Annotated in this window: 860 protein-coding genes, 9 tRNA genes, 2 other RNA genes, 10 pseudogenes, 4 riboswitches and 1 other annotated feature (2 of these 886 cut by a window edge); of the genes and pseudogenes, 486 read left to right on the forward strand and 395 right to left on the reverse strand. The window is 51.4% G+C overall.

Annotated features, from left to right (window positions below; all coding sequences use genetic code 11):
* The 3 genes from VA597_RS03090 to VA597_RS03100 all read right to left on the reverse strand — a co-directional run.
* On the reverse strand, positions 1-702 hold the 5' portion of the coding sequence (locus tag VA597_RS03090) for an ABC transporter permease (RefSeq protein WP_326975123.1). Its footprint begins 246 nt before the window's first position; 702 of the gene's 948 nt are visible here — the first part of the coding sequence; the start codon lies at positions 700-702; its stop codon lies off the left edge, out of view.
* A 104-nt stretch (positions 703-806) separates the two neighbouring features.
* On the reverse strand, positions 807-2,426 hold the full coding sequence (locus tag VA597_RS03095) for an ABC transporter substrate-binding protein (protein ID WP_128741605.1): 1,620 nt from the start codon (positions 2,424-2,426) through the stop codon (positions 807-809).
* Positions 2,427-2,552: 126 nt separating this feature from the next.
* Positions 2,553-2,894, reverse strand: coding sequence for a P-II family nitrogen regulator (locus VA597_RS03100; RefSeq protein WP_128741606.1), 342 nt, complete (start codon positions 2,892-2,894; stop codon positions 2,553-2,555).
* A gap of 377 nt (positions 2,895-3,271) precedes the next feature.
* Here VA597_RS03100 and VA597_RS03105 point away from each other — a divergent pair, with 377 nt between their 5' ends.
* The 4 genes from VA597_RS03105 to VA597_RS03120 all read left to right on the forward strand — a co-directional run bounded on the left by VA597_RS03105 (position 3,272) and on the right by VA597_RS03120 (position 8,967).
* Positions 3,272-4,870, forward strand: a complete 1,599-nt coding sequence (locus tag VA597_RS03105) for an N-acyl-D-amino-acid deacylase family protein (protein ID WP_326975124.1) — start codon at positions 3,272-3,274, stop codon at positions 4,868-4,870.
* Between the two features lie 114 nt (positions 4,871-4,984).
* Positions 4,985-6,190, forward strand: a complete 1,206-nt coding sequence (gene dpaL / locus VA597_RS03110; RefSeq protein ID WP_326975125.1) for a diaminopropionate ammonia-lyase — start codon at positions 4,985-4,987, stop codon at positions 6,188-6,190.
* The gene (locus VA597_RS03115; protein WP_326975651.1) at positions 6,183-7,358 is read left to right on the forward strand and encodes a YgeY family selenium metabolism-linked hydrolase; all 1,176 of its coding nucleotides are present in this window, start codon (positions 6,183-6,185) and stop codon (positions 7,356-7,358) included. The genes dpaL and VA597_RS03115 overlap by 8 nt, the downstream gene beginning before the upstream one ends.
* A 34-nt stretch (positions 7,359-7,392) precedes the next feature.
* Positions 7,393-8,967 carry an N-acyl-D-amino-acid deacylase family protein gene (locus tag VA597_RS03120; protein ID WP_326975126.1) on the forward strand — a complete coding sequence of 525 codons (1,575 nt, stop codon included), beginning with the start codon at positions 7,393-7,395 and terminating at the stop codon, positions 8,965-8,967.
* 68 nt (positions 8,968-9,035) lie between these two features.
* Here the strand turns inward: VA597_RS03120 and VA597_RS03125 are convergent, their stop codons facing one another.
* From VA597_RS03125 to VA597_RS03185, 13 genes are all read right to left on the reverse strand, one after another.
* Positions 9,036-10,034, reverse strand: a complete 999-nt coding sequence (locus tag VA597_RS03125) for a GGDEF domain-containing protein (protein WP_326975127.1) — start codon at positions 10,032-10,034, stop codon at positions 9,036-9,038.
* A gap of 255 nt (positions 10,035-10,289) precedes the next feature.
* The gene (locus tag VA597_RS03130) at positions 10,290-10,643 is read right to left on the reverse strand and encodes a DUF4183 domain-containing protein (protein ID WP_164918945.1); all 354 of its coding nucleotides are present in this window, start codon (positions 10,641-10,643) and stop codon (positions 10,290-10,292) included.
* A gap of 191 nt (positions 10,644-10,834) precedes the next feature.
* Complete coding sequence (locus tag VA597_RS03135; protein ID WP_326975128.1) at positions 10,835-11,818, reverse strand: glycosyltransferase; 984 nt, start codon at positions 11,816-11,818, stop codon at positions 10,835-10,837.
* Entirely contained in the window at positions 11,815-13,743 is a 1,929-nt protein-coding gene (locus VA597_RS03140) for a motility associated factor glycosyltransferase family protein (protein ID WP_326975129.1), read from the reverse strand. Before VA597_RS03140 ends, VA597_RS03135 begins: the two co-directional genes overlap by 4 nt.
* Positions 13,740-14,078 carry a hypothetical protein gene (locus VA597_RS03145; protein WP_326975130.1) on the reverse strand — a complete coding sequence of 113 codons (339 nt, stop codon included), beginning with the start codon at positions 14,076-14,078 and terminating at the stop codon, positions 13,740-13,742. The genes VA597_RS03140 and VA597_RS03145 overlap by 4 nt, the downstream gene beginning before the upstream one ends.
* Positions 14,023-14,295, reverse strand: coding sequence for a hypothetical protein (locus VA597_RS03150; RefSeq protein ID WP_128741615.1), 273 nt, complete (start codon positions 14,293-14,295; stop codon positions 14,023-14,025). Before VA597_RS03150 ends, VA597_RS03145 begins: the two co-directional genes overlap by 56 nt.
* Before the next feature lie 66 nt (positions 14,296-14,361).
* Positions 14,362-15,081, reverse strand: a complete 720-nt coding sequence (locus VA597_RS03155) for an acylneuraminate cytidylyltransferase family protein (protein WP_326975131.1) — start codon at positions 15,079-15,081, stop codon at positions 14,362-14,364.
* Positions 15,078-16,148, reverse strand: coding sequence for a nucleotidyltransferase family protein (locus VA597_RS03160; RefSeq protein ID WP_326975132.1), 1,071 nt, complete (start codon positions 16,146-16,148; stop codon positions 15,078-15,080). Before VA597_RS03160 ends, VA597_RS03155 begins: the two co-directional genes overlap by 4 nt.
* Positions 16,149-16,193: 45 nt before the next feature.
* On the reverse strand, positions 16,194-16,817 hold the full coding sequence (locus VA597_RS03165) for a PglD-related sugar-binding protein (RefSeq protein ID WP_326975133.1): 624 nt from the start codon (positions 16,815-16,817) through the stop codon (positions 16,194-16,196).
* On the reverse strand, positions 16,814-17,896 hold the full coding sequence (gene neuB / locus VA597_RS03170; protein WP_326975134.1) for an N-acetylneuraminate synthase: 1,083 nt from the start codon (positions 17,894-17,896) through the stop codon (positions 16,814-16,816). Before neuB ends, VA597_RS03165 begins: the two co-directional genes overlap by 4 nt.
* Positions 17,893-19,056, reverse strand: a complete 1,164-nt coding sequence (gene neuC / locus VA597_RS03175) for a UDP-N-acetylglucosamine 2-epimerase (RefSeq protein WP_326975135.1) — start codon at positions 19,054-19,056, stop codon at positions 17,893-17,895. Before neuC ends, neuB begins: the two co-directional genes overlap by 4 nt.
* Positions 19,053-20,264, reverse strand: coding sequence for a LegC family aminotransferase (locus tag VA597_RS03180; protein WP_326975136.1), 1,212 nt, complete (start codon positions 20,262-20,264; stop codon positions 19,053-19,055). The genes neuC and VA597_RS03180 overlap by 4 nt, the downstream gene beginning before the upstream one ends.
* Entirely contained in the window at positions 20,261-21,271 is a 1,011-nt protein-coding gene (locus tag VA597_RS03185; protein ID WP_326975137.1) for an NAD-dependent 4,6-dehydratase LegB, read from the reverse strand. The genes VA597_RS03180 and VA597_RS03185 overlap by 4 nt, the downstream gene beginning before the upstream one ends.
* A 405-nt stretch (positions 21,272-21,676) precedes the next feature.
* Here VA597_RS03185 and VA597_RS03190 point away from each other — a divergent pair, with 405 nt between their 5' ends.
* On the forward strand, positions 21,677-22,891 hold the full coding sequence (locus VA597_RS03190) for a DUF4183 domain-containing protein (RefSeq protein WP_326975138.1): 1,215 nt from the start codon (positions 21,677-21,679) through the stop codon (positions 22,889-22,891).
* Positions 22,892-23,026: 135 nt separating this feature from the next.
* Here VA597_RS03190 and VA597_RS03195 read toward each other — a convergent pair whose 3' ends face one another.
* From VA597_RS03195 to VA597_RS03205, 3 genes are read right to left on the reverse strand one after another with little or no spacing between them, the layout of a single operon-like run.
* Complete coding sequence (locus VA597_RS03195; protein ID WP_326975139.1) at positions 23,027-24,394, reverse strand: aldehyde dehydrogenase; 1,368 nt, start codon at positions 24,392-24,394, stop codon at positions 23,027-23,029.
* A 15-nt stretch (positions 24,395-24,409) separates the two neighbouring features.
* A complete protein-coding gene (locus VA597_RS03200) occupies positions 24,410-25,594 on the reverse strand; it encodes an iron-containing alcohol dehydrogenase (RefSeq protein WP_326975140.1) in 1,185 nt (394 codons plus the stop codon).
* Between the two features lie 11 nt (positions 25,595-25,605).
* The gene (locus VA597_RS03205) at positions 25,606-26,076 is read right to left on the reverse strand and encodes a hypothetical protein (protein ID WP_326975141.1); all 471 of its coding nucleotides are present in this window, start codon (positions 26,074-26,076) and stop codon (positions 25,606-25,608) included.
* On the opposite strand from VA597_RS03205, the gene VA597_RS03210 reads away from it, so the two are divergent.
* From VA597_RS03210 to VA597_RS03225, 4 genes are read left to right on the forward strand one after another with little or no spacing between them, the layout of a single operon-like run.
* Positions 26,075-26,482 carry a hypothetical protein gene (locus VA597_RS03210; RefSeq protein WP_326975142.1) on the forward strand — a complete coding sequence of 136 codons (408 nt, stop codon included), beginning with the start codon at positions 26,075-26,077 and terminating at the stop codon, positions 26,480-26,482. The two genes, VA597_RS03205 and VA597_RS03210, sit on opposite strands and share 2 nt — an antisense overlap.
* A gap of 33 nt (positions 26,483-26,515) precedes the next feature.
* Complete coding sequence (locus tag VA597_RS03215) at positions 26,516-27,214, forward strand: YeeE/YedE thiosulfate transporter family protein (protein ID WP_128741627.1); 699 nt, start codon at positions 26,516-26,518, stop codon at positions 27,212-27,214.
* A 10-nt stretch (positions 27,215-27,224) separates the two neighbouring features.
* Positions 27,225-27,449 (forward strand): sulfurtransferase TusA family protein, encoded by a 225-nt coding sequence (locus tag VA597_RS03220; protein WP_128741628.1) that lies wholly within the window; start codon positions 27,225-27,227, stop codon positions 27,447-27,449.
* Between the two features lie 26 nt (positions 27,450-27,475).
* A complete protein-coding gene (locus tag VA597_RS03225) occupies positions 27,476-27,994 on the forward strand; it encodes a YeeE/YedE thiosulfate transporter family protein (protein ID WP_128741629.1) in 519 nt (172 codons plus the stop codon).
* 6 nt (positions 27,995-28,000) lie between these two features.
* Here VA597_RS03225 and VA597_RS03230 read toward each other — a convergent pair whose 3' ends face one another.
* Positions 28,001-28,891 carry a LysR family transcriptional regulator gene (locus VA597_RS03230; protein WP_128741630.1) on the reverse strand — a complete coding sequence of 297 codons (891 nt, stop codon included), beginning with the start codon at positions 28,889-28,891 and terminating at the stop codon, positions 28,001-28,003.
* 235 nt (positions 28,892-29,126) lie between these two features.
* Here VA597_RS03230 and VA597_RS03235 point away from each other — a divergent pair, with 235 nt between their 5' ends.
* The 5 genes from VA597_RS03235 (at position 29,127) to VA597_RS03255 (ending at position 35,020) form a co-directional block, all read left to right on the forward strand.
* Positions 29,127-29,909, forward strand: coding sequence for an ABC transporter permease subunit (locus VA597_RS03235; RefSeq protein ID WP_326975143.1), 783 nt, complete (start codon positions 29,127-29,129; stop codon positions 29,907-29,909).
* Between the two features lie 4 nt (positions 29,910-29,913).
* Positions 29,914-30,957, forward strand: coding sequence for a taurine ABC transporter substrate-binding protein (locus VA597_RS03240; RefSeq protein ID WP_326975144.1), 1,044 nt, complete (start codon positions 29,914-29,916; stop codon positions 30,955-30,957).
* Positions 30,958-30,978: 21 nt separating this feature from the next.
* The gene (locus VA597_RS03245) at positions 30,979-31,785 is read left to right on the forward strand and encodes an ABC transporter ATP-binding protein (protein ID WP_326975145.1); all 807 of its coding nucleotides are present in this window, start codon (positions 30,979-30,981) and stop codon (positions 31,783-31,785) included.
* Between the two features lie 149 nt (positions 31,786-31,934).
* A complete protein-coding gene (locus VA597_RS03250) occupies positions 31,935-33,221 on the forward strand; it encodes a YeeE/YedE family protein (protein WP_326975146.1) in 1,287 nt (428 codons plus the stop codon).
* Positions 33,222-33,322: 101 nt separating this feature from the next.
* Positions 33,323-35,020, forward strand: coding sequence for an FAD-dependent oxidoreductase (locus VA597_RS03255; protein ID WP_326975148.1), 1,698 nt, complete (start codon positions 33,323-33,325; stop codon positions 35,018-35,020).
* Positions 35,021-35,109: 89 nt separating this feature from the next.
* Here the strand turns inward: VA597_RS03255 and ligD are convergent, their stop codons facing one another.
* The gene (gene ligD / locus VA597_RS03260; RefSeq protein WP_326975652.1) at positions 35,110-37,557 is read right to left on the reverse strand and encodes a DNA ligase D; all 2,448 of its coding nucleotides are present in this window, start codon (positions 37,555-37,557) and stop codon (positions 35,110-35,112) included.
* Positions 37,558-37,705: 148 nt separating this feature from the next.
* Here ligD and ku point away from each other — a divergent pair, with 148 nt between their 5' ends.
* Positions 37,706-38,530 (forward strand): non-homologous end joining protein Ku, encoded by an 825-nt coding sequence (gene ku, locus VA597_RS03265; protein WP_326975149.1) that lies wholly within the window; start codon positions 37,706-37,708, stop codon positions 38,528-38,530.
* Between the two features lie 62 nt (positions 38,531-38,592).
* On the opposite strand, the gene VA597_RS03270 is transcribed toward ku, so the two are convergent.
* Positions 38,593-40,497 (reverse strand): sigma-54-dependent Fis family transcriptional regulator, encoded by a 1,905-nt coding sequence (locus VA597_RS03270; protein WP_326975150.1) that lies wholly within the window; start codon positions 40,495-40,497, stop codon positions 38,593-38,595.
* A 172-nt stretch (positions 40,498-40,669) separates the two neighbouring features.
* Here VA597_RS03270 and VA597_RS03275 point away from each other — a divergent pair, with 172 nt between their 5' ends.
* Positions 40,670-41,836, forward strand: coding sequence for an enolase C-terminal domain-like protein (locus VA597_RS03275; protein ID WP_326975151.1), 1,167 nt, complete (start codon positions 40,670-40,672; stop codon positions 41,834-41,836).
* Positions 41,837-41,878: 42 nt separating this feature from the next.
* Complete coding sequence (locus VA597_RS03280) at positions 41,879-43,153, forward strand: lactate racemase domain-containing protein (protein ID WP_326975152.1); 1,275 nt, start codon at positions 41,879-41,881, stop codon at positions 43,151-43,153.
* Here the strand turns inward: VA597_RS03280 and VA597_RS03285 are convergent.
* Positions 43,076-44,050 (reverse strand): LysR family transcriptional regulator, encoded by a 975-nt coding sequence (locus VA597_RS03285; RefSeq protein WP_326975154.1) that lies wholly within the window; start codon positions 44,048-44,050, stop codon positions 43,076-43,078. The two genes, VA597_RS03280 and VA597_RS03285, sit on opposite strands and share 78 nt — an antisense overlap.
* Before the next feature lie 213 nt (positions 44,051-44,263).
* Here VA597_RS03285 and VA597_RS03290 point away from each other — a divergent pair, with 213 nt between their 5' ends.
* The 5 genes from VA597_RS03290 (at position 44,264) to garD (ending at position 50,200) form a co-directional block, all read left to right on the forward strand.
* Positions 44,264-45,277: a tripartite tricarboxylate transporter substrate binding protein gene (locus VA597_RS03290; protein ID WP_205703196.1), complete on the forward strand. Its 1,014-nt coding sequence runs from the start codon at positions 44,264-44,266 to the stop codon at positions 45,275-45,277.
* A 74-nt stretch (positions 45,278-45,351) separates the two neighbouring features.
* A complete protein-coding gene (locus VA597_RS03295; protein WP_326975155.1) occupies positions 45,352-45,822 on the forward strand; it encodes a tripartite tricarboxylate transporter TctB family protein in 471 nt (156 codons plus the stop codon).
* Positions 45,823-45,834: 12 nt separating this feature from the next.
* Positions 45,835-47,337 (forward strand): tripartite tricarboxylate transporter permease, encoded by a 1,503-nt coding sequence (locus VA597_RS03300; RefSeq protein WP_326975156.1) that lies wholly within the window; start codon positions 45,835-45,837, stop codon positions 47,335-47,337.
* Between the two features lie 17 nt (positions 47,338-47,354).
* Complete coding sequence (locus tag VA597_RS03305) at positions 47,355-48,659, forward strand: lactate racemase domain-containing protein (protein ID WP_326975157.1); 1,305 nt, start codon at positions 47,355-47,357, stop codon at positions 48,657-48,659.
* A gap of 23 nt (positions 48,660-48,682) precedes the next feature.
* Positions 48,683-50,200 carry a galactarate dehydratase gene (gene garD, locus VA597_RS03310; protein WP_326975158.1) on the forward strand — a complete coding sequence of 506 codons (1,518 nt, stop codon included), beginning with the start codon at positions 48,683-48,685 and terminating at the stop codon, positions 50,198-50,200.
* Between the two features lie 152 nt (positions 50,201-50,352).
* On the opposite strand, the gene VA597_RS03315 is transcribed toward garD, so the two are convergent.
* The 5 genes from VA597_RS03315 to VA597_RS03335 form a co-directional block, all read right to left on the reverse strand.
* On the reverse strand, positions 50,353-50,943 hold the full coding sequence (locus VA597_RS03315; RefSeq protein ID WP_326975159.1) for a class II aldolase/adducin family protein: 591 nt from the start codon (positions 50,941-50,943) through the stop codon (positions 50,353-50,355).
* Between the two features lie 41 nt (positions 50,944-50,984).
* Complete coding sequence (otnK, locus tag VA597_RS03320) at positions 50,985-52,253, reverse strand: 3-oxo-tetronate kinase (RefSeq protein WP_326975160.1); 1,269 nt, start codon at positions 52,251-52,253, stop codon at positions 50,985-50,987.
* 108 nt (positions 52,254-52,361) lie between these two features.
* Positions 52,362-53,351 (reverse strand): zinc-dependent alcohol dehydrogenase, encoded by a 990-nt coding sequence (locus tag VA597_RS03325; protein WP_326975161.1) that lies wholly within the window; start codon positions 53,349-53,351, stop codon positions 52,362-52,364.
* A gap of 69 nt (positions 53,352-53,420) precedes the next feature.
* On the reverse strand, positions 53,421-54,746 hold the full coding sequence (locus VA597_RS03330; RefSeq protein WP_326975162.1) for a GntP family permease: 1,326 nt from the start codon (positions 54,744-54,746) through the stop codon (positions 53,421-53,423).
* A gap of 422 nt (positions 54,747-55,168) precedes the next feature.
* Entirely contained in the window at positions 55,169-57,085 is a 1,917-nt protein-coding gene (locus VA597_RS03335; RefSeq protein ID WP_128741649.1) for a sigma 54-interacting transcriptional regulator, read from the reverse strand.
* Positions 57,086-57,597: 512 nt separating this feature from the next.
* Here VA597_RS03335 and VA597_RS03340 point away from each other — a divergent pair.
* Positions 57,598-58,965 carry an NAD(P)H-dependent oxidoreductase gene (locus VA597_RS03340; RefSeq protein ID WP_128741650.1) on the forward strand — a complete coding sequence of 456 codons (1,368 nt, stop codon included), beginning with the start codon at positions 57,598-57,600 and terminating at the stop codon, positions 58,963-58,965.
* A 47-nt stretch (positions 58,966-59,012) separates the two neighbouring features.
* On the opposite strand, the gene VA597_RS03345 is transcribed toward VA597_RS03340, so the two are convergent.
* The 7 genes from VA597_RS03345 to VA597_RS03375 all read right to left on the reverse strand — a co-directional run bounded on the left by VA597_RS03345 (position 59,013) and on the right by VA597_RS03375 (position 67,057).
* The gene (locus tag VA597_RS03345; protein ID WP_128741651.1) at positions 59,013-59,939 is read right to left on the reverse strand and encodes a LysR family transcriptional regulator; all 927 of its coding nucleotides are present in this window, start codon (positions 59,937-59,939) and stop codon (positions 59,013-59,015) included.
* A 125-nt stretch (positions 59,940-60,064) separates the two neighbouring features.
* Complete coding sequence (locus VA597_RS03350) at positions 60,065-60,973, reverse strand: AEC family transporter (protein ID WP_326975163.1); 909 nt, start codon at positions 60,971-60,973, stop codon at positions 60,065-60,067.
* A 268-nt stretch (positions 60,974-61,241) separates the two neighbouring features.
* Positions 61,242-62,735 (reverse strand): tripartite tricarboxylate transporter permease, encoded by a 1,494-nt coding sequence (locus tag VA597_RS03355; protein WP_326975164.1) that lies wholly within the window; start codon positions 62,733-62,735, stop codon positions 61,242-61,244.
* A 45-nt stretch (positions 62,736-62,780) separates the two neighbouring features.
* Positions 62,781-63,182, reverse strand: coding sequence for a tripartite tricarboxylate transporter TctB family protein (locus VA597_RS03360; RefSeq protein ID WP_128741654.1), 402 nt, complete (start codon positions 63,180-63,182; stop codon positions 62,781-62,783).
* Positions 63,183-63,281: 99 nt separating this feature from the next.
* Entirely contained in the window at positions 63,282-64,370 is a 1,089-nt protein-coding gene (locus tag VA597_RS03365) for a tripartite tricarboxylate transporter substrate-binding protein (protein ID WP_128741655.1), read from the reverse strand.
* Between the two features lie 27 nt (positions 64,371-64,397).
* On the reverse strand, positions 64,398-65,696 hold the full coding sequence (locus VA597_RS03370) for a lactate racemase domain-containing protein (protein ID WP_128741656.1): 1,299 nt from the start codon (positions 65,694-65,696) through the stop codon (positions 64,398-64,400).
* A gap of 26 nt (positions 65,697-65,722) precedes the next feature.
* Positions 65,723-67,057 carry an enolase C-terminal domain-like protein gene (locus tag VA597_RS03375; RefSeq protein WP_128741657.1) on the reverse strand — a complete coding sequence of 445 codons (1,335 nt, stop codon included), beginning with the start codon at positions 67,055-67,057 and terminating at the stop codon, positions 65,723-65,725.
* A gap of 295 nt (positions 67,058-67,352) precedes the next feature.
* Between VA597_RS03375 and VA597_RS03380 the strand changes: the two genes are divergently transcribed.
* From VA597_RS03380 to VA597_RS03435, 12 genes are all read left to right on the forward strand, one after another.
* A complete protein-coding gene (locus VA597_RS03380) occupies positions 67,353-68,018 on the forward strand; it encodes a GntR family transcriptional regulator (protein ID WP_326975165.1) in 666 nt (221 codons plus the stop codon).
* A gap of 27 nt (positions 68,019-68,045) precedes the next feature.
* Entirely contained in the window at positions 68,046-68,942 is an 897-nt protein-coding gene (locus VA597_RS03385) for a dihydrodipicolinate synthase family protein (protein ID WP_128741659.1), read from the forward strand.
* Between the two features lie 51 nt (positions 68,943-68,993).
* Entirely contained in the window at positions 68,994-69,878 is an 885-nt protein-coding gene (gene garR / locus VA597_RS03390) for a 2-hydroxy-3-oxopropionate reductase (RefSeq protein WP_326975166.1), read from the forward strand.
* Between the two features lie 230 nt (positions 69,879-70,108).
* Positions 70,109-71,242 (forward strand): glycerate kinase family protein, encoded by a 1,134-nt coding sequence (locus VA597_RS03395; RefSeq protein ID WP_326975167.1) that lies wholly within the window; start codon positions 70,109-70,111, stop codon positions 71,240-71,242.
* Positions 71,243-72,013: 771 nt separating this feature from the next.
* Positions 72,014-73,195, forward strand: a complete 1,182-nt coding sequence (dgoD, locus tag VA597_RS03400; protein WP_326975168.1) for a galactonate dehydratase — start codon at positions 72,014-72,016, stop codon at positions 73,193-73,195.
* 177 nt (positions 73,196-73,372) lie between these two features.
* On the forward strand, positions 73,373-74,386 hold the full coding sequence (locus VA597_RS03405) for a tripartite tricarboxylate transporter substrate binding protein (protein ID WP_326975169.1): 1,014 nt from the start codon (positions 73,373-73,375) through the stop codon (positions 74,384-74,386).
* Between the two features lie 18 nt (positions 74,387-74,404).
* Positions 74,405-74,884, forward strand: coding sequence for a tripartite tricarboxylate transporter TctB family protein (locus tag VA597_RS03410; protein WP_128741664.1), 480 nt, complete (start codon positions 74,405-74,407; stop codon positions 74,882-74,884).
* 18 nt (positions 74,885-74,902) lie between these two features.
* Positions 74,903-76,402, forward strand: coding sequence for a tripartite tricarboxylate transporter permease (locus VA597_RS03415; RefSeq protein ID WP_326975170.1), 1,500 nt, complete (start codon positions 74,903-74,905; stop codon positions 76,400-76,402).
* Positions 76,403-76,409: 7 nt separating this feature from the next.
* The gene (locus VA597_RS03420) at positions 76,410-77,753 is read left to right on the forward strand and encodes an MmgE/PrpD family protein (RefSeq protein ID WP_326975171.1); all 1,344 of its coding nucleotides are present in this window, start codon (positions 76,410-76,412) and stop codon (positions 77,751-77,753) included.
* A 30-nt stretch (positions 77,754-77,783) separates the two neighbouring features.
* A complete protein-coding gene (gene purB, locus VA597_RS03425) occupies positions 77,784-79,145 on the forward strand; it encodes an adenylosuccinate lyase (protein WP_326975172.1) in 1,362 nt (453 codons plus the stop codon).
* A gap of 10 nt (positions 79,146-79,155) precedes the next feature.
* A complete protein-coding gene (gene fumC, locus VA597_RS03430) occupies positions 79,156-80,529 on the forward strand; it encodes a class II fumarate hydratase (RefSeq protein WP_326975173.1) in 1,374 nt (457 codons plus the stop codon).
* Positions 80,530-80,586: 57 nt separating this feature from the next.
* On the forward strand, positions 80,587-81,762 hold the full coding sequence (locus tag VA597_RS03435; protein ID WP_326975174.1) for an NAD(P)-dependent malic enzyme: 1,176 nt from the start codon (positions 80,587-80,589) through the stop codon (positions 81,760-81,762).
* 4 nt (positions 81,763-81,766) lie between these two features.
* On the opposite strand, the gene VA597_RS03440 is transcribed toward VA597_RS03435, so the two are convergent.
* Positions 81,767-82,720: a LysR family transcriptional regulator gene (locus VA597_RS03440; protein ID WP_326975175.1), complete on the reverse strand. Its 954-nt coding sequence runs from the start codon at positions 82,718-82,720 to the stop codon at positions 81,767-81,769.
* Positions 82,721-82,953: 233 nt separating this feature from the next.
* Between VA597_RS03440 and larA (VA597_RS03445) the strand changes: the two genes are divergently transcribed.
* Genes larA (VA597_RS03445) through VA597_RS03455 form a run of 3 tightly spaced genes read left to right on the forward strand, consistent with a single transcriptional unit; the run spans position 82,954 to position 85,728 of the window.
* Positions 82,954-84,228 carry a nickel-dependent lactate racemase gene (gene larA, locus VA597_RS03445; RefSeq protein WP_326975176.1) on the forward strand — a complete coding sequence of 425 codons (1,275 nt, stop codon included), beginning with the start codon at positions 82,954-82,956 and terminating at the stop codon, positions 84,226-84,228.
* Positions 84,229-84,253: 25 nt separating this feature from the next.
* On the forward strand, positions 84,254-84,568 hold the full coding sequence (locus VA597_RS03450; protein ID WP_326975177.1) for a UxaA family hydrolase: 315 nt from the start codon (positions 84,254-84,256) through the stop codon (positions 84,566-84,568).
* A gap of 5 nt (positions 84,569-84,573) precedes the next feature.
* Complete coding sequence (locus tag VA597_RS03455; RefSeq protein ID WP_326975653.1) at positions 84,574-85,728, forward strand: UxaA family hydrolase; 1,155 nt, start codon at positions 84,574-84,576, stop codon at positions 85,726-85,728.
* A gap of 152 nt (positions 85,729-85,880) precedes the next feature.
* Here VA597_RS03455 and VA597_RS03460 read toward each other — a convergent pair whose 3' ends face one another.
* Complete coding sequence (locus VA597_RS03460) at positions 85,881-86,522, reverse strand: flavodoxin family protein (protein WP_326975178.1); 642 nt, start codon at positions 86,520-86,522, stop codon at positions 85,881-85,883.
* A gap of 79 nt (positions 86,523-86,601) precedes the next feature.
* Complete coding sequence (locus tag VA597_RS03465; RefSeq protein ID WP_326975179.1) at positions 86,602-87,186, reverse strand: nitroreductase family protein; 585 nt, start codon at positions 87,184-87,186, stop codon at positions 86,602-86,604.
* Between the two features lie 216 nt (positions 87,187-87,402).
* On the opposite strand from VA597_RS03465, the gene VA597_RS03470 reads away from it, so the two are divergent.
* The 3 genes from VA597_RS03470 to VA597_RS03480 all read left to right on the forward strand — a co-directional run bounded on the left by VA597_RS03470 (position 87,403) and on the right by VA597_RS03480 (position 90,777).
* On the forward strand, positions 87,403-87,798 hold the full coding sequence (locus tag VA597_RS03470) for a winged helix-turn-helix transcriptional regulator (RefSeq protein ID WP_326975180.1): 396 nt from the start codon (positions 87,403-87,405) through the stop codon (positions 87,796-87,798).
* Between the two features lie 10 nt (positions 87,799-87,808).
* Entirely contained in the window at positions 87,809-88,948 is a 1,140-nt protein-coding gene (locus VA597_RS03475) for a DUF4317 domain-containing protein (protein ID WP_326975181.1), read from the forward strand.
* A 371-nt stretch (positions 88,949-89,319) separates the two neighbouring features.
* Positions 89,320-90,777, forward strand: a complete 1,458-nt coding sequence (locus VA597_RS03480; protein ID WP_326975182.1) for an FAD-binding oxidoreductase — start codon at positions 89,320-89,322, stop codon at positions 90,775-90,777.
* A gap of 98 nt (positions 90,778-90,875) precedes the next feature.
* Here VA597_RS03480 and VA597_RS03485 read toward each other — a convergent pair whose 3' ends face one another.
* The 6 genes from VA597_RS03485 to VA597_RS03510 form a co-directional block, all read right to left on the reverse strand.
* A complete protein-coding gene (locus tag VA597_RS03485) occupies positions 90,876-91,886 on the reverse strand; it encodes an MBL fold metallo-hydrolase (protein WP_326975183.1) in 1,011 nt (336 codons plus the stop codon).
* Positions 91,887-92,048: 162 nt separating this feature from the next.
* Complete coding sequence (locus VA597_RS03490) at positions 92,049-93,104, reverse strand: Bug family tripartite tricarboxylate transporter substrate binding protein (RefSeq protein WP_128741678.1); 1,056 nt, start codon at positions 93,102-93,104, stop codon at positions 92,049-92,051.
* Between the two features lie 72 nt (positions 93,105-93,176).
* On the reverse strand, positions 93,177-94,718 hold the full coding sequence (locus VA597_RS03495; RefSeq protein ID WP_205703197.1) for a tripartite tricarboxylate transporter permease: 1,542 nt from the start codon (positions 94,716-94,718) through the stop codon (positions 93,177-93,179).
* A 23-nt stretch (positions 94,719-94,741) separates the two neighbouring features.
* Complete coding sequence (locus VA597_RS03500; RefSeq protein ID WP_326975184.1) at positions 94,742-95,272, reverse strand: tripartite tricarboxylate transporter TctB family protein; 531 nt, start codon at positions 95,270-95,272, stop codon at positions 94,742-94,744.
* Between the two features lie 108 nt (positions 95,273-95,380).
* A complete protein-coding gene (locus VA597_RS03505; protein WP_326975185.1) occupies positions 95,381-97,393 on the reverse strand; it encodes an NAD(P)/FAD-dependent oxidoreductase in 2,013 nt (670 codons plus the stop codon).
* Between the two features lie 73 nt (positions 97,394-97,466).
* Entirely contained in the window at positions 97,467-98,594 is a 1,128-nt protein-coding gene (locus tag VA597_RS03510; protein WP_128741681.1) for an acyl-CoA dehydrogenase family protein, read from the reverse strand.
* Between the two features lie 380 nt (positions 98,595-98,974).
* On the opposite strand from VA597_RS03510, the gene VA597_RS03515 reads away from it, so the two are divergent.
* The 7 genes from VA597_RS03515 to VA597_RS03545 all read left to right on the forward strand — a co-directional run bounded on the left by VA597_RS03515 (position 98,975) and on the right by VA597_RS03545 (position 106,891).
* Complete coding sequence (locus VA597_RS03515; RefSeq protein WP_326975186.1) at positions 98,975-100,168, forward strand: acyl-CoA dehydrogenase family protein; 1,194 nt, start codon at positions 98,975-98,977, stop codon at positions 100,166-100,168.
* Positions 100,169-100,236: 68 nt separating this feature from the next.
* Entirely contained in the window at positions 100,237-101,457 is a 1,221-nt protein-coding gene (locus tag VA597_RS03520; protein WP_326975187.1) for a CaiB/BaiF CoA transferase family protein, read from the forward strand.
* 48 nt (positions 101,458-101,505) lie between these two features.
* Complete coding sequence (locus tag VA597_RS03525) at positions 101,506-102,819, forward strand: MFS transporter (RefSeq protein WP_128741684.1); 1,314 nt, start codon at positions 101,506-101,508, stop codon at positions 102,817-102,819.
* A gap of 269 nt (positions 102,820-103,088) precedes the next feature.
* Positions 103,089-103,961, forward strand: a complete 873-nt coding sequence (locus VA597_RS03530; RefSeq protein ID WP_128741685.1) for a shikimate dehydrogenase — start codon at positions 103,089-103,091, stop codon at positions 103,959-103,961.
* 56 nt (positions 103,962-104,017) lie between these two features.
* Complete coding sequence (gene aroD, locus VA597_RS03535; RefSeq protein WP_128741686.1) at positions 104,018-104,779, forward strand: type I 3-dehydroquinate dehydratase; 762 nt, start codon at positions 104,018-104,020, stop codon at positions 104,777-104,779.
* 176 nt (positions 104,780-104,955) lie between these two features.
* Entirely contained in the window at positions 104,956-105,828 is an 873-nt protein-coding gene (locus VA597_RS03540; RefSeq protein WP_326975188.1) for a shikimate dehydrogenase, read from the forward strand.
* A gap of 151 nt (positions 105,829-105,979) precedes the next feature.
* Positions 105,980-106,891, forward strand: coding sequence for a LysR family transcriptional regulator (locus VA597_RS03545; protein ID WP_128741688.1), 912 nt, complete (start codon positions 105,980-105,982; stop codon positions 106,889-106,891).
* 2 nt (positions 106,892-106,893) lie between these two features.
* Here VA597_RS03545 and VA597_RS03550 read toward each other — a convergent pair whose 3' ends face one another.
* The 3 genes from VA597_RS03550 to VA597_RS03560 all read right to left on the reverse strand — a co-directional run bounded on the left by VA597_RS03550 (position 106,894) and on the right by VA597_RS03560 (position 109,848).
* Complete coding sequence (locus VA597_RS03550) at positions 106,894-107,430, reverse strand: hypothetical protein (RefSeq protein ID WP_326975189.1); 537 nt, start codon at positions 107,428-107,430, stop codon at positions 106,894-106,896.
* Complete coding sequence (locus tag VA597_RS03555; protein ID WP_326975190.1) at positions 107,420-109,105, reverse strand: AMP-binding protein; 1,686 nt, start codon at positions 109,103-109,105, stop codon at positions 107,420-107,422. Before VA597_RS03555 ends, VA597_RS03550 begins: the two co-directional genes overlap by 11 nt.
* A 281-nt stretch (positions 109,106-109,386) precedes the next feature.
* A complete protein-coding gene (locus tag VA597_RS03560) occupies positions 109,387-109,848 on the reverse strand; it encodes a PaaI family thioesterase (RefSeq protein ID WP_326975191.1) in 462 nt (153 codons plus the stop codon).
* A gap of 596 nt (positions 109,849-110,444) precedes the next feature.
* Between VA597_RS03560 and VA597_RS03565 the strand changes: the two genes are divergently transcribed.
* The 3 genes from VA597_RS03565 to VA597_RS03575 all read left to right on the forward strand — a co-directional run bounded on the left by VA597_RS03565 (position 110,445) and on the right by VA597_RS03575 (position 113,310).
* Positions 110,445-111,479 carry an ABC transporter substrate-binding protein gene (locus tag VA597_RS03565; RefSeq protein ID WP_128741692.1) on the forward strand — a complete coding sequence of 345 codons (1,035 nt, stop codon included), beginning with the start codon at positions 110,445-110,447 and terminating at the stop codon, positions 111,477-111,479.
* 90 nt (positions 111,480-111,569) lie between these two features.
* A complete protein-coding gene (locus tag VA597_RS03570) occupies positions 111,570-112,523 on the forward strand; it encodes an ABC transporter permease (protein WP_442861470.1) in 954 nt (317 codons plus the stop codon).
* Positions 112,516-113,310 (forward strand): ABC transporter ATP-binding protein, encoded by a 795-nt coding sequence (locus VA597_RS03575; protein WP_326975192.1) that lies wholly within the window; start codon positions 112,516-112,518, stop codon positions 113,308-113,310. The genes VA597_RS03570 and VA597_RS03575 overlap by 8 nt, the downstream gene beginning before the upstream one ends.
* 243 nt (positions 113,311-113,553) lie before the next feature.
* Here the strand turns inward: VA597_RS03575 and VA597_RS03580 are convergent, their stop codons facing one another.
* The 10 genes from VA597_RS03580 to VA597_RS03625 all read right to left on the reverse strand — a co-directional run bounded on the left by VA597_RS03580 (position 113,554) and on the right by VA597_RS03625 (position 123,276).
* A complete protein-coding gene (locus tag VA597_RS03580) occupies positions 113,554-114,441 on the reverse strand; it encodes a YitT family protein (RefSeq protein ID WP_128741694.1) in 888 nt (295 codons plus the stop codon).
* Between the two features lie 105 nt (positions 114,442-114,546).
* Positions 114,547-115,512 (reverse strand): SIS domain-containing protein, encoded by a 966-nt coding sequence (locus VA597_RS03585; RefSeq protein ID WP_326975193.1) that lies wholly within the window; start codon positions 115,510-115,512, stop codon positions 114,547-114,549.
* A 103-nt stretch (positions 115,513-115,615) separates the two neighbouring features.
* A complete protein-coding gene (locus VA597_RS03590; RefSeq protein ID WP_164918954.1) occupies positions 115,616-116,287 on the reverse strand; it encodes an HAD family hydrolase in 672 nt (223 codons plus the stop codon).
* A 5-nt stretch (positions 116,288-116,292) separates the two neighbouring features.
* On the reverse strand, positions 116,293-117,126 hold the full coding sequence (locus tag VA597_RS03595; RefSeq protein ID WP_243112606.1) for a carbohydrate ABC transporter permease: 834 nt from the start codon (positions 117,124-117,126) through the stop codon (positions 116,293-116,295).
* Positions 117,127-117,142: 16 nt separating this feature from the next.
* Positions 117,143-118,015, reverse strand: a complete 873-nt coding sequence (locus tag VA597_RS03600; protein ID WP_128741697.1) for a carbohydrate ABC transporter permease — start codon at positions 118,013-118,015, stop codon at positions 117,143-117,145.
* Between the two features lie 164 nt (positions 118,016-118,179).
* The gene (locus VA597_RS03605) at positions 118,180-119,535 is read right to left on the reverse strand and encodes an ABC transporter substrate-binding protein (protein ID WP_128741698.1); all 1,356 of its coding nucleotides are present in this window, start codon (positions 119,533-119,535) and stop codon (positions 118,180-118,182) included.
* 45 nt (positions 119,536-119,580) lie between these two features.
* On the reverse strand, positions 119,581-120,516 hold the full coding sequence (locus VA597_RS03610; protein ID WP_326975194.1) for a PfkB family carbohydrate kinase: 936 nt from the start codon (positions 120,514-120,516) through the stop codon (positions 119,581-119,583).
* A 161-nt stretch (positions 120,517-120,677) separates the two neighbouring features.
* On the reverse strand, positions 120,678-121,517 hold the full coding sequence (locus VA597_RS03615) for a sugar phosphate isomerase/epimerase family protein (protein ID WP_326975195.1): 840 nt from the start codon (positions 121,515-121,517) through the stop codon (positions 120,678-120,680).
* Entirely contained in the window at positions 121,517-122,254 is a 738-nt protein-coding gene (locus VA597_RS03620; RefSeq protein ID WP_326975196.1) for a GntR family transcriptional regulator, read from the reverse strand. The genes VA597_RS03615 and VA597_RS03620 overlap by 1 nt, the downstream gene beginning before the upstream one ends.
* A 26-nt stretch (positions 122,255-122,280) precedes the next feature.
* On the reverse strand, positions 122,281-123,276 hold the full coding sequence (locus VA597_RS03625) for an SIS domain-containing protein (protein WP_128741702.1): 996 nt from the start codon (positions 123,274-123,276) through the stop codon (positions 122,281-122,283).
* A 230-nt stretch (positions 123,277-123,506) separates the two neighbouring features.
* Between VA597_RS03625 and VA597_RS03630 the strand changes: the two genes are divergently transcribed.
* From VA597_RS03630 to VA597_RS03645, 4 genes are all read left to right on the forward strand, one after another.
* On the forward strand, positions 123,507-123,884 hold the full coding sequence (locus VA597_RS03630; protein ID WP_128741703.1) for a BlaI/MecI/CopY family transcriptional regulator: 378 nt from the start codon (positions 123,507-123,509) through the stop codon (positions 123,882-123,884).
* Between the two features lies 1 nt (position 123,885).
* A complete protein-coding gene (locus VA597_RS03635) occupies positions 123,886-125,577 on the forward strand; it encodes a M56 family metallopeptidase (protein ID WP_326975197.1) in 1,692 nt (563 codons plus the stop codon).
* Between the two features lie 268 nt (positions 125,578-125,845).
* Entirely contained in the window at positions 125,846-126,784 is a 939-nt protein-coding gene (locus VA597_RS03640; RefSeq protein WP_326975198.1) for a hypothetical protein, read from the forward strand.
* Between the two features lie 220 nt (positions 126,785-127,004).
* Positions 127,005-127,274, forward strand: coding sequence for a hypothetical protein (locus tag VA597_RS03645; protein ID WP_326975199.1), 270 nt, complete (start codon positions 127,005-127,007; stop codon positions 127,272-127,274).
* Positions 127,275-127,375: 101 nt separating this feature from the next.
* On the opposite strand, the gene VA597_RS03650 is transcribed toward VA597_RS03645, so the two are convergent.
* The 7 genes from VA597_RS03650 to licT form a co-directional block, all read right to left on the reverse strand.
* Positions 127,376-128,785, reverse strand: coding sequence for a sigma-54 interaction domain-containing protein (locus VA597_RS03650; protein WP_326975200.1), 1,410 nt, complete (start codon positions 128,783-128,785; stop codon positions 127,376-127,378).
* A gap of 208 nt (positions 128,786-128,993) precedes the next feature.
* Complete coding sequence (locus VA597_RS03655; RefSeq protein WP_128741708.1) at positions 128,994-130,133, reverse strand: acyl-CoA dehydrogenase family protein; 1,140 nt, start codon at positions 130,131-130,133, stop codon at positions 128,994-128,996.
* 34 nt (positions 130,134-130,167) lie between these two features.
* Positions 130,168-131,427 (reverse strand): CaiB/BaiF CoA transferase family protein, encoded by a 1,260-nt coding sequence (locus tag VA597_RS03660; protein ID WP_243112609.1) that lies wholly within the window; start codon positions 131,425-131,427, stop codon positions 130,168-130,170.
* Positions 131,428-131,505: 78 nt separating this feature from the next.
* Positions 131,506-132,822, reverse strand: coding sequence for a GntP family permease (locus VA597_RS03665; RefSeq protein WP_326975201.1), 1,317 nt, complete (start codon positions 132,820-132,822; stop codon positions 131,506-131,508).
* A gap of 122 nt (positions 132,823-132,944) precedes the next feature.
* A complete protein-coding gene (locus tag VA597_RS03670) occupies positions 132,945-133,751 on the reverse strand; it encodes an enoyl-CoA hydratase-related protein (protein ID WP_128741710.1) in 807 nt (268 codons plus the stop codon).
* Between the two features lie 439 nt (positions 133,752-134,190).
* The gene (locus tag VA597_RS03675; protein WP_128741711.1) at positions 134,191-134,742 is read right to left on the reverse strand and encodes a DUF1062 domain-containing protein; all 552 of its coding nucleotides are present in this window, start codon (positions 134,740-134,742) and stop codon (positions 134,191-134,193) included.
* Between the two features lie 456 nt (positions 134,743-135,198).
* Positions 135,199-136,101, reverse strand: coding sequence for a BglG family transcription antiterminator LicT (gene licT, locus VA597_RS03680; RefSeq protein WP_326975202.1), 903 nt, complete (start codon positions 136,099-136,101; stop codon positions 135,199-135,201).
* Positions 136,102-136,543: 442 nt separating this feature from the next.
* Here licT and VA597_RS03685 point away from each other — a divergent pair, with 442 nt between their 5' ends.
* The 5 genes from VA597_RS03685 to ptsP all read left to right on the forward strand — a co-directional run bounded on the left by VA597_RS03685 (position 136,544) and on the right by ptsP (position 142,169).
* Complete coding sequence (locus VA597_RS03685) at positions 136,544-137,995, forward strand: glycoside hydrolase family 1 protein (RefSeq protein ID WP_128741713.1); 1,452 nt, start codon at positions 136,544-136,546, stop codon at positions 137,993-137,995.
* A gap of 101 nt (positions 137,996-138,096) precedes the next feature.
* Positions 138,097-139,491, forward strand: a complete 1,395-nt coding sequence (locus VA597_RS03690; protein ID WP_326975203.1) for a PTS transporter subunit EIIC — start codon at positions 138,097-138,099, stop codon at positions 139,489-139,491.
* Positions 139,492-139,580: 89 nt separating this feature from the next.
* Positions 139,581-140,105, forward strand: coding sequence for a PTS sugar transporter subunit IIA (locus VA597_RS03695; RefSeq protein WP_128741715.1), 525 nt, complete (start codon positions 139,581-139,583; stop codon positions 140,103-140,105).
* Between the two features lie 118 nt (positions 140,106-140,223).
* Positions 140,224-140,484: an HPr family phosphocarrier protein gene (locus VA597_RS03700; protein ID WP_442861471.1), complete on the forward strand. Its 261-nt coding sequence runs from the start codon at positions 140,224-140,226 to the stop codon at positions 140,482-140,484.
* A 17-nt stretch (positions 140,485-140,501) separates the two neighbouring features.
* Positions 140,502-142,169, forward strand: coding sequence for a phosphoenolpyruvate--protein phosphotransferase (gene ptsP, locus VA597_RS03705; protein ID WP_326975204.1), 1,668 nt, complete (start codon positions 140,502-140,504; stop codon positions 142,167-142,169).
* Positions 142,170-142,501: 332 nt separating this feature from the next.
* Here the strand turns inward: ptsP and VA597_RS03710 are convergent, their stop codons facing one another.
* Together VA597_RS03710 and VA597_RS03715 are read right to left on the reverse strand one after the other, a co-directional pair.
* Positions 142,502-142,660 (reverse strand): hypothetical protein, encoded by a 159-nt coding sequence (locus tag VA597_RS03710; protein WP_326975205.1) that lies wholly within the window; start codon positions 142,658-142,660, stop codon positions 142,502-142,504.
* A 134-nt stretch (positions 142,661-142,794) separates the two neighbouring features.
* Positions 142,795-143,934, reverse strand: coding sequence for an ROK family protein (locus tag VA597_RS03715; protein WP_326975206.1), 1,140 nt, complete (start codon positions 143,932-143,934; stop codon positions 142,795-142,797).
* 441 nt (positions 143,935-144,375) lie between these two features.
* On the opposite strand from VA597_RS03715, the gene VA597_RS03720 reads away from it, so the two are divergent.
* The 5 genes from VA597_RS03720 (at position 144,376) to VA597_RS03740 (ending at position 150,925) form a co-directional block, all read left to right on the forward strand.
* Positions 144,376-145,140, forward strand: coding sequence for an SDR family oxidoreductase (locus VA597_RS03720; protein WP_205703198.1), 765 nt, complete (start codon positions 144,376-144,378; stop codon positions 145,138-145,140).
* A 228-nt stretch (positions 145,141-145,368) separates the two neighbouring features.
* Positions 145,369-146,508 carry a sugar ABC transporter substrate-binding protein gene (locus VA597_RS03725; protein WP_128741719.1) on the forward strand — a complete coding sequence of 380 codons (1,140 nt, stop codon included), beginning with the start codon at positions 145,369-145,371 and terminating at the stop codon, positions 146,506-146,508.
* Positions 146,509-146,810: 302 nt separating this feature from the next.
* Positions 146,811-148,322: a sugar ABC transporter ATP-binding protein gene (locus VA597_RS03730; protein WP_326975207.1), complete on the forward strand. Its 1,512-nt coding sequence runs from the start codon at positions 146,811-146,813 to the stop codon at positions 148,320-148,322.
* A 48-nt stretch (positions 148,323-148,370) separates the two neighbouring features.
* Positions 148,371-149,291 carry an ABC transporter permease gene (locus VA597_RS03735; protein WP_326975208.1) on the forward strand — a complete coding sequence of 307 codons (921 nt, stop codon included), beginning with the start codon at positions 148,371-148,373 and terminating at the stop codon, positions 149,289-149,291.
* Positions 149,292-149,398: 107 nt separating this feature from the next.
* Entirely contained in the window at positions 149,399-150,925 is a 1,527-nt protein-coding gene (locus tag VA597_RS03740; protein ID WP_326975209.1) for an FGGY-family carbohydrate kinase, read from the forward strand.
* Between the two features lie 130 nt (positions 150,926-151,055).
* Here the strand turns inward: VA597_RS03740 and rpiB are convergent, their stop codons facing one another.
* From rpiB to VA597_RS03775, 7 genes are all read right to left on the reverse strand, one after another.
* On the reverse strand, positions 151,056-151,511 hold the full coding sequence (rpiB, locus tag VA597_RS03745) for a ribose 5-phosphate isomerase B (protein WP_326975210.1): 456 nt from the start codon (positions 151,509-151,511) through the stop codon (positions 151,056-151,058).
* Complete coding sequence (gene dhaL / locus VA597_RS03750; RefSeq protein WP_326975211.1) at positions 151,508-152,146, reverse strand: dihydroxyacetone kinase subunit DhaL; 639 nt, start codon at positions 152,144-152,146, stop codon at positions 151,508-151,510. The genes rpiB and dhaL overlap by 4 nt, the downstream gene beginning before the upstream one ends.
* A gap of 95 nt (positions 152,147-152,241) precedes the next feature.
* Positions 152,242-153,237, reverse strand: a complete 996-nt coding sequence (locus VA597_RS03755) for a dihydroxyacetone kinase subunit DhaK (protein ID WP_326975212.1) — start codon at positions 153,235-153,237, stop codon at positions 152,242-152,244.
* 15 nt (positions 153,238-153,252) lie between these two features.
* Positions 153,253-154,020, reverse strand: coding sequence for a GolD/DthD family dehydrogenase (locus VA597_RS03760; protein ID WP_326975213.1), 768 nt, complete (start codon positions 154,018-154,020; stop codon positions 153,253-153,255).
* 124 nt (positions 154,021-154,144) lie between these two features.
* Positions 154,145-155,149, reverse strand: a complete 1,005-nt coding sequence (locus tag VA597_RS03765) for a substrate-binding domain-containing protein (RefSeq protein ID WP_326975214.1) — start codon at positions 155,147-155,149, stop codon at positions 154,145-154,147.
* Positions 155,150-155,197: 48 nt separating this feature from the next.
* Positions 155,198-156,133 (reverse strand): ABC transporter permease, encoded by a 936-nt coding sequence (locus tag VA597_RS03770; RefSeq protein WP_326975215.1) that lies wholly within the window; start codon positions 156,131-156,133, stop codon positions 155,198-155,200.
* A 54-nt stretch (positions 156,134-156,187) separates the two neighbouring features.
* Positions 156,188-157,654: a sugar ABC transporter ATP-binding protein gene (locus VA597_RS03775; RefSeq protein ID WP_326975216.1), complete on the reverse strand. Its 1,467-nt coding sequence runs from the start codon at positions 157,652-157,654 to the stop codon at positions 156,188-156,190.
* Between the two features lie 231 nt (positions 157,655-157,885).
* On the opposite strand from VA597_RS03775, the gene VA597_RS03780 reads away from it, so the two are divergent.
* From VA597_RS03780 to VA597_RS03790, 3 genes are all read left to right on the forward strand, one after another.
* The gene (locus VA597_RS03780; RefSeq protein ID WP_326975217.1) at positions 157,886-159,712 is read left to right on the forward strand and encodes a sensor histidine kinase; all 1,827 of its coding nucleotides are present in this window, start codon (positions 157,886-157,888) and stop codon (positions 159,710-159,712) included.
* Complete coding sequence (locus VA597_RS03785) at positions 159,712-161,277, forward strand: response regulator transcription factor (RefSeq protein WP_326975218.1); 1,566 nt, start codon at positions 159,712-159,714, stop codon at positions 161,275-161,277. Before VA597_RS03780 ends, VA597_RS03785 begins: the two co-directional genes overlap by 1 nt.
* 198 nt (positions 161,278-161,475) lie before the next feature.
* Positions 161,476-161,709: a hypothetical protein gene (locus tag VA597_RS03790; protein WP_326975219.1), complete on the forward strand. Its 234-nt coding sequence runs from the start codon at positions 161,476-161,478 to the stop codon at positions 161,707-161,709.
* 57 nt (positions 161,710-161,766) lie between these two features.
* Here the strand turns inward: VA597_RS03790 and VA597_RS03795 are convergent, their stop codons facing one another.
* The 5 genes from VA597_RS03795 to VA597_RS03815 all read right to left on the reverse strand — a co-directional run bounded on the left by VA597_RS03795 (position 161,767) and on the right by VA597_RS03815 (position 164,368).
* Positions 161,767-162,843: a radical SAM/SPASM domain-containing protein gene (locus tag VA597_RS03795; RefSeq protein ID WP_128741732.1), complete on the reverse strand. Its 1,077-nt coding sequence runs from the start codon at positions 162,841-162,843 to the stop codon at positions 161,767-161,769.
* Positions 162,840-163,409, reverse strand: coding sequence for a TetR/AcrR family transcriptional regulator (locus tag VA597_RS03800; RefSeq protein ID WP_128741733.1), 570 nt, complete (start codon positions 163,407-163,409; stop codon positions 162,840-162,842). Before VA597_RS03800 ends, VA597_RS03795 begins: the two co-directional genes overlap by 4 nt.
* 224 nt (positions 163,410-163,633) lie before the next feature.
* A tRNA-Ser gene (locus VA597_RS03805) sits at positions 163,634-163,723 on the reverse strand.
* Between the two features lie 28 nt (positions 163,724-163,751).
* Positions 163,752-163,840, reverse strand: a tRNA-Ser gene (locus tag VA597_RS03810).
* A gap of 126 nt (positions 163,841-163,966) precedes the next feature.
* Entirely contained in the window at positions 163,967-164,368 is a 402-nt protein-coding gene (locus VA597_RS03815) for a putative ABC transporter permease (RefSeq protein WP_128741750.1), read from the reverse strand.
* A 305-nt stretch (positions 164,369-164,673) separates the two neighbouring features.
* Between VA597_RS03815 and VA597_RS03820 the strand changes: the two genes are divergently transcribed.
* The 3 genes from VA597_RS03820 to VA597_RS03830 all read left to right on the forward strand — a co-directional run bounded on the left by VA597_RS03820 (position 164,674) and on the right by VA597_RS03830 (position 169,031).
* Positions 164,674-166,866, forward strand: a complete 2,193-nt coding sequence (locus VA597_RS03820; protein ID WP_243112746.1) for a putative bifunctional diguanylate cyclase/phosphodiesterase — start codon at positions 164,674-164,676, stop codon at positions 166,864-166,866.
* Between the two features lie 98 nt (positions 166,867-166,964).
* Positions 166,965-168,344: a Sapep family Mn(2+)-dependent dipeptidase gene (locus tag VA597_RS03825; protein ID WP_326975220.1), complete on the forward strand. Its 1,380-nt coding sequence runs from the start codon at positions 166,965-166,967 to the stop codon at positions 168,342-168,344.
* A gap of 12 nt (positions 168,345-168,356) precedes the next feature.
* Complete coding sequence (locus VA597_RS03830) at positions 168,357-169,031, forward strand: HD domain-containing protein (protein ID WP_128741753.1); 675 nt, start codon at positions 168,357-168,359, stop codon at positions 169,029-169,031.
* 3 nt (positions 169,032-169,034) lie between these two features.
* On the opposite strand, the gene VA597_RS03835 is transcribed toward VA597_RS03830, so the two are convergent.
* A complete protein-coding gene (locus VA597_RS03835; RefSeq protein WP_326975221.1) occupies positions 169,035-169,772 on the reverse strand; it encodes a C39 family peptidase in 738 nt (245 codons plus the stop codon).
* Between the two features lie 166 nt (positions 169,773-169,938).
* On the reverse strand, positions 169,939-171,732 hold the full coding sequence (locus VA597_RS03840; RefSeq protein ID WP_326975222.1) for an aminopeptidase P family protein: 1,794 nt from the start codon (positions 171,730-171,732) through the stop codon (positions 169,939-169,941).
* Positions 171,733-171,878: 146 nt separating this feature from the next.
* Between VA597_RS03840 and VA597_RS03845 the strand changes: the two genes are divergently transcribed.
* The 9 genes from VA597_RS03845 to VA597_RS03885 all read left to right on the forward strand — a co-directional run bounded on the left by VA597_RS03845 (position 171,879) and on the right by VA597_RS03885 (position 179,503).
* Positions 171,879-172,259: a metal-dependent transcriptional regulator gene (locus tag VA597_RS03845; protein ID WP_128741756.1), complete on the forward strand. Its 381-nt coding sequence runs from the start codon at positions 171,879-171,881 to the stop codon at positions 172,257-172,259.
* Positions 172,260-172,286: 27 nt separating this feature from the next.
* Positions 172,287-173,156, forward strand: a complete 870-nt coding sequence (locus VA597_RS03850) for a CFI-box-CTERM domain-containing protein (protein WP_326975223.1) — start codon at positions 172,287-172,289, stop codon at positions 173,154-173,156.
* A gap of 86 nt (positions 173,157-173,242) precedes the next feature.
* Entirely contained in the window at positions 173,243-174,463 is a 1,221-nt protein-coding gene (gene dinB / locus VA597_RS03855; protein ID WP_326975224.1) for a DNA polymerase IV, read from the forward strand.
* 22 nt (positions 174,464-174,485) lie between these two features.
* Positions 174,486-174,905 carry a PPC domain-containing DNA-binding protein gene (locus tag VA597_RS03860; RefSeq protein ID WP_128741759.1) on the forward strand — a complete coding sequence of 140 codons (420 nt, stop codon included), beginning with the start codon at positions 174,486-174,488 and terminating at the stop codon, positions 174,903-174,905.
* A gap of 13 nt (positions 174,906-174,918) precedes the next feature.
* Positions 174,919-175,212 carry a Dabb family protein gene (locus tag VA597_RS03865; RefSeq protein ID WP_128741760.1) on the forward strand — a complete coding sequence of 98 codons (294 nt, stop codon included), beginning with the start codon at positions 174,919-174,921 and terminating at the stop codon, positions 175,210-175,212.
* Between the two features lie 96 nt (positions 175,213-175,308).
* Positions 175,309-175,824 carry a DNA topology modulation protein FlaR gene (locus tag VA597_RS03870; RefSeq protein ID WP_326975654.1) on the forward strand — a complete coding sequence of 172 codons (516 nt, stop codon included), beginning with the start codon at positions 175,309-175,311 and terminating at the stop codon, positions 175,822-175,824.
* Positions 175,825-175,993: 169 nt separating this feature from the next.
* Entirely contained in the window at positions 175,994-177,109 is a 1,116-nt protein-coding gene (locus VA597_RS03875) for a 5-methyltetrahydropteroyltriglutamate--homocysteine S-methyltransferase (RefSeq protein WP_326975225.1), read from the forward strand.
* 215 nt (positions 177,110-177,324) lie between these two features.
* Complete coding sequence (locus VA597_RS03880) at positions 177,325-177,684, forward strand: YccF domain-containing protein (RefSeq protein ID WP_128741763.1); 360 nt, start codon at positions 177,325-177,327, stop codon at positions 177,682-177,684.
* A gap of 175 nt (positions 177,685-177,859) precedes the next feature.
* The gene (locus VA597_RS03885) at positions 177,860-179,503 is read left to right on the forward strand and encodes a putative manganese-dependent inorganic diphosphatase (protein ID WP_128741764.1); all 1,644 of its coding nucleotides are present in this window, start codon (positions 177,860-177,862) and stop codon (positions 179,501-179,503) included.
* A gap of 177 nt (positions 179,504-179,680) precedes the next feature.
* Here the strand turns inward: VA597_RS03885 and VA597_RS03890 are convergent, their stop codons facing one another.
* On the reverse strand, positions 179,681-181,255 hold the full coding sequence (locus VA597_RS03890) for a recombinase family protein (RefSeq protein ID WP_326975226.1): 1,575 nt from the start codon (positions 181,253-181,255) through the stop codon (positions 179,681-179,683).
* Between the two features lie 560 nt (positions 181,256-181,815).
* On the opposite strand from VA597_RS03890, the gene VA597_RS03895 reads away from it, so the two are divergent.
* The 4 genes from VA597_RS03895 to VA597_RS03910 all read left to right on the forward strand — a co-directional run bounded on the left by VA597_RS03895 (position 181,816) and on the right by VA597_RS03910 (position 189,767).
* Complete coding sequence (locus VA597_RS03895) at positions 181,816-183,306, forward strand: TIGR02677 family protein (protein WP_326975227.1); 1,491 nt, start codon at positions 181,816-181,818, stop codon at positions 183,304-183,306.
* A complete protein-coding gene (locus VA597_RS03900; protein ID WP_326975228.1) occupies positions 183,299-184,462 on the forward strand; it encodes a TIGR02678 family protein in 1,164 nt (387 codons plus the stop codon). The genes VA597_RS03895 and VA597_RS03900 overlap by 8 nt, the downstream gene beginning before the upstream one ends.
* 1,018 nt (positions 184,463-185,480) lie before the next feature.
* The gene (locus VA597_RS03905) at positions 185,481-188,486 is read left to right on the forward strand and encodes an SbcC/MukB-like Walker B domain-containing protein (protein WP_326975229.1); all 3,006 of its coding nucleotides are present in this window, start codon (positions 185,481-185,483) and stop codon (positions 188,484-188,486) included.
* Positions 188,487-189,767 (forward strand): TIGR02679 family protein, encoded by a 1,281-nt coding sequence (locus tag VA597_RS03910; RefSeq protein WP_326975230.1) that lies wholly within the window; start codon positions 188,487-188,489, stop codon positions 189,765-189,767.
* Here the strand turns inward: VA597_RS03910 and VA597_RS03915 are convergent.
* The 4 genes from VA597_RS03915 to VA597_RS03930 all read right to left on the reverse strand — a co-directional run bounded on the left by VA597_RS03915 (position 189,716) and on the right by VA597_RS03930 (position 192,580).
* On the reverse strand, positions 189,716-190,036 hold the full coding sequence (locus tag VA597_RS03915) for a recombinase family protein (protein WP_326975231.1): 321 nt from the start codon (positions 190,034-190,036) through the stop codon (positions 189,716-189,718). The two genes, VA597_RS03910 and VA597_RS03915, sit on opposite strands and share 52 nt — an antisense overlap.
* A gap of 101 nt (positions 190,037-190,137) precedes the next feature.
* Positions 190,138-190,620 carry a recombinase family protein gene (locus VA597_RS03920; RefSeq protein ID WP_326975232.1) on the reverse strand — a complete coding sequence of 161 codons (483 nt, stop codon included), beginning with the start codon at positions 190,618-190,620 and terminating at the stop codon, positions 190,138-190,140.
* 224 nt (positions 190,621-190,844) lie between these two features.
* Positions 190,845-192,404: a recombinase family protein gene (locus VA597_RS03925; protein WP_326975233.1), complete on the reverse strand. Its 1,560-nt coding sequence runs from the start codon at positions 192,402-192,404 to the stop codon at positions 190,845-190,847.
* Between the two features lie 2 nt (positions 192,405-192,406).
* Entirely contained in the window at positions 192,407-192,580 is a 174-nt protein-coding gene (locus VA597_RS03930; protein WP_326975234.1) for a hypothetical protein, read from the reverse strand.
* A gap of 179 nt (positions 192,581-192,759) precedes the next feature.
* Here VA597_RS03930 and VA597_RS03935 point away from each other — a divergent pair, with 179 nt between their 5' ends.
* From VA597_RS03935 to VA597_RS03945, 3 genes are all read left to right on the forward strand, one after another.
* Positions 192,760-194,049: an ATP-binding protein gene (locus VA597_RS03935; RefSeq protein WP_326975235.1), complete on the forward strand. Its 1,290-nt coding sequence runs from the start codon at positions 192,760-192,762 to the stop codon at positions 194,047-194,049.
* 212 nt (positions 194,050-194,261) lie between these two features.
* Positions 194,262-197,249, forward strand: a complete 2,988-nt coding sequence (locus tag VA597_RS03940) for an HsdM family class I SAM-dependent methyltransferase (RefSeq protein ID WP_326975236.1) — start codon at positions 194,262-194,264, stop codon at positions 197,247-197,249.
* Positions 197,242-197,913: a hypothetical protein gene (locus tag VA597_RS03945; RefSeq protein WP_326975237.1), complete on the forward strand. Its 672-nt coding sequence runs from the start codon at positions 197,242-197,244 to the stop codon at positions 197,911-197,913. Before VA597_RS03940 ends, VA597_RS03945 begins: the two co-directional genes overlap by 8 nt.
* A gap of 176 nt (positions 197,914-198,089) precedes the next feature.
* Here the strand turns inward: VA597_RS03945 and VA597_RS03950 are convergent, their stop codons facing one another.
* The 9 genes from VA597_RS03950 to VA597_RS03990 all read right to left on the reverse strand — a co-directional run bounded on the left by VA597_RS03950 (position 198,090) and on the right by VA597_RS03990 (position 206,253).
* Complete coding sequence (locus VA597_RS03950; protein ID WP_326975238.1) at positions 198,090-198,320, reverse strand: hypothetical protein; 231 nt, start codon at positions 198,318-198,320, stop codon at positions 198,090-198,092.
* Positions 198,321-198,409: 89 nt separating this feature from the next.
* Positions 198,410-198,715, reverse strand: coding sequence for a sigma-70 family RNA polymerase sigma factor (locus tag VA597_RS03955; protein WP_326975239.1), 306 nt, complete (start codon positions 198,713-198,715; stop codon positions 198,410-198,412).
* 14 nt (positions 198,716-198,729) lie between these two features.
* Positions 198,730-200,418, reverse strand: coding sequence for a recombinase family protein (locus tag VA597_RS03960; RefSeq protein WP_326975240.1), 1,689 nt, complete (start codon positions 200,416-200,418; stop codon positions 198,730-198,732).
* 150 nt (positions 200,419-200,568) lie between these two features.
* A complete protein-coding gene (locus tag VA597_RS03965; protein ID WP_128741767.1) occupies positions 200,569-201,183 on the reverse strand; it encodes a DUF47 domain-containing protein in 615 nt (204 codons plus the stop codon).
* Positions 201,184-201,189: 6 nt separating this feature from the next.
* Complete coding sequence (locus VA597_RS03970; RefSeq protein ID WP_128741768.1) at positions 201,190-202,200, reverse strand: inorganic phosphate transporter; 1,011 nt, start codon at positions 202,198-202,200, stop codon at positions 201,190-201,192.
* 82 nt (positions 202,201-202,282) lie between these two features.
* Positions 202,283-202,648, reverse strand: coding sequence for a DUF1667 domain-containing protein (locus VA597_RS03975; RefSeq protein WP_128741769.1), 366 nt, complete (start codon positions 202,646-202,648; stop codon positions 202,283-202,285).
* Positions 202,649-202,655: 7 nt separating this feature from the next.
* Entirely contained in the window at positions 202,656-203,921 is a 1,266-nt protein-coding gene (locus tag VA597_RS03980; protein WP_128741770.1) for an NAD(P)/FAD-dependent oxidoreductase, read from the reverse strand.
* A gap of 13 nt (positions 203,922-203,934) precedes the next feature.
* Positions 203,935-205,371, reverse strand: coding sequence for an NAD(P)/FAD-dependent oxidoreductase (locus VA597_RS03985; protein ID WP_128741771.1), 1,437 nt, complete (start codon positions 205,369-205,371; stop codon positions 203,935-203,937).
* Positions 205,372-205,536: 165 nt separating this feature from the next.
* Positions 205,537-206,253, reverse strand: coding sequence for a glycerol-3-phosphate responsive antiterminator (locus tag VA597_RS03990; RefSeq protein WP_442872787.1), 717 nt, complete (start codon positions 206,251-206,253; stop codon positions 205,537-205,539).
* Positions 206,254-206,623: 370 nt separating this feature from the next.
* Between VA597_RS03990 and VA597_RS03995 the strand changes: the two genes are divergently transcribed.
* The 4 genes from VA597_RS03995 to VA597_RS04010 all read left to right on the forward strand — a co-directional run bounded on the left by VA597_RS03995 (position 206,624) and on the right by VA597_RS04010 (position 210,684).
* Complete coding sequence (locus VA597_RS03995) at positions 206,624-207,424, forward strand: HAD-IIA family hydrolase (RefSeq protein WP_442861472.1); 801 nt, start codon at positions 206,624-206,626, stop codon at positions 207,422-207,424.
* Positions 207,425-207,723: 299 nt separating this feature from the next.
* On the forward strand, positions 207,724-208,827 hold the full coding sequence (locus tag VA597_RS04000; RefSeq protein ID WP_128741773.1) for a C4-dicarboxylate TRAP transporter substrate-binding protein: 1,104 nt from the start codon (positions 207,724-207,726) through the stop codon (positions 208,825-208,827).
* Between the two features lie 55 nt (positions 208,828-208,882).
* On the forward strand, positions 208,883-209,380 hold the full coding sequence (locus tag VA597_RS04005; protein ID WP_326975241.1) for a TRAP transporter small permease: 498 nt from the start codon (positions 208,883-208,885) through the stop codon (positions 209,378-209,380).
* Positions 209,377-210,684 carry a TRAP transporter large permease gene (locus tag VA597_RS04010; RefSeq protein WP_243112616.1) on the forward strand — a complete coding sequence of 436 codons (1,308 nt, stop codon included), beginning with the start codon at positions 209,377-209,379 and terminating at the stop codon, positions 210,682-210,684. Before VA597_RS04005 ends, VA597_RS04010 begins: the two co-directional genes overlap by 4 nt.
* Positions 210,685-210,864: 180 nt before the next feature.
* Here VA597_RS04010 and VA597_RS04015 read toward each other — a convergent pair whose 3' ends face one another.
* Positions 210,865-211,452, reverse strand: a complete 588-nt coding sequence (locus VA597_RS04015; protein ID WP_326975242.1) for a sigma-70 family RNA polymerase sigma factor — start codon at positions 211,450-211,452, stop codon at positions 210,865-210,867.
* Between the two features lie 193 nt (positions 211,453-211,645).
* Between VA597_RS04015 and VA597_RS04020 the strand changes: the two genes are divergently transcribed.
* From VA597_RS04020 to VA597_RS04045, 6 genes are all read left to right on the forward strand, one after another.
* On the forward strand, positions 211,646-212,998 hold the full coding sequence (locus VA597_RS04020) for an MATE family efflux transporter (RefSeq protein ID WP_326975243.1): 1,353 nt from the start codon (positions 211,646-211,648) through the stop codon (positions 212,996-212,998).
* A 170-nt stretch (positions 212,999-213,168) separates the two neighbouring features.
* Complete coding sequence (locus tag VA597_RS04025; RefSeq protein ID WP_243112618.1) at positions 213,169-213,642, forward strand: hypothetical protein; 474 nt, start codon at positions 213,169-213,171, stop codon at positions 213,640-213,642.
* Complete coding sequence (locus VA597_RS04030) at positions 213,639-213,884, forward strand: hypothetical protein (RefSeq protein ID WP_128741777.1); 246 nt, start codon at positions 213,639-213,641, stop codon at positions 213,882-213,884. Before VA597_RS04025 ends, VA597_RS04030 begins: the two co-directional genes overlap by 4 nt.
* Before the next feature lie 77 nt (positions 213,885-213,961).
* Positions 213,962-214,471: a MarR family transcriptional regulator gene (locus VA597_RS04035; protein WP_128741778.1), complete on the forward strand. Its 510-nt coding sequence runs from the start codon at positions 213,962-213,964 to the stop codon at positions 214,469-214,471.
* The gene (locus VA597_RS04040; RefSeq protein WP_326975244.1) at positions 214,472-216,199 is read left to right on the forward strand and encodes an ABC transporter ATP-binding protein; all 1,728 of its coding nucleotides are present in this window, start codon (positions 214,472-214,474) and stop codon (positions 216,197-216,199) included.
* Complete coding sequence (locus tag VA597_RS04045) at positions 216,196-218,490, forward strand: ABC transporter ATP-binding protein (RefSeq protein ID WP_326975245.1); 2,295 nt, start codon at positions 216,196-216,198, stop codon at positions 218,488-218,490. The genes VA597_RS04040 and VA597_RS04045 overlap by 4 nt, the downstream gene beginning before the upstream one ends.
* A 47-nt stretch (positions 218,491-218,537) precedes the next feature.
* Here VA597_RS04045 and VA597_RS04050 read toward each other — a convergent pair whose 3' ends face one another.
* Complete coding sequence (locus VA597_RS04050) at positions 218,538-220,142, reverse strand: gamma-glutamyltransferase family protein (protein WP_326975246.1); 1,605 nt, start codon at positions 220,140-220,142, stop codon at positions 218,538-218,540.
* 33 nt (positions 220,143-220,175) lie between these two features.
* Positions 220,176-220,505, reverse strand: a complete 330-nt coding sequence (cutA, locus tag VA597_RS04055) for a divalent cation tolerance protein CutA (RefSeq protein WP_326975247.1) — start codon at positions 220,503-220,505, stop codon at positions 220,176-220,178.
* Positions 220,506-220,706: 201 nt separating this feature from the next.
* Here cutA and VA597_RS04060 point away from each other — a divergent pair, with 201 nt between their 5' ends.
* From VA597_RS04060 to VA597_RS04075, 4 genes are all read left to right on the forward strand, one after another.
* Positions 220,707-221,306 (forward strand): nitroreductase family protein, encoded by a 600-nt coding sequence (locus tag VA597_RS04060; protein WP_326975248.1) that lies wholly within the window; start codon positions 220,707-220,709, stop codon positions 221,304-221,306.
* Positions 221,307-221,321: 15 nt separating this feature from the next.
* A complete protein-coding gene (gpmA, locus tag VA597_RS04065; RefSeq protein ID WP_326975249.1) occupies positions 221,322-222,071 on the forward strand; it encodes a 2,3-diphosphoglycerate-dependent phosphoglycerate mutase in 750 nt (249 codons plus the stop codon).
* Between the two features lie 49 nt (positions 222,072-222,120).
* Positions 222,121-222,360 (forward strand): heavy-metal-associated domain-containing protein, encoded by a 240-nt coding sequence (locus VA597_RS04070; RefSeq protein WP_164918962.1) that lies wholly within the window; start codon positions 222,121-222,123, stop codon positions 222,358-222,360.
* A gap of 126 nt (positions 222,361-222,486) precedes the next feature.
* A complete protein-coding gene (locus VA597_RS04075) occupies positions 222,487-223,557 on the forward strand; it encodes a M24 family metallopeptidase (protein WP_128741786.1) in 1,071 nt (356 codons plus the stop codon).
* A gap of 104 nt (positions 223,558-223,661) precedes the next feature.
* On the opposite strand, the gene VA597_RS04080 is transcribed toward VA597_RS04075, so the two are convergent.
* The gene (locus VA597_RS04080; RefSeq protein WP_128741787.1) at positions 223,662-224,912 is read right to left on the reverse strand and encodes a [Fe-Fe] hydrogenase large subunit C-terminal domain-containing protein; all 1,251 of its coding nucleotides are present in this window, start codon (positions 224,910-224,912) and stop codon (positions 223,662-223,664) included.
* A gap of 221 nt (positions 224,913-225,133) precedes the next feature.
* Here VA597_RS04080 and VA597_RS04085 point away from each other — a divergent pair, with 221 nt between their 5' ends.
* The 6 genes from VA597_RS04085 to VA597_RS04110 all read left to right on the forward strand — a co-directional run bounded on the left by VA597_RS04085 (position 225,134) and on the right by VA597_RS04110 (position 232,253).
* Complete coding sequence (locus VA597_RS04085; RefSeq protein ID WP_326975250.1) at positions 225,134-225,853, forward strand: ABC transporter ATP-binding protein; 720 nt, start codon at positions 225,134-225,136, stop codon at positions 225,851-225,853.
* Positions 225,850-227,742: a COG1361 S-layer family protein gene (locus VA597_RS04090; RefSeq protein WP_128741789.1), complete on the forward strand. Its 1,893-nt coding sequence runs from the start codon at positions 225,850-225,852 to the stop codon at positions 227,740-227,742. The genes VA597_RS04085 and VA597_RS04090 overlap by 4 nt, the downstream gene beginning before the upstream one ends.
* Position 227,743: 1 nt before the next feature.
* Positions 227,744-229,084 (forward strand): ABC transporter permease, encoded by a 1,341-nt coding sequence (locus tag VA597_RS04095; RefSeq protein ID WP_128741790.1) that lies wholly within the window; start codon positions 227,744-227,746, stop codon positions 229,082-229,084.
* Between the two features lie 14 nt (positions 229,085-229,098).
* A complete protein-coding gene (locus VA597_RS04100; RefSeq protein ID WP_326975251.1) occupies positions 229,099-229,389 on the forward strand; it encodes a hypothetical protein in 291 nt (96 codons plus the stop codon).
* Between the two features lie 65 nt (positions 229,390-229,454).
* On the forward strand, positions 229,455-231,284 hold the full coding sequence (gene glmS / locus VA597_RS04105; RefSeq protein WP_128741791.1) for a glutamine--fructose-6-phosphate transaminase (isomerizing): 1,830 nt from the start codon (positions 229,455-229,457) through the stop codon (positions 231,282-231,284).
* A gap of 240 nt (positions 231,285-231,524) precedes the next feature.
* Positions 231,525-232,253, forward strand: a complete 729-nt coding sequence (locus VA597_RS04110; RefSeq protein ID WP_128741792.1) for a DUF554 domain-containing protein — start codon at positions 231,525-231,527, stop codon at positions 232,251-232,253.
* 79 nt (positions 232,254-232,332) lie between these two features.
* Here VA597_RS04110 and VA597_RS04115 read toward each other — a convergent pair whose 3' ends face one another.
* Positions 232,333-233,109, reverse strand: a complete 777-nt coding sequence (locus VA597_RS04115) for a sulfite exporter TauE/SafE family protein (protein ID WP_128741793.1) — start codon at positions 233,107-233,109, stop codon at positions 232,333-232,335.
* Positions 233,102-233,677 (reverse strand): TetR/AcrR family transcriptional regulator, encoded by a 576-nt coding sequence (locus VA597_RS04120; protein ID WP_128741794.1) that lies wholly within the window; start codon positions 233,675-233,677, stop codon positions 233,102-233,104. Before VA597_RS04120 ends, VA597_RS04115 begins: the two co-directional genes overlap by 8 nt.
* Before the next feature lie 199 nt (positions 233,678-233,876).
* On the opposite strand from VA597_RS04120, the pseudogene VA597_RS04125 reads away from it, so the two are divergent.
* Positions 233,877-234,290: pseudogene (locus tag VA597_RS04125) on the forward strand (cupin domain-containing protein); the annotation flags it as partial.
* 147 nt (positions 234,291-234,437) lie between these two features.
* Here VA597_RS04125 and VA597_RS04130 read toward each other — a convergent pair.
* A complete protein-coding gene (locus VA597_RS04130; protein WP_243112620.1) occupies positions 234,438-235,103 on the reverse strand; it encodes an MBL fold metallo-hydrolase in 666 nt (221 codons plus the stop codon).
* Between the two features lie 215 nt (positions 235,104-235,318).
* On the opposite strand from VA597_RS04130, the gene VA597_RS04135 reads away from it, so the two are divergent.
* Positions 235,319-235,395, forward strand: a tRNA-Met gene (locus tag VA597_RS04135).
* A 229-nt stretch (positions 235,396-235,624) separates the two neighbouring features.
* Here VA597_RS04135 and VA597_RS04140 read toward each other — a convergent pair.
* Together VA597_RS04140 and VA597_RS04145 are read right to left on the reverse strand one after the other, a co-directional pair.
* The gene (locus VA597_RS04140; protein WP_326975252.1) at positions 235,625-236,872 is read right to left on the reverse strand and encodes a tyrosine-type recombinase/integrase; all 1,248 of its coding nucleotides are present in this window, start codon (positions 236,870-236,872) and stop codon (positions 235,625-235,627) included.
* 152 nt (positions 236,873-237,024) lie between these two features.
* On the reverse strand, positions 237,025-237,234 hold the full coding sequence (locus VA597_RS04145; RefSeq protein ID WP_326975253.1) for a helix-turn-helix domain-containing protein: 210 nt from the start codon (positions 237,232-237,234) through the stop codon (positions 237,025-237,027).
* Positions 237,235-237,992: 758 nt separating this feature from the next.
* Here VA597_RS04145 and VA597_RS04150 point away from each other — a divergent pair.
* From VA597_RS04150 to VA597_RS04260, 23 genes are all read left to right on the forward strand, one after another.
* Positions 237,993-238,982 carry a hypothetical protein gene (locus VA597_RS04150; RefSeq protein ID WP_326975254.1) on the forward strand — a complete coding sequence of 330 codons (990 nt, stop codon included), beginning with the start codon at positions 237,993-237,995 and terminating at the stop codon, positions 238,980-238,982.
* 609 nt (positions 238,983-239,591) lie between these two features.
* The gene (locus VA597_RS04155) at positions 239,592-239,951 is read left to right on the forward strand and encodes a helix-turn-helix domain-containing protein (protein ID WP_326975255.1); all 360 of its coding nucleotides are present in this window, start codon (positions 239,592-239,594) and stop codon (positions 239,949-239,951) included.
* Positions 239,952-240,301: 350 nt separating this feature from the next.
* On the forward strand, positions 240,302-240,622 hold the full coding sequence (locus tag VA597_RS04160) for a hypothetical protein (RefSeq protein ID WP_326975256.1): 321 nt from the start codon (positions 240,302-240,304) through the stop codon (positions 240,620-240,622).
* Positions 240,619-241,119: a DUF3990 domain-containing protein gene (locus VA597_RS04165; protein WP_326975257.1), complete on the forward strand. Its 501-nt coding sequence runs from the start codon at positions 240,619-240,621 to the stop codon at positions 241,117-241,119. The genes VA597_RS04160 and VA597_RS04165 overlap by 4 nt, the downstream gene beginning before the upstream one ends.
* Positions 241,112-241,348, forward strand: coding sequence for a hypothetical protein (locus tag VA597_RS04170; RefSeq protein WP_326975258.1), 237 nt, complete (start codon positions 241,112-241,114; stop codon positions 241,346-241,348). Before VA597_RS04165 ends, VA597_RS04170 begins: the two co-directional genes overlap by 8 nt.
* A 10-nt stretch (positions 241,349-241,358) precedes the next feature.
* The gene (locus VA597_RS04175; protein WP_326975259.1) at positions 241,359-241,571 is read left to right on the forward strand and encodes a DUF3791 domain-containing protein; all 213 of its coding nucleotides are present in this window, start codon (positions 241,359-241,361) and stop codon (positions 241,569-241,571) included.
* Positions 241,572-242,066: 495 nt separating this feature from the next.
* The gene (locus tag VA597_RS04180) at positions 242,067-242,348 is read left to right on the forward strand and encodes a hypothetical protein (RefSeq protein WP_326975260.1); all 282 of its coding nucleotides are present in this window, start codon (positions 242,067-242,069) and stop codon (positions 242,346-242,348) included.
* A gap of 1 nt (position 242,349) precedes the next feature.
* Positions 242,350-243,408 (forward strand): YqaJ viral recombinase family nuclease, encoded by a 1,059-nt coding sequence (locus VA597_RS04185; protein ID WP_326975261.1) that lies wholly within the window; start codon positions 242,350-242,352, stop codon positions 243,406-243,408.
* A gap of 23 nt (positions 243,409-243,431) precedes the next feature.
* Entirely contained in the window at positions 243,432-243,641 is a 210-nt protein-coding gene (locus VA597_RS04190; RefSeq protein WP_326975262.1) for a hypothetical protein, read from the forward strand.
* On the forward strand, positions 243,638-245,887 hold the full coding sequence (recD2, locus tag VA597_RS04195; RefSeq protein ID WP_326975263.1) for an SF1B family DNA helicase RecD2: 2,250 nt from the start codon (positions 243,638-243,640) through the stop codon (positions 245,885-245,887). The genes VA597_RS04190 and recD2 overlap by 4 nt, the downstream gene beginning before the upstream one ends.
* Before the next feature lie 95 nt (positions 245,888-245,982).
* Entirely contained in the window at positions 245,983-247,098 is a 1,116-nt protein-coding gene (locus VA597_RS04200) for a hypothetical protein (RefSeq protein WP_326975264.1), read from the forward strand.
* A gap of 48 nt (positions 247,099-247,146) precedes the next feature.
* Positions 247,147-248,892: a YodL domain-containing protein gene (locus VA597_RS04205; protein WP_326975265.1), complete on the forward strand. Its 1,746-nt coding sequence runs from the start codon at positions 247,147-247,149 to the stop codon at positions 248,890-248,892.
* Positions 248,893-249,058: 166 nt separating this feature from the next.
* Entirely contained in the window at positions 249,059-250,006 is a 948-nt protein-coding gene (locus VA597_RS04210) for a Cas9 inhibitor AcrIIA9 family protein (RefSeq protein ID WP_326975266.1), read from the forward strand.
* Between the two features lie 33 nt (positions 250,007-250,039).
* Entirely contained in the window at positions 250,040-250,582 is a 543-nt protein-coding gene (locus VA597_RS04215) for a DUF7666 domain-containing protein (protein WP_326975267.1), read from the forward strand.
* Between the two features lies 1 nt (position 250,583).
* A complete protein-coding gene (locus VA597_RS04220; RefSeq protein ID WP_326975268.1) occupies positions 250,584-252,770 on the forward strand; it encodes a PcfJ domain-containing protein in 2,187 nt (728 codons plus the stop codon).
* A 54-nt stretch (positions 252,771-252,824) separates the two neighbouring features.
* Positions 252,825-253,286, forward strand: coding sequence for a hypothetical protein (locus VA597_RS04225; RefSeq protein ID WP_326975269.1), 462 nt, complete (start codon positions 252,825-252,827; stop codon positions 253,284-253,286).
* Between the two features lie 34 nt (positions 253,287-253,320).
* The gene (locus VA597_RS04230; RefSeq protein ID WP_326975270.1) at positions 253,321-253,533 is read left to right on the forward strand and encodes a hypothetical protein; all 213 of its coding nucleotides are present in this window, start codon (positions 253,321-253,323) and stop codon (positions 253,531-253,533) included.
* Complete coding sequence (locus tag VA597_RS04235; protein WP_326975271.1) at positions 253,530-253,853, forward strand: hypothetical protein; 324 nt, start codon at positions 253,530-253,532, stop codon at positions 253,851-253,853. Before VA597_RS04230 ends, VA597_RS04235 begins: the two co-directional genes overlap by 4 nt.
* Positions 253,850-256,045, forward strand: a complete 2,196-nt coding sequence (locus tag VA597_RS04240; protein WP_442872788.1) for a BRCT domain-containing protein — start codon at positions 253,850-253,852, stop codon at positions 256,043-256,045. Before VA597_RS04235 ends, VA597_RS04240 begins: the two co-directional genes overlap by 4 nt.
* Before the next feature lie 85 nt (positions 256,046-256,130).
* A complete protein-coding gene (locus VA597_RS04245) occupies positions 256,131-257,531 on the forward strand; it encodes a hypothetical protein (protein ID WP_326975272.1) in 1,401 nt (466 codons plus the stop codon).
* Positions 257,532-257,555: 24 nt separating this feature from the next.
* Positions 257,556-258,620 (forward strand): hypothetical protein, encoded by a 1,065-nt coding sequence (locus VA597_RS04250; RefSeq protein ID WP_326975273.1) that lies wholly within the window; start codon positions 257,556-257,558, stop codon positions 258,618-258,620.
* 138 nt (positions 258,621-258,758) lie between these two features.
* A complete protein-coding gene (locus VA597_RS04255; RefSeq protein WP_326975274.1) occupies positions 258,759-259,673 on the forward strand; it encodes a ParM/StbA family protein in 915 nt (304 codons plus the stop codon).
* A gap of 5 nt (positions 259,674-259,678) precedes the next feature.
* The gene (locus VA597_RS04260) at positions 259,679-260,062 is read left to right on the forward strand and encodes a hypothetical protein (RefSeq protein ID WP_326975275.1); all 384 of its coding nucleotides are present in this window, start codon (positions 259,679-259,681) and stop codon (positions 260,060-260,062) included.
* 27 nt (positions 260,063-260,089) lie between these two features.
* Here the strand turns inward: VA597_RS04260 and VA597_RS04265 are convergent, their stop codons facing one another.
* On the reverse strand, positions 260,090-260,431 hold the full coding sequence (locus VA597_RS04265) for a helix-turn-helix domain-containing protein (protein WP_326975276.1): 342 nt from the start codon (positions 260,429-260,431) through the stop codon (positions 260,090-260,092).
* A 248-nt stretch (positions 260,432-260,679) separates the two neighbouring features.
* Here VA597_RS04265 and VA597_RS04270 point away from each other — a divergent pair, with 248 nt between their 5' ends.
* From VA597_RS04270 to VA597_RS04280, 3 genes are all read left to right on the forward strand, one after another.
* Positions 260,680-261,708 carry a GGDEF domain-containing protein gene (locus VA597_RS04270; protein ID WP_326975277.1) on the forward strand — a complete coding sequence of 343 codons (1,029 nt, stop codon included), beginning with the start codon at positions 260,680-260,682 and terminating at the stop codon, positions 261,706-261,708.
* A 229-nt stretch (positions 261,709-261,937) separates the two neighbouring features.
* Complete coding sequence (locus VA597_RS04275) at positions 261,938-262,231, forward strand: helix-turn-helix domain-containing protein (protein WP_326975278.1); 294 nt, start codon at positions 261,938-261,940, stop codon at positions 262,229-262,231.
* 158 nt (positions 262,232-262,389) lie between these two features.
* Positions 262,390-262,641 (forward strand): flagellar export protein FliJ, encoded by a 252-nt coding sequence (locus VA597_RS04280; protein ID WP_326975279.1) that lies wholly within the window; start codon positions 262,390-262,392, stop codon positions 262,639-262,641.
* Positions 262,642-263,009: 368 nt separating this feature from the next.
* Here VA597_RS04280 and VA597_RS04285 read toward each other — a convergent pair whose 3' ends face one another.
* From VA597_RS04285 to VA597_RS04300, 4 genes are all read right to left on the reverse strand, one after another.
* Entirely contained in the window at positions 263,010-264,212 is a 1,203-nt protein-coding gene (locus VA597_RS04285) for a DNA polymerase IV (RefSeq protein ID WP_326975280.1), read from the reverse strand.
* A gap of 106 nt (positions 264,213-264,318) precedes the next feature.
* Positions 264,319-264,990 carry an IbrB-like domain-containing protein gene (locus VA597_RS04290; protein ID WP_326975281.1) on the reverse strand — a complete coding sequence of 224 codons (672 nt, stop codon included), beginning with the start codon at positions 264,988-264,990 and terminating at the stop codon, positions 264,319-264,321.
* Positions 264,944-265,405 carry a GNAT family N-acetyltransferase gene (locus VA597_RS04295; RefSeq protein WP_326975282.1) on the reverse strand — a complete coding sequence of 154 codons (462 nt, stop codon included), beginning with the start codon at positions 265,403-265,405 and terminating at the stop codon, positions 264,944-264,946. Before VA597_RS04295 ends, VA597_RS04290 begins: the two co-directional genes overlap by 47 nt.
* Positions 265,377-266,582: a DUF3440 domain-containing protein gene (locus VA597_RS04300; RefSeq protein ID WP_326975283.1), complete on the reverse strand. Its 1,206-nt coding sequence runs from the start codon at positions 266,580-266,582 to the stop codon at positions 265,377-265,379. Before VA597_RS04300 ends, VA597_RS04295 begins: the two co-directional genes overlap by 29 nt.
* Positions 266,583-266,994: 412 nt before the next feature.
* On the opposite strand from VA597_RS04300, the gene VA597_RS04305 reads away from it, so the two are divergent.
* Together VA597_RS04305 and VA597_RS04310 are read left to right on the forward strand one after the other, a co-directional pair.
* A complete protein-coding gene (locus tag VA597_RS04305; RefSeq protein WP_326975284.1) occupies positions 266,995-267,324 on the forward strand; it encodes a spore germination protein in 330 nt (109 codons plus the stop codon).
* The gene (locus VA597_RS04310; RefSeq protein ID WP_326975285.1) at positions 267,321-267,890 is read left to right on the forward strand and encodes a GerAB/ArcD/ProY family transporter; all 570 of its coding nucleotides are present in this window, start codon (positions 267,321-267,323) and stop codon (positions 267,888-267,890) included. Before VA597_RS04305 ends, VA597_RS04310 begins: the two co-directional genes overlap by 4 nt.
* Positions 267,891-267,958: 68 nt before the next feature.
* Here VA597_RS04310 and VA597_RS04315 read toward each other — a convergent pair whose 3' ends face one another.
* Positions 267,959-268,303 carry a helix-turn-helix domain-containing protein gene (locus tag VA597_RS04315; RefSeq protein WP_326975286.1) on the reverse strand — a complete coding sequence of 115 codons (345 nt, stop codon included), beginning with the start codon at positions 268,301-268,303 and terminating at the stop codon, positions 267,959-267,961.
* 542 nt (positions 268,304-268,845) lie between these two features.
* Here VA597_RS04315 and VA597_RS04320 point away from each other — a divergent pair.
* The 6 genes and pseudogenes from VA597_RS04320 to VA597_RS04340 all read left to right on the forward strand — a co-directional run bounded on the left by VA597_RS04320 (position 268,846) and on the right by VA597_RS04340 (position 277,581).
* Positions 268,846-275,031: a DNRLRE domain-containing protein gene (locus VA597_RS04320; RefSeq protein WP_326975287.1), complete on the forward strand. Its 6,186-nt coding sequence runs from the start codon at positions 268,846-268,848 to the stop codon at positions 275,029-275,031.
* Between the two features lie 13 nt (positions 275,032-275,044).
* Positions 275,045-275,512 (forward strand): hypothetical protein, encoded by a 468-nt coding sequence (locus tag VA597_RS04325; RefSeq protein ID WP_326975288.1) that lies wholly within the window; start codon positions 275,045-275,047, stop codon positions 275,510-275,512.
* A 226-nt stretch (positions 275,513-275,738) separates the two neighbouring features.
* On the forward strand, positions 275,739-276,242 hold the full coding sequence (locus tag VA597_RS04330) for a hypothetical protein (RefSeq protein ID WP_326975289.1): 504 nt from the start codon (positions 275,739-275,741) through the stop codon (positions 276,240-276,242).
* Positions 276,148-276,342: pseudogene (locus VA597_RS17720) on the forward strand (RHS repeat-associated core domain-containing protein); the annotation flags it as partial. The gene VA597_RS04330 and the pseudogene VA597_RS17720, both read left to right, overlap by 95 nt.
* A gap of 6 nt (positions 276,343-276,348) precedes the next feature.
* Entirely contained in the window at positions 276,349-276,948 is a 600-nt protein-coding gene (locus VA597_RS04335; RefSeq protein ID WP_326975290.1) for a hypothetical protein, read from the forward strand.
* Between the two features lie 129 nt (positions 276,949-277,077).
* Positions 277,078-277,581: a hypothetical protein gene (locus tag VA597_RS04340; RefSeq protein WP_326975291.1), complete on the forward strand. Its 504-nt coding sequence runs from the start codon at positions 277,078-277,080 to the stop codon at positions 277,579-277,581.
* A 326-nt stretch (positions 277,582-277,907) separates the two neighbouring features.
* On the opposite strand, the gene VA597_RS04345 is transcribed toward VA597_RS04340, so the two are convergent.
* From VA597_RS04345 to VA597_RS04370, 6 genes are all read right to left on the reverse strand, one after another.
* Positions 277,908-278,954, reverse strand: a complete 1,047-nt coding sequence (locus VA597_RS04345; protein WP_326975292.1) for a DUF4179 domain-containing protein — start codon at positions 278,952-278,954, stop codon at positions 277,908-277,910.
* Positions 278,941-279,504 carry a sigma-70 family RNA polymerase sigma factor gene (locus VA597_RS04350; RefSeq protein WP_326975293.1) on the reverse strand — a complete coding sequence of 188 codons (564 nt, stop codon included), beginning with the start codon at positions 279,502-279,504 and terminating at the stop codon, positions 278,941-278,943. Before VA597_RS04350 ends, VA597_RS04345 begins: the two co-directional genes overlap by 14 nt.
* Positions 279,505-279,833: 329 nt before the next feature.
* Complete coding sequence (locus VA597_RS04355) at positions 279,834-280,232, reverse strand: hypothetical protein (protein WP_326975294.1); 399 nt, start codon at positions 280,230-280,232, stop codon at positions 279,834-279,836.
* A 176-nt stretch (positions 280,233-280,408) separates the two neighbouring features.
* Complete coding sequence (locus tag VA597_RS04360; protein WP_326975295.1) at positions 280,409-280,840, reverse strand: hypothetical protein; 432 nt, start codon at positions 280,838-280,840, stop codon at positions 280,409-280,411.
* Between the two features lie 89 nt (positions 280,841-280,929).
* Positions 280,930-281,667, reverse strand: coding sequence for a DUF4367 domain-containing protein (locus VA597_RS04365; protein ID WP_326975296.1), 738 nt, complete (start codon positions 281,665-281,667; stop codon positions 280,930-280,932).
* Positions 281,654-282,265 carry an RNA polymerase sigma factor gene (locus tag VA597_RS04370; RefSeq protein ID WP_326975297.1) on the reverse strand — a complete coding sequence of 204 codons (612 nt, stop codon included), beginning with the start codon at positions 282,263-282,265 and terminating at the stop codon, positions 281,654-281,656. Before VA597_RS04370 ends, VA597_RS04365 begins: the two co-directional genes overlap by 14 nt.
* Here VA597_RS04370 and istA (VA597_RS04375) point away from each other — a divergent pair.
* Together istA (VA597_RS04375) and istB (VA597_RS04380) are read left to right on the forward strand one after the other, a co-directional pair.
* Entirely contained in the window at positions 282,240-283,457 is a 1,218-nt protein-coding gene (gene istA, locus VA597_RS04375; RefSeq protein ID WP_442872789.1) for an IS21 family transposase, read from the forward strand. The genes VA597_RS04370 and istA (VA597_RS04375) overlap by 26 nt on opposite strands.
* Positions 283,450-284,232: an IS21-like element helper ATPase IstB gene (istB, locus tag VA597_RS04380; RefSeq protein WP_326975299.1), complete on the forward strand. Its 783-nt coding sequence runs from the start codon at positions 283,450-283,452 to the stop codon at positions 284,230-284,232. Before istA (VA597_RS04375) ends, istB (VA597_RS04380) begins: the two co-directional genes overlap by 8 nt.
* A gap of 471 nt (positions 284,233-284,703) precedes the next feature.
* Here the strand turns inward: istB (VA597_RS04380) and VA597_RS04385 are convergent, their stop codons facing one another.
* Both VA597_RS04385 and VA597_RS04390 read right to left on the reverse strand, forming a co-directional pair.
* Positions 284,704-284,874, reverse strand: a complete 171-nt coding sequence (locus VA597_RS04385; protein WP_326975300.1) for a hypothetical protein — start codon at positions 284,872-284,874, stop codon at positions 284,704-284,706.
* Positions 284,875-285,059: 185 nt separating this feature from the next.
* Positions 285,060-285,380 (reverse strand): helix-turn-helix domain-containing protein, encoded by a 321-nt coding sequence (locus VA597_RS04390; protein WP_326975301.1) that lies wholly within the window; start codon positions 285,378-285,380, stop codon positions 285,060-285,062.
* A 403-nt stretch (positions 285,381-285,783) separates the two neighbouring features.
* On the opposite strand from VA597_RS04390, the gene VA597_RS04395 reads away from it, so the two are divergent.
* From VA597_RS04395 to VA597_RS04490, 20 genes are all read left to right on the forward strand, one after another.
* Positions 285,784-286,437 (forward strand): response regulator transcription factor, encoded by a 654-nt coding sequence (locus VA597_RS04395; protein WP_326975657.1) that lies wholly within the window; start codon positions 285,784-285,786, stop codon positions 286,435-286,437.
* 1 nt (position 286,438) lies between these two features.
* Positions 286,439-287,851, forward strand: coding sequence for a HAMP domain-containing sensor histidine kinase (locus VA597_RS04400; RefSeq protein WP_326975302.1), 1,413 nt, complete (start codon positions 286,439-286,441; stop codon positions 287,849-287,851).
* Positions 287,851-288,582 (forward strand): hypothetical protein, encoded by a 732-nt coding sequence (locus VA597_RS04405; protein WP_326975303.1) that lies wholly within the window; start codon positions 287,851-287,853, stop codon positions 288,580-288,582. Before VA597_RS04400 ends, VA597_RS04405 begins: the two co-directional genes overlap by 1 nt.
* A 166-nt stretch (positions 288,583-288,748) precedes the next feature.
* The gene (locus VA597_RS04410) at positions 288,749-289,540 is read left to right on the forward strand and encodes a M15 family metallopeptidase (RefSeq protein ID WP_326975304.1); all 792 of its coding nucleotides are present in this window, start codon (positions 288,749-288,751) and stop codon (positions 289,538-289,540) included.
* 77 nt (positions 289,541-289,617) lie between these two features.
* A complete protein-coding gene (locus VA597_RS04415; RefSeq protein WP_326975305.1) occupies positions 289,618-290,784 on the forward strand; it encodes a hypothetical protein in 1,167 nt (388 codons plus the stop codon).
* 11 nt (positions 290,785-290,795) lie between these two features.
* Entirely contained in the window at positions 290,796-291,605 is an 810-nt protein-coding gene (locus VA597_RS04420) for a hypothetical protein (RefSeq protein WP_326975306.1), read from the forward strand.
* On the forward strand, positions 291,592-292,443 hold the full coding sequence (locus tag VA597_RS04425; RefSeq protein ID WP_326975307.1) for a hypothetical protein: 852 nt from the start codon (positions 291,592-291,594) through the stop codon (positions 292,441-292,443). Before VA597_RS04420 ends, VA597_RS04425 begins: the two co-directional genes overlap by 14 nt.
* A gap of 14 nt (positions 292,444-292,457) precedes the next feature.
* Positions 292,458-293,102 (forward strand): ATP-binding cassette domain-containing protein, encoded by a 645-nt coding sequence (locus VA597_RS04430; protein ID WP_326975308.1) that lies wholly within the window; start codon positions 292,458-292,460, stop codon positions 293,100-293,102.
* A 102-nt stretch (positions 293,103-293,204) separates the two neighbouring features.
* The gene (locus VA597_RS04435; RefSeq protein WP_326975658.1) at positions 293,205-293,888 is read left to right on the forward strand and encodes a C39 family peptidase; all 684 of its coding nucleotides are present in this window, start codon (positions 293,205-293,207) and stop codon (positions 293,886-293,888) included.
* A gap of 521 nt (positions 293,889-294,409) precedes the next feature.
* Entirely contained in the window at positions 294,410-294,832 is a 423-nt protein-coding gene (locus tag VA597_RS04440) for a hypothetical protein (protein WP_326975309.1), read from the forward strand.
* A gap of 160 nt (positions 294,833-294,992) precedes the next feature.
* On the forward strand, positions 294,993-295,865 hold the full coding sequence (locus VA597_RS04445; RefSeq protein WP_326975310.1) for a hypothetical protein: 873 nt from the start codon (positions 294,993-294,995) through the stop codon (positions 295,863-295,865).
* Positions 295,859-296,548 carry a hypothetical protein gene (locus VA597_RS04450; RefSeq protein ID WP_326975311.1) on the forward strand — a complete coding sequence of 230 codons (690 nt, stop codon included), beginning with the start codon at positions 295,859-295,861 and terminating at the stop codon, positions 296,546-296,548. Before VA597_RS04445 ends, VA597_RS04450 begins: the two co-directional genes overlap by 7 nt.
* Entirely contained in the window at positions 296,545-297,357 is an 813-nt protein-coding gene (locus VA597_RS04455; RefSeq protein ID WP_326975312.1) for a hypothetical protein, read from the forward strand. The genes VA597_RS04450 and VA597_RS04455 overlap by 4 nt, the downstream gene beginning before the upstream one ends.
* The gene (locus tag VA597_RS04460) at positions 297,358-298,005 is read left to right on the forward strand and encodes an ABC transporter ATP-binding protein (protein WP_326975313.1); all 648 of its coding nucleotides are present in this window, start codon (positions 297,358-297,360) and stop codon (positions 298,003-298,005) included. It begins immediately after the preceding gene.
* Positions 298,002-298,694: a hypothetical protein gene (locus tag VA597_RS04465; RefSeq protein WP_326975314.1), complete on the forward strand. Its 693-nt coding sequence runs from the start codon at positions 298,002-298,004 to the stop codon at positions 298,692-298,694. Before VA597_RS04460 ends, VA597_RS04465 begins: the two co-directional genes overlap by 4 nt.
* A gap of 938 nt (positions 298,695-299,632) precedes the next feature.
* Positions 299,633-299,726, forward strand: a riboswitch (cyclic di-GMP riboswitch).
* Positions 299,727-300,137: 411 nt separating this feature from the next.
* On the forward strand, positions 300,138-300,548 hold the full coding sequence (locus VA597_RS04470) for a sigma-70 family RNA polymerase sigma factor (RefSeq protein ID WP_326975315.1): 411 nt from the start codon (positions 300,138-300,140) through the stop codon (positions 300,546-300,548).
* Entirely contained in the window at positions 300,545-300,727 is a 183-nt protein-coding gene (locus VA597_RS04475; RefSeq protein WP_326975316.1) for a helix-turn-helix domain-containing protein, read from the forward strand. The genes VA597_RS04470 and VA597_RS04475 overlap by 4 nt, the downstream gene beginning before the upstream one ends.
* A 332-nt stretch (positions 300,728-301,059) precedes the next feature.
* Positions 301,060-301,383, forward strand: coding sequence for a helix-turn-helix domain-containing protein (locus VA597_RS04480; RefSeq protein ID WP_326975317.1), 324 nt, complete (start codon positions 301,060-301,062; stop codon positions 301,381-301,383).
* Positions 301,384-301,544: 161 nt separating this feature from the next.
* Positions 301,545-301,817, forward strand: a complete 273-nt coding sequence (locus VA597_RS04485) for an AbrB/MazE/SpoVT family DNA-binding domain-containing protein (protein WP_326975318.1) — start codon at positions 301,545-301,547, stop codon at positions 301,815-301,817.
* Complete coding sequence (locus VA597_RS04490) at positions 301,798-302,559, forward strand: hypothetical protein (protein ID WP_326975319.1); 762 nt, start codon at positions 301,798-301,800, stop codon at positions 302,557-302,559. The genes VA597_RS04485 and VA597_RS04490 overlap by 20 nt, the downstream gene beginning before the upstream one ends.
* A 161-nt stretch (positions 302,560-302,720) precedes the next feature.
* Here VA597_RS04490 and VA597_RS04495 read toward each other — a convergent pair whose 3' ends face one another.
* From VA597_RS04495 to VA597_RS04775, 56 genes are all read right to left on the reverse strand, one after another.
* A complete protein-coding gene (locus VA597_RS04495) occupies positions 302,721-302,891 on the reverse strand; it encodes a hypothetical protein (protein ID WP_326975320.1) in 171 nt (56 codons plus the stop codon).
* 12 nt (positions 302,892-302,903) lie between these two features.
* Positions 302,904-303,263, reverse strand: a complete 360-nt coding sequence (locus VA597_RS04500) for a DUF4313 domain-containing protein (protein WP_326975321.1) — start codon at positions 303,261-303,263, stop codon at positions 302,904-302,906.
* Positions 303,264-303,290: 27 nt separating this feature from the next.
* Positions 303,291-303,791, reverse strand: a complete 501-nt coding sequence (locus tag VA597_RS04505; RefSeq protein ID WP_326975322.1) for an adenylosuccinate lyase — start codon at positions 303,789-303,791, stop codon at positions 303,291-303,293.
* A 231-nt stretch (positions 303,792-304,022) separates the two neighbouring features.
* Positions 304,023-304,442 carry a DUF6809 family protein gene (locus VA597_RS04510; RefSeq protein WP_326975323.1) on the reverse strand — a complete coding sequence of 140 codons (420 nt, stop codon included), beginning with the start codon at positions 304,440-304,442 and terminating at the stop codon, positions 304,023-304,025.
* 152 nt (positions 304,443-304,594) lie between these two features.
* On the reverse strand, positions 304,595-305,578 hold the full coding sequence (locus tag VA597_RS04515) for a class I SAM-dependent methyltransferase (RefSeq protein WP_326975324.1): 984 nt from the start codon (positions 305,576-305,578) through the stop codon (positions 304,595-304,597).
* 55 nt (positions 305,579-305,633) lie between these two features.
* On the reverse strand, positions 305,634-306,152 hold the full coding sequence (locus VA597_RS04520) for a hypothetical protein (protein ID WP_326975326.1): 519 nt from the start codon (positions 306,150-306,152) through the stop codon (positions 305,634-305,636).
* A complete protein-coding gene (locus VA597_RS04525; RefSeq protein WP_326975327.1) occupies positions 306,145-306,438 on the reverse strand; it encodes a hypothetical protein in 294 nt (97 codons plus the stop codon). Before VA597_RS04525 ends, VA597_RS04520 begins: the two co-directional genes overlap by 8 nt.
* Positions 306,431-306,610, reverse strand: a complete 180-nt coding sequence (locus VA597_RS04530; RefSeq protein WP_326975328.1) for a hypothetical protein — start codon at positions 306,608-306,610, stop codon at positions 306,431-306,433. The genes VA597_RS04525 and VA597_RS04530 overlap by 8 nt, the downstream gene beginning before the upstream one ends.
* A 30-nt stretch (positions 306,611-306,640) precedes the next feature.
* Positions 306,641-307,315: a YkgJ family cysteine cluster protein gene (locus VA597_RS04535; protein ID WP_326975329.1), complete on the reverse strand. Its 675-nt coding sequence runs from the start codon at positions 307,313-307,315 to the stop codon at positions 306,641-306,643.
* A 334-nt stretch (positions 307,316-307,649) separates the two neighbouring features.
* On the reverse strand, positions 307,650-307,889 hold the full coding sequence (locus tag VA597_RS04540) for a hypothetical protein (RefSeq protein WP_326975330.1): 240 nt from the start codon (positions 307,887-307,889) through the stop codon (positions 307,650-307,652).
* Between the two features lie 131 nt (positions 307,890-308,020).
* Positions 308,021-308,560 (reverse strand): sigma-70 family RNA polymerase sigma factor, encoded by a 540-nt coding sequence (locus tag VA597_RS04545; RefSeq protein WP_326975331.1) that lies wholly within the window; start codon positions 308,558-308,560, stop codon positions 308,021-308,023.
* 92 nt (positions 308,561-308,652) lie between these two features.
* Positions 308,653-309,486, reverse strand: a complete 834-nt coding sequence (locus VA597_RS04550; protein WP_326975332.1) for a hypothetical protein — start codon at positions 309,484-309,486, stop codon at positions 308,653-308,655.
* Positions 309,487-309,525: 39 nt separating this feature from the next.
* A complete protein-coding gene (locus VA597_RS04555; protein ID WP_326975333.1) occupies positions 309,526-310,599 on the reverse strand; it encodes a DUF932 domain-containing protein in 1,074 nt (357 codons plus the stop codon).
* Positions 310,600-310,640: 41 nt separating this feature from the next.
* Positions 310,641-311,450, reverse strand: coding sequence for a hypothetical protein (locus VA597_RS04560; RefSeq protein ID WP_326975334.1), 810 nt, complete (start codon positions 311,448-311,450; stop codon positions 310,641-310,643).
* Positions 311,451-311,574: 124 nt separating this feature from the next.
* Positions 311,575-312,003, reverse strand: coding sequence for a single-stranded DNA-binding protein (locus VA597_RS04565; RefSeq protein WP_326975335.1), 429 nt, complete (start codon positions 312,001-312,003; stop codon positions 311,575-311,577).
* Between the two features lie 249 nt (positions 312,004-312,252).
* Positions 312,253-312,885, reverse strand: coding sequence for a hypothetical protein (locus tag VA597_RS04570; RefSeq protein WP_326975336.1), 633 nt, complete (start codon positions 312,883-312,885; stop codon positions 312,253-312,255).
* A gap of 73 nt (positions 312,886-312,958) precedes the next feature.
* A complete protein-coding gene (locus VA597_RS04575) occupies positions 312,959-313,471 on the reverse strand; it encodes a hypothetical protein (RefSeq protein ID WP_326975337.1) in 513 nt (170 codons plus the stop codon).
* The gene (locus VA597_RS04580; RefSeq protein WP_326975338.1) at positions 313,458-314,273 is read right to left on the reverse strand and encodes a hypothetical protein; all 816 of its coding nucleotides are present in this window, start codon (positions 314,271-314,273) and stop codon (positions 313,458-313,460) included. The genes VA597_RS04575 and VA597_RS04580 overlap by 14 nt, the downstream gene beginning before the upstream one ends.
* A complete protein-coding gene (locus tag VA597_RS04585; RefSeq protein ID WP_326975339.1) occupies positions 314,186-314,788 on the reverse strand; it encodes a sigma-70 family RNA polymerase sigma factor in 603 nt (200 codons plus the stop codon). The genes VA597_RS04580 and VA597_RS04585 overlap by 88 nt, the downstream gene beginning before the upstream one ends.
* A gap of 67 nt (positions 314,789-314,855) precedes the next feature.
* The gene (locus VA597_RS04590) at positions 314,856-315,356 is read right to left on the reverse strand and encodes a zinc-finger-containing protein (protein WP_326975340.1); all 501 of its coding nucleotides are present in this window, start codon (positions 315,354-315,356) and stop codon (positions 314,856-314,858) included.
* A gap of 401 nt (positions 315,357-315,757) precedes the next feature.
* Positions 315,758-315,961: a DUF6133 family protein gene (locus VA597_RS04595; protein ID WP_326975341.1), complete on the reverse strand. Its 204-nt coding sequence runs from the start codon at positions 315,959-315,961 to the stop codon at positions 315,758-315,760.
* 386 nt (positions 315,962-316,347) lie between these two features.
* Positions 316,348-317,226: a hypothetical protein gene (locus tag VA597_RS04600; protein WP_326975342.1), complete on the reverse strand. Its 879-nt coding sequence runs from the start codon at positions 317,224-317,226 to the stop codon at positions 316,348-316,350.
* 6 nt (positions 317,227-317,232) lie between these two features.
* Positions 317,233-318,153, reverse strand: coding sequence for a type II secretion system F family protein (locus tag VA597_RS04605; protein ID WP_326975343.1), 921 nt, complete (start codon positions 318,151-318,153; stop codon positions 317,233-317,235).
* A gap of 1 nt (position 318,154) precedes the next feature.
* Entirely contained in the window at positions 318,155-319,603 is a 1,449-nt protein-coding gene (locus tag VA597_RS04610) for an ATPase, T2SS/T4P/T4SS family (protein WP_326975344.1), read from the reverse strand.
* Positions 319,587-320,330, reverse strand: a complete 744-nt coding sequence (locus VA597_RS04615; protein ID WP_326975345.1) for a hypothetical protein — start codon at positions 320,328-320,330, stop codon at positions 319,587-319,589. Before VA597_RS04615 ends, VA597_RS04610 begins: the two co-directional genes overlap by 17 nt.
* Before the next feature lie 77 nt (positions 320,331-320,407).
* Positions 320,408-323,680: an S-layer homology domain-containing protein gene (locus tag VA597_RS04620; protein WP_326975346.1), complete on the reverse strand. Its 3,273-nt coding sequence runs from the start codon at positions 323,678-323,680 to the stop codon at positions 320,408-320,410.
* A 602-nt stretch (positions 323,681-324,282) separates the two neighbouring features.
* Positions 324,283-325,056 (reverse strand): Flp pilus assembly protein CpaB, encoded by a 774-nt coding sequence (gene cpaB, locus VA597_RS04625; protein WP_326975347.1) that lies wholly within the window; start codon positions 325,054-325,056, stop codon positions 324,283-324,285.
* Positions 325,053-325,583, reverse strand: coding sequence for an A24 family peptidase (locus VA597_RS04630; RefSeq protein WP_326975348.1), 531 nt, complete (start codon positions 325,581-325,583; stop codon positions 325,053-325,055). Before VA597_RS04630 ends, cpaB begins: the two co-directional genes overlap by 4 nt.
* A complete protein-coding gene (locus tag VA597_RS04635) occupies positions 325,531-327,234 on the reverse strand; it encodes a hypothetical protein (protein ID WP_326975349.1) in 1,704 nt (567 codons plus the stop codon). The genes VA597_RS04630 and VA597_RS04635 overlap by 53 nt, the downstream gene beginning before the upstream one ends.
* A gap of 64 nt (positions 327,235-327,298) precedes the next feature.
* On the reverse strand, positions 327,299-327,871 hold the full coding sequence (locus VA597_RS04640) for a DUF6550 family protein (protein ID WP_326975350.1): 573 nt from the start codon (positions 327,869-327,871) through the stop codon (positions 327,299-327,301).
* Positions 327,872-327,930: 59 nt separating this feature from the next.
* Positions 327,931-328,413 (reverse strand): hypothetical protein, encoded by a 483-nt coding sequence (locus VA597_RS04645; protein ID WP_326975351.1) that lies wholly within the window; start codon positions 328,411-328,413, stop codon positions 327,931-327,933.
* An 11-nt stretch (positions 328,414-328,424) separates the two neighbouring features.
* Entirely contained in the window at positions 328,425-328,847 is a 423-nt protein-coding gene (locus tag VA597_RS04650) for a DUF4320 family protein (protein ID WP_326975352.1), read from the reverse strand.
* A 184-nt stretch (positions 328,848-329,031) separates the two neighbouring features.
* Positions 329,032-330,435 carry a S1 RNA-binding domain-containing protein gene (locus VA597_RS04655; RefSeq protein ID WP_326975353.1) on the reverse strand — a complete coding sequence of 468 codons (1,404 nt, stop codon included), beginning with the start codon at positions 330,433-330,435 and terminating at the stop codon, positions 329,032-329,034.
* A gap of 30 nt (positions 330,436-330,465) precedes the next feature.
* Positions 330,466-332,352 (reverse strand): VirD4-like conjugal transfer protein, CD1115 family, encoded by a 1,887-nt coding sequence (locus VA597_RS04660; RefSeq protein ID WP_442872790.1) that lies wholly within the window; start codon positions 332,350-332,352, stop codon positions 330,466-330,468.
* A gap of 30 nt (positions 332,353-332,382) precedes the next feature.
* Positions 332,383-333,513: a hypothetical protein gene (locus VA597_RS04665; protein WP_326975354.1), complete on the reverse strand. Its 1,131-nt coding sequence runs from the start codon at positions 333,511-333,513 to the stop codon at positions 332,383-332,385.
* Between the two features lie 129 nt (positions 333,514-333,642).
* Positions 333,643-334,305 carry a DUF6100 family protein gene (locus VA597_RS04670; RefSeq protein WP_326975355.1) on the reverse strand — a complete coding sequence of 221 codons (663 nt, stop codon included), beginning with the start codon at positions 334,303-334,305 and terminating at the stop codon, positions 333,643-333,645.
* A 13-nt stretch (positions 334,306-334,318) separates the two neighbouring features.
* A complete protein-coding gene (locus VA597_RS04675; RefSeq protein WP_326975356.1) occupies positions 334,319-334,840 on the reverse strand; it encodes a DUF5697 family protein in 522 nt (173 codons plus the stop codon).
* A gap of 90 nt (positions 334,841-334,930) precedes the next feature.
* Positions 334,931-337,858: a VirB4 family type IV secretion system protein gene (locus VA597_RS04680; RefSeq protein ID WP_326975357.1), complete on the reverse strand. Its 2,928-nt coding sequence runs from the start codon at positions 337,856-337,858 to the stop codon at positions 334,931-334,933.
* A gap of 25 nt (positions 337,859-337,883) precedes the next feature.
* On the reverse strand, positions 337,884-339,263 hold the full coding sequence (locus VA597_RS04685) for a C39 family peptidase (protein ID WP_326975358.1): 1,380 nt from the start codon (positions 339,261-339,263) through the stop codon (positions 337,884-337,886).
* Entirely contained in the window at positions 339,263-340,213 is a 951-nt protein-coding gene (locus VA597_RS04690; protein ID WP_326975359.1) for a hypothetical protein, read from the reverse strand. The genes VA597_RS04685 and VA597_RS04690 overlap by 1 nt, the downstream gene beginning before the upstream one ends.
* 13 nt (positions 340,214-340,226) lie before the next feature.
* Positions 340,227-340,937 (reverse strand): hypothetical protein, encoded by a 711-nt coding sequence (locus tag VA597_RS04695; RefSeq protein WP_326975360.1) that lies wholly within the window; start codon positions 340,935-340,937, stop codon positions 340,227-340,229.
* Positions 340,938-340,993: 56 nt separating this feature from the next.
* A complete protein-coding gene (locus tag VA597_RS04700) occupies positions 340,994-341,374 on the reverse strand; it encodes a fimbrial protein (protein WP_442872791.1) in 381 nt (126 codons plus the stop codon).
* Between the two features lie 236 nt (positions 341,375-341,610).
* The gene (locus VA597_RS04705) at positions 341,611-342,177 is read right to left on the reverse strand and encodes a hypothetical protein (RefSeq protein WP_442872792.1); all 567 of its coding nucleotides are present in this window, start codon (positions 342,175-342,177) and stop codon (positions 341,611-341,613) included.
* A gap of 21 nt (positions 342,178-342,198) precedes the next feature.
* A complete protein-coding gene (locus VA597_RS04710; RefSeq protein WP_326975361.1) occupies positions 342,199-343,308 on the reverse strand; it encodes a MarR family transcriptional regulator in 1,110 nt (369 codons plus the stop codon).
* 746 nt (positions 343,309-344,054) lie between these two features.
* Entirely contained in the window at positions 344,055-345,764 is a 1,710-nt protein-coding gene (locus tag VA597_RS04720) for a recombinase family protein (RefSeq protein WP_326975362.1), read from the reverse strand.
* 97 nt (positions 345,765-345,861) lie between these two features.
* Positions 345,862-346,059 (reverse strand): hypothetical protein, encoded by a 198-nt coding sequence (locus VA597_RS04725; protein WP_326975363.1) that lies wholly within the window; start codon positions 346,057-346,059, stop codon positions 345,862-345,864.
* Between the two features lie 529 nt (positions 346,060-346,588).
* Positions 346,589-347,014, reverse strand: a complete 426-nt coding sequence (locus VA597_RS04730; protein WP_195464742.1) for a sigma-70 family RNA polymerase sigma factor — start codon at positions 347,012-347,014, stop codon at positions 346,589-346,591.
* A 699-nt stretch (positions 347,015-347,713) separates the two neighbouring features.
* Positions 347,714-348,028 (reverse strand): hypothetical protein, encoded by a 315-nt coding sequence (locus tag VA597_RS04735; RefSeq protein ID WP_266161638.1) that lies wholly within the window; start codon positions 348,026-348,028, stop codon positions 347,714-347,716.
* 180 nt (positions 348,029-348,208) lie between these two features.
* A complete protein-coding gene (locus VA597_RS04740) occupies positions 348,209-348,868 on the reverse strand; it encodes a Crp/Fnr family transcriptional regulator (RefSeq protein ID WP_326975364.1) in 660 nt (219 codons plus the stop codon).
* Between the two features lie 39 nt (positions 348,869-348,907).
* Positions 348,908-349,204 carry a hypothetical protein gene (locus tag VA597_RS04745; RefSeq protein WP_195464747.1) on the reverse strand — a complete coding sequence of 99 codons (297 nt, stop codon included), beginning with the start codon at positions 349,202-349,204 and terminating at the stop codon, positions 348,908-348,910.
* 25 nt (positions 349,205-349,229) lie between these two features.
* Positions 349,230-349,445, reverse strand: a complete 216-nt coding sequence (locus VA597_RS04750; protein ID WP_195464749.1) for a heavy-metal-associated domain-containing protein — start codon at positions 349,443-349,445, stop codon at positions 349,230-349,232.
* Between the two features lie 126 nt (positions 349,446-349,571).
* The gene (locus tag VA597_RS04755) at positions 349,572-351,452 is read right to left on the reverse strand and encodes a heavy metal translocating P-type ATPase (protein WP_326975365.1); all 1,881 of its coding nucleotides are present in this window, start codon (positions 351,450-351,452) and stop codon (positions 349,572-349,574) included.
* Between the two features lie 136 nt (positions 351,453-351,588).
* Positions 351,589-352,755, reverse strand: coding sequence for a hypothetical protein (locus VA597_RS04760; RefSeq protein ID WP_326975366.1), 1,167 nt, complete (start codon positions 352,753-352,755; stop codon positions 351,589-351,591).
* Positions 352,756-352,829: 74 nt separating this feature from the next.
* On the reverse strand, positions 352,830-353,981 hold the full coding sequence (locus VA597_RS04765) for an HlyD family secretion protein (protein ID WP_326975367.1): 1,152 nt from the start codon (positions 353,979-353,981) through the stop codon (positions 352,830-352,832).
* A 25-nt stretch (positions 353,982-354,006) separates the two neighbouring features.
* Entirely contained in the window at positions 354,007-356,325 is a 2,319-nt protein-coding gene (locus VA597_RS04770; RefSeq protein ID WP_326975368.1) for an ABC transporter permease, read from the reverse strand.
* The gene (locus VA597_RS04775; RefSeq protein ID WP_326975369.1) at positions 356,319-357,020 is read right to left on the reverse strand and encodes an ABC transporter ATP-binding protein; all 702 of its coding nucleotides are present in this window, start codon (positions 357,018-357,020) and stop codon (positions 356,319-356,321) included. Before VA597_RS04775 ends, VA597_RS04770 begins: the two co-directional genes overlap by 7 nt.
* Before the next feature lie 204 nt (positions 357,021-357,224).
* Between VA597_RS04775 and VA597_RS04780 the strand changes: the two genes are divergently transcribed.
* The 6 genes from VA597_RS04780 (at position 357,225) to VA597_RS04805 (ending at position 361,411) form a co-directional block, all read left to right on the forward strand.
* On the forward strand, positions 357,225-357,905 hold the full coding sequence (locus VA597_RS04780; RefSeq protein ID WP_326975370.1) for a Crp/Fnr family transcriptional regulator: 681 nt from the start codon (positions 357,225-357,227) through the stop codon (positions 357,903-357,905).
* An 88-nt stretch (positions 357,906-357,993) separates the two neighbouring features.
* Complete coding sequence (locus VA597_RS04785) at positions 357,994-358,674, forward strand: Crp/Fnr family transcriptional regulator (protein WP_326975371.1); 681 nt, start codon at positions 357,994-357,996, stop codon at positions 358,672-358,674.
* Between the two features lie 327 nt (positions 358,675-359,001).
* The gene (locus VA597_RS04790; protein ID WP_326975372.1) at positions 359,002-360,195 is read left to right on the forward strand and encodes a DUF438 domain-containing protein; all 1,194 of its coding nucleotides are present in this window, start codon (positions 359,002-359,004) and stop codon (positions 360,193-360,195) included.
* Between the two features lie 33 nt (positions 360,196-360,228).
* Entirely contained in the window at positions 360,229-360,570 is a 342-nt protein-coding gene (locus VA597_RS04795) for a cupin domain-containing protein (RefSeq protein WP_326975373.1), read from the forward strand.
* Between the two features lie 53 nt (positions 360,571-360,623).
* Positions 360,624-360,812 (forward strand): ferredoxin, encoded by a 189-nt coding sequence (locus tag VA597_RS04800; protein ID WP_195464769.1) that lies wholly within the window; start codon positions 360,624-360,626, stop codon positions 360,810-360,812.
* A gap of 188 nt (positions 360,813-361,000) precedes the next feature.
* Positions 361,001-361,411, forward strand: coding sequence for a hemerythrin domain-containing protein (locus VA597_RS04805; protein ID WP_195464771.1), 411 nt, complete (start codon positions 361,001-361,003; stop codon positions 361,409-361,411).
* A gap of 143 nt (positions 361,412-361,554) precedes the next feature.
* Here VA597_RS04805 and VA597_RS04810 read toward each other — a convergent pair whose 3' ends face one another.
* The 5 genes from VA597_RS04810 to VA597_RS04830 all read right to left on the reverse strand — a co-directional run bounded on the left by VA597_RS04810 (position 361,555) and on the right by VA597_RS04830 (position 365,884).
* Positions 361,555-362,301, reverse strand: a complete 747-nt coding sequence (locus tag VA597_RS04810) for an FprA family A-type flavoprotein (protein WP_326975374.1) — start codon at positions 362,299-362,301, stop codon at positions 361,555-361,557.
* 19 nt (positions 362,302-362,320) lie between these two features.
* Positions 362,321-362,857 (reverse strand): hemerythrin domain-containing protein, encoded by a 537-nt coding sequence (locus tag VA597_RS04815; protein ID WP_326975375.1) that lies wholly within the window; start codon positions 362,855-362,857, stop codon positions 362,321-362,323.
* Between the two features lies 1 nt (position 362,858).
* On the reverse strand, positions 362,859-363,473 hold the full coding sequence (locus tag VA597_RS04820; RefSeq protein WP_326975376.1) for a hypothetical protein: 615 nt from the start codon (positions 363,471-363,473) through the stop codon (positions 362,859-362,861).
* A gap of 57 nt (positions 363,474-363,530) precedes the next feature.
* The gene (gene hcp, locus VA597_RS04825; RefSeq protein WP_326975662.1) at positions 363,531-365,378 is read right to left on the reverse strand and encodes a hydroxylamine reductase; all 1,848 of its coding nucleotides are present in this window, start codon (positions 365,376-365,378) and stop codon (positions 363,531-363,533) included.
* Between the two features lie 62 nt (positions 365,379-365,440).
* On the reverse strand, positions 365,441-365,884 hold the full coding sequence (locus tag VA597_RS04830; protein ID WP_266161644.1) for a DUF488 family protein, N3 subclade: 444 nt from the start codon (positions 365,882-365,884) through the stop codon (positions 365,441-365,443).
* A gap of 115 nt (positions 365,885-365,999) precedes the next feature.
* Here VA597_RS04830 and VA597_RS04835 point away from each other — a divergent pair, with 115 nt between their 5' ends.
* On the forward strand, positions 366,000-367,376 hold the full coding sequence (locus VA597_RS04835) for an MFS transporter (protein WP_266161646.1): 1,377 nt from the start codon (positions 366,000-366,002) through the stop codon (positions 367,374-367,376).
* An 84-nt stretch (positions 367,377-367,460) separates the two neighbouring features.
* On the opposite strand, the gene asrC is transcribed toward VA597_RS04835, so the two are convergent.
* Genes asrC through asrA form a run of 3 tightly spaced genes read right to left on the reverse strand, consistent with a single transcriptional unit; the run spans position 367,461 to position 370,241 of the window.
* Positions 367,461-368,423 carry a sulfite reductase subunit C gene (gene asrC / locus VA597_RS04840; protein WP_326975377.1) on the reverse strand — a complete coding sequence of 321 codons (963 nt, stop codon included), beginning with the start codon at positions 368,421-368,423 and terminating at the stop codon, positions 367,461-367,463.
* A gap of 17 nt (positions 368,424-368,440) precedes the next feature.
* A complete protein-coding gene (gene asrB, locus VA597_RS04845; RefSeq protein ID WP_326975378.1) occupies positions 368,441-369,235 on the reverse strand; it encodes an anaerobic sulfite reductase subunit AsrB in 795 nt (264 codons plus the stop codon).
* Positions 369,222-370,241, reverse strand: coding sequence for an anaerobic sulfite reductase subunit AsrA (gene asrA, locus VA597_RS04850; RefSeq protein ID WP_326975379.1), 1,020 nt, complete (start codon positions 370,239-370,241; stop codon positions 369,222-369,224). The genes asrB and asrA overlap by 14 nt, the downstream gene beginning before the upstream one ends.
* Positions 370,242-370,406: 165 nt before the next feature.
* Here asrA and VA597_RS04855 point away from each other — a divergent pair, with 165 nt between their 5' ends.
* Positions 370,407-370,922, forward strand: coding sequence for a hypothetical protein (locus VA597_RS04855; protein WP_266161649.1), 516 nt, complete (start codon positions 370,407-370,409; stop codon positions 370,920-370,922).
* Positions 370,923-370,978: 56 nt separating this feature from the next.
* Here VA597_RS04855 and VA597_RS04860 read toward each other — a convergent pair whose 3' ends face one another.
* Both VA597_RS04860 and VA597_RS04865 read right to left on the reverse strand, forming a co-directional pair.
* Positions 370,979-371,647: a Crp/Fnr family transcriptional regulator gene (locus VA597_RS04860; RefSeq protein ID WP_195464790.1), complete on the reverse strand. Its 669-nt coding sequence runs from the start codon at positions 371,645-371,647 to the stop codon at positions 370,979-370,981.
* A 171-nt stretch (positions 371,648-371,818) separates the two neighbouring features.
* Positions 371,819-372,433, reverse strand: coding sequence for a pyridoxamine 5'-phosphate oxidase family protein (locus VA597_RS04865; protein WP_266161651.1), 615 nt, complete (start codon positions 372,431-372,433; stop codon positions 371,819-371,821).
* A gap of 184 nt (positions 372,434-372,617) precedes the next feature.
* Between VA597_RS04865 and VA597_RS04870 the strand changes: the two genes are divergently transcribed.
* From VA597_RS04870 to istB (VA597_RS04880), 3 genes are all read left to right on the forward strand, one after another.
* Positions 372,618-372,863: a TIGR04076 family protein gene (locus tag VA597_RS04870; protein ID WP_442872793.1), complete on the forward strand. Its 246-nt coding sequence runs from the start codon at positions 372,618-372,620 to the stop codon at positions 372,861-372,863.
* A gap of 554 nt (positions 372,864-373,417) precedes the next feature.
* Positions 373,418-374,635, forward strand: a complete 1,218-nt coding sequence (gene istA / locus VA597_RS04875) for an IS21 family transposase (RefSeq protein ID WP_442872789.1) — start codon at positions 373,418-373,420, stop codon at positions 374,633-374,635.
* On the forward strand, positions 374,628-375,410 hold the full coding sequence (gene istB / locus VA597_RS04880; protein WP_326975299.1) for an IS21-like element helper ATPase IstB: 783 nt from the start codon (positions 374,628-374,630) through the stop codon (positions 375,408-375,410). The genes istA (VA597_RS04875) and istB (VA597_RS04880) overlap by 8 nt, the downstream gene beginning before the upstream one ends.
* A 586-nt stretch (positions 375,411-375,996) precedes the next feature.
* Here istB (VA597_RS04880) and VA597_RS04885 read toward each other — a convergent pair.
* From VA597_RS04885 to VA597_RS04920, 8 genes are all read right to left on the reverse strand, one after another.
* Positions 375,997-377,121, reverse strand: coding sequence for a cysteine desulfurase family protein (locus tag VA597_RS04885; protein WP_326975380.1), 1,125 nt, complete (start codon positions 377,119-377,121; stop codon positions 375,997-375,999).
* Between the two features lie 205 nt (positions 377,122-377,326).
* The gene (gene brxL / locus VA597_RS04890) at positions 377,327-378,793 is read right to left on the reverse strand and encodes a BREX system Lon protease-like protein BrxL (protein WP_326975381.1); all 1,467 of its coding nucleotides are present in this window, start codon (positions 378,791-378,793) and stop codon (positions 377,327-377,329) included.
* 15 nt (positions 378,794-378,808) lie between these two features.
* On the reverse strand, positions 378,809-380,956 hold the full coding sequence (gene pglZ / locus VA597_RS04895) for a BREX-4 system phosphatase PglZ (protein WP_326975382.1): 2,148 nt from the start codon (positions 380,954-380,956) through the stop codon (positions 378,809-378,811).
* 3 nt (positions 380,957-380,959) lie between these two features.
* The gene (locus VA597_RS04900; protein WP_326975383.1) at positions 380,960-385,138 is read right to left on the reverse strand and encodes a hypothetical protein; all 4,179 of its coding nucleotides are present in this window, start codon (positions 385,136-385,138) and stop codon (positions 380,960-380,962) included.
* Between the two features lie 12 nt (positions 385,139-385,150).
* Entirely contained in the window at positions 385,151-387,439 is a 2,289-nt protein-coding gene (locus VA597_RS04905) for a phosphoadenosine phosphosulfate reductase domain-containing protein (RefSeq protein WP_326975384.1), read from the reverse strand.
* A gap of 4 nt (positions 387,440-387,443) precedes the next feature.
* Positions 387,444-389,918, reverse strand: coding sequence for a hypothetical protein (locus VA597_RS04910; protein WP_326975385.1), 2,475 nt, complete (start codon positions 389,916-389,918; stop codon positions 387,444-387,446).
* A gap of 145 nt (positions 389,919-390,063) precedes the next feature.
* Positions 390,064-390,273 carry a helix-turn-helix domain-containing protein gene (locus tag VA597_RS04915; protein WP_326975386.1) on the reverse strand — a complete coding sequence of 70 codons (210 nt, stop codon included), beginning with the start codon at positions 390,271-390,273 and terminating at the stop codon, positions 390,064-390,066.
* Between the two features lie 155 nt (positions 390,274-390,428).
* The gene (locus tag VA597_RS04920; RefSeq protein WP_326975387.1) at positions 390,429-391,835 is read right to left on the reverse strand and encodes a relaxase/mobilization nuclease domain-containing protein; all 1,407 of its coding nucleotides are present in this window, start codon (positions 391,833-391,835) and stop codon (positions 390,429-390,431) included.
* Between the two features lie 366 nt (positions 391,836-392,201).
* Here VA597_RS04920 and VA597_RS04925 point away from each other — a divergent pair, with 366 nt between their 5' ends.
* Complete coding sequence (locus VA597_RS04925) at positions 392,202-392,831, forward strand: SLATT domain-containing protein (RefSeq protein ID WP_326975388.1); 630 nt, start codon at positions 392,202-392,204, stop codon at positions 392,829-392,831.
* 64 nt (positions 392,832-392,895) lie between these two features.
* Here VA597_RS04925 and VA597_RS04930 read toward each other — a convergent pair whose 3' ends face one another.
* From VA597_RS04930 to VA597_RS04950, 5 genes are all read right to left on the reverse strand, one after another.
* Positions 392,896-393,186 carry a CD1845 family protein gene (locus VA597_RS04930; protein ID WP_326975389.1) on the reverse strand — a complete coding sequence of 97 codons (291 nt, stop codon included), beginning with the start codon at positions 393,184-393,186 and terminating at the stop codon, positions 392,896-392,898.
* Positions 393,187-393,314: 128 nt separating this feature from the next.
* Positions 393,315-393,653 carry a plasmid mobilization protein gene (locus VA597_RS04935; RefSeq protein ID WP_326975390.1) on the reverse strand — a complete coding sequence of 113 codons (339 nt, stop codon included), beginning with the start codon at positions 393,651-393,653 and terminating at the stop codon, positions 393,315-393,317.
* 1 nt (position 393,654) lies between these two features.
* Positions 393,655-394,746, reverse strand: a complete 1,092-nt coding sequence (locus VA597_RS04940) for a DUF3849 domain-containing protein (protein ID WP_326975391.1) — start codon at positions 394,744-394,746, stop codon at positions 393,655-393,657.
* A gap of 1 nt (position 394,747) precedes the next feature.
* A complete protein-coding gene (locus VA597_RS04945) occupies positions 394,748-400,834 on the reverse strand; it encodes a DEAD/DEAH box helicase family protein (protein WP_326975663.1) in 6,087 nt (2,028 codons plus the stop codon).
* Between the two features lie 185 nt (positions 400,835-401,019).
* Positions 401,020-401,373 carry a TnpV protein gene (locus tag VA597_RS04950; protein WP_326975392.1) on the reverse strand — a complete coding sequence of 118 codons (354 nt, stop codon included), beginning with the start codon at positions 401,371-401,373 and terminating at the stop codon, positions 401,020-401,022.
* Positions 401,374-401,395: 22 nt separating this feature from the next.
* Between VA597_RS04950 and VA597_RS04955 the strand changes: the two genes are divergently transcribed.
* Genes VA597_RS04955 through VA597_RS04980 form a run of 6 tightly spaced genes read left to right on the forward strand, consistent with a single transcriptional unit; the run spans position 401,396 to position 404,866 of the window.
* Complete coding sequence (locus VA597_RS04955) at positions 401,396-402,328, forward strand: hypothetical protein (RefSeq protein WP_326975393.1); 933 nt, start codon at positions 401,396-401,398, stop codon at positions 402,326-402,328.
* Entirely contained in the window at positions 402,288-402,614 is a 327-nt protein-coding gene (locus tag VA597_RS04960) for a PadR family transcriptional regulator (RefSeq protein ID WP_326975394.1), read from the forward strand. Before VA597_RS04955 ends, VA597_RS04960 begins: the two co-directional genes overlap by 41 nt.
* The gene (locus VA597_RS04965) at positions 402,614-402,961 is read left to right on the forward strand and encodes a DUF1048 domain-containing protein (RefSeq protein WP_326975395.1); all 348 of its coding nucleotides are present in this window, start codon (positions 402,614-402,616) and stop codon (positions 402,959-402,961) included. Before VA597_RS04960 ends, VA597_RS04965 begins: the two co-directional genes overlap by 1 nt.
* Positions 402,962-402,970: 9 nt before the next feature.
* Positions 402,971-403,351, forward strand: coding sequence for a DUF1048 domain-containing protein (locus VA597_RS04970; protein WP_326975396.1), 381 nt, complete (start codon positions 402,971-402,973; stop codon positions 403,349-403,351).
* Positions 403,335-404,093 (forward strand): ABC transporter ATP-binding protein, encoded by a 759-nt coding sequence (locus tag VA597_RS04975; RefSeq protein ID WP_326975397.1) that lies wholly within the window; start codon positions 403,335-403,337, stop codon positions 404,091-404,093. Before VA597_RS04970 ends, VA597_RS04975 begins: the two co-directional genes overlap by 17 nt.
* A gap of 2 nt (positions 404,094-404,095) precedes the next feature.
* Positions 404,096-404,866: an ABC transporter permease gene (locus tag VA597_RS04980; RefSeq protein ID WP_326975398.1), complete on the forward strand. Its 771-nt coding sequence runs from the start codon at positions 404,096-404,098 to the stop codon at positions 404,864-404,866.
* Between the two features lie 85 nt (positions 404,867-404,951).
* Here the strand turns inward: VA597_RS04980 and VA597_RS04985 are convergent, their stop codons facing one another.
* Positions 404,952-405,290: an LPS biosynthesis protein gene (locus VA597_RS04985; RefSeq protein WP_326975399.1), complete on the reverse strand. Its 339-nt coding sequence runs from the start codon at positions 405,288-405,290 to the stop codon at positions 404,952-404,954.
* A gap of 116 nt (positions 405,291-405,406) precedes the next feature.
* On the opposite strand from VA597_RS04985, the gene VA597_RS04990 reads away from it, so the two are divergent.
* Positions 405,407-406,294: a helix-turn-helix transcriptional regulator gene (locus VA597_RS04990; RefSeq protein WP_326975400.1), complete on the forward strand. Its 888-nt coding sequence runs from the start codon at positions 405,407-405,409 to the stop codon at positions 406,292-406,294.
* 16 nt (positions 406,295-406,310) lie between these two features.
* Here VA597_RS04990 and VA597_RS04995 read toward each other — a convergent pair whose 3' ends face one another.
* From VA597_RS04995 to VA597_RS05060, 14 genes and pseudogenes are all read right to left on the reverse strand, one after another.
* On the reverse strand, positions 406,311-406,529 hold the full coding sequence (locus tag VA597_RS04995; protein WP_326975401.1) for a transposon-transfer assisting family protein: 219 nt from the start codon (positions 406,527-406,529) through the stop codon (positions 406,311-406,313).
* Between the two features lies 1 nt (position 406,530).
* On the reverse strand, positions 406,531-408,984 hold the full coding sequence (locus VA597_RS05000; RefSeq protein ID WP_326975402.1) for a YodL domain-containing protein: 2,454 nt from the start codon (positions 408,982-408,984) through the stop codon (positions 406,531-406,533).
* An 83-nt stretch (positions 408,985-409,067) separates the two neighbouring features.
* Positions 409,068-409,370 (reverse strand): immunoglobulin, encoded by a 303-nt coding sequence (locus tag VA597_RS05005; RefSeq protein ID WP_326975403.1) that lies wholly within the window; start codon positions 409,368-409,370, stop codon positions 409,068-409,070.
* The gene (locus VA597_RS05010) at positions 409,367-411,445 is read right to left on the reverse strand and encodes a DNA topoisomerase 3 (protein WP_326975404.1); all 2,079 of its coding nucleotides are present in this window, start codon (positions 411,443-411,445) and stop codon (positions 409,367-409,369) included. The genes VA597_RS05005 and VA597_RS05010 overlap by 4 nt, the downstream gene beginning before the upstream one ends.
* A gap of 134 nt (positions 411,446-411,579) precedes the next feature.
* Positions 411,580-412,131, reverse strand: a complete 552-nt coding sequence (locus VA597_RS05015) for a hypothetical protein (RefSeq protein WP_326975405.1) — start codon at positions 412,129-412,131, stop codon at positions 411,580-411,582.
* 285 nt (positions 412,132-412,416) lie between these two features.
* On the reverse strand, positions 412,417-413,172 hold the full coding sequence (locus tag VA597_RS05020) for a DUF4366 domain-containing protein (protein WP_326975406.1): 756 nt from the start codon (positions 413,170-413,172) through the stop codon (positions 412,417-412,419).
* On the reverse strand, positions 413,159-413,407 hold the full coding sequence (locus VA597_RS05025; protein ID WP_326975407.1) for a DUF4315 family protein: 249 nt from the start codon (positions 413,405-413,407) through the stop codon (positions 413,159-413,161). Before VA597_RS05025 ends, VA597_RS05020 begins: the two co-directional genes overlap by 14 nt.
* Positions 413,408-413,427: 20 nt before the next feature.
* Positions 413,428-415,155 carry a C40 family peptidase gene (locus VA597_RS05030; protein ID WP_326975408.1) on the reverse strand — a complete coding sequence of 576 codons (1,728 nt, stop codon included), beginning with the start codon at positions 415,153-415,155 and terminating at the stop codon, positions 413,428-413,430.
* 34 nt (positions 415,156-415,189) lie between these two features.
* Positions 415,190-417,568, reverse strand: coding sequence for a VirB4-like conjugal transfer ATPase, CD1110 family (locus tag VA597_RS05035; RefSeq protein ID WP_326975409.1), 2,379 nt, complete (start codon positions 417,566-417,568; stop codon positions 415,190-415,192).
* Positions 417,495-417,953, reverse strand: coding sequence for a PrgI family protein (locus VA597_RS05040; RefSeq protein ID WP_326975410.1), 459 nt, complete (start codon positions 417,951-417,953; stop codon positions 417,495-417,497). Before VA597_RS05040 ends, VA597_RS05035 begins: the two co-directional genes overlap by 74 nt.
* Positions 417,954-418,361, reverse strand: a complete 408-nt coding sequence (locus tag VA597_RS05045) for a DUF3848 domain-containing protein (protein ID WP_326975411.1) — start codon at positions 418,359-418,361, stop codon at positions 417,954-417,956.
* Between the two features lie 16 nt (positions 418,362-418,377).
* A complete protein-coding gene (locus VA597_RS05050; protein WP_326975412.1) occupies positions 418,378-419,247 on the reverse strand; it encodes a VirB6/TrbL-like conjugal transfer protein, CD1112 family in 870 nt (289 codons plus the stop codon).
* 62 nt (positions 419,248-419,309) lie between these two features.
* Entirely contained in the window at positions 419,310-419,525 is a 216-nt protein-coding gene (locus VA597_RS05055) for a Maff2 family mobile element protein (protein WP_326975413.1), read from the reverse strand.
* A gap of 40 nt (positions 419,526-419,565) precedes the next feature.
* A pseudogene (locus tag VA597_RS05060) lies at positions 419,566-420,405 on the reverse strand (VirD4-like conjugal transfer protein, CD1115 family); the annotation flags it as partial.
* 464 nt (positions 420,406-420,869) lie between these two features.
* Between VA597_RS05060 and VA597_RS05065 the strand changes: the two are divergent.
* Genes VA597_RS05065 through VA597_RS05075 form a run of 3 tightly spaced genes read left to right on the forward strand, consistent with a single transcriptional unit; the run spans position 420,870 to position 424,537 of the window.
* The gene (locus VA597_RS05065) at positions 420,870-422,087 is read left to right on the forward strand and encodes an ABC-three component system protein (RefSeq protein ID WP_326975414.1); all 1,218 of its coding nucleotides are present in this window, start codon (positions 420,870-420,872) and stop codon (positions 422,085-422,087) included.
* On the forward strand, positions 422,071-422,559 hold the full coding sequence (locus VA597_RS05070; protein ID WP_326975415.1) for a three component ABC system middle component: 489 nt from the start codon (positions 422,071-422,073) through the stop codon (positions 422,557-422,559). Before VA597_RS05065 ends, VA597_RS05070 begins: the two co-directional genes overlap by 17 nt.
* Before the next feature lies 1 nt (position 422,560).
* Positions 422,561-424,537 carry a DUF3732 domain-containing protein gene (locus VA597_RS05075; RefSeq protein WP_326975416.1) on the forward strand — a complete coding sequence of 659 codons (1,977 nt, stop codon included), beginning with the start codon at positions 422,561-422,563 and terminating at the stop codon, positions 424,535-424,537.
* A 61-nt stretch (positions 424,538-424,598) separates the two neighbouring features.
* Here the strand turns inward: VA597_RS05075 and VA597_RS05080 are convergent, their stop codons facing one another.
* Positions 424,599-424,799, reverse strand: coding sequence for a transposon-encoded TnpW family protein (locus VA597_RS05080; protein ID WP_326975417.1), 201 nt, complete (start codon positions 424,797-424,799; stop codon positions 424,599-424,601).
* 45 nt (positions 424,800-424,844) lie between these two features.
* Positions 424,845-425,033: a hypothetical protein gene (locus VA597_RS17725; protein WP_442872794.1), complete on the reverse strand. Its 189-nt coding sequence runs from the start codon at positions 425,031-425,033 to the stop codon at positions 424,845-424,847.
* Positions 425,034-425,357: 324 nt separating this feature from the next.
* Here VA597_RS17725 and VA597_RS05085 point away from each other — a divergent pair, with 324 nt between their 5' ends.
* Complete coding sequence (locus VA597_RS05085) at positions 425,358-425,612, forward strand: type II toxin-antitoxin system prevent-host-death family antitoxin (RefSeq protein WP_326975418.1); 255 nt, start codon at positions 425,358-425,360, stop codon at positions 425,610-425,612.
* Positions 425,605-425,940 carry a type II toxin-antitoxin system RelE/ParE family toxin gene (locus tag VA597_RS05090; RefSeq protein ID WP_326975419.1) on the forward strand — a complete coding sequence of 112 codons (336 nt, stop codon included), beginning with the start codon at positions 425,605-425,607 and terminating at the stop codon, positions 425,938-425,940. Before VA597_RS05085 ends, VA597_RS05090 begins: the two co-directional genes overlap by 8 nt.
* 50 nt (positions 425,941-425,990) lie before the next feature.
* Here the strand turns inward: VA597_RS05090 and mobQ are convergent, their stop codons facing one another.
* The 21 genes and pseudogenes from mobQ to VA597_RS05195 form a co-directional block, all read right to left on the reverse strand.
* Positions 425,991-427,424, reverse strand: a complete 1,434-nt coding sequence (gene mobQ, locus VA597_RS05095) for a MobQ family relaxase (protein WP_326975420.1) — start codon at positions 427,422-427,424, stop codon at positions 425,991-425,993.
* Between the two features lie 215 nt (positions 427,425-427,639).
* Positions 427,640-427,855: a DUF3847 domain-containing protein gene (locus VA597_RS05100; RefSeq protein WP_326975421.1), complete on the reverse strand. Its 216-nt coding sequence runs from the start codon at positions 427,853-427,855 to the stop codon at positions 427,640-427,642.
* Between the two features lie 11 nt (positions 427,856-427,866).
* The gene (locus tag VA597_RS05105) at positions 427,867-428,298 is read right to left on the reverse strand and encodes an RNA polymerase sigma factor (RefSeq protein ID WP_326975422.1); all 432 of its coding nucleotides are present in this window, start codon (positions 428,296-428,298) and stop codon (positions 427,867-427,869) included.
* 104 nt (positions 428,299-428,402) lie between these two features.
* The gene (locus tag VA597_RS05110) at positions 428,403-428,816 is read right to left on the reverse strand and encodes an RNA polymerase sigma factor (RefSeq protein WP_326975664.1); all 414 of its coding nucleotides are present in this window, start codon (positions 428,814-428,816) and stop codon (positions 428,403-428,405) included.
* 412 nt (positions 428,817-429,228) lie between these two features.
* Complete coding sequence (locus VA597_RS05115; RefSeq protein WP_326975423.1) at positions 429,229-430,455, reverse strand: MFS transporter; 1,227 nt, start codon at positions 430,453-430,455, stop codon at positions 429,229-429,231.
* Between the two features lie 78 nt (positions 430,456-430,533).
* On the reverse strand, positions 430,534-431,181 hold the full coding sequence (locus VA597_RS05120; RefSeq protein WP_326975424.1) for a TetR/AcrR family transcriptional regulator: 648 nt from the start codon (positions 431,179-431,181) through the stop codon (positions 430,534-430,536).
* Positions 431,182-431,385: 204 nt separating this feature from the next.
* A complete protein-coding gene (ppsA, locus tag VA597_RS05125; RefSeq protein ID WP_326975425.1) occupies positions 431,386-434,004 on the reverse strand; it encodes a phosphoenolpyruvate synthase in 2,619 nt (872 codons plus the stop codon).
* A gap of 20 nt (positions 434,005-434,024) precedes the next feature.
* The gene (locus VA597_RS05130; RefSeq protein ID WP_326975665.1) at positions 434,025-434,654 is read right to left on the reverse strand and encodes a TetR/AcrR family transcriptional regulator; all 630 of its coding nucleotides are present in this window, start codon (positions 434,652-434,654) and stop codon (positions 434,025-434,027) included.
* A gap of 239 nt (positions 434,655-434,893) precedes the next feature.
* Positions 434,894-436,726 carry a recombinase family protein gene (locus tag VA597_RS05135; RefSeq protein WP_326975426.1) on the reverse strand — a complete coding sequence of 611 codons (1,833 nt, stop codon included), beginning with the start codon at positions 436,724-436,726 and terminating at the stop codon, positions 434,894-434,896.
* 64 nt (positions 436,727-436,790) lie between these two features.
* Positions 436,791-437,781: pseudogene (locus tag VA597_RS05140) on the reverse strand (type IV secretory system conjugative DNA transfer family protein); the annotation flags it as partial.
* Positions 437,778-438,269: a PcfB family protein gene (locus VA597_RS05145; protein WP_326975427.1), complete on the reverse strand. Its 492-nt coding sequence runs from the start codon at positions 438,267-438,269 to the stop codon at positions 437,778-437,780. The pseudogene VA597_RS05140 and the gene VA597_RS05145, both read right to left, overlap by 4 nt.
* Positions 438,270-438,306: 37 nt before the next feature.
* Entirely contained in the window at positions 438,307-438,531 is a 225-nt protein-coding gene (locus VA597_RS05150) for a hypothetical protein (protein ID WP_326975428.1), read from the reverse strand.
* A gap of 1 nt (position 438,532) precedes the next feature.
* Positions 438,533-438,898, reverse strand: coding sequence for a DUF7768 domain-containing protein (locus VA597_RS05155; protein ID WP_326975429.1), 366 nt, complete (start codon positions 438,896-438,898; stop codon positions 438,533-438,535).
* A gap of 57 nt (positions 438,899-438,955) precedes the next feature.
* Entirely contained in the window at positions 438,956-439,837 is an 882-nt protein-coding gene (locus tag VA597_RS05160; RefSeq protein WP_326975430.1) for a DUF6017 domain-containing protein, read from the reverse strand.
* A 30-nt stretch (positions 439,838-439,867) separates the two neighbouring features.
* The gene (locus VA597_RS05165; protein WP_326975431.1) at positions 439,868-441,730 is read right to left on the reverse strand and encodes a DUF5057 domain-containing protein; all 1,863 of its coding nucleotides are present in this window, start codon (positions 441,728-441,730) and stop codon (positions 439,868-439,870) included.
* A 66-nt stretch (positions 441,731-441,796) separates the two neighbouring features.
* On the reverse strand, positions 441,797-442,387 hold the full coding sequence (locus VA597_RS05170) for a hypothetical protein (protein WP_326975432.1): 591 nt from the start codon (positions 442,385-442,387) through the stop codon (positions 441,797-441,799).
* A 48-nt stretch (positions 442,388-442,435) separates the two neighbouring features.
* Positions 442,436-443,023, reverse strand: a complete 588-nt coding sequence (locus VA597_RS05175; RefSeq protein WP_326975433.1) for a hypothetical protein — start codon at positions 443,021-443,023, stop codon at positions 442,436-442,438.
* A 66-nt stretch (positions 443,024-443,089) separates the two neighbouring features.
* The gene (locus VA597_RS05180) at positions 443,090-444,019 is read right to left on the reverse strand and encodes a ParB/RepB/Spo0J family partition protein (RefSeq protein ID WP_326975434.1); all 930 of its coding nucleotides are present in this window, start codon (positions 444,017-444,019) and stop codon (positions 443,090-443,092) included.
* Entirely contained in the window at positions 443,976-444,794 is an 819-nt protein-coding gene (locus VA597_RS05185; RefSeq protein WP_326975435.1) for a ParA family protein, read from the reverse strand. Before VA597_RS05185 ends, VA597_RS05180 begins: the two co-directional genes overlap by 44 nt.
* A 125-nt stretch (positions 444,795-444,919) precedes the next feature.
* A complete protein-coding gene (locus VA597_RS05190) occupies positions 444,920-445,897 on the reverse strand; it encodes a recombinase family protein (protein WP_326975436.1) in 978 nt (325 codons plus the stop codon).
* Positions 445,846-446,499, reverse strand: a complete 654-nt coding sequence (locus tag VA597_RS05195; RefSeq protein WP_128741797.1) for a recombinase family protein — start codon at positions 446,497-446,499, stop codon at positions 445,846-445,848. Before VA597_RS05195 ends, VA597_RS05190 begins: the two co-directional genes overlap by 52 nt.
* A 369-nt stretch (positions 446,500-446,868) precedes the next feature.
* Here VA597_RS05195 and VA597_RS05200 point away from each other — a divergent pair, with 369 nt between their 5' ends.
* The 6 genes from VA597_RS05200 to VA597_RS05225 all read left to right on the forward strand — a co-directional run bounded on the left by VA597_RS05200 (position 446,869) and on the right by VA597_RS05225 (position 450,941).
* On the forward strand, positions 446,869-447,096 hold the full coding sequence (locus VA597_RS05200; RefSeq protein WP_326975666.1) for a DUF6550 family protein: 228 nt from the start codon (positions 446,869-446,871) through the stop codon (positions 447,094-447,096).
* A gap of 78 nt (positions 447,097-447,174) precedes the next feature.
* Positions 447,175-448,929, forward strand: a complete 1,755-nt coding sequence (locus tag VA597_RS05205) for a hypothetical protein (RefSeq protein ID WP_128741799.1) — start codon at positions 447,175-447,177, stop codon at positions 448,927-448,929.
* 20 nt (positions 448,930-448,949) lie between these two features.
* A complete protein-coding gene (locus VA597_RS05210) occupies positions 448,950-449,792 on the forward strand; it encodes a sigma-70 family RNA polymerase sigma factor (protein ID WP_164918963.1) in 843 nt (280 codons plus the stop codon).
* An 11-nt stretch (positions 449,793-449,803) separates the two neighbouring features.
* Entirely contained in the window at positions 449,804-449,965 is a 162-nt protein-coding gene (locus tag VA597_RS05215) for a hypothetical protein (protein ID WP_164918964.1), read from the forward strand.
* Positions 449,966-450,034: 69 nt separating this feature from the next.
* Positions 450,035-450,202, forward strand: coding sequence for a hypothetical protein (locus VA597_RS05220; RefSeq protein ID WP_164918965.1), 168 nt, complete (start codon positions 450,035-450,037; stop codon positions 450,200-450,202).
* Positions 450,203-450,479: 277 nt separating this feature from the next.
* Positions 450,480-450,941, forward strand: coding sequence for a hypothetical protein (locus VA597_RS05225; RefSeq protein WP_128741801.1), 462 nt, complete (start codon positions 450,480-450,482; stop codon positions 450,939-450,941).
* Between the two features lie 515 nt (positions 450,942-451,456).
* Here the strand turns inward: VA597_RS05225 and VA597_RS05230 are convergent.
* Entirely contained in the window at positions 451,457-453,148 is a 1,692-nt protein-coding gene (locus VA597_RS05230) for a retron Ec67 family RNA-directed DNA polymerase/endonuclease (protein ID WP_128741802.1), read from the reverse strand.
* 684 nt (positions 453,149-453,832) lie between these two features.
* Here VA597_RS05230 and VA597_RS05235 point away from each other — a divergent pair.
* A complete protein-coding gene (locus VA597_RS05235) occupies positions 453,833-454,450 on the forward strand; it encodes a hypothetical protein (protein WP_128741803.1) in 618 nt (205 codons plus the stop codon).
* On the forward strand, positions 454,431-455,603 hold the full coding sequence (locus tag VA597_RS05240; protein WP_128741804.1) for a helix-turn-helix domain-containing protein: 1,173 nt from the start codon (positions 454,431-454,433) through the stop codon (positions 455,601-455,603). Before VA597_RS05235 ends, VA597_RS05240 begins: the two co-directional genes overlap by 20 nt.
* A gap of 218 nt (positions 455,604-455,821) precedes the next feature.
* On the opposite strand, the gene VA597_RS05245 is transcribed toward VA597_RS05240, so the two are convergent.
* On the reverse strand, positions 455,822-456,058 hold the full coding sequence (locus tag VA597_RS05245; protein ID WP_128741805.1) for a hypothetical protein: 237 nt from the start codon (positions 456,056-456,058) through the stop codon (positions 455,822-455,824).
* A 336-nt stretch (positions 456,059-456,394) separates the two neighbouring features.
* Here VA597_RS05245 and VA597_RS05250 point away from each other — a divergent pair, with 336 nt between their 5' ends.
* The 3 genes from VA597_RS05250 (at position 456,395) to VA597_RS05260 (ending at position 458,056) form a co-directional block, all read left to right on the forward strand.
* Positions 456,395-456,670 carry a type II toxin-antitoxin system RelB/DinJ family antitoxin gene (locus VA597_RS05250; protein ID WP_128741806.1) on the forward strand — a complete coding sequence of 92 codons (276 nt, stop codon included), beginning with the start codon at positions 456,395-456,397 and terminating at the stop codon, positions 456,668-456,670.
* Complete coding sequence (locus VA597_RS05255) at positions 456,663-456,941, forward strand: type II toxin-antitoxin system YafQ family toxin (RefSeq protein ID WP_128741807.1); 279 nt, start codon at positions 456,663-456,665, stop codon at positions 456,939-456,941. The genes VA597_RS05250 and VA597_RS05255 overlap by 8 nt, the downstream gene beginning before the upstream one ends.
* A 473-nt stretch (positions 456,942-457,414) precedes the next feature.
* A complete protein-coding gene (locus VA597_RS05260) occupies positions 457,415-458,056 on the forward strand; it encodes a hypothetical protein (RefSeq protein ID WP_128741808.1) in 642 nt (213 codons plus the stop codon).
* A gap of 300 nt (positions 458,057-458,356) precedes the next feature.
* On the opposite strand, the gene VA597_RS05265 is transcribed toward VA597_RS05260, so the two are convergent.
* Positions 458,357-458,929: a tyrosine-type recombinase/integrase gene (locus VA597_RS05265; RefSeq protein ID WP_326975437.1), complete on the reverse strand. Its 573-nt coding sequence runs from the start codon at positions 458,927-458,929 to the stop codon at positions 458,357-458,359.
* 483 nt (positions 458,930-459,412) lie between these two features.
* Between VA597_RS05265 and VA597_RS05270 the strand changes: the two genes are divergently transcribed.
* The 6 genes from VA597_RS05270 to VA597_RS05295 all read left to right on the forward strand — a co-directional run bounded on the left by VA597_RS05270 (position 459,413) and on the right by VA597_RS05295 (position 464,336).
* Positions 459,413-460,681 (forward strand): MFS transporter, encoded by a 1,269-nt coding sequence (locus VA597_RS05270; RefSeq protein ID WP_326975438.1) that lies wholly within the window; start codon positions 459,413-459,415, stop codon positions 460,679-460,681.
* Positions 460,682-460,702: 21 nt separating this feature from the next.
* On the forward strand, positions 460,703-461,080 hold the full coding sequence (locus VA597_RS05275; RefSeq protein WP_326975439.1) for a TIGR04076 family protein: 378 nt from the start codon (positions 460,703-460,705) through the stop codon (positions 461,078-461,080).
* Between the two features lie 191 nt (positions 461,081-461,271).
* Complete coding sequence (locus tag VA597_RS05280; protein WP_326975440.1) at positions 461,272-462,204, forward strand: PHP domain-containing protein; 933 nt, start codon at positions 461,272-461,274, stop codon at positions 462,202-462,204.
* Positions 462,205-462,236: 32 nt separating this feature from the next.
* Positions 462,237-462,722, forward strand: a complete 486-nt coding sequence (locus VA597_RS05285) for a nucleoside-diphosphate kinase (protein WP_326975441.1) — start codon at positions 462,237-462,239, stop codon at positions 462,720-462,722.
* A gap of 1 nt (position 462,723) precedes the next feature.
* Complete coding sequence (locus VA597_RS05290) at positions 462,724-463,587, forward strand: class II fructose-bisphosphate aldolase (RefSeq protein WP_326975442.1); 864 nt, start codon at positions 462,724-462,726, stop codon at positions 463,585-463,587.
* A gap of 275 nt (positions 463,588-463,862) precedes the next feature.
* Positions 463,863-464,336 carry a hypothetical protein gene (locus tag VA597_RS05295; protein WP_326975443.1) on the forward strand — a complete coding sequence of 158 codons (474 nt, stop codon included), beginning with the start codon at positions 463,863-463,865 and terminating at the stop codon, positions 464,334-464,336.
* 626 nt (positions 464,337-464,962) lie between these two features.
* On the opposite strand, the gene VA597_RS05300 is transcribed toward VA597_RS05295, so the two are convergent.
* On the reverse strand, positions 464,963-467,353 hold the full coding sequence (locus tag VA597_RS05300) for a leucine-rich repeat protein (protein WP_326975444.1): 2,391 nt from the start codon (positions 467,351-467,353) through the stop codon (positions 464,963-464,965).
* A gap of 529 nt (positions 467,354-467,882) precedes the next feature.
* Between VA597_RS05300 and VA597_RS05305 the strand changes: the two genes are divergently transcribed.
* The 3 genes from VA597_RS05305 to VA597_RS05315 all read left to right on the forward strand — a co-directional run bounded on the left by VA597_RS05305 (position 467,883) and on the right by VA597_RS05315 (position 468,904).
* Positions 467,883-467,999 carry a PF20097 family protein gene (locus VA597_RS05305; RefSeq protein ID WP_326975445.1) on the forward strand — a complete coding sequence of 39 codons (117 nt, stop codon included), beginning with the start codon at positions 467,883-467,885 and terminating at the stop codon, positions 467,997-467,999.
* Between the two features lie 73 nt (positions 468,000-468,072).
* Positions 468,073-468,309 (forward strand): hypothetical protein, encoded by a 237-nt coding sequence (locus VA597_RS05310; protein ID WP_326975446.1) that lies wholly within the window; start codon positions 468,073-468,075, stop codon positions 468,307-468,309.
* Positions 468,302-468,904 carry a hypothetical protein gene (locus VA597_RS05315; protein ID WP_326975447.1) on the forward strand — a complete coding sequence of 201 codons (603 nt, stop codon included), beginning with the start codon at positions 468,302-468,304 and terminating at the stop codon, positions 468,902-468,904. Before VA597_RS05310 ends, VA597_RS05315 begins: the two co-directional genes overlap by 8 nt.
* A 2-nt stretch (positions 468,905-468,906) precedes the next feature.
* Here VA597_RS05315 and VA597_RS05320 read toward each other — a convergent pair whose 3' ends face one another.
* The 7 genes and pseudogenes from VA597_RS05320 to VA597_RS05350 form a co-directional block, all read right to left on the reverse strand.
* Positions 468,907-469,188, reverse strand: coding sequence for a hypothetical protein (locus VA597_RS05320; RefSeq protein WP_326975448.1), 282 nt, complete (start codon positions 469,186-469,188; stop codon positions 468,907-468,909).
* Positions 469,175-469,425: pseudogene (locus VA597_RS05325) on the reverse strand (Txe/YoeB family addiction module toxin). The gene VA597_RS05320 and the pseudogene VA597_RS05325 overlap by 14 nt, the downstream one beginning before the upstream one ends.
* The gene (locus VA597_RS05330) at positions 469,422-469,619 is read right to left on the reverse strand and encodes a hypothetical protein (RefSeq protein WP_326975449.1); all 198 of its coding nucleotides are present in this window, start codon (positions 469,617-469,619) and stop codon (positions 469,422-469,424) included. The pseudogene VA597_RS05325 and the gene VA597_RS05330 overlap by 4 nt, the downstream one beginning before the upstream one ends.
* A gap of 253 nt (positions 469,620-469,872) precedes the next feature.
* Entirely contained in the window at positions 469,873-472,470 is a 2,598-nt protein-coding gene (locus VA597_RS05335; protein ID WP_326975450.1) for an ABC transporter permease, read from the reverse strand.
* Positions 472,467-473,150: an ABC transporter ATP-binding protein gene (locus VA597_RS05340; protein ID WP_326975451.1), complete on the reverse strand. Its 684-nt coding sequence runs from the start codon at positions 473,148-473,150 to the stop codon at positions 472,467-472,469. Before VA597_RS05340 ends, VA597_RS05335 begins: the two co-directional genes overlap by 4 nt.
* A 78-nt stretch (positions 473,151-473,228) precedes the next feature.
* Positions 473,229-474,191 carry a sensor histidine kinase gene (locus VA597_RS05345; RefSeq protein ID WP_326975452.1) on the reverse strand — a complete coding sequence of 321 codons (963 nt, stop codon included), beginning with the start codon at positions 474,189-474,191 and terminating at the stop codon, positions 473,229-473,231.
* A 46-nt stretch (positions 474,192-474,237) separates the two neighbouring features.
* Positions 474,238-474,912: a response regulator transcription factor gene (locus VA597_RS05350; protein WP_326975453.1), complete on the reverse strand. Its 675-nt coding sequence runs from the start codon at positions 474,910-474,912 to the stop codon at positions 474,238-474,240.
* 413 nt (positions 474,913-475,325) lie between these two features.
* Here VA597_RS05350 and VA597_RS05355 point away from each other — a divergent pair, with 413 nt between their 5' ends.
* Together VA597_RS05355 and VA597_RS05360 are read left to right on the forward strand one after the other, a co-directional pair.
* Positions 475,326-475,691: an ArsR/SmtB family transcription factor gene (locus VA597_RS05355; RefSeq protein ID WP_326975454.1), complete on the forward strand. Its 366-nt coding sequence runs from the start codon at positions 475,326-475,328 to the stop codon at positions 475,689-475,691.
* Between the two features lie 47 nt (positions 475,692-475,738).
* The gene (locus VA597_RS05360) at positions 475,739-476,551 is read left to right on the forward strand and encodes a M15 family metallopeptidase (protein WP_326975455.1); all 813 of its coding nucleotides are present in this window, start codon (positions 475,739-475,741) and stop codon (positions 476,549-476,551) included.
* Positions 476,552-476,710: 159 nt separating this feature from the next.
* Here the strand turns inward: VA597_RS05360 and VA597_RS05365 are convergent, their stop codons facing one another.
* The 5 genes from VA597_RS05365 to VA597_RS05385 form a co-directional block, all read right to left on the reverse strand.
* Positions 476,711-477,415: a cation diffusion facilitator family transporter gene (locus tag VA597_RS05365; RefSeq protein WP_326975456.1), complete on the reverse strand. Its 705-nt coding sequence runs from the start codon at positions 477,413-477,415 to the stop codon at positions 476,711-476,713.
* A 258-nt stretch (positions 477,416-477,673) separates the two neighbouring features.
* The gene (locus VA597_RS05370) at positions 477,674-479,542 is read right to left on the reverse strand and encodes a heavy metal translocating P-type ATPase (protein ID WP_326975457.1); all 1,869 of its coding nucleotides are present in this window, start codon (positions 479,540-479,542) and stop codon (positions 477,674-477,676) included.
* Between the two features lie 124 nt (positions 479,543-479,666).
* Positions 479,667-479,888 carry a cation transporter gene (locus VA597_RS05375; RefSeq protein ID WP_326975458.1) on the reverse strand — a complete coding sequence of 74 codons (222 nt, stop codon included), beginning with the start codon at positions 479,886-479,888 and terminating at the stop codon, positions 479,667-479,669.
* Positions 479,889-480,272: 384 nt separating this feature from the next.
* Positions 480,273-481,694: a Na+/H+ antiporter NhaC family protein gene (locus VA597_RS05380; protein ID WP_326975459.1), complete on the reverse strand. Its 1,422-nt coding sequence runs from the start codon at positions 481,692-481,694 to the stop codon at positions 480,273-480,275.
* Between the two features lie 22 nt (positions 481,695-481,716).
* Positions 481,717-482,181 carry a Na+/H+ antiporter NhaC family protein gene (locus tag VA597_RS05385; protein WP_326975667.1) on the reverse strand — a complete coding sequence of 155 codons (465 nt, stop codon included), beginning with the start codon at positions 482,179-482,181 and terminating at the stop codon, positions 481,717-481,719.
* An 857-nt stretch (positions 482,182-483,038) separates the two neighbouring features.
* Here VA597_RS05385 and VA597_RS05390 point away from each other — a divergent pair.
* Positions 483,039-484,523 carry a C69 family dipeptidase gene (locus VA597_RS05390; RefSeq protein WP_326975460.1) on the forward strand — a complete coding sequence of 495 codons (1,485 nt, stop codon included), beginning with the start codon at positions 483,039-483,041 and terminating at the stop codon, positions 484,521-484,523.
* Between the two features lie 304 nt (positions 484,524-484,827).
* Here the strand turns inward: VA597_RS05390 and VA597_RS05395 are convergent, their stop codons facing one another.
* A complete protein-coding gene (locus VA597_RS05395; RefSeq protein WP_326975462.1) occupies positions 484,828-486,336 on the reverse strand; it encodes an amino acid adenylation domain-containing protein in 1,509 nt (502 codons plus the stop codon).
* An 825-nt stretch (positions 486,337-487,161) separates the two neighbouring features.
* Here VA597_RS05395 and VA597_RS05400 point away from each other — a divergent pair.
* From VA597_RS05400 to VA597_RS05435, 8 genes are all read left to right on the forward strand, one after another.
* Positions 487,162-488,304 carry an acyl-CoA dehydrogenase family protein gene (locus tag VA597_RS05400; RefSeq protein WP_326975463.1) on the forward strand — a complete coding sequence of 381 codons (1,143 nt, stop codon included), beginning with the start codon at positions 487,162-487,164 and terminating at the stop codon, positions 488,302-488,304.
* A 278-nt stretch (positions 488,305-488,582) separates the two neighbouring features.
* Positions 488,583-489,425, forward strand: coding sequence for a sulfide/dihydroorotate dehydrogenase-like FAD/NAD-binding protein (locus VA597_RS05405; RefSeq protein ID WP_326975668.1), 843 nt, complete (start codon positions 488,583-488,585; stop codon positions 489,423-489,425).
* Between the two features lie 13 nt (positions 489,426-489,438).
* The gene (gene gltA, locus VA597_RS05410; protein WP_326975464.1) at positions 489,439-490,830 is read left to right on the forward strand and encodes an NADPH-dependent glutamate synthase; all 1,392 of its coding nucleotides are present in this window, start codon (positions 489,439-489,441) and stop codon (positions 490,828-490,830) included.
* 112 nt (positions 490,831-490,942) lie between these two features.
* The gene (locus tag VA597_RS05415) at positions 490,943-492,151 is read left to right on the forward strand and encodes an MFS transporter (RefSeq protein WP_326975465.1); all 1,209 of its coding nucleotides are present in this window, start codon (positions 490,943-490,945) and stop codon (positions 492,149-492,151) included.
* A gap of 67 nt (positions 492,152-492,218) precedes the next feature.
* Positions 492,219-493,061: an N-acyl homoserine lactonase family protein gene (locus tag VA597_RS05420; protein WP_326975466.1), complete on the forward strand. Its 843-nt coding sequence runs from the start codon at positions 492,219-492,221 to the stop codon at positions 493,059-493,061.
* A gap of 38 nt (positions 493,062-493,099) precedes the next feature.
* Positions 493,100-493,645 (forward strand): DUF1097 domain-containing protein, encoded by a 546-nt coding sequence (locus tag VA597_RS05425; RefSeq protein WP_326975467.1) that lies wholly within the window; start codon positions 493,100-493,102, stop codon positions 493,643-493,645.
* Positions 493,646-493,817: 172 nt separating this feature from the next.
* Positions 493,818-494,861 (forward strand): NAD(P)H-dependent flavin oxidoreductase, encoded by a 1,044-nt coding sequence (locus VA597_RS05430; protein ID WP_326975468.1) that lies wholly within the window; start codon positions 493,818-493,820, stop codon positions 494,859-494,861.
* A gap of 836 nt (positions 494,862-495,697) precedes the next feature.
* Positions 495,698-496,414: a TetR/AcrR family transcriptional regulator gene (locus VA597_RS05435; protein WP_326975469.1), complete on the forward strand. Its 717-nt coding sequence runs from the start codon at positions 495,698-495,700 to the stop codon at positions 496,412-496,414.
* Between the two features lie 115 nt (positions 496,415-496,529).
* On the opposite strand, the gene VA597_RS05440 is transcribed toward VA597_RS05435, so the two are convergent.
* On the reverse strand, positions 496,530-496,850 hold the full coding sequence (locus VA597_RS05440) for a NifU family protein (protein ID WP_326975470.1): 321 nt from the start codon (positions 496,848-496,850) through the stop codon (positions 496,530-496,532).
* A 535-nt stretch (positions 496,851-497,385) separates the two neighbouring features.
* Here VA597_RS05440 and VA597_RS05445 point away from each other — a divergent pair.
* The 5 genes from VA597_RS05445 to VA597_RS05465 all read left to right on the forward strand — a co-directional run bounded on the left by VA597_RS05445 (position 497,386) and on the right by VA597_RS05465 (position 503,299).
* Complete coding sequence (locus VA597_RS05445) at positions 497,386-499,008, forward strand: 4-hydroxyphenylacetate 3-hydroxylase family protein (protein ID WP_326975471.1); 1,623 nt, start codon at positions 497,386-497,388, stop codon at positions 499,006-499,008.
* Positions 499,009-499,168: 160 nt separating this feature from the next.
* Positions 499,169-499,960, forward strand: a complete 792-nt coding sequence (locus VA597_RS05450; protein ID WP_326975472.1) for an SDR family NAD(P)-dependent oxidoreductase — start codon at positions 499,169-499,171, stop codon at positions 499,958-499,960.
* A 54-nt stretch (positions 499,961-500,014) separates the two neighbouring features.
* Positions 500,015-501,301 carry a CoA transferase gene (locus tag VA597_RS05455; RefSeq protein WP_326975473.1) on the forward strand — a complete coding sequence of 429 codons (1,287 nt, stop codon included), beginning with the start codon at positions 500,015-500,017 and terminating at the stop codon, positions 501,299-501,301.
* A 179-nt stretch (positions 501,302-501,480) separates the two neighbouring features.
* A complete protein-coding gene (locus tag VA597_RS05460) occupies positions 501,481-502,305 on the forward strand; it encodes an SDR family NAD(P)-dependent oxidoreductase (RefSeq protein WP_326975474.1) in 825 nt (274 codons plus the stop codon).
* Positions 502,306-502,351: 46 nt separating this feature from the next.
* Positions 502,352-503,299 (forward strand): 3-hydroxyacyl-CoA dehydrogenase family protein, encoded by a 948-nt coding sequence (locus tag VA597_RS05465; protein ID WP_326975475.1) that lies wholly within the window; start codon positions 502,352-502,354, stop codon positions 503,297-503,299.
* 294 nt (positions 503,300-503,593) lie between these two features.
* Here VA597_RS05465 and VA597_RS05470 read toward each other — a convergent pair whose 3' ends face one another.
* From VA597_RS05470 to VA597_RS05490, 5 genes are all read right to left on the reverse strand, one after another.
* On the reverse strand, positions 503,594-504,484 hold the full coding sequence (locus VA597_RS05470; RefSeq protein ID WP_326975476.1) for a class II fructose-bisphosphate aldolase: 891 nt from the start codon (positions 504,482-504,484) through the stop codon (positions 503,594-503,596).
* A gap of 26 nt (positions 504,485-504,510) precedes the next feature.
* Entirely contained in the window at positions 504,511-505,278 is a 768-nt protein-coding gene (locus tag VA597_RS05475; protein ID WP_326975477.1) for an SDR family NAD(P)-dependent oxidoreductase, read from the reverse strand.
* Between the two features lie 29 nt (positions 505,279-505,307).
* Complete coding sequence (locus tag VA597_RS05480; RefSeq protein ID WP_326975479.1) at positions 505,308-506,366, reverse strand: 2-hydroxyacid dehydrogenase; 1,059 nt, start codon at positions 506,364-506,366, stop codon at positions 505,308-505,310.
* Between the two features lie 62 nt (positions 506,367-506,428).
* On the reverse strand, positions 506,429-507,688 hold the full coding sequence (locus tag VA597_RS05485; protein ID WP_326975480.1) for a PTS galactitol transporter subunit IIC: 1,260 nt from the start codon (positions 507,686-507,688) through the stop codon (positions 506,429-506,431).
* 132 nt (positions 507,689-507,820) lie between these two features.
* Entirely contained in the window at positions 507,821-508,354 is a 534-nt protein-coding gene (locus tag VA597_RS05490; RefSeq protein WP_326975481.1) for a glycerol-3-phosphate responsive antiterminator, read from the reverse strand.
* 396 nt (positions 508,355-508,750) lie between these two features.
* On the opposite strand from VA597_RS05490, the gene VA597_RS05495 reads away from it, so the two are divergent.
* From VA597_RS05495 to VA597_RS05575, 17 genes are all read left to right on the forward strand, one after another.
* Positions 508,751-510,274 carry an FGGY-family carbohydrate kinase gene (locus VA597_RS05495; RefSeq protein WP_326975482.1) on the forward strand — a complete coding sequence of 508 codons (1,524 nt, stop codon included), beginning with the start codon at positions 508,751-508,753 and terminating at the stop codon, positions 510,272-510,274.
* A gap of 29 nt (positions 510,275-510,303) precedes the next feature.
* On the forward strand, positions 510,304-511,344 hold the full coding sequence (locus VA597_RS05500; RefSeq protein WP_326975483.1) for a 2-hydroxyacid dehydrogenase: 1,041 nt from the start codon (positions 510,304-510,306) through the stop codon (positions 511,342-511,344).
* A gap of 298 nt (positions 511,345-511,642) precedes the next feature.
* Positions 511,643-512,260 (forward strand): TetR/AcrR family transcriptional regulator, encoded by a 618-nt coding sequence (locus VA597_RS05505; protein ID WP_326975484.1) that lies wholly within the window; start codon positions 511,643-511,645, stop codon positions 512,258-512,260.
* A 66-nt stretch (positions 512,261-512,326) separates the two neighbouring features.
* Positions 512,327-514,120, forward strand: a complete 1,794-nt coding sequence (locus VA597_RS05510; protein WP_326975485.1) for an ABC transporter ATP-binding protein — start codon at positions 512,327-512,329, stop codon at positions 514,118-514,120.
* Positions 514,117-515,859 (forward strand): ABC transporter ATP-binding protein, encoded by a 1,743-nt coding sequence (locus VA597_RS05515; protein WP_326975486.1) that lies wholly within the window; start codon positions 514,117-514,119, stop codon positions 515,857-515,859. The genes VA597_RS05510 and VA597_RS05515 overlap by 4 nt, the downstream gene beginning before the upstream one ends.
* Positions 515,860-516,005: 146 nt before the next feature.
* A complete protein-coding gene (locus VA597_RS05520; RefSeq protein WP_326975487.1) occupies positions 516,006-516,665 on the forward strand; it encodes a GDSL-type esterase/lipase family protein in 660 nt (219 codons plus the stop codon).
* A 232-nt stretch (positions 516,666-516,897) separates the two neighbouring features.
* A complete protein-coding gene (locus VA597_RS05525; RefSeq protein ID WP_326975489.1) occupies positions 516,898-518,565 on the forward strand; it encodes a histidine kinase N-terminal 7TM domain-containing protein in 1,668 nt (555 codons plus the stop codon).
* Positions 518,565-519,659, forward strand: coding sequence for a response regulator (locus VA597_RS05530; protein ID WP_326975490.1), 1,095 nt, complete (start codon positions 518,565-518,567; stop codon positions 519,657-519,659). The genes VA597_RS05525 and VA597_RS05530 overlap by 1 nt, the downstream gene beginning before the upstream one ends.
* A 138-nt stretch (positions 519,660-519,797) precedes the next feature.
* On the forward strand, positions 519,798-526,106 hold the full coding sequence (locus VA597_RS05535) for an Ig-like domain-containing protein (RefSeq protein ID WP_326975491.1): 6,309 nt from the start codon (positions 519,798-519,800) through the stop codon (positions 526,104-526,106).
* A gap of 411 nt (positions 526,107-526,517) precedes the next feature.
* Entirely contained in the window at positions 526,518-527,303 is a 786-nt protein-coding gene (locus tag VA597_RS05540) for an IclR family transcriptional regulator (protein ID WP_128741812.1), read from the forward strand.
* 76 nt (positions 527,304-527,379) lie between these two features.
* Entirely contained in the window at positions 527,380-529,059 is a 1,680-nt protein-coding gene (gene ilvD, locus VA597_RS05545; protein WP_128741813.1) for a dihydroxy-acid dehydratase, read from the forward strand.
* Between the two features lie 30 nt (positions 529,060-529,089).
* The gene (locus tag VA597_RS05550) at positions 529,090-529,989 is read left to right on the forward strand and encodes a dihydrodipicolinate synthase family protein (protein WP_128741814.1); all 900 of its coding nucleotides are present in this window, start codon (positions 529,090-529,092) and stop codon (positions 529,987-529,989) included.
* 184 nt (positions 529,990-530,173) lie between these two features.
* Positions 530,174-531,184, forward strand: a complete 1,011-nt coding sequence (locus tag VA597_RS05555) for a tripartite tricarboxylate transporter substrate binding protein (RefSeq protein WP_128741815.1) — start codon at positions 530,174-530,176, stop codon at positions 531,182-531,184.
* A 161-nt stretch (positions 531,185-531,345) separates the two neighbouring features.
* Positions 531,346-531,810, forward strand: a complete 465-nt coding sequence (locus tag VA597_RS05560) for a tripartite tricarboxylate transporter TctB family protein (RefSeq protein WP_128741816.1) — start codon at positions 531,346-531,348, stop codon at positions 531,808-531,810.
* 33 nt (positions 531,811-531,843) lie between these two features.
* The gene (locus VA597_RS05565) at positions 531,844-533,325 is read left to right on the forward strand and encodes a tripartite tricarboxylate transporter permease (RefSeq protein WP_128741817.1); all 1,482 of its coding nucleotides are present in this window, start codon (positions 531,844-531,846) and stop codon (positions 533,323-533,325) included.
* Positions 533,322-534,413 carry an iron-containing alcohol dehydrogenase gene (locus VA597_RS05570; protein ID WP_128741818.1) on the forward strand — a complete coding sequence of 364 codons (1,092 nt, stop codon included), beginning with the start codon at positions 533,322-533,324 and terminating at the stop codon, positions 534,411-534,413. Before VA597_RS05565 ends, VA597_RS05570 begins: the two co-directional genes overlap by 4 nt.
* A gap of 154 nt (positions 534,414-534,567) precedes the next feature.
* Entirely contained in the window at positions 534,568-535,872 is a 1,305-nt protein-coding gene (locus VA597_RS05575; RefSeq protein WP_128741819.1) for a lactate racemase domain-containing protein, read from the forward strand.
* A gap of 74 nt (positions 535,873-535,946) precedes the next feature.
* Here the strand turns inward: VA597_RS05575 and VA597_RS05580 are convergent, their stop codons facing one another.
* Complete coding sequence (locus VA597_RS05580; protein WP_128741820.1) at positions 535,947-537,089, reverse strand: ROK family transcriptional regulator; 1,143 nt, start codon at positions 537,087-537,089, stop codon at positions 535,947-535,949.
* 322 nt (positions 537,090-537,411) lie between these two features.
* Here VA597_RS05580 and VA597_RS05585 point away from each other — a divergent pair, with 322 nt between their 5' ends.
* From VA597_RS05585 to xylB, 6 genes are read left to right on the forward strand one after another with little or no spacing between them, the layout of a single operon-like run.
* Positions 537,412-538,938: a sugar ABC transporter ATP-binding protein gene (locus VA597_RS05585; RefSeq protein ID WP_128741821.1), complete on the forward strand. Its 1,527-nt coding sequence runs from the start codon at positions 537,412-537,414 to the stop codon at positions 538,936-538,938.
* Positions 538,919-539,917, forward strand: a complete 999-nt coding sequence (locus VA597_RS05590; protein ID WP_442861473.1) for an ABC transporter permease — start codon at positions 538,919-538,921, stop codon at positions 539,915-539,917. Before VA597_RS05585 ends, VA597_RS05590 begins: the two co-directional genes overlap by 20 nt.
* A gap of 31 nt (positions 539,918-539,948) precedes the next feature.
* A complete protein-coding gene (locus VA597_RS05595) occupies positions 539,949-540,977 on the forward strand; it encodes a sugar ABC transporter substrate-binding protein (RefSeq protein WP_128741822.1) in 1,029 nt (342 codons plus the stop codon).
* 37 nt (positions 540,978-541,014) lie between these two features.
* Positions 541,015-541,140 carry a hypothetical protein gene (locus tag VA597_RS05600; RefSeq protein WP_326975495.1) on the forward strand — a complete coding sequence of 42 codons (126 nt, stop codon included), beginning with the start codon at positions 541,015-541,017 and terminating at the stop codon, positions 541,138-541,140.
* 38 nt (positions 541,141-541,178) lie between these two features.
* Positions 541,179-542,219 carry an NAD(P)-dependent alcohol dehydrogenase gene (locus VA597_RS05605; protein WP_128741823.1) on the forward strand — a complete coding sequence of 347 codons (1,041 nt, stop codon included), beginning with the start codon at positions 541,179-541,181 and terminating at the stop codon, positions 542,217-542,219.
* 19 nt (positions 542,220-542,238) lie between these two features.
* Complete coding sequence (xylB, locus tag VA597_RS05610; protein WP_128741824.1) at positions 542,239-543,786, forward strand: xylulokinase; 1,548 nt, start codon at positions 542,239-542,241, stop codon at positions 543,784-543,786.
* Positions 543,787-543,914: 128 nt separating this feature from the next.
* Here the strand turns inward: xylB and VA597_RS05615 are convergent, their stop codons facing one another.
* Both VA597_RS05615 and VA597_RS05620 read right to left on the reverse strand, forming a co-directional pair.
* Positions 543,915-544,478 (reverse strand): NUDIX hydrolase, encoded by a 564-nt coding sequence (locus VA597_RS05615; protein WP_128741825.1) that lies wholly within the window; start codon positions 544,476-544,478, stop codon positions 543,915-543,917.
* Between the two features lie 79 nt (positions 544,479-544,557).
* The gene (locus tag VA597_RS05620; protein WP_326975498.1) at positions 544,558-546,570 is read right to left on the reverse strand and encodes a sigma-54 interaction domain-containing protein; all 2,013 of its coding nucleotides are present in this window, start codon (positions 546,568-546,570) and stop codon (positions 544,558-544,560) included.
* 322 nt (positions 546,571-546,892) lie between these two features.
* Between VA597_RS05620 and VA597_RS05625 the strand changes: the two genes are divergently transcribed.
* The 4 genes from VA597_RS05625 to VA597_RS05640 all read left to right on the forward strand — a co-directional run bounded on the left by VA597_RS05625 (position 546,893) and on the right by VA597_RS05640 (position 551,708).
* On the forward strand, positions 546,893-547,675 hold the full coding sequence (locus VA597_RS05625) for an enoyl-CoA hydratase/isomerase family protein (protein ID WP_128741828.1): 783 nt from the start codon (positions 546,893-546,895) through the stop codon (positions 547,673-547,675).
* A 52-nt stretch (positions 547,676-547,727) separates the two neighbouring features.
* On the forward strand, positions 547,728-548,954 hold the full coding sequence (locus VA597_RS05630; protein WP_128741829.1) for a CaiB/BaiF CoA transferase family protein: 1,227 nt from the start codon (positions 547,728-547,730) through the stop codon (positions 548,952-548,954).
* Positions 548,954-550,267: a GntP family permease gene (locus VA597_RS05635; protein ID WP_128741830.1), complete on the forward strand. Its 1,314-nt coding sequence runs from the start codon at positions 548,954-548,956 to the stop codon at positions 550,265-550,267. The genes VA597_RS05630 and VA597_RS05635 overlap by 1 nt, the downstream gene beginning before the upstream one ends.
* 124 nt (positions 550,268-550,391) lie before the next feature.
* Positions 550,392-551,708, forward strand: a complete 1,317-nt coding sequence (locus VA597_RS05640; RefSeq protein ID WP_128741831.1) for a GntP family permease — start codon at positions 550,392-550,394, stop codon at positions 551,706-551,708.
* A 158-nt stretch (positions 551,709-551,866) separates the two neighbouring features.
* Here VA597_RS05640 and VA597_RS05645 read toward each other — a convergent pair whose 3' ends face one another.
* From VA597_RS05645 to VA597_RS05685, 9 genes are all read right to left on the reverse strand, one after another.
* Positions 551,867-552,733, reverse strand: a complete 867-nt coding sequence (locus tag VA597_RS05645; RefSeq protein WP_128741832.1) for a MaoC/PaaZ C-terminal domain-containing protein — start codon at positions 552,731-552,733, stop codon at positions 551,867-551,869.
* A 12-nt stretch (positions 552,734-552,745) separates the two neighbouring features.
* A complete protein-coding gene (locus tag VA597_RS05650; protein ID WP_326975500.1) occupies positions 552,746-553,888 on the reverse strand; it encodes an acyl-CoA dehydrogenase family protein in 1,143 nt (380 codons plus the stop codon).
* A 314-nt stretch (positions 553,889-554,202) separates the two neighbouring features.
* On the reverse strand, positions 554,203-555,816 hold the full coding sequence (locus tag VA597_RS05655) for a class I adenylate-forming enzyme family protein (protein ID WP_326975501.1): 1,614 nt from the start codon (positions 555,814-555,816) through the stop codon (positions 554,203-554,205).
* Between the two features lie 434 nt (positions 555,817-556,250).
* A complete protein-coding gene (locus VA597_RS05660; RefSeq protein ID WP_128741835.1) occupies positions 556,251-557,225 on the reverse strand; it encodes an ABC transporter permease in 975 nt (324 codons plus the stop codon).
* Positions 557,226-557,241: 16 nt separating this feature from the next.
* On the reverse strand, positions 557,242-558,750 hold the full coding sequence (locus tag VA597_RS05665) for a sugar ABC transporter ATP-binding protein (RefSeq protein WP_128741836.1): 1,509 nt from the start codon (positions 558,748-558,750) through the stop codon (positions 557,242-557,244).
* A 106-nt stretch (positions 558,751-558,856) separates the two neighbouring features.
* A complete protein-coding gene (locus VA597_RS05670; protein WP_128741837.1) occupies positions 558,857-559,954 on the reverse strand; it encodes a substrate-binding domain-containing protein in 1,098 nt (365 codons plus the stop codon).
* 57 nt (positions 559,955-560,011) lie between these two features.
* Positions 560,012-560,455 (reverse strand): RbsD/FucU family protein, encoded by a 444-nt coding sequence (locus VA597_RS05675; RefSeq protein WP_128741838.1) that lies wholly within the window; start codon positions 560,453-560,455, stop codon positions 560,012-560,014.
* Between the two features lie 14 nt (positions 560,456-560,469).
* Positions 560,470-561,393, reverse strand: a complete 924-nt coding sequence (gene rbsK / locus VA597_RS05680; RefSeq protein WP_128741839.1) for a ribokinase — start codon at positions 561,391-561,393, stop codon at positions 560,470-560,472.
* Positions 561,390-562,436, reverse strand: a complete 1,047-nt coding sequence (locus VA597_RS05685; RefSeq protein WP_128741840.1) for a LacI family DNA-binding transcriptional regulator — start codon at positions 562,434-562,436, stop codon at positions 561,390-561,392. The genes rbsK and VA597_RS05685 overlap by 4 nt, the downstream gene beginning before the upstream one ends.
* A 288-nt stretch (positions 562,437-562,724) precedes the next feature.
* Between VA597_RS05685 and deoC the strand changes: the two genes are divergently transcribed.
* From deoC to VA597_RS05720, 7 genes are all read left to right on the forward strand, one after another.
* Positions 562,725-563,360, forward strand: a complete 636-nt coding sequence (deoC, locus tag VA597_RS05690; RefSeq protein WP_128741841.1) for a deoxyribose-phosphate aldolase — start codon at positions 562,725-562,727, stop codon at positions 563,358-563,360.
* 503 nt (positions 563,361-563,863) lie between these two features.
* A complete protein-coding gene (locus VA597_RS05695) occupies positions 563,864-564,643 on the forward strand; it encodes an enoyl-CoA hydratase-related protein (protein ID WP_128741842.1) in 780 nt (259 codons plus the stop codon).
* Positions 564,644-564,865: 222 nt separating this feature from the next.
* Entirely contained in the window at positions 564,866-566,425 is a 1,560-nt protein-coding gene (locus VA597_RS05700) for an acyl CoA:acetate/3-ketoacid CoA transferase (RefSeq protein ID WP_128741843.1), read from the forward strand.
* Between the two features lie 66 nt (positions 566,426-566,491).
* A complete protein-coding gene (locus VA597_RS05705; protein WP_442861474.1) occupies positions 566,492-567,829 on the forward strand; it encodes a GntP family permease in 1,338 nt (445 codons plus the stop codon).
* Between the two features lie 215 nt (positions 567,830-568,044).
* The gene (locus tag VA597_RS05710; RefSeq protein WP_128741845.1) at positions 568,045-569,187 is read left to right on the forward strand and encodes an acyl-CoA dehydrogenase family protein; all 1,143 of its coding nucleotides are present in this window, start codon (positions 568,045-568,047) and stop codon (positions 569,185-569,187) included.
* 381 nt (positions 569,188-569,568) lie between these two features.
* Entirely contained in the window at positions 569,569-570,003 is a 435-nt protein-coding gene (locus VA597_RS05715) for a MarR family winged helix-turn-helix transcriptional regulator (RefSeq protein WP_205703202.1), read from the forward strand.
* Between the two features lie 270 nt (positions 570,004-570,273).
* Positions 570,274-570,882 carry a phospholipase D family nuclease gene (locus tag VA597_RS05720; protein WP_205703203.1) on the forward strand — a complete coding sequence of 203 codons (609 nt, stop codon included), beginning with the start codon at positions 570,274-570,276 and terminating at the stop codon, positions 570,880-570,882.
* A gap of 166 nt (positions 570,883-571,048) precedes the next feature.
* Here VA597_RS05720 and VA597_RS05725 read toward each other — a convergent pair whose 3' ends face one another.
* Positions 571,049-571,411 carry a hypothetical protein gene (locus tag VA597_RS05725; RefSeq protein ID WP_128741846.1) on the reverse strand — a complete coding sequence of 121 codons (363 nt, stop codon included), beginning with the start codon at positions 571,409-571,411 and terminating at the stop codon, positions 571,049-571,051.
* Positions 571,412-571,682: 271 nt separating this feature from the next.
* Entirely contained in the window at positions 571,683-572,639 is a 957-nt protein-coding gene (locus VA597_RS05730; protein ID WP_243112752.1) for a LysR family transcriptional regulator, read from the reverse strand.
* Positions 572,640-573,013: 374 nt separating this feature from the next.
* Here VA597_RS05730 and VA597_RS05735 point away from each other — a divergent pair, with 374 nt between their 5' ends.
* Complete coding sequence (locus tag VA597_RS05735; RefSeq protein WP_128741848.1) at positions 573,014-574,282, forward strand: FAD-dependent oxidoreductase; 1,269 nt, start codon at positions 573,014-573,016, stop codon at positions 574,280-574,282.
* Between the two features lie 27 nt (positions 574,283-574,309).
* Positions 574,310-575,752 carry an SLC13 family permease gene (locus VA597_RS05740; protein WP_128741849.1) on the forward strand — a complete coding sequence of 481 codons (1,443 nt, stop codon included), beginning with the start codon at positions 574,310-574,312 and terminating at the stop codon, positions 575,750-575,752.
* Between the two features lie 92 nt (positions 575,753-575,844).
* On the opposite strand, the gene VA597_RS05745 is transcribed toward VA597_RS05740, so the two are convergent.
* Positions 575,845-577,062: a hypothetical protein gene (locus VA597_RS05745; RefSeq protein ID WP_128741850.1), complete on the reverse strand. Its 1,218-nt coding sequence runs from the start codon at positions 577,060-577,062 to the stop codon at positions 575,845-575,847.
* Between the two features lie 393 nt (positions 577,063-577,455).
* Here VA597_RS05745 and VA597_RS05750 point away from each other — a divergent pair, with 393 nt between their 5' ends.
* The 11 genes from VA597_RS05750 to VA597_RS05800 all read left to right on the forward strand — a co-directional run bounded on the left by VA597_RS05750 (position 577,456) and on the right by VA597_RS05800 (position 592,917).
* Positions 577,456-578,673 (forward strand): ROK family protein, encoded by a 1,218-nt coding sequence (locus tag VA597_RS05750; RefSeq protein WP_326975502.1) that lies wholly within the window; start codon positions 577,456-577,458, stop codon positions 578,671-578,673.
* A gap of 112 nt (positions 578,674-578,785) precedes the next feature.
* On the forward strand, positions 578,786-581,239 hold the full coding sequence (locus VA597_RS05755) for a glycoside hydrolase family 3 N-terminal domain-containing protein (RefSeq protein ID WP_326975503.1): 2,454 nt from the start codon (positions 578,786-578,788) through the stop codon (positions 581,237-581,239).
* Between the two features lie 24 nt (positions 581,240-581,263).
* A complete protein-coding gene (locus VA597_RS05760) occupies positions 581,264-582,679 on the forward strand; it encodes an MFS transporter (RefSeq protein ID WP_128741853.1) in 1,416 nt (471 codons plus the stop codon).
* A gap of 95 nt (positions 582,680-582,774) precedes the next feature.
* Positions 582,775-584,463 (forward strand): sulfatase-like hydrolase/transferase, encoded by a 1,689-nt coding sequence (locus VA597_RS05765; protein ID WP_326975504.1) that lies wholly within the window; start codon positions 582,775-582,777, stop codon positions 584,461-584,463.
* Positions 584,457-585,725: a glucose-6-phosphate isomerase gene (locus VA597_RS05770; RefSeq protein WP_326975505.1), complete on the forward strand. Its 1,269-nt coding sequence runs from the start codon at positions 584,457-584,459 to the stop codon at positions 585,723-585,725. Before VA597_RS05765 ends, VA597_RS05770 begins: the two co-directional genes overlap by 7 nt.
* Positions 585,726-586,174: 449 nt before the next feature.
* Complete coding sequence (locus VA597_RS05775) at positions 586,175-587,686, forward strand: CoA-acylating methylmalonate-semialdehyde dehydrogenase (RefSeq protein ID WP_128741856.1); 1,512 nt, start codon at positions 586,175-586,177, stop codon at positions 587,684-587,686.
* Positions 587,687-587,971: 285 nt separating this feature from the next.
* Positions 587,972-589,015 carry a TRAP transporter substrate-binding protein gene (dctP, locus tag VA597_RS05780; RefSeq protein WP_243112628.1) on the forward strand — a complete coding sequence of 348 codons (1,044 nt, stop codon included), beginning with the start codon at positions 587,972-587,974 and terminating at the stop codon, positions 589,013-589,015.
* Between the two features lie 80 nt (positions 589,016-589,095).
* Positions 589,096-589,593 (forward strand): TRAP transporter small permease, encoded by a 498-nt coding sequence (locus VA597_RS05785; RefSeq protein WP_128741857.1) that lies wholly within the window; start codon positions 589,096-589,098, stop codon positions 589,591-589,593.
* 87 nt (positions 589,594-589,680) lie between these two features.
* Positions 589,681-590,961: a TRAP transporter large permease gene (locus tag VA597_RS05790; protein ID WP_128741858.1), complete on the forward strand. Its 1,281-nt coding sequence runs from the start codon at positions 589,681-589,683 to the stop codon at positions 590,959-590,961.
* A 60-nt stretch (positions 590,962-591,021) separates the two neighbouring features.
* Positions 591,022-591,870 (forward strand): SDR family oxidoreductase, encoded by an 849-nt coding sequence (locus VA597_RS05795; RefSeq protein ID WP_128744233.1) that lies wholly within the window; start codon positions 591,022-591,024, stop codon positions 591,868-591,870.
* Positions 591,871-591,897: 27 nt separating this feature from the next.
* Positions 591,898-592,917, forward strand: a complete 1,020-nt coding sequence (locus VA597_RS05800; protein ID WP_128741859.1) for a zinc-dependent alcohol dehydrogenase — start codon at positions 591,898-591,900, stop codon at positions 592,915-592,917.
* Between the two features lie 9 nt (positions 592,918-592,926).
* On the opposite strand, the gene VA597_RS05805 is transcribed toward VA597_RS05800, so the two are convergent.
* Positions 592,927-593,685, reverse strand: coding sequence for a DeoR/GlpR family DNA-binding transcription regulator (locus VA597_RS05805; protein ID WP_128741860.1), 759 nt, complete (start codon positions 593,683-593,685; stop codon positions 592,927-592,929).
* Between the two features lie 188 nt (positions 593,686-593,873).
* On the opposite strand from VA597_RS05805, the gene VA597_RS05810 reads away from it, so the two are divergent.
* From VA597_RS05810 to VA597_RS05820, 3 genes are all read left to right on the forward strand, one after another.
* Positions 593,874-594,728: a class II fructose-bisphosphate aldolase gene (locus tag VA597_RS05810; RefSeq protein ID WP_205703204.1), complete on the forward strand. Its 855-nt coding sequence runs from the start codon at positions 593,874-593,876 to the stop codon at positions 594,726-594,728.
* 57 nt (positions 594,729-594,785) lie between these two features.
* Entirely contained in the window at positions 594,786-595,802 is a 1,017-nt protein-coding gene (gene iolC, locus VA597_RS05815) for a 5-dehydro-2-deoxygluconokinase (RefSeq protein WP_128741861.1), read from the forward strand.
* 86 nt (positions 595,803-595,888) lie between these two features.
* Complete coding sequence (locus tag VA597_RS05820) at positions 595,889-596,113, forward strand: hypothetical protein (protein ID WP_128741862.1); 225 nt, start codon at positions 595,889-595,891, stop codon at positions 596,111-596,113.
* Here VA597_RS05820 and VA597_RS05825 read toward each other — a convergent pair.
* From VA597_RS05825 to VA597_RS05870, 10 genes are read right to left on the reverse strand one after another with little or no spacing between them, the layout of a single operon-like run.
* The gene (locus VA597_RS05825; RefSeq protein WP_128741863.1) at positions 596,108-597,082 is read right to left on the reverse strand and encodes a C-terminal binding protein; all 975 of its coding nucleotides are present in this window, start codon (positions 597,080-597,082) and stop codon (positions 596,108-596,110) included. The two genes, VA597_RS05820 and VA597_RS05825, sit on opposite strands and share 6 nt — an antisense overlap.
* Positions 597,083-597,094: 12 nt before the next feature.
* Positions 597,095-598,102 (reverse strand): 2-dehydro-3-deoxygalactonokinase, encoded by a 1,008-nt coding sequence (locus tag VA597_RS05830; protein WP_128741864.1) that lies wholly within the window; start codon positions 598,100-598,102, stop codon positions 597,095-597,097.
* A 14-nt stretch (positions 598,103-598,116) separates the two neighbouring features.
* Entirely contained in the window at positions 598,117-599,265 is a 1,149-nt protein-coding gene (dgoD, locus tag VA597_RS05835) for a galactonate dehydratase (protein ID WP_128741865.1), read from the reverse strand.
* On the reverse strand, positions 599,262-599,930 hold the full coding sequence (locus VA597_RS05840) for a bifunctional 4-hydroxy-2-oxoglutarate aldolase/2-dehydro-3-deoxy-phosphogluconate aldolase (protein ID WP_164918967.1): 669 nt from the start codon (positions 599,928-599,930) through the stop codon (positions 599,262-599,264). Before VA597_RS05840 ends, dgoD (VA597_RS05835) begins: the two co-directional genes overlap by 4 nt.
* Before the next feature lie 37 nt (positions 599,931-599,967).
* Complete coding sequence (locus tag VA597_RS05845) at positions 599,968-601,113, reverse strand: iron-containing alcohol dehydrogenase (protein WP_128741867.1); 1,146 nt, start codon at positions 601,111-601,113, stop codon at positions 599,968-599,970.
* A gap of 49 nt (positions 601,114-601,162) precedes the next feature.
* Positions 601,163-601,387 (reverse strand): hypothetical protein, encoded by a 225-nt coding sequence (locus VA597_RS05850; protein WP_128741868.1) that lies wholly within the window; start codon positions 601,385-601,387, stop codon positions 601,163-601,165.
* Positions 601,384-601,812 carry an HIT family protein gene (locus VA597_RS05855; protein ID WP_128741869.1) on the reverse strand — a complete coding sequence of 143 codons (429 nt, stop codon included), beginning with the start codon at positions 601,810-601,812 and terminating at the stop codon, positions 601,384-601,386. Before VA597_RS05855 ends, VA597_RS05850 begins: the two co-directional genes overlap by 4 nt.
* A gap of 19 nt (positions 601,813-601,831) precedes the next feature.
* On the reverse strand, positions 601,832-603,328 hold the full coding sequence (locus tag VA597_RS05860) for a tripartite tricarboxylate transporter permease (protein ID WP_128741870.1): 1,497 nt from the start codon (positions 603,326-603,328) through the stop codon (positions 601,832-601,834).
* Positions 603,329-603,344: 16 nt separating this feature from the next.
* Entirely contained in the window at positions 603,345-603,797 is a 453-nt protein-coding gene (locus VA597_RS05865; protein ID WP_128741871.1) for a tripartite tricarboxylate transporter TctB family protein, read from the reverse strand.
* A 30-nt stretch (positions 603,798-603,827) separates the two neighbouring features.
* The gene (locus VA597_RS05870) at positions 603,828-604,832 is read right to left on the reverse strand and encodes a Bug family tripartite tricarboxylate transporter substrate binding protein (protein WP_164918968.1); all 1,005 of its coding nucleotides are present in this window, start codon (positions 604,830-604,832) and stop codon (positions 603,828-603,830) included.
* Positions 604,833-605,260: 428 nt separating this feature from the next.
* Between VA597_RS05870 and VA597_RS05875 the strand changes: the two genes are divergently transcribed.
* The 13 genes from VA597_RS05875 to eat all read left to right on the forward strand — a co-directional run bounded on the left by VA597_RS05875 (position 605,261) and on the right by eat (position 619,412).
* On the forward strand, positions 605,261-606,379 hold the full coding sequence (locus VA597_RS05875; protein ID WP_128741873.1) for a GntR family transcriptional regulator: 1,119 nt from the start codon (positions 605,261-605,263) through the stop codon (positions 606,377-606,379).
* An 851-nt stretch (positions 606,380-607,230) separates the two neighbouring features.
* Positions 607,231-608,982, forward strand: a complete 1,752-nt coding sequence (locus tag VA597_RS05880; RefSeq protein ID WP_326975506.1) for a sigma 54-interacting transcriptional regulator — start codon at positions 607,231-607,233, stop codon at positions 608,980-608,982.
* Between the two features lie 468 nt (positions 608,983-609,450).
* Entirely contained in the window at positions 609,451-609,783 is a 333-nt protein-coding gene (locus VA597_RS05885) for a (2Fe-2S)-binding protein (RefSeq protein WP_326975507.1), read from the forward strand.
* Positions 609,770-610,897, forward strand: a complete 1,128-nt coding sequence (locus tag VA597_RS05890; protein WP_326975508.1) for an NAD(P)/FAD-dependent oxidoreductase — start codon at positions 609,770-609,772, stop codon at positions 610,895-610,897. The genes VA597_RS05885 and VA597_RS05890 overlap by 14 nt, the downstream gene beginning before the upstream one ends.
* A gap of 23 nt (positions 610,898-610,920) precedes the next feature.
* Positions 610,921-611,424 (forward strand): 4Fe-4S binding protein, encoded by a 504-nt coding sequence (locus VA597_RS05895; protein WP_326975509.1) that lies wholly within the window; start codon positions 610,921-610,923, stop codon positions 611,422-611,424.
* Positions 611,425-611,452: 28 nt separating this feature from the next.
* A complete protein-coding gene (locus VA597_RS05900; RefSeq protein ID WP_326975510.1) occupies positions 611,453-611,737 on the forward strand; it encodes a (2Fe-2S)-binding protein in 285 nt (94 codons plus the stop codon).
* Positions 611,734-612,933, forward strand: coding sequence for an NAD(P)/FAD-dependent oxidoreductase (locus VA597_RS05905; protein WP_326975511.1), 1,200 nt, complete (start codon positions 611,734-611,736; stop codon positions 612,931-612,933). The genes VA597_RS05900 and VA597_RS05905 overlap by 4 nt, the downstream gene beginning before the upstream one ends.
* A 31-nt stretch (positions 612,934-612,964) precedes the next feature.
* Positions 612,965-613,864, forward strand: coding sequence for a 4-hydroxy-tetrahydrodipicolinate synthase (dapA, locus tag VA597_RS05910; RefSeq protein ID WP_326975512.1), 900 nt, complete (start codon positions 612,965-612,967; stop codon positions 613,862-613,864).
* A 307-nt stretch (positions 613,865-614,171) separates the two neighbouring features.
* Complete coding sequence (locus VA597_RS05915) at positions 614,172-615,713, forward strand: sodium-dependent transporter (RefSeq protein WP_326975513.1); 1,542 nt, start codon at positions 614,172-614,174, stop codon at positions 615,711-615,713.
* Between the two features lie 76 nt (positions 615,714-615,789).
* Positions 615,790-616,581, forward strand: coding sequence for an aspartate/glutamate racemase family protein (locus VA597_RS05920; RefSeq protein ID WP_326975514.1), 792 nt, complete (start codon positions 615,790-615,792; stop codon positions 616,579-616,581).
* A 55-nt stretch (positions 616,582-616,636) separates the two neighbouring features.
* Entirely contained in the window at positions 616,637-616,771 is a 135-nt protein-coding gene (locus VA597_RS05925; RefSeq protein ID WP_326975515.1) for a hypothetical protein, read from the forward strand.
* The gene (locus VA597_RS05930; RefSeq protein ID WP_326975516.1) at positions 616,752-617,915 is read left to right on the forward strand and encodes an iron-containing alcohol dehydrogenase; all 1,164 of its coding nucleotides are present in this window, start codon (positions 616,752-616,754) and stop codon (positions 617,913-617,915) included. The genes VA597_RS05925 and VA597_RS05930 overlap by 20 nt, the downstream gene beginning before the upstream one ends.
* A 147-nt stretch (positions 617,916-618,062) precedes the next feature.
* On the forward strand, positions 618,063-619,412 hold the full coding sequence (gene eat / locus VA597_RS05935) for an ethanolamine permease (RefSeq protein WP_326975517.1): 1,350 nt from the start codon (positions 618,063-618,065) through the stop codon (positions 619,410-619,412).
* Between the two features lie 138 nt (positions 619,413-619,550).
* Here eat and murI read toward each other — a convergent pair whose 3' ends face one another.
* The 19 genes from murI to VA597_RS06030 all read right to left on the reverse strand — a co-directional run bounded on the left by murI (position 619,551) and on the right by VA597_RS06030 (position 638,116).
* Positions 619,551-620,333: a glutamate racemase gene (gene murI, locus VA597_RS05940; RefSeq protein ID WP_326975518.1), complete on the reverse strand. Its 783-nt coding sequence runs from the start codon at positions 620,331-620,333 to the stop codon at positions 619,551-619,553.
* 66 nt (positions 620,334-620,399) lie between these two features.
* Positions 620,400-620,729 carry a hypothetical protein gene (locus VA597_RS05945; protein ID WP_326975519.1) on the reverse strand — a complete coding sequence of 110 codons (330 nt, stop codon included), beginning with the start codon at positions 620,727-620,729 and terminating at the stop codon, positions 620,400-620,402.
* Positions 620,730-620,941: 212 nt separating this feature from the next.
* Complete coding sequence (locus tag VA597_RS05950; protein WP_326975520.1) at positions 620,942-622,150, reverse strand: MFS transporter; 1,209 nt, start codon at positions 622,148-622,150, stop codon at positions 620,942-620,944.
* On the reverse strand, positions 622,143-622,766 hold the full coding sequence (locus VA597_RS05955) for a DUF2798 domain-containing protein (protein WP_326975522.1): 624 nt from the start codon (positions 622,764-622,766) through the stop codon (positions 622,143-622,145). Before VA597_RS05955 ends, VA597_RS05950 begins: the two co-directional genes overlap by 8 nt.
* Positions 622,767-623,183: 417 nt before the next feature.
* Positions 623,184-623,258, reverse strand: a tRNA-Gly gene (locus VA597_RS05960).
* A 34-nt stretch (positions 623,259-623,292) separates the two neighbouring features.
* Positions 623,293-623,814 (reverse strand): DUF4358 domain-containing protein, encoded by a 522-nt coding sequence (locus VA597_RS05965; protein WP_128741895.1) that lies wholly within the window; start codon positions 623,812-623,814, stop codon positions 623,293-623,295.
* A 590-nt stretch (positions 623,815-624,404) separates the two neighbouring features.
* On the reverse strand, positions 624,405-625,550 hold the full coding sequence (locus VA597_RS05970; RefSeq protein WP_164918971.1) for a DUF3298 and DUF4163 domain-containing protein: 1,146 nt from the start codon (positions 625,548-625,550) through the stop codon (positions 624,405-624,407).
* Between the two features lie 92 nt (positions 625,551-625,642).
* Entirely contained in the window at positions 625,643-627,046 is a 1,404-nt protein-coding gene (gene lpdA / locus VA597_RS05975; protein WP_128741897.1) for a dihydrolipoyl dehydrogenase, read from the reverse strand.
* A gap of 56 nt (positions 627,047-627,102) precedes the next feature.
* Complete coding sequence (locus tag VA597_RS05980) at positions 627,103-628,104, reverse strand: lipoate--protein ligase (protein WP_128741898.1); 1,002 nt, start codon at positions 628,102-628,104, stop codon at positions 627,103-627,105.
* Entirely contained in the window at positions 628,097-629,533 is a 1,437-nt protein-coding gene (gcvPB, locus tag VA597_RS05985; protein WP_128741899.1) for an aminomethyl-transferring glycine dehydrogenase subunit GcvPB, read from the reverse strand. Before gcvPB ends, VA597_RS05980 begins: the two co-directional genes overlap by 8 nt.
* The gene (gcvPA, locus tag VA597_RS05990; protein WP_128741900.1) at positions 629,517-630,851 is read right to left on the reverse strand and encodes an aminomethyl-transferring glycine dehydrogenase subunit GcvPA; all 1,335 of its coding nucleotides are present in this window, start codon (positions 630,849-630,851) and stop codon (positions 629,517-629,519) included. Before gcvPA ends, gcvPB begins: the two co-directional genes overlap by 17 nt.
* A gap of 3 nt (positions 630,852-630,854) precedes the next feature.
* The gene (gene gcvH / locus VA597_RS05995) at positions 630,855-631,241 is read right to left on the reverse strand and encodes a glycine cleavage system protein GcvH (protein ID WP_128741901.1); all 387 of its coding nucleotides are present in this window, start codon (positions 631,239-631,241) and stop codon (positions 630,855-630,857) included.
* Positions 631,242-631,332: 91 nt separating this feature from the next.
* Positions 631,333-632,418, reverse strand: coding sequence for a glycine cleavage system aminomethyltransferase GcvT (gene gcvT / locus VA597_RS06000; protein WP_128741902.1), 1,086 nt, complete (start codon positions 632,416-632,418; stop codon positions 631,333-631,335).
* 72 nt (positions 632,419-632,490) lie between these two features.
* A riboswitch (glycine riboswitch) is annotated at positions 632,491-632,564 on the reverse strand.
* A gap of 3 nt (positions 632,565-632,567) precedes the next feature.
* A riboswitch (glycine riboswitch) is annotated at positions 632,568-632,652 on the reverse strand.
* 159 nt (positions 632,653-632,811) lie between these two features.
* Entirely contained in the window at positions 632,812-633,594 is a 783-nt protein-coding gene (locus VA597_RS06005; protein ID WP_128741903.1) for a LamB/YcsF family protein, read from the reverse strand.
* A 16-nt stretch (positions 633,595-633,610) separates the two neighbouring features.
* Positions 633,611-634,396: a putative hydro-lyase gene (locus tag VA597_RS06010; protein ID WP_128741904.1), complete on the reverse strand. Its 786-nt coding sequence runs from the start codon at positions 634,394-634,396 to the stop codon at positions 633,611-633,613.
* 71 nt (positions 634,397-634,467) lie between these two features.
* Positions 634,468-635,409, reverse strand: coding sequence for a biotin-dependent carboxyltransferase family protein (locus VA597_RS06015; protein WP_326975523.1), 942 nt, complete (start codon positions 635,407-635,409; stop codon positions 634,468-634,470).
* Positions 635,399-636,148, reverse strand: a complete 750-nt coding sequence (pxpB, locus tag VA597_RS06020) for a 5-oxoprolinase subunit PxpB (protein WP_243112637.1) — start codon at positions 636,146-636,148, stop codon at positions 635,399-635,401. Before pxpB ends, VA597_RS06015 begins: the two co-directional genes overlap by 11 nt.
* Positions 636,148-637,227, reverse strand: coding sequence for a DUF4392 domain-containing protein (locus VA597_RS06025; RefSeq protein WP_128741906.1), 1,080 nt, complete (start codon positions 637,225-637,227; stop codon positions 636,148-636,150). The genes pxpB and VA597_RS06025 overlap by 1 nt, the downstream gene beginning before the upstream one ends.
* A gap of 25 nt (positions 637,228-637,252) precedes the next feature.
* Entirely contained in the window at positions 637,253-638,116 is an 864-nt protein-coding gene (locus VA597_RS06030) for an aminotransferase class IV (protein ID WP_128744237.1), read from the reverse strand.
* Positions 638,117-638,503: 387 nt separating this feature from the next.
* On the opposite strand from VA597_RS06030, the gene VA597_RS06035 reads away from it, so the two are divergent.
* The gene (locus tag VA597_RS06035) at positions 638,504-639,637 is read left to right on the forward strand and encodes a GGDEF domain-containing protein (protein ID WP_128741907.1); all 1,134 of its coding nucleotides are present in this window, start codon (positions 638,504-638,506) and stop codon (positions 639,635-639,637) included.
* Here VA597_RS06035 and VA597_RS06040 read toward each other — a convergent pair.
* From VA597_RS06040 to VA597_RS06055, 4 genes are all read right to left on the reverse strand, one after another.
* The gene (locus VA597_RS06040; protein WP_128741908.1) at positions 639,625-640,380 is read right to left on the reverse strand and encodes a protein-glutamine gamma-glutamyltransferase; all 756 of its coding nucleotides are present in this window, start codon (positions 640,378-640,380) and stop codon (positions 639,625-639,627) included. The genes VA597_RS06035 and VA597_RS06040 overlap by 13 nt on opposite strands.
* Complete coding sequence (locus VA597_RS06045) at positions 640,377-641,366, reverse strand: hypothetical protein (protein ID WP_128741909.1); 990 nt, start codon at positions 641,364-641,366, stop codon at positions 640,377-640,379. The genes VA597_RS06040 and VA597_RS06045 overlap by 4 nt, the downstream gene beginning before the upstream one ends.
* Positions 641,367-641,512: 146 nt before the next feature.
* Positions 641,513-643,138 (reverse strand): peptide ABC transporter substrate-binding protein, encoded by a 1,626-nt coding sequence (locus tag VA597_RS06050; protein WP_128741910.1) that lies wholly within the window; start codon positions 643,136-643,138, stop codon positions 641,513-641,515.
* A 220-nt stretch (positions 643,139-643,358) separates the two neighbouring features.
* A complete protein-coding gene (locus VA597_RS06055; RefSeq protein ID WP_128741911.1) occupies positions 643,359-643,682 on the reverse strand; it encodes a P-II family nitrogen regulator in 324 nt (107 codons plus the stop codon).
* A 393-nt stretch (positions 643,683-644,075) separates the two neighbouring features.
* Here VA597_RS06055 and VA597_RS06060 point away from each other — a divergent pair, with 393 nt between their 5' ends.
* Entirely contained in the window at positions 644,076-644,639 is a 564-nt protein-coding gene (locus VA597_RS06060) for a hypothetical protein (protein ID WP_128741912.1), read from the forward strand.
* Between the two features lie 2 nt (positions 644,640-644,641).
* A complete protein-coding gene (locus VA597_RS06065) occupies positions 644,642-645,214 on the forward strand; it encodes a hypothetical protein (protein WP_128741913.1) in 573 nt (190 codons plus the stop codon).
* Between the two features lie 66 nt (positions 645,215-645,280).
* Here the strand turns inward: VA597_RS06065 and gpmI are convergent, their stop codons facing one another.
* The 4 genes from gpmI to VA597_RS06085 all read right to left on the reverse strand — a co-directional run bounded on the left by gpmI (position 645,281) and on the right by VA597_RS06085 (position 649,497).
* Positions 645,281-646,792 carry a 2,3-bisphosphoglycerate-independent phosphoglycerate mutase gene (gene gpmI / locus VA597_RS06070; RefSeq protein WP_128741914.1) on the reverse strand — a complete coding sequence of 504 codons (1,512 nt, stop codon included), beginning with the start codon at positions 646,790-646,792 and terminating at the stop codon, positions 645,281-645,283.
* Between the two features lie 19 nt (positions 646,793-646,811).
* Positions 646,812-647,579 carry a triose-phosphate isomerase gene (gene tpiA, locus VA597_RS06075; RefSeq protein WP_128741915.1) on the reverse strand — a complete coding sequence of 256 codons (768 nt, stop codon included), beginning with the start codon at positions 647,577-647,579 and terminating at the stop codon, positions 646,812-646,814.
* A gap of 68 nt (positions 647,580-647,647) precedes the next feature.
* Positions 647,648-648,841 (reverse strand): phosphoglycerate kinase, encoded by a 1,194-nt coding sequence (locus VA597_RS06080; RefSeq protein ID WP_326975525.1) that lies wholly within the window; start codon positions 648,839-648,841, stop codon positions 647,648-647,650.
* A 155-nt stretch (positions 648,842-648,996) separates the two neighbouring features.
* Positions 648,997-649,497, reverse strand: a complete 501-nt coding sequence (locus VA597_RS06085) for a tRNA (cytidine(34)-2'-O)-methyltransferase (protein WP_128741916.1) — start codon at positions 649,495-649,497, stop codon at positions 648,997-648,999.
* Positions 649,498-649,638: 141 nt separating this feature from the next.
* On the opposite strand from VA597_RS06085, the gene VA597_RS06090 reads away from it, so the two are divergent.
* The 6 genes from VA597_RS06090 (at position 649,639) to VA597_RS06115 (ending at position 659,674) form a co-directional block, all read left to right on the forward strand.
* Positions 649,639-649,818 carry a hypothetical protein gene (locus tag VA597_RS06090; protein WP_128741917.1) on the forward strand — a complete coding sequence of 60 codons (180 nt, stop codon included), beginning with the start codon at positions 649,639-649,641 and terminating at the stop codon, positions 649,816-649,818.
* 270 nt (positions 649,819-650,088) lie between these two features.
* On the forward strand, positions 650,089-651,624 hold the full coding sequence (locus VA597_RS06095; protein ID WP_326975527.1) for a hypothetical protein: 1,536 nt from the start codon (positions 650,089-650,091) through the stop codon (positions 651,622-651,624).
* The gene (locus VA597_RS06100) at positions 651,611-652,921 is read left to right on the forward strand and encodes a hypothetical protein (RefSeq protein WP_326975528.1); all 1,311 of its coding nucleotides are present in this window, start codon (positions 651,611-651,613) and stop codon (positions 652,919-652,921) included. The genes VA597_RS06095 and VA597_RS06100 overlap by 14 nt, the downstream gene beginning before the upstream one ends.
* A 383-nt stretch (positions 652,922-653,304) precedes the next feature.
* Positions 653,305-656,793, forward strand: a complete 3,489-nt coding sequence (locus VA597_RS06105; RefSeq protein WP_326975529.1) for a hypothetical protein — start codon at positions 653,305-653,307, stop codon at positions 656,791-656,793.
* A 283-nt stretch (positions 656,794-657,076) separates the two neighbouring features.
* The gene (locus VA597_RS06110; protein ID WP_326975530.1) at positions 657,077-658,468 is read left to right on the forward strand and encodes an MBOAT family O-acyltransferase; all 1,392 of its coding nucleotides are present in this window, start codon (positions 657,077-657,079) and stop codon (positions 658,466-658,468) included.
* Between the two features lie 30 nt (positions 658,469-658,498).
* Positions 658,499-659,674: a DHHW family protein gene (locus VA597_RS06115; protein ID WP_326975531.1), complete on the forward strand. Its 1,176-nt coding sequence runs from the start codon at positions 658,499-658,501 to the stop codon at positions 659,672-659,674.
* Positions 659,675-659,700: 26 nt separating this feature from the next.
* Here the strand turns inward: VA597_RS06115 and spoIID are convergent, their stop codons facing one another.
* Complete coding sequence (gene spoIID, locus VA597_RS06120; protein WP_326975532.1) at positions 659,701-660,696, reverse strand: stage II sporulation protein D; 996 nt, start codon at positions 660,694-660,696, stop codon at positions 659,701-659,703.
* A 269-nt stretch (positions 660,697-660,965) separates the two neighbouring features.
* Here spoIID and VA597_RS06125 point away from each other — a divergent pair, with 269 nt between their 5' ends.
* The 15 genes from VA597_RS06125 (at position 660,966) to VA597_RS06195 (ending at position 682,947) form a co-directional block, all read left to right on the forward strand.
* On the forward strand, positions 660,966-662,333 hold the full coding sequence (locus tag VA597_RS06125) for a citrate/2-methylcitrate synthase (protein WP_128741924.1): 1,368 nt from the start codon (positions 660,966-660,968) through the stop codon (positions 662,331-662,333).
* Between the two features lie 20 nt (positions 662,334-662,353).
* On the forward strand, positions 662,354-663,343 hold the full coding sequence (locus VA597_RS06130; protein ID WP_128741925.1) for a hypothetical protein: 990 nt from the start codon (positions 662,354-662,356) through the stop codon (positions 663,341-663,343).
* A gap of 92 nt (positions 663,344-663,435) precedes the next feature.
* Complete coding sequence (gene gap, locus VA597_RS06135; protein WP_128741926.1) at positions 663,436-664,452, forward strand: type I glyceraldehyde-3-phosphate dehydrogenase; 1,017 nt, start codon at positions 663,436-663,438, stop codon at positions 664,450-664,452.
* A gap of 864 nt (positions 664,453-665,316) precedes the next feature.
* Positions 665,317-666,009, forward strand: a complete 693-nt coding sequence (locus tag VA597_RS06140; RefSeq protein WP_128741927.1) for a hypothetical protein — start codon at positions 665,317-665,319, stop codon at positions 666,007-666,009.
* Between the two features lie 9 nt (positions 666,010-666,018).
* Positions 666,019-666,951, forward strand: a complete 933-nt coding sequence (locus VA597_RS06145) for a hypothetical protein (protein ID WP_326975534.1) — start codon at positions 666,019-666,021, stop codon at positions 666,949-666,951.
* A 60-nt stretch (positions 666,952-667,011) separates the two neighbouring features.
* The gene (locus VA597_RS06150; RefSeq protein WP_128741929.1) at positions 667,012-668,631 is read left to right on the forward strand and encodes a hypothetical protein; all 1,620 of its coding nucleotides are present in this window, start codon (positions 667,012-667,014) and stop codon (positions 668,629-668,631) included.
* Positions 668,632-668,645: 14 nt separating this feature from the next.
* Complete coding sequence (locus VA597_RS06155; RefSeq protein ID WP_128741930.1) at positions 668,646-670,877, forward strand: glycosyltransferase family 2 protein; 2,232 nt, start codon at positions 668,646-668,648, stop codon at positions 670,875-670,877.
* A 46-nt stretch (positions 670,878-670,923) separates the two neighbouring features.
* Entirely contained in the window at positions 670,924-671,718 is a 795-nt protein-coding gene (locus tag VA597_RS06160) for a polyprenol monophosphomannose synthase (RefSeq protein WP_243112640.1), read from the forward strand.
* 22 nt (positions 671,719-671,740) lie between these two features.
* The gene (locus tag VA597_RS06165; RefSeq protein WP_326975536.1) at positions 671,741-674,098 is read left to right on the forward strand and encodes a cellulose biosynthesis cyclic di-GMP-binding regulatory protein BcsB; all 2,358 of its coding nucleotides are present in this window, start codon (positions 671,741-671,743) and stop codon (positions 674,096-674,098) included.
* Positions 674,099-674,134: 36 nt separating this feature from the next.
* Positions 674,135-675,421 carry a sugar phosphate nucleotidyltransferase gene (locus VA597_RS06170; protein ID WP_326975669.1) on the forward strand — a complete coding sequence of 429 codons (1,287 nt, stop codon included), beginning with the start codon at positions 674,135-674,137 and terminating at the stop codon, positions 675,419-675,421.
* Positions 675,422-675,850: 429 nt separating this feature from the next.
* Positions 675,851-677,845 (forward strand): 1,4-alpha-glucan branching protein GlgB, encoded by a 1,995-nt coding sequence (gene glgB, locus VA597_RS06175; protein ID WP_128741933.1) that lies wholly within the window; start codon positions 675,851-675,853, stop codon positions 677,843-677,845.
* Position 677,846: 1 nt separating this feature from the next.
* Positions 677,847-679,082 carry a glucose-1-phosphate adenylyltransferase gene (locus VA597_RS06180; RefSeq protein ID WP_128741934.1) on the forward strand — a complete coding sequence of 412 codons (1,236 nt, stop codon included), beginning with the start codon at positions 677,847-677,849 and terminating at the stop codon, positions 679,080-679,082.
* Entirely contained in the window at positions 679,069-680,181 is a 1,113-nt protein-coding gene (gene glgD, locus VA597_RS06185) for a glucose-1-phosphate adenylyltransferase subunit GlgD (protein WP_128741935.1), read from the forward strand. Before VA597_RS06180 ends, glgD begins: the two co-directional genes overlap by 14 nt.
* Before the next feature lie 39 nt (positions 680,182-680,220).
* On the forward strand, positions 680,221-681,648 hold the full coding sequence (gene glgA / locus VA597_RS06190; protein ID WP_128741936.1) for a glycogen synthase GlgA: 1,428 nt from the start codon (positions 680,221-680,223) through the stop codon (positions 681,646-681,648).
* Between the two features lie 27 nt (positions 681,649-681,675).
* The gene (locus tag VA597_RS06195; protein WP_128741937.1) at positions 681,676-682,947 is read left to right on the forward strand and encodes a glycoside hydrolase family 3 protein; all 1,272 of its coding nucleotides are present in this window, start codon (positions 681,676-681,678) and stop codon (positions 682,945-682,947) included.
* A 106-nt stretch (positions 682,948-683,053) separates the two neighbouring features.
* Here VA597_RS06195 and VA597_RS06200 read toward each other — a convergent pair whose 3' ends face one another.
* Positions 683,054-683,758, reverse strand: coding sequence for a helix-turn-helix domain-containing protein (locus VA597_RS06200; RefSeq protein WP_326975537.1), 705 nt, complete (start codon positions 683,756-683,758; stop codon positions 683,054-683,056).
* 153 nt (positions 683,759-683,911) lie between these two features.
* Between VA597_RS06200 and VA597_RS06205 the strand changes: the two genes are divergently transcribed.
* Positions 683,912-684,655, forward strand: a complete 744-nt coding sequence (locus VA597_RS06205) for a histidine phosphatase family protein (RefSeq protein WP_128741939.1) — start codon at positions 683,912-683,914, stop codon at positions 684,653-684,655.
* On the forward strand, positions 684,652-685,545 hold the full coding sequence (locus tag VA597_RS06210; protein WP_128741940.1) for a carbon-nitrogen hydrolase family protein: 894 nt from the start codon (positions 684,652-684,654) through the stop codon (positions 685,543-685,545). The genes VA597_RS06205 and VA597_RS06210 overlap by 4 nt, the downstream gene beginning before the upstream one ends.
* Positions 685,546-685,618: 73 nt before the next feature.
* On the opposite strand, the gene VA597_RS06215 is transcribed toward VA597_RS06210, so the two are convergent.
* Positions 685,619-686,107, reverse strand: coding sequence for a deoxycytidylate deaminase (locus VA597_RS06215; RefSeq protein ID WP_128741941.1), 489 nt, complete (start codon positions 686,105-686,107; stop codon positions 685,619-685,621).
* 94 nt (positions 686,108-686,201) lie between these two features.
* Between VA597_RS06215 and rsmA the strand changes: the two genes are divergently transcribed.
* Positions 686,202-687,068 carry a 16S rRNA (adenine(1518)-N(6)/adenine(1519)-N(6))-dimethyltransferase RsmA gene (gene rsmA / locus VA597_RS06220; RefSeq protein WP_326975538.1) on the forward strand — a complete coding sequence of 289 codons (867 nt, stop codon included), beginning with the start codon at positions 686,202-686,204 and terminating at the stop codon, positions 687,066-687,068.
* Positions 687,058-687,339, forward strand: a complete 282-nt coding sequence (locus VA597_RS06225) for a hypothetical protein (RefSeq protein ID WP_128741943.1) — start codon at positions 687,058-687,060, stop codon at positions 687,337-687,339. The genes rsmA and VA597_RS06225 overlap by 11 nt, the downstream gene beginning before the upstream one ends.
* Positions 687,340-687,412: 73 nt before the next feature.
* On the opposite strand, the gene VA597_RS06230 is transcribed toward VA597_RS06225, so the two are convergent.
* From VA597_RS06230 to VA597_RS06245, 4 genes are all read right to left on the reverse strand, one after another.
* A complete protein-coding gene (locus tag VA597_RS06230; protein ID WP_128741944.1) occupies positions 687,413-688,588 on the reverse strand; it encodes a homocysteine S-methyltransferase family protein in 1,176 nt (391 codons plus the stop codon).
* A gap of 33 nt (positions 688,589-688,621) precedes the next feature.
* On the reverse strand, positions 688,622-690,316 hold the full coding sequence (argS, locus tag VA597_RS06235; RefSeq protein WP_128741945.1) for an arginine--tRNA ligase: 1,695 nt from the start codon (positions 690,314-690,316) through the stop codon (positions 688,622-688,624).
* A complete protein-coding gene (locus VA597_RS06240; RefSeq protein WP_128741946.1) occupies positions 690,288-690,749 on the reverse strand; it encodes a DUF1934 domain-containing protein in 462 nt (153 codons plus the stop codon). The genes argS and VA597_RS06240 overlap by 29 nt, the downstream gene beginning before the upstream one ends.
* A gap of 77 nt (positions 690,750-690,826) precedes the next feature.
* On the reverse strand, positions 690,827-691,894 hold the full coding sequence (locus VA597_RS06245) for a D-alanine--D-alanine ligase family protein (RefSeq protein WP_128741947.1): 1,068 nt from the start codon (positions 691,892-691,894) through the stop codon (positions 690,827-690,829).
* 250 nt (positions 691,895-692,144) lie between these two features.
* On the opposite strand from VA597_RS06245, the gene VA597_RS06250 reads away from it, so the two are divergent.
* The 11 genes from VA597_RS06250 (at position 692,145) to VA597_RS06300 (ending at position 699,566) form a co-directional block, all read left to right on the forward strand.
* Complete coding sequence (locus tag VA597_RS06250; RefSeq protein WP_128741948.1) at positions 692,145-692,936, forward strand: DUF7674 family protein; 792 nt, start codon at positions 692,145-692,147, stop codon at positions 692,934-692,936.
* Positions 692,937-693,161: 225 nt separating this feature from the next.
* Positions 693,162-693,311, forward strand: coding sequence for a 50S ribosomal protein L33 (gene rpmG / locus VA597_RS06255; protein ID WP_128741949.1), 150 nt, complete (start codon positions 693,162-693,164; stop codon positions 693,309-693,311).
* Positions 693,312-693,336: 25 nt separating this feature from the next.
* Complete coding sequence (secE, locus tag VA597_RS06260) at positions 693,337-693,573, forward strand: preprotein translocase subunit SecE (protein ID WP_128741950.1); 237 nt, start codon at positions 693,337-693,339, stop codon at positions 693,571-693,573.
* A gap of 51 nt (positions 693,574-693,624) precedes the next feature.
* The gene (gene nusG, locus VA597_RS06265) at positions 693,625-694,146 is read left to right on the forward strand and encodes a transcription termination/antitermination protein NusG (RefSeq protein WP_128741951.1); all 522 of its coding nucleotides are present in this window, start codon (positions 693,625-693,627) and stop codon (positions 694,144-694,146) included.
* A gap of 112 nt (positions 694,147-694,258) precedes the next feature.
* Positions 694,259-694,684 carry a 50S ribosomal protein L11 gene (gene rplK, locus VA597_RS06270; RefSeq protein WP_128741952.1) on the forward strand — a complete coding sequence of 142 codons (426 nt, stop codon included), beginning with the start codon at positions 694,259-694,261 and terminating at the stop codon, positions 694,682-694,684.
* A gap of 62 nt (positions 694,685-694,746) precedes the next feature.
* Entirely contained in the window at positions 694,747-695,442 is a 696-nt protein-coding gene (gene rplA / locus VA597_RS06275; protein ID WP_128741953.1) for a 50S ribosomal protein L1, read from the forward strand.
* A 41-nt stretch (positions 695,443-695,483) separates the two neighbouring features.
* Positions 695,484-695,623, forward strand: a sequence feature (ribosomal protein L10 leader region).
* A 31-nt stretch (positions 695,624-695,654) separates the two neighbouring features.
* Positions 695,655-696,197, forward strand: coding sequence for a 50S ribosomal protein L10 (gene rplJ, locus VA597_RS06280; protein WP_128741954.1), 543 nt, complete (start codon positions 695,655-695,657; stop codon positions 696,195-696,197).
* A gap of 38 nt (positions 696,198-696,235) precedes the next feature.
* Positions 696,236-696,610: a 50S ribosomal protein L7/L12 gene (rplL, locus tag VA597_RS06285; RefSeq protein ID WP_128741955.1), complete on the forward strand. Its 375-nt coding sequence runs from the start codon at positions 696,236-696,238 to the stop codon at positions 696,608-696,610.
* A gap of 219 nt (positions 696,611-696,829) precedes the next feature.
* Entirely contained in the window at positions 696,830-697,375 is a 546-nt protein-coding gene (locus VA597_RS06290; protein WP_128741956.1) for a DUF4342 domain-containing protein, read from the forward strand.
* A gap of 27 nt (positions 697,376-697,402) precedes the next feature.
* Positions 697,403-698,080 carry a response regulator transcription factor gene (locus VA597_RS06295; RefSeq protein ID WP_128741957.1) on the forward strand — a complete coding sequence of 226 codons (678 nt, stop codon included), beginning with the start codon at positions 697,403-697,405 and terminating at the stop codon, positions 698,078-698,080.
* Positions 698,070-699,566, forward strand: a complete 1,497-nt coding sequence (locus VA597_RS06300; RefSeq protein ID WP_128741958.1) for a sensor histidine kinase — start codon at positions 698,070-698,072, stop codon at positions 699,564-699,566. Before VA597_RS06295 ends, VA597_RS06300 begins: the two co-directional genes overlap by 11 nt.
* A gap of 41 nt (positions 699,567-699,607) precedes the next feature.
* Here the strand turns inward: VA597_RS06300 and VA597_RS06305 are convergent, their stop codons facing one another.
* Positions 699,608-700,966, reverse strand: a complete 1,359-nt coding sequence (locus tag VA597_RS06305; protein WP_128741959.1) for a D-alanyl-D-alanine carboxypeptidase family protein — start codon at positions 700,964-700,966, stop codon at positions 699,608-699,610.
* Positions 700,967-701,160: 194 nt separating this feature from the next.
* On the opposite strand from VA597_RS06305, the gene VA597_RS06310 reads away from it, so the two are divergent.
* Positions 701,161-701,859: a metallophosphoesterase family protein gene (locus VA597_RS06310; protein WP_128741960.1), complete on the forward strand. Its 699-nt coding sequence runs from the start codon at positions 701,161-701,163 to the stop codon at positions 701,857-701,859.
* A gap of 77 nt (positions 701,860-701,936) precedes the next feature.
* Here VA597_RS06310 and VA597_RS06315 read toward each other — a convergent pair whose 3' ends face one another.
* The 7 genes from VA597_RS06315 to rny all read right to left on the reverse strand — a co-directional run bounded on the left by VA597_RS06315 (position 701,937) and on the right by rny (position 710,243).
* A complete protein-coding gene (locus tag VA597_RS06315) occupies positions 701,937-702,743 on the reverse strand; it encodes a DUF4367 domain-containing protein (protein WP_128741961.1) in 807 nt (268 codons plus the stop codon).
* Positions 702,740-703,297, reverse strand: a complete 558-nt coding sequence (locus tag VA597_RS06320) for a sigma-70 family RNA polymerase sigma factor (RefSeq protein ID WP_128741962.1) — start codon at positions 703,295-703,297, stop codon at positions 702,740-702,742. Before VA597_RS06320 ends, VA597_RS06315 begins: the two co-directional genes overlap by 4 nt.
* A gap of 116 nt (positions 703,298-703,413) precedes the next feature.
* Complete coding sequence (recG, locus tag VA597_RS06325; RefSeq protein WP_326975545.1) at positions 703,414-705,444, reverse strand: ATP-dependent DNA helicase RecG; 2,031 nt, start codon at positions 705,442-705,444, stop codon at positions 703,414-703,416.
* A 46-nt stretch (positions 705,445-705,490) separates the two neighbouring features.
* Positions 705,491-707,176 carry a DAK2 domain-containing protein gene (locus tag VA597_RS06330; RefSeq protein ID WP_128741964.1) on the reverse strand — a complete coding sequence of 562 codons (1,686 nt, stop codon included), beginning with the start codon at positions 707,174-707,176 and terminating at the stop codon, positions 705,491-705,493.
* Between the two features lie 272 nt (positions 707,177-707,448).
* Entirely contained in the window at positions 707,449-707,709 is a 261-nt protein-coding gene (locus tag VA597_RS06335) for a stage V sporulation protein S (protein ID WP_128741965.1), read from the reverse strand.
* Between the two features lie 121 nt (positions 707,710-707,830).
* Complete coding sequence (locus VA597_RS06340; RefSeq protein WP_326975670.1) at positions 707,831-708,598, reverse strand: TIGR00282 family metallophosphoesterase; 768 nt, start codon at positions 708,596-708,598, stop codon at positions 707,831-707,833.
* Between the two features lie 85 nt (positions 708,599-708,683).
* Positions 708,684-710,243 (reverse strand): ribonuclease Y, encoded by a 1,560-nt coding sequence (gene rny, locus VA597_RS06345; protein WP_442861476.1) that lies wholly within the window; start codon positions 710,241-710,243, stop codon positions 708,684-708,686.
* Positions 710,244-710,822: 579 nt separating this feature from the next.
* On the opposite strand from rny, the gene thrS reads away from it, so the two are divergent.
* Positions 710,823-712,733: a threonine--tRNA ligase gene (gene thrS, locus VA597_RS06350; RefSeq protein WP_128741967.1), complete on the forward strand. Its 1,911-nt coding sequence runs from the start codon at positions 710,823-710,825 to the stop codon at positions 712,731-712,733.
* A gap of 104 nt (positions 712,734-712,837) precedes the next feature.
* On the opposite strand, the gene VA597_RS06355 is transcribed toward thrS, so the two are convergent.
* Together VA597_RS06355 and VA597_RS06360 are read right to left on the reverse strand one after the other, a co-directional pair.
* Complete coding sequence (locus VA597_RS06355; RefSeq protein WP_128741968.1) at positions 712,838-713,785, reverse strand: 3-hydroxyacyl-CoA dehydrogenase family protein; 948 nt, start codon at positions 713,783-713,785, stop codon at positions 712,838-712,840.
* A 104-nt stretch (positions 713,786-713,889) separates the two neighbouring features.
* Positions 713,890-714,378 carry a ribonuclease H-like YkuK family protein gene (locus VA597_RS06360; RefSeq protein ID WP_128741969.1) on the reverse strand — a complete coding sequence of 163 codons (489 nt, stop codon included), beginning with the start codon at positions 714,376-714,378 and terminating at the stop codon, positions 713,890-713,892.
* Between the two features lie 243 nt (positions 714,379-714,621).
* Here VA597_RS06360 and nrdD point away from each other — a divergent pair, with 243 nt between their 5' ends.
* Entirely contained in the window at positions 714,622-714,891 is a 270-nt protein-coding gene (nrdD, locus tag VA597_RS06365) for an anaerobic ribonucleoside-triphosphate reductase (RefSeq protein WP_128741970.1), read from the forward strand.
* A 74-nt stretch (positions 714,892-714,965) separates the two neighbouring features.
* Positions 714,966-715,109: a hypothetical protein gene (locus VA597_RS06370; protein WP_164918974.1), complete on the forward strand. Its 144-nt coding sequence runs from the start codon at positions 714,966-714,968 to the stop codon at positions 715,107-715,109.
* Between the two features lie 60 nt (positions 715,110-715,169).
* On the opposite strand, the gene VA597_RS06375 is transcribed toward VA597_RS06370, so the two are convergent.
* Positions 715,170-716,222 carry a PocR ligand-binding domain-containing protein gene (locus VA597_RS06375; protein ID WP_243112642.1) on the reverse strand — a complete coding sequence of 351 codons (1,053 nt, stop codon included), beginning with the start codon at positions 716,220-716,222 and terminating at the stop codon, positions 715,170-715,172.
* A 133-nt stretch (positions 716,223-716,355) separates the two neighbouring features.
* Here VA597_RS06375 and VA597_RS06380 point away from each other — a divergent pair, with 133 nt between their 5' ends.
* Entirely contained in the window at positions 716,356-716,988 is a 633-nt protein-coding gene (locus VA597_RS06380; RefSeq protein WP_128741971.1) for an undecaprenyl diphosphate synthase family protein, read from the forward strand.
* Positions 716,989-717,065: 77 nt separating this feature from the next.
* Positions 717,066-717,218, forward strand: a complete 153-nt coding sequence (locus VA597_RS06385; RefSeq protein ID WP_164918975.1) for a hypothetical protein — start codon at positions 717,066-717,068, stop codon at positions 717,216-717,218.
* A gap of 54 nt (positions 717,219-717,272) precedes the next feature.
* Here the strand turns inward: VA597_RS06385 and VA597_RS06390 are convergent, their stop codons facing one another.
* The 3 genes from VA597_RS06390 to VA597_RS06400 form a co-directional block, all read right to left on the reverse strand.
* The gene (locus VA597_RS06390) at positions 717,273-717,839 is read right to left on the reverse strand and encodes a uracil-DNA glycosylase (protein WP_128741972.1); all 567 of its coding nucleotides are present in this window, start codon (positions 717,837-717,839) and stop codon (positions 717,273-717,275) included.
* 222 nt (positions 717,840-718,061) lie between these two features.
* Positions 718,062-718,697: an SdpI family protein gene (locus VA597_RS06395; RefSeq protein ID WP_128741973.1), complete on the reverse strand. Its 636-nt coding sequence runs from the start codon at positions 718,695-718,697 to the stop codon at positions 718,062-718,064.
* Positions 718,687-718,974: an autorepressor SdpR family transcription factor gene (locus VA597_RS06400; protein WP_128741974.1), complete on the reverse strand. Its 288-nt coding sequence runs from the start codon at positions 718,972-718,974 to the stop codon at positions 718,687-718,689. The genes VA597_RS06395 and VA597_RS06400 overlap by 11 nt, the downstream gene beginning before the upstream one ends.
* Positions 718,975-719,202: 228 nt before the next feature.
* On the opposite strand from VA597_RS06400, the gene ffs reads away from it, so the two are divergent.
* The 6 genes and pseudogenes from ffs to ssrA all read left to right on the forward strand — a co-directional run bounded on the left by ffs (position 719,203) and on the right by ssrA (position 722,913).
* Positions 719,203-719,302: signal recognition particle sRNA small type (gene ffs / locus VA597_RS06405), an RNA gene on the forward strand.
* A gap of 89 nt (positions 719,303-719,391) precedes the next feature.
* Positions 719,392-721,011 (forward strand): annotated as a pseudogene (gene dnaX, locus VA597_RS06410) (DNA polymerase III subunit gamma/tau); the annotation flags it as partial.
* Positions 721,012-721,026: 15 nt separating this feature from the next.
* On the forward strand, positions 721,027-721,377 hold the full coding sequence (locus VA597_RS06415; protein ID WP_128741976.1) for a YbaB/EbfC family nucleoid-associated protein: 351 nt from the start codon (positions 721,027-721,029) through the stop codon (positions 721,375-721,377).
* A gap of 3 nt (positions 721,378-721,380) precedes the next feature.
* Positions 721,381-721,989, forward strand: a complete 609-nt coding sequence (recR, locus tag VA597_RS06420; protein ID WP_128741977.1) for a recombination mediator RecR — start codon at positions 721,381-721,383, stop codon at positions 721,987-721,989.
* Positions 721,990-722,067: 78 nt separating this feature from the next.
* Positions 722,068-722,532 carry an SsrA-binding protein SmpB gene (smpB, locus tag VA597_RS06425; protein ID WP_128741978.1) on the forward strand — a complete coding sequence of 155 codons (465 nt, stop codon included), beginning with the start codon at positions 722,068-722,070 and terminating at the stop codon, positions 722,530-722,532.
* 10 nt (positions 722,533-722,542) lie between these two features.
* Positions 722,543-722,913, forward strand: a transfer-messenger RNA (tmRNA) gene (ssrA, locus tag VA597_RS06430).
* A 47-nt stretch (positions 722,914-722,960) separates the two neighbouring features.
* On the opposite strand, the gene VA597_RS06435 is transcribed toward ssrA, so the two are convergent.
* The 8 genes from VA597_RS06435 to VA597_RS06470 form a co-directional block, all read right to left on the reverse strand.
* A complete protein-coding gene (locus VA597_RS06435) occupies positions 722,961-723,242 on the reverse strand; it encodes a hypothetical protein (RefSeq protein ID WP_128741979.1) in 282 nt (93 codons plus the stop codon).
* 6 nt (positions 723,243-723,248) lie between these two features.
* Positions 723,249-723,500, reverse strand: a complete 252-nt coding sequence (locus tag VA597_RS06440) for a hypothetical protein (RefSeq protein WP_128741980.1) — start codon at positions 723,498-723,500, stop codon at positions 723,249-723,251.
* A 41-nt stretch (positions 723,501-723,541) separates the two neighbouring features.
* Positions 723,542-723,919 (reverse strand): helix-turn-helix domain-containing protein, encoded by a 378-nt coding sequence (locus VA597_RS06445; RefSeq protein WP_128741981.1) that lies wholly within the window; start codon positions 723,917-723,919, stop codon positions 723,542-723,544.
* 101 nt (positions 723,920-724,020) lie between these two features.
* Positions 724,021-725,697: an acetolactate synthase large subunit gene (locus VA597_RS06450; RefSeq protein WP_128741982.1), complete on the reverse strand. Its 1,677-nt coding sequence runs from the start codon at positions 725,695-725,697 to the stop codon at positions 724,021-724,023.
* Between the two features lie 51 nt (positions 725,698-725,748).
* Positions 725,749-726,798, reverse strand: coding sequence for a lactonase family protein (locus VA597_RS06455; protein WP_128741983.1), 1,050 nt, complete (start codon positions 726,796-726,798; stop codon positions 725,749-725,751).
* A 268-nt stretch (positions 726,799-727,066) separates the two neighbouring features.
* The gene (locus tag VA597_RS06460; RefSeq protein WP_128741984.1) at positions 727,067-728,338 is read right to left on the reverse strand and encodes an SLC13 family permease; all 1,272 of its coding nucleotides are present in this window, start codon (positions 728,336-728,338) and stop codon (positions 727,067-727,069) included.
* A gap of 136 nt (positions 728,339-728,474) precedes the next feature.
* Positions 728,475-730,418, reverse strand: coding sequence for an aconitate hydratase (locus tag VA597_RS06465; RefSeq protein WP_128741985.1), 1,944 nt, complete (start codon positions 730,416-730,418; stop codon positions 728,475-728,477).
* A 436-nt stretch (positions 730,419-730,854) separates the two neighbouring features.
* Complete coding sequence (locus tag VA597_RS06470; RefSeq protein ID WP_128741986.1) at positions 730,855-731,838, reverse strand: LysR family transcriptional regulator; 984 nt, start codon at positions 731,836-731,838, stop codon at positions 730,855-730,857.
* A gap of 267 nt (positions 731,839-732,105) precedes the next feature.
* Between VA597_RS06470 and VA597_RS06475 the strand changes: the two genes are divergently transcribed.
* The 7 genes from VA597_RS06475 to citG all read left to right on the forward strand — a co-directional run bounded on the left by VA597_RS06475 (position 732,106) and on the right by citG (position 740,770).
* Positions 732,106-733,266 (forward strand): isocitrate/isopropylmalate family dehydrogenase, encoded by a 1,161-nt coding sequence (locus tag VA597_RS06475; protein ID WP_128741987.1) that lies wholly within the window; start codon positions 732,106-732,108, stop codon positions 733,264-733,266.
* A gap of 74 nt (positions 733,267-733,340) precedes the next feature.
* Positions 733,341-733,649, forward strand: coding sequence for a citrate lyase acyl carrier protein (gene citD / locus VA597_RS06480; RefSeq protein ID WP_326975553.1), 309 nt, complete (start codon positions 733,341-733,343; stop codon positions 733,647-733,649).
* Positions 733,646-734,524, forward strand: a complete 879-nt coding sequence (gene citE, locus VA597_RS06485) for a citrate (pro-3S)-lyase subunit beta (protein WP_326975554.1) — start codon at positions 733,646-733,648, stop codon at positions 734,522-734,524. The genes citD and citE overlap by 4 nt, the downstream gene beginning before the upstream one ends.
* A 10-nt stretch (positions 734,525-734,534) precedes the next feature.
* On the forward strand, positions 734,535-736,070 hold the full coding sequence (citF, locus tag VA597_RS06490) for a citrate lyase subunit alpha (RefSeq protein WP_326975556.1): 1,536 nt from the start codon (positions 734,535-734,537) through the stop codon (positions 736,068-736,070).
* Positions 736,071-736,083: 13 nt separating this feature from the next.
* Positions 736,084-738,372 carry a hydratase gene (locus tag VA597_RS06495; RefSeq protein WP_326975557.1) on the forward strand — a complete coding sequence of 763 codons (2,289 nt, stop codon included), beginning with the start codon at positions 736,084-736,086 and terminating at the stop codon, positions 738,370-738,372.
* A gap of 27 nt (positions 738,373-738,399) precedes the next feature.
* Positions 738,400-739,410: a [citrate (pro-3S)-lyase] ligase gene (gene citC / locus VA597_RS06500; protein WP_326975558.1), complete on the forward strand. Its 1,011-nt coding sequence runs from the start codon at positions 738,400-738,402 to the stop codon at positions 739,408-739,410.
* Complete coding sequence (gene citG / locus VA597_RS06505) at positions 739,382-740,770, forward strand: triphosphoribosyl-dephospho-CoA synthase CitG (protein WP_326975560.1); 1,389 nt, start codon at positions 739,382-739,384, stop codon at positions 740,768-740,770. Before citC ends, citG begins: the two co-directional genes overlap by 29 nt.
* A gap of 448 nt (positions 740,771-741,218) precedes the next feature.
* Here citG and VA597_RS06510 read toward each other — a convergent pair whose 3' ends face one another.
* The 3 genes from VA597_RS06510 to feoB (VA597_RS06520) form a co-directional block, all read right to left on the reverse strand.
* Positions 741,219-741,464, reverse strand: coding sequence for a spore coat protein (locus tag VA597_RS06510; RefSeq protein WP_128741989.1), 246 nt, complete (start codon positions 741,462-741,464; stop codon positions 741,219-741,221).
* A gap of 12 nt (positions 741,465-741,476) precedes the next feature.
* Positions 741,477-741,662 (reverse strand): hypothetical protein, encoded by a 186-nt coding sequence (locus tag VA597_RS06515; protein WP_128741990.1) that lies wholly within the window; start codon positions 741,660-741,662, stop codon positions 741,477-741,479.
* A 158-nt stretch (positions 741,663-741,820) separates the two neighbouring features.
* Positions 741,821-743,980 carry a ferrous iron transport protein B gene (gene feoB / locus VA597_RS06520; protein WP_128741991.1) on the reverse strand — a complete coding sequence of 720 codons (2,160 nt, stop codon included), beginning with the start codon at positions 743,978-743,980 and terminating at the stop codon, positions 741,821-741,823.
* A 300-nt stretch (positions 743,981-744,280) separates the two neighbouring features.
* On the opposite strand from feoB (VA597_RS06520), the gene VA597_RS06525 reads away from it, so the two are divergent.
* The 4 genes from VA597_RS06525 to VA597_RS06540 all read left to right on the forward strand — a co-directional run bounded on the left by VA597_RS06525 (position 744,281) and on the right by VA597_RS06540 (position 749,064).
* Complete coding sequence (locus tag VA597_RS06525; RefSeq protein WP_326975561.1) at positions 744,281-745,696, forward strand: putative bifunctional diguanylate cyclase/phosphodiesterase; 1,416 nt, start codon at positions 744,281-744,283, stop codon at positions 745,694-745,696.
* Between the two features lie 157 nt (positions 745,697-745,853).
* Entirely contained in the window at positions 745,854-746,684 is an 831-nt protein-coding gene (locus VA597_RS06530) for an MBL fold metallo-hydrolase (RefSeq protein WP_128741993.1), read from the forward strand.
* A 254-nt stretch (positions 746,685-746,938) separates the two neighbouring features.
* A complete protein-coding gene (locus tag VA597_RS06535) occupies positions 746,939-748,255 on the forward strand; it encodes a putative DNA modification/repair radical SAM protein (RefSeq protein WP_128741994.1) in 1,317 nt (438 codons plus the stop codon).
* Positions 748,240-749,064: a TIGR03915 family putative DNA repair protein gene (locus VA597_RS06540; RefSeq protein WP_128741995.1), complete on the forward strand. Its 825-nt coding sequence runs from the start codon at positions 748,240-748,242 to the stop codon at positions 749,062-749,064. The genes VA597_RS06535 and VA597_RS06540 overlap by 16 nt, the downstream gene beginning before the upstream one ends.
* Here the strand turns inward: VA597_RS06540 and plsY are convergent.
* Complete coding sequence (gene plsY, locus VA597_RS06545; RefSeq protein WP_128741996.1) at positions 749,048-749,740, reverse strand: glycerol-3-phosphate 1-O-acyltransferase PlsY; 693 nt, start codon at positions 749,738-749,740, stop codon at positions 749,048-749,050. The genes VA597_RS06540 and plsY overlap by 17 nt on opposite strands.
* A gap of 324 nt (positions 749,741-750,064) precedes the next feature.
* Here plsY and VA597_RS06550 point away from each other — a divergent pair, with 324 nt between their 5' ends.
* The gene (locus VA597_RS06550) at positions 750,065-750,481 is read left to right on the forward strand and encodes a secondary thiamine-phosphate synthase enzyme YjbQ (protein ID WP_128741997.1); all 417 of its coding nucleotides are present in this window, start codon (positions 750,065-750,067) and stop codon (positions 750,479-750,481) included.
* On the opposite strand, the gene VA597_RS06555 is transcribed toward VA597_RS06550, so the two are convergent.
* Positions 750,468-751,403, reverse strand: a complete 936-nt coding sequence (locus VA597_RS06555; protein WP_128741998.1) for a DUF1848 domain-containing protein — start codon at positions 751,401-751,403, stop codon at positions 750,468-750,470. The genes VA597_RS06550 and VA597_RS06555 overlap by 14 nt on opposite strands.
* A 282-nt stretch (positions 751,404-751,685) precedes the next feature.
* On the opposite strand from VA597_RS06555, the gene VA597_RS06560 reads away from it, so the two are divergent.
* From VA597_RS06560 to VA597_RS06585, 6 genes are all read left to right on the forward strand, one after another.
* On the forward strand, positions 751,686-751,898 hold the full coding sequence (locus tag VA597_RS06560) for a FeoA family protein (protein WP_128741999.1): 213 nt from the start codon (positions 751,686-751,688) through the stop codon (positions 751,896-751,898).
* 21 nt (positions 751,899-751,919) lie between these two features.
* The gene (locus VA597_RS06565) at positions 751,920-752,141 is read left to right on the forward strand and encodes a FeoA family protein (protein ID WP_128742000.1); all 222 of its coding nucleotides are present in this window, start codon (positions 751,920-751,922) and stop codon (positions 752,139-752,141) included.
* A gap of 56 nt (positions 752,142-752,197) precedes the next feature.
* On the forward strand, positions 752,198-754,330 hold the full coding sequence (gene feoB / locus VA597_RS06570) for a ferrous iron transport protein B (RefSeq protein WP_326975562.1): 2,133 nt from the start codon (positions 752,198-752,200) through the stop codon (positions 754,328-754,330).
* A 40-nt stretch (positions 754,331-754,370) separates the two neighbouring features.
* Positions 754,371-754,553 carry a FeoB-associated Cys-rich membrane protein gene (locus tag VA597_RS06575; RefSeq protein ID WP_128742002.1) on the forward strand — a complete coding sequence of 61 codons (183 nt, stop codon included), beginning with the start codon at positions 754,371-754,373 and terminating at the stop codon, positions 754,551-754,553.
* 49 nt (positions 754,554-754,602) lie between these two features.
* Positions 754,603-755,013 carry a metal-dependent transcriptional regulator gene (locus VA597_RS06580; protein ID WP_128742003.1) on the forward strand — a complete coding sequence of 137 codons (411 nt, stop codon included), beginning with the start codon at positions 754,603-754,605 and terminating at the stop codon, positions 755,011-755,013.
* 89 nt (positions 755,014-755,102) lie between these two features.
* Positions 755,103-756,032, forward strand: coding sequence for a LysR family transcriptional regulator (locus VA597_RS06585; protein WP_128742004.1), 930 nt, complete (start codon positions 755,103-755,105; stop codon positions 756,030-756,032).
* A gap of 145 nt (positions 756,033-756,177) precedes the next feature.
* Here the strand turns inward: VA597_RS06585 and VA597_RS06590 are convergent, their stop codons facing one another.
* Positions 756,178-757,074 carry a LysR family transcriptional regulator gene (locus tag VA597_RS06590; protein WP_128742005.1) on the reverse strand — a complete coding sequence of 299 codons (897 nt, stop codon included), beginning with the start codon at positions 757,072-757,074 and terminating at the stop codon, positions 756,178-756,180.
* Between the two features lie 372 nt (positions 757,075-757,446).
* Here VA597_RS06590 and VA597_RS06595 point away from each other — a divergent pair, with 372 nt between their 5' ends.
* On the forward strand, positions 757,447-758,988 hold the full coding sequence (locus VA597_RS06595) for an L-lactate permease (RefSeq protein WP_128742006.1): 1,542 nt from the start codon (positions 757,447-757,449) through the stop codon (positions 758,986-758,988).
* A 75-nt stretch (positions 758,989-759,063) separates the two neighbouring features.
* Here VA597_RS06595 and VA597_RS06600 read toward each other — a convergent pair whose 3' ends face one another.
* Positions 759,064-760,737: an L-lactate permease gene (locus VA597_RS06600; RefSeq protein WP_128742007.1), complete on the reverse strand. Its 1,674-nt coding sequence runs from the start codon at positions 760,735-760,737 to the stop codon at positions 759,064-759,066.
* A gap of 1,472 nt (positions 760,738-762,209) precedes the next feature.
* Complete coding sequence (locus tag VA597_RS06605) at positions 762,210-762,566, reverse strand: hypothetical protein (RefSeq protein ID WP_326975563.1); 357 nt, start codon at positions 762,564-762,566, stop codon at positions 762,210-762,212.
* A gap of 91 nt (positions 762,567-762,657) precedes the next feature.
* On the opposite strand from VA597_RS06605, the gene VA597_RS06610 reads away from it, so the two are divergent.
* Complete coding sequence (locus VA597_RS06610; RefSeq protein WP_128742008.1) at positions 762,658-763,194, forward strand: chromate transporter; 537 nt, start codon at positions 762,658-762,660, stop codon at positions 763,192-763,194.
* On the forward strand, positions 763,191-763,760 hold the full coding sequence (locus tag VA597_RS06615; protein ID WP_128742009.1) for a chromate transporter: 570 nt from the start codon (positions 763,191-763,193) through the stop codon (positions 763,758-763,760). Before VA597_RS06610 ends, VA597_RS06615 begins: the two co-directional genes overlap by 4 nt.
* 91 nt (positions 763,761-763,851) lie before the next feature.
* On the opposite strand, the gene VA597_RS06620 is transcribed toward VA597_RS06615, so the two are convergent.
* Positions 763,852-765,009, reverse strand: a complete 1,158-nt coding sequence (locus VA597_RS06620; RefSeq protein WP_128742010.1) for an NAD(P)-dependent malic enzyme — start codon at positions 765,007-765,009, stop codon at positions 763,852-763,854.
* 14 nt (positions 765,010-765,023) lie between these two features.
* Complete coding sequence (gene fumC / locus VA597_RS06625; RefSeq protein WP_128742011.1) at positions 765,024-766,388, reverse strand: class II fumarate hydratase; 1,365 nt, start codon at positions 766,386-766,388, stop codon at positions 765,024-765,026.
* Positions 766,389-766,871: 483 nt separating this feature from the next.
* On the opposite strand from fumC (VA597_RS06625), the gene VA597_RS06630 reads away from it, so the two are divergent.
* The 3 genes from VA597_RS06630 to VA597_RS06640 all read left to right on the forward strand — a co-directional run bounded on the left by VA597_RS06630 (position 766,872) and on the right by VA597_RS06640 (position 768,062).
* Positions 766,872-767,261, forward strand: a complete 390-nt coding sequence (locus tag VA597_RS06630) for a NusG domain II-containing protein (RefSeq protein WP_128742012.1) — start codon at positions 766,872-766,874, stop codon at positions 767,259-767,261.
* Positions 767,262-767,318: 57 nt separating this feature from the next.
* Positions 767,319-767,828 (forward strand): Gx transporter family protein, encoded by a 510-nt coding sequence (locus VA597_RS06635; protein WP_128742013.1) that lies wholly within the window; start codon positions 767,319-767,321, stop codon positions 767,826-767,828.
* A gap of 147 nt (positions 767,829-767,975) precedes the next feature.
* Positions 767,976-768,062 (forward strand) — tRNA-Ser (locus VA597_RS06640).
* Between the two features lie 343 nt (positions 768,063-768,405).
* Here the strand turns inward: VA597_RS06640 and VA597_RS06645 are convergent.
* The 5 genes from VA597_RS06645 to VA597_RS06665 all read right to left on the reverse strand — a co-directional run bounded on the left by VA597_RS06645 (position 768,406) and on the right by VA597_RS06665 (position 773,581).
* Positions 768,406-769,245 (reverse strand): hypothetical protein, encoded by an 840-nt coding sequence (locus VA597_RS06645; RefSeq protein WP_128742014.1) that lies wholly within the window; start codon positions 769,243-769,245, stop codon positions 768,406-768,408.
* Between the two features lie 227 nt (positions 769,246-769,472).
* Positions 769,473-770,750, reverse strand: a complete 1,278-nt coding sequence (locus VA597_RS06650) for an aminotransferase class I/II-fold pyridoxal phosphate-dependent enzyme (RefSeq protein ID WP_442861489.1) — start codon at positions 770,748-770,750, stop codon at positions 769,473-769,475.
* 141 nt (positions 770,751-770,891) lie between these two features.
* Positions 770,892-771,284 carry a bacteriohemerythrin gene (locus VA597_RS06655; protein WP_128742015.1) on the reverse strand — a complete coding sequence of 131 codons (393 nt, stop codon included), beginning with the start codon at positions 771,282-771,284 and terminating at the stop codon, positions 770,892-770,894.
* 35 nt (positions 771,285-771,319) lie between these two features.
* The gene (asnS, locus tag VA597_RS06660; protein WP_128742016.1) at positions 771,320-772,714 is read right to left on the reverse strand and encodes an asparagine--tRNA ligase; all 1,395 of its coding nucleotides are present in this window, start codon (positions 772,712-772,714) and stop codon (positions 771,320-771,322) included.
* A 93-nt stretch (positions 772,715-772,807) separates the two neighbouring features.
* Positions 772,808-773,581: a C39 family peptidase gene (locus VA597_RS06665; RefSeq protein ID WP_326975564.1), complete on the reverse strand. Its 774-nt coding sequence runs from the start codon at positions 773,579-773,581 to the stop codon at positions 772,808-772,810.
* Positions 773,582-774,006: 425 nt separating this feature from the next.
* Between VA597_RS06665 and VA597_RS06670 the strand changes: the two genes are divergently transcribed.
* The 9 genes from VA597_RS06670 (at position 774,007) to pfkA (ending at position 785,788) form a co-directional block, all read left to right on the forward strand.
* On the forward strand, positions 774,007-775,422 hold the full coding sequence (locus VA597_RS06670) for a preprotein translocase subunit SecD (RefSeq protein WP_128742018.1): 1,416 nt from the start codon (positions 774,007-774,009) through the stop codon (positions 775,420-775,422).
* Entirely contained in the window at positions 775,419-776,537 is a 1,119-nt protein-coding gene (gene secF / locus VA597_RS06675; RefSeq protein WP_128742019.1) for a protein translocase subunit SecF, read from the forward strand. The genes VA597_RS06670 and secF overlap by 4 nt, the downstream gene beginning before the upstream one ends.
* A gap of 115 nt (positions 776,538-776,652) precedes the next feature.
* Positions 776,653-777,618, forward strand: a complete 966-nt coding sequence (hprK, locus tag VA597_RS06680; RefSeq protein WP_128742020.1) for an HPr(Ser) kinase/phosphatase — start codon at positions 776,653-776,655, stop codon at positions 777,616-777,618.
* 14 nt (positions 777,619-777,632) lie between these two features.
* Entirely contained in the window at positions 777,633-778,367 is a 735-nt protein-coding gene (locus VA597_RS06685) for a phosphatase (protein WP_128742021.1), read from the forward strand.
* A 20-nt stretch (positions 778,368-778,387) separates the two neighbouring features.
* Positions 778,388-779,296 carry a UDP-N-acetylmuramate dehydrogenase gene (gene murB, locus VA597_RS06690; RefSeq protein WP_128742022.1) on the forward strand — a complete coding sequence of 303 codons (909 nt, stop codon included), beginning with the start codon at positions 778,388-778,390 and terminating at the stop codon, positions 779,294-779,296.
* A 16-nt stretch (positions 779,297-779,312) separates the two neighbouring features.
* A complete protein-coding gene (rapZ, locus tag VA597_RS06695; protein WP_128742023.1) occupies positions 779,313-780,173 on the forward strand; it encodes an RNase adapter RapZ in 861 nt (286 codons plus the stop codon).
* 15 nt (positions 780,174-780,188) lie between these two features.
* Positions 780,189-781,157, forward strand: a complete 969-nt coding sequence (gene whiA / locus VA597_RS06700) for a DNA-binding protein WhiA (RefSeq protein ID WP_128742024.1) — start codon at positions 780,189-780,191, stop codon at positions 781,155-781,157.
* Positions 781,158-781,207: 50 nt separating this feature from the next.
* Entirely contained in the window at positions 781,208-784,699 is a 3,492-nt protein-coding gene (locus VA597_RS06705; RefSeq protein WP_128742025.1) for a DNA polymerase III subunit alpha, read from the forward strand.
* A 120-nt stretch (positions 784,700-784,819) separates the two neighbouring features.
* Entirely contained in the window at positions 784,820-785,788 is a 969-nt protein-coding gene (pfkA, locus tag VA597_RS06710) for a 6-phosphofructokinase (RefSeq protein WP_128742026.1), read from the forward strand.
* A gap of 66 nt (positions 785,789-785,854) precedes the next feature.
* Here pfkA and VA597_RS06715 read toward each other — a convergent pair whose 3' ends face one another.
* Positions 785,855-786,241: a hypothetical protein gene (locus tag VA597_RS06715; RefSeq protein WP_128742027.1), complete on the reverse strand. Its 387-nt coding sequence runs from the start codon at positions 786,239-786,241 to the stop codon at positions 785,855-785,857.
* Between the two features lie 95 nt (positions 786,242-786,336).
* Between VA597_RS06715 and VA597_RS06720 the strand changes: the two genes are divergently transcribed.
* From VA597_RS06720 to VA597_RS06760, 9 genes are all read left to right on the forward strand, one after another.
* Positions 786,337-788,664, forward strand: a complete 2,328-nt coding sequence (locus tag VA597_RS06720; RefSeq protein ID WP_128742028.1) for a transglycosylase domain-containing protein — start codon at positions 786,337-786,339, stop codon at positions 788,662-788,664.
* A gap of 169 nt (positions 788,665-788,833) precedes the next feature.
* On the forward strand, positions 788,834-790,078 hold the full coding sequence (locus tag VA597_RS06725; RefSeq protein ID WP_326975566.1) for a homoserine dehydrogenase: 1,245 nt from the start codon (positions 788,834-788,836) through the stop codon (positions 790,076-790,078).
* Positions 790,079-790,099: 21 nt separating this feature from the next.
* Positions 790,100-790,996 (forward strand): homoserine kinase, encoded by an 897-nt coding sequence (gene thrB / locus VA597_RS06730; protein WP_128742030.1) that lies wholly within the window; start codon positions 790,100-790,102, stop codon positions 790,994-790,996.
* A gap of 26 nt (positions 790,997-791,022) precedes the next feature.
* Positions 791,023-792,246, forward strand: a complete 1,224-nt coding sequence (locus tag VA597_RS06735) for an aspartate kinase (protein ID WP_128742031.1) — start codon at positions 791,023-791,025, stop codon at positions 792,244-792,246.
* A 130-nt stretch (positions 792,247-792,376) separates the two neighbouring features.
* A tRNA-Pro gene (locus VA597_RS06740) sits at positions 792,377-792,452 on the forward strand.
* Positions 792,453-792,618: 166 nt separating this feature from the next.
* Complete coding sequence (tnpA, locus tag VA597_RS06745; RefSeq protein ID WP_128742032.1) at positions 792,619-793,089, forward strand: IS200/IS605 family transposase; 471 nt, start codon at positions 792,619-792,621, stop codon at positions 793,087-793,089.
* A 313-nt stretch (positions 793,090-793,402) separates the two neighbouring features.
* Complete coding sequence (locus VA597_RS06750; protein ID WP_164918977.1) at positions 793,403-793,864, forward strand: DUF4417 domain-containing protein; 462 nt, start codon at positions 793,403-793,405, stop codon at positions 793,862-793,864.
* A 14-nt stretch (positions 793,865-793,878) separates the two neighbouring features.
* On the forward strand, positions 793,879-794,805 hold the full coding sequence (locus tag VA597_RS06755; RefSeq protein WP_128742034.1) for a hypothetical protein: 927 nt from the start codon (positions 793,879-793,881) through the stop codon (positions 794,803-794,805).
* A gap of 42 nt (positions 794,806-794,847) precedes the next feature.
* On the forward strand, positions 794,848-795,258 hold the full coding sequence (locus VA597_RS06760; protein WP_128742035.1) for a hypothetical protein: 411 nt from the start codon (positions 794,848-794,850) through the stop codon (positions 795,256-795,258).
* 329 nt (positions 795,259-795,587) lie between these two features.
* Here the strand turns inward: VA597_RS06760 and VA597_RS17730 are convergent, their stop codons facing one another.
* Positions 795,588-795,755: a tyrosine-type recombinase/integrase gene (locus VA597_RS17730; protein ID WP_128744242.1), complete on the reverse strand. Its 168-nt coding sequence runs from the start codon at positions 795,753-795,755 to the stop codon at positions 795,588-795,590.
* On the opposite strand from VA597_RS17730, the gene VA597_RS06765 reads away from it, so the two are divergent.
* From VA597_RS06765 to VA597_RS06775, 3 genes are all read left to right on the forward strand, one after another.
* Positions 795,748-796,047, forward strand: coding sequence for a RusA family crossover junction endodeoxyribonuclease (locus tag VA597_RS06765; RefSeq protein WP_164918978.1), 300 nt, complete (start codon positions 795,748-795,750; stop codon positions 796,045-796,047). The two genes, VA597_RS17730 and VA597_RS06765, sit on opposite strands and share 8 nt — an antisense overlap.
* Positions 796,048-796,054: 7 nt before the next feature.
* Positions 796,055-796,354, forward strand: a complete 300-nt coding sequence (locus VA597_RS06770; RefSeq protein ID WP_128742037.1) for a hypothetical protein — start codon at positions 796,055-796,057, stop codon at positions 796,352-796,354.
* A 536-nt stretch (positions 796,355-796,890) separates the two neighbouring features.
* The gene (locus VA597_RS06775; RefSeq protein WP_128742038.1) at positions 796,891-797,397 is read left to right on the forward strand and encodes an ASCH domain-containing protein; all 507 of its coding nucleotides are present in this window, start codon (positions 796,891-796,893) and stop codon (positions 797,395-797,397) included.
* 40 nt (positions 797,398-797,437) lie between these two features.
* Here VA597_RS06775 and VA597_RS06780 read toward each other — a convergent pair whose 3' ends face one another.
* The gene (locus VA597_RS06780) at positions 797,438-797,581 is read right to left on the reverse strand and encodes a hypothetical protein (RefSeq protein ID WP_326975568.1); all 144 of its coding nucleotides are present in this window, start codon (positions 797,579-797,581) and stop codon (positions 797,438-797,440) included.
* 86 nt (positions 797,582-797,667) lie between these two features.
* Here VA597_RS06780 and VA597_RS06785 point away from each other — a divergent pair, with 86 nt between their 5' ends.
* Positions 797,668-798,162 (forward strand): hypothetical protein, encoded by a 495-nt coding sequence (locus VA597_RS06785; RefSeq protein WP_128742039.1) that lies wholly within the window; start codon positions 797,668-797,670, stop codon positions 798,160-798,162.
* Positions 798,163-798,776: 614 nt separating this feature from the next.
* Here the strand turns inward: VA597_RS06785 and VA597_RS06790 are convergent.
* Both VA597_RS06790 and VA597_RS06795 read right to left on the reverse strand, forming a co-directional pair.
* Positions 798,777-799,067 (reverse strand): hypothetical protein, encoded by a 291-nt coding sequence (locus VA597_RS06790; protein WP_128742040.1) that lies wholly within the window; start codon positions 799,065-799,067, stop codon positions 798,777-798,779.
* 337 nt (positions 799,068-799,404) lie between these two features.
* Complete coding sequence (locus VA597_RS06795; protein WP_326975569.1) at positions 799,405-799,533, reverse strand: hypothetical protein; 129 nt, start codon at positions 799,531-799,533, stop codon at positions 799,405-799,407.
* 14 nt (positions 799,534-799,547) lie between these two features.
* On the opposite strand from VA597_RS06795, the gene VA597_RS06800 reads away from it, so the two are divergent.
* The 15 genes and pseudogenes from VA597_RS06800 to VA597_RS06870 all read left to right on the forward strand — a co-directional run bounded on the left by VA597_RS06800 (position 799,548) and on the right by VA597_RS06870 (position 808,091).
* Positions 799,548-799,823, forward strand: a complete 276-nt coding sequence (locus VA597_RS06800; RefSeq protein WP_326975570.1) for a hypothetical protein — start codon at positions 799,548-799,550, stop codon at positions 799,821-799,823.
* The gene (locus tag VA597_RS06805; protein ID WP_326975572.1) at positions 799,807-800,526 is read left to right on the forward strand and encodes a PBSX family phage terminase large subunit; all 720 of its coding nucleotides are present in this window, start codon (positions 799,807-799,809) and stop codon (positions 800,524-800,526) included. Before VA597_RS06800 ends, VA597_RS06805 begins: the two co-directional genes overlap by 17 nt.
* Positions 800,523-800,963, forward strand: a complete 441-nt coding sequence (locus tag VA597_RS06810) for a phage terminase large subunit family protein (RefSeq protein WP_326975672.1) — start codon at positions 800,523-800,525, stop codon at positions 800,961-800,963. The genes VA597_RS06805 and VA597_RS06810 overlap by 4 nt, the downstream gene beginning before the upstream one ends.
* Positions 800,950-801,660, forward strand: coding sequence for an anti-CBASS protein Acb1 family protein (locus VA597_RS06815; RefSeq protein ID WP_326975574.1), 711 nt, complete (start codon positions 800,950-800,952; stop codon positions 801,658-801,660). The genes VA597_RS06810 and VA597_RS06815 overlap by 14 nt, the downstream gene beginning before the upstream one ends.
* Positions 801,645-801,974, forward strand: a complete 330-nt coding sequence (locus VA597_RS06820) for a hypothetical protein (protein ID WP_326975575.1) — start codon at positions 801,645-801,647, stop codon at positions 801,972-801,974. The genes VA597_RS06815 and VA597_RS06820 overlap by 16 nt, the downstream gene beginning before the upstream one ends.
* The gene (locus tag VA597_RS06825) at positions 801,971-802,390 is read left to right on the forward strand and encodes a DUF7768 domain-containing protein (RefSeq protein WP_326975576.1); all 420 of its coding nucleotides are present in this window, start codon (positions 801,971-801,973) and stop codon (positions 802,388-802,390) included. Before VA597_RS06820 ends, VA597_RS06825 begins: the two co-directional genes overlap by 4 nt.
* 1 nt (position 802,391) lies before the next feature.
* Entirely contained in the window at positions 802,392-802,844 is a 453-nt protein-coding gene (locus VA597_RS06830) for a hypothetical protein (RefSeq protein ID WP_326975578.1), read from the forward strand.
* Positions 802,778-803,153: pseudogene (locus VA597_RS06835) on the forward strand (DNA-methyltransferase); the annotation flags it as partial. The gene VA597_RS06830 and the pseudogene VA597_RS06835, both read left to right, overlap by 67 nt.
* A 3-nt stretch (positions 803,154-803,156) precedes the next feature.
* Positions 803,157-803,579: pseudogene (locus tag VA597_RS06840) on the forward strand (ParB N-terminal domain-containing protein); the annotation flags it as partial.
* Positions 803,580-803,637: 58 nt separating this feature from the next.
* A pseudogene (locus VA597_RS06845) lies at positions 803,638-804,246 on the forward strand (terminase large subunit domain-containing protein); the annotation flags it as partial.
* A gap of 23 nt (positions 804,247-804,269) precedes the next feature.
* A complete protein-coding gene (locus tag VA597_RS06850; RefSeq protein WP_326975582.1) occupies positions 804,270-805,610 on the forward strand; it encodes a recombinase family protein in 1,341 nt (446 codons plus the stop codon).
* A 125-nt stretch (positions 805,611-805,735) separates the two neighbouring features.
* The gene (locus tag VA597_RS06855) at positions 805,736-806,011 is read left to right on the forward strand and encodes a hypothetical protein (protein WP_128742042.1); all 276 of its coding nucleotides are present in this window, start codon (positions 805,736-805,738) and stop codon (positions 806,009-806,011) included.
* A 102-nt stretch (positions 806,012-806,113) separates the two neighbouring features.
* Positions 806,114-806,290 (forward strand): hypothetical protein, encoded by a 177-nt coding sequence (locus tag VA597_RS06860; protein WP_164918979.1) that lies wholly within the window; start codon positions 806,114-806,116, stop codon positions 806,288-806,290.
* Positions 806,287-807,534 carry an adenylate/guanylate cyclase domain-containing protein gene (locus tag VA597_RS06865; RefSeq protein WP_243112765.1) on the forward strand — a complete coding sequence of 416 codons (1,248 nt, stop codon included), beginning with the start codon at positions 806,287-806,289 and terminating at the stop codon, positions 807,532-807,534. The genes VA597_RS06860 and VA597_RS06865 overlap by 4 nt, the downstream gene beginning before the upstream one ends.
* 2 nt (positions 807,535-807,536) lie before the next feature.
* Positions 807,537-808,091 carry a Pycsar system effector family protein gene (locus tag VA597_RS06870; RefSeq protein ID WP_128742044.1) on the forward strand — a complete coding sequence of 185 codons (555 nt, stop codon included), beginning with the start codon at positions 807,537-807,539 and terminating at the stop codon, positions 808,089-808,091.
* A 101-nt stretch (positions 808,092-808,192) separates the two neighbouring features.
* On the opposite strand, the gene istB (VA597_RS06875) is transcribed toward VA597_RS06870, so the two are convergent.
* The 3 genes from istB (VA597_RS06875) to VA597_RS06885 all read right to left on the reverse strand — a co-directional run bounded on the left by istB (VA597_RS06875) (position 808,193) and on the right by VA597_RS06885 (position 811,661).
* On the reverse strand, positions 808,193-808,975 hold the full coding sequence (gene istB, locus VA597_RS06875) for an IS21-like element helper ATPase IstB (RefSeq protein ID WP_326975299.1): 783 nt from the start codon (positions 808,973-808,975) through the stop codon (positions 808,193-808,195).
* A complete protein-coding gene (gene istA / locus VA597_RS06880; RefSeq protein WP_442872789.1) occupies positions 808,968-810,185 on the reverse strand; it encodes an IS21 family transposase in 1,218 nt (405 codons plus the stop codon). The genes istB (VA597_RS06875) and istA (VA597_RS06880) overlap by 8 nt, the downstream gene beginning before the upstream one ends.
* Before the next feature lie 393 nt (positions 810,186-810,578).
* Positions 810,579-811,661 carry a hypothetical protein gene (locus tag VA597_RS06885; RefSeq protein ID WP_326975583.1) on the reverse strand — a complete coding sequence of 361 codons (1,083 nt, stop codon included), beginning with the start codon at positions 811,659-811,661 and terminating at the stop codon, positions 810,579-810,581.
* A gap of 318 nt (positions 811,662-811,979) precedes the next feature.
* On the opposite strand from VA597_RS06885, the gene VA597_RS17735 reads away from it, so the two are divergent.
* The 4 genes from VA597_RS17735 (at position 811,980) to VA597_RS06900 (ending at position 815,188) form a co-directional block, all read left to right on the forward strand.
* Complete coding sequence (locus VA597_RS17735; RefSeq protein ID WP_164918980.1) at positions 811,980-812,234, forward strand: toll/interleukin-1 receptor domain-containing protein; 255 nt, start codon at positions 811,980-811,982, stop codon at positions 812,232-812,234.
* Positions 812,216-812,944 (forward strand): hypothetical protein, encoded by a 729-nt coding sequence (locus VA597_RS06890; RefSeq protein WP_128742046.1) that lies wholly within the window; start codon positions 812,216-812,218, stop codon positions 812,942-812,944. Before VA597_RS17735 ends, VA597_RS06890 begins: the two co-directional genes overlap by 19 nt.
* Positions 812,945-812,980: 36 nt before the next feature.
* A complete protein-coding gene (locus tag VA597_RS06895; RefSeq protein WP_128742047.1) occupies positions 812,981-813,574 on the forward strand; it encodes a hypothetical protein in 594 nt (197 codons plus the stop codon).
* A gap of 243 nt (positions 813,575-813,817) precedes the next feature.
* The gene (locus tag VA597_RS06900) at positions 813,818-815,188 is read left to right on the forward strand and encodes a DUF4417 domain-containing protein (protein ID WP_128742048.1); all 1,371 of its coding nucleotides are present in this window, start codon (positions 813,818-813,820) and stop codon (positions 815,186-815,188) included.
* 146 nt (positions 815,189-815,334) lie between these two features.
* Here the strand turns inward: VA597_RS06900 and VA597_RS06905 are convergent, their stop codons facing one another.
* The 3 genes from VA597_RS06905 to VA597_RS06915 form a co-directional block, all read right to left on the reverse strand.
* Positions 815,335-816,522 carry an Acg family FMN-binding oxidoreductase gene (locus tag VA597_RS06905; RefSeq protein WP_243112646.1) on the reverse strand — a complete coding sequence of 396 codons (1,188 nt, stop codon included), beginning with the start codon at positions 816,520-816,522 and terminating at the stop codon, positions 815,335-815,337.
* A gap of 8 nt (positions 816,523-816,530) precedes the next feature.
* Positions 816,531-817,196 carry a TetR/AcrR family transcriptional regulator gene (locus VA597_RS06910; protein WP_128742050.1) on the reverse strand — a complete coding sequence of 222 codons (666 nt, stop codon included), beginning with the start codon at positions 817,194-817,196 and terminating at the stop codon, positions 816,531-816,533.
* A gap of 291 nt (positions 817,197-817,487) precedes the next feature.
* On the reverse strand, positions 817,488-818,231 hold the full coding sequence (locus VA597_RS06915; RefSeq protein ID WP_128742051.1) for a hypothetical protein: 744 nt from the start codon (positions 818,229-818,231) through the stop codon (positions 817,488-817,490).
* 328 nt (positions 818,232-818,559) lie between these two features.
* On the opposite strand from VA597_RS06915, the gene VA597_RS06920 reads away from it, so the two are divergent.
* From VA597_RS06920 to VA597_RS06950, 7 genes and pseudogenes are all read left to right on the forward strand, one after another.
* Positions 818,560-819,006, forward strand: coding sequence for a cell wall hydrolase (locus VA597_RS06920; RefSeq protein ID WP_128742052.1), 447 nt, complete (start codon positions 818,560-818,562; stop codon positions 819,004-819,006).
* A 15-nt stretch (positions 819,007-819,021) separates the two neighbouring features.
* Entirely contained in the window at positions 819,022-819,573 is a 552-nt protein-coding gene (locus VA597_RS06925; RefSeq protein ID WP_205703206.1) for a hypothetical protein, read from the forward strand.
* A gap of 341 nt (positions 819,574-819,914) precedes the next feature.
* Positions 819,915-821,123 (forward strand): ABC transporter substrate-binding protein, encoded by a 1,209-nt coding sequence (locus VA597_RS06930; protein ID WP_326975587.1) that lies wholly within the window; start codon positions 819,915-819,917, stop codon positions 821,121-821,123.
* A 116-nt stretch (positions 821,124-821,239) separates the two neighbouring features.
* Entirely contained in the window at positions 821,240-822,115 is an 876-nt protein-coding gene (locus VA597_RS06935) for a branched-chain amino acid ABC transporter permease (RefSeq protein WP_128744243.1), read from the forward strand.
* Positions 822,116-822,136: 21 nt separating this feature from the next.
* Positions 822,137-823,084, forward strand: coding sequence for a branched-chain amino acid ABC transporter permease (locus tag VA597_RS06940; RefSeq protein WP_326975588.1), 948 nt, complete (start codon positions 822,137-822,139; stop codon positions 823,082-823,084).
* Positions 823,071-823,844, forward strand: a complete 774-nt coding sequence (locus tag VA597_RS06945) for an ABC transporter ATP-binding protein (protein WP_128742055.1) — start codon at positions 823,071-823,073, stop codon at positions 823,842-823,844. The genes VA597_RS06940 and VA597_RS06945 overlap by 14 nt, the downstream gene beginning before the upstream one ends.
* A pseudogene (locus VA597_RS06950) lies at positions 823,837-824,542 on the forward strand (ABC transporter ATP-binding protein). Before VA597_RS06945 ends, VA597_RS06950 begins: the two are co-directional and overlap by 8 nt.
* 6 nt (positions 824,543-824,548) lie before the next feature.
* On the opposite strand, the gene VA597_RS06955 reads toward VA597_RS06950, so the two are convergent.
* Both VA597_RS06955 and VA597_RS06960 read right to left on the reverse strand, forming a co-directional pair.
* Positions 824,549-824,755, reverse strand: coding sequence for a hypothetical protein (locus tag VA597_RS06955; RefSeq protein WP_326975589.1), 207 nt, complete (start codon positions 824,753-824,755; stop codon positions 824,549-824,551).
* Between the two features lie 66 nt (positions 824,756-824,821).
* Entirely contained in the window at positions 824,822-825,253 is a 432-nt protein-coding gene (locus VA597_RS06960; RefSeq protein ID WP_128742058.1) for a DMT family transporter, read from the reverse strand.
* Between the two features lie 326 nt (positions 825,254-825,579).
* On the opposite strand from VA597_RS06960, the gene VA597_RS06965 reads away from it, so the two are divergent.
* Positions 825,580-825,981, forward strand: a complete 402-nt coding sequence (locus tag VA597_RS06965; protein ID WP_128742059.1) for a DUF2500 domain-containing protein — start codon at positions 825,580-825,582, stop codon at positions 825,979-825,981.
* 128 nt (positions 825,982-826,109) lie between these two features.
* On the opposite strand, the gene VA597_RS06970 is transcribed toward VA597_RS06965, so the two are convergent.
* Together VA597_RS06970 and VA597_RS06975 are read right to left on the reverse strand one after the other, a co-directional pair.
* Positions 826,110-827,225 carry a KamA family radical SAM protein gene (locus tag VA597_RS06970; protein WP_326975673.1) on the reverse strand — a complete coding sequence of 372 codons (1,116 nt, stop codon included), beginning with the start codon at positions 827,223-827,225 and terminating at the stop codon, positions 826,110-826,112.
* Entirely contained in the window at positions 827,222-828,178 is a 957-nt protein-coding gene (locus tag VA597_RS06975) for a D-alanine--D-alanine ligase family protein (protein WP_243112649.1), read from the reverse strand. The genes VA597_RS06970 and VA597_RS06975 overlap by 4 nt, the downstream gene beginning before the upstream one ends.
* A gap of 1,032 nt (positions 828,179-829,210) precedes the next feature.
* Between VA597_RS06975 and larA (VA597_RS06980) the strand changes: the two genes are divergently transcribed.
* The 6 genes from larA (VA597_RS06980) to VA597_RS07005 all read left to right on the forward strand — a co-directional run bounded on the left by larA (VA597_RS06980) (position 829,211) and on the right by VA597_RS07005 (position 835,965).
* The gene (larA, locus tag VA597_RS06980) at positions 829,211-830,485 is read left to right on the forward strand and encodes a nickel-dependent lactate racemase (protein WP_128742062.1); all 1,275 of its coding nucleotides are present in this window, start codon (positions 829,211-829,213) and stop codon (positions 830,483-830,485) included.
* A 47-nt stretch (positions 830,486-830,532) separates the two neighbouring features.
* Entirely contained in the window at positions 830,533-831,954 is a 1,422-nt protein-coding gene (locus VA597_RS06985; protein ID WP_128742063.1) for an FAD-binding oxidoreductase, read from the forward strand.
* A gap of 32 nt (positions 831,955-831,986) precedes the next feature.
* The gene (locus tag VA597_RS06990) at positions 831,987-832,793 is read left to right on the forward strand and encodes an electron transfer flavoprotein subunit beta/FixA family protein (protein WP_128742064.1); all 807 of its coding nucleotides are present in this window, start codon (positions 831,987-831,989) and stop codon (positions 832,791-832,793) included.
* Positions 832,794-832,809: 16 nt separating this feature from the next.
* On the forward strand, positions 832,810-833,814 hold the full coding sequence (locus VA597_RS06995; RefSeq protein ID WP_128742065.1) for an electron transfer flavoprotein subunit alpha/FixB family protein: 1,005 nt from the start codon (positions 832,810-832,812) through the stop codon (positions 833,812-833,814).
* A 53-nt stretch (positions 833,815-833,867) separates the two neighbouring features.
* Complete coding sequence (locus tag VA597_RS07000) at positions 833,868-835,010, forward strand: acyl-CoA dehydrogenase (RefSeq protein ID WP_128742066.1); 1,143 nt, start codon at positions 833,868-833,870, stop codon at positions 835,008-835,010.
* 256 nt (positions 835,011-835,266) lie between these two features.
* Positions 835,267-835,965 carry a FadR/GntR family transcriptional regulator gene (locus VA597_RS07005; RefSeq protein WP_128742067.1) on the forward strand — a complete coding sequence of 233 codons (699 nt, stop codon included), beginning with the start codon at positions 835,267-835,269 and terminating at the stop codon, positions 835,963-835,965.
* A gap of 648 nt (positions 835,966-836,613) precedes the next feature.
* Here the strand turns inward: VA597_RS07005 and VA597_RS07010 are convergent.
* Together VA597_RS07010 and VA597_RS07015 are read right to left on the reverse strand one after the other, a co-directional pair.
* Positions 836,614-836,689, reverse strand: a tRNA-Thr gene (locus VA597_RS07010).
* A 2-nt stretch (positions 836,690-836,691) separates the two neighbouring features.
* Positions 836,692-836,768: transfer RNA gene (locus VA597_RS07015), tRNA-Asp, on the reverse strand.
* A 293-nt stretch (positions 836,769-837,061) separates the two neighbouring features.
* Between VA597_RS07015 and VA597_RS07020 the strand changes: the two genes are divergently transcribed.
* Positions 837,062-837,886 carry a sigma-E processing peptidase SpoIIGA gene (locus VA597_RS07020; RefSeq protein ID WP_128742068.1) on the forward strand — a complete coding sequence of 275 codons (825 nt, stop codon included), beginning with the start codon at positions 837,062-837,064 and terminating at the stop codon, positions 837,884-837,886.
* A 65-nt stretch (positions 837,887-837,951) separates the two neighbouring features.
* Positions 837,952-838,674 carry an RNA polymerase sporulation sigma factor SigE gene (sigE, locus tag VA597_RS07025; protein ID WP_442861479.1) on the forward strand — a complete coding sequence of 241 codons (723 nt, stop codon included), beginning with the start codon at positions 837,952-837,954 and terminating at the stop codon, positions 838,672-838,674.
* On the opposite strand, the gene VA597_RS07030 is transcribed toward sigE, so the two are convergent.
* Both VA597_RS07030 and VA597_RS07035 read right to left on the reverse strand, forming a co-directional pair.
* Positions 838,634-839,179 carry a DNA-deoxyinosine glycosylase gene (locus tag VA597_RS07030; RefSeq protein ID WP_128742070.1) on the reverse strand — a complete coding sequence of 182 codons (546 nt, stop codon included), beginning with the start codon at positions 839,177-839,179 and terminating at the stop codon, positions 838,634-838,636. The genes sigE and VA597_RS07030 overlap by 41 nt on opposite strands.
* Complete coding sequence (locus VA597_RS07035; RefSeq protein ID WP_128742071.1) at positions 839,179-840,519, reverse strand: CCA tRNA nucleotidyltransferase; 1,341 nt, start codon at positions 840,517-840,519, stop codon at positions 839,179-839,181. Before VA597_RS07035 ends, VA597_RS07030 begins: the two co-directional genes overlap by 1 nt.
* Positions 840,520-840,648: 129 nt before the next feature.
* Here VA597_RS07035 and sigG point away from each other — a divergent pair, with 129 nt between their 5' ends.
* The 7 genes from sigG (at position 840,649) to VA597_RS07070 (ending at position 845,930) form a co-directional block, all read left to right on the forward strand.
* Positions 840,649-841,419: an RNA polymerase sporulation sigma factor SigG gene (gene sigG / locus VA597_RS07040; RefSeq protein WP_128742072.1), complete on the forward strand. Its 771-nt coding sequence runs from the start codon at positions 840,649-840,651 to the stop codon at positions 841,417-841,419.
* Positions 841,420-841,585: 166 nt separating this feature from the next.
* Positions 841,586-841,879, forward strand: a complete 294-nt coding sequence (locus tag VA597_RS07045) for a YlmC/YmxH family sporulation protein (protein WP_128742073.1) — start codon at positions 841,586-841,588, stop codon at positions 841,877-841,879.
* Between the two features lie 147 nt (positions 841,880-842,026).
* Positions 842,027-842,770 (forward strand): 30S ribosomal protein S2, encoded by a 744-nt coding sequence (rpsB, locus tag VA597_RS07050; protein ID WP_128742074.1) that lies wholly within the window; start codon positions 842,027-842,029, stop codon positions 842,768-842,770.
* 49 nt (positions 842,771-842,819) lie between these two features.
* Complete coding sequence (gene tsf / locus VA597_RS07055) at positions 842,820-843,734, forward strand: translation elongation factor Ts (RefSeq protein ID WP_128742075.1); 915 nt, start codon at positions 842,820-842,822, stop codon at positions 843,732-843,734.
* Between the two features lie 75 nt (positions 843,735-843,809).
* Positions 843,810-844,355, forward strand: a complete 546-nt coding sequence (locus VA597_RS07060) for a M48 family metallopeptidase (protein WP_128742076.1) — start codon at positions 843,810-843,812, stop codon at positions 844,353-844,355.
* A gap of 251 nt (positions 844,356-844,606) precedes the next feature.
* Complete coding sequence (locus tag VA597_RS07065) at positions 844,607-845,155, forward strand: flavin reductase family protein (RefSeq protein WP_326975591.1); 549 nt, start codon at positions 844,607-844,609, stop codon at positions 845,153-845,155.
* A 133-nt stretch (positions 845,156-845,288) separates the two neighbouring features.
* Positions 845,289-845,930, forward strand: a complete 642-nt coding sequence (locus tag VA597_RS07070) for a helix-turn-helix transcriptional regulator (RefSeq protein ID WP_128742078.1) — start codon at positions 845,289-845,291, stop codon at positions 845,928-845,930.
* Between the two features lie 155 nt (positions 845,931-846,085).
* Here VA597_RS07070 and VA597_RS07075 read toward each other — a convergent pair whose 3' ends face one another.
* On the reverse strand, positions 846,086-847,030 hold the full coding sequence (locus VA597_RS07075; protein ID WP_128742079.1) for a glycosyltransferase family 2 protein: 945 nt from the start codon (positions 847,028-847,030) through the stop codon (positions 846,086-846,088).
* Between the two features lie 271 nt (positions 847,031-847,301).
* On the opposite strand from VA597_RS07075, the gene VA597_RS07080 reads away from it, so the two are divergent.
* Positions 847,302-848,195 (forward strand): SDR family oxidoreductase, encoded by an 894-nt coding sequence (locus VA597_RS07080; RefSeq protein ID WP_128742080.1) that lies wholly within the window; start codon positions 847,302-847,304, stop codon positions 848,193-848,195.
* Between the two features lie 329 nt (positions 848,196-848,524).
* Here VA597_RS07080 and VA597_RS07085 read toward each other — a convergent pair whose 3' ends face one another.
* Entirely contained in the window at positions 848,525-848,737 is a 213-nt protein-coding gene (locus VA597_RS07085; protein ID WP_128742081.1) for a cold-shock protein, read from the reverse strand.
* 241 nt (positions 848,738-848,978) lie between these two features.
* Here VA597_RS07085 and VA597_RS07090 point away from each other — a divergent pair, with 241 nt between their 5' ends.
* Positions 848,979-849,221 (forward strand): hypothetical protein, encoded by a 243-nt coding sequence (locus VA597_RS07090; RefSeq protein ID WP_128742082.1) that lies wholly within the window; start codon positions 848,979-848,981, stop codon positions 849,219-849,221.
* A gap of 235 nt (positions 849,222-849,456) precedes the next feature.
* Here VA597_RS07090 and VA597_RS07095 read toward each other — a convergent pair whose 3' ends face one another.
* Both VA597_RS07095 and VA597_RS07100 read right to left on the reverse strand, forming a co-directional pair.
* On the reverse strand, positions 849,457-849,651 hold the full coding sequence (locus VA597_RS07095) for an alpha/beta-type small acid-soluble spore protein (protein ID WP_128742083.1): 195 nt from the start codon (positions 849,649-849,651) through the stop codon (positions 849,457-849,459).
* Between the two features lie 101 nt (positions 849,652-849,752).
* On the reverse strand, positions 849,753-850,292 hold the full coding sequence (locus VA597_RS07100) for a hypothetical protein (RefSeq protein WP_128742084.1): 540 nt from the start codon (positions 850,290-850,292) through the stop codon (positions 849,753-849,755).
* 296 nt (positions 850,293-850,588) lie between these two features.
* On the opposite strand from VA597_RS07100, the gene VA597_RS07105 reads away from it, so the two are divergent.
* Positions 850,589-851,554, forward strand: a complete 966-nt coding sequence (locus VA597_RS07105) for an IS30 family transposase (RefSeq protein ID WP_128742085.1) — start codon at positions 850,589-850,591, stop codon at positions 851,552-851,554.
* 22 nt (positions 851,555-851,576) lie between these two features.
* Here the strand turns inward: VA597_RS07105 and VA597_RS07110 are convergent, their stop codons facing one another.
* Positions 851,577-852,353, reverse strand: coding sequence for a polysaccharide deacetylase family protein (locus VA597_RS07110; RefSeq protein ID WP_128742086.1), 777 nt, complete (start codon positions 852,351-852,353; stop codon positions 851,577-851,579).
* A 152-nt stretch (positions 852,354-852,505) separates the two neighbouring features.
* On the reverse strand, positions 852,506-853,234 hold the full coding sequence (locus VA597_RS07115) for an NAD-dependent protein deacylase (RefSeq protein WP_128742087.1): 729 nt from the start codon (positions 853,232-853,234) through the stop codon (positions 852,506-852,508).
* 51 nt (positions 853,235-853,285) lie between these two features.
* Here VA597_RS07115 and VA597_RS07120 point away from each other — a divergent pair, with 51 nt between their 5' ends.
* From VA597_RS07120 to VA597_RS07190, 15 genes are all read left to right on the forward strand, one after another.
* Positions 853,286-853,594 (forward strand): hypothetical protein, encoded by a 309-nt coding sequence (locus VA597_RS07120; protein ID WP_326975592.1) that lies wholly within the window; start codon positions 853,286-853,288, stop codon positions 853,592-853,594.
* A 330-nt stretch (positions 853,595-853,924) separates the two neighbouring features.
* Positions 853,925-854,557, forward strand: a complete 633-nt coding sequence (locus tag VA597_RS07125) for a manganese efflux pump MntP (RefSeq protein ID WP_128742088.1) — start codon at positions 853,925-853,927, stop codon at positions 854,555-854,557.
* Between the two features lie 247 nt (positions 854,558-854,804).
* Complete coding sequence (locus VA597_RS07130; protein ID WP_164918981.1) at positions 854,805-855,266, forward strand: MarR family winged helix-turn-helix transcriptional regulator; 462 nt, start codon at positions 854,805-854,807, stop codon at positions 855,264-855,266.
* Positions 855,267-856,229 carry a beta-ketoacyl-ACP synthase III gene (locus VA597_RS07135; RefSeq protein ID WP_128742090.1) on the forward strand — a complete coding sequence of 321 codons (963 nt, stop codon included), beginning with the start codon at positions 855,267-855,269 and terminating at the stop codon, positions 856,227-856,229. It begins immediately after the preceding gene.
* Positions 856,230-856,247: 18 nt separating this feature from the next.
* Positions 856,248-856,469, forward strand: a complete 222-nt coding sequence (locus VA597_RS07140) for an acyl carrier protein (RefSeq protein WP_128742091.1) — start codon at positions 856,248-856,250, stop codon at positions 856,467-856,469.
* A 4-nt stretch (positions 856,470-856,473) separates the two neighbouring features.
* Positions 856,474-857,421 carry a nitronate monooxygenase gene (locus tag VA597_RS07145; protein WP_128742092.1) on the forward strand — a complete coding sequence of 316 codons (948 nt, stop codon included), beginning with the start codon at positions 856,474-856,476 and terminating at the stop codon, positions 857,419-857,421.
* Positions 857,409-858,338: an ACP S-malonyltransferase gene (locus VA597_RS07150; RefSeq protein ID WP_128742093.1), complete on the forward strand. Its 930-nt coding sequence runs from the start codon at positions 857,409-857,411 to the stop codon at positions 858,336-858,338. The genes VA597_RS07145 and VA597_RS07150 overlap by 13 nt, the downstream gene beginning before the upstream one ends.
* Complete coding sequence (gene fabG, locus VA597_RS07155) at positions 858,325-859,065, forward strand: 3-oxoacyl-[acyl-carrier-protein] reductase (protein WP_128742094.1); 741 nt, start codon at positions 858,325-858,327, stop codon at positions 859,063-859,065. The genes VA597_RS07150 and fabG overlap by 14 nt, the downstream gene beginning before the upstream one ends.
* Before the next feature lie 22 nt (positions 859,066-859,087).
* Positions 859,088-860,221 carry an NAD(P)H-dependent flavin oxidoreductase gene (locus tag VA597_RS07160; RefSeq protein WP_128742095.1) on the forward strand — a complete coding sequence of 378 codons (1,134 nt, stop codon included), beginning with the start codon at positions 859,088-859,090 and terminating at the stop codon, positions 860,219-860,221.
* A gap of 3 nt (positions 860,222-860,224) precedes the next feature.
* Complete coding sequence (gene fabF / locus VA597_RS07165; protein WP_128742096.1) at positions 860,225-861,466, forward strand: beta-ketoacyl-ACP synthase II; 1,242 nt, start codon at positions 860,225-860,227, stop codon at positions 861,464-861,466.
* Positions 861,463-861,894, forward strand: a complete 432-nt coding sequence (gene accB, locus VA597_RS07170) for an acetyl-CoA carboxylase biotin carboxyl carrier protein (protein WP_128742097.1) — start codon at positions 861,463-861,465, stop codon at positions 861,892-861,894. Before fabF ends, accB begins: the two co-directional genes overlap by 4 nt.
* A 62-nt stretch (positions 861,895-861,956) precedes the next feature.
* Positions 861,957-862,403, forward strand: coding sequence for a 3-hydroxyacyl-ACP dehydratase FabZ family protein (locus VA597_RS07175; RefSeq protein WP_128742098.1), 447 nt, complete (start codon positions 861,957-861,959; stop codon positions 862,401-862,403).
* Positions 862,385-863,725 (forward strand): acetyl-CoA carboxylase biotin carboxylase subunit, encoded by a 1,341-nt coding sequence (accC, locus tag VA597_RS07180; protein ID WP_128742099.1) that lies wholly within the window; start codon positions 862,385-862,387, stop codon positions 863,723-863,725. The genes VA597_RS07175 and accC overlap by 19 nt, the downstream gene beginning before the upstream one ends.
* Positions 863,722-864,603 carry an acetyl-CoA carboxylase, carboxyltransferase subunit beta gene (gene accD, locus VA597_RS07185; RefSeq protein WP_128742100.1) on the forward strand — a complete coding sequence of 294 codons (882 nt, stop codon included), beginning with the start codon at positions 863,722-863,724 and terminating at the stop codon, positions 864,601-864,603. Before accC ends, accD begins: the two co-directional genes overlap by 4 nt.
* The gene (locus tag VA597_RS07190) at positions 864,590-865,369 is read left to right on the forward strand and encodes an acetyl-CoA carboxylase carboxyltransferase subunit alpha (RefSeq protein WP_128742101.1); all 780 of its coding nucleotides are present in this window, start codon (positions 864,590-864,592) and stop codon (positions 865,367-865,369) included. The genes accD and VA597_RS07190 overlap by 14 nt, the downstream gene beginning before the upstream one ends.
* 82 nt (positions 865,370-865,451) lie before the next feature.
* Here the strand turns inward: VA597_RS07190 and VA597_RS07195 are convergent, their stop codons facing one another.
* The 5 genes from VA597_RS07195 to VA597_RS07215 all read right to left on the reverse strand — a co-directional run bounded on the left by VA597_RS07195 (position 865,452) and on the right by VA597_RS07215 (position 871,289).
* On the reverse strand, positions 865,452-867,119 hold the full coding sequence (locus VA597_RS07195) for a peptide ABC transporter substrate-binding protein (protein WP_128742102.1): 1,668 nt from the start codon (positions 867,117-867,119) through the stop codon (positions 865,452-865,454).
* A gap of 189 nt (positions 867,120-867,308) precedes the next feature.
* Positions 867,309-868,295 carry an ABC transporter ATP-binding protein gene (locus VA597_RS07200; protein WP_128742103.1) on the reverse strand — a complete coding sequence of 329 codons (987 nt, stop codon included), beginning with the start codon at positions 868,293-868,295 and terminating at the stop codon, positions 867,309-867,311.
* Positions 868,288-869,301 (reverse strand): ABC transporter ATP-binding protein, encoded by a 1,014-nt coding sequence (locus tag VA597_RS07205; RefSeq protein ID WP_128742104.1) that lies wholly within the window; start codon positions 869,299-869,301, stop codon positions 868,288-868,290. Before VA597_RS07205 ends, VA597_RS07200 begins: the two co-directional genes overlap by 8 nt.
* Entirely contained in the window at positions 869,298-870,356 is a 1,059-nt protein-coding gene (locus VA597_RS07210; protein WP_128742105.1) for an ABC transporter permease, read from the reverse strand. Before VA597_RS07210 ends, VA597_RS07205 begins: the two co-directional genes overlap by 4 nt.
* 15 nt (positions 870,357-870,371) lie before the next feature.
* Positions 870,372-871,289 (reverse strand): ABC transporter permease, encoded by a 918-nt coding sequence (locus tag VA597_RS07215; RefSeq protein WP_205703207.1) that lies wholly within the window; start codon positions 871,287-871,289, stop codon positions 870,372-870,374.
* A 728-nt stretch (positions 871,290-872,017) separates the two neighbouring features.
* Positions 872,018-872,116, forward strand: a riboswitch (TPP riboswitch).
* A 241-nt stretch (positions 872,117-872,357) separates the two neighbouring features.
* Here VA597_RS07215 and thiD point away from each other — a divergent pair.
* From thiD to thiE, 4 genes are read left to right on the forward strand one after another with little or no spacing between them, the layout of a single operon-like run.
* Positions 872,358-873,152 carry a bifunctional hydroxymethylpyrimidine kinase/phosphomethylpyrimidine kinase gene (gene thiD, locus VA597_RS07220; protein WP_128744244.1) on the forward strand — a complete coding sequence of 265 codons (795 nt, stop codon included), beginning with the start codon at positions 872,358-872,360 and terminating at the stop codon, positions 873,150-873,152.
* The gene (thiC, locus tag VA597_RS07225) at positions 873,149-874,462 is read left to right on the forward strand and encodes a phosphomethylpyrimidine synthase ThiC (RefSeq protein WP_128742107.1); all 1,314 of its coding nucleotides are present in this window, start codon (positions 873,149-873,151) and stop codon (positions 874,460-874,462) included. The genes thiD and thiC overlap by 4 nt, the downstream gene beginning before the upstream one ends.
* Before the next feature lie 12 nt (positions 874,463-874,474).
* Entirely contained in the window at positions 874,475-875,293 is an 819-nt protein-coding gene (thiM, locus tag VA597_RS07230) for a hydroxyethylthiazole kinase (RefSeq protein WP_128742108.1), read from the forward strand.
* Positions 875,283-875,909 carry a thiamine phosphate synthase gene (thiE, locus tag VA597_RS07235; RefSeq protein ID WP_128742109.1) on the forward strand — a complete coding sequence of 209 codons (627 nt, stop codon included), beginning with the start codon at positions 875,283-875,285 and terminating at the stop codon, positions 875,907-875,909. The genes thiM and thiE overlap by 11 nt, the downstream gene beginning before the upstream one ends.
* 76 nt (positions 875,910-875,985) lie before the next feature.
* Here thiE and VA597_RS07240 read toward each other — a convergent pair whose 3' ends face one another.
* Together VA597_RS07240 and VA597_RS07245 are read right to left on the reverse strand one after the other, a co-directional pair.
* Entirely contained in the window at positions 875,986-876,756 is a 771-nt protein-coding gene (locus tag VA597_RS07240) for a MerR family transcriptional regulator (RefSeq protein WP_128742110.1), read from the reverse strand.
* Between the two features lie 146 nt (positions 876,757-876,902).
* Entirely contained in the window at positions 876,903-877,541 is a 639-nt protein-coding gene (locus VA597_RS07245) for a hypothetical protein (protein WP_128742111.1), read from the reverse strand.
* 92 nt (positions 877,542-877,633) lie between these two features.
* On the opposite strand from VA597_RS07245, the gene VA597_RS07250 reads away from it, so the two are divergent.
* The 3 genes from VA597_RS07250 (at position 877,634) to VA597_RS07260 (ending at position 880,956) form a co-directional block, all read left to right on the forward strand.
* Positions 877,634-878,623, forward strand: coding sequence for a 2-hydroxyacid dehydrogenase (locus VA597_RS07250; RefSeq protein WP_128742112.1), 990 nt, complete (start codon positions 877,634-877,636; stop codon positions 878,621-878,623).
* 123 nt (positions 878,624-878,746) lie between these two features.
* Entirely contained in the window at positions 878,747-879,439 is a 693-nt protein-coding gene (locus tag VA597_RS07255; RefSeq protein WP_128742113.1) for a DUF3298 and DUF4163 domain-containing protein, read from the forward strand.
* 155 nt (positions 879,440-879,594) lie between these two features.
* Entirely contained in the window at positions 879,595-880,956 is a 1,362-nt protein-coding gene (locus VA597_RS07260) for an MATE family efflux transporter (RefSeq protein ID WP_326975595.1), read from the forward strand.
* Positions 880,957-881,008: 52 nt separating this feature from the next.
* Here VA597_RS07260 and VA597_RS07265 read toward each other — a convergent pair whose 3' ends face one another.
* From VA597_RS07265 to rnhA, 3 genes are all read right to left on the reverse strand, one after another.
* A complete protein-coding gene (locus tag VA597_RS07265; RefSeq protein ID WP_326975596.1) occupies positions 881,009-881,374 on the reverse strand; it encodes a hypothetical protein in 366 nt (121 codons plus the stop codon).
* Between the two features lie 1,011 nt (positions 881,375-882,385).
* Complete coding sequence (locus tag VA597_RS07270; protein ID WP_326975597.1) at positions 882,386-882,742, reverse strand: hypothetical protein; 357 nt, start codon at positions 882,740-882,742, stop codon at positions 882,386-882,388.
* A gap of 81 nt (positions 882,743-882,823) precedes the next feature.
* Entirely contained in the window at positions 882,824-883,273 is a 450-nt protein-coding gene (gene rnhA, locus VA597_RS07275) for a ribonuclease HI (protein ID WP_128742114.1), read from the reverse strand.
* A gap of 380 nt (positions 883,274-883,653) precedes the next feature.
* Here rnhA and VA597_RS07280 point away from each other — a divergent pair, with 380 nt between their 5' ends.
* The 13 genes from VA597_RS07280 (at position 883,654) to VA597_RS07340 (ending at position 901,319) form a co-directional block, all read left to right on the forward strand.
* Positions 883,654-885,816 (forward strand): ribonuclease J, encoded by a 2,163-nt coding sequence (locus VA597_RS07280; RefSeq protein WP_442861480.1) that lies wholly within the window; start codon positions 883,654-883,656, stop codon positions 885,814-885,816.
* 30 nt (positions 885,817-885,846) lie between these two features.
* A complete protein-coding gene (locus VA597_RS07285) occupies positions 885,847-887,826 on the forward strand; it encodes a DHH family phosphoesterase (RefSeq protein ID WP_326975598.1) in 1,980 nt (659 codons plus the stop codon).
* Between the two features lie 11 nt (positions 887,827-887,837).
* The gene (gene rplI / locus VA597_RS07290; protein ID WP_128742116.1) at positions 887,838-888,287 is read left to right on the forward strand and encodes a 50S ribosomal protein L9; all 450 of its coding nucleotides are present in this window, start codon (positions 887,838-887,840) and stop codon (positions 888,285-888,287) included.
* Between the two features lie 38 nt (positions 888,288-888,325).
* Entirely contained in the window at positions 888,326-889,690 is a 1,365-nt protein-coding gene (gene dnaB, locus VA597_RS07295; RefSeq protein ID WP_128742117.1) for a replicative DNA helicase, read from the forward strand.
* A complete protein-coding gene (tilS, locus tag VA597_RS07300; protein WP_326975599.1) occupies positions 889,683-891,056 on the forward strand; it encodes a tRNA lysidine(34) synthetase TilS in 1,374 nt (457 codons plus the stop codon). Before dnaB ends, tilS begins: the two co-directional genes overlap by 8 nt.
* A 6-nt stretch (positions 891,057-891,062) precedes the next feature.
* Positions 891,063-891,611, forward strand: coding sequence for a hypoxanthine phosphoribosyltransferase (gene hpt, locus VA597_RS07305; protein WP_128742119.1), 549 nt, complete (start codon positions 891,063-891,065; stop codon positions 891,609-891,611).
* Between the two features lie 45 nt (positions 891,612-891,656).
* Positions 891,657-893,570 (forward strand): ATP-dependent zinc metalloprotease FtsH, encoded by a 1,914-nt coding sequence (gene ftsH, locus VA597_RS07310; protein ID WP_128742120.1) that lies wholly within the window; start codon positions 891,657-891,659, stop codon positions 893,568-893,570.
* Between the two features lie 93 nt (positions 893,571-893,663).
* Positions 893,664-895,643, forward strand: a complete 1,980-nt coding sequence (locus tag VA597_RS07315) for a DNA gyrase/topoisomerase IV subunit B (RefSeq protein WP_128742121.1) — start codon at positions 893,664-893,666, stop codon at positions 895,641-895,643.
* 45 nt (positions 895,644-895,688) lie between these two features.
* Positions 895,689-897,920 (forward strand): DNA gyrase/topoisomerase IV subunit A, encoded by a 2,232-nt coding sequence (locus VA597_RS07320; protein WP_128742122.1) that lies wholly within the window; start codon positions 895,689-895,691, stop codon positions 897,918-897,920.
* 235 nt (positions 897,921-898,155) lie between these two features.
* A complete protein-coding gene (gene secG / locus VA597_RS07325; protein ID WP_128742123.1) occupies positions 898,156-898,404 on the forward strand; it encodes a preprotein translocase subunit SecG in 249 nt (82 codons plus the stop codon).
* Between the two features lie 156 nt (positions 898,405-898,560).
* Positions 898,561-900,684, forward strand: a complete 2,124-nt coding sequence (gene rnr / locus VA597_RS07330) for a ribonuclease R (protein ID WP_326975601.1) — start codon at positions 898,561-898,563, stop codon at positions 900,682-900,684.
* A gap of 90 nt (positions 900,685-900,774) precedes the next feature.
* The gene (locus VA597_RS07335) at positions 900,775-901,038 is read left to right on the forward strand and encodes a DUF2508 family protein (protein ID WP_164918982.1); all 264 of its coding nucleotides are present in this window, start codon (positions 900,775-900,777) and stop codon (positions 901,036-901,038) included.
* 17 nt (positions 901,039-901,055) lie between these two features.
* Complete coding sequence (locus VA597_RS07340; protein ID WP_243112658.1) at positions 901,056-901,319, forward strand: pro-sigmaK processing inhibitor BofA family protein; 264 nt, start codon at positions 901,056-901,058, stop codon at positions 901,317-901,319.
* A gap of 58 nt (positions 901,320-901,377) precedes the next feature.
* Here VA597_RS07340 and VA597_RS07345 read toward each other — a convergent pair whose 3' ends face one another.
* On the reverse strand, positions 901,378-901,965 hold the full coding sequence (locus VA597_RS07345; RefSeq protein WP_128742125.1) for a DUF4364 family protein: 588 nt from the start codon (positions 901,963-901,965) through the stop codon (positions 901,378-901,380).
* Between the two features lie 184 nt (positions 901,966-902,149).
* The gene (locus tag VA597_RS07350) at positions 902,150-902,554 is read right to left on the reverse strand and encodes a helix-turn-helix transcriptional regulator (RefSeq protein WP_128742126.1); all 405 of its coding nucleotides are present in this window, start codon (positions 902,552-902,554) and stop codon (positions 902,150-902,152) included.
* Positions 902,555-902,757: 203 nt separating this feature from the next.
* Here VA597_RS07350 and VA597_RS07355 point away from each other — a divergent pair.
* Positions 902,758-902,833: transfer RNA gene (locus tag VA597_RS07355), tRNA-Thr, on the forward strand.
* A 163-nt stretch (positions 902,834-902,996) separates the two neighbouring features.
* Here VA597_RS07355 and nth read toward each other — a convergent pair.
* The gene (gene nth, locus VA597_RS07360; RefSeq protein ID WP_128742127.1) at positions 902,997-903,641 is read right to left on the reverse strand and encodes an endonuclease III; all 645 of its coding nucleotides are present in this window, start codon (positions 903,639-903,641) and stop codon (positions 902,997-902,999) included.
* Between the two features lie 172 nt (positions 903,642-903,813).
* Here nth and glyA point away from each other — a divergent pair, with 172 nt between their 5' ends.
* The 4 genes from glyA (at position 903,814) to uraA (ending at position 908,479) form a co-directional block, all read left to right on the forward strand.
* Entirely contained in the window at positions 903,814-905,067 is a 1,254-nt protein-coding gene (glyA, locus tag VA597_RS07365) for a serine hydroxymethyltransferase (RefSeq protein ID WP_128742128.1), read from the forward strand.
* 24 nt (positions 905,068-905,091) lie between these two features.
* Positions 905,092-906,360, forward strand: a complete 1,269-nt coding sequence (locus VA597_RS07370) for a replication-associated recombination protein A (RefSeq protein ID WP_128742129.1) — start codon at positions 905,092-905,094, stop codon at positions 906,358-906,360.
* Between the two features lie 65 nt (positions 906,361-906,425).
* A complete protein-coding gene (locus VA597_RS07375; RefSeq protein ID WP_205703209.1) occupies positions 906,426-907,079 on the forward strand; it encodes a flavin reductase in 654 nt (217 codons plus the stop codon).
* 110 nt (positions 907,080-907,189) lie between these two features.
* Entirely contained in the window at positions 907,190-908,479 is a 1,290-nt protein-coding gene (gene uraA, locus VA597_RS07380) for a uracil permease (RefSeq protein WP_128742130.1), read from the forward strand.
* A 3-nt stretch (positions 908,480-908,482) separates the two neighbouring features.
* On the opposite strand, the gene VA597_RS07385 is transcribed toward uraA, so the two are convergent.
* Positions 908,483-908,872 (reverse strand): PH domain-containing protein, encoded by a 390-nt coding sequence (locus tag VA597_RS07385; protein WP_164918983.1) that lies wholly within the window; start codon positions 908,870-908,872, stop codon positions 908,483-908,485.
* Positions 908,873-909,052: 180 nt separating this feature from the next.
* On the opposite strand from VA597_RS07385, the gene VA597_RS07390 reads away from it, so the two are divergent.
* The 3 genes from VA597_RS07390 (at position 909,053) to VA597_RS07400 (ending at position 911,927) form a co-directional block, all read left to right on the forward strand.
* Positions 909,053-909,898 carry a transketolase gene (locus tag VA597_RS07390; RefSeq protein WP_128742132.1) on the forward strand — a complete coding sequence of 282 codons (846 nt, stop codon included), beginning with the start codon at positions 909,053-909,055 and terminating at the stop codon, positions 909,896-909,898.
* Entirely contained in the window at positions 909,899-910,843 is a 945-nt protein-coding gene (locus tag VA597_RS07395) for a transketolase family protein (protein ID WP_205703210.1), read from the forward strand.
* A gap of 82 nt (positions 910,844-910,925) precedes the next feature.
* On the forward strand, positions 910,926-911,927 hold the full coding sequence (locus VA597_RS07400; protein ID WP_128742133.1) for a helix-turn-helix transcriptional regulator: 1,002 nt from the start codon (positions 910,926-910,928) through the stop codon (positions 911,925-911,927).
* Here the strand turns inward: VA597_RS07400 and VA597_RS07405 are convergent.
* Positions 911,924-912,508: a manganese efflux pump MntP gene (locus VA597_RS07405; RefSeq protein ID WP_128742134.1), complete on the reverse strand. Its 585-nt coding sequence runs from the start codon at positions 912,506-912,508 to the stop codon at positions 911,924-911,926. The two genes, VA597_RS07400 and VA597_RS07405, sit on opposite strands and share 4 nt — an antisense overlap.
* A gap of 154 nt (positions 912,509-912,662) precedes the next feature.
* On the opposite strand from VA597_RS07405, the gene hisH reads away from it, so the two are divergent.
* From hisH to der, 8 genes are all read left to right on the forward strand, one after another.
* Entirely contained in the window at positions 912,663-913,283 is a 621-nt protein-coding gene (gene hisH, locus VA597_RS07410) for an imidazole glycerol phosphate synthase subunit HisH (RefSeq protein ID WP_128742135.1), read from the forward strand.
* A 5-nt stretch (positions 913,284-913,288) separates the two neighbouring features.
* Positions 913,289-914,047, forward strand: coding sequence for an imidazole glycerol phosphate synthase subunit HisF (hisF, locus tag VA597_RS07415; RefSeq protein ID WP_128742136.1), 759 nt, complete (start codon positions 913,289-913,291; stop codon positions 914,045-914,047).
* 101 nt (positions 914,048-914,148) lie between these two features.
* The gene (locus VA597_RS07420) at positions 914,149-915,297 is read left to right on the forward strand and encodes a D-alanyl-D-alanine carboxypeptidase family protein (RefSeq protein ID WP_128742137.1); all 1,149 of its coding nucleotides are present in this window, start codon (positions 914,149-914,151) and stop codon (positions 915,295-915,297) included.
* Between the two features lie 99 nt (positions 915,298-915,396).
* A complete protein-coding gene (locus VA597_RS07425; protein ID WP_128742138.1) occupies positions 915,397-916,731 on the forward strand; it encodes a glucose-6-phosphate isomerase in 1,335 nt (444 codons plus the stop codon).
* Positions 916,732-916,784: 53 nt separating this feature from the next.
* Positions 916,785-917,201, forward strand: coding sequence for a hypothetical protein (locus tag VA597_RS07430; protein WP_128742139.1), 417 nt, complete (start codon positions 916,785-916,787; stop codon positions 917,199-917,201).
* A 136-nt stretch (positions 917,202-917,337) separates the two neighbouring features.
* Entirely contained in the window at positions 917,338-917,835 is a 498-nt protein-coding gene (locus tag VA597_RS07435; protein WP_128742140.1) for a YceD family protein, read from the forward strand.
* A 29-nt stretch (positions 917,836-917,864) separates the two neighbouring features.
* Complete coding sequence (rpmF, locus tag VA597_RS07440; protein WP_128742141.1) at positions 917,865-918,047, forward strand: 50S ribosomal protein L32; 183 nt, start codon at positions 917,865-917,867, stop codon at positions 918,045-918,047.
* Between the two features lie 131 nt (positions 918,048-918,178).
* Entirely contained in the window at positions 918,179-919,498 is a 1,320-nt protein-coding gene (der, locus tag VA597_RS07445; RefSeq protein ID WP_128742142.1) for a ribosome biogenesis GTPase Der, read from the forward strand.
* Between the two features lie 81 nt (positions 919,499-919,579).
* On the opposite strand, the gene rpmB is transcribed toward der, so the two are convergent.
* The gene (gene rpmB / locus VA597_RS07450) at positions 919,580-919,768 is read right to left on the reverse strand and encodes a 50S ribosomal protein L28 (RefSeq protein ID WP_066644078.1); all 189 of its coding nucleotides are present in this window, start codon (positions 919,766-919,768) and stop codon (positions 919,580-919,582) included.
* Positions 919,769-919,931: 163 nt separating this feature from the next.
* Between rpmB and VA597_RS07455 the strand changes: the two genes are divergently transcribed.
* The 5 genes in view from VA597_RS07455 to ytfJ are tightly spaced (at most 58 nt apart) and all read left to right on the forward strand, a layout consistent with a single transcriptional unit that may run on beyond the window.
* Positions 919,932-920,624, forward strand: a complete 693-nt coding sequence (locus tag VA597_RS07455) for a site-2 protease family protein (RefSeq protein WP_243112661.1) — start codon at positions 919,932-919,934, stop codon at positions 920,622-920,624.
* 58 nt (positions 920,625-920,682) lie between these two features.
* Complete coding sequence (locus VA597_RS07460) at positions 920,683-921,378, forward strand: segregation and condensation protein A (protein WP_243112662.1); 696 nt, start codon at positions 920,683-920,685, stop codon at positions 921,376-921,378.
* Positions 921,347-921,925, forward strand: coding sequence for an SMC-Scp complex subunit ScpB (scpB, locus tag VA597_RS07465; protein WP_128742143.1), 579 nt, complete (start codon positions 921,347-921,349; stop codon positions 921,923-921,925). The genes VA597_RS07460 and scpB overlap by 32 nt, the downstream gene beginning before the upstream one ends.
* Positions 921,922-922,563: a DUF2953 domain-containing protein gene (locus tag VA597_RS07470; protein WP_128742144.1), complete on the forward strand. Its 642-nt coding sequence runs from the start codon at positions 921,922-921,924 to the stop codon at positions 922,561-922,563. The genes scpB and VA597_RS07470 overlap by 4 nt, the downstream gene beginning before the upstream one ends.
* A 1-nt stretch (position 922,564) precedes the next feature.
* Positions 922,565-922,746, forward strand: partial view of a GerW family sporulation protein gene (gene ytfJ / locus VA597_RS07475; RefSeq protein ID WP_128742145.1) — the 5' portion only. 259 nt of this gene lie beyond the right edge of the window; the window shows 182 of its 441 coding nt (coding positions 1-182); the start codon lies at positions 922,565-922,567; its stop codon lies off the right edge, out of view.

Raw genomic sequence — 922,746 nt, forward strand, 5'->3', positions numbered from 1 at the left:
ATTTTTCAGCGCGTGCTTGAACACGATCCAGAAATTCCGCACTCCCTTTGCCTTGGCCATTTTAATGTAGTCGCTGCTGAGGACCTCCAGAAGGGAGGACCGCGTCATGCGGGTGATCAGCGCCGCCTGCATCAGGCCGAGCGAAATCGCGGGAAGCGTCAGGTACCGGATGAAATTGCCGATCCCCTGGCCGGGGTCTTTGTATCCGGCGGCCGGGAGCCATCGCAGCTTTACCGCGAACAGCAGAATCAGCAGAAGGCCCATCAGAAAGCTTGGAATCGCGATGCCGCTCATGGAAAATCCCATGATGGTCTGGTCGGCGATCGTCCCTCTTTTCCTTGCCGCCAGAATTCCCATCGGAATGGAGAACAGGACGGCGAGCGCCAGCGCGTAAACCGTCAGCGCGAGCGTCGGGCCAAGGTGGCTCCTGATGATTTGGGACATCGGCTCATTCATGAAAATGGATTGGCCCAGATCGCCGTGAAAAACATTGCCCATCCAGATCAGGTACTGCATGTAAATCGGCTGATCCAGTCCCATCGTCGTTCTCAGCGTCTGAATATCCTGCTCGGTCGCCTGGTCGCCCAGCATGGCCCGCGCGGGGTCGCCCGGAGTCAGATGGACGATAAAAAATGCGACAAAGGAGACGATCAGCAAGACCGGGATGAGCGATAGGATTCTCTTGATGATATATTTCTTCATCCGTTCCCCCTGCTCTCTGAAATAGAAGGAGGGAAAGCACCCAAATCCGTGAAAAGCTTGGATGCTTCCCCGATTTCCCTGATTACCGTACCGTGCGTTTCGGCTTATTCATAGATTTTCGTGTTCCAGATGAAGGGTCCCTGGAAATAACCGAGATTTTCCACTTTTGTGGTGGCCGCGCTGTAGATGTAGTAGTCGCCGAACTTGCTCCAGGGCAGTTCGTCTTCCCAGCTGTACTGCTGGAGTTCCTTCCAGGCCGCGACCGCTTCATCGGTGGAAGTGGAGCCGTTGATCTTCTGGAGTCCTTCCTCGATTTTGGGATCGGTTTCCCAGCCGGGCCATGTGGAAGTCATATAAAGAAGCATGGTCGGCGTTACAATGGGAGTAAAGCTGGTGATGAACGCGCTGTATTTGCTGGGATCGCTGCGGTAGGTCAGGAAGGTCGCCCAGTCGGAGACCAGCAGATCGCACTTGATGCCGACCGCTTCCAGCTCGCTCTTGATGACGACGGCCGCATTGTAGAATTCCGTGTAATCGGACGATACCAGAATCGTGAAGGACTCGCCGTTGTAGCCCGCCTGCTTCAGCAGATCTTTTACCTTGTCGGCATTGTGCTGGTTGTAGCTGGAGCTGCCGGCGTCCGTGTACCATGTGGGCTGCTCCTTATACATGTAGCTGGAATCCAGCCGGTAAAAGTCCGCGCTGACGTAGCTGGCTTTCATGATGTCTTCCATGTTGAGCGCCGCGTTGACGGCCTGACGCATGAATTTATTGGCGCCCAGACCGGACTTTTTGTTGTAAATCAGCCCCGGGGAACCGCTCATTTCGTTGTAGACCTTCAGGTCGCCGTCGTTTTTGAACATGTCGTAGTCGTCGATGGGGAGTTTGTAGGCGACATCGTACTGGCCGGACTGAATGCCAGAAACGCGGGTGGAGTCATCCGTGACGAAATCGTAATACACATCTTTGATATAGGCATGCTTGTAGCCGGACCAGCCGTCGGTCTGCCCGTCGGTTCCGTAAGGCTGGTAGTCGCCGTACGCCGTAAGTTCAATGTACTGGTCCTTCGCCCATTTTTCAAATTTGTACGGACCGGTTCCAATGTAGTCCTTGACAAGACCCGTCGACGGGTCGGCGGCATCAATGACGGATTTCGGCATGACCGCCGCGGACTGTCCGGCGCCGGCAATCAGTTCGTTCAGGTAAAGGGCCGGTGCGGAAAGCGTGATTTTAACGGTGTAATCGTCGACTTTTTCGAATCTCGATTTGCCAACCATTGCGCCCGCGTTGCCGTAGCTTTCGATCCAGCGGTTCATGGAAGCGACGACGTCGTCAGCCTTCATTTCCTGACCGTTGTGGAATTTGACGCCTTTGCGAAGATGGTAGGTGTATTCCGTGTGCTTATCATTTACGTCAAAGGAAGAGCAGAGTTCCGGCGTGGCGCTGTAATCCGATTTTAACGCCATCAGACTTTCGTAGATGCTGCCGAACGCGATCTGTCTCGCGACGACGGCGCTGGTTTTCTGGACGTCCAGCGAGGGCGGGGCCGCGTTCATGGCGATATGGATTTCGTCTTTCAGGCTGCCTTCCTGCTGAGCGGAACCGGTCTGTCCGGAAGAGGCCGGTCCGGATGAAGCGGAACCACCGGAACATCCGGTTACAGCGGACAGGCCGAGCGAGACTGCAAGGCAGACCGCCGCAAGTTTCATGGTGAATTTTTTCATGATTTCCCTCCTTGAGGATAATAAAAAACACACAGTCTTTTCCCGGGCTTCATCGCCCTGTCGAAAACCGCATGCTTCAGTAAATGAATGCTTGCATTTAATTTTTTCCGCGGATGGGAAAGAAATCTAAATCGCTCCGGTGCCGCGCTCCTGCGTTCGGATTCGAATGACATCCTCCACGTTTTTAATGATAATTTTCCCGTCCCCGACAATCCCGGTTGCGATTTTACTGCAAATGTCCGTGACGATCGGTTCCACATCCTTGTCGTCGACGATTACTTCCACTTTCAGCTTGGGCAGCAGGTTCACATTGGTCCGGGTGCCCCGGTACTCGTCCGTAAAACCCTTTTGGTTTCCGCATCCCATCGAGTTCAGCACGGTCATGCCGCCGCAGCTGTAATCGTCCACAAGGATTGTTTTTACGGTTTCCAGTTTTTCCGGTCTGATAAACAGGTTGATTTCCTTCATCGGCTTCACCTCCACGGATCACGAACGATTTTGAATATTTTTAAAATATTCTGCAAAAATCGCCGCGAATTAAATTGACTAATACGATACCGGATATCGCGCTTTTTGTCAACTCAATTTCATTATAAAAGATATTGTTAAAAATAATCTGAAAAAACTTAATTTAATTCAGGTAAAACGGATAATATGTTAATAAAATTAATTGTTTGCTCAGAGGCTTGACATCATACTTTTACAATTTTATAATGCAAATTATGAAGCGAAGGCGTGGATTTACAATCATCCATGAAACTTCGCTTTTTTTAAATTCATTATTAGGCTGCTAAACAGTTAAGATCCGCCCTGCGGCGGCATCTGAATAAGGAGGCTTTCATTTCATGTTGGACACATTGATCCGGAACGCAACCATTGTCGATGGATCGGGCAGGCCGGGATATGCCGGTTCGGTTGGAATTCAAAATGGGAAAATCGTGTTGGACCCTTCGGAAGAGGCCGGTTCCGTTGTCGACGGGTCGGGCTTGACCCTCTGCCCCGGGTTTATCGACAGCCACTCTCACCATGACCAGGTTTTCGACCCGGCGGTGGAAATCTATAACCTCTGTAAAATTTCGCAGGGGGTCACCACGGATGTGGTCGGCCAGTGCGGAATGTCACCATTTCCCGTTGCGCCGGAAAATCTGGAAACGATCCGCGGCCTTCTCGCCTCGTTCGATACGGAAGAGCAATTGGACCGGTTAAAGTATTTCACGGATTTCCAGCATTTTCTGGCTTACGCGGAGTCCCTTCCGAAAGCCTCCAACTTTGCGTTCAACTGCGGGCACTCGGTCCTGCGCGCGGCGGTAATGGGCACGGAAAACCGCAGGGCAACTCCGGCGGAACTTGAAAAAATGAAGGCCTATCTGAAAGAAGCGATGGAGCATGGCTGTTTCGGGCTGACGAGCGGGCTGATCTACATTCCGGGCGTGTATTCCGACACGCAGGAGTTGATCGAGCTGTGCAAGGTGATCCAGCCGTACGGCGGGGTTTACGCGACCCATATGAGAAACGAATCGGACGGCTTGGCGGACGCCGTGAAGGAGGCGATCTATATCGCTGAAACCGCGGGGGTGCCGCTGTTTATCTCCCATCACAAGGCGATGGGCGTGGCCAACTGGGGGCTTTCCAAAGAAACGCTGCGCCTGGTTCACGCCGCGATCGACCGGGGAGTCAGGGTCACCATCGACCAGTATCCCTATCTGGCGACGCAGACGATCCTGAACGTCTGTCTGCCGCCGCAGCTGTTCGCACAGGGGAAAGACCGGCTGGTCGAACAATTGAAGAATCCTGCCGAACGGGCGAAAATTGAGGCGGAGATGAGGAAGACGCCCGCTACCTACGAAAACAACTATATCAACTGTCAGGGCTTTTCCGGCATTGTGGTTCTTTCCAGCCCCAACGTGCCGGAAGCGATTGGTCTGAGCGTGGCGGACTACGCGAAGAAGGTCGGGAAGAGCGACTTCGACGCTTTCTTCGATTTAATGGTTGAGAATCACTGCGAGGGTCTGGCGGCGTATTTCGCCATGGACGAAAAGGACCTTCAGGCAATTTATATGGACGAAAACACCGTCGTCGGCTCGGACGGCATCATCACGGCGGATACTCCGGTTCATCCCCGAACTTACGGCACGTTCGCAAAGGCGATCGCTTACTTCTGCAAGGACAAAAAACTGCTGCCGTTTGAGCAGGCGGTCCGCAAGCAGACCTCTTTGACGGCGGAGCGCTGGGGCCTGAAAAACAAGGGTCTGATTGCCGACGGCTATGACGCGGACCTGGTTCTTTTAGATTTTGACGAGTACCGCGATTCTTCCGATTTCGTTCATACGCGCGAGCTTGCCAAAGGGGTCAAAAAGGTGTTTGTCAATGGGGAGGTCGTGTTTGAGGACGGAAAGCTGACGCAGGCCCGCCCCGGCAAATGTATCCTTCGAAGCCCCAAATAACGATTTACGCCGCTGTTGTGAGAAGAAAGGCGCATATCCGGGGGATATGCACCTTTCTTGCTCTGACCGGGACTCGGGGTCCCGGATGAAACAGAGAGGAAAGGGGAATATTCATTGGATTTTCAATGGATCACCAACGAACAGGAGAAAGCCCGGCTTGACGGCGGGCTTGAATTTTTATCGGCGCAGGCCGTGAAGCCGGTCCGGGATTTTCACGCTGAATTTTCCGAATACCGTCCTACGCCGCTTGTCCCGCTGAAAAATCTCTCCTCGGAGCTTGGGCTGAAAAGCATTTCGGTAAAAGACGAATCCCTGCGCATGGGCCTGAATTCTTTTAAAATGCTGGGCAGCTCTTACGCGGTCGGACGGCTGATCGCGCAGAAGCTGGGCAGAGACTTTGAGAAAATGAAGTTCGAAGAGTTCTGCGCGGAGAAAACACGCGAAAGGCTTGGAAATCTGGTATTCGCGACGGCGACGGACGGAAACCACGGGCGCGGCCTGGCCTGGACCGCCAACCGCCTCGGCTATTCTTCCGTCGTGTTTCTTCCGAAGGGCTCCTCGGGAGAGCGCGTCCGCAATATTGCGAACAACGGAGCGCAGACTTTCGTCACGGACCGAAACTATGACGATACCGTGCGGCTGATGATCGGAGAGGCTTCGCGGAACGGATGGCAGATCGTCCAGGACACGTCGTGGGAAGGGTACGGCGAGGTTCCGCGGTGGATCATGCAGGGCTATACCACCATTGCGTCTGAATTTCTGAGTCAGGCCGCCGAAGAAGGAATTCCAGCCCCGACGCATCTTTTCCTGCAGGCGGGCGTCGGATCGTTTGCCGCCGCAATGGCCGCTTTTTTCCGGGCCGCTTTCCCTTCTGCTCCGCCCCGAGTGATCGTTGTGGAGCCGAACAAGGCGGACTGTTTTTACCGGTCGGCGGAACAGGGGGGAATGACGGCGGTCGGCGGCGATCTGGATTCGATCATGGCCGGGCTTTCCTGCGGCGAGCCCAGTCCCATCGCGTGGTCCGTCTTAAAGGACAGCGCGGCGTTCCTTTCGGTTCCGGATTGGGTGACCGCCCGGGGCATGAGAATGTACTCCGCTCCCTGCGGCGATGACCGGCGCGTCGTCTCCGGCGAATCCGGCGCCGTCACCCTCGGCGCGCTCAGCCTGATCATGCAGCGCGGAGAATACACGCCGCTGAAGGAGGCGCTGGGCCTGGACGGGACTTCCTCCGTGCTCCTGGTCAGCACGGAAGGCGACACCTGCCGGGAGATGTACCGGAGGATCGTGTGGGAGGGGGAATACGGCAGTGCGGCTGAGTGAGGAAAGGAAAACAGAGCTGATTGCGCTTTGCAGGGATTTGATCCGGATCAGGAGCGATTCCGGCTGTGAAGGACAGATGGTGGAAAAGCTGAAGCAGGTTTTCACCGGATTCGGATTCGAGTTTCAAGTGGACCGGTTCGGCAGCGTCACGGCCCATAAAAAAGGGCGGGACGGGGGGCCGAAGCTCCTGTTCGACGGGCATATCGACACGGTTCCGGCGCAGCCTGTGGACTGGAAGCACGATCCCTGGGGCGCGGAGATGGAAAACGGAAAAATCTACGGGCGCGGCGCCTCCGATATGAAAGGCGCGGTTGCGGCAATGATCTGCGCCGCAAAATATTTCGCGGAGGATCACCCCGGGTTCGCCGGGGATTTGTACCTGAGCTGCACCGTGCAGGAGGAGAGCTTTGAGGGTGTCGCCGCGGGCGAAGTAGAGCGGACCGTACGGCCGGACTTTGTCGTAATCGGAGAGGCGACGGAGCTTGCGCTGAACATCGGACAGCGCGGCCGGGCGGAAATTGTCGCCGAGGCATTCGGCAGGGCCGCGCATTCCGCGAATCCGGAAAAGGGAATCAATGCCGTTTCCCTGATGTGCGAGCTTCTGAAGGAATTTGAAGATCTTCCGGAGGTCCGGGATGAATTTCTCGGAAAAGGGATTCTGGTCCCGACGGATATCGCTTCAAAGCCTTATCCGGGGCTGTCGGTGGTTCCCGAATACTGCCGTGTGACGTTTGACAGAAGGCTGCTGACCGGGGAGACGGAGGAATCAGTTCTGCTCCCCCTGCGGGCCGCCGCGGACCGGCTGGCCGCGTCTTACCCCGGAGCGGGCGTGAAAATTTCCTATGCCTATGGGAAAATGCCGTGCTACACGGGAGAGACCATCGAGGGTTTTCGCTTTTTTCCCGCCTGGAAATTCGGACCAGAGGAAAACTTTGTCTCCGCGATGCGGAAAAGCCTCCAGAGTGCGGAGATTGCCGCACCGATCTCGTACTACAGCTTTTGTACAAACGGGAGCCGGTTTGCCGGGCAGGCCGGCATCCGGACGGTCGGGTTCGGTCCGTCGCCGGAAAACCTGGCCCATACTGTCGACGAATTTATCGGGCTGGAACAGCTCTGCGGCGCGTGTGCCGGATATTCGGCCCTGTCCAAAGCGGTACTCTGCCGTTAAAAGCGGCCCGTTCTAAAGAAAAGGGGGAATCTGTTTGGGACTTCTGATTCGCGGCGGCACAATCGTGGACGGCTCGGGGGGACCGCCTTTTCGGGGTGATCTTCTGATTCGGGAGGATAAAGTCGCGGAAATCGGACGGCGGATTGACCGGGAGAATGTCCCTGTCCTGGACGCCGAGAACAAAGTGGTTTGTCCGGGATTCATCGATACACACAGTCATTCCGACCTGCGCGTCCTGACGGAACCGGACCTGCCGCCGAAAATTTCGCAGGGCATCACCACCGAAATCTACGGGCAGGACGGCGTTTCACTGGCTCCTCTGCCGAAGCCGTATCGCAGCGGTTGGTCGAAAAATATCTCCGGACTGCTTGGCGATCTGAACTCCGTCTGGCGCGGGGAAAGCGTTCCGGACTATTTTGAGGCGGTCAGACGGGCCGGGCCGGTCAACAATATTCTCTATCTAGTTCCCCACGGCAACATCCGGATGCAGGCGATGGGCCTGGAAGGGCGCGCTGCCGAAGCCGGGGAGATCGGGCGGATGAAGGACCTGCTTTCGGAAAATCTGGACGCGGGCTGTCCGGGCATGTCCACCGGGTTGATTTACCCGCCCTGCGCGTTCGCGGAGACCGGGGAGCTGGAGGCGCTGTGCGTGGTTTTGGCGGAAAAAGGGAAGCCGCTTGTCGTCCATCAGCGCAGCGAGGCCGGCCGAATTCTGGAATCCATGCAGGAATTGATTTGGATCGCCCGGCGGACCGGTGTGAAGGTTTATATCTCCCATTTCAAGCTGGCCGGAAAAAATAACTGGCACCTGCTTGACCGCCTGCTCGAAACGCTGGAAGGCGCAAGGCGGGAGGGCCTTGATTTCAGCTTCGACCTGTATCCCTATACCGCAGGCAGCACCATGTTTTCCGCGATTCTGCCGCCGTGGGCACTTTCCGGCGGGACCGAGCGGATGCTGGAGCGCCTGAAAAACGCGCGGACGAGGGAAAAGATCAGGGACTGCATTCTCCACCCGGACGGAAGCTGGGACAATTTCATCGAGTTCGCGGGAGTGGAAAACATTTATATTACGGATGCGGCGCGGCATCCGGAGGCGGTGGGGAAAAATCTGGTTCAAATCGGCGGCCTGTACGGCTGCGATCCGATGGAGGCGTCGTTCCGCCTCCTGGCGGAGGAGGAAAATCGGGTCGGCATGGTTGATTATTACGGCAATGAGGAAACTTTGGTTCGCATGATGCAGTCGGAAGGCCAGAATTTCTGTACGGACGGGCTTTTGGGAGGAACGCCCCACCCCCGCGTTTACGGCTCCTTTCCCCGTGTGATCGCCCGGTATGTCCGGGAAAAAAAGGTAATGAGCCTGGAACAGGCGGTCCATAAAATGGCGGAAGTTCCCGCCCGGCGCTTCGGCATCGAGGGAAGAGGCTCCATCCGGAAAGGCTGCTTTGCCGACCTGGTCGTATTCGACCCCCTTACGATCCGCGACACCGCAACCTATCTGGAACCGCGCAGCCTCAGTGAGGGGATCGAGGCGGTTCTGGTCAACGGCAGGATTTGCTACCTTGCGGGGAGGGGAGTCCTGGGCCGCAGCGGCCGTGTCTTGCACGGATAACCAAAAAGGAAGTGGAATCGCGGACGTTCAAAGGGCATGAAGGAAATTGGACGAAGAAAAAGCGCGCGTCAGGAGGAGTGCTTTTTCTGTTTATCCTGGTACAGGGAGTGGTCCGCCTGCGTCAGGACCTGGCCCACCGTGCCGTCCACCCGGACGGACGCGGAGCTGAAGCTGATGTCCGCGGCTCCATTGTACGGCGTAATAAAATCCTGAAAAGAGTTTTTTATTCCCTCCAGACGCTGCGACAGCTCGTTTTTGTCCCCATAGTAAATGACGGCGAATTCATCCCCGCCCCAGCGGCTGACGTTGTTGCGGCCGTATCCGAAAGATTCCTGGAGCAGGTCGGCCAGTTTTTGAAGGACCTTGTCTCCGACGGAGTGGCCGTACGTGTCGTTTGCCCTTTTGAAGTTGTCCACGTCGATCAGTACGAGGTACGCCGGATTCTCCCGGTCCAGGGCGGCCTCTTCGATCGCTTTGTTGAACATCCTCCGGTTGTAAAGGCCCGTCAGGGCGTCGATATTGGCATATTCATCCAGCTTGGCGTTGACCCGTTCGTATTCCTTGGCAAAGTGAAGGATAATGAAAAATGAAACCAGCAGCAGGATGGGAATCTGAATCATGCGGTCGACAAATTGGCTCCATCCGGAGTAGACTCGGACCAGGTTCGGATGAAAATATTCCGCGGCATGAAGGATCATGAACACGATGACCAGCCCGAACACCAGGAAGATCCGCCGCCGGCCGGAAAAAAGATAAGTTGCGCTGATCAGCAGGAGGAACACATATCCGACGGCGTTGTTATTGCTTCCGCCCGAATCTAGGAAGGCAAAGGGGAGAAAAAGAAAAATCAGGAACACGAACGCCGAAAACATCATATGAACGCGATATTTTTCGCGCTTTAGCAAAAAAAGCGCTGTCGTACAGATCAAAAAAAGGACAACCCATTTTATGCTGAGCCGAAGCGGAAATGCGCAGAGGCCGTTGCCGATGATGCAGACCACGGACAGGCCGGCCCCCGCGATTGCGGTTGCCCTGTAGAAACGGACCTGAATACCGGACCGGTCCATTTTCCTCACCATTCTTTCCCTTTCGCCGAAAAAATCGAATTGCGGTGTTGATACGACAGCTTTTTTATATTATATCAAAAAATGGAAAGCAAATCAAAAGGACTTCAGGGAGCACGGCGCTTCTTCATTTTCCACAATCGCGTGGGAGGCGGCAATGGGAAAGGCTGTCCACATCCTGATCCTGCCAGGTTTCCCCGCGCCGAATCTTTTGACCGGGTTGATGAAAGGGCCGTCCTTTCGGGCAGCCCTTTGAGGTCAAGGAATCACTACGCTGTTCTGATCGATTTTTGCAAGGCCGAGAGTAATAGGGGCGCTGCGGGGAATCGTGTAGCTGCTGGTCCCGGGGTTCAGAAGATGAATGTTGGAAGCGGTGTTGACGGAATAGAAAACGCTCTGCTGCAGTACGCCGTTGACGACCAGATTGTAGTATCCGTTCGATTTTGCAGGGAAGGACGCGGGCGTGCCGCCGCTGCCCGTGGACCATTTTGTCCTTGAAAGCTGGAAACTGGCGCCGGATGCCACAGTGATCGCCGCGGTTGCTGTATAGTAGTAGTTGGTGTCCGTGATGGCCGGAGCTGTGGCCGCGAGCTTAAATAATTTAAGTGCCATTTTATTGTCTCCCTCTCTTACCATAACAACTTTAATACGGGATGGTTCTTTTTCCCGGGCGGAACGAGTGAATCGGTCCGTTGCCGCCGGTTCATTGGAAACAAAAGTACGCCGTATTAAGTTACTCTATTCTATGTTACAGCCACTATTCATGACAATCGGGGAGCCGCTTATTTATTGGCGGAATTCCGCTATGGAGCCGGACCCATTTCCTCCCACATCTCCTGAAGAACGGAGGGGGGAATCTCCGGACCGGGCACGTAGGCGTTCGGCCTTTTCCGGAGGGCCAGGCAGGTTTCCAGATCTTCTACCGCTTCCCGGCTCCTGCCAAGCCTTCGGTAAAGTTCGGCGCGCAATGCGAGAAGGTCGTTATAGAAGGTGAAAGCCTGGATCCCCTCCGTTAGGACCTGCTCCGCTTCTTCATACCGCTCCAGTGCCAGAAGGGAATAGCCGTAACATTTATAAAGGTGCGGGACGTACAGGCAGCCGCCGGTGACCGCCTGACGCGCCAGCTCAAACTGGACGGCGCTCTCTTCATACTTTTCCAGGTTGAGAAGTTCGATCCCTTCCAGGTACCGCACGTAGCCGTCCTGCGGGCGTTCCTTTTGGTCTTCTTTCAGTAGCCGGATCCGCTCCTTTAGCTGCCAGCCCGCGGTTCTTTCCCCGCGGTGCGCAATCCGGAGGCGGGAATCCTGTAGGGAGTATAAAATTTCATCTGGAATATATTCAAAGGAGCGGTACTGAAAACGATATTCTTTTCGGTTCCGGATCAGCCGGAGAAATTGCGCGGGGGAGGAGATTCCCCTTTCATCCTGACGGTAGTCCACATAGATGAGATAACCCTCGGCGTTGGGATTCCTCAGAAGGAGTCTCAATTCCGCCCGCTGCTTCGGTGAGATCATCTCATCCGCCTGCAGGAACAGGACCCATTTTCCGGCTGCGCGTTCCATGCAGAAGTTTTTGATTTTGCTGAAATCATTTTCCCATTGGGGCTGATATACTGTGGCTCCCGCCCGGCTTGCCAGTTCGCGGGTGCGGTCGCCGGAACCGAGGTCCGCGACTAAAATCTCGTCGGCTGTTTCTTTCATCTCATTCAGGCAGTCCGGCAAAAACAGTTCGTTGTTTTTTGTAATCACGCACAGGCTTAGCTGCTTGATTGCCTCCATCCTTTTCATTCCCCCCTCTCGCCCGCTTCCTTCCGGAGCGCCGCTTTCATGTCTTCCGCAGACTCCTCCAAGGAGACGGACAGGCTCTGGCTGACGGCGCGCAGATCGTGGAAAAACTGGCTCTGGATGCCGAACGCGCGCGCAATTTTTTCCGTTGTGTCGATCGGGCCCAGCCGGTCCAGAAGGTAAAAATAGACGCAGTTCAGCTGCTGGAAGAAACTGCGGCACAGGCTGTCTTCCGCGTACTGGTAAAATGAGGCGATATTTCTCTGATAAACTTCCTCCAAAGCCTGGCGGCCTTCCGATGTTTTCCTGACGCACAAAAGAATCATTCTTTCGCATTCCAGCTTTTTTTGGTTCATTTCCCCCGCCAGACTGCGGAAACGAACGGCGCAGCGTTCCACCTCCGAAGAAAATTTTTCAAGCAGGATTCTGCGGCTTTCCGGGGAGATTTTCCGCTTGTTCATCGCGATGATCTCATTGACTCTGCGGGGGATCGGAATGGTGCAGTACCGGCGGATCAGCCCGTCGAGTTCCGCCCGTTCGGTTCCCCGTATTTTTGCCCCGCCCGCCGTGGCATTATAGAAGTGATGCTCCGGGTATCCTTCGATGATATGTTCCATTCCAAACCGGAAATTTTCCCAAAGCCGGTTGGAAGGGATCATTTTGCCGTTGTTTCCCTCCACGTAGACAGTGGGAATGGAGTGAAGCACCTCCCTTGCCCGCTTTCCTTTTTCCTGCGAGGCAACCGCGTCCCTGCTGTGCGTCGCCCCGCCCGGACCGTAGGCAAAATCCTGCCCGACGAGGATAATGGGGTCGGCCCCGAGGTAAACGGCCAGATTCAGCGCAAGATGCGAAACATTTGCACCCGCGTCCACCTCGCTGCCATCGCCCAAATTCCGGTTGAACCACCGGTTCAGTTCTTCTCCCTGACGGAAAATCGGAATTTTTTCGCCGCAGAAGGAGGGGAATACCCTTGGGTCAACCAACGCGAGCGCAAGCAGCGCGATTTCCGGCGAATAGGTTCTGTCTTTAAAATGATACAGATAAGTGTATTTTGTCCGTTCCTGAACGGTGAGGATGTCCGGGTTGATTCCGTTTTTGGTGAGCGGAACGATGGCCGATTCCACCGCGATCATCAGCCCCCTGCCCCGAATTTTTTTCAGGAGCGGCATGCTGCGGTCGAGCGAAGGCCCATTGGAGATGAGGAAGGCCGGAACATTCCGGTATTTTTCCTTCAGACAGCTTACATAGGGATTCGTCAGAATCTCCCCGGCGTTTGCCATCAGATTGTTCAGGCCGATCATATTGTCTTTGTGGTCGTTGCCAAGGTAGGAAGTCAGCAGAGTCAGCTCCTGGAAGGCAAAACGGTGAATTTCCAGATATTCCTTTTTGAAATTTCTTACCGCCGGCAGGGTGAATGCCGTCGTCGGATAGGTCGTGCTGAAAAACAGCATGCTGAAAAACAGCTCTTCAAACGCCTTTTTAAAATAAGAGCTGTCTCCCGGAAGAAAGATGATTTTCCGGGTTTGAATAATCGGGGATAAATCGAAATAGAAAAGCATGGCTTTGAACAGGAAGAGGTCCTGCTCAAACGCGACGACGAGCGTGTGGGGCATTTTATGCGCGAAAACTTCGAACAAAGCGTATCCGAATCCGGTTCCGTAGAGAAAAATTTCTGCCGAGCCAACCTGCGGGATCGATTGATACCATGCTTCCGCTTCCCGGACCGGATGCTCGCCGGTAATATGAAAACAGACTCCGTCCCTGTGATACCGGCACACGGGATATCCCTCGGAATTGTAGCTGACTTCGATTCTCTTTTTGAATTCCTCCTCTGAAATTCCGGATACGGATTCCCGGAGCCACGGCGTCAGCAGCGCGAGGTTTTTTTCATACATCGCCTCGGTTTCGCCCGGTCCTGCAATTTTCATGTGTCCCCGGCCTCCTTCAGCCAGTTTTCGGCAAGGGGTGCGACCGCGTCCTCCAATAAATCCGCGATACCGGTGATATCCTGATTCTGCATATAAAAATACAGCCCTCTTACAGAAGGCAGCAGCAGATTCAGGTCGATTTTCGGGTATGGTGAGTTCCGGTCGGTTTTGACGACAAGCTCCAGTTCCTCCATGGCGCTTAAAAAATTCTCCATTCCTTCGGCGTCTTCACCGATTCGAAAACAGCCGACGGCCGAGTGCAGGAAAGCAAGGAAATGCTTAATCTGCCGATTGAGCAGGGTCGGTCGCGTCCCCGCCGTCATCTCCTCCATCAATTGATTCCCTCCATCCTTTTAACTGATAGGATGATAAATGGTCGATTGTGCTGAAAACCTGGGCTTGGATGGTATTGTCAAATTCAGTCAAAATGGTTTCCCTTTCTTTTTTTTCCTCCGGTGTCAGAACCGATTTTTTCAGAGAATCGCACTGAGCGCGTATTGCGCCGGTCAGTTGGTAAAACTCCGCGGCTTCCCGGTCCGTTGCCTGTTCCATCCGTAACCCTCCTGTCTCCAATCTTTTTTCTGCTTGAAGCCGCCGGCGGGATCCGTTGAAGACCTCTCATAAAACATCGGATTCCTGCGGCCCGGCTCTCTTTTTCATCAGGTATGCAACAAATTCAAAGTCCAGCTCGGAATCAATATCGGCGGCGCGTTCCGGCGGCATCTCGAAAAGCCGCGTGCCCTCCTCAAGAACCGACCGGCATTTCAGGAGCGATTCGCGCCTCCAAACATATACGGAACCGTTCAGGTCATAGCATTTCGGAGAACTCTGCCGGCAGAAAACCGGTGCGTCCGGTGATTTGCAAAGCCGGACCGTGCCTCCTTCCCCGATTTCCACCAAATTGAAATAGGGCGAATGGCGGGCTGCGGCCCCGGTGACCACATTGGGTGCTCCCGTGTCTTCAAGCAGTGCGACGGCCCCGGAGATATCCGATACAAGCCGCAGGGGTGCAGTGGCGTCCAGATCCGCGATGAGATCGAATTCATGCCCCGCCAGCTTTTCCGCCTCCGTCAGGCAGTGGCGGATGGCCGGAATCTTGGGCGCGCTGTCCGAGGCGAGAGACAGGGGCCTTGGGATGCAGAAATCCGCTCCCCATTCCCGCGCGGACCTCAGCAGAGCCTCGCCGTCGCTGCTGACCGCAACCGCTTCAAACAGCCCGGATTGTTTTGCCTGCAAAATGCTGTGCGCGAGCAGGGGTTTTCCCAACAGGCTGCGCAGATTTTTGCCCGGCACGCCTTTGGAACCGCTGCGGACGCAAACGGTGCATAACCTTCTCACGAATTTTCTTCCCTCCCTGTTAAAAACTCGTTTTCATAATCTTTGCCCGCCTGATCAAAATCACGGAGTCCCCCGATATCGATCCAGTATTCCCGGATCGGAAAAATACAGACCGGCTCATCGTTTCGCAGCATGCTTTCAAACAGGCTGTTCATTTCAAAACGGGAATCCTTGGGGATACGGCTCAGAACCCCGGGATTCAGGACATAAACTCCCGCGTTGATAAAACTGGCATAGACCGGCTTTTCCTCGAATCCGGCCAGCCGGCCGCGGTTCACTTTTATGACCCCGTAGGGAACCTGATAGTCGTAGGTGGTCACGGCAATGGTGGCCTTGGCCTGATGCTCAAGATGAAAGTCCAGCAGCTGCCCGAAGCTCAGCCTGGTCAGAATATCGCCGTTGATCACAAGGATCGGTTCCGTCGTTTCAAACGGAAGCAGGCTGAGGGAACCGGCGGTTCCCAACCGCTTGCTTTCGCTGATGTAATGGATTTCCGCACCCCATCTGGTGCCGTCTCCGAAATATTCCATCACCTGCTCCGCCTTATAATTGACGGAAATGCAAAACCGGGAGAATCCCTGCCGGAGAAACTGTTCCAGAATCGTTTCCAGCACCGGCTTTCCCCCGACTTTCAGCATGGGTTTGGGGCAGTGGTCGGTCAATGCGCCCAGCCGTCTGCCCGGACCGCCTGCCATCACCACGACCCAGTTTCTCCGTCGGGATTCCGCGAGCAGTTCATCCAGCCGCTCAATCCCGACGACATGACCCCCGCCGTCCACCACCGGAAGGTGGCGGACCTGATTGACCCGCAGAAGGCTGAGAATGCTTTTCCGGTCGGTCAGCTCCGGAATTTTAATCGGATGAGGATTCATGATCCGGCTGACGGGACTGTCCATGGGAATTCCCTTTAGAATGCCCCGGCGGATATCGCCGTCCGTTACGGTGCCGAGCAGCTTTCCCTTTTCGTCCGCCACGACGGCGATCTGCTGGGAGTTCCGGTCAATCAGTTCGATTGTCTCATGAATTTTCACATTTGGAAGAATCAATGCCTTTTTCCAGTTGTCCATGGCATGCCCCCGTATTCCGGATTATGCCTCCGCAACCGAAAGCTTTTATTTCGCCGGAATGCCTTTCACTATCCTATGATCGGGGACATTTTTTGTTACGACGGCGCCCGCGCCCACAGTGGCAAAGCGGCCGACCGTCATTTTTTCCGCCTCTGAGCCGCCCTGGATCACGCAGGAATTCACGCCGAGGTAGGCGCCCTCCCTCAGCCGGACGTTTCCGGACAGATTGGCTCCGGGGCAGACGGTGACAAAATCCTCCATCACGCAGTCGTGCGCGACGGTGCAGTTAAAGTAGAAAGCCCCATGATTCCCCATGCGAATCCGATTGCTGAACCTCGCGCCTGCGAAAATGATGTTTCCGGTCCTTTTTCGGACTTCTTCCAGTTGCCCGAAGCCGAAAGTCGCCGAGGGATGAATCAGGTTTACGTAGTTCAATTCGGGAAATCTGCTCCAAACCGACTTTCGGGCCGCCGGGCTGCCGATCCCGATGATAAACGAAAAGCCCGCGCGCACGAGGGAAGGGACCTTCTCCTCGAGGATGACCGGATGCCCCTGAATGGGGTTTTCCGCCGTTTTTCCGATGAAAAAAATTTCGTCGTACCCGGTCCGCTCCGCAATGTCGCTAGTTTCCCGGGCAAAGCCGGAAGCCCCGAAAATGGCGAGTTTCAACGGATCGCCTCGTTTTCCAGATAGGACCGGCCGGCTTTTTTGCCCAGAAGGTCAAAATACTCCATGGGCGAGCGGCCGCCCGCCGGCCGCTTTACCGTCAGATTCCAGTCTGTGAATAATTCGCCCTGTTCGATCCGGCATGCCGCGACAATACTTTTCCGGGCGACGGCCTGGTTCCTCAGTTCGGAAGGGGAGGGCCGCTTTACCGAAGTTCCGAGCGATTGTTCCACCTGGCGGATTCCCTGTACCATCCGGGCGAATTCCTGAGGCTCCAGAGAAGCCTTGTGATCCGGGCCGGGCAGACCGCGGTCCAGCGTCAGATGTTTCTCCAGAACCGAAACGCCCAGCGCCGCCGCCGCGACGGGGACCGCGATCCCCGCCGTGTGGTCGGAGTATCCGACCGGCAGGGCGAAGCACTGGCGAAGAGTTCGCAGAGCGCGCAGATTTACATCCGGAAACGGAGCAGGGTATTCCGTGGTGCAGTGCAGCAGGCTCACATGGTATTTCAGGGCCTTCTGCCCCTCTTCGGAATCGTAAGCCCGCCGGAAAGACGAGAGGCAGGGAACCTCTTTTTCTCCGCCGTACTCCAGATAGCCGAAGGCAAGAACGCCGAGGGCAGCCTCGATCTCTCCCAGATCCGCCATTCCCGTGGAGAGCAGCACATCCTTCCCGGAGCGCGCCGCCTTTCGCAGCAGGGGCGCGTTTTCAATTTCCCCGGAAGCGATTTTCAGCAGGGGAACGCCGATCGAAAGAAGAAAATCGAGGCTTTCCGGGTCAAAGGCGGTGGAAAGAAACATGATTCCCGATTCCTCCGCGTGTTTCTGCAAAGTCAGATCATCTGATTCGCCGAGCTCAAGTTTTCGGATCATTTCGTACTGCGTTTCCCCCGAACATGAATTTTCCAGCTGATAGGCGGCTTTTGGAGCGTCGGGGACGGCAATCCGCTCCGCGCGGTAGGTTTGGAATTTGACCGCGTCCGCTCCCGCTTCGGCGGCGGCGTCAACCAGTTCCATCGCCGTTTTGAGCGAACCGTTGTGATTGACGCCCGCTTCGGCGATAATGAGGATCTTCGGGCTCATTTGTCATCGCTCCGTATCGGATCAAATTGTTTCTTTAATAATGCGCGGTAATCGGGGATCGATTTTAAAACCGAGAGAATTTTTTCCGCGCTGTCTCCCGCTCCGTAAGGGTTCACCGCTTTGGAACAATCCGTTTCCAGCGCCCTGCGGATGGCTTTCAGAATCTCCGTTTTTTGCGGCGCGCAGCTGATTACGGAAGAAGCGAACAGACGCCCCTGCTGGCGGTCCCCGACGTTCACCGTCGGCTTTCGGAACGACGGCGCCTCATAGATTCCGCTCGAGGAGTTTCCCACCACCGCGTCCGTTTCCCGGATCAGGCTGAAATACCGCGTTTGGCCGAGGGAGGAAAACACGACCGCGTTCGGGTGTTCCGCCGCGAATTCCCGCGTCAGCTGGGTCAACTCCCGGCTCTGCGGGTCCGCGTTGGGCCCGGTGAAAATCAATCCGTATTCCTCTCCAAGCGCGTCCAGGGCCGCGAGCAGTTCCTGAAACAGCTTTCCGGACGGTTCCCGGTCGAGTGTGACCGGATGGAATGTCACGAGCAGATTCCGGCTGCGAAAAGAAAAACCAAGGGATCGTTCCAGTTCCTCCCGGCTCAGGTGCGGAAGGCTGAGAATCCGGTCGATCCCGAGGCTTCCCACATTGTAAATATGCCGGGGATTTTCCCCAAGCTGCCGGACCCTTCGGGCGGATTCCCCGTTGGTCACAAAATGCAGGTGGGCCATTTTGGTGACGCTGTGGCGGATTGCTTCGTCGAACGCGCCCAGAGTCGTGTCTCCGCCGCCGATGTGGGCGATTGGAATTTTCATGACCAGAGCCGCCTGCGCCGCCGCCAGAATTTCATACCGGTCCCCGAGCAGAAGGAGAAGATCCGGACGAAGCTGATCGAATGCCTCCGCGAATCCGATCACGCCGAGGCCAATGGACTTCGCGATTCCGACGGGGGTGTCGCTGGAAAGAAGCGTTTCGATTTTCCGGTCGATCTGAAAGCCGTCCTGTTCGATTTCCCGATAGGTCAGGCCGAATTCCGGCGAAAGGTGCGCGCCCGTCGCCGTGAGCTGAAGCGTGAAATCCGGCTCCCGCTCCACCGCTTTCAGCAGGGGAACCAGAAGACCGTACTCGGAGCGGGTTCCCGTCACCGCGCACAGTTTCCGCTTCATGACGAACCGCTGCTTTCCGGTTTGGCATACGGTTCTCCAAGCCTTGCGCTGCTTGGAAGATTGATGATCCGTTTTTCCAGGCTTTCCGCTGTGGACAGGTCCATCCGCGGACTGTCCCGGAACATGGGAAGGCGGCTCATCAAAGTCCATACGGGGCGCGTCTGAATTCCATGGTCGTTGGTGTCCTCCAATATGGGGTCGCGCAGGGACGCGTTCTCCTCCGACAAAATCAGCGTGTTCAGCCAGTAATTGCTCCTTGCGTAAGAAGGCTCCGGAAAGAAGCGAATCCCCGGCATGCCCGCGAAGGCGCTGCGGTATTCTTCCGCCAGAGCCCGCTTCAGGCGGAGAAATTTTTCCATCTGTTCCAGCTGGGCGCACCCAAGCGCGGCGTTGAGGTTCGGCATCCGGTAGTTGTAGCCGACCTCGTCGTGAAGGAAAGCCCAGCGGTGCGGCAGCTTTGCGGTTGTCGTCAGGTGCTTCGCCTCCCGGTACAGCGCTTCGTCGTTGGTAAGGATCGCGCCGCCTCCGCCGGTCGTCACGATTTTATTCCCGTTAAAGCTGAGGGCCGAGAGCTTCCCGAAATTTCCGGTGTGCAGATTCTTGTAATACGAACCCAGGGATTCCGCCGCGTCTTCCACCAGCGCAAGCCCGTAGTCCCCGCAGACCCGCGAGATCAGGTCAAGCTGAACGGGATGCCCGAACGTGTGCATCGCCACCAGCGCGCGGATCGGCCGGTCCGTTCGTCTGTTCCAGCAGACTCCATTGCGGAGCCGGGTTGTTTCTTTCAGGTATCCGGCCAGCTTTTCCCCGTCGATTCCGAGCGATTCCGTTTCGCTGTCCGCCAGATGCGGAATTGCCCCGCAGTAGCACACGGCGTTTGCCGTGGCGACAAATGTCAGCGCCGGGACGATCACTTCGTCCCCCGCCCGCACCCCTGCCAGCTTCAGGCAGATCTGAAGGGCGGATGTTCCGTTCACCGCCGCCGCCGCGTACTTTGCCCCCGTGAACCGGGCCAGTTCCCTCTCGAATCGTTCGACATACGGGCCGACGGAGGAAACATAGCCGGAGTCCAGGCAGTCCTTTACGTAGTCCCATTCGCGCCCCGCAAAGCAGGGCTCGTGCAGGGGAACCGGCTCGTTCCCCTTGCGGAGAACGGTCTTCAGGACCTCCGTGATTTCCGCCGGATCGACTTGATTGCGGTGATTCATAGCACATACCTGTCGGCTCTGTACCGCTTCTGGTTTTCCGGGTCGCGGAACCAGTCCGCGGTCAGCGCCAGCCCCTTTTGTAAACCGTCTTTCCCTCCAAACTCCGGCTTCCATCCGAACAGCCGCTCCGCTTTGGAGGTGTCGGCGCACAGCCGGCGGACCTCGCTCTGCTCCGGTCGGATTCTTTCGGTCTCTGTTTCCGTCTCGACCTCCGCATGCATGACCCGTGCGATCATTCGCACCGTTTCGCCGATGGAAATTTCAAAATTGCTGCCGATGTTGACCACTTCTCCCACCGCCTCGTCGCAGCATGCGGTTTCCCGGAATCCCCGGACCGTATCGCTTACATAGCTGAAATCCCGGGTCGGCGTCAGGGACCCGAGCCGGATCTTTCGATTTCCCCGCGCAATCTGAGTCATTACCGTGGGAATCACCGCACGGTTTGACTGCCGGGGCCCATAGGTGTTGAAGGGGCGGACGACGGTGACCGGGGTGGCGAACGAGCGGAAAAACGAAAGCGCAAGCTGGTCGGCCGCGATTTTTGACGCGGCGTAGGGGGACTGCGCCCGCAGCGGGTGCGTCTCCGGAATCGGAACGTATTCCGCCGTTCCGTACACCTCGCTGGTGGAGGTTTGCACAACGCGCTCCGTCCCCAGTTCCCGTGCGGCCTGCAGAACATGGAGCGTCCCTTTCAGATTCGTGTCAAGATAGGATTCGGGGGAATAATATGAATAGGGAATCGCGACCAGTGCGGCCAGGTGGAATACGGCGCTGCATCCCTCCAGAGCGGTTCTGACCCGGTAGGGGTCTCGGATGTCCCCCTGAAACACTTCCAGACTGTTTTGGATCTCCTTCGGGGACTGGTCCAGCCACCCCCATGAATTGAACGAATTGTAACAGACGAAAGCGCGGACGGAGCATTCGCTGCGGACCAGTTCTTCCGCCAGGTGGGAGCCGATAAACCCGTCCGCGCCCGTGACCAGTACTTTCTTTCCTGATAAATTCATTCTGCGCCCCCGATGTGGAAACAGTGTTGGGAAGAAAAACGGATCATCCTTCTTCCCAGCATTCATATTCTACCGCGTGGAAAAATAGAAGTAGTCCTATTTTTCAGGCCTGATCGGAGCGATTGATTTTCCGAGGTGAACGCCATGACAGGATTCTGTCCACTGATTACCTGCCGATTAACCGATCAGTGCGGTAATGAGGTGGACCCTTACGGCTTAGGCAATGTTACATATACGGTATTGCCTTCGCCGGAGAACCGGAAAAAGAACGCGTATGGCTTTCCACCTGTTTCAGTTGCTGTGGAAGGCTATGTTGCCGTGTATTCGGATAAGATGAGAATTTCGCCTCCGATTCCTTTCTGTATTTTGCAATCGCTTCACGTGTCCCTTCCCAGGGAAGGCTTTTTGACCTTTCGGCTGAGAGATTTTCATTGCTGGGCGCTTCCCAGGTGGAGCGGCAGCCCCCCCGCGCCGGGACAGATTGAACTGCTGATCAGTATTGAAACGTCCGCCTTTTCCAAAACGGCCGTCAACCTGCTGGTTCCGCAGGTTGATTCCGGCTTGCAGGTCGTCGGCCGGGTCTGTATCTACACAAATATGCTGAATGACAGTGTCCGCTTTCACAGCGGATGCCGCATCCGTTATCAGAGCGCCGCTCTCCGCGCGGAAGTATCTCACTACTATACCATTGCCGACGGGGGAAAGCGGACTTACCGGAACAGCGACGGGATGAAAAAATACGGGGACCGAGGGCTGCTCTCTCCCCAAGAGGTTTCTTATTACAATGTGTTTGTAAACGGCGTTTTGCAGCCGAGAACGAATTATATTCTTGAAAAAGACGAACTGACATTCACGACGCAGGACATTCCGGCGAAAGGGCGGCCCATCGTCGTTTTGTTCACCACATGGAAGGATTTTGAGGGCCGGATCATGGATGTGACCAACCGGCAGTATAATGCCGTATCGGACGGCACAAAAAAACAATATACCGACAGCGACGAAATCAAAGAATATGGAAACTGCGGAATCCCCTCCCCAAACGACGTATCCTATTTCAACCTTTATATTAACGGCGTTCTTCAGCCCAAGAGAAATTATATAGTGAAAAAGGGAATTTTAAGGCTGACCACGTCCGACGCCCCCGTAAAGGGAGCGCCCGTTATTCTGGAATCCATTGTCATCCGGGATTCGGCCGGACAGCTTTACCGAACGGAGATTTACGCCTACAACGCATACTCCAACGGCGGCAAGATTTATACCGATCAGGACGAGATCAAAATGTATGGGACGGACGGGATTCCCGATCCGAGAGGGAGCTCCTATCAGAATCTGTTTATCAACGGCGTTCTCCAGCCTCCGGTGGACTATCGGGTTCGGGAGGGGTACCTTGTTCTGGATACGGTGAATGATCCGGCCGTCGGCGCCCCGATCATTCTTCAGTCCGTCAACGGCGTCCCGGCGGAATCCTGCTGCAGGGTCCAAATGTCGGACGCGGCTCTCGCCCAATGGAAAAAGGTGTACACGCGGATTCAAGGTCCCTGCGCTCCCGCCCCGTCCGTTCAGGATGCGGTTTCTCCGGACCGCAGTTCTCCGCCGGCGTCGGGTGACGGCGCAGAATAGGCGCGGGGATTTTTCAACCGCCGTTCACTACAGCGCAAAAGAAGAAGGCTGCAAACCGCAGCCTTCTTCTTTTGGAGGATGCCCGACTGACAAATGATCTGCCAGCCGTGCCGTTCCGTTTGCCGATGCCGGTTTTCAGTGCAAAAACAGCTTCAGCAGTTTTAAGTTCAGATCCGTATAAGGCAGGTAACGGAACGGCAGGTCGATCCAGTTGTATTTCTTCAATATGCTTTTATAGTGGCTGAAGGTGTCGAAGCTGAATTTTCCGTGGTAGCTCCCCATTCCGCTGTTTCCCACACCGCCGAATCCCATATGGGAAGTCGCGAGATGGATGATGGTGTCGTTTACGCACCCGCCTCCGAACGAAAGCGAGGTGAGTACCCGTTTTTCGACCGCGCGGTCCGTGGTGAACAGGTAAAGGGCGAGGGGCTTTTCCCTGTTGCCGACGAATGAAATGACCTCCCCGATCTCGTCGAAGGTGAGGACCGGCAGAATGGGGCCGAAGATTTCTTCCCGCATGACCGGGGAGTCCCCGTCGACCCCGTCCAGCAAAGTCGGCGCGATCTGCTCCCGGCCGTTCGTCTCCCCGCCCGTTAAGATTTTGCCGTCGGCCATCAGCCCTTTTAAACGGTTGAAATGCTTTTCATTGATGATTTTCGGGTAGCTGTCGTTTTCAAGAGGATTGCTTCCGTAGAAAGCGCTGATCTCCTGTTTCAAGTATTCTATGATCTGATCCTTGACGCTGCGGTGGACGAAAAGATAATCGGGCGCCACGCAGGTCTGGCCGGCATTCAGAAATTTTCCGAACGCCAGGCGCCTGGCCGCGACTTTCAGATTTGCGGTCTTGTCGATGATGCAGGGGCTTTTCCCTCCCAGCTCAAGGCTGACGGGCGTGAGATTTTTGGCGGCGCTTTCCATGACCAGTTTTCCGACGGAAACGCTGCCGGTGAAGAAGATGTAGTCGAAACGCTGGTCCAGCAGATCCTGATTCTCCCTGCGCCCGCCCTGCACAACGGCGACGTAATTTTGAGGAAAGCAGTCCGCGATGATTTCAGAAATAATCTGAGAGGTTTTTGGAGCGTAGGCGGACGGTTTCAAAACCGCGCAGTTTCCCGCGGCGATGGCGCCGATCAGCGGTTCCAGGCACAGCATGAAAGGATAGTTCCATGGGGACATGATCAGGACCACTCCGTAGGGCTCCGGCATTTGGAAGCTCCTGGAATGAAACTGAGCCAGGGGAGTGTGGACCCTTCTGTTTTTCGCCCATCCCGGCGTATGTTTCGCGACAAACCGCAGTTCGTCCAAAACCATTCCAAGCTCGGTCATGTAAGTTTCAAATTCAGACTTGTTCAGATCGGACTTCATGGCGGCGTAAAGTTCCCGCTCTTTTTTGAGGATGGATGCCTTCAGTTTTTTCAGGGCGTCGATCCGGAACGGAACGGACTTGGTGGCGTTTGTAGCGAAGAAAGCCCGCTGCGCCTCCATCGTTTCTTCGATGTTCATTTTTTTCATCCCCGTTTAAAACGCTTTTTCCAGGATGTTCAGTACGTCCTGTTGGCCGACCTGCTTTGGGTTGACGATCATGGCGCCGTCCTTCAGGGCAGCCTGCGCCACTTTTTCAAAATCTTCCCGTCTGGCTTTTGTTTCGCTCAGGCGCATGGGCAGGCCGCAACTTTCGTGGAATTCGGAAGTCATTTGCCGGATGAGGGATATGGTCCCGCGTCCTCTTTCTTCCCTGGGGGTGCCGGCGTAGATTTCATCGCCCGCAAGATAGAGAAGCAGCTTTCCGTACAAGCCTTCCAGCATGTCAAAGTTGTACTCCATGCAGTACGGCATCAGAATGGTCATCGCCTCGCCGTGGGGGACATGGCATACGCCCCCGAGGGCGTGCCCGATCGCGTGGATCATGCCGACCATGGAGTTGGAAAAGGCGGCTCCCGCCATGAATGCCGCGTTTGCCATGGCCTGACGGGCTTTCACGTCCTTCCCGTTGTTTACCGCGGTCCGCAGATGGTCCCTTATGATCTCGAGCGCGCCCGCCGCGAACGCGTCGCTGACCGGGTTTTTCTGAAGGCAGGTATAGGCTTCCAGCGCGTGGCAGAGCGCGTCCATTCCGGTGGAGGCCGTGATGCGCGGAGGAAGCGTAAGGGTCATGCGCGGGTCGAGAACGGCGACGTCGGGAAGAAGATGGTAGGAAATAAACTCCATTTTGATATTTTTGATCGGATCGAGAATGACGGCGACCATCGTGGATTCGGAGCCGGTTCCGGCTGTCGTGGGCACGGCGATGAAGGGAACCCGCTCCCCGCAGTCGATGGTTTCGCAGCCCATGACGTCCATGATGTTCCCAGCGTTCTGTGAGATCAGCATTCTCACGCCTTTGGCGGTGTCCAGCACGGAGCCGCCCCCGACCGCAAGGATGCTGTCGCAGCCCAGGCTGCGGAACAGCGCCGCGATCTGGTTGACGACCAGCGAGGAGGAATCGGCGGGGATTTCCGTGAAGCTTCCGCCCGGAGTCATTCCGCCCGAAAGCAATGCGTCGGTTACAGTTTGCAGAGTTCCGATTTTTTTCAGCATCTGGTCGCTGAGCAAAAGAGGTTTTTTCGCCTTTAAATCCGCAAGCGCCCCCGGGATGTTCTCCAGCGCGAAATTCCCGGAAAGCAGCTTGGGCGGGTTGTAAAATTCATAATAATCCGGCAGCAAATCATGTCACCTCAAATATTCAATATCGCGTGCCAATAGACGGAAACAGGGGAAATCTCTTTTTTAGGCATCGCTTTTAAAATCTTTCTGGCGATAAATCCGGGGAAGAGGTATGCTTCGATGATTTCCACGCAATGGACGAAGGACATGCAGTCGGCGATGCTGCCCCGCATGGTAAAGCGATGCTGGGAATACGCCTGCGCCACGCCGATCTGGCCGCTTAGGACCAGAAATGCCGCGTCGATGTTCCGGAATTCGATCGTCATGTCGGCCTCGGAAAATTTCTGCTTTCCCAGCCGCTCGATTCCCTTTTCCGTATGGCTCAGGCAGATTCCGGGACCCTGCCGCGTCGCGTTCATGCAAATTTCAAACCCGGCTTTCCAGCCGTCCACTTCCCGGCGGACCGTTTCATCGTACCGGTAGAGGACCTGAAAAGCCCGGTACAAGAAAAAAAGCACGACTCGTGAAATTCCCCGTTTCATGCTGTTGCCAATTCTTTTTGACGTACTGATTCTGAAGTTGATAAAGATCCCTCACTTTCTGCATGCTGTGAAAACATATTTAAAATCAGGCTTCAAGCCACAGGCGGATCGCACCGCTCCAGTGTTCCGGCGGCATTTCCATCCGATCTTCCCGGAAGGAAAAGAAATCATTTCCAATTACGATTGTATACCTTTTTCTGGACAGGAACAACCGTTACCTGCTGTCGGGATCAAATTTATTTGTACCTTTCGCCGGCCTCCCGCCCGGCCGCGCGGCAACCGATCGCGCGTTTGGCAGGGCCTGATGCGTACGAATGAATGCAGAAAATTTTTTGCGGGAGAAATGCACGGCTGCCGATCGGATTCACTCCGAACGGCTTTGCACTCCGATCATTTTTTGCTATAATTGAATCATGATCTTTGAGGGAGGGATAATTCGATGTCATCCGACGAAATGAATGAACTGATACAAAAGAGGCAAAAAGCCAGAATTGTTCAGAAGAAGAATCAGATTCCATACGCGGCGGTTCTGTTGGTTCTTGCGTGCGCGTGCGCGGGCTTCCTCTGGGTGGATGTCCGCGAAGATACGGTTTTCTGGGTTCTGGGCATCGCGTTCGGATTTGTGATGCGGGATTCCCGCTTCTGCTTCGCGTCGACTTTTCGGGACGTCTTCCTTGTCAGGAATACGAAGCTGATGCGCGCTCTGATCCTTTCGCTGATGGTCAGCACCGTGGGATTCGCCGTGATTCAATCCGGTTATCTGAGAAGCCACCCGGACGCGGGCTATTCCGACATCCCCGGGATTCTGAACTCCGTCGGGCCGCACACCGCGATCGGCGCGTTCCTTTTCGGCATCGGCATGGCACTGGCCGGCGGATGCGCGGCCAGTGTGCTGATGAGAATCGGAGAAGGCCATGTGCTGCCGCTGATTACCCTTCTGGGGTTTCTGATCGGCACTGTGATGGGGGCGAGGGATTACCCGTTCTGGTACGACCGTATCATTCAGAACTGCGCCGTCGTGTATTTCCCTGAATACATGGATTTTGGTACCGCCGTCATGCTGCAGATCGCCGTTCTGGCCGGCTTGTATGGCTTGGCTTCGTGGTACCAGAAAAGAATGACGGAGACGGAACGATAGGAGAGTGTTCATGGAAGTCAGAGATTTGGATTGTTTGTATGAGGTTTGTCCGATTCCTTTAATCAAAGCGGTCAAGGAACTGAAAAAAATGGTCTCCGGGGATATTCTGGTGGTTCATTCGGACGAAAGCTGCGTCGGGGTGATGATGGAAGAATGGGCGGAACAGAATCACTATTCCATCAAAATCGTGGAGCCGAAGGACGGCGAGTGGGAAATTTATCTTCAAAAGCCATAATTTTTGGAAAGGACGGGACAGAGCCGATGAAACGATGGCTGAAAACGGCTTGGCCGTACTGGGCGGGAGGAATTCTGCTCGGCGCGCTGAATGTTCTGCTGCTTGCTTCAAGCGGAACCGTGTGGCAGGTTTCCGGAGGTTACCTTCTCTGGGCGGGAGGAATCCTCGAGTGGTTCGGCGTCAAACCGTTCCAATGGGATTATTTTCGGCTTTACAATACGAGATACGATGAGATTATCTCCGGCAACTCCGCTTTTTTCAACCAATATACCCTCTTGAATCTGGGAGTCGTTTTCGGTGCGCTCATTGCGGCACTGCTGGCTTCCCAATTTAAGTTGGGAAAAATCAAAAACGGAAAACAGGCCGCGTATGCTCTTCTCGGAGGAATTCTGATGGGCTACGGCTCCAGGCTGACCGGGGGATGCAATATCGGCAGCTTTTTCAGCGGGATTCCGTCCTTTTCCCTGCACGCCTGGGTGTTCTGGATCTTTGTCTCCCTGGGCGCGTGGGCGGGGACGAAACTCCTGATCAAGATTGTGACATAGGCCGATTCAGCAAAACCCGCGCCGGTTGGAGTGGATGAATTCAATAAAATTCTTCTCCTGCCCGGACAAAACGGAATCCTTTCGGTAAGCCATATTGTAATTGAAAACAATTTTCAGCCGGTCGATTTCAATCTGCTCCAGAGTGCCCTCCTTCAGCTCTTTTTTAATCATCAGCTTCGGCAGAAACGAAAAACCGTTCCCCGCCGAAACGGAGGATTTGATCGCTCCGGGGGAGTCCAGATGATAAATTACATGCAGCTGATCCAAGCTGACGCTTTCTTTCTGCAGGGCCTTTTCCAGCAGATACCCGGTGCTGGAGGTCTTTTCCCGCAGAATCAGCGGCAGCCTTTTTAATTTCTCCAGGTCGATTTTCTTTTGACCGCCGCAAGAATGTCCGACAAGAACAAGCTCATCCGAAATGATCGTCCTGGCGATGACTTCGCCCATTCTGGGATGGTCCTGAATGATTCCCAGGCCGATGGTATGGTCCAGCAGCCTTTCAATCACCTCGGTGGAATTCATCAGTTTGACCTGGATATCGACATCATCGTAAAACTTTTTGAAAATATAGATGCTGCAGGGAAGGGCAAACTCTCCGACGGCATAACAGGAGCCGATGTTAAGCTTCGGATGGTTCTCCTGCAGGTTTTTCAAGTCCCTTTTAATATTGCCCTTCAGGGAGAGAATCGTGACCGCGTAGTTGTAGACGACTTTTCCCTCTTCCGTCAGCCGCACTCCTTTATTGCTGCGGTCCAACAGCTTGGTCCCCATCTCGTTTTCCAGACTTTTCAGCTGAAGGCTCAGCCCGGGCTGCGTCAGATGGAGGGCGACGGCGGCCTTGGAAATACTGTTGTATTTGACCGTGGTATAAAACGATTCCAGGTATTGGAAGTCCATATGTTTCACATCCAAATGAATAATCAACTCTATTGTAGCATTGCTTTCCGAAAAAAGAAAGGCCGGGGGAAAAGCGCCATAGTGAATTCTTATGCAGGATAACAAAGGCTTATTAGGAATCGGAGTAACTTTGTACTATAATTAACAGAGAGATTGAGATTAAATTAACAAGGGCTTTGACCCCCGTTGTTGATTCTTATGGATTTCGGCGGGCGGAGGGGTGGAGGCGGTGAAGATGTATTCGGATCGTAAGATTGCGTTTGAGAAGCTTCTGACGGCGGGTACGATCGCAGTCATTTTCGCGGTGTGGTTTACGGCGACCGGTTTCGGGTGGGTTGACCCAAAGCTGGTACCGCCGCCCCGGTCCGTCTGGAGCGCTTTTCTTGATATTGCGCAGAACGGCTACCGAAATCACACTCTTTTCCAGCACATTGGGGCCAGTCTGGGGAGACTGCTTACGGCGTTTCTGCTTGCCGCTGCCGCCGCCGTCCCGCTTGGGCTGGCAAGCGGGTTCCATTCCGGGATACGGGCCGCTCTGGAACCGGTGGTCGAATTTTACAGGCCGCTTCCGCCTCTCGCGTATTATACGATTCTGGTCCTTTGGCTGGGAATAGAGGACCAGTCCAAGGTTGCGCTTCTGTTTCTGGCCTGTTTTGCGCCGATCTATGTTTCCTGTGTTTCCGCAGTGCTTAAAATCAATGAGGATTATTTAAACTGCGCGTACGCGGCTGGCGCGAGCCGATGGCAGGTGTTTGTTCACGTTGTTTTTCCGGCCTGTCTGCCCGATGTGCTGACAGGGCTTCGCACGGCTCTCGGAGTCGGGTATACGACTCTGGTGTCGGCTGAAATGGTCGCCGCGACTTCCGGCCTGGGCTGGATGGTCCTGGATGCAAGCCGGATTCTAAGGAGCGATATCACCTTCCTGGGAATCATCCTCATGGGGATCACAGGGATCCTGATGGACAGAGGGCTCAGGCTTTTGGAGCGGGGGCTGGTTCCCTGGAAAGGAAAGGAGTAAAAGCGTGCGGAACTATTTACTCAGCGCCGCCGCCGTTGCGCTTTCAGCGGTTTTGGCGTTTACAGGCTGTTCAAAAGCAGAAAAACCGGCAGGGGGCGAAGCCGGGGCGGATTCGCCCGGTCTGCCCGAAATCGTGAATATCGGGACACAGAAAATGCCGGACGATGAAGGCGTCGCCATCGCGAAGGGTTACTTTCAGAAAGAGCTCGGCGTAAAAGTGAATATTGTGGAATTTCAGGCCGGGGACATCAGAAACGCCATGATCGCGAAAAACATTGATTTTGCCCTTCTGGGGTCTTCTTCGGCCGCCCTCGGGATCGCAAACGGAATGGAGGTCGAATTGATTTGGGTCCACGAGGTTTTGGGGGACGCGGAACAACTGGTTGCCCGTGACGGCTCCGGAATCCGGTCTCTTCAGGACCTGAAGGGGAAAAAGGTCGCGACGGCTTTTACCTCGACTTCGCATTACAGCCTTTTAAGGGCGATGCAGAGGGACGGCATTTCTGAAAAGGACGTCACGCTGCTCGATATGCAGATGCCGGACATCTATGCGGCGTGGCAAAGGGGAAATATCGACGCGGCTTACGCCTGGGAACCAACGCTCTCCAAGCTCCTGGAAAGCGGTAAAACAATCCTTTCCAGCAAGGACATAGCGGCCCAAGGGGTCGTGACGTCAAATGTGGAGATCGTCCGAAAAGAATTTGCGCGGCGCTATCCCGAAATTGTCAAAAAATATATCAAGGCCCTGAACGAGGCGGTCGAACTGTACCGGCAGCATCCGGAAGAAGCGGTTGGGGCCGTCTCAAAGGCCCTGGGCCTTTCTGAAGAAGAGGCGAAGAAACAGATGCAGGGATCCGTTTGGCTGGATGCCAAAGAGCAGCTCGCTCCCGAATATCTCGGAACAAGCACTCAAAAGGGCGGCATTGTAAATTCGATGAAGGATACGGCTGATTTCCTGTATGAACAGAAAAGCCTGGCCTCTGAACCGAAGACCGGGACGTTTGAACAGGCCGTCAACCCGTCCTATGTGGAACAGGCGTTGCAATAGGACACAGCGGGAGGATTCTGTGTGGATCGGATACAGTATGAGCGGACGGGACCGCTGCTTTCCCTGACCGGCGTGGGATTTCGCTATCCCGGCAAAAAAGACGAGGTCACGGCACTGCGGGAGATCAGTTTTACCATGGAAACGGGAGAGTTCCTGTGCGTGCTTGGTCCGTCCGGATGCGGAAAAAGCACCCTGCTGAAGCTGATCGCAGGGTTCCTGAAGCCGACCGAGGGGGAAATCCGGATGGAAGGCCGGCCGGTCCGGGGACCGGACTGGCACCGCGGAGTTGTTTTTCAGGCGCTCACCCTGTATTCCTGGCTGAACGTGAGGGACAACATCGCTTTCGGTCTTAAAATGAGAAGGCTTCCGAAAGAACAAATCCGAAATGCGGCGCAAAAGTATATCGGACTGGTCGGCCTGAAAGGATTTGAAGAGAAAAAGCCCTATGAGCTTTCCGGCGGCATGAAGCAGAGGGTATCGCTCGCGAGGGCTCTGGCGAACCAGCCGGAGATTCTGCTGATGGATGAGCCGCTCGGCGCGCTGGACGCGCTGACGAGGCAGAACATGCAGGCACTGGTCCGCAGGATCTGGCGGGAGACCGGCAACACCGTTCTTCTCATCACGCACGACGTGGACGAAGCGCTGGCTCTTGGCACGAGAATCATGGTCCTTTCCAGCAGGCCGGGCAGGATTCTGAATGAATTCCACCCGGATTTTACCCGCCGGTACCTCGGCGAAGACGGCGAGAAGATCAGATATCTGCCGGAGTACAGGGAACTCCGGGGGAGAATTCTGAGTGAAATTCTCGGGGAAAACGGGACGGAATAAAGCGGTCCGGCCCCCAAAAATCAGGCAGGCCAGCATACAAATTGTTAATTTGTTAACGATATCAGCCATAAATTCTGCCGCGAAAGGATGTGATTGGGGGACAAATCACGGTAAGACTGTCGGCCATATGAAAAGTTAGGAGTGGTGTTATGAGCAAAAAGGAACAGGTTCTTGGAGTTGTGGTTTTGGTTTTGTCACTGCTGCTCGGCAAGGCATTTTTAAAGCCGGGGATGTTGCTTCGGCTTGTCATCGGCCTGGCGCTGGGCTATACTTTGATGAGGGCCTATACGGGTTTTGCGGGCAGCGTCAACCGCGCGTACCGGACCGGATCGACAAAGCTGATGAGGGCGCTGATGCTCATGTTCTTTGTTTCCAGCGTGCTGACGGCCGCGTTTTTGCTGAATTCGGATGCTTCAGAATTCAGCCTGTGGGTCAATCCGATCAATATCGGCCTGATGCTCGGCGGGGTCCTGTTCGGGTTCGGCATGGCGCTTTCGTCCTGCTGCGCCACGGGAGTGCTGACCGACCTGGTGGTGGGTCTGCCGCGGGCATTTATCACGCTGGTGTTTTTCGGACTGGGCGTTTACCTTGGGTTCCCGGTTCAGAATACCGCGGGGTGGGTTAAGAATTCCTGGTTCACTTCGGCTTCTGGCGGAAAATTTGCGGGCGGAGTCTTCCTTCCGGATCTGTTTTCATGGGACGGTCTCAACGGGTACCTGGGAGCTCTGGTTCTGACGGCTCTGCTCTGCGGAATCGTCGTTTATCTTTCCTACCGGTACGAGAAGAGTCGCAAGGAAAAAAATACATACGTGGGCAATGAGACGGAGATCATGCAGGAGCAGCCGGATCCTTTTGACAGCAAGAGCTATCAGCTGTTCAGCGGGGTGACTTTCGACCGGGTCTTCGCCAAACCGTGGACTCTGGCACAGGGGGCGGCCGTCCTCAGCGTGCTGTTCGCGGTGCTGATGGGCACGACGAAAGCGGGGTGGGGGGCCTCCACTCCCTACGGCGTCTGGTTCGGCAAGCTGCTGCTTGTCTTCGGAGTTTCTCCGGATGCCGTGGCGGGATTCGCGAGAATGAAGCCGGATTCCTTCGTGCAGCCCTTTTTCCAAAATGCAGTATCCGTACAGAATTTCGGTATCATTCTGGGAACGATCCTCTATCTTCTGGTTGCCGGTGTGCTTGTCAGGACGTTCCGCGAGGGTCTGCACATCACGTTCCGCGAAGGGCTCATCTTTGCGCTCGGCGGCCTTTCCATGGGGTTTGGAACAAGACTTTCAAACGGGTGCAATGTGGGCGCGCTCTACACCCCGATCGCGAATTTTTCCCTTTCCGGCTGGATCTTTCTGATCTTTCTGGTCGCGGGCGGCGTTCTGGGCAACCTGTTCGGCAAGGCGGCGTTTGCAAAGAAAAAAAGCGGCGGCCTGTTGGGCTAAAGGGAGGGCGGGTCCGAGGCGGAATCCTGATTCCGCCCCGGAAGCCGATTCCCGGGTTCGCCGGCTTGAAAATATGATGGAGGAAGGAAGGAGTCGAAGTCATGAGCAAAAGGATTTTGATCGTCGGAGGAGTGGCCGGAGGGGCTTCCGTTGCCGCGAGGGCGCGCAGGCTCGATGAGAAGGCGGAAATTATGATGTTTGAGAAGGGACCCCACGTCTCTTTTTCCAACTGTTCGCTGCCGTTTTACCTGAGCAGGGTCGTAAACGACAGCAATGCTTTAGTCCTGATGAGTCCGGAGCAGTTCCAGAAACAGTACCGGATTGAGGCCAGAGTCAACAGCGAAGTCACAAAAATCAATCGTAAAGAAAAGAAGATCACCGTTCGGACCCTGAACACGGGGGAAGAATATGAGGAAACTTACGACACGCTGATCTTATCCCCCGGGGCGGTTCCGGTTCTTCCCAAAAGCATTGAAGGGATTGACCGTCCGAATGTTTTCACGGTCCGGAATGTTGTCGATATCCGGAAGCTCGACGAATATCTGTCGGAGCGCGGAATTCAGGATGTCGCGGTCGTCGGCGGCGGATTTATCGGCGTGGAGGTGACGGAAAACCTGCGCGTGGCCGGCAGGAACGTCAGCCTGATCGAGGCGCTCGACCAGATTATGGCGCCCTTTGACTATGACATGGCGCAGATTCTGCACAAGGAGATGCTGGACCATGGAGTCAACCTGATTTTAAGCGACGGGGTAAAGAAAATCGGCGAAGATTCCATCGAACTGCAATCCGGCAGAAAAGTTGCGGCAGAGGCGGTTGTTATGGCAATCGGCGTTCGGCCCGAAACCGGCCTCGCAAAAGACGCGGGGCTTGAAATCGGGGAGACCGGCGGCATTCGGGTGAATCACGATTATCTGACCAGCGACCCGGATATCTATGCCGTCGGAGATGCGATCGAGGTCTATAACCGGCTGACCCGCAAACCGTCCCGGCTGGCCCTTGCGGGTCCGGCTCAGAGGCAGGCCCGGGCCGCGGCCGACCATATGTACCGGATTCCTCACAACAATAAAGGGGTCATCGGCTCCTCCGTCGTCAGGATTTTCGACCTGAACGCAGCCTCCACGGGGCTGAATGAGAAGTCCGCGAAAGCGGCGGGAATTCCATGCGACTTTGCTTATATCATCCCGGCGGACAAGGTCGGCCTGATGCCCGGAAGCCACCCGCTGCACTTTAAACTCCTGTACGAATATCCGACCGGCAGAATTCTGGGCGCGCAGGCCGTCGGAAAGGGAGAGGCTGACAAGAGGATCGACGTAATAGCGGCCATGATTACCATGGGCGCAACACTGGAGGATTTAAAGGAACTGGAGCTGTGCTATGCGCCTCTGTTCGGCACCGCTAAGGACGCCGTCAATCACGCGGCGCTGGTCGGGCTGAATCTTCTGTACGGACGGTTCCGGCAGGTTCCGGTCACCAAAGTCCGGGAACTGGTTGAAAAGAACGAGTTCATCGTCGATGTCCGGGAAAAGAACGAATTTGACCGGGGCCACCTGATCAACGCCGTCAATATTCCTCTCAGCGGGCTCAGAGACCGTCTAAATGAGATTCCGAAAGACAGGCCGGTCTATCTGCACTGCCGCAGCAGCCAGAGAAGCTACAACGCCGTGATGGCGCTGCAGAATCTGGGATATGACAATGTCGTCAATATCTCCGGCTCCTACCTTGGAATCTGCTGCTACGAATATTATCAGGACCGGGTGACCGGGAGAAAGAAGATTGTCACGGAATACAACTTTACCTGAAAAACAGCGGAATGAAAGATTAAAACCGGCCTGCCCGCGCTTTAGAAAGCGCGGGCAGGCCGGTTTTTCATGCGTCCGGGAGCTTGGCGTTATTTCAGCTTTTGCCTGATTTCAAAAAAATCCTTCCACGGATCGCTTTTCTCCATTCTTGCGAGCGCGTCCGTCATGCCGATTCCGTTGGGGGCGACCGTGTCGAGTTCTTCCCAGGCAATAGGCATGGAAACCCTGGCTCCCGCTCTCGCCCTCAGGGAATAGGGGGCGACGCTTGTGGCTCCCCTTCCGTTCCGGATCCAATCAATGAAAATCCTGTTTTTCCGTTTTTCTTTTCTGATGTTGCTCGTATAGCGGTCGGGCCACCGCTGCTCCATGACTTCGGCGACCCGTCTTGCAAAATCGTGAAACAGGTCCCAATCGGCGGACGGCTGGAAAGGCACGACCACATGATACCCTTTGCCTCCGCTGGTCTTGAGATACGAGGTCAAAGAGAGCTGTTCCAGGACGCTCTTGATCTCTTTGACACCCTGGCGTACCCGCTCCAGATCCATTCCCTCGTCCGGGTCCAGGTCAAAAACCATCAGATCCGGCTTTTCCAGCGTTTCGACCCGGCTTCCCCAGGCGTGAAATTCCAGAGTGCCCATCTGGACTTCGGAAATCAGCCCGGCAGCGTTCTCAATATAAAAGTAGTCCTCCTTTTGCCCGTCGTTGTTCACGACCGGAATCGTGACGACGCCCTTGTGATCCGGGCCGGGATGCTTTTGATAAAAGCAGGAGGAGGAGATTCCCTTGGGACAGCGTACGATGCTGAGAATCCGGTTTCCCGCGTAGGGCAGCATTCGCTCCGCCGCTTTAGCGTAGTATTGGACCACATCCGCTTTTTTCACTTCGGGATCCGCAAAAACCAATTTGTCGGGATGGGTTATTTTGATTCCCTCGACCGTCATGCCGCTGTTTGTTTCCATTTGCACCTCCGGCTCCTCGGCAGGCGGCAGATCCTGATCCGCCCGTTTCTCATTGGCCGCATCCTCTCTTTTTACTTCCCCGGGGTTCTTGTCCGTACGCAGCCCTTTATAACTTGCCTGCCGAAGCAGATTCTCATTGGTCCATTCGGCAAACTTGATTTCCGCGACCAGTACGGGTTCAAGCCATGTGATTTTCTCGTTCGATCTCGCTTCCGGCGCCTGTTTGAAAGGAGCGTCTTCTCTCCGGATGGTTTCAAATTTTTGCCCGAGTTCCTCCATGTCGTGAGCGGTCAGGCCCGTTCCGGCCCGCCCGGCATAAACGAGTTCGTTTTCTTCATAGACGCCGAGGAGAAGGGAACTGACCCCGCTCGCTTTTTTATCGGACAGCGTGTATCCCCCGATGACGAATTCCTGCCGCTTGCCGCATTTCAGCTTGATCCAGTCTCCGTTTCTTGTTCCGCTGTAAACGGAATCGGCCTTTTTGCCGACGATTCCTTCCAGGCTTGCCTGGCAGGCGGCGGAGAAGCTCTCTTCGCCCTTTCCCACGACGTGTTGGCTGTAGCAAAGATTTCCGGGCGCGCCTTTCATCAAGGATCCCAATGTCTCTTTCCGGTCGATCAGGGGGCGTCCTCTCAGATCCTCCCCATTCAGGGCAAGAAGATCGAAAACGATGTAAGTGAGGTTTTTCCCCACAGGATTTCTCATATAGTTTTGCAGAGCCTGAAAATCCGTCCTTCTCTGTGCATCGGTGACGACCATCTCGCCGTCCAGAACCATGGATCTTCCTGCGGCCCAGCCGGTCAGGGAGTCGGCGACGTCCTGAAACCGCTCGGCGTAATCGTTGCCGTTTCTGGTGATGAGGCGGGCGCCGCCCCCCTCCAGAAAGGCGAGGATCCGGTAACCGTCGTATTTCAGTTCATACAGCCAGCCGCTGCCGTCGGGGACCGCGGCGGCGAGCTTGGCGAGCTGTATGCCGGTTCTGTCGAAGGGATTTCGCGTGATTTTTTCATCCGCCCCCGCTTCAATTTCCTCCATGGTGCGTCCGGTGCGAACGCTGGTTGTGAATTCGGCGATACTGTCGCCGGCTTTGGCGTAATCGTCCCGCTCCTTCAGTAAAAGCCAGTTTTTCGCCTCTTCACCGGCTTTGGCCTTCATTCGGACCAGAGCCCAATTTCCTCTGAGCCGCCTTCCCTTCAGGACAAATTTTAACAAACCCTGACGAAGCCCCTGATCCACCTCGGTGAAAGGTTCCCAGAAGCCCTCGTCCCAGAGCATCACGACTCCGCCTCCATATTCCCCTTTGGGAATCGTTCCCTCGAAATTCCTGTAATCGAGCGGATGATCCTCCACCCGTACGGCGAGCCTTTTGTCACGGGTGTCAAGGGAGGGTCCCTTGGGTACCGCCCAGCTTAAAAGAGAACCGTTCCATTCGAGCCGGAAGTCAAAGTGATCCCTGCGGGCGATATGGTGCTGGACGACAAACCTCAGGCGGTTTTCAGACTTTTCCTCTCGGCCTTCCGGCTCTTCCGTGTTTTCAAAATTTCTTTTTCGGTTGTATTCATTCAGACCGGGCGACATTTTCATACCATATCCTTCGTATTTTAATCGTTTTTATTATCCGCCGATTCAACGGGGGTTATCCATGTTTGGCCGGGTGAGCTTTGCGTTCCAGTCTTACTTATATTTGCCGGCGCTCTGGCAAAGCTAGTCCGGGAGGTGCATGACTATGCCGGCAGCAGCTCATCGGTCCGTTATTTCGTTTGGACTCGTCGCGATTCCCGTGTCCATGTACACGTCAACCCAGGACAATGATATTCATTTTAATCAACTGCACAAAGAAGACCAAAGCCGGGTGCGGTACAGAAAGGTCTGCGCCCATTGCGGAAAAGAGCTGAAAAGCGAGGACATTATCAAGGGCTACGAGTATGATAAGGACCGTTATGTCGTCGTGACGGATGATGAAATTGAAAAAATTAAAACTGAAAAGGAAAAATCAATCCAGATCCTGCATTTCGCACAGCTGAATCAGATTTCACCGGTCTACTATGACAAGACCTATCAGGCCGTTCCAGAAGCGGGAGGGGAAAAAGCGTTTGAACTTCTCCGATCCGCACTGATGAAAGAGCAGAAAATCGCGATCGGCAAGACCGTCATGGGGACGAAGGACACATTGATGGCGATTATTCCGCGTGAGAACGGAATGCTGATCTCGACCATGTATTATCAGGATGACGTCAGGGATCTCCAGAAATCCTATCAAATCCCTCAACTGTCGGAACAGGAACTGATAATGGCGCAGGTTTTGATTAACTCCATGGATACACCCTTTGACCCGGCTCTATATAAAGACGAATATCAGGGCAAACTCAGGGAGCTTATCGAAGCTAAAATAGCCGGAAAGGATGTCGCCGCGGCCGTGCCGGAGCAGGCCGGAAATGTCATCAATCTGATGGATGCCCTGAAAGCGAGCATTGAAAGGCAGAGTGAAGGGAAAGCAAAAGATGAGAATAAACCTGCTTCCCCTAAAACAAAAAAAGAGAAGGGTGCGTGAACGCACCCTTCTCTTTGCGGCAAACCGAATAAGCACAAGAGAATGCCGCCGTACGGAAACAGTTATTTTTGACTGAAAACCATATTTCCCTCTGAGGAAAGCCGTTTTAGATGTTTCCACAGCGTTGTGCGGCTGACGCCCAGCTTTTCCGCCATGAGTGTCCGGTTTCCGCCACAGTGTCGTTCCAGGTCGCACAATTCCGAGCAGCTGATCCACCGTCCTGCTACCGAGATACCGGTATCCTGAACAGTAGGCAAAATGGCGGGAGAGGTTTCCGGGTCCTTCTGAAGACAGGAGAAAGGATTGCCGCCATATTGAATTCTAACAAAATTTGCGTTAATCCTGGAACTGCGTGTCAGAACGGTCAATCGTTGGCAAAAGCTGAACAACTGGTCGAGATTGCCTTCCCAAGAAAGATTTTGTAGCACTTCAAGTGCTTCCGGAGAAAAGGAGATCTCTTTTCCGTGAAGCGAAGACGCCCGGTTTGCAGCGTACTGTGCAAAAGCGGGAATGTCGGCACGGCGCTGCCTGAGGGAAGAAAGCGGCAGAGGCAGGGTATTCAGCGTATGGTACAGGCTCTGATTGAAACGGCCGCTGCCCGCGAATTCCGACAGGTCCCTGCTGGAAGATGCGATGATGCGCACGTCTGCTGAAACGGTCTCGCCCGCGTCTGGGAGAACCATCCTCTTTTCCTCAAGAAAATCGGCCATCAGCGCTTGCTCTTCAGGCGGCAGCCGCCATATCTCGGCAAAGTATGCGGTTCCGCCGTCAGCGCTTTGCAGCAGACGGGACAGCGTCCTGCCGGACGGCTGATTATGACGTGAAAGCATGGAACAGTCAATGGAAACAAAGGGAGAGGAAGACCGCCGGCTTGCGCTGTGAATACATTCCGCCCAGAACCTTTTTCCGGTCCCCGTCTCACCGATCAGCAAAACAGGCAGATCCCATTCCGAATATTCCCGGGCGGTATCCAGAATCTGACGGGCCTGTTCCGACTGCCCGATTGCATCTCCGAAAGATGCCGCCGGGCGATCGCTGCCTTTGGAGGAGGACTGTTTCTGAATTGATACGACAATGCCCCGCGCCTTTTGATTTACCAGGATCGGGTTGACCGAAAGCAAAAAGAGGTCCCCGTTCCGCTTTATAAGGAAATCCGGAGTCTTTTCCCCGGTGGAAAGAGCGGAGGAAATCGGCTGGGAGTCTTCCTGTCCCAGAAGTTCCGTGAAATGCTTTCCCGCGACTTTGAACGGAACCGTGTGGAGGTAGTCTGCGGCAACCTGGTTGATGGAGGTGACAATCCCTGATTCGTTTATACTGACGACACCGTTTACGGCGGTGTTCAATATCGTGTTTTTTTCCTGCAGCCTTTTTCTTTGCAGATTGATGTTTCGCTGTACTTCCCGTGCGCGGTGATACGCTTCTCGCACGGAGGAAAGGGAAGATTCCAGAAGAACGTGCTTGACGTGGATGCTTTCAAGAATCTGACAGGTGTAAACGCCGCCGATCAATACGTCGACCTGTTCTCTTTGGGCCCGGATGATGCTCTTTTCGATTTCGGCGGAGCTGTTGGCCTGGTACAGCCGGGCCTTGATTTTCAATGTCTCCAGAAAATGGCGGACGCTGCTGACTACGTCCTGAAGCCCGATATATCCCACGATGGGGTCCTCTTTTGCGGCACTTTCCCGCGCCTGCCGGACGGCGGCCAGTATTTCGGAGTCGGAGATCGGAATCGTTACGACGGGGGCTGAAATTTTTGCATCCCGCAGCAGCTTGGCGGTGTTTCCCCGGGCAATCACGACATCGATATCCCCGTCTTCTTTTTTTAACAGGCTTCTTACGTAATAAAGGGCCTGTTCCATATGAAGATTGATAATTTCAAAATCCGGCGGAAAATTCAGCTCACTTTGCAGCTGATAGGCGTATTTGGCAATGTTGTCTCCGGATGCGACCAGAAGAATTTTTCCCATTTTTACTCTCCGTACTGTTGCAAATTTGTTCATAAATCAAAACAAGAATAACATAAATCTAACAAATATTTAACACAAAAAAGATTAATCAATAAAAATGAATTTTGATGATTTACAAATTTAGACCATATAGGGTATCATTCCAGACGAAAGAAATCGAAGGAGGCCAAAAATGTTCGACTATCAGGACAAGCTTACATTTTCAAAAGCGATCTACTACAATTTTAATCCGATCCCGCTTCCCAGAACATTTAAGGATGCGACCGGAGGCTTCGGCAATTTTGCGCCTTTGCAGGGGTGGATCCGGATCTATGATTCGGAAGGGTGCTGCGGGGAAACGTTCTGTTCCAAGGGAATGGTGGAAAACGTTCTTCCGCTGATCCTGACGGGAGAGACCCGCACTTACACGGAATGGTACCGCTATCTGTACTGGTGTTTCCGCAATTTCGGGTTCCAGAGCGGGCAGATCTGCGACCTGGGACAATTTGACCTGATCATGCTGGATATTCTGGCGCGCCGGAAAAAGCAGCCGCTCCACCGGTTCCTCGGTGCGAAAAAAGACTGGGCGGCCGTATACAAGGGCGGCGGAGCCATCATTCTTGAGGACCAGGCCCTTGTGGACGATATGCTTCGCTATGTGGAGGAAGGCTACAAGACCGTCAAGTTCAAGGTCGGCAGCGACTGGGGCAAAAACATGGAGCGGGACGCGCACCGCATGGAACTTGTCCGCAAGGCGGTGGGAGATGACATCGCGGTCGCCGTGGACGGAAACCAGGTCTGGGACGTGGATGGCGCGCTGAAATTCGCCGACATGATCCGGCCGTACCGCCCGGCGTGGTTCGAAGAACCTGTGTTTTCTCAGGATATGAACGCGATCAAAGAGCTGAAAGAACGCGGCATCAACATGAAAATCGCATTTGGGGAATCCATGCGGAACTATTATGCGTTTGAAACCTATGTGGAAAAGGGCGTCGATCACCTGATGCCTCTTGTGGGACGCATGGGCAGCGTGAGAGAACTTGTCGCGATCCGCGACCTCGCCAAACGGAACGGCCTGGATTTTTCCTCGGGCGGAACCACTTTTGTCAACGCGGCGCTGGGCGCCCTGTATGAAGAGAACGAGATGCTGGAGTATCATGAGCCGATTACCTACACGCTTGGCGAATGCCTGGAGGTAAAGAGCGAGGAGAGGGACGGGCGTTTTTACCTGCCCGACATAGAAGGGGCCCCGTACCGGATCAACCTGAAAAAACTGGAAGCCGACGGAGCTCTGGAAAGCAAAAAATATTTTTACAGCGAAAACGCAAAGCTGAAATTTGCCGTCCGGGGCGCGTACTGAACCGGATAGAAAAAAACTCACATCTCGAAAGGAGGGTCGGAAATGTCCGCATTGACTGGAATGCTGGAAGATTATCAGATCCCGAAAGTCGCGCGCATCAGGCAGCACTTTGACAGAACGGTTTTGGAAAACCCGAGGGAACATCTGCTGCGTCAGCTGTCCGGCGCCCATATCCCCGTCAAACGGGGGGACCGGATCGCGATCACCGGCGGCAGCCGGGGAATTGCGGAATATCGGACGGTGATGAAAGCCGTCGTGGATTATCTCAAGTCCGCCGGGGCCGTGCCGTTTATCGTCCCGGCGATGGGCAGCCACGGCGGCGCCACGGCCGAAGGTCAGAAAAAAATGCTGTGCAATCTGGGGATTTCAGAAGAAACCGTCGGCGCGCCGGTTCTGTCTTCCATGGAGACGGTCGAGGTCTCGCGCACGGATCTCGGGCTGCCGGTCTACATTGATAAAAACGCTTTTGAGGCGGACGGCATCGTTCTTTTGAACCGCGTTAAGACCCATACTTCGATTCGAGAGGAATACCAGAGCGGCCTTTTGAAGATGATGGCGATCGGCCTGGCCAAACACAAGGGCGCGGCAATGACGCACAGCCTGGGACCGGTCAACCTTGGCCCCAATATGGTCCGGGTGGGAAAGGAGGCGCTAAAGCATCTCAAAGTGGTCTGCGGTGTCGCGCTGATTGAAAACGGCTACGAGCAGCTGGCGGACACCTACGTCCTGCGCAAGGATCAGATTCTGGAGGAAGAGCCGAAGATTCTCAAACGTGCGATTTCCATGATTCCGCAGCTTCCTCTGCGCAGCCTGGACTGCCTGATCGTTTACGAGCTCGGGAAGGACGTGAGCGGAACGGGCATGGACCCCGCGATTATCGGCAGGCCGATCAACAGAAGGCCGAACGAGGGCCCCGAAATTGAAAAAATCGGCGTTCTCCGCATTACGCCGAAATCAAATGGGAATGCCAGCGGATGCGGTCTGGCCGACTTTATCAGCGAGCGCATGCGAAGACAGATCAATGAAGAAGCAACCATGATCAACTGTTTGACGGGAATGCACCCTTCCATTGCGAGAATTCCCGCGACCATGCCTACGGACAAACTCGTATTCCAGGGCTGCCTGAAAACCTGCGGAAAGCTTTCCACCGACGAGGTCAGACTTGCCATTGTCCAAAGTACGAAAGCCCTGGAAACGATTTATCTGTCGAAGGCGGCTGTCGAAGCGGTCGAAGACCGGTCAAAAATCGAACTTTGTTCCGATTTTACCGATGTCCCGTTTGATGATGCCGGAACTTTGCAGCTGTACGGTTTCTGAGGCCACCCAGTAATCGGCTGCAAGCCGGATGAATTCCTTCGCCGCTTTGCCAAGGTAGCTTTGGCTGCCGTAGCTTGCGCATATTTTCCAGGTCGGGCGGCCGGGAAGATAGCAGTACCGGATCTTTTTTTCTTTGCCTTTTAAATAAAGATAGGGGATGATGCCGCAGCAGATGCCCGATTCGATGATCGTCACAATGGCGGGAATCTGGGAGGTTTCAAACAGCACCTTCGGAGAAAAGCCGGCCCCTTGGAAAATGCCGTCGATCAGCGGACGAAACGAGGATTCCTTGTACATTAAAACGAACGGCCTGTCCCGGAAAGGCGTAATGTTGCTGATTTCCTCCGGAAAGTTCACAAGATCCGCGAGCGGGTCGTTTTCCGGGACAGCCAGGCAGATGTCTTCCTCGCAGATGTCGATGTATCGGTTGGTGCTCTTTTTCTGATTGTCGCTCAGCGTTAAAAAGCCGAGATCCAGATCGCCGTTTTCAATCATGATCTGCTGCTTTTTCACGCTGGCTTCGACCGGGGTCACTACGATGTCGGGATATAATCCGTGAAATTTCGGATACACCCTCGTAAACATGGGAATGCCCCGCCCGGGAGTAAAGCCGACGGATAGATTTCCTTTTTTCGTTTCCGCGATATCGCTGATGATCCGATAGGTCTCCCTTTTGATCCGCAGCAGTTCCTTGGCGTTTTTTATATAGACTTCCCCCGCGGGGGTGAGGCGCCAGTTTGTTCTGGACCGGTAAAAAAGGGGAGTCTGCAATTCCCGCTCCAGCTTTAAAAGCTGCTGGTTCAGCGCCGACTGCGTGAGGAACAGCTTTTCCGCCGCTTTGGTGATATTGCACTCGTTGGCTATTTGTACAATATACTCTACCTGTTTTAAGTCCATTTGACCACAGATCCTTTCCACTGTTGGGAAAATTGTCTTAAATACACTTCTGAAAATGCATATCTCATAGCGCTATTATACAATGGCGTAATGAAAAAACGATGAACTATTAGAAATAATAAGAGTTTTCATAAATTTATTAATTTCAAAAAGATTTTAAATTATTGTATACTGTAAACAAATCTTAAATTTTGTTGAGGGAGGAAATAAAAATTGTTTAAGAAACTTTTGTCCGTACTTTTGTCCGCGATGCTGTTCGCTTCGGCGGTGGGCTGCTCTTCCGGCGGGGGAGCATCAAGTTCCGGGGCGGCGTCCGCCGGCGGCAACGCCTCGGGTTCCGCTTCTGAGGTGAAATGGCCCAAAAATGTTCAGATCATCGTTCCTGCGAGCGCGGGCGGAGACAGCGACTACAACGCAAGATTGTTTGCAAACAAACTGTCCAAGAAGTTCGGCTGCAACTTCGTCGTGTCGAATGTCAACGGCAACGGCGGCGCGACCGGCACCCGTCAGGTAAAGGATGCCGCGGCAGACGGCAGTTCCATCCTGTTCTACCACTCGGCGTTTGTTGTCAACCAGCTCAGCGGCACGACCGATTACGGCTTTGATTCCTATGATTTTGCCTGCATTCCCGCCCAGAGCCCCGGGAATGTGGTTACGGTCAGCTCCAAACTTGGCGTTAAATCGCTCCCGGAGCTGTTCGACTACGCGAAAGCGCATCCTGGCAAGCTGAAAATGGCGGCTCAAACCGGCGCGACTTCTTACGCGGTTGCCGTTCTGCTGAAACAGGCCGGACTTGACATCAACATTGTGGACGCGGGCAGCGCTTCCGACCGCCTTGCCGCCCTGGTGGGCGGGCACGTCGACATCATCCTTGCCGGCTACGGTTCCATCAAGGACTATGTCACAAAAGGCGATCTTGTGCCGCTTGCGATGGACGGCGGCAATGACCTGACTGTGGATGGGACGACCATCAAGGCCATCACGAATCAGGGATACGATATCAAGCTTCCTTTCTACTACTTCTTTGCGTTCCCCAAGGGGACGGATCCGAATATGGTTCAGGCCTTTGACGATGCGGTAGAAGACATTGTGAAGAACGACAAGGATTATCAGAACTCCATTGCCACTACTTATTTCCAGGTTCCGACCTTCTACAATTCGAAAGACGGGCTTGCAAAGTTTGACGAAGTGAACAGTATTCTGAAAAATGTTGATTTCAAGGGCTGACGGTTCGTATTGAAATGAGCCCGGCAGACGGCGTTCAGCACCATCCGCCGGGCTTATAGATTGGGGTACATACAATGGATATAAGAAAAAATTTGGGCAGCAATCTGTTTAACATCGTTCTGCTTCTTGTGGGGATCGCGCTGTTCTGTTCGGCTCAGACGATTCAGGCCGGAGCCGTTCTGGGGCAGGGTGCGGACTTCATGCCGAAGCTGATGTCCATCGCGTGGATCGTGCTGAGCGTGATGAATCTGCTCAACGGCTTGAGAGAACCGGAGGGCAAAAAAGAAAACGGCAGCATCAGACGATTCCTGCTGACCCTCGCCCTGCTGTTCGTTTACATTTATCTTCTGGATCCGATCGGATTCACGCTGGCATCCATTCTCTACGTTTTTGCTCAGACGCTTCTGTTCGTGCCGAAGGAGAAAAGGAGCGTTAAAAATTACGTTCTGTTCGCAGTTGTTTCCGTGGTGCTTCCGATTGCGATCAATCTTCTGTTCCAGAATGTGTTTTCTCTGATTCTGCCTGAGGGCATGCTTTTTAAGTAAGGGAGTGTTTGTGTGGTACAGGAAGGATTACTGTCCGTTCTGAATGTCAACTGTCTTGTCATCATTCTTCTCGGCGTCGTGGTTGGCATTATATTTGGTTCGATCCCGGGCCTGACTTCGACCATGGGCGTCGCGCTCTGCCTGCCCATCACGTTTTCCATGTCGGCTCTCAATGCGATCGCGCTGCTGGTCGCCGTCGACGTCGGAGGGACGTCCGGCGGACTGATTTCGGCCATTCTGCTGAAAATTCCGGGTACGCCGTCCTCGGTGGCGACCACGTTCGACGGTGCGCCGATGGCGGAGAAGGGTGAGGCCGGTAAAGCGCTGGGAATCGGGATCCTGTATTCGTTCATCGGCACGGTGCTTTCCATCATCGCGCTGATTTTCATCGCCCCGTCGCTGGCGAACGTCGCGCTGAAATTCGGACCGTACGAGCTCTTCGCCATCTGCCTGTTCGCATTGACTCTGATCAGCAGCATGGTCGGCGACAACGTCGTCAAGGGCCTGATCAGCGCCGTAATGGGCATCACGTTTTCCCTGGTCGGCTATGCGTCCATCGGCGGGGCGAACCGCTTTACGTTCGGCAGCAAGAACCTCGCGAACGGCTTTGACATGCTCTCCGTCATGATCGGCCTGTTTGCCGTCGCGGAGATTCTCAAGGTCGGCTTTGAAGGGCTGGACGGCAAAAAAGCGACCCTGATGAAATATAAAATGAAGGGCTTCGGCGTTTCGATGCGGGAATTCAAGGAACAGTTCTGGAACATGCTCCGTTCCGCCCTGATCGGCATCGGCATCGGCATTCTGCCGGGTATCGGCGGCGCGACCTCCAACATTGTCGCCTACACGGCCGCAAAATCGCAGAGCAAGTATCCCGAAAAGTTCGGGACTGGCATTATCGACGGCCTTGTCGCGAGCGAAACCTCGAACAATGCCTCGATCGGTGGCTCTCTGATCCCGCTGCTGACGCTCGGAATTCCGGGTGATACGGTCACGGCCATGATGCTGGGCGGGCTGATGCTGCATGGCATCACTCCGGGTCCACTGCTGTTCCAGAACAGCGGTGTGCTGGTGTATGGTGTGTTTTCGGCGTTCATCCTCGCGACGATTATAATGCTTGTGGTCGAATCCAGCGGCATCCGCCTGTTCGTCAAGGTCCTTTCCGTTCCCAAATACATTCTGCTGCCGGCCATTCTGACCCTGTGCGTCGTTGGGACCTACGGAACAAACCATCGGCTGTTTGATGTCTGGACCGCGCTGCTGTTCGGCGTGCTTGGCTATTTTATGTCCAAATACAAATTCCCCCAGGCCCCTCTGATTCTCGGTTTTGTTCTCGGCTCGATCGTGGAGGAAAATCTCATCCGCGGCATGATGTACGCAAACAACAATTTCTGGGCGTTTTTCCAGTCGCCGATCGCCGCAGTTTTCATGGTCCTCTCCGTTGCGGCAGTTATCTATACGGTTATTAAAGGAGTCCGTTCGAACAGCGTAAAAAAGGCGGCGGCCTCCAACGGTTAAGGAGTTCGTGTTAGGCTATGAAAGTAACAAAAGGTGGAAAGGTTTCGGAATTGCTCCGGGACGTCCCGATCCCCAGGATGTTTCATGCTTCGCAGAAGTTTCCCCGCCCTGCGATTGAGCCGGAAGAAATTCCGAACGTTATTGCAAAAGAGCTGGGTCAGGAACAGTTTTCGTCCCTGATCCGTCCGAAAATGAGAATCGCAATCACCGCTGGCAGCCGGGGAATCCGAAATGTTGATATCATCACGAAGGCCATCGTCGATTTTGTAAAGGCGCGGGGAGCTTTTCCCTTCGTCGTTCCCGCCATGGGAAGCCACGGCGGGGCGACCGCGGAGGGACAACTGGAGATTCTGGCGAGTTACGGAATTACGGAGCGGACAATGGGCTGCCCGATCAAATCCTCTATGGAGGTCGTTCAGCTTGGGGTTTCCGGACTGGGCCGGCCGGTTATGATCGACAGGAACGCCTACGAGTCGGACGGGATCATCCTGTCCTGCCGGATCAAGCCGCACAATGCATTCCGGGGGCCTTATGAAAGCGGTCCGTGCAAAATGATGGTGGTCGGGCTTGGCAAACAGGCCGGCGCGGAGCAGGTCCATGGAGATGGGATGAACGTTATTTCAAAAAACATCCCCACAATGGCGAAGGTCGTGCTTGAAAAGGCTCCGATTTTATTCGCGGTTCCCTGTGTCGAAAATGCATATGATGAGACATGCCGGATCGAGGCGATTCCGGCAAAGGACATCCTGGCCCGGGAGCCGGAACTTCTGAAATTTGCTTTTGAAAATATGCCGAAGCTGATCGTCGGCGAGTGCGACGTGCTCGCCGTCGACGAAATCGGCAAGAATTACAGCGGGACGGGCGTGGACCCGAACATTACGGGCACATTTTCCACGCCGTTCGCAACAGGCGGCATCAGGGTCCAGCGGACGTGCTTTTTAAACCTCAGCAAAGCGTCGCACGGCAACGCGCTGGGCACCGGCCTTGCCAATGCCATTACAAGAAAGATTTTCGACGAAATGGATGTCGAAAAAATGTATCCCAACTGCATTACCAGCACCGTTCTGGCTTCCGCGCGGATTCCCTGCGTCGTCGCGGACGACAGGGAAGCGTTTCAAATCTGCATTCGAACCTGTACCGGCGTGGATCGCGGCAAAATGCGCATCGTTTATATTGCCAACAGCCTGCATATCGACAGAATCATGCTCTCCGAGGCTTATTATCATGATGTTGTGGCAGGAAAATACCCCGGCTTGGCCGCGCTGGATGAACCTCAGGACCTGCTTTTTGACGAAAGCGGCAATGTCCTGACTAAAATATAAGCTAACTGAGGAGGCATGGAGCCTTGATAGGTCCCTTGTGCATCAAGATCAAAGATGTTGATAATGTCGCCATAGCAGTCAAAAACATAGTGGCCGGCACCACCGTAATGGACGGTGTGGCCGCCAATCAGGATATTCCGCAGGCCCACAAAATCGCTTTGTGCGACATTCCAAAGGGCGGAGAGATCATCCGATACGGCGTTGTGCTTGGGTACGCAGTCGATCCGATCCGCAAAGGGGACTGGGTCAATGAAAAAATGCTGGTACTCCCGACGCCCCCCGATGTGGACAATATGCAGTTTGGAACCAACCTTGTTACAAATCTCCCGGAGCCGCCGGTGCGAACCTGGATGGGGTACTGCAATCCAGACGGGGGATATGCCGGAACGCGGAATATCCTGGGCATCAATACGACGGTGCAGTGCGTCACGGGCGTGCTGAATGTCGCCGTTGAAAGAATGAGAGCAGAACTTCTGCCCAAATATCCGAGTGTGGACGGCATCGTGCCGGTCAACCACTCCTATGGCTGCGGCGTGGCGATCAACGCGCCGGAAGCGAAAATTCCGATCCGGATCCTGCGCAATCTTTCCAAACACCCGAATTTCGGTGGTCAGCTGATGGTTGTGGGATTGGGCTGCGAAAAGTTTACGCCGGCGATGCTGATGGATGAAAAAGATCTCTCACCGGAGAATCTGATTGTCCTTCAGGATTACAACGGCTTTGACGCGATGGTCGCAGCTTTGATGAGAATGGCAGACAAAAAACTGAAAATTTTAAATGAACGAAAGCGGGAAGAGCTTCCTTTGTCCAAGCTTGTCATCGGCATGCAGTGCGGAGGCAGCGACGCGTTTTCGGGCGTAACCGCGAATCCCACCGCCGGCTACGCCGCGGATATGCTGGTAAAAGGGGGAGCCACCGTACTGTTTTCCGAGGTGACGGAGGTCCGGGATGGCGTGTATCTTCTCGCGCAGCGGTGCGTCAATGAGGAAGTCGGCAAAAAACTGGCGGCCGAAATGAAGTGGTACGACAATTACCTGATCGAGGGAGATGTGGACCGCAGTGCGAATCCGACTCCGGGCAATAAAAAGGGAGGACTCTCCAATATTGTGGAGAAGTCGATGGGGTCCATTGCCAAATCCGGCACATCCCCAATTGTCGAAGTTCTGTCGCCGGGTGAGCGCCCGACGAAAAGCGGGTTAGTTTACGCAGCCACTCCCGCGAGCGACCTTGTATGCGGTTCCTGCCAGCTTGCGTCCGGAATCGGAGCGCAGGTATTTATGACAGGGCGCGGTACGCCATACGGCCTTGCCGCAATTCCTGTGATTAAAGTGTGTTCCAGAAATGAGTTGAAGGAACAATGGCCGGATCTGATCGATTTTAATGCCGGTCCAATCGCAACTGGGGCCGCGACGATTCCGGAGATGGGCGAACTGCTGTTCCGGCAGATCCTCGATATTGCGGGCGGGAAAGAGAAGAGCTGCGCGGAAAAATATAAAATACATAACGACTTTTGCATTTTCAATCCGGCGCCGATTACCTGAGCCGGGTCCATCGAAAACTGTACCGATTCAAAAGGCCGCTGCAAAGCGGCCTTTTGTGCGTTATTTCGTCCTCTGAGCGGCAGCATCTTCCCCAAAAGGCGGCATTTCGCCGGAGGTTCTGCTTGAAACCTCCCGAATCCCCGGGTGAAGGACTATTTCAATCCAGCCCGATACAGCTCCCATGCAATGAGGGCGCTTTCCTCCAGTTCCTCTAAACAGTAAAAAGCGTCCATGATCGTCTTACCCGGAACAACCGGCCCATGATTTTTCAACAGGAACCCATCGCTTGCGTTGATTCGTGCGCGAAATGCTGAAAAAAGCGCTTCGGAGCCGGGTTTCTCATAAGGGACGATCCCCACCGTTCCAAGTTTCATCTGTAAATAGGGCGTGTGCCGGGGGATACAGTCTGTCTCGCAAAGAGAAGGGACAAAGCTCCACAGCACGCAGTGGGTGCTGTGGGTGTGAATGACTGCGCCTATTTCCGGGGATTTTTCGTAAAGCGTCAGGTGCAGCGGCCATTCCTTGCTGGGCTTTCGGGAAGAAAGAGGCGTTCCATCCAGAGAAAGCGCCACAAAATCATCTTCCCTTATCTTTCCAAAACACGAGCCGCTGGCGCTGATGTAGATCCGGTCATTATGCCGAAAACTCAGGTTGGCCGAAGACCCGCTGGTTTTTCCCCGCTCAAACAGGCTGTGCGCCGCCCAGACGGCAGTCTGTTGTTTTTCCTGTAATATGATATCCATCCTGTCCTCCTGTTTCAGACGGTTGTCTTCCGTCAGATTTTTCACTGTTTCGCTGTCATGGCCAGAGCACGCCCTAGGAAGTCCTCTTGACCGAAGTTTCCGCTTTTGAGAATCAGCCGTATGTCCGGCCGCTCAACAGGGACCATGATTGGAACTCCCGGCGCGACGCTTTGACCCATCCAGTAAGAAGAAAAGCCGAGCATCTTCGTAACCGCGCCCGAGGTTTCACCTCCTGCGGAGACGATCCTGGTATATCCCGCGGTCACCGCGCGGACCGCCAGTGCGGCGATGAGGTTTTCTATCGCTGCAGCCACCGCTTCCATGCCCAGTTCCTGAGATTTTTTCACCTTTTCGGGCGTGTCGGAGCTATACACCAGGACGGTATTTGTGTCGCTGGTGTGTGCCTGAATAAATGTCCAGACATTTTCTGCGGTTTGTCGACCCTCCAGCACTTTCCTGGGTTCGAGCTGATAACAGGGCTGTCCCTGCCGCCGATACCACGCGATCTGGCCAAGGGTAGCCTTTGAACAGCTTCCCGCCAACAGCAGTGCCTGGCCTGCTGTCGTGTTCTCAGGTATTTTCGCTGGCAAAGAGAGCTTTTTCGTCCAGATCTTCGCCAATGGCTCCAGCAATCCGCTGCCGCCGGACAAAAAGGGCAGATGGCTGAATGCGGCGGCGATCTTTTCGCCGTCTTCATCAACTTTATAATCGGGGACCAGGTAGAACGGCCCCTTTGAGGGAGCTTTTTGCGCGAAATCAGTCAGTTGGTCCACTCTCAAAGAGACACAGGGATATTGGCTTTGCGGTTCCATCAGCTTGTCGATTCTGCAGTCCCACATGGGAGTGAGAGGGTGGTCCTTCATGTGACTTTCATGCAGAGGCACCCCATTCACCATCAGCTTCCCATTTTCCACAGTTCTTCCGTTGACCGGAAGCGCGGGGCACAGAAGGGTATAGGGAGCATCCAGATACTGCATCAACGCATCGGCCACCGGTCCGATATTTCCCGCTGGTGTGGAGTCAAAGGTGGAACAATATTTGAAATAGATCTGATTCACGCCCTGCAAAAGTAAAAAATGTGCGGCCTCAAGGCTGTCGGCCACAGCATCCTGCGTTTTCTGTGTCCTGGATTTCAGCGCGATAACCAATGCTTGTGTTTGATCCGGCTGCCCTTGTCTGTCGCATGTCTCTGGGAGACTTCCTCGTGGGACTCCGTTATAAAGCCGGACACTCATGCCTCCCTTTACCAGAAAAGAAGCCGCATCACTGGCGCCGGTAAAGTCGTCGGCGATGCATCCCAACACTGCCATCGTATTCCTCCTTTTCAAACAGCGGCTTCACGCGGAAAGCGCAGGAAAAGCCGATGGAAGCGCATCGGCTTTTCTGATTTTCCATACACTTTCGTTTCTATTTTAATCCTATGGGCGGAAACAGATCTTGACCGCGGTGTCATCCTTATCGGCCAGCTCGAATCCCTGACGAATCTCATCCAGTTTAAATTCGTTTGTAATCAGCGGCTTAATCTGTATCATCCCTTGGGCGACCGGCCGCAGGGCTTCCGGTGTCCACACATAGCGCTGTTGCCAAGTATGATGCACCAGACAGGTATTGATGAATTCCAGTCCGTCGTCATGCCAGCGGCTGATATTCAGCGTAATCGGCGTCGTAACCCAGCTGTAAAATACAAATTTCCCGTTGTGGCGAAGCATCTCGGTCGCCGCGTTAAAGGAATCCTCGCTTCCGGCAGCTTCTATCACAACGTCGGCACCTGTACCCTCCGTCATTTTTTTCACTCGGGCAACGGGGTCCTCATTGCCCAATTGAATTACTTCATCCGCCCCCAGTTTTTTTGCAAGGCGCAGTTTGCCCTCCAGAACATCGACAACGACCACGCAGGAGGCACCCTCTTTTTTTGCGCATTGGGCGATGATCTGGCCCGCGAAGCCGCCGCCCATGACCACGACAAAATCCCCCAGGTTTACGCCGCAGTGCAAACCGGAATACATGGCGCATGCAATGGGTTCCCCCAACGAGGCGATGTCCATATCCAGATTGTAGGGGACTGGCTGAAGCTGGAAGCTTTTTGCGCGGAAATATTCGGCAAAATTATTGCACCAACCGAAGGCCATTACCCTGTCGCCCACGGCGAAATCACTTACCCGGCTGCCTACGGCCATCACGGTACCCCCGCTTTCATGTCCCAGCAGGAACGGGAACTTTGGGTCCTGGCGGAATTCCGCCGTTTTGGGCGGCAGTTTTCCCCTGTAGAAGCTTTTGTCGGAGCCGCAGATTCCCATGCGGTGGTTCTTAACGATAATATCGTCTTCCCCGCATTCCAACTCGCGCTCGATCAGTTCGATATCATACGGTCCATTCAGACGGGCAGCTTTTGTAATAAATTTTTTCATAGATAGTTACTATATCCTTTCTTGTCTTAATTCATGAGAAAACAGAACGGTCCATTCCGTTTGTCCGGCCTAAATGACTTTTGCAAAACTTAGGATACAAGTGACAACGGCGCCGGTGAAACCTGCGACCGTAGAGGCCACCCCCACACCGCGAAGCCCCTGCTTCACGTCCATATTTGACATGGAGACCGTGACCCAGAATCCGGAGGAATTGGCGTGCTTGAACATCAGAGCGCCAGTCCCGCAGCCGAGGAAAGCTGCCAACGGCGAAATTCCGAACGCCCCCAACATCGGCTGCACCAGGGCCGCCGCCGTCATGACTCCAAGGGCGTTGGAACCGGTGATCACATGGATCAGCGCCGCGATCAGGATGGGAACCAGAATTGCCGGGAAAGAAGAGCCAGCGACCATTTTGGCGATCGAGTCCGCAACTTTGCTTTCTTTGACAAACCACGCGAGTGCTCCCCCCATGCCGGTCACGATAATCGGCATGGCCGCGCTTCTGCAGGCCGCCTCCACCCAGTCGTTCAATACTTCTTTCGTTTTCCATTTCTTTCCCGTCAGCACCAAAGAAAAAATGCAGCCGCTGAACAACGCGGCGAGCGGGCTTCCGATGAAGTCCATAACGTTTGTGAAGCGGGAGTCTTTCGCCACAATATTCGAGACGGTGTCGATTCCGATCAGAACCAGCGGGAGAAGGATCGGCAGAAGCGACATGCCGAGGCTGGGCAGGCTCTTTTCATCCGTCTCTTTTGCGGCGTTGACATATTCGGATTTCGGCAGAACCGGCGTTTTCAGGGTTCTGCAATAGAGAATGGCGGCGATCGTGCTGGGAATTGCGACGATAGTGCCCCAGAGGATCGCCTGGCCGAGTGGAACCTTCAGCAGGGCCGCCGCCGAAACGGGACCGGGCGTGGGCGGCACTAAGGAAGCCGTAATCAGTGCGCCCATATACAGGGCGGTCCCGTAGCTCATCATAGATTTTTTAGTTTGGACGGCGAGCAGGGAAACGATCGGGATCAACAGAATGACGACGTCGTCCGCAAAAATCGGAATCCCGAGGATGAACGAACTTAGTCCGATTGCCCAGATAATGTTCTTCTCCCCGACGAGGTTGACCGCCCACTTGGTGATGCGGACTGCCGCACCGGTCTTCTCGAGAATCGTGCCGAGAATGCAGCCGAGGAATATGACGATTGCAACGCTTTGAATGGTACCGGCAAAGCCGGTATTAATGTCATCTTCGATTTCAGACCAATTGTAACCCAGGCCGATCGCCAGAACGATGGCGGCGATCAGAATTCCGATTCCTGGATGGACGTGAAATCTTGAGATCAGGACAATCATCATGACAATGACAACTGCAAATACAATTAAGACATATGCGCTTGACATTTGCGATTCCTCCTCCAAAGTCTCCGGAAGACAAACGTCATTGGCCGAATTTCTGCGATTTCCTCTGAATGGAGGCGGGCCGGACATCCATAAAGGCGGAAAAGGTAGATTCAGCATTCTGCGCGATTGAATCCGGATGATTTCATAATGGGAGGAAAGCAAATTTCGTGCCATGTCATATCTAATTAGATGGAGAATTCGCCGCGGCGCCATTCAAAATTTCGTCTGCGGGGTTTTTCATATAATGTTTTAATAATAACAATAACAAAAAATAATAAAAATATAAAAAATTTTCCAACCCCAAGCCCTAATCTGCGAAAAGAGAACGAAGCGCCTCACCAATTTCATTTATTGGCCTGTGGACCGCCGGACGGTGTTGCAGAATCGACGATTTTCCATGTATGCAGCATACATGCAACAGCCTATTCCCCTGGATACAGGCCCGGGTACTTTTTCATTTTTCGCCAGAGAGTCGTGCGATCCCAGCCGAGCAGCTGGGCCGCCTGGGTTCGGTTTCCACCGCAATTTTGCAATGCCTTGCGAATCAAATCTTTCTCTTTCCCGGCAGACATCTTTATCCGGGGATTCCGATCTTGAGCGGTCCGTTCCGCTATCGCGGAGTCGACATCCGGCGGATACAATGCCTGTTCCAGATCATCACACGAGATGATTTCCTTCCCCAACGCCCCAACACGTTCCGCAATATTTGCAAGCTCGCGGACATTGCCCTGAAAGGGGTAATGATACAGGAGGCTGAACGCCTTTGGATTGACACAAGGTTCTTTTCCGCCCTGATATTTTTGCAGGAAATGCAAAAACAACAACTTTACGTCTTTTCCCCTGCTGCGGAGGGGCGGGACGAAAATGCGCAGGACATCCAGCCGATAAAGGAGATCCCGGCGAAAACGGCCCTTTTCCACTAAATCGTTCAAGTTCCTGTTGGTTGCGGATATAATGCGCACGTTGACGGAAATAACCTTGTCGTCTCCGATCCGCCGGACTTCCCGCTCTTGCAGGGCACGTAGTAATTTTGTTTGGACGGACAGGGAAATTTCCGAGATTTCATCCAGAAACAGGGTTCCATTATGGGCCTGCTCGAACAATCCCATTTTGCCACCCTTGTGCGTTCCCGTAAAAGCACCTTCCACATAGCCGAACAATTCGCTTTCCAGCAGATTTTCCGGGAGGGCGGCGCAGTTGACGGCTACGAATGGTCCGTTGCTGCGGGTGCTCGCATTATGGATGCTTTGGGCAAAAAGCTCTTTCCCTGTGCCAGTTTCCCCCACGAGAATAATATTAGATTCTGTCATGGCATAACGTTTCGCGGTCTGGATGGTCCTTTCGATGGAAAAGTCTTCATGAATAATATCCTGAAACGTGTACTTCGCACATAGCCCTTTGTCGCTCAGCTTCCTTCGGATCTGTCCCTCTAATCTCTGGATCCGGGTGATATCGGAAAGATTGATGACGACGCCCGTCACCTGCCCGTGGACTACAACAGGGATAAAACTGCACGCCACCGTGATTTCTTTTCCGGGAATCCGGTAGATCTCATCGATGGATTCCATGCCCGTTTTTAACACCTGTTGACAACTTTTGACCAGAAATGGGAAACTTTCCTGGAGCGGATGATTTAAAACCGGAATTTCATCTGCAAATTCACGCGCAACGTGGTTATACACATGGATAATCCCGTCCCGGCCGACATGAAGGATCCCTTCTTTGGAGGAATTAATGATGGTCCTGTAGGATTCTGCCCGCTGCCGCTCCGCCCGCATCAGATCCATTGTGTGAACGGCTTCATTGACCGCGCGGTTGATATTGTCCTCCCCCAAGCGGATAATGCTGGAAGGGATTTTCAAATCTTCCGCGGCCTGCTGGATAAAATAGCCGCCAATCACGGCCTGACAGCCAATCTCCTTCGCCTTGATGAGAATCTGGATCAGCTGCCTGTAATTTTGAGTCTGGTAGACTTCCGCTTCGCACCCGAACATCCGGGCGATTTCCTGTACCTCATACAGCTCCGTAAAAAAACCGCAGATCGCGACACGTTGCGGTTTGTATTTTTCCCGGCATTCCGCCAGTGCATGGACAATATCGTAGCCAGACATCGACAGTTCCACGATTGGAAGCTCGGGATACAGTTTTCTTACCCGGATCGCCGTATAACCGCGGGCGATGACGATGTCGTATTCCTTAGGGTCCACCATCGGAGTCTTATCCACTCGTGTCAGTTCCGTCGTAACGGACAGACGCGAGCTGTCCGGGTGCCGACTGATCACATTGACGACTTTTTCCTTGAGTTCCGGATAGGGAACAAAAAATAGAATGCGAATCAATCGATTGCCTCCTAAACGCAAAAGTTGTGATAACGTTGCAATGCTACACCCCTGCAACAGAAAAGTCAAGAAGGCTATTGTTTAAATTCATAAAATATGTTATTTGCAAAGCTGAAATTTGTAATTTATATGAATCCACACCTGGATGGTGATCCGATTTTGCTCTCGGAGCCCTTTGGCATAAATCTTGCTCAGAATAACTAATGCGGGCCAATTTAATTTTAAGATAAGGAGCGGGGACTCTGATGTGTCGACATCTTTTTTAAAAATTCCAGGGGCAAACCGTCTAGGCGGCCGCCATTGGAGCCGGCCATTTGGGGGCTGTGGCCGTAATCTGTCGGAGGGGTCCCCATTCTATTAGAAATCTCTTATCGCGGCCGACCGAAGTCCGGAAAATGCAAAAAGGCGTTTCAGCGTACCATCATCCGCTGAGGGCGGAGTTTCTACCGGCGCTCAGAGGCCGGGCAGATTTTGCTATATTAAATAACTACTAAATAGGAGATAAATCATTTATGGATTATACGAATCTGTTTCACCGCAAAGACGGCAAAAAATCAAAGGTGGGCATTATCGGGGCGACCCGCGGATACGGCTACACATTGCTTGCCCAGATCCCAAAGGTCAGACTGATGGAACTACGTGTCATCTGCTCCAGACATTCCGATGAATGTCTGAACGTACTCAGGGAAATCGGATACGACGAGGACAAGATCGTTGTCTGTGAAGATAAAGCGCAGGTCGAGAGTGCTCGCGAGGATGCGATTCTCATCGTAAGCGATTACCGCTTTGTTATGGAGAGCGGCATCACGGCGCTTGTGGAGTGCACCGGAAATACTGCGGTCAGTTCTGATGCCGCCCTTGCGGCCCTGAGGAAGGGGATTAATGTCTATATGGTTTCGAAAGAAACCGACAGTGTATGCGGGCCGCTACTGAATCAGGTGGCCGCGCAAAGCGGAGCCGTATATGCCCTTGTCAACGGCGATCAACCACGCAACCTTCTGGATCTTTACTCCTGGGCTAGGCTGCTGGGTTTGGATGTGGTAGCGGCGGGAAAGTCTAGCGAATATGACTTTGTTTGGGACAGGGAAACCGGAGAGTTTACCTGCACGGATGGCAGCGGAATCAGTGAAAACCTTCCCGAAATGCTGGAGCATTGGCGCTATCGCGGTCCGGAAACGCTGAAGGCGCGCCACAAGCTATTGGAAAAGTTCACCGGAGTGGTTTCTGCCGATTTGTGCGAGATGAATTTGGTCTCTAATATCACCGGCATGGTGCCCGCTTCGCCGTTTTTGAGCTATCCTGTCGCCAAAATCAGCGAGCTTGCCAACATTTTCGTTCCCGAAGAGGATGGCGGTATTCTCAAGCGTACCGGCGTTGTAGATGTGTTTTACAATTTGAGAGGTACCGACGAAGCCAGCTTTTGTGGCGGAGAGTTTATCGTCGTCAGATGCGAGAACGACAGGATGTGGGAGATCCTCAGGAGCAAGGGGCACGTCATGAGCAGCAACGGTAAGTACGCCTGCATCTATTCCCCCTATCACTACATGGGGATGGAGACGCCAACTTCCATTTTATTGGGAGATTTGATGGGCATTGGCACTCATCCGGAGTGCCGTCAGGTGTCGGTATTGGCGGGTGTGGCGCAGAGGGATTTCCCCAAAGGCACTGTGCTTAAGGTCGAAGGACATCATCATGCGATTAAAGGACTTATTCCGCAGCTTATCGAAAGAAAATTGAGTGGGAATCTGGCGCCTTTCTATCTTCTCAACAACGCTGTCTTGCTCAATGATGTGAAGAAGGGCGAGCCGATTACGATTCATGATGTCGATTTATCGCAACTGGAAACTTATAAGCTATATATGCAAGGCCTGGGTTTATAACTCCGCTTTGGAGCATGTCAGACCGCACGGTCCACCGGTCGGAATCGCTATTCCCCGATCTTCGGGCGGTTTTCCTGTTCAAAATATTCCTTTGCCAGCTCAGTGAAGCGCTTTGCCGGATTGCTCAGGTAACGGTTTGCCCGGTAGCAGGCGCACAGGGCCCAGGAAGGGCGGTCGAACAGCCGAAAACACGCGACATCCCGCCTGTTCCTGACATAATAGTACGGCAGGATGGAACAGCTGAGGCCGTTTTTCACCATGGAGATATTGGCCCGGTTGCTGGCCGTCGTGAGAAATACTTTCAAATCGATTCCGTGCTTGACAAAAAGGGAATCGATCACTTTTCTCTGCGTGGATTCCTTGTACATCAGGCTGAATGTCAAGTCTTTCAGCCGCTCCACTTCCAGTACGGTCAAAGGCTTTCCGGGCGGGGCGGCCAGCTCGGAAAGCGGATGTGACAGCGGCACGATGAAAACGAACTCCTCTTTTAAAAGTGGCTTCAGGACCAGTCCCGGAAGATTCTCCGCTGTCAGAGAGACAAAGCCCAGATCCAGCTCTTCGTTCTGCAGCATTTCCAGCTGCTTTTTTACCCCTATTTCCCTCGGGCGAACCACAACTTCCGGGTAAGCCTGATAGAACTCCGGATAAACGGACATAAACATCTCCATGCCGCGTTCGGGCGCGAAAGCCAGGGACAGCGTCCCTTTCTGGCGATCGGTCAGGTCCTGGATCTTGCTGTACGCTTCGTTCTTGAGGCTTAACATGCGTTTTGCGTATGCAACATAGACTTCCCCTGCTTTCGTGAGGAAAAAGTTATTGTGGGAGCGGACAAAAAGCTGAGTGCCAAGCTCGTTTTCCAGCTTCAGCAGCTGCTGATCCAGCGCGGACTGGCTGATAAAGAGCTTGTTGGCAGCCTTTGTAATCCCGCCTTCCTCCGCGATAGTGAGGATGAAGCTGATCTGTTTCGTATCCATGGCATCTCTCCGTTCCGTTTTGAGCTGTCGTATCCCGATTCTATTTTGCCCAATCGACGCAAAAAGCGCAATATAAAAATCAATCCCGGCCGGAGCGGTCCGAAAGTCCGCGGGTCGGGTGCAGTTCACAGAAAAAACGTCAGCACCGGAATCGTGAAAAGGCTGAGCAGGGTCGTGACAAAGATGCATTTGGAAGCAAAGCAGGAGTCCGCCCCGTACTTTTCGCCGAGGATCGCCGTCGTGGAACCGATGGGCATACCGGTCAGAACAACCGCCACGGCGGTCGCCAGCTGATCAAACCCGATTGCTTTCAAGGCGATCAGCGCGCACCCCGGCAGAAAAATCAGGCGGATGAAGGAAAGAAGCAGAGCGTCTTTGCTGAAAATGGTTTTCAGGTCGACTTCCGCCAGAATGGACCCCACGACGATGATGGAGATTGCCGTTGTGCAGTTGCCCATGCTGGAAATAGCGGTATCCACAAAGCCCGGCAGGGGAATTTTCAGCAGCATGCGGAGAAGGCCGAGCTCCACCGCGATGATTCCCGGATTCAGCCAGACGTCGCGGACCCAGTTGCAGCTCTTTCCCTTTTGGAACATGGAAACTCCCGCGCTCCACATAAAAATGCGGTTCGGAATAATAAAAATGGACGCGTAAAACAGCCCGGTCGCGCCGTAGGCGCTCTGAATCACGGGCAGGCCGGCAAAGCCGGAATTTGCGATCAGAGTTCCGTAGCGCAGAATGCTCGCCTTTTCCTGCGGGTAGCGGCGATAGACCAGCCAGCCTGTAAACCACGCGAAAAAGCTAAGGGCAAACGCCACGGCCAGAATCGCCGCGGCGGAAATCAACTGTTGAGCGGAGATCTCCTGATGAAAGGAGTTGAACACCATGCAGGGCAGGAGGACCGTGACCAGCAAGTTGGAGATCCCGCCGCGCACGGGCTGTGTGATCACTCCGAGCTTCTGCATCAGATATCCCACGGCAAGATAGACGAACAGGGAGGCCTGAACCTCCGACATCACTAAAAATTGATTCATTTTATAATACGAAAAGGAACAGCCCGGCAGAGAAGCTCTTTGCAGGCTTTCTCAGGCTGTCCTTGGGATGGGACCCGGAAAGCGGGATGAGCCTTTCCCGGATCGTGAATGACGGCGGAAAGCCGCAACAGCATTCCGGCGGTGATGGATTACCGGCCTATGTAAGACCGCAGGAAAGCTCCTTCCGTCCCGCCGGCGGAGGGAGCTTCCGGTGTGAAGAACCGGTGGAAATATGCTGGCGAAAGGATGCCGGGATCGTTCCCGGACGTTATTGCTGCGCCTGTGAAGCGGCCTTCCTTTTGTCTTTTCGGTCGGAAACAGCTGCATATGCGATAGAAAGAATAATAAACAGCCAAAGGACCCAGCAAATTGGCCCGCGGGTGAAGAAGATGGACAAACGGCCGCTGGAACCCTTGATTGCGTCCACGAAATATTTCTCTAGATCTCCGCCAAGAATGAATCCGATCAGGAACGGGGTGGTAGGCAGCTTCAGTTTATCGAAAACATATCCGAGGATTCCGAAGATAATGAGGCTCCACATGTCGAACGCAACGCCGTTGTTGCCCGCATAAGCGCCGATGATGCAGGCCAGAATGATCACCGGATAAAGCCGCTGCTTGGGGACATAGACGATCTTTGAAATATACTTGATGGGGAAGAACATGACGACAAACATATAAAGGTTGCACAGAAGCATTGCCCATAGAATCGCGTTCCAAAGTTCCGGGTTCTGCGAGATAAACAGGGGGCCAATCTGCATGCCCTGCAGGGCGAACGCGCCGATCAGCACCGCCGTGGTGGAGTCGCCCGGAATCCCCATGGAAAGGAGAGGGATCATTGCCCCGCCTGTCATCCCGTTATTCGCAGTTTCACTGGCGATCACCGCTTCCGGAAAGCCGGTCCCATATTTTTCAGGATGTTTGGAAAAGTTCTTGGCCTGGGAATAAGAAAGCAGACTGGCCGCGCTGCCCCCGACTCCGGGGAGGAGACCGGTGAAAGTACCCAGCAGGGCGGAGCGAAGCACGTTGACGGTTTGGCCCTTGAAATCGCGGAAACTGAACTTTATGGTATTTTGCATGACGGAATCATCAATGACGTTCTTCTTCATGCCGGTTTCCGCCTCGGCAAACATCTGCCCCAGGGCGAACAGCCCGATGATGACCGGGAGCAGTGAAAAGCCGTAAATCAGGGGTTCGCTCAGAAAACCGGGAACCAGGCGCAGTTTGTTGTTGTCGTCGAAAGTGCCCATCAGCGCAATCAGCACGCCGAGAAAGCCCATGAACACGCCCACCAGCATCTGCCCCTTGGACAGTGCGGCGATGATGGTCAGGGCGAACAGAATCACCAGAAATTTCTCCACCGCAGAAAATTTCAGGGCGAGCGCCGCCAGCGGAGGAGTAAACAGGGCGAGGCAGATCAGGCTGATGAGGCCGCCGAGCAGCGAGGCGGTGATGCCGAGCTTCAGCGCGCGTTCCCCTTCTCCCCGGCGCGCCATCGGGTACCCGTCGAAGCAGGTGGTGATGGAGGCGGGCGTGCCCGGAATGTTGATCAGAATGGCGGGGATCAGGCCGCCGGAGATGCCGCCCACATAGAGGCCCAGCAGAAGGAACAGGGAGGTTTGTATGTCGTAGGCGTAAGTAAGAGGCAGAAAAATGGCGACGGCCATCGTCGCGGTCATCCCCGGGATGGCGCCGAACACGAGTCCGGCGACGACTCCCAGAAGGGCCATTGTGATATGAGTAAATGTAAATATTTCCAGCATGGCGTTCTCCTTTATAATATTAACATGATCTTAACCTATTTGCAATCACGGAAGAGTGATATTGAACAGGACGCCAAAGAGATACCACAGCCCGAAGACGGAAATAATTGTGCTGGCCGCTGAAATCAAAAGCGATTTTGGTTTAAAAGTCCCGCAAAACAAGACATTGAATCCGAAAATGCAGAGAAGGCTGGCTATGATAAAATGAATCTGCTCCAGCAAAAAAACATAAATAATTAAAAGCCCGATGGAGCCGAACAGCTTCAGTTTATCATAGTTCTCCACAAAGAAATGGCGGCCTTCCGCTACGAGCGGCTGTTTGGCGCGAACAGCCCTGACCACTTTTGGTATCACAATGCAGATTCCTAAAACAATCAGAAGGGTAATAATAATCTTTGGGAAAAACATCTCTGAAGTGGCAAAATTGTATTTGTAAAACTCTATCATATACTCTCCTTTTTCCGAACAGCCCCCCTGGGGGTTTTATCCAAACGGGCGGACGGTGTCCGGTCATTCCGGACACCGTCCGCTTCAGTGCGGCGCGAATTACCCCACCAGCGTATTAAAGTCCGGCGCATTTTTCACAATTTCACGGTATGTCTCGCGTTTGTGCTTGATATAGGAGTTTGCCTCGCTGGAACTCTGGTACTGAGCTTTATATCCAAGCTTTTCCATGGCTGAGATATAATCGCTGCTGTTGCAGATATCTTTCATTGCGGCGTCCATGGCGGAAACAAACTCGCTTGGAACCTTCTTGCCGTAGAACACAAAATATTCTTTCGTGAATTCAAACGGCTTTCCGTTCAGAGAGATGCCCTGCTCCGCAAAGGTGGGCCAGTCGTGTCCGGTCAGGCGCTTGCCGGCCATCAGGCCGATGATATTAAGTTTCAGCTGGGCTTTTACACCGTCTTTCGTGTATTGCTCCACAGCGGAAGTCGCAGCGTAAACGCCCTGGCAGTTTCCGTCCCAGAGGGCCTGAAGCTTGTCCTGCGTAGAGCCTGTGACAAATGCCTTCAGATTGCCGGCAACCTTGTCGCCGTAGGTATCCTTCAGCCACAGGTAGATCGCATCAAAGCCAATCTGGGACACGCCGCCCGCTTCCACCGCAAGCTTGACGGTCTTAGTCGGATTCTCGCTCATCCACTTGCCCATTTCCGCAATGGTTTTGTAGGGCGCGGAGGCGGAAGCGGCGAAGCAGTCTCCCGGATTATAAGCAAAGCTGCCGCCGACAGTCATGTTTTCCAGTTTGTACTGGTCCTCCGAATAGGCGCCGAACAAAACACCGAGGTACGTCATGTCGTGAAATATCATAATGGTGTTCTCGTTTTTGGCCTTGACGATTTCCTGAAGGGCACGGCCGGCACCGATCGCGTCGACCTTCAGATTGCTGCCGTACTTCTGATTGATGGATCTGCAGAGAAGATCCGCCGTCAGATAGGTGTCTCCGGAAACCGATGTGGACCCAATCACAACCCGAATGTTTTTCCCTTTTAAGTAACTTGCGGGATCCACGTTGGAAGCTGATGAAGCGGTGGAGGCCTCCGGTTTGGAAGAGCTTCCGGCACCGCCGCTACAACCCGCGAATGCTGTGACCATGACTGCACAGGCCAAGATGAAAGACAAAAGCTTTTTCATAAATACAACCTCTTATCATAAAATAATTTACATGCCAATGTGTCCGAGATCCTTCAGATTGCCGTCTTCATCGAACGGCATGTGATAAGGCTCCGTTTCCACAGCCAGGCATGGGTGGCTTTGAGCCATTTCAAAATACTGCTCGGACAACAGAATATGCTCAACCTCCGTCGTGTTCGAGATCCGGATCATCCGGGGAGACTTGCCTCCCAGCCCGGTGCAGGTCTTCAGGCAGACCTGGATGGCTTCCCTGTCGTTTTTCAGCACCATCGGGATCCTTACGTTTTCAATCACCGTAGAGGTAATCACATTGGGATAGGTGAGCTCGAACTGCATTTTTTCAAAGAAACGCCGCGTGGTGGCGTGCGCCATACCGCAGCCGGTCCCGTTGTGGTGGCTTTCGCTGCTCAGGTCAAGGACTGCGACTCGCTGGGATTTCAGCCCGCCCGACGCGTAGGGCGTCACAAAGGTGCCTGAAATGTTGGCGTCCATTCCGCTGCCGCTGAAATTTTTTCCGATGGTGTCGCAGACGAGGACGTCGCATTCCGGAGGATAGATGCAGGGCAGCAGTTTTCTTGCTTCTTCCAGGCAGGCAGGCTCGCCGTCGTATATTTCTTCACGCCGGAAAGCCACGAATTTCGCCGTTTGATCGAAAGAGTTTTCCAGAATTCCAAGGCCGAACAGGATGGGGGCTTTTTCGATCATTGTCTTCCCAAACAGGCGGAGATTCTTCGCCATATTCTGAAAACCTTCCTTATGGCAGTGATCTGCGCCGATCTGTTTTCCCAGCCCGATGACCATCATTTTGATGAGGCCGCTTTCGGACGGCCCCCGAAAGCAGGTGTGCGGCTTGATACGGTTACAGACAATAATCCCGTCGGCCTCCGCCGCATCGCGGCTGAGCAGGACATCCCCGCCCTCCGCATTGGTTCCGATTTTCACAACTTCCATACTGCTCCGGATGGGGCAGCCCATGAATTCCTCCGTAATTCCAAGTCCGCGGAGGATTTCCCTCTGCCCTTCCGAGGTCGCCCCGCCGTGGCTTCCCATAGCGGCAACCAGGAACGGTTCTCCTCCGTGTTCTTTTACAAAATGAACCAGAGTTTTCAGAATCAGGGAAATGTTGTCGATTCCGCGGCTTCCCGCCGTAATTGCCACCCGCATCCCGGGCCGGATCTTTTTCTCCAGATCTTTTTCATTCAGCCGGGCAATGACTTCCTCCGGGATATGCTCGGGGGCGATGTTTTCCCCCGAAAAGATCTGTTTTACCCGGAACATTTTTGGAACCGGCACGTCCTTGAGCAAATTGCTTACGATACTATCCATTTCTCCACCTTTCGTTTCTTTATTTTTTATTCGCGCACCAGACAGGGGCGCTTCGCGTCAAATTTCCATCCCGGAATCAGGTACTGCATCCCGATGGAATCGTCGCGGCCGCCCAGGCAGTTTTCAAGATAGAGCTGATGTGCTTTTTCCAGCTGGCCGCGGTCGATCTCCACCCCAAGCCCCGGCACGTCCCGCGGCACGGCGACGCAGCCGTTCACGATTTCAGGGCTTTTTTTGCAGAGGCGTTCGCGGCCTTCCTGCCAGATCCAGTGGGTGTCGATCCCGTTCAGTTTTCCCGGGACGGCCGCGGCTGTGTGCGCCACCATCGCAAGGGAGATGTCGAAATGGTTGTTGGAATGGCATCCCCAGGTCAGTCCGAAATCGTTGCAGAGCTGACCCACGCGGACGCTGCCGGTCATTGTCCAGAAGTGGGGGTCGGCAAGGGGAATGTCCACGCTGCTCAGGGCAAAGCTGTGGGCCATCTGGCGCCAGTCGGTGGCGATCATATTGGTGGCCGTCGGCAGGCCCGTCGCACGGCGGAATTCCGCCATGATCTCACGGCCGCTGAAGCCCTCTTCGGCTCCGCAGGGGTCCTCGCAGTAGGTCAGAACGCCGTGCATGTCCCTGCAAAGCTCGATCGCATCCTTCAAGAACCAGCCGCCGTTGGGGTCCAATGTGATGCGGGCCTTCGGAAATTCCTTCTTCAGCGCCTTGACGCACGCGATTTCCTCTGCGCCCGCAAGTACGCCGCCCTTTAATTTAAAATCCTGAAATCCATATTTTTCATAGGCGGCCTTTGCCAGTTCAACAATCGCGCCGGAGGTCAGAGCCTCCTCGTCGCGCAGACGATACCACGCGCAGCTGCCGTCTTCTTCCTGATCATAGGGCAGGTCCGTTTTTCTGCGGTCGCCGATAAAGAAAAGATATCCAAGCATCCGCACGCTTTCCCTCTGCTGGCCGTCCCCAAGCAGCGACGCCACGGGTTCTCCCAGATATTTTCCCAACAAATCCAGAAGAGGGGTTTGAATGGCGGTCAGAACATGAACTCCCACTCTCAGGTCGAAGGTCTGCGCGCCGCGGACGTCTTTCTCATTCCTGGCGGAAAGATACCGGTTCACGGCCAAAATCGTATTTCTGTAATCGCCGACGCTGGTGCCCTCGACCATCGGCTTTACTTCCTCCAGCGCCGCGGCGATCTTTTCACCGCCCGGCACTTCCCCCACGCCGGTCCTTCCTTCCGAATCCGTCAGTACGACAATATTTCTCGTAAAGTAAGGAGCGTGAGCGCCGGAAAGATTCAGTTCCATGCTGTCTCTGCCCGCCACTGGGAATATCTCCATCTTTAACACATTTGGTGTCAACGTATTTCCCCCTAATGTAAAATAAAAGTGTTGTCAATCAGGTTTAAAATAATTTAGGCAATATGTATAAAATAAATCAAATCTTATTGACGTATTTATTATATCGTTTCTTGTTTATTAAGTCAAAACGGATAAACTTATTAATGAATTAGTTTTTTCGAACGTTCTCTTAAATTTGGTTTCAGTTTACTTTTCTGGCTGGCTAGGGGGAGAGCCGGAATTTTAAGCGTGTGTTGACAGATGAAAAAAGGAATGCTATACTACTGATATACCAGATATCAGAAAAGAGATGCGCATGAAGGAGATTGTTGATTCCGTTCCGTTAAGGGATCAGATTGTTGATATTATGCATCAGATGATCCTGAACGGCGAACTGAAAAGCAACGAAAAGATCAGCGAAAGAAAAATCAGCTCCATGCTGAAAGTGAGCACTACTCCTGTCAAAGAGGCCTTCCGGATTTTGCAGGTGGAGGGGCTGATCGTCAGTTCACCCCGCAAAGGCTCTTTCGTTTCTGCGGATGTCGTTGAACACCTGAAACAAATCGCCTATCTGAGAAGCGCAATCGACGGGGTAGCCGCCCATTTCGCCGCCCGGTTTGCGACGGACGATGAAATTCAGAGGATGCAGAGTCTTCTGGATTGTGTGGAACCGTTGATCGCGTCACAGAAGAACGCGGATTTAATCAGCAAGAAGAATGATGAGTTTCATCAGGTGCTGCGGCATGCCTCGCATAACGGGTACGTCGTCAATCTGGGGGAAAATCTCCGTTCCATCGACAACTCCATACGAAGTGTGATCAACAAGGTTGACTTTCAGAATATCAAGGACAGGCACGAAGAGCATAAGGCGATTTTAAGAGCCGTAAAAAACAGGAAGGGCGATCTGGCGGAAAGGCTGATGGTCCAGCATGTCAGAGAGGCGCCCGTTGTGATAGACCATAAAGACTCGGATCCTGAGTAAACCAAACCTGTAAAAGGAGTACTGTAAATGGACAAAAACCTGGATTTCATGAAAGGCGTCATCGTACCGATCCTGACCCCGATTGACGAGGAGGAAAAGATCGATGAAGCGAAGCTGCGCGAGCAGGTCGATTTCGTGATCGGCGGCGGGGTCCTTGGCGTTCTGGCCTTCGGCAGCAACGGCGAATTCTACATGGTGGAAGAGGACGAGTACATTCGCGCCACAAAAATCATGGTGGAACAGGCAGCCGGCAGAGTTCCCGTCTACATGGGGATCGGGGCGATCAACACCCTGAAATGCATTCGTCTGGCGAAAAAGGCGAAGGAACTGGGTGTGGCCGGAATCTCCGTTCTGCAGCCCATGTTTCTCAAACCCACGGAGGAAGAATTATACGGACATTTTAAAGCCATTGCCGATTCGGTCCCGGACCTCCCCATGCTGCTTTATAACAATCCCGGACGCACCGGCTACACGATGAGCGGCAACCTGGTGGAGAAACTGGCCCATGAAGTCGACAATATCGTTGGGATGAAGGATTCTTCCGGCGATATGACACAGACGGAGGAATTTATCCGGCGCACGCGCGACGTGGATTTCCGCGTGTTCGGGGGCAAGGATACCCTGATTTTCAGCGCAATGATGCTCGGAGCGGCCGGCTGTGTGGCAACCACGGCAAATTTTGTTCCCGAACTGGTCGCCTCCATTTACGATAAAGTTCAGGCGGGCGATATCGACGGGGCGCGCGAGGCGCAGTTTAAATTGAATCCCCTGCGTCTGTCGATGGACAAAGCCAGCTTCCCGGTGGCGACCAAGGACCTTGCCAATCTGATCGGCCGAGACATCGGCAAGCCTTACACTCCTAATCTTCCGTCGTCGGGAAAGGTTCTCGAGGTGATGAAGTCGGAGCTGTCAAAAATCAACTAAGTGCAGTTGGCAATATCAAATGAATGATAGAATTCAGAAAGGAAGATTTGAATGAAAATCGGATTTATCGGACTTGGAATTATGGGTAAGCCCATGGTGCGCAATTTGCTGAAAGCCGGCCATGAAGTAATTGTTTATGATATCATTCCGGCTAACGTAGAGGACGCTGTAAAGTCAGGAGCGGTTGCGGCCGCTTCCGCGAAGAATGTTGCGGAACAGTGCAAAACAATCATCACCATGCTTCCCAATTCTCCCCATGTCAAGGCGGTCGTTATGGGAGAAGGCGGCGTTCTGGAAGGCGCCCAGGAGGGTTCCACGCTGATCGACATGAGCTCGATCGCTCCCGCCGCATCCCAGGAGGTTTCCAAAGCATGCGCCGCCAAGGGTGTTAAAATGCTGGATGCCCCCGTTTCCGGCGGAGAACCGAAAGCGATCGACGGGACGATGTCCGTCATGGTCGGCGGCGACAAGGCCCTTTTCGACAAGAACTACGATTTGCTGAAAACCATGGGCGGCAGCGTCGTCTACTGTGGACCTATCGGCGCGGGCAATACGACAAAGCTTGCGAATCAGATCGTCGTGGCGTGCAACATTGCGGCGTGCGCGGAGGCTTTCACTCTTGCAAGGAAATCCGGCGTTGATCCCGCCGTCGTTTTCCAGGCGATCCGCGGAGGCCTGGCGGGTTCCACTGTCATGGACGCCAAGGTTCCCATGATGCTGGACGGCAACTTCAAGCCCGGGTTCAAAATCGACCTGCACATCAAGGACCTGAACAACGCCCTTGAGACCGGACATACCTTTGGTTCTCCGCTGCCGCTGACCGCGGAGGTCATGGAAATGATGCAGACCCTGCACGCGGATGGGCGCGGCCAGGAAGATCACAGCAGCCTTGCGAATTACTACGCCAAAGTTTCCGGCACAAAAATCGGCAAGTAAATTTTTAATTCCGCTAAAGTCACAGAGCATTTCAATGGAATTCCTGCAAAGCGCGCGGCAGCCGATTCCATTGGGAGTGCTCTGATTTTATAAACAGACTGAATCGGCTGGCCGAAAAACTGCCGGAAAGTCCGGCAGCCTGTTTTTTTGCACCCGTATCTGCATGGGTTCGGTGCAAAAAACGGCGTACATGAAAAAATCTAAATCTGTCGAAGAGGAGGACGGAGCGATTGAAAAAATATGTCTTGATTCCCGATTCCTTTAAAGGGACCATGAGTTCGAAAGAGATCTGCGAGATTATGAGCCGGTCCATCCATCGTTTTGATCCTGAAGCGCAAACCGTTTCCATTCCGGTAGCGGATGGAGGCGAGGGAAGCGTGGATGCTTATCTGTCCGCCATGGACGGCCAAAAAGTTTATACGACGGTAAAAGGCCCTTACGGAGAAGATATGCAGGGCTTTTACGGCGTAGTGGACGGGGGAAAAACAGCAATTATTGAAATGGCTGTTTGTGCCGGCCTGCCCCTGGTGGGGGACCGGCTCCATCCGGACCAAACGACCACATACGGCGTGGGACAGCTGATGGTCCACGCCGCCGAGCACGGATGCCGGAAGATGATCCTTGCTCTGGGGGGAAGCTGCACCAACGACGCCGGTGCCGGCGCGGCCGCAGCCGCCGGAATCAGATTCCTTGACGCGCAGGGCAATTCTTTTGTCCCGGTGGGGGCTACTCTCTCCAATGTTGCGAAAATTGATAATTCGGCATTTTCCCCTTCTCTTCGCGAAGTTGAAATCCTTGCCATGTGCGATATTGATAATCCGCTGTTTGGAGAGAACGGCGCCGCTTATGTATTCGGCCCGCAAAAGGGAGCGGATCAGAATATGGTGCAGCTTCTGGACGACGGCCTGCGGCGTCTGTCCGAAATGATTTCAAAACAGCTTCATCTGGATATCTCTCAGATTCCGGGGGCCGGCGCTGCGGGCGGCATGGGCGGCGGCGCGGTCGCCTTTTTCGGAGCGCGTCTTCAAATGGGGATTGACGTGCTTCTGGATACGGTGAATTTTGAAAGCCTGGCTGAAAAAGCCGACTTCATCTTTACCGGGGAAGGGCGTCTGGATACGCAAAGCCTCAGGGGCAAGGTCGTGGTCGGAGTCGCCCGCAGGGCCAAGAAACAAAATATTCCGGTTCTCGCTGTTGTCGGGGATGTTGGCGATTCCATCGACTCCGTCTATGATATGGGGGTCTCCGCCGTATTCAGCATCAACCGCGTTGCGGTTGATTTTAAAAAAGCCAAACTCCGCAGCAAAGACGATTTGAGTAAGACAATGGATAATATTATGAGGCTGATTCAATTGGAGAGTTAAAAGAAAACCTCAATAATTCCTCTTTATAAGTAAACTGTTTTTGTCGGGCGGCTGCACACCGCCCGATTTTTTTATCTAAAAGGAGGCGCAGCGTCCATGAGAACCCAATCCCCGGCGTGACGGAACGAGGTCATTCGGTGGAATTTGGAGTTGCTTTAGGTACGGCGCTGTACGGAATTCTCAAATATTTCTCTCGTTATTTTGAGAAAAGATCCTGACAAAAGGGAATATTCAGATATATACAGAACATATATGATAACTATATTTAAGAAGGGAGAGAATCCGGCGATGAAAACTCCGATTCATTACAGCGGTAAAATGGATGGCATGATGTGTTTAATGTGCATCATGTGCTGTGGTATGCCCAAAATGAAACATGGCCGCTTCCTTCTGCTGTTTGGAATATATTCAGGCGCATGAGACGCCGCATTCAAACCAACAAAAGGGCTGTCAGGCCGTGAACCTGACGGCCCTTTTTATACCGGTTTTTCCTATTTATATCACGGCCCCCATTATAGGTGGAACTGTCGTAAAGAGGAACGGCCGCAGCGAAATTGATATGAAGGTTTCCCCTTTTTCATGCGCGGCTGGAAGGCCGGGCTCCTCTGATGCCCTCCACTCGCATGAAAAGCCGTAATAAATTCAATTTATTGTCAAGATAAGATATCAATATTTTACATCTGATGAGGATCGGTATATATTAAACACAATAAAGAAAGAAAACATCTAAATTATATGCACTATGGATACATGCGAAAGGAGCATATCCTTATGAAAATCTCTGAGATCAAGATACTTCCGGCAAACCGCTATCTGTTTGTACAGGTTTTTACCGACAACGGCCTGGTCGGCGTGGGGGAATCGGGCGCCTGGGGGTTCCTGGACGCGTCGAGAGAGGCGATTGAGACGTTAAAGACCTATTTGATCGGGCAGGATCCCCTAAGAATAGAGCATCACTGGCAGTACATGTACCGCTGCTGGCACTTTCGCGGCGCCGCCATTATGGGTGCGATCAGTGCGATCGACATTGCGCTGTGGGATATCGCCGGCAAATATTTCAATACACCCGTCTACAATCTGCTGGGGGGAAAATGCCGGGAGAAAGCCCGCGTATATTATCATGTCGGAGGCTCGACAACGGAGGAAATGATTGAAAACCTGAAAGAAGCGAAGAAGCTGGGGTATAACGCCGTCGGACATTTGTCTCCGTTCCTTGATGAGCCCAGAAGCAAACCGTACTTTGAAACGTATTCGGGGAAAATTGGAAACGCGGTCGGCAGGGTGGCGGCTTACCGGGAGGCGGTGGGGGACAACGTCGATTTATGCATTGAACTTCACCGGAGACTGAGGCCGGCGGAAGCGATCAGCTTTGGGCGCGAAATTGAAAAATACCGTCCCATGTTCATGGAGGATCCGACGACTCCGGACAATTTCGATTCCATGGAATGGATCGCCAGGAATGTCCCGGTCCCGATCGCAACGGGAGAAAGATTGAACAATCCGCAGGAATTTGCGCAGATCATACGAAAAGACGCTGTTTCCTATGTCAGACCGGACGTCTGCGCATGCGGTGGAATCACCGGGACGAAAAAAATAGCGGCCATTGCGGAGGCCAATGACGTCATGGTTGTACCGCATAATCCTCTGAGTCCGGTTTCAACAGCCGCCTGTTTGCAGATTGCGGCCTGCATTCCTAATTTTGCACTTTTGGAATACCCCGGAGACGACCGCCCCGCACTTTCTGAAAAATTTGGGGCAACCGATGTGGAGAGAGGCGTTTATAAGAAGGACGTCGTCAAAAGGACCTTCTCCTGCAGCAACGGGTTCATGGAGATCCCCGAAGAACCGGGGATCGGCACGGAACTGACCGATCACGTATCGGAAAAGTATCCGTACATCAGGCGTCCGGTTGTGACCCGGCTCCAGACAGACGGTTCCGTCGTAGACCAGTAATCCCGATTGAACATTCGGGTTCGGTGGGAAGCAGGCAAAATTTATTGATAAGAAAAATCCACATATCAACGGCCGAAAGGATTTATGGAACCCGCATGAATCCAATTTATAGAGACGAAGGAGTGAAAACAGGTTTTTCAGGGGTAAGAGGCTTTCACATTGAGAGGATGGATTGTAATGAAAAAGAAACTTTTCGTAAGATTAGCATCTGTATTGTGCGTTTCAACTTTGTTGCTGACGGCCTGCTCAGCGGGCAATTCCTCCGGCGGAAAATCCAGCGGAGCGGGTGCGCAGAGCGCCTCTTCAGCCGTGGATTACCCGACGAAACCCATCGAACTGGTCGTTCCGTACGCAGCCGGCGGGAATGTCGATCTTTCCTGCCGCATCCTTGCCTCCGAGGTTGGAAAGGAGCTGGGACAGTCCATAACGGTAATGAACAAAGAGGGCGGAGGAGCCGTGATCGGCCAGACCTACGTCATTAATTCAAAAGCGGACGGCTATACCCTGCTGGCGCAAACATCCGCGTATGTTTCCAATATTATCAGCGGCGACGCTTCCTTCAAGATGGATGCCATCAGGCCGATCTGCATGTACTGCTTTGACCCGGAGTTGGTGGTCTGTTCCGCCTCATCGGATATCAAGACCGTTGAAGATCTGATTTCCAAAGGGAAAAAAGAAACGCTGCTGAATTCCACTCCGGGTGCGGGGACGTCCCACCATATCGCCAGCATTCTGTTTTCACAGAAGACGGGAGCCCAGTTTAAATATATGCACACGAACGGTTCCGCCGAGCAGACGGTTCAACTGGCCGGCGGGCACGCCGAGGTAGGGATGACTACATATGCCGGAGCCCAGTCGCTGATCAAAGACGGGAAAATCCGGGTCCTGGCGGCCTGCGCCGACGAAAGAATCTCCGATTTGCCTGACGTCCCCACCCTGAAAGAAAAGGGAATTGATTTCACGTACGGGGCCTATCGGGGAATCGGCGTTCCGGCGGATACTCCCGACGGCGTCGTCAAGATTTTGCAGGACGCTTTTCAGAAGGCAATGGAATCCGATACGGTAAAACAGCAGTTCGTGAATTCCGGGTTCCCGATCACTTATAAAAACAGCCAGGAGTTCGAAACATACATGGAAGACGACTATAAAAGCCTTGAGTCCATCAAAGACCTGATTACGACCGGCAAATAGGCGGGGGGAAAATCGCTCATGAAAATGAAATTGCTCCTGAAAAAGAAAGATTCCGTTTTAGGCCTTTTCTGCGTCCTGCTCGGCATCATTGTTTTTGCCGGGTCGTTATCCCTGTCGTCGGGCGCGGCTTTTTTTCCAAAGATTACAGCGGCTGTCATCGCCGTTCTTGGGGTGCTGATTTTTGCCGACGCCCTCAAAGAGGGGGAAGTGCAGCCCGCCGCGGCTGAGGCGAAAGTTCCCGGCGTGAAGGAGGAAAAGAAGGCGGCCGCCCCCGAATACAAAAAGGTCGCCCTGATTCTTGGGCTGCTGTTCGCGTACTGTGCGGCGCTGCAATGGGTCGGTTATATCATTCCCACCATCCTGTTTGTCCTTGCGTGCTCTTTTACCCTGAACTACAGGAAAGTCAAAGTCATTCTCATTGCCGCCGCCTGCTTGAGCATCGGGCTTTACTTCATGTTTTCGATGGGGTTCAACGTCAGATTTCCCGGACTGTTTTAGGAAGGGAGGAACGTAAATTTGATCCAGAATATTTTACAGGGATTTGCAGGACTTCTTGATGTCAACCTGATTCTTATGCTCCTTTTAGGAACTCTTTTCGGACTGATTATCGGCGCATTGCCCGGATTGACCGGAAATATGGCAATTGCTTTGATGGTGCCGATCACCTTTGTCATGGAACCGGCGGCGGGGCTCGCGCTTCTCGCGGCGATCTACTGTTCCTCGATCTACGGCGGCTCCATCTCCGCGATTCTTCTGAATATACCCGGGACGGTATCCTCTTTCTGCACGACCTTCGACGGGTACCCGATGGCGAAAAAAGGAAGGGCGGGAGAGGCCCTTGGCATCTCCACCCTCAGCTCCGCGTTCGGCGGCCTTTTCAGCACGCTGGTGCTGATGTTCTTTACGCCTTTCCTCGCAGAGCAGGCGCTGAAATTCGGGCCGGGAGAATATTTCGCCGTGGCCGTCCTCGGCCTTTCCTGCATCGCCGGGCTGGGGGATTCACCCAAGAAGGGCCTGCTGTCCGGCGCGCTGGGGCTGCTGCTGGGAATGATCGGCATGGATCCCCAGAGCGGGCGCCCGAGGTTCACATTCGGTTCGGTCGAGCTGATGAACGGCATCGGGCTGGTCCCCTCCCTGATCGGAATCTTCGGGGTCGTCGCCGTCCTGAAGACGGCGGAGCGGGCGAGCCGCATTTCCAAGGTGGGAGCCATGCCGGAAGTCGGCTCCGTATGGATCGGATGGAAGAGCTGCAAAAGGCTTCTTTCCACATGGCTTCGCGGTTCCGTCCTGGGCACGATCGTGGGGATCATTCCGGGAACCGGGACCAATGTCGCGACTTTTATGTCTTACGACCTTGAGAAAAAGCTTTCGAAACACAGCGAAGAGTTCGGGCACGGCGCGCCGGAGGGCGTCGCCGCACCGGAATCCTCCAACAACGCGGTGACAGGAGGCTCGATGGTGCCTCTGATCGCGCTTGGCATACCCGGGAACGCAACGTCGGCTCTGTTCCTCGGAGCCATTATGATCCACGGCTTTCAGACGGGACCGGTTTTTATGTCGGAACACCCGGACGTGGTGTATTCTTTGTTCGCGGCGTTTTTTGTCGCCAATCTCATCATGGTGCCGCTTGGGCTTCTCGTGATGCGGTGGATGAAAAAGATTCTCTCCGTGCCGGAAAATCTTCTGGGAGGAATTATTCTGGTTTTCTGCGCGACCGGGGTCTATTCTCTGCGCGGCGACGCGTTCGATGTTCTGGTCATGATCGTTTTCGGTATGATCGGCTATGCTTTCTACAAATTCAAGATTCCGACCGCGCCGCTGATCGTTGCGCTGGTGCTGGAATCCATGACGGAAAGCAGCCTCCGGCAGGCCCTTGTCGCCAGCGACGGCTCCTGCGATTTTATGTGGACCAGCCCGCTGACCTGTGTCATTCTGATTGTGTCCCTGCTCAGTCTGTTCAGCCCGCTGATCATGAAGGCCTTCCGCTTCGCCGGGCGCAAAAAGGCAGGTGCGTGAAAAAAGAATGGGATATACTTACGAACTGTGCCGCTTTCTCTGCGGCCTGACTTCTGAAGCCGTTACGGATACCGTCCGGAACGATGTGGGAATGAAAACCCTGGACTGGCTGGGATGCGCCGTCGGCGCGCTGCGTTTGCCGGCCGCCCGCTCTTTGATGGAAGTCCTTTCAGACGTCGCCGGCGAAAAAGGATGCACCGCCGTCGGGCTCGGCGGGAAAGTGCCCGCGCCGTACGCGGCCTTTTCCAATGGGGCGGTCGGGCATGCGCTGGAGTACGACGATGTCAACAAGGTTTCCATCACCCATCCGGGCGCGGTTGTGATTCCGGCGGCTTTTGCCGCGGCGGAGAAATATGACCGCACCTATGAGGAATATGTCCTGGCCGTCGTTTCCGGATACGAGGCGATGATCCGCCTGGGGGCTTCCCTGAATCCCTCCCACTATGAATACTGGCACGCCACCGGCACCTGCGGCGCGTTCGCGGCGGCCGCGGCGGCGGGGAAACTTTTGAACCTTGACACGGAGGGGATGCAGAGGGCGTTCGGCATCGCGGCGACGATGGCGTCCGGGCTGGTTGCGGTCTTCGGAACGGACGCCAAGATCGTCAATGTTGGCAACGCCGCCCAGAACGGGCTGACCGCCGCCGAACTGGCCTCAAAGGGATTCACTGCTCCGACCGACGCGATCGAGCGGAAAAAGGGATATGCTCAGGCGGCTTCCGGACCCGCTTCCGTTTCGTTCCGCGGCGGGGCCCTTGGGAAAAAGCTGATGATCGAGGACAGCTATTACAAAATTCATGCCTCCTGCGGGCATACGCATTCCGCCTTGGACGCCCTGTTCTCGCTGATGAAAGCCTCTGAGTTCAAGGCGGAGGATGTTCAGAAAATTGAGATCAGGGCGTATCGGAAGGCGGTCGAACTGACGGGGGAGTTCCGCAATGCCTCCGAAACGGAAGCGAAGTTTTCCATGCCCTACTGCATCGCGGCGGGACTCCTGAGGGGAAAGGTCACTTTGGAAGAGTTTTCGCCGGAGCTTCTTCACTCTCCGGAAGTCGAATCCCTGCGAAAAAAAATCATTGTTCAGGAAGACTCGGACTATACCCGCCTGTATCCTGAAAAAAGAAAAGAATCCGTCAGGATTCTGCTTCCCGGGCGGACTCTGTATCAGGAGGTCGACCTGCCGGACGGCAAGCCGACCCGGGAATTTCTGGTCAAAAAATTCAGGTCTCTGGCAGAGAGAAATCTCAGTGAAAAGAAAGCGGAAAATATTTTGCACTCCGTAATGTCCATGTCGCCGGAGACCCCCGTCGGGGAACTTGGCGAAGCGATTACGGAAAACTGCGCGATTTAAGAAAGGAGATCAAATATTATGGCTTGCAATATGTTGGATTCTTTACTGTTCCGGAATGTTTTCAGCACACCGACCATGCGGAAGATCTTCGACGACAAGGCGATTCTGCAGAACTGGCTCGATATCGAGGCGGCTCTGGCGCAGACGCAGGCGGAGCTGGACATCATCCCGAAGGAGGCGGCGGAGGAAATCACGCGGAAAGCGAAAGTCGAGAATTTGAATATCAGCGAGATCGAAGAGGGGATCAATGCGATCGGGCATTCGCTGGTTCCGACGCTTCGAAATCTGCAGAAGGTCTACGACGGAAATTACGGGGAATATATTCATTTGGGCGCAACCACGCAGGACATCATCGACACGGGTTTTATGATGGCAATCAAGCGCGGCTTTCAGGTGATTTATCAGGATCTTCGCGATGTGGAGGAAGCCGTTCTTCAGTTGACGGACCAATACGCGGATACCGTCATGGCGGGCAGGACCCACAGCCAGCAGGCGATCCCGATCACGTTCGGTTACAAGACGGCGGTCTGGGCCAGCGAGATCCGGCGCGACATCGAGCGAATGAAAGAGTGCCGCAAACGAGATTTTGTCGGAGAACTGGCCGGTGCCGTCGGAACCATGGCGGGGTTCGGGGACAGGGCGGTCGAAGTCAGCGACCGCACGATCTTAAGGCTGGGACTGGATATCCCTGAAATCGCGTGGCATTCAAGCCGGGACCGGATGGCGGAGATCGTCAGCGTCCTGGGGATGGTCAGCTGTACGCTTGGCAAAATAGGAAACGAGGTTGCCAGCCTTCAGCAGACGGAAACCGCGGAGCTGGCGGAAAAGTTCAAAAAGGGTGCGGTGGGCAGCAGCACCATGCCGCATAAGCGGAACCCCGTGATTCCGGAAACATTACATACTCTTGCGAGGCTCGCAAAGTCCAGCATGTCGGCTTCTTTTGAATCCATGTTCTCCGAACATGAGCGCGACGGAGCCCTTTGGAAAATTGAATGGAAATCGGTCAATGAGGTCGTCATCCTGACCGGCGCCATTGCGGCGAAAGCAAAAAAACTGCTTGGCAATCTGACTGTCGACCCCGAAAGGATGCGCCGGAATCTTGATCTTTTAAAGGGGCTGATGATGTCCGAACCGGTGATGCTGAAACTGGGCGAAAAGGTGGGCAAGCAAACCGCTCATGAAATCATTTATGAAATCTCGATGGACACGTTTGAAGAAAACGCCGACTTCTTCGATAAGCTGAAAGAGAATAAAATCGTTTCCGACAACATTTCGGAAAAGGAACTGAAAGAACTGCTGGACCCGACGGCGTATACCGGAAAGAGCTCTTATTTCGCCCATCGGGTTTCCGAAAACATCAAAAGGGCGCGGCTGAACGATGAGAGCGCCTGAGGGAACCGCGATGAAATTCAGAATGGAACATGATACCCTGGGGGAAGTCCAGGTTCCCGGGGACTGCTACTGGGGGGCGCAGACGCAGCGCAGCTACAACAACTTTAAAATCGGATCGGAAAAAATGCCGGCCGAGATCATCCGGGCCTTTGCGGTGATGAAAAAAGCCGCCGCGGCAGCAAATGAAAAGCTCGGGATCCTGGATCCCAAGAGGGCGAAGACCATTCGCGATGTCTGCGACGAGATATTGGAGGGAAAATTGGACGATCAGTTTCCTCTGGCGGTCTGGCAGACGGGAAGCGGCACGCAGTCGAACATGAATATCAACGAGGTCATCGCCAACCGGGGAAATGAAATTCTGGGTGAAAAGCTTCTTCACCCAAACGACCATGTCAACAAATCGCAGAGCTCGAACGACACGTTTCCCACGGCGATGCACATTTCCGCTTTGGTCAGCATTGAGGACCGGCTCCTCCCCGCGGTCAGGATGCTGGAGGAAACGTTCCATGACCTGTCGGTCCGGTATCAATCGGTTATCAAGACCGGGCGGACTCATCTGCAGGATGCGACCCCGCTTACTCTGGGGCAGGAAATCAGCGGATGGGAAGAAATGATGCGGAAGAACGGTCAAATGATTCATTCCGCCGCGGAAAACCTGAAGGAGCTTGCCTTGGGAGGAACGGCGGTCGGAACCGGGCTGAACGCGCCAAAGGAATTCGGGACTCTCGCAGCGGAGGAAATCTCCAGACTGACCGGAAAAGAATTCATCTCCGCCCCCAATAAATTTCACTCTCTTACCAGCAAAGACGAACTCGTATTCACTCACGGAGCCTTAAAGGCGCTTGCGGTAAACCTGATGAAGATTGCGAACGATGTGCGGTGGCTTTCCAGCGGCCCGCGGTGCGGCATCGGAGAATTGACCATACCCGCCAATGAGCCCGGGAGTTCCATTATGCCGGGCAAAGTAAATCCGACTCAATGCGAAGCCCTTACCATGGTTTCAGTCCAGGTGATGGCAAACGATGTCGCCGTCGGAATGGCGGCCTCCCAGGGAAACTTTGAATTGAATGTCTTTATGCCGGTGTGCATCTACAATTTTTTACAGTCGGTTGTCCTGCTGACCGATTCCATCCGTTCGTTCCGGGATCACTGCGCGGTGGGAATCCAGCCGAATCTTACAAAGATCAATGAAAACCTGGACCGCTCCCTCATGCTGGTCACCGCGCTGAGCCCGCACATCGGCTATGAGAATGCCGCCAAAATCGCGCAGACCGCACAGCGGGAGGGCACCACTTTAAAGCAGGCGGCAGTGGAACTGGAGATGCTTTCGGCCGACCGCTTTGATGAACTCGTCCGGCCGGAAAAAATGGTGGCGCCCTTCTGAAAAGGTCCGGCGGCGTGTTTTTTCTCGAATTTTATAGATGAACAGGGGGTCCTTTTTTTGGATTATGCGAAAGAATCGCTCAGGCTTCACGCTTTCTGGAAAGGCAAGTTGGAGGTCGTTTCGAAAGTCCCCGTCACCAACAGCCGGGAACTGGCGCTGGCTTATACTCCCGGCGTGGCACAGCCCTGCCTTGAAATTCAAAAGGACATCACCAAAAGTTTTGACCTGACGGGACGATGGAATACAATTGCCGTTGTGACCGACGGCTCCGCGGTCCTCGGGCTGGGAGACATCGGGCCGGAGGCGGGAATGCCCGTCATGGAGGGCAAATGCGTGCTGTTCAAAGCCTTTGGCGGAGTGGATGCCTTTCCGCTCTGTGTCAAGACCAAGGACGTGGATGAATTCGTCAATACCGTGTATCTGATCTCCGGCTCCTTCGGCGGCATCAACCTGGAGGACATCTCCGCGCCGCGCTGTTTCGAGATCGAGCGCAAGCTGAAAGAGAAATGCGATATCCCGATTTTCCACGACGACCAGCACGGCACCGCGGTCATCACGCTGGCCGGGCTGACCAACGCGCTGAAAGTGGTGGGCAAGAAGAAGGAGAACGTGCGCATCGTCACCTCCGGCGCCGGCGCCGCGGCCGTTTCCATCGTCCGGCTGCTGCTCTCCGCCGGATTCCGGGACATCACGATGTGCGACCGGGCAGGAGCGATTTACAAGGGCCGGGAAAAGGGGATGAACTGGATCAAGGAAGAAATGGCCGGAATCACCAATGCGGACCGCGGGGCCGGCTCCCTGGCCGACATGCTGAAAGGGGCGGACGTATTCATCGGCGTGTCCGCCCCCGGCCTTGTCACCGCGGATATGGTCAGGACCATGAACCGGGACGCCGTCATTTTCGCCTGCGCCAACCCCACGCCGGAAATTTTTCCCGAAGAGGCGAAGGCGGGCGGCGCGCGGGTCGTTTCGACCGGCCGCAGCGACTTCCCGAACCAGATCAACAACGTCCTGGCTTTCCCCGGCATCTTCCGGGGCGCGCTGGATGTCCGGGCTTCCGACATCAATGAAAAAATGAAGCTCGCGGCGGCGGATGCACTGTCCGGGCTGGTTGGGGAGAAAGAGCTGAAAGCGGACTATATCATTCCTCAGGCGTTTGATCCGAGAGTGAAGGACGCGGTCTCAAGGGCGGTCGCAAAGGCCGCGAGGGACTCCGGGGCGGCCGGAAGGTAGCCGCTCATGCAGACGGTTCCATTTCGCCGAAGGAAGGCTTTGTCAAGCCTTGGGTTTTTTGAGGAATCATTTTAATGAACTGATTCAGTGTCGGGCTTCTTCCGTTCTTTTTGTCGTAGACGATAGCGAAGGTCCGGACGGCCCTTTGCGAATTGATCGAATAATAAACAGGCCGCTGATCGTGCGGGCATAAGGATTCAATCGCGATCGGAAGAAAGCCGACCCCCATTCCCTGTGTAATCATCGCGTTGATTGCTTCGCAGCTTTGCGTTTCAAAGACGATGTTGGGGGAAAATCCGGCTTCCCGGCAGAGCTGCAGGCTTACTTTTCGCATCCTCCGGCCCGGCTTATACATAATGTACGGCTCGTCTTTAAAAAGGGCAAGGTCAATGGGGGGATTCTTTTTCCCGCTTTCGCCGGAGCCAAGACGGGTCGACCAGTGGCGCGGAGGAACGGCCAGAACAATTTTTTCTTTGAAAATAGGTACGAAAGATAAAGTGGGGACCGTCAGGGGCAGAGTCATGATGCAGAGATCGAGTTTCCCCGCTTTCACCAACTGCTCCAGCTCGTAAGTGTAGTTTTCGATGACGCGGATATCAATGTCGGAATACTGCTTCTTAAATTCCGGAAGAATTTGCGAAAGGTAGTATTTTTCATAAAACGGCGATACGCCGATGGAAAGCTTCTGGTTTTTCAACTGATCCGTTTCCTGAACGTTTTTTTTCATTTGCTTTGTCAGTTCCAGTATTTTTTTCCCATCCCTGCAGAAAGTTTCCCCCGCGGGCGTCAAAGCGACCTGGTGATGGCTGCGCTGAAACAGGCAGGTGCCCAGCTCGTGTTCAAGGCGCTGAATCGATTGGCTGAGCGCCGGCTGACTGACGAATAGATTGTTGGCCGCCTGTGTAAAATTTTTTGTTTCCGCGACATTCAGGACGTATAGAATATCCCGAAATTCCATATGAAATTTCTCCTTTCCAATAAGCCGCAGCTGAAAGCACGTCGGTCATTCGTTCAGCGGGCCACCATCAGGCGGGTAAAAATTCATCCGGTTCCCCAAGCGAGTTTAATAAATTCTATCAGTGTTTAAAATTATTTATATTTTATAATGAACTCCTTTTCGAATTCTGTCTAATATGAATCATTTTATATATTTTTAATTCCGTACTTTGATTCTAAGGTGGGATAATCATTTTGAAGACAATTCAATTGCCGTATGGCAGATCAACGCTTGACCTTCACGTGGAAGAGCGGAATCTTGCGGCGGTCATAACGGCGCCGATGCACGGGTTTCGCGCGGAGAAAAGCGAACGGGAAATCATCCGCGACGCGCTGGACCATCCGATTGGTTCCAGGAGCCTGAAAGAACTGGCGAAGGGGAAGAAGAAAGTGGTGATCGTCACCAGCGATCATACGCGGGCGGTGCCCAGCAAGATCACTTTGCCGATTCTTCTTTCCGAAATCCGCTCGGGCAATCCGGAAGCCGATATCACAATCCTCATCGCGACCGGCCTGCACAGGCCCACGACGGAGGAAGAACAGAGAAAAATGTTCGGAGACGAAATTGTGAACCATGAAAAAATCGCCGTCAACAAGGCGTTTCAGTCGGAGGATTTCATTTTCCTGCGCAAGCTTCCGTCCGGAGCTGATTTTAAGGTCCATCACCTTGCGGCCGAATGCGATCTGCTCGTGACGGAAGGCTTTATTGAGCCGCATTTTTTCGCCGGGTTTTCCGGCGGACGCAAAAGCATTCTGCCGGGCATCTGCTCTCAGGAGACCGTCAACGAGAACCACAGCTTTCAGGCGATTGCAAGCCCCTGCGCCAAGGCCGGCATTCTGGAGCGCAACCCGATTCACGAAGACATGGTCTGCGCGGCGCGCGCGGTCAACGTTCAGTTTATTCTGAATGTCGCGCTGGACGGCGAGAAAAAGGTCATCGCGGCGTTTGCGGGCGACCTGGAGCAGGCTCATGAAAAAGGATGCGATTTCATCCGGAAGCTTTCTCTGTGCCCGGTCGTTACGGGGGATATCGTTGTCACAAGCAACGGCGGGTATCCTCTGGACCAGAACCTGTATCAGGCCCCAAAGGCCGTCGCTACGGCGGAGGCCTGCGCCGGAGAAGACGGAGTCATTGTCATGTGCGCCTCCTGCGTTGACGGCATGGGCGGCACCCATTTTGAAAAATTGATCGTTTCCGGAACCGCGGAAGAAATCGAGAACCGCCTTTCGAAAATCCCGCCGAAGGAGACCATCCCCGAACAGTGGTGCGCGCAGATTTATGCCCGCATCCTGAAAAAACATAAAATCATTCTTGTCACCACCTATCTGGACCATGACGTGGTCCGAAAGGCCAACATGATCCCGGCCTCCAGCCCGGACGAAGCGCTCGCCATCGCGTACGGCATCAAGGGGAAGGACGCAAAGGTGGTGGTTATTCCGGACGGCGTTTCCGTGCTGGCGGTCAAGTGACGATACCGCAAAGGAGGAATCTGAAATGAGCGTGAAGCTGGCTTTAAAAATCAACGACCGGGACAACGTGGCGACAATTTTTGCCGATGGAATTGTTTCAGGCAGCGAGGTGGAGGTGCGCGACAAACAGGGGAATGCCGAACGAATCAAGGTACGGGGCGACGTACCCTACGGCCACAAGATCGCGCTGAAGGACATCCATTCGGGGGAGAAAATTTTCAAGTACGGCGAAGAGATCGGGGTCGCGACCAAAGAAATCAATAAGGGAGAATACGTCCATGTCCACAATCTGGACAGCATGCGGGGACGCGGCGACCTGGAAGGGGATGCGGTCAAGTGAAGTTTATGGGATATGTGAGGCCGGACGGCAGAGTCGGCGCGAGAAATCACGTGGCCGTCATCCCGAGCGTGATCTGCGCCAACGACGTGGCGCAGGCCGTCGTCGGCCAGGTGCAGGGCACGGTGGGCTTTTTTCACCATCAGGGATGCTGCCAGCTTCCCCCGGACCTTGAACGCGTCACGGATACCCTGATCGGTTTGGGATGCAGCCCGAACATCGGCGCGGTGCTGATCGTCAGCCTCGGGTGCGAGGGCACCGACCATGAGCATATGATGGAAACCATCGCCAAAACAGGCAAGCCGGTCAAGATCATCCGGATTCAGGAGCTCGGCGGGGCGAGCCGCGCGATTCAGGCCGGAATCGACGCGGCACAGGAACTGGCCGGGCGGATTTCCGGGCTGCAGCGCGAACCGGCCGATCTGTCCAATGCGGTCATGGCAATCAAATGCGGCGCCTCCGACACGACGAGCGGAATGGCCTCCAACTGCGTGGTCGGCTATGTCGCGGATAAAATGGTGGACCTCGGCGCGACCGTAGTCTTTGGGGAAACGACCGAGTTCATCGGCGCGGAGCATATTCTGGCCCGCAGGGCCGTCAACAGGGAAGTGGCCGACAGGATTTATGAAATCGTCGACCGAATGGAAACGAGGGCGAAGTCCCTCGGCTGCGACATGAGAAAAGGGCAGCCGACCCCGGGAAACATCGCCGGTGGATTATCCTCCATCGAGGAAAAGTCTCTGGGAGCCATCGTCAAGTCCGGGAACAGGCCGATTCAGGGCGTTCTGGAATATCCGGAAATGGTGACGACGCAGAAGGGCCTGTGGATCAAGGACACACCGGGCCGCGAACCGGAGATCCTCACGGGGATGGCCTGCACGGGGGCGCAGTTTATGATGTTTTCCACCGGACGCGGGGCGCCGCAGGGCTTTCCAAGCATGCCGGTCGTCAAAATCTGCGGCAACCCGAACACCTACGAGCGCATGAGCCACGACATGGATCTGAACGCCGGCCTGATTATCAAAGGCGAAAAGACCATTGAGCAGGTCGGAGAGGAAGCTTTTCAGAAGGCCCTTTGCGTTCTGAACGGAGAAATGACGAAAAACGAAGCAATCAGATATTTTAATTCCATCGACATCCACACGCTGGGGCCCGTCATTTGAGCTTCCCGGAAAGTTGCCGAACACTTGCGATTACAAACGGGCAATATGCGAGAAAAAACAGTATGAGCCATACCTTTGGGTACGGCTCATACTGTTTTAGATAGGTTTATTTCCCTGCTGCGCTGTGAAAGATTTGAAGTGACTTTCGACCGCTATTTTCCCGCAAGCCGGGCCCCCATTTCAAATGCTTTCCGGCAGTCGATGGGGAATTGTTCCGCTCTTACCTGAGCCTTGTGCTTTTCGTTGAACATGGAAGCCTCATAGAGGGAATAATCGTCAAACTGATAGGTGTCGTTGCTGACGAGAATTTCCGAGGGACCGCCCAAACGTTCCAAAAGGGATTGATAATGGTCGAACAGCGCGCGGTATCCGAGCTTCTCCATTGCGTCCGCCGGAACGTTCATTGTGTAGATGAACGCGGACGAAATCTTTCCCGGGAAAGTGCAGCGTTCCCCGATGTTGTAGGTCATGCTCGAAAACAGCAGGCGCTCAAGAAAAGAGAGCATTTCTCCGGTGATATTTGAAAAATAGATCGGCGTGCCCAGCAAGAGGACGTCGCAGCGGGTGATCTTTTCCAGAACATCCGTCAGATCGTCCCGCATGGCGCAGTGCCCTGGGATACCGTTTTTCCGTTTGCAGGCAAAGCAGCTGGTGCAGCCCCTGTATTTCAGGTCATACAGGTGAATCAATTCTGTTTCCGCCCCGGCGGAAGCCGCGCCGTCCAGCGCTTTCTGAAGCAGGGTCGCCGTGTTCCAGCTTTTTCTCGGGCTCCCGTTTACAGCAATCACTTTCATGAAAATCATCCTTTCCTGTCCGTTTATCCAAAATGAACCTGCCGTCCGTTGACCGGCCCGGCAAACCTTTTTTCAGCCGTCACCTGACGATATGGACCGTATTCGGCTTGCGCGCCGGCGGTGCGGATGCCTTGCCGATCTGCCCGATTGCGGCCGCCGAGCAAATGGTGTGCTCTTTCGGGATGCCCAGCTCAAAGAGATAATTCCGAACGCCCGGGTCGTCCCTCAGCCAGTGAAGCTGGTTGAGATAGCAGCTGCCCAGTCCCATCGACTGCGCCGCAAGAAAGATGTTTTCAAGGCCGAGCGAACAGTCGGCCATCGCGTTTTCGTAGTCCGGCTTGTTCGAGGCGATGATGACGGTGGGCGCATGGTAGTAAAAATTGTAGCTTTCCTTTTGCGAAGCGGTTTTGGCCGCAAGCTTGCCGGGGTAGCTGTCATCCGGCGCCCAATGCCGGAAGCCCTCGCGCACCAGTTCATTGAGCCTTAGAAGAGCTTCCCTGTTCTGGACGGCGGTGAACAGCCAGCTCTGGTTGTTGCCCCCGCTTGGAGCCCAAACCGCGGCGTCGAGCAGTGTTTCAAGCTGCTCCGTTCCGATCTGCTCCTCGGTAAAACTGCGGGTGCTCCGGCGCGAATGGATCGCGTCCAGCACTTCGTTCTGAATCATGGCATTTCCTCCTGTTCTGCGTTTGGCTTCCTTCCTGCGGCGCGGATTTTTTCCCGGCGGGAGCTTTTCAGCCGGAACGTTTGGCGGAAAGAAGGTGGCTTTACAAAGTGATGCGCGGCGCTTTACATTTGCCGTGCGATTGATTATACTCAGTATAGGATGCAAGGGACAAATTAACAAGTACGCACATTTTTGTGCCTTAAATCAGGAGGCAGTATGGGAAAGGAATGCGGAAAGTCAAAGACGGTCCACGCAAAGAAATGCGCGGTCACGCGGGCGCTGGAGGTCATTGGCGGCAAGTGGCGGCTGCCGATCATTTGGGAGCTGTCCGCTCAGGAAAGCATGCGCTATAACGAGCTCAGGCGGCATCTGGACGGAATCACGAACATTATGCTGACCAGGGCGCTGCAGGGACTTGAAAAGAACGGGCTGGTCCAGCGGGTGGAACTGGAACGGATCCCTCCCCATGTGGAATACTCTCTGACCGAAAGCTGCAAGCAGCTGCTTCCGGCGCTGGAAATCATCAACGAGTGGGGAAAAAGCCGGATGCTTGACGCCGGATGTGAGGAGACCGGCTCGGACAAAAATTTAATTAATACAGATATAAAATAAGAAGACAGGAATGAGCAGAAATATGATGAATGAAAAAGAGATCGCAGAAATCCGCCGCCGTTTTCGTCCGGATAAGAGCAACATCAATCGAATTCGGGGCTGTTACGTCAATGACCAGAAGGAAATCGTCTCTGAGTTCCGCCAGTCTCTCGGGCTGATGCCTCAGGAAGAGAGCGAAGAACTGTTGACGATTCTGAAAAAGACCCTGTCCGGCGCTGTCGGAAAGAATCTGATCGATATCGAGTTCACGACTCAGCAGGTGCTGGAAGGCGGGGAACACAAGCTGCTGATGCGGCTCAGGGATTCCTCTCTGGAAGATGACGCCGCCGTTCGTCAGTTCTATGAAAATGCGATTCAAACGCTCGACGTGGAGGGCAATTACCTCATTCTCTTAGCTTACGACAAATATGACGTGCCTTTCTATTCAAAGGACGGAGAAAAACAGGAGGATTCGTCGGAAGTGTTTTCGTACTTCCTGTGCAGCATTTGTCCCGTGAAGATGTTAAAGCCTTCGCTTGGCTTTTATGTATCCGAAAATGAATTCCGCAACATTACATCGGATTGGATCGTATCTCCTCCCGAGCTTGGGTTTATGTTTCCGGCTTTCAGCGATCGCAGCGCCAATCTGTATAATGCTGTCTATTACACCCGCAACCTTGCGGAAAACCATAAGGAATTCGTGGAAGCTGTGTTCAAAAGCGAAATTCCCATGCCCGCTGCCGCCCAGAAGGAAACATTCGAATCCATTTTGGGCGATGCGGTTGCTGACGACTGCAGCATCGACGTGGTGCAGACAGTCCATGAACAGTTGTCCGAAATGATCGAGGAGCACAAAGCGAACAAAGAAGATCCATTGTTGATTTCCAAAGAAACAGTAAAGGGAATTCTGCAGTCCTGTGGTGTTTCGGATTCCCATATGGCCCAATTTGGCGAAAAGTACGATTCCGAATTCGGTGCCGGCACGGAAGTCTGTCCGCAGAATATTATCGATCATAAACAATTCGAGATTCGAACCCCCGACGTCACGGTCCGCGTGAACCCGGAGCGAAGCGACCTGGTGGAAACAAGAGTCATTGATGGCACGAAATACATCCTGATTCGTGCGGATGAGGGCATTGAGGTAAACGGCGTGAATATAAATATTTCATAACGGCGCGTTTCCTTTCCGGCATCCTGCGCAGTCTGTAGATATCGGTACATCGATAGACTTCCTATCGCGATATTCTGCGAGTGTCCGGCTGCTCGGATACAAGCCTAATCTCCTGCGTACTTTATAAATTGATTCTGCAATCAGAATTCCAGTTTCATGCGAAGTTTCAGAGAGCCATCTGAACTTCGCATTTTTCGTGCATAAATAAAAAAATGCCCTCGCTCGTACATGCCCCCGGACGGGCATGCCTTAGAACCGGAGAGGGATCATTCTCATATTTTGTACTGATGCTTTTCTGAGGCGGCCCAATTGGCCGGAAGGCACAATTCTGTGAATCGCGGTATATCTTCGTATAAAGGAGGTCCTTCTTTTTGAACTATAATCTCTGCGGCCTTACCGGCCGCGTTGTCATACTGGAAGATCCCTGCTATGACGAGGCGAGGCAGAACTACAATCAGGCCATTCAGCAGTACCCGCTGATCATCAATTACTGCCGCGATAAATGGGATGTCGCCAACGCCGTGATCTGGTCGGAAAAATATCATATGCCGATTCGGATCCGCAACGGCGGCCACAATTATGAAGGCTACTCGAACGGCGACGGCGTTCTGATCATCGACGTGAGCGAGATGATTGACATGGACCTGGATGAGAACAAAAATCTTCTGTATGTTCAGGGCGGCGTGACCAATGAACTGGTGTATGAATTCGTGTCTTCGAAAGGTTATCCTTTTCCCGGCGGCACCTGCCCGACGGTTGGAGTCGGCGGCTACGCTCTGGGGGGAGGATGGGGACTCTCCTGCCGGTTTCTGGGACTGGGATGCGACAGCCTTGAGGAGATTGAGCTGGTGAATTTCAAAGGTGACATCATCAAGGCGAACCGGACCTGCAACGAGGACCTGTTTTGGGCCTGCCGGGGGGCCGGAGGCGGAAATTTCGGTGTTGTCGTGTCGATGACATTCAGGCTTCCTCCCAAGACGGGGAACGTAACCCTGATCGAAATCGACTACCTTCATGTAACCTCTGGAGAGCAGGAGGAATTTCTTGGGATCTGGCAGGAATGGCTGAAAAGCGCCGACCCCAGGATTACGCTGATCGCGAGAGTGTATCACTCCGTCAACGACGGCCTTGCGATGCTGGCGAGGGGCATCTTTTACGGCGGGCCGGACGAGGCAAGGCAAATGATGAAGCCGTTTCTCGAACTTGCCGGGGCGGAATCCAGCTTTGAGTTTATAACGTTTCTTGAAGCGGTTACCATGATCGGCAACACTTACCCTCCTTTTGAAAAATTCCAGTCCGCAAGCCGTTTTGTGCTTCATGATTTCAGCAGGCGGGAGATTTCAGGGCTCGTAGGGTTGATCCGCAGCCGTGCGGAAGGCTCAGTCTTTGCGGGTTTGTCCCTGTATGCGCTCGGCGGCAGAGTCCGCGAAATTTCAACGGACGAGACGGCCTTTTTTTACCGAAAGGCGCACTTTATCATCTGGTTGGAAACCGTTTGGGAGGAAAACCGGTTTGCCAATGAGAACAGGAGCTGGGTAAACGACCGTTTCCCTGCTCTCGCGTTCGTGACAACGGGCTCCTATGTCAATTTTCCTTACAGCAGACTGCCAAACTATCTGGAAGAGTATTATGGAACGCATGTCCGCAGGCTGGAATGGATCAAGGAGAAATACGACCCGGATCATGTTTTCTCATTCCCGCAGGACCTCCGGGGCGAGCCGCCGTTCCAGGTGCGGATCCCCGAAAATCACAGGGATGAAGTCCCGGCGAAAGCGCCGGGTGACGCGGCTTATCGCGGTTTTCGTTATGTTGGGAACCACACCGGCTGAAAGCCGTTTGCCGCGGCCATCCGCCAGTGCTCCGAGCGGGCCGGCGTGAAGGTTCAACGCGGAGCTGCCGATCCCCGAAAATCCCGGCAAGTCCCGTTTTAAACCGCAGAGTACAGCCAGTGCCCGCCGGGCCCCGGCACACATCGGGCTTTTCCCTTGTGAACAAGGTAATCCAAGTGGGATTTTGCTTCCCCCAGGGCGAACATTTTCTGCGCGGGCGGAAAATCGGCCCAGCTTTTCGCCCTGATCTTCCACGACATCTGAGAGGCGGTTTCATAACAGGTCTGTTGAGGCCGGCGGACGAGAATGGAGTGCGTTTCTTCCAGCCGTTTTTCATGATGTGCCAGAAGCTGCTCCACGCGGGCAGCCATGGACATACCTCTGGTTGTGCGGTGGCCTGGAAGGGGGATCCGCACGTCGTAAGCGGCGATTTTTCTCAGGCTTTCCAGATAGTCTCCAAGGCTGTCCTCCACTCCCGGCCAACAGGTGATATTTGGAGTGATGTCAAAAAGGACGTGATCGCCCAGGAACATCAGCCGATTCGCGGCATTGTAAAGGCAGAGATGGCCCGGCGTATGGCCGGGCGTGGAAATACAGGTGAACTGATAACCGCCATAGAAAAGCGAATCGCCGTCCTGAAGCAACTCGGCCCGAAAAGGGGGAGAAATATATTTCCACGCGGGCGTGCTGGCCATGATGGCTTCCATTTCCTCATCGGAAGCGCCCAGGCCGACGTACTCCGGGAAACATTCGCGCCATGTCTTGTCATGCCTGTAATTCTGCTGCAGGCTGTAATCTGTTTTTCCCATAAGGATATGAGCGCCGGCAGCCCCAAAATCCGCGGCGAGGCCGCTGTGGTCGGAATGCATGTGGGTCAGATAAAGGTCGGTTTTGGACACGTCCGCGTTCAGTTCCCTGAGCCCGTCCCGCAAATCAGACCGGCATTCGTCCATGTTGAATCCGGTGTCGATGAGCAGATTCCGCTCATCACCCCGTCCTCGGATGAAATAACTGTTCAGGACCCTGAGCGAATTTCGTGGCAGATTGACCGGAATACGATAGATTCCGTCGAATACTTTGGCGATCATGTTTATGTTTCCAGCTTTCATTTCATGCTGTGGCGCCTGATGCGCAGGCTCCGATGAAAAAGAAGGGATACCCCGGATCTTCATCACGGGATACCCCGACGGAAAAAGGACATGCCAGTTTTTTTCCGGAGTTGCGGTCTGTTCCGGATCAGGACGGAGAAAATGGCGACGCTTCCAAGCCCATCAGACGGAGGGTTCCGGAATATTGAAATCCTTGGGTGATTTGGTGGTGGCTCCCGCGCGGTACAGGGTCCAGCAGGTCATGGACTGCCATTTTTCGATGAACGTGTCCGCCTCGTCGCCGGTATAACCCAGAGGCTGCAGGGAGAGGTTCTGACAGAATTTCTGGAAGGTATCGGTTTGATAAGCCTTGTAGAAAGCGTCCTGAAGTGCTTTCACTACGGTGTCCGGAGTCCCCTCCTTGACGAACGCTCCATAGAATGGCCCCCAGTTGTCCAGCATTCCTTTATACTTGCTGTTGCATTCCTCCAGGGTCGGAACGTCGGTAAGCTCTTTGTTTGCACAGCGTTTGTTGGTATAGACTCCGAGGGCTTTCATCTTCCCGGTAGCGATGTACTGGATGGCGGCGGACTGCGCGATCACAGAAGCGTCCACTTCGCCGCTGATCAGAGCGGGCTGCAGCGTGCCGTCTCCATCATAGGTAATGGAGTTGTATTTAATCCCCTCGACCATGCAGGTCAGCGCAAAGCAGTTAAAAGGCAGGCCGCCCACACCGGTCGTTCCGACGTTCAGTTTGCCCGGATTGGCCTTGGCGTAGTCGATCAGGTCCTGGTAGGAGTTAAACTTCGAGTCGGCCGGAACGACTAAAATCCCCACGTTTTTTGCCAAAACGATAACGGGAATATAATTGCTGTAGTCGATGTCACCCAGATTGAGCAATTTATAGAGGGGCGGATTCTCCGCGTTCAGCAGAAGGTTGTATCCGTCGGCAGGCTGGTCGTGGACATATTTTGTCGCGATATAGCCGGTGCCGCCGGTCTTGTTGGTAAGAACAATGGTCGTGCCGAGGTTCTTCGCCGCCAGCGGGCAAATGGTGCGCATGACGTTGTCGGTACCGCCGCCGGCTGCCCAGGCGATGAACCCGTTGATGCTTTTGCCTTTATCGGGATAGGTGCTGTTTCCGCCCGCTGCGTTGCCCCCGCCCGTTGTGCCGCTGCAGCCCGTCGCAAGAATAAGGATTGTCATGGATGCCAGAATGATGGACAAGATTCTTTTCATATTTTACCCCTCCTAAAGTTTCACCGGTTCAGTAAAGGATTGCGGGCCGGTCCCGCCGCCCTCTTCCGCCTTTCAGCTTTCTGTGGCGCTTTTTTTGCGGAATAGGGCCAAAAACCGCTGCTTAGTGCTTTTGGGAATCGCTATAAAAATAACGAACAGAAGAAGAATCAGGGAAATCGGATGAGTAAAGAAACCGGCGACGAATTCTCCCAACTGGCCGTGTGCGATATTCATGGCCCTGCGCCAGTTGGTGTCGAGAATGTTGGACAGGATAATGCCGAGCACCATCGTTGCGACGGGAAAATCGTGCATTTTAAAGAGATATCCGAGGATTCCGAAGAAAAACATCCAGTAGATGTCCGTGACGCTGTTGTTGATGGAGTAGCTGCCGATCACCGACAGAATTACAATGACGGGAATAATGACATGCTTCGGCACCTCGACCACTTTGCAGAAAAGATGGATGCCCGTCAGGCCGAGAACAAGCAGGAAACAGTTCGCGAGAATCAGAGCGCCGACGATCGTCCAGAAGAACTCCGGCTGATCCTGCATCAGGAGCGGACCCGGGCGGATGCCGTGGATGGTCAGGGCGCCGATCAGGATCGCCGTGACCGAGTCGCCGGGGATCCCGAGCGTCATCATGGGGATAAACGCGCCGCCGATGGCGGCATTATTGGCGCTTTCCGGAGCGATCACACCGGCATAGGCCCCTTCGCCGAAGGGGCGGTTGGGATTCTTTACCGAGCGCTTGGCGTGATCGTAGGCGATCAGGGCCGCAATGTCCCCGCCGGTGCCGGGCAGCGCCCCCACGAGCGTTCCGAGCGCGGAGCAGCGCATCGCAAGGGGCATATAATGTTTCATGATTTTCCAGTCCGGCAGAATTCTCTGAATCTGCTGCTTCACCGGCTTCAGGTTAAAATGCAGCTGGTACAGGGCCTCGGACATGCCGAACAGGCCGATCATGACCACGACAAAATTGATGCCGGCCAGGAGGCTGGGGATGCCGAACGTCAGCCGGGGCTGGGCCGTGACGGAGTCCATTCCGATCATTCCGACCACCACGCCGAAAAAGGCGGTGATCAGCGCCTTCGGCAGGGATCCCTTGCTCAGGGAGCCAACCAGGAACAGCGCCATGATCGCCAGCAGCAAATAATCGCGGGCGGCGAAATTGATGGCGAGGCGGCCGATCAGGGGAGAGAGCAGCGTCAGGCACAGCAGTCCGACGAATCCGCCCAGCACCGATTCGGTGGTGCTCAGTCCCATCGCGGTCCCCGCCTCTCCCTTCTGGGCCAGCGGATATCCGTCGAAGCCCGTCGCCACAGCCGCGGGGGCCCCGGGGATGTTCAGCAGGATCGCGGAGCGGCTCCCGCCGTATACGCCGCCGGTGAAGACGCCGATCATCAGCGCCAGGGCCGGATTGGTATCCCAGGAAAAGGTAAAGGAGATCAGCAGTGAGACCGCCATCGTCACGGAGAGTCCGGGAATCGCGCCGATGTAAATTCCAAGGAAAACGCCCACTGCAATCCAGAGAATCATCGTGATGGAAGTGTAAGCTGTAAAAAATCCACCAAAGCCGTTGAAATAACCGGAGAATAAAGATGCCAGAGATGCCATGGACGCATCGCTCCTTTCCAAAATTAAGGCAGAACGACCTGCATGAGATAGTGGAAGATCACCAGGATGGCCGCTACCACGCCCACGGAAATAAAAACCTTATGAAGCGGTTTTCTGCGGTCGAGCAGGTACATCGTGCCGAAAAGAAAGACCAAAGAGGTCACGGTAAAATGCGCAAACGGCAGCAGCACCCCATAGGCCAGAACCATAGCCAGCAGGACGATCACGTCTCTGGAAACCACATGCCTGACGGCCTCTTTCAATCCCCGCTCCCTGAATTTATCCCGGAACAGGATTCCGCACGTCACCAGGATAATCAGGAAGAATATCGCCAAAATGAAGAGCTGAGGCAGGGAATTGGGGTTCGTCAGACCGGTAAAAATGCCCTCCAGCTTCAGCGAATCGACAAACAGCGCCAAAGTGATGAGAAACATCAGTCCCAGAAGCCAAATTTCACCCGGAGCATGCTTTGGGGTGCCCTCGTCACCCGGCTTGACTGCGGCGCTGTCCTTTTCCCGCTCCGCGGCCTCCGCTTCTATTTCCTTGTTTTCCATGATACTCCTCCCTTCTTTTAAAACCTTCCCCGGCAGCTTGAAAGTTCTATGTATGCTTCCGCGCTATATTGTTTCCAAGAAAGCGCGTACCGATTCAAACATGCCGGATCAGGTGTGGTCCGGGGCCAGAAATCCGAGCCGTTCCAATGTCAGCAGGACGTTGCGCCCCGCCTGAACGCCGCTGATGATCTGGCCGGCCTTCAGACTGTCGCCAATATTGAGAATTTCCACGGAGCCGGAAAAATCAGAGCGAAGCCCGTCCAGTACCGGCGCATAAGGGCGCATTCCCAGACAGATGAATCCATAATCCAGCGGAAGCGCAGACTGCTTCCCATCCGTTTCCACAAGAAACTGCGTTTTCCGGACCTCCAAAAGTCTGGTGCCGGTCAGCTGCCGCACTTTATATTTTTCCATCATGTTACTGTCGCATACCTTGGTGATCGGATCAAGGTCGCTGCCAAGGGCGGGCAGCAGTTCCACAACCGTCACCTCGGCGCCGCGCTGCGCAAAGAATTCCATCATATCCAATCCGACCGCTCCGCCGCCGGCAATCACGACCTTTTTCCCGGTCATATCCGCCGGATAGCTGTCCACATGATCGATCATGGAGAAAACCGTATGGATCGGACTGCCCTCCTGATCGGTCGTTTCACGCAGGCCCGGGATATTCGGCAGGACCGGAACGGAGCCGGTGGCGTTGACAATGACGTCCGGCCGCAGATCACGGATCTTTCCGGTGCTTGCCGGAGTGTTCAGGAGCACGGTCAAATTTTTGAGATTGGAAGCCCGGCGGATCAGATAGGCTGTAAAGTCGCCGATCCTCGCCTTATCCGGCAGCCGGACAAGGTCCGTCGTGTGGCCTCCGAGATGATCGGACTGCTCCAGAAGAGAAACGGTGCAGCCGACTTCGGCGGCAGTGCAGGCGGCTTCCAACCCGGCCGTGCCGCCGCCGGCCACGACAACGTTGCATGGGCGTGAGACCTTCCGGCTGCGGTAGGCGTCCCCCTCCACGACCGCCGGATTGACCGTGCAGCGCAGAGGGCGGTTCTTTCCGATCCGGTTTCCCGCGCAGCCGATATTGCAGGAAATGCATTTGCGGATCTCATCCTTTTTCCCGTTTTTCGCTTTCCAGGCCCAATCGGGGTCTGCGATCAGGCAGCGGCCCAGTCCGATCAGGTCTGCGTCGCCCCGCTCCAGAATATCCTCCGCCACCTGGGGATCACGGATGTTGCCCATGGTGATTGTGGGTTTTCCAAAGCGGTCCCGGACCGCGCGCGCCATGTAGGAGCGCCAGCCGTCGGGCCGGAAGCAGGAATCGATCTGATATTCCAAAGAGTCGTTCAGGCCGCAGGATACATTGAATACATCCACCAGGCCGGCGACATACTTTAGGTATTCCAAAGTGTCGTCCAGAGTGTTTCCGCCCGGGACAAATTCGTCCGCAGACAGCCGGAGCATGACCGGGAAATTCGGGCCGACCTGGCTGCGGATCTCTTCGGCGGCCTCGCGGAGGAATCGGGCCCGGTTTTCGGGAGTGCCTCCGTATTGATCCGTGCGGCCGTTGGTGGTGGGAGAGAGAAATTGGCTGAGCAGATAGGAATGCCCGCCGTGAATCTCCACGCTGTCGAATCCCGCAATCTGCGCCCGTTTCGCAGCCGCGCCGAAATCCTTCACGATTTTCTGAATCTCTTCCACAGTCAGGGGACGGGGGATTTCATTCCCCCGCTTGCTGGGGCGGCTGGATGCGGAAACAGGCTGCATTCCGATCCGGGAAGAGCGGGCGGAAGCGCCCGCATGATTGAGCTGAATGGAAACGGCGCAGCCCTGGGCGTGAAGGGCTTCGCACAGTTCAAAGAAGCCGGGAATGAAACGATCCTCGTCCAAACGGAGCTGGGTTGTTCCGTTGGAGCCGGCGGGGAAGGAGACATTGGCGTTCTCGACAATGATCAGTCCGGTGCCTCCCCTGGCTCTTTGAATATAGTAACGCATGTGTTCCCGGCTGATAGAGCCATCCGCACAGGCAAAATTTGTTCCCATAGGCATCATAACAGTGCGGTTCTGAATCGTCAAGTTTTTTATCTTAAGAGGTGAGAAAAGGACCGGAAAGGAACAACCTTCCATGACAACGGCATCTCCTAATTTTAAAAATCATGAAACCTGGAAATAGTACGGGATGGTGTGCTGATAGGCCTGATTATTTCTTTTCAAGGATTTTGGCGATGGTCATCCGCTGGATCTGATTGGTGCCCTCGAAGATCTGGAAGATCTTAGCGTCGCGCATCAGTTTTTCCACCGGATATTCGCGGCTGTAGCCGTAGCCCCCAAAAATCTGAACCGCATTGGAGGTAACCTCCTGCGCCGCGTCGGTTACAAATGTCTTGGTAATGGAACCTTCCATGCGCAGGTCGCGGTGTTCGTCCTTGTCCAGCAGACGCATGGTATTGTTGACCAGGACACGGGAGGCTTCGGTCTTGATGGCCATATCCGCCAGCATGGACTGCACCATTTGGAATTTGATGATAGGCTGCCCGAACTGTTTGCGCTCCTTGGCGTAGGCCACGGATTCGTCCAGAGCGCGTTGCATGATGCCCACGGCCAGCGTAGCGACGAAAGCGCGCGAGATGTTCAGGGCGCCGAGGGCGACTTTAAGGCCTTTGCCTTTTTCACCGACAATGTTCGTTGCGGGAACGCGGACGTTGTCGAAGATCAGTTCGGTGGTGTTGGAAAGGCGGAACCCCATCTTTTTCTCGTGGGCGCCGACGGAAAAACCCGGGGTGTCACGGTCGATCAGGAAAGCCGTAATGCCCTCTTCCGTCCGGAAAAAGCTGACATACAGGGAAGCGCAGGCGCCGTTGGTGGCAAAGGTCTTGGTGCCGTTCAGGATGTAGTCGTTTCCCTCTTTGGCCGCGGTTGCGCGCAGGGCGCCCGCGTCCGAACCGGCGCCGGGCTCCGTGATGGCGAAGCAGGCGAACTTTCCAGAGGAAAGCACATCGGCGAAATACTGCGCCTGCTCTTTGGTTCCATAGAGCATAACGTTTCGGAATGCTACGAAATTCGTTACAAGAGTGTCGGCATAACCGGCGTCGACTTTGGCCAGCTCCTCGAAAAGCATTGCGGTCGTTTCAAAGTCGAGGCCCATTCCGCCGTACTCCTCTGGGATTTCCGCCATATGCAGACCCATATCGAGAGCAGGCTGAAACAGTTCGACGGGGCATTCGCCCTTTTCGTCACATTCCGCGACATGAGGTTTGACCGCCTTTTCCGCCAGGTCGCGGACCATTTCAATCAGTTCAGTTTGCTCATCAGTATAAAGCAGAGCCATTTTGATAACATCCTTTCCTAAAAAAACTAAAGCGATGGGAAATAGACAATTCGTACAAAGCGGGCGCAGTAAAACCGGTTTTTTTTGGACCTGCTGGACTTTGTTTATAATATAACACGTTTCATTGGTTTCAACAATTGAAAACGGGTAGCGATAGATAAGTCCTATAGGTTCCTACTAAAGCGCAGGATTTTCCGATTAGTATTTTAGAAGAATTGATGCTACAATAAACAAAAAATCAGGCGCTACAGCTTACAGAATCAGCATTTTAACAACACTGTATGTCTGCTTTTTTGATCAAAGCATGGGTTGCGGTGAGCGCAGTCCATACGCACACACCTTTGGGTTAAAATTTTCACATTCATTTTAGGAGGTAAAAAATGAGCAAATTGAGCGATGAGCAATTTCAGGCGTACCTAAAGCAGATTCGTGAATTGGCCGAGGGCCCGTTCGACGAGATGCAGAAAGAAATCGAGGTCACGAACAAGTTCCCTCAGGAATTTTACGATCTTGCAATCAAAAATGATCTGTACCGTTTTGCACTGCCCGAAAAATACGGCGGGTTCGGCCTGACCGAGAAGCAGATCCTGATGGTACAGGAAGAGTTTTCCCGCGGCCCCGGCGGCATGCGCATGCATCTTCATCATGCGGCCGACCTCGACTGGCGCATTCTGGACGACTTTGGCAGCGATGAACTGAAAGCCCAGTATATGGACAAATTTCAGGATAAGACCGTTTACTCCAACTTCGCCCTGACGGAAAAAACCGGCGGAACCGGCGCCGACGTTCATACCACCGCGATCAAAGACGGCGACTACTACGTCATCAACGGGGAAAAGACCCTGATTTCCCATACGGACTGCTCCGATTTTACCTATCTCATTGTGAGCACGGACCCCACCTCCGACAAAGACAGCCGTCTGTCCGCGTTCTTTGTGGATGTTCATACCCCCGGCTACGAGATCGTCCCGATGCCCCATATGATGGGCTGCCGCGGCGCCGGCCATGCCGGGCTGCGCTTCACCAACATGCGCGTCCACAAGAAATTTCTGCTGGGCAAAGAGGGTATGGGCCTTGAGATTGCGATGCACTCGCTCGCTGTTTCCCGCGCGCATATCGCCGTCAGCAACCTTGGCATGGCGCAGAGAATGCTGGAAATGACGATCAAACGCGCAAAAGACCGCGTCACGTTCGGCAAGCCCCTGATCAAGCGCCAGGCGATCCAGCAGACCATTGCCGACATGGGAACCGAAATTCATGCCCTCCGCCTGATGATTTATGATTTCGCCGAGGACTACGAGGCCGGCCGCGACATTGAAATGAAGGCCGCAATGTGCAAACTGCACAGCATCAACACCGTGAAGACGGTTTCCGACGCCATGCTGGAAATCTTCGGCGGCATCGGCTACTTCGAGGACTGCGAGTACGGCCCTACCGAGCGCCTGTACCGCGACTGCCGCGCCATGTGGCTGGAGGAAGGCCCGCGCACGGTCCAGCGCCTGACTGCATTCCGCGGCCTGGAGAAGAACGGCGGCGTTATTTCCTACAAGGACAACGGATACCGGACCGTCTGAGCTTCGGGGACGCCGCCCTGGGCGGCGTCCCGCATCTGGGCAAACAACAAAGAAAGAAAGTGATTCCATTGAAGCCTTTGGAAGGAGTCAGGGTTGTTGATCTGACGACGTTTCTGGCTGCGCCGACCACTGCCCGCGTGCTTGGCGAGTGGGGAGCGGACGTGGTCAAGGTGGAGTCGCCCAAGGGCGACCCCGGACGCACGCAGGGCGCGGTGTTCGGAATGCCGTATGAGGACGATGAGAACCTCGGCTTTGACATGTCCAATATGAACAAGCGCTTCATCACCCTGAATCTTAAGACCGAAAAGGGCCTTGAAGTCATGCACAGGCTCCTTGCGGACGCCGATGTGTTCATCACAAATATCCGAAGCAAGTCTCTGGCCAAGCTGGGTCTGAACTATGAGACGCTGAGCGCAAAATATCCGAAACTCGTTTGGGCACAGTGCCTCGGTTACGGTGAGAAGGGTCCTGAAAAGGATTCCGCCGGATTCGACGTGACCTGCTATATGGCCCGCGGCGGCGTTTTCGGAACAACTGTGAACAAGGGCGACGCCCCCATGATTCCCACCAACGGCTACGGCGATTTTCAGGTTTCCATGTGCGTTGCCTCCGGCATCAGTGCGGCGCTGTTCAACCGGACCCGCACCGGCCGGGGCGAAAAGGTTACGGTCAGCCTGCATCACGCGGCCGTCTTCATGCTGAGCACCGCCGTCGTTTCCGCCCAGTATGGCAACAAATACCCCAAAAGCCGTTTTGAGGTCATTTGCCCCACAAACAATGTCTACCGCACCAAAGATGACAAGCTGATCGCGATGTGCGCCCCCGAGTACGACCGGGACTACAACAAGGTTATGAAGCTCATCGGCCGCGGGGATCTTGTCGGCCATCCGGATTATTCGAATTGCGACCACATGAATGCTTTACATAAGAACGCAGAGGTCGTAAAGATTTTTGATGAGGCGATCGGTCAGTTTAACCGCGCCGAGATCCTGAAAATCTTTAAGGAGAATGACGTTCCCTGCGAAGCATGCTACGAGCCTCTCGATATGTACGAAGATGAGCAGGTCTGGGCGAACGGGGTTATGACGAAGCTGGACTGCCCGTCCGGCGAGCGCTGCATTGCGACCAACCCGGTTAAATTCGGCTCTTACGCCGAACCGAGCTACAAAGTTTCTTCCGCGCAGGGGACCGATACCGTGGAAGTGATGAAAGGAATCGGGTACAGCGAAAGCGAAATCAGGGAATACCTGACCGAAGGCGCCGTTCAAGGCAAGAAGGCGCTGAAATAACCGCTGGAATTACCGACGATTTTTAATTTTGAAGAGGAGTATGAGAACGTGAAAGCAAAAAAGTACTTGTGGGTTTTAGCTACCGTTTATTTGGCTTACTTTACCCAAGGCATCCAGGCTTTGGTTCTTAGTCAAAACAAGGTTTCATTTTATACTCAATGGGGATTCACAAACGCCGATGCCGGTGCGGCGGCAGTCAGCGCAGCCATCGCTTTCACCGGTCTCGGCAAGTTCGTATCCGTATGGGTTTGCGGTGAAATTTCAGACAGGATCGGCCGCAAACCGATGGTATTTGTCGGCGCCCTGGCCTATGTGCTCAGTTTCTTAGGCCTGCTGGTTACTTCCAACGTTGTGGTTGCTAACGTCTGTGCCTTCGGTTTGGGTGCCGCAACTTCCTGCTTTGACGGAGCCAGCTATCCCGCCGTGCAGGAAAGCTGGGTAAAGGCCCCCGGCACCGCGCTGATCCTGATCAAAGGGTTTATCTCCGTGTCGGGCCTGATGTACCCGCTTCTGGTCGTTTCCCTGACGCAGGCCGGTAATTGGAAGATGGGAATCATTATTCCACTTATTTTGTCTGTTCTTACTTTCCTTATCGCAATTATTACCCCGTTCTCTTATGATGAGGAAATGAAACGTCGCAAAACGGATCCGGCAGCCAAAGCTGCTTATGAAAAGGAGCTTGCCGAAAAGAAGCACGTTCTCGATGCGGATGCCAAGAAGGCCGCTGCCCGCTTCAAATCCACCCCGCCCAAATTCGTCGTTGTCGGCTGCGCTGTTTATGGATTTATCGCTATGGCTACCATGTACTCTGCACAGCAATACATCAAGGCGTTCGGCAAGGTTGTTGTCGGAATGAGCGACATGAGCGCCGCCGGGCTGACCAGTGTCTATACCGCCGGTTCACTGATTGCTGTCATTGTCTGGGGCTTCTTTATGGCAAAATTACGTTGGCGCACTTTGAAAGTTTTGCTGATTGATCTTGCCGGTTCTGTGTTGGGTTATGGCCTGGTCTGTATCGTCCGCGTTCCCGCCATGGTTTACCTTGCCACCTTCATGATCGGCCTGTTTGCTGCCGGCGGCGCCCTGCAGTGCGGCGTTTCCCTCATGCAGGAATTCCATCCCGGCAACAAGGGCAGAAACCTCGGTATTTACTACACATTTATGGGGGCTGCATCCTACGCTATTCCCTATATTCAATCTTGGCTGATTGGTTCAAGCTCCGAGGCCTCTGCTACGGTATCCTGCTTACTGCTCAATCTCGGCATGGCTGTTGTCGGACTCTTCTTCATGATCTATCTGAGTGTTAACTATAAGAAGTGGTTCGGCGTCAGCGTCATGTCAAAAGCCGGCGGAGACGATTAATTTCGATCAGCTTTCTTTTCGCGATAGCGGTTTGGGTCTGGTCGGAAATTGACGTTTCTCGTTAAAATTTGAAGAATTCCAACGAAAGGCATAAAATCTCAGGGGAAGCTTCCCTGGGATTTTATGCCGTCATTACAGAACGTGCTAAGAAAGATTTTCCTCGACTTTTGCCGCAAAAAGGCCGGAATCTGTAAGTTGTTCTCAGCAAAAACAAGACATAGCTTAAATACTTCAAAATCTGTTTTATTAAAGAGAGGAGAAGATATATCATGGCAGAAAGAATTACCGGACATACGGAACTGATTGGTCTGATCGCTTATCCGATCCGCCATTCCAGTTCTCCGAAAATGCACAACGAAGCATTTGCAAAATTAGGTCTAGATTATGCCTACCTGGCGTTTGAGGTGGACAACGATACTCTGGAGGATACTGTGAAGGGCCTTCGCGCGATGAAAGTACGCGGCTTTAACGTATCGATGCCAAACAAGACGGTTATTTCCAAATATCTCGACAAACTGACTCCTGCCGCCGAAATGTGCGGAGCGGTTAATACCGTCATCAACGACAATGGCGTATTGACGGGAACAATCACAGACGGTATCGGTTATATGACCGCGCTCAAAGACGCCGGCATCGATATCATAGGAAAGAAGATGACGATTGTCGGAGCCGGCGGCGCGGCAACTGCGGTCGAGGTGCAGGCTGCGCTCGACGGCGTGTCTGAGATGTCCATTTTCAATGCAAACGATAAATTCTGGCCGAGAGCCGAGCATAATGTTCAAACAATCAATGAGAAAACGAAATGTAAGGCAACACTGCACAGGCTGGAGGACCTTGACGATCTAAAAGCCGAAATTGCGTCGAGCCCCCTGTTTGCCAATGCGACAGGCGTAGGTATGAAGCCGCTGGAAGGCCGGACTTATATCCCGGATCAGTCTTTCCTGCGCCCTGACCTGATCGTTACCGATGTTGTTTACGCTCCGACAGAAACCGCGCTTTTGAAAATGGCGAAAGAGGTCGGATGCAAAACAATGAACGGCCTGGGAATGATGTTATATCAGGGTGCCGCCGCGTTCAAGCTTTGGACCGGGAAAGAAATGCCGATCGATTATATAAAAGAAGTCCTCAATATCCATTATTAAGCTGCGGCTGATTGCTGTCAATCCTAGCCAAAATGGTGAAAGGATGAGTAAGCCATATGAAAACAGTTACTGTAAAAAACGTTGTTCTCGGTGATGGAATCCCGAAAATCTGTATCCCGATCGTCGCAAGGACCAAAAAGGATATTGTCGAGGAAATCAAAGGTCTCAAGCAGTACCATGCGGATCTTGTCGAATGGCGCGTGGACTGGTTTGAAGACGCCGACGATATCGAAAAGATCAAAGAAGTACTGCGAGAGCTTGCTCCTGTTGTTCAAGAGCTTCCCCTTCTGTTTACATTCCGTACCGCGGAGGAAGGCGGAAACCGGCCGGTCGACCCGGAGTCCTATGTCAGGATCAATCAGGAAGCAGCGGCGAGCGGAGTTGTAGATCTGATCGACGTCGAGTTGTTCAAGGGTGATGAAGTGATGAAAAAACTTGTCGAAAGCGCTCACCGCTCAGGCGTGAAAGTCGTGGCTTCCAGCCATGATTTTGAAAAAACTCCGCCGAAAGATGAAATCCTCTACCGGTTAAGAAAAATGCAGGATCTGGGGGCCGATATCCCAAAGATAGCGGTTATGCCCAAATCCAAACTGGACGTTCTGGAACTGCTTGAGGCCACTGCCGTTATGTCGGAGAAATATGCCGACAGGCCAATTATCACGATGTCCATGTCCGGCCCTGGTGTGATTTCACGCCTGTCAGGGGAACTTTTTGGCTCCGCGCTGACTTTCGGCGCAACCAAAACAGCCTCGGCGCCAGGTCAGATCGGCGCAGAGGATCTTTACGGAGCACTGCACCTCCTGCACAACAGCCTGTAAGGGCCCCGATGACGGGGGTTCATTTCCTGAGAGCTAGAGTATCGCTTTTACGGAGGAGCCCGTTTCGTCTTTTATCCTGGGTGCTGGTGGGATAGTCTGCGGCTTTGCGTCTATTTTACCAGCGTCAGGGCAAATGCGGGAATATAAAAAATTACGCATAAAGGAGATTTTCCATCATGGGAGACTGGATTGACGGCCATACAGTGCCATTCGGGCTGCTCGGCTCGCCGGTGGGACACTCGGGTTCGCCGGCCATGTATAATTATTGTTTTGAGAAAGACGGGTTAAACTGCGTTTATCTCGCGTTCGATATCGACCTCAATACGCTGGACGCCGGAATGAGCGCGGTCAAGGCCCTTCATTTCAAAGGAATCAACGTCACGATGCCGTGCAAGAGCGCCGCGTTGAAATATGCGGACGAGTGCACCAAAGCCGTTCAGCTGATCGGCGCAACCAACTGCATGGTATGCGAAGATGGAAAATGGATCGCACACAATACCGATGGGATCGGTTATGTGAACAATCTGAAGGCGCACGGCGTCGATGTCGCGGAAAAGAAAATCACGCTGATCGGCGGCGGCGGGGTCGGCATGGCAATCCTGGTCCAGTGCGCGCTCTCCGGCGCAAAGGAAATCTCCGTCTTCAACATCAGGGATTCTTTCATGGGAAATCTGGAGAAGCACGCGGAGCTGGTCAACCGCGAAGTTCCCGGCTGCACCGTCCGCGTCCTTGATCTGGCGGATAAGGATAAACTGAGCGCGGAGATCGCAAGCAGCCAGATCCTGACAAACGCTACCCGCGTCGGCATGGCCCCGCAGGAACAGTCCACGCCGATCCCGGATGCCGGCGTATTCCACAAGGGCCTTACAGTTGCGGATACGGTATACAATCCGCGTGAGACCCGGCTGATCCGGGAAGCAAAAGCCGCCGGCTGTCTTGGAATCGGCGGGATCGGCATGCTTGTCCGCCAGGGTGAAGCGGCGTACCGGATCTTCACCGGAAAAGCTATGCCCGTCGAGGAAATTCAGAAAAAATTCTTCGACAACTGACCAATGCCCCTATCCAAATATTATCTAAGTTAAGATCGGCTCATTGTAAAAATCACCTCTATTTGTTATAATAAATAGAGATGATTTTTATCATGTAGAGATTATTTCTATTTTTCGGGTGTTTAGCGTGGTGACGGGAAGAGGGACTTTTATGAATTTGTCTCAACTGTATTATTTTAAGAAGCTTGCAGAGGTTCAGCACTATACAAAGGCTGCAAAGGAACTCTATATCACGCAGCCCAGCCTGAGCGAGGCAATCTCTTCCCTGGAATCGGAGCTTGGCGTCCGGCTGTTTTTGAAGAACGGGCGCAATATCAGGCTGACCCAATACGGACAGGAGTTTTATCAATACGTTTCAGCGTCGCTCAACGAACTTGACAAGGGCGTCAATGTAATCCAGGAACAGGTTAAGGATATCGGAGGGACGATTGAAATCGGCTGTATCGCCACGCTGCTGGTTGGATTCATGGCGCGCGCGATGTATTCCTATCGCGAGTCTGTGAGCGAAAAGACGGTTTTCCACGTTTTTGAAACCCCCACCGCGGTGGCGATTGAAGGCCTGAAGTCGGAAATCTACGATATCGCTTTCTGCTCGAAGGTGGAAGATCCCGATCTGCGGTTTACTCCGATTCTGGAGCAGGAGATCCTGGCGCTGGTGAATCAACAGCATCCGCTGGCAAAATGCGAAACGATCACGCTCAGGGATCTGGCGGGCTATAATCTGATCACTTATCGCCCGGATATTCAGATCGGCAGGGATGTGGGCACACTCCTGGCTGAAAACGGCCTGAAGGCGGAACAGCCTTTTATGGAGGAAGGCTCCATAGGAGCCAGCGTGCAAATGAATCCGATCGTTGGCATCGTTGCCAACACCGTCTGGCTCAGCCAGTATCCGAATCTGGTGAGGATCCATTTCTCCGATGTTCCAAGGGGGTTCCGGAAAGTCTGCATGGCGTATAATTCAAAGCACTTTATCAACCGGCCGACGGAGCGCTTTATGGACTTTGTGCTGTCCCACCTTGATACGCTGGTGTCGGAGGAATACAGGCTTGAGAACGGCTGAGGTTACGGCGACTTTCTGCTGCCCTGGGGAGCCGGCGCTTTCATCTTATCCATGGGAACCTGCAACAGCCCGAGTTCTCTGTTCCAGGCGAAGAGAGCGAAGCCGCGCTTGCAGCGAAACGTGCATTCCAGACAGGGGTCCTCGTCGCAGTAGCAATAGGCGTCGGTGTCGGCAAGGGCGAACACAATGGAATGCTTGGACGGCGGGATGTATTTCAGCTGCCCGCCGGTAAAAGTCTTCAGGCAGATCCATTCGGGCGCGAGCGCGTCCGTGCTGGAGGACCAGGTCACTTTGACGGCGTTTTCATTGAACCCGCCGACAATCTCATAATCGATCATCAGACCGCAGCCGGCTTCCAATGGGACCGGCTGCAGTTTTTTCATCGGCGCGGAACAGCACCGCACCTCCGCGTCCGCGGTTCCGATCAGTTGAAAGACGCTGCCGCATGACTCGCAGAGAAAAAATTGCGGATCGCCGCAGATCGGTTCCGGCTTTCTGGTTTCCCGAGCACGCCTCGGCCCAAATCTCTTATCCGGCATCGTTTGAACTCCTTGCCTGCATCTGCCCGTGGGAATCCCGCCCCGTTCGGCGGGCCAGTTCCTGCGCGAGCAGATACTTTTTTATCTTTCCCGATTCCGTCATTGGAATCGCGTCTATATTTTCCACCCGTTCTGGCCAGGCATACTTGGAGACGTTGGATTTGCGCAGGAAATCCGTCAGCATTTGCAGTGTGACCGGCTTGGCCGGATCGGACGGCACCACAAATGCGCAGATCCTTTCTCCGAGCCGGGGGTCCGGCATACCGATCACGGCGGAGTCCCGGACGGCCGGACAGCGGAGCACGTTTTCGTTTAGGGAATTTGCGTTCAGGTTCACTCCTCCGCGGATGATGACGTCTTTCATTCTGCCCACGACCCGGATATTCCCTTCCGGATCGCGCGTGCAGATGTCTCCGCTGTGAAACCAACCCTCGTCGTCCAGAACCTTTTCTGTGGCGGCGGGATCGTTCATGTAGCCGACAAAAACGTTGGGACCGCGGGACCATTCCTCCCCTTCGGTGCCGTCCGCGGCGTCCCTTCCGTCCCGGCCGATGATGCGGACTTCAATTCCGTCGATCGGTCGGCCGGCGGAGGGCTTGATCTCTGCGGACCATTCGGCCGGCCGGATCAATGTGTGTGGAATACTCTCCGTGGAGCCGTAGCATTCACACAGGCGGATCCCATGTTTAGATGCTTCCCTGACAAGATAGGACGGCACGGGGGCGCCTCCGCACATAAATAGCCGAAGAGTCGGCATTTGCTTCCTGGTTGACTGGAGATACTTGAGGATATCGTATACGAACGTGGTGGTTCCCATGGAATAGGTACAGCGCTCGCGGTTGATCAGCCCGACGGCATCATCGGCGGAAAACTTCTTTTCGAGCACAAGCCCTGCGCCTGCAAGCATGGTTGCCAGCACGCCGTGCGCAAAACCGGTGGCGTGGTACAATGGAGCCGGCATAAACATAATATCCTCCGGAGTGACCCCGACCGCCCGGTTGAACCCCTGTTCGCAGAAGATCAGGTTATTGTGGGTCAGCATGGCGCATTTTTTGGCGCCGGCCGTACCGGACGTGCAGATCACCGCAGCGACCGATTCGCTTCCAACGGGACCGGCGCCGCGCAGCGTGTCCATGTTCTGGGGAACATCGACAATTTTTCGAAGGGTTGGGTAACCGGCAGCGGCCGTCCCCTGAGTTTCCTCCACCTGGATCACGGCGCGGATGCCCGGATGCCGGGAGTACATCTGCCGCGCAAGTACCGTGTAATCCACGCCTTTATAGGCCGTGGGGCAGAAGTATGCCCTGGTTCCAACGCGGTCAAAGATCTCAGATAGCTCTTCCGCCTGAAACGAAGGGGACAGAGGGTTTGCAATTGCGCCGATCTTCAGGCAGGCGACCGTGATGATGACGAATTCGCTCCAAACGGGAATCTGGAAGGAAACGGCATCCCCGGGGCAGATGCCGGCGGAGAGAAGGTATGCCGCCAGTCTGCCGCTTTTCTCATCCAACGCTCGGTATGTGTACCGAAACCCGCGGTCGTCTGCAATGTATTCACGATCCCCGAATCGAACAACGGCGTCGTTCCAACAGTCCAGCAGCGTCCGCGCGGTCCAGTACCCCTTTTTGTAGTAGAGTTCTTTCTGACGGCCGTTGACCTTTCCCTTGTCTGTCATCTATTTCCGCCGCTCCTCTCTGGGCATTTTAAACTGTTATCATTATACAATAAGATGTACAAAATACACAATGATCATGGTGAAAATAATGTATCGTTTTGTGCTATTTATATCGAAGCAAGCATAGGGAAAAACTATCATTTCTGCGGTAGATCGATTTGCTTCCGGTTATCCGGAACTTGGGGAAGATGATGCCGTATACTATATATAGAAGAAGAGCACTGCATGATTGTGCAGTACTCTCTCTTAACCTTCCGGACCCGGCGCGATGACGCCTCATTTCAAGCCGGGGTGATTTCGATCCGGTCCAGAACATACAGCAGAACGCTGGCCACAGTGACGACTGTGTCGGACTCGTCCCGGATGACCGCCCGCACGTTGCACAGAGTTTTTCCAACCTTTTCAGGCGTTGCGGTGCAAATGAGCCTGTCGCCGCCGGCCGGCCGGAAAAACTGAAGATTCATGGTTGCCGTGGTCACGTCGAGCCCGCGGCTGAAGCAGGAGAACGCCGAAATCACATCGACGAGAGTGCTGAGCGCTCCGCCATGGCAGAACCCGTGCAGGTTCCGGTTCTTATGGGAGAGGAGGATCTCGCCCTCTGCCATGCCGTCGCCGAGGCGGGTCAGGTTGATATCGGAGAGAAGGGGGTAGTTTTCTTCCGTGTTGAATTTTTGATGAAGATACCGGTCCCAGGATTCTTTCGTCCAGGGTTTGCCGCCGTTTGTTCTGTCAAAAGCCATCATCAGTCATCCTTTTCTGCATTTGGCAATTCGCTGTTGATTAGAAGCGTGGATTTATAAATTATTCTATAATAAAACACGGGAATAAAGCAAGCGGCAAATGATCGGAGTTTTTGCGCATTGTAAAAATAGCTATAATTTTTCCCTATGAGTCCGGTTTTATAGCCTTTTAATTTCAAAATCTTGTCGCTGCATTCCGAAATTGCGGCTGCAATCCTTCTTAAGGACCTGTTGTGGCCCGCGGCGGGTGGAATTTGTCGGTTTCTTAAAAATAAGACGCAATTGACTGAGGATAATTGGATGTTTCAACAATTGAATTTAACAATTTAAAGTGCTATATTATATGTAATCTAAAACTAAAAAGGAGGCCCCCGAAAATGCGCGGCAATTTTTCCTCCAAAGTTATCGCTGACGATGTTCGCACAAAGGCGGGCCGATTTTATTATGCCTATTATTACTTTTTTACTTTTGCAAAACATAATAGGCATGCCATTACGGGACGATAGTCTCTTCTATATTTTCAGAGAAACAGTGGCTTGTCTTAAAAAGGCAGGCCACTGTTTTTATATTTAAATGGATTGACAAGAAAGAGGGATAACATGAGAAAGAGAATTCCGGCATTCCTGTTGGCCGCAGTGATGGCGCTGTCGCTGACGGCGTGCGGAGGCGCTCCAAATTCTTCCAAAGCGGACTCGTCGCCGGCGGCTTCCGATGGATCCGCGCCGGCCGCATCCAAGCAGTCGGAAGCAAAAAGCTATACCGTTGGAATCTGCCAGCTGGTGCAGCATCCTGCCCTTGACGCGGCAACAAAGGGCTTTCAGCAGGCACTGACCGACAAGCTGGGAAGCAAAGTCACCTTCGATGTGCAGAATGCGTCCGGGGACACGGCTACCTGTGCCGTTATCAGCAATCAGTTCGTTTCTTCCAATGTAGACCTTATTATGGCAAATGCCACGCCGGCCCTTCAGGCTGCCCAGACGGCGACAAGCAAAATTCCGATCCTCGGCACTTCTGTCACCGATTACGGCACTGCCCTCGGCATTGACAACTGGACCGGCGCGAGCGGAAAGAATGTCTCCGGTACCTCCGATCTGGCTCCTCTCGACCAGCAGGCGAAAATGTTGAATGAGCTTTTTCCAAAGGCTAAAAAAGTCGGCATCCTTTACTGCTCCGCGGAGCCGAACTCCAAGTATCAGGCCAAGGTGATTACGGAAGAGCTTTCAAAGATGGGGTATACCTGCAAAGAATATACCTTCTCCGACTCTAACGATGTGCAGTCCGTCACCAAGACGGCGGCTTCCGAAAGCGACGTGCTGTATCTTCCCACGGACAACACCGTCGCTTCAAATACCGGAATCATCAAAAACGTCTGCCTTCCTGCGAAAATCCCGGTGATTGCCGGAGAGGAGGGCATCTGCTCCGGCTGCGGTATCGCGACGCTTTCCATCAGCTATTATGATTTGGGGTACACGACGGGTGAGATGGCCTATGACATTCTTGTCAACGGTGCGGATCCTTCCACGATGAAAGTAAAGTACGCTCCCAAATTCACAAAAGAGTATAACCCCGATATCTGCAAGGAGATGGGGATTACTCCCCCCAGCGGCTACCAGGCGATCCAGAAAGCGTCCTGACGAGTTTACGCGAATTGAAGTCTGCGGTGTCTCCGAACGGAGGCACCGCTTTGCCCTTTTGATTTCTCGGCACAAAGAAAGGAAAACGCTATGGAACCAATGGCCTATCTCTCCTCTCTCGACCCCATGAATTTTCTCACAGCCGTTCCGGGCAATGTCGCGCAGGGCATTATTTGGGGGATCATGGCTCTGGGGGTATTCATCACGTTCCGGCTGCTGAATTTCGCGGATCTGACGGTGGACGGCACCTTTGCAACAGGCGGCGCCGTGGCGGTCGTTCTGATTCTTGCGGACCTGCCGGTTCCGCTGGCTCTCGCCGCCGCTGTGGCCGCGGGGTTTGCCGCGGGGCTTGTCACCGGCCTGCTCAACACCGTTCTGGGAATTCCGGACATCCTCGCGGGGATTCTGACTCAGATTTCGCTCTGGTCGGTGAACCTGGTTGTCCTGAGCGGCGCAAACAAGGCGGTAAACGTGGATAAATATCCGTTGATCGTGACACTGCGGAATGTTGAAAGCTCCATTGTCACAGCGCTTGTTTTCGCGGCGGTTTTGATCTGCGTCCTGTACTGGTATTTCGGCACAGAGCAGGGAAGCGCCATCCGGGCCACCGGCAGCAACCCTCAGATGGCAAAGGCGCAGGGAATCAATATTGATTTTATGAAAGTGCTTGCAATCAGCTTATCCAACGGGCTGGTCGGGCTTTCCGGCGGACTCCTGGCACAGTATCAGGGATTCGCTGACATCAAAATGGGGCAGGGGTCCATCGTCATCGGGCTGGCCGCCGTCATTATCGGGGAGGTCCTGGGGGACGCGCTTCTCGGCAAACACATGAATTTCGCTTACCGCCTGATTTTTGTCGTGTTCGGCGGAGTCGTTTACTATCTGGTCATCGGCCTTGTCATGTGGCTGAAAATGCCGACGGACCTGCTCAAACTGCTTACGGCCGTGATTGTGGCGATTTTTTTGGCTGTCCCGTATCTCAGGGCAAAGTCGAAAAATTCTTTTGCCCTTGCCGGCAGGAGGGGAGCGCGGAAAAATGCTTGAGTTATGTAAGGTCTGCAAAACATTCAACATTGGCACGGTCAATGAAAAAACAGCTCTCTGCGGAGTTGATCTCCATCTGGACGAAGGGGATTTTGTCACCGTGATCGGGGGCAACGGCGCGGGGAAATCCACTTTGCTGAACGCCATCGCAGGGGTCTGGCCCGTGGACGAAGGGACCATTTCCATTGGCGGCGCGGACGTGACCGGCCTGCCGGAATATAAGCGCGCGCCGTACATTGGCCGGGTTTTTCAGGACCCGATGATGGGGACGGCCGCCAATATGGAAATCGAGGAAAATCTGGCTTTGGCTTTTCGCCGCGGCAGCAGGCGCGCATTGCGGTGGGGAGTCACCAGATCCCAGCGCGAACAATATCACGAAGCGCTGAAAAAACTCGGGCTTGGGCTGGAGGAACACATGACCGCCAAAGTAGGACTGCTTTCCGGCGGCCAGCGACAGGCTCTCACGCTGCTGATGGCTACGCTGCAAAAGCCGAGGCTTTTGCTCCTCGATGAGCACACTGCGGCGCTGGATCCCGCGACTGCCGCGAAAGTACTGGAGCTTTCCGATCAGTTTGTCGCGGAAAACAATTTAACGGCTATGATGATCACCCACAATATGACGGATGCCATCCGTCACGGAAATCGGCTGCTGATGATGAATGCGGGAAAAATTATCCTTGATATTTCCGGAGAGGAGAAAAAGAAGCTGAAAAAGGCCGATCTGCTCCAAAAATTTGCGGAGATTGCCGGTGTGCAGGAAGAGACGGACGAAGTCCTTTTGTCATAACGGTGCATGGAACACTGGTAACGGGAAACACGGCAGCTGATGCATCAAAAACAACAGTCGAAAGCAAATTATACCCAATCCATATGGGGATGGACAAGCCAGCAAACGGATTGCGGATATTTTGGACCGATAAAAAAGACCCTTTCCCAAATGACTGGCTTAACCAGCGTTTTGGGAAAGGGCCTTTTTTACTTGACTCAGTTTACCGGCATGTGATGTGAAGGTGTATGATCTGATCCTTTTCTACCGTACTTCGAGACGCCTTTCAAACTTTCCAAGGATCATGTTCGGAGAAACAACAAAAGCGAAAACCTTCGGATCTTCCTGAAGAAGGAATCTTTTCAGAAACTGCCATTCGTATTTGTTGATGACCATCATATGAACCAGCTGTCCCTGCCGGGTAAATTCTCCCCAGCCGCTCCAGCTGGTCATTCCTCTGCCCGTAAAATCTATCAGCTTTTTGCCGAGCTCCGGACTTTTGGATATGATGAACACCGTAAGCTTGATGTTTTGGTCGTGCACTTTATCCATGACGACAGCCGCGATGAATGAGAATACAAGCGAATAAGCGGCTGTCTCCAGATTGAGCTTCACAGCCGCGAAGAGATAGACACAGATGTTTATGATGAGACCGATCTTTCCAACGCTGAAACCAGGATACTTCTTGGAGCAGACCATTCCCACCACATCCGTCCCGCCTCCGGAACCACCTTCCCTGAGCGACAGGCCCACGCCATAGCCGGAGATGGCCCCGCCGATCACGCTGTTTAGCAGGGCGTCTGAAAACAGAGGCGCCGGCGGAGACGGAAGCACCGTCATCAGGAAGGACTGAACGCACACGGCGATGATCGTGCGAATAATGAATTTGCGTCCCACCACGCTCAGGCCCATGAATACCAGCGGAATATTCATCAGCCAGACGATAATGCCCACGATATCGATATTTGCGGGCACGGGAATCCCGCACATATCGGAGATCACCCACTTGATTATCTGCGCGATTCCGGTAAAGCCCCCGCTGTAGAGTCCTGCGGGAACTAAAAAGAACCTGTAAGCCGCGGAAAACAAGGCTACGCCGGCTAAGACATACAGCATATGTAACCATTCCTTGTTTTGCGCTGCTTTTTTCATGTTTTTTATGTCAGCCTTTTCCAAATATTTATTTAGAGATATCCGTCTTCCTCACGGCAAGATTTTAGGCCTTTAAATTCTCTGCTTGTATAGAAAAAACAAGGATTAGTATTCCAGTTTCCACATGTATCTTCTCATGGTCAGCGGATGGCTGCGGGCAATCGCGATCTGTTCCGCATATACTCTCATCACGGCGCTCAGCACCATGGGGTTAAAATACTCCGCTACGGACGGCGGAAGAGATCCCACTCCGAAATCCTTCCCGTCCACGATAGTCGCCTTGGCCTGAAAGCGGAGAAGAAATTCCATGGCGCGTGCGTCCAGGGCGCGCGTGCGGCCTTCGTTCATCAGCAGGATGAAAGGAACGTCCTTATCCACGATTTCGAACGGGCCGTGGAAAAATTCTCCGTCGTGGAAACAGCCGGAGTTGATCCACTGCATTTCCATCATCAGGCACAGAGAGAACGTATATGCCACGCACTGTGTCGCGCCCGAGCTCATCACATATACGACCGGGGCGTCCTTGTAATCTTCCGCGAACTTCTTTGCGGCGGGGACAACAAAGGAAACGGCGTTTTCGATCATGCCATAGATCTTGCCGAAAGCCGTCTGCATATCCTCGTAATGTTCATATCCCTCATACTGATTTAAGATTTCCACGGAGAGATCGAGCACATTTACCATCTTTTCCAGTTTTGCCGCGTAGCTCTTTTCAAAACCATGCACGATCACATAATCCGCGTTCTTCGCGAGGGGTGAATCCGCCTTGTGGGTAACCGCTATGACTTTAGCGCCCTTTTCCATCGCCAGCCTGGACGCGGCTACGGTCTCCGGCGTGTTTCCGCCGAGGGAACAGGTGATTACAATAGCGGTACTGTCCACGGCGGCCGGTGTTGCGTGTACAAATTCATTGGCCGTAAAATGACCGATGCGAAGCGCTTTTGAGTTTTCCTCAAGAAAGTATTTCCCGGGATAGAGCTCCGCTTTCGATGCGCCGCAACCCACATAATACACGGACTTGATGTCCGGGGCCTCTTTTTTAATTTCCGAAATAATTTTTTTTGCTTCCATTTTTATCCCTCTCAGTATTTTGTGGTCTACCCGCCCGGCAGACGCAACAATGGTATTATTTTGTTATAACTATTATAATACAATTGATGGCACATGTCAAACATTACTGCGCGCTTTTTTCTTTCCGCTCTTTGCTCATCAGCGGAATCGCGTCCGCGACAGAGGCGATCTCAACGTCCGCTTTTCTGCGGTCGAACGGAAACCGGTGGTCGATCAGCGCCGCTACCCTTGTCCCCGCCTGGTTTGCGGCTTCTATTCCGACGGTGGAATCCTCAATGACCAGGCATTCTTCCGGAGCTACCCTCAGCCTTTTGGCCGTCTCAAGATAGACGTCCGGATACGGCTTCGGCCTGATGCAGTCCTCGCCGCTGACGACCACATCCAGGCTGTCAAAGATCCCCACTTCCGTAAGGATCGCTTTCACTTTTTTATATTCCGTTGAAGAGGCCACCGCCGTTCTGATGCCGTTTGTCCGGGCATAGGAAAGCACGTCCCTGACAGCCGGCCTGAAGAGCTTCAGATAGTCGATGTTTTCACAGTGGCGGGGGATCCACTGGAGGCGGTACTCTTCTTTCATTTCTTCCGCGCTTTTCCCGGATCCGGATACCTTCGCAACGATATCCCAGACCTCTTTCGTCCCTCTCCCTACGATATCGTTCAAATCCTCCTCTTTTGCCGAAGAATTGAATTTCCGGACATATTGAAGAATGCGCTGCTGATTCACAGGCTCCGTATCCACAATCACGCCGTCCATATCGAAAATTACCGCCTTCATCCTCATCAGCCTTTCACCGCTCCGGCGGTAAGCCCGCGTACGAATTGCTTCGACATGCAAAAGAACAGGATGATTAACGGCAGCGATGCGATAATCAGGCCGGCCAGCGTCGTCGTGTAGTCGATTTTCAGGTCTCCTCTAAATGTCATCAGGCCGATTGGGATCGTCTGTATTGCCTTATTGTTCAGGAATACATTCGCAAAGAGGAATTCATTCCATACGAAATTCAGGTTTACGATGGCGCAGGAGGCAAAGATCGGCTTGCTGATCGGAACGATGATCTTTGTGAATATCTGGAAGCTGTTGTACCCGTCCACAATCGCCGCCTCTTCCAATTCGGCCGGGATCGATATGAAATAAGCGCGCATCAGGAACACGGTGAATGGAATCCGGAATGCGATATACGGCAAAATGACCGCAAAATAGGTATCGTAGATTTGCAGCGCTTTCAGCATTTTATACAGCGGAACCAGCGCCACCTGCTCGGAAAGCGCCATTCCGCCGAGCACGATGATGAAGATGATTCCGACTCCTTTGGCTTTGAACCTTGTGAGTCCGTAAGCGAGAAGTGAAGAGAAAATGAGGATTGCGCAGAGCGAGATCGAGCTTACCAGGACCGAGTTGCCGAAATATTTGTACAGGCCCAGCTTCCACGCTTTGGCATAATTGTCGAATCTCCATACCTGCGGCAGGGAAAGGGAGTTCTTGAATAGTTCCTGATTGGTTTTCAAGGAGTTCAGAATGATCCAGAAAAGAGGAGCAAAGATCACGACGCACAGGAGGATGCAAAGCAGATTGAGAAGAACTTTGGATGTGAAATGATGATTCATAGTTTTCATATCTCTTTTGCCACCTTCAGTCCTTTCCCGATCTCGTTACTTTTAACTGCAGCACGGAAAGCACGACTGTGATCACAAAGATGAATACGCCGGTCACGGCGGCCATTCCGAGGTCGTCATGCAGGAAAGCCTGCTGATACAGGAACAGTCCGAGAACCTGGGAACTGTTTCCGGGCCCGCCGCTCGTTGTGGAGTAAACTTCCGTGTACAGCTTAAACGCGCCGATAACCGTAATGATGGAGCATACCAAAAGCTGTTCCTTGGCCTGGGGGATCAGGATGCTGACCGCTCTTCTCACCGGACCCGCCCCGTCGATCGCGGCCGCTTCGGCGTAATCCTCCGGGACGTTTTGAAAAGCGACGGCCATCAGCAGGGTGATATATCCTGTAAACTGCCACTGGCTCATGGCGATGATGCAGTAAATCGCAAGCTTGGAATCACCCAGCCATGCTTTCCCGGGCAAGTGCATTGCTTTCAGCAGAGAATTTATGAAGCCGACGTTGGGCTCGTAGATAAACGTAAACATCAGGCCTACCGCCACCAGCGAGATAAGCGACGGCATAAAATAAATATTGCGGAAAATGCCTCTCATTTTTTTCCCGATCGCGGAGCCTTCCAGGATCAGCGCCATGACCGTTCCGAACCCGACCTGAACGATCAGGGAAATGATGCAGTACAGCCCGTTGTTTTTAAGCATGACGGGAAAGGTATCGTCTGTAAAAAATCTCCGGTAATTGTCCAGACCGACAAAGGTCGCCCCGGCGGAATAGGAGGAAAGCCGGAAAAAGCTGTATCCTATATTCATGAGAACCGGGATATAGACAAAGAACAGAACCATGATGAGTCCGGGAAACATGTAGAGATATGGGACATATTTCCTTGTTTTCAAATTCTTCACCTGCTTTTTTGAAATACGGGCAGGTCTCCTTGAGGAAGCCTGCCCGCAGTTGCTTTATATCAGGGGGTTACAGCTGTTTTTCGTTTTATTTTAATGACACATACTTCACGCCGGGAATACCGGGCATTCCAGAGACATACGCCGGAAACTTGTGTTTACTGGCTTGAGCTTCCGGTCTGAACCAGTTTCTGCGCTTCTTTCGCCTTATCCTGGATCTTTTTCAACGCGTTTTCCGGTGTGACGGAACCGTTTGAAAGGTTGGATACTTCCTCCTGGTACTCTTCGGATACGGTGGAGTACAGCGCATTGTCGAGCCACTCGCTCATGTCTTTCGCTTCGCTTACGACCTGATAGCCATCGATCAAAGACTGATCCTTCAGTCCGTTCGTCGTGTCCTTCGCAGCGTTGAACCAGCCGATCTTCTGGCATTGCTCGGTGCCTACGTCTTTCCCGAGGAACCACTTTAAGAATTCCACGCACTCGTCCGGGTACTTGGTTTTTGAAGAGATGACGAATCCTTCGGGGGCGCCCGTCAGAATATCCTGGTTGCCCTTTGCGCCGGCGATCTGCGGGAATTTGAACATGCCGAATTTCAGATCCGGGCCGTCGGTCTTGATATACGGAATTTCAATCAGCTCTCCGTAATAGATGGCCGCCTGACCCATAGCGAACATGGATCTTGCCATATCCGGCTTTACGCCGTCCGGATTCTCCGTCATGTATGGAAGGAGCTTCTGGTAATACTGCATGGCCTGGACATAGCCGGGGTCCGTGAATTTACCGGATGCAGGCTCATAGTCCTTCGCTCTGATCTCGTCCGGAACGAAAATCTGGTTCAAGGTTCCAATGTAGTGGAGACCCGCCCATGGCTCGGAATTGCCGTATGCGATCGGCGTTACGCCGGCCGTCTTCAGCTTCGCGCAGGCAGCGAGCAGATCGTCGAAAGTCTTCGGAGCTTCGACCCCGTTCTTCGAAAAGAGCTCCGTATTGTAGAAGAAGAGCTTGCAGTCAAGACGGAACGGAATGCCGTACACCATACCGTCTTTATTCGTATAGATACTCATTTGGTTCGCAAGCAGTGAATTCTTCCACTCCGCGTCTTTATCCAGATAAGGCGTCAGATCCAGGATCAGTTTTTCACGAATAAATCTCTCCGTGAAATCACCCGCCCAGCTGAAGAAGATATCCGGCGTGTCATCGCCACCCACGACGACTTTGATCTTTTCCTTGTAATCCTGGTTCTGCGCGCTTGAGATCTCGAACTTGATGTCGGGATGAGACGCTTCATACTCGTGAAGCTTGCCTTCAATGAAACTGTTGTAGGGCTCGTCCGGGAAACGATGGAAGAACTTGATCACTTTTTTTCCGCCCGTGGAAGCCGTGCTTGCCGCCGAGCTTCCGCCGGCCGATGCGGTTCCGGAGCCAGAGCTTCCGCCGCATGCGGCAAAGGAAATTGCCATAATACAGGCCATGGTTAATCCGACTGCTTTTTTCAGTATCCCTTTTTTCATACTTACCTCTCCTTTCGGGTCCTTACTTTGAATATCCCTTTATTCTCACACGCTCTCCTTTTTCATGACCTTTCTATCTTCTTCCGTCAAATCGATCTGTTTTCCGAATCCGAAGGAACCGTCTCTCTGACATTGAGCGGAAGAAAAAACCGAAGCCCTGTAAAGGCTTAAGCGTATCAGACAATCCTTATATTCTGCGGCGGTCGTGATTCCCCGGTTTCCGGAATCCGGGCCGAAATCAACAGCATCTTTGATTCCATCGATATAATTTGTCAGGAAACATGCGATAAAGGCATCTCCGGCCCCCATGGTATCCCTGGCCTTGACCAGGAGGGGGGACTGCTCATAGAAATTGCCGTCGACCTGAACAAACGCGCCTTTCGAACCCCGTGTTGCGATGACGATATGTCCGCATCCGAAATCCATGATTTTTTTCATTGCAGCCCGGATCCCGGCTTCATCCTGATCGCCGCAGGAAATCTCCGCGCAGTCGATATAGGGACAGCAGCCGCGCAGGTAGTTGTCGTCCGTCCGATTGGAAAAATCCATGGATACGAACTTCGCCGCCCTCCGGATCGCCGGCAGCTGAGGCTCCAGATAGCTGTACACGCTCGTATGGACCAGATCGAATCCGCTGATGTACTCCTCGTCCATCTCCGTCAGCGCCGGAGGCTTCTCTCTGGAGATTCCGCCATGATTGCCCGTCAGGAATACGCGGTCCCCGTTAACCAGCTGGACGCGGGCACAGCCGTTGTTTCCATGCTCGAAGCGGCAGTGCGAAAGATCAAGGCCGATTTCCGCCGCGGTCTCGTAGACATGCTTTCCGACCATGTCGTCCCCGAAGGTCCCGAGGTATGCTGCCTGTGCGCCGAACATTCTGCTGAATACCGCCACGTTCAGGGCGTTGCCGCCCGGATAGATGGTTGAGATATGAAGATATTTATCGCAGACGTTATCACCGATCCCCAAAGTTCTGATCATAGTAGAAACTTCCTTATGACATATTATAATGTATTGCTAATTCATTTTATATTGTTATATCATATATATAATAAATTGACAATAGCTATTCAACCGCCGGAAGAAAAATTGTTAATTTGTTAAGCTTGTACATGGAATTTTTGTTGGATATTGCCTGAGGGCTACTTTGAAATTAAAGGAAAAAGCTGCCGCACACTTTGTTCTATGGACTTCCAGGGCTCCATATAATACCTCCCGTCGGTAATTTCGAGGGAGAGATATCCTTCGTAGCCGTATTCCTCCAGTTCGGACAGATACTTCTTCCCATCCAGAATTCCGTCGCCCCAGGCCAGATGCCCTCTGGGCGCGCCGTCAATAAAATGGATATGTAAAAGTTTTTTGCCAAGCGCCTGAAGGTACATGGCGGGCGTTTCTCCCGCCAGGGCCATCGGAATGGTGTCGACCATCCCGCACACGGAATCCATATTGATTTCGGAAAGCATTTTGCTGAGTGTTTTAAGGTCGTAGACCAGATTGCTCTCGTCGTGCCGGAGCACCTCAAGCGCCAGCCTGAGGCCGTAGTCTTTCGCCATTTCTCCCAGCATGGAGAGATTTTCTTCGGCGTATTTCCAGGCGTTTTCCAGGTCGCTTCCGTCAAAATAGCCGGTCCCGGAAGTGACGAGCACCTTGTCGCTTCCCAGCTCCGCCGCGACGCGGATCGCGTCTTCAAAGAATTTAAGGCTCCGCCGGCGCTCCGCTTCATACGGCGCCGCCAGGTTGATGGGATATACACACTGTTCCGGGGTATAACAGACCAGCTTTAACGCGCGGCTTTCGATTTCTTTTCTGACGTTTTTGACATCGCGGTAGGTCATGTCCTCCGGATGGAAATGCGGAGCCGCGCCCCACAGCTCGATGCAGGACAGGCCGGAACGGACCGTGTCATCCAAAAAACGTGTCAGCGGATAATACTTATACTGGATATTCATGGCGGAAATCTGTTCTCGCCTGATTTTGTTCATTATTTTTCATCCTCGTCCACATTCAGTTGCAGGATATAGGTGTAGCGGTCGGCGTTAATGATATTCTTGCCGTAATAGACGGGGCTTCCCTCGGTATCGGAGCAGGTATCCCTCATATAAAGAAGGGCCTCGTTTTCCTTTACGCCCAATTCCTGTGCCTCTTCCTTCCTCGCGTAACAGATCCCTATTTTTTTGGTTCCGGTTTTCATGATAACATGATGCGCCGCAAGCGTGCTGAACAGCGGCTGGTTCAGGTCCTCCGAAAGGAGGAAGGCAAACTTTCTCGGGAAATGGTTTTCCTCCAGCATGACCGGCACGTCGTTGCAGTAGCGCAGCCGGCGGATCCGTATGACTTTTTCGCCTTTTTGGAGGCTCAGGAATTTCACATCGTTGGGCATCGCATTGACGATATCCGCGGACAGAAATTTTGTTCCCGGCTTCTCTCCGTTTTGAATGCAGTTTTGGGAAAAACTCATAAGCGTATTCAGGCTCCTGACCAGTTTCTTGCCGGTCACGAACGTGCCCATTCCCTGCTTTCTGGTGAGCAGATCTTCATCCGAAAGAATTTCCAGCGCTTTCCTCACGGTGATCCTGCTGACGTCGTACTTCGCGCTCAGCTCCTTTTCCGTAAGGATCTTCTCATTCTCCTTCAGGATTCCTTCTTCAATCTGCCCTCTCAGTTCGTCTGCCAGCTGCAGATAAAGCGGTGTGCCGTTCTCTCTTATCAGTTCCCCCATACTTTCTCCTTTTTTCTTTTCGGGAATCAGTAATCCAGTCTCCGGTAGTATCTTCTGATTCCGAGCGGATGTCTTCTGCAGTGTTCCAGATGCACGTTTACTCTCTGGAATGCGGAGCGCATCACGATCGGCGCCAGAATCCACCGAAACTCGTCGCGGATTCCGTTTAATTTGAATTTCTTCGTGTCAAATACAATCACTTTCGCGCTGATTTGGTTCACAAAGCTCTCGACGCGGTCCATCTCGGGACGGGTCTTGTCTTCACCCTTGATCAGAATGACCGGAATATCTCTTTCAATCACTTCCAGCGTTCCATGAAAGAAATTAGCCGCCGATACCGGCCTTGTGCGCATCCACTGCATTTCCTCCATAATACACATTCCGTGGCAGGTGGCCCAATCCTCAAGGTTTCCGGAACCGATCAGGTATGTAAGCGGTTCATCGCAATATTTCTCGGCGTATGCCTTTGCGTCCTCATCCGCATCCTTGTAGATCTGAACGGCGTTCTCAGGCATATTCACAATCTCGGAGAAAAAATTGTCATATGCGTCAAACTGTCCGGCATTCTTGAGAAAACGGAGCGTCACGGTGTACCAGAAGTAATAAGCGGCCCCGGTTGTATTAATAACATTATCACACATTTTAAATAGGATAGAATCTTTTTTCTCAATATATCCGATAATTTCCGCCCCGATTTTGTGGACTTTTTCCATGGCCTCTACAATTTCTTTTGTATCCCCGGAGACAGATTCGATCACCACCACGGAATCTTTGTTCAGAAAAGGGTTTCCTTCCAGGCAGAAGTCAGCGGCGTTCTCCAGGTAAAACGGAACCGTGGCCCCAAGCTCTTTTACGATATGCATCATCTGTCCGGCATACAGCACGGTCCCGCCGATCCCGATATAGAAGATGTTGGAATATCCTCTTTTACAGATCCGGTCCACAATCTCCTCGGTCTGTGGAATCAGTTCGATTCCATTTTTATGGTCCTGCAACACTTTTGCCTCATCGAAATTGATCATATTGCCCCTCCTGTAATGTTATATAATTGTAATATATTATATCATGACATTACATGACTTTCAATAGGGCGCCGGATTAAAAACTGAATGGGAACGATTTCCGCCTTTCGTGAAGGCTGGGAAAAGATCCGCTCCTATTATTGCGAAAATATTCCCGGAATCCTTGACTTCCGCGTTGGACAAGCATAGAATACAGATATAGACAATTGTCTAAAAAGGAGATCAATGCCATGAATCAGCTGAAAAGGCTGCCGGACACAGAGTTCGAGATCATGAAGGTGGTTTGGGCGAACGAGCCGCCCATCACGACCAATATGGTTATGGAGCGGCTGGGCAACGAGCGGGGGTGGAAAGTTCCGACCGTTATCTCGCTGATGAACCGGCTGGTCAAAAAAAGCTTTCTGAGGACGGAAAAAAACGGCAAGGAACGGACCTATTTTCCGATGGTGGCGAAAGAGGACTATCTGGAATTTGAAACGGGCAATTTCATGAAGCTATATCATGAAAATTCGTTTCTCAACCTGGTCAATACCCTGTATGAAGGGAAGAGGCTCAGCAACAGCGATGTTGAGGAGCTGCTGAAGTGGGTGAAAGAACGGAGGAACTGATATGCGCGAATTTTTAACGGCGCTGATTGAATGCTCCGTTTCCATGTCGGCGCTTGCGCTTGTCTTTATGGCCCTGATCCCGACGCTGTCAAAACGGTATGCCGCAAAATGGATTTATTACGCATGGCTGGTCATCGTGATTGGGCTGATCGTTCCGTTCCGGGTCCGTTTTCACACAGTATTCATCCGGGCGGATGCCATTCCGTCCCCGCTCCGGCAGGTTCTTCCCCGGACTGCCGGAAACGCCGCTGCCGCCCAAGTTGTGACGGCAAACCAGGGTTTTCCGGCGGTCCCCTGGGTTCCGGCCGTTCTTGCCCTGTGGCTGGCGGGTGCCGCCGCTTTCCTCCTGTACCACGGATTGAGGCATGCGCGTTTTCTCATGATGGTAAAACGATGGAGTGAACCGGCTGACGATCCGCAGATGCTCGAAGCGCTGGAGAGCATTAAAAGGGATATGGGGATTGCAGGGCGGGTGAGATTGCAGCTATGCCCCTGCGTTTCCACCCCGATGATGACGGGATTCCGGGATCCCGTCCTTTTGCTGCCCCGGTCCCGCTTTTCTATGGACGAGCTGCCGTATATTCTCAGGCATGAGATGGTGCATTTCAAGCGGAAAGACCTATGGTTCAAGAGCCTGGTGATTCTTGCAACCGCACTTCACTGGTTTAACCCTGTGGTTTACTTAGTGGCGAGGGCCGTCGCGTTGCAGTGCGAAATCTCATGCGATGCGGAAGTCGTGAGCGGAATTGGTTTGGACGGCAGGCGGCGATACAGTGAAACCATACTGGGCGCAATCAAAAGGCAGTCAAACCTGCAGACGGTGTTCTCAACCAACTTTTACAGCGGCAAGGCAGGAATGAGGAAAAGGATTTTCTCCATTATGGATACAAAAAAGAAAAAAGTCGGAGTTGTTGTTCTTTGCTTGATCCTCATAGGAACTTTGGGAACCGGGGCGGCGCTTGCCGCAGGTAATCCGAGAGAGAGCGAACCCGGTTCATCCCGGCAGGGCTCCGTGAGCTCGATCCAGACGATTGCCGGGAAATGGGCGGAGGCGGTTAAAAAGCGCGACGGAAAAGCACAATACGACCTGCTGAGTCCGAAGTGCCAGTCCGCCGTTTATAACGCATACGATTCAAACGGCTGGACCACCGGCACATCCAGCCCGTGGGTGGAAAGCTATGAGGTTTCAGCGTATCAAAACGGCGCCACGGTTACGTATCAATATGCCACCTCGACCGGCTTTGCAGGCGCTTACGAACAGGCCCTGTCCTTTGTAAATCAAAACGGTAAGCTCTGCATCGACGGTTTCTCCGATCCGGAGGAAGTCCCTCAGGCTGGATCAAACGCCGCGTCCGATCCGAAAGGAAAAGCGTTTTTGGACAGCGCAGACGGAAGCAGTTTCCAGCAAACCGCAAACAGATTTGTAAAGGCCTATCTGATCGGGGATGTCAGGGAAATGAAAAGGAATCTCTCCGATCCGGGAAGCAATCAGAACGATTTCAGTATGGACGGCAAAACCGTGAATTGGAAGTCGCTGACCTTAAAACTTGATTCAAAAGAGATTGGAGAAAACACGGTATCCGCAGAATATGAAATTGCTTTGGCCGAAACCGGCGGTTTTCAGAAACTCTATTTAAATATGGGGAAAATCCATAACGAATGGAAAATAAACTCTTATAAGATTGAAAAATAGATGAATATTTTCAAAACGATTGACTTCTTTTTAGGCAGGCGTATAATATAAATATAGGCAATTGCCTAACATATTCCGGTCACTGTGTTTCATTGATCGGAAGAGATCCCCTGATCTAATTTCAACTGCGCGTCTTGAAACAGACTCAGGGGGAAACGGGGGGTGAGTCAAATGACCGCATGAGAGAGGGACAGACTCCTCTCTCCCGTTTTTCCGCACGTAAATCTGTGACCGGGTCCGGAAAATTGGACCAAAGGAGGAAATGGCAGTGGTTCGTAATTATAAAAAATTCGTCAGTATCGTTCTGGTCTTGGCGCTCTCCGCAGTTGTTTCTCCGCCGGCATTTGCAGAACAGATTAATTCCCCGGCCTCCCCGGCTGCCGCGCCGGGAGAAAGCGCGAAGGCCAATCCCCTCGACACGGGAAAAAATATTCTTTATTACCTGTTTTGGACGAAAGACGCTAAATTGGAGAGCGATCTCGCAAATCTTCAAAAGAGCCTGGATCTGTCGTCCAAACAGATGGCCGAACTGGAAGCAGTCGGGCTAAGTCAATTTCAAGCGACAAGAAGCCCGGGCAATTCTGCGAAAAGCGGCGATGTCAAAGCGTTCAACGCTTCTGTCGAGGCGCAGGCCGCCAAAACGAATCAAGAGATTCAATCGGCTTTGAAAGACAGCTATCCGGGTTTCAGAAATTGGATTAAGGCATGGTGGCAGGGCGAAAGGGATTACAGGAACAACGCCGTTGAAAGCGCCATGAAGCCGGACGCCGGGATTACTACGCATACGATATACGCAACACAATATGTGCCGGATACATCAGGGGCAACAGAAGTCGCTTTGCCGGACAAATATATTAAATCCGCCAACCTTGGCTCGTCAAGCCCCTATAAGAATCCGCCATATACCGTAACGGTACGCTCATCCGCGGCGACCCTTTCAAACGTGAGGGTGGAGGAAGCGGGTCCATGGAACGAGAATGATAACTATTGGGACACAGCGAGAAGGACCTGGAATGGTCGGCTCACTCTGGGGACGCCGGAAGCATATGCCGCATTTTATGATAACTTTAACAATGGGAAGGACGAATTCGGAGATACGGTATTAAACCCTGCGGGTATTGATCTTTCCACCGCGGCGGCGCGGGCGATTGGACTGGGCGCCAATAAAAGCGGCTGGATAGTTGTAACCTTCAGCGACCTCCCGTAACCAAATCAAAGCCGCGGGGGGGACCGCTATATATGGAAATGACAGCGGCCGCGTCCCAACGGCGCAGGATGGATCGGCGGCAAGGCGAACGAAGCATGCGCGGTTGAGCAGCAGATATGAGAACGGCTATGCCAACATACATAGATATTTTTATGTTTAGGGCCGTTCATATTTAGTTTAAGATCAACGACGCTGATGGAATGGCTGGAGGAATTACTGTATGAAAAAATTGAGTACAGAGAGGGTTGTACTCTCTATACTGGTCTTGCTGATCGCCTTGATTCTGGTCTTTCTGATTGCGCTGTTGGACGGAGAAATCGGAATTTCGGTCAGACAAAGCGGCAATGGAGGAGATCAGTCCTATTCATTTATTACAATGAATAGCGGACCCGGTGTAATGAGCGAGTTTGAACCCATTTTCCAAAAGACATCGGGTGAGGCGGTTTCAAATACAGCCATTCTGAAAAGACAATGTCGGCGGTTGGTCTGAACCTGCGAAATCCGAAAAGCCCGACTGAACTCCGGTCGGGAGGTCAAGCCAGTCGGGGGTTCCGGAAAAGGGTGGCGGGTATGTTATAACAAGGCGAAGCCCTACACGCAATTTTTAATTTTTAATTTCGCTATTTTTTTATAAAGAGCGCTCCGGTGGATCCCCATCTCCTCGGCCGCCAGCCTGCAGTTGTTGTTCTTTTCCCGCAAAATCTGCCGGATGAGCTGCCGTTCATAGTCGTCCACCAGATCGGACAGCTTCTTGCCGCCGTGCACCGCCTGGCCGGACCTTTGCCTGGCGGCCATCTTTGCCGGCAGGTCGGTCAGGTCGATCGAGAGCCGGTCGCAGATCGCGTAGGCCCCCATAATCACATTGTTCAGCTCCCGGACATTGCCCGGCCAGGGATAATTGTAAAAGCAGCGCTTCACATCACCGGACAGAACGATGGACTGATTGTACTGCCGGTTGAGCTTGGCAAGAAAATATTTCGCCAGATCCAAAATATCTTCCCGGCGCTGACGGAGAGGCGGCAGCTCGATGTTGACCACGTTGAGGCGGTAATAGAGGTCCTCGCGGAATTCCCCGGTTTCGATCATCTTGTTTAGATCTTTCCGGGTGGCCGCAATTACCCGTACATCCACTTTTTCGGGCCCGGACCCGCCCAGAGGCTCCACCTCCTCCTCCTGAAGGACCCGCAGGATTTTTGCCTGCATGCAAAGGGGCATATCGCCGATCTCATCCAGAAAGATCGTACCGCTGTTCGCCAATTGGAATTTTCCCTTTTTCCCGCCTTTTTTGGCGCCGGTGAAGGCCCCCTCGTCATAGCCGAAAAGCTCGCTCTCCAGCAATTCCGCGGGGATGGCCGCGCAGTTGATGCTCACCATCGGTTTGTCCTTCCGGCTGCTCGCGTTGTGGATCGCCCTGGCGAAGACCTCTTTCCCGGTCCCGGTTTCTCCGGTCAAAAGCACGGCGAAATCGGTCTGGGCCGCCTTGATGCCGGCCCTCTTTTTTTCCACGAAGCATTCGCTGCCGCCCACGATGGAATCAAACGTGTAGGCATTTTCCGTGCTTTTGCGATACTCTTCCCGATAGAACTCCAATTCGGCGTATTCGTTCATCATTCTCTTTGCCGAGGCCAGGGCCTGAAGGCGGAACTTCACCTGCGCCACGCCGGCCACCACCTCGCCCTGGTCGTTATATACACAGGAGCGGCTGACCAGGACGAAGGTGTTGTCGTTTTCCTTGGTGTCTCCGCTCACATATTTATGAAGCGCCAGCTCTTCGCTGTACCGGTTCGTCACGATATCCGGCATTTTTGAGTTTTTAATGGTTTTCTTGATCGGGTAGCCCACGATCTCCGATTTGGGCTTTCCCAGAAAATCGCAGTACTGATCGTTGATGTCGGTAACCACGCCGTTTTTGTCCACCACGATAAACCCGTCGTCCGTGATTTTGAGGACCTCGTTGAAAATATACTTATATCTTTCGCTTTCGGCCGAATCACCCGCCATTGCATATCCACCCCTTCCTGTGCAGTCTGCCTTGTTTTCCTCTTGGTTACGCGGTTTCCATGTGTTAATTATACTATGGCGGAGCAGGAAATAAAAGAGAATCGAGGGGCTTCCGGTCCCCGCGTTCCCCGTTTCCGCCCGCGCGCGGAACGGGGAACAGGGCGCGGCAGACGCCGCGCCCTGAACGATCGCGAGCAGCCTGGACCGGTTACTTCATGGCTTCCCTGGCGATCACCAGCTTCTGGATCTCGGAGGTTCCCTCATACAGGGGGATGATGCGCGCGTCCCGGTACATGCGCTCAATGGGATAATCCTTCATATAGCCGTAGCCGCCGTGAATCTGGAGGGCTTTGTTGGTAACCCAGACGGCATTTTCCGAGGCGAAGTATTTCGCCATGGAGGCCAGCTTGCTGACCGGCAGCCCGCGGTCGTACAGGTCGGCCGCCTCCATGATCAGGGCCCTGGCCGCCTCGGTGCGGGTAGCCATGTCCGCGATATACCACTGCAGGCCCTGGAGCGCGGCGATGGGTCTGCCGAACTGGACCCGCTGCTTCATATAGGAAGCGGAGGCCGCGATGGCCTCGTCGCAGATTCCCAGCGCCTGAGCCGCCATGCCGATGCGTCCGCCGTCCAGCCCGATCATAGCGATCTTGAAGCCCTCGCCTTCCGCGCCCAGCCGGTTTGCCTTGGGAACGCGGCAGTCCTCGAAGATCAGCTCGGAAACCGACGCGGCCCGGATGCCCATTTTATCCTCCGTCTTTCCCAGGGAAAAGCCCGGGGTCCCCCGGTCCACCAGGATGGCGGACATGCCCTTCACGCCCTTGCCCGGATCCGTCAGCGCGACGAGCACGACGAAATCGCCCTCCTCGGGCCCCATGTTGCTGATGAAGCATTTGGTGCCGTTGATGACGTAGTCGTCCCCGTCGGAAACCGCCTTGGTCTTGGCGGAGGCGGCGTCGGAGCCGGCGCCCGGCTCCGTAAGGGCAAAGGCCCCGATCTTGCCGGAGGCCGCGGCGGTCAGATATTTTTTCTTCTGGGCTTCGTTTCCGAATTTCCGCAGGATGTCGGAAACCATCGTATGCACGGCCAGAACCTCGGCGGTGCTGGCGCATTTCCGGGCCAGCTCGGAGACGACGAGCACCTTGCAGACCGCGTCCATATCCGCGCCGCCGTAGGCCTCCGGGACATTGATTCCCATAAAGCCGCTGTCCGCCATCTCCGCAATGATCTCTTTGGGAAAACGGCCGGTCCGATCCAGCTCGGCCGCGATGGGAGCCAGCTTGGCCCCGGCGAAGTCCCGGGCCATCTGCTGAATCATCTGCTGTTCGTCGGTGAATTGAAAGTTCATGATTTCCCGCCCTTCCTCTTTTTCATTGAATAATTTAATACCGGTCCACCGTGATGACGTTCTCCTTCAACAGTCCGGCGACCTCGGAGTCGGAATAGCCGCACTCTTTCAGGATTTCCACGGAGTGTTCGCCGACCAGGGGCGCATGGCACCTCACGGTGGGTTCAATATCGTCCGCGGAAGCCGGTTCCTCGGCGGCAAAGCGGACAGGGGTCATCGCCTGCTTGGTCACGCTCCCGTCCAGGTTGGCCACCGGGACGATGTATTTGTTTTCCAGCGCCTGCGGGTCGTCCAGGACATCCTTCACATGCTGGATCCGCTCGTGGGCGATATCGGCGGAGGTGAGCAGCTTGACCATCTCGTCCTGGGTATGCTTGATGAATTCGCCGCCGATCACCTCGATGAGCGCGGGGCCGTTCTGTTTGCCGGCCGCCGCAGTGCAGAATCTGGGGTCGTCCACCAGGTCGTCTCTTCCCAAAACCTTCATCAGCGTATTGTAATATCTGTCATGCTCCAGAATGCTCAGGAAGATCCACTGGCCGTCCGAACACTGGTAGGAGTTGATGACGGGGGACACGGCGTTTTTCCTCGTTTTGGGATACTCGTCGCCGTACTGGGTGGACACCACCTCGGCGCTGGTGTTCCAGATCGCCTGAGCGAACAGGGAAACCATGACCTTGCAGCCCTTGCCGGTTTTGGCCTTCTGATACAGCGCGGCGCAGATGCCGCCGCTGAGGGAGCAGCTGGTGGCGGCGTCGCCGAAGCCGATGGGGGGATTGATCGTAGTGCCGCGCTCGGCCACGTCGATCATGCAGCCCGACCTCGCCCAGAACGCGACGGTATCAAAGCCGGCGTTGTCCCGGGCGGGGCCGAAATCGCCGAAGCCGTTGATCTGCGCCCAGATGATGTGGGGATGCTTCCGATGGAGGGTCTCGTAATCCAGCCCCATTTTCCTCAGGGCGCCCGTCCGGTAGCTGGACAGAAAAATGTCGGACTTTTCCAGCAGCCGGTCCAGAATTTTGAGGCCCTTTTCGCTTTTCAGATTCAGCGAAAGGTCCCGTTTGTTTGCGTTGTAAGCGGTGTACCAGGGGTTGCACCCCCGTTCGATGGGCGCCGACATGGTGCCGCCGGTGCCCCGGCCCGGATCGCCGAAGCTGGGCTCCACTTTAACGACATCCGCGCCCCAGTCGGCCAGGATCTTCGCCGTGCCGGGGCCGGCGACAAAATAGGTCAGGTCCAGGACCTTAACGCCTTCCAGCGGTAAAAACATAACGATTCCTTCTTTCATTTTCATCGGTTGGCCGCCGCCTGCGGCCCGTTGCTGCGCGGCGGCGGCAATTCGTGGATCGGCATCTCTTCGGTTACGGCCCGCCTACGGCAGATTGGGGAACAGCGTGAACAGTACGACCCCCACCAGAGAGCCCAGCAAGGGGATCACCACGGTCAGCCAGAAAGTCAGCGGATAGGAGTCGCGGTGCGTCTCGTGGCACAGGCCGTTGGTGACGGTGACGATATAGCCGTTGTGGGGCAGGGAATCCAGGGCGGAAGAGGCCAGCGCCATGATGCGGTGCACCGTGGCGGCCGAGATGCCCTGCGCCACATAGACCGGGCCCAGAATCGGCACCGCGATGCCCAGGCCGCCGGAAGCGCTGCCGCAGATGCCGGCAATGACCGTGGTCCCGACGACCAGGCCCAGAAGCTTCGGGCCAGGGATGTTCACCATCGCGTTGGTGATAATGGTGAACACGGGGCTGTTGGTGGCGACGCCGCCGAAGCCGTTGACGGCGCAGGTGTTCGTAATGGCGAAAAGGGCCATCGCGGCGCCGTCCGCAAAATGTTTGGGCAGCTCCTTGGCATTGATGAACTTCCACATCAGAAGAACGGCCGAGACGGCACCGCCCAGGACGCCGGTCTCGACTTTGGCGATATTGACGCCGTTGATCTTGAAATTGACCAGGAAAATGGTGATGACAAGCGGGATCAGGGCCACAACAGGATTCGGCAGGTTCTCGTTGGGGTCCTCATTGATTTCGTCGCCTTCTTTAGCGAGGAAGTGCTCCCCGCGGGTTTTTGCCTTCTGCAGCCAGATGCGCAGCAGGGCGATACCCGCCACCAGCATGAATCCGCAGGAGATGAAACCGTTGACGGCGCCCGCCATAAACGAGGTGCCCAGAATGGTGGACGGCACCGCGTTATGGATCTGCACGGCGCCCGGCGCGATCATCGCAAAGGTGGAACATCCGAAGCACAGCGCGCCGGGGATATAGTTGCGGGGCAGGTCCGCGGCGTGAAAAACCTGCAGCGCGATGGGGAACACGCAGAAGGAGCACACGAAAGCGGACACGCCGCCGTAGCACAGCACGCCGCAGGCCAGAGGCACGGACACAAACGCCCACTCGGTGCCCATGATCTTGATGATGAACTTTGCGATGGACTTCGCGCCGCCGGTGATCTCCATGGCCTTGGCCATCAGAGTCCCCGTCAGGAAAATCAGGTAATAGTTTTTAAAAAACGTGGTGAAGCCGGTCATGAAATAATCCTTGTACGCATCGTACACATTCATCCGGCTGGTCAGGGCCACCACAAGCGTGCAGCAGAAAACCGTCAGATAGATGTTGAACCCTTTCATGATCATATACATGAGCAGCGCAAACGCGAGGATGATGCCAATAATGCCGAAAGCGGTCATTGATACTCCTCCTCATTTGATCCTTTTCATCCTTTTCAGGCAGACGGGGAATGGAAATCGGAGAATTCGTGAATTCTGCCCTGCGCTCAAAAAAGCGGGGACGCGAAAAACCTGAATGGATCTTATTTATTTTTAAACACCGGCGGGCGCTTTTCCAGAAAGGCGTCCATGCCCTCCTGCTTATCTTCGCTTCCGAAGGTGATGGCGCAGACGTCCTTTTCCAGCTCCAGCCCGGTTTTCAGGTCCACTTCCATCCCGCGGTTGATGGCCACTTTCGCATAGCGGACGGCGATGGGGGCCATCGCCAGAATCTGTTTCATCACGGCTTTGGCTTCCTCCAGCAGGGCATCTCTGGGGACCACCTTGTTGACCAGACCAAGGGCGCAGGCCTCCTGGGCCTTTACCTGCCTTCCCGTGTAAATAAGCTCTTTGGCCCGGCCTGTGCCGATGATTCTGGGCAGGCGCTGGGTGCCGCCAAAGCAGGGGATCACCCCAAGTTTTACCTCGGGCTGGCCGAAAACGGCGTTTTCCGAGGCAATGCGGAAGTCGCAGCTCATGGCCAGCTCGTTGCCCCCGCCGAGCGCAAAGCCGTTCACCGCGGCGATGACCGGCTTTTCAAGCGCCTCGATGTGATTGAAAACGCCCTGGGCATAGGCGGAGTAATTTCTGCCCTCTTCCGATTTGTAGTAATGCATCTGCACAATGTCCGCTCCGGCGGCAAACGCTTTTCCCGCGCCTGTCAGAATCACTCCGAAAATGTCGTTTTCCCGTCCGAGGCAGCCGAACAGCGCGTCCAGTTCCCCCAGAGTCCGGTTGTTCAGCGCGTTGAGCGCCTGGGGCCGGTTCATGGTGACCAGCGCAATTCCGTCTTCCGCTTCGACGGTTATATTTTCGAATCCGGCTTTTAATTTTTCTAAGGTTTCGCCCATGTTGATTCCTCCTTACGATCTGTACCACCGTGTGATGGTTTTTTACGGCAGTGACCCGCCGGCCGGTCAAGTCACTTACTTTCTGTTTACCCATGAGCAATCACGATACCAATTTTGTACGCGCGGACATTTTTGTGCATACCTGTCAATGTCAGGCATGGATTTTTATCCGTAATGGATAAAATTCCTTTCAGAATCCCATCGCCCTTTTCATTCCCACCACGTTTTTGTCTCCATTTTTATATATCTGCCTCCATTTGGAGACAATCGGCTTTTCGGAGGCTTCGCAGCGAGGAAAATGCGTATTTCTGATTTCCGCTTGTCTCCATTCGGAGACTCGACAGGAGCAGTTCTTTCGGCAGCTCAGATTGAGCATGACTCACAGCGCCGAGCGCAGAAAGACGCGGGATGTGGATTACACCCCGCGTCTTTCTAATGCCTATCGGATTTCAATGATGATTGTACCGGCGAGCTTGCATTTTTTCAGGTTTTGCCTCGACGTGCAAACGATTCTTCCTCTTTCACATAACCGGTCAAATCGGCTGCGGGAAATGCCGAGCTTATTTCGGACGGCTGTTGCCGTCTTGTATTCGGAGGGCCATTCGGCAGTCAGCTCGATGCAGACTGGTTCTGTGAAATCAACAGTATCGCCCAGAATTTCAATTTCCGGGATTCCCGGTTCAGCGCCATTCCTTTTGAGCAGCGCCGCATCTGTCGCATAGCGCATTGCCAGTTCCCCGTCATTTGCGTGAAATCCTTGAAGCAAATCCGGCGGCAGCGAGCGCGGATTAACGCGGGACATAATTGTACAATTCCATGTCGTATCGCAGTTCCAACACTTGAAAATCAGCCAGACGTCCAGAGCTTTCTGTTGAGCGTTCACCCGAAAAAGACCGCTGGAGGCAAAGGCGGTCTTGGCGCCGCAATGCTTGCAGTACCTAACCGCTGTCGGCGCACTGAGATAATGCGCCGTCCATGTTGCTTTTTTCAAATATGATTTTCCTTCCTGTAATGAGCGTTTTAATCAGGAAGGAACAAAAAGGCGGACTGTAAACATGAAGATTTCTCATAAGTTTTCCCCCTGCACACAGAAAAAGCCGCGTCAAGGCATAGATACCCTGGCGCGGCTTTCCGGTTTTTCAAAATTACAGCCATAACGGCGTTGAATCCAAACCAAAAATCCGGCGATATCCATTAACCCTTAAAATCGCCTGACACAAAACAGGCCGCGCAACACGCAGCAAGTTTTACAAAGCGAATTTCTTTGATTAACGGATTGTAGACATTGGCAGTCTCCCATCGGTTTGGATTCCGAATACCAGTATATATCCGGAAAGATTTATCGTCAACCGTTTTTGAGACGATTTCATGGCTTGTGTGAACGTACATTTGTCTAGAGTTAAGCTTTATCGCCCCCCGGTGCGGCTTGCAGCCTTTTCACCGCGGATTATTTAATGATTCGTGCAATATGGGCTGTCAAATAGAGCATTTCTTCGCTGCTTAACTCAAATTTGTACTTTTCTGATACGAACTGTTTGATCTTTTCAACACACTGGTATGCGCTTTTATGCTTGTGTTTTATAACCTCCAGCAAGTCCGTGCTGTCGTCATCGTAGTGGGTATTATTTAAAAGCCGTTGTGCGAAAAATTTGAGATGCGTAATAAACCGGTAATAGTTCAGAGAGTTCTCATCAAATTCAATCATAAAATACTGTCGGACAATCTCGCTGATCTCCTGCATGATGCGCGTAATGTCATACATGTTGGAGATATCTCCGTTTAATTCAGCGTTAACGAAATGTAAGGCGATAAATGCGGCTTCATCATCTAGAAAATGGAGCCCGGTTTCTTCCCCTATCATCTGGTTTGCTTTGAGGCCGACTTCGTACTCGTCTTTGTAGAACCGCTTAACATCCCAGAATAAAGGATTTTTAATCGCGCAGTTGTCTTGATAGCGCTGAATGGCCCCTGAAATATGGTCGGGAAGTGTGACGTAGATGCTGTCGTTGAGTTTTTTCCCCAGCTTGATTTTCGCATAGTTGATAATGCGTTCGGATAAAAGGATATGCTCCATCGGGATGCTTTCCAGAAGCTCCTGAAAGCGCGAGAAAGCTCCTTTATCCGACAGGGTAAACGTCTTGTCGATTTTAGAAGCGTCCAACTCATCGCCGATTCGGCGCTGAAAAGCAAGCCCTCGTCCCATGACGATGGTTTCCTTTCCCCTTTCGTTTGTAGTAATCGCCACATTGTTATTCAGGATTTTTGTAATTTTCACGGCAATCACCTCATCAAAACAAAAAGGCAAAACCACAGCCTCAAACGGCTTGGTTTTGCCTGCATGACCAGTCACAATCCATTGATTTAGTTTTATTTAGTAAATGATAGCAAAAAATTCACGTGGAGTCTATAGCCAAACCTTACGATAACGAAACTAAAATATTGTATAATTTACTTAATTCCACGCTGGACATCCTCCCGGCTGTAAAAAATCGCAAAAGCAATATTCACAAAAAGCTGGCATGACGCGGGCTGCCATTATAATTTCATCAACAGCAGCCTGGTCCTTCGCAAAGGCCCGTCTTTCTGCAAATATAGGTATTGTACGAAAAAATCGTTTCATATTTGTAAATCTTGGCGTGTTGACAATAAAACCGGATAGAGATAAAATAAGAGCCAATCTAATACGCGTATGGATTGTGACTGGAAACAGGCAAAACCACGAAGTACTGGTAAGTATTGTGTGGTTTTGCCTTATTTTTATGCTTTTTTGAAATGGAAGGAGGAATTCTGAATTGGAACAATTTCCCAAGGATTTTTTGTGGGGAGGGGCCACGGCGGATTTTCAGTATGAGGGGGGATACGGAGAAGGTGGAAGAGGGCTTCTCAGCCATGATTTTGAGACAAAAGGCAGCGTGACGCAGACCCGTCAGATCACGCTGAAACTCCGCGACGGAGGCCGCGGAAGCGTCGGCTGCCGGGCTTCGCTTCCGGATGGAGCGGAAGCGTGCCTTTACGGTGATGTCTATTATCCGAGCCATAAGGCCACGGATTTTTATCACCACTGGAAAGAAGACATATCCCTGATGGCTGAAATGGGTTTCAAAACCTATCGTTTTTCTATTTGCTGGTCAAGAATTTTTCCCACAGGTGACGAATCGGCACCCAATGAAGAAGGTCTGAAGTTTTATGAGAATGTTATTGATGATTTGATTAGCCGCGGGATTGAGCCGCTTGTCACAATCTGCCATGATGAGCTTCCCTATTATCTTTGCGAAACATATGATGGCTGGAGCAGCAGACATACGATTGATTGCTATGTAAAGTATGCCGGAGCCTTGTTTGAGAGATTCCGAGGGAAAGTAAAATACTGGCTGACTTTTAACGAGATCAATGCGGTCGGCGGCTATGCCCAGATCGGTACGCACAAGCAGGACCATCAGACACATTATCAAGCGGTTCATCATATGTTTGTGGCCAGCGCAAGGGCAATTCAGTTGGCGAGGAAAATCATTCCGGAAGCAAAATTTGGAACGATGTTTGCCCTGAGCGAGATCTATCCGGCGACCTGCAAACCCGAAGACATTTTTGCCGCATATCAAAAAAGGAGAGAATCGCTATTTTTTGCAGATGTGATGTCGAGAGGGTATTATCCAGGGTATTCACATGAGATCTTCCAGCGCAAGAAGGTGGTGATTCACAAAGAACCTGGTGATGACGAGCTGCTCAAAAACGATACGTTGGACTACATTTCGTTCAGCTATTATCGCTCCGCAATTGCGGATGTATCTTCGGAATTCGACATCATGGGGGGTGACCCAAATCCATATCTTGAGAAAACCCCATGGGGATGGCCGATTGATCCATTAGGGCTTCGCTATTGTCTCAACGAACTGTACGACCGCTATCAAAAGCCGCTCTTTGTCATCGAAAATGGCCTTGGGGCGGTTGACACGCTGGAGAAAGACGGAACGGTTCATGATTCTTACCGCATCAGGTATCTCAGGGATCATTTAGCCCAGATCAGAGATGCCATCAACATTGATCACATTCCTTGTTTTGGCTATACCATGTGGGGATGTACGGATGTAGTGTCTTTAAGCACAGGCGAGATGAAAAAGCGCTATGGGTTCGTTTATGTGGATATGGATGATGACGGACAGGGTTCATTAAAGCGTTACAAAAAGGATTCTTTTTACTGGTACAAAAAAGTAATCGAAGAAAACGGCGGCAACCTGGACGAATAGCGATATGCTGACACCGATGCCACAGGCTTCAAATCGCATGAAACAATCTTTTTGGGTGAGTTGTGTGAAAAATGTAAAGAAGGAAATCGAGAGGGTGTATTATGGATTATATTAAAATTGCCAACGAAATTGTAGAGGCGGTAGGCGGAAGCGGGAATGTCCTCTCTGTAACGCATTGCATGACGCGTCTTCGCTTTACGCTGAAGGATAAGAACCTTGCAAATGTGGAGGCAATCAAAAAAATAGAAGGCGTCCTTGGCAATACCTTTAGTGCCGGGCAGATGCAAATTATTCTGGGCAAGAACCTGCTTCCAACATTTGAAGAGATTGTGAAGAACAATCGCTTTGAAGTCGGTGAAACGGTAGACGAAAATCTGGACAATATTGATCCGGGCAAAGGAAACGAAGAGAAAAAGCTGAAGGATCTATTGAAAAAATTCTGTTCCGGAATATTGAATTATATCGTTTCTTCCATTACTCCAATGATTCCGGGCTTGATCGCGGGCGGCATGCTGAAGGTTTTCCTGCTGATTTTTTCCCTGATCTGGCCGTTTATTACGAAAACTCAAAGTTACCAACTGATCAATTTTCTTTCGACGGTTCCGTTTTATTTCATGCCGATTTTCGTCGCTTTCGGCGGGTCGAAAAAAATGGGCTCCACGCCTGTTTACGCCATGATTGTTGCCGCGGGGCTTATATATCCTGATTTTGTAGCTTTGGTCACGGCGGGCAAGCCGATTACTCTTTTTGGGATGCCTGTCATGCTGGTGAAATATTCCAGCTCGTTGTTGCCGGCGTTGCTTTCTACCTATGCCGTTGCAAAGCTGGAGAAGCTCTTCAATAAAATTATTCCGGGGATTTTCAAAGCCATATTTGTTGGAATGCTTACCATAACCGTAGGTATGGTATTGACTTTAGTCGTACTAGGGCCTCTCGGCACTTTTGTCGGCAATTATGTGGTCGCGTTTCTCCTTTGGCTCCAAACGGTAATTGGGCCGGTCGCCTTGGCGTTGGTTGCGGCAATCTTGCCTTATATGATTATGACTGGCATGCATAACCTTTTCAGCCCGGTTATGGTTCAGCTCCTTTCATCAACCGGGTACGACTCCCTTTTCCGGCCTGCGTTAATCCTTCATAATATGTCCGAGGGCGGAGCTTGCTTTGCCGTTGCGTTGAAAACAAAGAGTAAAGACCTACGCTCTGAAGCTGTGAGCTGTGGAATAGGCTGTATTTTTGCCGGTGTTACCGAACCTGCGATATATGGTATCACTCTCCGGCTGAAAAAGCCTCTTTTCGGAGTGTCGGCCGGCGGCGCTGCAGGAGGTCTGGTCGCAGGTGCTTTGGGTGCAAAGGCTTTTGTTATGGGATATTCGACCATTCTTGCGGTGCCTATATTTGAGAACACCATTACCGCAATTCTCCTTGGAATCGCGACTGCGATTGTAGTTTCCGGCGTGGTTACATATATTCTTGGATTTGAGGACATCAAAAAATAGCAGCCTTTGGGATAAAGCGATTCACCGGTTGCCAAAGTGCATTTAAGTCGTAATAACAGCTTAGATACGCAAAAACTCATACACCCAATATGGCGGGAAAGGATTTTATTTTGTTTAATTTGTTTTCAAGAGAAAAAAGGAGATATAAAGATTTCTTACCTTGCAATGCACTTTTGGCGGTTGCAGATGGTTATTTGGTTCCAATGGAAAAAGTCCCGGACGAAGTCTTTTCCCAGAAGATTTTGGGCGACGGAGTCGCGATTCAAATTTCCAGCCAGACGATTTGTTCCCCTGCCAACGGGATGATCGATACCCTGGCACCTCATGCCTTCGGGTTGGTATTGCCGAATAAGATTGAAGTCATGGTGCACATTGGGGTGGATACCGTTTCCATGGGGGGGAAAGGATTCAAAGTTCTGGCGGCTGAAAAGTCGCAGGTGAAACAAGGTGATCCGGTCATCAGGGTCGATAAAGACTTCCTGGAGAACAAAGGATTCAATCTCATTACTATGGTAGTAGTGACAGATGCGCGGGATTTTCAATTCCGATATTCCGCGGAAGGAACCGTTCAAGCGGGGAAAAGCGTGCTTGCCACTTACGAAAAATGCGTATAATGCCGTCTTCACACGTTGCGACAGTCCAGGCCTACCCGTTTATCGGAACGCACAGTAAAATGCTGTGCGTTCCGAAATGTTACAGGAGTTCACTTTAATATAATAAAGGAGGCGAGTGATGATGAAAGAATTTGAATATGTCATCAAAAATGAAAGTGGAATCCACGCAAGACCCGCAGGCCTTCTTGTCAAACAGGCACAGCGGTTTCAGTCACAGGTGACGGTTATGAGAGGTTCAAAAAATGCCGATGCGAAAAAATTGTTTCCTTTGATGGGCTTATGCATAAAAGGAGGAGATAAAGTTAAAGTCAAGGCCAATGGGCCGGACGAGACAGAAGCCATACAGGTCTTGGAAGACTTTTTCAAAAATAATCTTTGAATACCGAGGAAATAAGGATGTTTGTTTTAAGTGGGAAAAATGTCTGCGGCGGAATCGTATCCGGTAAAATCCTTTTTTATAGGAATGATTCGATTGAAATCCGCAAGTATCAGATTACAAATACCGGAAATGAAATTGCGCGGTATAAACAGGCGTCTGAAAGAGCTATCAGCGAACTTGAAGAACTATATGAACAAGCACTGCATGAAACCGGAGAGGCAGCTGCGCAAATTTTTCAGATCCATCAAATGATGCTGGAAGATGACGATTACCGCGATTCCGTTGAAGCGATCATCAGGACACAGAAGGTAAACGCCGAGTATGCCGTTCGGGTAACAAGCGAGAGCTTTGCAAAATTGTTTTCCAGCATGGACGACGATTACATGAAAAGCAGAGCCATGGATGTAAAGGATATTTCGGAGCGGTTGGTTGCTGCTTTATCCGGTATAGCGCAGAGATCCATTTCGTCTGACTCGCCCGTTATCCTTGCCGCAGATGATTTGGCACCCAGCGAAACGGTGCAGTTGGACAAAACCAAAATACTGGCATTTGTTATGAAAAACGGCTCAGTCAATTCCCATACGGCTATTCTCGCGCGGACCATGAATATTCCCGCAATCGTAGGAGTCGGCGAAGAGCTGCAGCCGGAATATGACGGCATGGATGCGATTGTTGACGGATTTACCGGAAAAGTCTACATTGAGCCGGACAAAGAGACTTCAGAAGCTTTCGAGAAAAAGCTCAGTCAGGAGAATGAAAAAAAGAAACTGGTCGAGCAGCTTAAGGGAAAGGACAATATAACTCTGGATGGACGGCATATTGATATCTACGCCAATATCGGAAGCCCGGATGACCTTGGCAAAGTATTGTTAAATGACGCCGGAGGAATTGGTTTATTCCGAAGCGAATTTCTGTTTCTGAAAAGTCAAACGTACCCCACCGAAGATGAGCAGTTTTCAGCCTACAAAGCGGCGGCAGAAAGTATGGGTGGAAAGCAGGTTGTTATCCGGACCTTGGACATCGGCGCGGATAAGCAGGTGAGTTATTTTAATTTACCCAAAGAAGAAAATCCTGCAATGGGGCTGCGGGCCATCCGCATCTGCCTGACGCAGGTTGACATTTTTAAAACGCAGCTGAGGGCTTTATATAGAGCTTCCGCATTCGGCAAAATAGCCATCATGTTCCCTATGATCACTTCAGTGGAGGAGATCGTAAAGATCAAAAGAATTGTGGATGAAGTCAAAAAAGAATTGAATGAAGGAAATTATGCTTATGACGGTGACGTACAGCTTGGCATTATGATTGAAACTCCTGCTGCCGCCATGATCAGCGATAAGCTTGCAAAGGAAGTGGATTTTTTCAGCATCGGCACGAATGATCTGACGCAATACTCCTTAGCGATGGACCGTCAGAATGAAAATCTGGGTGAATTTTTTAATCCACATCATTTGGCGGTCTTGCGCTTTATAAAAATGGCGATTGACAATGCCCACAAGAATGGGATCCGGGCGGGAATCTGCGGGGAACTTGGCGCCGATTTGGACCTGACAGAAATATTTCTGGCACTCGGTGTGGATGAGCTGTCTGTATCGCCCTCGATGATTTTGAGGCTTCGTAAAAAAATCAGAGAAACGGACACAACCCAGATTGATGATAAAATTCTGATTGATTTAGACATGAATTAGAAGATGAGGATGGAACTTTTCGCTGTCTGGTCTGCTCAATGTCCAGGGCAATAAACAGATCTATTTTCATTAGTCGCGGTCGATTGTTTAATAATAAATTTAAATCTGAAAAGCAGTTCTATCCTTAACGGCTCATTTGATTTTTGGAATACATAGTTTCAGCTTTAATTGGATTCGTTTTTGCCGTCATCGAAAAAAACAGGCCCGCCGGGATTTATTCCCGGCGGGCCTGTTTTTTATGATGGCCGCTTTAAGGAGGGAGATAGGGCGGGGTAGCATTTAGCCAAATCCATAGGATCTACCGGTTTAGGTGTGGGAAAGAAGCGGCTGCGTTAAGTTTTATGGATCATACCTTCGGCGAATGATTTAAGCTGTGAAAGAGACTCGAATTTGACTCCGCTTTGTTCGATGGATTCCTGAACAATCGAAGGCAGAGAAGAAAAATACTGTTTCAGATCCGGATCCGTAAATGGATTCTGTTCGTTTTGCATGGAGATCACCTCATGAAAAGTATCTGCCTTAATTTATCGATTATGCATTCGCGGAAAGAGCGGGAAGAGTCTCTCGGCCCAACCTATTGGCGTGTCGCTTTTAGTCGGAGGCAAAACCGGAAACGGCTGCGCTTTCAATCCTCCATTGGATTTTTGCCGAAATTCTTGAAAAATTCATCAATAAAGTAAAGCGAAGCGCCCGTAGCTACGGATTCAACTTTGTTTTTGCAGGGCAGTAAAAATTCATGGGCATTTTCTCCAAACGGATTTTTTGCATTGACTCGCTCACATAATAAATCCATATAGTCCTTCATGTAGGCGCCTACGTAACCGCCCAGGATGATCTTACAGCCGAACAGCATCCGGATATCATGCACTGCGATGGCGAGATAATCCAAATATTCATTCCACACCTTCTGAAGCAGTTCATCCCCCTGCTTGAGACGGAGGAAAAACAGGCCCAGGTCGTCGTTGGAGTAATTCGCCAGCCTTTCCGCGTTGCAGTACGCGTCAAAACACCCCCGCTGCCCGCAATAGCATGGCTTGCCGTTTGGAACCAGATTCATATGCCCGACTTCTCCGCTGTACAGTCCGTCTCCCATATATACTTTATCGTTCACAAGCACGGAACCGCCGATGCTGTTGCACAGGCTGATATAAAATGCGTTGTGGATCTCGGGCGACATCCATATTTCGGAAAAGCCGGAAGCGTTGGAGTCATGGACCAGTTTGGTGGGATAAGGAATGTACTTTACAAAGTCTTTATTGCTTATGCCCGTATTGGAAATGACCCTGCCGTCGACGACAAGGCCCTGCTCTTCATTGATCAGGCCCGGCATGGCGATCCCTATTCCCAATAATTTCTGCCGGTCCAGATGGATGTTGTCAATCATGTTCTCTACAAGATTTCCCAATAAGATGAAATATTCGCCGTTGTTTCGGAAATCCCGCTTCAGGAAAATACGGTTGATGACATTGCCCATCAGGTCCATGACCACACCGTTAATGCTGTGCTTGGTTATATCCAACCCGATGGCGACCTTTGCATCGGCAATGTAGGAATAGGCGATCGGATTTCTGCCGCCTGATTTTGTCGACAGTTTCTGGTTGGAGCCGATCAGCTTGGCTTTGCATAAATACTCCAAATTCTGTGTGACTGTCGGCAGGCTCAGCTGCAGGTCGTAAGCAATATCCTGCTTTGTTGCAAAATTGTTCTCGCGTATGTAAAAATAGATTTTTTTCCTGTTGTTTTGTTTGATATCAACGATATTCATACGTCTTTTTTTCTCCCGTTTTTATTTCTTTCATAAAGCCGCCGGCGTTTTCGGGGGTGTGCTTCAAACCTGCGTAATGATTGCCTAAAACTCAAATGATTGATTCATATCAATTTTACTCCTTCTAAGAAAAAAGCCAACACTTGGGCGAATTTTATTTTCATGGCTAGACCTACGCAGCGAAGTTAGCTGTTCATCCTTTCAGCTTTCCGTGTTGGTGTGATACTTTTGCGCGTCGTACTCGTTTATTAGCATAGAAGAAAAATGATGTGCGATGTGGAGACTGATTCATGGGTGGTGTGAAAATCTTTGTTTATATGTAATAAAAATCTTGACAAAGGAAAAGGATAGCGTATAATATAAATACATTTTGTAAATAGTTTTTATAAAATGTATTATAGCACATCACCACAATATTATGCAACAAAAGGAGAAAAAACAATGAAGAACGATCTTTTTTCACTCGGTGGAAAAGTCGCGGTGGTAACCGGCGGCAATCAGGGGATTGGGAAAGTCGTTGCCGGGTTTATCGCAGATGCCGGGGCCGACGTCGTTATCATTGACTTAAACGATGCCACGAAAGTTGCGAGGGATATCGCCGAAGAATATGGAGTGCGGACGGCGGCGGTCGCCTGTGATGTTACAAAGCCTCAGGAAGTTGAAAAAGCGATAGAGGAAGCAGCCCGTAAAATGGGAACGCTGGACTTGCTGTTTAACAATGCGGGGATCTGTTTACATAAAGATGCGCTGGACTGCACCCCTCAGGACTGGCTGAAGGTCGTTGACGTCAATTTGAATGGGATCTTTTTTGTTGCGCAGGCCTTCGGAAAATATCTTGTCCGCAACGGCAAAAAAGGAAACATCGTGAATACGGCTTCGATGTCCGCCACCATTGTTAATATTCCGCAGGGCCAGGCGTCTTATAACTCGTCGAAGGCCGGCGTCGCGCATTTGACAAAATCCCTGGCCGTCGAATGGGCCGGGAAAGGGATACGCGTCAACTCGATCAGCCCGGGGTATATCATGACGGAAATGACCGGAAACGTCAGAAAGGATTGGCAGGAGCTCTGGGTAAACTCGATTCCGTTTAAACGGATGGGCAGACCGGAAGAGCTGGCTGGAGCGGTTATCTACTTCCTGTCCGATGCATCCACTTACACTTCCGGCTGCGATATGCTGATTGACGGATGCTTCACGGTTGTTTAAGATTGTCTGTATGAGCGCAAAGTTTTTGGGATTGCTGGATTAATGCTGCATCCGGCCTGCTGAATCAAAATCTTGCCAGGATGCGGCCGATCATATCCTTAATATTCGAGAAAAAGGGGTGATTTAAAAATTTGTTTTGTCTGAGGTTTATATTGGTTGGACTTCAGGCAGAAAGAATGCAGGCAGCAGTCTAAACATTTTGAAAATGAGAGTTTGGGAGGAAAAAAGATGAAGAAAAGGTGCTTAGCGATTTTACTGGCAGTAAGCATGGTGGTACCGCTTGCGGCGTGCAGTTCTCAGAATTCATCTTCCACAACGTCCGGCGCGGCAGCCAATACGGCTTCCACTGCGGAGACATCCGGCGGCGCCGCTGCGGCGAACGGCGGCAGCAACGAGATTTGGTATTCCACAAAAAACTCCACGGAAACGGTGCATGTCGCAATGGCGAAGGGCGTTACCGACGCCGCCAAGATGCTCGGCTATGACGGAAAAGTCACGGTAGCGGAATCGGATGCGGCCAAGCAAAACGACCAGATGAACAATCTGATCGACAATGTCAAGCCGAAGGCGATCATCCTGAATCCTTACGACAGCGACAGTGTCTCGGACGTCATTACAAAATGCAACAACGCAAAGATTCCGCTCGCCGTAATCGACAACCAGGCGAACAATGCGAATGTCGCAGTCTCCGTTTTGTTTGACAGCATTGCTTCCGGCAAGGCTGCGGCGGAGGAAGCGATCCGTTTGCTTACCCAAAAGTATGGCAAGCCCAAGGGTGTTGTAGTGGATCTGTACGGCGAAGTCGTTTCTCAGGTGTTTAAAGACAGGGCAAAAGGATTTGAAGACGAAATCAAGAAATATTCCGACATCAAGCTGATTTCCGTGCTCGGCGCGCCTCAGGCGGATGTGGCCACAAGCGCTTTGAACAACATTATAGCGGATTCAAAGTCCCGCAATGAGACGATCGACCTGATCAATACGCCGACCGACACCGCAACTCTCGGCGCGGTCGAAGCGCTGAAAACCAACGACATGTGGTATCCGATCGGAAACGACAAGCATGTTTTTGTTATCTCCCACGACGGCGCGTCGCAAATTCTTGACGATATCCGCGACAATTATGTGGATTCTGAAATCGTTATCGATGTCCTGGGCGTCGGCGGCATTGCCGCGGAAGTATTGAACGAGTATACGGTGAAGGGAAAAGAAATTCCCACATCCGGAACATTTGAACCCCGGGGGAAATACCTTAACAAAAAAGTTGAGTTCTCAAAGGGGAACTGCGGCCCGACGATCGTGCTGGCTCCTCTGAAAGTAACGAAGACGAATGCGGACGATCCGCTCATCTGGGGAAATGTCGTCAAATAGAAAAGCCCTGCGTTTCCCTTGATGGTCCCTGGCAAGACTGAACAGTTTTCCAGAGCAGTGCAAGTGTATGGCGAGCGGTGGATAAATCCGGTACCCGGCTGGCCGAAACGGCGCTTTTAAAGGAAGCCCGGTGAGGAAGGTCAGCTGCGGGCCATTGGTTTGAGGTTTTACATAACGGCCAGCTCATTTAGGTGATGATTTGTTCTTGAAAATGCCTTTTTGAGTTGGCTGTTTTGTTATTGGATGAGTTGATACACGTTGGGAAACGGTTTTTATATGGAAAATGAGAAGGTGAAATAAGTTTGGATGATGATATTCTTCTTGACATAAAAAAGATATCGAAGTTTTTCGGGACCACCCAAGTTCTCAAGGACATCTCCATTCAAATAAAAAGTGGAATGATCCATTCGTTTTTAGGACGGAACGGTGCCGGAAAATCCACATTGGTAAACATTATCGCGGGGGTATATCCCCAAACCTCCGGCGAAGTGTTTTTTGAGGGCGAAAATGTAAAAAATCTGAACATTTTTAAAAGGCAGGAGCTTGGTATCCGGCTTGTGCCGCAGCATGAGAATTCTTTTCCGGACCTTACCGTGGCGGAAAACATATTTGTCGGCTTGCTGCCGAAGTCCAAGCGGGGAATGGTGGATTGGAAGGCGATGAACAAGGCCGCCGGAGAAGAACTGGCAGGGTATGGCCTGGACATTTCGCCGGCGGAAATGGTCCGCAATCTCAGGTCGATCGATGTAAGAAAACTGAACATCATTCGCGCGATGCACAAGGGCGCAAAGCTGATTATCCTGGATGAACCCACTACGGCGCTGACCAACAGGGAACGGGATGAGCTGTTTGCGTTTATCAGGAAGCTGAAAGAGGGAGGAATCGCTTTCATCTTCATTTCGCATTATCTGGGCGAGGTAAAAGAACTTTCGGACGAGATTACGGTACTGAGAGACGGATGTATGTATCCCGTGGAAAATCCAAAGGAAGTTACGGAGGAGTATCTTTCGAGACTGGTTGCAGGCGAAAAAGTACAGCTGACGCAGAGACAGAACAAAACGGATTTTGACGATGAGAATAAACTGTTCGAATGCAGGCATCTGACCGCCAAAGGGCTTGACGATGTGTCGGTTGATATTTATAGGGGAGAGATTCTGGGGATCATAGGTTTTCCAGGGTCCGGCGCGCGTGAGATGTGCCGCACTCTGTTTGGCGCCAACAAGCTCTCAAAGGGCGAAATATTGTATCTGGGAAAGAAATTGTCCATTAAAAGCCCCAAAGAGGCGATCCGAAACGGCTTAGCCTATGTTTCCTATGACAGGCAAAGGGAAGGCCTGATCCCTCAGTTTACGGTAAATTATAATATCGGCATGAGCGTGCTTCACAGCAAACTGAAGAAACCGTTTGGGTTTATCAATATGAAAAAGGAGCGCGAGATATCGGATCATTATAAAGACGTACTCAACCTGAAGTGCAATGGGATCGATGACCCGATCAGCAGCCTGTCCGGCGGAAATCAACAAAAAGTGGTAGTAGGCCGTGCTTTGGCCGCGGAACCGAAGCTGCTGGTATTGGATGAGCCCACGATTGGAATCGACATTAAGAGCAGGGAAGAAATCATCGCCACCATCGACAAAATGACGCAGTCCGGCGTAAGCGTTCTGTACCTGACAAACGACTATGAAGAGTTGCTTCGGGTGGCGGACAGACTGATATTCTTCAAAGATTCGAAGATTGTGGCGCAGATGGACAATAAAGACCTGGGCGTCGTTCGCGTTACGGAGATAAGGGATCATGCGAAAGGGGAAATTTAAGTGAAAGCAAATGGCCTTCAAAAAAGAAGCACTGTATTGGATATTTGCATGAATAATATCGTATGGATCCTGCTGGTTGTATCCATACTGATTATGGGAATGTTCCAGTCTTCGTTTTACTCATTCGGAATCTTATCGAACATTCTGGTTCAGGGCACGGTTTTAGGCATGCTGGCGCTTGCCGTGGCGATGGTAGTGCTGCTGGGGGACATCAATCTGTGTACGGTGGGAACAGCGGGATTTTCAGCGCTGATCGGTGTAATGGCAATGAAAAGGGGGTTCCCGATTCCTCTTTCCGTCCTTGTCATTCTCCTTGTAGGCGGCGCGGTCGGTTTTATCAACGGACTGATCGTGACCAGGCTGAAGGCGAATGCTTTCATTGAAACCCTTGCGATGAATCTGGTCCTGGAAGGTGCGCTGCTCGCCATTACAAACGGAACCACCATTTCGCAGCTGCCGGATTCCTATAAATACATAAGTCAGGGTAAGATCGGAATCTTCCCCGCCCTTCCGCTGGTCCTGTTCGGCATCTTCATCCTCTTTTATTTTCTCTGGAATAAGACTTCCTTTGGAAGAAGCGTGTTTGCGGTCGGCGGAAATTCGCTGAGCGCCTACATCGCCGGGATCAACGTGCGCACCGTCAAAGTCGGAGCGTATGTGCTTTCCGGGTTTCTGTCCGGGCTTGCGGGATACTTGCTGTCCGGATATATGGGCGCAGTAACGTCTTCGTTCGGAAGCTCTTATGAAAATCTGTGCATCGCGGCGGCGGTTATCGGCGGTGTCAGTCTGACCGGCGGCAAAGGCTCCATCGTGGGCGTCCTGGGGGGCACTTTACTGCTGACGGTGATTCAAGTCGGCCTTGCGATTCTGGGAATTCCTTCGACAATGATAACGCTGGCGGGCGGCGTGATGATCTTTGTTGCCGTTGTGATTGACTCGATCCGCAATATCTATCAGACCGGGAGATAGAGGCCGTCTAGATAGAGCAGAGGATGGGGCCGCTGCTTTACTCAATGCGGTGCTGTCGCAGACAAAATTTCAAAAGTAATTCGAACATGATGGGCGGGGGAATAAGGATGAACTATCTGATCGGAACGGACATTGGAACTTCCGGCACAAAAACAATCGTGATGGATACGCAGGGAAACCTGATCGCATCCGACCTTGAGGAATATGATGTGTTGACTCCGCATGCTTTATGGGCGGAACAGTGGCCGGATGTATGGGTGAGCGCAACGGAGCGTTCCATCCGCCGCGCCTTCGAGAAGGCGGCAATCAGGGCCGGAGAGGTAAAGGGCATCTGCATCAGCGGGCTTTACGGGGGAAGCGGGATTCCTCTGGACCGGAATATGGAACCCGTGCGCCCGTGCCTCATCTGGATGGACCGCCGCGCGGGAAAGCAGCAGCAGTGGGTGCTGGAGCATATTGGAGCGCAAAAGATCCATGAGGTTTCCCATAACGGGACGGACCCCTATTACGGGTATACGAAAATCCTGTGGATAAAAGATAACGAACCGGAAAACTGGGCAAAAACGAAATTATTCTTACCGCCCAATGCTTATGTTATTTACAAGCTTACCGGAAAGGTGGCCGTTGATTACTCCTCCGCGGGAAACATCGGCGGAATTTTCGATGAGGAAAAGAGATGCTGGTCCACAGAGATGCTGGATGCCATGGGGATTCCACGCAGCATGATGCCGGAGCAAATCGTGGAATCAAGTGCGGTGGTGGGCGGTTTGACGGAATCGGCCGCCTCTAAGCTGGGGCTTTGCTCAGGGACGCCCGTCTGCGCGGGAGGGGTCGACTGCGTCGTCGCAACGCTCGGACTCGGGGTATTTGAACCGGGCCGTTATGTTGCGGCAATCGGAACCAGCATGTGCGCCGCGCTGGTGCATGACCAGCCTCTTCACGCAAAAGGGCTGATTGAAATGCCCTATACCTTTGATTCAAAGCACCTGTCCTACTCCTTTGGCGGAGCGGCGACCGCCGGCGCGCTTGTGAAATGGTTCCGCGACAATTTCGCTCAAACGGAAAAACAAGCGGAAGAACAGGGCGGCGAAAGCGCCTATAAGGTTCTCGACCTTGAAGCGGAAAAGCTTAACCCGGGGAGCGGCGGGCTGATTGTTCTTCCCTATTTTATGGGCGAGCGCAGCCCCGTGTGGGATACAAATGCGCGCGGTCTTGTTCTGGGCCTGTCTCTCAATCATACAAGAGCCCATGTTTACCGTGCCTTTTTGGAAGCAATCGCCTATTCTCTGCGCCATTCGATGGAGAGTACGAACACAGACCTTGGCGATCAGATCATTGTGGCGGGCGGTGTGACGAGATCCCGAATCTGGAGACAGATCATTGCCGATGTGACGGGGCATACGATTGTATGTCCTGCCAATGATGTCGAAGCGAATCTTGGCGATGTCATTCTCGCAGGCCTAGGCACCGGCTGCCTGACTTCCGACGAGGTAAAAAAATGGCAGACAATGGGGAAGGAGATTCCCTGCAACAAAGAGCGTCATGAAATTTACAACAAATACTATGCTGTTTATCGTTCGGTCTACGAAGACCTGAAAGGTGATATGGCTCGAATGGCAGCTTTCGACCAGTAAAAAGAGAACAAAGGGCAAAAGGAATCTCCCCGGCATTGCCGGAGGAACCCGGCTGGCCGGGGAATTGATTTTGCACGATACTTGTCGTATTCCAATCCGGTTTCCCGGAAAATGGTCGGAATAAGAATTTTCAGTTTTGCTTTTTGTACAGGTCGTCATAGTAGCTGATGCGGTCGACCTTCGGCTGAGAACGGCCTCCGGAGAAATCGCAGGTCAGCCAGATGTCGGCAAGCTGCTTGGCAAGCTCCAGGCCGATGACGCGCGCGCCCATGCATAGGATCTGCGTGTTGTTGCTCTTTCTTGCCCGCTCCGCCGAATAGCAGTCGTGGCACACCGCCGCCCGGATCCCCGGCACCTTGTTGGCGGAAATCGACATCCCGATCCCCGTGCCGCACATCAGGATGCCCCGGTCCGCTTCGCCGTCCGCGACGGCCTGGGCGACTTTTACGGCAATATCCGGGTACAGGACCGGCCGGCCGTCGTAAGTCCCTTTATCCACGATTTCATAGCCTTCCGAAATCAGATACTCCTTGATCTTTTCCTTGAAGTCATACGCGGCTTCGTCGCTTCCAACGATCAGCTTCATAGCAGCGCCTCGATTCCGTCCGCCATTGCTTTCAAAAGAATAAAGCAGGAAACGGAGCCCGCGTCCAGAACGCCCCGGGAACGTTCGCCCAATCGGCTGGAACGGCCGAACCGGGCGACCAGATTTTTGGTGGAATTCATCCCATCCTCCGCGGCTGCTTTCATTTTTTCAAGGGCCGCTTGGAACTCTCCGCCCTCCTGCACGGATTTTTTCAGGGAACCGCTCGCGGGGCCGAGGGTATCCACCAGCGTCTTGTCCCCGACCTGCGCCTGCACGATTTCCCGCAGCCCGGAAAGACCCTCTTCGACCATTCCGGAAAAATCACGGAGGGAAATCTCCGTCAGATCCCGGCCCTTTTCCGCCATGCCCGCAAAAATCGTGCCGTAAATCGGCCCCATGGACCCGCCGATCTCCGTCATCAGAACCGTACTCAGCTCATCCAGACCTTCCGTAAAAGAGATGTCACGGTCCGCGATCCGCTCGCCGAACAGGGTAAAGCCTTTATTCATATTCATGCCGTGATCGCCGTCCCCGATCAGACCGTCGATGTCGCCGAGATATTTTTTATTTTCCTGAATCGCCTTGACCATCCCGAGAAGAATGCTTTTCCCCTCCGCATTTTGAAAGGTTGACATGTTTTTCCTCCCTTAACGCCAGCCGATGGATTCCCTGCCGCCCGCCTTTTTCCGCCCGCGGCCGGAGGGAATCGTGCGCGCCAAAAGTTTTTGGGTTAAAACTGCTTCAGTCCCACGGTATTGACTGGCAGATCCATCAGCGTTTTCAATTCGTCGTCCAGCTTCATCACCGACAGCGTCGCGCCCATCATCTCCATGGAGGTAAAATAGTTGCCGACGTACGCGCGGTGGACCTTCAGCCCCTCGGCGTTCAGAATTTTTTCAATCTCGCCGTACAGGACGTAAAGCTCCATGACCGGGGTGGCGCCGAGGCCGGAGACCAGAACCGTCACTTCGTCACCGGCGGTGAACGGATAATCCGGCAGAACGACCCCCGTCATGCGTTTCGCCATCTGCGCGGCCGTCTCCAGCTTGCAGACTGCGATTCCGGGCTCGCCGTGGTGGCCGATGCCGACTTCCATGGTCCCGTCTTCAATCGTGAAATTGGGGTGCCCGACGGCGGGAAGCGTGCAGGGGGTCAGCCCGATCCCAACGCTTCTGGTGTTGTCGATCGCCTTCTGCGCGGCCGCTATGACTTCCTCCAGAGAAGCCCCGGCCGCCGCTTTCGCTCCCCCGGCCTTCCACATGAAAATCTCGCCCGCAACGCCGCGCCGTTTTTCCCTCTGATCCTTTGGAGCCGAGGCCACGTCGTCGTTCGCCACGACCGTTTTGACCTCAAGGCCCTCCATCTTCGCCATTCTGACGGCCATTTTGACATTCATGTTGTCTCCCGAATAATTGCCGTACAGGCAGGCGACGCCTTTCTTTCCATCCGCCGCGCGGAAGGCGTCCAGAAACGCGACCGCCGTCGGCGAAGAGCAGATTTCCCCGACCGCCACCGCGTCGACCATGTTTTTTCCGCAGTAGCCGATGAACGCGGGATCGTGCCCGGAGCCTCCGCCCGTCACGACGCCGACCCGGCCGCCCGTAAATCCCGCATACCGGATCGCCCTCCGATTCTCCGTCCCCGCGATCAGATCCGCATGCGCTTTCAGAAACCCTTCCAGTTCTTCGTTTACAATATCGTCGGGATTGTTTAAAATTCGCTGCATAGTGATCCCTCTTTGTTACTTAATCGTGTAGCCGCCGTCAACCAACAGGTTGTGGCCGGTTATCATTCCGGCCGCGCCGCTGCAAAGAAACGCGATGACCCCCGCAATCTCATCTGTTTCGGCGAAACGGCCGGAGGGCATTTCTTTTTTCAGCGCATCGCCGACCGGACCTTCCCAGGCCTTTTTGCCGAGGGCCGTCATGACGACCGTGGGAGAGACGGCGTTGACGCGGATACCGTATTTGCCCCATTCGTATGCCAGTACTTTTGTCATGGCAATGATGCCGCCCTTGCTTGCGGCATAGGCAACGTGTTTGTCAAGGGCGATGACGCCGGCCTGTGAGGCCATGTTCACGATCGAGCCGGGCCGTTTCGCATCAATCAGGTATTTTCCGACGGCCTGTGCCATTTTGAAGGATGCCGAAAGGTTGATGCTGATGGTCTTTTCCCAGTAATCATCACTGAGGGCTTCCGCCTTTTCCAGCGCGACGATTCCGGCACAGTTGACCAGAATATCGATTGCGCCGAATTCCGTGACTGCCTTTGCAACAACGGCCGCCCGGTACTTCGCGTCCGTAATGTCTCCGGCAATGCCGATGCAGTTTCTGCCTGTTTTTTCGGCAATTTCATTCACATCCGGATTCAGGTCCGCCAGAACGCAGTTCACGCCTTTTTTTGCCAGAAACTGTGCGGTCGCGTTTCCGATTCCTGCCGCTCCGCCGGTAATGACGGCCGTCTGGCCCTCCAGAGAATAATTGACATCCGCTCCGCTGTATTTCAGCATGGTAATACCTCCATTGATCAGATTGCACCGCAGCGCGGGTAGCTGCAGACGAACAGCCTGCAGTTACGGCTGCTGCGATAATTGGATATGATTTCGAATTCCCGCTCTTGTTCAGAAAGATATCTCACTGTGTTCTCTTAAAGTAATCGGCGACATTGTCCTGGGTTACTTTTTCAAAGTCGATCCAGTATTCCTTCTCAACGGTTTCGCCCTTCACTTTCTGAACGGCCACATCCAATGCCTTGGTACCCTGTCCGGCGCCGTCCTGGAAGATCGTTGCGATCAGGGTTCCGCTTTGTACCGCTTTCAATCCGTCCGTAATCCCGTCGACGCCGATGCAGGGGATCGTCTTGTCCTTGGATTTAACTGCTTGCATCGCGCCTAGGGCCATCTCGTCGTTTTCACCGACAATCGCGTCGATCTTATCGAAGGACTGCAGCCAGTTCTCCATAACCGTCATCGCTTCCGAACGGGACCAGTTCGCGGTTTTTTCCGCGAGAATTTTGATATCCGGGTATTTTTCCAGAATGTCTTTAATCCCTTTGCTGCGCTCGAGCTGAGCGGACTGCCCGAGAGGTCCGTCAAGGACGACGATATTGCCTTTTCCGCCGATCTTGTCCGCAATTGCCTGCATCTCAAGCTGGCCGGCGTATTCGTCTTTTGAGCCGACGTAGCTGGTGAGCTTGTCGCTGTCGACACGGGTATTGACGCCGATGACCGGTATGTTTTTCGCCACCGCCTTATCGACGCAGACCGCACAGGCCTTTGCGTCCTGCGGATTGAGGATGATCGCGTCCACTCCGTCGGAAATCATGGTCTCCACCTGGTTGATCTGCGTGTTCGGGTCGTAGTTGCCGTCGTAGATTTTCAGTTCGACGCCCAGTTTTTCCGCTTCCTTTTTGGCTGCATTTGAAAGACGGACCGTGAATTCGTTCTTGAGGCTGTACAGTGTCATACCGACGACAATCTTTTTATTGCCTGTGGCGTTGGAAGTTTCCGCTGCCGAATTGGCGGCGGATGCGCCTGAGGCCGCGGGTGCGCTGGATGAAGTGCCGGAAGAACAGGCCGCCGTTGTCAGGGCCATTGTCCCCGTCAGGATGAGCGCCAGTAGTTTGTTTACCCTTTTCAAATAACTCACTCCTTATAAATTTGTAATGCGTAAAGCCGGTAATCGGCTTTATTCTTTAGAACTGTTGACGCTGTCCACGATAACGGCGGCAACGATGATAATACCTTTGATAATCAGCTGCCAGTAGGAGGAGACCGCCAGCATATCCAGCCCGTTATTCAGGACCGCGATGACCATCACGCCGACAATGGTCCCCCAAAGCCTGCCCTTGCCGCCCGAAAGGCTTGTGCCGCCCATTACGACCGCCGCAATGGCGTCCGTTTCATAGTTCTGGCCGGCCTGTGCGAGTCCGGACGATACGCGCGATGTCAGGACCACACCGGCAAGCCCGGCCAAAACCCCTGAGAGCATATATACGGACCAGATAATATACCTCACGTTAATGCCGGAGACTTTCGCCGCACTGATATTGCCGCCCACGCCGAATACGTACCTGCCGTACTTTATCCGGTACAGAAGGAGGTAACAGATGAGAAACGCCGCCGCCACGATAAAAACCGGAATCGGAACGATGCCGACGTTTCCGCCGCCGATCTGCAAAAAATCGTCTCCCAGGCCCGGAACCGGCTGTGCGTCGCTGGCCAGATAGGTAATGCCTCTTGCAACACTCAGCATGCCGAGCGTTGCAACAAACGCGGGGACGCTCAGGAATGAAATGACAATGCCGTTGATACTGCCGAGGAGAAGCCCGACCCCGAGCCCCACCAGCATGGGAACAAACCACGGAAGCGCATGGTTCTGTGCGACCAAAGCGGCGAAAATGCCGGACGCGCCCAGAATGGAACCAACCGAAAGGTCAATGCCCGCCGTTAAGACAACGAAGGTCATTCCCAGGGCAAGCAGTCCGTTGATGGAAGCCTGACGCATGATGTTGAAGACATTGTCAATATCCAAGAACTTTGGCTTGATGACGCCGAAAATCAGAATCAGCAACAGCAGGCCGATCAATGTCGCAAAATTCATCAGGTAATACTGCACAGCCATACTGCGCCTTTTTTGCAACCTTTCCATTTCATTCATACCCCGTTTCGAAAAATATTACAGCTTGGATACGGCAAGACGCATGATTGATTCCTGATTGAACTCACTGCGGACCAATTCGCCTGCGAGCGTGCGGTTACTGAACACCATAATCCGGTCCGACATCCCCATAACCTCCGGCATTTCGGAAGACACCATGATGATTGCATTGCCCTTCGAGACGAAATCTCCCATCAGTTTGTAGATTTCCGTTTTTGCTCCTACGTCGATTCCCCTCGTGGGTTCATCCAGAATCAGAAGCTTCGGCGCCTTGATCAGCCATTTTGCCAGCACGACTTTCTGCTGATTGCCGCCGGAAAGGGAGAGCACTTTTTGCTTTGGAGAGGACGTTTTGATCCTTAACGACTCAATTTGTCTGCCGATGGTTTCCGCCTCGCGTTTCCGGTTGACGAACCCGCGGCCGGCGAACATTTTCATGGAAGCAAGCGAAATGTTATGCAGAACGCTCATCTGAGGAATGATTCCTTCGCCCTTTCGGTCTTCCGTCACATATGCCAGCCCGCACTTGATCGCGTCAACCGGTTTGTGCGGATGGATGCGTTTGCCGTTCAGAATGATTTCACCCTGATCCGCAGGCGTAATACCGAACAGCGCCTTCATGACTTCAGTTCTTCCGGCGCCGACCAGCCCCGCGATTCCCAGGATTTCTCCCGCTCTCACCTCGAAGCTGATATCAGAAAACTGATTTTTCAGCGAGAGGCTTCTGACTTCCAGAATCTTGTCGCCGATAGGCACCGTCATTTTGGGGTAGTAATCGTCCAGCTTTCTGCCGACCATGCTGGTAATCAAAGTATCCGCCGTGATATCTGCGGTTTTCCATGTGTTCACAAAGACGCCGTCTCTCAGCACTGTGACGGTGTCTGAAATTTTAATGACCTCGTCGATTTTATGTGAGATGTAGATAATACCTTTTCCATTTTTTTTCAGGTTCTCTATGATCTCAAACAGGTTTTCCACATCTTTATCCGTAATGGCGGAAGTGGGTTCGTCCATCACGATGATTTCTGCATTCCGGGAAACGACCTTTGCAATTTCGATCAACTGCTGATCGGCGACTTTCAGTTTCTTCATCTTTGCTTTTGGGTCAATGTGGATATGAAGACCGTTCAATATCTCTTCTGTTTCTGAAAACATTCTGTCATAGTCCAAAAAGTGATTCCTGCAATATTCACGGCCGAAAAAAATATTTTCCGCCACCGTCAGTTCCGGGATCGGCGACAGTTCCTGATGGATCATGGCAATTCCGCAGTTCTGTGCTTCAAAGGGAGAGCTGATCTCCACCCGGCTGCCGTGCACCGTGATTTCTCCTGCATCGCATTTATGTATGCCGCACAAAATGTTCATGAGTGTTGATTTTCCGGCGCCGTTTTCTCCCATCAGTGCATGTACGGAACCTTTTTCCAGGACCAGGTTAACGCCCTCCAGGACGCCGACGCCGTTAAAACTTTTTTTAATATTTTTCATCTCCAGCAGGCTCACGAAGCGGCACCTCTCCTTCTGTTGTTTTCACGCGGCTTATTTTCGCAACCGATGCGCCTCTTTCAGTTTTTATTATACTTGAAGCGTTTTGTAAAAATAGGTTCAATTTTTTTAAAAACGGTATGATTTTTTATGTACTTCTTCCATAATTGTCTATCCGAAACAATTATTGCGTATTTAGTATTAAGATAAAGAAAATACGAACTGCGAAAGAGTATGGAAATCATGTTGAAACATTTTTGGGAAAATTTCCGGAAAAAAAGTATTGTGTGGCAGGTGACGGTCGTCTTCTCCGTGATTACTCTGATCCCCTCCATCGCCATCACAATTTCCTATTTTCACATTATTCAGAATTCCATTCTGGAGGAATCCCAGAAGAACCTGAAGCAGTACCTGAAAAAAATGGGCTCCAATATGACTGCAAACATCAACATCGCGAATTACACGTTCAAGGATCTGAACTTCAGCCAGGAATTCACCTATTTTCTCGATCCGGGAAATCTTCTGAGCGACCGTGAAAAGAACCATTACATAAACAGCATTCAGGTCGAATTATTGAATATTCATAACATGTATCCGAATAAATTCAGCAGCGTCCTCATTTATTCGAAAAACAGACAGATTTCGCAGATCGGCGGGTGGTCCTATCCCTTGGAATCCCTGTACAAAACGGATTATTACCATGAGATTACGGACAATGACGGCGAAATTATTTACGGAAACATCCGGATTTACGACAATGCATACGGGAACCTGGCAAAGTACCCAAATTTGGAAAATGAGAAAGAACAGGTGCTTCCCGTTTACAACAAAATTTACAATATCAGCACCGGCGAATTCATAGGAATGATAGAACTGGATATTTCTCTCAAGAGGCTGATTGATATCGAATCACTTGCTACGGAAAATCCGTCGATCACCTATATGCTGTTCGACAATAAAAATAATCTCTTATATTCCAACAACAAAATTGACCCTAAAGACTGCGGCTCCCTGTCATTTCCGGGGAACTCCGGCCTCAGCAATGAGATTTTAAATCATACGAACTACATGGTCGCTTATGACAGAGATGCCGAAACCGGCCTGATGCGCGTGGTTGTCATAAACGAAAAAGAGGTCTACGCAACCTCAAACGGCATAAAATTCGCGCTTGTACTGATCGCTGTTATCTGCCTGATCTGCATCATCTTGCTGACGAGCCTGACCGCGCATATCATGTTTCGAAGGCTGAAGGATATGACCAATATGATTTCACAAATCGAATCCGGAAAATTTGACGTGCGGGTTGAAACCTGCGGCTTTAAAGAGATTTCCTCGATTGCGGAAAGCTTTAACCATATGGCGAAAACTTTGCAGACAACGATTCAATCCATGATCGAAAGGGAAAAAGCACAGAAGGAAGCTGAACTTTACGCGCTGCAGGTACAGATTAATCCTCATTTTTTATATAACACTCTGGACAGTATGAGAATGAAGTGCGAGATTGATTCCAATTACCAGATGGCGAACAGCATTCAGATCTTGGGAAGCCTGCTGCACTACAGCCTGAACTGGGAATCAAAAAGCGTCCCGCTTAAGGAAGAGATGCAAAACGTCCGCAATTACATTCAGATTATGAGAATGAGGTTTCGAAATAAATTTCAATATGAATTGGAATTCGAGCCGGGATGCCTTGAAAATCTGGTCCCCAAATTCATCCTTCAGCCGCTTGTGGAAAATTGTTTCAGCCACGCTTTCTTGGACATGAATCCTCCCTGGAACATTTTGGTGAAGGCTGTGGGGAATGAAAATCGGCTGACGATTAAAATCATCGACAACGGAATAGGAATCGAGCCCTGCAGGCTTGCGCAGATCAACGAATTCCTGAACGGCGATCAACCGAATATCGGGAACCGGAAATCCCAGCATTCTATCGGCATCGCAAACGTCAGGCAGCGGATCGAGCTTTTATGCAAGAAAGGGAGCGGACTCAGCATCAGCTCGGAATTGGGCCGCGGCACGCAGATTACAATCATAATTGTTCTTGAAGAAAAGGCTGATTGATGATGGTTACGATTTTAATAGCGGATGATGAGGAACTCATCCGAAAAGGGCTTATTTCGATTCTATCGAAGACGATCAAAACCGATGTCACCTATCTGGAAGCGGAAAACGGTCTGGAGGCCCTGAAGATCTGCAGGGAACAGTACCCACAGATTATTGTCAGCGATATCCGTATGCCGTTCTGCAGCGGCTTGAAATTTATTGAAAAGGTAAAGGGATTCGGCTATTCGCCTACTTTCATCATCATCTCGGGCTACAGTGAATTCGAATATGCGAAACAGGCGATAAAATGCGGGGTAAAGGAATATGTTCTGAAGCCGATTCAAAAAAAACAGTTCATTCATTTAATAAAATCCTGCATTGATGAAATCATGAAGAAAAAAATCGCACTGCATGACGAGCATGTAAACACCCGGACCAACGTCAAAACGATCAAAGCGATCAGGAAAAAACTTTTAATTGATTTGCTGAATTGCAGCGATGAAAAAAAGATTCGTGAGATTAATAATATTGAAACCTGCGACTTTTCATTGGATGACGGATTTTCGTTATGCTGCGTAATTCAATACAAGATCGACAAAAGCAATGTCGATTACATCGATCTTGCAATCATTAATATTGTTGAAGAAATTCTGGGTCAGGAAAACCTTTTGCGAAACGCGGCGATCGAAACCTATTCCAACGGTCAAATCGTTCTTGTTTTTGAGGAGTGCAGTCAGGCAGCGATGCTGAATTCCGTCGTTTCTGCCATTTCAAAAGCGTTTCATCTGATAAAAATTTATCTGAAGATTGATGTTTTTGCCGGGATCGGCGATATTCAGTTTGGTTCCAATCGATTGTACAAATCGTTTTGCCATGCCTGTGAGGCGGCTAATTACAAACTTTATCAGCTTGGAAACAGCATACAGAGATATGCAAAGGAAAGTCCTGCGGAAGACGATTATCTCCATTTTGAAACAGCTCTGCGCAATCCGGAAGATCTGGACCCTGAAGAACTGATTCGTCTGTTCGAGCCCATCATTTGTAGAAGGCCCTCTGTTCAGGCGGTGGCTGCCGTTGAAAAAAGCTACCGGAATTTAATCGAAACCGTAAGGCAACAACTTGAAAAATATTATACCGGCGCAGACCGGGACCTGCCTGAGCCAACGCCTTTCTGTCATTATTGGAGCTTCGTTCAGATGAAACATGGAATGGAAAGTTATCTGACTCAGGTCAGGGCGTTCATGAATCAATCGAATTCCGACGGGCCCAATAGCAAACTGATTCAATGTATGATCCAATATATCAGGGACAGCGCTTTCGACGACATCAGTCTTAATTCTGTAGCAAATCATTTTTCCTATACTCCGGCCTATATCAGTTTTCTGTTCAAAAAACGGATCGGCGTCGGTTTTAATGAATTTGTAACAAAGACCAAAATGGAGATGGCAAAGACCATGCTGAAGAATACGGAAATCCCGATCGGTGAGATCAGCAGGTTGTGCGGATATGGAAATTCCAAATATTTCGCCACAAGTTTTAAAAAAAGCTTCGGGATGAGCCCTTCCGTCTTTCGGCAGAATTAGGAGTTCCTAAAATATTATATTTTTCATGTGTTATTTAGTTATTGTCAAAATGATTTAATTGAAAAGCATAAAAAAGCCGCATGAATACCGAACTTTCAGCATTCATGCGGCTGTCTGACGCACTTTAACGCAATCATTATGGATTCCATGTCGCAAATCAATCTGAATAGCAATAAACAAAGACCACGGTCCGTCTGGATGCAATGGATCGGGCGGCAGGACAAACAGCTTGAAAGCCTCGACAAAAGGCTTGCCACGGGTATTGCCGGAGCAATCTCAGGCATGATCTTTGTTAAATGGATGAGTAGCGATAGAAGAAGCAGTACAACGCATCAACGTGCAATTTTTAGAAATTATATAACATCTATGACACTGACGAGAAAAACCGCAAAGCTTAGTGCTCATGCGGCTTTTTGGGAAGTTCGGTTATAAAAGATGCAGGCAAAAGGAATGTGCCCCTTAACTGCTTTGGGATTGCGGTTTTTCATATCATAGGGGCAGCATACTTTCAACCGCTGTCCGCTTGTCAAACAGGACACAGCCGCCGGTGTGTCCTTCCGTTTGGATGCCGCTTTGTCGGATTCTCTGGAACAGTGCGGAGTCGAGCGCCTGCCTGATGCTTCCGACTTTGAGATTTGTATCGGTATACGGCGAGAACGGGCATGGCTCCGCCCCGCCGAAAGGGTTGATATGGAAGAAACCCCGCCCGGCGGCCAGACATCCTCCCATTTGTTTTTCGTCGCCGGGGAAGGAAATAAACATGATATCCGTAAAGCGCATGCGAAGCGTCTCCTGGCGTTCGGCCAGGACCCTGTGTTCTTCTTCCCCGGGTTCCAGCCCCCTGTTGCCATCGACAGGCACATATTCCACAAACACAACCACATTGCATCCTTTTTCCCGAAGTCCCGCAATAAACCCTTCGTTTGTCACGGCAGGCAGGTTCTCTTTGGTTACCGTGATGGAGACACCGTAAAAGATGCCGCGGCGTTTCATCTCATCCATCGCCCGCGCGATCAGCCGGAAGGTCCCTTCCCCGCGCCTGCTGTCTGTCTGAAGGCGATCGCCCTCGATACTGACAATCGGATACAGATTCCGATTGCGGTCAAATTGCCCGAGCGCTTTCTCGGTGAACAGCGTCCCGTTCGTGAAAACGGGAAAAATCAATCCGCGCGTCTTCGCCGCCTTGTCGAGAACCTCGGGCCTTTCCAGAGGTTCCCCGCCCGCCAGCAGAATGAAAGATACGCCAAGCGTTTCGGCCTCCGCGAAGAGCTCCCCCCACCGCGCCGCACTCAGCTCCTCGGCTGCCGCCGCATCTGCACAGACGTGGTTCGCCCGGGCGTAACACCCCGCGCAATGTAAATTGCATCGGGTCGCAATGCTTGCAATCAAAAAAGGGGGAATCGGGTCGCCCTCCCGTTCCGACTGAAGGCGTCTTTCGGCGGCTTTTCCTTGTAATATCATGGCCCGAATCAGAAAACTGCTTTCCCTTGCATTGGTAAGGGAACAACGCAGGGCCTGCCGAAAAATCCTGTCGATAGAGATGTTGAGATATTCCGTCAGATTCACGATTTCTTTACCTCCGGCAAAAAGAGTTCCAGTTCCCAGTCAATCAGCCAATTGGATGCGTTTTCGTCCGACAGGTTCATGCCTACGTAGCGCAGGAATGCATCAGAGCGGTAAAATGCCAGTTGCAAAAAGGAGATCATTTCGTAGGCGATGACGCGGCATTCCATGTCACTACGGCGATTCCCGAAATGCTCCCGGATTTCGGGAAACACATACAGGGGCAGGCTGATCTCATCCTCTAGCAGAAGGTGGGGCACGTAGATTTTGGTGTATCGCTGGTATTTCAAAACGACCCGGCAGATTTGTTTGAGGATTTGCCGCAGCCGTTCTTTGGGTGGGTCGGATGGATTGGGAGGCATTTGAAAGATTTTTGCCGCCTCGTCAAGAATTTTTTCAACGGCCTGGGATTCCAAGTCTTTCTTGGACCTAAAGTAGTAATTAATCATGGCGGTGTTCACGCCGGCACAGGCAGCTATTTGACGTGACGTGATTGCCTCCGGCCGATCGGACTTTTTCAGAAGCTCCACGGTCGCATTCAGCAGAGCCTCTTTTTTGTTTTCTTCCACAGATTTTCATCCTTTATTAAACGCGTATTAAACATGTTTAATTATACGCTTTCTAACTTTTTTGTCAATGGAATCGCGAAAATATTCTGCTCGCTTAAGGCACCTGAGTTCGGAAGCGTCTGGACCTGGTCTGGTGCGCGGTGTTATATACGGCGTATCTTAAAATCTGGCATAAAAAAGACAAACCCACTTTTAACTATCGTTAAAAATAGGTTTGTCTAGTTTGGCGGAGAAAGAGGGATTTGAACCCTCGCGCCGGTTACCCGACCTACTCCCTTAGCAGGGGAGCCCCTTCACCACTTGGGTATTTCTCCTCATATGGTGAAATTAATTGTAATTGATTGGCGGAGAGGAAGAGATTCGAACTCTTGGTCCCTTGCGGGATCACTAGTTTTCAAGACTAGCTCCATAAACCACTCGGACACCTCTCCATAATAGGAATCTATGCCCGTTAAGTGCGAACCTAATCATAACATAACATGGTGCGGGATGTCAAGAAAAACTGAAAAAATACAGGAAACCGCGTCGCTGGAAAGGAATTTCCCGACGCGGTTTCGCTAATTCTTTATTCTTTCTGAAACTTTTGCAGTAAGCTGGTCATATAAACCGCAAAGCTGCATGGCCGGTATGGTGATGATGCTCCATAAGAGTGAAAACGGCACGCATATCTGTCCCATGAAATTCATCGGAAGCTGAGAATAGTCCCAGACGTTCAACTTCAGTACAAGGTTGACCAAGATGCCGGTTATAAACTCTACGGTTGTAATGATCATCGAGCCGGCCGCGCATTTAACCGCCAAAGGCCGGAATTTAAGGCGGCAGTTACAGAATTTATCGATCATGCATAAACAGACGCCTCCTGCGACCGCCATTGAGAAGTCACTGTGGCCGCGGCAAATAATTTCCAGAAAAGGATAAATCACTCCTCCTGTGATAAATAGTGATATCTTTTTCTTCATAATTCCGCCTCCCGCAAAAATTGTTTGCAGCAGGACAGATTTTATTCGAAATTACATTTTGTTTTATTTTTCCAATTATTATGACAAAAAATGTATTTATATTTTTATAGGATCATTATATATTTCTAAATCATGTATAATAAAAAGAAATACCGGTTGGTAAGGGTGATGATATGTTTTTTCAAAAAAATAAAACTCTCTTTTCCATAGCAGCCGTTGTAATGCTTTTTTTAGGCTTTGGTATTTTTTTTATGTTTCATCTTTACGGAGTCTTGTCGAGGGAAAGCACTGATTCTTTGAAAAAAGTGACAGAGCAAGGAGCATCGGCAATTTCTATTGAAATTTCAGCCGGCCTGGACTCTCTGAACGCGCTGTCAGACCAGAAGGTTTTTTCCGGCGGGGCAAATTCCGCCGATGTCGTCAGCGTCCTCTCTCAGGAAGCGAAAAAACAACATTTTCATTCTGTGATATACTCCGATCCATCAGGTTCCGGAATATCGGATACAGGAAGGCGTCTGTCCGCCGCGGACGAACCTTATTTCATACAGGCCATGAAGGGAATTCCCAATATCTCAGGCAGCCAGGAGACATCCGGGCCGGCCGGGAAAATTGTTTTGGCCGCACCGATTTTACGCGGGGATTCCATAAAGGGCGTGCTGATTGCCTTTTTAAACGGGATTGATCAACTGCGGCTGACCGGCGGCATCCTAACCGGAGAAACGGATTATTTCTGTGTTTTGAAAAAAGACGGAGCAATCCTGTCCGGAAACCTTTCTGGAGAGGATAACCTTTTTAGCCTTTTGCAGCCTGACGGACAGGAAGAGAATCTGAACAGCCTCAGGGCGGATTTCAAGGATGGCACCTCCGGAATCAGCGAACTGCGGATAGAAAATTCATCTATCTTTGCAGCGTATTCCGAGATTCAGGGCACGGATGGCTGGATCTTCCTCACAGCGGACGATTACGGCCGCATTTTTTCGCGGGCAAACAGCATCCTTTTGCCAAGCGCAGTTCTCTTTTTGCTCCTGACCGCGGCGCTTTTTTTGGCTTTCTTTTATCTTTTCAAATTGAAGAAATTAAATAACGAAACGAACATCCGCAATGAAGAGCAAAAAAAATATTTTACTTTTTTTGATCCCCTCACCAATCTGCCGAATCGAAAGGGCATTATCAGGGAGTTTGACGATTGGGTTGAGAAATGCCGGAAAGACAGCCGGAACGGCGGCGTGCTGTTTTTAGACGTCGATAACCTTCGCTCCATGAACAACACTTTCGGACATGATGCCGGAGACAAGCTGCTCTGTGAGTCGGCGGCGCGGCTGAAGAAAACCGTGGGAAGTCAGGATCTGGTGGGGCGTACGGGCAGCGACGAATTCGTCGTTCTGGTCCATGGGCTGAATACGGAAGACAGCCTTGAGTTTTTCGCGAAAAAGATTGTCAGGATCTTTCGCGAGCCGTATTTGGTGAATGGCATGGTTATACAGCTTTCCTGCAGCGTCGGAGCGCTTTTGCTTCCCCAACGGAAAGAAAGTCAGATGGCCCAGCAGTTTGAAGATATCCTCGGCAGAGGGGAATTTATTTTGAACAAAGCAAAACAGACCCGCAAGGGGAGCTACATCCTTTTTAATGAAGACTACGGGAACCTGATCGACCGGCAGCTTCGCCTGGAGCGTGCTTTAAAATTTTCCATTGAGAATAACGAGCTGGCATGTTATTTTCAACCCCAATTTAACTGCCTCACCAAAACCATTACAGGATTTGAGACCCTGGCGCGGTGGAAAAGCTCGGAATTCGGAACGATTTCTCCTGTCCAGTTCATTCCGATGGCGGAGAAATCCGGATTTATCAAAGAGATCGGCCGCCATGTCGTCGAAGAGGCGTTCTCTTTTGCGAAAAGCATGGAAGGCCGCAAGGTGACGGTTTCCTTCAACGCTTCGCCCATGGAACTGCTGGAGGCAAATTACGCCGACTACATTATCAGCAGATTCCAATATTATGGACTGGCTCCGAACAGCGTTGCGGTCGAGGTTACCGAATCCAGCCTGATCGAATCCTTTGAGAAGGTTACAAAAAAGCTGCAGATGTTGAAGCGGCATGGCATTTTAGTTTATCTGGATGATTTCGGAACGGGATTTTCCTCCCTGACCTACCTGAAGGACCTCCCAATCAACGCGGTGAAAATCGACAAAAGCTTCATTGATGAAATCGTGACGAAAGATGTCGAGAAAGACATTGTGCGCATGATCATCAAGCTTGCCTACAGACTGAACCTGGAAGTCATTGCGGAGGGGGTTGAGACCGAAGACCAGATCCGCTGTGTTTTGGGAGCGGGGGGCCATTTGGTGCAGGGATATTTCATCAGCCGCCCCGTTCCGCGGGAAGAAGTTCCTCTGCTTTTTGCCCAAATGGAAAAACAGGAGGACGACACTGCCGGCGGGGGGAAAGGCACCCCGAAAAAAGGGCCGAACATTCACCGGATTTCGCCTTTGCCGCAGTAGAATATAAGTTTTCAATCCTTAACCAAAACGTGTTTTTTTGATGCGCCCCCTGTGATATAATGAAAAAAATGACAGAATAAACAAGGAGGTTTGATTTTATGATATTTGGAACCGAAATTCTAAAATACCGGGAAGCAATTCTGAAAGATTTAGCCGACCTGGTCGCGGTTCCCTCCGTGCGGGGAGCGGCGCGGGAAGGCATGCCTTTTGGGCCGGAACCGGCCAGGGCGCTGTGCCTGATCCTTGACAAAGCGGAGAAAATGGGGTTCGCCGTGAGAAATGTGGAAAATTACGCGGGCCATGCGGAGTTTGGCTCCGGTGACGATCTGGCGGCCGTGGCCGCCCACGTTGACGTCGTTCCGGCCGGGGAGGGCTGGGACACGGACCCGTTCACGCTGACGCGGAAAGGAAATCTTTATTTCGGGCGTGGAGCGGCGGACGACAAGGGAGCGGCCGTGGTCGCCCTTTACTGCCTGAAGGCGATAAAAGACGCGGGGATCAGGGGAAACCGGCGTCTGCGCGTGATTTTCGGCGCGGGGGAGGAGACCGGCATGGAGGACCTGGACTATTACTTCCGGAAGGAAGAGATGCCGTCCATGGGTTTCACCCCGGACTCAGACTACGGAATCTGCAACCGGGAAAAGGGTATCCTCCGTCTGGATCTTCTTTCAGGTGAAAAAAATGAAAGCGTCGTTAAGGAATTTCAGGCCGGGGCCGTTTATAATGCCGTGCCGGACCATGCGGAAGCCGTTCTGAGCTGTTCCGCGAAGACCGCGGACGCGCTGCGAAAGGCGGCCCGGACGGCGGAGGGCGGCTTTGCCTTTGAACCGGTTCCGGAAGGAATCCGGGTGACCTCGAAAGGAAAAGCCTCTCACGCGATGCAGCCGCAGGAAGGATTCAATGCGGCCGCCGCTCTGATCCGCCTGCTTTCCGCAGTGTTTTCCCGCGAGGAACTCGGCGGCTTCTTTTCCTTCCTTGACCAAAGCGTCGGCTTCCGCTACGACGGATCGGGGATCGGTGTCCGGCAGAGCGACGAGGAATCCGGTCCACTCACGCTGAATCTCGGGATCCTCCGCGTGAAAGACGGGAGCGTCAGGGCGGGAATCGACATCCGTTACCCTGTTACCTCCGACGGGGATAAAATCTTCGGTGAAATCAGGCGCCGCGCGGAAGAAGCCGGTTTTTCCGCAGAGCTTCTCGAGGACTCCAAGCCGCTTTATCTTCCGGGGGACAGCTGCCTGATTTCAATCCTTCGGGACTCTTATTCCGAGATAATGGGCAAACCCGCGGAACTGTACGCCACGGGCGGGGGGACTTACGCGCGGGCCATGAAGGGAAATGCGGTCGCGTTCGGACCGTTTTTCCCGGATGAGCCCGACCGCAGGCTGCACAATACCAATGAAAGCATCGACATCGAACGGTTTATGGTTCACGCACAGATCTGCCTGGAAGCAATGTACCGCATTTTTACGGCCTGACGGAGGAAATAAATGCCGAATTACAACCACATCACATTTGAGGACATTCTGAAAAACGAGGAGATCAAGGCCTATATCGAAACAGGGAACCGCAATCTCGGCGAGATCGGATTTACCGAACACGGCTTTCCTCACGCGAAACGCTCGGCAAATTATGCAGGGAACATCCTGCAGCAGCTTGGATTTGACGACCGCACCTGCGAACTGGCGCGAATCGCCGGATATATGCACGATATCGGAAACGTGGTAAACCGCTACAATCATGCGCACAGCGGCGCGCTGATGGCGTTCAATATTCTGAACCGGCTGAACATGCCTCCGGAGGAAGTCGCCCTGATTTCAGCCGCGATCGGGAATCATGACGAAGAGACGGCTGCCGCGGTCAGCCCGATCGCGGCCGCTCTGATTCTGTCCGACAAGGGGGATGTCCGGCGCACCCGCGTCCGCGACCGGGAAACCGTCACCGCGGACATCCACGACCGCGTCAACTACGCTGTGGAGCACGCCGCGACGGTAATCAACCTTGAACGGAAAACCGCGACGCTGGACATCACCATCGACACCAGCATCTGCCCCGTGATGGAGTATTTTGAAATTTTCATGACGCGTATGGTGCTGTGCCGCCAGGCGGCGCAGTACCTCGGTCTGCAGTTTGAATTGATTATCAATGAGACCCGGCTGCTCTGACATTCACTCCACAGCGACCGCCTGACAGGAAAGCTGGCGGTACCGCCTTTCGAACAGCTTGAAGTCGCAGCGGACCGTGCCCTGCGGATCAAGCGGGTCGCTCAGCACCACGTCGCTTCCGGAATATCCGATCAGAACGAGGCAGTGTTCCTGCGCGGGCCACCGAAAATATTCGCCGGTGTCCTCTAAAAACCATCCGTCGCCCGCATAAGGCTCTTTCATGGAGATGGTGGCCCAGACGATCACCGGAATTCCCGCGTCGATGAAAGGAATCAGGCCGGATGCTTTGGTTCCGCTCAGATTGATCGCTTTCAGCCACCAGCCCGCGGAGGAAGCGTATCGGTTCACCGCCAGCGTCACAACGGGCGCAAAGCAGCCGTAGCCGCTGGCGGTGGGACTTCCGGCGAAGACCTTCCACGGGTCCGGCCCGACCATTTTTCCGCCCGATCGGCGGGGCATCCCGCCGACCGGAAAATAGCCCGCCAGTTCCGTCTTGCTGATTCCGCAGCCGAAATAATTCAGGACCATCGCCGTCGACGTGATTTCACAGCCGGACGGCTGCTCCGGCAGCTGCTGAATGTTTCCGACCGGCAGAATTTTTTCCCCTTTCCATGGCGCGCCGGCCGTTACCGCCTCTTCCGTCAGCGCGTTTTGCCGGCATCCAGAGGCGAAAAGCAGGAGAAAGAAAAAAATGGACAGCAGAGCTAAGGAAATCGCCCGCCGATGCCAGTACTTTTGCAACCGGTCCCGCCCCCGTTTCCCATCAGGTTTATTCAACAGTATTACGGGGAAAATGTTTTTATGACACGGAACCGGGGGCCGGTGCTCCAAACTGCTGAAACCCCCTTCCGCTGGACGACGCGGAAGGGGGTTTCAGTTTGCGGTTTTTCGGGTTTTGCGGCAGAAATTACTTTGTGATGAGCGGAAGAGTCTTTTTTCTCAGCCATTCCAGCGTTTCGCTGGACAGCAGGGGAGACAGCGTCCGGTATACGCGGCTGTGATACTCGTTCAGCCAGGCGATTTCTTCCTTTGTCAGCAGTTCGGGCAGAATGGGCTCCTTGTCGATCGGAAAGCAGGTCAGAATCTCAAACCGGAGAAAACGCCCGTATTCGTTCTCCATCGCGTCGGTGACCAGCATCAGGTTTTCGGTGCGGATCCCATGCTTTCCCTCTTCGTAAATGCCGGGTTCGTTGGTGACGTTCATGCCGCTGCGCAGAATCACATCGTTTTTCGTGCGGATGCTCTGCGGGCCCTCATGCACGCCTCCGAACATCCCCACGCCATGGCCGGTCCCGCAGCGGTAATCGATGCCGTGCTTCTGAATCTGCCCCCGGCAGACCATGTCGAGGTTTCCTCCGGTCGTTCCCTCAAGAAAGACGGCCGTGGCCAGCGCGATATGGGCCTTCAAAACCCAGGTGTAGTGCTTTTTTTCTTCCTGTGTGACCGGCCCCAGCGCAAACGTGCGCGTGATGTCGGTGGTTCCTTCCGGGTACTGTCCGCCGCTGTCGATCAGAAGCAGGCCGCTTTGTTCCAGCGTTTTGCAGGTGTCCGGTTTCGGGGAGTAGTGCATCATCGCCGCGTTTTCACGGTAGGCCGCGATGGTCGCGAAGCTCTCCCCCCGGTTGTTTTCCTGACGGGCCCTCGCTTCCCGCAGCAGATCGCAGACCGTGCATTCCGTCACCGTCTCTCCCTGTTTCAGCCTCTTTTCCAGGTCGGCGCAGAACTCGGCCATCGCGCACCCGTCGCGGACGTGGGCTTTCCGGAAGTTCTCAATTTCCGTCCTGTTTTTTACCGCTTTCAGGCCGATGACAAGATCGGCGCCTTTTTTCACCTTGCAGGATGGGTTTTCTTTTAAAATGCGGTAAAGTTCATAATTCGTGCCTTCCGGGTCGACCAGGACGGTCTTTTCTCCGGTCAGATTTTTCAGAAAGGGTTCGATTTCCCCATATTCCCGGAGGGTCACGCCGTTCTTTTCCAGATACTCCCGCACGCCGGGCCGGAGGCGCGGGGCGTCGAGAAACAGGACGGCGCGGTCCATGAAAACCGCGGCGTAGGAAACCGCCACTGGGGTGTATTCGATGTCGGACGCGCGGATGTTGCACAGCCAGGCGACGCATTCGAGCCGGGAATAGATCTGGCAGTCCGCCCCGTCCTTTTTCAGTCCCGCACGGACCTGTCCCAGCTTCTGCGCGCAGGAGAGGCCGGCGTATTCGTCCCCGTGGAGATAGACCGCCGTCGCCGGGGGGAGAGGGCGGTTTTTCCACAGCGGAGTGATCAGGTCGGCGGAGCGGACGCCGATCCCCTTCTCTTCAAATTTCTCTTTCATGGATTCCACGTCCGCGGCCGAGAGCATGCGGCCGTCAAAGCCGGCCGTGTCGCCTTTCCGGAGGGATTCCGCCAGAAATTCGGAGCAGGCGGGCACGCCGCGGACCCCCATGCGGAACAGTTCGATCCCGCTTCCCGCGAGCTGATGCTCCGCCTGGATGAAATACCGGCCGTCCGTCCAAAGGCCGCATCGGTCCCGCAGGACCGCCAGCGTCCCCGCGGACCCCGTGAATCCGGAGAAATAGCTTCGTGCCTGCCAGAAATCCGGAACGTATTCTCCCATATGCGGGTCGGAGGAGGGAATGAGATAAGCCGAGAGGCCGTTCCGCTCCATTTCCGCCCGCAGCGCTGAAATCCTTTCTGTTACTTTCTGCATTTGTCCGATCGCTCCCCGTTTCTCAAGATTAAAAAAAGTATAGGCTCTGTGCAGCCGGATGTCAAGGAATGCGGCGTTGACGCTTGTTATTTAATGTTTTGAATGATATAATGAAAACTGCAATTCCATGGACGGGAGGGTCTGGATTGAGAATACAGGAATCCGGAGAAAATTATCTTGAGACCATTCTGATTTTGAAACACCGGAACGGATATGTCCGCTCAATCGACGTCGCGAACGAGCTGGGATTTTCCAAGGCGAGCGTCAGCCGCGCCATGAGCATCCTGAAGGAAGCCGGCCTTCTTGTCATGGAACAGAACGGAAACCTTGTTCTGACCGATTCGGGCCTGCAGCGGGCCGACGCCGTTTACGAACGCCACACCCTGATCGCGGAGTTTCTGGAGCAGACGCTGGGTGTCGACCACGAAACGGCGGTGGGAGACTCCTGCAGGATGGAACATATTATCAGTGAAAAAAGTTTTCAGCGGATGAAGGAGTATGTCGGAAGCCATTGCGAAGACTCGTGAGCCTTGAAGGACGGGGGGATTTTTAAAATGAGCGGACGTGCCCTGCGCTGCCCGCATTGCGGCAAAGAGTTCCAGATTTCCGAGGATGCGGGAGAAAAGGTCTTCTGCCCGTACTGCGCGCAGCCGCAGGAGCCGGGTGTGCCCGCGGTTTCCTCCGTGCCTTTGGGCGGGGCGGCGCACCTGCTTCCGCCGGAGGCGTTCTCCGCCGTGATCCAATTTGACCGGCTGAACGCGAGCCATTACGCCGAAAGTTTTGAGTCTTACCGCCGGGCGGTTCTTCCGGCCCTTCAGGCTTATCTGCGGGAAGAAGCCGCTTACGGGGACAAGGCCGCGGAGCTTTTTTCCGGCGCCCTGTTTGACGGCTTTGCAGGGGAGGAAAAGTCCGCCCGGAAAAAATCGGTGCGGGAGTTCGACCTGCGGATTTCCATCACGACTCTGGCGATTCCCGCAATCCTTGACCTGAACACGGCGGCCGCGGACCGCTTGGCGGATCTTTTTCTGCAAAAGTGGAACGCCGTTCACAAGGAGCCGCTTGGCAGGGCAACCTACTCCGAAATTCAGAAAGGATTCCGGAAAAAGCTCTGCTTTATCACGACGGCTGTTTGCGCCGAGCTCGGAAAAGGCGACGACTGTGGGGAACTGCAGGCGCTCCGGGCGTTCCGGGACGGATACCTGTCCAGGACCCCCCTGGGGCGGAAAAAGATCGGCGAGTACTATCTGTTTGCCCCGCTGATCGTGAGCTCCGTGGAATCTTCCGGTAAGGCGGAAGCGGAATGGAACCGGGTTTATCGGGACTACCTCTCTCCCTGCCTTGCGGCGCTGAAATGCCGCAGACCGGAAAAATGTGAATGGATCTACGAAACGATGATGTCGGAACTGGAACAAAAATGGCTGTAGGGCGGGGCAATTGCCGGGACTTCTTTTTTGTTCGCCCCGCTTTCAGGCAAAGAACGAATCGAGGATAATCATCCAGGGGAAACTGTATGGAACGGACGATTCTGCACTGTGACTGCAACGGATTTTTCGCATCCGTGGAATGTATGCTTCACCCCGAGCTGCGGGAGGTCCCAATGGCAGTCTGCGGCGACCCCGACAGCCGGCACGGAATCATCCTGGCGAAAAACGAGCCAGCCAAGGCCTATGGAATCCATACCGCCGAAACCATCTGGCAGGCGAAGCGGAAATGCCCGCAGCTGATTCTGGCCGCGCCGCGGTTTCGGGAGTATCAGCTTGTTTCCCGACGGATCAACGAGATTTACCGCCGGTTTACCGATCTGGTGGAGCCGTTCAGCATCGATGAAAGCTGGCTGGACGTTACGGGCAGCCGGGCGCTGTTCGGCAGCGGCGAAGAGATCGCGAACACCCTGCGCGAAACGGTCCGCAGTGAAATCGGCATCACGATTTCCGTGGGGGTTTCGTTCAACAAGATCTTCGCAAAGCTTGGGAGCGATTATAAGAAACCGGATGCGACGACGGTCATCAGCCGTGAAAATTACCGGGACATCGTCTGGCCGCTGCCGACCGATACTCTGATGTTCTGCGGGAAGAAAGCGGCGCAGACCCTGGCGGGGCTTGGGATCCACACCATCGGCGACATGGCGGGCAGCGGCCCGGAATTTCTGTCCTCCAGGCTGGGGAAAATGGGTTTGCAGCTATATGAATACGCGAACGGCCGGGACGATTCCCCGGTCTCGGACGGCCGGACCATGCGGGGGGTCAAAAGCGTCGGCAACAGCGTGACGTTCCGCCGAGACCTGAGCGGCCCGGAGGACGTCCACAAGGCCGTGCAGGCCCTTGCGGACAGCGTATCCTCCCGCATGCGCGGGCAGAAGCTGAAATGCTGGGTGGTGCAGGTCGGAATCAAGGACCCTTCGTTCCGCTACATCACCCGTCAGAAGACGCTTGCCGCTCCCACCCATCGATCGAGATTACTGGCCGCGGCGGGGGAAGAGCTGATCAAAGCCTGCTGGAACCCCGGAGCGCCGATCCGGATGCTTTCGCTTTCCGGCTCCGGCCTGGTGCCCAACGACGCGCCGGGAGGCCAGCTCTGCTTTTTCGGCGGGGAGAGCGGGGCGGACGAGGAGAGGGAAGAGCGGCTGGAGACCGCGATGGATTCCATCCGCGGCCGCTTCGGCAGCGGAGCGGTCACATTCGGCGGGCTGCTGAAAGAAGATATCGGCCTTGACGGCCTCCATCGAAAATAAAACTGCAAAGAGGTTGATTCGAATGAAATGTAAAAAAATCGGGAATACACTGGTTCTTCGCGCCGACCGGGGAGAAGAACTCCTGAAGGCGATTCAAAGCGCCTGTGAGCAGGAAAACGTGAAACTTGGCTTCGTTACGGGCCTGGGCGCCGTCGATCACGCCGTGGTCGGGCTTTACCGTGTTGCGGAACAGAAATATTATTCCAACACCTTCGATGGGGAAATGGAACTGACCTCACTGATGGGAAACGTAACCGAAATGAACGGCAAGGTTTATCTTCATCTGCATGCGAACCTTGCAAAAGCCGACGGTCAGGTGATCGGCGGGCATCTGAATGAAGCCGTCATCAGCGGAACCGGTGAAATCTTCATTCACATTCTGGATGGCAGCGTGGGCCGCCGCCGCGATGAAGTGACCGGCCTGAACCTATTTGACCTTTAAAGGAGACAGAGCAATGATCAGGCATCTTGTCCTATGGACCCTGAAACCGGAGGAAAAAGCCCGTGCGGACCGCATCGCGGCGGAGCTCAGACAAAGATTTCAGGCGCTGCTCGGCGTGGTGGATGGGCTGGAAAGCGTTGAGCTCGGCCGGAATTACGCCGGCGGCGACTATGATCTCGTCCTGAACTGCGCGTTTTCCACAAGGGAGGCGGCGCAGGCCTATCAGACTCACCCCGCTCACCTTGCCGTCAAATCGTTGGTTCATGCGGTGATCTGCGGAAGAACGAGCGCGGACTATGAAATCTGATGACAGCGGGCTGGACCGGCGCGGGGATCACCCGCGCCGGAATCTGTCTGAAGGGGTCCGCGTCGGGCGGTTCCCCCTGCCTTTTTCGAGGTGGATATGAAAATTGCCGTTTTGGGATACAGCGGGAGCGGAAAATCAACTTTGGCCGGGAAACTGGCGGGATATTACCGGATCCCTATCCTGTTCCTCGACACCGTCCAGTTTCTGCCCGGCTGGGCGGAGCGCGGCCGGGAGGAGGGGCGCTCTATCGTATCCGATTTTTTGAAAAAGAACGATTCCTGGGTGATCGACGGAAATTACGAATGCTTTCTTCAAAAAGAACGCCTGGAACAGGCGGACCGGATCATCCTTCTCTGCTTTCCCCGAAGGGTCTGCCTTTACAGAGCGGTTAAAAGATATCTGAGGTTTCGGGGAAAATGCCGGGAAAGCATGGCGGCCGGCTGCGCCGAGAAATTCGACTTGGAATTCCTATGGTGGATCCTGCGGGAGGGAAGGACCGGGCAAAGGCGCGGCCATTACCGGGAGATCGCTTCGCGCTATCGGGAAAAGACGGTGGTTCTGAAAAAGCCAGGCCAGTCTGATGAATTTCTGAAGCGGATTCTCAAAAACTGATGTGCCGAAGCGGTTGGCGTGGGGAGAATATCCTTTTGCATAGTAAGCATAGTTAAAAACTATTACAATGAATAGAAAGAAAGTATTTTTTAAGTCTCCTGTGAACGTTTATACTGAAGATGAAACGGTTCAAATGAAATACCGAGATTCAGGAAGGAACGTGATTACTATGGCGAAACGGAACACGGCGCCTTTTCGCGCGGACATTGTGGGGAGCTTTCTGCGCCCTGCGGAACTGAAAAGAGTCCGGGAGGCTTACGGGCGCGGTGAAATCGGCCCGGAGCAGCTCAAAGAGGCGGAGGACGGCGCGATCCGGGCACTGGTGGAACAGGAGAAGAAGGCCGGCCTGCAGGCGGTAACCGACGGGGAATTCCGGCGCCGATACTGGCATCTGGATTTTCTGGCGGCTTTGAAAGGGGTCAACGAGGTCAAAGCCGAGCACTGGTCGGTCGCATTCAAAGAACGCCAGCCTAAAGCCGCCACCTTGGAAATCGTCGGGAAGGTGGATTTCGGGGACCATCCCTTCGTCGGGCATTTTGAATACCTCCGCTCCGTGGCCGGCGGTACGCTGTGCAAAATGACCATCCCCTCCCCCTCGATGCTGCATCTGATCTGCTGCGTCAGAGCCGAAAACTACCGGCCGATCCCGGAATATGAAGACCCTCGGAAGCTGTACCGTGATATTGCAGGGGCTTATCAAAAGGCGATCCGCGCGTTTTATGACGCCGGATGCCGCTACCTGCAGTTTGACGACACATCCTGGGGCGAATTCTGCGATCTTCAGAAGCGCCGGGCTTACGCGGAACGGGGCCTGAATCTGGATGAAATCGAAAAAGAGTACGTCGCTATGATTAATCTGGCTTTGGAAGCCAAACCGAAGGACATGGTGATCACCATGCATATCTGCAGGGGGAATTTCCGTTCTACATGGTTCTCTTCCGGGGGGTATGAAGCGGTGGCGGAGATCCTGTTTGGAAACTGCCATGTTGACGGATTCTTTCTTGAATACGATTCCGACAGGGCGGGAGGTTTTGAACCGCTCCGCCATATTCGTAACCAGCAGGTCGTGCTCGGTCTGATTACTTCAAAATTTCCGCAGCTTGAAAAAGAAGAATTTGTCAGGAAGAGAATCGAAGAAGCAGCCGGGTATGTGCCGCTGGAACAGCTTTGCCTGAGTCCGCAGTGCGGTTTTTCTTCCACGGAGGAAGGAAATATCATGACGGAGCAGCAGCAATGGGACAAAATCCGGCTGTTGCAAAAAATCGCGGAGGATGTCTGGGGCTGAAATCCGCTTCATTTGGTGCTTTTGTTATACGGGGACGAGGATGGTGCCTCTTCGGGGCGTCTGATTTCGCCCCTTGTCTTTTTTGAAGTGTGAATGATTCCCATTGCGGACGAAGGAGCCGTGGAATATAATACAGATAAGATGCCGATTCGGGTGCGCGGTTTATATCCGGCGGTAAAAAATCATGAAAGGGAAACAGCAGGGGAATTTAGGATATGGGATGCCTTGGAAATGTGATCTGGTTTCTTTTGGGCGGATGTGTGATGGGTCTGAGCTGGCTGGTGCTCGGCGTTCTTTGGTGCTTGACGGTCGCCGGGATTCCGGTCGGCGTTCAGTGCTTTAAATTTTCGGAGCTGGCGTTCTTCCCATTCGGGAAGGAAGTCCGGTTCGGCGGCGGCGCGGGGTCCGTGCTGCTGAATCTGCTCTGGCTGATTTTCGGGGGCCTCGCGCTTGCAGCGGAGGCGGCTGTCATCGGAGTGCTGTTCTGCGTTACGGTGATCGGAATCCCCTTTGGAATCCAGTGTTTTAAGATTGCGAAACTCGCACTCATGCCTTTTGGAGCAGACATTTTTTGAATGAATACACAAAAAATATGCAGAAAATTTAAAAAAGTACTGCATTCTGGGATTTTTCTGCTTGACTGAAAAGGAGAAATGATTTATTCTGTATGTTAGTTCAGCAGGGTTGTCTCCTTGTCTGAAAAAGGTAGTACGCTTGTAAGCGTTATTTTTTTTTAAAGAGGTATCTTTCATGAACGAGACCGTCTATATCACCGGACATAAAAATCCTGATACAGACTCCATCTGTTCTTCCATCGCTTATGCCGAACTGAAAAAGAGGCTGGGGGTCAAGGCGGTGCCGGTCCGGATCGGCAGCATCAATAAGGAAACGGCGTTTGTGTTGGACTACTTTGGAGTCAAGGAACCGGAATATCTGGAAACTGTCAAAACTCAGGTCTCCGATCTGGATCTGGATGTCATTCCTCCTGTATCGGAGGACATCTCCATCAAAACGGCTTGGAACATCATGCAGAAGAACAATAAGCAGGTCCTGCCGGTTACCGACGACGGGGGAAAATTGCTCGGAATCATCTCGCTCTCCGACATCACCAACAGCTATATGGCTTCCCAGGGGAACAACGTGCTGTCCAAAAGCCACACGCCGCTGCGCAATGTGACAGAGACCCTGAACGCGAAACTGGTTTATGGAAATATAGATGATGTGTTCCGGTCTGCGGGTAAGGTAGTGATTGCGACCATGGCTCCCGACAGCCTGGAGCCGTTTGTGGAGAAGAACGATATCGTATTGGTCGGCAACCGGAAAGACAGCCAGATGAAGGTGCTGAAAGCCGGAGTCGGCTGTATGATCGCCACCTGCGGCGGGCGGGTGGACAAAGACGTTCTGGAGCTCGCGGAGCAGGAAAAATGCATCGTGATGGAGACAAACCACGATACGTTCACCGCCGCGCGGCTGATCAACCAGAGCATTCCCGTAGGTTACGTAATGACCAGGAACAACCTGATCTGCTTTAACCTTCATGATTTTATTGATTCCATCCGGGACAAGATGCTTCAGACGCGGTTCCGCAGTTATCCGATCGTCGACGACGACGGAATGGTCAAGGGATTTGTGTACCGTTACCATTTGATCTCCCCGCGGAAAAAGAAGGTCATTCTCCTGGACCACAATGAGAAGTCCCAAACGGTGGACGGGATCGACCAGGCTGAAATCATGGAAATCATCGATCATCACCGCATCGGAGACATCCAGACGGGGTCGCCCGTCTATTTCCGCAACGATACGGTGGGAAGCACGGCGACACTGATTGCGAACATGTATGTGGAAAACGGAATCCGGCCGATGAAGGAAATCGCGGGAATCCTCTGCTCGGCGATTCTTTCCGATACCCTGAACCTGAAATCGCCCACGACCACTTATCTGGACCGCGAAACGGTCTCTCAGCTGGCCGAAATCGCCGGATTGGACGCGGATTCCTTTGCGGCCGAAATGTTTCAGGCAGGTTCTTCCCTCGCGGATATGAGCCCGAATCAGATCCTTTACAGCGACTTCAAGGATTACAACCTGGGCCGGTATAAAATCGGGATCGGACAGATCAACGCCGGGGACCCCGGAAACGCGAAGGATCTGAAAAACAGTCTTTTAAAACGCATGGAAGAAGTGCAGCAACAAAAGGGCTACAGCCTGTTGCTGCTGATGATGACGGATATCGTCAGGGAAAGCTCCCACCTGCTGTATTCCGGGAAAGAGGAGGAACTGATCCGGGATGCCTTCGGGGCGGAGCCGAAGGACAGCGAAGTGTATCTTGACGGCGTGGTCTCCCGAAAAAAACAGGTGGTTCCGCTTTTAACCAATGCGATTCAAAATATTCCCTGAGAGAAACTCAGAAAGCCGCCGGCCCGAATTCGGGCCGGCGGCTTTCTCATTTGGGGGACTGCCCCGGTTTTTTGCCGGGCGCCGCAGTGTCATTTACTGAAGCGCTTATTTAGCGCTGCGAGCGATTTCTTTTCGATACGCGATACTGTTCGTATCGCCTATTGTAAGCGATTGGCTCTAAGAAAAGGCTTCCAGCTGACGGAAGCGAAAATGAATGATAATATGTTTGTCCTCGGTCAGTTCGACCCGCTCAATCAGGCTGACGAGCACCTCCCGGTTTGACCACGCGCCGTCGACAAAACGGTTCACCAGTTCGCGGGCCAGTTTCTTCTGCTTTTCCGGCTCATACGTGGGTGCCTCCAGACCGGACAGTTTCTGTTCCAACGCTGCCCGCTCCTGTTTGGCTCTCTGATAAATGCGTTCAAAGTCCTGCTCCTCCAGAATTCCGGACAGACGATCCATATACATCCGGTCAAGGTGCACCGTCAGGCTCTTAATTTTCACCTTGAGCGCTGCGGCCTCCTGCTCTTGGCGGTTCGCCTGATTGGCTTCCTCTACTGCCTTTTCCGCCGTAGGAAGGAGCTCTTCAGTCCGCACATAGTTCTCGCAGACTTCCCGTACCTTTTTGATCACAGCTTGTGTGACGGTCTGTTCCTTGATGGAATGGCAGGTGCAAACACCGGCCTTTGTGAAGCGCTGGTAGGTGCGGCAAACAAAGTAAAGGCAGTCTTCGCCTCTTGCGTTTGGACGGTTGATGACGGCCAGCGGATAACCGCATTCGTGGCAGTAGATGAGTCCCTTGAGCAAAAAATCGTAGGTCCGTGAACGGGTGGTCTTACGGCTTCCCAATAGCTGCTGCACCTTATCAAAGGGTTCCCGGTCGATCAAAGGCTCGTGAGTGCCCTCTACCACAATCCAGTTCTTCCGCGGCTGACGGACGCATTTCTTCGACTTGTAGTTGATCTTCTTGGAGCGCCCCTGCACCATGTTACCAATATACGTCTCATTTTGGAGCATGTCGGAAATTCGCTCGCTGCTCCACATTCCGGCGTATGGTCCGGTACGTCCTTGATTCAGTCCGGCATAAGTTGCCGGCGTCGGCACTTTTTCCACATTGAGCCGGGCTGCAATTTGGCGGCAGGACAGCCCCTCCAGCGCCATGCCGAAGATGCGCCGCACCACGGGGGCCGCCTCTTCATCAATCACAATTTTATTTTTTTCCTCCGCCATTTTGTAACCGTAAAGCGGTTTCCCTCCGATAAAGAGCCCCTTGCGCTGTTTGTCATGCTTGACGCTCTTGATCTTTTTGGAGATGTCCTTGGCGTACATGTCGTTCATGATGGCGCGAAAAGGTGTAATGTCGTTTGCCGTACTCTCAATTCCGGTGTCGATTCCATCAAGCAGGGAGATGTAGCGGACCCGGTTTTCCGGAAAATACCGCTCCATGTAATGGCCGGTCATGATATAATCGCGGCCGAGACGGGACAGGTCCTTGGTAATCACCATATTGACCTTTTTTGCTTCAATATCCGCAATCATGCGCTGGAAGGCAGGACGGTCGAAGTTTGTTCCGCTCCATCCGTCATCAATATAGGTATCAAACACGCACAGCTTGTGCTCTTTCGCGAAAGCGGTAAGCAGGGACAGCTGATTGGTTACGCTTTCGGATTGTCCTTCGCTTTCATCCTCCCTTGAAAGTCTGATGTACAGTCCCACATGATAGTCCATCGGGTTGCTTATTTCCAGGTACATGTCATACCTCCGGAAATAAGCGACCATTCATCATGGACATGATAGGCGGGCCGCTTTTGAGAAAGCAAGTCTGAAATTGTTATTTTTAAGCTCTCTTTCGAGAAAAAAGCGGAACGATTGGAACAGCAAAATCCGAAAGTCGTCCCCGTCCTGCGCATAACGGCAATCCACAGATATGTTATGGGCGCTCATGTCAAACACCTCCTCCAGAACTATGTTTTATAGATATGCGCAGGCGGAAATTTTTCTGCGTGTCCATAAAAGAAAAAGCACCGGAGGCTGTTTCTTTCAGTGCTATGTCCTGTTGCGCATAGGGCCAAGCTTACACAAATATGAATAAAAATTTGAGGTGGCTGGCATATGGAAATAAGCTTTTTGTTTTGCCTGCCGTTTGAATTGACAGTTTTTTCTTCCTGCTGTACAATTTAAGAAGAAAAATGTCGAAATGTCAGGGAGTGTAAAAGACTCTGCTTGATTGCAGAGTTTTTACTATAGGTTTAGAGAAAAGCATACCTCATTCTGCCCCATTCCAATGGTCAATCAGAAAGGTGGGATTCAAAGTGGCGTTTCAGGCCGCACTTTTGGACAGCATTTCTCAGACAAAGTACTTGTCTGCCGATCACTATATCCAATACAGGGCCATCATGCGCATATTCTATTTGGAATATCAGAAAATGCATTATCAGCTGGACAAGGAATCGATCTTGGTTCAGCTTCATGAAGACACCATTTTCGCCCAATATTCACCGGAACAGTTGACGGTGGATCTGGATCAGCTGGTCAATTGGAAAAACCTGACCCCGATTCAGGATCCGCATAAAGTCTATACGGTAGCTGATTTTAAGAACAGGCAATTTCAGTATATGATGTCCCAGATAGCGCTGGAAATCGAGCGGATGACCATTACCCTGGAAAACCTCCATACCCGGACAGCAGGCCTGTCTTTCAGCGCATTCCGGCGAATCCATGATGCGCTAAGTACGGCAACCCGTTTGGATGAATTGTCTCAAAAAGAAATCGTCGCATGGTGGCAGGATCTTCAGGAAGATTTTAGCCGCCTGAGCCAGAACCATCAGGATTATTTGCGGGAATTTTATGGACCCACTGCTGAAAAAAGCATGAAGTCCACCGCTTTTATCACTCACAAGCAACGCTTGATTCGCTATTTGGAAGAGTTTATTCAGGATTTGCAGAGCAGCTCTGCCCAGATAGCGGCCCAGCTGGAAGCTATTCCGCCAGAACAGGCAGAGCATATTGTGGGGCTTGTGCATCAAAGCCAATTGGATCTGCCACGGCCGCAGTCAGAACAAAGCCCCGACTGGAAAACAGATCTTCTAAAACAGGACAAGGGCGTGTGGCAGTCTTTGGTTCATTGGTTTGTCGGAGAAAATTCCACTTCCAATCAAGTTATGGAGGTTACGAACGAAATCATCCGCAGGATTGTGCAAAACGCGGCTCTTTTGGTACAGATGCAAAATATGGGCGTCAGCAAAAAAGCGGAAATTCGTCGGCTGCTTTCTCTCTTTGCCGGATGCGAGAATCTAAAAGAAGCACACCGGCTTTCTTCTCAGGTGTTTGGAGCCCAGGAAGTCAGACATTTTTGCGTCAACGCACCGCGCGATACCGAGCGGATTGACATCAGCACCTATGATGAACCTCCGATGGAATATGCTGTTCAGCCTCGCGTGCGTACTTACAAGCCCAGGATAGACAAAAGCAGTTTTTCCGACAAATCGGAGGATAAAAAAATACAGCGCCAGTTGATTCTTGAAGAACAGCACAGGCTGCGCCGGCTTGTGGAAGGTTATATCAAAGACGGGATTTTGGATTTCAGCGCGATGAAAACTCCCCTCACACCGGATATCAGAAATATTTTTCTGTCCTGGGTAGCCGCGGCCAATCTCAGTCAGGATCATCGGAGACGAACGGAGTATGGGCAGACTTTCTCATTGAAGCAAAGAGGGGACGGGAACTGCCGGCTTCCCTGTACGGATGGGATATTGACGATGCCGGACTATGTCCTGGTTTTTGAGGGTAAAGCGTATGGATGAACTGCGTTCTCTTCTGGATCGGTTTTGGATTATCAAGAGTCAGGACAAACAGCTTTATTTTGATGTGAAACGTGCTCTGCCGCAGTACCGCCGTTTCGTTAATGAGCTTTTGGGCTGGAATCTCATTGTCAATGAATCCGTCATTAAATTGGAAAAGGTGCCGCCCCGGTCGATGCCATGGATGGGGATAGAGAGCTTTACCGACACCATGGATTATTGTTTGCTTTGCGCATTGCTTCTCTATTTGGAGGATCTGGATGACGGAGAGCAGTTTTTGCTTTCGTCTCTGACCGAAGCCATTGAAACCTATATGGCCGAGTTCTGCCCTGTGGACTGGACGAAATATATCCATCGGAAGTCTCTGGTCCGGGTTCTTTTGTATGTGCAGAACATGGGACTGCTTGTGGTCTATGATGGAAACAGCGAAGGCTTTGGGAACAAGCAGGACCAGGAAGTGCTCTATGAAAACACCGGGCTGTCCCGGCATTTTCCCGTTCACTTTGGCCGGGACATCTCGGATTGCCTGACCGCCCAGGATTTCGAGGCTTTTTCCTGGGGTGAGGACGGCGAACGGGGGCGGCAGCGGATTAACCGCGTCTATCGCCAGCTGGCCTTGGCTCCCGCGCTTTACTGGTCGGAGGGGGATCGGGCTGATTACGAGTATGTCAAAAATCAGCGGCAGTGGCTTGAGAAAAACCTGGACGATGCTCTGGGCGGAGAATTGCATATCCACAAAAACGGGGCCTTTTTTGTGTTCAATGAAGATTCCCCTTTTGGCGTTTGCCATCCCAGAAATTTAGCACTCTCAGATGTGGTCCTTCTTTTATGCTCGCTCATCCGTGAACGGGTAACGCGCGGGGAGATTGACCGGCGTGAGGATGACATGATTGTCCTGACGCATCGCGAATTCCGGCACATGGTGAATACATGCAGAGAAAGCGGCGGAAGCGGCTGGGGCAAGCAGCTTCGCGAGCTTTCTCCAGACAAGCTTTATCAGGAGCTGCTTGCATATATGGAAGGCTGGATGATTGCTGAAGACCATGGTGATGATCTGTTGATTTGTCCCGCGGCCGGTAAGTGGACCGGCAACTTTATAAAAGGTTTCAGCGGAAACCGGAAAGGGGCGCAGGAGGATGGATCGATGGAAAATGCATAGGCTTGGATTCGTGAATTTCTGGCTCTATGACGTGGAAGAATTTGACCTTGAAGACGGGCATATTTTACTGCGCGGCGCCAATGCTTCCGGCAAGTCCATCACAACACAGAGTTTTATTCCCTTTCTGCTGGACGGTAACAAAAGTCCCGAACGCTTGGATCCGTTTGGGTCACGAGACAGGCGAATGGATTTTTACCTGCTGGGAGACGGCGAGCGGGAGGAATCCACCGGCTATCTATACTTGGAATTCAAGAAAAAAGGGCTGGAAGAATATCTTACCATCGGCGTTGGAATGCGGGCACAAAAAGGAAAGAATATTGATTTCTGGGGTTTTTGCCTGTGCGATGGGAGAAGGATCCTTCCGTCGCAAGTTCAGCTTTATCAAACTGTCGGCAATCAGCGGATTCCTTTGAGCAAGCAAAAATTAAAGAATCTGCTGGGTGACAGTGATAACTGGGCGGAAAGTCCGGGCGCCTATAAACAGCTGGTCAATGACCGCGTATTTCAATTCCGGGATATTCGTCAATATGATCAGCTCATTCAGCTGCTGATCAAAGTACGTGCCCCGAAACTTTCCAAAGAGGCGTTCCGCCCTTCTGAGGTAAAAAAGGTTCTTAATGATTCCCTGCAGGTGCTGACCGACGAAGATCTGTCGGCTATGGTCAGCACAATGGAACGAATGGACGATCTGGAAGACACATTACAGGACTACCGCGCCGCAATGCGCGACGCCATGACGATCCGCAACGAGTATACCCGTTACAACCAATTTATTCTGGGCAGAAAGGGACAGGCATATCTGAATGCGCTTAGCAGGACGGAGCATCTGCGGAACTCATTAAAAGATGCTCAGGAGACGTTGGAAACCCGCAAGGCGGAATTACTGGAGCAGACTGCGCGCTGCGAAGAGGCGGATGTACGTCTTGAACAGGCGAAAGCCCGGCGTGAGGCGATGGGTAATGACGATATCACCGAAAAACGCCGTCAGATGGAAGCGGAGGAAGGGCGCCGGAAGCAATTGGAGCAGCAATACTCCGATACTGAGCGGCAGCTTGAAGCGATTCAATGCAACATCGATAAAAATGAACTTAAGCTCAGAGAACAGACGCAAATCCGAGAGGATGCGCGCGCCGGCCTGCGCGGGGACGTTCGCAGACTGGATGAATACAACAGCATATTGGACTTAGGGGATGCTCATCGGAATTATACTGACGGCCTGAAGGCCGGACACCCAACCGATGCAGACCAGCGAACACTTCAAAAAGCACTGAATGACAGGAAAAAGCTAATTTCCGAGGCTTTGGCAAGTTTGCAGAAAGTCCAGCAGGCACAAGCTGGCTATGATATCGCATGCCAGGCTCTTGACCAGGCTCTTGCCGCAACAGAAGCGGCAAAGCGAGAGCTGCGCGATGCGGAACAGCAGGATCAGGAGGAGAGAGATCGACTCATCGAAGCCATACTATCGCGGCAGAGCACAAATCAGGAACTGGTCTTTTCTCAGCCCGATTTATTGACTCTCCGGAAAGCTGTGACTCAATATCGGTCCCCCGGAGACTGGAGTTCCGTAAGGCAGCTGATCGATGACTGCCACTCCCGGCGGCAGGGGCAGCTGATGGAGGAAAAACTATCTTCCGAGCAGTCGCTGCGGGAAGCACAGTCGGAAGCGGACAGAATAAGCCGTGACCTGGACAGGGTTCGCGGTCAACCGGAACCCGTGCCGCCGCGCAGCCCGCAGACGGAAGCCACTCGCATCTTCCTGGCTATGCAGGGAATCCCATGCGTTCCTTTTTATGAGACAGTGGATTTCCGACCGGAGTTGTCCGGGAAGGAGCGCGACCTTCTGGAGGCTCAGCTGAATGACGCCGGATTGCTGGATGCGCTGGTTGTATCAGAGGAGCATAGGCAGTCGCTCACAGAACTGCTGGCGGAATATCCGGATCGTTTTTTGATGCCGGGCACCCCTGTGGAAAATCCGGTGACATCTTTGGTTGCGGACGCGTCGTCTCCTTTCGGCAGTGTGGCCGCTCAGTGTTTGCTGGGGATTTCCTGTTCGGATTTGACCGCGGACACTGCGTTGCTGCCGGACGGTTCATTTCGAAACGGCGTAATTCAGGGATATAGTCATGCCGAAGCCTCTGCCGGTTTTGTGGGTGCAGCCGCAAGACGGGCCAACAGAGAGCGGCAGATCCACGCATTGGAAGAACAGCTTCGCACGGCGGAGCGGGAACGGGATTCCAAACAAAATGAGGTCGATGCACTCAGCTCCCGCTTAAAACTACTTGCCGAAGAGCGTTCGGCTATGCCGACGACGATCGATCTGGATCAGGCGCTGGATCTTTTGGCACAGGCCCGCCAAAAAAACGTGCGGGCGGAAGAAGAGCAAATGAAAAAAGCCGACGCGGAACAGGAGGCCAAACGTCAGCTTACCCGCTTTGAACAGGAGAGCCGGGAGAAGAGCCGGGAATTACCTTATGCCAGGACGGCAGATGCCTATGAGGAGGCCTCTGATACCGCGGGCGATTATGGTAATCTTTTATCTGAACTCTACGGGAACTGGAATAAGCTGCGGTATCTCATTCAATCCGTTGCAGATCTGACCGATACCATTGACGGACAGCGGGATATTGCGGATGGGATGCAGAAAAAGGGGATTGTGGAGAAAAGGATGCTGGCAGCTTCCGACGCAAAAATCCGGCAGATTCAGGAGTTTCTGAATCTGCCGGAAAATCAGGAGCGGGCCCGGATGATTTCAGAATTGGAAAGTGAGATTGCCGAGCAGAGCGGCATCAAAAACAATTCGGAAATTAATATTTCCGCCCTGAATGTAAAGGTTGAAAACGCAGGTCTGGAGGTCGGGCGGCAGAATAAAGACCTGCTTTCCTCCGTGTTTTCGGAGCAGGACCTGGAGAAATATTTTTCCGAAGATTTGTCACTCGGCTTTTCCATTATGCGCGATGATCTTCCGTTATCCCAATATGCCCGCCAGGCGCAAAGCGGTATTCCGGCCGCGGATCGTGAGCGGACTCCTGAAAAAATGGGAGAATCATTACAGAACAACTATCAGCAGCACAATAATTCCTTGTTAAAATATATGCCTAGAATCGAGACCATTTTCGATGCGCCATCTCAGGTCGGAGTATTGCGTCAGCGTCTTGTGATTACATTGCAGAAAGATGGTAAGGAGCTATCCCTATACAATTTTATTGAGGAATTAAAAAAAGATATTGAGCTGACTGAAGTAGTACTTGAGCAGAAGGACAGGGAACTGTTTGAAGATATCCTTACAGATACCATTAGCTATAAGCTCCGTGCCCGTATTGAAGAAAGCCAGCAGTGGAGTCTGGACATGAGTGCTTTGATGAAGCTGCTGGATACCTCAATGGGACTGACCTTCAGTCTGGATTGGAAAGCAAAGAAAGCCGAAGGCACAGAGGAGCTTGACACTGCCCAGCTGGTCATGCTTCTCAATAAGGATCGGGCGCTTTTGACGCGCGAGGATAGCCAGCGAGTTTCCTCTCATTTTCGAGCAAAAATAAAAAAAGCGCGCCAGGATGCAGAGACGCGTGAAGAAGCGGTAAACTACGCAGATCTAATTCGAGATGTATTGGATTATCGTACCTGGTATGAATTTCAGCTTTACTATCAGAGAAAAGGTGAAACGAAACGTGAGCTGACTGACCGCAGCTTCAACACGTTCAGCGGCGGAGAAAAGGCTATGGCCATCTATTTGCCCCAATTTGCGGCCGTATCGGCGCAGTATCAAAAAGCGGGCTCCTGCTGTCCGATGCTTCTGGCCTTGGACGAAGCTTTTGCGGGGGTTGACGATAAAAACATAGGGGCGATGTTTGATCTGGTACACAGCCTGGACTTCGATTACATTATGAACTCACAATCTCTGTGGGGATGCTATTCATGTGTTCATAGCCTTGATATCGCCGAATTCCATCGACCCGGTAACGCTCAGGTCGTTACCATATTACGTTACCGATGGAATGGAACAGAAAGAACGCTCTTGGAAGGATAGGTGAGAAAATTGGATGCCGAAGCCTGTGCAGCTTATTTTGCAGAACGTCCGGCCTATCAACGGATTATGGATGAGATGCTCCGGAAATATCGGGGACTTGGGCGCGTAGGTGGCCAGATATGCCTAAAAGATGCCACTGATGATGAGTGCCAGGCAGCCCGTGCCATATTTGGCCGTCCGTTTTCCAATCCTTTAAAATTCAAGCTCCAAGAGTTTGAAGCGGCCCTCCAAGCCACACCCTACCAGGGAATATCCCTGCCAGAACTGCTGGAAGCATACTTTGGGACTCAAATTTTGACCCGTCGGGAGGAACATAGGGAAAAAGCGCACTCTCTGGCTGAGCTTATAAGCAGGGTCAGCGATGAGGTGGAGAATCAAACCTGCCGCCGGTGGCTCCGTTCGTTGCTGGAGGCCCGGTCAGGCGGGTATGCGCTGGTACGGAGGAGTTTGGAGTCCGGCGAGGCCGCGTCTGCCTTGACACATGCTTGCAAAAGCGCAGCGTGGCTTGAAGAACATGCGGGAGAATTCATTCGCTTGGCCGTGCTTAGTGCCCGGGTCACTTCCGACCCGCATGCTTTAGACAGCAATACCTTGGCGGGGAAACTATTGCTGCATTTGCTGGCATTTTCTCAGGCGGTGCATTTCCCTTCAGATGCGGAACAGAGAGATATGCTTTATTACAAAGCTGGCATCCTGTGTGATAGCATTTCCAGTTCCGTGACCCAATCAGGGCTGATTCTCAGTGCAGGGGAAGAAGAGCATCCCGCCTATCAGTACTTTCGGCAGTCCTACGAGGTTTGTACGCTGACACTTACAAATTTGGCGAATTTGTCCGCGGCATCCAGTCCGTCAGGCCATGTTTACCTGGTCGAAAACCAGATGGTTTTCTCTCAGCTCTGTGACCATGCAAGTGAATTCCATTCTCCATTAATCTGTACTTCAGGACAGCTTCAGGTGGCTGTGCTTCGGTTATTGGATATGCTGGCAGTGTCAGGCACAACATTTCACTATTCTGGCGACTTTGACGGTGGGGGGCTGTCTATAGCGGATCGCTTAACTGCCCGCTATCCGGGTTTGTTAGAACTGTGGCACATGTCCTCCAAAGACTACGCTGCTGCATGCTCTGAAAAAGAGTTGGGTGAAATCAGCATACGAAACCTGCATGGCTTGTCCCATAAAGCGCTAAACGAAACGGCGGTAGCTATTTTAAAAAAGGGTTATGCCGGCTATCAAGAATTATTGCTGCCTGCAATGTTAAAAGATCTGATGGAGACGCCGTAACTTTCAAAAATATCCTTAAATTCTTGCGTCTGAATGATATCTTGCCCTAAACGCTCTGAATTCTCCGCTATTAGAATATCGATATCTCCCCGGATAGCCGCATGCAAAGCCGGTATTAAGCCACTATGCGGGAATATGCTGTTTTCTTTCTGGCAGTGAGAAACGCCTATCACAGAAACTTGTTCAGAGACTATGCGTTTGGCTGCTGCTCTTTCTTTGCCCTCGTCACGGCAATACAACCAAGCACGCTTTTTGCAAATTCGAGTCATGATAACGGCTCCTCTCCCTCACTGTATTCGGCGGCTACTTAAATCTTGATATTTTACGAATTATAACCAAATTGTTTTACTTTTAAAGACTTCTCTAAATATTATGTTTCACAGGAATAAAAAATGCCGGACTGTTCTCCTGTCCGGCTATTTTTCACTCTTGCTATCCATTCTCGGAATTCGACGAAATCTTGCTTGCCAACTCTTACTGTCCAAACCTCTATCCCACATCTATCAAAAAATTCTGCTGCAAACGGGGATTCATATGGCGTTCTTCCCAGCCGATTCAATTCATATATCAACAGAACATCGAAACTTTTTTTAATGGCGCCTGCCCGAAGCTCCAGAAGTGCATCGTCAGTCTGAAGAGCAGCAGTATCGTTTGGCGCCTCTTCTTGCCAGAATTCTCGGAGGAGCAACCAGCCTTGTTTCTCGACAAAGTTATGGCAGGCCATGCGCTGCATCTCCATCTCCGGTGTGAATACCTTCGAAAATGCTTTCGTTCTATACAGGCAGCAAACATTTTTCTTACGTGATTTTGGCATTTTAATCATCCTTTCAATTTTACATTGTTCTGTCGACATTTTACTGCTAAACGCCTTTTTATCTGCAAAGCATGTTCTGCCGCTATGATATTATATATAAAAAATCTCAGGCCGCTATTTTAGCAGCCTGAGATATAATTTATGAAATTTATACAATGAAAGTAAAAACAGAATTTTGACGATACAACCATTTATTTGTTTTCCCGCATGCCAGCATACCGCGCTCCCGGACAAGCAATACCCCCTTATGAAACGAGCCTGCTTCAAATGACGGCTATTAGGCTGTTGACTTCCATGCAAATCGAATAGCCGCGGAAAACATAAATACGCCGAATCAGATAGTTGACGATCATCTTCTTAACCTCTGGCCTGCTTGTTTCATATAAATCCCCCCATTTGACCTTTTTAAAATGTTTCAAATCTGTATTAGCCCGATCTTTGGAGAGCTTTCGCTCTGATTTCAGAAGGTTCAGCTGCATTTCGGCACGCTGAACTTTTTCCTGAGCATCCCGGACCATATCGGATAAAAGTTCTACAGGGAATTCCCCCGCTCCTTTCAGCGTCTTTAAAATCTCCGGCTTTAAGATTTCGTATTCCTCTTCAGCTTCTCTGAGCCTCTGGGATGCAAGCCGTATTTTTTCATTCAGCTGACGTTCGGACCTCAGATGAATATCGCTTAACAGACGCTTTTCATCCACAAATCCGAGTTGATCCAACAGTTCTCTGACAACCGAATCTACCAGTTCATCCAAAATATGTGAGGTATATCCGGTCTGTCCCTCACATTCGCAATTTTTTCGGGATTTGTTATAGCAGATATATCGGATTCTTTTGACTCCCTTTTTTTCTCCGCTGGCCAGATATACTGTTTTCCCATTCGTCGTCAGCACCAGACGGCCGCCGCAATGTCCACAGAATACGTTTCCTGACAACAGCGCTCGACCCTTTGTATTCATGGGCACCGAGTGCTGTTCGCATTGACGGTCAAGAAGAATTTGTTGAGCATGATTAAAGATATCGCGATCAACAATAGCCAGCTCTCCAAAAGGTGCCGATATCGTTTCTCCACTGTGCAACATTCCAATATAAGTCTGATTATGAAGAATATGCGCTATGGCCGCTTCCTTCCAGGTTTCACCCTTTCGATTTCGGAAGCCAAGCCGATTGAGTTCAATAGCGGTTCGAAGACGACCAAATCCATGAGAAACGCAAAGTTCAAATATTTTACGGACTACGGCAGCCTCATTCTCGTCAATGATCAGCTTGGATATTTCCCGTTTTCGTTTGTTGAATTTTCCGGTAGGCTCAAGGCGGTAGCCATACGGCACCGTTCCACCCCGGTATCCGCCGCTAAGGATCAGCTGACGCATTCCTTCCTTCGTACGAACAGAGGTTTTTTGGCTTTCACCGTCTGCCTGCCAAAAGCGGATGTAGTTCAGCAGAGTGTCGACATGGCTGTCAAACCGCTGCTCTCCTTCCTGTACACTCCAGACCCGAATTCCGTTTCGAGCAAACCATTCTACGACAAATGGTGTTTCATCGGCTTTTCTCCCGATACGATCAAACATGAAAACCAGAAGCACATCAAATTCACCCTGCGCAGCACGCTTCTTGATTAGCTGCAGTTTATCGCGCCGGTCGGCGCTGACTTTGAAACCGGAGACTCCGGTCTCCTGCTCTTCATGGATAATGGACCACCCCATTCTATCCGCGAACGCATGGCAGGCATTTCGCTGCATGGGAAGATCCGGTTCGTTCGCATCGTTGAAATCTACTTGTTTTACTGTGGATACACGATACAGGCAGTAAACTCGTGTCTGCATATTTACACCTTCTCTCTTTCTTGGAGTACGCTGTCAACATACGAATTTGTAAGGATCGATTTGATCAGTTCACCCAGATTGTCGGATGTCGGCTTCATCTGCTTTACAGCTACATTCTTCTGCTTGCCCTGAATGACATATCCATCTTTGGTTATCTCTTCCCAGGTTTTCATCATCGCCACCTCCTTTTAGCGGAATTGAGAGCGTGAATGGCTCTTTTAAATATATGGTATTGTAGCAAGAACGGTCACCCCATCTTATCGCTTGTATAAATGCAGATATTTTTCAAAAAGTCGTTTGATTCTTTGTAATCATGTGCTATACTAAGTTATGGAATGATATGAGGTGATACTGTATGTACCGTGTTGCCATGGAAAACCTTCTGATCTGGAAGCGCAAGAAAAATAAAAAGCCCCTCATTATCCGAGGGGCGCGCCAAGTCGGCAAGACCTGGCTGATGAAGGAATTCGGAAAGACCGCCTACAAAGAGACGGTCTATATCAGCTTTGACAATAACAGCCGGATGCAGACGCTTTTTGACGGTGACCTCAACGTTGAGCGGATCATTACCGGGCTTGAGCTCTATGCCGCTCATAAGATTGACGCTGAAAATACCCTGCTTATCTTTGATGAAATCCAGGAGGTACCCAAGGCACTGACCTCCCTGAAATATTTTAATGAAAACGCCCCGCAGTATCAGATCGTTTGTGCCGGCTCCATGCTTGGCGTGGCGCTGCATCAAGGAACATCGTTTCCCGTAGGAAAGGTGGAATTTCTCGATCTTTACCCCTTGTCCTTTTTCGAGTTCATGCAGGCTATGGGCAAAGAACAGTATGTGAAGCTCCTGCAAAATAGTGATTTTGAAATGGCTACGACATTTAAACAGGAGTATGTGGATCTGCTGAAGCATTACTATTATGTCGGCGGTATGCCGGAGGTCGTACTGAACTTTTCGGAGAACAAAGATTTTAATGAGGCCCGTGAAATTCAGCAACGCATTCTATCCGCCTATGAACAAGATTTTTCAAAACATGCTCCCAATGAAGTGGTTCCGCGTATCCGGATGCTGTGGAACAGCATTCCTGCCCAACTTGCCAAAGAAAATAAAAAGTTCATTTACGGCCTGATCAAAGAGGGTGCCAGAGCCAAGGAGTATGAACTTGCCATGCTCTGGCTGACCGATTGCGGGCTTGTCCACAAGGTGCAGCGGGTCATGACACCAAATTTTCCGTTGAAAGCTTATGAGGACTTGAAAGCCTTTAAGCTGTTTCTAGTAGATATAGGTCTTCTATCCTGTATGACGGGGTTACGCCAGCAAACGCTCTTGGACGGGAGCGATTTGTTCAAAGAATTCAAGGGCGCGTTGACAGAGCAGTATGTTCTTCAGCAGCTTAAGACATTGAAAGATGTCCAGACTTATTATTGGACCGCTGAGCGCGGTATGGCCGAAGTGGATTTCATCATTGACAACGGCAGCGACATCATTCCCATTGAAGTCAAGGCCGAGGCCAATCTGCAGGCCAAAAGCCTGAAGGTCTACCGAGAAAAGTTCCAACCCAAACTGTCAATTCGCACGTCCATGGCGGATTACAAGAAAGAAGACTGGCTGTTGAATCTGCCGCTTTGGGCGATTGAAACGATTTAATTAAAGAACGGTCCTTGATTCAATCAATACTGTAATAGTAGTGCTCTTCATAATAGCAATCAAATGGCGAGTATCCACTGATTTGCAGACGCATTTGGCTAGATTTTTAGCCTATTTCGCCGTAACAAGCATTAATTTAATCATAAGCACTATACCATTCATTTCTCCTATATGGTTCCGTTGTTTTCCAGCTTAAGGAGGAGGCATTTCAGATGAACAATAATCTTGGCAGCATATTCACTGCTTTAGACATTAGTCCCGAAAATGGATTGGCAATTAAGGATTCATTATCTGATATGACAATATATCAAAAATTATTTTTTAAACAAGTTCAGGACAAAATTGGTATTGATGCAGTATATTTTTTACGCGATCCGGATGGAATTCCCAAGATTCCACTGATTTATTTTTCTGCTATGGATAAATATGATGCTGATAAAGTAGCGACTTTGCATCGTTTAGCATGGAACTTAGGTGAGGCCCCTCTTCTATTTGTAGTAACACCTGATGAACTAAAGATATTCAACAATTACAAAACGCCTCGAAAAAAAGATGGAAGTTTAGACCCCAAAGCTGGTCTGATTAGAACAATAAAATTGGCTACGGATTTAGAATCTCAACGTCAGCAGTTAATACATTACAACCGTATCCAACTTGAAAGTGGCGATTTCTGGCGCACAAGCAATATACGATTTGACAGCAAAGCACGTGTTGATGTTACACTAATGAACAACTTAAAAATAATGCGGAGAACCCTAATTCAAAAAATTAACAAGAGATTAAATAAAGAACAGCAAAAAAACATTAATGTTATTTCTATTGTCCACGCTTTGCTTAGTCGTTCCATTTTAATAAAATATCTAGAAGAAAGGAAAGATTCAAATAGTGATTCAGTTTTTCCAATCGGTTTTTATTCTCAATTTCTTGATCAAGCTAACTGCTATACAGATGTATTGACTAGCAAAGAAGCGACCTATAGATTATTTGATTGCCTAAAAGATAAATTTAATGGTGATATGTTACCGTTAGTTGCTGATGAATTAGACATTGTTAACGAAGATGATCTAAAAATGCTTCGCTTGTTTCTGTTGGGTGATACAGAACTTGAAAGTCAACAACTAGCATTATGGCCTCTTTATAGCTTTGATGTAATTCCAATACAACTAATTAGCAGTATTTATGAACTGTTTTTTCATTTGTCAGATAATGATGATGATAAGGGAACCTACTACACACCGCTTCATTTAGTAGATATGTTAATGGACGAAGTGTACCCATGGGAAGGTGCATTTTCACCAGTAACTTTTTTGGATCCTTCCTGCGGCTCTGGGATTTTTTTAGTTGAAGCATATCGTAGATTAGTTTGTCGGTGGATGCATAGCAATAGCAAAACATCAATTTCAAATAATGAATTAACAGCGCTGTTGGAGAATTGCATATTTGGTGTTGATCTTAATGAAGAAGCGGTTAGAGTTGCATCGTTCAGTTTGAGTCTCGCTATATGTGATTTCCTTGACCCTAAAAGCATATGGGATTCCCTTTCATTTCCAAATCTGACTCAAAAGAACTTATTTATAAGCGATTTCTTTGACAAGGATGCTGTATTCAATACGCATAATTATGATATAGTTATTGGCAATCCGCCTTGGCAAAGTCAAATGACTGAATTGGCGGATCAGTACATTAATGAACATAAGAAAACGGTTGGGGATAAACAAATAGCCCAAGCGTTTTCGTTGAAATGCTCCGATATTTGTAAAGACAATGGGATAGTGTGTTTATTACTGCCAAGCAAAGGTTTTCTTTTCAATAGGTCAAATAAAAGCAAAAAATATCGCACTGATTTTTTTAATGCTAATGACGTTATAGTAATTATTAATTTTTCCATATATAGAAAATTTCTTTTTGATCATGCTAGCGGGCCAGCCGTAGGGGTTATTTATAGACCGCATAAAAATGTTGACAACGTCCCAATCTTTTATTGCACTCCAAAGCCTCTCTATACAATAGAAGATATACGGAAGTTTACAATAGAGCCTAACGACATCTGTAGGATACCAAGGGATATTGTTAGCGATGATCGCATCTGGAAAATTGCAATGTGGGGTGGGCCTAGAGATCTTGAGCTAATAGATAAAATACAAAGCAGTTTTTGCACACTTAAAAAATTTTTAGGTGATTTTGGCATGAAAAGCGCCGAAGGATACAATATTGGTAATGGAGCCAAGACATGCAATGATTTTATTGGGATGCCACACATTACGGTGGATAATTTTGGAGAATACTATATCTCTAAAGAAGATTTACCTCAAGTTGACTTTAATAGATTTCAGGTTTCAACTGATAAAAATCGTGAGGTTTACAAGGCTCCTCATTTGATCATTAAGCAAAGTCATAAAAAAACACACTTTTTATCCGTCGTGCTGGATTATGACGCGCTTTTTAACCATAGCTTTTTGGGTATACATGGAGATGCTGCTCTACTCAAGTATCTTAGCCTGATTATTGGTTCAAAAGTTTTTTCGTACTATCATTTAATGACAAATAGGCGTTGGCTCGTGGAACGGGATGAATTGGAGGCAGGAGACATAAGAACAACCCCAATTCCTAAGCCCACCACACATCAGTTGGAACAAGCCATGGCGATTTATGATAGCATTTCTTCTGGTGAACCAGAAGAAATCCGCGACGAATACGTATATAATCTTTATAATCTTGAACCATATGAAATTTTGATTGTAAACGATGCAATTAATTACTTGTATGATTACTTTACTGCAAAAAATAAATCTTTTGTTTTCTCTCGGCCAAATGAAGGTGACTACATTCAGTATAATAGTACCATTAATATGATACTTCAAAACACTTTTGGTAAGAGGGTAATACAAACCAGCCAGTTTTTTGTAGGGCAGTCTCCGTTATCAGTTTTACTATTATCGCTTGATGGCCCCCCTGGTGATACTCCTAAATGGAATAGAGATAATGTTGCAATCCAGAGTTTACTACACAGATTAGATGAAATGTTACTTGATAAAAGGCAGAATGTATTTATTCGCAGAAATGTTCGTGTTTATGGGAAAGACTCGATCTATATTATTAAACCTACCCAAAAAAAGTATTGGAACTATTCTGCAGCATGCAGGGATGCTGATGAAATTTTCTCAGATATAATGAAAGCTTGGAGGTGTGATAATGAGTAGTATAAGGTCCATCACTGCCTCAAACCCAGTTCCTATTGACTTAGTAAATAAAATTGGTATAGATGGCGTGAATGAAATACTTGCAGTCTTATGGATGGGATATGAGGAGCTAAGAAAAGATCCATCTACTGTGATTTCAGTATCCACCGAGGAAGACGATATTACGCAAGATTGGTTTGTGAAGATACAACGTATATGGGATGCACGAAATCGTGCCACGTGTATCTGTCTTAACCAATTAGTACCGCATCACCAGTATGCAGACAGTACATTTAAAAAAGCTAAAGGAAGGAAATCCCCAACTATTGATTTTTGCTTTAGAGATTGGGATACGGCTAATAGCTATTTTGGGGCAGAATGCAAAAACCTATATACTCTTAACCTTCCCAAAATTAAGCGCTATATTGAAACAGGCATATGCAACTTTACTTCTGGACGTTATGGTTCACAGTCCTCTCAAGCTTCTATGATTGGATACGTGCTTTCTGGCAATATACCTGATATTGTAGAACAGTTGAAAAAAGAGTTATTAAAAGAAAATCCCACTACGAACATTACTAGAACAATGTCGGCAACGGAACCACAATATAGAAGCATACATATGAGAAAGTCAGACGGGGTCCGCATAACTATTCATCACTTATTCTTCAATTTTGTCGTATAATTATTTTTGTATACAAAAAGCACTAGAGAGTATAGCAAACTATCAAAATAACCAAATGGGCGCGTCGGAGAGGTAAGTAACCGCAAGGGAGGAACAAGCGAGCTTGTTACCGGATCAGCAACGAACAGAAAGCCTATCTACGGTGACAAGACAGGCCTTTTACTGGGCGAAAACGATTAAGCGATAGCACCCTGTTTTGATAAAGCACCGACCTGGGATGAGCTACTTGGCCACAGGAGAGATAACCCGGTGAAACTGAAAAGTTGTAAAAAATTGAAACTTAATAGTCCCAATACTTCCACCATCATCCCCCAATTATGTTTTGTACTAATAACAAGCGCAATATTAGCACAAAGCAAAACATAGTACTCCGAATAAGGATTTATCTGAACAGGAAGCCGTTCCATTCCGGAACGGCTTCCTCAGTATCAGGCTTATTCCCTTCAACAGCTGGGATGAATGGCCGCTTTTATTTTTGTCAGCCTCATCGCTTACATTAGGCGCGCTCGGATACATAGGAGCGGGAAATGCCGAGCTTCTGAGCCACCTCCCGCTGGGTCAGCGGCTCAATGCCGTCCAGGCCGTACCGGAGGCGGATAATGGTCCTCTCGCGGGGGGACAGCACATTGTCTATGTATTTTTTCAGCTGTTCGGACTTCATCTTGTAATCCAGATTGTCAAGGATATTGTCTTCCGTCGCCATAATGTCGATCAGAGTAAGGGTGTTGCCGTCTTTGTCGGTGTCGATCGGTTCGTTGATGGAAATATCCTGCGCGCTTTTTTTGGAGGAACGAAAATACATCAGGACTTCATTTGCTATTCTCCCGCTGTGGAATCTCCGCCGTCGGCAGTGGCCTCGGGGCCGGCGCCGAACAGACAGATGCTGACCGTTTCCCCGTCCCAGACAACGCGGTCGATCAGGGAGCGCAGCGCGCAGCGCTTTTCATCGACGGTCATGGAGCCGAAAGCTGACGAAAAGGAACGAAGCGCGTCCGCTGCCATTTCAATTTGTTCGTCCGGCAGAAAGCGGATTTCCGCCCGGTCTTTCAACTGCTGAATTCCCGCTTCAAGGGAATCTTCTTTTTCCTTCCATTCGTCGATCTGCCTGATGATGTACCGGCTTGCGGCGCTGCTTCGGCCTTCCGCGAGAGCGGAGACGAGGTTTGAAATTGCTTTTTCCGCGTTTTGGATGGACTGGTTCAGCCGTTCCAGCTCTGTGTCCAGATCATCCCTGTCCTCCTTCAGGGCCTGACAGCAGGCTTTCAAATGCTGAAGAAAAGCGGAGCCGTCCTCCGGAAGGCTGATGATTTCGGAGCAGACGGCCTGATCGAGAGAATTGCCGTTGATATTCGGAACGGAACATTTCCGGCCCCGGCTTTTTTCCTTGAGCTCGCACAGGTAGGTGTAGACCGGCTCTCCATCCCGATTTTTCCGCCGGGTCAGCTTGGGACGCAGGTAGGAGCCGCATCTCCCGCATCGAAGCAGCCCGGAAAGCAGAGCGGTGTTGTTCTTTGGTTTGCGGTAGGATTTCGACTTATTCCGTTCCAGCATCTTCTGCACGCGGATCCAGTCCTCCCCGGACAGGATCCCCTGGTGCCTGCCGATGGCGACGATCCAGTTGGACATTTCCCGCGCCCGGTTCGCTTTGCCGTGCTGCTGAAGCGTCTTATTGTAGGCCATGATGCCGTGACTGCCGTCAAAGTCTTTCTCCGCCGCGCAGAGCTCGGCGCCGGAACCTGCAAAATAGCGATAGGCGTCCGGATCGGCGGCCATGTAAACGGGGTTCTCCAGAATGTTTTTGATTGCGAACCGGGTATATCGCTTCCCGGTTTTTGACGGAATGCTGTTTTGGATCAGGAACGTTTCCACCTGGGTCAGGGAATCCGTTTCCAGGAATTTCTGAAAGATCAGCCGGACCGTTTTGATTTCGTCGGGCTGAAAGACCAGCCGAAAGGCCCTGCGGGTCTTTCCATCTGAGGCGGCCTTCTCGATTGGCTGGGACCGGTATCCCGTCGGCGTTGTTCCTCCCAGCCAGCGGCCGGTCTTGGCAAGTTCCCGCATGTTGTCCCGGATCCGCTCCGCCGTTGTTTCCCGCTCCAGCTGTGAAAACACGGAAGCGATATACATCATGGCGCGCCCCATGGGCGAAGCGGTGTCAAATTGCTCCCGGATGGAAACAAAGGAGATCGACAGGGAACCCAGTTCTTCGATCAGTCCGGCGAAATCTCCGATATTGCGGCTGATCCGGTCAAGACGGTAGCAGACAAGGATGGAGAATTTTTTCCCCCTGGCATCCGCCATCATTTTTTTAAACTGCGGACGGTCCGTGCTGCCGCCGGAGAAACCCTCGTCCTCATAGACGAGGAGGCTGTCTTCCGCCGTGCCGTAATTCTGCGCGATATACTGCCGGCAGAGCTCGATCTGGTTTTCAATGCTCTCGCCTTTTCCTGTAAACCTCGACTTGCGCGAATAGATCGCGATCCGCGTTTGAACCTGCTTTTCCATCTCTCCCCAACCTCGCCCGTTCCGTACTTTATTCCAGTATATCACGGCCTGAAGTCACAGCCGGTCGAGAAACGGGGACGGCTGACGGGCGGAAATCCGCACGGAGAAGGGGGGAGGGCGCCGCCCCAACCGGCTTCGTTGCCGGTTGGATCAGGAAATTTCCTTCATGAGGATGTGGCAGATCATGTCGGACGCTTCGTCGATCCGGTCCGCACAATTGCTCAGGTGCCGGTACAGCTCGCGCATTTTCAGGATATATTTGATATCGTCCCCCATCAGCAGAGCGGCCACGGAGTGGCGGTAGATGGATTCCACCTTGTTTTCACACTTTTTCGCTTTGACGGCGCACTGAACCGCCGCTTTCGGCTTTTTTTCCATGCAGCACACCGCGTTGTGAATGTTCACGCTCGCATCCTTTAAAACGGCGATGAATTCGGCCAGTTCAGGACTTTGGCCGATCTGATAGATTTCCATTTCCTTTACGGTCGTCTTGTAATAGTCGAGAATGTCGTCCAGCGATTTGGAGAGCATGTAGATGTCCTCCCGGTCGTAGGGGGTGATAAAGGTGCTGTCCAGGCCCTGCACCAGCTCGAATCGTTTCCGGTCCGCCTGCTCCTCCAGGGATTTGACCTCATCCGCATCGTCGGGGTTGAGGCTCTGCACATAGGAGTCAAGCGCACGCACGGCTTTCAGGATATACTCCGACTGCTCCCGGAGCAGTTGGAAAAAATCGACGTTGCAGCCGAAGATCTTCAATAATTTCATGTGCGTTTACCCTCCTATTCTGTGAATGATCCAGTAAAACACGGAAGAAATGAAAAAGGAAGCTGGAATCGTGATCAGCCACGCGGTCAGCATGTCTTTCGCGTAGAGCCAGCCGACCGCGTTGGGCCGGTCGGCCGCGCCGACGCCGAAAATGGAGGAATTCACGATTTGCGTTCCGCTTACGGGAAAACCCATGACCGACGCCCCGGTGATGACGAACAGGGATGAAATCTGGGCGCTCAGGGAGTGCAGCGACTTGACGTTGTAGATTTTCGTTCCAACGCTGTTGATCATTTTCATCCCGCCAAGCACCAGGCCGAGAGAGATGGTCAAAGCCGAGAGCAGCATGACGTTCTGTGACGCCCTGAATTCGGAGGAGCCGGAAAAGGCCATCAAAAGCAGGGCAAGAACTCCAATCCCCTTCTGGGCGTCGTTTGAACCCTGAAAGGCGTTGCTCAGAATGCAGGTGCTGGCCTGCATTCCTTGAAACATCTTTTTGATTTGTACGCCGCGGCCTTCAAAAATCACTTTATTCAGCTTGAAAATAAAATATCCGAAAATAAATCCGATGATCGGCGATGTGAACAGGGGGAGAAGCACGCTGAGCAGAAGCCCCCTGACATTGATCACGGAAAACCCGAACTTCATCACAAACGGCCCCAGCATCCCGCCGACGATCGCATGGGACGAGCTGGAGGGGATTCTTATGATCCATGTGACGATATTCCAGACGATTGCCCCTAGCATTGCCGCGGAGATCATTTCCGCGGTCCCGCCCGGGTTTTTCAGAATCGGGTCGACATGGAACAGGCCGAACACCGTGCTTTCCGCGACCTTCGTTCCCAGCAGGGCGGTGCCGAAAAACTGGGAAAGAAAAGCGAGCGCGAAAATAAACGGGACGTTCAGCGAACGCGAGGCGATGATGGTGGCGATCAGATTTCCCTCGTCGTGAAAGCCGGTGATGAAGATATAGAGAAAAATCAGGAATACGGCGCTATAAAAAAATACAATGATAATCGCCTCCTAAAAATATTTCATCTGACAGTCCCGCCTGCAGAAGAATCCCATCCGGGGGGTGGAGCGGATGGCCGGAGGGCCGTCATTCGACGTCCTTTGTCGCGACCAGATCCACGCCGGTTCCGGCGACGTCCGGCCGTATGACATCGCCGATATGGACAGGCGCGGGTATCGTGATGTCCTTTATGCCGCGGATCACCTCGAAAATTTTCTGTTTCGGGACGTCCGTCCGGGTCTTGCAGGAGACGGTCGCCGCGCCGGTGATGCTTCCGGAAACCCGGACCGTGCTGGTCACGATGCGGGTCGGGTTTGTCACTTCCTTGCGGGCGTAGGCATCGCCGCGCGGGCAGGTGTTTCCTGTGACGGAAACGATGTTCCGGCCGTCCAGCTCCACCGTGACCGGGCAGCCCAGCGGACAGCCAATGCAGATCAAATTGCGCTTTTCCATGATAAAATCACACACTTTCCACGCAGATCCTGATCTTGGAAAGACCGGGGTGGTCTTCGAAATTTTTTCTGGTCAGTACAATTTCCTCCATCTCGCCGGGGGCCATTACGGGGCGCCTGCGGTGAATGATGCGGTCCTCTCCGAAGTAGACGCTGACGGCCTTGTCTTTGATGACGCCGCCGACCCGGAAGCGGACCGTGAGTTTTTCCGGCATGCGGGAGGGGTCGATGGTGCAGGGCACGGTATAGCGGGGGCCTCCTGAGGTTTCGATCGGGATTTCCCGGCGAACAGCCTCCGCTCCGCCCGCAGCCGCGTATCCGGCCGCGGCCTTGCCCGCGGCTGCGGCCTCTTCACTGACATAGTCCACCAGGTCGTGAACGTGCAGTACGTTTCCGGCGGCGAACACGCCGGGGATGCTGGTCTCCAGGCTCTCGTTGACGCACGGGCCGTTTGTGACGGAATTGATTTGCACGCCCATTCCCCGGCTCAGCTCGTTTTCGGGAATCAGGCCGCAGCTCAGCAGCAGCGTGTCGCAGTCGTAATGCTCTTCCGTGCCCGGGATGGGTCTGTGGTTTTCGTCCACCTTGGCCAGCGTGATTCCGCTGACGCGCTCCTTCCCTTCGATATCCACGACGGTGGTGCTCAGCTTCAGCGGGATATGAAAGTCGTCCAGGCATTGGACGATGTTGCGCTTCAAACCGCCGGAATACGGCATTAGTTCCGCCACGGCCAGAACTTTCGCACCCTCCAGCGTCATGCGCCGCGCCATGATCAGGCCGATGTCGCCGCTGCCGAGGATGATCGCGCGGCGGCCGGGCAGGTAGCCCTCGACGTTGACCAGGCGCTGCGCCGTGCCGGCGCTGTAGATGCCCGCGGGGCGGTAGCCCGGGATGTTCAGCGCGCCGCGGCTGCGCTCCCGGCAGCCCATGGCCAGGATAACGGCTTTTGCCTGAATGTCGATCAGGCCGTCGGAGGGGTTCACAGCGGTCACCACCTTTTCGCGGGTGATGCCGACCACCATCGTGCCGAGCTTATATTCGATCTTCCTTTTGCGGACCTCGTCGGCGAACCGTTGGGCGTATTCCGGGCCGGTCAGCTCTTCATGGAAGGTGTGCAGGCCGAAACCGTTGTGAATGCACTGGTTCAGAATGCCCCCCAGCCGGGAGTCGCGCTCCAGGATCAGAATGCCGCGCGCGCCGGCGTCGCGGGCGGAAACTGCCGCGGCGAGGCCGGCGGGGCCGCCGCCGATGATGACGATATCGTATTGTTTCATTTGGCATTCCTCCTCACAGTACATCCTTGTTGGCGCCTACGATCAGGTTGGACGCGCCGCCGCATTTTGTAATTTCGGGCTGGGGGATTCCCAGCTCGCGGGCGAGAATTTCCATGGTGCGCGGGGTGCAGAACCCCGCCTGGCACCGGCCCATCCCGGCCCGGGTGCGGCGCTTGACCCCGTCCAGGCTTCTGGCGCCCAGCGGGCGGTGGATCGCGTCCAGAATCTCCCCCTCGGTGATCATTTCGCATCGGCAGATTAGATTGCCGTACTCCGGCTTTTCCCGGATGAGCTGCTCATATTCCTCACGGCTGAGCCTGCCGGGGTCCAGAACGCCCTTGCGCACGCCGTTAAAATCAGGATTCGGCTGTAGCTCCAGCTTGCCGCGCAGCAGGTTCGCCACCATTTCGCCGATCGCGGGCGAAGAGGTCAGCCCCGGGGACTCGATGCCCGCGCAGTTGATGAAGCCCGGCGCGTCCGGGGCCTCGCCGATGATGAATTCATGGCGGTCCTCGTGCGCCCGCAGGCCCGCAAAGCTGGTGATGACCTGGCGGATCGGCAGATTTTTGACCATTCTACCGGCTTTCCCGATCAGTTCCTGCAAACCCTCGGCGGTCGTGTTGTTCCCTTCGCGGTCGGAAATATCGAAGGCGGTCGGGCCGATAATCGTATTCCCGTGCACGGTGGGGCTGACCAGAACGCCCTTGCCGTATTTTCCCGGAAGCTGAAAAACCGTGTGCCTAACAAAGCCGCCGGTTGATTTGTCAAGCAGGCAGTAGTCGCCGCGCCGCGGCGTAATATGGATTTTGACCCCGCTGACCAGATTGTTGAAAATATCGGCATAAACGCCGGCGGCGTTTACGATATATTTCGCCGCCAGCGGCCCCTTGGAGGTGCTCAGTTCCCAACCTCCCTTGACGGGCCGCAGATTTTTCACTTCCGTATTGAACCGGAATTCCACGCCGTTCGTGCAGGCGTTTTCCGCCAGAGCGATCGTCAGTCCGAAGGGACACACGATGCCGCCGGTCGGAGCGTAAAGAGCGGCGACCGCTTCCGGCGCGACATTGGGCTCCATGGCGCGCAGTTCTTCCCGGTCCAGGATCCTCATTCCCTTAACGCCGTTTGCAAGGCCGTTCCGGTACAGCTCGGTCAGGCTGGGCCGGTCTTCCCCGCGCAGCGCGGTGACAAGGGAACCGTTGCGGCGGAAGAGAAAATCCAGTTCCCTGGAAAGCGGCTCCATCATTTCGTTTCCGCGCACATTCAGCTTTGCCATCAGGCTGCCTGCCGCTGCGTCAAAGCCGGCGTGAACGATCGCGCTGTTTGCCTTGGATGTGCCGCAGCAGACATCCTCGCATTTTTCAACGACACAAATTTCGGCGCGATAGCGTGAAAGTTCCCTCGCTATGGAGCAGCCGGATACGCCGGCTCCGATAATTACAATATCGTACACAAAATGACAGCTCCTTTTCCTGCAAATTACAAGGCCATGGATGGCGGATAATAAAAGAACCGAACAGATTCCGCCGCCCCGTATGAAGCGCAGCGGAATCCATTCGGTTCACGCATTTCTCCAGCTCGTCGTGAGACCGGTATCGAATTGAAATCCCGAAAATACTTACATTTCCCAGATTGCCTGATTGGTTGTTGAAATGGCTACGGCGCCGGCTTCCAATGCGGCAATGACGTCCTCCTTGTCGGCGATCAGCCCGCCGGTCAGAACCGGCACGGAAACAATGGAACAGACTTTGCGGATCGTTTTCGGCATGGTTCCCGGCAATACGTCGATAAAATCCGGATGGGCGGATTCCAGCTTTTCCAGGCTGGAAAGAGCGATGGAGTCCAATACGAATACGCGCAGGATGGAATTCATATCAAGCTCTTTCGCGCGGTGAATAAAGGTCTGCCGTGTGGAAATGATTCCGTCCGCCTGCGTGCTGTGGTGAATGAAATCGACGGCCACTTCCTTATTGGAAAGCCCGATGATCAGGTCGACATGCACAACCGCAATTTTGCCGGCGGCTTTTAAGCGGCGGACGATCCCGGGAATATTGCAGATATCCCCGTAAAGGACAAAGACAATTCGGATATTATCGCAGACAAGGCATTTTTTCAGGCCGTCGTCATCTTTAATTGCCGCGATGATCGGGTTGGCAACGACAGCGTTCACAAAGGCGGCGGTATCCAATCCGTTCAGAACTCCTCCCCTGGAACCAGCCGCAGCGAAGAACCAGAAAACAAAAAAGAGTAACGCAAACGAACCGAATTTACATTCCGTTTGCTTTACCCCTGCTCTGATCTCTGAGGCTGTGCTGGCACGAATTATGTACTGCATATTTTAATTGATTTCTGTCATTTATCCTAACACTTTCCTTTGGGAAAATCAACCGATAAAAATAAAATCATCAAATAGCACAATGAAACGGAAAATAGTTTGTAAAATTTAACAAAATTTTTCATGAAAACAAATTTTTATTTGACAAATACACCATGGAGGTGTTAAAGTACTGACAGCGCCGTAAATATCGGGCAACAGAATGCGCCTTAAGAGAAAAGAGCAGGGGCGACAGGATCAGGGAGAAATCCCTCAAATTCTGTCAACCTCTGCTTTTTGTTTACCCTTTTCCCCGCCGGAAAAGGCGGTCGCGCCGGTTCCGGCTTCGGACTATTCCTGCATGCCGCAAAACAGGGAAGGAGGAACATGTTTGGAGAACAGGATGGAGCTGCTGCGGAGCACGCGGCTGTTCGTGCTTGATCTGGACGGCACATTTTATCTTGGCGGCCGGATCCTTCCCGGCGCGGCGGATTTTCTGCGGGCGGTGAAACGGACGGGAAGGGATTATTTGTTCTTTACCAATAATTCGTCGCGTTCTCCCGGGGACTATATCCGCAAACTCGCCGGGATGGGCTGTCCCATCACAAGAGAACAGATTATGACCAGCGGCGACGTGACGATCCGTTACCTGAGGACGCATTATCCCGGCAGGACGGTTTATCTGGTGGGCACGCCGCCTCTGATCGAGAGCTTCCGCGAAGCGGGGATCCCGCTCACGCAGGAGCAGCCGGATCTTGTCGTTATGGCGTTTGACACCACACTGACCTATGAGAAACTTTCCAACGCCTGCACTTATATCCGCAACGGAGCTTTGTTCCTTGCAACGCATCTGGACATCAACTGTCCCACGGAGACGGGATTTATCCCTGACTGCGGCAGCTTCTGCGCGGCCGTCAGCCTTTCCACCGGGAAGAAGCCGAAATATCTGGGCAAACCGTTCGCGGAGACCGTCGAAATGATTCTGGATCAAACGGGTTATGCTCCTCCACAAATCGCTTTTGTCGGCGACCGGCTTTATACCGACGTGGCGACGGGCGTTCAGAACGGGGCGAAAGGGATCCTGGTGATGACCGGCGAAACCCGGCCCGAGGACCTGACAAAATCAAAAGTTATTCCGGACGGTGTATATGCTTCATTGGGAGAGATGGGGCAAATTCTTCTGAAGCTCTAAGATTTTTGGCAACATAAACATATTTCGTTATTTTTTATAAAAAATTATATAAATTATGTGTAATCTTGTGCCTTGCTATCGCAGGAAGATTATGGTATTCTAAATTTGGTAGTTTTGGAAACTGAATATGCAGAATGCTTTAAGAGCTATGAGTAAAAAGCAGAATGCGACGGGGGCAGGGTATGTCCTCATTCGCAGGATGCTTTTTTTTAATGCTCATAAGGGCTTTTTGCGGTGTCAGCTTCTTGAACCGTGCAGGTTATAAGCGCAACAAGATTTAGGAAAGGAATGATTTCGTTATGAAAAAGGCAAGAATCTCTTTTCGCAGCCTGCTGAAAACGGCTGTGAGCGGTGTTCTGGGCATGGCGCTGATTCTGGGTACAATGAGCGGATGCGGCGGATCTTCGACCAGCACAGGAGGCGGAGCCGCCTCGGCCGGCAGTTCCGCGGCGGCCGGCAAGTCGGATGATGATAATTTTCACATTACGATCAAGCTGAGCCATGTGTTCCAGCCGCAGGAGCAGGTTTATAAAACCATGGAGGCGATCGGAAAAAGCGTAACGGAAAAAACGCAGGGGCACATAACAATCCAGGTTTTCGGCCAGGGACAGCTTTCCGTTTATAACGACAGCATGGAGCAGGTGAAGCGCGGGGCGAACTGGATCGCCGTCGAAGAGCCCTCCTACCTGGGCGATTATGTTCCCGATTTCGCCGCGCTGGTCGGCCCGATGCTTTATCAGAACAACGACGAGTGGGAGAAAATGCAGGACACGGACCTCTACAAGGAGATGCAGAAAAAGGCCGAGGATCTTGGATTCCATTTCCTTTCGATGAATTATGAATTCGGATTCCGCAGCCTCTGCACAAACAAGGACGTCAAGACTCCGGACGATTTAAAGGGCATGAAACTGCGCAGCACGGAGAGCCCGCTGTTTGTCAAGACGATCGAGGCCATGGGTGCCGCCGCCACTCCGATGGCGTTTACCGAGTGCATATCGGCGATTCAGACCGGCACGGTCAACGGATTTGAAGGTTCCGAATCCACCCTGCTTGGCACCGGCGCTTACGAGGTCGTCAAGAAAGTCGCTTTGACCCGCCATTTTATCGCGACCCGCGGCGCGTTTATCAATACCAAGGTTTACGACAGCATTCCTGAAAAATACCGCAAGATTCTTGACGAAGAGTTTGCTCAGGGCGCCAAGGACTGCCGCGCCGCGTCGGAGAAGGACGAGGCGGGGACCGTCGAAAAGCTGAAGAGCCTTGGCGTCACGTTCAACGATGTCGATATGGACGCCTTCACAAAATCCTGCGACAAGGTTTATGACTGGCTGGTTTCCGACAAGAAATGTTCGCCGGACATCCATGAAAGGCTGCTGGCCGAACTCAAGAAAATGCGCGGCTGATTTTCATGAAAAGTTCCGTACGCAACCCGATACATAACAACTGAGAAGGAAACTTATGAAAGCTAAACTGAAACTGTTTTTGTACAATCTGGACTCCGTTATCACCGGCGCGGCGATGATCGGAATGACGCTGGTTGTTTTGCTCAACGTGTTCTGCCGCTATTTTGCAAACAAACCGCTGGTTTGGGGCGAAGAAGTTGCGACGACGCTCTTTGTCTGGAGCATTTTTGCGGGCGGCGAGGTCTGTTTTCGCCAGGGAACGCACCTGGGCGTGGACTTTCTGGTGAGGCTTCTGCCGGATCGGATTCGCTCCGCTTTCGCCTGCGTGATCAACGCCGTCGTCATTCTGATCATCGGGACTCTTGCCGTGGTTAGTCTGACCTATATGTGGAATTCCCGCATGAATCTTTCCAAGGTCATGCAGGTAACCGTCCTGTGGAACACCGTGCCGGTAGCCGTCAGCTTTGTGGTTTCGCTGGTGTGGGCCATCCTGTTTTTTATCCGGGATTTAAGAACGATGACATCTTTTGGAAAGGAGGCTGAGCAGCTGTGAGTTCTTTGGCATTCCTGCCGATTTTGCTGGTGTTTGTCCTGTATTTTGCCGGCATCCCGATTGTGTACGCCCTGCTCGGCTCCACTTTTTTCTACTTCGCGTTTATCGATACGACATCCCCGATGGATCTGATCCTGCAGAAGGTGCTGACAAGCTCGCAGTCTTTTAACCTGCTGGCGATTCCGTTCTTCGTCATGGCCGGGTCGATCATGAACTATTCGGGCATCAGCGAGAAGATGATGGATTTCGCGGAGGTGCTGACCGGGCATATGCGCGGAGGGCTCGCGCAGGTCAACGTTCTGCTGAGCATGCTGATGGGCGGCTGCTCCGGCTCCGCGAACGCGGACGCCGCGATGGAAGCAAAGATGCTTGAGCCGCAGATGGAGGAACGCGGGTATTCCAAGGCGTTTTCGACTGCAATCACCGCCGCCTCGTCCGCTGCAACGCCGGTGATCCCGCCCGGAGTCAACCTGATCGTCTACGCCGTGCTTGCAAGCTGCTCGCTGGGCCGCATGTTTGCCGCCGGGTATATTCCGGGGATCCTGATGGGCCTGTCCCTGATGGTGGCGGTGGCTTATATCTCCAAAAAGCGCAATTATCAGCCGAGCCGTGGAAAGCGCGCGACTTTGGGGGAAATTGGCCGCCAGGCGCTGGTTTCCTTCTGGGGACTGTTTTTTCCGTTCGGCATCATCCTCGGCATGCGGGCCGGCATGTTCACGCCGTCCGAAGGCGGCGCGATCGCGGTTCTGTACGCCGTGATCATCGGCAAATTCGTGTACAAGAAACTCAACTTCAGAAGGGACTTCATCCCCATCATGAAGGAATCGATCGCGGGCAGCGCGGCGGTCGTCATGATCATGGTATCGGCCAGCGTGTTCGGCTATTACCTGACCTGGGTGGGCATTCCCCAGATGGTGGCCGTCGGGATGACCACGCTGACCCAGAACAAGTACGTCATGCTGCTCCTGTGCAATCTGATCCTGCTGATCATGGGCATGTTCCTCGAAGGCGGAGCCGCGCTGATGATCATCGCGCCCCTGCTGGTGCCCGTGGTCACGGCGATGGGGGTCGACCCGGTCCATTTCGGCATGATCTGCATCGTGAACATCATGCTCGGGGGCCTGACGCCTCCGTTTGGTTCCATGATGTTCACCACCTGCGGCATTACGGGATGCAAGATCAGCGATTTCGTGCGCGAGTGCTGGATCTTCATGTTTGCGCTGCTTGTTGTGCTGATCATTATCACCTTTGTCCCATTCCTGAGCCTGGTCCTGCCAAACCTGATTTACGGCGTGCAGGGCTGAAAATTTGCAACCGGCCGGTTGCCTGTCTGCCTCCCTTGATTGTCTGCGCGGGCCGAACTCCTGCGGACGATCAAGGGAGGTTTCTGTTCCCTGATTTCGGTATCAAATGGACCCTGGAATCTGCAAAGAGCCTTTCCGTTACATAAAATATTTCGGAGAAGAATATAAATGCTCTGGAATTTATGCAATGGAGGGGAGCGGTTGAATATCCTTGTTTACTATCCGGCCGAAGGGGAAAAACAGAAGGAACTGCAAAGAAGGGTCGCCGCGGTCCACAGCAGCGCGATTGCGAAGTACATAGAGCGGATTCACTGTCCGGTGGAACAAAAGAAAGAGATCGCAACCCGGATTCTTCGGGAGCGGCAAAAAGAGGGGACGGCGTAGCAGCCGCCCCTCTTTTTGCCGCGTCACCGGTGTCCGAAATGATAGAATAGCATTTTCAATACATCTTGCCGCGTAGCTGGAAAGCCGGATTCCCTTGGAACTGTCAAAGGTATTCACCGCTTTAATCAGCCCGATGGTGCCAATGGAAATCAGGTCGTCCTGTTCGCTGGAACTGGAGTAATACTTTTTGATGATGTGTGCGACCAGTCTGAGGTTATGTTCGATCAGTGCTGCTTTTGCTTTCGGATCCCCGTTCTTCATTTTTTCCAGGCATTCCTTCTCCTCCTGCGCGGTTAACGGCCGGGGAAAAGACCCGGAGCCCGCGACGTGAAGCACAAAAAAGAGGAAGCCGGAAAGAGCCAGGCTCAAAAGTGCTTCGAACAAGATGTTCGCCCCCTTGGAATCATGTATCTTCAGTATATGCGGGACATCCCCGGCTTGTTGCAAGTCCGACGGGGTTTCCGCCGCCGGGAAAGGATTGGCCGCCCAGTGCCGCCCCGTATATTTTCGTTTGCATGGTTGTAAGTTTCGCCGGAATCAGATAAAATAAGAGAGAATTTAAAGGAGGGTAACCCATTTGGAAGAAAATCGGCAAAATAAGATGGGCACCATGCCCATTTTTCGTTTGATTGTCACGATGTCTATTCCGGCCGTCCTGTCCATGATGGTCCAGGCGCTGTACAATATCGTGGACAGCTATTTTGTTGCACAGATCAGTGAAAACGCGCTGACCTCCGTGTCGCTGGTGTTTCCGGTTCAGACCCTGCTGATTGCGGTGGCGGTCGGGACCGGGGTCGGCCTGAACTCGCTGATCGCACGCCGACTGGGAGAAAACCGCAGGGAAGAGGCCGACCAGGCGGCAACCCATGGGCTTCTTCTTGGGCTTGCAAACGGTTTGCTGTTTTTTGTTATCGGCCTGTTTTGTTCGGGCCCGTTTCTGAGAGCCTTTACCTCGGACCCCGAGATTGTTTCGATGGGTTCCGCCTACATGAGCACCGTTTGTATGTTTTCCTTCGGAGCATGCGTTGAAATCAACATTGAGAAAATATTGCAGGCCACCGGGAATATGGTCTTTCCCATGATCTTTCAGCTGATTGGCGCCGTGGGCAACATGCTGCTTGACCCGGTTTTTATTTTTGGGCTTTTTGGGGTGCCTGCCATGGGGGTCAGGGGCGCCGCGATCGCCACGGTGATCGCTCAGATTCTGTCTATGGTGGTTGCCTTGTTGGTTTTGCTTTTCAGAGAACATGAAGTGAAAGTGGATTTTCACTTTTTCCGCGTCAACTGGCGCACGGTACAGAATATTTATGCCGTGGGGCTGCCCGCCATTGTCATGCAGTCGACCGGTTCCGTCATGGTGGTCGGCATGAACGCGATTTTAATCGGTTTCACCGGTACGGCAGTCGCCGTCTTCGGCGTCTATTTCAAACTTCAGTCTTTTGTTTTTATGCCGGTCTTTGGGCTGAATCAGGGGCTGATGCCCGTAATGGGATACAATTACGGAGCGAGAAAGATCAGCCGTCTGCTCAGCGCGGTCAAAATCGGCTGCGCGATTGCGGCGGTCATCATGGGAATCGGCATGGCGGGGTTCTGGCTGATACCGGACAAGCTTCTGCTGATTTTCAACGCATCCGGCCGTATGCTCCAGATCGGGGTCCCGGCGCTTCGCACCATCTCGCTCTGCTTTTTGCCCGCCGCGTTCGGCATCGTTTTTTCCACAACCTTTCAGGCGGTCGGCGACGGGGTGAAAAGCCTGATTATTTCGCTCCTGCGACAGCTTGTCATATTGCTTCCGTGCGCGTACCTGCTGTCTAAAATCGGGCTGGACGCGGTCTGGTTCGCGTTTCCGGCCGCGGAGAGCGTATCGCTTGCCGCAAGCATTTTCCTCTACTGTTCAGTGAGAAGGACTACCATTCAGACAGGCGCATAGGCAAAATCAAATCTGTTTTCCGGACGATGAATTCCCGCAATTGACGCCAATTGGACAATTCTGTCTCCTAATATCATCCAGGAAGGGATTTTTAACTTGTTTCAGTGCCCACGGGTCGACTGAAATCGTATATAATAATAAAAATCCTAAATTATGGAAAGTGAAAGGTAATGCTGAATACGAATTACAAAGGAAAACTTTCACCCGCTCAGATTTTGATTTCTCTGGATGCAAAGCCGGACGCTGGGATGGCCGGATGCCTTTTCAGCGGATACTACCGCAGGGCTTTTGCTTTTAAAAGCGAAACGGAACTTCTGTTTGCGATAGACCAGCTGTGTGACAGTATGCAATTTCCCCAGGCATCGTCCCAAAGCCGAAGTTTTGAATCCAAGTATACAAAAACGATCGTCAGGAAGGTGGAAAACTTCATGGAACCGGACATTGAAACAGCTTTAAAGCAGGACCGCGCTACTTTTCTGGTGCACATCAAATTCCGTCAGAATGCGACCTGGCAGGGAAGCATCACTTGGGTGGAGCAGGAAAAGACACAGAGTTTCCGCAGCGCGCTTGAAATGCTGAAATTGATGGAAGAGGCTCGGGTTCCGTCGGCGAAGGAAGTTGTGGACTGGGAGGATACCCCTTGAAAGCATCCCGACGGCGGGCGGTGAAACAGCAAAAGTCCCCTGTTCAGATAAAAGCTGAACAGGGGACTTTTGCTGTCCCTCTTTTTTGTGACTTCTCAGCGGCGCTGTGCCGCAAACAGCTTTCCAATTTTTGGACAGCCCTCTTTCGCGTCGGGCGAGTCCGGATTGATTCCATGTTTTTGGGTATAGTACACAATTGTTTTTTTAATTTGATTGGAAAACCTATAAAATTAAAATGTTGACCCTCCGGCGAAGCAGGCGTATAATTAGGAAACCAAATAGATAGAAATCCTAATTAATTTTGAAAGAAGGTTGCCGGATGCCAGAAGAAGGACGCACCGGAGAGGCAACAAAAAGATTGTTGGACGCCATGGTCCAGTTCCGCCGGCTGCGCGACATCCCATACCGCGGGAAGCACCCGCAAAGCCATGAATGCAGGCACAGCGACATGATGATCCTGTTTGCCCTGAAACAGTTGGAACCCGATTTCCCAGAGGGCGTCAGCATCAAGGAACTGAGCCGCTGTTTGAACCTGAAATCTCCGACTGTGACTCCCGCCGCTTATCATCTGGAAAAAATGGATCTGGTGGAGCGCAGCACCGACGACAGGGACAGGCGGATTAACCGCATCCGGCTGACCGAGGGAGGCCGCCGGCTTCTCCTAGCCCACAGGAGACGGCTGGCCGCCCATATCCATGGACTGGTCCTCTACCTCGGAGCGGAAAAGAGTTTAATGCTGGCGGAGCTTCTCGATGAAGCGTTCCGCTACGAATTTGGCCAGATCCAGCAAAAAAACAATCTTGAGGCTCATCACCCGGGAGGTCTATGAATGCTGAAAATTTATCGGAACCTGAAGCCGTTTGCAGCTTCGATCATCACGATCCTGCTTCTTCTGTTTCTTCAGGTGATGTCCGACCTTTATCTGCCGACCCTGATGTCGGATATCGTCAACAGCGGTATCATGGCTGGAGACATCGGCTATATCTGGAAAACCGGCGAAATCATGCTCCTGATTGCCGCGGGCGGCGTGATCTGTGCTGTGGCGGCGGGCTATCTCGGTTCAAGAGTTGCCCTCGGATTGGGCAGAAACCTGAGAAACCAGGTTTTCCGCCGTGTGGAAAACTTTTCTTTGCACGAGTTTGATAAATTCGGGTCGTCGACCCTGATTACGCGGACGACCAACGATATTATCCAGATACAGACGGTCACGATCATGATCATCAATATGATGGTTCGTGCGCCGCTGACCTGTATCGGAGGGATCATGCAGGCCTATCATCAGGACCGGACGCTGACGATTGTCCTTGCCGTGGCGCTTCCCATTTTGATTCTGGTCATCTGGCTCGTGACCTCGAGGGTCATTCCATTGTTCCGCCAGGTGCAGAAAAAGCTGGACCGGATCAATCTGATCCTTCGGGAGAATCTGACCGGGATCCGGGTCATCCGGGCCTTTGACAAGATCGGCCATGAAAAGGCTAGGTTTGAAGACGCCAACCGGGATCTGACCGACACTTATATCCGTGTCAACCGCATTATGGCGTTTCTGATGCCGATGATGATGATGATTATGAATCTGGTCTCGACAAGCATCCTCTGGTTCGGGAGCAAGAGGATCGACACCGGGGAAATGAATATCGGCGCGCTGATGGCGTTTACCCAGTACGCGATGCAGATCATGTTTTCGCTTTTGATGTTTGTCATGATGTTTGTCATGATTCCCCGCGCGCAGGCCGCCGCCGACCGCATCAGCGCGGTTCTGGAGACAACCCCCGAAATCGTCGATCCGGATCAGCCGGAAGCTGCGGAAGAGGAAAGGGGCTATGTCGAATTCCGGAACGTCACCTTCCGTTACCACGGGGCGGAACAGCCCGCGATCCGCAATGTCTCTTTTTCCGTCAGGCCGGGGGAGACCACGGCCATCATCGGGGGGACCGGCAGCGGCAAGAGCACGCTGATCAATCTGATTCCCCGCTTTTACGATGTGGATGAGGGGGAGATCCTGGTCGACGGCACGAATGTGAAGGCGATGACGCAGGAGGACCTGAGAAAACGGATCGGCTTTGTCCCCCAGAAGGCCAGCCTTTTCACGGGCACCGTCAAAGAGAACCTGCTGTACGGCAGGGAGGACGCCACGGAGGAGGAGATCCGCCACGCCGCGCAGGTGGCGCAGGCCTCCGAATTTATCACCGGGATGCCGGACGGGTACGATTCCCTGCTTGCCGAGAGCGGCCGGAACCTTTCCGGCGGGCAGAAGCAGCGCCTTTCCATCGCGAGGGCTTTGGTCAGGAGGCCGGAGATCTACGTGTTTGACGACAGCTTTTCCGCGCTCGATTTTAAAACGGACGCGAGGCTTCGCGCGGCCCTGAAAAAGAACACGGCGGACGCCACCGTCATCATTGTCGCGCAGCGCGTCGGGACCGTGATGGACGCCGACCGGATCATTGTTCTGGACGAGGGTGCGGTCGCCGGAATCGGGACCCACAGGGAACTGCTGAAAGAATGCGAAGTGTACCGCGAGATTGTGGAGTCGCAGCTTTCCGAGGAGGAATTGGCATGAGCGAAAATCAGCGCAGGACCGGCTCCGCCGGAAGGCCGGGCGGCATGAAGCACGGCGGGGGGCCGGGAGGAGCCATCGGCAGGCCCGTGGAAAAGGCTAAAGATTTCAAGGGAACCCTCCGGCGCCTGACCGGGTATTTGAGACCGCAGAGCTGGAAGCTCCTTTTCGTCCTGATTTTCACGCTTTTTTCGACCGCTTTTACCGTTTTGGCGCCGAGAATCAGCGGCAATGCGATCAACCAGCTCACCGACGGCTTTATTGCGAAGCGCATTGTTTCCGAGGCAACCAAGGCGCAGGATTCCCTCGGCCCAGCCCTGACCGTCCAGCTGAAGCAGATTGATTCCGGGCGCGCTCAGGCGGAGGAAGAGGCCAAATCGGCCGCCCGCGCCGCTCTGGAAAAGCAGGGAGCCTCCGGGGAACAGATCGCCGCGGCGGAGCAGCAGGCGGCGGCAGCCGCGGACAAGGCGTATTCCGAAAAACTTTCCCAGTCCATTTCGGGGGAACAGCTCGCCGCTATGCGGGCGTTTGTCAGGCTCCCCCGCGTCGCCGATCTTTCCGGCGCGGACAAAAAAGCGGCGGCGGTCGGGCAAATCGCCGCTCTGGCGAAAAAGATGCCCCAGTCCGGCAAAAGCGGCCAGTCGTTTCAAATCAGCGACGAAGACCTTCAAAAATATCTGAATGACATCCGGGAGACGGACGGAGCGATTCCGTTCGGCGCCATCGCCGAAACTCTTTTGTTCCTGCTGGGGATCTATCTGCTCAGCTCCCTGTTTTCCTTCCTGACACAGTACATGATGTCGGGCGTTGCCCAGCTGACGGTTTACAGCCTGCGGAAGGATCTGAACGACAAGCTCTCCCGGCTGCCGCTCAAATACTATGACGGGCATACAAGCGGCGATATCCTCAGCCGGATGACCAACGACATCGACACCATTTCCGGTACGCTGCAGCAGAGCCTGACGCAGCTGATCCAGTCCGTGTGCCAGATTTTCGGCTACGTCATTATGATGCTGCTCTACAGCCCGATCCTGACGCTGATCGTGCTGTGCACCCTGCCGCTTTACATCGGCGTCACCATGCTGATCGCCTCCCACTCCCAGAAATACTACAAAGCGCAGCAGGAGCATCTCGGCAATCTCAGCGGGCACACCGAAGAGATGTTCACGGGCCACGTCATTGTGAAGGCGTTCGGCCGGGAAAAGGAATCAATCGAGACCTTTGAGCAGATCAACGACGACCTTTACGACGCCGGCTGGAAGGCTCAGTTTATGAGCGGGGTCATGTATCCGCTGATGAATTTCGTGAGCAATATCGGCTATGTGCTGATTTCGGTGGTCGGCGGAATTTTCGTGACGAAAAACATGCTGAACATCGGGGATATCACGGCGTTCATCCAATACTCCAGGTCGTTCTCCATGCCGATCATCCAGACCGCCAACATTGCGAACATCATTCAGTCCACCCTCGCCTGCGCCGAGCGCGTTTTTGAAGTCCTTGACGAGGAGGAGGAGATTCCGGATGCGGCTGACGCCGTGAGACTCGAAAATCCGAAGGGAAATATTCGCTTTGACCACGTGAAATTCGGCTACTCGGAGTCCGCGCCGCTGATGGAGGACATGAACCTCGATTTCAAGCAGGGCGAAACCGTCGCCATCGTGGGGCCGACCGGAGCGGGAAAAACCACCCTGGTCAATCTTCTGATGCGGTTTTATGAGATCAACGGCGGCGCCATTACCTTTGACGGGGTGGATATCCGGAATATCGTCCGGGGAAATCTGCGCACCCTGTTCGGCATGGTGCTCCAGGACACCTGGCTTTTCAACGGGACGATTGAGGAAAACATTGCCTACGGAAAGGAAAACGCCCCGCACGAGCAGATCGTGGCCGCGGCGAAGGCCGCTCACGCGGACCGCTTTATCCGTTCCCTGCCCGACGGTTACCAGACGGTTTTGAACGAGGAGGCTTCCAATATCTCGCAGGGGCAGAAGCAGCTTCTGACCATCGCGCGCGCGATCCTTGCCGATCCGGCCGTGCTGATTCTGGATGAAGCGACGAGCAGCGTGGATACCCGCACCGAAGTCCTGATTCAGAAAGCGATGAGCGTGCTGATGCAGGGGAGGACCAACTTCGTCATCGCGCACCGGCTTTCCACGATCCGCGACGCCCATCTGATTCTCGTGATGAATCACGGGACGATCGTCGAAGCCGGGAACCACCGGGAGCTGATGGCGAAAAACGGATTTTACGCCGATCTTTACAACAGCCAGTTCACCGGGGCGAATCTGGAATAGCCAAAGTAAAACAGCGGCGCGGGGCTCTTGCTCCGCGCCGCTGTTTGCTACCAGGCGGCCACCTGTCCGTCCGCCCGCGATTCGCTGCCCCCCGTGAAGACCCCCTGCGAATTCCTCCAGATGATCTGCCCTCTGCCGAAATCGTCCGTAACGGTGGAGATGCTGATTTCGTGGCCGCGGTCCGCAAGTTCCCTCACCAGGTAGGGGGGGAATTCCGGTTCCACCTCGATCCGGTTTCCGCCGGTCCAGCGCCAGCGCGGCGCGTCCAGACTCTGCTGGGCGTTCAGGCCGAAGTCCACCGTGTTCGTCACGACCTGCAGGTGCCCTTGGGGCTGCATAAAGCCGCCCATTACCCCGAACGGCCCGACCGGGACGCCGTCTTTGGAGAGAAACGCGGGAATGATCGTATGGTAGGACCGCTTGCCGGGTCCGATGAAGTTTCCGGATTCCGGGTCCATGGAAAAATTCATTCCCCGGTTCTGAAGGGAAATGCCGGTTTCAGGCACCACCAGTCCGGAACCGAAGCTGCAGTAACTGCTCTGGATGTAGGAAACCATATTCCCCTCGGCGTCCGCCGTGCAGAGGTAGACCGTACCGCCTTTTTCGGGCTGTCCCGCCCTTGGGAGGATTGCCCGGCCGCCGATCAGGCTGCGCCGTTCTTCAGCGTAGGATTCGCTCAAGAGGTTTTCGGCGGAAACTTTCATCGCCGCGGGATCGCCCACGTAGGCTTTGCCGTCTTCGTAGGCCAGTTTCATGGATTCGATCATGCGGTGAATGCAGAGCGCGCTGTCCCTGCTTTCCATCGGGAATCCCTTTAGAAGATTCAGCGCCATCAGCGCCACGATTCCATGCCCGTTCGGCGGAAGCTCCGAAACTTCGTATCCGCGGTAGAGGACGTGAAGAGGACGGACCCAGTCCGATGAGTGCCGCTCCAGGTCGCTTTTTCGGAGCAGGCCGCCCGTTGCGCGGGAGAACCGGTCGATTTTTTCCGCCAGCCCGCCGCGGTAAAAGCTCTCGCAGCCGGTCGCGGCCAGCTCTTTCAGCGTTTCGGCAAGCTCCGGCAGACGAAACAATTCCCCCGCGAGGGGCGAGCGCCCCGACGGGAAGAAGGTGTCCCGGAGCGGCGCGTATTCCGGCCCGGCCAGCCCGCTGAGGAACTCCTTCTCAAACCGTTTCCAGCTGGCCGCGGTCACCGGCGCGACCGGCCAGCCGTCCTCGGCGCAGGCGACGGCGGGCTCCAGTGTCCGCGTCAGAGGAAGCCGGCCGAAGGTTTTGGAAAGCTCTGCCCAGGCGGCCGGAATCCCCGGAACGGTGACGGTCAGCCAGCCGAAGCGCGGCACCTCCGAAAAACCGCGGTTCCGCACGGCCTCGGCGCTCAGCAGAGCCGGCGACCGTCCGCTGGAATTCAGGCCGTGCAGCCGGCCGCCGCTCCAGACCAGCGCGAACGCGTCCCCGCCCACGCCGTTGGACATCGGCTCCGTCACGGCCAGCATGGCCGCCGCCGCGACGGCAGCGTCGACGGCATTGCCTCCCTGTTTTAAAATATCCAGCCCGGCCTGCGCGGCGAGCGGCTGCGACGTCGCGACCATTCCCTTTGTTCCGAATACCACTTTGCGGGTGGACGGGTATCGGTAAGATAAATTCCGGTCCATGCTTCAAGCCTCCCTTTTATGCCATGATTTGTATTAAAGTCCCGTGCGGTACAGTGGGATGACGTTGATGACCGGCACTTCATAGGGGTGCGCCGCTTTTACCGCCCGGATGGTTTCCTCCACGCTGTCTTTTTTGCAGATGACTTCCACCTTGCATTCTTTTTCGGCACATATCCGGTTTTGTTCGCCGCGGTAAGGGTGGCTTCCCTCCAGCGGGCGCCAGCAGCCCGTGACTTCACTGTAGGAAAGACAGCTGTCGTAATTTCCGATATGCCCCGCGTCCGCGCTTTGCAGCGCCCTGCGAATGGCTTCCAGGTGCGATTTTGGAACGAAGATTTCCATTTTGCAGAATTCAAATTCCATGTGCTGTTCTCCCTTCCGTTTTTCTGCATTATAGCGAAAAGAGTCATCTTTGTAAAGAGAGATAAATGATAATAATTATTATTTTTTAAACAAAAATTTGCTCTGCCTGCCCTTGCGTTTCTCTGTTTTTGCGGTGGATTTTACCAATCAAATCGGTTATGATAAAAATAGAAAAAGAATCGGTAAAAGGGAGGATTCGATATGAAGGAAAACTTTTTAAAGGCGCTCGAAAGCCGCCGCTCGATCTATTCCATCGGGAGGAACTCCGCCGTGACGGAAGATGAAATCCTTTCGATTGTCCGCCGTGCGGTCAGCGCGTCTCCAAGTGCGTTTAATTCTCAAAGTTCCCGTGTCATTGTCCTGTTTGGGAAAAATCATGACCGCTTATGGGACGATCTTAAGGGAATCCTGAAGGGCATGATCCCGACGGACCGCTTCGCCAAGACGGAGGAAAAGATCGACTCGTTTCGCAGCGGGTACGGGACCGTTCTTTATTTTGAAGATCAGGACGTCGTCACTGGTCTGCAGAATCAATTCCCGCCCTACAAAGACAATTTCCCGCTCTGGTCGCTTCAGTCCTCCGGCATGCTGCAGCTTGCCGTATGGGCGGCGCTGGAGGAAGCGGGCTTGGGGGCAAGCCTGCAACACTACAATCCGCTGATCGACGAAAAGGTGAGGGAGAACTGGGGCGCCCCCAAGAGCTGGAAGCTGCTGGCTCAGATGCCGTTCGGCAGCGTGGAGGGCAAACCGGAGAGCAAGGATACGGGGAACGTTGACGAACGGGTCAAGGCGTTCCGGTAGAAACGGGGGAGCTCCATGAAACTGGTATTGCTTCGGCACGGGGAGAGCGAATGGAACAAAAAGAACCTGTTTACCGGCTGGACGGACGTGGACCTGTCCGACAACGGCAGGGAAGAGGCGCGAAACGCGGGGGCTCTGCTTCGGCAAAACGGCTTTGACTTCGACCTGTGTTACACCTCCTGCCTGAAGCGAGCCATCCATACGCTGAATCTAGCTTTAGAGCAGATGGACCGGGAATGGCTTCCGGTCGTGAAAAGCTGGAAGCTGAACGAACGCCACTACGGCGCGCTGCAGGGGCTGAACAAGGCGGAAACCTCGCAAAAATACGGCGAAGAGCAGGTACAGGTGTGGCGGCGCTCCTTTGACGTCCGTCCGCCCCTGCTGGACGACGGCGACGGACGGAATCCCCGCCTTCAGGTCCAGTACCGGGATGTGCCGGCGCGGGAGCTGCCGCGGGGTGAAAGTCTGGCGGATACCATCGCAAGGGTCGTTCCTTATTTTGAGCGGAACATCCGAAAAGAGATGGAAAGCGGAAAGCGTGTTCTCATCGCGGCTCACGGAAATTCCCTGCGCGCGCTGATTTACTGGTTTGAAAAGCTCTCGAAGGAGGAAATCACGGGGGTCAATCTCCCGACCGGCGTGCCTCTGGTCTATACGCTTGATGAAAAGTGGAACGTCACCGGCAAAGAATACCTTGGCGATCCGGAATTGATCCGGGCCAAAATCCAAAGCGTTGCCGATCAGGGAAAGACGAAGGAATCATGATCTGATAGAAACCTCCCCGCCGCACATACTAAGCGGGGAGGTGATTTTTTTGTCTAAGGCCAGCGTCTATTTCAGCCTGAAGCATCAGGAAGACCAGCGAGACTGCGAAGAAATCAAGCGCCGCCTCGACTCGATTCCGGGCGTTCTCTCCGTCAGCATCAGCAGGGACCGCGACAGGGTGGCCGTCGACTACGATACAACGGGAACCGGGCCGGATCAGCTCCGCGGCAAGCTGGACGAGTGCGGGTGCGCCGTCGAAGCCGAGCACTGGCAGGAGCATAGAATGTAAAAACAGGCCGCGCGGCTTTTTTCGGGCCGCGCGGCCGTTTTTTGTTTCACGGAAGAATTCGCCTTGAAAAGCGGTGCGGAAAACGGTAAAATAAAATCACATTTGATTGGAAGGAAGAATGTGGCAATGAATCGGGAACGATTGGAAAAAGTGATTACATATATGCGAAAGGAAGACCTGAACCAGATTCTGGTGACGGCCACTCCGTCCGTCTATTATCTGACCGGGGTCTGGGTGGAACCTTTCGAGCGCATGCTCGTTCTCTATCTTCGGAGCGACGGAACCGTCAAGCTGTTCGGCAACGAGTTGTTCTGCCTGAAGCCGCAGGCGGGGGTGGAACTGATTTTGCACAAAGATGGAGAGAACCCCGTGCAGGCTCTTGCCGACGCCCTGCTGCCGGGCAAAATCGGTATTGACAAAACGTGGAGGTCCGGGTTTCTGGTCGGCCTTCTGCAGAGCAGGAGCGACCTTGTGCCTGTGGAAGGTTCCGCCCCGGTCGATCTTGCCCGCATGCGGAAGGACGAAGAGGAAATCGCGTCGATGCGGCAAGCGTCGCAGGTCAACGACAAAGTTATGGCGTTTGCCGTCGGCATGGTGAAGGAAGGAGCGCGTGAAAATGAAATCGCGCTCGCCGTACAGAACCTGTATGCCCAAAACGGCGGGGACCATTCGCCTGAGATCGAGATCGCTTCGTTCGGAGCCAACGCCGCCGACCCGCATCACGAACCCTCGGACGCGGTGATCCGGGAAGGGGACTGCGTCGTCCTCGACCTGTTCAATCCGATCCGCCGCTACTGGTGCGATATGACGCGCACGGTGTTTTTCCGCCGCGCCGGTGACCGGCAGAGGGAAGTGTACGACGCCGTGAAACGAGCAAATCTTGCGGCGGAGGCGATGATCCGCCCGGGCGTACAGATGTGCGAGATCGACCGCGCTGCAAGAAGCGTGCTGGAGCAGGCGGGATACGGCAGGTATTTTACACACCGCCTCGGTCACGGCTGCGGGCTCGACTGTCACGAAGCGCCGGAGAACGGTCCGGCAAGTCTGACTGTCGCGCAGCCCGGCATGGTGTTCTCCGTTGAACCGGGGTCCTATCTGCGGGGGGAATTCGGCGTGCGGATCGAGGACCTGGTACTGGTGACGGAATCCGGCTGCGAGGTGCTGAACCATTACACCAAAGAACTGACCATCGTCTGAACAGGCGAATTGTCCCCGAAAACGGGCAATGAATCAATACGGTATGTAATATTCTGATTCGTTTATACAGAAATCCCGTCGCGTGACGGGATTTCTGCGGTTTATTAAAAGTCCCGGGTGAAAATGTCGCTGTGTTCCAGCAGACTTTCGACCGTGTCGAATCCAAGACGATGCAGCAGCTCAATGACGAAAGGATTGTCGATCGGCGTGGGATAAGCCGCTTCGTCCCCGTAGCGGCGGACATTCTTCCGGCCTTCCTCCGCGGGAATCAGGGCCCTGGGACCGCCGACGCAGCCGCCGACACACCCCATGCCTTCGATAAAATTCGCGGTGACATGACCCGCCAGCACGTCGCTCAGCATTTTTTTGCAGCCGGGCACGCCGTCCGCGTGCGCGGCTTTTACGGTGATCTTTCGGTCCGGGTTCAGCCGTTCGACGGTTTTCTGTACCGCCTCGCTCACTCCGCCGGTGCTGGCGTAGATTCTGCCCGCCCTGGAGGAATGGTCCCGCTCATCCTCCGGCATCTTTGCCGGGTCGATTCCGGCAAAATCAAAAATATCCCGCATTTCCCGAAAGGTGAGGACGTGGTCGGTCGAATCCGCCACGTCCTTTTCGCGCGCCTCCGCCTTTTTGGCGAGGCACGGCCCGATAAAGACGGTCACGGCTTTCGGGTAAAGAGTCTTGATCGATCGGCCGCAGGCGACCATCGGTGAAACGGCGCCCGGAACGTGGGGAATCAGCTCATGATAGACCCGTCGGATCATCGAAATCCACATCGGGCAGCAGCAGCTGGTCAGCTGATAATCTTCTTCCTTTAAAATATTGCGGTCGAATTCCAGCGCTTCTTTAAGGGTCAGGATGTCCGCGAAGAGGGCAACCTCCACCATGCCGGCAAAGCCGATGCGCTTAAACGCGGAGCGCAGCTTGCCCGGCGTGACTTCGCTGCTGAACTGGTTGATGAACGCCGGGGCGATCATCGCGTAGACCGGGGCATCGGCATGATGGATCGCTTCGAGCGCCGGCAGGATGTCGCGGCTTTCCGTCAGCTTGTGCGCCTTGCAGTTTTCAACGCAGTCCTCACACCCGACGCAAAGCTCCGGATCGACGACCAGGTTGCCCTTTTCATCCCGGTACAAGGCGTCGAACAGGCATTTTCCCGCGCAGGCCGCCCGTTCGTCTTCCGAACAGGCACAGTCTCCGATCCGGATCACCGGCGGATGTTTTTCCGGATTCAGCAGGCAGTCCAGCTGGTGCGGGTCATACTTTTCTTTTCTGACCTGTTCCAGTTCTTCCGGCAGCCTGTTCTGCACGGAGGCCTTGACGAGCCTGCCGTAAAGTTCTTCAAATGTCGTCATGAAAGTCGCCTCTTTCTTCGCCGTTCGCCTTGGGGGTCTGTGTTTCGTTATTTTACGCTGGCGGAGGATTCCCTATACGGCCGGATGGGAATCCATCGGCAGGAGGAAACATCTGTATGAATACGGATGTTACAAATTTGTTCATTGATTTTGAAGAAAAATGAGAATAAAATGAAAATTGTAATATTTTAGCAAATTTCCGGCAGCTAAAGGGGGATTTCATGGACATGATCAGCATCCGCGACATTCGGAAAGTGTATCATATCGGCACTGAAAAAATCGTCGCGCTGGGACGCATCAGCCTAAGCGTCGCACAGGGGGAAATCTGCTGCGTTCTGGGGACCTCCGGCTCCGGAAAATCCACTTTGCTCAATATCATGGCCGGGCTGGAGCGTCCTTCGCGGGGCAGCGTCGTGATCGGCGGGACCGATGTGACAGACTACAGCGAAAAGCAATGGGCGCTGTTCCGGCAGAAAAACATCGGGTTTATCTTTCAGTCCTACAATCTTATGCCGACCATGACCGCGGTCGAAAATGTGGCGCTGCCGCTTGCGTTCCGCGGAGTCGGGAAGGAGATCCGGACCCGGAAGGCGGTCAAAATGCTCCGGGCGGTCCAGCTCGGCGACCGGCTGATGCACAAACCGACGCAGATGAGCGGGGGACAGCAGCAGCGCGTCGGCATTGCGCGCGCTTTTGTCGCGAGGCCGAAGCTGATTTTTGCCGACGAGCCGACCGGAAACCTGGACAGCAGGACCGGCCGGGAGGTCATGGAGCTGATGGTCTCGATGGCCGGAAAATACGGGGAAACCCTCATTATTGTAACACACGATCCGGAGATTGCAAGGTACGCCGGGCGCGTTATTACGATCCACGACGGGTGCAAGGTTTCGGATGAAAACAGTCCCGCCGCGGTGGAAAAAGAGGAGGAGCAAAAAGAATGAGACATAAAAAGAGCCGGACAGCCGCATTGTTTCTTGCGGCTTCGCTGGCGTTTTCGGCCGCTTTCGGGGCCGCGGCTCCGGCGCGGGCCAACGTAAAGGAAATTCAGGACCCGCGCGTGACCTCCGCGACGGTCACCCCCGCCGCGCCGGGAGTGGGCAGCCCGTTTGACGTGGACCTGACCTTTACGCAGACGTTTGATACGAAGGGTTCCGACTCATCGCAAATTTTTAACGCGCTTAATATCAGCGAGGCAAGATACGCGGTTTTTGATATCGGAGCGGAAACCGGCTCCGTTTCCGTCAGCAAATCCGATTTTTCGGCGAAAATCGAAACGTCCAACAGTGATGACGATGATTCCTACCCGGAGGATACCGGAATTGTGACGTATCATCTTTACCTCCCGCAGCGGTATCTGAAACGCATGGGAAGCGGCTACGGCGTTTTAAAGTTTAAAATCACCTATTGTGAAGACGCGAAAGGAAACGACGTCGTAACTTATGATAATAACAAAGTGCCATCCTACACCGTCGAATATCTGGTGTTCAGCAAGCTGGATTCCAGTTCCGACACGGAGGATCAGGGACAGCTGACGGTCAGTTCCTACAAGCTGGACCATTCGCCGGTGAGGGAAGGGGAGACCTTCGGGCTGACCCTGACCGTGAAGAACACGGGTTCCGCCGCCTGCGCCAACGTCCTCTCCGTCCTGGACCTTTCCGGCGCGGAGGGCGTGAGCATCCGGGGGGAGACGGATACCAAAACGCTGGGAAACCTGAGTCCCGGAGCGTCGGCAACCGTCAACTACCCTCTCGCGTGTCTTTCCAAAATGGAGACGGGCAGCTACCCGGTGGGCATCTCGCTCTCCGCTGACGATACCGACAAGTCCGCGTCGAAGATCTACCTTCCGATCACCGGGACAAAAACCGGGAAGGACGACACCGGCGAGGTTGGAGACAGCAAGCCTCAGCTTATTATTGAAAGCTACGATTTCGGCGGCAAGGCCGTGACCGGCGGGCAGGAGTTCAATCTGGTGATGAACGTGCGGAACACCGGCTCGGCCGCCATTGACAACTGCAAAATGACGGTCGGCTCCGACACGGGGGATTCGGACTCCGACAAGGCGCCCACCACGGGCAGCGTTTTCACGCCTTCCCAGTCCTCGAACACGTTTTTTATCCCGAAGCTCAGCGCGGGAGCAACCGTGAAAAAGACAATCGCGCTGCTGCCGAAAGCGGACGCCGCTCCGAATTCCTACGGCGTGATCGTCAACTTCAGCTACGACGCGGTCGTGGACGGCAAGCGCCAGACCCTGACCTCCCAGGAGACGATCACCATCCCGCTTTCGCAGCCCATCCGGTTCGAGATCGGCGAGCCGGCGCTGAGCAGCCCTTTTTTTGCGGGGGAGGCCGGGCAGGTCAGCGTCGACTATGTCAACAAGGGAAAAAGCAAGGTCTATAACGTCTCCGTCGAACTGGCGGGAAACTTCGGCACCGAAGAGGGCGCTCAGTACATCGGCAACGTGGATTCCGGGGCGAGCGACACGCTGCAGGCGGCGCTGACGCCGCAGAAGGAGGGGACTCTCTCCGGGACGGCGACGTTCAATTATGAGGACGCCTCCGGGAAGGTTACGACGGTTGTTAAGAAGTTTTCCACGGAGGTTCAGGCCGCGGAAGTCCCGGCAGCGGGAGGGCCGGACGGCGTGAATCCGGACGGGACGCCGGGAACCGGGCCGCAGAAGGGCGGGTCGGGCTGGAAGCTGTGGGCCGGCGTCGCCGCGGGGGTTATTGCCATTGCGGCCGGGACCGCCGTATTTTTAAAAAAACGGAAGGCGAAAAAGCTGCGTCTGCTGGAGGAGTCGGACGACTACGACGAGCCCGGCGGAGGAGCCTGAGATGAAGTTCCGCGACATGATTGCAATGGCCCTTTCCAACCTGTTTCACCGGCGCGTCCGCACGGCGCTGACCGTGATGGGCGTCGTGATCGGCACCTGCGCGATCATCGTCATGCTTTCCCTTGGGTTCGGGATGCGGCAGAGCATGGAGGACACGATGGAAAGCATGGGCGACCTGACCGTCGTCACCGTATACGGCGGGGGAGGAGGTTCCAAAGGTTCCTCCGGAGGGCTGGATGAGAAAGCGCTCAAAGAAATCCAGAAGCTGCCGCATCTCGCCGCCGTAACGCCGGTCTATTTTCTGGATTCCTCCTGTGTCACCGTAAAATGCCGGAAATACCAGTTTCAGGGCATGATCTACGGGGTTGCGATGGACACGCTGGAAACCTTCGGTTTTCAGGCGGAGACCGGAAGCCTTCCCGGGTCCGATTTCCAGAAGACGGATATTCTGTTCGGCAGCCAGTCTGCCTATGATTTTGTAGACGGCAACAAAAAAGACGATAACTATGTCGACCGGACGCCCGACAAAAACGGAAATCTGCCGGAGCCCTTTGTGGACCTGACAAAGGATAAATTCACGCTGAACGTCAATCCTCCGGAGGATTCCACGGCGAAGCAGAAGGAAGTAAAACTCCATGTGCTCGGCACGCTGGCGGAGGATTACAGCAAAAATCCGAGTCCCAGCGACTGCATCTTCATGGATCTTTCCTACGCGAAGGAGCTGCGGGAAAAGTACGACAAGCTGAACAATGTCAAAAAGGGCGATGCGCAGGATTCCTACGGTCAGATCGTCCTCAAAATGGACTCGATCGACGCGGTGCCGGACGCGGTGGAGCAGATCACCGGCCTCGGCTACCAGTCGTACAGCATGGAGAGCCAGCGCGACGCGATGGAAAAACAGCTCCGCACCGTGCAGATGATCCTGGGCGGGCTGGGCGCGATCTCTCTGCTTGTGGCGGCGCTCGGCATTACCAACACCATGGTGATGTCGATTTATGAGCGCACCCGGGAGATCGGAATCATGAAGGTCCTAGGATGCGTCGTATGGAACATCCGGGCCATGTTCCTGATGGAGGCCGGAGCGATCGGTTTTCTCGGCGGCGCGGCCGGAATCGGGATCAGCTATGGAATATCGGCCTTCCTCAATTCGCTGGCCGCCCGCATGGCGTCCTCCGGCGGCGGGGACGGCGTCCTAGGGATGGGCGGAGCTATTTCGATCATCCCGGTCTGGCTGGTGTTCGCCTCCCTCGCCTTCTCCACCCTGGTCGGGGTGACGTCGGGAATTCTGCCCGCAAACCGGGCGATGAAGATCAGCGCGCTGACCGCGATCAAACAGGAATAGCGCTCTTCGGTTTTATGTTTTCCAGCCGGACGGCCATTTTTGCTGCCCGCCCGCCGGCGTTTGGCAAGATGCGGCTGGGAGTTATGAAAAAGATTGCGCCCTCCCCCGGCTTTTTTAGGGAACAATTTCACTTGAAAAACTTAAACTGGTATTGTATGATAGGTCAAGGCTTTCAAACGGAATCAGAAGCGCCAGAACTCGCGCGGCCCTTCCAGCGCGAGTTGACGAGGACAAGGAAAATCGAAACTTCGGCGGATGCCTTGCGGTATGGTACTACCGGAAATGCTGAAAAAAACAGGGAGTGATCCCCGAACAAATTCAGCAGGGTACCTGAAAGCCTGAATACTTTTTTGAAAGGCAGGCTAAAAACATGTGTGGAATCGTCGGTTACATCGGAGACCGGGAGGCTCAGCCGATTCTTCTGAGCGGACTGTGCAGACTGGAATACCGCGGGTATGACTCCGCCGGAATCGCGGTGTTGAATCAAAAGGGAGAAATGAGCCTTGCGAAGAGCAAGGGGAGGCTGGCGAGCCTTGAGAAGAAACTGAAGGCGGCGGCGCTGCCGGGCACCGTCGGCATCGGCCACACCCGCTGGGCGACGCACGGGGAGCCTTCGGAAACGAACTGCCACCCTCACACGAACGGGAAAAGAACCGTCAGCGTCATTCACAACGGGATTATCGAGAACTATCAGCATCTGCGGGAATTTCTGATCGGAAAGGGATATCATTTTTATTCCGAAACGGACACGGAGGTCATCCCGAATCTGATCGATTATTATTACAGCGGAGATTTGCTGGAAGCGGTAATGAAAACTGTCTCCAAGCTGGAGGGCAGTTATGCTCTGGGCATTTTGTCCGTCTATGAGCCGGACCGGCTCATTGCGGTGAGAAAAGACAGCCCGCTGGTCATCGGCGTCGGCAGGGGAGAAAACTTCATCGCGTCGGATGTCCCCGCCGTGCTGAATTATACGAGGGATTTCATCTACCTGGGAGACAAGGAATTCGCCGTCATCCGGAAGGACTCGGTGGAGGTATACACTCCGGAGGGCGAGAGAGCCGAGAAACCGGTCAAACACGTCACCTGGAACGCGGACGCCGCGGAAAAGGGCGGGTATGAGCACTTTATGCTGAAAGAGATCTGCGAGCAGCCGGGCGCCATCAAGGCGACCATGACCTCCCGCATCCTGCCCGGCCAGCCCGTCAGGCTGGACGACATCTCGTTTACGGAGCGGGAGATCAAGGACATCGAAAAAATCTATATTGTGGCCTGCGGGACCGCTTACCACGCGGGAATTGTCGGAAAATACGTCATTGAAAAGCTGGCGCGGATTCCGGTGGAGGTCGATATCGCGTCGGAATTCCGCTATCGCGATCCGCTCCTGACGGATAAAATGCTTCTGATCGTCGTCAGCCAGTCCGGAGAGACGGCGGATACGCTCGCCGCGCTGCGCGAGGCGAAGAGCCGGGGAGTCAAAGTGCTGGCCGTCACAAACGTCGTGGGCAGCTCCGTTGCGCGCGAGGCGGACGACGTCCTTTACACCTGGGCGGGGCCCGAGATCGCGGTCGCTTCGACCAAAGCTTACACCACCCAGCTGATCGCCATGTATATTCTGGCGCTGTATTTTGCCCAGCACCGGGGCACCATGACAAACGAGGAAATGGAAACCATGAAAAGCGATATGCTGACCCTGCCGCAGAAGGCGGAACAGATGCTCGATCACAGGGAAACGCTTCAGAAATTTGCCTCCAATAACTATATGCATCGGAATATGTTCTTTCTCGGCAGGGGCATCGACTATGCCGTCGCCATGGAGGGAGCGCTGAAGCTGAAAGAAATTTCCTATATCCATTCCGAGGCTTATGCCGGAGGGGAATTAAAACACGGAACCATCGCCCTGATCGAAGACGGGACGGTCGTCATCGCGCTCGCGACGCAAAGCGGGCTGTATGACAAAATGATCAGCAATATCCGGGAGGTCACCACCAGGGGCGCGAATGTTCTCGGCCTGGCGATGGAAGGGAACACAGGCATCGAGAAGGTAGCCGAAGCTGCCCTGTATATCCCCGCCGTTCAGGATGTTCTGGCTCCGGTGCTCGCCGTCATTCCGCTTCAGCTTTTGGCCTATTACACCGCCGTGCAGAAGGGCTGCGATGTGGATAAGCCGAGAAATCTGGCGAAATCCGTCACAGTGGAATAGTCCGCGGCACTTCCGCCGCATCCCTGAATGTAAGAGAAGACCCACACGGTCCGGTGGACCGTGTGGGTCTTTGATTGGGGAAAGGCCGTTTTCCTTGCGTCAGCTTTCGAGTTTATGCTATAATTTACAAGCAAAAGCACCATAAAATCCAGTTACAGAGAGTTACAATAAACCGATGGCAATGACACTGCGCGATTCGGAGAAGGTTATTGACATGGCGGAGAAGTAAGAGGAGATTGCGTGAAAGGGCTTGGGACGATTTTCAATACGATTGCCGTCATTGCCGGAAGCGGCATCGGGCTGTTCCTGAGGAACGGAATGAAACAGAAAACACAGGATATGCTGATGCAGACCTGTGGGGTTGCGGTAATTTTTATCGGCGCGGCGGGGACCCTTCAGGGGATGATTACGGTCGTCGACGGAAGGATACAAACCCAAGGCGTCATGCTGTTGATCTTCTCGCTGGTGATCGGGGGCCTGATCGGGCAGGCGGCAGATATTGAACACTCCCTTGACGCCTTAGGAGAAAAGCTCAAAACTTTGGCAAAGGTGGAAGAGGACAATCGGTTTGTGGAAGGCTTCGTGAATTCGTCGTTGATTATTTGCGTGGGCGCTATGGCGATCATCGGTTCGATCCAGGATGGTTTAAAAGGAGACTACTCCATGTTGGCGGCCAAATCCATTCTGGATTTTGTCATCGTTTTGGCCTTTGCCTCCAGTTACGGATTGGGAGTCATGTTCTCGGCTGTTCCGATTCTTGTGTATGAGGGCGGCATTACGCTTCTCACGGTTTTTATCGGCCCCTTTTTGGGGCAGACGCTGATCGATAATCTGTCTTATGTGGGCTCGTCGCTTATTTTTTGTGTAGGTGCGAACATCGCGTTTGGGAAAAAATTCAAAGTGGGAAATATGCTGCCGGCCCTTTTGGTTCCGGCTGCATATGAGCTGATTTTGCGTTTTATCGGGTAAACGGTCTGGGAATACCGTTCCGATTGCATTTGAAAGAACAGCATCTGCCATCTCATGAGGTTGTCTGCCGTGGCTGCGATTATTTAAAAAACAATATCCCGCCCATCGCAGCAGTCATCAGGAAAAGCACCGGCTGAAGGATCTTCTCCAGCTGTTTTTGGTCCATCCGTCTGAGGAGGAGTGGACCGATCAAGGCCCCGCACGTGGTGCCGGAAGCCAGGAGCCCGACAAGTTTCCAATCGATATCGCCTAGGCCGAGGTGCATGGCAAAACCGGTAACTGCCATGCCCAGCAGTACAAGAACCGAAGTCCCCACCGTTTCGAGCGCTCCGCATCCCAAAATCATGAGTCCCGCGACGATCGGGCCGCCGCCGCTTAAGCCGACCAGCCCGGACATGATTCCCCCGAGCAGTCCGAAGCACACCGCCTGAATGAAGCCGTTCCGCCCAGGTCGATTGCCATCCGTGTGGCCGGTGCTTTCGTTCGTTTTCCTTTTTCCGTTGGAAAGAAGCATCTGTAAGGCCAGCAATACCAGGATGGTTCCGGTCAGTTTATTGTACAGATTCTGCGGCAGCATTCCGGAGCACAGGGAACCTGCGACGGAGCCGGCAACACCGCCGCACAGCATCGTGAGTCCAAAGCGCAGATTGATATTTCCAGCTTTCCAGTGGCTGAATGTCCCCGCCGCAGTGGTGGGGATTGTGGTCGCAAGGGAAGTTGACGCCGCCACAGCGGGCGGAACATGAAAGATGGCGGTCAGAATTCCCACATAGACGGCTCCGCCGCCGCCCCCGAAGGAAACAATCAGCATACCCACCAGAAATCCTACGATGGGCAAGGCGAAAAATTCAAGCATGCCTGACATCTTCTCCCGTATTTATGAAACGCGAAACAAGCCGTTCAAAGCTTTCGTCCACATCGGCTTCGGTCCCCATGAAAAAACCTGCCTCTTCCAGAGAGACAAATCCGTGAAGCGCGCTTCGGAACCCCCGGGCAAAATGGATGGTTTCCTCTTTGCCGCAGCAATACGGCTCCATCACCTGATACAGGATGCGGACGACGGCGTGGCCGGTCTCTCGAATGCCGCTGTCTTTGAAGTCCGGGAATCTCAAAATTGACTTGTACAGCTCCGGATTTTCTTTTGCAAATTTGCGGTAAGCCAGAGCGATTGCCATCAATGCGTCGTCCTTTGACCGGCCGACCGCCGCGTCGCGGATGGCATTTTCAAGTCTGCCGATTGCAAGTTTTGCCATTTCCAGCGAAAGTTCTTTCAGCCCTCTAAAATGGTTGTAGAGAGAAGGCGATTTTATTCCCAGCTTTTCCGCTACCTGGAGCAAAGAGACGTTTTCGATCCCTTTTTCCTCCGCCAGCTCCGCCGCGGCATTCAGGATTGCTTGCGTGCTTAGTCCTCTTCTTGTGCCCATGCCGGTCCTCCTTCTAAACTATAACAATGTCATTATAAACTAACACAATTAGTTTGTCAATCGGAGATAACCTTTACTGCGGGTCCGAATACCCAGACGACGTTTTGTCTCCTTCCTGATTTGTTTTAAAAAAGAACTTTCTTACAAGTTCACTCATATAATAAGCTGAAATCAAATCGGGAAGGGAGCAGAAAGGATGCCTGAAGAATATAAAGATTATGGACCGGTTCCCATCGTAGTTAACATTGAGCAAGCCACCAGAGGGAATGATACCTTTCGTACCGCGCTGTGGACGGGAAGCCATCTCCAGCTCACATTGATGAGCATCAATGCCAATGATGATATCGGCGTGGAGATGCATCCGAACACAGATCAGTTCATCAGGATTGAGCAAGGCGAAGGGCTGGTAAGAATCGGAGACCGCAAAGATGATTTAAGCTTTCAAAAAAAAGTCGGGCCAAGCGATGCGATTGTCATTCCGGCCGGGACGTGGCACGATGTGACCAACGTCGGCACGGCGCCGTTGAAATTGTATTCGGTTTACGCTCCGCCGCAGCACCCCCGGGGAACGGTTCAAAAAACGAAAGCGGACGCGATGGCGGCAGAGGAGTAATTTTCTCGGAATCGCGCGGGGCCGGAGGCGCTTGGACTTATAACGTCCGGATGGTAAAGGAAACGGGCATGCACTCTGTCCTAAAAGACCGGGTGCGACGCCCGTTCGGATTTTTTCGGAGAATACAGGGAAGCGTCGTGTGGACGATCATAAGCTGATCTCCCCATTTGGCCTTAAAACAATTTCTCCATCCGCGTGGAAAGCCTTAGCTTTTTCTTCGTCAAACAAAGCGCCGGGCTTCATATGGATGGGAATGCTGTGTTTCGCGCCGATTATTTTTGCGCACAAGGAGGCTCCCTCAGGACCCATGTTGTATACGCCGTCTATTGGTAAGAGGGCATAATCTATTATTTCACCCGCCAGACGGTCTGTCATGTAGTCCGTTTTTGAGGTATCGCCGGCCGCGTAAATCTTGATGTGATCCACAGTAATCAGAAATCCGACACATTCGTTCTTTGAATGATTTTTGTTAAAAGCAGGCGTGGCTTCAATCTTTACATCTTTATAAATGACCGATTGATATTTGCCTCCTTTCAACAGGTCAGAGCTTCTATAAATTCTCCCATCCTTTTTCAGCTTTACCAATTCGACATGGTTGTGATCAGAATGCTCATGTGAAACCAATACCAGATCGGCCGGAGCATCGTAGCCTTTCCCCGCAAAGGGGTCAATATAGATCACAGAATTTTGGTTTGTGGTAATTTTGTAACTACCGTGTCCCTGATAAAGTAATTTAGCCATTTTCCCTCCTGCAAAATCAACGAAATCAAGAGAATATTGAATCGATAGCCGCTGCAGATTGATAATAACCATGATGCTGGTTTCTTTTGACGATCAATGAAATATCCATTATTTTACTTTGATTATAGTTCATGTGTGCAAATATTTCAATTAATATACAGATAATATTTTTTAGTGTACAAAGAGCGACAATTCAAGAAAAAAAGACTTGACATTTCTTTTGGGGGATGGTATTATATTTAGGCACTCTAAATGAGGCGTGTATGTTAGCTTTAAAAGGTAAATATCGCGGAGTGGAGCAGTCCGGTAGCTCGTCGGGCTCATAACCCGAAGGTCGTAGGTTCAAATCCTGCCTCCGCAACCAATTTAAGAAGTCGCAAACCCTTATCACATCAGGGGTTTGCGGCTTTTCTTTTGCTTTAACTCCTGTTGCAATATTGACTGGCTTTTCTTTTGACACCAATTATTGACACCAACCGTTTTGGAGAACCATCCACTGCTAATAAGTCGGGATTGTCTTATAGGCACTGTTTTCTGCCTTGACACCAATATTTGTGTAAGATATTTTGACCTTAACTATCATTTCGTTGGTGTCAGACCGCTTCGTCCATCTTCTTGGCGTCCTTTTTGTTGGTGTCATCAGTCGTCGAGAACCCAACGTAAAAACTGCTCATTTTTTCCATGCTTACTCTTTTATGATCAGCGAGCACATGACCATAAAGATCGAGTGTTATGGAAACACTGGAATGCCCCAATATAGTCGAGAGCACCTTGATATCCATCCCGGCCTCAAGGGCCCTAGTCGCAAACGTATGTCTCAACGCATGAAAGTTTGATTTTTCAATTCCTGCCGCCTTGACTCTTCTTTTGAAAAGACTTTCATACGCTTTTGGGTCATTGTAGCGCCCTAAGGGTGTGCAGAAGATGAAGTCCTGGTCATCATAGTCATCGCTAAAGGCATCTTTCAGAATATTCTGCTTTCTTTTATATGCCATGAGACCTTCCCACAATTCGGAAAATAACGGAATTTCCCTTTGAGAAAAGGTCGACTTCGGTGATTGAATAACAATTTCTGTTGTCTGGATACCTTTAGCCTTTTTAATAAGGTAACCCTTTTCGTCAATTTTCTGTAAACGCCCAAGAGTTCGGCGTATCTTGATAGTATGTTTTTGAGTATTCACATCCTTCCATTGCAGGCCTAACAATTCGCCTAGACGTATACCGGTGTTCATTGCGAAAATGATACCGTATGTATGTAATTCTTCCGAATCTAAAACGGCTGAATGTAATTTGATTTGCTCTTCCAAAGTTAAGACTCGCATTTCTTTCTTTGGAATTTTCGGAAGCTTCACTCCCAAAATTGGATTGCGGGCGATCTTACGATTAACAGTGGCTTGATCGAGAGCAGCATGGAACATATTGTAAATGTTTCTCAGAGTTTTTGGCGTCAATTTAGCTTTCTTTTTACTGTCAGCACCTTGCTGATTGAAGAAGCGCTGTATTTGCTCAATTGTCAGAGCTGAAAGCTTGATGTCGCCCAGAGCCGGATTAATATGTAAGCGAACATACCCTTCGTAGGATACATAGGTAGATTGCTTTACCGTTGGTAACGCATAAACTTCCAACCAATCTCGCATCCATTTAGCAACCGTTTCTTTGTTGGGTTCGATGAACTCACCCTTGGAAATTTCAGAAAGCTTTTCGTTAAGTTTCTTACGTGCCTCATCATAAGAATCGCTATAAACCGCATATCTCTTTCCGCTGATGGTGTAGCGCCCCATGAAACGGCCATCAGCTCTCTCGGAAATTGAACCTTCACCATTTGCTTTCTTTTTGCTCATACTAATTTTAATCCTCCTTATTTGCTGTATGAGCAAAAACATTGTTCTGCATCGTCTTTACTTTTAAATGCACCTTCAGGTTTTTCCAACATCTATATTTTACGATTCAGGTAGGTAAAAATCAACAAGAACAATGTATTTTGCTAACATTATCAAAATTTGGCTGTATCAAAAAAGTTAGCATCCATCCATGAAATAAAGTGCTTTTTGCTAATAACGATTTTTTTGCCAACGTGGATTTTGGGGAAATCAGGTCTGTTTGCTATGCTATAAGCTTTGTTCTTAGATATTCCAAGTATCTCAGCCAGCTGAACTGGGCCAAAAGTCAAAGGAATATCGTCAAGATTTTTATATTTACTCATTAACTTCTGCCTCCTCATTAATGAACTGTTTATACCAACCATCGGCCTACTTCCAACGTCTGCTTGCCTATTTATCATTTTTTCTCCTCCATTCATCGATTTTCATATTAAGCCTATGTACTAAGCTTTCTGGTTGTTTGCACCCACGCCGGCCCATTTCCTGCGCTCACTTTGACCGCGTATTTTCAGGTCGCACTATGCGCTGTCTCATCCGAGGGTGTGCTCAACCATTTCGGTGTCCTGGCACACTGTCCGCGAATCCTGTATAACTTCCGTCGGGGTGTTATGAACTTGTCAAGATACAAAAAAATCAGGCGCAAGGGAAAGCTTGTTGCTTTGCCCTTACACCTGATAAACATAGGATAATAGGTGACATTTCTGCAAATTCACAAAAAATTTTTTTAAAATTATTAAAGCTTCTAATACAAGCCCCCATCAATAACGCCATCCACAATAGATTATTGCCCTGAGAGCGTTTCTCGCTTATCTCAAGTTAGTAGCACGCTGATTACCGCCTCGGTGATTGGACCGCTATACCTTCGGGATGCCCCGGCCTAAGCTTTACAGATATGATGAAATCACTTTCAAAGGTGGTCTGCATCCGAAGAATTGTAACTGAATGGCGGCGCTCGGAAGTGTTGCAATTAGTTAAAATCTTCGCTACAATAAAACACCTCGAACTTGGCCCGAAGTGAATTGCAATTGTGAAGTTGAGGAAAATGCTATATAATTAAAATATTGTAAAGGAGGTATAGCTAATGGAATTATCGGAGAACTTGCGTTGCCTTTTTTGTGATGGTTTTTGTAATGTGGAACAAGTTGATTCTTTAAAAATACAGATATACACCTGTGAAAAATGTGGGAAATATGGTCTTTCCTCCAATATGGGAAAGTACCTTGATGTTGCAGAATGGTTAAAAGACATTGACGCATATAAAGCAATGGCAACAATGTACTATTATTATAAGCATAAAGATTTTGCAGGACGTATTCCATGTTTTATTCTCGATGAATTTGAGCGTCCTGAATCAAATCAATTTTTTTATGTCTACTATAAAGACTTACAAGCGATATATCCAAAGAATTTTTCAGACAGAATTGACCGAATACTTATGAACCTGCCTATTGTATTTAAGTATGGCAACACATATAATATAACCCGGTTGTATATGAGATTAAAACTAATTTTGTTCATTGATACAGTGAAAATAGAAGATGAAGTAAAATATGTGTTTTCAATGCTCGATGAACTAGGATATGTCACATGTACCGCAGAAAACGAGTATCGAATAAGCGCCAAAGGCTGGATTCGTATACAGGAGCTTCAATCAACGCAAATGGTGGTTCCCCAAGGCTTTATTGCAATGTGGTTTGACGAAAGCATGGTTTTTGCAAGAGCCCAAATTCAGAGGGCTATCCTCGACTGTGGCTACACTCCGATTATCATTGATGTAAAAGAACACAATAACCAAATTGTACCGGAGATATTTTTTGAAATAGGACAAAGCACATTTCTTGTTGCGGATTTAACCGGACATAGAAATGGAGTTTACTATGAAGCGGGCTATGCACAAGCGTTAGGCAAAGAAGTTATACTTTTATGCAGGAAAAGTGATTTCGAAAATCGGCATTTTGATGTGGCTCAAAAGAATACTATTGTGTGGGAAGATGAGGCAGACTTATATAACAGGCTGACAAAACGTATTATTGCGACTGTAGGAAAAAGAAATGTCGAGGGGGGCCGGTAGATAGATCACTTCGGGCTAACCTGGGGATGACGGAGGTTCCCGCCTGCACTTGGGCGATTTTTGAATGCAAGGGGCCGATCCCTCATTCCATTCAGGCCATGCAGCAGAAATTTAAGATATGTCCCGTGACTTCTTTTTTCCCGTGGGCGCGCTCGGCCCATTTGGTGTTCTAGCACACCGTCCGCAAAACCTGTATAACTTCCGGCGGGGAGACATGAATTTGTCGAGGTACAAAAATCAGGCGCAAGGGAAAGCTTGTTGCTTTGCTCTTACACCTGATAAACATAAGGTAGCAGGTTCTATTTCTGCAAATTCATAAAAAATTTTTATGAAATCATTTGAAGCTTCTAATACAAGCCCCCATCAAAAACGCCATCCACAATAGATTTTTAGCCTGAGAGCGTTTTTCGTTTGTCTCCGGTTGGTAGCACACTGATTACCACCACGTTGATTGACCGCTATACCTTCGGAATACCCCAGCCTAAGCTTTACAGATAAGCTGGAATCACTTACAACGGTGGTCTTCATCCGAGGAATTTAACGGCAGCGCTCGGAAGTGTTGCAATCAGTTAAAATCTTCGCTACAATAAAATAATTAGGAGGCAGAGTATGAATAATGGATTTATTGGGACAAAGGAACATTTTAAGCAAATGGGGGCCAGAATAAAGGCTATAAGGATTTCAAAAGGCCTTACACAGAAAGATGTTGCCAACAAAATTGATATCACATTAAAACATTATGAAAAAATAGAGGAGGGGGACGGTTCCCTTTCGATACCTGCTTTTACAAAAATTTGTCTCATTCTTGGCAGTGACATGAATGAAATCATATATGGAGAATCGTCACACAGTTCTGACTTCATCAATCTTTCTGAATTTTCTGAACTAAAAGAATATGATCAAGAAACAATTAAAGAAGTGATTAATATATTAGCAGACAGATTTCGAAGAAAAAATGAAAAGCAATAGGTAACAATGGAAGGACTTAAGTTTTTGACATCATTATGTGATGCCATATGTGGGTATAAATATTATTGACATATACTATATATTGCGATATACTACATTTGTAATTGATTTTTGTGCGTTCCCTTCTGGGATGGTGAAAAAACTCACTTTGCACACGTTGTTTAAGTTTGTAATCAAAGTGTCAGTAGGATGGCTGAGCCTTTTAGGCTACAGCGCCAACTGGCACTTTTTTATATCATTTTTTAAGCCGAGAGGCAGAAAGGAGATTCACTGAAAGATAAACCTATCTCACAAGGGCATATTTACCCCACATCCAATTGACAATTTCGGAAATGTGGGGCATAATATGAATGGGTGATACCATGAGCTTGGTCGTTGCATTAGTAAAAAAAGAAAAGTTACGCAATGCTTTTATGAGAGAACATTACAAGCAGGAAATAGCCGCCCTTCCACGGGGTACCATTGTGAAAAAGAAAGTGGGAAACCATGATTATTACTATATCAAATACCGCAGCGGCAATAAGACAGTTACCGACTATTTAGGAAAGAATCCAGAGAAAATTGAACAAACCAGACAGCAGCTTCAAAAGCGAAAGCATGATGAAGAAATGCTGTCCGAGCTGAATAAAGAGCGCGATATGATCATAAAAATGCTGGAGGATGAAAAATGATTATCTATCACGGCAGTGATATAATTGTAAGTGAGCCTAAAATACTGCAAAATCAAAGGCTCCTTGATTTTGGAGTTGGATTTTACACTACAACGAATCAGGAGCAGGCGGCCAGATGGGCAAAGAAGGTTTGCATGAGACGCAAAAGTAGTGTCGGATATATATCTGTTTATGAACTGGATATGGATGCTGCTAAGACAGATTTAATTATTCTGCGATTTCCCGTCCCAGACGCGCAATGGCTGGACTTTATCTGCGCCTGCCGCTCCGGCAGACAAACCGTTACAGATTATGATATGGTGATCGGCCCTGTGGCGGATGACAATGTCTATATTACCGTTAAGCTGTTTGAAACAGGAGTCCTGGATAAAGAAGAAGCGGTAAAACGGTTGAAGGTTGAAAAACTCTTTAATCAGGTGCTATTCCATACGGAAAAAGCGCTTTCATACTGCACCTTTCAGAATTCTATTGTTTTGGAGGGAGAAGAAAATGGATAAGGAAAAATTTGACGCGGTATTTCCAATCATAGTGGCAGCACTGACGAACAGAATCACAGCTGAAAACCAAATATCAGACGAAAAAGCGATTGCGGAATTTTATACTTCACAGCTCTATTCCGCTCTTGAAAATGAACAGACCAAGGTCTGGCAGTACAGCACGGAGAAGCTGTATGATCTGTACAGAAAAGAAAAAGAAAACGGCAGTCTGGAACTGCCTGAGTATTGAGGTGATAACGATGAGCAGGACAGTTGAATTTAAAGTGTTTTGTTTGGAAGCATACAAAAACGCGCACCAAATAAACGGCGCTGCTGCACTGGATGCTTTTAATAAATACGGTGTTTTTGACTATATCAATTCCTTTTATGATGTGCTGCATTCAACCGGCCAGCAGTATATTGTGGAGGATATTGATCTGTATATCAAAGCAAGGCAGCCACTTCTGCAATAAGTAGGCCCTAGTTGCAAGCAAAGCAGGAAAAAGCCGCGGGATTTGGATTGCCCTGTGGCTTCTTTTTTTATAATTCTGATTCTTCGTTCTGGAGAGTTTGGTCTTATTTCCATTACCTCTTCAAAGGTCATTTTCTCAAGCTTATTAGCGGGAAGATGCTTGTAACATCGAACTCGTTAATCGAGTGCACCTACCCTGTACACAGAGTACGAATTCCTGACTCTCCGCCGGCCTATCTCAATGGGCTTGCTTTGAAATGTTGCTCTCCTGATTACAATATATAGATTTACACTATTGACTAAATCAATATATTGTGATAAACTTAATCCGTAATTGATTTTTGTGCGTTTCCCTCTTGGGTTTATCGGGTTCTCCCGAATTGCACACGCTGTTAAGCTTGTATGTTGTCAGCAGAGTACTTGCGCCTTAAAGGCCGGTAGTTTGCTGGCTTTTTTATTTTTTCGGGAGATTTCTCCCCAATAAGCGAGAATGACAATGGTTTGCAGATTTTCTGTAAACGCCAGCTTTTTGCTGTTTTGTCATTCTCGCTTTTTTGTTGCCCAAATGCCGGTTAACGGCTTTGAGGATATGTCAAACAGAAAGGCGGTCATGCAAATGAATGTCAGAAAAAGGTGGAAACCTGGCGGCCGACGGCGGCAACGATCCTCTTCTGAAAAATGGCTGGAAGAAAGAAAGAAGGATTTAAGCGGTGGGCAGCGTGAGCAGCTTATTGTTGGTCCGGCCCTTGTTCCCCGCAAAAGCCGGAAGGAGGAGTAACATGCCTATAGTACGTTCCCCATCATATCGGCCCCTTGTCCTGGTGGACACGGCCAATTTGCCGGAGAAAGTATGGTTGGAATATCGCCGACAAGGGATCGGTGGAAGCGACGCCTCGGCGGTCCTCGGCATATCACCGTTCAGAACCGCGCGGGACCTCTATTACGACAAGCTGAACGTAGTATCACCGGAAGACGATGAGGATAACTGGGTCGCTAAAAAAATGGGGCATTTGCTGGAGGATCTGGTCGCGGAGATTTTCCACGTCAAAACCGGGTTCCGGGTTTACCAGATCAAGAAGATGTTCCAGCACCCGGAACACCGCTTTATGCTGGCGGATATCGACTTTTTCATCGAGCTTCCGGACGGCACTACAGCAATCCTCGAAATCAAAACCACCAACTACAACGCAAAGGAGAAATGGTGGCACAACGGCGAGGAAATTGTCCCCCTCTACTACGAAGTACAAGGGCGCCATTATATGTGCGTCATGAACATCGACCAGGTGTACTTCTGCTGCCTGTACGGGAATAACGAGGATGAAGTCATCATTCGGCACATCGCCCGCGACCCAATGTATGAGTCGGAGCTAATTGCGCTGGAAGAGAACTTCTGGATGAATCATGTGCTGGCACAGGCACCACCATCCTACACCGAAGATGGCGACCTGATCGAACAGAGCCTGCGGCGACATCTCGGACCGGCCGATGAGGGTGCGCCGGCAGTCGTCCTCAATATGGGGTTGACTGCTAATTTGATGCGCTATCTGGAACTGCAGAAGGAAAAGCAGGAAGCGGATGCCCAGTCCCGGAAACTTGACAGCCAGATGAAGCGGCTGCGCGCCTTTATCATTGAGCAAATGGGAAAGAGCTGCACCGCAGTCTGCGAAAACAACGGAGCCAACTATATGGTGACCTATAATCCAGTGCGGAAAGCGGAAATCAAAAAGGACGATCTGACCCGCCTGCGTCTGCAGCTGCCGGAAGTCTATGAGCGGTTCGTAACGATTTCTGAAAGCCGTCGATTTCATGTAAAGATGAGCAAGCCGGAAGCGGCCTGATGCCGCTGCGGAAAGGAGCATATATGAAAAAAATGAAGGTACAGGTACACAGTATCGGCATTTTGAGCGTTATCAGCGCGGTTCTCGCGGCATTAAAGCTGGCCGGGCTTGCGCATTGCAGTTGGCTGATGGTAATTGTCCCGCTGTTGCTGGGCTGCGCAATTGATGTAGTCATTCTCCTGCTGGTTCTTTTGTGGATCAAGTGGAACGACTGGAGGGAGCGCGGACGATGAGCTATACCGGCACATATGATAAGACCGTCTTTTATAATCCGGTCAATAAATACTGCATCATCTGCATCAAAACAGACGATAAAAATATTCCTCCCCATGCACGCAGCACATATCGGCGCGCGGACCACCTGATTCGCTTTACAGCCGTGGGCTACGATTTACCCCGTACCGACGCGGTGAAGCTGGAACTGGACGGAGAATGGAAAACGGATGAAAAACATGGCTGCCAGCTTCAGGTGGAGCAGTGGAAAGAGATCATCCCACATACCAAAAACGGTGTACAGGGCTATCTATCCTCCGGCCTTCTGAAAGGCATCGGGGAAAAGACCGCTGCCGCCATCATAGACCGTTTCGGGGTCGAAGCGCTGAATATTCTGGAAAACCAGCCGGAACGTCTGCTGGAAATCAAGGGCATTACGGAGGAACGTCTGAAGGACATCAAAACGTCCTATTCCGAAAGCAGGATGCTGCGCGATATTATGACGCTTCTTTCTCCCTTTCAATTGACGCCAAAGGCTGCGCTTAAAATCTATGAGTATTTCGGCCCTGCCAGTCTGGACGTCCTGAAAAAGAGCCCTTACGCTTTGTGCCAGATTCCCGGATTTGGGTTTAAGAGGATTGACGCGATTGTACGCAAGACAGACTGTCCGCTAAACGATCCTATGCGAATCAGCGGGGCCATCTTCTACGCGCTGGACGACAGCAAAAACAAGGAAGGGCATCTTTATTTGGAGCATGAGGTGCTGGTAAAAAGCGCGTTCACATTGCTGAACGAGAAAATCCCGCTTCCCCAGATGCGTGTGCGCCGGCAGGAGGTTAAGGATGAACTGCAGACTATGATTTTGAATGGCGACGTGGTATCCAACCGAGAAAACATCTATCTGCCGAAAACCTTTGAATTGGAAGATGAAACGGCAAGACGTATCAGCCAGATTCTGCTGGAAGTTCCACCGAAGGACCGCATCGCCCACCCGCTGGAAGAAATCAAGGAGCAACTGGGGATCTCCCTGTCCAAGAAGCAGGAGGAAGCCGTTGAGATGGTGTTTCAGCACAACTTGAGCATCATCACCGGCTCACCCGGTACCGGTAAAACTACAGTGTTGAAGACGGTGCTTAAGGTCTATCAGAAGCTATATGAAACGGGGAAAATTGTGTTGGCCGCCCCGACCGGCCGCGCCAGTCGACGTATGGCCGAAAGCACGGGATTTTCTCAGGCCCAGACATTGCACAGCGCATTGGGGTTGCTGGGCGAGGACGCTGAAAACAAATTTTGGAAACGGACAGAAGCTCTGGATGCAGACCTGGTTATCGTGGACGAATTTTCCATGACTGACATGTGGCTTGCAAAGCAGCTATTCTCCAGAATCAAGCCTGGGACTAAAATTCTGCTGGTAGGCGATGCCGACCAATTGCCCAGCGTCGGCGCTGGAAACGTATTTCGGGAGCTGATTGGCTGCGGGTTGATACCCGTGACCGTGCTGGACGAGATTTTCCGTCAGGCCAAGGATAGCCTGATTGCCCACAACGCCAAATTTATCAACGAGGCAAAGACAAGCCTGTATTACGGCAATGATTTTGTATTTGTAAAATGCAAGACACAGCCGGAAGCCGCCGCCGCGATTCAGAGGATTTATTTCGATGAAATTGCGAAAAGCAGTATTGAGCAGGTGCAGATTCTTTCCCCGTTCCGCTCTGATGGAGAGGCTTCCGCAGAAAAGCTAAATGAAGTCATCCGCGAGCGGGTCAACCCAGCCGCAGAGGGTGTGGATGAACTGAAAGTTGGGCTCCGCATTTTCAGAGTCAACGACCGGGTAATGCAAACCAAGAACAAAGGAGAAATCTCAAACGGGGATGTGGGATTTATCCGGAAGATTCAGAAAGATTCTTCCGGAGCCGACCGCATCCTGATCGAATTTACCGACGACCGTTCCGTAGAGTACGGGGCCGAGGACATGGGCACCATTGAACTGGCCTATGCCATGACGGTTCATAAGGCCATGGGCTCTGAATACGACACGGTGATTATCCCGATTTTGTCGGCACACACCATCCTGCTATACCGAAATCTGGTCTATACCGCTATCACTCGCGCCAAGCGCAGGGTGTTTCTCGTAGGGCAGAAGGATGTGCTGTTCATGGCGATTCACCGCACGAAAATTGATAAGCGGAATACGTTGCTGGGTCAGCGGATTACCCTTTACTATAAAGCGTTATCAAAAAAACGCGGTAACGGACAAGTCGCCTGAGTTGGAAACAGTGAAAAATTTATTGTTAAGAATGAGATGCACGTGCAGAAAAAGGCACCGGCATCTCGTGTTTTATAAGAAAGGGGATTTTTAAGATGAATGCAAACAAAAACGGCGATCTGATGTACGACGCAATTCCATCCGTGGCGGAACTCAACAAGGTTCCCGGTTTTGATCCGCGCAAATTTCTGCGCAGGACCATTTCGGAAACCTCAAAAGAGGAAGTACAGAAGCTGGACCTCAAGTACAAGAAGCTCTGGTTTCGGCTGGCACATCCCACCGGACGCATCAAAATGAGCGCCCTGCGCATTACCGACCAACTCGCTATCATCGAGGCACGGGTCTATTTGGACAAGAGAGATCCGGAGCCGGTGGCAAGCTTCACTTCCAGCCGCTCCATTAAGAACACCCCCGGTGGCCTGTACGTTCAGGCAGCACAGTATGAAGCACAGGACGTGGCGCTTACCGATGCAGGCTTCGGCCTGCAGTTCTGCGACGTCAACCAGGCACCTGGGGAGGAACGCTTTGGAACGGAAATCCCGATGCGTGAAGCGCAGAAAACAGCGCCTGAAGCCACAACTCCTGACAAACAGAATGTTTCCCCCGTTGCAGAAGACTCCCCTGCCCCCGAACAGGATGGATGGGTGGAAATGCCGGAGTCGGAGTTTCCGGAACAGGCTGCTGCGGAGCCGTTGCGGACGACGGAAGCCGAAGCTCCGGACCCACAGATTCGAAAGCAGGCTGATCAATCGCCTGCCTCTGTGCCTGTCGGAGCAGCCGCATCCGTTGAAAATACGGCTGTTTCCACCGTGTCCGCTACGGAGCGCGTCTCTGCCGAAATGCCCCAGACACGGAATCCAGTAGAGAATGTTCCCGCAAGCGAAAGCCAGCGAGCTGTCGTAACGGAATTTCCCGCTGTACCTGTTCGTGGGGACGCACCTGCGGAAGAGACAGCGGCTGAGCAGGCTGGCGCTCCCAGCTACACTCCGGATATGCCGGTGGAGGAAATCCTTTCGATGATGACGCTGGAAGAAGCGCAGAACCTGATTGTAGACGTGGGCACCTGTAGCGGCTGGACAATGGCTCAGGTTGCCGACCGCAGGGCCGCAAGCCTGAAATGGTATGTCTATGGCTACAAAGGTGACAACAATATTTTGAGGGCGGCCGCACAGATGATGCTCGAATTTTCCACAGCGCAGAAAGCCGGCTGAGCTTTCCCGCAAGGGAAAGGCGCGGCGTAAAGAGAGGGGGTGCTGCCTATGGCCTCATGCCCGCAGAATTTTCCGTTCGGCATTCTGGATGTCGTGGAACTGCTGCACCTGAAAATCAGGCGTCGACAGGCAAACAGCATCTATGTGGACTGCCCGATCTGCGGAGATAAACGGGGCAAGATGAATGTGAACTTCTCAAAAAATGTCTGGCACTGCAACTACTGTGATGAAGGCGGAGGGATGCTGGCTCTGTACGCGAAAGTGTATGAAATCAGCACCTCGGACGCCTATCGGGAAATCTGCGAGGCACTGCAGGCAGGAGGCCCGGCGCCGTCTTACGAAGTGAAGCAGCCGGTTTCCAAGGAGGAAACACAGGAGGTTCCCCAGTCCGAGCGTGCCGGTACTCAGGAAATTCATCAGACACTTTCCCTGTTGTTTGGTATGCTTTCTCTTTCAGACGCCCACCGAAAACATCTTCGTTTGAAGCGTGGTCTTACCGACGCGCAGATCGACGAATTGGGCTATAAGAGCACCCCTCCCCCCTGCCTGCGCCGTTCTTACACGGAGCGGCTGTTGAAGCAGGGCTGCACCGTACAGGGCGTTCCGGGCTTTTACTTAAATGAGGACGGCAAATGGACGGTAAAGTTCTATAAGCGCACAGCGGGGATCATTATCCCCGTACACGGAATTGACAGTCTGATCCGCGGCGCTCAGATCCGTCTGGATGTTCCCATTAAGAATAAGGACGACCCGCCGGACAAGGAAGGGACAAAATACATCTGGCTATCATCTTCTAATAAAAAAATGGGGGTCACCTCCGGCAGCCCAATCCACTTTGTAGGCAACCCTTTTTCCCGAGTGGTTTATGTGACGGAAGGCTATCTGAAAGCCGATGTCAGCCATTATCTGATTCACCGTTCCTTTGCCGCGACAGCGGGAGCAAACAACGTCAGTCAGCTCGGGCCGCTTTTTGCATTTCTGTCGCAAAACGGCACGGAAGTGATCGTGGAAGCGGAAGATATGGATAAATTCAGAAATGACAAGGTGACTAGGGGTGCATCACAGATTTACCTGATGGCACGACAGTATGGCATGGAGTGCAGGCGCTTAACGTGGAACCCCAACTATAAGGGAATCGACGATTGGCAGCTTGCACTCCACCGTAAAAATTTATTAAAGGAGGATAGACAGATGAATTTCAAGCAGCAGTACCTTTCCGGGCAGTGTGACTTTGCTTATATAGACGATTGTGTGGAGACATGGCACAAGGCACCCGAAAATGGAACCGGCCTGGTGGAATTTCTGGGCCTGACAGAACAGGAATACGAAAGCTGGCTCCAGGACGGAAGCGGCAAAACACTACAGCAGCTTCTGGAAGCACAGCGCCGGCATCAGCATTTCCGCATCTATCAGCTGGAATTTACGAATGGCATGGAACCAAAGTCCTTTGCATTCCTCGGGATCAGGGCTTTGCGCAAGGCCGGCTATCTACAGCCGCCAGCTGCGGAATACCGGCTGATGTGTAATTCGAAAATGATCTGCCCGAAAGAGCAGACGGATGAAGAAATATTGCGCCGGATTTTTAATCGATACAATGATACTCTCCCTAAAGAATATCCGGGACGCAGTATCGCACCTTCCGATGTTGTGGAGCTGTACGACGAGAAAAAACGCAGTTACTTTTACCGTGATACGGACTCCTTCGTCCCGGTGCGTTTTTCTCCCTTTCTGGCGCTTCCAATGCCGAAAAGCACATCGGATGAGGATAGCAAGATCGCTGAAAGTGACGAATAAAGAACCGTTCCGGGCGATTCTGTGTCTATTAAGAAGGCTGAGGACCCTCGGGACCTGTTCTGAATAATGTTAAAAGAATGGCACGATGCGAAGTTGTTTCGTATCGTGCCTTCTCATTTTAGAAAGGAGAACAATGATGGGCGTTTTTTCAGAAATGAGCATGGAAATGGATGCTGAAAATCAATGGGACCTTGAAGCACCGCCAATCGACAGGGAGATACAGCCGTTCAGTCTGGACGAACCCTCCGAGGACACAACGGCGCCAACAGGTGGGCTGGAAATCTTTGAGGACGAGGAAACGCAGCAGGCGGAGGCGGATAATGCACCCGCTGCTCTTGCCAAATTGATGGGGCGATCAACGCCGGACGGTTCAAACGATACGCCCGCGGAAGAAGAAAAAGAACAAATAAAACAGGAATCCGCCGAGGAAATCCAAAAGCGCGCAGAACAGGAGTCTGACGAAGATAATCAAAAGCGCGCGGAGTATGAAGCCGCCGAAGCCAAGCGGAAAGCCGAGTGGGAGGCTAAGCAGCAGGCCAAAAAAGAAGCGGAGAAGGCTGCACTCCAGAAACTTGCCGGCATGAGCGATGATGAGGTCATGATGGCCTCCATGAAGCATGTGGGCGACGATTCCGAGCGCCTGACACGCCGCAACATGAAGGTCTGCATCACGGAGCATATCCAGACACGGTGCCTGGACGATGCCGCTTTTGCGCGGCAGACTATGCACCCTCACAAAAACATGATCCACTGCTTCTATTACATCAACCGCAAGGCGCGAGAGCATATCGAACAGGAAATGAAGGACAACGACGTCAAGCCGGAAAACGGCGTTTATGGCGGCGATGTGCCGGACGACCTCTGTTATCAGTGGGCCGAAGATTACTTCATGGACCCGGATGCAGAGGAGGATAAGGAGAAGGACGAAGAATTCGTGCCAAAGCCTTATATCAGTAAGACTTCTTCCCAAAGAAAGAAAAGGCCGGAAAAGAAAAAACCGGAACCGAAGAAATCCACTCCGACCGCAAAGTCGGCAGAGACAGACGGTGAACAACAGTCATTGTTTTCCGCGCAGATGTCGTTCTTGGATGTTGCTCAGAAAGCGTCGGCATAATGGCGGCATCACGAAAAAGGAGGTTCAATACGCATGATTGCATATAAGGCATTTGAGCCTGGGTTGGTTTGCCGCGGCTATCAGTTTTCCATGGGCGTGAATGTGACCGAAAAAGCGAACTGCCGGGCAAACGGTTTTCACTCTGCTGAAAATCCTCTGGATTGCCTAACCTATTACTCCAATTTAGATAAGACGGAGTTTTACCTTGTAGATGCCCGGGGTGATATCGACGAGGACGGTACGGATACGAAGATCGCCTGCACCGAGCTCGACATCATTAAAAAGCTGAGCCGGGAGGAAATCTTCCTGCATGGTCTGGCGTATATGGTCGATCATCCATTTCAAAAGTGGAGCTCCCATGTGCGGCAAGACCGTGCGAAAGCTGCAAACGGTTATGCCGTCGTGCGAGGAATGGACCCGCTTGCCTGCGGTGAATTGGGTGACATTCTCGCTTTTGCCAAGGAGAATCCGAAAAGCGGCAGCGTCCTGCAGGTAGCCATGGCGTGTGTGAATGGGACCAAAATCCTGCCCGGCGTCTGGTATGGCGCCGATCTGACCGAAAGGCAGGTGGCGTGATTTGAATAAGCGGAAATTACAAAAGCTGCGTGTACTGACGGCAACGCCGAAGATGATGCGGGTGGCTTTGGCAGATACCCCACGCCTTGTAAAACGCTATTACGACGAGCAAGAAGTCTACGAATACGGGTTATATATGCGTGCCTGGGTTATAGACGACATTCTCAAGGTGGCCTTCTTTTTGCCGGAGCATATGCGCTCCGGTGGTCGAAACGCCGCTTATGAGCTGCTCGTTTCACACGCGAGCAGACAATTCATTACCTATGACCATCTGCACGAGAAATGGCTGACCGCTAAGCTGGATATGCTGCAGTGGCCGCGTTACAGCGTCAACTCAGAAAAGAAATGGATCAGCAAGACGGATTACGCCGTCATTCAGAAATATTTAGCCACTGACGAAGGCGGCTACTCCGGGCTGCTCAAATACCAGCGGCAGATTCGGGAAGAGGAATTAAAACAGCGCCACAAGCGGGAAACGGACCCCTGGGACGCCGATCTTGAACAGATTCCTAAGCTCCCTAAAGATTGGAAACGATGGGTATCCAAGGTCGGCATCACACAAAACTATATTTTCTATCAGTATAAGAGGCACGGCGCCGAAACAGGGTACTGCACCTACTGCGAAAAGGAGGTGCCCATCAAACGGCCGCGTCATAATGCGGAGGGACGATGCCCTTGCTGCCGTCACCTGATCACTTTCAAATCGGTCGGCAAAGCCGGCACAGTGCAGACGGGGCGCCAATTTATGTACCTCCTGCAGCGATGCAGAGACGGGTTCGTTATCCGCGAGTTTCAAGGCGACCGTAAATATCACAAATGTGAGTACCGGTCACCCACTTGTTCAAGCTGGGAAATCCGCCGGGTGATTTATCCAAGAAATGGCGAAAAACCACGGGCCTACTACTGGGGTGATTATAAGCAGAGCGGAATCCGTTGGATTCGTGGAAGTTTGTGCGGCCCGTCGTGGTGGGAGGACCAATCCGGCAAGGTGTATGGCAAAACCCTGCCCAGCCTTGCAAAAAGAGAAAAGCTGGGCCATACCGGTCTGATTGAAAGACTGCGAGACAAGGGTGCTATCGATCCCGAAGGATACCTTGTTGTGCTCCGTGAGGTGCCTCAGCTGGAGCAAATAGCCAAAGCCGGCCTGTCCCGTCTGGTGGACGAATGTCTCGCCGGATACTATTCCTTCCTCGATCAGCTGCATGCACCAAAAGCAAACAGCCTGACCGGAATGCTTGGCATTGACACACAGGAGTTGAAGCGGCTGCGCAATAGTAACGGCGGCAGTCTTTTCCTTGATTGGCTCAAGCATGAAAAGGCGACCGGCAGGCTGATTCCCGATGAGGTGATTTCCTGGTTCTGTGCTGAGAAAATCAAAGCGGAGGATCTGAAATTCATCAGAGACAGAATGAGTGTGGTACAGGTCCGTAACTATGTACGCAGGCAGATGTCGGAAAACAAGATGAGCAGCAAAGAGGTTTTGATCACCTGGTCGGACTATCTTTCCATGGCAAAGCGCCTGAAGATGGACACTGATGATGAAATCATTTTTCGTGTACGGAAGCTGCGTCAGCGCCATGACGAACTGGTAAGCCGTTGTCAAAAGGAATTTGCCATCCTAGCATGTGAGATTATCGAAAAATACCCTCATGTAGATGACATCTGCCAATCGTTGAAAGAAAAATATGAATATTCAGGCAAAGATTACGCTGTTGTAGCACCTAGCTGTATAGAGGACATCATGCTGGAAGGCCGTAATTTATCCCATTGCGTCGCAGAAAGTGACCGCTATTGGGATCGTATCGAGCGGCAGGAGACCTATGTGCTGTTTCTTCGTAGAGCCTCCGCGATCGATAAGCCCTATTATACGCTGGAAGTTGAGCCTGACGGTACAGTTCGGCAAAAACGGACCAAATTTGACCGTCAGGAAGCGGACATTGACGATGCGAAAAAATTTCTGGCTGAATGGCAGAAGGTAGTTACCAAGCGGATCACGGTAAGTGACCGTAAACTGGCCGAAAAGAGCCGCATCCTGCGCAATCAGGAGTATGCGCAGCTCAGAAGCGACCATGTGATCATCCATACCGGGGCACTGGCGGGAAATCTGTTGGTCGACGTTCTGCTGGCCGATCTCATGGAAACAGACGAAGTGAAACCAGCTACTGCCGAAAGAGCAGCGGCCGCGTAAAAATCAACGGGTCCGGGCGCGCCGATTTGACGCGCCCGGAAAAGGAGGATGCTTATGGTACAGAAGAAAATCGTCTACTCGATCAGCGGCTACCGGTATGCACCGGAGAGCTTTCACGCTTACAAAGGCGTTACAAAAAGCAAACAGCATAAAATTCCGCTTTCCGACGAACAGAGGGGCACCCTGGGTTATCTTTATTTGACGCAGGGCGCTGAGCCCGCAATCGCCTTTATCAAGCGCGTCGAGCGGGAACGGGAGCATAAGAGCAGGCTTTACATGACCTACGGCTTTTTAACACGGGAAGATCCCGGTACTTATCTGTTCTGCAAGGACATTCGCTGCCGCACGGACGCCCCTCTTTATTGGCGCATGGCTACACTCAGAGAGTTCAAGGAATATCTGGAGAGCATCGGCGGCAGAGTGGAGCAATCCGCGAAATGCCTGCTTGACGGACAGTACCGTGCCACGAACAACAAAAAAATTGCCTCACGGCGGATTACAGCCGCCCGGTTATGATTTATCTCACCGTGGTGTAAAGGAGAATATCTTTATGAAACAGCTTGGCAATCTGGCTATCGTGTGCGCCCAGCGTCCGGAAATACTGCTGCAAATACACAGCGGTGAGGTTTCCGTACTTGTAGGCGAAGACCCTCAGCGAAAAACACTGAATATCTGTTGGGAGGATGACGCAGCCGTTACGCAGCTTATCCATGAATTGAATTTTGGCAAATACGCTGCAAAAAAAGGAGTAGAAGCATCATGATTAGAAATCTCAGCCAGCTGAAAAAGCAGCTTCGAAAAGGCACCGAATTTGTCATCACCGATCACTGCCTCTCCGAATATATCGGGCAGCGCCGGCAGGTGACGCTCTCCAATACGCAGGGCTTTTACAGCATTGTGCCGGGAGAGCCAGAACACAAGGTCTCTCTGGCCAACAATGGCCGCGGCTCCGTCCTCTGGTGGAGCAAGGCGCCGTTCTGGCAGTTCAAGGATGGCATCTGCGGGCTTTACAACAGCGACACGCAGAGAACGGGAAAATATTTAATTGTGGCCTTCCGTGTCCTGGACAAGGAGGCAGCATGATGGCACAGACAATCCATGAAAACCTTCGGGAACTGACGGATCAGCTGAACCGCTATCGGGATGAGTATTACAACAAGAACGCACCGACCGTTTCGGATGAAGCCTATGACAGGCTCTTTGACAGACTGGCGGAAACGGAGCGGGATCTCGGCATCCGCATGACAAATTCCCCTACCCAGACTGTTGGATATCCTGCGGTCAGCAAGCTGGAGAAGACTGTCCACAAAATCCCCCTGCTTTCCTTAGAGAAGACAAAAAATGTTGAGGATTTATGCGCGTTTATGGGAGACCGTCGGATCATGCTGATGCTGAAACTGGACGGCCTTACGGTCAAGCTGACCTATGAAAACAGACTTCTGGCGGAGGCGTCTACTCGCGGCAATGGCGAGGAAGGTGAAATCATCACTCACAATGTCCGGGGGATCAGCGGCATTCCGTCTCAGATACCCTATCAAAACAGGCTGGTGGTGACCGGTGAGGCGCATATCCGCTGCAGCGACTTTGAAACGCTACGCGATTCTCTGGTAGACAGCAGCGGAAAGCCTTATAAGAACGGCCGGAATCTGGCAGCCGGCTCGGTCCGGCTGCTGGATGCTGCGACCTGCAAGGATCGACGGGTTACGTTTATGCCGTTTGGCGTACTGGAGGGGTTTGCGGATAATACCAAATCCCAAAAGCTGTACCAGCTCCGGGGGCTTGGCTTTCAGATCTGCAAATTTATGGTCAGCAACCGCAGGCTGACACAGAAAGAACTTGAAGATGGGATTCAGACGCTGAAAGAGTTTGCAAAAGACAATGACATTCCCATCGACGGCGTGGTCATGACCTACGACGACATCGCGTATTCCCAATCCTGCGGACGAACCGGACACCACTACAAAGACGGTCTGGCATTTAAGTTTGAGGACGACCTTTTTGAAACCAGGCTCCGGTATATTGAATGGACTCCGACCCGCTCCGGCGAGATCGCCCCGGTCGCCGTATTTGATCCGGTGGAAATCGACGGCTGCGAGGTGACCAGGGCCAGCCTGCATAATCTGACTTTCATTGAGGAATTGGGACTTGTGCCCGACTGCCGGATCCTGATCAGCAAGCGCAACCAGATCATCCCCCATGTTGAAGAAAATATGGATCGGGGCCTGTTTCCCTTTATCTGTGATTTTGGCAGTGTGCCGCCCGAATTTCAGGAACAATGGCTGGACCATATGCGGGTTTGCGCCACACATTGTACGAATGGAAACTGCAACGGAGACGACCAGCACAAAAATGAGCACGACGCAAAACCCTGCGCTTTCTGCGTCAAGAAAAAGGCGCGGAGCATGGGACTGCTTCAGGAGAACGTTTATCCGGCCGGTTGTCCCTGCTGCGGACATCCTACCCGCATACATACAACAGAAGTGACAACTGCGGGTAAGAAACGCATCACGAAAACGTTGTTCTGTGATAATCCCACCTGTGAAATGCAGAGACTTCGGCAGTTTGTCCATTTCGTCAGCAATAAGGCAATGGACATTGAAGGGCTCTCCGAGGGGACGCTTGAGAAGCTGATCGGCCGGGGATGGCTTCACGATTTTACGGATATTTATCGTCTGGATACACATCGGGCCGAGATCGTGCAGATGGTTGGCTTTGGCGAGAAATCCTGGCAGAATTTGTGGAACGCCATTCAAGAAAGCCGCAGCACGACTTTTGAACGGTTCTTGATCGCGATAGATATTCCGATGATTGGAAACAACGCCAGCAAAACGCTGTGCCGTCAATTCGGTGGCAGTCTGGATGCTTTTGAGGATGCGGTCAATCACCGGTATGATTTTACGCAGCTTCCCGACTTCGGAGAGACGCTGCATAACAACATCTATCGCTGGTTTGAGGAAGAAGAAAACCGATATTTATGGGAGGAGCTCCAGAAAATGATGAACATTGAAAAAACGAACATGGCCGTTTCCACGGAAAATCAGGAGAATTCCTTTGTGGGTTTGACCATTGTGGTGACCGGCAAAGTAGAACCGTACACCCGTGACGGCATCAATGCGACGATCGAATCATTGGGCGCTCATGCGGGCAGTTCGGTATCCAAGAATACCGACTATCTGATCTGCGGTGAAAACGCGGGCAGCAAGTTGAGCCGGGCACGGGAATTGAATATCCCTGTTCTATCACCCGCTGAGTTTTTCCGCATGGCGGGTGAGTAAGATTCATCCTGCGCGTAGTCAATCAGTTGAGGGAGAGGGCTTTTACTAACCCTCTCCCGTTATTTTAGAAAGGAAGGCTCGAATAATGAATGCTTTGACAAATGCTTTTTATGAGGTCATGTATAAATACCGTCTGTGCTTTTCAGCCGCTGGTGTGGAAACCAATCTTTCGGTGTGGCGGCAGAATAAAGAACCGCTTCTGCGTCTTCTGCGCCAACACCCGGGATGGAATGAAGAGGAGCTGGCGATCGTTTTTGATTTGTCCGAGCGCCGAGAAATCAACCGGGATTCTGTGGATGAAAACAAGTTTGAACTGCTTCTGCTTTCGGAACAGATTGACATGACGCAGGAGCAGAGAGAAGATTTCCATGCAGCTCTGGACGCGGCTACAGCGGATTACGCCTGCGTTCCTCATGAGGACAAGCTGGAAACCATCCGGCAGCGGGGAAGAATCAAATGCGCACCCGGGCAAAAGGCCAGTCGCATCATCAACAAGTTATGCCTTGCGTTGGGCTTTGACCGGTATGAAATCGAAAAAGTACAGTCTGTGGGAGATGGTGCAGCGGCTCCCACGGTTAAGATGGTCAAGCCTTATAACGCGGTATTTGCACGTCTGGCGGATTCGCTGAATCCGGTTGTGATCCCCAAGACAGGCATCCTCTCCATTCATCCCTGCGATTTTCTAGAAATGTCGAATAGGGACGATAGTTGGCATTCCTGCCACTGCCTTGCGGACGGAGGCTGGAAAGGCGGCTGCCAGTCCTATATGGGCGACGGTGTCAGCATGATCTTTTTCACCGTGGACGAGGATGTGCATTCTGATTTTCATAAGGCGCCGCGTATCACCCGCGAGATCTTCTGTTATAACGACGGCCTTTTGTTGCAATCCCGCCTGTATCCGGCCAACGATGCCGATACAAGAGACCTGTATCGGAGCCTGATTCAGGGAGCAATCGCCAAATGCCTGGATGCGCCAAATCTTTGGATTACGAAAAAAGAACTCGGCGAGATTCAGGGTTATTGGGAAACGGCCGAAAACTCCCTGCACTACCCGGATTACGATAATGGCTATGCGACTCTTTCCTTTTTAAAAGGCTGGGGGGAATACGGCCACCTTCTGATCGGGAGTCCCTCCCACTGCTTATGCTGCGGGCAAATCCATACAAATAATAACAGGTTAAAGTGCGGCTGTGATCCGGTCGTCGTCTGCAAGAGTTGTGGTGAAACGGTGCCGGAGCCTCAGTCCAATTATCTGGACGGTGCCTTTTACTGCAATAACTGTGTCCATACCTGTGCCGCCTGCGGCAGGCTGATTCGAGACGATATGTATCCGGCCTTTGACCGCTCTGGTCAAAGGGTAGAAATCTGCCAGGATTGCTACACAGCGATGATGGAGACCTGCAGCCGATGCAGCGTCCATACGGCTTGCACGGCCTTTCATTGCAATCCTTTTTGCCCCCATACGGAACTGTTTCAGGCTGCTTAAAGATTAGGAAAAGAGGTGTGGTATATGAACGAATTTGAGGAATTAGCAGCAACATCCCAAGCGGCGTGCCGGTTGGATTTTGAGCGGATACTTAGGTTGCCGCAAAAGGAGTTGAAAGCGGCTCTGGCGGAAGAGCTACAGGAACAAAGCTATGAAGTCAAAGTAAAAAACGGATTTTTATATGCGCCGGGTGATCTGCCGGTGCTGCTGATTGCCCATCTGGACACAGTCCACCGCTATCCGGTGAAACACATCTGCTATTCCAAAGACGGCAGAATTGTCATGTCTCCGGAGGGGATTGGCGGAGATGACAGGGCCGGCGTCTACATGATTCTGAAAATCATCGAGCAGGCGAACTGCCATGTGCTGTTCTGTGAAGATGAGGAAACCGGTGGCCGGGGCGCGCAAAAATTTACCCACAGCCGAATTTCTCCTGATATCAACTATATAGTGGAACTGGATCGGCGCGGAGCCAACGACGCCGTTTTCTACGGCTGCAATAATCCTGACTTTACGGAATTTGTCTGCGGCTTCGGATTTCAGGAAGCATATGGCACTTTCTCCGATATTTCAGTGGTAGCGCCGCATCTGGGGATCGCCGCGGTCAATATCAGCGCGGGTTATTACAATGAGCACCGGACGCATGAGCACATTGATCTGGAACAGGTGGAGAATAACGTCGCCCGTATTCGCCAGATGGTGCAAACGCCGATCCAGTGGTTTGAGTATATCCCCCAACGCCAGAGGAACCTGTTTGGAGACTATGACTATGAGACCGTACCCATGTGGGGCTTTGATTATGGCGCCCCCAGCGAAAAACTAATTTCTCCGCGTGAGCCTTTGATGCGTCTGCCGGATACGGCTTATCTGATCATCAATGGACAGCGTATGAAAAACTGCGCCCGCTACTACATTGACCATAAGGGGAACATATATGATTATCTGCCGGAGCTTGATGCCGCAGTGCTCACGGAGCACGCTACGGCGTTTGAGATGTCGGGAGAACCGCTGGCATTTACGGCCGGCGGGACGGAACGAATCCGTGTGATCTCTTTGGAGGAAGCAATGGAACTGTTGCAGGTGGTCTGATACCTGCCAGACGTGGCACGGCAATATGGAAAAGCGCGCTGACCAAAAAAATCAGCGCGCTTTTTCTCGTTTTGTTGAAATAATACGCATTGGGATCGTAAAGGACTAGTATAAAGCAAAAAAAGGAGATGTTACTTCATGTTAATTTCAGTCGATCACGGAAATAAGCAAATCAAGACCGTACATAGCAAACCCTTCACATCCGGCTTAAAGGAGAGTGATACCCCGCTGTTTGGAGAGGATATTCTGCGTTATCAGGACAAGTATTACGCTCTGAGTGATCAGAGAATTCCCTACCGGTGCGACAAGACCGAGGACGAACGTTTTTTCATGCTGACACTGTTTGCCATTGCCTATGAAATCGAAGCGCGAGGCTGCTACACCAATGAAGTAATGCGTATTCAGATGGCAATTGGCCTGCCCCCGGCGCATTACGGTTCCCTGTACAAAACCTTTATACAGTATTTTTCTGACCGCGGGGTCGTCAAGTTTGAATTCCGCAAACGTCCTTATACCATTCATATAGAAAGAGTAGCCTGTTTTCCGCAGGCCTATGCCGCCGCTGTGACAGTGTATCAATCCCTGAGCAACTGCCCCAAGGCAATGATTCTGGACATCGGAGGCTTTACGACGGATTATCTGTTGATGAAGAATGGCGGAGCCGACCTTTCCTCCTGCGATTCTCTGGAAAACGGCGTCATCCATCTGTACAACAAAATCAAATCCAAAGTCAACGCCGAGATTGATATGCTGCTGGAAGAATCGGACATTGATGCTATATTAAAAGGTGCTCCAGGTGTTTATGGTCCCGTTGTGGTAAAGCTTGTTGAGCAGCAGGCGCAGATTTTCATCAACGACCTGTTCAGTACTTTACGCGAGCGGATGCTCGATCTCCACTCCGGCAAAACTGTTTTTGTCGGAGGCGGTGCCATCCTGCTGCGGCGGCAGATCGAGAAATCCGGTAAAGTGGGAACCGCTCTGTTCGTTGAAGAAATCAATGCAAATGCAAAAGGCTACGAGCTGCTGTATCAGATTGAACAAGCAGGCAGGTGATCCCTATGGCGAAGAAAAGAAATCCTGGAAAATTCACGATAGGGCTGAACACGATGGACCCGTCGCATCGGCAGGTAATCGACATCCTGAATCAACAGGGACGGCGCAAAGCCCAATTCATTGTCAATGCCGTTCTGCACTATCTCAACTGCCCGGAAACACCGGAAATTCCTCAGCCGTCGCCTATGGATAGCCGTGTCATTGAAGAAATCGTACTCCGAATTCTCAGGCGAGAAATATCTTCTGTCCCGGAATCAGACGAAACCTCGGAAGGGAGAAAATTGCCACAGAAATCAGAGAGCCTCCATACTGGGGGTATGGAAGCTCTCCTGGGAAAAAACGGCTTTTCCACCATTGCCGATACTTTAGCTGCGTTTCGGAACGAGTAAAAACGAGGCATAGGAGTTTTTAGACTTCTATGCCTTCTCAGTGGAAACCTTAGAAACAGCGGATATGTAGCTGTTGATAATATCCTCAAGATATCTATACTGCTCGGGTGTTAATCTCGAAATCTTTTGTTCGAGAATGGAGACATCCCTATCTGAAACTTCTCCCAGCAACAGATAATCTGTGCTGATTTCCAATGCGGAACAAACTTTTATGATATTTTCCGGACGTAATGCCTTTTTGCCAAGTTCGGCATACGAAATTGTCTGTGGAGTTATGCCGGCTTTCTCGGACAATTCCTCCTGTGTAAAGCGCATTTGTTTTCTGCGTTCTAATATTCTTTTCCCGATTTGTGTTAATAAAATATCCATTTTCATCCTCCATGCCATAGCAATATTTTATCTTCTATAGCATGGAAAAATAAGCGGCTATGGTTGCAAAATATATGCCATAGTGTATATAATAGAAGCATATGAAGTGATATCAAAAGTTATTTGGATCCCACAGGTAATTAACAAATTGTTTAATTGTAATTCCTTATCCTCAAAAATATATCATGGCTATAGCCGGAGGGGAAAACAAAATATAATCAATTTAAAGAAATAGATTGGAGTACGTTATGGAGGAATACGGAAATTGGTTTGAACTCCAAATGAAAAACAGAATAAGAATCTATAATCGGCAAAGGGCTGGTATGACGATCTTTATTGGGATATCTATGGCGATTTTGCTTATGTTGCCTGCGGTAGCTATTGGCGAAATATTTACCGTCTGCTTTTCTATCCTTTGTACTGCTATTTTCATGATATGTTCTTTGTCTTTCGTGCTTTCTGGAAGGGCTTCAAAAGGATTGTTCATTGTAACTATAATCATAGTGGCCAGTCAGTTTATCCTTACTCAAAAAGATCTTGAGTTGCTTCTTATACTTATGGTGGTTAATATCGGAACGTTCTTTGCCGCAAGGCTGACTTCTCTCAGGTTTATTCAATCAGTTACTCAGGAAATTGAAACAGTCCACGCTCTGAAAGTAAAAGCCAATACGGACAACCTTACACGCCTTTTGAATCGGAATGGCTTGGAACAGGCAATAAATACGGCCTGGGCACTCTATCAACGGGATCAAAAGAGCATCGGCGTCCTTTTGGTGGATATTGATTTCTTCAAACGGTTTAATGACATACTGGGCCATGTGGAAGGCGATAAAATTTTGAAGCAAGTCGCAGATAAAATGCGGGAATGCTTTAAGAGAAAAACCGATATTATCAGCCGAATCGGTGGCGAAGAGTTTGTTATATTATTGCCGGATATAAGAGACGACGATGTTGTGGAAATGGCACGTGACCTATTATCAGCCGTTACCAGTTTGGGAATTAAAGTGACCACTGGCCTTACTTGCAGCTTTCTGACCGTAAGCATTGGCATTGCTATGGGTATACCTCAGAGTAACGATTCATTTATAGATTTTTATAAATGTGCAGATGAAGCACTTTATCACGCTAAAGGAAATGGAAGAAATTGTATCTCCTATAATCAAAAAATTATTAAAAACTTTTTCGATTATCCACAAAGCAATCCTATGGATAGCGTACAAGCCCCCGGGCAACATTTTGGGACAGGCGATGGCCTGAGTGATAGCGTTAGCTGTTAAGCTGTGCGCTGTATCTCCCAGTTCCTTTGTGCGTAGTATCCACGTTGCAACTATTACCTGTCATTTATGAAAAATGGCAGGTAATAGAATATTTTTATGGAACTATATACAAATAGATCAGAAACTAAAGAAATGAGGGACTTGTATGCAATTTCCGGAAGTGATTTGTAATCTGGATTACTTTTGCTACTTCTATTATAATTCCAGCGTAAGGTAGAGGGGTCAGGCGATGAAGCAATTGGGGGAAAAACTTCGCATAATGCGCCGGATGTTGGAACTATCGCAAAAGGATGTTGCAGCTATTTTACATATCGACCGCTCGACCTACACTTATTACGAACTGGGCAAAACAGAACCGCCGCTGGAAACTGTAGTTGCACTTAGCAATTTATTTTCGATATCTCTTGACGATCTTTTGAAACATCAATGCAGTCTGGAAACCTTTCAGATCTTGTATCACAGAAAAATAGCAAAAATGTCATGGAAAAAATTTGAGAAAGAGGGAGATAAGCATGATATTTGAGCATGCACAAGGTATAACAGGCAAAAAAGAGCCTGTCATTAAAGAAAAGAGTGGTTGAGACCCGATACAAATTCTAAAATAGGAAAGATTTATGATATAAGACTGGATTCGGTGGTATAATCGTTATCGTAAGATATTTATTGTGGGGAGTGATTATCATGCCGAGAGGTAGAAAAAAAGCAACTTCTGAAACTCTTGAACAGCAAATCAATAATCTGGATGTGGAGATTGAATCCTATCAGCAGAAAATCCGTGAGGCGAAGGACCAAAAGAAAGAATTAGTGGAACAAAAAAAGAAACAGGATCTGGAAATATTGTATTCCACGGTAAAAAATAGTGGAAAGTCCATGGAAGAAGTGCTGCAACTTATAAAGGATCTGCAGAAACCGGTTGAACCGGAAGCAAATTGATAAAAATCAAAAGGAGTAACCGATTTTGGTTACTCCTTTTGTATAGTAAAAGCTTAATTTATGATGAACTCTGAATCCTAAAAATTATATGTATGACGCCGCTAAAGGACAATAACACCATTCTGGCCAATCATGGATAGTCCGACCGCGGGCGCTTCGAAAGCTTTCATATTTCTCCCAAGCCCCCGGATACCAATGCGCGTATTCATCCAGATATTCCTTAATGTCATGCATCCCTGCCATCTCCAGCTAAAACGATCAATTAAAGTGGAACTGCTCTTTCGTGATTGGAATAAACGCTCTCAATAGGCATTTTTCAATATCAGACTCATGGTGGGAAGGAATTCAACCAAGGACAGATCGACGACTCATGAGGTTTCCTTTCGATCCAGAAATGCGGCTTTTTTCACGCTTTCGAGTCCGTACCTATCCCGAATGCTGTCGACTGTCCGTTCGAGCTTTTCTTCCTTCTCTAACTTATTGACGTCGTTTTGTGAGGCGAAAAAAGACAATTGGGCATCCTCCACCGTTCTTTCAAATCCGCTGACACTGATACCCAATAGTCGAACCGCCTGGTTTGTCCAATTCTTATGCAATAATTCCTGCGCTGTAGCAACGATCTGTCTGGTGAGATCCGTTGCTGGGATTGTCTGCTGCCGGGTGACCGTTTGAAAATCAGCATATTTCACGGTGATATGAACCGTTGAACACTTTTTGCCAAGCCGTCTCAAATCAATCCCCACTTCTTCGGCCAAGTCTGCTATCTTGTCCTTAGCAGATTTCAGATCAGTGATGTCCTGGGGCATTGTCGTGGATCGCCCTATCGACTTTCTTTCTCCTTCTTCATGCGGAACGACCGGAGAATCATCGATCCCATTGGCCAGCAGAAAGATCTCTTCGCCATATTTGCCAAACCTGGAACGCAAAATGTCCTTTCCGAAAGCCGCCAATTCGCCAATCGTATGAAGTCCCATAGCCTGCAGCTTGGCGGCAGTCTGTTTTCCGATTCCGTATAAATCTCCAACTGGCAGAGGCCACAGCTTCTCTTGTACCTCCTCTTGCCATAACGTGGAAATCCCCTGCGGTTTTTTTAGTTCCGCAGCCATCTTAGCAAGGAATTTATTCTCCGAAATGCCAATGGAGCATTGCAAACCAAGTTCGGTATTAATTTGCGCCATGATGGAACGAGCGGTCTCCAAGGGCTCTCCCCAAATACCCTCGCATCCGGTCATGTCGAGCCAAGCTTCGTCGATACTGTTTTGTTCCATCACTGGGGTATACCGGCCAAGGAGTTCCATCACCGCCTGAGATTTCTCTTCATATAGCTTTCGATGGGGTGGAACCAGTAGGATCCCAGGACATAATTTTTTAGCCTGATAGATCGTCATGGTAGTCCTGACTCCATACTTTCTCGCTTCATAATTGGCGGTTAAAATGATTCCACTCCGCTTTTTCGGGTCGCCTGCTACGGCGGCCGGCCGGTCTTTCAGGGAAGGGTCCTGAAGGGCCTCGCAACCAATGAAAAAGGCATTCATATCCACAAGGAAAGTGACTTGTTGAGCCTTTTTCATCGCATCCCCTCCCACACTCCTCAGTTACAATACCAGTATAAATGATCCCGCTCGCTCTTTCAACGTTTTGTTTTACAATGCGGAAAAGCAAGAGGACCATCGCATTTCATCTATAATATTTATGCTCAAACTCTTCCCACGATTTTGAAAACTCATGGTTCTGGAATGCTTCCTTCAACCCGCTGATCTGTTTAAGCCTGATAATCTCGTCCAGCTCCATGCCCAAATTCAGGCTGATTTTTTCATCGCTCCATCCCATTCTCGCAAGGGAAAGCACAATCTCGCTCATCGACCGAATCTGATGCGTACCGCGCGCCCGATTGTGCCGGATGGTCGAGCCGATGCGTTCATCCAGCGGCTTATCGATCACGGAAAGCGGGAGATAGCCATACATTCTTTTTGAGATATCCGGGTAATTCGTTCCGATCCGGTCGCGGTGAAAGCCATCCGTCACCTCGTACTGGCCCCCGCCAAGGTGGTAGGAAACGATGGGTTGAGTAAAACCGTCGAGAAGGATTGAGGTATAGAGCAGCTTCATTTCCGCCGGCGCAACCTTATTCGGGTTGTAGTCGTTCGCATGGACGTTTTCAGATGGAATCCACTGCACCAGATCAACAGGATCTGAAAATGGGGATATTTGGCTCAACGCCCTCCGAACCCTATTCAGGGACCGAATCTTTTCCCTCAGTCCCATCGGGGCAAGAATCCGCCTGAGCTGCGCGATACAGCTTTCAAGCTCCGGATTGAACTCGGTGAAAGAATTGCAATTTGCTTTCATACGGCACCTCCTTATTCCAGCACAAAAACCAATAATTCTTGGTCGTCCTATAAACCCTGAATCCTTGTTTCAGATAATAGTCTCTGATGAATTCGAGGTTCGTTGAAGTCTTGATCGGCAGGTCAAGATCGCGGCAATACGCAAACCGGGCATCGGTCAATGCCTTGAATAATCCCTTCCGGCGATAGCGCGGCTCCACCCATTCCGTCGTAAACAGGATGTACTCGCCCGGAAACTCCAGAGAAGAAAAAGCGACAACCCGGCCATCCAACTCAACGGTAAACCAGACCTTCTCCGGCTTATTCCGCAGATAGGGCATCTGCCGGATATAGCGTTCCTCCGCGAAAAAGCGCCCCATCTTGGAGTAGAAAATAGACCGGTCGTAATTACCTTCGTAGCACTGAATGTTGTCCATATTCATCCTCCCGAATCGCATCCCGCAATTTCCCGTCCTTAATATCCTCCAGCCGGATCAGGCTTCGGTATTTCCGTCGCAGTCGCTTCAGAAGCTGGACATCCGTTTTTGTTTGACCGAAGCCAAGACGCCGCATCCAGAAATCGTTTTTTTCGACGGCACGAGCCACTCGCCGCCAGCTCGGAACCTTCCCGTGGCTCTCCAGCGATTTGTTCGCTTCGTCCGGAACGTCTTCGATCCGGATGCCATGATGCCGTTCCCACCATCGAAAAAAGGTCTTGATTTTCAGGTAGTAATGATCCCGGAGCTCAGGGGCATAAAGCCCCAAGCTCTCCAGCAGGAATACGGCATATTGCTGCCAGGTCATCCCCGCAGGCTTTTCCGATCTCATGTTCCCGAGTAGGGAAGTTCTGGCATAAATATTTCCGAAATTCACGCCGTGAACGCGATTGACAACCTTTTCCCAGGTCTCCGGCTCCAGCGCACGGAACTGATCGAGGCCGTTGCGCTGATCATCCCCATAGGGCTGACACAGCCGCTGCTGGGAAATTTTCAGGCCGTTCTTATACATCAACTCGTAAATTTCGTTAAATTCCAAGTCGAGTCTGCTCACGGCTCCCCATATATCCTCGGTCCTCCAATCGTACAGAGGATAAAAATTATAGACATCGCAATCCGGTTCAGGAGTATGTACTTTCGTCGTCCAAGCGTAGTCCCGGAACGTCTGCTTTGTCTGATTGATAATGGTGTTGAACCGATTCAGGCTTTCGTCGCTTCGGATGGCGATGCCGACCGCCACCGGAACGCCCGCCTGCTTCTGGAACCACTGACAAAATTCGTAGTCGAATTCCTCAAACTCCATGCCCTTGCGAAACCATGTCCACTCCCGCGGGTAATTGTGTTCGTTGACAACACAGTCATAGGTTGGCATGGGCCGAACCCATTTGTCCCGCTCGTTTTCGTCCCAGCAGATCCAGGTGGGCTGGATGACGGAAACCGCGTTGCGCAGAGAAAGAGGCATGCAGCACCAATAAAAACGGTCCACCACATCAGCCGTGATCTCCCGCAGTTTTTCAACATGTTCAATGGTTGCCTTGTATTGACTTTCGAGGTCGATGATCATGACACTGAATTTTCGTTTTCTTTGCCGCGCAATCTCCGCACAGAGCTGTAACATCACGGACGAGTCCTTTCCTCCGGAGATGCAGAGATAAAATCGAGAGAAGCTGGAGAAAATGATATTGAACCTCTCTCTGGCCGCGGTCAGGACATCCTTATTCGTATAAATCTTTGAAATCGGGAGCACCTTCTTTTACAGCCGACAAGCAACTCACCTCGCCGTATTGGCAAGCCTCGTTCATATGACAGATTTCGACATTTCAAATTAAAAAAGCCTCCTTCTGGAATATATTACATCTCACTTTTTCTTCGATATAGGGGAAAATAAGATTACTATATTAGGAGGTTTGATTACTATTTTAGGACGATTTAAGAAATTTTACAAGAGCATCCGCTCAAAAGGTAGCTTTCAGAAAAATGGGGACACGGAACAAAGGAAGGCTTCCACGCCGATTCCGAGCGATATCAATGTGACTGAAAAACAGCTTTTCGACACAATCGGCAAGAGCTCGGATTTCATCGTGAAAAAGCTTCCGGTCGATAAAGGCCCGTCCGTTTTAATCGCCTGCATGGAAGGGCTGTCCGATAAAGACCTGATGGACCGCGACATCGTCGCGCACATCATGTCCTACCGATATGATCCAAATGCCCGAAGACAATTCAGCGATTACCTAAAGGACAAGCTGATCAGCACCTGTTCGACAAAGGAAATCAACGATTTCGGAGAAGTGGTCGTCTTCATCCTCTCGGGTGATGCCATATTGTTTACGGATGGTCTCACATCCTTGAACCTTTTTTGAGTAAAGGCTTTGCTCCGGTACTCAAATTCGGTTTCGGAACCGCAATGGTTCCGTTCAGCAAAATTTTTCTCTTCCTGACGGTTTTCCCAAGCCTTAACAATCAGAAAAAGCTTGTGAAATCATCTTCTATCGCCGTCTTTGTCGTAGGGCTTACCTTATTCCTGGTGGTTTGCCGCAACCTGATGGTTTTAGGTGCGGATATGGCATCGCGTGAAGTTTATCCTTCTTTTGTGGTTTTCAAGCTAACTCCGCTGCCGTTCTCCGTGGAGGCCCTGTTTGACGTCAATGTGGCTTTGACCATCGTTATCAAAATCAGCCTCTGCCTTTATGGTGCTTGCAGGAGCATCGCCGAAGTATTCGGACTGAAAGAATACAGAAGGCTGATTATACCCGCGGCCGTGGCGGCCGCCGTGCTTTCCTGTCTTCTGCAAAAAAGCGCCATGGAGAAGATGTTTGTTGCATCAAAAATTGTTCCAGCTTTGTACCTGGGGCTTTTCGTAGCCTTCCCTTTGCTTATCCTTTTGATTTCTGTTTGCAAGCCACGAAAGCCCGCAAACGGGTCATAAAACTCAAATATAAAAGGCGCCTTACACGTAATGCGTGTAAGGGCGCCTTTTCCTATTCAAAACGGATATCAAGTCAGCGGATTCCACTTTTCGAGACAATGGATGACATCCAGGATAACCTTCTGATTTTCAATGCTTGTCCCATTCAATAGCTCAAGGATAGAAGACAGAACGGTGTTATCGCGCTGCTCTTTCGGAAGCTGCAGATGCCTGAATAGTTCCTCAACTGTGATATCAAATGCCCCTGCGATCCGTTCCAGAACATCGACTGTGACGCTCCTTTCACCCCGTTCTATTTGCCCGATATAGGATCTGTTCATGTCCGCTTTATTGGCCAGTTCCTCCTGGCTCCAGCCTCGGATATTCCGCAATTTGCTGATTCTTTCACCAACTGCAATTTTTAGTTTGCCCACAGATTCCCTCCCCTCCTTCGTTTCATATTCTCCAAAAGAATACTCTAACAGAGGGGAAGCTTCAACATGTTATAATAATTATTTAGTTTAAAATGGTTACTATATATCTCGATTTCAAGCGAAAAATGATTACGATAGTTGTCAAAAGGCTTAAGATGATCACCTTCATAAGCCGGCAACCGGACGCGAGATCCTGGTTTGCGCTTTTTTATATAGCGCTGAGATGTAACAAGTATATTTTTCTTTTAAATATGTAAATAGCTGATTCAGATGATAAAGCGATTTATCTTATTTTACTGAAAGAAATTGTAAATTTTACGAATATCGGGATCCAGCCTTTAGTCCAAACCTTTCCATTCGTGGGAATTGGAGGTTGACATAATAAAAAAATTGTAATATTATGTAAACAAAGGTATTGTAAATAATTTCCATTAAGGCTAATTGTTTTTAATTTGCTGAAGTGGAGACAGTTCTAAGTTCTACTGTCAATCATATAGTTATTTCAAATTGCCGTGGTCGTATTTAACGACGAAAGGAGAAAAATGGAGAAAGCATTAGAAGTTTTGGCCGAATTCGGTGAGAAGCGCACAGAAAGCACAAAAACGTTTCTGATGAGTAACGGCACATTTATGAAGGCTGCTTATGGTGAAGCAATTCATTATAAGGACAGCACCGGGACATGGCAGGACATTGATAATACCTTGAGCGTTGTTGATGACAAAGCGCCGGAAGATGCCCGACAGCTTGAAAATAGTGCCGGGAAGATGAAAGTCAGGCTTGAAAAGCGTTTAAAGGATAGTAAAGCCGTAACCCTGAAGGCCGGTGATTATTCAATCAGCTGGGGACTGGATGGTGCGGACGGAGCGGAATCGGAAGTCATAGAGAAAGAAAATATCGGCAGTAGCGAAAGTCAAAATGACCAGTTTCTAAGATTAAAAAAGCTCAAAAGTAGAATTCTTTATAAAGAAGCACTGCCCGGCGTTGATTTGCAATATTTTATAAGTTCGAGTTCTGTAAAGGAAAACATCATTATAAAAACAAAGGATGCGCAAAGTCAGTTTACTGAAACTTATCGAATCGGGGCCTTATCTGCGAAGCAAAAAGATGACAAAACTATCGAACTGTTTGAAGAATCCGATTCAAAGCAGGAGACATCGATTTATTCGATCAACTTGCCGCAAATATCTGATGCAAACGGAGAAATCGGAAATTCTTTTTCCTTTACCATACTGTCACAGGATCAAGGAATTTTAAAAACTGCGATACATATTGATGAAACCTGGCTGAACGAGACAAATCGTTCATACCCCATTACGGTTGATCCTACGGTATTTACAACTCAGAGCTCCTCTGCCATTCAGGATACCTTTATCTGCTCTGGAGCCGGGTATCATAACCAGGCTGGCGTCAACAATACAATGGGGACCATGTACATAGGAAATGAGACGACCAATTATAAGGTTTGCCGAATTTTGGTCAAGTTTACCCTTCCGACATTTTCCAAAGGGGATATGATAGCAGGTGCAATACTCAATCTGGCTCAACGTTCGGATGGATTGAATCCATCCAGCGCAAGCATGCAGATCAATGCATACGCAATGAATTCGGCATGGTCTGAGAGTACTGTTACATGGGATAATTCCCTGACTGCTGTAAACAGTGCAATCAATGGGCCTATTCTGGATTATTTCAATGTCTCTCAGTCTACAGCAAACACCTTCAATACTTGGGATATTACGAAGCTGGTGAAAAAATGGTATAACGGGACGGCGAATAACGGGATCGTATTGAAAGCTGCTAATGAAAGTGCCGCTGTGAGGAATGTTTACTATACTTCAAATTATCCGGATGCAACGAATATCTATCCGACAATCGCTATCTATTTTACCAATAACGCCGGACTGGAAGAATATTGGAGCTATCATAGGCAATCGGTAGGTCGTGCGGGTACGGGATATGTCAACGATTATTCCGGCAATCTGGTTTTTACCACTCCGATCATGAGCACAACCGGCGAACGAGTACCGTTGGATTTCTTCATTACCTACAACAATTTCCGTTCCGGTACGCATTTTAAAGATTCTTTAAAGGGCGACATTTACGGCTGGGGATGGCAAAGCAATCTCAGTCAGCGTGTCGATCCGGTCAGCGAAGCATCAGGGACGAATGCTATTGAGAAAGCAAAATTTAAACTTCTTGCTCAAAACGGATATAGATTTGTCTATTTGGATGAGGACGGAACCGAGCATTATTTTAAGGTAGACCCCAATAACTCCGCGCGAATTATTGATGAGGATGGACTCAATCTTGTAATTACTTCTGGCGGAGCAGGAAACGAGTATTATACCATTCAATATTCGGACGGCTCGAAAAAGACATTTACTGGCAGCGGCTATTTATACAGAATTTATGACAGTGAAGGAAACCATCTTACGCTTGCGTACTATGGGTCATTCATGAATCAGATTACTGACGGAGCAGGAAGAGTAACCCATGTCGAATATTCGGGTTCAGGGGCGGTCACGGCCGTTACCGCGCCGGACGGCAGACAAACTCTGCTGCATTACATCGGAGGAAATTTGACTTCCATCGATTATCCGGACAGTAAGACCGTACAGTTTATGTACAACTCCAGCAATCAACTTCAGAAAGTGACCAATGTTGACGGCACTTACGTGCAATACGGTTATTACGACAGCAGCGATCCGTCCGTCCAAAACCGGGTAAAGGAGGTGGCGGAATATTCTGCCGCGGGAGACACCGGGAATAAAGTCACCTTTGCATATAATGCGGATAACACCACGACATTCAAATATTATAAATCCGGGCAGACTGACGCCCAGGCACAGCAGGAAATCTATACGTTTGATATCGTCGGGAGAACAACAAGTATCGTAAAAATGGACGGTTCGGCAGCAACCTATGCTTATACGGACGAATCCATAAAGAATGCAACGGCAAATAAAATCACAGCACAGGCGGCGACAAGCATTCCGGTCAACAATCTGCTACTCGATCACAATGCGGAGCGCGAGGATGGAACGTGGACCGGCTCTAATTGGGGAACGCCGGGCGGCGTGTTCAGTGTGGACAATACGGTGGCCTATCTTGGAATGAAATCGTTGAAAATAACACAAAATCAAACCCATCCGCAGCGCAGCGGTGCAGTTCAAAAGCTGACTAATTTGACTCCAGGTACGGTTTATACGCTGTCGGGTTACGTGAAAACAGACTCCGTCGTAAGAACCGACAGCGGGAGTTTAGGAGCCAACCTTTATGTCGCCTGTTTCAACAATACCACCAGCCTCGCCGTTTACAACGGGAACGGAATATTTGGGACTCATGACTGGCAGAGGACTTCTCTTACGTTCACTGTCCCTGAGAATACGACCCGTGTAGAGGTCTACGGCGGCTTGAGCTATGCGAACGGCACAGCTTGGTTCGACTGTCTGCAACTTGAAACCGGAAGCATTGCAAATATTTATAATCTGCTTGAAAACGGAGATTTTCGTCTCAGTGCAAACTATCTTCCTACGAATTGGGAATTTACGAATTTCACTTCCGGCGACGGTATGTCCAACGGAAATGTGAGAATCGGTGGCAACCCGACCTTGAATAAGAATTTCTATCAGCAAATCTACATTAACAAACCGGCCAGCAGCATTGCTTTCGTTGTTTCGGCAAAATCGACGGGAAGCTCCGTACCCACTGGCAGGGATGGCCGCTACTATGCAATAGATGTAGGGTTGTATTATACGGATGGGGATTCAGAGTTTGTTGTTGTTCCCTTTAATCCTGATACCAATGGGGAACAGTATACAAGCGGCCCAGTAGCCGCGTCCCAGGATAGACAGATCATTGTGGGTAAGACCATTTCCAAAGTGATCTATCACATTATTTACTATAAGAATGCAAATGAAGCAACCTTTAAGTTTCTGCAGATGAATATGGATGAAACCGGAACCACTTTTGCCTACGACAATAACGGGAAACTGGTTACATCGGCACAGAACGCAAAGAACACAAGGATATACACCTATACGGATGCGCAGGAACTCAGAAACGCGAACATCAAAAATAATGCCACGAACTTCAATCAAGGTTATATCTACTTCTACGATTCCGATGACAGTAACAGCTCGACTAAAAAGCCACATAGATTGGTTTCCGCACGCTCTGCCCAAACAGGAATCGGGTTCCATTATCTTTGTGATGACTATGGGAATGTCGGGACTACGTCTATGGGGAGCATCGGTGAAGAAGGCTATGTCTATTTTGATTTCCCCTACCTGGAAACATTACAAAACTATAGCCCGGATGGGAACTATCTTACTTCCACGTCAGATCAGCGAGAAAAAACGACAACATATAGCGTGGATACCACAACGGGTCTTACCAACTCGGTGACGGACCCGAAGGGGAACACAACGTATTATACCTATAATACACTAAACAACCTGCTGACGGGGGCCAGTGCGCTGAGCAGCGCGGGGATGGTTGAAACCGCCTACGAATACGATGCGGCCGACCGTCTGAGTCAAATTACGCACAATGGATTTGCATATACCTTCCAGCGGGACGGCTATGGGAACACAACGGCGATCAATGTTGGCACGCAAAATCTGATTGCTAATACCTTTGCTCCCGGCAACGGAAACCTGCAGTCTTCCAACTTTGGGAATGGATTTAAGCTGGGCTATTTGTATGATTCCTACGATCGTGTGAACATGGTATTGAAAAATGACAGTTTAACCTACGAGTATCTTTACGATGCGCGCGGAAACCTTGCAAAGATCACAGAATATGATCAAGGCTCGGTAAAATCAATCAATTTCTACTACGACATTGGCGACCGGCTGATCAGGCAACTCCTTTCCGACGGCAGTGAAATTCAATACGTCTACGACAATATGGACCGTCCGACAAGGTATGTCTGTACCTTTGCCAATCAATCCAAATCCGCAACCGCCGACTACAGCGTGGACTACCGGAAGCATAATACGTATATGCTGTCCGGCGGAGAAATCACCCATGCGTATGACACTACCTTGAACCGTGAGTTCCAAACGGATATTAACCCGATTCCCCTGCAAGACCCCACGTTCCGGGCAGAGCGAAGTTTTGTAAATGTTTTGAATGCAAAAACCACGACCCTGGTGGACACTTATTACAACCATAGAAGAATAGGCGGCATCAACAGCACGCTTTCCCAGTATCACTATATCTATGACGACAACAGCAATATTAGCTCTACAACCGATATCAATGGTAATGTAACCACCTATGCCTATGATCAGCTCAACCAGCTCGTGCGAGCGGATGATCAGAAGGCTGGGGTCAGCACAGTCTATGGCTACGATGTCGGAGGGAACATCACGACGGTCACAACTTATGCCTACACCACAGGCACGCTGGGAACGGAAACCGGCAGCATTGCTTACGACTACGGCAATACCAACTGGAAGGACCTGCTGACCGGTTATGATGGGCAGAACATGACCTATGACGCGATCGGAAACCCTCTTACGTACCGGGACGGTATGAACTTCACCTGGGAAGGCCGACAGTTAAAATCTTCCATTGCAAACAGTCAGGATGTAGAATATACTGTGGAATATACATATAACAGTAATGGAATCCGAACTGTCAAAACCGTTAACGGAATAACGACAAATTACTTCCTTGACGGTAGTACCATTATCGCTCAGCAGACCGGAAGCGACGTGTTATGGTTCCTGTATGACAGTGATAAAACTTTAGTCGGGTTTACCTATAACGACACTGCCTATTATTATATGAAAAACATGCAGGGCGACGTGACCGGTATCGTTGACAGTAGTGTTAATTTGGTAGTCGAATACACGTATGACGCTTGGGGTAAGTTACTCAGCATTACGGATAACTCGGCCGATCAGGTCGGTCAAAAGAATCCGTTCCGTTATAGAGGCTACTACTATGACTCCGAAACGGGGCTGTACTACCTAAACGACAGATATTATGATCCGATGACATGCCGAATGTTAAACGCAAATAGTATGGTCGGAGTGGGAACTCGTGTAAGTTCATATAATATGTTTGCTTATTGTGATAATAATCCAATTAGCAGATCGGATTCCTCTGGTCAGTGGTTTGGCTTAGATGATTTAATAGCGGGTGCGGTGGGTGCAGTGGCAGGAGTGGCTGCCCAATTTGTCAGTGATGCATTGGTAAGCGTTGCTAGTGGTGAGTGGAAATTTTCCGATTGGCAGACATATGCCGGAGCCGCAGTTGGCGGTGCAATTGGAGGAGTAGTTGCATTGTATGCTGGACCTATAGTAGGGGCGGCAACTGCCGCTGGTGCATCTACTCTAATTGGTCAGACATTAGAGAATGTTACATCAGGCGGGACAAAACGCTCAGCCGGAACAATACTACTAAATGCCGGAACCGATACTGTGATAGGAGCAGCCGCAGGAAAATTCTTGTCTGCCAAAGTACCAGGTATAACCACGGGCAGGAATAGTATGGCGGCAGTGTTTTCCTCTGGCATAACGAAGATAAGGAATGGTGTTGCCAGCAGAATGTCTGCTAAAGTTGTTGGAAAAGGCATTACTGCAAGTATTATTTCAGATTCTGGTGCAACTACTTTTTCCGCTTTAATAAATTATCTGAAGGATGCATATGAAAGCTATGAGCAGGAGGCGCAAAGTAGCGTACCATCTGGACCAATGTACTGGACTCATGGATAGGGCGGTAAGATAAGTGGATTTAGATATTTTAATATATTCTTATGTTGTTTGGGCAATTGGTCTAATCGTTATTTTTTGGGTCATAAGGGCAATGGTTTCTAAGGTGGTTTTAAAACCTGAAAAAGCCTTTCCATCCAAACGAGAATTTATGGTTCGAAATGTGAAAAAATTAAATTTATTTGCGAGGTTGGTCGGTACCTTTTTATGTATAGTTGTAATTTGGTCGATTGTTATCCCCGGAATATTAGACTTACCTATGGTTTTAAAAGGCGAGTACGTGACAGCTTATTGTAAGGCAACGGATGATGATGCCAGCAGAAAAGGACTCCTCATTATTACACAAGAAGCTAGTTTCATCACTACAAATGGAGGTAAGTTGGATTTATCTATGTTTCCTAAAGGATATCAAAAGGGAAAAAATTTTATTGTTCATTACTTGCCGCATATGAAAATTGGGTGTATTGCTGAAATAATAGGATGAATCCGTTTCAGATTGCGGCTGACTTGATGCCATAATGGCTTTTAGAAAATTCATATGTAGAACAAAAGGCTGCCGCAAAGCGATTTTAAAATCGTCACGCGACAGCCTTTTTGTGATAAAATTGCGGGAATATTACTATAATCACAAATTACGCTTACACGACAGGCACACTGGGAACAGCGACCGACAGCATATTTATTACTATGGCAATACGAACTGGAAGGACTTGCTGACCAGCTATAAACATCAGAACGTTATTTACAATATTTCTTACGACGCAATCGGTAACCCGCTCACTTACCGGGACGGCATGAGCTTCACCTGGGCAGGTCGACAGTTAAAATCTTCCATTGTAAATAACCAAGATGTAGAATATACTGTGGAATATACATATGACAGTAATGAAATCCGCACCAGTAGAACTGTTAACGGAGTAACGACCAATTACTTCCTCGACGGCAGCACCATCGTTGCCCAGCGGGCCGGCAGCGACGTATTATGGTTCCTGTATGAAAGCGACAACACTTTGGTCGGATTTACTTATAACGGCACAGCTTATTATTACACGAGAAATGTGCGGGGCGACGTGACCGGTATCGTCGACAGCAATGTCAATTTGGTAGTCGAATACACCTATGACGCCTGGGGCAAGCTGCTCTGTACCAGTGATACTACGACCGACCAGATTGGTCAAAAGAATCCGTTACAGGGGCTACTACTACGTTTCTGAAACAGGGCTGTATTGCCTCAACAGTCGTTACTACTACCCGCCGACCGGAAGATTTCTGAATGCGGACGCGCAGATCGGAGCAAACCGAGACGTAAGGGACTATAATTTGTTTGCATACTGCGGCAACAATCCTGTAAACCATTCTGATCTTGGCGGTCTGTTTTGGAAAGAGATCGGTGATTGGTTTAAAAGCGTTGGAACAGCAATCGTAAATTTTGCCAACGCTGCATTCGGCGCAAGTTACACAGTCGTAAGTGAATACGAGAAAGAAAGCCATTACACGCTTCCTAACCCACTTCCTATTACGGCCAAAACGGGAACGAAATCCACTACGACAGTATCCGAACAAGGAAACTCATCAAAACCAATTTCTGTTTATGCAATAGGGGTGAGCGGTCATTCTGAGTCATCATCAGCAGGATTAAAAATTAATGCACCTAATTTTACTCTGAATATAAGTTTGGGACTGACTAACATAGGTGTATCTGGAATAGTGAAAAATGGAACTGCATCCAATAGCTATGGATTACGGGCTTCGTTGACAGAATTGAAATTAGGATATGAAAACGCAACTACGGCCAGATTGAGCGATAAAAGCAATCAAACTGATTACTTAAATGTAAGTGCCAGCGGTTGGCTTATCGCAACAGCAGTGATATTTTCTAAAACGGGGCAGGTGTACACCTCTCCACAACCAACAGATTAGGGGAGAAAATCAAAATTGTGGTATGGTATTGTTAGAATATTTGTTTTCATATTACTCTTTCTAGGATTCCTGGTCATCTACAAAAAGCATAAGAAAATCCTAAAAAAAAAGCTAATCGTTATTTCCTTTTTGGTTGCAATGGTTTTGTGCACCGGATCATACTTTATACCTGTTGAAAATCGTTTCATAACTTTTTCGTCTCCGCAACATGTTTTTAACTATTCGGTTATGGGCGATATGAATACTGTTATTGAAGGGAAAAATTCAGCTTTGATCCTATATACTTATCAAGAAGCGGAAGTGTACACGGTTATCCCAAAAGTTAAGAATGGCTGGGGAATAGGTACTTCCTTAATCTCTGAAGAAGTATTCTCTAAGACTTGGCAGGGAGATAACGAAAAAATTTGTATGATAAGCGTCTATCGGTGTAAACATACGGATGATTATTATGTTTTAGTATCTGATATTTCTTCAAAAGATCTCATTAATATTTCAGACAATAGAAATTCAATATTTCAAAAAAATAAGTCATCTATAGATCCAAGTACAACTTATTGTTCATATGTTGAAGGTATCGGGCAAAATTATGAATTAACTATTGATGGAGAAATCATACATATCAGTTCGAGGTAGATTTTACTGACTTGGTGCATATCCTGTATTAAATAATGCTCTTGTCTGTAGGGAGATTTCACAATATTAAGAATAAAAGACTGCTGCAGGGCGATTGCCATGCAACAGCCTTTTTCTGTGACGAATTGAGGGAACCTTACGGCGGTTGGACTTCACGCTCATTTACCGGGATGGCATAAGCTTCACCTGGAAAGGCATGCAGTTAAAATCTTCCACCGTTTGTATTAAATGTCGGAACTATCGGAAATCGTTGATGGTAAAGGGGCTTCCGTCTGATTAGCAAACGGAAGCCCTCCCTTTCGGTTATATTACAAAATGTACTTGTATTATTTTACGGGAATTTCCACATCACCCACCGTGATTTTTTCGATCTTATCAAAATCCAGCGGCGTACTAAATTGATAAGTCATAGTAGAGTTTTCTTTGCTTCCGGTTCCGGGCCCTGGGAGAATCTTTTTTTGCGTACCATCCTTGAACAGGATTATCAAATCGGGAGACTCGGGAATCGGACCGGTATATGGTTTGGGATTGGTATAAATGATATTTACAGAAAGAGACGAAATTTCAACCGTTTGTATGGTGCAATAATTATCTTTAAAATGTGTCACTTTATCCATCTCGACTTTTTTCGTAAACGTATTATAATTCAGTTTTAAATGAAACTTCCATTCCCCCTCTGCAATCGAGCGGAGGGTTAGCTTTCCGGTCGGCACGGACAGATTTTTCAACGTGAGCCCAATTTCTCTGTTTTGCAAATCAATTCCTGCACAGCTAATGCGGATGATAAACGATTTCTTATTATCATTTGGATTGTCGTCCTTTTGTGTGGAAATATCCCAGCCGGCGGAACCGCTTTTGTTATCTGCGATATTGTTGAAGTCAATTGGCATATCTTCAAATTCGTACTTGTCTTCGCCCAACACCGTTCCCTCCGGTGCGGCAACGTCCAGCAGGATATAGGCGCCGCTTTTGTCTCCTACCGCCGCCTTCACGGTAACGGTCGTGCCCTTGTCCGTCACGCTTTGGTTCAGAACCGCACCGGATTTATTAAGTGTTTCCACCTGGCTATCGGTCAGGCTGACCGCCGGTTTTGCACCATTGGCTCCATTCGGGTCGCTCCGCTCAAAATATCCCCGGAACAGGTTGCCCAGATTGAATCCACTGGCAGCAACAGTCACAGCGCCGCAGACCGCGACGGCAGCCGCGATCAGAAGGATCCGCCCGACCTTCTTCGTCCCGGACATTTTCCTTTTCAGTCCCGTCCTTTTGATTACCGCCCGAAAGGTATCGTCAATTTCTTTTTTCAAAGGCGGGGCCATTTCCGTATCCAGCCCTTCAAGGTAGTTTAAAAAGTCCTCGTCATACTGTTTCATAGAGATCGTTCCTTTCTTCAAGCTGTTTGCGCAGCCTTTGTCTGCCGCGGTAAAGGCGGTTTTTCACCTGGATTTCGTCCAGCCCCGTCCTTGCCGCAATATTCCTGATCTTTTCAAAAAGAAAATATTTACGGATAAAGATTTCGCGGTCCGGTTCATCCATGGCGGCAATCAATTTCTGCAATACAATGGCATTGTTTTTATTTTCAAATTCAAGCAGCATATCACTTTCATCCGCAAGATCAATGTCATAAATATTGATGACATTTCGTTTGGAAAGCTGTCGGTAACGGTTGATCGCTGTATTCCGTGCGGTGCAGGCAAGATAGCCCTTCAGGTTCACAATCTGGTGGTTTCCGTTGCCGAATGCCTTCCAAACCGACAAAAACGTATCATTGATACATTCTTCGATGTCCTGCTCATCGCCGCACAAGATTCTTCCCGTGACTGTGGCAACAAAACCGCGGTATTTTTTTATAATTTCATACAGCCCGTCGGCGGGTTTGCTTCTCAGGAGCAGAATAATCTGAATGTCCTCCAAAATTTTCACTTCCTCCTTGCTGTTTAAAGGCCTTCACTCTATAAGACAATCAAAACGGAAAAAAGGCTCACGAATAACAAAAAAAAGACCGGATAAATCTTCCGGCCTCAACTTGAAGACAAGTACCTTCTTTCGATACTTTGTCCTCTTTAAGAAATGAACTTGATCTTACGGGAGCATGAAAGAGAATGTGGATTGATTAAGCCCGTACAGGAGCTAACAGAGTATTTATCGTTAAATACCTTCTTTATTAACAAACGGAAACAAACCAGTTGGCCATGGTTGGCCAAACCGGCTTGTTTCCGTTTGTTTTGACTTAGGCTGCTACAGATTTACGATCACGGTGTCCAGCGTCCAGCAACGCTGACTGTATAGCGGTCTGTATCTCCTAAAAGGCACAGAATACGACCAGGAACGTTTTCGCCAGAATTATACTGCGGATGATATGTTACATTGTACTGAACACCTGAACCGCCCGCATAACCCGTTACTCTTGAATGCCCCGAGGTTGCAACCGCAAAGTACAGCAAGTCGCTGCTGATAACATTGCCGCTGGTGGGAGTTACATATGCCTGATTTTCGTTATCATCCTTGGTCTGATTGGAGGAGTATGCAACTCCGCTATTTTCATTCGGATCAAGGCTGAAACTGAACTGCCCAGTCGTCGCAAATGCGGGAACGGCAGCAGACACTAAGAACATAGCACAAACCAATGCGCTAATGATCTTCTTTTTCATGGCTATTCTCCTTTCGGTCAAATAGATGCATATATTCGAACGTTAACTCAACTGATGAATTTTACACCTCATTACAAACCCATTGGATTCACTTTCCCTCAATTTTTTTATTTCAAAACACGCCGCGCGCTGCATATTTGAAACATACATAATTTTAGTGAAAACCTCTGCACTTTTTATCCGCAGTAATCTGTATCTGAAATACTTATGTATTCTGTGACACCATTTCTGGTAACAGCAGCATCAAGTTCGAACTCATAAGTGTATCCGCTGGCTACATAATACGGCTGGTCAAAATAAAACGATTCATCGGTCGTGCTGAGGCCTGTCCATGATTTAACAACAGTCTTTGTATTGCCTTCTACTCTTTTCAAATAGGCCGTAGCTGTGATTTTCGATGTGCCGCTTTTCCCGTCTACAATTGCGGCACAATCTGCACGAGTACCTGAGAAATTTAAATAAGCTATCGCGTCGTCGACATTTAGCAACAGAATATTAAAACCCGAATCAGCGCTGTTTTTAGTCTTGGTTTCATAAGCGAAAGCTGGGACGCCGGAAGTAATCAGGAGTACAAGCATCATAATTAGAGAGATTGCTTTCTTTTTCATAACATCATCCTTCTTTCAAGCTGTTTTTTTCCTTCTACTATATAAACAACTGAGGTATCCATTTTCTTACACTTTTTTTAAAATAATTTTCAATTTTTTTTAATTGCTGCATTTTCTGCCATCTTAATCAGTTCATCTTGGCTGATTGTTGAACTGATCATAAGACTTGTTTCATCATTCTGCCAAAGAACGAAAGTCTTATCACCGGCTGCTCTTGCAGTGAAAAGGGAAGCCTTTTGCCCATTGATTGAGATTTCTTTGTAGACAGTATGTTCAGTATCTACCATCATTTTTCCTTCCTCAGATAATGGAGCCTGATCAAAAAAAATGGATTCATTTTTTTCGTTCTGATATGTTATTCTGTACCGGGGACCAATTTCCGTTTCCTTGGTTTCTGTAAAACCGGCCGGCAAATATTGTAGATTGAAAAGATGCCCTCCAAGATTCGAGACTTGCCCCTCGGAACTGCTACTGTTCTTTTCCTGAAAATAGATATCCACATGATCCGCTTTCCAATCCAAAATGGAATTGAAGATGAAATTTCTGGATGCCTCCACACTAAACAGGCTTCCAAAAGAAATAAGGATACCCATAGCAACAAAGACTGCTACTTTTTTTGTAATTCGTGAGCTCCGTAGAAAAAGAGATTTACGAGATTGTTTTTTCGCAATTTTCAGTATCTTTTGATGAAACTCCTCTGATAATGAATATTCTTTCTTCAATTCTTCTTCGGAGGGGATTGCATCCAATGACTCCATTAGATTTTCTTCGACCGCCGCTTTGAGCATATCATTAAACAGTTTACAGTGGAGCTTAGATCTTGTCATAGCCGCTTCCCCTTTTCTGAATTTCTTCTATAAGGGCTTTCTTTGCCCTATGAAACCTAACATAAACATTATTTGGAGTAATATCAAGCATTTTTGCTATTTCATTATCTGTATATTCATAAAACAACTTTAGAGATAAGATGTCCTGATAGCTGCTTTCCAATTTGGAAAGACACGAGAGTAGAAAATTATAATTTTCTTCCGTAATTGCAAAATCAAGTGGACCATCCTCCGCTTCAGCAGTAATATCCTCAAAGTCTTCAAGAGGTACGGTATTCTCCCTCTTCTCGCCCTTGATCATGTTGTAGCAAATATTCTTCACTATTATAACAACTAAAGCCTTTGTTTTCTTACAGTTTTCGAAAGAAAAATTTTGTAGATCTTCAATAATCTTTATATATGCTTGGGTTACCGCATCTTCTGCTCGGTATTGATCCTTTAGGATGCTTTTCGCTGTGTACATCATAGTATTGTTATCGCCGGAGTATAATTGACCCAAAACGCCGGAGGAATTGACCCACTCAAGAATAACGGCTACCATGGCGTAAAGAAACGCCATGGAGGTAGGCCGGATGCTAAGGAGTGGAACAATACTCATGATACGGGAAAAAGCACAGGACGGGAAAAGCGCCTACGCCATCGGCAAGGAACTCGGAATATCTAAGAACACCGCCCGCAAATACATAGAGCATGGCAAGGATTTGCCGCCGGAAGCAGATCGTTTCTCCAAGCTGGACACGTACAAACCGCAGCTTCACGAGCTCATGAACCAGGGGATCTTCAACTGCGTGGTTCTGCTGGAACGGTTACAGGCCACCGGTTACAGCGGTGGAATTTCGATACTCAAGGAGTATGTGCATCCATACCGTCCGGCGAAAGCGCTGCCCGCCGTGCGGCGCTATGAAACGCAAGCCGGCAAACAGGCGCAGATGGATTGGGGAATCTGCCATTACACGGATAGCAGCGGAATGCTTCACAAGGTGCCGGCGTTTGTGATGATTCTCGGAAAATCCCGCGTAAAGTACACGGAATTTACCAGCCGGTGCGATCTGAGCAGTCTGGAACGGTGCATCGTCAACGCATTCTCCTATTTCGGCGGCATGCCGGAGAATGTGCTCACCGACAACATGAAAACGGTTGTGACAGGTCGTGAAGCTGGGAAACCCATTTGGAATACGCGTTTTGCGGATTTCGCCGCCGAGCTGGGATTCGTGCCGAAAGTATGCCGCATTCGCTCTCCGCAGACCAAGGGTAAGGTAGAACGGCTGGTGCGGTATGTGAAAGACAACTTTCTACCCGGCAGGCAGTTCGAAAATCTGGAGGATCTGAACCGACAGGTACTGAGTTGGTGCCGGCAGGCCGATGAAAAAGTCCATCACACCACCGGTAAAATCCCGCTGCAGGAACTGGAAAAGGAAGGCTTGCGGAAACTTCCACCGCAGGAAACGCTGGACAAATACCGCTGGGAGACGCGGATCGTGACGCGCGACGGGATGGTCAGTTTCGATGGCGTCCGTTACGGCGTACCATGGCAGTACAGCGGCAAGGAAGTGCGCGTCCGGCTGTGCGCCGGCTATTTGGAAATCTACTATGGCGAGGTTCTGCTGGCAAAACACAAGGCGCAGTACCGTTCCGGCAATGTTGTTTTCCTGCAGGGGCAGTACAGCGGTCTCACAGAGAGAAACGGCGTCCCCGTGCCATTTCCATGCGCCAGTAAAAAAGATGGCGCCGTGGAGGTCCGCGAACTGAGCGTTTATGATCAGTTGCTGGGAGGTGTCTCCCATGGTTGAACTGGAACACGCCCGGGAGCTGCTCGGCAATATGGGCCTTGAAACCGCCGCCACGCTGCTGGACGCGCAGATGGAACGGTCGCTGCACGCGGAACACACCTATGCGCAGTTTCTGGACGAGCTTTTGACCTCGGAGCAGCAGGAACGTGGTCGGAAGGGCGAGGAAATGCGCACGAAGCTGGCTCGTCTCCCACACCGAAAAAGTCTGGAGGAGTTCGACTTCAACTTTCAGCCTTCCATCGACAAACGGCAGATCGACGAACTGGCCACTCTGGCCTTTGCCGCCCGCGCAGAAAACATCATCCTGTTGGGACCGCCCGGCGTCGGCAAAACCCATTTGGCGGTCGGTATCTCCATGAAAGCCCTGAAAGCCGGTCTGACAGTTTACTACACCAGTCTGGCACGCCTGATAGAAGATCTCAAACGGGCATTGGAGCAGAACCGGCTGGAGAGGCGCTGGCGTGTCTATCTGCGCCCGGCCATCCTCGTGATCGACGAGGTCGGATACATGCAGCTGAACCGGCAGGAGGCGGAGCTTTTCTTCCGGTTGGTGTCCGAACGTTACGAGCACGGCAGCATTATCCTGACCAGCAACAAGTATTTCAGCGACTGGGGCGAGCTGCTCAGCGATACCGTGATTGCCACGGCCCTGCTCGACAGGCTGCTGCATCACGCTCATGTGATTAATATTCGCGGGCAGACCTACCGGCTGAAAGATCGGCTCAAGACCGGCGTTCAGACAGTTCCGCCGGCGGATATTCCGGCGGTAGGGTGACCGGCGCTCGTATAACCGGCGATGCGGGTCATTTCCGGCCGGCGTTTTGGGTCAAAAAAATCCCGGCGTTGACAGTATTGTTGTAATTTTTGTAAATTTCTTCTACAAGGCTAAAGTCCGATTCATCTCGGATTGATTGCACAAAGAATAACATATGCTCTCCCTCGCTTTCTGGACTGACAGTGTTTCATTCATTAATATCATGAAATATGTGTCTTTTGGTTTTCCAAACGTCTAATTCGCTTGGACCTTTTTATAGTTCTTCATCCCCGTTCTTGAAGATTGTTGTAATTACCTCCTTATAAATTTTTACTTATTAATATAAAAAGTGTGGGGACCCCACAATGGCCCCCACACTTAATGCGTCCTTAGAAGAGTTCATTATAATAGTTTTTTTGTATATAGCGAAGAAGATGACCCGTCCCAGTAGAAACATAGAAATAATGAATTTGCCCCTACCAAGTAGCGGTTTCAAGTGTGGAAATTTTTGTAATCAATTTTCCGAATGTGAGAAAGGTGCTCTCTTTTTGTATTTGATTCCTTTTTACAATTCTTAATCGCAAGCAGAATATTTTCGAGTATCTCCGGAGTTTCAGCCTCAGCTGCAGATTTAATTTGATTTAAAATCTCAATTTCATTCATAGTAATTCTCCTTTGTTTATTTCAGGGGCTATGGGATCCCTTTTACCCCTATCAATATAACGTTCAGAGAATGCAAATTGTTGGAACAGTTTTAGATTTTTAATGAAAGAATCAAAGCCAGTGGTCTGAAACCGTGTAATTTGAAATCTTATTCATACTGAAAGTCAAATTCCTTCGCAAAACTCCTACAAATAGCTATCTACTATGAGTTGTAAGCTCCTACGAAGTTTTTTAGGGAGTAATCTGTATTTTGTAATAAGCTCTGATTCTTGTGCATTTAAGTCATATTTATCTAATTTTTCAATCTTATGGCGAATCTCAGTATGCCCAATCAAATAATCGACCGAAGTATCAAAAAAATCCGCAATCATTTTTAAAGTAGAGATATCCGGCTCATAAGCACCATTTTCATAACTATGTATGCTTTGCTGTGACAGGCCGAGAGCCTCTGCCAGTTTTTGCTGACTCAATCCAGCTTCCTCTCGAATTTTTTTCAATTTATCCATTTAATCACCTCTATTATATTTATTTTAACAAGCACCGGTTGTATTTCAAAAAAGGATCGAATGTTGTAAGTAACAAGATAATGTTGTATTATATTGTAAGAATATTGTGTTAAAACAATTAATTTTTGAATTGATAAGCACGAATGTAAAATCCATAATATAAAATGGAAACTTATTCCACCCAATTTAATGAATATATTCAACAATATATCCGAGATGTGTTGATACAATATATTTAATTTTTTTAATTATGAGGGATCAGGCGCTGCATCCACTCCAATTGCTCTTTCCTGCTTATCCGTTCGAAGCAACGTTTTTCTTTCGCTAGTTCGTGAAGAACTCAATAAAGTGATGCAAAAATGATGCAACTATGGTGTATTTTGAAAAAAGAGGTGACGCTGCGATGGCCAAAATTTTAATTGTTGAAGACGAAAAACCAATTTCGGACTTAATCAATATGAGCCTTACCCAGGCCGGATATTTATGTGTGTGCGAATATAATGGCATGAATGCAGCCGATAGGATTGAGCGGGAAAGCTTTGATTTAATCCTTCTCGATATTATGCTGCCTGAAGTTGACGGTTATGAATTGATGGACTATATCCGGCCGCTTAGTATTCCGGTCATTTTTCTTACTGCAAAGTCGTCGGTTTCGGACCGGGTGAAAGGCCTGAAGCTTGGAGCTGATGATTATCTTACAAAACCTTTTGAAATTATCGAATTATTAGCAAGAGTGGAGTCTGTGTTAAGAAGGTACCATCAGAATCAGCATGTAATCAATATTGATGGGCTCACAATAGACATAATGTCTCGCACAGTTTTGAAGGATGGAATTGCCGTTAATCTGACAAAAAAGGAATATGAACTTTTGCTTTTGTTCGTTCAGAATAAGAACATCGCATTGTTTCGGGAAACCATTTACGAAAAAATATGGGAAAATGATTCGATGGGCGACAGCAGGACCGTGGACCTTCATGTTCAGCGGCTACGCAAGAAGATCGGATGGGAAGATAAAATTATCGCTGTTTATAAGGTTGGGTATCGACTGGAGGTATAGAATGAAAATTTCCTGGAAGGTGTTTTTTAGTACTATAATTATATTTTCGATTACTTTCAGCATTGGAGGGTATGTTTTAATATCCTCTATGTTTCATTCCTCCTTGGAGCGGGAAATAACTATTGCCAGAGATGAAAATAAGATGCTCCGATATTCCTTTGAAACGGCTGCAACTACGATCCCGGGCGGAAATGGAGCGGATATACAAAATGACTTGATAGCGAGCATTGCGGAATCCATTGACGACAATACAGATGCCGGTAGTCAGTACATCAGGGTCAGTAGTTCGGACCATCGTTCGATTTATGAGAGTGGCACACTGCCAAACGATAAAAACCTTTTGAATGGGGTTACCGAGAAAAACAGGGGGTACGCCATTCTAAGAGAGTCCGGCCGGGCTTTCATCCAGACTGCTTGCACAGCCAAAGTTGGCTCAGGGATTGTTTATCTGGAGAGCTTTCGGGATATCACTTCTTTGTTTGATGAGCAGCAGGAACAATATGGCGTATATCAAAGATTAATGCTTCTGCTGATGCTTATGGATGGAATTTTCCTTTATTCCATATCCATGTGGATTGCCCATCCCATTAAGATGCTATCGAACGCAACTCGTAAAATAGCGAATGGAAAATATGATAACCGTGTCAACATCAACAGTAAAGATGAAATCGGTAAACTGGCGTCAGATTTTAATAGCATGGCAGAAAATCTGGAAAAGAAGATTTATGCTCTTGAAGATGCTGCAAGAAAACAGGAGGATTTTATCGGAAGTTTTGCCCATGAACTTAAAACGCCGTTGACTTCCATTATCGGCTACGCAGATATGCTGCGTTCCAGAAAAATGTCTCAGGAGGATAATTTGACCGCGGCCAATTATATTTTTCAGGAAGGGAAACGCCTGGAAACCCTTTCATTAAAACTAATGGATCTGATCGTGATACAAAATCAGGAATTCACTCTAAAAAAGATCAGGACTTCCCGTCTATTTAATGAGATAAGAGGCGTCATGTTTCCGATCTTAGAAGGGACTCCAATTACATTTGAAATAGCAGCGGACGAGGCTGAAATCATGGTTGAACCCGATCTGATAAAAACAATGATCATAAATTTGCTGGATAATGCCAAAAAGGCGATCACTGGAAAAGGGACAATCACATTGTCGGGGAACCGGCTGAAAGACGGCTATGTGATTACGGTTAAGGATACGGGAAAGGGAATTCCTAAAGCGGAATTGCCCAAGATCACAGAGGAATTTTATATGGTGGACAAGTCAAGGGCCAGAGCGAATGGTGGCGCCGGGCTGGGGCTCGCGATTTGTGCCAGGATTGTCAAGCTTCATAATGGGCGTATGGCTTTCGAGAGCACTCCAAATGTCGGAACAACAGTATATGTATTCTTAAAGGGAGGCCAATAATGAAAATAAAAGCAAATTACATGTTTGTTGGCCTTGCAACTATAATAATTGTGGGGGCAAGCGTTTTTCTTCCACAGATGCTTTCAAATTTTATGGATAATCAGATTATCGGGCAATCCAAATTTGAGGAACTGGAAAAAAATGAAACAGGATATAAGCGTCAGATATCGATTCTTGAAAAGCTTCTATTATTAAAAGGCAACTCGGACAGCGTCGTCCGATTGGAAGGTGCCGGTGGAGAAAAATTCAGTGAGGAAACTGTAATTCCTGCCTGTATGAAAGAGATCAAGCAGTTGCAGGAACGAAACCTGCCCCCCTCGATCGTGTTCGATAAGGATACCCAATTTTACAAGCCGGACGTATCCTTATATCAGAACCGGAACAACCCCTCTCAGAGCATGACCATCTGGTCTGTACTCTATACGAGCAACCAGGGCAGCGGAATTTTAGCTTTAGACGATGACACAGGTAAAATACTGATGTTTACTTTTAAGGCGAAGGATCAGATGCAAATAAAAGAAAGTGCGCATGATATTGCTTCAGCATGGGGTTCGTATTTGGGGCTCACCCTGCAATCGGAAAAAGAATCAAAATATGATGCAAAAATTGGGGGACAGGACATGACCCTTGATATCAGTGCATTATATCAGTTAGATAATTCCACGGTTGAGTATCCAATCCATATGGAAACAAGTGGATGTAATTTTGGACCCTCCAATCTTATAAACTGAAGAATTTAAATTGGTAATGAAACTTCCATTTTGAATCTGTATAAATAGGGCTGCCGATTATGAATTTCGGCAGCCCTAATTTTTTTCTAAATTATGTGTCTATCCTCTAAAATTATGCAGTTTTGATGCAAATGCCTGATATACTTCTTCTAAAATCTTTAGTTAGATGAAATATAATGTCAAAAAAGGAACATTAAAGGTACTGTTTATGAGAAGAAAAAAGAGAAATGCCCTTCCACTTGTATGCTTAGGTCTTTTGTTGTTATTGGCGGGGTTTCTGTTCACCAGAATCAATGGCATTGATGTATTTGGAATAGACAAGAAAACGTCTGTAAGTGATGTCTCTGTTGGAAATAGAATACAGGAACCGCCTCAGGAGGAACAACAAAAAAGCGAAGAACAATGGGAACTGACCTTAGTGAACGGAACTCATCCTCTAGCTCAAGAATATCAGCCGCCTTTACAGGAAGTCGGAGATGGTTATCAGTTTGATGCAAGAGCGGCTCAATCCTTGGAGGATATGTTGGATGCTGCAAAGGCCGAAGGTTTATCACCTATTATATGCTCAGCGTATCGAACCATAGCAAAACAGACGAATTTATACAATGATGAAGTGGAGAAATGGAAAGGACAGGGCTTCGACGTGGAAGAGGCCAGTGTGAAGGCAAAGACAGAGGTGGCCTATCCAGGAACCAGCGAGCACAATTTAGGACTGGCAGCAGACATCGTTTCAAGGGACTATCAAATGCTTGATGATGGTCAGGCGGAAACACCAGAGGCAAAATGGCTAAAAGAGAATTGCAGCAAGTATGGTTTTATTTTACGATATCCGCCGGAGAAGTCAGACATTACCGGTGTTATCTTTGAACCATGGCATTATCGTTATGTAGGAAAAGAAGCGGCAAAAAAAATTATGGAAGAGGGAATTTGTCTTGAAGAGTATTTAGGTCGCCGGTGAATTGAACCTATTTTGCGGCTTCGAACTTAAAGAGCAACTTTCTAATAGCAAATTTTTTTGAAATGAGGAGAAATTAAATGAAAAGAAAGATTTTTATGACTGTCTTATTACTATCTCTGTGCCTTTTATCTCTGTCGGGATGCTTTCCATCCATAAATTCCGACAAGGAGGTTTCTTCTACCGGTCAAACGTCCAGCATTTCAGGGGACCAGTCGATTCCCTCCCACATTACAAAAGAGCTGGATACCAATTTAACCGTTGATGCCGATGTGAATTATGTTGCGGGTAAGACATACTCGGTTTATCACGCTGAGTATAAGAAATTTGATAAGGATTTGCTCATTCAAACATTATTGCCGTCTGATGAACAAATTGCAGATCAAAAGACATTCTTAAATGATATCTATGGGGAAGATGATACTTTGTTTATTTCTCAGAAGCAATCAAAGCTTTACCTTTCCAAAGATTTTTTTTATTTTCAAAAGCCAGAATATGATGGCTATTCTACCTTCATTACTGGGGCCAACGATTATTTTTTGGAGAATATGAGCGATGTTTATCCCCATAAAAAGCTTCCCTCTCTTGACGAAGCAGCTGCAACAGAGAAAGTAAAGACAGCAATTGATGCATTGGCCCTCCCTGTAGAAACAGATTCTTTGCAGATTTATACTTTAGATGCGGAGTCTCTCAATGAACAAGCAGCAAAATTCATGACAAATGAAGAATATAAGAGTATGGACAAGACCCAAAAAACAAAATTAAAACATGACTTTGATGCTTCCGATGATGCTTATTTATTTGTTTACCATTGTCAGAACAACGGAATCCCCCTTTATTTTAATGACAATATAACATCGAGTCGAAATGGTGTTCCACTAAAGGGCGCACGGGTCCATGCGTTAGTGAATAAAAATGGTTTAGTCATGCTACAGGCATATGGTATTTTAGACGTAAAATCGGTCACTCAGGAGAATGCATCTATCGTTTCTCCCAATCAGGCACTGGATGCAGTTCAGAAAAAATATAGAAACACGATTTTAGCAAATGATGTAAAAATAACAAATATTTCTCTGTGTTACTATCCCTGTGACGAAAGCAGCGAGAACCATTCCTTTGCACTTTCCCCTGTATGGGCGATTTCCGTCCAAAGTACGAAGCAGACCTCCGATGCAAAGGGGAAACAAGAATCTCTGCAAACAAAAACGGTAATCGTGAACGCGACTACAGGGCAGGAAGTCCAGTAAGGAGCGTCCATATGAATATAAAAAGTAACGTTTTACGGATGGATCTTTATAGGGTTGTAACCTCCGCATGGTTCTATTTTTCAATTGTTTTGGTCACTGTGCTTTGCTTCTCCTGTAACTGGACGGATATTAGTCAGGTTTTCTCTCAGGGAAATCATAATATTGATGTGACCTATATCTTCACTATTTTAATGGGGCTTGGCGAATTTAAAAATATGATTTTAATCGCAGCGGCTTTAGCCTGTGTAGGGAATTTTTGCAGCGATTGGAATCATCAGTTTATCCGTCCCGTTGTTATTCGCTGCGGAGCCCGGAAGTATTCGCATTCTAAAATTTTTTCCTGCCTGATCAGTACTTTCCTCACGGTATTTATCGGATTACTGCTTTTTGTCTTTCTATTGAGTCTGAGAATCCCGCTTCATCAGGAAGGTTCTTTCAGCAGCAGCTTGGTACTGAATAAGCCGTATGATTACCTGATCAATGGTGATTTCCCAATCCTGTATTTTATAGTTAAAATTTTTATTTTAAGCATTGCATGTGCTTTTTGGGGAATTGTCGGATTGTGTGTTACTTCCTATATTCCTAATCATTTTGTTGCGGTTGCTTCGCCATTTATCGCTTATTATCTCTTAGGTGAGTTTGGTGAATATTTACCCAATTTTATGAATTTCAGGATGCTTGCCTACAGTTATGATGTGTTGGGTCAGGGCGTAGTAATAACAGTTGTGTATACAATCTTGTTCTTTGGCGTTTTATCTGCGCTGGCGGGGCGATTATTTACAAAAAATGTGCAAAGGAGGGTTTCAAGTGAAATGCTTTAGAAAAGTGTTTTGTGTATGCACACAAAATTACCGAAAATGGGCAACCAATTACCGCGTTTGGGTTCTGCTGATTTTATTAGCGATTTTTGTCAATAGTTATACCAAAGAGATCATCTATTTTGCAGAATCAGTACAGTACAATGTCTCCCCTTGGTTATTCCCTTTTTTGTATGGACAAAAATATATGAAATACATTTTATTTCTTGGAATACTCCTTTTATTTTGCGACGCACCGTTTCTTGATGAAGAACAGCCCTACGTTATCATGCGGAGTGGCCGCCTTTCCTGGAGTCTTGGACAGATATTCTACATTATCACTTCCTCCGCATTTTATTACATATTCATAATTGCAATCAGCATTCTGTTGAATATCAATCACATTGAATGGAACACGGATTGGGGAAAGGTCTTAGGCACTTTGGGGACTGTGAATGTAGGTGATATGGTAAGCTATAAAATCGCGGTTAGCAGCAAAATCGTTACCTTTTTCACTCCCCTGCAGGCCATGTGGTTTTCCTTTTTATTATCCTGGCTGGCAGGAATATTCTTGGGATTGCTGATCTACACTTTCAACATTATATTCGAAAATAAATTTTTAGGGATTCTATGCGGGGCCTTTTTTGTATTTTTTGATACGGCAGTAAGGAGCCAGGCAAAGCTGGTTTGGTTTTCCCCTATATCCTGGGCAATGCTGGATAATATCAACATCGGCGAAAAAGTAGCGACGCCGAATATTCAATATGTCCTTACAATGTACACTGTTTTAATTCTATTCCTTGGCATAACTGTGATTGTTAAAAGCAAGAAACAGGCAATTGAAGTTATGCCGCCTATTTAAGAGAAGGTGTAATAATGGAAGACAATTTCATCGAAATTAATAACGTAAGCAAATCCTTTCAAGAGGCGAAGGTTCTGAAAAACATATCGGTATCTTTTAGCCGGGGTAAAATTCATGGCCTGATCGGCCGTAATGGGTCAGGAAAAACCATGTTGCTAAAATGTATTTGCGGCTTTGTAAGACCATCCTCTGGACTAATCTCCATAGATCATAAAGTCGTTGGGAAAGATATCGATGTCCCGGAAAGTATGGGGATCATTATTGAAGCGCCGGGCTTTCTACCTAATTACAACGCATACGACAATTTGCATTTACTGGCTATGATTAAAAATCAGATTAGCAAAAAGAAGATTCAGGAGGCTATCAGGCGTGTTGGATTAGATCCTGTCAGCAAAAAACGTGTCGGCAAGTATTCTTTGGGAATGAGGCAGCGTCTCGGCATCGCGCAGGCGATCATGGAAGATCCGAGTATTCTTATTTTGGATGAGCCAATGAACGGGCTTGACAACCACGGCGTGGAGGATGTTCGTAAGTTGCTGTTGAATCTGCGGGATGAGGGAAAAACTATTCTGATTGCCAGCCACAGCGCCGAAGATATTGACGTTCTGTGCGATACCGTTCATGAGATGGATGCCGGTGTGATGCAAACGGTTAGATGATTTTTCAATAAAGAAAGGCGTATTTTGGCAGAGTACAGAAGACGCAGATACAGAAAAAGAGTAAGGAGAAATCGGCTTTTTATATTGCTTGGCTGTGGATTGGTGTTGACGGCGGCGTTCGGATTTATAAACGCCATTCAAAAAAATCTTATCACGATACCACGTAGTGAACAGAGCATTCAAAAGAAGATCATTGACGTACCATATATCAGTCAGCAGGGTACTTTGGCGACAGGGTGCGAATTAGTCAGTTCCATGATGGTTTTAAAGTACTACGGCTATGACGTAACAGCGGACGAAATCGTAGCACGGACCCCTCGGTCTGATCTTACCCAGTCAAAGAATGGGCTGACCGGAGCTCATCCCTCTGATGCGTTTATTGGGGATCCACATTCACCCAATGGATTTGGTTGCTATGCGCCGGTGATAACCTTAGTTATGAATTCTTTTTTTGAAGGCGATGGAACGAAGAAAGCCGTTGATGTGACAGGTACGGATCTGGAATCTCTGATACATAACGATATTGATCATGATATTCCGGTTCTCATATGGGCGACAAGCAATATGAAGCAGCCCAAGTCGGGGAAAAGCTGGACCATAGAGAACACCGGAGAGACCTTTCAGTGGATTTTAGGCGAGCACTGCCTCGTGCTGGTCGGATATGATCAGGACAGTTACTATTTCAATGATCCTTATGAATCAAACGGTCTGATTGCCTTTAAAAAAGGAATAGTAGAGGACCGGTTTCAAACGTTGGGACAGCAAGCGGTCGCGGTGAGCTCTTGAAGTTATGACTGTGATGGAAAGAAAGATATTGACATCTTTTACTATACATTTCATGAAATGGATTGTGTTGAAGTCATGAAAGATAAACGCACAGATAGGTTTTGATGGAAGAAAAATCGTGATTCAATTACGGAACTTGAATAAATACGATTCTACCGGACCTGAAAAACAGTATATCCTGCATGACCTGAGCTTTCGGTAAGTGATTGCGATTAATAAAGAGATAACCACAAGTTTTGTGTTTACTCGACGTTCAGCGGGGATGAACTGATTAAGATGGTATAGAATGCAATAATTAAAAAAATGAAAATTGTTTTAAAAAAGTGTAAGAAAATGGATACCTCAGTTGTTTATATAGTAGAAGGAAAAAAGACAAGTAGGTTTCTAAGCGTGAACGCATGCGTGCTTTGAAATAATTTTGAGAAAGGTGTGAATCCGGTGATCTTATAATATGGTGAAAAATCCCATGTTCTCCGTCCATTCACTTGTAAGCCATAACTTAAAATCAAGGAGGTTTAAAAATGTTAAAGTTTAAATCGAAGAAATTGGTGGCAATTTGCTGCGCAATAGCTTTAATAGTTTCCAGTGCAATTCCAGCATTTGCAGCTACCAATTCAATTACGCAATGGTTTGTTAACTTTCCTGCGTTCAGAACTGGTATCACTTGTGCTCATGGGCCCGTTGACTCCACAAGCGGAACAGATTCAACATTTGTGCAGTTGGACTATCTTGGACCTGAGCCTGGCAGCTACCAAGCCTACTTCCTAATACGCCGCTGGGATAACCATAACACGATATCAGATACAGTTTATATGACACAAGGGGATACCCATAACATCTCACTTAATCAACATTATAATAAAGGTGCTGTCCTTGAACTCTTTGGAGGAAATGATAATCCCGCATTTTCTGCAGGTGCAAACGGGTATGTGGATTTTCACTGATAAATCCGAAGCTGATTGTTGAAATTATCTCGCCCAAAAGAGCTTAAACCAAATTTAATCTGTAGTTCTGGCATTTGGTTCATAGTGATCACATTTGCTTTTTGTAGCGTAATGGGACACACTATGAACCATCTTTAAAATAATCGTAAGGAGAAATAATGTGTTCTTAAAAGAATGGAAGCGCAGTATGCGGGATATGTTCCTGCATAGGGAATTCTATTTTGCTCTTTTGACTTCAATGCTGGTTCTACTGGGCTCCTTTTTTTTGAGCCTGTTGACCTTCTATCATGTGGATTGGATATATGTTCGTCCAGCTTGGTCATACTGGGGATATCAGGCTACTTGGTTCCGATGGTCCGATCAAAAAGGAAGCATGGGAATTGCGGCCATATCCACCTATATTTATGTTTACTTTCTGCTCCCATTATTGGCTGCGTTGGCATATTCCTATGCTCATTTTGACAACTATCGTTTAGATGTCCATAAAATTTTACTGCCACGTGAGGGACGGGCAGCCTACTATCGAGCAAATGGTCTTAGCGTATTTCTCTCCGGCTTTTTAGTTGTTGCTGCTCCTCTTTTACTGCAACAGGTTGCCTTGATCATTGCGATGCCGTACTCTGTTATGCGCAACATGGGATCAACGTTAGTAGTAGATGACTATGCAACTCAATTGCTGCATATTTCGGGACTGATTAAATTCCTGCAAATCGGCCATCCTTACCTATTCAACATTCTAACTTCGTTTTGCATGTCCGTAACCGCAGGGATCACTGCATTGTGTTCATATTCATTCTCTCTATACTTTCAAAGAAATAGATTTATTGCAGTTCTGCTTCTTCCTATTTTGCTGTGGCTGGTTCTGCCTATTTGCTTAGCGCGCGCTTTTCAGGATAATATTGCAAGTTATGCGTGGATTGGTATTGGTGGCGATTATATTTGGTGGCTGGTTGAAACCTCTTGCATTCTTTTAATTGATATTTTCTGCATTGAATGGAAAATTCATTATGCAAAGGATGAACTGGGATGTTAAAGCAGTTTTATAGAATAAAACTTCATTCTTTTTTTACATGGGGGCCAGTTTGTATTCTTTTCTTTACTTCGTATATTGTGGCTAAGGATGGTTTTCGGGGAATGGAAATCTACCGCATTCTTACATTCAGCACATATGTCTTACTTCTCTTTTTCCCCTTACTTGGGATGTATTCACTTTCAAGTTTACAATTTTTTCAGAAAGAATTAGTCATATTGCGTTTCGGCAGTTTCCGAGAATCTTGGAAAAAATGTGCTATTGTTTTGTTACTTGATAGTATTATATTTGTCACTGCTTTTCACATTTCTGCTTTGATATGCTATACCTTGAAGTGGGAATTCTTTTTTTATTTTGATAACAAAGTATTTTTTTTACAATCGTTTTTATTGCAGTGTCTGACAGTTTATACTTTTGAATTATTTCTTATGACAGTTTCCACTGCAATGCGAAATTCGCTTTTTGGATTTCTGGCCGGTTACTTAACACTTTGGTCGGAAAAAATTGTTCAGGGAATACATCCAACTTGGAATACAGTTTTCTTCTTGGCAGGTATGGACTGGGACCCGTCCATGGGATTGGCCACTTTTTATATAATGTCTGGAATTGCTGTGGGACTTTTGGTATTAGTTCCTTCTTGTTTTTCGAGTCGGGATTATTTGAAGAACAGGGAGGGAAAATTGTGAGGCTGAAACATTTTTTTCGTTCTCCATGGCGCCTGTTAATCACTACTATTCTTTTTATTCTCCTAATGCTGCTGGCCAGTCAATATGGGAAGGCTCTCATTAGTGTGGAAGGCTTCTTTCTCTGGACATTCGATGTTATTGGCCCTTGGGAGCAAGTGAACATAATGTCCGTCTTACTTTTCACTGTTTCGAATCTGCTTATTTTCTTTTCAACCGGGAATTTATTTTTGGAAGATATGAAAGTTAGCTATGTGTATATCTTCCCGCGCATTGGAACAAAGCGCACATGGTTGAGGCAGCAAACATTCGGCCTGCTGTTGTGGATCGCTTTCTTTTGGATAGTAATATTTCTGCTTGCGTTTTGTTTTGCCGGAGCGGCTGGCCTAGAGGCGCAAGGCAGTGCTCTGTTTTATGTGGAGCAATACCTGTGCACAATGCTTTCCTCGTTCCTCCTATCATTCCTGCAGAATCTTTTATCTCTGCATACGGGCAGTTCTCAGGCGTTTATTATTACAGCATGCATTTTTGTTGGTTCCCTATTTGTGGGCATGTTCACTTATCAAACAGCTTTATGGAATGGATGGTTGTTTGCCCTATTGCCTCCGGTCGGGCAAATACTGCATTGGCATCCGGATGCGGCGATTCCGCAGGCGGTGAGGCAAACACTCGCTTCATATGCCCCTGTTCCGGGATTCGCGCTTTGGAAAAGCTTTGTGGTTTTGCTGATTTACTGGATCCTGTTATACGGCTATCTGTATCTCAAAATCGAAAAAGCCGACCTAATGGACTTAATAAAGGAGGAGAATTGAATGAATGCTATTGAAATCCATGATCTGACGAAAGTGCTCAAGCAACAGAAAGTTTTAATAGACATCAATTTAATATTGGAGCAGGGTGGAGTTTATGGCTTATACGGACAGAATGGGTCAGGGAAATCCATGCTGCTTCGTTCAATTGCTGGCTTGATTTATCCTACTAAGGGAACGGTAACCGTATTAGGGAAGCAACTCGGCAAGGATATCTCCTTTCCTCAGAAGATGGGGTTAGTAATCGAGAACGTAGGATTCTGGCCTTATTATACCGGATTTGAAAATTTAAAGACACTTGCTTCAATTCAAAACAAAATCACAGATGACGATATCCGAGAAAATATTAAGCGTGTTGGACTGAATCCCAATGACAAGCGTACCTACCACAAATACTCACTGGGTATGAAACGACGATTGGGTATCGCACAGGCAGTTATGGAAAAACCTGATCTTATTCTTTTAGATGAACCGACTAATGCGCTGGATGACGACGGGATCGATCTGGTACGGCAAATTGTTCGTGAAGAAAATGAGCGTGGCGCGACAATCATTCTGGCAAGTCATAACAAGGAGGATCTGACGCTTCTATGCAGCCGCTTTTATAAAATGTCAGATGGTCGTCTGAAGGAAGGAGAGGCGCCTAAATGAAAAAACGCTGGTATTGCATCCCTGCCGTCTTAGCTTTAGTCTGTCTGGTTCTGGCGGGAGTTGTCCGTGTTTCTTATCAAAATGCAGGAGAAAGCATTTACAATTACGGGTTTGAAACAGGGAATACATTTGATGTGGTTTTTCAAGAATTTTCTGTAACAGATGTGAATCAAATGCCTGATAAGCTAATAGAGAACTCTGACATTATTATAAGGGCAAAATACAGTGGAAATCGTTTTGTTACTGGGGAAGGGTTTTATTCACCGGTTACAGTTGAAGAGGTTTATAAAGGTGATTCTGAATTCAACGGAAAACAGCTTTATATTCTGGAAGCTGTTGATACGTACACATATACACGTTATGTGAACACCATTAGCAAAGCATACCTGCCTCTACAGAAAAACAGTGAATATGTTCTTTTACTAAAAAAGGTACAATTTGATCCCGAGCGAAAACTGACTGATTTTGAAAACAGTCAGTATTATCCAATTACACAGACAGCAGCGGGTGCATATCGCCTTTCCAACCAAGAACAAACCAAAGTATTCAGTTGGGCCAAAAATCCGGAATCAATGAATTCGCTTGCGGGATACGATATACCTGTTGAGGATAAAAAGCAGTTAGATATTTATTATCAGCTAAAAAGTGGTGTATTGGGGGAGCTTGGAATACCGCTAACATCATCATAGATTCGTTCAGGACCTTCCTTTTTTATCTTAGATAAATTCTCATACTTAAAATTATTAAAAAAATGCAAAGCCCCCTTGAAAAGCGGTAGACTCGGCCAATTTCTTATCTTCTCAATACCTTTGATTTTAATAGATTATTACTGTTGTAAATCGGATTTGCTTACCTTAATACCCATAAAAAGTGAGGGCGCAAAGCTGCGGTCTAAAGGCAGACAGTAACACCGGATTCAAACTTATATTGTGAAGCCAGGAGCTGTTGCTTCCTGGCTTCTGACTTTGTTTAGGGAGTATTGGTAATCATGAAAAATATAAAATCACGAGGGAGGTGTTTTTATTGTTAACGGATAAGGAAATAAAATCAATCTTGGAGCTCTGTCTTAATGACCCACGGAACCCCAAGATTCCTCGGGAATGGCTTTGCAGAGAGCTGGACCGCATCATCCACAATGAAATATACAGAACAGATAATGAAATAGACTGCGATATCATCAACACTTGCATAATGCTTATGAACAGAATTACGCACCGAACGTCTTCTGGAGCATACAGCGAAGAAACAACTGCTACACTGAACAAAATATATGAAAAAGTTAAGGCAAATCAGATCAACAGAAAATAGTAAGAGATTAGATGTTTTCTTTCCATGAAATTATTAACTTAAAAACTGTAAGAAAACAAAGGCTTTAGTTGTTATTATAGTGGAGGGATATCTGCTACGATATGTTAAAAGTGAAAAACAATTATGTTGGCCAACGAGGTGTCGGCATTGGTATTTAATGTTCTGTCGGAGCTGTTCTGCCAGAGCCTGCTGGACCCTCTGCGGAAGTGCTGTAAGCGCACAAGAACTGTACTGTTGGAGGTTGTACTGCCAAAAAAGGCTGGAAAGAGAGGTGTCGTTTTGGTAAGCCAGATAAAACGCAGAATTATAAAAGAAAAGAGAGTCACAAGGGCAAAACCGCTGAAAGGCGGCGACGCAAAGCCGCAGGATCTAAAATGTTGGTTTTACAACATGACGATAGCCTGGCTGCCGGAAGTTACGCGTAAGGCCTGCCCTTTTTATGAGGGCAGGCTTTTGCAATATATGTGACTTTTGACGGATAATTCTGGGGTATCAGATACTTGGTTTTTGCCATGCTCTAAAGGAAAAAGGAGTCCCCTATATGATTACCTGTTTCCAGCTTTTTGGGAGGTTGAAATAAGGAAGAGGCACTTCGTACATACGAAGATTCTCCACCAATTCAATATAAAAAAACAGCACTTTGCCTACTTGGGCAAAGTGCTGTTTTTTTATTGCCGACAAGAAAGTTGTTACTCCGATCGTTAAAGACACATATCGAGCTATGCCTTTCCCATTGCTGTAAAAAATCGTCGAAACCGGCACATTGTCGATCCCCCCCTCCAAATTTTGGATTCCCTAAAAAATTCAGAATTTGGAGGAAAAACATGAAACGATATAATAATGGCATTGGGGAATCCAATGTCTTGCAAAATCAATTTACAGCCTATCTCGTAACAGCAGTACATAGAAAAAAAATACAGTATTTACGGGCTAAATTCAGGCGATTGAGTAATGAAATGCCTTTGGATAACCAGGAAATTCGAGAAGAACTTCAGCCCGAGCAGGATATAACATCTCAATTGCCACTCTTGGAGCAACTTGAAAACAAAGAACTTCATCAGGCGCTTGAACAACTCAAGAAGCGGGACTTCCGAATCTTGATCATGAAGATATCAGATGAGCGTTCCTTTGAGGAGATTGCTGACGAAATTGGAATCGGCTATAAAACTGTAACTTCTATTTACTACAGACTGATTAGAAAACTACGCGACGAATTAGGAGGTAAAAAGGAATGAATTTCAAAGAGTTGCTGCTTCTGGCAAAGGATAATGAAGACTTTGCTATAAAAAAACTGATAGAGATGTACAAGCCCTTACTTCTCAAAGAATCTACCGTGGACGGTGTTTTTGATGAGGATTTGTATCAAGAGCTATGCATGGTTTTTATGCATTGTATTGAAGTAATTAGGATCTAAAGTAAGAGGAAGGGAGCCATGATTTTCGGGGCCTCGGAATGCCAAAGAAGCGCCCGGTTTGCTTAAAGTAAAGCAAACTGGGTCAGGCGTTTCCTCATATATTCTATTGAGTTGTAACACAAGATATTCTGAAAGTCCTGCGACGGTCTGCCTGATTAATTTGGAATGGGATATCAAAACATCTGGAGCTGTACATCTCTTTTCTTCACTAAAAATAGCGATTGTAATACTATTGGTATTATAGAAACACATTTGGTTTCTGTTCAAATATTTCCTCTCCTTTATACTGATACTAATAGTAATATAATAATACAATGGAGGGAGGGAGCTAAATGGACAGGAAAAGCATTGGACGTCGTATACAGGCATATAGAGAAACTGCCGGAATGAGTCAGGAGGAGCTTGCTGAAAAGCTTGGATTAAGCACAATCTATATTTCCACAATTGAGCGAGGTGTTAGGACTCCGAGTTTAGAAGTTTTTGTGGATATCGTAAACGCGCTGAATGTCTCGGCTGATCTTTTATTGGTTGACGTTCTACGGAATGGCTATAAAATAAAGGCATCCAAATTATCCGAGGAGATAGACACCATGACTGCTGAAGACAGGGAACGGGTTTTTAAAGTAATTGAAGCGATGGTAGCAATTGCAAAATAAAAATTCTATAACAAAATACGGAACAAAAAGTCTGCGAATTTTTCCGCAGACTTTTTTGTTTTTGATATTATTATTCTTGCACATTCGACATCTGAATTTTGTATACTGATACTTATAGTATTAGTATAATACATATTTGGCTTAAAGAAAGGAAGTTTAAGATGAGAGCGGTTGGGATTAGAAAACTGGATGGCTTGGGACGCATCGTTCTGCCAAAGGAACTGCGGAGTATCCTTGGCCTTATCGAAGGCACGCCGATGGATGTTCTTTTGGATGACGATGGTAATGTGATTTTGCGAGAATCCACCTGTCATTGTATTCTATGTGGTTCAAACAAAACCATATGGACAGAAAATGGAAAGTCGTTGTGTAGTGCCTGTATTGAGAAAATCAGCAGGAGAAAGGAGAGTTTTCATGTTGACAAAATCGATTAAAGTTGATGAAACGGTTTTGGGAGAAATTCAATATTACGAGATGCCGTTTCCAGATGTATATTTTATGAGCGGTAAGAGAAATGAAGGTTATGTTGTACCGAAAGACTATAATGGTAAAGTCCTGTCGCAAAAGGCATTAGCTTTTGGCGTTGAGTATGGCGACTTACTTTTTTTCCTTGCCGGGGCAGCCATGAACATTGTTGATTACGAGCTCCTTAAATACCGTTTAGTACATAGTTGCAATAATAAGGAAAAGGAGGCATTTCAGGAAAAGCTGTTAGAATTCCGGCAGATGGGACAAATCGATATAAGCGGATATTTTGGTGCTTACCCGCCTCCAAATGAAACGCCGGTGGGGATTGTGGAGGGCTTTATTAAAGTCTGCAACGGAGTATATTTCGCTAAGTCGGATGGAAAATGGCTGCTGGGAATCAGTGATCCGATTGAGATTAGTGAGCTTTCTATCGTTGCACAGCAATTTGGCACCGAGATGAAAGATTATTGGTTTTACGATTCCCATACCAGTGCGATTCCGGTTTTTGAACTGGCAGATTATCATGAAGAGCTACATAAGCTGATTGTTTCCGAACCTGCGTTGCACACGTTCCTCTGCAGAAACTTTCCTGTCTACGTTGCAGATTACAATGCAGATCCTGCTTTAGAAAGAAATCCGATTGTCGCAGAAACAGCAGTATTGACCGAGGCACTGCAACCATTGAATTTTCCGAATGAAACAGCGTGATAAGCAAAAAACGGCAACTCCCAAATGTGGAGCTGCCGTTTTGCTTAGTCAGCCAGTTTTAACTTTGGACTCTCTTTTTATATGCGTACTGTTGCCTTCTGATAAGTCAAATGTATACCGTCAGTGGCTTTTTCGTAACTTATGTTATTCGGCCGTCCTTGTCAGGATACTTCTCTCGCCTCGCCATCATGTTCAATTACTTCACCGCTGGTGAAGCCTTGACTGAGCAGCCTCAAAATGTGCAGTTGGCTGTCTTCAGAGAGTTCAGTAAAATCGACCATTGTTCCTTCTACGTAAATAGTAAAGGCCGCCGTCCATGTTCCTGTTTTCATGCAATCTTCTCCTCATTTCTGTTGACTCTGATATTCCGTATATCCTTCGGGGTCCATTTCTTTTAAAGCATCAGGGAAAAAATGATACTCAGGATATACGCAGTAACCGCTGAACCCCAGCAGCCCTGTTGGGACACCTAATTTGTGATCTGCAATCCATTTCAGTATCTCCTGCCCATTATTATTTGTATCAATAAAGGCACACTCCCGCTTCCGAACACCATCAAGATTTACCGTCAGCGTATCCCAGGGTTCAGGAGCACCATCTTCCCATGTGGTCATCGTAATGGCAAGGTTGCCTTCGGGATATGTACAGACTTCCAGTTGCAGCGGATGAACGGAGCCGTATTTCTTTAAATCGTACAATTTCATATAAAGCTCCTTTCTATGAATATAGTCTTAACTTCCTGCAGATGTGTTTTCATCATTATCAAAAATGCCACGCCGCTTTTTGATTTCTGCTATTTTTCGCTTCCATTCAAGTTGAGCCTGCTCCGCACGTTTCCGTTCCGCTTCCTGCTGTTCCGGAGAAAGTGCGGAAAACTGCCACTCTTGTTGATCCTCAAAGATATCTCTGATCACACGCCGGACAACTTTTTCTGCAATTTCGACTACAGTGGGAGGATGATTTTCCATGGCCTCACTCCCTGCACGAAAAAGTTCAAGGTAATGGTCATACTGGCGTTCCGTCAGAAAGCCGTAGCCGTAATCATCTTGTATTTCGATTTCACTTCGATACGCCATGACCTGCGCGAACTCTGTCTGCCGTTTGGCCTTTTCCCGTGCGACCTTACGCTCCAGTTTTGCGGCCAGGCGTTCTAATTCCCGAATTGCCTCTTTGCAGGCCTCAGCTTCCAACAGATAGCCTTCTGTGTCCGGCCTTAGATATTTTCGACCCATCCAGTAACACCTCCATGCAAATTCAGAATACTCTGCTAACCGCGCCGAAAGCAGCGGCATTTTTCGCAGACTCCGATATGAGCCACCCGAAAGCCTTTAAACGAGCGAATTTTGTTTGGGCAGGTAGAATAGACTTTCGACCGCCCTTTATGCCTGTCGCTGTGCAGATGTTTTTGATACGGAAGGGCTTGTTTTTCAGCGTTCTGTATGCTTTTTCTATTCATGCTGATCCTACCCCTTTTCATTGCAGGGCGGCGCAGAAAGCCCCGCGGCAATCATCTTGGCAGCGGTGCGAAAACCTGTTTCAAAAGCCTGCTCAAGCTCAAAACTGGTTCGAATATCTATTGAGCGTCGGTATTCCTCCACCTGTTCCCAGACTTCCGGAGCGAGCAGTTTTTTGAGGCGCTTCTGGCTCTCCATCACCGGCTTATTGTATTCCCGCAGCTGGGCGGCATCCTGTTGCATGTCCGGCTCAAAATTGCCGTAATACAGCTCTTTGAGGAAATCTGGCGGAACATCGGCAGGAAGGCGGACCGAAAACTTTGCCTTAGCCTGTGTTATGGCGGTGGTCAGCTCTTTCAAGGTCGAGATCAGCTGTGGAAGTTGGTACTCATAAAAAGTGTGACCGGCTCTGGTCTCATAAAAATTCATTCTCTTTGCCTCCTACTTTTATAAAATAGGGCTGTAGAGGAAAAATCATCGCTCCGCAGCCCCTGAAATAATATTCTTTCGGGTAGTCTTGGATAGTGTGTATAGAACCCGCAGTTGGCTGCGTTTGGCAGCAATCTTAGCCTTTTCGGAGCTTATGCCGCTCTATGAATCTGCAGCAGTAATACCTGCATATCGGTCATCTCAAAATCACCTTTTGCCGGAGCAATGAAATGATGCCGGTACTGTTGGAGCCAGTCACGGAATTCAACATACTCCTTTTTATCAGACTGCCTGACCCGCACACTGCATACGGCGGCCAGTGTCCCACCGGGATTCAGGAACTGGAACGCATGCTGGATATGATGGCATTCCTCGCTGAATGGTGGATTCATCAGTACCGCATCATATACGGGCTGTGGTTCCAGATCAAACAGATCGGGTCCTATGATCCGATACCCTTTTAACCCCAGCACTTCCCGGAAGTCAGGGGCAATTTCAATGCAGTCCACATGGGGCGTAATTTTCTTAGCTTCATCCGCAATGCTGCCGATGGCAGCTTCAGGCTCCAGCACATGACTGGTTTCATTCACCGACGCCAACTGCAGAAGCTGAGACACCAATGGGACCGGTGTAAACTGGATATCGCCTTTCTGATGAAGTCGGGCTCGAAAGGACAGATCCCGGATACGTTTGGCGTTCAAGTCGGGCGGAATGGTCGCTTTGTACATCAGGCCGTCATAATAATCGATGGCCTGAACCATGGCCTCTGTATCCTTGATGCCGGCTTTCAGCAGACGTACCGCCGCCGTACTGTCCTTTGCCGGGAATTGGAGCCGGGAGTGGCTGTGGGGATGTTCTTTGGCATATACGGCAGATGCAGAGTACGAGCGCATATTCTCATAAAATGCACCGGTGATCAGAGCCTTCTCCAACTGCGTTAATTCACGGCAGGCGGCCTCTTCTCCGAGATATTCCAACATCTGCTTCTGAGCCCTATACCTTTCGATGATGCGGTCCCGGTAGAGCTGTTCCTGCTGCCGTTTCCATGTGTTAGTTTTGTAGTCTCCGCTTAATCTTGTGATTTTCTTCTCCAGACTTGCGATCTGATTCTCGATTTTCATACTGATGTTGTTCATAGGCGTTTCCCTTCAAATCAATCAGATTTGCAGATAGGTGATGTGTCCGCCTTGTTCATTTAGATGTTGATGCGGGCGGGGTGAAATAGGGTTCGTACCGATAGCCGCTCTCGCAAAGGAAAAAATAATTTGGAAGCAGGCCATCGTCAATTTCAACGATCCCGTGCCTTGGTACATTAACCCCTAAAAGTTTTGGCCCTGCGTCAAGGCCACACTGTGCCCAAAACTCCTTTGCGGACAATTCAGTTGTTGTTTGGGCGATAACTTCGTATCGATGCGCTTCAGGGGGCAGTTCCTTTTTCAGCGTTAGGCAAAGATCTTCAAACATGAACCAGTCATCGCCACTTTTGAAATCAAAAACACGGACCTTATGCGGAAAGATCCGTTTTGGACACCAGTCGGGGGCCTTTATCACAGGATCCCTTTTTTTGAACATCCGAGCCCGTTTGCTGCCGATGCAGTACCGTTCAAATTCATGGAGCATAACGCCGTATTTTTTTTGCGGAAGGCCGGAGTGGCGATAATTGGCCTCGCAGGAAGAACAGCTCGGTTCTCTGATTCTAATTTCAGCCATCGGTACCCTCCTCATCCATGAGCAGGGAGGTTATGACTTCGATGCGGACAAAGCATGCCGCAGCATATCCTTCCTGATAAGCGTACCAGACGGTATCGTTCCATTCTTCCGTATCGTATCGCGCCGTATCCAGCGTTTCTTTTTCCTCCTCAATCAGTCGGGCCAGTTCCGCTTGGGCCCCTTGAAATGAAAAATAGCTTCCGGCAGGAGTAGGCTCCTGAAAACATCCCTGATCGGCATCGGCGCTGGTTGTAACTACGGTGTAAATCTCTCTGGGTTTAGGCACTTTTATCCCGCCTTTCTTCTACGGCATCGGCAAGAGGACTGATACGCCACTCTTCCGGATGCCGCTGCTTATCTTTGATTTTGTTCAACAGCTTCTCATTGGCGCATACCGCAAGCTGTTTCCAGCGGTACTGCGGGCAGCATTCCGTGCCCTGAAAAACCAACCGTTCCAAAGCATACATGGCAACTCCTTTCCACCAAAATCACCGCCCGTTTATCAACTCCCGCAGCTCCTTTATCAAACTGTCAAGGTTGCGGTCGTACTGGGGCAGAAATGGTTTTTCTAAATCGTAATTTGAATAGAGGTAGTACAAAATCGGGAATAGAGCCTGACTCAGCCGGCTGCTGCTGAGCTGACGCAGGCAACGTCCGATATCCCGGGCAAAATCGTACTCCTGCTTTACAAATTCTTTATCTTCCCGCTTAAAGTTCTGATACATCCAGTCGTTGACCAGGACCCGGCCATCGGCAAAATGGTGCGGCGCCTCGGTGCAGAGCAGATATTCAAAATCCCTGCCTTTTGTTCCGGGGCTCACAGTAAACGGATAAAGCCTGCACACGCGCGGCCGGGCTTCATACACGCTACACCCGCCATCCTTTAGAAAAATGCAGGCGTCTTCCGAACCGGCGACCTGCAGCACGAAGATCGGATATCCCTCCGCCAGCGGAACAGGCGTTGCATATCGGTCGAGCACGTCGTCCATGCCAGTGACATCATCCCCGCGCTTTTTCAAAAATTTTGCCAGCCGGAAAGCATCCAGGCTTTCCAGCATGACCTTTTGTTCCAAGTGGCGGCAGCACGCGCCGCATCTTTGGCAGTGGAACGTAACCCAGTCCTTTGTGCGGACGGGTCGGACCTGATATCCTTCAAAATTCATCTTAATCCCTCTTTTGCTTCCGATTCCGAGTCAGGCTTTCTTTCTACATTTTTCAGCAAAGCTTCATAACGCTTTCCGTTATCACAGCAGATTACCACAACGCCACGGGATTTTACGGTCTTTATCACAGTCCCACACACATTGCGAAACCCGGGGTGAAGCACTTTTTCCGTGAGGCGAACCCTATCACCCGTACTAAAAATTATCATGACATTCACTCCCTTTTAAGTTTTGCGATAAAAGGCCATGACAAGCATATCTCCTGCCATGGCCTTCCAACTCGTAGAGCTCCAGGTCCTTTCGGCACCTGTTTTACCGACTCACTTTAAGGTCTCTACGCGGCCGTTTCCAAAGCGAGCGGATTCATACCCGCCAACGGAAAAGGGCCCAGCGTCAGAGTGTAGTGGGTATGCAGCGTCTCAAAGCTGATTTGCTTTATCGTTTGTTCATGGACAGCTACTACCCTGGACGTATGGATCACCTGACCACCCGAGAACACGACGGCCCCTCTGCCTACTGTGATCGGATACAACAGCGTTCCGGTCAGATGGACATTCTTTTTTTCTTCCTTCATTCGTTACAGCCTCCAATTCAATTGTTGTTTTAAGGCATCCACCTCAATGTCAAGGATCTCTATCTTGCTTTTCATTTCAAATTGTGCGTCTTCGTGCCTAAATAGACAGTATCTTTAACACCATCTCCAGTTTATTCACAGCATAGCTCCAGTAAGGCACTATGAGCATTTTCCAGCAGCTCACGCACCTGCTTGATGGTAGTCTTTTGGCTGCGCGCAATGTCCCGCACGCCGTAGCCATTGGACTTCATTCGCACAGCATCCATCTGTTGAAGGGAAACACGTTTGGCAAGGTCGTGCAGAAGCAGTTCGGTTTCAAATTGCTGCATCAGCGTATCCGGGGCAGAGATTGTCTGTTCCAGCGGCAGATCGCCACCGTACAGGCTGACATGAATGCTCACGATCTCCGCATTGCGCTTTTGGCAGTTCTGCGTTTTGTAGTAGTTCATCAGATCACATCTCATGCAACTCCAAGCAATGGTTGTAAAGGAAAATGACTTAAGATTGTCCTCGGCAAAATATCTTCTTACAGCCCGTAGATACCCAAAAACGACCACGTCGTAATACTCATCTTCTGGAAGATGGTTTTCATTGAGAAAAGAATAGATCAGGTTGTGATGTTTCGTTGCAAACTTCCTTTGTTCCGAAGTTAATGGCACTTCTTTTAACATTTTGATTCCTCCTAAAAAAATAGGACACCCCGGCCTGAACCGGAGTGTCCTGATGAACATGGTATACGGCGAAAGGGCCGTATCAAAAACAGTTAGGCCGGAAGATCTTCCCGGTCGCCGTCAATCTGCTGTGCAATGCTGAAATGATCGTCCGTTTCCTGGGCTGGCTGGTCATAGCCGCTGTAGTCACAACCATCGTCAAACTGGTCTTCGGTGGCGGCAGCACGCTGCTGCAAAGCCAGCTTGACCTGTTCCCTGAAGCTGTCCGCATAAGCTTTGATTTGCGCCAGTTGCTCGCCGGTGAAATCGTAAAGCTTGCGGAAAGTGGCGACGCTGTAATCGTTGCTGCCGTTGTTTGCCCGTTTGAGACCGATCTGAATCACACTCCCGCAGGTCCCGCGGTGGCGCGACACAAAAGCAGCATTGAAAAATTCACGAAACGGCTTGATACTAGTGGGCGGGAGCGTTACCTGCAGCGGCATATACTCACCGTCACGGAGAAAATACAATATCCGCATGTTCTTGCAGGCTTTTCCACCCTTACCGTCCGGAGCAGTGCCAAAGCGATTGAGGGAACAGGATACGCAGGTGCCGCCAGGCTCACCAATTCCCAGCTTGCCATCTACGGAAGAGCACAGAGGGGCGGTATTCTCATCAAATTCGCTGCCTTCCGGCCAATAAGCGCAGGAGGCATGATTGTAGAGGATAACTCCTTCCAGGGCCTTCGTGTAGTCCGGATTCTCCGGATCGTCTCCCGGAATTTCAAACTGCAGGGCACCGCCGGCCGGAATTTTTACACGCTGAAAGCTGAGCTGGAGACCATCCATATCCTCGGCCAACTCCTCGTTCGAGAATTCCCCCTTGATCATCGCGGGAAGGACGAAACGGTCCGTTTCCATCATGGCGTTTTCATTCTGGTTACTCATAGCAATTCCTCCTAATAATTTAGTAAAATGGCCGATCTATCAGGCGGCCACTTGATTGATTCTGTTCCACTGCTGATGGGGCATGGTCAGAATGTTGTACCCGATTCCTTCCAGATCGGTTGCTCGGTCATAATCATCGATATCTTGGCTGTGTCGTGTTACCGCATTGGAAAGGCCATAAAGGGTTAGGTCATTCCCTTCGATGAGGTACTGCAACACGCCTTCGCTCTCATGATCGGAGATGCCGAATTCACGGCTTGCAAGCTTTACCACACCGGGCACATCCGCAGTATTGAGCCGCGCACCTGTCGCTTCCCGCATCTGATTCACAACGGTAGCAAACTTTGCTTCCTCAACAACGGCCTTTACCGTATCCTGAATTTTCAGGAAAAAAGCCCGGTCGTCGGCCTCCAGCGTCTTATCCGAGTAGAGCAGGAAATTTTCATCGTTGGAGTTGACCCTTCCCACATGGTTGCGGCGGGTCTGAGCGTCGTTTATTACCATTCCATTGCTGCAGATCAGACGAAACACCAGAGGCTGTATGCAGACCGCGCCGAGACCAGTCTCGCTGTTACTGATAATCATCCCGGCTTGCACAATGTCGCCTGGGGTGACCTCCGCTTCCAGCCGTGTGTTGACCACTTTAATGTACATCCTGCTCTCTGTAATCTGGCAGGACTCAAACCGAGCGTCCTGCATTTCTCCGATGATGGGCAGGATCGCCTCCGCTATTTCCAGATTGTCAAGCCGGCGATAGCGATTGCTGAGAAATGCCCGGGCGGATCCGTCCAGTGTTCGAAGCATCCGAGTGGAGGGTTCGCGTTGGAACCAGGCGTTGACATTCTGGGACAACAACTCCGGGTAGGATTCCAGCATCCTGTCATAATATTTGGCTGGAATGCTCAAATGCGTTCCTATCTGCCGATGGGCAGTCTGCTTGATATCCAGCGGTTCAATTCGGTCAATGCCATCATCGCCGACGACCCGCATCAGAAGCTGGTCGCCGCAGGGCTCGAAGGAAAGATTTTTGGTATTCACAATGTAATCTTCCTTCGCTTTGCTCTGGCGCATAATCTCTGCTGCCATCTGTTCAATGTTCAGGCCACTTTTCATTCGGGTTTTCTACTCCTTTCTTTCGTACATTTGACACTTCCTTACCATGACACCTCGATTCCGGATGCAGTGACGGAAGCTGCCAGCCCTTCTTTTTCAAAAACCTGTACCAGCCGGGGCCAATAGACTTTGGCCGGAAAACTTTTGAAAGATTCCTGCGAGACTTCCTGATCGTCCTCCCGGACGCAGATTTCGCCGTCTTCTTTCAGCGTCAGGCTGCTGTGTCCCCGGGAGTGCAGGTCTGCGATCAGGTCCTCCAGAACCTGGCGTCCCTGGACTTCATACCAGATCTGCGGATCAACCGGTTGCTGGTTGGGAGGCAGTTCAGCCCCGTCCACCGTACCGCTCTGTAGTTCTGAAAGCGGTACGATTTTCACCATGGTGCAACTGATATGCGCCTGCTGGTCGAGCTTGACTTCCGCGTAGTTGAAGTCTGGAATCCCAAAGACACGGATTCTACCGGTACCGCCATGCGTTGCCAGCTTTTCAGGATCTTTTTCACACCATTCCCATTTTGCGTCAGGATAAGCCGCCCGCAGATAAGCGGAAATGCGGTGATTGACATGTCGCAGAAGAATCAGGTTTATCGGATCGTTGATCTCAGGGATCTGATAAGTGTTTCCTATAATTCCTTGTTCCAGTCTCTTCTGCTTTTGCTTTCGGCGGAGCTTGTAGCGTTTTGCCTTCTTCAGATAGGGCAGGAGCAAAATACCCACTACCCAGAGTCCCCATAAGGAAATGACCCCAAGAAGAAGCCAGACCTGCCACAAACCGCGAACCAAAGCCAGAATCGCAATGACCGCGCCCAGAAGAATGGAAATACTGCCCCAAAGGGCTTTGTATTGCTTCATTTGTTTTACCGTCCTTTCTTTGAAGTTTTGCCTGAAAACAAAAAAAGAGGAACTGCACCATGTCTTCAGTGTTCTTTCTGAAAAACATGATACAGTTCCTCTTCGGGAGAGCCGGATCGCAGAATCAATCCGGCAGGGCTTCCCTGTCCCCGTCAATTTTGCCAACGTGCGGTAGGCTATCGGTGGGAGAGGGTGAAGCCACGGGGTCATCTTCGAAATTTTGTGCCGTTGAAACGGGTTTGCCAACCGGCACATAACCCCAGTTGTCCAAAGTGAGTTTCAGGCGCTTGTCCTTGGTGGTACCGTCCTTTTTGACGTAGGTTTCCAGTATTAGAGAGCCGGAAGCCCAAATCAGGCTGCCTTTTTTCACTCTTTGCCTGAGGAGATGCATGGCATCCCCGGCCCATGCCCACACCTGATAATATTGCGGGTGCCTTGTTTCACCATAGCCGATATTTTCGGCCAGATCAAACCGGACATAGGCGGTCTTGTTTGTGCTTTCCTGAAGCTCCAGGTCCGCCGTCACACGACCGATTACAAATAGCTGAGACATAACGCTCCTTTCTGCCAGATCGGCCTTGATATCTATATAAAAAAGTACCAGCAATCAACCGGACGCCAAAGGGCGCGGTTATACTACTGGCACTCATACAAACTTAACAGCGTGTGCAATGCGAACTTCTGTCGCCATACAAACCATAAGGTTTGCAATCCCAAAAGGGAAACGCACAAGAATCAATTACAAATATAGTATACAACTATATATTGCGATTGTCAAGCCGTTAAATAACAATATATAGTATCAGGTCCTTGAACAATGCAACGATTTCCCTCTATTCATAAAACGGAAATAGTCGTCCGTCACATAAAAAACAAATTCTTCCGCGTTGGGCAGCTTGTACCGAAAGGTCAGGCCGTAGAGATTGCCTGTTCCGTCAACACCCAGAGGGCCGAGCCAGCAATGCGGTGAATTTTCATTGCGGTACCAGAGGCGGATGCCGAGGTATTCTTCTTCTGTCACATATTTCTTTGCTATGATTTGGCGCACCGTTTCTTCGGAATAAAGCGGGTGTGTCAGAAAATGACGATACAGGTCGTCCGGCAAACTCAGGGCTTGCTGATAGCGCAGCGGATTGGGCGTTTTGTGCCACCATTGGGTGATCTCTTCCAGGTTCCGAAGACGGGGTCGGGCAGGGTCGGCCCGGAATTTCCGGATGAAGGCCAGCACCTCGTTTGGATCAGGCGGCACCGGTACGGGGATTTCCGTTACGCTGCCCTGAAAATATGAGAAGGCAAGCTGTGCCCTTGTGCGGTCTTCCAACAGCAGCGACGAGCGGGATAAGGGGGAAAGTATAAAATGATCCATGACAAAGTGCTGATCTTCCTTGAGGTATTGGACAATTTTGTATTGTTCGACGGTATGCGGCTTATACATAAAATTCCTCCTTCCTGTGTCCTCTGCTACGTAAACAGGGGATGGTGGCCTTTTATTCTGCAAAACATAAAACTTATTTCTCAGCTTTTTCTTTTGCCACAGAAAAGTCGTCAGAATCCTTTTCCGGATATCTCCCTATTTCCTCATATCCAAGGAAGGAATCTGTGGACAGAACCGTGTCAAAATATTCGCTTCCCAGATAGGATGGAACATTTTTTTTGAAGAAAAAGCGATACTGATACCCGATTTTGATTTTGGCTTGCTTTGCCAGCAATAAAGTATTCACGATCCCTTGGTCATCCATGACTTTGATTCGGCGGCATTTCCGCAAGGGCAGTGTAGTAATGGCAACACAGGTTCCCACCACCGTTTCATAGTCCTGACGGAAAATCGTCCGGTAAAGGAGAATGCTTCGCACCAAACTAAGTCCAAAGACCAGACTGCTTAGCATTAGCAAAACACCGTCGTCGGTAACAAGATAATAAGCAACACCAACGCCAAGGCAGCCCATTCCCACAGCTAAAGTGTATAGCCACTTGTGAACCAAGACCGGAGGAAAGTTTTTCATAGAGTCAAATCCTTTCAAAAAAGATAATCTGCTTGCGAAGATACAGATTGGCAACCGCCAGCGTTACCGGTTCTTTGCTGCGGCTGACCTGCATCAGGCTCCCAATATTGTCGCTGGTGGTGTCATCGTCATCATAAAGCGCGGCGAGTATCTTTTTTTCAGTGGACAGGTCCTGTACGCCTTGCTCTACACACTTAATGAGCTCTGCGGTAGAGAGCATTGCCTGTTTTGAAAGGCGCATGATCCGTTCCTCTTCGGCGTTTCTGCTGTCCTTTTGCAGTAGCTGCCTTGTGGAGGAAAACGAAATCCCATCCCAAAACGTCAGCTTCAGAAAAAATAACAGTCGGAGCCCAAAGCGTCCGGTGGCGGGGACAATGTAAAGATTGTTCAGGAGATCATACAGGGCTTCAAATCCAGTATTGCCCGAACCGGAGACAATCAAGCCACGAACCAACAGACGATCTATACACTCCGGGCAGGAGCGATTTTCAGAAAATCCGGTTTTTAAAAGGGATTTTTCATAAAACCGTTCAATTTCCTCTCGTTTCAGAATCCGCCAGTTTAGCGAAGCCCATATGACCATCTCCTGAATGTCCACGGAATATTCTTTTTTATGGATGATAATAACCGGGTGGGAAAGTTTATGGCCATCGGAACGTTTCTCAAAACGACCGACGGCAGTATAAAGCATTGTGTCCATGGAAAAACCTCCTTTTCTATCCTTTATGGTCGTTACTGACTTCTTTTCCAAAATTCCCGATCCAGTGCCGTGAGAAAGGACGGATTGTCGCGCAACTTCTGGGCGGCGCGCGAAATCCATGCGCCGACATGGGAAGGCTTTACACCATAATGACAGGCAATCTCTGAAACGCTCAAACCTTGGACTTTCAATTGCAGTGCTTCGATGCCCAATCGGGCAACACCCTTGTATACTCTTTTCAAAGGCTCCAATAGGGAAATGACCTCAAGATAGGAGAACGTTGCATCGAAATCATTTTCTTGGGTAGCCAGCTTTTGTCCATCCAACAGAAGCCAGCCCTGTTCGCAGGTAAGAAAGAGCATCCGCTTTTGCTTTTTGCACATAGTACGACAATAGGAGATCAGACCGTTTCGGATAACAGTTTTGGCGTAAGTCTTAAACTTGGCGACGGATGCGTCATAAGAGACTGCAGCCCGGCAAAGCCAGATACAGCCCTCCTGATACAGATCATCGTATGAAAAGCCATAGATGGTTTCGTTTACCTTAATATAATGGAAGATAACCCAGCCAACAACGGATAGATGGTCTTCAACCAGAATCCGCTGGGAGGGAGTAAGCGGAACGTCTTTTTTCATGGTGGATACCTCGTTTTGTAATAAGCAAAGTGTGAACTCATGATTCAACCCTTCTGATTGGATTCGTTCAGGCGGCCGGCCGCTGTGACCGCGCTGCCTCTGAACATACGGCAATCACCTGATCGCACATAAACTCTGAAAATTTTGCAATATGGGTCTGTTGGCTGTTCAGCCCCAGCTTTGCTTGCAGCCAGACATACGCCTGCCGCTTTTCCATTCGGCTGCTTTTCCACAGAGATTCAAGCGCTTTGTGCGCCAAAATTCTTTTATGGCGAAGATCACCATTTGCCAGCGTTCCCATCGGACTGAGGTCCTTCCTGTGAGTGCCGACATAAGCGTCACATTGAGGCCATCGGGAGCAGACATATAAATAAGATTCCTTTGACTTTGTCTCCTTGCCATATACCACACTGGCCGGGCGAAGCACCGCCTGAGCTCCGCAATAAGGACATTTTATTTGAATTCGTTTCAAAATTATCACCTCCAATACAAGCCGATTACAGTTCGTTTGCGTATTAGCAGCAATCGTCACGATCGTTTGCAGCGATACAGCACTGCATGCTTTCATTGCAGAGTTGCCAAAGCGGACATTTTTCTGTGCTTGCCGTATACCATTCCAGGTATAGGGAAAAGGCATCTTCAAAAACCTGCCGGCTCAAGGAACCGTGACACTCCTCCGGTTCAATCTTCTGCCCGGTTATTTCCTGAAATGCACCTACAGGCACGATGAGAGGCTTTCCCTCCGCATCGGCGGCCAGGAAAAAGCCAGGACAGGGCTGCTGCCGATAAGGACAGTTGGAGCAATTGATGAACAAAGCGTTTCTCCAATTGCCTCGAACCGCCTGCAGAAAGGGATACCATTTACATTTGCTTTGACACAAGGATCTCACCTCCATTACCGCACATTTAAAAACCTAAAAACAGAAACAGAGGGGCGACTGATTTTTTCGTATCAGCCGCCCCAAAGGTTTAATTGCCAAACAAATCCGTAATTGCCTTGGTGATCTTGGGAATAATGGTGTCGTTAAAGAGCATCGTCATAGCACCCAGAAGCAGCGCACCCAAAACAACTGCAATAATAACCTTGACTCCGTCTGAGATGTAAAAATCTCCGCGCTGATTGCAAAGCGCCAGTTTGGCCTTACTGGAAAGGTTTTTGATCATCTGTTTCATGAAATTATCCTCCTAATCGATATTTTAAATGCCTGCTTGAAGCGGATAGTGATAAAAGGGGTTACGCTCGATGGATCGGTCGCAGAAACTTATTTTTATTGCTCAGAGGACATTCCGGATATGCGGCCGGCTTACTCTGTTGGTATTCAAAGGTCACGAAGGGAAGGCGGCGAAATCTGCGCCGCCCCTGCCTGCGCCTATGTTTCGGCTTTTTCATAGGGCTCTCCTTATCGTTGGGGTTAGACAAAAAGAATGGCCCCGCCTGGCGATACCGGCAAGAGCCATTTCACGACGTTCCAGATCGGGGCTGAACTAAGAAAATCCGGTCGGATACAAGGTAGTCACCATCCTTTTTCAAAAGCTTATATAAAAACGCCGGTCCGGCGTTATCCAAAAAAAGCACCCATGGAGCCGATGACCTCGGTACTCAAAACCACGGCGTAAATGATGATGATGCAAAAAAGCATCATCATGGAGTACTTCTGGATCTGCTTTGGGCGTTTGGCGGCTTCTTTTTTCAGGTTGGATTGTTGGATTTGCCGCATGTCGAAGCAAACCATTTTGAAGTACATATGCTGGTCGTCACCGCGCAGGGTGCCGATCAATCCTCTTACCACATCAGAAAGCAGTGTGCTGCCCACTCTGGCCTCCAGATGGAGCAGCGCATTTTCGTAATTTCCGGTTCGCATGTCGGCGATGGTCTGATCCAGCTCATAGCCCAGTTCCTTTCCAGCGATGCGGCGGTAAGATGTCAGAATCTTCAGTACGTCGCGGTCATTCTCCAGGTTCTGCGCAATGGTCAGCGCAAGCCGTGGAATCTCCGCCTCCAGTATCTTTTTGCGTTTTTTCACATAATCAAAAGCCGCGTAATAAGTGGAGAACCACAGCGTCACCGCCAGCCCGATTACAACCATGGCAAAGAGGGGCTGGATGAAAAACAGTGGTACGGAACAAAGGGCGGTCAGTACAGCGGTCACATAGGCTTTGAGAACATAAACCTCAGGGCTCAGATTCACACCGGCAATATTTAGGACCGATTGCAGCTTGGCCCTTTTGAGGCGGTCCAGCTTTATAAACGGCTCGAAGTAAGACGCAATGCGGGTGATATAGACCTCCAGCAACTTCTCGTTTTTCACCCCGTGTTGCTTGCGGGTCATAAGCATCGCCTTGGAGGTCTTTCCGGTGGGAACGTCCACAAAGGCGCAGCTCAGGTTATAAGCCGCCACGCCAAAGAAGGTGCAGGCCAGAATAACAAGCATGATCATTTTTCGTCACCCCCTATACTCAATTGGCTTCGAAAGCTTCATGATCCTTGTGATGGCGAAGAGGATAATGCCAGCACAAAGTGCCAGGGCAATCTTACCCGGCGTGGAGAACATGAGCGCGTGAAACCAATCTTTGTTCAAAAAATACAATAGCGGTATATTGGCCACCACCAGGAACATCATGGTAATGGCTTCCCGGCGCGGGCCATCCATCATGGCCTCCAGCTCTGACTGCACCACCCGAATGTCGGAAAATTTCTGAATGGTTACAGGCAGCGTATTTTTCATGGTGCGGTCGGACTGGCACTGGATAAGTGTGTTACACCATTCGTGGAAAACCTGGTTGGGCACCTTCATTTTCAGAGAATTGATTGCTGAAATAAGGCTTGCGTTAATCATTTCAGCTTCATAGACGAAGCTTTCAAAACTCGCTTTGACTGGCGGGTTAATAAACGGCAGGTTTTCTTTGATTGAGCGTACAAGATCATCCGTCCGAAGATAAGAGGTCGTGACAATGGAGATGGCTGTTTCCAACTCCTCGTTGAGGTGCTTTTTGTAGACGTTTGCAGTGGATCGAATATACCAAACAGGCACCAAAGCAAACCCAATTCCCATGACGGGAACCATGTAGACATTGTCCAGAAGGAGGGCCAGCACGGCGCCTGCTGCAAACAGAATCAGCGAGGATTTTTTGATCAGATCAAACTTGCTTTCCCGGCCTGTCGACTTTAGGAGCTGCTTGACCTCATAGGATTCCCGGTTAAAAAATCCTTTGGCCGGCGCACCGGTCAGGACTTTCAGTTCATCGCTCAGCGTAACGGATTTGCGTCTCGACAACGCCGCAAGGACATCGTTTAAACGGATACCAAACAGGGCAAAAAGCCCCAAGGAAATCAATGCAAAGCAAATCAGATAGACCCATTGCATATCAATCACCTTCCTTTATGAACGCAGCCAGTTCCTTTGCGGAGATGCCGTTATCCAATAATCGCTTTTTTAGCGTGTCGGAGATATTCCGCACTTTCTGGTGTCTCCCGACTACCTCTACGACCTCCCGCTCTTCAAAAGAGTCCTGCAGTTCTGTGATTCCAAACGAGGCTGCCTCTTCTAAACGATAGGAGGGTATCGAACGGGTATGTACAGTGGTCTTAATTCGATTATCCTCCACGTTGTAGCGATAGAGGGTGCGATACTTCAGCTGGCCACCTGCGAAATCCTCCCCTTCGATGATCTCAGTGATTTTTCTGGAGCAATCCTCCATCTGTCTGGTAAATACGATGACTGGATAGGCTTCTACCATGATTTGCATCAGAGTTTCATCATCGATGGCGTTGCGTATTTTCGCCAGAGTCATCATACGGCGATAAGTAGCCGAGGCACTGTTACTGTGAATGGTGGTAACCACCGTATGTCCGGTTCTGCTTGCTTCTGCGGCAGCCAACGCCTCCTTGGCGGAACGCATTTCGCCCACACCGATGACATCCGGATGCTTGCGCAGGATACGTTCCAGAAGAAAACTCTGGTCGATGTCCATACTTGGGTTTTCATGGGGACGGGTCAGCAGATGGACAACGCTGTTGATGATCTCGCCGTCCTTGTTCCGTTTGACCAGGTTAAACTCCCGGCTGCCCTCTTCAACCGTAATAAGCCTGCGATTGTTTGGCACTTTGGACAACAACCACGCCATGATAGTGGTTTTTCCAGACCCGGTGGACCCTGCGATACATATCGACACGCCATACCGAATACAGGCGGTCAGAAAATCCAGCATCTCATCGGTGGCGCTGCCGGAATTCAGCAGCTTTTCCCGACTGACGGTCTGTTGATTTACGATACGGATGCTGGCATCGATGCCTACTTCCGGGTCCACAATAGGTGTTTTATCCACTGAGATGCGGATGTTTTTATCAAGGAATCCGATGATGGAGGGCATGGTATCGTCGATGACCATCCCGCAGGCAGAAAGCATACGGCGAGTCACATCGATAGCCTGCTGGGGTGAAGTGAATTTGTCCGGGATCTTCATACTGCGGCCGCCGCTGAAAATGACCTCGATGTCGTTGTAAGCGTTGATGTTTACCTCTTCCACATCGGGCTTATAAATCCATTTTTTGAGGAAGGAGTAGCCGGCCATGTCTTCAAACAGCTTGTCACAAAGCTCGGTGGTGGTCAGCCCCTCCAGGGCATACCGGCGTTTGGTCAGATACTGCTCAATAAATTCCTTCAGCAAGGCCACCGCCTGGCCGGAATTGTCATCACCTGCCAACTCGGAAGCATGGTTGGCCGTACAGTATTGCTGCACATCCTCCAGAATCTGCTCGTAGGTAACCCCCTCGTCGCTGGCAGCGGTGAAGAAGATATCACTCAGTTTGTTCATCACACACTACCTCCATGACCTTACTGAGCGACGTCAAATACTTGGAACTGCAATAGTCAATGGCTTTGAACATTCCCCCGCAGGTAGCGCAGCGATCAATTTCCTTACTGTAAGGAAGCAGACCGTCGAAGCCACCGATCAGATGATCCATTTCTTCTATGGCATGAAACGGCCGTGCAACGCCGGCAAAGGTCATATGACTGTCAAACCGGAACCGGGCGTCCTGTAAAAGCGGCTGGTGCGCTTTCAGATAATGAACGCCGCGCAGATCCGGTGTCAGGATGCGGATAACATGGTCGGCCACCTCGATCGCCGCCGGGGTAAACAGGTTTGTCATACTGGAACTGCAGTCCAGTATGACAAAATCCACCAGCTTTGCCGCAGCATAGATTAGTTGCTTGGCCTTTTCGTACTGTAGCTCCGGGTAGGTTAATGGGTTTTCACCGGTGGCGTAGCCCATAAGCCCGATAAAGGGATAGGCTTTCAGTACTGTCACATGGCTTGCCACCAGTGCGGTGTCAATATCAAGAGAAGAAAGCACCTGGCCCACCGAAGAGCTGGTTTCAATGATCTCTTCGGGAAGCCAGACCGGCAGCATGGGAACACTGGAGTCGGCGTTTATGATGATTGCTTTTTGTTTGGAACGTGTAAGAGCTTTCGCCAGAATGCAGCAGAATACCGATTTGCCACTGCCGGAATTGCCCCATACTGCGATAATTTTGGACATAAGGTCATACCTCCTTGTGTTTGTATAAAAAATCAGGGAGGATACCCGGAATGGGCATCCTCCCTGTAACAAAGGGTTTATTCGAAGAAAAACTCCACGGAATAGGTGATGTTTGATTTGTTATACATGCAGTCGTGCGGGGTGTAATAATAAAATTGGAGCTTAGTATAAATCCCAGGATTCAGCGAGCCGTACATGTACACGCCATTGTGACTGTAGACGCGGCCAGTGTTACCATCCGTAGCGGCATATGACGAACCGATGGAAGCGTTGAACGACACATTCGTTAGGCGTTCCCATTGCCCGGTCAACTGGTTGTAACCCCTGACTTCACCATAATCGTAATTTGCGGTGTGCCCGGAAACAGCCGGGACGTTGAATGTCCATGACGTGATTGTCGCACCCTCTATGCCATTCTCAGTAATAACCGATTCAGGACCGGTCAGCATCATACCACCTCCATGCGAAGCGTCGGCCACGAAGAACACGATAGCTGCCCACGGGGATTCTGCTCCCGTGCTGTCCACAGCCTTAACCCTAACCGTGTTTTTTCCGAGTGGATAGGCGGTGCTGGTCTCCGCCGGCCTTCCTTCCCAGACATAATGGATCGCATCGCCGTCCGGATCGGTGCTGGAAGCGGTAATGGTGACCGCAGTACCCGGCGCTACACTGTTGCCGCTTGGCGTTCGCGTAATGACCGGAGTTGTTGGTGTGGAATTGGCTACGGTAAAGGTTACGGACGTCCAATCCGAAACACCGCCGTAAGCGTCCTTTGCCCGAACCTGAACCGTGTGCGTACCAAGGGCGTAGTAATCATCGCCCGCTTTGTCTTGATATTCATAGGTGATGGGATCGCTGTCCGGGTCAGTGCAGTTCATCATAAGTGTGACCAGGTATTTCCCATTGCTCTGCTGAGCACGGTTCACATTGGCCGTAGCGGTCGGTTTGGATGGAGCGGTATTGGTCAGGATGATTGTCTGCGTATGAGAAAACGACCTGCCAAGCTCATCTGTGATTGTGGCGGTAAGCTGGTAGCTGCCGGGGACGTCCACATGAACTGTACCGCCGGTGTTGGTCAGCGTACCCTTAAAATAGTCGGATACGGAAACGCTTTGTCCGTCCTTGACAGCAGTCCAAGTAATGGCCTTTCCGCCGAGACTGGCACCGCTGCCAGGTGCAACTTCAAAGTTTCGCCCGGCGTGAATGGTACTGGGTATAGTGAAATCGCAGTTGTAGAGCGGATAAACGCTGATCATTTCGCTGGCGCTGAACACTCTGCCCAGTGCGTCAAACATATTGGCGGTTAGGCGGTACTCGCCTGCAGATGTGAAACGGATCTTGCCGCCCTGTGCGTTAAGGGAGCCGCTTACCGCCTGATCCAAGGGTATAATCTCGCCGTTCTTCATCAGAGTCCATTCAATCGGCAGGACACCGTTGTTCCCTCTGGTTCGCACGTCGATCTGCGTATCGGTATAGCCGATAGCAGGAAGTTCAAAGGTCAGGGAGAGGACCGGCAGCACTTCTACCTTTCCGCTGTTAAATAGGAATACTCGCCCGGTTGCGTCGGTCGCACGTGCCTGCAAATCATAAACACCGGCACGTATAAACCGAATAGAGCCGCCGTTGTTATCCAGCTTGCCGTCGATGTAGGTATCCCAATCCTGAAAACCGTAAGTATTGTCCACATACCACACCGCCGTCAGTCCGTCCATATCGGTCAGGGTAGTATTGACCGATAGCACATCGTCCGTATGGACAGCTCCCGAAAGGTCAAATGCAATCTTTGGAACCGGATATACCTTGATCGTTTTGCTGTCCGAGAAGGTGCGGCCCGCCTTGTCCGTTACGGCGGCGGTGACAGTATATTCTCCCATTTCGGTGAAGCTGATCGCGCCGCCCAAATTGGTCAGGGTATTGTCGGGAGTCGCTGGGATGCCGTTTTTGCTCATGCTCCAAACAACGGGCAAAGAACCGGCATTGTCGAGTTTCACGGAAGCCGTCGCCGTCTGGTCGGTATGCGTCTCTTTCGTCAGTTCCATGGAAACGGTGATCACCGGATAGACCGTGACCGGCGCGGTGTAGGTAAAGCTGCGGCCGGTGCTGTCGGTTACTGTGGCGGTCAGTTCATAATCCCCGACTGATTTGAAGCGGATCACGCCGCCGCTGTCGCTCAGTGTGCCGTCAAAGCCGTCAGCCAGCGAAAGCGCCGTTCCGTCTTTTGTCAGGCCCCATATCGCGGTCAGCCCGTCCGTATCCTTGAATGAGGTTTTTACCTCAACCTCCGTATCGGTGTGGGTCATAGACGGTAGATAGAAGCCTGTCTCGGCCACGGGATAGATTACCGTACCGGCCTCATAGCCGTATTCACGGCCGGTTTCGTCCACAAGCGTGGCTTTCAGGACATAACTGCCTTTCTCCCTGAATCGGATAGAACCGCCTTCGTTGGTCAGCGTTCCTTCCAGCACGTCGGAAAGCGGTACGCTCTCTCCGTCATGAAGGACTGTCCACTCGGCTTTCATATCCTGTAAATCGGAGGATTGCACGGAAACCGGAACCGTCTCGTCGGTATGCGCAGTTACGGGAAGCGTAAAGGAAAAACCGGCAACGGGATAGACCTTCGATTCCGTTTGCGCGGTAAATGTCCTGCCAGATTTGTCCGTCGCCGCGGCAGTAATGGTGTAATCGCCCGGCTCCTTAAAGCGGATGCTGCCGCCCAGGTTATCCAGCTTGCCCTCGGTGCAGTCGGACAAAACAGTTTTCGTTCCATCCTTTGCCGCGCTCCAAGCGATTTGCAGATCGCCCAGCTCTTTGGTTTCTGCGGAAAGGAGCGCGGGGGTATCTGTGTGGGCGGTTTCGGGCGCTTGCAGGCTGATTTCAACAACCGGAAGCACCTCAACTTCCGCCTTTCCTGCAAATTGCCGGCTGGTTTCGTCGTAAGCTGTGGCTTTCAATGTGTATTTGCCCTTGTCCTTGATTTGGATGGAGCCACCCGCGTTGGTTAGCGTCCCCGTCACGGCATCCGACCACTTCATCTCGTTCCCATCCTTGTAAACGTGCCAGTTCAACTGCTGTGTGACATTATAGGAAAGGGTGGTGCTGACGGTGAATATCTGGTCCGTGTGGGCATATGGCTCCGTAGTTACGGTGATGCCAAACACGGGATAGATCGTAATTTTCTTCGTGAAGGTGTAGGTACTGCCTCCATAATTCTTTGCGGTGACGGTCAGCGTGTAGCTGCCCTGCTTGGTGATCGTGATTTTACCGCCGTCTTTGTCAAGGGTGCCTTTTAGAAAATCACTTTGCTTCGCGTCGCTCCCATCCTCGGAAACTGCCCATTCCAATGATTTCACATTTTGCAAAGTCGTTTTTACTTGAAATTCACTGTCGGCATAACTGTATTCCGGGATGATAATCTCCACCACGGCAGCAGGATAGCTGTGATGGCTGCCTGACCCACCGTTATCGGAATTGTCTGGATCATTCGGTTTCGCGGGTGGGGTTGGCTGTACCGGAGGCGTGGACGCTGGGGGTTCCGCAGGTTTCGCCGGTTCAGTGGGCTTCACCGGCTCAGTGGGTTTCACTGGTCCAACGGGTTTTACCGGTTTCGAAGGTTTGGAAGGTGGCGTTGTTGGATTTGATGTAGGTTTATCCTCAACTGGTTTCCCCGGGGTTGTATCGACATCACCAGCAGAAGTGGTATCTCCGCTGGTCTCAGGTCCCGACACATCTTCTCCGGTATGAATGCCCCACGTATCTGAATTAGATGCTGGATTTTGGCTGTTGGAATCAGACGATGAATTTTGTGTTTCCGATGTAACCGGAGGCGGGGGCTCCAACTCCTTCAGCCGGATGGAACAACTCACCATACCGACAACTAAAATGAGAAGGGCGACAGCAAGCAAAATTATTATCGTCCTCTTCGACTTTTTACTCATATTCTTTTCCTCCACTTTTATTGTTCAGGTTTGGGCTGTGCCGAATCAGGAGTCTCAGCGGTGGTCCCGGCCGCCGGAGGATAGAGCGCCAACAGCGACTCATCCTGTTTTTTAAGCAGCTCTTCCGCCAGCTTGTCGTTGTTCCTGGTGATGAGCGCCACATGGCAGGTGCCGTCGTTTTCAAGGCCGGTGATAACCTTCGCTTGCTCGGGGCTCGCCAGTACAGTGATAGTAGCGGACTGTTGCTTTTCCTCATCTTCGGTGGGTTTCTGTGTGTTATCCACATTGGCCCCCTTGGAATCGGTAACCGAGAGAACTTTTACAAACTGCAGCTCGGGAACATCCTCTGCCACATCAAGAAAATGATAAATACGAATGATATCGTTCGGCTGCAGCTTATCCGAAAGCCCGCTGGCGAGGGTCTTGACAGTAAGCGAAATCGCCACTTTGCCGGATGGAATGTTACTTAACTGGATGTCGGAAGTGATGGGGGTAAAGCTGACTTTGGAGGCCAGAATATAATCACCCGTCGCCAGGTCGGCTGTGGCATATTTGCCGACGACATCTTCTTTCGCACGGGCAATGTTTGCCGGCAGGTTGTAGCCGCCCACTTCCACCAGTTCCACGTCCTTATCGGTGAGTTGGGCACCCTTGAGTACCGGCTGTGAGATGCGGACAATCTCCGTCTTCCCATTGGTTTTAGAGACTGTCGTTGGAATTGCGATAAACGCAATAGTAGCTGCCAGTACAAGGCTGATGATGCCGAATACAAATCGGTTATTGAGCTTCATATCAGTTTCTCTCCTTCTATTGTTATAAATTTTAAAATGGTAACCACGCAGCAGCCAATGGCCAAAAACGGAACAAAGGGTGAGCTGAAAACGCGGTTCCCGGTGCGGCGCTTTTCAAGCGGGTCAAACAGTATAGCCAGCAGAGCTGCAAAAAACAATGCAAGCAGGATGTTATAGGGACCGTACACAATTCCCAGCATGGCAGTCAACTTGATATCTCCGCCTCCGATTCTTCCGTTTGTTACGATTGCCTCAAACAGAAGCGTCCCGCCGCCGAACAGAATTCCTAAAGCTGGCATAAGCCAGGGAGGCAGGCTCGATTCACCTTCCGCCATAAGGTTTACAGGAAGGGATAACAGCGCGAAAGGCAAAAAATAAGCGAGTGCCAAATCAGGCACTCGCTTATGCTGCATATCATATACGGCAAACGTCACAAGGAATAGAATCAGCAATAGATAATAGATCAGTTCCCATCTATTCACGGCTCGTATACCAATCATCGAACAAACTACCCTGAATGGATACATAGTCACTCAGATTAACCGACAGCATTCCGTTGGGCGTCCATGTATCCCATACCTGTGTGTAGACCGTAAACCGCTTTCCGTCCGGAAACCAGACCGGAAGAAAATGTACGCTGCGGTTGGTGATAGAATATTCATTCGGCTGAAACCGGAATTTCGCGTTACGCCCGCCGGTAGTCTGCTCAAGTACCCGGAGGTATGTCTGGTATTGAAATTCCGGGAAGGTGGAAAAAGCAGTCTGCGTATAGGTATAATGGCTGCTTGGCGCGGAAGTGGACAGAATCGTGGATACCTCTGTTTTGACGCCATACCCGCTCTTCATCGTTTTACCATTGGCGGTAGGCACGACGTCATCCGGCATCAGATTCATTGTTCCGGAAAGGCTGGCGGAATAGCCGGTGTACTCAAATTCCCATTGACCTTCATCCACCCAATGACCAATTTCATTGCCGTTTTCATCTGTTCCGTCGGAGCACCACACCCAATCCGGCTCCCAATAGCAATCCCAGACGCCCCAGTTAGCAGTCGTTTTTTGGTTATTGGACGGGAGTATGGGAACTGTATAACCCGAGTTCGTATCCGATGCCAGCGGATCTGGCGGGATTTTGCCGTTCAGATCCTCGATTTTTGCCTTCAGGGTATCCTCGGCTGTATAGGCTCCGCTGACCGAAACGTCAATGGTGATGGTGGTCGGCGTGGAAGGTGTGTGCCATTTCACCCACACGACCTGGGAATCTCCCGCTGGAATGACGACATTATTGACCGTGTATGTTCGCCCATCGATATGGAACGTAACTGAAGCTGGATTGTCCGGTGTCAAATCCCTGTTGGTACGCAGCGTAACGCTGGTAATGACGTCCGTATTTACACGGTATTCCACATCCGGCGCATTGATATCGCCCTGGACAGGAGTCTCTTCCTTATATTTAACAATTCCAAGGCCAAGTTTATTGATGATCTCTGAATTTGAAACTTTTGAGGATGTAGAACCATCCCATGCCGGAAATCCCAAATCAGGATATTCCAGAAAAATGGACAGCGGGAGGTTTTTATGGGTCAGACTCACCATTTTTGATCTAAGGCCGCCGTTGGCAAGCTGGTCATATAACGCAGCCTCCGTGGCGGTCATGGCATACATTGTCCCATTAAAGTGAAAATAGGCAATTGGTTCAATGAGTAACTTATACTCGCCATTAACCAATGTTTGATAGCTGATACCCGTAGCGTCCGCCACCAGCATTGCAGCATATTCCGAGCAAAAATACTTTTTGATCGCTTCAATATTACTGTTCCCGTCTCCACTGATGATTTCGGGCAGGGTGTGCGCAGGAGCAATACTGACATATTGGGCACCTGATGGGGAGAGGGCTTTTCCGCTTCGATACTGAAGTTTGCTTATTTTCCCAAAATGCGCCGCAGTATGTGATTTATTGCTGAAATCAACAGGTGTAGTAGCAGCGGTGTTGCTGCTGACCCGAATAACAGTAACGCGGACCCCGTCATCCCCGTTATTCCAGTAGCTGCCGGAAGTACCGCCGCCCATGTCTCCGCCTCCTCCATCCATATTGCCGTCGCCGCCATCTGCAAAGGCCGGCTGGCTGCCTATGGAGAGGATCAAAATCAAGCATAGCAATACTGCCCATATTTTTTTCATCTTGCACCTCCAAACAAAAAGACACAGCCCGAAAGCTGTGTCTTTTGATCATCATATTAACTTTTTAATCTCCCATCGTCCCGACTTGCTTGTTGATGTCTCCATCGTTGTCTGCAGGAACACTTTTTCCATCTGGTACAGTGATCCACCCGAAGACAGGATCATATACCTGACCCTTGTCATTCTTGCTGCCGGGAGCAGGAGTACCGGATTTTTGAGACTCTGTTTTGGATTCCTGCTTGGGTGGCGTCACTGACGGATCCTTCTGGACCGGATGGGAGGAGCTGGTCACAATCTCTGTTTTTCCTTCCGGCGCGGGTGGCGCTTCCGGCTTTTCCGGGGTGGGGTTGGTGAAATCCACCACGGTCCGACTTTCATCGTTCTCCACCACCTTGGGATATTCCTCTTTGGAAGAGGTGCCTGTACCGCCGTTCATCCCGCTTCCATTTTCCGGTTCGGACGTGGACGGGTTCTCACTCCAGCTTTCCGCCGGCGTCGGTTTTGAAGAAGATTCAGGGACAAATTCACTTTTTTCATTCCCCTGAAGAGTTAAGCAAGCCACAACAATTCCCAAGCACAAAACGGTGAGAGTGCCTGCTATGAATGGCTTCGATGTTACTATCTTTTTTAGCTTCATAGAATAATCCTCCTTTTATATACTCTATACACAATTTAGAGCGTTTTTTCAACACCGCGTCAGAATTTCGTATTATGGTGGCCGGTCAAGCGTATCTCACGGGTGATAATGGGATACCTGTTACCAAACATTATAACATAAAATTCGGTATCGCAAGTAAAAATATATTCTATTTGGTCATTACCATCCTGCGTAAATTCCAGCCGAATGTTTTTAATGCGATAATCCTCTGTTTCAAGAGGAATTTTTTTTGCGAGACCGTCCTCAACCTTCTGCTCAAGCTGGTGGGTATAGGAACTGCTGGAATAGAGAGTGCTGACATATTCGTCCAAGTCGGTTTCCCGCTGCGAGCGATAAGTATCAGCATAAATGCTGGCAGTCAAATTATTGAGCTCCATCTTGATTCCGTTTCGGATATTGATGCAGTTGATCTGTACCGAGAAAAACAAGAGCAGGAAGGAGACAAGCATGACCAGCGCCAGCATAATAAAGCAGGTGGTAAAAGTCATGTCACCGCGGTCATTTCGTAAATGTTTCATCATACTGTACCGCCTCATTTCCAATACCGCTCGCTTACCCCGGCACCATTAGCGACGACTGTGATATTTACCAAGTGAAAGTTCCAGAATCCGCCGAGTTTCGCTTTGCCGGTGATGGTGATATAGAAGGGCGTGCCAAGTTGGATGGCCTTATCCATACCGGATGGCCGCGGAGAATGGTAACTGGAATCGATATTGTAGGTGATATTGGTGGCTCCTTTGATCTCTCCGCTGAGATATTCAAATAAATCCTCGGTATCCGAGTTGACCCCCCCGGCAAGCTGGATCTGTTTGACCATCTGGTCCGCACATTGGTCGAGTTGCTGCTTGGCGGAGATAATACTGAACAGATTGAGGATAAAAGCTAAAAAGATGACTGCAATAAAAATGTAGACTACTGTGCTAATGTAATTGGCTTCGCCTTTATCTGACTTCAAAATTCGTTTGATACGGCACAAAAACAACTCCTGCCTTTCCGGGAACGCAAAAGCCGCCGATCAGAGATGATCAGCGGCTCTTGGTTTCCATATTTTCAACTGTACTCAGTATAGCAGATCAGGATTTTCGTGTAAATCGCAAAACTCTGCCGTTTTCATTTCTTTTAGCGCCAATGTTGTGCCATTACAGATTTTGTTTGATGATCCGAGTGATGATACCTACAGCTACGCCGTGTTCCTCATCTATGTGGGTAACCACAAAGCTGATGTCGTCTTTTTTTCCAGGCATCCGGTTATCATAGCAGCTGTGTGCAATGGCATTGACGCCGATGGATAGCCGGACAAAGACGGTTCCTTTATGGATGTCCGTAACCTTGCCCGCATACTTACCCTGCACTTTGCACTTGCTGAGGTTTTCCCGGCCGGTATTGCTGGTCACGCTTTTTACATCCGCCTTGACGGAGAGATCCTCCAGCGAATCCCTTTTCACATTCAGGATGCGGACAAGAATCTCATCGCCCACGCTGAACCGTTCATGGGCATCGCCCAGCCAGTCCCAGGACAGATCCCGGGCCATAATGGAGCACTCGACCCCAAAAATCTCAACCCGGATCACCTTGTCAGCTACGGCGATAACGCGGGCCTGTACAATGCGGTTTTCGTAAATACGGTACATGCCGGCAGTGTCAGTCCCCATGAAAAAAATCTGACGCTTTTTCAGCATGGCGTCCCTGCGGCTGGCAACCACACTGCGTGTCTTAGCGTCAATGCCTTTCACCACAAAATCAATTTCGGCGCCAAGCATAGCACCAAGGATCTTGTTCTGCCGAAGCATCATTTCGCCATAGCTCGCAGAATTTTCCTGGGATAAATTGATCATCATCTCCTTCATCGGAATGACAATGCGCATTTCCTTGTAATAAACAATGGCCATGGTCTTACCGGTTTCCAACTGCTCAATTCCGCCCAGCGTGCCGGTCAGTATTTTTCTGGTGCGGTAGGCATTATGGATTTCATGCCAGATCATTTCCTCACGGTCGTCGGGTGTTTCCACCTCAGCGTGGGACTCGATGGTGAGGACCGAAGAATTAGCAACCCGTTTACTGGATTTCCGTATCGAAGAATTGTTCGTGGAAGTTTCGGCACTATCCTTCCCAGGCACAGCCTCAGAATTCTCTGCCACCGAAATGGCATCCGCCTTTTTTCTCCGGGTAGTTCGCCTGGTTTTTGGGGGTTCCGGTTCAGACTGACCTTCAGCAGAAGATCCCGGCGTTTTATCAGGAATTCCTGTCTCCTCGGCGGGGTTCTCCTGGGACTGTTCAGCAAAACCAGAAGATTGCTCATCATCGGGCGGAAGATGATTGCCTGCATCCATCCCTGGCAGAACTTCATTTTCCGGCTGTCGTGAAGGTTCATCCGCATTCGATAGCAGTAATCCTGCAACGGAATCATCCAGTTGTACGGGGGGTTCACCTTGCGGTACCAACACGTCGGCCACATCTTCAGCAGTGTTTTTCATCTCCGAGGATACCTCCTCAGTAGCAGTAAGATTCGGTTCCAACTTTTCAGATTTTTTTGTTTTTGCCATAGCATAATTCCTCCTATTAAAATATTTAATTTAAGACATGATTGAGTCCTTGTCGGTTTGAATAATTGCCGGTTTCCTGTCGGATACATGGGATGGCGATTTCTCATCATCGGTATTGGCTTCCGAAACCGGCGGAGCCTTGGTGCGTCTCGAAGTCGGTCTTTTTTCTGCTCGTTTCGGGGCGCTGAATTCCGGCTCGTCCGCTTTGTCAAACCAATCGGGAATATGGGAAGATGCCTTACTGGAGAATAACTTTTGGGATTCGGGGTGAAGGGAGTAGTCGTATTTGTCTACCTGCAGAACTTTCTGTCCGCGCATGATAACCAGTGCTTTGTTGACCGGCAGACGCAGTACTTCATCCATGGTCATCAGCTTACGCCGTCCAACACCCGAGGTTTCCCGGTATTCGGGAGTATAATCGGAGATGCGCCAAGTCCCGAGCTGTTTGGCCTTGCTGGAAACGTGTACAGACGCTTCGCCCGTCCGCTCACTCACCCAGTCAGCACTCAAAGCATCCGTGCATCCAAGAAAAAGCTGCACATCGCAGTTGCCCAGTATCTCCTGCCATTGATTTAAGGGATATCTGTTTTGGAGGCCCGCCAGGTTCTGGAAGATGCACGACATACTAATATTTCTGGAACGGATGACAGAAATTTTTCTGCTCAGATCCGGAATCACGCCGCAGGCAACCAGTTCTTCGCCTAAGACATGGACCGGTATGGGAAGTTTGCCGTCCGGACAATGCTTATCAGCAAACCGAACGAGCTTGATAAAGCAAAAGGATACAAAAAGAGAAGAAAGAAAGTCGAAGGTGGAATCCTGGTCGGAACTGATGAGATAGTACGCGCATTTTTGCTTGCCGAGTAATTCCAGGTCGATCTCGTCACGGCTGGTGATCATCCGGATCATTTTATTCTGGAACACCTGCAAACGCGACCCCAAGCCGATGATGATTCCGCTTCGCACCGTATCCGAAGCCTGTTTGAAAATACTGTAAGGTGCTTTGGCCGGATGGGTAATCGGCAGCGCGTCAAAAAGGCTGTTCAGTTCGTGCTCCGAGCTTAGGGTCAGAAGCTGGTAGACAGATCCGATGTTTTTGGATTCTGCCGGGTAGCCCTGCTCAACATACAATACCAATGCCTTCAGAAGGTTCATTTCAGAATTGTCCCAGAAATGGTCACCTCTCTCCGAACCGGTGTTTTTTATAATTACATCGCAAAATAACTGCGCCATAAGTTCCTGACCTTCGATTTCAGCCACACAGTTCCATGAGTCGGAGTTTTCAGGGCTGATCAAATTGAATACCTTGACGGTAAAATTTTTCTCGTCGCGCAGATACCCGCTTGTCTTTTCGTAGATCTCGCCCTTGGGATCCAAAATCAGAAGCGATTCTCCGCGCATGGCGCACTGCAGCACCATGTTGACGGCAAATGCACGCGTCTTTTTTGACCCGCTGCTGCCCAAAACGGCGATATTTCGATTCATCATGCTATTTTCAGGCACGCAGACAACTTTTCCGTCGATCTGGCCCAGAATGGTACCATGATGTTTGCGGATGTCGGGTATAAGGTCCAGGACTCCCTTCATCTCATCTTGGGACATGAAGCCCGCGGTACCATAGGTGCCCTTCCGGGAATAGATCAGGTTGCGTTCCCGGTCGTATTCTCCCTTGTCGCCGAATCCCAACTTCATCACCAGTGCAAAGAGCAGGCCAAAGAGCAGCGCGCAAAGAAAAATCCCATACAGATTGTATGGGAAATCAAAAACTGCCTTAAGGCACTCTATTGGAGAAGCAGAAGGAGAAACCGGCGCTGTGCCGTCACCGGGATACCCGCCTCCTTGCTGCCACCGGCTGTAATTGCCGGCAAGTTGGGAGAGGTAACCCCCGCCATAGCTCATGGCCAGCAGGATTGGCAACAGAAGCAAAATCAGCCAAAATCTTTTTTTTTAGTCTTCATGATAAAACCTCCTTTTAAACTTTTTCAGGTCGATTGTTTGGATATTAACCCGGTCCCCGCAGAACCGCTGCAGGGCCTCTTTCTGATAATCGAAGCAGATGAGGGAACCTGTTTTTTCTCGCAGATTCAATGCCGTGGAGAAACGGGTAATACGGGGCATGTCACAAAAGTAAGCAAACAGTACCGGATTTCCATGTTCGTCTATGGCGTCATTTTCAAAGAGCATAGCCGGATTCGGTGGATACAGCCCGCCCATGAGCATCCGGTTAAGCTCATTTGTTTTTTCGGGGTCGCAAAGCAGGCGTAGCAGTACCTCGCCGGCATGGTCGTTGGTGAGAAACAAGACGCTGTCATAGTTTCCGTCCAGCACAAAATAGCTGTGCTTGACACCGCCCGTGCTCGTAAGAAGTTGATAAGCGGTTTCCATACTCTCGCCTAAAACCAGTCCTTTGATGCTCTCAGAGCGATATTGGTGCGGGAGCCGTTGATAGCAGAGTACATGTTTCATCAAAGCCTTAATGCGCATCTCAACTTTATACTCCCATTTCATCAGGGTATCTGCGGTATTGTAAATCACATACACATCCCGGGGCGTCAGCAGAACACCTACCGTCCGGGCTCCCCGGACTTTTTCGGATTCCTCTCCAAATTCCTTAATTTCACGGGAGTTGTAATAAGCCGCCTGTTTGATTGCAGGCAGCTGAACAGGATTGGCACCCTCCGGATAAAAAACATCCGGCTTTTCATCTCGGAAGATCGATACACCGGCATTCTGCATTGTTACAGTGGCTTCGGAGATGCGGTGGAGACGGAGCCTTCGGGGCACCTCACTTTTAATCAGGTTTGTGTTGATGTTGCCGGTCAGGAAAAACGAGAATCGGCTGTGATTATCCGCCAGCAGCAATGCCTTAGCCTTTGCGGTCAGCCTGTGCCCCCGCAGCTTATCCTTATAGCAGGTGCGGAGCAACCGCCTGTCACGCAAAGATGTCAGAAGCTTCTCGCCATAACTTTCACTCCCAATGAGCCTGTGAACCTGACTGGCAGGAAGCTCGCCTGATACCGCTACAAGGCTGAGAAGCAGGTAAGCCTGGGTGTCCTTTTCTATCTCAGCGATAGTCATCACCTCCTTGAAAATTACCATACAGGCTGGAAACCACGGTAAAAAAACCTCGGTGAAAACCGGAAAAAGCCTTGGATCATGGGAGTTTCAACTGCTTTTTGCTTATCGGAAAATTTTCGCTCAAAATCCTCAAAAATCCGATATCTCAAAAGCCCTTTGCTGGCGGCTCAGCAACCATTCCGGAAAACGCTTTTTCTCCATGATGAAAATACGGGTACTGTCGGTTTCATCGAACCCAGTGGTATTATAGGTATCACAGTATCGGCCGCCGTCATCCGTCATGAAAAATGTGGCAATCACGTCCAGCGCCTGCTTTAACTCCATATTGTCGTAATCCCTGACCCGGCGCGAGGGGAGATCCTTGCAGTAGATATTAACAAAACAAACGACACACTCCCTGAATTTCTCTGGAGTGTGCCGGTCAGCATAGTCGCTCAGGGCAAAGTACAGGGGGTCAATGAGAAACTCCGAACTCTGCCACTGTTTGCGTTTGGGCATCAGGCTTGGAAAAGTGATTTCCACGATCCCATCGTTTTCCTCAATGCTGGTACCGTGTATCTGCGCGGCGGATTGCATATACTCCGCTTTTTTGATGCTGGTGGTTGCGTAAAGGAGATGCCGCAGACGGCAGGTGATTCGTTCACCGCGTAAAACGGCATCCATTGCAAGGGTCTCATAGTTCTCCAAATACCGCTGGATGTCCGTCATATTCATGGCATACAGCGCGCTTTGCAGACGGGAAAGATCATCTAAAATCCCGTTGATCCTCTTGAAAATGATTTGTCTTTCCATGGTTTCCTCTTTTCTACTCAAGTTTGTAATAGTGGGTGGCGCCATCCGGATCGACTGTACAGAAGCCGGCGATACCTGAAATATGGATTACTTCAATTTGCTTCGGGCAGTCGACCAGTATAATCCGTCGGGCATCATCTTCCTTGGGAAGGGCGTGGGTTATGAGCACTTCCTGCCCAAAGGCAATACGAACGATTTCATACATTTCTCCATCGCAGAAGAAGCTGATTTTGACCGGGAAATCGCTGGCCGTATGGTATTCCACCCGATCAATGAAGTCCAGCAGCACCCAAAAGGCAGCGATCATGCCCATATCAGGAGCCGCGTCACACTCCGGACTTGCCGAAAGCCGGCTAGCATCAGGATTATAAAAAATCCGCCTCTGTTTAATAAGCACGGACAGCAGGTTTTTAATACTGCTTTCTTTGCCTGGGAAGAGGCGATAGATCTGTTCGCAGGCCAACGTTTTATAGAGCGTGATGACTCTGACAAGTTCCTGTGCCTCCTTGGCATACAGGTCCCCTCTGGTTTTCACAATGGCGGTCCCTCCTTTTAATGCGTATTAACTCCGTATAAAAAACGTAATTCTTTCGGTTATGCGTATTAACTGCGTGTTATATCCGCATTAGACTGCTTGCTGAGCTTTCTTGCGTTCAACCAGTTCCTGCAATTCCCGGCGGTCAGTAGTGATTAATTCCTTCTCCAAGTCGCTTGCCTTAAACTCTACAGTAATATTGTTATTGTTGGTGGAAATCAGACCGTTGCCGCGCTCAAAATGGGTCACCTCCATGACCTCTGCCTCGGAGAGATGCAGAATTTCCTGGACACGCTGGGCCTCCTCATCTTCAAGATTAAGTATGATTTTGGTCTTAGAATTATTGATGATCCCTTTGCCGTACTTGCCGTCATCGAGGGAGAAAAAGTCATTTAAGTCCTGGGTGGCGCAAATAGCGCTGCCACCGTATCCGCGAATGATTTTAAAAATTTCCAATACATATTCAGCGGCGAGTCGGTTGGATGACGCTCCGATTAACTGCCACAATTCATCAAGAAAAATGGCTTTTTCAACCGTGCGGTCTTCTTTTGCTTTATCCCAGACATAGTCAAGCGCCACAAACATGCCCACCGTCAAAAGGTCACCGGTCAGTTCGGAAATATCCAGTACCGTATACTTATTTTCCAGATTGACATTGGTCTGCTGGTTAAACGTACTGGCGGAGCCGTTGACCAGCCGGTTTAGGATGTTGGCGAGGCGCTTGGTATCCGGATTTTTCTTCAGGATTTCATGCAGGTCGCCGAGCACTGGCATCTCACGGTAATATCCCGGGCGCTCAGGGTCTCCCAGACTTTCGTTGTTGTGGGTAATTCCTTTGAGGGCATAGGTCCTGATCATAGAATCATCCAATAATTGCTTTTCCTCATGAGACATATCTGGAATCAACAGGGAGAAAAAGATGTGCAGACGCTGTATTTTGGCCGCCAGCTCCGATTTATCCAGCACAGGGCCGTCCAATAGTTCACTTGTGCTCCGGTCCACGCGGCGGATCTCCATGATATTGATACAGTTTTTAGAAGCAGGTGAAATCTGGATGAATTCGCCGCCAATGTTGACACAGGCCCGATGAAACTCGTGCCCTTTTAACGGTGCGATAATAAAGGTCTGAATGTTTTTTCGCCGCATACGCAGCGCCATCAACTGCAAGGTAAAGGTCTTGCCCGCGCCGCTGGTACCCAGGATCGCCATATTGGCGTTTTTATAGGTTCGGCTGTTGAAAATATCCACAATGATGAGGGAATTGTTATGCTTATTTACCCCCAGCAGAATACCATTGTCATCACATAACTCGAAACTAGTAAATGGATAACAGCTCGCCGCTCCCATTGTCAGCACGTTACGCTTACTTCGTTCATACAGCTTCTTTTCCAGCGAAATCAGGGGCAATGCCGATAAAAAAGCCTGCTCCTCGCGAAAGGAGCAGGTCACTACATCCATATCCTGCGATATCAGCAGCTTTTTCATTTCAGCTTCCCGCCATTCCAACTCTTGCAGCGTATCTGCCGTGATGGTTATAAGTATATTTGCATAGTAAAAATCTTCGTTATTGCTAAGCCCTTCCTTAAGAAAATAACCGCTTCGTATGGCACCGTCCAGATCGTCAAAGTCGGAGTTTGTATCGGAGGTTTCCTTGATTTTGGAACGGTTGATACGAAGCTGCTGGCCAAGTTTTTGTACGATACGTTCTTTCGGCTGGCGCTGCAAGAACAAATCCAGATCGATGCCTTCTCCGGCGTTGACCAGAAGCGACAGCCAGCCGGCACACACCTCAGGCTTGTATCCCGCTGAAGGTACCAGCAGATAGGCTTGGTACACATCATCCACCTGAACATACCGGCCATGCATGAAATTGATTTTTTCCGGAGCAAAAAATTCCGTGACCGGAATATCATCCACGGCTTCCGGCCCTCTAACCGCCACATATTTTCCGATAACCTCACGGACGTGTTCCTGCAGAGATTTTTCAGTGCTGCTGCGGCGATTCAGAAGGCTGTACAGCACATCGGTGGTCGCTTCGTTCTCGTCCTCCCAAGCCAGGACCTCGTTCCCACACTGACGCAGATAATTCGTGGCAGTACGCGCTGCAGTTTGGAGAAAAGAGACTGCCTCGTTCTCATCCTCACCGCGTCGCCCGTTCCATGGTTCGTATTCAAAAACAATAAAAAAGCGACGGGTAATCGCTTCTCTGGAGCCGATTTTCCGAATCAGCTTTGTATAGTCCCGCTGCAGCAGTCTGCACTTTTCATCCGTTTCCTGCTCCATTTCCCGCTCAACTGTTTGCAGATGGCGGTTAATATCGGCACGCTTGGTAATCACTTTGAACTGCATTTTGACCGGACTGATTTTAAGGAAAGAAATAAAGGAGTAAATGATACTGCGCTGCTCTCTGGTACTGCGGAGCAGGAAGTTGATGGGCAACACCTCTACAATTTTCACGTACCGGTGATCTTTTGTGTAGATGACCCCATTTTCAATTTTATTGACCGGAATATACTCAGCCACCGGATTCAAATAACGGTTGGGAATTTCCTTTTTTTCGCCCGCTTTACACTTCCCTGGTGACTTTTCCCGACGGGGTGATTTTTCCTTGACCTCATCAAATTCAGCGGGAAAATCCTCTTTCTTTGCTCTTCTTTCTTTGGCCGGCCTTCGCTTTTTTTTCGGTGCGGCCTGTTCTTCCTGCACCGTTTCTTCTTTAACCCCCACGACACGCCGGTTTTTCAGATATTTCAGAAGGATGAAAGCAAAAGAGGAAAGGCTTTCACCTGATATGCCGATCAAGGCCAACAGGGCCAGTGGCAGTGAGGTAAGACAGAGAATAATAATCCGGGTTGTCAGAGGCAGCCCTAGATGGAAAACCGGAATGCCCACCACAATGGCAAGCACAGCGGCTTCGATTGCGTTCCTCACTTTGAACATCCCACCGAAAAGAGTACCATTCTCGATAAAGTTTGGCGGGATGATATAAGTATCTCGTTCATCTTGTTTATCGCTCATGTTCGACCTCGTTTCCATGTTGGGATCAGCCAATAATCCAGAAAGGACCTCCTGCCCCCGCCCGTTTACTTGCTTCATCAAGAATGATGGACAGATCCCATTCCTTCTGACTGCGCGTATAGCTGGCAGGGTCGGCGATCAAAATCTTGCCTCCCGATGTTACGCCGCGGAGAACCATAAAGTGACCGGAACTGGTGAAATGGCCTTTTGACATGATCGCCACCACCAGCTTTCCGGAGCTGAGCGCATCCACAATCCGTTGCGGTTCTGAAGCGGTGCATCCTTCCACCGAAAGATGCCATGCTTTTGCTGCTCCCGGAATCAGCGAATGATAGGAACCACTGTTTTTGCACCAATAGCCGTTTTTGTACGCCCATTCCGCCATTTGGATGGGATCCACCGTTTTGCCGGTGAGGGTTGAAACGACAATGGCCATGGATGTTGGGCCGCAGGCATAACCGCCGATGTTGTCGGTCCCATATGGCTTATCCGCAAACCGTTCGTCTAGTTGATTAAAGTAAACGACAGGCGTGGAGCCATCGGCGAAGGTCACGCCCTCATAGGAAGGACCCGGGATATATTCATCGTCATCCAGTCCCTGAAACAGTCCATCTCCCAGAAACACACTCAGGTTGTGTGCGTAATCATTGGAAAGAGCCTTCTGTTCATCCGAAAGGTGGAAAATGTTATCAGCAAAGTAAGCCTCGCCATTGTAGACAATGGTATAGATCATCCACAACTCGGTTGTGGTGGTTTTCTCACCGGTATCCGGATCGACAGAAGAGGATTTCCGTTCCTCCTCCGCCCGGGTGAAGCTGTATAAATGCTGCTTGCCGCTTCGCAGAATCTGTTCCATGTCAGAGACAGTAAGGCTCTGGTAATCTCGGCCCTTGGCGGCACAATACTGTGCAATGAAAAGGTTGGCGTTATAAACCGGGGAAGAGGCGTAAGGGTTGACGACTTCCTTTTGATCACCCCCGGAAGCCGAGAAATCCGCATTAATACGGGCCAGCACATCGTCCAGCCCTTCTCCCAAAATGCCGTTTATGGCAAAGGAAATAGTGTTGACGTTCTCAGTGATAGCGGCGTCATTATTGAGAATTGGCGGCTGGCTGGGGTCCGCAGAACCGTCGGAACCAAACCCTCCGAAAATCAGTCCGGGAAGCATCAATATAAAAAGAACCGGCAACAGCAAGAGAAACGCCGCTGCCAGTACAATCTTTATCACAGTTTTCCGGTTGGACCACAACGCTCCGGCAACTGCTCCATAAGGTCCGCCGGCAGCCGCACCCTTCGCAATGCCGGCGATAGCCTTACCGGTTTTTGCAGCGCCCCGGATGGTCTGGGCCGCGTTTGCGCCTTTTTCCAAAACCTCGGACGCGCTGTTTCTGTTTTCATCTGCCATCAGACTTTATCCTTTCTGTGGGGCATACGGGGGAGCTTCTGCACGATGCTTTCGTTATAGGCGATTTTGCCGTCCGGAGCCATGTACGGTGTTTTTTCAACAGTATCAGCGGCGTATTGTTTGTACCACTTGGAACCGTCCACCGCCTTTACGGTGCTGTAGTCTCCCTCCGGAGCCATGTACTGGTCGGCGTTATACATTCCAAACTCAATCCCATTTGGATTCTCGACGGTGGTTTCTACCCCGGAAATGCGGCCGCCGCCGATCTCGACCGCAGAAAAAGAAGGAGCGTCGGCCTGCCCGGTATGCCCCATGTAAGAATGGAACGCCTTTACCGCGGTTTCACCGGTCATTGTTCCGGTGGTGTTCACGTTGCCTCTGGCTATAGAGCCAATAACGTTATTTGCAAAATCGCCACCCTTTTCCATAGATGAGTTGAACATCCTGCCGCCCAGCCCGCCGCTGCTTTGACCCGTAGCCTGTTTCACTGCACTGCTGCCAAACTGCCTGCTGACGACACCGGCAAGGCCTCCGCTCATGGCGCCCATTGCTCCGGCCATACCCGCCATTCCGGCCGCACCTTTTGCTCCGGCGGAGCCTGCCGTACCTGGAGCTCCGCGGACTCCCCGTCCGGTAAAAGCGCTTCCAAAATTCTTCACGGCGGTGAATCCTCTGGCGGCTATCATGGCTTCAGCGATCATGGAGCCGCCCGTATGCCCGACGTTGATGCCGAGACTTGACATAAAGCTGTCGATTTTCTGGCTGACCTTCAGAAAAGCTACCGCACACAAAAACCAGATAAAAACATTGCCGGCCACCGCTTCCTTACCTGCGCTGTCCACCGCTGACTGTGCGTCACTTTCGGAAAATGCAAATGCAGTAGTGGAAAAGCAGCAGAACAGGGCGGTCATGACAACCAGCAGCATAATTATTCTTTTATATTTCCTCATAAGAGCGCCCTCCTTAAAGCGATAACGGATTGGCAATAAAATTGCCGACCATACTGGTAAACAGGCGTAGGCACCAGGCGTTCATGATGAGTAAAAACACCTGTCCGCCGAACATTCGACACCAGCTCTTGAAGATGTTGCTTGTGGTCTGTGATGCCCCCATGGAAAAGGCAACCGGGGCCGTGTAGACCAAAACGCCAAGCAATATATACCGTTCCGCCGCCTCGAAAAGCAGCTTGACGTAATTCCACGCAAGAATCAGAACCAGTATCAGTGCTATGAGGGCGACCCCACCATTTGCACATACTCCTATAATGACGAGCATTACGGAGTTAAAATCTGAAAAGCTCAGCGGCGGAAGGTCGGCGGTCAAGATCCACTTGTAGGGTGTACCGCCGATGGTCAGTACTGTATTTACAATCTGGTCGGAAAAGTACGCCAACAAAATGAACAGAACTGATCGAAAGCTTAACTTCACCGGATCCTCTGCCTCAATACCTGCACCAAGGCCAAAGTTTTTGAAAAGTTGCCAGATCCAGTTCAGCAGGATAATACCGATTCCCAAGGCTACAAAAACCTTATACATCGTTTCGGCAGCGGGAAAATAGCGTAGAAATGTATCCATATTGCATCCCAAAGCTCCCAGGACCGAAGTTGTAATCAGATCGAGTCCGTACATTACCTGCTCAGCAATCCAGGATACAATTCCGTCTAAAATGCCCATTTCATCACTCCTTTCGTTGTGCGGCATGATAGATGACTGTTAAATCCGCTGCGGTGTCAGCCATTCCACTTGCCGTCCGCAAAAAATGGGGTGACGTAGGACATAATGAAGCCCAGACCGTTTAAAATGGCCCATGTGATACAGATTCGTTTGAGCCATGCCCGGCTTTCATCCACCGTCTTGCCGCTTCTGGAAAAGTTCATCAGCAAAAGTGCCACGGATGCGGTGACGATAGCCGCAATGGTGGAAATGAGGAGAATCTGGTTGTATACGTCCTTCATGATTTCAGTAGCTTTTGTCCAGACGTCTGTCGCCGCAAAGGCTGGCTGATACAGCATGGCGGACATACTCAGCGTCAAAAAGACTGTGTAAAGAAGCCTGCCGTAATTTACAGTCCGTTTTGACACAGGCTGCGGGGAACGAATTGTTTTTTTCAAGGTTTCATACCTCCCATGATTTTTTGTCTTATCCGAAAACACAAAAGCAGCACCCGCAAATTCTTGCTGAGTGCTGCTTTTGAAGCGGTAAAAATACCGCTGGGCAATAAAAAAACACCTCCATCAAAAGGTGTCTTTACTCCCGTATTCGGTTTTGGATAAATCTTTGAGCATGTTCAGTATAGCATGTGGGGATTTACATGTAAATCGCAAAACTCTGCCACTTTCATTTCTTTTCACGCCATTTTACTGCCGTCCGGATTGTCGGGGAAAAACTTCTCCAAAACCTCCACGCAGTCTTTCGAAGTATAACCCCAGAGCACCGAACTCAAAGCCTCAATAGCCTCCTGCCGCTTACGGTAGTATGTCCTGAATGAGATGTTCCGGATGTGTGGCTGGAGTTTTTCGATGATTTCCTCCACATTGCGGAGCTGTTGAGGGGAAAGAAAAGTATAATAGAGGATCCAGTAATAGCTTTCACCATGCTTGTGCTTGCTGCGGAGCAATTCGACTGCGTTTTCCATAAGCTTCAGCATCTTATGACTGCGCTCGATACATTTAGCATGGTACTCAAGGCTGCTGCCGGACAGATCGGCGCCGGCAAGATAAATGGAATCCAGGAAGTCCTCAATGCTGTTGCCATACTCAATTTCAAAATTATTGCGTACCTGCTGGACGGAAAGCTCCAGGCTCCATACCACATCCCGATATTTTTTAAGTAATTTCCATGTATCATGAAATAACGGATTCTCTGTCACATCCGGTATATCATTCTGCATTTTTGCGTTCTTGTTATCTTTCATGATGAAATTCTCCTTAAAGCTTTATACTTTTGTTACAGGGTAAAGCCGAAGATCAAAACGATACAGTTCGGTTTCCCCACAGACAATGGTTAAAATGTAGTCTCTTAAACCTTCCCTGCAGTCGGGAGATAAGGGATATAACTTGTATTTAGATTTGGGACAATCGCAGCAGGCAAGTCCGCCTGCTGAAAGGATTTGCGCCACTTTTCCAATGATTTGGCGAAGGTGCGTTTTTGAAACGCTAATATCTTTTACTGAAACGCAAAACTGTTCCTCCGTGATGGCAGTTTCCGGTTCTGATTCAGCATCATCCGGAACAGAAATCTTGATGTTGAGCGACATGGCGACCTCCTCCTTATCGATCATTACATCGGAAATCTGAAACATGGTAGACAGGTAGTTATTTAAGTAGATAACGCTGCCATGCCGGCCGGGAAAGGACAGCAGAGAGAGATAGCCCTGCCGAACAAGCTTTTTGAGCATCCGGCCTGTCGTGGCCTTGGACATTCCCCAGCGCCGGGCAAGCTCGGCATAGCCGATGAGTGGTGAACCTGTGCCGTTGCGAAAATAGGCAACCGGCCCTGCGTCAGAGCCCTGCACTTGTTCGTCGTTATAGATGGCGTGCATCCACAAATCCAGCAAGATATCCATCTGTGAACACTTTCCGATGCTGATCAGCTCGGTCACCTTTGAAATTGGGAAGAAGAAAAACCCCACATCTTTCTGACATGGGGCATTGTAGTCGAGGACAGTATTTTGCTTTCTCCATCCCAGTATCTTAAATTTGATCACTTGTCCGCGACCGATTGTTGAATAGTCAATATGGTGTTGTTCCTGCAGCAAGTCCAAAATCTCAAACACTCGATATTGGTGTCGTGTTCGGAACCAGCCAGCCAGCTCAGATAATCGGCAGACCCATTCTCCCGGGTAGACCGTATAGCTTAGCCCGTCTATTTTCCGGTATGAGGTCCTGAAGTTTGCGTAAGAGCAAAGGACCACAAAATAAAAAAGACCGGAGCAGCCGCTTGCGCGAATGCTCCGGTCTGCAATCAGGGTTTGAATAAATTGTCGGTAGATCCGGCATCGTGGATAATCCACGATTTGCTTTAATTCTAATTGATAGTTAGACATTGAGTTCTCCTTTCAATTGTGAGAATCTGAGAAAGAAAAAAAGAAGCCCATCTGATAATGTAATCAGCCGCGCTCATTTCTTAGAAGCAAAGCACTGTAAAAAAAAAGACCGGAGCAGCCGCTTGCGCGAATGCTCCGGTCATCTATAAGGGTTTGTATAAATTGCCGGTATATCCGGCATCGTGGGTAATCCACGATATGTTTGAGTTCAAGTCGATACTCTGACATAAGAATCCTCCTGTTCAAAAAAACACGGCATGAAAATCAGGGAGTTCTTCGTAAGGCATATTACCTCAATGAAATATTTTCCCAATTTCATGCCGTAAAAAACTATGAAAGGAGATAACGCAGAAACAATGCTTTTGCCCAAAGATGTGTTTTTTGTGGAGCTTGAAACCTGAAGATGTTTTTATCGGGCTATTAAAAACCCGAAGGAATAAATCTTTTACTATCACAGCGAAATTATTTATTGCTCTTGAAAGATTCCTGTCTTTGACACCAACCTTTGACACCAACCGCTGTGATATTCCATGTTATTATATAAGCTGGCGTGAGAAATGAAAATCATTAAAACCCTTGAAAATAGGGACTCCGTCGGATGATGTTAAACAGCAATGGATACTGTAAGACACAAGATCAGATTCTCATAACCCGAAGGTCGTAGGTTCAAATCCTGCCTCCGCAACCATGCCGAGTGTTCTTATAGTATTTGAAAGTGCTGTAAGAACACTCGGCTTTTTATATGCTTATCCTGCCATTTGCGCTTGGGAGTAGCTTACGGCTACTCCTTTTCTTGTCTGTATCAGAACATCCGGTTCCTGTAGAGATGAAACATCCGGTATTTCAATGGAGCCGATACAATTATAATGAATAGTCAGCTTCTGGACGTATACGCCGTTTACCTTCTCAGCCTGATGGACTTCAATGTGATCGATCAGTTCGTTCAGCATACGCGGTGTGAGCTTTCTGGCTCTGGTATATTTACGCACAGTGGCAATGAACATATCCGTGCCCACAGATTGACGGCTTTCTTTATCAAGCTCGGCCCTCAGCGTTTTTATCCGCCCTGCTAATCCGCTCTGCTCATCTTCATACTGCTTGGTCATTTTTGAAAACCGCTCGTCGGAAATTTTCCCGGCCACATTGTCCTCATACATTCGATCAAACAGTCGGTCAATCTCTTTATCGCGGGCCAACAGAGCATTGTATCCTTTTTGCTTTTTCTGCCGCTCAAGTTCCACCGTTTGCTGAGAATGTCCCATAACCGCTTTGACAAATTCATCTTCATACTTGCTCGCAAATTTTGTGAGCCTGTGGATTTCTCCCAGTACGACCTGTTCCAGAAAGTCGACACGGATATAATGGGTAGAAGCACAAGTACCCCGATTACCTTTGTAATTGGAACAGTTGAAATACTTGATGTCCGGGTTGCCCTGATTGAAGTGGTAATGCAGATTGTGACCGCAGTCGGCACAGACAAGCAAGCCGGAAAACATATTGGTTTCTCCCTCATTGGTTTTCCGCTTACGGATTTTGCCGCGCTTCTGCTGTACTTTTTCCCATGAAGCGCGGTCAATGACCGGATCATGCACATCCTTAAAGATAACCCAATTGTCACGGTCGTTCTCAATTCGCTTCTTATTCTTGTAGGATTTGCTGTACGTCTTGAAATTGAGAACGTCCCCGCAATACTCCTGTAAGGAAAGAATCTTCGTGATAGTTGAACTGTTCCATTTCGTGGGCGGTGCGTCTTTATGCTTGCCAGGGCGGTTGACACCTCGTGTTTGCCAATAAGATATTGGAGTCAGGATGCTATCCTTTTCCAGTGCGGCGGCGATCTGCTCCGGCCCAGAGCCGTCCAGCGTCATCTGATAAATCCGGCGAACAACGATAGCGGCTTCCTCATCCACAATCCAGCGTTTTGAATTGTCCGGGTCCTTGATGTAACCGTAAGGAGGCTGTCCCATCGGTTCCCCGGCATTTCCTTTGATCTTATTGCTGATACGTCGTTTTTTGCTGATATCACGGGCATACCACTCGTTGAACAGATTGCGGATCGGTGTTAGCTCATTTTCTCCCTCGGCGGTATCCACATTGTCGGAAACCGCGACAAGCCTGATGTCGTGATCGGGGAGGAATTCCTCCGTGAGTTTTCCAACCTCTATGTAGTTTCTACCCAAGCGCGACATATCCTTTACGAAAACAGCCGCCGCGTGGCCTTCCTCAAGCTCTTGAATCATCGCAACAAAACCGGGCCGCTCCATTGTGACACCGGAAATGCCATCGTCCGAGAAGTGGACAAGGTTGGTATATCCTTTTTCTTTGGCAACCTTGATTAAAAGTTTTTTCTGATTGCTTATGCTATAGCTTTCACCCTCAAGATTGTCATCGCGTGACAGCCGCTCATAAAGAAAGGCTGTGTCTTCCCGGTTTTTTCTCCTATTTGACCGTTTCATAAATCCCCCTTTCCGGCAGTCAAATAAGCAGTATTTACAGGGTAAGGTATACCATATTGACCGCCGATTGTCACGCTTGCCGCATTGGCACTTATCATCAAAGCCGATCTGCGTCGGCCCTCATTAGTCGTATTAAAATAGTTCCCAGCGTGTCATGCCCTTCTGTTTGAAAAACAGGCTCGACAACGAAAGTCTTGCCGTCCACCTCATAGGTAGATGTTTTATCTAAACGATTGCGCCCGGAAACGCCGGGCGGTATATTGCTGTTGCAGGCAGCAGACTTCATGTTTTTCATCGTTATAGCCTCCGTATAAATAAAAACAGCCGCGCCGTCTATTTCCATATTTGCACTGCCCTCATGGGCAATGCGAAACAATTACGGCACGGCTGTCCCTTGTCTCGATTTGTTTTTATGTTTACAGACATTCCGGACGAACAGGCGGCGTACCTGTTACCATAGGAATTGCACCTCCCTCCATGATGATGGCGGGCCGTTCTCATTGCCTGCGACGGTTTTATCACGCTCGGACTGTGACTGAACGGAAGTTTCATTACATACAGATGATTGCCGCAGAGCCGCCTTGCATCTATTGGATGCTGCTCTGCTTACGGTGCTGGTGTTTTTCGCTCCTTTTCCGTTACGCTAAAATCCGATCACCCTCTCCCGCGTAAGGAAAGATCATGGCGCACCCGCCGTCCGGCTTCCTGTATGCCGTTGCTTGCGGTATGTATCCGGCTTGTCCTTTATTAAATTTTCAAGCTACAACAGGGGAATAATATCTCCCTCATAAACCCTTTCATTTTTGGGGCCTGTTAGGATACACCTAATGGTCATTTTTTAGAAAGATTTCCATGTTTCGAAGCCCCTTCCTGATTGACTTGCGTACATTTCGGGCATCCACACCTTCTACCCGTGCAATATCGGCTTGACTGATACCGAGTATGTAATGGGCATAAACGCGTTTGGCCTGCTTGTCCGGCAAAGAGGCAATCGCTGCGTGGAGCTGTGCGACCGTTACTTTACGCTCATATATTTCACAGGGGGACAAAGAGACAAACAGGATGTCATTCTCGATGCCGTCGTCACAATCCAGAGAGTAATACGCCTTGTGCCGGTATCTTCGTAAGTAGTAGGCAGCGTCGGCCCGTTCATAGGAAACCATGAGCGCCGCGACTTCATTCGGCACTTCGATAGTGCAGTCGGTGGTATAGAAATCGGGATAATATTCCCGCAAATTAATCTGTGTCATTAAATTTTCCTCCATTCCGATTTTTGAGTTGTGGCAAATCGAAACAGAGGTAGGTGGGGAGCGACAGCGGGCTGAATGTCCCTTTGCAAGGCCAAAAAGACCCACTTGGGCATAACCCAAATGAGCCTTTTGCAAAAAAATGAACTTATATATCCAGTTTTTGAATCCTATAGGTTCCTGTTCGTGGCCACAGTTACCCGTTGAACAGCACAGGCTTTTTTTAACAGACTACCTATTAGAGCAACGTATAGCGAATAGATGTCCGCTTCATCACGCCCGGCCGCTGCTGTGCAGCGGTCGCCTAATGTTTAGAACATATCGAATGCACATGGAAAGCCCTCCAACCTGCAAGTCTGAAGGGGAATCGATATTGCTATTCAGACATGATGATACACCCACCAAACTCGCGCTTTTTGTGTGACAGAATCTTACTAAACAGAAAAATGCTGCCATAAGAGTACATTTTTGCAATATTACACGATGGTAAATCTGATATCGGTTATATCTAAAATGTGGTGTAAATTTCCATAGTCAGGTAAGATCTAAAAAGACCATAGGTAACATTTCCGAAAGCTTGTCAAGACCAAAAGCACTTATATTTTGATTACGTTAATGAGATTTTTATATATTACCGACATTGTGTACATTTGATGTTGCTTTTTAACTTTATAAAATCGTAATAGCAAAGGCTTTAGGCCATTACACCGCTGACAATATTGCATCAATCTGCGACAGAGCCTTATAGACGTTCTTATATGCTGGGCAAGCATCTGATGGAATTGCATAGTTTCTTGTGAGGCTTCTGAGTTTTTCCAATAAGGCCGTTGCTCTGCCAGTATCCATACCATCTTCAAATACGGCCTGCAGTTCGTCTGTTACCTGTTTAACTTCCATCAACTCCGGATGTTTCGCTCCATGTATTTTCAGCACTTTCGGCAGAAATATATTCAGTGTCTTAAACGATTTCTGTACAGATTTCGAGCAGTTCTTTAAATGATTTGATCTTCCGAACATCTATTGTCCTTCTTTTCATTTTTTCTCATTATACTGGAGACTTTCTCCGCTTACCTTGATTTATATCAAGTTTATTTAATTTTTGTAATTTTTAAAAGAAGAGGCAGAAGCCATAAACATTCGTGGCTTCTGCCTCGAAACCCTGTTGCTCCTGTTTGCCAGATAGGTATAATCCGCCTATTATAAGACGTTTTCCAATGCATCTTTCTGTAAGAGGCGTATGTTTTTCCCCGACCGTCCCAGAAATCCATCATCTTCAAACTGTCGCATTCGTCTTGAAAGGGTCTCGGGTGTGGTAGCTAAAAATGCTGCTAACTCCTTCATAGACAGTGGAAGTATAAATGTATCCGCCCCAGCGACCTTTGACAGGTCAATTAGGTAGGAAGCTAGTCTTAACGCGACACTTTCCGTCGCTGTGCGGGTAGTCAACTGGTCCGCCTCTGCCAGCTTGCGGCTGTATTCTTCCAGCAGCTTGACACTGATAGCAGGATATTGTATGAGCAGCTCCATGAATTCCTCACGCCCTATGACACACGCCTCAATATCTGTCAGTGCTTCCCCAAAACTGTTCGGATTGATGGAACCAAATAAGGTGTCTTCTCCTATAACACTTCCAGACTCCAGTACACGAAGCAACTGTTCCTTTCCAAAACCCGAAAGCTGATAAACTTTGATCCTGCCTTTTGCAAGGATAAATAATCCACATGATTTATTGGGAGAATAGATAATTTCTCCTTTTGCATAACAGCGGTGTTGCATGATTCCGCTGATTTTCTCCAGGTTTTCGTGACTTAAGTGATTGAAAATCGGCACATTCTCTGCACATACGTGTCCGGACATTTTTTCCCTCCATTCCGAAAGCGTTTTGGCGAGGTCCTTTTAAGCAGCTTTGCTTATATTTTCTGTAAGCTTTGCCAAAAGCTCATAGGTTCTACAAAAAGTAGCACATGCATCTGCAGGAACCATAAAACTTCCAGTTATGGATTTCAGTTCATCTAACAGCTTAGCCATTTCTTCACTGCTTTTACCGGATTTTGCGCCTTTAAGAATGTCTGAATAAATTTCTCCCACTCTGGAAAGTTCCGGATGGTTTCCGCCGTGAACGCGCTGTACGACTGGTAAGATCTTGTTTAATTCCTTTACATCGCTGCTATTTACAATTTCCTGATATGTCATGTTAACTCTCTCTTCTCTTTTATTCTTATGAAAGTTTCAATACTTCATAGCCGATACTTCTGACAACCTCGGCGAGCTTTTCAGGTTCCGTTGTCTGTTCATCGTACTGCACCTTGGCTTTACTGGAGTTGAACAAGATGGACACGGAATCCACTCCCGGAGCATTCTTCAGTACGGTCTCGATTTTCTGTGCACACATAGGACAGACCAGTTCGCCCAACTGCATGGTACATTTTTTCATATTAAATTCGCTCCTTTTTCATTGATATCATGATTTTAACATGGGTTGCTTATCAAATACTTGATGCAGATCAACTTTTTACAATCTATAATTTAAACTGCGCTTTTTCCATGGACTCATAACCCTTCATGATTTCTTTGTTCTATGAAGAAGCCGCATAGCATTCAGGATGACCACCAGGATACTTGCTTCATGTATGAACATGCCGCTTGCCATGCGGATATATCCGGCAAAAAGTCCCGCTAAAAGCAACAGCACCGTACTGACGGCAATCACGATATTCTGTTGCAGGACACTGACTGTTCTTTTTGCCAGCTTTATCGCCACCGGGATGCTCTCAAGGTTGGAGCGCATCAGAACCACATCCGAGGTTTCCACAGCCACATCTGTTCCGCCTCCCATGGCAATTCCTGTGTCTGCTGCAGCAAGTGCCGGGCTGTCATTAACGCCATCCCCTACGAATGCAACGATTCTGCCTTCTCTTTGCATCTTCTGTATTACGGAAAGCTTGTTCTCCGGCAGAAGTTCTGCCTGCACTTCATCTATTCCAATCTCTGCTGCAACTGCTTCTGCTGTCTTACGATTATCTCCCGTGAGCATCACTGTCTTTTTGATGCCCAGACGCTTTAGATTTGCAATCGTTTCTGCTGCGCCATCCTTAATCTTGTCAGAAATAGCAAACAATAATAAAATCTTTTCATTCTCAGAAATCAGAACTGTGGATGCGCCATTCCTTTGTGCCTCTTGTAAATCTCGCTGCTGTTCCTTTGTCAGGGTGATTCCCTGTTCCGTCATCATCCGTTTGCTGCCTGCTATTACGACATTTCCATCTATGTCAGCACGAACTCCAAATCCTTTCAATGTCTCACTGGCAACCGCTTTTTCCACTGTAACATCCCGCTTCTTTACATAATTCACAATTGCCTTTGCCAGCGGATGATCGCTTGTACTTTCTAAGGCTGCCGCCAACTTCATAGCACCTGGAATATCTTCTGTGTAGCTGTAAACATTTGTCACATCAGGATGACCTGTAGTAAGTGTTCCTGTCTTATCAAACAGGAAGGTATCCACCTTGGCGAAGGTTGTCACGCTGTCACCGCCTTTTAACAACACACTGTCTTTCGCACCGCGGCCGATACCAGCCACGTTGGCTACCGGTGCCCCAATGACCAGGGCTCCCGGACATGCAAGGACAAGAACGGTGATCGCCGTATCCAGGTTACGGGTAATGAGCAGAACAAGTGCTGCAATTACAACGACTGCGGGTGTATACCATTTGGCAAACCTGTCAATAAATCGTTCCACCGGAGATTTCGCATCCTGTGCCTCCTCCACCAGTGCAATAATCTTGGAAAAGGTGGTATCCTCTCCCACACGGGTTGCACGCATCTGTAAGATTCCACTGTCAAGGATGGTTCCGGCATAGACCTGATCTCCAACCACCTTATGAATTGGAACGGATTCGCCGTTGATGCTTGCCTCATTCAGATACCCTTCTCCGAATTCGATGATACCATCAACGGCTACCTTTCCACCAGTCTTGACCAGCAGCAGGGTATCCTCTTTCACCTCATCTGCATCAATCTCCTCTGGTTCAGCTGTCTGGCTCTCTAATCTCCATGCAGTGGCGGGTACCATCTCTGTAAGCATCCGGATGGCACTGCGGGTCTTCTGCAACGTACGCTGTTCCAGGTATGTTCCGAATTGGAAAAGAAATGTCACGATAGCTGCTTCGCTGTACTCTCCGATAAACAGTGCGCCAAATACTGCAATGCTCACTAAAACTTCAATGCCAATGGCTTTCATCCTCAGTCCTGTGATTGCCCGGAAGAAGATTGGCAATCCTGCTAGCACTGTGGCAACGAGATAACAAATGATTGTGGCTGTTCTCATATTTGTCACTCGTTCTGCCAGATACCCTAAGACTGTCAGTATGCCTGCTGCAAATGTAAAAGGTGTCGTATACTTTTTAAGGAATTGATTCAGTTTTCGATTCCATTTACTCATGTGTATCTACCTCCTAACTGTCTGAATCGTAGCAGATCCTGTCAGGGAAGTAATTGACGTGTGTCAAAAATCTAATGACACGCTAAAATATTGATTAAATCAGAGAAAAAGTTTTTAATTGTATACTGTTACGCATTTAATTTGATGCAGGAAGCCCACGCATAATCCATTTATAACTTTCTATCTCTTGGGAAAGTCCCAACATCGCAGCTTTTACAGAATATTGTTGTGAAAGCGTATTATATCTAATTTTAGCGTAATCCATGGTGGAGAGAATTCCTGCTTCATGTTTTTTCAAAGCCTGTTCTTGACTAAATTCCGCGGTTGCTAGTTTTTGCTGTTTAGCAGTCAGTACAACCTTTTTTTCTTGTATGGTTTTATACTGCTTATCCAGCGATGAGCCTATGTTCTGTAACTCAAGTTCCATGTCATCATTGAGAGCATTTTTTTTATCTTTTTCTTTATATGTCTCGTCACTTAGAACTGCGCGCTGCTTGCGTTTAATTTTTATATTATAGCTTGCATCCTGTGCTGCAGTGAGATCACTGTTCAGATCAATTTTATTTGTATAATCGGTGTCCGGATTTGGAACATTTCCAAATACAATCGTATCGTTATAAGAATGTCCAAGTAAAATATTCATTTCAGTGTCGATAGCTTTCGACTGATTTTGTAGATTGGTTATGCTGCAATCCAAAGTGTTTAAGGCATCTTGGGCTTGCGCGACATCAAGGCTGGTACCCTGCTTCAGGTTGTATTTCGTTTGGGCAGTCGAAAGAGTGTTTTCTAGCAGTGCGCGGGAATCTGTCAGGTCCTCTATATTGTATTGGAGCTGATAGTGAGTAGAAAACAAACTTTGAGCGGTTCTCACAATCTGATAATTTGCCAAATCAGTTTGTAAATCCGTCAATTCAAAATCATCCTCCGAAGTATCTTCCTGCATATCTAATATTTTAGACAAGGTAGAAAGCGTTACGCTGGTACCCTTTGCAACAGTTTTCAATTCTTCCGAAGCATCCGGATCATTTAGAATTGCTGTAAGACTTTGAGAGGTTTTTGAAACCGTATCCAGAATATTTTCATATTTTTTCTTCAGCTCATTTTTATTATCAAGGCTGTCAAGGCTTAGCATGTTACTGTTTACCTGCAAATTATTTCCCAAAACAGTTTGTTCCACCTTTGAATATTCAATTGTATAGGGCGTCTTTTTTTCAGCAGTATCCTCTGCAAACGCGGGTACCGTCGTATTCAGGGCAAACAGTACCACCATTGTAAATAAAACGGCTTGTTTTCTCACTTTCATGAGATTTACTCCTCCTTATATCCTATTAAGTAATTTGCATAGCAAAATTCACTTCCGATAGGTAAAGTCCGTTGTTAATCATTGCTGCTTTTATTTTTCATTCCCGACACATTGTTTTTAATAGAAAAATGGACGTCCGATGTCAAACCGGGTTTTATATATTCGCTGTTTTCATCCGGCTTCACTTGTACTTTAACAACACGGTCACCGTCGTGATCCACCGCCAAACTTGGAATTTTGGTAATGTGTCCTGTGATCTTTAAGTTTTTGTTAGACGTTGGCACAATATAGACCTTGCTGGTTGCTGAGATTTCTCCAATGAATTCCTCCGGTACTTCCGCGCTGACATAGATGCTGTTCGCATCAATTAGGCTGATTACATTTTGGGCTGTTTGGCCACTGATGATGGTTCCCCTTTTTACATTGATTTCTTTCACAATGCCGGATGCCAGGTTAGAAACAATATTTGCCCCGGAAATGTAGGGCTCGTCAGCTTTTGAACTCATTATGTCAAGATTTGCCTGTGCCGCTGTAACATTAGCTTTCTGTTGATTTAGCTGAACCTGCGCAGTTTTCAATGAGATGTTTAACGAATCGATCGCCTCTTGCAAAGCGCGCTTTGTCTTTGCAATGTTAGCTTTCGCATCATTAACAGCTTTACTCTTTTGATTCAGCGCATCGGAATATGTATTAAAATCAGATTGAGATATTGCCCCACTTTTAAGCAACGTTTTGTATTTATCCAAATCTTCACGCGCCTGTTGTTCTTCCTTTTGGGCAAGATTTAGGGCATTTTTGTATAATTGCAAATCCGGACTACTCCCGTTATTGAGCTCTTTTATCTTGTAAGCAATTTGATTCTTCAGAACTGAAATCTGCTCTTGCAGAGAGGCTTGATCAACGTTGTCGGCGGAAGCTTTTGCCGAGTCAACTTTTGCTTGTAACTCTTTTATATTGTTTTCATATGCATCGGTAGAAAGTGTGATCAGCTTGGTTCCTTGTTTTACATTATCACCTACACTCACGTTGATGTTTTCCACTTGCGCGGGAAAATCAATGCTGATTTGGGACTCGCTGCTGTATAAGACTTCCCCCCAAGCAACAATATCCGTATTAGTTGCCGAACTCCCAGAAGACACGCTTGTTTGTGGTATATTATCAGTCTTTTGGCAGCCTGTGAGCAGCAAAAGCAATGCGGTTAGCAAAATTGCATAATACTTTTTCATATGTGGCAGAACCTTCCTTTATCAATCATTCAACGCTTTTCAGCGCCTGAAGCATATCAATGGATTTAATTTTTTTGCGGACGACATGGTTTACAATGGCTGCGAAGATCAACGTTATCAGTGCTGCAATCAATATTCTGTCTACCGTCACATGGCTGATTAAATCAAAGTCATCGCCAAACCCTCCAGCTATTGTATTAGCAAGAATTTTTCCGATCGGAATTCCTAAAAAGATACCAATTATTGTAGAAAATAAATTTTCCATAAGAACAAGCGGCCGAATTTCTTTTTGATGGAAACCAAGGACTTCCAATGTGGCGAGGTCTCTTACCCGTTCGGCAAAATTCAACATCCCCATGTTATAAAGTACTACAAAAGCCAGAATCGCACCCGATAAAATCAGGAGGAAAGAGGTCCCGAAGATAGCGCTGAGATTACTCTCAAAATCTGATTTCTGGGTTTTCCTGTCTGTATAGCTGGCAACATAATCGCTGTTTAAAAAATCGTTATCCTTATGCGTCCATTTTACAAGCACTGACGTGGGACTATATTTTTCGCCGATTTCCTGCCAATAACTGTCTGTCATGTAAATGCCTTGTGAACTTGGCATATAAACAATCTTAATGATTTTAACGGGATAGTACGAATTGCCGCTTCGCTTCAAGTTCACCGTATCGCCGGCTTTCACGTGCATGAGTTCGGCCAGTTTCCTTGTCATTGCGATTCCGGTATCTGGCAGGGTAACACTATTGCCGTGCAAATCCTTTAGATGGATCAGCGGACTTTCCTTTGAAAAAACAGAGATGACGGACATTTTTCGCAGTCCGCTCTGAGTGGTAAGTTGAACGGAAGTTTCCTCTAAATTCTGTACAGTCCCATCAAGATGCAAATTCTTTAAAACTTTGTCTGTAGTACCGCTGGTGAGAATGATTTTCTGGTCATAGGAGTATGTTTGATCATAAAGTGTTTTTGGAATTCCAGATACAAGATCAAACAGGGCCAAGGCGCCTATAATCAACCCCGCGCAGCCCGATACGCCGAGAATGCTTACGATGATTCTGAATTTATTGCGCATTGCATTTCGCATAATCAGTTTCTGGCTGAATTTCAGGCGGTTCCAGATGTAGGGCAGATGCTCCAGTAAGATATGGCTACCTCTCTTTGGTGCTTTGGTCCGGAGCAATTCAGACGGTGTTTCATTCTGGAGCTTCAGGCACGAGTAGCAGGAGATTCCTCCGGTAAAGAGCAGAATAATGGAAGCGCCGATCAGAAACTTAGGAATGTTGACAACCATATCCTCAATGGGAAAAGTCATAAGGTGTTCCAATTTGGAAAGCAGCAACCTTCCAATCACATTTGGACCGAACAGGACTCCAACGAGGATACCCACTACACCAATGTAGACACCATAGGAGGTGTAATGCCACAAGATGCTTTTCCTGCTATAGCCTAACGCTTTTAATATCCCTATTTGGTTGCGCTGGTCTTCCGTCAGCCTCATCATAGTGCTGAAAGTGATAAGAGCGGTAACCAAAAAAAACATAAAAGGAAAAATTGTGGCAAGGGACTGGAATTGGATAACCTTAGCGTTCGCAAAATTGACGCCTCGATTATCGGTTTGTGTTATCACAAAGTTGAGCTTTTTTCCGAATATGGAATCCATTTGGCTTTGGACTGCCGCAGTATCCGCTCCCGGAGTAAGCTGAACTTCGATTTGGTTATAGGGTTTCACGCCGCCGTAGGCGGAAGCAATCCGGTCTTCATCCATCACAATAAACCCATAGCCCTTTGGGTCCGGCATCATGGAAGCGGTATCTTTAATCGCATAGATATTTTCACTGCTAAGAGCGAGTGCTTCAATTATAACCACAATTTTGTGATCGTTTACCTTTACGGTCAGGGAGTCTCCAACAGAAAGACGATTGGCCTCTGCGAACGAACGGTCAAGGATTGCGCCTCGTTTGCTCACCCTTTTTCCCGTCATCACCTCCGCCATATCAAGCGTGTTTTCCGAGGGAACGGCATAAATCTGCAAAGATGGTTTTCCGTCTATCTCGGCGGTGGCATTGTTGATCGAAAACCGTTTTTCCGCCTTCTGCACACCTTCAATATTCCGGACCCTCCACAGATTCAATTCGGAGGGATTCGAAGCGGATATCCAAAAATCTGAAAGGTCGGTGGCTTTGTAAAAACTTTGAGAATGTTCATATACTGTGGTCCATATGGTATCCAGCCCGACCGACATACCGATAGCAAGTACAGCCATAATGAAAATAGACAGAAATTGAGATCGGTTTTTCTTCATATCCTGAATCGATTTTTTAAAGAGTGCACCCTTTACCATACAATTTCCTCCACAGGTCGCGGATGCTCAGTATGCCGGGTTTCAGTGATCTGCCCATCGCGCATGTGGATTACAGTATCCGCCATTTCGGCGATCGGTGCATTATGTGTGACCACGATTACTGTTTTTTTCATATCACGTGCTATATCGCGAATCAGCTTAAGCACGATTCGACCGGTACCGGAGTCCAAAGCACCGGTGGGTTCGTCACAAAGCAAAATCTGCGGATTTTTTGCCAGTGCCCGGGCGATAGATACCCGCTGTTGTTCACCGCCGGACATCTGGCCCGGGAAATTGCTTTTTCGTTCTCCCAGACCTACCCGCTCCAACATCTCCACAGCATTCAGTGGCTCTTTGCAAATTTCTTCTGCAAGCTGTACGTTTTCTAGCGCTGTTAGGTTGGGAACAAGGTTATAAAACTGAAATACAAATCCAATTTTGTCCCTGCGGTATGTAGTCAGTTCTTTGGCCCCAAAATTTGATATATCTTCGCCGTTTACTGTGATAGTTCCTTTCGTCGGTGAATCCATGCCGCCCAGCATATTCAACACCGTTGTTTTTCCCGCCCCGCTTTGCCCAAGCACAACGTTAAATGACCCTCCTTCCAGAGAAAAACTGATTCCTTTCACAGCTTTTATGATACTATCTCCTACGATGTATTCCCGCTCCACTTCTTCAAATTGAATAAAACTCATTCCAGATCCCCCTTATAGAGAAATAGGCCATTTGAAAACTTGATTTTTTTTCACTTAATATCGGTATTGGCTTTGATGCCTGCTTAAAAAACAGATTTTCCAACTATAAATTCTCCTTTCATTTTCATTTCATTTGTATTATAATCTAAAGCAACAAAAATAAGAGTAACACAGGTTACTCTTTATAAAGAAGATGATAAAATTATGGAAAACCTGATCCCAACACTTGCATTGACCAACTTATTTCGGTGCTTTTCAACGGAAGAATTGTCAGTCCTTTTAAAAAAAGAGCATTACCATGTCAAGCGATATGCCAAAGGCGCTGTGATACACCTTCAAAACGAGAAGTGTGTCAGTCTTGACATTGTTTTACATGGGACGGTTTTGGTTCAAAAAATTGATTCAAACGGGGATATGCTTACCCTTTGCAGTTTTATGGCCGGTGATTCTATAGGCGAAAACCTTCTTTTCTCGCGGAATAATCCGTATCCTATGACAATGACCGCAAAATCTGATACGGATATTCTCCACGCTGACAGAACGTTAATTCTATCACTGTGCCAAAATAGCAGTGGATTTCTGGAAAATTTTCTTCAGTCAATCTCCGACAAAACACTGATTCTGGCAGGAAAAATTAATACTCTTTCCATGAAAACGATTCGCCAGTGCATGATCGAATTTCTACTTTATGAATACCGAATTCAGCATAATGCAACGATACGATTGGAAGTATCAAAAAAGGAGCTTGCAGAAAAATTCGGGATCCAAAGGCCATCACTATCCCGAGAATTGATGAAAATGCGCAATGAAAACCTGATTACCTTTGATGCCAAAAGTATAACTATCAGGGATATGAAAGCACTTAAAAGGCTTCACACCGACTGATAAATGAGGAACAGACTGCTAAAAAGGAGTGGTACGCTTCATGGAGAAATGTAACATATGCAACGAGCACTGCCTACATAAGCTCTGTATGCGCAAAGTACCGATTTTTTCATCCTTAAGTCAGGATGAAATGACCCATATTGCTTCTATTATTCGCCACAAAGAATACCGAAAGGAAGAAACACTTCTTTCCGAGGGAAGTAAAGCGAACACCCTTGTGATTATCAATGAGGGAAGTGCCAAAGCCTTTAAACTTACACCAGACGGCAGAGAACAGATCCTGTATGTGTTTTCCGAAGGGGATTTTTTCGGAGAACGCAATCTTTTTGGCAGACAGATATCTACCTACTCTGTGGAAGCCCTGGAACCGGTCAGGACATGCTCTTTTACAAAGGAAAGTTTTTATGATTTACTTCACTCATATCCGGAGATTGCTATAAAGATCATTGAGGAATTGGAAAAACGAATTTCTCACTTGGAATGTACCCTGCAAAGCATGGGGGTGCGCAGTGTTGATGAGCGTGTCAGTACACTCATCCTCGATTTTGCCGAAAAATATGGAACGTCTGTTCCTGATGGAACACTGATTCATCTACCACTGAGTCGTGAGGGTATGGCAAACTATCTGGGAGTCGCACGTGAAACGGTAAGCCGAAAGCTTGGCCAATTGGAAAACGAAGGGATTATCCGCTCGCACGGAAACAAAAGTATTTTGCTGCTGGATCGCAATATGCTTGAGTCATCAGCCGGAAAATCCGTTGATCTTTAATTTACCAACATGGCATAAAAATTTGAGTGCGATCACAGAAATACCTCCCACAGCCTGTTACAATGATGATGAAATCAGGAGCAGACTGCGGGAGATATTCTATTCAAGGACAAAATTCTGAATTTAAGTAAGAGAGAATATGAATGATGCAACAATGATTCGGGAATCACTAAATTGTTGGAAACAGTTGGGTGCTAAAAATTATAAAGTCCAGAATGCCCGCATCAGAAGGTAAGTTTATGACCATTTCAAAAGGTACAAAAGCAGAAAATTACGTCCCTTAAATCAGGCTTTTGTGGAACACGAGTACAAAAAGGAGGAATCTACATGAGTGAGGAAATCAATAACCGGGAATATCGCCAGAAAATTCTGAAGGAATTAATCACACAACTTCATAACGGCAAAAGTGTTGAAGAGGTCAAGGGACGATTTGCTGCCGTGTTCGGAGGAGTGTCTGCAGAGGAAATTGCGCAGGCCGAACAGGCTCTTATCAAGAACGGTTTGCCAGTATCCGAAATTCAGCGCCTTTGTGATGTGCACGCAGCCGTGTTTAAAGGTTCCATTGAAGAAATTCATCAGCCGTCAGACCCGTCTGAGATTGCCGGGCATCCAGCTAATACCATGAAGCGTGAAAATAGAGCTATTGAAAAATTGATTGCAGAAATCCGAAAAGTAATAGATCAATCATCCGGAAAAAAAGATGTGGAAACCGCTCTCAATCGACTCGCCGAGATCGACCGCCATTATCTTAAAAAAGAGAACCTGCTATTTCCTTACATGGAACAGTATGGTATTACGGTTCCCCCAAAGGTAATGTGGGGTGTGGACGACGAAATTCGCGCACAGCTCAAAGAAATCAATATGCAGCTTAAAACAACAGATCTATTCCATTTGAAGGGACAAATTGAAGAACTCCTTGCGAAAATCAGTGAGATGATTTTTAAAGAAGAAAGCATTATGCTTCCGATGCTGCTTGAAAACCTGACACAGGATGAATGGAAGCGTATTGCCGAAGAAAGCGGCGAACTTGGCTATTGTTTCATTGATCACGTACCGGAGTGGTCGCCGATCGTCCGAAAAGAAAAGGAAATCGTACGGCAGGAAGAGGCCGCTCCAGGTGTCGTTACTCTGCCGACCGGGGTACTGAAAACCGAAGAGCTTGTGAGGATGCTCGATACTCTTCCCATTGACATTACCTTTGTGGACAAGGACGACACAGTAAAGTATTTTTCGCAGGGTGCAGAGCGCGTCTTTCCCCGTACAAAGGCCATTATAGGTCGGAAGGTTTCCAATTGTCATCCACCGGCAAGCGTGCATATCGTGGAAAAACTTGTAGAGGATTTCAAAGCCGGACACAAAGAGAGTGAAGATTTTTGGATTGATATGGGTGAAAGATACATTCTTATTCGGTATTTTGCTGTACACAGTGAAAAAGGTGAGTATCTCGGCGTACTGGAAGTGACCCAAAATATTAAACCTATTCAGAAAATCAAAGGTGAAAAGCGTCTGGTTTCAGAATAATATTGAGATAATTAAAGAAAGGTGATTTAAAGTATGGAAACGCATTATTTAAAGAACATTGAATTCAAAACTGCATTGGAGTTGCCCTCACTGGTCGAATACCAGCAGGGACAGGTTGTGAGCCGGACGCTTGCGCAGAACAAGGCAGTGAGTATCACCCTGTTTGCATTTGATGAAAACGAAGAAATTAGCTCGCACTCATCAGATGGTGACGCAATGTTAACTATTCTTGAAGGAACGGCGCATATTACCGTTGGGGATCAGGAATTTTCACTGGCAGAAGGGAAAACCATTGTGATGCCAGCGGGGATTCCTCATGCTGTGGCGGCAGACGGAAAATTCAAGATGCTCCTTACGGTTGTATTCCCACAGTAACAAGCATGTTCTTATATCAATTATTTGTTATAGTTTGAAAGGATGAGAACTTTATGAAAGCAAAACTTGACAGAAGCGGATGCATCTCCTGCGGACTCTGCGCGGAAACCTGCCCAGATGTTTTCCGGATAGCTGACGATGGAGTGGCTGAAGTTCATCAGGAAAACGTTCCTACAGAAGCCGAAGACAAAGCCGTGGAAGCACGGGATGGATGCCCCGTTTCTGTAATTACGGTTGAATAACCTTTCTTTGCTGAATGAAAAAATGAGCGATAGCCTTCATGTAAAGGAGCGTCGCTCATCTCTTCTGTATCGGCTAATATTGGCCATACCAAAGTAAAAATATGCTTTTCGTTGCATATGCAACATAGTTTTCATGAACGACACAGTATACTGTTAATATCACCACAAGTAAAAAGGAGAACAAAATCATGAACAATCTGGAGATGTTAAAGAAGCAGCACGGGGAGATTTATGAACTCATCAAAAATATAAACGCTTTGGTTTCCGCTAACCTTGAGTCAAACATAAATGATATTGCTTTTCAGATCAATGCCCTGTCTGGAAAACTAAAAATGCATCTGATGTCGGAAGACAAATTTCTGTACCCCTCACTTATGCATAGCAACCGTCAGGAAGTAAAGGATAAAGCGAAAGAATTCAATCATGAGATGGGTAGCCTTGCGGAACAGTTTGGAGCGTTTGTCCAACAGTATAATACGCCCTTTAAAATTCTTCAAAGCAAGGATCCTTTCCTTACAGACAGCAAAAAAATGTTCAGTCTGATTGAAGAAAGAATTCGCCGCGAGGACGGAATCTTGTATCCGTTGGCAGAAGATTAGCGAGCAGGAAAAAGAGTGAACCCAAAACAAATGCTTTGGACATTTCCGTGGAGAACGCTCCTGCCCAGAACTATAAGGAGACAGCCATTGCCGCAAGAGGGATGAATCCTTTCTCAGCAATGGCTGTCGTTTTGCCAATTCTATTATTCTATTTTGTTTCTATAAAGCTCCATTACAGCGGAGAATTCATTTTCAATAATCAGCCCATGCCCCGGAGCAATTAGCCGGATTGGCAGGTCCGCCAGTTTTAAAACCACTTCTTTTTCTGATTGTGACGCGGACCCGAATACTTTTTCGTAGTAACGCTCTGCCGCTTTTAAAAGCGTGTCTACTGGGTAATCAAGGTCTATCGGAGGTTCCGCCGCCGCATATTGTCCAAACAAATCGTTAGAGAAAAGGATATTGTTCCTGTTCCAGAAAGTTACCATGTTATCATCCCAGTGCAATCCCGGAGTCTCATAAAACGTGAACTTGTATTCCCCATATTCAACAGCATCACCGGTTTTAACCGCATGAAAATTGGCTTTCGGGAGTGCGCTCATAAGACGTTTCTTACAGGCTTCCGTGCACAAGACGGGAACGTCCGGGTATTGCTGCAGCACCATTGGAAGAGCACCGCTGTGGTCTTCTTCGGAATGGTTCAGGATGATGGCATCCAGCGGCTTTTCTCCAATGACAGAAACGATTTCATCCGTTAGCATGGAAGCAGTTCTGTCGGGGAGAGTGTCAATCAAGATGTTTGCTTTCCCAGTGATGAGGTAAGCCAGAAAAGAAAATTCCTTATCCGGCTTTATGATCGTCTTTCCGATAGCATAACATTGTTCGGATAGTTGATATTTCATGGTTCTCCTTCTTTCTAAACGGATGCAAAAACACTTCATCGCTTCCATGAACCATTTTTCCGGAAAGCTATTTTCGAACAGTGTCCGAATACCGTTCCATAAAGAAATCTTCCCGATTCATTTTTTCCGCCAACTCGGTCATCCTCTGAACCACACCGGGATCAAGATTCCTTTGCGCATAGGGATATACGACTGTGTTCTCTTTTTCCATATGGCGCTCCAGCAAATTGCAGTAACCGACGGCGTTGGCTATGATATCAAGCATGTTCTTGGTGGATCTGTTTTTTTCATATGCATCCAGTGCTTTCTCCAAATCAGACACCAGAAGTCTTGCCCAATCGTGTTCCACCAACATGCCATGCTGGACCAGATTGACCGCAACGCTGCCCAAACGGTCAAGCATTTCTTGAAACAGAATTTTCTCTTCTTTTCGGTGGTGATGTCCGTCCGCGTAATCGCGGATAAATTGAACCATACTACGGAACTCTGCAACATGAACGCTTTGGCTCTCAATGCAATTTGCGCACGTATTCCGAACATAACCGCAGAATGTCAAGATGCGGTCATGTTCTTCTTTTAATGTTTCAAAAATTGTTGTATTCATATTACCCTCTTGAAATTCGGAAGGTGAGGCCGTTCAGTTGCTCAAATGCAAATGACTTTTGAAATAAGAATCCTTTGATCCATTCAGCACGTAAACGATAAAAAACGGCTGCATCTGCGCCGAGTGCTTTCCAATATTCTTCGTGGATACCCCCGACATAACTCCAGATAACTTCATCCTGACTTTCGGTCTGAACCTCTACTGCGCTGTCGCAGGGCATTCCGTCTAAAAGAAAATCGGTGATTTCGGTGTAAATTTGCATACAGTCAAAATTGGAGGAGGACGATGTTCCTTTTTCCTGCCCATCCTGATAAAATACAGATAAAATGCTCTTAAGTCTTTCTTCATGGCCGCTCAACAGCTGAGTGACGGCATATGCCAAACGGTTTTCAACACATGCAACACGCTCATAGAGCCAACCGTGGATATTGTTCCCGTCAATAATTCCTTCCAGCGGACCTTGCTCAAGCTCTCCGTACTTTTGATTGATTTCCTGCCGAAGACCGCTACTCCAACCCTCTGACTCTGAAAGTGAGAGAATGGCCTGAACGAGAAATTCCTGTCCTTTTATTTTTTGATACATCCACTCATGAACAGGACCTAAAAATGCACTCATGAAATTATCCTCCTAAAAGGAACCGGTGCGGCAAAGTCGCACCGGTTCTGCCGTTCATTATTTCAAAAATTGATTCAATCTGTGCAAAACTTCGTCTACGTTGATTCCGTGAACCGCGCATGCGTCATTCAGAGATTCCATCTGAGAGGCGGGGCAACCGAGGCAATGCATCCCGCAGCCTGTTAAAATTCGCTCCGCTTCCGGATTGAAACTAAGAATATCGCCAATGAGCGTATCGCCTGTCACCTTTGCTTCCGGCTCCTTTTCCTGCGGACCAAAGAAGTTCTGAATATCATCATCCACGGTCGAGACCCCTGCAATTCCGAAGTTTTCCACCAGGACTTTCGCAACATTAGGAGACAGAAATGCGGGCAGCGTCGGGCCAAGATGAATGTTTTTTACACCGAGGGCCAGAAGCGCCAGCAGTACGATGACCGCTTTCTGCTCATACCATGCAATGTTGTAGACAATCGGCAGGTCGTTAATGTCGTCAAGCCCGAACACTTCCTTGAGCTTGAGGGCAATCACCGCCAGAGAATAGCTGTCATTACACTGACCGGCATCAAGCACGCGCGGAATACCGCCGATATCGCCTAGGTTCAGCTTATTGTACTTGTATTTGGCGCAACCAGCCGTCAAAATAACCGCGTCTTTCGGAAGTGCCTTCGCAAAATCGGTATAGTAATTTCTGGATTTCGCCCGCCCGTCGCATCCGGCCATGACAACGAATTTCTTGATAGCGCCGGATTTTACCGCAGCCACAATCTGATCCGCGAGTGCGAGGACCTGGTCGTGTGCGAAGCCTCCGACAATTTCACCGGTTTCAAGTTCAGTCGGCGGAGCGCAGCGTTTAGCATGGGCAATCAGTGCAGAAAAATCCTTTTCTTCACCGGGTCCGCCTGAAATGTGAGGGCATCCGGGGTAGCTTACAGTGCCTGTTGTGTAAACCCGGTCTTTGTAGCTGTCCTTTGGCGGAACAAGGCAGTTCGTTGTCATAAGAATTGGGCCGTTAAAGGCTTCAAACTCTTCCTTCTGCTTCCACCATGCGTTGCCGTAATTGCCGACAAAATGGGAGTATTTTTTGAATGCAGGGTAATAATGTGCAGGCAGCATTTCGGAATGGGTGTAGACATCGACGCCGGTGCCCTCTGTCTGCTTAAGAAGCATTTCAAGATCGCGCAGATCATGGCCTGAAATCAGAATGGCAGGATTTTTACCGACGCCAAGCTTTACCTTTGTGATTTCCGGTTTTCCGTAAGCGGATGTATTTGCGTCATCCAACAGTGCCAGCGCATCAACACCATATTTTCCGGTTTCCAGCGTTAGAGCCACCAGCTCATTGACACCAAGAGAACTGTCCATTGTTTTGGCAAGCGCACTCTGCAGGAATGCGTCAACTGCTTCATTTTCCTTGCCAAGCGCGTTCGCATGCTTTAAATAAGCCGCCATGCCCTTGAGACCGTAGAGGATCAGTTCACGCAGGCTGCGGATATCCTCGTCTTCAGTGGCAAGAACGCCGACCAAAGAAGCTTTCGCCGCGTATTCCACTTTCTGCGCATCCCATAATGCTGCTTCAGAGAGACTCTCGCGGTTATTTAACTGGCCCAGCAACTCTCTTTTATGGTTTAGCGTAGTCTGAATGCGGTCAGTAATAAAATCAGGGTCAAAGTTCGCGTTGGTGATGGTCACAAAAAGATTTTCCGTAATAAGATGATTAATGTCCGTAGAAATCGTTTTTTTCTCTGTGCGAAGCTGTGTAGTTACTTCGGACAGACCTTTTGTTACATAGATAAGCAGATCCTGCAAATTAGCCGTTTCGGGTGTCTTTCCACAAACACCCGTTTGCGTGCAGCCGGAGCATCCGGCTGTTTCCTGACATTGATAGCAAAACATTTTGTTTCCCATTTCTTGTTCCTCCTGTTCTTCATTCAAAAAATATTTTTTGATTTTATGATACAAATTCATAATCACTCACCTGCCAGTCTTTTTGAGTCTGCAAGAAGCCCCCGAAGGACCTCGCTGTGGGAACGACGTCTTTTAGTGGCTGTACCGATCAGGCATACACAGGAGTAGTTCCCGTAATGCTCCTGAAAGTAACTGATGGCGTTTCGGGCTTCCATAGCAGACCGATACTCTGCAGAATATTGATCCCACTGAATCCAATGATGAAGATAACGGTCTAGAAGCTGCGGTTCCGGCGTGAAAAAGCGGTCGTGGACATAAGCAGCATGACAGATTTTGGGGACAAAGAAAGTTAAATCTTTTTTCTTTGTAAACCCGCAAAGCTGTGAATCGTTTTTCAACCGTACATCCAGCACAAGATCCGCGTGATTTTGCAGAATTTTATCAAAAAATTCGGATGCCGATGTCTGATAAGCACTGATTTCAAATATGCTGCTTATCTCTCTCACCCCCGTTTCTGTTCTCGATTGTACAGGATTTTGGGGTATGATGATGTTGCAAATGCAACATCATCATAATTTTTATTTATATATACTGAGAAAAACCTTTTCTGGGAGAGATACCATGAAATTTGAAACTACTCCAATAAAAGCATATCAAGGAGACGAAAAAATCGCATTTCCCGAAAAACTGGCCTACGGTTGTGGCGGTCTCGCGGACGTTGGTATTGCAGTAGCCATGAGCACATATCTTCTGTTTTACTATACGGATGTCATAAAAGTAAACGCTGCCGCAGTAGGAACAATTTTCCTCGTTTCGCGGCTGCTCAGCGCTTTCACCGATATACTGATCGGTCTTTTGGTGGATGCAGGAAAATCGAAGCAAGGGAAAGCCCGTCCATGGATTCTACGCATGTGCCTGCCATTTGCGGCTTCCGGCGCTCTGCTATTTTCATTGCCAAATCTGCCTGATATCGGAAAATACGTTTATATCTTTATTACCTATACCACATCCAACTTCTTTTTATCTTCGTTGAATATTCCTTACGGGGTTCTGAATTCCCTGATGACACAGAATCCATACGAACGGGCATCGCTGAATATTTTCCGCATGGTAATGTCGCTGATTGGAACACTTGCTGTCAATAATTGCATGCTGCCGCTTATAAAACTTTTGGGCGGCGGCAGGGTCGGCTGGCAACTTGTTTCTGCCCTTTATGGCACACTGTCGGTGCTTTTATATCTTGTTACTTACTGTTTTACAAAAGAACGGGTTGGGCAAGCAATTCCGGTTAAAAAAATCCGAATCCCGGTCCGGGAAGATTTCGGATTTTTAAAACAGAACAAATACTGGTTCATGCTGTTCCTCACAGCGATCGCATCCTACATCTCGGCTCCTGTTTCGGGCGGAATCAAAATTTATTACACGCAATATGTTTTGGGGAACAGCACGCTGATTGGGCTGCTGACAACCGTGAATACCTTGGCTAAGGTTGCGGGCCTTTTCTTACTGTCACCCCTTGTCAAGCAATTCGGAAAACGCAATTCGGTCATTCTGGGACTTAGCATTTCTGCCGCTGGGATTCTAATACAAACGTTAAATCCGCACAGTATCCCTCTGGCGGTGACGGACAACCTGCTGCGAGGAGTGGGGAATGCACCGATTACCGGCGTCTCTATGGCGATGCTTGCCGATACTGCCGAATACGGCTACCTAAAAAGCGGTGTACATAGCGAGGGAATTCTATTCAGCATGACGAGCTTTGGTAAGAAGATCGGCGCTGCGATTGGAAGTTCCGCCCTTCCACTGACGCTTTCTTTATGCGGATACTCAGCACATACTGAATCGCCCTCGGCATCCGCGGTCAATGCAATCCAATGGCTTTCTCTTGCTTTGCCGCTGGTAGTCATTGTATTTCAGATCGCGGTTCTTTCACACTATAAACTGGATCAAGAATATCCAGTGATTCTGGATGATTTAAAAAGGCAGAGGAAAGCGTAAAATGACCATCTGGGAAGCCGTGTTGAATAGCTCACCAGATGGTCGATGCTGATAAACAATTTTAATGCAATTTGTGCATTTAACTCAGTACCTGATTCCCTGCCAATAAACCGGTGAAACGACTTCTGCAATTTCAGGAAGAGAAATGTCATGGAGCGCCCAATTTTTGAATTCTTCAAATCCTGTGCGATCGACAATATAGCCAATGTGCTCCTTGCCGCCTACGGCGTTGGGGTCGATGTAGTGCTCTACATAATCGTATGTATTCAGAATAATTTTTACAATGCTGTCTTCATCCGCCCATTTGATGAAGTCTTCCCCTAGCCGGGGATTTTTCTTTCCTGAGCGGCCTAACAATGTCAGGCGGTAATATTTTTGACTGCTTCGCGTCCAAGCACGAGTTGGGCAGTTGAGCACACATTCTCCGCACCCAATGCACTTTTCCGCATTCCGGTGTGGACGATATTTCTCAACGGTGAGCGCACCAGCCGATTTTTTTTTGCAAAATTTGACGCAGGCACCGCAACTTACACACCGTTCCGGTTCCAGATGCGGTTCGGTCATGCCCATAATTCCAAAATCATGCATCCGAACCTTTGCGCAATCATTTGGGCAACCCGTGAGGGCAATCTTGAAATGCAGATCGTTTGGGTATATTGCCTTTTCAATTTGCTGTGCAAATGCCGTTGTATCATAGCAGGCATAGGGACAAACCCTACTTCCGACGCAGGCGGTGACATTACGGGTTCCGGACGCCGGATATCCTTTTCCCGCTTGTGTCTGGTTGATACCAAGTCCTTCGATCACCGGCTGGAGCATTTCGTTTACTTGCGGCATGTCCTCAAAACGGATGCCAGGCAATTCAAAGCCCTGACGGCTGGTGATATGGACGGTTCCGTTTCCGTAGGTTTCCGCAATGGTTTGAATCATGGATAAATATTTCGCATCCATATGCCCGCCGGGCACACGAATTCGTGAAGCCGTTAGTCCGCGTTCCTTGGTAACGCGAAAGGCGTTCTTTTTCAACACTTTCGTATCAATATCCAATCAAAACACATCCCTTCTCAGTCTGCCAGACATTTGCCAGCAGCATAATTGAACACCGGACCGTCAAGGCACACGTAGCTGCTGCCAATTTTACAGTGTCCGCATTTACCGACGCCACAACACATTTTCCGTTCCTGTGAAATCCAGATATTCTTTTCCTTAAAATCTTCTTTTAGCAGACCCTGCACGGCAAACTTCATCATCACCGGCGGACCGACTACCGCCGCGACTGCATCGGGACAGCTTTTCAGCTTCAACTGAGGAATATATTGTGTGACCAGCCCTTCCCGATAGGAATCGTCTCCATGCGCGTCGTCCACGGTCAAAATGATGTGAATTATCTTCTCCCAGCGTTTCAGGTCTTCTTTAAATAAAATATCATTCGGAGATTTAAAGCCTGCAATCAACGTCATACCCAGCATTTCATCCGGATGGCGTGCAAAATAATCCACTAATCCTTTAACCGGAGAAAGGCCTGTACCGCCGGATATAATGACAATCTCCTTCTCTTTAAAATCATTCAGGTCAAAACCGTTGCCATAGGGCCCGCGCAAAAAGAGCCGTTCCCCTACGTAGCGTTCAAAGACTTCGTCCGTGACAAGGCCAACCTTTCGTATGGTAAGGTCTATCGTACCATCTCCCATGCCACTGACTGAAATAGGAGCTTCTCCGTATTTTGGCATGGATACCTCAAAAAACTGTCCAGGTTTTATTTTGCCTTCATATGCCATTCTGAAAGTATATTCGATCTGTGTATGCTGAATAACTTCCTTAATCTCAGATGGGAACGAAACATATTCATTTTGCGGCATAGTCTTTTACCTCCTCAACTGCATCCTGCAAGCGGTTGACACAATGGGAAAAAGAGATATATTCCGGACAGATATCGTCACAACGGCCGCAGCCGACACACATTTGATAGCCGAAACGTTCCTTGAAATCATAGACCTTATGCAAAACCTTATATCGCATCCGCTCACCGTTTTTCTTTCGGAAGCTCCCGCCGCCCGCAATGTCGGTAAAACCATTGACCATGCAGGATGCGTGTACACGCCGACGCTCTCCAACAACTCGACTTTCCGAAATATCCTGCATCGTGAAACACGTACAGGTCGGACAAACAAAATTGCAGCGGCCGCAGTTAATGCACCGACTGTCATACTCATCCCATATTTTCGATTTGCCTACTTCGGGGGAAAGCTCATTTGGTATCAAAACATGATTTTTCGTCTCCGAAACATGAGAAGGGATCACTACCCTCTGATCCATACAATGCTCTTTCAAAAGCCTGCTCCATTCGTCACAACGATTGTCTACGAGGAAACCTCCGTCTGTTGGCTCAAGGCTCATATCATATTCGTTCGTTTGGTTAGTTCCCATATCGACGCAAAAGCAGCTGTCAAATGCTTTCCTGCAACCCATTAAAATAAATTTTGTTCTTTCCCGTAGCCTTTTGTAATAATAATCTTCATTGCGGCCATTTTGAAGGAAGATTCCATCCAGCCGCTTGACTGCATGCAGGTCGCAACTGCGAAGGAAAACGATACTACCTTTTTCCTCCGGTTCCGCTTCACATATCCGCTCGTCCGTAAAAGACAGAAGTGTCTGAGAGACAGGAAACAGCACTTCTTTGAATGAATAATTTGATTTTTGGTCAAACACAATATCCCTGGCTTTTTTAATAACTCCGTACCGAATACAATCCACGTCAGAAAAAGTATTGCCACCGGTGATTCGGATTGGCCCATAAATCTTATATTCTTTTCCTAAGCATTCCAAGATAGCATTCAGGCCATTCTCGTTGAGATAAAAGCCCATCTATTTTTCCTCCTTAATAAAGCACTTGTCCGCAATCTTTTTAATATCTCAACTTTTTATTATAATGTTCAGTTTCCACAATGACGTTGCAATCGCAACATACAGAAGTGAATTTCAAATTTATAATGAATATTACTTCCTTCGACTGCTATAGGGGGCAATCAAATGTATAAAGAAGAAAATCCTCAAATTGCGAAAGGGCAATTGATAGGAGCTCTAATTGGACTTGCACGCGCAACAGATGGAAACGTAAACAGACCAACGGAAGAAACAGATAGGGCTTTTCTCAAAGGAATGCAGATGTGCTTCCCACATTGGGAGGAATCCTGCCAGCAGATTCACGATCAAATTGAGGTGATTCATGAAGAAAAGTGGAAACTGGTGCCCCGGTGTCTGGAATGTGCCTCGCCTTGCGGACGTAATAATGATTGTGATATTGCAGGGTTAAATGGAATGAAAAATGCGCAATTGAGATACGTGCTTCTCTCAGGTTTGCTTTTTATGGCTTCTTCGTCAATTTCTGATGTAAAGCTCTTGAAGGATCACAAAATAATGGGATTTTTTTATAGGGCTTTTTTCTTCATCGGTTACGATTGTGATGAAAAAGACCTAATCTTGTTTATTAATGAGCTTGGAGAATGGCAATACAAACTCTCTTTCCAGATGGACTCTGACGAATGATTTGCAAAAAAAATGGTTCCCGGCAATAGCGGGAACCATTTTAAAGAAAGATTCTATTATGTTAGCCTTTCCATGGAAAATGTATTTTTATCGTAATCCAGCAACCCGTCAGTTTTCATTCGGGATAGTTCCCTAGTTAAGGCGCTGCGGTCTACACATAAATAATCAGCCAGCTCAATACGTCCCAACGGCGACTCGAATTTATCACTTTGGTTTATCTGTACCTGCTGAGAAAGCCATGTTAAAACACGTTCCCGTATGGACTTTTTAGACAGAATATCCATCTTTTCCATCAGCTTCACGTTTTTTCGTGCGATTAAAGTCACCATATTTTCAATAAGCTTATGATGATAAACGCAGGATTTATTGCATGAACAAAGTACGCGATGGAATGACAGACATAGTATTTTGCAATCAGTTGCCGCCTGAAAGGATACGGCGCTGCTACTGTAATCTCCGCATACGAAACTTTCTCCAAAGATTTCCCCAGATGTCATGGTGGCAAAAATTGTCTTTTCACCCCATATATCTTCTTTGACCATATGAACGGTTCCCTCAATCACCACACCGATTTGTTTGAGTTCCGAACCTTCTATAAAAATAAACTCTGATTTTTGGAAACTTCTGGTTACTGCCCCCAGACAATTTAACATGGCGGTCAGCTCGGTTTCCTGAATATTTTCGAACAAGCGCGAGCCTTTAATTTTTATAATTTCGTTTGGCATACACTCTCACCCCATTTACGATCATAGCATACACAAAGTCATGTTGCAATCGCAACGTAAGGAGTATACTATGTTAAAATATCCAAGGATTATTTTGAAACTGATTCTTATGCACAGGCGACAGGAAATCAACCATCCATTTCGCTTTTACATAGCTTCTTAATCTTTGTTTTAGTCAATAAATCCCAGAAAATTTTTGTTTTTAATATTATCTTCCCTTGTGAGATATAAATCAGTATCATCATAGGGTTCGTTATCTTCTGGCACATTGTAGACATCTACAAACGGAACATCTTCAGGTCTGCGAACGGGAATTTCGGTCTTTCCCGACACATCCTCCCAATTACACTCAATAACATACATATTGATAGCCTTGATACCTTTAGGATTTTTACATCCGCTACGGTGTGTCTTTTTAAATAGAGCCTGAAGTGCAGTTTTACAGTATTCAGGTTCCTTATCCAATTCTATCATGTGAATTTTTCCAAAAGCCATAACAGACCGAAAATCATGGACATGTCCTTTATAAGGATGATCAGGATAATTTCTCCATGCTGCAAATGACAAACAGACATTTGGATTATTTTTAATCAATTTTAACTTATAACCTTCTTTACCTGTATGAACAAAAATCAAAAGCTTATCTTTTGTAACACCATATCCGTAATTCATGGGAACAACGTAAGCGTTATTTTTGTCCATGAACCCAACATGAACAATCTCACATAAATCAAGAATTGCAGTGATAATGTCGTGATCGTAAACATATCTCTCATATCGAACCATAATTTTGCTTCCTTTACACTTATTTTATTTTTGCTTTCCTGAATGTTTTCAAACAAGCATGAATCTTTAATTTTACAATTTCGTTTGGTATATACTCACCCCCATTTATGATCATAGCATATACAAAGTCATGTTGCAATCGCAACGTAAGGAGTATACAATGTCAGGACATCCAAGAATTATTTTGAAACTGATTGATCAAAGAGGCAATCATAAATGCCATCATGGTCATAGTATTGGTGATGAATTTGATTTTGACGCTGATAGAGGGAAACTATGCCCAATGGCCATGCATACTGCATTTCCATACGTAGATATCTTGCGTTATGGTGGGAATGTTCCAAACAGCGAGGACTATGGGAAAATTGCTTTCTGCTGCCCCGATGCAGACGTTATTAATGTGTTTGAGATTGATGTTATCTCAAATTAATTACAAATTCAGTTGAAAACGCATTGATGAACTTGTTAAGCGTTTTGATATACAATTTATTGTCTGCCAACATGTTGTTAGGACCCTTGCCTTCGGGCGAAACCTTTAAATCAACCCACTCCGCAGAAATCGAGAAAGATTAGAAAGCTTGCCATAGCCCTGCGTAAGATTGATATAAAAGGCATCCGTTCTCTATGTCTTAGGCGGCTTCCAGCCGCCAATCGCCTACCGGCTTTAAGCCAGTAGTGGCTCAGATTATAGATATATTCTGATCAGCGGTCAGGATAAGCCTGCATTGTTTATCCTCTCTAACCATGCTGACTATAACTTAAAATAGCGTTCTTTGAAGCTGCGAGTAAGCGCGCTTGGATACATGTCTCGATTTGGAGCCGAATATTCTTGACTGAAACGGAGAGGCATCAACACCGTCAAACGCCACCAGTGCCGCCTTGCTGTTATCGCCGGAGTATAATTGACCCAAAACGCCGGAGGAATTGACCCACTCAAGAATAACGGCTACCATGGCGTAAAGAAACGCCATGGAGGTAGGCCGGATGCTAAGGAGTGGAACAATACTCATGATACGGGAAAAAGCACAGGACGGGAAAAGCGCCTACGCCATCGGCAAGGAACTCGGAATATCTAAGAACACCGCCCGCAAATACATAGAGCATGGCAAGGATTTGCCGCCGGAAGCAGATCGTTTCTCCAAGCTGGACACGTACAAACCGCAGCTTCACGAGCTCATGAACCAGGGGATCTTCAACTGCGTGGTTCTGCTGGAACGGTTACAGGCCACCGGTTACAGCGGTGGAATTTCGATACTCAAGGAGTATGTGCATCCATACCGTCCGGCGAAAGCGCTGCCCGCCGTGCGGCGCTATGAAACGCAAGCCGGCAAACAGGCGCAGATGGATTGGGGAATCTGCCATTACACGGATAGCAGCGGAATGCTTCACAAGGTGCCGGCGTTTGTGATGATTCTCGGAAAATCCCGCGTAAAGTACACGGAATTTACCAGCCGGTGCGATCTGAGCAGTCTGGAACGGTGCATCGTCAACGCATTCTCCTATTTCGGCGGCATGCCGGAGAATGTGCTCACCGACAACATGAAAACGGTTGTGACAGGTCGTGAAGCTGGGAAACCCATTTGGAATACGCGTTTTGCGGATTTCGCCGCCGAGCTGGGATTCGTGCCGAAAGTATGCCGCATTCGCTCTCCGCAGACCAAGGGTAAGGTAGAACGGCTGGTGCGGTATGTGAAAGACAACTTTCTACCCGGCAGGCAGTTCGAAAATCTGGAGGATCTGAACCGACAGGTACTGAGTTGGTGCCGGCAGGCCGATGAAAAAGTCCATCACACCACCGGTAAAATCCCGCTGCAGGAACTGGAAAAGGAAGGCTTGCGGAAACTTCCACCGCAGGAAACGCTGGACAAATACCGCTGGGAGACGCGGATCGTGACGCGCGACGGGATGGTCAGTTTCGATGGCGTCCGTTACGGCGTACCATGGCAGTACAGCGGCAAGGAAGTGCGCGTCCGGCTGTGCGCCGGCTATTTGGAAATCTACTATGGCGAGGTTCTGCTGGCAAAACACAAGGCGCAGTACCGTTCCGGCAATGTTGTTTTCCTGCAGGGGCAGTACAGCGGTCTCACAGAGAGAAACGGCGTCCCCGTGCCATTTCCATGCGCCAGTAAAAAAGATGGCGCCGTGGAGGTCCGCGAACTGAGCGTTTATGATCAGTTGCTGGGAGGTGTCTCCCATGGTTGAACTGGAACACGCCCGGGAGCTGCTCGGCAATATGGGCCTTGAAACCGCCGCCACGCTGCTGGACGCGCAGATGGAACGGTCGCTGCACGCGGAACACACCTATGCGCAGTTTCTGGACGAGCTTTTGACCTCGGAGCAGCAGGAACGTGGTCGGAAGGGCGAGGAAATGCGCACGAAGCTGGCTCGTCTCCCACACCGAAAAAGTCTGGAGGAGTTCGACTTCAACTTTCAGCCTTCCATCGACAAACGGCAGATCGACGAACTGGCCACTCTGGCCTTTGCCGCCCGCGCAGAAAACATCATCCTGTTGGGACCGCCCGGCGTCGGCAAAACCCATTTGGCGGTCGGTATCTCCATGAAAGCCCTGAAAGCCGGTCTGACAGTTTACTACACCAGTCTGGCACGCCTGATAGAAGATCTCAAACGGGCATTGGAGCAGAACCGGCTGGAGAGGCGCTGGCGTGTCTATCTGCGCCCGGCCATCCTCGTGATCGACGAGGTCGGATACATGCAGCTGAACCGGCAGGAGGCGGAGCTTTTCTTCCGGTTGGTGTCCGAACGTTACGAGCACGGCAGCATTATCCTGACCAGCAACAAGTATTTCAGCGACTGGGGCGAGCTGCTCAGCGATACCGTGATTGCCACGGCCCTGCTCGACAGGCTGCTGCATCACGCTCATGTGATTAATATTCGCGGGCAGACCTACCGGCTGAAAGATCGGCTCAAGACCGGCGTTCAGACAGTTCCGCCGGCGGATATTCCGGCGGTAGGGTGACCGGCGCTCGTATAACCGGCGATGCGGGTCATTTCCGGCCGGCGTTTTGGGTCAAAAAAATCCCGGCGTTGACATTGCTGGTAAAGCGCCGCACGTCGCCGATTTCAGTCATGAGTTTTGGCCTCGTGTTTCTTCTGCACCTTGCATTGACATTACAATATCAGGTTCAGGCAGCAAGGAAGCTAACCGTATCATCTCCGCGCGATAGTATTTAGGGTATCATAGGCAGCGTTTAAACTGTCTGCCGCCAACCGTACAGCGCGACTTTTACGCTGTATGGGGTCAAACTCATGGTAGTTATCACTAATTGTTGATAATAGTGGCAAGCAATGCATCGTGGTACCCACGATGCTCAAAGGCCGATTTCCGCTTCAACGGAAACCGGCCTTTTGCTTGTTGGTGGCAGCGCCCCCAACCCCCTTTGATCGCACAATAAATTGTGCGGCTACGCGTCCTGCGGACGCTTCATAGATAAACATTCACCAGCGTCAAACGGTAGAACGATAGCGAAAATCAATTTTCGCATGGTGTTGATTCAGGGGCATTGTAGTACGCACAGCGGCTTTAGGGAGGAAATGGTATCCCTTTACCTTAGTATCTTCGTCAGAGCCCCTACGATGCCTTCAACATCTTCTTCAGTATTATTCCTACCGAGTGAGATTCTAACTGTTCCTTTTGCCTGTTTTTCCTCAAGCTGTATTGCCTTAAGAACGTGAGAAATTTCTGTATTTTCGCTATTACAGGCGGAACCGGTTGAAATGCTAATGCCCATTAAATCCAAGCGATGGAGAATAGCTTCTCCTCCTGCTCCGGAAAAGGACAGGCTGAGTAGGCCCGGTAGTGTATTTTTACCACCGTTTCGAATAAACAGGATCTGTGCTTCTTGTAGTTCTTTCAGAAGTAGTCTCTCCAGCGATTGCACGTAAGCCACATTTTCTTCAAGATGAGTGCAGTTATTTCGCAGTGCTACCGCCATGCCAACTATAGAAGCGATATTCTCAGTCCCAGCACGATAACCATTTTCTTGAGCGCCGCCGTCAGCATAGGGAATGATTTGTGTTCCCTTGCGAATATAGAGAAAACCTATTCCTTTGGGACCATTAAATTTATGTGCTGAAGCAGAAAGCATATCTATTCCAAGTCCCTGCACATCGATTTTTACATGTCCAACAGCTTGAACCGCATCCGTATGAAACAGTGCTCCATGTGCGTGCGCTATGTCGCAAAGTTCTTTAATTGGCTGAATTGTGCCTATCTCATTATTGGCAAGCATTGTCGATACAAGTCTTGTTTGATTGGTTATTATCTGTGCCAATGTATCAGGTGCGATTATTCCTTCTGATGTTGGCCAAATATATGTCACTGGAAAGCCAAGCCTTTCTATTGCTTTGCAGGAATTCAGGATCGCATGGTGCTCAAAAGCAGATGTTATTGTTGTCCGCTTTACGGTATCAACAAAAGCAGATCCCTTTATTGCCCAGTTATCGCTTTCTGTTCCGCCAGAAGTAAAGTAAATTTCTTCTGGAAGAGCGTTGATGCATTCTGCAATAGTTCTCCTGGCTTGAAATAGGGCGCTCTTTGGCTTCCTTGCAAGTGTGTATGGTTGCGAGGCATTGCCATACTCATCAAGCAGCCATGGTATCATTGCTTCAAAAGCATCCTTGTCTAGTTGCGTTGTCGCCGCATTGTCGGCATAAATTAATTGCTTCATAGTGATCCTCACTTAAAAAGAGTGCAACCTTCTTCTTTGAATTCCTCAATTTTATCGAGAAGTTCATTTTTTGTGCATTCAAGATAATCAGCCAAACAATCAAGACAAAAAAAAGATTTCGTGTCCGTGCCTAGAAGTTTTTTATTGATTCCGATCTCATCTTTGCTTAGTGGAGATTTAAAGCACATTCTACATTCTTGTTTTTTCATGATTTTGTTAAGTCGTTGACAGTAAATGGAGGAATATCTTTGCCAAAGTATTCAACGTCCATAATACCAAGTTGCATTCTGATTGTTGCTCGCATATTACAGGCTCTGCGAAGGCAATATCTGTTGAAATCACGCGCTTTAATGTCTTCTGGCTTTCGAACATGTGGAAACAGAAGCTTTAGATATGCAGTAGCTATACGTTTTACAGCTTCGGTGTCTCTTGTATCCGCGCTTTCAGGCACAACAACAAGTTTGTCAACAATTGCGCGGTAAGTAGTATCTTCTCTAAGCTCGTGAAGAATAGAACAGAAATATTCTGAATTCAATGCCCATCCAGATATTTTCAAGTCATCATTCATACGAGGTATATTCCATCCTTTAATAAAGCCATGAAATCGCTCAATTAGAGCAGATTCATGGAACACTTTTGGGAGCTCGCAGAACATATCTGTAGTACCATCGTTATCCATTGTTTCTTTAGAAATGTTACCACAGAGGATAACGCCAGAAGAAGCCGTTCCCTCATAGTTTCCCACGGTAAATACACCAGACTCAAGATAACCCTTCAATGCTGCCCGCATTTCGTCTACATCGGTAAATGAAATGGTTTGCACTTCATCCAGCGTAATAAAATCGTGGCCCGAAACTAAGCCTTCAGTGCGCTTAGAAATATCATAAAACATCTTTGCACGGCTCATTACACCACCGCTTGATAGCCACCCATACCTGCTTACTCGTCCAAATAGATACGACTTGCCGGTACCCTTTGGAGCAAGTTCAATAAGGTTCAGCCTTTTTTCGACAAATGGAAGAAGCCGTGTAAGCATGGTTAGCTTTTCTTCTTCACTCTTATATCCATCCGCATTGTAATCGACTGCTCCAAGAAGAACATCGATCCATTCAGATGTGTTAAACTTTGATCTGGCATTTTTATAGTAGTCAAGTTCAATGCTATATGGGCAGAAATTCTTAAAGCTAATCAGTCGAATTTTGCCGGGTATTTTCGGTGTGACTGAGTCATCAGGAAGGCGATAAGCCAATTCAATCATTCCCCAGACTTCTCGACCGCTCACCAATTCATCTTTACATGATTCCCAGACATCATCCTCAATAATTGTTTCTCTTGATGATAGTCCAAAATCAGGTAAAGTAAATGATACTTCACCCGTACGGATGTCTATTTCTATCGCAATTTTTGCGAGCATCCGCACACGTTCATTGTCTTTGACAATCCGACTTTTTATTGAAGTCCATTCATCCTTCTTTGGGATAAAGCGCCTAACAAATTCTGCAAGTTCCTCGTGGTCAAAATGGCCCTCTTCGTCTTCAAACTTGCGTAATAGCCAATCGCGAGTGAAAGATGGGAGGCTTAAAGACGAAAAGAAATTATTATTCTTTAAATCTTTATATACGACCATCTCATCAAAATAGTCTCTTAGTTTTTCAATCGTATTGTTTGCCATGCGAATTCCCCCTTTTTATTTGAAAAATTCGTCTTCTTCAGCGGCTTGAGTTTTACCACTGCGTTTTTCAATTTTAAATGTGACAACTCCAATCAAGTTATCACCGTCAAGCACGTCTGCGGTGTATATCCCCGAACGTTTAAAATCGTCAAATACAATTCTATGCTTCTTTTCCCCAATGGGAATTGATTTGTAAATATGTCCATTAAACCGCAAGGAAAGTTTATTGATTTTTGCCGGACTGAATATTTCAATAAACGGAGCCTCATCCCAACTAGACCATGCCGTTTCGGTCATATTCTTCAATTCGATAATACCATTAGCAAGGCTTATCTCAATAATTGGCACAAGAACTTCTTCAAGAGAGGCACCACCATGTACCTCAACACTCGCCTTACGACCGCCTCTAAAGCGGTCGTAATTCGCAAGTACCCAGAAACCATGTTCGTCTGTAGCCGTTACTGGTTTTTCATTTATTTCGTTTGTTGGACAGCAACGTCCCGAATGAAGCCCTGTCGTTGCCATTTCCCATTTGTTTTCAATATTATTTATTACAGCCAAACGGCTTGCACCATGGTCGGAAGCTATGACAACCTTGCTAGTACGATTTTGAAGCAATTCGTCTTTTGCCCATTCTAAAGCCTTATCAATCACTTTGAGCTCTTCTGCCAAATGGATTGGAAGCTTCTGTTTTTCATAGTTGAAGTCCTGCTCGCCCTTATGCTTTATGTCATCCAGTTTTTTTGTTTGAGTTTTTCCACCTTTCCATTCATCATAGAAATCCCTATTTAGACATGTAAGAGTTGGCAAAACAGCCCGCCCAATTTGGATAGTTAACAACAGCCCAAGTTCTTTAGCCATCGTTTGAATATATCCTAAGTACTCGACGCCTAGTGCATCAATCCAGTATAATTCATTTTTTCCATCGTTCAGCTTTTCTACAATCGAACCTCTTGTATCAAGTCCGGTATAAACACGCTTCCCATCCGTGGCCAAGTTGATAACTTTGTCGAGAAAACTTTCGGAAATGACATTTGAAAGCTTCTGTCGCTTATATTGAGAAAAATATTGTGTAAATAAATGCGAATTTTTACATGAAAACGTATAGTCCACAAGATACTTACTTAGCGCAGGGTATATAACCGGAAGCTCTGCTGGAATTGTACCAAGTTTTGACAATTCCTCAATAATTGCAAAACGCTCAACTGATGTATTGTCTGTAAGATAGAATATACGATCAGCATCTTTTTGCAGTGACATTGCAACATAATTTGCAACATCATTGTCAGTCATATCCTTTAGCAATACTTTTCTCTTCATATAAAGAGAATTGAAATCTTTATTTTTTCTCGGAATATCAAGAATTACGTTAAAGATCTGCTTCTTATACTCATCATAGGTCGGCGAAGCTCCCATAACCTTTTTCAAGTATGCATTTGTAACCGGCTTAATGGAAAGCCGTAAATATGTGCGCCAATCAAGTAATTCATAACCATCAAGGCTATCATCTTCATTAAATTGCGCCCAAAGCTCTGATGGAAGAGCTGACTCTCGCACTGGAAATGACAGTTGAGTTTCTTTTATCGCTTCATAGGGCGAAGTAATACTATGACTTGCGCTAATTGGTAAATTCGTTTTAGCATAGATTATACCCCCTTTTCCATCCTCCAAAGAACGCAATAGTTTCTTAAAATTTATCTCAGAAGGAAATGACACCTCGGGTTTTATGCGTATAACGGTATAATCAAGTGTGGATTGAATTTCACAATATCTACGAGAATTAAATTTTTTGTCAGTCTCATTCATCTTAAGAATCTGCGCATGAATACCTCTGCACAAAACTACAAGTTTTCCGCATAATATCAAATTGCTAATCTTTCCTAACGCTTTTGTATATCCGCTTAAAGTAATAATATCGCCCAATCCGAGAAGAACACTCTTATGAGAATTACTGCCGATTGCATCGTAAAGTTTATCATAATCCGCAAATGAATTATCATTACAATAATCACTTACCCGAATGTGACCAAGAGACGCAAAGTGATTTAAAACAACAGTGTAGTCTGCGCTACCATCAACTATTACGAAGAAGGGATAGGCAGATTCACTGCTCAAGTATGCGTTTATTTTTTTGATTGCTTCGTTAGCTGATATCGCACTCAAAGTCTATTCTCCTTCCTTGGATATAATTGAAATGCCGACCTCCACATCATCTGTTACCAGAGATTTCAGCAGTTGCTTTGCCTCATCAGCACTCATATCGTCAATTTTCTTCATGACTGAGCTGTTGCCGCCATTTAAATATTTTGACCTCGCAAGTTTTTTGATCTCTGAGCTTACCGTTGGACTGCCATACCACTGGTAATATGATTCCGGCACATACTTTTCCAGATGCTTCCGCACTTCGTCATTATCCGTAAGCACAGCAGCATATCTGCCGACTATATTACGAATAAACGCTGTCTCAATCGCAGCTCTGTCATTGAGATGCGCAAGATAAGCAGGTTTTTCAGAAAGATAATCAAGGGCAAAGGTAACATCCTTCTTGTCAGCATTAGCATAATTGACCGCATTGAACAGCTTAATTGCGCTCTGTTGTTCGGCAGAAGGCACCATGATGCGAATCGGAGTGCGATTCTTGTCGCACCAATCAAACGGAGTAGTAGTCCCAGTCAATTCTTCCCACATGGCAGCAAGCTTAAAACGCTCCTGCTCGCTTTTAATTGCATCCGACTCTGCACTGATATTTTTCTCAAACGTAGCCTTATCATCTGTAAATGAAGAACTAGGCAGTTTGCTATAAAGTTTAGCAACTTCCTTTTCGCTGAAACCAGTAATATAAAGGGAGTACTCCTCGCGAAACACATCCATCTTACGCTCTTTTAGTGCGGAGATAACAGCTGTCTTTGTTTCTAGCTCATATAGAAATTTCTCATGCCTATCATGAGCCAGGTCACATTCATCTGCAATATCTTTTAGACACTCAAAAAAGAAAGAAAGCTCCGGAATTTTGAATTTGCAAACAGAATACGGGGTCTTTATGAAACTCGTATATTCTTTCCATGACTGCATACAAGAGAAAAAGGATGTACTATTGGAAACAGAAGGAAGCCCATTACTCTTCAGAATAATCTTGTAGTCGATGAGGAGTTTCTTTAGTTCTTCCACACCCGTATCTTTATCCCAAAGCCACGTAGCTTCTCCGGAACCTATCTGACGTTTCACATCACTCATAACATCTGGAATGCCGATAGCCGCCGCTACGGACAACAGTTCTCCATTCTCAAAGCCCTGAAGAAATTCCATCATTGCTTTGGGACCATTCTCTTCTGTGATGAGTTCCGCCAGATTATTCGAAGCAGTAGGTACCTGAACGAGCATCTTTCCAAGTTGGCCAGCTAACACAGGGACATTTTCGCCCGATTTCGCATTTGAAATGCCTGCAAGTTTGTCGATGAAGGCGTCCAAACTGTTTGTATCAATATATTTGAAGCACCATACGGGGTAACCGATATCCTTCAATTTTACACGAACGCGGGATGCTGTTTGCTCCACCGAAAGATTATCAGCTACGTCAAAAGCATTATGTGCGAAATCGACGAAGGCTTTCTGGTCTTGCGTCATAATCTCAATAAACTTTTCCCTATAGTTTTTAATGGGGCTAACCATGTTCTTGATATACTCGCCTATAAAGTCGCCCAGCTTTTCTGGCGTCATTTTTCCACCGTCATCACCTGCTGTGCCTATACCGTAGCGATACGGTTCAACTGAATATTCCTTAAGTAGAAAACCGGTAAGATACGCATAGAGATTGCAAGGCATAAAGCCCTGTCCCATCAGAAAATCGAAGATATCTCCTATTGAAATACGGACATCATTATCAAACTTTTCGGCAATCAGTTCATCGACTTTCTTCTTTAGTTTGGATATGCTGTGTGTGCTGTTCACATCCCAATAATTAGAAATGCCAAATACATCACCCAACATGGCACGGATGGATTTCTCTTGATAAATACCGCCGAATGCAGAAGCAATACCCTTTTTTGCGCCATCACTATAATAATCGCGAATAAAGAAGCTTTCGGAAACATTTGCATTATCAAAAGACAACGGATACACTTTAAGAACCAGAGTTGCAAGTGCATCATTAAGCAACTGCATACTACCGCAGGGAGTCTTATAATTCACAGTTTTATAAACAATAAAGCTTCCACTGCTGATGTATGTTTTCCATTCACCCAGAAGAGCTTTCTTGTTTTTTAACTTGTCATCCGCAAGCTTACTGTCTTTCGAACGCCAGTATTCTTCCTGCGCTGCAACATCAATATATCTGTCGAACCGGTCAACACCCATAATATTGGACGATGCATCGATAAAGACAATATCCTGATAGAGTTCTTTTTTAACTGCTTCTTCAATCAGCGTATGCATCTTCTTTTGCTCGTCTTCGTTTCGAGCATAACAAATAACTGAACGGAACTGATATGTCTTATGTTCGTTGGAGATTCTATTAATTGTAACTGTGAAGTTGTCCACCGTAACATTGATGAAAACATACCGTGCTTTTATGGATGCAGGAAAATTGAAAGCTGTATCAATCTCGCCGGCAGCAAGAAGGGTTGCAGTTTTAGTTTCCTTCCTAAGGCGCTCTTTAATAGCGTCAATTTGCACCTGATCTCCGGCGACAGCTGCGGCGGCATACTCATCAACGCTGCCATTGGAGTCAATGTACAGTATTTTCTTGGGTACCAGCAAATTGCGAATAATGTTGATGGCACGATTGTTTTCCATGGTGTCATCGCCCTCAAAAGCAAGCTGGATATTCTTATCCGTCGGACGAAAAAGCTCTACACCGTTATTCAGTTTCTTACTGATAGCCTGCATCATGAGAACGGTTTTGAGAACACGTTTTTCATCTATGCTGCCAAGCTTTGACTCGTTTCTCGGATAGGTATCAAGGATCGTAGCGATAGCAACATCCAGATTACTGCGCCCGGTACCGGAACTGTTCTCGTCTGTACCTTTTTCGTAGAAGAAGTTCCACAGATAGTCGATTGTAAGGATCTGTGAATCCCCAGGGCTGTGATTATTAATAAACCACTGAAACGCCTGGAGATTATCACTGTCCTTGTTTTTTATGAAATTGAACATGCTTCGCTGGTTGGAAGCAAATGACGTGGAGATGTGTTTTAGCAACAGAGCAGCCATCGGATGAATGGGGAAAATACCCCTCATGACATTTTCGTCAATCTGCGCATATTCGCAGACCGCTTTACGTGAAGATGTCATGTATCCGTTCAGTTCATCTGTTAGTTCTGCATACTCGTCTTTTGCCACCTCCTTAATACGCATTGCGTCGTGAATCAAATCAAACGCAATACCATCGGGCATTTCAATGGTATTGTGGACAAAACGGTCGTACACAATTTTAAAAGGGCCCTGTTCGGTAGGACCAACCAGCGAGCCGCTCATGTGGGTAACGATAACCATATAAAACGGCTTGCTTTCTGAAAGTTCCGCAAGCTTTTGAAAAATATCCAGTGATGTCTTGTTCTTTTTGAAAAATGATGAAAACTCATCCCAAAAAAATACTATCGCTTCCAAATTGTTTTCATCAACGATATCTGTCAGCCATTGCTTAAGATCATCCATGTCAATTTCAAACATGGTGATGCCTTCTTTATCAGCAAGACTGAGAATATCATCCAGCAAAGTATCCACACTTGTATTGACGTTTTTTAGCTGTGCAATGATATCGTCAGCAGATTTTCCGTTAAAGCTGCCAAGGCCTCTGTACTCCGGCTTTTTAATAAGTAGTTCAAAAATCTGCTTATGTGTTTCGTCTTCAATCCAAGTGGCAATTCTGCCGCGAAGAGTGTGTTGACCTTTATAGTCGATTTTGGCAGCCTTTAGCGCCTTGGTGACGCTGTCGTAGATTGCCATAATAAACTGCTTGATTGATTCGATCTCGCCGCTGCCATAACGGGAGGCAGTGATAATCTTACCTTCTTTATGGGCAAGCAGCTTGTCCCGTAAATCCGGCTTTTTGCGGAGAGCATCAAAGTTGTTAAAATACTGACGTACTTCTTCGGCAGGACAGGTCAGCAGGTTCTCCAGAGTCCATACAACTCTGGATTTACCAGTACCATAGGAACCCTCTACCCAAATGCCATGCTTATCCTTGCCGGTTTCTCTTGCCAACATACGTTCTGCAGCTTCTAACAGTTCTATAAATGTCTTATGTGGATAGGTGAACTGCCACTTATTTTCTGGGTCTTTGATGGAATCTGGATTGATTTCAGGATAGTAATTTTGGTTTATTTCAAAATATTCACTGTATTTCATATCGATCCCCCCTTAAAACAACTTCAATACGTCTGTGGACGTATGATAATCTCTCAGCGTTATTTTATCGAGATCGTGAGTGAAGGTTACGTCAATATAGTCGTGATATTTCGCTGCAAGGCCACGAAGCATTGCTTCCATCTCATCTTCAGAGAAGCCAAATAGTTTTACAGGGCTGATTCCAGCAGACTCAATTGTGGCATCCATTAGGGTGTGAAGAGTAAATTGATAGTACCCTTCACAGGCTTCAGCGTAACGGTAGAGGGAATAGAGAAGAACTCGTGAATCCGACAAGTTTGACTTGCACCTGCAGAGTGCTTCAATTTGCCTTCCTTTCATAGTAACCTCTCCGAAATTAAGGACCGTGCCGAGGGGAATTTCCACAAGGCGTTTAAATGATTTTGTGATAGAAGCTGCATCTTTGGCACTAACACCCTCTGCCATTATTTTGTCTTCAAGGTAAGCTCTCGGAAAATACTCGCTGATTGGCATATTGTCTATGTACCATTTAATCTGTGGATTTCCATATGCCAATTGTACAAGCAACAATCCCCATGTGGATTCAGTCTCCCAGCCAAGTTGGGAGGTGAGTTCATAAAATTGGGTAGTCTTATTTGCTTTAATGAGTTTGGAGTCAGAGAGGAATCGCTTAAACATTTGAATCTGCATCGGCCCTAGCGTATTATCTTCAAGGAAGCCGTTACCATCAGCATAGAAATTCTTAACCCAATCAATCTTGGGTGCATGATCTGCAAATGTATTAATACTCCGCATTACTCTTCCTCCGTTTTTTGGCAGTTGCACCGAATGAAACATCAGACATCCGTCATCAATGTTATGGCACTGCTTACAGTGCTGGCAATTGTCTATATGTAAGCCTTCTTTAAAGGATATACATCCATTTCTACAATTCGCCTCGCAAACTCTGCATCCCACACAATAAGCCGCTTTGTGAAATACTTGCTTAAAAAGCTTTCCTTCTGCTGTCTTATCCATAGATCCAGGTATTTTTACAATATAACCGCTAGTTGTATTATCAACTTCATATTTGAAACTAAGTTCGCCGAGAGTTTTAATCCACTCGTGCCAATCCGTATTTGGATTGTTTACTGTTATATTCAGGTAACCATCCTTAACTTCTTCACTATATTTTTCTTTATTGCCTATTAAATCTCTACCGTTTTTTCGTTCAATCCAACCGCCATTGGTTATATACGAGTTGATATTTCTGTCATCTATGGTTTCTCTTATCAAATTCGAATATTTTGCTATTCCCTCAGGATAGCAAAGATTACGGAAGCTGTCCGATTTACCGCCGCCCATTGGACAGAAAAGGCATCCGACGCGAGAATTTCCTTTTTTATAGGCCTCGTTAATTGGCAGACCATGTGCAAAAATATATAGCCAAATTTCTGCAGATGTCCAATCTAAAATCGAGTTATGAGAATGCTGTCCCTTTTGCTTTTTACCGTAGTTTTCCTCATCGTACTTGGAACGAGCTACACTTTCCTGTGCACGGACACCGACGAAGTCCATGCCGACAAAATTACTTTTACCCAGAACCTCTCGAATTTTCAGTGTCTGCGGTGCAGCTTTGTGAACTGAACAACACCACCGCAAGACGCGAGAAGGGGGTCCGAATAGTTTCCAGCTTTCTTCCGGCTCAAAGCTCGTGGATGCGCGATAGAAAGCAATGCCTTCCTTTTTGCATTGGGCTTCCACTTTATCAATTAAAGCGTATGTATCAGGAAATTCCATCTTGGTATCTCCAAACACAACCATAAAACTGCTGCGTGGCAGAGCTTTTTTAACAAGTTCCAGAAGTACGATACTGTCCTTGCCACCGGAAAAGGCAACATGAAAACAATCCAATTTTTTCTGGTAACGCTTATAAACATTATAAATTTTCTTGACTGTGACCTGCTCGATAATATCAAGCATCTCGCGATTCTTCTGAATCATCAAATCTATGTTCACCGTCTGCAGGGTTGATCCAGCCTCTAGCGTCTGTACCTGCGTCAATTTACCATTTTTGTCTTTCAGAAAAGTTATTTCAACGGAAGGTTTGACATACAGTGATCCACCGTTAGTGTTGAAAATATTTTTTCCTTTATATATGTAATGATTGGATTCCGCCCACATATAAGGTGAATCTTGCTGCTTTTCATAATTCCAAATTGCATCAATCCCGAGAGAGTCAAGCTCTTGCGCATAAACGGGTCTCGGCTCCTTGGACATCAATATGGTCTTATCGTTCAGCAGGAGCCCCCCAGTTTCGATGTCGTATGTATAATTGTACATCGACTCAGTCCTCCTGAATTCTCATTTCCTGCGCTTTGGCGATAATCCCGTTCGTATCGATTCTTCGAAGTGTGTAGGCGTTGTTCTTGAAGAATTTACTCACATCATCCGCATTAAGCTTCAGGTCACTTTTTGCTGCTACTTGAGCAAGCAGGTCGTCATAGCTGCCAAATTGCATTTGCGACGGGAATATAGCACCCACCGGTTTGCTCTTGGCGGGGCCTCCCATAGAACGAAATCTTATGCTGAAATGTTGGCAGTAACTATCAAGCATGAACAGATTCCATGTATATCCTATTATTTCTGGGAATGAAGTAAAACTATTGACACTCTTCAAGGGGATTATTTCATCTCTCACAAACAGCGACAGAGCGTTATCAATTGCCTGAACATCAAACGAGAGGGAATCTAAGCTGACGAAGCGCTCTTTCTCCACGCGAATCATATACGAATATGCCACTCCCAGAGAATAAGAAGTCTTGTTTGTTAAATCCTCTTCATAGGACTGAAGTTGAGATAGTGTTGCTTCCTTAAGGCCCTTACAATACTCCACCATCACTGATGAGGGAGTAAACGACGCTTCAGGCAACGTTATAATGGAACGATTGCGCTCATAGTCAGCCGAAAGATGTAATGCATAGATTGCCTCTTTTAAAGCTACTTCTGGTACAGATGGATTTAACTCTGTGCTTTCCAACGCGGTTATTCGCTGAAACACAGAGAAGCCCTGTTCTTTAATATCATACGAAATAATCCTTTTGGATTCTTTTATATCGGCTGGGGACAACTGCAGCTTCTCAGAAAGAGCGTAGGTTTCCTCTTTTGCCCAGACTAATTTATTGCTACGGCTGCACACAAAACGGATTTGACACATATCCGCGTATGGTAACCTGTTTTTGATTTCGCCGTAGGTCAACATCAGCTTGTCCTCGTAGCAAGCAATGATGTCCTGCTCCAAGCTATCAGAATCACAGAGAGAAAACGAGGTTCGCTTGTAACGCATTTCCGGCATAATCTGTTTAAGAACAATTTTGAGCAAATCCGAAGAGAAAATACCCGCGCTTGTCATGAAGGCCATATTCAGCCGGTAGATCTCCTCGTAGAACATCACACGATTTCCAGCATCCATCGCAGCATGCACAAATTCTTTTATGTGCAGCTTGTCCTCTTCGGAAATAGCATATATTTTATCAGAATACTCAACACCAACGTAGGATACCAAGTCATCAATATCAATGTCTTCCGGCAACTCGTCTCCAGTTAATTTCAGATAAGCATTTCTGAACTTTTTCTTGGCAATTATAGCATTCTTACGCATGCCGTTCACAAAGCTTGTCGCTATTATTGTTTCGGCCGCATCAAGAAGTCCTTGACTGTATTTGGCCATAGACTTTTCAAGCTGAATGTTTTCTTGGGGTATGCTGTGACAGGGTGATTTATTCCGTTTCGTATATGTAATAGCCACATCATTATAGGAAACATTGCAGAGGTCAAGGAAACTTCTTATGTTGTTTACGATGGTCGTAGCGGAATAATTCGTTTCAACATACAAGCCGTCAGCAATTTCTTCGCCTTTGCGAAAAGTATCAACCTTTTGAGTATTGCACATCATTAATGCGTTTGAATGGAGCGTTGCATTGTCTTTTTCAGCATTGAACTTATCCCTATGCAACCGATAAAGCTCTTTCAGTAAACTAACGTATAGCTGTTTCCATTTCTTATAAGTGTGGCTTTTGCCGTTGAACACCAGTAAATTAGGCTGGGTAAACGATAAGTCACCTATTTCGTCAAAATCGACATGAAAAAGTTCAGACGTAGCTGCAACACTCTCTTGCTTCGCAGGTACAGCAGATAAAAAAATCGGCACCGTAACAGCAGTATCTGTCACTTTTTCATCTATTTTTTCCTGCATCTCTGATAAAATAGAAGTCTTGTTTTTGCAAAAGTAGCGGTATGTTTGTAAATCCTGTAGAAGGTGCTTATAAATCTTTCTATTGGTTATCTGAAAGACTTTACTTTTCGAAACACTACGGAAAAGACGCTCAAGGACATCCTCATCCGTGATATCAAATATTGAGCCAGAGATGATACCGGTTTTATTGCCATATGTTTCTATTTTTTTAAGATTATCTTCTACCCATTTATTACTTGGTTTAGAGGCAACTTCTGTTGACCATGCCATAAACATTTTCTTATTGCATGGCACTGGCATAATCATGCTCTTTGCCTCCTTCAATACTTTTTCGTATTGTTGTCTGTCGTTGCGATACATATTAACTGTTTCTATAAACAATTTAGTTGCCGGGACATGAATCCTGTGACCAGTAAAAGCAGATTCCATACTCCTAATCTGATATGAAATTCCGTTTCTATTTCTGAAAACATCATCGATAATAGCACCTCTATTGACAGCCATTTGGCGCAGATCGACAGATACGCGCTTTATAATACGCTGTTTAGGAAGTTCTTTGTCGAGCATCTCAAGATAACCATCAAGGAGAATGACAGCTTCATACAGATCCCATTGAGACTGCTTTTTTGACCTTCCAGTAGTTTTATTCTCCGTTATGCGCCATTCTCCCTTCCAAATTTTAATAACTATTAAATATTACTTTTTATGTATGTCACTCGTCAGTATCCTTAAACTCACAAATATCATCCAGCGTACAGTTTAGTGCCTTGCATATTTTTCCAAGAACATCTGTGGTGACATTTTCGCCACGATTGAGCTTATGGATCGAAAACGAACTAATATCGGCCTGTTCCATCAAGTCTTTTTTTTTCATATCTTTATCTATCAGAAGTTTCCATAGCTTTTTGTAGCTTGCTTTCATTTTGACACCTCTCTGTCTTGAAGAAATCACAATGAGAATATTCTAACATTAATTTATGAACTATACAACTATTAATGTATCGTTCGATATGATTTTATTATTGAGGCTTACAATATACTGTGCGTCCTGCGGACGCTTCCAGGGACATGGACAATTCAACGCTGCTCATGCTCTTTCCCTTTCTTCGCTTCGCGCCTGTCGGCGACAAGCAGATGATCCACATTGGCCTTGACGGTCAACAGCTCTTTCATCTCGTCGCGGGCCTTGTGATAGTCGGCGTAAGCCGCCTTTTTCTCTAACAGAAGCGCCGCGTATTCAGCCTGTAAGCTCTTGTCAGTGGGAAGTTTTTTCACGCCCAGCTCGTCGAATGATTTCTTCGCCGCCTTGTGCAACAGAATATCGCTCTCATGCTCCAAAAGAAACTTTTTTGAATACCCCGCCTTGCGATAGGTAACATAGGTGTCGCGGGTCTTGGCGTAATTGATGATCTGCATTTTCAAAACGGAGATCTCGGCCATCCGTTTTTCAGCCGCTTTGATTTGTGTGGAAAGTTCGGTGTACCGGGCGGTAGCCGACGCCGTTTTAGCGGCAAGCGTATCGTACTCCAACAGTCTGTGTTCGGTGAGATAATTCACCGTCTGCGCCATCTGTTTGAGATTGAACACTTTGGCCCAGCGTTCGTAACTGACGCCTTTTCCTGCGCGAAGCTTGGCCTGAATATCCACCAGCAGATTGACTTGTTTTTCCGGCATGGGCCGGATGATTTTGTTGCGCGTTTTGTGCGTTTTTTCGCCGGAGAGGACGGCCCGAAGTTCCGCTTCACTGTAACCGCTGCCCAGCGTATCCAGCCGGATAAACCGCTTTTGATTCTTTCCGCGCAGGGCGGGAATTTTCCCCGGCTTGATTTCATATCCGGCGTCCCGCAAGAGTTTCAGAAGCGCCTCAAAATTGGCAGGCTTTTGGGCGAGGGCTGCATCTAATGCTACACGCAAGTGTTCCCGGTTGGAGGGCTTTGCCTGATCGCCAAGCCACTTGTTATAGCTTTTGCCGTGACGCTTCGGATCTTCCACGATGGACAAACCGTTCTCGATGCACAGCGTATCGTTGAGACGCCGCACCGCCCTGGTACTGCCCCAAAAGTTTCGGAATTTCCGTGTGCAGTCAAGGGACGTGGAATTCCAGATGATATGATTATGAATGTGGTGTTTGTCGATGTGGGTGCAGACGATGAAAGCGTGGTTTCCGTTCGTAAACCGTTTGGCAAGCTCACAGCCGATGCGGTTTGCTTCCTCCGGCGTAATTTCGCCGGGGACAAAGGACTGTCGAAGATGGTAGGCGATTACATCGTCCGCGCCGCGCGTTCTATCAGTGAGCGCGGCATACTGTCGCTTGGAAAAAAGAAATTCGGCGTCGGCTGTCCGACTGTCGCATTCATAGCCAGTGATAAGCCTGCCGTAATCCGTTTTTTCCGGGTTTTCCGCGTAATCAATAATATCGCTAATCGCCGTGCCGATATCCCGTCCCTTGCCGGTATGCAGTGGCATCAACCGGGTTGTTGCCATAAACACTCCTCCTTATAAAATAAAAAGGAAGCTATGAAGCTTCCCAAACTATTTTTCAAGCAAAAATATGTGGATGTCTTACGAATCACTTTTTGATTTGCTATAATATATATAATAATTTTCCGAATAAAATTGAGTCAACATTGAGTCTGAGGCCATGTTATAGATAATAGCAACCATGCGAGGTTCGTTTCGCGTCATAGTTATTATAGAAAACTCAATAATAATTTCGATCACTCAAACAAATATGAACTTTGTTGCAGCAAAACCAGATTTGGTGAGCTACGGTATGGGCCGCTGGCAATAAAGATGTTGCATGTAATGTTAAATTTATTGTTTTTATAATGGAGAAAGGAAGAATGTAAAATGGATCTTACCGATTATTCAAAGCAGCAATCATGGTCGATTATTTGCAATACAACATTGCAAAACTATATTAACATGGAAAAAAGATTAAACTACAGAAAAAAATATTCAAATATAATCGTACCCTACTATAGTATTTCCCTTATCGTTTCGTCTTTAACGCCAAAATTCTTTTCAAGTTATTGCAGCAATTTATCAGAATATTTTAACATTGTTCTTTCTGTGATAATACTGACCTATTCATTAATTGTTGCCAATGCAAATTATGGTCAAAGAATTGACAAGGTGACTCACTCGGTAAATCAACTAAAAACATTAAAAAGGACTATTTCAAATGACCTTGAGGATTTTAAGAAAAAGTATTATGAAATTACAGATAATACTGAGTTTAGGAGTGATACAGACTTTTTTAATACAGTAAAGCAATTATGTCGACAGAATAATATATCATGGTATTCAAAGATCAAAGATATAAGTCCTGACAGCGAAATCAAAGTAAACTTGATAAGTTATTTAAGTGAAGCAAATCGATTTGCGAATGAAATAAAAATACTGTCATTGTTTTTTATAGATGCTTTTGTTGCTATAATTCCTATACTGTGCATTACAGTTTGCTTTGTTATTAAATAATACATATGCAACTACTATAATGAGTCTCACAGTTTGTTTATACTTAGATACTTAAGTGATCTTTTTAGCCGTAAACCCGGTCCTGAATCGTATACCGCAAATCCTGTATCTTGCCGATCAGCCACGCCGCCGCCATCGGAATTCCGAACGGGCTGACGAGAAACGCCATCACCAGCAGAATGATTCCGTTTGTGACCTGATGGGTAATCAACGCCAGCACACCGAAGATGCCGAGGACCGTTCCAGCAAGGCCGAACACCCACGCCGAGCAGTACAGCAGACCGGAGCAGATCCAGACGAAAACGGTCAGAACAACAATGACCGGCGCGACGAGTATTTTCAGTATCAGCCTCATAGTATCGGCCCCCTTTACAATTTCTAATATAACTATAACGCCTATGCTGTTTTTTGCAAGGATGCGGCAAAAAAATAGCGGAGCGGCTTACACGCCGTAAACCGCCCCACATTTCGGGACATACGCCCCTATTTTAATTTTGCAAGCACAGCGAGGATATCAGTAGCCGCCCGCCATAACCGTTCCTGATTCTGGACGATATCCTCCAAATCCGCGTCGTAAACGCGCCCTGTTTCATGCACCCGCTTGGTAAGCTGGTTCAGATTGTTGCTGGACCGGCGCAGGAGGGAAACCATCTCCTTCAGCTCCGGCAGTTCGAGCTTCACCACATACCCGTCGATAGCGATTTTGCGGAGATACGCCGCCATATTCTTTGTGCCGAGCTGCGCCATCTTCTGTTCGATCATTTCACGCTCCTGCGGGGTAACGCAAAATTTGAGCTGGATTTGCCGGTTGCGATTCGCCATGTCACAGCTCCATTTCTTTGCCCTTGGATGAGGCGGGCGACTTTGGCTCGACCTGTGTTTTTTGCAGCTTTTTGCGCACGGACGGTTTGCGCTGGCGGAGCGGCTGGTCGCGGTTTTCATCCTTCTGGATGAACGCGAAAATCCCTTTCCGATTCTTGAGCGTAGAGAATGACAGAGACTTGAACGGCAGCATGGCAAACAGACGGTCTTGATCTTTGGTGGAAGCGCGGATCAGAAAATCCGGCGAAATCTGTGCCATGAAATGCGTCCCGCTGGGACTGTTCGGCTCACGTTCGGATTGCAGACGCCGGAGCAGCCGCGCGGCCTCCGACTGAATGTCCTCTTTGGACAGAGGCTGGGTCAGCAGATATTCGCGCCGCGCCTGATTGATGAAAAGGTCTACCAGACCGGGATGCGCTCTATCTACAATAAATTCCAGGTTTCGATTATCCCCAAAGCCGTCCTTATCGTCAAAGACAGGAATCGTCCGCGCCCAATCCTTATTTTTGCGGTCAATGCGCCCATCCCAATCTTTCTCGCGGACGGTGTTCGCAAGCACATAGAGAGTGCGGTCAAATCCAAACTCGGCAACGACCTGTTTTGCGGTGTCGCTGCCGAGACAATTATTGCGGTAGTTATCCCGGATGGCATCGTCGATGGCATCCCGGCAGGCAATGTTCGCCTTGTGGGACGCACGGTAAATCTTCAGTTCATCATGCTCATGGGCATAGGTCGCCGGATATTTGTAGACGGGAGTGTTCAAAAGAGCCTGACGCTCTGCCGCATCCATCTGGATCACGGCATTGGCTTTATCCGTGATGCAGTCCAAAACCGCCTCCATATATCCGGTTTCCCGGCTTTCAAACTCCGAAAAAATATCTCCCAAGGGGCTGGGAGATTTCAGCAGCGCGGACGCCTGTTCATCGGTCAGATCGTTGTTTTCAAAGGACATCAGGATGTCCTCCCGCACGGTGTATTCATAGGCTTGTTTCAGAATTTCCTCCGGTGCCTGCGTAAGCAGCTTTTTCCGAAAGGTATCCTGCTCCGCAAATATTTTTTCGTACAGCGCGGTATTCAGTTCTTCGCTTGTCATATTATCTTGCCTCCATTTCCTTTTTGTGGCATTTCTCAGCCAAACCGTGAACACACGGCTCTTTCAGGTTTTTCAGCACAGAGGGCCTTTCGCTTTTCGCCATGACTTCCGACGCCTGCTGTTGGGCGGGGGCGCGGCTGTCGATGTCCAGCAGCGCGTTCAGCTCCGCGAGGCGGGTGCTCTTTTGCGCAAGCTCCGCTTCCTGCGGGAACGGCTTGCCGATTTCGGCTTTCGCCGCATCCATCTGAGAATGGAGATTATCAAGCTGCGCGTGAACATTCTGCAACCGCTTCGGCATATCGGCAAGTGCGTTGTCGATACGGATGAGATTGCCGCGTGCGTCCTTGCCCAGCGTGACGCGGTGGGTCATCTGCCCTTTGAGGGTGAGGATAAAGTCCTGTCCGAATCCCTCCACAGACAGCGACATGGTAAAACTCCGGTAACTGCCGATCTCCATCGGTTCCAGCCCCTTGACCTCCTTGCAGGCTTCCAGAATGGCGGCACCTGCGTTGTCCTTGTCGGTGAGGGAATCGCCCCGCACCACCATTCCGGCAAACCCGTCCTTCGGATGCGGGTGCGCTTCCAGTGTCGCCATATCCGTTTCCAGACCTTTGATGAAACCTTTGTTGCGCTCAATTTCCTCCGGGAAATATTTGAGAAGGTTATCTTCCAGCCGGAATTGCTGACTCTGATGATTCGCTTTCATGAGCTTCAGCTTGGCCACATCCATGTCGAGGTCCATCTTTTCCTTGATCCGCTCGTCCCCGGCGCACAGTGCCTTGATCTCCGCATAGGAGAGCGCCGTTTCGTCGATGTCCTCACAGGAACGGACGGGACTTTTGCTGGTCATAATCTGCGAAATGAATTTCTGCTTGTTCTCCACGGTCTGCCACAAATAGCTATCGAATGTCCCTTCCGTGACGTAACGGAAAATATGCCCTTCGGGGTTGGTGTTGTACTGCCGGATGATACGCCCGGACCGCTGTTCCAGGTCACCCGGCCTCCACGGGCAGTCCAAATCGTGAGAGGCGATCAAGAGGTCCTGCACGTTCATCCCGGCTCCCATTTTGGCGGTGCTGCCCATGAGGACGCGCACCTGTCCGGCGCGCACCTTGGCGAACAGCTCCTTTTTCTTCACTTCGGTATCGGCGTCGTGGATAAACGCGATCTCATTGGCCGGGACACCCCGCGCAATGAGCTTGTCGCGGATGTCCGAGTAAACGCTGAACGCCTCCGGCGCGTCGGCCTCCGGCGTGGCATCCTGAAGGGCGTGAAGCTCCGTGCCGCCCGCGAGCTTCCCACCGGCCCGGACCGCCCGGTTTTCCTTGGCGGCGGCACGGCCTTTGGGCGTGGAAATATCGCAGAAAACAAGCTGCGTCAGCTTTTTATCCAGTCCGTCGTGCCAGAAGCGGAAAACGTTATTGACGCACATGTTGACCTTGCTGTCGGGATTGTCAGGAAGCATCGGATTGATGACGCGCTGATCGAGGCCGAGCTTGCGCCCGTCCGACGTGATTTTGAGCATGTTGTCCAGATGGGGATCAACAGCGCCGGAATGGACGGCGGCGGCGCGCTTCGAGAGTTCTTTCACCATCTCCTTCTGAAGCTCCGAGGGCTGCGCGACTTCGTTGTGGTACACGGCTTTCGGCGTGGGAAGATTGAGCTGGTCGGCGGTCTTGATGTCCGCCGCTTCCTTGAACAGCAGCATCAGCTCCGGCAGATTGTAGAAGCGGGCAAAACGCGTCCGTGCCCGGTAGCCGGTTCCCTCCGGTGCCAGCTCGATGGCCGTCACGGTTTCCCCGAACGTCGAGGCCCAGCAGTCGAAATGAACGAGGTTCCGCTCTTTCAGGGTTTCATATTGGAGGTAGCGCATCATCGTATACAATTCCGTCATACTGTTGGAAACCGGCGTCCCGGTGGCGAACACGACGCCCCGGCTGTGCGTGATCTCGTCGAGATACCGGCATTTCAGGAACATGTCGCTGGATTTCTGCGCGTCAGTGGTGGAAAGACCCGCCACGTTGCGCATTTTCGTGTAGAGAAACAGGTTTTTGTAGTTGTGTGCCTCGTCCACGAACAGACGGTCCACGCCAAGCTGTTCAAAGGTCACGACATCATCTTTGCGGGAGTTGTCGTTGAGCCGCTTCAACCGGGCCTCCAGCCCCTTTTTCGTGCGCTCCAACTGCTTGATGGTAAACTGATCCGTGCCGCTGTCTTTGAGTTCCTCCAGTCCGTTTTCGATCTCCCAAATCTGCTCCTGAATGAGCCGTTTCTGCCGTTCCAGAGAGACGGGAATTTTTTCAAACTGCGAGTGTCCCATGATGATCGCGTCGTAGTCGCCGGTGGCGATCCGCGCGCAGAACTTTTTGCGGTTGCGTTTTTCAAAATCCTTTCGTGTGGTGACGAGGATGTTGGCCGAAGGGTACAGCCGCAGAAACTCGGAAGCCCACTGCTCCGTCAGATGATTCGGCACGGCAAACAGGGATTTTTGACACAGCCCCAGCCGTTTGCCCTCCATTGCGGCGGCGATCATCTCATAGGTTTTGCCCGCGCCCACGACGTGCGCCAGCAGGGTGTTGCCGCCGTAAAGCTGGTGCGCCACGGCGTTGAGCTGATGCTCCCGCAGCTTGATTTCAGGGTTCATGCCTGGAAATACAAGATGCCGCCCGTCGTATTCACGCGGGCGGCTGGAATTGAACAGTTCGTTGTATTTTTTTGTCAGCGTCTGACGCCGCTCCGGGTCTTTCCAAATCCAGTCGTGGAAAGCGTCCTTGATTGCCTGCTGTTTTTGCTGGGCGAGGGTGGTTTCCTTGGAATTGAGGACGCGGCGTTCCTTGCCGTCCGGATCGGTCACAGTGTCGTAGATCCGCGTGTCCCGAAGGTTCAGTGAATCCTCCAGAATCCGGTAGGCGTTGGCGCGGTCGGTGCCGTAGGTAACATACGCCGCCACGTTGTTGTACCCAACGCTGCTTTTATTGGAAACAGACCATTCCGCCGTAAACGAGGAATAGTTTACCCGGATGCCGTCGCGCACACCGGACGGCGGGTTGAGCAGTTCTTCCATGAACTGCTGAATATACCCTTTGTCGATCCACGTCGCGCCGAGACGCCCCTCGATTTCCGAGGCGTCGAGGTCCTTCGGCTGGGCGACTTCCAGCGCCTCGATGTTGGGGGCGATTTTCTCCGCGAGATCGGGCCGCATTTCCGCGAGGGCCTTGGCCAGCCGCAGCTTGCGGCGCACGTTGCCGGAAAGGTATTCGTCGGCGGTGACAAACGGGATGTTGTCCAGTTTGTAAAAGGCTTTCGGAACGCTTGCCGGGTCCTGTTCGCCCAAATCGCGGAAGATGACGCCCTGCAATTCGTCGGCCAGCGCCTCAGGCGTCTTGCCGGTGAGGGAGGCCATGTAGTCCATGTCCACCCGCGCCTTTTCCGCGATGGAAAGCGAGAGAGCTTCCGACGCGGTGTCCACGGACGTGACGATTTTCCGCTGACGGATGGTGCGTTTGTTAAACATGTCGGCCTTACGTTCCAGATTGCCGTCCTCGTCGATGACTTCCAGCGAGCAGAGCAGATAATACGAAGAATCTTCCGCAAACGCGAGGCTGTTGCCGCGCGAGTTGATGAGGCCGTATTTCGCGGAAAAAGCGTCGTAGAGCCGGTTCAATTCTGCTTGAGTTTTATGGATTTCCGTATCGGAGGCATATTCGTCAAGCTGCTGGGCGATGAGCTTCTGCACACAGTCCCGCAGTTCCACCATACCCATAACGCGGGCTTTGGCCGTTTCGTTCAGCTCCGGCCGCACCATACGGGAATTTTCCCGGTAGTACACCTTGCCGTCCACGACCGTGTAGGAATAGTTTTTCACGTTGGGGTCTGCCGGAATGGAATCGTCGATTTCCTCGTTCTCACCGAGATCCGGCAGCTCCGCTTCTTCAATCTGCCCCTGAAGGTGGGAAACCGCCTCATGGAGCTGTACGGAAAGATCGGCGTCGGGGAATGGTTCGCACGTCGTTTCCTTTTTGTCGCCGTGCATTTTATCGTCCCATTTGATGGTCCCCAGCACCATTTCGGGATGATCGGCAAAGTAGCTGTTGACGGGGATGCCGTCCTCAGTCTGTCCGAGATGCACCCAATCCGGCTCGATGACGATGGGGCGGTCGCGCTTCTGGAGGAAGAGAATGTCGGTGGTGACTTCCGTTCCGGCGTTGGCCTTGAAAGCGTTGCTGGGCAGGCGGATTGCTCCGAGTAATTCCGCGCGCTGGGCGATGTACCGCCGTACTTCCGGCGACTGTTTATCCATCGTGTAGCGGCTGGTCACGAACGCGATCACGCCGCCCGGACGCACCTGATCGAGCGTTTTGGCGAAAAAGTAATCGTGAATCGGGAAACCGAGCTTGTCGTAAGCCCGGTCGGAAACCTTGTAGCTGCCGAACGGCACGTTGCCAACGGCGAGATCGAAGAAGTCGTGCCGGTCGGTGGTTTCAAAGCCTGCCACGGTGATGTTGGCGTTCGGATAGAGCTGCTTGGCGATTCGGCCCGTGATGCTGTCCAGCTCCACGCCGTAGAGCCGGGACGCCGCCATGCTCTCCGGCAGCAGGCCGAAAAAATTGCCGACGCCGCAGGCCGGTTCCAAGATGTTACCGATCTGAAAACCCATGTTTCCGACAGCTTCATAGATGGCCTTGATGACGGTCGGGCTGGTGTAGTGGGCGTTCAGGGTGGAGGCCCGCGCCATTTCGTATTCCTCGGCAGTCAGCGCGTCGACCAGTTCCGCGTATTCCTTTGACCATGAGGCATTGTCCGGGTCGAATGCCTGCGGAATGCCGCCCCAGCCGACATAGCGGGAGAGGGTTTCCTGTTCCTCCGGCATCGCCATGCGACCCTCGGCTTCGATGGTTTTCAGAGTGCGGATGGCCGCGATATTGTACCCGTACTTGGTTTTCGCGCCGCCCTCGCCCAAATGATCGTCGGTGATGCGGAAGTTTTCGGCGGCGGGCTGCTCCGGCGTAAACAGGGCGGCGTTGCGTTCATCCTGCCGGATGCCGTTTTCAAAGGCGTCGCGGTTAACAACTTCATGGCTCCACGAATAGGGGCCGGTGTCGATACGCACGTCCTTTTCCCCGACATATCCCACGGTGCCGGACAGCTCCTGCCCGCCGTAATCCAGTACCGCGTGGTCGCCAACTTCATAGGACGGCTTACCGTCCAGATTCGTAGGCTCCCGCAGGACCGGCTCATGGGAAAAGCCGTCCTGCTCCTGTTGATACAGGGCGCGGAGGATAGGGGTGATTTCTTCCCAACGGGCGCTCCGGTGGCTGTTGTATTTGTCGTGGATGTTGATTTCAAATCCCGTGGTGGTGGCGAAGAAATCCGCCGTATCGCCGGTGGTCAGTTCCATTGTATCGGAAGTCCCGGCGTAAGTTTCGGAAAGGCGCTGGGCCACGCGGGTATTGCCCTCGCTTTCGCGGAAATATCCCGCGATATGCTCCTTGTCCCGCTGTTCCAGCAGGCCGGAGGTCAGGGCTTCGCGCAGATCGGTGTCCGTCTTTGCCAAATCCGCAGCCAGAAATTCCGTAATGGGGCCGTTTCGGGAATCCTGTCGCAGTAGGCGTTCAAAGTTTTCACGGCCCTCGGCGCGAAAAATAGGATAGGCAAGCGCCGGGTCGCGGAGCTGGACGTCCGAACTGCCAAATGCGGTGACCTCAAAGGGCTTATTGTCCAGATATACCGTGTCGCCCACCTTGTAGGGGAGCTGGATTGTGGCGCTGTCGGGAATCGCTTGCTGGACTGCCGCCCACTGCTCGTCGGAAAGCGTTATATCCACTTCATGGGAAGCATCGCCGTTTCCGATGGTGATGGTGTCGCCGGTGCGGGTGATCGGCTGTCCACTCAGATCGGGCGGCGTGGCCTGTTCTTCCTGTGTGTAAAACCGTTTCTCCCGGATGAGCTGGGCAATACGCCGCTGCACCTTCGGCCACGGCAAGTCCGTCGATGTGTGGCCCACGGTTACGGGAAAGGCCGGAAGATCGTCGCCGTACTCGGTGCGCAGAAACGTCGCCGTGTCCTTGTCTCGGGCATGTTCCCGCATGTAACGGACAACGGCGCGTTTACTTTCAATACTGCCGTTCCACTCCTGAAGGGCGGCGTCAATGTCGGCTTGGGCCGTACTGCGCTTTTCCGGCTTTTGCAGCGCGGGCACAGAAAAAGCGGAGGGCTTTTCGCTCTCCGCTTCGTCAATTTTCTGTATTTGTTCCTGCTCCGACGGGAAGAAACTTAGCTGTAGATAAGCTCCGTCAGAATCGTTTCCTCGGCCTGCGCTTTCAGGTCGTTCATGAGTCCCACCCAGCGCATCGGGTCGGAGGCTTTCAGGCTTTCCGTCACGCCCGCCGATTTCATCAGTTCCGGCATCGTGCGCTCCAGTCGCGCCGTCGCCGTCCGCTCGATCTCCAACAGGTGCGGGTACAGCTTCTCCGACAGCAACAGGCTGCTGTACAGGACCGGACGGTGCTCCTTCAGGTAATTCTTCCGCATCCTCCCGTATTTCCCGATGCTCTCCGTCTGTTCCGTGATCGTCAGGTCGGGAATCAGGTAATCCCCGTTCCGACTGTAAGTCAGATTGTTCTCCATGTGTGGTGCTCCTTTCCGCGAGATGTTCGCGCTCGTAATTTTTGACGGTGACTTCGATCTGCCGCAGCACCCGTTCGCTTGCTTCACTGACCGCCGAGCTGAGGGCGGCGACGGTATTGGGCGTGTTGAAATCGAAGATACTCAGAAAGTCCTCATGCTCAAAGCATTCGTCGGGGTCGAGGCCGCAGCGGGACAAAACCGCGTAGGTGATGCTGACGGCTGCGGCGCTTCGGAACTGCGCTCCGATGTTAAACTCATCATATTCCTCCAAAAAACTGCCGTCAACGGTGTGGAGGATGTCGTATTGGTGTTCCTGCCAATATTCGTTTGCCAACTGTCCGGCAATCTGTTCCAACTGGTCGGCAAGACCTTTTTCGCCGGAAATCTCATACTCCTGCTCCAGCGCCGCCGTAACCGCATCTTTATGCTCCGGACGGTACTCCCAAAGGAACGGGCGGCGGGAATTTTCCCTGCCGCCCGTGTCGGAAATATCAAAGACATACCGGATTCTCGGCCTGTCGCCGGAAGCGTCGATGAGGGCGATTCCCTTGCTGCCGCGCCGGACATACCGGCGCATTTTTTCGTTCCAAAGCTCATATCCGGCGCAGGCCGTCGCGTCGGGGCGCTGGGCATAGATCATGAGCTGCTCATGATGCGGGTATTTGTAAAGTCGGGCGGCGGTTTTCAGAAAATCCGTCCAGCTTTCATGACTGGCGGTGATCTGCGTCGCCGCGTGGTCGGCCATTTGTGTCAGAGCTTGTGCCTTTCTTGGCATATTCAAAGTCCTCCTTTACGTTTTAGATGGATTACATTATCAGAGCAAAACTCTATTGACAAGCCAACTATTATGTGTTACTATATAGCAGTAATAAGTAATGCAGAATATAAGCTATACAGAATAGCAAGGGGTGATTGTGCTGGAAAATCTGACGGAAATGCTCAAAGGTGTGCTTGAGGGCTGTGTACTTGAAATTATAAGCCGTGGTGAAACCTATGGTTACGAGATTACGCGGCGGCTGAACGACCTCGGTTTTACAGATGTTGTGGAAGGAACTGTGTACACCATTCTGGTGAGACTTGAGAAGAACGGACTTGTAGACATAGAAAAAAAGCCCTCAGACATGGGGCCGCCGCGAAAATTCTTCGCGCTCAACGACGCAGGGCATGAAGAGCTGCGGAAGTTCTGGAAAAAGTGGAAATTCATTGCGTCGAAAATCAACGAGTTAGAGGAGAGAAAATAATGAATTTTTGGGAAACGCTCACAGGCAGTGACATGACGAAAGAACTGAAAGCTTTTGAATTGCGGGCCAAAAAGCTTCCTCCAGATTATCAGGCGGCATGGGTAAAAATAAAGACTAATCTTTGGCCGCACTCGGATTTTACCGGCCGCAATCTTATGCCTATTCTTGACGGTGTGCTCGGCCTGCTCGAAGAAGCAGCGGCAGACGGTCAGAGTGTCGGGGAGGCTTTGGGCGACGATATCAAAGGCTTCTGCTCAGCGCTGGCCGGTGAAGAAGGGGCAAGGTCTTATCGAGACAAGTGGCGTGAGCAACTCAACAAAAATATCGCTAAGAAATTAGGGAAATAGGAGGACACCATGAACATACAGGATATCATCGAAGGCAAAAAAGAGTGGCGGGCACACATGGCGCGTGTCAAAGCGCTCCCGCAGGATTATCAGATTGTTTATAAAGAGATTCAGAAATATCTATTTAAGGTCGGCCCTGTTGAGTTGACCGAAGGTACGGGTCTCCTCTCAGAAATTGTCGATCTTTTTGAAGAGGGCGCGGCGTTGGGGAAAGGCGTGCTTGAAGTGACGGGCAGTGACGTAGCGGCTTTCTGCGATGATTTAATCAAAGGTTCAAAAACTTACGCTGACATCTATCAAGAATCTGTTGACCGGGAAGTGAGCAAGGCCATGAAAAAGGTTGCGGAAAAACAAAGTAAGCGGGGTGATCGGGATGGGAAAAGCGATTGAAGTGAAAAGCCTGCGAAAGTCTTTCAAAAGCACAGAAGTTCTAAAAGGCGTCGATTTTGAAGTGAATCAGGGTGAAATATTCGCTCTGCTCGGTTCTAACGGCGCGGGCAAGACGACGATTGTCAAAATCCTCACCACACTGCTGAAATCGGACGGAGGAACCGCCGTAGTCAACGGCTTTGAAGTTATGGCAAAGCCTGACTGTGTGCGGCAGTCGATCAGTCTGACCGGGCAGTTTGCCGCCGTGGACGAAATCCTGACCGGACGGGAAAATCTGATCATGATCGCCAAACTGCGGCACCTCACCAATTCGCGTCAGGTTGCGGCCGATTTACTGAGTAGGTTCGGCCTGAGCGACGCAGCTGACCGCAGGGTTTCCACTTATTCGGGCGGTATGCGCCGCAGGCTCGACATTGCCATGAGCCTGATTGGGAAACCGCAGGTTATTTTTCTCGACGAGCCGACTACCGGTCTTGACCCGGAGGCGCGTATCGAGGTTTGGAAGACGGTCAAAGAGCTTGCTGATAATGGCACAACGGTGTTCCTGACCACGCAATATTTGGAGGAAGCCGAGCAGCTTGCCGACCGTATCGCTATTTTGCATGAGGGCAGGATTATCGTGAGCGGTACGCTTGAAGAACTGAAAAAGCTGTTCCCGCCCGCGAAGGTGGAGTATGTGGAAAAGCAGCCAAGTTTGGAGGAAATTTTCCTCGCAATCGTCGGTAAAAAGGAGGAAAATTGACAATGAGCAAACACTTTTTCAGTGACTTAGGCGTTATGCTTGGACGTTCCATGCGCCATATTTTCCGCAGTATGGACACCATTATCACAGTCACCATCGTACCGATCATGATGATGCTGTTGTTTGTCTACGTATACGGCGGCGCGATAAAAACGAGTTTGGGCACAAATGTGAATTATGTGAATTATATGTTGCCGGGTGTACTGCTGATGTCCATTGCAAGCGGTATAACCTATACGGCCGTGCGTCTGTTTTACGATGTGCAGGGTGGTATATTCGAGCGGTTCCACTCAATGCCGATTACGCGTTCTTCCATGCTGTGGGGGCATGTACTGACCTCGCTTGTTTCCAATGCGATTTCAGTTGTCGTCATCATTCTCGTCGCGTTTCTGATTGGCTTTCGCCCGTCGGCGGGGGGGTTGTCATGGCTTGCCGTGGCCGGGATACTAGCGTTGTTTACGCTGGCCCTGACATGGGTTGCGGTGATTCCAGGACTGACTGCAAAATCGGCAGACGGCGCGACCGCATTCGCTTACCCGATCATTTTCCTACCCTTTATCAGCTCCGCTTTTTCCTCGACCGCAACAATGCCCTCTGCCGTTCGCGCGTTTGCCGAGAACCAGCCTACATCACCCATCATCGAAACGGTGCGCTCGCTGCTCAACTCCGAACCTGTCGGCAATGACATTTGGATTTCGCTTGCATGGTGTCTCGGTATATTGATTGTCGCGTATGTTTTCGCAATGCTGATTTATAAACGGAAAGCAGCATAACAATTGGATCGATAAGCATTGTATATCGGAGGACTTGATGACCAAGGCCCCCGATATTTTTATTGGCTGGATAGTCCATTGAAGCCTATTTTCCGCTATCCACATCCCTCGCTATTTCTTTAGGCGGCTCAATCTCATAAAAAATGGTGTGCTCAGTAAGCTCCGACAATTGTTTGATTTTTCTATTAATCATTGGCCGCATACAATTAGGGACATGTTCCTGGTGTGCCCTGTGAAGGGCTACACATTCTTTACAGTTTCCGTGATAACGGCATGCTTTTTTGCATGGACAGTGATCTTTGTCTTTATACTCTTCCCGAAACGCAGAAGCGAATTCTTCCTGAATGCGTAGGCCTTCTTTTCTATTTCCTTTGTGAAACTCTACCATCGCGCGTTTTTCAGTTTCATTTCCGTCAATTATCATTTCAGGTACCTCCTTTGTCACTCTAGAATATAATTATAGATTCAACTCTACTTGATAAATACTATTATTTGGCCTACAATATATAAAAATAGAGCCATTTTAAGGAGAACCACGGAATGCCTGGACAAGTACCTGTCTATTCCCATAACCCTTATCATACAACGAAATTCCCATTGTTAGTTTTAGATGTACTAAACCGCCACTGTATTCCCTACAACGAGGGATTTCAAGTCTTACATTGGCATGATGAAGTACAGTTTGTTTATATTCTAAAAGGAAGCGTCCATGTAAAAATATATGATGAAGAGTTTGATTTACAGGAACAGGATTGTATCTTTATTAACCGCACTGCACTTCATCAGATAACAGGGAAAGAAGATTGCCATTACCACAGCTATATTATTTCGGCAAAAATGCTGAATTTCTTTTCCGGCAGCATAATGGAACAAAATGATGTGGAACCTATCACCAATAATCCCACCTTTACGCATTATTTACTGTACGCCAATGTGCCAGCCAATCATTCGATACTTCATCAGATAAGTGCACTCGATAAGCTATACTTTCAAAATGTCAAATACAAGCATCATGAATACCGGCTTTCCATTCAGCTATCTAAGATATGGCTAGAATTTCTATCTCTTCTTCCCGAAATGAAAGAGATTGCGCCTTCAAAAAATTACGAACGAATACGAACCTTAATTTCTACAATACACACCAATTATAATCAGTCAATTTCCATACAAGATATTGCCGATACCGCCCACATCAGCAAAACAGAATGTTTACGCTGCTTTCAAAAATATATACATGATACTCCTTATCAATATCTGATGAAATATCGCCTGCATATGAGCACATCATTGCTAATCGCTACGGAAATGTCAGTAACGGACATTGCATTCAATGTAGGCTTTCATTCCACAAGTTCCTACATCAAATATTTCAAGTTCTTTTACAAAATGACCCCATATAAATATAGAATTGAGAATAGAATGTCCTGATTTTAGTTTTAGTCCTCTATTCAGCCTCTTCGTCAAAGTCCGGGAACAGATCAAGCGCGGTGTATTTCTTATCACTCATGCCCCGGAGTTTTCCCAGCGCAGAATCCGTCAGGGCTAAAAGCTCTGTTTCTTCCGCGCCAAGATAGCCGCGCATCTGTGTCAGTTCCGCGATCAGACCCTCCCGCGTTCCGGTATTGTAAATGCACATCAGGTTGATTTCATCATTGGTAAACATATTATCTCTCCATTTCCGCGCCTCTGTCGGGCGCTGCTTTTTTATGTTCCCGGCTAACTGGCTGATTTCTGAGCTGCTCCACAACGGATTTCTTCTTTTCGTCGTTTTCCCTCTGTGACGCCTCGGCAAGTTCCAAAAGGGAAATAGGCTGGCCGGACCTGGCTTGCTGCTCCAGCTCCGCAACGGTTGGATTTTTTCCGTTGTCGATGATGCCGTCGATCATATCGTAATCGTCCTCCATCGACATTTCCGCGTTTTTCAGGTAGTTTTCCGGTTCCAGGAAGGCCGGGATCTCCTTGAAACCAAAGCTGTCCACGTAATGACAGGATACAACACCGTTCTGTTTGAGCGCAACGATGTCGCTGACGGACAGGCTCGGTCTGTGATAATCGGCGGGATGATCGTTGTTAAACCGATCCCACAATGCCCCCAGCCTGTCATCCGTGCTGCCCTGATCCGTAAGCGGCACGGTGTAAGCGAGATCATAATTGCCGTGGTCTACGGCGATACCCTTGGATTCCAGCCAACTGAGCGGCTCAAAGCGGATGTCCCTCATTTCGTCGCCGTCCTTCACCTGATAAATGGCGAAAGCGTCCTGAGATGTTTTCAGAAAAGCGGCTTCCCGATGCTCCTGATGCTTCATCCGGTCCTCTATGGCTGCGGAGAACTCTCGACTTTCTTCCCATTCCTCGCGACTGACGGCGAACAGGCCGCTGTGGGCCTGAATTTCATCCGGGTCGAACGCCATACTTGTGCCGCCGTCCTCAATCATGTAAACGGTCAGGTCCTGCTCAAAAAGCTCCAGTGCCCGATCTTTGGAAAGAGGCAGCAGGTCGCCGTCCAGATACCCGCAGGCTTCCAGATTTGCCACGGTCAGTTCTGAATCCGGCCTGGGATATTCGTCGAGTGCCAGTTCCGGCGCATCCGGCAGCATACCGGCTTCTTTCGAGGATGTGGGGGCATCTTGTGGCTCTGGCGTGACAATCTGATGATCACCCATGCTTAGATTATTTTTACGGATATATTCCTGTATGTCCTGTTCACGCACGACGGCAATTTCGTTTAGAATGTCAAGCGGCACCTTTTCTGAGGTTGCGGGGGTCAGGTGTTCAAGGGCAAGCGCCTGTTCGTAAGCGGTTGGAATGGAACTGACACCCTCATCAGCAAACCCGTTTGCCGTTTCCCGCAGGCTCTCCTTATCGTAAAGGGTGTAGCCGTATCCGTCCTCATTTTCCTTCAAATAAAGATAAGCAACGTCATCCAGCAGATACATCGCCTCGGTTTCCCTCGGGGGATAAATTTTCTCAATTTGCTCCAGACGCCGAAGAAGCTCATCCGGGGAGGCCGCGCCATCCACCTTCGCGGCATTGAGGATGGCGTCGCGCGTGTCTTTTCCGTAGCCGCTTTTCAAATCTTCCACGGTGGCCGGGACTTCTTCTTCAATCGTGTTGAGAGGAAGCGGCGGTTCCATGACGGACGCTGTATACCGGTATGCGTCCGCAGCGAATTGTTCCAGAACGCTGTCATACTCTTTCTGAACCTCGCGGAAATTCTGGTCAGTGTCGGAGATCAGTCCGGAAGCGGTCTTGTTGATCGTTTCCAAAGAAGCCCGCAGTTCCGGCAGTTCCTTGTCCTTGCTCCAAGAGGCGATATAGCCGAAGCTGTTTTCTCCGGTCTGGATGCCGTAATACTGGCAAACGGCATAGGAAACGCTTTCGGCCTCTACTTCCTCGGTGCGCCGGTCCTTCGGTTTGGGTGGCTCGGCGGTTTCATTCTCTTTAGCGGTGGCAAGCCGAGCCTGCTCGTAGTTGTGCAGTATGGCGTGGGTGATTTCGTGGACGGCAGCGGAGACGGTCTGTACTTCGCTCATACCGGACCGGATGGCGATACGCTGGTCTTTTTCGCTGAAATAGCCGTCCGTGTTCGGCTCCAAGGCTTCAAAAGCAAGCGGAACGGGAGATGAACGCCGCAGTGCCTCCATGAAAATCTCATACTGTTTTACATTTCCCGTGAGATCATTAGCCAACGTCGGCAGCGGCTTTCCCTCGGTCTGCGACACGTCAAAGACCGATACCACCTTGTACATAGGAATTTTGATTTCCTTTTCCTCCATAATGATCTTGCCGTCTGCGTCCAGCACGGGAGCCTTGGTGTCCGGATCGAGCTTTTCTTCCTCAATTTTCTTCTTGAACGGTGTGGGCGCGATGATTTTGATTCCTTTTTCGCCCCTCATGACATTACGGCTGAACTGATCGCGCCATTTGTTGAACCCGGCCACAAGGGTGGCATCCGGCTTCTGCATGTAGATGAGCATGGTGTTGTTGACGGAATAGCGGTGAAACCGGGACATAGTACGGAGATACTGCGCATATTGGGTGCTTTGGAACAGGTCTTTGATGCCCTGTTCGATACTGTCGGTAATTTCTTTCAGTCGGTCCTTATTATTTTCAGCCATAATGTGCTCCTTTCGCAGCTCATAGAATTGAAAAAAGCGCGCTCCAGCACAGGCCGGAATAAACCCATGCAGGAGCTCGCTCGCTATTCATTTTCGGAGCGCATGCTCCTGTCGGGAGGGCGTATTTGCGCTGCTTTGGCCCGCAAACTGTCGGCTTCGCGCCGCCGGTCGCTGTACGGTTCCCGAACGGAAATACAGCGTTTTGGGACAAGATAGCTGACGGCCCCGTGATGCTCCGGACGCTCCGGCTTCACTTTGTCGGGGTATTTTGCCGAGAGCCGTTTGAGCTTTTGGATAAGCTTCTTATTGTGCGTGTAAACGCTGGCCGTCGCTTCTTCCTCGTTATAGCAGATGATCGTCTCCCGTTCATATTTGGTAAGTTTCATGGTTCACCACGCTTTTTCGTTTCCGAATCAAATTCCAGCTTGAAATTCACCCGCTCCCCGGTATCCTCCAAAGTTACCGTGGCGTCATAGGTCTTGCCGGTTTTTTCAGAGTAACAGCCGGTGAGCCTTACGCGCCCGCCCTTCAGGAGCGCTGCGGCGACAGCTTTCGTCAGAACCTTTTTCTTGGCGGCGAAAAACCGGTTATCCTTCCAAAGTCCGAACCGGCAGCTATTGTTTTCGCAGAAAAAGCCCTTTTTGCTCTCGGTCACGCTGCCGCCACAGCGGGGGCATTTGCCGATTGCCTCGCGCCCGGAGGGGAACAGCACCTCCGCGCCCCTGACCGGCGTATAGGTTTGTATCAGCTCCCGGAGCATGGATGAAATCCCGTTCATAAAAGCGTCCGGTTCCAGTTCGCCGCGTTCCACCTGTTTGAGCCGGTTTTCCCACTCGGCGGTCAGCAGCGGGGATTGAAGCTGTTCCGGCAGAACGGTAACAAGCGACACGCCGACCTGAGACGGAATGAGATTGACCGTTTTCTTGGCCTTTTTCCGTTCCACAAAGCCTGTAGTGACGAGCTTTTCCAGAATGGCCGCGCGGGTGGCAGGAGTGCCGAGGCCCTTGAGTCCCGCGTCGTCGGGCATTTCCTTTGCGCCCGCCGTCTCCATCGCGGAAAGCAGGGTATCCTCCGTATAGTGCTTGGGTGGCGAGGTTTTGCCCTCTTTGACGGAAACAGTAGCAACCGGAATATTTTGACTCTCTGCCAGAGCGGGCAGGGGCTTGTCGGACTGTTCCTGTAGATAGGCCTTCCAGCCGGGAACAAGGATCGTCTTGCCCTTGGAAGCAAAGTCATACCCGGCACAGTCCAGCGTGACGGCGGTTTCAGCGTATTGGTGCGGACTGCCGACCGAGCAGAGAAGCTGCCGGGAGACAAGCCGCAGGATTTCACGCTCCCCGGCAGGCAGCGCGGAAACATCCATTTTACCCGCGACGGAGGTGGGAACAACAGCGTGATGGTCGCTGACCTTCGCGCTGTCACAGACCTGACCGGCGTTGAGCTCCTCGGGAACGTTCATACCGCAGATCGCGGCGGCAACGGAGACAAGCGCCGGGACGGTCCCTTCCATATCGTTTGTCAGGAATCGGCTGTCGGTGCGGGGATAGGTACAAAGTTTCTTTTCATAGAGCGATTGCAGATAGTCCAGTGTCTGCTGGGCCGTGTAGCTGAGCAGACGGTTGGCGTCACGCTGGAGGGTGGTCAGGTCGTAGAGTGCGGGCGGCTTTTCGGATTTTTCTTTCCGCTCCACGGCCCTGACGGTAGCCGCTTTGCCTTTGCAGGCGTCGGCAACCGCTTCGGCCTCCGGCTTCGCTTTCAGTTTGTCGCCGGTGGCAGTGAAGCCGCCGCAGTCGAGACTGACCGTATAAAACGGCTCCGGCTGAAACGCGGAAATTTCCGCTTCCCGCTGCACAAGGAGCGCCAACGTCGGTGACATGACGCGCCCGACGTTCAGGGTTCGGTGGTATAAAACAGAAAACAATCTCGTTGCGTTGATACCCACCAGCCAGTCGGCCTTGGATCGGCAGAGTGCGGACTGATGCAGACCATCATAGTCCCGTCCCGGTTTCAGATCGGTGAACCCCTGCCGGATGGCTTCATCCTCCATAGAAGAAATCCAGAGCCGTTTCATCGGCTTGGAACAGCCTGCCATGTCGTACAAGGTGCGGAAGATCAGTTCGCCCTCGCGTCCGGCATCGCAGGCGTTGATAACTTCTTCCACATCGTCGCGGCGCATTAGGGCGCGGAGAATAGCAAACTGCTTTTGTTTATCATGACTTACGGTAAATCGCCAGTTTTCCGGGAGGATAGGTAAATCTTCGCACCGCCATTTTGCGTATTTTTTATCATAAGTATCCGCTTCGGCCAACTCTGCGAGATGACCCAGGCACCACGAAACAAGATAGCCGTCAGCCGGACTCCGGCCGCCGCCCTCCAGATACCCGTCACCGCGCTGTTTCGCGCCGATCACGGCGGCGATACTTTGAGCAACCGAGGGCTTTTCACTGATTACAAGTTTCACTTTTGTCTCCTTTCTGCATTGGCATACAAAAAAGGGCAACCGATTTCTCGATTACCCTTGCATGACAGCAATTATTTACTTTGAGACGCTGACATTCCAGCTCCTGTAATGCTCATTATGGAAAGTGTGAAGGCTTACCGTCCGACTGTAAGCTCCCGTGCCTTATTGAATTCATCTACACGTTTTTGATCGACTTTCATGATTTCTTCGCCGGGAAGCATATCTGGATTGAATACAAGGTCGTAGTCCGGATCTTTGGGTTTATATTGATTAACTCCGAATGCAACGCTGTTTGCCGGAATGCTCTTGGTAATAATCGCACCCGCCCCAATGACAGTATCCTTGCCAATGATGACCGGCCCTAAAATCTTGGCCCCGTCCGCAACTATTACATTCTCTGAAAGAATCGGACTTCCTACGTTTTCCCACTGTTTGTGGATTTTATTGTATCGCATATTTGAGCCGATTGTAACGTTCTGATAAATCACAACGTTCCTGCAAATTTTGGCGGCTACAATTGTACAACCGCGTGCATGATGTGCGAAAAGAGCACTCTTATCCATATCAGGACAACGAATTTCGCAGCAATAACGTTGTTCCAATAAATTTGCGGCTTTTGCCTTTTCTGCCGGATCGGCAGAAAAACAGTTGATTTTCAAAAGTTCCTCAAATGTCATCTCTTCCATAATAATAACCCTCTATTCTTGCTTATTCACAAACCGATAATTCTGTTATAGTTCTCCAGATTCAGTCGGGAATTCATGCTCAAGATATTTTAACACACGCGCTCATCTGAAACAAGCCGGAACATCATTGGTCCGGCTTGTCGGCTTTTGATGCGATGAGAATACCTCGGTAACAATCATGAAAATGTTCAGGATGGCCTTTCGGCGGGGCGGGAGGTCGTTCCTCCCGCCTGTACTGCGGCTTTTGAACCATCATTCGCTCGAAAGGGCTGTCGGTGAAAAAGGTCACTCGTCCTCACGCTCCGTTTCATCATCGGAAGTTTCCGGCTCATCTTTTTGCTCTGCTTCTCCGTCAGGTGCTTCCGGTTCGACTTCCGGCCCGGTTTCGTTATCTTCATCTTCGTCCCCGGCGTAATCGTAATCGTCCGGGTCGGGCCTATTCTTGTCCTTTTTACCCGGCTTGCGGAATTTGAAAAACCACACCGCCGCACCGATGAGAACGGCTGAGAGCACGGCAATTGCCGCAATTCCGGCACTGCTGTTCTGCTTTTCCGGCTGGGAAGCAGATGAAGTTGTGGGCGTCGATGCGGTCTGTACGGGGGATGTTTCCGGTGTAGAACCGGTCTTGGACGAGGAAGAACCGGAAACATCCTCGCCGTCGCTTTTTGCAAGCGCAAGCAGATCCTTGTCCGTCACGGCGTCGAGGAAATAGACGTTTTCGGCGTCTTTTTGACGGTCGATAATCAGGTAAAAGACGTGCTTACTCGGCGTGGTAACGGTGAAAAATTCCTTACCGTCCTCGTTGGTCACGTTGTCGATCACCGTTCCGGTGCCGTCCGGCGTCAGCGGCTTGAGAACTGTTCCGGACGACGTTGTGGATGATGATGTCGACGACATGGTGCTGCTCTGTGCGGCACTGGAACTGCCCAAAGCCGGAGAGTTCGTCCCTGTGCTGGCGGCGAGAGCGTTGACGGAAAAAGTCGCCGTGCAGGACACGGCGGCTATCAGACAGACCAGAATGCGAATTTTAGATCTCTTCATGAATATTTTTCTCCTGTTTGTTTTGATCGAATACGGGCCGGTTTTCGCGGGATGCTTTCATGAGCGCCGACAGTTCCTCCGCCGTCATGCCCATGCCCCGCACAAGGCCGACAATATCGAGATTTTCCAGCTCCCGGCGCTGCTTTTCCAGTTCCTTCTGCCGGTTTTGCAGCGCGGAGATTTTCTCTGTGTTTTTTGCATACTCGGCGTCGATTTTCTTGAATTTCGAATTCACGGTTGATTCCTCCAATCTGTTTATGGGTTCGGTAAACACCCGAACGTGTAAAAATGGCTTTGCCAGTAGTTTGTGTTGAGGTTCGAGTAGCCGATGGGGTCACCGGCCGCGAGCATCATGCCGTTTCCGACGTAGATGCCCACGTGGGACACGCCGTCGGTATCGTAGGTGTGTTCAAAGAAAACAAGGTCACCGGGTTTAGCGTCGGCGGGAGAAACCGGAGTGCAGATGTCGCAGAGGCCCTGCGCCCCAAGCCGTCCCACGTTCCATCCACTGTGATTGATGACCCACGACACGTAGCCGGAACAGTCGAACGAGGTTTTCGGGCTGCTGCCGCCCCAAACATAGGGAAAGCCGATATATTTTTTGGCTTCCGTCATCATGGCGGCAAACCGCGCGTCCGTCATTTCCTCCGGGGGGATGTCGTACTCCGTGGGCTTTTTGACGGTGGATGCGTTCGGATAGGCCGACGTGGGGAACAGGTCGGGCCGGTTGCCGAGCGTAGACATGTACATCGAGTACACGCCGATCTGATCCTCGTTCATAATGGAAATAGGTAAATGGGACAAATCTTCGTTGTGCAGCTTTACGTTGCAGACGGTGTAGGTATAGGGAACCTGACGGGTCTCGGTGTGGGTCGTGCCGTCCGGGTCCGTCACTGTACCCGTTTCCGTTCGGTAGCGGGTTTCCGTCTCCACAGTCTGCGTCAGTTGGTATTCTCTTGAGAACAGGGTGGAAAGCATGTCCCGGACTTCATCCAGCGTCCATTCACCGCCGTGCCACGCCGTCAGAATCGAGATCAGCACATAGGGGTCGTGGCCGATTTTGTCGAGCGTATAGTGATATTCGTCGTACCCGCCGTGCCGCTGCTCATAATGGTCGATTTCGTTCTGAAGGTCCGCTTCCTTTTGGGCATAAGCGGCCTCCGCGCCGAGCATGGCGTCGTCCGTGGAAGGATAGGTGGACGCGGTAACGCCGGACAGCGCGCCTTCCAGCAGAATCGAGCTGGAGGACAGGACATTCAGAAGCAGGACCAGTACCAGAAAAACACCTGCGGCGATCAGAAAACCGTTCCGGTGCCGCGCGACAAAAGCCGCCGCCCGCTTGCTCTCCCGCGCCGCCGTCTTTGCCGCTTTAGAAGTGTTTTGGGCGGCTTTCCCGGCGGAACCTGTAAACTGCCCGGCCCGTTTCGCGGCGGCGTATTGCTTTTTGACGGCCCGCTTTTGCCGCCAGTGGGCCAAAGGATTGCCGGAGGGCTGCGGATTGTCCCGCGCGGCCTTTTTCTGCAAATAACCGAGGTTGGCACGGTCGAGCCGCTTTTCCGCTTTGGCCGATTTTCGGTAGGGTGTCAGCTTGTGGGAACGATGGGCGCTGCGCGCCAGACGCCCGCCTGTTTCGGCGGCTTCCTCACTTTTATGTGCGGCCTCCACGCCGACGTTTTCATCCTCGGACTGCCGAATTTCCCGATGAAACTGCATCAAAACGGCGTTTCCGGGCGCGTCCCGGACGGCATGTGTGAGTTTGGACGGCTTTTTCTTGTCCACTTCCTCAAATTTCAGGCGCGTCGTGACCTTGCCGGTGGCCGGGTCAACGGCGGGCTGCCGTCTTAAAGCGGTCTTTTTCGGGACTTTGGCCTGTGCGCGGTCAGCTTTTACCGCCGCTTTCTGCTCTCTGCGGACAGATTTTTTCAATACAGGGTCGGTTTGTTCCTCCTTCGTGAATTGCAGGCGGGGCGCTCGTTTTTCCATCACAGTCACCTCCTGTCCCGCCGAGCGCGGACGCTCATGTTGCCGCCACTTCCTGCGGCTTAGTGGTCATAATACGGTACAGCTCCGTGTCTTTCGGAAAATGATCGATAAACGGCAGAATGACGTTGCCGTAGAACAGCAGCCCCTCGCCCTCGCCGGAATGGGTAACATAGGAAAGCTGGTGCGGCGAAATGCCGAGCTGCTTGGCGAGAATCTGACGGTCGCCGGACGCCTGATTGAGCATATAGATGTAATCCGAGTTTTCAAAGATGTTCTCGATTTCCCGTGAGGAAAGCAGGTCCTTGATGTTCTGCGTGATCCCGGTCGGAATGCCGCCCCACTTGCGGAACCGCTTCCAAATTTCCACGGAATAGGCGGCGGTCTGTTCCTCTTTTAAGAGCAGATGAAATTCGTCGATATAGTAGCGCGTGGATTTTCCAACGGCCCGGTTGACGGTGACGCGGTTCCAGACCTGATCCTGCACGATGAGCATCCCGATCTTTTTGAGTTGCTTGCCCAGCTCCCGGATGTCATAGCTGACGACGCGGTTTCTCACGTTCACGGTCGTGCGGTGGTTGAACACGTTGAGGGAGCCGGTGACGTAGATTTCAAGCGCCGTGGCGACGTACTGCGCTTCCTTTTCGTCCTGCCGCCGCAATTCGTTATACAAATCCTCCAGAACCGGCATGTTCTCCGGGCGCGGGTCGCTCAGGTAATTCCGGTACACCAGCCTAACGCAGCGGTCGATGACCGTCTTTTCCACCGGCTGCAAGCCCCCATTGCCGCCGACGATCAGTTCGCAGAGCGACAGGATGAAGTCCGATTTCAAAGATAACGGGTTTTCTTCCTCGGAATAGTTGAGGTTGATGTCCATCGGGTTGATGTAATCGGCGGACGCGGGCGATATTTTGATGATCTGCCCGTGCAGGCGCTCGATCAGCGGGCCGTATTCGGCCTCCGGGTCGCAGACGATGATGTCGTCGTTTGTGACGAGGAACACGTTGGCGATTTCGCGTTTCGCCGCGAAGGACTTGCCAGCGCCCGGTGTGCCGAGAATCAGGCCGTTCGGGTTTTTCAGCAGCTTCCGGTCCACCATGATGAGGTTGTTGGAAAGAGCGTTCAGCCCGCAGTACAGCGCCTCGCGCCCGGTCTGGAACAGCTCCTGCGTGGTAAAAGGGATAAAAATGGCGGTGCTCGACGTGGTCAGGCCCCGCTGTATCTCAATTTGGTTGTACCCCAACGGAAGTGAGGACATCAGCCCTTCCTCCTGCCGGAAGTCGAGGCGGGTCAGCGCGCAGTTGTATTTCTGCGCGAGGGAGCTTGCCTGAAATATGTTGTTGTCGAGCCGCTGCCGGTTTTCGGCCACGTTGAGGACAAGGAAGGTCACAAGGAACATGCGCTCGTTGCGGCTCTGTAAATCCTGCAACAGCTTCTTCGCTTCCTCGCCGTAGGTGGCAAGGTCGGAGGGGATGATGTCCATGTCATACCCGGAACGGATGGCCTTTTTCTGTTCCTGAATCTTCATGGAATCAAGGTCCGTGATTTTTCGCTTCACCGTCTTGATGGCGCTCACCTGGTCGATGGACTGGATGTGCATGGTGACGATGAGGCTGGATTCCATGTCGAGAAAATCGGCCAGCATCCGGTCGTTCAACTCCGGCGCGAGAATTTGCAGGAATGACACCGCCCCAACCTGACGCCCCATACCGAACATATTTCCGCTTTTGAACTCGAAGGAAGACGGTGCGATGAAGTCTTTGACGGAGAGGCCGGAAGGTGCCAGCCAGTCCCACGAAAAGCGGAATGGCTCCGGTGTGTCCATGCGGAAGATGTCGTGCAGCAGCCGCAGACGGTCCGCGCCGTTCAGCGAAGAGGCTGTCACGCCGAGATGTTTGAAATTGTTCAGAATGTCGATCTCGATACGCTCCAGCCGGGGCTTGGCCGCTTTCAGACTGTCCGCTTCAATGCCGAAGGTCAGGTACTTGGTTTTGATGAGGCCGTTGTTGCCTTTGGCAAGCTGATTCCGGAGCATTTCCGTATATTCCGAACGCAGGCTGTCGAAATCGTCGCTCTGAGGCGGGATGGTGACGCTTTTCGCAAAGCTGTCCCGTGTCGCGGAAAGGTTCAGAAACGAGAGCTGAAACTGGATGGAGCTGTCGAAATAGTTGAGAAAATCGCACCAACCCTCGAAAATGGAGGTCTTGTCCTCATTTTGGTTGAGCTGATAGTTAATGTCCTGGAATTGAATTGTTTTGGTGTAATAACTGTCGGTTACACGACAGACGCCGTCCGGAAACATACGCTCGAACGGAATGCTGTCCTGTGCCGACTGCTTTTTCTTATCGGCCTGCCGCGCTCTTTCGACGGCGGCTTCGATCTGACGCCTCTCGGCGCGGGACAGGGACCGATTCATGGCCGGTCTTTGCTTTTTTACCGACAATCTGACGCACCTCCTTGTCTAACTTGCTTTGCCGTGCGAGCACGGCGTAAAAATTGTTGGTCCGATAGGGCCTCTGCTTTGGCCGGAGAAACAGCACACGGGTAATGTTGCGGACGATTTTTTCCATGGGCAGACCGTTTTTTTCATACACGGCCGTCAAGAAAAACGGCAGCATGACGAGAACCATGCAGAGGGAAGCGGCTCCTGCGCTGAACCCAGCAAGTCCCTTGAGCAAAAAGAAAAGCGGTACGCCCACAAGCGCGCCGCCGCTGAAACAGATAAGCTGCCGTTTTGTTAAATTGAACAGAACCTTCGTTTTCACGGCGGTCAGGTCCTTGGGGACGGGAACGTAAGCCATTTATCGCGCCTCCTGTTTTTTTGTCGGGCGCGCGGTTTTCCCGGCAGTCTCGGCGGTATGATGAAGCTGTTCCAGAACGGACGGCTTTTCCTTCCGTTCGTAGTCCCGGAGCGCATCCTGCTTATCGAATACCTCGTCGAGCGCGAAGCTGAAATCGCTCAGATCTTCCGTGCGTTCCAGCCACTTGTCCGCAACGACCTGTAAAGGGTTTTCAAATAGGAGAAGATAGTCGATTTCCTCCGACTCAAAGCCGTGGCTTTCGGTCAGATAATAATGGGCATCTTTGATCGCGGTGATCTCGCGGGAGGCATCTATCAGTTCCGCTTTGTTCTTTGCCTCCCACGTTTTCCGAAAATCCTCAAGATTGGCGTCCAGCCGGTCAAAAAGCTCCTGTAATTTATCCTGCATTGAAATATCACCTCCGTCAATGCGCGTTAAAAATTGATTTTGCAAGGCTTCCGGTCTTAAAAAGCGTGAAGCACAGCAGCACCGTGTAGCCCATGCAAGTCCAAATTGCTTTGCTGATGTCCGTGCTCACGCTGATGCTTTTTACCAGAACGGCGTAAATCGCCACGCAGACGATGATGAGAAAACCCTGAAATCCCAGTGCGAACAGGGAGCGCAGGTAGTTTTGGCCCATGCCGCCCGATTCCCGGTTCAGCATCGTCGCCATCGGAATCGGCGCGATGGAAGTGGCTAAATAAATCTCGATCATCCTCCCATACACGATGATGAAAATGCAGATCGTGAGCGCCCACATGGTAAAGCCCACGAAAATGCTCTGGAACCACAAGCCGAACAGGGGGCCGAGGTCCATTGCCATGAGCCGTGTCTGAAGGTTCGCCGTGACGGAGCTGATGTCGATGGACGTGTCGGAAACGATGATTCCCGCCGCGCTGTTGACCACGCTCTGCGCCACGTCAAATATACCCATAACGATGTTCCATGTGTTGGTCACGATGAGGGTGGCGCAGGCCGTTTTGAAAATCCAACGGAAGAAAACGGCGCTTTCGATGTCGTGAAAATTGTTTTTGTCGGTGATAATCTGAATCAGCTCCAGCGTCATGACGAACGCGAGGATCAGGCCCGCGATGGGCATCATGACGTTTTCGGACAGGGTACGGATCATGTTGTAAATGCCGGTGTTCCACGCCTGCGGCGTCGTTCCCACCTGAGAGGCGATCTGTCCGACCTGACTGTTCACGTTGTCGAACATGCCCGACAGGTTGTTTATGATGCCGCCGACGAGTATTTCTTTTAGCCATTCGGTAATCTGCTGCTTGATAAAATCCAAGCGGCATCACCTCCTTTCCCGCGCCTCCGGAAATGGGGGCGCGGAGTGTTTTGGCGTCGGCATCAGCCGAACAGGCCCGAGAGCAGAGGAACCAGCGTAATGCCGATTAGAGCTACGCCGCCGCCCGCCATGAGCTGTTTAATGCCTTGCGATTTCGCTCCCGGATTGTCGTTGCCGTACCCTTCCAGAAGGTTGATCGCGCCCCAAATGGCAAGGCCCGCGCCGAGGGCGATCACGAGAGTCTGGAGAACGCCGATTGCGGAATGAAAGAAACTCATAATGTACCTCCTAATTCTGGTTTTGAATATAAAAAAGCCGCTATTCTGCGGCTTTCGGTTCCCCGGAGAGGTCAACGGAATATGTGTTGAACACATCGTCCGGTTTCGGTTTTAATTTGGTGGAAAGAAACTTTTCAATAGGAAAAGCGTTGCGTGGATCATAGTCGGACAGGTACTTGTAGTTCGGATGCTTTGTGATGTCGTACTTGTCCGAAAGGAAAGGCCGGACGCCGCGAAGCTGGAGGATGCACTTGCCGCCGTCGAGGACGGATAGCTCATCGACCGAAGCCAAATCCTTCCCCAATTTTTGATAATTGAGGCTGTGAGAAACCTCGCGGCCACGGCTTTCGCCGGTGTTATAGGTGTCTATCGTCTCTTTCCCAAGAGATTCGGTCAGTTCTTTTAAGGTCGTGCGTTCTTTGCCGCCGAGGAAGATGGCGCTGTCGCAGTTTCCGATGATCGTGTCGGCGTTGTCCTTGTAGAGAGCTTTGAGCTGGCTCTGCGCCTGCAAAACAAGGCAGGCCGAGATTTCACGGCTGCGGATGGTGGCGATCAGCTTTTCAAACTTGGGAATCTGCCCGATGTTGGCGAATTCGTCAAGCAGGCACCGGACATGGACGGGCAAGCGCCCGCCGTACACGTCGTCAGCCTTTTCGCATAACAGGTTGAAAAGCTGCGTATAGGCCATCGACACTAAAAAATTAAAGGTGTCGTCCGTATCTGAGATAATGATGAACAGGGCGGTTTTGCGGTCGCCCAGCGTGTCCAGCTCCAGCTCGTCATAGGCCGTCAGGTCACGCAGCTCCTGAATGTCGAAGGGTGCCATTCTTGCGCCGCAGGAAATAAGGATCGACTTTGCTGTCTTGCCAGAGACGAATTGTCAAGAACTTTTTCATCAAAAACTTGTTATGAGAAGAGATTTACCTGATACTATGGTGAGGAGAGTGATGGTATCACCATCTGCTTGGCTAGTATATTGACATTTTCCAATATAAGTATGATAAAATCTACATATTAAGACATTTATATTGGATATAAATGGCGAATATGATATAATGTCATTAAATTATCTTGAAGTGATTGTTATATTGTGGAGGTTTAGTTTTCGGTTAATCCTCTTTGATGATTGATGGTGATAATCTCAATATCTCATCACACTGCTGCCTATAGCTACTTATTTGGTGCCGGGTTGGATGAAGAAAACCGATTACATAATCAACCTTAGCAAAGCGATGAATAGGACATTGCTGCCCATAGGACAAGTGATACATGAGCACAAATAAATGGACAGTGGGTTGCAAAGCAGCAACAAACAAAAAACAATTTTGACAGGAGGAACAATTGATGGCTAATAACACGCATGCTGTGGGGCAATTACAGGGCTACATGCTTCAGGTAAGGCATATGCTCTTTGAGTTGATTTCACTTGATGATATTGTTGTTAGCGTTGAAGCGTTGGACGATGTTGCTGTCCAAAGGATTGATGGTGCTGTTACAGCGGAGCAAATCAAAAGCGTGACATCAGGAAATAATCCAGTAACTGACCGTTCAGTTGTTATGTGGAAGACACTGTACAATTGGTTTAACTATATCCGCAATGGTAGCCTCGTGCTGGATAAAACAATATTCCGTATGATCGTTGTGTCTTCTCACGAGCTTGAAGTTGGTGACGCTGTAGTTCAATTCCATAAAGCCTCGTCTATAGAAGATGCAAAGAAGGCATTAACCGCGGCGAAATTGAGCATATGGGGAAAAGATAACACATTAAAAAATGCTGTTCCTTCTTCTTACAGACAATATCTTGATGCTTTATTTGCAGATGAGAATGAGGATTTGGTGGCTCAAATAATTGTGAAAATGTCACTTGATATTCACAATAATGATTACGATGAAAAACTAATAAAAAAGTTTAGCGGTCAGACTATCCCAGCCGAATTTGCTGACAACCTATTTGTGCATATGCTCGGTTGGGTGAATAATAAAGTGAACGAATATTTAAAACAAGGTTCACCTGCAATTATCACAAGTGAGGAATATCGCAATACCTTGATTGCACAATGTCGTATGTATAACCAACGGAACTCGATCCCTGCGCTTTCGAGGGAGATTAATTCCGATGAAGCTCGTACAGAGGTCGAAAACCAAGATGTTTATATTCAGCAGCTCGATTGGATTGAAATGGATTTTGATGATAAGTTAGAGGCTGCAAGCGACTATTTGCGTACAAAGGCAGAAGCTACAATAAGAGCAGAAAAAGGGTTATTTACCCCTCAAAGCTTGGACGAGTATAATAACAAAATCTGTCGGCTTTGGAAGTCTAAACGCCAACAAGTTCTGCTGTTGCCTGCATATTCTGATGTTGCTAAAGGACAACAGCTTTATGCACAGACGAGCGAAGCAGTAAGTAGATACACTCTTGAAGGTAGTGATACTCCAAGTTTCTTCGGGAGCGGAACATTACAGGCTTTGGCAAATGAGCCGAGCACGAAACCTGAAATTGGTTGGCATCCAAAATATCTAGACATTCTCAAAGGTGGTGTGCAGAGTGAACGAGCTAAATAGAGAGGTATATCTTGTGCAAAATCCTGCTATTGGAGCGGCGATACTTTGGAGTTTTGTTCGCGGTTATTACGATAGAGAAAGCCAACAAGTTCCTTTTCCGCTACTGTTTATTGTTCTTCCTATCATATTTAGGGGGGATTTGAGGGATGTAATTAGCTCAACTAACAAAACGTCGGGCTTGCAGAAGGTTTCCGAAAAACTGTTTGCAAATAAGCAGGCAGATCTACTTTGGAGTATTCAAAATTCAGCCGAGCAGTATAAAGAGCTAACCTTGTCTTCAATAAATATTGCCTTGTCTGCAAATTTAATCAGTATTTCTAGCAAGACAGCGTTAGTGATGCCAATTCAGACAGAAACAAAGAAAATGCCGAAGTCGTCTGAAAAATTGCTAAAACAATCCCAAAAATTAGGAATGTGGTGTTCAGCGCTTAGCTTGCATGAAATTAGCATACTCCTGAAAGTGAGGTTTTAATATGAAATTTTCAATCAACTCTTTAATCCTTTGGGCGCGCAATAAAGAGTTTGGATATAGGTCTGTTAAGTTTGCTGCTAGCGGTGTGAGCATTATAACAGGGGCTTCACGAACAGGAAAATCTGCGGTAATACCTATTATAGACTACTGCCTTGGGGCAAATGAATGTACTATACCCGTAGGTATAATTCGGGATTCTTGTTCTTGGTTTGGTGTTCTTTTCGACTTGAAAGACGAACAAATGCTAATATGCCGCAAAGAACCAGGTCAACAAAAAAGCACAGGAGAAATGTTTCTGGTAAGAGGTAAAGATTTAGAGATACCAAGTGAAATCGAAGAGCCAAACGTTACAGTTATTCAAGTTAAAAACATTTTAAACGAACTCTTTGCATTATCTTTTATCGATATAGACCCTACGGCACCTGATAACTTTACATCGCGACCATCATACCGCGACTTAATGGCATTTATTTTTCAACCGCAAAATGTAATTGCGAATAATAGAGTGCTATTTTATAATATCGAAAAAATGGAACATAAGAAAAAACTCATAAATATCTTTCCATACGTTTTGGGCGCAGTCAATTCTGACACATTAGCGGCTATGCAAGAGCGTGATAGGCTAACTAAGGAGCGAGATAAATTAACTCGGGATTTGGACAATATAAAGAATGTGTCAGAGGGCTGGAAGCAAGAGGTACTTACATGGCTTTCTCTTTCCAAGGAGTTAGGATTGACCGATTTTAATGCAGATGAGACTACTGATTTTGGCCTACAAATTGAGGAACTGAAGAGAATAACCAGTAAAAACGAAAATGATTCATCTATTATTGCAGCTAACGTCACAGATACCTCAGAAGAGCTTTTAAAACTTCGAAATGAAGAACAGGCCTTATCAATGAAATTGTCTGAAGCACTAAAACGACACGAGGCGATGAAGGAGCTTGATGACTCAAAAAAGCGTTATGATGAATCGCTACGAATTCAGAGAAATAGATTGGATGTATCAGGTTGGCTACGCGCATTATCGAGCAATATGACTTGCCCGATTTGTGGTGAAACTCACAATGAGTCCAATAAGACACTGGATGAACTTTGTGATGCTATATCAGAAATCGAAAAACAAGCTGGAATAGTTCAAGGGATATCTATTTCATTTGATCGCGAATTCAATACAGTCAAAACTCAGATTGATGATCTTACCGAAAAACTTTCTGCCATTCGCAGGCGCATAAGCGAAGAAAGCGCTAAATCCCAACACAGCGCCAATATGAAATATACTTTAGCAAACGTTTCTCGTTTTCTTGGAAGAATGGAATTTGCTATCCAGACTTATGAGCGCATTGGTACAGATGGTGATTTGGAAGAACGACTTTCTCAGCTAAATGACAGAATTGATGAGTTGAACAAACAGTTAAATGATGGCGCACGTGCCGCAAAGGAAAAAGCCGCTTTATCATTTATTCAACAGGAGGCAAATGCACTCATTAAGCAACTGGATGTTGAGCATCCTGATGACCCTATTGAATTTGATAAAACTAATTTAACTATTAAGGTTAAAACTGCAGATGGGCGCGATAACTATCTATGGGAAATGGGCAGCGCTTCCAACTGGCTCTCTTATCATATTTCAATTAGCTTGTCGTTCCAAAAGTTCTTCCAAGAAAGGGGAAGTATCGCAGTTCCCAATATTCTTGTTTTTGACCAGCCCAGCCAAGTGTATTTTCCCCGAAGAGGTATTCAAGAGGGGAGTACAGCAGCAGAAGATGCCAAGTTGATACAGGACGAAGATAAAACCGCAGTAAAGAAATTATTTACTGCTTTATCTACTTACGTCAGCAATGCGAAGTCTGAAATTCAGATTATTATATTAGAACATGCTGACGAGGATATTTGGGGCGGACTTGATAATATCACGCTCGTTGAAAGATGGCGTGGCGATAAAAAACTAATTCCAACTGAGTGGATATCCCGATAAATGAATAAAAAAGCCGAGAACCCCCTTTCCTCGATTTCCGGCCTAAAGATGCTTGTGGGCTTTATAGCTGTTGCATCTCATTGCGGAGCATCCGCTTAATTTTGTCGCTCATGGTTTCCAGATTGGTGGTACTGAAATGGATCGTCACCTGGTAAGTGGTCTTGCCTATTTTCTTTAAAAACGTGGGGCATTCCTTTTCCTGCTCTGGTATAGAAGGCGTGCTGTTCGCAGCGCTGATGTTAACTTCATTTTCTTCGCTCATATAACTTCCTTTCGTCTCAAAGCCCTCAATCCATAGGACAAAAGGCTACAGCGGATCATGAGTTTTTCTTTTGGCCCGTTTGGACAGATAATGTGGGCAGCACATCACAACAGACCGGAAACTCTGCTTACAGCCGTGGACACATTTCCGGCAAAGCGAATTGTATGTCATTCGGTTTCGGTGATTTAAGAAAAACTGCCATTCCAGCTTGCATTTTTTGGTCATTCTTGGCATAAAAGTCCCTTCTTTCAGTGTTGCGGCGAATAAACGGATTTTCTGTAGCTTCTCGGTGCCATTTTCGAGCAAAATCGCCCACGTAAGCCCCATTTGTTAACCGAAATGTAATGGGGATAGGGTAAGACATGCAAATATAAAATGCTGTATTTTGGTATCGTTTTAGGACGTTTTTTACTGCTCATCATCGCGTCCTCAATCTCGGGGTCTATTCGAATAGGTAAGTTCAGTAGCATTCATAGAACTTTCTTTAAGATGACGTCAAATATTACGTTGAATTTTACGAATAATAAGAGTATATTTATAGTTTGGGAGGTGCTTTAAATGCCAAATATCAAGCCCGTGTCCGATCTGCGAAACTACAACGAAGTTTTGCGGGGGATTGCGTTTGGTGAGCCGGTCTACCTGACAAAAAATGGCCGGGGACGTTATGCAATTGTTGACATTGAAGAATATGAAAAGCTGAAAGCCTCGCTGAAACTCCTATCACAGCTTGCAAAAGGCGAACAGTCCGGCAAGGAAAAAGGCTGGATGAACATGGAGCAGGTGGAGGCACTTTTGGAGCAGGAAAATGGTTGAGCTGCGCGTTTCCCCGGAGGCAGTAAATGACCTGCGGGAAATTCGGCAGTATATCGCTGCTCAGTTGGACGCGCCGGTCGCTGCCCAAAAGCTGGTTTCCCGAATTCTACAATCCATGCGTAGGTTGGCGGATTTTCCTGAAAGTGGCCCAAACCTGTCATCCGTACTGAATATTGAAACCGACTATCGCTTTCAGGTTTGTGGGAATTATCTGATCTTTTACAGGGTGGAGAAGCAAACCGTGTTTATCGTCCGCATTCTATACGGTAAACGCAATTATCTGAAACTGTTGTTCGGGGAACAGCCGCTTCAGACATCAGATAACTGAATTCACCAAACTGCAAGAAACGCCGTATGGGGAAACCTGTACGGCGTTTTTTATCGTTCCGACTCCCGTTCTCGGTCAATGCGTTCCTTTGGTCGGGCAAGCTCGTCGGCTGTTTTGCGGATTTTCTCCACGGCCTGAATATCCGTGCGCATGGCTTTCATCTTTTGATATAAAGTGCCATTTTGAATAGTGAGGCGTTTCACTTCGCCCTGCCAATGTTTTGGCGTAATTTTTTCACTGGACGCTTTCAGTTCGTCCAGATACCGCACGGCGGCATCATACAATGCAAGTTCCACGCTGTGCGCATTCTGAAACTTTTGTTGTGCTTTCGGTTTAAGGGCAGCGAATTGCTGACGGAAAGCCTTATTGTCGGCGTACTGTTTCCACATGGAAAGACGTTTCTTCAATCCATCAATCTGGCGGGCAGTGGTGGCAATCTCGCCGCGTAGGCCGTAATATTCCGTCTGCATGGCGGTCACTTTTGCGTAAAGTTCCTGCATGGAGGAAATGCCGTTTTCCTGTAAAAAGTTGAACAGAGCGGCGCTCTCTGTGAGGGCCTTAACCTTGCCGTATCGAGTGGCGGGCTGTGCTGCGGCCTGAACCTGTTGAAGCTGTTCCCAAATGCTTGGTTTTTGTTCCGGTTGGGCCGCCTGTTGTTTCGACCAGTTATAGAGGTGGGTAATGCGGGCCTTGATTTCTTTCAATAGCCTGTTCTGCGCGGCAATTTCCCGATTGACGATGCCTTTCTCGGTGGAGATGCCCCGGCGTTCCATCTGCGTGGCCGCGACGCCCATATGAACGGTTGGAATTTTCTGTACGCCCTGCCGGATATAGCTGCGGTAGTCGATTCGCTCTGACCGGCCAATCTGCTCCAATGCGCGGTTACAGGTATCCGCCCACGCCGCCCGCCACACTTCGGCTTTGCCCGGATCGTTCCAGTCGGTGGTGTTGACCCTGTGACTTTTGAAACTGCCGCTGGGGAGTGGAATACGCTGACCGCGCTCGTCAAGGTCATACTCCTTCCGGCACTTCGCGCCCCACTCGCCACGTTCGTTCAACGGGCGCAGGGTAAGCATAATATGCGCGTGCGGGTTTCCGTCGCTCTTGTCATGAATCGAAAAATCCGCGCACATGCCGGTAGTTACAAAAGTGTCCCGGACATAGGCGCGGACAAGCGTAATTTGAGCTTTTCGGTCAAGCTCTGCTGGCAGGGCAATCTCGATTTCACGGGCAAGCTGGGCGTTGCGGCTTTTCTCTATTTTCTCCACGCTGTTCCAGAGGGTGGCGCGGTCAAAGAACTCCCGTAGGGCATGGGCTGGAAGAAGGATTTCGGAATAGACTACGCCGCCTTTTTTCGTATAATCATGGGTGATGTCATCCCACTCGTTTGTGAACTTTTGTCCGCTGCGGTAAGCGGCGGCGGCAACGGCGCTCCGGCCTTCGCTGCGTTTGATGATTTTGATGCTGCAATGATAAATTGCCATAGGCAAGAATCCTTTCATCACAGATATAACAAAACCTCACGCCGGGTCGGATTGTCCGCAGAGAATTCGATGCGACATGAGGTTACGCAAAGAGTTTGGGGAGCGCAGCTCCCCATCGCGTCCGAAGGACGCAACGGCCTCGCAGAGCGCACGGCACCCGAAGGGTGTATAAGTGCGCCCTTGGTATAATTACACCAAGGGAATATGACGGCAGCTTAGCGCCTTTTCTCCAAAAATTCCTTGACCTGTTCGCCCGTCATGGGGACAATCTCAGGAAAGATGCTTTCCAGAATGGCCCCGCGTTCAATGAGTCGGTGTGTCCGCGCTTTACGCTCCGTGTCTGCTTTCCGGTTCAGTAGAATTTTCTGCCGGTTTTCAAGCTGGCGGATTTTTTTCCGCACAACTTCCGGCTCCGGCTTTTGTGTTGACATATCGGTCTCAATCACTCCATCCATTTTTTCTTCTCAAAATACCGTCTGAGATTTTTTACGCCTTTCCTTACGGAATCGCAAACGCCGCTGCTGTTAACGCCCTCGGCGCGGGCAATCTCCACTTTCTTCATACCGAGAATGTAATGCGCATACACGCGCCGCGCCTGAATGGACGGCAAATGGTTAAGAGCTTCATAAAGCTGTTGTAGCGAAACCATTTGCATGAGAATTTCTTCGGGCGACGGCTCCGTGTGTAGAATGCTGTTTTCGATGCCGTCGTTGCAATCCAGAGAATAGTAGGCTTTGTGCCTATATGTCCTCTGGTGGTAATTGTTTTCCTGACGAGTAGCTAAAAGAAAGGCTCCGGCGATTTCGTCGCTGACCTCGACAAAACAGTCTTCATTGAGAAACGGGTAATACTTGCGCAAGTTGATGGTGGGCATACGGCTAACCTCCAAACAGCACGAGGGGACAGACAGCTTAAAGCTGCCTGTCCCTTTTGCGTGTGTGATAGGGCAGAAAACCCTTCACACGGTTAGCCTGAAAACTAAACTTCGTGGATCAATTTCAAAATCTTTTTACACTTTTTTCGGACCGCCTCAATGGAATTCCAGACGGCGTATTTTGAACAGCCGCAGATGTTACCAATTTGTGCACAACTGAATCCATCCAGCGCGTAAAGGAAGAATCTTTGGCGTTGAAGCTCCGTGCAGCTTTCCAACGCTGTCATAATTTCACACAGGGTTTCCTTGCGGCAGAGCCACTCTTCCGGCGTTTCATAATAGCTCCTGCTGCACTCATGGGCGACAATGTATTCGTCAAACTCGCGTCCATCCCAATGGCGGCGCTGTTCATGGAAAAGATTCTCGGTTTTGTGATCTGCTCGATCAAGATATTCATGGACTTCAACAGTCACTTCCACGGCTACGCTTTGCCCATGGATTTTGATATGTACCTCCATGATTTTTCTGTCCTTTCTGAATGATTTGGAAATCCAGAAGGGACGGCGGGGGTGAACGGCAACGAGGTAAAGGAGCAAATGAAAACAAAAAAATGCCCGATGGGAAAGTATCCCAAAAGGCAAGCGATAACTGATATTTTTCACAGATTGAAAAAAGGTCAGAATTATCCTTTGAAAGTTTTAAGCTTTTTTTGAAGCATCAACGCCTGTTGGATAAAATCTGCTGTCCGCCGGTCACGCTCGGCCGCATGGAAGCGGCCAGTAAAGATTCTGGGTAATTCGGATCAACATAAAACATCCTCCAAACCCACAGGCTCGGAGGATTTGTACTTAAAAAGAGTATGCGAAGTGTCCCACCAAACCCGTGTTTTTTTTATTTGGTGGGATTACCTCAATTCTAACTAAAATATTTCTATTTTGATTTGACACATAACCGTATAAGCAAAATACATGTACCGGTGATTGCAAAAAAAGCGATACCAGTTATTAAAAACCAGAAACTAACACCACTTTTTTGTGCTGTCGGCCCGGCAATGATAAGCCCCAGAGGCATTGTTGCCGACATGAGGCTATTCATGACAGAGAAGGCCCGCCCATGTGCTTTTTTAGGAATGCTTTCCTGCATATATGAAATGTACGGAATATTGTATAGATTTCCGCTGGCTCCTAAAAGGAAGCACAGAACGACATATATCAAAAATCCTGTGTTATTCTGCGGTAGAATGCCACATAAAAAAGAAGCTAATCCTATCCCAAAGAGTCCCATGTTTATAACGGACATTTTATCTTTTATTTTTCCAACAATACCTGTCAAAGCAGAGCATATCAACATGCCACCGGCATAACAAAACTGGACAATACCTGCTTGCAATGCAGATTTATGAAAATAACTGCTGGTCATCAGTGGGAAAAATGAAGAGAGGGGCATATAAAAGACCATCCCCACTACGGCGGAAAGGGTAACAATCAGGAGCTTTTTGTCCCGGAGAAATACAGTAAATCCTTCTTTCATTTCTTGTGAGAAGTTCGGGGCTTGATGTTTGGCTTGATTTAACTCAGGAATTTTAATAATTCCTATCGATACGCTCGCAACAACAGCGCCGATTAAATCAGATAGCAAAATGATTGGCAATGGTATCAATGCATACATTGCCGCACCTAAAATCGGCCCTAACATCAATGTACCGGACTGCATGAATTGAATCCATCCATTTGCCCGAATAAGATCCTGCCTTGGTACAAGAATCGGTATGATAGACTGAATGGCCGGAGTATAAAATACATTCGCTATTGCACGAATACCGAGGACGATACATGCTGACCAGAACGGTGGAGTGCCCAATAGAAAAAAGATCGCATAAATTGTAGATACGATTCCGATGAATAAATCCGCAAAGATGACAACATTCTTCCGCTTTAAACGGTCGATCCAAACTCCTACGAACGGTCCTAAAAGCAATTGCGGTAAAAATGCCAGCAAATTAGCAAACGCCATCAGCATTGGCGACGATGTTTTGCTTGCAACCCACCAGACTAATGAAAACTGGACCGCATAACTACCGATTTCGGAGACGGCTTCACCCATCACAATAATGAGAAACTTCTTTTCCCATTTATCACCCATTTCTATGTTGTGCATTATAATCCCTCTTTATAATACCAACGGTTGGTATGTAAATTGTTTTAAAATAATAGCTATCCAATTTTAGAATAGCTATTACTTATCGATTGGAATCAAATACAAATTATCTAATGCCTTTAGGATTTCCTTGTCAAAAAGCGGAACCCCTATTTTGTCTAAAAGATTTTTTATGAATGTTATTTTGTCTTTTAGCTCATTAGGTGTCCAAGAATACATCCAAGGATTTATCCAAACATTAAAAAATAACAATATCATCTGTGCCAGTTCATGAGGCTGTGACGTCTTTATGGAGCCGTCATTCATACCTTCTTCGATTACAGCAGTCAATAGGTCTGACGCCGAGCCCATTGTATCCCGCATATGAAGCGCTAAAAGCTGCGGATTTTTTAGAAAAGATGGTGTCGTTTGGTCAATTGCCTCCTGCTGGGCCGAGGTAATGGAAAATAAAATCATTTTCTGCAGTTTATCGATCCCTTTTAGGTTGCTATCATTCGCTATTGTCTTTATATCGCCAATACCACGGCTCGTCATCCTTTTGTTGACAGCTTCAATAATCTCTTCTTTGGATTTGAAATGGTGATATATCGCTCCCTTGCTCAAATCCCCGAGTTCGTCGATAATATCCTGTATTGTGGTATGCTCATAACCTTTTGACATAAATAATTTCATTGAGGTGTCGAGTATACGGTTTACTGTTACTTCGGGATATTTATTTCGAGACATAGATCCAGCTACTTTCTATACATACTTTTGGTATGTATAATAGCAGATTCATTACCATTTGTCAAATTATTCTTTCATGAGTGCAAACACTGAGGCAGGATTATATAGCAGCTGGGCTGTAACAGTATGTACACCGCCGATATGCTCCTTGCTGCCTATCGGCGGCTTTCATGGCTTCCAGCATTGAAAGGATAACCTCTCCCATTACAGTATTTCTACATAACCTTCCGTTCCATTTACACGGATTCGCTGTCCGTCTTTTATCAACTTGGTAGCGTTTTCTACGCCTACTACCGCGGGGAGACCGTATTCTCTTGTAATAACCGCGCCATGGCTCATCATCCCGCCTACTTCCGCTACCAAACCCTTAATGGATACAAATAGCGGAGTCCAGCTCGGGTCGGTAAAAGAGGTTACCAAAATATCACCTTCCTCTATTTTCGCGTCCTCCAGCCTTAAAACAACCCGCGCCCGTCCTTCGATTACACCCGACGACACAGGCACCCCTGCCAACGCACCTTTCGGAATGCTGCCGGTGTCGTATTCGCTTGTAATGATCTCTCCCTCGGACGTCATCACCCTGGGCGGCGTCAGTTTCTCATAAACTTCATAATCTGCTTTGCGCCTTTCGATAATGCTGTAATCTAAGCGGTTGGTCTTAACGACTTCCCGGAGTTCCTCCAGGGATAAATAAAAGATGTCATCTTTTTCACGAATTACTTTATTTTGCACCAGCTTGCCGGCCTCTTTCAGCAGAGCCGTTTTATAAACGGCGTAACGCTTTATAAAGCCATACTTGGGATATTCCCGGTAGCCGATTAAATTCCGCATAACCCGGATCATTTTCTTGGCCTTTTTCGCTTTTCCTTTACCGCCGGGCAATTGCTCAAGACGCCTTAAGAGTTCCTGTTCCTTCTGTTTTGCACCCAACAGCCCTTGTTCAAATTTTATCCTGTGGGCATTGGGCCCAAAATTGTTAATGTTACTGAGGATCATTGGAATAAGTGCGGTCGGTTGTTCATTCCAACGAGGCCTGGTGATATCGACTTCTCCGGAACAACGCATGCCGTATTTTTCAAGGTATTCCCGTATGGCTTTGATTACGGCGTCACCGCCCTCCAAGCTTGCCAGATCGTCAAAAAAGCTCTCGTCCCTGGCATGAGCAAAGTATTCAACCACCGCCGGATATTGCCGGACTACGTCCGCAACATCCAGAAGCTCAAGCCCCATTTCGGATGTAACGTTGTTGTCTACCGATTGAGAGAGCACGTCGACCGCACCTTTTTCGCCCAACCACTTTCCTATTTCCTTGTTGATCCAATTTTCGGCCATAATTCCCACCAAGGTTGCTCCCACGCTCTTCGGGTCGGCCATAATTTCTTTCAGTTGTTTGCGATCCTGTAAAATAACATCGAACAGCTCGTCTCCGGATACTTTTGCTATTCTTTTCTGTAAATTCCTCACAGAGGCCTCATTCTTGGAAATGATCTCTTTAATGACTGCTGCATCTTTTCCCCGATAAAACCTTAAGGCCTGAGACAAAAGCTGTATCGACATTCCCTCCGTTCCTATGGCTTTCTTTCCGTGGGGCAGGGTCTTTATAAATTCTTTTCGCTTTGCTAAATTAAACATGGCTTTTTTCATTAATGGGTCGACCTGGCCAAAAGAAGTCATTACGATTTTTCTACCCGTTGCTGAGGCAAAATCATGGGTAACATCGTAAAATAGCCTTCCTCCTGCCTTTTTTAACGGAATGGTATCCGATAAAAACCGGACGAATGACATACCCAAAGGCTTGATTGCTTCTGTCATCACCTGATGATGCCCGAAGGATATATATACATGATTTTTTCCGTCATCCTCATCCGGTACCGGATATAAGGTGGTTATGGGGCGGCTTTGAACGATATAGAATGTGTTTTCATACAGGCACCATTCAATGTCCTGCGGACGGCCAAAATAGCCCTCGATTTTTCTGCCCATTTTTTCAAGTTGTAAGATCTGCTGATCGTTAAGAGTCTGGATATTCTGCTGGCTAGGTTCGATCCCGCGTTCTTCCGTACCGCCTTTTTCCAGAGCGTAAACAGCCAGTTTCTTGGTGGATATCTTCTTGTCAACGATACTGCCCTGCCGAACTTTATAAATATCTGCGTTCACCAAACCGGAAACCAGTGCCTCGCCAAGACCGAAGCTCGCGTCAATCGATACAACTTTTCGATTGGATGAAATCGGATCAGCTGTAAACATGATTCCGGCAGCCTGCGGGAAGACCATACGCTGTATGACAACTGAAAGATACACCTTGCTATGGTCAAATCCGTTTTGAATTCGATAGGTTACAGCACGGTCGGTAAACAAGGACGCCCAGCACTTGCTTACATATTTAAGAATGGAATCTTTTCCTTTAATGTTCAAATAGGTATCCTGCTGCCCCGCAAAGGAAGCTGTCGGCAGGTCTTCCGCGGTGGCGCTGGAACGCACAGCATAGGCATTGTTTTCTCCAAGTTTTACGAGATGGTGGGCAATCTCTTCATCGATATCCTTTGGAATTGTAATCCCCTCGATAACCTTTCGGATTTCCCCGCTGATCTCTGCAATTTTTTCTCTGTCTTCCACTTTTACAGAAGATAACTGATCCATCAATACTTTCAGTTCAGCCGATTGCCCGATAATTCTTTTATATGCCTCGGTAGTAATGCAAAAGCCTTCTGGTACTCGTATCCCTTCAATTCTTGACAGTTCCCCTAGGTTGGCGCCTTTCCCTCCGACTATCGCAAGCTTTGTTTTATCAATATTCTTAAAATCAAGAACATAGGAACTCATAAAATCCCCCTCCATTCCCATCAGATGTATTTCTCTTTGTAAAAATTTCTTTTAAATAGATTCAAACATTCGTCGACTTCTTTACACAAGACGTCAAGATCAACCTCCGCATTATTTTGCGCTTTCACTAAATATCCGTCGACAAAGCAGGAAAGTATTTTCAGAACCAGCTTCGGATCAATACCGTCTTTGAACTTTGAGGCATCCATTCCGTCAAAAGTAATTCTGCTTCTCATTTCAACACATCGGTCACTTGTGAGAATGGTTTTTATATCATCCTTTACTTCACTATCATTTTCAAAATACATGCTGTCTAAAAAAGAAAGCATCGGCGGATGCTGTTTCATAATAGAAAGTTCAATACTCGTCGAAAGCTTAATCCTGTCAAAGAAATCCGTAACGCTGCTATCAAATTTTTCATTGATTTCATTCATTAATGCTTGCATACAGAAATCAAGTAAGTAGAAATATAGAGACTTTTTTGTGCCAAAATAATGAAATACGGATGCTTTTGCAATCCCGGCAGCAGCTGCAATATCACCTATAGATGCCTTTTTATAACCGTTGGCGCCAAAGCAGGCAAGGGCAGCATCAATAATCATATTTTGCTTTTCGGTTGATAGACTAGAAAATTTCTCCAAAACAATCACCTCGTCAATATGAGTAATCAAATCGGGCAATAAGCCAAACAGCTTAAATAACCGATTCGGTCAATAACATAACAATAGCACAAATAACCGAATCGGTCAATAGCACATTTCAAAATAATGCTCATGTCTCCTTCAGTAAATTTTAGCGGCAACCGAATTCTTAACTAATAAGTATGATACATTTTTCCTGGTTCTTAGTAGTTAATTCCATAGTTGCAGGAGCAAGTTTTTATGACTGGCTAACTATTGGCGGGAACAAACACGCCCTTTTCCATGTCCTCAGTACGCAGGTCCGCTTTTCTGGTCTCAATCTCGGCCTTTTTCGCCGCCTTCATTTTATCCTCATACTGTTTTTGCTTACCGTTGGCCTTACGCCGCAGATAGTTTCGGTGCAGCCTATCCCGTCGTTCTTCTTTTTGGCGCATTGCTTCCTGTTCCTCCGGAGCTAAATTGACTTCCCTGAAGTGGGGCGGCATGTATTTTCCTACAAAGTTGAAGTAAATCTCGACTTCCTGCGTGGTGTCCTGACAACCTTTCCGGTCACGCTCATGGACAACGATTTTTTCCACAAACTCATTGAGCATGGTGGTAGTCAGGGTATTGAAATTTTCGTACTTGTCAATCAGAGCGATAAATTTCTCCGTGGACTGCTGTTTGTGTTCGTATCCGGAAACGACCTGTTCCAATTCTTCGATTTCGCCGGAAAGCTCGTCCTGCTCGTCGGCGTACCGCGCATCAAGCGTAGTGAAGCGCGATTCCGGCAGCTTGCCAAGAATTTTATCCTCATAAATCTGGCACAACAGCTTTTCCAATTCTTCCGAGCGTCTTTTTGCTTCTACCAGCCGCTTCTTTTTCTGCACAATGCCGCCGGACTGCTGGGAAACCTGTGCTTCACTTACCGTCCGGATGAATTCGGCCCGGTCATTTTTGGAATACGCCGCGATGGCGCGGAGCGTATCGGCAATCAGGGTCATGACCACATCGGCGTTAATGCGGTGCTGGGTGGGGCAAAGCGTTCCGACAGGAACCTTGCTGTATTGGGAACAGGTATACTGAGAAATGCGTTTCCCATTGTTGGTGCGGTGGACGTACATCTTGCCACCACAGTCGGCGCAGTACATGAGGCCGGTCAAAGGATGCGCTTCGCCCCAGCCGTCCGGGTAGCGCCGCACGTTGCCCCGGATGCGCTGAACATTGTCAAAGGTCGCTTGGTCAATAATGGCCTCATGGGTGTTCTCAAAAATCGTCCATTCGCTTTCATCGACATAATGGCTTTTCTTGTCCTTGAAGTGCTTGCGGGTCTTGAAATTGACCGTATGTCCGAGATACTCCCGCTTTTTGAGGATGTTTACGATAGTGGAAGAACCCCAGCCGTAAATATCCTTGAAAGCCTTGTTTTTGTTCACGCCCTCGCCATGCCGCGCCAAATGAACGGCGGGGATTTCCACTTTGTCGGCGGTTAGCTGCTGGCTGATCTGATACGGGCCGTGCCCGTCCATCGTCATGGCAAAAATGCGGCGCACCACAGCGGCAGCTTCCTCGTCCACAATCCATTGCTCCCGTTTCTCATCCGCCCATAAGTACCCGTAAATAACAGTGCCGGTCAGGTGCTTGCCGGTCATGCCCTTGGCCTTGAAAACGGACTTGATTTTCCGGCTGGTATCCCGAACAAAAAATTCGTTCATGATGTTCCGAAAGGGAGTGAAATCGTCATCGTCTCTGGCGCTGTCCACGCCGTCGTTGACAGCAATCAGACGAACATTCTTCTGCCGCAGAATCTCCATGATCTGGCCGACTTTGAGATAATCGCGCCCCAAGCGGCTCATGTCCTTCACGATGACAGCCTCTACATGTCCCGTCTCGACTTCCTCCATCATGGCAGTAAAGCCCGGGCGGTCAAACCGAGTTCCGCTTATGCCGTCGTCGGTGAAGTGGGTCGGGCGCGGAAAGCCGTTTCGCCGGGCATATTCCTCCAGCATCTGCTTCTGGTGGGATATGCTGTTGCTTTCGCCTTGTAACTCGTCATCACGGGATAACCGTTCGTATAGCGGGGTGATTTTTCCGTTTCCCATGCTTACGACCTCCTGTATGTAAAATGCTCTAAGTATACTCATCAACCATGACAAAAATCATGATAAATAAGCCTCTTAGAGCATATAACACCCGCCGCCAGCTTGTATTTCTTATATTGCCGGACGGCGAAGTGGTTTGGATTTTCCTTTTCCAGCGCCTCGAACATGAGATCCACGGGATTTTTGAATTCTTCGTCGTCTTCTCGAACTTCCGAAGCGTTGATAAATTCGATGAGCGTGGCGAAATTCTGTTCCTCCACCGGGGCCTCATAGTGGATGTAGCCGATGAGCGCCGTATACAAAAGTGTCTCGGCTTTCACCCAAAAATCATCTCCTTCCTTGCCCTCGCCCTTGGTATTGGTGATGAGCGCCGTGACCAGCTTCAAGATGTCTTTTTCCGAATGGATGTATGCGAAGGGATTGTATCTCATGGACTTTTTGAAGTTGATGGTGTTGAGGATTTTGATTCGGTAGCCCCTGCGCCGCAGGAGATTTCCGCACTCCACGACAATACTGCCCTTCGGGTCCGTGACCACGAAGCTCGTCGGATAATCCTTGGAATCGCACTGCATCAGGTTCGGCTTGATGAAAAATCGCGTCTTGCCGGAACCGGAGCCGCCGACGACCAGCACATTTTTGTTCCGCGACGTCTTGGGGTCCTTGGGTCGGCTGTTCATGGTGAGCCGTTCCGTCTGCGTGAGAAGGACGTTGTTTTTAAAAACAGGATCGATGTACGGCTTAATATCCTCGGCCTTGCCCCAGCGGGCCGAGCCGTATTCCACGTTTTTGCGGAACTTTTTGGCGTTCCGGCCTTTGACGTAAACCGCCAGCCGGAGCGCGGCGGCGAGAAGAACGCCCACGCCGAGGTCGGCCGGATAAAAGCTCGGCAGCGGAGAGGCAAACGCGGCGGTGAGGCCGTCCATCAGGTGCAGGAGCTTCCCCGAAGCGTCCGCGCCTGCGGCCAGCCGCCACGCCTGCCCGAACTTGGTGGCGAACAGCGCGGCAAACAGGTACGAAAGATTCATCAGGAGCAGTTTTTTCGTTTTCTTACTCATCGCGCCCGCTCCTGTTCCTTGTGTTTTATCCGGTCAACGGTATTCGCCTTGACCAGATCCTTGAACTGCCGGAGCCGCGAAAGGACTGATGGCCTTTTCGCCCGGTTCACCGTTTTGGCCGTGAACTCGGTGAAAGCGGCAGTGAGCGCGTCCGCGTCCCGCGCCTTGAAAAAGACAAGATATTTCGGCGGCGAAACGCTGCGGTCCTTTTTGACGGCGTAGTCCACGCCATACTTCCGCGCCACGCGGTCAAAGGAACGAATGTTGCTGTCGGTAATCTCGATGTTCGACACGCCCGCGTTCTGCCCGACAAGCTGCTTCACCGTCTGCCTGCCGTGGGGGACCACAGGACCGGCGCGGGCCTTGGCGTTTTTCTTTTCTTTCCGGTGAGCCAGATACTTGGTAATCGCCATTTTGAGCACCCGGCCCGTGAGCTTCGTGCCACTGATGATGAGCGTCACGGAGCGATTTTCTATTTCTTCCTGCAATCAAAACACCTCCTGCCATGAGAAAACTCGCCATCCGTCACCGTTCATCATGGGAAGGCGGCTTTTTCTTTGCCGGGGCCAGGTTCCTGTCGGACCGGCTGTCCGGCCTTTTTTTCTCACCCTTTTTCAGGAACGGTGTGAGGACGGTTTCTTTGCTGTCCATGTACATTTCCTCGGTTTTCTGCTGCGCCTGCTGGAGCTTTGAGATGGCATCGGTCACGTCGTTGAACAGCGAGTGGTACATTTTCTGATAGTCCGGCACGTTATCTCCGCTCCTTTTCTGCGCCTTTTTCCCGGCCCTGTCCCTTGACGGTGAGGATGCCGTCCAGCGTAGTGGCGGTGATGTGCAGCCGTTCCGCCGTGGCGATGTCGTTTTTCACGGTTTCGTCCACGTTCCTGCCGCAGACCACCAACACATGGGCACGGCGCAGAAAGTTGCAGGCGATGTCAACGCCGTCCTTGTGCTCCTGCGGAATGGCGTCGTTGAGGAAAAGCGGCAGGAACAGGACCGGGCAGACGGGCGAAAAGCCCGCGTCATAGACCTTGCGGCAGTACCGCGCCGCGTCCTCGGTGTTTTCCATTTCATCCGCGCCCCACGGGGCGGTGATGTATGCGAGGGGTCGTTTCATGGTGAAATTACTCCTTTCCGGTTTTTGTTGGGTACAAAAACAGCCTGCGCGGGACGTTTACCGTCCGGGTGGGCCGTTTCCGTACATGTCGTGATTGACCAGCGCGGAGTAGTAGCTGCTGATGGTGGTCGGAGCCTGATACAGCGCGGTCAGAATGTAGTTTCGGATATTGCGGATATCGGTGGTGTTCTTGTCTAAACAGTCCAGCACGTATTCAATGTGGCTGTCGTCGAGCTTCAAAAGCCTGCTTTTTACCGTTTCGGCGGGCATATTCTCACCGGCGATCCGGATCTCCTTTTTCCGGCTGCACACGGTGTCGAGCATAATGCCCACGATTTCATCCAGACGCTCCGGGTCGCATCTCTGCCGCAGGACGTCGTAGGAAATATTCTCTTTGATGATTTCGCGGTAGGCGTCCGTCGCATCCATCGCATCAGCCGGGGCGTCGGCTTCCGGCTTTCGGTCTGCCGGATTGGATTGATAAGGATTTGCTCCATACGTATTTGATTTTTTAGGGATATTAGTTCCCTTAGTATTTAATTGCGCGGGATTTTCCGTATCCGGTTTTTCCATATCCGGGTTATCCAGATACGGCTTTTCCGTATCTGGTGAATCCGTATCCGGAAAAGGCGTACCCGGCGGTCTGCGCGGCTGCTCATAGATGGTGTATTCCGTGTCTGTGATGCGCCCATCTTTGCCGCGAAGCTGGCGGCGCTCCATATAGCCCGCGATCTCCAGCTCCTTGAGTGCCTTTCCGATGGCGTCTACTCCCTCGCGGCAGATGGAGGCAAGGCCCCGCGTGGTGTAATCCCAATCGTCCGGAAGGGAGAGCATCACGGACAGCAGCCCTTTCGCTTTCAGGGACAATGCCCTATTCTTCAGGTGATGGTTGCTCATGACCGTGTAATTCCGCGTCCGTTTCACACGAAAAACCGCCATTTGTATTACTCCCTTCCTCAAACGATTGGCTTAGTCGGTAATCGTGAAATCCAGCGCCAGCTCATGCGACACATTCGTTGTCTTCGCCCAGGCCAAACCGAATTTAGCGGTAAGCGCCAGATTCCCGGACGCTCCGTTCGCGCCGAGCGTCCCCAATGGAACTTCAGACGCAACATCACTTGCATAAACTGGTGCTTGTCTGTCAACCGCAGTCCAACCTGAATCGGCTGTTTGGCTGATTCCCACGCCGAGTGCCATTCCGCTTCCGGTTTGCGAGGCCGTCAGGCTGTTCCAGTCCGAATAGGACGTGGGGGCGGCGTCGCCGATGCCGGATGTTGCTTTCAGTTCCGCGACGGAAACTTGGACGGGAAAAGTGGAATGGTTTGTAATTAGAATATTCGGTGCGGTGAACGGCGTATTGCTGTTCGGATCAATCGCGTAATTGATGCTGACCGGATGCGTCACGGAGACGAGTTCGTCCGTATGGTAGTGGGTGACAGCCGAGATATTTCCGGCGTTGTCCACGGCGGCGATATGGATGTAAAAGCTGCTGCCGGACGGGCGGGAGAAAGTATAATTGTTCGCTGTGGTCGTAATGCTCCCTTCCGGGACGGTATCGGGATTGTTGTCCACTACGATGGAATAGCCCTTCATTCCGGTTTTCAAAGAAGTGGAAACAACCGGAGAATCGTATTTCGCGCCGTCGTTCTGGCCGGTGGCCTCTACATAGTATTGATAGCCGGTGGCGTTGTCCTGAGAAGAATAGTTGACGGTATACTGCGTCCGGTCGGAATTGTGTGTAACGCCGGAAATTGCCGGAGCATCCGGGGCATCCAAATCCTGTCCCTTGTGGTCGTTCCAGCTTGTGTCAGTCGTAATCTGTGCAAGGTAAAACAGAGTGTTGGCCGTAACGCGCTGCTCGTCCGGCGTGGCTTCCCCGTTGGAATGGCCGGTCTGAATCATAGCGCAGTTTGACCAACTGGTGAGATAAAACGTGTTTGTGCCTTGCCCGCCGGAGCCGGTTGCCGCCGTGCTGTTAGGGTATGTGTAGGGCTGCTGATAGGTCATCCACACGTCCCCGAAAGCAAGCTGATTGGAATGGGACATTGGGACGTTCAGAACCGTACCTACGTCCCCGATTTTCCACGGGTAATTGGTGAGCAGGCCCTTCTTGGACACCTTAATCTGTGAGCTGCCGAGCACCGTATAGTGCGGAATGGTCTGGATATCGCAGTAATGGGCCAAATTGAAAAAATTCGGCATAGAGATCGTATCATTGTCTACCATGGTGTCATGCCCAAACAGGACGCCGCGCCCGGTCTTGATAAAGGCGTCGGTCTTGCTTTCTGCCGCAACGGATAAATCCTGACTTGCGAAAGCATCCCACGCGCCGAAATACAGCACGTCGTATTTGTAACTGCCATTCGTGTTTTTCAGGTAAGCGTCCGGGTTGGCGTTGAAATCGGCAATCGACACGGTGTCCACGGATATGAGGCCTTTGCCGTACCCCTTGGGATCGTATTCGTTCGGCGTTTCCATCCACATTTTGAGCGACGCCGATTTCGGCAGGGTGTAACTCTTGCCTTGCCACGTCGTAAAGGAAACGGTCGGATCGACAACGGGATAGATGTTCAAAACCTTCGCGCTGTCTTTGGCGGGAATGCTCTGAAAATTCGATTCATGCGCGGACTTGGAATAGAGCATATAGCTGTACGGTTGGCTTTTATCGCTATTTGTCCAGTTCAGCGCAACATAGTTCCCGGACGGGTTCGGCGTCGCGGTCAGTGTCAAAACCGACGCGGCGGAGGCCGTGGCGCTGGGAGAAAAACCGGACAATAGAAAACTGGCGGCAAGCAGGGGTACAAGAAAAAGCCGCCTGAATGATTGCCTCAAATAGAAACCCTCCTTTCGGCGTGGAAGATTGGCCGGGAAAATCCCGGCCAATTCCCACTTATGCCTTTACGCGAGCTGGAACTGGAAAACAAGCTGATGATTGGCCGTGTACGCCCCATCAAACGCGAGACCGTAGTCAGCCGTCAGGGATAGCGCGCCGGAAGTGTTCGGATTCAGCATCCCGACCTGCAACGGCGAATCGTTCACCGCCCAGTGGGTGGAAGTGCTATAGCCGCTGTTCCAGCCGGAATCGCCCTTCGCCGTAATGCCGAGCGCGATATACTTTTTGGAATCCGCGAGGTTGAGCGAACGCCACGCTTTCGCGGACGGGTCGACGTCGGTGAAGGTAAGCGTCCCGTCCGAAGCGGCTTTCAGGGATTCCACTGTGGCGATTACCGCAACCTTGGTGTTGTTGGTCACCGTGATGTCGGGCGCGGTAAAGGTTTCAGCGTCCGGGCTGATGGCGTAGGCTACATTGATCGGGTGGGTGACGGAAATGGTCAGCGGCGAGATGGAGCCGTTGATCGTCACGTTTCCCGTGACGCTGCCCGTGCCGGTGTCGGTTTTGTCGGCGGCGAACGCCGGGACTGCCGCCGTCACGCCGAGCACGGCAAAAGTGATAATGCCCGCGAGAACCTTTCTGAGTTTGCTTTTCATTGAGAAACCCCCTTATGAATTTTTATATCAACCGGACCATCCGGCTGATTACGAAACGGAGAGATGAATTTTGTAGTCGGCCATCCCGAGGTAAGCCTTGGTGTCCTTGTTGTAATACCGGATGGTCGCCGTGACGCTGTAATTCCCGGATGAAACCTGACGGGAAAGCGTGAGGCCGTCGATGTGCTGCCCCGGATAGATCGGCGCGGATTTCGCCACGGTTTCGCCGTTCAACACGATTTCACACTGCATAATGACAGTGTTGGAAGCCGGATTCTCCACTTCCCATGTTCCGGTACTGCCTTTGGCCCCGTTGGGAAAGGACGCCTGCGCGCTTACCCTGTCGGTGACGGTGACTTCCTGCTTTTGAAGCCGGGACAGGATTTCCTGCCGTGACGGGGTACTGCTGCTCCCCGGCTCCGCGCTCCCGGTATCGTCCAGAGACGGAACGGACGACGAGGGGACGGAACTGGAAGGCGGCGGGTTCGGACATGGGCGCTGATTTCCGCAGCTTCGCAGCAAGAGCAGCAGGAGAAGCAGCAACAGCAAAAGAATCGCAAGAATGTACGGCCATTTGTGTTTTCGCTTTTCATCCTCCTTCCCGCGCCTGCTTTGGTTGATTTTTTCAGTTGTCATGCGGTTGCCTCCTTCATTCAGACATGAAAAAAGGCGTCCCTTTCGGAACGCCTGAAACGACGGTTATTACCTTTCCTGATCCCGCTGCCGCTTTTTCTGCCATCCGTCCAGCAGCCGGATGATGACCTGCTCCATCTGCTGCGGGGTATACGATTTTGGGAAATATTTTTGGAGCTTATCCGCTTTGATGGTCAGGTCATTTTTCTCCGGCTTCTTTTCCTCCGACATGATCGCCAGCATACTGTCCTCGTTCAGATGCCCCTCCTGACTAAAATTTTTTAGCCGTTGGGCCTGTGAGAGCGAGGGGGTGGCCTGTTCGCTTTCGATGGTGTCGAGCAAAAGCGTCTGTTCCTCCGGTTTCAGGTACGACAGCTCCACGGCGGGTGTCATGGCGATCTTTTTATCGTCCACCATTTGCTGAAGCTGCGGCGTCAGCTCATTCAGCCGGATAAACCGCTGCACCTGTCTGCCACTTTCACCAGCTTCTTTTCCTACAATCGCAGCACTTTCTAAATTCCCGACAACTTGTCGGGAATTTTCTTTGGACGGTCGTCCAGCCTGACGCCGTATGGCATCCAGCTTCATTTTGTATGCCTTGGCCCGTTCGCTCGGCAGGATATTTTCACGCTGGATGTTGCTGTCAACCATGATAATGGTCGCGGCGTCATCATCCAGATCGCGGACAATCACCGGCATGGTGGGAAGCCCCGCCAGCTCACAGGCATGTTTGCGCCGGTGGCCGGAAATAAGCTCATAGCCGCCGTCCGCGCGGGAACGGACGATGGCGGGAACCAATACGCCGTATTCCTTGATACTTTCCACGGTTTCTTTCATGGAATCATCGTCCCGCACCTGAAACGGATGGTCGGGGAACGGGTGCAGCTCCGAAAGCGGCATATCCGTGACCTTTTCCCGCTTGGCGTCCTCGCGGGTTTCCTCCGTGGAGAAAATATCATCGTAACTGTTCAGACTTATGTTTTTGGCGCTGCTTTTCAATCTTTAACACCTCCTTCGTCAGCTCTCGGTACGCTTCGGCAACCTTACCCTTCGGATCGTGCGCAAAAATGCTCCTGCCCTCCGCGCTGATTTCGGCGGCTCGGACGGAATGGGGAATCTCCACATCGAACACTTTCAGCTTTGAGCCGTAGGTGTCCCGTAGTAGGGCGCTGATTTCTTTGGCGTAGTTAGTGCGGCTGTCCACCATCGTCAGCAGAATGCCGTCAATTTTGAGCTTCGGATTGATCTGCCGTCGCACCTTGTTGATTGTCTGCAAAAGCTGTTCGAGACCCTTGGCCGGAAGGTACTGCGCTTGAACGGGAATAAGCACGCTGTCGGCTGCGGCCAGCGCATTGACGGTGAGCATCCCCAGCGAGGGCATACAGTCCAGAAGCACATAGTCGTATTGGCGTTTCACGCCGTCCAGATACTGCTTCAGGATTTTTTCACGGCTCATGGCGTTGACAAGCGAAACCTCCATACCGGAAAGTTCGATGTTGGCTGGCATAAGATCGACACCCTCTTTGTGATGCAAAAGGCCCTCGCCGGAGGCGATGGTTTCCTCATTCAGCACCTTACCCATTACCGTCGCCAGCGTCACGGGCAGTTGATCGGGCTGGGGGTTCCCCAAACTGATGGTGAGGGAACCCTGCGGGTCGCTGTCCACCAGAAGCACCTTTTTTCCTTCCTGCGCCAGCCCGATTCCGAGATTGGCGCAGGTCGTGGTCTTGCCGACGCCGCCTTTCTGGTTGGCGACAGCAATTACATTGGTCATGTGATTTTTCACCTCCTGGAACAGAAAAAGGACGCTCCCTTTCACGGAACGCCCTTAAAATATGATGAAGTTATTCAATTTTTAGGGGTAAATACTGCTTCTTAACTGTCCGTAAACCCTTGATATTACTGACTTTTTTGAATAAATGCCGTAAGAACACTCGCACCAACTGTGATTAAACCATCGGAATTTGTTCCGGTGGTTTTTTCCTTTTCCGTGAACTTTCCTACAAGAGAGGGAAGCGCCCCGGACAGGTCCGCCGTGGAGTGGATTTTAATTGCATCGTCGAAAACGTCGATTGAAACAATGTATTTTCGTATCAATTCGCGGATACAGGACGGATTATGTTGCAGAGCGGTCACGTCGTGGGAAAGCTCATTAATTAGGTATTCGCGCGAGAGCGTCGGTTTCGGCTGAAGCTCTTTTATTTTTTGCTTAAGCACTATCTTGTTCCCCTCAAGGTCGGTGAGCCGAGATTGCACAGCGGGACTATTCAGGCCACCTGCCAAGGCATCAATCAGATTGTTTATTTGCGCATCGAGCGTCGAGAGTTCCTTTTTTAGGTTGGAAAGCTCGGAACGGCTATTCTTTCCGCTGCCGGCTGCAAGTATCGCATCGGCTGTTGCCTCAATCATGGAACCGTCGAGGACGGAGCGACGTAGCAGAGCGACGACGAGCGGCTCGATTTCGTTGGCCGCAAGGTTTTTAGCCTTGCAGGTTCTTTTCCGATATTTGTCCCCGCAGGCGTAAAATTTATATTCATACCCTTTTTTGTTTTGCGTGGTGACACCGACAAAGGCCGCGCCGCAGTACCCGCAGCGTAGCAGTCCACTTAGAAGATAGTCCCGATGTCTACGGCTTTTATTGAGCATGTTATGCTTGTTTGCCTCCATACGCTTTTGCACCCTTTCCCATGTTACCGCGTCAATGAGTGGCGGAATTGCGTTTTCGATGGTGACGGCGCGCTCGCTGGGGCCGCCGCCCGCCCATTCAGACATGTATTTGACTTTGCGCTTGCACCAAGTGTATTTCCCGGTGTACCGTTCATTTTTCAAGATTTCATGCAGCGAGTTTTTGCCGAGGGGCTTCCCCGCTTCCCGCATAGTCCTACGGGCAGAGCGGCAATTATCTCGGCATAGCTGCGGCCAGAAGCATACATGGTAAAGATTTTCCGCACATACTCGGACTCCTGCGGGTCAATCAGGGATTGGCCGTCTTCGATATGATATCCTAGAGGGGCATAACCGCCGAGGAACTTTCCCTGTTTTGCCAGAAAATCTATTTTATCCATAGATTTCAACCTCGACGTAAGAACATGAGTCTGCCCCATGCCAACGGTGACAAGCTCGGTCAGAAAGTCGGTCGGGTTGTCTAGGTCGCCAAGCCGGTCCATTACGGAATGAACCTCAATGCCGAGAATCTTCATATCCTTGCGAAATTTAAACCAGTCCACGACATCGCGGCTGCCACGCGTCAGATCGTACAGGACGACACAATCGAATTCGTGATTTTCGGCGGCATGTAGAAGGTCATGAAAGCCTTTCCTTCGCCGGGTACGAATCCCGGTCATTGCCTCGTCCTCGTACATTTGGTAGGGTGACAGGTCAAGCTTCTGTGCCTCACAGTATTGCCGAATCATTGCAAACTGGACCTCTATGCTACATTGCCGATCTGTTGAATATCTGGCGTATGCCGCAGCATTCATAATATATACCTTCTATCCGCTGCCCGCTTTGCGTTTACCACGCAGGGCGGGATTTTTTATTCTTCATGGTTTATCTTGACAGAGGTAAGCCAAAGAGTATAAAGGTACTTTTCATCAAACCATTGCTTATACTTTAGGCTTACTTTTTACTATATCGCAAGAGTCGTTTTCAGAAAGGCTTAAAAGATCATCAGATATAGCCATATCATCTTGAATGGGGCGACATTCAGGGACGCACAAAAGCCTATCCACTGCCTTCTTAACTTGTTCAGGCTGCGATTTATAGGCGGATAATACGGACTTGTCCCTTCTTCTGGGGCCTCGGCCAGCGAACCGCTGACCACTGTTTCTAAGCCGACGTCCGCACCGCTGAAACCGACGCCGCCCGCAAGCTCGGCGTTGACGGATAAAAGCAAAAAGCCAACCTATTCCAGCAAGCCGACCGTCTCAAAAAGCAGCGCTTCAAGATCCGGAGGAAAGGCTGGAGAGATCTACGTTCCCGGTTTTGGATGGCAGAAGCCGACAGGCGGACAAGGAACAACCGTAGGAAATCCTGGGGATCAATTAACTGGAGATAAAGTCGGCACTATGGATTGATTTGATTGAGATAACAGAATATTTATAACACAGTTTGCTTTTTGGCAAACTGTGTTTTTTTGTGTCAGGAGGACAGATATGAAACGATTTCTTGCAATCACTCTTTTTGTTTTCATACTTGCATTTAGCGCGAATATTACCGCTTATGCCGGCGACGGCGAAGGAAACATGAGCGGCGGCGGGGGCGGAATGGGCGGCGGAACCGCCGAGAATGTTTGGCACAATGGCGATGATGGCGTCCGCGTTACGGTGATCCGGACCAGCGACAATAAGCCGGTAACGACACCGATTGATTTGACAAACAAAAAGGAAAATGATATCGTTGCACATTTTGGTAAAGTATGTAAACTGCAATATAAGAACGGGGCTTCCCTGACCTCTTCGCAGTCTAAATACACGTATAAAAATCCAGCACAGTCCCTCCCAACGATCATTACAGGCAACAGCAGCAACAATATTGCAGCGATTAAAAGCTATTTCACTGACAAGTTGATTGTCCAATATATTGCAACATTGACGGGGATTGCTTACGACAAGCTGACTGACGGCACCTACAAGCTCCTTTTGGAACCTCTCGCCTATTTCACGTTTGAGGGCTTCAAAATGGCCATGACAGCCACGGAAGCCGCAAAGTACGACCAAATGTTGAGCGGAGGACTTCGGAGCAAGATGGTTTCCCTCTCGCATCAAAATCTGCCGCTTTCCATGTTCCTGCAAACGGCGGATATGGGATATCCTGCTTTCCCCGGCAAGGGTGAATCAACTAGCAAGCCGCAGTCTGACACCACCATCATTAATAAGCTGGGCCTCGGCATCGTCAAATTTAAGGATGACGGCGGCTCTGAACCAACGCCCCCGTCCAGTTCCACGGCAACCTACCGAGCCAACACGGACGTGATTACCGCCGTTACGCTCAGCACGGACGATGAAATTGATCCGGATCATACGGCTAAGGTTACATTCCATATCAGCGGCGGCAGTTTTACCATGTCCAGCATTGTCATTCCGGAGGGAGAAAGTCAACTGGTGTGGTGCAAGTGGAAAACGCCGTCCACACCGCAGACGATCAACATTTCCGTGTCGGCCTCGAAAGGTTCTCTCGACGTTAACAGCATTAAGGCCAACATTGTCTCTGTTGACGGCCACGAGCCGCCCGATCCGACCGCCAGTGACCGCAACGACAGCTTTACCACACCGACCGTTCCTTCCCCCACGGTTACGACGTCCAACAGCTGGGGCGTGTGGTCCGGTTACTGGGTTCCCAATTGGGTATGGCATGAAGATTGGCATTGGGTATCCGATTCCAGTTCACCGACCGGAGGCCACTGGAAAGACAAGGGCAAATGGGTGGATGAGGGTTCCTGGCATTATGACTTTACGTCTTATCACGCAAAGCTCTCGGCCAACATGTCGCTGATGCCCAGCTCACACGATTGGAGCGCCAAAGGGAAAGAAATGAAATCCGGGTATGGAATAACCGTCAGCGTCAACGGTGTCAACGGTTCCAACGCGCCCCTGTCCCATGTCACCGCGCCGCAAACCGGCCTGACCTACTTCCCAGAATTTGATTATAAGACGTACTGGCGCCATCTGGACTGCACAGCTTCCGGTACATCGGCGGCATTGGAATTTGCTAAAAATAAATACTCGACCTATGAAGATCGGGTACAGTTTACACCGCTCTGGTTCCCTGATGGGACGTACACCGTATACACGTATCTGGAAGACGCATGGACCCCGGCAGGAATGCTTTCCGAGAACCTCACGGACTATGTAAAGATCAAAGGAAACGTTTATCAGGACTGGCATATTGGTCCGCAGATGGTGGATTGAACAGGAAGGAGAGAAAAATAATGGTAGAGAAAACGGGCGATTTGATGACTTTCGGGGAACGCGTAGTTTATGCCAGAAATAAAAAAGGACTAAACCAGAAACAGCTTGCGAAATTAATCGGTGTGAGAAGTACCAGATTATGCAGTTGGGAAAAGGGAAGACGAGACCCTACTGCATCCATGATTCAGAAGATAGCAAAAGCTTTGGAAGTATCGGAAGACTGGTTAATGGGGAATGACGATCATTTCAGCATGAAAAATTTAGCTGAAAGTCCGCAATACGGTAGTCTTACCAATGAACAGCAGCAACTCGTAATTGAAAATGAAAAGGTAATTGGCGCTGCGTTCAAATTTGTTGCTCACACATTTTATACATATAAATCACATCTGAAATACGATGACATCTATGGCGATGCCGCGATTGGCCTGTGCAGGGCTGCAAAAATTTACGGTGCAAACGGTGACCACTCATCCTCGTTTTTTTCGTTTGCTTTTAATTTCGTCGAGAGTGCCATATTAAATTCTTGCAGAAAGGCAACGGCAGATTCAAACCGTACCATAAGCTTAAATAAAATAGTTTGTGGAGATGAGGACGGGAATGATGCGGAACTTGGCTCACGAATCCCGGCACCTGATGAATGGGATCCACTCGAATATAAAGTCTTAGTTGAATCCGTTTGTCAAAAAGTTGAACCCGTTTTATCAACTAAGGAAAAGGAGTCATTTAGACTTTGGTTACATGGAATGAGCAGTGATGAAATTGCAAAAACAATAGGAGTTTCAACATTTGCAGTAAGGGATAGGACGGCAAAAGCAAGAAGAAAATGCAGAGCTTGTTTTGATCCCGAAGAAATGTTCGCGTAGGAGATGATCACTTGATGATTTTTGAAGATGAACCGGAGCTTACAATGATCTTCGCCCTCATGACCAAACAGGAGAAAGTCGAATTTCTTGAGAAAGCAATACGCGACACAATGAATCCTGATTCAGAAAAAATGTTTCAGTATCTCCTAAGGGAGGTGAAAAAGAACGGGTGACAGGGACCGTGTTGTTTTTTCTCTGCTTTACGCGCTTCCAGCCAGGATTAAAACACGAGGTGAAATGATATGAAAATAATCGTCGTGAAACTGGAATTCAATCCGGAAAAGTATGCAGTCGTGCAGCAGATCATGAAGCCCCCGCGGTGTCAGAAAAGGGAAACGGGTGATGTTCCAGATGCGGAGGACAGCATGATCCTGAACCGATTCCAAGGCGTTGGGAGCGCCTTTATTTAGATAAAGCAGCGTTCTAATTCAGAATCATAATCCGTTCAAAATGCCCGGTTTTCTTTTTGCAGGATAAAGGAGTACACGCACGAGGCGTGTACTCCGGTCCACAAAGCCCCGCAGTGCGGGGCTTTACCCTAATAATATCGTACATGCAAATTTTGACCTTTGCATGTACTTCTTCAATCAAAATGAACCAATATCTCAAAATAACCCCGTTGTGATCGTAAAATACAGTACATGCATATGTACAGGTACGCTAATTTAATGAAAAGGATGATGTTCCGTGAAAAAGTCAGCCAACAAGACACTTCTCAAGGATAAGACGGTCAGCGAAAATGAAAAATTAAAACTCTCTCTTTACATAGAGAAAGAAGCAATAATCAAAGCCGACACTCTGATAGAACTGACGAACAGCATTTCCCGCAACGACGTCATAGAAAAAGCCGTTGATTTTTATTTCGGCCATATCACGTCGCAGCTCAGTCAGGATTATCTTTGCTCTGTGTTCGGCCAGAAGATGGAAGGGCTTGTCGGCGGTTTGGGAACGCGAGTTGCGCGCGGCAACTTCCGGTATGCCGTCGAGATGGATATTTTATCAAAAATGGTTGCGTCAGTTCTTCATCTCACCGGCGATCAATACAGTAAGCTCCGCAAGAAATCCATCGACGAAGTAAAGCGCACGAATGGAACCGTCGATATTATGAGATCCATGAGTGAAAATGAATTAGACAGCACTCCAGAATAATATTCAGCAACTATTAATCAAATTCGCAAACGCTTGCGAATTTGAAATCTGAGGTTTGCCCATAGATGTCTACAAAACCCGTAACGTCAAATTTATGGACAACCAGTGAAGTTACACTCCAACAGATAAAATGCCGCAGACGGAAGCGCAGACATAATAAAATGCCCCATGCAAACATGAAAACGGCTTGCATGGGGTATCTTTATTTTTGAGCCTTTGCTCCAAAATATCCGTAACAGCAAAACATCACCTTGAACTCAATTATTTTGAGAAATGCAAAAAATTATATTGCATTTATTGTTAAAACGTTTATAATAAAAATATCCATTAGGGATATTTCTCAATGGGGTATTAGCTCAGTTGGTAGAGCAGCCGCCTTATAAGCGGAAAGTCGCGGGTTCGAATCCCGCATGCTAAAATCTAGAAAGTATTATAATACTTTCTAAAAATAGTAGTAAAAAGCAGCGTTACATAAATTAACGCTGCTTTTTGTTTTCGGAAATATCACCTAAATTTTAATCCTGAGGTGCTTCTTCCGACTTTACTATCATACTTAAAGTATTCAATAGCTCTTCAAATCTGCTAAAATCAATTTTTTCATAATTAGCAGCAATATATGTCGAAAAGATCTCTTTGCCATAATATTTCTTTTTATCATAGTTATCTTTCCTGGTAAAAGTTCTCCCGTCCACTTTGTGCTTCAGCACTTCATCAGGAAATAAGTCTTCAATTTCGCATTCTAGCTTATCCGAGACTAAAGGAGTAGTCGCTAGAAATAGTTTGCTCTCCGGAATGAGTCTTATATGTAAATTCTGCTCAAGCTGTTTCTTATCTTCATCATTTATCTTATTCTCGCAAAGAAACTTCTTGAGCGGTCGCGAACTTTCTGTTTCATTGTCAAATAGCAGTATAACTGGTTTTCGTGGACTACATTTGCAAAGCTTTCGAAAACGCGTCAAATAATCAGGCGCATCATTTTTCGACGTGAAAAAGTGATACAGATTCTTCATTGTGTCTGCTCCATCCAAACCAATACCGAAAAAGTATCTCCACCTTTCGGATCTTTTAAAGAATGATATTTTGAATACATATTTTCCTTTAGAATCTTTTTCAATTAAGTTTGGATATTTGGCATGAAGATTCTTTAATGCAGACTTCAGATAGCAAATATCAGTTTTCCCCTCTGTTACAATAAGTGGTCGATCGTTTGCAAAGAAATATTTATAATAAAGAAAAGCCTGATACTCTTTTTCTCTCCCATTTAAAGTATGAGGGTTGTGTGTCCCTCCATCGAGCTTGTTATTATAATGAACTAACTGATCAATAAATGAAAATCTTCCCTCAAGTTGTTGCATTGTGGCTGATTGCTTGTTTATTTCAAATTCTCCTTGCGTATAGAGCCGATGTGCCATGGCCTTGGTTTCCTTATAGTAGTTCCTATCAACGCTTATTTTTTTGTTTACAATTAGGCCTGTTACTTCTTGCTTAGAATCTCTGAATATCAATCTTGTTTTCTTATGGTTAATGGTAAAACCTGCTTTTCTTATCTCCAAGGCTACCTCGGTAAGGAATTTTTCATGATTGTCCATAAAAAAGCGATTATTGGTTGAAAACGTTAAATCATCTGCGTATCGAGTATAGTCTAGCTTGTATTTTTTGGCAATCTTTAAAAGCCGAGTATCGAGAATTTGACAAATAAGATTTGTAATTATTGGAGAACTTGGGGCTCCCTGCGGCAGAACCCCCTTATAACATGCTATCTGCGCAATGGCAACCGCTGCTTTGTGTGGTAACATAAAATTGTAGTTTTTTTCAAAGAATCCTTGTACTCGCCCAAAATGAAACGTATTGAAAAAGTTCTCTAAATCAAGATTTAAAATAAATCGTTTGTTTCTATGTATTCTTGCATTTGTTATGATACTTTTACCTTTTTCAAACGCATGCGATATGTTTGGGTGGATTTTTCTATCCGCCCAAATACTTTTTTGATATTCCCATAACGCTTCTGCTAACTTGCTTTGAATACTTTTCAGACTACCGGAAGGAGCACATATTTCTCTTGTGCCTCCGCTCTTTTTCGGTATTTCAAATGTTTTATAATCATTCTCTGGTTTTTCAATATATAACAAATGAGTCAGCTTGCTTCTTGGAATTTTTAAAAAGTCTGCTAATTCATTTCTCGTTTGAATATCACAAAATTTCTCCATACTTATTCTCCATATAAAAAGCGTGTGGCAACTCATTATGCGGGATGATGCATGATGTACAGCGATACTATCAGCGTACAACATGTAGAAATAGAGTGATAAGCAAACGTGCCTACCATTTTTATCAACGCTTGCGAGACACAAGCACAAAATCTTGCCACACGCTAATTATATTGTAAAACGTATTTTTACAAATTTCAACATTAATTTCTATTAGTGATTCCAACGACCTCTGCAACCGCAGAAAGCGGCTTGTAAGCTAAATTTCAAGTTGCTTTCCTTTGTTCAATAACGGATTGACGATTAACAAGAACCGAGTCTTATTTCGCCGTTGATCTAATGTGTGGTCATATCCCCAAAGCATACCTGCGCCATCAGGCTCATCGGAGATATTGCAAGGCCAAGCCAAGTTTCTGAAATTTTGAGTGTTGGGATTAAACGGGAGCGGAAGCACTTCCACTTTTTTGAAGCGGACGTGTATTAGTCAACGTTGTGGGCGCAACTCCAGCCAATTTCGGATACGCGTCTGATTGTTAAACAAAAGCCCTCAGAGATCCGGGAGCTTTTTGCTCATCATTTTAGCAACACTAAAATTATCGACGGTTTACAGTGCTTGCTTACTTGACAAAATTAGATTAATACTGTAAAATACTTTACAATGATTGAAACATGGGGGTGCAAAATTTGAATTCGCTTTTTGATAGAATCCCAGATGTATTGATTAGAGGGATTGGAAATGGATGTGTTTTTGGAGACAAGGCATTTAGTCAAATACATCAAAGCGAACCTCGCTTTTTTGACAGCGCTTATTCTTATGGACTGCGATCTAGAATTCATGATAAAGCCATCCAGTTTTATTTGGATGAAAGATTAGCTGATAATGCTTTTATTCAAATAGACAAAAAAGATGTGGGCTTTGGTAACCGAGTTTTGTTTATTTCGGGAAAAGATTATTTGATTACTCCTTGCCATGTATCTCAACTTGATGTTTTACCTTGTCCAGCAAAATATAAGAAAAATGCGGCAACAGGTAATCCAGGCAATGAATTATATCAATTGAGCCTATTCACGCCTCCAGTTTCAAAAACATTTACAAACGTATATTTTGTGTTGTCAACTTATTTTGACGGGAATAATACGATTCCTAAACTAGTAATGCCAAATAATAATTTTACGGAGATATTGGACAGTAGGCCCATTTTTTCAGAATTCGTGTCAGAAGATGAGACTACATATCAAGAAAGAATTATGCCAAAACTAATCTCCGAGGTGGAAAAAGAGCATGAGCAGGGTAATGGATGAGCCTAGGTTAATCCCGCAACGTATGAAAGAAGCAAGAGAATATAGATTTTTAAGCGTAACAGATCTAGCTGATAAAATTGGAAAGACCAAACAAGCTGTTTCTCAATACGAAAAAGGTACTACAAAACCGACTCCAGAAATTTTGTCACTTATTGCAAATGTTACGGGGTTTCCAATACAGTATTTTTTCAAGGAAATACATCCCAAAAGTGCAGCATCATCTGAAATCCCTCTATATAGAGGATCTGTTTCAAAAACAAAAAGTCTAAAAAGGTCTTATCAAATTGCGGTAGATTGGTCTAATGATATTATATCCTTTCTAAGCAAATACTTTATATTGAATAACGTTAATTTGCCCGACAACGTTAATTTCGATTATACTTGTGAAATTGATGAAATGGTAATAAGTAAAATTGAAAGAATAGCAGAAGATATACGAAACTCTTGGTCTTTAGGAAAAGGTCCAATCAATGACATTGTGGGCATTTTAGAGAACAATGGATTTATTATTTCTAAAATACCACATAAAGCCAAAGAGGTTGAGGCTTTTTCTCTTTGGTATGAAAAAGTCCCTCGTATTTTTTACGAAGGAAACCGCGATACGGCAGTAAGTTATTCTTTTAGTATTTGCCATGAATTAGGGCACTTAATCTTGCATCAAGATTTGACAGAAAAAGAGGCTATTAATGCCATCCTCTTAAAGTCACTTGAAAAACAGGCAAATATTTTTGCCGGGGCGTTCTTGATGCCGGCGGAATCCTTTGGAAATGAATATATAACCAGTAGTCTGGACTCATTTATCGCGCTAAAAAGAAAATGGAAGGTTTCTCTTTCTGCGATGATTATGCGTGCAAATATTCTTGGCATAATAGATGAACAACAAAAATCCTACCTATTTAGGCAATTATCATCGCGGGGATATAGAAAACATGAGCCTTATGACGGAGAAATCAGATTTGAAGGTCCGACATTAATATATAATTCTATAAAAACAATGTTGGAAAATCATATAATTAATCTCCAAGATTTTATTAGCACTATTGCTATTCCATTAAACGAGCTTGAATCAATATGCTCATTTCCGGAAGGGTTCATTAAATCAAATTTAGTTCTTCAAAGGGACGTCCCACATTTAAAGCTTATTACTAACTGATGTCTTGGGCCCATCAGATTGATTTCCAGTTGGCTATTTTCAGGTTGAAACCGGAAGCGGAAGCACTTCCGATTTTGTGGAGTTTCGGGCTAAATTGGGGCCACCATAGCAGTTTCTACGCCTACCGCAACTGCATAGGCTGAAAATCTACCAACATAACACAATGTCCCCTGCAGGCCATCAAAAGCCTGTAAGGAGCATTGTGCTTTTACCGCTTGTTATGCGGCCTTTGAACGATTAATGCGAACCAATTCATCGTCATTTTTATGAACTCTATGCCAAAGATTATCCTCATCGCTACGCTTATACAAACTTCCATTTAATGACATAGGATCATCAGGATTAGGACTTTCATTTTGAGGATTTTGGTCAAAAAAATCTTCGTCAGTATAAGTTTCTTGTGGATGATCGGCATCATATTGATCCCAAAAATCATTGTCATGTGATTTACACATTAAAACGTCCCCTTTCAAGTTTTTGTTTATCTTCTTATAATACACGCTTAATTATTTGTCGAGTATAAAGTTGAATTGTGTCACTAGGGTATACGGACTATCGTCATCTCCTGCGGACGCGACACAGATCAAAACCGGACGTATAGTTCGGCCAGCTTCAAACAAACAGCTTCTGTAAGGTTTTTTGCCCTTTGCCCTCTAAATGTCTGCATGCAAGGATGGAATATGGCCGGAATTTTTAGAAAATTTGAGAATAATTCATGCCTAATGTATTTACAATAGACATGAATTAGCATATACTATAAGTGAACAAAAACAAGGAAAGGAGCTTGCATCATGTCTGTAAAATCCGATACCAGCATGACGATCAGAATGAACAAGGATGTAAAACAGCAGGCCCAACAGATTTTTTCAGAGCTGGGTTTGGATATGACTACCGCCGTCAATGTGTTTCTGCGTCAAGCTATCCGTTATCACGGGTTTCCGTTCGATGTGACGCTGGACACCCCAAACGAGGTTACGCTGGCCGCTATGGATGACTCGGAGAAGGGCAGAGATGTTCATGGTCCCTTTGACAGTGTGTCGGCGCTGATGGAGGACTTGAATGCTTAAGATCGAATATCAAGGGCAATTCAAAAAAGACTACAAAGAGGCAATAAAGAGGGGATACAACCCGGAGCTGCTGGCCGAAGTGGTTTCCATACTGGCGAACGAACAGCCCCTTCCTCCGAAGTACAAAGACCACAACCTGACGAACTCCCGGAACTACAAGGGCATGAGAGAGTGTCATATTCAACCTGACTGGCTGCTTGTCTATCAGATCAGCAAGAAGGTCCTTATTTTGCGGCTGATTAGAACAGGCAGCCATAGTGATTTATTTTAGGAAACGTGGAAGCCTAAATCGGACGTACGTCCAGCCCCCGCAACGGCCGCAACTCTGAGTCGGAACCAGGACCGGAAGTGCTTTATTTTCAAGGTCGAATCTGACTACTTTTTGACTACACACTCTTACAAAATCAATCGGTATCGAGAAATTATAAAACACTGATAAATGGCTATGCTATACGGGCTTTTGCTTAAGTTTAGTCCGCTAAATTAGACATAAAAACAGACTGGGGGTCTAGAGGCCGCAAGTTCAAGTCTTGCCACTCGGACCAACAAAAGACCGACGATTTTGAATCGTCGGTCTTTTGTTTTGCCTGTAGCCATGCGAGTTTGCGAGAAGCAAGTCCTATAAGGACACTCGCGAGTAAAATAGGATGACAGGATTTTCCTTGCAAAATTTTTATAATTTGCTATAATTTTATAAAAGTGAAACTTATAAAAAACTACTATCGGTGAGAGAGGGAATAGATTATGTCATTATTTAATTTATTTTGGAATCTCTCTCTCGGAATTGTCGGTGGTATCGTTTCAAGTGTAGTTGTTTCCAGAGTCTTCTTAATTCAGAGTAATTATAAAAGTCAGGTAACACAATTTGAAAAGTTACTGCGAAAACTCGGTTACATAGACGGCATGTTCTTTGGCATTAAAACGGTTTTGGAATTTTCTTATGATGCCGATACAAAAATGGAACAGGAAATGAAACGCTGTGGTTATAAGACCGAGGATGAATACTACGCAGCTCACAAAGAATGTCGATGGATTTCCAAAGAGGACTTATTGAAAAACTTGCTTAGTGAAATTCAGAAAATGGCAAACACTACTGATAAAGAACTGATGAATAACCAAATTACAGAAGATGGGTTACGCAAAATTACAAATCACCTATCGGATTACGTTAGAGATGTAGCTAAGTTGAAAGAATGTTCTTTTACTTCAATACATGAGTTAGAAGCAAAAAGTGAATCCATTCAAAAGGAGTTTGAGAATTATAAAAAAGACTCCACCAAGTTATTACTGAAAATGATTCTAAAAGACAAACTTATGATAATCCTCTATATTTTTATGGCCTTAATCTTTTTAAGTGCAATTCTAGCCTATCATTATGGCGTTTAAAATGATTTCATTATAAATATCGTTTTTGTACTGCTTGCTGATTGCCCGCAAACCATTGATATTACTGGATTTCTCCAAGTCCTATAATTTCACTCCGACCATAAGAAGTCCCCTGCAAACTCAACCGGCTCGCAGGGGGCTCATTTTGTTTTTATGCAGCGATTCTCAGCAATGACCTGGGTATTAATAATTCAAACACGGCAACTTGCGGGCCTCCGCAACCAAACAAAACCCAGTAGCCATGCGGCTTCTGGGCTTTTTCTTTTTTTCTTAAGCTGTCAACGTGTTAATTTTGACAGCTTAATTGACAGCCATTTGACAGTCAAACGTTTTTTTCCGTTTTGAATAATTATAACTGAGAATGAACCCTTTATCCTGCTCCTGCTGCTGCTTTACGGTTGAGATCGGCGTGGAGTACAGGCTGCTGATCTTCTGTATGCTATCCTTTTTATGCTCGGTCAGTACATGGCCGTAAAGGTTCGGCGTGGTGGATGGTTTGGCATGGCCGAGAATTTTAGAAAGGACCAGGATATCCATACCGTTTTCGATAGACCGCGTTGCGAAGGTATGGCGCAGGCAGTGAAAATTCGCATCTTTGATCCCGGCCGCTTTGATTTCCCGGTAGAATAAATCCTCGAACGTTCGAGGATCGAACCGATTTCCTTCGGCGGTTATGAATACATAACCTTGCGGATTGTAGCCCGGAAATTCGTCGGCTATCCGGTCCTGTTGTTTTTTATGTGCGAGTAGGTCTGCATGCAGTTCCTGAATAATATCAATGGTCCGCGCCTTGCGTCTTTCGTTTTTGGTGTCCTTAGCTCGAGAGTTGTGGCGGTCGGACAGGTATCCAATGACAACACATAAAAATCGCATATCTTCTGTCTGATATCTTCCCGTTGGCACCGCGGTTTCACTTACCTTTGCATCAAGTAATATTCGCCTTCGTAGCGATGGTGCTTTTTGGATTCTTTGTCATAGGGGTACAAACTGTAGACTGGTGTTTGGTGTAGAAGCATCTTACCCTGCGTCGGAAGGTACATCAGAGGGTATTCTGCAGATGTTGGGAAATGCCGGAAGCATTGTTATTCTTGTTTTCATACAACTGGTACAAAACAATCAACAGTGTGGAATGATATTAATGGTTGCTCTTTTGCTTCTGTCCGCTGTCCCCATGTTTATTGTAAAGGAGGGTTCTGCTAAGGAGAGATTTCTTGAGATCTAAAGTAGGTAGCATCCCGGTTTGTTTAAGGGTTTACTTCATCAAAACCGAACTGGTCCTGACTTAGCTGAGAAGTGTTAAGCAGGCAGTTACCTGTCGTTGAAGCCTGCAGGTAAAATTTGTATGGAGGTTGTATTATGGAAAACACAGTCGATGCGCAATACAGAGTTTATAAGCGTCGGTGGCTTGTTCTCTCAGTGTATGTACTCGTTGACGCGATCATGCAGCTCCTTTGGGCGACGTTCTTTTCAATAACGACAGAAGCCTGGCATTTTTATGGCTTTAAAGATCAGGCGTCGGGTGAAACGGCCATGAGCAATCTCTCGATGATCGTTATGCTGGGTATGGTGTTTCTGTCATTTTTCTCAATCTGGGCATACGACAAATTCGGGTGGTACAAAACAGTGGGAGCCGCTGCGATTATTATGGCGATTTCTGCCTTGTTCAGGGGCTTCTATGGCGAAAGTTACAGCGCGGTATTTATTTGTACAATAGGCATTTCGATAGCTCAGCCGTTTATTCTGAATTCCTTTGGCATCCTGGCTACCAAATGGTTTCCGCCTAAGGAACGCGCTACGGTAAACGGAATCGGTATGCTGTCTATCTACATAGGCGTTGTGGGAGCCAGCCTCGGGACTCCGTATATGATGCAGATTGGCTTGGGCATCAAGGGCCTTCTGAATGTTTATGGTTATCTGACCGCCGCCATAGCAGTTCTCTTTCTGCTGATTGCCCGTGAGCAGCCCTCAACCCCTCCCTGTGCTCAGGAGTTGACTGAACGGGTCAATTTCGTGGAAGGTATGAAATTATGCTTCAAGAGGCCTCATGTTGTAGCTGGAATATTGATCTATTTCTGCCTGAATGGAATTTATGGTTCGTTTACAACGCTGATTGAACCTATTCTAAAGTATTTCACAGTCTCTCTCGACTCTATGAACATTGGTACGATAAACCTAGTCCTCACAATTGCTGGAATGGTGGGAACGTTGCTTCTCCCGATTGTTTCCGATAGGGATAGATTGCACAGGAGACTGCCTTCCCTGAAACTCAGCCTTGTGTTTGGTATTCTGGGGCTTGGTACGTTCGTGTTTGTCCATCAGTTGGCCCTGATTTTCCTTACAGCAATTATTTTCGGATTCGCTTTACTCGGCGCACAGCCAGTATCGCTAGTACTTGCTGTTGAAGCCGCATATCCCGCTTCGGAAGGCACTTCGGAGTCTATTCTGCAGTGGGCAGGCAATGTCGGCAGTGCTGTAATCCTCTTGTTCATCAATCTGTTGTTCCAAGGCCGTCACAGCTACACTATAATATTTATGGTCGCAATTATGGTAGTGTGTGTTGTTATTGCTTGCTTTACTAAAGAGGCTTCCGTTTCGGACAGACGTCTGGAGAAAGCGGAAGGTTAACCCGCACCCGGGTGAAAACCGTTGAATCGGATCTTCGGTATAACAGTTCCGGTCAAACGAGCTGGGTGGCGTAAATTAGGAGGTGGATTATGTCAAAGTATGTCAAAATTACGGTACTTAAGCGTCTTCCTGGTCTCGGATGTAGTCCAGAAGTATGCCCCGAAAGCGATTGTACGCTGCTCACATTTAAAAGAAGGCGATGTATTTATCACCGATGGGAAAAAAGTGCCTGAGAACTTCTGCGTCTGGGCTTTTTCTGACATCTTCAAAGATATTATAATGGTGCAACGTAACGCAGAGTGTACTGCCGGTCCCGATAAGAAGTGCCAGGTGACGTCCTGCACGGACGGATTCCGCCCGGTCGTTTTTCTGATTGAGCCTTACGATGGAGAGGAATAAGAATTAAATGTTGTCACAGGAAGAACTGTTTTAGCTTAAAACAATTTATGACGGTGTAGCCTTACCCGAAATGTGAGGACACAGCGTTTCAGCCTGGCTTTCCCGGACTGTCTGGGAGGCTTCGGTTATATGGTGCTTCCTGTTTTGATGATTGTGGTTTGCTTATTTGGGGCTGTTGGTGGGGGTGCACAATGAAAGTAGTCACAATGAATTTAAAAGGTATTCAGGCTAGTTCCCTAGATTTACATATGCACTCAAATGCCAGCACGGACGGGCAGTACTCTCCAGAAGAGCTTGTCCAGGTTGTTCGGAGGCACGGTGTTAAAATCATGGCTTTAAGTGACCATGATACGGTCAGGAATGTAAAAGAAACAATACAGTGCGCTAGAGAGATCGGCTTGGAAGTCATTCCTGCGGGGGAATTCACGTGTGACTGGCAGGAATATGAGTTGCATGTCCTGGGTTATGGGATTGACTATTCCGATCCCCGCTTTGAAGAACTGAAATGCGAACTGGAGGAATGTGAGCGTGAGGTTGCAAAAAAGCGCATTGTGACGATAAAAAACCTGGGAATCGTTTTTGATGAGGCTGCGGTTTGGAAAACAGCCGTTAACGGCGTTTATGCGCCGGAGCGGATTGCAATGCTTGCTTTAGCGGAACCAGCAAATCGTGACCATCCATTGTTGCAGCCCTTTCTTCCCGGTGGTGATAGGTCGGATAATCCGGCGCTTAATTTCGCGTGGGACTTTTGTGAGTTGGGCGGGCCGGCTTATATCCCCACCCGCCATAATTCCATTTCGTTTGTGACAGGCCTGATTCACGATACTGGAGGCGTTGCAGTACTTGCACATCCAGGATGCTACTTTGGGGAAAATACGGGGCCGATGGAGGCTTTGCTAGGGCAATCTGATTTCGATGGTGTCGAAGTGTACAGCAGCTATCACGATTTGAAATCAACAGCGATATTTCACGAACTGACGGAGAGGTTACAGTTACTTGAAACCGTTGGAAGTGATTTTCATGGGCAGACGAAACCAAATCTTACACCTGGCTGTGTCAGCTGTGAAGGTCGGGAAGCCGAGCTTTTGGAAAAGCTGTCTAAAGTAATGGTTAGCGCAGTTTAAATCAATGGCTGGACCAATATGGGAGGAAGGATATGTCTGAAATAACGTTTGTACTTTTAAAGCCTGATGCTATTGAGCGAAAGCTGGTACGAGAAATCATTTCGTATTTTGCGGACTACAATATCTTTCCCAAGCTTTTCGATTTGCAAACTGCAACGGCCGAGAAGATTACAGCTCATTATGCAGAGCATATTAAAAAATTTGGAATTGAATTTGAACTGGAATCAAGAATCATGTTTGAAGGAAAAGCTGTTATCCCAATAGTACTCGCGGGATCTAATGATATTATCCAGAGTGTCAGAAACATTGTGGGTGCTACTGAGCCGTCGAAAGCGGAACATGGGACAATCAGAGGGGACTTGGGGAAGGGTGACAATTATGAGAAAGCAGATTTAGAACATCGCCTAGTGGCTAATCTCATCCATGCGTCAGATAGCGAAATGGCGGTAAAGCGTGAAATTGGAATTTGGTTGCCAGACTTTCACTTTGACAGTTGTGAGAAAGAAGCAAGGCAATAGTATGGTGAGGTATGATAGAAACAAATTGCTGCAGTTATATGAACAGGCTAAAGCAGAGAAATTTGCAATACCATCGTTCAATTACTATGGCTTATGGGATATGATGGCCATCGTGGAAGCAGCAGAAGAAATGCATGCTCCGGTACTGCTTATGTCCGATCCACAGGTATATGAAACGATAGGACCGGAGATGTGCGTACATATGGTGGATGTTTTGGCCAGTCAGGCATCGGTACCAGTTATTCATCATATAGATCACTCTGTTAATTGTATTGCTTGCAAACATGCCATTGATCTGGGCTTTAAGTCGATTATGATGGATGCCTCGGATAAGCCGATTGAACAAAATGTCGCCTTTGTCAAGGAGATCGCTGATTATGCACATGAAAGGGGCTGTTTCGTCGAAGCTGAGATTGGTCCCACCCTTACCGGATCCACTTATGAGGCCTCTTATGTAGGAGATAATTATCTTTTCGACTTGCAGGAAGCAGTAAGACTAGTAGAGGAAGGTTCGCCGGATTCCCTAGCAATCGGAATCGGTAATGTACATGGATTTTATATTGGAAAAACGGAGCTCAACTTTCAAAGGCTAGCGGAAGCCAAGGAAGCAATTCAAATTCCGCTCGTACTGCACGGTGGTACAGGTATTTCGGGAGAGGATATTCTAAAGGCGATCAAAGGCGGTATCTGCAAGATAAACGTTGACACCGCGATTAATTGCGCTTATATGAATGGCATAAGAAGGCAGCTGATTGGAGGCGGGGAGAATCAGTTTACATTGGATGTTATACGCTATGGCATGGATAAAGTGAAGGTTGTTGTTAGGCAATGGATCTATATGTGCAGGGCAGATAACCGCATCTGATAAAAGGCTTCTCCACCCGGCCGCTTGTTTTTGTCCGGGCGAAGGGGACATTTTGTATTAGCTTTCTCAGTTCCAAGGCGCAGAAGGCCGCCCGCCTTGGAACTGAGAAAAGCAACTATGCCGGTACATGTTATTTTAGATTATCTGTTCGGCAAAATACGATCTTTGATGTACCCCAAAACCTCCCGCTATTTCTCAGGGAGAATGCGGATGCGGTCGACCCCGGCGTTGAAACTTTGTTTTTCCCGGTTGGAAGAGGCGCCGACCAGTCTTTTTTGGGGTCCGACATTCCCATTCAGTTTTATACCCGCTATGAAAGGGCTAAAGGCCAGAAGGACTCCGACAGCCCGGGTCCGGGCGTTTACTGGTGGCATACGGAAGATGATACCTACGACCGGGTCGATCCGGAAGTCTATCGAAAAGACACGGAGCTTTTCTTCTTAAACGTCTATAAACTGTTGACAGACACCCGACTTCCGTTTGCTCCAGAAGAATATTTCAACGGTCTGATCGCTCTTTTTGATCGGTATAAAAGCTGCGGTTCCCCCTACGACCAGGACCTTGCGTTCTCCGGTTCTCCAGTTTTCACGAAACTGATGGCCTTTTTAAAGACAAAACGCGAAGAAGAAAGCCCTGCTGAATATGTGTTCCTCAGAACGGATTTTGTAAGGCAAAGGAATCGCCTAATCGCGGAAATCAGAAGACTGAATCAGCTCCTTTTAAGCAGGATGGACAACGTTGCCCATTGAGGTACGAATAATGGGAAAAGGACCTGTTTGACATGAATCTTAGTGTTTGACTAATATCTTCATAAAATAAAACAATTTTACTTTTTTTATGGTTTCACCTATACTGATATGCATCGGTTATCATCTGACAAGGCTTCTTCCTTATTCCATATTAGGAGGAAGTCTCTTTTTATTTAATCAGACAGTCAGAGGAGAGTAAATTATGAATGAACAGCAAAAAAGAAATGTCAGACGCCGCATAGTGTTTATGACATTCTTAGAGGGCGCAATCCAACTATAAAAAGCCCTCTCATCCCGGCTGAACCCCGGGATGAGAGGTATGTTTAGAAATTCCTCTATTGCAAGACGTATTCACTTATCATAGGAGGAATCTATGTTTGAGAGAATAAAAGGCAAATGGAATAATCGCCATTTGACAATCGAGCCGGAAGAGAGGACTCAATACTTGCCACATGTAAATCTGCTCATTCCAAAGCTGCAGCCGTCTCTCAGACGTCGGAACAGGACGGGGCTTATCACTTCCCGCCTGTTTCAATGCTGGAAATGGAATCCCTGGAAAAGACCTCCTGATTTTAGCAGGTATGCTGCTTTCAATTTTTGCATTAATTGGTTTTAGGTTGGATGATTCAATAAACTCCAATTTGTCTTGTTGAATCTCCGTGTGGCCTCGAGATGCCGTTAATCTCCACGCGGACGGAAGCATGGGAGAGCAGATTGTTTTTGTTGTCGTACACGTCGAACATAACGTAAGCCGTACCGGTTCCTTTGCCGTTTACCTGAACGTTTCCGTTTTCCAGTTTTGTGGCTGTGGCAATTTTATCATTGGTCGAATAAACTTTCGCCGTTGCAGCCTTATCGCCGGTCAGCTTTATACCGATCTGGTACTTGCCGCCAACCGGCATTTGATAACTGGCCGTGTCCAGCGTAATCGAATTCCCGGTGTCCGCGACAATGTAATCGCCGAAATGATCGGTCTGAAATACGAGAAATCCGTTCTCTACTGTCACCTTCATGTCGGTCAGCGTCCCATCCGATTCATAGCGGAAAACACGCGGCGTGCCGCGAAGTCCAAGCGGAAGAGGAATTTTAATGGTCACGCTGCCACTGAAAGAGGAAATATTATTGCCGTTTTGGTCAAGAAGTTTCAGTTTGTAAAGGGACGGCGTTCCGATGACGTCCAAATCCGCGTCGGAAACAGCGAGATTGTAGGCAGCCTTGCCATCCGGGTCGGTTATGCCGCCCGATTCCCCTTTCGGATCTCCGTTCGCTGTTTCCGGGATAACGGAAAACGTGACGCCTGTTACGCTGGATGAGAACGTCGCGCCGGAAAGGTCAACTTCCATGCCGGACGAGGAGTCTTTTACGGCAGAGGGAAGCGAAGGAACTGAAACCGGGACTTCGGAAGATTTGTGCGAAGAATGATGATGGGAACCGCTGCCGCCACCTGACGTCCTCTTAAATGTTGCGGTTACGGTCACGCTCGCCGCGGGCATGGTAAAGCTGTTTCCTGCAACACTATGCCGATTGCCGCTATCCGTGTAAGAGAGGGAATCGGCCGCCAGCGCATAACCGCTGTCCGGTTTGACCGTAAGGCTGATCGTTTCGCCCGGCATGCCCTTTTGGGTACTCGGCGCAATGCTTCCGTGTGATAAAGAATTAACCTTGATAGAATATGTTTTTTCTTTGTTATGGACCGCGCCATAAGATGAAAGTTTCGAAAAATCGCCGTCGCCCGCACAATGAAAATTCAAAGTTCCGGAACAGCCTGAAAACGCGGAAAGGCCAATAGTAGGCTCGTCACCGTCAAAGTAGACATTCCCCAAACTGCTGCAACCCATAAACGCTCCATCGCCGATTGACGTCACGCTGTCCGGCAAGGTGATGCTCGTTAAACTGCTGCAACCCAAAAACGCTTCCCTGCAGATTGAAGTAACGCCGGCCGGCAGGGTGATGCTCGTTAAACTGCCGCAATTCTTAAACGCCTCATCGCCGATTGAAGTCACATTGTCCGGCAGGGTAATGCTCTTTAAACTGCTGCAATCAGTAAACATTACCTTGCCGATTGATGTTATGCCGGCTGGCAGAGTAATGCTCGTTAAACTGCTGCACTGGTAAAACGCTTCATCGCTGATTGACGTCACGCTGTCCGGCAGGGTGATGCTCTTTAAATCGGTACACAATAAAAATGCTGAATTGCCGATTGACTTCACGCCGTCTGGCAAGGTGATGCCCGTTAAACTGCTGCAACCCATAAACGCTCCATCGCCGATTAACGTCACGCTGTCCGGCAAGGTGATGCTCGTTAAACTGCTGCAACCAGAAAGCGCTCCATTGCCGATTGAGGTCATGCTGTCCGGCAAGGTGATGCTCGTTAAACCGCAACCCTCAAATGCCTTATAGCCGATTGAAGTCATACTGTCCGGCAGGGTGATGCTTGTTAAGTCGGTACAGTAGTAAAACGCATAATCGCCGATTGAAGTCATGCTGTCCGGCAGGGTGATGCTCGATAAACTGCTGCAATTCGAAAACGCCCAATCGCCGATTGAGTTCACTTTGGACGGCAGGGTGATGTTCGTTAAACTGCAGCCCTCAAACGCTTCCTCGCCGATTGACGTCACGCTGTTCGGCAGGGTAATGCTCGTTAAACTGCCGCAGTCCATAAACGCCCCATCGCCGATTGACGTCACGCTGTTCGGCAGCTTGACGTCCGTCAGCCCGGAACAATTAAAAAACGCTTTATCGCCGATTGCGGTAACGTTGTATGTGGTTCCGCTATTTGTAACTTTTGCAGGGATTGTTACGTTGCCGCTATACTCTGAACCTTTATTTGCAATCACTGCAACGTTACCGCTTTCCGAAATTTGATACTCAATTTCGACCCCGTCGTCATTTTTGGCTGTAAATGTATCTCCTGCCGCATATGCGCCGATTGTGCTGAGAGATGTTGCAGACAGCAATACGGCAATCGCAAGCAGAAGCGAAAACGATTTGATTCTTACCATAAAATTAGTATGCATTTATTGTTACCCCCTTTGATTCGCGGTCTAAGTCCCAACTAAGCGTTTGCATATTTTTCAGAAAACAATTATAATTAAAATGAAAATTTGTGCTTAAGCAGAGGTGAAAACCGTAAAATTTATTAACCTCGGTTGCTGATAAGGCTATTATACTATGTGTATCTATATAAAATCAAGAAAAGGAAAAATAAGTTTGAAAAAAGCTAATAGTACGCAAATTTATAAACTCACAAAAATAAGACCAAGAGAGCAAATATAAAAAGTAAGCCTATAAATAAAAAATGCCCTAAAGGATTAGCATTAACGGCGGCTTGCAGCTGCCCGTCGTCAACATCTTCCGCAGGAAATAGATTTTGAAATCATATCTCTCAATGCGAAACCGTACACAAGAAAACAGATGCTCTGAAAACAATAATGTTCTAATAGGGAAATAGCCTGCTATAGCCGTACATTATAATTACACCAAATGAGCAACCTGAGCAGCTTGAATCGAAAAGCGGACTTTGCATAATGTTTAATGTCAACTACTATGGAGGAAAGAATGATTGACAATAATATCTGCCCCTATTGTGGAAACGTTATGAAATTGGGCTATTTGGGCGGTGTTCGTTATCAACTCGAATGGATCCCAGAAGGTAAAAAATAAAGGCTGACAATATTGTCGAAAAATACTGGAATACCCCTTAATAAAACAAGTATCTTAAAACTAAATAAGGTATATGCATATTATTGCGATCAATGCAATTTATTTATTATTAGGAAATAAATATACCATCTTCTCATTTGCTCATGCAGATAAGCGGAAAACTGAGCAGTTTGGATTACCTCCCGAACTTCCCAGTTTGTTTACACTCTGGGGACCAGGACTGATAATTTACAATGGGCAGATAATCAAAATTGGGATTGTCAATGGATTACCATATTTGATGTCTGATGGAGTGAATAAGTTTGAATAAAAAAATAGGAATGATTAGCTCAATTATTAATTTATTTGCGGTAATTGGGTTTGCGTTGTGTATGCTTATTGGAACAAGTTTTGGAAGCTATCTGATATGCATGTTTATTGCGTTTAGTTTTGTACCGATGATTTGCACTTTTGCGATTTACAGCCCCATGGAAAAGAAGGCCGCGGGATATACTGCCATGATTTTTTCCGGAGCGTATGCGGTGTTCGTACTGATGGTTTACTTTGGTCAAGTAACGGCAGTACGACTCGATAATCTTAATGAACAGGCTTCACAGATACTGAATTATCAACGATTTGGATTATTTTTTAGCTATGACTTGCTTGGATATGGTCTGATGGCATTAGCTACCTTATTTGCTGGATTCACCATAGAACCAAGGAGCAAAGCTGATAAATGGTTGAAATGGCTGTTGCTGATGCACGGCATCTTCTTTATTGGTTGTTTTGTTATACCCATACTCGGCCTATTCAGTAAAAGCATGAATGGTGCGGTGTGGGTCGGGACCGCCGTGTTGATGGTTTGGTGTATATATTTTATCCCCATCGGGATCTTGTCGTTTCTACATTTCAAAAGAAACATATAGATTTATAGGTGCAAAAACTGCCAGCAAGATCTAAGTTTGCCGAATACGTCACATTGTTGAGAAGCTGGTTGTTGGCATCGGCGATTCCTGGGTTGCGCTCCGGATGCAAGATCGTTTTCGGTCAGAGAATCCGCCTCCGCATTGAGCTTCTTGACCACAGGACGGACCTTTTTGCTTTGTTTCTTAAATTTCTCCAACAGTTCCTCTTCTGAGAATCCCTGTGGCACCAAGTCGGCAAGGATATGTTCGGAAAAATCATCTCTACGCTGGTTATTTATCTCCATAGTGCGTCCTCAAAGAATAAATTTCAATTTTGCTGTCATTCAATCGATACACCCAAACGGTTGGCTTCATCGATCCTTCGGCTCCAATATGAGGAAAGATTGCCTTTCAGGGGGTTCCAGTTTTCCGATTCCCTCATATCCATTCCGTTCAATGTCTCGGATCAACTGGTTAATTCGTTTTAAAGTTCGTTTGTCCTGTGATTGCCAATAGAGATAATCCTCCCAGGCGTCGATTATAAAAAGTCGATTATAAAAATCAGATCATTTATCGGCCATTCTTCCCAGTCATCCATTGATTTGGCTACGGTGTTCCCTTGTTCCATCTGTGCAGTCGAATGGTTCAGCCTTTTTAAATTGGCCGGATTGTAAAAACCATCGGCTTTTGTCGTGATTTCAAGAGGAATTCCGCCTTGACGCGGAGACTGACGCATCTATAACATCTTTGGATGGCTGCCGTCCGTTTTGCGGGTGCTCAGCGGTTTGCTTTGCTACTCTCTTTAAACCTCGGAAATTTGCGGACTTTCTTTAGCAGGACCTATTTTGAGATTTCGTGTTTGAATATAAAAAATGAACTATGTCCTCCAATTGGAAAACATAGCCCTTACTGTTGCTTATGCCGAAGCTACTTTCGAATAAAACACGCTTAATCTAAGACTGAAAAATGCTGAACCCGGCTTTGCTTTGTCACATGGCATCTGTCTTCAGCGCGTCGATGATGTTCTCTTTTTTGATTTTTGCGCTCGAATAAAGCATCGTGACGCCTACGATCACGAAGATCAGGATAACGGCGACGCCGTAGCTCGCCCACGGAAGGGAAAACCCGACATCGAACACGTCCGCCTGCAGGTTATGCAGCAGCAGCGTGACGGCCAGGCTGATCGGAAGTCCCCAGAGCAGAGCCTTGAGGCCGTAAAACACGCTTTCGAAGCGGATCATCCGGTTGAAGCTCTTTGGCGTCATGCCGACCGAGCGCAGCATGGCGAATTCCCGGCGCCGCAGCGCGACGTTCGTGGTGACCGTGTTGAAGATGTTGGCGATGCAGATCAGGCTGATGAGGATGATGAATCCGTAAAGAAAGATGCCGAGCACCAGCATCACATTGCGCTCGCTCCGGGCCTGGGAGGCAACGTTGAAGACGTATGTCCTGCCCGAAACGCCCTTCAGCAGCTCCTGGATCTTCGTTTCAAGCGCATCGGCGTCGTCGCAGCTCAGAAACAGTTGCTGAAAGCTCGGATTGCCGCGCGAATCAATGCTTTTCATTTCATCCGGGAGGCTGTCGAATACCTCATGGCTCACCACGGCCGAGGCGCTGTCGAGGGAAGAAACCAGAACGCCGATGGGCCGCCGGTCGGTCAGAAGGCCAACCTCCAGTTCCACGCCGGTCTTTCCGGAAGAATCGTGGGAAAAGAGCAGTCGGCCGCCGGGTTTCCCGGAGAACAGTTCCCCCGCCGCGCGCTTTCCGTTAAAATAGGCCTGCCCGTAGTTGATGAGGATCATCTTCGGGTTTTCAGTGTCCCTGTATTCCTTCGGATCGGCGCCCAGGCTGTGAACATAACGGTCGAAGGAGGCGTCGTCCAGGCAGTAGAGCGTCGTTCCCATTGAATAGGTTTTCCCTTCGGTGTAAAGCCGCCTGACCAGATCGGAAAGCTGCGTGCTCTGAAGCGGCAGGAAACCATCCGTCTTTTCGATCGCCGCTGCCTCCGTCACGCCCTCCAGCGCGGCGATTTTTGCGTTTGCCGCCCCCGCTTCCGCTGTCGGCACGTTGGTATACGACACCGCCAGGTCGAAGTTATAGCCGGTTTCCACTGCGCCGGAGGCCCGGTTCATTTCCTTGGCGGCATAGGAGACGGTGAGGAACAGCACCAGGCTGATGATGAGCGAGAGCACGGTGGCGCGGTACTTTTTTCGGTTGCGCTTGAGATTTTTGAGGGCGATCTCCCCTTCGAAGCCGAACAGCGTGCGGGTGAGGCGGGAGGTTTTCACCGCTTTCCGGGTGAGCCTGATCTCCTTCGACTGCCGGATCGCGTCGATCGGCATGATCTTAGAAGCGCGCCGCGCGGGAATCCAGACCGAAATGAAAATGGTCAGTGCGGCGAGCAAAACCGCCGCGACGATGGACAGGAGCGAAACGTGCAGCGCAAGGCCCTCGGCGGCGGAGAGGTTCGTAAAGCTTTCCATCAGCGGACGGATGACCGAAAGCGTGACGCCGATGCCGGCAATCCCAACGAGGACTCCAGCGGGAATGCCGGTGATTCCAAGCAGAAAGCCCTCAAGATAGATGCTGCGGCGCTTCTGCCGCTTCGTCGCGCCGACGCTGGCCAGCATGCCGAGCTGGCTCACACGCTCGGAGACGGAAATCGCAAAGGCATTGTAGATGAGCGAAACGGAGGCGACGATGATGATTGCGATGAAGACCGCGGCAAAGCCGTAGATCATGTTCTGCGCGCTGTCGTTTGCAAATATGCCGCTGTAGCGCAGAAGCTCCGTATTGTAGCTGACATGGGAATCGTCCAGCCCCGCGCTTTGCGCCAGCGCCGAAACGTCGCCGAAGAATCCATGGCCCAGCTTTCCGGCAAGGAGCGTGACGGTCACGGTGTCGTCCGGCGCCAGCGTCCGCTTGTCCAGAAAGCTTAGCGCGGTGTACCCCGGCGCCCAGGTGGGCTCAAAATTGGGGCGCGCCATGATCCCCACGACCGTATAGGCCCGGCTCTGTCCGGGTACGAAGGTTTCGCCCTCCGAATCGGCGCCCGGTTCCCCCTGATAGGGGACCGACTGACCGAGGGAAACCCCGTCCGGGCTCACGCGTTTTCCGGTTTCCAGCGTGAGCTTGTCGCCCACCTTGTACTTCACGCCGCCGTTCGTCTCCAGATGCTCGGAGAGCACAAGCTCGCTCTCATTTTGCGGCATGCGGCCCTCGATGAGCTTGACGGGAAAGCTCTGACTGCTGTTTTTGTCGAACTGCCGGATAAACAGGTAGGGTTTGTCTTCGTTTTTCGGGCCGGCCAGCCGCGCGTAACCCACATCGCGGCTGAGCGAGGTTTTATCCACGAATCCCGCGCCCTCGAAGGCGGATACGTTCCGCATGCGCACGCCCGAAACCATGGCGTGCCAGTTGCCGTTGTCGGCGATGGCCTCGTTGCGCATGAGCTCCGTGAAGGAGGCGCAGAAGGTGGAAACGGCGGAGAGCATGGCAGTGGAAAGGATAATGCCGATCAGCGTAACCACCGTCCACTTGCGGTTTGCCCTCATGCTGCGCAGGGTAAAACGGCTCATCACGTTCATTTCCGGATCACCTCGTCCTTCGCGATGCGCCCGTCCTCGATGGAGAGGATGCGGTCGGCCTGGAGCGCGATATTCTGGTCGTGGGTGATGAGGATAAGCGTCTGGTTGTATTTTTCGTTGGACATGCGGAGCAGGCGGACGATGTCCGCGCTGTTGGCGCTGTCCAGGTTTCCGGTCGGTTCGTCGGCCAGCATCAGCGCGGGGCTGTTGATGAGCGCCCGACCGATGGACACGCGCTGCTGCTGCCCGCCCGAGAGCTGGTTGGGCAGGTGCTTTTTCCGATCGCTCAGGTTCAGGGTGGCGAGCATCTCATCCAACTGCCGCCCGTCCGGTTTCCGCCCGTCCAGGAGCAGGGGCAGCGTGATGTTTTCCTCCACGTCCAGCACCGGAATGAGATTGTAAAACTGATAGATGAGCCCGATCTGCCGCCTCCGAAAAACGGCGAGCTTGGTTTCGTCCAGGGCATAGAGATCCGTATCTTCGATCAGGACCCGGCCCGACGTCGGGCGGTCCACGCCGCCCAGGATATGCAGCAGCGTGGATTTGCCTGAGCCGGACGGGCCGATGATGGCGACAAACTCGCCCTTTTCCACGGCAAAGCTGACGTTGTCCAGCGCCCGGACTTCAGCTTCTCCGCTGCCGTATGTTTTGGTGAGATTTTCAACCCGCAGGATTTCCAAAGGACATGCCTCCTTGCATTTTTTCTCATCATAACCCCTGCGGGTGACTGTACGGTGACTTTCCGGACGGATATTTTGTTAGTTTGCCTGCGGCGCCGGGAAACGAAGGATAAATTCCGCCCCGCCTTCGGACGAGTTTCTTGCATCGAGGCCGCCGCCCTGCGCTTCCAGAATCGCTTTGGCCATGGCGAGCCCGATGCCCACGCTGTCCTTCGCCGCATTTTTGCCCCGGTAAAAGCGCTCGAAAATATGAGGCAGGTCGGCCTTGTCCAGGCCGGGACCGCTGTCGAGCACCCGGATTTCCGTAAAAAGCGCGTTGGTGGAAGCCGATATGCGGATTTCTCCGCCGGCCGGCGTATGCTCCATGCAGTTTTTCAGAATGTTGGAAAGCGCCTCGGCCGTCCAGTTCGGGTCGCAGCATACGGAACCGCCGTCCGACTGAACCGAAAGCGTCTGTTCCTTGAGCTCGGCGGGGATCAGCAGCGGCGCGCAGGCTTTGTCGATCAGCCCGCGCGTTGAAACGCTTTGCCGCCTGAACGAAACCGCGTCCGCGTCGAGCTTCGAGAGCTTAAGCAGGGCTTCCGTCAGCCATGTGAGGCGTCCAAGCTGCATGCGGAGCTGCCTGTTGAACTCGGCGCGGCGTCCCTCGTCGAGCTTGCCGTCCGAAAGCAGGTCGGTCATCACCGACAGGGAGGTGAGCGGCGTTTTGAACTGGTGGGAAATGTCCGACAGAGAGTCCGCTAGCTGGATTTTTTCTTTTTTGAGCCGTTCGTTCTGCTCATTGAGCGACACCGTGACCTTGTAGATCTCGCTTTTCAGGATGGAGAGCTCGCCCTCGTCGTTGTCCGGGAGCTCCAACGCGTAATCCCCGCCGTTCACCCGCTTTAGGTAATCGCTCAACCGGGTCAGACGCTTGTAGCGATGTCCGGTGGACAGCAGAAAGACGGCGGCGAGCAACAGACACGAAACGCCGGTCACGGCCGCCGCGGCCGGGGAAAATGCATAGGCCGCGGCCGTGCCGGCCAGCGTGATCAGCAGCATTGCGGAAAGCGTTCGTCTAACCTCTTGGTTGCGCATCAGTCCCATTTCACTCACCCATTCTGTAGCCGAGCCCGCGCACCGTCCGGATATAGACGGGGTTCTGCGGATCGTCTTCTATTTTTTCTCTCAGGCGCTTGATATACACGGTGAGAGTATTGTCGTTGACGAAATCTCCGCCGATGTCCCAGGTGTCTTCAAGAAGCTGGCCGCGGGTCAGCAGCTGCCCGCGGTTCATTGCAAACGTGAGCAGGAGCCGGTATTCCAGCGCGGTCAGCGGGACCTCCGCACCGTTCTTTGTGACCTTCGCCTGCCTGGTGTTGACGGTGAGCCCGCCGATGCTGATCTCGTCCTTTTCTCCGCCGCCTCCGCGGCGCAGCACCGTGCGCACGCGGGACAGCAGTTCCCGCAGGCGGAAGGGTTTCGCCACGTAATCGTCCGCGCCCATGTCGAGGCCCGTCACCACGTCCGACTCTTCGTTATATACCGTCAGAAAAATGACCGGCGTGTCCGAACCGGCTTTGATGGCGCGGCAGATATCGTAGCCGCTTCCGTCGGGCAGCGACACGTCCAGAATAGCCAGATCGAAACGGCGGCTTCGGGCTTCCCGCAGTGCGGAGGCGGCGTCGTGGCAGAGCATTACCTCATAGCCTTCCTTTTCCAAAGAGTAGGAAAGCCCCAGCGCAATGGTTTTATCGTCTTCAACCAAAAGAATCCGCTGCATATTTGCTCCCCCTCCTTTTTGAATCCAAGACATAAATAGCCTGTCCCTGTTCACAGCCGGTATTGTATAACCGGCGGTCCGCAAACCAGCGGTACGTCTTTTTTCAGTATACACTAATTGATTGGCAATTCAAAGAGTTGGCTATCCTAAAGCGATTACTGGTTCTTGGGCGGAAGGAGTTTTGACTCAAGCGGCCTTAAAAGACGGTTGCCTGCCGGATGGGGGTTAGATATTGAAGCTGTTATGAAAGTGAGTGCAGAGGTTTATATCTCAACTGAATGAGCAATGTATCCGTTAATGAAAATACACTAAATTATGGGAAAAGCATTTCATATTGACAATTTCAGCGAAAGAGAGATATAATACGGTTGAACAAACAAACAACTAATTGGAAACTAAGGAGGGTTTAAACCATGAATCCCTATACTCCTGATATTGATAAATGCGATTGTACGATTATACATGAGGACGTTGTCAGAAAAGTTAAAAGTCGGCTGCCGGATGAAGAAAATCTTTTAGATCTTGCAGATTTGTTTAAGGTTTTCGGAGATTCGACCAGAGTCAAGATCCTTTGCGCCTTGTTTGAGTCCGAGATGTGCGTTTGCGACATCGCGGCACTCTTCGGGATGACTAAATCCGCAATTTCGCACCAGCTTCGTCTCTTAAAGGAGTCTAAACTCATTAAAAACAGAAGGGACGGTAAAGTCGTCTATTATTCCCTGGATGATGACCATGTTAAAAATATTTTCGATCAGGGTTTGGCGCATGTATCCGAATAGTTTTTTATAAAATCAGTCCTAAAGCCGTTCCCTTGATCATGCTTATTTTGGAATTCGAACTGTTGGGAAACAGGATAAAAATAAATCGGGAGAATAATTCAGTGACTTTTTTGAAACATTCCGCCTTCATATTCATTTTAATGGCGGCTGTATCCCTCCTTCTAATTGCTGGATATGCATTCCAAAATGGCGCCGTCCCTAGCCAGACGAAACAGCAGTCCAGTTCGGAATTATCTTCCCGGCTTATTTCTCCGAGGGAAAAGAAAAGCCCATCATTTATTTCTTCAGAGCCAGAAACCAATTCCGAGGAAACAACAGATCAAAAGGAATTGGTTCTCGTAAACGGAGCGAATAAAATTCCGGATAATTATAAATTGGATTTAACCACTGCGTTTGGCATTCAAATGGATCATATCACTTCCGCAGCTTATACCGACATGTGGAGGGCCGCCTCTGAAGACGGAATAACGTTATGGATTTCTTCCGGATACAGGAATGATAAGAAGCAGCAATCTCTTTTTTCTGACGAAGTAGAAATGTACCTGAAAAAGGGACTTGCATACAAGCAGGCAGAAGCGGAAGCAGGGAAATCCGTAGCCAGGCCCGGCTACAGTGAGCACGCTACCGGTCTGACTTTGGACTTGAATGGAGTAAAGGAAGATTTTGATCAAACAACAACTTTTAAATGGTTGAGTCAGCATGCACAAGACTACGGTTTTATCCTTAGGTATCCGGAAGATAAACAAAATATTACAAAAACCAAATTTGAACCTTGGCATTATCGGTATGTTGGGATAGAAAACGCTAAGGCTATAATGTCCGAAGGATTATGTTTAGAAGAATATCTCAGCAAAGGATAAGCATACGTGAAATTTTTTTATGGTTCGGCAATGGACGATCGTTTTACCAAGCAACTTTATAAATAATAAATAGCCAAGGCTCCCGTCTCGGGAGCCTTGGCTATTTATCGCAGAATGTTGGATTCTCGACAATAAGCTATATCCCACATTAAAAAGGGTCTAAAATACATAAGCGGAGAATAGCATTAGACCGATTCCAATGTACATTTTTTTGTTTTCATGGGACAAGTGACGATGCCCGTGGTCCGCTGTGGAAGCATTCTCTTGAGGATGGCGCAGCATTCTTAAATTGGAAGTAAAAATTTCAGATCCGGCAGCCATTAAAAGTACCATTGCGAACACGGCCGAGATTTTGTCAAGATTAGGCATTCCCACAAGAGTGCCCAGCAAACCCACAAGAACGGCGACGGAACAGCACATATCCATCTCTGAATGGTATCCGTCTGCAATCAGGCTTTGTGAACCGGTCTGCTCACCGACGCGAATTTTGTACCTCGCTATAAAATAATTAATGATGATTCCAACTAAGGCCCCGGCCGCCGCGAACGGGACGTATCGAAGCTCCGTCGTTTCACCGCTTAACGCATCCAAAAGTATCTCAATACCCATTAAGAAAATAAACAGGGAAACAAAAATGGCGAGAATATTCTCCGTTTTCCCTGTTGACTTCCGCTTTTTTGCGCCGTGTCCGGTGTATAGGAGCCCCGCAAAAACGACGGAGGAAACAAATACATCGGTAAACGAGTGCCATGCATTTGCCCTTAGTCCGATGCTCCCTGAAATATTTGCCAGGAAAAAACGTAAAATAATCAAAACGATATTTGCAATCATGGAGATTAAAATCGTTTTCTCTTTTCTTCCCATAATGACACCTCATTAGCCGTAATTTACTTGAGATAAGAACCTGACATTATCTGATCGGTTTGATCACCTTGAGAGGCAAAACCGAAAGGAGCAGTCGCAACAGATCATCTTTTATCTTATGCTTCCGCAGACGAAGATAGAAGTTTTGCTTCGAGCGAACCGATGATTGCCAACAAAAAACTCCCGCATCTACTCAGTTGGATGCGGGAGGTTTTCACTTCTAGAACCATGAGCTTCTCCATGCTCCTGGCTCCGATGTTACCGGAATCCCTTCCCATTCAACACGCGGATCGCGTTCAGGATCGCAAGCACCGCGACCCCGACATCGGCAAACACAGCGGCCCACATGGTTGCAACACCAATGGCTCCAAGGATCAGAACTATGGCCTTTACCGTCAAAGCCAGGGCAATGTTCTGTTTTACGATACGCAGGGTTTTCCTCGACACTTTCATTGCGGTGGCGATTTTGGAGGGTTCGTCGGTCATGATGACCACATCCGCCGCCTCAATCGCGGCGTCCGAGCCGAGCCCTCCCATAGCGATACCAATGTCGGCTCTCGCCAGGACCGGCGCATCGTTGATGCCGTCTCCAACAAACGCGAGTTTTCCTTTCGGCGATTTCCCGGCAAAGAGTTCTTCCATCTTCTGGACCTTATCCGCCGGAAGCAATTCGGTATAAACCTTATCCAAACCCAACTGGGCGGCTACTTTTTCTCCGATCCGCTTTGCATCTCCGGTCAGCATGACCGTCTGTTTGATCCCGGCCGTTTTCAGATCACGGATGGCCTCCGGTGAGTCTTCCTTCACTTCATCCGCAATCACGATATATCCCCTGTAGATATTGCCGATTGCGACATGAACGACCGTCCCAGCAACGTCATCAGGCTCCTGAAAAGAGATATCCAGTTTCCGCATCAGTTTGGCGTTCCCTGCTGCCACGGCTTTGCCGTCAATATTCGCCACGACGCCGTGGCCGGATATTTCGTCCACATTTGTGATACGGGCGTTGTCGATTTCCTTGCCGTAGGCCTGCTTCAGCGAAAGAGAGATGGGATGATTGGAGTAGCTTTCCGCATACGCCGTCATTTCCAGAAGCTCTTCCTTGGAAATATCATTCGGCACAATCTCCTGTACCTTAAACACGCCTTTCGTCAATGTGCCCGTTTTGTCGAACACGACGATCTCGGTTTCAGCCAGCGCCTCGAGATAATTGCTTCCCTTAACAAGGATACCTCTTTTGGACGCGCCGCCGATTCCTCCAAAAAAACTTAAGGGAATGGAAATCACAAGGGCGCACGGACAGGAGATCACGAGGAAGACAAGCGCCCTGTAAAGCCAGTCGCTGAACACTGCGCCCGGTACCGCAAGAGGGGGTATAATCGCAAGCAATGCTGCCAAGATTACGACAGCCGGGGTATAATAACGGGCGAACTTTGTAATGAAGTTCTCAGAGTTGGATTTTTTGCTGCTGGCGTTTTCAACAAGATCAAGGATTTTGCTGACCGTGGATTCGCCAAACTCCTTTGTCACGCGCGCGGTGATAAGGCCGTTTAAATTAACGCACCCGCTTAAGAGATTGTCGCCGGGGGCGATTTCGCGGGGTACCGATTCACCGGTCAGCGCGGATGTATCCACCATGGAGCTCCCGTCAATAACCTCCGCGTCAAGAGGAATCTTCTCTCCTGCTTTAACAACGATGACATCCCCGATCTTCACCTCGTCGGGATCAACTTTTTCCAATGTCTCGCCGCGCTGCACATTGGCGTAGTCGGGGCGTATATCCATAAGGCTTGCAATGGACTTTCTGGAACTGTCCACGGCGTAGCTTTGGAACAACTCGCCGACCTGATAGAACAGCATGACGGCGGCGCCCTCCGCGTAGTCTCCAATGGAAAACGCGCCGATTGTCGCGATGCTCATCAGAAAGTTTTCATCAAACACCTGTCCGTGAAAAATATTTTTTATTGCTTTCAATACAATATTTCCGCCGATAATGATGAAGGCGATCAGAAATATAACGAGCGATACAATATTGTCATTTGCTTTATATAAAATACCAAAAGCATACACGACCGCGCCGATCAAAATTCTCAGCAGCCGCTTCTGGTTTGAATTCAGCTTTTTCATAATAGAGTTACTCCTTTTATTGAGCTGCAAGCACAAAACGGCAGTGAAAGCGATTGTCATTTTGTGCTTGTTTTATGGGTAGGAATCATGTAAAGCCGCCAATAAAAGTTGGAATTCCTTAAATTCAAGCCTTTTTGATGACTACATCCGGCTCCAATTTTTTGACAATGTCATGTGCGGATTTGACAATTTCATCGATTTTTTCATCGTCACCTTCGATAACCATTTTTGTGGTCATAAAGTTGACGGATGCGGCGGTGACGCCGTCCAGCCCTTTCACCGCGTTTTCAATTTTCGCGGCGCAATTTGCGCAATCCAACCCTTCAAGCCTAAATGTTTTCTTCATTGTCATTGCCTCCTGTCATGATTCAGTTGAGTAATCTTTCAACTGTCAAATACATTATAGTTGAGCAGACGTTCAATTGTCAAGGCTTTTTAATAAATATTTCAGATGTTTCTGAAGGCAGACATAGCAAAAAACTTCATGAGCTTACACTGTGGAGCTTTACGTTTTGGACAGGGCAGGTCCATCGGAGCGTCAGGACTGGTTCGAAAATCTGAGTACCTTCCTGAGAGCATAAAAAAGCAGGGCGCTTTCGTACAAAAACGCCCTGCTTTTACCCTGATTTCATCCGATCATTTTACACTGTAGTTATTCCTGCAGCAAATTTTGATAAAATTTACATTTCCTAGTTAGGGAAAGAATTTCTCTGCGAACATGTGAAGGGATCTATATAAAGGAAAACACAATAAATAGAACGGATGATAACCCAACTGCCGTCAGGCAATAAGGTAATTCCGACTTGACATGTTCCACTACCGGTATATCGCAAATCGTGGCGGACAGAATGGCGGTCTCGCCAAGCGGCGAAGCATTGTCTCCCAATGCGCCCCCTGCTAAGACAGCTCCGATGACAAGGGGCAGATCTAACCCTGACGAAACCGCGAGGGGTACAGCCATTGGCATGATCAGCGCCCAGGTCCCCCAGGCTGAACCCATAAAATAGGAAGCGAAGCACCCTATCAGATAGATGGCCGCTGGAATGAGATAAACGGGAATTCTGGTGGAAACAAAGTTGGTGACGAATTTGACAAAACCGAGATCACCTATAATGCCGGATAAACCCCAGCTCAATATCAGAACAGTAATTGGGGGGATCATCTCATTTCCGCCCGAGAGGAAGTGACTTTCGATTTCTCTCAGAGGCATCTTCTGTATTAAATAAAATACAGATGTCAGCACAATGGATATCAATCCGGACACGAAAATTGATTCCTCAAAATTTGCATTTAACAGGGCATCCCAGAAACCGCTCCCTTTTTCACGTCCAGTTAACCATAAGAAGAAAAAAGTTGTGAGGATTAGGGTGCATAAAGGCAAAATCAAATTCAATGGTCTCGGCGGGGCTTTTTCTTCAAAAGTACACTGCTCATGTGCTTCATCATGTCCATGCTCTTTTTCAAAAGCGTCGTCTTCCTGATTTGACTGATACTCTTTCCTGAATCCGAAGTTGAACAATATAATCCCTATGCTGATCAAAATCATAATGATAGAGTAAAAGTTGAACGGGATGCTTTTCAGATATATCTCATAAGCCGAACCACTCACATTTGCCCTGTTTAATGCGGAAGAAACTACACCCATGATGTAGCCTACATAAGTGGTGCCAAACGGGATGAGAATGATCAGAAGGCAGGACGTTATATTTAATACAAAAGAAAGTTTCCTCTTGTTTCCGTTTACCTTTTCGATCAGTGCTTTCCCTACCGTGCCTGCGGAGATCACATGAAAGCAACAGTCAATAAAGGTAAACGGGGTAACTGCCCAGACAGCCCATAATGCTCCCCGCTCTGTTTTCACAAATTTCTCCGATAGCTTGGTGAAACCCTTTATTCCTCCGGAAACCTTCATAATCTCACCGAATGCACCAAAGATGAAAAGAAAAAAGATGATATATACGCTTTCTGTATTTGCCGTAGCTTTTATCAGATGATCCGAAGCGGACAGCACCCCTTGTATGATATTGCCTTTTGCAAGAGCGATACCGCCGGCAAGGATACCTATCATCAAAGACGGAATGATCCGTTTTGTGAAAACGGCAAGGAGAATGACTAATACCGGGATCAAAACCGAGATTAAACCAGATGCCATTTAAATTCCTCCGAGAATGACTTTATATAAAACAACCGGAAATTGCATATCCGGTTGTCGAAAGGACGACGCCAAAAAGAACGAACGGCAATGGGGTAACTAGATGGTTTCCATATGAAATATCGGCCGTCTCAGCCGATAATGGCGACACAACGTCTGAAACGGCTCCGCCAGCCCAAATGGTTCCTGCCATAACAGCCATCCCGATTCCGGCAGTTGAGCTGACAGTTGCAGCCAAAGGCATCATTAACGCCCATGTTGCCCAGGACGAACCTATGGTATAGGATATTAGGCCGGACAGAAGGAAAAGCGCTGCCGGAAGCAAAAATCTAGGAATGCTTTGAATCAGATTCCCGCTAATCAGTTGGTTAAATCCCAATTCCTGCGTTATTTTTGTCAGTGCCCAGCTCAATGTAAGAACAATGACCAATAGCGGGATCTTTTCGCCGCCTTTTATAAAATGAGCCTGAATTTCAGCAAGGCTTATTTATCAGACGGGACGCCAACGGTCTGTTCGCCGACATAGATAAAACCACCTATCAGCGATTTGGCTTGAAAAAAGAACCTACAACGATAGCTACGACAAGTGCAGGAATCAATTCTTTGGTCCTAAATGTTAATATTATTGTAATAAGCGCAGGTATTATTGACAGCCGTTTCATAGGGGGGGGGAATCTCCTAAAGCTGTATTTGATATTAGCCTGTCGTACCAGAAATTAGTATGGCCCCAAGGTGCAGGGTCTATGAGTACGTATTGATCCCCTATTATATTTTTAAGAATAAGTTTGTCGCTGTTTTGATAACGTGATTCCTTTTTCCATCATGGCAAACTAAAGGGAGGCTCATAACCTGAAGGCCGTAGGTCCAAATCCTACATCTGAAACCACTTAATACCTTAAATCTGTAGATTTAAGGTATTTTTTAACCACTTTAATGCAGAAATCGAGCAAACTTAGGGAATTAACTTTTCCATGTGATTTTTGACGACAACCAGCGCGTTCTCAACAGCTTATGATAAAAGCAGCCCGTCCGCGGGAAAACTTCCGGCAGACGGGCTGTTGACTTTATACGTACATTGCAATACACGGTGGATGATTGTATAATCTGTTCATGGAACTATAACCTGATTCAAGATTTCAATGCAGCAAAAAATCAACGTGCTTTAGGAGCTACCGTAATTCGGGAAGTACTTAGTGATGCGGTGCCTCCCTTGAAACAAACCATTTCATTCTGTGTTGTTTAGCGAGGAACAGAGCATCGGGATTCTAAAAGAGTATGAAACATATAGCCCTTGGAGAGGGGCTCTAAACACTACTACTTTATTATAATTGCGAGGACTACCTTATGGCTTGTACAACGATTCTGGTTGGAAAAAAAGCATCCTATGACGGTTCTACCATGATCGCGCGAAACGATGACTCCGCCTCCGGTTATTTTACCGCCAAAAAGTTCGTAACGCTCCGTCCCGGGGAACAGCCCGCAACTTACAAATCCGTGCTTTCCCATGTGACAATCGAACTGCCCCAAAATCCCATGCGGTTTACGGCCGTACCGAATGCCGTGGATGGCGAGGGCATCTGGGCCGCCAGCGGCGTGAACGAGGCAAATGTCGGCATGACGGCCACGGAAACCATTACTTCCAACGCGAGAGTCTTGGGGGCGGACCCGCTGGTCGAGTATTGTCCGGCGCAGGAGGGGCAGCCTGAAACTGCCGGCGGCATCGGCGAGGAGGATATCGTTTCTCTTGTACTGCCTTACGTCCACAGTGCCCGTGAGGGTGTTCAGAGGCTGGGCGGCCTGCTGGAAAAGTACGGCACCTATGAGAGCAACGGCATTGCCTTTCAGGATGTGAATGAAATCTGGTGGCTGGAGACCGTCGGCGGCCATCACTGGATCGCCAGAAAGGTGCCGGATGATGTTTATGTCGTGATGCCGAATCAGCTGGGACTTGACCGGTTTGATCTGGAAGATGCGCTTGCCGAAAAGAAAAGCCATATGTGTTCAGCGGATCTGCGGGAGTTCATTGAGGAGAACCATTTGGATCTGTCGCTGAACGGAGACCTGAATCCGAGAGATGCTTTTGGAAGTCACGATGATGCGGATCATGTTTACAATACGCCGCGCGCCTGGTTCATGCTGCGGTATTTTAATCCACGCACCAAAGTATGGGACGGCCCGGATGCGGATTTCACGCCGCGTTCCGATGATCTGCCCTGGTGCATGGTGCCGGAGAAGAAGATCACCCCGGAGGATGTAAAATACGCGCTGTCCTCTCATTATCAGGGAACGCCGTATGATCCCTATGAAGGCCATGGCGATCCGGCTATGAAGGGCATCTTTCGCCCGATCGGCATCAACCGGAACGACTGTATGGCTTTGATCCAGATGCGCCCGGACGTCCCGGAGGAGTTCCGTGCGGTGGAGTGGATCGCCTTTGCATCCAACGCTTTCAATGTGCAGGTACCTTTTTATGCCAATGTGTCCGTGACACCGGACTATCTTGCCAATACGGCAAAGGAAGTTTCAACCGACAATTTCTACTGGTCCAGCCGCATGATCGCCGCTATGGCGGACGCGTCTTACGGGAAATCCGTATTTCATATCGAGCGGTATCAGCTTGCCGTACAGTCCAAAGGCCATGCGCTGATCAACCAATATGATGAGAAGCTCCGTCGGGAAGCGGATCTTGCAAAACGGGCCGCCCTTCGGGAACAGGCCAACCAGGAAATCGCGGACATGCTGAAAAAAGAAACCGCCGAAACATTGGACAAGGTCCTCATCGAGCTGAGCAGCCAGATGAAGAACGCCTATTCCAGATCGGACGCTTGACTGGAATGCGGGGCTCAGTCTTTGTGTTACATTTCTTTTTTTCATTACTCGCTGACCTGCTAAACCGGGGAATGGCACTGGATGCTCCGCGCCGGTTCGTTTTGGATGATAGTTTTAAATAGTTCGTAAGTGTTCGCGTAAGCCAACGCACTGTCCAACCTATCTGGTTGGAGAGTGCGTTTTTTTCGTCTCTCCAGCGGTTACACTACGCCGGGGGGATGACTTGGAATTCCGGTGTGATGCAAATTTTCTCAGCGTATCCTGGATTCGAGCGAAAATTCGGCAGTCGACGATTCCGATCCCATCAATAATACAGAGTCGCCAGTTTTTTATGGTCGTTCAATTCCGGGGGAGGACAAAAACCGTGCCGGTCGACCTTGCCGTTCTGCTTGCGCGGAAATTCGTCCGCCTGGATGAAACCGGTGGGGATGGCGTACCCGGGGATACGCTCCAGCAAAAACGCGCGCAAAGCCTGGTGGTCGATTTTTGTGTCCGCGATGAAGTACCCGAAAAGGATATTCGTGCCGCCCGCGTCCGTAAAACAGGTCACGCAGGCTTCGGTGATATGGGAAAATTCCAGCATATAGTTTTCGACGCCGCCGGGTTCGACGCGGAAGCCGCGAATTTTAAACATATCGTCTTTGCGGCAGACGTATTCCATATTCCCGTCCGGAAGCATGCGCACGATGTCGGAGGTCTTAAAAACACGCTGAAACGGAGGCTTTGCCTCAAACGGATTCGGTGCGAAATGGGTCCGGTTGGCTTCCGGCAGATTCAGATACCCGTTGCAGACCTGTGCGCCGGAAATCCACAGTTCCCCGCTCTGCCCGGTCGGAGCAGGTTTGCCGTCGTCGGTTACAATATAGCCTTTCAGAGCGGGGACCAGCTTTCCAATAGGATAAACCGGGCGCGAGTCCTGAATCTGATAATGGCTGATCACGGCACACGCCTCGGTGGAAGCGTAGATATTGACGATCCGGTAGGGGCGTTTCTCCAGGTGGCGCGTCATTTCGCTGCCGACCAGCAGGAGGCGAAGCGTGGTGCCGCCGTCGACTTCTATGTATTTGGCCGCCATATGGGGCGGAAGGAATGTCGCGGTGATCCGGTTCTGAATATAAAACGCCGCAAGCTCCCGAATGTTCTTGCGGATGGACGCCGGCACGATCTGAACGGTGCATCCCAGAGACAGGGAGGAACAGAAATCGTACACCGAGGCGATGAAGAGCAGGCTGGCAAAAGACGCGAACGTATCGTCGGAGCGCAACGGCAGACAGTCGAAATTGCTGACGCTGGCAGCGATATTCGAGTGCAGGATCCGCACGCCCTTTGGGTCGCCCGTCGAGCCGGACGTGAACAGGACAAGGGCCAGCTGATCGAGGCGGGACCGGTCCTGAAAGGCGGGAGGCCGGTCGCAGACGGCGACGGCGGCATCGTAATACCTGCGGTCGATGCAGACGCGGGAGTGAACGGATTGCATGCAGCTCCGATTGTGGCTTTCCGGGCAGCAGGAATCAATGGTGATGTAAGCGGCGCCTGTTTTCCATATGCCGAGCACAACGGCTGGGGTGGCCACGCTTCGCCCCGTCGCGACGGCCACAATGTCGCCGGGTCCAATGCGGTCATGGTCGGTCAGGTAATGGGCCAGCTGATCGGAACGGCGGTCCAGCATGGAAAACGTCATCTTTGCGTCCCCTAGGCGGATGGCGTCTTTGTCCGGGTACCACCTGGCGGCCTGCCGAAATAGCCCGACGATCGTGTGAGTAACGAAATCTTCCTTATGAGCGGAGAGGTAATCCGATAATAGCTTCTGCATTTTAGCGTCTCGTCTCCTTCGTATATTTGCAGGAATCTAAAATACCGCATCAAACCGTTTTTCGCCGCAAACTCCTCGGAGCTTCCATTCTCGAACGGGGACCTATCGGAGGAATGCGCCTGGTCCAAAGTTGCCGTTGCTGCAAGAAATTCTTCGAATCTCATCTTAGAAGTTCTGGAATATATCAAAGGAACTAAATAATTGCAGAAAATCGATATTGAGCATAATTAGCTAAAAAACATAGTATAAACAAATAAAAATAGATATATTTTATAATGTAATTATACTATGAAGAACAGTGCGTTTCAACTGTTTCTTAGAATTTTAAAAAATTTAGTTCAAAGTATAAAAAATGTGCATCTGAAATCATAGAGATAAAACAGCCATCTCCCGGAACTTAAAATAGATTTCAATTTTGTGGGGAGCATGAAAAACGGCTTTAAAAAAGGCAAAAGTTATGAATCAATGTGGAAAATGAGAAAGTAATAGGACAGATTGACTAAATAACAAGATATTTTCGCAACAATACGCTGAAAAATCAATTTAGAGAAAGAACTGTTGAAAAACATATTGCCAACATGGATACGATGTGATACATTTAAAATATAATCAATCGAACGAACTAAAACCGTATTGACGGCCGCCTTGGCAACCTGATATAAGGAACCACATGCAAAACCATAGAGAAATTTTGCTGGATTCAGATTTTGGTTCAATTGAATAACGCGATCGAATCCCGCCGGCCACCCGGCCGGCGGGGTGACAGGATGGCCTTTTGGGGCTATGCCTGTGCGAGACGCAAAAAATAATCGAAAGGGAGAGATCATGATGCAAGATTTCATTCTGACGGAGGAGCAACAGGATCTTGTGGCGCTTGCAAAGGATTTTGCGGAAAAGGAAGTGAAACCCGTCGTAGCCGAATGCGACCGAAAGGGCGAATTTCCGATGGACGTATACAGGAAATTCTTTGAGGCCGGATTCCCCACCATGTTTGTGCCTGAAAAATACGGGGGACTCGGCGCCAGCTCTATGGATCTGGTCCTGATCAACGAACAGTTCGCCAAGGTCGACGCCGGTTTCATCGTGAGCGCGACGACCGCGGAATTCGGCTCCACGCCGGTACGCATTGCGGGAACCGAAGAGCAGATCGCCTACTATATGGGGCGCGTGATGGAGGGGCAGCTGGGGGCTTTCTGCCTGACGGAACCCGATGCTGGTTCCGACGCCGCTGCCACCCGCACGACCGCCGTCCGCGAAGGCGACGAATATATCCTCAACGGGCGCAAGTGCTTTATCACGAGCGGCGGCCTTGCGGATATGTATACCGTTTTTGCGACGGTGGACCGTTCTTTGGGCGCGAAGGGCATTACCTGTTTCCTGGTTGAGCGCGAACGCGCGGGCGTCAGCGTTGGGGAGGACGAAGACAAAATGGGACTTCGCCTGTCGAACACCGCGGACGTTATTTTCGATGATGTCCATATTCCCGTGTCGAACAGAATCGGCGCGGAGGGCGAGGGCTTTAAAATCGCTATGAAGAGCCTGGACCGCAGCCGGGGCGTCAATTCGTACGGATGCCTGGGAATTGCGGAGCGCGCGATTGAGGAAGCGGTAGCCTACGCGAAGCAGCGCGTGACGTTCGGACATCCGATCATCAAAAACCAGGGCCTTCAGTGGATGCTGGCCGATATGCAGATCCAGTGCACGGCGGCGCGCTCGCTTTTGTATCGCTGCGCGGAAATGATCGATAAGACCGGCCGGTATGACCCGCAGCTCGGCTCCATCACCAAGACGTTTGTCAGCGACATGTGCATGAAGGTCACGACGGACGCGGTGCAAATATTCGGCGGTTATGGATACAGCCGCGAGTATCCGATTGAAAAGCTGATGCGCGACGCTAAGATATTCCAGATCTTCGAGGGAACCAATCAGATTCAACGCATCGTCATAGGTTCTCAGATGCAGCGCTGAGAGCGCAGGGCGGTTCGGCGCGGCTCCTTTCCCCTGCGGCCGTCGGGCCGGATCCCGGGGCGTTCCATCTTACATACGACTGGCGTTCGGAAAAAAGCCCGGAGAATTTCAGTCCGCGAACCGGCGGCCGGCTGCAAATAAATCCCGATTTCAAGCGATTGTCACGATTTTCGGACGACGACGGCTGTCCCACGGGCTTTTCCGGCAACGCCGGGAGGAGATTGGTCCGGGGACCCGCCCTTCGATTGATTTTATGGAAATTGGAGGTCGAAGGAAGAATGTATCGGATTGTGAAAAAGAGAAACCTCAATCCATCCGTTACGCTCATGTCGGTAAAGGCTCCGCTGGTTGCGGCTAAGGCGCAGCCCGGCCAGTTTATCATTCTGAGAGCGGACGAAACAGGAGAGCGGATTCCGCTGACCATAGCGGACTATGACTGCGGGTCCGGCACGGTAACAATTATTTTTCAGATTGTGGGGGCAACGACAAAGCTCCTTTCCCAAAAGAAGGAAGGGGACTTTCTGGCGGATTTTGTAGGGCCGCTTGGGTCGGCGTCCCATCTGGAAGGGCTCGAAAAAGTGGCGGTGGTCGGCGGGGGCGTCGGCTGCGCGATTGCATATCCGACGGCCAAGGCCCTTTTTCATAAGGGCGCACAGGTCGACGTGATCGTCGGCTTCCGCAGCAAGGACCTCATTATCCTGGAGGATGAATTCAAAAAAGCCAGCACCCGTTATTTTTGCACGACGGACGACGGCTCCAACGGTGTAAAGGGATTCGTCTCCGACGTGCTGAAATCGCTGATTGAAGGCGGCGGCAAGTACGATGCCGTAGTCGCCATAGGTCCTCTGATCATGATGAAAGTGGTCAGCGAGGTCACAAGGCCCTATCAGATCAAGACGGTTGTCAGCATGAATCCCATCATGATTGACGGAACCGGCATGTGCGGAGGCTGCCGCGTCACGGTGGGCGGTGAGACAAAATTCGCCTGTGTGGATGGGCCCGAATTCGACGGGCATCTCGTCGATTTCGACGAGGCGATGCGCCGCGGCAAAATGTACGCGGAGCGGGAAAAGGAAAAGCTTGCGGAAATGAATTGCAGGCTCATGAAAGGAGCTCGGTAAAATGACCGCAGGCATGAAAAAACTGAAAATGCCCGTGCAGGACGCGCAGGTGAGAAAAAACAACTTCGATGAGGTCGCCACGGGCTATACCGCTGAAATGGCGGTCGAAGAGGCAAAAAGATGTCTGAACTGCAAAAACCGGCCCTGCGTGAGCGGCTGCCCCGTCGGCGTGAAAATCCCCGATTTCATCGCTCTGATCACAGAGGGCAGGTTTAAGGAGGCTTACCGGACGATCCGGGAAACCAACACGCTTCCCGCAGTGTGCGGCAGGGTATGCCCGCAGGAGTCACAGTGCGAGGGCCAATGCGTCAGGGGCGTGAAAGGGGAGCCGGTCGGGATCGGACGGCTCGAGCGTTTTGCGGCGGACTATCATATGGAACATACCGCCGATGCCGCTGCGGAAATCGGCCGGCGTGCCGAAGCGAACGGCCCCAAGGCGGCCGTCGTGGGGGCGGGGCCGTCCGGGCTGACGTGCGCGGGGGAACTGGCCAGGCTGGGATACGCGGTGACGGTCTTTGAAGCTCTCCACAAGCCGGGCGGCGTGCTGGTCTACGGGATCCCGGAATTCCGGCTTCCCAAAAAAATAGTCTCCGAGGAAATAGACGGCCTGAGACGGATGGGCGTCAGAATAGAGACCGATATCGTGATTGGGAAAACGCTTACGGTGGATGAACTGTTCGAGCAGGGATTCCAGGCGGTGTTCATCGGTTCCGGCGCCGGATTTCCCGCCTTTTTGAAGGTTGAGGGCGAGAACCTCAACGGAATTTATTCGGCGAACGAGTATCTCACCAGAATCAACCTCATGAAAGCCTATCGGGAGGAGTACGGAACCCCCGTTCTGAAAGGGAGGAGGGTGGCCGTGGTCGGCGGCGGAAACGTCGCAATGGATGCGGCGAGGAGCGCGCTGAGAATCGGGGCGGAAGAGGTGTCCGTACTGTATCGCCGCAGCAGAGAGGAAATGCCGGCCCGGCGCGAAGAGGTTGAGCACGCTTCGGAGGAAGGCGTAAAGTTCCGGATGCTGACAAATCCGGTGCGCTTCCTCGGGAACGACAAAGGCTGGCTCAAAGGCGCCGAGTGCGTCAAAATGGAATTGGGCGAACCCGACGCCTCGGGGCGCCGCCGTCCGATCGCACAGAAAGGGAGTGAGTTTGTACTGGATATTGACACTGCGGTCATCGCGGTGGGCACTTCTCCGAATCCTCTTATCCGCAAAACCACCAGGGGGATCAAGGTCAACGGGCGCGGCTGCATCATCGTCTCCGAGGAGACCGGAGAGACCAGCAGCCGGGGCGTCTTTGCCGGCGGCGACACGGTTACCGGCGCGGCCACCGTGATTCTCGCAATGGGGGCGGGTAAAAAAGCCGCGGCGGCAATGGATCGCTACATCAAAGAAAAGTCCGGCTGAGGTCCGCTTCCCAAAGCCGCCGTCCTTCGGCGCCAAAGGATCAGGATCGGCGCAATCGGCACAGCGTCGGCCGGCGAATCTGAAATTACAAATCGGAAAGGGAGTTATTTCAGTGACCGCGAAAGAAAAGAATGCGAACCGGATCGCCATAATTGCAGGGTCTTTTATGAATATGTCTTCCATGGTGATATCTGCAGTTCTGGCAAATATCAAGGCGGTTTTCCCGCAGGAAAGCGTGGGCACCGTTCAGATGGTCCTGACGATTCCAAGTTTGGTGGGAATGCTTTTTGCTTTTATCGCGGGCCCGATGTCCGTGAAAATTGCGAAAAAGCATCTGATCCTTGCGGGATTGTTTTTGGGGCTTGTGGGCGGAGCGCTCGGCTTTTTCTTTGGTCCCAAAAGCCTGATCGTCCTGTTTATCTCAAGCGCATTCATCGGGGTGAACCAGGGAATGAACGGTTCGGTGACCAAGGCGGTGGTTTCCGACCTCTTTTCCGCCCAGGAAAGGGACGACATGATGGGCTGGCAGCAGGCGGCGGCCACCGGTGGGACAATTATCCTGACCCTGTGCGCAGGTCTGCTTTCAGGCATCTCTTGGCAATGGTCTTACTTTATCATGATCCTGTTTATCCCGATGATCTTTTTGGTCCAGAAGAATCTGACTCCTATTGCTCCGGATTCCGCGGAGAAAGGCTCTAAAGCGGGGGAAGGAGGCAAACTGAACGGAGTGTGCGCCTTTGTGGCAATAACATCATTCTTCTGTTTTTTGTTTCTCTACTCATATCAGCTCAACGTGTCCCTGTACATTCAGACGAGCAAACTGGGAACTTCTGTTACCGTCGGATACGTTAACACCGTATTTCCGCTGGCGGGGATGCTGACAGCTTTTGTATATGGAAAAATCAAGCAAAGGCTGGGTGACAAGATTATGCAGACCGGAATGATAATGCTGGCGCTGGGTTTCCTGGGGATTAAGTTTGTGGGAACGCTTCCGGCTGTGTTTTTCGCAAGCTTTTGCACCGGAATCGCACAGGCTCTTATTATTCCGAGCGCGGTACTGATTGTATCCCAATATGCGCCTCCGTCTGTCAGAGCGACGGGAATCTCCCTTACTATGGGCCTTCTCAATTTGGGGATGTTTGTCAGCCCGTTCTTGATCAACAACATAGCCGCAGCCATGGGCGGGGACCAGGTCCAGGTAATCGCTTCCAAATATCTGATTTCTGCAATTGGCATGATCGTTCTGGCTGTGATTTATACCGTTTTGGGGCGTGTCCTCTTTCAAAAGAGAAATAACGAAAAAGTAGTTTCTGCGACATAATTCCGAATGGCAATTGTCGGGCGGCGTCTGATTCGAAAATTAATATTATAGGTAGGAGGATTTTACTATGGAAAAATATTCAATCCGCATCCTGGAATACGCAAACACGGACAAAGCGCCGGCGTCCGCTCAGATTGCAAGCGCCCACAACGCGGGGTTCATGAATCTGACGATGTCGTATTGTCTCGTGCAGGGCAGCGGCCACAGGATCCTGGTTGACTGCGGCGTCAACTATGACGAACCGGCGTCAAAGGCGATCTGCGAACTCTACGGTTTCCAGAACGTCCGGATGCCGAAGGATGTTTTGGCGAAAGTGGGCCTGGCGCCCGAGGACATCGATACGGTCATCCTCACGCATGGCCATTTCGACCACATGGGCGGGCTGAAGCTGTTCCCGAACGCGCATTTCTATATTCAGAAAGATGAAATCCTGAAATCGCTGGCCGCGCTGTCGCTGCCCGCAAAATTCAACCGCGCCAAAAATGCCTTTATCCCCTGCGATTTAAAGACCGCGTGCGACTTCATTTGCGACGGCAGGATGACGCTCGTCGACGGGGACCGGGAGCTCTTCGACGGAATCCGGGTCGTCTCACTCCCCATGGGACATTCCTACTGCGGGGAAATTATCCTGGTCCAGACGGAAGAAAACGGGAAGGCGGTCGAAAAGGTTTTAAGCGGCGACGTGGCCTATGTCTATGAAAACGTGCTCGGCGTCAACCGCGACGGAGTCTACGTCCCGTTTACCGCGGTCGGTTCCCCTCTCACCGTCATCGAGCAGATCGACAAGGCGTACGCGCTTGCGGGGCACGAAATCAAGAACCTGATTTTCAACCATGAAGTGCGGAATTACGAAACATACAAGTCTGTAAAATACGACGACGGGCTTCATGTCGCTACCGTCGTGGAGTAGAAGGAAAAATGGATCCATCATGAAAGGGGCGTGATTTTATGAACAAGGCCACATGGTTATACAGCCTCTGGGTTTCCGTCATGTGCGCGATCTTTTTCTTCCTTTACGGGTATACCGGCCTTTCAATCGGTTGGATGAGCTTTGTCGTTCTGGCGGTATACTTCGGGATGGGATCAAAGCTCAAGGACGTTCCCGCGTGTTTTTGCAGCATCGCCGCGGGCCTGATATGGGGACAGCTGAATTTCCTTTTCATCCGGTTTGAGTCCTCGATCGGGATTCCTTCCGCGGCCACGATGTTCATCGGTATAACCGTCATGACCACCATCACGATGGGACTGCATCTCACTGTGCTTGGGAAGACCCTTTTCAACAGACTGCCTTTTATCTTCGCGGCCGTCGCCCTGACGTTTTCTCAAAACGGTGGGAATGAGTTGGGGCTCGCCTGCACGCTGATGGGGGGTCTGCTGCTTGCCGGCGTGTGCAGTTTGGGTGAGAGTTTCATATTCGCCCATTACTCGAAGCCGAAGCCGGAGGATACGTCTGAGGATTCAGAGGGCGGCAAAGAAGCGGCAAATATCCCCTGAGGTGCGCTTTCGTGCGTAAAATCAGCAATGCCCCGGAATCGCCGCCGGGGCATTGCCAACATATGGCGCGGGTAAAAACGGGCCGAGATTCCATGCCGGAACCGCGGGGCTCAGCCGTCGCCTGAGGAAGAGAAGCGGCGGAGGGAACGGATGTTACGAAAGAGGATGGAACATGAAAACGAGACTGACCGAACTGATGGGAATCCAGTACCCGATTATTCAGGGCGGAATGCATCATTTCGGCGTACCGGCGCTGGCCGCCGCAGTGAGCAATGCGGGCGGGTGCGGCACGATCAACCGGTCCGTCTATGCCGGAAGCAAAGAATTCAGGAACGCGGTCCGGGAGATGAAGTCTTTGACGGACAAACCGTTTCTTGTAAACCTATCGCTGCTGCCGGACGTTTCCGTCGGGGAAAATGTTGGGGAAACGATCCGGATCTGCGGGGAAGAGGGCGTCAGGGCCATTGAAACGGCGGGAACAAATCCAAAGGAGCTGGTCCCTTATATCCACGGCGCTGGCATCCTCCACATCCATAAAGTCCCGGGGGCGAGATATGCGCTGAGCGCCGAGAAGGCTGGCTGTGACGCCGTTACGGTGGCGGGTTTTGAATGCGCCGGGCATCCCGGCGGGGATGAAATCGGCTCGCTGGTTCTGACCAACCGGGCGGTTCGAATCTGCCGGATCCCGGTCGTTGCCGCAGGCGGTTATGCGGATGGACGCGGGCTTGCGGCGGCGCTGGCACTGGGAGCGGAGGGCGTCGTCATGGGAACCCGTTTTCTCGCTACAAAGGAATGCACGGCCCATGCCAATTTCAAAGCGTGGATTGTGCAGGCGTCTGAAAACGATACGCTGTTATGCCAGAAATCGGTTCACAACCTGATGCGCGTGGCGAACAACGAATGCGCCAGAAGGTGCCTGCGGCTGGAACGGGAGCCGGACGCCGCGCCCGGAAAACTGATGTCGGCCCTTTCCGGGGGGCGCGCTTCCGCCGCATACGAAGACGGCGATGTCGACGGAATTTTGTTCCCCGTCGGCAGCGCGGTCGGACTGATTCACGATATCCCGTCCGTAAAAGATATGATCGACGGCATCATGCGGGAATATGGGGACGCCCTTGACAGAATGCTCCAGCTGGCCTGCGGCGATTCCGGAACGAAAGAGTGGGCGCCGGCGGGGACGGCGCCTCGCGTGGAGCGTGGCGGCGAATCGCGCTGAAAGCAGCCCGGCTGATTCCTGCAAAGAGGGGGACTTACAGTCCCAGTTTTTTATATGCGAAAACCCCACGTTAAACGCGGGGTTCCATGGAGCTTTTAGCGATGAGTAAGGATTCAGCGGCCCGGTTTATCCCCGACTCTTCCCGTTCTCTCATGAGCGAAATAGGCAGCTTTCGTAAAACGGGAGGGGGGAGGGGCAGGGGTGAGAAGTACCGTTGCACGTGACAGGAGCTTAAGATGCCTTGAGACGCGGCCAGTGCCATAGGGCTTTGCCCGCATAACAACCACCGGCTTGGCCGGGGGTTGTTTTTGTCTGCACCGGAAATCCCGTGCCGCAGGACGAATTCGCACTCCAGGTATTCATTTAGTACATTTAAACCAATATTAGATTCTGGTTCGCATGTTCGATTGTGTTTTATCAAAGGCTGAAGGTGGAAATTCCGGTTTTTTTCTCCCCCGGTTTCCGAAAGATTCTTTGATTTCGGAGAAGAAGTCACGAATAATTGGATCTTGGCACAAAAATTGTCTAAATATGTTATTTATTTTATTTACTTAAAAATTTTGAATTCCTGAAGAAAAACATCCCTGAATGACATGTATTTTGGAATCGATATATTAGTTCGGGCAAATGAAAAATTTTGTTTTTCCCTTGCAATCGTGCATTTTTTCGTATATCCTTATAAATGTGAATGCAGTCAGAAAGTGCATGCGGAAGCATCCCTGTTTCCGCGCAGAAAACCGTGCCGCCACCTTTTCCAGTGCGCGGCATCCGCTTCTTTGTCTGCGTCGAAAGCTCCTGTGGAGCCGAATATCTTTATTTGTGATGGGATTGAAAAAATGAAAAGCGCAAAGGAAGAACAAAACCGCATCCGGACAAAAAACACAAAAGGAGAAAAGACCCGCATCCGAATCTTAGGCGCTGCGAAAAAACTCTTCGGCACAAAAACGTACGACTATGTCACCACCAGGATGATCGCCCAGGAGGCGCACTGTAGTCAGTCTGCCATTTCCTTTTACTTTGTGACAAAAGAAAATCTCTGCACCGCCGTGATTCAGGATATTCTGAAGTACCATGAACTTTATTACACACCGATCGCCAAATCGGTGGAAGAATGTGTCGCACAGGGCAACCTGACACCAGAACATGCGTTCGGATACCTTCAGGAATATCTGCATACGCAGATGGAAATCGCGTTCGATCCGCGGAACCGCTGTGCGATCAGCTTTTCCGTCAACGGGCAGGCTCTGCCCGACGGGCTTGCCGATCCGTTGGACGCAAGCGTCCTGAAGAACGTCACCTATCCGATGGCCCGGCTTCTCACCGCATACACGGATATTTCAATGCCGAAAGCGATTGTATTCAGCCAGACTCTGAGCAACTGCATCATCTGTTACCCGTTTGCGGGCCCCGATGTTCAGCCCGAACTGATTAAAATGAACGGAGGGTCCCCGGAGGATGAGGGGGACATCCGGCTCGCCTCGAGAGAGGGCCAGCAATATCTGCTGGATTTCTGCCTGCAGATGATACGTTCCCTGCGGCCTCCCGTGGAATGAGGGCGGCGGGGCGCCGCGTGTGTCTTGTTTATACGAAAGCAGGCCAATGCCATTTTTCCGGTGGCATTGGCCTGTTTTTTAATGCCACTGCCGGCCGGAAGTTTCCTTCCCTCATCTATGGCTCAGTCCCTTCCGTGCCCGGCCTCTCGCGGTGCTCCATCAGTTTCATCGCTTCGGCCAGTATTTCGTCGCTTATGCCGGAATCAATTTCGACCCCCTTGATCTGAGGGATATGGCTCATCACCTCCTTTTCGAGAAGCTCTTTCAAGGTATCCTCGGCGGAGGGGCATCCGGAGCACTCGCCCTGCATTTCGACCCACAGGATCCCCTCTTCGTCCAGATCCAGAGCCTCCACGTCTCCGCCGTGCGGTCGGAGTCGGGGCCGCACCAGTAAATTCAGCACCGCCTCAATATCTTTGCGCAGTTCTTCATCCATCCCCATGTTCCTCCTCTTGTGGCAGCTGAACCTCTTCCCCCGCCAAAACGGTCCGGCGCGACCGCCGGAAGCGCGCGGACAAAGCGTGCTTTTTTAAGATCTAAAATATATATCATTCAATTAATTATATCAATTGAACTGTTAAATTGAAAAATTCAAATAATATTGATATTGCCTAAAAGATTACGATAATAGAACTATTTATTGATTTAAATATATAACATTTCCGCCGTTTTATCAAGAGAAGTCAATACATCGTTTTTAAAATCTCCGTTATATACAGTCGTTCATATTTAAATTTATTGCAAATGACCAAAAATGATTTTACCTGTTGACGAATGGTTGTGCAGGCCTTAATATGGAATTAGAACCAGTCGGGCTTGCGGCGCAAAATCACGGAAAAAGAAATTTGACAGGCGGATTTGAACGGGATTCTGCACATGCCGGGGCGGCTGGCCATCTGTCCTCCCCTTGCGAAGAGGAGAAGAAACGTACGGATCAGATTCAAGTTTTAATGAGGAAAGGATTGAGAATTATGGCAGTCGGTACTTATGAGCAATACAAAGAGCGGCTTCTGAAAATGAAGCCAAACGTATACCTGAACGGGAAACGTGTGGACCGTTCCAACGGGAAGCAGGGGGCGGAGCGCGATGTGGCGGACTGGATCAAAGGCGGTACATACGTGATAAAACAGTGCTACGATGTCGCGAACGACCCGCGCTACGCGGACGTGTGCGTGACGAAATCGCACCTCACGGGCGAAACCATCAACCGTGCCACCCACATCCACCACAGCAAGGAGGACCTCCTCAAAAAGCAGCTGATGACCCGCCTGATCTGCCATCATGTGGGCGGATGCATGCAGCGCTGCATGGGATCGGACGCTTTGAACGCGCTGTTTTCCGCCACCTACGACTGCGACGAGGCGTGCGGGACCGAGTATCACAAGCGCCTGCTCAAGTATATTGAATATTGCCAGAAATACGATCTGATCTGCAACTGCGCCCAGACGGATGTGAAGGGTTCCCGCAACTCGAAATACAAACGCGCGCATATGCAGCCGGATCCGGATTCCTTCGTCCATGTGGTCGAGACGGACGTGGACGGCGTCGGCGTGGACGGCAAGCCCTGCAAGGGCATCATTGTCCGAGGCGCCAAGATCTGTAATTCGATCGCACCATACGCGGATGAGATCATCGTCAACCCCACCAAGTTCATGAACCAGGAGGACAGCGACTACGCGGTGGCTTTCGCGCTGCCCGGCGACTGGGACGGCATCAAGCTGATGGCACTTCCGGGCCTGCATCATAAGCGGACCCGCCTCGACGCGCCCTACGCCCAGATCGGCGATGTTGAGAGCCTGACAATCTTCGACGACTGCTTTGTCCCATACGACCGCGTGTTCATGTGCGGGCGCGACAACGAGGGCGTGGCCCGCTATGCCGGCTATCTGGCCCTGATGTTCGCGCATTATCACCGCCATTCCTATACGGGCTGCAAAACCGCGGTCTCCGAAGTGATTGCCTCCCAGGCCGCTCTGGTCGCGGATGTCAACGACATCGCCAAGGAATCCCATGTCCGCGAAAAGATCTGCGACATCATCCAGACCGCCGAGTTGGTTTTTGCCGCCGGAGAAGCGTCTGCACATCACGCGGTGGAATTCCCGTCCGGCCAGTGGGTGCCCGACGAGGTCCTGACAAATGCCGGCCGCCGTTTGGCCGGCCACAACATGTACCGCGAGGTCGAGATCCTGGCGGATCTGACGGGCGGCGTGTGCGCGTCGCTCCCGACGGAAGAGAGCTTTTACGACCCGGAGACTGCGGACCTGTGCAACAAGTATATCCGCAGGAACCCGGCATACAGCGCGGAGGACACGCACCGCGTCATGCGCATGATGGAGAATAAGCTGTGCGACTCTTTCGAGGCCGCGCAGGCGGTCGCCGGCGTGCACGGCGGCGGTTCGCCTCTGATGGAGACGATCACGCTGATGAGCCGGTATCCTCTTGAGGATCTGAAGAAGATCGCGAAATATCTGGCGGGGCTGGAGGGCTACGAGGAGTGCCCGCGCTATGAGCGCAGTGCCCATACGGCCACGCCGCGCGCCATGCTGGCGAAGTTCGACGCCGCGGCCGCCGCCAAGAAGCCGGAGGCCAAGTAATCGTTAAAGAACATCCGGGAAAGTTCCGTGCCCGCGGTTTCGAGTTTGCCGTCTTTTCTGCCGCAGCCATGCTTTGGGAAGCAGCCGCCGGCTTTCCGGACCGTTAAGCACGGGAATCCCGTCCGTTCCGAATTATTTTTTATAAAGGAGGAAGCGCAATATGGACCCGAACACAAAGCTGCCGTTTGCAATGCCGAATTATGATCTTACGGGCAAGGTCGCGATCGTGACCGGGGGAACCAAAGGCATCGGCTACGGCGTGGTGATGACGCTGGCGTATTACGGTGCGAAGGTGGTCGTCACCAGCAGACATCAGGATGACTGCGACAACGTGGCGAAAGAGGTCACCGCATTGGGGGGGAACGCGGTCGGAATCAAAACGGATGTCCGCTCCAAGGCGGAAATCGACAATCTGGTGGCCGGAACCGTGGAGAAATACGGGAAGCTGGACATCATGGTGAACAACGCCGGAGTGGCTATTACCAAACCGATGCTCGAAATGAGCGAGGAAGAGTACAACACCGTGTTGGATTCCAATTTGAGGAGCGTGTATTTCGGTTCTGCCGCCGCTGCCAAGGAAATGATCAAACAGGGCCACGGCGGGCGGATTATCAACATGGCTTCGATCGGCGGATTGATCGGAACCAAGAATATATCGACGTACGGGGCTTCAAAGGCCGCCGTGCTGAACCTGACCAAAGGAATGGCGATCGAATTCGGAAAATACAACATTACGGTCAACTCGGTCTGCCCCGGCTATGTAAAAACGGCGCTGAACGCCGAGGTGCTGGATAATCCCAAATATCAGGAAAAAATGTTCCACAAGATTCCTCTGAAGAGATGGGGCACAATTCCAGAGGTCGCAGCCATTGTGCTGTTCCTGGCCTCGGATTTTTCCGGGATCATGACGGGGTCGTATCTCGTGGCCGATATGGGCACCACCTGCGGCTGATGCGCGGCCCGCAAATTTGCGTGAGACAACAATATCTGAAGGAGGAATTGAATCGTGGATCGATGGGAAAAAATCGAACGGAAGCCGGCCCCCTGCCTGATTCCGCGTTTTGGGCCGCTCAGCGGCATCCGGGTTTTGCTGAACGGGACGGTTGTGGCGGCGCCTTTCGCCGCGACGATGATGAGCGACTTCGGCGCTGAGGTTATCGCGCTGGAGCGCCCGAAAATCGGGGGAGATCCGGCCAGGCACCAGAAACCGCAGATCGCATACGGCGGGAAATCCATCAGCGGTTCGTGGATGCAGAATGCGAGAAACAAACTTAGCTTTTCGCTGGAAACCAATCTGAACATCCCCGAGTCGAGGGATATCTTCTTATCCCTGATCAAGAATTCGGATGTCTGGATCGAAAACATCGTATGGATCGACAAGCTCGGCATCAGCGACGAGCTGCTGTTGCAGGTGAACCCCAAGCTGGTGATCTGCCATATCAGCGGCTACGGAACGCCGGCCTTCGGCGGCGAGCAGAAGCACATCAACCGGCCGGGATACGACCCGCTCGGGCAGGCCGAATCCGGATGGGGCCTGCTGCAGGGCTGGCCGGACCGCGAGCCGTACTATGCGCAGCAGTACATCGGGGACTATCTCAACGGATTGTTCGCCGTCAACGGCATTTTAATGGCCTATATGAGCGCGCAGAAGACCGGAAAGGGGCAGAGCATCGATGTCAGCCTGACCGAAGGCTGGATGAGGGTCATGGACGACAACTTTACGCTCTGGACCCAGATGAAAAAGCTCAAAAAAAGGCAGGGCATCAAGCAGACGGAGTATCAGCCCGGCGGAATCTTTCCGACGAAAGACGGCAAATACATCAATCTGGGCTCCTATGGAAAAACCGCGTATCTGAAGGTTCTCAAGGGATTTGGGATCGACGCCGAAAAATTCAGCTATGAAAAAGCCGGAGGCAGCGCCGAGGCCGTGGCCAGCCCTCTGGGAAGGGAACTGGACGCCACCTTTCAGAAGTTTTTCCTGGAGCATACCGCCGACGAAGCGCTGGAAATCTGCATAGAGAACAAGATCGGCGCTGCCGTGGTCAGGGATGCCGGAGACGTCTGCGAGCAGACCCACTGGAAGAAGCGGGGCGACTGGGTCACTTACAGGGACGAAACCCTGCAAAAAGATATCGAGGCTTTCGGCTTCGCCCCCAAAATGTCGGCGACTCCCGGCATGGTCTGGCGCGGCGCTCCGACACTGGGCGAGGATACGGAAAAGGTGCTCTCCAAGCTGCTGGATTACAGCCCCGAGGAGATCGGGGCGCTCAGGGGCAAGGGCGTGATCGATTAGTCTCTGTCTAAAACCGGGACAGGGGAGAGTCCTACGGACTTTGTGCCGGGTGAAGCGAACGTCCGGCAAAATGAGTTCCCGGGAGGGAAATCCGGCGCGGGCTCCAGGCGGGCAAAGATTGTTCCGAATTTTCAGACAGGATCAATCTATATTGACATGAAACGGAAGGAGTGTGTGAAATGGGTGTTTTAACGGGGAAAAATGCGATCGTGACAGGCGCGGCGAGAGGGCTCGGCAGAGAATATGCGCTGAGGCTCGCTTCTCTGGGCGCGAACGTGGGCGTGATCGACATCAACCTGAAATCCTTTGAGGAATACGAGGCGGAAAAAGCCCTTCTGACAGCCTCAACGGTCATGGACGAAATCCAGGCGCTGGGGGTCAAATCGGTGGGAGCCACAGCGGACATCCGCAAAAGGGAAGAGGTCTTCGCGGCGGTCGAAGAGATCGCCGGAAAGCTGGGAGACATCTCCATCTGCGTCTGCAACGCCGGCGGCGGCATGGGTCCGATGGACGGGAACAAGGCCTCGCAACTGAATTGGGACCAGTTCCACGCCGTCGTGGAGAGAAATTTCTTCGGGACCGTGTACACCTGCAACGCCGTGGCGCCAATGATGAAAAAGAACAAATACGGCAAGATCGTCACCGTGGCTTCCGTGGGAGGCCTGACCGCCGCCAGCGACGGCAGCTATGCGCACTACGCTTCCTCGAAGGCCGCCATCATCCAGTACACCAAGATGCTTGCCCAGGAGCTCGGCCCCTACAACATCACCTGCAACGTCGTTGCACCCGGTTTTATCTCGACCGCGAGGCTGGTCGCGGGTTACAAGAGCGTTGGGGAGGATAAGTTCACCCGCAATATCGCCATGGGCCGTTTCGGAACAACCAAGGACTGCGCGAACGCGGTGGAATTCCTCACGACGGACCTGTCCTCCTATGTGAGCGGCGCCGTTCTGGAAGTGACGGGCGGCACGGTTGGGCGCATCCTGATGAACCAGAAGTACTGAAATCCTGGCTTTGACCGTCAATATTTTTTGAAAGTGGGGATTTGCTTTGAATAAGTGGAATGTCCTGATGGTCGGCGCGGGAACGATGGGGCGCGGGATCGCCGAGGTCTTTGCCGCGAAGGGGATCGGCATCACTCTTTACGATGCTTTCCCGGAGCAGTTGCCCAAAGCGAGGGAAACGATCCGGTCGGATATGGCTTATTACGCGCAGGAGGGGATCGTTTCGCCCGATGAGATCCTGAATACCGATAAATTCATTTCCTATGAGGAACACCTGGAAGAAATAGCTCCGAAAGTCAACCTGGTGATCGAAGGCGTATTTGAAAAAGCCGATGTCAAGAGGGATATTTTCGACAAACTGAACAGCTTATGCACACCGGACTGCATCTTTTGCAGCAATACCTCAGCTTCCAATATCTTTGAAATCGCGAAGATCAGCCATCCGGAGCGTCTGCTGATCACACATTTCTTCAATCCGCCGTATGTCATGCCGTTGGTGGAAGTCGTCATGGGACCGAAAACATCTTCCCAGACCGTTGAGGAGGTCCGCAATGTGTTGAGTTACGTGGGCAAAGAGCCCGCCGTGATCAAAAAATACATACCGGGCTTTATCGTGAACCGACTCGATAACGTGCTTTCCAGAGAAATCGCCTACATGATCACGGAGGGATGGACGACCGCTGAGGACGTGGAGCGCGCGATCCGCTATACGAGCGGGGTCCGGTACTGCTTCGAGGGCCCGCTGTCGCTGCACGACGTTGTGGGCTGGGATCTGACCACCAGCGTTTCCCGGGACGTTTTTAAGACCCTGTGCAACGATACCGGCGGAGACCGGCTGGGAGAACGGCTGGTCAAAGAGGGCCGCTTCGGTCTGAAAACGAAAAAGGGCTGCTATGATTATGCCGGCGTCGACGCTCGTGAATTCATGAACAAAAGAGCCCACAGAATCATCAAGATGCTGAAAGCAATCCGCGCTTTGGACGATCCGGAGTAATCCGCCTGTAGGGGTGGAGCCTGCCGCATCAATCAAAGGACGGGGGCCGCCTCCGAGATTTCTTTTCCTCAAAGATGCCGAAACAGGCACGCAAAACGTGCCTGTCGGAGCGGCTTTGGGGAAATTTTGTTCTCATCGGGTTTCCCCGACGAGGGGAAGTTTTCAAACCGCACTGGGATGTCGTGCCGCTCCTGCGCGATTTTCAGGTCGTCCCAGCCGCAGGCCGTTAGGTGAAACCGTATTTTACAACAGTCTCACATAAGGCAAAAAAAGGCGGAACGGGATCCACAGCGATTAAATCCGGTTGTTGGAGCCAAGCAGTAAAATCTTCTTTTTTACGACCTCTTTCATGGCCGCGATGGGGCGTTTGTTTGCCGTGCTTACCCAGATGGTCATGTTTTCGGTCTCGTTCAGTTCCTGTTTCATGGCCGAGTAGAAAGCGGCCAGGAGTTCCGAATAGATATTCAGTTTGCAGATTCCGAGAGAAACGGCACGGCGGATCTGATCGTCAGGGGTTCCGGAACCGCCGTGCATCACCATCGGGATCGGAGAAAGGCTGTTCAGCTTTTCCAGGCGTTCAAAATGCAGCTTTGGCGGATGAACATAAACGCCGTGCGACGTTCCGACGGCGACTGCCAAAGCATCGACTTCCGTCTCCTGAATAAAGTGGATCATGTCGGCGGGATCGGTCAGAAAATCCTCAGGGTTGTCGAATGAAGAGGATTTGCTCTTTTTCACGTTTTCCTCGGAATCGCCGACGATCCCGTTTCCGACATGGCCGAGTTCCGCTTCCACGGAAACGTTGAATTTGTGCGCGTATTCCACAACCTGTTTTGTTATTTTGATATTGTCCGCTATCGGGAGTGTGGACCCGTCGAACATTACGGAAGAAAATCCGCTGTCCACGCACTTTTTAATGAAGTTCAGATCGGTGGCGTGATCCAGATGAATGCAGACCGGAACGGCTGCCTTTTTGGCCATGGCTTTCAGGCCCTCGATCCAGCAGCCGAGTTTATCGCCCCCCAGATCCACAGTCAGACCCATCAGGATAACGGGCGATTTCAGTTCCTGTGCGACGTCGAGCACGGCAAGTGCCATGTCATGGTTACTCACGTCAAAGGCCCCGACTCCGTATTTGTTTTTTCTGGCATCGTCCAGAATGCCGTTCAGATTGACAAGAGACATAATTGAAATACCTCCTAAAATATTTATTATCGCATCAACATGCCGCCGGAAACGTCGATTGTGGCGCCAGTGATGTAGTCGGCCTTATTGGAAGCGAGAAACACCACTGGGTAGGCAACCTCGCGAGGCTCTGCAATCCGTCCCAGCGGAATTCTGCCTTTGTAATATTCTTCGCCGTTGCCGGTGAAGAGGGCGTCCGTCATCATGGGAGTCCTCACGATCCCGGGGGCCACACAGTTGCAGTTGATCCCATATGGGGCGACTTCTCTCGCGAGAGAGACCGTAAAAATAACCAGCCCGCCTTTGGCTGCGGCATAATGCGAATGACCGGTGGTCGATCCGTGAAAGGCGGCCTGCGAAACGATGTTGACGATTTTGCCCCTGCTTTTCCTGCCGAGCAGATGATTCACCATTTTTTTGCAAAGCAGGAACGGAGCTTCCAAATCGACAGCCATTGTTTTTTCAAAATCTTCTTTCGGCATATCTTTGATATAGGAAGAAAGCCATATCCCGGCGTTGTTTATCAGAATATCAATTTTTCCAAGAGCTTCGCAGGACAAGTCGAAAAGGGACTTCACGTCGTCTTTCTTTGAGACGTCCGCTTTTATGGCAACGCATTTTAGACCAAAGCGGCGGTTAATGCCTTCAATCCATTCCTTCGTTTCCTGTTCCTTTGAACGGTAACCTGCCGCCACATGGACTCCTTCGGAGGCAAGAGCTTCCGTAATGGCTCTTCCCAGCCCGCCGCTTCCGCCTGTGACCAGCGCACATTTGTTTTTTAAGTTCAAGTCCAAATCCGTCCCTCCGTATCCCGGGGTCCTGTTTATTTACCGCTGCCAAACTGCTCTTGATAAACCTCCGGGTTCAGCACGAAGCGGGAATCGGTCCCCTCCAGCAGCTTGATCATTTCTGCTGCCAGCAGGCGGGGAGAACTGATAAAGGCGTCGCGTGTTCCTCCGGCAAGATGCGGTGTAACGGTGACGTTGCCGAGCATGACGAGCGGATCATTTTTGCGCGGAGGTTCCTCACGGAAGACGTCGATGGCGGCTCCCATAATTTTTTTTGAGCTCAAGGCTTCGTAGAGGGCATTTTCGTCGACGAGGCCCGAGCGGGCCGTGTTGATGAGATAAGCGCCCGGCTTCATCAGGCTTAGCATATGGGCGCTGATCAGGTGTTCCGTTTCTGTTGTGAGGCGGGCGTGAAGCGTGATGAAATCGGAGACCTGCATCAGCTTTTCCAGAGAGACCATCTCGACATTTCCCGGTCCCGTTTTCACAAACGGATCATACGCCACGATCTTCATATCGAACGCAGAAAGCCTTTTGGCCACCCTCCTTCCGATTTCACCCAGGCCGACAATCCCCGCGACCTTGTCGGCAAGATCGGGGACGCTGTCTTTGTTGACATAATCGCGGACCCATTTCCCTTTTTTCAGGTTCATGTGGCTCTTTGCGATGTTGCGGCACTCGGCAATCAGCATACCGACGGTAAAATCTGCGACGGCATTTGCGTTGCGCCCCGGAGTATGGAAAACGGCGACTCCCCTTTTGCTGGCATAGTCCAAGTTGACGTTCTCCGTACCGCCCCTAAGGACGCCGACTGCTTTCAGGCGTTTGCAGGCGTCGAGCACTTGGCGGTTGATCGGGCAGAATTGCGTAATCATGATATCGGCGTCTTTGACTGCGTCGAGAATATAGTCAGGGACCTGGTAGGCCTCGCTTCCTTTTGTCTCAATCAGGAGATTGATATTCTGCAGTTCTTCGAAGTCTTTCATTTTCCATTCGATTGTTTTGAGTGTGACCCCCGCTTTTTCAAAGTTGGAAAAACCCTGGCGGATAAATGTCTCCGGGATCAGCAAATCTCCGATACCGACTAGATTCAAAGTTCAGACTTCCTTTCAAAATTAAGACTTTAGTATGTATAAAAAGCATGGATGCTCTTCTATCAATGGAACAATTTGGCGATTTCAATCAGGATCCAGCCGAACGGAGCATCGTACGGGGAGACCAAGTTGCCGATTTCAGTTCCGTTGGCGCTTGCGGGCAGAGTGACTCCGGATAGCGTCGCCGCTTTCGTAAACATCGGGGCAAGCACGGTGCCGCCGTACAAAGCGATGGTAACGACGAAGAGGCCGGTGACGAAAATGCGGAACATATTCTTTTTGCAGAACGGTGCGACCATGGAGATGAGGAAAACGATGGAGCCGAGATCCGTAAAGGGCAGCATTTTGTTGCCGGGAAGAATCATGGCAAGCAGAAGCGTGCAGGGAATCAAAAGGAGTCCGGTAGCCAGAATGGTCGGCTCGCCGATCAGCAGAGCCGTATCCATGCCGATGTAAAATTCACGATTCGGGAAGTGCTTCTTCAGCTTTGCTTCGGCGGCCTCCCGGACGATATTGACGCCCTCTATCACGACGCCGACCATATATGGAAGAAGCTTCATGACCGCAGCCATTTCAACTGCAAGCAGGATCACATGGCCGGCGTCCCAGCCGGCCAAAATGCCGAGAAGGGCGCCTAGAACTGACGAGAGGACAAGAGAGTCCCCCAGGATGCCGAGTTTGTTGCTGATCTTTTCCGGGTTAAGGTCGATTTTGTTCAATCCGGGAGTTTTTTCAATTAGAAAATTTACAATGATCCCCACGGGAACATAAGCGGAACAGGTGGCGTGCGGAAACGCGACGCCTTTCATGTCGTAGCATTCCTGAATCTTCGGCGCAGTCCAGTCGCCGACTTTCAATGCAAGGACGAAAAGGATCAGACTGGTTGCAATCGAGACGACCATATTGCCGGTCGTGGCGTAAATCATGCAGCCGGGCATCAGCAGCAGCCAGAAATTGAAGATATCCAGATTGACGATCTTTGTCAGGTTCAGGACCAGCATCAGGATATCGATGGCGATTGCGCCGATGACCACGAAGGGGACAAGCGACGACGACCACGCGATCTGGGAGGCGGTCGGCCAGCCGACATCCAGTACGGTAAGCTTCAGGTGGAACCTTGTCACCATGTCCTGCGCGGCGGGTCCCACACTGTTGAGCAGCAGATTGACAATCAGGTTGATTCCTTCAAAGCCGATGCCGACCAGCATGGCGCTTTTGAAGGCTTTGCCGGGCTTCACCCCGAAAATCAAGGCCAGAATGAAGAATATGATCGGCATCATTCCCGGGGCGCCAAGTTTGATAATTTGGTTAAACCATTCCATACAACGTCCTCCTTTAATTTCAAGTTCTCTGCTTTTCCGGGGCCGCCAAAAGGGATAAATTTATAAAATAAAAAACGACTAAAAGCTGCCAAAACAGCTTTTAGTCGAATTCTTACGCTACTATTCAACAATCTATTTTGTTTTCGATGGTCCCCACAAAAATTTATCGCTCAGCGTTACGCCTTTGAAGCGCAAACCGCGCGCCTGCTCAATAATTTTGTCCGAGTGGATGAAACCGGCAAGGAAGAAGTCGAGATCCGGCCTTGCCTGCCGCAGCTTATTGATATATTCCATCCCGTAAATGGCGGGCCGCAGCTCCACCGCGTCACATGAGGTTTCCGAAATGATCCGCGCAGAATTTTCAAGAGAAAGCGAATCGATCAAAATCACGCGGAGAATTGTGTACAGGCCCAGCTTTTTTAAGGACTTTACCAACAGGGGGTTCGATACCATGACAACATCCGCATGAAACATCTGCTTGAGAAACTGTGCGCCGTTTCTGTCCAGATTAAAACCGCCGATCAGCTCGACGTTCACGGAAGCCCTTTTGCCGGCCTGATGAACGCGGTCAATCAAACTTTTCAAATTGCCGATGTGGGTGTTGCTGAGATGGATGTAAGGCGAATTGGACAAGAGAGCGCTGGAAAGATTTTTGATTTCTCGCACCGATGGGATCAGATAAAAGCCGTCCTCAAATTCTGCGATATTACCTCCTCCTTCCGGTCAAGAAATTCTGTCGTTTATCCTATAACAACAAATGAGTGCTTGTCAATGATAAAATACACAAAATTTAATAGAATTATTTGTGATACATATTCATTGACAACAAGAAATCTCTGCTCTATCATAGGCACATGTAGTCGGCGATTACAGATTGCAATTAAAACAAAATAAAAAACCGAATGGTTGCATTGTGAATTCGGCTGAAGATCGAGAATCTTCAGCCGAATTCTATTTTTTTATGCGGAATTAAGCTTTCTCCGGAAAGAGAAAACAGTTTCGGTCACTTTGGTTTGCCGCGGCATGCGTGTGATGAAATTTCAGAACATTAGGGAGGTTATTGTGTTGAAAAGATATTTACTTGGAATTGATGCCGGTTCTTCCTCAGTTAAATCCGTTCTGTTTGATCGGGAAGGGCATATGATTGCCTCGGATTCCAAACGCAACAGGCGCGAAGAGGCCACCGAAAGAACCAGGGAACTGGGAATTGAGGAAATCGATGCCGGCAATATCTGGGAATCCACCAAAGTGTGTGTCAGCCACGTGATTCAAAAGTCTGGGATTGACGCCGCGCAAATCGCGGCAGTCGGGATCTGCTCTTTCGGCAATGGCGTCGTGGTTGTCGACAGGGCGGGAAACGCCGCGGCAAGGGCGGCTCTTTCGCAGGACTACAGGGCGAGCAAAATCGTTGAAGGCTACAAAAAAGAGGGCAAGCTGGACCGGATCAATCAGATCATCGCGGGAACGCTCTTTGCGGGGGAACCGGGTCCGATCCTGCGCTGGTACAAAGAAAACCAGCCAGCCGTCTACAACCGGATTAACGGCGTTTTGATGTGCAAGGATTTTCTGATTTTGAAGCTGACGGGCCAACTTTCGGCGGATATCAACTGCTTCGGGGGCTCTTCTCTTCTGGATCTCAGCACGTTCGGGTACTCCCGGGAGCTGATGGATCTTTACGGGGTGCCGGAGATGTATGATAAGCTGCCGAAACTGCACGAAAGCTCCGAAATTGCGGGAACGGTGAGCGGGGAGGCCGCAAAGGCCACGGGCCTCGCCGTCGGCACCCCGGTGGTGGCCGGAATGATGGACATTCTGGCCTGCTTGGTCGGGGCGGGCGCCTCTGCCGAAGGGATCGTCACGATTGTCGCCGGGACCTGGTGCATCAATGAAACGCAGTCCGCCAAAATCATTCCGGGCGCCTCCGCCAATCAGCCTTCGCTCGGAAAAGGGCTGTATCTGAACTGTTCCTACACGGGCGCTTCGGCGGTCAACTACGACTGGTTCATCAAGGCGCTGGGTGGAACGGCGATAATGGAAGCGCAAAAGCGCGGTGTTTCCCAGTATCAGGTTTTGGACGAGATCATCGGGAGAATGTCTCCGGAAAGGACGGAGGTACTGTTCCATCCCTTTGTCGCGCAGCCAAGCGTTCACCCGAATGCGAAGGCAAATTTTTTCAACATCGACCAGAATACTTCATACGGAGAAATGGTCTATGCCGTTGCGGAGGGGATCGTTTTCCTACATAAATGGCATATCGATTTTCTGCGAAAGGAGGGATGCATGATCAATTTGGCCCGGCTCACAGGAGGGATTGCGCACAGCGGCGAATGGGCTCAGCTTTTTGCGGATATCCTGCAGATTCCGGTTGAAGTCGTCGAAAGCGACGAAGTGGGCGCTCTTGGTTCCGCTATCACGGCGGGCATTGGGGCGAAGGTATACGAGGACTATCAGGACGGTTTCCAACATGCCGTAAGGATCAAGGAGCGGTTCGAGCCGTCGGCGGAACACGCGGAAGGCTTCGCCGAACGCTACAAGGAATGGGAACGGCTGATGAATGCCTTGATGTCTTATTGGGATGAAAAATAATTATATTGCTCAGGAGGCGCAGTTTTAGAATGAAGAAAACAAAGATCTTATTGGTGTCCGACGGGGGCGTCACAAAAGCACTGATGCAGAAAATGTACGAGTTAGAGCCTTATGGTGCGGAAATCACATTGGTGGAAGATACGGATATGCCTTCAATGGGGTATATTACCGACCGGATGGGACTCTTGGAGAGAGAGGGTATAAACGCTGCCCCAAGCTGTGAGCCGTTGCTTGAAAACTGCGCGGACAAGGAAATCATTGTCGTTCATGTGGCTTCGATCAACCGGGAGGTGATTGCGGCAAGCCCGAACCTGAAGGTCGCCGCCGTGCTGAGAGGCGGAATTGAAAACGCGGATGCTCCGGCGCTGAAGGAAAGGGGGATCAAGCTGATCAACGCTCCATGGCGCAGCGCGGATGCGGTTGCAGATTTTACTGTGGGGATGATGATCGCCGAAAACAAGAACATTGCGCGGGCCCACAAACTTCTGTTTGAGGGCAAGTGGTGCAAAAACTATACCAATCAGTCCTACATCCATAACATGAACCGTTCCACCGTAGGGATCATCGGCTTTGGCTACATCGGCCGCCGCGTTGCGGACAGGGCAAAAGCATTCGGCTCCAAAATTGTCGTCTTCGACCCGTTCCAGAAGCCGGAGGCCATCGAAAGAGCGGGTTGTGCGGCCTTGTCTTTGGAGGAACTGCTGAAACAGTCCGATTATGTCACGATTCATATGCGTCTGTCCGATCAGACGAGGGAATACCTCGGAGAGAAAGAATTTTCCCTCATGAAGCCGACGGCGTACTTCATCAACACGGCGCGTGCGGGGCTTGTCGACACGTCCGCACTTTTAAAGGCGCTGCAGACAAAGTCCATTGGCGGCGCGGCAATTGACGTTTTCGACAAAGAGCCTCTTTCGCAGGATAATCCGTTTTTAAAACTTGATAACGTGACGCTTACGCCTCACCTGGCGGGAACTTCCTGTGACACGATGCGCAACTCCGTAGATATTTGCTTTGAAGACATTAAAAATTATATTCAGGGAAAACCGATGACAAACATCTCCAACTGATTCGTTTAGCGGCAATCGTACATTTTAATTCTGACAGACTGCCGGCCTCAACAGTTTTAAACCCCTTTAAGACTTATAGCGTTCCGTCGTTTTCCGCACTTTCTTTGAAAGGCTTAAGGACAGGGCTGCGGCATTCGATGCCGCGGTCCCGTCCTTATTTTATCTATTCTGTTCCGTGTTTTGAGCGGGACGTTGAAGCAGAGTGAATATCCGCGGATTTACATTAATCTCTTGACAAATGGATGAATGACTGATAATATAACAGTGTTATATGCCGAAGGCATGCGGAGGCGTTTCATTGAGCGGGGAAGAAACAGGCACACGAAAAGCGATTCTGAACGCGGGAAAAATGGAATTTCTCGGTAAGGGATTCCGGGCCGCTTCGCTGAGAAGCATTGTAAAAGCGGCGGGAGTTACCACCGGCGCTTTTTACGGATACTTTGGCAGCAAGGAGAAGCTGTTCCGCGCGCTTGTGAACGAGCCCGCAGAAGCGCTGCTTGACAAATACCGGGAAGCACAGGATCGATTTGCCGCCCTTCCGCGGGAAGAACAGCTGGGCCAGATGAGTAAAATCTCCGGCGACTGCATGAGCTGGATGGTTGAATATGTCTATGAGCATTTCGATGCGTTCAAACTGATTCTGTGCAGGTCGGAGGGCACGGAATATGAGAATTACATCAACACGATGGTTGGCATCGAAACGGAAGCGACGCACCGCTTCGTTGAAGTCCAGCGCGGCCTTGGCAGTCGGATCAAATCGGTGGATGGCGCGCTGGAGCATATTCTGATCAGCGGCGAGTTTTCCGCAATCTTCGAAATGGTCGTTCACGATATGCCGAAACAACAGGCAGCGGGATATGTCAAAGACCTTCAGGCGTTTTATTCCGCGGGTTGGAAGCAGATTATGGGGTTTTAAGCCCTATAATTTTTAACCAATGGTTAGCATATGCTAACTAAAAGATAACAGCAGAGGAGAGATCCAATGAAGAAACAATCGAAAAAAAAGAGCAGTCTGTCGCAGCTGATGGCTTATGCGGGCGGCCGTAAAAAGCTGACGATACTGGGCTGTGTCCTCTCAGGCGTGTCCGCCGTCCTTTCCATGGCGGTCTATGTCTGCATCTGGTTCGTTGCGCGCGGGGTCTTCCAGGCAATGCCGGACTTTACCTCGGCGGGAGGACTCACAAAATTCGGATGGATGGCGCTGGTGTTCGCCGCCGTGAGCACGCTGATCTATCTGGCGGCCCTGATGTGCACTCACCTGGCCGCTTTCCGCACGGCGAGAAATATGCGCGCTGAGGGTGCAAGGCATCTGATGGACCTGCCGCTCGGCTATTTCGCCGCCAACCAGTCCGGCCGCCTGCGAAAGTTGATCGACGACAACGCCGGAATGACGGAAACGCTTCTGGCGCATGAGCTTCCCGACCTGGTCGGCGCAATCGTAACCCCCGTTGCCGCCATTGTGCTGCTGTTTGTGTTCGACTGGCGGATGGGTCTGATTTGTCTGGCACCCCTGTTTGTCGCGGTGCTGCTCATGAAGCAGATGATGGGAGGGAAGAACGCCGGATTTTTCAGCCGTTATCAGAAAGCGATCGAAGATTTGAGCTCGGAGGCTACGGAATATGTCCGGGGCATCCCGGTGGTCAAGGTGTTTCAGCAAACGGTATATTCCTTTAAATCCTTTTATTCTTCCATTATCCGCTACCGGGATCTCGCGGCGGATTATTCCCTGTCCTGCCGGAATCCGATGACGGGTTTCACCACTGTGCTGAACGGGACGTTCCTGCTGCTGATTCCCGTCGGAATGTTTCTGTGCGCGTACGCGTCCGAGGGATGGACGGCGCTCGCCAATCTGCTGTTTTACATGCTGTTTACTCCGTTCTGCTCACTGATGATGATGCGGATCATGTATGCGAGTGAGGCGGCGATGCAGGCGGACGAGGCGGTTCGCAAGCTGGGTGAGATCATGCGCGCCGAACCTCTGAAGGAACCGGAAAATCCGGAAAAAGCGAAGGGCTTCTCCGTGGAACTGAGGGATGTGACGTTTACTTACCCTGGAGCCGCGGTCCCGGCGCTGTCGCACGTGAGCTTCCGGGTGCAGGAGGGTGCGACGGTGGCGCTGGTGGGCCCGTCAGGAGGGGGCAAGACGACCGCCGCCGCCCTGATCCCGCGCTTTTGGGACGTGCAGGAAGGGGAGGTCCTTGTCGGCGGCATTGACGTGCGAAGGCTTTCTTCCGAAGAACTGATGAGACACGTAGCCTTTGTGTTTCAGGATTCGCGGCTGTTCAAGGCCAGTCTGCTTGAAAACATTCGGGCCGCGCGTCCGGGCGCGACGATGGAACAGGTGGAGCTCGCCGCCCGTGCGGCCCAATGCGGCGATATTGTGTCCAAATTTCCCGAAGGGCTGGATACGGTGGTTGGGACCAGGGGGGTCTATTTGTCGGGAGGCGAGCAGCAGCGCATCGCGCTGGCGAGGGCGATCCTGAAGGATGCCCCCATTGTGGTGCTGGATGAGGCGACCGCGTTCACCGACCCGGAAAATGAGGCGCTGATACAGAAGGCGTTTGAGACGCTGACAAAGGGCAAGACCGTTTTGATGATCGCGCACCGGCTTTCCACCGTGCGAAACGCCGACCTGATCCTGGCGATGGAAGACGGAAAAATCTCAGAGCAGGGCACACACCGGGAATTGCTTGAGAAAGACGGCCTCTATGCCCGGATGTGGAAGGATTACCGGACCTCGGTCATGTGGAAAGTCGGAAGGGAGGTGGGCGCATGATCCGCAGGCTGCAAAGAGTTTTCGCCCTGACGGAAAAAGGCGCAAAGGATCTGGTCTTGGCAACCCTGCTGACCGTCGCCGCCAATCTGAGCCTGATACTTCCCGTGGGGCTGCTGGTCACGGCACTGGGACGCATCATTGAGGCTTTTCAAAGAGGGTCCGACCCGTCTGCCGGCGTATGGAAATATACGGCGGCTGCCGCCATTCTGGTCGCAGTTGTCTACATCGTTCACTGGTTTCAATACAAAAGCCTGTATGTTGCCACCTACATCGAAAGTGCCAACCGGCGCGTGACCCTTGGGGAAAAGCTGCGGGAATTGCCTCTCTCTTTCTTCGGGCAGAGGGACCTTTCCGACCTGACGGCGACCATCATGTCCGACTGCAGCGCGCTGGAACAGGCTTTTTCCCATTACATCCCACAACTGTTCGGAACCGTGATTTCCACCGTGCTGGTCGCCGTCGGCCTGCTGTTTGTTGACTGGCGGATGGGACTCTCCGTCGTTTGGGTCATTCCGTTCTCGGCACTGCTTGTCTTCGGTTCCCGGTGGCTTCAGGACAAATATGGAACGCGCAGCATCCTTGCCAAGCGCGCCGCCACCGACGGCCTGCAGGAGCTTCTGGAAACCGTCAAGGATATCAAGGCCTGCAACCGGAAGCAAACATATATGGACAGCCTGGAAACAAAGTTCGCAGGTGTCGAAAAAGCCGCGATCCGTTCCGAACTGGCGTCCGGGGTGTCCGTTTCTTCCGCTCAGGCGTTTTTAAGGCTTGGCGTCGCAACGACCGTATTGGTGGGAGTGAATCTGCTGGTCGCCGGACAGTTAAGCCTCACAGTCTTTCTGATTTTTCTGATCACTGCGGCGCAGCTGTATGATCCGTTGAACATTTGCTTTATGAATCTCGCGGCAACGTTCAACGCGAAGCTTCAGATCGAACGAATGAGGGCAATCGAGGAGCAGCCGGTGCAGACCGGTTCCGACCGCTATTCCCCGGACGGCTACGGCATCGCTTTCGATCATGTACGGTTTGCCTACAACGAAAACGAGGGCGTTTTGGAAGACGTCTCCTTCACTGCGAAACAGGGTGAGGTGACTGCGCTGGTGGGACCGTCCGGCGGCGGCAAGAGCACGGCGGCCAAACTTGCGGCGCGTTTTTGGGATGTGAACGGGGGCAGGATCACGCTGGGCGGCGTCGACGTTTCCACTGTGGAACCGGAAGCCCTTTTGAAAAACTATTCCATCGTTTTTCAGGACGTGGTCCTTTTTCACGATACGGTCCTGGAGAATATACGCCTCGGACGCCGAAACGCTACGGACGCCGAGGTCCTCGCGGCGGCAAAAGCCGCGCAGTGCGATGAGTTCGTTCAGAAGATGCCGGACGGATACCGAACGGTGATCGGGGAAAACGGTTCCACCCTTTCGGGAGGAGAACGTCAGCGGATCTCCATTGCCCGCGCTCTTCTGAAAGACGCTCCGGTCATCCTGCTCGACGAGGCGACGGCCAGCCTGGACGTTGAAAATGAAACGGCCGTGCAGAAGGCGCTGTCCGGCCTGATTCGGAACAAGACCGTGCTGATCATCGCCCATCGGATGCGCACGGTGATGGGGGCCGACAAGGTCGTCGTGCTGTCCGACGGAAAGGCGGTCCAAACCGGAAGGCCCGCCGAACTGCTCCGGGAGGAAGGCCTGTTCCGCCGCATGGTGCAGCTGCAGAGTGAAAGCCAGGATTGGGCCCTTTAAAGCAATGGCCAAAATCCGAAGCGCTTTTCCGGAGGCATGGCTTTCTTGGCTCATCACACAGCCGGCCGTTTCGGGCAAAAAGATATTTTACAGACAATGGCCCCGGTGCTATAATGCAAAGTAGACAAAGTGAGGTGCCTGACATCATGAAAACAATTTTGTGCTACGGCGATTCAAACACGTGGGGATTTAATTATGAAACACTGGAAAGATTTCCTTATGGGGTGCGTTGGCCGAACGTCATGCAAAAAATATTGGGAGATAATTTCAGAGTGATAGAAGAGGGATTAAACGGCAGGACAACGGCGCTGGATGACCCGAACGACGATTGCCCCGAAGCGAGGAACGGGTTAAAATACCTCAATCCGTGCATCCGCTCTCACTATCCAATTGATTTAATGATTTTTATGTTGGGCACGAACGATTTAAAAGCGGACCTCTTTACCACGGTGGACGATATCGCGCGGAATATGGAACGCCTGATCGAATTGTCAAGAAAAGAGCTTGATGCCCGTCAGGGTTATGAACCGAAAATTTTGTTGGCCGCGCCGACGGCCATTGGAACTTCGATTGAAAGATCCATGTTTTGCAATGAGTTTAACGGCAAGAAATCAATCCCTTTGTCTGCGGAATTAGAGGAAACCCTGTTCAAAACCTCTGAGCGGCTTTTCTGCTATTTCTTAAATGCGGGCGAAATTACGAAACCCAACGAGGTTGATGCGATTCATTTTAACAGAGAGGGACATCGGCTGTTTGGCGAAGCTGCTGCTCAAAAAGTACGGGAGATATTCGCTCAGAGTTTCTGACGATTGGCTTGTGCAGATCTCCCGCCGCAAGATACCGCCCGTTTTTCAGAACGGGCGGTATCTTTTTTAACCCGGCCTAATTTATAAAAACAGTTCTTGCATGATGCGGCGGTTTCGTACTATTATAAAAACGAATGATCATGGAACGGCGCTTTCGCTTTTTCCCGCAGGCGAGCTGGCCCGCACGGAAAAATTCAAATGGAGATCATGCCAAAAGGAGTCGTGAGGACGGATGAGAATCGGGGTAACGGCGCTGCTGGTTCTGTCCATGCTTTTGGGGATGCTTTTTATTCTGTATGCCTGGAAGAGGCGTTCCCTTCCCGGAGCGGTCTGTTTTATCCTTCTTTCGGCGTCCATTGTTTTTGTAAACGGCACCTATATCGGCGAACTGAATTCCAACAGCATGTCCGCGGCGCTTTTCTGGTCTTATCTTGACCATCTGGTGCTGCCGCTGACCCCCTGCCTGTGGCTTATGATGTGTCTGGATTACTCGCGGGTCCAAGGCCATCGGCGGCTGGTCCGTCTTCTCTTACTCGTCTATCTGCTTTTCTACTATTTCGTTTTTTACACCGACAATTTTCTTCATCTCTATATTGTGTCCTACCGTTTTGTGAGCAACGGATATTTTCCGGTCCTGATTTCCGAAAAAGGCTGGGGTTTCATCGCGGTCCTTCTCATGATCACGGGAATAGGCGTCGCCTGCACCGTGATTTATATCCGCGGTTTTCTGAAATCCTCAAGGCTGCATCGCCGCGGATATCTGCTGATGATGACGGCTTCGGCCATACCCTGGCTTTGCACCTATTTTAATGTCAGGCAGAATACCTATCTGGGCGTCGATTATTATTCATTCGCCATGATCGTGACCGGGGCGTTTTACCTGTTCGGGCTGTTTCACTATCATCTTTTCAGCACCGTTCCCATCGCCACGGAAACCGTGTTCCGCCTTTCGGAAGATGCCATCGCGCTGACGGATATCGGCGGACGCATCACCGACGCGAATGATTCGTTTCTGCGTTTTTATCCGGAACTCAAACGGTTGGGGAAAAGGGATACGCTCGATGGATTCCTGGAACGGCACAAAGAGTTCGCGGGTCTTTCATTTTCAGGCGGACCCGTGAATTTTCATCAGTGTGACAGCGGTACGGAACGATATTTTTCCGCCGGACTGACTCCGATCTTTTCGGAGAACGGCGTTCAGATTGGAGGGATTTTTCTGATGAAGGACATCACGGTCTATGCCGAGTACGAAAATCAGTTAAAGATACTCGCTGAAAATGCCGCCATCAAAGCGGAGACGAATGAGCTGTCTTTCCTGCAGGCACAGATCAGCCCGCATTTTCTGAACAACACGCTGAGCGCCATCGGTTCCCTGATCCCGAGAGACCAGGAAAGAGCCGGGGAGCTGGTGGTCGACCTCAGCGAATATCTGATCAACTGTTACAGGGCCGGTGGCTCTTCGCCGACGGCGCCGCTGGAACGTGAGCTGGAGGCCGTGGACACTTACATAAAGATTGTCCGGGCGCGTTTTGGAAACCGGATCCGATACAGGGCGGAGATCGACGCCCCGCCGGAAATGGAATTGCCCCGGCTGGTCTTGCAGCCCTTGGTGGAAAATGCCGTGCGCCATGGAGTCCAGCCCCGAAAAGACGGCGGGACAGTCTGCCTCAGCATCCGGCGGACTCCGTCCTATGTGTGTTTTGAGATCAGGGACGACGGTGTGGGGATCGAGCCGGAGCGGATCTCCACCCTGCTTTCCGGCGACGACGACCGGCAGGGGGTGGGCATTATCAACATCCATAAAAGACTGCTTCGATACTACGGCGAAGGTCTGAGCATTCAGTGCGAGGGCGGAACATCCGTATCGTTCCGTATCCCGGTGAAGGGAGAGCGCTCTTGATGATTAAAACCATTGTGGTGGACGACGAATGGTATAACCTGGAAGAAATTTGCGATCTGGTTGAACAGACCGGCTTTATGAGCGTGGAGGGCCGTTATCAGAATGGGGCGGACGCTTTGGAGGGAGCCGCCCGCGTAATGCCGCAGACGGCGTTCATCGACATTGAGATGCCGGAAATGGACGGCCTCACGCTGGCGGAAAAGCTGCTTGAGCAGGATCCGGAGATGAAGATTGTCTTTATCACGGGCTGGAACCAATACGCGGTCGCCGCTTTCGACCTTAATGCTCTCGATTACATTATGAAGCCGGTCAATAAAGCGCGCTTTGCCAAAATGGCACAAAGGCTGAAGCAGGAGCTTGGCGTGCGGCAGTCCGTAAAATCCGATCCGCCTCCGCTTTCCATCCGGTGTTTTGGAAGATTCGAAACCTTTATGGACGGCAGGCCCGTCGTATGGAAACGGAGCAAATCCGAGGAGCTGTTTGCGTATCTTCTCACCAACCATGACTCCTTTGTCCATAAAGAGGAGATTTTGGAGACATTGTGGCAGGGCTGTGACTGCCAAAAGTCTCTTCCGATCCTGCAGACGTCCGCATGTAAAATACGAAACGTTTTGTCTCCCTGCGGCGAAAGGGTAAAACTGGCTTACGCGGACAATCGTTACGGCCTTTTTTTGACGGCGGTTTCCTGCGATTATCTCGACGTTGAAAAAGCCGTCCGGGAGTTCCGGGAAGACAGGCCGGAAACGTACGGAACAATCGAGGCGGCCTGTGAAGTGTTTCAGGAAGGGCTTTTCCCGTATCATGGGTACTTGTGGAGTGAGGCTGTCGCCGAGGGAATCCGGCGGCGGCTTGCCGGCGCGCTGCGGAAAACGGCGCGCCGCCGGCCGGCCGGTTCGGAGGAACAGTGCCGCGCGCTTGGCATGCTTGCCCGGATTTCCCCCCTGGAGGACGATGATCAGATCGCCTATCTGCGTGTTTTGCAGAAACTGGGAAAGTCGGATGAGGCCGTCCGCCACGGCACGTGGCTGAAGGAAACCCTGCAGCGGGACTATGACGCGGCACTTACGGAAAAGATTACGAAACTCCTTCTTTAAATTTCATCATGCATGGAAAAAGACGCCGGTTTGGGCGCCTTTTTTATTTTGGCAAGCCGGTTTGTCAGTATTTTGTCAGAGCGTAGTGCTATACTGCGTCTGTGAACTTATGGGTAACGGCTGAAGGAGGGCAATACCATGGAACAAAAACGGATGAAAAAAGCGCCGGCTTTTCTGCTTACGGCCTCCATGCTTCTTTCTTCCATGCTGCCGGCGTTTTCCATGCCGGCGAAGGCGAGCGACACCGGATTCATCGGTACGACAAAAATATCGGATCTTCAGAAACTGGGGCTTAGCACCAGCACAAACGGTTTTTCGGATAAATTGAGCGGCTCCGCGCCTTCTCCGTACGGGAAGGAAACGACAGGCCTTCTGACCTTCAATGAACTGGCATATTCGGAAAATATCAGCCTTTTCGGTTTGGGAAATACAGCCGGCTTATATGACGCGGACAAAAGCGGAGATTCCGGCAGCGACGGGCTTCATTTCGGAAAAAGCGTCAATTCGTTGGATTCAGAGCAGAAAACAGCGCTGAGTACGAACGATATCGACTGTGAAGCGCAGCAGTCGAAAGCGTTTGACCCGACGGGCGATGGAAAAGACGATTACGCCGCAACCGTGTATGCCCAGTCGGCGGGCGGCAACACCGGCCTGAAACTGAAAGTGGCCCGCATTGCCGACAACGCGGGCGAAGTGAAGGACTACAGCCTCGGCGTTCTTTATTTTCAGTTGGAAACATACCAGGAGAACGCATTTCTTCCGATCGCCGTGGGTGATTTCGACGGCGACGGCAAGGATGAAATCGCGGTTTACCGGACGGCCATGAGCGGCTCCACGGGGCAGCAGTATGTTTCCATCCTGAAATACGATCCGGACCAAAAGAGTATATCGATTAAGAAAGATTATTCCTTGCAGAACCTTGGGTTCATCGGCGTATATGACGACGCCACGGGGAAGGATGATAAGTTCGACCCGTTTTCCGGCACGGAGGAACAGTGGAAAAACGTCTACTACTGGCCGGTGGCAAACCTGTGCGCGGTCACGCAAAAGGGCGACAGATGCGACGACCTGGTGATGAGCGTAAGTTCCCCAAAGGAGGGGATGCACCGCGTGAATACCTGCACGCGCGTCCTTTTCTGGACCGATCCGCTGAGTTCGGATTCCAAGCTTTCCGCTCCGGTCAGCATGCAGTTCAACTGGCAGAGCGTATACGGCATCTCCGACGGAGCAAACGAGTTTGAGACCATGATGTTCGGCGGAGCCGGAGCGGCCGACGTGGACGGCGACGGATACGACGATGTTGTAGTTGCGGGTTACCGGCAGCACGTCGCGAATTACGATAACGATTATAAACCGTTGGACTGGAGCCTCGATCAGAACTGGTACATGGCGGTTCGCTTCACCTATGACAGCGCGGCGAAAAGCTACAGCATGGTTGGCTCCGGGCCGCAGTATCTTGATATCGATGACGACGATTACCACCAGAACATCAATATGAACGAGGCCATTACGAACGGCAGCAGCGGAACGGAACGGCCTGAAATTGTCAAAGATCCGCCCGACATCGTGGGATTTGCGGAGGAGGGATCGGGATACGCGGACTCCGTTTTCATCAACGGCTTTGTGGTCCGTTGGGGCGACCAGATCTTGCCGGGCGAAATTCCGGACAGCAGTCTGCCGAGCGGCCGCAGCGGGATGAGCGTGAATACGGCGGTATCCGCAATGGGGCACGACGGTTATTTCTATGTAAAATACGCGGTGCCAGTCAACCAGATCATCGCCCCCGACAATCACGACTCGCTGGACGGTTATACCGGCGCGGCGGACGGATGCCGGTGGATCGCCGACGCAACGGCGGGAAATTTCGACAAGAATCTGCAGGGAAAGCAGGAACTGATGTTTACATACGCCTGCTCCGACGACACGGATACGGATGACGCGGAAATATCCTACGCGGTCGTCGGCGTAAAGCAGAAAGGAGAAGGGGACGTTACCCCCGATTTTGCCAGCCGGAAATTTGACCGCTCGCAGGCGGACAGCGATACCCATCTGTGCCTTGCCACTCTCGCTGTAGATCAGGTAAGCGCGCGCCCGGCCTTCAGTTTTTACGCCTGTGACACGGACGACGATTCCACTCTGATCAAATATGACCCCGCGCAGGAAAACGAATTCTATTTTACGGATCCGCATGTGATTGCGGTTTTGCAGTCGGCGCCTTATTTCAGCGGACTGGATGAGTACAACGGCAACTATTCCAGCAGCGGCTCTACCAGCATCACGTATACCAGCGGTTCCGGCAGCTCGACTTCGCAGAGCGTCAACGTGACGGCCGGTATTGTATTCGGCGTTGACGCAGAGCTCGCGGTTTTCATCAAAGAGGCGGAGTACTCTTCAATCAGCACCTTAACCGCGAGCCTCGGCGCGGAATTTGAAAATTCCACGTCGGTTTCAAAAAGCGTGACCTTTTCCTCTATTTCGGGGCAGGATGAAGTTGCGCTCACGATGACGCCGTACGTCCGTTATCATTACCAGGTCTGGGATCCCAAAAGCAACGACGGCGCCGGCGGATGGCATCCGACGACCGTCGATATCCCGGAGCAGCCCCGCACGACGGAAATCAGCGTGGATACCTACGACAGAGTTGCGGAAGACGTCAACAAGACCGCCGCCGGGGATAACAAGTGGGACCTGATTCGCGGGAATCTGATCGGCGACACGCCCGGCGATCCCTCCACTTATGCCGCGACATCCGGCGGTCTTGACAAATGGAGCAGCGGTTCCGTCGTTCGGGACGACGGAACGACAAGCAGCGGCTTTGTCGGCGTGGGGAGCGGAACGGGCGCCATCAGCGAGGAACTGGAGGCCGACAAGTCCGCAAGCAGCTCAGTAACCTGGGGGTCTGAGCTGAGCCACGACGAGCAGCTGATTATCGGCGGCATCGTTGCCGGCGTCACCGCAAGCGCGAGTTATCAGGGCGGCTACACCACCGAGAATTTTTCCGGACACACTTACCAGGGTACGGTCGCCGTTCTGCCGGACGAAGCCGCGGCGAATTATGATTTCATGTGGGAGTTCGGCGCCTGGGCGGGAACGCTGAACAAGGCACCCTGCCTGATCTTAGGTTATTTGGTCCAGAATGTGAAGTGCCCGCCGAGAGCGCCGAATCATTTCAGGGTGACCGACAGCACCGAACACAGCATCACCCTCGCGTGGGACTACGATGAGAATCCGAGCGGCTTTGAAATCTACCGCAAACAGGGGGACCGGTATTTTCTGCTGAAAAAGCTGGACGGCTCCGAAACGTCCTATACCGACACCTCCTGCGACCCGAACACCGAATATACCTATAAAATCCGCTGCTGCAAGCCGGTCGACAATGTTTTGCAGTACAGCTCTTACAGCGACGAGCTCAACGGTTACACCAATCCCGACGCTGACAGCGGCTCCCCTGTGTTTACGGAGCAGCCGGAAAACGCCGACGTGCGCAGCGGCGCGACCGCGGTCTTTGCCGTTTCCGTCAAGCCGGGCGACGGGCAGGATGTCAGCTACCAGTGGCAGTCCTGCTCCGGCAGCGGCTGGAAAGATATTTCCGGCGCGGAGGATTCCAGTTACTCCGTCCCCGTTGCATCCGACACACAGGATGGAGACAGCTACCGATGCTGTGTCACCCAGATGGTGAATAACCAGTTTTTCTCCATTGTTTCCCAATCCGCATCCATCCGGGTGGGTAAAGGCGCGACCGGGCTGGATCTGGATCCGGTGGACGCGGCGACCGTGTTTGACGACGTCACGCTGAAAGCGGCGGTAACCGAAGAATTCAGCGGCGCGGACGAAATCACTCCTTCCGGCACGGTCACCTTTACCGCTGTAAATGATTTGACCGGTGACAGCGAAACAATCGGCAGGAAGGACCTGGAAGCCGATTGGACGGCGAGCCTGAACTGGAAGCCCGATTCGGCGGGCAGCTATCATATTACCGCGTCTTATGGCGGGGACAGTCATTTGGAGGAGTGCTCCGGCAGTCTCGAAAGCGTCGCGGTCGGTCCGAAGGTGACCGACTTTACGGTTCAGCAGCCCCAGAATTATCAGTACACGGGCAAAGAGGTCAAACCGGACGATTTCGGCGTTTATGACGATGCGGCCAGCACCACAAAGCCGCTGAAAAAAGACACGGATTATATCCTTTCCTACAGCGACGACTGTACGGATGCCGGAACCGTGAAGATCACCGTGACCGGCGTGGGCAATTACGAGGGCAGCAGCGGCAGCACGGAGTTTGCTATTGTCCCGATTGAACTCCGGCTGGATTTGTCGGCGGACATCCGCGGCAACTCCGACGGAGGCAAGAACCTTCTGTTAAAGGCAAAAGCCGCCAATGCGGTGGACGCCCCGAAAGGCACGGTCGCCTTCCAGCGGGGCGATACGGTCATCGCCGAAAATATACCCTTGAAAGACGGTACCGCCAGTTATCAGTGGGATGATGTGCCGAACGGCAGCTATGATCTGTCAGCCGTATATCTTCCCTCCGACCAGGATAATTACTCCTTTGAGGAAACCGACGGCTCAAAAACAACAGCTACGGTGGAGATACCGGCGGACGGAGTCAAACTGAATCGCTCCGCCCTGACCCTGAAGGCCGGAGGCGCGGCCGCGGCTCTGACCGCTGAGGTGTCTCCTCCCGGCTCTGACCAGACGGTAAGCTGGTCGTCCAATGATCCCGGGATTGCCGATGTGGATGACGACGGGGTTGTGACACCTGTCGCTGTGGGCAAGGCCAAAATTACCGTCACAACGGAAGACGGCGGCTTTACGGATATCTGCAGCGTGACCGTGCAGGAGGAAGACGTGGCGGCAACCGGAGTCAGGCTGAACCGTTCTTCCCTGACTTTGAAAGCCGGAGGAGCTCCGGCGGCCCTGACGGCGGCGATTTCCCCGTCCGATGCGACCGATCAGAATGTAAGCTGGTCCTCCGATGCTCCCGACATCGCGGATGTGGACGATAATGGATTGGTGACTCCCGTTGCCGCAGGCAAGGCCGAAATCACCGTTACGACGGAGGACGGCGGCTTTACGGATGCCTGCAGCGTGACTGTTCAGGACGGCGACATTCCTGTAACCGGAGTCAAGCTGGACCGCTCTGTCATGACGCTGAAAGCCGGGGGTGATACGGAAACCTTGACCGCAACGGTCTCCCCGTTTAATGCGGCCAATCCGGATGTAAACTGGTCGTCCGACGATCCCGGTGTCGCGGATGTGGATGACGACGGCGTGGTGACGCCCGTTGCCGCAGGCAAGGCCAAAATCACCGTCACGACGGACGACGGCAGCCTGACGGATACCTGTGATGTGACGGTGCGGGACGGCACCTGGGTTACCGGGGTCAAGCTGAGCCCCTCCCTTCTGACCCTGACGGCGGGAGGCGCGGCCGCAAGGCTGACCGCGGCGGTATCGCCTTCCGATGCGGCCAATCAAAACGTAATCTGGTCGTCGGATCACCCGAACATTGCGAGCGTGAAAGACGGAACCGTGACGCCGAAAAGCGCCGGGTCCGCGGTGATTACCGTCACGACGGAGGACGGCGGCTATGCGGATACCTGTCAGGTAACCGTGGAAAAAAGCCTGGATCACTCCGATGATTCCGGTCATTCTTCTTCAGGATCACATTCTTCCTCCACGTCATCCTCCAATCCCGCACCCGCACCCGCTGCCCCGTCCGATTTGACGGACGCGGGTACAAACGCCGCCGCGGATCTGACCGGAGCCACGATGCCTGCCGGCGTGTCGCGGGTTACATTTTCAGCGGAACGGGAGCCGGTCGACGGAGGTACGGGCCAAGGCTCCGATTCGCAGGGCGAAAACCTCTTTAAGATTGTTGAGTCGGATTCGAATCTGGATGTAATCGGAGACCCGGTGATTTACAATTTAAAGCTCCTCGACCAGAACGGCGTCCCGATTTCGGGATTCAGCGGCAAAGTCACCGTCAGAATCCCGCTCCCGGAGGGACTTCGCGGCACGCCGCATGTTTACCGTTATGAGGAAAGCACCGGAACGTTCACCGACATGAATACAGCCGTCGAAAACGGGTTCCTTGTCTTTGAAACCGACCATTTCAGCAGTTACGCGATTGCGGGTGTCGGCGACTCGGTCACGCTGGATACAACAAGCTACCAGATGGCGGTCGGCGGACGGTATCAGATCGGCGTGAGGCTGACCGGGTCCAAAGCTGCGTCTGTGAAATTCCATTCCACCGATGACCGGATCGCCTCCGTATCGAAGCTGGCTAACGGAAATTATCAGGTGGACGGAAAAGGAAACGGCGCCGCGTACATCATGTTCGATGTATACGACGGAAAAAACAATCTGCTGACTCATGCGTCGGTTCGGATCGACGTAAAACCGGGAGTCAGGCCCGGGGGCAATCCCGCAAGGCAGTACGGAGTTTATTGACAGAAAAAATCAAGGCTGGACCGTTTCGCGGCGGTCCGGCCTTGATTTTTTCTGTAATTGTTTTGCCGGCCGGTTAAAGATCCAGCGCCGGCCGGCTGCGTCGCTGTAAAAGAAAAAGCCGGATTGGTTCGCAGTGTTTTATAGGACTCTGCGATCTGAAACAGAAGAGAAAAACCGATTTCCCGCTTTGACGGAATTTCTCTTTTCCCCCGGCGGCCGGGATCCAATAAGTGCTTCTTGGCGACGCCGGTCTGCTTTATTGTGACGAAATTCAAGCTATTCCACAAATTTCTGCAAGAATTTTAGGTGAATCAGATCAATTGACAGACATTGAGACGTGTGTTATAGTAAATCCGATATAAATTTTATATTTAGTTTTTATATTCCATATATGGAACGAGGCGAAAAACAATGCTGACTGAGCAGCAGCAAGAATTTCAAAAAAAGCTCTCTTCTTACAGTTCTCTCAAGGTTCTGCAGACCCTGCTCGCGCTTTCCAGTTCAAATAATTATATGGGGATCAGCGAGCTGACTGAGATCACCGGTCTCAGTGCAAGCACGATGCACAGAATACTCCAGGAGCTTTTGGAGTGCGGCTTCGTGGCCAAGGACGAACAGCAGAAAAAATATCGCATCGGTTTTGAAGCGATGGTTCTGGCGGAGCACATGGAGGCCGCCAATTACCTGTTGGAGGCATCCAAGGAGGAGATGCGGCGCCTGAACGAACTGACTCAGGAGACGATCAATCTAATTGCGCTGGACGGTTTTCAGGGAATTTATATCGGGAAGCTGGAAGCTAGAAACCAAATCGCGATGCGTTCCAAAGTCGGGTGGAAAATCCCCCTTTACTGCACAAGCGGGGGAAAACTTCTCCTTGCTTATCAGAGCGAAGCATGGCTGGAGGATTATTTGGATGCCACGCCTCTGCAGAAACATACCGAATACACGATCACTGACCGGGAAGCCCTGAAGAGGGAACTCAAAAAGGTCCGGCAGGAAAACTTCTCGGTGGATAATCAGGAACATAATTCGGACGTTATCTGCGTTGCCGCGCCGATTTTTTCCAGAAATCATGAAATTACCGCCACAATTGGCGTTGCGGCCCCGAACTACCGCTTTTCCCTGCAAAAAGCCATCTCCTATAAGGATGAGATCATTGCAGCGGGAAAAGCGGTGACCGAGCTGCTTGTAAGATAATGTGCCGCGTCCATGACAGGCCGCCTATCTGTTTTGTTATAAACTGAATTTGAATAATTGGAGGAAAGGAACGAATATGAATCTGGATTACAAAGACCCTAAATACCGCAGTTCGCATGTGGTCAACGGCATCAGCATGGCCGGCCCGCGGGCGCATCTGCGGGGGATGGGGCTTCTCAACGAGGAGCTTTCCAAACCGTTTATCGGCGTCATTAACACTTACAATGAGATGCATCCGGGGCATGTCCACCTCAACCGCATCGGCGAGTTCGTAAAGGCGGGCGTGCGTTCCGCCGGAGGGGTCCCGTTTGAAGTCAACACGATCTCCATCTGCGACGGATTCGCGCAGGGGCATGTTGGCATGTGCAGCGTTCTTCCCAGCAGGGAAGTCATTGCCGATTCGATTGAGGTTTATGCGAACGCCCATCAGCTGGACGGCCTGGTGCTGATCGGCGGATGCGACAAAATCGTTCCCGCCATGCTGATGGCGGCCCTTCGAATCAATATTCCAGCGATTATCGTAACGGGCGGGCCGATGCTCCCTGCCGAATACAAAGGGAAAAGTTACGCCACCTACGAGCTGAAGGAAATGACCGGGCAGCTGATGCGCGGCGAGATCTCCAAGGAAGAGTACGAGTACATGGAGGGCCTGATGTCGCCGGTTCCCGGTTCCTGTGCGATGATGGGGACCGCGAACAGCATGTCGATCGTCGCGGAGGCCATGGGTCTCACCATGCCGGGTTGTGCCTGCGCTCACGCCGTGACGGGAAAAAAGAACCGGATCGCGAAGCAGAGCGGTTATGAGATCGTCCGGCTGGTTGAAAACAATATCTGCCCGCGCGACATCGTCACGCAGAAGATGCTGGACCTTGCCGTGACGGTTGCGATGAGCGTCGGCGGCTCCACGAACCTGAGCCTTCATATGCCGGCAATCGCGCGGGAAGCGCATCTGCATATGACGCTGGAGGACATTGAACGGATCTCCTCGTCGACCCCGTACCTTGCCAAAATCAAACCGTCCGGCAGCCATACATTGCTGGACCTGGACCGCGCGGGCGGAGCCGGCGGCGTGATGCGCGAGCTGGAACCGCTTTTGGATCTGGACCAGATGACGGTGAACGGAAAGACGCACCGCGAAAACGTCTCGCAGGTGATGGAACGGGATAACGGCGTCATTCATACCATCGAAAACGCTTACAGCAAACAGAGCTCTCTTGCCGTTCTCCACGGAAATCTCGCTCCGGACGGCTGCGTCGTCAAGCAGACGGCCGTCAGCCCCAAGATGCGCAGGCACACCGGGCCGGCGCGCTGCTTTGAATCGGAGGAGGCCGCGGTGAAAGCGATCTATGGGCAAAAGATCAGTCACGGGGACGTCATCGTTCTCCGCAACGAAGGGCCTCAGGGAGGACCTGGAATGCGCGAGATGCTGACCGCTACGGCCGCTCTGGTCGGCATGGGCTATTCCGAGTCGGTCGCCCTCGTGACGGACGGGCGTTTTTCCGGGGCGACGCGCGGGCCGTGCATCGGTCATGTTTCGCCCGAAGCTTCCCGCAGGGGGCCGATCGCGGCCGTGCGGGACGGAGACATCGTCGAGATCGATATCGATGCCCGGACCATTCACGTGAAGCTGAGCAAGGAAGAAATCGCGCAGAGGCTGGCACAGCTTCCGCCGTATACGCCAAAGGTCACCGAGGGATATCTTGCGCGCTATTCCCGCGAAGTTTCCTCCGCCAACGAGGGAGCGGTCCTAAAATAATCTGCCGGATCAATTGAAGGAGGAAATACATTGGCAAAATCCGTTACCATGAGGGGAATCACCGCGCCGGTTCTGACGCCGTTTCATCAGGACGGCACCGTCAACTACGAGGAGTACAAAAGGCTGAACCGCTATATCACGGAAAACGGGGTCGGCGGCGTCTTTGTCTGCGGCACGACGGGGGAATTCGTCAATCTCACGATTCAGGAGCGCAAGCTCCTGCTGTCCGCCGCGATGGAAAGTGTGAAGCCGGGGACCAATGTCCTGTTCAACACGACGGCGATGAATCTGGAGGATACGAAGGAACTTCTGGACTGGTCGAAAAAATGCGGGGCGGACGCGGTTTCCTTCACAGCTCCCTATTACCATAAATATGACCAGAAAGCGCTGATCTCCTATTTCCAGAAGACCGCGCAGCTGGCGGGGGAGCAGACCGTTTACTTATATAATATGGTCGGCATGACGCACAACGCGATCACCCCGGCGGTGCTGAAGGCGGTTGTGGAAAACTGCCCCAATGTCAGAGGAATCAAGGACAGCAGCATGGATTTTATGGTTCTGCTCAATTATCAATGCGTGATCGAGGACGATTCCTTTGAGATCATCACCGGGAACGATGCGCAGGTGCTGACCGCCCTGCAGGCGGGCGCGGCCGGCGGCGTGATTGCCGCGGCAAGCGTGTTCCCTGCGCTGTGCGCCGAGATCTGGGACAAGTTCCGGAAAGGGGATCTGGAGGGTTCGCGCGAGGCGCAGACAAAGGTCCTGAAACTGAGGGAACTTTTCCGCGCCGTCATGCCGGTCATGTCCCATAAAAGGGCGCTGGAGCTTCAGGGCTTCCAAATGGGCCCCGCCCGTTTTCCGTTCCGGGATCTGACCGAGGAGGAGAACAAGAAGGTCGAGATGACGATACGCGACCTGGGCCTGCTTTAAGGCCGGATCGCTGCAGGGAGCCTGAACCGCCAGATCCGGGATGGCTTGGAATGAGCAGGGCAGGCGGGTTACGGGCTTTACTGCAGAGCGCTTATTCGGAGGTCTTTGGGAAGCATCTCCAATCAACCGTTTTTATGCCGTTGGAATGGCATAACATAAACAACTTTAGGAGGAAGAGTTATCTATGAAAAAACTGTTATCACTGCTTTTGTGTGCAGGACTGTTGCTCACAACAGCCGCATGTTCCAATTCAGCCTCGTCCGGTTCATCAGCGCCGTCGGCGGGATCTTCCGCAGCCGGGGCGGCATCGGCCCAGAAACCCGCGAATTTCCCCAAAAAGCCGATTACCTTTATCGTTCCGTGGTCGGCGGGCGGAACTTCCGACGGACAGATCCGCGCGCTTTCCAGCCTGGGACAGAAGTATTTCGGCGTTGCCTGCACGGTTGTAAACCGTGACGGGGCGGGCGGGACGATTGCCACGACCGAGTTTGTCAACACAAAGGCCGACGGCTACACCCTCTGCCTGGAAGCCTGCGGCGTATTCACCACCCAGCCGTTTATCAAGGACGATATCAAGTACAGCATGGACGACTTCAAACCCGTGATCGGCACAACCGTCGAACCTATCATCATGGTGGCCAGCAAATCCTCCGGGATCAAATCCCTTGACGACCTGAAGAAAAAGGGGGGCACCATCAGCTACGGTTTCTCCGGCGCGGGCAGCCTGCCCCAGCTTTCCCAGCAGAGGTTCTTTGAAATGGCCGGCCTCAAGTCAAGCGCGGTTCCCTTTGACGGAGGCGCTCCGACCATCACGGCTCTGCTTGGCGCGCATATCGACGTCGCAGCGGCACATCCGGGCGAAATCGCTCAGTACCTCGCGTCCGGCGACGTTGTCCCGCTCGGCATTTTCTCTCCGGAGCGCGACTCCAGAGAAGCTCTGAAGAATATCCCGACGTTTAAGGAACAGGGTTACGATATCGACATGAGCGTCTGGAAATTCCTGATGGTTCCGAAAGACACGCCCGACGACATTGCAAATTATCTGACCGATACCCTGGCTCAGATGGAAAAGGATCCCGAGTTTACAAAGTACTGCGAGAACAATACCCTTGCCATTTCCGGGTACAAGCCGGATGAGATCGTGACAAAGATTAAGGATGAGGCGGCCGTCAACAAGGAACTGCTGAAAAAGTAAGCCGGTCGGGCGGAACCGTTTCCCCCACGGCGGGACTCGGTTCCAATTGCCCGGGTGAGCCGGATGGAAAACGGCGGAACGGTTCGTCCTGACGGCGAAACGGATCATGATGAAAGGAGTAATGGCCGGTGCGGCTTTGCCGCGGGCCATACACAGTCCCAATGAGCGATTATAAAAAGAATTTGGTTTCTTCTCTGATTTTTTTGGTTCTGGGGATCACCCTGATGATTTTTATCCCGATTACGATTCCTCTGAGCGAGGCCACTGAGGTAGGCCCCCGGGCGTTTCCGTATTTCATTGCGGCCGCGATGATTTTGCTGAGCGCGGTGCTTTTGATCTCCACTTTGCTCCAGCGCGGAAAACAGGGTCTGCAGGGGGAAAAACCCGAAGAGAAAGAACCGCAGTACCGGCAGAATGAATTGCGGGCTCTGGCTCTGATCGGAATCACCCTTCTGTACATTTTCCTGTTTGATAAAATCGGATACTTTCTTTCCACCCTGCTGAGCTCGACGCTGGTCCTGCTGCTGTTCCGGGTGAAAAAGATCTGGTATTATCTGGTCGTTTACGCCGTGGGCGCGGGGATTTATTTTGCGTTCACCAAACTGCTGTTCGTCACGTTACCCTAGCTGGGTGCAGAGGGAGGAATAAGTGAGATTATTATGATTTTAACTGTACTGTCCAGCTTGTTTACTTGGGAAAATTTTCTTTTTATGAATATCGGCCTTGCCGCCGGTATTATTGTGGGGGCTCTGCCCGGACTTACCGGGACAATGTGCATCGCGCTTTTACTGCCGATGACCTACGGGCTCAATTCCATTACCGGAATGATTCTGCTTCTGGGTGTTTACTGCGGAGGCATTTACGGCGGTTCCATTACAGCGATTCTGATCAATACCCCGGGAACGCCGGCGTCCGCGGCAACGGTGCTGGACGGTTATCCGATGGCGAAAAAAGGCCAGGCGGGCCGCGCACTAAACCTGGCGCTTTCCGCTTCGGAAGTCGGCGGCCTGTTCAGCGTGGCCGTTTTAATCGTAGCTGCTCCGCAGATCGCGAGAGTCGCGCTGGACTTTGGGCCCGCAGAATATTTCGCGCTTGCGCTGTTTGGACTTACCATTATCGCCAGTGTCGGAGGTTCCTTAATCAAGGGACTGATCATGGGCCTTGCCGGTTTGTTTGTCGCCACCATCGGGATGGACCCGGTCGGAGGAACAAACCGTTTCACATTCAATATCACAGAACTGTCCAGCGGGATCGACATTATTCCGGCTTTGATCGGTTTGTTCGCGATCACTGAGATCATGTACAAGGCGAGAGACATTTACAAGCCTGTCGGCGACGTCATCGAGATCAAGGGGAAAGAAAAGGTTTCCTTCAAGGACGTTCTACAATATAAAGCCACTCTCTTGAAATCATCGATTATCGGCACGTTCATCGGCGTCGTTCCCGGCACCGGCGCGGCAATCGCCTCGTTCCTCAGCTACAATGAAGCCAAGCGTGCCAGCAAGCACCCGGAACTGTTCGGAACGGGCTATGGAGAAGGGGTCGTCGCTTCTGAAGCGGCAAACAATGCCGTTACCGGCGGCGCGCTGGTTCCGCTGCTGACTTTGGGGCTTCCCGGTGACACCAACACCGCGGTTCTGCTCGGCGCGCTGACCATGCAGGGGATTATCCCCGGCCCGCAGCTTTTCGTGCAGCAGAGACAGTGGGTTTACAGCATCATGTTCGCACTGATTATCGTCAATATTTTCATGTACATTCAGGGCAGATTTTTCATTAAGTTCTTTGTAAATGTAACAAAGGTGCCCACACAGGTACTTGTCCCGATTCTGATCACCCTGTGCATCATTGGTTCCTACGCGGTAAACAACACGACGTTCGACGCATTGCTGATGATTTTGATCGGGCTGTTCGGATATTACATGAAGAAGCTGGATTTTCCGCTGACTCCGATGGTCATCGCGATTGTTCTGGGGCCTCTCGCGGAGTCGAATATGCGGCGCGCGCTGATTATTTCGCAGGGAAGCGCTCTGATCTTCTTCCAGAAACCGATCAGCTGCTTCTTCATCCTTCTCGCGGTCTTTATGCTGTTCTTCCCTTTGATCAAAAAGCAAATGGAGAAAAAGAAAGGCGCGGCGGCATGACAAAAAACAAGGCGATACAAATCAGCAGCGGGCGTTATTACCAAAGCAGTGGAGCGCTCGCCGTGTTTCCTGAAGAAGTGCGGGCGCACGGCAATTCCGTCCTGATCGTGACAGATCATACGGTATACCCGAAAGTGCGGGACCGTGTGGAACCCGCGCTCCGGAAGGCGGGAATCCGGTTTGAGATTTTCTGGTTCGAGGGTTTTTGCTCCGCCGGCAATTATGAAGCGGCCGCGCAGGCGGCAAGGCAGATGAAAGCGGCGGTGGTTGCCGGAATCGGCGGAGGCCGTATCATGGATACCGCGAAAATTGCGTCCGATCTGTGCCAGGTCCGGTCCATCACGATCCCTACTTCGGCTGCGACCTGCGCCTCTACCGCGCTGCTGGCGGTTCACTATACCGACGACGGGCACTTCCTCGGAAATTACTGGCCCGCTTATGTTCCATCAACCACGATCGCGGATCTGGACATTATTGTGTCGGACTGCCCCGTGCGCTACAATGCCGCGGGTATTGTCGACGCGATGGCGAAATTTCCTGAAATTACCTACAATATGCGCTATACCAAATTTTGGAGCGGAAATCTGTACTCCAGGCTCGCCTGTGCGGGAGCGGGTGAGACCTACCGTTTCTTATTAGAAAACGGGCCGCAGGTGCTGGATAAAATGCGGTCGAAAACCTGCGACCAGCAGGTCGAAAATGCCGTGTGTGCGGCTCTTTCCGCCACCGGATTGATTTCCTGCCTGGCGAGCGGCGGAAAACAGGCCGCGATCTCGCACTGCCTTTACAGCTTTTTCTGCGACTGCCGGCCGGAATTGGCACGAAGCTTTCTGCACGGCGAACTCGTTGGGGCTTCACTCCCTTATCAGCTCTTAGTTGACGGGAACGGTGAAAAACAGGCGGCGGAGCTGTCTGCGTTTCTAAAAAAGATGAATTTACCTGCGTGCCTCGATGATCTTGGATTTGCCTCCGACTCTTCCGGCATGGAGGAATTATATCAATATCTTCAAATGAAAATGCCGATTGAAAATGCTTCGGAGCTGGAAAAGGTAAAAGCGTTTGAAGAAGTCCTGCTGCATGGATGCTGAAATCAATCCTTTCGCTGAAGTTGCGAAAGATAAGTTTTTTGTGAAAAGATTCACGGGACGCCGATGGACACAACTGCATTAAAAATCCGCGCGAGAAAGCTGCATGCAATGATGTCCATCATCGCATGCAGCTTTCTGAATCTGGAGGGATTGGATGAGCGAAAAATACAGAGACAGTCAGTGGGATGGCAATCGTGTCATTGACAACCTGTTGAAAGAGATTGCATTGCCAAGGATGTTCAGGGTAAAGCAGGAATTCGACGATCATAGCATTAAAAATATTGCCGAAGCTGTCCACAAGGAATTTCAAAAGGAAAAAATCCGCGGCACGATCCGGCCGGGGATGCGAATTGCGATCACGGCGGGCAGCAGGGGCCTTGACCGGATTCAGGAGCTGCTGAAAGCAATTGTTGATGAGGTCAAAGCACTGGGAGGAAGCCCTTATCTGGTTCCCACGATGGGAAGTCATGGCGGGGGGACGGCGAAGGGCCAGAAGGAATTTCTGGCCGGTATGGGGGTCACGGAGGCGGCGATGGGCGTGCCGATCCGGTCAACCATGGAAGTGAAGCTGATCGGGCGCAACGAAGACGGAAACCCGGTCTATATTGACAGGTATGCGGCGGAAGCAGACGGCGTCATTGTTGTCAACCGCGTCAAACCCCATACGAATTTTCACGGTTCCTACGAAAGCGGGCTGATGAAGATGATGACCATCGGCCTGGGCAAGAATACCGGAGCCTCCGTTTGCCACAGTATGGGCTGGGACAATATGACGCATAATGTCGAGGCGTTTGGAACGGGCGTGCTGAAATACGCGAATATCCTGTTCGGCATTGCAACGATTGAGAATGCTTTTGATCAGACCTGTATGATTACAGGCCTTACACCGGAAGAAATTCCTCAAAGGGAACCGGAGCTTCTGAAGATGGCAAAAGAAAAGATGCCGAGGATTCTTTTCCCGGAGTTTGACATTCTCATCGTGGACCAGATCGGCAAGAATTTCAGCGGCAGCGGGATGGACCCCAATATAACCGGGGTATCCGGAAATCCGAAAGTTGGCGGTGATCCCAAAGTCGATCTCCGTCTCGTGCTGGACCTCAGCAACGGAACTCACGGAAATGCGACCGGTTTGGGATTGGCTGATTTTTCAACAAAACGCGTATTTGACAAAATTGACTTCGATGCGGGATATCCCAATTCGCTTACCTCCAGAACGACGGCCGGAGGGAAGATACCAATCATTTTAAAGAACGATCAAACGGCGATCAAAAGCGCGATCTTTACCTGCACCGGGATCGGAGAAAAAGGTCCCCGCATTGTGCGGATTCCGAATACTTCCCACATTCAGTGCATTGATCTTTCGGAAGCGATGCTTGAAGAAGCGCAAAGCAATCCCCGCATTCAGATTTTAGAGCAGCCTCATGAGCTTTGCCTGAATGCGGAAGGCAATCTTTTTTAAAGCTGGACAGCCCGGCGGTTGAAATGACCGCCGGGCTGTTCTTTTTGCGGAGAAGATCGATTTGTTCGGAAACGTCAAATGCCGTTGATGAACTGATCGATGTGCATCAGCGCCGCGCCCACGGCGATTGATTCGAGTTTATACTGACAGACTTCCACATAGCTGCTGTCTTTTTCGAAAGTGTTGCGCTGTTCGACAATATTTTTCAGCAAATCGATGTATTGATCCATGTAGCTGCCGACATAACCGCCGACAATGACTTTGCAGTCGAACAGCATCCTGAGATTGTTGATGGCGATGGAGAGGTAATAGAGATATTCCTGCCAGATGGCCTTGTGCGGTTCACTGCCCGCCCGGACCAGGTCGAAAAATTTGGAGAGGTTCCCGTCGGCGCTGTCCGACAGGATGTGGGCGGAGCAGTAGGCGTCCACGCAGCCTTTTTCCCCGCAGTAGCAGAGCCTTCCGTTCGGGACGATGGTCATGTGCCCGAATTCACCGCTGCGTTCGTTCTCCCCGGAATAAATTTTGTTGTCGATCAGAATGGAGCCGCCCACGCTGTCGCTGAGGGACAGATAGACGACGTTGGAAGCGTTGTTCGATTTCCATAATTCTGCAAATCCGGCCGCGTTTGCGTCGTTGCACAGGGTACAGCGGTAAGAGATATATTGGGAAAAGCAATCCAGCGTACCGCCGGTAAATCCGAGCACGGGGGAGTACACAACCTTCCTCATGTCTTTTGAGATGATCCCCGGCACGGCGATGCCAACGCCGTAGATTTTTTCAGGGTCGATTTTTAAAGAAGAGACCCGGTTGTCAATCAAAGCCCCCAGCTCCCTGAAATATTCCTCCGAGTTGCTGAATTTTTTCCGAAGCCTTTCGTGCAGAATCACTTCGCCGCCCAGATTCACCACGACGATCCCGATATGGTTTCTGGTGATATCCAGTCCGATGGAGAAGGTAGCATCCCGATTGAACGAAATGGCCTTTGCCTTCCTTCCGCCGGTGGAATCGAACAGGCCGTGCTCCACAATCAAATTTTGTTCGCTCAGTTCTTTCAGGTTTTGCGAAACGGTGGGCAGGCTCATTTGCAGGGAATAGGCGATATCCTGCTTGGAAAGCGGCTCATTATGATATAAGAATCGGAAAATCCGATTCTTATTGTGCTTTTTCAGGTCGATATTGTTTGACAGCTCAGTCACGCCGCTGCTCTTTTTCATTTCATTTATTCACATCTTTTATAAAAATATCATTTAAAACTATCTATAGTCTAATCTTATTTTGAGTCACTTTCAATAGGCAGTTCGAAAAAATCCGCCCATTTGTAAATATTTTAACAATTTTACAAAATTCCCAAAATGAAATGTTAAATAATTGCTAAAAACTTTCCGATATATTTTTGTGAATGTATTGACATTATACAGCGCGGGAGTTATACTGAAACTTGTTAAATTAGTTTTGCAAAATATTTTAAAAAAGATTGCGCCATTCGACTTGATTCGGCGCAGCGCGGTACGAAATCCGCAAGTGAGGGGGATTGTATTGGAACAGCCGGTCAAATTGAGAGTCTCCAATATCAATAAGTCTTTTCCCGGGGTAAAAGCGCTCGATCAGATCAATTTCACCGTGCGAAAGGGAACGGTCCACGTATTGTGCGGGGAGAACGGCGCCGGAAAATCTACGCTGATGAAGATCATCAACGGCATTTATCAGCCGGACTCCGGACAGATCTACATTGATGAACAGCCGGTCAAAATCCACAGCCCCATTCAGGCGGGCAGTTACGGCATTTCGATGATCCCCCAGGAGCTGGCCTATGTTCCGGAGATGACGGTCGAGGAAAACATGTTTCTTGGCAAATGGCCGAAGAACAGGATGGGGAGCATAGACTGGGGGAAAATCCGGCAGCAGACGAAGGCGCTTTTGGAACAGGAGAAACTTCCGTTTTCTCCGGCGACCAGGCTGAGGGACCTTTCGGTTTCAAACGTGCAGATGCTTGAGATCCTGAAGGCGGTTTCCAATAACGCTCAGATCATCATCATGGATGAGCCCACCTCCGCCATCACCAACAAGGAAGTCGCCGTTTTATTCGACAAGATCAGAAATCTGAAACGTCAGGGCGTATCGATTATCTACATATCTCACAAACTGGACGAAATTTTCCAGATTGCGGATGACATCACGGTGATGCGCGACGGCGCGGTGGTCCGGTCGGCCCCGAGCGAAGAATGGGATATCGACAGGATCATCACCATGATGGTCGGAAGAAAACTGGACAGCAACTACCCCAAAGAGGAGATCGCTCAGGGTCCGCGCGTTCTGGAAGCGCAAAACCTCAGCGGCGGCATTTTCCGGAATATTTCCTTTCACGTGAACGCGGGAGAGATCGTCGGCTTCGCCGGACTGATGGGAGCCGGGCGGACGGAAGTGATGCGCGCGCTGTACGGCCTGGACCCGCTTTTTTCCGGGACGGTGAAGGTGGACGGAAGGGAAATCCGGATCCGGAGCGTGAAGGACAGCATCCGGAAGGGAATCGTGATGCTGTCGGAGGACCGCAGAAGATACGGCATTATCCCGATGCGGAGCGTCAAGGAAAACACCACGCTGGCAAGGCTGGATTCCATTTTTAAAAATGCCCATCTGCATTCCCGCCTTGAAACAAAAATCGTGTCCGAAATGTTTGAAAAAATGCAGGTGAAGACCCCGACGCTCGATACCCCTCTCGAATCCCTGAGCGGGGGAAACCAGCAAAAGGTCATCCTTGCGAAATGGATCATCTGCGACCCGAAGATTTTGATCCTCGACGAACCCACCAGAGGGATCGACGTCGGCGCGAAGTACGAGATTTACAAGCTGATGACGCAGCTTGTAAAACAGAACCGGGCTATCATTATGATTTCCTCCGAGCTGCCGGAGCTGATCGGCATGTGCGACAGGATCTATGTCATGAACCAGGGAAATATCACGGGAGAAATCCGACGGGATACTTTTTCGCAGGAGCTTATCATGAAGTATGCCACCGGAATATTGAAAGAGGATGTGAACATCAGTGATCACCAAAGCGCGTAATTTTCGGTCCGCCTGGTCGAAAGCGACCAAACAATACAGCATTTTTCTGGTTCTGGCGGTCTTGTTTCTGATTTGTTCCTTTGCCAATGAAAATTTCCTTTCCTCCGGGAACCTGCTCAATATTTCGCGGCAGATATCGGTCACCACGATTCTGGCCTTCGGGCAGACGATTCTGATCATCTGCGGAATGCTGGACCTCTCCGACTCGGCGGTGCTCGCCCTTTCGGGCGTGTTCGCCGTTTCCGCCTATAAGGCGTCGCACTCCCTGCTGCTGGCTTTTGTGGTCGGCCTGCTGACCGGCGTGGCCTGCAACCTTGTCAACGCGGTGATGGTGGCGTCTTTCAGGGCGCCCGCGTTCATCGCGACTCTGGCGATGCAGGCGATGGCCAGGGGGCTGGCGCTGTTTTACACGAAGGGCCAGAATATTCTGAAGATTGACCGTTTCACTGTTTTCGGACAGGGTTCCGTGATGGGAATCCCCATTCCGGTGATCTTTCTCGTGATTACCCTGGCGATCACCTGGTACCTTTTGAACCAGACGGCGTTCGGACGGTCCATGTTCGCCATCGGCGGCAATGAGGAGGCGTCCATCGCCTCCGGGATCAACACGAAAAAGCAGAAATACATCGCGTTCATGGTCAACGGCCTGATGGTCGGCCTTGCGGGCATCCTGTTCATGTCCCGCGTGAACGCCGGCCTTCCGAACGGCGCCGTGAATTACGAAACACAGGCCATCACCGCCACGATCATCGGCGGAACGAGCTTCACGGGCGGCATCGGAACGGCTTCAGGCACCATCGCCGGCGCGTTCATCGTCGGTTTCCTGGACAACATCATGAACCTTTCCGGCGTGGATTCCTACATTCAGCAGATTGTCCGCGGCGCGATCATTGCGGTCGCCGTGATCTACGATATCCAGGCGAAAAACCGCAGGGTAAAAAGCCACCTTGGGAATATTTCCGAAAAATCTGAAAGCTGATCCAATTTATTACATATTAGGAGGAGTTTTTATGAAAAGGCAAGTTTCCCTGATCCTGTCACTGCTGCTGGTTGCAGCTACGCTGGGCGGCTGTTCCAGCGCATCCACCGCCGGCAGCGCGCCTCAGAACGCGCAGTCCGCCGCATCCGGCGCCGCTTCGGCCTCGAGCGCCGCGGCATCCGCCAAATACCGGATCGCCTTTGTGGCGAGGGCCCAATCCGATTCCTTCGCGGCCTGGCTGGCCAATGCCATGAAGAGCGAAGCGGAGAAATATTCCGACGTCCAGCTTGAAATTTTTGACGGCGAAGCAAACGACGACAAGGAAAACACCATGATCGAAAATGCCATCACAAACAAATTCGACTGCATCGTCGTCCAACCGAACAACGGAGAGGCCCAAAGACCTTATGTGGAAAAAGTTGTGGCGGCGGGAATCCAGGCCATCACGACAAATGCGGCGATCACCGGAATCGAAGGTGCGTCTTTCGTGGACGCCGACCCATACAAGCAGGCTTCCGTCAGCGCCGAGAGGGCCGTCAAGGAAGTCCCCAAAAACGCAAACGTCGTGGTCTTAAAAGGACCCTCCGGCAATTTTCACGCCGATCAGAGGCGCGTCGCGTGGAAGGAAGTTTTCTTTGACAAGCGCCCGGACGTCAAGATCGTCGGGGAGCAGATCGCCAACTGGAACAAGGATGAAGCCATGAACTACATGGAGGACTGGATCCAGTCCAACAGCAAGATCGACGCGATCATTTCCATGAACGACAACATGTGCGCGGGCGCGCTGGAAGCCGTCAAGGGCAACTCCAATTTCTCCAAGATCCTTGCCTACGGCGTCGACGGCACGGCAGAGGCCTGCCTGCTGATCCAGGACGGCAAAATGACCTCGACCTGCCTGCAGAACGCTTACACTCTGGCGGAAAAAATAATGTCGACCGCTCATGACCTGCTGACCGGCAAGGAAAAGAAGGTCGAGACAAGAATCGACTGCCCGCTCATTACAAAGGACAATGTCCAGCAGTATATCGATATGTACAAGAAGACGGGAGATATCAAGTAAACCGTTTAAGCCGTTTTTCAGCAGGCGTCTTCAGGAAATGCCGATTGAATCACAGCACGCACAAACCGGGGCGGCTCTTGTCCGGCAGGTTTGGAAAAGTGAAACCTGCCGGGCAAAAATTCGCTGGGCCGGCGTGGAATCCGACACCAATCACGGCCCCTGAAAAGATCTTATTATTGATTTGGAGGATACACTGGAGAAATGGAAAACAAAGCGTTTTACATGACCGGATTGAAAAAGATGGAAATGCGGGAGATTCCCGTTCCGGATCCGGCTGATGACGAAGTTTTGATCAAGCTGGAATATGCCGGGATTTGCGGGTCCGACGTGCATTACTACGAAAATGGCAGAATCGGCGATTTTGTTGTGGAGGGGGACTTTATCCTGGGGCACGAGTGCGCGGGCACGGTGATTGGGACCGGCAGTCAGGTCAATCACCTGAAAGCCGGCGACAGGGTCGCGCTGGAACCGGGCCGCACCTGCGGGAAGTGTATTTTCTGCAAAACCGGCCGATATAATCTCTGTCCCGGCGTCAGATTTTTGGCGACGCCTCCCTATCAGGGCTGCCTTATGAACTACATTGCTTATCCGGCAGACATGTGCTTTCGTCTGCCCGAAAATTTCAGCACGAAAGAGGGAGCGCTGATTGAACCGCTTTCCGTCGGAATTCACGCGGCGAGGCAGGGAAATGTCAGTCTGGGATCGTCGGTCGTGATCCTTGGGGCCGGATGCATCGGGCTGGTGACGCTGCTTGCCTGCAAAGCGCATGGAGCGGCGGATATTACGGTCGTGGATGTCATTCCGAAGCGGCTTGAATTTGCGCAAAAACTGGGTGCGACCCGCGTAATCAACGCAGCCGAAGAAGACGCGCGCGAAGTGATGGAGAAAATCACTGAAGGCGCGGGGACGGAAATTGTGATCGAAACCGCGGGGTCGGCCAAAACCGTTGCCCAGACGCCGTATCTGGTCAGCCGTGGAGGAAGAATCGTCCTGGTCGGCATGGCGCAGGAGGATGTGATTCCCTATAACTTCGCGAAAATCATGGCGAAGGAGGCGGAGATTCATTCCGTTTTTCGCTATCGGAACATCTATCCCCGGGCGATTCAGGCGGTTGAAACGGGGATCATAGATATTTCTCAGATTGTTACGCACGAATTTGAGTTTGAAGAAACAGCAAAAGCGTTTGATTTTGTCATTAGCCATAAGCAGGATGTTGTAAAAGCGGTTATTAAAATCGACTAGTGATTTTCAGGAGCATAAAATGGAGTATTTAATTGGTTCCGATCTGGGCACTTCAGGGGCGAAGACCGTACTGTTTGATTCTTCAGGGACGGCTGTTGCGTCAAAGACGCTGGAATATGCGCTTTACCAGCCGCAGAACGGATGGGCGGAGCAGGACCCGGAAGACTGGTGGAACGCGGTCCGCGACGGGATCCGCTCGGTCCTTTCCGAAAGCGGCGTTCCGGCGGGGAACATCCGCGGCATCGGGCTTTCCGGGCAGATGCACGGCCTGGTCATGCTGGACCGGGACGGGAATCCGCTGAGAAAGGCGATTATCTGGTGCGACCAGCGCACGGACCGGGAATGTGAGAAGATGAACACCCTGATCGGTCCGCGGAAGATGGTGGAGATCACCGCAAACCCCGCCATGACCGGTTTCACAGCGGCTAAAATTCTGTGGGTCAAAGACAACCAGCCGGAAATTTACGAAAAGTGCGCGCACATTCTTCTGCCGAAAGACTATATCCGGTACCGGCTGACGGGGGAGTTCGCCACCGATGTGTCGGACGCGGCCGGAATGCAGCTTATGGACGTCCCGAACCGGTGCTGGTCGGAGGAAATCCTTTCAAAACTTGACATCGACCGGTCGCTGATGGCGACGATTTACGAATCGCCGGAAATAACGGGCAGAGTTCATCGGACGGCGGCGGAACTGACCGGTCTGCCGGAGGGGACTCCTGTGGTCGGCGGGGCGGGGGACAATTCTGCGGCCGCGGTCGGGACCGGTGTGGTGGGGCCCGGAAAAGCGTTTACGACTCTGGGGACTTCGGGTGTGGTTTATACGATAGCCGACCGGGCCTCCATCGACCCCAAAGGACGCATCCACACATTCTGTGCTCCGATTCCCGGCAAGTGGACGCTGATGAGCTGCACTCAGGCGGCGGGGCTTTCGCTCAAATGGTTCCGGGACCAGTTCTGCGCACAGGAAATTTCAGATGCGAAAGGGGAACGGATTGATCCGTATGTTCTCATGGATCGGGAGGCGGAGGCCGTTCCCTGCGGTTCGGACGGACTTCTGTATCTGCCGTATCTGATGGGGGAGCGTTCTCCGCATCCGAACGCGGATTGCAGGGGTGTTTTTTTCGGCCTGTCCGCGATTCATACCCGCGCCCATCTGATCCGCGCCGTCATGGAGGGGGTTGCCTATTCCCAGTTGGAGTGCGTGGATGTTTTCCGCGAACTGAACTGCGAAATTGACAGCATGACGGTGTGCGGCGGCGGAGCAAGGAGCCGTCTGTGGAGGCAGATGCTTGCCGATCTGTATTCCTGCCCCGTGAACACACTGCAAACCGACGAGGGCCCGGCGCTGGGAGCGGCCATTCTTGCCGGAACGGGCTGCGGGGTATTTTCTTCCGTGGAAGAGGGCTGCGGCCGGATTATTCATCAGAAAGCGGTTCAGGAACCTGATCCGCTGCGGCACGCGGCATACGCTCCCTACTATCGGCTCTATCGAAAGATTTATCTTGATCTTTTGGATGATTTCAGCATTCTTCACCACATCCGGGCGAATGGGGAAGAAAGACTCTGAGTCCCGGGCGGTTTGTATCCCAAAACAGGAAAAAGCGGTTTTCTCTCAAACAAAAGGGTCGAAAGACCGGCGTTTGAAAGAAAGCCGCTTTTTTTAAATAAGGCGAGAGCGTTCAGCCGGCATTGACGTCAATCCGCCGCTGTCCCCGCAACCGCGGCGGAAGAGATCATCTCCAGTTCCGTAATCCGAATGCAGTTCGGGGCTTTCCCGTTTTTCACCATGTCGATGCACCTGTCCCAATCCATCCACAGGACGTCATCCACTTCCGATTTCTGCACCGTAAACTCTCCGGCTTCCTGATCTCTCCAGAGCGCGTAAACATTGCTGACCTGATTGTCCCAAAATTCCTGTCCGTGAAACATCTTACGGTACTCGAACTGACGGCGCCCGCAATAGATGAGTTCCTCTTCGGCCGCATCGACTCCGAGTTCTTCCTTCAATTCTCTCAGCGCCGACTCCAGAAAGCCTTGTCCGGAGGGGATATGTCCGGCGCTCGAGATATCGTAGCAGCCCGGATAGGAATCTTTGTCCAGACTCCTTTTCTGCAGCAATACCTGTGTCTGTCCGTTGTGTTTTCTGAGAATCCACACATGGGAGGTCCGGTGACGAATCCCGCACCGGTGTGCGGCTTCGCGCGTCACCGTTTTTCCCGTAGGCGTTCCGTTCTCATCCACGATGTCCAGCAATTCCATTTAATGCATTCTCCCGCCTTGGCCGTATGTGTATTTTCTGCGATTTTTGTTTACGATTGAAATCCGGGCTTGAGGGTTGCTATTTACTGAGCAGACCGTAATTCTTGAGCCAGCGGTAAAGCGTTTTTCTTGATATCCCCAAATATTTGGCCGTATTGGTTTTGTTGTACAGATTCTGACGGAGTGCCTCACTGATCTTTTCCTTTGAAGCCGCCGGCGTTTCGGGGGGATCATCGGCGGAAACAATCCGGGCTTCCTCAGCCTCCGCCTGGGTTTTATTGCTTGCCGTAGGACTGGAGTCAAAGCTGAAATCGTCCGAGAGGCCGAGATACTCTTTGATATGCATCGGTTCGATGACGTCGATCGGATACAGTTGCACAATCCCTTCTATCAGATTTTGCAGCTCCCTTACATTTCCTTTCAAAGGAAGCCTGCAGAGAAGGGCTTTGGCTTCGTCGGATAACGTCATGATGTTCGGCTTTTGCGTTCGCCTTGACACGGCATGGATAAAATGTTCCGCCAGCAGAATAATATCATTTCCTCTTTCGCGAAGAGGAGGAATATTTAAACGCAGTGTGCTCAGCCTGTAATACAGATCGGCCCGGAATTTTTTCTGGTCGATCAATTGCTGCAGATTTGCATTTGTCGCTGCGATAATTCTGACATCGACATTTGTCACCACATTGCTGCCGATGCGCATAAAGCTTTTCTGCTCGATGACCCGAAGGAGAGTGGCCTGCAGCTCAAGCGGCATGTCGCCGATTTCATCCAGAAAAATAGTGCCGTTGTTGGCAAGCTCGAATTTGCCGATGTTTCCGGATTTTTTCGCGCCGGTAAAAGCGCCTTCTTCGTAACCGAAAAGTTCGCTGGTGATGAGGTCGTGCGGAAACGCGGCGCAGTTGACAACGATGAAGGGCTTATTCCTTCTTTCGCTGGCGTTATGGATGGCCTGAGCGAACATGTCTTTTCCGACGCCGCTTTCGCCCAAAATCAGAACGTTGCTGTCACTCTTCGCGATCATCTTTGCCATCCGGATAGAGTTCTTGAATTTTCCGTCGTTGCCGAAAATGTTGTCGAAAGAAATAAAGGCGTTGTCGCCGACAGGTTTTGATATGCCGGAGGAAATTTTCTTTGAGGTGGAGATGAAAAATCGGATCCCGCGGAATCTCAGATGCTCCTGCCAGTATGTCTCCGTTGAGACGGTGTAGTTGCTCTCCCTGCCCCGGATGCTCAGGACCATGTCCTCGGAGCTTATTTTTTTATTCTGCGCTATAATCTCCCAGAATTCTTTGTTTTTCGGCGGCGGATCAAAAAGCGTGTCAACGTCCCTGAAATACAGGTTTGAGTACGCAGTGTCGAGGACGCTGAAAATCTGTGAATTGTGATAGAGAATGTGGGGCTTTCCGTTTAAAGTATCTATATCGATGGATATGAGTCCTTTTGATTCGGTATAATGAAGCTCGTAAAAGCTGTTTCCCATATATAAATGCAGAGCGACGTCGTTTGCCGCCGCGACGGGCATCATCAGGTAATCCGGGTTGCTTTTTTCACGGGGGGCGATGAGCGCGATGCCTCCCATCAGGATGGCTTCGTGCGTTTTGTCGTCGTCCAGGATGAAAGGGGCGAAATAGACCGCGGTGCCGCAAAGGGCGCGGCAGTAATTTTCACTGCCGGCGACGGACACCGCTTTTCTCGTTTCAATGCCGATCGATACCGCGTTCGCGCCGATCGAATCCTCGTTCCAGCTGCTTTTCACCCTGATCTTCTGGTTGGAACACCAGTCCAGAAAATGGCTTCCTCCGTAGAGTTTCAGAAGGCAGCCCTTGCTGTCGAAAAGGGCGAATCCGATTTCCGAACTGACAAGGTATTGGGTGATCTGCAGAAGGAAGCGGTTCGAATAGGCATAAATTTTGATGGATTCGTCTTTGATTTTTTTAAAATCCTCATCGGAATAGATTTTGAAAGTATCGGTTTCCGGGTCGATTCCTTTTTCCAGACATCTTTTCCAGAAGAAAAGCAATGGCTCGGGAAGGCGGTTGACTAAATTGAAATCATGATGAAGGTTTTCCCATCTTTCCTGTTTCTTTTCCAATACAAAACACCCCCAATCGAAGCTTGGGTTCAGTATAGCACGGCAAACCTTTAATTTCAAACAGATCTCCATGTATCGATGTAACATCTCATGAGATACAGTTTGTATCATCCCAAACCATGCTACAATGACGGCTCTGACTTGATGCAGATTACTTAACAAAGAGACGGGCTGTGGATTGTACAATATCCACTAAGCGCAAAGAGGAATACTTGTGAAAGGACGATTTTTTCTTTCAAACCTTGTTTGGCATACAGATTGCTGTAAACTGAAGTGGTTAGCAGCATCAGCAATAATCCTTATCAGAGAAAGGGTGAGAACAGTGGAATACGAAGACATTCTTTTTGAGGCAAAGGACCGCGTTGCGTATATCACGGTTAACAGGCCGGCGGTGCTCAATGCTCTCAGAATGAAAACAAAACTGGAGCTCGAGGACGCGATCGACAAAATTGCGGCGGACAGCGATATTCTCGGGGTCATCATTACGGGAACAGGCAGGTCTTTCATCTCCGGAAACGATATCTCCGAGATCAGGGTGGACGTAAAAGGGGAAGAAACGGTCGCCATGTCTACACAGGCGCACCGGCTCTTCGACAAATTTGAAGCCGCCGGCAAACCGATTATCGCGGCTGTCAACGGTTTCGCAATGGGAGGGGGAACCGAGCTGGCTCTTGCCTGCGACATCAGGATCGCGAGTTCGAAGGCTGTCTTTGCTCTCCCCGAGGTTCATTTGGGAGTAGCCCCATGTTACGGCGGAACCCAGAGACTCCCAAGACTGATCGGAACGGGCATGGCGAAAGAAGTGCTGTTTACCGGAAGAAAGGTAAAAGCGGACGAAGCAAAGGCCATCGGACTTGTCAATAAAGTCGTCGAACCCGAAGAACTGATGAATGAAGCGGAGAGGATGATGCGCTCTATTTTGAGCAATGCGCCGATCGCGGTAAGAACCTGCAAAGAGCTTGTTAACAAAGGCATGACGATGAGTCTTGCCGACGGTCTTGTCTATGAAGCGGAATTAAACGGAAAGCTGGCCGAAACGCAGGACGCCAAAGAGGGGGTTCGATCGTTCTTTGAGAAAAGGGCCCCCGTATTTAAAAACAGATAATATTCCGATGCATCTGTCTTTCTTTTAAAAAAGAAACGAGGAGGATTTTTATATGTTTGATCAGCCATTGAAAGGAATCAGAGTAGTGGATTTCTGCACGCATGGAGCCGGTCCGGCTGCCTGCAAGATGCTTGCCGACTGGGGGGCGGACGTCGTCAAGATCGAGCCCCTCGAAGGCGAGGCCGGACGCTACACCAGCAAAGTCCTGGGAATGCGCGCCGATGAGGGCGACAATCCGCACTGTGAGCTTATCAACGCGAATAAGCGCTCGCTGCCCCTGAACCTTAAAACGGAGGGCGGCAGGGAGGCGATGGATCGGCTTCTGGCAACGGCGAATGTCTTTGTCTCAAATTACCGCATCAAAGCATTGTATAAGCTCGGCCTGGGCTATGAGGAAATGTCGGCGAAATATCCGAAGATCATCTGGGCGGTGCTGACTGGGTTTGGCCTGAACGGGGCCGCGGCGAATAACGCCGGGTTCGACACGGTGGCATTCTGGGCTCGCTCCGGGGCCATGATCGACCTGACGGAAAACGGTGAAATGCCGCTGACGCCTCCGTTTGCTCTCGGTGACTTCACAACCGCCTGTTCGCTCGCGGCTGGTGTCGCGGCGGCCTGTTACCAACAGGCTGTAACCGGAAAGGGGGAGAAGGTGATAACCTCTCTTTACGGACAGGGAATGTGGGTCAATTCCGCAATTCTTCAGGCGGTCTGCCACGGCAATCCGTGGCCGAAATCCCGCAAAAGACCCGACAGCCCCCTGCGCAACACCTATCAGTGCAAAGACGGCACCTGGGTCATGCTCGGGACCGTTATCTACGACCGCTATTTCCCTGTCATGTGCAGGATGATCGGACGGGAAGACCTGATCGACGATCCGCGTTTCAACACGGAAACGGCGGGAAAGGAAAATGCGGAGGCGTTCGTCGATATTCTAGACGCGGCTTTTGCCGCCAGGAATTTTGACGAATGGGACAAACTTCTGACGGAAAATGACATCGCTCACGACAGGGTTAATCATATTAAGGATACGGCAAACGATCCGCAGGCCTGGGACAACGGCTTTATTTACAAATATACCACGCGCGAAGGGAAGGAAGACCTCGTGGTCGGAACGCCCGTCAAGTTCGGCGCCTGCGAACCCGCTCCCCATAAAAACGCTCCGCTCCTGGGCGAACATACGGTGGAGATTCTGACGGAATTAGGTTACGGGAAGGATCAGATTGAGGAACTTGTCGATGCCGGTGCAACCGAAGTCCTGAATCATGGAGGAATCTGATGGAAGCGTTAAGTATTATCGGTATCATTGCCGCCTTGATATTAATGTGCTTTCTCATCTATAAGGGCACAAACATATTTGTTTCGGCAATCATAGCAGCAGTCATCATGGCGCTGACCGGCGGCGTCGGACTCAGCACCGCCTTAAGAACAAATTATATGGAAGGCTTTGTGGGTTTTGTGAAAAGCAACTTCCTCGTCTTTGTGTCGGGGGCCCTTCTCGGCAAGGTTTATGAGTCGACAAACGGAGCAAAGTCCATTGCGAGGATGATCGTTAAAGGAGCCGGGCCCAAGTTTGCCGCGGTTTCGATCCCGCTTGCGGTCGGCCTTATGACATACGGCGGCATTCAGGGATTTGTGCTTTGCTTTGCGATTTTCCCGATTGCGCTTGAGGTTTACAGAGCGGCGGATATCCCGAGAAGATTTATCCCCGCGGCAATCGTCATGGGGACCTGCACATGGTCCAGCTTCGGCCCCTACAACCCTCAGGTGCCAAACGTCGCGCTCGCGAACGCGATCGGCACGCAGCTGTCTGCGGGCGCCGTGATCGGCATGGTCGTGGTTGTGTTTGAAATTTTCATCAGTTTTCTTGTACTGAACTACCTGGTCAAAAAGGCAAAAGGCGCCGGAGAACATTTTGTCGCGAAAGATTTTGACAAGTTTGAGGACGATGCCCGGCTTCCGAACGGCTGGGCCGCGGTGCTTCCCCTGATTTTCATTCTTGTCATCATCAATATCAAAAGCGGCGGAAAGGCGGTCATGCCGGTCGAGTTCGGAGTGTTCCTCGGCGCCGTGCTTGCCTATCTGCTTATGTTTAAGTTCAGAACCGAAAAGAACGGTGAGATGAAGCAGGTGACCGAGGCGATCCAGAATGCCGTTACCGCGGCGGTCGCGACTTCTTCCGTTGTCGCCGTCGGCTCGGTCGCAAAAGGGGTCGCCGGATGGAATACCATCATCAATGGTCTCACAAACATTCCGGGGCCGCCCCTCATCTCTGCGGCGATCGGCTCCGTCCTGATCGGCGCGCTCTGCGCTTCCGCTTCCGGCGGCGCGGCTCTCATCGGACCGGTGTTCGCGCCTATCTATACGGCGCACGGCGTTGCCTTGGGCGCGCTGCACAGAACAATACTTACCGCCGCTCACGCCGGCGGGACTCTGCCGAATAACGGCACGGTCAATCTGAACATTCTTGGAATCGCGAAAGAATCCTATAAAAGCTCTTACGGCCCCATGTTCATAACCGTCACTTGCACGATCCTTGTCTCAACGGTCCTGTCCGTAATTCTGTTTACCCTGTTCCCCGGTCTGGCCTGATTGGGTTGATCCGTTTTCAATTAAAACAAATTCTGCAGCAGCGGTCCGAATCGCCTGGGTCAAAAAGCTGCTGCGGAATTGTGTAATTGACATCTTTGTTTTATAGAACAGAGAGGGGAAAAATATGAGTGTAGTAATTAGCGTGATCGGGATGTTGATTGCTTTGATCTGTCTGGCCCTTCTGGTTATGAAGGGCTACAATATCTACGTCATTGCAATCAGCATGTCGTTATTGGTCGCAATCACGGGCGGGATCGGCCTGTACAGCGCGTTGAAAGAAAATTACATGACCGGTTTCGTTGGATTTGTGAAAAGCAATTTCCTTATTTTCCTGGCGGGCGCCCTGATGGGAAAAGTCTATGAAATCACGGGGGGCGCAAAAGCGGTTGCCAGAGCCATGGTGAGGCTGTTCGGCACCCAGAATGCTCCGCTGGCCGTCGTTCTGGCGACGGGAATCCTGACCTACGGCGGCATTTCCGGGTTCGTCGTCTGCTTCTCGGTATTCCCGATCGCGCTCGAGATCTATCGCGCGGCGGATATTCCGAGGAGATTTACCCCGGGCACAATCATCTATGGCTGCTGCACCTTTTCCGCGATTGCTCCGGGCAATCCGCAGGTGGGCCAGGTGGTGCTGGTCAACGCCCTCGGGACCACGCTGATGTCCGGGGCGGTCATCGGGTTTGTCGCAACCGGCGTGACTCTTCTCATCGGGATTCTATGGCTGAACGCGATGGTGAAAAAAGCGAAGGCGAACGGCGAACACTTTATGGCAAAGCCGATGGACAATTTTCAGGACGACGCCGTTTTGCCCAATGCATGGCTTGCACTGTTTCCGCTGATCCTGACTTTGGTTGCCATCAATATTAAAATCAACGGCAGTTCGCTTGTCCCGGTTGAATACGGCGTCGCGCTCGGCGCCGCTCTGGCTTTTCTCGTGATGCGGAAGTACAGGACCGACTCGCTGCCCATCATGCAGCACGTCGGGGACGGGGTCAAGAATTCAATCACCGCGGTCTGCAATACGTCCAGCGTTGTGGGATTCGGCTCCGTTGTAAAAGCGGCGGTCGGATTTCCCGCCGTCATAAGCGCGATGACCTCAATGCCCGGACCCGATCTGATCGCCGTGGCTCTGGCGACAACGGTGATCGCCGGTGTCTGCGGGTCCGGTTCGGGAGGCCTGGGAATCGCCGCGCCTATTCTGGCGCCGATTTACACCGCGAGAGGCGTGACGCTGGCGGAGCTGCACAGGACGATGCTGGTTGCCTCCTCCGGACTTGACACGCTGCCTCATAACGGCTTTGTCGTAACCGTGATTAACGGTGTTGCGAATGAAACGCATAAAGACGCGTATATGCCGGTATTTTGGCTGACCGTCGTGATTCCTTTAATCTCGACGGCGGTGACGGTCCTGGGGTTCACTTTGTTTCCATACCTGCCGTAACCCTTATTTATTTTCAGCCTTTTGAAAAGCGTCCGCTGTGACGAAAGACAGCGGACGCTTTTATGCGGGAAAAAAACAGAAAGAGCGCATCGGTTTGCCCTATAAAGGCGGAACCAAAGCGCTCTTTTCTCATTTTTTTTCGTTCTTTGAAATCCGGGCTACTCCCAGTCGATTTCACCTTTCTCGAGTACCGGCCTTGAGTTCTGAAGGTCCATCAATCTGAAATAAGCCCTGCCGTCGCCGGCTTTCCAAAGGCTAAGCTCTATTTCTGTTCCCGGGAACAGGGGATTGCGCATCTGTGCTTCAATTGATTTGATGCGCTCCGGCTGGCCAGGAACGAGGTCCCTGACCGCAAGCCGGCAGGCAAAGCCGAAAGAGCAGAGTCCCTGCATGATCGGCCTGTCAAAGCCGCGCTGACGGGCTTCCTCGAGATCCACGTGCAGGCGGTTCGTGTCTCCCGACAGCCTGTAAAGAAGATGCTGGTTTGGGGCGACAAAATCCTTTTCAGTGAAATCTGGCTCCCTTTCAGGGAAGACGACGGTGCTCTTCGGGTAGGGAGGAGCGCTGGGCACGGAATAGGCGCCGAAGATGGTGTCACCGACGTTGGTGAAAACCTTTGCGCCGGACTCATCGTAAGCCGTGAGCTCGCTTCTTACAACCGCGCCCTTGCCGTTTCTGTCATAAACTTCCGTGATGATGTCCTCGATCGTCAGTCTTGCGCCCATGGGGGCGATGGGCTGATGAAGGATCAGCTTATGCGCCATGTGAAAGCTGCCCTCCTGGTCGAGATTCAGGGAGAAGGTGACATTGCGGGGCAGGTCCCTGTGCGGGGTGATGCCGAAGGTGCCCCAGTAGGGGACGACCCCATAGGTAGGCAGGGCTTTCAGCCCGACTTCGTACTGGTATTGCGTCTCGTTGTCCTTTGCGCCGACCCCGGCGGCGTAGAGCGCGATGTCGCGCCAGGCATACTCGAAAGTTTCTTTTCCGGTCGTGGTGCCGATAATGTTTCTGCTGAGTTCCTTCACGGAAAGACCTCCTTACTTATCCGATTTTGAAAGCAGGCCCGCGAGAACAACCTGCTGAATCTGATTGGTGCCTTCGAATATTTCAAAGATCTTTGCGTCGCGCATCAGCTTTTCAACGGGATAGTCCTTCATGTATCCGTAGCCTCCGAGGACCTGCACGGCATGGGAAGCCACCTGGGACGCGCTTTCCGAAATGAATATTTTTGCCGAGGCTCCCATTCCGTTCAGGGGCTGTTTTTCATCCAATAGCCTGGCGATGTACATCAGCGTGCCGTGTGAAACCTGCGTGAGCTTGAGCATGTCGGCAAGCAGAAAGGAAAGTCCCTGAAATTTGATGATGGGCATGTTGAAGGAGGTGCGTTCCTTTGCGAATCTGGTCGCCTCGTCGACGGCCCTCATCATGAGTCCGGCCGCAAAGGTCATCGTCTGGGGACGGACCGCCTCCATGTTTTTCATTACGATGGAAAAGCCCTTTCCCTCCCGGCCGATAATGTGGTCGGCGGGAACCCTGATTTCGTCGAAGATCACTTCGTTGGTGGGGGAGAGCCTGAGCCCCATTTTGTCCTCGTGTTTCCCGATCTGGACACCGCGCTCCTTTTCGACAAGAAAAAGCGTAATTCCTTTGTGCTTCAGGCTTTTGTCGATCGTTGCGGCCACAATGAAGTAATCCGCGATTTCCCCGCAGCTGATAAATGTTTTGTTGCCGTTAATGATGTATTCGTCGCCGTCGCGTTTGGCCGTCGTGGTGATTGCCCCCGCGTCGGACCCGGCCGCCGGCTCCGTCAGACAGAAGGCGAAAACTTTTCCGGCTAGGAGCTGCTCGGACGCCCATCGCTTTTGCTCTTCCGTGCCGCCGATGAAGATCGAGTCGGCGGACATGCTGCCCGCGTGAAAGCTGAACGCAAATCCGGTGTCGTAGTAGCCCAGCGTTTCGTTCAGAAGAAACTGAGTTTCAAAATTCATTCCCAGACCGCCGTATTCCTCCGGAACCTCTACGGCATATAATCCGGCCTTGAACAGACTCTGAAAGACATCCGTCGGGAATCTGCTGGTTTTATCGCATTCTTCAAGCTGCGGGACAAGCTCCTTCTCCAGAATTCCCTTTGCGAGGTCAACAATGTCCCGCTGTTCCTCGTTCATAATTCTATCAACCATTTGAACACCTCAGATCGTTTTTATTGGGTTCGCCTTGGGCTCAGGGCCCGAGGCCGCCGGAAAAATCGGGATAACAGGCTTTGGCCTCATCTCCTTTTTTGGTTTACAGTAGCATCAGCAACTGATATAAGAGCAAGTTGCATGCCACTTTCTAAATCAGGATAAAGAAAGAGAACAACCGGCACATAACATAAACTGATCGACGAAAACATGTTAATGTTGCATAATTCAAGCCTTGTTTCGTGAAGATCAATTTGCAGCAAATGTGACAGATTGTGTCTCAATGTTGCGGGGTTACAAGTATATGCAACAGATTACCCGACCGGGAGCGGGGGTGGCTGCAGTTCTGTGTCGGCGTAGATCTTTCGCAGCAGGACTTTGTCTATCTTGCCGGTGGCGTTCCGGGGAATCGTTCTGAAAAAAATCCTTTTCGGTCTTTTGAACTTCGGCAGTGCTTCGCAGAAATCCATCAGTTCGTCCTCGGAGCAGGCTGCTCCGGGAAGCAGTTCAACCACGGCGACCGCAGCTTCTCCCAGCCTGCAATGGGGAAGGCCGAATACGGCCACATCCTTTACGAGCCGTTGCTGCCGGATAAAATCTTCAATCTGTACGGGGTAAATGTTTTCTCCTCCGCTGATAATGACGTCTTTTTTTCGGTCCACGATATAATAGAAACCGTCCTGATCCTTTGTTGCGATATCTCCCGTATGAAGCCACCCGCCCTTCAGAGCCAGGGCGGTTTCTCGTTCCTCCTTATAGTACCGGCTCATCATTCCGCCGCCGCGCAGCAGAAGTTCCCCGGGTTCCCCAAATTCAGCAGGCTTTCCGTCCTTATCAATGATCTTTGCTTTCCAACCTTCGACCGGACGGCCGATCGAGCCCGCCTTCTGTAGATTCTCCCTGCCAAGATTGATGCAGCCCGGGCCGCCGGATTCCGTGAGTCCGTAGCTGATGTCAAAATCCAGTTTTGGAAAGTAAGCCTCCATTTTTTTCAGTACAATGGGAGGTATGGGCTGTGCGCCCATGTGGATCATACGCAGGTCGTCCAAAAAATAGTCGCCGAGGTTCATCCCGCCCAGTTCCAGCGAGCAGAGGATATCCTGTGCCCAAGGCAGCAGCAGGAATGCGATTGTTACCTTCTCCCTCGAAACGATTTCGAAGAAGGCGGGTACGCTGAAACCCAGCATCAGTACTCCTCTGCCGCCCGTCAGCAGATTGCCCATCCAGTGCATTTTCGCTCCGACATGGTACAGCGGCGGGATGAGAACGAAACAGTCGCCGTGAGTCTGTCCGTGATTCCTGCTTTCCTGTTCACATGTCAATTCCAGAGTGTGGTGGGTATAGACGACCGCCTTCGGGGAGCCGGTCGTTCCGGAAGAAAAATAGATTGCGGCATCGTCGCCGGTGGCGATGGTATTTCCCGGGTCATCTGTGCTGCTGATTCCAAACGTGTCATTGTAATGTTCCGCAAAGGCCGGGCATTCGGTTTTCCGCCCAACAAAAATGAAGGAGCGGATTCTGCGCATGCTGCCCAGTCCCTTTTGGACCTGCTGAACGCATCTTTGGTCCAGTACCATTGCGTCTAGATCGGCAAATTCCGCGCTGCGGACGATTTCCTGCGTTGTATAGCGGAAATTCAGGGGCACGACCATGGCTCCGGAGCGCATGATGCCGAAATAGACGGGAAGCCATTCGATTCTGTTCATCATGATCATGCCGACTTTATTTCCCCTGCCGATCCCCCTGCCGTTATAAAAATTTGCAACCCGGTTTGCATACTCGTCGAACACACGCCACGTGATCTCGCGGCGGCGTTCCGAATAGGAAGCGTCGTCGAAGGGGACAAGACCCTTTGATTCGACGGAGGTCAAAGCGGCTTCCTGTCCGTAAAGCACAGCGTTTTGCCTTAATATCTCTGTAACAAGCATGATACCCCTCCAATAAAATAGGCTGGTTTTTGGAAACTTATCACACCGGTTCCAATATCCAGATGGAATTACCCATTCGATATAATGAAGCAATTGCTGTGCCAATTTTTCGTTCTGCCTGCGCGCAGCGTTAATTTTAGTCGAAACCCGTCTAAAACAGGACAATATTTCACAAGCCCCATATTAATCCCTGTGTATTTCAAAATTCCGTGCGTAAATCAGGCGGTATTTGAGCGGATGAATCACAGATTGTGTCTTGTCAAAAGGAAACAGTCCCAACTTGTGTTGCGGTTGGACAGAGCGGTTTTTAATCAATGCGGATATCGTTTCGCGGAGGAACTCGCCTGAAAAGGGCGCAAAAATGCCGAAAAGCCCGGCAAGGCCGGACTTTTCGGCAGGATGGGATGAACCATTGATGTAATCGGGTTGGTTTGCTACGCCTTTTTCCTGTTCTTCAGCATATCCATGGTGACCGCGAAGATGATGAGCACGCCGCTGGTGATTTCAAGCACATGAGTATTCAGTCCGAACTGGACCCCGGCGTTGTTGATCAGAACCATGAGAATGGTTCCGAGCAGGGTCCCGCTGATCGCCCCGCGGCCTCCCGCCAGGGACGCGCCGCCGATCACGGCCGCCGCGATGGCATTCATATCGTAACCGTCGCCGCCGGTCGGGAGCGCGCTCTGTACGCGGGCCGCCAGCATGATTCCCGCGATGCCGTACAGCAGGCCGGCAAAGGCGTAGACAAAATAAGTCATTTTTCTCACCTTGATGCCGCTCAGCCTGGCGACTTCCATGCCGCTGCCGATCACATACAGATTTCTGCCGAACACCCGGTATCGAAGAATCAAAAACACGATCACGGAGACCACGAGCCAGATAATGGCCAAAAAGGGGAGAAAACCGCCGATGCTGTTGTTCCCCATACTCAGAATCCGCTGATCCAGCCCGCTGACCGTGAGGGCGTTGCTGATGATGAGAACGATTCCGCGGATAATGGTCGAAGTGCCGAGCGTGGCAATCATGGGCGGCACCTTGAAATCGAAAATAATGACGCCGTTTAATAATCCCGCCGCAAGAGAAACGACCAGAGCCACGGCCAGCGTGAGATAAAAGCTGACGTGCGTGTCCCTTTGCAGCAGAGCGAGTACCATGCAGGAGAGGCCGGTGATGGCGCCTCCGCTGATGTCGATGCCCCCGGTAATGATAATCATGGTCTGTGCGACGGCGAGCACGCCGATGATTGCGCATTGCTTCATCAGATTTGTGATATTGTAAAGCGTAAAGAAGTTATCCGTGCAAAAAGACGTAATGACGAACAGAGCGATAATGATGATGCCCAGTGTGAATTCCGTTTTTTGAAAGGTTTTGCTGATTGCGCCGGATCTTTTGGAAATTTCATTGCGCATGGTAATCCTCCTCCACCTAGCTTTCTATGGATGCTTTACGGAGTACGTCTTCTTCTTTCAGAGTTTTCAGTTCCTCGTTGCTGAACTGGGCGGTGATTCTGCCCTGCGCCATGACGATCAGCCGGTCGGACAGTCCCATCACTTCCGGCAGATAGGAGGAAATCAGAATAATGCTTCGCCCCTGTGCCGTCAGCGATTCCATGATTTTATAAACTTCCTCTTTCGCTCCAACGTCGATGCCGACGGTCGGTTCGTCAAAAATCAGGATTTCCGGGTCCCTGCAGAGCAGCTTTGCGATGACGACCTTCTGCTGGTTCCCGCCGGAAAGATTACCTGCCAGCTGCAGGACGCTGGGAGTTTTGACATTGACGCGCTTTGAATAGCTTTCCGCCCGTTCGGTCTCTTTTTTGAGAGAAATCACGCCATGGCTGCTGATCATCTCATAGGAATTCATATTGATGTTGGTTTTGATCGGCAGCTGAAGTGCCAGACCGTCCGCCCGGCGGTCCTCCGTCAGAAAGCAGATCCCGTGTTTCATGGCGTCGCTGGAATTTCGGATCGTGGCCTTTTCGCCGTGGAGATACACGTCTCCGGTCAGTCTTTTCTCCACCCCGAACAAAGCCCGCATGGTTTCGCTGCGTCCGGCGCCGACGAGCCCCATAAACCCGAGAATCTCTCCCCTGTGGAGCGAAAAGGAGACCTCCTTAAAGTGGTCGCTGTCGCTGAAATTTTCGACCCGAAGCACTTCTTCACCGATTTCCTGATGCTTTATATCGTAAATATCGGACATCTTTCTGCCCACCATCATGGTAATCAGGGAATCCTTTGTCACTTCGCCGACAGGCTTTGTGTCGACGTACGAGCCGTCTTTCAGGATTGTAACGCTGTCGCAGATTCCCATAATCTCTTCCAGCCGGTGGGAGATATAAATGATGCTTACCCCGCGGCTTTTCAATTCTTTGATAAACCGGAATAGAATTTCCACTTTTTCGTTTTCGAGCAGCGCGGTCGGTTCATCAAAAATAACAAGCCGGATGTCCTCATTTGTTGAAATCTTGCTGATGGTAACCATCGCCTGCATGGCGATCGGCAGCTTCCGGATCTGGTCTCCGGGATTGATGTTCATTTCAAATTGATCGATGATCTTCCTGCTTTCCTCAGACATTTTCCTCCAGTCGACAGCACCGAATTTTGTCCTCGGCTGTCTTCCCAGGAAGTAATTTTCGGCCACGCTGAGGTCCGGGGCAATCGTTACGCTTTGATAATTCGCATATACGCCGTGGCTCTGGGCTTCCAATGCATTGGAATTGCTGACCCACTGGCCGTTGTAATTCATGGAGATCCTGCCGCGGTCAGGCTTTTCAACGCCCATGATGCATTTGATCAGGGTGGACTTTCCCGCTCCGTTTTCCCCGACAAGCGCCCTGATTTCACCTTTTTCGATTTCAAAGCTCACATCGTCCAGCGCCGTGACGCCGGGATAGAACTTGCTGATGTGTTCGATTTTTAAAATAGCATCCTGCATTGTTTCCCCCACCTAATTAGGAAGGGGAGGGGCTGTGCAGCTTGACGCACGCGGCACAACGGCCTCCCTTTTCATGTTTACGTTCGGCTGAGTTCCCGTTCGTCTCTTATTTTTTCAGCCTGGTTGGGTCCAGCAGATCCTGCATATCGGAGTTGTTCATGTTTTTGCCGGTGATGATGACGGGCGGGCAGTTTACCTGCTTCTTTTTCTCTGGGTTCGAACCGGTGACCAGAGTCTGGATCGCGTTTTCCATGCATTTGTATCCCTGCGCATAAGCGTCCTGAACAATGATCGCGTCGAGAGACCCGTCTTTCAGGGAAGAAATCTCGGTGTCGTCGGAATCGACTGCTACCGACACGATCTTGCTGCCGATGCCGGCCGCTTTCACGGCAAGGCAGACGCCGTCGCCGGTGATGTTGTTGCCGGAGTACATGCCGACCAGCTTGGAGCCGAAGGTGGAGATGATGTTTTCAGCATTGGACTGAGATTTTTCAACCACATTGCCGTTGTAATAGGTATCCGTCAGCGTCAGCTTGGGCGCGTTCTTTGCTATGTAGTCGCGGAAGCTCTGGATTCTGTGGTTCAGGGCCTCGTTTTCGACGTTCATGTTGATGCCGACCGTCCCCTGGGCGATATCCATTCCCTTTGCCTTCATGGCGTCGAGGAAGGCCTGGCCGGCCATTTCGCCTATGGTATCGTTGGAGCAGAAGTAGAATTCATTGTAGGAGTCCTGATGCGCTCCGTCGTCTCCAACCCCCAGACCGCAGTTCACAAAGTTCAGAATAATGCCGTTTTGCGTCGCCTCCGCCGCCTTTGGAACGGTGGCGTCGATCGCCAGGGTCGCCGTGACGATCGCATCCGGTTTCTTTGCGATGGATTCTTCAAAGGCGGTCACATAGTCTTCCGTCTGACTTTCCTCGGCGGGGCCGACCGTGGAAAAGTTGATTTTGATGCCTTCCTTTTGTTCCATGTCCTTCATGGCGTTTTCAATTCCGATGCCCACGTAAGTCCAGAACTGGGAGGCGGTGGACGGGGTCAGGTAAACGATGCTGTAGGTTTTGCCGGACGCTCCGGCCGACGTGCCGCTTCCCGCCTGTGACGAGGCGGACGCCGCGCTGCCCGAGGACGCGGAACCGCTGCTTCCGCAGGCTGTGAGTGAACACACCATGACAAACGCCAGGAATATTGCCGTCAGTCTTTTCATCTTTGATAGCTCCTCCATTTCTATTTAATAAATTTGCCCTTTCGGCAAATCTATTTCTTACAAAACACCCTTTTGCAGAATAAAACAGCCGTACGGCCGCCGCTCGCTTGTGCAGACCGTCACACAGGCCCTGCCCGCCTTCTCATAGAATTTGCTCCGCTCGATCTCTCCGACGAATTTTGCGTCATATCCGTTTTTAACAACCGCGTCAATCGCCTCGTCCCAGACTTCCGGGCGGTCCATGCTCACGCCGGCGTCCTTGTCCGGAACCATATATTCCACCGGATGGGCGCAGTATTCGGTATCGAGCGGCATGAGCTGAAGAATCGCGTCGATCATTTCAGCGGCGCTGTTTCCCTTGGCCTGGATACTGACGCCGCCCGGCGTCTTGGAGAGCGGCGGGTAAAAATCATCCGCCACGATCAGGATATCCCCGTGGCCCATGTCCGCCAGTGCCTTTAACAAATCGGAACCAATTCTTGTCGGAATCCCTTTCAACATTTTGCTACACCCCTTTATTCATGCGCTTTTAAAAAAGCGTCAATTTCTTCCCTGCTCGGCATGGACGGCGTCGTTCCAAGCCGCTGAACCGAGATTGCCGCCAGCGCGCTCGAAAAGCGCACCGCCTCCCAGATGTCTTTTCCTTCGGCCAGAGCCGCCAGCAGACCGCCGCTGAACGCGTCTCCCGCCCCTGTGGTGTCTATGGCGTTCACCGGAAATGCCGGGATGATTTCCTCCCTGCCGTCGGAAGAAACAAACACGCCTTTCGATCCGAGCGTGATAATGACCTTTCCGACTCCTTTTTTGTAGAAAAAGTCCGCCGCCCGTTTGGCGGATGCAAGGTCCGTGACCGGAACGCCGGTCAATTCCTCGGCCTCGACCTCATTGGGGGTCACTATGTATGCTCTGGAAAGAAATTCGTCCGTCAGCGGAGCGTAGGGCGCGGTGTTGACGATTACCCGGCAGCCGTGCCGAACGGCCAGATCGGCGGCCATCTCGTTCGCTTCCTGGTTCACTTCCAGCTGAAGAAGAACGTAATCCGACTCCAGGAGCACGGGCTCGATCGCTTTCACTTCCTCCGGAGTGATCGTGCTGCAGGCGCCCGGGACAATGATGATTTCATTCTGGCTTGTTTTTTCATCGACCAGAATCAGAGCGATACCGGTTTCATTCTCTGCGGAATAAAAGAGATGGTTCTTCGGCATGCCAAGCCGTGACATCGTGTTCAACGCCACGTCCGCGAACACATCTTTCCCGAGCTTCGTGATCATTGCGACATCCGCCCCGGCCTTATGAGCGGCAACGCATTGGTTGAATCCCTTTCCGCCCGGACCCATCCGGAACATGGAACCTTTCACTGTTTCTCCCGCGACGGGAAGATGCGGGCTTCTCGCCATCAGATCGACCACGAAACTGCCGAATACAGCCACCTTGCTCATTGTTCTTCCCCCAAAACTGATTGTTTTTTTTCGGACCCCCGTTTGATCAGCCATGTTTTAACAAGATTTCTGTGGATGACCATGTGCCTGTCTGCCGCCGGGTCTTTTTGCTGAAATCTGCTTTCCAGAAGCCCCATGGCCTCGCAGCCCATTTCATAAACGGGCCTTGTTACAACCGTCAGGCGCACGTCCGTATATTCCAGTTCCTTGATGTCGTCGAAGCCGACCAGGGACACGTCCTTTGTCAGTTCCAGGCCCTTTTCCTTCATGTATCGCAGACAGCCCAGGGTCGTCATATTGTTCGAGGCGAAGACCGCCGTCGGCGGATGGTCCAGCTCCATCAGGGTTTTCATCGCCTGGTAGGACTCTTCTTCGCGAAAAAAGCCGTTCACGATATATTCGGGGTTCAGCTTGATATCATAGGCTTCCAGTGCTTTTTTGTATCCCTTCAGGCGCTCGTGCCCCGGTCTGGAGGTATCCGGACCCGTGATGATTCCGATCTCGCGGTGGCCTTCCTGGATCAGACTCTCAACGGCCAGAAAAACCCCGTTGGCGTCCTCTGAGAAGACGCCGTCAAAGCTGGAACCGGTGATATCGCGGTCGATCAGAACAACGGGGATGCCCTGTTCCTCGAATCGGTCCAGCCTCTTTTTGGTCTCTTCGTCGTGTTCCGAAACGGGAATGATAATTAGACCCTTAACCATTTCGGTCTTAATGGAATCCAGAATCTTGTGCTCCCTTTTGGAGTTTTCATCCGTGCCAAACATGAACACGTTGTAATCAAAGTCCAAGGCTTTGTCTGTAAGCCCGTGCAGGATTTTGCTGAAAAAAGGGTTTTCAATATCCGGGACCAAAAACGCGATATTCTGCGACCCTCCGACGCTGAGGTTCCTTGCAAGCGCGTTGGGAACGTAATTCGTACCCTCAATGACCTTAAGGACCTTTTCCCGCGTCGACCTTTTGACATTCTTATTGCCGTTCAATACCCTGGAAACCGTTGCCGGGGATACGCCGGATTCTTTTGCAACATCGTAAATATTCATATTACACATTACCGCTTAACTTGTATTTTTTGAAACCACTTTCATTACTTCTATGCCTATAAAATAGCACAGAAAAATACGAATGTCAATTAAAAAATTGATTTTTACCGTTAAAAAAATTAAAATTTTTTATCTGGCTTGTACTATTTTGTTTAATATTACAGATAAATTTTTTTATTTTTTTATTCTTTTGGAAGCGGTTTTACTTGAAAAATGTGCGCTGTCATGCTATAATCTGCATGTAATCGGGAGAGTGGTTTTCGTATTAACAGAAAGGGAGCAAGCGAAATGGGAATTGCAGGTAAAATCGATCATACGATGTTAAAAGCGGACGCGACGACGGAGACCGTTAAACGGTATTGCGCGGAAGCCAGAAAATACGGATTTGCCTCCGTCTGTGTCAACAGCTGTCATGTTCCGCTGGTTGCCTCGGAGCTGAAAGGCTCAAAGATCAACACATGCTGCGTGGTGGGCTTTCCTCTGGGCGCCATGCTGACTTCCGCCAAGGCTTTTGAAGCCGCCGAGGCCGTTAAAAACGGTGCCGCCGAGGTGGATATGGTGATTAACATCGGTGGAATCAAAGATCGGAACTGGGATTTCGTCCAAGCCGATATTGCGGCCGTTGTCAAAGCCTCGAAGCCGGCGATCGTGAAGGTGATCATTGAAACCTGCCTGCTGACGGAGGAGGAAAAGGTGAAAGCCTGCGAGCTGGCCGAGGCCGGCGGAGCGGATTTTGTAAAAACCTCCACCGGGTTTTCCGCGGGGGGCGCGACCCTGGAAGATATCAGGCTGATGAGGAAGACCGTTGGAAACCGGCTGCGGATCAAAGCCAGCGGCGGGATCAGAACGCCGGAATTTGCAAAAGAACTGATTGAGGCCGGCGCGGACCGGATCGGTGCCGGCAACGGAATGATACTGCTGTAAAAGCACGTTCCTTTTTGCGGCCGATTTCTGGCGGAAATCTTTTTGCGCTTCGCAGCTCGGAAATCGGCCCGTCTAAAATACGATTGGCATTTTTTATTTGCGCTCCAGGCTTCAGCCTGGGGCGTTGTTTTTTTGCGCCGAGTCCTTCAGGGGGGACGATATTGGCCGTGCCCACACGGTCCTGCCCTTTGCCGCGAGAGGTTGAATGCATCATTCTGAAATTTTTTTAACAATAATTTTAATCTCAGGCTGCATGAAAAAATATTCCTATTGTATCATCAAAAACATTATTAATCAAGAATATTTTCCATACAAAAATACTTGCATATGCAAGAAAAGATGCATAAAATACAAAAACATTATAAAAAATCTATATAAAAAATAACGAAAATAATTTGACATACGAACAATTTGGTGCTATAGTTCTCTTCAGAACAGGAAGTTGGAAATACTCCCTGGATTTTGGGTAGGAAGAACAGATTATTATTTAAGGAGGATTCTGTATGAACAATCTACTTCTGGAAGTGGAAAACGGCGTTGCCCTGCTTACCATCAACCGGCCCAAAGCGTTGAACGCCCTCAACAGCGAAACTCTGGCGGAACTGAACCAATGTCTGTCTGAGCTTGAAGGGCGTGAGGATGTAAATGCGGTTATCCTGACGGGCTCCGGTGAAAAGTCCTTTGTAGCCGGTGCGGACATCTCCGAGATGGTGAACGCCACCCCGAAGGAAGGCCGCAGGATGGGTCTTCTGGCCCGCGAGGCTTTTGGGCGGCTGGAGAATATGCCTCAGGTCACCGTTGCGGCAGTCAACGGCTACGCTCTGGGCGGCGGCTGCGAAATCTCCATGGCCTGCGATATCCGCGTTGCTTCTGAAAACGCCAAATTCGGCCAGCCCGAATGCGGCCTCGGCATTCTCCCCGGCTTTGGCGGGACCCAGCGTCTGGCCCGCCTGGTGGGCAAGGGCCGCGCCAAGGAACTTATTTTCACCTGCGACATGATCGATGCCCAGGAGGCTTTCCGCATCGGCCTGGCCAACCATGTGGTGCCCCAGGCTGAGCTGATCGACTACTGCAGGAAGATGGTCGGGCGCATCATGAAGAACGGTCCCTTCGCCGTCTCTCTGGCAAAGCAGGCCATCAACACCGGCCTCAACACCGACTTGGACAGCGGCTTGAAGCTGGAGGCCAATCTCTTCGGCCTGTCCTTCTCCACCGAGGATAAAAAAGAGGGCATGACCGCCTTCCTGGAGAAGCGGAAGGAAAAGCACTTTATCGGGAAATGATTCCATTCCGGCAGCGCATAAAATCCGCTCTGATGGATGCTTTACATAATTGATACGCTCCCCCAAAGTGCCCGTCCGGGGTGCTTTCCGGTGTTCGCCTGTTTGAATTGCTTTCTGTAGAACGGGTTTATTTGGCGGATTTTTTTGTAGGGGCTTCCTGAAAGGAAGCCTGGAAAAAGGGGCGGTTCCATCAGCCGCCCCATATGAGACGGAGGTAAGACAATGGCAAAAAAACCGATTATCACGGCCGACGAGGCTGCGGCATTGGTAAAGGATAACGCGACCATCACGAACAGCGGCTTTGTGGCCACCTGCATGCCGGAGGCCCTCACCAAGGCTCTGGAGCGGCGTTTCCTGGAGACTGGATCACCTAAAAATCTGACTCTTTTTTACTCCGCGGCCCAGGGCAACCGGGACGGGAGCGGCGCCGACCACTTTGCCCATGAGGGAATGACCAAACGGGTCGTCGGCGGCCACTGGAATATGGCTCCCAAGCTGGGCGAGTTGGTCCTGCAAAATAAGATCGAAGGTTACAATTTTCCCCAGGGAACTCTGTCCCAGATGTTTCGGGACATCGCGGGCCACAGGGCTGGCACCTTGACCCATGTCGGCCTGAACACCTTTGCGGATCCCCGGATAGAGGGCGGGAAACTCAACCAGATCGCCACGGAGGACCTTGTGCAAGTGGTAAGCATCTTCGGTAAGGAACAGCTTCTTTATAAGACCCCGTCCCTCGACATCGGCTTTATCCGCGGCACCTATGCCGACGAAAACGGAAATGTTACCCTGGAGCATGAGGTTGCCTCCACGGAGGCAACCTCCATGGCCCAGGCGGTGAAAAACAGCGGCGGGAAGGTCGTTGTGCAGGTGGAAAAGGTCGTGCAGAGCGGCGTCCTTGACCCCCGGCTAGTCAAGATCCCGGGCATCTATGTGGACGCCATCGTCGTCTGCGAGGATAAGGCCGACCACACGCAGTGCGTTGGCTGCGAGTACGATGGGGCCATGTCCGGCGAGTTCAGGGTGCCTCTCGCCAGCCTGGAGTTTCCTCCCATGAGCGCCAAAAAGATCATCGGACGCCGGGCGGCTCTGGAACTGGAGCCCGACAAGGTAGTCAATCTGGGCATCGGCATTCCCGAATACATATCCATGGTTGCCAGCGAAGAGGGCATCGGCGACTATATGACGCTCACGGTGGAGGCCGGCCCGGTGGGCGGCGTTCCTCAGGGCGGGCCGAAGTTCGGCGGCTCCGTCAATGTGGAAGCCATCGTGGATGAGCCCTACCAGTTCGACTTTTATGACGGCGGCGGTGTGGATCTCGCTTTTCTGGGGCTGGCTCAGGCCGACAAGGACGGCAATATCAACGTCTCCAAGTTCGGTTCCCGGATCGCCGGCTGCGGCGGTTTCGTCGACATCACCCAGAACGCCAAACGGGTCTTTTTCTGCGGCACCTTTACCGCGGGCGGGCTCAAGACCAAGGTGGAGGACGGCAGGCTGGTCATTACCCAGGAGGGCAGGGAGCAAAAGCTGATCGACACCGTGCAGCAGATCACCTTCTCCGGTTCTTACGCTTCCAAGATCGGCCAGCCCGTCATGTACATTACGGAGCGCGCGGTGTTTGAACTCCGGTCCGACGGCGTCTATCTCACCGAGGTGGCTCCCGGCATCGATGTCCAAACCCAAGTGATCGACCTGATGGGCTTTGTCCCGAAGACGGACGGCAAGCCCAAGCTCATGGACCAGCGCATCTTCTCAGACGGCCTGATGGGACTCAGAAAGGACTGAGTCGCCTTACCCCCCGCGATCGTTAAAAGCTGGAAACAAACAATGAAGGAGTGGTAGCCTTTGAATATGAGCATTCTTATCCTGGTGATTGCCATCATCCTCTTCGGCGTTTTGGCATTCAAACAGTTCAGCGCACTCATCCTGGCACCCCTGGTCACCATTTTTGTGATCGTCGTCTCGGCGCTCCTTGTCGGACATCCGGTTGCCATCCTGACGGGCCTGAAGGAGCAGTTCATGCCGGCAGCTACCAGCTACATCACCCAGTACTTCCTGGTGTTTTTCGTGGGCGCGCTGTTCGGTGCCGTTTATCAGTTCACCGGCGCCGCCAAGTCCATAGCCAGAAGCATCACCGGCCTGTGCAAGGGGAAGCTGGTTGCCCCCATCATCATGACCATTACCGGCATCCTGACCTACGGAGGAATCTCCGGTTTTGTGGTGTTCTTCGTTGTCTATCCCATCGCGCTTCAACTGTTCCGCGAGGCAAACCTGACCCGCCGGCTTATCCCGGCCGCCATCTCAGCCGGCTGCTGGACCTGGTCCATGTACGGCCCCGGCTCCCCCTCCATCCAGAACGTCATCCCGATGACCTCTCTGGGCACCCCGGCCACCGCGGCTTTTCTGCCTTCCCTCATCATCACCATCGCCTCTTATGTGATGATCTTCGTGTGGCTGGAGTGGCGTTCCCGCTCCTTCACCAAAAGGGGTTTCCTGTTTGCCGACGACCGCCTGCAGACCCAGCTTTCCCCTGAGGAGCTCCAGGGCGAGGAGGACGAGGCCCTGCCCAACGTCATCGTGGCCGTCATTCCCATTATCCTGATCCTGTTTTTTTTCAATGCTCCTCTCTTTAACGGAAAGGGCCTGCCGGTTGAGACTTCCGTCATGATCGGCATCATCGTGGCGATGATCCTGATGTTTTCCCGCATCCGGGGCGGCATCAGCGCCTGGGTCAAGATTTTCAACAAAGGTGCCGCCGACTCCGGCGTGGCCATCCTGAACACTGCCATCGTGGTGGGGTTCGGCGGCGTGGTGAAGAACACGCAGGGCTTTACGGATTTGGTGGCCTCGCTGAAGAATCTGCACATGCACCCCCTGTTCTTCGTCATGATCACTGTGGCCGTGTGCGCCGGTGTCTGCGGTTCGGCCTCCGGCGGTATGGGCGTGGCCTTTGACGCGTTGAAAAAAACATACATAGCGCTGGGTGCCCCGCTGCCCTATGTCCACCGGATTGCCGCCATCGCTGCCGGCACTCTGGACAGCCTGCCCCACCAAGGCGCTCAGATTACCCTGCTGGGCATCTGCAAGCTTACCCACAAGGAAGCCTATTTCGATATTTTCATCACCCAGATCGTGGTTCCCTTCATCGCCTGCTTCCTCTTCATTGGTTTGGCTGTCTTGGGACTCTGAGACCCGGCTGTCTGCTCCCTCTTGCTGCGGAGCGCCCTTCATCAGACCCTCTGGAAGGACGCTTCCGCTTCCCTCCGATCTGAGCAAGGCCGGATCGTTGACAAAGAAAGCGGCCAATGGCAATGCGTAGTTTGTATATAAAATTATTTGCATTAGAACATACACCTATTTCATAATTTTACCCGTCAGGGTATCGACAGAAAGGATGAGTTTTCATGAATTTTGAGCTGACGCAAGAGCAAGAACAGATTCAGAAGATGGTGCGCGAATTTACTGAAAAAAAGCTGCTCCCGGGAGTGCGGGAGCGGGACGCCAACAGTGAATTTCCCCTGGAGGCATTTAAGGAACTGGGCAAGACCGGCCTCTACGGCCTGCCTTATCCCGAGAAGTTCGGCGGCCAGGGAGGCAGCTATCTGGCCTATATCCTTGCCGTTGAGGAGGTTTCCAAAGTGGACGCCGCATTCGGCATCTCCTTCTCCGTGGACACTTCCCTTTATGGCGGCAGCATCATGAATTCTTCCGCTCCGGACAATATTAAAAAGAAATTTCTGGAACCCATTGCCAGCGGCCGCTGCATCGGATCCTTCGGCCTCACCGAGCACACCGCCGGCTCCGACGCCGCCGGCCAGAAGACCGTGGCCACAAAAGACGGGGATTCCTACATTCTGAATGGCGGCAAGTGCTTTAATACGAACGGCCCGCTCGCCGACTACTCGGTGATCTACAGCCTTACCGACCCCGAGCTTGGCACAAAAGGGATGGCGGCTTTCGTCGTGGAGAAGGGGACCCCCGGCTTCACCGTCGGCCATATCGAGGACAAAATGGGCATCCGCAGCGCCCAGGTTTCCGACCTGCATCTGGACAACGTCCGTGTCCCGGCGGAAAACATGATCGCCAAACCCGGCGAGGGTTTCAAGCTGGCCATGAAGACGCTGGACGGCGGCCGCATCGGCGTGGGAGCCCAGGCGCTGGGCATTGCCAAAGGCGCCTTTGAAATCGCCCGTCAGTATATGAAGGAGCGTGAACAGTTCGGCAGGCCACTCTTCAAGCAGCAGTATCTGGCTTTCAAGATGGCGGAACTCCAGACCGACATCCAGAAGGCTGAGCTGATCCTCTACAGGGCCGCCATGTTCAAGGAGGAGGAGAAAGCCTACAGCGTCCCCGCCGCCATGGCGAAACTGACCTGCACCGACACCGCGATGAAAGTCACCACCGAGGCGGTCCAGCTCCTGGGCGGCAACGGCTACATGAAGGGCTACGATGTGGAACGCATGATGCGCGACGCCAAGATCACCCAGATCTACGAGGGAACAAACGAAATCCAGAAGCTGGTCATCAGCGGCTCTTTGTTCCGCTGAGAAACTTTGCTTCCATTGCCGTGCCGTTCAGCCGCGTCTCATAAGCCGCAGAAACTCCATTCCAATTTTTCTTCTGAGATGCGGCGGATTTGTTTCTGCGTGATAAAAAAGTGAAATATTTCGTATTCAGTATAGAATTTCACCAATAATTATGTTATAATGCTGCAAACGGTCTTTCCGGTCAGCGGAAGGACCGCTTACAGCTTAATTTTTTGAAACGGCGTTCTGCACAGGGTATCTTGTCTTCGGAAATGGCTGCGAAAACTTGCTTTGCCGGGCGTAAAATATGCCGGAAAACAGAGCGTTCTGAAGCAAGGCCCCGATCTTTGCTGCTCGTATGGCAGGATGGCGTGTTTAATTTCAAAACGGGATTGGTATATTATGGATTTTTCTTTTTGCATCAATTATCTTTTGACAGTCGCTCAGCACGAAATTTTTATGAACTTTGCCGCCGGCCTGGCACCTTATGGCATTACTCCCGGTCAGTATGGCGTACTTAACTGTCTGTGGACCTATGGGCCCTGCACCCCGAAGGAGATCGCCAAGGAACTTCGCCTGGAAAATTCCACGATCTCCGGCGTTCTGGACCGTATGCAGAAGAGGGGAGTGATCGACCGGGAATTGGACCCCAACGACCGGAGAAGTATCCAGGTTGTGCTGACCGAAGAGGGAAAGGCCATGAAGGACGATGTGCTTCGGGTCATCGATGATTTGAATGATGTTGCTCTGAGCCCCTTTACCCAGCAGGAGCGGGATACTCTCATCTATTGTCTGAGAAAAATCGGCAATGTGGAATCTCATGGGTCTCCGCGTTAAAGGGACAATGGAGTTCCGCGTTTCTTTTTGTTTGCCGCGCCGGGGTTCAGCGCGGTCTTTTGTAATCTTTATCTGACGGATTGTTGCGATAGAAAGAAAACCGCCGGCCTAAGCTGGCGGTTTTCTTTCGCAATTCTTAAACCGAAACGGCACGAAAAGGAAGGCTTCCGAATGACCCGTGGGTTACCATGGGGAACGATCCGGTCCAATCCGCCCTGATGGGATATTGTACGGGAAAGACCCTTAAAAATGCGTATAAGGAGCGACTTCATGAAGAAAAGATTGTTTACGTTGATTTTGACTGTGACGTTGGCTTTGGGAATTTCAGGATGCTCTGCCTTTCATGACACCGCCAGTCAGTTGTTCAGCCAAATGGAAAACGTTCCTGCGGCTCCGGTGTCAGCTGCGGTATCCGGATCGTCCGTCTCGGTGTATTTCCCGAGAGCGGGACAGGATGCGGAGGGGAAATTAATAGAGGAAATCGGCTCGGCGGAGAAGAGGCTGGATGTTGCCATCTACAGCTTCACAGACAAAAAAGTTGCGGACGCGATCGCGGGAGACAAAAAGCGCGGCGTGGCGGTCCGCTTGATTTCAGATAAAGAGTGCTCCGGCGCATCCAGCCAGAAAGCATGTTTGAAGATCGTAAAAAACGCGGGCATCCCCGTGAAAGTCAATTCCCATTCCGGTATCATGCATCTGAAAGTATCCATCATCGACGATTCGTCCGTTACAACCGGAAGCTATAATTATACCGCTTCCGCGCAGAAAAAAAACGATGAGAATCTGGTTGTTGTCGCCAACGAAACAATTGCGGGCGAATATGAGAAAGAATTTGACCGGATGTGGAACGATACGAAAAATTACACCTTTTTATCCTGATTTCGATAACAGTTCCGACCCGGTTCTCCCGCCGGCTCCACGGCAACCTGCCGCATGGATACGGGCGTGATTACACGGCGGCTGGTAAACAATGGCCGCCCCGCAAAGGGACGGCCATTCTGAAAGTGAAAATAAAAGACCAGTCCGTAAGGGCCGCTCTGTTCATTTACGGCGATATCTCGGAACGGTGTTCTTTTTTATCGGCCACGTCACGTAGAATGTTTGAGCCGGGCTGATCTCCCATCTGATCGGCAAAATCTCTTAAAATCTGAGAATAGGACTGAGCTTCGCCGTCAGCGCCCGTTCTTTTCGGATTTTTCCCGAAAGGCCGGCGTTCGTCGCTCAAGCGTTCGTGAAACCGGAATTCTCTGTCTTCGTCGCTGTCCTGAGAGGAATTCGGATCAAGTTGACGTTCGCTCTCAACGTCGCCGTTTTGTGCATTTTCAGAAATGGACTGAACTTCAATATGATCAGCGTTTTCTTGCAAACATCTTAAATAATAGGTGCGAGAGCAACTATAACTGCTCATTTTATCCCTCCGAAATACAGAATTGTTATATAATATGATGCAATGCCAATTTACGTCAATTTCGATTTACAGCAAGTTAAACCGTATTGGTTCTATTGACAGCGGCCGCCCCTTTGTGGGGCGGCCGCTGTTTCTTTAAGCTATATCGCCGTGAGAAATAAATTTCAGGTTCCGCTGGAACAGGCGGCGGAATTTCTGATTCGGACTGCAAAGCTGGAATAGTAAACTTGCGAATGCGCCGGAAGAACAGGAAGCCGGGCTTATTCCCAGGTTAAGACTGCCCGGAAACTACGCGGATGGAGGACCCGCCGGTCATGTCTTCGTAATAATTTATGATATGGTGCGCAAATTGCCCCGCGAGGCGCTGATGGGATTCGACCTCTTTTGGAATAACCAGAACAGTGTTGCGGGTAATCGGGGAATCCATCCGGATCGCAACCACGTTGTATTTCGTGGTTGCGATCCGTTTCGAGAGAAGGGATACGCCGAAATTTTCTTCTACCAAACCCAAAATGGTATCCACCTGGTCGCATTCAAAGACGATGTCGGGCCGCAGTCCGCACTGGCGGAAGGTTTCCCGGATTATGGTATTCAAGCTGTAGCTTTCGTTCAGAATCACCAGCCGTTCGGCGGCAAGCTCCTGCCAGGAGATCGTCTCGCGCTTCGCAAATTTGTGCTGGGGACCAATAATCACATGATATTCATCTAACAAAAGAGTGTAGAGACGGTACTGCCCTAACTGATATGCATCGATGTTTGAGGTTTTGGAAATGGGAGAAATGATGTGGGCTATAAAGGCCATGTCGATTTTTCCGGCCATCAGCTGATTCATCAGTCCCACGGTATCTCCTTTTTCAATGTCGATGGAGACGCTTTTGTCAGGATACTGTTTTAGAAACGAGGAAATCGGTGCAGTAAGGCCCACGCGGCCCATGTGTTCTACGCTGCCTATATGCAGGTGGCCGCTCGTGGAGAACCGCTTGACTGCCGAAAGCAAAGCGTCGTAATCGGTCTGAATTTTTCGGGCGTAAGATTCAAATTCATGACCTGCCGGAGTCAGGGTGGCTAACCGTTTGCTGCGGTCGAAAAGCTGGATGCCCAGTTCCTTTTCAAGTTTACTTATATTTTTGGACAGCGCGGACTGGGAGATCGATACTTCAAAAGCTGCCTTGGTAAAGCTCTTTTGATCTACGATATGAATAAAGCATTTTATCTGAAACAAATCCATCAAGCCACGCCCTCCTTGTACGTTATGCTGTAACGATTTAATAATAGCACGTCAAAAAAAGAAAGACAACGGAAGTCCAAAACAAACCTTCCGGAATTGGATATCAAATTGGAAATGTTATTTTCCAATTTGATATCCGATTCCAAAATGGAATCCATATTGCGAGAATCTATGTACTTATTCAATTTTCAAAACACAGGATTCCAAATTGAAATTGCGTTGGCCAGGTTTCTTGGCTAAACTGATAATCATAGGCGGCCTTGAAGCCCGCGAGCAAAAAATCAGGGGCGCCTCCCGGAGGAATACGCCAGGAAATGGGAAAAACACGGCGGATGCCGTGCCAGTCATCAAATCATAATCCTAGGAGGGATTAAGTGGAAATCAAAAATACATTTGACGTGATTGTGGTAGGCGGCGGGACCGCAGGAACCCTCAGCGCCATCGCGGCGGCCCGGGAGGGGCTGAGCGTGGCGGTGGTTGAAAAGGGCACCTGCTTGGGCGGAATGGCAACGAGTTCGGGCCTTACAGAAATGAATGCAGCCGGTTTCCATGGCGCGCCGCTCTATCGGGGGATTGAGCGGGAAATCTTCGAACGGATGATCCGGAGCGGATATGCGGCATACTATTTCGCCGTCCCCATGTCGTCCAATAAGGACGTGAAGGTCGACCGCCTGCGCTATAATCCCGAAATGCTCAAACTGCTTTTGGAGCAAATGGCAGTGGAAGCCGGTATCACCCTGTTTTATGAAACAGAACTGACCGGCGCGCGGGAGAAACAGGAAACATGTACTATCGCCGCCAGGGGCGCTTATCAAACCCTGGAACTAACGAGCCGCTATCTGATCGATGCAAGCGGAAATGCTGCGCTGATCCGTGCCCTGGGGGGTGAAACGGTGGCGGTCCGGGCGGAGAACAGAATGATAGCCACACTGATGTTTCGTATTTCAAACGTGGACCTGGAGGCGGTGGATGCCTTTGTACACAGCGATCGGCTGGATGAGACTATCCGGCGGGGCCGTGAAGAAGGAATTCTGAAGGGCAGCATCCTGGCGTTCACTCCTATCCCGGGAACGAAGGATGTGAGCTTGAATGTCACGCGGACCAAATTCGACTACGAGGACACGGCAGACTCCACACGGGGTATCATTGAAGCCCGCGCTCAGATCGAACCCATTTTTCACTTCGTCCAGCAAAAGGTTTCCGGCATGCAACAAGCGTACATTTCCGGTATTGCCTCCAGTGTGGGGGTGCGGGATGCCCGCAAAATCTGCGGCGTATACACTTTGTCCATCCGGGATCTGGAGCAGATGACCCGTTTTGACGACCGGGTGGCCTGCGGCTGCTATCCCATGGACATCCACGATCCGGCGACCAATTCGGTCGTATGGAAAATGCTGCCGGGCGTGTATTACATCCCCTACCGCTGTTTGCTGCCCAGGGGACTTCACCGGACTATCGTTGCGGGCAGGTGCCTCAGCGCGGACACCAAGGCGTTTGGGGCGATACGCGTAATGCCTATCATGATGAATGTGGGCGAGTCAGCCGGCTACGCGGCGGCTCTGGCCATACGGGAGGGCAAAAACCTGGATGAGCTCGCTGTGGATGCTCTCAGGGACTGCCTGAAAGAAGAATACGGCGAATAAGGCAATCAATAGGGAAGAGGAGTTGCAATGAAAAAGAATCAAAGCAAACTGATCATGATGATCCTGTCTTTGGCGTTTATCCTGCTGTTTCAATTTGTTCCGGCACCGGCCGGCCTGACTTCCACCAGCATGCAGGTAATCGGTATTTTTATCGGTATCATGTTGATGTGGAACTTTATTGGCATTGACTGGCCCAGTTTTCTATGTATGGCGATTCTGGCGGCGTTTCAGATTATGAAACCTGCCGAAATTTTCAAAAGCGGATTTGGCAACGCCACCATTGCATTCCTGATGGTATTCTTCATGATGAGCTACACGCTGTCTCAGGTAGGACTCTCCCGCCGGCTGGCCGTGTGGTTTTTCACCAATAAACTGGCGCAGAAGAGCCCGTGGATGTTTGTGACCATGTTCCTTTTCGGCGCGATGGTTATGGCTTCTTTCATGTCTCAAACAGCTGCTCTGTTGATTTTCCTCCCGATTGCAGAACAGATTTTTAAAGAGCTTGAGTATGAAAAGGGCGACCGTTTCCCCCAGATGTTGGTACTGGGCCTGGGGATTTCCGTGGGTATTGGCTCCGCCAATACCCCTTTGGGCCACGCCATCATCCTGATTCCCATCCAGCTGTTGCAGGAACAAACCGGTTTGAGTGTAAACATCATTGCCTACAGCGCCTTCGGCATAGCAACCGGCCTTCTGATTTTTACGGCACTGATTTTGGTTTACCGCTTTCTGTACCATCCCGATCTGAACAAGCTGGCCAACTATGATGCAACCAAGCTGCGCAATGATTTGCCGCCCATGAGCAAGCAGGAAAAAATAGCGGCCGGCCTGTTTGCCGGCGTTATCGCCGTCTGGATCCTGCAGGGCTTCCTGAAGAACATTATACCTGCGGCGGGGGGCTACCTGGCTGGTTTGGGCAACGCAGTGCCCGTCATGATCGCAATCATCATCATGTGTGTGATAGAAGTGGATGGCAAGCCCATTATGAACTATAAGGACGCCGCTACCCACGGTGTGCCTTGGAGCGCCCTGATCTTCAACTCCGCCGTGCTGGTCCTTAGCGGTGCATTGGTCCTGGACAATGTGGGCATCTCCAAATTCCTGATTAAAAATGTGACTCCTCTGGTTTCCGGCATGAACCAAACCGTATTCATCCTGGCCATTGCTACCCTGTGTATCGTCATGACCAACTTTGCCTCCAATACTGTATGCGCCACTGTTTTCTACACCATTTCCGCCCCAATTGCTCTCGCTATGGGCAACATCAACATGGTTGCTCTGGCCTCCTTAATTGGCGCAGCGGCTTCTTATGCATTCGCTACTCCGCCCTCGACCATGCCGATGGCCGTTGTGGCCAGCAGCGGCTGGGTGGATATGAAAGTCATGTTCAAGTACGGCGGTCTGATAGCCCTGATCAGCATTGCGATGCTGGCCTTTGTAGGTTACCCCATTGCCGCTGCCGTCCTGTAAACTGGTCTGCTTACAGGCCGGAGTTCAGCCGGTGGGGCCTTCGCACAGGCCGGTCGTGCTGCCACAGCCTGTCGGGTTTCTCCCTGTGCCGGCTAGCTTTCGAAGTAGACGGAACATACCTTTTGGGGCGGAAAACCGTCTACCGAGACATAAATGCCGCTTCTCACAGCCGGAGAAATCCTGCCCTGCATGGGATCCGCCCCCCAGCCGCCAACGGTGAAATAAAAGTCATCGCCCGACCGTCCGGTGCCGGCCACTTTAACACGATTTCCTGCGCCCGCCGTGAGATCTACTGTTTTTGCACCCGGCGCGGTGATTTTAAAAGTGTAGGAACAGCCCGCCAACAGGTTGAAATCCTGATTCGTATCCGAAATGAAATAGCCCCGCTGGCAAACGGAGGCGGTACATATTTTCTGTGCGGGCTCTCCCGCAACCGACATGTATAGCCCTGTAACGGAGCCCGGGTTCCCCAACGCCGCTATTTTGTAATAGTAATCGTTGCCGGAACGCTTCGTCAGCAGTGTGCTGAAAACGCCGGAAGTACCTGCGGTGAACCGAACAGGCGCGCCGGTCAGTGATGTGATCCTGAACTGATAGCTGGAACCCTGGAGGATCGCCAAGTCGCGGGTCGTGTCTGACCGGAGGAGCGGGTCGGGCAGCCTTGGTCCTACGGTCACCGTGCAGATTTTCTTCCTGCCCTGCCCGGTCAGATAAGCGTAAATCCCTGCGCTTTGGCCCGCTTCCCCTGTGGCGGCGATACGGAAATAGTAGTCGTCGCCATCGGTGACTTTTGCAATTCTCTGAGTGCTGACAACATTGGGAGAGTCCGTTTCAAACATCAGCGTATTACTCGACGGATTATACGGGGACGTGATTTTAAACTGGTATGTAAGACCTTTCGCCAGAGTGAAATCGCCTGTGGTGTCAGACTGTACTTTGACTTTTGCGCTGTTGGGGTCCTCGGCTACGGTGAGGATACAGAACTCTTGCGCAGGTTTCCCCGGAACTAACAGATAAAGCCCCGTAGTGGAGCCGGGATCCCCGATCGCGCTGAGGCTGTAAGTATGCTTGCTTCCCGTCCAGCTGCTTAGGCAGGAACTGACAACATTGGAAGTCCCCGCCACGAAGGTGGCGTCCCCGGTAATTGTAAACTCAAGGCCTTTGCCCGGATAGACGGCGATATTACCCGATAAGTCGACCGATACATCCCCGCCGGTGGAAATCGAATCTGCAAGAGCCGATTTTCCACCGATGAGGAAGAAAGCGAAAAAAATTAGAAAAAGTCCGGCAAGACAAATCGTTTTTTTCATTCGAAATACCCCTCTGTTACATGGAAATTCTTAGTATCAATGATAGAGAATTTTTGGGTCTTCATTTGTAAAAAAAAGAATATATTCGATTCCAATATATTCCATCGCTCCTACAGGCCGAAGCCGAAAAGGAATATTTTCAGCCGCTGTTACCCGTTTTCCTAATGTAAAGATGATAGCGCCTTTGCTGTACCGATGCGGAAAGACCAGGCGACGGCTTCCGGGGCGGCAACACTCTGTTTGGAAACTGATAACATAATTTTGATTTGAAATGTATATAAAATAATATCCTATATATTATTAAATTTGTGAGTAGACTAAAATTTGAAAACGTGTTATTCTTTATTAAAACTTAAAACTTTTAATTAATTGAGAGAGAAAGTTGAAAACTCTATGGAAGAAAAAGGGTATGGCCTGCTGGAAATCAAAAGGCTGAACCGGGTCCGCATTAAAAAAGTGATCTACAAATACGCTCCGATCACCAGAATCCAGATCGCGGAGGCTTTGGGATTGACGTTGCCGACCATTACAACAAATGTCGCTTCCATGCTTTCGGATGGCTTGCTGAAAGAAGCCCCCCTGTCGGATGAAACGCCGGTCAATCCCCAGAGCGGGCGTAAGCCGTCTGTGCTGAGCTTCAAAGCGGATGCGGCCTATGCGGTGGGTGCAGAACTTGGACCATATTGTACCACGGTCTGCGCAACAGACCTTCTTGGCAAGATTGTCTTTCAGAGAGAATATCCAATTGCTCCCCAGGAATATGACAGGATGCTTCCCGAATTGGCGGGAGAAATCAGAGACATTGCCTCACATTTGCCGCAACACAAATTGTTGGGGGCCGGTGTCGGGCTTCCCGGTTTTATTGAAAGCGAAAAGGGCGTCATTCGGAGCAACTCCAGACAATCCTGGAACGGGAAAAACCTTATGGAAGATTTGAGAAGGGAATTAGGACTGGGAGTCACGATAGACAATAATGTGCGTATGAGGGCGATTGGGGAAGAACTGCTTGTGAGAAAATTGCGCCCTGACATTTTTGCCTATTACTATATATCGAAGGGAATTGCTTGCCCTTTGATGATTCAGGAGAATGTAATTGCCGGTTATACGGCGGGCGCCGGAGAAATAGGACATACGCTTGCGCAGCCAGACGGACCGATCTGCCCAACCTGCGGCCATGCCGGGTGCCTGGATGCGGTGGCGAGCGAAACTGCGATTTTAAATTTTTGCAGAGAAGCCTGCAAAGAGGGGAAGGCTCCTGTTTTAAGGAGCTTGCTTTCCGAAGAAAAGGCAGATGCCCTAGATATAAAAACAGTTTTGCGCGCACAACAGATGGGGGATCTTTCTGTCTGTGAAATTGTGGAACACGCCGTGGAATATCTTGGAATCTCACTGGCGAACCTGATCAATTTAATTAGCCCGGGATTAGTGGTGGTGGATGGGTATCTGATGAAACAGGAGTGCAACCGAAAGAAGCTTCGGGATGTAATCGCCAAGCATTTGTACGGGCTGAATGAGAAGGAAGTCGGCATTGAGTTTCTTTCTTTCGACCTGTACCGCGGCGCGAAGGGCAGTGCGGCGAAGGTACTGCGGAAATTTTTATTGGAGGAGTAATATACGTTTTTCTGTTTGTACCCTATGGAAAGGAAATAGCACGCAATTAATTAAAAGCTTTAATTAATTGGCCGCTTTCCTTCTGTAAATAAAATATTTAGGGGGTTATCAGATGGAGATTTACAAAGACAGCTTGCAGCCGGTGGAAAAACGCGTGGAAGATTTGCTTTCCCGTATGACGCTGGAAGAAAAAGCGGCGCAGCTGTGCGGGGATTTGCCGGGTTCCTTTATTGCTAACGGCGTGGTGGACCGCGCAAGGCTGAGGGAAAAGTTTCCGGACGGATTGGGCCGCTTCACCCAGTATTCTCTGGTTGGGCTGATTGACCCGGCGATGATTGCCCGCGCAACCAACGATATTCAGCACTTTTTTATGGAGGAGACCCGCCTGGGGATTCCGGTCGCGCTGCAGTCGGAAAACCTCTGCGGATATCCGGCTAAAGGCGGAACGATTTTTCCGGCGATGCTCAATGTCGCCTCCACATGGATGCCGGACCTTGCGGAGAAGATGAGCGCCGTGATTGGGAAAGAATCGCACGCGGTTGGAATCAACTCAGCAATGAGCCCCGTTGTGGATGTTTCAAGAGACCCCAGGTGGGGCAGAACTTATGAGACGTTCGGGGAAGACCCCTATCTGATCAGCCAGATGGGAATTCATTATGTGCGCGGAATGCAGAATACCGGAGTCAGCTGCATTGCCAAACATTTCCTCGGTTACGCAGAGACGCAGGCCGGGTTGAACACCGCGGTGACCCGGATAAATCCCCGTGAGCTGTACGAGGTTTTTGCGACCCCCTTTGAGGCTGTTGCCAAGGAGGCCGGTGTGGGCGGAATGATGGCGTCTTATTCTGAAATTGACGGGCTTTGTGTCGGAGCCAACAGGGAAATCGCTCATAAGCTGCTCCGCGACACCATGGGCTTTCAGGGGATGCTGACTTCGGACGGAGGGGCGATCTGGAAGATGTTTGACTGCTTCCATCTTTCCGCCACCTATCAGGAAGCCGGGCTCCTTGCGAAAAGGGCGGGGCTTGACACCGAGATTCCTGTAGGGGAGGCGTTCCGCAGCTTGCCGGACTATGTGCGGGATGGGCAGCTGGAGGAATCTTTGCTGGATGAATCCGTGCGGCGGATCCTGACGATCAAGTTCAACTGCGGCCTGTTTGAACATCCTTATGTAGAGGAAGAGAAAGCCGCCGTTTCCATGACGGCACCGGAAAAGCAAAACATAAGCGAAATAATTGCCGAAAAGTCAATGATTCTGCTAAAGAACGAAACTAGAACTTTGCCGCTGAAAAAGGGTGCAAGACTGGCGGTGATTGGACCGCATGCCGACAGCCTGCGCTATCCGGTTAGCGGATATACATACCCGGCTTATGTCGAGATGATTGAAAACAGTAAAAACACCGAGCGGGCAGAGCAGATCTCTTTTAACGGGATCATGGACGAAAGGAAAAAATCCAAACTGGAAAACAAAGAAAAAGCCGCAGGCCCGTTCGATGCCGTTTTCGCGATGTTCGACAGCAAAGACGTCGCTCGGATAAGCGATATGAATGCCGTTCTCCGTGAAGAGGGAAGTCGTTCCCTTCGGGAGGTTTTGAACAGCCGCTTTGAAGTCCGCTACGCACAGGGCTGCGGGATCATCGATCTTTCTAAGGACGGGTTCCCGGAAGCGGTCGAAGCTGCCCGTCAGAGCGACGTTGTCATCATGGCGCTCGGCGGAAACTGCGGATGGGTCAATGTGACCGGCGGGGAAGGAAAGGACCGTTGTCACCTTGACCTCCCGGGCGTCCAGGAGGAATTACTGGAGACGGTCACTGCCGTCGGCAAACCTGTCGTATTGGTTCTGTATGGGCCCGGGTGCTTCTCGGTCGGATGGGCGCAGAAACATGTGCAGGCCATTGTGCAGGCATGGCTTCCCGGCCCTTATGGAGCGAGAGCGGTTGCCGATGTTCTGGACGGTACGGCCAATCCGGGAGGGAAATTGCCCGTTACCATACCGCGAAGCGTGGGACAGGTGCCCGTATATTACAACCACAGGACGGGCAGCGGCTATGCCGACACCGGTGACGAACAGTTTTGTTCAGATATTTTTTCCGGGGGCTATGTTGATGAAGACAATACTCCCCTTTATCCCTTCGGTTACGGCCTCAGTTATACCGATTTTCATCTGTCGGATTTTTCTGTGGAAGAAAAGCAGATGCCAACGGATGGGGAAATTCATATCAGCTGCAGCGTCTCCAATACGGGCGGGTGCCCAGGGGACGAGGTTGTACAGCTCTATACTCATTTTAACGGTGCGCATATTGTCCGTCCAAATAAACAGCTTGCCGGTTTTGTGAGGGTTTCCCTGAAAGAAGGTGAGAGAAAAACGGTAAGGTTCACGCTCGATACCGCGCAGCTTGGTTATTACAACGAGGACATGGCTTTTGTCGTGGAGCCGGGCGTACTGGACCTTATGGTTGGCACGAATGCGCATGATCTGCCGCTCAGGGGGCAGGTCGCACTGACGGGAAAACCCGCTGACGTTTTGGGAAGGCGCAGCTACACCTGCAAGGTCACAGTCCAATAAACGACATTTGGAGGAGAGTGTAAAATGGATTCTAGCTCAAAGGCTGAAATGATGGAAGCACCCGAAAAAAATATTTGGGAGTACAGTGTCGGGAACCTTGCCAATAACCTTATTTTTCTTTTCGTCGGCACCTATGTAATGTATTTTTACACCAACATCCTGGGGGTCTCCGCGCTCGTGGCGGGCACTATTTTTATGGTGGCCCGTTTAATTGACGCCGTCACCGATCCGCTGATGGGCATGATCGTTGACCGGACCAATACAAAAAGATTTGGAAAATACCGTGGATTTATCATTTTTGGCTCGCCTTTTCTCGGCATAATCTTTGTGCTGATGTTTACGACACCCAACCTCAGCGTCACAGGTAAAGTGATTTACGCTTACATCTGCTACATCATGTACAGCTTGGCATGGACGGTCGTGCAGATCCCGCAGCTTGCGCTGCCGATTATTCTTTCTAATGATGTTGCGAAACGCACGAGAATTCAGGCGATTTTCCAGGCGTTCGGCTCTATCGGCAACCTTGTCATCACTTCTTTTGTCCTTCCGCTTCTCGACCTATTCGGAGGTCAGGACAATTCGCGGTCATGGTTCGTCGTGAGTATCATTATCGCCGTGATTTCTACCGTTCTGTTCATTGTTTCCGCTCAGTCCGCGAAGAGGCTGGACGTTTACAGGCCGTATGTGGCGGTTCAAAAAGAGAAAGAGAAGAAGCACACGCTAAAAGAAACATTTTCCGTCATCACCCAAAACCGCGCCCTGATCTGCGTGCTGATTGCCTATGGCACCGATATGTTTGCCTATCAGATTTCCACGGCCCTCCGTATGTATTTTTTCAAGTACAACATGGGCGGACGGACAGATCTGATCAACTGGCTCGGCTATGTCGGGCTTGTCGTTTCCTTTGTTCTGGTTCCGGTCATCAAACCGATGGTAGCCAAAGCCGGCAAACGGAAGCTGATTATCGGAGTTGAGTCCCTTGCGATTCTTTTTACGCTTCCTCTGCTGTTCGGAAGCCCGAATGTCGCCGCAGTCATGTTTACTTATATCGCCATTACCATTACGTTCAATTTCAATAACCTGGTGAGCCGTTCCGCCGTCCTCGATTCAGCCAACTATGCTCAGTTAAAGACAGGCCGCGACGGTTCCGCGCTTGTCAATTCCACCTTTACTTTTGTCAACAAATGCTGTCAGGCGTTCAGCATGTTTTTTGCCGGTGCGATCCTGAGTTCCACCGGATACAATGCCAAGCTGACGCAGCAGGGAAGCGGGACACTGCAGGCGATTCTGTATTTGACGACGCTCCTCCCTATTGCGGGTTACATCTGTTCTCTGATTGCCATGAAATACTACCCCATGGACCGGGCGGGAGAATTGAAAATGGAACAGGAAATCAAGGCACTGCGTTTAAAGGAGAAGGAGGTTGAAACGTCCGAATAATTGATTGGTATTTCCATTCCCAAGGTCTGCCGAGTGCAAATTCGTTTGTGCATTCGGCAGTACGGGATTTTTTTCAATGAAGGGGGACTGTATGTATGGATCGGCGACCGGACATCATTATATTCAATCCGGACCAAATGAGGGCCGACGCCCTTGGACATTTGGGAAATCCCGCGGCGATTACTCCGAATCTGGATCGATTCGCTCAAAGGGACGCGGTTTCTTTTCGCAATGCCTTTTGCCAGAATCCGGTCTGTGTTCCAAGCCGCTGCAGTTTTGCGACCGGCCTTTACCCGCATGTGAGGGGCCACAGGACTATGCAGTATCTGCTCCGGGAAGGAGAGCCATCGCTTTTCAGCGAACTGAAGGACGCCGGCTATTATGTCTGGATGAATGCCAGAAACGATCTGGTCGCCGGTCAGATTCCGGGACTTTTGGAACAACACGCAAGTGAAATTTTTTACGGCGGAGACGCGCCCGCGGCTCCGGGACCGGAACAGCCAGACCCGCGAGGAAAACCGGGTGACAAAAATTATTACTCGTTCTACCGAGGCAAATTAAAAAAGGATCGGGACGGCAGAAATTATTCTTCGGATGACGAGGCGGTCGACGGTGCGGCAAAACGAATTCTGTCCTTCCATTCGGACCGCCCCCTCTGCCTGTTTCTCGGCCTGATGGCACCGCATCCGCCCTATGCGGTAGAAGACCCCTATTTTTCGGCAGTCGACAGGACAAAGCTCCCGCCAAGAGCGCGGGTGCTGCCAGAGGCGGGCAAACCGCCAATGGAAGAGCGGCTGCGCGAGTACATGGCCTTAGGTCGCTATACGGAACGGGACTGGACGGAACTTCGGGCCTGTTACCTTGGCATGTGCATAAAAGTCGACGAACAGTTTCAGAAAATCTGCGATGCCTTAAAAGCTGCGGGCCGCTATGATAATGCCGCGATCTTTTTCTTCAGTGACCATGGAGATTACACGGGTGATTTCGATCTGCCGGAAAAAGCGCAGAATACGTTTGAAAACTGTCTGACCAACGTACCGCTTCTGATTAAGCCGCCAAAGGGAGTACCCGTCGACCCAGGCGTCACAGAGAGCGTAGCGGAACTGGTGGACTTTTACGCCACGGCGATGGATTTCGCACAGGTGAGTTCCTCTCACGATTCTTTCGGAAAAAGCCTGCGGACGATTTTGGCGGACAGAAGCATTCAAATAAAGCAATATGCCTTCTGCGAGGGTGGGCGCATGCCGTACGAGCGGCAGTGCGACGAGTACCATGCCTATGGCGGCGATCCGTCGGACAGAACACGTGAATACTGGCCCAGGCAGCAGGCCCAGCTTGACTCTGATGCTCACGAAAAGGGAACAATGATCTGCGACGGGCATTATAAATACGTTCTGAGAACCGGCGGCAGGGATGAATTTTACAATTTGAAGGAAGACCCGAAAGAAGAGAGAAATCAGATCGACCGGCTGGAATACAGACCAATTGCGGAGAAAATGCGTTCGGCAATGCTGCTGTGGTATCAGAGCACCTGTGATCTTGTTCCAAGAAATTATGACAAAAGATTCAGCGATGAAATGATATGGCATCGCGTCAAGAATATCTGCCCTCCGCAGCATGAGCAAGCGGTTAAGGAAAAAATTAAGGAAGGCGCCGTTTTATGGAGGTCATTGCCTTCTGCCGGTCACTCGGCGGCAGATAGACGCCGGCCCTGCTTTCCTGTCATTTATGTTTGTGTGTTTACAGTGATCCCCGATCTTCATTACAGGAGGAAATCATGTTAAGATTCAATTTTGAAAACGCAGTTGATTTTATTGGAAAAGCGAAGGTGGATTCCTATATAGAAAGCAATAAAAATTTGCTTCAGCAACTGTTCAAAGAAAAAGAAGAAGATCCGGAACGGGTATTTGGCTGGTTTGATGTTGAAAAGTGGACCGCGCCGGACCTTGTAAACCAGATAAAACGCAAAGCCGGGGAGATTCAAGAAAAAGCGGACGCGTTTGTGCTTGTAGGTGTTGGAGGCTCCAACAACGGGGCGCGTGCGGTGGTCGAGGCCCTTGCAAAAAACTCCAAAGTGGAAGTGGTCTATGCTGGGAACAACCTTTCCAGCATTCGCGTTCACGAGCTTTTGGAAAAGCTTAAAGGGAAATCCGTTTATATTGATGTGATCGCCAAAAATTTTGAAACGCTGGAGCCGGGTCTCTCTTTCCGAATCCTTCGCAGGTTTCTACGGGAGCAGCACGGAGAAAATTTTTCAGAAAGAATTGTTGCGACCGGAACGCAGGGCAGCAGCCTGAACCGTCTTGCAGATGAAAACGGATGTCTGTTTTTGCCGTTCCCCGCAGACATCGGAGGGCGGTATTCCGTGCTGTCACCGGTCGGTCTGCTTCCTGTCGCCGCTGCAGGGATCGATATTGACCAGATGATCCTTGGCGCTAGGGAAATGGAACTGGAGATCAAGAAGGCTCCCTTTCACAACAACCCTGCCGTGACTTATGCGGCAGTGCGCAGCTGTCTGGAAAAACAGGGCTTTGCGATGGAGTTTCTGTCCTTCTTTGAACCGGATCTGGAATGCTTTGCAAAGTGGTGGGTTCAGCTTTTCGCGGAAAGCGAGGGAAAAGATCACGAAGGTCTGTATCCGGTCGCGTGTTCTTTTTCGGAAGACCTTCATTCCGTCGGGCAATATATTCAGAATGGGAAAAGGGACCTTTCGGAGCTTTTCCTTCAGGTTGAAGCAGTAGAGCAGGATTATGTGGTAAAGCCGGATGATAGATTCAAAGACGGTTTTGATTATCTCGACGGAAAAACAGTCAAAGAAATCAACGATATTGCTTTCCGTGCCACAGTGAAAGCTCACATCGATGGAGGAATCCCGTGCAGTGTGATTACACTGCCCAAGCTGACGCCTTATTATTTTGGACAGCTGTTTTATTTCTTCCAGTTTGCCTGCTATCTCTCAGGAACGTTCATCGGCATAAATCCTTTCGATCAGCCGGGTGTGGAAGCCTATAAAAACGAAATGTTCTATAATTTGAAAAGCAGGTGAGTCCGGCGGGAAATACACAAAAGTATAAATAGAGGGCTCTGTTTTGCTTTCGCAAAAGAGAAAGGGTACTCCTGTGCCGGCGGCGGGAGTACCCTCTTTTTAATAGTTTGACTACACGCTTTGTGTTGAGCCCGGGTATAGCAATAGCAGTGATCTTATGCAACCGTTTAAGCCCGGCTGGTATGATGGCCCCAACGGGGCCGTTATTCATACCTCGCGCACTGCACATCAGCTGTTTGACGATAAGAAAATGTTTAAGAGCAATCAAAAATCGCACATGTAGGCAATATTATGAACATATTAAGGCGATGTTTAAAAAATATTTAAAAATTATGCCTATAATTTCTGATACGAATCTAAAAAAAGCAATAAATATATATAATTGAATCTGAAATTAATCAATAGTTTATCAAAATTAATTCATATATTCATCATGGGAGGAAATCATTATGTCCGAAGCAAAAACTCTGCAGTGCTTTATTAACGGGGAATTCATCGAATCAAAAACGGACGTTTACAGCGATGCTTATGATCCGAGTACCGGAGAAGTGATCGCAAAGGTCCCGCGCTGCACAAAGGAAGAAGTGGAGCGGGCCATCGCAAGCGCGAAAGCGGCTTTTCCCGCGTGGTCCTCGACTCCGGTTCCAAAACGCGTTCAGATTCTGTACCGCATGCGGGAGCTGATCGTAGAACATATGGATGAACTTACCTATCTTGTCGCGAAAGAAAACGGTAAGAATTGGAAAGAAGCGGAAGGGGACGTTCTAAAAGCTAAGGAAGGAACGGAGCAAGCTCTGTCGGCTCCGTCGCTCATGATGGGAGACAGCCTGATGAATGCCTCCAGCGGGTATGACACGGTGAATTACCGCATCCCGCTCGGCGTTTGCGCCGGTATTATTCCCTGGAATTTTCCCTCCATGATCCCCATGGGATGGATGACGCCAATTTGCATTGCCTGCGGCAATACGATGGTTTTAAAAGCGGCCACCTTTACCCCGCAATCCGCGCTTCGCTTTGCCGAATTATATAAAGAAGCCGGCCTGCCCGACGGAGTCATCAACGTGGTGACCTGCTCGCGCAATGAATCCGAAATCCTTTTGAGACATCCGGACATTAAAGCCGTTACGTTTGTCGGTTCCACCGAAGTCGGGCTGCATATTTACTCCACCGCGGCGGCAAACGGGAAACGCGTGCAGGCCCTGTGCGAAGCGAAAAACCATGCCTTGGTTTTAGGCGACGCACCCATTCAGAGGACGGCTGCCGGAATTATCAACGCATCCTTCGGCTGCGCGGGAGAGCGCTGCATGGCGCTGCCTGTCGTCGCTGTACAGGAAAACGTCGCGGATGCTCTGATTGCCGAGGTTGTCAGGCAGGCAAAAGGCATTAAGGTCGGGCCGGCCTATGAGAAAGCGACGAAGCTCGGACCCGTTGTCAACGAAGGCCACCGCAAATTTATTCTGGACTGGATCCAAAAGGGCATCGACGAAGGCGCCGAGCTGGTTTTGGACGGGCGCAATGTCAAAGTAGAGGGCTATGAGAACGGTTTTTACCTTGGGCCTACTATTTTCGACCGCGTTGAGCCGGGTATGACGATCGGCGACCACGAGGTTTTCGGCCCCGTTCTCTGCTTCAAACGCGTCCGGGACTTTGAAGAGGGACTGGCCGTTATGAACGCGAACCCATTTGCAAACGGCTCCGTTATTTTCACCCAGAGCGGGCATTACGCGCGTGAGTTTGCAGCCCGCACGGACGGCGGAATGGTCGGCGTCAACGTCGGGATTCCCGTCCCCGTCGGATATTTCACTTTCTCCGGACACAAACAGTCCTTCTTTGGTGACCTGCACGTGCTGGGCAAGGACGGTTTTCGCTTCTATACGGATACCAAAACGGTCACGACCCGCTGGTTTGACGAGGAGGAAGGAAAATCGACGAACGTTTCCACCTGGGACGGCACCATTTAATTGCTCCGATCATTCCTCATAGAAGGGCAGCGGCGAAACATTTCTGATCTCCTTATTCTCCTTTTTGCAGCGTGCAATTACATAGTCAAAACGCTGCCCTTTTATTTCGCTGTTTATTTCTATTCTCCGCTTTTCTTATATCCGCGGGAACCTATTTGGGAACTTTAACTTGAATTCCTCAGGAATTCTGCTTCTGTGGCAGACGAATCCGCAGAGAAACGATCTTTGTTCCGAACCGTCAAAGAGGGCCCCATAAGTATTAGAAATAAAAGGAGTGTATTGAAAATGAAGATGAAAAGGTTTTTGGCAGCAATCCTGACCGCCGCAATCTGCATTGCCCTGACGGCGTGCGGAGGAAGCGGTACCGCCTCTCCCACAGCCGGCTCAGCATCGGGCACATCCTCCTCCGCAGGCGGCAAGACGCGGGAACTGACCCTCTCCTGCCACGTTACCGAGGACGACAGCAACATGGTCCTGTTTAAAAAATTTGCAGAACTGGTGAATCAGAAAACCAACAACGAGATCAAGATCACCATTTACCCGAACGGGCAGCTCTATGGACAGAAGGATGCCCTGGAAGCGCTGAAGCTCGGCACGCTCGACCTGGCGATGTCCGACACTTCCCTGTGGGCGAATTATGACGCCTCCTGCGGCCTGCTGGACCTTCCTTACGTTTTTGACACCAGGAAGCAGGCGATCGACGTCAGTTCCTCCGACATTATTCAGCCGCTGAAAGACCGGCTGGTAAAGGCTTCCGGCATCCGTCCCATTACCATAGAATGCCTGAACTTCCGTAACTGCCTGGTCAAAAAAATGAACGTCAATTCCATCGACGGTTTTAAAAATCTGAAGATGAGGACTCCCGAAGCCCCGACGATCATCAAATTCTTTGAGCTGATCGGCGCAAATCCCAGCGTCATTTCTTCCGGAGAAGCCTACACGGCAGTGCAGACCGGCGTCGCCGACGGGTTGGAGGGCCACGCGGAATACATGGTCCTTCAAAAGTTCTATGAGGTTGCGAAAAACTATGTGCAGACGGAGCATGTGATGACCTTCACCGCGCTGAACATGAGCGAAAAAGTCTATGAATCGCTGACCGATTCCCAGAAAACGGCTTTCGAAGAAGCCAGCAAGGAAGCGCTTACTTACTTTTACAAGTACACGGACAAGCTTTTTGACGAGAAATACGCCGAGCTGGAGAAGGACGGAGTGAAAATCACGAAAGTGGACAAAGCGCCCTTCAAAGCGGCGGTGAAGCCCTACGTCGACGATTTCGTCAAGCAGAACAATTGGGAGGATCTTTACAACACGATTCAGAAAACCGCCTGAGAGCGGCATGTTTCCGCCGGTCCGTACTTTTTCCGGGCCGGCCCGGCGGAACAATTTCTGTAAAGGGGAGAGAGCCATAGATGAACACTAGATTTTTCAACGGCATCCGCAAAACGGTGGACGCGTTTGTGACCGTTTTGTTTATTGTGCTGGTTATCATTGTTTTCATTCAGGTATTGTTCCGGTACGTTTTTCAAAATGCTTTGCCCTGGGCGGACGAAGCTTCCCGCTACTGCTTTATCTGGCTGATCTATGTCGGCGGCAGCATTACGGTTCGGAAGGGTATGAATATCACCTTCGACATCCTGCTGGATTCCCTTCCGGAAAAAATATGGAAAATCACTTTTTCGGTCGTGAACCTGTGCTGCATAGCCTTTCTGGCGGTGGTAATTTACCTTGGAATCATTCTGTGCCAGACAAACTTGGTCCAGTCTTCTTCCATTCTGCATTTGAACATGGGCCTGGTGATGCTCGCGATTCCTCTCGGTTCCGTCCTGATGCTGATTGAGCAGGTCTTTTACTGCATCAATAAATTGAAAGAAGGAAAAAACCCGGCTGTTTCCGAGACGGATGAGTAAAGTGAGATTGAAAATTAAACGATCGGGCGGCGCGGTCCAAGGGCCGCGGTTTCTGTTCCGCCCATACCGTGATGGAGAGGAAAAACTATGCTTGCGATTGCATTCATTATCTTTTTCATATTGCTCGTTTTAGGCGTGCCGATCGCCTTTTCGATGGGATTGGGCTCGGTTATTGCCATTTTTAATACCGGCACGATCAATCCCGTTCTGGTCGGCCACAAACTGTTTTCCGGCGTGGATTCCTTCAGCATGATGGCGATTCCGTTTTTCATGCTGTCGGGGGAGCTGATGGAAAGCGGAGGAATCTCCAAAAGAATCGTGGATTTCGCACAGTCCCTGGTTGGCCATATCACAGGCGGCCTCGGCTTGGTGGATGTTCTGACCAGCACGATCTTTGCCGGCATCTCCGGTTCCGCGGCCGCCGATACGGCGGCGGTCGGCAGCATGATGATCGGACCGATGAAAAAAAGGGGTTACCCGGCCGGCCTGGCTGCGGTCATTCAGGCGTCGGCGGGTTCTCTGGGACCGATCATCCCGCCGAGCCTCACCATGATCATTTACTGTTCCCTGACGAACACCTCGATCGGTGAAGTGTTCATGGCCGGTGTGATCCCCGGCATTCTGATCGGGCTGAGCCTGATGTTCATCACCTATCTGTACGCCAAGAAATACAGGATCCGCTCAGAAAGAAGGGCGTCCTTTAAAGAGATCCTGCATGCGTTAAAAAAGGCTTCCCTCGCGCTGATCATGCCGCTTATTATCATCGGCGGCATTGTGGGCGGCGTATTTACGGCGACGGAAGCGGGAGCGGTCGCCTGCGTGTACGCGTTCATTGTAGGCTGGCTTGTCTACAAGGGCTTCAAGCTGAAAGATATCCCCAGAATCGTCCTGAACGCGGCGTCGATGACCGGCATGTCCCTGCTGATCGTGGCGGCGGCCTCCATCTTCAGCTGGCTGGTCGCTTACGCGAAACTTCCGCAAATGGTCATCTCCTTCCTGACCTCCATTACAAGGAATCCACAGATGATCATGATTCTGCTGGTTCTGTTCCTTCTGTTTGTCGGCATGTTCATCGAGACGCTGTCCGCCACGATTATCGTCGCCCCGATTCTGTTTCCGGTCATCGCCCAGTACGGGATCAACCCGATCCAGTTTGCGCTGGTCATGATCGTCGTTCTGGTTTACGCGGGCGTGACCCCTCCGGTCGGCGGTGTCCTGTTCATCACGATGGGCATTTCCAAATGCAAGCTGAAGGATACCCTTCCCTATCTGCTTCCGTATCTGGGAGCGGTGCTGGCGGTTGTCCTGCTGTGCATCTTCATTCCCCAGATCTCGACCGCGCTGCCTGGACTGATTTTCTCAAAATAGCAACGCCGGGCCCAAATTTTCAACAGCTCAACATTTCATTTTAAAGGAAGCTGATTCATGATGAAACAAAATCCCTTTTCCCTTGATCTGGAGGGAAAAACCGCTGTCGTGACGGGCGCGGGCGGCGTTTTATGCGGCGAGTTTTCCCGGGTCATCGCGGCCACGCACGCAAAAGTCGCGCTTCTGGATATTAATCTCGACGCCGCCAGAAAAACCGCAGATGAAATCCGCAGGGACGGCGGCCGGGCAGTCGCCGTGCAGTGCGACGTGCTGGACAAAGCCTCCATTCATTCGGCGCATGAAACCGTGCTGAAGGAGTTCGGAAAATGCAGCATCCTTCTGAACGGCGCGGGCGGAAACAATCCCCGTGCGACGACGACAAGCGAATACTTTGAAAAAAATCTGCCGGAAAGCGACCTGACTTTTTTTGACCTGACGCCGGAAGGTTTCCAGTTCGTCTTTAATCTTAATTTTATGGGGACGCTCCTGCCGACTCAGGAATTCGCCAGGGATATGCTTGACGGCGGGGACAATACCATCGTCAACATTTCCTCCATGAACGCATTCCGCCCGCTTACTAAAATTCCCGCCTACAGCGGTGCGAAGGCGGGGATCAGCAACTTCACGCAGTGGCTGGCGGTCCATTTTTCCAGAATGGGGATTCGTGTCAACGCGCTGGCCCCCGGTTTCTTTGCGACCGGCCAGACGCATGTTCTGTTTTACAACCCGGACGGGACGCCGACTGCAAGATACCAGAAAATACTGGCCCATACCCCGATGGGACGGCTGGGCACTCCGGAAGATCTGGACGGAACGCTTTTATGGCTGTTGAATTCCAAGGCGTCCGGATTCGTCACAGGGGTTGTGGTTCCCATCGACGGGGGGTTCGCCGCTTACAGCGGAGTCTAAGTAACTGTGAAAAGAGTGACATAAAATATGAAAGCAATCCAGATTCGGGAGCCGCACAAAATCGGCGTCATACAGATGGAAGCTCCGGAGCTGAGACCGGGACAGGCAATCATCCGGGTAAGGTCCATGGGGATCTGCGGCTCCGATGTGGCAGCTTACCGCGGAACAAGCCCCAACGTGACTTATCCGCTGATCATCGGGCATGAAACCGCCGGGACCGTATACCGGATCGCGGAGGACAATCCGCAGGGGTTCAAAGCGGGCGACAGGGTCGTTCTGGATCCTTATATGTTCTGCGGCCATTGCTACCCCTGCTCCAAGGGCAGGACAAACTGCTGTGAAACCCTGAAATGCCTTGGAGTCCAGACCGACGGTTCCATGTGCGAATATTTTTCCCATCCGGTCAGCCAGCTCTGCCGGATTCCGGAAGGCATGACCTGGGAGCACGCCGCGATTGCGGAGCCGCTTACCATCGCTCTGCACGCCATCCATACCGTCGAGCTTCAGGCGGGCGAACATTTCGCCATTATCGGTTCCGGCCCGATCGGTTTGCTCGCGGCAATGGCCTGCAGGGAATACGGCGGGATCCCCGTCGTGCTGGATGTCGACGACGGGCGTTTGGAAACCGCAAAGAACTGCGGGGTGGAGCGCGTCGTCAACGTTGCCAGCCAGAACGCGGCCGCAGAGCTGAAAAAGATCACGGGAGGAAGAATGGCCGAGTGCGTCATGGAAGCCTCCGGCTCCATCCCGGCCGTCGCCGCTTCCCTGACCTACGCGGCGCGAACGGGCAGAATCGCTTTGACCGGATGGCCCAAAGGGAAAGTGGAGCTGGACACGGCCACGATTACCCGAAACGAGCTGCAGATCAGAGGCTCCCGCACCAGCGTCGGAGAATTCCCGGAAGCGATCAGGCTGATCCACTCAGGGAAAGTCGACGTCCGCAAGGTTTTAAGCAAGGTCGTCCCGTTCGATGAAATTCCCCAGGCAGTCCGCGATCTTGACGAACATCCCGGAGAATTTATAAAGGTCGTCGGCGTCATGGATTGATTCACGGAGTTAATCCGGACAGATTAATTTCACTTCAAGCCTCTGAAAAAGGGTTCTGAATTTTTCGGAAGGCTGTTTGTTGGTGACAACCGCAGTGAAATCGCCGGCTTGAGCATAGGTCATTAGGGAAACCGCATCGAACTTACTGTCGTCAATCAGCAGAAATCTCATCGAGCTTTTCTTCATAGCCATCTTTTTGATGCCGCACTCCAGTTCCGATGAGTTTGTGACACCGGCTTCCAAGGAAATCCCTGCGGTTGCCATAAAAGCTTTTGAGATATTGTAGGTACTTAGAATATCCGCCGCCTCGGAGCCGACCAGCGAGAGAGTCTTTCGGTTCAGAACCCCTGGCAGTATGATCAGGTTGATGTTTTCATTCGGGATCGAGCGGATTGCAATGTCCAGGTTGTGAGTGATGATCGTAACATTTTTGCGGTCCGTCAGATAGTCCACGATGCGTGATGTTGTGGTGCCCGAATCAATAAAAACGATATCTCCGTTGCAGATCTGCTTGGAGGCCAGCCGGGCGATGCAGTCCTTTTCCTCCGGGTTCACGACGTGGCGCTCCGTAAACGAAATCAGGCTGCGTTTTTTGCTGGCGGATACCCCTCCATACACCTTTTTAATGGTACCGCGCCGCAGGACTTCATCTATATCTCTACGAATTGTGCTTTTTGATACATTAAAATGTTCGCAAAGTTCCTCAATGGAGACCACGGTTTTCCCCATGACATACGCTTCTACGGCTTCTATTCTGGATGCTTTCATGTTCAATCTCCCTTAACTGAATCTTGTTGACTTCATTATAAAGGGAACGCTGACAATATACAATACTTTATCAAAATCAAATCAAATATTAATCAAGACCATTTTAAAAGCATTCTAATCTCCTTCCAAGCGTATCATTTTCTGTAATTCCATTGAGAATTTTGGCAAGAACCGAGGAGGTATTTTGTTTGGCTATTGTAAATATGAGGACCCTGCTGACCGACGCGAAACGCGGCCGTTATGGACTCGGCTGCTTTAACGTGGCAAATTTGGAAATGATTCTGGGAACCGTTCGGGCCGCCGAGGCGCTCCATTCCCCAATGATGATGCAGATTGCGGAATCACGGCTCGTCCATTCTCCTCTCGAGGTGATCGGTCCGCCGATGGTGGAGGCCGCGCACAAGGCGGAAGTGCCTGTGGCCGTCCACTTTGACCATGGCAAGACGGAAAGCGTCATACATAGAGCTCTTGACTACGGTTTTACTTCCGTGATGTTTGACGGCTCCAGCCTGCCGTTTGAAGAAAATGTTAAGAAAACACTGCAGGTTAAAAAACTGGCCGAACAATACGGCGCCGCGGTCGAAGCGGAAATCGGCAGCGTAGGGGGAAGCGAAGGCGGGACCGGATCCTCCGGCATCGTGTACAGTGACCCGGAGACGGCCAAACGCTTCTACGAGGAGACCGGCGTGGACGCTTTGGCAATCGCCATCGGGAACGCGCATGGTTTTTATGTTGGAAAGCCAAATCTGAGGTTCGATATTCTGGAGAGGATCCATAACGCGACTCCCGTCCCGCTTGTCCTTCACGGCGGATCGGGGCTGACCGATGAAGATTACCGTGCCTGCATCAGCAAGGGAATGGTCAAGCTCAACATCGCGACCGCAACGTTTCAGAAGGTCTATGAAGCCGTGAAACACGGCATACTAAGCGAAGAAATCGCCAGTTATTACGACCTGCATGAAAGTGAAATTCAGGGTGCTTACGAAAACGTGAAAAGACACATCGAGGTATTCGGAAGCGGGGGAAAGGCTCCAATCGCTTAACCGGCCAAAATGCGTGCACATAAAAATCTTATCAACCACAAAACGAGGAGGATTCTGATGTCATACATTAATTTTGACGCCGACAGGCCGCTGGATCTGATCGCACTCGGCAGAATTGCCGTTGATTTCAACCCTGTTGACATGAACCGGCCGCTTTCGGAAAGCCTGACTTTTAAAAAATATCTGGGCGGATCCCCCGCAAATATTTCCGTCGGCCTGGCGCGTCTGAAAAAGAAAGTCGGTTTTCTGGGGCGAATCTCCGATGACCAGATGGGCGATTTTGTAGAAGGAATTTTTAAGAACGAAGGCATTGATACTTCCCATGTGGTCCGCTGCACCAACGGGGAAAAAATAGGCCTTACTTTTACGGAAATCCTCAGCCCGATGCAAAGCAGCCTTCTCATGTACCGGGATCATGTGGCGGACCTGCAGCTCAATGTCGATGATATTGATGAGGGCTATATTGCTTCCGCCAAGGCGCTTCTGATTTCAGGAACCTCACTTTGCGAAAGCCCTTCCAGGGAGGCTGCCTTGAAAGCGGTTGGGCTGGCAAAGAAAACAAATACAAAAATTATATTCGATATCGATTATAGGCCTTATAACTGGAAAAACAAGGATGAAATCGCCATTTATTATTCGTGCGTGGCGGAAAAAAGCGATATCGTCATCGGTTCCCAGGAGGAATTCGAGCTGACGGAAAAGATCATGGGCGTTTGTGAAAACGATGAGGCCCGGGCAGAGTGCTGGCTCGGCTTCAATAATAAGATTGTGATTATCAAGCACGGCAAACAGGGTTCGACTGCTTACACCATTGACGGGCAAAGCTATTCCGTAAAGCCCTTTCCCGTGCAGGCCATGAAAGGATTCGGCGGCGGGGACGGATATGCCTCCTCGTTCCTGTTCGGTCTTTTTAACGGCTGGGAAATGATTGACTGCCTTGAGTTTGGCAGCGCGTCCGCGTCCATGCTTGTGTCCAAGCACAGCTGCGCGGCGTCCATGCCCACGGAGGAAGAAGTGCGCCGGTTCATTACCGACGAGAAAAAACAATATGGGGAGATGGTGGTCAGGGACTGACAGAGCAGCGGCAATTCAATTCTCACAATTTTACACCCCGAGGCGATAAAGAAAAGGAGGCGCCTCCCGGGCGAGAGGTGCACTCCATGAAGCAGACAGAAGAAATGATATGGAATTCAGAAACGGTTCCTCACGAAAGCGGGGAACCGTTTTTATGGTCATACAGTAGCTTTTCAAGTTCATCGAATAAAATGCTGTTTGGGAAACAGCGCTTTGACGAACCAACGGCTCTCTTCCGGCCAAAGGTCCTTTTCACGCCCTTGAATCCGGCAGGCATCAGCGGTCGAAGTCTTTTCAGATTGCCGTTATGAATGGCTTCCTGTGAGAAGTTCACGGTTGATCGGATTCAGCGGCGGAAGTCCCTGCAAAACGCGGACGACTTCCTCGGCGACTTTTCTCTGCAGCGTTTGAATGGCTTCCTCCGTATACCACGCGGAATGCGCGGTGGCAATTACATTGGGCAGGTTTAGCAGCTCGCTGTCTGCCGGCAGAGGTTCCTTTTCGTACACGTCCAGCGCAGCCCCCGCAATTTGCTTCCGCTTCAGCGCGTCGATCAGGTCGCTCTCGCAGATGATGCCGCCGCGCGCGGTGTTGATCAGACATGCCGTGGGTTTCATTTTCTCTATAGCGGCCGCGTCGACGCAGTGTCGGGTTTGGGCTGTCAGCGGGCAGTGGCACGAAATATAGTCGCTTTCTTTCAGCAGCGTGTCGAAATCGACCTGCTCCGCACCGGCGCCATGGACGGCTTCCTCCTTCTGATAGGGGTCATAGGCCAGCACACGCATGCCGAATGCCTGTGCTTTGTTGCAGACCTGCTGCGGGATGCGGCCGAAGCCGATCAGGCCTAAGGTGCAGAGACTGAGGCGGTTGGCAGGTACAGCCCCGGAATACCCCCACACGCCGTCTTTTAATCCCTGCGTCATCTGCGGCAGCTTTCTTGCAAGGGCAAGCAAAAACGCCATCGTGTGGTTTGAAACTTCTTCCACTCCGTAGTCCGGCACGTTCGCGACAAAAATCTTTTTTTTCGTTGCCGCCCGGACGTCGATGTTGTCCACGCCGATGCCGTATTTGATGATCAGTTTGCAGTGCTCCAGATGACGGATCACGTTTTCCGTCGCGTTGCAGTACTGAACGACCACCGCGTCGGCGTCGTGGGTCGCGTCGATCACTTCATCTTCCGTCCTGCAATGGCAGTCGACCAGTTCGGCGCCGGTTTCCGTAATGAGCTTTCTTTCCGTCTCCACATTTTCATATTGATAATCGGTAATGACCGCTTTCATTTTCCTCATCCTTCATAGTAAATTGCATTTCTGCGCCACAATGTGGCAGCCCATGGCGGAAAGCGGCAAATCCCCTTCCGGCCGGAATGATTGCACCTGAGCGAAATACCCGTCTTTATTCAGGATGTCGGCCATCGCCGTTTCTAGCACGCCGCTGCCGGCGACAATGACGTCCGTTTCATGACTGACTTTCAGAGCGTCCGAATTTTTTACGGCAGTTATGTCGCTCTGCAGCGCCACTCCCAGAATGTAGTTTGCGACTTTCTGCTTGTCGGACAGGACGAATTGGTTCAAAATGCGCCCGGAGAAACAGGCCCTTCCGATTCCGGATTTCTGTGCGGTGGCAAAGCCGAGCAAAACCATGCCGCGGTCGTATTGGCCGGGCCGTACAAATTCGCGCCCGACCGCATCCGCAATGATCGTATGCCGTGTGATCGCGTCCAGGATTTCACCGTTGATGCTGGTCAGGCATCCGGTTATTTTTCCATCGGAGTTAATGGAGACGAATTTTGTGTGAGAGCCGGGGAGAACCAGCAGGTAGTCCTTCTGCGCGGGAAAGCGGCTGAGAACCGCAATGCTCTCCACTTCCTCGCCGCGCATGATATCCATGGCCTCAAAATTCCGGAGATCGATCGGCCCGGCGGAGTTTTTCACTCCCGGGATAAAGTAGATCGGCAGAGGGCATACGTCGTCGAGAAGGACCGCCTTGGTTTTCTCCGCCAGGTCCTGAAGGCCCACGGGGACAACCAGATGAGGAATTTCCAGCAAACCTACGTTGGAGGTGATCATTCCGCTGGCGATCACGCGTTCGATGTCGTCGTAGGTCAGACCGTTCTCTCTCAGAAGATTTTCCAGGCAGTCCTTGACCGCGGCCTTGATCTTCAGATTGTTGCCGTCGATCGCCGTGTCCCGAACGCCGGCCTCCACCTTTTTGCTTCCGACCGTCTGATATTCACTGGTAAACAGAACAACGCGGGTGTTGGTCGTGCCCGTATCGATTGTAAAAAAATATTTCATCATTTTCCCCCTATTTGTCACCACTCGGCGATGGTTCCGTCATAGTTCCGCCAAACCGGATTTTTCCATGCGGAGCTGTTCCGGGAAGCCTCCTTCACCGCCTCTTCGTTGACGGAGATACCGAGTCCCGGTCCGTCCGGAAGTTTCAGAAAGCCTTTCTGGTACTGATAGACCGTCGGATCATTCAGATAATCCAGCAGATCGCTGCCCTGATTGTAATGAATGCCGAGGCTTTGCTCCTGGATAAACACATTTGGCGTGCAGGCGTCCAGCTGAACGCACGCGCCGAGCGCGATGGGGCCGAGCGGGCAGTGGGGAGCTACGGCGACATCGTACGCTTCCGCCATCGAAGCGATTTTTTTACATTCGCTGATTCCTCCCGCGTGGGACAAATCGGGCTGAATGATGTCGGCGTATCCGTCCTGCAGCAGGGATTTAAACTCCCAGCGGCTGAACATCCGTTCTCCCGTCGCGATCGGCGTGGCGGTGACGCGCGCGATTTCCCTGAGCGCTTCGTTGTTCTGCGGAAGGACGGGTTCCTCCAGAAACATCAGATGAAACTGGTCTATTTCTTTTGCCAGGGCTTTTGCCATGCTTTTGTGAACACGCCCGTGAAAATCGACGGCGATGTCAAGCTTCATCCCCAGAGCGTCGCGGATGCTCGCCACGCGGTCGCAGACCGCCTGTATTTTTGCAAAGCTGTCTATGTAATGCATCTCTTCGGTGCCGTTCATTTTCACGGCGGTATACCCTTGACCGTAAGCCTGCAAGGCTGCTTCCCTGACGTCGGACGGGCGGTCTCCGCCGATCCACCGGTACACTTTCAGCGACTGCCGGCATATGCCGCCGAGCAGTTCGTAAACAGGGACGCCGAGCGCCTTTCCCTTGATGTCCCACAGGGCCTGGTCGATCCCGGAGATCGCGCTCATCACCTCCGGGCCGCCCCGGTAAAAGCAGGCGCGGTACATGGTCTGCCAGAGGTCTTCAATTGCGAACGGGTTCTTTCCGGCCAGCATCGGGCGGTATTCCTCTACGGCGGCCCGGACGGTATCGGCGCGGCCTTCCACAATCGGCTCTCCCCAGCCGGCAATCCCTTCGTCCGTGCCTATTTTCAGAAAAAGCCAGCGCGGCGGCACGCGGTAAAGGGTCAGATCCGTGATTTTCATATTTCCCCGCCCGCTTCATCCGGAACCAGCTGCGAGGTATATCGCTTTGCCAGGGCAGTCAGCTCCTGATATTTTCTTTCCTGAATGAGCAGAGGCTTTACGATGGCGGAACCGATCCCCACACATTCCATGTGGGGAAGACTGAGAAATCGGGTCAAATTGTTTTCGTTGATTCCGCCCATCCCCAGAAGCGGGATATGGTCTAACGGCGAAGTGACTGCCCTGACGTATTCCGTGCCCAAAACGCCGCAGGGGAACAGTTTGACCAGCGCGGCGCCGGCTTTCCAGGCCGCGGCGATCTCGCTGGGAGTGAACGCGCCGGGGACGGCGGGCAGGCCGAGCTTCCCGCATTCCGAAAGCACCTCCGGATCCACGTTCGGCGCGAGAATGTATTCCGCGCCGGCTTCCGCGGCGGCCCGTACCTGCGAACGCGTCATCACGGTCCCGGCACCGATTTTCATTTTGTTTCCCATCGCCGCGCGGATGCTCCGGATTCCGCGCACGGCGTCTTCTTCCGCCGTTTCGGAGCTCTGCCGGAATGTGACCTCCAGCATCCGGATCCCTCCGTCGAACAGTGCCGCGGCGGCCGCGGCCATCTGTTCTGCCGGAATCCCGCGCAGAGCCACCACGATTCGGAAACGGCGGACTTCTTCCAATAGATTCATTGCCCCGTCCTCCTTTTTCATCAATGTGCCACCCGTTTCAGAAGCACTGTTCAATCAATTCACGGAACAGTTCCCTGTTTACGGGGCGCGGGTTGGTTTTGATGTGCCCCATGGAAGTCTGAATATTGTCAAGCATCATTTCCATGTCGAATTTGCCGCGGCTCACGTAGGGAGTCAGGCTGACAGGCGCGCCGATATCGCGGCGGATACGGTCCAGGACGTCGATCCCGGCGAGCGCGAGCTCCTCGTCGGTTTTGCCGGAGGGGTTAACACCCAGAACCTTCGCGACGTCGCAGTAACCCTGCGTGCAGTATTTGAGATTCAGCTTCATCGACGGGATCAGAAAAATCGTGCAGGAATCCCCGTGCGGGATATGGTACACGGCACCGAGCGGCTGGCCGACGATATGGGCGAGCGTCGTGCCCGCGGAAATCGCGCAGCCCGCAAAATAGCTGCCCAGCAGCATGTTGGCGCGGGCCTCCAGATTTCCGGGCTCGCGGTAGGCGGTCCTGATGTTATCGGCCAAGAGCTTCAGCGCCTTGAGCGAATACATGCGGGAAATGACGTTGGCATTATTGGAAACGTAGGACTCGACCGCGTGCGTGATCGCGTCCATGCCGGTGGCGGCCGTCACGCGGCCCGGCAGCCCGACTGTTGTCTCCGGGTCCAGAATCGCGACCTCCGCGATCATGGAATTGTGGTAAAGCGCCTTTTTAAAGCCTTTTTTCGCGTTGTAGATGACACTGACTTTTGTCGCCTCCGCACCGGTCCCGGCCGTTGTGGGAACTGCGACGAACAGCAGCGGAATCTGCGTGACCGCTTTGCCGTTCAGTTGGTAGTCCTCCGTGCAGCCGCCGTTTGTCGCCAGCATCGAAATGGTTTTGGAGGTGTCGATCACGCTTCCGCCGCCGATTGCCACCACTGCGTCACAACCGGATCCTTTACAGAGGGAAGCACCCTGGTCGACTACGTCCAGATCGGGTTCGGAAACGATCTTGTCGTAAAGTACAAATTCAAAGCCGGCCTTGCCGAGCAGTTCCGTCACCTTTTTGACACATGCGGCGTTCCGGTCAAAAACAGAAAGAAAAACCTTGGATTTCCGATACCAGCTCAGCACGTCTGGAAGTTCCTGCAATGCACCTTCGCCGACTAAAATCCTGCGATTCGTTACAAAATCAAGCATAAAATTTTCTCCTTTGATTACTTTGCTCTCCATAATCCCATTATCCCGTTCACTCCAAAGTCCCAGTGGAAACTTTTCCGATTCCGGCAAGCCCGGCGGAGATTTCTTCTCCGCCTCTTTTCATCCTCAGCTCCGCCGTTTCCCGCTGAATCGGATAAGCGCCCTCCGCCGTGCAGCCGGGAAAGCCCGTTTCAAAGGGCGGAAGGGCATACCCGTCCCCGGCCGCCCGGACAAGACCCCGGGCGGCGGACTGTATGTCAGCCTGTTCCGTCATTTTGATGACAGCTTTTCGATCTGCTTCCGAATCAGTTCGGCGCGTGCCCTCAGTTCCGTGTCGTCGAAATTGTCCGGATTGCCATTCATATCGAACATCCCGCCCCAGCAGAATTCCCCTTTCCTTTTGGGGACGACGTGGCAATGCAGATGGGGGACGCCGTCTCCGAAAATGCCGTAGTTGATCTTATCCGCATGGAACAGTTCGCAGACGGCCTGGGAAACGACGGCAACGTCGTCCGTAAAATCGTGCCGCTGTTCCGGCGTCAGCTGAAACAGCTCCGTCTTGTGGTCCTGATAGACGACTGCGCACCTGCCGGGAAAATTCTGGTTCCGGACCAGGTAAACGGTCGAAACCTTCAGGTTACAGACCGGCATCATCAGGTCGTTCAGCTTTTGGCCCCTTTCACAATAAAAACAATCCATAAGCAGCTCCTTTCAGAAATCATGTGTTTGCTTCGGCCGGTTTCTTGTTCTTTTCCTTTATTTGCTTGGTGATTGCACTGACCAGAGTAAAGACGGCAAGCAGAATCAGAATGAGAGAAATTGGTTTGGTGAAAAAGATGCCGTAGCCTCCCAGCGGGATCGCGCGGCGGAAGTTCGACTCCGCCATCTCGCCCAACAGCAGTCCCAGAATGATGGGGCCGAGCGGCACGTCCATTTTCCGGAACAGAAATCCGGCCAGTCCGCTGACAGCCATGATGAACAGATCGGTATAGGAAGAATTCATGGCGTACGCGCCGATCGCGCAGAGTATAATCACCGTGATCCAAATAATCTCGTTCGGGATGTTCAGCAGCGCGGTGCTGTATTTCGCGGTGACAAGACCGACGACCAGGATGACGACATAGGCCAGCATCATCAGCGCCATAAAGGTCAGAACGAACTGCCTGTTGTCGGTAAACAGGGTGGGGCCGGGGTTCATGCCGTACATCATCAGAGAGCCGAGCAGGACCGCGGTAATGGATTCACCGGGGACGCCGAGCGTCATCATGGTGACCAGAGCGCCGCCCATGCAGGCGTTGTTTGCAAGACACGAAGCGGCTACGCCCTCAATGGAACCGTGCCCGAACTCTTCCGGATGCTTCGAGATTTTTCTCGACTGATCCCAGCCGATGATGCCCGCGATGTCGCCGCCCGTCCCGGGAATGGCCCCGACAATCACGGAAATCACTGTCGTGATGATGACGGCACCGGGAATGCAGCGCTTAAACTCCTGCCAGGTGGGCACTACCCGCCCCATGGATTTCAGCTTCTCCACCTTTTCACGGTGCTCGCCGTTATAGATCTGCGACAGCACCTCGCCGAGGCCGAACAGGCCGATCATGACCGGAATAAAGGAAATGCCGTCCATCAGGTCGACGAGTCCCATGGTGAACCTTGGAGTGGCGAACATGGGGTCGGAGCCGATCGTGCCGATCAGCATGCCGAGCAGCCCCGTCATTACGCCCTTCAAAATCGACTGCTGTGAAACGCTGACCATCATGGTCAGGCCGAACAAGGCCAGCGCGAAGAATTCCGCCGGACCGAACTGAAGGGCAAAGTGCGCCAGCGGAAAGGCGACGAAAATCAAAATCAGAGTTCCAAGCCAGCCGCCGATGCAGGAGAAAATCGTATTCAGGCCCAGGGCTAACCCCGGCTTGCCCTGCTGCGTCATGGAGTAGCCGTCAAAAGTAGTCGCGATGGAGGCCGGCGTTCCCGGAGTATTGATCAAGACCGCGGAAATGCCGCCGGAAAAGATGCCGGAGTTAAACACGCCGATCAGCATGGCAAAGCCCTGGTCCGCGGGCAGCCAGAAGGTCAGAGGGGTAAGCAGCGCCACCCCCATTGTTGCGGAAAGTCCGGGCAAAACGCCTATGATGTACCCCGCGACGGTTCCGATGATCAGGTATAAAAGGACCATAGGCTGAAAGCAGGAGATAATCGCGTTAATCCAATCCATAGTCTCTGTCCTTTCGTCAGTTCAGGATGATTTTAAATACACTTGCAAACAGGTAGAACAGCCCGACAGAAAGAATCGTGGAATAAATTACTGCGAACTTTTTACCGATTTTCAGCAGCCAGCACATTCCGAGGAGGAAAATCTCGGTGATGATAATGAAATGAACATATTTCCACAGCATGACGTAAACGCCGAACATCAGCACCGTTCCCCAGAACTTTTTCAGGTTTTCCCGATCCGAATTGACGGCAAAATAATTTTTGGGATGTACGGCCGATATTACGATCAGGGCGGCCGCCATGCAGCCGATAATCACAGCGAGCATTCTGGGGAAAAATCCGGCGTCCATACGGCCGGCGACGGCGGCCGTTTCCAATTGCGTTCCCATGATGAAAAACCAGACGCAGATCCCGAGGATGAAGGTCCCGAACAGGATGTCTGCGCTAAAAACCTTTTTGAGCGATTTCATATGTTTGCCCCTTCCTGAAACGGAACGACCTTACTTAATCCCGAGTTTTGGAATCATCTCTTCATATGTCTTGAAGTTTCCATCAACGAATTCCGTGAATTCATCGGCACTGCGGTATTTTACGGTCAGCCCTCTCTCCTTGGCGAATTTTGTGTAAGGCTGAGCTTCCACGCCGGCCTTCACTGCGGTTTCCAGCGCTGATTTTATATCCGCCGGCAGTCCTTTGGGCGCGTAAAAGCCAACCCAGGTGGTGTATGTAACGTCAAAGCCTTGTTCCTTCGCGGTCGGGATGTCAGGATATGCCGTGCTGCGTTCATCGCCCAGAATTGCGAGAACCTTCAGATCTCCGGAGGTAACACCGGCGGACGCCGCCATGACGCCAATCACCGCCACATCCGCATGTCTGCCCATGACCGCTGTCAGCGCCGGGCCCGAGCCGTCATAGGGAGTGTAGGAAAACTGGATGCCCGCTTTTTGAGCAAAGACCTCGGAGCCGACATGCATGGTGGAGCCGGCGCCGGAAGTCGCATCGACAACCTTTCCGGGATTTGCTTTGCAGTATTCGACAAATTCTTTCAGTGTTTTGTAGGGTGCTTTTCCGGAAACAATAATTGCCGACGGCGTCTCGCAGGCCCCGCCCAGGAAATCCATGTCGGAAGGCTGAACGTCGGACAGCCCCAGTGCGTGTACCATGGAAATTTCAGCCGGGCAGATTCCGATGGTGTATCCGTCGGCCTTTTGGGTTCGTACATACTGGAAAGCCACGGCGCCGGACGCGCCGGTTTTGTTGGAGCAGACGACAGGAACGCCAAGTTTTTGTTCCATTGTCTGTGCAATCAGCCTTCCGGTCGAATCGGATTCGCCTCCGGCCGCCGCCTGAATGATCAGATTGATCTGCTTGGATGGGTAATTTCCTTTGGATGCCGGTGCGTTGGAAGAAGCATTGCCGGCCGAAGTTGAGGACCCTCCAGCGGAACTGCATGCAGAAAGCGCAACCATGCCGGCTGCCAAAAGAACGGTCAAAAATCTTTTCATAAACATCCTCCGAATCTGATAATAAAATTTAATTAAGAGCGAAATGCCCATAATTATTGAGATGTGGGTTGGGCCGGTCACGGCCCCGGTGTACTGCTGCGACAAAATAGAACCGGTTATAGTCCTGTTGAAAAACTGATTAAATTCCAGGATAAAAAAATAGACATATTTTATTGATCATTACAAACTATTTAGACAGGTTCTAGACCGGTATAATCATTATAGACATCTTGGCTTAAGTTTGTCAATTAGGACATTATTATGAAACTATACGAATAATTCTGTTGAAATTGAACATTTATCAATTCGGATGAGAAGATTTCCTTTCTGTTTGTTGCGAACCGGCCGGAAGATATAGTATACTATACATATTCTAAACATGTAGTACATTCAAAATAGAGAATGATAAAGAAAGGGATTTGTTCCGTATGGAAAAGGGCGAGCCAGTTTCAACCAGCCAGCCGTTATACCTGCAAATATACACCATTCTGAAAAAAAGGATTTTCGATGAAAATTATGGGGAAGGGGCATTCCTGCCATCAGAGCGGGAGTTAAGCGAAGAATTCCAGGTGGAGCGCGCTACGGTACGCCGCTCCCTGAAGTTGCTGTCCGACGAAAATCTGATTCGGAAGATCCCGGGGACCGGGAGCAAGATCCTTTTCCCTTCCCCAAACAGCTCTTTACCGAAAACGATAGATACAGACTGGATTTCCTTTGTGCTGCCGGGCAACAGCGTGACAAAAATCAGCGAACCGTTTATGGCTCTTCTCTTTAACGACTTGGAGACTGAATGCCGTAAACTGGGGTATTCTCTTTTTTACACCAATGCCACCAGTTACGAAAACCTTCCTGCGCTGATTCGCGAACATGGCGTTAAAACGGTGATTTGGGTGAGTGACGTTGAAAGAAGCATTCTGGACCTTGCTTACAAAAACAAGATCAATTCCATTGTTTTCGGAAATGAGTATAAACATTTTCCCTCGATTGCCGTCGACTATTTCGGAGGCAGCCAGATCGCACTCCGCCATCTCATTGAAAACGGACATCAAAAAATTGCTTTGATTAACGGAATTCCCAATTACTACACAGCCAGGATGAGGCTGGACGGCTACTATACCGCCATGTTAAGAAACAAACAGCCCATTGTCCAGGACTATGTCGTGAACGGCGACTGGGGATTTGAAAGCGGATATAGCTGCATGAGAAGGCTTTTGGCTTTGTCTGCGCCGCCCACCGCAGTGTTTGCCGCGAACGACATGATGGGTTTAGGTGCATTGAAAGCGGCGACCGACCTGGGCTTGTCTGTTCCCGAAGATGTTTCGATCATCGGTGGCGACAATATCAAGCAGTCCCAGTACTCTTCTCCCACTCTTACGACTGTGGGCCCAAGTATTCCTCAGCTTGCGGCCTTGCTTGCCCAGTATGCCGTAGCTTCCGAACAGAACTCACCTGCTGAAAAGGGAGTTCCTCCCTTTAAAATCATTGTTCCAGTGGTTCTCTATCAGCGCGCTTCCGTAAGGACACTTTCCGGTTCGGGCAATTCGTGAATCGGAGCGTAAGCTGGCTAAATTCTCGATACGGATGTCCCATCAATGCCCGATGTTCCCGCTCCGTCTCGCCTCAATACGGTTCGCCTGAGACGAGACCATATCCGGAATCAAATCCGTGGGCCGATTCCGATGTCCCGGGCCGGCTTTGTCCATCGGGTAATTTCTGCGACCGGTTTCCCGCGGATCTCCGGCCGGTACAGGCAGCCTGCGGAGGCGCACAAGCGCAGAACATGCATTCTAATATATCAATGGGAATTTTGGGGAATCCGAACCCTGCAACCCGGCCTTTTTCCAACAGAGGAAGAGCAGAGAAAAACGGTTGCCCGATCCAAGGCGGAGGTAAGTACCCCCGCTTTTCTTTATGCCGAAATAACCGATCGCGTTGTCGCCAGGATTTCAGTGAAGGGGGAAAGTTAGGAGCCGATGACTTGTGCCAACAAAAAACAGGAAGTATTACGAAGCCCTGTTTCGCTCGTATTCAGATTTAGTAACGCTTGGCCAATTTCAAAAGATGAATTCCATTTATTTTACCATTGTTGTTCTGCTTTTCCGGCTATACATCAAAGATAGAAATTACAAACAGCAAATTAATATTTTATCTATAACACATAATAATTTAAAAGTAAATGCAAGTATTATACCAATTTACAATTCCTATGTGACGGGTTATAATTTCTTTGTGAACATGAATTCAATAAGTCAACACCCACATGGAAACAAGAGCGAACGCTGTTTCAGCAATGTGTAATTTAGATTTTCTCGCAGATACGGACCTGATTTATGCGGCGAAGTCGTGAAGCTGAATCATTGTGATTACATAGAAATCGATTGGCGGGGGGCGTCGGGTATTGGAAGCTTTAGAAAATGAACTGTATATTGATATTCAGGAAAAGAGCCGCAAAAAAATTCTTGAGGTTTTTGAATTGGCCAGAGCGATCCAACTGCCGGTGGTCGATCGGAAAAAGGTAGTGGGCATTTTGGACCTGTTTGTGTTTTTGAACAGCAGAAACAGGAATATCAATATTTCAGAGCTTATGGAAACAGATATCATCGTTGCAGGCGAAAACCGGAATGTATTTACTTTTAAAGATTCCAAACAGGAAATTCTGCCTTTTGTTAATGAAAACGGCGATTTTTCGGGCTTTGTGAACAAACTCTTCCAGAAGTGCTATTTGCCGAGCAAAGAGTATATGCAGGTGATTGGGAAAAGCCTCGATGACATCGCGGGGATGGTGGGTCATGACGGCGATATAAATTACGATAGGCTGGGAAGCAGCTTTGATGCAATATTCGAGTCCAATAACGATGGAATTTATATTACTGTCAATAAGGGAAGCACTTTAAGCGTCAATACAAACAGTCAGTATGTAAAGGGTCTCACGGATAAAATCATATCGAATAAAAGCAATATCGATGCTTCCAATTACGCGGTAAAAAGTGAAAAGGTGCATGTCATTCAGAACATTCAAAAAAGGAATGAAGTCAGCGTATTTAATGACATTGTTTCTGACGGCGTAATTATCAGGGTGATCAACGACACGAGGAATCTCAATAAAATAGAAGATGAATTGAAGAAAACACAGGAGCTTGCGAAGAAATATCAGAACGAATTGGAATTCCTGCGTTGGGAGCAATCGAAGCCCAAAGAAGTAGTGGCGAAAAGCCCTGAAATGAAGAAAATAATTAATCTTGCCGTCAGGGTGGCCAAAGTTGATTCGACTGTCCTGATTCAGGGTCAGTCCGGTGTCGGCAAAGGAGTGCTGAGCAAAATCATCCATAACAGCAGCAATCGGAAAAAGGGCCCGTTTATTAAAATAGATTGTGGATCCATTCCGGAAAATTTAATGGAATCGGAGCTTTTCGGGTATGAAAGCGGTTCTTTTACCGGAGCCGAAAAGGGAGGCAAGATCGGGTTAATTGAATTAGCCAACAAAGGGACGCTTTTCCTGGACGAGATAGGGGAACTGCCGATGAATCTGCAGATGAAACTGCTGCGCGTGCTTCAGGATAAGGAAATATCCAGAATAGGCGGAAAAGAACCCATACCGGTGGATATCAGAATTATTGCCGCAACAAATAGAAATCTAGAAGAAATGGTCGAACAGAAAAAATTCAGGGAAGATTTATATTTCCGGCTGAATGTTGTGCCGATTACAATCCCTCCCTTAAAAGACCGAAGAGAAGACATTCAACCGTTAATCGAAGACACTTTAAAAAGATTCAGCGAAAAATATCATTTGAATACGCAGATTGAACCGGCGGCGTTAAGATATTTATTGGACTATGGCTGGCCGGGAAATGTAAGGGAATTGGAAAATGTAATCGAATATCTGATCGTGACATCTAATTCAGATATCATTACCTGTGAAAATCTTCCTGAAAAGTTATTAAAGTGCAGACATAATTCGAATCTCGGAATGTTGTCCATTGATCATGTTTCTTCTCTGAAAGAGGCGGTCGATCTCGTGGAAAAGGATTTATTGGCTGAAGCGATGAAGAAATCGAAAAGTATGGAGGAAATGGCCGATCTGTTAAAGATAGACCGAAGTACGGTTTCCAGAAAGCTTCAGAAGTATAAAATCGAGGTGCATTTTGAATAGTCCAATTGCAATGCCGCCGCTTTCCCGACTGTCATTGGGGAAATTAAGCCGTGATTTGGAATAAAATCCGGAGGACGCCGGAAAACAGCGTGCTCGAATGGAAAAGAGATGCCCTTGTTCCGGGCATCTTTTCTCTTTGCGGCCCTTCGGCATAGGCCGGAGATATTAACCCGGCTGATGCAATTCAGAACAGTTTGTGCAAAATCGCACAAGCTTGAAAAAGCGGATGGCTTGCCGCTTTGTGACTGATGAAATGAAAGCTGTGTGCAGTCCCGCACAAATTTATAAAAAAACACAGGCCCGCCGTTTAAAGAAGAACGGCGGGCCTGTGTTTTTTATTTATTAAAATTTCCAGCAAAATCAATGGTCGGGACCTTGCCATGGCATCTTATTTTTCGTGGAAGCGGAGATTGGTATGGCCTATGCTTTTATATAAATGGTGAAATCGTGACAGAGGAGGTTGTCATAATGGACTTAAGGGTTGCTGATCATGTCGTTTTGGGAGCAAATGACCCCGGGAAAATTGTAGAAATTACTGTCGACGGAAAAAAGATGAAAGCAAAGGAGGGCGAAAAGATTTTAGCGGTACTGCTCGCAAACGGAATCATTATCAACAGATACACAGTGAAGCGAAAAGAACCGCGGGGACTGTTCTGCGGAATCGGTCAATGTACCGACTGCGCCATGATTGTGGATGGCAAGCCCAACGTTCGGACCTGCGTTACCCCCGTCAGGGAAGGAATGGTCATTGAGACCCAGTACGGTTTAGGAAAGAGGGGCGCTGGCGATGTCGGTGATTAAAAAGGAACTCGTCGTGATCGGCGGAGGGCCGTCGGGAATGTCGGCCGCCATCGAGGCTGCAAAAAGAGGAGTAAAAGTTTTGGTGGTCGACGCGAATGAAAAAGCAGGCGGCCAGTTGTTTAAGCAAATACATAAATTCTTCGGTTCCAGAGCTCATGGTGCCGGGGTACGAGGGATCGACATCGGGAAAAAGCTCCTGAAGGAAGCGGAAGATCTGCACGTGGAGGTTTGGCTGAACAGCGTGGCGATCGGACTGTTCGATAATAAGCAGATCGCCGTTGAGACGGGCACGGACGAAAAGAACAAAACAGTCCGGATTGTAGAGGCGGAGAAGATCGTGATCGCCTGCGGTGCTTCGGAGAATGTGGTCCGTTTTAAAGGCTGGACTTTGCCCGGCGTGATGGGAGCGGGCGCGGCGCAGACGATGGTCAATGTCAACCGCGTGCTGCCGGGCAAAAGGATCCTGATGATCGGATCGGGAAACGTGGGGCTTATCGTTTCTTATCAGCTCATGCAGGCCGGCGCGGATGTGGTCGCATTGGTGGAGGCGGCCCCGAAAATCGGCGGATATGCCGTTCACGCCGCAAAGATCGCGAGGGCGGGAGTTCCGATTTATACAAGGCATACGGTCTTGGAGGCAAGAGGAGAAGGCCGGGTGAAAGAAGCCACGATCTGCGAAGTTGACAATAAATGGCAGCCGGTTCCTGGATCGGAAAAAACATTTGAGGTGGATGCGATCGCAATAGCGGCAGGATTAAAGCCCTTGGTGGAATTGGCTGCGATGGGCGGCTGCAAAACAAAGTTCGATCCTATTTTGGGAGGCTGGGCTCCCATACACGACCGGAATATGGAATCCACCTGCCGGGGCATTTATGTTGTTGGCGATTTAACCGGTGTCGAAGAGGCGAACACCGCGCTGGAGGAAGGAAGGCTGGCCGGCGTCGCGGTGGCGGAATCCATCGGCAAGCTGGCTCCTGAAGAGGCTGCCAAGCTCAAGAGCGAAACTTGGGAAAGGCTCAACGGCCTCAGATCGGGTCCCCATGGAGAGGCGCGCATGAAAGCGAAGGAAAGACAGATAGAGACCTTTCAAGAACTGACCGGCGTGTCACAATAAAAAGGAACAAGAGGTGATGAAGCATGCCATTGGAGACTGAAGGCTTTTTAACTTTAGAGGAGTTAAAGGCACAAACAAAGTATCCCTCGGAAGAGCGTTTTCAAAAAGGCCCCGTAGCGGTGATCGAGTGTACGCGTCAGATTCCCTGCAACCCCTGCGAGGGGGCGTGCAATTTCGGAGCGATCCATATCGGAGAACCCATTACGAATCTTCCGTGCCTTGATGAAAATAAATGCACGGGCTGCGGTATGTGCGTTGCGAGATGCCCGGGCCTTGCAATTTTTGTCGTGGATAAAACCTATTCGGCAACGCAGGGAACGGTATCCTTTCCATACGAATACTATCCCACGCCTCAAAAAGGGCAGGAAGTCGAAGCTGTCGACCGGAGCGGCAAAGCGGTGGGCAAGGGAACGGTCGTCAGAGTCCTGAATCCGCAGAGCTTTGACAGGACTCCTGTCGTTACGGTCGCCGTGGATCTGGATAAAGTCGAGGAAGTGCGGAGTATTAAACGCTTACAACGTTCTTGATCTTAACTTCAGGAAAGGGGGAATAGCAATGAGCAAATTTACTGATGACGATATGCTTGTATGCAGATGCGAAGAAATCACCGTCGGAGAGATTAAAGAAGCGATCCGGCAGGGAGCGCGCGATGTCACGGGCGTTAAGCGAAGAACGAGAGCCGGTATGGGGCTGTGCCAGGGGCGTACCTGCGAGAAGCTGGTTCAGGCAATTATCAGGCAGGAACTGGGAAATTCCGCTGAGGAAATCAGTTCGTCGACGCCGCGCCCTCCGGTAAGACCCATTACATTCGGCTCGCTGGTAGGAGGTGACGATCAATGAGCAGTTTTGACGTTGTCGTAGTCGGGGCCGGAGCCATCGGCTCCAGCGTTGCCTACCATCTCACGAAAAAGGGATTCGGCGTTGCACTGGTTGAAAGAGGAGACGTGGCAGGCGGCACCTCGGGCCATTGTGATGCGGTAGCGCTGATCTGCGATAAAAAGCCGGGAATCGACACCCAAATGGGCTATGAAAGCATTCAGGTGTTTAAGCAGTTGGCGCATGATTTTTCCTATGACTTTGAGTTTCATCAGCCGGGCAGCCTGTATGTCTGTGAGACCGAGCAGGAGTTGGAGGTTGCCAGCGAATACGTCAAGCAGCAGCAGGCGGACGGCTATGATATGCATCTGGTAGGCAATTATGAGATGCAGCAGATGGAACCGTATCTGGCAAAGGATTTACAGGGCGGCATCTGGACGGTCCCTGATTCCGCCATGAATCCTCTGAAACTTTGTTTTGCGTTTGTGGAAGAATCAAAGAAGCTTGGGCTGAAGCTCTTCGACCACACGAAGGTAGTTGGGATTGGCCGTGACGAAAAAGGCGCGGTCGAAAGCGTCGTAACGGACAAAGGCAAGATCAATACGAAGACGGTTATTAACTGCGCCGGCGTCTGGGCGCCTGAGCTTGGAAAGCTGGTGGGAATTGACATCCCGATTTTCCCGAGAAAGGGAACCAACCTGGTGTCTGAAAAGACCACGAAGATCTGCCACCAGAAAGTGCATGAGTTCGGTTACATGTTGTCGAAATTCGAGGACATAAATTTCAAAAGGAACGTCAGCGATTTGGTGGAAAAGAACAATGTCGCTTTCGCGATCGAGCCGACCGACGCAGATAATTTCCTGATCGGCGGAAACCGGGAATACAAAGGGTTCAGCATCGCTCCGGAAATCGAAGTGATGAGGGCCATCGCCGAAAGAAGTATCCGGTTCTTCCCGATCCTGAAAGAAGTCAACATGATTCGGGCCTATTCCGGTGTCAGGCCATATTGCGTGGGGCATCTGCCGATCGTCTCGGAGGTTGAAGAGGTACCGGGATTTTGGATAGCGGCCGGACATGAGGGCGACGGAATCAGTTTGTCCCCAATTACGGGCAAAATGGTGGCGCAGCTTATGACGGGCGAAAAAACCGACTTTGACAGCGACCAATTAAAGTTCTCAAGGTTTAAGGGCAAAACTTTCACCGGGTTCGAAGAGGAATAATTTATTAATTTATAGAAAGCAGGGAATCAAAATGAAAAAAGCTCCAAAGGGTATTTTTGTTCCGCTGATCACCACGTTTAACGACGACGAAAGCATTGATTTTCCGTCCTATAAGAAAATCATCGACCATGTCATTACAAACGGGGTTCACGGCCTTTTGGTCGGAGGCACTACGGGCGAATACCATGTGATGACGAAAGAGGAACGCAAAAGTTTAATTAAGGCCGGGTGTGAATATGCGGCCGGAAGAGTGCCCGTCATGGCGGGCGTCGGATGCTTTACGGCAAAGGATACCATCGAACTCGCCAATTATGCCGCAGACCAGGGGGCCGTGTATGGATTGGTTCCTCCTCCATATTATCATCAGACAAGCGAAAGAGGGATTGTGGAGTTCTATAAGGAGATCGCCGCAAAATCGAGAGTTGGAATCGTGATTTACTACTATCCTTCCGCTACGGCCGTGGACCTGTCGCCTGAGTTGATCTATGAACTGAGCCAGGTGGACAATATCGTGTGCGTCAAGGAATCCGGAGAGTTCGGTCACCTGTGTAAAACGCTTGCTTTGACGAAGGATGTCGACAACTTCAGCGTATTTACCGGCGACGAGCACTTTATCCTCCCCACCCTTGCGATCGGCGGCGACGGGGCTTTCGGGATCCTCGTCAACTTGCTTCCGAAAGAAGTTTCCCAGCTCTACGAGCTGGCGAAGAAGGAGGATTACAAGGCGGCGCGCGAACTGAACCGTAAAATGATGGGGATCTACGATCTGATGGAAGTGCCTGGCAATCCGTATCCGGGCTCAACGAAGGCCGGCCTGGACATGATCGGGATCAAAGGCGGCAAACTGCGGAAGCCTTTGACGGATGCCACGGACGAGGTAAAGGCGAAAATCAGGCAGGAGCTGATCAACCTTGGGTACTCTGTCAAATAATTAAAGAGCAATATGGAGAAGGTGATAACCTCTAAGTGAACAAGAAGCAATTGTTTGCTTGGAGGTTATGCTTTTAGCAGAACAAAAGAGAGCGATTTCAGGGGAGAAAAACATGATGAAACACTGAAGACCCTTTCAGCCAGTGTGCTGTTGGCCGGCTGGATTTGGGGAACATACGGCCGGAACGGGCTTTTCTTTTGGTATCATCGGGACATTCTTCGGAGCGGCGGGGATCTTCACGATGTCAAAGGAGGGCCGGGATCGACGCCTGCGCTGAAAGCAATTGTTTTAGGAAGGAGAGTTGTATATGAGCGATACGAGCAATGGCGTGGAAACTGAAAGCTACGCGGGCCGGTTTGGCGCGATCATGTCGATGGCCGGTATGTGCATCGGCATGGGAAATGTTTGGCGCTTTCCCTATATGGTGGGGCAATTTGGCGGAGGCTCGTTTATCATAGCCTACATCGCTTGTCTGGTGGTGGTTGTGATGCCCCTCGCACTGGTGGAGTGCGGCCTCGGAAAAGGTCTGGGGAAGGGACTTATGCAGGCCTTTGAAGTGTCCTTGAAAAGCAAAAAGGCGGGAAAAGTGTTCGGCGGAGTGTTTGCCTTCTCTTATTATTCCATGAACTTTTTCTATTTTATCGTTGTAAGCGCCAGCGTCTATTTTGCGTATGCAAGCGCGACGAGCAAATGGAACACGGTGCGCCCGGAGCTGATCTATGACAATTTCAGTGCGAACCACGCGCTTATGGCGGTCATTTCGGTCGTGCTGGTCATTGCCACCGCGGTCATACTGGCCAAGGGAGTAAGCGGAGGGATCGAAAAGGTCAGCAAGATTATGATTCCTCTCATGTTCCTTTTTTTCATCGTTGCCATATTCTTCGGAATCTTCTGTATAGACGGAATCAGCAAAGGATATAACTGGTACATAGAACCGGACCTCTCCGTCCTGGCTAAACCGGACGTATGGGTCGCCGCAATGGGGCAGGCGTTATTTTCAGTGGGTGTCGGCCCGGGATGCGTATTGGTGTACGGGAGCCACTTGAGCAAAACGAGCGACGTCACTTTGACGATGACTACCGTCTGTTTACTCTGCTGCTGTGTCGGCGTCATTACAGGAATGGCTATTATCCCGGCGTGTATAGCCATGGGACTGAATCCGGAATCAGGGTCCAAATTAATATTTATCGTGCTGCCGACTTTGTTCTCAAAACTCCCCGGAGGAGCTTTGATCGGCGCTCTGGTGTTTATAGCGATCTTCTTTGCCGGGATTTCTTCGGCGATCGCTCAGCTTGAGGTTATTGTTGCTTCCTTCGCCGACGGTTTTGGCTGGTCAAGGAAAAAAGCCGTCTTCATTTTCGGAGGAATCAACATCGTCGCCGCAGTCATAGCCGCTTACCGAGAGTCGTTTTACGATTTCTGGAATAACTTTTCAGGGAACTATGGCTTCATCGTGACAGCCGGAATTGGCGCTATTGTCTATGGCTATATCTATGGAGTGGAAAAAATCAGGGCCAATTTCCTGAATCCTTCCGGTGATATCAGGCTGGGAAAATGGTTTACGGGCTTTGTTAAATTTGTAGCGACACCTATTATGCTGATCATCATGGCAAATTCGTTGTTCCCGTTCTTGATAACGGGAGAGACTTCTACCGCGAGGCCAATGGAAAACGCTTTGTCGGCGACGACGATCGTAACATTAGTTCTGATCGTTGTTTTACTGTTTGGCGGGACTATATTCCTTCTGGCCAAATGTTTGACGGCGAAAGAAAAAACAGAGGAGGAAATAGCCGAATATATGAAAAACGAAAGCATACGGCAGTCAAACAAAGAAAGAAGTTTGTCGTGAAAGCGGCTTCGCCTGACATCTTAGAGAAAAACAAATCAATTTCTGCAACTGAAACGATGGAGGCGGGATGATTACAATGGAAAAATTGGAAGGAAGACAATACGGTTACATTCACCCTGGGAATGACGATTGTTTCATACGCAACATACCAAATCAGCAGATTGCAGGTTATTCCGTGGGAATCCTGTACATAGAGCATGTCAACTATCCCATGATGCCGGGCAATGTCGTAAATGCCTGTACCTATCATTTCCCGGTCAGGATGATGGCCGTGCCTCATCTTACAAACACCCGGCTTTTCGAGGGAGACCCGGCGATCGCCGACGACATTATCCTTGCCGCCAGACATATGGTCGAAAAAGAGGGAGTCAGGGCGATCTGTTCTGCCTGTGGATTTTTCGGGAACTACCATAAACTGGTTGCAGAGGCGCTCGACGTGCCCGTGGCAATGTCGAGCCTGGTTCAGATCCCAATGATTCAGGCGATGCTGAAGCCGGATCAGAAGATCGGGATCCTTACGGCAAACGCGGCCTCCATGACAAAAAAATTATTTGAGAATTGTTGTGTGACCAGGACTGACAATCTGGTGGTCCAGGACACCAGGCATACAAAACACTTTGCGAACGCCGTTGTCGATATGGCGGGATATATGGACAATGGAAAAGCGCGCGATGAAATAGTCAGCTTAGCAACCGAGCTTTTAAAAAAGGACGGCAGCATCGGGGCCATTTTGCTTGAGTGCAGCGATATGCCGCCCTATGCGGCGGATATTCAGGCTGCAACGCAGTTGCCGGTGTTTGATTTCATCACTCTGATCGACTGGCTTCACCATGCAACAGCTCAGAGGCCGTATTCGGGCTGGATTTGAATATTTGCCGGTTGATTCCGTCGGAGGTGGATGAAGGAAAGAAGATGGTGAAGTCATGAGCAAGGTCAAGGCGGCGATCGGCCAAGGAGCCTATCTTCTGGAGGCAAAGAAAACCCGGATTTCCGACGGTCCCGACACACTGCCCGCAGAAAAACATATAGGAGGACATTATGAGCTTGAAGAATTATGAGTTTTCCCTGCCGACATCGATCTTTTTTGGAGAGGGCATTAGTAAAGAGACCGGAAAGAAGGCCAGAGAATTAGGCGCCACAAAGGTACTGCTGGTCGCGGATAAGGGCGTTATCGGCGCGGGTCTGACTGCGCCGGTGGAGGAGAGTCTGAAGCGAGAGGGGATCCCCTACACCGTCTATGATCAGATTGTGCCGAATCCGAGAGACTACCATTGTGAAGAGGGATACCGGCTGGCAAAAAAAGAAGGCGTCGATTGCCTGGTGGCGGTCGGCGGCGGAAGTTCCATGGACACGGCCAAGGTGATCGGCACGCTGCTGACCCATGGCAAAGCGGTTCAGGATTGGTGCGGTTTTCAATTGCTGGAGCGCGAGGTTACGCCGCTGATTGCCATTCCCACCACCGCCGGAACGGGCAGCGAGGTGACGCCCTTCGCGGTTGTAACGGACACAAAAACTCACGTCAAGCTGAACATTTTTGATCCTAAGGCGGCGGCCAAGACGGCGCTTGTTGACCCAACGGTTCTGCTGCGTCTGCCGTCCCACATCATGGCGGCCACCGGCGTCGACGCAATGACCCACGCCGTGGAATCGTATACCTGCAAACTGGCCAACCCGCATACGGAGGCATATTCCCTGTATGCCATCGATCTCATTTCCAAGAATCTCCGCAAGGCGGTCGCCCATCCCGATCTGGAGTCCTGCACCGGCATGATGCTTGGCAGCACGATTGCCGGCATTGCGTTCGGCTATTCGGACGTAGGCGCGGTTCATTGCATAGCGGAAGCCTTGGGGGGCCGGTACGATACGCCTCACGGCGTCGCCTGTGCGGTCGGGTTGCCTGCGGTCACGGAATTCAACATTCCCGCAGATCCGGAAAAACACGCGGAATTGGCAAAGGCGCTGGGTGTGAATATCAGCGGAATGTCGTCTGAAGCCGCCGCGATGGCGGGTGTGGAAGAGCTAAGAAAACTCTGCAAAGACGTCGGGATTCCTAAATTGAGGGACATCAGGGGCGTTAATCCCAAGGACTTCCCCTCGATTGCGGAGGCGGCCGAGAAGAATGTTTCGACTCCAAGTAATCCCCGCGAGGTCTCGGCGAAGGATTTTCTGTTCCTGATCAATAAGATATACAATGAAGATTGATCGGGAACGTTGTTAGGTCAAGGCGCTCTGTGTTACATATTTCCGGCTTTCAGCAGGCTGCCAGCAGTTTTGACAGCCTGCTTTTAATTTCACTTCGCAAAACAGTCTAAAACCCAAGTGTATCCCATTTAGAAGGAGGTTTTCTCGTTGACTCACGAAAACTCGTCGTTGAAGCGGACCCTCACGCCAATCAAGCTATGGGGCATCTGCGTCGGTTCCGTCGTTTCCGGCATGACCTATGGTTGGAACTACGGATTTAGTTACACGGATTTCAAGGGAATGTTGATTGCCTACGGAATTGTAACAGCTTTTTATATCACGTTTATTCTGTGTTATTCGGAACTTGCGACTGCGATTCCCAGTTCCGCGGGACCGGCGGCCTACGCGGAAAAAGCGTTCGGGCGGTTCTGGGGATATCTGGCGGGCCTTTCCGTCGTGATGGAATATCTTTTTGCTGCGCCTGCGATTTCAATTTCGGTTGGCGCCTACATTCACATGTTTTTTCCGCCAATACCGGCCTTAGCCGCCTCCGTATTTTTTTATGTTCTTTTCGTTTTCATTAACTGCCGAAGTGCGGAGCTGGGGGCAAATGTGGAACTGGCCGTGACGCTGATTGCGGTTTTGGGTATCGTGCTGTACTGCCTTGCCGAGATGGTACATGTGGACCCAGGCAGGCTAATGACAAGTTCTCAGCCTGCCAACGGCGCTTCCGGCGTTCTTGCGGCGGTCCCGTATGCTGTGTGGTTTTACTTGGCTGTCGAAAGCGGTGCGATGGATGCGGAGGAATGCAAGGCTCCGGAATCAGATATGCCCAAAGCGTTTATCGCGTCTGTTCTTACGCTTGCCGTTCTAACTGTTTCAGTGCTTGTCATTACGGCGGGCACAGCAAGCACGGCACTGATCACCAGCACGGATTCTCCATTGCCAACCGTAGCCGCAAACATTTTCGGACTGGGCAGCCCGATTGTCAGAATTCTCGGCGGCATAGGATTATTTGCTCTGATCGCAAGTCTGCAGGGGGTGATGATTGGCTATTCCAGGCAGGGTTACACTCTGGCGCGCAATCGTTTCCTTCCAGCGCCGCTTGCCCGCCTGAATCAGCGCAGCGTCCCGGACCGGGCACTGAAATGGATCAGTGCGATCGGTTTAGTGTGCGTACTGATTGGGAAAGTGAATGCTTTGGTATGCATTTCCACTTCTGGCTCAGCTGTTATGACGCTGCTGTGCATCTTTTCGGTTTTTCGCCTGCGCTTGCGTCAGCCGGATCTGAAACGTCCTTATCGGGTCGCTTATCCGATCGTTCCCATCATTGCGTTGTTAATGGATTTGGTCGTAGTGAGCGGGATTTTGATTTCTATTTTAAAACAGGGGAAATTGATTTTTATCGTACTGGGAATTTATTTCATAGCAATTGTCTGCTATTTCATCACCCGCGCCAGAACCAGTTCAGGGTCATCGCCTTCGGCGGGTCAAGACGCGTTGGAACGAAAAATATAACGAAAGGAAGGAGAGAATGAGCAGAAACAGAAGCCGCAACATTCCGCAGCTATTTTACTTTTTTGAGCGGGAGGCTCAGATTCTTTGCCTGATCGCTCAGTATGCTCATAATCTCACGGAAATATTTTGTCAATTGATTTAATTGATGTCAAAGACCTGATCCAATTGTATCATACAGGAATTTATCAGTTTCAAGTCAGATCCGCCAACTGGTTTACCGGAAAAGTAGTACTCGGTGATTCCGTTGCCACCAGCTTCCGTCGATAGTGAAAGTACTCTCATCATCTGGCGGACCGTTCCCTCGTTTCCATCGACAAAGTGGGGGGCGCTCTGAAACAGCTTCTGAAACTCATTTTTGAAATAATTGAAATGAGTACACCCAAGCACAACGGTTCCGTACGATGGAAGATCATAGGATTGCAGCGCCTGCCGCAGATATTCACCGACCTGGGCAGAGGAAAAGATGCCTTTTTCCGCAAAGCGCACAAGTTGGGGAAGCTCTGCCAGATCGACCTTTTTTCGTGAATCGACTCTCTCCATAAGATTATGCAGTTTCTTTCCTTTGATTGTTACTGGTGTTGCCACAACAAGGATTTTCTTTTTTTCCGCACCGTATATATCAATTGCTTTTTTCACAGCGGGTTCCATCCCTATGATCGGTACGGGAAACCGCTTTCGGTATACCGTTGTCAATACGCTTGTTACCGTATTACACGCAATGATAATAGCATCCACGTCTTTGTGGAGCATAAAGTTAAATATGTCATTTACCAACAGCCGAATCTCTTCCGGCGTTTTTTCTCCGTATGGAACGTGCTTTTCATCAGCATAGTAAATAAAGCTTTCATTCGGCAACATCTTCTGAGCGCAGTGCAATACAGACAGTCCGCCTAAACCCGAATCAAATACTCCTATCGTCATTGTTTTAGAATTCTTCTCTCTATGCTTGTTTTTAAATTTCAGTCCGCAGCTCTGTCGGATTTCGCATTATCTGCTTTCTATATTTCTGCACTGCTCACATAAAGTGGGAAGATAATTCATACCGGTGGACATACGTCTTCCCATGTCAAGGATATCCTTTAATAGGATATCCTTATTTTCTCTCACAAAAGATTCACTCCCCCGAATACTGATCGCCGCGATGAATTTTTGTTTGGAAGCAAAAACAGGAACTGAAATGCAATAAAAGTCCGTAAGCTTCCAGCTGATCGCCGGGGGGCTCTGAGGAATTCCATAATGCGCCAAAAATTCAAGGATCTCAAACGCTTTGTCTAAAGATCGATTTGTAGCAGTATGCTCTTGATTTGAATCATTCATATTTTACCTCTCTGTTTTGAGATCTTTACATGATTCTATTATTTAACTTTTTGCTTTCAGTGTCAACCAATTTTAAAATTGTTCTACTCTGAGTGAAATTGCGCAAATAATTTGTGCATAAGCATAATTTATTACTTTTGAGTATAGTTTTCTAAACTATTTATATAAAAATATTGAACATTGGGATGCAGAAATTTTATTACAAGTCATCGCTAAATAATAGCTTCAACTTGAACATTTTTTGCATAGGAGAAAGACGACGGATGCTTTCGACCCCACACGATATATAGGATAACAGAAACAACATTCGCAAGTGAAAGAATCGCAAACATCCATTTAAATCCCAAACCAGAAATTAAGTAACCTGCAATTCCGCCGCCGAGGCCGATACCGATGTCATAAGCGCAAAGAAACGTAGAATTAGCTGAACCGCGTCTTTCCGGCGGTGCAATATGAACAGCCATCGACTGAAGAGCTGGTTCCAGACCGCCAAATCCGTATCCGGCAAAGACGGCAGCTACAAAAAAAGTTACGGTATTAGGTACGAAGGCCATGAGCAGAAACGCAAGAAACATCGATGCATTACAAGTATAAACAAAAGTGCCTTCTCCTTTTTTATCCGCTACTTTGCCAACGGTGGCCCTTGTCACAAAAAGCATACAGGCCATGATAGTAAAAAATATGCCGCCGCTTGGAAGTCCGTTTTTACTTGCAAACAGTGCAGTAAAGTTTTCCAGAGCTCCAAAGGTAAACAAAAATACCAGCATGATAGTAGAAGCCGGAAGTGCATCTTTTTCAATCAACTGCTTAAAACTAAGAGGAGTTTTCTTCACTGAAATCTTGGGCGCTTTAAGTAGCAGAAAAAGAACGAATGCAATAATCATGCAGCCTGTCGCAGACAAAAACAGTACATTATACCCCAGGCAACCCATTAATAAAAGGCCCAAAGCTGGAGCGCAGGCTGTGGCTAAGGCAGTACTCACACCGAACATGCCCATACCTTCGGCAAACCTTTCTTTCGGGATGATGTCAGTAGCAATCGTACTGCTTGTAGTATTGGAACATGCCAGCGATGCACCGTGTATCATCCGCGCTACAAAAACTAAGGCTAAAATGGAAATCGCCATATATCCTAAAGGCATCAAAGCCATTCCAGCAATCCCTATCAAAAGGATTGTTTTCCTTTTCCCATTGTTCAGCATCCAGCCAATAAACGGCCTGCATATCACCGCGACTAAAGAAAATAGAGCAGCCGCCAACCCGGCAGTTGCCACAGAGCCTCCCATACTTTGGATATAAAATGGAAAAGTCGATAAGATCATCATATGACTTACGAAAACTAAAAAGTTAATAATGATAATGAACATAAAATTTCTGGTCCACAGTTTAGGCCCATGTACGCTGGCATTCTTACTATTCATTATTTTTTACTGCTCCTTGTATTAAAACTTGATTAGTTTCTCTGCTGCAATTGTCAACCAACTGTTTTCGGAAAATTGTTCGAAACAAAAACCGGACTATAGGCCCTGCGAAAAATAGCTGCCAAAAGATGGCCATAGGAAAATTCTTCACAATCGTTGCGAACCAGTTTGCAACGAACTGATTGCTGATACCTGAAAAGATAACTGTTGCAATCAGACTCATGGCAGGACACATAAAACCGACAGTGCAGCTGGATATCATAATTGTAATAAAAAAAGGATTATCCTTTCCGGGTGTGACATGTTTAAAAGCGAGTTTTTGACCGACTTTATTTCCGAACAAACTTGAAATCACAAATACAAACAGACACATATAAGATGTCTCAATCAGTGCGGGAAGAAAGACAGAGTTGCTCATCCCGCCCATTTTCCGGGCAACATTGTACAATTCCATACCGTAGGCCATGATAATTGACATCATGGCACCAAAAACAAGGCTCTGGAATTTAGTTTTCGGCATTGTTACTTTTTCCCCCTTAAAAATTTGCGAGTGACTTGGACAGCCATAGTGGGTCACCTGCTTTTTGCGCAACAAAAAAACGCGCAAGCCCATCATCTGGACTTACGCGTTAAAGCTACTCGATTAAATAAATAATATCACAATTCTCTTTTTAGAGTCAAGTTAAATTAAATGATTTTTCTAAAATACTCTAATACAAATTATAAAGCTATTGCTCTGGGTAACGACTTCACATTTCTATCTGTTGACTGCCTACCCTATTTCATGTACTTGGAGTTCCTTATGGGCCTTGCGCATTCTATCATGGAGATTATTATAATAGGGAGCGCTATTGGCATAGGGTATATTATTATTCATGATAAATTTGCTTTTCCGAAATCCGGTATATACTTTTTGTATACAATAAGGAATAATATCCATAGAGGACTAACCATCAACCAAGTGATTAGTCTCCATATACTTTGAATTTTAAAGGGATCGTGGGGAAGATAAAAATCTTCCCCACGATCCCTTTGGAGCGGGAAACGGGATTCGAACCCGCGACATTCAGCTTGGGAAGCTGACGCTCTACCACTGAACTACTCCCGCATGCGTTTAATTTTAACATATTCAGCTTCTATTTTCAAGTGCTTTTTTGATTCAGCATATCCAAAAACAATTTTTCCTCGGCCGATGCTGCGCTTCCAACCGATACTAGCACGTAACGGCCTTTATGAGAAATCAAAACATTTTTTAAAGCATTGTATTGGGTCGGATTCAGGTTTCTGAACCCAGTAGCCTTTGCGTTGATGTGAGCGTTAATGGACTGCTCCAGCTGATCGTATTTTGAAGCGTCGGTTAGCAGGAAACAGGCGAGCTCAGATGCGCTTTCAGTGGATTTGCTCATATAAAGGGAGCTTGCTTCCACAATTCCCTCCGGAATATCATAGTGCTTTGAAACCTGCCCTGCTTCCACTTTAACAAGATCCTTCGGTTCCAGGTTTTCCATGATATGCTGGGTAATCTCATCCGGCGAGTAACGCGCATAATTTTCTCGGATATGATGAATCACCAGAAAGGCGCCGATCAGTACGGCGATGGTGCAGATCAAGGTTATAATGGTAAATATCACCCATTTCTTTCCGATCTGCTCCGTCTGGTTCATTCAAGATATCTCCTTCCTTGTATTGTAATAAATACCACTGTATTTTACATTATTTTCTGAATCAAATAATTGCAATTAGGAAATTATGGGGCCGGATGAGACACATGTGGAAAGAATTTCAGAAACAAGTGCCAGTTGGTTACTTATGATTTACATAAACCCTGCCTGCGTTTTCAATAGAGGATTCGACCGGAGGCGATTCAACACTTTCCACACGGTTTTCAACCAAAACAGGTCTGTGCGGATGCCGAAACCGGCGCTTTTCAACAGAGGACGAAAATGTGTTGAAATGACCCGGTTGAAATTCAAAGCGGAGAGCTTGTTGACATAATCTGAAATTATGCGCTTTTCCCCATATTCGGACTGCTGAAAGGAATGTGCCGATCTCAAAACGATTGTCGCGGTCTGCCGCTTTCCGCCATGGGCTGCCGCCTGTGGCCCAACAGCTTTGAGGAAAATTTACAGTATAAATCAAAAACTCCCTGCGGCGGAATCGATGGACTTCCGGCATGGAGTTTTGAAATACATAATGATTCAGGGTGCACCGACGGGAAAGCATTGAAGAAAACAACGGCAAAACGCCCGCGCCCTTATGCGGCCCGGTTCAGCTTTTCATAAAGGAAATGATAGGACGGATTCAGCATGGAAGAGATGGAGCCATAGGGGATCGTGAATTCCTGGATTCCGGCGGCGTAAGGGAAATATTGATATTGCTGAAAATAGAATGCGATTCCCGCGTCGGAAAGGTAAAAATCGGGATTGCTTCCCAGTGTCTTAAACGGACTGTTTGCTATTTCGACAAGAGCCCCGGATTTTTCTCTTTCGTCGATCCCCGATCGGATTTTGGCATCAAACTCCTGTTGGTAGCCGCTCCCGTTTTTCATCAGGCTTCCCAGCGAAAGCTGTTTTCCCGTATTTAGGTCGAATGTATACGCGGTCTGAATGGTTCCGCCGTGCGCTCCGCCCTCGTATTGGTAATTGCTCAGGACGATGCTGAACAGGCCGTTCTGATTGTATTTTACCTCGTAATCGAAATAAGCGGCGCACTGCAGCGACCCGTCGTCTTCCAGACCGGAAGCCTTGCGGAGGCTGGCCGTCTGCTGCATTTCCTGCGCGTTCTGACGGCCTTGGGAAAGCGCGGCGTCGGCCGCCTGTTTCAGGGCGGTGTTGATGGCGTTCAGGCTCTGCCCGCTCCACGGGCCGGACAGGACCGGGTATTGGATCGTCGCGCTCAGCAGGCCATCGGACAGGTCGCTCCGTCTGGTCTGAACCGAAAGAATGTTTTGAATGATCCGCAGGACCGTCACGGTCTTGGCGGTTTCGTCGGTCTGCACATCCAGCCCAAGCAATTGGGACAGCAGGTCCGCGCGCATATAAAGCGTGCCGCTTAGGCGGAGACAGCCACCGCCCAACAGATCCTCCTGCGAGAGGCCTGCAACGCCGATGGTGTGTCCGTTCTGAACGACCTGATTGTCGGCCGGGTCGATTTGGATCACGTCAGATGGTCCCGTCAGACGAATGTCGCTGTCGCTGCCCGCGTTGGAAACCTGATAGCTCAGCGCCCGGCAGACCGGTTCCAGCTCCAGATAGAGAACTCCGTCGTTGACATAGGCGCCGGACGATACCGTGGACTGGCCTATTTTCAGATTCATTGTTCCGTTTGCTGCGGCGAAGCAGTTTGCCGGCGGCAAGACAAGCATTACGGCGGTCAAGGCCGCAAGCAATTTTCGCATCATATCCTGTCCTCCTAACATTTTGTAGCACATAACCTTATTCTATCAGCGGAACAAAGGCTGCGCAAGGGGAAGAGGGAAAAAGATCCATTCTGTTACCTTTTTGCGCGGGGCACCGCATGGATCGCGCCGCCAAGCGCGTCCTCGGCCGCTTCGGTTACGGCTTCCGAGAAGGTGGGGTGGGGGCGGATGACGGAAACAAGCTCCCGCGCCGTCAGGCGCTGATCGATCGCCTGCGTGAGTCCGGCGATCAAATCCGTTGCACGCCCGCACATCAGCTGCGCGCCGAGCAGCATGCCGGACTGCTTTTCAAACACCAGCTTGACGAAGCCGCGCTCCTCCCGCTCGATCAGAGATTTTCCAAGCGCGGCGGTCAGCGCCTTGCCGACGGTCACTTCCAGCCCCTGCTGCTTCGCCTCGTCCGCCGTCAGTCCGGCGCAGGCGATTTCCGGGCTGGTGTAGACGCAGGCGGGAACCGCGCGCGAACGGACTGGCTCCTCGCCCTGCGCCATGAATTCCACCGCCTCGATCCCCTGGGCGGAGGCCGCGTGAGCCAGCTGGATTCCCCCGGCGACGTCCCCGACGGCGAAGACGCCGGGCAGGCTGGTCTCATGGTGCCCGTTGGTCGCAAGGAATCCTTTTTCCATTTTGATATCGAGACCTTCGGCAAACAGTCCCGTAATGTTTGGCTTTCGTCCGACTGAAATCAGGATACAGTCGGCTTCCACGGAACGCTCCGTCCCTTTTTCCGTAAAAGTGCAGGAAAGCGGCGCTCCTTCCGTGATTTTTTCCACGAGGGAAGAAGTATGAATTTGAACCCCGCGCTTTTTCAGAATCATGGAAAGGCTTTGCGAGATTTCGCGGTCCATGGTCGGCAGGATTCGCTGCATGGCCTCGATGACCGTCACTTCGCAGCCGAGATCGGAAAAAGCGGTGGCGAATTCGGCGCCGATGACCCCGCCCCCGACGATGACGAGACGGCGGGGGAAGGCATTCAGTTCGAGCAGCCCGTCGCTGGTCACGACGCCGGGCAGGTCCGCGCCGGGGATCGGGGGAACGGCTGGGACGCAGCCGACTGCCAGCAAAATCCGTGCGGTGTGAATTTCCTGCGATCCGGATTCATCTGTCACGGCGATGACGCCGGCTTTTTGCAGCGTCCCTTTGCCTCGGTAAAGGTCGACGGCGTTTGCGTGCAGAAGCTGTTCGATTCCGCCGCGCAATTCGGCGACCACCGCGTTTTTTCGCTGCATGACGGCGCTGAAATCGAAGGAGAGACCGTCTGCGGAAAGGCCGATTTCCCCAAACCGTTTCGCTTCGCGGTACAGACCGGAAGAGTGAAGGATGCTTTTGGTTGGAATACAGCCCCGGTTCAGACAGGTTCCGCCCACTTCCCTGTTTTCGATCAGTGCGGTCGAAAGCCCGAGCTGCGAGGCGCGGATTGCGGCTTCATAACCGGCGGGACCGCCGCCGATGACCGCCAGGTCATATGCTTTCTCCATGTCTTTCTCCTCTTTCAGGATAAAACCCGCAGGTTTTTACGTGCCTGCGGGCCGTTTTAAAATTGTTGTTCATAAAGCAGCCGCTCAATATCTTGCGCATATTGCTGCCGTTCTTCGCTGTCTGCGGCAAATTCCGCCTGAAGACGTTTTGCCGCTACTTCAGAGGAAAACGGGCATCCGGTCAGGCAGGGGGCGACTCGGCGGATGAATTCCTCGTCCATCGCGTCGGAATCGACCTGTGAGGCGGCGATTAAGCCGCCGCGGACCTGAAGCCCGATCTCAACACCGCCCCAATCGAAGCGGCTGGAAAATTCGCAGTTGAACGGGATATTTTGCCCGTAGATCCAGGCCGGATCGGCAAATTTCCGGCGAAGCTCTTCCACTCGGCTTGCGTCAACCGACTCCGCTGGAAGCAGCTCCGGCTTTATCCCGTACACCCTCCCAAACGCTTCGCACAGTTCCCGCTCCATGCGATCCACCGTCAGGCCGGGGCTGAATTCGTTCAGATTCGCAATGCGCGACCGGACGGAATCGACTCCCTTTGAGCGGATTTTTTCGGCGGAGACGCTCAGGTATTTCCCCGCCTTTTCCTTATCCACGTCAATCAGGATGGTGCCGTGATGGTAAGCGCTTTGCCCGCTGAAATAGAACGCATTCCCGGAAAATTTGCGTCCGTCGACCGTGACGTCGTTGCGTCCCGATTTTTCGGCGTGAATTCCGCAGGCGGAGACGGCGTGCAGAATAACATCCAACTGGCGGGATACGTCGTAATCCGATTTGCGGACCAGAAATGTGAAATTCAGGTTGCCCAGATCGTGGAAGACCGCGCCCCCGCCGGAGAGGCGGCGGACCAGATGCCCGCCGTCGGCTTCCAGCTCTTTGACCCGGCATTCCTTCCAGCAGTTCTGGTTCCGCCCGATCACCACGGTGTTCTGATTTCGCCAAAGGTACAGGATGCAGGTCTTCTCCGGAACGGTGTCCATCAGGTATTCTTCCAAAGCGAGGTTCCGGTAGGGAATCAGATTTTCGGTCGTGCAGATCAGCGCTTTCTCAATCATATTCGTATTTCACCACGGGGTGCCTTGCGGCCTCCACCTCGTCCGGGCGGCCGATCACACGGGTCTCCGGCGCGCGGCGCATGGCTTCCGGGTCGGCGAGCGCTTTCTCGTACAGGGCCAGCAGAACTTCCGCGGCCTGGTCCAGCGTCTCTTTCGACTCCGTTTCAGTCGGCTCGATCATCAGCGCCTCATGGACGATGAGCGGGAAATACATGGTCGGCGGATGCATCTCAAGGTCCTGCATCGACTTTGCGACATCCATCGCGGTGACGCCGCAGGAATTCTTGAGGTCTTCCAGGGAAAGAACGAATTCGTGCATGCAGGGGACGTCGTAAGCCACGTGATAGCGTTTTTTCAGCAGCGCCATCAGGTAGTTGGCGTTCAGCACGGCGTTTTGAGCCACCTGCGGAAGCCCCTCTTTCCCGAGCGTCAGAAGATAGGTCAGAGCCCGGACGATAACGAGGAAGTTGCCGTAGAACGACTTTACGCTTCCGATGCTCTGCGGGCGGTCGTAGTCGAGGGCGAAGGCGCCGTCCCGCTTCACGGCGCGGGGGACGGGCAGGAACGGGACGAGCGGAGCTTTGCATCCGACCGCCGCGCCGCCGGGCCCTCCGCCGCCGTGCGGGGTGGAAAAGGTTTTGTGCAGGTTCAGATGGATGACGTCGAAACCCATGTCCCCGGGCCTTGCGATGCCGACGACCGCGTTGAGGTTCGCGCCGTCGTAGAAGCACAGACCCCCGGCCTCGTGGACGATCTTCGTAATTTCCAGGATGTTTTTATCGAACAGGCCGAGCGTGTTCGGATTCGTCAGCATCAGACCGGCCGTATCATCCCCGACGGCGCTTTTCAGCGCTTCCAGATCGACGCAGCCGTCCGGGCCGGACGGGATATTTACAATCGTGTAGCCCGCCATGGCGGCGCTGGCCGGATTCGTGCCGTGCGCGGAGTCCGGAACGATGATTTTGGTGCGTTTCCGGTCGCCGCGGGAATGATGGTATGCCTTAATCAGGAGCAGTCCGGTGTATTCGCCGTGGGCGCCCGCCGCGGGCTGGAAGACCATGCCGTCCATCCCGGTGATTTCCGTCAGCATTTGTTCGGCAAGATACAGGACCTTCAGGCACCCCTGCGCCGTATGGGCGGGCTGCAGCGGATGGATTTCCGTAAAGCCCGGCAGGGAAGCGATTTCCTCATTGATTTTCGGGTTGTATTTCATCGTGCAGGAACCGAGCGGATAGAATCCGTCGTTCACCCCAAATGAGCGCTTTGCCAGCGCGCTGTAATGCCGGCTCAGATCGTTTTCCGAGAGCTGGGGCAGGCGCGGCGGCGTTTTGCGGGCAAATTGTTCCGGCAGGGAGGCTTCGGGCACGTCGCACGCCGGGAGGATGGAACAGCCGTGTCCCGCGCGGCTTTGTTCAAAAATCAATTTCATTTGAATCCTCCTCCAGCAGACCGGCCAGCCGGTCGATCTCTTCTTTTGTGTTCAGCTCCGTCACGCACCAGAGCAGTCCGCCGTCCGGCAGCGGCAGACCGCCGAGAATGCCCTGCTGTTCCAGCATTTTAAGCGTTTTTTCCGGATTCGGGCAGCCGGTGACGAATTCGTGGAAGAATTCGGATTTGTTTTTCAACTCGAAGCCCTTGACCGCGCTGATCTTTTCGGCGGCGTAATGCGCTTTGGAATAGCACTGCCGCGCCGCGGACTGGAACCCGTCCGGGCCCATCACGCTCAGATAGACGGAGGCGGTGAGCGCGCAAAGCGCCTCGTTGGAGCAGATATTGCTCAGCGCCTTTTCGCGGCGGATGTGCTGTTCACGCGCCTGAAGCGTCAGGACGAACGCACGGTTTCCGGCGGCGTCGGAGGTCTGGCCGACGATCCGGCCGGGCAGGCGGCGCATCATCGCTTTTTTGCAGGCCATAAAGCCGAGGTACGGTCCGCCGAAGCCGAGCGGCATGCCGAGCGGCTGCCCTTCGCCGACCGCGATGTCGGCGCCGCACTCCGCCGGGGTTTTCAAAACGGCAAGGGAGACGGGATTGCAGCCCATCACGAATTTCGCGCCCGACGCGTGGGCGATTTCCCCCAGAGCCTGCGCGTCCTCGATGGTTCCGAAGTAATTCGGCTGCTGTAAAAAGAAGCAGGCAGCGGTTTTGTCCTCCGACAACAGAGTTTTCAAGGCGTCGGCATCGGTCGCGCCGTCTTTTATGGGAACAAGGCGGACTTCCGCGTTTGCGCCGAATGCGTAGGTCCGAACGGTCCGGATGGTGTCTGGATGCGTTGCGGCGGAAAGGTAGACCGTCGTTCTTCCGCGGTCGCGGCACATTGCGGCGGCTTCCGCCGCGGCGTTTGCGCCGTCATAAACCGAGGCGTTGGAAACGTCCATTCCGGTCAGTTCGCAGATCATGGTCTGGTATTCAAAGATCGACTGCAGAATTCCCTGACTGATTTCCGCTTGATAGGGGGTGTAGGCGGTCAGAAAATTTTCTTTTGCCGTAATGCGGGTGACGGCGGCGGGGATGTAATGGCGATACGCGCCCGCGCCCCGGAAGACGGTGGGGAACACCTTGTTTTCCGCAGCGATCCCGCCCATTTTGCGGCGGACCTCCAGTTCGGAAAGGCCCTGGGGCAGATCGAGCAGACGGTTCAGACGGACCGATTCTGGAATTTGGGAGAAAAGACCGTCAAACGAGTCAAACCCTGCGGAGGAAAGCATTTGGTTCTGTTCTTCCTCGGTGGATGGAATATAAGACCCCATGACTCAGTCTCCTTCTTTTCCGGACAGGAAGGTAAGATATTCGGAGGCGGATAGCAATTCTTCCGTGGCGGAGATTTCGCCGACCTGCACCATCCAGGAATCGTAGGGAGCTTTGTTCAGCTGCTCGGGTGCGTCGAGAAGTTCCTCGTTGACCGCCTGAACGGTTCCGGTCACGGGGCTGTAAACGTCGGAAACGGCTTTGACGGATTCCACGTCCGCAAACGCCGCTCCGGAATCCACAGAGTCACCCTCCTGCGGAAGGTTGATAAAAACGATATCGCCGAGTTCCTTTTGAGCGAAGTCGGTCAGGCCGATCCTGGCGCTGCCGTCCGGCTGGTGGGCGACCCATTCGTGGGATTTTGTGTATTTCAGTTCCTCTGGCAGATTCATGACTGTTCCTCCTTAAATTCAACCGTTAAAGTCTCTGGGCTTTAGAAACATAATGTAAGAAAGCTCAATGGATCATTTTGCAAACTGCTTTTCAGGATCTTTTATAAAATGGAAGAGCCGTGATCTTTGCGGCGACACAGCGGCCGCGGATTTCCAGTTCCACTTCGGCTCCAACCTTCGTTTGGGAACTGTCGACCAGGGCCATGGCGACCGCCTCTTTCAGATAAGGGCAGAAGGTGCCGGAGGTGGTTTTTCCGATTTCAGATCCATTGGTCAGCACGGGTTCGCCGCCGCGCGCGATGCCGCGCCCGGTCACCGTCAGGCCGATCCGCACACGGGAAGGGTTCATCTTTTTGGAAAGGACTTCTTTTCCGATAAAATCATGGGAGTCCATTTTGACGCCGAAGGAAAGGCCCGCCTCAAACGGATTGACGGTTTCATCCATTTCATGGCCGTAGAGAGGCATGGCCGCCTCCAGCCGGAGCGTGTCGCGCGCGCCGAGCCCGCAGGGAATCAGGCCATACTCCTTTCCGGCTTCCAGAAGAAGGTCCCAAAGCCGTTCCGCATCCTGCGGCGCGCAGTAAAATTCATAGCCGAGTTCGCCGGTGTAGCCGGTGCGGGAGACCAGACAGGAAACGCCGCCCACGGTCCCTTTTTCCACAAAAGTGTAGTATTTCTGCGGAATGGAGGATTCCTCCGCGAGCTTTTTCAGGATTTCAGGTGCCTTCGGGCCTTGCAGGGCGATCTGGGCGACGCGGTCGGAGACGTCCTCAAAGCGGACTTCTCCTGTCAGGTGGGTTCTGATCCACTCCGCGTCTTTCCTGCGGTTTGCGGCGTTGACGACCAGCAGGTACTTTGTCTCGCTGATCCGGCATACGACCAGATCGTCCACCACTCCGCCGTCCTCGTAACACATCAGGGTGTAGCGCACGCGTCCGTCGTACATGCTGGTAAAATCGTTCGTCAGCAGGTGGTGCAGGTTTGCAAGCGCATCTTTGCCCTCAAGGATGATCTCACCCATGTGGGAGATGTCGAACAGGCCGGCGGCGGTGCGGACCGCCATGTGCTCGGCGATCACGCCGGAGGGGTACTGAACGGGAAGCAGATATCCCGCGAACGGAACGATCTTTCCGCCTGCGGAGACATGTCGGCTGTAAAGAGGGGTTTTGAGTTCCATTAGTCTTCTCTTCTTTCCAAAGTGGAATCATAAAAAATACGGAGGCATACGGCAGATACTTCTGCCGTATGCCTCCGTTTCATAACCTGAAAGATTCTTCCCCAAACAGGGAATTGCCTCTTCGGTGCCCAAAGGGCTTTCCGGAGTTTCGTCGGATCCCGGTTTTTTTGCCTGAGAGTTTTTGCATTCCCCTTCGGCGCCGCCGCGGCGGGCGGTCTCTCCCGGAATCTTCAACCGAATATTCAGTTTCTGAGGGACCGAACATTTCCTTCCCTTTGAAAGCCGGTAAAATGCAGGAAGAAACGAACCCTGATTCAAACATGTTCCATTATAAAAGACCAGCGGAAAACAGTCAAGGCTTTCCAGTTAATTTACAGGAAACGGAGCAAATTTTTAACGAGGCCCTTTAAGACAGATTGTTGGAAGCGGCGTAATTTTGATTCCCTCCGCCGTAAGCGCGGAGCGGATCTTCTGTACAAAATCCAGCGCCTTGGCGTTGTCTCCGTGGACGCAGACGGAATCCGCCTGAATCGGGATCTCTTTTCCGGTGACCGCCGTCACGGTTCCCTCTTTCGCCATGCGGACCACGCGGCGGATCGCCTCGTTCTCATCCGTAATCATGGAATTCGGCTTGGTTCGGGCAACCAGAGAACCGTCCTCTTCGTAAGCGCGGTCGGCAAACACCTCGCTGGCGGCGCGCAGGCCCGTATCCTTTGCGGCGCGGATCATTTCGCTGCCGGAAAGGGCGAGCAGAATCAGGCTGCCGTCGATTTCCGCGATTCCTTCGCAGATGGCTCTGGCAAGGTCGTAGTCTTTGCCCGCCATGTTGTACAGGGCGCCGTGCGGCTTGACATGCACCAGCTTGACGCCGAAGGCCCGGCAGAAAGCATCGAGCGCGCCGATCTGGTACTGAACGTATGCCTTAGCTTCCAGCGGGGAAACCTTCATATTTCTGCGGCCAAACCCCATCAGGTCCGGAAAGCCCGGGTGAGCGCCGATGCAGACGCCGTTTTTCCCGGCCAGTTCCACGGTCTTGCGCATCACCACGGGATCGGAAGCGTGAAAACCGCAGGCGACGTTGGCGGAGGAGACAAACGGGATGACCTCTTCATCCATTCCCAGTTTGTAGGTGCCGAAGCTTTCCCCCAAATCGCAGTTCAAGTCTATTTGATTCATGCCTGTTCCCCTTTCCTCAATACTTCAGCTGTACGTTTTTCACGTCTGTAATCAGCATGTGCCCCGGCGAGTGCGTAATGGCGATCTTGGGTTTCACATTCATGATGACCGACTGGGGCGTGACGCCGCAGGGCCAGAACACGGGCACTTCGCCGTCGCGGATGGTGACGCTGTCGCCGAAATCCGGATGATGGATATCCCGGATTCCGATCGCTTCCGGGGAACCGATGTGAATCGGCGCGCCGTGGACGCGGGGCATTCCGCCTGTGATCAGCACGGCGCGGACCACCTGGCCGTGGGGAAGGGGGCGCATGGACACAACCATCTTCCCGCTGAAAATCCCCGCGGGTTCGCAGTCGATGTTGGTGAGGTACATCGGCACGTTGCGGTTTTCCTCAATATGCCTTACCGTAACGCCGGACTCCAACAGTTCCGATTCAAACGAGAAGCTGCACCCGATCAAAAAGCTGACGAAATCGTCGCGCCAGAGATGGGAAACGTCGGTACATTCCTCCACCATCGTGCCGTTTTCATAGACGCGGTATTTTGGAATGTCCGTGGCGATATCCGAATTTTTCGCAATGGTGTGCAGTTCCCGGCTGCCCACATCGGAGACTTCCAGCAGCGGGCAGGATTTCGGGTTCCTCTGGCAAAACAGCAGAAAGTCATAAGCCAGCTCTTTTGGAAGAACGGCGAGGTTCGCCTGCGCGTACCCGGCGCACAGGCCGGCGGTCGGGCCGGTGATTTCCCCCTTGCGGATCAATTTCCGAACCTCGGAAGGTGCCATCGTTGTAAGATCCATTCAATCGACCTCCGTTTCCGCTGCCGGACGCGCCGTCCGAAGGGCGGCGCGGCAGCTGCTTTGATAAGATGTTATTCGTTGAGATACCGGTTCAGCTTCCGGAGCTTTTTAGCCTCTTTCCGCAGGAGCTTTTGGGCATCCGCGACGGAAATCCGTTCAAACCGCACGGAATCGCCTGGCTTGCACTGAGCCAGCAGCGGAAGATCGACAGAAGCCACGGTTCCGATTTTTGTGTATCCGCCCGTTGTCTGGTGGTCGGCCAGCATGATGATCGGCTTGCCGCTTGACGGAATCTGGACCGCCCCGTCGGGGATTCCGTCGGAAATAATATCGGCCTTCTCTCTGCATTCGACCGTCGGCCCTTCCAAGGCGCAGCCCATTCGGTCAAAGCGGGGGGTCACCTCATAGGATTCCCCAAAAAAGGTGCGGATTCCGCCCTCGGTGAACGCGTCTTCCTGCGGGCCTAAAATCACGCGAAGGCTGACTTCTCCACCGAAAGTGGGAGATTCCAGCGTGCGGAGAGGAAAAAACGGAAGCTCCTTTTTGGGAGACGCAAAGCCGATCGTGTCGCCCGCCAGCAGTTTGCGGCCCTGATATCCGCCGAAGCCGCATTTCAAATTGGTTGATTTGCTGCCCATAACAGCCGGAAGGCCGAGTCCCCCGGCAAACGCCAGATAAGCGCGGCAGCCGCTTTTCGCCTGACCGAAGGAAAGAATGTCTCCGGCCTTGACCGGGTGGGCCGCATAGCGGGCAATCGGTTTTCCGTTCAGGGCGGGGGAGAGGTCTCCGCCGGTGACCGCGATGAAGTTATCCGCGGTAAACCGCAGTTCCGGACCCGTGAAAGTCAGCTCCAAGAGGGCTTCTGCGGCGGGATTGCAGACCAGAAGATTTGCGAGAGTCATTGCTCTGCGGTCCAGCGCCCCGGAAGGAGAGATGCCGAGCTTTTGATACCCGGTGCGCCCAAAATCCTGTACCGTTGTCAAAAGACCCGGCTTCAGAACTTCAAATCCCATTGCCGGTTCCCCCTTCCCGAACGGTACACGGATAGGTTCCCTGATCCGCAAGAGCCTGAATTTTTCTGTATTCCTCCGCCGAAACGGGGACGAAACGGATTCGGTCCCCCGCGCGGTACAGAATCGGGTCTTCCCGGTCCGGGTCATAGGGCCTGACCGGCGTGCTGCCGATCAGCCGCCAGCCGCCGGGGGAGGCGATCGGGTAGATTCCGGTCTGTTCGCCGCCGATGGCGACCGAGCCGGCCGGGATCTTGACGCGCGGCGTTTTCAGGCGGGGAGTCGCAATCCTCGAATCCATGCCGCCCAGATACGCGAAACCGGGCAGAAAGCCCAGCATGTAAATCAGGTAATCCTTTGAGGAGTGGATCCGGACGACTTCTTCTTCCGAAAGCCCCGCGTGAGCCGCCACGTCCGGCAGGTCCTCCCCGAATTCCCCACCGTAGCAGACGGGAATTTCGACGATCCGGCCCGCGCCGGAGGAGGCGGCGCCGAGCCGCTCCGCCAGCCGTGACACCCTGCGCTTCAAGGCCGCATACCGGATGGCGCACGGGTCGTAGCAGATCAGCAAAGAACGGTAAGTCGGGATGGTTTCGGTAATGCCGACAATGCCTTCCTTTTGAATGGCGTTGTCCAGCGCGAGGACCTTGCCGTTGATCTCCTCGCTGATTTCATTGCCGAATTCTACCGTCAGGGCGCTGTCGCCCGCGGTCAGGATTCTCGCCTGAGGCACTTTCGTCATCACTCCTTATGCTGAAAAAATCCAAGTTCCAATACTTTTTGAAACCAGGTTCTGCCCGGTTCGTAATTTGCGTAGTCCAAAGCGTATGTGACACATTCGCGCATCAGTTCCAGAATCAGCACGTTCATTTTCAGACCGAAGCCGTCCACCGCCGGGGTCAGGGAACCGTCCATGTTGACCATTCCGCACCGGGAGGCGGTTTTAATGACTTCTGCAAGCAGTTCTCCGTCGTGCAGAATTTCCGGGTCCTTTTTCAGGAATGCGAGCGCCGCAATCATTCCGTCGCTGCCCCAGTTGGAAACGGTTGCGGTCAGGACGGTTTCCGCTCTGGTTGCAACGGCGATTCCGCAGCCGCAGCCGCAGGAGCAAGCTCCCGGCGCGGCGTAGGGGATATAGCGGTTTAAATGGCCGCCGAGCGTACCGAGGCCCATTTCATTGCCCAAATCTCCGATAGAGATGGTAGGGACTCCCTTTTCCTGAAGTCTTTCAAACAGAATGTCCGCTTTGGCTTCCAGAGCGGTAACGCTTTTGCCGACGGCGTTATGATATTCGCCTTTCGCGTTTGCGCCCGGAAATTCAATGGTGACCGCAACGGAGGGGAGACCCTGTGCGATAATTTCTTCCGCGCGCGCTGCAGCTTTTTCCGCGTCCTTTGGAAAAGTCAGACATGCCATGGAGAAGGGAAAACGCTTGGCTTCCTTCACTGATTCGTACAGATGGAGTCCGATCAGCGGAGCGATTCCCCTGACCGCCGGTACGTTTTCTTCCGGGCAGACGAGGACCGGCACTGCGCGAAACGCCTTTTGAACCGCCCTTGCAAACAGCATGGCGCCGATAATTCCGTCCGTTTCCGCGCAGAGAGAAGGAGTCAGGACAAAACCGGTCAGGATTAAAACTTCGTCGCCTTCCCTGACGGTTTCCATCAGCTTTTTTGCCGCGTGGATCGTAAGCGGTTCGCCGGCCAGCTTCCGCGATCCTTCGTAAAGAATCCGGCAGACCCCGTATCCGCGGGGGTCCAGATTCATCAGGTCGTCGAGATTCTGTCCGACGTTCAGTTCGGTCAATGCTTCCTGATCCATTTCAGTCGTGACAATCCTTTCGCCGTTATTTTGCATAGTCCGCGAATTTCGATTTCGTGTAATCCTCAAACCGTTTCACAGCGGCGTTCTGCAGCTTTTTCAGCAGTTCGGGAGCTTTGCCGCCCACCTTTTTGCCGTCGATCTCAACAGCGGCGTTGCACAGGGTGCCGGAGCTGTGGACAATGACCTCGTCGGCATCCATCAGTTCCGTTACGGTGAACGGCTTTTCGCAGACTTTCAGACCGGCCTCTTCGGCGAGCGCGACCAGATGCTTTCTGGCGGTGCCGGGAAGGATCAGGTTGTTCAGCGGCGCGGTGCGGAAAGTGCCGTCCTTGATAATGGAAACATTGCTGTGCGCGCATTCGGTGACTGTTTCGCCGCGGTGGAACACCGCTTCCTGGCAGCCGGCTTCCTTGGCGCGCTGAGCCGCCATCACGCTCGGAATCAGGTTCAGCGTCTTGATATCGCAGTGCAGGAACCGCGTGTCTTCCACTGTAATCAGCTTCAGGGTCCTGTCGATCGGCGTCAGCGGAATCGGCCGGATCGCAACCAAAAGATTTGCCGGGCCCTCCGAAAAAGCATGGTTGCGCATCCCGGTTCCGCGGGTGGTCTGCCAGTAGACCATCAGGCTTTCGGAATTATCCACCTGCTCCACCAGCTCCTGCAGGGTCTTCGCAAGTTCTTCCTTCGACATGGCAAATGGGATTTCCAGTTTGGAAAAACTGCGGTAAAAACGTGCAATATGGTCTTCCAGCGCATAAATAATATGATTTACCGCATAAGTTGCGTCGTACACTCCGTCGCCGAAATAGACCGCGCGGTCGTTCATGGGGATGGTCATTTCCTCAATCGGGCCGGTTTTTCCATTGTAATACCCAATGTTTTTCATCATGCTGCAGGTACCTCCACAAACTGTTATTTCCGGCTGCGGATTGGGCCGCTAATGCGCTAAAGCGGTGCGCTTCAAAAAAGAAAGAAGCCACTTAACCTAAACAGCGAGTTAAATGACTTCTGAATCATCACTATATGGTTGATTGCCATGCCACCATTGGCGTACGGCTTCCATAATATTTTAAATTTTGCGCAGCAGGCCGAATTCCGCATTTACCGGCTGTAATCTTTCCTTATTCTATTCTTCGATATAGATTTTGTCAACCTTTTTTTCGGGGATGGGGGTGCGAAGCCTTTACGGCGGATTGGTTCAATATTATAATTATCAGTAACAGCACGCAGCAAACCGTGAATCGTGCCTTACTTGGGACAGGATGTGTCAAAAATGAAAAAAACCGCATTTGGACACGTCAGGCTGTTATCCGCGGACCATAACGGCAAATCGGAGCGCGGTCAGGCGTATTTTAATTATCAGCTTTTGTCCTGCCGCCGGTATATGAATAAGATCTGCCTTGCGGTTGGAATATTCAATGAGCTTTTGTTGATCCCCGATCTCCTTTTTATTGCCAGCGGAACCGGCAGAACGCTCATCGTTTTATTCCGCACTGTTTTTACCGCCCTTCTTATCCTGTTTTCCATGTATTATTCCGGCAACAGGGGGTTCCGGTCCTTTTACCGCATGACGACAGCCGCCGAACTGCTCGCGGTTGCGCTTTTTCTGTTTGTGATGGTTCAATACGATCCTCCGGACTTTATGATTCAGGCGTCGGGGCTGTACATTATCGTACTGGCGGTTTTTCTTTTTCCAAACCGATACCGGAACATGCTTTTGGTATCGGTCTTGGGGATCTCCGGCTTCCTGTTTTTTTCCTGGAGGAAACTTGGCCGGCTGGACCCGAACGAAATGACGGCCAGCATCATCTATTTTTCGGCCACCGTTCTGATCTGCTCCATTTTTGCGCTCGGCCGCAACAAGCAGCAATACAGGGAATTCCTTACAAAGACCCGGTTGCTCGAAATGAGCTATACCGATCAGCTGACTAAAGCCTCCAGCCGCAACAGGCTTTTTTCGGAGTTCGCGAGATGGCAAAAAATCTGCCGCAGGCAGCGGGAACCGCTTTCCCTCTCCCTGTTCGACATCGACCAGTTCAAATCCGTCAACGATCGGTTCGGGCATACGGTTGCCGACCATGTCCTTGTCGAACTGGCCGGCATGATCCGGGCGATCTTGCCCGATTCAAATTTATTGGTCCGTTGGGGAGGAGACGAGTTTGTGGTCCTGCTGCCCGCAACGAGCCTGGAAGAGGCTGTGCGGATTCTTGAAACGGTCCGTTCCGCGGTTGAAAAGAAGTGTTTCACCCGGGAAATAAAAATCACGTGCAGCTTTGGCGTCGCGCAGATGGAGGAGAACTCCACGCTGGATTCCCTGATTCATGAAGCGGACGACAGGATGTATGAGGGAAAAAAGCGGGGAGGGAACCGGGTGGAGTATGGTGAGAAGCGCGCTCAGCGGTTCTGAGAGACCTTAAACAGGTTTTTGTAGTTCGGGCGGCCTGCGGAATCCATCAGATAGGCGGATTCATCCGCGTCCTCAATTCTGTTTCCGTTCAGGGACCGAATGATGAAATCCGCGTCGTGGATTCCGATGCCGTGTCCGTAGTACAGCTTTCCGTTCAGATCGATGACGTTTTCCCCCTGCCATTCCGGCGTCAGCGGGTCGACGTCCGGGTTTGCAAAGTAGCGGCGGTCGCCGGGAAGATAGAATGGATATTTTTTCATCAGGCCGATTTCGCGGAGAAGCCAGTCGAGGTGGTGCCAGTTCATCAGTTCGATCTTCGGAAAGACCCGGTCGAACGTTTCGGGTCCCCAAACGGCGAGAAGTGCGCGGTAGTAGACGATGACCATGGCGGTCGCGCATTCCGTCGCGTACTTGCGCCCGTGCTCAAAAATATCCTGAATCGCCTCGCTGGGCTTGGCGCCGCTTTTCAGCCGGAATCCGCCTTCCGCCGTGCGGTCCCAGAAGTTCGGGTTGCATCTGGATTTCCTGAAAATCGCGAAATCCATGCCGCTGCGGTCCAATTCTCTGGCGGCGGCTACGGTCTGGCTGCGCACGTGCAGTTCAAACAACAATTGCTCCCGGGAGTCGTAATCGAGCTTCTCGCTTGAGGAAGCAAGCTGCGTGAGAACTGAGCTTTCCACACTGCCCTGTGCAACGCCGGGAATTGACTCCGGCTCAATCTTGTCGCCCGCGATGAAAATCATACCAAACGCCTCCCCGTCCCGCCTTTTGCGACGCGAATCTGTTCGGAAACCGGAGAATGAATCCACTGGTTCCAGAGTTCCGGATTGCGCGCGTGAAGCTTTCCGGAATAATCGGAGAGGACGGCTTTTTCATTTTCTTCCGCCTGCGCGAAGCAGCTCAGGGATTCCTCTTCCTCCTGGGTCAGGGGATCGACCGGCGTTCGTTTGCGCGGGGAAATCTGTTTTCCGAGATATTTCGCTTCGCGGTCAAGACTGCAGATTTCCGGCTGGTTGGAGCTTTGCAGGCTTTCTCCCGTATAATAAAGGTAGGCGCTGTTTTCCTGAAGCCAGCTCATGAAATTCCGGTACTGTTCCTCCCGTTTGCGCACGTCGCCGCCTTCCGGAAGATGCAGCAGCAGATGGGCAAGTTCCCTGTCCCTCGTATTGGAAGATCGCAGATACGGGGCGATGTACCGAAGGGAACCAGGGTCGTGAATCTGGAAAAAGGCCCAGATCAGATCGTGGAGATACCCTTTTTTCCGATTGCGGCGGAAGATCAGTTCCGTAAGTCCGGACAGAATATTTTTTTCGCGGTATCTGCGCGTCAGCACGCCGGCACACAGATCCAGAATTTCATCGTACTCGTTGCTCAGGCCGTCGTCGCGAGCCCCTGTCTGGAAAATCCATTGAAAAGCGTTGCGGACATTTTCATCCGAATAGGGGATCCCGCCGCCTGGCAGAGATTTTTTTTCTTCCAGCACTTTGTTGCAAATCTGCAGCGCGGCTTGCATTTTTCCGCTGAGTTTGGGTTCCAGCCCGGCCTCTTCGATTTGGGGCTTGAGCGCGAACAGGGTTGCAAAGCGCAGTCCTCCGCCGTTCAGCAGCTTTGCCGCGCCTTCCTTCTGCTGCCGGATGATTTCCTGAAAGCGCCTCTGGCAGGCGCCGGTACCGCGGACGCGCCGGATCTGCTCCAGCGTTCCGGCGGTTAAACGGGGATCGGTATACATACGGATTCCTTCTTTCGCCGATCGTTTTTGTGTCTAATCCATTTTATCAAAAAAATGGATTTTGTTTCCTTCCGGCAGGGACAGAAAAAAGGAACCGCCGTCCGGGGAGTTTCCGGATGGCGGTAGTGATCGGATTCCTGCTGCTGCTATTCCTTGCCCGCGTTGATAAAGTCCACGCCACCCTGATACGGGTGAAACGAAATTCCGGATACGCCTTTTGCCATGGCGTAGTATCGCTTCCCATAATACAACGGGTAAAAAACAGCCTGCCGGTTCAGGTATTCTTCCGCCGCGGCGTAATCCGTGGCGGCTTCCGTTCCTGTCCCGTTTTCCGCTTTTGCCAGGAGGGAATCATAAGCGGCGTTGCTGTATCCGGTGAAATTCCCCTTATCCTTGCTGCGGAACAGGGACAGAACCTGGGCGGGGCCGTCTCCGTCCGGCCTGACGGGGTAGAGGGCGGCCACATAGTTTCCCGACTCGACTTTGGAAAGAAGGGAGCTTTCGTCCATTGCCTCCAGATTAAAGTAATTATGGAACTGCGTATTCCAGGAAATAATCATCTCGTTGAGCATTAGCTTAACATTTTCGTCATCCGGACACAGGACATTTACGGATCCCATTTTGCCGCTTCCGGAAATTCCGAGCTCAGAAAGGCCTGAAGCGAGCGTCTGCGCGGCTTTTGCGTCCTGGGAAAGCAGGAATGGAGAGCCCGCGAGTTTTCGGTAATTTTCCCCCAGCAAGGTGGTGCCCGGAAGAAAGATGGCGTCCGCCGCCGAGGCGTCCCGCGGCAGATGGGCTAGGACCTTCTTCCGGTCCAGCGCCTGCAAAAAGGCTTTGCGGACGTTCACGTTTTTCATCAGATCCGACGAGGTGTTAAAGCAGAGGCCCCAGGTGCTGTCCTGAAATGAGGCGATGGTGCATCCGTCGGTTTGCGCCTCCAGGGCCTGTGCGTGGGAAACGGAAACGGCGTCGACGGTCCCGTTTTTCAGGGCGGCGACAGGGTCGCTCAGATCGGTGTCTTCACCGTTCACGCGAAAGTTCACGTTGGACGGCAGCGGAGCCTGGCCGCCGGAATAGGAGGAGGAACGTTTCAGATTCAGATATTGGTCGTGGGCCCATCCGTATTTTCCGTCGATGCGGAACGGGCCGTTTCCGAGCACAAAGGAGGAATCCAGGCCGTAGCGCCCGGAAGTGGATTCAAAAAACGCCTGGTTGCAGGGCATGAAAACGGAATTTGCGGTCAGCTTCGGAAAATCCGGGTAGGAATATTCCAGGTCCACTTTCAATGTATGGCTGTCCGCTGCGGAAACTCCCAGTTTTTCCGGCGCCAGTTTTCCGGCGTTGATCTGCCTGGCATTTTTCAGGCAGAACATCTGCGAACAGACGGGAGAATTGGTCTGCGGAGAAACGGCCCGGCGGAATGCGTAGACGAAATCATCCGCGGTGACGGGCTTTTGATCGCTCCATTTCGCTGTGCTGCGAAGGGAAAAGGTGAATTCCGTGCTGTCCGAATTTGCCTGCCAGCGCTCGGCTGCCCCGGGAACCGCGTTCCCTTTGGCATCCAGCCTGGCAAGTCCTTCAAAGAGCGCCTGGATCGCGATTATGGAAGAGGAATCGGAGGCGATCTGAGGGTCCAGGGTCTTCGGCTCATCCGTCAGCCCATAAGCGATGGTTTTATCGGCGTTTGACGGCCTGCCGCTTTTACATCCTGTCAGGACAAACGGAAGAACGGCAAAAACAAGGAAAACGGCAATCATTTTCCTGAATAGCAATGGAGACCCCTCCCGGCGGTTGGCATACCGTTATTTTATTTTATCTTATCATTTTTCAGAGACAAATTCAATCGCGGCCCGGAATGAAATCTTCTATTTTCAGCAGGGAAAATTTTGCACCCCCGATATTCCTGAACACAAAAATGGTACGGGATCTTAAGAAAAAGATCCCGTACCATAAAAGTTTTTTACTTGAATGGATTATGATGAAGACGGCTTATTAGATCGCGTCTTTCCCCTGTTCTCCCGTCCGAATGCGGACTGCCTGCTCCACATTATAAACGAAAATTTTTCCGTCCCCGATTTCACCTGTTTTGACCGCTTCGCAGACTTTTGAGATCAGATCGGTTACGACCTCGTCGTGTACAACCGTTTCCACCTTTACTTTCGGAAGCAGATTCAGATTGTATACGGTTCCATGGTAAACCTCTTTCAGGCCTTTCTGATTTCCGCAGCCGGAAACCGGAGTCACCGTCAGGCCGTTGATGGAAAGGCTGTTGAGGACGCTCTTTACCTCTTCCAGTTTTTCCGGGCGAATAATCATTTCTATCTTTTTCGTAACCTCATCCCCTTATCTTCATTTTGTTTTTTGGATTGACTTTATTTATCTATATTATATCTTTCAATTCTTTTAAGTCAATACAAAGGAAAGGAATCCGAAAATAATTAGCCGGACACCGATAAAAAAAGAATGATTTTCTATATCTTACTATATTTGTAAAAGAAAAAATTACCTACTCGAATTTTTTTAATAAGGTTATTATCAACTGTAATTAATATTAAATTTTTATTATATACATAAAAATCGCAAGCGTATATACATAAAAGAGCATTAAACTTGACAAAAAATGGAAAATATGTTATTTTAAAATAAATTAAATGAGAGGAGGATGAGAATTTTTGAGTTTGGCAGTCTACTTTCGAAAGGAGCGGAAAAATGAGAAAAAGTAAACTAAATATTTTTGTGATGTTTGCAATCGTTTTAGGCATGATCTTTTCAATTGGAAATATCGCGGCAAGTGCAGCGCAAATTAAATCTGTTAACGATGCAGATAAAATCAGCAACACCAAGCAAATGTTATCCAGCGGCAGAAACGGGACACGTGTTTATTCCATTTCTATTTATCCTGCGGGGGAAAAATATTATACGAGCATATCGGCAGAAGCATACTATCCGGTTAGTAATTCGACTACTACATATCATTTAACGAAAGCTGTGAAAGATGATTTAATAACAAAATATAAAAAATTAACAGGTATAGATCCGACGGGGTGGGAAGTTAAAATAACTTTTTTGGTGGAGACGGCGTCTGGAATTCCCGCCACACTGTATTTGAGCCACGATGGAAAGACCATGAGTCCGATTCTTGTTAGAAATAAGTATCAAACAGTTTCCTATTACACGGAATCCGATAACAGTTCTTTAAAAGGCTGCGTACAGTATACCAGCGATAATAAGAGATTGATCAGCACAGGAATTCTCTATAATGAAGGTGATTAAAAATGGTGAGTAACAGAATTTCTTCCTTGCAGTCAAATTTTACCGGCAACTTAAACTACCATTCATGGAGCGGAAACGTAAAAAGCAGCACATCGTTTGATGATACATTACAAGAAGCATCTCAGAGTTTAAAAAACAATCTTGATACCATTCAGTTATCTCCTTTGGGATCACAGGGCCCCGAAGAAGACAATGCGCTGACCGATGTGCGGGAACAGGATCTTCAGAAAAAATATGATTTTACTAATTTGTCCAATTCCGATTTTCAATCTGTACTTTCTGATTTAGTGGATATGGGTGTTTTGTCGTCTCAGGACTGCGGGATGATGTATGCACGGCCAACGCCACCTGAGGGAATGGTTATCGTCACCAGCAGTTCAACACCGCCGTCCCACTTTCCGTCAGGATCAGGCTCTCTGAAATCTTATGCGGATTATTTTCAACAGGTATTGTCTCAGGAAGAACAGGAGGCCGATTTTATCAAAGAAAAGAGCGGAGCGGATGCGCCTTCCGTCTTCAGCGACTGCATTGCGGCACATCGTCGAATTGTAAATGCTCTGAACAAGTTACTTTAAGGAGACGTTAAAAAGGGCTGTCTTCCGGCAATGAAAAGCCGGAGACAGCCCTTTTTACTGTTGATCTTATTTTATGATGCTTTTCCCGGTCATTTCCGAAGGCTGGGGAAGGCCGAGGATTTTCAGCATTGTGGGGGCGATATCCGCCAGCTTCCCGCCGGAGCGCAGAGTGCAGGGATATCCGATCACGCAGAACGGAACGGGATTTGTCGTGTGCGCGGTAAACGGCGAGCCGTCCGGCTCCGTCATCTGCTCGGCGTTCCCGTGGTCCGCCGTAATCAGCGCAATTCCGCCTGTTTCGCGGATCGCGTCGGTCACACGGCCGACGCAGGCGTCCACAGCTTCCACGGCGGCCTTTGCGGCGTCGAAGATCCCGGTGTGGCCAACCATATCGCAGTTCGCGAAATTCAAAATAATTACGTCGTATTTGCCGCTGCGGATCCGCTCCACCAGCGCGTCCGTCACCTCGTAGGCGCTCATTTCCGGCTTGAGGTCGTAAGTGGCGACTTTCGGCGAGTTGATCAGCGCGCGGTCCTCGCCGGGGTAGACGGTTTCCACGCCGCCGTTAAAGAAAAAAGTAACGTGCGCGTATTTTTCCGTTTCGGCAATGCGCAGTTGTGTCATTCCGTTTTTGGAGATCACTTCCGCCAGCGTGTTTTTCAGCTGCTGGGGGCGGAAGGCGATGTCGACGTTCGGCAGCGTCGCGTCGTACTGCGTCATGCAGACAAAGCGGAGAGGGAAAAAACCGCCGGCCCGTTCGAAACCGTCGAATTCCGGATCGACAAAGGTGCGGGTGATCTGGCGGGCGCGGTCCGGACGGAAATTAAAGAAGATCACCGAGTCGCCGGAAGCGACGCGGCCTTCCGGGTCGCAGACTGCGGGGAGGACGAATTCGTCCGTCACGCCGTTCCGGTAGGATTCCTCCACCGCGGCGGCGGGATCGCCGTTCTGAATGCCTCTGCCGAGGACCATCGCGTCGTAAGCCTTTTCGACCCGTTCCCATCTGTGGTCGCGGTCCATCGCATAATAGCGTCCCATTACGGTCGCGATTTTGCCGACGCCGATTTCCGCCATCTGCTTTTGGCAGTCGAGGACAAAATCCCTCCCGGAGGCCGGGGGGACGTCGCGGCCGTCCAGAAACGCATGTACGAAGACTCTGCCGCAGCCGCGCTGCTTTGCAAGTTTCAGGAGCGCGTAAAGATGCTGATTGTGGCTGTGCACGCCCCCGTTGGAAAGAAGGCCCATCAGATGCAGCGCACGGCCTGAAGATGCCGCCGCATCGACCGCGCCGAGCAGAGCCGGGTTTTCAAAGAAGTCACCGTCTTCGATCGATTTTGTGATCCGCGTCAGTTCCTGGTAAACGATGCGGCCGGCGCCGATATTCGTATGTCCGACTTCGGAATTTCCCATCTGCCCGTCGGGAAGGCCGACGTCCATTCCGGAAGCCCCGATCTGTGTCAGGGGATTTTCAGAAAAAAGACGGTCAAGATTCGGTTTCGACGCCGCTTTGACGGCGTTTCCCTCCTGCGGCCCGATGCCGAATCCGTCCAATATCATAAGGATCAGAGGTTTTTTCATTCCTGTACTCCTTCCGGGATTATTTGCTTGCCGCCTGAATGATCCGGGCAAAGTCGTCCGGCTTTAGGGAGGCCCCGCCGATCAGGCCACCGTCCACGTCGGGCTGAGCCAGAAGCTCGTCCGCATTTTTCGCGTTCATGGAGCCTCCGTACTGAATGGTCAGAGCGTCGGCCGCCGCGGAACCATACAAAGAAGCGACCGTCGACCGGATGGTCGCGCAGACCTCGTTTGCCTGTCCGGCGGTCGCGGTTTTGCCGGTCCCGATCGCCCAAATCGGCTCATAGGCGATGATGATCCGTTTTAACTCCTCGTCAGAAACGCCGCGCAGCGCGATTTTCGTCTGCATGGAGACCAATTCAGAGGTGATCCCCTGTTCGCGCTGTTCCAAAGATTCGCCGACGCAGAGAATGACGCTGAGCCCGCTGTCAAGCGCCGCGCGGATGCGCTGATTCACGGTCTTGTCCGTCTCGCCGAAATAGGTGCGGCGCTCGCTGTGTCCGATAATGACGTACTGCACGCCCATGGAAGACAGCATCGGAGCGGAAATCTCGCCCGTAAACGCGCCGGAGGGCGCCCAGTGGCAGTTCTGCGCGCCGACACCGACGCGGGATCCCTTTGCGGTTTCCAGAACAGGGAAAAGGTCCACAAACGGAACGCAGACCACGACTTCGCAGCCGGCGTCCTGCGCGGCTGGCAGGATCGCGCTTGCCAGCGCTTTTGCTTCCTCTGGCGTCTGATTCATTTTCCAGTTGCCCGCAATTACGGCTTTTCTCAGCTTTTTATTCATAACGGTGACCTCCTGTATGATATGGTATGGGAAGGAAAAGGAAGGGGCGGAATTCCGCCCCTTCCGATTTATTTATCGTTCAGGCAGGCGATTCCGGGCAGTTCCTTGCCCTCCAGGAACTCGAGGGAAGCGCCGCCGCCGGTGGAGATATGGGTCATTTTATCCGCAAAACCCAGTTTCTCGATGGCTGCAGCCGAGTCGCCGCCTCCGATGATCGAAACAGCCCCGCTTTCCGCGACCGCCCTGGCGACGGCGACGGTGCCGCCCGCGAAGTTTTCCCATTCGCTTACGCCCATCGGGCCGTTCCACACGACGGTGCCGGCCCCGCGGATCGCTTCGGCGAACAGCTTGCGGGTTTTTTCGCCGATATCCAGGCCCATCCAGCCGTCCGGAATTTTGTCGGAATCGACGGTTTTATACTGCGCGTCCTTGTCGTACTCGTCCGCCACGACATTGTCCAAAGGGAGCAGGAAACGCACGTCCTTTTCCTTTGCCTTGGCCATCAGGTCCGCGGCAAGGCCGACTTTGTCTTCTTCACACAGGGAGGAGCCGATGGAGTAGCCGAGCGCCTTCGTAAAAGTGTAGGCCATGCCGCCCCCGACAATCAGCGTGTCCACCTTATCCAGAAGATTCGTGATGACGCCGATCTTGTCCGAGACCTTCGCGCCGCCGAGGATCGCGACGAACGGACGCTTCGGATTGGCAAGAGCGCCGCCCATGACAGTGATCTCTTTCTGGATCAGGTATCCGCATACGGCGGGCAGGTAATCCGCCACGCCCGCGGTGGAAGCGTGCGCCCGGTGCGCGGTCCCGAATGCGTCGTTGACGTAAATCTCCGCGAGAGAAGCAAGCTCTTTCGCAAAAGCGGGGTCGTTTTTCTCCTCTTCCTTATGGAAGCGGACGTTCTCAAGCAGCTCCACTTCGCCGTCCTTCAGATTCGCGGCAATGCTTTTCGCGCTTTCGCCGATGACATCCTTTGCCATTCTGACTTCCGTCCCCAGCTTTTTGGACAGATAGTCACCCACCGGCGCGAGAGAGTATTTGGGGTTGAATTCGCCCTTCGGGCGGCCCAGGTGGGAACAGAGAATCACTTTTGCCCCGTGATCCCTTAGATAGCAAATCGTTTTCATGGCCTCGTCGATCCGCTTCGGGTCGGAGATGTTTCCGTCCGAATCAAACGGGACGTTGAAATCGCACCGGACCAGGACCCGCTTGCCCTTCACGTCGATATCCTCTACGGTCTTTTTGTTCAAAGCGTTCATCAAGTACCTCTCCTTTTCCATAGGAAGAATTTTGGGAGATCGTTTCCATATTGTTACCTTTCTGACAAACTTTTTTTATTATACAACCAATGAATGGCATTTTCAAGGTTCTGCGGCCCGCCGCTGATACGAATTTTATCGGGAAAAGAGACCGATTACCAGTGATACTGCCGAAGCTGGCCGCTGCAAAGCATTCCGGGAAACTTCCACTGGCGCAGCACCTCAAATACGCCGACGGCCACCGAATTGGAAAGGTTCAGGCTGCGCGCGGAAGGGTCGTTTCTCATCGGGATGCGGACGCACGAATCCGGATTTTCGTAAAGAAGTTTTTCCGGCAGACCGGCCGTCTCTTTTCCGAAAACGAGGTAACTGCCGTCCGGATAGGCCGGCTCGGTGTAAACATGCCGCGCCTTCGTGGAGAAATAGAAAAAATTCCCGGTATTTTGGTCGAAAAATTCGGAAAGACTTTTGTAACAGGTGATATCAAGAAGGTGCCAGTAATCCAGGCCCGCCCGTTTGAGCCTCCTGTCGTCGATTTCAAATCCGAGCGGGCCGACCAGGTGAAGCCGCGCTCCCGTCGCGGCGCAGGTGCGCGCCACGTTCCCGGTGTTCTGCGGGATTTCCGGCTCCACCATGACAATGTTGAGTTCCGGCATAGTATTCTCCTTTTCTATTTTAAAAATGTAATTTTTAAGGCGGTTTTCCAGCATTTCACTTCAATAATCCGAAGGGAAAGAGGCAAAATAATGAAAGGAAATTTCATTCATATTTTTTTCTGCGTTTGGAGGTATTGTAGAATGTACAAGCAGACGATGAATTTTGTGCGCGGGATCGGGACCGGCCTTGTTGCCGGGATGGCTCTTGCCACGGTTGGCACCCAGATGATGAAGAACAACCGCAGCTTCCGCAAACGCGCGAACAAGACTTTGCATACCGTCGGGGAATTGATGGACAGCATGCAGTATATGTTTAAGTGAGAGTGAAAACTCCGAGGGACGGAACTATTATAGCCCGTCCCTCTTTCTTTTCGCAACTGTTTTCAGGATGCGGCGGATCCTTCCGCAAGCTCTCTATACTATATATAATAGTTAGCAGATTCTTTTCTGCCGAAAAATTGTTAATTTTGTTACATAATTGTACCAGCGAAAGAATTCTGTGGAATTCTTGAAAATTTAATAAAATTAGGGTAGGATAGAACAAGAGAAAGAAAAAGGGAAGAGTTTCCTCGCGAAAGGAGTTTTCTGCCCATGCCGGAACATTCTTCGCAAACGGTTTTCCACTCGGTATCCTGCCGCCCGTTCGACGGCGGCGGGGAAGGGGATGTCCTGCTGGCCGGCGCGCTGGAAAAGGCGCTTTCCGGCGGTCTGGCGAAGGGCCTGGCCCGCGGGGTCGAAAACGGACGCGTCGTCCGGGCCCGTTACAAAATCGGCGGCGGCGAATTCCGCTGGCGCAAGGTTTCCGGCAGGACCGTGGTTCAGGAAGCTTTCCGGCGTCCGGACGGCTTCCGGCTGGTGACCCGGAACCTGTCCGGCGAAATCCTGTCCGAAGCGGTTTACGGCAGGGACCTCGGCTGGCTGCGCTCCGCGTATTTCACGGCGGACACGGGCCGCCCGGAGGTGCTTCTGCGCCCGGACGGAGACGGGCTTGAGCTGCTGGAATTCGACGCCGGAACGGGCCGCTACCGACGGGAAAAGCTGCTTTCCTGCCCGGTGCGGCCCGGAACGGCGGCGCAGAGCTACGTCAACAGCGCCGCCGGGGGCGAGCCGCGGGTGCTGGCGCGCACCGGCGGGGGCCTTTTCTGCTACTGCGCGCCCGCCGAGCGGGAGAAGCGCCTTGCCCTTTTCCGCCGTCTGGAGGAAAGCGGCGGCGTCCCGGAACCGGACTGGACGGACCCCGGCGGGGACGCGCGGCTCGAATTTTCCTACATACGCAACGACGGCTCCGAACCCCGGCGGCAGGAAGCCGGGAAGGAAGAACCGGAGGCTGTCCCCGCCTTTGCGGCGGGCGCGGTCCTCGGCGCGTCCGTGCGGACCTCGGAGGACCTGGATTCCTCGGACTACGCGGTCGACCGGGAGATTTTTTCCGTCGAGCCGCCCGTTCCCCGGCCGATCCCGAATCCCGTTCCCGCGCCGAAGCCCGGCCCCGTCCCGAATCCGGCCCCGGCCCCAAGTCCCGCGCCCGTCAAATACAGCGTGGCCGCCAAGGGCCTCGGCGGAAAAGTGATCCACGCAAGGGAGCTTGACCGCAAATCCGCCCGCATCGAGCCGCTGTTCGGCGAGGGCCTCATCCCCGCGAAGCGCATCGTCGTCAGCGAAGAGGAGAGCTATCTGTATTTCGGTTCGCTGATCGGCGGCCTGAGGCAGGGGCGGGGCCGCACGCAGATGGAAAACGGCCAAACCGCCTACGAGGGCGGATACCTCGGCGACAAGCGCGACGGCTTCGGCGTGTATTATTACAAATCCGGAAAGCTGTGCTACGCCGGGAATTGGAAACGGAATCTGCGCGACGGCATGGGGGTCGCGTTCGGCTCCTCGGACGGCTCCGTCTTCATCGGCCGCTGGAAGGACGGCATCCCCACGGGGCGCGGCTCCGCGTTCGACATGGAGGGCAACCTGCTCTACACCGGCGAGTGGAAGGACGGAAAACCCCACGGAAAAGGGACCGAGTACCGGGGAGGGCAGGTCGTGCGTTCCGGACAGTGGAGCGGCGGCCGGTTCGATTCCGGATGGTGCCGCAGGGAACCGGATTCCCCCGGAGAGGAGGAATCGGGTGCGGTGGATTGACCTGCACGACGTCGGCTGGGGGGAATGCGTCGTTCTGGGCGGGGACCGGGGCGGCATCCTGATGGTGGACTGCGGCAGCAGCAACCTCCGGCTGGGCGAGAACGGGCCGGGATTCTACGAATATGTGACGGATTCGGTCATCCCCCGGTATTTTGAAGCGGAGAACCGGTCCTTTTTTCTGACCCACTGCCACCGCGACCACCTGTGCGGCCTGTGGCGGATCCTGGAAACAGCGCCGGGCTATTTCGGCTCGCTGTATCTTCCGGTCCCTCCGTGCGGCGAAGACGGGCGGCCTCTTCTGTTGGAATTCGCCCTCGACGTCTCCGTGTTCTTGAGCCGCCTGACCGGTTACGCGCAGGTCAATGCGGCCGTTCTGACCCTTTTTACGCGCGCCGCGCGGCTTGCGGGGGCCGGGTCCGTCTTCCCGGTGCGGGAGGGGGACGGATTCCTTTTCGACGGGACGGAGTACGAGGTGATCTGGCCGCCGGAGACCGGCTTTCCCTATCCGGGGGAGCTTTCCGCCGCCGTGGAGGAGATCGACGCGATGCTCTCCGCCCCGCTCCTTCCGCCGTGCGCGCGGGAGTTCCTGGGGCTGCGGGAGCGATTCTGCGCCGCCTACCGGCTGATGGTCTCCTCCGCTCCCGTGCGGGAGGAGGAAGCCGAAGAGACGCGGGAGCTGTACGAGCGGATTCGGGCGCTGACCCCGGAGCTTCTGCTGCTGCCGTGCGCGGGGGCGGCGGCGGACCTGCTGGCCGACGGAAAAACGCGGGAGGCGTACTCCGGGGCGCTGAACGCCGCGTGCGCGGTGTTTCAGAATGTGCGGCGGGGCGGGCCGGGGAAGGACGACATCCTGATGACGGGGGACGCGACGCCGGAAAGCCTTCTCGCGGCCTCCGCCCGGATGTACGACGGGTACGCCGTGCTGAAAGCCCCGCATCACGGCACGGCGGGGTATTTCTTTCCGCTTGAGGTCGCGGCGGACCATATTCTCATCAGCAACGGCCCGTACGGGGGCGGCGGCGAAATCGCTTCCGGCTACGCGGAGCTGCCCGCCGTGTGCCACTGCACGGGGAACGCGGCCTGTTCCTATTTCAGGGAGTACGGCTCCTGCTGCAACCGGCTGGCCCTGTGCGGGCTTCCCTCCGGCGGGGCGCTCCTGCCCGTCCGGTGCCCCGCGGTGACCCGTCCCGGCGCGGCGGCTCCCTGCCGCGTCCGCGTCCTTTCCGGGAAGAAAAACGCCTCCTGCCTCTGCGATGCCGTCCGATCAAAAAATTTTATGGCTCCGGCTGAATTTTGATATGAAATACGGAATAAATTTCCTCTTTCGGGACTTGCTGGAACCGCTTGTTTCCCATAGCTGGAAGATCCCGCCGCGGCCTTTCCAAATTCTTCCGAAGAAATTGAAGAATTTGGCTTGAAATCTGTAAAAATTATCGTTCATGGGCAAATTTTATTCAAAAATATATCCACAATGTACTTGACATTAAGTGCCAAATATCTTATAATCCAATTAAACATATGAGCGGTGTCCGCAACCGCTGCGTTCAGGCGCGCTGTGGGGCGCGGGGGCGCGGGCGTCGTTTTCAGCCGGAGGACTTGCACCCTTCGGCCAAGATGTATGTTAAAATTCTCATAGCACACGCAAATGCACAACGAACTATTTTAAGGAGGACAAAAAGGATGAAAAAATTCAGAGGAAAAGCTCTGGCAGCTCTGCTTTCATTAGCACTGATTGCTTCCAGCTTTCCGGTCACCCTCGCATCCGCTTCCACGAAGCATGCGACCGGCGTTCTGACCGACGACCCGGATAACGACGAGTTCTGGCTGGTCAACGGCGGAGACAAAGACGAGAGAAGCGTAGCGAATTTCCAGGATTTGATTTACAGCGGGACCGCTCCGCTGGAGACCGCCGACCATCAGGATGTCGACGATGCGGAAGTTTACTCGATTTCTCATGTTTCCGGCGACAAGCTGGTTTCCTGGGACATCGGTGACGACAACAACGACGACGAGGATGAGGGCGATGTAACCCTGAAGCTTCGCAAGAGCGATTCCGAGGGCGACGAAGTTCTCGCAATTCTGTACAAAGGCACCTACACCGATGACGACGATAACGACATCGATGTGACTGCCAGCACGCAGGTCACGATCCATGCGGTGGATAAGAACTCCACGGTGATCGGTGATGCTTCTGATTTAACCGCTACTGATTATTATGACTATGGTGATGATCCAGTAGGAACCGATTCTCCGGAACTTGACGGCGACGACGATGACGACGACAACTTCGCAAAAGTTGCGACGGCGGCAAACGATTCCAAGAAAATCGCCGTGTTCAGAGCGGAAAAGGCTGCTAACGAGAATAATTGCTTAGCTCAGTGGAAAGCTCTTCCGACAGTTGCCGAAGACAAGAATGAAAAGGCTATTATCGCTAATACCGATTCTGATAATGCAGAATATCAGGGTATCTACTATGTGCTGGAAGGCGGCAACGACGACAGCCTTGACGTTTCCTCCACAGGCCTGAACCTTGTCAGCGATGACGAGATGGACGGCGTGACCGTCAAAGCGACGGGCAATAACGACAAAGTTGTCATTGCTAACACCAATAGTGCAGCAATTTACTACACAATTGATGGCGGCACGGTACAGACTGTTAATGCGAATGTCGACAGCGGTGAAGTGTCCGTTACAGCTGGTCAGAGAATCGCTCTTTACAGCACCAACGCCAATGCGACTGCTGCTGAGAATGAGAAGGCTGCTTACTATTACAGATCAGCCATTGATCAGACTGGGGAAACTGAAGCTGTAAATGCAAAGGTTACTGCTACACATGGTACTGCTTGGACAACAGACGTAGAAGTTGACCCCAAAGAGGCTACGACGACTGATGGTTCAGTTAAGATCCACAATGGCGTTACAGGTAGTATTTGGTATTCAATTGGTACAGATAAGCCTACAGAAGTGATGGGCCAGACCATTGCTCAGTCCGCCGCAGACGTAGAAGTGACGATTCCAACAGGCAAACATCTTTATGTCTATACTACTGCTGCGAATCCGGATGATGCTAACTTGGTAGCCACTTATGACTTTGTACCATATCAGGATGCAACTCAGGCGGGCGGCACCGGCTACAGCGATTATGTTTACGCGACGGTGAAGGACGATGCCAAGACCGCGAACATTTCGTTCAAAGCGAAAGTGACCGACAACCATGACGGCAAGGATGATGTGGCCGATGACGACGACATTAAGTCTAAAGTCAAGGTTGAAAAGAAAGTTCTTGCAAATGATGTAATTAAGGATGCGGATGCTTCCTACACCATTGCCAAGGATGACAAGAAATATACGATTAAACTTACAGGCAATACTAACGGGGCAAATCCTTCAAAGGAAATTGATAGCGGATTCTCCGTGAAATTTGCGACGACCAGCGACCCAAGCACAAGCAACTATCTTCCGAATGCAACGATTGCCGACGACGCGAGCGTCGACGGTGTAAAGGGCAAAGTGAACACGCTGACGGTTGACGACGCGAAGAAGGTTGGCGCAATTGACCTGAAAGCAGGTAATGTCAACATTGACGATGCCGATGTCAAGGTAGATAGTATCACATCGAAAGAAAGTGCAAAGATCAAGGTTGACTCCGACAATAACGTAGGCGACATCAAGATCAAAGATGATACAGGCGACAGTGAGATTACGATGTCTTCTGGCTCTGCAAAGAGCATTACAAGTAAGGGCGTTGTTTCTCTGGAAGGCAGCGAAGATGACGAACCGATTTCGGTTGGCACTCTGTCCGCGCGTGAAATCACGCTTGACAGTGATGACGGTGCTGTTTCGGTTGAGAAAGTTGTCTCCAATGCGACAAACGAGGATGAAAATGGCTGCTCGATCGAATTGATTGGTGATAATACAACAGTTAAAGCGATTGATTTTGTGGGCTTTGGCACAGATTTGAAGACCACAGATTTCCAGGGCACCATTCCGGCTCCGGCAAACGCTACTTCTGATGATGCGACTTTTGAAACAACTGATGAAGACGATGACGTAACTGTAACGGGTGATGCCGACATCAATGCTGTGACGATTGAAGAAGACAGCAAGGTTGTCTTTGAAGGCAAGCTCAGTGTTGACTCGATCGACGGTTCCGGCACAATGTACATCGGCGCGAATAAACTCTATGTCGATGAAGATGCGACGGGTGTTCTGGTGAAGGTTACGGACAATACGATCACGGCTGGCAGCACGATCTTTACCGCCGCTTCCGATGCGGTTGATGAAGATGACCTCGACTTCTACGGCTTTACCGTAAAGTGCAACGAAGGTAAATCCACGGATACGTTCGTGGTTGACCAGCTCCAGTTTGCTGGCCTTGCGATGAACAAGACTTCCGACAAGATCGTTCTGAACGAGAGCGCGACCTACACGGCTTCTGCTTATGCTCCGGGCACTTCTATTCCGGAAGGCTACAGCATCGAGTTCGACATTGAAGACAACAGCGGCGTGTTTGAGCTGACCGATAACGGCAACGGCACCGCGACTGTAAAATGTGTTGATTTCGACGATGTGTTCTCCGACGAAAACAAAGCGACCCTTGAGGCTTATGTGGTTGACGAAGACGGCGACGAGGACGACGATTACGGCATGGCTGAAACCAGCCTGACCGCTCTGAAGACCCCGGAAAAGACCTTCACTTCCGATACCAATAATGACTTTACCCTTGCTTCCGGCGCTTCCTACCAGTTCAAGATTACGGATGCGGCCGCTGCACCGGTTATGACCGCTGGCACCGCTGGCATTGTTGACATTGCCAATGTTGGCAAGTCCGGTAATGACTACTTCATCAAAGTTACTGCGAAGGGCGCGGCCAACGCGAAGACCGGCATCTATGTGAACGGCACGAAGCTTCTGGTAATTACGGTTGGCGGAGTCGTTTGCGACACCACCAAAGATATCACCGTGAAGAAGGGTGCTTCCTATCAGTACAAAGTTACAGCTTCCGCTGCTCCGACCTTTGGTTTTGGCACTGCCGGCGTGTTTACTTCTCAGCTGGTAAGCCACAGCGGCAACAATTACTTCTACAAAGTTACGGCTGTCGGCGCTGCCGGTGCTTCCACCGGTGTCTATGTCAATGGCCAGAAGGTTAACATTGCTAAGGTTGGTTAAGCGAAACCCCCTAGACAAAACAATTACTGACTCAACAAATTAGTAAGTTGTATTTGCGTGGCGGCGGTTTGGGTGAGAACTCAGGCCGCCGCTTTGTGCGAATCATATGGGAAGAGTAGTTGAAAAGGGCCGCCGGGTCCCCGGCAGCGCATTTTGAAAGGGATGCACCGGGCGGCTGATGCGGGAGAACGCAAAGAAACATCTTTGCGTTCTCTTGCTTTTTTTCGTCCATTCTTTTACAATAGGAATCGGAAGAATAATCGGGGGAAAGGACCAGGAAACAATGATATTCAGCAGCCTCTTTTTTATTTTTATCTTTCTTCCGGTTTCGCTGGCGGCGTATTATCTGCTGCCGCGCAAGTGGAGAAACCTCTGCCTTTTTGCTTTCAGCCTTGTCTTCTACGCCTGGGGCGAGCCGGTTTACGTGTTCCTGATGCTGTTTACCGCCGTCTTCGATTACGCGGTCGGGGCGCTGCTGGAGCGCTTTTCCGGCCGGCCGGCCCTGCGCCGCGCCGTGCTGGTTTTCGGCATTTGCGTGAACCTGGGGATGCTGGCCTGGTTTAAATACGCGGCGCTGTTTGTTTCCACGGCCAACTCGATTTTTTCCCTGTCGCTGCCGGTTCCCGCCGCCGCGCTGCCGATCGGCATTTCGTTCTATACCTTTGAGTCCATTTCTTATTCCGTCGACATTTACCGCGGCGAGGCGCGCGCGCAGGGGAACCTGGTCGACTTCGGCACTTATATTTCATTTTTTCCCCATCTGATTTCCGGGCCGATCATCCAGTATAAAGAGATGCGGGCCCAGTTGCGGGGAAGGGCGGAATCGATGGAGCATGTGACGGAAGGCGCGCTGCGCTTTCTTCACGGCCTGTTCAAAAAAGTGCTGCTTGCGAACAATCTTGCGCTCATCGCGGACAAAGTGCAGTATTTCGGCAATCCCACGGCGCTGAGCGCATGGCTTGGCGCGCTTGCCTTCACTTTTCAGATTTACTTTGATTTTTCCGGCTATACCGATATGGCGATCGGGCTTGGCCGGATGTTCGGTTTTGTCCTGCCGGAAAATTTCAACATGCCTTACAGCGCGCAGAGCGCCTCCGATTTCTGGCGGCGTTGGCATATGACGCTGGGCCGCTGGTTTCGCGACTATTTGTATATTCCGCTCGGCGGCAATCGGTGCTCCACTGTCAGGCTTGTCCGCAACCTGGCGGTTGTCTGGGTGCTGACGGGCTTTTGGCACGGCTCCAGTTGGAATTTCGCGGTTTGGGGCGCATACTGGGGCTTCCTGATTATCTGTGAGAAATTATTTTTGCAGAAGTGGCTGGACCGGATCCCGGTATTCTTTCGCTGGCTGTACGCGTTTTTGGCCGCGGTTGTCGGCTGGGTGTTTTTTTCCTATACGGATATTCAGAAAGCCTGCGGCGTTGTGGCCGCGATGTTCGGGTTTTCCGGCGGTTCCGACGCCCTGGGAGTCTACACGCTGATGACCGGTATGCCGGTTCTGCTGCTTGCCGCGCTGTTCTGCACGCCTTATCCGGCGAGGTTGGTCCGGTGGCTCGGCCAAAAGGGGAGAGGCGGGCTTGTGGTTCGCTGCACCGGCATGACAATCCTCTTTTTGCTTTCGATTGCCGCGCTGGTTGATAATTCCTACAATCCGTTTTTGTATTTTCGTTTTTGACGGAAAATGTTGATTTACAGGGGGATAAAGATGCTCCGATTAAAAAAATGGATTGGTTGCCGGCCATTCTCGGTTTCGGCGGCATTGCTGCTTGCGGTTTCGGTCTTGGTGGGGGATATTTGGCTCGCGGCGGCGCCGAAACAGACTTTTTCCGAGAATGAGAACAGGGTTCTGGAACCCGCGCCGGTTCCATCGGTTGATTCCATCTTGAGCGGGAACTTTATGAAATCGGCGGAAAATTATGTCGGCGATCATTTTCCGCTGCGGGATGTTTTTGTTTCACTGAATACCACGGAACAGATTTTGCTTGGAAAAAGAGATCTTGCGGCGGATTACAGCACTGTGCCCGCGGAAGGCGGCGTTTATTTCGGCAAAAACGGTCATATTTATGAAGTCCTGCTGCCGGACAGAACCGGTACTTTTCAGGATAATGCCTCCGCTCTGGCGGATTTCGCGGAAAAGTCCGGCGTTTCGCTGACCATTTTGCCGGTGCCCTCCGGTTCTCAGGAGCAGCCTGAGAACCTTCCCGATTCCGCGCCGAACCACGACCAGCGGCAGGAGTTTCAAGAGCTGGAACAAGCGGTGGGACAAAAGGCGGCGGTGGTCGATCTGTTTGATAAACTCAGCCTGAAAACGGGCGGCGATTATTATTTCAAGACCGATCATCATTGGAATACCTACGGGGCTTACATCGGCTACGCGGCGCTTTCCGAGGCGATGGGATTCCCCTGCGTGAAGCAGAGTTCGTTTGATTACAAAACGGTGCCGCAGCCTTTCTATGGCACGCTTTATTCCAAAGCCGTCAACACATGGCAGAAGCCGGACACGTTGGTGCTTCCCTTTGAGAGAGGGAAGTCGTCTGTTATCCAGGTGACGGCGGGGAAAACGCATCAGGGGATCTACTGGGAAGAATATCTGAATGAAAAGGATAAATATTCCGTTTATCTCGGCGGGAATCCGTCGGTGACGGTGGTGAAAAATCCGGACGCAAAGGGAGGAAAGCTTCTTTTGCTGAAGGATTCCTTTGCAAATTCCATGATACCTTATCTTTCCCAGAGTTTTTCGGAGATTCATTTGGTCGATCTTAGATATTACAATCAGGATATTTACGAATATATTACACAGAATGGAATCAAGCAGGCCGCCGCCATTTACAGCGTCAAACAGCTCTGCGATGTTTCCATCGCGAATAAACTAAGGCGGTAGGCCAAAATGGTCCGGATGGACCGGCTTTATGTCTCAAGCGTGGTGGTTGGATAGTACCAGGAAAGGATTTGGCGGTAATTTACTCCTTCCTTTGCCATGTACTGCGCGCCGGTTTGGCTCATGCCGACGTCGTGGCCGTAGCCGAGCACGAGAAAGGTGAACTGACCGTTGGAATAATTTACGGTGAAGTTTGCGGAACGCAGCCCAAAGGCAGTCCTGGCCGCGTTTCCGGTGATGCTTTTGCCGCCCAGCAGGATGCTTTTGACCGAACCGGCGGCGGTGCGTTCCGCGGCGCCGACCCAGCCGGAAGGGTCGCCTGAAAGATTTGCGTCCGGCGCGGCAGCCAGAATGTCCGTTTTCATTTTATCCGTGGGCAGGGTGACGGCGGTTTGGTATCCGCCCGCGAAGCGGTCGCCTGGACTTGCGACGGAAACCAGATAGGGGCGCTCCCCTCCCCAGACGTCCGCGGAAGATTCCGTATTCCCCGATGAAATGGCATAGTAGGTGGCTTCGATCAATTCGCCGCTGCTGCGCAGGGTCTGCCCGAAGACAGGGTCGATCGCCGTCTTGAGCGCCTGTGCGTATTCGTCATAGTGGCTGCCCCAGCGTTTTCTGCGCAGATCGTCGGTCAGGTAGATCTGTCCGTTTTGGAGGTCGGCGGAAAAATCCGCTCCGTTCAGCGATGCGTCAGGCGTCTTTTTTTGAATTTCACGCAGCCGGCTGTAATAGGTATAACAGGCTACCGCCTGCGCTTTCAGGGCTTCCGTTTCCGCGCTGGGCGACATTTCGGCCGCGACGCCTCCGGTCATAAATTCGCGGTCACCGACCGTCAGGATTTGCTTGGTGCCTGAGTCCATGATGTGAAAAGAGCTGCCGGTGATCGCCGGTTCGGAGCTTGGATTTTTTCCTGCCTGAGAGCCGTCTTTGCTTGCCGCGGAGCTGCCGATTGCGGCAAATGGGATGAAAAACATGGCTAGAAAAAGGATAAGACCCAGAAGGATTTCTCCCCTGCGATGCTGCATTCCATATTCCTCCTTTACCATTCATACATTTTTCATTTTAAATGATTCAGCCGACCACTTATATAGTATCTATAAAGAATAAACACGCAATAAAATGAAATATTTAACAAATTATATTGCAAAAACAGACGCCAAAGTGGGCAGAGAGTCACTTGACTTTAATTGCCTGGTGGGATAAAATACATTTAAAATAAAGTTAGGGTCGGGCCGCGTTGTTTTCCGCTCGGAGCAGCGGCTTTATTTTTTATCATGAAAGGAAAGGTGCTAGGATGGCGGAAATCAATCTGGAAAACCACAGCCCGGAACTGGAGAACCTTTGCGGCGAGTTCCGCGCCAATAATCGAATTGCCCCGGAAAAATTCGATCTTTATCAGGTGAAGCGCGGATTGCGGAATCCGGATGGCACGGGTGTCATGGCGGGGCTCACTTTGATCTGCAATGTTCACGGGTATCTGATTGCGGATGGTGAACTGATCCCGGACGTAGGGAAATTGACTTACCGCGGCATTGATCTGAATGATATCGTGGATGGATGCACATCGGAAAACCGGTTCGGATTTGAAGAGGTCGCGTGGCTTCTTTTATTCGGAAAGCAACCTACAGCCGGCCAACTGGAGCAGTTTAAAATGGTGCTCAGCGGTTTCCGGGAACTGCCGGAGTATTTCGCGGAAGACATGATTATCAAAGCTCCTTCCAAAAATGTAATGAACAAGCTGGCCCGGTCCGTTCTGGCGCTTTATTCCTATGACGAAGACCCTGACAACCCGTCCCTGGAGAACAACATGCGCCAGGCGATTCAGCTGATTGCCCGTCTGCCCACCATCATGACTTACGCCTATCAGGTCAAACGCCGGCGCTTCGATAAGAAGAGCATGTATTTTCATCCCCTGGATCCCAGCCAGTCCACTGCGGAGTCCATCCTGAATGCGATTCGTCCGGACCGCTCATTTACGGACGAGGAGGCGAAACTGCTTGATATCTGCATGATGATCCATGCGGAGCACGGAGGCGGAAATAACTCTACGTTTACCGCCCGGGTGCTTTCTTCGACGGGGACTGACATCTATTCGGCGATCAGCGCCGCGATCGGGTCGCTGAAGGGACCGAGGCACGGCGGAGCGAATCACCGGGTTATGACGATGATGAACGGCCTGATGGAAAGCGTGAAGGACTGGAAAGACGACGATGAAATATCCGGTTACCTGGAAAAAATACTGCGTAAAAAAGTGCCGGACCACTCCGGGCTGATCTATGGGATCGGCCATGCGGTTTACACGCTCTCCGATCCGCGTGCCGTCATTCTGAAAAAACAGGCACGCAGACTTGCGGAGGAACGCGGAATGCTGGAAAAGCTGGAACTGTTTGAGCGGGTGGAACAGCTCGCGCCGGGAGTGTTTGCAAAAGTGACGGGAAATCCGAAAGTGATGTGCGCGAACGTCGACTTTTATTCCGGCCTGATTTATGAGATGCTGGGCATTCCGAGCGACTTGTACACACCGCTTTTTGCTGTTTCAAGGATAGCCGGGTGGTGCGCCCATCGCATTGAGGAAATGGAAACGTGCGGACGGATCATGCGCCCGGCGTACCGCTCGCTTTCCAAAAATGTTCCTTATCTGCCAATTGACCAAAGAATGTGATATATATGGGGGAAGTTGATATGAAACGGGCTTGGATCTCCTTTTGGGTGACTCTGGGGTTGGTTCTTCCGATCAGAATTTTTGCAATGCTCCGGTATCTGAATCCGCAGACCGGATTTTACTCGGATGGCGGCAGAGTGGTTGGCGCGGCTTCCGCCTTGCTGATTGCGGGCATTTTTCTGACCGTGTTTTTTGCCGGACGGGCCGCGGTGGGAGAGTTTGGAACTGAACCATTGAAGAATATCCCCGCTGCCGTTTTAGGAGCGTTTGCGGGAATTTTTGTGGTGGTTCAGTCCGTTGTCGGGATCGGCACCGGCTTTTTGGGGGAGGGGCAAATCTTTTACCAGATCTATTCCTATCTGGGAATTCTGGCCGGCGGCGTGCTGCTGATGACAGCCTATGGTTTCGCGGCCGGTCTGCGCACGGTTGGAAGCCGTCCGATCCTCGCGCTGATCCCTTCCGTCTGGGGCTGCTTTTTCCTGGTTGTTCTGTTTATCACTTACTCGGCGGCCGTCAATCTCGTAGAGGATGTCTATCATACATTTACGGTTGTTTTTCTGCTTTTATTCCTGTTTACACAGGCAAAACTGCTCACGGGTATAGAAAGTGCGAAAACCGGAAAAATGATTTATGTGACAGGCTTTCCCGCGGCGCTGCTTTCGCTGGTGACGGGCGTGCCGAGCTGCATCCAGTACTTTGGGACAGGGGAAACCGCCGGCTTTATTTCCATTGGCCTGCATATGGCGAACATCATGCTGGCGTTTTATATTATCGCTTTTCTTCTCGCGCTGCGCCCTTCGCTTTGTCCGGCCAAGACGGATATGACCTTCGCTCCGTCCCGGCAGCCGGGAAAATCTGCTGAAGATGGGGACAAGCCGGAAGTCGAGGAAAATTCCATCGCCGTGTATGCCGGGTTTCTGGCCAAGGTTTGTGGAAGCGGAGAAAAGTTCATAGAAGCCGGCGTCAGTCCGTTCTACACCCCGGAGGAATCCATAGCGGAAGAAAGCTAGTTAAAATATTATCAAAAAGCTTGTAAAAGTATTCCTGATGTAATAAAATAAATAGGAAAGAATGGACCGAAAAGATTAGGAGGTAGCAGTTTATGTCCATCAAGATTGGTATCAATGGTTTTGGCCGTATCGGGCGTCTCGTGTTCCGTGCGGCGGCCGCACAGCCCGAGACTTTTGAGGTCGTCGGTATTAATGATCCCTTTATCGACCCGGATTACATGGTGTACATGGTGAAATACGATACCATGCACGGTCATTTCCAGGGTGAAGTCAAATCGGAAGATGGAAAACTGATTGTGAACGGCAAAGCCATTTCTGTTTATGCGGAGAAGGATCCTTCCCAGATTCCGTGGGGGAAAGTAGGCGCCGAATATGTGGTGGAGTCCACGGGCGTATTCCCCAGCACTGAAAAGGCTTCTGCCCATATCGCTGCCGGCGCGAAAAAAGTCGTTATATCGGCGCCTGCGAAAGACGACACGCCGACTTTTGTCTGCGGTGTGAATCTTGACATGTATAAAAAGGATATGAAGGTTGTTTCCAATGCTTCCTGCACAACAAACTGCCTTGCTCCGATCGTAAAGGTTGTCAATGACAAATTTGGGATCGTGGAAGGTCTGATGACCACGGTGCATTCCACCACGGCGACCCAGAAAACCGTCGATGGTCCTTCAAAGAAGGACTGGCGCGGCGGCCGCGCGGCAGCGGGCAATATCATTCCGTCCACGACCGGCGCCGCCAAAGCCTGTGCGCTCGTGATTCCATCCGTGAAAGGCAAGCTGACCGGCATGTCCATGCGCGTACCGACCCTGGATGTTTCCGTCGTCGATCTGACCGTCAGCCTCGCGAAACCCACTACCTATGAAGCCATCTGCGATGCAATGAAGGAAGCTTCCGAAGGCGATATGAAAGGAATTCTGGGGTATACGGAGGATATGGTTGTTTCTTCCGATTTCCTCGGCGATGCCCGTACCTCCATTTTTGATGCCAAGGCCGGTATTATGCTGAATGACCATTTTGTCAAACTGGTTTCCTGGTACGATAATGAATGGGGCTACAGCAACAAGGTTCTGGAGCTCATCAAGCACATGTTCAAAGTCGACCATGAATAATTTTCTACTGTGATTGAGGCCCTTTACCGAAGTATGCTTCGTGCTCCGGTAAAGGGCCTTTCTATGTTGCTGTCATTTGAGGCAGGTAAAGAAAGATTTTACAAATCAATTCTTTTCGCTTCCGAAATGATGTGTTATACTAAAAAAACTGTATGGTTCTTACTTCTGTTAAATTCAGTCGTTGTTTCCATCATAAATGCGCTCTCCATATGTCGCTGATACTGTTTTAAAATATGCAAATAATTTTTTGTTTTCAGAAAATTTTTTTCTTTACATGTGGTTGCAGTTCATTTATAATTATTCACGAATAAAAGAAGTATATAAAGGTTCCGCTGGGATCCTTGAACGAGACTGAAACTAAGCTGATGGAGTATTCCTGTGCTAAGGTTCTGCAAAAATTCTGAGCGGGCATTTTGGCACTTTATTGTGATTCCAGGTGGGAATCTGCCTGCTGTGCGACGAAATCAGACACGATTTGACATTGCGCCGTCAGAGGCGGATGGGATGGAAAAGAATCTGCTCTTCAAGAGAGGTGCAGGTTCCTGTGCGTCCTGTTTCACAATCGGGAAATTTCTAAAAATAAACTGAGTGACAAATAAGGAAGAATCTGCTATGATAGCTGATGTTATAATACGTTGGAGCTAAAATTTATTGTCGAAAAAAGTAAGCATTTAATTGTACGGTGAATATCGAAATCGGATTCATGCATGCTTTAGTCCAAAATCAGATATAATAGGAGACATACCACTTTTGGAAAATTTAATCGAAACAGTCAGCCGTTCTAGACGCTTTCCTGAAATCGTTTTAACGAAACCGGGACCCTTGGAATTCTAAAGTTTTTATCTAAAAGTGGGAGGCCCGTACATGGATGACGAACTTCCGATCAAACCCAAGCTCACATATTTGGCCGATAGACGGTGGATCATTTCATTTGCGCTGCTTCTTTTTTTGGCGGAATCCGCTTATGGGTTCTATCAGGGACTTATCCTGCAGGTCCTTCCCGCCGATGCCATCAGCCGCGTGGCAAATGCCTATTATGTGGTTGCAGTGCAGCCTCCCCGGCTAAGCTCGATCGGTCTGATCTGGAATCCACTTCCAAGTTTGCTGGAACTTCCTTTTGTGGCACTTGCTCCACTTTGGAAACCGCTTGTTTCCCGCGGACTTGTCAGTTGTTTGGTCACGGCGGCGTTTTCTGCTTTGACGGCGTACGTATTACTGAGTGCTTTCTTAAAATTCCAGATATCGAAAACTTACGCATTGTTTTTCACATTCCTTTATATTCTGCACCCCTACATTTTCTATTACGGCTCCAATGGAATGAGCGAATCGATCTTTTTTTTCTTCATTATCTACTGTATCTGCAACTTAACTCTTTGGTTCGCATGCGGCAGCGGCAGTTATTTGATCAGAATAGCTTTTGGCCTTGCGGGTGGTTTTCTGGTAAGATATGAAACCATACCTTTTGCAGTAGGAATCGGTGTTTGCATCATCCTCAATATTCTGTTTAATACTAGAGAAAGCTCCTACTGGGCGGCGGGTGGACGACGGTTCGAATAGTTTCGCTATATGGAAGGTACGCTGGTGATGCTTTATACGCCGGCTGTTTATACCGCTTTGGTATGGGTTCTGATCTGCTGGGTGATAACCGGGAATCCCCTCTATTTTTTCAATTCCAATTATTCCAACATGGCGCAGAGCGAAAGCGCCGTTCAGGTTTCTACGGTTCCGGGACTGATCCAGTATGTTTCTTTCCGCGCCATGCCCTTTTTAATGGTGTTTTTCGCAATCATCGCAATGCGTTTTATCGGCCGTGCGGTTTTCCGGTATGATTTTCTTTGCCTTGTCTGTCTGGTCCTGTCGCTCCTTTTGTTCCATATCCTCATGTACTGGAATGGAAGCTCCTTCGGGTGGCTGCGTTTTTTCTGCTACAGTCTTCCGGTTTGCGCTGCCTTTCTTCCCTATGAGAGTGCCGCCTGCCGGGACGGATACTTCAAACTCGGCCGGGCGGGAAAGCACTATGCGGGAAGGCGGGAGAAGCGCCTTGGGCCTGGGAGCAAAGTACCCGTTTCGCAGAAATTTTTCGCCGTGTTGCTGTCGGCCGCTCTGGTCGTATCCGTTATTCTGCTGAACAACGTCATGCAGGGCAGGAAGATCCCGGACTATGAGGGAAGCACTCATGACGAGGAATATCGTATTGCGGATTATATCAATGATAAGCTGCCGGACAGGACGATCCTGACCGATGTTTTTACGACATATAACATAGCTCTCAATGTGGATCATTTTCAGAAACTTGTGGTCAGCAGCAGTACAAATTTCAATGCATGTATCGCGGATCCTGTTGGGAACGGGGTGGAGTACGTACTCGTACCGGACCCGAAGGATGCGCCGAGCGATGCCATTAATCTGGCTTATCCGAATCTGTACAATCAGGGAACGGATTGGTGCGTCGAAGTCCGTGATTTTTCAGGCTATAAACTGTTTCAGGTGACCGGCTGAAAACGGATGCCCCTTCCGGTGAATTCTGATCCGGCAGGTACGTTTCTGGAGGGATATAAAATGTCAGTGGCTTTGCCAAAACACATGAAGCCGGATCATCTGAGCCGGAAAACGATCGTGTGTGTTGCCATTGCCCTGTTTGCGGCAGAAGTTCTTTACGGGCTCTATATCGGAATCGTGCAGGAAATGATGCCCGGAGACGCAATCAGCCGGGTGGCCAACGCCTATTATGTCCTTGCCGTAAAACCGGTTCGGCTGAGCTCCATCGGGCTGATCTGGAATCCGCTCCCGAGTCTGATGGAGCTTCCGTTGGTCGCCTTGTCTCCGCTATGGAAGCCACTGATTTCCCGCGGGATTTCCGGGAGTATCATCACCGCTCTGTTTTCCGCCCTTTCTGTGGGAGTCCTTCTCAAAACTTTTTCAAGATTTTGTATTTCCAAATTTTATTCATTCCTTATCGCGCTTTTTTTTGCTTTGCATCCTTATATTTTTCGCTACGGAGCGAATGGCATGAGCGAGGCCATGTTTTTCTTCTTTATTATTTACTGTATCTGCAATTTGATCTTATGGTTTCGGGAAGGGAGTTCCAGTTACATTGTAAAAATAGCTTTCGGCCTTGTCGGGGGCTTCCTTACCCGCTATGAGACGATACCGTTTGCTATGGGAATTGGTTTCTGCGTGGTTCTGAACATCCTGTATAACCCGAAGGAGAAAAAATACTGGTCTGCCGGAAACCGGAAAAGGGAGCGGTATCGTTATATTGAGGGAACGCTGGTCATGCTGTATACTCCGGCCGTTTATGCAGGAATTGTCTGGATTTTGCTCTGCTGGGTCATAACGGGGAATCCCTTCTATTTTCTGAACTCCAATTACTCGAATTCCGGGCAAAGCGCTTTCGCCGACGGGGCAAGTTCCCTTCCGGTGCTGGTGAGCTATATTTCCCGCCGCGCCATACCGTTTCTTCCGCCGTTTTTTGCAATTGTTCTTATGCGCATCGTCCGCAAGAGCTTATTCAAGGCCGATTTTCTCTGCCTTCTTGCCCTTGTGCTGTCACTTCTCGGTTTTCATATCCTGTTGTACTGGCGGGGCTCCTCGTTCGGTTGGCTGCGCTTCTTTTGTTATAGCCTTCCCATCTGCATCGCCTGGCTGCCCTATGAACTGTCGACGTATCAAGAGTCTGAGCCTGCTCATTTCCGGACACCGGCTCTTTCCTCGCCCGTAATACGGACAAAAAACGTAATGCTGAATTTTTTTAAGGTCCTAATACCTGTCTCCCTTATTGTTTCCGTCTTTCTGGTGCAAATTGTAATGTCGGACTACGTGATTGCGGACCAAGAGGGCGGCGCGAGCGCGTTTCAGGAAAACCTTCAGGTTGCGGATTACATTAATAATCACCTGCCGGACAAAATTGTACTCACCGATGTCTTTACTACCTATAATGTCGCCATGAACGTCGATCATTTTGACAATCTTGTTGTCAGCAGCAGCCTCAATTTCAAACAATGTGTCGCCGACCCGGTCGGTAACGGCATCAATTATCTGCTGATTCCCAATCCGATGGGGATCAGCAACAATGACGCGATCAATCTTGCTTACCCGGGCCTTTACGTGAACGGTGCGGACTGGTGTGCGGAAGAAAAGGACTTTGGAGATTTTAAACTCTTTCGCATCACCGGATAGCGGAAAGGAAAACGATGGAGAAAACAGAAAAGCGGCTCGGGGAAAAACTTCTTGAGGCCGGCTACATTACGGAAAAACAGCTTGAGGAAGCCGTCGCCATGCAGCAGCGTGACGGTGGGCTGATTGGCGACTGCCTGGTCCGGTACGGATATCTTTCTCCTTATCAGCTTTCCGATTTTATTTACCAGAACCAGTTTTCAAAGTTGGGAGAGCTGCTGATTCAGGACGGCAGGATCGACCGGGAGCAGCTGAGGCAGGCGCTGGAATACCAGAAACAGTACGGCGGAAGGATCGGGAGCATCTGTGTGCATCTCGGCTTTCTGACGGAGAAAGAGCTGGAGCAGACGCTGCGGGGGCACAGCCGCAGCAAGGGGAGGCTGGGCGAAATCCTGCTGCGTGACGGAGTCCTGACGCAGGAACAACTGGACAGGGCGATCGAGATGCAGCAGAAGAGCGGCGGACAGCTTGGCGAAATTCTGCTGTTTCTGCATGCGATCGATCAGGAAACTCTCTGCCGGGAGCTCGCCAAGCAGTTCGAGCTTGGCCGTGTCGGGGAAGAGGTGGAGGTAGAAAAGGGGAAAAACCTGCCCTATGCGATGGCGAACCGATATCAGGCGATCGTTGTTTCCGAACGGGACGACAGGGATCTTCTCGCCGTGAGGAACCGCCTGGACGACAAGGCGGTCCGGGCGATCGAGGAATATCTGGGCAAGCCGGTGGAACAGGTTCTGGCGACGCCGGAGGAAATGAATCGTTGGTGGCAACAGCATTTTCAAAAAGTCCAGCGCCATAAAAGCATTTTCGACCTTTATGACACACAGCCGGAAAATTCCGCCATTGTGACGTTCAGCACGCCTCAGCTGATCGTTCTGATTGCAGTCGGCATCCTCATATTGACGGGCTTTATTGTGGATTGGCTTTCCACTCTGTTTATTGTCAATCTGGTAGTCCAGATCGTATATGCCGTTATGACGTTTCTCAAACTGTATCTTGTCCTGAAGGGGGAAGATGAAGAATACCAGCTTCGGTTTTCGGACGAAGAGGTTGCCGGGATCGATGAAAAGGAACTGCCGGTCTACACCATCCTGGTTCCCGTCTATCACGAAGCTGCGGTGATCGAGACTCTGCTCAGGCACATCGCGGGAATGGATTATCCGAAATACAAGCTGGATGTGCGGATTCTGCTGGAAGAGGACGACCAGGAGACCATCGAAGCCGTTTCCTCGCTTCTGAAATCCGGCCGTCTGCCGATTGATTTTGTTCCGATCATAGTGCCGAAATCTCAGCCGCAGACAAAGCCGAAGGCCTGTAATTACGGGCTTTTGCAGGCGCGCGGCGAGTATGTCGTCATCTACGATGCGGAGGACCGGCCGGAACCCGATCAGCTGAAAAAGGTGTTTCTGTCCTTTCAGACGCTGCCGCAGGAATTTGTGTGCGTACAGGCAAAACTAAACTATTACAACAGCGAGCAAAACTTTCTGACAAGGCTTTTTACACAGGAATACAGCATGTGGTTTGAAAACCTTCTGGTCGGCGTCATGTCAATGGACATTCCGGTTCCGCTCGGCGGCACCTCGAATCATTTCAAAATGAGCTTTCTGCGTGAGGTAGGGGGCTGGGACCCTTTCAATGTCACGGAGGACGCGGACCTCGGGGTAAGGCTGTTCAAATTCCGGTACAAGACGGTGGTTCTGGACTCCCGCACGTGGGAGGAGGCGAATTCCACCGTCAGAGGCTGGATCCGGCAGCGTTCCCGGTGGATCAAGGGATATATGCAGACCTGGCTTGTGCATATGCGGCATCCGGTCAAACTGTACCGAGACCTCGGGCTGAGGGGCTACATCGGATATCACGCGATGGTTCTCGGCACCCCCGCGCTTCCGCTCATCAATCCGCTCCTTTGGCTGATGATGATCCTCTGGTTCGCAACGAAAGCCTGGTGGATTCAGTACCTGTTTCCCGGATTTCTCTATTATATCGCCATGATTCAGCTCCTGTTCGGCAATTTCATGTTTACCTACATTAATCTGATCGGCATGTATTCTGTGATTCGGGACTGCAACCTGAAAAACAAGCCGATCTTTTCCTACGCGCTGATTAAATATGCCCTCTTGACACCGGCTTACTGGGTCCTGATGAGCGTAGCGGCGTACAAGGCGCTGTTCCAGCTGCTGAAGAAACCCTTTTATTGGGAAAAGACGGTTCACGGGCTGGACGACGAGGAAGAAACGATGGATTCCGGCTGAGGCAGCTTGAGGATTTTTGAAAAGAGGGGAAAGGGGAGAAAAAAGCGTGCGGATTTCCGTTGTTGTGCCGGTCCGCAATGAGGCGGAGAATATCGCTCCGTTGCTGAGTGAGATCTCCAAAGCGCTCGAGGGTATTTCTTTTGAAGTTATTTTTGTAGATGACAGCACGGACGGTACACCCGAAATCATCCAAAAAGAGGCGATGCGGAGCCGGGCGCCCGTGCGAATGGAACACAGGGAGGGACAAAGCGGCCTTTCTTCCGCCGTGCTGCGGGGATTCGAACTGGCCGAGGGCGATTTTGTCGCCGTGATGGACGCCGATCTGCAACACCCTCCCACAATGCTGCGGAGCATGTACTGTGCCATGCTTCACGGCGCCGATCTCTGCCTGCCCAGCAGGCGGATACCCGGCGGAGGGGACCCTGGGCTTAAGGGCTCTCGAAAGTTTGTCTCCTCGACGGCGGCATGGATGGGAAAGGTCATGGTCGCCAGGCTCCGCCCGCTTTCGGACCCGACCGGCGGGCTGTTCATGGTAAGAAGGCCGCTGCTGGAAGGGGCGGGGTTGAAGCCGATTGGCTGGAAGATCCTGGCGGAAGTCGCCGCAGTTTGCCCCTGTGAAAAAATCATAGAAATTCCGTATGTGTTTCAGAAACGGAACAGCGGAACGTCGAAAATATCACTGAAGGTCACGCTGGAATATATCGGGCAGCTGGTTTCACTCCTGACAAGAGCGCGGAAAGGCGGCCGATTCAGGGTGGAACGCTGGTCGGAACAACAAGTTACTGAAAGTCTGGAGGAGTTGAAAGGTGCGCAAAATAGTGAAGAAGAGGTCTCACGTTAAAATCCTGGTTGCTCTATTTCTGTTGTTTTCGGTTCTGGCCGCCGGGCCCGCGCAGGATGTTTTTGCGGCGTCCCAGGAGCCACTGAAATCGGCTTCTTCCATGTCCGAGGCGGACCGGCAGGCGGCGGCTCAGAAACAGGAGCAGGAACGCCTGACTACGGCTGCGGACGCTGCAAAACGGAAAGCGGATCAGCTTGTTGCCGAGGGAAAACTGAATCGTCTGAACAGCGACTATGTCGATGTTCAACTCTTTGCACAAACCGTACACCTGAGCATGCCGAAAAACACGGCTTCCTTCTGGTTTAGCATTCCGAAGGGGACGTCGTTAAAAGACGGCTGTTCGCTGAATCTTGACGTCACGATTTCCACCACGCTGATCGATAACCGTTCCAGTATCTCTCTGGCGGTCAACGGTACAACGCTTGAGACAAAATGGATTTATGACGTCGTGAAAAACCAGACCGCATGGTGGAAGGTAAATGTGCCCGTCAGCCTGCTGAAGACGGACGGCAGCGCCAACGATCTGACGATTACCACGACGCAGCGCTCCATTGAGGGCGACTGCGCGGACATCGACAATCCTTCGAACTGGGTAAGATTCGACCCGGACTCCTACTTACATCTTGCCGTCGGGAGCTATGCGGAACCGTCCCTCGGGAATCTCTACTCTTATTTCTACGACAATCTGGACGACAGCAACGGCATTCAGAACGAATTCATTCTTCCGCGGTCCCCGGATGCTGCCGTGATTTCAAAGATGCTCAAGGTTTCTTCCGCGATCGGTGCAAACAGCCGGTGGAAAAATCTTCTGAATTTCAAGGTGTCGGAATTATCTCCGTCCGACTCGTCGATCCGTAATAAAATCTATCTCGGCCTGGTGCAGAATTGGACGGGGAACGGGAATCTGACTCTGCCGGGCGCGCTTGCCGAGGAGGAGGGCTTTCTTTCGGTCAAAGGAAACAGCGCGCTGATTACCGGGCGAAGTGAGACCGGACTGCAGAAAGCAGCGGATTTTTTCTCGGGTTCCGCTTATCTCAACAGGATTGATGCAAAAAGCCTGGTTGTCAAATCGGAGATTCCGAATTCCTCCGTGCAGCTCAAACCGAACGACACCGGCTACTATACGCTGAAAGATTTCGGCTACAGCGACATCAATCTGGCCGGGGCGTTCCATCAGAGTACGACTTTGACGCTGACGCAGCCAAGCGGGGTGAAAAGCGGAACGGCCTCTTATGTCAACGTGAAATTCCGCCATTCAAAGGCTCTTTCCACCGATGCGTCGTTGCTGACGGTCTACCTGAACGACGTGGCCTACGGCAGCGCCAGACTCAACAGCTCAAATGCGGACGGAGGCTCGATCAAGATCAAGATTCCGGACGATGTGCTGCAGCAGGAAGCAATCAGCTTGAAAATCGACGTCTACAACTACCTCGGGAAGATCGACTGTTCAAAGGATTGGTACGACACGGCCTGGACGGTGATCGACAAGGCCAGCGAGGTCTATTTTGAACCTGGCAACAACGGTGTTGCGCCGACGCTTGCCAATTTCCCGACCTTCAGCATGTTTACAACGGATGACGCAACGGGAATCATGATGATTGCGCCGGGATATTCCAATACGGAAATGCTTTCTCTCATGAGCCTGCTCTCCGGAAAAGCCGGACAGAACAGCGGAAACGTATTCAATTTTTCGGTAAGTGATTCTTTCGACAAGCTGACCGACCAGGATCGGAAGAAAAATATGATTCTCGTCGGTTCCTACGATCAGCTGAAACTGCCTCAGGAGGTCTCCTCGGCACTGGGCGTGGCGCCCGAAGGGGGAGACACGTTCCGAATCTCCAAAGATCTGCCCATTACCCCGGAAACGCTTCAGAACAAGACTTTGATCCAGGTAATCCGCTCCCCCTGGAACTTTTACAAGAAAATTTATGTTGTCACATATGACAAATCCATGCAGAAAAACCTGATCGCATTTTTGAGTGACAAAACGCTTTCCGGTCAGCTTTCTGATGAGATCAGCGTAGTCAATGCGGACGGCGAAGTAACGAGCTACCCGCTTGGTGCCGATACGGGCGTGTCCTCAGGGGTCCCGCTTTCCTGGGAGCGGGCGAAATATCTGGTCGAAAAGTGGACCGGGATCCCACTCTGGGCCATGGCCGTTATCCTTCTGCTTGTCGTGATCTGCCTGATCCTTTTGATCCGGCTGTCCAGAAATAAAAAGCGGTTTCAGAAAAATGCGGAGAAAATGCGCAAGAGCATTGAGAAGGATTCGTCCGCGGAGGACGTGTCAGCTCCCCCTGCGGACCGCTTGCCGGACCTTCCGGATGCACCGGCAGAGGAACAGGAAAAGGGGAAAAAGGGCCCGAACCATTTTAGATGATGAGACCCGAATATGAGAACAGATAGGGGAGAGATGATGTATACCGTCCTGCTTTCCGGCGGTTCCGGGAAAAGGCTGTGGCCCATTTCCGGTCCTATGCGGTCCAAACAATATTTGATGTTTCTGAAAGACAGCCGGACCGGCGAACCCTGTTCGATGGTCCAGCGCGTATGGGCCCAGCTTGAAAAGGCAAATCTTGCAGGGAACTGTATCGTTTGCGCGGACAGAACGCAGAAAGAGCTTCTCCGCAAACAGCTTGGCGGCGTCCGGATTTCGGAGGAGCCGGAGGGGCGCGACACCTTTCCTGCGGTGGCTCTTTCCTGCGCGTACCTGAAAAGCAGGCTGCACGCGAAAGACGACGACATCGCCTGCATTTTGCCAGTCGACCCATATGCGGAGCAGGCGTTTTTCGAGTCCCTGAAACTCCTGCCGTCCGTGCTGGAAAGCAGCGGCGCTTCCATTGTGCTGATGGGCGTAAGGCCCTCCTCCCCCTCCGGCAAATACGGCTATATCGTCCCGCTGCTGTATGGGGACGGGTATTTCCGTGTACGGTGTTTTCAGGAAAAACCGGGGGAGGAACAGGCCCGGGATCTGATTGCGCGGGGGGCGCTCTGGAACTGCGGCGTGTTCTGCCTGAAGATAGGAACGGTCCTGAAAAAGCTCGCCGGATTGGGTCTGCCCGGGGATTACGACGAGTTGTACCGGGTATACGAAAAGCTGCCCGCCGTCAGCTTCGATTATGAGATTTTGGAAAAATCAAAGGATCTTGTGGCGGTGCCGTTCGACGGTATGTGGAAGGACCTCGGCACATGGGGCGCCTTCGCTGAAATCATGGAACAGCCTGCGCGGGGAGAGTGTTTCATCGATTCCTCCTGCAGCGGGGCGCGGGTCGTCAACGAAACGCAAATCCCCGTGGTGGCGCTCGGCCTGAAAGATCAGATGGTGGTCGCAAGCTATGACGGGATTCTGGTGACGGACAAAAACCACAGTTCGCGTCTCAAGCAGATTGTTTCCAACCTGCCGCCCCGGCCCGGACTGGAAGAGAGTTACTGGGGAGCCGCTGTGGTGCTGGACTACCGACCCGGAGAAAACGGTTACCTGGTTCGCCGGGTTCGAGTGCATGCAGGACAGAAATTCGGACCCAAATGCCGGGAAGGGCTGGGCGAAGTCTGGACGGTTCTTTCAGGAAGCGGAAGATTGGTATGCGGTGAAACGGAACGGAGGCTGCGGGCCGGCGATGCCGTACCGCTCTGCGGGGAGGAGCCGTATTCCCTGTCTGCGGACACGGAGCTCCTGTTTCTTCAGGCTCGGACCGGCGGTTGACGAATAGTATGGAATGCGGAAAATAGGTGGTTCCAATTTTGGATACGATTTTATATTTGAAGCGTATACAGAGCAGTATCGCCTTAGGCAGCAGAAGATGGCTGTCTAAGGCAGTCTTTTTGTCTATATCAAAAACAGCGTAAAAATAGTTCTTTGAGGGCAGTCTGAAAAAGCCGATGCTTTGGCGGCTGGAGCATGAAAAGTAAAATGTGGCGGAGAGAAAAGCGGGGATCAAACAGAAATCGACAGGCGGACTGTGCTAAGATAAAAACAGATTCGCTGTTACAAAAAATAATCAGGGAATTTTATAACAAAACAAACAAAAAAATAAAAAAATATATAAAAATAACTTTAATAATTACCAAATGCAACTTGATATTTTTCCGGATTGTGTTATGATAAAGACAAAAGTAAAGGGGGCCAAGCACCATGCAGAAGACAAAGATGCAGGAAGGCATGGACCCGTCTCTGACTGGGTTCCTGGAAGGGACAAACTTCAGAGTTTTTGATTACATGGGGGTGCATCAGTCCAGCCGCGGCGGCCGGAAAGGGATGCTGTGCCGCGTTTGGGCGCCGAATGCGATGGAAGTCTCCATTGTCGGTGATTTCGACCGCTGGCAGTCCGGGCACGATCCGATGGAGCCTGTCGGCGGGGGAGTGTGGGAGTGCTTCCTGACCGGGGTGTGGAATCGGTTCGATTCCTATAAGTTCTGCATTGTCACATCGGACGGCCGGAAGCTTTACAAAAGCGATCCCTATGCGTATCATTTCGAGTCCGGGGAAGGCAAAGCTTCCAAATATTACGATATCGAGGGATTTCCATGGAAAGACGGCGCATGGATGCGGCACAAAACGGCAAAACCGCATTACGAACAGCCCGTCAATGTCTATGAAATCCATCCGGGCTCCTGGAAGAGAAACGCTGCGGGCGGGGTCCTTTCCTATGACGAGCTGGCGGACAAGCTGGTGCCTTACCTGAAGAATATGGGCTACACGCATGTGGAGCTTATGCCGGTGACCGAGTATCCCTTTGAAGGTTCGTGGGGATATCAGGTGACCGGGTATTTTGCTCCGACCTGCCGGTACGGAGAGCCGAAGCAGTTCATGAGCTTTGTGGAAAAATGCCACGAGGCCGGCATCGGGGTGATCCTTGACTGGGTTCCCGGCCATTTCCCGAAGGATGAATTCGGGCTGGCGCGGTTCGACGGGACGCCCTGTTATGAATATGCGGATCCCCGAAAGGGAGAACATAAGGATTGGGGGACTCTTGTCTTTGACTATGGCCGCAGGGAGGTCGTCAGTTTCCTGATTTCGAGCGCGGTTTTCTGGCTGGAGAAATATCATGTAGACGGCATCCGGGTGGACGCGGTCGCGTCAATGCTTTATCTGGACTACAGCCGGAAAGAGGGGGAATGGATCCCGAACCAAAACGGAGGAAGGGAAAATCTGGAGGCCGTCGCATTCCTGCAAAAGCTGAATGAAGTCGTATTCGCCCTGTTTCCCAGCGTGATGATGATTGCGGAGGAATCGACCGCGTGGCCGATGGTATCCAGGCCGACCTACTCCGGAGGCCTCGGCTTCAACTACAAATGGAACATGGGCTGGATGAACGACATGCTGCACTACCTCACGCTGGATCCGGTTTACCGCCCTTTCAATCATGATAATCTCACATTCTCTTTTTTCTACGCTTTTTCGGAGAACTTTATTCTCCCTGTTTCCCACGACGAAGTCGTGCATGGGAAAAAGTCTCTGATTGAGAAGATGCCCGGGTCCTATGAACAGAAATTCGCGGGAGTGCGGGCGTTCCTGTGCTACATGATGGCGCACCCCGGCAAAAAGCTGATTTTCATGGGGACCGAGTTCAGCCAGTTCATTGAGTGGAACTATAAGCAGCAGTTGGACTGGGTGCTGCTGGATTACGAGCAGCACCGCAGGCAGCAGAATTTTTTTCGGGATCTGAACCATTTTTATCTGAATACGCCCGCCCTTTGGGAAATAGATTTTTCCTGGGAGGGTTTTTCGTGGATTTCCAATGACGACTACACGCAGAGCGTGATCGCGTTCCGCAGGATCGACAAATCGGGAAAGGAACTGATTGCGGTCTGCAATTTTCAGCCGGTCCGGCGGGACGATTACTGCATCGGCGCACCGGTTCCCGGCGTTTACGAGGAAGTGTTTTCCTCCGACGCGCTCAAGTACGGAGGCAGCGGCATCAGCAACGGTTCCTCCATCAGGAGCGTGAAAACGCCGATGCACGGCTGCGAGCAGTCGATCAGCCTGACGCTGCCGCCGCTTTCCGTCATTTATCTGAAATGCAAGCGGCGCAGAGCGAAATCCTCAAGCGGCTCATCCGGTCCGCTTGAGAGCGGGGGAAATCGGAAAACCGGCGGGTCTACGGCCGGAATCAAGGAGGAGAACTGACATGTTGCCGAAGCAACAGGTTGTGGCCATGCTGCTGGCGGGCGGCCAGGGAAGCAGGCTTGGAGTGCTGACAAGGAATCTGGCGAAACCCGCCGTTCCATACGGAGGGAAATACCGGATCATCGATTTTCCCTTGTCCAACTGCGTCAATTCCGGGATCGAGACCGTCGGCGTTCTGACGCAGTACCAGCCGATGATCCTGAACGAATACATAGGCAGCGGGCAGCCGTGGGATCTGGACAGCATGAACGCGGGAGTCCATGTGCTTCCGCCGTTCCAGCGCAGCCGCAGGTCCGACTGGTATAAAGGGACCGCAAACGCGATCTATCAGAATATTCCGTTTATCGAGCGCTACCATCCCGATTATGTGGTGGTCCTTTCCGGCGATCACATCTACAAAATGGATTATTCCCGGATGATCGCCTTCCACAAAGAGAAAGAAGCGGACTGCACGATCGCCACGATAGAAGTTCCCATGGAGGAGGCTTCCCGGTTCGGCATTCTCAATACGAACCCGGACGGCTCCGTCTATGAATTCGACGAAAAGCCGAAGAATCCGAAGAGCAATCAGGCTTCCATGGGCATTTATGTGTTCAACTGGGGCAAGCTCAGAAATTACCTGGAAGCGGACGAAGCGGACCCGAAATCTTCGAATGATTTCGGAAAGGACGTGCTGCCCGCCATGCTCGGCGCGGGCGAACGCATCTTTGCCTACCGGTTCGAAGGGTACTGGAAGGATGTCGGGACCATCGAAAGCCTTTGGGAGTCCAACATGGATCTGCTGGACCCGAACATCCCGCTGGACCTGAACGAGGAAAGCTGGAAGATCTACACCCGCAACCCCGTCATGCCGCCCCACTATATCGCGAAGGGCGCCCGCGTGCAGAACTCGCTTGTGGCGGAAGGCGGAAGCGTCTATGGGGAGATCGACTTCGCCGTCCTTTTTTCCGGTGTTACGATCGCTCCGGGCGCGGTGGTCCGCGACTCGATCATCATGCCGAACACCCGCGTGGAGGAGGGGGCCGTCGTTCAGTATGCCATTGTCGCAGAAGACTGCGTGATCGGCCGCGGGGCCAGGATCGGGGTCCGACCGGAAGATATCGTCGATAAGGACGAATGGGGCGTTGCAGTCGTCGGCAACGGGTGCGCTATTCCGCCGGGCGCCGTGATTGCGCCGAAGGCTATGGTCGACCCCGAGACATTCACGGAGGAGGCGGGAAAGAATGCGCGGAAATAATGTGCTTGGCCTGATTTTTTCCAACATTCACGAAGAGCAGCTCCGCGACCTGACCGAGCTCCGCACCATGGGCTCCGTGCCGTTTGGGGGGAGGTACCGCATGATCGACTTTCCCCTCTCCAACATGGTTAATTCCGGGATCAACAAGGTCGGCGTCATCACCAAAAGCAACTACCAGTCCCTGATGGACCATCTCGGTTCGGGAAAGGCGTGGGACCTTTCCCGGAAGAGGGAGGGCCTGTATATCCTGCCGCCGTTCGAAGACACGCGCATGGCCAACAACAGGATCGAATCGCTGGCTTCCATCAAGAGATTCCTGACTAATTCCAAAGAGGACCTGGTCCTGATTTCCGACTGCGACGTGATCTGTAATATCGACTATTCCGACGTGGTTTCCCTCCATCTCCAGAAGGACGCCGACATCACGATGGTCTGCCGCTTTGGGCCACTGCCTCAGAAGACCGCCGAGCCCGTCGTCCTTACGGCCGATCCGGAAGGCCGCGTCGTCGACCTTCTGATCGGCCCGCGCACGGACGGGGAATGCTGTTACGGAATGGGAATGATCCTGCTCGGGCGCGAGCTCCTGATCCGCCTGGTGGACGACTGCGTCAGCCGGAATCTGTACAGCTTCAAACGGGACCTGCTTCAGAGGAATCTCGGCTCGCTGCGGATGTATTCCTATGCATTCCGGGGATATGCGCAGATGATCTGCTCGCCCGTCTCCTATTTTGCGGCCAATATGGAACTGATGCAGCCGGATGTCCGGGCGCAGCTTTTCAACCCGGACCGCCCGGTTTACACCAAGGTGCGCGACGACATGCCGGCGAGGTACGGCCTTGGGTCCGAAGTCTCCAATTCCCTGATTGCCGACGGCTGCGTCATCGACGGCGAGGTGCGCGACAGCGTTCTCTTCCGGGGCGTGCGGGTCGGCAAGGGCGCCGTTGTGGAGAACTGCGTGATCCTTCAGGATGCACGGATTCGTCCGGGATGCAGGCTGAAATATGTCATTACGGACAAAGATGTCCTGATTCAGAATGACCGCTCTCTGCTCGGATTCGAGTCCTACCCGATTTTTATCAGCAAGGGCAGCGTCGTGTGACGCTTTCAGAGTCACGATTTCACGCAAGGGGGTATTTCAATGAAGGTACTGTACTGTACGAGCGAAGCAATCCCGTTTGCTTCGACGGGCGGGCTGGCGGAGGTCGCCGGTTCGCTGCCGCAGGCGCTGAGGCTCCGCCTGATCGGCTGCCGCGTGGTGATGCCTCTGTATGAGGACGTTCCGAAAGAACTTCGCGACGGTATGAAATTTCTCACCAGCCTGTCCGTGCCGGTCGCTTGGAGGAGACAATACTGTGGCGTTTTTGAAACGCATGTCGGAGGCGTGATCTTTTACCTGATCGACAACCAGTATTATTTCAAGCGGCACGGCCTTTACGGGCACTTTGACGACGCGGAGCGCTTCGCGTTTTTTTCCCGCGCCGTGCTGGAGATGCTGCCGTATCTCGATTTTAAGCCGGATGTCATTCACGTGAACGACTGGCAGACGGCTCTGGTTCCGGTTTATTACAGCACGTTTTACGCGGACGCCGACTGGTTCCGGGGGATCAAAACGGTTCTGACCATCCACAATATCCAGTATCAGGGAAAATACGGAGAAGAGCTGCTGGAGGATGTCCTCGGCCTGCCGAAGAGCAGTCTGCCGGTTCTCCAGTTCGGCGAATGCGTCAATTTCCTCAAAGGCGCCATTGAATGCGCCAACCGCGTGACGACCGTCAGCCCGACCTACGCCTCGGAAATCCTCGACCCGTGGTATTCCCATGGGCTGGACAGTATCCTGAGGGAGCGCAAGTGGAAGCTCTCCGGCATACTGAACGGGATCGACACCGCGGTTTACAATCCGGAGACGGACCCGGACATCTATTCGAATTATTCGGCGGGCGATCCGTCGGGCAAAGCGGAAAACAAGACGGAACTGCAAAAGCGGCTGAATCTTGCGGTTTCAGGGGAGACGCCGCTGATTGGGATGGTGACCCGCATGGTCTCCCACAAGGGGTTGGACCTGGTCCGCGACTCGTTGGACAGTCTGCTGAATTCAACGGACTGCCAGTTTGTCATTCTCGGCTCCGGCGACTGGGAGTACGAAACGTTTTTCCGGGAGCTCCAGGGGCGTTTCTCCGGCCGTGTGTGCGCCTGCTTTGGCTTTGTGCCGGAACTTTCCCACAAGATCTACGCGGCGAGCGACATTTTCCTGATGCCGTCCAGGAGCGAGCCCTGCGGCCTTTCCCAGATGATCGCGCTGCGTTACGGGTCGGTTCCGGTGGTCAGGGAGACCGGCGGCCTGAAGGATTCCGTCACCGACAGCGGAGACGGGGAGGGCAACGGCTTTACCTTTCAGAATTACGACGGGGAAGACATGCTCCATGCCTTAGGCCGCGCGGTTCAGGGGTACAGGAACCGCGAAGGCTGGGAGATCCTGGTGCGCCGAGGGATGGAATGCGATTACAGCTGGGGCCACTCCGCGAATGAATATATCCGGCTGTACCGCAGTCTGTTGAAAAACGGCTGATTTATCCAGCGGCGGGAGGGGAAAGCAATGGGGGGTCCACCGAAAAATAACCGCGGCATGCTGAAGAAAACCGCTCTTTTTCTGCTGCTTTTTCTTTGTGCGGGCGCCGCGGCGTTCGGATTTTACCGGATCGCCGACAAAGTCCTGGACCAAATGTTTCCCCCGGCCGGAGAGATCGCGGCGTCCAGTTCTTATGCCGATTTGTCACCGGAGTCCCCGCAAATTTCCGCAGTGCTGTCTTCCTCGTCCGGGCCGGAAGCCTACAAGCCGGTGGAGGGACTGTTTGAAGGTTACGGCGCAGCGGCGCAGCGACGCCTTGACAGGATGACGACGAGGGAAAAGGTGGGGCAGGTGTTTCTGCTTACCTGCCCCGCGACCGCGGCGGTCAAAACAATCGACGATTACCAGCCGTGCGGATATTGCCTGACCGCCAGGGACTTTGAGGGGAAAACCGCCGGTCAGGTCCGTAAAACGCTCGCTTCCTACCAGAACTCCAGCAAAATCAAAATGATCCTGTGCTGTGACGAAGAGGGCGGAACGGTCGTGCGCATCAGCAAATATCCCGCTCTTTCCGCGCAGAAGTTCCGTTCTCCGCAGGATGTCTTCCGTCAGGGCGGCATGAATGGGATCGCGCAGGATACCGTTAAAAAGGCTCAGATGATGAAATCTTTGGGCCTGAACATGAATCTGGCGCCGGTCTGTGACGTTTCCGTCAACCCTTCCGACTTTATATACGCGCGGTCGTTCGGCCGGAGCGCGGAACAGACGGCGGAATTTGTCACCGCTTCGGTCAAGGCTTACGGGGAGCAGAGCCTTTCCTGTGCGCTCAAGCACTTTCCGGGGTATGGCAACAACGCGGACACCCACACCGGAGTCGCGAGGGACAAGCGCGGCTATCAGACCTTCCAGCAGTATGATTTCCTCCCGTTCCAGGCCGGGATTCAGGCGGGCGCCCCCTGCGTGATGGTCTCCCACAATATCGTCGAGTGCATGGATTCCACGAATCCCGCGTCGCTTTCGCCGCAGGTCCACCGGATTCTGAGAGACACGCTCGGCTTTTCCGGCGTCGTGATGACGGACGATCTCTCCATGAAAGGAGTCGCCGACTTCCTAAACGGGAAGAATGCGGCTGTGGCCGCTTTTGGGGCGGGAAACGACCTCCTGCTGACACCGGATTTCAAAGACAGCTTCAACGCTCTGTACGCGGCTGTGGAGAACGGAACGGTCAGCGCGGAGCGGCTGGACGAATCCGTGCGGCGCATTCTTGCCTGGAAGTACAGCATGGGTCTGCTGTCCTGAGAAAAGCGCCGGAAATCGAATCGGCCGGAGTGTAACCCACTCCGGCCGATTCGATTCCTAATCTGACTTTTTTTCATTTGCAAACGGCTCTTGCCGTGTTATAATCTTATTTAGACTGCTTTTTTACTCCCATCCGCAGTTCTGAGTTCTGGATCAGGTTGAAGAGCGAAGAGGCGAACAGCGGGTATTCCATAGACAGTTTTTCGGGGGAAAGGGAGGGCAGCGCGTTCTTGTCGACGCCCTCCATGGATTCGACCCTGTCTCCTGAAATCAGGCATTCCGCGTTGGAAAGAGAGATCTGCTGCGCCGCGGCGGAGCGGCCGGAGCTGAGTTTCAGAGGGACGGAGAAAAGCCCCTGGGGATTCTTGGAATTGGCGGAATAAAGCATGCGGAAAATTTTGTATACGGAAAGGCTGAGAAAAGCGGAGATTTCCGTTGTCAGCGCCTTGTTTCCACATTTCTGAAGAATGCCGAAAATGACGTTCAGAGAATTGGCGATCAGCTTTTTATTCAAAACGGGCAGCAGGCTTCCGCGCATGGTGTTCTCCTTGCCCGCCGCGTCCGGTTCGGGAATATCTTCCACCGAGATCGTAGCGCCGCTGCGGTGCGGAGTCCGGCCCAGCAGATAGTCGCAGGATACGTTGTAGTAGTCGGCCGCGCGAACGACAAAATCGAGGCCGCATTCCCGGATTCCCTTTTCATAATGGGAGAGCAGCGCCTGGGAAACGCCGAGGTCCCCGGCGGCCTTTTTCTGGCTGTAGCCGCGTTCCTTGCGAAGCAAGGTGATAATTCTTGCAAAATTGTTGTTCATTTGATTATCCCCTGTCGAATCCTGTTTAATAAACGCAAAGTAAAGTATACAATAGATATAACATTTTGTAAAGCCGCTAGATATCGTGCCAGGCCGGACGAACCGTTCCGTATCTTGGGCGAACGCGGCTGGAAAGTTCCAAAGGAGTATTTTATGAAATCCTACACCGTTCATTTCATCCGTCACGGGACGACAGAAGGCAACGAACAGGGCCGTTATATCGGCTCGACGGACCTCGCGCTTTCCCCGGGGGGCGCGGAACATTTGCACGCGCTGGGGAAAAAGCATTCCTATCCGACGGCTCAGGTGTATCTTTGCAGCCCGATGCGCCGCTGCACGGAAACCATGGGCATTTTATATCCGGAAGCCAAACCGACTCTGATTTCCGGTCTGCGGGAGTGTGACTTCGGCGACTGGGAAGGAAAGACAGCCGGAGAAATTGCCGGGGAGGACGGCCGTTTCCGCAGGTGGATCGCCGGGGACGGAGAGCCGGTCACGCCGCCGAACGGGGAGGATGGCTCCGCTTTTGCGCAGCGGGTCTGCGCGGCGTTTGAGAAGATTGTAGAGGACCTGATGCGCTCCGGGACAACCTCCACGGTGATTGTCACGCACGGCGGGGTGGTCATGTCCATTCTCGCCGCCTACGGTCTGCCGCGGGCGAAATTCTACGACTGGATGTCCGAGCCGGGATGCGGGTATTCAATGAGGATCATTCCGGGCCTTTGGATGCGGTCCAGAGTCGGGGAAGTCTTTTCGGAGATTCCGGTCCGTCCCAAACAGGACGGGGAAGGCGGCGAAAGAATTCTGATCGACCTTGCACGGGAGGCGGCAGACCGCGCGTTCGGCGAAAAGGAGAGGAAAACAGGCGGAGCCGGGAACGGGAGGGAACCAAAATGAACCGTGACGTGCTGACCGTATCCGTTGTTACGATGAACGCGGCGTGGGGAGACAAAGTTCGCAATTTGAATCGGATCAAGGGGTATATCGAGTGCGCAGGCAAGCGCGGCTCCGATCTGATCGTTCTGCCGGAGATGGCGCTGACGGGGTATGACGACGTGCCGGAGACACCGATCGACCAAAAAATGCAGGCTCGTCTGGCGGAAACGATTCCGGGACCGGCAACGGACGAAATCGCGGAGCTGACAAAGCGATATGGAATCTACGCATTCCTTGGAATGCCGGAATGCGCGCCGGAGGGACTTTACAACTCCATGGCGGTTTTTTCACCGGAGGGGCTGTGCGCCGTCTATCGAAAAATGCATCTCCCGCCGCCGGAACCGAACTGGGCCCTGCGGGGCGAAAAGCCGGTGCTGGTGGAAACGCCCTGGGGTCCGGTCGGTGTTTCCATCTGCTACGATTCTTATTACTTTCCGGAACTGATGCGCTATTATGTTGCAAAGGGAGCAAGACTGGTCGTCAACTGCACGGCCCACGCCCACTGCCATGGACGTTATCTGGCAAAGGCTTCGCTGGAGGTTGGTTCCGTGGTGAATGGAATCTTCATCGCCTCATCGAATCTTGGCGGGCCGGACCTGACGAACTGGTTCTGGGGAGGAAGCAGTATCGTCGGTCCTTCCAGAAACAAAAGAGAGCCGCATTACTATGCGGGAATCCCATTTTATGAAGACGGCTGCGACGAGGAGGCAATGTACACCGCTACGATCGATCTCAGCCTCGCGACACGGTTCCTCGTGCAGGAAAACGGGGCGGGGGAGACGGACTTTAGGCCGGACGTTTACAGCAGAATGTATTCCGAGCTGGCACAGATGCCCCCGTTCAGAAAATAAGATCAGGCGCCGCAGGGCAAAAAAGAGAGCCCGGCGCCTTTTGAATGCGGCGCGGGCCCGGTTTTGTCTTGCTTCAGTATCCGAATTTACCTGAGAGAGATTCGTCTTTTTCCACCCAGTCCTGGACGTCCGTCACGGTAAAATCAGTGGGATTGTTTCTTGCGACGATCCGGGTGATACCCGCATTGATGATCATCCGCTTGCACAGCGAGCAGGGGGCCGGGTCAGGCACGTAGGAACCGGAACCGGCCTCCCGGCCGACCAGGTACAGCGTGGCGCCGATCATGTCCCTGCGCGGCGCGCTGATGATCGCGTTCATTTCCGCGTGGACGGAACGGCAGAGCTCATAGCGTTCGCCGCGCGGGACTTTCAGCGATTCCCTTACGCAGACGCCGAGGTCGATGCAGTTCTTCCGTCCGCGCGGCGCGCCGGTGTATCCGGTGGAAACAATCTCGTCGTTCTTGACGATAATTGCTCCAAAGTTGCGCCTCAGGCAGGTTCCCCGTTCCAGAACGGTTTCCGCGATATCAAGATAGTAATTTGCCTTGTCGGTGCGTTTCATCAAATAAACCTCCCAATCAGTCACGGGAATGCATTTTATCGAATCAGGCGGGTAACGGCAACGCCTGAAAAAAGCAATTGGAGGATCGACAATCATGGAACTGACGGACCTTGCAACCATCCGGGCCGTCTTGAAACGGCATGGCTTCCGCTTTTCTAAATCCCTGGGGCAGAATTTTCTGACCGACCCCTCCGTCTGCCCGCGCATGGCGCTTGCATGCGGCGCGGACGAGTCAAAGGGAGTGCTGGAAATCGGCCCTGGGTTCGGCGTGCTGACCAAGGAGCTTTCCGAGCGGGCCGGCAGGGTCGTCGCGGTGGAACTGGACGAAAGCCTGCTGCCCGTCCTCGGGGAAACGCTGGACTCCTGCCGGAATGTGGAAGTCGTCCCCGGAGATGTCCTGAAGCTGGATCTTGCGGGGCTGCTGAAAGAGAAATTCGGCGGAATGGAAACCGCGGTTTGCGCAAATCTGCCGTATTACATCACGTCGCCTGTTTTGATGCGCTTTCTGGAGGAGCGGCTGCCGGTCGCTTCCTTGACCCTCATGGTGCAGAAGGAGGCGGCGCGGCGCCTGTGCGCGCCGCCGGGCAGCAGGGACTGCGGAGCGGTGAGCGTCGCGGTCAGCTATTACGCAAGGCCGAAGATCCTGTTCGAGGTGCCGCGGACCTCGTTCTATCCGCAGCCGAATGTGGATTCGGCGGTCATCCGGCTGGACGTGCTTCCGGAGCCTTCCGTCAGGGTCAAAAATGAAAAAGCATTTTTTGCGCTTGTGCGCGCGGCGTTCGGCAAACGGCGCAAAACGGTTTTAAACTCCATTTCATCCGGGCTTGGACTCGAAAAAAGCGAAATACTCACAGCGCTTGAGCGCGCCGCCGTTGCGCCGAGCGCGAGGGCGGAACAGCTTTCCATCGGGCAGTTTGCCGAATTGTCCAACAGACTGGAGGAACTGAAAAATGAGCAATGAAAGACTCGCCATGCTGTTTTTTGATATCGGGCTTGTCCTCGCGATGATCTCCATGGTCATCGGGCCGTTTGGAATCACAAACTGGGCGTTGACCACCGGGGTCGTCGCCTGCTTTTTTGGGATTGCTTCGCTTTGCCTCGGCTTTTTAAACTGGGACGACTGGATGCGTCCGGAGCATTCGGACGGGACATCCCTGCAACCCTCCGGGCGGGACGCGGCTGAAACGGACATGGCCGACAGCCGGGATGATCCTTTTCCTCATTCGCTTTAAGCATGGTTCGCGTCTGCGGTTTCGCTCCGGAGCCGGATGGCGGGACGAAGGTGCAGCGGTACGCTGCTGACGATCAGTAAAGAATTGCGCCGTATTTTGCCGCCAGCGGTTCGAGAGTTTCCCGCTCGATTTGGCAGTTGGAGTCAATGATCAGCCGCCCTTGAAAATACCGCAGGGCGGCGTCCAGGACGGTCGGGCTGTCGGCGTGGACCGCGATCGGCAGCCTGGTCATGCCCCCGGCCTCGCCGAGCAGAGCCGCGTCATCCATCCCGGTCACGTCGACCAGCGCGGCGGTGACCTGCTCGTCGTCCAGATCGATCAGGTCGTCGGCGAGAGAACTTGTGCAGCGGATCGGTTCGCTGAGAACAATATCGTCGCCGAGGAAAAAAGCTTCCTGCTCAATGGCTGCGGCATCGCAGTCCGGCTCTTCCGGCAGAACCGGAGGGCCGAACTTTTTCATGACCTCCGCCAGGGCTTTCACATGCTCCGGTCCGGCGCCGATGCCCGTGCCCAGAATTCTCACGCCGGCCTCCAGAAACGGAACGGCGGCTCCGGCCAGTTCCACCGGGGTCAGATCGTCGGGTCTCAGCCGGACGGCGAACGGGACTGCGGCGTGCTGCCGTGCCCGCCGGAACTCCTCCGCCAGCTCCGGTTCCGCGGCGCAGCTGAGGCCCACCGCGTCCGCTCCCATGGCCTGCAGGGTGATCAGCGCCGGCAGAAGGCTTCCGCCGGTCATCGTCCGACCGTCGGAGTCGACGGAGATCAGCACGATGACGGGAAGCCCGGTTGTGCGTGCGGCGAGCAGGGCGGCCCGCAGGTCCGAAAGGGAGTGCAGACCGTCCAGAAGAAGAAAATCGGCGCCGGCTTCGTCCAGAGACCGGATCTGTTCCCGGTAGCCGTCGTAGATGTCGTCGAAGTCGGCTTCGCCGTGCGGCGGGACGAAAAGGCCGCTGGGGCCTACCGCTCCGCCGACGGGAATTCCCACGGTTCCGGCGGCGTCTTTCGCAATTTTGACAAGCTGCCGGTTCAGCCCTGGAATGTCGCGGTGCGGCAGACAGAAGCGATTCGCACAGAGCGTCGGCGCGCAGAGAGTCCGGACCCCGGCGGAAAGGGACCTGCGCAGCAGGTTCCCGGCCGGACCGGGGTGTTCGGCGAGCCACAATTCGGGCTCCGCGCCGGACGGCAGCCCGGCGGCGTGAAAATCGGGAATCGGGTCCAGAAGAAGCGGGAGCCGGTCAAGGTAGTCCATTCTTGTTTGTTTACACCTGCATTTCCAAACGGCTCACATGCTTTCGGGAGCCGTGATTTTAAACATCGAGAGCACGTTGCGCAGAACCGTGGCGGTCGCGCGGCACAGAAGGAGCCGCGCCGCAGTCAGGCTCTCCGCCTCGCCCTTGACTCTGCGGGCGTTATAAAATTTGTGGAACAGCGTCGCAAGCTCGATCACGTATCTCGTGATCCGAGCGGGATCGTAGTTCTGTGCGGCGGCGATGATTTCCGAGGTGAAGGAGGCGATATGGCGGATCAGCTCGATTTCCTCAGGGGAATTGAGCAGAGCCAGCTCCTCCTCCGTGCAGTCGCGGGGGAAAATGCCCTCCGCAGCAAGATTTTTCAGAATGCTGCAGATCCGCGCGTGTGCGTACTGAACGTAATAAACCGGGTTCTGGGAATCCTGCTGCACGGCGAGGTCCAAATCGAATTCCATCTGGGAGGTGGCCTCGCGCAGATTGAAGTAGAACCGGGCCGCGTCCACGGGAACTTCGTCCAGAAGATCGGCGAGTCCGATGGCCTTGCCGGTGCGCTTGCTCATGCGCACGACCTCGCCGCCGCGGACCAGCCGGACCAACTGGATCAGGACGACGTCCAGCTTGCTCCCGTCGAGCCCGATGGCGTCCATCGCGCCCTTCATCCGGGCGACGTGGCCGTGATGGTCCGCGCCCCACACGTCGATGACGCGGGAAAAGCCGCGCTTCGCAAACTTATTGCGGTGGTAGGCGATGTCGGCGGCGAAATAGGTCGGGTTTCCGTTCTGGCGGACCAGGACCTCATCCTTTTCCGCGCCGAGCGCGGTCGCACGGTACCAGAGCGCGCCGTCCTTTTCGTAGGTCATGCCGCGTTCTTTCAGGATGTCGATGGTTTCCGTGAGCTCGCCGTCCTCGTGGATGGTGCTTTCGCGGAACCAGACGTCATAAAGGATGCGGTATTTTTCCAGGTCGGTCTTCATCTTGTCGATGTTTTTCGGCAGGGCAAAGCCGACCAGCGCCATGCGGCGCTCGGCGGAGTCCGATTTCACGTAGCGGTCCCCGTTTTGTTCGGCGAACTGCTGCGCGCGGTCGCGGATGTCGTCGCCCTGGTAGCCGTCCTCCGGAAATTCAACGGCGTCTTCGCCGAGATAAATCTGCAGATAACGCGCTTCCAGCGAAGCGCCGAATTTGTCGATCTGGTTTCCCGCGTCGTTGACGTAAAATTCGCGCGTGACGTCGTATCCGGCCGCATCCAGGACGGAGGCGAGGCAGTCGCCCAGCGCGCCGCCGCGGGCGTTGCCCATGTGCATCGGCCCGGTCGGATTGGCGGAAACAAACTCCACCATGATCTTTTCTTTTTTCCCGAAATCACTGCGGCCATAGCTGTCTCCGCAGGCGATCACGTCCTTCAGCACGTCGGTGTAGAAGCCGGGCCGGAAAAAGAAATTCAGAAAACCGGGCCCCGCAATTTCGGAGCGGCCGAAATAAGTGCCGGAAAGATCGATCTTTTCCGCGATGGTTTGGGCGATTTTCCGCGGGGGCAAGTGAAAACTTTTCGCGCCGGCCATGGCGGCGTTGGTCGCCCAGTCGCCGTGCGCGCGGTCGGCCGGGACCTCGACGGTAAATTCCGGCAGGGGAGCTTCCGGCAGGGAGCCGTCTTTGACCGCTTTCTCCATAGCGGTCCGGATCGCGTCTCTCAGTTGTTCAGTTGCCTGCAGCGCTAATTTGGACATCCTTGTTGTTTGCCTCCTTGATGGTGATGAAAATCTCGTTCTGACTCGAAAGGCTGGAATTGATGTCCAGCGTGTAGCTGACCTCCAGTTTCCCGCCCAGGTCGTTGAGTTCGGACTGAACCCGGCTGGTGAAGACGCCGATCATCATGTTGCCGAATTCAGTGTCGTACTGGCACAGGTGGCGCTTGCCGCGCTCCAGGATCAGGCGGGTGCTGTCCTCGCCGCCGCGCATCAGCGTCACTTTGTTTCCCCCGTCAATTTTCAGAATGGAGGTGCGCGTCCTGTTTTTGTCCTCCGAAGTATATTCTTTGTAGACAATATACCGGCTGTCGCCCCTCCGGACATAGGTGCCGAAGGTTGTCAGCTCCACTTCGCCCGTTTCATCGTCCACTCTCTGGCGGCCTTTGATCGAGATCAGATAATTCTCCTGCATTCCAGCACTCCTAATAAATATGTTGTGATATGCTTCCGGCGCGGATTCCGGGAGGCGGCGCCGGATAACAAGTGGAATTAAGCTTTTTCCAGAGCCAGGTCGATCAGTCGGTCCAACAGCCCGCCGTAGGGAAGGCCGGAGGCCTCCCAGAGCTTTGGGTACATGCTGATCGGAGTAAAGCCGGGAATGGTGTTCAGCTCATTGAGAAGGATCTCCGTATGGTTGCGCACAAAAAAGTCCACGCGGGCGAATCCGCGGCAGCCCAGCGTGCGGTAAGCTCTGACGGCGATGGAGCGCATTTCCTCCGAAACCTCTTCGGACAGGTGTGCCGGAATGTACAGCTTCGATTTGCCGGACTTGTATTTGTCGTCGTAATCGTAAAACGCGGCTGACGCGGCGATTTCTCCCACCATGGGAGCGGCCTCGGCCGCGTCGTTGCCCAGGACCGCGCATTCGACCTCCTGGCCGATCACGGCTTCCTCCACCAGGATCTTTTCCCCTTCGGTGGCTGCAAGCCGGATGGCGGCGTCCAGTTCCTCTTCGCTGCTGACGCGGCTGACGCCCACGGAAGACCCGGAGCCGGCCGGCTTGACAAAGACCGGATATCCGAGCCTCGCCCCGATTTTGATGCGGACCTTTTCAGGATGTTCCAGATAGCGCGGATAATAGAACCAGAGATACTGTGCCTGCCTGATGCCGACGCCGGCCAGAAGCGTGTGGGTGACCGCCTTATCCATGCAGAGGGCGGAACTCAGGGTCCCGCAGCCGACGAACGGCAGGCCGGAGAGCTGCAGAAGGCCCTGTATGGTGCCGTCTTCTCCATTTTTGCCGTGAAGCACCGGGAAAACGCAGTCGACCGGCAAAATTTCAGTCTGATCCCTGCCGACGACGACGATCCCGCCGACGCTCCGGTCCGGGGACAGAAAAGCGGGACGATTCCGTTCGTCTTTTTCCCATTTGCCGTCCGGGATGGAATCCGTCGGACCTTCGTACAGGAACCACCGCCCGTCTTTGGTAATTCCGATGCGGTAAATCTCATATCTGTCCTCGGAAAGATTGTTTATAACGGAATACGCGGAAACGCGGGATACCTCGTGTTCTGGGGAACAGCCGCCGAACAGGACGGCGATTTTTTTTCGATTCATTGTTAACCTCCTTGCAGCGTCCGCTTGTGGAAGTGCGGAGCAGCGTAATGGAAGCGGGCTTTTTGAAAACAGAATACTACAAATACATATGATAGCACAACGCCGCTCCGCACGCAATTGCCTATTTGGGGAAATCTTCGGCCCGTAAAATTGTATGGTGACAAAAAAATGTTTATGTAGTATAATCTAGTATAATTACTGTCTTTAGACAGAAAATGGAACGGAACGTTTTAAGATTCGGGAGTGAACCATGATGGATCAGAAAGTATTTGAAATGGTGGCGGGCGGCGTGGAAGCCGCGCTGAACGGGCAGGGATACCGCCGGGCGGAAAACAAGGCGCAGGAAGACGGGCGGGAAGTTTATCTTCTTGGGGAATCGGTTGCCTACAGCGTCCTGTACCAGGAAAGCGCCAAACGCTTTGTTCTCCGGACCTGCGAAATGGACGGCGAAGAGCCGGACGGCAAGTGGAAATCCCTTTCCACATGGCTTTATGACCCGGATACCGATACTCCGGCTCAGGCGCAGAGCATTGCCGATGATTTTACTGAGACTCTGACCGGGCCGAAACAGACGGCGGCGGCCAAGGCGCGTAAGAAACGCAAGAAGGACGACGACAATAACGCCGACCCTGTATTCTTTTTCAACCGTTTTGTCGGCCTGTTTCCGGAACTGAAGGAGGAGCTGAACGCGGAACGATCGGTTTACGGTGATGTCCGCGCGGTCACGTTTGCCAGGGAGCGGCTCCTGCCGAAAATCAATGCCCTTGTGAACAACCCGGCTGAAAAGGACCGGACCGCACGATGCTGCCAGCTGCTGAACGACCTTTATCTCGCCGGGGATATGGACGTCCGCTCCATCATTACCATTGTGATCCTGAACGGAATCGAAGGCGGGTCGGCCGTCGAAACCGTCCGTTCCCAACTGGGAGAAGACCTGCTGAAAAGCTATAAGGCGGGCCTGAAGATGAAGGGCAAAAAAGTAAAACCGGAGAAAAAGCAGAAAAAGAAAAAGTTTATGGCGGATACTCTGCTCAACCGCTGACTTGTTTCCACAGGGCGCTTTTTACAGGCGTCCTGCGGGCCCTGACAGGAAAATTCCGTTAAATCAAGAAAATCCTGCGAAAAAACTTGACAGGGAAACGACTGTGTGCTATGATGTTTATACCTCGATAAAGGGGTTATTTTTTTGTGCCCGTTTATTTTGAGGGAGGCCGAAGCCCTTTTCATAGGGCTGAAAAATTTTTTCCGTACAGCGGGAGGTGCCGTCATGAGGACCAAGGTAACGTTAGCCTGCACAGAATGCAAACAGCGCAATTACAACACCATGAAGAACAAGAAAAATGATCCGGACAGGCTTGAGATGACCAAGTACTGCAGGTTCTGCAGGAAACATACGCTTCACAGAGAAACGAAGTAATCCGGACGGAGGGACAAAAGAAATTATGGCCGATAAAAGTGAAAAGAAAGAAAACTTTTTTGCCAGAACAGGGAAAAGCGTCTCCAAATTCTTTCGCGAAACGAAAAGCGAAGCCAAGAAGATGGTCTGGCCCACTCCTCGCTCCGTATTCAAGAACACCGGCGTCGTTCTGGCCACCATTATCGTCATTGGACTGTTTGTTTTCGGGCTGGATACGCTGCTGGTCAACCTGCTCGGGCTGATTATGAATGTCGCGGGCTGATGGAAGGACGTCGCAAAGTAAAAGTAATGAAAAGAAGCGGAGGGGTTTTCTTTGCCAGAGGAAGCTAAGTGGTATGTGGTTCATACTTATTCCGGCTATGAAAACAAGGTAGCCTCCAATCTTGAAAAAACGGTGGAGAACCGCCAGCTTCACGACCTGATCCAGCAGATTCTGGTCCCGACCGAAACCGTCACCGAAATCAAGGATGACAAAAAGCGCGATGTGGAGCGGAAGATCTTCCCGGGCTACGTCCTTGTGAAGATGATCTTAACCGATGAATCCTGGTATGTGGTGCGGAATATCCGCGGCTGCACGGGATTCGTGGGGCCCTCCTCCAAACCGATTCCTCTGACGGACGAGGAAGTGGCGAGGCTTGGCGTTGAAAAGAAAGAGATTGAGGTTTCTTACGATGTCGGCGATTCCGTCCAGATTATCGACGGGCCCCTCGAAGGGTTTGTCGGCGTTGTGGAAGAGGTCGACAAGGAAAAGAACCGGGTCCGCGTCACGGTTTCAATGTTCGGACGCGAAACGCCGGTCGAGCTTGAGCTGAATCAGGCCCAGGCCATGGAATGATTTTATTTGGGTAATAAGCGGAGGAATCCGCTGTTATGAGGGGGCAGCGCCCCTGTGGGAGGGACGGCAGAGCCGTTCCGCCATCGACCACGAATTTTGGAGGTGCAGTAAAATGGCTCAGAAGGTTACGGGCTTTATCAAGCTCCAGATACCTGCCGGCAAAGCTACGCCGGCGCCGCCGGTGGGACCCGCGCTCGGTCAGCACGGCGTCAACATCATGGCGTTTACGAAGGAATTCAACGAGCGTACCAAAGGCGAGGCGGGAATGATTATTCCCGTGATTATCACGGTGTACGCCGACCGCTCGTTTACGTTTATCACTAAAACGCCGCCGGCCGCGGTCCTGATCAAAAAGGCATGCGGAATTGAAAAGGCTTCCGGTCAGCCGAACAAAACCAAGGTGGCGAAAATTACCCGTGAACAGATCCGCAAGATCGCTGAAACCAAAATGCCCGACCTGAACGCGGCTTCCATTGAAACGGCCATGAGCATGGTCGCCGGAACCGCGCGCAGCATGGGCGTGGAAGTCGCGGACTGAATGAAAGCCCGGGTGGGAGGAAACAGGAATCCGATTTTACCACTTCACAGGGAGGATAACCAATGAAACACGGAAAAAAATACAACAACAGCGCAAAGCTGATTGACCGTTCCAGCCTTTACGAAACCGCCGAGGCTCTTGATCTTTGCGTCAAGACCGGCACGGCGAAATTCGATGAAAGCGTCGAAGTCCACGTCAAGCTCGGCGTGGACAGCCGCCATGCGGACCAGCAGGTCCGCGGCGCCATCGTCCTTCCGAACGGAACAGGCAAGACCGTCCGCGTTCTCGCGCTGTGCAAAGGCGACGCGGCGAAGGAGGCCGAAGCGGCCGGGGCCGATTACGTCGGCGCGGAGGAATATGTTCAGAAAATCCAGAGTGAGAACTGGATGGATTTCGACGTTCTGGTCACTACGCCCGATATGATGGGTCAGGTCGGCCGCCTTGGTAAAATTCTCGGCCCGCGCGGCCTGATGCCGAACCCGAAGGCAGGCACCGTGACGCGCGAAATCGGCAAGGCCATCAATGAGGCCAAAGCCGGCAAGATCGAGTACCGCCTCGACAAATCCAATATTATTCACTGTGTCATCGGCAAGGTTTCGTTCGGCGGGGATAAGCTGCGCGAAAACTTCGATGCTCTGCTCGGCGCGATCGTCAAGGCAAAGCCGGCCGCGGCAAAAGGGCAGTATATCAGGTCCTGCGTTGTCGCGTCCACGATGGGACCCGGCGTCAAGATTAACCCGAACAAATTCGGCGCTTAATTTAGTTGACATTTACTGCTTTTTCTGTTATAATAATCAAAACAATAGTTTTTCTTTATTCAAAGACAGCAGGCGCTGTACGCTTAATGGATTTTCCAGCCTGCCGAGAATAAGGTTCGATATGCATTTGTGTGTTGAAAGCCTTTTCTGCGGCAGCGGAAAAGGCTTTTTACGTTCTGCGCGGAAACTGAACCAAACGGAGGTGAATTTGTTTGCCAAGTGAAAAGATTCTTGAAGAAAAGAAGAAGGCTGTGGCTCAGCTTTCCGACAGCCTGAAAGCGGCCCGGACGGGCGTGATCGTCAGCTATAAAGGAATCACGGTGGAGGCCGATACGAAGCTCCGCAAGGAACTGCGCGAATCCGGCTGCCAGTACAAGGTTGTGAAAAACACCCTTTTGCGTCTGGCGCTGAAGGACGCGGGAATAGCGGGGCTCGACGATGTCCTGGAGGGGACGACCGCTCTGGCCGTCGATCCGGACGATTATGTCGCTCCTGCCAAGATTCTTGCGGGATATGCCAGTGCCGATAAAAGCGAAACCTTTCAGATCAAGGCGGGCTTTATTGACGGAAAAGCCGCAACCGCGGACGAGATCAAGACTCTTGCGTCCCTGCCCCCGAAGGAGCAGCTGGTCGCACAGGCTCTCAGCGGCCTGAACGCGCCGATTACCGGTTTTGTCACCGTTCTCAGCGGAACGATCAAGGGATTGGTGGTTGCCCTGAACGCAATTGCCGAAAAACAGCAGGCATCCGCTTGAGTTTATAAAAATAATATTAATTTGGAGGTTTCAATCTTATGTCTGATAAAGTTGCAAAGCTCATTGAAGATGTAAAAGCTCTTACGGTTCTTGAGCTCTCCGAGCTCGTCAAAGCTCTTGAAGAGGAATTCGGCGTATCCGCCGCCGCTCCGGTCGCGGTTGCCGCCGCTCCGGCTGCCGCCGCCGCTCCCGCAGAGGAGAAGACGGAATTCGACGTCATCCTGAAAGCGATCGGCCAGCAGAAGATTCAGGTCATCAAGGCGGTCCGCGAGATCACCGGCCTGGGCCTGAAGGAAGCGAAGGACCTTGTCGACGGCGCTCCGAAGCCGGTCAAGGAAGGCGTTTCCAAGGACGACGCTGCAGCGATGGAGGAAAAACTCAAGGCCGCGGGCGCGGAAGTCGAAATCAAGTAATTTTCGTTCCTCTGTTGTTTTCCTGCCCCGTAAAACGGGAAAAAGGTCCGTCCCATACAATCCGTCGGGTTGCTTGGGACGGATCTTTTTGCCTTCTCTTGTAAAACATAAAAATTTGAATACAATATTCTTAATGCTATTTTAATTTGCCGCAAATTTTTCTTAAAGTCGCTTCTGCTAAAGTGGTGGTAACAGAAACGAAGGAGGATCAGATAAAAAATGGTTACATTGGAACAGGTTGAAAAATTGAAGGAACGCGCAAATGTAAGTTACGATGAGGCGAAAGCGGCGCTGGAGGCGACGGGCGGCGATCTTTTGGAAGCCCTGATCTATCTGGAAAAACAGGGCAAAACGAAAGCGCCGGAAGGCAACGGCTTTTACAGCAGTAAGGGCGAGACTCCGCAGTATGGCAAAGAATATACGTACAGGGAGGAAAAGGCGGCGCAGCGGGGAGAGAGCTTCTCTGGGCTTCTAAAACGGTTCGGAAAATTCTGCCTGCGTCTGCTTCAGAAAGGAAACAGAAATACGTTCGAGGTGCTGAAGGGGAGCGAATGCAAGGCTTCCATTCCGGTGACGGTGCTGGTGCTTCTCCTGCTCTTCGCTTTCTGGGTGACTCTTCCGCTGATGATCGTCGGCCTATTCTTTGGGCTGCGCTATCGCTTTCAGGGGCCGGACCTCGGGAAGGACTCGGTGAACAAAGCGATGGATACGGTGGCGGATGCCACGGATGATGTGAAGAAATCCTTTTGTGACGACAAAAAATGATTTGAGGACGCGGGGCGGTGACAACGGTTGGGCAGAAAGATTCTGATTGTCGAGGATGAACAGAAAATTGCGCGCTTTATTGAAATGGAGCTGAACTACGAGGGATACGCGACGGAGAAAGCGGCCGACGGACAAACGGGGCTTGAACTTGCCCGCACGGGCGCATTCGACCTGATCCTGCTGGACCTGATGCTTCCCGGAATGAGCGGCATGGAAGTCCTGAGGCGGATCCGACGATCTTCCGATGTTCCGGTCATCGTTCTGACGGCGCGGGACAGCACGATGGACAAGGTCTCCGGTCTCGACGGAGGCGCGGACGACTATATGACAAAGCCGTTTGCGACCGAGGAACTCCTCGCCCGCATCCGAAACGCCCTGAGAAAAAGCGCGCCGGCGGAAAGCGAACAGCTTTCCGCCTTCGGCGTTGTGTTGGACCCGGCCCGGCGGACGGTGTCCGTGAATGGGCACCCTGTGTCACTGACGAAACGGGAATTCGATTTGCTTTGCTATCTGATGAAAAATAAGGGAATGGTTCTGTCGCGGGAAGTTCTGCTTGAGAATGTCTGGGGTTATGAATTCGAAGGGGAGACCAACGCCGTGGATGTTTTTGTCCGTTTTCTTCGTTCGAAAATCGACGATGTATACGGAATCAAACTGATCACCACGGTCCGCGGCGTCGGCTATGTGATCAAAGATGAGGAGTGAAACGCAGGGTCGCGGAAACCCCGCGCCGGAGGATCACACAAAGCCCTCGATCGTCTTCCGGCTGAACACCGTCTTTTTCTTTGAGCTCCTCGGGATTTTTCTGGTTTTGGACCTTCTGTTCGGCGCATCGCTGCTGATTGCTGCGGCCGGTCATGCGGAGCGTGCCGCCGGCCTTGCCGTTTACGCCGTGGAACAGGAGGGACTTCGGGATTCGGACGGACCGGTGATTTTTTCAGAAGGCGGGGTGACGTTGGAGAAAAGCGGAGCTGCTCCGGAGGGCCTTCGTGTCCCTGCGCTGGCCGGCAGATTATTTTTTGATGAATCCCTCTCAGGGGAAAGGTATTTTGCGGTTCCCAGAACTTCTCCTCTTTTCAGAAAACTCGATGGATTGGTTTACCGGTTGTATCAAAGCACGGGCGACGTCGTTTCCGTAGACCTGAGCAAAGAAATCGGGCTCGGCGAGACCATCCTGATCATTTTTCTGGCCGCGGAGCTGATGATGCTCCTTTTCGGCGTGAGGAAACGGTCGCGCAGGATCCGGAAGACACTGAGGCCGATTGCGGAACTTGCCGAGACGGCGCGCAGGCTGAACCAGTCGAGGCCGTTTACGCCGGAGGAAATCGAGGCCCTTGCCGGAAAGATCAATGGGATCAACGCGTCCCGTCTGGATACGAGAATCGCGGTCAGCGGCACGCAGGAGGAACTCAGGAATCTTGCCGCCGCGATCAATTCGATGCTCGACCGGATCAACGAGTCCTACCGCGCTCAGGTCCGCTTTGTGTCGGATGCCTCCCATGAGCTGCGCACCCCGATCGCCGTCATCCAGGGCTATGTCAGCCTGCTGGACCGCTGGGGGAAACATGACGAAAAGGCTCTCCAGGAGTCGATTGAGGCCATTAAGAGCGAAACGGATAATATGAAGCAGCTGGTGGAGCAGCTGCTGTTTCTGGCCCGTGGGGACAACAACACCATGATCCTGCAGAAAGAGCGGTTCGACGTTTCGGCTCTTGCCCAGCAGGTCTACCGCGAGACCAAAATGATCGACGGGGGGCACGGCTATTTTTTGAGGGCGGAACCGGCCCTGATCGACGCGGACGAGGCGCTGATCAAGCAGGCCATGCGGATCCTGGTGGACAACGCGGTAAAATATACGCCCGCGGGCGGGACCATCCGGATCTCAGCGGTCAGCAGCGGGGAAGAGGTTCGGGTGACCGTTCAGGACGACGGGATCGGCATTCCCGCCGAAGCGCTCCCCAGAGTTTTCGACCGCTTTTTCCGCACCGACGCTTCCCGTGCCCGCGCGACGGGCGGGGCGGGCCTTGGCCTTTCCATCGCAAGGTGGATTGCCGAACGCCACGGGGGGCATATGGAGGTGCTGAGCCGCGAGGCGATCGGGAGCAGAATTTCCCTTGTGCTGCCTGCGGCGAAAGAGGAAAGAACAGAGGGGAAAGAAGAAAAGGAGCCGGAGGCCGGGGTGCGAAAATGACGCGCCCACGGCTTCCGGCTCCCTTTTTCAGAGAAGTTATTTTACATTTTTCTATATTTTTTCACTTTGCGCATGTTCTTTTTCTTTCGGTTATAGACCAGCGTGAGGACAATATAAATCACAACGAGAAGAATAATCAGCGCGGCGATTGCCAGAAACCAGCCTGAAGTGAAAATCGACTTGATCACGTCGGTCATATGCAGCAGCTCGCTGCGCTCGACGGACTCGGAGGCGACGAGATTGATGGTCGCCAGCGTCTGGTCGGCGTACTTCAGCGTCGCTTTGCCGATCACCTGTCCCTTTTTAATCGGCGCGTCCACATGGTCCGGAATGGTCTTGTTGATGATGACGCTGCTCTGAGAGACGTCCTTTGGCAGAATCGCGGAATAGCTTTTCTCTGCGGTGAGCAGCAGGCTGTCCTTTTGCCAGGCGTAGTTCAGTTTGACCTCTCCCAGGGTCTGGTCGGTGCCGACTACTTTTTTCAGTTCCAGATTCTTTAGCGCCCAGCGGTAAAGGTTTGCGCTGTCCACCATTTCGCCGCGCGTTTTGACCGCTTTGCCGTTTGCGTCCACCGAGGGGGCGCCGAGCGCCACGCACAGATAGCTGTACCCGTCCGCGGACGCGGTGGAAATCAGGCAATAGCCCGCTTCGTCCGTGTGGCCGGTTTTAATGCCTTTGGCATACAGGTAATAATATTCTCCCCCGAGCGCATTTTTGTCAATCAGCAGGTTTGTCGTGGAGAGCGTCGGCATCTGTTTTCCCGCATTCGGCCCTCCGACGGGTTTGTAGGAGTACCGCGTCTGGGAGCAGACCTGCATGAAATAGGGCAGGCTCATCGCGCACCGCGTGATTTTCACCAGGTCCGCGGCGGTGGTGTAGTGATTGTCGTCGTGCAGTCCGTGCGGGTTTGTGAAGTTCGTTCCCGTACAGCCCAGCGCCTTCGCCTTTTCGTTCATCATCTCGACGAATTTGTCCACGCTTCCGCCCCCGACGTAGTCGGCCAGAACCATCGCCGCGTCGTTCCCGGACGGAACCATCATGCAGTTCAGGAGCTGATAGACCGTCAACACGTCGCCCGTCCGGATGTTCGACATGGAACTGCCCGTCCCGAGAAGGCGGTCGACCACATCCTTGGAGATCGTCACCTGGGTTCCCTGCAGGTCTTTGACCTGTTCGCTGACGATGATGTAGGTCATGATTTTGGTCAGGGAAGCCGGTTCCCTTTTTTCGTCCGGATTTTTCTGGTAAACAACGGTTCCGGTGTCCAGGTTGACCAGCTCGACCGCCGCGCAGGAAGGCTCGAAACCGATAGAGAAGTTGGCGGCCCGTGCGGGGACGGAAGAGATCAGGATGCAGCAGGCCGTCAGGACGGAAAACAGGAACGCTAGCCTTTTTTTCATGGAAATTTTGCCTCCGATGTGATATGATAGTAAAGCCGGCCGAAGCAGGCGTTTTATGTAAAATCAACCTATCTGATACATAGTATAACAGCCATTTCCGAAAAGATAAAGGACTATGCCGGAAAAACGTTTCATATGATTGATTTGTATCACTGGGAACGGCTTCGGAATCGAGCTGACTGGAGGAAACCGGTATGATCTATCTGACTGCCGATACGCATGGGGAGCTGCGCCGATTTGATTCTCCTCAGATGCGCAGGCTGAAAGCGGGGGACACGCTGATTGTCTGCGGGGATTTCGGATTTATCTGGGACGGAGGCCCGGCGGAGGAAAAGATCCTGAAAAAGCTGGGCAAAAAAAAATACGGAATTCTGTTTCTGGACGGGGCGCATGAAAATTATGATCTGTTGGAGAAATACCCCGCCTCCCAGTGGAACGGCGGCAAGGTGCGGCAGATCAGCGGCAATCTGTATCATTTGATGCGCGGTCAGGTTTATGAAATCGAGGGAAAGAAAATTTTTGCCTTCGGCGGCGGTGAAAGCAGCGAAAAGCAGCTGCGCATGGAGGCCGGGAAATGGTGGGAACGGGAAATGCCCACCATGGAGGAGATGCGCGAGGGCGCCGAGAATTTGAAAGCCGTGGGAAGACAGGTGGATTATATCGTCACCCACACGCCGCCGCCGAAAATGGGACCCGGACCGTCCGAACCTGGGACGGATGGGAAAAATCAGCTGGAAGCGTTCTTTGAGCAGATCACGAAGCAGGTCAGCTATGAAAAGTGGTTTTTCGGCTCCCTGCATATCGACCGAAAGGTCACCTATAAAAACTACGCGGTGTTTGAGGGGGTTCTCCCGGCCTGGGAGATTCCGTCGAAACACCACTTCAAAAAGTAACAAATGCTCCGGCTGCTGCGTGTGCAGAGCCGGAGCATTTATCAGCAGCTTATCCTGCGTCCATCAAATATTGAGAATTACTTTGACACCTGAAAGGACTTCGCGAACGAGATCAGCTCCTGTTCGGAAAGGTTCTTTTGGGCCGCGATATAAACGCTTACTTTGTCTGTTTCCCACTCGAGCGTGTCGCCGTCGATCAGCGCGGCTTTATGCCCATTGATATTCAGCACTTTCACATCGGTACCGCCGGTTTCCGTCGCGGCTTCCGATGTGTTCCGTCTTTCCTGGACAAAAATTTTCTTATCGCCGTTGGTAAAATAGAAGTCGGCATAATCTCCGTCTATTTTTCCATTGTCGTCCGGATAGAGCTTTGCGCAGTCGAACGCATAGCCGGAAGGCATCGATGCGGGAAGCAGGGGCTGGAAGGTAAGCTGAGCAACGGCCTTGCTCAATTCCTTTTCAGTGACGCGATTGTCCGAATGGTCTCCGTTCGCGATGGTGCCGAGTTTCTTGCCATTCTTGTCGTAGATGTCAATGTCTTTGCCTCCCGGCATGCTGGTGATCGGATTTCCGTCCTTATCGTAAACCTCCGGCTTTGAGGGCGCTGCGTTCGGGTCCTCCACCAGAACGGTGTTGTGCCCCAGACTGATGGTCTGAAGGATTCCGTCGATCGCCGTTTTTGCGAACGCCGTTTGGGAGAAGCCGACCAGGCAGACCAGGCAGGCCGCCGCGGTCGTCCAGCGGACGGTGGATTTTTTGTTCAGGCCGGCGGCGCGCCGGAATTCGCGCTTCATTTTTGCGCGTTCCGAACGGTTTAAGACCGGATTCCCGGTGTCCTCAGATTTTTCCTGAACATCGTTTAGCAAGTCGTAGATGTTTTTCATGGCTTAACCTCCCTGCATTGTCTCAGTTTTTTTCTTCCGCGGGAAAGGCGGTTGTACAGCGCCGATACCCTGATATTCCGTTCCCGCGCGAGCTGTTCGGCCGGCTTTTCGCGGACGTAGCAGTCCCAGAACAGCTTGCGGTCTTCTTCCGGCAGGTCCCGAAGCAAATCCCGGACCGCTTCCCTGGCTTCGCATGCGGATTCGTTTTCCGCAGTGCAGAGGGCTTCTTCCTCGCCCTCCGAGGGGAGCGGAAGCTCGCTTTGAAACCGGGAAGACCGGCGCAGACGGTCGATGGCCTTGTACCGGCAGACCGCCGACAGCCAGCCTGAAAAGCTGCTTTTCGTACTGTCAAAATGCTCAATTTCGTTCCAGACAGCGAGAAGGATGTCGTCCTCGCATTCCTCCCATTGGTCCGGAAGCGAGGAAAGGCGCCGGCGCACGATGGACCGGATCATTCCCCCGTAGGAATCGATCACATAATCCAGCGCCCGTTCGTCCCGCGCTTTCAGCCGCCCGATAAAATTATTGCCGTCTATCTTTTTAGCATCAAACATGTTTTCTCCTTTTCTGCCGTTCCCTGCATATTTGCGCGCTCACCTTAAATATTCGCGGGCGTGCAAGGAAATCTATCAAAAAGGACCGCATTTTTTCAATGCGGTCCTTTGAAAGATCAGTCCGTCCAGTTTTGAAAGAGCTGTCTGACCTCGGCGCGCAGGCCCCGGTGCTCCGGAAGGGACAGCTCCGGGTCCGCTCGGAAAATTTTTTGGGCGGTTTCCTGCGCTTTCCGCAGAGATTCCATGTTTGTCGTCATATCCGCGATTTTCAGGTCCGGAAGGCCGTGCTGCCGGTCTCCGAAGAAATCGCCGGGTCCCCGCAGCTTTAGGTCCTCGTCCGCGATTTGAAAGCCGTCGGAGGTGGAGCACAGGATTTTCAGCCGGGCGAGCGCCTCCTCGTTCCGCGCGGCTGAGATCAGGATACAGGTCGAGGCGCAGGTTCCCCGCCCGATCCGGCCCCGGAGCTGGTGCAGTTGGGAAAGGCCGTACCGCTCCGCGTTCTCGATCAGCATGACGGTCGCGTTCGGCACGTCCACGCCGACCTCCACGACGGTGGTGGAGACCAGAACGTCGATTTCCCCCGCTGAAAAGCGGTTCATGACCGCTTCTTTTTCCTTCGGCTTCATTTTTCCGTGCAGGGTGCCGATCCGGCAGTCGGGCAGCCATTTGCTTTTCAGGCGCTGCGCGTAGGAATTCACGCTTTCCATATCGCTCCCGCTTTCGTCGATCATCGGGCAGATGATATAGCACTGCCGGCTTTCCCGCACGTACCTGCGCACAAAAGCGAAAACGCGCGGCCGGACGTCCGGCGTCACGGCATAGGTTTTTGTTTCCTTTCTTCCGGGCGGCAGTTCGTCGAGAATGGAAAGATCCAAATCGCCGTAGATTATCAGGGCGAGCGTGCGCGGGATCGGCGTCGCGCTCATGACCAGCGTATGGGGACGGTCCCCTTTTGCGGCGAGCGCCGCCCGTTGGGCCACGCCGAACCGGTGCTGTTCGTCCGTGACGACCAGGCCGAGCCGTTTGAAGCTCACGCCGTCCGAAATCAGCGCGTGGGTGCCGACCAGCAGGTCGATCTCCCCGTCGGCCAGGGCGCCGCGCAGCTTCCGCTTTTCAGCGGCGGGCAGGGAACCGGTCAGAAGGCCGATCCGGATCCCCGTCGGCGACAGCAGGGCGGAAAGCGTCCGCGCGTGCTGCCTTGCCAGGATTTCCGTCGGAGCCATCAGGGCGGCCTGCATTCCGTTCTTGATCGCCGAATGGCACAGGGCTGCCGAGACTGCCGTCTTTCCCGACCCCACATCCCCCTGAATCAGGCGGTTCATCGGGAAACCACCGAGCATGTCCGCCATCGATTCGCGCACCGCCCTTTTCTGGGCCTCTGTGGGCTGAAACGGCAGCAGACGGTAAAATTCACCGGTCCGGTCGCTTTGAAGCTGAAACCGGCTCCTGGCTCGGGTACGGCCCCCAATTCTCAGTAGGCCGAGCTGCAGCACCAGAAATTCTTCAAAGATCAGCCGCTCGCGGGCCGATTTCAGCGATTCCATATCGTCCGGGAAATGAATGTTCTTCAAGGCGAAATCCAGGCTGCTGAGAGTTTGCTCTTTTCGAAGCATCGGGGGAAGTGGGTCCGCCATCGGGTCCGGCAGCAGCCGGAGCGCCTCGCGCACCGCGTTTCCGATCAAGCGGCTGGAAAGCCCGCTGGTCTGGCGATAGACCGGCAGAACAGGGGGGCAGGACGCCGCCGGATAAAATTCCGGAGAAATCATTTCCCGTTTCAGGAAATTGGCGGTGACTTTGCCGTAAAACAGATATTCTTCGCCCGGATGCAGCAGGTTCATCACATAGCGGTTGTTGAAGAAAGTCAGTTCCAGGGTGCTTTCGCCATCAAAGGCGCGGGTCTTATAAAGCGTCATTCCGCCGCGGATGCGGGTCTCCGTTGGCGCTTTTTCAACGGCGGCCCGCACGGCGCAGACCGTTCCCAGGGGGGCGGTGCGGACCGGAAACGGGCGGCTCAGGTCCTCGTAAGCACGGGGGTACAGACGCAGCAAGGCGCCGACCGACGGCGCGCCGAGCTTTCGGAACAGCTCCGCGCGCCGCCTGCCGACGCCTTTCAGGGTCTGGATATCCTGTTTGAATAAGCTGGCCATTCTACCACCTGCAAACTGTGTTTTGTTTTTTCAGGCGGGCATGGCGTTATTCCACTGAAATGATAAAATAATAAACCGGCTGTCCGCCGTTGACAAGGGTGATCTCAATATCGCTGCTGACCTTGGATTTGATGCGGCTGCACGCATCGTTGGCCATTTCCTCGGTCACGTCCGCACCGTAGATCAGGGTGATGAACGAGGTGCCGCGTCCGACCATAGACCGGGTCAGCTTGGAGCAGACATGGACCGCGTCCCTGTTCTTTTCGATGACACTCAGTTTCCCGTTGACCAGTCCAAGTGTATCCCCCTCGCGGATCCGCTTTCCGCCGAACTCGGAGTCCCTTGCCGCAAATGTGACGGTGCCGGTCTGCACGCCGGAAGCGGCTTCCATCATGCCGACGGTATTGACTTCCACGCTCGCGTCCGGGTTGTAGGCCAGAAGGGCGGAAAGGCCCTGCGGAATGGTGCGGGTCGGCAGCACGATCACCTTGCGGTCCTGGATCAGGGGGATGGTCTGTTCCGCCGCCAGAATGATATTTTTATTGTTCGGCATAATGATGACGGTCTTCGCCGGCGTTGCGAGGGCAGCGGCCATTAGCTCCTCGGTGCTGGGATTCATGGTCTGCCCGCCGCTGACGACCTGTGCGCAGCCGAGATCCGTAAACAGCGTTTTGAGTCCTTCGCCCGCGGCGACCGCGACGAAACCGATTTCCTCCACCGGTTCCGCCGGTTCCGGCGGCGCGGCGGATTTCGCCTTGGCGGCTTCGTTTTCCTCGGCGTTTTTCCGGTGCTGCTCCTTCATATTGTCGACCTTCACGGTCAGGAGCTGACCATAGGCGAGGCCCGCCTCCAGCGCGTTGCCGGGGTCCTCCGTATGCACGTGGACTTTGATGATTTCATCGTCGTCCACGACCAGGACGCAGTCGCCCATGCTTTCAAGGTAAGTGCGAAGGTCCTGCGGGTCTTTCCCGCACTCCGGATTCCGCCCGATGATGAATTCGGTGCAGTAGGTAAAATTGATGACTTCGTCGAATTCCGCGGCCGCGTTGCGGAAAAAGTCGCTGTTCAGCGTTCTGTCGTTTCCGGAACCGCCGCCGGCTTCCGCCGTTTCGCCGGAGAGGATCGTGTGGTCGCGGAAGACGCTCAGCATCCCGTCGAAAATATAGCACAGCCCTTTGCCCCCGGCGTCGACAACGCCGGCCCGTTTGAGGACGGGGAGAAGCTCCGGGGTTCTGGCGAGGGCCTCCTCTGCTCCCTTGCAGATGGCTTCCCAGACGACGACCGGATTGTCGTCGTCCTGCGCGGCCGCCTTGCCTGCTTCACAGGCGATGCGGGACACGGTCAGAATGGTTCCCTCGGTCGGCTTCATGACCGCTTTGTAGGCGGCCTCCACTCCGATGCCGAGCGCGGCGGCGAGGTCGGAGCCCCCGACCTCATCCATCCCCTCCAGGCCTTTCGCAAATCCTCGGAACAAAAGGGAAAGGATGACCCCTGAATTGCCTCTCGCCCCGCGGAGGAGGGCGCCCGAAGCGATCTTCGCGACCTCTCCGGCGGAATTTGAACTTGTCTTCACCAGTTCTGCGGCGGCCGATCCCATGGTCATGGACATATTGGTTCCCGTGTCTCCATCCGGAACGGGAAAAATGTTGAGTTCATCAACAGATGTTTTATATCGGACTATATTATTGGCACCGGATATGATAGCATTTTTCAGATCGATCCCGTTCATCACTTTGTCAGCACTCCCTCAATTCAAACAGCGGTTGGAAGCCGGACCTGCGAGCTCCGTTCCGGCTATGATACCATGAACCGCGAAGCCGCGAAACGCGCGGTCAGCCACGATTCATGGTTCAGTGTACTCTCAGGCGTCGGAAGCTTTGCCTCCGTTTACACCGTGAGGTTATTATACCATACACTTCCAATGGATTCAATCGTTAAAAATAAGCCGGGGCTTTAGGCCGAGAATGAAAATATCCTCACTCAAGGTGAGGATATCGGTTTGCTCTACCGGGGTTCCACAATGAGCTTGATTGCGGTTCGCTCCTCTCCGTCGATCGTTACGCTTGCAAATGCAGGCGTGCAGACGGCATCGATTCCCGACGGGGCAAGATAACCGCGCGCGATAGCTATGGCTTTGATAGCCTGATTGGTAGCGCCGGCGCCGACGGCCTGAATCTCGACCGAGCCGGATTCCCGGATGACACCCGCAACCGCGCCGGCAACGGAATTAGGCGCCGATTTTGACGACACTTTTAAGATTTCCATAAGCTATCCCCCAACTTATATTTATAGATACATCATAAATCGAAAAAACAGTTTTTGCAAGTTATTTTAATAAAAAATAATTGCTATATCTAAAAATTATTAGCAGAATAGCCAAAGCAAATTAGAGTATTTGTATTCTTTCAATGGAAACGGTTCTGCCTGATTTTTCATCCACGGATAAAACGGCTCCGTCCATCCGGCAGTCGCCGTCCGCCAGGTCGAAACGGACCGGCATTTTGGTCCTCATTTTCTGGATCACCAGTTCGGGCTTGACCCCCAGAACGGACTGAACGGGCCCCGTCATGCCCAGGTCGGACAGATACCCCGTGCCTTTCGGAAGGATGGTTTCATCCGCGGTCTGAACATGGGTGTGGGTGCCGAAAACGGCTGAGACGCGTCCGTCCAGGTAGTAGGCGAGCGAGCGTTTTTCCCCGGTTGCCTCCGCGTGAAAATCCACGAGCGTGATTTTCGGCGTGCCCGCCGAAAGAATTCGGTCCGCCGCGTCAAAAGGGGATTCCATGCTCTCCATATAAACGACTCCGATCAGGTTTAAAACGCCGACCTGGACCCGGCCGAGGTCGATGATCTCAAATCCTTTGCCGGGCGCCGCGGAAGGAAAGTTGGCAGGGCGCAGCAAAGCGGGGCAGGAATCATAAAAATCATAACTTTCCCTGCGCCGGAAGCTGTGATTTCCGGAAGTGATGACATCTACGCCGCTGTCGAACAGATGGCAGGCGGACGCGGGGGTCAGGCCGTTCCCGTCTGCGGAGTTTTCTCCATTCGCAATGACCAGGTCGATTCCCTTCAGCTTTTTGACGGAGGGCAGGTGTCTGCGAAGAAAATTACAGCCGATACTGCCGACCACATCACCAATTGCCAGAATGTTCATCATTGAATCCTCCTTCAGACAGAAAATGCAAACAAAGAGGGGGGAACAGCCCCTGTTCCCCCCATGTCAGGCGTGATGCCTTCCCTCACTTTGCATATTCGATTGCTCTGCTCTCACGGATTATGGTAACCTTGATTTGACCCGGATATTCCAGATCGCTTTCAATTTTTTTGCAAATGTCACGAGCCAAAAGCGCCATTTTGTCGTCGCCGACGGACTCGGGTTTCACCATGATCCGGATTTCGCGGCCGGCCTGAATGGCATAACTGCGGTCCACTCCGTCAAACGACGAGGCAACAGCTTCCAGTTTTTCCAGGCGCTTGATGTAATTTTCCAGATTCTCGCGCCTTGCTCCCGGGCGGGCCGCGCTGATCGCATCGGCTGCCTGAACCAGGCAGGCGACGATGGTTTTTGCTTCCACGTCCCCGTGGTGAGCCTGAATCGCGTGCACCACAGCGTCACTTTCTTTATATTTGCGGGCCATGTCGACTCCGATGTCGACATGGGAACCTTCGATTTCGTGGTCCAGCGCTTTCCCGATGTCATGCAGCAGGCCTGCCCTGCGCGCAATCGTGGGGTCCAGTCCAAGCTCGCTTGCCATCATGCCGGCAAGGTAGGCGACTTCCAGAGAGTGGTTCAGCACGTTTTGGCCATAACTGGTGCGGTAACGCAGCCGTCCCAGCAGCTTGACCAGTTCCGGATGGACGCCGTTCACGCCGGCTTCGATCACGGCGTGTTCTCCTTCCTGTTTAATGGTGGCGTCCACTTCCCGCCGGGCTTTTTCAATGGTCTCCTCAATTCTCGCAGGATGAATTCTCCCATCGGCAATCAGATGCTCCAGAGCGATGCGCGCCACCTCGCGGCGCACCGGCTCGAAACAGGAGAGAGTGATTGCCTCCGGCGTGTCGTCAATAATCAGGTCGACTCCGGTCATAGTCTCGATCGCCCGGATGTTCCTTCCCTCGCGGCCGATAATTCTGCCCTTCATCTCGTCGTTGGGCAGCGGCACAACGGAGATCGTGGCTTCCGCAACGTGGTCGGCGGCACAGCGCTGGATTGCGGTGGAAATAATTTCGCGCGCGCTTTTTTCGGCTTCTTCCCGCGTCTGCTGTTCAAACTCCATCAATTTGACGGCCTTTTCATGGGTCAGCTCGTTTTCAAGATTATTCAGCAGGTAGTCCTTGGCCTGATCCTTTGTAAAACCGGAAATACGCTCAAGCATTTCAAACTGGTTCTTTTTCAGAGCTTCCGCTTCGCCGAGCCGTTCGTCCGCGTGCTTGATCTTATTGTTCAGGATCTCGTCTTTGGCTTCCAGGCTTTCCGTCTTTTTGTCGAGCGTTTCTTCCTTTTGCTGAATGCGGCGTTCCTGCCGCTGAATTTCTTTCCGGCGGTCGTTCAGTTCCTTTTCGGACTCCGTTCTCTGGCGGTGGATTTCGTCTTTTCCCTCCAGAATGGCTTCCTTCTTTTTCGCTTCCGCCGTCTTGATCGCGTCGCTTACAATCCGCTTTGCTTCCTGCTCGGCAGAACCAATGGTATATTCGGCGGTCTTTTTGCGGTGGACAATTCCCGCAAGGAACGCAATAACCGCCGCAGCCACTGTAAAGACAGCGGTAATGATGATGCAGGTGGTGATATCGACAGTCAAATGTTGGCACCTCCTTTTCCTTTTACTAGAAAAAATTTCAAAAATTAAAATTATAAAAATGGGTATCATGGGTGCGTTAACCCATCAATGCAAAATATTGCATTATAAAAATAATTGTATTACTTTTTGTGCCGGTCTGTCAAGAAATTTACATAGAAATCCGGAAGGGATTTTGCTTATTTCAGGCATGACCGGAGAGAGAGGCCTGCGAAGGTTACGCGGATCTTGACAATCGGGGGAGACGGTGCTATCATATATAAAATACAGCAGTGGTCATGCTTTTTAATGTTCATGGAAAATTTATTCTCTAAAATGTTGACGAGGAAGCCGCGTCAGAGCTCCGCTTCAGAGAGCGCGCGCTGTAAGCTGAAAGCGCGCGCAGCAGGACGGACGGCGGCTACCGCCTCTGAGTGTGCGCCGAAGCGGAACTGCGAAAGGCGCGCCGGGATGTCTCCGTTATCGGACCGCAATGAGGGCAGAAGCACCGCTTTTGCCGCAATTGGGTGGAACCGCGGGATCAATTCCCCGCCCCATGTTTTGGGGCGGGGTTTTTTATTTTTCAAAGGAGTGTAGTTTAGGATGATTCATGTCAGCTTAAAGGGCGATGTCCGCGATTATGAAAGCGGCACAACCGTCGCGGAGGTTGCGAAATCGATCGGCGCAGGGCTTTACAAAGCCGCATGCGCCGGAAAAATCAACGGAAAAACGGTGGACCTGCGCACGGCGCTGACCGAGGACTGCGAGCTTCAGATCCTGACTTTTGACGACGCGGAAGGAAAGCACGCCTACTGGCATACGACCTCCCACATCATGGCGCAGGCTGTCAAGCACCTGTTCCCGGATGCCGGATTCGCCATCGGCCCCGCGATAGAAAACGGTTTTTATTACGACTTCGATCTTCCCCGCACGCTGACGCCGGAGGACCTTTCCGCCATCGAAGCCGAAATGAAGAAGATCATCAAGCAGGACCTTCCGCTGGAGCGCTTTGAGCTCGACCCGAAGGACGCCGTTGCCCTGATGGAAAAAGAGCATCAGATCTACAAGGTGGAGCTGATCAAAGAGCACTCCGGCAAAGGGGAGAAGATCAGCTTTTACAAGCAGGGAGACTATGTCGACCTGTGCGCCGGCCCGCATCTGATGACCACCGGGCAGGTGAGGGCGGTCAAGCTGACCAACTGCACCGGCGCCTATTGGCGCGCGGACAAGAACAATAAAATGCTGCAGCGCGTCTACGGCATTTCGTTCCCGAAAGCCTCGGAGCTCGACGCTTACCTGACGATGATGGAAGAGGCGAAAAAACGCGACCACCGCAAGCTCGGCCGCGACCTCGACCTCTTCGATATCTACGACGAAGGGCCCGGTTTCCCGTTCTTCCTCCCGAAGGGCATGGTTCTGCGGAACGTGCTCGAAAATTTTTGGCGCGAGGAACACGCGAAGCACGGCTATGAGGAAATCCGTACTCCGATCATCCTGAGCAAAGACCTCTGGCTCCGTTCGGGGCACTGGGACCACTACAAGGACAACATGTACACGACGAAGATCGACGACGAAGACTACTGCATTAAGCCGATGAACTGCCCCGGAGGGATGCTGGTCTACAAACGCAAGCTGCACTCTTACCGGGATCTCCCGGAGCGCGTGGCGGAGCTGGGGCTGGTGCACCGGCACGAGCTGTCCGGCGCGCTGCACGGCCTGATGCGCGTGCGCTGCTTCACCCAGGACGACGCCCACATCTTCATGACGCCGGATCAGATCGAAAGCGAGATCCTCGGCGTAATGAACCTGATCGACAGCTTTTATAAGGTGTTCGGCTTTGAATACAGCCTGGAGCTGTCCACCCGTCCGAAAGACTCCATGGGCACCGACGAGCAGTGGAAGACGGCGACGAACGCGCTGATTCACGCGCTGAAAGCGAATGGCAAACCCTATGTGATCAACGAGGGCGACGGTGCGTTCTACGGCCCGAAGATCGACTTCCACCTGCGCGACTCGATCGGCCGGACATGGCAGTGCGGCACGATTCAGCTCGACTTTCAGATGCCGGAGCGCTTCGACCTGACCTATACCGGCGCGGACGGCGAGAAGCACCGGCCGGTCATGATCCACCGCGTGATTTTCGGAAGTATCGAGCGGTTCATCGGCATTCTGACGGAGCACTACGCGGGCGCTTTCCCGCTGTGGCTGGCTCCGGTCCAGGTCAAGGTCCTTCCGATTTCCGAAAGTACGCAGGGCTATGCCGGCAAGGTGGCGGATGAGCTCGCCGCCGCGGGCCTGCGCGTGGAGCTTGACTCGCGGAATGAAAAAATCGGCTACAAGATCCGTGAAGCGCAGCTTCAGAAAATCCCTTATATGATTGTGATCGGGGAGATGGAAGCGCAGAGCGGGGAAATTTCCGTGCGCAGCCGCAAAAACGGGGACCTCGGCACCATGAGCCTCTCTGAATTTGTTAAGAAGGCCTCCGAAGAGGTTGCCTCTAAATCAAAAGACTGATTTTTTCACAAGGATAAAACATGCGGGCCGGATCCGTAAAAATGGATCCGGCCCGCATGTTTTTCGACAAGCCAAAGCGTTTTTCCGGTTTCCGTCCGGCCTCGTCAGATTTTGCCGCGGCCCAAAGCGCCGGTAATTTTGATGAGATTTTGGTCCCGCTTTTCTACAGCCTTGGCTGCTTTACCGCCGGTGTAGTTGTAAAAACCGCGTCCGCTTTTTACGCCCCAGTCACCCCTGTCGTAAAGAGCTTTCAGCGTCTTCGGCACTTCGGCGCTGTTGTCGAGATCGGCAAACAGATAATCGGCAATGTGAGTAAAAACATCAAGGCCGGCGAGATCCGCGGTCTCAAACGGACCGAGACAAGCGTAACGGAGGCCAAGCCCATACTTCATGGCTCTGTCGATATCCTCGGGGCTTGCAGCGCCGCTTTCCGCCAGGGAAAGGGCTTCCCGCAGAACGGCAAACTGAAGCCGGTTCAGAACGAAACCCGGCACATCTTTCGCGCGGATCGGCTTTTTGCCAAGCCGCACGGCCAGGTCATAAACAAAATTTAAGGTATCTTCCGAGGTTTTTCCGCCCCGGATTATTTCTACCAGCGGAATCAGGTACGGCGGATTGATCCAGTGCATTCCGACGAACCGCCCTGCATGCAGGACCGCCGTTCCCAGCAGAGTGATGGACAGACCGGAGGTATTGGTTGCGATGATACAGTCCTTCGGTACCGTCGCGCTGATACGGCGGAAAAAATCCTGTTTGATTTCTAAATCTTCGGCAATGCTTTCCAGAACGAAGCGGGCGGAAGAGAAGCAGGCTTCGCCGGTCACTGCGTCGATCCGCTCCGTCAATTTTGCCGATTCCGCGCCGGTGATTCGCCCTGAATCCACCATTGAGATCTGGTTTTTCTGAATGACGGCTTTTGCCCGGTCGATTCCCTTCTCGCTGCGGTTCCATAATGTAACTGACAATCCATGCTGAGCAAAGATCTGTGCAAGTGCGGTTCCCATGGTGCCGGCGCCCGCGATAACGACGCCGGGAAGTTCATCTGTGTTCATTTGGTCCTCCTTTGAGGCCGCTGCTTCAGCCGTCAGAGCAATCGAACAGGAATGATCGTGAGGCAGTGACGGGAAAAGCCTTCGTTTATCAACACCGGAAAGGACTATTTGCTGATCTTATCCGCAATGCTGCTTGCCGCAAAGGAATCCGGTTTTATTTTGCAGTCATAGCCGCAGGCTTTGACCCATGAGACAAGTTCCGGAATTAACTTGCTGGTTTTCCCCTTTTTCCCGACATCCACATGAATGCAAAAGCTGACATTGTTGAAATCGAAATTAATTTTTTTACAATAATTTTCAATTTCGGCGATCAGTTTGTCAGCGTATTTCAGGCTTAAACTTGTCTCGTAAAAAAGTTTCTGCCTCATATTGTCGATTCTTTTGATCCGAAGAATATCGTAGAAAAAAATACCGCCGTGGCCCACGTTCTGGACCGCGATGACCACAACCATTTTCGTATCGGAATAGTTCTGACTGTCCGTCCCGACGACAAGGTTGAAACCTTCCGATGTTTTATAATTTGACTTGATGTAATTTGTTATGATGCCGATCATCTGATCGTCGTTGCAGTTACCATAAGTTGGACTAATCATACGATATACTCTCCGCTGTATAATTTGAGGCATCCCTTTTTTATTTAATTGTTATCATACCACAGATCTTACCGCACTGCGTTACGTTTTCGTAAATTTTATGCGAATTCCGTCCTGATTGATCGGCATGCGCTGGAGCCTATGCGGCATCCCTTTTTACAGTTAAACTATATATAGCTTGACTGTTGACTATTGTTTCCATATGTTGTATAATGCAAACAGCAATAAAGGAGGCTGAAAAGGATGCAGACGAATGTGACGGTTGTTGGGAACACAATTGCAGAATCCGAGGTAAAAAATTATATTCAGTATGTCAATCAAAAAAATCCGGGCAGGGCGATCAGCTCCCTGCGGATCGAGCCGGATGGCGGGTACGTGAATCTGTCCTATGAGCTGGAACCCGTTCCGTTTGAGCGGATCCGCAGGATCACGGGATATCTGGTCGGGACGATGGACCGCTGGAACGATGCCAAACGTGCCGAGGAGCGGGACAGGGTCAAACACGGGATCTGAGCTTCTTTCAATCATCGCGGAAGAATGTTTTTTTTCTGAAGAAAGGGAAATGCTAATCCGCGGGGTGATCTTGCATGACAGAAATTGATCCGAAAATGAAGGATCGGTTTAATTCTCTTTCGCCGGATTTAAAAGCGGAAATTATGAAACAGAATGTTCAGATTCACAATCTGCAGGACCTGATTCATTGTCTTGAGAAAATTGTTCAGGGGAGCTGATTCGGATAAAACGCCGCGCGGCCAGAGAGCCGCGCGGCGTCCTGCTGACTGAGGACATGGTCAGAATTCTTCTCTGCCTTTCAGCATGCTGTCCAGTTCATCCGCCAGGTGTACGATCTGCTGGACCGCGTTTGCCACGTCTTCCAGTGCTTTCGTCTGTTCCAGAGAGGTGCTGAGAGTAGCTTCAGAGTGGGTTACCGTTTCGCTGATGGACTTCTTGATCTTTTCTGTCAGGAGGGAGATTTCATTTACCGTCTCTTTTGAGTGATCCGAAAGATCCTTGATCTCTTTGGCGACAACCGAAAAGCCGGCGCCGAATTCCCCCGCGTGGGCCGCCTCAATGGAGGAATTCAGGCCGAGGATCTTCGTATTCATAGCTATTTTGTTGATCATGGCCAGAATATTGCCGATTTCTTCATTAAATTTTCCGATCTGTGAAATTTCATGATTTAAACTCTGCTGTTCGCCCATAATACTTTGGGAAGAAGAGGCAAGCTCTTCCAGTGTCGCGGAAACCTCCACAAACTTGCCCGCGAGCTTTTTCGCGATGATTTCCAGATGCAGTTTTGCGTAACCGCTTTGGGCGAACGCGTTTACGACGATGAAGAGCACTTCGGCGGCCGCCGCGATATTTTCCTTTTTTGTTATATCGATCTCTCGCGCGGCAGCCAGGAGCCCTGTCTCACTGAGCCCGATCTCCTCGGCGGTTTTACGGAAAGCATTTTCTTCGGGTTTGTCCGCAAGGCATTGGCCCCCAAGAACGGTGCCGAGAAGCTCGCCGTCAACGACGACGGGAGCCGCGAAATCGATCAGCCCGGCGTGACAGTTCCCGATATACGGCCGTCCGGTTCTGGCCGCCTCCAGCCCCATCCGATGGTGTGACTCCGCGCAGCGGGCGTCTCCCGCCTCTGTTTTATGGATCCATTCGGTACAGAACTTCGTGTATGAACTGGGTTCGGTGATCGGATTTCCGCGGCGGTCGACCGTGATGCTGGCGCAGTTCATTCCTGTGGCGAAATTGTCCTGAAATTTCTGCAGCAGCCCCATGTCCACAATATCTGTGATTTCAAGTGCCTTTAGGTCGATTTTCCCATCCTGCATCTGCTTGATCAAATACATCATCTCCCCATTTTTATCTCATTCTATCATTTTCTAAAAACCGTTTTCAGTGATAAGGAATTATCGGGAAATAATAAAGCCTGTGTTTCGATGGAACATAAATCGCTTTCCCTCATGAGGATTGATTATGGAACAGTTTAAAAGAATCCCCGCGCATATCGGCATCATTCCGGACGGCAACAGAAGGTGGGCCCAGCAAAACGGACTGCAAAAGGAAGACGGATACGGGCATGGGATCGAACCCGGGTTCCAGCTGTATGAAATGCTGTTAGAGTATGGAATTCGGGAAGCGACCTTTTACGGTTTTACAAAAGACAATAACAAGAGGGTTCAAAAGCAGCGCGAGGCTTTTACGAAGGCGTGTGTGGATGCCGTCGAGCTCCTGAGCGGGAAAGACGCCAATCTGTTCGTCGTCGGAAATACCGGGTCGCCGGCTTTTCCGGGAGAATTGCAGAAGTATGCGAACCAACGCGTCTGCTTCGGGCAGGGCAGGATCAATTTGAATTTTCTGGTAAACTATGACTGGGAATGGGATCTGGATGGGCTGAGGGAAAACGGCCGTCTGAGGTCGTCCAAGATATCCAGGATAGACCTGATCATCCGATGGGGAGGGAGAAGGCGCTTGAGCGGCTTCCTGCCGGCGCAGTCGGTGTACGCCGATTTTTACGTTGTCGACGATTTCTGGCCGGACTTTCGGCCCTCGCATTTTCTCGATGCGCTCCGCTGGTATCAGGGCTGCGATGTGACGCTCGGAGGCTGAACCCAAGGAGCGCGTTCACAATGAGTTCATATTTTCATGGTATTATGTAAACAAAATAAGGATACAGGAGGTCTAAAATGAATTCAAACGCGAAAACCGCGCTGCAGAGCAAGCTGATGGTTTACCTGGCTTACTATCGATTGGCGGAAAAAGAAAACGACCAGGAACGCAAGGACAAGCTGGAACCATACATTGAGGACCTTCGGGAAGAAATTAAAAACGCGGAATAGCAAAAGCGCCGTTTGGATTTGGTTCCAAGCGACGCTTGTTACATAAAGGCGGGTCTATTCAATTCCCAGTTCGTTCATCTTGTCCCGCAGCCTGAGAAAATCCTCAAACGCCCCCGGTTTGTTATGCGGGTTTCTCAGCAGTGCCGCGGGGTGGAGGGTCCCCATCATGAAAACGCCGCTTTTTTCGGTAAACATCCCGTGTTCCTTCATGATTTTGAAATCCGGGCGGATCAGTTTCGCGGCTGCGATGCGCCCGAGGCAGACGATGATTTTTGGGTGCATCAGCGCGACCTGGTTGCGGAGCCATCCGATGCACTGCTCCTGTTCCTCCGGCTGGGGGTCGCGGTTTTTCGGCGGCCTGCATTTCACGATGTTGCCGATATAGATGTTCTTCTCGCGGTTGAGGTCCACCGCGTCCAGCATCTTATCCAGAAGCTGCCCGCTGCGCCCGACGAACGGCTTGCCCTGCAGATCTTCCTGTTCGCCGGGTCCTTCGCCGACAAAGAGAACCTTCGCTTTCCGGTTCCCCATGCCGAATACGACATTTGTGCGCCCTTCGCATAATCCGCAGTTGGTGCAGTTCAGGCACGCATGTTCCAGTTCTTCCCACGTCTGATACAAGAGATCGCCGCCTTTTCTGTCGAATCCTGTTCTCATGATACCATGGACCGCGAAACCGTAAAACGCGCGGTCAGCTTTCGGCCATGGCCCAATGTTCTCTGTTATTATAACATAGGAAGAGAACTCATGAAAGACCCTTGTCAAGATGTTTCCGTGGATTCATCACGGGCTGACAGCGGCGGCTGCCGGAAGAAAAGAGAACGGAAACCATGCTGAAAATTCCTACTGATTTTCTCGGACGGAAATGACGTAGGAGTAGACAATCGGGATGACAGTCAGAAGAATCAGAGCCGCGTACAGCAGCCACATCAGGCTCAGCAAACCGGAAAGCGCAATCAGGATTCCGCCGGCGACCCAGAGAGGCCCGGCCATGCGGTGCGTTTTCCGCCAGTTTTCCTCGCTCGCCAGCGTCCACGGCACCCGGATTCCCATTGTGTAATTAAATTTGCACTTCGGAAGGTAGTTCCCTATGACGGCAATGCCGACCCCGACCAGGGCCATGACGATCATGCTCATGTTGAACCGGACGTTTAAGGCGTTCAGGATGATCAGAACGTCCATTGCGTTCGCGAGGATGACGATGAACCACAAAGAAATGCTCTTCATTTGCGGAGAGCGGTTGATATTCTGGCTGCGCGGGTCGAGCTTCAGCATGACGCTGACCAGAACGGAGGCTGCGAGCATGATTGCCGGGAGGGCGAACAGCCCGAACGCCTTGGAGCCGTAGCCGTTCGCGGTTCCCGCGCCGTCCCAGTGAACTGCGATCCGGTCCGGTACCCGGGAATAAAACGCTGCGGAAATCAAAAACGGCAAAACAGCAAAAAACCAGTAGAGAACGTCACCCTTTTTAAATTTCATGATCCGATTCCTCTTTTTTGTTCAGAAATTGCTGGAACCAATTGAGAACGTCTTCAAAGACCGAAAGGTCCAGTTCGTAATAAATGAATTTCCCTTCATGCCGGTCCGAAATCAGGCCGGCTTCCCTTAAAATTGCAAGATGGTGAGAAACCGTCGCCCCGGTCATGGAAAAATGTGCCGCAATCTCCCCCGCGGGGAGCGGACGCTCCCGCAGAAGGTTTAATATTTCCCGCCGCGTCGGATCGGAAAGGGCTTTAAAAGTGAACGCCAGAGGCATTTTCTCACATCCGTTATTTAGATATCTATCTAAATAAAAGAATAGCGCATTCGAGCCCTGCTGTCAATCGAAAAATATTTCCTTTTTTTCGCCGTTTAATCGAATTCCGGCGGCTTGAAAACCGAAATACGGGTTGTCTTTTTCAAAGAAATAGGGTATAATAACTTCCATGACTTTTATACTCGAAGGTCAAGCAAGGCAGAGATGCGTGCGATGGGATATGCGGCCGGGCGGGCTCTGTGCGGCGGAGCGCCGCGAACCATGTCAGGCGGGGAACCGAGCAGCATTAAGCGGAGTTGCTCCGTGCGACGCAGCCGGTCTGTTCGTCCGCATATCCAATCGCATGAATGCCGTGGCATCACGGCCTGTCTTGCTTTCCGCTTTTCTGGGGGGTGAGTTGGCACGTATCAGGTACTTTACAGAAAATGGAGGCCGAAAACTTTCTCCGACGTGGTGGGGCAGCCGCAGGTCACCCGGACGTTGAAAAATGAACTTGAATCCGGCCGCGTGGCGCACGCGTATCTGTTCACAGGTTCCCGCGGAACGGGAAAGACCACCTGTGCCAAAATCCTTGCAAAGGCGGTAAACTGCCTGAATCCGGTGGACGGGGACCCCTGCGGAGAGTGTGAGATCTGCCGCGGGATCGAGGACGGATCGGTGATGGATATCGTCGAAATCGACGCGGCATCCAACAACGGGGTGGACAGCATCCGCACTCTGCGGGAAGAGGCGAACTTTACGCCGGCTGCCGCGAAATACCGGGTCTATATCATCGATGAAGTCCACATGCTTTCCATCGGGGCGTTCAACGCGCTGCTCAAGACGCTGGAGGAACCGCCCGCGCATGTGATCTTTATCCTCGCCACTACGGAGGTGCACAAGCTGCCCGCGACGATTCTGTCGCGCTGCCAGCGGTTTGACTTTCACCGCATTCCCCCGGAGGAGATCGCCGGGCGCCTTGCCTATATCGCGGAGAAAGAAGGCGCCTCGATCGACCAGGCGGCCGCGCTGCTGATCGCCCGGCTGGCGGACGGCGCGCTCCGCGATGCGCTCTCCATTTTGGACCAGTGCTTCGGGCGTTCCAGGAACGTGACGGAAGAGGTCGTCGTGGAGACGGCCGGGCTGGCCGGGCGGGAACACCTGTTCCAGCTGGCGGATGCGGTCGGCCGGCAGGACAGCGCCGCCGCACTCGAAATCGTAGACCGCCTGCACTCCGCTTCCAAGGACATGGCGAGGCTGTGCGGGGAGCTTTCCTCCCACTTCCGCAGCCTGATGCTGATCAAGACGATGAAAAATCCGCGTCCCCTTTTGTCGGTGACCGACGCGGAATACAGCGAGCTGTCCCGGCAGGCCGGCGAAATTCCGATGGCGGCGGTTCTGCACGCGATCGATACGCTTCAGGCCACGCTGGAGAAGATGTACCGGGGCGGGGACCGGCGGATCGAATTTGAACTTGCAATGCTCCGGCTCTGCTCCCCGCAGCTGGATTCCTCTCCGCAGGCGCTCCTGAGGCGCGTCGAGGCCCTGGAGCAGGGCGCCACGAGGCCCGGGACGGCGGAGCCGTCCCGAAAGCCTGCCGCTGCTCAGGTACCGGACCGTCCCGATCTGCCGGAACAGGAAGGGAAGACGGCGGAGGGCGGAGAGGAATCAGACGTTCCTGCTGAAAGTGCGGTTCCGGCGGAGCCGGAGCAGATCATCGGAGAACTGAAGACCAATGCGGAGAAACTGGCCGAATGGCCCGAAATTGTCCAGACGCTGAAAAATTATTCCCATACGGTCGCGGCGGCGTTCAACGGCTCGACCGCCTATGTCAGCGGCGACTACGTCCTGATCGACGCCCCGAACGAAATTGCATTCAAGCTGCTGAGAAAACCCGATCAGCGTGAGAACATGCGCAAGGCGATTCAGCAGGTGACAGGGCGGACCTACAGCCTCGGCCCTTATCGGAAACCGAAAGAAAGCCGCCCTGAGGACGACCCGCTTGCCCAATTGGCGCGAAAGGCGGAAGACCAGGGGATTCCGGTGGAAACAAAATAACGGGAGGAATTTTTTATGAAAGCAAGACTGCCCCAGGGATACGGCGGAGGCGGCGCGTCCAATCTGCAGCAGATCGCGCGGCAGGCTCAGAAGCTCCAGGAACAGATGGCGCAGACGACGCAGGAACTGGAGGAAAAGGAATATACGGCCTCTTCCGGCGGGGATGCAGTCCGCGCCACAGTAACCGGGAAGATGGAACTAAAATCGATGGAGATCAAGCCCGAGGTCGTCGATCCGGAAGATGTGGAAATGCTGTCCGACCTGGTCATCGCGGCGGTCAACGAGGCCCTGCGCGCGGCGGCGAACGATAAGACGGAACGCATGGAGAAAATTTCGGGCGGGCTGAACGTGCCGGGGTTTTTATAAGCGATGGCCGGCTATCATATTCCCCCTCTGTCCCGCCTGATCGACCAGTTTGAACGGCTGCCGGGAATCGGCGGCAAAAGCGCCCAGCGCCTGGCCTATTATGTGCTCGGCCTTTCCGAGGACGGGGTGAAGGAGCTGTCCGACGCGATTCTGGACGCTCATAAAAAAATTCATTACTGTAAGGTCTGTTGCAATCTGACGGACGAGGAGCTGTGCCCGATCTGCCGCAATCCCGCGCGCGACCATTCCGTCATCTGCGTGGTCGAGGATCCGCGCGACGTCATCGCGCTGGAGCGCACGCATGAGTTCAACGCGGTCTACCATGTCCTTCACGGGGTCATTTCCCCGCTGAACGGGATCGGTCCGGACCAGCTCTGCATCAAGGAACTGCTCGCCCGGATCGGAAATAAGGATCAGAAGATCGCGGAGGTCATCATGGCGACGAATCCCACGGTCGAGGGCGAGGCGACCGCCATGTATCTTTCGCGCCTTTTAAAGCCGCTCGGCGTAAAAGTCACGCGCCTGGCCTACGGAATTCCCGTCGGCGGAGAGCTCGAATACGCCGACGAATTCACGCTGACCCGCGCGCTGGAGGGCCGAAGCGAGATTTGAGTTCCTCCGGTTTACATAACTCTTGACAACCGGCGGGAAATATGGTACTCTTTAATTCCCGAAAAGAAGGGGCTTTTTATGCAGAAGGATTCTTTCAAAACGATTGCGAAAAATAAAAAGGCCTATCACGACTATTTTGTGGAAGAAAGCATGGAGGCCGGCATCGAGCTCTGCGGGACGGAAGTGAAATCCATCCGCAGCGGTCAGGTGAACCTGAAAGATGCGTGGTGCGCAATCGACAACGGAGAACTGCAGATCAGGGGAATGCACGTCAGCCCGTATGAACACGGCAACATTTTCAATCAGGACCCGATGCGCGTCCGCCGGCTTCTGATGCATAAAAAGGAGATCCTGAGACTGTTCGGGCTGGTTAAGCAGGACGGCTATGCGCTGATTCCGCTTTCGGTTTATCTGAAAGGTTCGCTCGTCAAGGTTCAGGTGGGACTTTGCAAGGGCAAAAAGCTGTACGACAAGCGGGCCGACCTGGCGGCAAGGGCCGCGAAGCGCGACATGGAGCGCGCGATGAAGGAGCGCAACCAGTGAAATCACACATGGGGATGTAAAGGCTTCGACGGGGACTGTCAACCATGGTAAGCGAGTAGCGCCGCAGAACGCTTTATTTCTTCAAAGAAAAATAAATGACAAAACTGAAAACGCTAACTATAACTACAATTATGGGATGGCGTACGCAGCCTAATTAGACTGCCGTCTTTACCGGGAGTACCGCGGCCCGGATAAAGGCGTCGATTAGCGGTGAACGTGAACCGGGGAACGCCTTTACCCCGGTCACGGACGAAAGGCTACCAAGGCGCGAAGCCTGCCGATTGGCGGCGTGCTGAGGGAATTTTAAATGATCGGCTACACTCGTAGAAAGCCATGGCAAGCAATCTTCGGACACGAGTTCGACTCTCGTCATCTCCACCAATTTGTACGGGAAAGTCTGAAAAGGATTTTCTCGTATTTTTTTGCTCTCATGCCGTGCGTACAAGCGCCGCATCTTCGGCCTTCACGCTTTCCTTGGATTTTACGCCACGGTAACTTTTGAACCCGTCAAAGGTGACGTTGAAGTCTACTCCGATGTTATAATTCCTGCCGACTCGGACGGCTTTGATAAACTGCGACACGATCACTTCCTTTGCCATGAAGGAGCTTATGTTGTATAGGTCCGCCCAACTCAGCAGCCGGTCATACTTGCGCTTTTGGCTTTTCGAGGTTTCAGGCAAGGTTTTCAATTCCAGGTCTGCCGCATCCAAGGTGGACTAGGCATCTTTAATTTGTGCTCCGGTTTCTGCGACCAGCGTATTGAGTAGGTCGATGCTCATTTTGTTCTGACTGTGAATGACTTTAAGAGTCTCATTTTTGTAATTGTCAAGCTCTTTCTGTTTATCCTGCAAATGCGCTTTTGCTATCTCGTACTTTGACTTTGGTTCGATGTTCTTCTCATGTTGGCTGGAGAGGATTTCCGATTCGGCCTGCCGTTTGGCGTGGTAGTAGTAGGTCGCACGCGGCAAAACGGAAACATCTAATAGCAGGGACAGCTTATGCTTATGCCTTAGCTTCGAGATTGCCTGTGCTTTTTCTCTTGCTGTTCCCTTTTTAAAACTAAGGCATTCAAGTTTTTTAAGTAGTCAAGTTCCGCTCGTAGCCGCTGATTTTCTGCTACCAAATCTTTCTCGACCTTTTTATCAAGCTTCGGTTTGCACCCTTTCTGAGTACCGCTGGCTGCGTTGGCTCGCCCACGCCGCTCGATGTACAATCCTTCTGGACCCTCTTCCAGATAGATGCGTTCCCAGCGTGATACATGACTTTTATTGCCGATGCCAAATCGCTGGGCTGTCTCTCGGCAGCTTAACCCCTCTTGACGCATGGTCTCCACCACATGTTGCTTGAATTCTCCTGTATATCTTTGGTTCGGTACTCCTTTTGGCATAAAAACACCCCATTTGTTTTTCAGTATACCATACTGTCTAACAAATGGGGTGCAGTTCAATGCAGGCTGGCCTTGTCTTAAAAGCGGCCACCACCGGACCGCTAAATTTCGTGAAGATGCTTTGTCAGTTTCATATTTTCGCCGTAATCAACCGGGCAGTCGATGATGCTTGGGAAGGGCTGGCGGAAGGCATTTTCCAACGTTGGAATCAGGTCGTCCGCTTTTTCTATCCGATAGCCTCTGATACCAAAGCTTTCTGCAAATTTGACGAAATCCGGGTTGGTGAAATCGACGTAGTAGCTTTTCCCGTACTGATTCATTTGCTTCCATTGAATCAGGCCGTAGTGGCGGTCATTGAAAATCAGAGTGACGAACGGAGTACCGATCCGCACGGCTGTTTCAAGCTCCTGGCAGTTCATCAGGAATCCCCCGTCGCCGGTCACGGCGATAACCTTTTTGTCCGGATTTATCAGCTTTGCCGCAACGGCCCCGGGCAGCGCGATTCCCATTGCGGCAAAGCCGTTCGATATGATACAGGTCTTGGGTTTGTAGCAATGGTATTGCCGCGCGATCCAGATTTTGTGTGCGCCCACATCGGAAACGAGGATATCGTCTGGATCCAGAACTTTCCGGATATCGGAAAGGATTTTCTGAGGTTTCATCGGAAAACTCCTATCATTTTCATAGGCGTTTGCCTCCTCCTCCATTTTCTGCTTGATCTGCAAGGCAAATTCCGGCTCGGAATTTCGGCTAGCTTGATTAAGAATCCGGAAGAGCGAATCAGAGATATCCCCGATAACCTCTATCATCGGCTGGAACAGTTTGTTAATGTGGGCGGGCCTTGGATCGATATGGATAATTTTGCGGCATCGGTCGCTGTTCCATTTGGATGGGGCGTATTCCACGATGTCGTATCCGACTGCAATGACGAGATCGGACTTCTCCAGGACCTTATTCTCGTAATCCGTTTCCGGGATTCCAATGGTCCAGAGGGAATATCGGCTGTCGAACGGGATGATTCCTTTCGCCATCATCGTATGAACAACGGGGATTTTCAGCTTTTCCGCGAACACCGTCAGGGCTTCTGCTGCGTTGGAACGGACCGCGCTGCTGCCAGCGAGGATGACGGGAAATTTCGCCGCGGAAATCTCATCGGCGGCGCTTTCAATCAAACTGCTTTCAGCATACTCTTTTGGAGGAATCTTTCTCTCGAGCGGCTCCTCATCCAAACCAACTGGCATTTTTGAAATGTTGACGGGAAGGTCGATATGGCAGGCACCAGGCTTTTCACTTTCAGCATATTTAAAGGCTATCCGGGTGATTTCACTTACCGTATCCGGCCGAACAATCTGTTTGCTCCGTTTGGTGATGGGCTCAAACATCTTGCACAGATCAAGATACTGATGGGAAGTCAAATGCATCCGTTCGGTGCCGACTTGGCCGGTGATGGCTATCAGCGGAGCACCATCCTCGTTGGCATCTGCGACGCCGGTGACCAGGTTGGTGGCGCCGGGACCGAGGGTGGAAAGACAAACGCCGGCTTTCCCGGTCAGCCTCCCGTAGACATCTGCCATAAAGGCCGCGCCCTGTTCATGGCGCACCGTGATGAAACGAATCGAAGATTTATGTATGGCGTCAATCAGTGCGAGATTTTCTTCGCCCGGAATACCGAAAATGTATTCCACTCCTTCTTGTTCCAGGCATTTTACCAGCATTTCCGCTGTGTTGAAAGATTGCGATGAAATGGATTTTTCATCATTGCCATTCTGCTGAAGCATAAAAAGAGTTCTCCTTGCCGATTGCTTCCTTGACAGGAAAAAATATGGTTTTTACTTTGAAAATATAATGCAAACCGGACTTTCCGTCTCGATCTTCCGGCCTGTGTAGTGCGGGATGCCCGTTGTGGGATCAATACGGAAAACGGTAATCGTATCGCTGTCTTCATTCGCAACATAGAGAAGTTCCCCGGCGGGGTCCGTTGTGACAAATCGCGGCGTTTCTCCTTGAGTTTCGGTGAACCCCATACAGTGCAGGTATCCTGTGAACGGGTCGATGGAATAGGTCGCAATACTGTCGTGGATGCGGTTGGAACAATAAACGAACCGGTTACTGGGATGTACAATCACCTCGCTCGCCTGCCCCTCTCCGGTGTAGGTATCGGGAAGGGAGGGAAGAATCTGTTTTGGCTCGAGGATCCCTGCCTTCTCGTCAAAATAGCTGAAAGTAATATTGTTTCCCTTTTCGTTGACCTGGTAAACATAGTGATTGTTTGCATGGGATGCGATGTGACGCGGTTCGTCAAGCTTACGGGAAGCGACCCGGCATGTCAATGTGAGGGATCCGTCCTTCTCAATCCGGAAGACGTTTGTCTGTCCGAAACCGGTTGTACGGCCTTGGGCAGGCGCAAAAAGGTAGGATTTACTCTGGTCTAAAATACACTGGTGAGGAAGGGAGACGGTGCCTTCTCCATGTCCGGGAATGATAGCTTCGTGAATGGGGTCGGTTAGACTTCCGTCGGCGCTTCTTGCAAGGGTGGAAATTTTCCCTCCTTGCAGGGTTGCGACAAAACAGTACCGGTTCGTCGCATCCACCGAGACGAAGACAGGATTTTTTCCGCCTGCTTTGGCGGAATTTAGAAATTTCAGTTTTCCGGTCGTCTTGTCAATTTTATAGGCACTGACGAAATCCTTATCGCCATGTACCGTATACAGAAAATCGCCGTTCCGGTCAAAGCACTGATAGGACGGGTTCTCAATATTTCCGACAAGCTGGATTTCCTGCCACTCGATCGTTTTATGGTCGACCCGGTATACCTTCAATCCCTTGCCGCGCGCGTTTCTTTCTCTTGTGGTCCTGCAGCCAACATATGCGAAACTCATTCCAAACCTTCCTTTATAAGTTTATTTTGCGGGGAAGCATATCAGGAATTACGGTCGGCCCCGCAACTTCACACCGCGGAATTCCTCTTGCTCCAAGGAGACAATTGTCTCTGAAATATTGATGGCCTATATGGAATGGACAAGCGTAACAATCCTGCCGAGAATTGCTCTTATTTGCCCAAACCATTATAGACCATGTAGTTACGATCGAAAATTTCAACGATTTCAGGCCGAAATGGATCATCGTAACTTGGAACTTCCAGGCCATTTATCCCATGCAGATTAAATGGAATACGCCGGTGATTGCTAAAATGAACGTGACGGCGAGAGCGACAAAAGCCCATCCCCAGAGCTTCAGAAATATTTTATTGATGTCGTATTTTTTCTCTGCATCCGGTTGGGAGGAAATCGCCGCCATAATTAATCCGCCGGTGGTGGAAATCGGGCTTACGCCTGTGATAGTTCCGCCGATGACGACAGCGGCCGCCAGTTCGACCGGGGAAACGGCACCGTTGAAATGAGAAGCGATACCGCCGACGGTGGGAATCAATGTCGGGAAAACGACGCCGAGGCCCGAACTGAAGAACGACATGATACCTCCGGTAACACCCATGATCGCAGTGCCGGTAAATGGTGTCATGATGGAGCTCAGCGCATTTGACAGTAGTGTGATGCCATCGGACTGTACAACGATATTCATCAGCATACCTACGCCTACGACCATCAGCAGTACGTTCCATGGGATGCTTTTAATGCTCGCACCCTCATTCCCAACACCAAAGAGCAGAATAACCGTGCCCACAAGGAATGAAATCAGGCCTACATTCACCTTGAAAGCGAGGGTGCAGACGATCATGACGAGCAGTCCGGCCAGTGAAATCACTTGGTTTTTGTTGAACCGGATTTTTTCATCCGGCAGGTTTGCCTCGCTGTATTTGACTTTCCAGCCTTTATAAACGATGTAGACAACGGCGGCAAGAACCAGCGAAGCGACAAACAGGCTGGCCCAAATGGGAAACAGATTGGTGTTGATTCCCTGTTTGCCCATTAGGTTCATAACCACAACGCCTTCCGGTGTGATCGGGGTCATCCTGCCGCCAAAGCATCCACATTCGCCCATAATTGCCAGCATAATTGGATTGTAGCCCGCGGACAGCGCAATCGGTACGGCCAGCACCGGGATAATTGCCAAAATAGGAATGGAACCGGGCCCGATTGCGGATAGAATAAAACCGAGGCAGTAAAAGACGATGGGGATGAGCCAGACGTGGCGCTTAACCGACGAAACGAAAAGGTTCGCAATATTATCCAGTGTCTTGTTCTGCATCAGAATTCCCAGGAGATATGTAACACCCACCATCGTAATAAACAAGGAACTGCTGAACCCCGCTATGATTGTTTTCTCGGCGATTCCGTAAATTCGACCGATGATTAGGGCAAGAGCGATAGAGACGATACCAACGTTAGCTTTCCAGACAAAGCCGATTACGATTGCCACTAAAAGTGCGATCAAGGATATAAGACCTAAACTTTCTCCCATTCGATTACTCCTCCCAAATATTATTGACTACTCCCGAATCCATGAACTGTAAAGTTTTTCTCCGATGGTAGAGTCCTGTGCCGCTTTGGTTACAAAAGACGGATATTCAGATTCTGTAGAGAAACCGGGGACAACTTTATGCCCCCTTTCGATTTTTTATGTAAGAGAGCTGCCCGCCGCTGAGAACGATTTCAATTTCAACATCGGAGAGGTCAAGCCTTGCCTCGAAGGCTGTTCCTTTCGTCAGGTTGCGGACGATGACCTTTCTGCCCCTGATCTGATTGGCCGAGTCGTCAATTTCAAGTTCATCCCCGAGGGAGAGCCCATCATAATCGGCAGGATTTTGGAACAGAAGTGGGATTACGCCGTGATTGATCAGGTTGTTTTTATGAATGCGAGCCATGGATTTGGCGACGATTGCCTTTACGCCCAAGAACATCGGGCAGATCGCCGCATGCTCACGACTGGAACCCTGTCCGTAGTTCTCTCCGCCGACAATGATGCTGGTTCCAAATTCCTTGGCACGGGCCACGAAGCTCGGGTCGTAACGGTTGAAGGCATACTGGGCAATCAGCGGAATGTTCGAGCGCATGGAAGAAAACTGCGCGCTGCCCGGGGTGATATCGTCCGTGGAAATGTTGTCGCCTGCTTTCAGGCTGATTTTCGCCTTGATGGTTTCCGCGGGCGGCGTATTGACCGGCAGTGGTTTGATGTTCGGCCCGCGGATGATTTCAACGCTGCTGGAGTCGGCGGGGGGCGCGATGATCATCGTGTCGTCAATCGGATAATTCGCCGGTTCCCTGATCTCGCCAAGCCCGGAGAGATCACCTAGGATATCCACGGGATCGGTGATGAAACCTGTGATGGCGGTGGCTGCGGCGACCTCCGGACTCACCAGAAACAGTTTCGCATCGGCCGTCCCGCCTCTGCCCCTGAAATTCCGATTGGAGGTGCGCACTGAAACACCGCCTGTCGGCGGTGCCTGCCCGATGCCGGGGCATGCGCCGCAGGCAATCTCGGTGATACGGGCACCCGAATCGACCAGATCGGTGATGATGCCCTCTTTCAAAAGTTGCCGGAAGGTCTGGCGCGTAGCTACCGAAACCGTTAAGCTGACATTTTCATTTACCGTCCTGCCTTTTAGGATCACGGCAGCCTTTTTAATATCGGCGTAAGACGCATTGGTGCAACTCCCGATATAGACCTGCTGTACCGGAATATCGTGAACTTCCCGGATCGTTTTGACGTTGTCGGGCATGTCGGGGCAGGCGACCAACGGTTCGATTTTCGAAAGATCCAGCGTGATTTCCTCGTCATATCCACAGCCTTCGTCGGCGCTCAGCGGCACGAAATCCTTCTCGCGGCCCTGTGCCGCAAAGAACCTGCGCACCACCTCATCCGCAGGGAAAATGGATGTGGTCGCCCCCATTTCCGCTCCCATGTTAGCAATCGTCCCGCGTTCCGGTACTTCTAGCGTTTTGACCCCTTCGCCGGTATATTCGAAGGCCTTGCCAAGCCCGCCTTTGACCGTGAAACGCCGCAGCATTTCGAGCGCAACGTCCTTGGCAGAACAGCCGGGCCTCAGTCGGTTGATCAGATTGACCCGCACGACTGCCGGCATTTTGAGGCGCATGGGAAAGCCTGCCATGGCGACCGCCACATCCATTCCGCCCGCGCCGATTGCCAACATGCCGATCGCGCCGCTTGTCGGCGTATGGCTGTCGGTACCAAGCAATGTTTTGCCGGGAATGCCAAAGCGGGAATAGTGGACCGAATGGCAGATGCCGTTGCCGGGACGCGAAAGGTACAGCCCGTATTTTTTGGCGATGGACTGCAGAAAAATATGATCGTCCGGTGTTTTATTGTCGACATATAGGAGATTGTGGTCCAAGTAGCTTACGGAGCATTCCGTTCGGACGCGGGGAAGATTGAGTGCTTCAAATGCAAGGTATGACATCACGCCTGTGATGTCATGTGTCAGCGTCTGATCTATTTTGATATAGATTTCTTCTCCTGGAATCAGTTTTGCCGACGAGGTCAGATGGTTGCGGATGATTTTTCGAATCAGATTTTCTGGCATAAAAAGCAGTTCCCTCCGTTAATAAAATTTTGCAGGATCTCACAGACAACTCGGATTTGCCGATAAGTGGATCATTCGTGAAAAGTGCCCAAGATTGTGCGATTTGAACGACTGAAATTATCATAAACATTCCCATGGCCCTTGTAAAATGCCAATATGTATATGGTCAATATAGACAAAACTGTATGATGGCGCCTGAAGGGTACTTACATCCGTCAGAAAGGGTAAAATCAAAAAGGCTTATATATGCGAAATGCACAAGCATTTGGGTTTCATATGCAATGTTACTCATAACGCCCATAATGAAAAAATCATGTTGGAAGCGTCTCTATTGCTGCCAAAACAGATGCACAAAAGGAATGGGCGGGGCGGGCTCCAAATTTGGAGTCCGCCCCGCCCATTCCTCCATCCGTTTTCCGGAAGGACGCCTAATTGGCTATCCCGGGCGACCCGTTCCGGAGTCCGGCCGGTTGTCCGCCCTGTAATGCTGGATGAATGATCTCTTTGAGAATACCTCCCCTGCAATTTCAAAGAATGACTTTTCCGCTTCGCTGAGATAAGCGTCCTTACGATAAAGAGCTAGGATTTCCCATCTGACGGGATGCTTAGTGAGGGAATAAATATCTACTTCAGTTTCACATTTCGCCAGTTCAATAGTCATGGCGGGCACGATCGTCACGCCCATATTTGCAGATGCCAAGCGGCAAGCACAGGTATTGCTGTCTATTTCCATAAAAATATTAGGCTTGATTTTATAGGAGCCAAACAGCAAATCCAGAAAAGTCCGGAGTGCATGTCCTTTCTTTAGAAAAATGAATGGAAGATCCTTCATTTTATTCAAATCAACTGCATAAGGGCAATTATCCACATAATATTCCGGGCCTACCACATTCTTGGCGGTGACAAGAAATAGCTCTTCGCTGTAGATAAGCTTCGCTTCCAGATTTTTATCTTTTCCGTCATTATCATTATTTTGAAAGGGAAGAATCGCAAAATCCAACTGGCCTTTTAAAATACGGTCCATAAGAATATCTCCCTTGGATGAAAATATCTGCACGTCAATCCCGGGGAATTTCTTTCGGTAGCGAGGCAGAATCAGAGGTAACATATAGGAACAACGTTCGAACGGAAAGCCAACCCGTATTCGTCCTTTCCTGTTTTTTGAAATGTCACCCAGCTCTTTGGACATATTGTTTTCCATCATCAAAATCTGCCGGGCATACTCTATATATCGCTCGCCGGCAAATGTAAGGGAGAGCGGTGATGTGGAGCGATCGAAGAGTTTTACTCCCAATTGATCCTCCACTTTGGAGATAAAATGGCTCAAGGCGGGCTGCGAAATATAGAGCGAATTTGCGGCTTTCGTGATGCTTTGACACTCTGCGACAGTGCAGATGTAGACCAACTGCTGCATATCCATTTTACATACCTCCCTAAGCAAATTACCACATCCGTTTCATTCTGTCAACAAGCTGAAAAACGGGAAAAAGCCTTATGCACTTTTGTTTATAGTGTCCATATTAAAATAAGCATTTTACTTAAAGTCGTTTTTCAGCTAAGATGACTTCAGTGAATTGTGCCCAATTTTTAAAATTACAAAATTCTGGAGTCGATATTAAAGTCGTGTATTTTTAAGTAATGGTGGATTTGGGTAACGATGACGGAGTCTGTATAGGAGGGTTACAAATTGGAAGCTGTCAATAGCGCTGTAAAAAAATTTGGCACGCTGATTGAACAAGATCTGGAGCGGGTTTCCCGAATGAAGGAAGCGGATGAATTTACAGATTTTAAAGCACTCGATAGAATTGTGATCGGTGTCCTGCCGGGCGACGGCATAGGGCCTGTCCTCATGGAACAGGCCCTGCGCGTCCTGCGGAGCCTGATTCAAAACGAACTTGACAGGGGACGGATTGAAATACGGATCATCGAGGGGATGACGATCGAGAAGCGCGCAGAAAGAAGGGAATCTCTGCCTGCTGACATCTTCGAAAAAATTAAAAAATGTAACGTTATTCTAAAAGGGCCGATGGTTACGCCGCGTGCCTCGGATCCGTGGCCCAATCTTGTAAGTGCAAACAGCCTTCTGCGCAGAGGTCTCGATCTTTTTGCCTCGGTCCGCCCGATTCGAATCCCCTCAAAAGGGATCGACTGGACTTTTTTTCGGGAGAATATCGAAGGGGAATATATCTGGAGCGACAAAGGGATTCAGGTAAACGAGGATCTCGCGGTGGATTTTAGGGTTCAAACGAAACAGGGTAGCGAACGGATAGCCCGCGCGGCTTTTGAATTTGCCAAGAATAACGGAAAAAAGAACGTGACGGTGATTACCAAAGCAAATATTATTAAGCTGACGGACGGTAATTTTGTAAAAGCCGTCCGGGAGGTAGGAAAGGAATATCCGGGGATAGAAGTAGAGGAACGATTGGTAGATGCGATGGCCGCCAAAATGATGAACCCGGAATTTAGCAGAGGATTGGAAGTCTTTGTACTGCCCAACCTCTATGGGGACATCATCACCGACATCGCCGCCGAGAACCAGGGCGGGCTGGGAACAGCATCCTCCTCCAATCTTGGCAGCCGGTATGCGATGTTCGAGGCCATCCACGGCGCGGCTCCAGATCTGGTCGCTTCGGGGAGGAGCGAATATGCTGACCCGAGCAGTCTGATCCGCGCGGTCGGTATGATGCTTGGTCATATCGGTTACACCGGCCTCAAAAAGAAGCTGGATGACGCCATGGATATCTGCACGGTTACCGAGCGCCGGATCGTCGTAACCACCCGGAAAGAGGACGCCTCCGCCAGGGAATTCACCGATTATCTGCTGGAGACATTGTCTAAGTTAGGTTGATCGCAAGTTTTTAAGTTGCTCTTTCAGACTGCGTTTTTGAAAGAGCAACTTGTTTTTGGAAAGAAGGGTTTCAGATGAAGATAAAACGAAGCGCAGTGGCCGGTACGATGGAATCGAGCGATATCATGGTCACCGTTGCTCCCAACAATGGCGGTATTCAAATCGAATTGAACAGCACGGTGGAAAAGCAGTTCGGGCAGGAGATCCGGAATGTGATTCAGGATACCCTGACGCGGCTTGGCATCGACAGCGTAACTGTTACCGCTGTGGATAAGGGCGCGCTGGATTGTGTGGTCCGTGCGCGCGTGGAAACGGCTGCCTATCGCGCGTGCGGCAGTGAAAACTATGTTGACTATGATGTTTGGGGTGGCATGATGATATGAAACAGCTCAGAAGGACGATGTTGTTTGTACCTGGAAACAATCCGGGGATGATACGGGACGCGGGCATCTATGATGTCGACAGCATCATGTTTGATCTGGAGGATTCTGTTTCGATCGACGAAAAGGACGCTGCACGGTTTCTGGTCTATGAGATGCTGGGTGCCATCGACTATCATGGCAAAGAACTGATCGTGCGCGTCAACTCCCCAGACATCGCGACGGGCGTTGAGGATTTGAAGGCAATGGTAAAGACGCGAAAGGTCGCCATTCGTTTGCCGAAAACGGAGTGCGCGGCGGATGTGCTAAACTGTGAAAAGAAGATCGCGTCTATCGAACGCCAATACGGCATCCCGGAAGGTTCCACGCGGATGATGGCCGCCATAGAGAGCGCGGCGGGAGTGTTGAACGCAAAGGAAATCGCATTTTCCACAAAACGCTTGATCGGAATTGCGCTTGGCGCGGAAGACTACGTCACCGACCTGAAGACGACGCGTTCTCCCGAAGGAACAGAACTGCTGTTTGCACGCTGTATGATCCTGCAGGCGGCACGTGCGGCGGGGATCGACGCCATCGATACGGTTTATTCCAACGTCAACAACGAAGAGGGGTTTCGCAGCGAAGTTGCCTTAATCAAACAGCTTGGTTTCGACGGTAAAAGCATCATCAACCCGAGACAGATCAAACCGGTACAGGAAATCTATACGCCGACGAAGAACGAGATCGATAAATCGCTCGCAATTGTGGATGCAATTGAAGAGGCTCGGAAGAGAGGTTCCGGCGTCATTGCACTCAACGGCAAAATGATCGATAAGCCGATTGTCGCCCGCGCCCAGAGAGTGCTCGATCTTGCCCGCGCGGCTGGCGTTTTGAAATAGGAGGACAAAGATGGGCACTGATTTGAAAAACATACAGTCTCTCGATGAAATACCATCGATCCATACAGTATTTGAAGCGGACCGGATTACAAAGGATTTACAGTCTCTGGCGGAGCGGCAGAAGCAGAAAAATAAAGTCGTAAAAGACCTTGAAACTGCCATCTGCTTGTCCGGCCTGAAAGACGGCATGACGATTTCTTTTCATCACCATTTCCGCAATGGCGACTATATCATCAATATGGTTATGGATACACTTGCAGAGATGGGTTTCCGAGGGCTTGCAGTTGCAGCATCGTCGCTGACCGACTGCCATGCACCTCTAATTAAACATATCAAAAACGGGGTGATCCGCCGCATCGAGACGTCCGGCCTGCGGGGCGAACTCGGTGAAGCAATCTCCGGCGGGCTGATGGACGTACCGGTGGTATTCCGTTCCCACGGCGGGCGCGCCTATGCGATCGAAACGGGCGGACTGCCCGTCGACGTTGCGTTTCTCGGTGCTCCGTCCTGCGATCCTTACGGGAACGCGAATGGCTACTCCCGCGAAAACGACAACGGCATAATGTGCGGATCCATGGGCTACGCAAAATGTGACGCCCAGTACGCAAAGAAGACAATCATCCTTACAAATAATATCGTCCCTTATCCGAACGTGCCATTCGGCATTTCGGAGTCTCAGGTGGATTACATTGTACAAGTTCCCGAAATCGGGAATCCGGCAGGGATCATGACCGGCGCGACGCGTTTCACACGAAATCCCAAAGAGCTATTGATTGCGGAGACCGCAGCCAATATAATAGAGGCAAGCGGATATTTTGAGGATGGATTTTCGATCCAGATGGGAAGCGGCGGGGCGTCGCTCGCAGTGGCGAGGTTCCTGCGCGACAAAATGGTCGAGCGGAACATAAAGGCCAGTTTTGCACTCGGGGGCATCACCGGTTCGGTGATCGATCTCTTTGAGGAGGGCCTCGTTAAGAAGATCCTCGATGTGCAGAGCTTCGATCTGAAAGCGGCGGAATCCCTCAAGAAAAACCGTTTTCACCAGCAGATCTCGGCATCTTATTATGCCAGCCCGGGGAACGAGGGGACTGCGGTCAACCAGCTGGACATCGTTGTTCTCTCGGCGCTCGAAATCGATTGCGATTTTAACGTCAATGTACTTACCGGCTCCAACGGCGTAATTCGCGGCGCGATCGGCGGCCATCCGGACACGGCCTATGGCGCTTCCGTTTCCATCATTGTCGTTCCGCTGACCCGCGGCAGGATCCCATGCGTGGTAAAAGAAGTCAACACAGTCGTAACGCCTGGAAAAACTGTGGACGTCGTGGTGACGGATCAGGGAACCGCGGTCAATCCCCGGCGTACAGACCTTCAGTACCGCCTGCGGCAATCCGGGATTCCGCTGTGTACGATTGAAGAATTGCAGGAGAAAGCCGAAAGCATTGTCGGCAGGCCGAAAACGATCGAATATAGGGATAAAGTTGTGGGTGTTGTCACCTATCGGGATGGTTCGGTGATCGATTTAATCCATCAGGTGAAAGATTAGGAGGAAGTTTGGAATGAAACTCTATCCGAACGGCGTGTATGTGATCAAAGGCCGCGAAATCATCGAGGATACCGCCGGAAATGCCGGGCGGCTGAAAGCAGCCGCACAGGGGGCGGACCTCAAAAAGGCGAGGGAAGGCACGATTTCCTATTCCATTCTGAGGACTCATAACCATTCCGGCAGGATGGACCAACTGAAAATCAGGTTCGACGCGCTGGCCTCCCACGACATTACTTTCGTCGGGATCGTCCAGACCGCCAAGGCGAGCGGGATGAAGGAATTCCCCATCCCGTATGTGCTTACAAACTGTCACAACTCGCTGTGTGCGGTCGGAGGCACCATCAACGAGGACGACCACATGTTCGGCCTTTCGGCGGCGAAAAAGTATGGAGGGATCTATGTGCCGCCTCACCTGGCGGTCATCCATATGTATATGCGTGAAATGATGGCCGGCTGCGGAAAGATGATTCTGGGCTCCGACAGCCACACCCGCTACGGTGCGCTTGGAACCATGGCGATTGGAGAAGGCGGCGGAGAGCTTGTAAAGCAGTTGCTCTGCAAAACCTATGATATTGATTATCCCCGCGTGGTCGGGGTCTATCTGACGGGGAAGCCCCGCCCCGGAGTCGGACCGCAGGACGTGGCGCTGACGATCATCGGAGAAGTCTTCCAATCCGGCTATGTCAAAAACAGCATCATGGAATTCATCGGGGATGGGATCGGAAACCTGTCCGCCGATTACCGCTGCGGGATTGATGTGATGACGACCGAGACGGCCTGCCTTTCCTCCATCTGGGAAACGGACGAGGGCACGAGGGAATTCTTTGACATTCACGGTCGCACGGAGGATTACAAGAAGCTGGAGCCGGCTGACGTTGCTTATTACGACGGGATGATCTATCTGGATCTCTCCACAGTCAAACCGATGATCGCTTTGCCGTTCCATCCGTCGAACAGTTACGAGATCGGTACATTCTGCGAGAATCTGGAGGATATCCTGCACGGGGTGGAAGAGCGGGCGGTGAAGACGCTCGGCAATCCGAGCGTAAAAGGAAGCCTGACAGGCAAAATCGTGAATGGCCGTCTGAAAGTGGACCAGGGCGTCATCGCAGGCTGCGCAGGCGGCACTTTCAGCAATGTGATGGCAGCGGATTCCATCTTAAAGGAACAGAATATCGGGAACGGGGAATTCTCGCTTTCGGTCTACCCTTCCAGCCAGCCGGTCCTGCTGGAACTGACGCGCAACGGGGCCCTCTCCGATCTGATGGCAGCGGGCGCGGTCATCCGGACCGCATTCTGCGGTCCGTGCTTCGGGGCGGGAGACGTTCCGGCCAACGGTGCGCTTTCCATCCGGCACACCACCCGCAACTTTCCGAACCGAGAGGGATCCAGGCCCGGTGCCGGGCAGATCGCCTATGTCGCGCTGATGGACGCCCGCAGCATTGCGGCAACGGCAAAGAACAAGGGCTTTCTGACTTCCGCCGAAAATTGCGACACAGATTCTGCCATTCCGAAGTATTTCTTCGACAGACACCCGTATGAGAATCGGGTGTACGACGGTTTCGGGAAGGCCGAGCTGAAGACGGAACTCCGCTACGGCCCGAACATCGTCGACTGGCCGGAGATCGGCCCGCTTGCCGACGATCTGCTTCTGAAGGTCGTCTCCTATCTCACGGACCCGGTCACTACCACCGACGAGCTGATTCCGTCGGGGGAGACGTCGTCCTACCGGTCGAATCCGCTGGGGCTTGCGGAATTCACACTGTCCCGCAAGGACCCCGCCTACGTGGGCAGGGCCAAGGCGGTGCAGAAGCTGGAAAAGGTGCGCCTCAACGGCGAGAACCCCGAAAAAGCTTCTCCGGAACTGCACAAGATCTTCGCGAAGATCCGTTCCATTAAAGGCTTCGAATCGGCCGGCCCAATGAAAATGGGGATCGGTTCCACAATCTATGCGGTCAAACCGGGAGACGGAAGCGCAAGGGAGCAGGCGGCCTCCTGCCAGCGGGTGCTGGGTGGCAGCGCGAACATCGCAAGGGAATACGCCACTAAACGGTACCGCAGCAATCTGATCAACTGGGGGATGCTTCCGTTCCTGCTGGATGGGGAGCCGGAATTCGGCAACGGCAGCTATCTGTTCGTCCCGCGGATCCGCGAGAAAATTGCGGGGGATTCCTATTCACAGATCGAGGCGTATGTGATCGGGGAAGATGTCAAGAAGATCAAGCTCCGGATCGCGCCGCTGACTCCCGATGAACGGCGGATCATTCAGGCGGGCTGCCTGATCAATTTCAACCGGCTGTAACAGGGCATCCAGAGAAGGATTCATACCATGGAATTTATTTATACAAGACCGGTTATGGGGGAGCTGAAGGAAAAGACAATACGGTTTCTGCACGGGGCTTCGCTGGATTTTGACGAAGGCTCCGAATTTACCGTCAACCTGATGGAAAACGGGGAGATTTTGGCGACCGGTTCCCGGCAGGGAAAAGTTCTGAAATGCCTTGCCGTTTCGAAAGATGCCCGCGGACGTGGACTTTCGGCCCTGATCGTAACGGAACTCGTCAGGGACGCCGTATCGGCCGGTTTTACGCATCTGTTTTTGTATACAAAGCCGGAAAACGGCCGGATATTTGAAACGCTCGGATTTTATCCGGTGGCGGGCACGGACGATGTTCTGTTGCTGGAAAACGTAAAAAGCGGTGTTGAAAAATTCGTAAACAGTCTGGAATGCCCTGTCAAAAAGGGAAAAATCGGCTGTATCGTTGCGAACTGCGATCCGATGACAAAAGGCCATCTCTATTTGGTCGAGACCGCCGCCCGCTCCTGCGACTTTCTTCATCTGTTTATCTTATCGGAGGATTGCAGCCGGTTTCCCGCAGAGGTACGCATGATGCTGGCGAGGCAATCGGTGGGACATTTGCGTAACGTTGCCGTTCATCCTACGGGTGATTATCTGATTTCCGCGGCGACATTTCCCGATTATTTCATCCAAGACAAGGCATGCGCGGAAAACATTCACTGCATGCTGGATCTGACCATCTTTGCTCAAAAGTTTGCAGGACTTTTGCATATTACGACGCGGTTTGTCGGTTCGGAACCGTTCAGCCCAACGACGGATTGTTACAATCGCGTCATGAAGGAATATCTGCCGTCGCAGAAGATTGAGGTTGAAATTGTGCCCCGCCTGGAAATAGGCGGTTTGGCGGTAAGCGCCGGCCGTGTCCGCGAATTGCTGAAGAAAGGAAAATGGGAAGAAATCCGGGAGCTTGTCCCTCCGGCAACCTACGATTATCTGAAAAAGGCGGATTGGTATGAGAGATGCGGACGTACGGAAGCATGAAACGGATCATGTGGCTGATATAGCCCTGAATAGAATTCTGGATGCGAGGGAAAGGCGCGCAGATTTTCAGCGCGAGATGCTGGACGAGTTTGGGCGGCCGCTGATCAGTTTTACCCTTAATATACCAGGGGCCTTTAAAACGTTCCCGTTGGCGCGGCAGGCCTTTTTGGAAGGCAAGTTTCAGATTATTCGACAGATGGAGCGGGCGGGGATACCAATCGTCGATTACCGGGACTTGTCCGGAGACGCCGGCTTCTGCGGCATCTGGGCGCTGGATGCGGATCCCATGTGGATCAAAAAGCTGTCGGTTTCCATCGAGGAAGGCTGCGAAATCGGGCGGCTGTTCGATATTGATGTACTGCGTGCGGACGGCAGAGGGATTTCGCGGCAAGATCTGGGCCTCCCGATGCGGCAATGCCTGATTTGCAATTCGGCGGCACACGTCTGTGCACGGAGCCGAAGACATTCGGCGGAAGAGCTCGCACGCAAGACGGAGGGGGCTCTGCAGGATTATTTCGACAGACGCTTCGCGGATAAAGTGGCAAGCTCGGCGCTTCGTGCCCTTCTATATGAGGTGGCAACGACCCCGAAGCCGGGCCTGGTCGACAGAAGCAACAGCGGCGCGCATCAGGACATGGATTTTTTCAGCTTCATCGACAGTGCCTCCGCCCTTATACCGTATTTCCATGCTTGTGTAATGAAAGGAGCGACATTCGAAGGGACGCCGGAACAGCTTTTCCGGGCGGTTCGCTACATCGGCCAGGCAGCTGAGGGTGCCATGTTCGCCGCAACAGGTGGTGCCAATACACATAAAGGGCTGATTTATTCCCTCGGACTGATTTGTGTGGCGGCGGGCCGATTGCACCGCAAAAAAGGAAAGGTAAAGCCGGAGGACCTGATAACTCTTTGTTCCGAGATGGCGCAGATTTCTCTGGAAGAATTGAAGGAGAGGAGAAACTCCGCGCCGATGACGCACGGCGAAACGGCTTTTTCCCGTTATGGTTTTCTGGGCGTCAGGGGAGAGGCTGCAAACGGGTTCCCTAACGTGAGAAACATCGCGCTCCCAATTCTGCGCAGCTTGCTAAAACAAGGTGTTTCCTTTAACGATGCTGGGGTGGTCACTCTTTTACACTTGATTGCGAACGTAGAGGATACGAATATCATAGCACGTACGGACAAAGGAACATCGGAGTCTGTACGTCAAAAAGTCAAAAACCTGCTTGACAGTGTGACTGACATTGAGGAACTTCTTCAGGCCGCGAACTGGATCGACGAGGAATTTATTGCGCTGAATATCAGTGCCGGCGGGTGTGCGGATCTTCTGGCACTTTCATTTATGCTGATTTTCCTGTTTCCGTAAATCTATTTTCACCCGCAGAATGCCGGCGAGCTTCAAACACAGGTACGTTTCATAGGAGAAAAATTTCCATCCCAATTATGAGATTGGTGTTGTATGCTCGTGGATCGTTATCCCGTTTCTTAATGGAAGAAGCGGTTGATTGGTTATCTTGTCAACCCCAAAAGTTCTGTTAAAGCAAGCGATAGGGATGCGATAATCATACTGAGTCTTGAACAAGAGAGTAATTGGCTTGTTAAGGAGAAGCGTGCGGTAAACAGCAATCATAGCGGTACGCACAGAGGTTTCTACAGGGAAACGGCGCAGACGTTGAAGCTTGTTAATATCACGGTCTTAATAATAGGTTCAAGCAGCGGAAGATATAAAAAAAATCCCTCGCTCTTTTTATAAAGGAGCGAGGGATTGTACTTCCATCTGATATAGAATTACCAACGGCCGGGTCCTTGAAGAGTCAGCCTTGCATTTGAGTTTTAATCTGCTGAATCTCCTGATCGTTCGCCTGCGCGGCGGGTTTATAATAACCCTTCGATTCCGCAAGCTTAAAAAGTTCATACTGCGACGTTTCACATTTATTGCGGATTTGCTGGAGCGTGGACCGCAGATTCTGGTTTTCGCATTCCGAAATTGCGTTGGCATAAAAAGTCAGGCTGCTTTTCTCCATAGAAAGGGCATCATTCACCATTGCTTTTTCTTGCATTGTTACCATCTCCTACTGTAAAAAAGTCATGAGCTGCTGTTTTGTACTCTTGGCATCCTGAGCAGATTTTTCAAAAAATGATTTGACCTGCGGGTCCGTGGCCTGCTGAGCGTAAGTCTGCATTTTTTCATATGCAGTATCGTGAGCCCCCAGCATATGCCGCAAATTTTGCAATTCCGTCTGATTTAACTGAGACATGAAAACAATCCTTTCTGTATGAATTTCTTGTTATATTTTGTTTCCTATTCTGCCTTTTATACGAAAATTTATTGATAAATCCGGCGAGCGGTCCGATCCTTTCGGACGGCGGCCGGTCCACGCCTTGCAGTGCCAGAGGCATGGATCGACGGGGCGATTCATACAAGTCCTAAAAGCCGGGCTGTATTGGCAACCAGGAAGCAGACGACAATCCCCGTAACCGTTGGAATGGTGAAGCCGAGAGCGGTCCACTTTGCACTCTGCGTTTCTTTCCGGATGGTCAGGCAGGTCGTGCCGCAAGGCCAGTGCAGAAGGGAAAAGAGCATGACGCACACGGCGGTCAACCAGGTCCAGCCATGACTGACGAAAAGAGTATGGAGCTGCGCGAGGCTTTGGTAATCCGTCAGGGTCCCGGCCGCCATATAGCTCATGATAATAATCGGCACGACGATTTCGTTCGCGGGGAAACCGAGGATAAACGCCATCAGGATATAACCGTCCAGTCCCAACAGCTTGGCGAAGGGGTCCAGAAACCCGGCGCACTGTGCTAGAAGGCTGGCGCCTCCGACATGAATGTTGGCGAGAAGCCAGATGACGAGCCCGGCCGGAGCCGCGACAACAACGGCGCGCCGCAGCACGAACAGCGTCCGGTCAAAAATGGAACGGACGATCACCCGTCCGATCTGCGGGCGGCGATAGGGGGGGAGCTCCAGATTGAAGGAGGACGGCATCCCTTTCAGAATTGTTTTGGAGAGAAATTTCGAGATCATCATGGTCATGAAGACCCCGAAAATAATAACGGAGGTCAAAGTCAGCGCGGAGACGGCCGACTGGAACGGCCCGGCCGCCGCGGCCGCGAAAAACATGGTGATGACAGTGATCAGCGTGGGGAACCTTCCGTTGCACGGAACGAAGTTGTTGGTCAGGATAGCAATCAGCCGTTCTCTTGGGGAATCGATGATCCGGCAGCCGATTACGCCGCAGGCGTTGCAGCCGAAACCCATGCACATGGTTAAGGATTGCTTTCCGTGCGCGGACGCCTTGCGGAAAAAGTTATCCAGGTTGAATGCGACGCGCGGCAGGTATCCCAAATCTTCCAGCAAAGTAAACAAAGGAAAGAAGATCGCCATGGGAGGAAGCATGACGGAAACAACCCAGGCCAGGGTCCGGTACATCCCTTCGACCAGCGGCCCTGTGACCCATTCGGGGGCGGAAATCCAATGGAAAAAGTCCAGCAGGCGGTCTTCCACCCAGAACAGTCCGTCGGCGATCAGCTCAGACGGCACATTTGCCCCCGTGATCGTAATCCAGAAGATTCCGAGCAGCAGTAAAATCATGACCGGGATTCCGGTGGCTTTGGAAGTAAGTATTTTATCGATTTTCCGATCTCGCTCCGCATACTCTTTCTTTTCATAGACAATGGTTTCGCGCCCAATTGCTTCGCAGAGTTCAACGATCTTTGTAACGACGCAGTCACGGAATGAATCGCCTGTAATGCCTCCCTGTCTCAGCTGCTCTTTTGCTTCCCGGAGCCGCTCTGAAACAGATTTTTCCGCAAGAATGTCTTTTCCCAGATAATTTCGCATGGAACGCAGCAGGCTTTCATCGCCGTCCAGCAGCTTGAGCGCCACCCAGCGGCTGTTCAGCTTTCCGTCCAGTGAATCTTCCAAAACCGGCTGGAGCATGGAAATCGCCCGTTCGATTTCATCCCCATATGCGATGGTAAGCGGTTGGATTTCACTGCTGTCCCGGGTTAAGTCCGCCACGGCATCCGTCAGGCGGTTCAGCCCCTTTCCGCTCCGGGCGCTGGTTCCCACAACGGGGATTCCCAGCTTTTGAGACAGCCGTTCCAGATTCACCCTGATCTTTTTCTTTTTCGCCTCGTCGAGCAGGTTGACGCACAGTATGACCCGTTTTGAAATCTCCATGGTCTGAAGGACAAGATTCAGGTTGCGCTCCAGACAGGTGGCGTCGGCGACGACCACTACGGCGTCCGGGGCTCCGAAGCAGATAAAGTCGCGCGCGATTTCCTCTTCTTCCGAATTTGCCATCAGGGAATAAGTGCCCGGAATATCGACAAGGACAAAGTTCGTATCCTGATGCCTGTATCTGCCCTGCGCGTTGGCCACGGTTTTCCCCGGCCAGTTTCCCGTGTGCTGATTCATTCCCGTCAGGCTGTTGAACACCGTGCTTTTTCCGACGTTCGGGTTCCCGGCCAGCGCCACCACTTTATCGTCCGCGGTTTCCCGTTCGATTTGCAGTACGCCGCCGCAGCTGCATAAAACCCCGGCGCCTGTCGATTCTCCTGTCAATCCCAATGTGGTTCCCTCCTAATATGGTTCTGTTTAGGAATATATCATTGCAAAAAAGTTGGGCGCATCCACATGGTCGATATTCCATGCGGCGGCCCGATAGAGGCCTTTTATTTTGTTTCACTAGGCTAATATATGGTTCCTTTACTGAAAGTGCTACTATTATTTCCTGTCCGTAAGGAAGACGCCGGATTGCGCGCTGGGGAAGCCGGCTGACCCGAACTTCGATGTAACCGCGTTTACGTTATAAATGTATAAAAAACGGAATACCGGCGGAAATTAACAAGAAAGGACGGTGAAGGAACAATGAAGCCGAAGCGTCGCCGCAGCGCGGCGCGGCCGGTTTTGCTGGCTGCGTGGATTCTCGCTTTGCTCAAAATGCAGGAGAACCGGAAGCTCCTGCTCTCCCGGCAGGAGAGGCTGTCGTATGAAGATCCGCTGACCGGCGGAGCGAATGAAAAAAAATTCGTGGAGGAGGCGCGGCGACTTCTCAGGCCGGCGGACAGGAAAAAATATGCGCTGATTGCCTTTCATGTGAGGGGATTCGGAGTAATTAACGAGATTTTCGGCTATCGCAACGGAACGAGGGTACTTCAGGGAATCCATTGGGTATTTGTTAAGAATCTTGGAAAAGACGAGCTGAGCGCACATGTTTATGCCGACCGATTTTTGCTTTTGCTGGCATGCCGGGACAGAGCCGGTTTGACGGAAAGACTGAATCGGATTTGCGCGGACCTGAAAAATACCATTGAGTTTTACGGGATCCACTATGAACTGTCTCCGGCGTTCGGAGTCTGCGAATGCCCGGTCGGTGCTGCGGAAGATGTGCAGGAGCTGATCAGCCGCGCCGTAATGTCCCTGAAGGCCGATCATTTTCCGGACTGCCCGCCCTGCGCCTTTTATGAGGACCGGATGCGGATCGGCCGCATGACGCTGAAAAATATGGCGGACCGCCTGGTGCCGGCCTTGGAAAACCACGAATTTGTGGTGTACTATCAGCCGAAATATTCCACTGCTGGCGAGACGCTGTTCGGCGCCGAGGCTCTGGTGCGCTGGCGCACGGATCCGAATACCCTCGTGCCGCCGGGCGAGTTTATTCCCGTATTTGAGCGGAGCGGAAAAATCGCGGAGCTGGACCGCTACGTGTTCCGGCAGGTTTGCCGTGATCTTCGGAGGTGGCTGGACGAGGGAAAGGAGGCGGTGCCGGTTTCCGTCAATCTGTCCCGCGTCAGCCTGCTGAATCCTTCCGTTGCGGGTGAATACCGCGGGGAGGCGGCAAAATTGGACGTACCGTCGGGTCTGTTGGAGCTGGAAGTGACGGAGAGCGCGTTCGCGCAGGATGCGGCGGTCCTCGAAAAATCTATGAGAAGACTGAGCGCCGCCGGCTTTTCACTTTCCGTTGACGATTTTGGCTCCGAGTACTCCTCGCTGAAAATGCTGTACGATGTTCCGGCGCAGACGATCAAGCTGGACCGGGATTTTTTAAACGGACTGGGTTTCGGGGAGCGCGGGGAAGCGGTTGTTTCCTCTGTCATCGGTCTGGCGGAACAACTGCATATGTCGGTTGTGGCGGAGGGCGTGGAAACAAGAGAACAGATGGAATTTCTGAAAAAGATCCGCTGCATGGCGGTACAGGGCTACTATTTTTCGCCTCCTGTCCCGGAAAGGCAATTCGCGGCTTTGCTGCCGGTAAAAGGGATAAAAAACGGTCCGTTTGAGTGAAATTGCGTGGAATCTGCGGAAGTTCCGAGGTATAATGAAAAAGAGTTCATCTGTTCTAAGGAACGCTTTATGCCGGGATGCGGTCCGGCACGGTGATGCGCCGATGGATCTGTCTCTGCCTGGGGCGCTGGAAAAGGAATGAAACGGAGGTTCGGCTATGCTGCGGCTGATCGTTCTTTGCGATAATTATGTGCGCCGGGCCCGTCTGCTCGCGGAACACGGGCTTTCCCTCTGGATTGAGAGAAACGGGACGGGAATTCTGTTCGATGCGGGACAGACGGACGTGTGGCTGAAAAATGCCCGGATCCTCGGTCTGCAACCGGAAACCGCCTCTGCGGTCGTTTTGAGCCATGGGCATTATGATCACTGCGGAGGGCTTGAATTCTTTCCGTTCCGAGACAGCGAAGCGATGGTTTATGTCACCCCTCAGGCGTTTCAGAAAAAGCTGGCGCTCGACGGGAGGGGCGCGTACCGTGATGTCGGAATGCAGTGGAAGCCGGGAGACACGCCGGAATCGGAAGGCCGCATTGCCAGCACGGAGGGCAAAACGGAGATCCTTCCCGGAGTCTGGACCTTGGGAAATGTCGGAAGCTATAATTCCTTCGAGCCGGTGCAGGACTGTTTCTTTACGGAGAAGGATGGGGAAAGGGTCCCGGACCGGATGGACGACGAACAGATTCTTGTGGCGAAGGAAGGAGACGAACTCGCGGTTTTCTCGGGGTGCAGCCACCGGGGAGCCGTCAACTGCGTGGAACACGTTCGCAGCTGTTTCCCCGGAAAGAAAATCCGGTTTTTAGTGGCGGGAATGCATTTAAGCGGCGAAGGAGAAGACCGGATTCGGAAAACCGCGGAGTACTTTGCCGGGTCCGATCTGGAAAAAATCGTTCCGCTGCACTGCACCGGGATTCCGGCGGCCGCGCGTCTGAAGCAGGTCTTAGGAGACCGCTGCGTTCTGAGCTCGGTGGGGGACAGGATCGATCTCTTCTGAACCGGGAAAAAATGTCTTGACTAAACTGGAAGATTATGTTATACTATCTAACATAGTTTAGTTGTGATGCATGGCGCTATGAATGAAATGGGCAACCACATAAAACAAAGGCGTTTCAGAAGATTTGTTTCTGGAGTGCCTTTATTTCTTTCTGAAATCGGTACGTGAATCCGCACCGATTTTTTATTTTCCCCTTTACAAGAACGTATGTTCTGTGATATGATGGAGGAAAAGAGCACGCGGGAGGAAACGGCATGGACCTGTTCGATAAACTGAAAATACTGACCGACGCAGCGAAATACGACGTGGCCTGTACTTCAAGCGGTGTGGACCGGGCCGCCGGACGCGGGGGGATCGGGAGCGCGGAAGCCTGCGGGATCTGCCACACCTTTGCGGCGGACGGGCGCTGCGTGTCCTTGCTGAAGGTCCTCATGACCAACAAGTGCGTCTACGACTGCCGGTACTGCGTCAATCGGCGCTCCCATGAAACGCCGCGAACCGAGTTTTCTCCCCGGGAGCTGGCCGACCTGACGATCGGCTTTTACCGGCGCAATTATATCGAAGGGTTGTTTTTGAGTTCCGGCGTGCTGAGAAATCCGGATTACACCTGTGAGCGGATGATTGAAACACTGCGGATCCTGAGAGAGGATTATCGCTTCTGCGGATATATCCATGCGAAAGCGATTCCCGGGGCGGACCGGTCGCTGATCGAGCGGCTCGGACTGCTCGCGGACCGGATGAGCGTCAATATTGAGCTTCCGTCGCATCAGAGCCTGTCGCTGCTGGCGCCGGACAAGAGCAAGGTTTCCATTCTGGGGCCGATGGGCGGGATTCGGGACGGCATCCGGCAGAACAGGACGGAACTGGTGCGGTACCGGCACGCTCCGAAATTCGCGCCGGCGGGGCAGAGCACGCAGATGATTGTCGGTGCGACTCCCGACACCGATTACCGCATTCTGAATCTGGCGCAGGGGCTTTACAGGAACTACGGCCTGAAACGCGTTTTTTACTCCGCCTATCTTCCGGTTGTGGAAAACAGCCTGTTGCCCGCCGTTGGGACAAAGCCCCCGCTTCTGCGGGAACACCGCCTGTATCAGGCGGACTGGCTCCTCCGCTATTACGGCTTTTCCGCGGATGAGCTTCTCGACCCGCAGCATCAGACGTTCAACCCCTATGTGGACCCGAAATGCAATTGGGCCCTCAATCATATGGAGGCGTTCCCGGTGGAGGTCAACCGCGCGCCGAGGGAACTGCTGCTCCGCGTTCCCGGGATCGGCGTGACGGGCGCGAAACGGATTTTGACAGCCAGACGGACCGCTTCCCTGAGGCCGGAGGACCTGAAAAAGCTGGGCGTTGTGTTGAAAAGGGCGCAGTATTTCATCACCTGTAACGGAAGATCCGTGCCCGGCCTGAGGCTGACGCGGGATTCGATCCTTCGGGCGCTTCTGTCCGCGCGCGAGCTGGATCTCTACAGCCGCGACCTGCCCTGGGAGGACGCGCCGCAGCAGCTGTCGTTTTTCGGCGGGCCCGGACCGGAGCGGGAGGAGGTGAGGAAATGGCTCGCGACGTGATCTACCGCTACGACGGCAGCTTTGAGGGACTCCTGTGCTGCGTGTTTGAGAGCTATGACCGCAGGGAAATCCCGGCGGCCGTTCTTTCTCCCGACGACGTCCAGACGACGCTGATTCCGGAGCGGGAAATCGTCGCCGACGCCGCGAAAGCCGCGCGGGTCGCCGCGTCCATCCCGAGGAAAATCGGGGCGGGGGCTCCCGGTTTTGTCCGGCGCGCTTTTCTGACCTGCCTGCCGGGGAAGGAACGTGAAATCCTGCTCTTTCTGCGCCTTGGATATCGGTATGGTCCGCAGGTGATGAATCTGCTGACAAATGAAACGGTCCACACGCTGAGCCGTGCGGTTGAATTTCTGGACCGCGAATCGCATCTGCTGAAGGGCTTTATCCGGTTTTCGGAGTTTAACGGCGCACTCGCGGCCGAAATCGAGCCGAAAAATTTTGTTCTTCCACTGCTTGCGCCGCATTTCCGCGCAAGATTTCCGGAGGAACGGTTCCTGATTTTTGACCGCGCGCACGGAGCGGCGCTGGTCTGTCAGCCTCATCGGGCGGCGATCCTTCCGGTCGAAGGTCTGGAACTGCCGGACCCGGATGAGCGGGAGAGGGAAACGCGGGCCCTGTGGCGGCTCTATTACCGGACTGTGGAGGTCGAGGGGAGGCACAATCCGGTCTGCCGCAGGAGCCACATGCCAAAACGCTACTGGAACTGCATGACGGAGTTTTGCGATTCTGAACCGACGGGGTCAAAAAATCCCACCCCGAAGGACAAAGGGCGGGAGAAAGGCGGTTTGCCGTTCATCTGTGGATTTTAAGCTTCTTTTCCGTTCCGTTTCTCAGCCTTTTGATGTTTTCCCGATGCTTCCAAATCAGCAGGGAAGAAATCAAAAAAGCAAAAATCGTCGTGATCCAGACATAGGACTGAGGCACGGCCGCCCAAGCGATGTAATCCTGAAAGTAGAGAAACAGGAAGTTGGAAATCGGAAAGGAAACGGCTGCCAGAATGGAACCGAGGGATACGATTTGAGAAATCGCGAATACCAGGATGAAAATGCTGATGGCGACGGTGAAAAGCCGCCAGTCCAGCAGCAGCAGCATTGCCGCGGAGGAAAGGACGCCCTTTCCGCCCCGGAAACCAAAGTAAACGGGATAAATATGGCCGATCATGCAGAAAAGGCCGGCGAGATAAGCTCCGTACTGGGCAAAATAAGGAGGCATCCCGGAAAGGGCTCCGATGTGCAGAAAAATCAGCCGGCCGGCGCAGACGGAAGCGGCACCCTTGCCAAAGTCGAAAATCAGCGTCAGAATTCCGGCCTTGACCCCGACGGAGCGCAGCACATTGGTCAGGCCCGCGTTTCCGCTGCCGAGCGTTCGGATGTCTGTGTTATTGTAAAGCCTTCTCGTGAAAATGATGGAAAAGCTGATGCTTCCAAGAAGATAGGACAACACCGCGACAATCAGAGCGGACGCGGCGATCGAAAGGTCCGGCATAATGAAATTCTCCTCCCGTTTGAAAGGCCTCCCACGCAACACGGACGCGGCGTCCGCGGCAATTTCTGCCGGGCAGAAAGCCATGCAATTATCATAGCACCGACACCGTTTATTTTCAAGGAAATGATTCGATTCGTTGGTGTGAGGGACCTCTTACGGGCCCTGTGTCCCTTCCCGCCCTGTTTTGGCGGAAGGTTCCCTTCGGATCGCCCCGTTTTTTCCTCTTGCGGACGGGCAGGGTGAGAAGTACAATTAAAAAAGTTCGAACAATTTATAGAAACCGAAATCATCCATCGTTATGGAGCTTAGAATGGAGAATTCAAAATGAAATCATTCCGGAAAGAACTTTTTTTCCATCTCCCCACCCGGAGGGGGATCGTCAACATCACCCCGCAGGTGGAAAACGCCCTGAAGGAGAGCGGTATTCGGGAAGGCCTTGTGCTGGTCAATGCGATGAACATTACCGCGAGCGTATTTATCAATGACGACGAAAGCGGGCTCCACCAGGATTTTGAGGACTGGCTGGAAAAGCTTGCGCCGGAAAAGCCGTACAGCCGCTACCGCCACAACGGTTATGAGGACAATGCGGACGCGCATCTGAAGCGCACGATTATGGGTCGGGAAGCGGTTGTGGCGGTCACGGACGGGAAACTGGATTTTGGCACCTGGGAACAGATTTTCTATTTTGAATTTGACGGCAAAAGAGATAAACACGCCCTGGTGAAGATCATAGGAGAGTGAGCTGTTCTTTTTTCAGCGAGGCGGTTTTTCGGTTGGTTACCCGGTCCGATTCAAGCAGAGGGCCCGTCAGCAGAGGGGAGAGCGGGTCGTGATTTTCAACGCGTTTCCGCACCGCTTCGTCCCCGGCGCAGGCGTAGCAGTAAAGACAGCCGTGGCGGCAGGTGTCGTAGGCGCCGATGTCGATGCTCTGGATGCAGCCGCACCCGGGGCGCTGATTCCGGTCCTTTGCCCCTTGAATCGGGCAGCAGGCCAAACGTTCGATCCGGTTTTGGTCGATGCAGCGGGCGCGCCCGATTCCATACCGGGAAAGATCAATTGCTTCACAACAGGTTTTCAGTGCAATACCATGCCGGAGCGCCGTCTCGGCAAATCCCGAAGCGACCTCTTCCATTTTTTCAGGCGTGATTTCACGTGTCAGCTCGGAGGCACGGCCGCCGTTTTTTCTGTACCGGTCCACAAAACTGAAAATGCATTCTTCCGTCGAATCCCCGATTTGTTCACAGAGTCGGCGAAATGCCCTGCGGTGCCATTCAGGCGTCAGCTCGCCGGTCAGGATGACGGGATCATACCGCCAGACGATGCGCTCCCGGCCGATTTCCCGGCTGAGCCTGCGAAAAGCTTTTAGCAAAAGGTTTTTCTCGGGCAGGAACCGCTCTATTTTTCCGTTATAGGGATTCAGCGTCAACTGAAAGTAGAATTCATAACCCATTCTGCGGATTGCATCCAGTTTGTCCATCATAGGCGCGGGGTTTTTGGTCCAGAACACGATGCAGTCGACCGTATCCGGTGAGAGCGCGATGCGCGACACCTGCCTGAGGTTGATTGGGTTGCGGACCAAAGCATAGCCTTCCACCAGCCGGCGAAAGAGCCAGTCGGAGTAGAAAGCGGGAAGATCGGTTCTTCTGCTTGCGGATAAAATCATGGCTTCCTCCCGGTGAAAAAATGGTATGGCGAATGTCTGTCTTGCTCGGGTTTATGAAAACAATAAATGAATTTGCAGATTTTGATCATTCATTTTTTAAATGTTTCATCCGTGTTACTTTAGGTTAGCATAAATCGACCACTTTGGCAAGAAAGTCTGTAGAAACGCTTGACAGGCATGGTTAGCGGTGGTAAACTAAAATCAGGAAAGAGGTTAGCGAGACCTAACCTCTTGTAAAAAGGGCAAGAGTTAACCGATGCTAACTTAAAGGAGGAAAAGGATATGATGCCTCTGACGATGGCGAGAGCCGGGGATACGGTGACGATCCGGAAGATCAACGGAAAGGACGAGACACGGCAGCATCTGGCCGCGATGGGTTTTGTGGAATGCGGCCTGGTGACGGTGGTCAGCGAGCTGGCGGGGAATCTCATCCTTCAGGTGAAGGAAAGCCGCATCGCGCTGGACAGAAGCATGGCGAACCGGATCATGATTTGAAAGAGGAGAGCGATCAATGCTATGAAAACACTGAAAGAAGTAAAACCGGGAGAAACCGTTGCAGTCAAGACGCTTACCGCGACCGGCCCCCTGCGGCGGCGTATCATGGATATGGGCATCACGAAGGGGACGGCGATCTCGGTCCGCAAGGTGGCGCCGCTGGGGGACCCGATCGAAATCACGGTCCGCGGATATGAGCTGTCCATCCGGAAGAATGAGGCAGAGCATATCGAAGTAGCGTAAATTTTTCTGCGGGGAAGTTAGCAGAGGCTAATTAATTGAAGGAGGGTTTTTCACAGATGGGGATAAAAATAGCGCTTGCCGGCAACCCGAACTGCGGCAAAACGACCATGTTCAACGGCCTGACGGGAAGCAGCCAATATGTCGGGAACTGGCCGGGGGTCACGGTCGAAAAGAAGGAGGGAAAGCTGAAAGGGAATAAGGATGTGGTCATCACCGACCTGCCGGGGATCTATTCTCTTTCGCCCTACACGCTCGAGGAAGTCGTCAGCCGCAACTATCTGATCAATGAAAGGCCGGACGCCATCATCGATCTGGTCGACGCGACGAATCTGGAACGCAACCTGTACCTGACGACGCAGATTCTTGAGCTTGGGATCCCCGTTGTGATTGCCCTGAACATGATGGACGTGGTCAAGAAATCCAAAGACCGGATCGACACGGAGAAGCTTGGCGCGGCGCTGGGATGCGAAATTGTCGAAACCTCCGCTCTGAAAGGGACCGGCTTGCGGGAGGTCACCGAAAAGGCGATCCGCCTTGCGCGGGAGAAGAAAGAATTTCATTTCCAGTGCGAATTCAGCGCGAAGATCGAAGACGCGCTGAAAAAGCTCTCCGAGCTTTTTGAGGGGACTCTTGAGGCCCCGCGCGCGAGGTGGTATGAGGTCAAGCTGTTCGAGCGGGATGAAAAGGTGCTCGCGGAGCTCTCCATGACGAAGGAAAAACGCGGGCGGCTGGAAAAAGTCGTAAGCGAGGCGGAAAAGGAGCTGGATGACGACAGCGAGACGATCATCACCAATGCGCGTTACGAATACATCTCCAGGCTGACGGCGAACTGCCTGCACAAAAAGCAGAGAGCCCTTTCGACCTCCGACCGGATCGACCGGGTCGTGACCAACCGGTTTCTGGCGCTCCCGATTTTCGCCGCCGTCATGATCCTGATGTACTATATCTCGATCACGACGATCGGCGGCATGGCGACCGACTGGGTCAACGACACGCTGTTCGGGGACTGGATCCCGAACGCGGTGACGTCGGGCTTGCAGGCGATCGGCGCGGCGGACTGGCTGCAGGGGCTGGTCATCGACGGCATCATCGGCGGCGTGGGGACCGTGCTGGGCTTCGTGCCGCAGATGCTGCTGATTTTCTTCTTTCTTTCCGTTCTGGAGGATTCGGGGTACATGGCGCGGGTCGCGTTCATCATGGACCGTATTTTCCGCCGGTTCGGGCTTTCGGGAAAATCCTTCATCCCGATGCTGATCGGAACGGGCTGCGGCGTGCCGGCGATCATGGCCGCCCGGACGATCGAGAATGAAAAGGACCGCCGCATGACCATCATGCTTTCCACCTTCATTCCGTGCACGGCGAAGACCGTCATCATCGGCATGATCGTCTCGACGTTTTTCCCGCGCTCGGTGCTGATCGCGCCGGCCATGTATTTTCTCGGCATCGCCATCATTGTGCTCTCGGGCATCGCGCTGAAAAAGACGAGCTATTTCGGAGGGGACCCGGCTCCGTTCGTCATGGAGCTTCCCGCCTACCATATCCCGTCGTTCAAGGGCGTGCTCATTCACATGTGGGAACGTTCCCGCGCCTTCATCATTAAGGCGGGCACCATTATTTTCACCGCCTGTGTGATCATTTGGTTCCTTTCCAATTTCAGCTGGAGCATGCGGATGGTCGATATTGAGCAGAGCATTCTGGCCAACATCGGCAACGCGATCGCGTGGTTCTTCGCGCCGCTCGGCTTCGGCAGCTGGAAAGGCGCGGTGGCGACGATCAGCGCGGAGATGGCGAAGGAACAGGCGATCAGCACGCTGGCGGTCCTGAACGGGGTCGCGGACGCGGAAAACGACGCGCTGGTTTCGCAGGGGATCGCTTCCATGTTCACAACGATGGGCGCGTTCTCGTTCATGCTCCTCAATATTTTCGATCCTCCCTGCATTGTCGCGATGTCGACGACCATGCGTGAGATGGGCAGTAAAAAATGGGGCTGGATCGCCATCGGCTATCAGGCGCTGGTCGGCTATCTTCTCGCTTTCGTCAGCTACCAGCTTGGAAGCCTGTTCTTCGGCGCATCGTTTGGATTCGGCCAGATTGTCGCCGTTCTCGTCGCGGCAGCGGTGATTTACCTGATCGCCCGTCCGGCCCGCAAGGACAGCACGCAATACCTGGAGACCAAGGTGCATGCATAAGCGGATTGGAAGCAGTCATTTGTAGAAGGAGGCGGATTTTATGAGTCTCGGTACGATTTTAGTAACGGCAGTCATCGCCGTGCTGCTTGGGCTGGCAGTTCGTTATCTTGCGAGGAACGGCGCCTGCTCTGCGTGCAGTGACGCGAAAAGCTGCCGCGGGAACTCCTGCGGCGGGGAGTGCGGCGGCTGTCCGCACTGCGGAGCAGAAAGCCGTTCAAAATAAAAGCTGGGCACAGACTCCGTCTGTGCCCAATACTTAAGGAGAATCCGAAGTGGAGCTGTCGAGCACACATCTGCGGTATCTGTATACCATTTATGAAATTTCACTGGCGGCTTCAGATGTCAGGTCCGCCAGCGTTGCCGAACGGATGCAGGTAACCCGCCCCTCCGTCGCCAGAATGCTCGGTGTCCTGATTCAAAAAAAACTGGTGACAAAAGAACTGTATGGAAAAATTCATCTGACGGACAGCGGCCTTTTCATTGCCGGGAACTTTTACAGGAAGGTGCAATTCCTAAAAAGCCGTATCCCGCTGATGAGCCTTTCTTTGACGGAAGAGGAAGCATTTGAAGCGGCCTGTGCGATGGCATTCGTATTTTTGGACAAGGAGTTGGGAATAGGACCGCGCTTGCGGGGGGAAACCTTTCCTGACCCTCGGACGCCGATCAATCCGCCGCAAACCTGAAATCAGCCGTTGGAAGCTCTGGCTCCGGCTCTTTGCTATTTTTTTGAAATCATTGTATAATCATGGCATGGGTTTGGAGGCGGATGGATATGACTCTTCAACAGTTGAAATATGTCATAAAAGCTGTGGAGTACGGTTCTATTACGGAGGCGGCCAAACAGCTTTATATTACACAGCCCAGCCTCTCGAATGCGGTGAGAGAGCTTGAAAGTGAGCTTGGCTTTGAAATATTCAGCCGTTCGGCAAAAGGGATCGCTCTCACGATTGACGGCGCGGAATTTTTGTCTTATGCCCGGCAGGTTGTGGAACAAACGGAGCTTCTTGAACAGCGGTACATGGGGAAAAAACCTTCCCGCCAGCTATGTTCTGTATCAACGCAGCATTACGCGTTTTCAGTGAATGCCTTTGTGGAACTTGTTAAAGAGAGCAATGCGGATGAATATGAGTTCATCCTCCGCGAGACCCGAACTTATGATATTATCCAGGATGTTATCAACATGCGGAGCGAGATCGGGATTTTGTATCTCAGCGATTTCAATGAAAAGGTGATCTCCAAACTGCTGAAGGAAAATCGGCTTGAATTTCACCTCCTGTTCGAGGCGGCTCCCCATGTGTTTGTCAGCGCGTCAAATCCTTTGTCGGCAAGAAAGTTTGTTACTTTAGAGGACCTGGAAGATCTGCCCTGCCTCTCTTTTGAACAGGGGGAGTACAATTCCTTTTATTTTTCAGAGGAGATTTTAAGCACGATTTATCATAAGAAAAGGATCCACGTCAGCGACCGCGCGACGCTTTTCAATCTGTTGATCGGGCTCAACGGCTACACGATCTGCACGGGGGTTCTCAGCTCCGATCTGAATGGGGAGAATATCGTGTCCGTTCCGCTTGTAACAGCTTCTGAAGAAAAAATGAAAATCGGCTGGATTGTAAACTCAAAAGCGGTTTTAAGCAGTGCGGCGGAAAGTTATATCTTCCATTTAAAAAAGCTGATACGGGACTATGGATTTGAAATTCTGGAATAGCGGACGCCCGTTTCGGAATTTGACCGGAACGAGCGCTTTTAGATTGGTATAACATTGGCCCGGCAGACAAAACAAAGACGGCTTTCCCGAAGATCCGGTGAAAGCCGTCTTTGTTTTTAAAAAATTCTCATGCATCGTTACAATTTTACAAGTCCGTGGAAGAGCCGGCTCCATGAAGAGAATCATGCGCATGTTTGAGAAAGAAATCGATGAAATATTTACTGGCAATGGGAAGAATGTTCCGGTTCTTCATGACAAAACCGACTTTTCTGGTAATGGGCGGAACGGTGGGAAGGCTGACGATGTTGAAGTTCATCTTCTTGAGTGCCAGATCGGGCAGGATGCTGACGCCCACATTGGCTTCCACCATGGAGCAAACGGAAAAGTTGTCATGCATCCGCAGCTTCACATGCGGTTCCAGACCCAGTTTGTGGAAAGCCTCCAGCGGCTCGCTCAGACAGCCCATTTCCAGCAGAATAAACGGTTCCTTTGCAAGCTGCTCCAGCGTAACCTCCTTTTGAGCGGCCAGAGGGTGACTGGGGTGAACAATGGCTTTATGGCCGCCGGTGGTTATGGAAATGGTCTCTAGGTCGCTGACGGCGTCCGGATTGATAAAGCCGAAATCGATTTCCCCCGCATGCACCCACTGCGGAATCGTTGTATAGTCGCCCTGATGGAGCAGAAAACGCACATTGGGATAGAGAGTCAGAAATTGTTTGATGACGGCAGGCAGCCACTGGCTGGAATAGCTGGAAAACGTACCCATCCGAATAAGGCCGCTCTCCAGGCCTTTCATTTCTTTTGTCTTTTCTATCATAGCACAGTAATGATTCACCGCGCTTTGAATGTAGGGGTATAGTTCCTTTCCCTCCGGGGTCAGCTTGACACCGGATCGGGAGCGGTGCAGCAGCTGGAGGGAAAGCTCCGATTCCAGGGACTGAATCATTTGGCTGACTGCGGACTGTGTATACCCCAGATCGTTGGCGGCGCTGGTAAAGCTTCCGGTTTCCACAATTTTCATCAGCGCCAGATATCGTTCCATCGTTTTCCCACCCTCTCGAATAAGCATTTCTAATTCAAATATAAGAAAGATTCGTTTTAATTATTCTTAGGATTAGTATATACTTGTAATGAAAATAAATCAAGGCAATTCGTTCCTTCAGCAGCGGGGGAGAGGAGGGAAGCAGATATCCGGCACACGAAAGGAAAGAGTACCGATCGTGCCCGGCATTCCCGCGATGAATCCATATTTATTTCTTTCCATCTGGTTTAACTGTTACTGGTTAAACAGTGCCGGGTGAGGCGCAGCGCCGATTTTCCGGACCGCGGCCGGAAAATCTTTCGCTCTGTATGCCGCAAAAGCATACTTTGTCCCAGTCCGGCACTGTTTAAATCAATAAAAAGGGGAGAGAGTATGACATTCGATTTTCTGATTGCGCTTATTACCCTTGTCTGGCTTATCATAGGCTTTATCGTTCTGAAGTTACCCGGCCATATCTGTTGTCCCATCGGTCTTGCAATTTCCGCAATCCTCGCAATGGCTTGTTGGCATACGTCCCTGCTGAATACCTTTACCGCCGCGCTGGAAGGCGTGGCTATGGCCGTTTGGCCCATTGGCATTATTGTCATTGCGGCTATCTTTGTATATAACCTGTCTGTCAGGACAGGGGGCATGGAAGTCATAAAAACGACTCTGTCCTCTATTTCCGCCGACCGGCGCATCCAGGTCCTTATCGTTGCCTGGGGCTTCGGCGGCTTTCTGGAGGGCGTGGCCGGCTTCGGTACTTCCGTAGCGATCCCAGCCGCCATTCTGGTCGGATTGGGCTTCCATCCGATTGAATCCTGCCTGATCTGCCTGATCTCCAACGCGCCCGTGGCAGTGTTCGGCTGTATTGGAATCCCGGTGCTCACTGCCGCCTCCCTCACAAACGCCCCCGCTACCCAGCTTGCCGCTTACATCGCTCTGCAGCTTGCGGTGCTGACCGTTGTCTGCCCCCTCTTTATGGTGCGGGTATCCGGCAAAATCAAGGGCGTGCTTCTCATCACGCTTGTATCCGGCATCGCCTTTGCCATTCCTTCTTACATCATCGGTGCCTCCGTGGGCCCGGAACTGCCTACATTGTTTGGTGCCGTCTGCTCCTTGATCGTCACTGTTCTGATGGCCAAGTTTATGTATAAGGATACCAATCCAGAGTATTTCCTTGACGGAGTTTCAGATGCCCGGGCCAAGATGAAGGAACTTTCCAGGAAAAAGATATTTCGGGCCTGGTTCCCTTTCCTGCTGATTTTCCTGCTTCTGATTGTCACTTCTAATCTGTTTCCGCCCATTAATAAGGCAATTGCTGCCATCAAAACGCCCGTACATATTTACACCGGTCAGGCAGACAGCTTATACACCTTTACTTGGATCGGCACCCCCGGAGTCATCATCATTATCGCGGGCATCATCGGCGGATTTGTCCAAGGTGCAAAGCTTTCCGATATTGGGAGCGTGTTTGTTGCTTCCATTAAACAGATGTACAAAGCCGTTATCACCATCGTATCGATTATCGCCATTGCCAAGGTCATGGGCTACAGCGGTATGATCAGCGCGATCGCACTGGGATTGGTTGCCATCACCGGCCCCATGTACCCGTTCTTCGCACCCATCATCGGGGGAATCGGCACTTTTATTACGGGCAGTGTTACCTCCGCGTGCGTTCTGTTCAGCAGCCTTCAGGCCCAGACCGGCTCTGCCCTTGGCATCAGCCAAAGCTGGCTCATCGCGGCAAACGGAGCAGGTGCCACCGTGGGCAAGATTATTTCCCCTCAGTCCATTGCCATGGCTGCCGCAGCTACCGGCTGTGTCGGAGAGGATGCCACCATTATCCGCAAGGCCATTGTATATTGCATTATATTTTTGCTTTTCCTTTCCGTAGTCAGCTATGCCGGCGTCTACCTGTTTCACATTGTCTGAAGAAAAGAGAAAAGCCTGGCTTTCCGCTTCAGCGGAAAGCCAGGCTCCCTGAAAATTCATTTCCGTCCTGCGGGGTTATTTTGCCGCAGCGAGCGGATAAGGATTGAATCCGGAGGCAATCATGGCACCGACAATGATAACGACGATGGCGCAGTAAATCAGGCAGGGCCAGATATTGGTGCGGATGATTCTTCCTTCGTTGCCGTTGGTTCCGGTGGTGGCGCAGGCAGCGACCACGTTATTCACGCAGATCATGTTGCCGATGGCGCCGCCCATGTTCTGCAGGGCCACAATCAGCACTTCGGGCATCAGCAGAATGGAGGCCGTCTCAAACTGCAGACCAGCAAACAGGGTGTTGGAAACGGTATTGGAACCGGACATGAACGCACCGAGAACGCCGATCAGAGGAGAAACAACCACAAACGCTTTGCCGGCGATGTCCGCAAGACCCTTCGCCATGAGGAAGAGCATGGAATCCAAACCGCTTGCGTTGACGTTGGAATAGCGGAACACATAGACCATCGCTACGCCGAAGAAGAGGGCGATCGCCGCGCCTTTGCACTGGGTGAAGGATTCAGACCAGGCTTTCTTGACCTCGTCGCCCTTCATGCCGTGGAGAGCAATGGTGAGCAGTGCCACGATAATAAAGGGGGCGATGCCCGGGTTGTATAAATATTTGAAATCCCAGTTGAGGTCTTTGACGCCGAGGATGTTCTTGATGGAAAGAATAAATGGCGCGTTGTTCAGGACGGCCTTCAGGCCGATTGCGGGGATGCGGGTGAGCACCAGCCAGAGGGCGATGATAAGGTAAGGGGTCCAGGCTTTGAGCAGCGGCATGTCGCTGACTTTCGTCTCAGGAATCTCGACGGTGGAGAGCCAGCTCTTATCCCATTCGCTCTGGTCGGCGAACCTCCAGACTTTTTTCGGCTGCAGGAAGCCCTTTCTGGTGATGGCCAGAATTGTAAACAGGGTGATGATAGCAGCCACGAGGGAAGTCAGCTCCGGGCCGATAAAGGTGGCAATGATCACATAGATGATACAGAACTCAGCCCCGGTGAAGAGGCAGAACGGGAGAACCGGCAAAGCTTCCTTGAAGGATTTGTTCTTGCCAAACAGCTTTACCAGAATACACACGCCGATGAAGATGATGAACATACCGCCGATGGCGTGAGGAATCGCGGTCCATTTGGAAAGAGCCATCTTCCAGGCCTCCGGGTCCCCGCCCCTTGAAGCGACAACGTCTTTCACACAGCTGAAAGCAGTGTTTGTCGGGGTTCCAACAGCGCCGTAGCTGACAGGCGTGCTGTTATAGATCAGGGCCGTAATGGCGGCCGCCAGCGGGGGGAAGCCGACGCTGATCAGCAGCGGGCCGGCCAGGGCGGCCGGGGTGCCGAATCCGGCGGCGCCCTCGATGAACGCGCCGAAGACGAAGCCGATGATGACGGCCTGAACGCGGGCGTCGGGAGTCAGCCCGTTGAACATGCGGTTGATGGCCGACATGGCTCCGGAGTGCTTCAGGGTGTTCATGATCAGAATGGCGCCGAAGATGATGAACAGGACTTCAAGAGCGCTCAGGAAGCCGGCAACCGTATAGGCGGCGACACCCTGAAAGCTCATCTTCCAGATGGCCAGGGCAAAGATGCAGGCCAGAATCCACGCGAGAGGAAGCGCGCGCTTTGCGGGCCAGTTCATTGCCACCATGAGAATAATCACTACCACGATAGGAATACACGCTATCAGTGCATACATAGACATTCTCCTCCCAATACTTTTTTCATTTTTATCAGTGCGAACCTTGATTCACGATGACCGCAATGCCGCTGGGATGACCGTTTTGGACGCGACGATGCCCTTGTCCCTTGCGATTCTTCGCCATTGCAATTGTTTGGGAAGCGCGTATTTCATCTTTCTGTTTTCCGCAGTCCGCTTTTTTCAGAGTGCGCAATCAGACGGCACATCAGATTTCAAGATGTGCGCCGGATTCCAAGAACCAGCCCCCTGAATGGGTTTGTCCCCGAGCGTACGCGTAAAACTCGCTGAAAAGCGCCTTGGACACTTTCGCAGCCTTTTTGAATGATGGTTGCTAGAGAATGAATTATAATGTATCAGAGAAAAAAGAAGGTCGTCTCAGCCGGTCCATTTCAGTGTTCTACCTCGTGAATCTGACGTGCCAGAATTTCCACGGCATTCCCATCGCCGTCATGTTTTTGACACGCTGATGCGGGTCTCAACCGAACGGTACGCCGATATAAAAACACAATGAATATCAGTGCGAACCGGTTCAGCCATGCAGAACCCAACATAAAGTTGCAGCCGGCGCGGTGCGCGGTCTTAAAAATTGCATTCGTTAAGACGGCCACCGACATTTGGTTTTCATTAATGAATCGCATTCGCTATGTAAGCGGCGCAGACGATATGCAAGGAAACACTTGCGCCCGTCCAGGAATTCTGCCTCAGACCCTAAGCATCGTTGGCGGTGTGTTCCGGCTTGGGCACAGATCTGAATATGGTCGACTGTAATAGCCGCGTTTTTGCCGTCAGCCAGTTTATAATCGTCCTGCCGAGGGGATCAGCTGCCGCGTATTGCGCTGTTTTTCCCCTTTGGAACAATTTTCAGCCAGCCGGCGTGGTTAAAATGATGGAATCTCTGCCTCAACCTTTCACTGCCCTTTACCGTTTAAGGAAAATGCGCTAAATCTCCTTTCCAAGTGTGTATCAGGTAATAAACAGCAGAGATTTGCCATGAATGTTGCGGATGTTTCGTCCGGCATGATTCTTTCACTGCTTTTGCCGCCTGCCGGGCTGCTTCCGCCTCCGCGCATCACAACGGGGATGATGCGCCGTTGCACATCCTGTAACAGCGGACGATTCCTTGAAGAAAGGAATGTGTGACCATGAATTGAATCATTTTTACGTCTTGGGATTTATGATTCTCGTCCTCGGTGATGTTTTCTCTTTCTTGCACGGATCCGGGATTCACAGCATTTTTTGAGACCAGGTATGTCTTCAATTTTCTTACTTGGCATTCCACTCCCCCTCTTTTAGTGTAGGTATGAATTTCTCCCGTCCAGAAATCCAAATCTATTATATGGCGAAAGTGTCCAAAGGTCAAACAATTTTTTTCAAAACAATATGGATTTTTTATAAAAACTGGTTTTGTTTGTTTTTTATTAAACGGAAAGGTTACTTTATTCCGTGGTTTTTTCATCCCATACGGTTTTCTATCCGCCTGGGTCTGTTTTGAGATTCGCTTTTTTCAATAAGTAAATTATTATTTGCTGTGATTGTGAAAGATAATTTATCAAAAATTCAAAAACGGTAAAATATGACAAGGATCGGAGATCATAGGGCAGTCTCTCCCCTTGTATTTTTAAACTTTTTTCATGTATTAAGGCTTTTGAGTGAGGATATTTTTCGATATCCTCATTTTTTGTCCAATGCGGTTGCCTTTCGTCGCTGCGCGGTGAATTTAAGAATTCTCCCCCGATGATAATCTCTGGAAAAATTGCCAGACGTAGATATTGCCACACTTCTATGATATAATGATGAAAAATATGGAAAAAATACGATACCGCCATATTGTCATTAAAAAGAGACTGAAAAATGCCGGTTTCTCGGAGACTTGGGATGAAATTCCAGCAGTCTCATGTCATGGAAAGGATTTTGCCGATGACTGAATTTATTGACCTTTTCTTTACTTTTTCTAAAGTTGGAGCTCTCACGTTCGGAGGCGGATATGCGATGCTTCCAATCCTGCAGAGGGAAATTGTGGAGAATAAAAAGTGGGCTGAGGACAACGAGCTGGCGGACTACTACGCAATCGGGCAGTGCACGCCGGGGATTATTGCAATCAATACTGCTACCTTTATCGGCTACAAAAGGAAAGGGGTGGCCGGCGGTATTGTCGCAACGCTGGGGTTCGTTTTTCCGGCTCTGATCATTATTACAGTGATCGCGGCTTTTCTGCAGAATTTCGCGGATCTGCAGGTGGTGAATGATGCTTTTGCCGCCGTGCGTGTCTGCGTTTGTGTCCTGATCCTGAATGCTGTGATCAAGCTGGGCAAGAGCTCTATAAAGGATAAATTTACCTTCGGCATCTTTTTCTGCATTGCCCTGCTCGCCTTTTTTACAGACCTTTCGCCGGTTCTGTGGGTGGTGCTTGCCGCAGCGGCGGGTATTCTGATGAAAGGCGGAAGGCGCGCATGATTTACCTCAGATTATTTTTTGAATTCGCAAAGGTCGGCCTTTTTGCCATCGGAGGCGGCCTTGCGACGCTGCCGTTTCTGACGGATCTCGGCAACGCTACGGGGTGGTTTACCCAGGCTGACCTTGCCAACATGCTTGCAATTTCGGAATCCACCCCAGGAGCGATCGGCATCAACATGGCGACCTATGTGGGTTTCCGAGTCGCTTCGATTCCCGGGGCGGTTCTCGCAACGCTGGGATTGATCACGCCGTCTATCGTCATCATCATTATCATTGCGCGTATGTTAAAACGCTTTCAGCAGAATCATTACGTTCAGGATGCCTTTTACGGGCTGCGTCCGGCATCCACCGGTCTGATCGCCGCGGCTGGCATGGGTGTTGTCGTCATTGCCATTCTGACGGTGGATCGGTTTTCGCAGACCGGGAATCCGCTTTATCTGGTAAATTGGAGGGCTCTTGCACTTGCTGTCGCTCTGTTCTTTGCAATGAAGAAAATCAAATGGCATCCGGTGGTATTTATCGGCATTTCCGCCGTCATCGGGGTGCTGTTTCATTTCGGGAGCTGAGTGTTTCTTCCTTCCGATGAAAAGCCCTGCCGCAGATTATCCGCGACGGGGCTTTTGGATGATTCGGGCCCAAGCGGCAATTCATCTTTTTTTACCGCCGGGCTGACCACTCCCGCACGACGGCATCCGCAACGGCATCCGCGACGGTTTTGTCAAAGGCGGAAGGGATAATGTATTCCGGACCGAGCTTGTCCTCGGGGATCAGGCCCGCAATCGCCTTCGCGGCGCAGTGTTTCATGGACTCCGTGATTTCCGCCGCGCGGGCTTCCAGCGCGCCCTTGAAGATGCCGGGGAAAACGAGGACGTTGTTGATCTGATTCGGGAAGTCGGAACGGCCGGTGCCGATGACGAGGGCACCGCCCTTTTTGGCTTCGTCCGGCATGATCTCCGGCGTGGGGTTCGCCAGGGCGAAGACGATCGGTTTGTTCATGGTTGAAACCATCTCCGCCGTGACCAGATCGGGGCGGGAGACCCCGATGAAGACGTCCGCGCCGCGCAGAACGTCGGAAAGTGACCCGTGCTCTTTGCCGACGTTGCTTCTCAGGGAAATTCTCTCCTGCGCGGGGGTCAGTTCTCCGTCCCCTTTGCAGATGGCCCCGTGAAGGTCGCACAGAATGACATTGCCGAATCCCATGTCCAGCAGAAGGCTGCCGATCGCGATGCCGGCGGCACCGGCGCCGTTGATGACGATCTTTGCTTCACCCATTTTCTTGCCGGTCACCTTGAAGGCGTTGATCAGGGCGGCGGCGACGACAATGGCGGTGCCGTGCTGGTCGTCGTGGAAGACCGGAATATCGCAGAGCTGTTTCAGCCTTTTTTCCACCTCAAAGCACCGGGGAGCGGCGATATCCTCCAGATTGATCCCGCCGAAGCTCTTGGAGATCAGGTGAATGGTATCGACCAGCTTGTCCGTGTCCTGCGTGTCGACGCAGATCGGGAAGGCGTCCACGTCCCCGAACTCCTTGAACAGGGCGCATTTTCCCTCCATGACCGGCATCGCCGCGGCTGGGCCGATGTTTCCCAGCCCGAGCACCGCCGAGCCGTCCGTAACGACGGCGATCAGGTTTCCCCTGCGCGTCAGATCCCACGATCTGCCGTAGTCCTTCGCAATTTCCCGGCACGGCTCCGCCACTCCCGGCGTATAGGCGAGGGAGAGGTCCTCCCGCGTCCGGATCGGGCAGCGGGACATCACCTCGATCTTTCCATTCCATTTTTCGTGCGCTTTTAAGGATTCGTCGTATATGTTCATTGTTTTAATTCCTTTCAGGTCATATCTTCGGGATGAAAGACTTCGTCAAACTTTTCTGCGGTGATGAATCCCAGCGAGACGGCCGCTTCCTTTAGCGACAGATTTTCCTGGAATGCTTTCTTCACCGTTTTCGCCGCGTTGTCGTAGCCGATATAGGGGTTCAGCGCGGTCGCCAGCATGAGAGAATGAGTGAGATTGTACCTCATTTTTTCTTTGTTCGCAGCGATGCCGCAGACGCAGTTTTTGCGGAAGGAGCGGATGCAGTCGCCGAGCAGGCGCACCGACTGCAGAAAATTGTAGATGCACACCGGCATGAACACGTTGAGCTGGAAATTGCCCTGGGAGGCTGCCATGGCGACCGCCGCGTCGTTGGCCATGACCTGGACCGCGACCATCGTCACCGCCTCGCACTGCGTCGGGTTGACCTTGCCGGGCATGATGGAGCTTCCCGGCTCATTCGCGGGAATCGAGATTTCGCCGAGCCCGCAGCGGGGCCCGCTCGCCAGCCAGCGCACGTCATTGGCGATTTTCATCAGGTCGGCCGCGAGCGCCTTCAATGCCCCGTGAGCAAAGACGAGCTCGTCTTTGGCCGTCAGCGAGTGGAACTTGTTTTCCGCCGTGACGAATTCTTTTCCGGTCAGGCCGCTGACCTGCCGGGCAACCTCTTCGGCGAAGCCCTCGGGCGCGTTCAGGCCGGTCCCGACCGCCGTGCCGCCCAGGGCCAGCTCCTTCACCTGCGGGAGGGCGGCTTCGATCATCGAGAGAGATTTTTCCATCATGCCGCGCCATCCGCTGATTTCCTGCGAGAACCGGATCGGCGTCGCGTCCTGCAGGTGAGTTCTCCCCGTCGTGGCGACCCCCTCGTTTTCCCGCTCCAGCCGCCGGAATTCCGCGGTCAGCGCATGGATCTCCGGAATCAGCCGGTCCTCTATGGCGAGCGCCGCCGCGATGTGCATGGCGGTCGGGAAGGTGTCGTTGGAGCTCTGCGACATGTTTACATGGTCGTTGGGGTGAAGCAGCCTTTTGCCCGCCATTTGATTTCCGCAGTTTGCAATGACTTCGTTGACATTCATGTTCGACTGCGTGCCGCTGCCGGTCTGCCAGACGACCAGCGGGAATTCTTCGCTCAGCTCTCCCGCGGCGATCCGGTCGCAGACCCGGCAGATCAAATCGCACCGCTCGCCGTCCAGCTTGCCAAGCTGGCGGTTGGCAAGCGCCGCCGCTTTTTTCAGGATCCCGAACGCGCGGATGATCTCGTCCGGCATCCGCTCCGTCCCGATCCGGAAGTTCTGGAAGCTCCGCTGCGTCTGGGCTCCCCACAGACGGTCCGCGGGAACCTGTATTTCTCCCATCGAATCGTGTTCCGTCCTGTATTCCATAACCAAAGTCTCTCCTTTTCACATTGAACCCGGCGGCTGTCCGGCCTCTGGCAGTGCGTGCTCTAACGATGGCGCATCGTCCTGCTTCATTCAGCCGCCGGATTTTTCCTGCCGCTTTTTCCAAATGATCCGCTGCAGGGTCAAAAATTTTCGCAGACTGCTTCTATTCTACCATTTCACGGCAAAAAAGCCAGCGTTTCACGGACATTTATTGCGATATTTCCACCGGATTTCACGTCCGGCGCATATACATTCGCAATGCGCCCTTTCTTGAAAAGCGCATTGACCATCCTTGACTTTTGTTTTCACAAATCCTATAATAATTATCTGTTTGGTGAATATGGTATGGGCATTTCTTGACTGTTGTCATATATTTGCCGTACTCTTACCGGGAGCCTTTCAGGCCGACGATTGAGAATTCCTGTGTGGCGGCCTTTGAAAACGCATCGGGGAAGGGCTTTCTGTAATCTGTGTGGAGACATTATGAAGTTTATAAAAAAGACGGACTTTATCATTCTTTTGGTTCTATTGGTCGTCTGTTCGTCGGGATGGCTGTTTTACCAGAAAGAGTATGGCTCGAAGGCTGCGGTTGCCGAGATTTATTATGAATCGGAGCTGGTTGAAACCGTTGACCTGACAAAGGGGATTGACCGGAGATTTTCGATTCCACAAAACAAGCATGTGATATTCCACCAGTATGGCGACGGGAGCATTTGCTTTGAGGAATCCAACTGTCCGGATAAAATCTGCATTAAATCCGGCAGGCTGAAAACTGTCGGTCAGAGCGCAGCCTGCCTGCCGAACCGGATCGTGCTGAAGATCGTGGCGAGGGACGGCGGAAAGACGGATGGCCCGGATATGGTCATCGGTTAGGGTGTGGATATGCTGCATCAGGGAAAACGGCGGACCAGCCCCCGAAAAGATCGCTGGATGAGTTCTGTTGAAATCAGAAGAATGGTTATTACGGCACTGCTGTTCGCGGCGGCGCTGGTTTTGACCGTAGTCGAGTACCAGGTCCCGATTCCCATGCCGGCTCCCGGGATCAAGTTCGGACTTTCAAATATCGTTGTGATGTACTCTCTCTTTTTTCTGAAGAAAAAAGACGCTTTCACTTTGGCAATTTTGAAATCCCTGTTTGTTTTTTTGACCCGGGGAGCGGTTGCCGCGTTTTTAAGTTTGTGCGGCGGGGTTCTGTCCATTGCTGCGATGATTCTATGCATGCTGATTTTCAGGGAAAAGATTTCTTATCTGATGGTCAGCATTGTCGGGGCAGTTTTCCATAACACCGGACAGATTGCCGCGATATCCCTGTTATACACCAATCTTCTGCTCTGGACGTATTTCCCCGTTCTGCTTTTTTCGGCTGTAATCGCCGGATCGGCAACGTCCGCGCTTTTAAAAATCACGCTGCCCGCCCTGAAACATCTGGATTTGCAGTGAGAAAGGTGTTTTCGGCAAAGATACGGCGGATGTCTTTGGAGTCGGTGACAAAAATCCGAATTTTATATGGAAAAGGCTTGATTTTTCAGATAAGGTCCGATATAATAGTTAAGTCGGTCGGGAATGGATCCGTCCGATGCGCCAGTTGGAGAGGTATTCTAATTGGTAAGGAGCCACATTGGAAATGTGGTGCACCGCAAGGTGTTGCGTGTTCGAGTCACGTCCTCTCCGCCATCAAAAAAGGCACCCTCGCGAGAGGGTGCCTTTTTTGATGGCGGGACGCGGCCCAGTGCCGCACGGTCCAAGTTGCGACCTCTTCGCGGAAGAAGCTGAGGAATAATAAAATCCCGAAAGTCAGCAGTAATGCGGCTTCCGGGATTTTTATTTTATCGGGAATTCGTATTTGGGTTCTTATGCCCGCTTTCCGGCGCCGACGCGCCGGCAACCGGCAAAAATACGCGGGATATGGATTATTCCGGGCTGAAACGGTAATTGCGTGTTCAACGTACTGTCAGCCCTGCTGATGGTGAGCCGCTTTTCCCGGATACCCAGCCGGGGAGGGGCGGGTATTTTATTTTCAGCTTAGACTAATTTCTGCATTTTGGATTTTAATATACTGCCCGTTTTCCACCGAGATATATTTATCTCCTGAAAAATTATCGTTGGAAATTATGGATGTTAACAAATGAGAACTATCGCTTGAAACTTCAACATAAGCGGAGCTGTCAGTCGCATGGACTTTATATTCGCCCGCTTTCAGGTCTTTCCCAACTTTATACATTCCGGAAGATATTTTTCCCGCCGTTTGACTGATTGCCGGTGCATCATTGATCGCGTATATGTCTGCATATTGTACTGTAATGTATTCTCCATCGCTGACAGTTATAATACTCCGATTTTCAAAATTGTCATTTGCAACGATAGAGTCCAATGTTCCTGACGAATCCTTCGCAACTTGGAAATATCCAAAATCAATAGATTTACTATTTGAAATCATAACATATTCACCGGCAGGAATGTCGGATCCTACTTTGTACATCCCTTCTGGATATTTTTTTACAACAGTAATAACAAAATGTCGTGTTGCAGACTGCCCCGGCAGCGTTGTGTAAATTGCGGATGTAGTTCCAACATTGCCGATCGCTTTTACTTTGAAATAGTAAACATCGTTTCCGTTGGAATCTTTCGATTTAACTGTGTTCAGCGTTTGCAGGACGGTTCCGTCCCCGGCCACAATATTCGGGTTTGCGTGGGTGCCGTGAACGGTAAACTTCACCTGATAGGTTTCTCCCTGCGTGCGGGTAAAAGACGTTGTAGTATCACTTTCTACGTAGGGAGCAGAAGCGGCAAACACCGGAACCCCTGTAAAAGCGACTGCCAAAGTGATCGCTAATGACAGAATTCTCATTTTTCTCATTTTTCTTCCTCCATTTTGTTGACATATTGGCCTGATATGCTACAATGCTTTTGGAGGATTCCTACCGGGAATTTTCGCTTTTCCCGCTCTTTCCTACGGCGGGTAGGGGAGAGCGGCTTTTTATTCGCCATGCCCGCGCTATTGGAGTATGTGAAAAGCCCTGTTTGCCGCCCTATCCTGCCGCTATTCCATTCCGGCGGAATGATTCGGCTCCATGGGACAGGTTTTCAGGTTTTGAGCAGCTTTTCCGCCGCGGCCAACTGAACGCAGATGCAGAATAGATCGATCGCCTGTCTCAGCTCCTCAACGGGGGGAAAGGTGGGCGCGACGCGGATATTGCTGTCCCTTGGATCCCTGCCGTACGGATAGGTTGCCCCCGCGCCGGTCAGCTTTACTCCGGCCTCGGCGCAGAGCGCAACGACCCGCTTTGCGCAGCCTTCCAGAACGTCCACACTGATGAAATATCCGCCGTTTGGCTCCGTCCAGGACGCCACGCCTTTTCCTGCGAGCTCTGTTTCCAGCTTATTCAGCACCGTCTTGAACTTGGGCGCCAGCAGTGCGCGGTGGCGGGCCATATGGGCGCGGACCCCGTCAAGGTCTTTCAAAAACCGTGCGTGGCGGAGCTGGTTCAATTTATCCGCGCTGATCGTCTGGTAGGAATAGCGCTTTTTCAACGCTTCAAAATCGGAACTGCCGGCCGCCATGGCGGCAATGCCGGCGCCGGGATAAGTGATTTTGCTCGTGGAAGAGAAGAAGAACGCGAGGTTGGGATTTCCGCGCCGTTCGCATTCCTTCCAGAGATTCAGCAGGCTGTCTGGCGTTTCCGTCAGGTCGTGGACGCAGTAGGCGTTATCCCAGAAAATCCGGAAGTCCTTTGCCGCCGGCTTCAGCCCCGCGAAACGGCGCACGGTTTCGTCCGAAAAAGTGATGCCGGTCGGATTCTGGTACTTCGGCACGCACCAGATCCCTTTCACGGAAGGGTCCTGGACCAGTTTTTCCACGGCATCCATATCGGGGCCATCCGGCGTCATCGGAACGATGATAAGATCAAAGCCAAAGTATTCCGTTATCGCGAAGTGTCTGTCGTACCCGGGCGACGGACACAGGAATTTCACATTCTTCTGACGGCCCCAAGGCGCACAGCCGGAAAAACCGTGCGTCATTCCGCAGGCGACCGCATCAAACATCATGTTGAGGCTGGAATTCCCGCCGATGATGACATGATCCGCCGGCACTTCCATCAGATCGGCCATCAGACGGCGCATTTCGGTCAGGCCGAGCGGAACGCCGTAGTTTCGGCAGTCTTCCCCGCTTTCAGAGTACAATGCCGAGGAAGAACTGACAAGATCGAGCATTTCCGAGGACAATTCCAACTGGTCCCCGCTGGGTTTGCCGCGGGCCATATTCAGATTGAGCTTTTGTTCCTGAAAGCGTCGGTAGCGTTCCAACAGTTCCGCGTAAGTGTGTTCCAACTCCTGTTTCGGCATTGACAAAAAGTCCAAAATGCGCATCTCCTTCAATAAAATGCAGAATATCGATTCGAAACATCCTTTATTTTAGTATGTGACAGTAAATATTGCAAGTAAAATTATCGCTCCTGCATTTTGCCGGAGCGGTTTTTCCATCCGAACCGGAGTCTTTCTATATTATTGCTTTATGTATTGGGCCAGCTCAGAATCCACTTTTTGAATGTGGTTCAGCAGCCAGTCCATTAAAAAGTAGTTGGTTTTGGAGATCGTGGCGATATTGGCGCCGTTATTCTGCACATCGTTTTTCAGTTCCGCAATTTTGCCGGTAAAGAACTCATGCAGCTTTTTGTGCTCCGCCACCTTGGGATATGCGCTGGCACGCTGAAGCTTTTCTTCGTCGCTGAAATGCTTGATGGTATAGCTTTCAAGAAATTCAATCGTGCCGACCAGCTCATCCTTGCCGCGCCCCTGGCTGCAGGCGGCCAGAAGCCTGTCGATCCGGTCACAGAGCTCTTTGTGCTCGCTGTCGATCAGAGAAACGCCGATTTTCAGATTATCATTCCACATCATGGTGGCATACCTCCTAAAAAGTTGATCCGTTTTCCTTAAAATTCAGCCGAGCCCGTTGTGCGCGGGAACGGAATCACGTCGCGGATATTGGAAATGCCGGTCAGATACATAACGAGGCGCTCAAAGCCGAGGCCGTAGCCGGCATGCTTTGCGCCGCCGTAGCGCCGGAGGTCGAGGTACCAGCGATAGGCGTCTTCGTTCATGCCGGTTTCCTTCATCCGCTGCTCCAGAAGGTCCAGCCGCTCTTCGCGCTGGCTTCCGCCGATGATTTCGCCGATGCCGGGCACGAGAAGATCAACGGCAGCCACGGTTTTTCCGTCGTCGTTCCGGCGCATGTAGAACGCCTTGATTTCTTTTGGGTAATCCGTTACAAACAGCGGCTTTTGAAAGACCTGCTCGGTCAGGAAGCGCTCGTGCTCCGTCTGAAGGTCAGTCCCCCATTCCACAGGGTATTCAAAGCGGCTGTTTTCCTTTTTCAGGATTTCGACCGCATCGGTGTAGGTGACGCGCGCAAAATCGGAATTCGCCACGTGATTCAGCCGGTCGATCAGGCCCTTGTCGATGAACTGCCCGCAGAAGGCGAGATCATCGGGGCAGCGCTCCATGACGGAGCGGATCACATCGCGGATCATGTCCTGCGCCAGCTCCATGTCGTCGTCCAGGTCGGCGAAAGCAATCTCCGGCTCGATCATCCAGAATTCTGCCGCATGACGCTGCGTGTTGGACCGCTCCGCGCGGAACGTCGGGCCGAACGTGTAGACCTTGCCGAAGGCCATTGCCATGCATTCCGCCTCCAACTGGCCGGAGACCGTCAGGGACGTGTGACCGCCGAAAAAGTCCTGGGAAAAATCCACTTTTCCCGCTTCGCTCAACGGCAGACGGTCCAGGTCAAAGGACGTTACGGTGAACATTTCGCCGGCGCCTTCCGCGTCGCTGCCGGTGATCAGCGGCGTATTCACATACAGAAAGCCGCGCTCCTGAAAAAAGCGGTGGATCGCGTAAGCCGCCGCCGAGCGGATCCGGAACGCGGCGCTGAACGTGTTGGTGCGCGGGCGGAGATGGGCCACGGTGCGAAGGTACTCGAGGGAGTGCCTCTTTTTCTGAAGCGGATAGTCGGGGGTGGAAGCGCCCTCCACCCTCACTTCCGCCGCGTGGATTTCCAAGGGCTGTTTCGCCTGGGGAGTAAGTGCCACGGTTCCCGTTACGGAAATCGCGGTTCCTACGTTCAGCTTGGCGACGTCTTTGTAATTATTAACTTTTCCGTCTTCAAAGACGATTTGAATGCCTTTGAATCCGCTGCCGTCGTTCAGGTCGATAAATCCGAGAGTCTTGGAATCGCGGATCGTGCGGACCCAGCCCCGCACCGTTACGGATTTCCCTTTCAGCGTCTCCGCCTTTTGATATATTTCGGCAATATCTGTCTTGTTCAAATTTTCTGATCCTCCCTAAAACCGATAACTGTCCTTATTTTATATCAATATTTTCCAAACCGCAAGGCTAATAAGCGTGAAAAATTCCGAAACTCAGGTTGAGGTGCGGGAAACGGAACGGACCGTGACCGCCTGTTTTCCCAGAGCGCGGTATCGGTCTTCCACCAAAGACTTGCGATAGCTCACCGCGCCGCCGGAATCAAGGGGGTCGTTGAAATAGTATTTTTCCGAGTCGAAGCCGACCATTAAAAGGCAGTGTTCCCCCGCGATCCATTGAAAATTCCCGCCGGTATCCGCAAGGGTCCAGCTTTTTCCAATGCCGGGCTCTCCCATATCCACGGTAGCCCAGATCAGGACGGGCGATCCCTTTGCAATATAATCCCGCGCCAGTGCGTCCAGATCCGTTCCGGTCAAATTGGCGGCTTCTTTTTTTCCGCCTTCCCAAAAATAGGAGTCGACGACGGCTGTGAGAACCGGAGCGTAACAGCCTAAGCCGTCCCCGGACCGCGGATCGCCGATAAACGCCTGGTTCGGGCTCATGCCGTATACGGCGTTGCCGTCGCTGAGAAGGGAGGATTTCGGCGTGCGCTTTATGATTTCGTCCGCCGTGGTACTGCATCCATAGTAATTCAGAAGCATCATGGCGCTGACCAGTTCGCACCCGGTGGGCAGGACTCCTTCCTGACTGAGATGAGGCACGCTGATAAGGGTCCGGCCGGGATTCGCGGGTTTTTGGCTTTCGCTTGCCGATGCCGGTTTGGACGCCGTAACCGCGGCACTTTTTTCACGGGGAACGTTCGCTGTTTTCGTATGAATACGGCAGAAAGTAAAATAGCTGGTACAGCCGGCGGCCAGAGCAAAAGCCAAAATGATGAATCGAGGCCATTTTTTCCGTCCGTGCCCGCGCTGATGATGTTCCTTCAAAAAGATCGCTCCGTTCCTTCAGCCTATGATTAGCCTATGATTGTGGGACATATCAGGAGTATACCGAATTTCGGACAGCTTGTAAATAAGCAAAATTCAGCCGCCCGGTCGCGGGCGGCTGAAGACGTCCGCGCCCCGTTTGTTCCGCCGGATTTGAAGACCGTGTATTCCGGGTACAGCACTTTCGGAAACGTCCCGGAAGGAAATGCCTTCCTTCCGTACTCCGGAGTCGGCAGCGACGGCTTTTTTATGCGGGACGGCATTCGAATATGGCGCGAAACCAATTGACATTTTAGAGTTACAACAATATAATTAGGGTTGTACGTCTGCGAAATTCGCGGAAAACCAACATATTGGAGGATTCACGCATGAAGCGAGTACCAAAACCGGTGTTTTTCATCGTCGCCCTCCTCATCCTGCTTTTAACCTACACTTCCATTTTTGGCATCAAGGGAAAAAACGGGGATAACACGACCACCTATATTAAAGGGGTCGGAGATATCAGATGGGGAATCGATATTAACGGCGGTGTGGAGGCGACATTCTCGCCGGCCACAAAGACAAAAGCAACAAAAGAACAAATGGATTCGGCGGAATCGATCATTAAGCTCAGGCTGGTGAACAACAATATCACCGACTATGAGGTTTACACCGATTATAACCATGACCGGATCATCGTTCGTTTTCCGTGGAAAAGCGACGAAAAGACTTTTGACCCGCAGAGTGCCATCGACGAGCTTTCCGCCACCGCGCTTGTAACCTTCCGCGAAGGAGGGGAATATACCACCGAGACAACCGGCTCGGATGGACAACCTGTCTATAAAACGCCGAAGGGCACGACCGCTTCCAGCATCATCCTGCAGGGCAGCGATGTGGTGAGCGCCAAGCCGGAGCTGACCCAGAACAGCACGACCGGGCAGTCCACCTATCAGATCGCACTGAAGCTGAGCGACAGCGGGACCGAGAAATTTGCCGAGGCGACCAAACGCCTGAAAGGCCAGACGATTTCGATCTGGATGGACGATGTGAGAATCTCCGCGCCTACGGTTGACGAAGAGATCCCGGACGGCAACTGCGTCATCAATTCGCCCAACGGCTTTACCGCGGCGGAGGCCTCCTCTCTGGCCAACAAGATCAACGCGGGCGCGCTTCCGTTCAAGCTGACAACAACCGGCCTGAATACCATCAACCCGACTCTTGGCAAGTCCTCCCTGAATGCCATGGAGCTTGCGCTGGTGATTGCTTTCGCGCTGATCGCCCTGTTCATGGTTTTCGTTTTCCGCCTGCAGGGATTTGTCGCGGTGATCTCCCTGCTCGGGCAGGTTGCGCTGATGTTTGCTGCGGTTTCCGGATATTTTCCGTTTATCAACAGCTTCACCATGACCCTGCCGGGCATCGCCGGCATCATCCTTTCCATCGGCATGGGCGTCGACGCGAACATCATTACGGCGACGCGCATCAAGGAAGAGCTTTGGGCCGGCAAGACGCTGGGGATGGCGATTGCGAGCGGCGATAAAAACAGCTTCTCCGCGATCTTCGACGGAAACATCACCACGGCGATCGTGGCGGTCATTCTGATGCTGGTCTTTGGCCCGACCAACATCCTTTCCATGATTTTCGGCGTGTCGACCACAGGCACGATCTACTCTTTCGGCTACACGCTGCTGATCGGCATCATTGCCAACTTTGTGTTCGGCGTGTTTACGACGAGAATGATGTCGAAATCCCTTTCCGGATTTGGTTTTGCCCGGAGTAAATGGTTGTATGGAGGGCCGAAGGAATGAGAACTTTTCAAATTAAATTTTATGAAAATCGAAAGATTTTCTTTGCGATTTCCCTTGGCATTATGGCAATCGGCCTCCTCTTCAACATTATTTTCGGCGTCAAGCTGGACATCAATTTTAAGGGCGGCGCCATGATCAAGTACTCCTATTCCGGAAGTATCGACGCGTCGACGGTCACGGGCGTCGTTGAAAAAACGGTGAACCGCAGCGTTTCCACGGGGATCAGTCAGGATATTAAGTCCGCTTCCGGCGACCAGACGCTGAATAATGTGACCCTTACGTTTGCTGGCACGGATTCTCTGACGGTCGACAATCAAAAGGCAATTCAGACAGCCCTGAACAAGGAATATCCGAACGCGAACTTCCAGATTGTCGAATCGAACTCGGTGAACCCAACCATGGGCCGGAGCTTCTTCCTGAAATGCCTGGTCGCGGTTTTGCTCGCGTTCCTTCTGCTGGATTTTTATATTGCGGTCCGTTTCCGCAAAATCGGCGGGACGGCGGCTGCGGTTTTCGCCATTGTGGCTTTGCTGCACGACGTGGCGATGGTCTATTTCACATTTGTCATTTTCAGGATTGCCCTGGATGCCAACTTTATCGCTGTGGTCCTGACCATCTTGGGCTATTCGCTGAACGATACGATTGTCGTGTATGACCGAATCCGTGAAAACCGCAGGCTGCTCGGCCTGAAGGCGGGCTACGGCACGCTGGTTGACACCAGCATCAACCAGACCTTTACCCGCTCGGTTTACACGGCGGCCACCACGTTTATGTCCGTCGCGGTGGTGTTTGTAGTCGCCAGTTTCTATCATCTGACCAGCGTCACCACGTTTGCCCTGCCGATGATGATCGGCGTGGTGAGCGGGGCCTATTCCTCCATCTGCATCGCCGGGCCGCTTTATGTCATGTGGGAACAGCGCAAAGTGAGATCAAAAGCTGCCAGACTGGCGGCAGGGCCGGCGGGGCCGAAGGCTTCCGAGCCGGTGCCCGCGGCACAGGTCCCCAATGAAAATCCGGAAGGAAAGTCCGGAGCTTCCGCGCAGCCGGGCAAACCCAAACAGTCTCCCAAAACCAAGCAGAACCCTAAACCCAGAGGAAAGAAAAGAAAACGTTAGAAGTCGGATAAGCCGGCGCGCTGAAAGCGCGCCGGCTGTTTTTTCGCGAATTGCTTTAAAGTTTTCCGCTTTTGAGCTATAATAATCCTAAACAAACTGGAAAGCAGGTAGTAGCATGTCTGCAAAATACACCGTGCCGCTCTCAAGAGTTATGAAAGAGCTGTCCCTGAATGTCATCAGCATGCCATGCGAACCGGACGAGATCCAGATTTCCTCCATGGATGTCAACAGGCCCGGTTTGGAACTGAACGGCTTTTATGATTATTACGACACCAGCCGGATCGTGATTTTCGGCAATGCGGAGTCGGCCTTCCTGGATTCAATCTCCGCGCAAAAAAGAGAAATCGTGCTTGGGGCGATGTTTTCTCAAAAACCGCCGGCGGCGATCATCGCCCGAAACCTGAAGCCGGTGCCGGAGCTTTTGGAGGCTACCAAAGAAAACGGCGTGCCTCTGCTCAGCACGCCGGAGACAACCTCGAGCCTGGTGGCCGCGCTCGTTTCCTTCATGAATGTGGAACTGGCGCCGCGCATCACCCGGCATGGAGTTCTGGTTGAGGTTTACGGCGAAGGGATCCTGCTCGTCGGCGACAGCGGGGTGGGCAAAAGCGAGACCGCGATCGAGCTGATCAAGCGCGGACACCGGCTGATTGCCGACGACGCCGTGACGATCAAGCGTGTTTCCGCAAAATCGCTGGTCGGCGAAGCGCCGGACAACATCAAGCATTTTATCGAGCTCAGGGGCATAGGTATTATCAACGCGAGAAGGATTTTCGGCATGGGGGCCGTCAAGGTGTCGGAAAAAATCGACATGGTCATCAACCTTGAGCTTTGGGACAATCAGAAGATCTACGACCGGATGGGAATTGACAGCGAATATACCGAGATCCTGGGAATCAAGGTGCCTGTCCTGACGATCCCCGTCAAGCCGGGCAGAAACCTGGCGATCATCATCGAGGTCGCGGCCATGAACAACCGCCAGAAAAAGATGGGTTACAACGCTGCGGAAGAGCTGCTCTCCAATTTGGGGATGGACCTTTCGGCCATGCAGGAAACGGAAAAAAAGCTGGATCTCGATTTGTAGAAAGGCAAAATACCATGAACCTGATTGCGGATACCCACACCCATACCATCGCTTCCACACATGCTTACTGCACGCTGACGGAAATGGTTCACGCGGCGGCCGGCCGGGGGCTGTTTGCAATTGCGGTCACCGATCACGGACCGGATATGCCCGGTGCGCCGGGACGGTGGTATTTTCATAATCTGAAAGCGGTTCCCAGGAGGCTGGAGAATGTTCTTGTCCTCCGGGGAGAAGAGACGAATGTGATCGATTTTGAGGGCCGGACGGACCTCACCCGGGAGGACGCGTCCTGCCTGGACTGGGTCGTTGCCTCCATTCATGAGGTGACGATGCGGGACAAGGCCCCGACCGAGGAGAAAGTGACGAAAGCCTGGCTGGCAATTGCGGAGAATCCTCTGGTCCGAGTCATCGGCCACAGCGGCTCTGAACTGTACCGCTACGACTATGAAAGAGTTCTTCCGGTATTCGCGCAAAACGGGAAGCTGGTGGAGCTGAACGAGGCCTCCTTCACAGGCAGAACCGAGTCGATTCCAAACTGTACGCGGATTATGAGGCTCTGCAAAAAACACGGCGTGCCGATCATTGTCAATTCCGACGCGCATTTTTCATCCCAGGTCGGATGTTTCGAACGGTCTTTGCAATTGTTGGAGGAGATCGATTTTCCGGAGGAACTGGTTGTAAATTCAAGCGTACAGCGCTTTTCCGCCTATTTAAAGCAATACACCGGCGCGTTTTCAAATTCCGATTGAAAGGGACGGAGGGCAAGCCATTGAATCTTTTGGAAGAACTGGAACAGTCGGCGAGAAAACTGGAATGCGAAACCTATCGGGACGAGCCGATGAGCCGTCATACGACCTTCCGGATCGGCGGCCCGGCGGACCTGTTCCTTGTCGTGAACGACAGGCAGGCGCTTCGTGAAGTCTGCCGGAAGGCGCGGGAACTGGAGATAGGCCTCTTTCCGCTCGGAAACGGCTCCAATCTGCTTGTCAGCGACGCCGGAATCCGGGGAGCCGTCGTTTCCCTCGGAAGTGGATTCCAGAAGATTGAACCGTGCGAGGGACATGAACTGGAGTGCGGGGCCGGGGTCTCGCTGGGCGGGCTGTGCAAATTTGCGCAGCGCCATTCCCTGAGCGGGATGGAGTTTGCCTGGGGAATCCCGGGCTCTGTGGGCGGAGCCGCCTTTATGAACGCCGGTGCCTATGAGCATTCCGTGTCGGAGGCGATCAGCGCGTGCAGCCATGTTTCCCCGCAGGGAACGGCGGGAATTTTAAAGGGAGAAGACCTTTGCTTTGGCTATCGCCAAAGCGCCTATACGGGCAATGGCTGTATCATCACGTCCGTCCGCCTGAGGCTGAGGCCGGGTGATCCGGAGCGGATTTCCTCCGAGATGCAGGAGCTGTACCAGCGGAGAAAATCCAAACAGCCGCTTGAAATGCCCAGCGCCGGCAGCATATTCAAGCGGCCGCCCGGACACTATGCGGGCACCCTGATCGAGCAGTGCGGCCTGAAAGGCCGGCGCGTCGGAGGGGCGATGGTCAGCGAAAAGCACGCCGGCTTCATCGTCAACGCGGGGGGCGCCACCTGCGGCGACGTGCTGCGGCTGATTGGGATCATTCAGGAAACCGTATTTCGGGAAACCGGAGTCCGGCTGGAATGCGAAGTGAAACAGATTGGATGACATCCCGGAGGATTCTATGGAATTTTTGATCGTGACCGGACTGTCCGGGGCTGGGAAATCCCGCGCGATGGACGCGCTGGAGGACATCGGTTTCTACTGCGCGGACAATATTCCCCCAAAGCTGATCCCGACCTTTTACGAGCTTTCCCGGCAGGCGAAAGGATCCCTGTCGCACGTGGCGGTCGTGACGGATATCCGGGGCGGAGACATGTTCTCCAGCCTGCTGGAAACGCTGGATCAGATGAAATCGGACAGCAAGGAATATAAGCTGCTGTTCTTGGATGCGAACGATTACGTTCTGGTCAATCGCTTTAAAGAGACGAGGCGCAAGCACCCGCTGGCGGACAACTGCCTCGGTTCGCTGGAGCAGGCGGTCCGGCTGGAACGCGACGTGCTTCGCCCCGTGAAAGAGCGCGCCGATTATGTCATCGATACCTCGCTGCTTTCCCCGGCGCAGCTGAAAAAGCGGATTTCCGGGCTGTTCCTGGGGGACGCTTCCGATGCCCTGATGATCCATTGTATCTCGTTCGGATTCAAATACGGCGTTCCGGCGGAGGCGGACCTTGTTTTCGACGTGCGGTGCCTTCCCAACCCGTATTATGTGGAGGAACTGAAAAATCTGACGGGTCTGGACGAGCCGGTGCGCAGTTACGTGATGAAATGGGACCAGACCAAAGGCTTTGTCCGCCGGTTTCTGGACCTGATCGACTACATGATCCCGCTCTACTGCGGCGAGGGCAAAAGCCAGCTTGTCATCGCCGTCGGCTGCACCGGCGGGCATCACCGCTCCGTCACGCTCACGGAGCTTCTGTACAATCACCTGCTGCAGCAGAATCTGCGGACAAGCGTCAACCACAGGGATATTCAGAAACAGTGAGGTTTGAAGAAAGCCATGTCTTTTTCTTCGGAGACAAAAAGAGAGCTTTGCCGCATTGAGGCGGCGGATTGCTGCCAAAAGGCGGAAAGCTACGGGATCCTGCTGTTCGGCAGAAGCTTTTCTCCGCTTTCCGTCTCGCTGACGACGGAAAGCAGGGAAACGGCCGAACGGGCGGCGGAACTTGTCGCCCGCACAGCCGGCGTCTGTGCGGACATATCCGTTTCTTCCCCGCGGCGCGGGGACAGGCGGAGCTCCTATACGGTTTCGGTGCCGGGGGAAAATCAGATTGAGCAGGTGCTTCATCAATTCGGCCACACGGGCCGCGAAATCAATCTTCGGATCAACCTTGCCAATCTGGAAAACGACTGCTGCCGCTCCGCTTTTCTCCGCGGGGTGTTCCTCTCCTGCGGCACGGTGACCGACCCTTCCAGGGACTACCGGCTGGAATTTGTGGTGCCCTATCGGAATCTTGCCCGGGACCTCACGGCGTTTTTAAAGGATATTTTCGAACTGGACGCGACCCCCGGCGTGATTAGCCGGAAGGGCTCGCTTGTCGTTTATCTGAAGGGCGGCGAACATGTCGCCGACCTGCTGACCTTTCTCGGAGCCGGAGGGGCCGCGATGGAGCTGATCCAGGTCCGCATGCTGAAGGAAGTCCGCAACGACGTGAACCGAAAGACGAATTTCGAGGCCGCGAATCTTTCGAAAACCGCGTCTGCCGCCGCCAGCCAGATGATGGCTTTGGAGAAGATCTTCGCCTGCGGCGGCATGTCGGCGCTGCCGGAAGAGCTGCGGGACCTGGCCCTTCTGCGCTACCGGAATCCGGACCTGTCCCTGCGGGAGCTTGGGCGGAGCCTGAATCCGCCGCTCAGCCGGTCCGGAGTCAACCACAGGCTGCGCCGCATTCTGGAGCTTGCGGACCGCCTGCCCCAAAAAGCGGGCGGAGCGACGGCGGAGGAGAATCACCCGGCCGGGGGCGCCTGATTTGGGACCATGTAGGTCAAAGCTCATCAAAGGGAAGGGAGGGCTGCGTTTTGTTTGTCCATCTTCATGTTCACAGTGAATACAGCCTGCTGGACGGGGCCTGCCGCATCGAAAAGCTGGTGGAAACAGCGGCGGAGCGGGGAGCTCCGGCGGTGGCGGTGACGGACCACGGCGTGATGTACGGCGCGGTCGATTTTTATAAGGCGGCGAAAAAACGGGGGATCAAACCGATCATCGGCTGCGAGGTCTATGTCGCTCAGCGCACGCGGTTTGACCGGGTTCACGGTCTGGACTCCGAGCACAGGCATCTCGTTCTGCTCTGCGAAAACAATATAGGATACCAGAACCTGATCGCGCTGGTGTCCCGCTCCTGGACGGAGGGCTTCTACTCCAAGCCCCGCGTCGATCTTGATTTGCTCCGGCAGTATCACGAGGGATTGATTGCCCTTTCCGCCTGTCTCGCGGGTGAAATTCCGCGCGATCTGACGGCGGGGGATTACGACGCGGCGAAGGCCGCCGCCCTGCGCTACGAAGAGATTTTCGGGCATGGGAATTTTTATCTGGAGCTGCAGGATCACGGCCTTCGCGAGCAGAAGCTCATCAACCCGTCAATCCGGCAGATTTCCAGGGAAACGGGAATTCCGCTGATCCTGACCAACGACTGCCATTACATCCGCCCTCAGGACAGTGAGATGCACCGCATCCTGCTCTGCATCCAGACCAATCACACCGTCGAGGACAAGGACGGCATGGAGTTCGGCAGCGACCAGTTCTATTTCAAGACGGAAGAGGAAATGCGCTCGCTGTTTCCCGACTGCCCCGAGGCGGCGGACAACACTGTCAAAATCGCGGAGCGCTGCAATGTGGAATTCGAGTTCGGCAAAACAAAGCTGCCGCGGTTCGAAACGCCGGACGGGCAGGACAATGTGGTCTATTTCCGGGAAAAATGCCGGGAGGGGCTTCACAGGCATTATGGGGAGCATCCGGAAAAGAGCGTCTCCGACCGTCTGGAGTACGAGCTTGAGACCATCGAGAAGATGGGTTATGTCAACTACTATCTGATCGTTCACGATTTCGTCCGCCACGCGAAGGAGACCGGGATTCCCGTCGGCCCGGGCAGAGGCTCGGGCGCGGGAAGCCTGGCGGCCTACTGCATCGGCATCACCGGCATCGACCCGATCAAATACGATCTGCTGTTTGAGCGGTTTCTGAACCCGGAACGGGTTTCCATGCCGGACTTCGACATCGATTTTTCGGACGAGCGCCGCTCGGAGATGATCGACTATGTCGTAAACAAATACGGCGCCGACCACGTCGCCCAGATCGTCACGTTCGGCACCATGGCGGCGAGGGGCTCCATCCGCGATGTGGGGCGCGCGATGGCGATTCCCTACGCGCAGGTGGACGCCGTTGCCAAGCTGGTCCCGTCGGAGCTGAATATCACGCTGGACAAGGCGCTTCAGGTTTCTTCGGAATTCCGGCAGAAGTACGACACGGACCCACAGGTCCGCGCGCTGATCGACATGGCGCGCCAGCTGGAAGGAATGCCGCGCAACGCCTCAACGCACGCCGCGGGCGTGGTCATCACGGACAAGCCGGTGGCGGAGTATGTGCCGCTCGCGAAAAACGGGGACGCCGTCGTCACGCAGTACACCATGACGACTCTGGAGGAGCTCGGCCTTCTGAAGATGGACTTTCTCGGTCTGCGCAATCTGTCGGTGATCCGCGACGCGGAGGAAATGATCGCGGAAAAGCAGCCGGGGTTCAAAATCGAGGACATTCCGATCGACGACCCGGCGGTTTACCGGATGCTGTCCGAGGGGAAGACGGACGGCGTGTTCCAGTTCGAATCCGGCGGAATGCGCAATGTGATCGCACAGCTTGGACCGGAAAAGATCGAGGATCTGATCGCGGTGATCTCTCTTTATCGCCCCGGCCCGATGGAGTCGATCCCCCGGTATATTGAAAACAGGCACAATCCCGCGAAGGTGACCTACCGCCACCCGCTTTTAAAGGGGATCCTCGACGTCACCTACGGCTGTATCGTCTATCAGGAACAGGTGATGCAGGTTTTCCGCACGCTGGCAGGGTATTCGCTCGGCCGGGCGGACATCGTGCGCCGCGCGATGAGCAAGAAGAAAAAGGACGTCATGGAGCGCGAACGCGAAATCTTCCTGCACGGCCTTACGGACGAAAACGGCAACGTCGAGGTGGAAGGGTGCGCGCGCCGCGGCGTGGATGAGCAGACGGCGGCGGCAATCTTCGGGGAGATGGAGAGCTTCGCTTCCTACGCGTTCAACAAATCCCACGCGGCCGCTTACGCGCTGCTGAGTTACCAGACCGCGTGGCTCAAGTGCCACTACCCGAAGCAGTACATGGCGGCGCTGATGACCAGCGTGCTGGACAACAACAATAAGCTGTCCGCCTATATTGCGGAATGTCTGCGGCTGAAGATCCGCGTGCTGCCGCCGCACGTCAACGAGAGCGCCGCGGGTTTTACCGTTTCCGGTCCGGATATCCGTTTCGGGTTGGTCGCGGTGCGCAATCTGGGGCGCGGGTTCATCGACGGCCTGGTGAAAGAACGGGAACAAAACGGGAAATACCGTTCCTTCTTTGACTTTGTGCGCCGCGTGTACGACGGGATCAACCGCAGGACTCTGGAAAGCCTGATCAAATGCGGTGCGCTGGACGGCCTCGGCGCCAACCGGCGCCAGATGCTCTCCGGCTCGGACGCCGCGCTCGATTTTCTTGACGCCGACAAAAAACGCAATGTGGAGGGGCAGATCGGATTCTTTGATTCCGCCGAACAATCCGGAACGGAGGAATTCCGGCTTGAAGATCTGCCGGATCTCCCTCCTTCCGACAAGCTGGCAATGGAGAAGGAAGTCACAGGGCTGTATCTTTCCGGGCATCCGATGGCGGAGTACGCCGACGCTTATGAAACCCTGCATGCCGTAAGGCTCAGTGAAGTGCGGGAGAGCGCGCAGGACGGGGGAGGCGCCGTCAAGGACGGGGACAGGGTCACGGTGCTCGGCATCCTGACAAAAGTCCGGATGAAGGTGACGAAAAGCAACAGCACCATGGCTTTTGCCATGGTGGAGGATATGTTCGGTTCCATGGAGATGCTGGTTTTTCCAAGGACGCTTTCCGAATATGCGGAATGGATCGCGGAGGGAAAAATTTTGCTGATCGAGGCGACCGTCAGCGTCCGCGAGGACGAAGAGACAAAGCTGATCTGCGAGTCCGTCAGACCCGCGCCGCCGGCTTCCGGCGAACCGACGCGGCAGTCCGGCGGGAAACAATGCCCTCCCGGCCTTTATCTGAAGGTGTCGTCGGAAACCAGCCCGCAGTATGAGAAGGCGAAAAAATATCTGGCCGTATTTGACGGTTCCACGCCGCTTTATGTCTTTTTTGCGGATTCCCGCCGGCTGTATCACGCGCCGATTGCGATGCGGGTTGCCCTGAATGACGTTCTGATCCGGGAGCTGCGGAAGCTGCTGGGCGGGAAGAATGTTGCCATTGTGGGCGATTGGGAACAATAATCCATATAACGGAAACTTCTGTCCATAACTTTCGGTTGATAACGGCGGAGCCTTTCGATTATAATATTGATAGGGAAGGCAACAGTGTTGCAGCTTAAGTTTATTTGGAGGGATTAGAATATGTCTTCGAAGGCGATTGCCGTTTTGACCAGCGGTGGCGACGCACCCGGCATGAACGCCGCCGTGCGTGCGGTGGTCCGCACCGGATTGTTCTACGGTGTGAGGGTCATGGGGATTCAGCGCGGGTTCAACGGTCTGCTCAGCGGAGAAGTCGTTGAAATGAATCTGAGAAGCGTGTCGGACATCATTCACCGAGGCGGTACGATTTTATATACGGCGCGCAGCCCGGAGTTCAATACGCCCGCGGGCGTTCAGCAGGCGGCTTCCACCTGCCGCAGCCTGGGGATCGACGGCGTGGTGGTGATCGGCGGCGACGGTTCCTTCCGGGGTGCGAGGGACCTGACGGAATCAGGAATCCGCTGTATCGGCATTCCGGGAACCATCGACAATGACATCGCGTCCAGTGAGTACACCATCGGGTTCGACACAGCCATGAATACCGCGGTTCAAATGGTGGACCGGCTCAGGGATACAATGGAATCCCACGATCGCTGCAGCGTCGTGCAGGTGATGGGCCGCCGCTGCGGAGATATCGCGCTGCAGACGGGCATTGCGGTCGGCGCCACCAGCATTCTGGTCCCGGAAGTCCCGTACGATTTTCAGAAGGACATTATCGACCGCATGCGCTTTACCCAGAAAACCGGGAAGAAGCATTTCATTATTATCGTCGCGGAAGGCGTCGGCGGCGTGGAAAAGCTGGCGCGGGACATTCAGGAGGCGACCGGCATTGAATCCAGGGCAACCATCCTGGGCCACGTTCAGCGCGGCGGCTCCCCGACTCTGCGCGACCGCGTGGTCGGCAGCGCGATGGGTTCCCTTGCTGCCACCCTGCTGTACAAGGGCAAGGGCAACCGCGTGATTGTAATGCGGGGCGGCCAGATCGTCGACCTGGATATCACGGAGGCGCTGGCAATGAAGCGCGAGTTCGATATGAATCTGTACGAAGTCGCACACCGGGTTTCCATCTGACAAACGGAAGAAAAAACGGGTTCCGCCGCAAGAAGGCGGAACCCGTTTTTTCTTTTTCTTTCTCCCTCAGCCCTCGTAATCCTCAATCACGCGGGTCAATTCCGCAGTGCCTCTGGCTTGAATTCCGTCACGCAGAAGCTTTTGGTCTTCCTCGGGGAAGATACTGACGTCGATGTCGATTTCTTCAAAAGGAAGCTTGTCCCCGTCACGAAATACACCGATGTGTCCATTATATTCTTTCACAATATATAAGCTGTCGTTCTGCTTGCTGGCCGCGGCATGAATGGCGCTGCTTTCTTGACTTGACGGCGCAATTGAGGTAAAATTACTTGACACAATTTTGTCCGAAGTGGAACTTGTCCCGGCTTGCCGGTTGCTGTGCGGAAGTCCCAAAACAACCAGGACGGCCAGCAGGGCAATCACACAGAGCAGGAGCATGGATGTCTTTTTCAAATAAATCACCTCTGTGAATATTATTTGAAAATTTTGGAAACTTATTCATTCTGTTGAAAAATCAGCCAATATTATATCCGAGGGAGGTGGTATGGATGAGAAAAACCGACATCAGTCAGTATGCCGGCGGTCAGAGCGTTGGCAAGAAGGACGTTTCAACCGCTAAATCTGTTTTTAAAATGATTCTTCGGGGGATTGCGACAGTGCTTGCAGTACTTGCCGTCTCTGGGACGATTGTCTCGGTTTCCCTGTTTTCTTACATTTACGGTTTAAAAAATGAATCGGTGGATTATGATCTGCACAAGCTGCAGCTCAACTATACCAGTTTTATCTATGTGAACGGATCGGGAGACGACGCGTCCAACCCGGTGAAATACCAGAGTCTGTACAGCAGCGAGAACCGCATTTGGGTTGATTACGACAAGATTCCGAAGGCCATGAAGGATGCGATCGTCGCGATTGAGGACAAGCGCTATTGGGAACATAAGGGGGTCGACTGGAAAAGAACCTTCAGCGCGGTGGTCAATCTTTTCAATTTTTTTCAATCGGACGGCAGCAGCTACGGCGGTTCGACGATCACGCAGCAGCTGATTAAGAATGTTACAGGTGAAAATGAAGTCAGCCTGACGCGTAAAGTGAAGGAAATTTTCCGTGCAATGAACCTTGAGAAAAAATATTCCAAAGAAGAAATCCTCGGGGCTTATTTAAATGTCGTTCCTTTCGGCAGCGGGTGCAACGGAGTCCAAACAGCGGCCAACCTTTATTTCGGCAAAAATATTCAGGACTGCGACATCGCCCAATGCGCGGCAATTGCGGGTATCACTCAAAATCCCACGGCCTATTCGCCGCTGACTCACCCTGATAAGAACAGGGAGCGCCAGCAGACGGTTCTCACGGCCATGCACGACCAGAAGAAGATCACGGATGACGAGTACCAGGCGGCCATGAAGGAATCCGAAAACATGAAATTCGTCGGGAAAAAGACCGAGGACGTCGTTGACGAGAACTCGGTCTGGAACTGGTATACGGAAGCGATGTTTGAGGATGTCAAGACCAGCCTGATGGAGACCTACAGCTGTTCTTCGGACAAAGCGGTCGATATGATCTACCACGGCGGGCTTAAAATTTATTCCGCGATGGATTCGGATCTTCAAAGCATTGCGGAAGGGGTATTCAATGGCTCGAAGGCTTTTCCCGCCGCTTATCCGAATCTTCAGGGCGGCTATGTGGCGATGGACTACAGCGGCCGCGTTCTCTCGGTTGTGGGTGCCAGGGGGAAAAAGGAAAGCAACCGCCTGTTCAATATGGCAACCGATGCCAAGCGCCAGCCGGGATCCTCGATTAAGCCGCTGGCCGTTTACGGCCCTGCGATCAACGCGGGTCTCATCAATTATTCTTCCCTGGTCAACGACGAGCCGGTCCCGAACTGGAAAGACGGGAAGTCGGGGCCTGCCAACTGGGACAACAAGTATCACGGAATCATTACGGTGGAAAAAGCGCTGGAACAATCTTATAATGCCGCGTCCGTCCAGGTCGACAAGCTCTTGACCCCAAATATCAGTTTTAATTTCCTCAGGGAAAAGCTGGGGTTCACGTCGCTGGAGCCTGCGGACAATACGCTTGCGGCCATGGCCGTCGGCGGGATGACGCAGGGCATTACGGTCGAGGAGATGACCGCCGGCTTTCAGATGTTTGGAAACGGAGGGAAATATTACAAGCCTTATACGTTTTATTATATTGAGGACCATGACGGCAACGTGATCGTTGATAACCGGGACGAAGTGCCGACGCAGGCAATCTCCTCCGTGGCTTCGACGATCGTTCACAAGCTGCTGAATAACGTGATGCAGCATGGGACGGGCATTACCGCCAATATCAGCGGATGGGATGTTTTCGGCAAAACGGGAACAACCAATGATAACAAAGACAGCTGGTTTGTCGGCGGAACCTCCTATGCGGTTGCCGGAGTGTGGACGGGATACAGAACGCCGAAAGTGCTGAACAGCAAGTATGAAACGCCGGTGGCGAAAGCCGTCTGGAAAGCGATTATGACGCAGTACCTCAAAGACAGGGAGAAGAAGAGCTTCGACCTGGATCAAAATGTGATTCCCTATAAATTCTGCGTGGAAAGCGGGCTTTTGGCAAATCCGGGAGTTTGTACCGAGACGAAAACAGGCTGGTATGATAAAAACAATCTCCCTGCAATATGCAGCCTGGATCACGGAACAGCCGGTTCGGAACCGGAGAGTTCCTCTTCGGGGACGGCGTCGCCGGGGTCTTCGGGAGGAAATTCACAGTGGGAATCATCCGCCCCGGAGAGCGGAGACGTTTCTTCAAAAGCTTCGGAGTCGCATCCGCGGAAGAATACTTCGAAGCCGGAAAATCAACAATGGCGTCAGGACAGCATTACGCCCGGAGGATGAATTTTTATAACAGTCCGGTTGAAACACAGGCCGTTTCATGTTAAACTAGACAGTAAGTTTTATGCATCCGCGCGGTGAAGGGAATTCATTTTTCGAGCCGCAAACAGAAGCGGATGAGAATTTCCTTGCGGCTAATATAGGTAAACAGAGAATTGAAGGGGTGCTGGAAATGGTGGAAATAGCGGTTATGGGTTATGGCACCGTAGGTTCCGGCGTTGTAGAGGTGCTGGATAAACACGCGGAAAGCATCGCCGGGCGCGCCAAGGAACAGATCCATGTAAAATATATTCTTGATTTGAGGGATTTTCCGGGAAGTCCCTATGAGCAGAAATTTGTGAAATCATTTGATCAAATTTTAAATGATTCCAATGTCAAAATTGTAGTAGAGGTCCTGGGCGGGTTGCATCCGGCCTTTGATTATGTGAAGGCCTGCCTTGAAAATGGAAAGAGCGTTGTGACTTCCAATAAGGAACTGGTTGCCGCAAAGGGAGCGGAGCTGCTGAAAATCGCGCAGAAAAACAATCTGAACTTTTTGTTTGAGGCCAGCGTCGGCGGCGGTATCCCGATCATCCGCCCGATCAGCCAATGCCTTGCGGCGAACGAGGTGGTCGAGATTGCGGGAATTCTGAACGGGACCACCAATTTTATTCTGACCAAAATGATCCGGGAAAAAACCACTTTTGCCGACACGCTCGCACTTGCGCAGAGACTGGGTTATGCGGAGCGCAATCCCGCCGCCGACATCGAGGGGCTGGACGCCTGCAGAAAAATATGCATTCTGGCATCTCTTGCCTATGGGAAACATGTTTATCCGGAACAGGTACATACGGAGGGAATTTCAGGAATCCGTCTCGAGGATATTGAGTACGCCGCCGCCTGGGGCGGCGTCATCAAGCTGATCGGGCAGGTCAGAATGATGGAAAACGGGAAAATACAGATTATTGTCTGCCCGATGTTTCTGTCGAGGGACAGTCAGCTTGCCAACGTGGACGATGTTTTCAACGGCATCCTGGTGCGCGGCGATTCCACCGGGGATGTGGTCTTCTATGGGAAAGGCGCCGGCAAGTTCCCAACCGCCAGCGCGGTTGTCGCCGATGTGATCGATTGCGTCAAGCATTTTAAGGCACGGAAATATCTTTTCTGGGACGACGGTTCTCCGGATTATGTGGAGAGCTATCTCGACAACCGCGTGTCTCTGTTTGTGCGTGCTTCGACGGACCACGAAACACTGGCGTTTCAGAATGTTGAAAACAAACTTGGTCCGGTAACCCGCTTGTTCCGCGGAGCGCGGGAACCGGGAGAAATTGCTTTTGTGACAAGAAAGGCTCCGGAAAGAGAAATACGGCAGGGTCTCCGGGACCTGTCCGGATTGGGAGTCCAGATACAAAATGTGGTCCGGATCGGCGAACTGTAAAAAATGTGAGGTTGTTATGATATGATACGCATACAGGTTCCGGCGACAAGCGCCAACCTTGGCTCCGGCTTTGATTCCCTTGGCATTGCTTTGACGATGTATAATCAGGTCTGGATGGAAGAATCGGATGCGATTGATATTTCATGCAAGGATGACGTTGTTGTTCCGACTGACGAGACGAACCTGATTTACTGGGCTGCGAAACGCCTGTACGATCTGTGCGGCCACAAGCTGCCCGGAATGAGAATTATCCAGTTGAATAATATCCCGATGGCGCGCGGGCTCGGCAGCAGTTCCGCCTGTATTGTGGCGGGAATCCTGGGGGCAAACCGCATGCTCGGCAGCCCGCTGGGCCGTCAGGACCTGATTAATCTGGCCGCTCAGATTGAAGGCCATCCCGACAATACCACGCCGGCGATCGAGGGCGGGCTGGCGGCCTCGGCGATTGAGGCCGGACGCGTTTACAGCGTGAGCGTTCCGGTTTCCGAAAAGATCCGCTTTGCGCTGTTTATACCGCCGTTTGAACTCAAGACGGAAATGGCGCGTTCCGTACTGCCGGCGGAATATTCCAGAAGCGACGCGGTATACAACCTGTCCCGTTCCGCGCTGATGGCGGCGTCCCTGTTCTCCGGCCGTCTGGAGAATCTGCGCGTCGCCGTCCAGGACAAAATCCACCAGCCCTACCGCTCCGGCCTGATCGAACATCTCGACGACGTGTTCCGCCTGAGCTATGAGCTCGGTTCTCTCGGGACCTATATCAGCGGCGCGGGCCCCACCATTATCTCGATGATTCCGGCGGACGGGGCCGACGCCTTTTCCAAATATGCCCTTGCGCGGCTTCAGGAAAAAGAGATTGACGGCTGGCAGGTTCAGATCCTGACGACTGACCCGCAGGGCGCGATGATTTCAATCGAATAACATGCTTATTAGGAGGACGGAGCCTTATGAGTCTGATTGTCCAGAAATTCGGCGGCAGCTCAGTTGCAAACGCGGAGCGGGTTTTCAATGTGGCTGACATTGTGACCAAAACCTATGCGAAAGGGAACGATGTGATCGTTGTGGTTTCCGCTCAGGGGGACACCACGGATGATTTGATCGGAAAAGCGCATGAAATCAATCCGAATGCCTCACGGCGCGAGATGGATGTGCTGTTGACGACCGGCGAGCAGATGTCGGCGTCGCTGATGGCGATGGCGATTGAAAAACTTGGTTATCCGGTGGTTTCCCTCTTGGGGTGGCAGGCCGGATTCCGCACCAGCGCCGCTTATGGAAGCGCGAGGATTAAGAGGATTATTCCCGTAAGAATCCAGAAGGAGCTGGATAAAAAAAATATCGTCGTTGTGACCGGCTTTCAGGGAATCAATCGCTACAACGATATGACGACGCTGGGCCGCGGCGGTTCAGACACAAGCGCGGTCGCCATCGCGGCGGCGATGAACGCGGACCTGTGCCAGATTTATACGGATGTTGAAGGTGTGTTTACCGCGGATCCCCGCAAGGTGAAAAACGCGAGAAAACTCGACGTGATTTCCTACGACGAAATGCTGGAGCTCGCGTCGCTTGGCGCGCAGGTGCTGAACAACCGCTCCGTTGAAATGGCAAAGCGCTACGGGATTGAACTTGAAGTGCTTTCCAGTATGACAAGAAAGCCCGGTACAATTGTTAAGGAGGCTACGAAAGTGGAGAAAATGTTGATTACCGGTGTCGCGAAGGACGAGGATGTCGCCCGCGTGTCTATTATAGGAGTACCGGACAGACCTGGTCTCGCCTTTAAAATCTTTTCTAAGATTGCTGCGAAAAACATCAATATCGATATTATTCTCCAGTCGGTTGGCCGGAACGGGACCAAGGATATCACTTTTACGGTCCACCGCGCGGACTTAAAGGAAACCGTTGCGATTCTAAACGCTTATGTGGAACTGATCGGAGCGACGTCGGTTGTCTATGATGAGGATGTTGCCAAGGTTTCTATCGTCGGAGCCGGGATGGAGACGCACTCCGGTACGGCCGCCAGCATGTTTGAGGCGCTGTATGCGGCGGATATCAACATCCATATGATTTCCACCAGTGAAATCAAGATCTCCGTCCTGATCGACCGGGCGGATGCGGATAAGGCGGTAGCGGCGATCCATGACCGCTTTTTCAGCGAGGGAGAGGACAATGATTAGATCTGTTTGAAAGTAAAAAAGAAGACCGTCCGCCGGTTTTTCAGGGCGGACGGTGTTGTGCCGAACACTGGAGGTGCATTTTTCCCCTTGCATTTCCAGGACGGATGTGCTAAAATAAATACTGTTGTTTCCGGGTGTGGCGCAGTTGGTAGCGCGCTAGACTGGGGGTCTAGAGGCCGCAAGTTCAAGTCTTGTCACTCGGACCACTATCAGAGTCGTCGAATTTGACGGCTCTATTTTCTTTTGCAGCTTCAGCGCAAAGAACCACCAGCTTTGCTGGTGGGATAAGAATCTTTAGATACAAGAAAATCTCCTTTTGTTAGAATAGATGCAGGTTTGCCAACCGCATTACCAACAAAAGGAGATTTTGTCATGAAAGACATACAAAGTTTATCACATTCAAAGTGGAGATGCCAGTATCATATTGTATTTGCTCCAAAATATCGCAGAAGAGAAATATATGGGCAGATAAAAGCAGATATAGGCAAGATTTTAAGGAAGCTGTGTGAGCAGAAGGGAGTGGAAATCATCGAAGCTGAGGCGTGTCCAGACCACATTCACATGCTGGTAAGCATTCCGCCGAATCTCAGTGTGGCACAATTCATGGGCTATCTCAAAGGGAAGAGCAGCCTGATGATATTCGATAGGCATGCAAATTTGAAGTATAAGTATGGAACGCGACATTTTTGGTGCCGTGGCTATTTTGTAGACACAGTGGGTCGTAACAAGAAAGCAATTGAAGAATATATCAAAAATCAATTGCAGGAAGATATTGCCTCAGATCAAATAAGTTTCAAAGAGTATATTGACCCGTTTACGGGTAGCAAGGAATCAAAGGCATAAAAGAAGGCCGCTTTAGCGGCGGCCTGTAAAAGTAATGCGGTTGGTAACCTATTTCAGTGCGTCTTGAGACGCGCGCCAGTACTATGCCCTTTCAGGGCTTGTGCATACCACGCGTTCAACGCGTGGTTTTGATTTCTCGGATTTTCTTCGGCTTACTCGCTAAAGCTGCCTTATTTGATAAATAAATGCTGTAAGAACACTCGAAGCCATTTACATAAAAATATTTTAAAACTTTGTGAATAGTTGCATTAAATAGGGAAATATCTGACTGAATACCGCCTATAAGTAGAAGATGTTTTTAGGAGGTAGTTCAATGACGGAAGAAAATTATAAGTATCGAACAAGTCCTCTTTTCCTTCGCGATCAGTTCAAAGGGAAAGGGAAACTGCAAATTCCGGTTATTCCTAAATTTCAAATTCGATCAGACGATGTCAACGATTTGCTTCTTATTGGATTTGATAAAATCAGCACAAATTATACAAAGCATTTCAGCCGAATGGTTCATTTCTTCCTGTATGATTATAAATTTGAGCGTGTCTGGAAAAATCCCGATACCGATCTGGAAAAGCTAAAACACTATCGTGCGGTGCTCTCTCCTGATTTCAGTATGTATGTCGAAATGGCACCCGTTTTGCAGCTTTACAATATGTTCCGGAATCGCTGGTGTGGCGCTTACTTTGCGTCAAAGGGAATCCGCGTCGTTCCAACCGTTAGCTGGGGAGACGAGAATACGTTTGAGTTCTGCTTCGACGGAATCGAAAAAGCTCAACGGTAGCGGTGTCCACTTATATGGTGTCGGAACACGACAACCGCCAGGACCAGAAAGAGTTTTTCCTAAAGGGCTATAACGAGATGCTCCGCCGGATCGAACTGGAAAAAATAATCTGCTACAATACGCCATTCCCCGAGATGCAGGGCGATATTGTGTTTGTCGACTATGAACTAAGCTCGTGGAGATATATGGGCGACGACCCGTACACGCCGTCCATATATGCGAAATACATCTGCGGGGAGGCACCCCTTCCTGCAGGAAGCAATCTCATTATTAAAAGCGGATATGTTGTAAGTGAGAATGATGAGTACTATAATAACATTATTCAGACTGGAATGGGCAGCGCCTACGGTGGAAAATGGTTTCCGAAAAAAGAAGAAGATAAAAGACTATGGGGAAAGCCTGGAGAAATTAAGCGGGTAACTATTTATGGATACCGTGTAGATGTTAAAATAGGCGAGGATGGAAGAGCAGTGAAAGAGAGACATTATACTGATCACGACCAATCGTGGGCGCATACCAATCCCCACGATCATATTATTCGGTGGGATGGTAAGCGCGGCTCTCCAATTTTTGTAAAACCTGCTATTAATTATAAACCGGAAGATTTCCCTAATGGTGCTCCGGAATTTAAAGAATTTGTGAGAGGATATGTTATGACAGAGACATATGATACTTTAAAAAGCTCTCCTGAAGAATATAAGTTTCATACCATCAGTGAATTCAAATGGTGTCTGCAAGATGGCGGGGAGGTAGAGTTTTCCTTCCACAGCAAAATATATACCATTACCCAACCGAAAAACGGAATTAGTATTTCCGAAGCCAACAAGCAAGAAACTGAAAAAATATGTTCTGATGCAGATGAGGTTATGGAATATTTGGTTGATGGAATTCGTCTGAGGGATATTATTACACAAATTAATGTTTTAGCCCGAACAATTTAGGCGGAGCATCTTTGGGCTCATACGGACCCTCATGATAAAATTATGAAATGGGATTCAAACAATGGAAGACCGGATTTCTCAAATGATGATATTAACTATCCGCCGAAAAAATATCCGAACGGAGCGCCTGAATTTAAATTTTATAAATATAAAGGAGAGATGCCTATGAAGTTGACGGTTAACGGAGATGCCTATCAGTTCAAAACTCTGAGTGAATTTAAAAGCAGTATGTCAAGAGGCGGAGACGTGAAGTTTGAGTGGAAAGGAACTGACTACACCATCAGTTCCGTCTGGCCGAACGGAAAAATGAAATTTTCGGCTGGTCCGTGTACCCGCGTAGAAAAAGACTGTACAGTTTACGATACCATCGATGAACTTTTGGAATATAAAGTGGGCGGCGACCGTTTGCGGGATATTATTACGCAGGCAGAAATTATTGACAGGACATTATGACAGTTTCCTATCTGGAAAAGATGAACCATTGTCGCGCCGCTATTCCGAATTTCAGTATATATGTAGAAATGACCTTCGCGCAGCTTTATGTGTGCTTTTTGGTGTAAATACTCCTTGCAGATTGCCCGCAAACCGTTGATATTACTGGATTTCTCCAAGTCCTATAATTTCACTCCGACCAGTAAAAAACCGCATGAGATAGCCAAAAATCGGTTATCGAGTGCGGCTTTTCTTTTTGCCTTGATTTTCTGTTAAGTACATTAAAGTACATATAAACACAGAAAAGTGTCGTAAAAACGTCGTACGACTATCGCAAAAAATAAAGGCTGTCACCAGTCCATCTTCATCGATTTTTTGATTGTCTCGGTATCATTTTCCACATAAATCTTTGTTGTAATTAAGACATTGGCATGACCCATCAATTTTGAAATAGTATAGATGTCCGTCCCGGCCTTGTAAAGCAATGTTCCGTAGGTGTGCCGCAGCCTCGTGCGGATCCGCTATAAGGCCGCGGCGCAGGGATTCCGATTTCCGGATGATGCGCAGGTGGTCGTCCAAATTACGGCCCGATTCCCGATTCCGGCCAGCAAGAGCAAAAAGGTGCGGTTCGCAATGCTGGCAGGACAGATCAAGCCGGCGAAGAAGCCGGACTGCGACAACATCGTGAAAATCGTCTGCGACGCGCTGAACGGATTCGCCTACAAGGACGATGCCCAGGTTGTCCTGGCGCAGGTGGCGAAGGAATATACCGACGAGCCGCGGACGGATGTCAGCCTGTGGGAGGTGTGATAGCACCATGAAAGCCCATATCCCGGCTGCAGCATACCTGACACGCCGCCAGAAACAAATCGTCCGTGAGTACGATTCAAACACCCAGAACGAGAATTTTACCCGCTACATAAAGCTTTCCGCCGTAGTGCTGCATACAAAATTTGGCTTTGGGCATGACCGGGTAGCCGATTTTCTCGGAGCAATTTCGGCGGCGGCCGAGGCGGCGGAAAAAGACGAAATCTTCTGGAAGCACATTGACGACGCTGTGATCGACGAAATGAAAATGCCGTTTGACCGCGAGAATTACGAGAAGGTGGACAAATAATTTCTATTTTGAAAAATAATTAACTGAATAGCCTGCTGCTATTTAATTATAAACCAGTTTGAAATAATTAAATAGACGCGAAAAAACCAGTACTGATGCGGATCTATGGCGTTCTCCAAATAAAATGAAAGCCGCTTGAAATTAATTCAAACGGTTTTGATGCGAAAACAAATTTACTTTTATCTCATTATGTACTTCAGGCCCTCAACATCAATGTGTTTTTTTTATTTTCAATATCATGCTTATCTGTTTTTTCTTTCTTTGAACAACGCTTCAAAATTAAAAGAATAATTTGGACGGTTAAGCTTGGAATTGTATTATTCAAAAGCAAATCGGAATTTCTCTGAAAATATTCAATTACATTATGTAATATCCCCATCAGCAATCACCCTAAAATAGCCTTCTCGGAAAATTGCAATTTATGTAAAGGGGCGTGAAACTATGTACGTAAATCCGTTCTGGATGGGAGTTCTGGTGACGGCCGTAGTCGAACTTGTCGCAATGATCGTGTTCGCGGCGGTGAGAGGAGCAAGGAAATGAAAGCTATTACAATCTGGCAGCCGTGGGCCTCATTGTTGGCCTGCGGCGCAAAGCAGTTTGAAACCCGAGGCTGGGCAACGTCATACCGTGGACCAATCGCAATTCACGCGGCAGAAATCAGTATTCCGCACGTCCTCAAGCAGCTTTTTCCCCTTGGAGAGTGGGATTATTCGCCTGACCATGAAGCAAAAACAAGATTTTTGAATGCGGTCGGAAACACCCTCCTGATGCCTATGGATGCACTTCCACTGGGCGCAGTCATAGCAACGGGCGAATTGGTAGCATGCCATAGGATTGTATGTCATGGAGGGCGCGGAATATCAGAGGATGACCCAGGATGGCTCGAAACGGATCGCGGCATTTATGAACCGATAGATCAGGAACTGCTTTTCGGCGACTGGACTCCGGGACGGTATGCTTGGGAGATTGCAAACGTACACATGCTTCCAAAACCGATCCCCGCAAAAGGAAAGCAAAGGCTCTGGAACTGTGATGTCGCTTAATGAAAAAGCGGAAAGCAGAATGCACTTTCCGCTTCTCGCTTTAACGCTTCGTATTAGGGCCAAGGGAGACTTTTCTGACGTTGTGACTGTCGTTTTGATTTCTCACATGAGATGATTGCTGCTTTGGGTTCTCGGTGCCTTCGGCGTTGCTCTTTGGATCAACCTTTTTCTTTTCGTTTTTCATTGCATTTCACCTCAGATTGTATCAATATCTGTTACCGGGATAGTATGACCCGGAATGATCGATTTACACGAAAGGATGATGGTACCATGACGGCCAACGAAGTGAAGAATCTGCTGAAGATCTACTACGACATCCCGGCTATGATTTCCGCCGAGTTCGCCACCATCCGCAACTGTGAAACGGAAAAAAATGGAATCTCGCTGCCGTCCGTCAATCTCTCGGGGCTGCCGGGCGGCAAAGGCTTGACCGGAGACCGCACGGCCTCCATGGCGCTGGCGAACCAAGAACGCTATTATGATGAAGAGATCAAAGCCTGCTCCCGCCGCATCGCGGAGCTGAGAGATGCAAGAAATTGGCTCGGCGTCGCCCTGGGGAAGCTGGACCAGACAGACCGATACATATTGGAACTGCGGTACATGGGCGATCCGAAGAACCGGAAATATCGCCGCCGGCCGGAATGGAAAGAAATTGCGGATAAAGTAGAACTCAGTGAAAGCCAGACGCGGGAGCGCGTGCGGATTGCCCTTCTGAAACTGATGATACAGGCCGATCAAATCGTTCTTCCAGGCATGATACGCTGAAAAACCGGCGCTTTCCGGCGGTTTCCAGCGGAAACCAGCGTTTCCCATCGCTTTTATTGTGCTAAGATATAATCAGCGAAATTGAGTATAAGAGGAATCCATATTTCACTTCCCTCTCAAAGCGTCGCCTATGCCAACGGGCGGCGCAGATATGCGCCACACTTTGATGTGACTTGGGGAACATTACACCAGCAGCGTCGGAATACTGACGAAAGGCTGGTGTGTGGCGCGGTTCAAATCCGCGGTGGCGCACTACATGCTCTCCGGACGGCTTGTCAGGCTGTATCGATCCACCCGAGGCGCACGGTTCCGGCGGGCGCGCTTGAATATTTCAGCGTTTCGCTTCGGCGGTGCGCTTTTTAGTTGCCTTATTTGACAGATACGCCGGAATGTGTTATTATTACCAAGTTGGAAGTATCCAACAAGCCTATCTTTTCATGCTAAGCCGAAGGCGTTTATTCGGTGTTAAGACCATTCTGAGCTGTTTCTATTGGTCGGAACAAAAGCAGGTATAGCAGTCGATTACCCGGGCGTTACGCGGGACAAAATATTATTGGGCATCCGCATTTAAGCGGGTGCCTTTTCTGTTGGGACGACCTTCGGGCCGTCCATTTTCATGCCTTTACCCCGTACATTTCGAACGTCCCTAGGTTTGTATTGACGGTTCCTTTCAAGGCGTTTCCCTCTATGGCTCCTTTGGCTGTGTACTGGACGTTGAAGAACCCTGCATTGAAGACTCCCGAGAATTTAAAGGCATCTCCATCTGCTTTTCCATTTCTGAAATTGCTTGTATCTCCCATTGCATGTATAGACCCGTTTAAGACTCCGTTGCGATCCGTAAAAACCACGGTTCCCTTTTTGGGTCCAAACGGAGTAACCAAAGTGACGTTATAAGTTCCGTTCATTATTCTCACCGCTTTCATAAGGCTAATTTACTATATGCCAATTAAGAATGGATGGTTGCAATTTATTGTAAATCATCCTTTTTCATGCCTAAAAGCGGGGAGATACCCATGAAATATCATTACCGGCCGGCTTTCAATGCCCGCGTCTACGGGCCGGCTGAGGCAAGAGCGGATCGATATTGGGAAAATAGATTGCGAGGTGGTGGGCGATGTGGCGAAAGGAAAGTATCAGAAGTGGCTGACGCCGGATGGCCTTACACTTCTAAAAGCATGGGTCCGTGATGGTCTTACCGATGAGCAGATCGCTCACAATATCGGTGTTTCTCGCAAAACTCTTTCAGCGTGGAAAGTAAGGTATGGTGACATAGGTGACGCCGTTAAAAAAGGCAAAGAAGTCGTCGACGTCGAAGTCGAAAATGATCTCCTGAAAAAAACCATGGGTATAATGTTCAGCTCCGCAAGACATTCAAGGTCCGCTGTGTGGACTATGATCCTAAAACGGGGAAAAAACTCCGCGAGCACGAAGAGCTGAAAATTGGGATTGATGAAGTCCATATTCAGGCTGACACTGTGGCGGAAATTTTCTGGCTGAAGAATCGCCGCCCTGACAGATGGCGCGATCGGGTAGATCCCACCGCTCCGCCGAATCCAGAGCGGCAGGATGACGGCTTCCTCGCTGCCCTCGATCAGAAGGCCGTCGAGGTATGGAATCAGCCTGCCGAGGCGGAAGGTGACGCCGATGAAGATAAAGAGTGAGCTCACAGCGCCTTTCAAATTCAAGCCTTTCAGCAAAAAGCAGCTGCAGATTCTTACGTGGTGGACGGATTCCAGTCCGGTCAAGGATTATGACGGAATCATCGCGGATGGAGCGATCCGCTCCGGAAAAACGGTTGCGATGGCGCTTTCATTCGTCATGTGGAGCAACGTGCAATTCAATAATGAGGCTTTCGCAATATGCGGAAAAACGATTGGATCGCTGCGCCGGAATGTGCTGCAGCCGCTAAAGCGAATGTGCCTTTCACGCGGATATACCGTCATAAATGACCGCGGCGAGAACATGATTGAGATTGCCTTCACCGGACGGACAAACAGCTATTACTTTTTCGGAGGCAAGGACGAGAGCAGCCAGGACCTGATCCAGGGCATCACGCTCGCCGGGATCCTATTCGACGAGGTCGCCCTGATGCCGGAGTCATTCGTCCAGCAGGGCATCGGCCGCTGCTCCGTGGATGGGGCAAAACTGTGGTTCAACTGCAATCCTGAAAACCCGTTCCATTTCGTTAAAACAGAACTGATCGATCAGGCCAAGCAGAAGCGACTGCTCTATCTTCATTTTCTGCTGGATGACAACCTGTCACTTTCGGAAAGCACGAAACGACGGCTCTGGAGTGAATTCACGGGCGTTATATCACGATCGACTACGGCACCAGGAACCCGACCGCTTTTCTTGAAATCATAGACGACCTTCAGCGAAATTACTGGGTCACCAGAGAGTATTACTATGACAGCGCAAAAGAGTGGAGGCAGAAGGACGATGCGGAATATGCGGAGGATTTAGCCAAGTTCGCCGACCGAGATTGCCTGCGGGGTGTTGTCATCGACCCTTCGGCCGATTCATTCAAGTTGGCAATCCGGAAAAAGGGTTTCCGCCCCATCGACGCTGACAACACTGTCGAGGATGGCATCCGCCTTGTGTCAACGCTGCTTGCTCAGGGTCGGCTCCACATTCACCGGTCGTGCGTCCATACCCTCAAAGAGTTTTCCGCCTATGTGTGGAATGACAAGCGTGCCGAAGTAGGCGTCGAGGAGCCGCTGAAGCAGAATGATCACGCGATGGATGCCCTGCGCTATTTCTGCAAAACCGTTGTGGGAGGTTACCGGAGTGTTAAAAAATAATAGAACAAAAAGCAAGCCGGCGGAACGGAATCCGGTACGCGCATCGGCACTCGACACCTTCGTCAATGCCCTCACGCGGCAGGGCCTGGGTATGCCGAACCCGCTGAATGCGACGGCCTATCCGATTACACGGCTCACTCAGGATTACCTGTTATTGATCTCAATGTACCGAAACAGCTGGCTCGTCCGGAAGATCGTGGACCGTGTCGCGCAGGACATGACTAAGGCATGGATCAATATCACCTCGGACGTCACCCCGGAAGCTCTCGACCGTATCGACCGCCTAGAGCGCATAGGGTACGTCCACGCGAAGATCACCGAGGGCATTCAGTGGGCGCGCCTCTTCGGCGGAGCTGCGGGTCTTATGATGATTGATGGACTCGGCGAAAACGGCCTGCTCGAGCCGCTGAGTCCGGACATGGTCATGCCTGGGAGCTTTAAGGGCATCATGGTGCTGGACCGCTGGTCCGGCGTGTACCCGGATAACGGCTTGGTCGACAACATCGGAGATCCGGAATTCGGGCTGCCTGAATATTATGAGATCGCCGATTACACCCGGCAGAAATCTTTTCCTGTGCACCATTCGCATATTGGCCGTGAGAACGAGGAAGCTGGGAGCTGTACAGCGATGCGACGCTGCAGGCCGACGACGAGGCGTTTATGCGCAAGCTCGGCGATATCGTGCGTACCGCCGTAGGCGAGGCGCGCTTTGCCAAGGTGATCGATAAACTGCGGGAGGCCGCCGAGGTAAAAATCAGCGGCCCCGTGCCGGAGGTCGTGGAGCTGACCTCCCGGGAGTTCGGGTTCACAAAAAACGAGCAGACCGGCATCCTTCAGCACCTGATCGAAGGCGGTGATCTGTCGCGCTACGGCCTGTCTAACGCGGTGACGCGGGCTTCGCAAGATGCGGAGAGCTACGACCGGGCTACGGCCCTTGAATGCGCGAGCTGGCAGATTGTAGCGATGGCTCCCGAACTGTGGAAGCAGGTGGACGAGGGGGTTCCCGCATGAGCGTAAACAAGTTTAATCACGAAGGCTATACCGACCCGACCGCCTACGAAGCCCTCATGGCCATTGAACGGGATGCCAAGAAAGCGGCATTCCGCCCGTTGGTGTTCATCTGTTCTCCGCTGTCCGGGTATGTCGGGCGAAATCTCGAAAGGGCTCGCGGTTATTCGCGGTTTGCCGTGTCAAAAGGCGTCATTCCAATCGCGCCGCATCTCCTTTTTCCGCAGTTTATGGACGACGGCGACAAGGAGCAGCGCGATCTGGCTATCTTCATGGGTCTGGTGCTCATGGGCAAATGTCAGGAGGCCTGGTGCTTCGGCAATCAGATCAGCAAGGGCATGGCCGTCGAGCTCGCTAAGCCTAAGCAGCGCGGCATGCCGATCCGGCACTTCACCGGACAATGCGCGGAGGTGGAGTAAAATGCCTGAGTATAAGCCGCTCCATATTTCCATTGAGGAGTTCCTGCGGCCTTTTTTCGACGCGGGCGAAACCGTCTGCCTGCACATTTTCGACGACCGCAAGAACAGCACGTTCAAAGGCGCTAAATTGGAATGCGAGGCCGGTAAGATCGCCGCTATGGTGGATACGCTTAAAAAGCATAACAGGCAGAATCGCGGCGTCTATTTCGTGGTCAACTTCGGCGGCCATGAGGATGCCGATATCACCCGCATCAACGCGCAGTTCGTGGAGTGCGACGAGCTGTCCATTGAGGAGCAGATGGCGCAGATCGAGACTTTCCCCATAGAGCCGTCGCTTGTGGTGAAAACCCGAAAATCCCTGCATGTCTATTGGCTGATGAAGGACGCGAGGAGTACAACGATCAGGAGTATGTGTGGCTCTCGGCCTTCGCCGGTCACAGCTATAAATTCGTGAAACGGCTGACCCAAGGAAGAACGGAAAAAGTGGGGTTATGCGGGCATCTGGGAAATGACCACGGTGCACGCCAACAAGAAGCACCCCGCCATGTTTCCGGTCGAGCTGCCGTGGCGCTGCATGAAGATGCACAGCGACCGGGGCGGCATCGTCGCGGAGCCTTTTTCTGGCAGCGGCACAACCATTATCGCGGCGGAGCAGACCGAGCGCCGCTGCTATGCGATGGAGCTTTCCCCTGTTTACTGCGACTTGGCGGTCAGGCGTTGGGAGAGCTTCACCGGTGAAAAAGCGGTCAGGCTGGGGGGATAAGGCTTGGAGATACAGAAGATTCCCGCCTCAAAAATCAGGGCGGCGAAATACAACCCGCGCAGGGACCTGAAGCCGAGGGACGCAGAATATGAAAAGCTGCACCGTTCCATTGAGGAGTTCGGCTATGTGGAGCCGGTCATCTGGAATAAGCGCACCGGCAACATCGTCGGCGGCCATCAGCGGTTTAAGATCCTTTTGTCGATGGGCTATCAGGAGATCGACTGTGTGGTGCTGGACATCGACGAGCAGCGGGAAAAGGCGCTGAATGTGGCGCTCAATAAAATCACCGGCGAGTTCGATACCCCACTGTTGACCGACCTGCTGCGCGATTTGAGCGGAAACGACTTTGACGTGTCCCTCACCGGTTTTGACGCGGCGGAGATCGACGACCTTTTCCACGACAAAACCTCCGGCAACGTTAAGAAGTTCCTTTTTTCTTTGTCCTTTTTCAGGAGCGCCAACTTTTGGAAAGGGGGCGGCGGCGCTGCGAAAGCTCAAGAGATATAAGCCGAACGGGTTTATGGCAAATGGTTCGGCATACAGCAAAGAAGCGGCGGACGTGGCCGTTTCCTTTATCAATTGTCTGAAACACACGAAGGGCGAATGGTACGGCCTGCCCTTCGACCTGATTGACTGGCAGGAACAGATCGTTCGGGATCTGTTCGGCATCCTGAAGCCCAACGGATACCGCCAGTTTAACACCGCCTATGTGGAAATTCCCAAAAAGCAGGGTAAATCGGAGCTTGCGGCGGCCATCGCCCTGCTTTTGACCTGCGGGGATTTCGAGCACGGCGGCGAGGTATACGGCTGCGCGTCCGACCGGCAGCAGGCGTCCATCGTGTTCGACGTGGCGGTCGACATGGTGGAGCAGTGCCCGGCGCTCAAAAGCCGGATCAAACCCATGCTGTCGCAAAAGCGGCTGGTATACAAACCGCTGGGCAGCTTCTATCAGGTGCTTTCGGCGGAAGCTTATACCAAGCACGGGTTGAACGTCCACGGCGTGGTATTCGACGAGCTCCACGCGCAGCCCAAGTCCCGACGGTATAGTTGGAACGACGCGATGCGTCAGGCGGCGCGGGAGCGCCAGATTGAGCTTATAAAAAGGAGGAACCGCGAATGAGCACGGCACGGGCGGTGACTGTCATACCACCGACTATTGCCCGCATTCAGGACAACATATTACGCACGCATGTCAGAAAGCGCGTGGCTGCTTATGCGCGGGTTTCGACCAACGACGAGGAGCAGCAGACAAGTTATGAGGCGCAGATCGACTACTATACCCAGCATATACAGGCAAAAAACGAATGGGAGTTTGTCGAGGTCTACACGGACGAGGGCATTTCGGGCACCAACACTAAGAAGCGCGACGGGTTCAAACGCATGGTGCAGGACGCCCTCGACGGTAAAATCGACCTGATCCTCACGAAATCGGTGAGCCGCTTCGCTCGCAATACTGTGGATACCCTGACCACGGTTCGCCAGCTCAAGGAAAAAGGCGTGGAGGTCTACTTCGAGAAGGAAAACATCTACACGCTGGACAGCAAGGGCGAGCTCCTCATCACCATCATGAGCTCGCTGGCGCAAGAGGAAAGCCGCTCGATTTCCGAAAATGCGACGTGGGGCCAGCGCAAACGTTTTGCGGACGGCAAGGTGAGCTTGCCCTACAAACAGTTTCTTGGATACGAAAAGGGGCCGGACGGGTTGCCGAGAATTGTGGAATCGGAGGCCAAAATCGTGCGGCTGATCTATAAGCTGTACTTGGAGGGCAAAACGCAAAACGCCATAGCCCGCTATTTGATGCAGCAAGGTATTCCATCTCCGGCGAAAAAGAAAAAGTGGAATGTTTCGACGGTTCTGAGCATCCTGCAAAACGAAAAATATAAAGGTGACGCGGTTTTACAAAAACGATTCACGGTGGATTTTCTGACCAAGAAAACAAAAGTTAACGAGGGTGAGGTTCCGCAGTATTATGTGGAACATTCGCACCCGGCCATCATCGAGCCGGAGGTGTTCGATTTGATACAGGCCGAAATCAAGAAGCGCAAGACGGTGGGGCGGCGGCAGAGCGGCTTGGGCTGCTTTTCGAGTAAAATTGTCTGCGGGGAGTGCGGCGGATTCTATGGGCCGAAAGTGTGGCATTCCAAGGACAAGTACAGGCGCACCGTCTGGCAATGCAACAATAAAGTTGCAAATGGGACTTGCTGCAGCACGCCGTATCTGTCGGAGGAACTGTTGCAGCGGGCGTTTGTCGAGGCGTTCAACCGGGTTATTGAAAACAAAGACCAGATCGTCGAGGATTTTGATTCGATTATTGCAGTTCTGGTGGATACCACCGCGCTCGATAAGGAAAGCGTGAGATTGCGGGATGAATGCGCGGTCGTCATGGAACTAATCCGCAAATGTGTGGAAGAAAACGCCCATTCCGCAATGGATCAGGATGAATACCAAGAACGGTAGACGGTGGAAGATATCTGACAACTACTCCGACTTGGGATCATATTGCGCTTGATAGTTATCATCACAATCATTTAGCGTTCAAGTATTTTATTGAAGGATCCATATCTTATCTTCTACACTTATATTTGCTAGATGACGAAAGCGAAGAAGCTTGTTCTGCTCGAAGAAAGTTTTTAGAAGTCGTGCTCATCTTTCATTCAGAGAAGGAGAAAGAAGACTTCCGTTACTATGTTGACAATAATAAGCCATCATTTTTGTCCCGTGTCGCAGATAATCAAAAAGAATGTGCATGGCATGTGAGAGGCGAAAAAGAGCCTGCTCAAAGTGCATTAGTAAAGGAAATTGCGACAGGGGTTACCTTAAATCAAATGCTACAAGAGTTTCGTGAAAGTGTATTTTAAGTTATACAGATAAAGGATCAAAGATGTCGTTTCTCGCCTCGATTACTAAATAGTGGCCATAAAATCAGAATGATATGTCTATTACGTAAAGGGAGGATATCAATGGATGGAAAATATTTGCCTAAATCCGAATTTGATTCTGCAAATCATGCACTTGAGAGTATATTAAATGAACCTGTAGAAGATATAGATTTAACAGATATGATCCCCCTGCCTCTGATGTATCCGACTCAAATAAAGTGTTTAAAGGGAAGTTATCTATCCTTTTTGTTGATATGAGAAAATCCACGGATTTAACCGATGAATTGAAAGCAAAACGGATGGTCAAGGTTTATCGTGCTTTTATTCGCATGGCTATTCAAGCAATCCGTTATTCCGGTGGGTTTACGCGACAGTTTGCGGGCGATGGGATCATGGGCGTTTTTCAAGATAGTATAGATGAAAAATCACTTTTGAATTCGTCTCAAAAAGCTGTTAATGCAGCGAGATACATACAAACATTAATTGATTATTGCTTGAATCCTGCACTAAAACGGAAATTTGGTGATATTTGTATTGGTTGCGGAATAGGCATATGCACCGGGAATATCATGATTACCAAAGTTGGTATGCGTGGAAAAGAATCAAATGATACAGAAGAGAATGAGACAGGGATTGTCTGGGTTGGGTCAACTACCAATTACGCAAGTCGTTACTGTAGCCTAGCTAAACCTCGTGAAATTTTTATAGATGAAAAAACATACAACGGTATCGAAAAAAAAGAGATTTGGAACAAGATTTGCCGTGCAAAGGGGAATAAAGCTTTTACTGGATACGCCGTAACCGAATATTATTTGGAATTATCAGAAGATATTGCGCAAGAAGCTGTAAAGTCAGAAGAACAGCTGGATCCTGAAAGTACGTTTATACAGAATATTTTTGATGAGACGCAAGAAAAGGCTTTATTACTAGTAGACGAAATCAGTAAAAAGTCCGCAGAACTGTCAGTAGCATTGGAGAATCTGAAAAAGCGTGAGAGTCAAGTTTCAAGTAGTGAAAAAATTCTATCTCAAGAGCGTGATCGTCTACAACAGTGGCAGCAACGTTTGGATGCTAAGCAAGTCGCCGTGGACGAAAAGGAAACTGACAACAAGCAAAATGAATACAAAATATTTTACAATTTATTTGCGAAAACTTATTGTAAGGATGGAATAATCAAAGCGGTCGGAAAAGACTATTGGACTGAACTTATTGAAAAAATGTATGCATTGGGAAGTAATATAGGTAAATCGCAGCTTCAAGTAAAAATTGATTTGTACTGTTATTTAGTTGACATATATATGTGCTTTGACATGTACGAAGAAGCGTATGAAGCCCTTTGCATTCAAGCAGAATATTCAAGTTGGTTAAACTCATCTGTTGTTGAAAATGTTGTACGCAAATCAGAACACTGGGCGAAATTGAAGGAAATCTTTGAAAAACGTGTTTATGAAAGAAAAGATTATCAAGAAGCTTTACAGAAACTTAAATCAATGGGGTATTAAGGATGGAAAACAAACGAAGTCGAGAAGAACTGAATGAGGTACTTGATCGCAACACTGCATGGATTGAAAATTGCGATTCAAAAACTTCCATCATTTTAGGTGGGATAGGTGTCATTGTCGGAATCTTGCTGGCATCCGATTATATAGGCAAATTTAAAGAGATAAATAAATATATGGTTGACAATACAGGATTTTGGACCGTGCTTTACCTTATAGTTTGGCTTTTCTCTATATTCGGTATTTTGGTAGGATGTGTGTTTCTGATTTATGTTTTGATTTCCAAAATTAACCCGAATGAGTTTTCGAATAAGGGAATAAAAGCGGATTCTCTTATTTATTTTTCAACAATCGCCCAGTTTAAATCCTATAACGACTATAGGCAGAAGCTCAACAAATATGATACTACGGAATTGAATGATGATATAACCTCTCAAATATATATCTGTTCCTTGATTTGCAAAAGAAAATTCATGTTTTATAAGGCGGGTTTAACTACATCATTATCGAGTTTCACTTTGTTCGTATTGATGACTATTATTGGACTTTTTATAGTTTAGAACATTTACACTAAGACAGTCTATATCTGTCAACGCCGGGATTTTTTTGACCCAAAACGCCGGCCGGAAATGACCCGCATCGCCGGTTATACGAGCGCCGGTCACCCTACCGCCGGAATATCCGCCGGCGGAACTGTCTGAACGCCGGTCTTGAGCCGATCTTTCAGCCGGTAGGTCTGCCCGCGAATATTAATCACATGAGCGTGATGCAGCAGCCTGTCGAGCAGGGCCGTGGCAATCACGGTATCGCTGAGCAGCTCGCCCCAGTCGCTGAAATACTTGTTGCTGGTCAGGATAATGCTGCCGTGCTCGTAACGTTCGGACACCAACCGGAAGAAAAGCTCCGCCTCCTGCCGGTTCAGCTGCATGTATCCGACCTCGTCGATCACGAGGATGGCCGGGCGCAGATAGACACGCCAGCGCCTCTCCAGCCGGTTCTGCTCCAATGCCCGTTTGAGATCTTCTATCAGGCGTGCCAGACTGGTGTAGTAAACTGTCAGACCGGCTTTCAGGGCTTTCATGGAGATACCGACCGCCAAATGGGTTTTGCCGACGCCGGGCGGTCCCAACAGGATGATGTTTTCTGCGCGGGCGGCAAAGGCCAGAGTGGCCAGTTCGTCGATCTGCCGTTTGTCGATGGAAGGCTGAAAGTTGAAGTCGAACTCCTCCAGACTTTTTCGGTGTGGGAGACGAGCCAGCTTCGTGCGCATTTCCTCGCCCTTCCGACCACGTTCCTGCTGCTCCGAGGTCAAAAGCTCGTCCAGAAACTGCGCATAGGTGTGTTCCGCGTGCAGCGACCGTTCCATCTGCGCGTCCAGCAGCGTGGCGGCGGTTTCAAGGCCCATATTGCCGAGCAGCTCCCGGGCGTGTTCCAGTTCAACCATGGGAGACACCTCCCAGCAACTGATCATAAACGCTCAGTTCGCGGACCTCCACGGCGCCATCTTTTTTACTGGCGCATGGAAATGGCACGGGGACGCCGTTTCTCTCTGTGAGACCGCTGTACTGCCCCTGCAGGAAAACAACATTGCCGGAACGGTACTGCGCCTTGTGTTTTGCCAGCAGAACCTCGCCATAGTAGATTTCCAAATAGCCGGCGCACAGCCGGACGCGCACTTCCTTGCCGCTGTACTGCCATGGTACGCCGTAACGGACGCCATCGAAACTGACCATCCCGTCGCGCGTCACGATCCGCGTCTCCCAGCGGTATTTGTCCAGCGTTTCCTGCGGTGGAAGTTTCCGCAAGCCTTCCTTTTCCAGTTCCTGCAGCGGGATTTTACCGGTGGTGTGATGGACTTTTTCATCGGCCTGCCGGCACCAACTCAGTACCTGTCGGTTCAGATCCTCCAGATTTTCGAACTGCCTGCCGGGTAGAAAGTTGTCTTTCACATACCGCACCAGCCGTTCTACCTTACCCTTGGTCTGCGGAGAGCGAATGCGGCATACTTTCGGCACGAATCCCAGCTCGGCGGCGAAATCCGCAAAACGCGTATTCCAAATGGGTTTCCCAGCTTCACGACCTGTCACAACCGTTTTCATGTTGTCGGTGAGCACATTCTCCGGCATGCCGCCGAAATAGGAGAATGCGTTGACGATGCACCGTTCCAGACTGCTCAGATCGCACCGGCTGGTAAATTCCGTGTACTTTACGCGGGATTTTCCGAGAATCATCACAAACGCCGGCACCTTGTGAAGCATTCCGCTGCTATCCGTGTAATGGCAGATTCCCCAATCCATCTGCGCCTGTTTGCCGGCTTGCGTTTCATAGCGCCGCACGGCGGGCAGCGCTTTCGCCGGACGGTATGGATGCACATACTCCTTGAGTATCGAAATTCCACCGCTGTAACCGGTGGCCTGTAACCGTTCCAGCAGAACCACGCAGTTGAAGATCCCCTGGTTCATGAGCTCGTGAAGCTGCGGTTTGTACGTGTCCAGCTTGGAGAAACGATCTGCTTCCGGCGGCAAATCCTTGCCATGCTCTATGTATTTGCGGGCGGTGTTCTTAGATATTCCGAGTTCCTTGCCGATGGCGTAGGCGCTTTTCCCGTCCTGTGCTTTTTCCCGTATCATGAGTATTGTTCCACTCCTTAGCATCCGGCCTACCTCCATGGCGTTTCTTTACGCCATGGTAGCCGTTATTCTTGAGTGGGTCAATTCCTCCGGCGTTTTGGGTCAATTATACTCCGGCGATAACAATATCAGGCCATTTAATTAAAAGTGTGCACCCCTTTGGCAATTGCACCCATTGAAATCAAAGAGGCACCCATTCGCTGTTGATTAGAAACGAATGTGAAATTGCCTCGATATTACCGTTATTAGACATCGAAAGACCGACGATTTTGAATCGTCGGTCTTTCGTTTTGTCTGTATTCATGCGGGATTGAGGGCTTTGCGCACGTCTAAAGTCCTATAATTACACTCGAAAGCAAAATTGAGTGACAGGACTATGCTAGATGATATAATTAACGATGCGTGAAATGTAAAATTCTAATACATAGTTATTAGTTCTAGCCCCATATTGGTTGGGGAGTACTTTAATGCAACTAATACTTTACGCATTTTGCCTTCCAATGTTTTTAATTCCAGAGAGATATTGAATTTGGGAACATTATATTCCTCTAAATACTCTAGGTTGTAAAAATAGCTCTTTCGGATGCAATTCTTTATCAAATGTGCCAATTCTTCTGTGGAATAATCTTGAAGGCCCAATTTCTCCATAATAGCTGCTTTCTTTTCTTTTAAATATAGCAACTTCTTCTCAAGGACTGATACAGGCAGCTCAAAGGCCGAAGTTATATTAGAATATATAGCATTCATTGAATATTTCAAATCCTCCGGGTCTGCGAAGAGCGCTTCAATTTTATACGATAGAAAGAGCCCGAAATACATATCATTTATACTTTTTACGGAGAATCCAAAGTCTTCAAAATCGTAACCGCAATTATTTACGTTTTCTGCATCGTCTCTATCAGCTTCATGTTGAAGTATCATTGTATCTTTATACTTAATTCCTAGATTAACCAAAGAGTATGCCAAAATTGTTTTCAATCTGCTAGAAAAGGTCATATTAACATATCCCACAAAAAAAGCTAAATTACTCAACGCATCAATAATGGCTTCGAATTGTGCATTTGACAAGTTATTGATGTAAATTACATAGTATTGAGTAGGATGCTTAAAAATAGTGGAATGGAATTGTACTAAGTTTTCAAAGACAATTTCTTCACTGATTCCTAATGGAATTGTGTCTGCTATAATATCTCCACAAAGAACACTATATGTACTTTCCTTGTTTAATGCTGGCAATATACTTTGAAAGGCCACATTCCCATACCAATTGCTTTGAATTAAAGTACTGTCGAAAATGAAAGCCACTTCTTTTTTATCCTTATGCACGGGAGTTAACGCTAATTTTAATTTCGAATATTCTATTCCTTTGGCCTGCAACTTCTTCTTCAGTTCTACAAATTCGCTAAGAATGACCTTGGCACATTGATCATTAGTTAGATTAAAAGTATTAACTATGACAGGAAGTAGAACATTTCCTCTTGCATCAAGTGTAAAAATCATATGTCTTCTCCTTACATCTAGGGGTCCTAGATTCAGTTTATTCTATTATATCACAACCTGAATAAAGAAAATAAGTTAATAAATTCTATATTTTTGTAAGTACCGCTTGTCGACTGCCTGCAAACCATTGGTATTGCTGGACTTATCCAAGTCCTATAATTACACTCGGAAGTAAAATTGAGTGACAGGATTTATTAACAATGGTATAATTATTATAAAAAGAATTAATTACAGGTTGTATGATTAATGAAATGCTTGTTCTGTAAGTGATGTTTATTGCTTACTAAAAATTTTAAGATATTAGGAAGTGGCAGTGCGATGGAAAAACGTATTTTCCTTTCTTACAACTGGAATGACACTAAGGACGTAAATCGTCTTGATAATTTATTTTCCCGATTCCAGATCCATCTGACGCGAGACATCCGTGATTTAAAATACAATGCTAATATCCATAATTTTATGGATGGCATAAGAAAGCACGATAAACTAATATTATACGTAAGTGATTCCTATTTGCGATCAGTTAACTGTATGTATGAAGCCTCACAAGGGACATGCAAGGAAAAGTTCTAATTATTCTCAAAAATGGCACACGATTATTCAGCATCAATGATAAAAAGGAGCTGATCGATTATTGGCAAAAAAAGTACCAAGAAATTCTACAAATGGATTCATGCCTCTTTCAACAGGAGATTATTGACACTGGAATAGCCTGTAATTTCATTGGTGCGTTTATTGATTTCATAAAACGAGATAACCGTATGAATGAAGAAGGGCTAGACTTTGACACCCTATTAGATAGCTTGGGTGTGGAAAAATCTTTTCCGACTATTGTAACTAAAACAGTATTTGACTGGATAGCACAATATCCTGAAGCAAAACTGTTTGATGTTTTGGAGTTAATCAACGACCTGTACAACTCGGCAGACATCTGTTTTTCCGAATTTCCTAACATACCAGATGATGAAACCCATTATATATTCCGAGAAGTCCAGTTTGAACGCGACATTAATGGCATAAACCTGCTTTTATTTATTACTGACAAAAAATCTGGCGAGGACAAATCTATTATCTATCCACATTTGGTTGCTATTGAAGAAAATAGTATTCGGAGTGATCGACATGCCAAATATTATCTTGAATGCGAGAACCCATCCCAAAAACAACGATATCGTGAAATATCTAGTTCATGTGGGGTTGTAGATAGCAAGTCCTATAAGGACACTCCTGCTATTGTCTTCACATCTTTTTATAGACTTTCTTTTGTTGTCCTGTTACAATAAAAGTATATTTTCTAATCTGTATGAAAGGTGGATGTCATGTTTCAAACTGCTCCTGGAGTGACAATTCCATTCTCCAATAAGATTTTGGAAGAATATCAGATATTTGAAGGAGAATCCATTTGCGCTAATGTTAGCTATGAAAAACTATCAGCTTTAGTCACCAATTTTTATCAAGCACTTCCTGAGCCATTGTTTTTGGTGATGCAATTGCCGCTGTCAATTGATGAAGAAAACAAAATGGGATTTGAGGAAATCCTTCACCAAGAAGTACTGTATCTTGACGGGCAAACACAAAGTCAAATCGATACAATAATGACTTCATACGGTCAGCTATTATTAAGTGACGGATTATCTCAATTTGCTATTGCATCTCATCAAAGCCACGAAGAGATTTTTATTCAGAAATACAAAGTGGTCTCTATTTATTCGGAGACGCCAGAAAGGTATGCCGTCCTGCTAACAAAATATGGTTTACACAAAACTGACCATTTGATAACTGCCTGGGATACTTTTTCAAAAGATTATCCTGGTGAATGTCGCAGAATCTGTATTGAGGGCCTTGACGCCTATAATGTGGCAGATATATTAAAAAAGCAAGGTATGTATCGTGCAAAAATAATTGAAGACTAATATCTATAAAATATATTTATATGAAAAAATATAAATACTGTTTGCCAACCGTCTGCAAAGTCCTATAATTTCACTCCGACCAGAAATTTATCAAGAGCTGTCATATCTTTTGATGCGGCAGTTTTTGATTTTTTTATAATATTTTGAATTTTGCAAAAGTTGCCCTCTGGAAGGCAATTCCTGTAACAAAAGCCTCGTTCAGTGAAAGGATGACAATCCTTATCATAGAAAGGGACATGTAAAATGACGGAAGAAAATTACCAATATCGCACCAGTCTGTTCCTGCTGCGGAATCAATTTATGGGGAAAAACAAGCTCCAAATTCCCGTTATTCCAAAATTTCAGGCTCAGAAAGACGACTTTGATAATTTGAGGCTGATCGGCTTCGATAAAACAAAACTGGAGAACACCAGTCACCTTGACCGCATGGTTCATTTTTTTCTATATGACTATAAATTTGAGCGTGTCTGGAAGAATCCCGATACCGATTTGGAAAAGCTGAAACGCTATCGCGCAGTGCTTTCCCCCGATTTCAGCATGTACGTCGAAATGGCGCCTGTTTTGCAGCTTTATAATACCTTTCGGAACCGCTGGTGCGGCGCCTATTTTGCGTCAAAGGGAATTCGCGTCGTGCCGACCGTCAACTGGGGAAGTGAGAACACGTTTGAGTTCTGCTTTGACGGGATCGAAAAAGGTTCCGTAGTTGCGGTGTCAACCTATATGGTGTCGGCGCATGACAACCGGCAAGATCAGAAAGAGTTCTTCCTCAAGGGTTATAACGAGATGCTCCGCCGGATCGAACCGGAGAAAATCATCTGTTATAACGAACCGTTCCCTGAAATGCAGGGCAATATTGTGTTTGTCGACTATGAGCTGAGCTCGTGGAAATACATGAACGACGATCCGTATGTACCGTCCAAATACGCGGAATACATCTGCGGGGAGGAACTGCTTCTGGCAGGGAGCAATCTCATTATCAAAAGCGGATATGTTGTAAGTAAGAATGATGAGCACTATAATAGTATTATTCAGACTGGAATGGGCAGCGCCTACGGGGGAAAATGGAGACCGGACCCAAACAAGCCGGGCAATCAACGCCTTGTCGGCAATCCGGGTGACAAAAATAAAGATGGATACAGGGAGACACATATAGGTGATAATGGGTTAGGCGACAGAGAACGCCATAATACAGATCACGGCAACCCCAAAGCCCATACGAATCCTCACGATCATATCATAACGTGGGAAAACAATCATCCGAATTTCAGTGCCCAGATCAATTACCCGGACGGCGCTCCGGAATTCAAAAAATACGGAGGTTATTTTTATATGGGCGGAAAGATCATTCAGGGGAGCACACCGGAACAGAATCGCTTTGTCAGTATCAGTGATTTCAAGTGGTGTATGAGTTGCGGCGGCGAAGTGGAATTTGATTGGGCTGGTCAAAAATACGGTGTTTCTCATATGAAAGGAAAGATCATCATCTATCTTTACAACCAGCCTGATACGACGAGATATTTTAGCACCGCAGATGATGCCCTGGAATACATGGTCGGTAAAAACAGGCTGCGGGATGTGATTACGCAAGTGATGGTAATTGACAGAACAATATAGCCGAGGTGTAAGTGTAAATGCTACTTGCAGAATGCCTGTAAACCATTGGTGTTACTGAACTTTTCCAAGTCCTATAATTTCACTCCGACCATATAGCGAGAAGCCGATTTCTGTAAAAAGAAGTCGGCTTCTCGCTATTATATGGTTTAATCATTCATCAGCAGATCTTTTACATCCCGCCGCATGCTCAGCGGCGTGCTTTTTGGGGGCTTGCCCACGCGGAAAAGCATCTGGACGGTACCATTGTCCGGCGCATAAGCTTGTTTGAGGCCGTTGTAGGGGCCTTCCATCTCCGGATATTCCTCCAGAGCCTGGCTGAGCGGCTGCATGGCGAGCCCGAGCGTGTGTCCCTTCAGCACAAGCCCGCTGTACAGCATCCCGCTCTTTACCTGTGTGATCCGGCTATTGTCGGCCGTTATGATCATTGCATAAGCGGGAGTGTGATCGACCGAAGTGCGGGTATAGTTAATGAAATTCTGTGATGCGTCCTTTCCGGTATTCAGCAAAGGAAAGAAAGTGACCAGTCCCTGCGTGATATTTTTCATAAAGCCCGTTACGCCCTGTCCTTCCACCGAGTAACCGTAACGGTATTTATTCTTTTCGTACTCGTTGGGCCTGAAGATAGCGTTTGATTCATCCATCACACGGGTGACGCCCGCTTCAATCGTCGCGCTCCGGACGGCGAATCCTCCGATTTTGGAAAGATCGGACTCGTCCTGATAGATCTTTATCGACAATCCGCTTTGCGTCGGAAGAGACGTAAGGGCGTTCACCTGTGCGGCAGTGAGTTTTTCCGGCCCATAGGCTTCCCGGCTGGTATCGGGCAGATACATCTCCTCGTAGAGCGGATCATTTTGAGGCTGCGCTTTTGTGAGAGTGATCCTGGCAACCGGCTTTGTGTCCATGCTGTGGACAAGATTTTCCTCATCATAGTTACCGTCCGGGAAAAGTTCCATGTCGGTGTGCCAACCGCCCTTGTCGCCGGCTACCCGGACGTATTCCAAAAAGGTGCCTTGTGAGATCATAAGCTGCCGGGAATATGGGTCAACCTGATCGGTCCTTCGCGCGCTGTCGGCGTAGAGATAGAACACCATTGGATTTGTTTTGTCGAGCCTGATCGTCCAGGGCTGCATGTTATGGTTGCTCGCCGCAAGCAGCCCATCGGCCGTGAGACGCACCCGCGGGTCGGAAAACTGCGAGGCGTAGTTCCTGGCCCACGGTTCCATATACTTTTTCGGCATGAAAAAACCGCTGGCGATAAAAAGCATCGCAATGACGACAAGACATAAGCCGGCGATACCCGCGATGACAAAGCCCATTCTTTTCAACACCACTTTTCCGTTCATCCCAATGTCGCACCTGCCCCACGTATCGAGCCTATGATCAACTCGAAGGCATCAGAAAGAAAATCGTCCGATTTCGTCTTATGATAATCCATCAGATATCGGCTTTTCTTTTCCCCTGTTATAAAGGTGCCGACCGTGCAGGCCCACAGGATTAAAGCGGTTTTTTCAATCCCGAGTCCGACGCGCAGGCTGCCCTCCGTTACACCACGTTGCAGAGCATGGACGAGGATGCCGAAAATCTGCTCGCCGAGTCGATAGCACTCGTCCTTCGCTTCATTTTCTATACCTGCCTCTTCATCAGGTTCCTTGGTCTCGTACTCCATAATGGCTTTAAAATAATCTTTGTGCTCGACGCTAAACTGAAAAAAAGTGAGAAAGATTAAACGCAATTCTTCAACGGCATCTTGCGGCGCTTTCTCTTGCAGAGTCTTCTTCATCATTTCAATCAGCAGACGATAACCTCTGATCATAATTTCAAAATAAATTTGCTCCTTGCTGTTGAAATAAATGTAAACGGTCCGTTTGCTGTATTCCGCTTCTTTGGCCACTTCGTCCATCGAAGCGTTCTCATAACCTTTTGAAAAGAAAACCTTTTCGGCTGCGTCGATAATATCCTTTTTTTTAATTTTCTTCTCCAGGCGCTTGCGTTCCTCAGAACCCATGCAGGTACCCCCTCCTTCAAATATTCACTGGAGTAAAATGAAGTAAACTAATGGTTTACTTCATTTTATCAGTATTTTGCGGTACTGTCAAGATCCAGCTTTCTGCATCTTTTATGAACTGATTTTTCTAAAAGCAACAGCCCGGTCAGAAGACCGGGCTGTTGCTTTTAACATGTGGCAGCGTAAACCTGCCGGCGTAACCCGGAGAATCTTGATCTATTCGGCCCGCCGGTCCCGCTGATGGCGACCGCTCTTCGTAGTTGAAGCCGGGAGGAGAGAATCTTTTTCATTTTACTTTATTTTTGCAAATGCTTCTTCATATTTTTTTGCGTTTTCAAGTGTGACTGCATTGTCTATGCGAAGCAAATAATTGCCGTTTACATAATAATATTGCGCAAATATAGGAATTGATTTTGAAATTGCTTCACAGTACTCTTTGCGGACCTCGAGGTCGGAGGAGTTATTGAATGTTTCAATGCTGCCGCCGACAGGATCATTGCTGTCGCTTTGATCCACCGTATTATCCGCAAATCTGACTCTGCTGATATACTGATTTGGTCTTCCAAGCAGCTGATTGTCGTCTGTTTCCGCAGTGTAAACGATAATATTGCCGATGGGAAGTCCGCCTTCTTTTAAATTATCAGCAATCTCTTGCGCAGTCAAAGGCTTACTCACGGTAATGACGAAATGCCTCACGGCGGACTGGCCGGGTAAAGTCGTGTAAATCGCCGAAGATGTTCCGGGCGCTCCGGTTGCTTTTACTTTAAAATAGTACACATCGTTTCCACTGGAATCTTTGGTCTTGGCAACGTTCAGCGTTTGCAATACGCTCCCGTCTCCCGCTGCTATTTTGGGATCGGCATGTGTGCCCCGGACCGTAAATTTTACCTGATAGGTTTCGCCCTGCATGCGCGTGAATGGCACTGTGGTGTCACTTTGCACGTAAGGCGAGGATGTGGCGGAAACGGGCGCTCCCAAACACGCGATCGAAAGGGAAAGAGCGAATGCCAGAGAAAGAATTTTTGCTTTTTTCATTTTTTGCCCTCCAATAATTGACATATTTCTCCAGGATGCTAAAATTGGTATTAGAAGATTCCTCCCGGGAATTTTCTGAGCAATACCGCCCTTTTCTGTGCAGGTAGGAGAGGGCGGCTGTTTATATCTAAATGATAGAATTGAATTCGCTGAATGATCCGGATAAATCCATTTTATTATATTTGCTGCCCGGAATAAATTCAAGGGCCGTTTTTTTTTACGTTTGTGGAACGGAGCGAGCCGGTGTTGTACGAATTATTTGTGTCCGGAGAAATCTTATCTCATATTATGATAATAAATCAATGCGAAAAAAGAAATGGGGATTATTATGCCATATAATGATAAAGAATTGCTTGCAAGACTGATCCAATGCGAAGCCGGCGGTGAGGGAGACAATGGAATGTACGGCATGGCTTCCATCCTTGTGAACCGCAGAAACGTCCCGTACGGAGAGTTTTTCCGTATCAGCAATGGGGGAGACATCCGGGCGATTATGGAACAGCCCGGTCAGTTTACCTGCATGAAGACGAGCGTTGGCGGAGCCTATAACACTCAAAACGTTTATAATATGGATCCGGAAGAAATTCATTATGAAATAGCGGACTGGGCGCTTGCCAACAATACGTTCAACGGCGTCGGAAATTCTCTTTTTTATTATAATCCGTACAATCCTACGTGTGCCAGCTATTTTCCGCCTGGCGGAGTCGGCATTATTTACACGAGGATCAACCATCATTGCTTTTACGCACCGACTCAAAAGTACGCAAAAACATAAAAGAGGTGAAAACAAATGAATCAACAGATTCCTGGTTTTAGCGCAAACTATTCGATGCCCGGCCCCTGCGTACCCTGTCAGCAGGCGGGCATGTACAATAATGCAATGACCTTACAGATGCCCGGATATACAAAGTCGGATTCCTCGTCCATGGGGAGCGCCCAGCAAAGTGGGAGCCTTTCGGGAGGCATGCCGATGAACGTCATCCCGTCGGCGGTGCAGCAGCCCGGAATTCAGAGCATGGCGCTCGGCACCGACATGTCGGGTCAGACGTCAGCTCCTGCGGCTCAGGGAACTCCGGCTACCGCTCAGCTGATGCCCATCACGGACACGTCGCAGCCCGCGCCGATGACGGCGGACAGCCTTGAATTCCTGAACGGCTTTTTGAGAACGCAAATCGGAAGAAGAGTGCGGGTCGAGTTTCTGATCGGCACAAATACGTTTACCGATAAGTCGGGCTTGCTGATCGGGGTGGGAGCAAACTATATTCTGCTCCGCGAAGCATCGACGGACGATATCCTGACCTGCGATTTCTTTAATATCAAATTTGTGACGATCTTTTATTGACCATTATGAAATCGGGCCTTCCATTCAGAAAGCCCGATTTTTGCTATAGACAAAGAAACGCATTGTATGACTTTGAGAAAATTTGCATAATCAAAAATAAAAAATTCACTTTAATTATTTAACGCAATCAATATAAATACTTAATTATATTAAATTTTTTATCATATGGAATTGACAACTAGAAAAAATCGTGTATGATAAAGAAAAGAGAAGAAGCAAAATTTTCGATGGCTCCTTAAAAAATTAAATAAATTGGCTTTAACAAGGGCGTTTAAACAATGCATTTTCGTGCTGAGTTTTAGACGCCCTTGTTTTATATTCAAAAATCAGGAGGTCGTGTTATGAACAAAAGGCTAATTGCACTTGCATTGAGCGCTGCGATGATCGCTTCCCTGACCGGATGCCAGTCCGGATCGGGCGGCTCCTCCGCGGCGGGCTCGGCGGCGCCGTCCGCCGCCGCGGAATCGTCCGGCACGGGCAGCGCCGCCGCATCCGGCGAAATTAAAATCGGCGTGGTCCTTCCGCTGACCGGCTCCGTTGCGGCATTCGGCCAGTCCGGCCAGAAAGGGCTTCAGCTTCTGGAGGAGCAGGTCAACAGTTCGGGCGGAATCGGCGGGCAGAACGTAAAGTTCATTTTTTCCGACGACGAGGGGAAACCGGCCACCGCAGTAACCGTCGGGCAGAAGCTGATCAACAGCGACAAGGTCGTTGCCATCGTCGGTCCCCTGACCAGCAACTGTTGCTTATCTCTTGCGCCGATCTGCCAGCAGTACAAAGTTCCGATGGTGACCGGCACCGGCACGAATGAGGCGGTGACGCAGGTCGGCGATTTCATTTTCCGCACCTGCTTTATCGATCCGTTCCAGGGCCAGGTTGTCGCGAAACTTGCCAGCACGGACCTGAAAGCGAAAACCGCCGCGATGCTGTACGACAACGGCAACGACTATTCCAAGGGCCTTGCGAAAAATTTCCAGAAAAGCTTTGAAGCGGCCGGCGGCAAGGTCGTCGGTTCTGAAACCTATCTGACCGGCGACAAGGACTTTAATGCCCAGCTGACCAACATCGCGGCGAAAAATCCAGACGTGATGTTCCTGCCGGATTATTACTCCACGGTCGCGGTGATTGCGAAACAGGCTCGCAGCGCGGGCATCAGGGCGACCTTCCTCGGCGGCGACGGCTGGGATTCCGCGGACCTGTTCTCCATCGGCGGCGACGCGGTCGACGGGGCTTATTTCTCCAACCACTATTCTCCGGACGATACGGCGGATGAGGTGGTCCAGTTCATCAAGGAATTCAAGGCAAAGTACAGCAATGAGGTTCCGGACGCCATGGCTGCCCTGAACTACGACGCGGGCAAGGTCCTGATCCAGTCCATCCAAAAGGCCGGCTCCACGGATGCGGCGGCGATCCAGGGAGCGCTCAAAGCCTATGACGGCACCGTCGTTTCCGGCCATATCAAGTTCAATGAAAGCCGCGACGCAGTCAAATCGGCGGTCATCATCAAGACGGACGGCGGCAAGGAAACCTTCTACACCAAGGTTGAGCCTTAACCTTCCGTTGCGGCTGTATCGATCCAGGTCAGAGCATACTCCCCGGAAAGGGGAGTATGCTCCTGATTCTTCAAGAAGCGCATCACTCTAACTAGGGGGGAAAACAATTGACTCTGATTTCGTTTCTGCAGCAACTGATCAACGGCGTATCTTTGGGAAGCGTTTACGCACTGATCGCGCTCGGTTATACAATGGTATACGGAATCATCGGCCTGATCAACTTCGCGCACTGCGATATTTATATGGTAGGGGCATACATAGGATTTTTTGCGGCCACCTATGCGCGTCTTCCGTTTGTTCCGACTTTGCTGATTGCCATGTTCGGTTCGGCGCTTTTGGGCGTTATCATAGAGAGGGTCGCTTACAAGCCTCTGAGAAAAACGACGAATATCAATCTGCTCGTTACGGCGATCGGCGTTTCCCTTTTGCTTGAAAACGGCTTTAACGCCCTGTTCGGCGGAAACCCGAGAACATATCCGGGTTATATTCTGAAGCAGCAAACGGTGATGTTCGGCCCGATCCGCTCGGACGCGCTGCATCTGATCATCCTGGGGATTTCGCTGCTTCTGCTGATTCTTCTGAATCTTTTTGTCAATCGCACGAAGATGGGAAAAGCCATGCGGGCTACCTCTCTGGATAAGGATGCGGCGGCGCTGATGGGGATCAATGTCAACACCACGATTTCCATGACTTTCGCAATCGGCTCGGCGCTTGCCGGCGCGGCGGGAATGCTGGTTGCGATCCTGTATTCCAGTCTTGACCCCTACATGGGAATGATGCCCGGCATCAAGTCGTTTGTCGCTGCGGTGCTCGGCGGAATCGGGCTGATTCCAGGCGCTTTTGTCGGCGGAATCATTCTCGGGGTGGTGGAAACCTTCATGGCGGCGATCAACTCCAAAATTTCCGGCGCCGTTGCGTTCGTGATCCTGATTGTGATCCTCATCATCAAGCCGTCCGGCCTTCTCGGCAAGACGGTAAAAGAGAAAGTGTAGGTGGCCGGTTTGAAACCCTATTTGAAGCGAAGTGCCGTCTTCCTGGCTGCTTCCCTGGTTTTGTTTGGTGTTTTATCCCTTTTAATACGGATGGATGTGATTAACGCTTATTACAAGCAGATTCTGATGATGATCTGCATCAATGTCATTCTGGCTCTGAGCACCAATCTCATCATCGATTACACCGGTCAGCTTACGCTCGGGCATTCCGCCTTTCTTGCAATCGGCGCTTATTCCTCCGCCTTCATCCAGATGAAGACCGGAATGCCGTTTTTCCTCGCCTTGCTCTGCGGAAGCGTGGTCGCAGCGATTTTTGGTTTTCTGATCGGGCTGCCAACCCTCCGGCTGAAAGGGGACTATCTCGCCATTACGACGCTCGGTTTTTGCCAGATCGTAGTCGTAGCGATTCAGAACATCGATGCCTTCGGCGGGGCGCAGGGCCTCGCGGGAATTCCTCCCAAGACGACGTTCGCGTGGGTGTTCTTCTCCATGATAGCAACAATTGCCATCCTTTATAATATCGTTCACGCGAACCAGGGGCGCGCGATGATTTCCGTCAGAGAGGATGAGATTGCGGCTGAGGCCATGGGGATCGACACGACGAAATACAAGATCATGGCGTTCACGGCCGGCGCGTTTTTTGCCGGTTTCGCGGGAGGGCTGTATGCGTTTCTGATGATGTTTATTGATCCAAACAGCTTTAACTTTCTGCGGTCCATCGATTTCGTCATTTATGTTGTCCTCGGAGGAACCGGCGGCTTTGCGGGCTGCATTGTTTCCACAAGCATTCTGACGCTTCTGCCGGAGGTCCTTCGTTTCCTGAGCGATCTCAGAATGGTTATTTATCCGCTGCTGCTGATCGTTATTATGATTTTGAGGGTCAAGAATGTACGCGTTGCGGGGCTATTGCACAGAAAGCCCAGTTCTGACGGGCCGGGGGAGGGGAGCAAAGATCATGCCGCTGCTTGACATTGAAAATATTACGATACAATTCGGGGGGCTTACGGCGGTTTCGGATTTTTCCCTTTCAATGGAGGAAAACGATCTGTTCGGCTTAATCGGCCCTAACGGCGCGGGAAAGACCACCATCTTTAATATGCTGACGGGTGTTTATGCTCCTTCGGCCGGAAAAATTATTTTTAACGGGGAAAGCATTCAAGGGATCCGGCCGCATCAGATCACTAAGAAGAAAATCTCCAGAACGTTTCAGAATATCCGGCTGATGAAGAATCTGAGCGTTCTGGATAACATTAAAATATCTTATGCTTATCAGGCGGATTATTCGCTGCTTTCGTCGATTTTGCGCCTTCCTTCCTTCTTTCGGCAGGAAGAGATCATCGAAAGAAAATCGCTCGACCTTCTGAAAATTTTCGGGCTGCTGGATGTAAAGAACGAAAAGGCCTGCAACCTGCCTTACGGCCAGCAGAGGAGGCTTGAAATTGCCCGCGCGCTCGCGGCTCAGCCGAAGCTGTTGCTGCTGGATGAGCCCGCGGCCGGGATGAATCCGCAGGAGACGCAGAGCCTGATGGAACTGATCCGATGGATCCGCAAGGAGTTCAGAATTGCCATTCTTCTGATCGAGCACGACATGAAACTTGTCATGGGGGTTTGCGAAAATATTGTCGTGCTGGATTACGGGAAAATTATCGCGCAGGGTCCTCCAAATGAAATCAAGACCAATAAAAAAGTGATAGAGGCCTATCTGGGGGAGGAGGTCGCCGATGCTTAGGATTCAGGACCTGAACGTATATTATGATGCGATCCATGCTTTAAGGGATGTCAATATCGAAGTGGATGAGGGGGAAATCGTCACGCTGATCGGCGCCAACGGCGCCGGAAAAACCTCCACCCTCCGCGCCATTTCGGGACTTGTGCCCGTCGCGGGCGGCACGATCACATTTGAAGATAAGGCGCTGAACGGCCGACCGGCCTATCAGATTCCCTATATGGGGATTTCCCACGTGCCGGAAGGCCGCAGGATCTTTTCCAACCTTACGGTGCTGGAAAACCTGCAGCTTGGGGCTTATTGCCGGAAGGACAAGAACGGTATCAAAAAAGACTTTGACATGGTATTCGATAAATTTCCGCGGCTGAAGGAGCGAATGAAACAGCGCGGCGGAACGCTGAGCGGCGGGGAACAGCAGATGCTTGCCATGGGCAGGGCTTTAATGGCCAGGCCCAAAATTCTCCTGATGGACGAACCTTCCATGGGGATTGGCGCCGATTATTGTTCAGGAGATTTTCAATATTATCAAAGAGATCAACGGCTCCGGCACTACGATCCTTTTGGTGGAGCAGAATGCGAATATGGCGCTTTCCATTGCAAACCGCGCCTATGTCATCGAGACGGGCAGCATTGTTCTGGAGGGCAGGGCCGCCGACCTGATGCAGGACAGCTCCGTGAAGCAGGCCTATCTGGGAGGCTGAGGGCGGTTATCTTTGCCCGTTTGAAGTAGCTTCGTCGTCATCCGTGGCCGGCCTTTTTCCGCCGTTCAGCCAGTGGGCGCGTTCGGCAGCCTCTTCCGGCGTATACCATACGCTTTCGGACTGCCATTTGCCGTCTTCGGAAAAGCTGCCGACAGACCATTGGCCGGGTTCGGTTTTTTGATAGGAATACATGTAAGGCACCATCCTTTCCATCGATTCTGTTTGCAAAAATGATCTTTGCAGGGAGAATGCATTTATCCGACGGCGAAAACCTGAGCTTCAGTTTTTCCACTTAAACAGCAAAACGCCGCCGATCATCAGGGCAACTCCTGCGAATTTTTGCCAGCAGAACGGGATGCGGTCCGTGTCAAACAGTCCGCAGCCGTCGATCAGAGCGGCGACGACAAGCTGGGAAATCAGGATCACGGAGATCGCGACGGTCGGCCCCAGGCCCTTGATGGCCAGCATGACGGTGACAGTGATGACGATACCCAGAAATCCGCCCAGCAGATAAATCTTATTTACGCCGCCCAGCTCCGCGAAATTTCCCTTGCCGAGGAACAGAAGGGCAAGGATGGACAAAAGAAACGCCACGCCCTGCACGAGAGCGTTGGATTCGTAAAGCCCGATGCGGTCGCTCACGCGGGTGTTCATCACACCCTGCACGCTCATTGCGGCGCCCGCCAGAATGCTGAAAAGAACAGCCAGCAATTGAGAACCTCCTCTGACGATTTTAATGTTATCCTTTCCTGAATCGATCGCGGCATACCCGCTCTCCCGTTGGGAGGGCCGGATTTTATCACGGGAAGAACATCCTTTCTTGTTAAGCATCCGATTATTGAGATTTTTGCGTCTCCGGGGCACGCGGGGGACAGTATCCTCGGTGGCTGCGGCTGCGGGGTTTGACAGCATTGGACGCAAAGAATATAATGTTAAAAAAGCAGCATCTGCCGGCTTGCCGCGGCGTATTGCAGAGAAGCTGGCGGGCGAAGAAAAGATGGTTCGGGAAGCCGGGAAATTCAGGAAGGGGAGCGTAGATGGGATTTTCATCCTTTGATGGCGGAATCAGCGGCATCATGTTCAATATTGTTCCAATCATGGTTGTTGCGGGCTTTGTAATTGTATTTGGGCTGATTATTGTAAAATCGGCGCAGGGAGCGAAGCAGTGGAGAAAAAACAATCAGTCTCCCGTCCTTACGGTTGATGCAGCTGTGGTGACAAAGCGTATGGATGTAAGGAATTTTGATCAGTCCGGTGCGAATGACCACCTTCAGCGTATGTCGTCGACCGCTTATTATGTTACGTTTGAAGTCGCCAGCGGAGACCGGATGGAATTCAGAGTGCGGGATGCGGAATATGGGATGCTGGTGGAACAGGATGCTGGAAAGCTGACTTTTCAGGGGACGCGTTATCTGGGGTTCGAGCGCGACAAAACCTAACGGAGCCGTGCCTTTTTGACGGAAAAAATCAAAAAAAGCCCAAAGCGGCAGGCCTGTTTGAGGCGCTCGCTTCGGGCTTTTTCCGGGACGGGCAGAAATTCCGCCGGGACGGGCGGCAAATGCGCGCGTCAGTTCAAGGGATTCGGGTAAGCGTATTGTTTCCCCTCGAAATTCCGCAGGACGGCTCCTCGGTCGTCCATATGAACGATATAATCGAGCGAGGCGGGCGTTTTTCCTCCTCCGCCGGGCAGATCGATGACGAATTCCGGGACCGCGAAGCCGGATATGAAACCGCGGATCTGCTTCATCAGTTCAATGCCTTCCGAAACCGGCGTCCGGAAATGGCTGATGCCGCTTGAAAGATCGCACTGATATAAATAGTAGGGGCGGACGCGGATCTGAACCAGTTCCGTAAACAGCCGGACCAGTGTATCCCGGTCGTTGTTCACACCCCGGAGCAACACGCTCTGATTGCCGAGAGGGATGCCGGCGTCCACGATCTTCGCACAGGCGCGCGCCGAATCGGGAGTGATCTCGTCCGGATGGTTAAAGTGCGTGTTGATCCAGATCGGCTGATATTTTTTCAGCATCTCAAGCAAATGGTCCGTGATGCGCATCGGCAGCACCACGGGCGTCCGCGTGCCGATCCGGATGATTTCCACATGGGGAATGCTCCTCAGCCTTCGGATGACCTTTTCCAGCCGGTCGTCGGGCAGAATGAGGGGATCGCCGCCTGACAGAAGAACATCCCGTACTTCCGTGTGGCGTTCGATGTATCGAAATGCCTGTTCCAGATCCTCCTCCCCAAGCGAAAAGTCTTCGCAGCCGACCATCCTGCGCCGGGTGCAGTGCCGGCAGTACATGGAGCATTTGTGCGTCAGCACGAACAGCACCCGGTCAGGGTATCGGTGCACCAGACCGTTTGCGGGGGAATACTGATCCTCGCACAGCGGGTCAAGCCTGTCGCACGGCTCCACGTGCAGTTCACGGATGGAAGGGACCGACTGCTTTTTTATGGGGCAGTCCGGCTGGTTCGGATCGATCAGGGAAGCGTAATAAGGGGTAATCGCCATGCGGAACCGGCAGAGGCATTTTTCAATTTCCTCCTGTTCCTGCCCGGAAAGCGGGAGAACTTTTGCAAGCTGTTCGGAGGTTGTAATCCGGTTCCGCATCTGCCAGGTCCAATCGTTCCACTGGACAGACGAAATTCCGGCCCCTGGTTTTTCATTGTGATATGTATTTATTGAAGGTCCCCTCGATTCAGTGCGAGGGGCTCCATCCCGTATCGCGTCAGCGCGCAGTTCAGCACGCTCAGGATCAGAGTCCGATAGTCCATTCCGCAGTACTCGGCCAGCATGGGGTAATCACTGTAGCCCGGCGCGAGGCCCGGCAGAGGATTGATCTCGATGAAATAAAGGGTTCCGTCGTCGGAGAGACGGAAATCGATCCGTGAAAAATCCCTGCATTCCAAAGCGTCGTAGATGTCCCTGGCCGTCTGCTTCATCCGTTCGTTCAGCTGTGTGTCCAGATCGGGCGGACAGCGGTACGTAACATACTGCTTATAGTTTACCTTTGCTTTATAACTGTAAATCCGTTCTTTCCCATCCGCATGAAGATAACAGATTTCCATTGGCTCAAATACGGTGGTACTGGCTCCGTTCCCCAGAATGCCCACCGTAAATTCGCGCCCCGGTATGTATTCCTCTAAAAGCATGGGTTCTTCGTAAAGACTGAAATTTTTTGAGAGAACGCAGTTTAGCTGCGATTCGTCATAAACGACCGCAAGATCGGTGATCCCTTTGCCGGAACCCTCCGAATCCGGTTTGACGATCAGCGGGAACCGCAGGGCTTCGTCCCGGTGAAAATTTGGAGTTTTTAAATACTGATAGGCGGGGGTCTTGATCCGGAAGGTCGAAAGGTAGCGTTTGGCGAGCGCTTTGTCCAGAGAAATTGCCAGCGTCGTTTCGTCCGAGCCGGAAAAGGGAATTCCCAGAAAATTCAAAATAGCAGGGACCTGTGCTTCCCTGCCTCTTCCCTGAGTGCCTTCCGCGATGTTAAAAACAAGGTCGACATTGGCCGCTTTCACCTTTTGGACGAAATAGGAGTCGGCTTCTAAAAGCTCCGCGCCGGCGCCCGCAGACTGAAAGACCTTCTGAATGGCTTTGATTGTTTCAAGCGAATCAAATTCCGCCTCCATGTCTTCTGCTCCTGATGCGGAGCCTTTCTTCAGATTATAAGCAATTCCAATTTTCAACGGGGGAGGGAAGCTGTCATTTTCCATTCTAAACACTCTCGTTTCCAGTCGTAAATTTTGACAGAGCCACCGTTCCTTTTGCTTGCTTCATTATAGCAAAATCAATTGAAAATGAAATCGTGAAAAACCGCCGATTTTGCACGGTTGGGACATTATGGAAGCATATTTCCAAATTAGGCGTTTGAGCCTGCCGATTGCGATGAATCGCGAAGCCGATCACCCGAATGGAGCATTCCGACAGGGAGCGGCCGCAGCGTTTGAATTGCATCATGCGGACAATGAACCGGGATCATCCTTCAAATCGTATTTTTTGTTATATTTTTAACATTTTGCCTAATTTTTGGTTGACAAGCACGTGCTAATAGGAGCATAATATTTATGTCTCAGGTAAATCCATTCAGAGCGGACGCATATTATCCGCCGGCAGGAAAGTGCGGCGCTGAGACGGCGGCAGTATGCAGGAGTCCGGGCCAGCCATGAGGCCGGGCGTCTGCCGGCTTGCGATGCGCTGTCACCAGCCGAAAAATCGGCGCTGAAGTCAGACAGGAATGGAATATTACGGAATCCAGTGCCTCTTAACCCCAAAAAATTTTCAGTTCAGGCTACGTTTTCCACAGCTTGTTTTTTTTGGCTCTACCACTTCTGAGAAAACGGCCCGCCAATTTGTGAAATGTAATTGGCTCAAGCTCTCGGTGAGAACAGACGGTTGCCTCTCAAAAAAATGATAGTCTGACAGACCATCATAGTCATAAAGCATAGATATCATTTGGATGAGAATCATATTTTGGTAGGTTTCACAAAATTCAATGCATAATTTTATCAGAAAGGTAGAACCGTTTCCTTTGGCATTGTATTTGAGAAAAATTGTGGTAGGATAGTAAGTAGCTGTGAGTGGACCGACCAATTTTCAAGCAATTTCCATCGTTGATACTGTGCAATTTGGGGACGCAATGAAATTGAAGCGGAGGTGCTATCATGTCTATTACTATTCCTTTTGGCAAATCCGGCATGCCTTTGCACGCAGATCTGAGCGATGCGGAAATTCTGGAATCACATGTAGGGGACCTGAAGGCGACCGATACGGAGGACGGCTTGGTGCTGGCCGCCATGGCTCACCCGATTGATTCCCCCCGGCTGCGGGACCTTGCCGTTGGCAAAAAGACCTGTACGATTATTATCAGCGACCATACGCGCCCTGTTCCAAGCAAGCACATTCTTCCTTTCATGCTGGCGGAGCTTCGTGAGGGCAACCCCAAGATCGCCGTTACGCTGTTGGTGGCTACGGGCTTTCACCGCCCCTCTACGAGGGAAGAGCTGGTGGCCAAGGTTGGCCAGGAAATCGTGGACCGGGAAAAGATCGTGATACATAACAGCCGCGACGCGTCGACCAACGTCCAGGTGGGGGTGCTTCCTTCCGGCGCGGCATGCGTGCTCGACAAGACCGCGGTCGAAGCCGACCTGCTGGTTGCCGAAGGGTTCATTGAACCGCACTTTTTTGCGGGCTTCTCCGGCGGGCGCAAGAGCATTTTGCCGGGCGTCTGCGATCAGGTGACCGTTCTGGGCAACCACTGCTCCAAGTTTATTGATTCTCCTTATGCACGCACCGGCGTGCTGGACGGCAACCCGCTGCATGAAGACATGCTTGCCGCTGCAAAAATGGCACACTTGGCTTATATCGTTAATGTGATTATCGACGAAAACAAAAAAGTTGTGGCTGCTTTTGCGGGCGATCCTGTTACGGCTCATCGGCAGGGCTGCGATTTACTGCTGAAGTATTGTCAGGTGCAGCCAAAACAGCGGGGCGACATTGTTATTTCCAGCAACGGCGGGTATCCTCTGGATCAGAACATTTATCAGAGCGTGAAAGGCCTCACCGCGGCGGAAGCCGCAGCCGCGCCGGGCGCAGTGCTCATCATGGTCAGCTCCTGCAGCGATGGCCATGGCGGCGAAAGCTTTTACCATGCGCTCCGGGACTGCTCGTCTCCGCAGCAGCTGACGGAAGAGATCCTCGCAACTCCGCAGGATAAGACAAAACCCGATCAGTGGGAATTCCAGATTCTGTGCCGCGTTTTGTGCAAACATCACGTCATTTTCGTCACGGATCCTGCCCAGCGCAGGACGATTGAGGAAATGAAGATGGCGTGGGCCCCCGACGTTGACGCCGCTTTGGAAGAAGCCCGCCGCATAAAGGGCGCGGATGCCCATCTGGTTGCAATTCCCAATGGCATTTCTGTTATGGTGCGCGAATAAGTCTGGCAGCTTTTAAAATATTTTAATTAATTTAGGGAGGATTTATCATGGCGAATTATAATCCGGTAACACCCGAAATTATTGCTGAACTGGAGAAGGCGGCGCCTGGTCACGTTGTAACAGGAGCAGATGTCAACCCCGATTACTCTCGCGATGAAATGCCGATTTATGGGACCCATATGCCGGATGTCTCCATTGACGTGCAGAGCACGGAAGAAGTTGCTGCCATCATGAAGATTTGCTATGAGCACAACATTCCCGTCACGACGCGCGGCGCCGGCACCGGCCTGGTAGGCGGCTGCACCCCGGTTTGCGGCGGCGTGGTGATCTGCACCATGCGCATGAACAAGATTTTGTCCTACGACCTGGAGAACTTCGCGGTTACGGTACAGCCCGGCGTACTGCTTCAGCAGCTGGCCGAAGACGCACTGACACACGGCTGTTTGTATCCGCCGGATCCGGGCGAGAAAATGGCAACCCTGGGCGGCAATGTTTCCACCAATGCCGGCGGCATGCGCGCGGTGAAGTACGGCTGTACCCGCGATTATGTCCGCGCCATGACGGTCGTGCTCCCATCCGGAGAAATCGTCCGGTTCGGCGCCACTGTTTCCAAGACGAGCTCCGGCTACAGCTTGAAGGACCTGATGATCGGCTCGGAGGGCACGCTGGGCATTATCACGGAACTCACCTTAAAGCTCGTTCCGGCTCCGCAGGCCACAGTCAGCCTGATGGCTCCGTTTGAGGATCTGAATTCCTGCATTTCCACCGTGCCGAAGTTCTTTATGCAGCATTTCCGCCCGCAGGCTCTGGAGTTCTTTGAGAGAGAAATCCTGATTTCCTCCGAAGAGTATCTGGGCAAGCAGGTCTTCCCCCGCAAGATTGACGGCACGGACGTCGGCGCTTATCTGCTGGTCACCTTTGACGGCGACTCCATGGATGAGCTCAACGATGTTGTGGAACGCGCGTCCGAGATGCTGGTGGAAGAAGGCGCGATGGACGTTCTGGTGGCGGACACGGCGCCGAAGCTGAAGGATATCTGGGCGGCCCGTTCTTCCTTCCTCGAAGGCATCGAAGAGCAGACCAAACTGTTGGACGAGTGCGACGTGGTCGTGCCGGTAAACAAGATCGCCCCTTATGTCGAGTACGTCAACGAGATCAAGCAGAACTACGATTTTGAGGTAAAGTACTTTGGTCACGCCGGCGACGGCAACCTACATATTTATGAATGCTCCGTAGATATGGAGAAAGAAGAATTCGAGAAGCAGGTCGAAGAGTTCCTGAGTGCCATTTACAAGAAAACAATGGAATTCGGCGGCCAGATTTCCGGTGAGCATGGCATTGGCTTTGGCAAAGTCCATTTCCTGGAGCAGGCATTGGGTCCGGTGAACATGGAACTGATGCGTGGTATTAAGAAGGTATTCGATCCGAAACTGATTCTGAACCCCGGCAAGGTTTGCATGAATCTTTAAGGATAGACAAAAGTATGTAAAGGAGTAGAGATATGGATATTCTGGTATGTGTCAAGCAGGTACCGGACACAACTGAAATTAAGATCGATCCGGTTACCAACACCCTGGTACGCGACGGCGTGCCAAGCATTGTTAACCCATTTGACGGCTACGCCCTGGAAGCGGCCGCACGAATTAAGGACGACGCGCCGGACACGAGAATCGTGGTTCTCTCTATGGGTCCGCAGCAGGCGGAAAATGCGCTGCGCGAGTGTCTGGCCATTGCGGCTGACAAAGCCTACTTGGTAACGGATAGGGCATTTGGCGGTTCCGATACGCTTGCTACCAGCTATATCCTGAGCAAGGCAATCGCGAAAGTTGAAGAACTGGAAGGCAAAAAATTCGATGCAATCTTTTGCGGCAAACAGGCTATAGACGGCGATACCGCTCAGGTAGGCCCGGAAATGGCGGAACACTTGGGTTATCCGCAGGTCACGTACGCGCTGGAAGTAAAGTCTGCGGAAGACGGCCTTCATGTATACCGTGAAGCGGAAGACAATAAGGAAGTAATCGGAGTGAAGACACCTTGCGTGATCACTTTTACTAAACCTTCCTTTGATCCCCGTTTTCCCACGATCAAGCGCAAGATGGCGGCACGTAAAGCCGAAATCACTCATCTCACCGCAGCGGAACTGACGAACATCGATTTGGCTCACGCCGGACTGAAAGGTTCGCCGACAAAAGTGAAACGCACCTATGTTCCACCGCGCAAAGAAGCCGGAGTTATGATCAAAGAAGACACCGCCGAAGCGTCTGCTCATAAGCTTTATGAGCTGCTGAACAAAGCGCACGTGATTTGAAAGAGAGGCATCGGAAATGGAAAGTAAGACAAAAGATTTGTGGGTGCTGTGTGAAACAAAGGAAGACGGCACCGCGAAAAATGTTGGCATTGAATTGTTGAATCCCGGCCGCCGCCTGGCTGACAAACAGGGCGGCAGACTGGTATCTGTTGTGATCGGCTATCAGACGGATGCTGCCGTGAAGGATGCGAACGCTCACGGAGCAGATCAGATCATCGTGGTGGACGGCGAGGAATATCAGCGCTACACAACGGACGCCTATGTCAATGCCCTTGCGCACCTGCTTGAAAAATACGCGCCGACGAGCATGCTGATCGGGGCGACCCCGAATGGCCGTGACCTCGGTCCGCGCCTGTCCTGCCGCCTTGGCACCGGCCTGACCGCCGATTGCACGGGACTGGATATTGACGAAGCCAGCGGCAACATTGCCTGGACCCGCCCCGCGTTTGGCGGCAACCTGATGGCCGTTATCCTTTGCCCGGATCACCGCCCGCAGCTCGGCACGGTCCGTCCCGGCGTCTTCAAGAAACCGGATGCCTGCACAGGCAGGGCAGAGGTGATCTCTGAGGATTTCCATGTGCCTGCGGCTCAGATTCGGACCACTTTGCTGAAAACGATACAGGAAGCGGCCGGAGAGATTGTCGATCTTGAGGGCGCGGACATTATCGTTTCCGGCGGCCGCGGTGTCGGCGGTCCGGAAGGGTTTGGCGTTATCCGCGAGCTGGCGGACGTGCTGGGCGCTACGGTCGGTGCGTCCCGTGCCGCAGTGGATGCAGGATGGATCAGCCATTCCCATCAGGTCGGTCAGACCGGCAAAACCGTCGGGCCGAAACTTTACGTTGCGTGTGGTATTTCCGGCGCGATTCAGCATCTGGCCGGCATGAGTTCGTCCGATGTAATCGTCGCGATCAATAAGGATTTCGAGGCCCCGATTTTCGGCGTCGCGGACTATGGTTTTGTGGGCAATCTGTTTGAAGTATTGCCAGCATTGACCGCTGAAATTAAAAAAGCGAAAGCCTGATCTATATACTACATACTACGAAATATGTACGAAAAAGGAGTTGAGTTTTTCACATGAATTTTAAATTTACAGATGAAGAGCAGGATATCCTGAACATGCTGCATGATTTCTGCGTAAAGTCGGTTGCGCCGTTGGCTGCGGAAATTGACGAGCAGGAGCGTTTCCCGGAAGAGACTTGGCATGCGCTGGCCGACATGGGCATGATGGGAATGGCTTATCCGGAAGAAGTCGGCGGTGCAGGCATGAGTTATCTTTCCTACATTGCCGCTGTCGAAGAAATTTCCAAACATTGCGCAACAACGGGGACCATGTTCTCGGCGCATTCCTCTCTGTGCACTTGGCCGATTTCTGCATATGGCACAGATGCCCAGAAGGAAAAATATCTTTCCGTTTTGTGCTCCGGAGAAAGGCTGGGCGCCTTTGCTTTGACTGAACCCGGTGCGGGCACCGATTCAGCTATGCAGCGCACGGTTGCCGAAGATAAAGGCGATCATTGGCTTCTCAACGGTTCCAAGATTTTTATTACCAACGCGGACTATGCGACCATCTATGTTGTGTTCGCCATGACGGATAAGAGCCAGGGCACCCATGGAATTTCCGCCTTTATTGTTGAGAAGGACTTCCCCGGCTTCCGCATCGGCTCACATGAGAAAAAAATGGGCATCCGTGGCTCCAATACCTGCGAGTTGGTTTTTGAGGACTGCATGGTCCCGAAAGAGAACCTCCTGGGCGAAGTGGGCAAGGGCTTCAAAGTTGCTATGACGACGCTGGACGGCGGCCGTATCGGCATTGCCGCACAGGCTGTCGGCATTGCGCAGGGCTGCATTGACCAGACAATTCCTTATATTTCCCAGCGCATCCAGTTTGGCAAACGCATCAGCCAGTTCCAGAATACACAGTTTGAAATGGCCAATATGCAGACGGCGGTTGACGCGGCCCGTATGTTGACTTATCGTGCGGCGCAGGCCAAACAGGATGGGGATCCGTATTCTCATCTTGCCGCAATGGCAAAGCTTTTTGCCGCCGGTACAGCCAGTGACGTGACCCGCCGTTGCCTGCAGTTGGTTGGTGGCTACGGTTACACTCGTGAATATCCGTTTGAGCGTATGATGCGCGACGCCAAGATTACCGAGATTTATGAAGGCACCAGCGAAGTGCAGCGTATGGTTATCTCTGGTTGGATGGGTGTTAAATAAATAGATTACTCCCTTTTTTGTCCATACTAACGATGAACCGCCGTCTGGATTCCAGTCGGCGGTTTATTGTATATCAAAAATGCAGGGGGATATGTGAACCGGTAAGCAGGGAGGTTTCAAAAAGCGGCGACAGCTTGAAAAATATTTTGAAATAATTCCGGAATAGTTATTGTTGAAATTGCAGAATGTTCAGAGCGATTGCAAAGAAATCGATCTAAATAGCAAGCAGAGCAGCTTCCTGTAAGGAGAAATTTTTATGTGCGAAAAACCAGAGAAAAGCACAAAAGCCTATGAACGGGTAGTTAACTATATTCGGCATGAAATCTGGCTCGGAAACCTTAAATGTGGGGAACGTCTGCCATCTGAACGGGATCTGGCTGAAATGCTTGGTGTAAGCCGAAACTCCGTTCGCGAGGCGATACGTACCCTGAACCTGATGGGATTCATCTCCAGCGTACACGGGGTCGGAAATTTTGTTTCATGCGACTTGGAACAAAACTTGAGTGAAACGCTGAGAATGATGCTGATGATGGGCGAAACCAATTATTTGCAGGTCAGCCAATTGCGCAGGGGCATAGAGTCGGAAACGGCTCGCCTGGCTGCCAGCCGTATTCTGCCCCGGCAAATATCCAAGCTTGCGGACTTGGCTCATCGGATTCGCGAGGAACCAAATGCGGAAAAAGGCTCTTTGCTTGACCAGGAATTTCATACGCTTCTCTGCGAAGCGGCTGGCAATAAGTTGATCTATGCTCTCTTCATGGCCATGATTACTACAATCAACAATTTTATCAGCACTATGTACGGCCGTATTGTGCTGAACGAGGAACAGGCGGAGAAATTGTATTCAGCGCATGAAGAATTGGTAAATGCTTTAAGCCACCATGATGAAAAAAACGCGATTCGAGCAATTCAGTACCATTTTGAAATTGTCGACGCGGCGATCGAACGTTCATAGCATCTCATGAGTTGTTTTTTACGAGAGATTGCGCAGTCCGCCAAAGATATTTTAAAAGGGCAGGGGCGCCGGTTTTTAACCAGGCACCCCTGCTTTCGTATCTTAAGAGCGGCAGCTCAGAATCCGGCTAATGAGGTCGCGCAGGATGCACAGATCCTGTGTATTTAAATCGTCAAGACTGTCGATAATGTCCTTCAGCACACAAGCGCTGTTGGAAGAGTTGCAGCTATTGCTGTTACTGTTATTATTGTTATTGGAGCAGCATGACATCTTCTCACCCCCTTCTTCTAAGCTTATAGTATGCAGCTGGGGCGGGGCCTGTCAATATTGGCCCGGGGAATGCGTTCGGTGCAAGTGGAGGCAGTCTTGCTGTGTTTTATTGCAAATTTAGTGTAAAATGCGGCTCCGATCCGAAGGATGGAGCCGCAGTCCGATCTGTCTCGTTGCCGTATTTCACCTCCCAAGCTCATAGCACGCGTCTTATGATAACGGCCTAATATGAATTTCTAAAGAAAAATTCTTGAGAATTGTATGAGAATATCCGTTGCTTCCGAAAGAGAGCGGGGGATGGCGCGTGGTTGTGCAACGGAACTGAAAAAATATAAAAATCCGTGTGCAGGATTACCATCCTGACACACGGATTTTTTATGGAGCTGCTAACGCGATTCGAACGCGTGACCTCTTCCTTACCAAGGAAGTGCTCTGCCAACTGAGCCATAGCAGCATTGGCGACTCGGATCGGGATCGAACCGACGACCTCTAGCGTGACAGGCTAGCGTTCTAACCAGCTGAACTACCGAGCCAAACTGAATGCCGAATCAATGGCAACGTATGTTATTATACTGAAACGTTCGGAAATTGTCAACTCATATTTTTTACATAAAAACAGCAATATGTTGTGCGAATTGAATAGGGAATATCATGATCGATCAATATGTGGATGATTTGTGTGAATCGGGAAATAAAAATTTTGTGCTGCGCATTATGCAGGCCGTAAAAGATAAAATTATAATATCAGAATTCGAAACAAGATTTGACAGAAACGGCGGACAGGGGAGGGCTATAATAAGTTTCAATCCGACAGGGGGAGGAGCCATTGAAGCAGACTGTATACATAGACGTCCTGGTCGGCGTCAACCTGTTCATTAATTATTTGTTGCTGCTCTGTGTTGCAAAGTTCCTTTCCTTGAATGGAAAACCGAAACGGCTGATATTGGCCGCCTTGCTGGGGGCGGTGTATTCCCTGACGATTCTTCTGCCGGAGATTCCTCCGGTTTTATCACTGCTGATGAAGCTTTTCATGTCCCTGACGATTGTAACGGCGGCCTATGGATACAAGGGACTGCGGGAACTGATCCGTGAAACGGCAGCGTTTTATTTGACCAGTTTTGCTTTTGCGGGATTCATGCTTGTGCTTTGGTATTTTTTCGCCCCTCAGGGTTTGATGATCCGCAATTCAGTGGTGTATTTCAATATTTCTCCCCTGGCCCTGATCGTGCTGACCGTTGTGTGTTACGGTGCCATTGTCCTGTTTCAACGTATTACGGGCCGGCAAATGCCGAAGAATTTAAATTGCCGCATTACCATCGAATGCGGCGGAAAGACGAGTGTCTGTACCGCGCGGGTGGATACGGGCAATTCATTGAGAGAGCCGTTTTCGGGCGATCCGGTCGCGGTGGTTTATGAACCGGTGGTCGAGGGGATGATTCCGCCCAAGGACGGCCTGAATTTCCGGCTGATCCCCTTTGATGCGATTTCAGGGGGCGGACTTCTGGAATCCTTTCGTCCGGACCGCATGACGATCTGCATGGGGAAAAAGAAACTGACTACCCAAAAAGTTTTTATCGCGGTTACCAAGAACAGGCTAGGGGAATTCGATGCCTTGCTGAATCCGGACTTGCTGCAAAAAACGTCCGGCTAAATCCGGCCGTAGACGGACGCATGTATAAAGCCGCAGACGGCAGCGGCAAAAGGGAATGAGTGGAAATGAGCATGAATCGGCGAATTAGGGAATGGTACAACAGACTGCTGCTGCTGTTTCACCGGCTGCGGCTGTGCGGACAGGTCCATTACATCAACGGACCGGAAACGCTTCCTCCGCCTTTAACCAAGCAGGAGGAAGAAAAAGTCATGAATAATATCATGAATCATGTTCCTAACGCGCGCGAACCGCTGATTACGCATAATCTGAGGCTGGTCGTCTACATTGCGAAGAAATTTGAGTCCTCGAGTGCAAGCGTGGAGGACCTGATTTCCATTGGAACGATCGGCCTGATTAAAGCGGTCAACACCTTTTGCCCGGAACGAAACATCAAGCTGGCCACCTACGCTTCCCGCTGTATTGAGAATGAAATCCTGATGTATCTGCGGAAAACTTCTCAGCTGAAAAACGAAATTTCCATCGACGATCCTCTCAATGTGGATTGGGACGGCAACGAACTGCTCCTTTCCGACATCCTGGGCAGCGATCAGAACGCGGTCAACATGAACATCGAGGAGGAGGTGGAGCGCGATCTTTTGCGCAGCGCGGTTTCCCGTTTGGCCCCGCGCGAAAAGGAAATCATGCAGCTTCGGTTCGGCCTGAACAACAGCAGGGAGCATACACAGAAGGAAGTAGCCGATACGCTCGGTATTTCACAATCCTACATATCCCGTCTGGAAAAGAGAATCATCGAACGGCTCCGAAAGGACTTGGAGCGGGTGAGTTGAGCGGAACCGGAGAGAGGGCTGCTTCCCGCAGAATCTGGTAAGCCTGAAGCAGCCCCTCGTAGCTGTAAAACCGGCAGTTGGCGGGGCTGGTGGAGGGCAGTTCCACGGCGGGCAGCCCGGTCTTTTTCAGGCAAAGCCGACGGTAAAGGGCGGCGGCCTTTGTTCCGGTTGTAAAGACGGTATGGATATCTGTATGAGCGAGCAGGGCGGCGATGTCGTTCGCAACCGGTTCCCGAATGCTGCCGTCGTCCGCTCCTTCGATCACGCAGCTCTTCAATACATCCCAGAGGGCGATTCTGCTGGAAAGCAGAACCGCCTTTTTTTCGTCGTTCGTTTTTGGGACCGGCAGTCCGTACAGGTCGGCGATGATGCGCCAGAACCGGTTCTGCGGGTGGGAATAATAGAAGCCGGCTTCCCGGGATTTCGGGGAAGGCATTGTGCCCAGCACCAGGACACGGGAGTTTTCGTCGCAGACCGGTTTCAGCGGATGAACGATGCGTTCCATCAGCGGTACTCCTTTCTTTTTTCCCTGGCATATGCCAGAAGTTCTTCCCGCCGGTTTGGGCATGTTCCGTCGATGACCGCGTCCAGCAGCAGCGAAAGCAGGCGGCCCACTTCACGGCCCTGCGGAATCCCGGCTTCCATCAGGTCGCTGCCGTTCACGGCAAGATCAAGCAGGGTAAAACACTGTTTCTCCTGCAGCATGTGTTCGAGCGCTTCTTTCGTCTTGTCAAGCAATGGCAGCCTTTTTTGGTCCTCCGCGCTTTTGGCCCGCGTGTCCGCCGCGCGCACCTCAATCAGCCGCCGAAGATTTTCTTCTCCCAACAGATTCAGCCGGCGGCGGAGCACCTTCTCCCTGTCTGGAAGAGACAGGTCATGCTGCCGGACAAGGAGTGCCACGGTGCCGATCGTTTTCCGGCTGTATCGCAGGCGTTTTAAAATGAGTTCTGCCAGTTCCGCGCTTTTCTCCGGGTGGCCGTAAAAGTGGCCGGTTCCGTTTTGATCCTCCGAATAGCAGAGGGGTTTTCCAAGGTCGTGCAGAAACATGGTCAGGCGCAGTATGGGATCGGGGGGAATGGAAGCCACGCTTTTCAGCGTATGCTCCCACACGTCGTAACAGTGATGCGGATTATTCTGGGAAAAGCCGAAGGAAGCCCGGATTTCGGGAATAAACTGTGCGGCCACTTCCCGGTATTCCCGCAGAACCCGTTCGGCACCCGTTCCGCAGAGGAGCTTTGTGAATTCGGAGGCGATGCGCTCCCGTGCGACACCGTCCAGCATGGCGCGGTTTTCGATAAGGCTGTCGGCCGTCTTTCGGTCGATGGAAAAATCAAGGACCGAGGCGAAACGCAGGGCGCGCAGAATCCGGAGACCATCCTCCCGGAACCTCAGATCCGGGTCCCCAACGCATCGGACCGTTTTCAGCCGCAGGTCGTCCTGCCCGCCGAATTCATCCACCAGTTCACCGGTCCTGCGGCAAGCCATGGCGTTGATGGTGAAATCCCGGCGGGAAAGGTCCTCCTGCAGCCGTCGGGTAAAGGTGACTGCGTCCGGCCTCCTTCCGTCCGTGTAAACCCCGTCAATCCGGTACGTAGTCACTTCAATGGGCATTCCGCTGCTGAGTACTGTCAGCGTGCCGTGTTTGAGCCCTGATTGAATCATGGGAAAACACTCGAGGGTTTTCATAACTTCCTCAGGCAGGGCCGAGGTGGCAACGTCCCAGTCCGAAGGTTCTTTTTGGAGCAGACTGTCTCTCACGCAGCCCCCGACGACGCAGGCGTCGAATCCGTTTTGGGTCATAATTTGCAGGATGGAATCGACAGGAGGCGGTATTTTAACAATCATGCTGATTCCTCGCTTTTCAATCAAATTCTGTCGAAAATCACGAAAAGAATATTTCTGTTATGCCCTGCATGATCCTCCGCATTCATGGTAATAATGACAATGAAATGCGGCGGACGGAGGGAATGTGAAGTGCAGTACAATAAAGTTGAAATCTGCGGGGTCAACACTTCCAAGCTGAAAGTTCTTACCGAAAAGGAGAAAATGGAGCTTCTCCGCCGCGTGAAAGACGGGGATATGAAAGCGCGCGACGAGCTGATCAGCGGGAATCTGAGGCTTGTTTTAAGCGTAATCCAGCGTTTCACCAACCGGGGGGAAAATCTGGACGACCTGTTTCAGGTCGGCTGCATCGGCCTGATCAAGGCGATCGACCACTTCGACATCAGTCAGGGCGTCCGTTTTTCCACTTACGGCGTACCGATGATTATTGGGGAAATCCGGCGGTATCTCCGCGATAACAACAGCATCCGCGTCAGTCGCTCTCTGCGGGACACCGCCTATAAGGCGATGCAGGTCAAGGAGAAAATGATGGCGAAGAACAGCAGGGAGCCGACGGTGGAGGAGATCGCGAAGGAGCTTGAGCTGCCCAGAGAAGAGGTTGTCGTGGCCCTGGAGTCCGTCGTGGAACCTGTTTCCCTGTATGAGCCGGTATTTTCCGACGGCGGGGACACCATCTATGTGATGGATCAGGTCGGCGACAACAATGACGACAACAACTGGCTGGATGAGATCGCACTCAAGGAAGCCATCAAAAATCTGAACGGCCGGGAAAAAAATATTCTTTCGATGCGTTATTTTCAGGGGAAAACGCAGATGGAAGTTGCCTCGGAGATCGGGATCAGCCAGGCGCAGGTTTCGCGATTGGAAAAGGCTGCTCTGGATAAGATAAAAAAAGAGATATAACGATAAAACATTGGGGAAGGCCGGAATCACCGGAGGCCTTTCTCATTTTTGTAATCATGTTTTTCAATAAAAACTAAAAAAATTATAATCCATTGTAACATTTCTTGCCTCCTCAATCAAATAAAACTCTTTTCCGGCATAAAAATAGGATACAGGAGGTGGGAAAATGACTTGCAGGATGGTTGATATGCGCCGGAAAGAGGTCATCAATATTAAGGACGGAATGCGCCTTGGCACTGTGGGAGATATGGAGTTCGACACGGCAAATGCCAGGGTAATTGCAATCGTCATCTACGGACGCCTGCGTTTTTTCGGGTTGTTCGGCCGCGAGGATGACATTGTGATTCGCTGGCAGGATATTCAGGTGATCGGGGATGACACGATCCTGGTATCTTACAACAATTATCTCAAAGTGAAAAATTCCTCGCACAGCCTCGCGACTTTTCTGGGGTTCAAGTGATCCTTTTCAGTGGAAAAGCTTGTATTCAGCCCGTTTGTATGCTATAATGTTCCCGCTAAAACACACGCCGATGCCAGGCCCGGGTGCCCGAAAGGGTGGAGAGCCAAATTTAAGCGCGGCGGAGGAACAACCAAGGAGGATTTAGCTATGGCAGTAGTATCCATGAAACAGCTTTTGGAAGCAGGTGTCCATTTTGGACATCAAACCAGAAGATGGAACCCGAAAATGGCGGAATACATCTTCACGGAACGCAACGGCATTTATATCATCGATCTGCAGAAAACGGTCCGTAAACTGGAGGATGCGTATAATTTTGTGCGCGACCTTTCCACGGATGGAAAATCGGTCCTGTTTGTCGGAACGAAGAAGCAGGCTCAGGAATCCATTAAAAACGAGGCGGAACGCGCCGGCGCCTATTATGTCAACGCGCGCTGGCTGGGCGGCATGCTGACCAACTTCCGCACCATCCGCCGCAGGATTGACCGCCTGAACCAGCTCAAGACGATGGAGGAAGACGGAACGTTCGAGCTGCTTCCTAAAAAAGAAGTCGGTAAATTAAAGCTTGAAATCGAGAAGCTTGAAAAGTTTCTCGGAGGCATTAAGGATATGAAGAGCCTTCCCGGCGCGCTGTTCATTGTAGACCCGCGCAAGGAAAGAATCGCCGTTGCGGAGGCAAGAAAACTGGATATTCCGATTGTGGCGATCGTCGACACGAACTGCGACCCGGATGAAATCGATTACGTTATTCCGGGCAACGACGACGCAATCCGCGCCGTAAAGCTGATTTCCGAAACGATGGCGAACGCCATTATTGAGGGAAGAGAAGGACGGATGGGAGCGGCTGCTGCTGCGGAAAAGGAAGACGAACCGGCAGAAAGCGCTGCGGAATAATTTGTTTTTCTACCAATTAACGTACTGATGAAGCGGAGGAATTTGAAAGATGGCTTTTACTGCGAAAGATGTCGCAGCTCTTCGCGCGAAGACCGGCTGCGGGATGATGGATTGTAAGAAGGCGCTGGATGCTTCCGGCGGCGATATGGATCAGGCAATAGACTTTCTTCGTGAAAAAGGTCTTGCCGCCGCAACCAAAAAGGCTGACCGCGTCGCGGCCGAGGGCATTGCCTTTGTCGACCTGAATGAGGCCGGCAACGTGGGCGTGGTGATTGAAGTGAACGCGGAGACGGACTTTGTCGCCAAAAATGCGGAGTTTCAGAGTTTTGTCAAGACCTGCGCCGACACCGTGATGGAACAGAACCCGGCCGATGTGGAGGCTCTTTTAGCCTGCAAGGCTTCCGGTTCCGATGAAACGGTCGACGCGATCCTGAAGGAAAAAATTCTAAAAATCGGCGAGAATATTAAAATCCGCCGTTTCCAGCGCATGGAAGGAGCTCTCGGCGGCTATATTCATGCGGAAGGAAAAATCGGCGTTCTCGCAAGATTTGATACGGCCGCCGAAGTCGCCGCGAAACCCGAATTTAAGGAATACGCCAAAAACGTGTGCATGCAGATTGCCGCGATTGTGCCGCAGTATCTTAACGAAGAGAGTGTGCCGGCGGATGTGGTCGAGCATGAAAAGGGAATTTTGAAGCAGCAGATTATCGATTCCGGCAAACCGGCTGAGATTGCGGAGAAGATTGTTGTCGGCAGGTTGAAAAAATTCTTTAAGGAAGTTTGCCTGGTCGATCAGCTTTATGTGAAAGATGATAAACTGACTATTCAGGATTACACCGATCAAACGGCGAAACAGCTTGGCGGAACGATTAAGATTGCTGCCTTTGCCCGTTATGAAAAGGGCGAGGGCCTTGAAAAGCGGCAGGACAATTTTGCGGATGAAGTTGCGGGCATGATTAAATAGAAATTGCCCGAATCAACGGATGAAGCAGCGCAGAGAATTCTGCGCTGCTTTTGTCTATTTGCTGGGAGACGGAAAATGAGTCATACGCTGAGGATCGAAAGATCAAAGAGGAGGACTTTGTCCCTCTCGATTACGAGAGATGGGGCTGTCCTGGTCAGAGCCCCTCTATTTCTTGAAAGTGAGGAAATAGAGTCTTTTGTCCGGAGACATGAGGAATGGATTGAAAGACAGCTTTCTCTCTGGAAAGAGCGCGCCGCACGGGAGGCGGCGCTGATGCTGACGCCGGAAAAGACGGCTGCCCTGAAACAGAGGGCTCAGGTTTATCTGAGCGGCCGCGTGCGGCATTACAGTAAAATAATGGGTGTCAGCCCGATCGGGATCAAAATCACATCGGCCAAGACCCGATGGGGCTCCTGCAGCGCAAAAAACAGCCTGTGCTTTTCTTATCGGCTGATCCTTCTGGACCCGGAAGCCGTCGATTATGTTGTTGTGCACGAACTCGCCCATATACGGGTCAAAAACCATGGGCCGGAGTTTTACCGGGAGGTTGAACGGTATCTTCCGGATTTCCGGCGGAGAATCGCCCTCCTCAGGGAAAGCCAGCAGAAAATCGGTTTATGACCCGCGTGATCCTGGCGTCCCTGTGCCGATTCGTTTACCGGGGATCGCTTCACTGAGCACCGGCCGTGAACGGCGTTAAGGTTTAAGGACAAAAGCACAGGTCGCAGAGGTTAAATTCCGTGTTTGCTATTGTTCTGCCGGTATCCAGGTGCTAAAATATGGATAAAGTCAGTAAAATGATCGCCAAAGCGTTTTTCTGATAGTGCATACACATTGGGAGCATCTTAAATGAGGAAGGCGGGGTATTGCCAATGCCGATGACAGAGCTGCCGTTGGAAAAAGCGTTTATGCTGATTGAGCCGGGGCCGGTAATGCTGGTCACAACCAGGGATCACGAGCGGAATAACATCATGACCATCACATGGCACATGGTAATGGATTTTACCCCCAAGATCGCCCTGACGACCGGTCCATGGAATTATTCCTTTCAGGCTTTGACACATACTGGAGAATGCGTCCTGGCGGTTCCTGCAATCGATCTTGCGGAAAAAGCGGTGTCGATCGGGGACTGTTCCGGCTGTGAGGTGGACAAATTCGAAAAATTCGGTCTGACTCCTTTGCCGGCCGCCAGTGTGCATGCTCCTCTGATTTCAGAGTGCCTTGCCTGCGTCGAATACCGTGTCACGGACTATTTGGAATCTCAAGGTATTTTTGTCCTGCAGGGGGTTAAGGCCTGGATTGACAGGGAACGGAAAGAACGGCGGACTTTTCATGCCAACGGCGACGGCACCTTTGTTGTAGACGGAGAGACCGTCAACCTGCGGGGCCTAATGGAAGACAAACTTCCGCCCGGGGTCTGAAATGCCTGCTGATTTCTGGCAGGGTTGTGATTCGATTTAATTTTTTTGCCGAGTGCTATTATTTTTCTGTGCAATACCGATAAAATATGTTATACTATCAATTAGGTGCAGTGATCTCAGGAGGTTCGCTCATATGACAGACAGTGAATTATTGAACAGCTATTACCCTCTCATTTCCTTTCTCGCGGAGTTGTGCGGTCCGGGCTGCGAAGTACTGCTGAATGACGTTTCAACGCCGGAGAGGGCGGTTGTCGCCATCGCGGGCGGCTGCCATTCCGGCAGGGAGATCGGCAGTCCGATGACTGATTTTGCCAGAGATATCGTCACAAATAAAACTTATCAGGATAGCGATTATATTTCGAATTATACCGGAGCGGGCAAAGGAAAAAATTTTATGTCCAGTACCTTTTTTATCAAAAATGGGGACCGTCTTGTCGGTCTGCTTTGCGTCAACCGGGACATGAGTTTGCTGACTCAGACGGAGAATGCGTTTGAACTGTTGAAGAAGCAGTACAATCTGGTCATGCCTTCGGAAGAAGTTCAGGAAGTGCTGGATGCTCCGGTGTCCATGATCTTACAAAACATGGTGCGTGCGGCAATCAGCGAATCGTGCACGCTGCCTGACCGCCTTAAGAAAAGCGAGAAGGAAGCGATCGTAATCAAGCTGAAGAACCAGGGAGTTTTGCGCATGAAGGGCGCGGTTGCGGAAATCGCGCGTCAGCTGCGTATTTCTGAGCCCACCGTTTACCGCTACATCAATTCCGAGAAAACGTAAGATTTCGCTATCAGCGAGCCGTGCGGTGTAATTGCCCTCTTGCGAAGGGATCCCATCATGTCAAATCAAGAATAAAAATGCGCTTTATTCGGCCGTTAAAACCAAATAAAGCGCATTTTTCTGCCTGTGTTTCGCTGGGAAAGAGAATTATCCGATTAACGGCGCATCCGGCGCATCCGGCGCATCTCGTGGCATTCGTTCAGGCGCAATTCAAAATCCTGCTTGTTTTTTTGTACCAACACGTCGAGGACCAATCCGCAGAAAAACGAAAGGATGGAGCCTAGTGTCAAAAAGCAGCTGACAATCAAGGTGGGGAGGCGGGGGACAAGCCCTGTTCTGAAATATTCAACGAAAACCGGAAGAATCAGAATCACGCCGATCAAGAGCATCAATGCCGCGGCAAATCCGAAAAAGGGAAGAGGACGGCAGTTTTTGTACAGACGAAAAATCGTTCGCAGGACCTTGGCGCCGTCGGAGTAGGTGTTCAGTTTCGATTCGCTGCCGGCGGGCCTGTCCCGGTAGGGGACAACGACGCTTGAGATTCCGAGATTTTTGTCGAGTGCGTGGATTGTCATTTCCGTTTCGATTTCAAATCCTTTCGATAAAACCGGGAATGTTTTGACAAACTCGTAGCTGAAAGCGCGGTAGCCGGTCAGAATATCACTGACATTTGTATGAAAAAGAAAATTGATGGTCTTTTTCACCAGTGTGTTTCCGATGTTGTGAAACGGACGTGGATTTTCCTCAAAATAGGTAGCCGAAAGACGGTCTCCGATCACCATTTCCGCCTGGTTATTCAAAATCAGACCAACCATTTCTTTTGCGCATTCCGCCGGATAAGTGTCGTCTCCGTCGGTCATAAGGTAGCATTCGGCGTCGATGTCGCGAAACATGCTGCGAATCACCTGTCCCTTCCCCTGACGGTATTCGTAGCGGACAACGGCTCCCGCTTCCCTTGCGGCGCGGTCTGTTCCATCGGTCGAATTGTTGTCATAAACATAGATGACAGCTTGTGGCAATTCCCGCTTGAAATCTTCAATGACCTTCGCCACCGTACGCACTTCATTATAGCATGGTATCAATACTGCGATTCTGTCCATGTGCCGCCTCCTGTTCACGATTATTTTTCCCAATGTTTGGGAAAACATTCAAAACTGACTTCAGGCATTCATTCTTTTTTCACAGATTTTTCCATTTTGGATTCGATTCAGCCTGCGGACATATAGGGTCAGAGATCCTGCTCCTTTCGATTCCGTCCCGAAAGGGGCGGCATTTTTTCGTTTAAGGATGATTTCATGGGAAAAGGCAAAGCTATTGAAGAAACAAATTCGATAAATTCTGTAGAAATAAAAAGAGAGGATGGATTCCAAGATGGCAGACGTAAAAAGTCCTTATCAAAACGCTCCGGCGGCGACACCTACAGATTTTCCGGTTCAGCACCAGGAAAGGCAGCCCGGCCGCCAGCAGCAGATGAATCCTCAGCCGGTAACCGACAATCCGGCCGCCCGCGGCAGCGGAAAACTGCAGGGACGCGTCGCGGTTATTACGGGTGGGGACAGCGGAATCGGACAAGCGGTTGCGGATGCTTTCGCAAAAGAAGGCGCGGACATTGTGATTGCTTATCTGGAGGAGCAAGAGGACGCGGACAGGACCTGTGAGATGGTGAAAGCCGCGGGCCGGCGCTGCACGGCGGTCAAATGCGACCTGCGGCAGGAGCTCTGCGCGAAACAGGTCATTGACCAAACGATATCTGACTTCGGCAGGATCGACCTTTTAGTCAACAATATCGCTGTTCAGTTTCCGCAAAACGAGATTGGGCAGATTTCCTCCGAACAACTGAAGAACACATTTGAGACTAACTTTTTCAGCTGCTTTTATATGGTTCAGGCGGCCCTGCCTCACATGGGTCAAGGATGCTCTATCATTAACACCACTTCGATCACTGCGTATCAGGGCAGCCCTACGCTGATCGATTATTCCGCGACCAAGGGGGCCATTGTCTCCTTTACAAGGTCGCTTTCCCAGTCGCTTGCGCCGAAAGGGATCCGGGTCAACGCCGTGGCGCCCGGGCCGGTCTGGACGCCGCTGATTCCCTCCAGTTTCGATGGGCAGAGAGTCTCCGAGTTCGGCAAAAATATGCCGCTTGGCCGTGCAGCGCAGCCGTTTGAAATTGCGCCGGCTTACGTGTACCTCGCTTCCGACGATTCAGCCTGTATGACCGGTCAGGTGCTTCATGTCAACTGCGGCGCGATTACGGAAAGCTGATCTGAAAGGGCGAGCCCGGAAACCGAGGTTAAGAGAAAACCTTCTTTCGTTTGGAATGGAAGCGGGATAGCCGCTTCATTCCGAACAAGAAGGTCTTTTCTTAGAACGTATAAACAAGCTCTCATCCCGACCGGTCTGGCTGGAAATTGGCGGAGAGTCTTGTGCTGGGAAACCAATTTTGTCTCAAGGCAAAAAAAGAAGGCCGCTTTAACGGCGGCCCGTGGAAGAATGCGAATGGAATGCTGATTCAATGTGGTGAAAGCGCGCCAGTATGATTGCCTTTTAAAATTGTGCGGTCATGATCCGCGCAACGCAGGGCTTGGGCTGGTTTACTCGATCACGGTCACATTAGCCGCGCGCAGCTTGCCGTTGCGGGCATCTGTTTCGGTATCATAAGAGACCTTCTGACCTTCGGAAAGAGTCTTATATCCGTCAGACTGAATAGCAGAAAAGTGTACGAACACATCTTCGCCGCCATCGTCGTTGGAAATAAATCCATAACCTTTTTCCGCATTAAACCATTTTACTGTGCCTTTATTCATTAATAAAGCACCTCCGATAGTAGTATGTCCTAATGTGAAACTAAAAACTCACATCCCGAGCAAATCATTAAACGTTCAATGACTTACATAAAGATGTGAGTTCCATTGGCACATTTAGAAGACGTTTATTATCTTAACATAAAATCTATCTTTTGTCAAACTAATTTACGCAGTGCTTTTTCGAAATTTCGTTTATTTGATCCGGATCCGGGAAAACTACCGGAAAAGGAAGGAGGACAAAATGGAACAGAATAAAAAAGAAGAAAGAAAACTGCAATTGAAAGACGATGTCTCTTTTATGGACGAACAGTCTGTCGCTTCCTCCATGGACTGCACCGGTTTGATGCCGTCGCTTCCGGCTACGGAAGATGAGGCGGAATCCTATTCCGATCTATATTCGGTTCCGGCGCCAAGACAGATCGATGATGTTGAAATCCGTAAGAAATCTCTTCGTCATCATAAAGTCGGAGGCAAGAACACCTGAGCGGATATTTGTTTCAGCCCGAATATAAATGCCGGTCCCGCGCGCCGCGGGACCGGCATTTTCTGTAGCTTCAGCGAAAAGTAAACCACCAGCTGGCGGTTTTAATTTATGAAGCAATAATAAAAAGAAACCGCCTCGCAATAGCCTTACGGATATTTTGAGACGGTTCCTTTATTCGACAACGTCAGCCCCAATGGGTGACGCTTAAAATGCGGGAAGATGAGTCGGAGAAAAGTTATTTCATGCTTTCCTCATATTTCTTGATCATGTTTTTAACCATCTGGCCGCCGACAGAACCGGCTTCCTTCGTGGAAAGATCTCCGTTGTAGCCCTGCTTCAGGTTTACGCCGACTTCGGACGCAGCTTCCATCTTAAACTTATCAAGAGCTTCACGGGCTTCCGGCACGACGTGTTTGTTACTACTAGACATAAAAGCAACACTCCTTCATTTAATCTATTTTCATTTCCCTTGCGTTTGCTTTACTATTTTGCGTTGTGGTTTCTTTTTTATGAATGTAAATTTTTTCAACTTCAAATAATATAACCCTTTGATGAATCCACTCCCGAAATCAGCAGAGCGGCGCACACCATAAGGAGCTGATGCGGGCTGCGGGATTCTGAAAATTTCACGGTAAAATCGTGTGGCTCAAGCATGTTCCCGTCAAGGGTCCTCAGTGTGCGCTGCAGACTCAGCGCGGCGGTGCCTTCCTCCAGGCCCGCGATACTGAGCGTTTCCCTTGAGCTTGTGCCGCAAGTGACAGCGGCGGTCCCCGAACCCTTCAAAAGTGCGGCGGCACGGACATTTTTAGACTCAAGAACGCATAAAAAATCCGGTGGGAATGAGATCGGGTCCTGTGGGAGCGTGCTGTTTTTTAAAAGGGCGATTCCCTGCCTTAATTCAATTTTTGGTATTTTTTCATATTCATAGAGGAAATATTCCGGACCGGGACCACGTTCAAAAACGCGATCCGGACCGGAATATCTCACTCCGCCGTACTTTGGCAGGGCGGCAATCAAGGCCTGTGTTGCCGAAGTGTCTTTTGAATCTCCGCATAAAAAAATATTTACCATGAATCCAATGCCTCTGTTATCGATATTTCTGAAAACAGTATTTGCCGTGACATTTTAATTATGTAAGGCAATTACCGCCAGGAGTGTTCCATAACGCCGGTATTTTTGGAAACGTGACATGCGTTTCGAAATATTTAGGATCTATATTTTTTGACCCGCCGACAATGCCGGCGGGTCTTTTCGCACTTAGGTGAATTAAAATAGCAAGTGCAACAGGAGGGTAGAAAGAGTCCACAAAAAGCCAAATCCATGATACAGTAGGAGTTGAAAAGACACCACTGAAGGAGAGGCTTTTTATGGACTACCACCATCTTACACCAAAAGAGCGCGCATTGATAGCCCAATTGTGGAATAACGGGATCAGTATGAGGCAGCTTGCACGCAGGTTGCAAAGGGATCCGGGCACAATCAGCCGGGAGATCAAGAGGAACCGTTCGGGACAAAAATATCTTAGCGTTCCGGCACGGGCCCGGTACCTTGAACGGCGAATGGAATGCCGCCGGAAGAGGCTGTATCAAAACCCACGTCTGACAGCTTACATATCCGAAAAGCTTGAATTGTCATGGTCGCCCGAACAAATTGCCGGAAGAATCCGGTTAGACTATCCGGATGACCGGGACATGAAAATCTCGCACAGCAGCATATATCGGTGGCTACGCGCGGACTTGCTGCCACGTTCCGTACAACTTACGATGAAACTGCGTCACTATGGCCGTCAGCATGGAGAAACTCGTGGGTACAAGGCCGGGGCGCGGGAAATCCGGGAGAGAAGCAAAGAAGCTCTACGCAGAAAGAGACTTGGAGACTGGGAAGCTGACACGATCGTGTTCGGACAAGCAAAACGCGCTTATTTGCTGAATGTGACCGACCGAAAAAGTCGATACTGCTGCCTGGCCGTCCTGCGCAACATCAGACGGGAAGAAGTCATGCGGGGCTTTGAGTTCTTCTTTGAAGGCGGAAAGGTTCCGCTCCGCACGGTAACGTCGGATCGAGGGATCGAATTCAACTGCCACCGTGAATTTGAGAGCCGCTTTGAAGCGTTGTATTATTACACTCGCCCAGCCTCTCCGTGGCAGAAGCCAACCGTGGAAAATACGAACGGATTGATTCGTCAGTTTTTCCCCAGAGGAACCCGTTTTACAGAACTTACCCCAGAAGCCGTGGCATTTGTCATGGAGCGTCTCAACGACCGCCCGCGTAAATGTTTGAATTGGAAAACTCCTGCTGAAGTCATTTCTTCTTATCTGTTGCACTTCACTTGACAATTCACCCTTAAGCGATAAGCTATTTTTTTGCTGAGGGGTTTGAAATTTGCATTCCGGCCTGGTCAATCGTATAATTGCTTTTTAAAATCAATTGGGAAACCGGCACGATCGTGTATCCTTGCGACTGCAGTGTTTTCAGGATGGTCGGAAGGGCCGCCGGTGTATTTTTTGCTCCATTATGAAACAAAACAATGGAACCGGGTTTTACTTTTGTAGTCACGCGGTCGATAATCTGCTGAGGAGTGGGATTCTTCCAGTCTAAACTATCAACATTCCACTGGATCGCATACATGTCAAGATCCTGCGTTGTTTTTATCACGGGGTTGTTGTAATCGCCGTAAGGGGGGCGGAACAGAATCGGGCTGACGCCGGTGACCGCCTTGATTTTGTCGTTGCAGGACGAGATTTGCTTTTTCATGTCATTCTCAGACAGCTTTGGCATGTGCGGGTGGGTATCGGAGTGATTGCATACTTCATGCCCCGCAGCGGCCAGGGCTTTTACGGAATCCGGGTATTTGTCGACCCATGCGCCCACAACGAAAAAGGTTGTTTTTACATTGTATTCCTTTAATATGTCGATCAGTGTTTGTGTTTCTTCATTCCCCCAGGCCGCGTCAAAGGATATCGCGATTTTTTTCTCCTCTGTTTTTACATTATAGATCGGAAGAAGACGCTTGGAAGCCGAAGCCTGAACAGCCTGAATCCCGCGCACGCCTGCTGCTGCGGCCAGTACAATTGCCAGAACACCGAACAGGATGGTCAGCAGCCGCTTGCGGGTTACAGTAATGACATGCATAGTCTATTTCCCCTTTCTGTTCAAAATATATGCGAAAGGAGAAGACATAAAACCGTTTTATCAAAAAAGTGAAATCAAGCGCATGAGCCGCTGACTGACCATGAAATGCCCCGATGTCCGCAAACAAGCGGACATCGGGGCATGATTTTCTGTCAGCCGACGGAAACTTTGATTTGGCCAAGAATTTCGCCGATACTGCCGCGCAGGGCAAGGTCTGCTTTTGCATCCATCGGCGTAGTGGTTTTATTGATCAATACCAGGCGGTGGCCCTTATAATAGTCGATGAGTCCGGCGGCAGGATAAACGGCCAGCGAGGTTCCTCCGATCATCAGCATGTCTGCGCGGCGAATGGCGTCCACAGCACCGTAAAGAGTGTCTTGATCCAGTCCTTCTTCGTAAAGAACGACATCCGGCTTGATCACGCCTCCGCAGGAGCAAGTGGGGATTCCAGAGCTTTGCAGCATGAATTCCGCGTCATAAAGCCTGTGGCAGCGCTGGCAGTAATTGCGGTGAACGGAACCGTGAAGCTCATAGACCGTTTTGCTCCCAGCTTTCTGATGGAGGCCGTCGATGTTCTGCGTCACCACTGCGGAAAGCTTTCCGGCTTGCTCCAGCTCCGCCAGTTTTTTGTGTGCGGGGTTCGGCTGCGCGTCGAGATAAAGCATTTTGTTTCTGTAGAAATCAAAAAACTCCTTCGGATGGGTTTCGTAAAAGCCATGGCTGAGCATCACTTCGGGCGGGTAATTGTAATGCTGGTTGTACAGCCCGTCCACGCTGCGGAAATCGGGAATCCCGCTTTCCGTCGAAACACCCGCACCGCCGAAAAAAACAATACGGCTGCTTGCGTCGATCATCTGCTGAAGTTGTTCCGTGTCCGTCATAAACCATCCCTCCAAAGCATTTGCCGGCTTTTTCTTTTATCTTATTCGCAAATGAGGGAAAAAGCAAGCGGAATCAGCAAGAAAATTCCACCCTGCCGCAGTTCTGTGATCCTGCGTTGGCGAGTTTCGCAATGTCCGTTTTCAGGGGTTCTATCCGCTTCGGAATCCTGGCTTTTCGTTCGTCCTGGCAGCTTAACGCTGTTCCTTTTGCGTTTCCGAGGGTTTCCAATTCCGGGGTTCTCCCGTTACGGCACCTCAAACACGCCGATACAGTTGAAAAAGATCCTGCGCGATTTTGCCGTTTGCCCTTTCGGCATGATGCTTGATGTGATCAATCGGTTTTGCCACCATCCGTTGTGAAAGTTCCCGGGCGTCGGTGCATTTACGGAAAGCGGTGTTCTACTGCCCTGTTTTGGCGTCTTCTCGCTTTGGCTTGACCTTTACAGAAAATCATGATATACTTATTATAAATTGAAAATACCCGTGAGGGAGTAGTTAGCGCAAATGTGCGCGGCAAGTCAACATACTGATCGTCAACGGTCTGGCTTGTCTTAAAAGACGAGACTCATGTATAACTTTTACAGCTATACATGGCCTTTTTTTATTGTGGTTAAAGCCCAAGTATACGCTCGTATGAGTGCTGCTTGGGTTTTTCTTTTGCAAATCACACTTTGTAAGGGAGAATATGTCATGAATCTATTGGAACTATTCCTCATCGCTGTCGGGCTTTCAATGGATGCTTTTGCCGTAGCCGTTTGTTTCGGGCTGACCATGCCTAAGGCAACCGTTAGAAAATCGTTGGTTGTCGGCATGTATTTTGGCTTTTTTCAGGCGATTATGCCGCTTATCGGGTATATGCTTGCCACACAATTTGCCGATAAGATAATCACTTTCGATCATTGGATCGCATTCACCCTGCTCTGTTTTATTGGCGGTAGAATGATTGCGGAAAGCTTTAAAAAAGAAGGATGTGCAGACAGGGAATGTCCTGCTGAAATATGCACGGACAGGGAATGTCCCGGCGGAGAGCGCCCAAATAGGAGGGAAGCCTCCTTGAGACCTGCTGAAATGCTGCCTCTTTCACTTGCCACAAGCATTGACGCGTTGGCGGTAGGCGTATCATTTGCTTTTCTTGATGTTAATATTGCCCCGGCGGTTTTATACATTGGAATCGTCACACTCATTTTGTCTATGATAGGTGTGAAAATCGGCAATATATTCGGCATGAAATTCAAATCGAAAGCCGAGCTTGCCGGCGGCATGATACTGGTTTTAATTGGTTTGAAAATTTTGCTTGAACATATGGGGATCATCAGACTTTAAAATAAAGGGATTCAGCCTTCAGCTAATTCGAACCAGCATTCTTGATATAAAACGGGGCGGGGAACTGAGGCGGTTTGCCGCCGCTCCCGCTCTTTATAGTTCCGCCGCTGCCGTGTCAGACAGGATGGGGCCGAACCATTCCGCTTTCTCTTTGCGGGCATCAAAGAGGAATCAGGGCTTGACAAATTCAGGATGCCGTGATATAAACTTAGATAATCAAACTAATTAGACGGGAGGGGGAACGATCGTGCTGGACTCGTTTGAAAAAGATCTCAACGAACTTCTGGTGGATACGTTCCGCTCTATCCTCAAAGTGGAGGAAGATACGCTCAGAAGCACAAAGATCGACCTTTCCATCAGCGAACTGCATCTTCTGGAAGCCGTCGGGAAAAACCGGGAGCAGGGCAGAACCATCAGTGAACTCGCGCAGGAACTCGACATCACGCTTCCTTCTGTCACCGTGGCGATCAACAAGCTTTTAAAAAAAGGGTATGTCCAAAAGAAAAAAAGCGGCGAGGATGCCCGGATGGTGTATGTTATCCTGACCAAGCAGGGAAGCAAGGTCGATCATGCGCACCGCTATTTTCACCGGCAGATGGTGCGCCAGGTCAGTTCGGGATTTTCCGAAGAGGAAAAGCAGATATTGGCGAGGGGAATTTTCAAATTGGATGCGTTCTTTAAGAGGAAGAGCGCGGAAATGGAGAAATAGATGAGTTTTACAATCGCCGGGACCGGAAGCTGCCTGCCCGCGTTATCCGTCGGCAACGATGCTTTCACCAAATTCGTGGATACGAGCGACGAATGGATTTCCACGCGCACGGGGATCCGCAAGAGACATTTCGTCAAAGGGGAGAGCCAGCGGGGCATTGCGGCACAGGCTTCACGGCTGGCTTTGGAGGACGCGGGCCTTTCTGCCGGCGAGCTGGATCTGATCCTGTGTGCGACGGTGCAGGGAGAGGATATCTCGCCGTCCCTCGCCTGTATGGTGCAGCAGGATCTCGGCGCGGGCTGTCCCTCCTTTGATCTGAACGCCGGCTGCACGGGGTTTCTCTATGCGCTGCACGCCGCCGCCGCTTACTTTCGTTCCGGAATGGCCCGCCGTATTCTGATTGTCTGCGCGGAACAGCTTTCGCGTTTTATCGATTGGGAGGATCGGAGCACCTGTGTGCTGTTCGGAGACGGCGCTGGTGCGGTCGTCCTGTCCGAAGGCGACTCTCTGCTCGGCATACGGGTTGGCGCCCGCGGCCAGAGGGAGAACCTGAACATTCCGGGGGAGGGGATTTCCGGCCCGTTCTGGGACGGGGAGAAGAAAGAACACTGCATCCGCATGAATGGGAGCGAGATTTTTAAATTTGCGGTGACCGCCGTCCAGCATGAGATCGAAGCAGCCGTTCGGGAAGCGGGAATCAGCGCGGACGGCGTGGATTATTTTCTGCTTCACCAGGCAAACGGCCGCATCATCGACTCGGCCCGGACACGGCTGCGTCAGCCAGAGGCAAAATTTCCAGTCAACTACGCGGAGTGCGGCAACACCTCCTCGGCGAGCATCCCGATCCTGCTTGACGGCCTGAACCGGAGCCGCCGCTTGAAAAAAGGGGACACCCTGCTTTTTTGTGCGTTCGGCGCGGGACTGACCTGGGGTTCCTGCATCGTCCGCTGGGATAAAAATTAATTACTGGAGGAAATTCAAATGGTATTTGAAAAAGTGGCACAGATTTTGGCAGAGCACAAGGAAATCGACGTTTCCGCCGTCAAACCGGAAAGCACGCTGGAAGAGCTTGGGCTCGATTCGCTCGACACGGTCGACCTGATCATGCAGTTCGAGGACGAATTCGATGTTTCGCTCGAGATGGATGAAAAGCTCAAGACAGTTGGAGACATCGTGAAACTGATTGAAGAAAAAATGGGGTAATGCCATGATACACACACCGCTTTGCGAACTTTTGGGGATCCGCTACCCCATCCTTCAAGGGGGGATGGCGTGGATCGCGGACGCCTCGCTGGCTTCGGCGGTATCGAACGCCGGCGGCCTCGGGATCATTTCGGCCATGAATGCCAGCGACGAATGGCTCAGGACGGAAATCAGAAAAGCCAGGACCATGACGGACCGGCCGTTCGGCGTCAACATCATGCTGCAAAGCCCGTTTGCGGAGCAGGTTGCCCGCGTTGCGGCGGAGGAAAGGGTCGCCGTCGTGACGACGGGTGCGGGCGACCCCGCCCGCTATATGGAAGAGTGGGGCAAAGCGGGCATCCGCGTGCTTCCGGTCGTCGCTTCCACGGCCGTCGCGCGGCATGTGGAGCGCGCGGGGGCGGCCGCAGTCATCGCGGAGGGAGGAGAATCCGGCGGACACGTCGGGGACCTGACGACAATGGTGCTGGTCCCTCAGGTGTGCGACTGTGTCCATGTTCCGGTTATCGCGGCGGGGGGCATCGCAGACGGCCGCGGCATCGCGGCCTCGATCATGCTCGGCGCGGTCGGCGTGCAGGTTGGCACTCGCTTTTTAGTGGCTAAGGAGTGCACTGTGCACCAAAACTATAAAAACCGCATTTTAAAGGCCAAAGATATCGGCACGGTCACGACGGGCAAACGCCTCGGACACCCGGTGCGCTGCCTGAAAAATGCCTTTTCGCGCGACTTCCTCGCGAAGGAGTACGACCCCGAAACGAACGTGAAGGAGATCGAGGCCCTTGGAGTCGGCGCACTGCGCCTTGCCGCCCGCGAAGGCGATGAGAAAAACGGCTGCTTTATGGCGGGACAGTCGGCGGCCCTGGTGACGAAGGAACAGCCCGCAGAAGAGATCATAACGGAGATGTTCGAGGAAGCGGAAGCAATTCTGCGCGGGGGAACGAGATGGGTCGGCTAGCGGTCATCTTTGCAGGCCAGGGCGCGCAGCGCCCCGGTATGGGAAAAAAGCTTTATGAAACCTCCCCGGCCGCTCGTTCCGTCTTTGAAACGGCGGAACGCGTCCGTCCGGGAACCCTTCGCCAATGCTTTGAAGGGACAAAGCAGGAGCTTTCTCAAACGGAGAACACACAGCCCTGCGTCTTTGCTGTCGACCTGGCCTGTGCCGCGGCGCTGCGGGAATCCGGCGTCGATGCAAGCGGAGCGGCCGGCTTTTCGCTGGGGGAAATCGCGGCCCTCGCCTTCACGGGAATTCTCTCCGATGAAGATGCGTTCCGCCTGGTCTGCAGGCGCGCGGAGCTGATGGGGCAGTGTTCCCGGAAGCGGCCCGGCGCGATGGCGGCGCTTCTGGGGCTGGGGACAACCCGGGCGGAAAGCATCTGCAAAGAGGCCGGCGTCTGGCCGGTAAACTACAACTGCCCGGGCCAGCTTGTGGCGGCCGGGGAGGCGGAAGCGGTTTCCGCGCTTTGCACGTTGGCGGCGCAGACGGGAGGAAAAGCCGTCCGGCTCGCCGTTTCCGGAGCGTTTCATTCCCCGCTGATGTCGGAGGCGTCCGACGGGCTTGCAGAGGAACTGAAGCGGTATTCCCTGAAGAAGCCCGCGATGCCGCTCTATTCCAATGTGACGGCGGAACCTTATGGGTCGGACGCGGCGGATCTGATCGCACGTCAGGTGAAAAGCCCCGTGCTTTGGCAGAAGACAATAGAAAACATGGCTGCGGCCGGTTTTGACACGTTTGTGGAGGCCGGACCCGGGACCACGCTGTGTGGGCTGATCCGCAGAATTCTGCCGCATGGGAACGCTTTCCACGCGGAGGACCCGGAAAGCCTTGAGCAGACGGTCCGGCAGATCATGGAGGAAAATCATGTTAAAGAATAAAACAGCGGTGATTACCGGTGCTTCCGGAGGGATTGGTGGGGAAATCGCCCTTCGGTTCGCGGAGCAGGGAGCCGATATCGCAGCGATTTATTCCGGAAACCGCGAAGCGGCGGAAGAACTCTGCGAACGGATCCGCGCGCTGGGACGGAAGGCGTCTTCTTTCCGCTGCGACGTTTCCTGTTCCGACGATGTAAAAGATACGGTCAAACGGATTCAGTGCGATTTCGGCGGAATCGATATTTTGGTCAACAACGCCGGAATTACCAGGGACCTTCTGGTTCCGCAGATGAAGGACGAGGATTTCGATCGCGTACTGGATGTGAATCTGAAGGGCGCGTTTCATATGATCCGCCAGACGTATATGATCTTTGCCCGGAGACGGGCGGGCAGGATCATTAACATTTCATCGGCTTCCGGGCTGACCGGAAGCGTTGGGCAGGCGAATTATTCCTCCGCCAAGGCCGGGCTGATCGGGCTGACCAAATCGGTTGCCCGGGAACTTGCCGGACGGAACGTGACCTGTAACGCGATCGCACCCGGACTGATCGATACCTCGATGACCCGAGAGATGAACCGGGAGGCAAAAGAGAATATTCTGAAAGCCATTCCGATGAGGCGGATCGGGGAGGCGGGCGATGTCGCGAATCTCGCGCTTTTCCTTGCTTCGGACCTCGCGGGGTACATCACCGGCGAGGTGATTCGGGTGGACGGCGGCCTCTGCATGTGAGGCCGCCGGGAAAGGAGCATTCATGGCGGATTGGACGGGAACCGGTTTTCATATCGGGGAACTGAAGATAAAGGCGCCTGTGGTCCAGGGCGGAATGGGAATCGGGATTTCCATGAGCGGCCTTGCTTCCGCAGTGGCAAACGAAGGCGGCGTCGGGGTGATTTCAGCGGCCGGCGTCGGGGTAATGGCCGGCGGCAGCGGAAAGCTGTCGGAAGACCGCGCCGGGCTCCGGGCGGAAATCGCCAGGGCACGGTCTGGAACAAAGGGCGTTCTCGGCGTCAACATCATGGTCGCGCTGACCAACTTTGAGGAAATGGCGCGCACGGCGATGGAAGAAAAAATCGACCTGATCTTCGCGGGCGCGGGCCTGCCTCTGAGGCTCCCCGAATTCCGCCCGGAAGGATGCGGAACAAAGCTGGTGCCGATCGTGTCCTCCGCCCGGGCGGCGGACCAGATCTCCAGGTGGTGGTTCAAACGTTACCGGTATCTCCCGGATGCCTTTGTGGTGGAAGGTCCCAAAGCGGGAGGACACCTCGGCTTTCATCCGGAGCAGATCGACGACCCGGATTACCGGCTGGAAAAAATCATCCCGGAGGTCGTGGCCGCGGTAAGGCCTTATGAGAGGACCGCGGGCCGGAATATTCCGGTCATTGCAGCCGGAGGAATTTTTACCGGCGAAGATATTTATCGTTTTTTAGAGTTGGGCGCTTCCGCGGTACAGATGGCGACGCGGTTCGTCGTTACGGAGGAATGCGACGCCGATCCGCGGTTCAAGGAAGCCTTTGTCAACTGCCGTGAAGAAGACATTGAAATCATCAAGAGCCCGGTCGGAATGCCGGGAAGAGCCATCAAAAATGATTTTCTGGCAAGCGCGGCGGCGGGAGGCAAAAGGCCGAAGTTCTGCCCTTATCACTGCATTACCTCCTGCCGCCAGGAAAAGGGAGCCTACTGCATTACCGACGCGCTGGTGAACGCCTGCAGGGGAAACCTGGAGAGCGGGTTTGTCTTTATCGGGGCGAACGGAGGCAGAGTCCACGAGATCACAACGGTGCATGGGCTGATGGAGGAGCTTGCCGAAGAGTATCAGAAGGCGGTTCTCCGTGGACAGGAGTTGAACACAAAATCAGAGGTTCCGCTTGCCGGAAAAGGAGTCTGAACGATGAGAAGAGTAGCCGTAACGGGGCTCGGCGTGGTTTCCCCGGTCGGGAACAGCGTGAAAGAGTTCTGGAATAGCCTGACCGCCGGAAGATGCGGAGTCGGGTTCATTACAAAGTTTGACACGACGGATTATAAGGTAAAAGTTGCCGCGGAAGTCAAGAATTTTGACCCCGCCTGCTGCATGTCGAAAAGCGAGGTCCGGAAAACGGACCTGTTTTCTCAGTACGCCCTGGCGGCGGCGGACCAGGCGATGAGCGACAGCGGCCTGACCGGAATCGATCCGCGCAGGCTGGGCGTCTATGTCGGCTCCGGCATCGGCGGCATCCATACCATTGAAGAAGAGACGGAAAAGCTTTTCAGCAAGGGCCCGTCGAGGATCTCGCCTTATTTTATTCCGAAAATGATCGGCAACATGGCGGCGGGCAATATCGCCATCCGGTATAACGCGCAGGGACCCTGCCTGCCGGTTGTCACGGCGTGCGCAACGTCCTCGCACACGGTCGGGGAAGCATTCCGCGCGATCCGGTACGGATATGCGGACGCGATTCTCGCCGGAGGAGCGGAGGCTTCCGTCCTGCCGCTCGCGGTAGCCGGGTTTATCAACTGCATGGCCCTTTCAACGAAAAACGACCCTTTGAACAGCTCCTTGCCGTTCGATAAACGGAGGGACGGTTTTGTCATCGGGGAAGGCGCGGGCATTCTGGTCCTTGAGGAGTACGAACACGCGGTTTCCCGCGGTGCGAAGATTTATGCGGAAGTCACCGGCTACGGCAACACCTGCGACGCATATCATCCGACGGCGCCCCATCCGGAAGCCCGAGGCGGTGCGGAAGCGATCCGGCTGGCGGCGGAGGAATCCGGCATCGGGGAGACGGACGTCCTTTACATCAACGCCCACGGTACCGGAACGCCGCTCAACGACAAAACGGAGACGCTCGCGATCAAGAAGGCCCTGCCCGATCTGGCGCGGAAGGCGTACATCAGTTCCACCAAGTCGATGACGGGGCATATGCTCGGGGCGGCCGGCGCGGTTGAAGCGATTGCCTCCGTTCTGGCGCTTTCCACCGGTACGGTTCCGCCGACGATCGGGTACCGGGACCCGGACCCGGACTGCGACCTGAATTATGTTCCGAATCAGGCAGTACAGGCGCATCCGAATTGTGCCGTCTCCATCTCTCTCGGGTTCGGCGGGCACAACGCCTGCGTCGCGTTTCGAAAAGAAGGAAAGGTGGGTCCGGCATGATGGAATTGGAACAGGTTCGCGCGCTGGCGGGAATCCTGAAAGAAAACGGCCTGAGCGCCCTTGAACTGAGCTGCGGCGAGGATCATATCAGGCTGGAAAAGCAGCCGGCCTCGATTTCTCAGGCTTCTGCGGCGGCGATTCCGACCGTGCAGTCCGCACCTGCCGGAGGCAGAGAGAGGGCGGCGGATCAAAATTGCCAGGAGATCAAGTCGCCGATGGTCGGTGTGTTTTACGCCGCGCCGTCGCCGGACGCGGAGCCGTTTGTAAAGGCCGGGAGCCGTGTAAAAAAAGGCGACGTTCTCTGCGTCATTGAGGCGATGAAGCTGATGAACGAGGTCAACGCGGAACAGGACGGGACAATTCTTGAAATCTGCGTAAAGAACGGCGATGTTGTCGAGTACGGGCAGACGCTCTTCCAATTTGCATAACCGGCGGGTTGGAAAAAATTTCACAGGAGAAAATTCAGCCGCGAGGCGGAACGGAGGATCCTATGAATCGTGATGAATTGATGAAGATAATGCCGCACAGACCGCCGATGCTCCTGATTGACGAAGCGGAAAAGGGTGCGGACGGCAAGGCGCACGGGGTCTATACGGTTCGGGGAGACGAGTGGTTCTTGCAGGGGCATTTCCCGGGAATGCCGATCGTTCCCGGCGTGATCCAGTGTGAGATGCTGGCGCAGACCTGCTGTGTTCTGATTGACGATTCGTCCGGGCCAGTGACCCCGATGTTTGCGGGAATCGACAAAGCCCGGTTCAGAGGCAGTATCCTGCCGGGGGACCGGATTGAAATGGTCTGTGAAATTGTCAGGAAAAAGGGCCCGTTCTTTTTTGCGAAAGGGTCCGGCTTCGTAAACGGAAAGCTCTGCGTCAGCGGGGAATTCTCGTTTGCCTTGGTCAGGACGGGGGGAGAGTCATCTTGTTTTCCAAAATCCTGATTGCGAACCGCGGCGAGATCGCCGTTCGGGTAATCCGTGCCTGCCGGGAGATGGGGATCTCCACCGTTGCGGTTTATTCGGAAGCCGACCGGGATGCGCTGCACGTCAGTCTTGCGGATGAATGCTACTGCATCGGCCCGGCGCGCGCGAAAGACAGCTATCTGAACATGAGCGCCATCCTGTCCGCCGCCGCCGTAAGCGGGGCGCAGGCGATCCATCCGGGCTACGGGCTTTTGTCGGAAAACGCGGAGTTTGCGCGGCTGTGCGCAAAATGCGGCGTTTCGTTCATCGGTCCCTCTCCGGAAGTCCTTTCTAAAATGGGCGACAAGGATGAGGCAAAACGCACCATGAAAGCCGCGTCGGTTCCCGTGATCCCAGGCTCCGGGCTGGTGGAAAATCCGGACGGCGCGAAACTGGCCGCCGCTGAGATCGGATATCCCTTGCTTGTGAAGGCACGCGCCGGGGGCGGCGGGCGCGGGATCCGGCTGATCCGGGCTGAAAAGGAACTCGACCGCGCTTTGTCCCAGGCCTCTGAAGAGGCGGAAAGCGCGTTCGGGGACGGCGGGATGTATCTGGAAAAATACATGACCGGCGTCAAACATATTGAAATGCAGGTCCTGTGCGATACGCTCGGAAATATTGTCTGCCTTGGGGAACGGGACTGCTCCATGCAGAGAAAAAACCAGAAGGTACTGGAGGAAAGCCCGTCTCCGGCGGTTTCATCGCAGCAAAGGGAGGAGCTTTCCAAGCTGTGCGAACGCGCCATGCGCGCGGTCGGCTACACCGGCGCAGGAACGGTTGAATTCCTGATGGACCGGGACGGCCGCTTTTATTTTATGGAGATGAACACGCGCCTTCAGGTGGAACACCCTGTTACCGAAATGGTGACGGGAATCGATCTGGTCAAATGGCAGATCCGGATTGCCTCCGGACTCCCTCTGGATTTTACGTCCAAGGATATCCCGCTGTGCGGCCACGCGATCGAGTGCCGGATCAACGCGGAAAATCCCAAAGAGAATTTCCGCCCCGGGTGTGGAAAAATCACGCTGCTTCACATTCCGGGAGGTCCGTCTGTCCGGTTTGACACCGCTCTGTATCCGGACTATGTGGTCACGCCTTTTTATGATTCCATGATCGGCAAGCTGATTGTCCAGGCGAAGACGCGGGAAGAGGCCGTGCGCAAGATGCAGGCCGCCCTGTGCGAACTGGTGGTCGAAGGGGTGGACCAGAACGTGGAATTCCTTCTGGAGCTGTTGCAGGAGGACGCCTTTCAGTCCGGACGATACACCACATCCACTCTGACCGAACGGGGGAGACTATGATTCACAGAGGAATTTTCAAGCGTCCGAGAAACGGGCTGGAGGGAGAGATCGAACGGGACAGAACCCCGGGACCGTCCGTCCCGGAAAATATGTGCGTGACCTGCCCGTCCTGCCGGAAGCTTCTGTTTCGGGACGCGCTTGCGGAGAACAGCTATGTTTGCCCGCGCTGCGGCTGGCACTTTCGGATCGTTGCGCGCCGGCGGATTGCCCTGATTTCAGACGAGGGCACATTCTGTGAGCAAAACGCTGATGTTGCCTCCCAAAATCCACTGGGCTTTCCGGGATACGACGAAAAATTGGAACAGGCGCGTCACCCGGAGGCGAACAAAGATGAGGTTGTCTGCGGCACCTGCCGGATCGGCGGATTCCCCTGCTGCGTTTTTGCGATGGAGCCTTCCTTTATGATGGGAAGCATGGGGACGGCGGTTGGTGAAAAGATCACCCGGCTGTTCGAGTATGCGCTGAAGCGCCGGCTTCCCGTCGTCGGTTTCACCGTTTCCGGAGGAGCCCGGATGCAGGAAGGGATTCTTGCTTTGATGCAGATGGCGAAGACCAGCGGGGCGGTTCGGCGGCATAGCGACGCCGGACTTCTTTATATTGCGGTTTTGACCAATCCGACAACGGGCGGCGTGACCGCCAGCTTCGCGATGGAGGCCGATATTATTCTGGCGGAACCCGGAGCACTGATCGGTTTCGCCGGGCCGCGCGTGATCGAGCAGACGATTCGGCAGAAGCTGCCGCAGGGATTCCAGCGCGCGGAGTTTCTGCTGGAAAAGGGCTTTGTCGATCAGATATCCAATCGCAAGACGCAAAAACGGCTGCTTGCCAGGCTGCTGGAATTCCACGCGGGAGGCGCGAATACGGATGAATGCCTATGAAAAATTGCTTGCGGCCAGAGCGGACGGCCGCGCGACCGCCAAGGATTACATTGGGAGGTTGTTTTATAATTTCACCGAGATGCATGGCGACCGGCGGTTCGGGGATGATCCCGCGGTGATCGCCGGGATCGGAATGCTCGGAAGAATTCCGGTTACGGTGATCGGCATTGAAAAAGGGCACGGCACGAAGGAAAGGGTCGCCCGGAATTTTGGCTCGGCGCATCCGGAAGGGTATCGGAAGGCTTTGCGCCAGATGCGGCTTGCGGAAAAGTTCGGACGCCCCGTCGTCTGTTTTGTGGATACCTCCGGGGCATACTGCGGGATCGGCGCGGAGGAACGAGGCCAGGGCCAGGCGATTGCGGAGAATCTGACGGAACTGATGGGCCTTAGGGTCCCCGTGATTTCCATCCTGATCGGAGAGGGAGGCAGCGGAGGTGCCCTGGCCCTGGCGGTTGCCGATGAGGTCTGGATGCTGGAAAACGCCGTGTATTCGGTGATTTCACCGGAAGGGTGCGCGAGCATTTTATGGAAGGATCCCGCACGGGTGAGGGACGCGGCGGAATATCTGAAAATAACGGCCCAGGATTTGCTGGCTCTGCATGTGATCGACCGGATCGTACCGGAGGGACTTGGTTTTTCCAAGACCTGTGCCTTTTTAAAAATACAGCTGATTCGGACTCTGACTCACAGCCGGGAACTTGGCGCGGAAGAGCTTCTGAATCTCAGATATGAAAGATTTCGAAAAATCGGAAACTTTGAAAATTAAATTGAGACCGGCGTGGCAAGGCCGAAAAAAGGCCCCGAAGATCATCTCGATCGTTCGGGGCCTTTTTTATATCGATGTTATTTCAGCTTTTCGCGGCAACTTTCGCGTATGCGAAAATTTTGTCGCCGAGCGGTGTGACCACTACGTTTGAAATATTTGTATTCAACAGATACGGATCGGTGTAGAAATAGATCGGGCATGCCGGCATGTCGTCCATCAGAATTTTTTCCGCGTCGTGCATCGACTGCATGCGGACCGTCTGGTCGCCGGTGGCTTTCGCTTTGGCAATCAGAGCGTCATAATCCTTGTTGGACCAGTGTGGATCATTGTTGCCGGAGTTTGTCATAAACAGGTCCAAATAGGAAATCGGGTCGTTGTAATCTGCAATCCATCCGTCGCGGGCAACGTCGTAATTGCCCTTCTGGCGGTTATCGATGAAAACCGCAAATTCCTGGGATGCGAGGGTGCAGTTGATGCCCAGCTCTTCTTTCCACATATTCTGAAGTGCTTCGGCGATGGCCTTATGGCCGCTGTTGGTGTTGAAAGAATATTCGAAAGTCGGGAACCCCTTGCCGTCCGGATATCCGGCTTCGGAAAGGAGCTGTTTGGCTTCCGCGACATTTTTATCGTAATCGTCGTCCTTTACGGAGTAATAGCTGCCCCCCACGTCGCGGAACTGTTTGGTTGTATCGGCATCGCTGACGCCGGTAGAGACAAACGCGTCCGCCGGGATCTGGCCGGCCTTTGTAATATTTTTTATAATATAATTGCGGTCGACTACAAGTGTGAGCGCTTTGCGGACCTTCGGATTGTCGAACGGAGCTTTCTTGCAGTTAAAGGCGACATAGTAGGTTGCAAGCTGATCGATGCTGTGATAATCTTTCGTGGCGGCCCATTTATCCTGCTCTTCCACAGGGTAAGAGTCGGCGAATTGCAGCTCGCCGTTCTGGTAAGCGGCCTGAATCGCGGAGTCGTCGTCCATCAGCATGAATTTGATCTGATTGACCGTTACGGCGTCCTTGTTGTAATAAGTGTCGCTTTTCTGGTCGATGATGCTTTCCTTGTGGTTCCAGGCCGTCATCTTATAGGGGCCGTTGCCGATATAAGTTTTGGGGTCCTGTGTCCACTTGTCGTTCCCATCGACAACATCTTTGCGGAGCGGGTAGAACATCGGGCGTGACAGCAGCTGCAGGAAATAGGCACAGGGAGCGTTCAGCTTGATCACGAGGGTCTTGTCATCTTTCGCGGTGACGCCAAGGCTGGTGACATCCTTGTTCTTGCTCGTGTAAATATCAGTGGCGTTCACAACCGGGTCCATCATATAGCTGTATTCGGAAGCGGTCTTGGGGTCGACCAGACGCTGCCATGCATAAACAAAGTCCTGGGCGGTGACGGCCTTGCCGTCAGACCATTTAATGTCGTCTCGCAGCGTGGCGGTGTAGGTCAGACCGTCGTCGCTCGCTTTGATGTCCTTTGCCTGGCCGTTGACGATTTTTCCGCTTTCATCCAGTTTAGTCAGACCTTCAAAAACGTGCTGAATGTAAATACCGCCGTCAACCGCGGTATTCAGCGCGGGATCCATGGAATCCGGCTCCGAGCCTACATGGACGCTCAGGGATGTGTTAGACTGTGCGGCCGAACCTGCGCCGGACGATGCCTGTGACGACGTCGATGCGGAACCGCCGCATCCGGTGAATGCCGTTGCGATCATGGCTGCGGCAAGCACCGAAGACAATAACTTTTTTGTCATAAACTTTCCCTCCAAATGAAAATATTTGCATTTATTCGAGGCCTTGGTCTGCTGACTGACGCAATTCCGAAGTAAAATCACGCATTGCAGAAACACAAAATGACCATGTCTGCTGTATTCCGAACCTTATTTTACGCTGCAAAGCACAATTTTAGCCGAAATGCGCAATGTTTTTCATGGAATCAAGGCCTAATGCACTTCAACTTTTCTAATTTCCTCAATTCTGTGACAAGCGGCAAAATGCCCCGGTTCATATTCCCGCATCTCAGGAACCTCTTCGGCACATTTCGGCACCGCATAGGGGCACCGGGTGCGAAAACGGCAGCCTGTGGGCGGATGAAGAGGACTGGGCACATCGCCCTCCAGAACAATTCTTTTTTTCTTCCGGCTGGCTTTTGGGTCCGGGACCGGAATTGCGGAAAGCAGGCTCTGTGTATAAGGATGAAGCGGCCTTGCGTACAGCGTTTCACTGTTTGCAAGCTCGACCAGTTTGCCAAGATACATCACGCCGATCCGGTTGCTGATATGTTTGACTACGGCAAGATCGTGCGCGATGAAAAGATAAGTCAGACCCAGCTCCTGCTGAAGGTCTTCAAACATATTGATCACCTGCGCCTGAATCGAAACGTCCAAAGCGGAAATCGGTTCGTCGCAGACAATAAATTCCGGGTTGACGGCAAGCGCGCGCGCAATGCCGATCCTTTGGCGCTGCCCGCCGGAAAATTCGTGCGGATAGCGGTTCGCATGCTCGCTGTTCAGTCCAACCCGATTTAAAAGAGAAAGAATTTTGTCCTTGCGCTCCGCCTTTGACGAGGCAAGCCCGTGAATGTCGATCGCCTCTCCGACGATGTCGCCCACCGTCATTCTGGAATCGAGAGACGCGTAGGGGTCCTGAAAAACAATCTGCATTTTTTTGCGGTAAGGTTTAAAATCGACTTTTGTCACATCGGCGCCGTCATAAAAGATCTTTCCGCCGGTCGGCTCATAAAGCCTAAGAATCGTACGGCCGGTCGTGGTTTTTCCGCATCCGCTTTCCCCCACCAGCCCGAAGGTCTCGCCGCGATTGATATAAAAGCTGACATCGTCGACCGCCTGGACAAAACCTTTTTTAAACATGCCTGTTTTCACCGGAAAATACTGTTTGAGGTGCTGGACCTCCAATAATTTTTCACTCATTGACGGCCGCTCCTTCCTGCTTTTCAAACTGTTCCTTTTGGTTCAGCCAACAGGCGCTTTTATGTGTTTCGGAGATCTGCGTGAATTCCGGCATCCTTTTTAGGCATATTTTCATGCAGGATTCGCACCTTGGCGCGAACGGGCATCCTGCCGGGGGATTCAGAAGATCGACCGGAGTGCCCTCGATCGGGACCAGGCGCTCATGGGAGGATTCGTTGATTTTAGGAATGGAACGAAGCAGCCCTTTTGTGTAGCAGTGCTTTGGATTATAAAAAATTTCATCCGTCGTGCCGATTTCGACGATCTTTCCGGCGTACATCACCGCGATGCGGTCGCAGACATCGGAAACGACGCCAAGGTCATGCGTGATCAGCATGACGGACATATTGATTTTTTGTTTTAATTCCACCATCAGTTCCATAATCTGGGCCTGAATGGTCACGTCGAGCGCCGTGGTCGGTTCGTCGGCGATCAGCAGCTTCGGTTCGCAGGCCAGGGCCATCGCAATCATGACGCGCTGGCGCATTCCGCCGGAAAACTCATGCGGATACTGCGTCAGACGTTTTTCGGGTTCGTTCACGCCGACCAGATTCAGCAGTTCAATCGCCCTTTGCTTACGTTCTTCGCGATTTTTATCGGTGTGAAGTTTGAGCATTTCGGTCAGCTGATTCCCGATGGTGAAAACGGGATTCAGGGAAGTCATGGGATCCTGAAAGATAATGCTGACTTCTTTTCCCCGGATTTTCCGGAATTCCTTTTCGGAGAGCTTCTCGATCTGATGGCCGTTGAAATTCACGGTTCCGCCGACAATTTTGCCCGGCCGGTCGACCAGTCCCGTCAGGGTATAGGCGGAAACGCTTTTTCCGCTTCCGGATTCCCCGACAATGCCGAGGACCTCCCCGTAATCCAGCGTGTAAGAAACGCCGTTGACCGCCTTCACTTCTCCGGCAGGGGTAAAAAAGGACACTCTCAAATCGTTGATGTCAAGCAAATGTTTCTGGTTCATTTTTTATTCTCCTTCAGCTTTGGATCAAACGCATCCCGTAAACCGTCTCCAAACAGATTGAAGGAGAGAATGATAATGCTGATGGCAACGGATGGAGCGACGAGCAGATAAGTATAGGATTCGATTCCGCCCAGCGCGTCGGAGGCGAGGGAACCAAGGCTGGCCATCGGCGACATCACGCCAAGGCCGAGAAAGCTCAGAAACGCTTCCGTGAAAATCGCCCTCGGAATTTCCAGCGTGGTGGTGACGATCAGGACGCTGATGCAGTTCGGAATCAGGTGCTTTGAAATAATCCGTTTGCTGGAAGCGCCGAGTGCGCGCGCGGCCGTGACAAATTCCTGTCCTTTGAGCGACATGACCTGTCCGCGGACAATTCTTGCCATGTTGACCCAGTACAGCAGACTGAATGTGATAAAAATGCTGACCATCGGGACACCGAGGCTTTGCAGCCAGGACAGCGATGGATGCGTGTCGAAAAGTTTTGTCAGGGGTTCCTTCAGGGTGACCTGAAGCAGAATGATCGTCAGCATATCCGGGATGGAATAGATGATGTCCACGATCCTCATCATGACGAGGTCGACCACGCCGCCGAAATATCCGGAGATCGCGCCGTAAATCGTTCCGATCAAAAGGACCAGAATGCTGGCGATGATGCCGACCAGAAGGGAAACCCTGGTCCCCATCATCAGACGGATCACCATGTCGCGTCCGTGCATGTCCGTGCCGAGAATGTGGGGGAAGACACTGCCGCCGGCCTGTATGGTTTTCATTTCTTTCTGAGAATACTGCATCGGGTGCAGAAATTCACTGCCGCGAATCTGCTGGTCATAAGTATATGGATAAAAATTAGGCATGACAAAGGCAAAGACCATGACTAAGACGATCACGACAAAAGCCGTCATTGCTATTTTGTTGTGAAGAAGCCGACTGAGAGCGTCCCTCCAAAAGGTGGTGCTTTCCCTCATGACGACAAGCTGCTGCTTTTCCTCCTCGTCCGCGGGCAGAAAATCGTCCGTTCTTAATTGAAGAGTAAACGGGTTCTTGAATGCTTCCATTTCCATTATCCTCCCTTACTGCAATGAGATCCGCGGATCGATCAGTTTATAACAGAGATCAACAACCAGGTTCATCACTACAATCAGGACGGCTAGGAATATGGTTGTGCTCATAACCAAAGGATAATCGCGCGCCGTGATGCACAGGATAAACTCACGGCCGAGGCCCGGAATGTTAAAGATGCTTTCAACCACGAAGCTTCCGGTGACTGTGTAGGCAAGCAAAGGCCCAAGGTAGGTAATGACGGGTAAAATGGCGTTGCGCAGAGCGTGCTTATACAGCAGCACAAGCCTTCCGACCCCCTTGGATTTGGCTGTCCGGATGTAATCCTGATCAAGGGCGTCGAGCATGCCGGAACGCATCAGCCGGGTGATGTAGGACATCGGGTAGAAAGCCAGCGTGACGCACGGCAGAATGTAGGCGGAGAAGGAGCGCAGCCCGAACGTAGGCAGCCATTTCAGCTTCACGCCGAATATGATCATTAAAAATGTCGCCATCACAAAGCTTGGGACCGCGATTCCCAGGGTTGAAACAACCATTAGGGCGCGGTCTGTAAAGCGTCCCCGGTTCAAGGCGGAAACGGACCCCATGATGACTCCCAGAATCAATGCAAGCAAAATGGAGATTCCGCCAAGCCTGGCGGACACCGGAAATGCCGTGAGAATAATGTCGTTGGCGGAGCGGCCTTTCTGTTTCAAGGAATCCCCAAGGTCGCCCTTCAGCAGATTTCCCATATAGGTCAGATATTGCTGCGGCAACGGTTTGTCGAGGCCGTATTTCGCATTTAATGCGGTTAAAGTCTCTTTCGGTATATTCTTTTCGCTTAAGAACGGGCCGCCGGGAATCAGATTCATCAGCGTAAAAGTGATGATGGATATGAAGAAAATTGTCAGTATGGCATAACCGGTTCTTTTTATGGCAAATGCTCCCAAAAAAATATCCCCCTTTTTCCTTCTATTTATTAGAAACGGCAGGTACATTCCTCGTTGAATGCGCCTGCCGCTCAATAAATCTTCATGCTAGAATATTACTGTATGACTTATAAATATTCATTGCTGGAATTTTTATAATTTTGCACCGAAAAACCCGCTACGTGAATTAACCGAGCGTTTCACATGCATTATGTAATTGCCAATCACTCCGTTTATCATGGGAACTGGCGCATTAAGTCACGATAGGCAAGGCATCTTATTTTTATCTTCGATCAATGTATGGAAACGCCGATCTGCTGAAACCCATACCGCTATGCTTCTTTACGGAGAGATAAATTCCTCCCCGGAACCTTTACCACTTCCCATGGCTTATTTCAGTTCGTCTTTTTGCTGGTATCGTCCGAAAGCATGATGAAAGTTAAAAAATAACTGATGCTGAACTCTCACATGAATTTAAATAAAAGTATAGTTGAACATTTTATAATTGTCAAGGCCAAATTTGTGCCCGCGCCATGCCCCTTCCGGCTGTGCTTTGAATAATTTTAATGGAAATGGAAGAATATTCATTGGATTGTAGACACCTCAATAAATTCCGGCGGATGGGCTGTTGCCATGGAGGGTGGTGAAAGCGGGAAATGGCCGAGGAATTCTGTTCAATGGCGGGGATTTGCAGTTGCATAATTTTTAATCCGGCATGATTGACAGAAAACCTGAAAAAAGATATAATAACAGAAAACGGGGGGAACTCGCTCGAGTTGAGAAGGTAAAACCTGACCCTTTGAACCTGTCGGTTAATACCGAAGTAGGGAACGTGCATTGAGTTTTCGATTGGCGTTCGCCTGTTTTTGGCGGACGCCTTTTTAACTGAATATCGCGGGGGGACTCAAATCGAGTTGAGAAGGTAAAACCTGACCCTTTGAACCTGTCAGTCAACGCTGTCGTAGGGAGCAAAGATGAATCAGCCCGCCGCATGTCCGGCGGGTATTTTTTTGCCGTTTGAAACCCCGTTTTTATGGAGAAAGGAGAGTTTGGATTCAGCGCATTATATATAGAAAGAGGGGACGATATATCAAAAATCTTCTGACGATCGCGGGTTCCGACTGCAGCGGCGGGGCAGGGATTCAGGCGGACCTGAAAACCTTTGCCGCGCACGGCGCTTACGGCATGAGCGTGATCGTTTCCGTTGTGGCGGAAAACACCTCCCGCGTCCTTTCCGTCTGCGATCTCGAACCGTCCGTGATCGGGGACCAGCTCGACGCCGTGTTTGAGGATATCCGGGTGGACGGCGTAAAGATCGGAATGCTGTCCGGTTCGGCGCAGATGCGGGCGGTTGCGCGAAAGCTCCGGCAGTACGGGCCGCCCGGCGTGGTGCTTGACCCCGTGATGGTGGCCAAGGGAGGCTGTGCCCTGATGCATCCGAATGCGCTGCAGACATTGAGGGAAGAACTGCTTCCTCTCTCGTATGTTCTGACGCCGAATCTGCCGGAAGCGGAAGCGTTGACGGGAATCAAAATCGAGACTTTGGACGGCCGGAAGCGGGCTGCCGAGAGGCTGCGCCGGATGGGAGCCGAAAACGTCCTGCTCAAGGGCGGGCATCTCTCCGGCGACGCGGAAGACCTGCTGTTTGACGGAAACGAGTTTACCATATTTACTCACGAGAGAATCGAAACGGATAATACACACGGGACAGGATGCACGCTTTCCTCCGCCATTGCCGCGAACCTTGCGGAAGGGATGTCCGTGCCCGAAGCGGCGCGCGCCGCGAAGGAGTATGTGACCGCGGCGATTGAACATGCTCTGCCGGTGGGGAAGGGGCACGGCCCGACCAATCACTTTTATTTTATGAAAGGAATCAGACGATGAAGAATGTTCAGACTCAGATGGAAGCCGCGAAAAAGGGCGTTGTTACAAAAGAGCTGAGAGCGGTCGCCGCCAAAGAGGGGATGGAGCCGGAAAAGCTCCTTGCGCTGGTCGCGGCGGGCCACGCGGTGATCCCGGCGAACGCCGGCCACACGGCGCTTTCCCCGGAAGGGGTCGGCGAGGGCCTCGCGACGAAGATCAATGTGAACCTCGGCGTTTCCGGCGACTGCAAAGATTATGGGACAGAGCTTCAAAAAGCGGAGCTTGCGGCCCGGTTCGGCGCGCACGCGATCATGGATCTGAGCAATTATGGCAAAACCCGTGAGTTTCGGCAGAGGCTGATCGCCGAGTCTCCCGCGATGATCGGAACGGTCCCCGTGTACGACGCGGTCGGTTATCTGGAAAAGGACCTGCTGGAGATCACCGCCCGGGATTTTCTGAAAGTTGTTGAGGCGCACGCCAGAGAGGGCGTGGATTTTATGACGGTCCACGCCGGGATGAACCGCCGGGCGGTCGAAGCGTTCCGCCGGCAGGGGAGGAAAATGAACATCGTGTCCCGCGGCGGCTCGCTGCTGTTCGCGTGGATGGAGATGACCGGGAATGAAAATCCGTTTTTCGAACATTACGACGAACTGCTTGACATTCTGCGCGAATACGACGTGACAATCTCTCTCGGCGACGCCCTCAGGCCCGGCTGCCTGGACGACAGCACCGACGCCGGCCAGATCGCCGAGCTGATCGAGATCGGGGATCTGACCGAGCGCGCCTGGAAGAAGGACGTCCAGGTTCTGGTGGAGGGACCGGGACATATGGCGATGAATGAAATTGCTGCCAACATGGCGCTGGAGAAGCGCCTGTGCCACGGCGCGCCGTTTTACGTTTTGGGCCCTCTGGTGACGGACATTGCCCCCGGCTACGACCACATCACCGCGGCCGTCGGCGGAGCGATCGCAGCGGCGTCGGGCGCGGATTTCCTGTGCTATGTCACTCCGGCGGAGCACCTTCGCCTGCCGGACCTGGACGACGTGAAGGAGGGGATCGTCGCAAGCCTGATCGCGGCGCACGCGGCGGACCTTGCGAAAGGGATCCCGCACGCGCGTGAGCGCGACAGCAGGATGGCGCAGGCCCGCAGGAACATGGACTGGGACGAGATCTTCCGGCTCGCGATCGACGGAGAAAAGGCGCGGCGGTATTTTGAAAGCACGCCGCCCGCCGACCGCCACACCTGCTCCATGTGCGGAAAAATGTGCGCCGTCCGGACGACCAACCTGATCCTCGAAGGGAAAAAGGTTACGTTCTGTTCTGAAAAGTAAGGAGGAAAAGCATTGAATCAAATCACAAAGGATGCGGCGGAGGTCCTCTCGGAGGTCCGCCGGAAGTCCCCGCTGGTCCACAATATTACCAACTATGTCACGGTGAACGACTGCGCCAACGCGCTGCTGGCATTTGGGGCTTCTCCGATCATGGCGGACGACATCGGGGAGGCGGCGGACATCGCTTCCATTTCATCGGCTTTGGTGCTCAACATCGGCACGCTGAACCGGCGCACCGTTGAATCCATGCTTGCCGCCGGCGCGAAAGCGAATGAGCTCGGAATTCCCGTCGTGCTCGATCCGGTCGGGGCCGGCGCCTCCGCTCTGAGAAACCGGGCCGTGCGGGAGCTTCTGAAACGGATTCGGATGACCGTCCTGCGGGGCAACCTCTCCGAACTGTCCTTCCTCGCGGGGATCCGGTCCGCGACCAAGGGCGTGGACGCGTCCGAGGCCGACAGCGGGAACGACGCCGTCTCGGTCGCCGTTTCGGTTGCGGAGCAATACGGCTGCGCCGCGGCGGTCACCGGGGCGGTGGACGTCCTGTCCGACGGAGAGCGGACGGTAAAGATCCGCAATGGACACCCGATGCTTTCCAGCGTAACGGGAACCGGCTGCATGACCTCCGCCCTGGCGGGAGCCTGCGCCGCCGTGAGCCACGACCCGCTTGCCGCGGCGGCGGCCGCGGTCGCCGCCATGGGCATTGCCGGGGAGCTCGCCTATGAAGCCGCCGGAAGCGCCGGGACGGGCGGCTTCCACATCGCGGTGATCGACGCTCTGAGCCGTCTGGACCCGGCGCTGTTTGAAAAGAGGGCGAAGCTCGATGAAGCCTGAGATCGACTATACCCTGTACTTATGCACGGACCGACGCCTCATGAGCGCCGATACGCTGGAGGAGGCGGTGGAACAGGCGATCCGGGGAGGCTGCACGCTGGTCCAGCTTCGGGAGAAAGACTGCTCCTCCCTTGATTTTTATCGCACGGCGCTCGGCGTCAAACGGATCACGGACCGCTGCGGAATCCCGCTCATCATCAACGACCGGGCGGATATCGCGCTCGCCGTTGGAGCGGCCGGCGTCCACGCGGGCCAGAGCGATCTGCCCTGCGCGGCGCTCCGTGCCATGCTGGGAGACGACAGGGTGATCGGGATTTCAGCCGCGACCGTGGAGGAAGCCGTCCGGGCGCAGCGGGACGGCGCGGACTACATTGGCGTGGGGGCAATGTTCGCGACGGGAACAAAGACGGACGCCGGGCTGGTGTCGATGGAAACGCTCGCGGAAATCCGTCGCGCCGCCGCGATCCCGATCGTGGTGATCGGCGGGATCGGCCCGCAGAACGCCGGGCGGTTCCGCGGCACGGGAATCGACGGCCTCGCGGTGATTTCCGCGATCCTGACGAAACCCGACATTGCCGCCGCCGCGAGGGAACTGCGCGCGCAGTTCCGTCCCTGAAATCATTTTTGGCGGTGTTGCGCTTTGAAAAAATTAGGAGCTTCCTCCCGCATCATGCGCGAGAAAGCTCCTTTTGTCAGTTGTTCTTTTGGCGGTCCGTGTAAATCTTTACCGTGTCCCGCAGAAATTTTGCCAGCCCCGGCCGCATCCGGTCGTAATAAGCGGTGAACCGGGGATCGTCCACATACATCTGCGCCAGCGCCGCGTGGGCTTCCGGCGTGTAGGTCTCCCAGGTGAAGGAAAGCCATTCGCGGTGCAGGGCGGCGGCCTTCTGGGCAGTCTCTCCGGCCGGGTCGCCCGTCTGAAACGCTTCGAGAAGCGTTTCGTTAAGCGACCGCTCAATGTCCTGGAACCGTCCGTATTCCTGTTGGGTCATTCCGAGAAGTTTGCGGCTGCTCCGTTCGACGGCCTTGGTGCCGTACTTTTTGCGGATTTCCTTACCGTAGCGCCGTTCGTTCTGTTTTACCAGATTTTCTTTGAATCCTTCGAATTTTTCGCTGTCGGTCATGGATGATTCTCCTTTCTCGCAGGCGAGCGTTTTTTCCACATTGCGGATCAAAAGATCGAGGCGGGCCCGCTGCCGAAGGAGAAGCTCGCGATGGCGGCGGAGCGCTTCGGCGGCGCTGAATCCGGGTGAATCGAGAATTTTCCCGATTTCCTTCAGGCCGACGCCCAGTTCCCGGTAGAAAAGGATCTGCTGCAGACGGCCCACTTGGGCGCCGCCGTAGATCCGGTATCCGGAAGGACTCAGCCGTGCCGGTTTCAGCAGGCCGGTTTCGTCGTAATACCGGAGAGTGCGCGTGCTGATGCCGGAGAGTTTCGCCAGCTTTTGGATCGTATATTCCATCCTCGCTTCCTCCTTTCAAACAGATCCTATCGCTTGACGCCGCGTGAATGTCAATCCCCTTTTTGAAAAATTTTAAATAATTCGAGTCGATTTCTAATACGAAATATTTGCCGGACTTGTCAAACCGTGTCGTTTCGGGTATAGTATTAGCATGACAGATGAAAACGGACCAGTCCGCCGCCTTTTGCGGTCGTCCGGAACCATTTGTTCAAGTCGATTTCCTTTTTCATCCCCTCGTCCAGGATCTCAGCGATAGCGGCGTTCCCGTCGGCTTCGTATTCCAGGGAGACCACGGTGACCCAGTGCCATGAATCCAAAATTTTTTCCTCTCCACAGTCCAGGTTCAAAAAGGCGACTGGCGTGTCGGCGGACAGCGCCGAATGCAGAAACAGGAGAAGCTGCCCAAAGTCCGGGCGGGAGCAGCGGAAACCCGGGATTTCAAACGGTTCCGTGCCGATGCGGAGCGACTTTGCTTTTGCGTAGGACTGCACGCCCTTGCATAACAGTTCCGTATTCGGGATCCCCATTGCGGTCGGCTTTACGTGCCGCCAGATGTCCTCCATGAAATCCGGGCTTTCTTTCCGGCTGACCGGCCGGTCCAGCCCAGGTATGGAGCGGGATCTTCCGAGGTAATACAGAATGTTGGAAACAGCCGTCGGCCCGCAGCCGGAGAGGCGCTGCCATCGGGTCCGGAACCACTCCTGGTCAAACCCGTAATAGTTTTGCCCCTCTGCTTCACCGTCAATTAAAAAATAGCCGATCTTTTTTAACGCGATCGATATCATGGAATTTCCTTTCCTTGTCCCTTGTTTTTTTCATCATATCACCGCGCGCGGGAATGCGCCAGCGCGTATTTTTATGAAATGAGAGATTTACGATGAAAGTGCTGATTCTTACTTCAAAAAGACGAATTGAAAAGTATACGGATTTTTCAAAGATCCCCGGCGATTGGAAACTGGTTTTTCTCGACAGCGTCTATGAGGAAGAGGAAGCGATCCAAAAGGGAGGGGATGCGGATTTTATCGTCGTGGACGCAGTCAGCCCCGTGTCACGCCGCCTCATCGGGCAGATGCCGAAGCTGCGCCTGATCCATTCGGAGGGCGCCGGGTTTGAGCGGATCGACCTGCAGGCCGCGCGGGAGGCGGGCGTTTATGTCTGCAACAACGCATCCCTCAACAGCGGGGCCGTGGCGGAGCAGGCGATTCTGCTGATGCTTGCCCTCCTTCGCCGCTTTCAGGAGGGGGACAATTTGGTCCGGCGGGGAAAACAGGGACAGGCGAAAAGCTCCTTTATTCTGGACGGGATTACGGAGCTCGAATCCTGCCATGTGGGAATCGTCGGTTTCGGCAGTATTGGGAAAGCCACGGCGAAACGCCTTTTGGCCTTTGGCTCCAAAGTGAGTTACTACGGCAGGCACCGGTTGGGCGCGGAGGAAGAAAAGAAGTTCGGCGTCAGCTACCTTCCGCTTTCGGAGCTGGCTGCCTCGTGCGATATTGTCAGCCTGCACCTGCCGGTGACGCCGGAGACGACCGGCCTGATCGACCGCGAGTTTTTGAGGCGGATGAAACCTTCCGCGGTTCTGGTCAATACCGCAAGGGGGGAGATTGTGGACCAGGCCGCCCTGGCGGATGCGCTGGAAAGCGGGACCATCGCCGGGGCCGGGCTGGATACGCTGTCCCCTGAACCGGCGACGCTGGAAAATCCGCTTCTGCGTCTGAGTGAAAACTGCCGTTACCGCGTCATCTTTTCACCTCATATCGGCGGAACGACAAATGGTGTTTTTTACCGGCTGCACAGAAATATTTGGAATAATCTTTTTCTGTCGGCGGAGGGAAAGCGCCCGAACAATGTCGTCAACGGGCTTTGACGGCGTTTTGGGAAGGCTTGTCCGTGCTCGTTGAATCCGGAAGTTAAAATTTTCTCTCTCTCCCGCTCAAACTCTTTTCTGAAATGGGTTGGCGATACATAGAATGAACCGGGAGGGATTAATATGAATTTACCCAACAGCAGCGCCGAGGTAACCTTTCAGGAAAATCACCGGGAATTTATCTACCGCGGCACGGCAGTTCTGACTCTGTCCGTTCAATTCCCTGTCGTCAAACTGAGCGGGAATCCTCAGGCACAGGCCAGGATCAATTCAAGGTTCCGGGCGCAGGCGGCCGATTTTTCAAGATATGCGGCGGGAACGCTGTATCGCCAGGCCGTTCGGGACTATCACAGCGCGCAGGAGCACGATTATCCGTTCCGGGCGTATGATGCCGTCATGAAATACGAGGTCACGATGAATCAGGAGTGCTATTTCAGCACCTACCGCGATCGGTATGAGTTTACGGGCGGCGCGCACGGAACCACCGTCAGAGCTTCGGACACGTTCAGCCTGCAAAGCGGAAGAAGGTTCGCCTTGTCCCACTTTTTCGCACCTGGTGTAAATTACCGGCGGATCGTGGTTTCGGAAATCCTGAAACAGGCGGAACGGAATATGCAGCAGAATCCGGGAATCTATTTTGACGACTACAAACATTTGATTTTAAAATATTTTCGTCCGGAAAATTACTACTTAACCCAGGAGGGAGTGGCGATTTACTATCAGCAATATGATATCGCCCCTTATGCGACCGGTATTGTAACCTTTATTATTCCCTATGATTTTCTCGGGATTACACTTTCCTGCTCCGGCAGATAGTTTACCGCAAAGAGTGATCGGGCGGCCAAAAGGGCCGCCTGCCGATTTTTCGGAAATCCGGCCCCTTCTTGATATTCCGGGCGGCAGATTTCGCGTAAGCAGCCGATTGAAGGATTTTCATATATTAAAGTATATTGACGGAAAGAGGAGCATCCTTGAAACTTGAGTTTTTGCATCAGGGGACCGAGCAGCGCAGAGAACTGATTCTTCACGGAAGTATCCTGCAGACTCTCCTGATGCTGTCTTTGCCGACCCTCATGATGAGCGTGATCCAGGCGCTGCTGCCGCTGTCCGACGGTCTGTTTATCAACAATGCGGCGGGAACGCTTGTTGCCAGCGCGGTGACCTACAGCGAGCCGGTCATCAATATGATGATTTCGCTTGCGCAGGGGATCAGTGTGGCTGCCATGGCGATCATCGGGCAGGCCAATGGCCAGGGTGATTTTGAGCGGGTCAGGCACATTTCCGCGCAGATTGTTATTTTCGCCTCCGCCGTGGGCCTTTGCGCCGCGCCCCTGTCCGCGCTGGCGGCTTTCCCCGTGTCGGCGAACGTGGACCCGGAAATTTCACACAATGTGTTTCTTTACATCAGCCTTTATTCGTTTGTTCTTCCGTTTTCTTTTTTAGAGAGCATTTACAACGCGATTAAAAACGCCACGGGAAAACCGGAGGCGACCTTTGTCCGGATGCTTCTTCTGCTCGCGCTGAAAATCCTGTTCAACCTGCTGTTCATCGTTCTGCTCCGCCTGGAAATCGTGGGCTGCGTCCTTTCTTCCCTGTGCTCCAATGTTCTGATCTGCGTCTGGATGTTTTACGAGCTGTTTGTGGGAAAGGGAGAGGACAAGCTGTCTTTGCGCGGCTTTCATTTTGACTATGATTTGATCCGGCAGCTCATCCGGGTTGGCATTCCCGCCATGCTTGCGAGCCTTATGTTGAACCTGGGTTTCTTTCTGATCAACAACGAAACCCAGAAATACGGCGCGGTCGTCCTTAACGGACAGGGCATCGCGAATAATATTACCGCCGTATGCTTCAATCTTCCCGCGGCGTTCGGCTCCGCGGTGACGACGATGGTCAGCATCAATATCGGCGCCGGCCAGGTTTCCAATGCGAAGCGCTCCTGCTGGGTAGGCTGTGTGGCAAGCGTGGTGACGGCGCTTGCGATTATCGCGGTGATCGTGCCTCTTTCTCCCTATCTGACAGTGCTGTTTACCCAAAAAGCCGATGTCCTTGACATTGCAAACCGGGCGCTGCATATCTATACCTACTCCGTCGTGGGGTTCGGTGTCTGCATGGCGGTGCAGGGCGCCTTTATCGGGCTCGGAAAAACGACGGTCCCCCTGTTCCTCGGGGTGCTGCGCATCTGGCTCTTGAGGTATCTCTTTATTCTGGCAACCGAACAGACGCTTCAGTATTACTCGGTTTTCTGGGGCAATCTGTTTTCCAATTACATGGCGGCGGTGATCGCCGTTCTGATGATTCTGCGGGTGCGGTGGGTTTCGACGCTCGATAAATAAAAATCGGAGCCGGAACCCGAGGATTCCGGCCCCTGAAATGGGGAAATGAAGATCATACGATGTGTGAAATGACGATGTTTGCCTGTACGGGAACAGCGGCGTACAGAACGGTGGCTCCGGTTGTGTTGACCAGTGCGAAAGTGGCGGGTGTCGCTCCGACGGTAATAAGGGCGCTGCCGAAAAGCTCTCCGGTAACCGATGGCATGGTGCTGGCGATATCGGTGGTACCGTTTAAACGCAGCGAGAATTCCACGGAGGCCGGCCCGGCAGTCCCATCGACGGATACCCACCAGCTTACTTCATAGTTCCCGGTTGCCGAAATGGTGAAAATTCCCGTTACGGGGGCGTAGACAATGGACGGGCTTGAAGTGTTCAGTACGGAGTCAAATAGCACGTTCGTTCCGTCAGCCAGTGTCACTGCACTGCTGTCTGTCAACTGTGTTTGAATACCTACCAGGGCAACTGCCGGCCCGGTATCTCCAGTCGGTCCAGTGAATCCGGTCGGCCCGGTATCTCCAGTCGGCCCGGTATCTCCGGTGGGTCCGGTGAAACCAGTCGGTCCGGTGAAACCAGTCGGTCCGGTGAATCCGGTCGGCCCGGTATCTCCGGTGGGTCCGGTGAAACCAGTCGGTCCAGTGAATCCGGTCGGCCCAGTGTCTCCGGTCGGCCCGGTATTTCCGGTCGGTCCAGTAAAGCCTGTGGGTCCGGTATCTCCGGTCGGCCCGGTATCGCCAGTCAGCCCGGTATCGCCAGTCAGCCCGGTATCTCCGGTGGGTCCGGTGAAACCAGTCGGCCCGGTATCTCCAGTCGGCCCGGTATCTCCAGTTGGCCCAGTAAATCCGGTTGGCCCGGTATTTCCGGTCGGTCCAGTAAAGCCTGTGGGTCCGGTGTCGCCCGTTGGCCCGGTGAAGCCTGTCGGCCCGGTGAAACCCGTTGGTCCGGTGTCGCCAGTCGGTCCGGTGTCGCCAGTCGGTCCGGTAGCTCCTGTGGGTCCGGGGTCACCCGTGGGTCCAGTAAAGCCCGTAGGTCCGGTAAAGCCAGTCGGTCCCGTAACACCTCCGGAGGTACCGGTCGGTCCGGTTGGCCCTGTTGGTCCGGTCGGGCCGATGCAGCAGAAAGGCCTGTTACGGTCACAATTTTGGAAACAGCCGCTGTGAGGGAAACAGTGTTTTTGGAAGCTTGTATAAAAATCCGAATTAAATCCGGTGTACATGATTCATCATCCAATCGTTGGGTAAATTAAATTCCGGTTCATTATATGAGCGCGTCGGTTCTGCCGTTCCGGCGAAATTGACGGGAGAACGGCAGAAGAAGGACTCCGATGGCACCCGAAAGATAAAAATAGGGAGCGTACCCCATTGTACGCTCCCCGGGAGGATCCGGAACAGACGTTCCTCACCCCGCACTTGTTAGTATGAATCTTTGAAATTTAATTTAGACATACACGAAAAAAATTTTTTAAGATTTTTTCTTTCCCTGGAATGACCTGCCTGACTGCATTTTTCCAGCCGGTCCGACGGTTTTTGCGAACCGGTTCGGTGAGGTCTGGACAGCTTTTGGACGGTTCGTAGGATGGATCGCTGACGCCTTTGGCATGGGGTTGGCGGAGCGGTTTCCATACGGCCGGTTCTGCGCCGGAGAATGGGATACCGCGGCAGAATGCTGAGGCGCCGGGGACTTTATGGGCCTGGAGGGACCGGGACTTTTTTGCTGTCTGCCAGATGGCGCATATACACAAAATGGAAAGGGAACTCCCATTGACATTTTTAATCAACTCCTTTTCCATATCATATGCAGTTTTCCGGTTCTGTGGTCTGCGGCGAGCATTAACCGACGACAATCCGTTGATTTAACGAGTGGGCCCAGCCTAAAAGCTGCCGGCTTTCCATTTTCCTGATTCCGCGACAGCCATGCGGTCACAGATTTCATTTTCCGGATGCCCCGCGTGCCCTCTCACCCAGTTTACCGTTACGTGGTGCGTTGCCAAAAGCTCAAGAAGGGTCTCCCATAAATCGCTGTTGAGGGCCGGCTTTTTGTCGGCTTTCATCCAGCCGCGTTTCCGCCAGCCTTCGGCCCAGCCTTTGGAAATCGCATCGCATACATAGCGGGAATCGCTGGTCAAGATCACATCGCAGGGCTCTCTGAGCTGTCGCAGAGCTTCAATCACGCCGGTCAGCTCCATCCGGTTGTTGGTTGTGACAGCTTCCCCGCCGCTCAGCCTTTTTTCCCGGCCGCCATAGCGCAGGATTGCGCCCCAGCCGCCGGGTCCCGGATTTCCGCTGCACGCCCCGTCCGTAAAGATCTCGACCCGCTTCATAACATCACCGTTCGTCTTTATAGATTTTTATAGCGGACTTATTATATCACAAAGGCCCGCAGCTTACAAATTTCAGAACCTGCGGTCTCAATCCGAAGATTTTTATGGCCCCCTTCGTTTAGACGACTCTTAACTGGCCATAATAAAATCTGTTGACAGCTTTTGGGAATCAAGGTACAATATATAGGATATTTGTGTTCGGATTTCGGCAATTCGCGGGTTCAACCCGCTTTTCAGACATAAAAAAAGCAGTTCAATTACATTTTTGCGCGGGCTCGGTGCAGCGTAAAAGGGTAAATTAATAAAGGAGAGCCAGATCCGTTTGGTCCGATTGCCGACGGATTCTAATGGCTGTACCCAAAAACGATGGAGGTTATTTTGTGGCAGAAAAACAATTAAATATGGATTCGGCTGAGCGTAAGGGCGAGGAGAATCAAAAAGTCGGAACGTTTCAGGAAAAGCGTCCCGAGCTTTATCAGAAGATTACTCCGCCCCGAAATTCTGCTCAGAAGCAGACGCACCCGGCTGCGCGGCAGGGCAGGCGCCCCGGCGTAAAAAAGAATGCGGGCGGGCAGGATGCCGCTGCGCATCGGGACTTGGCACGTCAGCCTCAGCCGGAGCACCAGCCTGTTCAGTCGAAGGGGACGGACGGGAAGCAGAATGCGGAGCCCCCGCAGCAAACCGGGACTAAGACGCAGAAGAATCCCCGTCCGAAAAACGGCGTAAAGCCGCGCGGCGGCAGACAGAAAAGCGCCGTAAAAGAACCGCTGACCGCAATTCAGAAAACCGTTCAGCAGTACATGACGGAACAGTCCGCAAAGGAGAAAAAAGAGGCGGCCGCCCAAAAGGGCAAGCGGAGCCGCAGGGGGCGGCAGAGTCAGCAGAAACCGTCAATTCGGGCCTATTTTCTGGGGGGCCTGAACGAGGTCGGAAAAAACTTTACGCTGTTTGAATGCGAGAACGACATGATCATCGTCGACTGCGGCATGGCGTTCCCGGACGGCGACATGCTGGGTGTGGACCTTGTCATTCCGGACTTCACGTTTGTGGAACGGAACGCCGAGAATATCCGCGGAATCGTACTGACGCACGGTCATGAGGACCATATCGGGGCCCTGCCGTACCTGCTCAAAAAGGTGAACGTCCCGATTTACGGAACCACGTTTACGCTTGCGCTGGTTAACAGCAAGCTGAAGGAACACGGCCTTCAGAATTCCGTGAAGGCCGTTGTCATGCAGCCCGGCGACCATGCCCAACTCGGGTGCATGGACGTCGAATTCATCCATGTCAACCACTCTGTCCCCGACGCCGTCGCGATCGCCATCCATTCCCCGGCGGGCGTTGTCATCCATACGGGAGACTTTAAAATCGACTGCACCCCGGCGCAGGGTAAAATGATCGATCTGGGCCGTCTGGCTCAGCTTGGCAACGAGGGCGTCCTCGCCCTGTTTTCGGATTCTACCAACGCGGAGCGCGAGGGCTACACCAAATCGGAGCGCAAAGTCGACAGTTCGTTCGACATGCTGTTCAAACGGGCGCAGGACAGCCGCATCATCATCGCGACTTTTGCCTCCAATGTCAGCCGCGTGCAGCAGATCATCAACTGCGCAGTGAAATACGGGCGGAAGGTTGCCCTTTCCGGCAGAAGCATGGTCAATGTCATGACGATCGGCGTGGAGCTTGGCTATCTGGACGTCCCGCAGGGAACACTGATCGATATCGATATGATCAACCGCTACCCCAAAGAGCAGATTGTGCTTGTCACGACAGGCAGCCAGGGAGAGCCGATGAGCGCCCTGACGAGAATGGCCTTTGCGGACCATCGGAAGGTGGAGGTCGGCCCGGGCGATTTCATTATTATTTCGGCGCGGCCGATTCCGGGCAATGAGAAGACCATTGGAAACGTGATCGACGAGCTGATGAAACGCGGCTGCCGCGTCGTTTACGAATCCATGTACGAGGTCCATGTTTCAGGACACGCCTGTCAGGAAGAGCTCAAACTGATGCAGGGCATTGTGAGGCCAAAATATTTCATTCCCGTCCACGGAGAGCAGAAGATGCTGCGCAAGAACGCCGAACTTTCCTACTCGATGGGCAGGGACCCGAGGAATGTGTTCATCGGGGATATCGGAGACGTCGTGGAAATCAATGAGGATTATATGAAACGTCTTCCCCCGGTCCCCGCCGGAAGCGTCATGGTGGACGGCCTCGGCGTCGGGGACGTCGGCAGCGTCGTCCTGAGGGACCGCAAGCATCTTGCCGAAGACGGGCTGATCGTGGTCGTGTGCACCATTTCCTGCACGGACGGGCACATCATATCAGGTCCGGACGTCGTGTCCCGCGGCTTTGTCTATGTGAGGGAATCCGAGCCGCTGATCGATGAGGTGCGCGACCTGGTCGCTTCCGTTCTGCAGGATTGCGCGGAAAACAGAATCCACGACTGGGGAACCCTCAAAACCCGCATCAAAGACGAACTGTCCCGGCTGCTTTACAACCGCACGCGCCGCAGCCCGATGGTTCTGCCGATTATCATGGAAGTGTAATCCACCCGGACAGCCTAAGGGGTAATCAGTTTGAAAAAGAAAGTATGGGCATCTTCTCCTGTCTTTTTTGTCATTTCGGCCGTTCTGCTGCTGACGGCGGGCATCAGTTGGTTCTGGAATACCGCTGTTTTCGCCGCGGAGATTTCCATTGCGGCTGTGTCCGTTGCGGCTGTTCTGCTTGCAAACCGGCATTTTAAAGCGCATATTTCCTATGCTGTTAAAAGCGCGGAGGAAGTCCTGACCGGGGACCGGTACCGCTCTTTGAAACAGTTTGCGCTGCCGGCTGCCGTCGTAGGAACGGAAGGAGACATAATCTGGGTGAACGATGCGTTCGCGGAGCAGGTCAGCATAAACCGGGACTGCCGCGGCGACCATATCATGAAGTTCATCTATCCATTTACAATGGAACAGATTCTCGCCTCCGCGGGGACTGACGTTTCGCTCGGCTCCAGGCAGTACACGGTGTTCGGAATCCGGACGGACGCGGGGAGCGTTCTGTATTTTCTCGATGATACGGCCTTTCGGGAAATCAGCCGGAATTATGAGGAAAGCCGGCCCGTCGTCATGCTGGCCAGCTTTGACAACAGGGAGGAACTGACGAGGGATTCCAGCTCCGGCGAGGAAATCAGAATCGCTTCCGAGGTGGAGGACGTCCTGAACCGCTGGGCGCAGGATCTGGGAGGCTTCTTCAAACGTTTAAGCAACAGCCGCTACCTGATTCTGACCGACGAGGCTCATCTGCGCGATGAAATGAAAAAGCGTTTTCCGATTCTTGAAGCCGTTCGCGGCATCAAGGCCGGGGACCGCCTGAGCGCCACCGTTTCCGTGGGCGTCGCCCGAGGCGCGAAAAGCCTGCAGGAGGCGGACGACTGGGCCAGAAACGCCCTGAATATGGCACTGGGACGCGGCGGCGACCAGATCGCTGTCAAGCAGGCAAACGATACATATGAATTTTTCGGCGGGCTTTCGGGCGGGATGGAAAGAAGGGACTCCGTCCGCACGCGCGTCTTTGCGGCGTCCATTTCGGACGACATCAAGGAAAGCGACGTCGTATTCGTCATGGGGCATAAATATTCCGACCTTGACTGTGTCGGCGCGGCGATCGGCATGTGGGACGTCTCCTGCAAGGCGCTCTGCCGCCCTTCCTATATCGTTTTGAATCTGGCGCAGAGCCTTGCTTCACCGCAGATCACGGCGCTTCAGAATGCGTATCCGGGGGAAAAGATATTCATGTCCCCTCAGGAGGCCCAGGCGCTGGTCACACCGCGGAGCCTGCTGGTGGTTGTCGACACGCATTCCCAGGATTTTGTGGAGAGCGCCGAGCTGCTGCAGGCCGCTTCGCGTGTGGTGGTGATCGATCATCACCGCATGATGGTCCGGCATATTGAAAACGCGCTGGTGTTTTTTCACGAACCGTACGCCAGTTCCACCTGTGAGATGGTGACGGAGCTCCTGCAGTATATCGGCGACGGGCGCCTGACGCAAACGGAGGCGGAGGCGCTGCTTTCCGGCATCATGCTGGATACCAAGAACTTTGTGCTGAAAACGGGCGCGCGCACCTTTGAGGCGGCAGCCTATCTGCGCCGCAGGGGCGCGGACACCGTCAGCGTCAAACGAATGTTTTCCGATTCCATCGACGCCTATAAGGCAAAATATAAAATCGTTTCCAACGCGGAAATCTTTGACCGGTTTGCCGTGGCTTCCACGGAGAAGGAGTTTCCGGATATCCGGATCGCGTCCGCGCAGGCGGCCGACGAGCTGCTCTCCATCCAGGGGATCGACGCTTCCTTCGTTTTGTTTCCCGCGGGCGGAGTCATCAACATTTCCGCGCGTTCCCTCGGAGACGTCAATGTTCAGCTGATTATGGAAACCCTGGGCGGGGGAGGGCACCTGACGATGGCGGGCGCGCAGCTGAACGGCATGACGGCTGCTGAGGCGAGGGAACGCCTGATCGAGGCAATCCGCGAATTTACGGAAAAAACGTCCAACCGCACGAACGAAAAGTCATAAGGAGGTACCCGATGAAAGTAGTACTGCTTCAGGATGTGAAAGGCACCGGCAAAAAGGGGGAACTGGTCCAGGTCAGCGACGGTTACGCCAGGAACTTTCTTTTGCCGCGCAAGCTGGCCAAGGAAGCGAATTCGCAGGTCATGAGCGAGCTGAAGAGCGCCGAGTCCGCCAAAGCGTGGCGCATTCAAAAGGAAACGGAGGAGGCCCGCGCGGCCGCCGCTTCCATCGAGGGAAAGACGGTCCGGCTCTTTGCAAAGGCGGGGCAGGGCGGGAGGCTGTTCGGTTCCGTGACGGCAAAGGAAGTGGCCGAGGAATTGAAGAAGAGCTTTCATGTCGATGTGGATAAGCGCAAGATTGACCTGGACGGCGACATCCGCGCCTTCGGAACCTATGAGTGCGAGGTAAAGCTGTACACCGGCGTTTCCGCCAAAATTTATGTTCTGGTAGGAGAACAGGCATAGGATCACGGCTCTTTGAATTTCGTAAAGGGGGAATCTGAATGGAGCCGATGGAGACGGGCGCGTATGCCGGACTGAATCTGCCGTTCAGCCCGGAGGCGGAGCAGTCCGTGCTCGGCGCGGTTCTGTTGGATTCTTCCTGCCTGGACCGCGTGGCGGAAATCCTGCCCCGGCCGGAATATTTTTACCAGACCAACAACAGCCTGATCTACTCTTCGATGCTGGAACTGTTCACCCAGGGACGGCCGGTGGATTTTGTCACGCTGCTGGAGAAGCTGAGGCAGACGGAGGGATTTGAGGAAAACGGCGGAAAGGCTTATCTTCTTCAGCTGGCGCAGATGGTTCCCTCCATCTCCAACGTGGAGATCTATGCCAGAATCGTCCGCGACAAGTACGACGTCCGCACGCTGATCACCACCGCGCGGGACATCGTCGAAGAGGCTTCCTCCGGAGCGGCCGATTCCGCGACCCTGCTGGACAGCGCCGAACAGCGCATTTTTGATATCCGGCGCGGAAAAAATATGCAGGGCCTCAAACGGATCGACGAAATCATCGTCGACGAGTTCGACCGGCTGGACCTCCTCAACTCTCCGGACGCGGACCAGTACAAGGGCGTGCCGACCGGCATCAGGGAACTCGACGAAACCATTACGGGCCTCAACCGCTCCGATTTTATTCTGCTTGGGGCACGACCGGGCATGGGGAAGACAAGCTTTGCGCTGAACATTGCGCGAAACGCGGCGGTCAAGGCGAAGAAAAAGGTCGCCTTCTTTTCTCTCGAAATGAGCAACGAGCAGCTGGTCTCCCGGCTCTTGTCCACCGAGGCGCTGGTGGAGGGGACAAAGCTGCGCACTGGGAAACTGAACGAGGACGAGTGGGTGCGCCTGATCGAGGCCGGGGACATCCTTTCCAAATCCCAGCTGTATTTCGACGACAACCCCGGCATCACCGTGCCGGAGATCAAGGCGAAACTCCGCCGGCTGCGCGACGTCGATCTGGTCGTGATCGATTATCTCCAGCTGATGACCGCATCCATGCGGATTGAGAACCGGGTTCAGGAAATTTCGCAGATTACGAGAAACCTGAAAATCATGGCAAAGGAGCTCAACGTGCCGGTGCTGACCCTTTCCCAGCTGGCCCGTGACAGCGAAAAGAGGACCAACCACCGCCCGGTCCTTTCCGATCTGCGCGATTCCGGCTCCATTGAACAGGACGCGGATATCGTGCTTTTTCTGTACCGGGAAGAGTATTATCAGGATATGGGGGAACCGTCGGAGAACGCGGACCGCAACCAGAGCGAATGCATTATCGCGAAGAACCGCCACGGACAGACCAAAACGGTGCCTCTGCACTGGCAGGGAGAATATATGCGCTTTACCGCGCAGGAGGTTGTTCACAGTGAATGACCGGATTGCGGAGATAGAGAAGAAAATCGAAGATACCATCCGGGAGGAACGGATGCTTCCCGACGGCTGCCGGGTTGTGGCCGCTTTGTCCGGCGGAGCCGATTCCATGGCGATGCTCTATTTTCTCATCGGCTACGCAAAGAGGCATGGAATCGTTCTGACGGCGGCTCACGTCAATCACGGGCTTCGCGGGGAGGAAGCAGACGCGGACGAGGCGTTTGCCGCCGCGTGGTGCTCTGAAAATCATGTGGATTTTCAGGCCTTTCACGCCGATGTTCCGACGCTTGCCAGGAAAAATTCACAGGGTCTGGAAGAATGCGGGCGGAATGTCCGCTATTCTTTTTTCCGCAGTCTCTGCGGGCCGGGCGGCCGGATTGCCACCGCCCATACCCTGACGGACAGCGCCGAAACCGTGCTGATGAATCTCGCGAAGGGGGCCGGGCCGCGCGGGCTTTCCGGGATTCCGTCCGTCCGGGACGAAATCGTGCGCCCTTTGATCCGCGTGACGAGGGAGGAAGTGGAGGCGTACTGCCTCCATTACGGACTTCGCTTTGTGACGGACAGCACGAATCTCGCCGACGAATATGCGCGCAATCGCATCCGCCACAGCGTATCGCCCGTTCTGCGCGGCATCAATCCCGGCTTTGAACGGGCAATTTTCAGGACGACGCGCCTGCTGCGGCAGGACGAGGAGTTCTTCCGGAAGCTCGCGCGGGAAGAGCTGGATCAGGCCGCCACAGCGGACGGCGGCTTTTCCCTTCGGTCTCTGGACAGCCAGCCGGACTGCGTATTGTCCCGCATGATTGCCCTCGCGGTTCAGAGGGAAACGAGTGTTCGTCTGGATTGCGGCCACATTGAGGCCGTGATTAAAATGATTCGTTCCGGCTTGGGAAATATCACTCTCCCCGGCGGAATACAATGCTGCGCAAACGGCAATACTCTTTTTATTCATTCTGAAAGCGGGCGGACCGCCCGATGGAAAACGCCTCTCCGGCTTCCGGAGACCCTTCTTCCGGACGGAAGGGTCTTCTGCGTTCAGGCGGAATCTTCCGAAATAAAAAATCGTGAGAAAATTAATAATTTGTTATTTAATAATCGAATCAACTATGATACAATAATGGATACTAATAGCTTTGTTCGCAGCAGGCTTCCCGGCGACCGGTTTGTCCCGGCGGGCCGGGGAGTCACCAAAACGCTGAAAAAATTATTCAATGAGCAGAAGATTCCTCCGTTCCGCCGGGACAGGCTTGCCGTTCTGGAGTGCGGGGGGGAGATTCTGTGGATCGAAGGTATCGGCCCGTCTCAAAAAGCAGCGGCTGCGGAAGACACCAGGCGGGCGGCCGAAATCATCATCAAGGAGTGCTGAAAACCTGTGCACCAGTTAACCGACGATATTCAGGAAGTCTTGTTCAGCGAGGAGCGGCTCGCTGAGATCGTTTCAAAGATGGGAGAGAAAATCAGCCAGGATTATCGGGGCAAGAATCTTTTGCTTGTCAGCATTTTGAAGGGCTCCGTAGTCTTTATGTCCGATCTGATGCGTTCCGTCACAATCCCGTGCAGCATCGATTTCATGGCGGTTTCCAGCTATGGCTCCGGCGTGAAGACGTCCGGGGTCGTTAAGATCATAAAGGATCTCGACATCAATTTGAAAGGATACGATGTTCTGGTTGTGGAAGATATATTGGACAGCGGCCTTACTCTGAGCTACATACTGGAACTTTTGCAGGCGCGCCTGCCAAAGAGCATCCGCCTCTGCACTTTGTTTGACAAACCGGACCGCAGAACCGTCGGCATCAAGGCCGACTATGTGGGCACCGTAGTTCCGGATGAATTCATTGTCGGGTATGGCCTTGATTATAATGAAAAATACAGGAACCTTCCGTTTGTCGGCATCCTGAAGCCGGAGGTTTACGGGGGCTGAACCACGACATGGGAGGGGCCGATTCCTATAAGGAGTGAAATTTGTTTGGACAATAGAAAGACCGTAAAAAATATTGCCATGTTTTTGGGCATACCGATTCTGCTTCTGATTTTGCTTGCGATGGTGCTGAACAACCATTCCGATAAGACGTTTAACTATTCTGAAATTCTTTACTATTTTGAGGATCAGAAGGTTACGGATTATTCCCTGGATCTCGGCAGCGGCGAGATGATCATCAAGCTGAAGGACAACACTCAGATTTCCTATGTAGCTCCAAGCACGACGCAGCTGATCGAAGATATCCGGCCCTATGTGGAAGAGTATAACCGCGATCATCCGAATGCCCGGATGACCTTTAACTGGAAGAGGCCGGCGGAGACGACATGGCTTTCCAGCCTGCTGCCGATGCTTTTGACACTCGCCGTCATGCTGCTGTTCTGGTGGTTCATGATGAAGCGCCTGAACACCTCCATGGGTGATGCCGGGAAACAGATGAATTTCGGCAAGGCGAAGATCAAACAGATGGCGGACGAGAAACGCAAGACCACGTTTGCGGACGTGGCCGGAGCGGACGAGGAAAAGGAAGAACTGCAGGAGATTGTGGAATTCCTGAAAAATCCCCGCAAGTACAACGAGCTGGGCGCGCGCATCCCGAAGGGCGTGCTGCTGGTGGGCCCTCCGGGCACGGGTAAAACCCTGCTGGCCCGCGCGGTCGCGGGAGAGGCGGGCGTTCCGTTCTTCTCCATTTCCGGCTCCGATTTTGTCGAGATGTTCGTCGGCGTCGGCGCGTCCCGTGTGCGCGACCTGTTCGATCAGGCAAAGAAAAATTCGCCCTGCATCATCTTCATCGATGAAATCGACGCCGTGGGGCGCCAGCGCGGCGCCGGCCTCGGCGGCGGGCACGACGAGCGCGAACAGACTCTGAACCAATTGCTGGTCGAGATGGACGGTTTCGGCGCGAACGAAGGCGTTATCATGATCGCTGCGACGAACCGTCCGGACATCCTTGACCCGGCTCTGATGCGTCCCGGCCGTTTTGACCGCCAGATCATGGTCGGCTATCCGGATATCAAGGGACGCGAGGAGATTCTGAAAGTCCATGCCCGCGGCAAGCCGGTTGCCCCGGATGTCGACCTGAAGACCATCGCGAAATCCACCGCCGGTTTTACCGGCGCGGACCTGGAGAATCTGCTCAACGAATCCGCGTTGCTCGCGGCGAGGAAGAGCCTGAAGGCCATCACCATGGACGAGATCGAGGAAGCCACGATCAAGGTCGTGGTCGGAACCGAAAAGAAGAGCCATGTGATGACCGATAAGGAAAAGAAAATCACGGCCTATCATGAGGCCGGGCACGCGGTGGCGACGTTTTACTGTCCGATGCAGGACCCCGTTCACCAGATTTCGATTATCCCGCGCGGGATGGCGGGCGGCTATACGATGCAGATTCCGACGGAAGACCGTGCCTACCGTTCCCGCAGGGAGATGGAAGAGAGCCTTGTCGTCATGCTGGGAGGCCGTGTTTCGGAGGCGCTTACGCTGGATGATATCTCGACCGGCGCTTCCAACGACATTGAGCGCGCAACAAAGCTTGCGCGCAGCATGGTGACAAAATACGGAATGTCGGACGAACTCGGCCCCATTACTTACGGGCAGGATGAAGGGGAACCGTTCCTGGGCCGCGACATGGGGCATATCCGGAATTATTCTGAGGCGACCTCTTCTACGATCGACCGCGAGATCAAACGCCTGATGACCAATGCCTACGCCAAGACCGAGACCATTCTCAAGTCTCATATGGAAAAGCTGCATCAGGTTGCGAAATACTTGTTCGACAATGAAAAGATGAGCGGAGAGGAATTCGCGAAAATAATGAGAGACGGCGGCCCGGAGCCGGCGTCTCCAGAGGACGACGTGAGGCCGGGTGCTCCATCGGGGCATATGGTGGGGGAAGCCGGCTGAAAAGATCAATAGAGTTTCGGGGGAATGTTGCCGCATTCCCCTTTTGGTTGTTCTTTTGGACCCGGGGGAAATACAATCTAGGGAGGTCCCTGAATGGCGAGAAAACAGACATACGGCAATGAGAGCATTTCCGCCCTGAAAGGCGCCGACCGCGTCAGGCGCCGTCCGGCCGTTATTTTCGGCTCGGACGGAATCGAGGGCTGCGAACACTCCATTTTCGAGATCCTGTCCAACGCGATCGACGAGGCGCGGGAGGGCTATGGAAAGCAAATCACGGTGACGCGGTATCTGGACCATTCCGTGGAAGTGGAGGATCACGGCCGGGGGTGTCCGGTCGACTACAACCCAAATGAAAAACGATATAATTGGGAACTGGCTTTCTGCGAGCTTTACGCGGGAGGAAAATACAACAACAGCGCCGATGAGAGCTATGAATATTCACTGGGGCTCAACGGGCTGGGCCTCTGCGCGACGCAGTACGCCTCCGAATTTATGGATGCGGATATCCGCAGGGACGGGTACCGTTATACCCTGCGTTTCGAACACGGGGAAAATGTCGGAGGGCTGAAAAAAGAAGAATATAAGGGCAGGGACACCGGCTCCCGCTTTCGCTGGAAGCCGGACCTTCAGGTCTTTACGGATATCGACGTTCCTATTGAATATTATCTGGATATGCTGAAACGCCAGGCGATCGTCAACGAGGGGATCACGTTCCTGTTCCGGAATCAGGCCGGGGCGGGATTCGAAACCACGACGTTTCTCTATGCGAACGGGATCGCGGATTACGCGGAGGAAATCGCGGGGGAAGACGCGCTGACTCCGGTCCAGTTCTGGCGGGCGGAGCGCATGGTGCGCGACCGGGCGGACAAGCCCGAATACAAAGTGAAGGTCAACGTCGCCGCCGCTTTCTCCAATCGGAACCGGCTGATCGAATATTACCACAATTCCAGCTGGCTGGAGCACGGCGGTTCTCCCGACAAGGCCGCCCGGAACGCATTCGTTTATCAGATTGACTCATATCTGAAACAGAACAACAAGTACAATAAAAATGAGAGCAAAATCAACTTTGCGGACGTCGAGGACTGCCTCATCCTGGTTATTTCCTCTTTCTCCAACCGCACGTCGTATGAAAACCAGACGAAGAAAGCAATTACCAACAAAGGAATCCAGGAAGCCATGACGGAGATGCTCCGACACCAGCTTGAGGTTTATTTTATTGAAAATCCGGCCGATGCGGAGAAAATCGCGGCGCAGGTTCTCATCAACAAACGCAGCCGGGAGGACGCGGAAAAAACGCGCCTGAACCTGAAAAAGAAGCTGACGACCAATCTGGACCTGACCAACCGCGTGGCCAAATTCGTCGACTGCCGGAGCCGGGACGCCGGAGAGCGGGAAATCTTCATCGTGGAGGGCGATTCGGCGCTCGGTGCGTGCAAACAGGCGCGCGACCCGAATTTTCAGGCGATTATGCCGATCCGCGGCAAAATTTTGAACTGCCTGAAGGCGGACTACGATAAAATATTCAAAAGCGATATCATCACCGACCTGATCAAGGTGCTGGGCTGCGGGGTGCAGGTCAGGTCGAAGGCCAGCCGGGAGCTTTCCTCCTTTAACATCGATCTTCTGCGCTGGAATAAGATCATTCTGTGCACCGATGCCGACGTGGACGGATACCAGATCCGGACGCTTCTGCTGACCATGCTTTACCGGCTGACGCCGACGCTGATTGAGGAAGGTAAGGTGTTTATCGCGGAATCCCCGCTTTATGAGATCCAGGCGAAGGACAAGACCTATTTCGCCTTTACGGAACGGGAAAAAGAAGAATTTTCCGAACAGCTGAGAGGGCAGAAGGTAACGGTTCAGCGCTCCAAGGGGCTGGGCGAGAACGAGCCGGACATGATGAACCTGACAACCATGAATCCGGCGACACGGCGCCTGATCCGCGTCCTTCCGGATGAAGCGGAACAGACCAGCCGGATGTTCGACCTCCTTCTCGGCGATGACCTGGATGGGAGAAAGGACTTTATCGCCCGGAACGGGCCCAGGTACATTGATGCCTCCGATTTGAGCTGAATGCTTTTTTGAATCTTTGATCGAAATGGTGGTGCGGCAGAATTCATGCCCAAAAAGAAGAAAGAATCAGCCCCCCAAAGTGCCGGCGCGCACGGCGTCATCAACGGCGCAGGTGAGGTTGTTGAAGAAAAAATAACGGATACGCTTGAAAAAAACTATATGCCCTATGCGATGAGCGTGATCCTTTCCAGAGCAATTCCGGAGATAGACGGGTTTAAGCCCTCCCATCGGAAGCTGCTCTATACCATGTATAAAATGGGCCTGCTGGGGCCGGCCCGGACCAAGAGCGCCAATATTGTCGGTCAGACCATGCGGCTGAATCCCCATGGCGACGCGGCCATTTACGACACCATGGTGCGGCTGAGCCGCGGGTACGAGGCGCTGCTTCATCCCTATGTGGACTCCAAGGGAAATTTCGGCAAATTCTATTCCCGCGACATGGCCTATGCCGCCTCCCGCTACACGGAGGCGCGGCTCGACAATATCTGTGAAGAGCTGTTTCGCGACATTGACCGGGACACCGTCGATTTTGTAGACAATTATGACAACACCGTGAAAGAGCCCACTCTGCTGCCGGCGACTTTTCCGACCGTGCTGGTCAATGCGAACACGGGCATCGCCGTCGGCATGGCAAGCTCGATTTGTCCGTTCAACCTGGCGGAGGTCTGTAAAACGACCGTGAGCCTGCTGAAAGACCAGCAGCATGAGATCGATTCGACCCTTTTGGCGCCTGATTTTCCGGGCGGCGGGCAGATCCTGATGGATCGGGACGCCTTGCGTAAAATATATGAGACGGGGCGCGGTTCCATCCGGATCCGCTCCCGGTTCCGTTACGACCCGGACGCGAACTGCGTCGATGTGGTGGAAATTCCGCCGACCACGACGGTGGAGGTTATTGTCGAGAAGGTTGTGGAATTAGTCCGTCAGGGAAAAATCAGGGAAATTTCGGATATCCGCGACGAAACCGGCCTCGACGGACTGAAAATCACGATAGACCTGAAACGGGGAACAGACCCGGACAAGCTGATGCTGCGCCTGTTCAAGATGACGCCCCTGGAGGACAGCTTTTCCTGCAATTTTAATGTACTGGTGAACGGCACGCCGCGCGTCATGGGAGTCAGGGAACTGCTGAACGAATGGACGGCGTTCCGGGTAAAATGTGTTCGCCGCCGAACGGAATTCGACCTGAAAAAAAAGCAGGAAAAACTGCACCTGCTCAAAGGCCTGCAGGCGATTCTGCTGGATATCGACAAAGCGGTTGCCATCGTGCGCTCGACCGAGGAGGAGGAAGAGGTTGTTCCGAACCTCATGATCGGGTTTGGCATCGACCGGATTCAGGCTGATTACGTCGCCGAAATCAAGCTGCGCCATCTGAACCGCGAGTATATTCTGAAACGCACGGAGGAAACGGAGCAGCTGGAACAGGAAATCGGCCGTCTTCAAAGAATTCTTGAAAACGATTTGGAGATTCGGAAGATCATCGTCGGAGAACTCAACGAAGTGGCTGGAAAATATGGGAAGCCACGGCGCACCGAATTGATTTACCCTGGCGAGATCGAGGAATACACAGAAGAGGAAATTCCGGATTATCCGGTCAACCTGTTTCTGACAAAGGACGGATATTTTAAGAAAATCACGCCGCTTTCGCTGCGGATGGGCGGCGACCAGAAATTGAAGGAAGGGGACGAAGTCAGCCAGCATCTGGAAAGTACGAATTCCGCCGAGCTGCTGTTCTTTACGGACCGCTGTTCTGTTTATAAGGCGAAGGCCTCGGATTTTCCGGATACCAAGGCCAGCGTTCTGGGGGAATATATTCCCGCGAAGCTCGGCATGGAGGAGGGGGAGACGCCGGTTTATCTGGCGGTCACGACGGACTATTCCGGCTTTATGATGTTCTTTTTTGAGAACGGCAAAGCGGCCAAGGTCGATTTGAATTCCTATGAGACAAAGACGAACCGCCGCAGGCTCGTCAATGCCTACAGTGATAAAAGCCCGCTGGCGTCCTGTTTCCAGATTGCGGAAGACGGGGAATTTCTGTTGACTTCCTCCCAGGGAAGGATTCTTCTGCTGCACACCGGCGCCGTTCAGAGCAAGACCACACGCTCTACCCAGGGCGTCGCGGTGATGACGCTCCGGCGCGGGGCAAGACTGCTTCGTGTTGAAAAATATGAGGAAGGGACCCTGAAAAAACCGGACCGCTACCGGAAAACCATTCCGGCGGTCGGGGCCATGCCCGCTGCGGAGGATACTCAGGGCGAGCAGCTCACTCTTTCATGAACATAAAAATCACCGCTGAAAAACCAATAGCTTTCCAGCGGTGGGACAGTTCAAGCGGCAAACGCAGTCAAACGTAATCGCTTTTCTTTGTCCATGCATTAGAGTTTCCTGGCGGTTTGGCCATTATTCACTTTTCGTCCCATTTTTAGAAATATATCCGGCGATCCTCTTGCAAACAGGCTTCGTTTGTGATACCATCATAAAAGAGGATTCGGAAAGATTTTGGAGGTAGATTATGTCAGTCGCTGAGATTGTGTTGGGAGTCGTACTGATTTTATTTTCCATCGCGATTACGATTGTGGTTTTGATGCAGGAGGGCCACGAACAGAATGTCGGTGTGGTCACGGGCGGCGCGGATACATTCCTGACGAAAAACAAGGCGCGTTCCGTGGATGCTTTTTTAGCCCGCTGGACGAAAATTATTGCGATCGGTTTCTTTCTGCTTGTGATTATTATTAACGCTTATTTGTTTTTTGGAGCCTGAACACAGAATACTGTTTCGCCCCGCTTGGCAAGAGCGGGGCGTTTCTTATATGGCCGCGTAATTTGGACGCCTGGGCGGAAAGCGGAAGGGAATCGCGCTGTCTAAAATTTGCAGTTTAGGGAATTCTATCATGAGCCTTGAGGAGAACAGCAGACCGTGATTGGAGGGAAGAATTTGGGAGAAACAAAAGAAATTATTATGTCATACCTCAATAAGATACCGCAGGGCATTTCGTCGCGCGATTTAATCAAACGGCTCAGACTGAGCCGGAAGGATTACAATAAGGCGTTGGATGAACTGCAGAAAGAGGGCAAAGTCTCGGTCAGCAGAAGCCGCAGAATCCGCAGGGTAAAAGAGAAATCCACGGTTGACGCCACGATCGTTTCTCTTTCCAGAGGATTTGCTTTTGCCCGTCCGGACGGCGGCGGAGATGACATTTTCATTCATGCCGACCACCTGAAAAATGCCTTTATTAAAGACAGGGTAAAGCTGCACCGCGTCAGGCAGAGTCCCAAGGGACCCAGCGCGGAGGTGGATTCCATCTCTGAGAAAAGCAGCCGTGTAATCACCGGAACTCTGAACAAAGCAAAAGATCGATGTGAAATGGCCCCGGACGACGCGATCCGATATCCGATCCGGGTTGTGAAGAACCTGCCGCGCGGGATAAAAAGCGGGGACAAGATCCAGGCGAAAATCAGCAGACAGAAAAATTCAGACGAGCTTCAGGCGGAAATCGTTAAAGTCTATGGAAAATCGAACAGCGCCAAAGTCTGCGCCGACGCGATCCTCGATCAATATGGAATCCGGACCCGCTTTGAAAAGGAAGCGGCGGAAGAGGCGAAACGCGTTTCCTCGTCCGCAATTTCGGAAGCGGACCTGACAGGAAGGCTGGACCTTCGGAAGCTTGCCATTTGCACGATCGACGGCGCGGGTGCGAAAGACCTTGACGACGCCGTTTCCGTCAGCAAAACGAAGAAGGGGTTCCGGCTGGGAGTCCATATCGCGGACGTGTCGCATTATGTGAAGGAAGACGGGGCGCTGGACCGGGAGGCGTTTGCACGGGGGACCTCCGTTTACTTTGCCGACCGCGTCGTTCCCATGCTTCCGGAGGAACTTTCCAACGGCGCGTGCTCTTTAAACGCCGGCGCGGACAAGCTGGCGTTTTCCGCAATGATCGAATTGAGTCTCGATGGAGAGATTCTGTCCTACCGTTTCCGGAAAAGCGTGATCCGTTCCCGGGTCCGCGGCGTTTACTCGGAGGTGAATCAGATTTTTTCCGGAAAAGCGGACCGTGAACTGAAGAAAAAATACTATCCGGTGATTCGATCTCTGAATGCGGCGCGGGAGCTTGCGAAAATCCTCAAAAAGCGTTCGGGGGAGAACGGCTCCTTCGATATTGAGAGCACGGAATCCGAATTTACGCTGAACGAGCGGGGGGTCTGTGTGGATGTCCGTCCGCGCTCGAGCGGAGAAGCGGAAGAGATGATCGAACAGCTGATGATCACGGCGAACCAGGCCGCGGCAAAGCTGGCGAAAACGAAGGGGATCCCCTTCGTTTACAGAGTCCATGAACAGCCCGACCCGGAGCGGGTCAAGACGCTGATTCAGCTGGTGGACGCGGTCGGGCTGAATTCCCGCACGCTGAAGAAGAAGGGGGAGCTTTCCGCCGCCGATTTCGGTGCGGTATTGGATCAGGCGCAGGGCACGCCGATTCAGAAGGTGATATCGCACCAGCTGCTGCGGACCATGGCGAAGGCCCGCTACGACTCCAAGCCGATCGGGCATTTCGGGCTTGCGCTGGAGGACTACTGCCACTTTACCTCTCCGATCCGCAGATACCCCGACCTTGCGATTCACCGCATCCTGACGGCGCTGCTGACGGAAAAGGACCAGGGCAGGATCAACCGTTTTCAGGGTTTTGCCGTCGGCGCCGCAAAATCCTCCTCCAATGCCGAGGTGCGCGCCATGGGGGCGGAACGCGATGCGGAGGATTGCTATATGGCCGAATACATCGGCCGGCACATCGGTGAAGTTTTCGACGGGGTCGTCAGCGGAGTGACGCAGCGCGGCATTTTTGTGGAGCTTGCCAACACGGTGGAGGGATTTGTGCCGATCGACAGTTTTCAGGACGCAAACTACCAGTTTGACGGCATGATTACCCAGGTTGACCGCAACTCGGGCAAAAAGCTGACCATCGGACAGCCGATGCGCATTCAGGTGGTTTCCGCCGACGTGGCGGGCGGCCGCATCGATTTCGCGCCTGCCGGCGACCCGGATTAATTTTTTACTTTTTCCATTCGTTGCATAAAAACTGGAATAAAAGCCCATCCTACTGGCATAAGAATGAAACCGGAAGGCGGAATTGTCAGTATGGAATCTGTATTAAAACTCTTGCAGCGCACCACTACCGACTGCGAGGAGGCAAAAGACAGCCTCGACCGGCAGCAGATCGTAGATGCAATCCGGGACGTATCGCGCCAGCTTGCCTATAACGAATGCTGGTTTCAGCTTGAATCCGATGAAAACCTGATCGATGCCTGCATCTATCAGCGGGAAGAACTGAAATCGCGTTATCGCTATTTTCTGAAACTGGCAAAGCAGAAGGGTGTTAACTGCGCTTCCTTCCAAGAATAAGGAGCGGAGGTGTAAAATTGCAGAAGCTGACGGCCATCGTGTGTGCGCTGGGTGTTTTTGCCTTGCTGGTACTGATCCAGGTCATCGTAAAAGCGGAACATCCGGTCCGAAGGGCCATCGGGGGAATTTTAACCGGACTTTGCGCGCTTGTGGTTGTAAATCTGACAGGATGTTTCACCGGGGTTACTCTTCCAATCAGCCCGCTGACGCTCGGCGTTTCGGGTGCGGCAGGAATATCGGGGGTTACAATGCTGCTTTTGCTGGATCTTATTTTAAAATAGGCTGCGGGGGATCGTTCCCTGCAGCCTATTTTAAAATGCAAAAGTTGCCGGTTGCCCGCTATGATTCTTTCGGAAGGAAACCAGCCGCCATGTCGTTTCGACCCGTGACAAGGGCCAGCAGCATCCGGTAAACGGCTTCGGGAGAACGGTGGAAATTTTCTTTCACCATATTGGCCTGGTAAAGGTCGGGGACGTAGAGAGTGATGCTCATCAAATCCATATCCCCGCCTGAAATGTGACAAATCACATGATATCCCTTGTCCAACTTGACAAACTCAACGCGGTTTTCCCGTTCGCGCCTTGCTTCGGCCAACAGCCGGATCGCTGCGCCGACGGCTTTGTCGCGGACAGAGGGAGGTAAAGCCGTGTCCAGCTGCTTTGCTATCATCTTTCCGCTGTCGCTCAGGGAAAAGGTATCCGGGCTGTCCCTGTCCGGGATGAGAATTCCCTTTTCGGACATTTCCGCAATGGCGTCCGCCAGTTCAAAATAATTTGCAAGCCCGTTGTTCTGTATCATCTCTATCATGTCATCTTTTGCAAGCGGAACGCCGACACTGTCCAGCAGGTAACAGATTAAAATTCTGATTTCATTTTTCGTCCTCAGTCCCCCGGGGTCAATTCCGGCTGAAAAAGCGTCAAAGGCCATTTCGAATCGCCTCCCTGATCCTTTTTGATTATTTTACCACAGATTGAAGATCATGGAAAGTGGGGAAAGGGTGGCGATAACGGCGGTGAATAAAAAAATCGCTGATCCTGTGAAGCACGGTCCGGCTGGGTTTAAATTCCCGTTTCAGAGCGTGTTTCCCAGGATCAGCACCATGGCGAATCAGCTAATTTCTGGTATCTTTAGAAGCTTTCTCCATGCTGTCTTTCAGGGCAGAAAACAATTTCTCTTTTTGGCTGTCGGGACAGGCCCGGAAAAGCCCGACCAGTTCTTTTTCCAAAGGGGTTAATTCGTAAATATGGCTTGAATTTTTCTTTCCGTGTATATAGACCGATTTGCTTCCGCTGTCCGCGACGGAAGGTGGGCTGGGTTCATCCGCCAATAGCTCGTTGATGGAGATATTAAATACTCTGGCCAAGATGATGAGGGCGGAAACATCCGGCATGGTCTTTCCAATTTCGTAATAAGAATAAGTGGAACGGTCAATATTCAATATTTTGGCAATTTGATTCTGCGTATAGCCGCTTTTGATGCGCAATTCGCGCAGTCTTTCGTTAATGCGAATTTTCATCAACTTGCAATTCCGCCTCTTTTTACATTATATGCCAGAAAAGTATATATTTATTGCTGTTGATTCGATTATATCTTCATTCCTGAATGAAACATAAATTTGGTGATTATTATTCACTGCTTTGCGGAAATTAACGGACTCCGCCGAAAAAAGTACTTGACGGGCAAAGAATTGTTTAGTATAATAATTTGGTCGGTAAAAGTGCTACTGTGGCTCAGTTGGTAGAGCAGCGCATTCGTAATGCGCAGGTCGTCAGTTCGAGTCTGACCAGTAGCTCCAGAAAAAAGCCAGGAATCGTAAAAGGTTCCTGGCTTTTTTCTGGTTTGGTCTATTTTGTTTTTCAGGACGGGATCCCTTAAAAAAACGGACGGGCTTGTCATGCCTGTCCGTTTTCTCCAAACCCGCCGGAAAGGATGATTTTGTCGATCCCGGGAGAAAGAAATCAGATGTTTGTTTGTTTTTCGACCGGATTTTTGCAGAATTCCCTCATGGAGCAATTTCCGCAGTCCGGGTTTCTGGCTGTACAGACGGCCCGGCCGTGGAGAACCAGCCGGTGGCAGAAATCATTGGATTCCTCCGGCGGCAGGATCTTTCTCAGTTGCGTTTCCACTTTGAGAGGATCCTTGCCTTCGCTCAGCCCCAGGCGGCCGCAGATGCGGATGCAGTGAGTGTCCGTGACGACGGCCGGTTTGCCGTAGATATCCCCGACGATGAGGTTTGCCGTTTTCCTGCCGACTCCCGGCAGCTTTGTCAGCTCTTCAATGGTGTCCGGAACCCTTCCCTCATAATCCGATTTCAATTTCCGGCACATGGCGAGGATATCGCGGGCTTTGGTCTTATACAGCCCGCAGGAATGAATGATCGGCTCAATGTCTTCCGCGGACGCTCCGCAAAATGCGTCGATCGTGGGGAAAAGCCTGAACAGTTCAGGCGTGACCTGATTCACCCGCGCGTCGGTGCATTGGGCGGAAAGCCGGGTGGCGATCAAAAGCTGGAGCGGCTCGGTGTAGGTCAGGGAGCAGATCGCATCCGGATATTCTTTTTTCAAAGCCTGGATCGCAAGCGAGGCACGCTGCTTTTTGGTCATTTTGATCCTCCGTTTCAGTATGATTTTTTTCATTATAAACTTTTCTGTTGTGAATGGCAATGGATGTGCGGACCGGAAATCCGAGGAGCGCTTTTTGCAGGGCCGCCGTTGCGTTTTTGCATGTTACAGGTTATAATAGGGATAAATTTGTTCGGGAAAGGGTTTGAATACGATGTACAGTGATATGATGAATACCATCGGCCTTGTTTCCGGGGCCGACCCGGAGGTCGGCGCCGCGATGGCCCGGGAACTGGGCCGGCAGAGGGACAATCTGGAACTGATCGCATCCGAAAATCTCGTTTCGCCCGCCGTAATGGCGGCGATGGGAAGCGTTTTGACCAACAAATACGCGGAAGGATATCCGGGAAAACGCTACTACGGCGGGTGCCAGTATGTTGACATTGTGGAGGACCTGGCTCGTCAGCGTGCCTGCAGGCTGTTCGGCGCGGAACATGCCAATGTGCAGCCTCATTCCGGCGCTCAGGCGAACCTGGCGGTGTATTTTGCCCTTTTAAAGCCCGGCGACACGGTGATGGGAATGAATCTTTCGGAAGGCGGGCATCTGACCCATGGATCGCCAGTCAATCTGTCCGGAAGCTACTACCATTTCGTCTCTTACGGCGTCAGCCCGGAGACAGGCCGGATCGACTACGACGCGGTTTATGAAACGGCGATGAAAGTAAAGCCGAAACTGATCGTGGCGGGCGCCAGCGCCTATCCGCGTGTGATCGATTTCAAACGCTTCCGCGAGATCAGCGATGCCTGCGGGGCGCTGCTGATGGTCGACATGGCGCATATCGCGGGCCTTGTCGCGGCCGGAGAGCACCCGAATCCGGTCGAGTGGGCGCAGATCGTCACGACGACGACGCATAAAACCCTGCGGGGCCCGCGCGGCGGCCTGATCCTCTGCAAGGAAGAATACGCGAAGGCCATCGACAAGGCGATTTTCCCCGGAACACAGGGCGGCCCGCTGATGCACATCATCGCGGGAAAGGCCGTTTGCCTGGGCGAGGCGCTGAAGCCGGAGTTCAAGCAATACGCGCACCGGATTGTTGTCAATGCGAAAGCGCTGGGTGACGGCCTGATGAAACGCAACGTCAAGCTTGTCTCCGGAGGCACGGACAATCACCTGATGATGGTGGACCTTTCCGGACTGGAGCTGACGGGCAAGGAACTGGAGCAGCGCCTTGATTCCGTCAATATCACGGCAAACAAAAATACCGTCCCGAACGAGCAGCGCAGCCCGTTTATCACGAGCGGCCTGAGACTGGGCACGCCGGCCGTCACCACGCGCGGCCTGGACGCGGCGGATATGGACCGCATTGCGGACTGCATCAGCCTTGCCGTTTTCGACTTTGAGCCGAACCGCGAAAAGATCCGCACGGCGGTGCATGAAATCTGTGCCCGTCACCCGCTTTACGAATAATTCACCAAGGAAGGGATGGTGCCGATGTCGGCTCCTCTTGCGGACCGGATCCGCCCCCGCGAACTGAGCGAGATTGTCGGGCAGCATCATCTGCTCGACCCCGGCAGGCCGCTGCGGCGCATTATAGAGTCGGGGGAAATCCCGAACATGGTCTTTTACGGACCGTCGGGGATCGGCAAGACAACGCTTGCATCCATTATCGCGGCGAGAACCAGCCGCAAGCTGGTCAGGATGAACGGCACCACCGCCACTACGGCGGACATCCGCGACGTTGTGAACCAGTTGGATACGCTGGAAGCCCCGAACGGAATCCTTCTCTATCTGGACGAGATCCAGTATTTCAATAAAAAGCAGCAGCAGACGCTGCTGGAATTCATTGAGAACGGTTCGATTACACTGATTGCGTCGACGACGGAAAATCCCTATTTTTATGTTTACGGCGCGATTCTGAGCCGGTCGACGGTGTTTGAGTTCAAACCGGTGGAGAAAGAAGACGTTCGCGAGGCGGCAAAGCGGGCGTTCGGCATTCTGGAGGAGGAGCAGCACCGCGGCATCCGGGTGGAACCCGGCGCTTTGGACGTGATTGCTTCCGCCTGCGGCGGCGATGTCCGCAAGGCGATGAACGCGGTGGAGCTCTGCGTTGTGTCCGGTGAGGAAAAAGACGGCGCCTGTCTCGTGACGGAACAGCTTGCCAGGGACCTGACGCAGCGCAGCGCGATGAAATATGACCGCGCGGGAGATGAGCATTACGACATCCTTTCCGCGTTCCAGAAATCCATGCGCGGCTCCGATCCGGACGCCGCAGTCCATTATCTGGCCCGTCTGCTGGAGGCCGGGGACCTTCCCTCCGCGTGCCGCAGGCTGATGGTCTGCGCCTGCGAAGACGTGGGGCTCGCTTATCCGCTGATTATTCCGATCGTCAAGGCAGCCGTGGACGCGGCGCTTCAGGTCGGTCTGCCGGAGGCGCGGATCCCGCTGGCCGATGCAGTGGTGCTGGTGGCCTGTTCGCCAAAGTCGAATTCGGCCTACTGCGCGGTGGATGCGGCGGTCGCCGACCTGCGGGCCGGCAAAACGGGGCCGATTCCCCGCAGACTTCAGAATAAGCACTACGACGGGGAGGACAATCCGAGAAAGGGCCAGTTCTATCAGTATGCCCACGATTTTCCGCACCACTGGGTCCGGCAGCAATACCTTCCGGACGTATTGAAGGATACGGTTTACTATCGGTGGGGGGACAATAAGACAGAACAGGCATTTCGGAAATATTGGGAAGAAATCAAAAAAGAAAAGTAATTTTATGTTGATTATCAGCCGAATATGAGATATACTAGTAAAAATGCGTTTTGGAGGAAGCCGACTTGAACGATTTGATTTTGAACAGCCTGTCTTACGGGATGTATGCAATCGGCGTGAAAGACGGGGAAAAAGTTTCCGCTTGTATTGTCAATACGGCCGTGCAGGTTGCCCGCAATCCAAACACAATTGCCGTCAGTCTGAATCATGAAAATTACAGTTGTGAGTGCATTCAGAAAAACGGCCTTTTCAGCGTTTCCGTCCTTTCAGAGGATACCTCCGGCACGGTAATCGGCGCTTTGGGCTTTTCATCCGGACGCGACACGGATAAGCTCAAAAACGTCAGGCACCGCATCCTTGCGGAGGGCGTTCCGATTATTAAGGAGAATACATGCTGCTGGTTTCTTTGCAAGGTCCTCTCTTCGTCCGAAACGGCGACCCACACGATTTTTATTGCCGAAGTGATTGCGGGCAGTGAAAAATCGGTGGGCAAGCCGATGACTTATGAATATTACCACAGAGTCATTAAGGGCAGGGCACCGAAAAACGCGCCGACCTACAGGGAAGAGAAGCAGACGGAACAGAGCGGAGAAAGCTGGATCTGCACTGTTTGCGGTTATATTTACAATGATCCCTTCGTTCCCTTTGAGGAATTGCCGGACGATTGGGTCTGCCCCATTTGCGGGGCGCCGAAGTCGGCATTCAAACGACAGCAGTAAGATGACAGAAAAGCTCACACCGATGTATTCCATACACCGGGCGGGCTTTTTTTTTGAGTAAAAAAGCGCAGCTTTTTACTGAATATATAAAGATTGAGGAGTGTTTATCTATGACAAAGCAAATCATCCAGGTTGAGGAAAAGCCGCCTGTGCCCAAGGCGATCCCGCTTTCGGTGCAGCATCTTTTCGCCATGTTCAGCGCTTCGGTGCTGGTTCCGGTCCTGCTGGGGATCAGTCCTTCCGTGGTCCTGTTCATGAACGGGATCGGCACGCTGCTCTACATATTGATTACGGGAGGCAAGGCCCCGGCTTTCCTGGGTTCCAGCTTCGCCTTTATTGCCCCCGCGGGAATCATCATCGGAACCAAGGGACTGGGATATCCGTATGCGCTTGGCGGGTTTGTGGTTTCCGGTGCGGTGTTTTGCTTTGTTGCGGTCATTATCCGTTTCTGCGGCACGAGATGGATCGACGTGATTCTTCCGCCCGCGGCCATGGGTTCCGTCGTGGCGCTGATCGGTCTGGAGCTTTCCGGAACGGCGGCCAACATGGGCGGGCTGATTTTAAGCGATACCTATACGCAGATCGACCCAAAAAAAATCACGGTGTTTCTGATTACGCTGGGGGTCGCCGTGTTCGGCAGCGTGCTGTTCCGCAAATTTCTGGCGGTTATTCCGATTTTAATTGCGATTGTGATCGGCTATTGCGTCGCGTGGGGGATGGGAATGATCGATTTCTCGGCGGTCGCCGCCGCTCCGGCCTTTGCGGTTCCGAATTTCCAGCCGGCCAAATTCGACTGGAATGCGATCTCCATTATTCTGCCGGCGACGCTGGTTGTGGTTTCGGAGCACATCGGTCATCAGATCGTGACCGGCAAAATCGTCGGGCGCGACCTGCTGCGGAATCCGGGCCTGCACCGCACCATGCTCGGCGACGGCCTTTCGACCATGCTCTCCGGGCTCTGCGGCTCCGTGCCCACGACGACTTACGGCGAAAATATCGGCGTCATGGCGATGACCGGCGTATACAGCGTCTGGGTGATTGGCGGCGCGGCCGTTCTGTCCATCGCGATTTCTTTCCTCGGCAAGGTCTCCGCGGTGATCCAGTCGATCCCGGGTCCCGTCATGGGCGGCGTCAGCTTCCTGCTCTACGGAATGATCGCCTCCTCCGGCGTGAGGCTTCTGGTTGACCAGAAAGTGGATTACAGCCGTTCCCGCAATCTCGCCATGACCAGTATCGTTCTGGTGACGGGCCTTTCCGGCGCGTTCGTCCAGCTTTGGAAGGTCAAGCTGACCGGAATGTCCCTCGGCGCCGTGGTAGCCATGCTGCTCGGTCTTATTTTCTGGATCATTGACCGGTTCCATGCGGCAAACGACTATGAAGAGGAGCCGGTACAGGAATAGGGATCAAATGCTCATCAGCTCAAGGCGCCACCGTTCGGTTTCTTCCGGAGTCTGACCGCCTAAAAGGATCGTCCCGGCGTAACATCGAATGAGCAGCACGGGCTGGTTTTTCGCGCAAGCATACACCTGACAGGGACCGATTCCCTCGAGCACAAAATGTCCGGCCATTCTGCCCATGCTCAGACCGTTTGTCCGGATTCCGGCGGGGACGGAAGGCAAAACCTGTATTCCCGAAATGGAATCGAGCGGGAATGAGCAGGAATATAGCGGAGCAGAGATCAATCCCGTACCGTTTTTAATCTGAAAACGGATCGGTGCGAAATTTGTTACATATAAGGCTCCGGCGATCAGTGAAAAGAGAACGGCCGTTGTAATAATTGCTGGCAGATACATGAAATCAAGACCTTTTTGTTGACAAGTTTTGCTTTTTCTTTCATTTATTATAAACATTGTGTGAGACAAAATGCAAGCGGTTGGGGAGGTGCCTAATTTCCTTGCCGTTCTATTGAATCTTGGCGCCTTTCATACTATAATAGAAAAGAATGGAAACGGATTTTATTTAGGAGGGCAGCAATGAAGACAGAATTGAAAAGGAAATTGGAAATTGCCGCGTGCAAGATCCGCATGGGTGCTGTGGAGGGCGTTTACCGCGCAAAATCGGGGCATCCGGGCGGATCCCTTTCCGCGGCGGAGCTTTTTGCGTACCTCTATTTCAAGGAGCTCAGAGTCGACCCGAACCATCCGAAAGAACCTGGCCGCGACCGTTTCGTCCTTTCCAAAGGGCACACCTGTCCCGGACTTTACGCGGCTCTGGCTCTCAAAGGCTATTTCCCTGAGACAGAGCTGAAAAAACTGAGACAGATCGGCGCGATGCTCCAAGGTCATCCGGACATGAAGGGGACGCCCGGCGTTGATATGAGCACGGGTTCGCTCGGACAGGGAGTTTCCGCGGCCTGCGGCATGGCGCTCGCCGGGAAAATGGACGGGAAAGACTACCGCGTTTACGCCCTGTTGGGCGACGGCGAGCTAGAAGAAGGTCAGGTGTGGGAGGCTTCGATGTTTGCCGGGCATCATGAGCTGGACAATCTGTGCCTGGTGATCGACATCAACGGGCTTCAGATCGACGGTCCTACGGCCGAGGTCGGAGGTCCGGAACCGGTCGACGAAAAGTTCCGCGCGTTCGGATTCGATGTCCAGGTCATTGACGGGCACAGCTTTGATGAGATTGAAAAGGCATTTGAACACGCCAAAACCGTGAAAGGGAAGCCATCCGCCATTCTTGCAAAAACGATCAAGGGCAGAGGCGTTTCCTATATGGAAAATGTGGCGGGCTGGCACGGCAAGGCGCCCAGTGACGAAGAATATGAAATTGCCATGCGCGAGCTGAAACAAACCCTGGCTGGATTGGAGGCGGAATAAATGGCGGAGATGATGAAAAAGGCAACCCGGGAGAGCTATGGAATGGCGCTGTCCCAGCTTGGGGAGGAATTTCCGCAGATCGTTGTGCTGGATGCCGACCTGGCCGAGGCGACCAAAACCGGCATCTTCAAAAAGAAATACCCGAAGCGATTTGTTGACTGTGGCATTGCGGAAGGCAATATGATGGGCGTCGCGGCGGGCCTCGCGACCTGCGGCAAAATTCCGTTTGCGACTTCATTTGCGATGTTTGCGACCGGCCGCGCCTTCGAGCAGGTCCGCAATTCCATTTGCTACCCGCACCTGAACGTCAAGGTTGTCGGGACCCACGCGGGCATCTCCGTCGGCGAGGACGGCGCGACCCACCAATGCCTGGAAGATATCGCCCTGATGCGTTCGCTGCCGGGAATGACGGTGATCAGTCCTTCGGATCACTATGAGACCGTCGCGGCGGTCCGCGCGGCCGTGGAGCACGAAGGGCCGGTTTATCTGCGCCTTTCCCGCCTTGCGGTGGAAAGTTTCAACAATTCCGACGACTATCGGTTCGAGCTCGGCAGGGGCGTTACCCTGCGTGACGGAAAAGATGTGACGATCATCGCGACGGGTTTGATGGTTTCCCGCGCGCTGGAAGCGGTCAAACTGCTGGAGCAAAAGGGAATTGACGCAAGACTCGTCAATATTCACACCATTAAGCCGATCGACCGGGAGCTGATCCTGAAAGCGGCGGGGGAGACCGGAAAACTCATTACCGTAGAGGAGCATAACGTCATCGGCGGGCTCGGCGACGCGGTCGCGGCAGTGCTGAGCGAGGAACTGCCGACTCCGCTGCGCAAGATCGGCGTGAATGATCAGTTCGGGCATTCCGGCCCCGCTGCGGCTTTGCTGGAACAGTTCGGGCTTTGTGCTTCAAATATTGCGGAAGTGACGGAAGAATTTTTGAAAAAATGAGTTCCTTTTAAGAAAACTGAAGGCCGTGGGAGAATTTCCCGCGGCCTGTTTTTCTTTCAATTGTCCGGAAGGAGGAACCGTGATGAATAAAAAGCCTGCTGAAAAAATTCGAATTCTGGCTTTGCTGGAGATCCTGGAAGAATGGACCGACGAGGATCACCCGCTTGCTTCGCAAGAGCTGCTTGCCCTCTTGGACAAGCAGGGAATCGCCGCGGGCCGGAAGACCATTTACCGGGATATCTCCGCCCTGCGCGCGCATGGGATCGACATCCTGTTCACCCGGAGGCCAAAGGCGGGATTTTTTCTCGCCGCGCGGCGCTTTGAGCCGCCTGAGGTCCGCCTGCTCATGGATGCGGTACAGGCCGCGCCGTTCCTCACTGAGAAGAAGACGGAGGAACTGATGCGAAAACTGAGCGGTTTAATGAGCGCCGGTCAGGCGGAAGCAGCCGAGGGAAAAACACACATCAATCTTCGCCCCAAATTTGAAAACGAAGAAATTTATTATACCATTGACGCGGTGAACCGCGCGATTTCACAAAAGAAGAAAATCTCCTTCCTGTACCGCCATCACGTCATCCGGGGAAACCGGATTACGCAGGACGAAGGGAGAAGATTTCTGATCAGTCCGTATGCGCTGATCTGGGACAGCGACAAATACTACCTTGCCGGGAATTATGAGAAGTATGACGATGTCAGCGTTTACCGCATGGACAGAATGAAACGGGCCGAACTTTCCATGCAGGACGTCCGGCCTTTCACGGAGGTAAGCGAATACAGGGAACGTTTCGATGCTGCGGATTACGCGGCGAAAACGTTCCATTTGTATCACGGCGATCTGCAGACTGTTTCGCTTCACTGTTCCGAAGATGCTCTGGAGCCGCTGCTGGATAAATTCGGAGACGGCCTGAGCATTTTCAGCAGGAGAGACGGATTTTTCAATGTCAGGGTCAGAGTATTTGTGGGAGAGGGATTGGTGGAATGGCTGCTGCAGTACGGTGACCGCATCACCGTTTTGGCGCCAAAGGCGCTTCGGGAGCAGGTGACCGAGCGCGTCCGGCGGATTGGAGAAGCCTATGGGTTCTAAAAAAACATGTGGTCGATGAAGATTTTAACGCCGATTCCGATGAGGACGAGGCCGCCGAAGGTTTCCGCGCGGCAGGAGCAGAAAGAGCCGAACCGTTTGCCGATATAGACACCGATGAGGCAGACGACAAACGTGATCGCGCCGATGACGGAAACAGATAATCCCATCAAAAAGACAGTGGAGGCGCCTACGGCTGAGGGAAGAATGATCCCGGTTGCGAGCGCGTCGATGCTGGTGGCCACGGCGAGCGCGATTAGCGTTTTGAGTTTGATGCCGTCCTGCCTGCGGTCCCGGATTCCGCAGTTTTTCTTACGGCGCGCTTCCCGGATCATTCCGATCCCGAGATAGCTGAGAAGAATGAGCGCGATCCAGTGGTCCACGGCGCTGATGATGCTTTCCCCCGCTTTTCCGATCAGCCACCCCAAAAGAGGCATGACGGACTGAAAAAGGGCGAAGCAAAGCGCGAGCTTTATCGCGAACCAGAACGTAACCCTTCGTGTGATGGCGCCGTTTGTGATGCAGACGGCAAACGCGTCCATCGCCAGGCCAAGCCCGATGCCGCACAGAGAAAAATAGTCCATTGCTGTCCTCCGAGTTTTTTTTGCATTAAAAAATATGATACCCTGATTCCGGCCTAATGTCAATTCATTCTCTTAACAGGATTTGCGGGGAGTCGTTTGCATTTCATTTACTTTCGTGATATAATGAATTACCATACGAAAGCGGAGGGATCCCATGATAGCGGTCATAGATTACGGCGCCGGAAATCTGCAGAGCGTCGCCAAGGCATTCCGACATATCGGATGTGACGTTTCCGTCACGGCCGTTCCAGGGGAACTGGCGCGCGCGGACGCCGCGGTCCTGCCGGGAGTCGGGGCGTTCGGGGATTCGATGCGCTGCCTGAGAAATTCCGGAATGGTGGAGCCCACCCTGGAATTCATCCGCTCCGGCAAGCCGTTTCTCGGCATTTGCCTGGGCCTTCAGCTCTTGTTTGAAGAAAGCGGGGAATCACCCGGCATCAAGGGCCTTGGAGTGCTTCCTGGAAGCATTTACCGGATTCCCGGTTCGCCTGGGCTGAAAATTCCCCATGTCGGGTGGAACAGCCTGAACATCAGGCAAGGCGGCGGACTGTTTACCGGCGTGAGCGAAAGCCCCTATGTTTATTTTGTCCATTCCTATTATTTGAAATCGGACGACCGGAGCATTGTGACGGCGACGGCGGACTACGGAGTCGAGATGGATGTGTCGGTGCGGAGCGGAAATATTTTCGCCACACAGTTCCACCCGGAAAAAAGCGGCGGGGCCGGCCTTCGGATGCTCCGGAATTTTGCCTCGGTGATAGAAGCGGGGGATTGAATGTTATGTATGCGAAACGAATCATTCCCTGCCTGGACGTCAAGGACGGCCGGGTCGTCAAGGGAACGGAATTTGTTCGGCTGAGGGACGCGGGGGACCCTGTGAAAGCGGCCGCGGAATACGGCCGGCAGGGCGCGGACGAACTCGCGTTCCTGGATATCACCGCTTCCTCGGATGCCAGAGATATTATGATCGGCCTGGTCGGGCAGGTGGCGGACAGCATCTTTATCCCGTTTACCGTGGGAGGGGGAATCCGTTCGGTGGAGGACTTCAACGCGCTGCTCCGCGCCGGGGCGGACAAGGTTTCCGTCAACTCGGCGGCGATTCTGAATCCCGGCTTGATTTCCGCGGCCTCCGAAAAGTTCGGGAGTCAGTGCGTGGTCTGCGCGGTCGACGCGAGACGCCGCGCGGAGGGCGGCTGGACGGTTTACCGCAACGGCGGGCGCGTCGACACGGGATTGGACGCCGTCCGGTGGGCGCAGAAAGCGGCCCGGCTCGGCGCGGGCGAAATCCTTTTGACCAGCATGGATTGTGACGGGGTGAAAAACGGGTATGACCTTGAGCTGACTGCCGCCGTCTCCGAGCGGGTCCCGATTCCGGTGATCGCCTCCGGCGGGGCCGGGAAGCCGGAGCATTTTTACGATGCTTTTACGAAAGGGAAAGCCGACGCCGTGCTGGCGGCGTCCCTGTTCCACTTCGGTGAAGTCGCGATTCCAGACCTGAAGGAGTATCTCGCAGGGCGCGGAATTCCAGTGCGAAAATAAATTGATAGAAAAAGACATGGGAGCCGCCGAGGTTCTCATTTTTTATGGATAGAATTTCCATGCGCGGCATAAGAATTAGTATGAAATTGGAGGTGCTGAAAATGAAGTTGAAAAAAATGTCGGCCTGCCTGCTTGCGGTGCTCGCCGTGATTTTCAGCTTGCCGCTGGGGGCTTCGGCGCTGTCGGAAGAGGAAGTCAAGGCGCCTTCCGCCGTGCTGATGGAGGCTCAGACCGGCAAAGTCCTTTATGAGAAAGACGACCATGAACAGCGCGCGTGCGCGTCCATCACCAAGGTGATGACGCTGCTGCTGGTCATGGAGGCGCTCGACAGCGGCAAAATCGGTCTGAACGATACCGTCACGGCAAGCGAGCACGCGGCCTCGATGGGGGGATCCGACATCTGGCTGGAGCCCGGCGAAAGCATGACGGTGGACGACATGCTGAAGGCGACGGTTATTTCCAGCGCCAACGACGCGGCGGTGGCGCTGGCGGAATATGTCGCCGGAAGCGAGGATGAGTTTGTCGCTCAGATGAATCAGAGGGCCAAGGAGCTCGGCATGAAGGACACCGTCTTTAAAAACGTCAACGGCCTCGACGAGGACGGCCATGTCACCTCGGCCTATGACGTGGCGCTGATGTCGAAGGAACTGATCAAGCATCAGAAAATTTATGATTACACCAAAACCTGGATGGACAATGTCAGGGGCGGAAAAACACAGTTGGTCAATACCAACAAGCTGCTGAAGAGCTACAAGGGGATTACCGGCCTGAAAACGGGAACGACCGGCAAGGCGGGCAGCTGCATTTCCGCCACGGCCCAGCGGGACGGGGTCAGCCTGGTCGCGGTGGTCCTTGGAAGCTCTTCGACGACGGACCGCTTCAACGCCGCCGCGACCCTGATGGACTACGGATTTGCCAACTGGTCGGTCGTCAATCCGAAGATTCCGTCGGAAGCGAACGTGCCGGTCCCCGTTGAAAACGGAATGGAGGAAAACGTGGAACCCAGCGTCAACGGCGAAGAAAGCCTTCTGGTGCCGAAGGGAAAAGCGGGAGACGTCACGTCCAAGGTTTTAATGAACAACGAGGTCCGCGCGCCCGTGGAAGAAGGGCAGACGCTTGGGAAGATCACCTATTCGCTGAACGGGGAGGTCCTGAAGGAGACGAAGATCACAGCCAAGAAAGCGGTGGAGCCCATCACGTTTTCCTCCGCGTTCCGCCTCCTTATGCGAATGGTGATGATGGATCCGTAATTTTTAATTTTTCCTGAATAATAGGAATCCTCCTTGCAATCAAAGCCCGCCTATTGTAAAATAGAGGTGCAGGAAATACAGTAGGCAGGGGGAAAGAAAATGTCTGTTAAAATTGACTTGCATCACCTTGCAGGTTTTATCGACGATAGCGAGTTTTCTGCCATCGTCCCTCAGGTACGTCTTGCATATGAAACGCTTTTAAGCGGCACGGGCGCCGGAAGCGATTTCCTGGGCTGGCTGGATCTTCCCGAGAAATATGACAGGGAAGAATTTACCCGCATTTGTGCAGCGGCGGAGAAAATCCGTTCCGATTCGGAAATTTTTGTTGTGATCGGAATCGGAGGCTCCTATCTGGGAGCGCGCGCCGCCATTGAGTTTTTGCAGTCCCAAAATTACAACGCCCTGAAAAAAGCCGGACCTCAGATCTATTTTGCCGGCAACAGTTTGAGTCCTTCCGCCCTTTCTGAAATCATGGAGCTTTGTGGGGAGAAGGACTTTTCTATTAATGTCATCTCCAAATCCGGAACGACAACGGAACCTGCGGTGGCTTTCCGTGTTTTCAGAGGGCTGCTGGAAAAGAAATACGGAAAGCAGGGCGCGGCAAGGCGGATCTACTGCACGACGGACCGTGCCCGCGGGACTTTGAAGCAGCTTGCCGACAGGGAGGGCTTTGAGACATTTGTCGTCCCAGACAATGTGGGGGGCCGCTATTCGGTTCTGACCGCCGTCGGCCTTCTCCCGATTGCGGTGGCCGGCGCGGATATCGGCGCTCTGATGACAGGCGCGGAGGAAGAACGGGCCGGGCTTACCGGCGACGCAGCGTCCGACGCTTCCTGCCTGTATGCGGCGGCAAGGAATATTCTGTACCGCAAAGGAAAGGAAACCGAGATCCTTGTCAGCTATGAACCGCGTTTTCAGATGATGTGCGAATGGTGGAAACAGCTCTGCGGGGAAAGCGAGGGAAAAAGCGGCAAGGGGCTTTTCCCGGCATCCGTCATTTTCTCGACCGATCTGCACTCCATGGGGCAGTATATCCAGCAGGGACGGCGGAATCTGTTTGAAACGGTAATGCTGATCGACAGCCCCGCGGCGGATCTGAAAATTGAAGAGGACCCTGACAACGCGGACGGCCTGAATTTTCTTGCGGGGCGGACCATGTCTTATGTGAACCGCAAGGCCTTCGAGGGAACCGTATTGGCCCATACGGACGGCGGCGTTCCCAACATCATTCTCAGCGTGCCGGACTTTTCGGAAAAATCCCTCGGCTGCCTGATCTACTTTTTTGAACGCTCCATTGCGGTTTCAGGCTATCTTCTGGGAGTCAATCCGTTCGACCAGCCCGGTGTGGAAAGCTACAAAAAAAATATGTTCGCCCTATTGGGCAAGCCGGGTTATGAAAGCGAGAAGTCCATACTGGAGTCCCGACTGAAATAGACCCCGGTTCTTTTCACCGGCGACGGTAAAAATTATATAGGAGGAGCACTTTTATGATTAATGTGATTGTTGGAAAAAAAGGATCCGGAAAGACCAAAAAGCTGATTGAGCGCGCAAACGAAGCGGTTTCTAAATCAAGCGGGAATGTGGTGGTGATTGAAAAGGGAAATACGCTGACTTACGATATTTCCCACGATGCCCGTCTGATCGACATTGACGAATACGGCATTCAGGGTGCGGACTCGCTGGGCGGCTTTATCTGCGGCATCTGCGCCGGAAACTACGACGTTACGGATATCTTCGTGGACTCCACTCTCAAAATTATCGGCCAGGATATGAGCGGCCTCACTTCCTTCGCTGAAAAGATGGAAGCTCTCTCCTCCCTTTCCGACATCAAAATAACACTGCTGATTTCCGCGAACGAAAGCGTGCTTCCGCCGGAAATCAAGGCGGTTTCCGCTGTTGTCTGATCTACTGCGGGTAAAATGGTGCCGGAGCCGGGCGCTCCGGCACATTTTTTGAGGGAAAAGTTCTTGACCCATAAATTTTTATTGACAAAAGAGGGAAAAATCTCTATAATTAAAAAATGTAGCGCCGAGGTGGAGTATGCTGCTGGATTTAAAAAAAATATTCTCTCAGGAAAGCGAAAGCTGCTCATTTGATTACAGCATGGACCTGTCGTCGACCGGAGTGAACGGTGTGTTTCCGTTTGTTTCCCCGGTGAAGGTAAAGGGTACTGTAACGGGCTGCGACGGTTCCGCAAGACTGAAAGCGAATGTTTCGTTCGACTTTTCGATTCCATGCGACCGCTGCGCGGAACAGACCGACAGGCACTATGATTTTGCTTTTTCCCATATCCTTGTTCGTTCTCTCGAAAAGAACGAGGACGACGACCGGTTCATCGAGGTCCGCGAGGAACAGTTGGATCTGGACGAGCTGATGCGGGAAGATATTCTGCTGGAACTTCCGACCAAGTTTCTATGCAGAGAGGACTGCAGGGGGCTGTGCCCGGTGTGCGGGAAAAATCTGAACAAGGGACCCTGCGGCTGCGGTGAACATTCCACGGATCCCCGGCTGGAAGTTTTGGAAAAATTGATTCATTAACGGAAAAGACCGGTAAGGAGGTGCTGAGGATGGCGGTACCAAAAAGAAAACAGTCGAGCGCCAGGCAGAACAAACGGCGTTCCAATGTCTGGAAGATGAGTGCGCCCGCTCTGGTAAAATGCCCGAAATGCGGAGAACTGACAGCTCCCCATAAAGTATGCGGCAATTGCGGCTACTACAATGGCAGGGAAGTAATTAAAAAGGAAGCGTAATTCGTTTCCGTTTTCCGAAAGTCAGAGAAGGAGCAATCCTTCTCTTCTTTTTTGCCCGCGAAACCGCCTGAAACAACAGGCTTTGGGTAAAATAGGGAAGGAATAGGAAAAAGATCAGGGAGGGATCGAGTATGGCATTGCCGGTAGTCGCGATTGTCGGCCGGCCTAACGTCGGCAAATCGACGCTTTTCAATAAATTAGCCGGAAAACGCCTGTCCATAGTGGACGATACGCCGGGGGTGACGCGGGACCGCGTTTACGCGGAATGCGAATGGGAATCGCGCCGGTTCTCCATTGTGGATACGGGAGGTATCGAGCCGGGCGGGGATGTGATCCTGGCGCAGACCAGGGCGCAGGCGCGCCTTGCGGTGGAAGCGGCCGATGTGATCGTCTTTGTCACGGACGTGCGCACCGGGCCGGTTGCCGCCGACCATGAAATTGCCGCCATGCTGATGAAGAGCGGAAAACCCGTTGTGCTGTGCGTCAACAAATGCGACAGCATCGGTGAGCCGCCGCCTGAATTTTATGAGTTTTACAACTTGGGGCTGGGCGATCCCATCGGTGTTTCTTCCGTTCACGGGCACGGAACCGGAGATCTCCTCGACAGCGTGATTTCGCATTTTCCAGAAGAAAGCGGAGATGCCGATTCGGAGGAACTCATCCGGGTCGCGGTGATTGGCAAGCCGAATGCCGGAAAATCCTCGCTGGTCAATTGGATCGCCGGAGAGGAACGCTGCATTGTCTCCGATGTGGCCGGGACGACGCGGGACGCGGTGGATATCGCCGTGGAAAACGAGTACGGACGCTTCCTTTTGATCGATACCGCTGGTCTGCGGCGGAAAAGCAGGGTGGACGGCAGCATCGAACGGTACAGCATGCTCCGGGCGCAGATGGCGGTGGAGCGTTCAGATGTCTGTGTGGTGATGATCGACGGCACCGTCGGCTTCACCGAGCAGGACTCCAAGGTCGCGGGCATGGCGCATGAAGCGGGCAAGGCCTGCGTCATCGCGGTCAACAAGTGGGATGCGGTCGAAAAGGACGGCTACACGCTGGACGCGTACGAGAAAAAACTGCGCGACGACTTTTCTTTCATGCCGTATGCCAAAATTCTGTTTATTTCGGCAAAGACGGGCCAGCGCGTCGACCGCCTGTTCCAGGCGGTCCGGGACGCGGCGGCCTCCGGCGCCCGCCGTATTGCGACCGGGATGCTGAACGATGTTCTCGCGCAGGCGACCGCGCGGGTTCAGCCGCCCACCGACAAGGGACGCAGGCTGAAAATCTATTACATGACCCAGGTTTCCGTCCAACCGCCCGCTTTTGTCTTCTTTGTCAATTCCCAGAAGCTGTTCCATTTTTCCTATCAGCGTTTTCTGGAGAATATGATTCGCGACACGTTCGGCTTTGAGGGAACTCCGATCCGGTTTCTGATCCGCGAGCGCGGAGAGAAATAGGAATGGCGGAAAAGAAAAAAGGAACCGGGATCCGGTTCCTTTTACTTTTCTCTTATTATATTAGAAAACGAGGCCAGGCAATCAGACGGCGCGGGTCACTTTGCCGGAACGCAGGCAGCGGGTGCAGGCGTAAATACGTTTGGGAGAACCGTTCACGATCGCCTTTACACGCATGACGTTGGGCTTCCAGGTACGGTTGGAACGCCTGTGAGAATGGGATACCTTGATGCCGAAAGCAATGTCCTTGCCGCAGATTTCACATTTTGCCATAGGTCTGCACCTCCTTTAAAGGGCTTTTTATCGCAACAGTATTATGTTATCAGATTTGTCCTGCAAATGCAAGCTTTTTTTCTCTTTTTCCGGAAATCCACGCTCCGCTTGCCTTTTACTCTTCCCCGTATTATAATCATAAACATAGTAAGGAGAATTCAATATGCTGATTGATATGTTAAGAGGCCTCTTTTCCGGCGGGTCCGTGGACATGGCGTCCGTGATTTCCCAGATTCTTGCAACGCTGTTCATTATTTTCTGCATTCTTCCGCTGCATGAATTCGCGCACGGCTGGGCCGCTGAAAAACTGGGCGACCACACCGCGAAATACAGCGGGCGGCTGACGATGAATCCTCTTGCGAGCTTTGACCCGGTCGGTTCGCTTTTCCTGCTTTTGTTCGGCTTCGGGTGGGCCAAGCCTGTGCCGATCGATTCGCGTTACTTTAAGAATCCGAAGCGCGACACGGCGCTGACCGCCGTGGCCGGCCCGCTCTCCAATTTTCTGGCGGCATGGGTCGGCGGCATTATTTACTTCGGCTTGATTCTGGCGGCCCGGCTGTCTCTTCCCGGGTTTGTCCAGAGCTTTTTCCTCGCTTATATTACCATCAATGTCGCTCTGGCGGTTTTCAACCTCCTTCCCATCCCGCCGCTGGACGGCTCGAAAATTCTTGGAGCGTTCCTTTCCAACCGGACTTTGTACAATTATTACCGCTATCAGAATGTGATCGTTATGGTGGCTTTTCTGGTTCTGTTCAGCGGGATGCTGGACCAGCCGATCTGGTGGCTGGAAAATCTTTGCCTGGGCGGGGTACAATGGCTCGCGCTTTTGCCGTACCGTTTCTTTGGGCTTGTATAAATAATCCTGTATGATGATGGATAAAATATGTTATAAACTGGAAACATTCGAAGGCCCTTTGGATCTGCTGCTGGCGCTGCTTGCGAAAAACAAGCTGAATATTTTCGATATTCAGATCACCGAGCTGGTCGACCAGTACCTGGAGCAGATCGAGGCGATGCGCGGGCGGGAGATGGATGTGTCCAGCGAATTCCTGGAGATGGCCGCAAAACTGATTTATCTGAAAACCGTTTCCCTTCTGCCGAAGCGTGAAGAAGCCGAGCAGCTCAGACGCGAGCTCAGCGGGCAGCTGATTGAATACCGGGACTGCAAACGCGCCGCCGCCCTGCTGGGCGGGCGATTCAGCTTTGACTCCTTCACCAGAGGACCAGAGAAGCTGGAGCCGGACCGCAGATATCGGGGGCATCATGCGCCGGAGGAGCTTTATGCGGCATATCTGAGCGCCGCGGGGCGCGGCAAACGATTTCTTCCCCCTCCCAAAGAGTCGTTTTCCGCGATTGTGTCCCACAGGATCGTCTCCGTGTCCTCCCGCATTGTCTATATTCTCCGGCGCCTGAGAGTGAAAAGCGGACAAAGTTACGAGGCCCTGTTCGACGGGATCGGGGACCATTCCGAACGGGTGGCGACCTTTCTCGCCGTGCTGGAGCTGATCAAGGGCAAACGGATTTTTCTGGATGGGAAACACAACCCCGAAGTGAAATTGTTGAACGGCGGTGGAAGACATGGAGATAAAAAAGCTGCAGGGAGCGATTGAGGCAATTCTGTTCGCGAGCGGAGACGCCGTCTCCGTGGACCGGATTGCGGAAGCGCTTGAGATTGACCTGACGACGGCGGGCAAAATGCTGGAGAATCTTGCGGACCGGTACCGCGAGGAGCGCGGAGGGATTCGGATTGTCCGCCTGGAGGACGGCTACCAGATGTGCACAGACCCCGAATATGCGGGCGCGGTGCGTTCCGCATTGGAAATCCGCCGCAATATGCCCCTGACCCAGGCTGCGCTGGAAGTACTTGCCGTCGTCGCCTACAATCAGCCGGTCTCCAAGGCGTTTGTCGAGCAGGTGCGCGGCGTGGACTGTTCCGCGGTCATCGGCGGGCTTGTTTCAAAAGGATTGCTGGAAGAGCGCGGCAGATTGGAACTGCCCGGCCGCCCGCTTCTTTATGGAACCACTTCGGATTTCCTGCGGTGCCTGGGAATCTCTGCCCTTTCCGAATTGCCGCAGCCTCGGAAAGGACAGACGCCTGAGGAAGCGGAAGGCGAAACGGAAGGAATTCCGACGCAGAGGGAAGAGGAAGCCGGATGAGTGGTTGGATCATAGCGGGCTTCCTCGTCCTTTTGCTTGCGCTTCTGCTTTTCTGCTCCGTTTCCATTGAGGCCGCTTTTGCGGAAGAGTTCTCCGCCAGGGCGGGATTCCTCTTTTTTCATTACCGCATCTGGCCCAGGCCGGAAAAAAAGCAGGCGCCTGCAAGAAAAGAAGAGCCCGCAGCGAAAAAAAAGCCCTCAAAAATAAAGGAGCTCCTTCGGAAGAGAGGAGTCTCAGGCTTCTTGGAGCTGCTCCGGGCGTTTTCCCGCGCCGCGTATGGAAGCGCCAAAAAGCTCCTCTCCCACACGGTGATCCGGCTTCTTCATCTGAATCTGACCGTGGGCGGGGAAGACGCGGCGCAGACCGCGGTCGATTACGGCAAGGCGTGCGGCCTGGTGTCTACGGCGCTTACGGCTTTGCTCTCGGCGGCGAAATACAGGGAGCGGCATGTGAATGTAAGGGTGACCCCGGATTTTCAGAATGGCAGCGGCAGCGTGCAGTTCCATGTCCTTCTGAAAATCAAGCTGTTTTTTCTTCTTTCCGCCGTGCTGTCGGCGTTGATTGACATGATAAAAATCTATTTGAAATTCAGAAAAGAGTCCGGGCGTCCGGATCAGAAAGAAAAGGCGGTGCTTTAATATGGCTGACCATCCGATTGAAGGCATGATGGATACAACGCTTGAAAAGATCAAGCAGATGGTGGATGTGAACTCCGTTGTGGGCGATCCGATCACTTCGCCGGACGGAACGGTGATTGTCCCCATTTCAAAAATCAGCTACGGGTTTGCTTCCGGCGGTTCCGATTTTTCGGGGAAAATACC

The sequence above is a fragment of the Caproicibacter sp. BJN0012 genome, from assembly GCF_035986805.1.
Classification (GTDB): domain Bacteria; phylum Bacillota; class Clostridia; order Oscillospirales; family Acutalibacteraceae; genus Caproicibacter.

What these genes read in the sequence shown, in the direction of transcription:
- VA597_RS06055 (WP_128741911.1), bottom strand. Translation starts at nt 643,682, where the DNA reads ATGATTATTCGCCCGGAAAAACTGGAAGAGGTAAAGAGCGTCCTCAAC.
- glgD (WP_128741935.1), top strand. Translation starts at nt 679,069, where the DNA reads ATGCGCGGAAATAATGTGCTTGGCCTGATTTTTTCCAACATTCACGAA.
- VA597_RS03865 (WP_128741760.1), top strand. Translation starts at nt 174,919, where the DNA reads ATGATCAGGCATCTTGTCCTATGGACCCTGAAACCGGAGGAAAAAGCC.
- VA597_RS05290 (WP_326975442.1), top strand. Translation starts at nt 462,724, where the DNA reads ATGGTGAGGTATGATAGAAACAAATTGCTGCAGTTATATGAACAGGCT.
- VA597_RS07110 (WP_128742086.1), bottom strand. Translation starts at nt 852,353, where the DNA reads ATGCATGTCATTACTGTAACCCGCAAGCGGCTGCTGACCATCCTGTTC.
- VA597_RS04240 (WP_442872788.1), top strand. Translation starts at nt 253,850, where the DNA reads ATGATGGCACAGACAATCCATGAAAACCTTCGGGAACTGACGGATCAG.
- VA597_RS04230 (WP_326975270.1), top strand. Translation starts at nt 253,321, where the DNA reads ATGAAACAGCTTGGCAATCTGGCTATCGTGTGCGCCCAGCGTCCGGAA.
- VA597_RS07240 (WP_128742110.1), bottom strand. Translation starts at nt 876,756, where the DNA reads ATGGAATATACGATCCAAAAGCTGGCGAAACTCTCCGGCATCAGCACG.
- VA597_RS03825 (WP_326975220.1), top strand. Translation starts at nt 166,965, where the DNA reads ATGATATTTGGAACCGAAATTCTAAAATACCGGGAAGCAATTCTGAAA.
- VA597_RS03450 (WP_326975177.1), top strand. Translation starts at nt 84,254, where the DNA reads ATGAGCGTGAAGCTGGCTTTAAAAATCAACGACCGGGACAACGTGGCG.
- VA597_RS04605 (WP_326975343.1), bottom strand. Translation starts at nt 318,153, where the DNA reads ATGCAATGGGTCTATCTGATTTGCTTTGCATTGATTTCCTTGGGGCTT.
- VA597_RS04800 (WP_195464769.1), top strand. Translation starts at nt 360,624, where the DNA reads ATGAAAGCAAAACTTGACAGAAGCGGATGCATCTCCTGCGGACTCTGC.
- VA597_RS05710 (WP_128741845.1), top strand. Translation starts at nt 568,045, where the DNA reads ATGAATTTTGAGCTGACGCAAGAGCAAGAACAGATTCAGAAGATGGTG.
- VA597_RS04515 (WP_326975324.1), bottom strand. Translation starts at nt 305,578, where the DNA reads ATGAACAACATCAGTATGAAAATCGAGAATCAGATCGCAAGTCTGGAG.
- VA597_RS04995 (WP_326975401.1), bottom strand. Translation starts at nt 406,529, where the DNA reads ATGTTTACCAATGATGAAATCAACCTGATGTGCATTTACAATACCGGA.
- lpdA (WP_128741897.1), bottom strand. Translation starts at nt 627,046, where the DNA reads ATGGAGAAAGCATATGACCTGGCGGTCATCGGCGGCGGTCCCGCCGGT.
- VA597_RS04865 (WP_266161651.1), bottom strand. Translation starts at nt 372,433, where the DNA reads ATGGTTCGATATGAGAGATATGTTTACGATCACGACATTATCACTGCA.
- VA597_RS04755 (WP_326975365.1), bottom strand. Translation starts at nt 351,452, where the DNA reads ATGAGTAAATGGAATCGAAAACTGAATCAATTCCTTAAAAAGTATACG.
- VA597_RS07085 (WP_128742081.1), bottom strand. Translation starts at nt 848,737, where the DNA reads ATGAATAAAGGCACAGTAAAATGGTTTAATGCGGAAAAAGGTTATGGA.
- rapZ (WP_128742023.1), top strand. Translation starts at nt 779,313, where the DNA reads ATGGAATTTTTGATCGTGACCGGACTGTCCGGGGCTGGGAAATCCCGC.
- VA597_RS03185 (WP_326975137.1), bottom strand. Translation starts at nt 21,271, where the DNA reads ATGAATTTATCAGGAAAGAAAGTACTGGTCACGGGCGCGGACGGGTTT.
- VA597_RS04595 (WP_326975341.1), bottom strand. Translation starts at nt 315,961, where the DNA reads ATGAAACAGATGATCAAAAACCTTTCCAGTAAGGCCAAACTGGCGCTT.
- rnhA (WP_128742114.1), bottom strand. Translation starts at nt 883,273, where the DNA reads ATGAAGCGGGTCGAGATCTTTACGGACGGGGCGTGCAGCGGAAATCCG.
- VA597_RS04470 (WP_326975315.1), top strand. Translation starts at nt 300,138, where the DNA reads ATGAAACGATATAATAATGGCATTGGGGAATCCAATGTCTTGCAAAAT.
- VA597_RS04075 (WP_128741786.1), top strand. Translation starts at nt 222,487, where the DNA reads ATGAATCGGGAACGATTGGAAAAAGTGATTACATATATGCGAAAGGAA.
- VA597_RS07190 (WP_128742101.1), top strand. Translation starts at nt 864,590, where the DNA reads ATGAATGCCTATGAAAAATTGCTTGCGGCCAGAGCGGACGGCCGCGCG.
- VA597_RS06080 (WP_326975525.1), bottom strand. Translation starts at nt 648,841, where the DNA reads ATGAACGCTTTGAACAAAAAGACCGTAGAGGATATCGACGTGAAGGGC.
- VA597_RS07090 (WP_128742082.1), top strand. Translation starts at nt 848,979, where the DNA reads ATGGAACAGAATAAAAAAGAAGAAAGAAAACTGCAATTGAAAGACGAT.
- ptsP (WP_326975204.1), top strand. Translation starts at nt 140,502, where the DNA reads ATGTTTGTTTTAAGTGGGAAAAATGTCTGCGGCGGAATCGTATCCGGT.
- VA597_RS03360 (WP_128741654.1), bottom strand. Translation starts at nt 63,182, where the DNA reads ATGATAGAGTTTTACAAATACAATTTTGCCACTTCAGAGATGTTTTTC.
- VA597_RS06785 (WP_128742039.1), top strand. Translation starts at nt 797,668, where the DNA reads ATGACGGCCAACGAAGTGAAGAATCTGCTGAAGATCTACTACGACATC.
- VA597_RS07030 (WP_128742070.1), bottom strand. Translation starts at nt 839,179, where the DNA reads ATGGAACGCATCGTTCATCCGCTGAAACCGGTCTGCGACGAAAACTCC.
- istA (WP_442872789.1), bottom strand. Translation starts at nt 810,185, where the DNA reads ATGCTAAGGAGTGGAACAATACTCATGATACGGGAAAAAGCACAGGAC.
- VA597_RS06130 (WP_128741925.1), top strand. Translation starts at nt 662,354, where the DNA reads ATGAAACGGGCTTGGATCTCCTTTTGGGTGACTCTGGGGTTGGTTCTT.
- VA597_RS04270 (WP_326975277.1), top strand. Translation starts at nt 260,680, where the DNA reads ATGGAGGAATACGGAAATTGGTTTGAACTCCAAATGAAAAACAGAATA.
- VA597_RS03950 (WP_326975238.1), bottom strand. Translation starts at nt 198,320, where the DNA reads ATGGAACGGCTTCCTGTTCAGATAAATCCTTATTCGGAGTACTATGTT.
- VA597_RS04485 (WP_326975318.1), top strand. Translation starts at nt 301,545, where the DNA reads ATGAGAGCGGTTGGGATTAGAAAACTGGATGGCTTGGGACGCATCGTT.
- VA597_RS06065 (WP_128741913.1), top strand. Translation starts at nt 644,642, where the DNA reads ATGGTGAGTAACAGAATTTCTTCCTTGCAGTCAAATTTTACCGGCAAC.
- VA597_RS03305 (WP_326975157.1), top strand. Translation starts at nt 47,355, where the DNA reads ATGAAAGTAACAAAAGGTGGAAAGGTTTCGGAATTGCTCCGGGACGTC.
- VA597_RS04475 (WP_326975316.1), top strand. Translation starts at nt 300,545, where the DNA reads ATGAATTTCAAAGAGTTGCTGCTTCTGGCAAAGGATAATGAAGACTTT.
- VA597_RS03735 (WP_326975208.1), top strand. Translation starts at nt 148,371, where the DNA reads ATGAATAATATCGTATGGATCCTGCTGGTTGTATCCATACTGATTATG.
- VA597_RS05720 (WP_205703203.1), top strand. Translation starts at nt 570,274, where the DNA reads ATGAAGAAAAGATTGTTTACGTTGATTTTGACTGTGACGTTGGCTTTG.
- VA597_RS06140 (WP_128741927.1), top strand. Translation starts at nt 665,317, where the DNA reads ATGGATGACGAACTTCCGATCAAACCCAAGCTCACATATTTGGCCGAT.
- VA597_RS05190 (WP_326975436.1), bottom strand. Translation starts at nt 445,897, where the DNA reads ATGCGGGAAGCGGGGAAGCCCCTCGGCAAAAACTCGCTGCATGAAATC.
- VA597_RS03490 (WP_128741678.1), bottom strand. Translation starts at nt 93,104, where the DNA reads ATGAAAAGAATCTTGTCCATCATTCTGGCATCCATGACAATCCTTATT.
- VA597_RS07100 (WP_128742084.1), bottom strand. Translation starts at nt 850,292, where the DNA reads ATGGTAAATATTTTTTTATGCGGAGATTCAAAAGACACTTCGGCAACA.
- VA597_RS06750 (WP_164918977.1), top strand. Translation starts at nt 793,403, where the DNA reads ATGACGGAAGAAAATTATAAGTATCGAACAAGTCCTCTTTTCCTTCGC.
- garR (WP_326975166.1), top strand. Translation starts at nt 68,994, where the DNA reads ATGAAAATCGGATTTATCGGACTTGGAATTATGGGTAAGCCCATGGTG.
- VA597_RS05090 (WP_326975419.1), top strand. Translation starts at nt 425,605, where the DNA reads ATGGTTGAGCTGCGCGTTTCCCCGGAGGCAGTAAATGACCTGCGGGAA.
- VA597_RS06025 (WP_128741906.1), bottom strand. Translation starts at nt 637,227, where the DNA reads ATGGATCAGGAAGCATTGACCGAACTGAACGTCGGACAGAATCTCGAC.
- VA597_RS05285 (WP_326975441.1), top strand. Translation starts at nt 462,237, where the DNA reads ATGTCTGAAATAACGTTTGTACTTTTAAAGCCTGATGCTATTGAGCGA.
- VA597_RS05395 (WP_326975462.1), bottom strand. Translation starts at nt 486,336, where the DNA reads ATGCAGAAGCTATTATCGGATTACCTCTCCGCTCATAAGGAAGATTTC.
- VA597_RS04275 (WP_326975278.1), top strand. Translation starts at nt 261,938, where the DNA reads ATGAAGCAATTGGGGGAAAAACTTCGCATAATGCGCCGGATGTTGGAA.
- plsY (WP_128741996.1), bottom strand. Translation starts at nt 749,740, where the DNA reads ATGCCGGACCTTTCGATCGCCGCGTCCGCTCTGATTGTCGCGGTGTTG.
- VA597_RS03235 (WP_326975143.1), top strand. Translation starts at nt 29,127, where the DNA reads ATGTATTCGGATCGTAAGATTGCGTTTGAGAAGCTTCTGACGGCGGGT.
- VA597_RS06465 (WP_128741985.1), bottom strand. Translation starts at nt 730,418, where the DNA reads ATGCCAGAAAATCTGATTCGAAAAATCATCCGCAACCATCTGACCTCG.
- VA597_RS03930 (WP_326975234.1), bottom strand. Translation starts at nt 192,580, where the DNA reads ATGATGAAAACCTGGGAAGAGATAACCAAAGATGGATATGTCATTCAG.
- VA597_RS03715 (WP_326975206.1), bottom strand. Translation starts at nt 143,934, where the DNA reads ATGAATATCGTTGATATCAAACAAAACAACAGGAAAAAAATCTATTTT.
- VA597_RS05945 (WP_326975519.1), bottom strand. Translation starts at nt 620,729, where the DNA reads ATGAATGATTCAAATCAAGAGCATACTGCTACAAATCGATCTTTAGAC.
- VA597_RS06335 (WP_128741965.1), bottom strand. Translation starts at nt 707,709, where the DNA reads ATGGAAATCTTAAAAGTGTCGTCAAAATCGGCGCCTAATTCCGTTGCC.
- VA597_RS06030 (WP_128744237.1), bottom strand. Translation starts at nt 638,116, where the DNA reads ATGAAAAACATTGGGTATTACAATGGAAAAACCGGCCCGATTGAGGAA.
- VA597_RS04760 (WP_326975366.1), bottom strand. Translation starts at nt 352,755, where the DNA reads ATGAAAGTGAGAAAACAAGCCGTTTTATTTACAATGGTGGTACTGTTT.
- VA597_RS03760 (WP_326975213.1), bottom strand. Translation starts at nt 154,020, where the DNA reads ATGCTGAAATACAGCGGAGCGGATGTCAATTATTCTCTGGAGGGCCAG.
- VA597_RS04130 (WP_243112620.1), bottom strand. Translation starts at nt 235,103, where the DNA reads ATGGTTATTATCAATCTGCAGCGGCTATCGATTCAATATTCTCTTGAT.
- VA597_RS06300 (WP_128741958.1), top strand. Translation starts at nt 698,070, where the DNA reads ATGAGGAGTGAAACGCAGGGTCGCGGAAACCCCGCGCCGGAGGATCAC.
- VA597_RS03330 (WP_326975162.1), bottom strand. Translation starts at nt 54,746, where the DNA reads ATGTCAAGCGCATATGTCTTAATTGTATTTGCAGTTGTCATTGTCATG.
- VA597_RS07470 (WP_128742144.1), top strand. Translation starts at nt 921,922, where the DNA reads ATGAGTGGTTGGATCATAGCGGGCTTCCTCGTCCTTTTGCTTGCGCTT.
- glgB (WP_128741933.1), top strand. Translation starts at nt 675,851, where the DNA reads ATGCAGAAGACAAAGATGCAGGAAGGCATGGACCCGTCTCTGACTGGG.
- VA597_RS04735 (WP_266161638.1), bottom strand. Translation starts at nt 348,028, where the DNA reads ATGTTCGGAAGATCAAATCATTTAAAGAACTGCTCGAAATCTGTACAG.
- fumC (WP_326975173.1), top strand. Translation starts at nt 79,156, where the DNA reads ATGAAATTCAGAATGGAACATGATACCCTGGGGGAAGTCCAGGTTCCC.
- VA597_RS06645 (WP_128742014.1), bottom strand. Translation starts at nt 769,245, where the DNA reads ATGAGAAAAATGAGAATTCTGTCATTAGCGATCACTTTGGCAGTCGCT.
- gcvPA (WP_128741900.1), bottom strand. Translation starts at nt 630,851, where the DNA reads ATGGGGTCTTATATTCCATCCACCGAGGAAGAACAGAACCAAATGCTT.
- VA597_RS05515 (WP_326975486.1), top strand. Translation starts at nt 514,117, where the DNA reads ATGATCCGCAGGCTGCAAAGAGTTTTCGCCCTGACGGAAAAAGGCGCA.
- VA597_RS05715 (WP_205703202.1), top strand. Translation starts at nt 569,569, where the DNA reads ATGGATTTTTCTTTTTGCATCAATTATCTTTTGACAGTCGCTCAGCAC.
- VA597_RS06735 (WP_128742031.1), top strand. Translation starts at nt 791,023, where the DNA reads ATGAGTCTGATTGTCCAGAAATTCGGCGGCAGCTCAGTTGCAAACGCG.
- VA597_RS05900 (WP_326975510.1), top strand. Translation starts at nt 611,453, where the DNA reads ATGAGCAAATTTACTGATGACGATATGCTTGTATGCAGATGCGAAGAA.
- VA597_RS03555 (WP_326975190.1), bottom strand. Translation starts at nt 109,105, where the DNA reads ATGACAGACAAGGGAAAGGTCAACGGCCGTCAGAAAGAACTCTACTAC.
- VA597_RS05035 (WP_326975409.1), bottom strand. Translation starts at nt 417,568, where the DNA reads ATGAATCGGTCCCTGTCCCGCGCCGAGAGGCGTCAGATCGAAGCCGCC.
- dapA (WP_326975512.1), top strand. Translation starts at nt 612,965, where the DNA reads ATGAAAAAAGCTCCAAAGGGTATTTTTGTTCCGCTGATCACCACGTTT.
- VA597_RS07455 (WP_243112661.1), top strand. Translation starts at nt 919,932, where the DNA reads ATGCTGATTGATATGTTAAGAGGCCTCTTTTCCGGCGGGTCCGTGGAC.
- VA597_RS04460 (WP_326975313.1), top strand. Translation starts at nt 297,358, where the DNA reads ATGAATGCTATTGAAATCCATGATCTGACGAAAGTGCTCAAGCAACAG.
- VA597_RS05740 (WP_128741849.1), top strand. Translation starts at nt 574,310, where the DNA reads ATGAAAAAGAATCAAAGCAAACTGATCATGATGATCCTGTCTTTGGCG.
- VA597_RS03530 (WP_128741685.1), top strand. Translation starts at nt 103,089, where the DNA reads ATGGCAGAAAGAATTACCGGACATACGGAACTGATTGGTCTGATCGCT.
- VA597_RS05520 (WP_326975487.1), top strand. Translation starts at nt 516,006, where the DNA reads ATGAAAACAATTTTGTGCTACGGCGATTCAAACACGTGGGGATTTAAT.
- fabF (WP_128742096.1), top strand. Translation starts at nt 860,225, where the DNA reads ATGAGAAGAGTAGCCGTAACGGGGCTCGGCGTGGTTTCCCCGGTCGGG.
- VA597_RS04235 (WP_326975271.1), top strand. Translation starts at nt 253,530, where the DNA reads ATGATTAGAAATCTCAGCCAGCTGAAAAAGCAGCTTCGAAAAGGCACC.
- VA597_RS05905 (WP_326975511.1), top strand. Translation starts at nt 611,734, where the DNA reads ATGAGCAGTTTTGACGTTGTCGTAGTCGGGGCCGGAGCCATCGGCTCC.
- VA597_RS04975 (WP_326975397.1), top strand. Translation starts at nt 403,335, where the DNA reads ATGGGAAAAGCGATTGAAGTGAAAAGCCTGCGAAAGTCTTTCAAAAGC.
- ku (WP_326975149.1), top strand. Translation starts at nt 37,706, where the DNA reads ATGCCGGCAGCAGCTCATCGGTCCGTTATTTCGTTTGGACTCGTCGCG.
- VA597_RS05925 (WP_326975515.1), top strand. Translation starts at nt 616,637, where the DNA reads ATGAGCAAGGTCAAGGCGGCGATCGGCCAAGGAGCCTATCTTCTGGAG.
- cutA (WP_326975247.1), bottom strand. Translation starts at nt 220,505, where the DNA reads ATGGAATTTGAATTCTGCAAAATGGAAATCTTCGTTCCAAAATCGCAC.
- rpmF (WP_128742141.1), top strand. Translation starts at nt 917,865, where the DNA reads ATGGCGGTACCAAAAAGAAAACAGTCGAGCGCCAGGCAGAACAAACGG.
- citD (WP_326975553.1), top strand. Translation starts at nt 733,341, where the DNA reads ATGAAGATAAAACGAAGCGCAGTGGCCGGTACGATGGAATCGAGCGAT.
- VA597_RS05580 (WP_128741820.1), bottom strand. Translation starts at nt 537,089, where the DNA reads ATGAAAAAGAGCAGCGGCGTGACTGAGCTGTCAAACAATATCGACCTG.
- VA597_RS03485 (WP_326975183.1), bottom strand. Translation starts at nt 91,886, where the DNA reads ATGAAAGCTGGAAACATAAACATGATCGCCAAAGTATTCGACGGAATC.
- VA597_RS07060 (WP_128742076.1), top strand. Translation starts at nt 843,810, where the DNA reads ATGAGTCATACGCTGAGGATCGAAAGATCAAAGAGGAGGACTTTGTCC.
- VA597_RS05755 (WP_326975503.1), top strand. Translation starts at nt 578,786, where the DNA reads ATGGAGATTTACAAAGACAGCTTGCAGCCGGTGGAAAAACGCGTGGAA.
- VA597_RS07250 (WP_128742112.1), top strand. Translation starts at nt 877,634, where the DNA reads ATGAAAGTGCTGATTCTTACTTCAAAAAGACGAATTGAAAAGTATACG.
- VA597_RS05685 (WP_128741840.1), bottom strand. Translation starts at nt 562,436, where the DNA reads ATGAATATTTACGATGTTGCAAAAGAATCCGGCGTATCCCCGGCAACG.
- secG (WP_128742123.1), top strand. Translation starts at nt 898,156, where the DNA reads ATGTCAGTCGCTGAGATTGTGTTGGGAGTCGTACTGATTTTATTTTCC.
- VA597_RS05605 (WP_128741823.1), top strand. Translation starts at nt 541,179, where the DNA reads ATGGAAAACAAAGCGTTTTACATGACCGGATTGAAAAAGATGGAAATG.
- VA597_RS05335 (WP_326975450.1), bottom strand. Translation starts at nt 472,470, where the DNA reads ATGAACGTGATGAGCCGTTTTACCCTGCGCAGCATGAGGGCAAACCGC.
- VA597_RS05930 (WP_326975516.1), top strand. Translation starts at nt 616,752, where the DNA reads ATGAGCTTGAAGAATTATGAGTTTTCCCTGCCGACATCGATCTTTTTT.
- VA597_RS04860 (WP_195464790.1), bottom strand. Translation starts at nt 371,647, where the DNA reads ATGCCAAACGAAATTATAAAAATTAAAGGCTCGCGCTTGTTCGAAAAT.
- feoB (WP_326975562.1), top strand. Translation starts at nt 752,198, where the DNA reads ATGGGGATAAAAATAGCGCTTGCCGGCAACCCGAACTGCGGCAAAACG.
- neuC (WP_326975135.1), bottom strand. Translation starts at nt 19,056, where the DNA reads ATGAAGCGGAAACTGTGCGCGGTGACGGGAACCCGCTCCGAGTACGGT.
- VA597_RS06895 (WP_128742047.1), top strand. Translation starts at nt 812,981, where the DNA reads ATGTTTCAAACTGCTCCTGGAGTGACAATTCCATTCTCCAATAAGATT.
- VA597_RS05670 (WP_128741837.1), bottom strand. Translation starts at nt 559,954, where the DNA reads ATGAAAAGACTGACGGCAATATTCCTGGCGTTTGTCATGGTGTGTTCA.
- VA597_RS06670 (WP_128742018.1), top strand. Translation starts at nt 774,007, where the DNA reads ATGAAGCGAGTACCAAAACCGGTGTTTTTCATCGTCGCCCTCCTCATC.
- VA597_RS04770 (WP_326975368.1), bottom strand. Translation starts at nt 356,325, where the DNA reads ATGGTAAAGGGTGCACTCTTTAAAAAATCGATTCAGGATATGAAGAAA.
- VA597_RS05345 (WP_326975452.1), bottom strand. Translation starts at nt 474,191, where the DNA reads ATGCTGCTGATCACGCTGGCCGGCACGGCCGCGGCCTATGCATTTTCC.
- VA597_RS03340 (WP_128741650.1), top strand. Translation starts at nt 57,598, where the DNA reads ATGGATTATACGAATCTGTTTCACCGCAAAGACGGCAAAAAATCAAAG.
- VA597_RS06565 (WP_128742000.1), top strand. Translation starts at nt 751,920, where the DNA reads ATGAAAACACTGAAAGAAGTAAAACCGGGAGAAACCGTTGCAGTCAAG.
- VA597_RS05045 (WP_326975411.1), bottom strand. Translation starts at nt 418,361, where the DNA reads ATGCAGGATAAATTACAGGAGCTTTTTGACCGGCTGGACGCCAATCTT.
- VA597_RS06145 (WP_326975534.1), top strand. Translation starts at nt 666,019, where the DNA reads ATGGAAGGTACGCTGGTGATGCTTTATACGCCGGCTGTTTATACCGCT.
- VA597_RS05530 (WP_326975490.1), top strand. Translation starts at nt 518,565, where the DNA reads ATGATTAAAACCATTGTGGTGGACGACGAATGGTATAACCTGGAAGAA.
- VA597_RS04360 (WP_326975295.1), bottom strand. Translation starts at nt 280,840, where the DNA reads ATGAAAAAGAAAGCAATCTCTCTAATTATGATGCTTGTACTCCTGATT.
- VA597_RS03575 (WP_326975192.1), top strand. Translation starts at nt 112,516, where the DNA reads ATGCTTGAGTTATGTAAGGTCTGCAAAACATTCAACATTGGCACGGTC.
- argS (WP_128741945.1), bottom strand. Translation starts at nt 690,316, where the DNA reads ATGTCCAAATTAGCGCTGCAGGCAACTGAACAACTGAGAGACGCGATC.
- VA597_RS03615 (WP_326975195.1), bottom strand. Translation starts at nt 121,517, where the DNA reads ATGAACAAAATCAGGCGAGAACAGATTTCCGCCATGAATATCCAGTAT.
- brxL (WP_326975381.1), bottom strand. Translation starts at nt 378,793, where the DNA reads ATGGCAAACAATACGATTGAAAAACTAAGAGACTATTTTGATGAGATG.
- VA597_RS06605 (WP_326975563.1), bottom strand. Translation starts at nt 762,566, where the DNA reads ATGGCGGTATCGTATTTTTTCCATATTTTTCATCATTATATCATAGAA.
- VA597_RS03255 (WP_326975148.1), top strand. Translation starts at nt 33,323, where the DNA reads ATGAGCAAAAGGATTTTGATCGTCGGAGGAGTGGCCGGAGGGGCTTCC.
- VA597_RS05970 (WP_164918971.1), bottom strand. Translation starts at nt 625,550, where the DNA reads ATGATGCGAAAATTGCTTGCGGCCTTGACCGCCGTAATGCTTGTCTTG.
- VA597_RS06540 (WP_128741995.1), top strand. Translation starts at nt 748,240, where the DNA reads ATGGCTCGCGACGTGATCTACCGCTACGACGGCAGCTTTGAGGGACTC.
- VA597_RS07390 (WP_128742132.1), top strand. Translation starts at nt 909,053, where the DNA reads ATGAAGACAGAATTGAAAAGGAAATTGGAAATTGCCGCGTGCAAGATC.
- VA597_RS03580 (WP_128741694.1), bottom strand. Translation starts at nt 114,441, where the DNA reads ATGAAAAAAGCAGCGCAAAACAAGGAATGGTTACATATGCTGTATGTC.
- VA597_RS04540 (WP_326975330.1), bottom strand. Translation starts at nt 307,889, where the DNA reads ATGAAGGAAGAAAAAAAGAATGTCCATCTGACCGGAACGCTGTTGTAT.
- VA597_RS03975 (WP_128741769.1), bottom strand. Translation starts at nt 202,648, where the DNA reads ATGGAAAAGCGCAATTTGATCTGCATTGGCTGTCCGCTGGGCTGCCCG.
- der (WP_128742142.1), top strand. Translation starts at nt 918,179, where the DNA reads ATGGCATTGCCGGTAGTCGCGATTGTCGGCCGGCCTAACGTCGGCAAA.
- VA597_RS03770 (WP_326975215.1), bottom strand. Translation starts at nt 156,133, where the DNA reads ATGGCTGTGCAGTATTACCTGATGAATTTTGCGACATTGATCGGCCTG.
- VA597_RS05570 (WP_128741818.1), top strand. Translation starts at nt 533,322, where the DNA reads ATGACAAAAAACAAGGCGATACAAATCAGCAGCGGGCGTTATTACCAA.
- VA597_RS05865 (WP_128741871.1), bottom strand. Translation starts at nt 603,797, where the DNA reads ATGAAATCGCTCAAAAAGGTTTTTAGCGCAGACATCCTGTTCGGGACC.
- VA597_RS04025 (WP_243112618.1), top strand. Translation starts at nt 213,169, where the DNA reads ATGCTGAATACGAATTACAAAGGAAAACTTTCACCCGCTCAGATTTTG.
- gcvPB (WP_128741899.1), bottom strand. Translation starts at nt 629,533, where the DNA reads ATGAAATTGATTTTTGAACAAAGCCGCGCGGGACACGGCTGTTCCATC.
- VA597_RS04580 (WP_326975338.1), bottom strand. Translation starts at nt 314,273, where the DNA reads ATGGATTTCGCGCGCCGCCCAGAAGTTGCGCGACAATCCGTCCTTTCT.
- VA597_RS04290 (WP_326975281.1), bottom strand. Translation starts at nt 264,990, where the DNA reads ATGAAAGCAAATTGCAATTCTTTCACCGAGTTCAATCCGGAGCTTGAA.
- VA597_RS03460 (WP_326975178.1), bottom strand. Translation starts at nt 86,522, where the DNA reads ATGAAAGTGATTGCTGTAAACGGGAGCCCGAGAAAAAGCTGGAACACG.
- VA597_RS04945 (WP_326975663.1), bottom strand. Translation starts at nt 400,834, where the DNA reads ATGCGGGAACATGCCCGAGACAAGGACACGGCGACGTTTCTGCGCACC.
- VA597_RS05185 (WP_326975435.1), bottom strand. Translation starts at nt 444,794, where the DNA reads ATGACCAATGTAATTGCTGTCGCCAACCAGAAAGGCGGCGTCGGCAAG.
- deoC (WP_128741841.1), top strand. Translation starts at nt 562,725, where the DNA reads ATGGGAATTGCAGGTAAAATCGATCATACGATGTTAAAAGCGGACGCG.
- VA597_RS06035 (WP_128741907.1), top strand. Translation starts at nt 638,504, where the DNA reads ATGAAAAAAACCGCATTTGGACACGTCAGGCTGTTATCCGCGGACCAT.
- VA597_RS05535 (WP_326975491.1), top strand. Translation starts at nt 519,798, where the DNA reads ATGGAACAAAAACGGATGAAAAAAGCGCCGGCTTTTCTGCTTACGGCC.
- VA597_RS07430 (WP_128742139.1), top strand. Translation starts at nt 916,785, where the DNA reads ATGATTAATGTGATTGTTGGAAAAAAAGGATCCGGAAAGACCAAAAAG.
- VA597_RS03890 (WP_326975226.1), bottom strand. Translation starts at nt 181,255, where the DNA reads ATGTACCTGGAAATAAGCAACCCGATGGACTATCATGTGGGACTGTAC.
- VA597_RS05850 (WP_128741868.1), bottom strand. Translation starts at nt 601,387, where the DNA reads ATGACGGAACAGGCTGACATACAGTCCGCCGCCCGGGGTCTTGTCCGG.
- VA597_RS05195 (WP_128741797.1), bottom strand. Translation starts at nt 446,499, where the DNA reads ATGAATGCTGCGGCATACGCCAGATATTCAACAGATCGGCAATGTAGC.
- VA597_RS03230 (WP_128741630.1), bottom strand. Translation starts at nt 28,891, where the DNA reads ATGGACTTCCAATACCTGGAATCGTTTTATACCACGGTCAAATACAAC.
- VA597_RS07035 (WP_128742071.1), bottom strand. Translation starts at nt 840,519, where the DNA reads ATGATTGTTAAAATACCGCCTCCTGTCGATTCCATCCTGCAAATTATG.
- VA597_RS03125 (WP_326975127.1), bottom strand. Translation starts at nt 10,034, where the DNA reads ATGGACCGGTCCGGTATTCAGGTCCGTTTCTACAGGGCAACCGCAATC.
- VA597_RS06200 (WP_326975537.1), bottom strand. Translation starts at nt 683,758, where the DNA reads ATGAACAACAATTTTGCAAGAATTATCACCTTGCTTCGCAAGGAACGC.
- VA597_RS06290 (WP_128741956.1), top strand. Translation starts at nt 696,830, where the DNA reads ATGGTTACATTGGAACAGGTTGAAAAATTGAAGGAACGCGCAAATGTA.
- VA597_RS07270 (WP_326975597.1), bottom strand. Translation starts at nt 882,742, where the DNA reads ATGGAAAAGGAGTTGATTAAAAATGTCAATGGGAGTTCCCTTTCCATT.
- VA597_RS05390 (WP_326975460.1), top strand. Translation starts at nt 483,039, where the DNA reads ATGGCTTGTACAACGATTCTGGTTGGAAAAAAAGCATCCTATGACGGT.
- VA597_RS04390 (WP_326975301.1), bottom strand. Translation starts at nt 285,380, where the DNA reads ATGGATAAATTGAAAAAAATTCGAGAGGAAGCTGGATTGAGTCAGCAA.
- VA597_RS05950 (WP_326975520.1), bottom strand. Translation starts at nt 622,150, where the DNA reads ATGAATAGTAAGAATGCCAGCGTACATGGGCCTAAACTGTGGACCAGA.
- VA597_RS03150 (WP_128741615.1), bottom strand. Translation starts at nt 14,295, where the DNA reads ATGGAACAGGCAACGGACCGGGAAGCCGCGGAGTTTTACCAACTGACC.
- VA597_RS04165 (WP_326975257.1), top strand. Translation starts at nt 240,619, where the DNA reads ATGATTATCTATCACGGCAGTGATATAATTGTAAGTGAGCCTAAAATA.
- VA597_RS05640 (WP_128741831.1), top strand. Translation starts at nt 550,392, where the DNA reads ATGAGTGTAGTAATTAGCGTGATCGGGATGTTGATTGCTTTGATCTGT.
- VA597_RS03700 (WP_442861471.1), top strand. Translation starts at nt 140,224, where the DNA reads ATGATGAAAGAATTTGAATATGTCATCAAAAATGAAAGTGGAATCCAC.
- VA597_RS05565 (WP_128741817.1), top strand. Translation starts at nt 531,844, where the DNA reads ATGATTTTAACTGTACTGTCCAGCTTGTTTACTTGGGAAAATTTTCTT.
- VA597_RS03695 (WP_128741715.1), top strand. Translation starts at nt 139,581, where the DNA reads ATGGCGGGAAAGGATTTTATTTTGTTTAATTTGTTTTCAAGAGAAAAA.
- VA597_RS03500 (WP_326975184.1), bottom strand. Translation starts at nt 95,272, where the DNA reads ATGGAAAACAAGGAAATAGAAGCGGAGGCCGCGGAGCGGGAAAAGGAC.
- VA597_RS05955 (WP_326975522.1), bottom strand. Translation starts at nt 622,766, where the DNA reads ATGATGGGCTTGCGCGTTTTTTTGTTGCGCAAAAAGCAGGTGACCCAC.
- VA597_RS04255 (WP_326975274.1), top strand. Translation starts at nt 258,759, where the DNA reads ATGTTAATTTCAGTCGATCACGGAAATAAGCAAATCAAGACCGTACAT.
- VA597_RS04765 (WP_326975367.1), bottom strand. Translation starts at nt 353,981, where the DNA reads ATGAAAAAGTATTATGCAATTTTGCTAACCGCATTGCTTTTGCTGCTC.
- tpiA (WP_128741915.1), bottom strand. Translation starts at nt 647,579, where the DNA reads ATGAATAAAAAGCTGAGAAAAGCCGTAATTGCGGGCAACTGGAAAATG.
- VA597_RS06380 (WP_128741971.1), top strand. Translation starts at nt 716,356, where the DNA reads ATGGAACAGTTTAAAAGAATCCCCGCGCATATCGGCATCATTCCGGAC.
- VA597_RS04035 (WP_128741778.1), top strand. Translation starts at nt 213,962, where the DNA reads ATGCCAGAAGAAGGACGCACCGGAGAGGCAACAAAAAGATTGTTGGAC.
- VA597_RS03405 (WP_326975169.1), top strand. Translation starts at nt 73,373, where the DNA reads ATGAAAAAGAAACTTTTCGTAAGATTAGCATCTGTATTGTGCGTTTCA.
- VA597_RS07420 (WP_128742137.1), top strand. Translation starts at nt 914,149, where the DNA reads ATGAAGTTGAAAAAAATGTCGGCCTGCCTGCTTGCGGTGCTCGCCGTG.
- VA597_RS06595 (WP_128742006.1), top strand. Translation starts at nt 757,447, where the DNA reads ATGACATTCGATTTTCTGATTGCGCTTATTACCCTTGTCTGGCTTATC.
- VA597_RS04520 (WP_326975326.1), bottom strand. Translation starts at nt 306,152, where the DNA reads ATGGCTGAAATTAGAATCAGAGAACCGAGCTGTTCTTCCTGCGAGGCC.
- VA597_RS04815 (WP_326975375.1), bottom strand. Translation starts at nt 362,857, where the DNA reads ATGAATACAACAATTTTTGAAACATTAAAAGAAGAACATGACCGCATC.
- VA597_RS03965 (WP_128741767.1), bottom strand. Translation starts at nt 201,183, where the DNA reads ATGAAATTATTGAAGATCTTCGGCTGCAACGTCGATTTTTTCCAACTG.
- VA597_RS06775 (WP_128742038.1), top strand. Translation starts at nt 796,891, where the DNA reads ATGAAAGCTATTACAATCTGGCAGCCGTGGGCCTCATTGTTGGCCTGC.
- VA597_RS06635 (WP_128742013.1), top strand. Translation starts at nt 767,319, where the DNA reads ATGAGTTCTGTTGAAATCAGAAGAATGGTTATTACGGCACTGCTGTTC.
- VA597_RS07255 (WP_128742113.1), top strand. Translation starts at nt 878,747, where the DNA reads ATGAATTTACCCAACAGCAGCGCCGAGGTAACCTTTCAGGAAAATCAC.
- VA597_RS04400 (WP_326975302.1), top strand. Translation starts at nt 286,439, where the DNA reads ATGAAAATTTCCTGGAAGGTGTTTTTTAGTACTATAATTATATTTTCG.
- VA597_RS04885 (WP_326975380.1), bottom strand. Translation starts at nt 377,121, where the DNA reads ATGAAGCAATTAATTTATGCCGACAATGCGGCGACAACGCAACTAGAC.
- VA597_RS04680 (WP_326975357.1), bottom strand. Translation starts at nt 337,858, where the DNA reads ATGAGCGATAAACAAGATGAACGAGATACTTATATCATCCCGCCAAAC.
- VA597_RS05115 (WP_326975423.1), bottom strand. Translation starts at nt 430,455, where the DNA reads ATGCACAACATAGAAATGGGTGATAAATGGGAAAAGAAGTTTCTCATT.
- VA597_RS03465 (WP_326975179.1), bottom strand. Translation starts at nt 87,186, where the DNA reads ATGATTCAGAACGAAGTGCTGGACGCGATCCATTCGCGCCGGAGCACC.
- VA597_RS06910 (WP_128742050.1), bottom strand. Translation starts at nt 817,196, where the DNA reads ATGGGTTCTGAGGAACGCAAGCGCCTGGAGAAGAAAATTAAAAAAAAG.
- VA597_RS06560 (WP_128741999.1), top strand. Translation starts at nt 751,686, where the DNA reads ATGATGCCTCTGACGATGGCGAGAGCCGGGGATACGGTGACGATCCGG.
- recD2 (WP_326975263.1), top strand. Translation starts at nt 243,638, where the DNA reads ATGAGCTATACCGGCACATATGATAAGACCGTCTTTTATAATCCGGTC.
- VA597_RS06115 (WP_326975531.1), top strand. Translation starts at nt 658,499, where the DNA reads ATGCTCCGATTAAAAAAATGGATTGGTTGCCGGCCATTCTCGGTTTCG.
- VA597_RS04585 (WP_326975339.1), bottom strand. Translation starts at nt 314,788, where the DNA reads ATGAAAAAAGACGTTCCGCTTACTCCCTCCCAGCGGATTCTGGTTGAA.
- VA597_RS03755 (WP_326975212.1), bottom strand. Translation starts at nt 153,237, where the DNA reads ATGCAGCGAATTTTAAACAATCCCGACGATATTGTAAACGAAGAACTG.
- VA597_RS04280 (WP_326975279.1), top strand. Translation starts at nt 262,390, where the DNA reads ATGCCGAGAGGTAGAAAAAAAGCAACTTCTGAAACTCTTGAACAGCAA.
- VA597_RS04980 (WP_326975398.1), top strand. Translation starts at nt 404,096, where the DNA reads ATGAGCAAACACTTTTTCAGTGACTTAGGCGTTATGCTTGGACGTTCC.
- VA597_RS03870 (WP_326975654.1), top strand. Translation starts at nt 175,309, where the DNA reads ATGAAAATTGCCGTTTTGGGATACAGCGGGAGCGGAAAATCAACTTTG.
- VA597_RS06995 (WP_128742065.1), top strand. Translation starts at nt 832,810, where the DNA reads ATGGAAAGTAAGACAAAAGATTTGTGGGTGCTGTGTGAAACAAAGGAA.
- VA597_RS05075 (WP_326975416.1), top strand. Translation starts at nt 422,561, where the DNA reads ATGAAATTTTCAATCAACTCTTTAATCCTTTGGGCGCGCAATAAAGAG.
- VA597_RS06415 (WP_128741976.1), top strand. Translation starts at nt 721,027, where the DNA reads ATGAAAGCAAGACTGCCCCAGGGATACGGCGGAGGCGGCGCGTCCAAT.
- VA597_RS05890 (WP_326975508.1), top strand. Translation starts at nt 609,770, where the DNA reads ATGTCGGTGATTAAAAAGGAACTCGTCGTGATCGGCGGAGGGCCGTCG.
- VA597_RS06590 (WP_128742005.1), bottom strand. Translation starts at nt 757,074, where the DNA reads ATGGAACGATATCTGGCGCTGATGAAAATTGTGGAAACCGGAAGCTTT.
- secF (WP_128742019.1), top strand. Translation starts at nt 775,419, where the DNA reads ATGAGAACTTTTCAAATTAAATTTTATGAAAATCGAAAGATTTTCTTT.
- VA597_RS04545 (WP_326975331.1), bottom strand. Translation starts at nt 308,560, where the DNA reads ATGTTAAAAGAAGTGCCATTAACTTCGGAACAAAGGAAGTTTGCAACG.
- VA597_RS06850 (WP_326975582.1), top strand. Translation starts at nt 804,270, where the DNA reads ATGAGCACGGCACGGGCGGTGACTGTCATACCACCGACTATTGCCCGC.
- VA597_RS03740 (WP_326975209.1), top strand. Translation starts at nt 149,399, where the DNA reads ATGAACTATCTGATCGGAACGGACATTGGAACTTCCGGCACAAAAACA.
- VA597_RS05430 (WP_326975468.1), top strand. Translation starts at nt 493,818, where the DNA reads ATGAAAACGAGACTGACCGAACTGATGGGAATCCAGTACCCGATTATT.
- murI (WP_326975518.1), bottom strand. Translation starts at nt 620,333, where the DNA reads ATGACGATAGGAGTATTTGATTCGGGTTTAGGCGGACTGTCTGTATTG.
- VA597_RS05080 (WP_326975417.1), bottom strand. Translation starts at nt 424,799, where the DNA reads ATGAGCGAAGAAAATGAAGTTAACATCAGCGCTGCGAACAGCACGCCT.
- hprK (WP_128742020.1), top strand. Translation starts at nt 776,653, where the DNA reads ATGTCTGCAAAATACACCGTGCCGCTCTCAAGAGTTATGAAAGAGCTG.
- VA597_RS06105 (WP_326975529.1), top strand. Translation starts at nt 653,305, where the DNA reads ATGAAAAAATTCAGAGGAAAAGCTCTGGCAGCTCTGCTTTCATTAGCA.
- VA597_RS05750 (WP_326975502.1), top strand. Translation starts at nt 577,456, where the DNA reads ATGGAAGAAAAAGGGTATGGCCTGCTGGAAATCAAAAGGCTGAACCGG.
- VA597_RS03225 (WP_128741629.1), top strand. Translation starts at nt 27,476, where the DNA reads ATGAAACGATGGCTGAAAACGGCTTGGCCGTACTGGGCGGGAGGAATT.
- VA597_RS03570 (WP_442861470.1), top strand. Translation starts at nt 111,570, where the DNA reads ATGGAACCAATGGCCTATCTCTCCTCTCTCGACCCCATGAATTTTCTC.
- VA597_RS03540 (WP_326975188.1), top strand. Translation starts at nt 104,956, where the DNA reads ATGGGAGACTGGATTGACGGCCATACAGTGCCATTCGGGCTGCTCGGC.
- VA597_RS05500 (WP_326975483.1), top strand. Translation starts at nt 510,304, where the DNA reads ATGAAGAAAACAAAGATCTTATTGGTGTCCGACGGGGGCGTCACAAAA.
- VA597_RS05510 (WP_326975485.1), top strand. Translation starts at nt 512,327, where the DNA reads ATGAAGAAACAATCGAAAAAAAAGAGCAGTCTGTCGCAGCTGATGGCT.
- VA597_RS04950 (WP_326975392.1), bottom strand. Translation starts at nt 401,373, where the DNA reads ATGGAGAACAATCTGACTTACAGTCGGAACGGGGATTACCTGATTCCC.
- VA597_RS04500 (WP_326975321.1), bottom strand. Translation starts at nt 303,263, where the DNA reads ATGAAATTGTACGATTTAAAGAAATACGGCTCCGTTCATCCGCTGCAA.
- VA597_RS03655 (WP_128741708.1), bottom strand. Translation starts at nt 130,133, where the DNA reads ATGAACTTTCAATTCACCGACGAACAGCAGATGATTCAGCAGATGGCC.
- VA597_RS06885 (WP_326975583.1), bottom strand. Translation starts at nt 811,661, where the DNA reads ATGATTTTTACACTTGATGCAAGAGGAAATGTTCTACTTCCTGTCATA.
- VA597_RS03790 (WP_326975219.1), top strand. Translation starts at nt 161,476, where the DNA reads ATGCAATGGATCGGGCGGCAGGACAAACAGCTTGAAAGCCTCGACAAA.
- VA597_RS04925 (WP_326975388.1), top strand. Translation starts at nt 392,202, where the DNA reads ATGGATCTTACCGATTATTCAAAGCAGCAATCATGGTCGATTATTTGC.
- VA597_RS07245 (WP_128742111.1), bottom strand. Translation starts at nt 877,541, where the DNA reads ATGATATCGATCGCGTTAAAAAAGATCGGCTATTTTTTAATTGACGGT.
- ppsA (WP_326975425.1), bottom strand. Translation starts at nt 434,004, where the DNA reads ATGAGTTCCTATGTTCTTGATTTTAAGAATATTGATAAAACAAAGCTT.
- VA597_RS04185 (WP_326975261.1), top strand. Translation starts at nt 242,350, where the DNA reads ATGCCTATAGTACGTTCCCCATCATATCGGCCCCTTGTCCTGGTGGAC.
- VA597_RS05330 (WP_326975449.1), bottom strand. Translation starts at nt 469,619, where the DNA reads ATGCGTCAGTCTCCGCGTCAAGGCGGAATTCCTCTTGAAATCACGACA.
- VA597_RS05785 (WP_128741857.1), top strand. Translation starts at nt 589,096, where the DNA reads ATGAACACTAGATTTTTCAACGGCATCCGCAAAACGGTGGACGCGTTT.
- tsf (WP_128742075.1), top strand. Translation starts at nt 842,820, where the DNA reads ATGGCTTTTACTGCGAAAGATGTCGCAGCTCTTCGCGCGAAGACCGGC.
- VA597_RS06015 (WP_326975523.1), bottom strand. Translation starts at nt 635,409, where the DNA reads ATGGGATTTGAAGTTCTGAAGCCGGGTCTTTTGACAACGGTACAGGAT.
- VA597_RS03900 (WP_326975228.1), top strand. Translation starts at nt 183,299, where the DNA reads ATGGATGAACTGCGTTCTCTTCTGGATCGGTTTTGGATTATCAAGAGT.
- VA597_RS07070 (WP_128742078.1), top strand. Translation starts at nt 845,289, where the DNA reads ATGACAGACAGTGAATTATTGAACAGCTATTACCCTCTCATTTCCTTT.
- VA597_RS05725 (WP_128741846.1), bottom strand. Translation starts at nt 571,411, where the DNA reads ATGAGCAGTTATAGTTGCTCTCGCACCTATTATTTAAGATGTTTGCAA.
- VA597_RS04790 (WP_326975372.1), top strand. Translation starts at nt 359,002, where the DNA reads ATGAGTGAGGAAATCAATAACCGGGAATATCGCCAGAAAATTCTGAAG.
- VA597_RS05705 (WP_442861474.1), top strand. Translation starts at nt 566,492, where the DNA reads ATGAGCATTCTTATCCTGGTGATTGCCATCATCCTCTTCGGCGTTTTG.
- VA597_RS03140 (WP_326975129.1), bottom strand. Translation starts at nt 13,743, where the DNA reads ATGAAAATTGCAGGACCGGGCGAAACCGAGGCGATGTATGAAAAAAAC.
- VA597_RS06870 (WP_128742044.1), top strand. Translation starts at nt 807,537, where the DNA reads ATGGAAAACAAACGAAGTCGAGAAGAACTGAATGAGGTACTTGATCGC.
- VA597_RS05635 (WP_128741830.1), top strand. Translation starts at nt 548,954, where the DNA reads ATGGAAGCGTTAAGTATTATCGGTATCATTGCCGCCTTGATATTAATG.
- VA597_RS04395 (WP_326975657.1), top strand. Translation starts at nt 285,784, where the DNA reads ATGGCCAAAATTTTAATTGTTGAAGACGAAAAACCAATTTCGGACTTA.
- VA597_RS06620 (WP_128742010.1), bottom strand. Translation starts at nt 765,009, where the DNA reads ATGAACATATACGACGAATCCTTAAAAGCGCACGAAAAATGGAATGGA.
- VA597_RS04600 (WP_326975342.1), bottom strand. Translation starts at nt 317,226, where the DNA reads ATGATCATGCTTGTTATTCTGGCCTGCACCTTCTTTGGCGTGGCGGCT.
- VA597_RS05020 (WP_326975406.1), bottom strand. Translation starts at nt 413,172, where the DNA reads ATGAAGAGATCTAAAATTCGCATTCTGGTCTGTCTGATAGCCGCCGTG.
- VA597_RS03280 (WP_326975152.1), top strand. Translation starts at nt 41,879, where the DNA reads ATGTCCGCATTGACTGGAATGCTGGAAGATTATCAGATCCCGAAAGTC.
- VA597_RS06495 (WP_326975557.1), top strand. Translation starts at nt 736,084, where the DNA reads ATGAAACTCTATCCGAACGGCGTGTATGTGATCAAAGGCCGCGAAATC.
- VA597_RS17735 (WP_164918980.1), top strand. Translation starts at nt 811,980, where the DNA reads ATGGAAAAACGTATTTTCCTTTCTTACAACTGGAATGACACTAAGGAC.
- VA597_RS05555 (WP_128741815.1), top strand. Translation starts at nt 530,174, where the DNA reads ATGAAAAAACTGTTATCACTGCTTTTGTGTGCAGGACTGTTGCTCACA.
- dnaB (WP_128742117.1), top strand. Translation starts at nt 888,326, where the DNA reads ATGGAGCCGATGGAGACGGGCGCGTATGCCGGACTGAATCTGCCGTTC.
- VA597_RS05175 (WP_326975433.1), bottom strand. Translation starts at nt 443,023, where the DNA reads ATGACAACTGAAAAAATCAACCAAAGCAGGCGCGGGAAGGAGGATGAA.
- VA597_RS04740 (WP_326975364.1), bottom strand. Translation starts at nt 348,868, where the DNA reads ATGTCCGGACACGTATGTGCAGAGAATGTGCCGATTTTCAATCACTTA.
- VA597_RS05800 (WP_128741859.1), top strand. Translation starts at nt 591,898, where the DNA reads ATGAAAGCAATCCAGATTCGGGAGCCGCACAAAATCGGCGTCATACAG.
- ilvD (WP_128741813.1), top strand. Translation starts at nt 527,380, where the DNA reads ATGAATCTGGATTACAAAGACCCTAAATACCGCAGTTCGCATGTGGTC.
- VA597_RS05790 (WP_128741858.1), top strand. Translation starts at nt 589,681, where the DNA reads ATGCTTGCGATTGCATTCATTATCTTTTTCATATTGCTCGTTTTAGGC.
- VA597_RS03135 (WP_326975128.1), bottom strand. Translation starts at nt 11,818, where the DNA reads ATGAAAAGGATGGAGGCAATCAAGCAGCTAAGCCTGTGCGTGATTACA.
- VA597_RS05665 (WP_128741836.1), bottom strand. Translation starts at nt 558,750, where the DNA reads ATGCAGGATGCTATTTTAAAAATCGAACACATCAGCAAGTTCTATCCC.
- VA597_RS03505 (WP_326975185.1), bottom strand. Translation starts at nt 97,393, where the DNA reads ATGGAAGGTTGTTCCTTTCCGGTCCTTTTCTCACCTCTTAAGATAAAA.
- VA597_RS03960 (WP_326975240.1), bottom strand. Translation starts at nt 200,418, where the DNA reads ATGGAAAAGCAGGTTCAAACGCGGATCGCGATCTATTCGCGCAAGTCG.
- VA597_RS04170 (WP_326975258.1), top strand. Translation starts at nt 241,112, where the DNA reads ATGGATAAGGAAAAATTTGACGCGGTATTTCCAATCATAGTGGCAGCA.
- VA597_RS04285 (WP_326975280.1), bottom strand. Translation starts at nt 264,212, where the DNA reads ATGAAAAAGGCTCAACAAGTCACTTTCCTTGTGGATATGAATGCCTTT.
- VA597_RS04480 (WP_326975317.1), top strand. Translation starts at nt 301,060, where the DNA reads ATGGACAGGAAAAGCATTGGACGTCGTATACAGGCATATAGAGAAACT.
- VA597_RS03860 (WP_128741759.1), top strand. Translation starts at nt 174,486, where the DNA reads ATGAAATGTAAAAAAATCGGGAATACACTGGTTCTTCGCGCCGACCGG.
- ligD (WP_326975652.1), bottom strand. Translation starts at nt 37,557, where the DNA reads ATGTCGCCCGGTCTGAATGAATACAACCGAAAAAGAAATTTTGAAAAC.
- VA597_RS04935 (WP_326975390.1), bottom strand. Translation starts at nt 393,653, where the DNA reads ATGGCGAATCGCAACCGGCAAATCCAGCTCAAATTTTGCGTTACCCCG.
- VA597_RS04115 (WP_128741793.1), bottom strand. Translation starts at nt 233,109, where the DNA reads ATGCTTGAATTTTTCGCCTTGCCCATCGTAGGATTTCTGGTGGGTATG.
- VA597_RS04080 (WP_128741787.1), bottom strand. Translation starts at nt 224,912, where the DNA reads ATGACGACATTTGAAGAACTTTACGGCAGGCTCGTCAAGGCCTCCGTG.
- accB (WP_128742097.1), top strand. Translation starts at nt 861,463, where the DNA reads ATGATGGAATTGGAACAGGTTCGCGCGCTGGCGGGAATCCTGAAAGAA.
- VA597_RS06045 (WP_128741909.1), bottom strand. Translation starts at nt 641,366, where the DNA reads ATGTATACCGATCCCCGTTTAACCGCCGGAACGCTGGAGCAGATCCGG.
- VA597_RS06985 (WP_128742063.1), top strand. Translation starts at nt 830,533, where the DNA reads ATGGCGAATTATAATCCGGTAACACCCGAAATTATTGCTGAACTGGAG.
- VA597_RS06455 (WP_128741983.1), bottom strand. Translation starts at nt 726,798, where the DNA reads ATGAGTTTCGCATATGTTGGCTGCAGGACCACAAGAGAAAGAAACGCG.
- VA597_RS03385 (WP_128741659.1), top strand. Translation starts at nt 68,046, where the DNA reads ATGGACAAAAACCTGGATTTCATGAAAGGCGTCATCGTACCGATCCTG.
- VA597_RS05110 (WP_326975664.1), bottom strand. Translation starts at nt 428,816, where the DNA reads ATGGAGGTACATATCAAAATCCATGGGCAAAGCGTAGCCGTGGAAGTG.
- thiC (WP_128742107.1), top strand. Translation starts at nt 873,149, where the DNA reads ATGAAGAATGTTCAGACTCAGATGGAAGCCGCGAAAAAGGGCGTTGTT.
- VA597_RS06755 (WP_128742034.1), top strand. Translation starts at nt 793,879, where the DNA reads ATGGTGTCGGAACACGACAACCGCCAGGACCAGAAAGAGTTTTTCCTA.
- VA597_RS07135 (WP_128742090.1), top strand. Translation starts at nt 855,267, where the DNA reads ATGAGTTTTACAATCGCCGGGACCGGAAGCTGCCTGCCCGCGTTATCC.
- gpmI (WP_128741914.1), bottom strand. Translation starts at nt 646,792, where the DNA reads ATGAAAAAACCTCTGATCCTTATGATATTGGACGGATTCGGCATCGGG.
- VA597_RS06250 (WP_128741948.1), top strand. Translation starts at nt 692,145, where the DNA reads ATGATGGATCAGAAAGTATTTGAAATGGTGGCGGGCGGCGTGGAAGCC.
- VA597_RS05830 (WP_128741864.1), bottom strand. Translation starts at nt 598,102, where the DNA reads ATGATGAAATATTTTTTTACAATCGATACGGGCACGACCAACACCCGC.
- VA597_RS04355 (WP_326975294.1), bottom strand. Translation starts at nt 280,232, where the DNA reads ATGAAAAAGAAGATCATTAGCGCATTGGTTTGTGCTATGTTCTTAGTG.
- VA597_RS04730 (WP_195464742.1), bottom strand. Translation starts at nt 347,014, where the DNA reads ATGACACAGATTAATTTGCGGGAATATTATCCCGATTTCTATACCACC.
- sigE (WP_442861479.1), top strand. Translation starts at nt 837,952, where the DNA reads ATGAGCATGAATCGGCGAATTAGGGAATGGTACAACAGACTGCTGCTG.
- VA597_RS03470 (WP_326975180.1), top strand. Translation starts at nt 87,403, where the DNA reads ATGGGAAAGGAATGCGGAAAGTCAAAGACGGTCCACGCAAAGAAATGC.
- VA597_RS04370 (WP_326975297.1), bottom strand. Translation starts at nt 282,265, where the DNA reads ATGAGTATTGTTCCACTCCTTAGCATCCGGCCTACCTCCATGGCGTTT.
- VA597_RS04835 (WP_266161646.1), top strand. Translation starts at nt 366,000, where the DNA reads ATGAAATTTGAAACTACTCCAATAAAAGCATATCAAGGAGACGAAAAA.
- VA597_RS04985 (WP_326975399.1), bottom strand. Translation starts at nt 405,290, where the DNA reads ATGATAATTGACGGAAATGAAACTGAAAAACGCGCGATGGTAGAGTTT.
- VA597_RS03420 (WP_326975171.1), top strand. Translation starts at nt 76,410, where the DNA reads ATGGGATATACTTACGAACTGTGCCGCTTTCTCTGCGGCCTGACTTCT.
- VA597_RS04535 (WP_326975329.1), bottom strand. Translation starts at nt 307,315, where the DNA reads ATGAATTTTGAAGGATATCAGGTCCGACCCGTCCGCACAAAGGACTGG.
- VA597_RS06470 (WP_128741986.1), bottom strand. Translation starts at nt 731,838, where the DNA reads ATGGATATGCAGCAGTTGGTCTACATCTGCACTGTCGCAGAGTGTCAA.
- VA597_RS07120 (WP_326975592.1), top strand. Translation starts at nt 853,286, where the DNA reads ATGAGGGAAAAAGCAAGCGGAATCAGCAAGAAAATTCCACCCTGCCGC.
- VA597_RS06110 (WP_326975530.1), top strand. Translation starts at nt 657,077, where the DNA reads ATGATATTCAGCAGCCTCTTTTTTATTTTTATCTTTCTTCCGGTTTCG.
- VA597_RS06535 (WP_128741994.1), top strand. Translation starts at nt 746,939, where the DNA reads ATGGACCTGTTCGATAAACTGAAAATACTGACCGACGCAGCGAAATAC.
- cpaB (WP_326975347.1), bottom strand. Translation starts at nt 325,056, where the DNA reads ATGAAGCTCAATAACCGATTTGTATTCGGCATCATCAGCCTTGTACTG.
- VA597_RS03295 (WP_326975155.1), top strand. Translation starts at nt 45,352, where the DNA reads ATGGATATAAGAAAAAATTTGGGCAGCAATCTGTTTAACATCGTTCTG.
- VA597_RS06830 (WP_326975578.1), top strand. Translation starts at nt 802,392, where the DNA reads ATGCCTGAGTATAAGCCGCTCCATATTTCCATTGAGGAGTTCCTGCGG.
- VA597_RS04085 (WP_326975250.1), top strand. Translation starts at nt 225,134, where the DNA reads ATGGACATGATCAGCATCCGCGACATTCGGAAAGTGTATCATATCGGC.
- secE (WP_128741950.1), top strand. Translation starts at nt 693,337, where the DNA reads ATGGCCGATAAAAGTGAAAAGAAAGAAAACTTTTTTGCCAGAACAGGG.
- VA597_RS03270 (WP_326975150.1), bottom strand. Translation starts at nt 40,497, where the DNA reads ATGGGAAAAATTCTTCTGGTCGCATCCGGAGACAACATTGCCAAATAC.
- VA597_RS05525 (WP_326975489.1), top strand. Translation starts at nt 516,898, where the DNA reads ATGAGAATCGGGGTAACGGCGCTGCTGGTTCTGTCCATGCTTTTGGGG.
- VA597_RS06795 (WP_326975569.1), bottom strand. Translation starts at nt 799,533, where the DNA reads ATGTCTTGCGGAGCTGAACATTATACCCATGGTTTTTTTCAGGAGATC.
- VA597_RS06550 (WP_128741997.1), top strand. Translation starts at nt 750,065, where the DNA reads ATGAAATCATTCCGGAAAGAACTTTTTTTCCATCTCCCCACCCGGAGG.
- mobQ (WP_326975420.1), bottom strand. Translation starts at nt 427,424, where the DNA reads ATGGCAATTTATCATTGCAGCATCAAAATCATCAAACGCAGCGAAGGC.
- VA597_RS06805 (WP_326975572.1), top strand. Translation starts at nt 799,807, where the DNA reads ATGAAGATAAAGAGTGAGCTCACAGCGCCTTTCAAATTCAAGCCTTTC.
- VA597_RS06655 (WP_128742015.1), bottom strand. Translation starts at nt 771,284, where the DNA reads ATGATGTGGAATGATAATCTGAAAATCGGCGTTTCTCTGATCGACAGC.
- VA597_RS04040 (WP_326975244.1), top strand. Translation starts at nt 214,472, where the DNA reads ATGCTGAAAATTTATCGGAACCTGAAGCCGTTTGCAGCTTCGATCATC.
- VA597_RS03550 (WP_326975189.1), bottom strand. Translation starts at nt 107,430, where the DNA reads ATGCCGGATAAGAGATTTGGGCCGAGGCGTGCTCGGGAAACCAGAAAG.
- VA597_RS04175 (WP_326975259.1), top strand. Translation starts at nt 241,359, where the DNA reads ATGAGCAGGACAGTTGAATTTAAAGTGTTTTGTTTGGAAGCATACAAA.
- VA597_RS03285 (WP_326975154.1), bottom strand. Translation starts at nt 44,050, where the DNA reads ATGGACTTAAAACAGGTAGAGTATATTGTACAAATAGCCAACGAGTGC.
- VA597_RS04590 (WP_326975340.1), bottom strand. Translation starts at nt 315,356, where the DNA reads ATGAAAGCATGCAGTGCTGTATCGCTGCAAACGATCGTGACGATTGCT.
- VA597_RS06210 (WP_128741940.1), top strand. Translation starts at nt 684,652, where the DNA reads ATGAACCGTGACGTGCTGACCGTATCCGTTGTTACGATGAACGCGGCG.
- VA597_RS06575 (WP_128742002.1), top strand. Translation starts at nt 754,371, where the DNA reads ATGAGTCTCGGTACGATTTTAGTAACGGCAGTCATCGCCGTGCTGCTT.
- VA597_RS07150 (WP_128742093.1), top strand. Translation starts at nt 857,409, where the DNA reads ATGGGTCGGCTAGCGGTCATCTTTGCAGGCCAGGGCGCGCAGCGCCCC.
- VA597_RS04900 (WP_326975383.1), bottom strand. Translation starts at nt 385,138, where the DNA reads ATGAAATACAGTGAATATTTTGAAATAAACCAAAATTACTATCCTGAA.
- VA597_RS06915 (WP_128742051.1), bottom strand. Translation starts at nt 818,231, where the DNA reads ATGAAAAAAGCAAAAATTCTTTCTCTGGCATTCGCTCTTTCCCTTTCG.
- VA597_RS04505 (WP_326975322.1), bottom strand. Translation starts at nt 303,791, where the DNA reads ATGGGTCGAAAATATCTAAGGCCGGACACAGAAGGCTATCTGTTGGAA.
- VA597_RS03830 (WP_128741753.1), top strand. Translation starts at nt 168,357, where the DNA reads ATGCCGAATTACAACCACATCACATTTGAGGACATTCTGAAAAACGAG.
- VA597_RS06685 (WP_128742021.1), top strand. Translation starts at nt 777,633, where the DNA reads ATGAACCTGATTGCGGATACCCACACCCATACCATCGCTTCCACACAT.
- VA597_RS03945 (WP_326975237.1), top strand. Translation starts at nt 197,242, where the DNA reads ATGAGTAGTATAAGGTCCATCACTGCCTCAAACCCAGTTCCTATTGAC.
- VA597_RS04920 (WP_326975387.1), bottom strand. Translation starts at nt 391,835, where the DNA reads ATGGCAACAACCCGGTTGATGCCACTGCATACCGGCAAGGGACGGGAT.
- recG (WP_326975545.1), bottom strand. Translation starts at nt 705,444, where the DNA reads ATGGCCAGCTTATTCAAACAGGATATCCAGACCCTGAAAGGCGTCGGC.
- dgoD (WP_128741865.1), bottom strand. Translation starts at nt 599,265, where the DNA reads ATGAAAATCACGGATCTGACCCTTTACCGCGTGCCGCCGCGCTGGCTT.
- VA597_RS04120 (WP_128741794.1), bottom strand. Translation starts at nt 233,677, where the DNA reads ATGGGCACAAGAAGAGGACTAAGCACGCAAGCAATCCTGAATGCCGCG.
- VA597_RS05845 (WP_128741867.1), bottom strand. Translation starts at nt 601,113, where the DNA reads ATGCTTGATTTTGTAACGAATCGCAGGATTTTAGTCGGCGAAGGTGCA.
- VA597_RS07115 (WP_128742087.1), bottom strand. Translation starts at nt 853,234, where the DNA reads ATGACGGACACGGAACAACTTCAGCAGATGATCGACGCAAGCAGCCGT.
- VA597_RS04200 (WP_326975264.1), top strand. Translation starts at nt 245,983, where the DNA reads ATGAATGCAAACAAAAACGGCGATCTGATGTACGACGCAATTCCATCC.
- VA597_RS06990 (WP_128742064.1), top strand. Translation starts at nt 831,987, where the DNA reads ATGGATATTCTGGTATGTGTCAAGCAGGTACCGGACACAACTGAAATT.
- VA597_RS06215 (WP_128741941.1), bottom strand. Translation starts at nt 686,107, where the DNA reads ATGAAACGCACCGACAAGGCAAATTACTATCTTGATATCGCGGAAACC.
- VA597_RS06385 (WP_164918975.1), top strand. Translation starts at nt 717,066, where the DNA reads ATGAATTCAAACGCGAAAACCGCGCTGCAGAGCAAGCTGATGGTTTAC.
- VA597_RS05350 (WP_326975453.1), bottom strand. Translation starts at nt 474,912, where the DNA reads ATGCAGCGGATTCTTTTGGTTGAAGACGATAAAACCATTGCGCTGGGG.
- citC (WP_326975558.1), top strand. Translation starts at nt 738,400, where the DNA reads ATGGAATTTATTTATACAAGACCGGTTATGGGGGAGCTGAAGGAAAAG.
- otnK (WP_326975160.1), bottom strand. Translation starts at nt 52,253, where the DNA reads ATGGCAGTGTTGGGATGCATCGCCGACGACTTTACCGGCGCCAGTGAT.
- pfkA (WP_128742026.1), top strand. Translation starts at nt 784,820, where the DNA reads ATGTCTTCGAAGGCGATTGCCGTTTTGACCAGCGGTGGCGACGCACCC.
- VA597_RS04000 (WP_128741773.1), top strand. Translation starts at nt 207,724, where the DNA reads ATGAAAAAGGCAAGAATCTCTTTTCGCAGCCTGCTGAAAACGGCTGTG.
- VA597_RS03815 (WP_128741750.1), bottom strand. Translation starts at nt 164,368, where the DNA reads ATGAAGAAAAAGATATCACTATTTATCACAGGAGGAGTGATTTATCCT.
- VA597_RS04645 (WP_326975351.1), bottom strand. Translation starts at nt 328,413, where the DNA reads ATGATGAAACATTTACGAAATGACCGCGGTGACATGACTTTTACCACC.
- VA597_RS04465 (WP_326975314.1), top strand. Translation starts at nt 298,002, where the DNA reads ATGAAAAAACGCTGGTATTGCATCCCTGCCGTCTTAGCTTTAGTCTGT.
- VA597_RS04910 (WP_326975385.1), bottom strand. Translation starts at nt 389,918, where the DNA reads ATGCTCGACAAAGAACTTCCTAAACAGCGTATTATAAAGCGCGTATCT.
- VA597_RS06900 (WP_128742048.1), top strand. Translation starts at nt 813,818, where the DNA reads ATGACGGAAGAAAATTACCAATATCGCACCAGTCTGTTCCTGCTGCGG.
- citE (WP_326975554.1), top strand. Translation starts at nt 733,646, where the DNA reads ATGAAACAGCTCAGAAGGACGATGTTGTTTGTACCTGGAAACAATCCG.
- VA597_RS07095 (WP_128742083.1), bottom strand. Translation starts at nt 849,651, where the DNA reads ATGTCTAGTAGTAACAAACACGTCGTGCCGGAAGCCCGTGAAGCTCTT.
- VA597_RS06340 (WP_326975670.1), bottom strand. Translation starts at nt 708,598, where the DNA reads ATGAACATTCTGGCAATTGGTGATGTGGTCGGCAGTATCGGCTGTAAT.
- VA597_RS05460 (WP_326975474.1), top strand. Translation starts at nt 501,481, where the DNA reads ATGGGTGTTTTAACGGGGAAAAATGCGATCGTGACAGGCGCGGCGAGA.
- VA597_RS05120 (WP_326975424.1), bottom strand. Translation starts at nt 431,181, where the DNA reads ATGTCTCGAAATAAATATCCCGAAGTAACAGTAAACCGTATACTCGAC.
- VA597_RS06180 (WP_128741934.1), top strand. Translation starts at nt 677,847, where the DNA reads ATGTTGCCGAAGCAACAGGTTGTGGCCATGCTGCTGGCGGGCGGCCAG.
- VA597_RS05450 (WP_326975472.1), top strand. Translation starts at nt 499,169, where the DNA reads ATGGACCCGAACACAAAGCTGCCGTTTGCAATGCCGAATTATGATCTT.
- rpmG (WP_128741949.1), top strand. Translation starts at nt 693,162, where the DNA reads ATGAGGACCAAGGTAACGTTAGCCTGCACAGAATGCAAACAGCGCAAT.
- VA597_RS05875 (WP_128741873.1), top strand. Translation starts at nt 605,261, where the DNA reads ATGGAAAAGGGCGAGCCAGTTTCAACCAGCCAGCCGTTATACCTGCAA.
- VA597_RS05915 (WP_326975513.1), top strand. Translation starts at nt 614,172, where the DNA reads ATGAGCGATACGAGCAATGGCGTGGAAACTGAAAGCTACGCGGGCCGG.
- VA597_RS05055 (WP_326975413.1), bottom strand. Translation starts at nt 419,525, where the DNA reads ATGAGTTTCTTTCATTCCGCAATCGGCGTTCTCCAGACTCTCGTGATC.
- VA597_RS04225 (WP_326975269.1), top strand. Translation starts at nt 252,825, where the DNA reads ATGGTACAGAAGAAAATCGTCTACTCGATCAGCGGCTACCGGTATGCA.
- VA597_RS03920 (WP_326975232.1), bottom strand. Translation starts at nt 190,620, where the DNA reads ATGTCGACAGAACAATGTAAAATTGAAAGGATGATTAAAATGCCAAAA.
- VA597_RS05220 (WP_164918965.1), top strand. Translation starts at nt 450,035, where the DNA reads ATGAAAATAATCGTCGTGAAACTGGAATTCAATCCGGAAAAGTATGCA.
- hisF (WP_128742136.1), top strand. Translation starts at nt 913,289, where the DNA reads ATGTATGCGAAACGAATCATTCCCTGCCTGGACGTCAAGGACGGCCGG.
- VA597_RS04440 (WP_326975309.1), top strand. Translation starts at nt 294,410, where the DNA reads ATGTTAAAGTTTAAATCGAAGAAATTGGTGGCAATTTGCTGCGCAATA.
- VA597_RS03205 (WP_326975141.1), bottom strand. Translation starts at nt 26,076, where the DNA reads ATGAAACGGGGAATTTCACGAGTCGTGCTTTTTTTCTTGTACCGGGCT.
- VA597_RS05920 (WP_326975514.1), top strand. Translation starts at nt 615,790, where the DNA reads ATGGAAAAATTGGAAGGAAGACAATACGGTTACATTCACCCTGGGAAT.
- VA597_RS05400 (WP_326975463.1), top strand. Translation starts at nt 487,162, where the DNA reads ATGATGCAAGATTTCATTCTGACGGAGGAGCAACAGGATCTTGTGGCG.
- VA597_RS04345 (WP_326975292.1), bottom strand. Translation starts at nt 278,954, where the DNA reads ATGAAACAGTATGACGAGGACTTTTTAAACTACCTTGAAGGGCTGGAT.
- VA597_RS03410 (WP_128741664.1), top strand. Translation starts at nt 74,405, where the DNA reads ATGAAAATGAAATTGCTCCTGAAAAAGAAAGATTCCGTTTTAGGCCTT.
- VA597_RS05405 (WP_326975668.1), top strand. Translation starts at nt 488,583, where the DNA reads ATGTATCGGATTGTGAAAAAGAGAAACCTCAATCCATCCGTTACGCTC.
- VA597_RS04550 (WP_326975332.1), bottom strand. Translation starts at nt 309,486, where the DNA reads ATGAGTAACCAGAATGAAAACGCCATGATGGAAACGGACCGTTTCGTC.
- VA597_RS04965 (WP_326975395.1), top strand. Translation starts at nt 402,614, where the DNA reads ATGAATTTTTGGGAAACGCTCACAGGCAGTGACATGACGAAAGAACTG.
- citF (WP_326975556.1), top strand. Translation starts at nt 734,535, where the DNA reads ATGGGCACTGATTTGAAAAACATACAGTCTCTCGATGAAATACCATCG.
- VA597_RS07140 (WP_128742091.1), top strand. Translation starts at nt 856,248, where the DNA reads ATGGTATTTGAAAAAGTGGCACAGATTTTGGCAGAGCACAAGGAAATC.
- VA597_RS04250 (WP_326975273.1), top strand. Translation starts at nt 257,556, where the DNA reads ATGAACGAATTTGAGGAATTAGCAGCAACATCCCAAGCGGCGTGCCGG.
- VA597_RS05270 (WP_326975438.1), top strand. Translation starts at nt 459,413, where the DNA reads ATGGAAAACACAGTCGATGCGCAATACAGAGTTTATAAGCGTCGGTGG.
- VA597_RS05760 (WP_128741853.1), top strand. Translation starts at nt 581,264, where the DNA reads ATGGATTCTAGCTCAAAGGCTGAAATGATGGAAGCACCCGAAAAAAAT.
- VA597_RS03345 (WP_128741651.1), bottom strand. Translation starts at nt 59,939, where the DNA reads ATGGATACGAAACAGATCAGCTTCATCCTCACTATCGCGGAGGAAGGC.
- VA597_RS04570 (WP_326975336.1), bottom strand. Translation starts at nt 312,885, where the DNA reads ATGTATAAGCCGCATACCGTCGAACAATACAAAATTGTCCAATACCTC.
- VA597_RS05065 (WP_326975414.1), top strand. Translation starts at nt 420,870, where the DNA reads ATGGCTAATAACACGCATGCTGTGGGGCAATTACAGGGCTACATGCTT.
- VA597_RS06370 (WP_164918974.1), top strand. Translation starts at nt 714,966, where the DNA reads ATGACAGAAATTGATCCGAAAATGAAGGATCGGTTTAATTCTCTTTCG.
- glyA (WP_128742128.1), top strand. Translation starts at nt 903,814, where the DNA reads ATGTACAGTGATATGATGAATACCATCGGCCTTGTTTCCGGGGCCGAC.
- VA597_RS03630 (WP_128741703.1), top strand. Translation starts at nt 123,507, where the DNA reads ATGAATCAGCTGAAAAGGCTGCCGGACACAGAGTTCGAGATCATGAAG.
- VA597_RS07105 (WP_128742085.1), top strand. Translation starts at nt 850,589, where the DNA reads ATGGACTACCACCATCTTACACCAAAAGAGCGCGCATTGATAGCCCAA.
- VA597_RS04855 (WP_266161649.1), top strand. Translation starts at nt 370,407, where the DNA reads ATGTATAAAGAAGAAAATCCTCAAATTGCGAAAGGGCAATTGATAGGA.
- VA597_RS07125 (WP_128742088.1), top strand. Translation starts at nt 853,925, where the DNA reads ATGAATCTATTGGAACTATTCCTCATCGCTGTCGGGCTTTCAATGGAT.
- VA597_RS03585 (WP_326975193.1), bottom strand. Translation starts at nt 115,512, where the DNA reads ATGGAAGCAAAAAAAATTATTTCGGAAATTAAAAAAGAGGCCCCGGAC.
- VA597_RS07175 (WP_128742098.1), top strand. Translation starts at nt 861,957, where the DNA reads ATGAATCGTGATGAATTGATGAAGATAATGCCGCACAGACCGCCGATG.
- nth (WP_128742127.1), bottom strand. Translation starts at nt 903,641, where the DNA reads ATGACCAAAAAGCAGCGTGCCTCGCTTGCGATCCAGGCTTTGAAAAAA.
- VA597_RS06865 (WP_243112765.1), top strand. Translation starts at nt 806,287, where the DNA reads ATGAGAAAATCCACGGATTTAACCGATGAATTGAAAGCAAAACGGATG.
- VA597_RS06315 (WP_128741961.1), bottom strand. Translation starts at nt 702,743, where the DNA reads ATGAAAAACATCTACGACTTGCTAAACGATGTTCAGGAAAAATCTGAG.
- VA597_RS07385 (WP_164918983.1), bottom strand. Translation starts at nt 908,872, where the DNA reads ATGTATCTGCCAGCAATTATTACAACGGCCGTTCTCTTTTCACTGATC.
- VA597_RS04100 (WP_326975251.1), top strand. Translation starts at nt 229,099, where the DNA reads ATGTTTTCCAGCCGGACGGCCATTTTTGCTGCCCGCCCGCCGGCGTTT.
- VA597_RS05540 (WP_128741812.1), top strand. Translation starts at nt 526,518, where the DNA reads ATGCTGACTGAGCAGCAGCAAGAATTTCAAAAAAAGCTCTCTTCTTAC.
- VA597_RS06155 (WP_128741930.1), top strand. Translation starts at nt 668,646, where the DNA reads ATGGAGAAAACAGAAAAGCGGCTCGGGGAAAAACTTCTTGAGGCCGGC.
- VA597_RS04090 (WP_128741789.1), top strand. Translation starts at nt 225,850, where the DNA reads ATGAGACATAAAAAGAGCCGGACAGCCGCATTGTTTCTTGCGGCTTCG.
- VA597_RS06920 (WP_128742052.1), top strand. Translation starts at nt 818,560, where the DNA reads ATGCCATATAATGATAAAGAATTGCTTGCAAGACTGATCCAATGCGAA.
- VA597_RS04510 (WP_326975323.1), bottom strand. Translation starts at nt 304,442, where the DNA reads ATGAATTTTTATGAGACCAGAGCCGGTCACACTTTTTATGAGTACCAA.
- rplI (WP_128742116.1), top strand. Translation starts at nt 887,838, where the DNA reads ATGAAAGTAGTACTGCTTCAGGATGTGAAAGGCACCGGCAAAAAGGGG.
- rpiB (WP_326975210.1), bottom strand. Translation starts at nt 151,511, where the DNA reads ATGAAGCTGATCGTTGGAAGCGACGAAGCCGCGTATGACTTCAAGGAA.
- VA597_RS05320 (WP_326975448.1), bottom strand. Translation starts at nt 469,188, where the DNA reads ATGGAGATAAATAACCAGCGTAGAGATGATTTTTCCGAACATATCCTT.
- VA597_RS04940 (WP_326975391.1), bottom strand. Translation starts at nt 394,746, where the DNA reads ATGACAAGCGAAGAACTGAATACCGCGCTGTACGAAAAAATATTTGCG.
- VA597_RS05805 (WP_128741860.1), bottom strand. Translation starts at nt 593,685, where the DNA reads ATGAAAGCATCCAGAATAGAAGCCGTAGAAGCGTATGTCATGGGGAAA.
- istB (WP_326975299.1), top strand. Translation starts at nt 374,628, where the DNA reads ATGGTTGAACTGGAACACGCCCGGGAGCTGCTCGGCAATATGGGCCTT.
- VA597_RS04430 (WP_326975308.1), top strand. Translation starts at nt 292,458, where the DNA reads ATGGAAGACAATTTCATCGAAATTAATAACGTAAGCAAATCCTTTCAA.
- VA597_RS03250 (WP_326975146.1), top strand. Translation starts at nt 31,935, where the DNA reads ATGAGCAAAAAGGAACAGGTTCTTGGAGTTGTGGTTTTGGTTTTGTCA.
- VA597_RS05210 (WP_164918963.1), top strand. Translation starts at nt 448,950, where the DNA reads ATGGTAGAGAAAACGGGCGATTTGATGACTTTCGGGGAACGCGTAGTT.
- larA (WP_128742062.1), top strand. Translation starts at nt 829,211, where the DNA reads ATGTCTATTACTATTCCTTTTGGCAAATCCGGCATGCCTTTGCACGCA.
- VA597_RS06975 (WP_243112649.1), bottom strand. Translation starts at nt 828,178, where the DNA reads ATGGAGGCGGAATTTGATTCGCTTGAAACAATCAAAGCCATTCAGAAG.
- VA597_RS06945 (WP_128742055.1), top strand. Translation starts at nt 823,071, where the DNA reads ATGCCGCTGCTTGACATTGAAAATATTACGATACAATTCGGGGGGCTT.
- VA597_RS05980 (WP_128741898.1), bottom strand. Translation starts at nt 628,104, where the DNA reads ATGATTGAGAAAGCGCTGATCTGCACGACCGAAAATCTGATTCCCTAC.
- VA597_RS03370 (WP_128741656.1), bottom strand. Translation starts at nt 65,696, where the DNA reads ATGGATAGTATCGTAAGCAATTTGCTCAAGGACGTGCCGGTTCCAAAA.
- gltA (WP_326975464.1), top strand. Translation starts at nt 489,439, where the DNA reads ATGAAAAAACTGAAAATGCCCGTGCAGGACGCGCAGGTGAGAAAAAAC.
- fumC (WP_128742011.1), bottom strand. Translation starts at nt 766,388, where the DNA reads ATGGAATACAGGACGGAACACGATTCGATGGGAGAAATACAGGTTCCC.
- VA597_RS04970 (WP_326975396.1), top strand. Translation starts at nt 402,971, where the DNA reads ATGAACATACAGGATATCATCGAAGGCAAAAAAGAGTGGCGGGCACAC.
- VA597_RS07045 (WP_128742073.1), top strand. Translation starts at nt 841,586, where the DNA reads ATGACTTGCAGGATGGTTGATATGCGCCGGAAAGAGGTCATCAATATT.
- VA597_RS04905 (WP_326975384.1), bottom strand. Translation starts at nt 387,439, where the DNA reads ATGTACAATTATACATACGACATCGAAACTGGGGGGCTCCTGCTGAAC.
- VA597_RS05245 (WP_128741805.1), bottom strand. Translation starts at nt 456,058, where the DNA reads ATGTGTAAATCACATGACAATGATTTTTGGGATCAATATGATGCCGAT.
- VA597_RS06600 (WP_128742007.1), bottom strand. Translation starts at nt 760,737, where the DNA reads ATGTATGCACTGATAGCGTGTATTCCTATCGTGGTAGTGATTATTCTC.
- purB (WP_326975172.1), top strand. Translation starts at nt 77,784, where the DNA reads ATGTTGGATTCTTTACTGTTCCGGAATGTTTTCAGCACACCGACCATG.
- VA597_RS04990 (WP_326975400.1), top strand. Translation starts at nt 405,407, where the DNA reads ATGCCTGGACAAGTACCTGTCTATTCCCATAACCCTTATCATACAACG.
- VA597_RS06230 (WP_128741944.1), bottom strand. Translation starts at nt 688,588, where the DNA reads ATGGACTACCTTGACCGGCTCCCGCTTCTTCTGGACCCGATTCCCGAT.
- VA597_RS07200 (WP_128742103.1), bottom strand. Translation starts at nt 868,295, where the DNA reads ATGAGTGAAAAATTATTGGAGGTCCAGCACCTCAAACAGTATTTTCCG.
- VA597_RS17725 (WP_442872794.1), bottom strand. Translation starts at nt 425,033, where the DNA reads ATGCCAAGAATGACCAAAAAATGCAAGCTGGAATGGCAGTTTTTCTTA.
- VA597_RS03605 (WP_128741698.1), bottom strand. Translation starts at nt 119,535, where the DNA reads ATGAAAAAAGGGATACTGAAAAAAGCAGTCGGATTAACCATGGCCTGT.
- VA597_RS07315 (WP_128742121.1), top strand. Translation starts at nt 893,664, where the DNA reads ATGGCGAGAAAACAGACATACGGCAATGAGAGCATTTCCGCCCTGAAA.
- VA597_RS04630 (WP_326975348.1), bottom strand. Translation starts at nt 325,583, where the DNA reads ATGTATCCATTCAGGGTAGTTTGTTCGATGATTGGTATACGAGCCGTG.
- VA597_RS06610 (WP_128742008.1), top strand. Translation starts at nt 762,658, where the DNA reads ATGACTGAATTTATTGACCTTTTCTTTACTTTTTCTAAAGTTGGAGCT.
- VA597_RS03925 (WP_326975233.1), bottom strand. Translation starts at nt 192,404, where the DNA reads ATGCAGACACGAGTTTACTGCCTGTATCGTGTATCCACAGTAAAACAA.
- VA597_RS03620 (WP_326975196.1), bottom strand. Translation starts at nt 122,254, where the DNA reads ATGGGGGAACTGATAAGAGAGAACGGCACACCGCTTTATCTGCAGCTG.
- VA597_RS04005 (WP_326975241.1), top strand. Translation starts at nt 208,883, where the DNA reads ATGAAAGCTAAACTGAAACTGTTTTTGTACAATCTGGACTCCGTTATC.
- VA597_RS07320 (WP_128742122.1), top strand. Translation starts at nt 895,689, where the DNA reads ATGCCCAAAAAGAAGAAAGAATCAGCCCCCCAAAGTGCCGGCGCGCAC.
- VA597_RS06400 (WP_128741974.1), bottom strand. Translation starts at nt 718,974, where the DNA reads ATGCCTCTGGCGTTCACTTTTAAAGCCCTTTCCGATCCGACGCGGCGG.
- VA597_RS06585 (WP_128742004.1), top strand. Translation starts at nt 755,103, where the DNA reads ATGACTCTTCAACAGTTGAAATATGTCATAAAAGCTGTGGAGTACGGT.
- istA (WP_442872789.1), top strand. Translation starts at nt 373,418, where the DNA reads ATGCTAAGGAGTGGAACAATACTCATGATACGGGAAAAAGCACAGGAC.
- VA597_RS05615 (WP_128741825.1), bottom strand. Translation starts at nt 544,478, where the DNA reads ATGGAATTGCTGGACATCGTGGATGAGAACGGAACGCCTACGGGAAAA.
- VA597_RS05965 (WP_128741895.1), bottom strand. Translation starts at nt 623,814, where the DNA reads ATGAACCAGACGGAGCAGATCGGAAAGAAATGGGTGATATTTACCATT.
- VA597_RS03590 (WP_164918954.1), bottom strand. Translation starts at nt 116,287, where the DNA reads ATGAAGGCGGTAATTTTCGATATGGACGGCGTGATTGTGGATACGGAG.
- VA597_RS05700 (WP_128741843.1), top strand. Translation starts at nt 564,866, where the DNA reads ATGGCAAAAAAACCGATTATCACGGCCGACGAGGCTGCGGCATTGGTA.
- VA597_RS06955 (WP_326975589.1), bottom strand. Translation starts at nt 824,755, where the DNA reads ATGGAAAGGATGGTGCCTTACATGTATTCCTATCAAAAAACCGAACCC.
- VA597_RS04775 (WP_326975369.1), bottom strand. Translation starts at nt 357,020, where the DNA reads ATGAGTTTTATTCAATTTGAAGAAGTGGAGCGGGAATACATCGTAGGA.
- VA597_RS03935 (WP_326975235.1), top strand. Translation starts at nt 192,760, where the DNA reads ATGTACCGTGTTGCCATGGAAAACCTTCTGATCTGGAAGCGCAAGAAA.
- VA597_RS05030 (WP_326975408.1), bottom strand. Translation starts at nt 415,155, where the DNA reads ATGGAAAAACGAGCGCCCCGCCTGCAATTCACGAAGGAGGAACAAACC.
- VA597_RS04095 (WP_128741790.1), top strand. Translation starts at nt 227,744, where the DNA reads ATGAAGTTCCGCGACATGATTGCAATGGCCCTTTCCAACCTGTTTCAC.
- VA597_RS03210 (WP_326975142.1), top strand. Translation starts at nt 26,075, where the DNA reads ATGCTGTTGCCAATTCTTTTTGACGTACTGATTCTGAAGTTGATAAAG.
- VA597_RS03955 (WP_326975239.1), bottom strand. Translation starts at nt 198,715, where the DNA reads ATGTATTTTCGTTCCTCCAAAAAAAGCGCGCAGGATATTTCCATCAAC.
- VA597_RS03560 (WP_326975191.1), bottom strand. Translation starts at nt 109,848, where the DNA reads ATGATGGCTTTTGACAGAACAAACGGCGGCAAACCCTGGACGAAAGAA.
- VA597_RS03455 (WP_326975653.1), top strand. Translation starts at nt 84,574, where the DNA reads ATGGGATATGTGAGGCCGGACGGCAGAGTCGGCGCGAGAAATCACGTG.
- VA597_RS04690 (WP_326975359.1), bottom strand. Translation starts at nt 340,213, where the DNA reads ATGAGGAAATATAAAAGAATAATTATGCTGCTGGTTGTCATGACCGCC.
- VA597_RS03980 (WP_128741770.1), bottom strand. Translation starts at nt 203,921, where the DNA reads ATGAAACAATACGATATCGTCATCATCGGCGGCGGCCCCGCCGGCCTC.
- VA597_RS07145 (WP_128742092.1), top strand. Translation starts at nt 856,474, where the DNA reads ATGATACACACACCGCTTTGCGAACTTTTGGGGATCCGCTACCCCATC.
- VA597_RS04205 (WP_326975265.1), top strand. Translation starts at nt 247,147, where the DNA reads ATGGCCTCATGCCCGCAGAATTTTCCGTTCGGCATTCTGGATGTCGTG.
- VA597_RS05100 (WP_326975421.1), bottom strand. Translation starts at nt 427,855, where the DNA reads ATGTCAACACAAAAGCCGGAGCCGGAAGTTGTGCGGAAAAAAATCCGC.
- VA597_RS04190 (WP_326975262.1), top strand. Translation starts at nt 243,432, where the DNA reads ATGAAAAAAATGAAGGTACAGGTACACAGTATCGGCATTTTGAGCGTT.
- rplL (WP_128741955.1), top strand. Translation starts at nt 696,236, where the DNA reads ATGTCTGATAAAGTTGCAAAGCTCATTGAAGATGTAAAAGCTCTTACG.
- VA597_RS03885 (WP_128741764.1), top strand. Translation starts at nt 177,860, where the DNA reads ATGAACGAGACCGTCTATATCACCGGACATAAAAATCCTGATACAGAC.
- VA597_RS05485 (WP_326975480.1), bottom strand. Translation starts at nt 507,688, where the DNA reads ATGGAATGGTTTAACCAAATTATCAAACTTGGCGCCCCGGGAATGATG.
- VA597_RS03475 (WP_326975181.1), top strand. Translation starts at nt 87,809, where the DNA reads ATGAGCAGAAATATGATGAATGAAAAAGAGATCGCAGAAATCCGCCGC.
- VA597_RS04955 (WP_326975393.1), top strand. Translation starts at nt 401,396, where the DNA reads ATGTTCGCGCTCGTAATTTTTGACGGTGACTTCGATCTGCCGCAGCAC.
- gcvH (WP_128741901.1), bottom strand. Translation starts at nt 631,241, where the DNA reads ATGAATCTGCCAGAGGAACTGAAATACACAAAATCCCACGAATGGGTC.
- VA597_RS05375 (WP_326975458.1), bottom strand. Translation starts at nt 479,888, where the DNA reads ATGAAGAAAACATTTAGGCTTGAAGGGTTGGATTGCGCAAATTGCGCC.
- VA597_RS07435 (WP_128742140.1), top strand. Translation starts at nt 917,338, where the DNA reads ATGCTGCTGGATTTAAAAAAAATATTCTCTCAGGAAAGCGAAAGCTGC.
- asrB (WP_326975378.1), bottom strand. Translation starts at nt 369,235, where the DNA reads ATGCCGCAAAATGAATATGTTTCGTTCCCATCTGAGATTAAGGAAGTT.
- VA597_RS06225 (WP_128741943.1), top strand. Translation starts at nt 687,058, where the DNA reads ATGAGCAATGAAAGACTCGCCATGCTGTTTTTTGATATCGGGCTTGTC.
- VA597_RS07370 (WP_128742129.1), top strand. Translation starts at nt 905,092, where the DNA reads ATGTCGGCTCCTCTTGCGGACCGGATCCGCCCCCGCGAACTGAGCGAG.
- VA597_RS05770 (WP_326975505.1), top strand. Translation starts at nt 584,457, where the DNA reads ATGTTAAGATTCAATTTTGAAAACGCAGTTGATTTTATTGGAAAAGCG.
- VA597_RS05160 (WP_326975430.1), bottom strand. Translation starts at nt 439,837, where the DNA reads ATGGCGGTTTTTCGTGTGAAACGGACGCGGAATTACACGGTCATGAGC.
- VA597_RS05280 (WP_326975440.1), top strand. Translation starts at nt 461,272, where the DNA reads ATGAAAGTAGTCACAATGAATTTAAAAGGTATTCAGGCTAGTTCCCTA.
- VA597_RS04180 (WP_326975260.1), top strand. Translation starts at nt 242,067, where the DNA reads ATGGTTTGCAGATTTTCTGTAAACGCCAGCTTTTTGCTGTTTTGTCAT.
- VA597_RS06555 (WP_128741998.1), bottom strand. Translation starts at nt 751,403, where the DNA reads ATGATTTTATCCGCAAGCAGAAGAACCGATCTTCCCGCTTTCTACTCC.
- VA597_RS04685 (WP_326975358.1), bottom strand. Translation starts at nt 339,263, where the DNA reads ATGGCAGATGAAAACAGAAACAGCGCGTCCGAGGTTTTGGAAAAAGGC.
- nrdD (WP_128741970.1), top strand. Translation starts at nt 714,622, where the DNA reads ATGCAGACGAATGTGACGGTTGTTGGGAACACAATTGCAGAATCCGAG.
- VA597_RS06930 (WP_326975587.1), top strand. Translation starts at nt 819,915, where the DNA reads ATGAACAAAAGGCTAATTGCACTTGCATTGAGCGCTGCGATGATCGCT.
- VA597_RS06925 (WP_205703206.1), top strand. Translation starts at nt 819,022, where the DNA reads ATGAATCAACAGATTCCTGGTTTTAGCGCAAACTATTCGATGCCCGGC.
- VA597_RS03785 (WP_326975218.1), top strand. Translation starts at nt 159,712, where the DNA reads ATGATGGTTACGATTTTAATAGCGGATGATGAGGAACTCATCCGAAAA.
- VA597_RS03875 (WP_326975225.1), top strand. Translation starts at nt 175,994, where the DNA reads ATGGCGAAACGGAACACGGCGCCTTTTCGCGCGGACATTGTGGGGAGC.
- recR (WP_128741977.1), top strand. Translation starts at nt 721,381, where the DNA reads ATGGCCGGCTATCATATTCCCCCTCTGTCCCGCCTGATCGACCAGTTT.
- VA597_RS04695 (WP_326975360.1), bottom strand. Translation starts at nt 340,937, where the DNA reads ATGGGCATTTTAGACGGAATTGTATCCTGGATTGCTGAGCAGGTAATG.
- VA597_RS05730 (WP_243112752.1), bottom strand. Translation starts at nt 572,639, where the DNA reads ATGGATTTGTTTCAGATAAAATGCTTTATTCATATCGTAGATCAAAAG.
- VA597_RS03660 (WP_243112609.1), bottom strand. Translation starts at nt 131,427, where the DNA reads ATGAAAATGAAAGAAGGAATCGTTATGTTTTTACCGCTGGAAGGCGTT.
- VA597_RS04670 (WP_326975355.1), bottom strand. Translation starts at nt 334,305, where the DNA reads ATGGAAAGACAAATCATTTTCAAGAGGATCAACGGGATTTTAGATGAT.
- VA597_RS03850 (WP_326975223.1), top strand. Translation starts at nt 172,287, where the DNA reads ATGAGCGGACGTGCCCTGCGCTGCCCGCATTGCGGCAAAGAGTTCCAG.
- VA597_RS05825 (WP_128741863.1), bottom strand. Translation starts at nt 597,082, where the DNA reads ATGAAAGCGGTCATTACCGATTATCAATATGAAAATGTGGAGACGGAA.
- dhaL (WP_326975211.1), bottom strand. Translation starts at nt 152,146, where the DNA reads ATGTCAACCTTTCAAAATGCGGAGGGGAAAAGCATTCTTCTCGGGATG.
- rpsB (WP_128742074.1), top strand. Translation starts at nt 842,027, where the DNA reads ATGGCAGTAGTATCCATGAAACAGCTTTTGGAAGCAGGTGTCCATTTT.
- VA597_RS06460 (WP_128741984.1), bottom strand. Translation starts at nt 728,338, where the DNA reads ATGGGAGAAAGTTTAGGTCTTATATCCTTGATCGCACTTTTAGTGGCA.
- VA597_RS04245 (WP_326975272.1), top strand. Translation starts at nt 256,131, where the DNA reads ATGAATGCTTTGACAAATGCTTTTTATGAGGTCATGTATAAATACCGT.
- VA597_RS03130 (WP_164918945.1), bottom strand. Translation starts at nt 10,643, where the DNA reads ATGGCACTTAAATTATTTAAGCTCGCGGCCACAGCTCCGGCCATCACG.
- VA597_RS06770 (WP_128742037.1), top strand. Translation starts at nt 796,055, where the DNA reads ATGAAAGCCCATATCCCGGCTGCAGCATACCTGACACGCCGCCAGAAA.
- xylB (WP_128741824.1), top strand. Translation starts at nt 542,239, where the DNA reads ATGGAGTATTTAATTGGTTCCGATCTGGGCACTTCAGGGGCGAAGACC.
- VA597_RS03725 (WP_128741719.1), top strand. Translation starts at nt 145,369, where the DNA reads ATGAAGAAAAGGTGCTTAGCGATTTTACTGGCAGTAAGCATGGTGGTA.
- VA597_RS04060 (WP_326975248.1), top strand. Translation starts at nt 220,707, where the DNA reads ATGAAGGAAAACTTTTTAAAGGCGCTCGAAAGCCGCCGCTCGATCTAT.
- rplA (WP_128741953.1), top strand. Translation starts at nt 694,747, where the DNA reads ATGAAACACGGAAAAAAATACAACAACAGCGCAAAGCTGATTGACCGT.
- VA597_RS05105 (WP_326975422.1), bottom strand. Translation starts at nt 428,298, where the DNA reads ATGCCCACCATCAACTTGCGCAAGTATTACCCGTTTCTCAATGAAGAC.
- gap (WP_128741926.1), top strand. Translation starts at nt 663,436, where the DNA reads ATGTCCATCAAGATTGGTATCAATGGTTTTGGCCGTATCGGGCGTCTC.
- VA597_RS04145 (WP_326975253.1), bottom strand. Translation starts at nt 237,234, where the DNA reads ATGAGTAAATATAAAAATCTTGACGATATTCCTTTGACTTTTGGCCCA.
- VA597_RS04320 (WP_326975287.1), top strand. Translation starts at nt 268,846, where the DNA reads ATGGAGAAAGCATTAGAAGTTTTGGCCGAATTCGGTGAGAAGCGCACA.
- VA597_RS06310 (WP_128741960.1), top strand. Translation starts at nt 701,161, where the DNA reads ATGATCTATCTGACTGCCGATACGCATGGGGAGCTGCGCCGATTTGAT.
- VA597_RS06510 (WP_128741989.1), bottom strand. Translation starts at nt 741,464, where the DNA reads ATGCAAGAAAAAGCAATGGTGAATGATGCCCTTTCTATGGAGAAAAGC.
- VA597_RS05015 (WP_326975405.1), bottom strand. Translation starts at nt 412,131, where the DNA reads ATGGAAGAGATGACATTTGAGGAACTTTTGAAAATCAACTGTTTTTCT.
- rsmA (WP_326975538.1), top strand. Translation starts at nt 686,202, where the DNA reads ATGGAACTGACGGACCTTGCAACCATCCGGGCCGTCTTGAAACGGCAT.
- VA597_RS07065 (WP_326975591.1), top strand. Translation starts at nt 844,607, where the DNA reads ATGCCGATGACAGAGCTGCCGTTGGAAAAAGCGTTTATGCTGATTGAG.
- VA597_RS04160 (WP_326975256.1), top strand. Translation starts at nt 240,302, where the DNA reads ATGGGTGATACCATGAGCTTGGTCGTTGCATTAGTAAAAAAAGAAAAG.
- VA597_RS07210 (WP_128742105.1), bottom strand. Translation starts at nt 870,356, where the DNA reads ATGGAAGCATTCAAGAACCCGTTTACTCTTCAATTAAGAACGGACGAT.
- VA597_RS05440 (WP_326975470.1), bottom strand. Translation starts at nt 496,850, where the DNA reads ATGGATGAAGAACTGCGCAAAGATATTGAGGCGGTGCTGAATTTACTG.
- smpB (WP_128741978.1), top strand. Translation starts at nt 722,068, where the DNA reads ATGCAGAAGGATTCTTTCAAAACGATTGCGAAAAATAAAAAGGCCTAT.
- VA597_RS04820 (WP_326975376.1), bottom strand. Translation starts at nt 363,473, where the DNA reads ATGAGTGCATTTTTAGGTCCTGTTCATGAGTGGATGTATCAAAAAATA.
- thrS (WP_128741967.1), top strand. Translation starts at nt 710,823, where the DNA reads ATGATTCATGTCAGCTTAAAGGGCGATGTCCGCGATTATGAAAGCGGC.
- fabG (WP_128742094.1), top strand. Translation starts at nt 858,325, where the DNA reads ATGTTAAAGAATAAAACAGCGGTGATTACCGGTGCTTCCGGAGGGATT.
- VA597_RS04805 (WP_195464771.1), top strand. Translation starts at nt 361,001, where the DNA reads ATGAACAATCTGGAGATGTTAAAGAAGCAGCACGGGGAGATTTATGAA.
- VA597_RS07000 (WP_128742066.1), top strand. Translation starts at nt 833,868, where the DNA reads ATGAATTTTAAATTTACAGATGAAGAGCAGGATATCCTGAACATGCTG.
- VA597_RS03840 (WP_326975222.1), bottom strand. Translation starts at nt 171,732, where the DNA reads ATGCAGAAAGTAACAGAAAGGATTTCAGCGCTGCGGGCGGAAATGGAG.
- VA597_RS04385 (WP_326975300.1), bottom strand. Translation starts at nt 284,874, where the DNA reads ATGAATGAAATTGAGATTTTAAATCAAATTAAATCTGCAGCTGAGGCT.
- VA597_RS05745 (WP_128741850.1), bottom strand. Translation starts at nt 577,062, where the DNA reads ATGAAAAAAACGATTTGTCTTGCCGGACTTTTTCTAATTTTTTTCGCT.
- VA597_RS04795 (WP_326975373.1), top strand. Translation starts at nt 360,229, where the DNA reads ATGGAAACGCATTATTTAAAGAACATTGAATTCAAAACTGCATTGGAG.
- VA597_RS03350 (WP_326975163.1), bottom strand. Translation starts at nt 60,973, where the DNA reads ATGAATCAATTTTTAGTGATGTCGGAGGTTCAGGCCTCCCTGTTCGTC.
- VA597_RS05085 (WP_326975418.1), top strand. Translation starts at nt 425,358, where the DNA reads ATGCCAAATATCAAGCCCGTGTCCGATCTGCGAAACTACAACGAAGTT.
- VA597_RS03565 (WP_128741692.1), top strand. Translation starts at nt 110,445, where the DNA reads ATGAGAAAGAGAATTCCGGCATTCCTGTTGGCCGCAGTGATGGCGCTG.
- VA597_RS04365 (WP_326975296.1), bottom strand. Translation starts at nt 281,667, where the DNA reads ATGACAAGATCTAAGCTCCACTGTAAACTGTTTAATGATATGCTCAAA.
- VA597_RS06125 (WP_128741924.1), top strand. Translation starts at nt 660,966, where the DNA reads ATGGCGGAAATCAATCTGGAAAACCACAGCCCGGAACTGGAGAACCTT.
- VA597_RS05305 (WP_326975445.1), top strand. Translation starts at nt 467,883, where the DNA reads ATGGAGGAAAGAATGATTGACAATAATATCTGCCCCTATTGTGGAAAC.
- VA597_RS06780 (WP_326975568.1), bottom strand. Translation starts at nt 797,581, where the DNA reads ATGAAAAACGAAAAGAAAAAGGTTGATCCAAAGAGCAACGCCGAAGGC.
- VA597_RS05795 (WP_128744233.1), top strand. Translation starts at nt 591,022, where the DNA reads ATGAAACAAAATCCCTTTTCCCTTGATCTGGAGGGAAAAACCGCTGTC.
- VA597_RS05355 (WP_326975454.1), top strand. Translation starts at nt 475,326, where the DNA reads ATGAATCCCTATACTCCTGATATTGATAAATGCGATTGTACGATTATA.
- VA597_RS07205 (WP_128742104.1), bottom strand. Translation starts at nt 869,301, where the DNA reads ATGAACCAGAAACATTTGCTTGACATCAACGATTTGAGAGTGTCCTTT.
- VA597_RS05660 (WP_128741835.1), bottom strand. Translation starts at nt 557,225, where the DNA reads ATGCGCAATGAAATTTCCAAAAGATCCGGCGCAATCAGCAAAACCTTT.
- VA597_RS04215 (WP_326975267.1), top strand. Translation starts at nt 250,040, where the DNA reads ATGATTGCATATAAGGCATTTGAGCCTGGGTTGGTTTGCCGCGGCTAT.
- thiE (WP_128742109.1), top strand. Translation starts at nt 875,283, where the DNA reads ATGAAGCCTGAGATCGACTATACCCTGTACTTATGCACGGACCGACGC.
- VA597_RS06450 (WP_128741982.1), bottom strand. Translation starts at nt 725,697, where the DNA reads ATGCTTCAGCAGAATGGCAATGATGAAAAATCCATTTCATCGCAATCT.
- VA597_RS06305 (WP_128741959.1), bottom strand. Translation starts at nt 700,966, where the DNA reads ATGAAAAAAAGGCTAGCGTTCCTGTTTTCCGTCCTGACGGCCTGCTGC.
- VA597_RS05380 (WP_326975459.1), bottom strand. Translation starts at nt 481,694, where the DNA reads ATGGCATCTGGTTTAATCTCGGTTTTGATCCCGGTATTAGTCATTCTC.
- VA597_RS04720 (WP_326975362.1), bottom strand. Translation starts at nt 345,764, where the DNA reads ATGAAACGGTCAAATAGGAGAAAAAACCGGGAAGACACAGCCTTTCTT.
- VA597_RS05040 (WP_326975410.1), bottom strand. Translation starts at nt 417,953, where the DNA reads ATGGCTTACGTTCCCGTCCCCAAGGACCTGACCGCCGTGAAAACGAAG.
- spoIID (WP_326975532.1), bottom strand. Translation starts at nt 660,696, where the DNA reads ATGCAGCATCGCAGGGGAGAAATCCTTCTGGGTCTTATCCTTTTTCTA.
- glmS (WP_128741791.1), top strand. Translation starts at nt 229,455, where the DNA reads ATGTGTGGAATCGTCGGTTACATCGGAGACCGGGAGGCTCAGCCGATT.
- VA597_RS03275 (WP_326975151.1), top strand. Translation starts at nt 40,670, where the DNA reads ATGTTCGACTATCAGGACAAGCTTACATTTTCAAAAGCGATCTACTAC.
- VA597_RS04420 (WP_326975306.1), top strand. Translation starts at nt 290,796, where the DNA reads ATGAATATAAAAAGTAACGTTTTACGGATGGATCTTTATAGGGTTGTA.
- VA597_RS03325 (WP_326975161.1), bottom strand. Translation starts at nt 53,351, where the DNA reads ATGAAAAAATTTATTACAAAAGCTGCCCGTCTGAATGGACCGTATGAT.
- pxpB (WP_243112637.1), bottom strand. Translation starts at nt 636,148, where the DNA reads ATGACGAAAGTGCCTCAGGCGAGAATCCTGACCGCGGGCGACAGCGCC.
- VA597_RS07395 (WP_205703210.1), top strand. Translation starts at nt 909,899, where the DNA reads ATGGCGGAGATGATGAAAAAGGCAACCCGGGAGAGCTATGGAATGGCG.
- VA597_RS05205 (WP_128741799.1), top strand. Translation starts at nt 447,175, where the DNA reads ATGAAACGATTTCTTGCAATCACTCTTTTTGTTTTCATACTTGCATTT.
- VA597_RS03365 (WP_128741655.1), bottom strand. Translation starts at nt 64,370, where the DNA reads ATGAAAAAGCTTTTGTCTTTCATCTTGGCCTGTGCAGTCATGGTCACA.
- VA597_RS05435 (WP_326975469.1), top strand. Translation starts at nt 495,698, where the DNA reads ATGAAAAGCGCAAAGGAAGAACAAAACCGCATCCGGACAAAAAACACA.
- istB (WP_326975299.1), top strand. Translation starts at nt 283,450, where the DNA reads ATGGTTGAACTGGAACACGCCCGGGAGCTGCTCGGCAATATGGGCCTT.
- VA597_RS03645 (WP_326975199.1), top strand. Translation starts at nt 127,005, where the DNA reads ATGAAAAAATTGAGTACAGAGAGGGTTGTACTCTCTATACTGGTCTTG.
- VA597_RS06360 (WP_128741969.1), bottom strand. Translation starts at nt 714,378, where the DNA reads ATGATTAGTCCAACTTATGGTAACTGCAACGACGATCAGATGATCGGC.
- VA597_RS06395 (WP_128741973.1), bottom strand. Translation starts at nt 718,697, where the DNA reads ATGAAATTTAAAAAGGGTGACGTTCTCTACTGGTTTTTTGCTGTTTTG.
- VA597_RS06010 (WP_128741904.1), bottom strand. Translation starts at nt 634,396, where the DNA reads ATGGATCTTACAACGATGGCACCTTCCGAGGTTCGGAAATTGATCCGC.
- VA597_RS05860 (WP_128741870.1), bottom strand. Translation starts at nt 603,328, where the DNA reads ATGGATTGGATTAACGCGATTATCTCCTGCTTTCAGCCTATGGTCCTT.
- VA597_RS04555 (WP_326975333.1), bottom strand. Translation starts at nt 310,599, where the DNA reads ATGAAAAGTGGCCTGAACATTGAACAGATGGCAGCAGAGATTATGCGC.
- VA597_RS05895 (WP_326975509.1), top strand. Translation starts at nt 610,921, where the DNA reads ATGCCATTGGAGACTGAAGGCTTTTTAACTTTAGAGGAGTTAAAGGCA.
- aroD (WP_128741686.1), top strand. Translation starts at nt 104,018, where the DNA reads ATGAAAACAGTTACTGTAAAAAACGTTGTTCTCGGTGATGGAATCCCG.
- dgoD (WP_326975168.1), top strand. Translation starts at nt 72,014, where the DNA reads ATGAAAATCTCTGAGATCAAGATACTTCCGGCAAACCGCTATCTGTTT.
- VA597_RS05260 (WP_128741808.1), top strand. Translation starts at nt 457,415, where the DNA reads ATGTCATTATTTAATTTATTTTGGAATCTCTCTCTCGGAATTGTCGGT.
- VA597_RS07350 (WP_128742126.1), bottom strand. Translation starts at nt 902,554, where the DNA reads ATGAAAATTCGCATTAACGAAAGACTGCGCGAATTGCGCATCAAAAGC.
- VA597_RS05600 (WP_326975495.1), top strand. Translation starts at nt 541,015, where the DNA reads ATGCCGATTGAATCACAGCACGCACAAACCGGGGCGGCTCTTGTCCGG.
- VA597_RS05000 (WP_326975402.1), bottom strand. Translation starts at nt 408,984, where the DNA reads ATGGCTGAAAATAATAAGGACCGACTGAAAGAAATTACCGACAGTATC.
- VA597_RS03690 (WP_326975203.1), top strand. Translation starts at nt 138,097, where the DNA reads ATGGATTATATTAAAATTGCCAACGAAATTGTAGAGGCGGTAGGCGGA.
- VA597_RS05675 (WP_128741838.1), bottom strand. Translation starts at nt 560,455, where the DNA reads ATGTTGAAAGGGATTCCGACAAGAATTGGTTCCGATTTGTTAAAGGCA.
- dinB (WP_326975224.1), top strand. Translation starts at nt 173,243, where the DNA reads ATGGAACGGACGATTCTGCACTGTGACTGCAACGGATTTTTCGCATCC.
- VA597_RS06060 (WP_128741912.1), top strand. Translation starts at nt 644,076, where the DNA reads ATGAGAAAAAGTAAACTAAATATTTTTGTGATGTTTGCAATCGTTTTA.
- gpmA (WP_326975249.1), top strand. Translation starts at nt 221,322, where the DNA reads ATGAAACTGGTATTGCTTCGGCACGGGGAGAGCGAATGGAACAAAAAG.
- VA597_RS06525 (WP_326975561.1), top strand. Translation starts at nt 744,281, where the DNA reads ATGAAGCCGAAGCGTCGCCGCAGCGCGGCGCGGCCGGTTTTGCTGGCT.
- VA597_RS04635 (WP_326975349.1), bottom strand. Translation starts at nt 327,234, where the DNA reads ATGAAAAAAATATGGGCAGTATTGCTATGCTTGATTTTGATCCTCTCC.
- VA597_RS04495 (WP_326975320.1), bottom strand. Translation starts at nt 302,891, where the DNA reads ATGAAAACAGGAACATGGACGGCGGCCTTTACTATTTACGTAGAAGGA.
- VA597_RS03220 (WP_128741628.1), top strand. Translation starts at nt 27,225, where the DNA reads ATGGAAGTCAGAGATTTGGATTGTTTGTATGAGGTTTGTCCGATTCCT.
- VA597_RS04405 (WP_326975303.1), top strand. Translation starts at nt 287,851, where the DNA reads ATGAAAATAAAAGCAAATTACATGTTTGTTGGCCTTGCAACTATAATA.
- VA597_RS03195 (WP_326975139.1), bottom strand. Translation starts at nt 24,394, where the DNA reads ATGAACATCGAAGAAACGATGGAGGCGCAGCGGGCTTTCTTCGCTACA.
- VA597_RS04565 (WP_326975335.1), bottom strand. Translation starts at nt 312,003, where the DNA reads ATGTCTCAGCTATTTGTAATCGGTCGTGTGACGGCGGACCTGGAGCTT.
- VA597_RS06720 (WP_128742028.1), top strand. Translation starts at nt 786,337, where the DNA reads ATGAGAAAAACCGACATCAGTCAGTATGCCGGCGGTCAGAGCGTTGGC.
- VA597_RS04415 (WP_326975305.1), top strand. Translation starts at nt 289,618, where the DNA reads ATGAAAAGAAAGATTTTTATGACTGTCTTATTACTATCTCTGTGCCTT.
- VA597_RS05775 (WP_128741856.1), top strand. Translation starts at nt 586,175, where the DNA reads ATGTCCGAAGCAAAAACTCTGCAGTGCTTTATTAACGGGGAATTCATC.
- VA597_RS06530 (WP_128741993.1), top strand. Translation starts at nt 745,854, where the DNA reads ATGCTGCGGCTGATCGTTCTTTGCGATAATTATGTGCGCCGGGCCCGT.
- VA597_RS03780 (WP_326975217.1), top strand. Translation starts at nt 157,886, where the DNA reads ATGGAAATCATGTTGAAACATTTTTGGGAAAATTTCCGGAAAAAAAGT.
- whiA (WP_128742024.1), top strand. Translation starts at nt 780,189, where the DNA reads ATGTCTTTTTCTTCGGAGACAAAAAGAGAGCTTTGCCGCATTGAGGCG.
- VA597_RS06965 (WP_128742059.1), top strand. Translation starts at nt 825,580, where the DNA reads ATGGGATTTTCATCCTTTGATGGCGGAATCAGCGGCATCATGTTCAAT.
- VA597_RS06515 (WP_128741990.1), bottom strand. Translation starts at nt 741,662, where the DNA reads ATGTCTCAGTTAAATCAGACGGAATTGCAAAATTTGCGGCATATGCTG.
- VA597_RS06320 (WP_128741962.1), bottom strand. Translation starts at nt 703,297, where the DNA reads ATGTTTGATGCTAAAAAGATAGACGGCAATAATTTTATCGGGCGGCTG.
- VA597_RS03720 (WP_205703198.1), top strand. Translation starts at nt 144,376, where the DNA reads ATGAAGAACGATCTTTTTTCACTCGGTGGAAAAGTCGCGGTGGTAACC.
- VA597_RS03710 (WP_326975205.1), bottom strand. Translation starts at nt 142,660, where the DNA reads ATGCAAAACGAACAGAATCCATTTACGGATCCGGATCTGAAACAGTAT.
- VA597_RS04725 (WP_326975363.1), bottom strand. Translation starts at nt 346,059, where the DNA reads ATGAAAAACATGAAGTCTGCTGCCTGCAACAGCAATATACCGCCCGGC.
- VA597_RS06005 (WP_128741903.1), bottom strand. Translation starts at nt 633,594, where the DNA reads ATGAATCAAATAGACTTGAACTGCGATTTGGGGGAAAGCTTCGGCACC.
- VA597_RS03215 (WP_128741627.1), top strand. Translation starts at nt 26,516, where the DNA reads ATGTCATCCGACGAAATGAATGAACTGATACAAAAGAGGCAAAAAGCC.
- VA597_RS06615 (WP_128742009.1), top strand. Translation starts at nt 763,191, where the DNA reads ATGATTTACCTCAGATTATTTTTTGAATTCGCAAAGGTCGGCCTTTTT.
- VA597_RS05765 (WP_326975504.1), top strand. Translation starts at nt 582,775, where the DNA reads ATGGATCGGCGACCGGACATCATTATATTCAATCCGGACCAAATGAGG.
- VA597_RS05630 (WP_128741829.1), top strand. Translation starts at nt 547,728, where the DNA reads ATGTTTGATCAGCCATTGAAAGGAATCAGAGTAGTGGATTTCTGCACG.
- VA597_RS05265 (WP_326975437.1), bottom strand. Translation starts at nt 458,929, where the DNA reads ATGCGATTTTTATGTGTTGTCATTGGATACCTGTCCGACCGCCACAAC.
- VA597_RS05370 (WP_326975457.1), bottom strand. Translation starts at nt 479,542, where the DNA reads ATGAAAAAGCTGAATTCAAACCAGAAGCGGCTGCTGAGAATTTTGATC.
- VA597_RS05135 (WP_326975426.1), bottom strand. Translation starts at nt 436,726, where the DNA reads ATGGGAAACGGAAAAATCACCCCGCTATACGAACGGTTATCCCGTGAT.
- VA597_RS05445 (WP_326975471.1), top strand. Translation starts at nt 497,386, where the DNA reads ATGGCAGTCGGTACTTATGAGCAATACAAAGAGCGGCTTCTGAAAATG.
- VA597_RS07400 (WP_128742133.1), top strand. Translation starts at nt 910,926, where the DNA reads ATGAATAAAAAGCCTGCTGAAAAAATTCGAATTCTGGCTTTGCTGGAG.
- VA597_RS04785 (WP_326975371.1), top strand. Translation starts at nt 357,994, where the DNA reads ATGCGCAAAGTACCGATTTTTTCATCCTTAAGTCAGGATGAAATGACC.
- VA597_RS06095 (WP_326975527.1), top strand. Translation starts at nt 650,089, where the DNA reads ATGCCGGAACATTCTTCGCAAACGGTTTTCCACTCGGTATCCTGCCGC.
- rbsK (WP_128741839.1), bottom strand. Translation starts at nt 561,393, where the DNA reads ATGAGCAAGGTGGCTGTATTCGGCAGTTTCGTGGTCGATCTGATGGCG.
- VA597_RS05855 (WP_128741869.1), bottom strand. Translation starts at nt 601,812, where the DNA reads ATGGATTGTTTTTATTGTGAAAGGGGCCAAAAGCTGAACGACCTGATG.
- VA597_RS07195 (WP_128742102.1), bottom strand. Translation starts at nt 867,119, where the DNA reads ATGACAAAAAAGTTATTGTCTTCGGTGCTTGCCGCAGCCATGATCGCA.
- VA597_RS03355 (WP_326975164.1), bottom strand. Translation starts at nt 62,735, where the DNA reads ATGCTGGAAATATTTACATTTACTCATATCACAATGGCCCTTCTGGGA.
- VA597_RS03635 (WP_326975197.1), top strand. Translation starts at nt 123,886, where the DNA reads ATGCGCGAATTTTTAACGGCGCTGATTGAATGCTCCGTTTCCATGTCG.
- VA597_RS04750 (WP_195464749.1), bottom strand. Translation starts at nt 349,445, where the DNA reads ATGAAAAAATGTACCATGCAGTTGGGCGAACTGGTCTGTCCTATGTGT.
- VA597_RS03545 (WP_128741688.1), top strand. Translation starts at nt 105,980, where the DNA reads ATGAATTTGTCTCAACTGTATTATTTTAAGAAGCTTGCAGAGGTTCAG.
- VA597_RS04615 (WP_326975345.1), bottom strand. Translation starts at nt 320,330, where the DNA reads ATGTCCAAAATTATCGCAGTATGGGGCAATTCCGGCAGTGGCAAATCG.
- VA597_RS06355 (WP_128741968.1), bottom strand. Translation starts at nt 713,785, where the DNA reads ATGAACACAGATGAACTTCCCGGCGTCGTTATCGCGGGCGCCGGCACC.
- gcvT (WP_128741902.1), bottom strand. Translation starts at nt 632,418, where the DNA reads ATGGAACTCAAAACCCCTCTTTACAGCCGACATGTCTCCGCAGGCGGA.
- VA597_RS07160 (WP_128742095.1), top strand. Translation starts at nt 859,088, where the DNA reads ATGGCGGATTGGACGGGAACCGGTTTTCATATCGGGGAACTGAAGATA.
- VA597_RS03775 (WP_326975216.1), bottom strand. Translation starts at nt 157,654, where the DNA reads ATGAAAAATATTAAAAAAAGTTTTAACGGCGTCGGCGTCCTGGAGGGC.
- VA597_RS03095 (WP_128741605.1), bottom strand. Translation starts at nt 2,426, where the DNA reads ATGAAAAAATTCACCATGAAACTTGCGGCGGTCTGCCTTGCAGTCTCG.
- hisH (WP_128742135.1), top strand. Translation starts at nt 912,663, where the DNA reads ATGATAGCGGTCATAGATTACGGCGCCGGAAATCTGCAGAGCGTCGCC.
- VA597_RS06195 (WP_128741937.1), top strand. Translation starts at nt 681,676, where the DNA reads ATGGGGGGTCCACCGAAAAATAACCGCGGCATGCTGAAGAAAACCGCT.
- VA597_RS03515 (WP_326975186.1), top strand. Translation starts at nt 98,975, where the DNA reads ATGAGCAAATTGAGCGATGAGCAATTTCAGGCGTACCTAAAGCAGATT.
- VA597_RS05365 (WP_326975456.1), bottom strand. Translation starts at nt 477,415, where the DNA reads ATGGGAAGAAAAGAGAAAACGATTTTAATCTCCATGATTGCAAATATC.
- VA597_RS06150 (WP_128741929.1), top strand. Translation starts at nt 667,012, where the DNA reads ATGTCAGTGGCTTTGCCAAAACACATGAAGCCGGATCATCTGAGCCGG.
- dctP (WP_243112628.1), top strand. Translation starts at nt 587,972, where the DNA reads ATGAAGATGAAAAGGTTTTTGGCAGCAATCCTGACCGCCGCAATCTGC.
- VA597_RS03495 (WP_205703197.1), bottom strand. Translation starts at nt 94,718, where the DNA reads ATGGCATCTCTGGCATCTTTATTCTCCGGTTATTTCAACGGCTTTGGT.
- VA597_RS03880 (WP_128741763.1), top strand. Translation starts at nt 177,325, where the DNA reads ATGGGATGCCTTGGAAATGTGATCTGGTTTCTTTTGGGCGGATGTGTG.
- VA597_RS07425 (WP_128742138.1), top strand. Translation starts at nt 915,397, where the DNA reads ATGTCTGTTAAAATTGACTTGCATCACCTTGCAGGTTTTATCGACGAT.
- thrB (WP_128742030.1), top strand. Translation starts at nt 790,100, where the DNA reads ATGATACGCATACAGGTTCCGGCGACAAGCGCCAACCTTGGCTCCGGC.
- VA597_RS04045 (WP_326975245.1), top strand. Translation starts at nt 216,196, where the DNA reads ATGAGCGAAAATCAGCGCAGGACCGGCTCCGCCGGAAGGCCGGGCGGC.
- VA597_RS07405 (WP_128742134.1), bottom strand. Translation starts at nt 912,508, where the DNA reads ATGGACTATTTTTCTCTGTGCGGCATCGGGCTTGGCCTGGCGATGGAC.
- VA597_RS05575 (WP_128741819.1), top strand. Translation starts at nt 534,568, where the DNA reads ATGAGCGAAAAATACAGAGACAGTCAGTGGGATGGCAATCGTGTCATT.
- VA597_RS06445 (WP_128741981.1), bottom strand. Translation starts at nt 723,919, where the DNA reads ATGCCAAAAGGAGTACCGAACCAAAGATATACAGGAGAATTCAAGCAA.
- VA597_RS04560 (WP_326975334.1), bottom strand. Translation starts at nt 311,450, where the DNA reads ATGAAGCAATACAAAGCCCTTTGGGGCAGTATTTCCATTCTTCTGGGC.
- VA597_RS06205 (WP_128741939.1), top strand. Translation starts at nt 683,912, where the DNA reads ATGAAATCCTACACCGTTCATTTCATCCGTCACGGGACGACAGAAGGC.
- VA597_RS06170 (WP_326975669.1), top strand. Translation starts at nt 674,135, where the DNA reads ATGTATACCGTCCTGCTTTCCGGCGGTTCCGGGAAAAGGCTGTGGCCC.
- accD (WP_128742100.1), top strand. Translation starts at nt 863,722, where the DNA reads ATGATTCACAGAGGAATTTTCAAGCGTCCGAGAAACGGGCTGGAGGGA.
- VA597_RS07345 (WP_128742125.1), bottom strand. Translation starts at nt 901,965, where the DNA reads ATGGCCTTTGACGCTTTTTCAGCCGGAATTGACCCCGGGGGACTGAGG.
- VA597_RS03100 (WP_128741606.1), bottom strand. Translation starts at nt 2,894, where the DNA reads ATGAAGGAAATCAACCTGTTTATCAGACCGGAAAAACTGGAAACCGTA.
- VA597_RS03380 (WP_326975165.1), top strand. Translation starts at nt 67,353, where the DNA reads ATGAAGGAGATTGTTGATTCCGTTCCGTTAAGGGATCAGATTGTTGAT.
- VA597_RS06240 (WP_128741946.1), bottom strand. Translation starts at nt 690,749, where the DNA reads ATGCAGGAGAATTATCTGATCTCGATCAAAGGCCGCCAGAGAGTGGAC.
- rplK (WP_128741952.1), top strand. Translation starts at nt 694,259, where the DNA reads ATGGCTCAGAAGGTTACGGGCTTTATCAAGCTCCAGATACCTGCCGGC.
- VA597_RS06860 (WP_164918979.1), top strand. Translation starts at nt 806,114, where the DNA reads ATGGATGGAAAATATTTGCCTAAATCCGAATTTGATTCTGCAAATCAT.
- VA597_RS06725 (WP_326975566.1), top strand. Translation starts at nt 788,834, where the DNA reads ATGGTGGAAATAGCGGTTATGGGTTATGGCACCGTAGGTTCCGGCGTT.
- VA597_RS05250 (WP_128741806.1), top strand. Translation starts at nt 456,395, where the DNA reads ATGTCTGTAAAATCCGATACCAGCATGACGATCAGAATGAACAAGGAT.
- VA597_RS07075 (WP_128742079.1), bottom strand. Translation starts at nt 847,030, where the DNA reads ATGGACAGAATCGCAGTATTGATACCATGCTATAATGAAGTGCGTACG.
- VA597_RS05425 (WP_326975467.1), top strand. Translation starts at nt 493,100, where the DNA reads ATGAACAAGGCCACATGGTTATACAGCCTCTGGGTTTCCGTCATGTGC.
- VA597_RS03595 (WP_243112606.1), bottom strand. Translation starts at nt 117,126, where the DNA reads ATGAAAACTATGAATCATCATTTCACATCCAAAGTTCTTCTCAATCTG.
- VA597_RS03650 (WP_326975200.1), bottom strand. Translation starts at nt 128,785, where the DNA reads ATGGCGGGTGATTCGGCCGAAAGCGAAAGATATAAGTATATTTTCAAC.
- VA597_RS03105 (WP_326975124.1), top strand. Translation starts at nt 3,272, where the DNA reads ATGTTGGACACATTGATCCGGAACGCAACCATTGTCGATGGATCGGGC.
- glgA (WP_128741936.1), top strand. Translation starts at nt 680,221, where the DNA reads ATGAAGGTACTGTACTGTACGAGCGAAGCAATCCCGTTTGCTTCGACG.
- VA597_RS05005 (WP_326975403.1), bottom strand. Translation starts at nt 409,370, where the DNA reads ATGAAACTTACCAAATATGAACGGGAGACGATCATCTGCTATAACGAG.
- VA597_RS04295 (WP_326975282.1), bottom strand. Translation starts at nt 265,405, where the DNA reads ATGGACAACATTCAGTGCTACGAAGGTAATTACGACCGGTCTATTTTC.
- VA597_RS05650 (WP_326975500.1), bottom strand. Translation starts at nt 553,888, where the DNA reads ATGGTTGATAGAATTATGAACGAGGAACAGCGGGACATTGTTGACCTC.
- VA597_RS04610 (WP_326975344.1), bottom strand. Translation starts at nt 319,603, where the DNA reads ATGAACAAACTGAGTGATATCTTCTTCACCGCTGCCAGCGACGAGGGG.
- VA597_RS04745 (WP_195464747.1), bottom strand. Translation starts at nt 349,204, where the DNA reads ATGACATATCAGGAAATTGTAAATAGCAGCGATGTAAAGGAATTAAAC.
- VA597_RS05470 (WP_326975476.1), bottom strand. Translation starts at nt 504,484, where the DNA reads ATGTCTCTTGTCAATCTGAACGGCATTCTGGACGATGCCAGAAAAAAC.
- VA597_RS04655 (WP_326975353.1), bottom strand. Translation starts at nt 330,435, where the DNA reads ATGGCAAAAACAAAAAAATCTGAAAAGTTGGAACCGAATCTTACTGCT.
- VA597_RS04810 (WP_326975374.1), bottom strand. Translation starts at nt 362,301, where the DNA reads ATGGAAGCGATGAAGTGTTTTTGCATCCGTTTAGAAAGAAGGAGAACC.
- VA597_RS04705 (WP_442872792.1), bottom strand. Translation starts at nt 342,177, where the DNA reads ATGAAAGATAACAAGAACGCAAAAATGCAGAATGATATACCGGATGTG.
- VA597_RS06085 (WP_128741916.1), bottom strand. Translation starts at nt 649,497, where the DNA reads ATGCCGGAACTCAACATTGTCATGGTGGAGCCGGAAATCCCGCAGAAC.
- VA597_RS03625 (WP_128741702.1), bottom strand. Translation starts at nt 123,276, where the DNA reads ATGATCAATTTCGATGAGGCAAAAGTGTTGCAGGACCATAAAAATGGA.
- VA597_RS05300 (WP_326975444.1), bottom strand. Translation starts at nt 467,353, where the DNA reads ATGCATACTAATTTTATGGTAAGAATCAAATCGTTTTCGCTTCTGCTT.
- VA597_RS04210 (WP_326975266.1), top strand. Translation starts at nt 249,059, where the DNA reads ATGGATGCTGAAAATCAATGGGACCTTGAAGCACCGCCAATCGACAGG.
- VA597_RS05420 (WP_326975466.1), top strand. Translation starts at nt 492,219, where the DNA reads ATGGAAAAATATTCAATCCGCATCCTGGAATACGCAAACACGGACAAA.
- VA597_RS04150 (WP_326975254.1), top strand. Translation starts at nt 237,993, where the DNA reads ATGGAATTATCGGAGAACTTGCGTTGCCTTTTTTGTGATGGTTTTTGT.
- VA597_RS05170 (WP_326975432.1), bottom strand. Translation starts at nt 442,387, where the DNA reads ATGAAAAGCAAACTCAGAAAGGTTCTCGCGGGCATTATCACTTTTGCC.
- VA597_RS05820 (WP_128741862.1), top strand. Translation starts at nt 595,889, where the DNA reads ATGAAGCAGACAGAAGAAATGATATGGAATTCAGAAACGGTTCCTCAC.
- VA597_RS07080 (WP_128742080.1), top strand. Translation starts at nt 847,302, where the DNA reads ATGGCAGACGTAAAAAGTCCTTATCAAAACGCTCCGGCGGCGACACCT.
- VA597_RS04260 (WP_326975275.1), top strand. Translation starts at nt 259,679, where the DNA reads ATGGCGAAGAAAAGAAATCCTGGAAAATTCACGATAGGGCTGAACACG.
- istA (WP_442872789.1), top strand. Translation starts at nt 282,240, where the DNA reads ATGCTAAGGAGTGGAACAATACTCATGATACGGGAAAAAGCACAGGAC.
- iolC (WP_128741861.1), top strand. Translation starts at nt 594,786, where the DNA reads ATGTCATACATTAATTTTGACGCCGACAGGCCGCTGGATCTGATCGCA.
- VA597_RS05870 (WP_164918968.1), bottom strand. Translation starts at nt 604,832, where the DNA reads ATGAAAAGATTTTTGACCGTTCTTTTGGCAGCCGGCATGGTTGCGCTT.
- VA597_RS04300 (WP_326975283.1), bottom strand. Translation starts at nt 266,582, where the DNA reads ATGTTACAGCTCTGTGCGGAGATTGCGCGGCAAAGAAAACGAAAATTC.
- VA597_RS05155 (WP_326975429.1), bottom strand. Translation starts at nt 438,898, where the DNA reads ATGAAACGACCCCTCGCATACATCACCGCCCCGTGGGGCGCGGATGAA.
- VA597_RS06090 (WP_128741917.1), top strand. Translation starts at nt 649,639, where the DNA reads ATGTACAAGCAGACGATGAATTTTGTGCGCGGGATCGGGACCGGCCTT.
- asrA (WP_326975379.1), bottom strand. Translation starts at nt 370,241, where the DNA reads ATGGGCTTTTATCTCAACGAGAATGGCCTGAATGCTATCTTGGAATGC.
- VA597_RS05230 (WP_128741802.1), bottom strand. Translation starts at nt 453,148, where the DNA reads ATGGAGAAATTTTGTGATATTCAAACGAGAAATGAATTAGCAGACTTT.
- VA597_RS03990 (WP_442872787.1), bottom strand. Translation starts at nt 206,253, where the DNA reads ATGCAGTACATAATTCGTGCCAGCACAGCCTCAGAGATCAGAGCAGGG.
- VA597_RS06825 (WP_326975576.1), top strand. Translation starts at nt 801,971, where the DNA reads ATGAGCGTAAACAAGTTTAATCACGAAGGCTATACCGACCCGACCGCC.
- VA597_RS03665 (WP_326975201.1), bottom strand. Translation starts at nt 132,822, where the DNA reads ATGACCGCTTTCGGCATTATTGGCATCATCCTCGCGTTTGCGCTGCTC.
- VA597_RS04410 (WP_326975304.1), top strand. Translation starts at nt 288,749, where the DNA reads ATGAAATATAATGTCAAAAAAGGAACATTAAAGGTACTGTTTATGAGA.
- VA597_RS04780 (WP_326975370.1), top strand. Translation starts at nt 357,225, where the DNA reads ATGGAAAACCTGATCCCAACACTTGCATTGACCAACTTATTTCGGTGC.
- VA597_RS05255 (WP_128741807.1), top strand. Translation starts at nt 456,663, where the DNA reads ATGCTTAAGATCGAATATCAAGGGCAATTCAAAAAAGACTACAAAGAG.
- VA597_RS06040 (WP_128741908.1), bottom strand. Translation starts at nt 640,380, where the DNA reads ATGATTTTCATCGCGGGCGACAAGATTGAGCCGGAGTCAATTCCCGGC.
- VA597_RS04140 (WP_326975252.1), bottom strand. Translation starts at nt 236,872, where the DNA reads ATGAGCAAAAAGAAAGCAAATGGTGAAGGTTCAATTTCCGAGAGAGCT.
- VA597_RS03670 (WP_128741710.1), bottom strand. Translation starts at nt 133,751, where the DNA reads ATGGGCGAAACCTTAGAAAAATTAAAAGCCGGATTCGAAAATATAACC.
- VA597_RS03610 (WP_326975194.1), bottom strand. Translation starts at nt 120,516, where the DNA reads ATGATCAGAACTTTGGGGATCGGTGATAACGTCTGCGATAAATATCTT.
- VA597_RS05885 (WP_326975507.1), top strand. Translation starts at nt 609,451, where the DNA reads ATGGACTTAAGGGTTGCTGATCATGTCGTTTTGGGAGCAAATGACCCC.
- VA597_RS03160 (WP_326975132.1), bottom strand. Translation starts at nt 16,148, where the DNA reads ATGGACAACTGGAAAAAGGCATTGATTCTTCCAAATGTGAAAATTCAT.
- citG (WP_326975560.1), top strand. Translation starts at nt 739,382, where the DNA reads ATGAGAGATGCGGACGTACGGAAGCATGAAACGGATCATGTGGCTGAT.
- VA597_RS05240 (WP_128741804.1), top strand. Translation starts at nt 454,431, where the DNA reads ATGAGCAGGGTAATGGATGAGCCTAGGTTAATCCCGCAACGTATGAAA.
- VA597_RS05560 (WP_128741816.1), top strand. Translation starts at nt 531,346, where the DNA reads ATGAGCGATTATAAAAAGAATTTGGTTTCTTCTCTGATTTTTTTGGTT.
- uraA (WP_128742130.1), top strand. Translation starts at nt 907,190, where the DNA reads ATGACAAAGCAAATCATCCAGGTTGAGGAAAAGCCGCCTGTGCCCAAG.
- rpmB (WP_066644078.1), bottom strand. Translation starts at nt 919,768, where the DNA reads ATGGCAAAATGTGAAATCTGCGGCAAGGACATTGCTTTCGGCATCAAG.
- VA597_RS06890 (WP_128742046.1), top strand. Translation starts at nt 812,216, where the DNA reads ATGCAAGGAAAAGTTCTAATTATTCTCAAAAATGGCACACGATTATTC.
- VA597_RS03510 (WP_128741681.1), bottom strand. Translation starts at nt 98,594, where the DNA reads ATGGCTCTGCTTTATACTGATGAGCAAACTGAACTGATTGAAATGGTC.
- scpB (WP_128742143.1), top strand. Translation starts at nt 921,347, where the DNA reads ATGGAGATAAAAAAGCTGCAGGGAGCGATTGAGGCAATTCTGTTCGCG.
- VA597_RS06790 (WP_128742040.1), bottom strand. Translation starts at nt 799,067, where the DNA reads ATGAACGGAACTTATAACGTCACTTTGGTTACTCCGTTTGGACCCAAA.
- VA597_RS05695 (WP_128741842.1), top strand. Translation starts at nt 563,864, where the DNA reads ATGAACAATCTACTTCTGGAAGTGGAAAACGGCGTTGCCCTGCTTACC.
- VA597_RS04050 (WP_326975246.1), bottom strand. Translation starts at nt 220,142, where the DNA reads ATGGACCGGAATTTATCTTACCGATACCCGTCCACCCGCAAAGTGGTA.
- hcp (WP_326975662.1), bottom strand. Translation starts at nt 365,378, where the DNA reads ATGGGAAACAAAATGTTTTGCTATCAATGTCAGGAAACAGCCGGATGC.
- VA597_RS06630 (WP_128742012.1), top strand. Translation starts at nt 766,872, where the DNA reads ATGAAGTTTATAAAAAAGACGGACTTTATCATTCTTTTGGTTCTATTG.
- VA597_RS03180 (WP_326975136.1), bottom strand. Translation starts at nt 20,264, where the DNA reads ATGAATCACCGCAATCAAGTCGATCCGGCGGAAATCACGGAGGTCCTG.
- VA597_RS04155 (WP_326975255.1), top strand. Translation starts at nt 239,592, where the DNA reads ATGAATAATGGATTTATTGGGACAAAGGAACATTTTAAGCAAATGGGG.
- VA597_RS03940 (WP_326975236.1), top strand. Translation starts at nt 194,262, where the DNA reads ATGAACAATAATCTTGGCAGCATATTCACTGCTTTAGACATTAGTCCC.
- VA597_RS05840 (WP_164918967.1), bottom strand. Translation starts at nt 599,930, where the DNA reads ATGAATCTATTGGAAGAAGTCCGCCGTTTCCGAATCGTGGTGGCTCTG.
- VA597_RS07335 (WP_164918982.1), top strand. Translation starts at nt 900,775, where the DNA reads ATGGAATCTGTATTAAAACTCTTGCAGCGCACCACTACCGACTGCGAG.
- VA597_RS05595 (WP_128741822.1), top strand. Translation starts at nt 539,949, where the DNA reads ATGAAAAGGCAAGTTTCCCTGATCCTGTCACTGCTGCTGGTTGCAGCT.
- istB (WP_326975299.1), bottom strand. Translation starts at nt 808,975, where the DNA reads ATGGTTGAACTGGAACACGCCCGGGAGCTGCTCGGCAATATGGGCCTT.
- VA597_RS04710 (WP_326975361.1), bottom strand. Translation starts at nt 343,308, where the DNA reads ATGTCTAACTATCAATTAGAATTAAAGCAAATCGTGGATTATCCACGA.
- neuB (WP_326975134.1), bottom strand. Translation starts at nt 17,896, where the DNA reads ATGAGCCCGAAGATCCTCATTATCGCCGAAGCGGGCGTCAATCACAAC.
- VA597_RS03315 (WP_326975159.1), bottom strand. Translation starts at nt 50,943, where the DNA reads ATGGATATCATATTACAGGAAAAACAACAGACTGCCGTCTGGGCGGCG.
- VA597_RS04265 (WP_326975276.1), bottom strand. Translation starts at nt 260,431, where the DNA reads ATGGATATTTTATTAACACAAATCGGGAAAAGAATATTAGAACGCAGA.
- VA597_RS07005 (WP_128742067.1), top strand. Translation starts at nt 835,267, where the DNA reads ATGTGCGAAAAACCAGAGAAAAGCACAAAAGCCTATGAACGGGTAGTT.
- VA597_RS06760 (WP_128742035.1), top strand. Translation starts at nt 794,848, where the DNA reads ATGAAATGGGATTCAAACAATGGAAGACCGGATTTCTCAAATGATGAT.
- VA597_RS04665 (WP_326975354.1), bottom strand. Translation starts at nt 333,513, where the DNA reads ATGACTATCGCTGAGATAGAAAAGGACACCCAGGCTTACCTGCTTCTC.
- VA597_RS04915 (WP_326975386.1), bottom strand. Translation starts at nt 390,273, where the DNA reads ATGAAAGCAAGCTACAAAAAGCTATGGAAACTTCTGATAGATAAAGAT.
- VA597_RS04640 (WP_326975350.1), bottom strand. Translation starts at nt 327,871, where the DNA reads ATGAAGCTAAAAAAGATAGTAACATCGAAGCCATTCATAGCAGGCACT.
- VA597_RS03915 (WP_326975231.1), bottom strand. Translation starts at nt 190,036, where the DNA reads ATGACTCGAATTTGCAAAAAGCGTGCTTGGTTGTATTGCCGTGACGAG.
- VA597_RS03440 (WP_326975175.1), bottom strand. Translation starts at nt 82,720, where the DNA reads ATGGAATTTCGGGATATTCTATACGTCCTGAATGTCGCGGAAACAAAA.
- VA597_RS04450 (WP_326975311.1), top strand. Translation starts at nt 295,859, where the DNA reads ATGTTAAAGCAGTTTTATAGAATAAAACTTCATTCTTTTTTTACATGG.
- VA597_RS06245 (WP_128741947.1), bottom strand. Translation starts at nt 691,894, where the DNA reads ATGAATCGAAAAAAAATCGCCGTCCTGTTCGGCGGCTGTTCCCCAGAA.
- VA597_RS04490 (WP_326975319.1), top strand. Translation starts at nt 301,798, where the DNA reads ATGTTGACAAAATCGATTAAAGTTGATGAAACGGTTTTGGGAGAAATT.
- VA597_RS04930 (WP_326975389.1), bottom strand. Translation starts at nt 393,186, where the DNA reads ATGAGGCTGATACTGAAAATACTCGTCGCGCCGGTCATTGTTGTTCTG.
- VA597_RS05310 (WP_326975446.1), top strand. Translation starts at nt 468,073, where the DNA reads ATGCATATTATTGCGATCAATGCAATTTATTTATTATTAGGAAATAAA.
- tnpA (WP_128742032.1), top strand. Translation starts at nt 792,619, where the DNA reads ATGAAAGACATACAAAGTTTATCACATTCAAAGTGGAGATGCCAGTAT.
- VA597_RS05655 (WP_326975501.1), bottom strand. Translation starts at nt 555,816, where the DNA reads ATGCTTGTTACAGAGATATTAAGGCAAAACGCTGTGCTTTACGGACAG.